Source organism: Pseudomonas sp. AC242, from assembly GCF_979258655.1.
The window spans coordinates 5297353-6213158 of sequence record NZ_OZ409873.1 but is presented as its reverse complement, the minus strand read 5'-3'; the positions used below and the strand labels follow the sequence as shown (position 1 = coordinate 6213158).

Annotated in this window: 811 protein-coding genes, 5 tRNA genes, 4 rRNA genes, 1 other RNA gene and 16 pseudogenes (2 of these 837 only partly in view); 460 read left to right on the top strand and 377 right to left on the bottom strand. The window is 59.3% G+C overall.

Features of this window, described 5'->3' with window-relative positions; translation table 11 throughout:
* The 3 genes in view from ACZZ0A_RS28020 to selO are tightly spaced (at most 48 nt apart) and all read left to right on the top strand, a layout consistent with a single transcriptional unit that may run on beyond the window.
* Positions 1-1063 carry the 3' portion of a potassium/proton antiporter gene (locus tag ACZZ0A_RS28020; protein WP_007909521.1) on the top strand. The gene continues 680 nt to the left of window position 1, outside the view, so 1063 of the gene's 1743 nt are visible here — the last part of the coding sequence; its start codon lies beyond the left edge, outside the window; the stop codon is at positions 1061-1063.
* Positions 1064-1097: 34 nt separating this feature from the next.
* On the top strand, positions 1098-4451 hold the full coding sequence (gene mscK / locus ACZZ0A_RS28015) for a mechanosensitive channel MscK (RefSeq protein WP_463544008.1): 3354 nt from the start codon (positions 1098-1100) through the stop codon (positions 4449-4451).
* Positions 4452-4499: 48 nt separating this feature from the next.
* A complete protein-coding gene (selO, locus tag ACZZ0A_RS28010) occupies positions 4500-5963 on the top strand; it encodes a protein adenylyltransferase SelO (RefSeq protein WP_463544007.1) in 1464 nt (487 codons plus the stop codon).
* Positions 5964-5970: 7 nt separating this feature from the next.
* Here selO and ACZZ0A_RS28005 read toward each other — a convergent pair whose 3' ends face one another.
* Complete coding sequence (locus tag ACZZ0A_RS28005; protein ID WP_463544120.1) at positions 5971-6363, bottom strand: helix-turn-helix domain-containing protein; 393 nt, start codon at positions 6361-6363, stop codon at positions 5971-5973.
* Between the two features lie 317 nt (positions 6364-6680).
* Here ACZZ0A_RS28005 and trxC point away from each other — a divergent pair, with 317 nt between their 5' ends.
* Entirely contained in the window at positions 6681-7115 is a 435-nt protein-coding gene (gene trxC, locus ACZZ0A_RS28000) for a thioredoxin TrxC (protein WP_123375571.1), read from the top strand.
* Between the two features lie 119 nt (positions 7116-7234).
* Here the strand turns inward: trxC and ACZZ0A_RS27995 are convergent, their stop codons facing one another.
* Complete coding sequence (locus tag ACZZ0A_RS27995) at positions 7235-8008, bottom strand: ParA family protein (RefSeq protein WP_007909511.1); 774 nt, start codon at positions 8006-8008, stop codon at positions 7235-7237.
* Positions 8009-8364: 356 nt separating this feature from the next.
* Between ACZZ0A_RS27995 and ACZZ0A_RS27990 the strand changes: the two genes are divergently transcribed.
* The 21 genes from ACZZ0A_RS27990 (at position 8365) to ACZZ0A_RS27890 (ending at position 27356) form a co-directional block, all read left to right on the top strand.
* The gene (locus ACZZ0A_RS27990) at positions 8365-9090 is read left to right on the top strand and encodes a beta-ketoacyl synthase chain length factor (RefSeq protein WP_007909510.1); all 726 of its coding nucleotides are present in this window, start codon (positions 8365-8367) and stop codon (positions 9088-9090) included.
* On the top strand, positions 9066-9875 hold the full coding sequence (locus ACZZ0A_RS27985; protein WP_007909508.1) for a lysophospholipid acyltransferase family protein: 810 nt from the start codon (positions 9066-9068) through the stop codon (positions 9873-9875). Before ACZZ0A_RS27990 ends, ACZZ0A_RS27985 begins: the two co-directional genes overlap by 25 nt.
* Positions 9856-10116, top strand: coding sequence for a phosphopantetheine-binding protein (locus ACZZ0A_RS27980; RefSeq protein ID WP_007909506.1), 261 nt, complete (start codon positions 9856-9858; stop codon positions 10114-10116). The genes ACZZ0A_RS27985 and ACZZ0A_RS27980 overlap by 20 nt, the downstream gene beginning before the upstream one ends.
* Positions 10117-10125: 9 nt before the next feature.
* Positions 10126-10380, top strand: coding sequence for an acyl carrier protein (locus ACZZ0A_RS27975; RefSeq protein WP_007909503.1), 255 nt, complete (start codon positions 10126-10128; stop codon positions 10378-10380).
* On the top strand, positions 10377-10922 hold the full coding sequence (locus ACZZ0A_RS27970) for a COG4648 family protein (RefSeq protein ID WP_007909501.1): 546 nt from the start codon (positions 10377-10379) through the stop codon (positions 10920-10922). Before ACZZ0A_RS27975 ends, ACZZ0A_RS27970 begins: the two co-directional genes overlap by 4 nt.
* Complete coding sequence (locus ACZZ0A_RS27965) at positions 10919-12598, top strand: acyl-CoA synthetase family protein (protein ID WP_007909499.1); 1680 nt, start codon at positions 10919-10921, stop codon at positions 12596-12598. Before ACZZ0A_RS27970 ends, ACZZ0A_RS27965 begins: the two co-directional genes overlap by 4 nt.
* Positions 12599-12657: 59 nt before the next feature.
* Positions 12658-13392, top strand: coding sequence for a glycosyltransferase family 2 protein (locus ACZZ0A_RS27960; RefSeq protein ID WP_007909487.1), 735 nt, complete (start codon positions 12658-12660; stop codon positions 13390-13392).
* Complete coding sequence (locus ACZZ0A_RS27955) at positions 13389-14336, top strand: LpxL/LpxP family acyltransferase (RefSeq protein ID WP_095113449.1); 948 nt, start codon at positions 13389-13391, stop codon at positions 14334-14336. The genes ACZZ0A_RS27960 and ACZZ0A_RS27955 overlap by 4 nt, the downstream gene beginning before the upstream one ends.
* On the top strand, positions 14317-15861 hold the full coding sequence (locus ACZZ0A_RS27950; protein WP_007909484.1) for an HAL/PAL/TAL family ammonia-lyase: 1545 nt from the start codon (positions 14317-14319) through the stop codon (positions 15859-15861). Before ACZZ0A_RS27955 ends, ACZZ0A_RS27950 begins: the two co-directional genes overlap by 20 nt.
* Entirely contained in the window at positions 15854-16279 is a 426-nt protein-coding gene (locus tag ACZZ0A_RS27945) for an acyl-CoA thioesterase (RefSeq protein ID WP_016983876.1), read from the top strand. The genes ACZZ0A_RS27950 and ACZZ0A_RS27945 overlap by 8 nt, the downstream gene beginning before the upstream one ends.
* Positions 16276-16878: an outer membrane lipoprotein carrier protein LolA gene (locus ACZZ0A_RS27940; RefSeq protein WP_463544006.1), complete on the top strand. Its 603-nt coding sequence runs from the start codon at positions 16276-16278 to the stop codon at positions 16876-16878. Before ACZZ0A_RS27945 ends, ACZZ0A_RS27940 begins: the two co-directional genes overlap by 4 nt.
* Entirely contained in the window at positions 16862-19201 is a 2340-nt protein-coding gene (locus ACZZ0A_RS27935) for an MMPL family transporter (protein WP_463544005.1), read from the top strand. The genes ACZZ0A_RS27940 and ACZZ0A_RS27935 overlap by 17 nt, the downstream gene beginning before the upstream one ends.
* On the top strand, positions 19198-20361 hold the full coding sequence (locus ACZZ0A_RS27930) for a cation:proton antiporter (protein WP_463544004.1): 1164 nt from the start codon (positions 19198-19200) through the stop codon (positions 20359-20361). The genes ACZZ0A_RS27935 and ACZZ0A_RS27930 overlap by 4 nt, the downstream gene beginning before the upstream one ends.
* A complete protein-coding gene (locus ACZZ0A_RS27925; RefSeq protein ID WP_007909466.1) occupies positions 20348-21595 on the top strand; it encodes an NAD(P)/FAD-dependent oxidoreductase in 1248 nt (415 codons plus the stop codon). Before ACZZ0A_RS27930 ends, ACZZ0A_RS27925 begins: the two co-directional genes overlap by 14 nt.
* Positions 21592-22317 carry a class I SAM-dependent methyltransferase gene (locus ACZZ0A_RS27920; RefSeq protein ID WP_123375579.1) on the top strand — a complete coding sequence of 242 codons (726 nt, stop codon included), beginning with the start codon at positions 21592-21594 and terminating at the stop codon, positions 22315-22317. Before ACZZ0A_RS27925 ends, ACZZ0A_RS27920 begins: the two co-directional genes overlap by 4 nt.
* Before the next feature lie 140 nt (positions 22318-22457).
* The gene (locus tag ACZZ0A_RS27915; RefSeq protein WP_463544003.1) at positions 22458-22925 is read left to right on the top strand and encodes a hypothetical protein; all 468 of its coding nucleotides are present in this window, start codon (positions 22458-22460) and stop codon (positions 22923-22925) included.
* Positions 22922-24118, top strand: coding sequence for a beta-ketoacyl-[acyl-carrier-protein] synthase family protein (locus ACZZ0A_RS27910; RefSeq protein WP_007909452.1), 1197 nt, complete (start codon positions 22922-22924; stop codon positions 24116-24118). Before ACZZ0A_RS27915 ends, ACZZ0A_RS27910 begins: the two co-directional genes overlap by 4 nt.
* Positions 24115-24579, top strand: a complete 465-nt coding sequence (locus ACZZ0A_RS27905; protein WP_463544002.1) for a hotdog family protein — start codon at positions 24115-24117, stop codon at positions 24577-24579. Before ACZZ0A_RS27910 ends, ACZZ0A_RS27905 begins: the two co-directional genes overlap by 4 nt.
* The gene (gene fabG / locus ACZZ0A_RS27900) at positions 24572-25300 is read left to right on the top strand and encodes a 3-oxoacyl-ACP reductase FabG (protein ID WP_007909450.1); all 729 of its coding nucleotides are present in this window, start codon (positions 24572-24574) and stop codon (positions 25298-25300) included. Before ACZZ0A_RS27905 ends, fabG begins: the two co-directional genes overlap by 8 nt.
* Positions 25300-26526: a beta-ketoacyl-ACP synthase gene (locus ACZZ0A_RS27895; protein WP_463544001.1), complete on the top strand. Its 1227-nt coding sequence runs from the start codon at positions 25300-25302 to the stop codon at positions 26524-26526. Before fabG ends, ACZZ0A_RS27895 begins: the two co-directional genes overlap by 1 nt.
* Positions 26527-26552: 26 nt before the next feature.
* On the top strand, positions 26553-27356 hold the full coding sequence (locus ACZZ0A_RS27890; RefSeq protein WP_007909448.1) for a hypothetical protein: 804 nt from the start codon (positions 26553-26555) through the stop codon (positions 27354-27356).
* A 213-nt stretch (positions 27357-27569) separates the two neighbouring features.
* On the opposite strand, the gene ACZZ0A_RS27885 is transcribed toward ACZZ0A_RS27890, so the two are convergent.
* Positions 27570-27953: a type II toxin-antitoxin system PemK/MazF family toxin gene (locus ACZZ0A_RS27885; protein WP_042704943.1), complete on the bottom strand. Its 384-nt coding sequence runs from the start codon at positions 27951-27953 to the stop codon at positions 27570-27572.
* A 216-nt stretch (positions 27954-28169) separates the two neighbouring features.
* Here ACZZ0A_RS27885 and ACZZ0A_RS27880 point away from each other — a divergent pair, with 216 nt between their 5' ends.
* Complete coding sequence (locus ACZZ0A_RS27880; protein WP_007909447.1) at positions 28170-28607, top strand: hypothetical protein; 438 nt, start codon at positions 28170-28172, stop codon at positions 28605-28607.
* Positions 28608-28710: 103 nt separating this feature from the next.
* Here ACZZ0A_RS27880 and ACZZ0A_RS27875 read toward each other — a convergent pair whose 3' ends face one another.
* Positions 28711-29613, bottom strand: coding sequence for a LysR family transcriptional regulator (locus ACZZ0A_RS27875; RefSeq protein WP_007909445.1), 903 nt, complete (start codon positions 29611-29613; stop codon positions 28711-28713).
* Between the two features lie 118 nt (positions 29614-29731).
* On the opposite strand from ACZZ0A_RS27875, the gene ACZZ0A_RS27870 reads away from it, so the two are divergent.
* Positions 29732-31006, top strand: a complete 1275-nt coding sequence (locus ACZZ0A_RS27870) for an MFS transporter (protein WP_463544000.1) — start codon at positions 29732-29734, stop codon at positions 31004-31006.
* A gap of 178 nt (positions 31007-31184) precedes the next feature.
* Here the strand turns inward: ACZZ0A_RS27870 and hemE are convergent, their stop codons facing one another.
* The 11 genes from hemE to ACZZ0A_RS27815 form a co-directional block, all read right to left on the bottom strand.
* Positions 31185-32252: a uroporphyrinogen decarboxylase gene (gene hemE / locus ACZZ0A_RS27865; RefSeq protein ID WP_007909440.1), complete on the bottom strand. Its 1068-nt coding sequence runs from the start codon at positions 32250-32252 to the stop codon at positions 31185-31187.
* A gap of 248 nt (positions 32253-32500) precedes the next feature.
* Entirely contained in the window at positions 32501-33919 is a 1419-nt protein-coding gene (locus ACZZ0A_RS27860; RefSeq protein ID WP_463543999.1) for an FAD-dependent oxidoreductase, read from the bottom strand.
* A gap of 33 nt (positions 33920-33952) precedes the next feature.
* On the bottom strand, positions 33953-38398 hold the full coding sequence (gene gltB / locus ACZZ0A_RS27855) for a glutamate synthase large subunit (protein ID WP_463544119.1): 4446 nt from the start codon (positions 38396-38398) through the stop codon (positions 33953-33955).
* A 350-nt stretch (positions 38399-38748) separates the two neighbouring features.
* Positions 38749-40341, bottom strand: coding sequence for an AAA family ATPase (locus ACZZ0A_RS27850; protein WP_123375582.1), 1593 nt, complete (start codon positions 40339-40341; stop codon positions 38749-38751).
* A 10-nt stretch (positions 40342-40351) separates the two neighbouring features.
* Entirely contained in the window at positions 40352-41452 is a 1101-nt protein-coding gene (gene aroB / locus ACZZ0A_RS27845) for a 3-dehydroquinate synthase (protein ID WP_007909430.1), read from the bottom strand.
* A 152-nt stretch (positions 41453-41604) separates the two neighbouring features.
* Positions 41605-42123 carry a shikimate kinase AroK gene (aroK, locus tag ACZZ0A_RS27840; protein ID WP_025110261.1) on the bottom strand — a complete coding sequence of 173 codons (519 nt, stop codon included), beginning with the start codon at positions 42121-42123 and terminating at the stop codon, positions 41605-41607.
* A gap of 4 nt (positions 42124-42127) precedes the next feature.
* Positions 42128-44206, bottom strand: coding sequence for a type IV pilus secretin PilQ (pilQ, locus tag ACZZ0A_RS27835; RefSeq protein ID WP_447783269.1), 2079 nt, complete (start codon positions 44204-44206; stop codon positions 42128-42130).
* A gap of 13 nt (positions 44207-44219) precedes the next feature.
* Positions 44220-44747 carry a pilus assembly protein PilP gene (locus tag ACZZ0A_RS27830; RefSeq protein WP_007909420.1) on the bottom strand — a complete coding sequence of 176 codons (528 nt, stop codon included), beginning with the start codon at positions 44745-44747 and terminating at the stop codon, positions 44220-44222.
* The gene (pilO, locus tag ACZZ0A_RS27825) at positions 44744-45367 is read right to left on the bottom strand and encodes a type 4a pilus biogenesis protein PilO (RefSeq protein ID WP_007909415.1); all 624 of its coding nucleotides are present in this window, start codon (positions 45365-45367) and stop codon (positions 44744-44746) included. The genes ACZZ0A_RS27830 and pilO overlap by 4 nt, the downstream gene beginning before the upstream one ends.
* Entirely contained in the window at positions 45364-45930 is a 567-nt protein-coding gene (locus ACZZ0A_RS27820; protein WP_095113434.1) for a PilN domain-containing protein, read from the bottom strand. Before ACZZ0A_RS27820 ends, pilO begins: the two co-directional genes overlap by 4 nt.
* Entirely contained in the window at positions 45930-46994 is a 1065-nt protein-coding gene (locus tag ACZZ0A_RS27815; RefSeq protein ID WP_095113433.1) for a pilus assembly protein PilM, read from the bottom strand. Before ACZZ0A_RS27815 ends, ACZZ0A_RS27820 begins: the two co-directional genes overlap by 1 nt.
* A 219-nt stretch (positions 46995-47213) precedes the next feature.
* Between ACZZ0A_RS27815 and ACZZ0A_RS27810 the strand changes: the two genes are divergently transcribed.
* The gene (locus ACZZ0A_RS27810; RefSeq protein ID WP_409212650.1) at positions 47214-49658 is read left to right on the top strand and encodes a penicillin-binding protein 1A; all 2445 of its coding nucleotides are present in this window, start codon (positions 47214-47216) and stop codon (positions 49656-49658) included.
* 309 nt (positions 49659-49967) lie between these two features.
* Here the strand turns inward: ACZZ0A_RS27810 and ACZZ0A_RS27805 are convergent, their stop codons facing one another.
* The 3 genes from ACZZ0A_RS27805 to rpmE all read right to left on the bottom strand — a co-directional run bounded on the left by ACZZ0A_RS27805 (position 49968) and on the right by rpmE (position 52462).
* Positions 49968-51236, bottom strand: coding sequence for a malic enzyme-like NAD(P)-binding protein (locus ACZZ0A_RS27805; protein WP_007909407.1), 1269 nt, complete (start codon positions 51234-51236; stop codon positions 49968-49970).
* Between the two features lie 183 nt (positions 51237-51419).
* Positions 51420-52220, bottom strand: coding sequence for a thermonuclease family protein (locus ACZZ0A_RS27800; protein WP_463543998.1), 801 nt, complete (start codon positions 52218-52220; stop codon positions 51420-51422).
* 14 nt (positions 52221-52234) lie between these two features.
* Positions 52235-52462 (bottom strand): 50S ribosomal protein L31, encoded by a 228-nt coding sequence (rpmE, locus tag ACZZ0A_RS27795; protein WP_007909403.1) that lies wholly within the window; start codon positions 52460-52462, stop codon positions 52235-52237.
* Positions 52463-52750: 288 nt separating this feature from the next.
* Here rpmE and ACZZ0A_RS27790 point away from each other — a divergent pair, with 288 nt between their 5' ends.
* Positions 52751-54970: a primosomal protein N' gene (locus ACZZ0A_RS27790; protein ID WP_095113431.1), complete on the top strand. Its 2220-nt coding sequence runs from the start codon at positions 52751-52753 to the stop codon at positions 54968-54970.
* Positions 54971-55062: 92 nt separating this feature from the next.
* On the opposite strand, the gene ACZZ0A_RS27785 is transcribed toward ACZZ0A_RS27790, so the two are convergent.
* On the bottom strand, positions 55063-55185 hold the full coding sequence (locus ACZZ0A_RS27785) for a hypothetical protein (RefSeq protein WP_256579857.1): 123 nt from the start codon (positions 55183-55185) through the stop codon (positions 55063-55065).
* Here ACZZ0A_RS27785 and argS point away from each other — a divergent pair.
* From argS to ACZZ0A_RS27740, 9 genes are all read left to right on the top strand, one after another.
* Positions 55184-56920 (top strand): arginine--tRNA ligase, encoded by a 1737-nt coding sequence (gene argS / locus ACZZ0A_RS27780; protein WP_463543997.1) that lies wholly within the window; start codon positions 55184-55186, stop codon positions 56918-56920. The genes ACZZ0A_RS27785 and argS overlap by 2 nt on opposite strands.
* Position 56921: 1 nt before the next feature.
* Positions 56922-57638 carry an SPOR domain-containing protein gene (locus tag ACZZ0A_RS27775; RefSeq protein WP_007909385.1) on the top strand — a complete coding sequence of 239 codons (717 nt, stop codon included), beginning with the start codon at positions 56922-56924 and terminating at the stop codon, positions 57636-57638.
* Positions 57639-57844: 206 nt separating this feature from the next.
* Positions 57845-58375, top strand: coding sequence for an ATP-dependent protease subunit HslV (gene hslV / locus ACZZ0A_RS27770; RefSeq protein WP_003186641.1), 531 nt, complete (start codon positions 57845-57847; stop codon positions 58373-58375).
* 54 nt (positions 58376-58429) lie between these two features.
* Complete coding sequence (gene hslU, locus ACZZ0A_RS27765) at positions 58430-59767, top strand: ATP-dependent protease ATPase subunit HslU (RefSeq protein WP_007909384.1); 1338 nt, start codon at positions 58430-58432, stop codon at positions 59765-59767.
* Between the two features lie 126 nt (positions 59768-59893).
* Positions 59894-60271, top strand: coding sequence for a gamma-butyrobetaine hydroxylase family protein (locus tag ACZZ0A_RS27760; protein ID WP_007909382.1), 378 nt, complete (start codon positions 59894-59896; stop codon positions 60269-60271).
* 258 nt (positions 60272-60529) lie between these two features.
* Positions 60530-62209 (top strand): class II poly(R)-hydroxyalkanoic acid synthase, encoded by a 1680-nt coding sequence (gene phaC / locus ACZZ0A_RS27755; protein WP_007909380.1) that lies wholly within the window; start codon positions 60530-60532, stop codon positions 62207-62209.
* An 85-nt stretch (positions 62210-62294) separates the two neighbouring features.
* Entirely contained in the window at positions 62295-63149 is an 855-nt protein-coding gene (gene phaZ, locus ACZZ0A_RS27750) for a poly(3-hydroxyalkanoate) depolymerase (RefSeq protein ID WP_007909378.1), read from the top strand.
* Positions 63150-63288: 139 nt separating this feature from the next.
* Positions 63289-64971 (top strand): class II poly(R)-hydroxyalkanoic acid synthase, encoded by a 1683-nt coding sequence (phaC, locus tag ACZZ0A_RS27745; RefSeq protein ID WP_123375585.1) that lies wholly within the window; start codon positions 63289-63291, stop codon positions 64969-64971.
* A gap of 30 nt (positions 64972-65001) precedes the next feature.
* Positions 65002-65622, top strand: coding sequence for a TetR/AcrR family transcriptional regulator (locus tag ACZZ0A_RS27740; RefSeq protein WP_095187463.1), 621 nt, complete (start codon positions 65002-65004; stop codon positions 65620-65622).
* Between the two features lie 268 nt (positions 65623-65890).
* On the opposite strand, the gene ACZZ0A_RS27735 is transcribed toward ACZZ0A_RS27740, so the two are convergent.
* The 3 genes from ACZZ0A_RS27735 to ACZZ0A_RS27725 all read right to left on the bottom strand — a co-directional run bounded on the left by ACZZ0A_RS27735 (position 65891) and on the right by ACZZ0A_RS27725 (position 67728).
* On the bottom strand, positions 65891-66814 hold the full coding sequence (locus ACZZ0A_RS27735) for a phasin family protein (RefSeq protein ID WP_007909367.1): 924 nt from the start codon (positions 66812-66814) through the stop codon (positions 65891-65893).
* Positions 66815-66824: 10 nt separating this feature from the next.
* Entirely contained in the window at positions 66825-67247 is a 423-nt protein-coding gene (locus tag ACZZ0A_RS27730; protein ID WP_160055074.1) for a phasin family protein, read from the bottom strand.
* A 205-nt stretch (positions 67248-67452) separates the two neighbouring features.
* Positions 67453-67728: a polyhydroxyalkanoic acid system family protein gene (locus tag ACZZ0A_RS27725; protein WP_007909364.1), complete on the bottom strand. Its 276-nt coding sequence runs from the start codon at positions 67726-67728 to the stop codon at positions 67453-67455.
* 166 nt (positions 67729-67894) lie between these two features.
* On the opposite strand from ACZZ0A_RS27725, the gene ubiE reads away from it, so the two are divergent.
* From ubiE to ACZZ0A_RS27670, 11 genes and pseudogenes are all read left to right on the top strand, one after another.
* Positions 67895-68665, top strand: coding sequence for a bifunctional demethylmenaquinone methyltransferase/2-methoxy-6-polyprenyl-1,4-benzoquinol methylase UbiE (ubiE, locus tag ACZZ0A_RS27720; RefSeq protein ID WP_008080626.1), 771 nt, complete (start codon positions 67895-67897; stop codon positions 68663-68665).
* A complete protein-coding gene (locus tag ACZZ0A_RS27715) occupies positions 68665-69288 on the top strand; it encodes a ubiquinone biosynthesis accessory factor UbiJ (protein WP_414916164.1) in 624 nt (207 codons plus the stop codon). Before ubiE ends, ACZZ0A_RS27715 begins: the two co-directional genes overlap by 1 nt.
* Positions 69285-70889: a ubiquinone biosynthesis regulatory protein kinase UbiB gene (gene ubiB, locus ACZZ0A_RS27710; protein WP_007909358.1), complete on the top strand. Its 1605-nt coding sequence runs from the start codon at positions 69285-69287 to the stop codon at positions 70887-70889. Before ACZZ0A_RS27715 ends, ubiB begins: the two co-directional genes overlap by 4 nt.
* Before the next feature lie 81 nt (positions 70890-70970).
* On the top strand, positions 70971-71372 hold the full coding sequence (gene hisI, locus ACZZ0A_RS27705) for a phosphoribosyl-AMP cyclohydrolase (RefSeq protein ID WP_007909357.1): 402 nt from the start codon (positions 70971-70973) through the stop codon (positions 71370-71372).
* Positions 71365-71697, top strand: coding sequence for a phosphoribosyl-ATP diphosphatase (locus tag ACZZ0A_RS27700; protein WP_007909355.1), 333 nt, complete (start codon positions 71365-71367; stop codon positions 71695-71697). The genes hisI and ACZZ0A_RS27700 overlap by 8 nt, the downstream gene beginning before the upstream one ends.
* Positions 71698-71722: 25 nt before the next feature.
* The gene (locus ACZZ0A_RS27695) at positions 71723-72004 is read left to right on the top strand and encodes a twin-arginine translocase TatA/TatE family subunit (protein ID WP_003220847.1); all 282 of its coding nucleotides are present in this window, start codon (positions 71723-71725) and stop codon (positions 72002-72004) included.
* Positions 72005-72014: 10 nt separating this feature from the next.
* The gene (gene tatB, locus ACZZ0A_RS27690; protein ID WP_414895019.1) at positions 72015-72473 is read left to right on the top strand and encodes a Sec-independent protein translocase protein TatB; all 459 of its coding nucleotides are present in this window, start codon (positions 72015-72017) and stop codon (positions 72471-72473) included.
* On the top strand, positions 72470-73261 hold the full coding sequence (gene tatC / locus ACZZ0A_RS27685) for a twin-arginine translocase subunit TatC (RefSeq protein ID WP_007909342.1): 792 nt from the start codon (positions 72470-72472) through the stop codon (positions 73259-73261). The genes tatB and tatC overlap by 4 nt, the downstream gene beginning before the upstream one ends.
* Entirely contained in the window at positions 73258-73965 is a 708-nt protein-coding gene (locus ACZZ0A_RS27680; protein WP_007909339.1) for a 16S rRNA (uracil(1498)-N(3))-methyltransferase, read from the top strand. The genes tatC and ACZZ0A_RS27680 overlap by 4 nt, the downstream gene beginning before the upstream one ends.
* Before the next feature lie 201 nt (positions 73966-74166).
* Positions 74167-75228 (top strand): annotated as a pseudogene (locus tag ACZZ0A_RS27675) (methyl-accepting chemotaxis protein); the annotation flags it as partial.
* A complete protein-coding gene (locus ACZZ0A_RS27670; protein WP_371857741.1) occupies positions 75211-76083 on the top strand; it encodes a methyl-accepting chemotaxis protein in 873 nt (290 codons plus the stop codon). The pseudogene ACZZ0A_RS27675 and the gene ACZZ0A_RS27670, both read left to right, overlap by 18 nt.
* Positions 76084-76238: 155 nt before the next feature.
* Here the strand turns inward: ACZZ0A_RS27670 and ACZZ0A_RS27665 are convergent, their stop codons facing one another.
* The 18 genes and pseudogenes from ACZZ0A_RS27665 to hutC all read right to left on the bottom strand — a co-directional run bounded on the left by ACZZ0A_RS27665 (position 76239) and on the right by hutC (position 99015).
* Complete coding sequence (locus ACZZ0A_RS27665; RefSeq protein ID WP_007909337.1) at positions 76239-76973, bottom strand: amino acid ABC transporter ATP-binding protein; 735 nt, start codon at positions 76971-76973, stop codon at positions 76239-76241.
* Positions 76966-77925, bottom strand: coding sequence for an amino acid ABC transporter permease (locus ACZZ0A_RS27660; RefSeq protein WP_463543996.1), 960 nt, complete (start codon positions 77923-77925; stop codon positions 76966-76968). The genes ACZZ0A_RS27665 and ACZZ0A_RS27660 overlap by 8 nt, the downstream gene beginning before the upstream one ends.
* Positions 77926-78078: 153 nt before the next feature.
* Entirely contained in the window at positions 78079-78876 is a 798-nt protein-coding gene (locus tag ACZZ0A_RS27655) for a transporter substrate-binding domain-containing protein (protein WP_034152980.1), read from the bottom strand.
* A gap of 359 nt (positions 78877-79235) precedes the next feature.
* Positions 79236-81806, bottom strand: coding sequence for a glucans biosynthesis glucosyltransferase MdoH (gene mdoH / locus ACZZ0A_RS27650; RefSeq protein WP_095113983.1), 2571 nt, complete (start codon positions 81804-81806; stop codon positions 79236-79238).
* Positions 81799-83610: a glucan biosynthesis protein G gene (locus ACZZ0A_RS27645; RefSeq protein WP_007909332.1), complete on the bottom strand. Its 1812-nt coding sequence runs from the start codon at positions 83608-83610 to the stop codon at positions 81799-81801. The genes mdoH and ACZZ0A_RS27645 overlap by 8 nt, the downstream gene beginning before the upstream one ends.
* A gap of 274 nt (positions 83611-83884) precedes the next feature.
* Entirely contained in the window at positions 83885-84322 is a 438-nt protein-coding gene (dtd, locus tag ACZZ0A_RS27640; protein WP_463543995.1) for a D-aminoacyl-tRNA deacylase, read from the bottom strand.
* On the bottom strand, positions 84319-85290 hold the full coding sequence (pip, locus tag ACZZ0A_RS27635; RefSeq protein ID WP_008080611.1) for a prolyl aminopeptidase: 972 nt from the start codon (positions 85288-85290) through the stop codon (positions 84319-84321). The genes dtd and pip overlap by 4 nt, the downstream gene beginning before the upstream one ends.
* Before the next feature lie 171 nt (positions 85291-85461).
* Complete coding sequence (gene hutG, locus ACZZ0A_RS27630) at positions 85462-86265, bottom strand: N-formylglutamate deformylase (protein WP_095113981.1); 804 nt, start codon at positions 86263-86265, stop codon at positions 85462-85464.
* A gap of 10 nt (positions 86266-86275) precedes the next feature.
* Positions 86276-87481, bottom strand: coding sequence for an imidazolonepropionase (gene hutI / locus ACZZ0A_RS27625; protein ID WP_463543994.1), 1206 nt, complete (start codon positions 87479-87481; stop codon positions 86276-86278).
* 355 nt (positions 87482-87836) lie between these two features.
* Positions 87837-89369 (bottom strand): histidine ammonia-lyase, encoded by a 1533-nt coding sequence (gene hutH, locus ACZZ0A_RS27620; RefSeq protein WP_095113979.1) that lies wholly within the window; start codon positions 89367-89369, stop codon positions 87837-87839.
* 117 nt (positions 89370-89486) lie between these two features.
* Positions 89487-91010, bottom strand: coding sequence for a histidine ammonia-lyase (hutH, locus tag ACZZ0A_RS27615; protein ID WP_463543993.1), 1524 nt, complete (start codon positions 91008-91010; stop codon positions 89487-89489).
* A gap of 188 nt (positions 91011-91198) precedes the next feature.
* A complete protein-coding gene (locus ACZZ0A_RS27610; protein ID WP_007909304.1) occupies positions 91199-92029 on the bottom strand; it encodes a quaternary amine ABC transporter ATP-binding protein in 831 nt (276 codons plus the stop codon).
* Positions 92026-92876 (bottom strand): annotated as a pseudogene (locus tag ACZZ0A_RS27605) (ABC transporter permease). The gene ACZZ0A_RS27610 and the pseudogene ACZZ0A_RS27605 overlap by 4 nt, the downstream one beginning before the upstream one ends.
* Positions 92877-92959: 83 nt before the next feature.
* A complete protein-coding gene (locus tag ACZZ0A_RS27600; RefSeq protein ID WP_016984618.1) occupies positions 92960-93928 on the bottom strand; it encodes an ABC transporter substrate-binding protein in 969 nt (322 codons plus the stop codon).
* Positions 93929-93998: 70 nt separating this feature from the next.
* Complete coding sequence (locus ACZZ0A_RS27595) at positions 93999-95471, bottom strand: purine-cytosine permease family protein (protein WP_095113976.1); 1473 nt, start codon at positions 95469-95471, stop codon at positions 93999-94001.
* A 122-nt stretch (positions 95472-95593) separates the two neighbouring features.
* Positions 95594-97276 carry a urocanate hydratase gene (gene hutU / locus ACZZ0A_RS27590; protein ID WP_463543992.1) on the bottom strand — a complete coding sequence of 561 codons (1683 nt, stop codon included), beginning with the start codon at positions 97274-97276 and terminating at the stop codon, positions 95594-95596.
* A gap of 449 nt (positions 97277-97725) precedes the next feature.
* Positions 97726-98295: a HutD/Ves family protein gene (locus tag ACZZ0A_RS27585; protein ID WP_463543991.1), complete on the bottom strand. Its 570-nt coding sequence runs from the start codon at positions 98293-98295 to the stop codon at positions 97726-97728.
* 9 nt (positions 98296-98304) lie between these two features.
* The gene (gene hutC / locus ACZZ0A_RS27580; protein ID WP_162130175.1) at positions 98305-99015 is read right to left on the bottom strand and encodes a histidine utilization repressor; all 711 of its coding nucleotides are present in this window, start codon (positions 99013-99015) and stop codon (positions 98305-98307) included.
* Between the two features lie 146 nt (positions 99016-99161).
* On the opposite strand from hutC, the gene ACZZ0A_RS27575 reads away from it, so the two are divergent.
* Positions 99162-100526 carry a formimidoylglutamate deiminase gene (locus tag ACZZ0A_RS27575; RefSeq protein ID WP_095113973.1) on the top strand — a complete coding sequence of 455 codons (1365 nt, stop codon included), beginning with the start codon at positions 99162-99164 and terminating at the stop codon, positions 100524-100526.
* A 120-nt stretch (positions 100527-100646) separates the two neighbouring features.
* On the opposite strand, the gene ACZZ0A_RS27570 is transcribed toward ACZZ0A_RS27575, so the two are convergent.
* Positions 100647-101216: a lipocalin family protein gene (locus tag ACZZ0A_RS27570; protein ID WP_095113972.1), complete on the bottom strand. Its 570-nt coding sequence runs from the start codon at positions 101214-101216 to the stop codon at positions 100647-100649.
* Positions 101217-101246: 30 nt separating this feature from the next.
* Positions 101247-101501, bottom strand: a complete 255-nt coding sequence (locus tag ACZZ0A_RS27565; protein WP_003220802.1) for a hypothetical protein — start codon at positions 101499-101501, stop codon at positions 101247-101249.
* A gap of 281 nt (positions 101502-101782) precedes the next feature.
* Between ACZZ0A_RS27565 and ACZZ0A_RS27560 the strand changes: the two are divergent.
* Both ACZZ0A_RS27560 and ACZZ0A_RS27555 read left to right on the top strand, forming a co-directional pair.
* Positions 101783-102817 (top strand): annotated as a pseudogene (locus ACZZ0A_RS27560) (HAMP domain-containing protein); the annotation flags it as partial.
* 93 nt (positions 102818-102910) lie between these two features.
* On the top strand, positions 102911-103675 hold the full coding sequence (locus ACZZ0A_RS27555; RefSeq protein ID WP_371260421.1) for a methyl-accepting chemotaxis protein: 765 nt from the start codon (positions 102911-102913) through the stop codon (positions 103673-103675).
* A gap of 200 nt (positions 103676-103875) precedes the next feature.
* Here ACZZ0A_RS27555 and ACZZ0A_RS27550 read toward each other — a convergent pair whose 3' ends face one another.
* From ACZZ0A_RS27550 to ACZZ0A_RS27530, 5 genes are all read right to left on the bottom strand, one after another.
* On the bottom strand, positions 103876-104478 hold the full coding sequence (locus ACZZ0A_RS27550) for a DUF924 family protein (RefSeq protein ID WP_123375599.1): 603 nt from the start codon (positions 104476-104478) through the stop codon (positions 103876-103878).
* A gap of 3 nt (positions 104479-104481) precedes the next feature.
* Positions 104482-105492 carry a class 1 fructose-bisphosphatase gene (locus tag ACZZ0A_RS27545; protein ID WP_007909265.1) on the bottom strand — a complete coding sequence of 337 codons (1011 nt, stop codon included), beginning with the start codon at positions 105490-105492 and terminating at the stop codon, positions 104482-104484.
* Between the two features lie 339 nt (positions 105493-105831).
* Positions 105832-107196, bottom strand: a complete 1365-nt coding sequence (locus ACZZ0A_RS27540) for a DUF3999 domain-containing protein (RefSeq protein WP_007909264.1) — start codon at positions 107194-107196, stop codon at positions 105832-105834.
* The gene (locus ACZZ0A_RS27535) at positions 107193-110777 is read right to left on the bottom strand and encodes a DUF2339 domain-containing protein (protein ID WP_463543990.1); all 3585 of its coding nucleotides are present in this window, start codon (positions 110775-110777) and stop codon (positions 107193-107195) included. The genes ACZZ0A_RS27540 and ACZZ0A_RS27535 overlap by 4 nt, the downstream gene beginning before the upstream one ends.
* A gap of 167 nt (positions 110778-110944) precedes the next feature.
* Positions 110945-113395: a glycogen/starch/alpha-glucan phosphorylase gene (locus tag ACZZ0A_RS27530; RefSeq protein WP_463543989.1), complete on the bottom strand. Its 2451-nt coding sequence runs from the start codon at positions 113393-113395 to the stop codon at positions 110945-110947.
* Between the two features lie 259 nt (positions 113396-113654).
* Between ACZZ0A_RS27530 and ACZZ0A_RS27525 the strand changes: the two genes are divergently transcribed.
* Positions 113655-114092: a YkgJ family cysteine cluster protein gene (locus tag ACZZ0A_RS27525; protein WP_007909261.1), complete on the top strand. Its 438-nt coding sequence runs from the start codon at positions 113655-113657 to the stop codon at positions 114090-114092.
* A 189-nt stretch (positions 114093-114281) separates the two neighbouring features.
* The gene (locus tag ACZZ0A_RS27520; RefSeq protein WP_463543988.1) at positions 114282-114809 is read left to right on the top strand and encodes a hypothetical protein; all 528 of its coding nucleotides are present in this window, start codon (positions 114282-114284) and stop codon (positions 114807-114809) included.
* 87 nt (positions 114810-114896) lie between these two features.
* Here the strand turns inward: ACZZ0A_RS27520 and typA are convergent, their stop codons facing one another.
* Both typA and thiI read right to left on the bottom strand, forming a co-directional pair.
* Complete coding sequence (gene typA, locus ACZZ0A_RS27515) at positions 114897-116717, bottom strand: translational GTPase TypA (RefSeq protein WP_003220792.1); 1821 nt, start codon at positions 116715-116717, stop codon at positions 114897-114899.
* 139 nt (positions 116718-116856) lie between these two features.
* Complete coding sequence (thiI, locus tag ACZZ0A_RS27510) at positions 116857-118311, bottom strand: tRNA uracil 4-sulfurtransferase ThiI (protein ID WP_007909256.1); 1455 nt, start codon at positions 118309-118311, stop codon at positions 116857-116859.
* A gap of 329 nt (positions 118312-118640) precedes the next feature.
* On the opposite strand from thiI, the gene glnA reads away from it, so the two are divergent.
* From glnA to ntrC, 5 genes are all read left to right on the top strand, one after another.
* Entirely contained in the window at positions 118641-120047 is a 1407-nt protein-coding gene (gene glnA / locus ACZZ0A_RS27505) for a type I glutamate--ammonia ligase (RefSeq protein WP_007909254.1), read from the top strand.
* A 289-nt stretch (positions 120048-120336) separates the two neighbouring features.
* Positions 120337-120852: a DUF4124 domain-containing protein gene (locus ACZZ0A_RS27500; RefSeq protein ID WP_414916176.1), complete on the top strand. Its 516-nt coding sequence runs from the start codon at positions 120337-120339 to the stop codon at positions 120850-120852.
* Entirely contained in the window at positions 120849-121472 is a 624-nt protein-coding gene (locus ACZZ0A_RS27495) for a DUF4124 domain-containing protein (protein ID WP_463543987.1), read from the top strand. The genes ACZZ0A_RS27500 and ACZZ0A_RS27495 overlap by 4 nt, the downstream gene beginning before the upstream one ends.
* A 231-nt stretch (positions 121473-121703) precedes the next feature.
* Positions 121704-122789 (top strand): nitrogen regulation protein NR(II), encoded by a 1086-nt coding sequence (glnL, locus tag ACZZ0A_RS27490; protein WP_007909240.1) that lies wholly within the window; start codon positions 121704-121706, stop codon positions 122787-122789.
* Positions 122786-124222 (top strand): nitrogen regulation protein NR(I), encoded by a 1437-nt coding sequence (ntrC, locus tag ACZZ0A_RS27485; protein WP_007909238.1) that lies wholly within the window; start codon positions 122786-122788, stop codon positions 124220-124222. Before glnL ends, ntrC begins: the two co-directional genes overlap by 4 nt.
* Before the next feature lie 496 nt (positions 124223-124718).
* Here the strand turns inward: ntrC and ACZZ0A_RS27480 are convergent, their stop codons facing one another.
* On the bottom strand, positions 124719-126716 hold the full coding sequence (locus ACZZ0A_RS27480) for a leucine-rich repeat domain-containing protein (RefSeq protein WP_463543986.1): 1998 nt from the start codon (positions 126714-126716) through the stop codon (positions 124719-124721).
* Between the two features lie 192 nt (positions 126717-126908).
* Positions 126909-127349, bottom strand: a complete 441-nt coding sequence (locus ACZZ0A_RS27475) for a hypothetical protein (protein ID WP_095113967.1) — start codon at positions 127347-127349, stop codon at positions 126909-126911.
* On the opposite strand from ACZZ0A_RS27475, the gene ACZZ0A_RS27470 reads away from it, so the two are divergent.
* Positions 127348-127803, top strand: coding sequence for a tRNA (cytidine(34)-2'-O)-methyltransferase (locus tag ACZZ0A_RS27470; protein WP_007909235.1), 456 nt, complete (start codon positions 127348-127350; stop codon positions 127801-127803). The two genes, ACZZ0A_RS27475 and ACZZ0A_RS27470, sit on opposite strands and share 2 nt — an antisense overlap.
* A 166-nt stretch (positions 127804-127969) precedes the next feature.
* On the opposite strand, the gene secB is transcribed toward ACZZ0A_RS27470, so the two are convergent.
* From secB to ACZZ0A_RS27455, 3 genes are read right to left on the bottom strand one after another with little or no spacing between them, the layout of a single operon-like run.
* A complete protein-coding gene (gene secB / locus ACZZ0A_RS27465; RefSeq protein WP_007909233.1) occupies positions 127970-128455 on the bottom strand; it encodes a protein-export chaperone SecB in 486 nt (161 codons plus the stop codon).
* A gap of 57 nt (positions 128456-128512) precedes the next feature.
* Positions 128513-128767 carry a glutaredoxin 3 gene (gene grxC, locus ACZZ0A_RS27460; RefSeq protein ID WP_008080561.1) on the bottom strand — a complete coding sequence of 85 codons (255 nt, stop codon included), beginning with the start codon at positions 128765-128767 and terminating at the stop codon, positions 128513-128515.
* A gap of 1 nt (position 128768) precedes the next feature.
* Positions 128769-129182 (bottom strand): rhodanese-like domain-containing protein, encoded by a 414-nt coding sequence (locus ACZZ0A_RS27455; protein ID WP_007909228.1) that lies wholly within the window; start codon positions 129180-129182, stop codon positions 128769-128771.
* 153 nt (positions 129183-129335) lie between these two features.
* Here ACZZ0A_RS27455 and gpmI point away from each other — a divergent pair, with 153 nt between their 5' ends.
* The 5 genes from gpmI to ACZZ0A_RS27430 all read left to right on the top strand — a co-directional run bounded on the left by gpmI (position 129336) and on the right by ACZZ0A_RS27430 (position 136043).
* A complete protein-coding gene (gene gpmI / locus ACZZ0A_RS27450) occupies positions 129336-130865 on the top strand; it encodes a 2,3-bisphosphoglycerate-independent phosphoglycerate mutase (RefSeq protein WP_414916179.1) in 1530 nt (509 codons plus the stop codon).
* A gap of 267 nt (positions 130866-131132) precedes the next feature.
* On the top strand, positions 131133-132419 hold the full coding sequence (locus tag ACZZ0A_RS27445) for a murein hydrolase activator EnvC family protein (RefSeq protein WP_463543985.1): 1287 nt from the start codon (positions 131133-131135) through the stop codon (positions 132417-132419).
* A gap of 31 nt (positions 132420-132450) precedes the next feature.
* Complete coding sequence (locus ACZZ0A_RS27440) at positions 132451-133770, top strand: S41 family peptidase (protein WP_007909222.1); 1320 nt, start codon at positions 132451-132453, stop codon at positions 133768-133770.
* 2 nt (positions 133771-133772) lie between these two features.
* A complete protein-coding gene (locus ACZZ0A_RS27435; protein ID WP_007909220.1) occupies positions 133773-134549 on the top strand; it encodes a divergent polysaccharide deacetylase family protein in 777 nt (258 codons plus the stop codon).
* A gap of 117 nt (positions 134550-134666) precedes the next feature.
* On the top strand, positions 134667-136043 hold the full coding sequence (locus tag ACZZ0A_RS27430; protein ID WP_414895007.1) for a Vps62-related protein: 1377 nt from the start codon (positions 134667-134669) through the stop codon (positions 136041-136043).
* Here ACZZ0A_RS27430 and ACZZ0A_RS27425 read toward each other — a convergent pair.
* The 7 genes from ACZZ0A_RS27425 to ACZZ0A_RS27395 form a co-directional block, all read right to left on the bottom strand.
* Positions 136024-136779 (bottom strand): substrate-binding periplasmic protein, encoded by a 756-nt coding sequence (locus ACZZ0A_RS27425; protein WP_007909212.1) that lies wholly within the window; start codon positions 136777-136779, stop codon positions 136024-136026. The genes ACZZ0A_RS27430 and ACZZ0A_RS27425 overlap by 20 nt on opposite strands.
* A gap of 81 nt (positions 136780-136860) precedes the next feature.
* Positions 136861-137631 carry an imidazole glycerol phosphate synthase subunit HisF gene (gene hisF, locus ACZZ0A_RS27420; RefSeq protein ID WP_007909211.1) on the bottom strand — a complete coding sequence of 257 codons (771 nt, stop codon included), beginning with the start codon at positions 137629-137631 and terminating at the stop codon, positions 136861-136863.
* Between the two features lie 9 nt (positions 137632-137640).
* Complete coding sequence (hisA, locus tag ACZZ0A_RS27415; RefSeq protein ID WP_003220753.1) at positions 137641-138378, bottom strand: 1-(5-phosphoribosyl)-5-[(5-phosphoribosylamino)methylideneamino]imidazole-4-carboxamide isomerase; 738 nt, start codon at positions 138376-138378, stop codon at positions 137641-137643.
* A gap of 42 nt (positions 138379-138420) precedes the next feature.
* On the bottom strand, positions 138421-138681 hold the full coding sequence (locus tag ACZZ0A_RS27410; RefSeq protein WP_003220751.1) for a DUF2164 domain-containing protein: 261 nt from the start codon (positions 138679-138681) through the stop codon (positions 138421-138423).
* Positions 138682-139320, bottom strand: coding sequence for an imidazole glycerol phosphate synthase subunit HisH (gene hisH / locus ACZZ0A_RS27405; RefSeq protein ID WP_007909206.1), 639 nt, complete (start codon positions 139318-139320; stop codon positions 138682-138684).
* Positions 139320-139913 carry an imidazoleglycerol-phosphate dehydratase HisB gene (hisB, locus tag ACZZ0A_RS27400; RefSeq protein WP_007909204.1) on the bottom strand — a complete coding sequence of 198 codons (594 nt, stop codon included), beginning with the start codon at positions 139911-139913 and terminating at the stop codon, positions 139320-139322. Before hisB ends, hisH begins: the two co-directional genes overlap by 1 nt.
* Positions 139914-140177: 264 nt before the next feature.
* Positions 140178-141842: an OFA family MFS transporter gene (locus ACZZ0A_RS27395; RefSeq protein ID WP_007909202.1), complete on the bottom strand. Its 1665-nt coding sequence runs from the start codon at positions 141840-141842 to the stop codon at positions 140178-140180.
* A gap of 224 nt (positions 141843-142066) precedes the next feature.
* On the opposite strand from ACZZ0A_RS27395, the gene ACZZ0A_RS27390 reads away from it, so the two are divergent.
* From ACZZ0A_RS27390 to ACZZ0A_RS27350, 9 genes are all read left to right on the top strand, one after another.
* A complete protein-coding gene (locus ACZZ0A_RS27390; protein WP_463543984.1) occupies positions 142067-142471 on the top strand; it encodes an acetyl-CoA sensor PanZ family protein in 405 nt (134 codons plus the stop codon).
* 78 nt (positions 142472-142549) lie between these two features.
* Complete coding sequence (locus tag ACZZ0A_RS27385) at positions 142550-144775, top strand: AsmA family protein (RefSeq protein WP_463543983.1); 2226 nt, start codon at positions 142550-142552, stop codon at positions 144773-144775.
* Positions 144772-145839 (top strand): A/G-specific adenine glycosylase, encoded by a 1068-nt coding sequence (mutY, locus tag ACZZ0A_RS27380; protein ID WP_095113961.1) that lies wholly within the window; start codon positions 144772-144774, stop codon positions 145837-145839. Before ACZZ0A_RS27385 ends, mutY begins: the two co-directional genes overlap by 4 nt.
* Positions 145836-146108, top strand: a complete 273-nt coding sequence (locus ACZZ0A_RS27375) for an oxidative damage protection protein (protein WP_016772129.1) — start codon at positions 145836-145838, stop codon at positions 146106-146108. The genes mutY and ACZZ0A_RS27375 overlap by 4 nt, the downstream gene beginning before the upstream one ends.
* A 104-nt stretch (positions 146109-146212) precedes the next feature.
* Positions 146213-146288, top strand: a tRNA-Phe gene (locus ACZZ0A_RS27370).
* 581 nt (positions 146289-146869) lie between these two features.
* Positions 146870-147949 (top strand): hypothetical protein, encoded by a 1080-nt coding sequence (locus ACZZ0A_RS27365; RefSeq protein ID WP_095113960.1) that lies wholly within the window; start codon positions 146870-146872, stop codon positions 147947-147949.
* Positions 147950-148024: 75 nt separating this feature from the next.
* The gene (locus ACZZ0A_RS27360) at positions 148025-148816 is read left to right on the top strand and encodes a TSUP family transporter (protein WP_007909181.1); all 792 of its coding nucleotides are present in this window, start codon (positions 148025-148027) and stop codon (positions 148814-148816) included.
* Positions 148813-149694 carry an alpha/beta hydrolase gene (locus ACZZ0A_RS27355; RefSeq protein ID WP_463543982.1) on the top strand — a complete coding sequence of 294 codons (882 nt, stop codon included), beginning with the start codon at positions 148813-148815 and terminating at the stop codon, positions 149692-149694. The genes ACZZ0A_RS27360 and ACZZ0A_RS27355 overlap by 4 nt, the downstream gene beginning before the upstream one ends.
* Positions 149691-150053: a hypothetical protein gene (locus tag ACZZ0A_RS27350; protein WP_463543981.1), complete on the top strand. Its 363-nt coding sequence runs from the start codon at positions 149691-149693 to the stop codon at positions 150051-150053. The genes ACZZ0A_RS27355 and ACZZ0A_RS27350 overlap by 4 nt, the downstream gene beginning before the upstream one ends.
* On the opposite strand, the gene ACZZ0A_RS27345 is transcribed toward ACZZ0A_RS27350, so the two are convergent.
* Positions 150040-150330: a YceK/YidQ family lipoprotein gene (locus tag ACZZ0A_RS27345; protein WP_414895001.1), complete on the bottom strand. Its 291-nt coding sequence runs from the start codon at positions 150328-150330 to the stop codon at positions 150040-150042. The genes ACZZ0A_RS27350 and ACZZ0A_RS27345 overlap by 14 nt on opposite strands.
* Positions 150331-150406: 76 nt before the next feature.
* Positions 150407-150856: a hypothetical protein gene (locus ACZZ0A_RS27340; RefSeq protein WP_007909173.1), complete on the bottom strand. Its 450-nt coding sequence runs from the start codon at positions 150854-150856 to the stop codon at positions 150407-150409.
* A gap of 259 nt (positions 150857-151115) precedes the next feature.
* Here ACZZ0A_RS27340 and ACZZ0A_RS27335 point away from each other — a divergent pair, with 259 nt between their 5' ends.
* The 4 genes from ACZZ0A_RS27335 (at position 151116) to ACZZ0A_RS27320 (ending at position 154118) form a co-directional block, all read left to right on the top strand.
* Entirely contained in the window at positions 151116-152174 is a 1059-nt protein-coding gene (locus tag ACZZ0A_RS27335; RefSeq protein ID WP_007909172.1) for a PDDEXK nuclease domain-containing protein, read from the top strand.
* 68 nt (positions 152175-152242) lie between these two features.
* Entirely contained in the window at positions 152243-153217 is a 975-nt protein-coding gene (locus ACZZ0A_RS27330; protein ID WP_095113958.1) for an alpha/beta hydrolase family protein, read from the top strand.
* 28 nt (positions 153218-153245) lie between these two features.
* Positions 153246-153659 (top strand): hypothetical protein, encoded by a 414-nt coding sequence (locus ACZZ0A_RS27325; protein ID WP_007909170.1) that lies wholly within the window; start codon positions 153246-153248, stop codon positions 153657-153659.
* A gap of 6 nt (positions 153660-153665) precedes the next feature.
* Positions 153666-154118 carry a hypothetical protein gene (locus ACZZ0A_RS27320; RefSeq protein WP_463543980.1) on the top strand — a complete coding sequence of 151 codons (453 nt, stop codon included), beginning with the start codon at positions 153666-153668 and terminating at the stop codon, positions 154116-154118.
* A 70-nt stretch (positions 154119-154188) separates the two neighbouring features.
* On the opposite strand, the gene gabP is transcribed toward ACZZ0A_RS27320, so the two are convergent.
* Positions 154189-155580, bottom strand: a complete 1392-nt coding sequence (gene gabP, locus ACZZ0A_RS27315; RefSeq protein WP_007909168.1) for a GABA permease — start codon at positions 155578-155580, stop codon at positions 154189-154191.
* A gap of 554 nt (positions 155581-156134) precedes the next feature.
* Here gabP and ACZZ0A_RS27310 point away from each other — a divergent pair.
* From ACZZ0A_RS27310 to ACZZ0A_RS27280, 7 genes are all read left to right on the top strand, one after another.
* On the top strand, positions 156135-156908 hold the full coding sequence (locus tag ACZZ0A_RS27310; protein WP_007909167.1) for an ABC transporter ATP-binding protein: 774 nt from the start codon (positions 156135-156137) through the stop codon (positions 156906-156908).
* Between the two features lie 13 nt (positions 156909-156921).
* Complete coding sequence (locus ACZZ0A_RS27305; protein WP_007909166.1) at positions 156922-157671, top strand: ABC transporter substrate-binding protein; 750 nt, start codon at positions 156922-156924, stop codon at positions 157669-157671.
* A 78-nt stretch (positions 157672-157749) separates the two neighbouring features.
* The gene (locus tag ACZZ0A_RS27300; RefSeq protein WP_007909165.1) at positions 157750-158442 is read left to right on the top strand and encodes an ABC transporter permease; all 693 of its coding nucleotides are present in this window, start codon (positions 157750-157752) and stop codon (positions 158440-158442) included.
* A complete protein-coding gene (locus ACZZ0A_RS27295; protein ID WP_007909164.1) occupies positions 158442-159131 on the top strand; it encodes an ABC transporter permease in 690 nt (229 codons plus the stop codon). Before ACZZ0A_RS27300 ends, ACZZ0A_RS27295 begins: the two co-directional genes overlap by 1 nt.
* Entirely contained in the window at positions 159112-160347 is a 1236-nt protein-coding gene (locus ACZZ0A_RS27290; RefSeq protein WP_007950151.1) for a methyltransferase, read from the top strand. Before ACZZ0A_RS27295 ends, ACZZ0A_RS27290 begins: the two co-directional genes overlap by 20 nt.
* 345 nt (positions 160348-160692) lie before the next feature.
* Positions 160693-161529, top strand: coding sequence for an FkbM family methyltransferase (locus ACZZ0A_RS27285; RefSeq protein WP_095113954.1), 837 nt, complete (start codon positions 160693-160695; stop codon positions 161527-161529).
* A gap of 75 nt (positions 161530-161604) precedes the next feature.
* Positions 161605-161680 (top strand) — tRNA-Thr (locus tag ACZZ0A_RS27280).
* A gap of 92 nt (positions 161681-161772) precedes the next feature.
* Here the strand turns inward: ACZZ0A_RS27280 and ACZZ0A_RS27275 are convergent.
* Positions 161773-162348 carry a hypothetical protein gene (locus tag ACZZ0A_RS27275; protein ID WP_463543979.1) on the bottom strand — a complete coding sequence of 192 codons (576 nt, stop codon included), beginning with the start codon at positions 162346-162348 and terminating at the stop codon, positions 161773-161775.
* A gap of 200 nt (positions 162349-162548) precedes the next feature.
* Here ACZZ0A_RS27275 and ACZZ0A_RS27270 point away from each other — a divergent pair.
* The 4 genes and pseudogenes from ACZZ0A_RS27270 to ACZZ0A_RS27255 all read left to right on the top strand — a co-directional run.
* Positions 162549-162755 (top strand): annotated as a pseudogene (locus ACZZ0A_RS27270) (baseplate J/gp47 family protein); the annotation flags it as partial.
* Positions 162748-163199 (top strand): annotated as a pseudogene (locus ACZZ0A_RS27265) (phage tail protein). The pseudogenes ACZZ0A_RS27270 and ACZZ0A_RS27265, both read left to right, overlap by 8 nt.
* A gap of 8 nt (positions 163200-163207) precedes the next feature.
* A complete protein-coding gene (locus tag ACZZ0A_RS27260; RefSeq protein WP_463543978.1) occupies positions 163208-164863 on the top strand; it encodes a phage tail-collar fiber domain-containing protein in 1656 nt (551 codons plus the stop codon).
* 9 nt (positions 164864-164872) lie between these two features.
* A pseudogene (locus ACZZ0A_RS27255) lies at positions 164873-165133 on the top strand (hypothetical protein); the annotation flags it as partial.
* Between the two features lie 519 nt (positions 165134-165652).
* Here the strand turns inward: ACZZ0A_RS27255 and ACZZ0A_RS27250 are convergent.
* The 3 genes and pseudogenes from ACZZ0A_RS27250 to ACZZ0A_RS27240 all read right to left on the bottom strand — a co-directional run.
* Positions 165653-166081, bottom strand: coding sequence for a DNA/RNA non-specific endonuclease (locus ACZZ0A_RS27250; RefSeq protein ID WP_463544118.1), 429 nt, complete (start codon positions 166079-166081; stop codon positions 165653-165655).
* 1067 nt (positions 166082-167148) lie between these two features.
* Positions 167149-168462: a hypothetical protein gene (locus tag ACZZ0A_RS27245; RefSeq protein ID WP_463543977.1), complete on the bottom strand. Its 1314-nt coding sequence runs from the start codon at positions 168460-168462 to the stop codon at positions 167149-167151.
* A 42-nt stretch (positions 168463-168504) separates the two neighbouring features.
* Positions 168505-168582: pseudogene (locus tag ACZZ0A_RS27240) on the bottom strand (DUF4113 domain-containing protein); the annotation flags it as partial.
* Between ACZZ0A_RS27240 and ACZZ0A_RS27235 the strand changes: the two are divergent.
* Positions 168583-169068: pseudogene (locus tag ACZZ0A_RS27235) on the top strand (SOS response-associated peptidase family protein); the annotation flags it as partial.
* Here the strand turns inward: ACZZ0A_RS27235 and ACZZ0A_RS27230 are convergent.
* On the bottom strand, positions 169032-169715 hold the full coding sequence (locus ACZZ0A_RS27230) for a hypothetical protein (protein ID WP_463543976.1): 684 nt from the start codon (positions 169713-169715) through the stop codon (positions 169032-169034). The pseudogene ACZZ0A_RS27235 and the gene ACZZ0A_RS27230 sit on opposite strands and share 37 nt — an antisense overlap.
* Before the next feature lie 465 nt (positions 169716-170180).
* On the opposite strand from ACZZ0A_RS27230, the gene ACZZ0A_RS27225 reads away from it, so the two are divergent.
* On the top strand, positions 170181-170414 hold the full coding sequence (locus tag ACZZ0A_RS27225; RefSeq protein WP_463543975.1) for a DUF3077 domain-containing protein: 234 nt from the start codon (positions 170181-170183) through the stop codon (positions 170412-170414).
* Positions 170415-171219: 805 nt separating this feature from the next.
* Positions 171220-171879: an RES family NAD+ phosphorylase gene (locus ACZZ0A_RS27220; protein ID WP_463543974.1), complete on the top strand. Its 660-nt coding sequence runs from the start codon at positions 171220-171222 to the stop codon at positions 171877-171879.
* 34 nt (positions 171880-171913) lie between these two features.
* On the opposite strand, the gene ACZZ0A_RS27215 is transcribed toward ACZZ0A_RS27220, so the two are convergent.
* From ACZZ0A_RS27215 to ACZZ0A_RS27205, 3 genes are all read right to left on the bottom strand, one after another.
* Entirely contained in the window at positions 171914-172549 is a 636-nt protein-coding gene (locus ACZZ0A_RS27215; RefSeq protein ID WP_463543973.1) for a hypothetical protein, read from the bottom strand.
* Between the two features lie 406 nt (positions 172550-172955).
* Positions 172956-173240 (bottom strand): helix-turn-helix domain-containing protein, encoded by a 285-nt coding sequence (locus ACZZ0A_RS27210; protein WP_007909144.1) that lies wholly within the window; start codon positions 173238-173240, stop codon positions 172956-172958.
* Entirely contained in the window at positions 173230-173547 is a 318-nt protein-coding gene (locus ACZZ0A_RS27205; protein ID WP_463543972.1) for a transcriptional regulator, read from the bottom strand. Before ACZZ0A_RS27205 ends, ACZZ0A_RS27210 begins: the two co-directional genes overlap by 11 nt.
* A 483-nt stretch (positions 173548-174030) precedes the next feature.
* On the opposite strand from ACZZ0A_RS27205, the gene ACZZ0A_RS27200 reads away from it, so the two are divergent.
* On the top strand, positions 174031-174312 hold the full coding sequence (locus tag ACZZ0A_RS27200; protein WP_007909136.1) for a DUF3077 domain-containing protein: 282 nt from the start codon (positions 174031-174033) through the stop codon (positions 174310-174312).
* Positions 174313-174355: 43 nt separating this feature from the next.
* Here the strand turns inward: ACZZ0A_RS27200 and ACZZ0A_RS27195 are convergent, their stop codons facing one another.
* Positions 174356-175021, bottom strand: coding sequence for an RES family NAD+ phosphorylase (locus tag ACZZ0A_RS27195; protein ID WP_463544117.1), 666 nt, complete (start codon positions 175019-175021; stop codon positions 174356-174358).
* An 11-nt stretch (positions 175022-175032) separates the two neighbouring features.
* A complete protein-coding gene (locus tag ACZZ0A_RS27190) occupies positions 175033-175440 on the bottom strand; it encodes an MbcA/ParS/Xre antitoxin family protein (RefSeq protein WP_095113951.1) in 408 nt (135 codons plus the stop codon).
* Positions 175441-176137: 697 nt separating this feature from the next.
* Here ACZZ0A_RS27190 and ACZZ0A_RS27185 point away from each other — a divergent pair.
* Entirely contained in the window at positions 176138-177064 is a 927-nt protein-coding gene (locus tag ACZZ0A_RS27185) for a LysR family transcriptional regulator (RefSeq protein WP_007909129.1), read from the top strand.
* Here ACZZ0A_RS27185 and ACZZ0A_RS27180 read toward each other — a convergent pair.
* From ACZZ0A_RS27180 to ACZZ0A_RS27155, 6 genes are all read right to left on the bottom strand, one after another.
* Positions 176981-177298: an AzlD domain-containing protein gene (locus ACZZ0A_RS27180; protein WP_007909127.1), complete on the bottom strand. Its 318-nt coding sequence runs from the start codon at positions 177296-177298 to the stop codon at positions 176981-176983. The genes ACZZ0A_RS27185 and ACZZ0A_RS27180 overlap by 84 nt on opposite strands.
* The gene (locus ACZZ0A_RS27175) at positions 177277-177993 is read right to left on the bottom strand and encodes an AzlC family ABC transporter permease (protein WP_007909125.1); all 717 of its coding nucleotides are present in this window, start codon (positions 177991-177993) and stop codon (positions 177277-177279) included. The genes ACZZ0A_RS27180 and ACZZ0A_RS27175 overlap by 22 nt, the downstream gene beginning before the upstream one ends.
* Positions 177990-178367 (bottom strand): GNAT family N-acetyltransferase, encoded by a 378-nt coding sequence (locus tag ACZZ0A_RS27170; RefSeq protein ID WP_007909123.1) that lies wholly within the window; start codon positions 178365-178367, stop codon positions 177990-177992. The genes ACZZ0A_RS27175 and ACZZ0A_RS27170 overlap by 4 nt, the downstream gene beginning before the upstream one ends.
* A 79-nt stretch (positions 178368-178446) precedes the next feature.
* On the bottom strand, positions 178447-179193 hold the full coding sequence (locus ACZZ0A_RS27165; protein WP_007909122.1) for a 2OG-Fe dioxygenase family protein: 747 nt from the start codon (positions 179191-179193) through the stop codon (positions 178447-178449).
* Positions 179194-179425: 232 nt separating this feature from the next.
* Positions 179426-180712, bottom strand: coding sequence for an OprD family porin (locus ACZZ0A_RS27160; protein WP_007909120.1), 1287 nt, complete (start codon positions 180710-180712; stop codon positions 179426-179428).
* Between the two features lie 297 nt (positions 180713-181009).
* The gene (locus tag ACZZ0A_RS27155; protein ID WP_095113950.1) at positions 181010-181678 is read right to left on the bottom strand and encodes a DsbA family protein; all 669 of its coding nucleotides are present in this window, start codon (positions 181676-181678) and stop codon (positions 181010-181012) included.
* 254 nt (positions 181679-181932) lie between these two features.
* Between ACZZ0A_RS27155 and ACZZ0A_RS27150 the strand changes: the two genes are divergently transcribed.
* Positions 181933-184026 (top strand): TonB-dependent receptor, encoded by a 2094-nt coding sequence (locus ACZZ0A_RS27150; protein ID WP_463543971.1) that lies wholly within the window; start codon positions 181933-181935, stop codon positions 184024-184026.
* A 187-nt stretch (positions 184027-184213) separates the two neighbouring features.
* Here the strand turns inward: ACZZ0A_RS27150 and ACZZ0A_RS27145 are convergent, their stop codons facing one another.
* The 4 genes from ACZZ0A_RS27145 to ACZZ0A_RS27130 form a co-directional block, all read right to left on the bottom strand.
* Positions 184214-184426 (bottom strand): hypothetical protein, encoded by a 213-nt coding sequence (locus tag ACZZ0A_RS27145; RefSeq protein ID WP_007909115.1) that lies wholly within the window; start codon positions 184424-184426, stop codon positions 184214-184216.
* Between the two features lie 246 nt (positions 184427-184672).
* Complete coding sequence (gene aguA / locus ACZZ0A_RS27140) at positions 184673-185779, bottom strand: agmatine deiminase (protein ID WP_463543970.1); 1107 nt, start codon at positions 185777-185779, stop codon at positions 184673-184675.
* 5 nt (positions 185780-185784) lie between these two features.
* Positions 185785-186663 (bottom strand): N-carbamoylputrescine amidase, encoded by an 879-nt coding sequence (gene aguB, locus ACZZ0A_RS27135; RefSeq protein WP_095113946.1) that lies wholly within the window; start codon positions 186661-186663, stop codon positions 185785-185787.
* Between the two features lie 292 nt (positions 186664-186955).
* A complete protein-coding gene (locus tag ACZZ0A_RS27130) occupies positions 186956-189868 on the bottom strand; it encodes an aminotransferase (RefSeq protein ID WP_463543969.1) in 2913 nt (970 codons plus the stop codon).
* A gap of 165 nt (positions 189869-190033) precedes the next feature.
* Here ACZZ0A_RS27130 and rfbC point away from each other — a divergent pair, with 165 nt between their 5' ends.
* Genes rfbC through ACZZ0A_RS27110 form a run of 4 tightly spaced genes read left to right on the top strand, consistent with a single transcriptional unit; the run spans position 190034 to position 194264 of the window.
* Positions 190034-190579 (top strand): dTDP-4-dehydrorhamnose 3,5-epimerase, encoded by a 546-nt coding sequence (gene rfbC / locus ACZZ0A_RS27125; RefSeq protein WP_007909101.1) that lies wholly within the window; start codon positions 190034-190036, stop codon positions 190577-190579.
* A 42-nt stretch (positions 190580-190621) separates the two neighbouring features.
* Positions 190622-192430, top strand: a complete 1809-nt coding sequence (locus tag ACZZ0A_RS27120) for a sensor histidine kinase (protein WP_007909099.1) — start codon at positions 190622-190624, stop codon at positions 192428-192430.
* A complete protein-coding gene (locus tag ACZZ0A_RS27115) occupies positions 192427-193812 on the top strand; it encodes a sigma-54-dependent transcriptional regulator (RefSeq protein ID WP_007909097.1) in 1386 nt (461 codons plus the stop codon). The genes ACZZ0A_RS27120 and ACZZ0A_RS27115 overlap by 4 nt, the downstream gene beginning before the upstream one ends.
* A complete protein-coding gene (locus ACZZ0A_RS27110) occupies positions 193809-194264 on the top strand; it encodes a YiiD C-terminal domain-containing protein (RefSeq protein WP_463543968.1) in 456 nt (151 codons plus the stop codon). Before ACZZ0A_RS27115 ends, ACZZ0A_RS27110 begins: the two co-directional genes overlap by 4 nt.
* Before the next feature lie 203 nt (positions 194265-194467).
* Here the strand turns inward: ACZZ0A_RS27110 and cysQ are convergent, their stop codons facing one another.
* A complete protein-coding gene (cysQ, locus tag ACZZ0A_RS27105) occupies positions 194468-195301 on the bottom strand; it encodes a 3'(2'),5'-bisphosphate nucleotidase CysQ (protein ID WP_095113985.1) in 834 nt (277 codons plus the stop codon).
* Positions 195302-195306: 5 nt separating this feature from the next.
* The gene (gene nudE, locus ACZZ0A_RS27100; protein ID WP_007909093.1) at positions 195307-195873 is read right to left on the bottom strand and encodes an ADP compounds hydrolase NudE; all 567 of its coding nucleotides are present in this window, start codon (positions 195871-195873) and stop codon (positions 195307-195309) included.
* Between the two features lie 88 nt (positions 195874-195961).
* On the opposite strand from nudE, the gene yrfG reads away from it, so the two are divergent.
* Positions 195962-196624, top strand: coding sequence for a GMP/IMP nucleotidase (gene yrfG, locus ACZZ0A_RS27095; RefSeq protein WP_463543967.1), 663 nt, complete (start codon positions 195962-195964; stop codon positions 196622-196624).
* Between the two features lie 100 nt (positions 196625-196724).
* Here the strand turns inward: yrfG and lysM are convergent, their stop codons facing one another.
* Entirely contained in the window at positions 196725-197165 is a 441-nt protein-coding gene (gene lysM, locus ACZZ0A_RS27090) for a peptidoglycan-binding protein LysM (protein WP_414894991.1), read from the bottom strand.
* A gap of 139 nt (positions 197166-197304) precedes the next feature.
* On the opposite strand from lysM, the gene ACZZ0A_RS27085 reads away from it, so the two are divergent.
* From ACZZ0A_RS27085 to ACZZ0A_RS27070, 4 genes are all read left to right on the top strand, one after another.
* On the top strand, positions 197305-198192 hold the full coding sequence (locus tag ACZZ0A_RS27085; protein WP_007909077.1) for a LysR family transcriptional regulator: 888 nt from the start codon (positions 197305-197307) through the stop codon (positions 198190-198192).
* Positions 198193-198284: 92 nt separating this feature from the next.
* Positions 198285-199124, top strand: a complete 840-nt coding sequence (gene fdhD / locus ACZZ0A_RS27080; RefSeq protein WP_007909076.1) for a formate dehydrogenase accessory sulfurtransferase FdhD — start codon at positions 198285-198287, stop codon at positions 199122-199124.
* Complete coding sequence (locus ACZZ0A_RS27075) at positions 199121-201469, top strand: FdhF/YdeP family oxidoreductase (protein WP_077570248.1); 2349 nt, start codon at positions 199121-199123, stop codon at positions 201467-201469. The genes fdhD and ACZZ0A_RS27075 overlap by 4 nt, the downstream gene beginning before the upstream one ends.
* A gap of 290 nt (positions 201470-201759) precedes the next feature.
* Positions 201760-202242, top strand: coding sequence for a glycine zipper domain-containing protein (locus tag ACZZ0A_RS27070; protein WP_007909074.1), 483 nt, complete (start codon positions 201760-201762; stop codon positions 202240-202242).
* A 55-nt stretch (positions 202243-202297) separates the two neighbouring features.
* On the opposite strand, the gene ACZZ0A_RS27065 is transcribed toward ACZZ0A_RS27070, so the two are convergent.
* The 4 genes from ACZZ0A_RS27065 to ACZZ0A_RS27050 all read right to left on the bottom strand — a co-directional run bounded on the left by ACZZ0A_RS27065 (position 202298) and on the right by ACZZ0A_RS27050 (position 206979).
* The gene (locus tag ACZZ0A_RS27065; RefSeq protein ID WP_007909073.1) at positions 202298-202723 is read right to left on the bottom strand and encodes an acyl-CoA thioesterase; all 426 of its coding nucleotides are present in this window, start codon (positions 202721-202723) and stop codon (positions 202298-202300) included.
* 201 nt (positions 202724-202924) lie between these two features.
* The gene (locus tag ACZZ0A_RS27060; RefSeq protein WP_463543966.1) at positions 202925-204151 is read right to left on the bottom strand and encodes a 3-hydroxyacyl-CoA dehydrogenase; all 1227 of its coding nucleotides are present in this window, start codon (positions 204149-204151) and stop codon (positions 202925-202927) included.
* A 213-nt stretch (positions 204152-204364) separates the two neighbouring features.
* Positions 204365-206293 carry a RecQ family ATP-dependent DNA helicase gene (locus tag ACZZ0A_RS27055; protein WP_095113941.1) on the bottom strand — a complete coding sequence of 643 codons (1929 nt, stop codon included), beginning with the start codon at positions 206291-206293 and terminating at the stop codon, positions 204365-204367.
* A 182-nt stretch (positions 206294-206475) separates the two neighbouring features.
* A complete protein-coding gene (locus ACZZ0A_RS27050) occupies positions 206476-206979 on the bottom strand; it encodes a hypothetical protein (protein ID WP_007917950.1) in 504 nt (167 codons plus the stop codon).
* A 303-nt stretch (positions 206980-207282) separates the two neighbouring features.
* Between ACZZ0A_RS27050 and ACZZ0A_RS27045 the strand changes: the two genes are divergently transcribed.
* The 5 genes from ACZZ0A_RS27045 (at position 207283) to ACZZ0A_RS27025 (ending at position 210499) form a co-directional block, all read left to right on the top strand.
* On the top strand, positions 207283-207558 hold the full coding sequence (locus ACZZ0A_RS27045; protein ID WP_007917948.1) for a hypothetical protein: 276 nt from the start codon (positions 207283-207285) through the stop codon (positions 207556-207558).
* Positions 207559-207652: 94 nt separating this feature from the next.
* The gene (locus ACZZ0A_RS27040; RefSeq protein ID WP_095113940.1) at positions 207653-208795 is read left to right on the top strand and encodes a hypothetical protein; all 1143 of its coding nucleotides are present in this window, start codon (positions 207653-207655) and stop codon (positions 208793-208795) included.
* Positions 208796-209137: 342 nt separating this feature from the next.
* Entirely contained in the window at positions 209138-209437 is a 300-nt protein-coding gene (locus ACZZ0A_RS27035) for a hypothetical protein (protein ID WP_463544116.1), read from the top strand.
* Between the two features lie 292 nt (positions 209438-209729).
* A complete protein-coding gene (locus ACZZ0A_RS27030; protein ID WP_007917944.1) occupies positions 209730-209900 on the top strand; it encodes a YhfG family protein in 171 nt (56 codons plus the stop codon).
* Positions 209900-210499 carry a Fic/DOC family protein gene (locus tag ACZZ0A_RS27025; protein WP_463543965.1) on the top strand — a complete coding sequence of 200 codons (600 nt, stop codon included), beginning with the start codon at positions 209900-209902 and terminating at the stop codon, positions 210497-210499. The genes ACZZ0A_RS27030 and ACZZ0A_RS27025 overlap by 1 nt, the downstream gene beginning before the upstream one ends.
* Positions 210500-210617: 118 nt before the next feature.
* Here ACZZ0A_RS27025 and ACZZ0A_RS27020 read toward each other — a convergent pair whose 3' ends face one another.
* On the bottom strand, positions 210618-212159 hold the full coding sequence (locus ACZZ0A_RS27020; RefSeq protein ID WP_007917942.1) for a phosphoenolpyruvate carboxykinase: 1542 nt from the start codon (positions 212157-212159) through the stop codon (positions 210618-210620).
* Positions 212160-212340: 181 nt separating this feature from the next.
* Positions 212341-213243, bottom strand: a complete 903-nt coding sequence (gene hslO, locus ACZZ0A_RS27015) for an Hsp33 family molecular chaperone HslO (protein ID WP_007917941.1) — start codon at positions 213241-213243, stop codon at positions 212341-212343.
* A 105-nt stretch (positions 213244-213348) separates the two neighbouring features.
* Here hslO and ACZZ0A_RS27010 point away from each other — a divergent pair, with 105 nt between their 5' ends.
* Positions 213349-214149, top strand: coding sequence for a phosphatase PAP2 family protein (locus tag ACZZ0A_RS27010; protein WP_007917940.1), 801 nt, complete (start codon positions 213349-213351; stop codon positions 214147-214149).
* Between the two features lie 121 nt (positions 214150-214270).
* Here the strand turns inward: ACZZ0A_RS27010 and ACZZ0A_RS27005 are convergent, their stop codons facing one another.
* The gene (locus tag ACZZ0A_RS27005; RefSeq protein ID WP_007917939.1) at positions 214271-214678 is read right to left on the bottom strand and encodes an RNA-binding S4 domain-containing protein; all 408 of its coding nucleotides are present in this window, start codon (positions 214676-214678) and stop codon (positions 214271-214273) included.
* Positions 214679-214896: 218 nt separating this feature from the next.
* Here ACZZ0A_RS27005 and rimB point away from each other — a divergent pair, with 218 nt between their 5' ends.
* Both rimB and rimK read left to right on the top strand, forming a co-directional pair.
* Entirely contained in the window at positions 214897-215376 is a 480-nt protein-coding gene (gene rimB / locus ACZZ0A_RS27000; protein WP_007917936.1) for a retropepsin-like aspartic endopeptidase RimB, read from the top strand.
* Complete coding sequence (rimK, locus tag ACZZ0A_RS26995) at positions 215373-216278, top strand: 30S ribosomal protein S6--L-glutamate ligase (RefSeq protein WP_007949201.1); 906 nt, start codon at positions 215373-215375, stop codon at positions 216276-216278. Before rimB ends, rimK begins: the two co-directional genes overlap by 4 nt.
* Before the next feature lie 323 nt (positions 216279-216601).
* Here rimK and ACZZ0A_RS26990 read toward each other — a convergent pair whose 3' ends face one another.
* Positions 216602-217915, bottom strand: a complete 1314-nt coding sequence (locus ACZZ0A_RS26990; RefSeq protein WP_007917930.1) for an ATP-binding protein — start codon at positions 217913-217915, stop codon at positions 216602-216604.
* Between the two features lie 113 nt (positions 217916-218028).
* The gene (gene ompR, locus ACZZ0A_RS26985; RefSeq protein ID WP_007917928.1) at positions 218029-218769 is read right to left on the bottom strand and encodes an osmolarity response regulator transcription factor OmpR; all 741 of its coding nucleotides are present in this window, start codon (positions 218767-218769) and stop codon (positions 218029-218031) included.
* Between the two features lie 357 nt (positions 218770-219126).
* Here ompR and ACZZ0A_RS26980 point away from each other — a divergent pair, with 357 nt between their 5' ends.
* From ACZZ0A_RS26980 to tauD, 7 genes are all read left to right on the top strand, one after another.
* Positions 219127-221451, top strand: a complete 2325-nt coding sequence (locus tag ACZZ0A_RS26980) for a Tex family protein (RefSeq protein ID WP_463543964.1) — start codon at positions 219127-219129, stop codon at positions 221449-221451.
* Positions 221451-221834, top strand: a complete 384-nt coding sequence (locus ACZZ0A_RS26975; protein ID WP_463543963.1) for a PaaI family thioesterase — start codon at positions 221451-221453, stop codon at positions 221832-221834. The genes ACZZ0A_RS26980 and ACZZ0A_RS26975 overlap by 1 nt, the downstream gene beginning before the upstream one ends.
* A gap of 247 nt (positions 221835-222081) precedes the next feature.
* A complete protein-coding gene (gene gshA, locus ACZZ0A_RS26970) occupies positions 222082-223665 on the top strand; it encodes a glutamate--cysteine ligase (protein ID WP_095113935.1) in 1584 nt (527 codons plus the stop codon).
* 314 nt (positions 223666-223979) lie between these two features.
* Positions 223980-224957 carry a taurine ABC transporter substrate-binding protein gene (tauA, locus tag ACZZ0A_RS26965; protein WP_463543962.1) on the top strand — a complete coding sequence of 326 codons (978 nt, stop codon included), beginning with the start codon at positions 223980-223982 and terminating at the stop codon, positions 224955-224957.
* 16 nt (positions 224958-224973) lie between these two features.
* Positions 224974-225768, top strand: coding sequence for a taurine ABC transporter ATP-binding subunit (tauB, locus tag ACZZ0A_RS26960; protein ID WP_007917917.1), 795 nt, complete (start codon positions 224974-224976; stop codon positions 225766-225768).
* Positions 225765-226604, top strand: a complete 840-nt coding sequence (gene tauC / locus ACZZ0A_RS26955) for a taurine ABC transporter permease TauC (RefSeq protein ID WP_463543961.1) — start codon at positions 225765-225767, stop codon at positions 226602-226604. Before tauB ends, tauC begins: the two co-directional genes overlap by 4 nt.
* Positions 226605-226687: 83 nt before the next feature.
* Positions 226688-227530: a taurine dioxygenase gene (tauD, locus tag ACZZ0A_RS26950; RefSeq protein ID WP_463543960.1), complete on the top strand. Its 843-nt coding sequence runs from the start codon at positions 226688-226690 to the stop codon at positions 227528-227530.
* Between the two features lie 198 nt (positions 227531-227728).
* Here tauD and mgrA read toward each other — a convergent pair whose 3' ends face one another.
* From mgrA to ACZZ0A_RS26935, 3 genes are all read right to left on the bottom strand, one after another.
* Entirely contained in the window at positions 227729-228766 is a 1038-nt protein-coding gene (gene mgrA, locus ACZZ0A_RS26945) for an L-glyceraldehyde 3-phosphate reductase (RefSeq protein WP_007917913.1), read from the bottom strand.
* A gap of 111 nt (positions 228767-228877) precedes the next feature.
* Positions 228878-230197, bottom strand: coding sequence for an LLM class flavin-dependent oxidoreductase (locus ACZZ0A_RS26940; RefSeq protein ID WP_463543959.1), 1320 nt, complete (start codon positions 230195-230197; stop codon positions 228878-228880).
* Position 230198: 1 nt separating this feature from the next.
* A complete protein-coding gene (locus ACZZ0A_RS26935; RefSeq protein ID WP_463543958.1) occupies positions 230199-232424 on the bottom strand; it encodes a TonB-dependent receptor in 2226 nt (741 codons plus the stop codon).
* A 205-nt stretch (positions 232425-232629) separates the two neighbouring features.
* Here ACZZ0A_RS26935 and ACZZ0A_RS26930 point away from each other — a divergent pair, with 205 nt between their 5' ends.
* Positions 232630-233667 (top strand): LacI family DNA-binding transcriptional regulator, encoded by a 1038-nt coding sequence (locus ACZZ0A_RS26930; RefSeq protein WP_463543957.1) that lies wholly within the window; start codon positions 232630-232632, stop codon positions 233665-233667.
* 190 nt (positions 233668-233857) lie between these two features.
* On the top strand, positions 233858-234118 hold the full coding sequence (locus tag ACZZ0A_RS26925) for a hypothetical protein (protein ID WP_093440654.1): 261 nt from the start codon (positions 233858-233860) through the stop codon (positions 234116-234118).
* Positions 234119-234142: 24 nt separating this feature from the next.
* Here the strand turns inward: ACZZ0A_RS26925 and betT are convergent, their stop codons facing one another.
* Positions 234143-236104, bottom strand: coding sequence for a choline transporter BetT (gene betT / locus ACZZ0A_RS26920; protein ID WP_463544115.1), 1962 nt, complete (start codon positions 236102-236104; stop codon positions 234143-234145).
* Between the two features lie 465 nt (positions 236105-236569).
* A complete protein-coding gene (epsC, locus tag ACZZ0A_RS26915) occupies positions 236570-237496 on the bottom strand; it encodes a serine O-acetyltransferase EpsC (protein WP_007918747.1) in 927 nt (308 codons plus the stop codon).
* A 190-nt stretch (positions 237497-237686) separates the two neighbouring features.
* On the opposite strand from epsC, the gene ACZZ0A_RS26910 reads away from it, so the two are divergent.
* From ACZZ0A_RS26910 to ACZZ0A_RS26855, 12 genes are all read left to right on the top strand, one after another.
* Entirely contained in the window at positions 237687-238679 is a 993-nt protein-coding gene (locus ACZZ0A_RS26910; RefSeq protein ID WP_095113928.1) for a D-cysteine desulfhydrase, read from the top strand.
* A gap of 316 nt (positions 238680-238995) precedes the next feature.
* A complete protein-coding gene (tcyJ, locus tag ACZZ0A_RS26905) occupies positions 238996-239796 on the top strand; it encodes a cystine ABC transporter substrate-binding protein (RefSeq protein ID WP_007918743.1) in 801 nt (266 codons plus the stop codon).
* Positions 239796-240461 (top strand): cystine ABC transporter permease, encoded by a 666-nt coding sequence (tcyL, locus tag ACZZ0A_RS26900; RefSeq protein WP_007918741.1) that lies wholly within the window; start codon positions 239796-239798, stop codon positions 240459-240461. The genes tcyJ and tcyL overlap by 1 nt, the downstream gene beginning before the upstream one ends.
* 2 nt (positions 240462-240463) lie before the next feature.
* Positions 240464-241213 (top strand): L-cystine ABC transporter ATP-binding protein TcyN, encoded by a 750-nt coding sequence (gene tcyN, locus ACZZ0A_RS26895; RefSeq protein WP_007918739.1) that lies wholly within the window; start codon positions 240464-240466, stop codon positions 241211-241213.
* Between the two features lie 465 nt (positions 241214-241678).
* Positions 241679-242443 (top strand): hypothetical protein, encoded by a 765-nt coding sequence (locus tag ACZZ0A_RS26890; protein WP_007918737.1) that lies wholly within the window; start codon positions 241679-241681, stop codon positions 242441-242443.
* A 268-nt stretch (positions 242444-242711) separates the two neighbouring features.
* A complete protein-coding gene (locus tag ACZZ0A_RS26885) occupies positions 242712-243953 on the top strand; it encodes an SfnB family sulfur acquisition oxidoreductase (RefSeq protein WP_463543956.1) in 1242 nt (413 codons plus the stop codon).
* A gap of 25 nt (positions 243954-243978) precedes the next feature.
* A complete protein-coding gene (locus tag ACZZ0A_RS26880) occupies positions 243979-245172 on the top strand; it encodes an SfnB family sulfur acquisition oxidoreductase (RefSeq protein ID WP_463543955.1) in 1194 nt (397 codons plus the stop codon).
* On the top strand, positions 245172-246530 hold the full coding sequence (locus ACZZ0A_RS26875; protein WP_463543954.1) for an LLM class flavin-dependent oxidoreductase: 1359 nt from the start codon (positions 245172-245174) through the stop codon (positions 246528-246530). The genes ACZZ0A_RS26880 and ACZZ0A_RS26875 overlap by 1 nt, the downstream gene beginning before the upstream one ends.
* A 126-nt stretch (positions 246531-246656) precedes the next feature.
* Positions 246657-247466, top strand: coding sequence for a MetQ/NlpA family ABC transporter substrate-binding protein (locus tag ACZZ0A_RS26870; protein ID WP_007918730.1), 810 nt, complete (start codon positions 246657-246659; stop codon positions 247464-247466).
* Positions 247467-247468: 2 nt separating this feature from the next.
* Positions 247469-248590 (top strand): methionine ABC transporter ATP-binding protein, encoded by a 1122-nt coding sequence (locus ACZZ0A_RS26865; RefSeq protein WP_463543953.1) that lies wholly within the window; start codon positions 247469-247471, stop codon positions 248588-248590.
* On the top strand, positions 248580-249224 hold the full coding sequence (locus tag ACZZ0A_RS26860; protein WP_034151854.1) for a methionine ABC transporter permease: 645 nt from the start codon (positions 248580-248582) through the stop codon (positions 249222-249224). Before ACZZ0A_RS26865 ends, ACZZ0A_RS26860 begins: the two co-directional genes overlap by 11 nt.
* 170 nt (positions 249225-249394) lie before the next feature.
* Entirely contained in the window at positions 249395-250021 is a 627-nt protein-coding gene (locus ACZZ0A_RS26855; RefSeq protein ID WP_095113921.1) for a class I SAM-dependent methyltransferase, read from the top strand.
* Position 250022: 1 nt separating this feature from the next.
* Here ACZZ0A_RS26855 and ACZZ0A_RS26850 read toward each other — a convergent pair whose 3' ends face one another.
* From ACZZ0A_RS26850 to ACZZ0A_RS26835, 4 genes are all read right to left on the bottom strand, one after another.
* The gene (locus ACZZ0A_RS26850) at positions 250023-252275 is read right to left on the bottom strand and encodes a glycoside hydrolase (protein ID WP_463543952.1); all 2253 of its coding nucleotides are present in this window, start codon (positions 252273-252275) and stop codon (positions 250023-250025) included.
* 90 nt (positions 252276-252365) lie between these two features.
* Positions 252366-255431, bottom strand: a complete 3066-nt coding sequence (locus tag ACZZ0A_RS26845) for an efflux RND transporter permease subunit (protein WP_007918721.1) — start codon at positions 255429-255431, stop codon at positions 252366-252368.
* Complete coding sequence (locus tag ACZZ0A_RS26840) at positions 255428-256492, bottom strand: efflux RND transporter periplasmic adaptor subunit (protein ID WP_095113919.1); 1065 nt, start codon at positions 256490-256492, stop codon at positions 255428-255430. The genes ACZZ0A_RS26845 and ACZZ0A_RS26840 overlap by 4 nt, the downstream gene beginning before the upstream one ends.
* On the bottom strand, positions 256489-257592 hold the full coding sequence (locus ACZZ0A_RS26835; RefSeq protein ID WP_463543951.1) for an efflux RND transporter periplasmic adaptor subunit: 1104 nt from the start codon (positions 257590-257592) through the stop codon (positions 256489-256491). The genes ACZZ0A_RS26840 and ACZZ0A_RS26835 overlap by 4 nt, the downstream gene beginning before the upstream one ends.
* A gap of 118 nt (positions 257593-257710) precedes the next feature.
* On the opposite strand from ACZZ0A_RS26835, the gene ACZZ0A_RS26830 reads away from it, so the two are divergent.
* Positions 257711-258925, top strand: coding sequence for an AAA family ATPase (locus tag ACZZ0A_RS26830; protein ID WP_463544114.1), 1215 nt, complete (start codon positions 257711-257713; stop codon positions 258923-258925).
* Positions 258926-259248: 323 nt separating this feature from the next.
* On the opposite strand, the gene ACZZ0A_RS26825 is transcribed toward ACZZ0A_RS26830, so the two are convergent.
* The 13 genes from ACZZ0A_RS26825 to ACZZ0A_RS26765 all read right to left on the bottom strand — a co-directional run bounded on the left by ACZZ0A_RS26825 (position 259249) and on the right by ACZZ0A_RS26765 (position 272307).
* Positions 259249-260121, bottom strand: a complete 873-nt coding sequence (locus ACZZ0A_RS26825; RefSeq protein WP_007918717.1) for a transporter substrate-binding domain-containing protein — start codon at positions 260119-260121, stop codon at positions 259249-259251.
* Positions 260118-260900: an amino acid ABC transporter ATP-binding protein gene (locus tag ACZZ0A_RS26820; RefSeq protein WP_007918716.1), complete on the bottom strand. Its 783-nt coding sequence runs from the start codon at positions 260898-260900 to the stop codon at positions 260118-260120. Before ACZZ0A_RS26820 ends, ACZZ0A_RS26825 begins: the two co-directional genes overlap by 4 nt.
* Positions 260897-261556, bottom strand: a complete 660-nt coding sequence (locus ACZZ0A_RS26815) for an amino acid ABC transporter permease (protein WP_007918714.1) — start codon at positions 261554-261556, stop codon at positions 260897-260899. Before ACZZ0A_RS26815 ends, ACZZ0A_RS26820 begins: the two co-directional genes overlap by 4 nt.
* Complete coding sequence (locus ACZZ0A_RS26810) at positions 261537-262202, bottom strand: amino acid ABC transporter permease (protein ID WP_463543950.1); 666 nt, start codon at positions 262200-262202, stop codon at positions 261537-261539. Before ACZZ0A_RS26810 ends, ACZZ0A_RS26815 begins: the two co-directional genes overlap by 20 nt.
* A 596-nt stretch (positions 262203-262798) precedes the next feature.
* Positions 262799-263596: a MetQ/NlpA family ABC transporter substrate-binding protein gene (locus ACZZ0A_RS26805; protein ID WP_007918708.1), complete on the bottom strand. Its 798-nt coding sequence runs from the start codon at positions 263594-263596 to the stop codon at positions 262799-262801.
* Between the two features lie 166 nt (positions 263597-263762).
* On the bottom strand, positions 263763-264695 hold the full coding sequence (locus tag ACZZ0A_RS26800; protein ID WP_007950263.1) for a sigma 54-interacting transcriptional regulator: 933 nt from the start codon (positions 264693-264695) through the stop codon (positions 263763-263765).
* Positions 264696-264748: 53 nt separating this feature from the next.
* A complete protein-coding gene (locus ACZZ0A_RS26795; RefSeq protein ID WP_007918704.1) occupies positions 264749-265330 on the bottom strand; it encodes an alpha/beta hydrolase in 582 nt (193 codons plus the stop codon).
* Positions 265331-265697: 367 nt separating this feature from the next.
* Positions 265698-266099, bottom strand: a complete 402-nt coding sequence (locus ACZZ0A_RS26790; protein WP_463543949.1) for an ExbD/TolR family protein — start codon at positions 266097-266099, stop codon at positions 265698-265700.
* A gap of 1 nt (position 266100) precedes the next feature.
* Positions 266101-266826 carry a MotA/TolQ/ExbB proton channel family protein gene (locus ACZZ0A_RS26785; RefSeq protein ID WP_123375647.1) on the bottom strand — a complete coding sequence of 242 codons (726 nt, stop codon included), beginning with the start codon at positions 266824-266826 and terminating at the stop codon, positions 266101-266103.
* 44 nt (positions 266827-266870) lie between these two features.
* Positions 266871-267680 (bottom strand): energy transducer TonB, encoded by an 810-nt coding sequence (locus ACZZ0A_RS26780; protein ID WP_007919146.1) that lies wholly within the window; start codon positions 267678-267680, stop codon positions 266871-266873.
* A gap of 382 nt (positions 267681-268062) precedes the next feature.
* Positions 268063-268389 carry a hypothetical protein gene (locus ACZZ0A_RS26775; RefSeq protein WP_007919145.1) on the bottom strand — a complete coding sequence of 109 codons (327 nt, stop codon included), beginning with the start codon at positions 268387-268389 and terminating at the stop codon, positions 268063-268065.
* A 190-nt stretch (positions 268390-268579) separates the two neighbouring features.
* Positions 268580-269923 (bottom strand): aryl-sulfate sulfotransferase, encoded by a 1344-nt coding sequence (locus ACZZ0A_RS26770; protein WP_463543948.1) that lies wholly within the window; start codon positions 269921-269923, stop codon positions 268580-268582.
* A 23-nt stretch (positions 269924-269946) separates the two neighbouring features.
* Positions 269947-272307, bottom strand: a complete 2361-nt coding sequence (locus ACZZ0A_RS26765; protein WP_463543947.1) for a TonB-dependent receptor — start codon at positions 272305-272307, stop codon at positions 269947-269949.
* A gap of 165 nt (positions 272308-272472) precedes the next feature.
* Between ACZZ0A_RS26765 and ACZZ0A_RS26760 the strand changes: the two genes are divergently transcribed.
* Together ACZZ0A_RS26760 and ACZZ0A_RS26755 are read left to right on the top strand one after the other, a co-directional pair.
* A complete protein-coding gene (locus tag ACZZ0A_RS26760; protein ID WP_123375650.1) occupies positions 272473-273417 on the top strand; it encodes a LysR family transcriptional regulator in 945 nt (314 codons plus the stop codon).
* 145 nt (positions 273418-273562) lie between these two features.
* Entirely contained in the window at positions 273563-275179 is a 1617-nt protein-coding gene (locus ACZZ0A_RS26755; RefSeq protein ID WP_463543946.1) for an alkaline phosphatase family protein, read from the top strand.
* 342 nt (positions 275180-275521) lie between these two features.
* Here ACZZ0A_RS26755 and ACZZ0A_RS26750 read toward each other — a convergent pair whose 3' ends face one another.
* Entirely contained in the window at positions 275522-276430 is a 909-nt protein-coding gene (locus ACZZ0A_RS26750) for a TauD/TfdA dioxygenase family protein (RefSeq protein WP_095113908.1), read from the bottom strand.
* 181 nt (positions 276431-276611) lie between these two features.
* Here ACZZ0A_RS26750 and ACZZ0A_RS26745 point away from each other — a divergent pair, with 181 nt between their 5' ends.
* Positions 276612-277532, top strand: coding sequence for a LysR family transcriptional regulator (locus tag ACZZ0A_RS26745; RefSeq protein ID WP_007917649.1), 921 nt, complete (start codon positions 276612-276614; stop codon positions 277530-277532).
* A gap of 42 nt (positions 277533-277574) precedes the next feature.
* Here ACZZ0A_RS26745 and ACZZ0A_RS26740 read toward each other — a convergent pair whose 3' ends face one another.
* Positions 277575-278588, bottom strand: a complete 1014-nt coding sequence (locus ACZZ0A_RS26740) for an ABC transporter substrate-binding protein (RefSeq protein ID WP_095113907.1) — start codon at positions 278586-278588, stop codon at positions 277575-277577.
* Between the two features lie 390 nt (positions 278589-278978).
* Between ACZZ0A_RS26740 and ACZZ0A_RS26735 the strand changes: the two genes are divergently transcribed.
* The 3 genes from ACZZ0A_RS26735 to ACZZ0A_RS26725 are packed head-to-tail and all read left to right on the top strand — an operon-like array spanning position 278979 to position 283014.
* Positions 278979-280577: an ABC transporter permease gene (locus tag ACZZ0A_RS26735; protein ID WP_463543945.1), complete on the top strand. Its 1599-nt coding sequence runs from the start codon at positions 278979-278981 to the stop codon at positions 280575-280577.
* Positions 280574-281389: an ABC transporter ATP-binding protein gene (locus ACZZ0A_RS26730; protein ID WP_007917657.1), complete on the top strand. Its 816-nt coding sequence runs from the start codon at positions 280574-280576 to the stop codon at positions 281387-281389. The genes ACZZ0A_RS26735 and ACZZ0A_RS26730 overlap by 4 nt, the downstream gene beginning before the upstream one ends.
* A 14-nt stretch (positions 281390-281403) precedes the next feature.
* Positions 281404-283014, top strand: a complete 1611-nt coding sequence (locus ACZZ0A_RS26725; RefSeq protein ID WP_463543944.1) for an arylsulfatase — start codon at positions 281404-281406, stop codon at positions 283012-283014.
* Between the two features lie 195 nt (positions 283015-283209).
* Here ACZZ0A_RS26725 and ACZZ0A_RS26720 read toward each other — a convergent pair whose 3' ends face one another.
* On the bottom strand, positions 283210-284280 hold the full coding sequence (locus ACZZ0A_RS26720) for a fatty acid desaturase (RefSeq protein WP_463543943.1): 1071 nt from the start codon (positions 284278-284280) through the stop codon (positions 283210-283212).
* Positions 284281-284380: 100 nt separating this feature from the next.
* Here ACZZ0A_RS26720 and ACZZ0A_RS26715 point away from each other — a divergent pair, with 100 nt between their 5' ends.
* Complete coding sequence (locus tag ACZZ0A_RS26715; RefSeq protein ID WP_007917662.1) at positions 284381-285385, top strand: AraC family transcriptional regulator; 1005 nt, start codon at positions 284381-284383, stop codon at positions 285383-285385.
* A 3-nt stretch (positions 285386-285388) separates the two neighbouring features.
* Here ACZZ0A_RS26715 and ACZZ0A_RS26710 read toward each other — a convergent pair whose 3' ends face one another.
* The 4 genes from ACZZ0A_RS26710 to ACZZ0A_RS26695 all read right to left on the bottom strand — a co-directional run bounded on the left by ACZZ0A_RS26710 (position 285389) and on the right by ACZZ0A_RS26695 (position 289022).
* The gene (locus ACZZ0A_RS26710; RefSeq protein ID WP_414915615.1) at positions 285389-286612 is read right to left on the bottom strand and encodes a type II toxin-antitoxin system HipA family toxin; all 1224 of its coding nucleotides are present in this window, start codon (positions 286610-286612) and stop codon (positions 285389-285391) included.
* Positions 286605-286853: a helix-turn-helix domain-containing protein gene (locus ACZZ0A_RS26705; RefSeq protein WP_007917667.1), complete on the bottom strand. Its 249-nt coding sequence runs from the start codon at positions 286851-286853 to the stop codon at positions 286605-286607. Before ACZZ0A_RS26705 ends, ACZZ0A_RS26710 begins: the two co-directional genes overlap by 8 nt.
* A gap of 110 nt (positions 286854-286963) precedes the next feature.
* A complete protein-coding gene (locus tag ACZZ0A_RS26700) occupies positions 286964-288352 on the bottom strand; it encodes a heavy metal sensor histidine kinase (protein WP_463543942.1) in 1389 nt (462 codons plus the stop codon).
* A complete protein-coding gene (locus tag ACZZ0A_RS26695) occupies positions 288342-289022 on the bottom strand; it encodes a heavy metal response regulator transcription factor (protein ID WP_038367211.1) in 681 nt (226 codons plus the stop codon). Before ACZZ0A_RS26695 ends, ACZZ0A_RS26700 begins: the two co-directional genes overlap by 11 nt.
* Positions 289023-289158: 136 nt before the next feature.
* Here ACZZ0A_RS26695 and ACZZ0A_RS26690 point away from each other — a divergent pair, with 136 nt between their 5' ends.
* Positions 289159-289644 carry a GlcG/HbpS family heme-binding protein gene (locus tag ACZZ0A_RS26690; protein ID WP_463543941.1) on the top strand — a complete coding sequence of 162 codons (486 nt, stop codon included), beginning with the start codon at positions 289159-289161 and terminating at the stop codon, positions 289642-289644.
* 12 nt (positions 289645-289656) lie between these two features.
* On the top strand, positions 289657-290067 hold the full coding sequence (gene uraH, locus ACZZ0A_RS26685) for a hydroxyisourate hydrolase (RefSeq protein ID WP_016987599.1): 411 nt from the start codon (positions 289657-289659) through the stop codon (positions 290065-290067).
* Between the two features lie 256 nt (positions 290068-290323).
* Here the strand turns inward: uraH and ACZZ0A_RS26680 are convergent, their stop codons facing one another.
* Positions 290324-291001 carry a Crp/Fnr family transcriptional regulator gene (locus tag ACZZ0A_RS26680; RefSeq protein WP_463543940.1) on the bottom strand — a complete coding sequence of 226 codons (678 nt, stop codon included), beginning with the start codon at positions 290999-291001 and terminating at the stop codon, positions 290324-290326.
* Positions 291002-291085: 84 nt separating this feature from the next.
* On the opposite strand from ACZZ0A_RS26680, the gene ACZZ0A_RS26675 reads away from it, so the two are divergent.
* A complete protein-coding gene (locus ACZZ0A_RS26675) occupies positions 291086-291610 on the top strand; it encodes an Mpo1 family 2-hydroxy fatty acid dioxygenase (RefSeq protein ID WP_463543939.1) in 525 nt (174 codons plus the stop codon).
* A gap of 117 nt (positions 291611-291727) precedes the next feature.
* On the opposite strand, the gene ACZZ0A_RS26670 is transcribed toward ACZZ0A_RS26675, so the two are convergent.
* The 6 genes from ACZZ0A_RS26670 to dibA form a co-directional block, all read right to left on the bottom strand.
* Positions 291728-292717 carry a sulfate/molybdate ABC transporter ATP-binding protein gene (locus ACZZ0A_RS26670; protein WP_007917678.1) on the bottom strand — a complete coding sequence of 330 codons (990 nt, stop codon included), beginning with the start codon at positions 292715-292717 and terminating at the stop codon, positions 291728-291730.
* A gap of 3 nt (positions 292718-292720) precedes the next feature.
* Positions 292721-293593 (bottom strand): sulfate ABC transporter permease subunit CysW, encoded by an 873-nt coding sequence (gene cysW / locus ACZZ0A_RS26665; RefSeq protein ID WP_463543938.1) that lies wholly within the window; start codon positions 293591-293593, stop codon positions 292721-292723.
* 12 nt (positions 293594-293605) lie between these two features.
* A complete protein-coding gene (gene cysT, locus ACZZ0A_RS26660) occupies positions 293606-294424 on the bottom strand; it encodes a sulfate ABC transporter permease subunit CysT (RefSeq protein ID WP_007917680.1) in 819 nt (272 codons plus the stop codon).
* A 70-nt stretch (positions 294425-294494) separates the two neighbouring features.
* Positions 294495-295508 (bottom strand): sulfate ABC transporter substrate-binding protein, encoded by a 1014-nt coding sequence (locus tag ACZZ0A_RS26655; protein ID WP_007917681.1) that lies wholly within the window; start codon positions 295506-295508, stop codon positions 294495-294497.
* A 147-nt stretch (positions 295509-295655) separates the two neighbouring features.
* The gene (gene oscA / locus ACZZ0A_RS26650; RefSeq protein ID WP_007917682.1) at positions 295656-295838 is read right to left on the bottom strand and encodes a sulfur starvation response protein OscA; all 183 of its coding nucleotides are present in this window, start codon (positions 295836-295838) and stop codon (positions 295656-295658) included.
* Between the two features lie 252 nt (positions 295839-296090).
* A complete protein-coding gene (gene dibA, locus ACZZ0A_RS26645; RefSeq protein ID WP_007917683.1) occupies positions 296091-298010 on the bottom strand; it encodes a phosphodiesterase DibA in 1920 nt (639 codons plus the stop codon).
* 146 nt (positions 298011-298156) lie between these two features.
* Here dibA and desA point away from each other — a divergent pair, with 146 nt between their 5' ends.
* Positions 298157-299341 carry a delta-9 fatty acid desaturase DesA gene (gene desA / locus ACZZ0A_RS26640; protein ID WP_007917684.1) on the top strand — a complete coding sequence of 395 codons (1185 nt, stop codon included), beginning with the start codon at positions 298157-298159 and terminating at the stop codon, positions 299339-299341.
* A 142-nt stretch (positions 299342-299483) separates the two neighbouring features.
* Positions 299484-300473, top strand: coding sequence for a GGDEF domain-containing protein (locus ACZZ0A_RS26635; protein ID WP_007917685.1), 990 nt, complete (start codon positions 299484-299486; stop codon positions 300471-300473).
* 50 nt (positions 300474-300523) lie between these two features.
* Here the strand turns inward: ACZZ0A_RS26635 and ACZZ0A_RS26630 are convergent, their stop codons facing one another.
* The 3 genes and pseudogenes from ACZZ0A_RS26630 to gabD all read right to left on the bottom strand — a co-directional run bounded on the left by ACZZ0A_RS26630 (position 300524) and on the right by gabD (position 304782).
* Positions 300524-301735: a response regulator gene (locus ACZZ0A_RS26630; protein WP_007917686.1), complete on the bottom strand. Its 1212-nt coding sequence runs from the start codon at positions 301733-301735 to the stop codon at positions 300524-300526.
* A 140-nt stretch (positions 301736-301875) separates the two neighbouring features.
* Positions 301876-303154 (bottom strand): annotated as a pseudogene (gabT, locus tag ACZZ0A_RS26625) (4-aminobutyrate--2-oxoglutarate transaminase).
* A gap of 185 nt (positions 303155-303339) precedes the next feature.
* Complete coding sequence (gene gabD / locus ACZZ0A_RS26620) at positions 303340-304782, bottom strand: NADP-dependent succinate-semialdehyde dehydrogenase (protein ID WP_007917688.1); 1443 nt, start codon at positions 304780-304782, stop codon at positions 303340-303342.
* 442 nt (positions 304783-305224) lie between these two features.
* Between gabD and ACZZ0A_RS26615 the strand changes: the two genes are divergently transcribed.
* Positions 305225-305301: transfer RNA gene (locus ACZZ0A_RS26615), tRNA-Arg, on the top strand.
* Positions 305302-305378: 77 nt separating this feature from the next.
* On the opposite strand, the gene ACZZ0A_RS26610 is transcribed toward ACZZ0A_RS26615, so the two are convergent.
* The 5 genes from ACZZ0A_RS26610 to ACZZ0A_RS26590 all read right to left on the bottom strand — a co-directional run bounded on the left by ACZZ0A_RS26610 (position 305379) and on the right by ACZZ0A_RS26590 (position 309195).
* The gene (locus ACZZ0A_RS26610) at positions 305379-305642 is read right to left on the bottom strand and encodes a hypothetical protein (protein WP_238539514.1); all 264 of its coding nucleotides are present in this window, start codon (positions 305640-305642) and stop codon (positions 305379-305381) included.
* A 20-nt stretch (positions 305643-305662) separates the two neighbouring features.
* Complete coding sequence (locus tag ACZZ0A_RS26605) at positions 305663-306259, bottom strand: hypothetical protein (protein WP_414894966.1); 597 nt, start codon at positions 306257-306259, stop codon at positions 305663-305665.
* Positions 306256-306837 (bottom strand): RNA polymerase sigma factor, encoded by a 582-nt coding sequence (locus ACZZ0A_RS26600; RefSeq protein WP_176472362.1) that lies wholly within the window; start codon positions 306835-306837, stop codon positions 306256-306258. Before ACZZ0A_RS26600 ends, ACZZ0A_RS26605 begins: the two co-directional genes overlap by 4 nt.
* A 30-nt stretch (positions 306838-306867) precedes the next feature.
* Positions 306868-308547: a vWA domain-containing protein gene (locus tag ACZZ0A_RS26595; protein WP_463543937.1), complete on the bottom strand. Its 1680-nt coding sequence runs from the start codon at positions 308545-308547 to the stop codon at positions 306868-306870.
* Between the two features lie 87 nt (positions 308548-308634).
* Entirely contained in the window at positions 308635-309195 is a 561-nt protein-coding gene (locus ACZZ0A_RS26590; RefSeq protein ID WP_007917693.1) for a YbhB/YbcL family Raf kinase inhibitor-like protein, read from the bottom strand.
* Positions 309196-309334: 139 nt separating this feature from the next.
* Between ACZZ0A_RS26590 and ACZZ0A_RS26585 the strand changes: the two genes are divergently transcribed.
* On the top strand, positions 309335-310858 hold the full coding sequence (locus ACZZ0A_RS26585; protein WP_095113892.1) for an apoptosis inducing factor family protein: 1524 nt from the start codon (positions 309335-309337) through the stop codon (positions 310856-310858).
* Positions 310859-310955: 97 nt separating this feature from the next.
* Here ACZZ0A_RS26585 and pgaD read toward each other — a convergent pair whose 3' ends face one another.
* The 11 genes from pgaD to ACZZ0A_RS26530 all read right to left on the bottom strand — a co-directional run bounded on the left by pgaD (position 310956) and on the right by ACZZ0A_RS26530 (position 325098).
* The gene (pgaD, locus tag ACZZ0A_RS26580) at positions 310956-311489 is read right to left on the bottom strand and encodes a poly-beta-1,6-N-acetyl-D-glucosamine biosynthesis protein PgaD (RefSeq protein ID WP_095113891.1); all 534 of its coding nucleotides are present in this window, start codon (positions 311487-311489) and stop codon (positions 310956-310958) included.
* Entirely contained in the window at positions 311486-312841 is a 1356-nt protein-coding gene (gene pgaC / locus ACZZ0A_RS26575; RefSeq protein ID WP_007917696.1) for a poly-beta-1,6-N-acetyl-D-glucosamine synthase, read from the bottom strand. Before pgaC ends, pgaD begins: the two co-directional genes overlap by 4 nt.
* A 1-nt stretch (position 312842) precedes the next feature.
* Entirely contained in the window at positions 312843-314840 is a 1998-nt protein-coding gene (gene pgaB, locus ACZZ0A_RS26570) for a poly-beta-1,6-N-acetyl-D-glucosamine N-deacetylase PgaB (RefSeq protein WP_463543936.1), read from the bottom strand.
* Positions 314841-314852: 12 nt separating this feature from the next.
* Entirely contained in the window at positions 314853-317333 is a 2481-nt protein-coding gene (gene pgaA, locus ACZZ0A_RS26565) for a poly-beta-1,6 N-acetyl-D-glucosamine export porin PgaA (protein WP_463543935.1), read from the bottom strand.
* Positions 317334-317582: 249 nt separating this feature from the next.
* Positions 317583-319088: a YdgA family protein gene (locus tag ACZZ0A_RS26560; RefSeq protein ID WP_095113888.1), complete on the bottom strand. Its 1506-nt coding sequence runs from the start codon at positions 319086-319088 to the stop codon at positions 317583-317585.
* Positions 319089-319336: 248 nt separating this feature from the next.
* Complete coding sequence (locus ACZZ0A_RS26555) at positions 319337-319972, bottom strand: NADH:ubiquinone oxidoreductase subunit N (RefSeq protein ID WP_095113887.1); 636 nt, start codon at positions 319970-319972, stop codon at positions 319337-319339.
* A 93-nt stretch (positions 319973-320065) separates the two neighbouring features.
* Entirely contained in the window at positions 320066-321508 is a 1443-nt protein-coding gene (locus ACZZ0A_RS26550; RefSeq protein ID WP_463543934.1) for an efflux transporter outer membrane subunit, read from the bottom strand.
* A complete protein-coding gene (locus tag ACZZ0A_RS26545; protein WP_007917702.1) occupies positions 321505-322407 on the bottom strand; it encodes an efflux RND transporter periplasmic adaptor subunit in 903 nt (300 codons plus the stop codon). The genes ACZZ0A_RS26550 and ACZZ0A_RS26545 overlap by 4 nt, the downstream gene beginning before the upstream one ends.
* Positions 322404-322613 (bottom strand): DUF1656 domain-containing protein, encoded by a 210-nt coding sequence (locus tag ACZZ0A_RS26540; protein ID WP_007917703.1) that lies wholly within the window; start codon positions 322611-322613, stop codon positions 322404-322406. The genes ACZZ0A_RS26545 and ACZZ0A_RS26540 overlap by 4 nt, the downstream gene beginning before the upstream one ends.
* Positions 322610-324673: an FUSC family protein gene (locus ACZZ0A_RS26535; RefSeq protein WP_463543933.1), complete on the bottom strand. Its 2064-nt coding sequence runs from the start codon at positions 324671-324673 to the stop codon at positions 322610-322612. Before ACZZ0A_RS26535 ends, ACZZ0A_RS26540 begins: the two co-directional genes overlap by 4 nt.
* Complete coding sequence (locus ACZZ0A_RS26530) at positions 324670-325098, bottom strand: MarR family winged helix-turn-helix transcriptional regulator (protein WP_095113886.1); 429 nt, start codon at positions 325096-325098, stop codon at positions 324670-324672. The genes ACZZ0A_RS26535 and ACZZ0A_RS26530 overlap by 4 nt, the downstream gene beginning before the upstream one ends.
* A 201-nt stretch (positions 325099-325299) precedes the next feature.
* On the opposite strand from ACZZ0A_RS26530, the gene ACZZ0A_RS26525 reads away from it, so the two are divergent.
* On the top strand, positions 325300-325578 hold the full coding sequence (locus ACZZ0A_RS26525) for a CopG family ribbon-helix-helix protein (RefSeq protein ID WP_414894959.1): 279 nt from the start codon (positions 325300-325302) through the stop codon (positions 325576-325578).
* Positions 325575-325856 carry a type II toxin-antitoxin system RelE/ParE family toxin gene (locus ACZZ0A_RS26520; protein WP_007917707.1) on the top strand — a complete coding sequence of 94 codons (282 nt, stop codon included), beginning with the start codon at positions 325575-325577 and terminating at the stop codon, positions 325854-325856. The genes ACZZ0A_RS26525 and ACZZ0A_RS26520 overlap by 4 nt, the downstream gene beginning before the upstream one ends.
* A 3-nt stretch (positions 325857-325859) precedes the next feature.
* On the opposite strand, the gene ACZZ0A_RS26515 is transcribed toward ACZZ0A_RS26520, so the two are convergent.
* Both ACZZ0A_RS26515 and ACZZ0A_RS26510 read right to left on the bottom strand, forming a co-directional pair.
* Positions 325860-326105, bottom strand: coding sequence for a DUF2789 domain-containing protein (locus tag ACZZ0A_RS26515; RefSeq protein ID WP_007917708.1), 246 nt, complete (start codon positions 326103-326105; stop codon positions 325860-325862).
* A gap of 129 nt (positions 326106-326234) precedes the next feature.
* On the bottom strand, positions 326235-326696 hold the full coding sequence (locus tag ACZZ0A_RS26510) for an aminoacyl-tRNA deacylase (protein ID WP_463543932.1): 462 nt from the start codon (positions 326694-326696) through the stop codon (positions 326235-326237).
* 174 nt (positions 326697-326870) lie between these two features.
* On the opposite strand from ACZZ0A_RS26510, the gene ACZZ0A_RS26505 reads away from it, so the two are divergent.
* Both ACZZ0A_RS26505 and ACZZ0A_RS26500 read left to right on the top strand, forming a co-directional pair.
* Entirely contained in the window at positions 326871-327401 is a 531-nt protein-coding gene (locus ACZZ0A_RS26505; RefSeq protein WP_238539513.1) for an NfeD family protein, read from the top strand.
* A gap of 2 nt (positions 327402-327403) precedes the next feature.
* Positions 327404-328162, top strand: a complete 759-nt coding sequence (locus ACZZ0A_RS26500) for a slipin family protein (protein WP_007917711.1) — start codon at positions 327404-327406, stop codon at positions 328160-328162.
* Positions 328163-328167: 5 nt separating this feature from the next.
* Here the strand turns inward: ACZZ0A_RS26500 and ACZZ0A_RS26495 are convergent.
* The 6 genes and pseudogenes from ACZZ0A_RS26495 to ACZZ0A_RS26470 form a co-directional block, all read right to left on the bottom strand.
* Positions 328168-329749 (bottom strand): annotated as a pseudogene (locus ACZZ0A_RS26495) (glycosyltransferase family 39 protein).
* Positions 329750-329804: 55 nt separating this feature from the next.
* A complete protein-coding gene (locus ACZZ0A_RS26490; RefSeq protein ID WP_259740583.1) occupies positions 329805-331439 on the bottom strand; it encodes an efflux transporter outer membrane subunit in 1635 nt (544 codons plus the stop codon).
* Positions 331436-332506, bottom strand: a complete 1071-nt coding sequence (locus ACZZ0A_RS26485) for an HlyD family secretion protein (RefSeq protein ID WP_007918323.1) — start codon at positions 332504-332506, stop codon at positions 331436-331438. The genes ACZZ0A_RS26490 and ACZZ0A_RS26485 overlap by 4 nt, the downstream gene beginning before the upstream one ends.
* Positions 332507-332532: 26 nt before the next feature.
* Complete coding sequence (locus ACZZ0A_RS26480; RefSeq protein ID WP_007918322.1) at positions 332533-334071, bottom strand: MFS transporter; 1539 nt, start codon at positions 334069-334071, stop codon at positions 332533-332535.
* 191 nt (positions 334072-334262) lie between these two features.
* Positions 334263-335180 carry a LysR family transcriptional regulator gene (locus ACZZ0A_RS26475; RefSeq protein ID WP_016985559.1) on the bottom strand — a complete coding sequence of 306 codons (918 nt, stop codon included), beginning with the start codon at positions 335178-335180 and terminating at the stop codon, positions 334263-334265.
* A gap of 61 nt (positions 335181-335241) precedes the next feature.
* Positions 335242-335967 carry a hypothetical protein gene (locus ACZZ0A_RS26470; protein ID WP_007918319.1) on the bottom strand — a complete coding sequence of 242 codons (726 nt, stop codon included), beginning with the start codon at positions 335965-335967 and terminating at the stop codon, positions 335242-335244.
* Here ACZZ0A_RS26470 and ACZZ0A_RS26465 point away from each other — a divergent pair.
* On the top strand, positions 335954-336169 hold the full coding sequence (locus ACZZ0A_RS26465; protein ID WP_157279744.1) for a hypothetical protein: 216 nt from the start codon (positions 335954-335956) through the stop codon (positions 336167-336169). The two genes, ACZZ0A_RS26470 and ACZZ0A_RS26465, sit on opposite strands and share 14 nt — an antisense overlap.
* Positions 336170-336228: 59 nt before the next feature.
* Here the strand turns inward: ACZZ0A_RS26465 and ACZZ0A_RS26460 are convergent, their stop codons facing one another.
* From ACZZ0A_RS26460 to ACZZ0A_RS26435, 6 genes are all read right to left on the bottom strand, one after another.
* Positions 336229-337095 (bottom strand): ABC transporter permease, encoded by an 867-nt coding sequence (locus ACZZ0A_RS26460; protein WP_123375676.1) that lies wholly within the window; start codon positions 337093-337095, stop codon positions 336229-336231.
* 20 nt (positions 337096-337115) lie between these two features.
* Positions 337116-337976, bottom strand: a complete 861-nt coding sequence (locus ACZZ0A_RS26455; protein ID WP_463543931.1) for an ABC transporter ATP-binding protein — start codon at positions 337974-337976, stop codon at positions 337116-337118.
* A gap of 22 nt (positions 337977-337998) precedes the next feature.
* Entirely contained in the window at positions 337999-338895 is an 897-nt protein-coding gene (locus tag ACZZ0A_RS26450; protein ID WP_007918313.1) for a TauD/TfdA dioxygenase family protein, read from the bottom strand.
* 360 nt (positions 338896-339255) lie between these two features.
* Positions 339256-340623 carry an HlyD family type I secretion periplasmic adaptor subunit gene (locus ACZZ0A_RS26445; protein ID WP_007918311.1) on the bottom strand — a complete coding sequence of 456 codons (1368 nt, stop codon included), beginning with the start codon at positions 340621-340623 and terminating at the stop codon, positions 339256-339258.
* Positions 340613-342769 carry a type I secretion system permease/ATPase gene (locus ACZZ0A_RS26440; protein ID WP_095113879.1) on the bottom strand — a complete coding sequence of 719 codons (2157 nt, stop codon included), beginning with the start codon at positions 342767-342769 and terminating at the stop codon, positions 340613-340615. The genes ACZZ0A_RS26445 and ACZZ0A_RS26440 overlap by 11 nt, the downstream gene beginning before the upstream one ends.
* Positions 342770-342803: 34 nt before the next feature.
* Positions 342804-344153, bottom strand: a complete 1350-nt coding sequence (locus tag ACZZ0A_RS26435; protein WP_007918308.1) for a TolC family outer membrane protein — start codon at positions 344151-344153, stop codon at positions 342804-342806.
* Positions 344154-344510: 357 nt separating this feature from the next.
* Here ACZZ0A_RS26435 and ACZZ0A_RS26430 point away from each other — a divergent pair, with 357 nt between their 5' ends.
* Positions 344511-361649 carry an immunoglobulin-like domain-containing protein gene (locus tag ACZZ0A_RS26430; protein ID WP_463543930.1) on the top strand — a complete coding sequence of 5713 codons (17139 nt, stop codon included), beginning with the start codon at positions 344511-344513 and terminating at the stop codon, positions 361647-361649.
* 148 nt (positions 361650-361797) lie between these two features.
* Complete coding sequence (locus ACZZ0A_RS26425; RefSeq protein ID WP_007918987.1) at positions 361798-362136, top strand: hypothetical protein; 339 nt, start codon at positions 361798-361800, stop codon at positions 362134-362136.
* Positions 362137-362416: 280 nt separating this feature from the next.
* Here the strand turns inward: ACZZ0A_RS26425 and lapD are convergent, their stop codons facing one another.
* Together lapD and lapG are read right to left on the bottom strand one after the other, a co-directional pair.
* The gene (lapD, locus tag ACZZ0A_RS26420; protein WP_007918985.1) at positions 362417-364363 is read right to left on the bottom strand and encodes a cyclic di-GMP receptor LapD; all 1947 of its coding nucleotides are present in this window, start codon (positions 364361-364363) and stop codon (positions 362417-362419) included.
* Positions 364364-364377: 14 nt separating this feature from the next.
* Positions 364378-365070 (bottom strand): cysteine protease LapG, encoded by a 693-nt coding sequence (lapG, locus tag ACZZ0A_RS26415; RefSeq protein WP_007918984.1) that lies wholly within the window; start codon positions 365068-365070, stop codon positions 364378-364380.
* A gap of 195 nt (positions 365071-365265) precedes the next feature.
* On the opposite strand from lapG, the gene ACZZ0A_RS26410 reads away from it, so the two are divergent.
* The 5 genes from ACZZ0A_RS26410 (at position 365266) to ACZZ0A_RS26390 (ending at position 372321) form a co-directional block, all read left to right on the top strand.
* Positions 365266-365976 (top strand): GntR family transcriptional regulator, encoded by a 711-nt coding sequence (locus ACZZ0A_RS26410; protein ID WP_007918983.1) that lies wholly within the window; start codon positions 365266-365268, stop codon positions 365974-365976.
* A gap of 749 nt (positions 365977-366725) precedes the next feature.
* Positions 366726-367499, top strand: coding sequence for a DUF3050 domain-containing protein (locus ACZZ0A_RS26405; protein WP_371857972.1), 774 nt, complete (start codon positions 366726-366728; stop codon positions 367497-367499).
* A complete protein-coding gene (locus ACZZ0A_RS26400; RefSeq protein ID WP_007918981.1) occupies positions 367496-368425 on the top strand; it encodes a diiron oxygenase in 930 nt (309 codons plus the stop codon). The genes ACZZ0A_RS26405 and ACZZ0A_RS26400 overlap by 4 nt, the downstream gene beginning before the upstream one ends.
* Before the next feature lie 13 nt (positions 368426-368438).
* Positions 368439-371831, top strand: coding sequence for a non-ribosomal peptide synthetase (locus ACZZ0A_RS26395; RefSeq protein ID WP_463543929.1), 3393 nt, complete (start codon positions 368439-368441; stop codon positions 371829-371831).
* A gap of 22 nt (positions 371832-371853) precedes the next feature.
* Positions 371854-372321, top strand: a complete 468-nt coding sequence (locus ACZZ0A_RS26390; RefSeq protein WP_463543928.1) for an SRPBCC family protein — start codon at positions 371854-371856, stop codon at positions 372319-372321.
* A gap of 111 nt (positions 372322-372432) precedes the next feature.
* Here ACZZ0A_RS26390 and ACZZ0A_RS26385 read toward each other — a convergent pair whose 3' ends face one another.
* Positions 372433-374313, bottom strand: a complete 1881-nt coding sequence (locus ACZZ0A_RS26385; RefSeq protein ID WP_095113874.1) for a methyl-accepting chemotaxis protein — start codon at positions 374311-374313, stop codon at positions 372433-372435.
* Between the two features lie 304 nt (positions 374314-374617).
* Between ACZZ0A_RS26385 and ACZZ0A_RS26380 the strand changes: the two genes are divergently transcribed.
* From ACZZ0A_RS26380 to ACZZ0A_RS26365, 4 genes are all read left to right on the top strand, one after another.
* Positions 374618-375118 carry a sigma-70 family RNA polymerase sigma factor gene (locus tag ACZZ0A_RS26380; RefSeq protein WP_463543927.1) on the top strand — a complete coding sequence of 167 codons (501 nt, stop codon included), beginning with the start codon at positions 374618-374620 and terminating at the stop codon, positions 375116-375118.
* Entirely contained in the window at positions 375118-376119 is a 1002-nt protein-coding gene (locus tag ACZZ0A_RS26375) for a FecR domain-containing protein (protein WP_007918973.1), read from the top strand. Before ACZZ0A_RS26380 ends, ACZZ0A_RS26375 begins: the two co-directional genes overlap by 1 nt.
* A gap of 88 nt (positions 376120-376207) precedes the next feature.
* Positions 376208-378712 carry a TonB-dependent siderophore receptor gene (locus ACZZ0A_RS26370; protein ID WP_095113872.1) on the top strand — a complete coding sequence of 835 codons (2505 nt, stop codon included), beginning with the start codon at positions 376208-376210 and terminating at the stop codon, positions 378710-378712.
* Positions 378713-378790: 78 nt separating this feature from the next.
* Positions 378791-379969 carry a PepSY-associated TM helix domain-containing protein gene (locus tag ACZZ0A_RS26365; protein WP_463543926.1) on the top strand — a complete coding sequence of 393 codons (1179 nt, stop codon included), beginning with the start codon at positions 378791-378793 and terminating at the stop codon, positions 379967-379969.
* A 71-nt stretch (positions 379970-380040) separates the two neighbouring features.
* Here ACZZ0A_RS26365 and rrf (ACZZ0A_RS26360) read toward each other — a convergent pair.
* The 8 genes from rrf (ACZZ0A_RS26360) to ACZZ0A_RS26325 all read right to left on the bottom strand — a co-directional run bounded on the left by rrf (ACZZ0A_RS26360) (position 380041) and on the right by ACZZ0A_RS26325 (position 388481).
* Positions 380041-380156, bottom strand: a 5S ribosomal RNA gene (gene rrf / locus ACZZ0A_RS26360).
* Between the two features lie 105 nt (positions 380157-380261).
* Positions 380262-380377: ribosomal RNA gene (gene rrf / locus ACZZ0A_RS26355) — 5S ribosomal RNA — on the bottom strand.
* Between the two features lie 151 nt (positions 380378-380528).
* Positions 380529-383422 (bottom strand): 23S ribosomal RNA (locus ACZZ0A_RS26350).
* 233 nt (positions 383423-383655) lie between these two features.
* A tRNA-Ala gene (locus ACZZ0A_RS26345) sits at positions 383656-383731 on the bottom strand.
* 10 nt (positions 383732-383741) lie between these two features.
* Positions 383742-383818, bottom strand: a tRNA-Ile gene (locus ACZZ0A_RS26340).
* A gap of 123 nt (positions 383819-383941) precedes the next feature.
* A 16S ribosomal RNA gene (locus ACZZ0A_RS26335) occupies positions 383942-385478 on the bottom strand.
* Together the 16S, 23S and 5S rRNA genes with 2 tRNA genes alongside form the textbook arrangement of a ribosomal RNA operon.
* Positions 385479-386065: 587 nt before the next feature.
* Positions 386066-387286, bottom strand: coding sequence for a CaiB/BaiF CoA transferase family protein (locus tag ACZZ0A_RS26330; RefSeq protein ID WP_007911642.1), 1221 nt, complete (start codon positions 387284-387286; stop codon positions 386066-386068).
* 13 nt (positions 387287-387299) lie between these two features.
* Positions 387300-388481 (bottom strand): acyl-CoA dehydrogenase, encoded by a 1182-nt coding sequence (locus ACZZ0A_RS26325; protein WP_007911645.1) that lies wholly within the window; start codon positions 388479-388481, stop codon positions 387300-387302.
* Positions 388482-388639: 158 nt separating this feature from the next.
* Between ACZZ0A_RS26325 and ACZZ0A_RS26320 the strand changes: the two genes are divergently transcribed.
* The 10 genes from ACZZ0A_RS26320 to ACZZ0A_RS26275 all read left to right on the top strand — a co-directional run bounded on the left by ACZZ0A_RS26320 (position 388640) and on the right by ACZZ0A_RS26275 (position 398545).
* Positions 388640-389539: a LysR family transcriptional regulator gene (locus ACZZ0A_RS26320; protein ID WP_007949773.1), complete on the top strand. Its 900-nt coding sequence runs from the start codon at positions 388640-388642 to the stop codon at positions 389537-389539.
* A gap of 434 nt (positions 389540-389973) precedes the next feature.
* Complete coding sequence (locus ACZZ0A_RS26315; protein WP_007911649.1) at positions 389974-391095, top strand: Re/Si-specific NAD(P)(+) transhydrogenase subunit alpha; 1122 nt, start codon at positions 389974-389976, stop codon at positions 391093-391095.
* Positions 391096-391110: 15 nt separating this feature from the next.
* Positions 391111-391431, top strand: coding sequence for an NAD(P) transhydrogenase subunit alpha part 2 (locus ACZZ0A_RS26310; RefSeq protein WP_003187417.1), 321 nt, complete (start codon positions 391111-391113; stop codon positions 391429-391431).
* On the top strand, positions 391431-392864 hold the full coding sequence (locus ACZZ0A_RS26305; RefSeq protein ID WP_007911651.1) for an NAD(P)(+) transhydrogenase (Re/Si-specific) subunit beta: 1434 nt from the start codon (positions 391431-391433) through the stop codon (positions 392862-392864). Before ACZZ0A_RS26310 ends, ACZZ0A_RS26305 begins: the two co-directional genes overlap by 1 nt.
* Before the next feature lie 213 nt (positions 392865-393077).
* Entirely contained in the window at positions 393078-394571 is a 1494-nt protein-coding gene (locus ACZZ0A_RS26300; protein ID WP_123375990.1) for an acetyl-CoA hydrolase/transferase family protein, read from the top strand.
* 322 nt (positions 394572-394893) lie between these two features.
* Positions 394894-395109, top strand: a complete 216-nt coding sequence (locus ACZZ0A_RS26295; protein ID WP_007911656.1) for a DUF1127 domain-containing protein — start codon at positions 394894-394896, stop codon at positions 395107-395109.
* Between the two features lie 371 nt (positions 395110-395480).
* Positions 395481-395798 (top strand): DUF2388 domain-containing protein, encoded by a 318-nt coding sequence (locus ACZZ0A_RS26290; protein WP_007911658.1) that lies wholly within the window; start codon positions 395481-395483, stop codon positions 395796-395798.
* Between the two features lie 107 nt (positions 395799-395905).
* Entirely contained in the window at positions 395906-396223 is a 318-nt protein-coding gene (locus tag ACZZ0A_RS26285; RefSeq protein ID WP_007911660.1) for a DUF2388 domain-containing protein, read from the top strand.
* A gap of 43 nt (positions 396224-396266) precedes the next feature.
* On the top strand, positions 396267-396587 hold the full coding sequence (locus ACZZ0A_RS26280) for a DUF2388 domain-containing protein (RefSeq protein ID WP_007911662.1): 321 nt from the start codon (positions 396267-396269) through the stop codon (positions 396585-396587).
* Positions 396584-398545: a DUF7844 domain-containing protein gene (locus ACZZ0A_RS26275; RefSeq protein ID WP_007911664.1), complete on the top strand. Its 1962-nt coding sequence runs from the start codon at positions 396584-396586 to the stop codon at positions 398543-398545. Before ACZZ0A_RS26280 ends, ACZZ0A_RS26275 begins: the two co-directional genes overlap by 4 nt.
* 45 nt (positions 398546-398590) lie before the next feature.
* On the opposite strand, the gene ACZZ0A_RS26270 is transcribed toward ACZZ0A_RS26275, so the two are convergent.
* The 3 genes from ACZZ0A_RS26270 to trpB form a co-directional block, all read right to left on the bottom strand.
* The gene (locus tag ACZZ0A_RS26270; RefSeq protein WP_007911666.1) at positions 398591-399046 is read right to left on the bottom strand and encodes an anti-virulence regulator CigR family protein; all 456 of its coding nucleotides are present in this window, start codon (positions 399044-399046) and stop codon (positions 398591-398593) included.
* A 122-nt stretch (positions 399047-399168) separates the two neighbouring features.
* Positions 399169-399981: a tryptophan synthase subunit alpha gene (gene trpA / locus ACZZ0A_RS26265; RefSeq protein ID WP_007911667.1), complete on the bottom strand. Its 813-nt coding sequence runs from the start codon at positions 399979-399981 to the stop codon at positions 399169-399171.
* Positions 399981-401213, bottom strand: coding sequence for a tryptophan synthase subunit beta (gene trpB, locus ACZZ0A_RS26260; RefSeq protein WP_007911669.1), 1233 nt, complete (start codon positions 401211-401213; stop codon positions 399981-399983). Before trpB ends, trpA begins: the two co-directional genes overlap by 1 nt.
* Before the next feature lie 114 nt (positions 401214-401327).
* On the opposite strand from trpB, the gene ACZZ0A_RS26255 reads away from it, so the two are divergent.
* Positions 401328-402245, top strand: coding sequence for a LysR family transcriptional regulator (locus ACZZ0A_RS26255; RefSeq protein WP_463543925.1), 918 nt, complete (start codon positions 401328-401330; stop codon positions 402243-402245).
* Here ACZZ0A_RS26255 and ACZZ0A_RS26250 read toward each other — a convergent pair.
* Complete coding sequence (locus ACZZ0A_RS26250) at positions 402218-402544, bottom strand: ElaB/YgaM/YqjD family protein (RefSeq protein WP_007911686.1); 327 nt, start codon at positions 402542-402544, stop codon at positions 402218-402220. The two genes, ACZZ0A_RS26255 and ACZZ0A_RS26250, sit on opposite strands and share 28 nt — an antisense overlap.
* A gap of 157 nt (positions 402545-402701) precedes the next feature.
* On the opposite strand from ACZZ0A_RS26250, the gene ACZZ0A_RS26245 reads away from it, so the two are divergent.
* Positions 402702-402917, top strand: coding sequence for a dodecin (locus tag ACZZ0A_RS26245; RefSeq protein ID WP_007911688.1), 216 nt, complete (start codon positions 402702-402704; stop codon positions 402915-402917).
* A gap of 127 nt (positions 402918-403044) precedes the next feature.
* A complete protein-coding gene (locus tag ACZZ0A_RS26240; protein WP_007911690.1) occupies positions 403045-403269 on the top strand; it encodes a DUF1161 domain-containing protein in 225 nt (74 codons plus the stop codon).
* Between the two features lie 270 nt (positions 403270-403539).
* Here ACZZ0A_RS26240 and ACZZ0A_RS26235 read toward each other — a convergent pair whose 3' ends face one another.
* Complete coding sequence (locus ACZZ0A_RS26235; RefSeq protein ID WP_095113090.1) at positions 403540-404541, bottom strand: LLM class flavin-dependent oxidoreductase; 1002 nt, start codon at positions 404539-404541, stop codon at positions 403540-403542.
* A gap of 241 nt (positions 404542-404782) precedes the next feature.
* Between ACZZ0A_RS26235 and ACZZ0A_RS26230 the strand changes: the two genes are divergently transcribed.
* Positions 404783-405214, top strand: a complete 432-nt coding sequence (locus tag ACZZ0A_RS26230; RefSeq protein ID WP_007911695.1) for an OsmC family protein — start codon at positions 404783-404785, stop codon at positions 405212-405214.
* 259 nt (positions 405215-405473) lie between these two features.
* On the top strand, positions 405474-405713 hold the full coding sequence (locus tag ACZZ0A_RS26225) for a DUF1161 domain-containing protein (protein WP_007911697.1): 240 nt from the start codon (positions 405474-405476) through the stop codon (positions 405711-405713).
* A 6-nt stretch (positions 405714-405719) separates the two neighbouring features.
* On the opposite strand, the gene ACZZ0A_RS26220 is transcribed toward ACZZ0A_RS26225, so the two are convergent.
* On the bottom strand, positions 405720-406139 hold the full coding sequence (locus ACZZ0A_RS26220) for a PA0061/PA0062 family lipoprotein (RefSeq protein WP_007911699.1): 420 nt from the start codon (positions 406137-406139) through the stop codon (positions 405720-405722).
* A 40-nt stretch (positions 406140-406179) separates the two neighbouring features.
* Entirely contained in the window at positions 406180-406602 is a 423-nt protein-coding gene (locus tag ACZZ0A_RS26215; RefSeq protein ID WP_034152270.1) for a PA0061/PA0062 family lipoprotein, read from the bottom strand.
* Between the two features lie 59 nt (positions 406603-406661).
* Between ACZZ0A_RS26215 and ACZZ0A_RS26210 the strand changes: the two genes are divergently transcribed.
* A complete protein-coding gene (locus tag ACZZ0A_RS26210; protein ID WP_463543924.1) occupies positions 406662-407753 on the top strand; it encodes an aminopeptidase in 1092 nt (363 codons plus the stop codon).
* A gap of 100 nt (positions 407754-407853) precedes the next feature.
* On the opposite strand, the gene ACZZ0A_RS26205 is transcribed toward ACZZ0A_RS26210, so the two are convergent.
* The gene (locus tag ACZZ0A_RS26205) at positions 407854-408504 is read right to left on the bottom strand and encodes an HAD family hydrolase (RefSeq protein WP_463543923.1); all 651 of its coding nucleotides are present in this window, start codon (positions 408502-408504) and stop codon (positions 407854-407856) included.
* A 28-nt stretch (positions 408505-408532) separates the two neighbouring features.
* Entirely contained in the window at positions 408533-409078 is a 546-nt protein-coding gene (locus ACZZ0A_RS26200) for a gamma carbonic anhydrase family protein (RefSeq protein ID WP_007911708.1), read from the bottom strand.
* 88 nt (positions 409079-409166) lie between these two features.
* Between ACZZ0A_RS26200 and prlC the strand changes: the two genes are divergently transcribed.
* Together prlC and ACZZ0A_RS26190 are read left to right on the top strand one after the other, a co-directional pair.
* The gene (gene prlC / locus ACZZ0A_RS26195) at positions 409167-411218 is read left to right on the top strand and encodes an oligopeptidase A (protein WP_463543922.1); all 2052 of its coding nucleotides are present in this window, start codon (positions 409167-409169) and stop codon (positions 411216-411218) included.
* Positions 411215-411502, top strand: coding sequence for a YheV family putative zinc ribbon protein (locus ACZZ0A_RS26190; protein WP_007911710.1), 288 nt, complete (start codon positions 411215-411217; stop codon positions 411500-411502). Before prlC ends, ACZZ0A_RS26190 begins: the two co-directional genes overlap by 4 nt.
* 49 nt (positions 411503-411551) lie before the next feature.
* Here the strand turns inward: ACZZ0A_RS26190 and ACZZ0A_RS26185 are convergent, their stop codons facing one another.
* Complete coding sequence (locus ACZZ0A_RS26185) at positions 411552-412196, bottom strand: dual specificity protein phosphatase family protein (RefSeq protein WP_123376003.1); 645 nt, start codon at positions 412194-412196, stop codon at positions 411552-411554.
* Between the two features lie 304 nt (positions 412197-412500).
* On the opposite strand from ACZZ0A_RS26185, the gene ACZZ0A_RS26180 reads away from it, so the two are divergent.
* From ACZZ0A_RS26180 to ACZZ0A_RS26170, 3 genes are read left to right on the top strand one after another with little or no spacing between them, the layout of a single operon-like run.
* Positions 412501-413247 carry a gluconate 2-dehydrogenase subunit 3 family protein gene (locus ACZZ0A_RS26180; protein WP_123376004.1) on the top strand — a complete coding sequence of 249 codons (747 nt, stop codon included), beginning with the start codon at positions 412501-412503 and terminating at the stop codon, positions 413245-413247.
* 2 nt (positions 413248-413249) lie between these two features.
* Entirely contained in the window at positions 413250-415034 is a 1785-nt protein-coding gene (locus ACZZ0A_RS26175) for a GMC family oxidoreductase (protein ID WP_463543921.1), read from the top strand.
* Between the two features lie 12 nt (positions 415035-415046).
* Complete coding sequence (locus tag ACZZ0A_RS26170) at positions 415047-416348, top strand: c-type cytochrome (RefSeq protein WP_463543920.1); 1302 nt, start codon at positions 415047-415049, stop codon at positions 416346-416348.
* A gap of 59 nt (positions 416349-416407) precedes the next feature.
* Here ACZZ0A_RS26170 and ACZZ0A_RS26165 read toward each other — a convergent pair whose 3' ends face one another.
* Together ACZZ0A_RS26165 and ACZZ0A_RS26160 are read right to left on the bottom strand one after the other, a co-directional pair.
* Positions 416408-416683, bottom strand: a complete 276-nt coding sequence (locus tag ACZZ0A_RS26165; protein ID WP_463543919.1) for a hypothetical protein — start codon at positions 416681-416683, stop codon at positions 416408-416410.
* Between the two features lie 206 nt (positions 416684-416889).
* A complete protein-coding gene (locus tag ACZZ0A_RS26160) occupies positions 416890-417192 on the bottom strand; it encodes a hypothetical protein (RefSeq protein ID WP_007911718.1) in 303 nt (100 codons plus the stop codon).
* A gap of 222 nt (positions 417193-417414) precedes the next feature.
* Here ACZZ0A_RS26160 and ACZZ0A_RS26155 point away from each other — a divergent pair, with 222 nt between their 5' ends.
* The 3 genes from ACZZ0A_RS26155 (at position 417415) to ACZZ0A_RS26145 (ending at position 421057) form a co-directional block, all read left to right on the top strand.
* Positions 417415-418473, top strand: a complete 1059-nt coding sequence (locus ACZZ0A_RS26155) for a PA0069 family radical SAM protein (RefSeq protein WP_463543918.1) — start codon at positions 417415-417417, stop codon at positions 418471-418473.
* 238 nt (positions 418474-418711) lie between these two features.
* Positions 418712-419440: a carbonic anhydrase gene (locus ACZZ0A_RS26150; protein ID WP_463543917.1), complete on the top strand. Its 729-nt coding sequence runs from the start codon at positions 418712-418714 to the stop codon at positions 419438-419440.
* A gap of 90 nt (positions 419441-419530) precedes the next feature.
* On the top strand, positions 419531-421057 hold the full coding sequence (locus ACZZ0A_RS26145; protein ID WP_007911721.1) for a SulP family inorganic anion transporter: 1527 nt from the start codon (positions 419531-419533) through the stop codon (positions 421055-421057).
* A gap of 136 nt (positions 421058-421193) precedes the next feature.
* Here the strand turns inward: ACZZ0A_RS26145 and ACZZ0A_RS26140 are convergent, their stop codons facing one another.
* A complete protein-coding gene (locus ACZZ0A_RS26140) occupies positions 421194-421844 on the bottom strand; it encodes a hypothetical protein (RefSeq protein ID WP_007911722.1) in 651 nt (216 codons plus the stop codon).
* Between the two features lie 369 nt (positions 421845-422213).
* Here ACZZ0A_RS26140 and coxB point away from each other — a divergent pair, with 369 nt between their 5' ends.
* The 4 genes from coxB to ACZZ0A_RS26120 all read left to right on the top strand — a co-directional run bounded on the left by coxB (position 422214) and on the right by ACZZ0A_RS26120 (position 426591).
* Positions 422214-423341, top strand: coding sequence for a cytochrome c oxidase subunit II (gene coxB / locus ACZZ0A_RS26135; protein ID WP_007911723.1), 1128 nt, complete (start codon positions 422214-422216; stop codon positions 423339-423341).
* An 82-nt stretch (positions 423342-423423) separates the two neighbouring features.
* Positions 423424-425010: a cytochrome c oxidase subunit I gene (gene ctaD / locus ACZZ0A_RS26130; RefSeq protein WP_463543916.1), complete on the top strand. Its 1587-nt coding sequence runs from the start codon at positions 423424-423426 to the stop codon at positions 425008-425010.
* A gap of 116 nt (positions 425011-425126) precedes the next feature.
* On the top strand, positions 425127-425678 hold the full coding sequence (locus tag ACZZ0A_RS26125) for a cytochrome c oxidase assembly protein (RefSeq protein ID WP_038365040.1): 552 nt from the start codon (positions 425127-425129) through the stop codon (positions 425676-425678).
* Positions 425679-425703: 25 nt separating this feature from the next.
* Positions 425704-426591, top strand: coding sequence for a cytochrome c oxidase subunit 3 (locus ACZZ0A_RS26120; RefSeq protein WP_007911729.1), 888 nt, complete (start codon positions 425704-425706; stop codon positions 426589-426591).
* 9 nt (positions 426592-426600) lie between these two features.
* On the opposite strand, the gene ACZZ0A_RS26115 is transcribed toward ACZZ0A_RS26120, so the two are convergent.
* Positions 426601-426804: a twin transmembrane helix small protein gene (locus ACZZ0A_RS26115; protein WP_007911731.1), complete on the bottom strand. Its 204-nt coding sequence runs from the start codon at positions 426802-426804 to the stop codon at positions 426601-426603.
* A 71-nt stretch (positions 426805-426875) separates the two neighbouring features.
* Between ACZZ0A_RS26115 and ACZZ0A_RS26110 the strand changes: the two genes are divergently transcribed.
* From ACZZ0A_RS26110 to ACZZ0A_RS26090, 5 genes are read left to right on the top strand one after another with little or no spacing between them, the layout of a single operon-like run.
* On the top strand, positions 426876-427616 hold the full coding sequence (locus ACZZ0A_RS26110) for an SURF1 family protein (protein ID WP_007911733.1): 741 nt from the start codon (positions 426876-426878) through the stop codon (positions 427614-427616).
* The gene (locus ACZZ0A_RS26105) at positions 427582-428175 is read left to right on the top strand and encodes a hypothetical protein (RefSeq protein WP_463543915.1); all 594 of its coding nucleotides are present in this window, start codon (positions 427582-427584) and stop codon (positions 428173-428175) included. The genes ACZZ0A_RS26110 and ACZZ0A_RS26105 overlap by 35 nt, the downstream gene beginning before the upstream one ends.
* Before the next feature lie 10 nt (positions 428176-428185).
* Positions 428186-429265, top strand: coding sequence for a COX15/CtaA family protein (locus tag ACZZ0A_RS26100; RefSeq protein WP_095113101.1), 1080 nt, complete (start codon positions 428186-428188; stop codon positions 429263-429265).
* Positions 429253-430152 (top strand): heme o synthase, encoded by a 900-nt coding sequence (cyoE, locus tag ACZZ0A_RS26095; protein WP_038365028.1) that lies wholly within the window; start codon positions 429253-429255, stop codon positions 430150-430152. The genes ACZZ0A_RS26100 and cyoE overlap by 13 nt, the downstream gene beginning before the upstream one ends.
* On the top strand, positions 430149-430784 hold the full coding sequence (locus ACZZ0A_RS26090; protein ID WP_095113102.1) for an SCO family protein: 636 nt from the start codon (positions 430149-430151) through the stop codon (positions 430782-430784). The genes cyoE and ACZZ0A_RS26090 overlap by 4 nt, the downstream gene beginning before the upstream one ends.
* Positions 430785-431121: 337 nt before the next feature.
* Here the strand turns inward: ACZZ0A_RS26090 and ACZZ0A_RS26085 are convergent, their stop codons facing one another.
* From ACZZ0A_RS26085 to ACZZ0A_RS26075, 3 genes are all read right to left on the bottom strand, one after another.
* Entirely contained in the window at positions 431122-431892 is a 771-nt protein-coding gene (locus ACZZ0A_RS26085) for a MetQ/NlpA family ABC transporter substrate-binding protein (RefSeq protein WP_463543914.1), read from the bottom strand.
* A gap of 76 nt (positions 431893-431968) precedes the next feature.
* Positions 431969-432679 carry a methionine ABC transporter permease gene (locus ACZZ0A_RS26080; RefSeq protein WP_172680176.1) on the bottom strand — a complete coding sequence of 237 codons (711 nt, stop codon included), beginning with the start codon at positions 432677-432679 and terminating at the stop codon, positions 431969-431971.
* Positions 432680-432684: 5 nt separating this feature from the next.
* A complete protein-coding gene (locus ACZZ0A_RS26075) occupies positions 432685-433692 on the bottom strand; it encodes a methionine ABC transporter ATP-binding protein (protein ID WP_463543913.1) in 1008 nt (335 codons plus the stop codon).
* A gap of 260 nt (positions 433693-433952) precedes the next feature.
* Between ACZZ0A_RS26075 and katE the strand changes: the two genes are divergently transcribed.
* Complete coding sequence (katE, locus tag ACZZ0A_RS26070) at positions 433953-436094, top strand: catalase HPII (RefSeq protein WP_463544113.1); 2142 nt, start codon at positions 433953-433955, stop codon at positions 436092-436094.
* A gap of 82 nt (positions 436095-436176) precedes the next feature.
* Here the strand turns inward: katE and ACZZ0A_RS26065 are convergent, their stop codons facing one another.
* From ACZZ0A_RS26065 to ACZZ0A_RS26050, 4 genes are read right to left on the bottom strand one after another with little or no spacing between them, the layout of a single operon-like run.
* Entirely contained in the window at positions 436177-436890 is a 714-nt protein-coding gene (locus ACZZ0A_RS26065; protein WP_095113105.1) for a PA5502 family lipoprotein, read from the bottom strand.
* 37 nt (positions 436891-436927) lie between these two features.
* Complete coding sequence (gene znuB / locus ACZZ0A_RS26060; RefSeq protein ID WP_007911758.1) at positions 436928-437716, bottom strand: zinc ABC transporter permease subunit ZnuB; 789 nt, start codon at positions 437714-437716, stop codon at positions 436928-436930.
* Positions 437709-438494, bottom strand: a complete 786-nt coding sequence (gene znuC, locus ACZZ0A_RS26055; RefSeq protein ID WP_007911759.1) for a zinc ABC transporter ATP-binding protein ZnuC — start codon at positions 438492-438494, stop codon at positions 437709-437711. Before znuC ends, znuB begins: the two co-directional genes overlap by 8 nt.
* Positions 438494-438976 carry a Fur family transcriptional regulator gene (locus ACZZ0A_RS26050; protein WP_007911760.1) on the bottom strand — a complete coding sequence of 161 codons (483 nt, stop codon included), beginning with the start codon at positions 438974-438976 and terminating at the stop codon, positions 438494-438496. The genes znuC and ACZZ0A_RS26050 overlap by 1 nt, the downstream gene beginning before the upstream one ends.
* A 66-nt stretch (positions 438977-439042) precedes the next feature.
* Here ACZZ0A_RS26050 and ACZZ0A_RS26045 point away from each other — a divergent pair, with 66 nt between their 5' ends.
* Positions 439043-439963 (top strand): zinc ABC transporter substrate-binding protein ZnuA, encoded by a 921-nt coding sequence (locus tag ACZZ0A_RS26045; RefSeq protein ID WP_095113240.1) that lies wholly within the window; start codon positions 439043-439045, stop codon positions 439961-439963.
* Positions 439964-440068: 105 nt separating this feature from the next.
* Here the strand turns inward: ACZZ0A_RS26045 and ACZZ0A_RS26040 are convergent, their stop codons facing one another.
* Both ACZZ0A_RS26040 and ACZZ0A_RS26035 read right to left on the bottom strand, forming a co-directional pair.
* On the bottom strand, positions 440069-441022 hold the full coding sequence (locus ACZZ0A_RS26040) for a homoserine kinase (protein WP_123376014.1): 954 nt from the start codon (positions 441020-441022) through the stop codon (positions 440069-440071).
* Positions 441023-441083: 61 nt separating this feature from the next.
* Positions 441084-441380, bottom strand: coding sequence for a DUF2782 domain-containing protein (locus ACZZ0A_RS26035; RefSeq protein ID WP_008081231.1), 297 nt, complete (start codon positions 441378-441380; stop codon positions 441084-441086).
* 74 nt (positions 441381-441454) lie between these two features.
* On the opposite strand from ACZZ0A_RS26035, the gene polA reads away from it, so the two are divergent.
* Positions 441455-444259 (top strand): DNA polymerase I, encoded by a 2805-nt coding sequence (gene polA, locus ACZZ0A_RS26030; protein WP_123376015.1) that lies wholly within the window; start codon positions 441455-441457, stop codon positions 444257-444259.
* 411 nt (positions 444260-444670) lie between these two features.
* Here polA and yihA read toward each other — a convergent pair whose 3' ends face one another.
* Positions 444671-445312 (bottom strand): ribosome biogenesis GTP-binding protein YihA/YsxC, encoded by a 642-nt coding sequence (gene yihA, locus ACZZ0A_RS26025; RefSeq protein WP_007911767.1) that lies wholly within the window; start codon positions 445310-445312, stop codon positions 444671-444673.
* A 191-nt stretch (positions 445313-445503) separates the two neighbouring features.
* Here yihA and ACZZ0A_RS26020 point away from each other — a divergent pair, with 191 nt between their 5' ends.
* The 7 genes from ACZZ0A_RS26020 (at position 445504) to ACZZ0A_RS25990 (ending at position 452824) form a co-directional block, all read left to right on the top strand.
* On the top strand, positions 445504-445794 hold the full coding sequence (locus ACZZ0A_RS26020; protein ID WP_038365005.1) for a c-type cytochrome: 291 nt from the start codon (positions 445504-445506) through the stop codon (positions 445792-445794).
* Positions 445795-445837: 43 nt separating this feature from the next.
* Positions 445838-446449 carry a c-type cytochrome gene (locus ACZZ0A_RS26015; RefSeq protein WP_007911773.1) on the top strand — a complete coding sequence of 204 codons (612 nt, stop codon included), beginning with the start codon at positions 445838-445840 and terminating at the stop codon, positions 446447-446449.
* A 200-nt stretch (positions 446450-446649) separates the two neighbouring features.
* The gene (locus tag ACZZ0A_RS26010; protein ID WP_007911777.1) at positions 446650-447291 is read left to right on the top strand and encodes a thiol:disulfide interchange protein DsbA/DsbL; all 642 of its coding nucleotides are present in this window, start codon (positions 446650-446652) and stop codon (positions 447289-447291) included.
* Between the two features lie 14 nt (positions 447292-447305).
* Positions 447306-448184, top strand: a complete 879-nt coding sequence (locus tag ACZZ0A_RS26005) for an endonuclease/exonuclease/phosphatase family protein (protein ID WP_007911779.1) — start codon at positions 447306-447308, stop codon at positions 448182-448184.
* Positions 448181-450250 (top strand): GGDEF domain-containing protein, encoded by a 2070-nt coding sequence (locus ACZZ0A_RS26000; protein WP_463543912.1) that lies wholly within the window; start codon positions 448181-448183, stop codon positions 450248-450250. Before ACZZ0A_RS26005 ends, ACZZ0A_RS26000 begins: the two co-directional genes overlap by 4 nt.
* 101 nt (positions 450251-450351) lie before the next feature.
* Complete coding sequence (locus ACZZ0A_RS25995; protein WP_463543911.1) at positions 450352-451134, top strand: N-acetylmuramoyl-L-alanine amidase; 783 nt, start codon at positions 450352-450354, stop codon at positions 451132-451134.
* 76 nt (positions 451135-451210) lie between these two features.
* Entirely contained in the window at positions 451211-452824 is a 1614-nt protein-coding gene (locus tag ACZZ0A_RS25990) for an EAL domain-containing protein (protein ID WP_095113109.1), read from the top strand.
* On the opposite strand, the gene ACZZ0A_RS25985 is transcribed toward ACZZ0A_RS25990, so the two are convergent.
* Together ACZZ0A_RS25985 and algB are read right to left on the bottom strand one after the other, a co-directional pair.
* A complete protein-coding gene (locus ACZZ0A_RS25985; RefSeq protein ID WP_007911788.1) occupies positions 452821-454611 on the bottom strand; it encodes an ATP-binding protein in 1791 nt (596 codons plus the stop codon). The two genes, ACZZ0A_RS25990 and ACZZ0A_RS25985, sit on opposite strands and share 4 nt — an antisense overlap.
* Before the next feature lie 10 nt (positions 454612-454621).
* Complete coding sequence (gene algB / locus ACZZ0A_RS25980) at positions 454622-455968, bottom strand: sigma-54-dependent response regulator transcription factor AlgB (protein WP_007911789.1); 1347 nt, start codon at positions 455966-455968, stop codon at positions 454622-454624.
* Between the two features lie 428 nt (positions 455969-456396).
* On the opposite strand from algB, the gene ACZZ0A_RS25975 reads away from it, so the two are divergent.
* From ACZZ0A_RS25975 to ACZZ0A_RS25955, 5 genes are all read left to right on the top strand, one after another.
* Complete coding sequence (locus ACZZ0A_RS25975) at positions 456397-456681, top strand: hypothetical protein (RefSeq protein WP_463543910.1); 285 nt, start codon at positions 456397-456399, stop codon at positions 456679-456681.
* A 72-nt stretch (positions 456682-456753) separates the two neighbouring features.
* A complete protein-coding gene (locus ACZZ0A_RS25970) occupies positions 456754-456918 on the top strand; it encodes a DUF1328 domain-containing protein (protein ID WP_003177151.1) in 165 nt (54 codons plus the stop codon).
* 2 nt (positions 456919-456920) lie between these two features.
* Positions 456921-457385, top strand: a complete 465-nt coding sequence (locus tag ACZZ0A_RS25965) for an inhibitor of vertebrate lysozyme family protein (RefSeq protein ID WP_123376019.1) — start codon at positions 456921-456923, stop codon at positions 457383-457385.
* Between the two features lie 702 nt (positions 457386-458087).
* Complete coding sequence (gltP, locus tag ACZZ0A_RS25960; protein WP_007911792.1) at positions 458088-459419, top strand: glutamate/aspartate:proton symporter GltP; 1332 nt, start codon at positions 458088-458090, stop codon at positions 459417-459419.
* A 136-nt stretch (positions 459420-459555) separates the two neighbouring features.
* Positions 459556-460785: a nucleoside recognition domain-containing protein gene (locus tag ACZZ0A_RS25955; RefSeq protein ID WP_007911793.1), complete on the top strand. Its 1230-nt coding sequence runs from the start codon at positions 459556-459558 to the stop codon at positions 460783-460785.
* A 118-nt stretch (positions 460786-460903) separates the two neighbouring features.
* Here ACZZ0A_RS25955 and ACZZ0A_RS25950 read toward each other — a convergent pair whose 3' ends face one another.
* From ACZZ0A_RS25950 to ACZZ0A_RS25910, 9 genes are all read right to left on the bottom strand, one after another.
* The gene (locus ACZZ0A_RS25950) at positions 460904-461530 is read right to left on the bottom strand and encodes an ABC-type transport auxiliary lipoprotein family protein (protein WP_007911794.1); all 627 of its coding nucleotides are present in this window, start codon (positions 461528-461530) and stop codon (positions 460904-460906) included.
* Positions 461527-462465, bottom strand: coding sequence for an MlaD family protein (locus tag ACZZ0A_RS25945; RefSeq protein ID WP_016986431.1), 939 nt, complete (start codon positions 462463-462465; stop codon positions 461527-461529). Before ACZZ0A_RS25945 ends, ACZZ0A_RS25950 begins: the two co-directional genes overlap by 4 nt.
* A 1-nt stretch (position 462466) precedes the next feature.
* The gene (locus ACZZ0A_RS25940; protein ID WP_007911797.1) at positions 462467-463270 is read right to left on the bottom strand and encodes an ABC transporter ATP-binding protein; all 804 of its coding nucleotides are present in this window, start codon (positions 463268-463270) and stop codon (positions 462467-462469) included.
* Positions 463267-464415 (bottom strand): ABC transporter permease, encoded by a 1149-nt coding sequence (locus ACZZ0A_RS25935; protein ID WP_007911798.1) that lies wholly within the window; start codon positions 464413-464415, stop codon positions 463267-463269. The genes ACZZ0A_RS25940 and ACZZ0A_RS25935 overlap by 4 nt, the downstream gene beginning before the upstream one ends.
* 54 nt (positions 464416-464469) lie before the next feature.
* Complete coding sequence (locus ACZZ0A_RS25930; RefSeq protein ID WP_007911799.1) at positions 464470-465498, bottom strand: DUF5924 family protein; 1029 nt, start codon at positions 465496-465498, stop codon at positions 464470-464472.
* Positions 465499-465683: 185 nt separating this feature from the next.
* On the bottom strand, positions 465684-467063 hold the full coding sequence (locus tag ACZZ0A_RS25925) for a M16 family metallopeptidase (protein WP_463543909.1): 1380 nt from the start codon (positions 467061-467063) through the stop codon (positions 465684-465686).
* A gap of 169 nt (positions 467064-467232) precedes the next feature.
* On the bottom strand, positions 467233-468891 hold the full coding sequence (locus tag ACZZ0A_RS25920) for a Na/Pi cotransporter family protein (protein WP_007911815.1): 1659 nt from the start codon (positions 468889-468891) through the stop codon (positions 467233-467235).
* 432 nt (positions 468892-469323) lie between these two features.
* Entirely contained in the window at positions 469324-470091 is a 768-nt protein-coding gene (locus tag ACZZ0A_RS25915) for a TerC family protein (protein WP_007911817.1), read from the bottom strand.
* Between the two features lie 85 nt (positions 470092-470176).
* A complete protein-coding gene (locus ACZZ0A_RS25910; protein ID WP_007911819.1) occupies positions 470177-471484 on the bottom strand; it encodes a CitMHS family transporter in 1308 nt (435 codons plus the stop codon).
* Between the two features lie 323 nt (positions 471485-471807).
* Here ACZZ0A_RS25910 and ACZZ0A_RS25905 point away from each other — a divergent pair, with 323 nt between their 5' ends.
* Complete coding sequence (locus tag ACZZ0A_RS25905) at positions 471808-472209, top strand: GFA family protein (protein ID WP_414916319.1); 402 nt, start codon at positions 471808-471810, stop codon at positions 472207-472209.
* On the opposite strand, the gene ACZZ0A_RS25900 is transcribed toward ACZZ0A_RS25905, so the two are convergent.
* Positions 472210-472536: a DOPA 4,5-dioxygenase family protein gene (locus tag ACZZ0A_RS25900; protein ID WP_007911836.1), complete on the bottom strand. Its 327-nt coding sequence runs from the start codon at positions 472534-472536 to the stop codon at positions 472210-472212. It abuts the gene before it with no gap.
* A gap of 83 nt (positions 472537-472619) precedes the next feature.
* On the opposite strand from ACZZ0A_RS25900, the gene ACZZ0A_RS25895 reads away from it, so the two are divergent.
* Complete coding sequence (locus ACZZ0A_RS25895) at positions 472620-473285, top strand: NAD(P)-dependent oxidoreductase (RefSeq protein WP_463543908.1); 666 nt, start codon at positions 472620-472622, stop codon at positions 473283-473285.
* An 80-nt stretch (positions 473286-473365) separates the two neighbouring features.
* On the opposite strand, the gene ACZZ0A_RS25890 is transcribed toward ACZZ0A_RS25895, so the two are convergent.
* Positions 473366-474316 carry a choline sulfate utilization transcriptional regulator gene (locus ACZZ0A_RS25890; RefSeq protein WP_007911840.1) on the bottom strand — a complete coding sequence of 317 codons (951 nt, stop codon included), beginning with the start codon at positions 474314-474316 and terminating at the stop codon, positions 473366-473368.
* 114 nt (positions 474317-474430) lie between these two features.
* On the opposite strand from ACZZ0A_RS25890, the gene betC reads away from it, so the two are divergent.
* From betC to ACZZ0A_RS25875, 3 genes are all read left to right on the top strand, one after another.
* Positions 474431-475945: a choline-sulfatase gene (gene betC / locus ACZZ0A_RS25885; protein WP_463543907.1), complete on the top strand. Its 1515-nt coding sequence runs from the start codon at positions 474431-474433 to the stop codon at positions 475943-475945.
* A 16-nt stretch (positions 475946-475961) separates the two neighbouring features.
* Entirely contained in the window at positions 475962-476882 is a 921-nt protein-coding gene (gene choX, locus ACZZ0A_RS25880; RefSeq protein ID WP_463543906.1) for a choline ABC transporter substrate-binding protein, read from the top strand.
* Positions 476883-477139: 257 nt separating this feature from the next.
* Positions 477140-478708, top strand: a complete 1569-nt coding sequence (locus ACZZ0A_RS25875) for a SulP family inorganic anion transporter (protein WP_463543905.1) — start codon at positions 477140-477142, stop codon at positions 478706-478708.
* 116 nt (positions 478709-478824) lie between these two features.
* Here ACZZ0A_RS25875 and aroE read toward each other — a convergent pair whose 3' ends face one another.
* Both aroE and hemF read right to left on the bottom strand, forming a co-directional pair.
* Positions 478825-479646: a shikimate dehydrogenase gene (aroE, locus tag ACZZ0A_RS25870; protein ID WP_463543904.1), complete on the bottom strand. Its 822-nt coding sequence runs from the start codon at positions 479644-479646 to the stop codon at positions 478825-478827.
* A 9-nt stretch (positions 479647-479655) separates the two neighbouring features.
* Positions 479656-480570 (bottom strand): oxygen-dependent coproporphyrinogen oxidase, encoded by a 915-nt coding sequence (gene hemF / locus ACZZ0A_RS25865; RefSeq protein ID WP_007911850.1) that lies wholly within the window; start codon positions 480568-480570, stop codon positions 479656-479658.
* Positions 480571-480719: 149 nt separating this feature from the next.
* Here hemF and ACZZ0A_RS25860 point away from each other — a divergent pair, with 149 nt between their 5' ends.
* Positions 480720-481697 (top strand): quinone oxidoreductase family protein, encoded by a 978-nt coding sequence (locus ACZZ0A_RS25860; protein WP_007911852.1) that lies wholly within the window; start codon positions 480720-480722, stop codon positions 481695-481697.
* Positions 481698-481761: 64 nt separating this feature from the next.
* Here the strand turns inward: ACZZ0A_RS25860 and ACZZ0A_RS25855 are convergent, their stop codons facing one another.
* The 4 genes from ACZZ0A_RS25855 to ACZZ0A_RS25840 form a co-directional block, all read right to left on the bottom strand.
* Positions 481762-482436: a hypothetical protein gene (locus ACZZ0A_RS25855; RefSeq protein ID WP_007911853.1), complete on the bottom strand. Its 675-nt coding sequence runs from the start codon at positions 482434-482436 to the stop codon at positions 481762-481764.
* A 240-nt stretch (positions 482437-482676) separates the two neighbouring features.
* A complete protein-coding gene (gene tsaC / locus ACZZ0A_RS25850; protein WP_007911854.1) occupies positions 482677-483234 on the bottom strand; it encodes an L-threonylcarbamoyladenylate synthase type 1 TsaC in 558 nt (185 codons plus the stop codon).
* Between the two features lie 55 nt (positions 483235-483289).
* The gene (dprA, locus tag ACZZ0A_RS25845) at positions 483290-484390 is read right to left on the bottom strand and encodes a DNA-processing protein DprA (protein ID WP_007911856.1); all 1101 of its coding nucleotides are present in this window, start codon (positions 484388-484390) and stop codon (positions 483290-483292) included.
* An 80-nt stretch (positions 484391-484470) separates the two neighbouring features.
* Positions 484471-485496: a LysM peptidoglycan-binding domain-containing protein gene (locus ACZZ0A_RS25840; protein WP_007911857.1), complete on the bottom strand. Its 1026-nt coding sequence runs from the start codon at positions 485494-485496 to the stop codon at positions 484471-484473.
* A 160-nt stretch (positions 485497-485656) separates the two neighbouring features.
* Between ACZZ0A_RS25840 and def the strand changes: the two genes are divergently transcribed.
* The 5 genes from def to ACZZ0A_RS25815 all read left to right on the top strand — a co-directional run bounded on the left by def (position 485657) and on the right by ACZZ0A_RS25815 (position 490370).
* Positions 485657-486163 (top strand): peptide deformylase, encoded by a 507-nt coding sequence (def, locus tag ACZZ0A_RS25835; RefSeq protein WP_038359594.1) that lies wholly within the window; start codon positions 485657-485659, stop codon positions 486161-486163.
* Positions 486164-486221: 58 nt separating this feature from the next.
* Entirely contained in the window at positions 486222-487181 is a 960-nt protein-coding gene (fmt, locus tag ACZZ0A_RS25830; protein ID WP_123376028.1) for a methionyl-tRNA formyltransferase, read from the top strand.
* Positions 487178-488488 carry a 16S rRNA (cytosine(967)-C(5))-methyltransferase RsmB gene (gene rsmB / locus ACZZ0A_RS25825; RefSeq protein ID WP_007911860.1) on the top strand — a complete coding sequence of 437 codons (1311 nt, stop codon included), beginning with the start codon at positions 487178-487180 and terminating at the stop codon, positions 488486-488488. Before fmt ends, rsmB begins: the two co-directional genes overlap by 4 nt.
* 22 nt (positions 488489-488510) lie before the next feature.
* Complete coding sequence (gene trkA / locus ACZZ0A_RS25820; protein WP_007911861.1) at positions 488511-489887, top strand: Trk system potassium transporter TrkA; 1377 nt, start codon at positions 488511-488513, stop codon at positions 489885-489887.
* Between the two features lie 168 nt (positions 489888-490055).
* On the top strand, positions 490056-490370 hold the full coding sequence (locus ACZZ0A_RS25815) for a tetratricopeptide repeat protein (protein ID WP_007911863.1): 315 nt from the start codon (positions 490056-490058) through the stop codon (positions 490368-490370).
* A gap of 1 nt (position 490371) precedes the next feature.
* Here the strand turns inward: ACZZ0A_RS25815 and ACZZ0A_RS25810 are convergent, their stop codons facing one another.
* From ACZZ0A_RS25810 to ACZZ0A_RS25800, 3 genes are all read right to left on the bottom strand, one after another.
* Positions 490372-490611, bottom strand: coding sequence for a PilZ domain-containing protein (locus tag ACZZ0A_RS25810; protein ID WP_007911864.1), 240 nt, complete (start codon positions 490609-490611; stop codon positions 490372-490374).
* Positions 490612-490684: 73 nt separating this feature from the next.
* The gene (locus tag ACZZ0A_RS25805) at positions 490685-491572 is read right to left on the bottom strand and encodes a lysophospholipid acyltransferase (protein WP_463543903.1); all 888 of its coding nucleotides are present in this window, start codon (positions 491570-491572) and stop codon (positions 490685-490687) included.
* 40 nt (positions 491573-491612) lie between these two features.
* On the bottom strand, positions 491613-492170 hold the full coding sequence (locus tag ACZZ0A_RS25800; RefSeq protein WP_463543902.1) for a DNA-3-methyladenine glycosylase I: 558 nt from the start codon (positions 492168-492170) through the stop codon (positions 491613-491615).
* Positions 492171-492251: 81 nt separating this feature from the next.
* Between ACZZ0A_RS25800 and glyQ the strand changes: the two genes are divergently transcribed.
* From glyQ to ACZZ0A_RS25780, 4 genes are all read left to right on the top strand, one after another.
* Complete coding sequence (glyQ, locus tag ACZZ0A_RS25795) at positions 492252-493205, top strand: glycine--tRNA ligase subunit alpha (RefSeq protein ID WP_034152298.1); 954 nt, start codon at positions 492252-492254, stop codon at positions 493203-493205.
* Positions 493202-495256 carry a glycine--tRNA ligase subunit beta gene (gene glyS / locus ACZZ0A_RS25790; protein ID WP_007911868.1) on the top strand — a complete coding sequence of 685 codons (2055 nt, stop codon included), beginning with the start codon at positions 493202-493204 and terminating at the stop codon, positions 495254-495256. The genes glyQ and glyS overlap by 4 nt, the downstream gene beginning before the upstream one ends.
* Positions 495257-495260: 4 nt before the next feature.
* A complete protein-coding gene (gmhB, locus tag ACZZ0A_RS25785) occupies positions 495261-495800 on the top strand; it encodes a D-glycero-beta-D-manno-heptose 1,7-bisphosphate 7-phosphatase (RefSeq protein WP_463543901.1) in 540 nt (179 codons plus the stop codon).
* Positions 495801-495883: 83 nt separating this feature from the next.
* Positions 495884-496663: a lysophospholipid acyltransferase family protein gene (locus tag ACZZ0A_RS25780; protein ID WP_463543900.1), complete on the top strand. Its 780-nt coding sequence runs from the start codon at positions 495884-495886 to the stop codon at positions 496661-496663.
* Between the two features lie 168 nt (positions 496664-496831).
* On the opposite strand, the gene ACZZ0A_RS25775 is transcribed toward ACZZ0A_RS25780, so the two are convergent.
* The gene (locus ACZZ0A_RS25775) at positions 496832-498364 is read right to left on the bottom strand and encodes a sensor histidine kinase (protein ID WP_095113129.1); all 1533 of its coding nucleotides are present in this window, start codon (positions 498362-498364) and stop codon (positions 496832-496834) included.
* A 168-nt stretch (positions 498365-498532) separates the two neighbouring features.
* On the opposite strand from ACZZ0A_RS25775, the gene ACZZ0A_RS25770 reads away from it, so the two are divergent.
* Entirely contained in the window at positions 498533-499249 is a 717-nt protein-coding gene (locus ACZZ0A_RS25770) for a response regulator transcription factor (protein ID WP_007911873.1), read from the top strand.
* A gap of 73 nt (positions 499250-499322) precedes the next feature.
* Here ACZZ0A_RS25770 and ACZZ0A_RS25765 read toward each other — a convergent pair whose 3' ends face one another.
* Positions 499323-500321 carry a LysR family transcriptional regulator ArgP gene (locus ACZZ0A_RS25765; RefSeq protein ID WP_007911875.1) on the bottom strand — a complete coding sequence of 333 codons (999 nt, stop codon included), beginning with the start codon at positions 500319-500321 and terminating at the stop codon, positions 499323-499325.
* Between the two features lie 317 nt (positions 500322-500638).
* On the opposite strand from ACZZ0A_RS25765, the gene ACZZ0A_RS25760 reads away from it, so the two are divergent.
* The 7 genes from ACZZ0A_RS25760 (at position 500639) to ACZZ0A_RS25730 (ending at position 506427) form a co-directional block, all read left to right on the top strand.
* A complete protein-coding gene (locus ACZZ0A_RS25760; protein ID WP_463543899.1) occupies positions 500639-501556 on the top strand; it encodes a fatty acid desaturase family protein in 918 nt (305 codons plus the stop codon).
* Between the two features lie 102 nt (positions 501557-501658).
* Complete coding sequence (locus tag ACZZ0A_RS25755; protein WP_007911878.1) at positions 501659-502582, top strand: iron-containing redox enzyme family protein; 924 nt, start codon at positions 501659-501661, stop codon at positions 502580-502582.
* Between the two features lie 16 nt (positions 502583-502598).
* Positions 502599-503321, top strand: coding sequence for a 2OG-Fe dioxygenase family protein (locus tag ACZZ0A_RS25750; protein ID WP_007911880.1), 723 nt, complete (start codon positions 502599-502601; stop codon positions 503319-503321).
* A gap of 45 nt (positions 503322-503366) precedes the next feature.
* Positions 503367-503810 (top strand): GNAT family N-acetyltransferase, encoded by a 444-nt coding sequence (locus ACZZ0A_RS25745; protein ID WP_463543898.1) that lies wholly within the window; start codon positions 503367-503369, stop codon positions 503808-503810.
* A gap of 16 nt (positions 503811-503826) precedes the next feature.
* Entirely contained in the window at positions 503827-504681 is an 855-nt protein-coding gene (locus tag ACZZ0A_RS25740) for a ThiF family adenylyltransferase (RefSeq protein WP_007949984.1), read from the top strand.
* A 74-nt stretch (positions 504682-504755) separates the two neighbouring features.
* Positions 504756-505691, top strand: coding sequence for an N-acetyl-gamma-glutamyl-phosphate reductase (gene argC, locus ACZZ0A_RS25735; RefSeq protein WP_123376033.1), 936 nt, complete (start codon positions 504756-504758; stop codon positions 505689-505691).
* Between the two features lie 292 nt (positions 505692-505983).
* Complete coding sequence (locus ACZZ0A_RS25730) at positions 505984-506427, top strand: DUF3291 domain-containing protein (protein WP_123376034.1); 444 nt, start codon at positions 505984-505986, stop codon at positions 506425-506427.
* 126 nt (positions 506428-506553) lie between these two features.
* Here the strand turns inward: ACZZ0A_RS25730 and gyrB are convergent, their stop codons facing one another.
* Genes gyrB through dnaA form a run of 4 tightly spaced genes read right to left on the bottom strand, consistent with a single transcriptional unit; the run spans position 506554 to position 512767 of the window.
* Positions 506554-508971 carry a DNA topoisomerase (ATP-hydrolyzing) subunit B gene (gene gyrB / locus ACZZ0A_RS25725; protein ID WP_007911885.1) on the bottom strand — a complete coding sequence of 806 codons (2418 nt, stop codon included), beginning with the start codon at positions 508969-508971 and terminating at the stop codon, positions 506554-506556.
* Between the two features lie 5 nt (positions 508972-508976).
* Positions 508977-510080: a DNA replication/repair protein RecF gene (gene recF / locus ACZZ0A_RS25720; protein ID WP_007911886.1), complete on the bottom strand. Its 1104-nt coding sequence runs from the start codon at positions 510078-510080 to the stop codon at positions 508977-508979.
* A 14-nt stretch (positions 510081-510094) separates the two neighbouring features.
* Entirely contained in the window at positions 510095-511198 is a 1104-nt protein-coding gene (gene dnaN, locus ACZZ0A_RS25715; protein ID WP_007911887.1) for a DNA polymerase III subunit beta, read from the bottom strand.
* 39 nt (positions 511199-511237) lie between these two features.
* Complete coding sequence (gene dnaA, locus ACZZ0A_RS25710; protein WP_007911888.1) at positions 511238-512767, bottom strand: chromosomal replication initiator protein DnaA; 1530 nt, start codon at positions 512765-512767, stop codon at positions 511238-511240.
* 567 nt (positions 512768-513334) lie between these two features.
* On the opposite strand from dnaA, the gene rpmH reads away from it, so the two are divergent.
* The 5 genes from rpmH (at position 513335) to mnmE (ending at position 517262) form a co-directional block, all read left to right on the top strand.
* Complete coding sequence (gene rpmH / locus ACZZ0A_RS25705) at positions 513335-513469, top strand: 50S ribosomal protein L34 (protein ID WP_003213577.1); 135 nt, start codon at positions 513335-513337, stop codon at positions 513467-513469.
* A 16-nt stretch (positions 513470-513485) separates the two neighbouring features.
* On the top strand, positions 513486-513887 hold the full coding sequence (gene rnpA / locus ACZZ0A_RS25700) for a ribonuclease P protein component (protein ID WP_042704971.1): 402 nt from the start codon (positions 513486-513488) through the stop codon (positions 513885-513887).
* Entirely contained in the window at positions 513880-514125 is a 246-nt protein-coding gene (gene yidD / locus ACZZ0A_RS25695; protein ID WP_077430980.1) for a membrane protein insertion efficiency factor YidD, read from the top strand. The genes rnpA and yidD overlap by 8 nt, the downstream gene beginning before the upstream one ends.
* A gap of 2 nt (positions 514126-514127) precedes the next feature.
* On the top strand, positions 514128-515810 hold the full coding sequence (yidC, locus tag ACZZ0A_RS25690) for a membrane protein insertase YidC (protein WP_007911890.1): 1683 nt from the start codon (positions 514128-514130) through the stop codon (positions 515808-515810).
* An 81-nt stretch (positions 515811-515891) separates the two neighbouring features.
* Positions 515892-517262, top strand: a complete 1371-nt coding sequence (gene mnmE, locus ACZZ0A_RS25685; RefSeq protein WP_007911892.1) for a tRNA uridine-5-carboxymethylaminomethyl(34) synthesis GTPase MnmE — start codon at positions 515892-515894, stop codon at positions 517260-517262.
* A 43-nt stretch (positions 517263-517305) separates the two neighbouring features.
* Here mnmE and ACZZ0A_RS25680 read toward each other — a convergent pair whose 3' ends face one another.
* The 3 genes from ACZZ0A_RS25680 to ACZZ0A_RS25670 form a co-directional block, all read right to left on the bottom strand.
* Positions 517306-519741, bottom strand: a complete 2436-nt coding sequence (locus ACZZ0A_RS25680; RefSeq protein WP_463543897.1) for a TonB-dependent siderophore receptor — start codon at positions 519739-519741, stop codon at positions 517306-517308.
* A gap of 119 nt (positions 519742-519860) precedes the next feature.
* The gene (locus tag ACZZ0A_RS25675; protein WP_463543896.1) at positions 519861-520808 is read right to left on the bottom strand and encodes a FecR domain-containing protein; all 948 of its coding nucleotides are present in this window, start codon (positions 520806-520808) and stop codon (positions 519861-519863) included.
* Positions 520808-521314, bottom strand: coding sequence for a sigma-70 family RNA polymerase sigma factor (locus tag ACZZ0A_RS25670; protein WP_095113137.1), 507 nt, complete (start codon positions 521312-521314; stop codon positions 520808-520810). The genes ACZZ0A_RS25675 and ACZZ0A_RS25670 overlap by 1 nt, the downstream gene beginning before the upstream one ends.
* A 571-nt stretch (positions 521315-521885) precedes the next feature.
* Here ACZZ0A_RS25670 and mnmG point away from each other — a divergent pair.
* The 17 genes from mnmG to ACZZ0A_RS25585 all read left to right on the top strand — a co-directional run bounded on the left by mnmG (position 521886) and on the right by ACZZ0A_RS25585 (position 538375).
* Complete coding sequence (mnmG, locus tag ACZZ0A_RS25665) at positions 521886-523784, top strand: tRNA uridine-5-carboxymethylaminomethyl(34) synthesis enzyme MnmG (RefSeq protein ID WP_007911904.1); 1899 nt, start codon at positions 521886-521888, stop codon at positions 523782-523784.
* Positions 523781-524425 carry a 16S rRNA (guanine(527)-N(7))-methyltransferase RsmG gene (rsmG, locus tag ACZZ0A_RS25660; RefSeq protein WP_463543895.1) on the top strand — a complete coding sequence of 215 codons (645 nt, stop codon included), beginning with the start codon at positions 523781-523783 and terminating at the stop codon, positions 524423-524425. The genes mnmG and rsmG overlap by 4 nt, the downstream gene beginning before the upstream one ends.
* An 18-nt stretch (positions 524426-524443) precedes the next feature.
* Positions 524444-525241 (top strand): ParA family protein, encoded by a 798-nt coding sequence (locus tag ACZZ0A_RS25655; protein WP_007911909.1) that lies wholly within the window; start codon positions 524444-524446, stop codon positions 525239-525241.
* 9 nt (positions 525242-525250) lie between these two features.
* Positions 525251-526123 carry a ParB/RepB/Spo0J family partition protein gene (locus ACZZ0A_RS25650; protein WP_007911911.1) on the top strand — a complete coding sequence of 291 codons (873 nt, stop codon included), beginning with the start codon at positions 525251-525253 and terminating at the stop codon, positions 526121-526123.
* A 148-nt stretch (positions 526124-526271) separates the two neighbouring features.
* Complete coding sequence (locus tag ACZZ0A_RS25645) at positions 526272-526679, top strand: F0F1 ATP synthase subunit I (RefSeq protein ID WP_003229783.1); 408 nt, start codon at positions 526272-526274, stop codon at positions 526677-526679.
* Between the two features lie 16 nt (positions 526680-526695).
* Entirely contained in the window at positions 526696-527565 is an 870-nt protein-coding gene (gene atpB / locus ACZZ0A_RS25640; protein WP_007911917.1) for a F0F1 ATP synthase subunit A, read from the top strand.
* Positions 527566-527698: 133 nt separating this feature from the next.
* Complete coding sequence (atpE, locus tag ACZZ0A_RS25635) at positions 527699-527956, top strand: F0F1 ATP synthase subunit C (RefSeq protein WP_003097235.1); 258 nt, start codon at positions 527699-527701, stop codon at positions 527954-527956.
* Between the two features lie 59 nt (positions 527957-528015).
* Positions 528016-528486, top strand: coding sequence for a F0F1 ATP synthase subunit B (locus tag ACZZ0A_RS25630; protein WP_003229781.1), 471 nt, complete (start codon positions 528016-528018; stop codon positions 528484-528486).
* Positions 528487-528498: 12 nt separating this feature from the next.
* On the top strand, positions 528499-529035 hold the full coding sequence (locus ACZZ0A_RS25625) for a F0F1 ATP synthase subunit delta (RefSeq protein WP_007911956.1): 537 nt from the start codon (positions 528499-528501) through the stop codon (positions 529033-529035).
* 21 nt (positions 529036-529056) lie between these two features.
* Positions 529057-530601 carry a F0F1 ATP synthase subunit alpha gene (gene atpA / locus ACZZ0A_RS25620; protein ID WP_007911958.1) on the top strand — a complete coding sequence of 515 codons (1545 nt, stop codon included), beginning with the start codon at positions 529057-529059 and terminating at the stop codon, positions 530599-530601.
* A gap of 50 nt (positions 530602-530651) precedes the next feature.
* Complete coding sequence (atpG, locus tag ACZZ0A_RS25615; protein ID WP_007911960.1) at positions 530652-531512, top strand: F0F1 ATP synthase subunit gamma; 861 nt, start codon at positions 530652-530654, stop codon at positions 531510-531512.
* A gap of 27 nt (positions 531513-531539) precedes the next feature.
* Positions 531540-532919: a F0F1 ATP synthase subunit beta gene (atpD, locus tag ACZZ0A_RS25610; protein ID WP_007911961.1), complete on the top strand. Its 1380-nt coding sequence runs from the start codon at positions 531540-531542 to the stop codon at positions 532917-532919.
* Between the two features lie 45 nt (positions 532920-532964).
* On the top strand, positions 532965-533390 hold the full coding sequence (locus tag ACZZ0A_RS25605; RefSeq protein ID WP_007911962.1) for a F0F1 ATP synthase subunit epsilon: 426 nt from the start codon (positions 532965-532967) through the stop codon (positions 533388-533390).
* Between the two features lie 118 nt (positions 533391-533508).
* The gene (gene glmU, locus ACZZ0A_RS25600) at positions 533509-534876 is read left to right on the top strand and encodes a bifunctional UDP-N-acetylglucosamine diphosphorylase/glucosamine-1-phosphate N-acetyltransferase GlmU (RefSeq protein ID WP_095113138.1); all 1368 of its coding nucleotides are present in this window, start codon (positions 533509-533511) and stop codon (positions 534874-534876) included.
* A 158-nt stretch (positions 534877-535034) separates the two neighbouring features.
* Entirely contained in the window at positions 535035-535811 is a 777-nt protein-coding gene (locus tag ACZZ0A_RS25595; protein ID WP_007911964.1) for a DeoR/GlpR family DNA-binding transcription regulator, read from the top strand.
* Positions 535812-535813: 2 nt separating this feature from the next.
* Positions 535814-537646 carry a glutamine--fructose-6-phosphate transaminase (isomerizing) gene (gene glmS, locus ACZZ0A_RS25590; RefSeq protein WP_007911965.1) on the top strand — a complete coding sequence of 611 codons (1833 nt, stop codon included), beginning with the start codon at positions 535814-535816 and terminating at the stop codon, positions 537644-537646.
* 345 nt (positions 537647-537991) lie between these two features.
* Positions 537992-538375, top strand: a complete 384-nt coding sequence (locus ACZZ0A_RS25585) for a hypothetical protein (RefSeq protein ID WP_463543894.1) — start codon at positions 537992-537994, stop codon at positions 538373-538375.
* Between the two features lie 191 nt (positions 538376-538566).
* Here the strand turns inward: ACZZ0A_RS25585 and ACZZ0A_RS25580 are convergent, their stop codons facing one another.
* Positions 538567-539199, bottom strand: coding sequence for a hypothetical protein (locus tag ACZZ0A_RS25580; protein WP_463543893.1), 633 nt, complete (start codon positions 539197-539199; stop codon positions 538567-538569).
* Positions 539200-539212: 13 nt separating this feature from the next.
* On the bottom strand, positions 539213-540223 hold the full coding sequence (locus ACZZ0A_RS25575) for a M78 family metallopeptidase domain-containing protein (protein WP_463543892.1): 1011 nt from the start codon (positions 540221-540223) through the stop codon (positions 539213-539215).
* Between the two features lie 464 nt (positions 540224-540687).
* On the opposite strand from ACZZ0A_RS25575, the gene ACZZ0A_RS25570 reads away from it, so the two are divergent.
* Positions 540688-541443 carry a hypothetical protein gene (locus ACZZ0A_RS25570; protein WP_463543891.1) on the top strand — a complete coding sequence of 252 codons (756 nt, stop codon included), beginning with the start codon at positions 540688-540690 and terminating at the stop codon, positions 541441-541443.
* Here the strand turns inward: ACZZ0A_RS25570 and ACZZ0A_RS25565 are convergent.
* From ACZZ0A_RS25565 to ACZZ0A_RS25555, 3 genes are read right to left on the bottom strand one after another with little or no spacing between them, the layout of a single operon-like run.
* Complete coding sequence (locus tag ACZZ0A_RS25565) at positions 541394-542029, bottom strand: ATP-binding protein (RefSeq protein WP_092168035.1); 636 nt, start codon at positions 542027-542029, stop codon at positions 541394-541396. The genes ACZZ0A_RS25570 and ACZZ0A_RS25565 overlap by 50 nt on opposite strands.
* A 16-nt stretch (positions 542030-542045) precedes the next feature.
* The gene (locus ACZZ0A_RS25560; RefSeq protein WP_092168039.1) at positions 542046-542618 is read right to left on the bottom strand and encodes a hypothetical protein; all 573 of its coding nucleotides are present in this window, start codon (positions 542616-542618) and stop codon (positions 542046-542048) included.
* Positions 542611-543450 (bottom strand): bis-aminopropyl spermidine synthase family protein, encoded by an 840-nt coding sequence (locus ACZZ0A_RS25555; RefSeq protein WP_092168043.1) that lies wholly within the window; start codon positions 543448-543450, stop codon positions 542611-542613. The genes ACZZ0A_RS25560 and ACZZ0A_RS25555 overlap by 8 nt, the downstream gene beginning before the upstream one ends.
* Positions 543451-543787: 337 nt before the next feature.
* Here ACZZ0A_RS25555 and ACZZ0A_RS25550 point away from each other — a divergent pair, with 337 nt between their 5' ends.
* The gene (locus ACZZ0A_RS25550) at positions 543788-544045 is read left to right on the top strand and encodes a BPSL0761 family protein (protein WP_463543890.1); all 258 of its coding nucleotides are present in this window, start codon (positions 543788-543790) and stop codon (positions 544043-544045) included.
* A 140-nt stretch (positions 544046-544185) separates the two neighbouring features.
* Here the strand turns inward: ACZZ0A_RS25550 and ACZZ0A_RS25545 are convergent.
* Together ACZZ0A_RS25545 and ACZZ0A_RS25540 are read right to left on the bottom strand one after the other, a co-directional pair.
* A pseudogene (locus tag ACZZ0A_RS25545) lies at positions 544186-544311 on the bottom strand (IS3 family transposase); the annotation flags it as partial.
* Positions 544312-544506: 195 nt separating this feature from the next.
* On the bottom strand, positions 544507-545487 hold the full coding sequence (locus tag ACZZ0A_RS25540) for a hypothetical protein (protein ID WP_463543889.1): 981 nt from the start codon (positions 545485-545487) through the stop codon (positions 544507-544509).
* A gap of 748 nt (positions 545488-546235) precedes the next feature.
* Here ACZZ0A_RS25540 and ACZZ0A_RS25535 point away from each other — a divergent pair.
* The 3 genes from ACZZ0A_RS25535 to ACZZ0A_RS25525 all read left to right on the top strand — a co-directional run bounded on the left by ACZZ0A_RS25535 (position 546236) and on the right by ACZZ0A_RS25525 (position 549970).
* On the top strand, positions 546236-547162 hold the full coding sequence (locus ACZZ0A_RS25535; protein WP_463543888.1) for a LysR family transcriptional regulator: 927 nt from the start codon (positions 546236-546238) through the stop codon (positions 547160-547162).
* A 105-nt stretch (positions 547163-547267) separates the two neighbouring features.
* Complete coding sequence (locus ACZZ0A_RS25530) at positions 547268-547894, top strand: glutathione S-transferase family protein (protein ID WP_095113147.1); 627 nt, start codon at positions 547268-547270, stop codon at positions 547892-547894.
* Positions 547895-547939: 45 nt separating this feature from the next.
* Positions 547940-549970, top strand: a complete 2031-nt coding sequence (locus tag ACZZ0A_RS25525; RefSeq protein ID WP_463543887.1) for a pyridoxamine 5'-phosphate oxidase family protein — start codon at positions 547940-547942, stop codon at positions 549968-549970.
* 132 nt (positions 549971-550102) lie between these two features.
* Here ACZZ0A_RS25525 and ACZZ0A_RS25520 read toward each other — a convergent pair whose 3' ends face one another.
* The 8 genes from ACZZ0A_RS25520 to ACZZ0A_RS25485 are packed head-to-tail and all read right to left on the bottom strand — an operon-like array spanning position 550103 to position 559112.
* Positions 550103-551233, bottom strand: a complete 1131-nt coding sequence (locus tag ACZZ0A_RS25520) for a glycosyltransferase family 4 protein (RefSeq protein WP_095113149.1) — start codon at positions 551231-551233, stop codon at positions 550103-550105.
* Positions 551234-552364: a glycosyltransferase family 4 protein gene (locus ACZZ0A_RS25515; RefSeq protein ID WP_463543886.1), complete on the bottom strand. Its 1131-nt coding sequence runs from the start codon at positions 552362-552364 to the stop codon at positions 551234-551236.
* Complete coding sequence (locus tag ACZZ0A_RS25510) at positions 552348-553724, bottom strand: glycosyltransferase family 4 protein (RefSeq protein ID WP_414894507.1); 1377 nt, start codon at positions 553722-553724, stop codon at positions 552348-552350. The genes ACZZ0A_RS25515 and ACZZ0A_RS25510 overlap by 17 nt, the downstream gene beginning before the upstream one ends.
* Entirely contained in the window at positions 553721-554986 is a 1266-nt protein-coding gene (locus tag ACZZ0A_RS25505) for an ABC transporter ATP-binding protein (RefSeq protein ID WP_007911975.1), read from the bottom strand. Before ACZZ0A_RS25505 ends, ACZZ0A_RS25510 begins: the two co-directional genes overlap by 4 nt.
* Positions 554986-555783 (bottom strand): ABC transporter permease, encoded by a 798-nt coding sequence (locus tag ACZZ0A_RS25500; protein ID WP_007911978.1) that lies wholly within the window; start codon positions 555781-555783, stop codon positions 554986-554988. The genes ACZZ0A_RS25505 and ACZZ0A_RS25500 overlap by 1 nt, the downstream gene beginning before the upstream one ends.
* Positions 555784-557226 (bottom strand): mannose-1-phosphate guanylyltransferase/mannose-6-phosphate isomerase, encoded by a 1443-nt coding sequence (locus ACZZ0A_RS25495; RefSeq protein WP_007911980.1) that lies wholly within the window; start codon positions 557224-557226, stop codon positions 555784-555786.
* Between the two features lie 3 nt (positions 557227-557229).
* Positions 557230-558201, bottom strand: a complete 972-nt coding sequence (gene gmd / locus ACZZ0A_RS25490) for a GDP-mannose 4,6-dehydratase (RefSeq protein WP_095113151.1) — start codon at positions 558199-558201, stop codon at positions 557230-557232.
* Entirely contained in the window at positions 558198-559112 is a 915-nt protein-coding gene (locus ACZZ0A_RS25485; RefSeq protein WP_007911984.1) for a GDP-mannose 4,6-dehydratase, read from the bottom strand. Before ACZZ0A_RS25485 ends, gmd begins: the two co-directional genes overlap by 4 nt.
* Before the next feature lie 427 nt (positions 559113-559539).
* Here ACZZ0A_RS25485 and ACZZ0A_RS25480 point away from each other — a divergent pair, with 427 nt between their 5' ends.
* From ACZZ0A_RS25480 to ACZZ0A_RS25450, 7 genes are all read left to right on the top strand, one after another.
* A complete protein-coding gene (locus ACZZ0A_RS25480) occupies positions 559540-561168 on the top strand; it encodes a glycosyltransferase (RefSeq protein WP_123376045.1) in 1629 nt (542 codons plus the stop codon).
* Positions 561162-562466, top strand: a complete 1305-nt coding sequence (locus ACZZ0A_RS25475) for a glycosyltransferase (protein WP_007912004.1) — start codon at positions 561162-561164, stop codon at positions 562464-562466. The genes ACZZ0A_RS25480 and ACZZ0A_RS25475 overlap by 7 nt, the downstream gene beginning before the upstream one ends.
* Complete coding sequence (locus ACZZ0A_RS25470; protein ID WP_414916350.1) at positions 562463-563338, top strand: class I SAM-dependent methyltransferase; 876 nt, start codon at positions 562463-562465, stop codon at positions 563336-563338. The genes ACZZ0A_RS25475 and ACZZ0A_RS25470 overlap by 4 nt, the downstream gene beginning before the upstream one ends.
* Positions 563335-564489, top strand: a complete 1155-nt coding sequence (locus tag ACZZ0A_RS25465; RefSeq protein WP_463543885.1) for an acyltransferase family protein — start codon at positions 563335-563337, stop codon at positions 564487-564489. Before ACZZ0A_RS25470 ends, ACZZ0A_RS25465 begins: the two co-directional genes overlap by 4 nt.
* The gene (locus ACZZ0A_RS25460; protein WP_007912007.1) at positions 564483-565322 is read left to right on the top strand and encodes a class I SAM-dependent methyltransferase; all 840 of its coding nucleotides are present in this window, start codon (positions 564483-564485) and stop codon (positions 565320-565322) included. Before ACZZ0A_RS25465 ends, ACZZ0A_RS25460 begins: the two co-directional genes overlap by 7 nt.
* 137 nt (positions 565323-565459) lie before the next feature.
* A complete protein-coding gene (locus tag ACZZ0A_RS25455; protein WP_463543884.1) occupies positions 565460-566644 on the top strand; it encodes a DUF3142 domain-containing protein in 1185 nt (394 codons plus the stop codon).
* Entirely contained in the window at positions 566631-568769 is a 2139-nt protein-coding gene (locus ACZZ0A_RS25450) for a hypothetical protein (RefSeq protein ID WP_463543883.1), read from the top strand. The genes ACZZ0A_RS25455 and ACZZ0A_RS25450 overlap by 14 nt, the downstream gene beginning before the upstream one ends.
* Here the strand turns inward: ACZZ0A_RS25450 and ACZZ0A_RS25445 are convergent.
* Positions 568766-569395 (bottom strand): LysE family translocator, encoded by a 630-nt coding sequence (locus ACZZ0A_RS25445; RefSeq protein WP_007912011.1) that lies wholly within the window; start codon positions 569393-569395, stop codon positions 568766-568768. The two genes, ACZZ0A_RS25450 and ACZZ0A_RS25445, sit on opposite strands and share 4 nt — an antisense overlap.
* Positions 569396-569539: 144 nt before the next feature.
* On the opposite strand from ACZZ0A_RS25445, the gene ACZZ0A_RS25440 reads away from it, so the two are divergent.
* A complete protein-coding gene (locus ACZZ0A_RS25440) occupies positions 569540-570013 on the top strand; it encodes an Lrp/AsnC family transcriptional regulator (RefSeq protein WP_414916354.1) in 474 nt (157 codons plus the stop codon).
* A gap of 131 nt (positions 570014-570144) precedes the next feature.
* Here ACZZ0A_RS25440 and lpdA read toward each other — a convergent pair whose 3' ends face one another.
* The gene (lpdA, locus tag ACZZ0A_RS25435) at positions 570145-571545 is read right to left on the bottom strand and encodes a dihydrolipoyl dehydrogenase (protein WP_463543882.1); all 1401 of its coding nucleotides are present in this window, start codon (positions 571543-571545) and stop codon (positions 570145-570147) included.
* 211 nt (positions 571546-571756) lie between these two features.
* Between lpdA and hflK (ACZZ0A_RS25430) the strand changes: the two genes are divergently transcribed.
* The 8 genes from hflK (ACZZ0A_RS25430) to cfaB all read left to right on the top strand — a co-directional run bounded on the left by hflK (ACZZ0A_RS25430) (position 571757) and on the right by cfaB (position 581036).
* Entirely contained in the window at positions 571757-573718 is a 1962-nt protein-coding gene (hflK, locus tag ACZZ0A_RS25430) for a protease modulator HflK (RefSeq protein WP_463543881.1), read from the top strand.
* On the top strand, positions 573715-574761 hold the full coding sequence (gene hflC, locus ACZZ0A_RS25425) for a protease modulator HflC (protein WP_463543880.1): 1047 nt from the start codon (positions 573715-573717) through the stop codon (positions 574759-574761). Before hflK (ACZZ0A_RS25430) ends, hflC begins: the two co-directional genes overlap by 4 nt.
* Positions 574758-575807: a protease modulator HflK gene (gene hflK / locus ACZZ0A_RS25420; protein WP_463543879.1), complete on the top strand. Its 1050-nt coding sequence runs from the start codon at positions 574758-574760 to the stop codon at positions 575805-575807. Before hflC ends, hflK (ACZZ0A_RS25420) begins: the two co-directional genes overlap by 4 nt.
* Complete coding sequence (locus tag ACZZ0A_RS25415) at positions 575804-577711, top strand: heavy metal translocating P-type ATPase (protein ID WP_463543878.1); 1908 nt, start codon at positions 575804-575806, stop codon at positions 577709-577711. Before hflK (ACZZ0A_RS25420) ends, ACZZ0A_RS25415 begins: the two co-directional genes overlap by 4 nt.
* 110 nt (positions 577712-577821) lie before the next feature.
* Positions 577822-578073: a BufA2 family periplasmic bufferin-type metallophore gene (gene bufA2, locus ACZZ0A_RS25410; protein ID WP_007912027.1), complete on the top strand. Its 252-nt coding sequence runs from the start codon at positions 577822-577824 to the stop codon at positions 578071-578073.
* Between the two features lie 66 nt (positions 578074-578139).
* The gene (bufB, locus tag ACZZ0A_RS25405) at positions 578140-578985 is read left to right on the top strand and encodes an MNIO family bufferin maturase (RefSeq protein WP_463543877.1); all 846 of its coding nucleotides are present in this window, start codon (positions 578140-578142) and stop codon (positions 578983-578985) included.
* Positions 578976-579764: an HvfC/BufC N-terminal domain-containing protein gene (locus tag ACZZ0A_RS25400; RefSeq protein WP_007912030.1), complete on the top strand. Its 789-nt coding sequence runs from the start codon at positions 578976-578978 to the stop codon at positions 579762-579764. The genes bufB and ACZZ0A_RS25400 overlap by 10 nt, the downstream gene beginning before the upstream one ends.
* Positions 579765-579848: 84 nt before the next feature.
* A complete protein-coding gene (gene cfaB, locus ACZZ0A_RS25395; RefSeq protein ID WP_123376056.1) occupies positions 579849-581036 on the top strand; it encodes a C17 cyclopropane fatty acid synthase CfaB in 1188 nt (395 codons plus the stop codon).
* 48 nt (positions 581037-581084) lie between these two features.
* Here the strand turns inward: cfaB and cls are convergent, their stop codons facing one another.
* The gene (cls, locus tag ACZZ0A_RS25390) at positions 581085-582524 is read right to left on the bottom strand and encodes a cardiolipin synthase (RefSeq protein WP_463543876.1); all 1440 of its coding nucleotides are present in this window, start codon (positions 582522-582524) and stop codon (positions 581085-581087) included.
* Positions 582525-582655: 131 nt separating this feature from the next.
* Between cls and ACZZ0A_RS25385 the strand changes: the two genes are divergently transcribed.
* Positions 582656-583174 (top strand): DUF3617 domain-containing protein, encoded by a 519-nt coding sequence (locus ACZZ0A_RS25385; RefSeq protein WP_007912033.1) that lies wholly within the window; start codon positions 582656-582658, stop codon positions 583172-583174.
* A 115-nt stretch (positions 583175-583289) separates the two neighbouring features.
* On the opposite strand, the gene ACZZ0A_RS25380 is transcribed toward ACZZ0A_RS25385, so the two are convergent.
* From ACZZ0A_RS25380 to folE2, 6 genes are read right to left on the bottom strand one after another with little or no spacing between them, the layout of a single operon-like run.
* On the bottom strand, positions 583290-584621 hold the full coding sequence (locus tag ACZZ0A_RS25380) for a dihydroorotase (RefSeq protein WP_463543875.1): 1332 nt from the start codon (positions 584619-584621) through the stop codon (positions 583290-583292).
* Positions 584622-584624: 3 nt separating this feature from the next.
* Positions 584625-585185 (bottom strand): gamma carbonic anhydrase family protein, encoded by a 561-nt coding sequence (locus tag ACZZ0A_RS25375; RefSeq protein WP_414916361.1) that lies wholly within the window; start codon positions 585183-585185, stop codon positions 584625-584627.
* Positions 585182-586057: a metal ABC transporter substrate-binding protein gene (locus ACZZ0A_RS25370; RefSeq protein WP_414894522.1), complete on the bottom strand. Its 876-nt coding sequence runs from the start codon at positions 586055-586057 to the stop codon at positions 585182-585184. Before ACZZ0A_RS25370 ends, ACZZ0A_RS25375 begins: the two co-directional genes overlap by 4 nt.
* Before the next feature lie 11 nt (positions 586058-586068).
* Positions 586069-586935 carry a metal ABC transporter permease gene (locus ACZZ0A_RS25365; RefSeq protein WP_007949691.1) on the bottom strand — a complete coding sequence of 289 codons (867 nt, stop codon included), beginning with the start codon at positions 586933-586935 and terminating at the stop codon, positions 586069-586071.
* The gene (locus ACZZ0A_RS25360; protein ID WP_463543874.1) at positions 586935-587603 is read right to left on the bottom strand and encodes a metal ABC transporter ATP-binding protein; all 669 of its coding nucleotides are present in this window, start codon (positions 587601-587603) and stop codon (positions 586935-586937) included. Before ACZZ0A_RS25360 ends, ACZZ0A_RS25365 begins: the two co-directional genes overlap by 1 nt.
* The gene (folE2, locus tag ACZZ0A_RS25355) at positions 587600-588496 is read right to left on the bottom strand and encodes a GTP cyclohydrolase FolE2 (RefSeq protein ID WP_042704911.1); all 897 of its coding nucleotides are present in this window, start codon (positions 588494-588496) and stop codon (positions 587600-587602) included. Before folE2 ends, ACZZ0A_RS25360 begins: the two co-directional genes overlap by 4 nt.
* Positions 588497-588580: 84 nt before the next feature.
* Between folE2 and ACZZ0A_RS25350 the strand changes: the two genes are divergently transcribed.
* Complete coding sequence (locus ACZZ0A_RS25350) at positions 588581-589783, top strand: N-acetylmuramoyl-L-alanine amidase (protein ID WP_463543873.1); 1203 nt, start codon at positions 588581-588583, stop codon at positions 589781-589783.
* Here the strand turns inward: ACZZ0A_RS25350 and ACZZ0A_RS25345 are convergent.
* A complete protein-coding gene (locus ACZZ0A_RS25345; protein WP_123376063.1) occupies positions 589780-590157 on the bottom strand; it encodes a glutamine synthetase in 378 nt (125 codons plus the stop codon). The genes ACZZ0A_RS25350 and ACZZ0A_RS25345 overlap by 4 nt on opposite strands.
* Before the next feature lie 221 nt (positions 590158-590378).
* Between ACZZ0A_RS25345 and zigA the strand changes: the two genes are divergently transcribed.
* Together zigA and ACZZ0A_RS25335 are read left to right on the top strand one after the other, a co-directional pair.
* A complete protein-coding gene (gene zigA / locus ACZZ0A_RS25340; protein ID WP_095113172.1) occupies positions 590379-591584 on the top strand; it encodes a zinc metallochaperone GTPase ZigA in 1206 nt (401 codons plus the stop codon).
* Positions 591584-592228 (top strand): DUF1826 domain-containing protein, encoded by a 645-nt coding sequence (locus ACZZ0A_RS25335; protein ID WP_007912053.1) that lies wholly within the window; start codon positions 591584-591586, stop codon positions 592226-592228. Before zigA ends, ACZZ0A_RS25335 begins: the two co-directional genes overlap by 1 nt.
* Before the next feature lie 4 nt (positions 592229-592232).
* Here ACZZ0A_RS25335 and ACZZ0A_RS25330 read toward each other — a convergent pair whose 3' ends face one another.
* A complete protein-coding gene (locus ACZZ0A_RS25330) occupies positions 592233-592589 on the bottom strand; it encodes a hypothetical protein (RefSeq protein WP_007912055.1) in 357 nt (118 codons plus the stop codon).
* Between the two features lie 30 nt (positions 592590-592619).
* Between ACZZ0A_RS25330 and ACZZ0A_RS25325 the strand changes: the two genes are divergently transcribed.
* Positions 592620-593585, top strand: a complete 966-nt coding sequence (locus tag ACZZ0A_RS25325; protein WP_007912058.1) for a CobW family GTP-binding protein — start codon at positions 592620-592622, stop codon at positions 593583-593585.
* Positions 593586-593625: 40 nt separating this feature from the next.
* On the opposite strand, the gene ACZZ0A_RS25320 is transcribed toward ACZZ0A_RS25325, so the two are convergent.
* Positions 593626-594039 (bottom strand): DUF3301 domain-containing protein, encoded by a 414-nt coding sequence (locus ACZZ0A_RS25320; RefSeq protein ID WP_463544112.1) that lies wholly within the window; start codon positions 594037-594039, stop codon positions 593626-593628.
* Between the two features lie 117 nt (positions 594040-594156).
* Between ACZZ0A_RS25320 and pdxY the strand changes: the two genes are divergently transcribed.
* A complete protein-coding gene (gene pdxY, locus ACZZ0A_RS25315; protein WP_007912061.1) occupies positions 594157-595029 on the top strand; it encodes a pyridoxal kinase PdxY in 873 nt (290 codons plus the stop codon).
* Between the two features lie 101 nt (positions 595030-595130).
* On the opposite strand, the gene ACZZ0A_RS25310 is transcribed toward pdxY, so the two are convergent.
* Entirely contained in the window at positions 595131-595613 is a 483-nt protein-coding gene (locus ACZZ0A_RS25310; protein WP_003229693.1) for an acyl-CoA thioesterase, read from the bottom strand.
* A 279-nt stretch (positions 595614-595892) separates the two neighbouring features.
* Between ACZZ0A_RS25310 and ACZZ0A_RS25305 the strand changes: the two genes are divergently transcribed.
* Positions 595893-597656 (top strand): cation:proton antiporter, encoded by a 1764-nt coding sequence (locus tag ACZZ0A_RS25305; RefSeq protein ID WP_463543872.1) that lies wholly within the window; start codon positions 595893-595895, stop codon positions 597654-597656.
* Between the two features lie 21 nt (positions 597657-597677).
* On the opposite strand, the gene ACZZ0A_RS25300 is transcribed toward ACZZ0A_RS25305, so the two are convergent.
* From ACZZ0A_RS25300 to uvrD, 3 genes are all read right to left on the bottom strand, one after another.
* On the bottom strand, positions 597678-598085 hold the full coding sequence (locus ACZZ0A_RS25300; RefSeq protein ID WP_463543871.1) for an SMI1/KNR4 family protein: 408 nt from the start codon (positions 598083-598085) through the stop codon (positions 597678-597680).
* 137 nt (positions 598086-598222) lie between these two features.
* Positions 598223-599098 (bottom strand): Tim44 domain-containing protein, encoded by an 876-nt coding sequence (locus tag ACZZ0A_RS25295; protein WP_007912068.1) that lies wholly within the window; start codon positions 599096-599098, stop codon positions 598223-598225.
* Positions 599099-599398: 300 nt separating this feature from the next.
* Entirely contained in the window at positions 599399-601582 is a 2184-nt protein-coding gene (uvrD, locus tag ACZZ0A_RS25290) for a DNA helicase II (RefSeq protein ID WP_007912069.1), read from the bottom strand.
* A 257-nt stretch (positions 601583-601839) separates the two neighbouring features.
* On the opposite strand from uvrD, the gene ACZZ0A_RS25285 reads away from it, so the two are divergent.
* The 3 genes from ACZZ0A_RS25285 (at position 601840) to ACZZ0A_RS25275 (ending at position 606062) form a co-directional block, all read left to right on the top strand.
* Positions 601840-604710, top strand: coding sequence for a putative bifunctional diguanylate cyclase/phosphodiesterase (locus ACZZ0A_RS25285; RefSeq protein WP_463543870.1), 2871 nt, complete (start codon positions 601840-601842; stop codon positions 604708-604710).
* A gap of 127 nt (positions 604711-604837) precedes the next feature.
* Positions 604838-605704 (top strand): transcriptional regulator HexR, encoded by an 867-nt coding sequence (hexR, locus tag ACZZ0A_RS25280; RefSeq protein ID WP_007912071.1) that lies wholly within the window; start codon positions 604838-604840, stop codon positions 605702-605704.
* Positions 605705-605858: 154 nt separating this feature from the next.
* Entirely contained in the window at positions 605859-606062 is a 204-nt protein-coding gene (locus ACZZ0A_RS25275) for a PA3496 family putative envelope integrity protein (RefSeq protein WP_007912072.1), read from the top strand.
* On the opposite strand, the gene ACZZ0A_RS25270 is transcribed toward ACZZ0A_RS25275, so the two are convergent.
* Complete coding sequence (locus ACZZ0A_RS25270) at positions 606004-606966, bottom strand: LysR family transcriptional regulator (RefSeq protein WP_007912073.1); 963 nt, start codon at positions 606964-606966, stop codon at positions 606004-606006. The two genes, ACZZ0A_RS25275 and ACZZ0A_RS25270, sit on opposite strands and share 59 nt — an antisense overlap.
* 190 nt (positions 606967-607156) lie before the next feature.
* Here ACZZ0A_RS25270 and ACZZ0A_RS25265 point away from each other — a divergent pair, with 190 nt between their 5' ends.
* Positions 607157-608572, top strand: a complete 1416-nt coding sequence (locus ACZZ0A_RS25265) for an acetyl-CoA carboxylase biotin carboxylase subunit (protein WP_025112637.1) — start codon at positions 607157-607159, stop codon at positions 608570-608572.
* A gap of 11 nt (positions 608573-608583) precedes the next feature.
* Positions 608584-610392, top strand: coding sequence for a sodium-extruding oxaloacetate decarboxylase subunit alpha (oadA, locus tag ACZZ0A_RS25260; protein ID WP_007912076.1), 1809 nt, complete (start codon positions 608584-608586; stop codon positions 610390-610392).
* Between the two features lie 183 nt (positions 610393-610575).
* Here the strand turns inward: oadA and ACZZ0A_RS25255 are convergent, their stop codons facing one another.
* Together ACZZ0A_RS25255 and ACZZ0A_RS25250 are read right to left on the bottom strand one after the other, a co-directional pair.
* Entirely contained in the window at positions 610576-612771 is a 2196-nt protein-coding gene (locus ACZZ0A_RS25255) for an autotransporter outer membrane beta-barrel domain-containing protein (protein ID WP_463543869.1), read from the bottom strand.
* A 198-nt stretch (positions 612772-612969) separates the two neighbouring features.
* Positions 612970-615927, bottom strand: coding sequence for an autotransporter outer membrane beta-barrel domain-containing protein (locus ACZZ0A_RS25250; RefSeq protein WP_463543868.1), 2958 nt, complete (start codon positions 615925-615927; stop codon positions 612970-612972).
* A 263-nt stretch (positions 615928-616190) separates the two neighbouring features.
* On the opposite strand from ACZZ0A_RS25250, the gene ACZZ0A_RS25245 reads away from it, so the two are divergent.
* On the top strand, positions 616191-616469 hold the full coding sequence (locus ACZZ0A_RS25245) for a helix-turn-helix domain-containing protein (protein ID WP_007912084.1): 279 nt from the start codon (positions 616191-616193) through the stop codon (positions 616467-616469).
* A gap of 32 nt (positions 616470-616501) precedes the next feature.
* Here the strand turns inward: ACZZ0A_RS25245 and ACZZ0A_RS25240 are convergent, their stop codons facing one another.
* Both ACZZ0A_RS25240 and ACZZ0A_RS25235 read right to left on the bottom strand, forming a co-directional pair.
* Positions 616502-617350 (bottom strand): amino acid ABC transporter permease, encoded by an 849-nt coding sequence (locus ACZZ0A_RS25240; protein ID WP_463543867.1) that lies wholly within the window; start codon positions 617348-617350, stop codon positions 616502-616504.
* On the bottom strand, positions 617347-618168 hold the full coding sequence (locus ACZZ0A_RS25235; protein ID WP_463543866.1) for an ABC transporter substrate-binding protein: 822 nt from the start codon (positions 618166-618168) through the stop codon (positions 617347-617349). The genes ACZZ0A_RS25240 and ACZZ0A_RS25235 overlap by 4 nt, the downstream gene beginning before the upstream one ends.
* A gap of 113 nt (positions 618169-618281) precedes the next feature.
* Between ACZZ0A_RS25235 and ACZZ0A_RS25230 the strand changes: the two genes are divergently transcribed.
* On the top strand, positions 618282-619181 hold the full coding sequence (locus ACZZ0A_RS25230; protein WP_095113181.1) for a homocysteine S-methyltransferase family protein: 900 nt from the start codon (positions 618282-618284) through the stop codon (positions 619179-619181).
* Positions 619182-619281: 100 nt separating this feature from the next.
* Here the strand turns inward: ACZZ0A_RS25230 and ACZZ0A_RS25225 are convergent, their stop codons facing one another.
* The 3 genes from ACZZ0A_RS25225 to ACZZ0A_RS25215 are packed head-to-tail and all read right to left on the bottom strand — an operon-like array spanning position 619282 to position 621046.
* Positions 619282-619953: a GNAT family N-acetyltransferase gene (locus ACZZ0A_RS25225; RefSeq protein ID WP_123376070.1), complete on the bottom strand. Its 672-nt coding sequence runs from the start codon at positions 619951-619953 to the stop codon at positions 619282-619284.
* Between the two features lie 12 nt (positions 619954-619965).
* Positions 619966-620412 carry an N-acetyltransferase family protein gene (locus ACZZ0A_RS25220; protein WP_463543865.1) on the bottom strand — a complete coding sequence of 149 codons (447 nt, stop codon included), beginning with the start codon at positions 620410-620412 and terminating at the stop codon, positions 619966-619968.
* 10 nt (positions 620413-620422) lie between these two features.
* On the bottom strand, positions 620423-621046 hold the full coding sequence (locus ACZZ0A_RS25215; protein ID WP_026000519.1) for an FMN-binding negative transcriptional regulator: 624 nt from the start codon (positions 621044-621046) through the stop codon (positions 620423-620425).
* A 92-nt stretch (positions 621047-621138) separates the two neighbouring features.
* Between ACZZ0A_RS25215 and pdxR the strand changes: the two genes are divergently transcribed.
* A complete protein-coding gene (pdxR, locus tag ACZZ0A_RS25210) occupies positions 621139-622692 on the top strand; it encodes a MocR-like pyridoxine biosynthesis transcription factor PdxR (protein WP_463543864.1) in 1554 nt (517 codons plus the stop codon).
* Here the strand turns inward: pdxR and ACZZ0A_RS25205 are convergent.
* The 6 genes from ACZZ0A_RS25205 to aspA form a co-directional block, all read right to left on the bottom strand.
* Positions 622649-627253, bottom strand: a complete 4605-nt coding sequence (locus ACZZ0A_RS25205) for a dermonecrotic toxin domain-containing protein (RefSeq protein ID WP_463543863.1) — start codon at positions 627251-627253, stop codon at positions 622649-622651. The two genes, pdxR and ACZZ0A_RS25205, sit on opposite strands and share 44 nt — an antisense overlap.
* Positions 627254-627405: 152 nt before the next feature.
* Positions 627406-628431 carry a histone deacetylase family protein gene (locus tag ACZZ0A_RS25200; RefSeq protein ID WP_095113186.1) on the bottom strand — a complete coding sequence of 342 codons (1026 nt, stop codon included), beginning with the start codon at positions 628429-628431 and terminating at the stop codon, positions 627406-627408.
* A 205-nt stretch (positions 628432-628636) separates the two neighbouring features.
* The gene (locus ACZZ0A_RS25195; protein ID WP_095113187.1) at positions 628637-629629 is read right to left on the bottom strand and encodes an AraC family transcriptional regulator; all 993 of its coding nucleotides are present in this window, start codon (positions 629627-629629) and stop codon (positions 628637-628639) included.
* Positions 629630-629877: 248 nt separating this feature from the next.
* Positions 629878-630882: an asparaginase gene (locus ACZZ0A_RS25190; protein ID WP_414916376.1), complete on the bottom strand. Its 1005-nt coding sequence runs from the start codon at positions 630880-630882 to the stop codon at positions 629878-629880.
* A 172-nt stretch (positions 630883-631054) separates the two neighbouring features.
* A complete protein-coding gene (locus ACZZ0A_RS25185) occupies positions 631055-632503 on the bottom strand; it encodes an alanine/glycine:cation symporter family protein (protein ID WP_007912101.1) in 1449 nt (482 codons plus the stop codon).
* A 452-nt stretch (positions 632504-632955) separates the two neighbouring features.
* Complete coding sequence (gene aspA / locus ACZZ0A_RS25180) at positions 632956-634380, bottom strand: aspartate ammonia-lyase (protein WP_007912102.1); 1425 nt, start codon at positions 634378-634380, stop codon at positions 632956-632958.
* A 180-nt stretch (positions 634381-634560) separates the two neighbouring features.
* On the opposite strand from aspA, the gene ACZZ0A_RS25175 reads away from it, so the two are divergent.
* From ACZZ0A_RS25175 to ACZZ0A_RS25155, 5 genes are all read left to right on the top strand, one after another.
* Entirely contained in the window at positions 634561-635469 is a 909-nt protein-coding gene (locus tag ACZZ0A_RS25175; RefSeq protein ID WP_007912103.1) for a LysR substrate-binding domain-containing protein, read from the top strand.
* 290 nt (positions 635470-635759) lie between these two features.
* Positions 635760-636251 (top strand): 5-(carboxyamino)imidazole ribonucleotide mutase, encoded by a 492-nt coding sequence (gene purE, locus ACZZ0A_RS25170; RefSeq protein ID WP_007920220.1) that lies wholly within the window; start codon positions 635760-635762, stop codon positions 636249-636251.
* A 10-nt stretch (positions 636252-636261) separates the two neighbouring features.
* On the top strand, positions 636262-637344 hold the full coding sequence (locus tag ACZZ0A_RS25165) for a 5-(carboxyamino)imidazole ribonucleotide synthase (protein WP_007920221.1): 1083 nt from the start codon (positions 636262-636264) through the stop codon (positions 637342-637344).
* Between the two features lie 110 nt (positions 637345-637454).
* Entirely contained in the window at positions 637455-637700 is a 246-nt protein-coding gene (locus ACZZ0A_RS25160) for a GlsB/YeaQ/YmgE family stress response membrane protein (RefSeq protein WP_007920223.1), read from the top strand.
* Between the two features lie 93 nt (positions 637701-637793).
* On the top strand, positions 637794-638330 hold the full coding sequence (locus ACZZ0A_RS25155; RefSeq protein WP_007920225.1) for a DUF3299 domain-containing protein: 537 nt from the start codon (positions 637794-637796) through the stop codon (positions 638328-638330).
* Between the two features lie 83 nt (positions 638331-638413).
* On the opposite strand, the gene ACZZ0A_RS25150 is transcribed toward ACZZ0A_RS25155, so the two are convergent.
* Together ACZZ0A_RS25150 and ACZZ0A_RS25145 are read right to left on the bottom strand one after the other, a co-directional pair.
* Positions 638414-639313, bottom strand: a complete 900-nt coding sequence (locus tag ACZZ0A_RS25150; RefSeq protein WP_007920233.1) for a D-hexose-6-phosphate mutarotase — start codon at positions 639311-639313, stop codon at positions 638414-638416.
* 58 nt (positions 639314-639371) lie between these two features.
* Entirely contained in the window at positions 639372-639776 is a 405-nt protein-coding gene (locus ACZZ0A_RS25145; RefSeq protein WP_003229628.1) for an acyl-CoA thioesterase, read from the bottom strand.
* Positions 639777-640153: 377 nt separating this feature from the next.
* On the opposite strand from ACZZ0A_RS25145, the gene ACZZ0A_RS25140 reads away from it, so the two are divergent.
* Positions 640154-641452 (top strand): MFS transporter, encoded by a 1299-nt coding sequence (locus tag ACZZ0A_RS25140; RefSeq protein ID WP_007920239.1) that lies wholly within the window; start codon positions 640154-640156, stop codon positions 641450-641452.
* 16 nt (positions 641453-641468) lie between these two features.
* On the opposite strand, the gene ACZZ0A_RS25135 is transcribed toward ACZZ0A_RS25140, so the two are convergent.
* Both ACZZ0A_RS25135 and ACZZ0A_RS25130 read right to left on the bottom strand, forming a co-directional pair.
* Complete coding sequence (locus ACZZ0A_RS25135) at positions 641469-641960, bottom strand: PIN domain-containing protein (RefSeq protein ID WP_007920241.1); 492 nt, start codon at positions 641958-641960, stop codon at positions 641469-641471.
* Positions 641957-643015 (bottom strand): helix-turn-helix domain-containing protein, encoded by a 1059-nt coding sequence (locus ACZZ0A_RS25130; RefSeq protein ID WP_007920245.1) that lies wholly within the window; start codon positions 643013-643015, stop codon positions 641957-641959. Before ACZZ0A_RS25130 ends, ACZZ0A_RS25135 begins: the two co-directional genes overlap by 4 nt.
* Before the next feature lie 188 nt (positions 643016-643203).
* Here ACZZ0A_RS25130 and ACZZ0A_RS25125 point away from each other — a divergent pair, with 188 nt between their 5' ends.
* From ACZZ0A_RS25125 to ACZZ0A_RS25095, 7 genes are all read left to right on the top strand, one after another.
* Positions 643204-644202 carry a phosphate ABC transporter substrate-binding protein PstS gene (locus ACZZ0A_RS25125; protein ID WP_007920246.1) on the top strand — a complete coding sequence of 333 codons (999 nt, stop codon included), beginning with the start codon at positions 643204-643206 and terminating at the stop codon, positions 644200-644202.
* A gap of 422 nt (positions 644203-644624) precedes the next feature.
* On the top strand, positions 644625-646658 hold the full coding sequence (locus tag ACZZ0A_RS25120) for an ABC transporter permease subunit (RefSeq protein WP_176472336.1): 2034 nt from the start codon (positions 644625-644627) through the stop codon (positions 646656-646658).
* 16 nt (positions 646659-646674) lie between these two features.
* A complete protein-coding gene (pstA, locus tag ACZZ0A_RS25115) occupies positions 646675-648345 on the top strand; it encodes a phosphate ABC transporter permease PstA (RefSeq protein ID WP_463543862.1) in 1671 nt (556 codons plus the stop codon).
* A gap of 184 nt (positions 648346-648529) precedes the next feature.
* Complete coding sequence (gene pstB / locus ACZZ0A_RS25110; RefSeq protein ID WP_007920249.1) at positions 648530-649363, top strand: phosphate ABC transporter ATP-binding protein PstB; 834 nt, start codon at positions 648530-648532, stop codon at positions 649361-649363.
* Positions 649364-649434: 71 nt separating this feature from the next.
* Positions 649435-650196 carry a phosphate signaling complex protein PhoU gene (gene phoU / locus ACZZ0A_RS25105; protein ID WP_007920250.1) on the top strand — a complete coding sequence of 254 codons (762 nt, stop codon included), beginning with the start codon at positions 649435-649437 and terminating at the stop codon, positions 650194-650196.
* 177 nt (positions 650197-650373) lie between these two features.
* Positions 650374-651330, top strand: coding sequence for a response regulator (locus ACZZ0A_RS25100; protein WP_007920252.1), 957 nt, complete (start codon positions 650374-650376; stop codon positions 651328-651330).
* 188 nt (positions 651331-651518) lie between these two features.
* A complete protein-coding gene (locus ACZZ0A_RS25095) occupies positions 651519-652415 on the top strand; it encodes a peptidoglycan DD-metalloendopeptidase family protein (protein ID WP_463543861.1) in 897 nt (298 codons plus the stop codon).
* Between the two features lie 116 nt (positions 652416-652531).
* Here ACZZ0A_RS25095 and ACZZ0A_RS25090 read toward each other — a convergent pair whose 3' ends face one another.
* From ACZZ0A_RS25090 to phoB, 3 genes are all read right to left on the bottom strand, one after another.
* Positions 652532-653872, bottom strand: coding sequence for a hemolysin family protein (locus ACZZ0A_RS25090; RefSeq protein WP_007920256.1), 1341 nt, complete (start codon positions 653870-653872; stop codon positions 652532-652534).
* 122 nt (positions 653873-653994) lie between these two features.
* A complete protein-coding gene (phoR, locus tag ACZZ0A_RS25085; protein ID WP_238539543.1) occupies positions 653995-655281 on the bottom strand; it encodes a phosphate regulon sensor histidine kinase PhoR in 1287 nt (428 codons plus the stop codon).
* Between the two features lie 74 nt (positions 655282-655355).
* Entirely contained in the window at positions 655356-656045 is a 690-nt protein-coding gene (gene phoB / locus ACZZ0A_RS25080; RefSeq protein WP_007896474.1) for a phosphate regulon transcriptional regulator PhoB, read from the bottom strand.
* 151 nt (positions 656046-656196) lie between these two features.
* On the opposite strand from phoB, the gene ACZZ0A_RS25075 reads away from it, so the two are divergent.
* Positions 656197-656580 carry a COG4315 family predicted lipoprotein gene (locus ACZZ0A_RS25075; RefSeq protein ID WP_095113194.1) on the top strand — a complete coding sequence of 128 codons (384 nt, stop codon included), beginning with the start codon at positions 656197-656199 and terminating at the stop codon, positions 656578-656580.
* A 112-nt stretch (positions 656581-656692) separates the two neighbouring features.
* Here the strand turns inward: ACZZ0A_RS25075 and ubiA are convergent, their stop codons facing one another.
* Together ubiA and ACZZ0A_RS25065 are read right to left on the bottom strand one after the other, a co-directional pair.
* Positions 656693-657583: a 4-hydroxybenzoate octaprenyltransferase gene (gene ubiA / locus ACZZ0A_RS25070; protein WP_007920263.1), complete on the bottom strand. Its 891-nt coding sequence runs from the start codon at positions 657581-657583 to the stop codon at positions 656693-656695.
* Positions 657583-658143, bottom strand: coding sequence for a chorismate--pyruvate lyase family protein (locus ACZZ0A_RS25065; RefSeq protein WP_463543860.1), 561 nt, complete (start codon positions 658141-658143; stop codon positions 657583-657585). Before ACZZ0A_RS25065 ends, ubiA begins: the two co-directional genes overlap by 1 nt.
* Before the next feature lie 201 nt (positions 658144-658344).
* Between ACZZ0A_RS25065 and ACZZ0A_RS25060 the strand changes: the two genes are divergently transcribed.
* From ACZZ0A_RS25060 to ACZZ0A_RS24920, 29 genes are all read left to right on the top strand, one after another.
* Entirely contained in the window at positions 658345-658512 is a 168-nt protein-coding gene (locus ACZZ0A_RS25060) for a rubredoxin (RefSeq protein ID WP_007920267.1), read from the top strand.
* Positions 658513-658532: 20 nt separating this feature from the next.
* Positions 658533-659681: an NAD(P)/FAD-dependent oxidoreductase gene (locus ACZZ0A_RS25055; RefSeq protein ID WP_095113195.1), complete on the top strand. Its 1149-nt coding sequence runs from the start codon at positions 658533-658535 to the stop codon at positions 659679-659681.
* A gap of 190 nt (positions 659682-659871) precedes the next feature.
* Positions 659872-660147, top strand: a complete 276-nt coding sequence (locus ACZZ0A_RS25050) for an HU family DNA-binding protein (protein ID WP_003213368.1) — start codon at positions 659872-659874, stop codon at positions 660145-660147.
* A gap of 641 nt (positions 660148-660788) precedes the next feature.
* Entirely contained in the window at positions 660789-662351 is a 1563-nt protein-coding gene (tssA, locus tag ACZZ0A_RS25045; RefSeq protein ID WP_007920270.1) for a type VI secretion system protein TssA, read from the top strand.
* A gap of 32 nt (positions 662352-662383) precedes the next feature.
* Positions 662384-662887: a type VI secretion system contractile sheath small subunit gene (gene tssB, locus ACZZ0A_RS25040; RefSeq protein WP_003229587.1), complete on the top strand. Its 504-nt coding sequence runs from the start codon at positions 662384-662386 to the stop codon at positions 662885-662887.
* 25 nt (positions 662888-662912) lie between these two features.
* On the top strand, positions 662913-664388 hold the full coding sequence (gene tssC / locus ACZZ0A_RS25035; RefSeq protein WP_007920272.1) for a type VI secretion system contractile sheath large subunit: 1476 nt from the start codon (positions 662913-662915) through the stop codon (positions 664386-664388).
* Between the two features lie 9 nt (positions 664389-664397).
* Entirely contained in the window at positions 664398-664805 is a 408-nt protein-coding gene (gene tssE, locus ACZZ0A_RS25030) for a type VI secretion system baseplate subunit TssE (RefSeq protein WP_007920274.1), read from the top strand.
* 11 nt (positions 664806-664816) lie between these two features.
* Positions 664817-665317 (top strand): PAAR domain-containing protein, encoded by a 501-nt coding sequence (locus ACZZ0A_RS25025; protein WP_463543859.1) that lies wholly within the window; start codon positions 664817-664819, stop codon positions 665315-665317.
* Between the two features lie 14 nt (positions 665318-665331).
* A complete protein-coding gene (locus ACZZ0A_RS25020; protein ID WP_095119780.1) occupies positions 665332-666156 on the top strand; it encodes a hypothetical protein in 825 nt (274 codons plus the stop codon).
* Positions 666146-666490 carry a hypothetical protein gene (locus ACZZ0A_RS25015; RefSeq protein ID WP_150694286.1) on the top strand — a complete coding sequence of 115 codons (345 nt, stop codon included), beginning with the start codon at positions 666146-666148 and terminating at the stop codon, positions 666488-666490. Before ACZZ0A_RS25020 ends, ACZZ0A_RS25015 begins: the two co-directional genes overlap by 11 nt.
* A gap of 46 nt (positions 666491-666536) precedes the next feature.
* Positions 666537-666920, top strand: coding sequence for a hypothetical protein (locus ACZZ0A_RS25010; RefSeq protein WP_463543858.1), 384 nt, complete (start codon positions 666537-666539; stop codon positions 666918-666920).
* Positions 666921-666943: 23 nt separating this feature from the next.
* Entirely contained in the window at positions 666944-667321 is a 378-nt protein-coding gene (locus ACZZ0A_RS25005; RefSeq protein ID WP_123376082.1) for a hypothetical protein, read from the top strand.
* A complete protein-coding gene (locus tag ACZZ0A_RS25000; RefSeq protein WP_110718144.1) occupies positions 667318-667734 on the top strand; it encodes a hypothetical protein in 417 nt (138 codons plus the stop codon). Before ACZZ0A_RS25005 ends, ACZZ0A_RS25000 begins: the two co-directional genes overlap by 4 nt.
* A 22-nt stretch (positions 667735-667756) precedes the next feature.
* The gene (locus ACZZ0A_RS24995) at positions 667757-668152 is read left to right on the top strand and encodes a hypothetical protein (protein ID WP_463543857.1); all 396 of its coding nucleotides are present in this window, start codon (positions 667757-667759) and stop codon (positions 668150-668152) included.
* A gap of 27 nt (positions 668153-668179) precedes the next feature.
* A complete protein-coding gene (tssF, locus tag ACZZ0A_RS24990) occupies positions 668180-669967 on the top strand; it encodes a type VI secretion system baseplate subunit TssF (RefSeq protein ID WP_007920286.1) in 1788 nt (595 codons plus the stop codon).
* Complete coding sequence (gene tssG / locus ACZZ0A_RS24985) at positions 669931-670938, top strand: type VI secretion system baseplate subunit TssG (protein WP_016985779.1); 1008 nt, start codon at positions 669931-669933, stop codon at positions 670936-670938. The genes tssF and tssG overlap by 37 nt, the downstream gene beginning before the upstream one ends.
* 11 nt (positions 670939-670949) lie before the next feature.
* Positions 670950-673607, top strand: coding sequence for a type VI secretion system ATPase TssH (tssH, locus tag ACZZ0A_RS24980; protein WP_463543856.1), 2658 nt, complete (start codon positions 670950-670952; stop codon positions 673605-673607).
* Positions 673608-673617: 10 nt separating this feature from the next.
* Positions 673618-675138 carry a sigma-54 interaction domain-containing protein gene (locus ACZZ0A_RS24975; RefSeq protein ID WP_095113199.1) on the top strand — a complete coding sequence of 507 codons (1521 nt, stop codon included), beginning with the start codon at positions 673618-673620 and terminating at the stop codon, positions 675136-675138.
* Positions 675139-675231: 93 nt separating this feature from the next.
* On the top strand, positions 675232-675372 hold the full coding sequence (locus ACZZ0A_RS24970; RefSeq protein WP_007920296.1) for a hypothetical protein: 141 nt from the start codon (positions 675232-675234) through the stop codon (positions 675370-675372).
* A gap of 18 nt (positions 675373-675390) precedes the next feature.
* The gene (gene tagH / locus ACZZ0A_RS24965) at positions 675391-676587 is read left to right on the top strand and encodes a type VI secretion system-associated FHA domain protein TagH (protein WP_463543855.1); all 1197 of its coding nucleotides are present in this window, start codon (positions 675391-675393) and stop codon (positions 676585-676587) included.
* A gap of 5 nt (positions 676588-676592) precedes the next feature.
* Complete coding sequence (gene tssJ / locus ACZZ0A_RS24960) at positions 676593-677093, top strand: type VI secretion system lipoprotein TssJ (protein WP_007920299.1); 501 nt, start codon at positions 676593-676595, stop codon at positions 677091-677093.
* 2 nt (positions 677094-677095) lie between these two features.
* Positions 677096-678427, top strand: coding sequence for a type VI secretion system baseplate subunit TssK (gene tssK / locus ACZZ0A_RS24955; RefSeq protein ID WP_007920300.1), 1332 nt, complete (start codon positions 677096-677098; stop codon positions 678425-678427).
* 5 nt (positions 678428-678432) lie between these two features.
* Positions 678433-679308 (top strand): type IVB secretion system protein IcmH/DotU, encoded by an 876-nt coding sequence (gene icmH / locus ACZZ0A_RS24950; RefSeq protein ID WP_007920301.1) that lies wholly within the window; start codon positions 678433-678435, stop codon positions 679306-679308.
* 13 nt (positions 679309-679321) lie between these two features.
* Positions 679322-682861: a type VI secretion system membrane subunit TssM gene (gene tssM, locus ACZZ0A_RS24945; RefSeq protein ID WP_463543854.1), complete on the top strand. Its 3540-nt coding sequence runs from the start codon at positions 679322-679324 to the stop codon at positions 682859-682861.
* Positions 682861-683589, top strand: coding sequence for a PP2C family protein-serine/threonine phosphatase (locus tag ACZZ0A_RS24940; RefSeq protein ID WP_064389582.1), 729 nt, complete (start codon positions 682861-682863; stop codon positions 683587-683589). The genes tssM and ACZZ0A_RS24940 overlap by 1 nt, the downstream gene beginning before the upstream one ends.
* Positions 683586-684587, top strand: a complete 1002-nt coding sequence (locus ACZZ0A_RS24935; protein WP_463543853.1) for a serine/threonine-protein kinase — start codon at positions 683586-683588, stop codon at positions 684585-684587. The genes ACZZ0A_RS24940 and ACZZ0A_RS24935 overlap by 4 nt, the downstream gene beginning before the upstream one ends.
* A gap of 28 nt (positions 684588-684615) precedes the next feature.
* A complete protein-coding gene (locus ACZZ0A_RS24930; RefSeq protein WP_463543852.1) occupies positions 684616-686652 on the top strand; it encodes a type VI secretion system Vgr family protein in 2037 nt (678 codons plus the stop codon).
* Between the two features lie 198 nt (positions 686653-686850).
* Positions 686851-689535: a glycoside hydrolase family 19 protein gene (locus tag ACZZ0A_RS24925; RefSeq protein WP_007920306.1), complete on the top strand. Its 2685-nt coding sequence runs from the start codon at positions 686851-686853 to the stop codon at positions 689533-689535.
* Complete coding sequence (locus ACZZ0A_RS24920; protein ID WP_080750725.1) at positions 689532-690068, top strand: hypothetical protein; 537 nt, start codon at positions 689532-689534, stop codon at positions 690066-690068. Before ACZZ0A_RS24925 ends, ACZZ0A_RS24920 begins: the two co-directional genes overlap by 4 nt.
* Before the next feature lie 118 nt (positions 690069-690186).
* Here ACZZ0A_RS24920 and ACZZ0A_RS24915 read toward each other — a convergent pair whose 3' ends face one another.
* The gene (locus tag ACZZ0A_RS24915) at positions 690187-690645 is read right to left on the bottom strand and encodes a DUF6124 family protein (protein ID WP_253756613.1); all 459 of its coding nucleotides are present in this window, start codon (positions 690643-690645) and stop codon (positions 690187-690189) included.
* A gap of 169 nt (positions 690646-690814) precedes the next feature.
* Here ACZZ0A_RS24915 and ACZZ0A_RS24910 point away from each other — a divergent pair, with 169 nt between their 5' ends.
* The 11 genes and pseudogenes from ACZZ0A_RS24910 (at position 690815) to ACZZ0A_RS24860 (ending at position 701404) form a co-directional block, all read left to right on the top strand.
* Positions 690815-691600, top strand: a complete 786-nt coding sequence (locus tag ACZZ0A_RS24910; protein WP_463543851.1) for a hypothetical protein — start codon at positions 690815-690817, stop codon at positions 691598-691600.
* A gap of 46 nt (positions 691601-691646) precedes the next feature.
* Positions 691647-693014 carry a lysozyme inhibitor LprI family protein gene (locus tag ACZZ0A_RS24905; RefSeq protein ID WP_463544111.1) on the top strand — a complete coding sequence of 456 codons (1368 nt, stop codon included), beginning with the start codon at positions 691647-691649 and terminating at the stop codon, positions 693012-693014.
* Positions 693015-693218: 204 nt separating this feature from the next.
* Positions 693219-693686 (top strand): annotated as a pseudogene (locus tag ACZZ0A_RS24900) (TIGR01777 family oxidoreductase); the annotation flags it as partial.
* 3 nt (positions 693687-693689) lie between these two features.
* Positions 693690-694607, top strand: a pseudogene (locus ACZZ0A_RS24895) (TIGR01777 family oxidoreductase); the annotation flags it as partial.
* A gap of 15 nt (positions 694608-694622) precedes the next feature.
* A complete protein-coding gene (locus ACZZ0A_RS24890) occupies positions 694623-697073 on the top strand; it encodes an alpha/beta hydrolase (RefSeq protein WP_463544110.1) in 2451 nt (816 codons plus the stop codon).
* Positions 697070-697579, top strand: coding sequence for a hypothetical protein (locus ACZZ0A_RS24885; protein WP_224796879.1), 510 nt, complete (start codon positions 697070-697072; stop codon positions 697577-697579). Before ACZZ0A_RS24890 ends, ACZZ0A_RS24885 begins: the two co-directional genes overlap by 4 nt.
* Before the next feature lie 86 nt (positions 697580-697665).
* Positions 697666-698121: a hypothetical protein gene (locus ACZZ0A_RS24880; RefSeq protein ID WP_463544109.1), complete on the top strand. Its 456-nt coding sequence runs from the start codon at positions 697666-697668 to the stop codon at positions 698119-698121.
* Positions 698122-698125: 4 nt separating this feature from the next.
* Positions 698126-698998 (top strand): tetratricopeptide repeat protein, encoded by an 873-nt coding sequence (locus ACZZ0A_RS24875; protein ID WP_463543850.1) that lies wholly within the window; start codon positions 698126-698128, stop codon positions 698996-698998.
* 2 nt (positions 698999-699000) lie between these two features.
* Positions 699001-699759 (top strand): lysozyme inhibitor LprI family protein, encoded by a 759-nt coding sequence (locus ACZZ0A_RS24870; RefSeq protein ID WP_463543849.1) that lies wholly within the window; start codon positions 699001-699003, stop codon positions 699757-699759.
* A 58-nt stretch (positions 699760-699817) separates the two neighbouring features.
* The gene (locus ACZZ0A_RS24865; RefSeq protein WP_463543848.1) at positions 699818-700906 is read left to right on the top strand and encodes a tetratricopeptide repeat protein; all 1089 of its coding nucleotides are present in this window, start codon (positions 699818-699820) and stop codon (positions 700904-700906) included.
* A 57-nt stretch (positions 700907-700963) separates the two neighbouring features.
* Positions 700964-701404 carry a hypothetical protein gene (locus ACZZ0A_RS24860; protein ID WP_163004676.1) on the top strand — a complete coding sequence of 147 codons (441 nt, stop codon included), beginning with the start codon at positions 700964-700966 and terminating at the stop codon, positions 701402-701404.
* A 57-nt stretch (positions 701405-701461) separates the two neighbouring features.
* Here ACZZ0A_RS24860 and ACZZ0A_RS24855 read toward each other — a convergent pair whose 3' ends face one another.
* On the bottom strand, positions 701462-701833 hold the full coding sequence (locus tag ACZZ0A_RS24855; protein WP_034152070.1) for a DUF6124 family protein: 372 nt from the start codon (positions 701831-701833) through the stop codon (positions 701462-701464).
* 587 nt (positions 701834-702420) lie between these two features.
* Between ACZZ0A_RS24855 and ACZZ0A_RS24850 the strand changes: the two genes are divergently transcribed.
* The gene (locus tag ACZZ0A_RS24850; RefSeq protein ID WP_007920327.1) at positions 702421-702804 is read left to right on the top strand and encodes a hypothetical protein; all 384 of its coding nucleotides are present in this window, start codon (positions 702421-702423) and stop codon (positions 702802-702804) included.
* Positions 702805-702995: 191 nt separating this feature from the next.
* On the top strand, positions 702996-705608 hold the full coding sequence (locus ACZZ0A_RS24845; protein ID WP_463543847.1) for a hypothetical protein: 2613 nt from the start codon (positions 702996-702998) through the stop codon (positions 705606-705608).
* 66 nt (positions 705609-705674) lie between these two features.
* On the opposite strand, the gene ACZZ0A_RS24840 is transcribed toward ACZZ0A_RS24845, so the two are convergent.
* From ACZZ0A_RS24840 to exbB, 6 genes are all read right to left on the bottom strand, one after another.
* Positions 705675-707075 carry an aminoacyl-tRNA deacylase and HDOD domain-containing protein gene (locus ACZZ0A_RS24840; protein WP_007920329.1) on the bottom strand — a complete coding sequence of 467 codons (1401 nt, stop codon included), beginning with the start codon at positions 707073-707075 and terminating at the stop codon, positions 705675-705677.
* Positions 707076-707154: 79 nt separating this feature from the next.
* Positions 707155-709230, bottom strand: coding sequence for an ATP-dependent DNA helicase RecG (recG, locus tag ACZZ0A_RS24835; RefSeq protein WP_463543846.1), 2076 nt, complete (start codon positions 709228-709230; stop codon positions 707155-707157).
* 9 nt (positions 709231-709239) lie between these two features.
* Positions 709240-710169 (bottom strand): hydrogen peroxide-inducible genes activator, encoded by a 930-nt coding sequence (locus ACZZ0A_RS24830; RefSeq protein ID WP_007920331.1) that lies wholly within the window; start codon positions 710167-710169, stop codon positions 709240-709242.
* 183 nt (positions 710170-710352) lie between these two features.
* Entirely contained in the window at positions 710353-711099 is a 747-nt protein-coding gene (locus ACZZ0A_RS24825) for an energy transducer TonB family protein (RefSeq protein WP_007920332.1), read from the bottom strand.
* Entirely contained in the window at positions 711096-711524 is a 429-nt protein-coding gene (gene exbD, locus ACZZ0A_RS24820; RefSeq protein ID WP_007920333.1) for a TonB system transport protein ExbD, read from the bottom strand. Before exbD ends, ACZZ0A_RS24825 begins: the two co-directional genes overlap by 4 nt.
* A gap of 6 nt (positions 711525-711530) precedes the next feature.
* Positions 711531-712484 carry a tonB-system energizer ExbB gene (gene exbB / locus ACZZ0A_RS24815; RefSeq protein WP_007920335.1) on the bottom strand — a complete coding sequence of 318 codons (954 nt, stop codon included), beginning with the start codon at positions 712482-712484 and terminating at the stop codon, positions 711531-711533.
* Between the two features lie 188 nt (positions 712485-712672).
* Between exbB and ACZZ0A_RS24810 the strand changes: the two genes are divergently transcribed.
* Positions 712673-713530: an SDR family oxidoreductase gene (locus ACZZ0A_RS24810; RefSeq protein WP_007920336.1), complete on the top strand. Its 858-nt coding sequence runs from the start codon at positions 712673-712675 to the stop codon at positions 713528-713530.
* Between the two features lie 140 nt (positions 713531-713670).
* On the opposite strand, the gene ACZZ0A_RS24805 is transcribed toward ACZZ0A_RS24810, so the two are convergent.
* The 6 genes from ACZZ0A_RS24805 to ACZZ0A_RS24780 form a co-directional block, all read right to left on the bottom strand.
* Entirely contained in the window at positions 713671-714411 is a 741-nt protein-coding gene (locus ACZZ0A_RS24805) for a putative periplasmic lipoprotein (RefSeq protein WP_007920337.1), read from the bottom strand.
* Positions 714412-714478: 67 nt separating this feature from the next.
* A complete protein-coding gene (locus ACZZ0A_RS24800; protein ID WP_157710627.1) occupies positions 714479-714859 on the bottom strand; it encodes a RidA family protein in 381 nt (126 codons plus the stop codon).
* Between the two features lie 24 nt (positions 714860-714883).
* Positions 714884-716989: a bifunctional GTP diphosphokinase/guanosine-3',5'-bis pyrophosphate 3'-pyrophosphohydrolase gene (gene spoT, locus ACZZ0A_RS24795; protein ID WP_007920338.1), complete on the bottom strand. Its 2106-nt coding sequence runs from the start codon at positions 716987-716989 to the stop codon at positions 714884-714886.
* 57 nt (positions 716990-717046) lie between these two features.
* Positions 717047-717310, bottom strand: coding sequence for a DNA-directed RNA polymerase subunit omega (gene rpoZ / locus ACZZ0A_RS24790; protein ID WP_007894670.1), 264 nt, complete (start codon positions 717308-717310; stop codon positions 717047-717049).
* A 167-nt stretch (positions 717311-717477) separates the two neighbouring features.
* Positions 717478-718098: a guanylate kinase gene (gmk, locus tag ACZZ0A_RS24785; protein WP_007920339.1), complete on the bottom strand. Its 621-nt coding sequence runs from the start codon at positions 718096-718098 to the stop codon at positions 717478-717480.
* Positions 718099-718110: 12 nt separating this feature from the next.
* Positions 718111-718974, bottom strand: a complete 864-nt coding sequence (locus tag ACZZ0A_RS24780) for a YicC/YloC family endoribonuclease (protein WP_007920340.1) — start codon at positions 718972-718974, stop codon at positions 718111-718113.
* Positions 718975-719242: 268 nt separating this feature from the next.
* On the opposite strand from ACZZ0A_RS24780, the gene rph reads away from it, so the two are divergent.
* The 3 genes from rph to gltS all read left to right on the top strand — a co-directional run bounded on the left by rph (position 719243) and on the right by gltS (position 721927).
* Positions 719243-719965 carry a ribonuclease PH gene (rph, locus tag ACZZ0A_RS24775; protein ID WP_016985814.1) on the top strand — a complete coding sequence of 241 codons (723 nt, stop codon included), beginning with the start codon at positions 719243-719245 and terminating at the stop codon, positions 719963-719965.
* A gap of 28 nt (positions 719966-719993) precedes the next feature.
* Positions 719994-720362: a DUF4870 domain-containing protein gene (locus tag ACZZ0A_RS24770; protein WP_007920344.1), complete on the top strand. Its 369-nt coding sequence runs from the start codon at positions 719994-719996 to the stop codon at positions 720360-720362.
* Positions 720363-720718: 356 nt separating this feature from the next.
* Positions 720719-721927 carry a sodium/glutamate symporter gene (gene gltS / locus ACZZ0A_RS24765; RefSeq protein ID WP_007920346.1) on the top strand — a complete coding sequence of 403 codons (1209 nt, stop codon included), beginning with the start codon at positions 720719-720721 and terminating at the stop codon, positions 721925-721927.
* A gap of 80 nt (positions 721928-722007) precedes the next feature.
* Here the strand turns inward: gltS and ACZZ0A_RS24760 are convergent, their stop codons facing one another.
* A complete protein-coding gene (locus ACZZ0A_RS24760) occupies positions 722008-722787 on the bottom strand; it encodes an exodeoxyribonuclease III (RefSeq protein WP_007920349.1) in 780 nt (259 codons plus the stop codon).
* A gap of 82 nt (positions 722788-722869) precedes the next feature.
* Between ACZZ0A_RS24760 and pyrE the strand changes: the two genes are divergently transcribed.
* Positions 722870-723514: an orotate phosphoribosyltransferase gene (pyrE, locus tag ACZZ0A_RS24755; RefSeq protein ID WP_007920351.1), complete on the top strand. Its 645-nt coding sequence runs from the start codon at positions 722870-722872 to the stop codon at positions 723512-723514.
* A 276-nt stretch (positions 723515-723790) separates the two neighbouring features.
* Here pyrE and ACZZ0A_RS24750 read toward each other — a convergent pair whose 3' ends face one another.
* From ACZZ0A_RS24750 to coaBC, 7 genes and pseudogenes are all read right to left on the bottom strand, one after another.
* Positions 723791-724174, bottom strand: a complete 384-nt coding sequence (locus ACZZ0A_RS24750) for a hypothetical protein (protein ID WP_463543845.1) — start codon at positions 724172-724174, stop codon at positions 723791-723793.
* Entirely contained in the window at positions 724161-724733 is a 573-nt protein-coding gene (locus tag ACZZ0A_RS24745) for a hypothetical protein (RefSeq protein ID WP_463543844.1), read from the bottom strand. Before ACZZ0A_RS24745 ends, ACZZ0A_RS24750 begins: the two co-directional genes overlap by 14 nt.
* Before the next feature lie 18 nt (positions 724734-724751).
* Entirely contained in the window at positions 724752-725003 is a 252-nt protein-coding gene (locus ACZZ0A_RS24740) for a hypothetical protein (RefSeq protein ID WP_007920357.1), read from the bottom strand.
* A 206-nt stretch (positions 725004-725209) separates the two neighbouring features.
* Positions 725210-726115, bottom strand: coding sequence for an acetylglutamate kinase (gene argB / locus ACZZ0A_RS24735; RefSeq protein WP_003229488.1), 906 nt, complete (start codon positions 726113-726115; stop codon positions 725210-725212).
* A gap of 17 nt (positions 726116-726132) precedes the next feature.
* Positions 726133-727509, bottom strand: a pseudogene (locus ACZZ0A_RS24730) (phosphomannomutase/phosphoglucomutase); the annotation flags it as partial.
* 319 nt (positions 727510-727828) lie between these two features.
* Positions 727829-728284, bottom strand: a complete 456-nt coding sequence (gene dut / locus ACZZ0A_RS24725; RefSeq protein WP_095113221.1) for a dUTP diphosphatase — start codon at positions 728282-728284, stop codon at positions 727829-727831.
* A 5-nt stretch (positions 728285-728289) separates the two neighbouring features.
* Positions 728290-729498, bottom strand: a complete 1209-nt coding sequence (gene coaBC, locus ACZZ0A_RS24720) for a bifunctional phosphopantothenoylcysteine decarboxylase/phosphopantothenate--cysteine ligase CoaBC (protein WP_414916487.1) — start codon at positions 729496-729498, stop codon at positions 728290-728292.
* 135 nt (positions 729499-729633) lie between these two features.
* On the opposite strand from coaBC, the gene radC reads away from it, so the two are divergent.
* The gene (gene radC, locus ACZZ0A_RS24715) at positions 729634-730308 is read left to right on the top strand and encodes a RadC family protein (protein ID WP_160042336.1); all 675 of its coding nucleotides are present in this window, start codon (positions 729634-729636) and stop codon (positions 730306-730308) included.
* A gap of 132 nt (positions 730309-730440) precedes the next feature.
* Here the strand turns inward: radC and ACZZ0A_RS24710 are convergent, their stop codons facing one another.
* Positions 730441-732027, bottom strand: coding sequence for an ABC transporter substrate-binding protein (locus ACZZ0A_RS24710; protein WP_414916393.1), 1587 nt, complete (start codon positions 732025-732027; stop codon positions 730441-730443).
* Positions 732028-732475: 448 nt separating this feature from the next.
* Here ACZZ0A_RS24710 and rpmB point away from each other — a divergent pair, with 448 nt between their 5' ends.
* Together rpmB and rpmG are read left to right on the top strand one after the other, a co-directional pair.
* On the top strand, positions 732476-732709 hold the full coding sequence (gene rpmB, locus ACZZ0A_RS24705) for a 50S ribosomal protein L28 (protein ID WP_007920377.1): 234 nt from the start codon (positions 732476-732478) through the stop codon (positions 732707-732709).
* A gap of 11 nt (positions 732710-732720) precedes the next feature.
* Positions 732721-732876, top strand: a complete 156-nt coding sequence (rpmG, locus tag ACZZ0A_RS24700; RefSeq protein WP_003177274.1) for a 50S ribosomal protein L33 — start codon at positions 732721-732723, stop codon at positions 732874-732876.
* A gap of 76 nt (positions 732877-732952) precedes the next feature.
* Here rpmG and ACZZ0A_RS24695 read toward each other — a convergent pair whose 3' ends face one another.
* The gene (locus ACZZ0A_RS24695) at positions 732953-733162 is read right to left on the bottom strand and encodes a hypothetical protein (RefSeq protein WP_007920378.1); all 210 of its coding nucleotides are present in this window, start codon (positions 733160-733162) and stop codon (positions 732953-732955) included.
* 158 nt (positions 733163-733320) lie between these two features.
* Positions 733321-733683 carry a cupin domain-containing protein gene (locus tag ACZZ0A_RS24690; RefSeq protein WP_007920379.1) on the bottom strand — a complete coding sequence of 121 codons (363 nt, stop codon included), beginning with the start codon at positions 733681-733683 and terminating at the stop codon, positions 733321-733323.
* 237 nt (positions 733684-733920) lie between these two features.
* On the opposite strand from ACZZ0A_RS24690, the gene ACZZ0A_RS24685 reads away from it, so the two are divergent.
* On the top strand, positions 733921-735414 hold the full coding sequence (locus tag ACZZ0A_RS24685; protein WP_463543843.1) for an aldehyde dehydrogenase: 1494 nt from the start codon (positions 733921-733923) through the stop codon (positions 735412-735414).
* A gap of 191 nt (positions 735415-735605) precedes the next feature.
* Positions 735606-736751 carry an MFS transporter gene (locus ACZZ0A_RS24680; protein WP_007920382.1) on the top strand — a complete coding sequence of 382 codons (1146 nt, stop codon included), beginning with the start codon at positions 735606-735608 and terminating at the stop codon, positions 736749-736751.
* Positions 736752-736838: 87 nt separating this feature from the next.
* Here ACZZ0A_RS24680 and ACZZ0A_RS24675 read toward each other — a convergent pair whose 3' ends face one another.
* Entirely contained in the window at positions 736839-738407 is a 1569-nt protein-coding gene (locus ACZZ0A_RS24675) for a phospholipase D family protein (protein ID WP_463543842.1), read from the bottom strand.
* A gap of 60 nt (positions 738408-738467) precedes the next feature.
* On the bottom strand, positions 738468-739889 hold the full coding sequence (locus ACZZ0A_RS24670) for an aminotransferase-like domain-containing protein (RefSeq protein ID WP_007920385.1): 1422 nt from the start codon (positions 739887-739889) through the stop codon (positions 738468-738470).
* 178 nt (positions 739890-740067) lie between these two features.
* On the opposite strand from ACZZ0A_RS24670, the gene ACZZ0A_RS24665 reads away from it, so the two are divergent.
* On the top strand, positions 740068-740310 hold the full coding sequence (locus ACZZ0A_RS24665) for a DUF1127 domain-containing protein (RefSeq protein ID WP_007920387.1): 243 nt from the start codon (positions 740068-740070) through the stop codon (positions 740308-740310).
* A 114-nt stretch (positions 740311-740424) separates the two neighbouring features.
* Here ACZZ0A_RS24665 and ACZZ0A_RS24660 read toward each other — a convergent pair whose 3' ends face one another.
* The gene (locus ACZZ0A_RS24660; protein WP_463543841.1) at positions 740425-741735 is read right to left on the bottom strand and encodes an NAD(P)/FAD-dependent oxidoreductase; all 1311 of its coding nucleotides are present in this window, start codon (positions 741733-741735) and stop codon (positions 740425-740427) included.
* Positions 741736-741883: 148 nt separating this feature from the next.
* Between ACZZ0A_RS24660 and ACZZ0A_RS24655 the strand changes: the two genes are divergently transcribed.
* The gene (locus ACZZ0A_RS24655; RefSeq protein ID WP_016985827.1) at positions 741884-742237 is read left to right on the top strand and encodes a YkgJ family cysteine cluster protein; all 354 of its coding nucleotides are present in this window, start codon (positions 741884-741886) and stop codon (positions 742235-742237) included.
* Positions 742238-742369: 132 nt separating this feature from the next.
* Here ACZZ0A_RS24655 and ACZZ0A_RS24650 read toward each other — a convergent pair whose 3' ends face one another.
* On the bottom strand, positions 742370-742858 hold the full coding sequence (locus tag ACZZ0A_RS24650; protein WP_003177284.1) for an Lrp/AsnC ligand binding domain-containing protein: 489 nt from the start codon (positions 742856-742858) through the stop codon (positions 742370-742372).
* A 154-nt stretch (positions 742859-743012) separates the two neighbouring features.
* Here ACZZ0A_RS24650 and dadA point away from each other — a divergent pair, with 154 nt between their 5' ends.
* The 6 genes from dadA (at position 743013) to ACZZ0A_RS24620 (ending at position 749329) form a co-directional block, all read left to right on the top strand.
* Positions 743013-744317, top strand: a complete 1305-nt coding sequence (dadA, locus tag ACZZ0A_RS24645) for a D-amino acid dehydrogenase (protein WP_150649016.1) — start codon at positions 743013-743015, stop codon at positions 744315-744317.
* Positions 744289-744642 carry a RidA family protein gene (locus ACZZ0A_RS24640; RefSeq protein WP_042561737.1) on the top strand — a complete coding sequence of 118 codons (354 nt, stop codon included), beginning with the start codon at positions 744289-744291 and terminating at the stop codon, positions 744640-744642. Before dadA ends, ACZZ0A_RS24640 begins: the two co-directional genes overlap by 29 nt.
* Before the next feature lie 95 nt (positions 744643-744737).
* Positions 744738-745811 carry an alanine racemase gene (gene alr, locus ACZZ0A_RS24635; RefSeq protein ID WP_463543840.1) on the top strand — a complete coding sequence of 358 codons (1074 nt, stop codon included), beginning with the start codon at positions 744738-744740 and terminating at the stop codon, positions 745809-745811.
* Positions 745812-745899: 88 nt separating this feature from the next.
* Positions 745900-746448: a cupin domain-containing protein gene (locus tag ACZZ0A_RS24630; protein ID WP_007920393.1), complete on the top strand. Its 549-nt coding sequence runs from the start codon at positions 745900-745902 to the stop codon at positions 746446-746448.
* A 181-nt stretch (positions 746449-746629) separates the two neighbouring features.
* Positions 746630-747046, top strand: a complete 417-nt coding sequence (locus tag ACZZ0A_RS24625) for a c-type cytochrome (protein WP_042705063.1) — start codon at positions 746630-746632, stop codon at positions 747044-747046.
* Between the two features lie 360 nt (positions 747047-747406).
* Positions 747407-749329 carry an acetyl-CoA hydrolase/transferase C-terminal domain-containing protein gene (locus ACZZ0A_RS24620; RefSeq protein ID WP_414916396.1) on the top strand — a complete coding sequence of 641 codons (1923 nt, stop codon included), beginning with the start codon at positions 747407-747409 and terminating at the stop codon, positions 749327-749329.
* 128 nt (positions 749330-749457) lie between these two features.
* Here the strand turns inward: ACZZ0A_RS24620 and ACZZ0A_RS24615 are convergent, their stop codons facing one another.
* A complete protein-coding gene (locus tag ACZZ0A_RS24615) occupies positions 749458-750030 on the bottom strand; it encodes a xanthine phosphoribosyltransferase (RefSeq protein WP_007920398.1) in 573 nt (190 codons plus the stop codon).
* Between the two features lie 58 nt (positions 750031-750088).
* Complete coding sequence (gene rep / locus ACZZ0A_RS24610; RefSeq protein WP_007920400.1) at positions 750089-752098, bottom strand: DNA helicase Rep; 2010 nt, start codon at positions 752096-752098, stop codon at positions 750089-750091.
* A gap of 262 nt (positions 752099-752360) precedes the next feature.
* Here rep and ACZZ0A_RS24605 point away from each other — a divergent pair, with 262 nt between their 5' ends.
* Complete coding sequence (locus ACZZ0A_RS24605; protein ID WP_007920401.1) at positions 752361-754034, top strand: putative bifunctional diguanylate cyclase/phosphodiesterase; 1674 nt, start codon at positions 752361-752363, stop codon at positions 754032-754034.
* A 103-nt stretch (positions 754035-754137) separates the two neighbouring features.
* On the opposite strand, the gene ACZZ0A_RS24600 is transcribed toward ACZZ0A_RS24605, so the two are convergent.
* Positions 754138-755535, bottom strand: a complete 1398-nt coding sequence (locus tag ACZZ0A_RS24600) for a NorM family multidrug efflux MATE transporter (protein WP_463543839.1) — start codon at positions 755533-755535, stop codon at positions 754138-754140.
* 159 nt (positions 755536-755694) lie between these two features.
* Here ACZZ0A_RS24600 and ACZZ0A_RS24595 point away from each other — a divergent pair, with 159 nt between their 5' ends.
* From ACZZ0A_RS24595 to ACZZ0A_RS24585, 3 genes are all read left to right on the top strand, one after another.
* On the top strand, positions 755695-756615 hold the full coding sequence (locus tag ACZZ0A_RS24595) for a LysR substrate-binding domain-containing protein (RefSeq protein ID WP_095113229.1): 921 nt from the start codon (positions 755695-755697) through the stop codon (positions 756613-756615).
* Positions 756616-756799: 184 nt separating this feature from the next.
* On the top strand, positions 756800-758776 hold the full coding sequence (locus ACZZ0A_RS24590) for a methyl-accepting chemotaxis protein (RefSeq protein ID WP_463543838.1): 1977 nt from the start codon (positions 756800-756802) through the stop codon (positions 758774-758776).
* Positions 758777-758995: 219 nt separating this feature from the next.
* Entirely contained in the window at positions 758996-760210 is a 1215-nt protein-coding gene (locus ACZZ0A_RS24585) for an aldose 1-epimerase family protein (RefSeq protein ID WP_414916399.1), read from the top strand.
* On the opposite strand, the gene ACZZ0A_RS24580 is transcribed toward ACZZ0A_RS24585, so the two are convergent.
* The 4 genes from ACZZ0A_RS24580 to ACZZ0A_RS24565 all read right to left on the bottom strand — a co-directional run bounded on the left by ACZZ0A_RS24580 (position 760207) and on the right by ACZZ0A_RS24565 (position 764176).
* Positions 760207-761700 (bottom strand): YifB family Mg chelatase-like AAA ATPase, encoded by a 1494-nt coding sequence (locus ACZZ0A_RS24580; protein WP_258708979.1) that lies wholly within the window; start codon positions 761698-761700, stop codon positions 760207-760209. The two genes, ACZZ0A_RS24585 and ACZZ0A_RS24580, sit on opposite strands and share 4 nt — an antisense overlap.
* A gap of 595 nt (positions 761701-762295) precedes the next feature.
* Complete coding sequence (locus tag ACZZ0A_RS24575) at positions 762296-762841, bottom strand: N-acetyltransferase (protein ID WP_311196972.1); 546 nt, start codon at positions 762839-762841, stop codon at positions 762296-762298.
* 196 nt (positions 762842-763037) lie between these two features.
* Entirely contained in the window at positions 763038-763556 is a 519-nt protein-coding gene (locus ACZZ0A_RS24570) for a BRO-N domain-containing protein (RefSeq protein ID WP_457461912.1), read from the bottom strand.
* Positions 763557-763915: 359 nt separating this feature from the next.
* A complete protein-coding gene (locus tag ACZZ0A_RS24565) occupies positions 763916-764176 on the bottom strand; it encodes an accessory factor UbiK family protein (protein WP_007920416.1) in 261 nt (86 codons plus the stop codon).
* 413 nt (positions 764177-764589) lie between these two features.
* On the opposite strand from ACZZ0A_RS24565, the gene glnK reads away from it, so the two are divergent.
* From glnK to sutA, 4 genes are all read left to right on the top strand, one after another.
* Positions 764590-764928 (top strand): P-II family nitrogen regulator, encoded by a 339-nt coding sequence (gene glnK, locus ACZZ0A_RS24560; protein WP_002555808.1) that lies wholly within the window; start codon positions 764590-764592, stop codon positions 764926-764928.
* Positions 764929-764966: 38 nt separating this feature from the next.
* Positions 764967-766304, top strand: a complete 1338-nt coding sequence (locus tag ACZZ0A_RS24555; RefSeq protein ID WP_007920417.1) for an ammonium transporter — start codon at positions 764967-764969, stop codon at positions 766302-766304.
* Positions 766305-766519: 215 nt separating this feature from the next.
* Positions 766520-766945: a secondary thiamine-phosphate synthase enzyme YjbQ gene (locus tag ACZZ0A_RS24550; protein WP_007920418.1), complete on the top strand. Its 426-nt coding sequence runs from the start codon at positions 766520-766522 to the stop codon at positions 766943-766945.
* Between the two features lie 102 nt (positions 766946-767047).
* The gene (gene sutA, locus ACZZ0A_RS24545; protein WP_007920420.1) at positions 767048-767374 is read left to right on the top strand and encodes a transcriptional regulator SutA; all 327 of its coding nucleotides are present in this window, start codon (positions 767048-767050) and stop codon (positions 767372-767374) included.
* Between the two features lie 196 nt (positions 767375-767570).
* Here the strand turns inward: sutA and ACZZ0A_RS24540 are convergent, their stop codons facing one another.
* Genes ACZZ0A_RS24540 through lptM form a run of 6 tightly spaced genes read right to left on the bottom strand, consistent with a single transcriptional unit; the run spans position 767571 to position 772177 of the window.
* Positions 767571-768275, bottom strand: coding sequence for an HAD family hydrolase (locus tag ACZZ0A_RS24540; protein ID WP_463543837.1), 705 nt, complete (start codon positions 768273-768275; stop codon positions 767571-767573).
* On the bottom strand, positions 768272-769171 hold the full coding sequence (xerC, locus tag ACZZ0A_RS24535) for a tyrosine recombinase XerC (protein WP_007950060.1): 900 nt from the start codon (positions 769169-769171) through the stop codon (positions 768272-768274). Before xerC ends, ACZZ0A_RS24540 begins: the two co-directional genes overlap by 4 nt.
* Before the next feature lie 2 nt (positions 769172-769173).
* Positions 769174-769899 (bottom strand): DUF484 family protein, encoded by a 726-nt coding sequence (locus ACZZ0A_RS24530; protein ID WP_007911092.1) that lies wholly within the window; start codon positions 769897-769899, stop codon positions 769174-769176.
* A gap of 13 nt (positions 769900-769912) precedes the next feature.
* Positions 769913-770743 carry a diaminopimelate epimerase gene (dapF, locus tag ACZZ0A_RS24525; protein ID WP_007911094.1) on the bottom strand — a complete coding sequence of 277 codons (831 nt, stop codon included), beginning with the start codon at positions 770741-770743 and terminating at the stop codon, positions 769913-769915.
* Between the two features lie 3 nt (positions 770744-770746).
* Positions 770747-771994, bottom strand: a complete 1248-nt coding sequence (lysA, locus tag ACZZ0A_RS24520) for a diaminopimelate decarboxylase (protein ID WP_007911096.1) — start codon at positions 771992-771994, stop codon at positions 770747-770749.
* Between the two features lie 9 nt (positions 771995-772003).
* The gene (lptM, locus tag ACZZ0A_RS24515) at positions 772004-772177 is read right to left on the bottom strand and encodes an LPS translocon maturation chaperone LptM (protein ID WP_007911098.1); all 174 of its coding nucleotides are present in this window, start codon (positions 772175-772177) and stop codon (positions 772004-772006) included.
* 326 nt (positions 772178-772503) lie between these two features.
* Here lptM and cyaY point away from each other — a divergent pair, with 326 nt between their 5' ends.
* From cyaY to rnk, 3 genes are all read left to right on the top strand, one after another.
* A complete protein-coding gene (cyaY, locus tag ACZZ0A_RS24510; RefSeq protein WP_007911100.1) occupies positions 772504-772836 on the top strand; it encodes an iron donor protein CyaY in 333 nt (110 codons plus the stop codon).
* Positions 772837-772840: 4 nt separating this feature from the next.
* Positions 772841-773065 (top strand): DUF1289 domain-containing protein, encoded by a 225-nt coding sequence (locus ACZZ0A_RS24505; protein WP_081498736.1) that lies wholly within the window; start codon positions 772841-772843, stop codon positions 773063-773065.
* 128 nt (positions 773066-773193) lie between these two features.
* Positions 773194-773604 (top strand): nucleoside diphosphate kinase regulator, encoded by a 411-nt coding sequence (gene rnk / locus ACZZ0A_RS24500; RefSeq protein ID WP_007911103.1) that lies wholly within the window; start codon positions 773194-773196, stop codon positions 773602-773604.
* Positions 773605-773610: 6 nt separating this feature from the next.
* Here the strand turns inward: rnk and ACZZ0A_RS24495 are convergent, their stop codons facing one another.
* The 3 genes from ACZZ0A_RS24495 to ACZZ0A_RS24485 all read right to left on the bottom strand — a co-directional run bounded on the left by ACZZ0A_RS24495 (position 773611) and on the right by ACZZ0A_RS24485 (position 777443).
* On the bottom strand, positions 773611-776454 hold the full coding sequence (locus tag ACZZ0A_RS24495; RefSeq protein WP_414894573.1) for a class I adenylate cyclase: 2844 nt from the start codon (positions 776452-776454) through the stop codon (positions 773611-773613).
* A 183-nt stretch (positions 776455-776637) separates the two neighbouring features.
* Complete coding sequence (locus ACZZ0A_RS24490; protein ID WP_003229392.1) at positions 776638-776883, bottom strand: TIGR02647 family protein; 246 nt, start codon at positions 776881-776883, stop codon at positions 776638-776640.
* A 275-nt stretch (positions 776884-777158) separates the two neighbouring features.
* The gene (locus tag ACZZ0A_RS24485) at positions 777159-777443 is read right to left on the bottom strand and encodes a hypothetical protein (RefSeq protein ID WP_007911108.1); all 285 of its coding nucleotides are present in this window, start codon (positions 777441-777443) and stop codon (positions 777159-777161) included.
* 123 nt (positions 777444-777566) lie between these two features.
* Between ACZZ0A_RS24485 and ACZZ0A_RS24480 the strand changes: the two genes are divergently transcribed.
* Positions 777567-778226, top strand: a complete 660-nt coding sequence (locus ACZZ0A_RS24480) for a glutathione S-transferase family protein (RefSeq protein ID WP_463543836.1) — start codon at positions 777567-777569, stop codon at positions 778224-778226.
* Positions 778227-778346: 120 nt separating this feature from the next.
* Here the strand turns inward: ACZZ0A_RS24480 and argH are convergent, their stop codons facing one another.
* Positions 778347-779741, bottom strand: a complete 1395-nt coding sequence (argH, locus tag ACZZ0A_RS24475; RefSeq protein ID WP_007911110.1) for an argininosuccinate lyase — start codon at positions 779739-779741, stop codon at positions 778347-778349.
* 336 nt (positions 779742-780077) lie between these two features.
* On the opposite strand from argH, the pseudogene ACZZ0A_RS24470 reads away from it, so the two are divergent.
* From ACZZ0A_RS24470 to ACZZ0A_RS24435, 8 genes and pseudogenes are all read left to right on the top strand, one after another.
* Positions 780078-780218 (top strand): annotated as a pseudogene (locus tag ACZZ0A_RS24470) (sensor histidine kinase); the annotation flags it as partial.
* Positions 780215-780962, top strand: a pseudogene (locus ACZZ0A_RS24465) (LytR/AlgR family response regulator transcription factor). The pseudogenes ACZZ0A_RS24470 and ACZZ0A_RS24465, both read left to right, overlap by 4 nt.
* 138 nt (positions 780963-781100) lie before the next feature.
* Positions 781101-782042: a hydroxymethylbilane synthase gene (gene hemC, locus ACZZ0A_RS24460; protein ID WP_463543835.1), complete on the top strand. Its 942-nt coding sequence runs from the start codon at positions 781101-781103 to the stop codon at positions 782040-782042.
* Positions 782039-782800 (top strand): uroporphyrinogen-III synthase, encoded by a 762-nt coding sequence (locus ACZZ0A_RS24455; protein ID WP_123376126.1) that lies wholly within the window; start codon positions 782039-782041, stop codon positions 782798-782800. Before hemC ends, ACZZ0A_RS24455 begins: the two co-directional genes overlap by 4 nt.
* 16 nt (positions 782801-782816) lie before the next feature.
* Positions 782817-783959 (top strand): uroporphyrinogen-III C-methyltransferase, encoded by a 1143-nt coding sequence (locus ACZZ0A_RS24450; protein ID WP_007911114.1) that lies wholly within the window; start codon positions 782817-782819, stop codon positions 783957-783959.
* Positions 783956-785194: a heme biosynthesis protein HemY gene (locus ACZZ0A_RS24445; protein WP_007950058.1), complete on the top strand. Its 1239-nt coding sequence runs from the start codon at positions 783956-783958 to the stop codon at positions 785192-785194. Before ACZZ0A_RS24450 ends, ACZZ0A_RS24445 begins: the two co-directional genes overlap by 4 nt.
* Positions 785195-785412: 218 nt before the next feature.
* Complete coding sequence (locus ACZZ0A_RS24440) at positions 785413-785964, top strand: disulfide bond formation protein B (RefSeq protein WP_007911116.1); 552 nt, start codon at positions 785413-785415, stop codon at positions 785962-785964.
* A gap of 183 nt (positions 785965-786147) precedes the next feature.
* Complete coding sequence (locus ACZZ0A_RS24435) at positions 786148-786606, top strand: Rsd/AlgQ family anti-sigma factor (protein WP_007911118.1); 459 nt, start codon at positions 786148-786150, stop codon at positions 786604-786606.
* A 59-nt stretch (positions 786607-786665) separates the two neighbouring features.
* Here ACZZ0A_RS24435 and ACZZ0A_RS24430 read toward each other — a convergent pair whose 3' ends face one another.
* Positions 786666-787331, bottom strand: coding sequence for an FKBP-type peptidyl-prolyl cis-trans isomerase (locus tag ACZZ0A_RS24430; RefSeq protein ID WP_007911119.1), 666 nt, complete (start codon positions 787329-787331; stop codon positions 786666-786668).
* A gap of 192 nt (positions 787332-787523) precedes the next feature.
* Here ACZZ0A_RS24430 and ACZZ0A_RS24425 point away from each other — a divergent pair, with 192 nt between their 5' ends.
* Positions 787524-788693, top strand: a complete 1170-nt coding sequence (locus ACZZ0A_RS24425) for an AlgP family protein (RefSeq protein ID WP_007911120.1) — start codon at positions 787524-787526, stop codon at positions 788691-788693.
* Here the strand turns inward: ACZZ0A_RS24425 and ACZZ0A_RS24420 are convergent.
* The gene (locus tag ACZZ0A_RS24420) at positions 788690-789151 is read right to left on the bottom strand and encodes a TIGR02444 family protein (RefSeq protein ID WP_095112851.1); all 462 of its coding nucleotides are present in this window, start codon (positions 789149-789151) and stop codon (positions 788690-788692) included. The genes ACZZ0A_RS24425 and ACZZ0A_RS24420 overlap by 4 nt on opposite strands.
* Before the next feature lie 50 nt (positions 789152-789201).
* On the opposite strand from ACZZ0A_RS24420, the gene ACZZ0A_RS24415 reads away from it, so the two are divergent.
* The 3 genes from ACZZ0A_RS24415 to rhtB all read left to right on the top strand — a co-directional run bounded on the left by ACZZ0A_RS24415 (position 789202) and on the right by rhtB (position 792478).
* Positions 789202-791112 carry an ATP-binding cassette domain-containing protein gene (locus tag ACZZ0A_RS24415; protein WP_007911122.1) on the top strand — a complete coding sequence of 637 codons (1911 nt, stop codon included), beginning with the start codon at positions 789202-789204 and terminating at the stop codon, positions 791110-791112.
* Positions 791112-791693: a mechanosensitive ion channel family protein gene (locus tag ACZZ0A_RS24410; protein ID WP_007911123.1), complete on the top strand. Its 582-nt coding sequence runs from the start codon at positions 791112-791114 to the stop codon at positions 791691-791693. Before ACZZ0A_RS24415 ends, ACZZ0A_RS24410 begins: the two co-directional genes overlap by 1 nt.
* A gap of 152 nt (positions 791694-791845) precedes the next feature.
* Positions 791846-792478: a homoserine/homoserine lactone efflux protein gene (gene rhtB / locus ACZZ0A_RS24405; RefSeq protein WP_007911125.1), complete on the top strand. Its 633-nt coding sequence runs from the start codon at positions 791846-791848 to the stop codon at positions 792476-792478.
* 116 nt (positions 792479-792594) lie between these two features.
* On the opposite strand, the gene ACZZ0A_RS24400 is transcribed toward rhtB, so the two are convergent.
* From ACZZ0A_RS24400 to ACZZ0A_RS24380, 5 genes are all read right to left on the bottom strand, one after another.
* Complete coding sequence (locus ACZZ0A_RS24400) at positions 792595-793338, bottom strand: hypothetical protein (RefSeq protein ID WP_007911127.1); 744 nt, start codon at positions 793336-793338, stop codon at positions 792595-792597.
* A gap of 3 nt (positions 793339-793341) precedes the next feature.
* Positions 793342-793929 (bottom strand): penicillin-binding protein activator LpoB, encoded by a 588-nt coding sequence (lpoB, locus tag ACZZ0A_RS24395; RefSeq protein ID WP_007911129.1) that lies wholly within the window; start codon positions 793927-793929, stop codon positions 793342-793344.
* A 36-nt stretch (positions 793930-793965) separates the two neighbouring features.
* A complete protein-coding gene (locus ACZZ0A_RS24390; RefSeq protein ID WP_007911131.1) occupies positions 793966-794340 on the bottom strand; it encodes a YcfL family putative periplasmic lipoprotein in 375 nt (124 codons plus the stop codon).
* A 15-nt stretch (positions 794341-794355) separates the two neighbouring features.
* Entirely contained in the window at positions 794356-795750 is a 1395-nt protein-coding gene (locus ACZZ0A_RS24385) for a COG3014 family protein (RefSeq protein ID WP_007911132.1), read from the bottom strand.
* Between the two features lie 207 nt (positions 795751-795957).
* Positions 795958-797358: a COG3014 family protein gene (locus ACZZ0A_RS24380; protein WP_007911134.1), complete on the bottom strand. Its 1401-nt coding sequence runs from the start codon at positions 797356-797358 to the stop codon at positions 795958-795960.
* A 128-nt stretch (positions 797359-797486) separates the two neighbouring features.
* Here ACZZ0A_RS24380 and ACZZ0A_RS24375 point away from each other — a divergent pair, with 128 nt between their 5' ends.
* The 3 genes from ACZZ0A_RS24375 (at position 797487) to ACZZ0A_RS24365 (ending at position 800951) form a co-directional block, all read left to right on the top strand.
* Positions 797487-798386 (top strand): LysR family transcriptional regulator, encoded by a 900-nt coding sequence (locus ACZZ0A_RS24375; RefSeq protein WP_447787433.1) that lies wholly within the window; start codon positions 797487-797489, stop codon positions 798384-798386.
* Between the two features lie 76 nt (positions 798387-798462).
* Positions 798463-800361 carry an FTR1 family protein gene (locus tag ACZZ0A_RS24370; RefSeq protein ID WP_463543834.1) on the top strand — a complete coding sequence of 633 codons (1899 nt, stop codon included), beginning with the start codon at positions 798463-798465 and terminating at the stop codon, positions 800359-800361.
* 134 nt (positions 800362-800495) lie between these two features.
* Complete coding sequence (locus tag ACZZ0A_RS24365) at positions 800496-800951, top strand: YaiI/YqxD family protein (RefSeq protein ID WP_463543833.1); 456 nt, start codon at positions 800496-800498, stop codon at positions 800949-800951.
* A 51-nt stretch (positions 800952-801002) separates the two neighbouring features.
* On the opposite strand, the gene elbB is transcribed toward ACZZ0A_RS24365, so the two are convergent.
* Together elbB and ACZZ0A_RS24355 are read right to left on the bottom strand one after the other, a co-directional pair.
* Positions 801003-801671, bottom strand: a complete 669-nt coding sequence (gene elbB / locus ACZZ0A_RS24360) for an isoprenoid biosynthesis glyoxalase ElbB (protein WP_007911139.1) — start codon at positions 801669-801671, stop codon at positions 801003-801005.
* 280 nt (positions 801672-801951) lie between these two features.
* Positions 801952-802602, bottom strand: a complete 651-nt coding sequence (locus ACZZ0A_RS24355; RefSeq protein ID WP_007911141.1) for a DedA family protein — start codon at positions 802600-802602, stop codon at positions 801952-801954.
* Between the two features lie 207 nt (positions 802603-802809).
* Here ACZZ0A_RS24355 and hemB point away from each other — a divergent pair, with 207 nt between their 5' ends.
* Together hemB and ppk1 are read left to right on the top strand one after the other, a co-directional pair.
* Positions 802810-803823: a porphobilinogen synthase gene (hemB, locus tag ACZZ0A_RS24350; protein WP_007950076.1), complete on the top strand. Its 1014-nt coding sequence runs from the start codon at positions 802810-802812 to the stop codon at positions 803821-803823.
* 18 nt (positions 803824-803841) lie between these two features.
* Positions 803842-806067, top strand: a complete 2226-nt coding sequence (ppk1, locus tag ACZZ0A_RS24345) for a polyphosphate kinase 1 (protein WP_007911143.1) — start codon at positions 803842-803844, stop codon at positions 806065-806067.
* 257 nt (positions 806068-806324) lie between these two features.
* Here the strand turns inward: ppk1 and ppx are convergent, their stop codons facing one another.
* The 5 genes from ppx to ACZZ0A_RS24320 form a co-directional block, all read right to left on the bottom strand.
* The gene (ppx, locus tag ACZZ0A_RS24340) at positions 806325-807827 is read right to left on the bottom strand and encodes an exopolyphosphatase (RefSeq protein WP_007911145.1); all 1503 of its coding nucleotides are present in this window, start codon (positions 807825-807827) and stop codon (positions 806325-806327) included.
* A 220-nt stretch (positions 807828-808047) separates the two neighbouring features.
* Complete coding sequence (locus ACZZ0A_RS24335) at positions 808048-808785, bottom strand: amino acid ABC transporter ATP-binding protein (RefSeq protein ID WP_007911148.1); 738 nt, start codon at positions 808783-808785, stop codon at positions 808048-808050.
* The gene (locus tag ACZZ0A_RS24330; protein WP_007911158.1) at positions 808772-809422 is read right to left on the bottom strand and encodes an amino acid ABC transporter permease; all 651 of its coding nucleotides are present in this window, start codon (positions 809420-809422) and stop codon (positions 808772-808774) included. Before ACZZ0A_RS24330 ends, ACZZ0A_RS24335 begins: the two co-directional genes overlap by 14 nt.
* Complete coding sequence (locus ACZZ0A_RS24325; protein ID WP_007911165.1) at positions 809419-810087, bottom strand: amino acid ABC transporter permease; 669 nt, start codon at positions 810085-810087, stop codon at positions 809419-809421. Before ACZZ0A_RS24325 ends, ACZZ0A_RS24330 begins: the two co-directional genes overlap by 4 nt.
* Positions 810088-810108: 21 nt before the next feature.
* The gene (locus ACZZ0A_RS24320; RefSeq protein WP_007911166.1) at positions 810109-810894 is read right to left on the bottom strand and encodes a transporter substrate-binding domain-containing protein; all 786 of its coding nucleotides are present in this window, start codon (positions 810892-810894) and stop codon (positions 810109-810111) included.
* A 256-nt stretch (positions 810895-811150) separates the two neighbouring features.
* Here ACZZ0A_RS24320 and ACZZ0A_RS24315 point away from each other — a divergent pair, with 256 nt between their 5' ends.
* The 7 genes from ACZZ0A_RS24315 (at position 811151) to ACZZ0A_RS24285 (ending at position 819324) form a co-directional block, all read left to right on the top strand.
* A complete protein-coding gene (locus tag ACZZ0A_RS24315; RefSeq protein WP_463543832.1) occupies positions 811151-811858 on the top strand; it encodes a FadR/GntR family transcriptional regulator in 708 nt (235 codons plus the stop codon).
* Positions 811859-811978: 120 nt separating this feature from the next.
* On the top strand, positions 811979-812308 hold the full coding sequence (gene trxA, locus ACZZ0A_RS24310; RefSeq protein WP_003206727.1) for a thioredoxin TrxA: 330 nt from the start codon (positions 811979-811981) through the stop codon (positions 812306-812308).
* 250 nt (positions 812309-812558) lie between these two features.
* Positions 812559-813818, top strand: coding sequence for a transcription termination factor Rho (gene rho / locus ACZZ0A_RS24305; RefSeq protein ID WP_003229334.1), 1260 nt, complete (start codon positions 812559-812561; stop codon positions 813816-813818).
* Between the two features lie 138 nt (positions 813819-813956).
* Complete coding sequence (locus ACZZ0A_RS24300) at positions 813957-815918, top strand: acyltransferase family protein (RefSeq protein WP_463543831.1); 1962 nt, start codon at positions 813957-813959, stop codon at positions 815916-815918.
* 80 nt (positions 815919-815998) lie between these two features.
* Complete coding sequence (ubiD, locus tag ACZZ0A_RS24295; protein ID WP_007911173.1) at positions 815999-817465, top strand: 4-hydroxy-3-polyprenylbenzoate decarboxylase; 1467 nt, start codon at positions 815999-816001, stop codon at positions 817463-817465.
* A complete protein-coding gene (locus ACZZ0A_RS24290) occupies positions 817465-818433 on the top strand; it encodes a CDP-6-deoxy-delta-3,4-glucoseen reductase (protein WP_016985911.1) in 969 nt (322 codons plus the stop codon). Before ubiD ends, ACZZ0A_RS24290 begins: the two co-directional genes overlap by 1 nt.
* 222 nt (positions 818434-818655) lie before the next feature.
* Complete coding sequence (locus ACZZ0A_RS24285) at positions 818656-819324, top strand: gamma-glutamylcyclotransferase (protein ID WP_007911177.1); 669 nt, start codon at positions 818656-818658, stop codon at positions 819322-819324.
* Here the strand turns inward: ACZZ0A_RS24285 and glpT are convergent.
* Positions 819300-820649 carry a glycerol-3-phosphate transporter gene (gene glpT, locus ACZZ0A_RS24280; protein ID WP_007911178.1) on the bottom strand — a complete coding sequence of 450 codons (1350 nt, stop codon included), beginning with the start codon at positions 820647-820649 and terminating at the stop codon, positions 819300-819302. The genes ACZZ0A_RS24285 and glpT overlap by 25 nt on opposite strands.
* Positions 820650-820873: 224 nt before the next feature.
* Here glpT and ACZZ0A_RS24275 point away from each other — a divergent pair, with 224 nt between their 5' ends.
* Complete coding sequence (locus ACZZ0A_RS24275) at positions 820874-821491, top strand: hypothetical protein (RefSeq protein WP_007911180.1); 618 nt, start codon at positions 820874-820876, stop codon at positions 821489-821491.
* Between the two features lie 188 nt (positions 821492-821679).
* The gene (locus tag ACZZ0A_RS24270) at positions 821680-822294 is read left to right on the top strand and encodes an energy transducer TonB (protein ID WP_463543830.1); all 615 of its coding nucleotides are present in this window, start codon (positions 821680-821682) and stop codon (positions 822292-822294) included.
* A gap of 54 nt (positions 822295-822348) precedes the next feature.
* On the opposite strand, the gene ACZZ0A_RS24265 is transcribed toward ACZZ0A_RS24270, so the two are convergent.
* Positions 822349-823326: an NADPH:quinone oxidoreductase family protein gene (locus ACZZ0A_RS24265; RefSeq protein ID WP_007911184.1), complete on the bottom strand. Its 978-nt coding sequence runs from the start codon at positions 823324-823326 to the stop codon at positions 822349-822351.
* Positions 823327-823476: 150 nt separating this feature from the next.
* Between ACZZ0A_RS24265 and ACZZ0A_RS24260 the strand changes: the two genes are divergently transcribed.
* A complete protein-coding gene (locus ACZZ0A_RS24260; protein ID WP_042705040.1) occupies positions 823477-823884 on the top strand; it encodes a flagellar basal body-associated protein FliL in 408 nt (135 codons plus the stop codon).
* Between the two features lie 139 nt (positions 823885-824023).
* Here the strand turns inward: ACZZ0A_RS24260 and ACZZ0A_RS24255 are convergent, their stop codons facing one another.
* Positions 824024-824476 carry an EVE domain-containing protein gene (locus ACZZ0A_RS24255; RefSeq protein WP_007911191.1) on the bottom strand — a complete coding sequence of 151 codons (453 nt, stop codon included), beginning with the start codon at positions 824474-824476 and terminating at the stop codon, positions 824024-824026.
* Positions 824477-824674: 198 nt separating this feature from the next.
* Here ACZZ0A_RS24255 and ACZZ0A_RS24250 point away from each other — a divergent pair, with 198 nt between their 5' ends.
* Entirely contained in the window at positions 824675-824830 is a 156-nt protein-coding gene (locus ACZZ0A_RS24250; protein ID WP_007911192.1) for a hypothetical protein, read from the top strand.
* A 36-nt stretch (positions 824831-824866) separates the two neighbouring features.
* Here the strand turns inward: ACZZ0A_RS24250 and ACZZ0A_RS24245 are convergent, their stop codons facing one another.
* From ACZZ0A_RS24245 to ACZZ0A_RS24230, 4 genes are all read right to left on the bottom strand, one after another.
* Positions 824867-825472 carry a 5-formyltetrahydrofolate cyclo-ligase gene (locus ACZZ0A_RS24245; RefSeq protein ID WP_007911194.1) on the bottom strand — a complete coding sequence of 202 codons (606 nt, stop codon included), beginning with the start codon at positions 825470-825472 and terminating at the stop codon, positions 824867-824869.
* An 81-nt stretch (positions 825473-825553) separates the two neighbouring features.
* A non-coding RNA gene (ssrS, locus tag ACZZ0A_RS24240) (6S RNA) lies at positions 825554-825732 on the bottom strand.
* Between the two features lie 30 nt (positions 825733-825762).
* Positions 825763-826080: a cell division protein ZapA gene (locus ACZZ0A_RS24235; RefSeq protein WP_007911195.1), complete on the bottom strand. Its 318-nt coding sequence runs from the start codon at positions 826078-826080 to the stop codon at positions 825763-825765.
* The gene (locus ACZZ0A_RS24230) at positions 826077-826286 is read right to left on the bottom strand and encodes a TIGR02449 family protein (RefSeq protein ID WP_007911197.1); all 210 of its coding nucleotides are present in this window, start codon (positions 826284-826286) and stop codon (positions 826077-826079) included. The genes ACZZ0A_RS24235 and ACZZ0A_RS24230 overlap by 4 nt, the downstream gene beginning before the upstream one ends.
* Before the next feature lie 130 nt (positions 826287-826416).
* Here ACZZ0A_RS24230 and ACZZ0A_RS24225 point away from each other — a divergent pair, with 130 nt between their 5' ends.
* The 10 genes from ACZZ0A_RS24225 (at position 826417) to gcvP (ending at position 839007) form a co-directional block, all read left to right on the top strand.
* The gene (locus tag ACZZ0A_RS24225; RefSeq protein WP_134176010.1) at positions 826417-826977 is read left to right on the top strand and encodes a YecA/YgfB family protein; all 561 of its coding nucleotides are present in this window, start codon (positions 826417-826419) and stop codon (positions 826975-826977) included.
* Positions 826978-827004: 27 nt separating this feature from the next.
* Entirely contained in the window at positions 827005-828339 is a 1335-nt protein-coding gene (pepP, locus tag ACZZ0A_RS24220; RefSeq protein ID WP_463543829.1) for a Xaa-Pro aminopeptidase, read from the top strand.
* Complete coding sequence (gene ubiH / locus ACZZ0A_RS24215; RefSeq protein ID WP_095112840.1) at positions 828336-829523, top strand: 2-octaprenyl-6-methoxyphenyl hydroxylase; 1188 nt, start codon at positions 828336-828338, stop codon at positions 829521-829523. Before pepP ends, ubiH begins: the two co-directional genes overlap by 4 nt.
* A complete protein-coding gene (locus ACZZ0A_RS24210) occupies positions 829516-830001 on the top strand; it encodes a DUF4442 domain-containing protein (RefSeq protein ID WP_463543828.1) in 486 nt (161 codons plus the stop codon). Before ubiH ends, ACZZ0A_RS24210 begins: the two co-directional genes overlap by 8 nt.
* A gap of 9 nt (positions 830002-830010) precedes the next feature.
* A complete protein-coding gene (locus tag ACZZ0A_RS24205) occupies positions 830011-831228 on the top strand; it encodes a 2-octaprenyl-3-methyl-6-methoxy-1,4-benzoquinol hydroxylase (RefSeq protein WP_162835966.1) in 1218 nt (405 codons plus the stop codon).
* 164 nt (positions 831229-831392) lie between these two features.
* Positions 831393-832397, top strand: coding sequence for an extracellular solute-binding protein (locus ACZZ0A_RS24200; protein ID WP_016772637.1), 1005 nt, complete (start codon positions 831393-831395; stop codon positions 832395-832397).
* Between the two features lie 245 nt (positions 832398-832642).
* The gene (locus tag ACZZ0A_RS24195) at positions 832643-834259 is read left to right on the top strand and encodes an ABC transporter permease (protein WP_414894584.1); all 1617 of its coding nucleotides are present in this window, start codon (positions 832643-832645) and stop codon (positions 834257-834259) included.
* A 155-nt stretch (positions 834260-834414) separates the two neighbouring features.
* Positions 834415-835497, top strand: a complete 1083-nt coding sequence (gene gcvT / locus ACZZ0A_RS24190) for a glycine cleavage system aminomethyltransferase GcvT (protein WP_007911214.1) — start codon at positions 834415-834417, stop codon at positions 835495-835497.
* Positions 835498-835544: 47 nt separating this feature from the next.
* Positions 835545-835928: a glycine cleavage system protein GcvH gene (gcvH, locus tag ACZZ0A_RS24185; RefSeq protein WP_007911216.1), complete on the top strand. Its 384-nt coding sequence runs from the start codon at positions 835545-835547 to the stop codon at positions 835926-835928.
* A 205-nt stretch (positions 835929-836133) separates the two neighbouring features.
* Entirely contained in the window at positions 836134-839007 is a 2874-nt protein-coding gene (gcvP, locus tag ACZZ0A_RS24180; protein ID WP_463543827.1) for an aminomethyl-transferring glycine dehydrogenase, read from the top strand.
* Positions 839008-839183: 176 nt separating this feature from the next.
* Here the strand turns inward: gcvP and ACZZ0A_RS24175 are convergent, their stop codons facing one another.
* The 3 genes from ACZZ0A_RS24175 to ACZZ0A_RS24165 form a co-directional block, all read right to left on the bottom strand.
* Positions 839184-839504 (bottom strand): DUF2388 domain-containing protein, encoded by a 321-nt coding sequence (locus tag ACZZ0A_RS24175; RefSeq protein WP_174245147.1) that lies wholly within the window; start codon positions 839502-839504, stop codon positions 839184-839186.
* Between the two features lie 66 nt (positions 839505-839570).
* Positions 839571-841355, bottom strand: a complete 1785-nt coding sequence (gene tfpB, locus ACZZ0A_RS24170) for a type IV pilus assembly ATPase TfpB (RefSeq protein ID WP_414894588.1) — start codon at positions 841353-841355, stop codon at positions 839571-839573.
* Positions 841356-841447: 92 nt separating this feature from the next.
* On the bottom strand, positions 841448-841786 hold the full coding sequence (locus ACZZ0A_RS24165; protein WP_414894589.1) for a hypothetical protein: 339 nt from the start codon (positions 841784-841786) through the stop codon (positions 841448-841450).
* 126 nt (positions 841787-841912) lie between these two features.
* On the opposite strand from ACZZ0A_RS24165, the gene ACZZ0A_RS24160 reads away from it, so the two are divergent.
* Positions 841913-842383 carry an Lrp/AsnC family transcriptional regulator gene (locus ACZZ0A_RS24160; protein ID WP_007913818.1) on the top strand — a complete coding sequence of 157 codons (471 nt, stop codon included), beginning with the start codon at positions 841913-841915 and terminating at the stop codon, positions 842381-842383.
* An 88-nt stretch (positions 842384-842471) separates the two neighbouring features.
* Here the strand turns inward: ACZZ0A_RS24160 and ACZZ0A_RS24155 are convergent, their stop codons facing one another.
* Positions 842472-843842: a CYTH domain-containing protein gene (locus ACZZ0A_RS24155; protein WP_007913820.1), complete on the bottom strand. Its 1371-nt coding sequence runs from the start codon at positions 843840-843842 to the stop codon at positions 842472-842474.
* Between the two features lie 155 nt (positions 843843-843997).
* Between ACZZ0A_RS24155 and argE the strand changes: the two genes are divergently transcribed.
* The gene (gene argE / locus ACZZ0A_RS24150; RefSeq protein WP_007913821.1) at positions 843998-845167 is read left to right on the top strand and encodes an acetylornithine deacetylase; all 1170 of its coding nucleotides are present in this window, start codon (positions 843998-844000) and stop codon (positions 845165-845167) included.
* Between the two features lie 263 nt (positions 845168-845430).
* The gene (gene argA, locus ACZZ0A_RS24145; protein WP_007913824.1) at positions 845431-846729 is read left to right on the top strand and encodes an amino-acid N-acetyltransferase; all 1299 of its coding nucleotides are present in this window, start codon (positions 845431-845433) and stop codon (positions 846727-846729) included.
* 129 nt (positions 846730-846858) lie between these two features.
* On the opposite strand, the gene tauA (ACZZ0A_RS24140) is transcribed toward argA, so the two are convergent.
* On the bottom strand, positions 846859-847848 hold the full coding sequence (gene tauA / locus ACZZ0A_RS24140; protein WP_007913826.1) for a taurine ABC transporter substrate-binding protein: 990 nt from the start codon (positions 847846-847848) through the stop codon (positions 846859-846861).
* A gap of 364 nt (positions 847849-848212) precedes the next feature.
* On the opposite strand from tauA (ACZZ0A_RS24140), the gene ACZZ0A_RS24135 reads away from it, so the two are divergent.
* The 8 genes from ACZZ0A_RS24135 (at position 848213) to ACZZ0A_RS24100 (ending at position 855487) form a co-directional block, all read left to right on the top strand.
* The gene (locus ACZZ0A_RS24135) at positions 848213-849556 is read left to right on the top strand and encodes an OprD family porin (RefSeq protein ID WP_007913829.1); all 1344 of its coding nucleotides are present in this window, start codon (positions 848213-848215) and stop codon (positions 849554-849556) included.
* A 297-nt stretch (positions 849557-849853) separates the two neighbouring features.
* Positions 849854-850492: a peroxiredoxin gene (locus tag ACZZ0A_RS24130; protein WP_095125823.1), complete on the top strand. Its 639-nt coding sequence runs from the start codon at positions 849854-849856 to the stop codon at positions 850490-850492.
* A gap of 334 nt (positions 850493-850826) precedes the next feature.
* Positions 850827-851420 carry an NADPH-dependent FMN reductase gene (gene ssuE / locus ACZZ0A_RS24125; RefSeq protein WP_034151973.1) on the top strand — a complete coding sequence of 198 codons (594 nt, stop codon included), beginning with the start codon at positions 850827-850829 and terminating at the stop codon, positions 851418-851420.
* 90 nt (positions 851421-851510) lie between these two features.
* Positions 851511-852476: a sulfonate ABC transporter substrate-binding protein gene (locus ACZZ0A_RS24120; protein WP_007913834.1), complete on the top strand. Its 966-nt coding sequence runs from the start codon at positions 851511-851513 to the stop codon at positions 852474-852476.
* A 25-nt stretch (positions 852477-852501) separates the two neighbouring features.
* Complete coding sequence (gene ssuD / locus ACZZ0A_RS24115) at positions 852502-853650, top strand: FMNH2-dependent alkanesulfonate monooxygenase (RefSeq protein ID WP_463543826.1); 1149 nt, start codon at positions 852502-852504, stop codon at positions 853648-853650.
* Between the two features lie 8 nt (positions 853651-853658).
* Entirely contained in the window at positions 853659-854441 is a 783-nt protein-coding gene (gene ssuC, locus ACZZ0A_RS24110; protein WP_003229260.1) for an aliphatic sulfonate ABC transporter permease SsuC, read from the top strand.
* The gene (gene ssuB, locus ACZZ0A_RS24105) at positions 854438-855244 is read left to right on the top strand and encodes an aliphatic sulfonates ABC transporter ATP-binding protein (RefSeq protein WP_007913838.1); all 807 of its coding nucleotides are present in this window, start codon (positions 854438-854440) and stop codon (positions 855242-855244) included. Before ssuC ends, ssuB begins: the two co-directional genes overlap by 4 nt.
* A 27-nt stretch (positions 855245-855271) precedes the next feature.
* On the top strand, positions 855272-855487 hold the full coding sequence (locus ACZZ0A_RS24100) for a TOBE domain-containing protein (RefSeq protein WP_003229256.1): 216 nt from the start codon (positions 855272-855274) through the stop codon (positions 855485-855487).
* A gap of 167 nt (positions 855488-855654) precedes the next feature.
* Here ACZZ0A_RS24100 and ACZZ0A_RS24095 read toward each other — a convergent pair whose 3' ends face one another.
* Both ACZZ0A_RS24095 and ACZZ0A_RS24090 read right to left on the bottom strand, forming a co-directional pair.
* Positions 855655-856281, bottom strand: coding sequence for a TetR/AcrR family transcriptional regulator (locus ACZZ0A_RS24095; protein WP_007913840.1), 627 nt, complete (start codon positions 856279-856281; stop codon positions 855655-855657).
* 228 nt (positions 856282-856509) lie between these two features.
* Entirely contained in the window at positions 856510-857886 is a 1377-nt protein-coding gene (locus ACZZ0A_RS24090; protein WP_007913842.1) for a glutamine synthetase family protein, read from the bottom strand.
* Between the two features lie 729 nt (positions 857887-858615).
* Here ACZZ0A_RS24090 and ACZZ0A_RS24085 point away from each other — a divergent pair.
* From ACZZ0A_RS24085 to ACZZ0A_RS24055, 7 genes are all read left to right on the top strand, one after another.
* A complete protein-coding gene (locus tag ACZZ0A_RS24085) occupies positions 858616-859974 on the top strand; it encodes a glutamine synthetase family protein (RefSeq protein ID WP_007913846.1) in 1359 nt (452 codons plus the stop codon).
* 56 nt (positions 859975-860030) lie between these two features.
* Positions 860031-861395, top strand: coding sequence for an aspartate aminotransferase family protein (locus ACZZ0A_RS24080; RefSeq protein WP_447787415.1), 1365 nt, complete (start codon positions 860031-860033; stop codon positions 861393-861395).
* 172 nt (positions 861396-861567) lie between these two features.
* Positions 861568-862680, top strand: a complete 1113-nt coding sequence (locus ACZZ0A_RS24075; protein ID WP_007913851.1) for a polyamine ABC transporter substrate-binding protein — start codon at positions 861568-861570, stop codon at positions 862678-862680.
* Positions 862681-862868: 188 nt separating this feature from the next.
* Positions 862869-863966 (top strand): polyamine ABC transporter substrate-binding protein, encoded by a 1098-nt coding sequence (locus ACZZ0A_RS24070; RefSeq protein ID WP_007913853.1) that lies wholly within the window; start codon positions 862869-862871, stop codon positions 863964-863966.
* A 66-nt stretch (positions 863967-864032) separates the two neighbouring features.
* On the top strand, positions 864033-865175 hold the full coding sequence (locus ACZZ0A_RS24065; protein ID WP_007913856.1) for an ABC transporter ATP-binding protein: 1143 nt from the start codon (positions 864033-864035) through the stop codon (positions 865173-865175).
* A gap of 35 nt (positions 865176-865210) precedes the next feature.
* Positions 865211-866092: an ABC transporter permease subunit gene (locus ACZZ0A_RS24060; RefSeq protein ID WP_463544108.1), complete on the top strand. Its 882-nt coding sequence runs from the start codon at positions 865211-865213 to the stop codon at positions 866090-866092.
* Positions 866089-866979 carry an ABC transporter permease subunit gene (locus ACZZ0A_RS24055; protein WP_007913861.1) on the top strand — a complete coding sequence of 297 codons (891 nt, stop codon included), beginning with the start codon at positions 866089-866091 and terminating at the stop codon, positions 866977-866979. Before ACZZ0A_RS24060 ends, ACZZ0A_RS24055 begins: the two co-directional genes overlap by 4 nt.
* A 140-nt stretch (positions 866980-867119) precedes the next feature.
* Here ACZZ0A_RS24055 and ACZZ0A_RS24050 read toward each other — a convergent pair whose 3' ends face one another.
* Positions 867120-867761, bottom strand: coding sequence for an HD domain-containing protein (locus tag ACZZ0A_RS24050; protein ID WP_463543825.1), 642 nt, complete (start codon positions 867759-867761; stop codon positions 867120-867122).
* 225 nt (positions 867762-867986) lie between these two features.
* Between ACZZ0A_RS24050 and ACZZ0A_RS24045 the strand changes: the two genes are divergently transcribed.
* Complete coding sequence (locus ACZZ0A_RS24045) at positions 867987-868952, top strand: GlxA family transcriptional regulator (RefSeq protein WP_463543824.1); 966 nt, start codon at positions 867987-867989, stop codon at positions 868950-868952.
* A 141-nt stretch (positions 868953-869093) separates the two neighbouring features.
* Here ACZZ0A_RS24045 and ACZZ0A_RS24040 read toward each other — a convergent pair whose 3' ends face one another.
* Positions 869094-871505 carry a penicillin acylase family protein gene (locus tag ACZZ0A_RS24040; RefSeq protein WP_463543823.1) on the bottom strand — a complete coding sequence of 804 codons (2412 nt, stop codon included), beginning with the start codon at positions 871503-871505 and terminating at the stop codon, positions 869094-869096.
* A gap of 101 nt (positions 871506-871606) precedes the next feature.
* The gene (locus ACZZ0A_RS24035) at positions 871607-872185 is read right to left on the bottom strand and encodes a DUF6436 domain-containing protein (RefSeq protein ID WP_414894598.1); all 579 of its coding nucleotides are present in this window, start codon (positions 872183-872185) and stop codon (positions 871607-871609) included.
* A gap of 99 nt (positions 872186-872284) precedes the next feature.
* Here ACZZ0A_RS24035 and bipL point away from each other — a divergent pair, with 99 nt between their 5' ends.
* The gene (gene bipL, locus ACZZ0A_RS24030) at positions 872285-873232 is read left to right on the top strand and encodes a phospholipase BipL (protein WP_007913866.1); all 948 of its coding nucleotides are present in this window, start codon (positions 872285-872287) and stop codon (positions 873230-873232) included.
* A 42-nt stretch (positions 873233-873274) separates the two neighbouring features.
* Here bipL and ACZZ0A_RS24025 read toward each other — a convergent pair whose 3' ends face one another.
* Positions 873275-874006 (bottom strand): DUF2059 domain-containing protein, encoded by a 732-nt coding sequence (locus tag ACZZ0A_RS24025; protein ID WP_007913867.1) that lies wholly within the window; start codon positions 874004-874006, stop codon positions 873275-873277.
* A gap of 108 nt (positions 874007-874114) precedes the next feature.
* On the opposite strand from ACZZ0A_RS24025, the gene ACZZ0A_RS24020 reads away from it, so the two are divergent.
* Both ACZZ0A_RS24020 and ACZZ0A_RS24015 read left to right on the top strand, forming a co-directional pair.
* The gene (locus ACZZ0A_RS24020) at positions 874115-874747 is read left to right on the top strand and encodes a 2OG-Fe(II) oxygenase (RefSeq protein ID WP_007913869.1); all 633 of its coding nucleotides are present in this window, start codon (positions 874115-874117) and stop codon (positions 874745-874747) included.
* A 1-nt stretch (position 874748) separates the two neighbouring features.
* Complete coding sequence (locus ACZZ0A_RS24015; protein ID WP_463543822.1) at positions 874749-875234, top strand: 2-thiouracil desulfurase family protein; 486 nt, start codon at positions 874749-874751, stop codon at positions 875232-875234.
* Between the two features lie 254 nt (positions 875235-875488).
* Here the strand turns inward: ACZZ0A_RS24015 and ACZZ0A_RS24010 are convergent, their stop codons facing one another.
* On the bottom strand, positions 875489-876052 hold the full coding sequence (locus tag ACZZ0A_RS24010; RefSeq protein WP_463543821.1) for a transporter substrate-binding domain-containing protein: 564 nt from the start codon (positions 876050-876052) through the stop codon (positions 875489-875491).
* A gap of 135 nt (positions 876053-876187) precedes the next feature.
* Between ACZZ0A_RS24010 and ACZZ0A_RS24005 the strand changes: the two genes are divergently transcribed.
* Entirely contained in the window at positions 876188-876613 is a 426-nt protein-coding gene (locus ACZZ0A_RS24005) for a DUF4399 domain-containing protein (RefSeq protein ID WP_007913875.1), read from the top strand.
* Between the two features lie 62 nt (positions 876614-876675).
* Here ACZZ0A_RS24005 and serA read toward each other — a convergent pair whose 3' ends face one another.
* Positions 876676-877905, bottom strand: coding sequence for a phosphoglycerate dehydrogenase (gene serA / locus ACZZ0A_RS24000; RefSeq protein ID WP_008085296.1), 1230 nt, complete (start codon positions 877903-877905; stop codon positions 876676-876678).
* Positions 877906-878109: 204 nt separating this feature from the next.
* On the opposite strand from serA, the gene ACZZ0A_RS23995 reads away from it, so the two are divergent.
* The 4 genes from ACZZ0A_RS23995 (at position 878110) to ACZZ0A_RS23980 (ending at position 882553) form a co-directional block, all read left to right on the top strand.
* Positions 878110-879504, top strand: a complete 1395-nt coding sequence (locus ACZZ0A_RS23995; RefSeq protein WP_223027651.1) for an FAD-binding oxidoreductase — start codon at positions 878110-878112, stop codon at positions 879502-879504.
* Positions 879505-879545: 41 nt separating this feature from the next.
* Positions 879546-880211: a fumarylacetoacetate hydrolase family protein gene (locus tag ACZZ0A_RS23990; protein ID WP_007913879.1), complete on the top strand. Its 666-nt coding sequence runs from the start codon at positions 879546-879548 to the stop codon at positions 880209-880211.
* Positions 880212-880469: 258 nt separating this feature from the next.
* Positions 880470-881393, top strand: a complete 924-nt coding sequence (locus tag ACZZ0A_RS23985) for an SdiA-regulated domain-containing protein (protein ID WP_463543820.1) — start codon at positions 880470-880472, stop codon at positions 881391-881393.
* A gap of 242 nt (positions 881394-881635) precedes the next feature.
* Complete coding sequence (locus tag ACZZ0A_RS23980; RefSeq protein WP_463543819.1) at positions 881636-882553, top strand: SdiA-regulated domain-containing protein; 918 nt, start codon at positions 881636-881638, stop codon at positions 882551-882553.
* A 147-nt stretch (positions 882554-882700) separates the two neighbouring features.
* On the opposite strand, the gene rpiA is transcribed toward ACZZ0A_RS23980, so the two are convergent.
* Complete coding sequence (rpiA, locus tag ACZZ0A_RS23975) at positions 882701-883375, bottom strand: ribose-5-phosphate isomerase RpiA (protein WP_007913886.1); 675 nt, start codon at positions 883373-883375, stop codon at positions 882701-882703.
* Positions 883376-883522: 147 nt separating this feature from the next.
* On the opposite strand from rpiA, the gene ilvA reads away from it, so the two are divergent.
* Both ilvA and ACZZ0A_RS23965 read left to right on the top strand, forming a co-directional pair.
* Complete coding sequence (gene ilvA, locus ACZZ0A_RS23970; RefSeq protein WP_123376155.1) at positions 883523-885037, top strand: threonine ammonia-lyase, biosynthetic; 1515 nt, start codon at positions 883523-883525, stop codon at positions 885035-885037.
* A gap of 40 nt (positions 885038-885077) precedes the next feature.
* Entirely contained in the window at positions 885078-885491 is a 414-nt protein-coding gene (locus ACZZ0A_RS23965; RefSeq protein ID WP_123376156.1) for a DUF2269 family protein, read from the top strand.
* A gap of 120 nt (positions 885492-885611) precedes the next feature.
* Here ACZZ0A_RS23965 and ACZZ0A_RS23960 read toward each other — a convergent pair whose 3' ends face one another.
* The gene (locus ACZZ0A_RS23960; protein WP_095112821.1) at positions 885612-886268 is read right to left on the bottom strand and encodes a histidinol-phosphatase; all 657 of its coding nucleotides are present in this window, start codon (positions 886266-886268) and stop codon (positions 885612-885614) included.
* A gap of 143 nt (positions 886269-886411) precedes the next feature.
* Between ACZZ0A_RS23960 and ACZZ0A_RS23955 the strand changes: the two genes are divergently transcribed.
* Together ACZZ0A_RS23955 and ptsP are read left to right on the top strand one after the other, a co-directional pair.
* Positions 886412-886891: an RNA pyrophosphohydrolase gene (locus ACZZ0A_RS23955; RefSeq protein WP_003229203.1), complete on the top strand. Its 480-nt coding sequence runs from the start codon at positions 886412-886414 to the stop codon at positions 886889-886891.
* Between the two features lie 22 nt (positions 886892-886913).
* Positions 886914-889193: a phosphoenolpyruvate--protein phosphotransferase gene (gene ptsP, locus ACZZ0A_RS23950; protein ID WP_007913900.1), complete on the top strand. Its 2280-nt coding sequence runs from the start codon at positions 886914-886916 to the stop codon at positions 889191-889193.
* Positions 889194-889483: 290 nt separating this feature from the next.
* Here the strand turns inward: ptsP and ACZZ0A_RS23945 are convergent, their stop codons facing one another.
* The gene (locus tag ACZZ0A_RS23945; protein WP_463543818.1) at positions 889484-890230 is read right to left on the bottom strand and encodes an NRDE family protein; all 747 of its coding nucleotides are present in this window, start codon (positions 890228-890230) and stop codon (positions 889484-889486) included.
* 132 nt (positions 890231-890362) lie between these two features.
* On the opposite strand from ACZZ0A_RS23945, the gene ACZZ0A_RS23940 reads away from it, so the two are divergent.
* The 3 genes from ACZZ0A_RS23940 (at position 890363) to ACZZ0A_RS23930 (ending at position 893062) form a co-directional block, all read left to right on the top strand.
* Entirely contained in the window at positions 890363-891145 is a 783-nt protein-coding gene (locus tag ACZZ0A_RS23940) for a sulfite exporter TauE/SafE family protein (RefSeq protein WP_007913005.1), read from the top strand.
* A 79-nt stretch (positions 891146-891224) separates the two neighbouring features.
* Positions 891225-892040 (top strand): prolipoprotein diacylglyceryl transferase, encoded by an 816-nt coding sequence (lgt, locus tag ACZZ0A_RS23935; RefSeq protein WP_007913003.1) that lies wholly within the window; start codon positions 891225-891227, stop codon positions 892038-892040.
* Between the two features lie 50 nt (positions 892041-892090).
* Positions 892091-893062, top strand: coding sequence for a thymidylate synthase (locus ACZZ0A_RS23930; RefSeq protein ID WP_039757506.1), 972 nt, complete (start codon positions 892091-892093; stop codon positions 893060-893062).
* 118 nt (positions 893063-893180) lie between these two features.
* Here ACZZ0A_RS23930 and cadR read toward each other — a convergent pair whose 3' ends face one another.
* Positions 893181-893630: a Cd(II)/Pb(II)-responsive transcriptional regulator gene (cadR, locus tag ACZZ0A_RS23925; protein WP_007912999.1), complete on the bottom strand. Its 450-nt coding sequence runs from the start codon at positions 893628-893630 to the stop codon at positions 893181-893183.
* Between the two features lie 84 nt (positions 893631-893714).
* Between cadR and ACZZ0A_RS23920 the strand changes: the two genes are divergently transcribed.
* From ACZZ0A_RS23920 to ACZZ0A_RS23890, 7 genes are all read left to right on the top strand, one after another.
* Entirely contained in the window at positions 893715-896024 is a 2310-nt protein-coding gene (locus ACZZ0A_RS23920; protein ID WP_463543817.1) for a heavy metal translocating P-type ATPase, read from the top strand.
* A gap of 16 nt (positions 896025-896040) precedes the next feature.
* Positions 896041-896904: a LysR family transcriptional regulator gene (locus ACZZ0A_RS23915; protein WP_064116303.1), complete on the top strand. Its 864-nt coding sequence runs from the start codon at positions 896041-896043 to the stop codon at positions 896902-896904.
* A gap of 221 nt (positions 896905-897125) precedes the next feature.
* Positions 897126-898202, top strand: coding sequence for a putative 2-aminoethylphosphonate ABC transporter ATP-binding protein (locus ACZZ0A_RS23910; protein ID WP_007912992.1), 1077 nt, complete (start codon positions 897126-897128; stop codon positions 898200-898202).
* The gene (locus tag ACZZ0A_RS23905; protein WP_463543816.1) at positions 898202-899926 is read left to right on the top strand and encodes a putative 2-aminoethylphosphonate ABC transporter permease subunit; all 1725 of its coding nucleotides are present in this window, start codon (positions 898202-898204) and stop codon (positions 899924-899926) included. The genes ACZZ0A_RS23910 and ACZZ0A_RS23905 overlap by 1 nt, the downstream gene beginning before the upstream one ends.
* 36 nt (positions 899927-899962) lie before the next feature.
* Positions 899963-900988 carry a putative 2-aminoethylphosphonate ABC transporter substrate-binding protein gene (locus ACZZ0A_RS23900; protein WP_463543815.1) on the top strand — a complete coding sequence of 342 codons (1026 nt, stop codon included), beginning with the start codon at positions 899963-899965 and terminating at the stop codon, positions 900986-900988.
* A 142-nt stretch (positions 900989-901130) separates the two neighbouring features.
* A complete protein-coding gene (locus ACZZ0A_RS23895) occupies positions 901131-902267 on the top strand; it encodes a TIGR03364 family FAD-dependent oxidoreductase (RefSeq protein ID WP_463543814.1) in 1137 nt (378 codons plus the stop codon).
* Entirely contained in the window at positions 902264-902824 is a 561-nt protein-coding gene (locus ACZZ0A_RS23890; RefSeq protein WP_463543813.1) for a phosphonate degradation HD-domain oxygenase, read from the top strand. The genes ACZZ0A_RS23895 and ACZZ0A_RS23890 overlap by 4 nt, the downstream gene beginning before the upstream one ends.
* Before the next feature lie 173 nt (positions 902825-902997).
* Here the strand turns inward: ACZZ0A_RS23890 and ACZZ0A_RS23885 are convergent, their stop codons facing one another.
* Both ACZZ0A_RS23885 and ACZZ0A_RS23880 read right to left on the bottom strand, forming a co-directional pair.
* Positions 902998-904383, bottom strand: a complete 1386-nt coding sequence (locus tag ACZZ0A_RS23885; RefSeq protein ID WP_463543812.1) for a GTPase/DUF3482 domain-containing protein — start codon at positions 904381-904383, stop codon at positions 902998-903000.
* Positions 904376-905749, bottom strand: coding sequence for a DUF2868 domain-containing protein (locus tag ACZZ0A_RS23880; RefSeq protein WP_414893048.1), 1374 nt, complete (start codon positions 905747-905749; stop codon positions 904376-904378). Before ACZZ0A_RS23880 ends, ACZZ0A_RS23885 begins: the two co-directional genes overlap by 8 nt.
* 85 nt (positions 905750-905834) lie before the next feature.
* Here ACZZ0A_RS23880 and ACZZ0A_RS23875 point away from each other — a divergent pair, with 85 nt between their 5' ends.
* On the top strand, positions 905835-906347 hold the full coding sequence (locus ACZZ0A_RS23875) for a dihydrofolate reductase (RefSeq protein ID WP_007913563.1): 513 nt from the start codon (positions 905835-905837) through the stop codon (positions 906345-906347).
* 88 nt (positions 906348-906435) lie between these two features.
* Here ACZZ0A_RS23875 and ACZZ0A_RS23870 read toward each other — a convergent pair whose 3' ends face one another.
* Positions 906436-907827 carry an L-cystine transporter gene (locus tag ACZZ0A_RS23870; RefSeq protein WP_007913564.1) on the bottom strand — a complete coding sequence of 464 codons (1392 nt, stop codon included), beginning with the start codon at positions 907825-907827 and terminating at the stop codon, positions 906436-906438.
* Between the two features lie 241 nt (positions 907828-908068).
* Between ACZZ0A_RS23870 and ACZZ0A_RS23865 the strand changes: the two genes are divergently transcribed.
* On the top strand, positions 908069-909130 hold the full coding sequence (locus tag ACZZ0A_RS23865) for an HAD family hydrolase (protein ID WP_007913565.1): 1062 nt from the start codon (positions 908069-908071) through the stop codon (positions 909128-909130).
* 213 nt (positions 909131-909343) lie between these two features.
* On the opposite strand, the gene ilvD is transcribed toward ACZZ0A_RS23865, so the two are convergent.
* The 5 genes from ilvD to ACZZ0A_RS23840 form a co-directional block, all read right to left on the bottom strand.
* Entirely contained in the window at positions 909344-911185 is a 1842-nt protein-coding gene (ilvD, locus tag ACZZ0A_RS23860) for a dihydroxy-acid dehydratase (RefSeq protein ID WP_007913567.1), read from the bottom strand.
* A 268-nt stretch (positions 911186-911453) separates the two neighbouring features.
* The gene (locus tag ACZZ0A_RS23855; RefSeq protein ID WP_463543811.1) at positions 911454-912686 is read right to left on the bottom strand and encodes an MFS transporter; all 1233 of its coding nucleotides are present in this window, start codon (positions 912684-912686) and stop codon (positions 911454-911456) included.
* Positions 912679-913656, bottom strand: coding sequence for a diiron oxygenase (locus tag ACZZ0A_RS23850; protein WP_007913571.1), 978 nt, complete (start codon positions 913654-913656; stop codon positions 912679-912681). Before ACZZ0A_RS23850 ends, ACZZ0A_RS23855 begins: the two co-directional genes overlap by 8 nt.
* Positions 913653-914726 carry a SagB family peptide dehydrogenase gene (locus tag ACZZ0A_RS23845; RefSeq protein WP_007913575.1) on the bottom strand — a complete coding sequence of 358 codons (1074 nt, stop codon included), beginning with the start codon at positions 914724-914726 and terminating at the stop codon, positions 913653-913655. The genes ACZZ0A_RS23850 and ACZZ0A_RS23845 overlap by 4 nt, the downstream gene beginning before the upstream one ends.
* Before the next feature lie 439 nt (positions 914727-915165).
* Positions 915166-915806 carry the 3' portion of a class I SAM-dependent rRNA methyltransferase gene (locus ACZZ0A_RS23840; RefSeq protein WP_007913577.1) on the bottom strand. The gene runs 556 nt beyond the window's last position, so 641 of the gene's 1197 nt are visible here — the last part of the coding sequence; its start codon lies beyond the right edge, outside the window; the stop codon is at positions 915166-915168.

Genomic DNA, 915806 nt, shown 5'->3' with positions numbered 1-915806 from the left:
CGCTGGCGGTCTGGTGGTGTTCGCCCTGACCAACGCCCTGCACGGCAGCGGCTTCCTCGCCGTTTATCTGTGCGGTCTGGTCATCGGCAACCGCCCGGTGCGCAGCCGCCACGGCATTCTGCATATGCTCGACGGCATGGCCTGGCTGGCGCAAATCGGCATGTTCCTGGTGCTCGGCCTGCTGGTGACGCCGCACGATTTGCTGCCGATCGCCCTGCCCGCTCTCGGTCTGGCGCTGTGGATGATTCTGTTTGCGCGGCCGCTGTCGGTGATGGTCGGCCTGCTACCGTTCAAGGCCTTCCACGGTCGCGAAAAAGCCTTTATTTCCTGGGTTGGCCTGCGCGGCGCGGTACCGATCATTCTCGCGGTGTTCCCGCTGATGGCCGGGCTGCCGAATGCGCAGCTGTACTTCAACCTCGCGTTCTTTATCGTGCTGGTGTCGCTGCTGGTGCAGGGCACGAGCCTGCCGTGGGTCGCCAAGCTGCTGAAAGTCACGGTACCGCCGGAGCCTGCGCCGATTTCCCGGGCGGCGCTGGAAGTCCACGTCACCAGCGAATGGGAGCTGTTCGTTTACAAGCTCGGTGCGGAGAAATGGTGCATCGGTTCGCCCCTGCGCGAACTGAAAATGCCCGAAGGCACACGTATCGCCGCCCTGTTTCGTGGCCAGCAACTGCTCCATCCGTCGGGTAGTACGGTGCTGGAAGTCGATGATTTACTGTGTGTTATCGGCCATGAACACAACCTCGGCGCCCTCGGAAAACTGTTCAGCCAAGCGCCGCAGCGCGGTCTCGATCTGCGCTTCTTCGGTGATTTCGTGCTTGAAGGAGACGCCCAGCTTAAAGCGGTTGCCGCACTCTATGGCCTGCCGGCCGAGGGTATTGATCCGGACATGACCCTGGGCGCCTTCATCGCCCACAAAGTCGGTGGCGCACCCATCGTCGGCGACCAGGTGGAGTGGAACAACACCCACTGGACGGTTGCGGTCATGGACGGGAACAAGATCGGCAAAGTGGGCGTCAGATTCCCCGAAGGAAGTCGCCCGGGCCCCGGGCTCTTCCTCTAAACTGCGTCCACTCTCACTTGCTTGACCGGTCTCTATGCCTACCCTGCGCTCCTTTTTCGCCGCGGCCCTGCTGGGCCTGAGTCTCACTGTCGGCCCGCTGTACGCCGCCGAACCACCGTCCAGCGACGCCGTGCAGGCCAGTCTCGACAAGCTGGCCGACAGCAAACTGCCAGATGCCGATAAAAAGGCCCTGCAAACCACCTTGCAGAGCACGCTGACTCAACTGAACAATCAGCGTGATTACGCACAAAAGCTGATCGACCTCAAACAGCAGCTAGCCACGGCGCCGAAGCAGACGATCGAAAACACTCGCGAACTGACGCGCCTAAAGGCCACGGCGGTCGTGCCGGTGGCACAGCGTTTTCCCAAGGAGTCGATCCAACAGCTGGAGCAGATCCTGACGGATCGCTCGACCCAGCAAAGCGATCTGCAAAAAGCGCTGGCCGACGCCAACAGTCTGATCATCACTGCCCAGACCCGTCCCGAGCGCGCCCAGGCGGAAATTTCCGCCAGCCAGACGCGCATCCAGCAGATCAACAACATCCTCAAGTCCGGCAAGGACGCCGGCAAGACCGTCAGCAGCGAGCAACGTGATCAGTTGAACGCGGAACTCGCAGCGCTGAACGCGCTGATCCCTTTACGCCGCCAGGAGCTGGCCGGCAACAGCCAGTTGCAGGATCTGGGCAACGCCCAGCATGACCTGCTCTCGGAGAAGTCCGACCGCCTCGACCGCGAGATCCAGGAACTGCAGACGCTGATCAATCAGAAACGTCTGGCGCAGTCGCAGGAAACCGTGACCCAGCAGTCGATCGAAGCGCAAAAGGCCGGCAGCAGCAGCTTGCTCGCCACTGAGAGCTCAGCCAACCTCAAGCTCTCCGACTATCTGCTCAAAAGCACCGACCGCCTCAACGAAGTCACCCAGCAGAACCTGCAGACCAAGCAGCAACTCGACTCCCTGACCCAGAGCGATGCGGCCCTCGATGAGCAGATCAACGTGCTCAAGGGCAGCCTGTTGCTGTCGAAGATTCTCTACAAACAGAAACAAGCCCTGCCACGACTCAAGGTCGATCGTGATCTGGCGGATCAGATCGCCGACATTCGCCTGTATCAGTTTGACGTCAGCCAGCAGCGTGAACTGTTGAGCAATCCGGCGTCCTATGTCGACAGCCTGCTGGCCACTCAGCCGCCGGAACAAGTCACCCCGCAGTTGCGCAAAAGCCTGCTGGATCTGGCCAACACCCGCGTCGATCTGCTGGAGCGCCTGAACCGCGAACTGAGCTCGATGCTCAACGAATCGATCACCCTGCAACTCAACCAGAAACAACTGCTGAGCACCGCGCAGAGCCTGCGTGCGACCCTCGATGAGCAAATGTTCTGGATTCCCAGCAACAAGCCTCTGGATCTGGAGTGGATGCGGGGTGTACCGGAGCGGTTGAAACGTCAGGTTGACACACTGCCGTGGGCCTCCAGCCTGAGCGAGCTGACCGACGGCCTGACCCAGCGACCACTGCTGTTTCTGCCTCTGGCATTGCTGATCGGCGCACTGCTGTGGCGCCGTAAAAGTCTCTACGGTCGCCTGAACAAGGTTCACCAGGACATCGGCCATTTCAAACGCGACAGCCAGTGGCACACACCGCAGGCCATTCTGATCAATATTCTGCTGGCGATGCCGGTGGCGCTGGGCCTCGCCTTGTGCGGACTGGCCTTGCAGATCGACGCGCGCGGCCAGAACGCCAACATGGGCGCAGCGCTCCTGCAGATGGGTCAGGCGTGGCTGGTGTTCTACACCGCCTATCGAATCCTTGCGCCCGGCGGTGTGGCCGAATTGCACTTTCGCTGGGAAAAACCCCAGGTCCAATTCCTTCAGGGCTGGGTACGCCGGCTCGGGCTGGTGGTCATGGCGCTGGTGGCCGTGGTGGCGGTCGCCGAATTGCAACCGGCGGCGCTCGCCGACGATGTACTCGGCATGCCAGTGGTGCTGACCTGCTACGCGTTGATGGCATGGCTGCTCAGTCGCTTGCTGATCAGCAGCCCGGCCCACGAAAACGCCTCGCTGTTCCGCAAAGCCGTCGGCGTGATGTTCACCCTGCTGCCGATCGCGCTTTTTGTCGCTGTATGTTTCGGCTACTACTACACCGCCCTGAAACTCAGTGACCGACTGATCAACACCCTGTACCTGCTGATGTTCTGGCTGGTGATCGAAGCCACCTTCGTCCGTGGCCTGAGCGTTGCAGCGCGGCGCCTGGCCTACCAGCGCGCCCTGGCTAAACGTCAGGCGGCGAAAGAAGCCGGCGACGGCGAAGCGGTGATCGAAGAGCCAACGCTGGATATCGAAAAGGTCAACGAACAGTCCTTGCGCCTGATCCGCCTGGCCCTGCTCGGCGGCTTCATCGCCGCGCTGTACTGGGTCTGGTCGGACCTGATCTCGGTGTTCTCGTACCTCGACAACATCACCCTCTACGAATACACCAGCGGCACCGGCGCTAACATGAGCATGGTGCCGATCAGCATCGGCGACATGCTTGGTGCGCTGATCATCATCGGCATCACCTTTGCTCTGGCGCGCAACTTGCCGGGCCTGCTCGAAGTGTTCGTGCTGTCCAAGCTCAATCTCGCGCAGGGCAGTGCTTATGCGACCACGACGCTGCTATCGTATGTGATTGCCGGCGTTGGCTTCGTCTCGACCCTGTCGACGCTGGGCGTGAGTTGGGACAAGTTGCAATGGCTGGTGGCGGCGCTGTCGGTCGGCCTCGGTTTCGGCATGCAGGAGATTTTTGCAAACTTCATCTCCGGCATCATGATCCTCTTCGAACGCCCGGTGCGGATCGGTGACACCATCACCATCGGCAACCTCTCAGGCACGGTAAGCAAGATCCGCATCCGCGCCACGACCATCACCGACTTCGACCGCAAGGACATCATTGTCCCGAACAAGACGTTCATCACCGGGCAATTGATCAACTGGTCGCTGACCGACACCATCACCCGCGTCACGCTGAAACTCGGCGTCGACTACGGCTCCGATCTCGATCTGGTCAAGGAACTGCTGCTCAAGGCTGCCCGCGAGAACCCGCGCGTGCTCAAGGAACCCGAGCCGCATGTGTACTTCCTCAACTTCGGTGAAAGCACCCTCGACCACGAGTTGCGCATGCACGTGCGCGACCTCGGTGACCGCAACCCGGTGCTCGATGAGGTCAACCGCTTTATCAACCGCGAGTTCAAGAAGCAGCACATCAACATCTCGTTCCGCCAGATGGAGGTTTATCTGAAGAACCTGCACGGACAGGAATACAAGATGGTGCCGATCGAGCCGGAAACGAAAACCATCGTGCCGATTGCCGACGATCAGAAACCGTTGCAAGAGCCGCCGCCGGCCAAACTCGACTAACCGGTCTAATCCCAGCAGAATGCTCGGACATTCTGCTGGAGCCGGCCCTTGAAAGCCCTCGACGAACTGACCTTCGACAATCGCTTCGCCCGCCTGGGCGATGCGTTCTCCGCCCACGTGCTGCCCGAGCCGATCGACAATCCGCGTCTGGTCGTGGCGAGCCCGGCGGCCCTGGCATTGCTCGATCTCGATCCGACGACCGCCGAAACCAACGAATTTGCCGAACTGTTTGGCGGCCACAAGCTATGGGCCGATGCCGAGCCGCGGGCGATGATCTATTCCGGGCATCAGTTCGGCGGTTACACGCCACAACTCGGCGATGGTCGCGGGCTGCTGCTCGGGGAGGTCTACAACACTGCCGGCGAGCATTGGGATTTGCACCTGAAGGGTGCCGGGCAGACGCCGTTTTCGCGCATGGGCGATGGCCGTGCGGTGCTGCGTTCGTCGATCCGCGAGTTCCTTGCCTCCGAAGCCTTGTTCGCGTTGAACATTCCTTCGTCGCGCGCGGCGTGCGTGATCGGTTCCGACACCCCGGTCTGGCGCGAAAAGCAGGAACGCGCAGCGATGGTCCTGCGTCTGGCGCCGAGCCACATCCGCTTCGGCCACTTCGAATACTTCTATTACACCAAGCGCCCCGAGCAGCAGAAGCAGCTCGGCGAACACGTGTTGGCGATGCACTTCCCCGAATGCCGGGAACAACCTGAACCGTATCTGGCGATGTTCCGCGAAATCGTCGAACGCAACGCCGAACTGATTGCCAAATGGCAGGCCTACGGTTTCTGCCACGGCGTGATGAACACCGACAACATGTCGATCCTCGGCATCACTTTCGACTTCGGCCCGTTCGCCTTCCTCGACGATTTCGACGCCAACTTCATCTGCAACCATTCGGATGATCAGGGGCGTTACTCGTTCAGCAATCAGGTGCCGGTCGGCCAGTGGAACCTAAGTGCATTGGCTCAAGCGTTGACGCCGTTCATCAGCGTCGAAGCCCTGCGTGAAACCCTCGGCTTGTACCTGCCATTGTTCCAGGCGCACTACCTCGACCTGATGCGCCGCCGCTTCGGATTCACCACCGCCGAGGAAGACGACCAGAAGTTGCTGGAAGACCTGCTGCAACTGATGCAGAACAGCGGCGTCGACTACACGCTGTTCTTCCGCCGACTCGGTGAAGAATCCGCCGAACAGGCCGTCGCCCGTTTGCGCGACGATTTCGTCGACATCAAGGGCTTTGATGCCTGGGGCGAACGCTACGTCGCCCGGGTTGCCCGCGATGGCGACGCCGATCAAGAGCAGCGCCGAGCGCGGATGCATGCAGTCAATCCGCTGTACATCCTGCGCAATTATCTGGCGCAAAAAGCCATCGATGCGGCTGAGCAGGGGGATTACTCAGAGGTACGCCGGCTGCACGCAGTGTTGAGCAAGCCGTTTGAGCAGCAGCCGGGGATGGAGGCTTATGCAGAGCGGCCGCCGGAGTGGGGCAAGCATTTGGAGATCAGTTGTTCTTCCTGAACCAACATCAGGTAAACACATCGATTGGCACATTGAAGCGCTCTGCCAACCAACGAATCTGGCGCAAGTTAAGCTTGCGCTTGCCGTTCAAAATCTCCGACACAACCGACTGAGTACCAACACCCGGCAAGTCGCTCTGAGTCAGGCCGTGTTCACGCATCGTGTAACCGAGAACCTCTTCGCCACTTGCCTGGGCCATGGGGTGATGGGTGTGATCCAATTCTTCGATCCAGTCACCGATGATGTCGACCAGGCTCATCAACGGGTGCGACTCATCATCGCCGGTAATTTCCAGCAGTTCGTCGACTGCCAATACCAAAGCATCGTAGTCGTCTTCGTTTTCTGGCCGATGCAGCGAGCGAGGAAACAAACCCGGGTTTTGGTCCGCGCCGGAATCAATCCAAACATTCTCAAATCCAACAGAGCTCCCGGCGAGAGAAAAAACCGTTTGGGCATTTAAGAATTTTAGATATTCAGAGCCCTTCAAAAGCTCCGAGAGTGGAAGGCGTTTAACTGTCTTGGCGGTCATAGGAATGGTATTTCGCTCAGGTCTGAACAAGATGACCGATTAGATAAAATACAGATAGTCAGCCTCCGCGCAGACGTGCGTAGGCCCTTTCCTCAACTGAGGAAGGTAATGACCTACAGATCAATTCCTTGATAATCGCGACTTTGCCTCCAGATCAGTCTCATAGACTTCCTGCCTGAGAGCCCATCATGTCCGAACCACTCCTCATCCCCTGCCCCTCCTGCAACGGCCTCAACCGCATCCCCGCCGAGCGCCTCGCGGATCAGCCAAAATGCGGCCGCTGCAAATCCGCCGTATTGCTGAGCAAGCCGTTCGAACTCAAGCAAGGCGATTACGCCAGCCAGATCAAGGGGGATCTGCCGCTGTTGGTGGATGTCTGGGCGCAGTGGTGTGGGCCGTGCAAGTCGTTTGCGCCGGTGTTCGAGCAGGCGGCGGCGCAGTTGGCGGGCAAGTGCCGCTTGGCCAAGCTTGATAGCGAGGCGAATCAGCAGTTGTCGGCGCAGTTGGGGATTCGTTCGATTCCGAGTTTGATTCTGTTCAAGAACGGGAAAGAGGTGGCGCGGCAGAGTGGCGCATTTCCGTTACCGCAGTTGATCGCGTGGCTGCGTAGTCAGGGTATCTGACACACCGTCAAACAATGTAGGAGTGAGCCTGCTCGCGATAGCGTCCTGTCAGCCAACACTTGAGTGACTGAAAGGAAGCTATCGCGAGCAGGCTCACTCCTACAGGGGATCTGCGTAGCTCAAGAGTGATCTTCGAGCAAATTGTGCAGTTCGACGAATTGCTGGGTCAGCTTGTGCCGGGGATCGAGGTGGATCAGCGGCATGCTGGCCTGGTGTGATTCGCGCATGCGCACCGAACTGGTCAGATACACCGGCAGTACCGGCAAACCTTCGGCAATCAGCTCATCGAGAATCTGCTGCGGCAGGCTGGCCCGGGCCTGAAACTGGTTGACCACGATGCCTTCGACTTCCAGACCTTCGTTGTGGTCGTCCTTCAACTCTTCGATTTCCGCGATCAGGCCGTACAGGGCCTGACGGGAGAAGCTGTCGCAATCAAAAGGAATCAACACGCGATCAGCGGCAATCAGCGCCGATACCGCGTAGAAATTCAGCGCTGGCGGCGTATCGAGGTAAATCCGGTCGTAATCCTCGGACAACTCGTCGAGCAACTTACGCAGCTTGTTGATCTTGTGCTTGGCCTCAAGCTTGGGCTGCAGGTCGGCCAATTCGGCAGTCGCGGTGATGATGTGCAGGTTGTCGAACGGGGTTTCGTAGATGTCCGCCTGATTCTTTTTCGAGAACGGGCCGGAAGACAGGGTCTGTTTGAAGAAGTCGGCAATACCCATCGGGATGTCGTCGCCGGTGAGCCCGGTCAGATACTGAGTGGAGTTGGCCTGGGCATCGAGATCGACCAACAGCGTGCGATAACCCTCGCTGGCGCTGACCGCCGCCAGATTGCAGGCAATGCTCGACTTGCCTACGCCACCTTTCTGATTGAACACCACGCGCCGCATGACCAAACCTCCGTGTATCAAAGAATGACCGAGTGTAGATGTGCGCGACGTTGCTTCGCTACCTTCATGGACGCGGACTACAGAGTCAGGAGCAAAAATCCACGGACAGCTAGGGTAAAAACCGCCATTGATCGCCGAGATACCCGACAGACAAGCCGCCGACAACCTGGATAATGGCCAAGTGACAGTTTTCTTGCGAACCATTCGGTACATTTCATTGCGCAAAATGTAACCAGCATTTGCTACACACTCCTCTCACCGGGATAATGCGCGCCACTCGGCGCCCAGCGCCACGTCAAGCCTGCCGCGGCTTGGGCGACTCAATGCGTCAACAAAAGCCCGCAGGGGCGGGATGAATGTCCGTGATCAACTTCAACATCGCCCAATGGCGCGCGTGGGCCCCAGGCCTCGACGGCGTGGACGCCTGGCAGGCCTGGAGCCGACAACCGGTCGTGCTCCAGCGCAGTGATGCCGCGCCCGATGTGTCGTTTTTGCCGGCCATGCAGCGCCGTCGCCTCAGCCGACTGGCACGCATGGCGTTCAGCGTTGGCTGGCCCCTCGCCGACGGACGGGAGAATCTGCCGCTGGTGTTTGTTTCGCGTCACGGCGAAACCCCGCGTACCTACGAGATCCTCAGCGATCTGGCCAACGAACAGCCGCTGTCACCGACGCAGTTCAGCCTGTCGGTGCACAACGCGATCATCGGCCTGTGGTCGATCATGCGCGGTGAAACCAGCGAAATGACCGCCCTCGCTGCTGCTGGCGACGGCCTTGAGCACGGCATGCTGGAAGCCGCTGCCCTGCTCAACGAAGGCGCTCCGGCAGTGCTGCTGGTGATCACCGAAGAACAACCGCCCGAAGCCTATTCGGCGTGGATCGATGATGTGCCGTTTCCCTACGCACTCGGTCTTTTGCTCACCCCCGGTACCGACTGGCGGCTGACCCTGAACAGCGCCACAGAAACACGGTCAAAAGCGCACTGGCCTCACGCGCTTAATCTGTTGCGCACCCTGCTCGGCCAGCAACCCCTTTGCCAACATGCCTGGAAAAATCGTGTATGGACCTGGCAACGCAACCCGTGACCGAAAAAAACCGCGATGCCTATTACTGGCGCCTGCTGGCCACCGCCGCAAGCTTTGCCCTGTTCGGGCTAGGCGGGCTGTGCCTGCGTGTGCTGGTGTTTCCGTTGTTGGGTTGCCTGCCCGGTGACGCCGTCTCGCATCGCCAACGCGCGAGGGAGACCGTCAGTCGGCTGTTCTGGTTCTTCGTGCGGTTCATGGCCCGCACCGGCGTGCTGACCTATGACATTCAGGGCGCCGAACGTCTCGGCCGACCCGGGCAGATGATCATTGCCAACCATCCTTCGCTGATCGACGTGGTGTTCCTGATCGGTCTGGTGCGCCAGGCCAATTGCGTGGTGAAGAAAAGCCTGTGGGAAAACCCTTTCACCCGTGGCCCGTTGCGCAGCACTGAATACATCAGCAACGACGGCAGCATGGACATGCTCGATGCGGCCGCCCAATCCTTGCAAAACGGCCAGACCCTGATCATTTTCCCGGAAGGCACGCGCACCCAGCCGGGGCAGGCGCCAGCCTTCCATCGGGGCGCTGCGGCAATTGCCCTGCGCGGTGCGAAAATCCTCACGCCGGTGGTCATCAAGGTCAGCCCGACCACACTGACCAAAGCCGAACCCTGGTATCGGATCCCCCGCCGCCGCGTGCACTTCAGTTTTCGCGTCGGGGCCGATATAGACCCACAGACTTTCGCCGCGCAGGGGCCCGCACCGCAAGCCTCGCGCAAGCTCAACGATTATTTGCACACCTATTTCATTAAGGAGCTTGCCGAAGATGAGCGATCTGCACCGTGACATCAAACTGCTGATCATCGATGCCCTCGGCCTCGAAGACATCAGCGTCGACGACATTGGCGACGAGCAGACGCTGTTCGGCGAAGGCCTCGGCCTGGATTCCGTCGACGCGCTGGAACTGGGCCTGGCCATCCAGAAGAAATACGGCATCAAGATCGACGCCGACGCCAAAGACACCCGTAACCATTTCACCAACGTGGCCAGCCTTGCGGCGTTCGTCACGGCAAAACAGGCAGCTTGAGACCGGACCATGCAAACTCGTGACGATATTTTCAACACCCTGCGCGATGCCTTGGTCGAGCTGTTCGAACTGGATCCTGCCCGTGTGAGCCTGGAGTCCAATCTGTATCAGGATCTGGAAATCGACAGCATCGACGCGGTCGATCTGATTGATCACATCAAGCGCCAGACCGGCAAGAAAATTGCCGCCGAAGAATTCAAATCGGTACGCACGGTCGGTGACGTGGTCGAGGCGGTCTACCGTCTGGTTCAACCGGCCGCATGAGCCGACTGATCGGCCTCGGCCTGCTGCTGGCCGGTCTGCTGTATCCCTTTGCGGTGTATTTCGGCATGGAGCATTTTGCTCCGTGGCAGTTCGGCCTGCTGTTGGGCAGTCTCTGGCTGGCACGGGCGCTGACCGGCGAGCGCAAGCCCGGCAGCCTGTGGATGGCTGGCGTGGCCATTGTGTTCTGCCTGCTGCTGGCGCTGTTCGACAGCCCGCTGTTGCTGCGCTGGTATCCGGTGCTGATCAGCGGTTTCATGCTGGTGCTGTTCAGCCTGAGCCTGAAATTCGGTCCGCCGATGGTCGAGCGTCTGGCGCGCTTGCGTGAGCCAGAGTTGCCGGACATTGCGATTCGCTATACGCGAAAGGTCACGGTGGCCTGGAGCGTGTTTTTCTTCTGCAACGGTTTGTGCGCCGCCCTCCTGACCCTGTGGGCGCCGCTGAATTGGTGGATGTTGTACACCGGCCTGATCTCCTATGGATTGATCGGCCTGATGTTTGCCATTGAATGGCTGATACGACAACGGGTAAGAGGCCGCACATGAATTGGATAAAACTTGAGCAGCTGTTGCTCAAGCCTGTGCCGGCGCGGGCCATCAGCCACGCACCGGCCCTCGATCACGCGCACCTGTGCGAACAGGCGCTGAGCATTGCCGCCGGTCTGCAAGCGCAGGGCGTGAAGCGCCTGGCTGTGCATCTTGAGGACGCCGCCGAACTGGCCATCGCTTTGCTGGGCGCATGGCGTGCCGGCGTCAGTGTGCTGCTGCCCTCGGACCTGCAAGCGCAAACCCGCCAGCGTTGGTCCGCTGACGTCGATCTGTGGCTGACGGATCATGCCGATGACGCGCAACTGAGCGACTTTAATCAGCCGCCATTGCCCGGCGCCGAACTGGATCTCGACCGGTGCCGTCTGAGCCTGTGCACGTCCGGCTCCAGCGGCGAGCCCAAGCGCATCGACAAGACCCTGTGCCAACTGGCCAACGAAGTTGAAGCACTGGAGCAACTGTGGGGCACGGACCTCGGTGAGGCCTGCATCATCGGCAGCGTCGCCACCCAACACATCTACGGTTTGCTGTTTCGCGTGCTGTGGCCGCTGTGCGCCGGGCGCGCTTTTGTGCGACAGCAACTGGCCTTCCCGGAAGATATGCAGCGCGCCAGCCGCGAATACCCGGCCTTCGCCTGGGTCGCCAGCCCGGCGCTGCTCAAACGCATGGGCGACAACCTCGACTGGCCAGCCCTGAGCGCCGTGCGCCGGGTGTTTTCCTCCGGTGGGGCGTTGCCGCTTGAGGCCGCGCAGAGTCTGCAACAGCGCTTGCAGCAGTGGCCGACGGAAATTCTCGGCAGCTCGGAAACCGGCGGCATTGCCTGGCGTCAGGGTGAACAACTGTGGCAACCGTTCGCCGGTGTCGAACTGAGCCAGGATAACGACGGCGCTCTACTGATCGCTTCACCTTACCTGCCTGCCGGACACGTCGAGCACACCGCTGATGCAGCGCGCATCGCCGCCGATGGTCGTTTCGAACTGTTGGGGCGGTTGGACCGGATCGTCAAACTCGAAGAAAAACGCATTTCTCTGCCCATGCTCGAACAAGCGCTGGTGACCCATGACTGGGTCGCCGAAGCACGTCTCGGCGTGGTGCAGGAAAATCGCGCCTCCCTCGGTGCACTGCTGGTGCTTAGCGAGGCCGGCCTGTTTGCCTTGCGGGAACACGGCCGCCGCAACCTGACCGAAACCCTGCGCCAGCATTTGCGCCAACACTGCGAAGCGCTGGCTTTGCCGCGACGCTGGCGGCTGGTGCGGCAATTGCCGTTGAACAGCCAAGGCAAGCTGCCGCAGGTCGATATCGAAGCGCTGTTGATGGCGCCGCGACCGAAAGCGCCCGAGGTGCTGGAACAAGTCGAAAGCGCTGGCGAGTGGAGCCTGCAACTGAGCGTGCCACCGGACCTTGCCTACTTCAGCGGCCACTTCCCCAAGGCGCCGGTATTGCCCGGCGTGGTGCAGGTGGAATGGGCGTTGAACCTGGGTCGCCAATTGCTCAACCTGACCGGCCCGTTTGCCGGTATGGAAGTGCTGAAATTCCAGCAATTGGTGCGGCCCGGAGATGAAATTCAGCTGCATCTGCGGTTTGATCTGGAGCGCGGCAAGTTGTATTTCGCTTATCGCAATGACACGGCGACCTGCTCCAGTGGGCGGATCCTTTTGGGTGCAGAGCATGGTTGACCTTGGTGAGTGCTGCGCACTCAATCGCGAGCAGGCTCGCTCCCACAGGAATCACCGGCATGCATAATCCTTGTGCAGTGATCCCGGTTTATAACCACGAAACCGCGATCGGCACCGTGGTCGACGCCCTGCTCGCGCAAGGCTTGCCGTGCATTCTGGTGGATGACGCCAGCACCCAGTCCTGTGCCAAGGTGCTCGACGGTTTGGCGGAACGCGACAACGTGCACCTGGTGCGCCTGACCGCCAATCAGGGCAAGGGTGGCGCGGTCATGACCGGTTTGCGCGAAGCCTCGCTATTGGGTTTCAGCCATGCGCTGCAGGTCGATGCCGACGGTCAGCACGACTTGCACGATGTTGCCCGTTTCGTCGACGAGTCCCGCGCACATCCCGAGGCGATGATCTGCGGTTATCCGCTGTTCGACGAGAGTGTGCCGAAAGGCCGTTTGTATGCGCGCTATCTGACCCACGTCATGGTCTGGATCAACACGCTGTCGCTGCAGATCCGCGATTCGATGTGCGGTTTTCGCGTCTATCCGCTGGCCCCGACGCTGGCGGTGATCGACTCGGCAAAAGTCGGTAAGCGCATGGATTTCGACTCAGACATTCTCGTGCGCCTGTCGTGGCGCAATCAGCCGATGCGCTGGCTGCAAACCAGCGTGCACTACCCGCTGGACGGTGTGTCGCACTTCCGCTTGTTCCACGACAACGCGCTGATTTCCAGCATGCACACACGGCTGTTTCTCGGCATGTTGCTGCGCTTCCCGGTGATCCTCTGGCGGCGGTGGCGAACATGACCGGCGAAGCCGACAAAAAGCACTGGGCTGACCGCGAAGAGCGCGGCAGCTTCCTGCTGATGAAATTCACCGCGTTCGCCGCCAAGGTCTTGGGGCGACGCCTGCTCAGCCCGTTGCTGTACGGCATCGTCCTGTACTTTTTCCTGTTTGGCCGCACCGCGCGACACAGCGCCTGGCAATACCAGCGGCGCCTGGCCGCATGGAGTCAGCGCGACGCGTTGCGCCCTACTCATTGGCGGGTGTTCGGTCAGTTCATGGCGTTCGCCGATTCGATGCTCGACAAGCTCGACGTATGGAACGGCAAACTGCGTATCGAACAAATCGAAATCATCGACCCGGCGCTACTGCGCAATCAGTTGCGCGGCAGTCGCGGGCAACTGCTGGTCGGCGCGCACCTGGGCAATCTGGAAGTGTGCCGCGCACTGGCGGAGATCGGCGAAAAGGTCACCATGAACGTGCTGGTACACACCAAGCACGCCGAGCAATTCAACCGCCTGCTCGGTGAAGCCGGGGCGACCAATCTGCGCCTGATTCAGGTCAGCGAACTCGACCCGGTAATCATGCTGCAACTGCACGAACGGCTGGAGCGCGGCGAGTGGCTGGCGATTGCCGGCGACCGCGTGCCGCTGCATGGCGGGCGCAGCGTCACCGTGGACTTTCTCGGCCATCCGGCGCCGTTCCCGCAAGGGCCGTGGCTGCTCGCCGGTCTGCTGAAATGCCCGGTCAACCTGCTGATGTGCCTCAAGCAACCGGACGGTCACTATCGCCTGACCCTCGAGCCCTTCGCCGACGCCGTGGTATGGAAGCGCAGCGAGCGCGAGCAGGTCATTCATCAGTGGGCCACCCGCTATGCGCAGCGCCTGAGTCACTATTGCCTCGAAGCGCCGCAACAATGGTTCAACTTTTACCCTTTCTGGAAGACCGATGACCACGCCAACCCATGAGCCGGTAACCTTCGGCGAACGCCCTTTGCGCATCGAAGACGTGCTGGCCTTGGCCAACCGTCAGGCACCCGTGCAGTTGCAGAGCGACGCCGACTATCGCGAACGCATCGCCAAGGGCGCGCGGTTCCTCGATTCGCTGCTGGACAAGGAAGGCGTGATCTACGGCGTCACCACCGGTTACGGCGACTCCTGCGTGGTCGCGGTGCCGTTGCATCACGTCGAAGCGTTGCCGCGTCACCTCTACACCTTCCACGGCTGCGGGTTAGGCAAACTGCTCGATGCCCAAGCCACACGCGCGGTGCTCGCGGCACGGTTGCAGTCGCTGTGTCACGGCGTCTCCGGGGTGCGTGTGGAACTGCTGGAGCGTCTGCACGCGTTTCTCGAATACGACATCCTCCCACTGATTCCCGAAGAAGGTTCGGTCGGCGCCAGCGGCGATCTGACGCCGCTGTCCTACGTTGCCGCAACACTGTCCGGCGAGCGTGAAGTGATGTTCCGTGGCGAGCGCCGTCAGGCGGCCGATGTGCATCGCGAACTGGGCTGGACACCTTTGGTGCTGCGCCCGAAAGAAGCACTGGCACTGATGAACGGCACTGCGGTGATGACCGGTCTTGCCTGCCTCGCTTTCGCCCGCGCCGACTATCTGCTGCAACTGGCCACGCGCATCACCGCGCTCAACGTGGTCGCGCTGCAAGGCAACCCGGAGCACTTTGACGAGCGCCTGTTCGCCGCCAAACCGCATCCGGGGCAAATGCAGGTCGCCGCGTGGCTGCGCAGGGATCTGGCGATCGACGCGCCGACTGCGCCGCTGCATCGATTGCAGGATCGCTATTCGCTGCGCTGCGCCCCGCATGTGCTCGGGGTGTTGGCCGACAGCCTGAACTGGCTGCGTTCGTTCATCGAAACCGAACTGAACAGCGCCAACGATAACCCGATCATCGACGCCGAAGCCGAGCGCGTGTTGCACGGTGGGCACTTCTACGGCGGGCATATCGCGTTCGCCATGGACAGCCTGAAAAACCTCGTGGCCAACGTTGCTGACCTGCTGGACCGGCAACTCGCCTTGCTGGTCGACGAGCGCTACAACCACGGTCTGCCGAGCAACCTCTCCGGCGCCCCGGCGGATCGCGCGATGATCAACCATGGCTTCAAAGCCGTGCAGATCGGCACCAGCGCCTGGACCGCCGAAGCGCTGAAAAATACCATGCCCGCCAGCGTCTTCTCGCGCTCCACCGAGTGTCACAACCAAGATAAAGTCAGCATGGGCACCATCGCCGCCCGCGATGCGATCCGCGTGCTGGAGCTGACCGAACAGGTCGCCGCCGCTACCCTGCTCGCCGCCAACCAGGGCGTGTGGCTGCGCGCTCAGGCCGAAGACGCGCGACCACTGCCACCGTCGCTGGCAGCGATGCACGAAGAGCTGGCCAAGGACTTCCCGCCAGTCATCGAAGACCGCGCACTGGAAGGCGAATTGCGCCTGTGCCTGCAACGCATCGCCGCGCAACACTGGAGGTTGCATGCGTAGCGCCGGAGTGCTTCACGCCGACACCGAGATCCTCGTGCCGTTTTTCGACGTCGATACCATGCACGTGGTCTGGCATGGGCATTACGTCAAATACCTCGAAGTGGCGCGCTGCGCGCTGCTGGACAAGATCGGCCACAACTACACGCACATGGTGGAGTCCGGTTTCGCCTGGCCGATCATCGACCTGCAACTGCGCTATGTGCGCGGCGCGGTGTTCGGTCAGCGCCTGAATGTGCGCGCCAGTCTGGTCGAGTGGGAAAACCGTCTGAAGATCAATTATCTGATCACTGACCTGCACAGCGGCGAACGCCTGACCCGCGCCAGCTCGGTGCAAGTCGCCGTCGAAGTCAGCAGTCGCGAGATGCAGCTGGCCTCACCGAAGGTCTTCACCGACGCCGTAGAAAGGATGCTGCGATGAATGTTTGGGTTAAAAGCCTGAGCGTATTGGCGCTGCTGACGCTGTCAGCGCTGGCCAACGCCTTCGACCTGCAACAACTCAGCGAACAACTGGCGAAACCGGACGTGATCCACGGCCAGTTCACTCAGGAAAAACACCTGCGCGCCCTGCCGCAGCCGCTGATCAGCAAGGGCAGCTTCGTTCTGGCAAAAAACCACGGCCTGCTCTGGTTGCTGAAAACCCCGCTGCAGCAGGACTACCGCATCAGCGCCAAAGGCATCGCCCGGCGTGATGGCAATGGCTGGCAGTTGCTGCCGAACAAGAGCGCCGGTGCCGAGCAGAACCGCTTGTTTCTCGCCGTGCTGCAAGGCGACAGCAGTGGCCTGCAACGCGACTTCGAACTGGCGCTGAGCGGCGATGCACAACAGTGGAAACTCACCCTGACCCCGCGCTCGCTGCTGCTCAAGCAAGTGTTCAACCAGATCAACATCGACGGCGGCGCGCTGGTGCAGACCATCGAACTGCTGGAAACCCAGGGCGACAGCACCGTGCTGCGCATGCAGGACAGCACCGCTGGCCAACCGCTGAGCGACGCGGAGCAACATGACTTTGCCGAGTGAACGCAGGCTGCCCTGGCTGTTTCTGATCCTGCTGCTGGCCGTTGTCGCGCTGGCCGGTTGGCAATGGCGCGACGGTGCGCCGCTGTCGGCGAACCTGATGGAACTGGTGCCCGGCACTCACCCGGACGCCCTTGAACAGCGCGCCGAGCAGCGCATGCAAGAACCACTTAACCGCGAGATGCTGGTGCTGGTCGGCCACGCCGATCGCCAGCAAGCCGTCACCATGGCGCAAACCCTGGGTGAGCAATGGCAGGCCAGCGGGTTGTTCGAAAAGGTGCAGTGGAACCTGCAAGCAGACCTGCCAGCGCTGCGCACACAACTGCTGCAAGGGCGACTGGCGATGCTCTCGGCGGATGATCGGCAATTGCTGATCGAACACCCCGACGCCTTCATTCAGCAACGCGTACAAGCCCTGTTCGACCCGTTCAGCGGTTTCAGTCTGGTGCCGAGTCAGGATGACTGGCTTGGCCTGACCGGGCGCATTCAGAACAGCCAGCCGCAGCACGGTGCAGTGCAACTGGACATCGGCAGCGGCGCGCTGATCGCCGATGCCGACGGCAAGAGCTGGGTGCTGCTGCGGGCACGCACCACCGGCAACGCGTTCGACATGAACCTGCCGCTGCAAGTAGCCGCGCTGCTGCAACATAACCGTGAACAGGCGGCGAAATCCGACGTGCAACTGCTCGCCGCCAGCGGTTTGCTGTACGCGGCCAACGGTCAGCAGCAAGCCACTCGCGAAATGACCTGGGTCGGCGGCGGTGCCACGATCGGTATTCTGTTGCTGCTGTTGCTCGCTTTCCGTCGCTGGCGCGTGCTGCTGGCGTTCGTGCCGGTGCTGGTCGGCATGTTGTTCGGGGCGGTGGCTTGTGTCGCGCTGTTCGGCCATATGCATGTGATGACATTGGTGCTCGGCTCCAGCCTGATCGGCGTGGCCGTGGATTATCCGCTGCATTATCTGTCGAAGAGCTGGAGCCTGAAGCCGTGGCGCAGTTGGCCGGCGTTGCGCCTGACGCTGTCCGGGCTGACCCTGAGCCTGATCACCAGCGCCATCGGCTATCTCGCGCTGGCGTGGACGCCGTTCCCGGCGCTGACGCAAATCGCGGTGTTCTCTGCCGCCGGATTGCTCGGTGCCTATCTGTCGGCGGTGTGCCTGTTGCCGGCGTTGCTGAAAAACGTCGAACTGCGCCCCGCGCAATGGCCGCTGCATCTGGCCGAGCGCATGGTTGCGCTGCGCGAAAAACTCCTCGAACGCGTGCGCACGCCGGTGTTGCTGGCGTTGCTGCTCGCCTTCTGTGTGGGCGGTCTGGTGCAGTTGCAAAGCAAGAATGACATTCGCCAGTGGGTCGGCGCGCCGCAACGCCTGACCGACGAAGCGCAGACCATCGCGCGCATCACCGGCTATCAGCCGACCAGCCAGTTTTTCCTCGTGCGCGCCGACAATCAGCAGCAATTGCTCGAACGTCAGGCCGCGTTGAGCGAACGTCTGGAGCAACTGGTCAACCTCGACAAGCTGCAAGGCTATCTGGCCCTCGATCAATTGGTGAGCCCGCCGAACCAGCAAGAGCAAGTGCGCCAGGCGCTGAACAAACTGCCGCAATACTGGCAGCCACTGCTCGACCTCGGCGTGCCGCTCGCCGCGTTGCAAAACGAACTGCAACAGTTGCAGACCGTGCCTGCCGAGGACATCGACGCAGCATTGGCCGGCCCGCTCGGCGAGCCTTATCGCACGCTCTGGCTCGGTCCGACGGAAGACGGCGTGGCGGCGATGACCAGTCTGCAAGGATTGAATAACCCGGCGCTGCTGCGGGTACAGGCACTGGATTTGCCAGGGGTGGTGTTGGTCGATCGCCTCGGGGAATTGAACGAAGTTTTTGCCGCGACGCAAATCAGCGCTGCCGAACTGAAACTCGCCTCCTGCGCGCTGATCGTGCTGGTGCTGATGCTGCCGTTCGGTCTCGGCGGTGCGCTTCGCATTGTCGCCCTGCCGTTGCTCGCCGCGCTGTGCAGTCTGGCCAGCCTTGGCTGGCTCGGTCAGCCGCTGACCCTGTTCAGCCTGTTCGGCCTGTTGCTGGTGACAGCCATCAGCGTCGACTACGCGATTCTTATGCGCGAGCAAGTCGGTGGTGCGGCGGTGAGTTTGCTCGGTACCTTGCTGGCGGCTGTGACGACGTGGCTGTCGTTTGGTTTGCTGGCGGTTTCCAGCACGCCGGCGGTGAGCAACTTCGGTCTGTCGGTGAGCCTCGGTCTGGCGTTCAGCTTCATGCTGGCACCGTGGGCCGGGCGCCACGAACACACGGCAGCCGTCGCGGAGCCAGCGGCATGATGGTCGTCGTTTTCTGGCTGCTGGCCATGGCGCTGTTCGCCGTGGCCACTCGTATTGGCCGCCATTTCGGCCTGATCCCGATTGTCAGCCAATTGCTGCTGGCGAGCTTCGGCCTGCCGCTGCTGATGTACTTCTGGATCGAACCGGGCTGGCAGCTCAGTGGCGCCGAACTGATCGCGCCAGACTGGCTGAAAAACCTCTACAGCCTGAGTTTTGCCCTGCTGCTCGGACACATTCTCAGTGATGTGATCGATCTGAAACTGGATCGGCAGAGCGTGAAAATCGCCGTGCCGAGTTTCCTCGTGCCGTTCGCCTGTGGTCTTGCCGCTGCGTATTGGCTGCTGCCGACGCAACCGTGGCTCAACTCGCTGGCCATCGGTCTGGTGTTCGCGATTACCGCGATCCCGGTGCTGTACCTGTATCTGCGCCACATCGAATATCCGCCGGCCGCCACTCGCCGATTGGTGCAGACCGCGATCCTCATTGATCTGGCCTGCTGGACATTGTTCGGGCTCGCCCAAGGCAGTCTGCACCTGAGCAGTCTGTTGTTGCCGCTGGGCCTGGCCTGTGTGCCGTTGTTGTTGCGCGTCATCGGCGTACGCCGACCACTGACCTACAGCCTCGGTTTCTTCGCGTTGCTGGTGATGGCCGAGCATTACAAACTCAACGCGCTGATCTTCGGCATTGGCTATTTGCTGTGCATGGCCGCGCTGAAAGTGCCGCTGGTGCTGCCGTTGCCGGCGCGCTGGATGAACCGTTTGCAGACGTGGCTGGCGATCCCGCTGATTCTGACGTTCGGCATCGTCCAGATCGACGTGCACAGTGCCCTCGCCAGCCTTGGTCCGCTGCAATGGGCGGCGCTGCTGCTGTTGCCGATTGCCAGTAAACTGCTTGGCAACTGGCTCGGCCTCGGCTGGGCCGGCGCTTCGTTCGAAGGCGCCAGCCGTTGGCGCGAAAGCGTGCTGCTGAACATTCGCGGCCTGAGCGAAATCGTCTTTCTCAATTTGCTCTTGCAACAACAACTCATCACCCCGGCGCTGTACTTCGCGCTGATGCTGATGGGCCTGATCGCGACGCTGCTACCGGCCCTTATCGGCCTGCATCGCGCGCCGCTGGATATCAAATCCCACCTGCCCCGGAGTTCACGTGCCAATCGTTGAAATGGAATCCCGTCAGGTCGTGATCATCGGTGCCGGCCCGTCCGGCGCCATCGCCGCTGCGCTGCTCAAGCGCAAGGGCCACGATGTACTGGTGATCGAGCGCCAGCATTTTCCGCGCTTTTCGATCGGCGAAAGCCTGCTCAGCCATTGCCTGGATTTCGTCGAAGAGGCGGGCATGCTCGACGCCGTCAACGCCGCCGGATTCCAGCGCAAGACCGGCGCCGCATTCGCCTGGGGCGAGCGTTACAGCGCCTTCGATTTCGGTGACACCTTTACCGGCGGCAAACCGACCACGTTTCAGGTGCAACGCGCCGATTTCGACAAACTGCTGGCCGATCAAGCGGCGCTGCAAGGCGCGGAAATCCGCTACGGCGATGCCATCGTCAGCGTCGATTTCGAACGGGCGAAACCGCAACTGCATGTGCGCCGCGAAGACAGCAGTGAATACCGCCTCGAAGCGGATTTCGTCCTCGATGCCAGTGGTTACGGCCGCGTGCTGTCACGTCTGCTGGACCTGGAAGCACCGTCTAATTTCCCGGTGCGTCAGGCGGTGTTCACCCACGTTGAAGATCACATCGACAACCCGGCATTCGACCGCGAGAAAATCCTCGTCACCACGCATCCGGAACATCGCGATGTCTGGTTCTGGACGATCCCGTTCAGCAACGGACGCTGCTCGGTGGGTGTGGTCGCGGCGCAAGAGCACTTCAAGGGCCGCGACAGCGATCTGGATGCCTGCCTGCGCAGCTTCATCGCCGAAACCCCAAGCCTTGCCGGCGTACTCGACAAGGCTGTGTGGGACACCCCGGCGCGCACCCTCGGCGGTTACGCCGCCAATGTGAAAACCCTGCACGGGGCGGGCTTCGCCCTGCTCGGCAACGCGGCAGAATTTCTCGACCCGGTGTTCTCCTCCGGCGTGACCATCGCCATGCGCTCGGCGAGCATGGCCGCCGCCGTGCTGCACCGTCAGTTACAAGGTGAAACGGTCGACTGGCAAAGCGAATTCGCCGAGCCGCTCAAGCGCGGCGTCGACACCTTCCGCTGCTACGTCGAGGGCTGGTATGCCGGCACGTTTCAAGACGTGATTTTTTATGAAGACAGTCAGGCGGAAATCCGTCGGATGATTTGCTCGATCCTCGCCGGCTACGCCTGGGATGAGCGCAACCCGTTCGTCAGCGAAGCGCGCCGTCGCTTGAAGATGATTTCCGAACTTTGTGCAAAGGACGCCACATGAACTACTTGAGCGACAGCTACGTCGAGGAAACCCGCTTTGGTTTCTGGTTCCTGCGCAGCCACACCTGGCAGCACCACGTGTTGCGGGTGGCGATCAATGATTTGCGTGGTTTGTTCAGTGAAGCGCTGCCGGAACATCCGGTGTTGCTGGACGCTGGTTGCGGACAGGGCAAGTCGTTCGGTCATCTGCGCCAGACCTTCGCGCCACAGCGTTTGATCGGTGTTGACGCCGATCCGCACAGCCTGGAGTTGAGCGCTGAAGAAGCGACGCGTCTGGGCCTCGATGTAGAGCTGATCGGCAGTGACTGCGCGACGCTCAATGTGCCGGACGCCAGCGTTGATCTGCTGTTCTGCCACCAGACCTTTCATCATCTGGTCGAGCAGGAAAAGGCTTTGGCCGAGTTTTACCGGGTGCTGAAACCGGGTGGCTATCTGCTGTTCGCCGAGTCCACCGAGGCTTACATTGATACTTGGGTGATCCGCTGGTTGTTCCGCCATCCGATGCACGTGCAAAAGAGTGCGGCGCAGTATCTGCAGATGATTCGCGGGCAGGGTTTCGAGTTTGCCGAGAAGAATGTCTCGTACCCGTATCTGTGGTGGAGCCGGTCGAAGGATTTTGGCTTGCTGGAACGGTTTGGCTTACGCAAACCGAAACCGTTTGGGCAGCGTGAGGAAACGCTGGTCAACGTGGTAGCGCGCAAGCCGCTGCAAGGTACTTTCTGATGCACAGCTATCGACCTGCACACCCGAAACCCTGTGGGAGCTGGCTTGCCAGCGATAGCGGTGTGTCAGTCAACAAAAATGCTCGATGTGCCGGCGCCATCGCTGGCAAGCCAGCTCCCACAAGGTTTGTGGTGTGGCTAATGTTGGTGGTATTTGTCCTCCTGAGTGCCTGCGCCAGCCAGGCGCCGTTGCCGGAGGGCAATCCGACACTCCCGCTGCCGCTGCAATTGCACATTGAACGCAATCAAGCCGAACAACGCCAGGACTGGCTGCTGGTGATCCAGCGCGAAGGCCCGGGCATCCGCTGGTCGATGATGGATCCGCTGGGTATTCCGCAAGCGCGTCAGCAACTGATCGACGGCCACTGGCAGGCCGATGGGCTGTTGCCGCCGAACCCGGAAGCCCGCGAATTGTTTGCTGCGCTGTTATTCGCCCTGACCCCTTCCGGCGAACTGCTGCGAAATTACCCCGTCGCGCAACAACAGGGACAGCAACGCGCTCTGCCGGCGCGCTGGGATATCCGTTATTCACAACCGTTGAGCTTCGAATTGAACCTGCCCCAAGGCCCGCACTACCGCGTTTCTCCGCTGGGTGAACCGACACCATGACCGCTTACCTGAATGCCCTCGGCGTGATTTGCGCACTGGGCCGCGACAAACATGCCGTCGCGCGCAACCTGTTCGCCGGCGACTGCTCAGGCATGCGCCGCGAGTCCGGCTGGGTGGCGGAGCGTGAGTTGCCGGTCGCTGCCGTCCAGGGTGAACTGGCGCCGATCCCGGCAGAACTCGCCGATCAGCGCAGCCGCAATAACCAGCTGTTGCTGGAAGCGGCATTGCAGATTCGCAATGAGATCGACCAGGCGATCCAGACTTATGGCCGCGAGCGCATCGGCGTGGTCCTCGGCACCAGCACTTCGGGCATCGACGAGGCCAGCCGTGGTCTGGCGCACTACATCCGCGAGCAGCGTTTCCCGGCGGAATACGACTACCGCCAACAGGAGCTCGGCGCCCCGGCCAATTTCCTCGCCGACTGGCTGCAACTGAGCGGCCCGGCCTATGTGATTTCCACGGCGTGCACCTCCAGCGCCCGCGCATTGATGAGCGCTCAGCGTCTGCTCGATCTGGGCCTGTGCGACGCGGTGCTGTGTGGCGGCGTCGACAGCCTGTGCAAACTGACCCTCAACGGTTTCTCGTCACTCGAAGCGATATCCGACGAGCGCTGCAATCCGTTCTCGGCCAACCGCAGCGGCATCAATATCGGCGAAGCGGCAGTGCTGTTCGTAATGAGCAAACAGCAGGGCGAAGGCCCGGCCATTGCCTTGCTCGGCGCCGGTGCCAGTTCCGACGCCCATCACATTTCCGCCCCTGAGCCGACCGGGCGCGGTGCCCTGCAAGCAATGCAGAAAGCCTTGAGCCGCGCTCATCTGCAAGCAGCGCAGATCAGCTACCTGAACCTGCACGGCACCGCCACCCAACACAACGACGCCATGGAAAGTCTGGCGGTTGCGACGCTGTTCCCTGAGGGCGTCGCCTGCTCCTCGACCAAACCGATGACCGGCCATACCCTCGGCGCGGCCGGTGCGCTGGAAGCGGCGTTCTGCTGGCTGAGCCTGAGCGCCGACAACCCCGCTCACGCCTTGCCGCCGCACGTCTGGGATGCGCAGGCCGATCCCGCGCTGCCGTCGCTGCAGTGGGTGACCGCGAGCGAGCGCCTGACGTCCATTGCACCCCGCTACCTGATGAGCAACTCGTTTGCCTTCGGCGGCAATAACGTCAGTCTGATTATCGGAGACGCCCCATGACGGCCTGGCCGCTCGCCGAACTGCTGCCCCATGCGGGCGACATGATTCTGATCGACAGCATCTCAAGCTTTGACGAGGAGCAGATTTTCACCCGCCTCACGGTCAAGCCCGATGGCTTGTTCAATCTGCCCGACGGCAGCCTGCCAGCCTGGGTCGGCATCGAGCTGATGGCGCAAAGCGTCGCCGCTTTTGCCGGTTGCCACGCAAAGCAGAAAGGCAATCCGGTGGAGTTGGGCTTTCTGCTCGGCACACGCAAGTTCGAGTGCAACGTCGAAGCGTTTCCCGCCGGCACCGATCTGATCATTCATGGTCTGCGCTCGCTGGAAGACGACAACGGCATGGGTGTCTTCGAATGCCATATCAATGGCGATGGCATTCATGCCAGCGCGCGCCTGAATGTGTTCCGTCCGCCTCAGGTCAATCAATATCTGCAACAGACACAGGAGTCGAACGATGACTGAATCCGTACTGGTCACCGGCTCCAGCCGTGGCATCGGCCGGGCCATTGCCTTGCGTCTGGCGCAGGCCGGGCACGATATCGTCCTGCATTGCCGCAGCGGCGTGACTGAGGCGCAAGGTGTTCAGGCGCAAATCGAAGCGCTGGGGCGCAAGGCGCGGATTCTGCAATTCGACGTTGCCGACCGGGAAACCTGCAAGGCGATCCTTGAAGCTGACGTGGAAACTCACGGCGCCTATTACGGCGTGGTGTTGAACGCCGGGCTGACCCGCGACGGCGCGTTTCCAGCGCTGAGCGATGACGATTGGGACGTAGTCCTGCGCACTAACCTCGACGGTTTCTACAACGTTCTGCACCCGGTGATGATGCCGATGATCCGCCGCCGCGCCGCCGGTCGCATTGTTTGCATCACCTCGGTGTCGGGGCTGATCGGCAACCGTGGCCAGGTCAACTACAGCGCCTCCAAGGCCGGCGTGATCGGTGCGGCAAAGGCGTTGGCGATCGAGCTGGGCAAGCGCAAAATCACCGTTAACTGCGTCGCGCCGGGCCTGATCGACACGGCGATGCTCGACGAAAACGTGCCGGTGGAAGAATTGATGAAAATGATCCCCGCGCAACGCATGGGTACCCCGGAAGAGGTCGCCAGTGCGGTGAATTTCCTGATGTCGGCGGAAGCCTCGTACATCACCCGCCAGGTGCTGGCGGTCAACGGAGGCTTGTGCTGATGAAGCGCGTCGTCGTCACCGGCATGGCCGGCATCACCTCGCTGGGCAGCGACTGGGAGACCATCGCCGGCAACTTCGCGGCCAACCGCAGCGGAATTCGCCGGATGGACGAGTGGGATCGCTTCAGCGAACTCAACACGCGCCTGGCCGGCCCGATCGATGACTTCGAAGTACCTGCGCACTGGACCCGCAAGCAATTGCGCAGCATGGGCCGGGTGTCGCGACTGGCAGTCGGCGCGGCGGAAAAAGCCCTGGCTGACGCCGGTCTGCTCGGTGACGAATCGATCAAGGATGGGCGCATGGGCGTGGCTTGTGGTTCGTCCACTGGCAGCACCGACGAGATCAAAGCGTTCGGCAACATGCTGCTCAACTCGGTCGCCGAAGGCCTCAACGCCAACTCCTACGTGCGGATGATGCCGCACACCACCGCCGCCAATATCAGCATTTTCTTTGGCCTCACCGGGCGTTTGATCCCGACGTCCAGCGCCTGCACCAGCGGCAGCCAGGGCATCGGTTACGCCTACGAGGCGATCAAGTTCGGCCGCCTGCCGCTGATGCTCGCCGGCGGCGCCGAAGAGCTGTGCCCGACCGAAGCCATGGTCTTCGACGCACTCTACGCCACCAGCCTGAAAAACGATGCGCCGCAAACCAGCCCACGCCCGTACGACAAGGGCCGCGATGGCTTGGTAATCGGTGAAGGTGGCGGCATGCTGGTGCTTGAAGAGCTGGAACATGCTTTGGCGCGCGGTGCGCACATCCACGCCGAGATTGTCGGTTTCGGCAGCAACGCCGACGGCCAGCACACCACGCGCCCGGAGCAAGTAACCATGCGCCGCGCCATGGAACTGGCGCTGGAAGACGCCGGACTCGCGCCGGATGCCATCGGTTATGTAAATGGCCACGGCACCGCTACAGAACAGGGCGACATTGCCGAAACACTGGCGACCAGCAGTTTGTTCGGTGAACACATGCCGATCAGTTCGCAGAAGAGCTTCCTCGGCCACACCCTCGGCGCCTGCGGTGCGCTGGAGTCATGGTTCAGCATCGAGATGATGAACCGCGATCTGTACGTGCACACGTTCAACCTCGACGAGGTCGATCCGCACTGCGGCAAGCTCGATTACCTGCGCGGTGAATTCCGCCAGATGCATCACGACTACGTGATGAACAACAATTTCGCTTTTGGTGGCGTCAACACCTCGTTGATTTTCCGCCGCTGGCACTGACCGCAACACCTTTTGGAGTGAAGGGAATGACTCAGTTTCACCGCATCGCCGCTCTGTTGGCACTGTTTTTTGTGCTCGGCGGTTGCACCAGCAAACCGGTTTACAACGCCAGGGAAGAGTTCTCGCCCAACCTCGGCTTCACCCAGCAACAGATGAGCCGCGCGATCGTCACCGCGCTCAATGACCGCCAGTGGGTCGTGCAGTCGGTACGTCCGGGCATGATCAAAGCGGCAATCACTGTACGCGGTCGCCATCACGCCGAAGTCGACATCCCGTTCACCCCGACTTCGTTCGAAATCGACTACCGCAGCAGCTACGGCCTCGACGCCAAGGACGGCAAGATCCACGGTAACTACAACCGCTGGGTCAACCGCCTGCGCGACAACGTGCTCAAAGAGCTGTCGATCAACCCCGACATCGAGTTCGTCAACGATCTGGGCATCGTTAAACAGGGCGCCGACGAGCCGACCTACCTGAGCTTCCGCGAAGGCGTCAAACGCGCCACCGACGCCGGCCTGCTCGACGGCAGTGTGAAGTTCTATCTGGCCGGCGAAACGCTGCCAAAACAGGTGCGCAAACTCGACACCGTGAGCAGCAGCCGCAAGACCAACGGCTCGAACAAATCCGACGAAGACGCCTGCTTCTGGGCGCTGCAATCGGCGCTGGCAACCCTGCAGAACGCTGCGAAAAAAGCCGACGCCAACGCCGTAATCAACATCGCCAGCGTCGACCAGCGCGATCTGTACAAAGACACCGAGAAATTCCAGTGCCGTGCCGGGCTGGTGGTGTCGAGCGTAGCGCTGCGCGGGGATTTGGCGCACGTGGATTGATGGGATTGTAGAAACGACAAAGGGCGCCATTCGGCGCCCTTTCACAAACAGGTTGGCTTGTCATCGCCGATCACCTGTCCGGCTCTGCGATGGCTGGTCGCCCAGGATCCTCAGAGTCTCACAAGCCCCTTGCGGGAACGCTCGCAGTATTGCCCGAATCATCAATCAGGACAACGGCTGGCGTTTGGCCTCACTGCGCCACTTCTGTTGCCATTACAGCCCAAGCGCCCGCCTGACTGCGGCTTTAACGGCGCAGAACTCTTCTGTTTCAAGGTGTGAGATCAAATAGACGCGCCGTCCTTCACGATCTCTGCTTTTGATCCGGTCCAGTCGGGAAAGGCTGACAGTGGCCACCATATCGCACTTCGCCCAACAGATCGGGCTGGCGCCTTGAAGATGGCTGGAGAGTTCGAAATGGTGATCAAGTAAACAATCCGGTGCAGTGGTACTGAGCGGTACGACCGTCACCAACATACTGTTGGTTCTGTGTTTTCGTATCACGACAACGGGTCTGACCTTGACCATCTCAGGTACTTCATAACCTCTGAAGTCGCAGATCAGAACACTACCTTCCTTGGGCTGGTATCGAAGTGGCATCCATGGCACTCACTTAAAGAAATCGATTCTGCGCAAGAAAACAAACGCTCGCTAAAACAGTTCGTAACCGCAAATGTGGTGAACACGGCTCCACAAGCTGAACACTCGCCACACAGCATCTACACTCGCTCATGCAGGCCATCGATACGCCTGTCAGAACGGCGGGCCCGGTCGGTCGAGCACTCGCGGTTCTCTTTCACCGTCAAGGAGATGACCATGCAAGTGAAAGCCCTGATCGCCGCTGCGCTTTTCGCGCTACTGCCCAGCGCCAGCCACGCCACCAACCTGATGTACATGCCCTTCGAAACCGTGCTGTCGGACGCGATTCGCGCCGGGCGGCTGGATGGCAGTGTGAAGTTCTATCTGCTCGGCAATGGGCCGCAGGGCACGCAGCAGTTGTTGCGGCGTGGGGTGGTCAGTGATCTGAAAACCAACGGTTTCAACAAGAGTGACCACGATTCCTGCGAGTGGGTGTTGCAGTCAAATCTGATTAAGTTACAGGCTGATGCCAAGCGGGTCGGGGCGAATGCGGTAGTGAATATCGTCAGTTACTACGACCAGCATGTGCGCAAGGATTTGAATACGTACGAGTGCCGGGCGGGGATATTTGTCACGCGAGTAGCACTGAAGGGGGATTTGGTGCGGTTGCCCTGAAAGGTTGGGGGCTTGGACTGACGTCTTCGCGAGAAGGCTCGCTCCCACCTTGGAATGCGTTCCCTGTGGGAGCGAGCCTGCTCGCGATTTGATTGCGCAGCAATCACACCTTTGATGGTTCAACCTTGCGTGTGAGCAGCTCGACAAACGCCTTGGCCATCGGTGACTTCTGATCCTTGCGCTGCACCAGCCACACCGCAGACACCGCTTCCGGATCGAGCAACGGTCGGTAGACCACGCCGTCGATGCGCATCCGCTGATAGGACGCCGGCAGCACCGAAACCCCCAGCCCCGCTGCGACCAGACCGATAATGGTCATCGCTTCGCCCGCCTCTTGGGCGAAGTGCGGGCTGAACCCGGCATCACGCGCCAGACTCAGCAATTGCGCATACAGCCCGCTGCCGTAGCTGCGCGGAAAGAACACGAACGGCTCCAGCGCCAGCGCCGAGAGGAACAGCCCTTCTTCACTGCCCTGCGCCAGTGGATGCTTGGAACCAAGCACCGCGACCAGCGGCTCACGCATCAACTCCACCACGCTGAGCGAATCCGGCAAACCCAGCGGGCGCATGATACCGACCTCGATCGACTCATCCACCAAACCCTCGGCGACTTGCGTGCTACTCATCTCGCGAAGGTTGAGATGCACCGCCGGAAAACGCTGACGGAAGGAAAAGATCGCCTGTGGAATCGTCGAGTTGAACGGCGCCGACGAGGTGAAACCAATCTTCAACTCGCCCAGTTCACCGAGTTGCGCACGCCGGGCGACATCCGCCGCCTTATCGACCTGCGCCAGCACCAGCCGCGCCTCCTCCAGAAACAATCGCCCGGCCTCACTCAGCTCGACCCGACGATTGGTGCGTTCGAACAGCCGCGCGCCAACCTCTTGCTCCAGCGCCTGAATCTGCTGGCTCAGCGGCGGCTGAGAAATCCCCAGCACCTGTGCCGCGCGGCCAAAATGCAGTTCCTCGGCGACGGCGATGAAGTAGCGCAGATGACGCAATTCCATGGAAACCCCATTAGGTCGTTAAAGCTATCAAACAGGTCGAACAATATATTGGATAGAAACATTAGCCAGCTATATGATTTTTTCATTGCCTGCCTGGCCGTGCCCTCCGAGGTCTGAAGTGAAAACTGCTGTCGCGCCCCTAGCCCATGAAGTCCCGCCTGCTGCGGCCGACGATGTCGTCGCCGAGCTGCAAGAGATCTACATCGAAAAAGGCACGCCGATGTTCATGCGCACGGTGCTGGCGCTGTTCAGCGGCGGCTTCGCGACGTTTGCCCTGCTCTATTGCGTGCAGCCGATGATGCCGCTGTTGTCCCACGAGTACGGAATCAACGCCGCGCAGAGCAGCCTGATCCTCTCGGTGGCCACCGGCATGCTCGCCATCGGCCTGCTGATCACCGGGCCGATCTCTGATCGGATCGGGCGCAAACCGGTGATGGTGACTGCGCTGTTCGCAGCGGCGCTGTGCACCATGGCCAGTGCGATGATGCCGAGTTGGCAAGGCGTGCTGATCATGCGTGCGCTGATCGGGCTGTCGCTGAGCGGACTTGCGGCGGTGGCAATGACCTATCTGAGTGAAGAAATTCATCCGCAACACATTGGCTTGGCGATGGGTTTATACATCGGCGGCAACGCGATTGGCGGGATGAGCGGGCGCTTGATCACCGGTGTGCTGATCGATTTTGTCAGCTGGCACACGGCGATGCTGGTGATCGGCGGTCTGGCGATGATTGCCGCAGCGGTGTTCTGGAAAATCCTTCCCGAATCGCGCAACTTCCGCTCGCGCTCGCTGCATCCGCGCAGCTTGCTTGACGGCTTCACCATGCACTTTCGCGATGCCGGTCTGCCGCTGCTGTTTCTTGAAGCGTTCGTGTTGATGGGCGCGTTTGTCACGCTGTTCAACTACATCGGTTATCGCTTGCTGGCTGCGCCGTACAACCTCGATCAGGTGTTCGTTGGATTGTTGTCGGTGGTGTATCTGTCGGGGATCTACAGCTCGGCGAAGATTGGCTCACTGGCGGACAAACTGGGGCGACGCAAGGTGCTGTGGGCGACCATTGCGCTGATGTTTGCGGGTCTTGCGTTGACGATGTTTACGCCGCTGCCGCTGGTGATTGTCGGCATGCTGATTTTCACCTTTGGCTTCTTCGGCGCGCATTCGGTGGCGAGCAGCTGGATTGGTCGGCGGGCGACCAAGGCCAAGGGGCAGGCGTCGTCGTTGTATCTGTTCAGTTATTACGCCGGGTCGAGCATTGCCGGGACGGCGGGCGGGGTGTTCTGGCATCTCGGCGGGTGGAACGGGATTGGCCTGTTTATTGGTGCGCTGTTGCTGATCGCGCTGCTGGTGGCGTTGAAACTGGCGAAGTTGCCGCCGTTGCAGGGTGTTAAGGCCTGACACAAAACCCCTGTAGGAGTGAGCCTGCTCGCGATAGCGGTGTGTCAGCCAACACATCGGTCGACTGACACACCGCTATCGCGAGCAGGCTCACTCCTACAATTGATCTGTGTCCGACGTTGGATCGCGGAAACAAAAACGCCCGGCATTTAGCCGGGCGTTTTTTATGGTGTGGCGATCACTCGTGATACTGCGCCGACAGTTCATGCACCGCACGCAGGAACGCACCCGCATGCTCCGGATCAACCTCAGGGGTGATGCCATGGCCGAGGTTGAACACGTGGCCGCTGCCCTTGCCATAGCTGGCCAGAATGCGCCCGACTTCAGTGCGGATCGCTTCCGGTTTGGCGTAAAGCACGGTCGGGTCCATGTTGCCTTGCAGCGCAACTTTGTCGCCAACGCGGGCGCGGGCGTTGCCGATGTCGCAGGTCCAGTCCAGGCCCAATGCGTCGGCGCCTGCCTCGGCAATGCTTTCCAGCCACAGGCCGCCGTTCTTGGTGAAGAGGATCACCGGCACCTTACGACCGTCGTTTTCGCGAATCAGGCCGCTGACGATTTTCTTCATGTAAGCCAGCGAGAACTCCTGATACGCCGCTGCCGACAGGTTGCCGCCCCAAGTATCGAATATCTGCACCGCTTGCGCGCCGGCCATGATCTGGCCGTTGAGGTACGAGGTCACCGACTGCGCCAGTTTATCCAGCAGCAGGTGCATGGCTTGCGGGTTGTCGTAGAGCATCGCCTTGGTCTTGCGGAAGTCCTTCGACGAGCCGCCTTCAACCATGTAGGTCGCCAGTGTCCACGGGCTGCCGGAGAAACCGATCAGCGGCACGCGACCGTTCAGTTCGCGACGGATGGTGCTGACCGCGTCCATCACGTAGCCGAGGTCTTTGTGCGGATCAGGGATCGGCAACGCTTCGATATCGGCGAGGGTGCTGACGACTTTCTTGAAGCGCGGACCTTCACCGGTCTCGAAGTACAGGCCCTGGCCCATGGCATCGGGGATGGTGAGGATGTCGGAAAACAGGATCGCCGCGTCCAGTTGTGGATAGCGGTCGAGCGGTTGCATGGTGACTTCGCAGGCGAATTCCGGATTCATGCACAGGCTCATGAAATCACCGGCGTGGGCACGGCTGGCGCGGTATTCCGGCAGGTAGCGACCGGCCTGACGCATCATCCACACCGGGGTGACGTCAACGGGTTGCTTGAGCAGGGCACGGAGGAAACGGTCGTTCTTCAGGGCAGTCATGTCGGCATCCGGAAAAAAAGTGCGGGCATTTTCTCAGAGCGCGACGCAAAAGGCACGGATGCAGGTCAGCCTTTTGTCTATCGGGTCAATTTATTGCGTTGGAATGCAGATTTTTGCAGCAACACAAAGCACTGTGGGAGCTGGCTTGCGAGCGATGCAGACACCTCGTTTTGTCAGATTGACCGAGGTGATGCTATCGCTGGCAAGCCAGCTCCCACAGGTATTGCATTGCGGTCAGCTAGAAGGGTTTAGACGCCCAAGTAATCGAGGATCCCTTCGGCAGCATTGCGGCCTTCGAAGATCGCCGTCACCACCAGGTCGGAACCGCGCACCATGTCGCCACCGGCGAAGATTTTCGGATTGCTGGTCTGTTGCTTGTACTGACCTTGCTCAGGCGCAACAACGCGGCCCTGGCTGTCGGTCTGGATCTCGAACTGCTCGAACCACGGCGCCGGGCTCGGGCGGAAGCCGAAAGCGATAACCACGGCATCGGCCGGGATAATCTCTTCGGAACCCGGGATCGGCTCGGGGCTGCGACGGCCACGGGCGTCCGGTTCGCCGAGACGGGTCTCGACCACTTTGACGCCTTCGACCTTGTCCTCACCGACGATAGCGATCGGCTGGCGGTTGTAGAGGAATTTCACGCCTTCTTCCTTGGCGTTCTTCACCTCTTTGCGCGAGCCGGGCATGTTTGCTTCGTCACGACGATAAGCGCAGGTCACCGATTTGGCGCCCTGACGGATCGACGTGCGGTTGCAGTCCATCGCCGTGTCGCCGCCGCCGAGTACCACAACCTTCTTGCCTTTCATGTCGACGAAATCTTCCGGCGACTTTTCAAAGCCCAGGTTGCGGTTGACGTTGGCGATGAGGAAATCCAGTGCGTCATACACGCCCGGCAGATCCTCACCGGCAAAACCGCCCTTCATGTAGGTGTAGGTGCCCATGCCCATGAACACCGCATCGTATTCGGCGAGCAGTTGTTCCATGGTCACGTCTTTGCCGACTTCGGTATTCAGACGGAACTCGATGCCCATGCCAGTGAAGACTTCGCGACGATTGCTCAGCACGGTCTTTTCCAGCTTGAACTCGGGGATGCCGAAGGTCAGCAAACCACCGATTTCCGGGTTCTTGTCGAACACCACCGGGGTCACGCCGCCGCGTACCAGCACGTCGGCACAACCCAGGCCCGCCGGGCCCGCACCGATGATCGCGACACGTTTGCCGGTCGGTTTGACCTTGGACATGTCCGGGCGCCAGCCCATGGCGAACGCGGTGTCGGTGATGTACTTCTCGACCGATCCGATGGTCACCGCGCCAAAGCCGTCGTTAAGGGTGCAGGCACCCTCGCACAGACGATCCTGCGGGCACACCCGGCCGCAGACTTCCGGCAGGGTGTTGGTCTGGTGCGACAGCTCGGCGGCCTGAAGGATGTTGCCCTCGGCCACCAGCTTCAACCAGTTGGGAATGAAGTTGTGTACCGGGCACTTCCATTCGCAATACGGGTTGCCGCAACCCAGGCAGCGGTGAGCCTGATCGGCCGACTGCTGGGGTTTGAACGGTTCGTAGATTTCGACGAACTCTTTCTTGCGTTGACGCAACAGTTTCTTCTTCGGATCTTTGCGCCCGACATCGATGAACTGGAAGTCGTTATTCAGACGTTCAGCCATTGTTAAAACCTCATCAAACTCTTCAGGCGCATATCACTGCGGGTTGGCACGAGTGCTGGAAAGCAACGATTTCAGGTTGGCAGCCTTGGGCTTGACCAGCCAGAAACGGCGCAGGTAGTCATCGAGGTTTTCGGCGAGTTCACGACCCCACTCGCTATCGGTTTCCGCGACGTACTCGTTCAGCACGTTTTGCAGGTGGCTGCGATAGGCTTCCATCGCCTCGCCGCTGATCCGCTGGATTTCCACCAGTTCGTGGTTGACCCGGTCAACGAAGGTGTTGTCCTGATCGAGCACGTAGGCGAAACCACCGGTCATGCCAGAGCCGAAGTTGTAACCGGTCTTGCCCAGCACGCAGACGAAACCACCGGTCATGTACTCACAGCAGTGATCGCCAGTGCCTTCCACAACCGTGTGGGCACCGGAGTTACGCACGGCGAAACGCTCGCCTGCGGTGCCGGCGGCGAACAACTTGCCGCCAGTGGCGCCGTACAGACAGGTGTTGCCGATGATGGCGCTTTCCTGAGTTTTGTAAACGCTGCCCTTCGGCGGCACGATGGTCAGCTTGCCACCGGTCATGCCTTTGCCGACGTAGTCGTTGGCATCGCCTTCGAGGTACATGTTCAGACCGCCGGCGTTCCACACGCCGAAGCTCTGACCGGCAGTGCCTTTGAAGCGGAAGGTGATCGGCGCTTTCGCCATCCCTTGGTTGCCATGCTTGCGGGCGATTTCGCCGGAGATCCGCGCGCCGATCGAACGGTCGCAGTTGCAGATATCCAGATCGAACTCGGCGCAGCTCATGTCGTTGATCGCCGACGAAGCCATCTCGACCATTTTCTCGGCCAGCAGGCCCTGGTCGAACGGCGGGTTACGCTCAACGCCGCAGAACTGTGGCTTGTCCGCCGGGATGTGATCGCTGCCCAACAGCGGCGTCAGATCCAGGTGGTTTTGCTTGGCGGTCTGGCCTTCGAGGATTTCCAGCAGATCGGTACGACCGATCAGCTCTTCGAGGGAGCGCACGCCGAGCTTGGCCAGCCACTCACGGGTTTCTTCGGCGACGTAGGTGAAGAAGTTCACCACCATATCGACGGTACCGATGTAGTGATCCTTGCGCAGCTTCTCGTTCTGCGTCGCGACGCCGGTGGCGCAGTTGTTCAGGTGGCAGATACGCAGGTATTTGCAGCCCAGCGCGATCATTGGCGCAGTACCGAAGCCGAAGCTTTCAGCGCCGAGAATCGCTGCCTTGATCACGTCGAGGCCGGTTTTCAGGCCGCCGTCAGTCTGCACCCGGACTTTGCCGCGCAGGTCGTTGCCGCGCAGGGTCTGGTGGGTTTCAGCGAGGCCGAGTTCCCACGGTGCGCCGGCGTATTTGATCGAAGTCAGCGGCGAAGCACCGGTGCCACCGTCGTAGCCGGAGATGGTGATCAAGTCCGCGTAGGCCTTGGCCACACCGGCGGCGATGGTGCCGACGCCTGCTTCTGCAACCAGTTTCACCGAAACCAGCGCCTTCGGGTTGACCTGTTTCAAGTCGAAAATCAGCTGCGACAAGTCTTCGATCGAATAGATGTCGTGGTGCGGCGGTGGCGAAATCAGCGTCACGCCCGGCACTGCGTAACGCAGCTTGGCGATCAGCCCGTTGACTTTACCGCCCGGCAGTTGCCCGCCCTCGCCCGGCTTGGCGCCCTGTGCGACCTTGATCTGCAGCACTTCAGCGTTGACCAGGTATTCCGGGGTTACGCCGAAACGGCCAGTCGCGACCTGCTTGATTTTCGAGCTCTTGATGGTGCCGTAACGCGCCGGATCTTCACCACCTTCGCCGGAGTTGGAACGCGCACCGAGGCGGTTCATGGCTTCAGCCAGGGCTTCGTGAGCTTCCGGCGACAGTGCGCCCAGCGAGATACCGGCGGAGTCGAAGCGCTTGAGCACCGATTCCAGCGGCTCGATTTCACTGATGTCCAGCGGCGTATCGAGGGTCTTGACCTTGAACAGGTCGCGGATCATCGACACCGGACGGTTGTCCACCAGCGAGGTGTATTCCTTGAACTTGGCGTAGTCGCCCTGCTGCACGGCGGCTTGCAGGGTGTTGACCACGTCCGGGTTGTACGCGTGATATTCGCCACCGTGGACGAACTTCAGCAGACCGCCCTGCTGGATCGGCTTGCGCGGACTCCAGGCTTCGCTGGCGAGTGCTTTCTGCTCGGCTTCGATGTCGACGAAACGCGCACCCTTGATGCGGCTCGGCACACCACGGAAGCTCAGCTCGCAGACTTCTTCGGACAGGCCGATGGCTTCGAACAACTGAGCGCCACGGTACGAAGCGATGGTCGAGATGCCCATCTTCGACAGAATCTTCAGCAGACCTTTGGTGATGCCTTTGCGGTAGTTCTTGAACACCTCATAGAGGTCGCCCAGCACTTCACCGGTACGGATCAGGTCGCCCAGCACTTCGTAGGCCAGGAACGGATAGACCGCCGAGGCGCCGAAACCGATCAGCACCGCAAAGTGATGCGGGTCACGGGCGGTAGCGGTTTCAACAAGGATGTTGGAATCGCAGCGCAGGCCTTTTTCGGTCAGCCGGTGGTGCACGGCACCGGTCGCCAGCGAGGCGTGGATCGGCAGCTTGCCTGGGGCGATATGACGGTCGCTCAGAACGATCTGGGTACGACCGGCGCGCACGGCTTCTTCAGCCTGATCGGCAACGTTGCGGATCGCCGCTTCGAGGCCAACGCTTTCGTCGTAGTTGAGGTCGATGATCTGCCGTTCGAAACCCGGGCGGTCGAGGTTCATCAGCGAGCGCCACTTGGCCGGCGAGATCACTGGCGAGCTGAGGATCACGCGCGAGGCGTGTTCCGGCGACTCCTGGAAAATGTTGCGCTCGGCACCGAGGCAGATTTCCAGCGACATCACGATCGCTTCACGCAGCGGGTCGATCGGCGGGTTGGTGACCTGCGCGAACTGCTGACGGAAATAGTCGTACGGCGTGCGCACACGCTGGGACAGCACGGCCATCGGCGTGTCGTCGCCCATCGAGCCAACGGCTTCGTAGCCTTGCTCGCCAAGCGGACGCAGGACCTGATCGCGCTCTTCGAACGTGACCTGATACATCTTCATGTATTGCTTGAGCTGATCGACGTCGTAAAACGCCGAACCGTGGTCGTTGTCTTCCATGGTCGCCTGAATGCGCAGGGCATTCTTGCGCAGCCATTGCTTGTACGGATGACGGGATTTCAGACGGTTGTCGATCGCATCGGTGTCGAGGATCTGCCCGGTTTCGGTGTCCACCGCGAAGATCTGCCCAGGGCCGACACGGCCTTTGGCAATCACGTCTTCCGGCTTGTAATCCCACACGCCGATTTCCGACGCGAGGGTAATGAAACCGTTGGTGGTGGTGACCCAACGCGCCGGTCGCAGACCGTTACGGTCGAGCAGGCACACCGCGTAGCGACCATCGGTCATGACCACGCCGGCCGGACCGTCCCACGGCTCCATGTGCATCGAGTTGTACTCGTAGAACGCACGCAGATCCGGGTCCATGGTTTCGACGTTCTGCCACGCCGGCGGAATGATCATCCGCACGCCACGGAACAGGTCGATACCACCGGTGACCATCAGCTCGAGCATGTTGTCCATGCTCGAGGAGTCGGAACCGACACGGTTGACCAGCGGGCCGAGTTCTTCCAGATCCATCAGATCGTTGCTGAACTTGGTCCGACGGGCCTGCGCCCAGTTACGGTTACCGGTGATGGTATTGATCTCGCCGTTGTGGGCGAGGAAGCGGAATGGCTGCGCCAGCGGCCATTTCGGCAGGGTGTTGGTGGAGAAGCGCTGGTGGAACACGCAGATCGCGGTTTGCAGGCGCTCGTCACTCAAGTCCGGATAGAACGCGGCCAGATCGGCCGGCATCATCAGGCCTTTATAGATGATGGTTTTGTGCGAAAAGCTGCAGATGTAGTGGTCGGAGTCGACGGCGTTGGATACCGACGAACGGCGACGGGCACTGAACAGCTTCACGGCCATGTCCTGATCGCTCAGGCCTTCGCCGCCGATGTACACCTGCTCGATCTGCGGCAGGCGCTCGAGAGCGAGGCGGCCGAGGACGCTGGTGTCGATTGGCACTTTACGCCAGCCGATCAGTTGCAGGCCTTCAGCGAGGATCTCGCGGTTCATGTTCTCGCGAGCGGCTTCGGCCTTGACCGGATCCTGGTTGAAGAAAACCATGCCCACCGCGTATTGCTTGGGCAACTCGACGCTGAAGGTTTCCTGGGCAATGGCTCGCAGGAACGCGTCAGGTTTTTGAATCAGCAGACCGCAACCGTCACCGGTCTTGCCGTCGGCATTAATCCCACCGCGGTGGGTCATGCAGGTCAGGGCCTCGATGGCCGTTTGCAAAAGGGTATGACTGGGCTCGCCCTGCATATGGGCTATCAGGCCGAAACCGCAGTTATCCTTGAATTCATCTGGTTGGTACAGACCTGCTTTCATAGACACTTTCTCACCAGGCTGCCTCTTTTCGAGGCAAATTTCTTTTCAATTCAACCACTTGCGTCCTGCGCCGAACGTACGCCGGCTTGGCGGGGGCAAAAGGGTGGTCATTGTACACAGCGACACAGAGGCTCACAAATTTGACGACGAAATGTCGCAAATTCATGTCGCATTTGTGAAAGGTTTAAAGCGATCTGCTGTGCTAGTCAAAACTTTTTTAATTTTGACCGCAACGACTCAAAGACTACTGTAACGCAGACACCACAAGGCACGCGGTCTGTAGAGACGGCGCGCACTTGCAGAAATTTTGAGGTGCTTGGAGAGGCGGCCTGGGTAAGGCCGCCGAATCTTCAGCGAGTTGTTGCCAGTTCCTGTTGGACGCTGGCGACAGTGCGAGGCCAAGGTTTACCAGCCTGAACCTTCGCTGGCAAGGCCTTGATGGCAGAAACGGCTGCATCACGATTAGCGAAGTTGCCATAGGTGATCACATAGAGAGGCTTGCCGTTGAGCACTTTCTTGAAATAACGGTACTCGCCGCCCTGCTCTTTGACGAAGTTTTGCGCCGCCGCTTCAGAGCTGGTGCCGAGGATCTGCACCACGTAGTTGCCGGTCGGCTGACCGGCGTACCAGCTGCCACCGGCGGCTTTGGCAACGGTCACCGGCTTCTCGGCCGGTTTGGCAGCGGCGACTGGCTTGGCTGGCGCTGGAGCCGGTTTGGCGACTGGCGCGGCTGGAGCAGGCTTGGCGGTGGCAACTTGCGTCGGCGCCGGGGTGGGCTTGGCGGCTGGCAACGGAACCGGTGTCGGCGCGGGACCGGCCGGAACGCCCGCAGGCGGTGCGGAAGTGGTTACGGTCGGCGGGGTATTGCTGGAACCTTCCAGTGGCACACCATCGTCGCCTTCGGTAATACCGCCGGCCGCTTCGGCCAACGGGCCGCGCATGACCGGTTGCGAGTTGCCGACCAGCGGCAACGGCATCGGCTGTGTATTACCGGCGAACTCGACGTTCGGCGCGCCGCCATTGGCTGCGCCCTGGCCCAATGGCAACTGTGCCTGCTCATTGGCCGGTGCACCGGTGGTCGGCGCCTTGTTGCGACCCGGCATCAGCCAGGCGGCAGCGACCGCGACCACAACGACGGCGGAAATGGCCAATACGTGTTTCTTCGGCATGTTGAACCCCATACTTGGACGCTTGACCGCTGAGCGGCTGGCAATCATGACTTCGATCAGAGCATCGCGAGCGACCTGGTTGATGTTGCCCGGCCAACCCTCGGCACTTTCGTGAATATCAGAGATCTGATCTGCGGTGAAAAGTTCGACACCCCGGCCGGCACCTTCGAGCCGTTGGTCGAGATATTCGCGAGTCTCTTCTTCGGTGTAAGGCTGCAACTCGATGACGTGAAAGCGCTCTTCCTCAAGGTGCAAAGCCTCAAGCTGAGCGATCAGCGACGACTCACCGAACAGGAACACGTGCGGGCGACCTTCCGGTGCGCCGGCACCCAGCGCCATCAGCGCTTCGAGGGCGGATTCATCGAGCTGCTCGGCGTCATCCACCAACAGATAGACTTCCTGACCGGTCAACGCGAGTTGCACCACTTGTTCCAGAATCGCGCCAACATCGGCCTGAGCGACGTTCAGTGCCTGCGCCACTTGGCGCAGCACGCCAGCGGCATCACCGGCGCCACGGGCGGAAACCACCACGCTCTGCACCGACTGCTTGTTGGTGCTGGCGACCAGCGCCTGGCGCAGCAGCGTCTTGCCGCTGCCTTGCGGGCCAGTGACCACCAGTAGCAACTGGCTGTAACGCGCCAGATGATGCAACTGCCCCAGCACCGGTTTGCGCTGGGCCGGGAAGAACTTGAAGCCCGGCACGCGTGGCGCGAACGGGTCGTGACTTAACTGGAAATGGCCGAGGAACGCCTCGTCGGCATGCAAACTAGTCATCGGAATCTTATTAACCTTTAAGCTGAGCCAGGGCGCGGTAATCCGCTCCCAGCGTGGCCTGTAGAACCTCTTTCGGATAATCGTCGGTCACTACCGCTTCGCCCATCCGGCGCAGCAGCACCAGGCGCAGACGACCGTCGATCACTTTTTTGTCGATTGCCATGTGTTGAAGAAAATCGGCCTCGGTCATTTCAGTCGGTGGCACCACCGGCAGACCGGCGCGCTGGAACAGGCGGATACCGCGATCGCGCTCCTCATCACTGATCCAGCCCAGACGCGCAGACATCTCCAGCGCCATCACCGTGCCAGCTGCGACCGCTTCCCCATGCAACCAGACACCATAGCCCATGTGGGTCTCGATGGCGTGACCAAAGGTGTGGCCAAGGTTGAGCGTGGCGCGCACACCGGTTTCCTTCTCATCGGCGCCGACCACCGCAGCCTTGGCTGCGCAGGAGCGCTCGATGGCGTAAGTCAGGGCTTTCTGGTCCAGTGCGCGCAGGGCGTCGACGTTGTCTTCGAGCCAGGTCAGGAACGGCTCGTCGCAGATCAGCCCGTACTTGATGACTTCCGCCAGGCCGGCAGACAGTTCGCGCTCTGGCAGGGTTTTCAGGGACGCCGTATCGATCAGCACCACGTTCGGCTGATAGAACGCGCCGACCATGTTCTTGCCCAGCGGATGGTTGATACCGGTCTTGCCGCCCACCGATGAATCGACCTGAGAAAGCAAAGTGGTTGGAATCTGGATGAAGTCGACGCCGCGCTGATAGCAGGATGCGGCGAAACCGGCCATGTCGCCGATCACACCGCCGCCCAAGGCGATCACGGTGGTGCGGCGATCATGACGGGCGGTCAGCAGACCGTCGAAGATCAGTTGCAGGGTTTCCCAGTTCTTGAAGGCTTCGCCGTCCGGCAGCACCACGGAGATCACCGAGAACTGCGCGAGGCTGCGGGTCAGACGTTCAAGATAGAGCGGCGCAACGGTCTCGTTGGAGATAATTGCCACTTGCCGCCCATGGATGTGCGGAGCCAGCAACTCGGGCTGATCCAACAAACCTTCGCCAATATGAATCGGGTAGCTGCGCTCGCCTAGATCGACCTTGAGTGTCTGCATGTGTCCCCACAGTGAAGATGGAAGCAGGCGTCCTGCCCTGAATTATTGGTTGTCTGCGGCCTACAGCGGGTATGACGCCGCTCGCACGCCATCCGCCACAACCTCGACGGGCTGTGACAGGACGCCGAGGATAGCGCATTTCGAACGATGCTTTAACGGGGTGGAAGCTGCGCCAGACGATCAAGAATGTCGAGCACCACCATGCGTGGCGGCCGTTCGTCGGTTTCCACCACCAGATCGGCGATTTCCCGATAGAGCGGATCGCGGATCGCCAGCAGGTCGCGCAGGGTTTTCTCCGGATTGGCGGTGCGCAGCAACGGCCGATTGCGGTCGCGCGCCGTGCGGCCGACTTGCTGTTCGACGGAGGCGTGCAGATACACCACTCGCCCACCCTCATGCAGGGCCTTGCGATTGGCATCGCGCATGACGGCGCCACCGCCGGTCGCCAAGACCACGCCGTCGAACGCGCACAGCTCGGCAATCATCGCCTGCTCACGGTCACGAAAGCCGGGCTCGCCTTCCTTGTCGAAGATCCACGGGATATTGGCGCCCGTGCGCAGTTCAATTTCCTTGTCGGAATCTTTGAACGGCAGGCGCAGCTCTTTGGCCAGCAACCGGCCGATGGTGCTTTTGCCAGCGCCCATCGGTCCTACAAGAATCAAATTTCGCACAGAATCAACGACTCACAGCAATCGCCTGGTTATTCATGATACGTGGTGTGAGAAATACCAGCAGCTCGGATTTTTTCTCCGAAACCACATCACGCCGGAAAAGGCGGCCAAGATACGGCACATCGCCAAGAAATGGCACCTTATCTACGACCTTGCTTTGAGTATTTGAGAAAACACCGCCAATCACGATGGTTTCGCCGTCGTTGACCAGCACTTTGGCGTTGACCTCGTTTTTCTTGATTGGCGGCACATCCTGCACTTTGTTCAGGTAATCCGGTTCGTCCTTGGTGACCTTGACCTCCATGATGATGCGGTTGTCGGGGGTGATCTGCGGCGTCACTTCCAGCGATAGCGAGGCTTCCTTGAACGACACCGAAGTCGCACCACTGGAGCTGGCTTCCTGATACGGAATTTCAGTGCCTTTGAGGATTTTGGCGGTTTCCTTGTCGGAGGTGACCACTTTCGGTTGCGAGACGATTTCACCGTTGCCGGTTTTCTCCATCGCTGTCAGCTCAAGATCGAGCAGGACATTGTCAGTGATGAAGGCAATGCCAATCCCTGAAGTATTGCCCACGGTACCCATGTCGACGAACGGTGAGTTGGTGCTGGTGCTGCCGGGTGTACCAATGGTGGTCGACGAACCGTTGACTCCGGAGGCGTTCCAGTTGCCCTTGTTCTGAATCGACCCGCCCCAGCGCACACCCAGACTTTTATCGTAATCGACGTTGGCCTCGACAATTCGCGCCTCGATCATTACCTGACGCACCGGGATATCCAGCTGTGCCACGATTCGCCGCAGTTCGTCGAGGCGATCCTGGGTCTGGTAGGCGATGATGTTGTTGGTCCGCTCATCGACGGTAATCGAACCGCGTTCATCGATTTTCGCTTCGGCACTGGTCACCGACTGGAACAACTTGGCGATGTCTGCTGCCTTGGCGTAGTTCACTTGCAGCAGCTCACGGCGCAACGGCGCCAGTTCGGCGATCTGTTTCTGCGACTCCAGTTCCTGGCGCTCGCGTGCTGCGATTTCATCGGCTGGAGCGACCAGCAGCACGTTACCGATCTTGCGTTTATCCAGGCCTTTGGTTTTCAACACCAGATCCAGCGCCTGATCCCACGGCACGTTTTGCAGGCGCAAGGTGATGCCACCCTGCACCGTGTCGCTGGCGACCAGATTGAGATTGGTGAAGTCGGCGATCAGTTGCAGCACCGAGCGCACATCAATGTCCTGGAAGTTCAGCGAAAGCTTTTCGCCCACGTACGCCTGACGGTCAGCGTTGCGTTTTTGCAGGTCATCGACCGTCATTGGGCGGATGCTGACGGTCAGTTTGTTGTCGGTCTGGAAGGTGGAGTACTCGTAGGTGCCGCTGGGCTCGACGGTAACAACCGTGCGATCAGCGGTCACTGCGGCATTGACGAACTGCACCGGGGTGGCGAAATCCTTGACGTCGAGGCGCACCCGCAGCTTCTCCGGCAACTGCGTGCGGGCGAAACTGAGAATGATCTTGCCGTCATGCTCCTGGATATCCGGGGCGATGGTCGGATCGGAAAGGTCGATGACGACATTGCCTTCGCCTGCTGTTCCACGCTGGAAATCCACACCGCGAATCGCCCGGCTTTTCGGTACAAATGCCTTGGTGGGCGCAGTAGCTTTTGCAGTAGCACGAGGCGCAACGACAGCAGGACGCGGCGCAGCTGCCGGTGCGCCCTGACCGACGACCACGAACAGGTTATTGCCCTCGACCCGCGTGGTGTAAGGCGCCAGCTGCGTCAGGCTGACAATCAGCCGCGTGCGCTCCTTGGCTTCGACCACCGTGGCCGTTCGCGCATTGCCACTACCCAGATCGAGGTTCTTGCTGGCCAACTGACTGGCAACACCGGGCAGATCCAACGCAATCCGCGCCGGTGATTCAGTGGTGTAGCCCTTGGGCTGCGGCGGCGGGCCGTCGAACGACAACTTCAGCTCGACGCGATCACCCGGCAACGCCGCGACATCCAGCGTCTTCAGATTGGCCGCGAGTACCATCGGCGACATCAGCGCTATCCATAGCGAAAAACCGAGGGTGGAGAAAATCCTGTTCATTGTTCGACTTCCACTATGAGTGCTCTTTCAAAGGAATGGTGCGCGGACGCTCCAGCCAGGCGCCTTCGCCGTCGGGCACGATCTCGACCACATCGACCTGGGTGGCGCTGATGGCGACGATGCGACCGTCGTTGCGCCCCAGGTAATCGCCGACTTTCAGCCGGTGCACCGCGCCCGCTCCGCGCAACAATGCGAAGGAGCCGGAAGCATTGGCAATCGTGCCGACCATCTCGAACTGCTCGATGTTGAAACCTTCGAGGTATTGCTTGACCCGGTTGGGGTCGGGTTTGACGTTGCGTGAGCCATGTTTCTGCCCGGCCAGATCGACCCGCACCTGGCGCGAGAACGGACTGCGCAGGTTGGCCGCGCTGTAAGTGAATGTGGGGTAAGACCGGAATGTCGGGGTTGGTTCAATCTTGCCTGCCGGGCGCAGGCGCACTTCGTTCAGGTAGGCATCGAGATCGCTGAAGTCATCGCTGCCACCACAACCGTTCAGCGCGAGCAGCGCCATCGACAACGCGATGTAACGAATCGGGCTCATTTCTGCAGCCCCTTGTCGTTATAGCGATAGGTCTTGGCAAGGATGCTCATGCGCAGCTTCGGCCCGCCCTCTTTATCGGCAGGAGCGAGTTCGAAATCATGCAAGGTGACAATGCGCGGCAGCCCGGCCACGCCACTGACGAAAGTGGCCAGGTCGTGATAGGCGCCGGTGACGGTGATCTGGATCGGTAGCTCGATGTAAAACTGCTGAGTGACCTCCGGCAGCAGTTTGATCTCTTCGAACTCCAGGCCACTGCCCAGGCCAGTACGGGTGATGTCTTCGAGCAGGCCCGGCACTTCGGTGTCACTGGGCAATTGCCGCAGCAGCACGCCGAAGGTATTTTCCATTTCCTTCATTTGCTGGGTGTACAGCTCGAGATTGGCTGACAGGCGCGCCTTGCTGGCGAACTGTTCCTTGAGCGCGACTTCTTCTTCGCGCTTGGCCTCCAGCTGGTTTTCCAGATCGCTGATGAAAAAGTTATAGCCAAGCGCCAACACCAGCACCATCAACAGCGCTCCGGCCATGGCTTTCACGGCGGCCGGCCAGGAACCGATGTTGCTGGTGTCGAGATCGTTGAAATCAATGTCGCGCAGACTTTCCAGCCATTCGGACGGCTTCATTGCTCGTCCTCCACGGTGCGGGGTTGGGTCTGCCGTACCGTCAGTTCAAAGGTGTTGGCCTGATCCACCTGGCCTGCAGTCGTTGCCTTCACCTCATTGAGGCTCGGTGCGTCGAACCAGTCGGAGGCCTCCAGATTGCGCATCAGGTCTGAGACCCGATTGTTCGATTCGGCAGCACCACTGATCGACAGGGTTTTGCCGACCATCTTCACATCGGTGAAATACACGCCGTCCGGCAGCGTACGCGCCAGCTGATCGAAGATTCGCCCGCTGATCTGCCGGTTGCCCTGCAAATCCTGAATGATGCGCATGCGTTCGACCAATTGCTGACGGCGCGCCTTGAGTTCGCTGATCTGCTTGATTCGTTCGTCGACCACGGCGATCTGCTTGCCGATGTAGTCGTTGCGCGCCACTTGCCGCTCAATGGCCGCGCTGATCACCTGATCGGCAATCAGCACCGCTCCGACCGAGCCGACCACCACTCCGATCAAGGCCAGCAGAAAGCGTTTGCGCCGTTCTTCGCGACGCTCTTCGCGCCACGGCAGGAGGTTGATCCGCGCCATCAGTCGAAACTCCTGAGCGCGAGCCCGCAGGCGATCATCAGCGCCGGCGCATCGCTGGCCAATGCTCCAGCGTTAACCTTGCTGCTCAAGGCCATGCTGGCAAAGGGATTGGCTACTTGCGTCGGCGTATTCAGGCGCTGCTCGATCAAACGGTCCAGCCCTGGCACCGACGCCGTGCCGCCGGCCAACAGAATGTGATCGACCGCGTTGTATTGGCCGGAGGCGAAGAAGAATTGCAGCGAGCGCGACACTTGCTGCACCAGCGCCTCGCGAAACGGCTGCAAGACCTCGCTGATGTAATCATCGGGCAGACCACCCTGCTTTTTCGCCAGCCCGGCCTGCTCGAGGGTCAGGCCATAGCGGCGCTGGATTTCCTCGGTCAGTTGCCGGCCACCGAACAATTGCTCGCGGGTATAGATGATCTTGCCGTTGTGCAGGACGCTGAGGGTGGTCATGGTCGCGCCGATGTCGACCACCGCGACGGTCAGACGCTCCTGCGAGGCCGCCAGTTGCGTCGCAAGCAGGCCGAATGAACGCTCCAGCGCATAGGCCTCGACATCGACCACCCGCGCCGTCAGGCCAGCGAGGGCAAGCGCCGCTTCACGGACTTCGACGTTTTCCTTGCGACAGGCGGCGAGCAACACGTTGACCCGCTCGGGATTGCGCGGCGATACACCCTGGACTTCGAAATCGATGGCGACTTCGTCCAGCGGGTAGGGAATATATTGGTCGGCTTCGATCTTGAGCTGGTTTTCCAGCTCGTCGTCGGACAGCCCGGCGTCCATTTCGATGACTTTGGTGATCACCGCAGAACCGGCCACCGCGACCGCCACGCTCTTGAGCCCGGTGCGCGCCTTGACCAGCACACGGCTCAGGGCCTGACCGACGCCTTCAAGTTCGGCGATGTTTTTTTCGACCACGGCGTTGACCGGCAACGGCTCTACCGCATACGCCTCGACCCGGTAGCGATCACCCTGACGGCTCAGTTCCAGCAGCTTCACTGACGTGGAACTGATGTCGATCCCCAGTAACGTATTGGCCTTTTTATTGAAGAGTCCCAGCACTACCAATTCCCTATGACTTTCCGTGAGTTACGGACTCTGTAATACGCATTGCGTTCCTTCACCCCGTCTTGACAGAAGCGCAAATGACGCCCCCAGCAGAAAAGTGCTTATAATGCCCAGCGTTTTTTTCCGCTTTTTACTGCAAGCGCGGATGGTTCTGTGTGTAGCCGGAGCCCCGTCGCCAAATTCATTCTTTGCCCTGGATGTCCAAAAGCCTTGATTCGTCTGCTGAAATTTTTCGGTTGGTCCATCGTCGCCGTTTTCTGCGGACTGCTTTTAGGTCTCAGCGGCGCGTTTCTTTACCTTAGTCCGGGTTTGCCGTCTGTGGAGGCTCTGCGAAGCATTCAGTTGCAGATTCCGTTGCGGGTCTACAGCAGCGACAACAAGTTGATCGCAGAATTTGGCGAAATGCGCCGTACACCGATCCGTTTCGCCGACATTCCCCCCAATTTCATTAATGCGTTACTAAGTGCTGAAGACGACAATTTCGCCAACCACTATGGCGTCGATCCGAGCAGCCTGATGCGCGCCGCGACCCAACTGGTCAAGAGCGGGCACATTCAGTCCGGTGGCAGCACCATCACCATGCAGGTGGCGAAGAACTTCTTCCTGACCAGCGAACGCAGTTTTTCGCGCAAAACCACCGAAATCCTTCTGGCCCTGCAGATCGAGCGGCAGCTGACCAAGGATGAAATCCTTGAGCTGTACGTGAACAAGATCTATCTGGGCAACCGCGCCTATGGCATCGAAGCGGCGGCGCAGGTGTATTACGGCAAGTCGATCCGTGATGTCAGCCTGGCGCAGATGGCGATGATCGCCGGCCTGCCGAAAGCGCCTTCGCGCTTCAACCCGCTGGCCAACCCGGCACGCAGCAAAGAACGCCGCGACTGGATCCTCGGGCGCATGTACAAGCTCGGCAAGATCAGCGAAGCGGACTACACCGCCGCGATCAACGAGCCGCTGAACGCCAGCTATCACGTGCCAACCCCGGAAGTGAACGCGCCGTACATCGCCGAGATGGCCCGCGCCGAAATGGTCGGCCGCTATGGCAGCGACGCTTACACCGAAGGTTTCCGCGTCACCACCACGGTGCCGAGCAACCTGCAGGAAATGGCTAACACCGCGCTGCACGAAGGCCTGATGACCTACGACCAGCGTCACGGCTACCGTGGCCCCGAGTCGCGCCTGCCGGGCAAGACCCGTGAGGCATGGGCCAGCGAACTGACCAAACAACGCACGATCAGCAGCCTCGAACCGGCCATCGTCACCCAGGTCGACAAGAACGGCCTGCAAGTGCTGACGCGCACCGGCGAAGAGCACGTCGCCTGGGATACCATGAAATGGGCACGACCGTTCCTCAACACCAACAGCATGGGCGCCAATCCGCGTCAGCCGTCGGATGTTGCACAGGTCGGCGATCTGGTTCGCGTGCAGCGCCAGAAAGACAATTCGCTGAAATTCAGCCAGATCCCGCAGGCACAAGGTGCACTGGTGTCGCTGGACCCGCAGAACGGTGCGATTCGCTCGCTGGTCGGCGGTTTCGCCTTCGAGCAGAGCAACTACAACCGCGCCATGCAGGCCAAGCGTCAGCCGGGCTCGAGCTTCAAGCCGTTCGTCTACAGCGCTGCGCTGGACAGCGGCTATACCGCTGCCACGCTGGTCAACGACGCGCCGATCGTGTTCGTCGACGAGTACCTGGACAAGGTCTGGCGTCCGAAGAACGACACCAACACCTTCCTCGGCCCGATCCGTTTGCGTGAAGCGCTGTACAAGTCGCGCAACCTCGTGTCGATCCGCCTGCTGCAGGCGATGGGCGTGGGCAAAACCATCGACTACATCACCCGTTTCGGCTTCAACAAGCAGGATCTGCCGCCAAACCTGTCGCTGGCGCTGGGCACTGCAACGCTGACGCCGATGGAGATTGCCACCGGTTGGAGTACGTTCGCCAACGGCGGCTACAAGATCACTCCGTACATCATCGACAAGATTGAAAGCCGCAACGGCGACACGCTGTTCGTCGCCAACCCGCCGACCGTGCCTCAGGGTGGTTCGGCGACGGACGGTATCGCAGCACCGAACAGCGAGTCGTTTACGGTCAACGCCACACCGGTTGCAGGTGAAGTCCCGGGCAACGCAGCCGTGCCACAAACGCCGGCAGTGGCTGAGCGGATTGTCGATGGTCGCACCACGTACATCCTCAACAGCATGTTGCAGGACGTGATCAAGCTCGGCACCGGCCGTCGCGCACTGGCCATGGGCCGCAGCGATATCGCCGGGAAAACCGGTACCACCAACGAATCGAAAGACGCGTGGTTCTCCGGGTATAACGCCGACTACGTGACCACGGTGTGGACCGGCTTCGATCAGCCGGAAAGCCTCGGACGCCGTGAGTTCGGCGGTACTGTGGCGCTGCCGATCTGGATGAACTACATGTCGGCTGCGCTCAAGGACAAGCCGCCGCACGTGCAGCCTGAGCCGGAAGGTTTGCTGAGCTTGCGTGTGGACCCGGTCAGTGGCCGTGCGGCGACGCCGAGCACACCCGGCGCGTACTTCGAGCTGTTCAAGTCTGAAGACACGCCACCGTCGGTGAATGAACTGGGCAATGGCGCCGTACCGGGCAGCCCGCTGCCAGCAGATGAGCAGGCGCCGATCGACTTGTTCTGATCCAACGGTATTGAAAAGCCCCGCCTTCGTGAGAAGTGCGGGGCTTTTTTATGGCTGAAGATCAAGAGCCCCTCACCCTAGCCCTCTCCCGGAGGGAGAGGGGACTGATTGGGGGATGCTGGTGAGTGATGCCGACCTGAACGTGCTGTGCTGAATCCATAGGCGCTAATGCACTTTCAGGTCGGTGTATCTCGCGAATCTTCCACGGTCAGTCCCCTCTCCCTCAGGGAGAGGGGGCTCTTGATCTTCGGGCAATAAAAAACCCCGACTCTCACGAGCCGGGGCTTCTGTTTGAAGTGCTACAACGAATTAACCGTTGAACACGTCATCCACGCTTTTCAGCGGGTAGTTCTTCGGATACGGCAGGGTCGCCACACCGGTCTCGATCGCAGCTTTGGCCACAGCGTCGGAGATCAGGGTGATCAGGCGCTTGTCCATTGGCTTCGGAATGATGTACTCACGGCCGAATTCCAGCGGAGCACCGCCGTAGGCATCGCACACGTCCTGTGGAACCGGCAGCTTGGCCAGCTCACGCAGGGCGTTGGCCGCAGCCACTTTCATTTCTTCGTTGATGCGCTTGGCGCGAACGTCCAGGGCACCACGGAAGATGAACGGGAAGCCCAGTACGTTGTTGACCTGGTTCGGGTAGTCCGAACGGCCGGTGGCCATGATCACGTCGCTACGGGTGGCGTGCGCCAGCTCCGGGGAGATTTCCGGATCCGGGTTCGAGCAGGCGAACACGATCGGATTGGCCGCCATCGACAGCAGGCCTTCAGCGCTCAGCAGGTTCGGGCCGGACAGACCGACGAACACGTCAGCGCCTGCCAGTGCGTCAGCCAGGGTGCGCTTGTCGGTGGCGTGAGCGAACACGGCTTTGTACTGGTTCAGGTCGTCACGGCCGGAGTGGATCACGCCGGTACGATCAACCATGAAGATGTTTTCGATGCGTGCGCCCATGCTCACCAGCAGTTTCATGCAGGAGATGGCGGCAGCACCGGCGCCCAGGCAGACGATTTTCGCGTCTGGCAGGGTTTTGCCAGCGATTTCCAGAGCGTTGATCATGCCCGCAGCGGTCACGATCGCGGTGCCGTGCTGGTCATCGTGGAATACCGGAATGTCGCACTGCTCGATCAGAGCACGTTCGATCTCAAAGCACTCTGGCGCCTTGATGTCTTCCAGGTTGATGCCACCGAAGGTGATGGAGATGCGTTTTACGGTGTCGATGAAGGCTTGCGGGCTTTCGGAGTCGACTTCGATGTCGAAAACGTCGATGCCGGCGAAGCGCTTGAACAGTACGCCTTTACCTTCCATCACTGGCTTGGAAGCCAATGGGCCGAGGTTGCCCAGGCCGAGAATCGCGGTGCCATCGGAAATGACTGCAACCAGGTTGCCCTTGCCGGTGTATTTGTAGGCCAGTTCAGGATCGCGAGCGATCTCACGCACTGGTTCAGCTACGCCGGGGCTGTAGGCCAGCGACAAGTCGCGAGCGGTAGCAGTGGCCTTGGTGAGCTCGACACTCAGCTTCCCTGGACGAGGATTGGCATGATATTCGAGAGCGGCAGTTTTCAGATCAGACATTTTGGCATTCCGCTTTTTACTGTTGGACAGACTGGTCAGCGAGGATACGCGCCTCGCAAAGTCCCCACAAGACTGAGCGGTCACCCCTGTCAAGCGCCCTGCCCTACGACTTTGGGCCAAGAGCCACGGCGCACAAGGGCTGGACTGTTCACAATCGACAGAAAAAATGTCTACAATTTTTCTTCAGTGCGGCGTTTGCAACATTGATGGATCCGTCAGCGGAAGCAACCAACGTGACTGACCGGATTGCAGCCCAGCGCGCCGCGAACGATCGACGATCCAGCCGCGAGCCTCAATTTGCTTGCCTTTGAGTGCCAGCAAACGGGCATTGTCGAATTGTCCGACCAGATTGGGTGCAACGCGCAACACAAGCGCGCCCTGCAACTCGATCCAAATTCCACCGCGATTGCGCTGAACCTTGCTCACACGCCCACTGATCACGGCGAAACCCGAGCGTTGAATCTGCGCCGCTTTCAGTACAGGTGACTGCCGCCAGAGGCCCAGCCCGGCCTTTCGCGCACTGCGTTCGGCGGCTTGCTGACAGGCAACAAGATCGACATTCGGCGCAACGGCGACCTGATAACCGAGGCCATCGGCGAGCATTTGCGCTTCGAGATTGGCGCCGCTGGCACTGTAAATATGCGCGAGCGTACGCCCATAGTGGTCTTTGGCTTGCGTGCCGGGGAGCAAGCCGACACGTCCGCCGCTGGCATAGACCAGCGCTTGCAGGCGCTTGCGTGCCGCCACCGCGAAAGGTTCATCGCTGCGGCCCTGCTTGCCCAGCTCAGGCGTGTTGAGGCCGATCATCCGCACGCTGCGGCCGTCGCTCAAACGCAAGGTGTCGCCATCGACCACGCGCTGCACCGTAACGCTGGTCAATCCAGTCGGCGCCGGGCAATAGGCTTGCGCGCCGGACAGCCAAATCGCGGACACAAAAAAGGCGCCCGCGAGGGACGCCTTTTTCAGCAACGAGGAAAAGCCCACCGGGCCCTTCAACCTTACTCTGCAGCAGCAGGTTTCTTGCCGAAAGCACCGAAACGGTCTGCGAACTTCTGAACGCGACCACCGGTGTCCAGAGTCTTCTGCTTACCGGTGTAGAACGGGTGGCATTCGTTGCACACGTCGATTGGCAGAGCTTTGCCGAAAGTCGAACGGGTTTCGAACTTGTTGCCACAGCTGCAGGTAACAGCGATGACTGGGTAATTCGGGTGAATATCAGCTTTCATGGTGTCTTCCTCAGCTAGCGTGCCGCCACCCAACACTATTGTTGAATACCGCACGTAATTAGGCCGCGGATTCTACCAGACCTTTTCAAACACGCAAGCTGTCACCAAGACCGACCGTCTGCTAGGCTCCCGGCCCATTGCACTACCGCTGTGGGAGCGAGCCTGCTCGCGAAGACGATCTATCTGCCAGCATCTTCGTCGCCTGACACACTGCTTTCGCGAGCAGGCTCGCTCCCACAGGTTATGTACGCAGTCCTTTTAATCGCCTGTTGATCGAGAACCCCCCGCGTGCCCGACGCCATTCTGCGCCTCGCCTTGCCTTCGCCCTTGCGCCGCCTGTTCGACTATCGGGCGCCGGCCGGTGTGCTGCGTGAGCAATTGCAGCCGGGCATGCGCTTGCGGGTGCCGTTCGGTCGGCGCGAGATGATCGGGATTCTGGTCGAGGTCACCGACACCAGCGAAGTGCCGGTGGAGAAACTCAAACCGGCGCTGGCCCTGCTCGATGCCACCGCGCCGCTGCCACCGGCGCTGTTCAAGCTGTGCCTGTGGACATCACAGTATTATCAGCACAGCCTCGGCGACACCCTGAGCTGGGCACTGCCGGTACTGTTGCGCCAGGGTGAGCTGGCCGAGGCCCGGCAGGAGCGTTTCTGGTCGATCGTGCCCGGCGCCAGCCTTGATGATCCGCGCATCGCCCGCGCACCGCGCCAGCGTGAAGCACTGGCGACGCTGGCCCAGCACCCCCACGGCGTCGCCCATCAGTTGCTGAGCAAACTGATGCTGAGCAAGGACAGCCTCGATCTGTTGCTGGCGAAGAATCTGGTGCAAGTGGAAATCCGCCGCCATGCACCCGGCGTGCGCCATGAGCATTGGCTGGCGCAACCGGAATTGCCGCTGAACACCGAGCAGCGCGCCGCGTATGAAGCAATTCGCGCCGGTTTCGACAGTTATCACGCCTTTCTGCTCGCCGGCGTCACCGGCAGCGGCAAGACCGAAGTCTATTTGCAACTGATCCGTGAAACCCTCGAAGCCGGCAAACAGGCGCTGGTGCTGATCCCGGAGATCAACCTCGGCCCGCAGACCCTGGCGCGCTTCGAGCAGCGTTTCAATGCGCGCATCGCCCTGCTGCACTCGGCAGTCAATGACCGCGAGCGCCTCGAAGCCTGGCTCGCAGCGCGCGATGGCGAGGCCGACATTATTATCGGCACGCGTTCGGCGCTGTTCACGCCGATGAAAAACCCCGGGCTGATCATCATCGACGAAGAGCACGACGGCTCTTATAAACAGCAGGAAGGTTTGCGTTACCACGCCCGCGATCTGGCGCTGGTGCGCGCACGGCAGGAAAACATCCCGATCGTACTGGGCTCCGCGACGCCCTCGCTGGAGAGCCTGCATAACGCGTACACCGGCCGTTACGGCCTCCTGCGCCTGAACGAGCGCGCCGGTGGCGCCAAACAACCTCGTTTCCTACGTCTGGATGTAAAAAGCCGTCCACTGGACAGCGGTATTTCCGGGCCGATGCAGCAAGCCATCGGCCAGACGCTCGCCAACGGCCAACAAGTACTGGTGTTCCTCAACCGTCGCGGTTTCGCGCCGACGCTGCTCTGCCACGACTGCGGCTGGATGTCCGAGTGTTCGCGCTGCGATGCGCGGATGACCGTGCACCAACGCTACGGCGAACTGCGCTGCCACCACTGTGGCTACGTCGAACGCACCCCGCGCCAGTGCCCGAAGTGCAACAAGGTCGATCTGCGCCCGGTCGGCGCCGGCACCGAGCGTGCCGAGGAACGTCTGGCGATTCTGTTTCCCGATTACCCGGTACTGCGCGTCGACCGTGACAGCACGTCGCGCAAGGACGCGATGAATCAGCTGTTCGCGACGATTCAGAAAGGTCAGCCGTGCATTCTGGTCGGCACGCAGATGTTGGCCAAGGGGCACCATTTTCCACGGGTGACGCTGGTGTCGATTCTGGATGCTGACGGCGGCCTGTTCTCCGGCGACTTCCGCGCCAGCGAACGGATGGCGCAGTTGATCGTGCAGGTCGCCGGCCGTGCCGGGCGAGCCGAAGAGCCGGGCAAGGTGATCATCCAGACCCACCTCGCCGACCATCCTTTATTAGTACAACTTACCGAACAGGGTTATTTCGCCTTCGCCGAACAGGCTCTGAGCGAGCGTCGCGCCGCCGGCCTGCCGCCGTTTGCGCATCTGGCGTTGTTGCGCGCCGAAGCGCACAAGCCGGGGCAAGCAGAAGGTTTTCTCGATGAGGCGTGCAGCGAGGCCGAGCGTTTGCTGGCTGAGCAAAATTTGACCGGCATCGAACTGCTCGGGCCGGTGCCGGCGCCGATGGAACGCCGCGCCGGACGTTATCGCGCGCAGTTGTTGTTGCAGGCGACAGCGCGGGCACCGTTGCATCGGTTGCTGGCCAGTTGGCTGCTGGTGCTAGAGCAGATGCCGAGCGGGCGCGCGGTGCGCTGGTCGCTGGATGTCGACCCCGTCGATTTGTATTGAAGATCAAAAGATCGCAGCCTGCGCAGCTCCTACAGGAAAATGCCTATCGCCGTGTAGGAGCTGCCGCAGGCTGCGATCTTTTGATCTGAATGTCACCACATATCCATAAGCTGCCTGCTAAGGTTGGCAAGCCCGTCTTCGCAACGGATAATGCCCAGTTTTTCCACCCGCGCATCGATGCGCCCGCCGCGCTTGCGGTCGAAAGAGAAGACCATGAAAGACACCATTCGCCAGCTGATCCAACAAGCCCTCACCCAACTCGTCAACGAAGGTGTGTTGCCTGAAGGCCTGTCGCCGGCGATCCAGGTGGAGAACGCCCGCGACAAGACCCACGGCGACTTCGCCAGCAACATCGCGATGATGCTGGCCAAGCCTGCGGGCATGAAGCCGCGCGATCTGGCGGAAAAAATCATCTCCGCGCTGCCGGCTGACGAGAACGTCACCAAGGCCGAAATCGCCGGCCCGGGCTTCATCAATTTCTTCCAGAACACTCAGGCGCTGGCCTCGCGTCTCGACGCTGCCTTGGCTGATGCCCATGTTGGCGTGCGCAAGGCTGGCCCGGCGCAGCGCACTGTAGTCGACCTGTCGGCACCGAACCTGGCCAAAGAGATGCACGTCGGCCATTTGCGTTCGACCATCATTGGCGACGGCGTGGCCCGCGTACTCGAATTCCTCGGCGATGAAGTGATCCGTCAGAACCACGTTGGCGACTGGGGCACCCAGTTCGGCATGCTGATGGCGTATCTGCAGGAAAACCCGATCACCAGCGACGAGCTGTCTGACCTGGAAAACTTCTACCGCGCGGCCAAGCAGCGTTTCGACGAATCCGCAGAATTCGCCGACCGCGCCCGTGGTCTGGTGGTCAAGTTGCAGGCCGGCGACGCCGAGTGCCTGGCCCTGTGGACCAAGTTCAAGGACATCTCGCTGTCGCACTGCCAGAAGATCTACGAACTGCTCAACGTCAAACTGACCATGGCCGACGTGATGGGCGAAAGCGCCTACAACGACGACCTGATCAACGTGGTCAACGACCTGAAAGCGGCCGGCATGCTGGTCGAGAGCAACGGCGCCCAGTGTGTGTTCCTCGACGAGTTCAAGAATGCCGACGGCGACCCGCTGCCAGTGATCATCGTCAAGGCTGATGGCGGCTACCTGTACGCCACCACTGACCTGGCAGCCGTGCGCTACCGCAGCGGCAAGCTGAAAGCCGATCGCGCGCTGTACTTCGTCGACCAGCGTCAGGCCCTGCACTTCCAGCAAGTGTTCGCCGTGGCGCGCAAGGCCGGTTTCGTCACCCATCCGATGGAAATGGAACACATGGGCTTCGGCACCATGAATGGCGCCGATGGCCGTCCGTTCAAGACCCGTGACGGCGGCACCGTGAAGCTGATCGACCTGCTGACCGAAGCACAGGAACGTGCCTACAGCCTGGTGAAAGAGAAGAACCCTACGCTTGCCGAAGACGAACTGCGCAACATCGCCAAAGTCGTCGGCATCGGCGCGGTGAAGTACGCCGACCTGTCGAAGCACCGCACCAGCGACTACAGCTTCAACTTCGACCTGATGCTCAACTTCGAAGGCAACACCGCGCCGTATCTGCTCTATGCCTACACCCGCGTCGCCGGCGTGTTCCGCAAACTGGGCAAGGACTTCAGCGAAGTCGATGGCCAGATCGTGCTGGAAGCCGCACATGAGCAAGAGCTGGCGGCGAAACTGGCGCAGTTCGGCGAAGTGCTGAACAACGTGTCCGAGAAAGGCACGCCGCACATTCTCTGCACTTACCTATACGACGTTGCCGGTCTGTTCTCCAGCTTCTACGAGAACTGCCCGATCCTCGCCGCCGAAACCCCGGCCCAGATGCAGAGCCGTCTGCGTCTGGCCGCGCTGACCGGTCGCACCCTCAAGCAAGGCCTGGAGCTGCTGGGTCTGGAAACTCTGGAGCGTATGTAAGTTGGCTGCCAAGAAAAAACCTGCACCCAAGCGTGGCGCCAGCCGTTACCAAGCTCCTGCGAAGCAACCGATTCCGGGCTGGCTGTGGATGGCCATCGGCCTCACGGTCGGCGCGTTCATCGTGTTCCTGATGAAGCTCGAGCCGGGCAAGGGTAGCGACACGGTCAAGCGTGAGAAGGTCGAACAGGCGCAACAGCAGAAAGCGTCGAAGATCGCCGAGGCCAACAAGACTCCGCCGAGTCCGACTCAGCCAGTGAAGCCGAAGTACGACTTCTACACCCTGCTGCCGGAATCGGAAGTGATCGTGCCGCCTGACGCCGTGCCGGAGAAGACCTTGCCGACGCCACAAGTGCCGGCCATCCCGACCACGCCGGTGACCCCGGCGGAAGCGGCGAAGATCGACACCGCGCGCGCTCAGGCAGCGTTGGCCGGGATTACCCCACCGCCCGCGCCACCCGTGAGCAAAGCCGCGCCGGTGACCAAGTTCTTCCTGCAGGCCGGTTCGTTCCGCAAGGAAACCGATGCCGACAAAGTCCGCGCGCAGATCATTCTGCTCGGTCAGGCGGTAGCGGTTGAGTCCGGCACGGTGAAGGATGAAACCTGGTATCGCGTGTTGGTCGGGCCGTTCAGCAACCGCGAACAACTGACCACGGCACAGAAACAACTGGCCGGCGCCGGCTTCAGCAACCTGTTGTTACAACAACGCCAAAGCCGCTGACCCTCGGCCGATCATTCCCACGCTCTGCGTGGGAATGCCTCAAGGGACGCAGAGCGTCCCGGGCTGCTTTCCCACGCAGAGCGTGGGAACGATCAAATACAAGACACCGCTCGTCCCCTCTCCTGCGCTACGGTTGAAATCCTCTCCAGCACCCCCATATGAATGGGCATAAGGCACTTTCGCCCCGCTGTGTGGAGACTCTTCCCTTGACCACCATCGTTTCAGTCCGCCGTCACGGCAAAGTCGTCATGGGCGGCGACGGCCAGGTTTCTCTCGGCAATACCGTGATGAAAGGCAACGCGAAAAAAGTCCGTCGCCTGTACCACGGCCAGGTCATCGCCGGTTTTGCCGGTGCCACCGCTGACGCCTTTACCCTCTTCGAACGTTTCGAAGGCCAGCTCGAGAAACATCAGGGCCACCTGGTACGCGCCGCTGTCGAACTCGCCAAAGAATGGCGCACCGACCGCTCCCTGAGCCGCCTCGAAGCCATGCTCGCGGTTGCCAACAAAGACGCTTCGCTGATCATCACCGGCAACGGTGACGTGGTTGAACCCGAAGATGGCCTGATCGCCATGGGTTCCGGCGGCGCCTACGCGCAAGCCGCCGCCAGCGCGCTGCTGAAAAAGACCGACCTGTCGGCCCGTGAAATCGTCGAAACCGCCCTCGGCATCGCCGGCGACATCTGTGTATTCACCAACCACACTCAGACCATTGAGGAGCAGGATCTCGCTGAATAAGCCTGACGCGGCCCTGTGCCACGGCTTGTTTCTGCTTGAGGACCGTCAATTATTATGTCCATGACTCCCCGCGAAATCGTCCACGAACTCAACCGCCACATCATCGGCCAGGACGATGCCAAGCGCGCCGTCGCGATTGCCCTGCGCAACCGCTGGCGCCGCATGCAGCTGCCTGAAGAGCTGCGTGTTGAAGTGACCCCGAAGAACATCCTGATGATCGGCCCGACCGGCGTCGGTAAAACCGAGATCGCCCGTCGTCTGGCGAAACTGGCCAACGCGCCGTTCATCAAGGTCGAAGCGACCAAGTTCACCGAAGTCGGCTACGTTGGCCGTGACGTCGAATCGATCATCCGTGATCTGGCCGACGCCGCGATCAAGATGCTCCGCGAGCAGGAAATGACCCGCGTGCGCCATCGCGCCGAAGACGCTGCCGAGGATCGTATCCTCGACGCACTGCTGCCGCCGGCACGCATGGGCTTCAGCAATGAAGAAACCCCAAGCAGCGATTCCAACACCCGTCAGCTGTTCCGCAAGCGTCTGCGCGAAGGTCAGTTGGATGACAAGGAAATCGAAATCGAAGTCGCCGAAGTGGCCGGCATCGAGATCGCCACGCCGCCAGGCATGGAAGAGATGACCAACCAGTTGCAGTCCTTGTTTGCCAACATGGGCAAGGGCAAAAAGAAAGCCCGCAAGCTCAAGGTCAAAGAAGCGCTGAAGCTGGTGCGCGACGAAGAAGCCGGGCGTCTGGTCAATGAAGAAGAGCTGAAAGCCAAAGCGCTGGAAGCGGTTGAACAGCACGGCATCGTGTTCATCGACGAGATCGACAAAGTCGCCAAGCGTGGCAACGTTGGCGGCGCCGATGTGTCCCGTGAAGGCGTGCAGCGCGACCTGCTGCCGCTGATCGAAGGCTGCACCGTCAACACCAAACTGGGCATGGTCAAAACCGACCACATCCTGTTCATCGCTTCCGGTGCTTTCCACTTGAGCAAGCCGAGCGATCTGGTGCCTGAGCTGCAAGGTCGTCTGCCGATCCGCGTCGAACTCAAGGCCCTGAGCCCGTCGGACTTCGAACGTATCCTCAGCGAACCGCATGCCTCGCTCACCGAGCAATATTGCGCACTGCTGAAAACCGAAGGCCTGAACATTCAGTTCGAGCCCGAAGGCATCAAGCGTCTGGCGGAGATCGCCTGGCAGGTCAACGAGAAGACCGAGAACATCGGTGCCCGTCGTCTGCACACACTGCTTGAGCGTCTGCTTGAAGAGGTGTCGTTCAGCGCCGGCGATCTGGCCAGCACGCACGATGAGAAGCCGATTCTGATCGACGCCGAATACGTCAACAGCCACCTCGGCGAATTGGCGCAGAACGAAGACCTGTCCCGTTATATCCTGTAGGTCACCGTCCCTGTAGGAGCTGCCGCAGGCTGCGATCTTTTGATCTTTGATTTTTAAAAGACAAGATCAAAAGATCGCAGCCTGCGGCAGCTCCTACAGGGTGTTCCTCTAGTCGGATGACCTGCAATGACTACTATCCCCACCGACATCAAACTGCACAAAGCCTCGAAAACCCTGACGCTCACCTACGCGTCCGGCGAGGAATACACCCTGCCCGCCGAATTCCTGCGCGTGCATTCCCCCTCCGCCGAGGTCCAGGGCCACGGCAAACCGATCCTGCAATTCGGCAAGCTCAACGTCGGCCTGAGCAAACTGGAACCGGCCGGTCACTACGCACTGAAACTGACCTTCGACGACGGTCACGACAGCGGCTTGTTCACCTGGGATTATCTCTACGAGCTGGGGCGACGTTATGACGCACTCTGGGCCGATTATCTGGCCGAGCTCAAAGCGGCGGGCAAGACCCGCGATCCGAACGAGTCAGTCGTCAAGCTGATGCTCTAGCTCGTGCCTTGCGCTCATTAGAGGGCATTTTCTAAATTCATCTGTTTGAATGCTCTGCTGTGTGGCCGAGGATCGGCCCGCTTGCGAAAAAAATTAAACTCGGGTAACCAATGGAGCTGGCAAGTTCCCTGCAGTGCTCTACGACTGTAAAGCAGCTATGCAGAATTAACGGTCACCCGAGCAGTAGTACCTGGCATTGGCTGTGGAACTGCACAGCAGAAAACCGGGTACTCGTCTCAGGACAATGGAGCGTCGTAGATGAGTAACAAGAATAACGATGACCTGAAGTACCAAGCCTCGGAAAACACCCTGGGGCTTAATCCCGTCGTTGGGCTACGCGGAAAGGATCTGCTGGCCTCTGCTCGTATGGTGCTGAAACAGGCCATCAGACAACCGATCCATAGCGTCAGGCACGTTACCCATTTCGGCCTCGAACTGAAGAACGTGCTGTTTGGTAAATCCGAACTGCAACCGGCTGGCGATGACCGTCGCTTCGCCGATCCTGCGTGGAGCCAGAACCCGCTCTACAAACGTTATCTGCAAACTTACCTGGCGTGGCGCAAGGAACTCCATGCCTGGATCGATGACAGCAGCCTGTCACCCAAAGACATCGCCCGCGGCCACTTCGTCATCAATCTGATGACCGAAGCCATGGCCCCGACCAACACCGCGGCCAACCCCGCAGCGGTCAAACGCTTCTTCGAAACCGGTGGCAAGAGCCTGCTCGATGGCCTCTCGCATCTGGCCAAGGATCTGGTCCACAACGGCGGCATGCCGAGCCAGGTCAACATGGGCGCGTTCGAGGTCGGCAAGAGCCTCGGCGTCACCGAAGGCGCGGTGGTGTTTCGCAACGACGTGCTGGAGCTGATCCAGTACAAGCCGATCACCGAGCAGGTCCACGAGCGTCCACTGCTGGTGGTGCCGCCACAGATCAACAAGTTCTACGTATTCGATTTGAGCCCGGACAAGAGTCTGGCGCGCTTCTGCCTGCGCAATAACGTGCAGACGTTTATCGTCAGCTGGCGCAACCCGACCAAGGCGCAGCGCGAGTGGGGCCTCTCGACGTATATCGATGCGCTGAAAGAAGCGGTCGACGTGGTCACCGCGATCACCGGCAGCAAAGACGTAAACATGCTCGGCGCCTGCTCCGGCGGCATCACCTGTACCGCCCTGCTCGGCCACTACGCGGCGATCGGCGAGAAGAAGGTCAATGCCCTCACGCTGCTGGTCAGCGTGCTCGACACGACACTGGACAGCGACGTCGCCCTGTTCGTCGACGAGCAGACCCTGGAGACCGCCAAGCGCCACTCGTACCAGGCCGGCGTGCTCGAAGGCAAAGACATGGCCAAGGTCTTCGCGTGGATGCGTCCCAACGACCTGATCTGGAACTACTGGGTCAACAACTACCTGCTCGGCAACGAGCCGCCGGTGTTCGACATCCTGTTCTGGAACAACGACACCACACGGTTGCCCGCCGCATTCCATGGCGACCTGATCGAGATGTTCAAAAACAATCCACTGATTCGCCCGAATGCACTGGAAGTGTGCGGCACGCCGATTGACCTCAAGCAGGTCACCGCTGACATCTTCTCGCTGGCCGGCACCAACGACCACATCACACCGTGGAAGTCCTGCTACAAGTCGGCGCAGTTGTTTGGTGGCAAGGTCGAGTTCGTGTTGTCGAGCAGCGGGCATATCCAGAGCATTCTGAACCCGCCAGGCAACCCGAAATCGCGTTACATGACTGGCGAAGAAATGGCGGCCAATGCCGATGAGTGGCAAGAGAACTCGACCAAGCACACCGATTCCTGGTGGCTGTACTGGCAGGCGTGGCAGGCCGAGCGCTCGGGCAACCTGAAAAAGGCCCCGCTGAAACTGGGCAACAAGGCGTATCCGGCGGGTGAAGCATCGCCGGGCACTTACGTTCACGAGCGGTAACTGACACCACCACACCCCGTGTAGGAGCAGCCTTCGGCAGCTCCTACACGGGGTGTGGTGAATTTAAATCCACAGGGCCTGACGCATGCCGCAACCGTTCATATTCCGTACCGTCGATCTGGATGGCCAGACCCTCCGCACGGCGGTACGCCCCGGCAAGCCTCACTTGACGCCCTTGCTGATTTTCAACGGCATCGGCGCCAACCTGGAGCTGGTTTTTCCGTTTGTCGCGGCGCTGGACCCGGATCTGGAAGTGATCGCCTTCGACGTGCCCGGTGTCGGCGGTTCCTCGACGCCGAACCGACCGTATCGCTTTCCCGGGCTGGCCAAGCTGACGGCGCGGATGCTCGATTACCTCGACTACGGTCAGGTCAACGTCATCGGCGTGTCGTGGGGCGGTGCGCTCGCGCAGCAGTTCGCCTACGACTACCCCGAGCGTTGCAAGAAACTGGTGCTGGCGGCGACCGCGGCCGGTGCGGTGATGGTGCCGGGCAAACCGAAAGTGCTGTGGATGATGGCCAGTCCGCGGCGCTACATTCAGCCTTCCCATGTGATCCGCATCGCCCCGCTGATCTACGGCGGCTCGTTCCGTCGTGACCCGACGCTGGCGGCCAGCCACGCCGCGAAAGTGCGTTCGGCGGGCAAGCTCGGTTATTACTGGCAACTGTTCGCAGGCCTCGGCTGGACCAGCATTCACTGGCTGCACAAGATCCACCAGCCGACGCTGGTGCTGGCCGGCGATGACGATCCGCTGATCCCGCTGATCAACATGCGCATGCTCGCCTGGCGCATTCCCAACGCCCAACTGCACATCATCGACGACGGTCATCTGTTCCTGATTACCCGTGCTGAAGCGGTGGCGCCAATCATCATGAAATTCCTCCAGGAGGAACGTCAGCGCGCGGTGATGCACCCGCATCCGACACCGCTGGGCGGTTAACCCCGGCGGCAGGCTTTATGCAGGCCTTTGGCAAAGAGTGCGCGGCAGGACGCCGCGCAGGCAGCAACCCGCAACAGCGTCTATGGTGTTCTGGTTCGGTGAGTTTGTTTTTGGCCTGAAGACGAAGGAGTGTTGAGTCATGCGCGACAAACCAGCGACGGGCGGAGTGCCCAGCCCCGCCGTGTTCATCAACGCACAAAGTGCGATCACCGGCCTGCGTGGCCGGGACCTGATCTCGACCTTGCGCAGCGTCGCCGCCCATGGCCTGCGCAATCCGATTCACAGTGCGAAGCACGCGTTGAAACTCGGCGGTCAATTGGGCCGCGTGCTGCTCGGCGAAACCCTGCACCCGACCAATCCGAACGACAGCCGCTTCGCCGATCCGGCGTGGAGCCTCAACCCGTTTTACCGGCGCAGCCTGCAGGCCTATCTGGCCTGGCAAAAACAGGTCAAAAGCTGGATCGATGAAAGCAACATGAGCCCGGACGATCGCGCTCGTGCACACTTCGCCTTCACCCTGCTCAACGACGCCGTGGCGCCGTCGAACACCTTGCTCAATCCGCTGGCGGTCAAGGAGCTGTTCAACTCCGGCGGGCACAGTCTGGTGCGCGGCCTCAGTCACCTGTTCGATGACTTGCTGCACAACGACGGCCTGCCACGTCAGGTGACCAAACAAGCCTTTGAGGTCGGCAAGACCGTCGCCACCACCACCGGCTCGGTGGTGTTTCGCAACGAAATGCTGGAGCTGATCCAGTACAAACCGATGAGCGAAAAGCAGTACGCCAAGCCGCTGCTGGTGGTGCCGCCGCAAATCAACAAGTACTACATTTTCGACCTGAGCCCACACAACAGCTTCGTCCAGTACGCACTGAAGAATGGCCTGCAAACGTTCATGATCAGTTGGCGCAATCCGGATGTACGTCATCGCGAATGGGGCCTGTCGACCTACGTCGAAGCGGTGGAAGAAGCGATGAACATCTGTCGGGCGATCACCGGCGCCCGCGAGGTCAACCTGATGGGCGCCTGCGCCGGCGGGCTGACCATCGCCGCCCTGCAAGGCCATTTGCAGGCCAAGCGGCAACTGCGACGGGTCTCCAGCGCGACCTATCTGGTCAGTTTGCTCGACAGTGAAATCGAAACCTCAGCCACGCTGTTTGCCGATGAACAAACCCTCGAAGCCGCCAAGCGCCGCTCCTACCAGAAAGGCGTACTCGACGGTCGCGACATGGCCAAGGTCTTCGCCTGGATGCGCCCCAACGATTTGATCTGGAGCTACTTCGTCAACAACTACCTGTTGGGCAAAGAACCGCCGGCCTTCGACATCCTCTACTGGAACAACGACAACACGCGCTTGCCCGCCGCGTTCCACGGTGACTTGCTGGACTTCTTCAAGCACAACCCGTTGACCCATCCGGGCGGTCTCGAGGTGTGCGGCACACCGATCGATTTGCAGAAAGTCACCGTCGACAGCTTCAGCGTGGCTGGCATGAACGACCACATCACCCCGTGGGACGCGGTGTATCGCTCGACCCTGTTGCTCGGCGGCGAGCGACGTTTCGTGCTGTCCAACAGCGGTCATGTGCAGAGCATCCTCAACCCGCCGAGCAACCCGAAAGCCGCCTACGTCGAGAACGCCAAGATGAGCAGCGACCCGCGTGCCTGGTACTACGACGGCAAGCACGTCGACGGCAGTTGGTGGCCGCAGTGGCTGGAATGGATTCAACAGCGCTCCGGGGCGCAGCACGAAACCTCGTTCACCCTTGGCAACCCGAACTATCCACCGATGGAGGCCGCGCCCGGTACTTACGTGCGTGTGCGCTGACGCTTAACCGAACTTTTCTAAGAAGACTGGATGAAAACCCGCGACCGGATTCTCGAATGTGCTTTGCAACTGTTCAACGAAAAGGGCGAGCCGAATGTCTCCACCATGGAGGTGGCCAATGAAATGGGGATCAGCCCGGGCAACCTCTACTACCACTTCCACGGCAAGGAACCGCTGATTCTCGGGTTGTTCGAACGCTTCCAGAATGAACTGGCGCCACTGCTTGATCCGCCATCGGATGTGGAACTGGCACCGGAGGATTACTGGCTGTTTTTGCATTTGATCGTCGAGCGGTTGGCGCAATATCGGTTTTTGTTTCAGGACCTGTCGAACTTGGCCGGACGCTTGCCGAAGCTGGCCAAGGGCATTCGTCATCTGCTCAATGCGTTGAAGCGCACGCTGGCGTCGTTGTTGGCGCGGTTGAAGGCTTCGGGGCAGTTGGTCAGTGATACGCAGGCGTTGGGGCAACTGGTGGAGCAGATCACCATGACGTTGCTGTTCTCGCTGGATTATCAGCGGATTCTGGATCGTGAGGGTGAGGTCAGGCTGGTTGTGTACCAGATCATGATGCTGGTGGCACCGCATCTGCTGCCGCCGGTGAAGGTCGCGACCGAAAGAATGGCTTTGCAATACCTTGAAGATCACGACTGAATTAAAAGCCCCTCACCCTAGCCCTCTCCCGGAGGGAGAGGGGACTGACCTTATCGTCTTGCGCTATACGGCGACCTGAAAAATCGAGTCGATTATGGATTCAATACGACACTTTCAGGTCAGTGTAAGACTGAAGCATCCCCGTATCGGTCCCCTCTCCCTATGGGCGGTCCGACGTTTCGGGAGGGCTAGGGTGAGGGGCTGTTGGAATTCAGATACAAAAACGCCCGACCTTCACAGGCCGGGCGTTTTCTTTTGCCCTGAAGAATCAGGACTGACTGGTTGGCGTCGACGGCGTCGATGCAGCAGTCGGGGTGGCCGCCGGAGTCGGTGCTGCGGCGGAGTTCGACGCACTTACCGGAGCTGCCGGAGTGGCCGGTTTGGCTGCAGCAGGTGCGGCCGGTTTCGGCGCGGCGGCTTTCGCTGCGGCCGGTTTTTTCACGGCAGGCTTCTTCGCCGCAGCGGGTTTGGCCGCAGGCTTGGCAGCCGGTTTGGCGGCAGCGGTTTTCGCGGCTGGCTTGGCGGCTGGTTTCGCTGCCGTTTTGGCCGCAGGTTTTGCTGCCGGTTTGGCGGCGGCTTTGGCAGCAACCGGTTTGGCTGCAGCTTTAGCAGCTGGCTTGGCCGCTGCGGTTTTTGCTGCAGGCTTGGCCGCTGCTTTAGCTGCGGGTTTAGCCGCTGCTTTTGCCAGTGGCTTGGCAGCGGATTTTGCCGCTGGTTTGGCCGCCGCAGTTTTCGCTGCCGGTTTTGCCGCAGCGGTTTTCGCCGCCACAGGTTGAGCCTTCAGACCGGTGAGTTTTTCGATCTGTTTGGTCAGTGTGTCGACCTTGCTGTTAAGTGCCTTGACCTCATTGCGGCTCGGTACACCCAGGCGCGAAATCGCGCTGTTCAGGCGCTTGTCGAAAGCCCCTTCCAGCTCGTCCCACTTGCCCAGTGCGCGATCTTTCACGCCGCTGATGCGCGACTTGGCCGAAGAAGCAGAGTCCTTGGCGGCATCGACTTTTTTGCCGACTGCGGACTTGGTGAGCTTCTCGGCTTTCTCGCCGTCTTTGACCAATGTATCGAAGAGCTTGCTGCCGTCAGTGTCGATCTTCGAGTACACGCCTAAACCAGCCAGCCAGATTTTGCGGGAGTAGTCTTCGACTTTCCCGATCCACGAGCTGCCTTCTTTATCGGTGTTCTTTTTACCAGCCATCCCGTTCTCCTTAAGATTTACGCGCGACGCGTTCGAGCAATGCCGTCAGCTCATCGAGCTTAGCAGAGAGTGTCTCAACGTCATGTTTAGACGGAATGCCGATACGATTCAAGGCGCTTGCTACACGGGAGTCGAACGCCTTCTCGACCTTGTCGAGCTGAACTTCGACACGACCTTTGAAAGAACTCACTTCGCTCTTGGCTTCATCGATCTCGGCGTTGGCCGCTTCGAGTTTTTCGGTGACGGCTTTTTTGCCTTTCTTTTCAACAGCTTGACCAGCCTTGATCAACTCTTGAAAGTAGTCGCTGCCCTCTTGGCCGACCTTGGCGTAGGCACCCAGGCCTGCCAGCCAGATCTTGCGGGCATAGGATTTGACGTCGCTCAGAGCAGAAGTCGAAACGTCGATTTTTTTCTTCAAAATAACTTTGGCCATGGTGCACCTCACGCGCAGAAGGTTTGAGGAACTGCCCGGGAAAGTGTCGGGCTCAGGCACAAAGTAGGCAGAAAAATTAGAAACGGCACCCTAACAACTGACATGAATCGGTGGTGCCTGAATGAAAAGATCGCAGCCTTCGGCAGCTCCTACAGGGGAATGTGTACGTCTGTAGGAGCTGCCGAAGGCTGCGATCTTTTGATGTTCAAACCAAAGCTTTGTCGAGGGCTTTTTCGATTTCGGCTTTGATCATGCCGCTCATGGCCGACATCATCAGGCCCAGCTCAACGTCGACCTTGATCGAATCGTCCGCCACATGCACCGCGCCTTTCACGCCCGAGCGCTTGAGGTTCAGGGTGTCGCCGGACCATTGCGGCTCCAGGCCATATTGCTCGGAGAGTTTTTGCGCCAGCTTGTCGGCCTTCTCGCGGGCGGCTTCCTTACCCAGATTGTGGGCACGCTCAACAGTGATTTTGGCCATTGATTGACTCCTGTTTTTTGAATGGGGCGAAAAAGATGTGTCGGTAAATCTTGACCGCCGCTGCGGCAAATCGTCCCGAGGGTTGCCCATCTTACCTTTAGCCATTCCAAGACAAAGCATGGCTTGGGGATTAGAATGTCGCGCATTCTCTTTTGGTGACAGCGATATGACTGATCAGCGCAAAGGCAGCGATGCCGAACCCACCACTCACTTCGGCTTCAAAAACGTTCCGGAAAGCCAGAAAGCGGAAAAAGTCGCTGAGGTTTTCCACTCGGTAGCCGCCAAGTACGACCTGATGAACGACCTTCTGTCGGGCGGCATGCACCGTCTGTGGAAGCGTTTCGCGATCGAACTGTCGGGCGTGCGCAGCGGTAACCGCGTGCTGGACATCGCCGGCGGTACCGGTGACCTGACCAAAAAGTTCTCGCACCTGGTCGGCCCGACCGGTCAAGTGGTGTTGGCCGATATCAACGAATCGATGCTCAAGGTCGGTCGTGACCGCCTGCTCGATCTGGGTGTCGCCGGCAACGTCGAATTCGTTCAGGCGGACGCGGAAAAACTGCCGTTCCCGGACAATCATTTCGACTGTGTGACCATCGCCTTCGGCCTGCGCAACGTGACGCACAAAGAAGACGCCCTGCGCTCGATGCTGCGCGTACTCAAGCCGGGCGGTCGTCTGCTGGTGCTGGAGTTCTCCAAGCCGACCAACGCGCTGATGTCGAAAGCCTACGACGCCTATTCGTTCGCCTTCATGCCACTGATGGGCAAGCTGATCACCAACGACTCGGAAAGCTATCGCTACCTGGCCGAATCGATCCGCATGCACCCGAATCAGGAAACCCTGAAGTCGATGATGGTCGACGCCGGTTTCGACCGCGTGACCTATCACAACATGACCGCAGGCATCGTCGCCCTGCACCGCGGCATCAAGCCCTGATGTTGCTCACCGGGCTGCTCGCCAGCGTTGAACTCGGCCTCAACCGGGTGCTGCGTCTCGACAGCACGGCGCTGCCGCGGCTGGCGCATTTGACCGGCAAGGTGATTGCCGTCGACTGCCGCAGCCCGGCGCTGCAACTGTTCATTCTGCCGAGCGACGAAGGTTTGATGCTGGCCTCGCACTGGGAAACCGGTGTCGACTGCACCCTGCGCGCGCCGGCCTCCAGCCTGATCAAACTGGCCGTGAGCAAAGACAAGACCGCGGTGTTGCACGCCCCGGAAGTCGAGCTCGATGGCGACAGCGGCGTGCTGCTGGAGCTGGCCGGTGTCCTGCAAGACCTTGAGCTGGACTGGGAGTACGAACTCTCGCGCTGGCTCGGCCCGGTCACCACGCAACTGGTCGGTGGCCATCTGCGCAGCCGCGCGCGCTGGTATCAACAAGGATTTGCCAGCCTCAACCAGAACCTCGCCGAATACCTCGCCGAAGAATCGCGCACCCTCGTCGGGCAGCGCGAAGCCGAAGCGCGGTTCAGCGAACTGGACCGGATCAAACTTGATCTGGAACGTCTCGAGGCGCGTTTCGAGCGCCTTTCCCGATCCCTCGACCCAAGCGATAACGCATGAAGCTGCTCGCCGTCCGCCGTCTGTTGCGCATCCAGTCTGTCGTGATCCGCTACCGCCTCGATGACCTGCTGTTCGATCTGCCGCTGCCCTGGTTCCTCCTGGCGCTGCGCTATGTGCTGCCGTGGCGCTGGTTCCCGCGCAAGCCGCTGGACCTGAGCCGTGGCGCGCGTCTGCGTCTGGCGTTGCAGGATCTCGGGCCGATTTTCATCAAGTTCGGGCAGATTCTCTCGACCCGCCGCGACCTGCTGCCGGAAGACATCGCCGATGAGCTGATGCTGTTGCAGGACCGTGTGCCGCCGTTTGACTCGCAACTGTCGATCAAGCTGATCGAAGAACAACTGGGCAAGAAAATCAGCGACGTGTTCAGCCGTTTCGACGTCGAGCCGCTGGCCTCAGCCTCGGTTGCGCAGGTGCATGCCGCGCAGCTGAAAACCGGCGAAGAAGTCGTGGTCAAAGTGATCCGCCCGGGCCTGAAGCCGATCATCGCGCAGGATCTGGCGTGGCTGTTCATCCTCGCCCGCGCCGCCGAAAAACTCTCGGCCGACGCGCGTCTGCTGCACCCGGTCGACGTGGTCCAGGACTACGAAAAAACCATCTACGACGAACTCGACCTGCTGCGCGAGGCGGCCAACGCCAGCCAGTTGAAGCGCAACTTCGAAGGTTCGCCGCTGCTCTATGTACCGCAAGTGTATTGGGACTGGTGCCGGCCGAAAGTGCTGGTGATGGAGCGCATCTACGGCATTCAGGTCACCGATCTGGCGACCCTCGCCGATCAGCGCACCGACATGAAAATGCTCGCCGAGCGCGGTGTGGAAATCTTCTTCACCCAGGTATTCCGCGACAGTTTCTTCCATGCCGACATGCACCCGGGAAACATTTTCGTCAGCACCGTCAACCCGTGGAGCCCGCAGTACATCGCGATCGACTGCGGCATCGTCGGCAGCCTGACCCCGGAAGATCAGGATTATCTGGCGCGCAACCTGTTCGCCTTCTTCAAGCGTGACTACCGTCGTGTGGCGCAACTGCACATCGACTCGGGCTGGGTGCCGGCGGAAACCAAACTCAACGAATTCGAAGCGGCGATCCGCACCGTGTGCGAACCGATCTTCGAAAAACCGTTAAAAGATATTTCATTTGGCCAAGTGCTGATGCGCCTGTTCCAGACTGCACGGCGCTTCAATATGGAAGTGCAACCGCAACTGGTGCTGCTGCAAAAGACCCTGCTGAACATCGAAGGCCTCGGCCGTCAGTTGTATCCGGATCTGGATCTGTGGAACACCGCGCAGCCATTCCTCGAACGCTGGATGCGCGAGCGCGTCAGCCCCAAAGCCTTGCTGGGCAACGTGCAGAGCCAGTTCGAACAACTGCCGCATCTGGCCAACATGGCCCGCGACCTGCTCGAACGCATGTCGCAACCGCACGCCTACGATCCACCGCCGCCATGGCATAAACGCAAGGACGACTGGTTCCTGCGCTTGCTCGGTTGCGCGCATCTGGCCGGCGGGGTGATCCTCGCTATCGGTGGCCCGCTTAACGAGTTGGGGCATTGGCCTGCGGGAATCATGGTGGCAGTCGGCTTGTATCTGGTCGTTCGCCGATAGCCAGTTTCGTGATCGGCTGGCACACTGTTTCAATGCCTGAACCCGACTATTGAAGTGTGGGGTTCGCTGTCGGAGTCGAAGATGAAAAACTGGCTGGACGAGATCAAGTGGGACGCTGATGGCCTGGTGCCGGCGATTGCCCAGGATCACAAGACCGGACGCGTGCTGATGATGGCTTGGATGAACCGCGAAGCGCTGGAACTGACCGCCGCGGAAAACCGTGCAATCTACTGGTCACGTTCCCGTGGCAAGCTGTGGCGCAAGGGCGAGGAGTCAGGGCATGTGCAGACGCTGCATGAGATGCGTCTGGACTGTGACGCCGACGTGATCATCCTGATGGTTGAACAGATCGGCGACATCGCTTGCCATACCGGCCGTCAAAGCTGCTTTTACCGTGTCTTCGAGAACGGCGACTGGAAAACCGTCGACCCGGTCCTGAAAGACCCGCACGCTATCTATTCCGCAGGACACAAACATGAGTGACACCCTGACCCGCCTGGCCGAAGTGCTCGAAGAGCGCAAAGGCGCAGCCGCCGACAGCTCCTATGTGGCCAGTCTGTATCACAAGGGTTTGAACAAGATTCTGGAGAAAGTCGGCGAAGAGTCGGTCGAAACCATTATTGCCGCCAAGGACGCCGCGATCAGTGGCGACTGCAGCGACGTGATCTACGAGACCGCCGACCTGTGGTTCCACAGCATGGTCATGCTCGCCCAACTGGGGCAGCATCCGCAGGCCGTGCTGGATGAACTGGACCGTCGCTTCGGCCTGTCCGGACACGTCGAGAAAGCCTCGCGTCCGTCCGCCTGAACAACTTTTAGAGAGGAACAGCAACATGGGCATTTTTGACTGGAAACACTGGATCGTCATTCTGGTTGTCGTGGTGCTGGTGTTCGGCACCAAGAAACTGAAAAACCTCGGCACCGACGTTGGCGAGTCGATCAAGGGCTTCCGCAAAGCCATGAACGACGATGAAAAACCGGCTGCCGATCCAACCGTGACACCTGCGCAGCCAGTGCCACCGGTGCAGCCGCAAGCCACCGCTCAGGCCAACCCGCCGCACACCATCGACGTGCAGGCGCAGAAAGTCGAAGAGCCGATCCGCAAAGACGTGTGAGCACTGACTAATGTTTGGTATCAGCTTCTCTGAACTGCTGCTCGTCGGCCTCGTCGCCCTGCTGGTGCTGGGCCCCGAGCGTCTGCCGGGCGCTGCACGCACCGCCGGCCTGTGGGTCGGTCGGCTGAAGCGCAGCTTCAACGCGATCAAACAGGAAGTTGAACGTGAAATCGGTGCCGACGAGATTCGTCGGCAACTGCACAACGAGCACATTCTGTCGCTGGAGCAGGAGGCGCGGAAGATTTTCTCGCCGGTTCAGCAGGAGCCGACGCCGGTTGAGCATGTGGGTCAGCAGACGATTCATGCGCCGACTGCACCCGTCGCGCCTGCTCCGACACCTGCACCTGCTGCCGTTGTAGCGCCGGCAGAACCAGCGCCTGCACAAACCTCGGTTGAACACGTAGCCCCAACCGCCGCGCCGATTACACCCGCGCCTCACGACCCAACATTGCCGCCGCGAGCCCCATGAGCGATCTCCCCGAAAACGACCAGCACATGCCGCTGGTTTCGCACCTCACCGAGTTGCGCACCCGCCTGCTGCGTTGTGTGGCGGCGATCTTCATCATCTTCGCCGGGCTGTTTGCGTTCACCCAGCAGATCTACACCTTCGTCTCGACGCCGCTGCGCCAGTACCTGCCGGTCGGCGCGACGATGATCGCCACCGACGTGTCGTCGCCGTTCCTGACGCCGCTGAAGCTGACGATGATGGTCTCGCTGTTTCTCGCGATCCCGGTGATCCTGCATCAGATCTGGGGCTTTATCGCGCCGGGCCTGTACAAGCATGAAAAGCGCATCGCGGTGCCGCTGCTGGTTTCCAGCATCTTGCTGTTCTATACCGGCATGGCGTTCGCCTATTACTTCGTGTTCCCGCTGATCTTCAAATTCTTCGCTGCGGCCACCCCGGCCGGCGTGGAAATGATGACCGACATCGCCAGTTACCTCGATTTCGTCATGACGCTGTTCTTCGCCTTCGGCGTGGCGTTCGAGATTCCGGTGGCCGTGGTGCTGCTGGTGTGGATCGGTGTAGTCGACGTCGCCTACCTGAAGAAAATCCGCCCGTACGTGATCATCGGCTGCTTCGTGGTCGGCATGATCCTGACGCCGCCGGACATCTTCTCGCAAACCCTGCTGGCCGTGCCGATGTGGATGCTGTTTGAAATCGGCATTCTGTTCGGTGGCCTGATCAGCAAGCGCGAACGCCCGGACGAGAACCCGGCCGACGACCACAACGACCAGCCACCAGCGACCCAGGCATGAACCTGCTGTTGCTCGAAGAGGCCGATTTCATTGCGGCCGACCGCGTGGTGCTGCGTGATCGCCGCTTGACGCACATGCAGGAAGTTCATCGTTCGGAAGTCGGTGACAGCCTGCGCGTCGGGCGCATCAACGGGCTGATGGGTTCGGCTGAACTGCTGCGTCTGGAACCGGGTGAAGCGGAGCTGCGTGTCAGCCTCGATCAGCCGCCACCGGCCAAGCTGCCACTGACGCTGGTGCTGGCCCTTCCGCGCCCGAAGATGCTCCGCCGGGTGTTTCAGACCGTGGCGACCATGGGCGTGTCGAAGGTGATCCTGGTCAACAGCTACCGGGTCGAGAAGAGTTTCTGGCAGACGCCGTTTCTTGAGCCGGAAGCGATTCGCGAAAATTTGATCCTCGGCCTCGAACAGGCCCGCGACACCGTGCTGCCGGAAATCATCATCGAGAAGCGCTTCAAGCCATTCGTTGAAGACCGGCTGCCGGCGATTACCGAAGGCACCCTCGGGCTGGTCGGCCATCCCGGCAACTACCCACCGTGCCCGCGCGCGCTCAGCGAACCGGTGACGCTGGCCATCGGCCCTGAAGGCGGCTGGATTCCTTACGAAATCGATCTGCTGGCCAAGTCCGGCCTGCAACCGGTGCAACTCGGCGAGCGCATCCTGCGCGTCGAAACCGCCGTCACCGCCCTGCTCGCCCGTCTCTTCTAACCAAACACAGCTCCCCTGTGAGCTGCCGCAGGCTGCGATCTTTTGATGTTGTTTTTAGAAGCAAGATCAAAAGATCGCAGCCTACGGCAGCTCCTACATTGATACCGTGCGGTTCCGGTGGATAAATGGTGTTACAGATTGCCATCATTCGGCCGATACCCTCCCCATAAGTCCAATTAGTGGTCCGAAGGGAGTGGTCGCATGTACCGTTGGTTAGCCGAGAGTCTTGGAAACGTCAGCGTCAAACGCAAGCTGGGCATCGGTTTCGGCCTGGTGCTGTTGCTGACACTGTTGATCACCTTCACCGGCTGGACCGGCATGAGCGGCATTATCAGCCGCGGTGACAAACTCGGCTTTATCTCCAGTCTCAACGAGCTGACCAAGGACCTGCGCCTGGCGCGCATGGACTACGACATGCGGCGCGGCGAACAGGGACCGGGCACCGTCAACGAATTCCTCAGCAAACTCGAAAGCGGTCTGCAATCGGCACGCGGCATGATCGAGCAGCCGTCCGATGTGGCGATGGTCGATCAACAATTGGCTGCCGTGGCCGAATACAAACGTGCCTTCGGCGAAATGACCCAGGCCACCGTGCAGCGTGAAGACGCACGCAGCAAACTAGGCGCCAATGCCGACAATGCCGTGGCCAAGGTCGGCGAGGTCGAGAGCGCGCTGCTACAAGGCGACAGCGTCGCGCAATACAACGCGGTGATCGAACTGAGCAAACTGCTGCAGCAAGCGCGATATCAGGTGCGCGGTTACACCTACAGCGGCAAGGCCGATGCCGAGCAACCCGCCCTGACCGCGATCGACAATGCCCTGAAAAACCTCGAAAGCCTGCCGTCCCGCGTCCCAGACCAGCATATCGCCAACCTGCAGCAAGCCACCGACTCGCTCAAGGCTTACCGTGCAGCCGTTGCGCAATTTCGTGATTCTCAAGTAAAAAACGCTGCAGCACTGGCCAACATGTCTGCTCAGGGCGACATTTTGATCGCCGTCAGCAAGAAACTGACTGAATCGCAGACCGTGGTTCGGGACACTGACGCCGCACGTGCCAAAAACCTGCTGCTGATCGCCACCGCACTGGCCGTCGCATTCGGCCTGCTGGCCGCCTGGGCGATCACCCGGCAGATCATCATTCCGCTGAACCAGACCCTGAAAGTCGCCGAGCGCGTGGCCGCCGGCGACCTGACCCACAACCTCGTTTCCCTGCGTCGCGACGAACTCGGCCAACTGCAACGCTCGATGCAGAGCATGACCCAAGGCCTGCGTGAACTGGTGGGCGGCATCAGCGATGGCGTCACTCAGATTGCCAGCGCTGCCGAAGAACTCTCAGCGGTGACCGAGCAAACCAGCGCCGGGGTCAATAATCAGAAAATCGAGACCGATCAGGTCGCCACCGCCATGAATGAAATGGCCGCCACCGTGCAGGAAGTCGCGCGTAACGCCGAGGAAGCCTCCGAAGCCGCCGTGGCTGCTGACCAGCAGGCCCGCGAAGGGGACAAGGTCGTCGGCGAAGCGATCGCGCAGATCGAGCGTCTGGCGGTTGAGGTTGGTCATTCCACCGAAGCCATGGGCGAACTCAAGCGCGAAAGCGACAAGATCGGCAGCGTCCTCGACGTGATCAAGTCGGTGGCGCAGCAAACCAACCTGTTGGCCCTCAACGCGGCCATCGAGGCGGCGCGTGCCGGTGAAGCCGGGCGTGGGTTTGCCGTGGTGGCCGATGAAGTGCGCAGCCTCGCGCAGCGCACGCAGAAGTCCACCGAAGAAATCGAAGAGCTGATCGTCGGCCTGCAGAACGGCACCCAGCAAGTGGCAACGATCATGGACAACAGCCGCACCCTGACCGACAGCAGCGTTGAGCTGACCCGTCGCGCGGGCGGGTCGCTGGAAAGCATCACCCGCACGGTTTCGGCGATTCAGGCGATGAACCAGCAGATTGCCGCAGCGGCCGAGCAGCAGAGCGCGGTGGCAGAAGAGATCAACCGTAGCGTGCTGAATGTGCGGGATGTGTCGGATCAGACGTCGGCGGCGAGTGAAGAGACCGCGGCGTCCAGCGTTGAGCTGGCGCGCCTGGGTACTCACTTGCAGATGCTGGTGGGGCGCTTCAAGGTTTGAGGTGATTCATCCACCTCGGTTCGCTCTGAACCGAGGTGATGCTATCGCTGGCAAGCCAGCTCCCACAGTGAATGGGTTGAACACAAACTTTGTGATCGACTACAAACCCTGTGGGAGCTGGCTTGCCAGCGATGGCGGCCGAGAGAACGCCGCAGTTACAGAACCTGACGCAGGAAGGCCTGCGCACGCGGATCCTTCGGTGTATCAAAGAATTCGGCAGGCGCGGCATCTTCCAACAGCTTGCCGTGATCGAAGAACAACACCCGATCCGCCACTTCCCGGGCAAAGCCCATTTCGTGGGTCACGCAAACCATGGTCATGCCTTCCACGGCCAGGTTCTTCATCACGTCCAGCACCTCACCGACCATCTCCGGGTCGAGGGCTGAGGTCGGCTCATCGAACAACATCACCTTCGGCTCCATCGCCAGCGCCCGGGCGATCGCCACGCGCTGTTGCTGACCGCCGGACAGACGTGACGGAAACTCGTTGGCCTTCTGTGCAATCCCGACCTTTTTCAGCAACTCCATAGCCTTGGCTTCGCGCTCTTTCTTGCCGCGCTTGCGCACGACTTTCTGCGCCAGACAGAGGTTTTCCAGCACGGTCATGTGCGGGAACAGGTTGAAATGCTGAAAGACCATGCCGACTTCGCGGCGATAGGCGTTGACGTCGGTTTTCGGGTCGGCCAGTTGCAGGCCGTCGATGCTCACCGAGCCGGAATCGAACTCTTCCAGGCCATTGAGGCAACGCAGGAAGGTCGACTTGCCGGAACCCGACGGGCCGATCACTACCAGCACTTCGCCCTTGGCGACTGTGGTGCTGACGTTATCCACCGCACGCACCACTTGCCCACGGGTGTCGAAGACTTTTACCAGATCGCGGACTTCAATCACTTTGCGCGAGCCTCCGCTCAAGCCGGCTGGCGATTTTCGACAGCGGCAGGTTGATCAACAGGTACAGACCGGCGACGCAGAACAGAATCTCGAACGGCGAGAACGAGGTGGTGATGACTTCACGGCCGCTTTTCAGCAGCTCGGTGATGGCAATTACCGACACCAGCGAGGTGTCCTTGACCAGACTGATGAACTGCCCGGCCAGCGGCGGCAGCACGCGTTTAAATGCTTGCGGCAGCACAACGTGACGCATCGATTGACCGGCACTCAGACCAAGCGAACGCGCCGCTTCGTTCTGGCCACGGGCAATCGATTGCACGCCGGAACGGATGATCTCGGCCACGTAGGCACCGGTGAACAGCGACAGCGCGGCGATCCCGGCAAATTCGCGGGACAGGTTCATCACCGTGCCGATGAAGAAGTAGAAAATGAAAATCTGTACCAGCAGCGGCGTGCCGCGTACCAGTTCGACGTAAATGGTCGAGAGGTCGCGCAGGGTCGGGTTGCTGGACAGACGGCAGAGGCCGGTGACCAGACCGATCAGCAAACCGAGAATGCCGGAGACCACCGACAGCCAAAGTGTCGTCCACAACCCCCACAGCAGCGGTCCTGCCGCCCAATGCCGGGTCACGCCCACGACGTCGCCTTCGGCCACATCGTCGCCCTGAGCGAATTGCAGGCTGTTCTCGTCGACGGTCAGGTGCTGCTCGTCACCGGCGTCATTGCGCAGGGTGACTTGCGCGCTGCTGCCCTTGCGCACGAGTTCGGTGACGGTGGAAATGTCAGTGGCACGCTGGGTTTCTTCGGCCTGATAGGCGAAGTACTGCGGCACGCGGTTCCAGCGCCATTCGTAGGACATCAGCGACGTCGCGTAATACAACGCGCCCGCCAGGCCGACCAGCACCAGCACGGTGAGTACGTGCCAGGGCCATTGGGCTTTTTTCTGTTTCATTGCAGGTTCTCGGATGATCGTTCCCACGCTCTGCGTGGGAATGCCGCTCGGGACGCTCTGCGTCCCTGCCTGTTCGTGACGCGGAGCGTCACAGGATGCGTTCCCACGCGGACGGTTCGACGCCTCGACGTGGAAACGATCAGCGGATGCGCGTTATTCCATGTCCTTGAGCCACTCGGTGCTCTTGAACCACTTGTCATGGATGCGATCGTAGGTGCCGTCTTCGTGGATCTGGTGCAGGAAGTTGTTGATGAAGTTGAGACTGTCGTAGTCACCCTTCTTCAGACCGAAGGCCAAAGGCTCGTAGGTGAACGGCTTGTCGAGGAACACCAGTTTGCCGGCACCAACCTTGGTCACCGCGACGACGTTGTACGGCGCGTCATAGATGAAGGCATCAGCCTTGCCGTTGACCACGTCGAGCACCGCTTCCTGCTCATTGTCGTAGCCGTGGTACTTGGCCTTGGAGATGAGCTTCTTGGCGACCATTTCGCCGGTGGTGCCGAGCTTGGAGGTGATGCGGTAGTCGGCGGTGTTCAGGTCTTTGTACGACTTGATAGTGCCTTCCAGCTCCTTGCGGATCAGCAGGGTCTGGCCGACCACGATGAACGGTTCGCTGAAATTCAGGCGCAGGTTGCGCTCCTGAGTCAAGGTCATGCCGCTGCCGATCATGTCGAACTTGTCGGTCATCAGCGCCGGGATGATGCCGTCGTAGCCGGTCGAAACCAGTTCCAGTTTGACGCCCATGGCCTTGGACATGGCTTTGAGGATGTCGACTTCGAAACCGATGATTTCGCCGCGCTTGTTGGTCATTTCGAACGGCATGTAGGTCGGATCCATACCGACTTTCAACGTGCCGCGCTTGACCGCGTCATCGATTGCGCCAGCCTGCGCCGCATTGACTGCAACCAGTGCCGTGACGCCGACCAGCAGCATCGACAGATACTTCTTCATCTTCAAGTCCCCAAAACCATTGCGTGTGCGGCGCGAAAACCAACAGTGACAGGCAAAAATGCCCGGGTGCGCCAATTCGGGGACGGATGCTAACGCACTCGTTTTTTTGCACAAGGTTTAATGGACGATTTGTTTAACAATCAAGAGCTACCCCCTCACCCCAACCCTCTCCCCCAAGGGGGCGAGGGGGAAAGGGAGCAGATCGGGGAATATTCAACACTTGAGTTCGACTCGATATCTCAGGTCGGTGTAACTCGAACATCCAACTCGGTCGGTCCCCTCTCCCTCGGGGAGAGGGCTAGGGTGAGGGGCTTTTCGGCGCCATAAAAAAACCCCGCTGAATCAGCGGGGTTTTCTCATCAGGCCGGTTGCGCCTGCATACTCACCGGTCGCAGCGGCAGCAACGGCGCATGGGGATCGGCTTTCACCGAAGCCCGCCATGCATCCAGCCACTCAGCGTGACCTTCGGCCCAGACCTGCTCATGCAAACGCGCCAAGGCAACAGGGTCGCTCAGCAGTTGCAAGCGATCATGATTATTCAGCCCGGCCGGGCCAACCTTGATCGCGTGACGCACACGCTCCTGACGCAGCCATTCGATCGGCTCGGCCTGACCGTGACGCGAGGTCGCCAGCGAACACGCCAAAGCGTTCTGCTGCGGATCGACCACCGCGCGGACAAAGCCGTCGTTGAGGGCGTGGTAACGGTTTTCGTGGGTGTACTGGTCGGTCGCCAGCAGCGCCTGTGGCGGATTGTATTCCTCAGGAATGAGGAACAGGCTCTCGTCACGGGACTTCAGGCCCAGACCAACGCGGCTGGAAATCACCGACACCGGGATCGACAGCATCAGCGAACCGACGATCGGCACCAGCCACCAGAGGAAGCTCGGGTTCAGCCAGATCACCAGCAGCGCCCAGCAGAAGCCCAACAGGGTCTGCGGACCGTGGCGTTTGACCGCTTCGCTCCAAGGCGTCGAGTCGTCGTCACGCTGCGGCGAGTTCCAGGTCGCGGCCCAGCCGAGGAACGCGGCGAGGACGAAACGCGTGTGGAAAATCATCCGCACCGGCGCCAGCAGCATGGAGAACAGCATCTCCAGCAGCATCGACAGGGTCACCTTGAACTTGCCGCCGAACTCTTTCGCGCCCTTGGCCCAGATCAGGATGATGCTCAACAGTTTCGGCAGGAACAGCAGCACGATGGTCGTCGAGAACAGCGCGATCGCCTTGTCCGGGTGCCATTGTGGCCACAGCGGATAGAGCTGGCGCGGCTCGAGGAAGTACTGCGGCTCCATCAGCGTGTTCACCGCCAGCAGCGCGGTCGACAGCACCAGGAAGAAGAACCACAACGGCGCCGACAGGTACGACATCACGCCGGTGAGGAACACCGCGCGGTGCACCGGGTGCATGCCTTTGACCAGGAACAAACGGAAGTTCATCAGGTTGCCGTGGCACCAGCGACGGTCACGCTTGAGTTCGTCGAGCAGGTTCGGCGGCAGTTCTTCGTAGCTGCCCGGCAAGTCGTAGGCAATCCACACGCCCCAACCGGCACGGCGCATCAACGCGGCTTCAACGAAGTCGTGGGACAGAATCGCACCCGAGAACGCGCCTTTACCCGGCAACGGCGCCAAGGCGCAGTGGTCGATAAACGGCTTCATGCGGATGATCGCGTTGTGACCCCAGTAGTGGGATTCACCCAACTGCCAGAAGTGCAGACCAGCGGTAAACAGCGGGCCGTACACGCGGGTCGCAAACTGCTGCATACGCGCATAGAGAGTGTCCATGCCCGACGCACGCGGCGCGGTCTGGATGATCCCGGCGTCCGGCGTGGCTTCCATCAAGCGCACCAGACTGGTCAGGCACTCACCGCTCATCACCGAGTCGGCGTCGAGAACGACCATATATTTATAGTCACCGCCCCAACGACGGCAGAAGTCGTCGAGGTTGCCGCTCTTGCGCTTCACACGACGGCGACGGCGACGGTAGAAGATCTTGCCGAAACCTTTGGCTTCGCGGCAGACATCCAGCCAGGCCTGTTGTTCGGCGACGCAGATGTCGGTGTCATTACTGTCGCTGAGCACGAAGAAGTCAAAGCGGTCCAGATCACCAGTGGCAGCAACCGATTCGAACGTTGCCCGCAAACCGGCGAATACACGCGGTACGTCTTCGTTGCAGATCGGCATCACCAGCGCGGTACGCGCGTCTTTGGCAATCGGCTCGTTGCCGGCGCTTTTGCCCGAGATACGGTATTTATCGTGACCGGTGAGCAACTCGAGGAAGCCCATCAGCGCCGTCCAGAAACCAGCCGACACCCAGCAGAACAGAATCCCGAACAGAATCAGAATGCTGGTTTGCAGCGCATACGGCAGCACTTGCGTGGCGGTTTGCAGCAGCGGTTGATGCAGGACTTCTTCCAGATCGACGAACGACCAGCCCTGGTACGGCATGATGCCTTTCATGTACCAGCCGGCGACGATGGTCTGACCGAGCATCAGCAGCAACAGAATGTAGCGGCGGATCGAGCCGACGGTGCGCCAGCGCGCGGCGGGCAAGACGTTTTCGTCCTTCGGCGGCTGCGGCGGGTTGGTACGACCGGTCATACGGCGCCAGCCACGCACCAGAATATTGGTGCGCCACGGCTCCGGCACGACCTTGGTCCGACGGATCGGCGGCGTCGCCTTCATGCTGACGCGACCGCTGGCGTCGAGCACCAGCATCTCCGCGTCTTCAAGTTCTTCGGCGGTGCTCAGGGTCAGGCGCTTGCCCACCGAAGCCTGGGCGGCCTCGGCAGGAGCGTCGAACGTTGAAGACGACAGGCGTTCATGCAGCTCGCTGAACGACTGGCAGCCCGCGAGTTCCGCGCGCTGCTCGTCGGTCATCGGCAGATGCGCCAGATACTCGGACAGAGTCTCTGGCTGTACTTGAGAGTTACTCATCGGCAGGCAACTGATAGCTCCAGGTCTCGGTCAGGACTTCTTCAGTCGGTGCCGATTCCGGTGTGGCTGGGGCCGCGTCCGCAGCCGCTGGCTGCTTGGCGTCTTTGTTGGCCTTATCCTTGGCATCTGCAGCTGGCTTGGCGTCGGCCTGTTTGGCCTCGGCGGCCTTGGCTTCCTTGTCGAGTTTCTCTTGTTGCTTGGCGGCAACCTTGTCGGCCTTGGCAACGGACGAGTTGGACGCCGGCACCGATTTCGCCAGATCAGCAGTCACGACTGGCTGAACCAGGGCGGCACGCATCTCGGTCGACTTGCTCGCGTCCTTGATCTTCATGCGCAGGGTCAAGCGCCAGCCTTTGGTTTCCGGGTTGTAGCGCACGCTGTTTTCAACCAGCTCGGCGTTGTCACCAACACTGACCTGACTGCGCACGTCGGCATCCGGGGTCAGCGCGGCCAGCGATGGACCTTCGAAGTCGACCAAGTAGGCAACGCTGCCATCCGGCTGACGGATCAGGTTCGATTGCTTGACGTCACCGGTCGAACGCAGAGTCTGCGAAACCCAGGCGCTGTCCGGCGCATGAATCGCCGCTTCGTCCATGGTCCAGTGCATGCGGTAGGCGAATTCCAGCGGCTGACCCGGCTCCGGCATTTTTTCCGGGCTCCAGAACGCAACGATGTTGTCGTTGGTTTCGTCGGCGGTCGGAATTTCTACCAGATCAACGGTGCCCTTGCCCCACTCGCCCTTCGGCTCGATCCAGGCGCTTGGGCGCTTGTCGTAGCGGTCGTCGAGGTCTTCGTAGTGGCTGAAGTCGCGGCCACGTTGCAGCAGACCGAAACCACGCGGGTTCTCGATGCTGAAGTTGCTCACGGCCAAGTGTTTCGGGTTGTTCAGTGGACGCCAGATCCACTCGCCGTTACCGGCATGGATCGACAGACCGCTGGAGTCGTGCAGTTCACGACGGTAGTTGAGGACTTTCGACGGCTGGTTGGCGCCGAACAGGAACATGCTGGTCAGTGGCGCGATGCCCAGTTTGCCGACCTTGTCACGCAGGAACATCTGCGCTTTGACGTCGACAATGGTGTCGCTGCCCGGACGCAGGATCAGACGGTAGGCACCGGTGGCACGCGGCGAATCCAGCAGGGCGAAGATCACCAGATGCTTGTCGCCCGGCTTCGGCTGTTGAATCCAGAACTCGCGGAAACGCGGGAATTCTTCGCCCGACGGCAGCGCGGTATCAATCGCCAGACCACGCGCCGAGAGGCCGTAGGTGTGGCCCTTGCCGACAACGCGGAAGTAACTCGCGCCGAGCATGGTCATGATCTCGTCTTGCTTGTCGGCCTTGTTGATCGGATACAGCACACGGAAACCGGCATAACCCAGTTGTTCGGTGGCTTTCGGATCGAATTTCAGGTCGCCGAAATCGAAGCGCGTCGGATCGTATTTGATCTCTTCGACGGTGTTCGCTGTGATTTCGTTGATTTTCACCGGTGTATCGAAGTGCATACCCTGGTGATAGAAGGACAGTTTGAACGGGGTTTTCTGATCAGCCCACTCAGCCTTTTCGGTGAGGAAGCGGATTTTCTGATAGTCCGCGAACTTCATGTCGCGGAATTCGTTCGGCAGATTGCTGCGCGGGGCTTCGAACTTCTGCCCGGCCAGTTCTTTCGCCTTCGCCGATACATCGTCAAGATTGAACGCCCAAAGCTGGCCGGCGCTGAGCAGGCACAGGAGCGCCGAACCCGCTACCAGGGCACTTCGCATGCGTTTGGCAGACATTTTTGCTGCATTACAGGGACTAACAATCACGAGCAACCCTCGCCGAAAACAGATCAAAAAACCAACGGCCAGCTATCTATATGCCAGGTTGGCGAGCATTGTTCCGACTCCGCTGGGGCAAAATGATTCCCCAATCGGATCCGGACAAGTCTCTACCTAAGTGAAAATGGATCAGCGAACGCTGATCCCAGTGCGCGCGATTATCTAGTAGCCCGCATGACAACGCATCAGGGGTAACAAAGTATTTATCGCGAAAACACCCTAAAAACGGTCGAAATTTCCCAAAAAGGTGTTTCAAGCGCTTTCAGGTCTGTAACAAAAAGGTAACCGGGCCATCGTTGACCAAATGCACCTGCATATCGGCGCCGAATCTACCTGATGCCACAGTGCCATGCACCTGTTTCGCACTGCTTAATAGATAGTCGAACAATTCCTCGCCCAACGCCGGTGGCGCGGCTGTCGAAAAGCTCGGGCGCAACCCGCTTTTGGTGTCGGCCGCAAGGGTGAACTGCGAGACCAGCAGCAACCCGCCACCGACATCGGCGAGGGACAAGTTCATCTTGCCCTCCGCATCACTGAATACCCGATAGTTAAGCAGCTTATGCAGAAGTTTGTCGGCGCTGGTACGCGTGTCGTCGGGTTCGACCGCCACCAGCACCAGCAAACCGTAATCGACCGCCCCGACTACCTCACCCGCGACTTCAACCCGCGCACCGCGTACCCGCTGTAAAAGCCCCTTCATGCTTCTTCGGGCGGCAGGTCGAGCAGGCGCCGAGCCATATTGCCCGCGGCGCGCACCAGTGCATCGGTGATGCCCGGTTCGGATGCGGCGTGGCCGGCATCACGGATCACCTGCAGTTCGCTGTTCGGCCAGGCTTGATGCAGTTCCCAGGCGTTGTCGAGCGGGCAGATCACGTCATAGCGACCGTGAATGATCACGCCGGGCAGATGGGCGATCTTGCCCATGTCGCGAATCAGCTGGTTCGGCTCAAGGAAGGCGTTGTTGGTGAAGTAATGGCATTCGATCCGCGCAATCGACAGCGCGCGCTGCGGCTCGGAGAAGCGATCGACCACCAGCGGGTTCGGCCGCAGGGTCGCGGTGCGCCCTTCCCACGTCGACCAAGCCTTGGCCGCGTGCATCTGGGCGATCTGGTCGTTGCCGGTCAGGCGCTTGTGGAATGCGCTAAGCAGATCGTCGCGCTCGTCCAGCGGGATTGGCGCAATGTAATCCTGCCAATAATCGGGGAACAGACGACTGGCACCGGCCTGATAGAACCACTCGATTTCCTGCGGACGGCAGAGAAAGATCCCACGCAGGATCAGACCGTGAACACGCTCAGGGTGGGTTTGCGCATAGGCCAGCGCCAGGGTCGAACCCCACGAGCCGCCGAACAGCACCCATTTGTCGATGCCCAGGTGTTTGCGGATGCGCTCAAGGTCGGCAACCAGATCCCAGGTGGTGTTGTTTTCCAGGCTGGCGTGCGGCGTGGAGCGCCCGCAACCGCGCTGGTCGAAGGTTACAATGCGATACAGGTTCGGATCGAAATAGCGACGGCTCTGCGCGTCGCAACCGGCGCCGGGGCCGCCATGAATGAACACAACCGGCAAACCCTCCGGTGAACCGCTTTCGTCGACGTACAGCGTATGGGTGTCATCGACAGCCAGATCGTGCCGGGCGTGAGGTTTGATCTGCGGAAACAAAGTCTGCATTGCGCGCTCCGTAAGGGGTCGAGGTCATCCCTGGGGGGACTTCTATTATTCTGCCGTTGGGCATCATAAACCCGATTTACGTCAATGAGCATGCTCCGGGGCCTGATCGTTCCCACGCTCTGCGTGGGAACGATCAAGATCGCAGCTTTCGGCAGCTCCTACAGGGGTGAGTCAGCCGCGGTAGTGTTTTTCGCCCCAGGCCAGATAGCCTTGCAGCAATTCCTTTAGTACCACCCGCGTTGGCTCGGCGAGGTCAGGGCGATAGCGGAACGGTTCGAACTCTTCCATGTAGGTGCTCTGGCACAACTCCAGTTGCACCGCGTGGATGTTCTCGGCCGGGTTGCCGTAATGACGGGTGATGTGGCCGCCCTTGAAGCGTCCGTTCAGAACATGACTGTAGTTGCTATGACCAGCGCAGATCGCTTCCAGTTGCGCGGCCAATTGCGGATCACAACTGGCGCCATTGAAGGTGCCGAGGTTGAAGTCCGGTAGTTTGCCGTCGAACAGGTGCGGGATGATTGAGCGGATCGAGTGCGCGTCGAACAGCAGCGCGTAACCGAATTCGGCCTTCAGCCGTGCCAGCTCTTCCTGAAGCGTACGGTGATACGGCGTCCAGATCTGCTCCAGATAAGTCGCGCGTTCTTCTTTCGACGGCTCGTGGCCTTCGCGGAACAACGGAATGCCGTCGAACAGCGTCGCCGGGTAGAGCCCGGTGGTAGCGCCCGCATACAACGGTTTGTCGTCGGACGGCCGGTTCAAATCGATGACGAATCGCGAGTACTCGGCAGCCAACGTACTGGCGCCGAGTTCTTCAGCAAAATCGTAAAGCTGCGGGATGTGCCAGTCAGTGTCCGGCAGGCTTTTCGCATCGGCGATCAACCCGGCTTCCACCGCTGGGGTCAGGCGCACACCGGCGTGAGGCATGCTGATCAGCAGCGGCACGCGTCCTTGTTTGAAGTTCAGAACCTTATCCACAACCGCCCTCCTACAGATTTGATTCGACGCCGTGACGCACGACGCGTTTGTCCAGATCACCGCCGAGCCAATAGGCCAGATCCGCCGGACGATCAATGTGCCAAACAACGAAATCCGCGACCTTGCCGACTTCCAGCGAACCGTGGGTGTCGGCCATGCCCAGCGCTTGCGCGGCATGAATCGTCGCACCGGCCAGGGCTTCCTCCGGAGTCATGCGGAAGCAGGTGCAGGCCATGTTCAGCATCAGCCGCAACGACAGCGCGGGCGAAGTGCCGGGGTTGAGGTCGCTGGCGATGGCGATTTTCACCTTGTGCTTGCGCAGGGCGTCCATTGGCGGCAATTGGGTTTCACGCAGGAAGTAGAACGCGCCCGGCAGCAGCACCGCGACGGTGTCGGACTCGGCCATGGCGATGGCGTCGGCTTCGTCCATGAATTCCAGGTGATCGGCGGACAACGCCTTGTAACGCGCGGCGAGGCTGGAGCCATGCAGCGACGACAATTGTTCGGCGTGCAGTTTTACCGGCAGACCGAGTTTTTGCGCGGCGATGAACACGCGCTCGACTTGCTCTGGCGAGAACGCCAGGTATTCGCAGAACGCATCCACGGCATCGACCAGTCCTTCGGCAGCCAGAGCGGGCAGCATCTCGCTGCAGATCAGATCGATGTAGTCGTCGGCACGATCTTTGTATTCCGGTGGCAACGCGTGGGCGGCCAGGCAGGTGCTGCGTACGCTGATCGGCAGCTCTTTTTCCAGGCGACGGATGACACGAAGGATTTTGCGTTCGTTGACCAGATCGAGGCCGTAACCGGACTTCATTTCAACCGTGGTCACGCCGTCACGCATAAGGCTTTTCAGGCGCTTGGCGGCGCTGGCGAACAGCTCGTCTTCAGTGGCCTCGCGAGTCGCGCGCACGGTGCTGGCGATGCCTCCGCCGGATGCCGCGATTTCGGCGTAGCTGACACCTTGCAGGCGCTTTTCGAATTCGCCGCTGCGGTTGCCGCCGAACACCGTGTGGGTGTGGCAGTCGATCAGGCCGGGCGTGACCCACGCGCCTTGCAGGTCATTGACCGCCGGGTATTCGCCGGATGGCAGTTGATTACGCGGGCCGATCCACTCGATGAGCGCACCGGACGTCACGATGGCCGCATCCTCGATGATCGAGTAGACGCCCTGCGCCATGGTTGCGACGTGGCAGTGTTGCCAGAGGGTTTTCACTGTTGGCCTCCGTTGTGTTTGGTTTGGTGGGTAGCCTCTGAAAAGCCCCTCACCCTAGCCCTCTCCCGGAGGGAGAGGGGACTGACCGGGTTGTTCTGTCGAGGTACACCGACCTGAAAGTCTTGAGCCGAACTCAGGTTCTGAAAACCATGAAGATCGGCTCCCTGCTCTCGCCAGGAAGAAGCAGGACTGACCGGGTTGCTCTGTCGAGGTACATCGACCTGGAAATCTTGAGCCGAACTCAGGCTCTGAAAAACTTGAAGATCGGCTCCCTTCCCCCTCTCCCCCTTGGGGGAGAGGGCTGGGGTGAGGGGGATCGATGTCAGTAACAACAAAGCTCTCCCTGAAAAAACACTTACAAACTAGGCAAAAGTTTCGCTGGAATCAGCTCGGTCAGGCACCGCGAAGCCAACAATTCAGTCGCCGCATTGATATCCGGCGCAAAGAACCGATCTTTCTCATAGAACGGCACTTCCTTACGCAGAATCGCCCGGGCCTGCTCCAGCTTCGCCGAGGTCTTCAGACCGTTACGCAGGTCCAGTCCTTGCACCGCCGCGAGCCATTCCACCGCGAGAATCCCGCGGGTGTTTTCAGCCATTTCCCACAGCCGCTTGCCAGCCGCCGGGGCCATCGAGACGTGGTCTTCCTGGTTAGCCGAGGTCGGCAGACTGTCCACCGAATGCGGATGCGACAAGGCCTTGTTCTCGCTGGCCAGCGCCGCTGCTGTCACCTGAGCGATCATGAAACCGGAATTCACGCCGCCATTGGCGACGAGGAACGGCGGCAGCTGCGACATGTGCTTGTCCATCATCAGCGAGATGCGGCGTTCGCTCAGCGAGCCGATCTCGGCGATGGCCAGGGCCATGTTGTCAGCAGCCATGGCCACCGGTTCGGCGTGGAAGTTGCCGCCGGAAATCACATCGCCTTCAGCGGCGAAGACCAGCGGGTTATCCGATACGGCGTTGGCTTCGACCGCCAGTACTTCAGCGGCCTGACGGAACTGCGTCAGGCAGGCGCCCATGACTTGTGGCTGGCAGCGCAGCGAGTACGGATCCTGCACCTTCTCGCAGTTCTGGTGCGAGTCGGAGACTTCGCTGCGCTCGCCGAGCAGATCACGGTAAGCGGCAGCCGCGTCGATCTGGCCTTTCTGGCCACGAGCCGCATGGATACGCACGTCGAACGGCGAACGCGAACCCAATACCGCTTCAACCGTCAGACCACCCAGCGCCAGCGCGCCCGCGAACAAATCTTCACCTTCAAACAGACCACGCAGCGCGAACGCCGTGGAAACCTGAGTACCGTTAAGCAGCGCCAGACCTTCTTTCGCCGCCAGCGTCAACGGCGTCAGGCCAGCCACTTTCAGCGCTTCGGTGGCTTCCATCCACTCACCCTTGTAGCGCGCCTTGCCCTCGCCCAGCAGCACTAGCGACATGTGCGCCAACGGTGCCAGATCGCCCGAAGCGCCCACCGAACCTTTCAGCGGAATATGCGGATAAACCTCGGCATTGATCAGCGCGATCAGCGCATCGATCACCACGCGGCGAATACCGGAGAAACCACGGCTGAGGCTGTTGACCTTAAGCACCATGATCAGCCGCACCAGCTCATCACTGATCGGCTGGCCAACACCGGCGGCGTGGGACAGCACCAGCGAACGCTGGAGGTTTTCCAGGTCCTCGCTGGCGATGCGCGTCGAGGCCAGCAGGCCGAAACCGGTGTTGATGCCGTAGGCGGTGCGGTTCTCGGCGAGGATCTGCTCGACGCAAGCGACGCTGGCTTCGATCTGCGCCGAGGCGCTGTTGTCGAGCGTCAGCTTGACCGGGTTCTGGTAGACGTCACGCAGTTGGGCCAGGCTCAGTTGGCCGGGAATCAGGTTCAGCGCAGTCATTAAAATGCTCCTTTTGAGACATTGTTATTAACTACCAGTCGCTCCGGAGCATTCCGTTATCCGTCGTTTCTCGTCTTGTGGACGATCCACGCCTTGGCACGCTGGTATGGGTAATTGTCAGTGCAAATTCGGTAAAACGTTGTGCGGCAGATTCGGCTCTTTCAACACGCTCGCAGCAGCAGCGATATCCGGCGCCAGCCAGCGATCCTGATCGTAGGCCGGGACCGTTTCGCGCAGCAGTCGCCACGCGCGGTCAGTGCCCGCGCCGAAGCGCTGTTCCTTGAGAAATTCAAAGGCCTGCGCCGCCAGCAGATATTCGATGGCGAGAATCTGCGTGCAGTTTTCCAGCGCACGATGCAGCTTGAGCGCAGCGTTGGTGCCCATGCTCAAATGGTCTTCCTGCAGGCCCGAAGTGATGTAGTTGTCGAGCACCGCCGGTTGCGCCAATTGGCGGTTTTCCGCACACAGTGACGCAGCGACGTACTGGACGATCATCATCCCGGAGTTCACCCCCGGATTGGCCACCAGAAATGCCGGCAGACCGCTGACGTGCGGATTCACCAGACGATCCAGACGACGTTCGGCAATCGAGCCGATTTCGGCCATGGCAATCGCCAGCAAATCCGCCGCCATAGCTACCGATTGGCCGTGCGGGTTGGCTTGCGACATCACCCGGAAGTTGTCCGGCGTGCCTAGCAACAATGGGTTATCAGTGCAGCCGTTGAGTTCGGCCTCGACCTGCTTGATTGCATGATCGAGCTGATCGCGCGCGGCACCGTGAACTTGCGGGATCGAACGGATGCTCAGCGCATCCTGAGTGCGAATGCCTTTGCTCGACGCAATCACTTCGCTGCCATCGAGCAAGGCGCGCAGATTGACGCCAACCTGCTGCATGCCCGGATGCGGTTTCAGCGCGATGATTTCAGCGTCGAACGCATCGATCTGGCCGCGCTGGGCTTCAAAACTCATCGCGCCGATGACGTCGGCCCATTGCACCAGACGCGTCGCGTCGGCAATCGCCAGACAGCTGAGGCCGGTCATGCACGGCGTGCCGTTGACCAGGCACAAACCGTCTTTTGCGCCGAGCTGAACCGGTTGTAACCCCTCTTCGGCCAGCGCTTGTTGCGCCGAGGTGATCTGCCCGCGATAGCTGACATTGCCGACGCCGAGCAACGCGATGCCGATGTGCGCCATGTGCGTCAGGTAGCCCACCGAACCTTGCGACGGCACTTGCGGGGTGATGCCGCGATTGAGCAGCGCCAGCAGGGCTTCGACGACCCGGCGATGCAGGCCGGATTTGCCGTGGCTGTAGTTGTGAATGGCGGCGCAGATGATCGCGCGAGTCTGCTCGTCGGCGAGCACCGGGCCGACGCCACAGGCGTGGCTGAGCAAGGTGTTGCGCGAGAGCTGGCTGAGTTGTTCGTCCTGCAGCGAGACGTTGGACAAACCGCCCAGGCCGGTATTGACGCCATAGGCGCGCTCGCCGCTGGCGACGATGCGCTGGACGATGCCTTGGGCGTTTTCGATGCGCGCCCAGGTGTCGCTGGACAGCTCCAGAAGCGCGCCATGACGGGCAACGGCGACCAAGTCCTGCCAGCGCAGAGGGGCGCCGGTGATAACGATTTTTTCAGCCTGAGACATCTAAAACCTCAACCGTAATATTGATGCAGCTTTACCGGCCTCATCGCTGGCAAGCCAGCTCCCACAGGATCTCCAGTGTTCACACAATCTCTGTAAGAACTGGGCCTGCGAGCCCTCATTGTTCACACAATCCCTGTGGGAGCTGGCTTGCCAGCGATAGGGCCAGTCAGTGCACTGCATAATTCAGATCAAACCACTGCCGCCCGCCGCTGCACGAACCGGTCAACATACTCATCCGCCGGCGAATGCAGAATCTCGCGCGGCGTACCGACCTGAATCAGGCGACCATCCTTGAGAATCGCAATGCGGTTGCCGATACGCACCGCCTCGTCGAGGTCATGGGTGATGAAGACGATGGTCTTGTGCAGGGTCTTTTGCAGCTCCAGCAACTGGTCCTGCATCTCGGCGCGGATCAGCGGATCCAGCGCACTGAACGCTTCGTCCATGAGGATGATGTCGGTGTCCGCCGCCAAGGCGCGCGCCAGGCCGACACGCTGGCGCATGCCGCCGGAGAGCTGGTGCGGGTATTTGTTTTCGTAGCCTTTGAGGCCGACGGTGTTGATCCAGTGCAGCGCGCGTTCCGAGCACATTTGCTTGCTCTCGCCACGGACTTTCAGACCGTAGGCGACGTTGTCGAGCACAGTCTTGTGCGGCAACAGGCCGAAGCTCTGGAACACCATGCTGATCTTGTGCCGGCGAAATTCGCGCAGAGCATCCATGTCGTACTGCAGGATGTCGACGCCATCGACGAGGATCGCGCCGCTGGTTGGGTCGATCAACCGGTTGAAGTGGCGCACCAGTGTCGATTTTCCGGAACCGGACAAGCCCATGATCACAAAGATCTCGCCAGTGCCGATGCTCAGCGACAGGTCGTTAACGCCGACCACGCAACCGGTTTCACTCAGCACCTGATCCTTGGTCTTGCCCTGGCCGACCATGGCCAGCGCATCCTTGGCGCGGTTGCCGAAAATCTTGAAGACGTTTTTGACTTCGATCTTGCTCACGGTTGCGTTGCTCATTTGCTCACCTCATGCCGTGGCCGACCGTACGCCTGAGTAATGCGGTCGATGACCACTGCGAGAATCACGATCGCCAGACCGGCTTCGAGGCCGCGTCCGACGTTGAGGGTCTGAATCCCCACCAGCACATCTTCACCCAGGCCACGGGCACCGATCATCGAGGCGATCACCACCATCGACAGGGCCATCATGGTGGTCTGGTTGATCCCGGCCATGATGCTTGGCAGCGCCAGCGGCAGTTGCACGCCGAACAGCTGCTGCCAGCGGTTGGCACCGAAGGCGTTGATCGCTTCCATCACTTCGCCGTCGACCTGGCGAATGCCCAGATCAGTCAGGCGAATCAGCGGCGGTGCGGCGTAGATCACCGTGGCGAAAATCGCCGGGACCTTGCCCAGACCGAACAGCATCAGCACCGGGATCAGGTACACGAAACTCGGCATGGTTTGCATGATGTCGAGCAGCGGCATCAGCACCGAACGCAAGCGATTGCTGCGCGCCGAGAAATTCCCAGCGGAATGCCGATCAGCACCGAAATGATCGTCGCGACCATCATCAGCGCCAGGGTCTGCATAAGCTTGTCCCACAAGCCAACGGCGCCGACGAGGAACAGCAGACCGACGATGACTGCTGTGGTCACGACTTTACGCGTGGCATGCCAAGCGACCACACCAACGATCGCCAGCATCAACCACCACGGCGCTGCGCGCAGCAAGCCTTCGAGGTTGACGATGGCCCAGAGCAGTGTGTCGGAGATGTGGCGGAACACATCACCGTAGTTGGTGACCAGCGAATCGACCCAACCGTTGACCCAGTCGGCGATGGAAAAGGTAAAGCTTTCGGGAAACATAAGCGGCTCTCAATCAGAAATCTCAATCAAGCGTTTACGGCATATCCCCCGGCCAGCCTCACGGTTGACCGGGAGGTATCGACCTACAGCGCCGCGTCGATTTTCTTGGCAGCGTCTGCACTGACCCACGCATGCCAGACCTCAGGATGTTCCTTGAGGAAGATTTTCGCCAGTTTTGGCGACTCGATACGTTCCTTGGCCATGCGGCCCAGGTTCTGGTTCAGCAGATCGATCGGCAGGTTGACCTTTTCCAGCACGGCGACCAGTTCCGGGGCCTCGTCGTGGAAGGTTTTCGACAGACCGACCTTGATGCTCACGGTCTTGTCGACGCCCGGTTTCTCTTCGAGTTTGACCAGATCCACCTGGCCCATCAGCGGGGTTGGCGACCAGTAGTAAAACAGGATCGGCTCGCCACGCTTGTAGCTCGACAGCACCGCCGCATCCAGCGCCGGGCCAGTGCCCGGACGGAAGTTGGTGTAGCTGCTTTCTAGGCCGTAGCTTTTCAGCATTTCGCTGTTGTCGAGTTCGCAGGTCCAGCCGGCCGGGCAGTTGTAGAAACGGCCCTTGGACGGCTCTTCAGCGTCCTTGAACACGGCGGCGTATTTGCCCAGGTCAGCGATGTTTTTCAGGTCTGGAGCTTTCGGCTCAAGCTTGCGCTTGGCGTCGCCTTCGATCACGTAACGCGGCACGTACCAGCCTTCCACCGCGCCCACTACCGGAGCGCCGACACCGACGACCTTGCCGGCCTTCTCGGCCTTGTTCCAGACCTCGCTGCGGCCGACCCATTCTTCGGCGAACACTTGAATATCGTTGCTGCTCAGGGCGTTTTCCATGGTGATGGAGTTGCCCGGGAGGCTGTCGGTCTTGCAGTCGTAACCTTTCTCCAGCACCACTTGCAGGACGTCGGTCAGCAGCATGCCGCTTTCCCAGTTCAGACCGGCGAACTTCACCGGTTTGCCCGATTCGCACCAGCCCGCGGCCTGGGTCGCACCGGCACTGGCCAGCAGGCCCATGGACAGCAATGTGGTCAGCAGGGTCTTGTTCGATTTCATTGTTGTGACGCTCCTAATCATGAATTGGCTTACGGCAGTCAAGAGGCATCCAGCCCTGTCCACGTCCAAATCAGGCCTGCGCCGCAGCGCGACCGGCCCCGCTTGTTTTAGGTTGTACAACGCTGTTCTGCTCGACCGGCAGAATCAGTTGATCGGGTACCGCGCTGTGCCATTTTTTTGCACACACGTAGTAGACGACGGCCGGCAGCACTAGGCCGATGATCCAGGAGATATCGACGTCACCGAGGGCGGCCACCAGCGGACCGGTATAGAACTTGGTGGAGATGAACGGCAACTGCACCAGCACACCGAACACATAGACGCTGATGCCGAGCAGGTTCCAGCGACCGTAGCGGCCATTCGGGTCGGCCAGCGCCGGCACGTCGTAGCGCTCACGGGTGATGCAGTAGTAGTCGACCAGGTTGATCGCGCTCCACGGGGTGAAGAAGGCGAGCAGGAACAGGATGAAAGACTTGAACGCACCGAGGAACGAGTGCTGACCGAGCAGCGCAATCAGAGTAGCGGCGCCGACGATCACCAGCACGAACACCAGACGCTGCATCCGGGTCACCGTCAGATGGCCTTTGAAACCACTGATGATGGTCGCGATGCACATGAAGCTGCCGTAGGAGTTCAGCGTCGAGATGGTCACCTTGCCGAACGCGATGCTGAAGTACAGCAGCGCCGCGGTGGCACCGGTGCCGCCCAGGCCGACGATGTAGGCGACTTCGTGACCGGCGAACTGACCGTTGGAGGAAGCCGCGGCGAACACGCCGAGGATCATCGCCACTTGTGCGCCAACCACAGAGCCGGCACCGGCGGCGAAGAATGTTTTGACCGCCGAGGTATTGCTCGGCAGGTAACGGGAATAGTCAGCCACGTACGGGCCGAAAGCGATCTGCCAGGAGGCCGCGAGCGACACCGCGAGGAGGAAGCTGCTCCAGCTGAAATGACGGATCTGCAGAAGTGCGCCGACGTCGGTCTGGCTCATCAAACGCCAGAACAGGAAGACGAAAGCGATCACGCCAATGACGCTGGCAACACGGCCGATCCAGTGGATCACCCGATAACCGAGCACCGTCACCAGCACGATGACGCTGGCAAAAATCAGGATGCCGACACTGTCGCTGACGTTAAACAACTGCCCCAGCGCCTGGCCGGAAAGCACGGTGCCCGTCGCGGTGAAACCCAGGTACATCAGGCACACCAGCACGATCGGGATCGCCGCGCCGTAAACGCCAAACTGCACGCGGCTGGAGATCATCTGCGGCAGGCCCAGCTTCGGGCCTTGCGCGGCATGCAGCGCCATCACCCCGCCGCCCAGCAATTGACCGATCAACAGACCGATCAACGACCAGAACACATCACCGCCGAGCACCACGGCCAAGGCCCCGGTGACAATCGCGGTGATTTGCAGGTTGGCACCCATCCACAGGGTGAACTGGCTAAACAGACGACCGTGTCTTTCCGCTTCCGGGATGTAGTCGATCGAACGCCTTTCGATCAACGGTTTGTTGCCTGCACGATCGGTGTTGACAGCCATGATTCAACCTCTGTGGATTGTTAGATTCTCTGTGGGAGCTGCCGCAGGCTGCGATCTTTTGATCTTGAAAAACCAACATCAAAAGATCGCAGCCTGCGGCAGCTCCTACAGGGGTTTTGCATTTATTTGCCGGTAATCATCGGCAGGTTCAGGCCCTGTTCCTTGGCGCAGTCGATGGCGATCTGGTAACCGGCATCGGCGTGGCGCATGACGCCGGTAGCCGGGTCGTTGTGCAGCACGCGCGCGATGCGCTCGGCCGCTTCGTCAGTACCGTCGCAAACAATCACCATGCCCGAGTGCTGCGAGAAGCCCATGCCGACGCCGCCGCCGTGGTGCAGGGAAACCCAGGTCGCCCCGCTCGCAGTGTTGAGCAATGCGTTGAGCAATGGCCAGTCGGACACGGCGTCGGAACCGTCCTGCATCGATTCGGTTTCGCGGTTCGGGCTAGCGACCGAGCCGGAGTCAAGGTGGTCGCGACCGATCACGATTGGCGCCGACAACTCGCCGCTGCGAACCATCTCGTTGAAGGCCAGACCGAGCTTGGCGCGCAGGCCCAGGCCAACCCAGCAGATACGTGCCGGCAGACCCTGGAAGCTGATGCGCTCGCGGGCCATGTCCAGCCAGTTGTGCAGGTGCGCGTCATCCGGGATCAGCTCTTTGACCTTGGCGTCGGTTTTGTAGATGTCTTGCGGATCACCCGACAGTGCCGCCCAGCGGAACGGACCGATGCCACGGCAAAACAGCGGACGGATGTAGGCCGGTACGAAGCCCGGGAAATCGAACGCGTTTTCGACGCCTTCTTCCTGTGCCATCTGACGGATGTTGTTGCCGTAGTCGAAGGTCGGGATGCCTTGCTTCTGGAATTCCAGCATGGCTTTGACGTGCACAGCCATCGACTGCTTGGCGGCTTTGATCACAGCGGCCGGTTCGGTCTTGGCGCGGGCGCGGTACTCGTCCCAGGTCCAGCCGGCAGGCAGGTAACCGTTGAGCGGATCGTGGGCACTGGTCTGGTCGGTGACCATGTCCGGGCGCACGCCGCGCTTTACCAGTTCCGGGAGAATTTCTGCGGCGTTACCCAACAGGGCGATGGAGATCGCTTTGCCTTCCTTGGTGTATTTATCGATGCGCGCCAGAGCGTCGTCGAGGTCTTTGGCTTGCTCGTCGACGTAACGGCTTTTCAGACGGAAATCGATGCTGACCTGCTGGCATTCGATGTTCAGCGAGCACGCGCCGGCCAAAGTTGCCGCCAGAGGTTGTGCGCCACCCATGCCGCCCAGACCGGCGGTGAGGACCCACTTGCCTTTGAGGTTGTCGTTGTAGTGCTGGCGACCGGCCTCAACGAAGGTTTCGTAGGTGCCTTGGACGATGCCCTGGCTGCCGATGTAGATCCAGCTGCCGGCGGTCATCTGGCCGTACATGGCCAGACCTTTGGCGTCGAGTTCGTTGAAGTGTTCCCAGCTCGCCCAGTGCGGGACGAGGTTGGAGTTGGCGATCAGTACACGCGGGGCATTGCTGTGAGTCTTGAACACGCCGACCGGCTTGCCGGATTGCACCAGCAGGGTCTCGTCGTCATTCAGGTGGGTGAGGCTCTCGACGATCTTGTCGTAGCACTCCCAGTTACGCGCGGCGCGACCGATACCACCGTAGACCACCAGCTCTTTCGGGTTCTCGGCAACTTCCGGGTCGAGATTGTTCATCAGCATGCGCAGCGGCGCTTCGGTCAGCCAGCTCTTGGCGGTCAGCTTGTTGCCGCGGGCGGCGCGGATCTCAACGTTGCGAAACTTTGTAGGCTTATTGTCAGTCACGAAAAAGACTCCTCAGCGATCAATTCAAACCAACCCTGGCAGTGGGCAAGCAGCCTGTGCGCTTCGATGCGCGACAAGCGAATCAGTGGACGCTGCGGAGAGTCTCGAGCGACTCATACGCATACGTCTTTACTTGTACATACAAGCATATGCAATCAAGCGGCCAACTTGTTGGAGGGTCGTTCAAGAAAAATCGCCGGCAAGGCTGGAGAGCGCCTGAATCAAGGGTTCAGGCGTGGATGAAATTTTTCCTGGGGATGATTTAGGGAGGCGGGGCTTTGTTACATGAGCGTGGTTTTGCGCCACGCTGGGGCGTTCGGTAACAAGTTGGTGCGTGGGTTGGGAACACCCCAAAAGCAAAAGATCGCAGCCTTCGGCAGCTCCTACACTGGGTTTGATGTACACCCTGTAGGAGCTGCCGTAGGCTGCGATCCTTTAAGATTTCTGAATCAGCGTCCAGTCAGTTCAATGACGCAGCAACCCGCATTGGTGGAGACTTCGGCCAGACCGCTGTTGCCGTCCAGTTGCAGGCAATCATGTCGCCCCAACTGCGAAACACTGTCACCGATCCGGACTTCCAGCAACTCACTGACACTGAACACCAACACCGTCCCCGCCGAGCTGAAGAAACGCTGCTCACCGTCCAGCCACTGCAACCGCGCGCTGTAACGCTGCGGCGTATAGATCAGGTTGAAATCGCGAATCGCACCGCCGAGCAGCGTGCACGACACCTGGCTTTCACCGCTAAAGGCAAACGGGTCGAGCGGTAACAGCGGCCGCGTATCGTCGCCGTCAACGCACAAGGTCATGCCGTCACCCTGCAACACGGTGATCACCCGCTGATAACCGGCGAATGTTGAAAAACCACCGGATTCGGCGATGTCGGCAATCGACAGACGCCAGCCAAAACCGTCCAGCCCGGCACCGGCATCACGGGTGATTTCTTCAGTGCTGCCGCCGCCGTTTTTCCACGGCATGCGCGGGTAGCCTTCGGCGCGTAAAACCCTCAAACCATTCATTTATGCTCTCTATTTATGGAACCGCCCTTCCAGACGATGACGGGAACCCGGGTGAATCAATCGTGCAGCGGTAACCGGCTGACGCCCCGACCACGTGCGGCGACGAATCAACAAGCACGGCTCACCCTTTTCAATCTGCAGCAACTTGCACTCTGAGGATTCGGCGAGGATCGCTTCAACCACGTGCTCGCCCTCGGTCAGCGGCGCCACCTGGTTCAGATAGGCGTACGGCGTTTGCAGAGTGAAATCCTGTTTGAGGTATTCCGGAGCGACCAGCGCGTTGACGAAACGGTCTTCGATTTGCACCGGAATGTCGTTTTCGTAATGCACGATCAGCGAGTGGAACACCTTCTGCCCTTCGCGCATGTCCAGCGCCAGCGCACGCTCGGAACCGGCGGCCTCTTCTTCGAGGGTGATCACCTGGCAGGTGTGGCGATGGCCACGGGAGGCAATTTCGTCGGCGATGTTGTGCACTTCGAACAGCGCGGACTGGCTCTTCGGTTCGGCGACAAACGTGCCGACGCCTTGCATGCGCACCAGCAGACCGTCGGCGGTCATCTCGCGCAGGGCACGGTTGATGGTCATGCGGCTGAAACCGAGTTGATTGACCAGCTCGCTCTCGGACGGCACGCGGTAGTGCGGCGGCCAGTTTCCGCTGTCGATCTGCTGGGTGATCATCTGTTTGACGCGGGCGTACAAGGGCGCCGGACTGTCGCCCATGTTCGCGGCCAACGGGGAGACTGGAGGCGGAGTCGGCACGGTTGATCCCTGTTCATTGGATGAAAGTGGCTAGCTTGCCGGAGTTTACCGGGCAGGCAAACGTCTGTATATGTATATACAAATAACACACGATGGGGTGCTGAACCATGTCCGCCTTCTTTGCCGAACGCGCGCTGCTGCCTAACGGATGGGCCAACAATGTACGTCTTGAGGTCAGCGCCGAGGGCTTGCTGACCCGAATCCAGGCCGATTCCACCGCAGATGGCGCCGAACGGCTGAGCGGCCCGCTGTTGCCGGGCATGCCTAATTTGCACTCCCACGCCTTCCAGCGAGCGATGGCGGGTCTGGCCGAAGTGGCCGGCAACCCCAACGACAGTTTCTGGACCTGGCGCGATCTGATGTATCGCCTCGTCGGAAAAATCAGCCCGGATCAACTCGGCGTGATTGCCCGTCAGCTGTACATCGAAATGCTCAAGGCCGGTTATACTTCGGTCGCTGAATTTCACTATGTGCACCACGACAGCAATGGTCAGCCGTATGCCGATCCGGCTGAATTGGCGTTGCGCATCAGTCAGGCCGCAAGCGAAAGCGGCATTGGTCTGACCCTGTTGCCGGTGCTCTACAGCCACTCCGGTTTTGGCGGCCAGACGCCGAATGACGGCCAGCGCCGCTTCATCAACAGCACCGAAAATTACCTGAATCTGCAATCGCGTTTGCAGCCGTTACTGGCGCAGCAAAAGGCGCAGTCGCTGGGCCTGTGCTTCCACTCGTTGCGCGCGGTGACCCCGCAGCAGATCAGCGAAGTCTTGGCGGCCAGCGACAAGCAATGCCCCGTGCACATTCACATCGCCGAACAGCAGAAAGAGGTCGATGACTGCTTGAGTTGGAGCGGTCGGCGTCCGCTGCAATGGCTCTACGAAAATACCGAAGTCGATCAACGCTGGTGTCTGGTGCACGCCACCCACGCCAACCCGGAAGAAGTCACGCTGATGGCCAAAAGTCGCGCCATCGCCGGGCTGTGCCTGACCACCGAAGCGAATCTCGGCGACGGAATTTTCCCGGCGGTGGATTTCCTCGCCCAGGGTGGGCGCATGGGTATCGGTTCCGACAGCCATGTCTCGCTCAGTGTGGTCGAGGAATTGCGTTGGCTGGAATACGGCCAGCGCCTGCGTGATCAGCGGCGTAATCGCTTGTATGGCGCGGATCAGCCGATGGTTGGACGTACGTTGTATGACGCGGCGCTGGACGGTGGTGCGCAGGCGATGGGGCAGCCGGTTGGTGCGCTGGAGGTGGGCAAGCGTGCGGACTGGATTGTGCTCGATGGCAGCGATCCGTATCTGGCGACGGCCACGGGTGACGGGATTTTGAATCGCTGGTTGTTTGCCGGTGGCGATCGGCAGGTGCGCGATGTGCTGGTCAATGGCCAGTGGGTAGTGCGTGATGGTCGGCATGCAGGGGAAGAGGACAGTGCTCGTGCCTTCACCCAAGTCCTGCGCGACCTTTTAGGCTGACACACATAACCCAATGTAGGAGTGAGCCTGCTCGCGATAGCGGTGTGTCAGCCATAAATATGTGACTGATACACCGCTATCGCGAGCAGGCTCACTCCTACAGGGGGTTGGCGGTGTTCTTTAGTTTGAAGTCTTGGCCATCTGTCGATCAGTCGCACGCCAGATCAGTCGCGTCGTGTCATAACCCTGCTGACGCGCCTTGCTCAGCAGCTCTTCACGCACCACACCGTTGACGGTCGGCGTGCGTGACAGCAACCACATGTACTTGCGACTCGGGTCGCCGACGATGGCGGTCTTGTAGTCATCGCTGACGTACAACACCCAGTATTCGCCTTTTGCCACACCCGGAATCAGGCGTGAGAACCAGGTATCGAATTCGACCCAGAGTTTATCGGTCTTGCCCGGCACCTGTGGATAAGCCGTGCCCTTGGCCTCTTCCCACTGCCATTGCGGCGTCAGGCAGCGATTGAGCACCGCGACATTGCCGTCAGGCTTGAGGGTGTAATGGGCTTCGGACTGCGCGCAATTGCGCTGGAAGTACATCGGCAAGCGCGCCAGCTCATACCAGGTGCCCTGATAACGCTTGAGATTGACGCTGTTGACGGTTTTCGGCGCCAACGGGTCTACGCCGGAAGTGGCGCAGCCGGCCAGTACCAGGCCGGCAAAAAGGATCAGCAATAACCGCTTCATTTTTCTTCTCCGTGGGCGCGAAGCCCCGGTTTACTTCAGGCCTTGGCCGGAAAACATCAGCACTTTGTCACCGGCATACTGCACGCTGATAAAGCTGTTCTTGTCGCCCCAGGTGCAACTGGACATGCCGAGCGCGCCCGAGCAATCGGTGGGCTTGCCGAGCAGAGTCTCGACTTCGGCCTTGGCCATACCGGCCGAAAGCTTCGAATAGTTTTCCTGATTGACCTTGCTGCATGCGGCCAACAGCACGCAAAACGTCAGAAGGGCGATAGATCGCAGCGACATGGTGTAACTCCTGGAACGAGGGGGGATGGCATGGTGCCAACCAGAAGCTTAGAAGAGAAAACCCTCATCTGGTTCCGTGGGCGGACGGCTATTTATTAGCCCGCCTGTCTGGCATTTGCCGATAAATCAGACACTTTGTAGGGCTATTGAGCATTTCGTCGCCTTTCGCCAAAGACGCCTAATCTTTGGCGCGTCGCGGTCGAAATAAGAGCAGCGCAAAGCCCCCGAGTGTGGCAAATTGCCGCCCTTTCTTGACCAGCCCCTTCGCGGTAGTTCATTCGATGACCAGAAACATGAAATTCAGCCACAAGATCTTGTTGGCTGCCGCCCTCGTGGTGGCCGTTGCGTTCGCCTGTTTCATTTTCTTCAACGACTATCGACAGCGCGAAGCCTTGGGCAGCAGCACCGAAGCCTCGATGCAGGAACTGGGCAGCCTGACCACCAGCAACATCCAGACCTGGCTGGAAAGCCGCATTCAATTGCTGCAATCGCTGTCGCAGCAAGTGGCTGTCGACGGCAACGCCCCCGCCAGCCTGAAACGCATCATCGACCTGCCCGCCTACACCGGCAATTTCCAGCTCAGCTATTTTGGCGGCGCCGACGGCGTGATGTTCTCCGTGCCGGCCGGCAATCGCGCGCCGGATTACGATCCACGCGCACGCGGCTGGTACAAAGCCGCCAACAGCGCGCAACAGACCATCGTCACCGAACCGTACATCGCCGCGTCCTCGGGCAAACTGGTAATCACTGTCGCCACCCCGGTGCAGCGCCAGGGCCAGATGCTCGGCGTCGCCGGTGCCGACATCGACCTGACCAGCGTCAGCGCGATCATCAACTCGCTGAACTTCGGTGGCCACGGCCACGCGTTCATCGTCAGTGCCGATGGCAAGATCCTTATCCACCCGGACAGCAAACTGGTGCTCAAGACCCTCGCCGAGGCCTACCCGAACGGCGCACCAAAAGTCAGCCCGGGCCTGAAAGAAGTCGAGTTCGACGGCAAGACGCAGTTGATCTCCTTCACCCGCGTCAACGGCGGTCCGTCGGCCGACTGGTACGTGGCGCTGGTGCTCGATAAAGACACCGCGTTCGCCATGCTCAGCGAATTCCGCACCTCGGCGCTGATCGCCATGGTTATTGCCGTGGTAATCATCATCGCCCTGCTCGGCATGCTCATTCGCGTGTTGATGCAACCGCTGCTGACCATGGGCCGCGCGATGCACGACATCGCCGAAGGTGAAGGCGACCTGACCAAACGTCTGGTGATCCACGGCAACGATGAGTTCGGCGCACTGGGCACCTCATTCAACCGTTTTGTTGAGCGCATTCACACTTCGATTCGTGAAGTGTCCTCGGCCACCGGCCAGGTCAACGAAGTCGCCCTGCGCGTGGTCGCAGCGTCGAACTCGTCGATGTACAACTCCGATCAGCAAGCCTCGCGCACCAACAGCGTGGCCGCGGCGATCAACCAACTCGGCGCCGCCGCGCAGGAAATCGCCCAGAACGCCGCCCTCGCCTCGCAGCACTCCAGCGATGCGCGCAGCCTCGCGGTCGACGGCCAGCAGGTTGTCGATAAAACCATCCACGCCATGCAGCAGCTGTCGGCGAAGATCAGCGATTCGTGCGGCAACATCGAAACCCTGAACAGCAACACGGTGAACATCGGCCAGATTCTCGAAGTGATCACCAGTATTTCCCAGCAGACCAACCTGCTCGCGCTCAACGCCGCGATCGAAGCGGCGCGTGCCGGTGAAGCCGGTCGTGGTTTCGCCGTGGTTGCCGACGAAGTGCGCAACCTCGCGCACCGCACCCAGGATTCGGCGCAGCAAGTGCAGAAGATGATCGAAGAGCTGCAAGTCGGCGCGCGCCAGGCGGTCAGCATCATGACCGAGAGCCAGCGCGAGAGTGAAAGCAGCGTCGGCATCGCCAACCAGGCCGGTGAGCGGTTGGGCAGCGTGACTCAGCGTATTGGCGAGATCGACGGGATGAACCAGTCGGTGGCCACCGCGACTGAAGAGCAGACCGCTGTGGTCGAGTCGATCAACGTCGATATCAACGAGATCAACACGCTGAATCAGGAAGGTGTGGAGAACTTGCAGGCAACGTTGCGGGCGTGCTCGGATCTGGAGCAGCAGGCGGCGCGGTTGAAGCAGTTGGTGGGTAGTTTCAGGATTTAAAGATCAAGGGCTTTACCCCCTCACCCCAGCCCTCCCGAAACGTCGGACCGCCCCCAGGGGGGCGAGGGGGGAAAGGGAGCAGATCTTCAAGCCTTTCAAAACCTGAGTTCGACTCAGGTCTCTCAAGTCGATGTACCTCCAACATCCACCTCGGTCAGTCCCCTCTCCCCCAGGGAGAGGGCTAGGGTGAGGGTAAGCCCTTAAAACCTTGACCCAGGCTCAGAAAGAAACACCAACTCTTCAGCCGTAGACTCCCGCCCCAACACCGCATTGCGATGCGGAAACCGGCCAAATCGTGCAATCACTTTCTGATGCCGCTCGGCATAATCCAGATTGTCCGCAAACACGGCCCGCTCCGACTCCGGCTGTTCAGCCACCAGCTCGATAAATCTGGAAACCGCCTCATTCTGCACCGCGAGGTTTTCGCAGTGTTCGAACACCAGATAAATGAATACACGCTGAATCGGTTTCAACTGCCGATCGAAATCCGCCGCAATGCCTTGGGCAACGAGTTTCTGCGCGCGCAGATCACCGGAAAACGCTTTGGGAGTGTCGCGAAAGATCATTCGCGGCAATTGATCGAGCAACAGCACCAGCGCCAGCCAACCTTCGGGACGTTGCGTCCACTCGGTCAATTCGCCGGCCAGGGCCTGATCGACAAAGACCCCGAATCGCTCACGCGCTTCGAGGTCTTGGCTGTCTCGCTTACCGAACCACAACTTGCCCTTGTCAGCCGAAATCTCGTCCGGGGATTCGGCGTGTCCGAACCACCAATCGAGCAACGGCTGCCAGGGCGCGGTCATGGTTTATTCCTTGTGGTAAGCCGTAGCGCGAGCGACTTCTTCTTTCGAGCCGAGGAAGACTGCTACGCGCTGGTGCAGGCCTTCAGGCTGGATGTCGAGAATACGCTGATGACCGTCGGTGGACGCGCCGCCCGCCTGTTCCACCAGGAACGACATCGGGTTGGCTTCGTACATCAGACGCAGTTTGCCTGGCTTGGACGGCTCACGGCTGTCGCGCGGGTACATGAACAGACCGCCACGGGTCAGGATGCGGTGTACGTCGGCAACCATCGCCGCGACCCAACGCATGTTGTAGTTCTTTTTCAGCGGACCTTCTTCACCGGCCAGCAGCTCGCCCACGTAGCGTTGTACCGGGGCTTCCCAGTGACGCTGGTTGGACATGTTGATGGCGAATTCCTGGGTCGATTCAGGAATGGTGATGTCTTCGTGGGTCAGCACGAAGCTGCCCATTTCGCGGTCCAGGGTGAAACCTTTGACGCCGTCACCGAGGGTCAGTACCAGCATGGTTTGCGGGCCGTAGATCGCGTAACCGGCGGCAACCTGCTGGGTGCCTGGCTGCAGGAACGCTTTTTCGTTCAGCGGCTCGTTCTGGCTCAGGTATTCGTTCGGGCAACGCAGTACCGAGAAGATGGTGCCGACCGGGGCGTTGATGTCGATGTTCGACGAACCGTCCAGTGGGTCGAATACCAGCAGATAGGCGCCTTTCGGGTATTTGCCCGGGATCTGGTAGGCATTGTCCATTTCTTCGGACGCCATGCCGGCCAGGTGACCGCCCCATTCGTTGGCTTCGAGCAGGATCTCGTTGGAGATCACGTCGAGTTTCTTCTGCACTTCGCCTTGGACGTTTTCAGTGCCCATGCTGCCCAGAACACCACCCAGGGCGCCTTTGGACACGGCGTGGCTGATTTCTTTGCAAGCACGCGCCACCACTTCGATCAGGAAACGCAGATCGGCAGGAGTGTTATTGCTGCGGGTCTGCTCAATCAAATAGCGACTCAGGGTAACGCGGGACATGGACGGCTCCGGTGGAATGGGGGGCTAAAAACCCGCGCAGTTTACAGGGAGTCTGAAAACGTAGCGAGCGAAGACGCCCGGTAACGTGCGTTGGGGTGTAATTGCCTGCATGAGACGTGATTGTCGGTGGAGAGTTCAGGTAGCGGGTTTAGCGTAGACCGGTTCGGGACGGATGGTGGTTGAGTGATAGCGGCGGTTTGAGGATTTTTGTTGATTGATCGGCCGTCATCGCTGGCAAGCCAGCTCCCACAAGGACTTCGGTCGTTCATCTATTTTGTGTACACCAAATAACCTGTGGGAGCTGGCTTGCCAGCGATTGGCGCGCAGCGCCAGCCATTCTCAGGTGTTGGTTGGAGGCTTGCGCAACAAGCTAAACGCCATAGCCCCCAAAAACACCACACTCAACAACAACACTGCCCACAACCCAATCTTCTTCCAATTGGTCTCCGCCACCGCCGCTGTGGTCGCCGTCGATGTCTGCGTACCAACCGCTTCACCCTGCACCGACGCCTTGCCCAACGACGCCAGCTTCTGCGGCTTGAAATCCGGAATCAGCGTCGCCAGCGGCAAGTTCGCCGTTTTCACCGTCGGATTACCCAGCGCCAGACTGTACGGCCCCTCTCCGCGTGCAAGGAAGATCACCTGAGTCGCCCGCACCGCGTACTTCACGCTGGGCGCCTGCGCGCCCAGACCACCGCCGCGCTCATCGACCGTCAGCTTCAACTGCTGCACGGTCTGCCCGTAGAGCTGCAATTCGTTCTGCACTACATCCTGATTATTCTGGCTCAGGCGATAGAGCAAGCCGCTGCTCAGTTCCTGCCACGGCAGGCTGCTTTCACGTCGCCCCGCCAATATCACCGGCGCCAGACTGTTCGGTTGTTTGAGTTCAACCTGCACGCGTTCGACATTCAGCCCCATCGGCAACTGCCAGGTGTATTCCCCGGCCTTGGTGCTGCTGCCGGCCAATGCCTGCGACCAGACCAACGGCAGCGGCAAATCGCGCGGATCACTGCTTTTCAATTGTGCCGCCGTCAAAATCGGCGCCGAGTTCGGCGACTCCCACAATAGCCGCACATAACGCGCCGATTGCCCCGGCAACGTCACTTCGTGCTGCTCGATGCGCTCATCGGAAAAAGTCAGTCGTGCGACCTGACCTTCGCCCCACGGCTGCCAGTGCTGCAAGTCATCGCTGGCCTCAATGCTGAAACGCTGAAAGCCGTCGCGCTCACTGGTCCAGTCGAGGATCAATTGCTGCAACGGCGCCTTGATCGCGCTGGCATCCAGCAGCCAGCCACGCAGCACTTCTTCACCCGCCTCCAACTGGCTGGACGGCTGCACTTCGACCAGCGTGCCGTTGGTGGTCGATTGCACGCGCACATTCGGCGCGCGCTCACTGGCGTCGGCGGCGTTGTACAGCGGGAACCATTTCACCTCGTGCAACTGGCCGTCATCGCGGGTCTGCGCCGACTCGCGCGCCAAGGCGTAGGCCTGCGCTTCGCCAGCGGCGTTGAATACCCGCAAGTCACTGAGATCAGTCTGGCGCGCCTGCAATTGCACGCTCAACGGTAAGTCGAGGCGATACCACGGGCCGTTGCCGCTCACAGACAGCGGCACCTGCGTGGCGAAGTCCGCCGGTTTTTCCTGAGCACCGGCCACCATCACCACGCCCAACGCCAACCAACCCAGATTTCGCATGCGACTCAAGATGAAACTCCTTCGGTGTTCGGGGCCGGTTTGTCCGCCGCCGGTTCAGCTTCGACGCGTTTAGGCGGCAGTGGCGCGAAGTAGCCGACCACCAACAGCAACACGCCAACGCCGATAAACGAGACGATCCGGGCAAGGCCGCCACGGTTGCTCAGTTCGACAAAAATCAGTTTGGCCACCACCAGCGCAATCAGCGCCGCGCCGATCAACCACACTTCGCGACGATGACGCAGATGCCCGCCGATCATCAGCCCGAGCGCCATCAACGTCCAGACGATGGACAATCCGGCCTGCACCAGCATCGAGCCGAGCAGTTGATCGAGCTCGAACGGAATCCCGGCCCAATGGTGTGCCGCGCGGGTGACCAGCGCGGTGCAGAAAGCGAACAGCGATACCCCGGCGATCAGTTGCGTCGCGTATTCGGTGTAGTCCTGACGAATCGACAGCTGCGAAACTGCACTGCGCGACCAGACATAAACGCCGAACAAAGCAAACAACAGACCCAGCTCCAGCGGGTTCAGCAGCGGCACATACGGCAACGGTTCGGCGTTGCCATCGCTGACGCCATTCGCCAACCAAAACCACGCGAGCATCAGCACCGCCAGCGGCGCGGCGGCGTACAAGCGGTACTCGCGGGCAAACGCTGCGACCGGCCACCGCCAAGAGCGCGGGGCCGCTGCCAGCAGCAGATAAACGCTCGGCAGAATCGCCCAACCCAACCAACGCCAGGCGTTGTATTGCTCGGACAACAGCAGTAGCCCGTAACGCAATTCCAGCGCCAGCACGCTAATCAGCAACCAACAGCCCAATACATGCGCCGTACTCAAGGCGCGCGCCGGCAACATCGGCGCCAGGCGCCGCAGACTGAAGAAGTGCACGGCGAACACCGCCGCCCACGCCAGCCAGCCGAAATCCGTCGCCGGGTGATAACGCGAATGCCAAGCAGCGAGCAACACCAGACCTGCCGCCGGAATCAGCAAGGTGCAGAGCAAGCCCAGCGCCGGCCATTTCAAACGTAGCGCCAACACAGTCCACACCGCCACGCTTACGGCTGCAACCAACAGCAGCAACGTGCCTTGCAAATTCGGAGCAGCAAAACGCAGCACCTCGCTAACCCACGCCAGCGCCCACCAACCCGCGCCCCACACCAGCAGTACTTCGGACAAGCGCTGCAAACTCAACGCATCGAATGCCGAGGCGTGATTGCCCAGTTGCAGGCGCCACGCACCGATCATCGCCGCCAGCCCCAGTACCAGCGGCGTCCAGAATCCGCCATGGGCCAGCGGTTTCAAACCTTCGCTGGACAGTGGCCCGAGCAACTCCGGACCGGCCAGCAAAAACGCCGCGCCACCGATCACTTGCAACAACAAACCGAAAACAAAACTCACGCGCTGCTTGAGGTACAGGCTCAACCAGATAATCAGCAAACCACTGGCCGCCCACACCGCGCTCGCGGTCTGCCATGGCAGGACAAACAGCACCGCCAGATTGATCAGCACCAGACCAGCCAACAGCACCACCGACAATCCGCGCAGCAGACGTACATCACCGCGCACCATTTCATCACGGGCCGCCAACAGCATGCCGGCGATCAACGCCAGACCGATCAGCGAAGCACTGAGCAAGCCACTCCAGCCGGCGCTGAACACCGCTGCCGAATCCTCGCCCGCGCCTTGCAGACGCAACAGGAACAACGCACCGCCGAGCAACTGCACGGCAAACGCGGTGAACAGGAAGGTGCGCGATTGAATCCGCAGACCGACAAACAACGTCACCAGACCGGCCAGCGCCCAACTGATGGCAGTGGCCTGAACGAAGAAGAACAGCGGCGCCAGCAGATAGAGGAAGGTCAGGCCCAGGCACGCCAACACCGGCAAGCCTTGACGCTCCCAAAGTGATGCCTGTTGCGGCGAGGCCTTGCGCAATTGATAGAAGCTGAACAGCAAGGCAATCCCGAGCATCAAAGCGCCCAGCGGCGCACCGTCGAGCAGACTGCTTTCGCCGACCCGCAACTGACTGAGGAAGGCTAACGCGGAACCCAGTTGCAGCAGCAAGGCAAACGCGCGGGCGAACGGTCGATGCTGGCGCAAACCGAGCCAGAAAATCCCCGCGCCTTCCACCGCCCACGCCGCCGAGGTCCAACGCGCATCGAGCCCCAGCGGGATCGCCAGACTGGCAAAAATCACTCCGAGCGCCAGACAGGTTTCGCCCAGCAGCACCGCGCGCCCGCCCATCAACACCTTGGCCAGCGCCATGTAGATCATGCCCAACGCCAGCGCACTGAAAGCGGCAGCAAACTCCAGATGCTGCACCAGCGCAAACTGCAGACCGAAGCCAATGATCGGCGGGCCGAACAGCATCGTGCCGTCGACGTAATCGCCCTTGCGCGCAGACCAGTGCAGCAACGCCTCGCGGTCGTCCGCCGCCGGCGCGTCCGGCATGTCGAGCAATTTGCGCCGGGCGAACAGCAGGCCGATGGCGAGGTACATCAGGAAAAACAGAATCAGGAACGGCTCGGTGCTCCACAACAGCTCCGGCGTATACGAACGCAAACCCCAGGCGAAACCGATACCAAAGGTGCCGACGAAGCCGATCAGGTTGAGCAGACGCCAGGCCTTGAACCAGGCGATGGCGAGAATGCCGGCGTTGAGCAGCGCGAAATAACTGAACAGCGCGACGTGGTTGCCGGCGCCGGTCGAAGTCAGGATCGGCGCGGCAAAACCGCCCAGCGCCGCCGCTGCGGCAAGCCCCAAGGCGTCTTGGGTAATGGCGAGAATCGCCGAGAAAATCGTCACCGCCACCAGCAGTCCCAGCGCGGCCGACGGATCGAGCAACGGGTGCAGGCGCATCGCCGCAAACACCGTCAGGTACAGCACCGCAATCCCGGTGCCTTGCAGCATCAACGCGTAATTGCTGTTGCGCCGGCGCAGCCACCAACCCAGCGCGAGCAAGCCCAACGCGGCCGCCGCGACACCGGCGTAACGCAACTCGATCGGCACGATCATGCCTTCGGTGGCGTAGCGCAGCAGGAACGCCAGACCGAAAAACAACAACACCACGCCAACGCGCAGCACGGTGTTGCCGCCGAACAGCCAGTTACGCGCAGCATTGATGCCGCGCTCGATGAGGTTCGGGCCACGGGGTTCGGCGGGTTTTGACGGTTCGGGCGTGACGGCATCGAGGCGCCACACATCAGCAGGCAGCGGTTGACTGGTTTCGCTGGCGACGGCGGAAATCGGTTCGAGTTCGGGCGGCAGTTCCCAGACCAGTTCGGGGGCCGGGGCTTCTTCGACTGCTTTGAGCGGTTCGACGACAGGTTCGGCGGCCGGCGCCGAAGTCGGTGGCGGCGCAGCATGAAGGGGCACGCCTTCGAGCAGAAACAGGCGCTGTTCGACGCCCTGCAAAGCAACCTTCGCCTGCTCAAGTTGCTGCTGTTGCGCCGCCGCCAGCGAGCCAAGCCGAGCGATGCGGATCGTCTGCCCGATTGCCAGCCCCAACAACGCGCCCAACAGCGCGTCACTGAACGACTCGTCGAGCAGCCAGCCGAGCACCAGCCCGATCAACATGAACATCCATTGCATGGTCGATATCCCTAAGCGCAAAGGCCAATCCGGGAAGATTAGCGCAGCCTGACCCAAAAAGATCGCAGCCTTCGGCAGCTCCTACAGGGTTATGCGAACACCTGTGTAGAAGCTGCCGAAGGCTGCGATCTTTTCCGGCACGCGATTATATCGAGCCGAACGGAAAGTTACTCCAGCGCTTTCCAGATATCCGTGGCGTACTCGCGAATCGTCCGATCCGAGGAGAACCAGCCCATCCGCGCCGTGTTGAGCACCGCTGAACGCCACCAGTTGTTGGAATCGTGCCAATGCGCTTCAACGCGTTTCTGCGCTTCCCAGTAGGAGTCGAAGTCAGCGCAGACCAGGAAGCGGTCGTAATCCACCAGCGAATCGATCAGCCCGGTATAACGCGAGGTGTCATCCGGCGAGAACACCCCGCCGCGAATCGCTTGCAGCACATCGTTCAGACGATGGGACGCGGCGATGTCCGGCACTGCGCTGAACTCGTGGTTCTGTTTGCGCGCTTCGACCTGCTGGGCGCTGAGGCCGAAGATGAACATGTGCTCGGCGCCGATGCGTTCGCACATTTCCACGTTTGCACCGTCCAGCGTGCCGATGGTCAGCGCGCCGTTGAGGCCGAACTTCATGTTACTGGTGCCTGACGCCTCGAAGCCTGCGGTGGAAATCTGCTCGGACAAGTCCGCCGCCGGAATAATGCTCTCCGCCAGGCTGACGTTGTAGTTGGGCAGGAACACCACTTTCAGCAAGCCGCGCACGGTCGGATCGTTGTTCACCACCCGGGCGATGTCGTTGGTCAGCTTGATGATCAGTTTCGCCTGGTGATAACTCGCCGCAGCCTTGCCGGCGAAGATTTTCACCCGTGGCACCCAGTCGACTTCCGGCTCGGCGCGAATCGCCTGATACAGCGCCACGGTGTGCATCAGGTTGAGCAACTGGCGTTTGTATTCGTGGATCCGTTTGACCTGCACGTCGAACATCGCCGCCGGATTGACCGCGATGCCCAAGCGTTCGTGAATCAGATAGGCCAGAGCTTTTTTGCTGTGCAGGCGCTGTTCGGCGAAAGCTTTGCGGAACGCGGTTTTTTCCGCGAACGGCTCGAGATCGAGCAGTCGCTCTTCCGGGTTATCCAGCAAATCCGGCCCCAGCGCATCGACCAGCATCGAAGTCAGTTCGGAGTTGGCCTGATACAGCCAGCGGCGGAAGGTAATGCCGTTGGTTTTGTTGTTGATCCGCTCCGGGTAGAGCTTGTGCAGTTCGGCGAATACGGTTTTGCGCATCAGTTGCGTGTGCAAGCCAGACACGCCATTGACGCTGTGCGAACCGAGGAAAGCGAGGTTGCCCATGCGTACCCGGCGACCGTTGTCTTCTTCGATCAGCGACACCGCGCGCAGCACGTCGAAATCGTGAATGCCTTTGGCCCGCAGGGAGTCGATGTGCTGAGCGTTGATCAAGTAAATGATCTGCATGTGCCGTGGCAGCATGCGTTCCATCAAGCCCACAGGCCAGGTTTCCAGTGCTTCCGGCAGCAGCGTGTGGTTGGTGTATGACAGCGTGTCGACGGTCACTTGCCACGCGGCATCCCACGCCACGTCATAGACGTCGACCAGTTGGCGCATCAGTTCGGCGACGGCAATCGAAGGGTGCGTATCGTTGAGCTGGATCGCCGCGTGATCGCCCAGGGTCAGCACCGAGGTGTGCATGTTGCGGTGACGGCGCAGCAAATCCTGCAAGGAAGCAGCGACAAAGAAGTATTCCTGGCGCAGGCGCAGCTCCTGCCCTGCTTCAGTGCTGTCCGCCGGGTAGAGCACGCGGGAGATACTTTCCGCGCGGGCAACCTCGGCGACGGCACCCAAGTGGTCGCCAGCGTTGAAACGCTCCAGGTGCAAATCTTCCATGGCGCGCGCACGCCACAGCCGCAAGGTGTTGACGCTCGCCCCGCGCCAGCCCACCACTGGCGTGTCGTAAGCAATGGCGCGGACGGTTTCCGCCGGCGACCAGACTTGTTTGGACTTGCCGGAAATGTCGGTGACGGTTTCAACGCTGCCGCCGAAGCCGATGGAGTACACGACTTCTGGCCGTTCGAACTCCCACGGGTTACCGAAATCCAGCCAGTGCTCGGTCTGCTCCTGCTGCCAGCCATCGACAATCGCCTGGCGGAACAAGCCGTGCTCATAACGAATGCCATAACCGTGGCCGGCAATGCCGAGGGTCGACATGCTTTCCATGAAGCACGCCGCCAGACGCCCGAGGCCGCCGTTGCCGAGCGCCGCATCGGGCTCCAGCAAACGGATGCGCTCCAGATCGACACCGAGCTCAGTCAACGCTTCACGAGCAACGTCGAGCAGGCCAAGGTTGCTCAGGCTGTCGTAGAGCAAACGGCCGATAAGAAATTCCAGCGAGAGGTAATACACCCGTTTCTGACCTTTGCGGTAGATCTGCCGGGTGTGGTCCATCCAGTGTTCGACCATGTGATCACGCGCCGCCAACGCAATGGCTTCGAACCAGTCATGGTCGAAGGCGTGATCGGGGTCTTTGCCCACCGCGTAGGTGAGCTTGGTCAGGACGGCGTCGCGGAATGCGGCCACCTCTGCTTCGCGAACTAGTGGTTCTTGAGTCATCAATAGGACCTCGAGCGAGCGGGAATTGTCTGAGCCTAGACGGTCTGACCGACGGTGAGGGCTCTGGTTCGGCAGTATTTCCTGAGACTGTGAGATAGCCCGGCATTACCTTGGCGAGTGAGCTAATGAATGCAGGGGCCGTGCCGAATTGTCCGGCAATGTGCCTGTATGCAGAAAAAATCTGGCGAAAGGTTGTTCAAAAATCCACCAGTCCCGGTATGATCGCGCGCCCTGATGCACACACGCCTGGTAACTCCCGATGATGAAGCCCAACCTGATTGCCGCCGCTGAGATCGATCGTCTCGATACGTGGGCGAAATACTCAGCCCCAATGTGCGGTTCCTGCGTGTCCAGCTGCTGCACGCTGCCGGTCGAGGTGAAGATCAAAGATCTGGTGCGCATCGGTGTGGTCGACGAGTTCGAACTGGGCGATCCGCCGAAGAACATCGCCAAACGCCTGCAAAAGGAAGGTCTGGTAGAACGCTTCAACCAGAAGTCCGGCATCTTCACCCTGCAGCGCATGAGCAACAACGATTGCTACTACCTGGATCGTAAGAGCCGCTTGTGCACCATTTATGACAAGCGCCCGGATACCTGCCGCAATCACCCGAAGATCGGGCCGCGGCCTGGGTATTGCGCGTACAAGCCAAAGGAAGTGGTGCGCGAGCAGAATTTCCGGGCGATCGAGCGGTTCTGACCCAACCCCGGAGTTGGCCAAAGGCGAGCTCCGTACTGAAAGTGCCATCCGTAGATTGTTCTTACAGGAACGGGTAACTCGACCATACCCGCTTGTCGCAATTTCCTATGCTTTATCAAGCATTCACCCGACAGTAAGTATCTCTCCCCAACACTAGTGTGGAGCATCACTCCCTCAGAGAAGATGCTCATGCGTTATTTAAAAGTGACAGCCCAGGATCGTAGTGGTAACGGCAAAGCCGATGCCGTGCAGCTGCACTTCCACAATGGCTCTGCCAACCTCGTCCACGAAGCTTTTGCACTGGATATGTCCGCCGATGGCTGCATTGAGTTCGGCTTCGCGGGTGATATCAACAGCGACGGACTGCAGAATTTTCAGGATCAGTTGCTACTCACGGCCTTTGCCGAGGTCTTCCTGCAGCTCAACTGGTTCAATGCCGGCGATAACTGGGAGCGCTATCTGAAAATTGGCGCAACCGACCATCATCAGGACGGCACACCCAATGTGGTCACGCTTCAATTCAGTGAAGACGATGGCGAGCTCGGCAAACCCATCAAGATCCGACGCGCAGCCGCGTACGATGGTGACAATGACGGCAGCCTCGACTCCTTCACTAACTCCGATGTGAACGGCGATGGCATAGCCAACAAAGCGGACAAGGCTGTACTGCGCAAGATCGCGGAAACCTTCCTCGCGTTTCGCTGGTTCGACGCTTGATTTGCCCATTGCTTCGCTGTTGATCGCAGACAAACAAAAACGCCCCCGGTCTCGCGACCGGGGGCGTTTTTTCAAGCGCGGGCTAAATTACGCCTTGGCTTTCTTGGCAGCGCGGGTACGCTCGCTTTCGTCCAGGATCTTCTTGCGAAGACGGATGGACTTAGGAGTAACTTCGCACAGCTCGTCTTCCTGGATGTATTCCAGAGCCTGTTCCAGGGTGAAGCGAACAGGTGGTACCAGAGCGATGGTTTCGTCTTTACCCGAAGCACGCATGTTGTCGAGCTTCTTGCCTTTGGTTGGGTTTACACCCAGGTCGTTGTCGCGGCTGTTCTGACCAACGATTTGACCGTTGTAGATCTCCTGGCCGTGTTCTACGAACAGCTTGCCACGAGCCTGCAGGGTTTCCAGCGAGTAGGTCAGTGCCTTGCCGGTTTCAACCGAAACCAGAACGCCGTTCTGACGGCCGGACATGTGGCCCGACTTCACTGGAGCGTAACGGTCGAAGATCGAGGTCAGGATGCCAGCACCGTTGGTCAGGGTCAGGAACTGGTTACGGAAACCGATCAGACCGCGAGCAGGGATGTTGTATTCCAGACGAACACGGCCCTTGCCATCCGGCACCATGTTGCTCAGGTCGCCCTTACGCAGACCCATCTCTTCCATGACCTTGCCCTGCGATTCTTCAGGGATGTCGATGGTTACGTTTTCGAACGGTTCCTGCTTCACGCCGTCAACTTCACGGATGATCACTTCAGGACGGCCCAGGGCCAGCTCGAAGCCTTCGCGACGCATGGTTTCGATCAGTACCGAGAGGTGCAGCTCACCACGGCCGGAAACCTTGAACTTGTCAGCCGAGTCGCCTTCTTCAACGCGCAGTGCAACGTTGTACAGCAGCTCTTTGTCCAGACGATCCTTGATGTTACGGGAGGTCACGAACTTGCCTTCTTTACCGCAGAATGGCGAGTCGTTTACCTGGAAGGTCATGGAAACGGTTGGCTCGTCAACGGTCAGCGGCTTCATCGCCTCGACGGTGTTGATATCGCACAGAGTGTCGGAGATGAACAGCTCGTCGAAGCCGCTGATGCAGACGATGTCGCCGGCTGCTGCTTCTTCAACGTCAATGCGGTGCAGACCGTGGTGACCCATCAGCTTCAGGATACGACCGTTGCGGCGCTTGCCGTCGGCGCTGATAGCGACAACCGGGGTGTTCGGCTTGACGCGACCACGAGCGATACGGCCAACACCGATAACACCCAGGAAGCTGTTGTAGTCCAGAGCGGAGATCTGCATCTGGAACGGACCGTCACGGTCAACGGCCGGAGGCGGAACGTGGTCGACTACCGCTTGGTACAGCGGGGTCATGTCTTCCGCCATGGCGGTGTGATCCAGACCGGCAATACCGTTCAGGGCCGAAGCGTAAACAACCTGGAAGTCCAGTTGTTCTTCGGTAGCACCGAGGTTGTCGAACAGGTCGAAGATCTGATCCAGAACCCAGTCCGGACGCGCGCCTGGACGGTCAACCTTGTTGATTACCACGATTGGACGCAGGCCGGCTTCGAAAGCCTTCTTGGTCACGAAACGGGTTTGCGGCATAGGGCCGTCTTGAGCGTCAACCAGCAGCAGAACGGAGTCAACCATCGACATTACGCGTTCAACTTCGCCGCCGAAGTCGGCGTGGCCCGGGGTGTCCACGATGTTGATGTGGTAGCCGTTCCAGTTGATGGCGGTGTTTTTCGCCAGAATGGTAATACCGCGCTCTTTTTCCTGGTCGTTGGAGTCCATCACGCGCTCGTCGTTGAGCTCGTTGCGCTCCAGTGTGCCGGATTGACGCAGGAGTTTGTCTACCAGGGTGGTTTTACCATGGTCAACGTGGGCGATGATGGCGATGTTGCGTAGATTTTCGATCACTTGTGTATCTCGATCAGAGGATTCGGTTTGCTGACAAGTCTTGGCAGCGATTAGCAGTAGTGTCCGGCATGGCCGTTACAGCTTGACGGCGGTGTCGGGGGGCCGGTGACGCAGGCCACAGGCAAACAGCCCCGGGCACTTAGCTCGGTCGATAAACGCGCACATTGGCATGCCCCTCACTGAGCAAATGGTGAGCATGCAGGCGACTCATCACGCCTTTGTCGCAATACAGCAGGTACTGGCGAGTCGGATCCAGCTCCTTGAAACGAGCGTTCACTGCGTAGAACGGCATCGTCTGTACTTCTACGCCAGCGAGTTCCAGCGGCTCATCCTCGGCGGCATCCGGGTGACGGATGTCGATCACGATCTGGCCGGCCAGTGCTTCGCTGACTTCTTCAATCTGTACGTCCTGGCCCAATTCGTCGATCACCCGATCGATCGGCACCAGTTTGGCGTTTTCGAGCGCACGCTCGAGGACTGCCATGTCGAATTCTTTCTCTTCGTGTTCAACACGACCGCGTTTGGCGGCGGTTTTCGGATTGACCGAAATGACCCCGCAGTATTCCGGCATGTGCCGGGCGAAATCGGCAGTGCCGATCTCGTTGGCCGTGTCGATGATGTCCTGCTTGTGCGCCACGATCAGCGGACGCAGGACCAGTTTGTCGGTCACGCAGTCGATCACCGACAGGTTCGGCAGCGTCTGGCTCGACACCTGGGAGATCGCCTCGCCGGTGACCAGCGCCTCGATCTGCAGGCGGTCGGCGATATTGGAGGCCGCGCGCAACATCATACGCTTCAATACGACGCCCATATGACTGTTATCGACTTTGCCGAGAATTTCGCCCAGCACTTCTTCGAACGGAACACTGACAAATAGCACGCGTTGCGAGCTGCCGTACTTCTTCCAGATGAAATGCGCGACTTCCATCACGCCCAATTCATGGGCACGCCCGCCCAGATTGAAGAAGCAGAAGTGCGTCATCAGGCCGCGACGAATGATCTGGTAGGCCGCAACGGTCGAGTCAAAGCCGCCGGACATCAATACCAGCGTCTGCTCAAGGGCACCGAGCGGGTAACCCCCGATGCCGTTGTGCTGGCTGTGGATCACAAACAACCGTTTGTCGCGAACTTCGATGCGGACTTCGATTTCCGGCGCTTTCAGGTCGATCCCGGCGGCACCGCACTCACGGCGCAGCTTGCTGCCGACGTATTTTTCGACATCCATCGAGCTGAATGCGTGCTTGCCGGCACGCTTGCAACGCACCGAGAAAATCTTCCCGGCCAGTGCATCGCCGTAGTGCTGTTTGCACTTCTCGGTGATGTCGTCGAAGTCGCCCAGCGGGTACTCGTCGATCTGCAGAAAGTGCGCGATGCCCGGCATGCAGGTCAGGCGCTCGCCCATCTCTTTCAAGGCTTTGGGATCGGTAACGCGGGTTTCCAGTTCGAGATTGTCCCACACACCGTTCACCACCACGGCCGGGTCCAGGTCGCGGAGCACGGTGCGGATGTTCTTGGCCAACTGGCGGATGAACTTCGTCCGGACAGGTCGGCTTTTGATGGTGATCTCGGGGAAGACTTTTACGATTAGTTTCATGAAAACAGCGCGCGAACGGCCAGCCGAAAAAGGGGGGCGCGGATTATAGCGGAAATTGCTCAAGGTTTAACCAGTTAATGTGCAGAAGGTTTTGCACGCACCAAAACGGGTCATTTTCGATTTATGACGCTACATTAAAGGGCGAGATTTTCCGCATTGAGGTGCTTTGCACCTTTATAAGCGTGAATTTGGGGCAAAAAACCCATGCTGGGGCACTGGCATGCAATTTGCTCCCTTGTGAGGCAGGTTGCCTTGGCAGAGTATTCGCGCCGGCATCACCCAAATTCTAAGGGCATCCACTACTAAGCCCGAAGCCACCCGGAGGACATATGTCGAAGACGGTTCAACTCATCAAAGATCATGACGTCAAGTGGATTGATCTGCGCTTCACGGACACCAAAGGCACTCAGCACCACGTGACCATGCCGGCTCGCGATGCGCTGGATGAAGACTTCTTCGAAGTCGGCAAAATGTTCGACGGTTCCTCCATCGCTGGCTGGAAAGGCATCGAAGCCTCCGACATGATCCTGATGCCGGTTGACGAAACTGCCGTACTCGACCCGTTCACCGAAGACGCCACCCTGATCCTGGTGTGCGACATCATCGAACCTTCGAGCATGCAAGGCTACGACCGCGACCCACGTGCGATCGCCAAGCGTGCCGAAGAACACCTGAAAGCCACCGGTATCGGTGACACCGTGTTCGCCGGTCCTGAGCCTGAGTTCTTCATCTTTGACTCGGTGAAATTCAAGTCGGACATCTCCGGCTCGATGTTCAAGATCTACTCCGAGCAAGGTTCGTGGATGTCCGACCAGGACATCGAAGGCGGCAACAAGGGTCACCGTCCAGGCGTCAAAGGTGGCTACTTCCCGGTTCCGCCGTTCGACCACGACCACGAAATCCGTACCTCCATGTGCAACGCACTGGAAGAAATGGGCCTGACCGTCGAAGTTCACCACCACGAAGTGGCGACTGCCGGCCAGAACGAAATCGGCGTCAAGTTCAACACCCTGGTGAAGAAAGCCGACGAAACCCAAACCCTGAAGTACGTTGTGCACAACGTTGCTGACGCTTACGGTCGCACCGCGACCTTCATGCCGAAGCCACTGTACGGCGACAACGGTTCGGGCATGCACGTGCACATGTCGATCTGGAAAGACGGCAAGAATACCTTCGCCGGTGAAGGTTATGCCGGCCTGTCCGATACCGCTCTGTACTTCATCGGCGGCATCATCAAGCACGGTAAGGCCCTGAACGGCTTCACCAACCCGGCGACCAACTCGTACAAGCGTCTGGTTCCAGGCTTCGAAGCTCCAGTGATGCTGGCCTACTCGGCTCGCAACCGTTCCGCTTCGATCCGTATTCCTTACGTGTCGAGCCCGAAAGCCCGCCGTATCGAAGCCCGCTTCCCGGATCCGGCTGCCAACCCTTACCTGGCCTTCGCAGCACTGCTGATGGCCGGTCTGGACGGTATCCAGAACAAGATCCACCCAGGCGACGCTGCTGACAAAAACCTGTACGACCTGCCGCCTGAAGAGGCGAAAGAGATCCCGCAAGTTTGCGGCAGCTTGAAAGAAGCCCTGGAAGAGCTGGACAAGGGCCGCGCGTTCCTGACCAAGGGCGGCGTATTCTCCGACGACTTCATCGACGCTTACATCGCGCTGAAATCGGAAGAAGAAATCAAGGTTCGCACCTTCGTACACCCACTGGAATATGAGCTGTACTACAGCTGCTGATCCGGTAGCGCCGCGTTTTTCGGCGTGACAAAAAGAGGCCTCCTTCGGGAGGCCTTTTTTATTGCCTGCCATTTATGACGTGATGCTGATCGTTCCCACGCTCCGCGTGGGAATGCAGCCCGTGACGCTCCGCGTCACTGGACGCGGAGCGTCCCTTGAGGCGTACCCACGCAGAGCGTGGGAACGATCAATTGTGGTGTATGAATGATCTCTGGATGTGTGCAGGGTTGGGCCAACCGCCACACCTGTCCTATGCTGCACCCCATCGCTTTCAATCCCGGTCGATTTCATGGGTCGCACCTTTCTCTACATTCTATTGCTGATGATCGCCCTGCCCGCCGCCGCGCAGATCTACAAATACACCGATGCCAACGGCCACACGGTGTACAGCGATCACTCGCCGGACGGCGTGCAGGCACAACCGGTGGAATTGCCGCCGCTCAATCGGGTCGAGCCTCAGGCGCCCAGCGCACCACCCGCGCCCGAAACCGACAACCGTGAACCTGCGCCCAACGCCTATGACATTCTTGAACTCGCTGGTTTGCCCACCGAAGAGGCCCTGCGCGCCAATAACGGCACGTTCACCGTTCAAGTGCTGATCAAACCCCGCCTGCTGCCGCCGCATCAATTAAGGCTGGTATTGGACGATGAGCCTTACGGTCAGCCGAGCAACGTGCCGATCCTGCAACTGGTGAACGTTGATCGCGGTGAACATCGTCTAGCGGTGCAGGTGATTGACGGGCAAACGGTCATACAGCAGAGCCCGCCAGTTCTCCTCAGCGTACAGCGGGTGCACAAGCCATGATCCGCGCATGTTTGTTCGTCGTGCTGGCGCTGCTGACCCTGCAGGCTTCAGCAGAGGTCTTCACCTATACCGATGCTCAGGGCAATCGTGTCTACACCGACCAGCCCCGCAGCAACGCCAAGCGCGTACCGATCGCGACCAGCAATCGCATGTCGGCCAACCCCGGCGCCGCTGCGCCGATCACCACCGCAAAAAAATCCCCGGAACAACCACCGTTCCACTACGACATGCTGCGCATTCTGGTGCCCGAACCCGATGCCACAATTCGCAGCAGTGCCGGCGAGATCATCGTCAGCGTCACCAGCGAACCCGGCCTGCAACGCGGCCACCGTTATCGCCTGTTGCTGGATGGCCAAGCCACCGGCGAACCCGGTCTGAGTCCGGTGTTCCCGCTGAACAACATTGATCGTGGCAGCCATAACCTGTCCGTGGAAATACTCGATGCCGAGGGCCGCACCGTCGAACGCACCGCCAACCAGCCGTTCCACATGCTGCGCATCTCCCTCGCGCAGAAACGCCAGGTCAAACCCTGCGTCGCCGACGACTACGGCGTACGCCCGGAATGCCCGTTGAAAGACAAACCCGAAGAGCCGAAAAATCCCTTCCTGCGTTTCTTCTAACGCCGTTCAGCTTTGCGCACTATATTGGTGCAATAGATTGCACCGTACCCACAATCCAACCCATTTTGGTTCGAAACTTCCCGTTCGAGCTGGCACCCTGCCACTCAAACGAGCGTCAAACGCCTGTTTCAGGCGTTGAACGCTTCTTTTCAGAGCCTTGGTTTGGTTTTTGCATTTTCAGTTCACCGACGCTTGTTATTTGCGCACGCTCCGCCCCCAAAAGAGGCTCCGATGACTATTAGCGACGCAATCCACCGTTTGCTGCTCGACAACCTGACCACCGCCACCATCCTGCTCGACGCCGAATTGCGCCTCGAGTACATGAATCCGGCGGCGGAGATGCTGCTCGCCATCAGCGGGCAGCGTAGCCATGGGCAATTCATCAGCGAGCTGTTTACCGAATCCACCGAGGCGCTGAATTCGTTGCGCCAAGCGGTAGAGCAGGCGCACCCGTTTACCAAACGCGAAGCGATGCTCACCGCCCTCACCGGCCAGACCTTGACCGTGGATTACGCGGTGACGCCGATCCTCAGCAACGGCGCGACCATGCTCCTGCTGGAGGTTCATCCGCGTGACCGCTTGCTGCGGATCACCAAGGAAGAGGCGCAACTGTCCAAGCAGGAAACCAGCAAGATGCTGGTGCGCGGTCTCGCCCATGAAATCAAGAATCCGCTCGGCGGTATCCGTGGCGCCGCGCAACTGCTGGCCCGCGAGCTACCGGAAGACAGCCTGCGCGATTACACCAACGTGATCATTGAAGAGGCCGACCGCCTGCGCAATCTGGTCGACCGCATGCTCGGCTCGAACAAGCTGCCGTCGCTGGCCATGTGCAACGTCCACGAAGTGCTGGAGCGCGTTTGCCAACTGGTTGAAGCCGAAAGTCAGGGCTGCATCACCTTGGTGCGCGATTACGACCCAAGCATTCCCGACGTCTTGATCGACCGCGAGCAAATGATTCAGGCGGTGTTGAACATCGTGCGCAACGCGATGCAGGCGATCAGCAGCCAGAACGAGCTGCGCCTGGGCCGCATCAGTCTGCGCACCCGAACCATGCGCCAGTTCACCATCGGCCACGTCCGCCATCGTCTGGTGACCAAGATCGAGATCATCGACAACGGTCCGGGGATCCCGGCGGAACTTCAGGAAACCATTTTCTTTCCCATGGTCAGCGGTCGCCCGGACGGTACCGGGCTGGGCCTGGCCATTACCCAGAACATCATCAGCCAGCACCAGGGCCTGATCGAGTGTGACAGCCATCCAGGCCACACCACCTTCTCGATCTTTCTGCCACTGGAACAAGGAGCCACATCGACATGAGCCGTAGTGAAACCGTGTGGATCGTCGATGACGACCGTTCTATCCGTTGGGTGCTGGAAAAGGCCTTGCAGCAGGAAGGCATGACCACCCAGAGCTTCGACAGCGCCGATGGCGTGATGAGTCGCTTGGCCCGTCAGCAGCCGGACGTGATCATTTCCGACATTCGCATGCCCGGTGCCAGCGGTCTGGATCTGCTGGCGCGGATTCGCGAACAGCACCCACGGTTGCCGGTCATCATCATGACCGCTCACTCCGATCTGGACAGCGCTGTCGCCTCGTATCAGGGCGGCGCGTTCGAATACCTGCCAAAGCCGTTCGACGTTGATGAGGCCGTGTCGCTGGTCAAGCGTGCCAATCAGCATGCGCAAGAACAGCAAGGCCTGGAAGTCGTGCCTGCTTTGACCCGCACCCCGGAAATCATCGGCGAAGCGCCGGCGATGCAGGAAGTGTTTCGCGCCATCGGGCGCTTGAGCCACTCCAACATCACCGTGCTGATCAACGGCGAATCCGGCACCGGTAAAGAACTGGTCGCCCACGCCCTGCACCGCCACAGCCCGCGCGCGGCCTCGCCGTTCATTGCGCTGAACATGGCGGCGATCCCCAAGGACCTGATGGAATCCGAGCTGTTCGGCCATGAGAAAGGCGCGTTCACCGGCGCGGCGAATCTGCGTCGCGGGCGCTTCGAACAGGCTGACGGCGGCACGCTGTTCCTCGATGAAATCGGCGACATGCCGGCGGATACCCAGACCCGTCTGCTGCGGGTTCTGGCGGATGGCGAGTTCTATCGCGTGGGCGGGCATGTGCCGGTCAAGGTCGACGTGCGCATCATCGCCGCGACACACCAGAATCTGGAAACCCTGGTACACGCCGGGAAATTCCGTGAGGACTTGTTCCATCGCCTCAACGTGATCCGTATCCACATCCCGCGCCTGTCGGACCGTCGTGAAGACATCCCGACCCTGGCCAAGCATTTTCTCAGCCGTGCCGCGCAGGAATTGGCGGTCGAGCCGAAACTGCTGAAGAGCGAGACTGAGGAATACCTGAAAAACCTGCCGTGGGGCGGCAACGTGCGGCAGTTGGAAAACACCTGCCGCTGGATCACCGTGATGGCCTCCGGGCGCGAAGTACACATCAGCGACCTGCCGCCGGAGCTACTGAACCTGCCGCAGGACTCGGCGCCAGTGACCAATTGGGAGCAGGCGTTGCGTCAGTGGGCCGATCAGGCGCTGGCGCGCGGTCAGTCGAGCCTGCTCGACAGTGCGGTGCCGGCGTTTGAGCGAATCATGATCGAGACGGCCCTGAAGCACACCGCCGGGCGCCGGCGTGATGCCGCGGTTTTGCTCGGTTGGGGGCGCAATACCCTGACGCGCAAAATCAAGGAATTGGGCATGAAGGTCGATGGTGGCGATGATGATGAGGGGGATGAGGGTTAACGGTTTGTTCGCTTGAGGGCTGTTGTGAATTCAAAATCCAGCCCCTCATCGGAACGCCGTGCACCGCATCAATGCACAATGACCCGCGATCGCGCACAGCCGCATCGCCACATTCGCTTCTGAAACCACTGAAAAATCAACTACCCAAATGCACGAAAGCCCCGAATCCCGGGGCTTTCGTGTTTCTGATCAGATTTTTTGTTTCAACACATTAAAACCTGGCACGCCCCCTGCAATAACCCTTACAGGTGATTCGATTCACCACCCGTTTCGGGGACCTTGGTACAGGCAGGCCGGGGATTCCCCTCTTTACACCGGGCTCATACCGCAACGCGACGAGCCCACCCTTTTGGGATCCTTGGTACAGGCAGGCCGGGGGTTCCCTCTTTACACCGGACCGACGCTCACAGCGAAGTCCACCCGTTTTGGGAACCCTGATACAGGCAGGTCAGGGATTCCCGCTTTTACACCAATCGCCGAGGTGTTCAGCCCGGCGTTAATTAAGCTTCGGACGTTTGGGTAAATGATGCAGGGGCTGATTTTGCCGCCCCGAGTCATATTCCCGTATTTGTGCTTCAAGCCTGTCGAGCATTTTTCCGGGGCTGGGTTCATTGAGCAGAATGTCCCTCATCCTTGCCTGTTCGCTTGGCTCAGCCTTCGTATAGGCATCCAGAAACCACCACACCCGCCGCTGCAAAAGCGGATGCTCGACGTGAAATTCAGGCGTACGACTCAGCTTCCGAATCCCATTGATCACGTCACTTGCTGCACCGCCGAAGCTGTCCCAGAGCTTCAGTTTTTCAGGTAATTCCAATGGCGGCACATTTCGCAGCCACAGGTTTGCCGACCGATCAGCACTTTCCTCTCCCAGCCAGATGTCGGCGCCTGTTTTTATACGCGCATGTATCAGACGCCGCAGGGAGGCCGGATCCGTGATGGGGTTGCCGCTGAGATTGAAGCCCGCTCTGAGTTCGATGGATTCCGGGATCGCGGCAATTCGATTGTTCGCCAGATTCAACACTTTCCCGGGAATCTTATCGGTGATGCCGTCCGGAAACCTGTCCAACCTCATGTTGGAAAGATCCAGCTCCTGCAACGCAGTCATTGCTTTAAGTGAAGGTGCAACAGAAAACGCGTTGTCGCCCAGTCGCAATACCTCCAGCCTTGACGGCCCGTCGTCGGTATCAAGCCCGATAGGGATTCGGTGTATTCCGGAGCCTGTCAGGTCCAACACGCGCAACTCGGTCATCCCGGCGATGTCAGGATCCGTTAGCAAAACAACGCTCGGGTGTTGAAGAGACAACCTAGCGCGCAAGTCGTCAGGATAATGATTCAGCCTCGCCGCCTGTATTTTACCTAGCCTCAACACCTGCAGCCTGGTCATGCCCCTCAGCGAAAAGTCATCCTGAAAATCACAATCCTGCAGGTTCAACTCTCGTAAACGGGGGAGCCTCGCTAATTGCTCGGCAAAGCGCGAACCCAGATCGAATCTTGAGTAAGCATGCTCATACATAGAGGCATCGGAGGTACTTCTGGTGATCATCTGGCTTGTGACCGTCAGACTTTCAATGTTGGGAAATTGCGCAAAAAACACCTCAGGGTTCAGCGGCGCATGACCTCTTAACGTAAGAGAAACGACTGAGTTGAATTTCAATGAAAGCAGCTTATCGACTGGCCATAGCGTGAGATTGATATCCAGCTTGAAACCCGATAGCCGCCCATCGCTGTAGACCCGTTGATCAGGCTTACTTTTCCACTTGTACAATTTGCGCAGCGTACTCCACATGGCAAACGCCTCATCTACGCCATGTTTCCCTAGAATGCGATTTTGGTGGTCCGGGATGCTGACGTGTTCGTAGTCCAGTTGCAGTAGCCCAAGCTGAATCCGCTTGAGTTCCACATCTGCCACATCCTTGTCACCAAACCGGGCGATAAAGTCATCCGCGTGTTGATCGGTCGCTTTCGGAAGGTAGCTTCGAACCTGCGCTCGGGTAGTTGGCTCAACGACCGTACGCGGGTACCAAAAACCGCTATCGGCGTCACGCAGCATCACCGGCCCCAAAAGCAACTCACTTGGCCGTCGGGCCCGATGCAGTCCCGTCTCGGGGTCCACGGCGACATGGACAAAATCACCATCGGCCACTTCAGCGTAGGTGCGCTTGTTAAAAACCCTCAAGCCTTCGCCGTTGGCTTCTGGAAGTAACGCCCGGGCATTGATTACGTAATGGTCCAGCGTCGGTTGAGGCGCGAGCAAACGTGCGTCAACGGGGGGCGCGTGAATAATAACCGCCGGAGTCGCACCAGTGGCATCTGCGTCAACAGCCCTGGACGACCCGGCACGCGGCTGCCAATCATCGGCGGAGAGTCCTGAACCGGAACCTCTGCGGCCCGATGGGCCGGGGAGCGGAATGTCCACGTCGGCCGGTCGGGTTGGACTGGTCGAAGCATCCACTTTCACGTGGGTGCTGCCCCCGACAGGTGGTTTTATTGGCATTTTTTTCATCCTTGAAAAAATCGCCCCTGGCAGTCGTGCAAGGGGCGAAGACTTTCGGCATCCTGCCGGTTTAAAAGAGGAACGCACGATAGCGTGCGCAAGCATTCAAGGAGAGTGGAAAGGCAGACAAGCGTAGTGGGAAACGACGTCAATAAGCGTAGGAGTACGTCGAGAAGGACGGCAGTATTCCGATCAGTTCGTTTGCAAGCGTATCTCCAGCCGCCAGCGGTCATCGACCTCACTGCCGACCCAATTACCCTGCAGCGGCCGCGCTGCCAATACGGTCAACAACAACCCGCCATCGCTCATGCGCGTACGCCAGTTCACGTCCCTGCCGTTGAGCTTGAGTTGCCCCTTCTGCGCCTGGCCATCCGCCTGAAACAATAGCGCCACCGTGCCATCGATGATTTCACCGTGCAGCTTGGGTTCGTTGTTGAACCACACCACCAACCCCTGCTCTGACACCTCGACTTGTTGCAGCACAGTCGGATCCGGCGTGGTCAGACGGCCGATCATCAAACCGATCATCACGCCGACAATCGCCAGCGAACCGATGACTCGCGGCAATAGTTTCGAACGGTTGTCCACAGGCGGCGTAGAATGCCGCTCATCTTTACCTTCGGAGCCGTGCATGTTTCACGTCATCCTTTTTCAACCAGAAATTCCGCCGAATACCGGCAACGTTATCAGGCTGTGCGCCAATAGCGGCTGCCACCTGCATTTGATCGAACCGCTGGGCTTCGAGATGGACGACAAGCGCTTGCGCCGCGCCGGTCTCGACTATCACGAATATGCCACGCTGCAGCGTCACGCAGACTTGGCCAGTTGCCTGGAAAGCCTTGGCAACCCGCGGCTGTTCGCGTTCACCACCAAAGGCTCGCGGCCGTTTCATGATGCCGCGTTTGTTCCTGGCGATGCGTTCATCTTCGGCCCGGAAAGCCGTGGCCTGCCGCCGGAAGTGCTCGACGCGCTGCCGCCGGAACAGCGCCTGCGCCTGCCGATGCGCGAAGGCTGCCGCAGCCTGAACCTGTCCAACACCGTTGCGGTCGCAGTGTACGAAGCCTGGCGCCAGAACGACTTCAAGTAACACCACACCTGATCGTTCCCACGCTCTGCGTGGGAATGCAGCCCGTGACGCTCCGCGTCACTGGACGCGGAGCGTCCCCAGAGGCATTCCCACGCGGAGCGTAGGAACGATCAGCCAAGAAAAAAGCGCCTGTTACGGCGCTTTTTTCTTTGTAGCCCAGACCGTCTTACTGAACGGTTGGCGTCTCGCCGCTTTCCTGCATGCGCTGCAGTTCTTGCGCGTACAGAGCGTCGAAGTTCACCGGGGCCAGCATCAGCGCCGGGAACGAACCACGGGTCACCAGGCTGTCCAGGGTTTCGCGCGCGTACGGGAACAGAATGTTCGGGCAGAACGCACCCAGGGTGTGGCTCATCGAGGCCGCGTCCAGGTTCTTGATCAGGAAGATACCGGCCTGTTGCACTTCAGCGATGAAGGCGACTTCTTCACCGTTTTTCACGGTGACGGACAGGGTCAGCACAACTTCGTAGAAATCACCTTCCAGTGCTTTCTGGCGAGTGTTCAGATCCAGCGCGACCGCCGGATCCCACTGCTGGCGGAAGATCGCCGGGCTTTTCGGGGCTTCGAAGGACAGGTCGCGTACGTAGATGCGCTGCAAGGAGAATTGCGGTGCGGTTTCTTCTTCGCTGGCTGCAGTGTTCTGTTGGTCAGTCATCTCAGATCCTTTCTGATCTCGGGTCTTTAAGGGATTGCTGTACGTGGGTGCAGCCGTTCAGGCCTTGAGCAGCGCGTCGAGCTTGCCGGCGCGCTCCAGGGCATACAAATCGTCACAACCGCCGATGTGCTTGCTGCCGATCCAGATCTGCGGCACGGACGTGCGTCCGGCTTTCTGGGCCATTTCGGCGCGCACCTGCGGCTTGCCATCGACCTTGATCTCTTTGAAGGCCACGCCTTTGTTCTCGAGCAGGTACTTGGCGCGCGAGCAGTAAGGGCAGTAATCGCTGGAGTAGACGATGACTTCGCTCATATCACTTCACCAGCGGCAGGTTGTCGCCTTTCCAGCTGGAGATCCCGCCGGACAGCTTGGCGGCGGTGAAGCCGGATTTCATCAGTTCGCGGGCGTGAGTGCCAGCGGTCTGGCCCAGGGCGTCGACCAGGATGATGGTCTTGGCCTTGTGTTTTTCCAGCTCGCCAATGCGCGCAGCCAGTTTGTCCTGGGGAATATTGATCGCGCCAACAATGTGGCCGGCTGCGAAATCCTTGGCCGGACGGATGTCCACCACCACGCCTGCATCTTTATTGACCAGCGCGGTCAGCTCGCCGGTGCTCAGGCTTTTACCGCCGCCCTGCATCGTGTGCGCCAGCAGCAGAGCCAGCAGTACGACGAAGATACCGACAAGAATGTAGTGGTTAGTGGCAAATTCAATCAGGTGAGCAACCATCGAAGGAGGTTCCAGGGCGTTAAAATGTCGGCCAGTATACACAGCCACTATGGTCGGCCAAACCCCGTCCGGCGGTGACGCGGTCGGAACTTAGCTTTAAACTCCAACTCCCTTTTCCATCGCCCTCTTCTTTATTAGCCACGAGTGGATTCCATGACGACTACGCCTAAACCTTTGGTCCTGATGATTCTCGACGGCTTCGGTCACAGCGACAGCCCCGAATCCAATGCCGTTTTTGCGGCGAAGAAGCCTGTTCTCGATCGCCTCTGGGCCAGCGTGCCGAACGGCTTGATCTCGGGCAGCGGCATGGACGTCGGCCTGCCGGACGGCCAGATGGGCAACTCCGAAGTCGGCCACATGAATCTTGGCGCCGGTCGCGTGGTGTATCAGGACTTCACGCGTGTGACCAAATCGATCCGCGACGGCGAGTTCTTCGAGAACCCGACCATCTGCGCCGCTGTGGATAAAGCCGTGGCCGCTGGCAAAGCCGTGCACTTCATGGGTCTGCTGTCCGATGGCGGCGTACACAGCCATCAGGATCACCTGATCGCCATGGCCGAACTGGCGTTCAAGCGCGGCGCCGAAAAAATCTACCTGCACGCCTTCCTCGATGGCCGCGACACACCGCCGAAAAGCGCGGCATCGTCGATCGAGCTGCTTGATGCGACCTTCCAGGCGCTCGGCAAGGGCCGCATCGCCAGCATCATCGGCCGTTACTTCGCCATGGACCGTGACAACCGTTGGGATCGCGTCGCTCAGGCGTACAACCTGATCGTCGATGGCAACAGCGAATTCAACGCTGCCACGGCGCAGGAAGGCCTTGAAGCCGCTTATGCCCGTGGCGAGAGCGACGAATTCGTCAAAGCCACGTCCATCGGTGAGCCAGTGAAAGTCGAAGACGGCGACGCCGTGGTGTTCATGAACTTCCGCGCCGACCGTGCCCGTGAGCTGACCCGCGTATTCGTCGAAGACGACTTCAAGGATTTCGAACGCGCACGCCAGCCGAAACTGGCCGGTTTCGTCATGCTGACCCAATACGCCGCCAGCATTCCGGCTCCGTCGGCATTCGCCGCGGGCAGCCTGGAAAACGTGCTGGGCGACTACTTGGCGAAGAACGGCAAGACCCAGCTGCGCATTGCTGAAACCGAAAAATACGCCCACGTGACCTTCTTCTTCTCCGGCGGTCGTGAAGAACCGTTCCCGGGCGAAGAGCGCATCCTGATCCCGTCGCCGAAAGTCGCCACCTACGACTTGCAGCCGGAAATGAGCGCGCCGGAAGTCACCGACCGTATCGTTGAGGCCATCGAAAACCAGCGTTTCGATGTAATCGTGGTCAACTACGCCAACGGCGACATGGTCGGCCACAGCGGCGTGTTTGACGCGGCAGTGAAGGCTGTTGAATGCCTCGACACCTGCGTCGGTCGCATTGTCGATGCGCTGGAAAAGGTTGGCGGTGAAGCACTGATCACGGCTGACCACGGCAACGTCGAAAAAATGGCCGATGAAGAAACCCACCAGGCTCACACTGCGCACACCACCGAGCCGGTGCCGTTCATTTATGTCGGCAAGCGCGACCTGAAAGTACGTGAAGGCGGCGTGCTGGCGGACGTTGCACCGACCATGCTGAAGCTGCTGGGCCTGGAAAAACCAGCGGAAATGACCGGCACGTCTATCCTGGTGTAATCCGTCCGATCAAACACCACAAAACCCTGTGGGAGCTGGCTTGCCAGCGATAGCAATCTGACAGCCAACATCTATGTTGAATGTGCAGACGCCATCGCTGGCAAGTCGAATCGTCGCACCGCAGCTCCCACAGTGGTTTATGGAGTTTTCGAAATGGAATTCGGTGTATTGCTTGGTCCAGTTATCACACAGCCCCAATTGGGCGTTTTTTTTGCAGCCTCGGGCGGGCATACTAGGCCGTCCCTTACCCTGGTGCCGCCCGCCTCTATGCTCCGCGTCCTGATCGCCCTCGCTCTGACCTGCCTGCTCCAACCGGCCTTCGCTGACGAGCGCGCGCAAACCCAACAGCAGTTGGACGCCACGCGTCAGGACATTGCCGAGCTGAAAAAGCTGCTGAGCAAAGTCCAGGAAGAAAAGTCCGGCGTACAGAAAGAGCTCAAGGGCACTGAAACCGAGTTGGGCAAGCTGCAGAAACAGGTCGATGCGCTGCAGAAAGAACTGCAGAAAAGCGAATCCGAGCTGCAGCGGCTCGATGCAGAGAAAAAAAAACTCCAGAGCGCGCGCACTGAACAGCAGCGACTGATCGCCATTCAGGCCCGAGCGGCCTATCAGAACGGTCGGCAGGAATACCTCAAGCTGCTGCTCAACCAGCAGAATCCCGAGAAATTCGCCCGCACCCTCACCTATTATGATTATCTGAGCCAGGCCCGCCTGGAGCAGTTGAAGAACTTCAACGAAACCCTGCGCCAACTGGCCAATGTCGAAAAAGACATTGCCGCCCAGCAGGCGCAATTGCTGGTACAGAAAAGCAGCCTCGATAGTCAGCGCGACGAACTGGAAAATGTTCGCAAGGAACGCCAGCAAGTCCTCGCCAAGCTCAACGACGACGTGAAGGCCCGCGACCAGAAACTCGCCGCGCGTGAGCAGGATCAGGCAGATCTGTCTAAAGTCCTTAAAACCATTGAAGAAACCCTGGCCCGCCAGGCTCGTGAGGCAGAAGAAGCGCGACAGAAAGCGCTGATCGCCCAGCAGGAAGCGGAAAAAAAGCGTTTGCGTGAGGCGCAGGCTGAAAACAGCGACGCCCCACGAAAACCAGTCAGATCCACTCCCGGCGCACTGGTTTCCAGCAGCGGCGAGACCTTCGGTGGCCCTTTTGCTGCAACCCGGGGAAAACTTCCTTGGCCGGTTGATGGTCGACTGCTGGCACGCTTCGGCGAAAGCCGTGGCGACGACGCCCGGACCAAGTGGGACGGCGTGATGATCAGCGCCTCCGCCGGCAGCCAGGTGCATGCCGTGCATGGCGGTCGCGTGGTCTTCGCCGACTGGTTGCGCGGTGCCGGGCTGCTGGTGATCCTTGATCACGGCAATGGTTTTCTGAGTCTTTACGGTCACAACCAGACGCTGCTCAAGTCGGCTGGGGACGTGGTTAAAGCCGGTGAGTCGATCTCCACTGTCGGTAACAGTGGCGGTCAGGACACACCAGCGCTGTATTTCGCAATTCGTCAGCAGGGTCACCCGAGTGATCCAGCACAATGGTGCCGCGCGCAAGGATAAGCGTGCCGCCTAATTCAGGAGTTCGTTCGACATGCTGCATTTGTCCCGCCTTACCTCGCTGGCCCTGACGATCGCTCTGGTGATCGGCGCGCCTCTGGCGTTTGCCGCGCAACCGGCCCCGGCCGTCGCTCCGGCAGGCACTGCCGCGACCTCCAAGGCACCGCTGCCGCTGGAAGAGTTGCGCACCTTTGCCGAGGTCATGGACCGGATCAAAGCCGCTTACGTCGAGCCGGTGGACGACAAGACCCTGCTGGAAAACGCGATCAAGGGCATGCTCAGCAACCTTGATCCGCATTCGGCCTATCTGGGCCCGGAAGATTTCACCGAGCTGCAGGAAAGCACCAGCGGTGAATTCGGCGGTTTGGGCATTGAAGTCGGCGCCGAAGACGGTTTCATCAAAGTCGTCTCGCCAATCGACGACACCCCGGCGTCGAAGGCCGGCATTCAGGCCGGCGACTTCATCGTCAAGATCAACGGCCAGCCAACGCGCGGCCAGACCATGACCGAAGCCGTCGACAAGATGCGCGGCAAGATCGGCCAGAAAATCACTCTGACGCTGGTACGCGATGGCGGCACGCCGTTCGACGTGACCCTCGCCCGCGCAGTGATTCAGGTGAAGAGCGTCAAGGCGCAGCTGCTGGAAACCGGCTATGCGTACATCCGCATCACCCAGTTTCAGGTCAAGACCGGCGAAGAGGTCTCCAAGGCTCTGGCCAAGCTGCGCAAGGACAACGGCAAGAAGCTCAACGGCATCATTCTCGACTTGCGCAACAACCCGGGCGGCGTGTTGCAGGCGGCGGTGGAAGTGGTCGACCACTTCATCACCAAAGGCCTGATCGTCTACACCAAAGGCCGCATCGCCAACTCCGAGCTGCGCTTCTCGGCCACCGGTAAAGACGAAAGCGAAGCGGTGCCGATGGTCGTGTTGATTAACGGTGGCAGCGCCTCGGCCTCGGAAATCGTCGCCGGCGCCCTGCAGGATCAGAAACGTGCCGTGGTCATGGGCACCACCAGTTTCGGCAAAGGCTCGGTGCAAACCGTGCTGCCGCTGAACAACGACCGCGCACTGAAGATCACCACGGCGCTGTACTTCACGCCAAATGGTCGCTCGATCCAGGCGCAGGGCATCGTTCCGGACATCGAAGTGCGCAAGGCCAAGATCACCAGCGAGGCCGATGGCGACTACTTCAAGGAAGCCGACCTGCAAGGTCACTTGGGCAACGGCAACGGCGGTGCGGACAAACCGAGCGGTTCCGGCGGCAAGGCCAAAGCGATGCCGCAGGATGACGATTACCAACTGGCCCAGGCCCTGAGCCTGCTCAAAGGCCTGAGCATTACGTCCGGCCGTTGAGGATGTCACTGCGTTTCGTCTTCGTTCTGTTGTGCTGTCTGGCGGGTGCTGCTCACGCAGAGCCCGCCAGCCCAAAGCCACACAAAGCCTTCCTGACACTGATCATTGACGACCTGGGGCAAAACCTGCCCCGGGATCGCCGCGTGCTGGCCCTGCCCGGCCCGGTGACCACGGCGATCATGCCCGACACCCCACACGCCACCGAGTTTGCCCGCGAAGCCCATCGCGCTGGCAAAATCGTCATCCTGCACATGCCGATGGACCCGGCCACTGGGCCATATGCCTGGCACCCCGAACTCCCGCTCGAAGAACTGGAAAAACGCCTGAACGCCGCGTTCAAAATGGTCCCCTATACCGCTGGCATCAACAATCACATGGGCAGCCGCATGACCGCGCAGCCAGTGGCGATGGCATGGTTGATGGGCGAATTGCAGCGCCGTCACAAGTTTTTCGTCGACAGCCGCACCAGCGCACAGACCGTCGCCGCGCAGCAGGCGCAGAAGATCGATCTGGCGAGTGTGTCACGGGACGTGTTTCTCGATGACGAACGCACTGAAGCGGCGATCTACACGCAACTGCAAACTGCAATCAACCTGGCGCGCAAACAGGGTTCGGCGGTGATGATCGGCCATCCGTATCCGCAGACGCTGGCGGTGCTGGAGCGCGAATTGCCGAAGTTGAAGGCTCAGGGCATCGAGTGGATCGATATCAAACAGATGATCAGCGTACGCAGCAATCGCGCCATGGCTGGCCATGGCAAGGACGGCGTGTATCGGTAGCACTTTGTGACGCTGACACATACATAGTTACCACCCGACAACCATCCCCTTTCCCGATAGTGCGACCTGCAACAGGTCGTGACGCCCTCGCGTCGCTTTCAACTATCAGGAATCATCATGACTATCGAAGACAACACCGCAGCGCATCCCAAGCAGATGGAACCGATCATGCAGGACAATCTGCTGATCAACTTCACCACGGAGTTTCACCGGATCTGGAGCACCAACGGTTCAAAAGCAAAACCCGCCACGTTCTGGCGCCCCACCCCTGCTCCGGATGCATTGCCAGGCTACTTTCCGCTGGGCGATGTGCTCATTCCCGGCGACACCAGTATCAATGGCGAAATGGTCGCCGCCGTGGTCTGCGAGAAAGATATGAAAGGGGCCGTAAGCCCTAACGGAAAGGCACTGGCCCGCCCTGTCGATTTTGAACTGGTCTGGAAAGAAACCGGAGCGCCCAGTGTCACGCGCATGTCGATCTGGCGACCTTTGGCCCCTGTCGGTTACGTCGCATTGGGGCTGGTGTGCTCCAACGATCACTACAAACCTTCGTTGAACTCGGTACGCTGCGTCAGGCTCGACCTGGTTATCGCAGCGAACGTCGGCGAGCTGATCTGGAATGACAAGGGCAGCGGTGCCAAGCTCAGTTTCAGCGCCTTTGGCATCGAACCGTCGACTGCCGCCGCAGGCGACATCCATTTTGCACCCGGCACCTTCGTGGGCGTCCAGGGCTACAGCAAGCCTGCTGCGCCTTCAACGGCTTACGGCTTGCGCATGCAAATCCCGCTGCAAGTCAGCGCATCGCCGCAAATTCCAACCCTCACCGGCTACGCGAAGCCCGCCGCACGCGAACCCGCCACAGTCACCCAGATTGCCCGGCTGCCATGGTTTGCAGTGCGAGATCATGTTCATTCCGGCGAACAATTTCGCAATTCGCCCTACTACGAACTGAAAAGAACTGACGAATACGTGCTCATTGGTCACGAGCACAATGAATCGGACAAGTATCGGGCCGTCAAATGGACCGCGCCACGTTCGCAAAACGCGGTGACGATGCGTATGTTCCATCGTTTTACCGCCATTGAAATCGTCAAAGCCTGGCCGACCGTGCCTCTCAGTGATATCCGCATTACAAAATTCTCAGCCTGCCTGCCGAAGACTTTGACCCACACCGAAACGTCTTCCAGCGGCTGGAACGAGCTACGACCTCAAGTGGTGATTGTCATGGCGCCGGAGCAAACCGCCGTCGCGGTTTATCAGCTGCAGAGCCATTACGAGTTGGTACGGGAAGACGGCACTCAAGTGGCGGTCGACTTTGGTTACACCGATGATTCCAGCGTTCTGTTGACGCAATATCCGCCGGAATCCGTCGAGGTCGTCAGTGGGTGCCCGCCACTGACGACAGACACCCCGGCAGCACCGCACATCGATGACGCCAACGCTAGCGCGCAGCAATCACCGGACCTGGCTGTCGCTATAGATAGCGCGCCATGATTTCGTCGACCACACCTTCCTTGCGCAACTGATCCAGCGCAGCCTGAAGCCTGGCGACGACTTCGTCGGAGACATCTTTGTTCAGCGCCAGGTACAACTCGGCACTGTTGAAGCGCAGCACGGTCTTCAGGCCGGTGACCCCATCCTGCCGAGCCAGATAGCGCCCGGCAGGATCACCGGTAGCCCACAGATCAATCTGTCCATTGACCAGTTTCTTCGCGTTGTCCTGATCGCGCAGCACCACAATCGGCTTCAGGCCTTGTTTGGTCAGTGTCTCGGCAATTGCGTCGCCCTTGTAGGCACCGACCTTGTACTTGCGCGCGTCATTGAGGGTTTCCAGGGTGATCTTGCTGTCAGCCTTGGCCAGCATGATCCAATCATCAGGACCGATGGGGCCAACCCATTTGAAGAGTTTTTCGCGGTCCGGCAAGCGCGCCATCACAAAGGCGCCATAACCGGGGTTTTCCAGCGCGAGCTTATAGACACGCTCCCATGGAAAACGCAGGGTCAGGCTATAGGTGACGTCGGCACGCTTGAACATCTCGCGCACGATATCGGCGGCGATGCCATTGATGTTCTCGCCTTTGGCGAAGTTCTTGCCATCTTTCGCCATGTTGTACGGCGGGAAATTTTCGGTGAGGAGCACCAGATCGGTGTCGGGACTGGTTTCGGCGCGGGCCGTGTTGATGAACAACATCGAGGCGCTGGCGAGAACAAGAAGCAGGCGTTTGATCATGTCGGGCTACCGGAATCCATGGCGTGCCCAAGAGTGCCTTGGGTGCGCCATGGTGTCCACTGGCCTGTATCGATTTTGAGCTTAGCGCATCACGATGCCGCGTTTGGCCATGTAGGCCTTGGCTTCCTGAACGGTGTATTCGCCGAAGTGGAAAATACTCGCCGCCAAGACTGCGCTGGCGTGGCCTTCGAGGATGCCGTCGGCCAGATGCTGCAAGTTACCGACACCGCCGGAAGCGATCACCGGAATGCCCAGCGCATCACTGATAGCGCGGGTGACACCGAGGTCGAAGCCGTTTTTCATGCCGTCCTGATCCATGCTGGTCAGCAGGATCTCGCCAGCGCCGAGGCCTTCCATTTTCTTCGCCCACTCAACCGCGTCGAGGCCGGTTGGCTTGCGCCCGCCGTGGGTGAAGATTTCCCAGCGCGGGGTTTCGCCCGGGCCGGAGACCTTCTTCGCATCGATGGCGACAACGATGCATTGCGAGCCGAAATGCTGCGCGGCTTCGCCGACGAACTCAGGGTTGAACACCGCTGCGGTGTTGATCGACACCTTGTCCGCGCCGGCATTGAGCAGATTGCGAATGTCTTGCACGGTACGCACGCCACCGCCGACAGTCAGCGGGATAAACACCTGGCTGGCCATGCGCTCGACGGTATGCAGCGTGGTGTCGCGACCATCGACGCTGGCGGTGATGTCGAGAAAAGTAATCTCGTCGGCACCCTGCTCGTCATAACGACGGGCAATTTCCACCGGGTCACCGGCGTCGCGGATGTTTTCGAACTTCACACCTTTGACGACCCGGCCGTTGTCCACGTCCAGGCAAGGGATGATGCGTTTGGCCAGCGCCATGGTCAGTCCTCAGCCTTGGTACGAATCGCAGAAAGCTTGCGCTTCGGCGACGTCGAGGGTGCCTTCGTAGATCGCCCGGCCAGTGATGGCGCCGATGATGCCTGGCGCCTTGGCGTCGAGCAGCGACTTGATGTCACCCAGATTGTGGATACCGCCGGAAGCGATCACCGGGATCTTGGTGGCAGCGGCCAGCGCAGCGGTGAACGGTACGTTGCAGCCCTGCATCATGCCGTCTTTGGCGATGTCGGTATAAACGATCGAGGAGACGCCATCGGCTTCAAACTGCTTGGCCAGATCAATGACCTGCACGGTGCTGATTTCAGCCCAGCCATCGGTGGCGACGAAACCGTCTTTGGCATCCAGACCGACGATGATCTTGCCCGGGAACGCACGGCACGCTTCAGCGACGAACGCCGGATCTTTAACGGCTTTGGTGCCGATGATTACGTAGCTCACGCCAGCCTTGACGTAGTGTTCGATGGTTTCCAGCGAACGGATGCCGCCACCGATCTGGATCGGCAATGTCGGGTAGCGCTTGGCGATTGCGGTGACGACTTCGCCGTTGACTGGCTGGCCTTCAAAAGCGCCGTTCAGATCGACCAGATGCAGACGGCGGCAACCGCCCTCCACCCACTTGGCAGCCATGCTCACCGGGTCATCGGAGAACACTGTGGAATCTTCCATGCGGCCCTGGCGCAGACGTACGCAGGCACCGTCTTTAAGATCGATAGCGGGAATAATCAGCATCTGGCAAACCTTCAAATTTGAATGTTCAGCTTGGCTCGGAAATCAGTTTTTCTCGAGCGCCCACAGGTCGCTTTCGATGCTTTCAAACCGCTCTTTGAGGTGGGTCTGCACATCGAAAATCGCCCTGTTGTAATAGTGCGGAGCAATTTCGCGGGTAAACAGCTCAAGAATTTCCGCCGCTTCGAACGAACCCAGGTCCAGTTCGAAACGGTCTTCCATGAACCGCTGAATCTTGCGATTGGCCTCGTTCTCCTGTTCGGGAGTGAGGGTCAGGATCGGCGGTTTGGACTTCTTGGCAGCCATTTACCAGCGACCGTCCCACGCGGCGAAGTTCTGCAGCAATTGCAGGCCATGGGTATGGCTTTTCTCCGGGTGGAACTGCACGGCGAAACGCGAGCCATCGGCCAGCGCCGCAGCGAAATCGACACCGTAGTGACCGCCGCCAACCACCTGCCGCGCATTGGCGGCAGCGATGTAGTAGCTGTGCACGAAGTAGAAACGCGCCATGTCCGGAATGTCGTGCCACAACGGGTGGCTGACCTTCTGCTTCACCTCGTTCCAGCCCATGTGCGGGACTTTCAGGTGTTCGCCGTCTTCATGCAGGTCTTTGCCGAAGAACTTCACCGCGCCCGGGAACAGGCCAATGCAGTCGACGCCGTCGTTCTCTTCGCTGGTGTCGAGCAAGGCTTGCATGCCGACACAGATGCCGAGAAACGGACGATCCTGGCTGACTTCGCGCACCAGCGAGTCGAAGCCGAGGCGACGGATCTCTGCCATGCAATCGCGAATTGCGCCAACACCGGGGAACACCACACGGTCAGCTTCACGAATCACCGCCGCATCGCTGGTGATCAGCACTTTACCGGCGCCGACGTGCTCAAGGGCTTTGGCCACCGAGTGCAGGTTGCCCATGCCGTAATCGATAACTGCAACCGTCTGCATTACAGAACGCCTTTGGTCGATGGCATTTGCCCGGCCATGCGCTCATCCAGCTCGACGGCCATGCGCAGCGCGCGGCCGAAAGCCTTGAACACGGTTTCGATCTGGTGATGAGTGTTGGTGCCACGCAGGTTGTCGATGTGCAGGCTGACCAGCGCGTGGTTGACGAAGCCCTGGAAGAATTCCTGGAACAGGTCAACGTCGAAACCACCGACGGTGGCGCGGGTGTACGGCACGTGCATCTGCAGGCCTGGACGACCGGAGAAGTCGATGACCACGCGCGATAGCGCTTCATCGAGCGGCACGTAGGCATGACCGTAGCGACGGATGCCTTTTTTATCGCCAATGGCTTTGGCAAATGCCTGGCCGAGGGTGATACCGACGTCTTCCACCGTATGGTGGTCGTCGATATGCAGATCGCCCTTGCATTCGATATCCAGGTCGATCAACCCGTGACGGGCAATCTGATCCAGCATGTGCTCAAGAAAAGGAACACCGATATCAAATCGGGCCTTTCCGGTGCCATCAAGGTTGATCGAGGCTTTGATCTGGGTTTCCAGAGTGTCGCGCTCGACAGACGCCTTACGTTCGGCCATCACCAGCTCCGCAAAATCATTGGGCGAAAAAGGCAGCCATTATAGGCACGCGGGGCCGAAACAGAAACACGAGAGGTGAGATGGCTGACGGATAGAACGCCCGGCTGTCGCGGGTAGACATGTCCATACAAGCCATTACAGGTACCCCAAAAACGACTGTAGGAGTGAGCCTGCTCGCGATGAGGGCCTGACTATCAACATTTCTGTGACTGTCAGACGGCTATCGCGAGCAGGCTCACTCCTACAGGGGTACTGCGTTTTTACTTAGTGAAACAGTACCGCCGTCTTCTGCAGGGTCACCCACACACCCCACGCCAACGGAATACCCACCACCAACCACGCAGCGATTGCCAGAGGCTTGCTGCCCGGCGCGGCTTTCCACTCCAGAACCGTGCTGGCATCAGCACCCTTGTCATGGCCCAGCGCCTGTTCGGCCGCCAGCTCAGCGTCGGTCATGAAGTACTTGTCGGCCACCGGACGCACCATCAGGTTGCACAGGAAGCCCAGCACCAGCAGGCCAGCGAGGATGTACAAGGTGATGTCGTAAGCGGCAGCGCGTTCAACGCCGATGCTCAGTTGATATTCACGCAGGTAGTTCACCAATACCGGACCCAGCACGCCAGCCGCCGCCCAGGCGGTCAACAGACGACCGTGGATCGCACCAACCATCTGCGTACCGAACAAGTCGGCCAGATACGCCGGAACGGTGGCAAAACCACCGCCGTACATCGACAGAATGATGCAGAACGCCGCCACGAACAGCGCAACGTTGCCCAGATGGCCCATGTTCGGAATCAGCGCATACAGGGCAAAACCCAGCGCAAAGAATACGAAGTAGGTGTTTTTACGACCCAGGTAGTCCGAGAACGAAGCCCAGAAGAAGCGACCACCGATGTTGAACAGGCTCAGCAGACCGGTGAAGCCGGCAGCAATCGCCGCGATCGAAGCCAACTGGCCGGCATCGAGCTGGCCAAACGGCACATCAACACCCAGCAGTTTGCCGCCGAACACTTCCTGCAACAGTGGCGAAGCCATGCCGAGGATGCCGATACCGGCCGATACGTTCAGGCACAGCACCAGCCACACCAGACGGAATTGCGGGGTTTTCCACGCCACATTCACGTGCACGTGACGGTGGGTGATCATCGAGTTCGAGGCTTTCTTCGCCGGAGCGGTCCAGCCTTCAGGCTTCCAGCCGGTTGGCGGCACGCGGTAAGCCAGAGCGCCACCAATCATGAACACGAAGTAGATCGCGGCCATGGCCACAAAGCTTTGCCAGACACCGACACCGGTCGGCGAAGCGAAGTGGCTCATCAGCGCAGTCGCCAGCGGTGCACCGACCATCGCGCCGCCACCGAAGCCCATGATTGCCATACCGGTGGCCATGCCGCGCTTGTCCGGGAACCACTTGATAAGGGTCGAGACCGGTGAGATATAGCCCAGGCCGAGACCGATACCACCGATCACGCCGGAACCGATCCACATCAGCCAGATCTGGTGAGTATAAATACCCAGCGCCGAGATCAGCAGACCGCCACACCAGCACAGTGCCGATACCACGCCAGCCTTGCGTGGCCCTGCGTGTTCCAGCCAGCCACCCCAGATCGCTGCCGAGCAGCCGAGGAAGATGAAGAACAGCGTGTAGATCCAGCCGAGCATGGAGATCGGCCAGTCGCATTGCGACGAGAACACTTGTGCGATGAAGCTCATGTCCGGTGCGCAAGCCACCGGAGCGGTAACGCCCAGCGCCTTGGACAGCGGCAACCAGAACACCGAGAAGCCGTAGGCCATGCCGATGCACAGGTGGATGGCCAGAGCGGCCGGTGGAACCAGCCAACGGTTGAAACCGGGCTTGGCGATGATGCGTTCCTTGGACAGGAACGCGGGCTGATCGGCTTTGAAGCCGTCCGCCGTGATGCTCGTGCTCATTGTGTATCCCCCAATTATTAGTATGGTTCGCCAGCCACTGTTCACCCCCGGCCTTTATGCACGCAGGCATGACCGTTTTTTTGGGTGAAGCTCCTTGAAGGCGCGACGTTAAGTCGCAGAAGGACGGACGAACGGGCGAAGGTTACCATTTGCACGTGACAGAAAAACCAAACTGATATCACCTTTTTTATGTCATCTGTTCTCGTACCACTCAGGAAAGCGCCATGCCGATCATTGTCCAAGCCCTGGAAGACGCCAGTTATCAGGATCAGCAGGATTTGCAGAAGATTTATCGCGATGCGCCAGAATGGCTGTTCGCGCCATTGTCCGAGGAGGCTGACCTGATTGAAGGTGCCCTCGCGGACGGTTCTTTTATTGCTGGCCGCTTCAACGACCGCTTGCTGGGCGCCGGCATTCTGCAAAGGCATCAAGACGTCTGGTACTTGTCCCATTTATGCGTGCGAAAAGTTACCCGTCGCCGTGGGGTCGCCGAGAGACTGGTGAACCAAGCGCAGAAAATGGCGTCGCAAGCGGGGGCCGAACTGCGCTTGCTGGCCCCTGTGGAACATCCCGAGGCGCAAGCACTCGCCGCCAGGTTGCAGATACCGCTGGACGTCCTGGCAACATGACGTCACAACGAACCGGGCAATTGCAGCGCTATACTCCCCGGCTAAATTACGAATTCGACTAACTACAAGGACTCGCCCATGAAAGCGTTCGGCAAAATCCTGGGTCTGGTACTTCTCGGGCTGTTGCTGATCATTGTGGCGGCAGGTTTTGCCCTGACCCACCTCTTCGATCCCAACGATTACAAAGACGAGATCCGCCAGATAGCCCGCGACAAGGCCCACATCGAGCTGACGCTCAATGGCGATATCGGCTGGAGCCTGTTCCCGTGGCTTGGCCTGGAATTGCACGAGGCCAGCGTCGCCACCCTGGTCAAACCTGCCGAACCGTTTGCCGATTTGCAGATGCTCGGCCTGTCAGTGCGGGTGCTGCCGCTGCTGCGCCGCGAAGTGCAGATGAGCGATGTGCGCGTCGAAGGCCTGAACCTGCGCCTCAACCGCGACAAGGACGGCCACGGCAACTGGGAAGACATCGGCAAGGTGCCGGCCCCGGCCGGAGCAACGCCGCCAGCCGCTACTGCAGGCCAACCGGCCAGCGAAACCCCTGTTGCGGTGGAAAAGCCACCGCAGCCGATCCGCCTCGACATCGATAGCCTGACCGTCAACAACGCCCGCGTTGAGTACAACGACGAGAAGACCGGCAAGCAGTTCAGTGCCGAGAGTATCCAGCTGAGCACCGGTCCGGTTCACGACTCGACCAATATTCCGGTGAAAGCCACCGCCTTCCTCGGCACCAACCAGCCGGTTCTGCGCGTGCGCACCGAACTCACCGGCGAGTTGCGCATCGAGCGCGCTCTGCAACGCTACAAGTTCGAGGATATGAAGCTCTCTGGCGAACTGGCTGGCGATCCGCTGCAAGGCAAGACCATGACCTTCGCTGCCCAAGGTCAATTGTTACTGGATAAAGCCGCGAACGTCGCCGAATGGACCGGCATCAAGATTTCCGCCAACCAGTTGCGCGCGCTGGGCGAACTGAAAGCCAACGACCTCGACAAGACTCCGCAGATCACCGGCGGTATCTCCATCGCCCAGTTCGATCTGGCGAAGTTCGTCGACAGCATCGGTCAGAAACTGCCGGCCATGGCCGAAGGCAGTCTGAGCAAGGTCGAACTGGTCAGCCGCGTGGCGGCCACGCCAGGCAGCGTCGCCTTCGACAACATCAACCTGAAACTCGACGACAGCAGCTTCAGCGGCCGCATCGCTGTCGAAGACTTCGCCAAGCAATCGCTGCGCGCCGTGCTCAAGGCTGACACGTTCAACGTCGACCGCTACCTGCCGCCGAAATCGGCGCAAGCCAACAGCGCCACACAAGTGCGTCAGGCCGAAGTCGCCAGCACCGAAGCCGATGCCATGGCCGGCGCTGGCTCAACGCCTCTGCCGGACAAACCGAGCAAAACCGCCTGGAGCACCGAGCGCCTGTTGCCGGTTGAACGTTTAGCCAAACTCGATATGGACGCCGACCTGACCTTCGGCCAGCTAACTCTCGACAAACTGCCAATCCAGAACGCAGCGCTCAAGGCTACCGGCCAGGGCGGCTTGCTGACCCTGACCAACCTGAGCGGCGAGTTGTACAACGGTGGCTTTGCAGCCAATGGCACCCTCGATGTGCGCCCAACCGCACCGGTACTGAACCTGCAGACCAAACTCAACCGCGTGCCTGTAGAAAAAATCCTCGAAAGCCAAGGCAAGAACCCGCCCGTCAAAGGTCTGGTGACCCTCACCAGCAACGTGACCGGCAGCGGCAATAGTCAGCAGGCATTGATCGATACGCTCAACGGCAACGCCAGTTTTGTGATCAACAATGGCGTGCTGCTCAACGCCAACCTTGAGCAGCAATTGTGCAAAGGCATCGCCACGCTTAACCGCAAAACCCTCAGCGGCGAGCCACGCGGTAAAGACACGCCGTTCCAGGAACTCAAGGGCAACCTGACCTTCCGCAACGGCATCGCCAGCAACCCGGATCTGAAAGTGCGCATCCCCGGCATGACCGTCAACGGTGATGGCGACATCGACCTGCGCGTGCTCGGCATGGACTATCGCGTCGGCATCATCGTCGAAGGCGACACCAGCGCCATGCCGGATCCAGCGTGTCAGGTCGGCGAAAAATTCGTCGGTGTCGAATGGCCGCTGCGCTGCCGTGGCCCGCTGGAGCTGGGCGCCAAGGCTTGCCGCGTCGATAATGATCGCCTCGGTCAGGTCGCGACCAAACTGGCCGGCGACAAGCTCAGTGAAAAGATCGACGAAAAACTGGGTGACAAAGTCAGCCCGGAACTGAAAAACGCATTGAAGGGGCTGTTCAAGCGATGAGAGCGGAGCAGTTTTCCACGGCGGTGCTGGATTGGTTCGACCGCCACGGCCGCCACGATTTGCCTTGGCAGCAAGACATCAACCCGTATCGGGTGTGGGTGTCAGAGATCATGTTGCAGCAAACCCAGGTCAGCACCGTGCTCAATTACTTCGACCGCTTCATGGCCGCGCTGCCGACGGTTGAAGCGCTGGCCGAAGCGCCGGAAGACGAAGTGCTGCACCTGTGGACCGGCCTCGGTTATTACACCCGAGCGCGCAATTTGCAGAAGACCGCGAAGATCATCGTCAGCCAGTACGGCGGCGAGTTTCCGCGTGACGTCGAAAAGCTCACCGATCTGCCAGGCATTGGCCTGTCCACCGCTGGCGCCATTGCGAGCATCAGCATGGGCCTGCGCGCGCCGATTCTCGACGGCAACGTCAAACGCGTGCTGGCGCGCTTTACCGCGCAAGAGGGCTACCCCGGCGAGCCGAAGGTCGCCAAACAGCTGTGGGCCAATGCTGAGCGCTTTACGCCGCACGATCGGGTCAACGCCTACACCCAGGCGATGATGGATCTCGGCGCCACACTCTGCACGCGCAGCAAGCCGAGTTGCCTGCTGTGCCCGCTGGAGCGTGGTTGCGAAGCGCACATGCTCGGCCTCGAGACCCGCTACCCGATTCCCAAGCCGCGCAAAACCATCCCGCAGAAGCGCACGCTGATGCCGATGCTCGCCAACGGCGAAGGTGCAATTCTGCTTTATCGTCGCCCTTCGAGCGGTTTGTGGGGCGGCCTGTGGAGCCTGCCGGAACTCGATGACCTCGACGATCTGCAACATCTCGCCGCTCAGCACTCGCTGACCATGGGCGAGCAGCAGGCGCTGCCAAGCCTTGTCCACACGTTCAGCCATTTCCAGCTGTCCATCGAACCCTGGCTGGTTCAGGTACAGGAGGCCGCCCATCACGTGGCCGAGGCCGACTGGCTCTGGTATAACCTCGCCACCCCGCCGCGCCTGGGCCTCGCCGCCCCGGTCAAAACCTTGCTCGAACGCGCGGCCGCCGTCTTGAATGCAGGAGAGTCGCCATGACCCGCACCGTAATGTGCCGCAAGTACAAAGAAGAATTGCCCGCGCTGGAACGCGCCCCTTTCCCGGGCGCCAAAGGTCAGGATATTTTCGACCACGTCTCGGCCAAGGCCTGGGCTGACTGGCAGAAACACCAGACCCTGCTGATCAACGAAAAGCGTCTGAACATGATGAACGCCGAAGACCGCAAATATCTTCAGGGCGAAATGGACAAGTACTTCTCCGGCGAGGAATACGCCAAGGCCGAAGGCTACGTTCCGCCTGCAGAGTAAACCCCGCAAAATCGGGGGTCGGATCGTAAGCGACGGAATTAATTTAAGAAATTTTAAAAAAGTCGTTGACGTAAATCCGAAAAACCCTTTTAATGCGCCCCGTTGCCCAGATAGCTCAGTCGGTAGAGCAGGGGATTGAAAATCCCCGTGTCGGCGGTTCGATTCCGTCTCTGGGCACCAAATACCGAAAACCCTGAATCGCAAGATTCAGGGTTTTTTTATGCCTGCGATTTGCTGAGCCACACCTCACCCCTCTCCCAGTGCTTTTGCTGGCCATTATTTTGATGTTAGGCTCCGTCAGCTTTTTACGGCAGGTCATTGCTGACTGTCGAAAATAATCGCCGCGTACTTCAGTCCTGATGACCGGCATTTAACGCATTACTCAAATAACGCACTCCGCGCCCCGGAACCCTCGGAACCTACTGAGGTTATTGCTGGCAGCAGGAGAGTTGCGTCTGCGAGCAGGATCGCTCGCAGAACCAAGCCCCCTCAGAAAGTTGTCATGGAGGACAAGACCTCAGCGCAGGTCATCTGCTGTTGTTTCAACTGTCAGGCAAGCGACAGCAAACACTGACCCGGCATTCAACACTTGTTTGAACTGTCGCGTCACAGCGCCCTGTGCCCTCGCGAAAAAATCAAACCTGTATCAACTCGCCCACGTCCGGATCTGTGCGTGCGCTCGGCACGCATTGCATCATCGAAACAGCCAACAGCTCCCACAAAAAAATACAAAGGGAGCCGATACGACAGGGATGTAAACAATGACCGAAGTCCTACAACACACTTATAAAACCGTTGAGTCTTTAGTTGAACAGGAAGTCAGAACTTTCAGTTTTGATACGCAACAAGCAACGCTGCTGCACACCTTCTCTGAAGAACTGGCAGCCATGGGCGGGCCACAAGCCGCAGGCGCAAAGTCCAAAGCCTCGCTGGCAGCGACTGAGTTGAAGTTTTCGTTTTCCAAGGATCAATGCGAACTGCTTGGCGCTTATTCCGACGGCCTGGTCTCCCTGCTGATTTTTGAGGGGATGCAAAAAGTCACCGACACCAGCCCTCCGGATGAACTGCCCGACCTGGCCGCTCTGGAGAATCGTCACGACGTACTGTGTCTGGCGGCACGTAATCAAATTCTGTTGAAACTGGTGGATAACAGCTCCTTTGCCTACGACATGGACAACGAAGGCAAACTGGTCCGTCTCGTCGCCAACTTCAAGGGCGGTGGACTGACCAAAATCAATGACGAACCGGAAATCAAAGAACTCAGCTCCCATTCCGGTCTCGCCCTCGGCCCGCACACCGAAGCGCCGTACTGGTGCGCTGTGAACGCGCAAGACGGGCATTCGCCCTCGCCATCGTCGTTGATCCTGTCGGCGCTGTGGAATCCAGGCCTGGAGCCCACCTCGGTGATTCCGTTGCCGCCCCTGCTGGACGAAATCGGCGTCACCGGATGCCTCGCACTCACAACGGGTAGCTTCCAGTTCACCCGCAGCGACTCTTTCGTCAACGGCAAGGGCGAAGACGGTCGTAATGTTTCGATTCTGGAGTTCGATGACAACGTCGGATTCGCCGCGCGATTCAACTCGTACCGTTTTTCCGTCAACGACAACGCCTCGGACTTTGTCAAAGAGGCTTATTCCGCACTTTGCCAAAGCGTGGGTAAAGCAACACCGGTTCAATACACACTGACGCAAGAGTCGGCCATGGTGATCAATAACGTCCGGGCCCTGCATTGTCGCGATGTCATCAAAGACAATCGACGTGTATTGGTGCGCATCTTCGGCCTGTCGAAGTTCTCGTCCCCAATTGTCATTTCAGACGATCCGCTGCTGATACAGGGCTGAAACTCACTGCACGCAAAGCTGTTGAATGGCCAGTCATGTAAATGCCTGGCCAATAACTATAAAAGGGAAAATGTAATGGCTTGGGATGTAATTGGCATGTTGGCGCTCGTGGCTTTTTGCGCCGGTTTTTTTGATGCGATTGCCGGGGGTGGCGGTTTGATTACTTTGCCTGCCTTGTTTCTGGCCGGCGTCGACCCGATCAGTGCGATTGCTACAAACAAGTTTCAGGCCGCGTCGGCGACTATTTCGGCCACGGTCACTTTTGCCCGCAAGGGCATGATTGAATGGCGGGAGGGGCGCTTTCTGGTTATCTGCGCATTCCTGGGGGGCGCCAGCGGGGCACTGTTGGTCAGTTCAATTGATAAGCGCTATCTGGAAGTGTGCGTGCCCGTCATGCTTATTCTGGTGGCGATCTACTTTGCGCTCTCGCCGAAACTGGCCAATGAGGATCGACGCAAACGAATCGGCATTCTGCTGTTCTCGTTCACCGTGGCACCGATCCTGGGCTTCTACGACGGTATCTTCGGTCCGGGTGTAGGTTCATTCTTCATCGTTGGTTTCGTGCTGCTTTGCGGGCTAGGCATGATGCGGGCCATGAGCTTCACCAAACTGGCCAACGCGTCGTGCAACCTGGGTTCGCTGTCAGTCTTCATCACCAAAGGCGTGATCATCTGGCCGATCGCGATTGCCATGGCGCTGGCAGCCTTCCTCGGCGCACAACTGGGCGCAAGAGCGGCGGTCCGGGTCGGCCCACGCTTGATCAAACCCATGTTGATCGTGGTCTGCTGCGCCTTGGCGATCAAACTGTTGAGCGTGGAGACCAATCCATTGCGTGTTGCAGTCCTGCACACCCTGGCGGCCCTGTGATCAATCGGTTGGCGCTGACCGGCGCGCCTCGACCTCAGTCTCGATTGCAGTTCGACGAGGCGCCAACCGGCCCTGAGTTTTTCTTTGCGCAAACCTTCGCCGGCTACCAACTGGAGGGTCGCGTATTGGCCGGCTCCGCCGCAGAAGCGTCAACGCCAAAGGTGCTGGCCATTCACGGCGCCCGCTCTGACTATTCGCGACTCAACGCCATCCTGTATCCCTTGCAGGCGCAGGGAATAGCCAGCCTGAGCTTCAATCTTTCCGGCCACGGTCCCGACACCGACGTTGCCCTTGAAGACACTTCACTGACGCACAACCTTCAGGAGGCTTTGCAGTTTGCCGGTCATCTTGGCGGCGAACTCAGCACGGTGATCGGTCACAGTCTGGGCGGTGCACTGGCGCTCAAGGTGGCGCAAGCGCATCGCGCTTCAGTCAGGCGCATCGTGCTGTTCTGTCCCGCCCTGTATGCGGAGGCAGCCTGGCAGCAACCGTTTGGATCACCCTTTAAAAACGCCATTTCGGTGCCTCACGGTTTTCTCGATTCGCCATCGCTGGATTTCCTGCGTACGTTCGACGGGAAGGTCTTGCTGGTGATCGGCGAATACGATGGCCTTCGATCAACCGCGTTTGGCGGGATTCCCGGTACGTCTGCCGGGACGCAGCAAATGGGCGCGCGCGTGATCAATAGCGCCATTCCCTATGAGGTCATCGAGGCCATTGAAAAGAGTCTGGATCCCCATCAGTTCAGAAAAATCGTACTGCCGGGGTGCGACCACGCTGTATCAACGTGGCTCAGGGAAAACCCGCCGCGCGCAGCGGAATTGGCGAGCGAGATAGCGCAGTTCATCAATACCGGAAACAGGTCCCAAGCGTCATGAATCAAAGGAAAACCCGTATCCCCCTGCCCCATCCGCCGCCCTATCGCCCAAGTCGTGTGACTTACTGGCTGACTGTTCTCGTTGCTCTGCTGATCACTTTAGCCATCGGGTTGTCGATCTGGATGCTGGTCGACAGTTGGATCAGCGGCTCTATCACCACCAATAACCGCGGCCCGCGCAGCACTTTCACCCTGGCCCAGCAACCGCAGCAGTTCTGGTTCGAGTTTGTCTGGCAGAGCGTTGGCACAGTGTTTCTGCTGGCAGTGGGTGTGTTCGGCGTGTGGATCTATCGCAAGGCTCAAGAGCCCGTGCACACGCCGAAGAGCAAGCGCCGCGCAAAGAAACCTAAAGCGTATTGATGTAATCGATCGGCAGCAGAACCGTATCCACCGCGGCATCCACTGGCAGAGATACGACGGTGATGACCGGGCAGACAATCATCATGTAACAGACGATCGCCGCCGGCATGCCATCGCTACCACCGCCACGCACACCCAGCAGGTGAAGGTTGCCATCAACCCCTCGGTAGTACTGGGCATCGGACAAACCGTCATTCAAACGCCCGATAAACGTTCCACAGCCGGTCAACTGCAATACCAGGCCGATGACACAAACAACACGCAAAATCCCTTTCAAACCAGCGCTTCCTTACATCACAAAACAGGAGGCGCGGGATTGTACCTGCGCCTCGACTTTGCAATCACATCCATCGCTATCCAGCGTCATTCCAGTGGAACACCAGATTGCGCGCCGTGCCGCTGCCAACGTCGGTCACATCATGCCGCGTTTCGCCTTTGCGCGTGGCTACCACCGTGTACTTGCCGGGTGGTAGTTGCACGTATACCAACGGGCCCGTCTGGTTGAGCGTCAATATGGTTTGCCCTGGCGACTTTTGAATCATCACATCGACATCAGCGGTGTACTCGTCTTGCGCGCCCACAGCGAACGTCATGTGCAGGTTGTAACCGCCGGTTTGTTGAATGGCCTTCGCCTCATCCTCACCAATCCCGCCGGCCAGATAAGCGATGCCGTTCTGTTGTTGCTGCTGAACTTGCACCCCGGCACTGTCGATGGGTTCAAGACTGGCTGCCTGCAACATCACCGGGAACAGCAATGCGGCGACGGCGGCGATGGGCAGCATGAATGAAAGAACGCGTTTCATGATCACGACTCCCGGGTTCTTGTAGAACCCAACCATTACTCCTTTTAGATTTTGCGTATCGGGGCGGGTTTTAGATTGTTTGGAACTTGGCGCGTGTACGAAATGGACTACAGACCATGACTCTCTGACGCATCTTTCAGCGGCAACGTCCTGCAACATCAATCCCTTCTTCCGTCCCATTTAACCGGCTCGCCCGACATACCCACGCGGCGACTCTTGGCATGCTTTGACGCCTGTATCCAACGATGTGGAAGAGCCGATGAGCCCGCTAAAACCTGCTGACACGCAAGACCCGAAAATCGATTCGTTGCTGGGGGAGCTGGGCGAACTGATTCGCCAGGCGCGGCAAAAAGTGCTGCGTGCGGTGGACACGATTCAAGTGCAGACCTGCTGGCAGATCGGCAGGCATATTGTCGAGTTTGAACAAGAGGGAGCCCAGCGTGCGGGGTATGGAAAACAGTTACTGGCGTTGTTGGCGAAGAATCTGACGGCGCAGTTTGGTAAAGGATTTGACGATCGTAATCTGCGATACATGCGCAGCTTTTATCAGTTGTTTCCAATTTGGAACGCAGTGCGTTCCGAATTGAGTTGGACCCACTATCGTCGGCTTTTGGGCGTGACCAATGAAAAAGCCCGCCACTGGTACATGGACGAATGCGCCAATCTGAACTGGTCAAGCCGCGCCCTCGACCGCCAGATCCTCACGCTCTACTACGAGCGGCTTCTCATGAGTCGCGACAAAGCCGATGTGATCGAAGAAGCCACCACCAACATCGAAGCGCTGAAATGCAACCCGCGTGAATTCATTCGCGACCCCGTCATGCTCGAATTTCTCGGTCTGCCCTCGGCAGGCAAGGTCAGGGAAAGCGGTCTCGAACAAGCTCTGATCGACCATCTGCAGGGCTTTCTGCTTGAGCTGGGCAAAGGCTTTTCCTTTGTCGCCCGCCAACAACGCATCAGTACCGACGGCGTCGATCTGTATATCGATCTGGTGTTCTACAACTACCTGCTCAAATGCTTTGTGATCATTGATCTCAAACGCGGCAAGCTCAGCGCCCGCGATGTCGGGCAGATGGACATGTATGTGCGCATGTACGACGAACTCATGCGCAGCGAGGGCGACAAGCCGACAGTCGGGATTATTCTGTCTGCCGAGAGCAACGACTCGGTGGCGCGCTACTCAATGCTCAAGGGCAATGAGCAACTGTTTGCCAGCAGTTACAAGACGATCCTGCCGAGTGAAGACGAGTTACGCGCGGAGCTCAATCGCGAGCAGGCGTTGATCGAAGAGCGCAGGCTCACTCAATCCACCGAGTAAAACTTGCGCATTGTTGCCGGGCGGCGCTGAGACTATCGTTGTCAGCTTACTCTTCAAGGTCGAGCGTCATGAGCTGTCAGGACACGCCCGCAAGGCAAGGCATGCAGTCAAGGTCGCCAACCTTGCCTGCTGAGCAAGGTGAGCCTTTCAAAGAAGCTGCCGCCGACGGTTTTGCACTTGGCGGTTTCACCTGGCGTCAGTTCTTGCCTGATAGCCAACGCCCGGTAGTGATCATCAGCGCCGCCACGTCGGTACGTTGCCGCCACTACTCGCGTTTCGCGGCTTATCTGTTCGCCAACGATTTCGACGTGATGACCTACGACTACCGCGGCATCGGCGAATCACGATCCGCGTCGATCAAAGGCTTGAACGCCTCGTGGACAGATTGGGGCGCACTGGATTTCGAAGCGATGCTCAAACGCGCGCAACGAGAGTTTCCCGGTCAGCCGATTGATGTGGTCGGCCACAGCTTCGGCGGTTGCGCGGCAGGTCTGGGCGAATCCGGGCGGGTTATCCGACGGCTGGTCACCGTCGGTGCGCAGTTCGCCTACTGGCGCGATTACGCGCCCGAACATCGCTGGCGCATGTTCGGTAAATGGCATGTGGTGATGCCGTTGCTGACGCTGTTCTGCGGCTTCTTCCCCGGCAAGCGACTCGGCTGGCTGGAAGATACGCCGACCGGCGTTGTACGCGACTGGAGCACGCCTGCCGCGCGTTACGAACAGCGCCCAAGTGGTCGCGCGCTGATGAAAAAGACCGGCGCCCTGCCCTTCGCCAATGTCCGCGCGCAGACTCTGGCCATCAGCATCAGCGACGATCCCTACGGCACCATTCCAGCCATCGAACGCCTGCTCGGCTACTTCAGCAACGCGACAAAAACCCACCTGCGCATCGAACCGCAGGACATCGGCGAACAACAAGTCGGACATTTCGCCTTTTTTCGCAGCGCATACCAAGCCACACTATGGCCCATCGCTCTGACCTGGCTGCAAACCGGCGCACTGGCCCCCGACACACCCGGGCGGCAAGTCCCGCGCAGCTGAGCCCTCTCAACGCACGACGGAACACATCATGGCCTCCGCCAACAAGCAGCAGAAACGCGCCACCCGGGCCAAAGCCAAGGCCAAGCAAAACCGCACCAAACGCGCTGAAACGCCGGTCGAACTGGACCCGAACGACGACCGCATCGACTTCGAATCGGTGGACCTGACCGAGCTGTTCAAGAAAATGATCGACGCCGAGAAGATCAGCCAGCAAGCGCTGTGCAGCGCATTCCTCGAAGACCCGCTGCTGGAGCTGGTCTACGAACAGGAAGGCGAAGAAGGCGCGATGGATTTCATCCTCGCCGCACTGATCGAGTATCGCCAGTGGTCGCAGGAAACCGACGAGGCCGGCGCGCTGGCGTGGATCGAATCCCCGGCCTTCCAGGCCGACTATGTAGCGGCGTCCGACGCGATCGCCGCGCAAACCCAACAGAAGAACTGAGTTCCCATGGCATCCCTGAACAAGCAACAGAAACGCGCCAAACGCGCCAAGGCCAAAGCCAAGCAAATCCGTATGGTCGGCCGCAAGCCGCTGGAGCAGGACGAAGACCTCGACCACCTCGCCGAGCCGATCCCGGAATACACCCTGGCGATGTTCAGCAAAATGCGCGACGCCGAAGCCATCAGCCGCAACGAGATGCTGCTGACCCTGCTGCGCGAACTGGCGTTCGTCATCGTTGACCATCCAGAGTTGCTGGACATGGAAAACGCCGACAACGAAGGCATGGCCGCCACTCACCTGGCCGCCGACATGCTGATCGACTACCGCATGTGGTCCGAAGGCGTAACCATCGAAGAGGCCCAGGCCTGGCTGAGCGAACCGCAGTTCATCACCGATTTCGGGGTTGCGCTGGATGCTTATGGCAAGTCGGTGGAAGCACAGGAAGAAAAGAGCGAATAAACATCGCTCACAAACAAAAACGGCCGCTTGTCATCACTGACAGCGGCCGTTTTGCATTACGCGTAACGGATCAGTTCAACACCACCGCGCCACGTTTTTCCAGCTTGCGACGGCGTGCTACCAACAAACCGGCTGCCACCACCATCAGACTCAGCAAACCAGTCGCGAGGATCTCTACGCGATGCGCTTCCTGGAACAGCATGATGGTCAGGGCCGCGACGATGAAGATGATCACCGCGTAGGTCAGGCCTGGGAACAGCCACATGCTGAAAACGATTTTCTCGCCGCGCGCCATGCGTTGTTTACGCATACGCAGTTGCGAGAACGCGATCACCAGGTACACCAACAGGGCGATCGCACCGGAGCTGGCCAACAGGAATTCGAATACCGCCGCCGGGGCCACGTAGTTGGCGAAGGTGCACAGGAATGCCGCGCCGGTGGACAGCATTACGGCCCAGTAAGGCGTACCGCTTTTGTTCACCCGCGTCGCCATGGCCGGTGCATCGCCACGCTTGCCGAGGGAGAAGAGCATGCGCGACGAGGTGTACAGCGCCGAGTTCAGGCAGCTGGTCACCGCGACCAGTACCACGATGTCGACGATCATCTTGGCGTTCGGGATGCCCATGCGCTCAAGCACGGTCTGGTAGGAGCCGAGGTTGGCCAGCGTAGGATCGTTCCATGGCACCAGGGCCACAACGATGAAAATCGATACGAGGTAGAACAAACCGATCCGCCAGATCACCGAATTGGTGGCCTTGGAGATTTGTTTGCCCGGGTTCTTCGATTCCGCGGCCGCGATGGTCACGATTTCGGTACCCATAAAGGAGAACATCGTGGTCAGAATCGCGCCCAGTACCGCGCCCATGCCGTTTGGCAGGAAGCCGCCGCTGTCGAACAGGTGCGAAACGCCGCTGACCTGACTGTTCGGCAGGAAGCCGAAGATCGCCGCCAGACCGAGGATGATGAAGCCGATGATCGCCAGCACTTTGATCAGCGCGAACCAGAATTCGAACTCGCCGTAATTCTTTACGCTGAACAGGTTGGTGACAGTCAACAACAGGGTGATGACCAGCGCGAACGCCCAGATGCCGACATCAGGGAACCATGCGTGCAGGATGGTTGCGGCGGCGTTGGCTTCCAGTGGAATCACCAAGACCCAGAACCACCAGTACAACCAGCCGATGGTGAAACCGGCCCAGTGCCCGATGGCACGGTCGGCGTACGTCGAGAACGAACCGGTGTCCGGCGAGGCAACAGCCATTTCGCCGAGCATGCGCATCACCAACACCACCAGGGTACCGGCGGCGGCATAAGCCAGCAGCACGGCAGGGCCGGCGGCAGCGATGGCGTGGCCGGAGCCAACGAACAGACCGGCGCCGATTACACCGGCGATCGACAACATGGTCACATGACGCGGTTTGAGCCCCTGTTCGAGGCCATTGGAGCTTGGGGTACTGCTCATCGAAACTACCTTTGCGAGGAAAGCGATTCAGTCCGTCCTGCCTGGTGTGTTCTTTCTCGTAAAAAGAAACCAACAGGGCGTTCCGGATTCTGCACGCAATAAATGCGCCAAAATGTTTCAAAGTCTTCTGGCTCGGGGCTTTGCGCACGACCGGACAGTCATCGCAAGTCCTTGAGATTAATGGCTATTCGCCAGAGCGTTACCCTGCGACTCACTTTCAAGACGAATTGGCGCACCAGAAACACACTGAAAAAGTGTGTGATGCACAATAAAAGGGCGAATCAGGAACGTTCGGCCGGATAGCGCTTCCAACACCCCGCCAAAGCTGGCAACATCGCGCCTTTTTTTACGCGACACCCACGGGTTTGCACGATCAAACACCCGTTCGGTTGTTGATGGGGCGACAGTCTGCTGTGCCGATGCGACAACCTGCCACATGCCACCCGTTAACCGCTCGTAGCGCTGTTGGCTGCCATTGAAACGCTATGCTAGCTTGGCCGCCTCGCCAGGAAGGCCATCCAACAGCTGGAGCGCAACATATATGAGGAACGCACATGGCTGAGGCCACGCCCGCGCTTGAAATCCGCAACTTGCACAAACGCTACGGACAGCTTGAGGTGCTCAAAGGCATCTCGCTGACCGCCCGCGACGGCGATGTGATCTCGATCCTCGGTTCCTCCGGTTCCGGCAAGTCCACGTTCCTGCGTTGCATCAACCTGTTGGAGAACCCGCACCAGGGCCAGATTCTGGTGGCCGGTGAAGAACTCAAGCTCAAGGCCGCCAAGAATGGCGAACTGGTTGCCGCCGATGGCAAACAGATCAACCGTCTGCGCTCCGAGATAGGTTTTGTGTTTCAAAACTTTAATCTGTGGCCGCATATGAGCATCCTCGACAACATCATCGAGGCACCGCGTCGCGTGCTCGGCCAGAGCAAAGCCGAGGCGATCGAAGTCGCCGAAGCGCTGCTGGCCAAGGTCGGCATCGCCGACAAGCGCCACGCCTACCCGGCGCAATTGTCCGGCGGTCAGCAACAGCGCGCGGCGATTGCCCGCACGCTGGCAATGCAACCGAAGGTGATCCTGTTCGACGAACCCACCTCGGCGCTTGACCCGGAAATGGTTCAGGAAGTACTTAGTGTCATCCGCGCATTGGCCGAAGAAGGCCGCACCATGCTGCTCGTGACCCACGAAATGGGCTTCGCCCGTCAGGTCTCCAGCGAAGTGGTGTTCCTTCACCAAGGCCTTATAGAAGAGCAAGGGTCGCCTCAGCAGGTGTTCGAAAACCCGCTTTCGGCGCGCTGCAAACAATTCATGTCCAGCAACCGCTAACGGAGCAACATGCATGCAGAATTTCAAGAAGGTCTTCCTGGCCGCCGCTGTCACCCTCGCGTTCAGCGCCGGTGCCATGGCTGAAACCCTGAAGATGGGCATCGAAGCGGCTTACCCGCCGTTCAACAATAAAGATGCCAGCGGTAACGTGGTCGGCTTCGACAAAGACATCGGCGACGCGCTGTGCGCGAAGATGAAAGTCGAATGCACCGTAGTCACTTCCGACTGGGACGGCATCATCCCGGCCCTGAACGCGAAGAAGTTCGACTTCCTGATCTCCTCGCTGTCGATTACCGAAGAGCGCAAAGGCGCGGTGGACTTCACCAACCCGTACTACTCGAACAAGCTGCAGTTCATCGCACCGAAAAACGTCGACTTCAAAACCGACAAGGACTCGCTGAAAGGCAAGACCATCGGTACCCAGCGTGCGACCCTGGCCGGTACCTGGCTGGAAGACACCTACGCCGACGACATCAAAGTCAGCCTCTACGACACCCAGGAAAACGCCTACCTCGACCTGACATCAGGTCGTGTCGACGCGATCCTCGCTGACAAGTACGCCAACTATGACTGGCTGAAAAGCGACGCCGGCAAGAACTACGAGTTCAAAGGCGACCCGGTCGTAGAAAGCGACAAGATCGGCATCGCTGTGCGTAAGGGCGATCCACTGCGTGAGAAGCTCAACGCCGCGCTGAAGGAAATCGTCGCCGACGGTACCTACAAAAAGATCAACGACAAGTACTTCCCGTTCAGCATCTACTGATCCTGACCTGTGGGACCGGCGCCGTGATTGCACGGCGCCGGCTCCCGACTTTGCCTGCCGCAATTTGAACAGAACTCCATGATTATCGACCTCTACGGATTCGGCCCGGCCCTCGCTGCCGGCGCGCTGATGACCGTCCAACTGGCTCTCACGGCCCTGTGCCTGGGACTGGTGCTCGGTCTGCTCGGCGCCTTGGCCAAGACTTCCCCGTACAAGCCGCTGCAATGGCTTGGCGGCACTTATTCGACCCTGGTGCGTGGCGTCCCGGAATTGCTCTGGGTGCTGTTGATCTACTTCGGTACGGTCAACCTTATGCGCGCCCTCGGTGAGTTCTTCGGCAACCCCGACCTGCAACTCAACGCTTTCGCCGCTGGCGTGATCGCCCTGGGCCTGTGCTTCGGCGCCTACGCCACGGAAGTGTTCCGTGGTGCAATCCTCGCCATTCCCAAAGGCCACCGTGAGGCCGGCCAGGCCCTGGGCCTGTCGAAATGGCGGATCTTCACCCGGCTGATCATGCCGCAGATGTGGCGCATCGCCCTGCCCGGCCTGGGCAATTTGTTCATGATCCTGATGAAAGACACCGCGCTGGTCTCGGTCATTGGCCTGGAAGAAATCATGCGCCACGCACAAATCGGCGTGACCGTGTCGAAACAACCGTTCACCTTCTATATGGTCGCCGCGATCATGTATTTGGGCCTGACCGTGCTGGCGATGACCGGCATGCACTTCCTGGAAAAACGCGCCGCTCGCGGCTTTGCGAGGAGCGCTTAATGAACTGGGAAGTGATCATCAAGTGGCTGCCGAAACTGGCGCAGGGCGCAACCTTGACCCTGGAACTGGTGGCCATCGCCGTGATTGCCGGCCTGCTGCTGGCGATTCCGCTGGGCATCGCCCGCTCTTCGAAGCTGTGGTACGTGCGTTCGCTGCCCTACGCTTACATCTTCTTTTTCCGTGGCACGCCGCTGCTGGTGCAGCTGTTCCTGGTTTATTACGGCCTGGCGCAGTTCGACGCGGTGCGTGAAAGCGCGTTGTGGCCGTACCTGCGCGATCCGTTCTGGTGTGCGACCGTGACCATGACGCTGCACACGGCGGCGTACATCGCCGAGATCCTGCGCGGGGCGATTCAGGCGATTCCGCCGGGCGAGATCGAAGCGGCGCGAGCCCTGGGCATGTCGAAGCCGAAAGCGATGTTCTACATCATCCTGCCGCGTGCCGCGCGCATCGGCCTGCCGGCCTACAGCAACGAAGTGATCCTGATGCTCAAGGCCAGTGCGCTGGCCAGCACCGTGACCTTGCTGGAACTGACCGGCATGGCGCGCACGATCATTGCCCGCACCTACTTGCCGGTGGAGATCTTCTTCGCTGCTGGCGTGTTCTATCTGCTGATGGCTTACGTGCTGGTCCGTGGCTTCAAGCTGCTGGAGCGCTGGCTGCGCGTCGATGCCTGCCAAGGGCGTTGATTCTTCCTACGTGCTGACGGGCGAGGACTTACTCGCCCGCTTCACGGCGCTGGATGCTTTTCTGACAACGCATCAGGCGTTATGGAAACCTCGGCCGTTCACTCACCGTTCTCTTGCCTGGGAAGCGTCCTGCCCGGAGTTAGCCTTGTGGCTACGCGGGCGCACTCTGGAAGACGCGGAAAACGCTCACAACCAACCCGCTGATCTTGTCGATGCGCCGGAGCCGTTTGCTTCATTGGCGGCGTTGTCGGCTGAGCTGAGCGCGGTCGGTGAGTTGCCGGGACATGCGCTGAAAGCTGCGGGCCATCGACTGAATGTCGATGTGCCGGGGCGCAAGTGGCAGCAGATCGAGGCGTTTGCCAGTCGATTGTCCTTTGCTTCGCAGCCAACGCACTGGCTGGATTGGTGCTCGGGCAAGGGTCATTTGGGGCGGCGCTTGTTGGGTTTGGGGCAGCAACTGACTTGCGTTGAATACGATCCGCTTTTGGTCGCCAGCGGTCAGGCATTGAGTCAGCGTCATCACCTCCATGCCTTGCACGTGGAACAGGATGTACTGGCGGCGAATGCCTCTGCCGTGTTGAGCGCGACTCATACGCCCGTCGCCCTCCACGCGTGTGGCGATCTACATGTTCGGCTGATGCAACTGGCCAGTGCTGCAGGTTGCCAGCAAATGGCGATCGCGCCCTGCTGCTACAACCGCATCAGTTGCAGCGAATATCAGCCGTTGTCCCACGCCGGACTGGCATCGCTCCTACAGCTCTCAGTCGAAGATCTGGCGCTGCCAATGAGCGAAACCGTCACCGCCGGAGCCCGCGTCCGACGTCAGCGTGACACCTCAATGGCCCGTCGCCTGGCCTTCGACCTGCTGCAACGGCAAGTGCGCGGCGTCGACGAATACCTGCCAACGCCCTCCCTGCCCAGCGCCTGGCTGGACAGACCGTTCGCTGAATACTGTCGCGATCTCGCAGCGCTAAAAGAGTTATCCACAATCGGCTCGCCAGATTGGCCCGCACTCGAAGCAGCCGGTTGGCTGCGGTTGGCCGAAGTTCGCAACCTGGAATTGCTTCGCGGATTGTTCCGACGGCCACTTGAGCTTTGGCTGAATCTGGATCGGGCACTTTTCCTCGCAGAACAGGGATACGTCGTACGCCTCGGCACTTTCTGCGAGGCCCCCCTCACACCACGTAACCTGCTGCTGTTGGCCGAACGCGAATAATTCATCGACTTCCTGTGGATAACTCTGTTGATGAATTCTTCGTGGATCCAATATCCATGCCTGTTTCGAGCCCTTAACAGCACTGGTCATTTTTTGTTCACATTGATAAAAAACCAATAAAACAGGGATTTGCGAACAAAATGAGAACGCGTCCACAAATAACTGCCTAAGCATGGTCTCGTGCCAGCCCGTTGTGCATAAGCCGTCAATCAAAACGACATAACCGCCGAAATTCACCGGTCCGAAGCGAATAATTGCGGCGCATCGCCAGCCTTGCTATACAAGTCCACAGCGTGCCGCCAGCGCGTCTCCAAACAAGAACAATCAGACCGACAGGAAGCGCCCGTGACGTTCATTTCTTATGCGCAAAATTTTGAAGACGTCCGCTTGTGGCGCGCGCTTAAACAGTTCGAGCACGGTTTCTACATCGACGTCGGCGCCAACGACCCCAGCCACGACTCTGTCACCAGAGCCTTCTACGACCACGGCTGGCACGGCGTTAATGTCGAGCCGATGCAAAACTACTACGACGCGCTCTGCCAACAACGCCCGCGCGACGCCACCGTCCAATGCATCGCCAGCGACCAACCCGGCGAAACGACCTTCTACGGCATTCCCGGCACAGGCCTCTCCACCGCCGACCCAGCCGTCGCCCAGCAACGCAAAGACCTCGGCATGAACGTGCAGAGCCTCACGGTCAAGGCTCGCACGCTGACCTCGATCTGCGAACAATACGCCGCCGACCGCCCGATCCATTTCCTCAAAATCGACGTGGAAGGCCACGAAGAAACCGTTCTGCGTGGCATGGACTTCAGTCGCTTCCGCCCTTGGGTCATCGTCGTCGAAACCCCATGGCTGCGCGATCACACGTGGGAACACCTGATCACCGACGCAGGCTATCAATCGATCCTGTTCGACGGCCTCAACACCTGGTTCCTCGCCGACGAACACCACAACCTCAAACCCGCGTTCGACATCCCGCCGTGCAACCTCGACAACTTCCAATTATGCAAAGGCCACGCCTTCGCTCACCCGATCAGCGCCAGCGAAGTCGACACCGCCCAACAACTGGCCAACGCTCTGCAACGCGCCGAACAGGCCGAAGCGCAACTGGCGGCCCTGCAAAACAGCCGCACATTGAAGGCGCTGCAAACGCTGCGAAATGTGCTGCGCAGGGCTTGATTTGCAAAGATGCAAAAATAGTAAGAATTCAGGGGTTTACAGAAATTATCCAGTCGCTATAATCGTCGCCCACACGCCGGTATAGCTCAGTTGGTAGAGCAACTGACTTGTAATCAGTAGGTCCCGGGTTCGACTCCTGGTGCCGGCACCATATTCAAAGCCCCGCAATGCGGGGCTTTGTCGTTTCTGGGCTAAAAAACACCCCGCGTCAAATCGTGAAAACGTCCACAAAGTGTCCACACTTCATTTTTTAAACCAGTTCCAAGGCGCTAATTTGCTCCCCCGCTTGGTGGACGTGAGCTCGCGACCAATGCTGAGAATCCTCTCCAAAATATCCGCCGCGTCTTTAAAATCTTCCGAGTCGGATGATCCGCGATAGAGGATACCGCCGGGAGTGATATCGGCCACGACGCTATCCGCCAATTGATAAAAACGAACTATTTGAGTTGCCTCATGCGCGCACATACTGCCTAACTTCGACACGTTGGCTTGATATACAGCGTTGTAAGGTCTCGTGATATTGGCCGAAAACTCATAATTAAAGTCCTCCCGCTGCTCGTCACTCCATCCAGCTATTTCCTTCTCCGCATCTCGTAGCCCTTCTAGGTATCCACGAATCTCAATTAGCTCCACAAGTATTGCTACCTCAACCAGCAAAGCAGCACGGACACTTTTCCGCTCCCTCCTCACTTGACTGTGCCAAACCCACACTGGCCCAGCCACAGCCGTACACCCCGTCACCACGGCGACGAACACAGCTGTCCAGTTAGTCGTAGCAAGCGACTGCACCACTGGAGCCCAATCAATTCCCTCAGTCATTCCCCTTCCCCCTTACCAACCCCACCAAACGAAAGCGGATTCAAATTCACCACCTCAGCCAAATGCCCCGGACTAAAGTGCGCATATCCAACTCCGCCAACAAAGGCGGAATCTGCTCAGCATCGAGATAAGCCATCTCAGTCTCGTCGTACTTCAACGCCCGAACCTTCCCGACAGGATTCTCCCCCTTCCACTCGCCCATCCGTGCCGCGTTCCGCGAGAGCACGCCAAGCGATTATCAACCGACTCTGACGTATCCCCAGTCGCGTTTTTCCTTCAGCCGTTTAGGCGAGGAGTTGCACGCACAGTTTGCGGGTATTGAATCGCTTGAGTTTAGCGCCAGCGACATCCTGTCAGAGCTGAATATCCCGCGTATCAAACGGCTGAGGGTGACGCTCGATGCTTAAGCTCAAATTGCCGTTCTGGCTTGAGGGTGCAGAGCTGACAAAGCTCAAGGCCGCCGCACAGTCGTGGTGGGAAAAGGTTGAACAGTGGTCGCACTGGCCATTGCTGCAATTGGACCCCAAAACCTGTACCGCCTACGGGTGAAGTTCGCTTTCATCAACTCCGTGGATGCCGGTTCTACCGCCGGCCTGATGCGCATCTTACGGCGTCTCGGCATCGGCTATGTCGAGATCGAAGAACGCTTACCAGATCGGGACTGGGACATTATTCAGCTCAATCTGAGTGACTCCCAGCTCTCGGACAATCCCGACCTGTTACGCGTGATCGTTCAGCAGTACGGCCGCACGTGCCGGCGCTATGACTTCGTGACCATCACCCCCGTGAGCCTTCAGGTGGTCATGGTCGACTTCAACGACGACCAGCAAACGCTGATTGCTAGCCTTTAGGAGATTCGATGGCTGGAAGTATTACCACCGCCGGTGAACGTTTGATTGCCGAAAAACAAGCTGCTCACGAAGTCCTCAAGGTAGAGCGGTTCGCTATTGGATGTGTGCCTGACCTTGATCCCGATGCGCCCGTGGACCGCGATGCACCCAAGCCCCCGACCGAGCAAATCGTTCACGTTCAGCGCTATACGCAGAAGGGCTTTGTGAGCCCCAACCAGGTGGTCTACAGCCTGATGATGGGGAGCGATATCGGCGACTTTGACTGGAACTGGATCGGTCTGGAAACCGAAGAAAATGTACTGTTGATGGTCGCCCACGTGCCCTTGCAACAGAAGCGCAAAAACGTCACCCCGCACCAGATCGGCAACAACGTGACGCGCAACCTGATGCTGAAGTTCGACGGTGCCCAAGCGCTCACCAATGTGACCATCGAAGCCAGCACCTGGCAGCACGATTTTACCCTTCGCTTGCACGACATCGATGAACGCGAGTGCTTGGCCAATCGCGATGTGTTCGGCCGTGCCTTCTTTTCCAGCAACGGCCTGCGACTGGTCCTGGTGTGGGGTGGGTATGAGCTCATGCCGGGACTAGCCTTCATCGAAGGCATCCGAGTCGAGCTGGCCACACGTATACCCATCACACCACCGGCACTACCGGCCAAGGTGTGGGTGGACGTGGCAATGATGCGCAAAGACAACAGCTTTACGGCAGACGTGTCTGTCCAATGGGGCGAAGTTCTAAACGACTACCGAGACAGCGCCGGTGCCCAGCACTACTTGATACCCATCGCCAGCCTATCCAGCACCGGCCTGATCCATGACCGACGAAACACCGAAGTCATCGACCAACCACTAATCCAGCACTTCGCCGCCCGTGACGGTGACTACTACGACCTTCGCGCCAGAGCGACCACCAAAGAAGATGTGGATCTGGATCAGATCCCCAATGCCATTAGCGATTATCCGTGGGAAAACGACAGTGAAATTCTCCCCACAACCAAAGCCCTGACGGTTCTTGCGGCCGACATTCAAAAATCCTTCGTAGGAATGGTCGCCGCGTTCGACATGCACTACGCGCCTGAAGGCTGGTTAAAGCGTAACGGCGCGAACGTGTCGCGCGACATTTACGAAGATCTTTTTGCAGTCTTAGGCACCCGTTATGGCGCAGGCGATGGCCGAACCACCTTTAACGTCGGCGACAGCCGTGGCCTGTTCATTCGAGCATTGGACAACGGCGCCGGGCGCGATCCTAAACGTGGGCTGGGCACGCTTCAACAAACTCAAAACCTTTCCCACATCCACACCGCCGTCGCCTCTGCAGTCGATAACCACATTCATAGCGCGTCCACCGATGCCCAAGGTAACCACTTGCACAGCGCATGGACGGACTCACAAGGACATCACAGTCACACCATCGACCTTGGTCGTGGTGAAGAGGACGGTCGCGGCGGCGGCATCGGTGGGGTTCACCGCGGCAGCGCTGACAGCACCTCGGGCGCAGGTGCACATACCCACAACGTCGGCATCGGTCACGCGGGCTCACATGGCCACACCGTACATATCGGCGTGGCCGGTGCGCACAACCACGCCATCACTGTGCACGCCGCGGGGGGTAACGAGTCACGACCGATCAACCAGGCCTTGCTGGTCTGTATCAAATACTGAGAGTGAACAATGACTCAAAAAATCGTCTATCAGACCGACCACCTGGGCTTGTACGTCGGCGAGACAGAAGCCGATGAGTCCCCTCTAGAGCCAGGTGAATTTTTAATCCCCGGCGGCTGCGTGGAAGACCCACCCACTGACGCCGGCCTTTGCGATGACTTCCGCCCGCGTTACGCCGTTGACCTGCAAGTACTTGCCCATGACGGCGAGCCAGATCCGCACCTGCCGCCCCTACTGGGTGTCGCGTTACCGGTCATGGGCGGCGGCGATGCAAGCGCACCGAGTAGCTGACGTTCTTTGGGAGTGGGAGGGTGTTGTCGATTTGACGCAATTACCCGTCGTGGTGCCAAAGAATGATCAGGACGCCATCGATGACTGCACACCTCCACCCGACTATTCCAATCTCGGGAATGATGCGCCCGTGCAACGCTACGTTCTTCGTGCCGAATTCCCGCGTGATCGCAAAGTGAGAGCAGCAGTACTCGCTCGCACCGATAAGTGCGAACGACAGGGGTGTTTAAACATGCGCGCCTACGACGCCTTTCTGGATGTCCATCACATTCTTGGTATAAGAATGGGGGACCAGGTCTGGAACTGCGTGGCTCTCTGCCCAAACTGTCATCGCGACGCACACTTTTCGCCAGAAGCTGACCGCATCAACTTAGAGCTACAGCGATACGCCGCACGATTCCAAGAAACCGGAAGCTGACCGTAGCACCTCAGGGATTGGCAGCGGATCGAACCACCGCGCTACGCATATTCAACCCGCTGGATCTGCCAAGGTGGGTGTCAATTTGCGGCTACCGCAGCAGATTCACTACAGCCGATCTTCTGAGGAAGACGCCCTTTTTCCAGCTTCAGCTGTGTTTGGGCTTCCAGCGGCAACCCAATCCACATCTTCAGTCCGGAGCGCTCTTCGATCTCGGCGACGGTGACTTGAAAGTCACAGAAGCTGGCGGCGCGCGGCGTGCTTTGTTCCATGATGAAGGCTGCATATTGACCATTGGCAGGTGTTGATCCTGTGAAAATGATCTTCCAATACCCACTCGGAATTTTATGAACCTTTGTGGTTCCTGGCAGCGATCCAATGTTCTTCTCATAGAGTGGCCCGGTTGCCACGTACACCGCGTCAACGTCCGCAGCTTTGCTCAGACTCCGCTCTTGATCCTCAAGACGAGCCCACGCGCCCTGGTTGAGATCCGCTTTTTGCGGTGTGATGTTGGAAAGGTAGTTCAGGGTTTGCTACCGCCGAGTGGGCATCCAACAGAGCAGTTGTCGATTGCTGATGGCGTCGGTTGCTGGATGTGGTCCGGTGTCTCGGGGACGTGCGATGAGGGTGGTGTCGTGCAGGCTGCTATCAGCGGGATGATGAGGAGTGAAGCGAATTTGATTTTCCGCATGAATGGCATGAGCTTCTTCGAAAAATGGCGCGGCAGCTTAATGCTCGGAGTATGGCCCGTACAGATTGCTCGTCTTTCAAACCATTTCTAAGACATCATTCATCCGCTGATGTGCTGCACCGATGCTCGCCAAACCAACGAAACCTCGGCCAAACACAATAGCGTTTCTATGTATAAGTCATCCGATTTCTGGTGTTCGCACCATTATCTTTCCGAAAGCAGAAATACAACGTTTTGATGTTTTAGGCACATGTGCCTAGTTGGCCAATACCGTTCGTCGGATTTTCCGCAATATAGGAGAAATAATAAAGTTTTGTATACCTATATGTTGGCAAAACCGCAAAACCCGTCCAGCCCAAGCGGGCTAGGCGTTAGACGAATAGACACGCAACAATGCGGAAAGGGTTCTAGATACCAAAATGACGAAGCCCGCACAGGGCGGGCTTCGTGGAGATGCTTTCAGGTTGATCTCCTTGCGGAAATCCTGTGGTAGCATCTGAACCAACCACTTATAGCCATACATCTTTGAAACTAGACAATTTGAAGGTTATGGTTCCCTGAGTGGCTAGTCAAGCAAGATAACTTGTCAAAACATCGTTAGTTATGATTTTAAACCAGCTAAACATCGTTAATTACGATTGCTGCTAACTAACGGTATTCTTACCTTGTGAAGCTGGCTACCAGGTTGAGTGGGATACTCCGCGACGTTTTTTACTAGATGCGGGTTCTACTAACCTTCAGAGGTTACTAACATGAAGCTACTACTTAACCGGTACCTTCCTGAGGAGATGATCCGCGCGTTGCAGGCCGTTTACTGGTCAGTTCGCTTGGTCATCTTGGCTCGGGATATGTAATGGGAAAAAAGCAGGGGCCTCGGCCCCTGTCTTACGCCTGCCCATTCGTTCCAGGCTGTTTTTTCAGCATCGCAGACAAACGATCGGTTTGTTCTTTGATTTGAGCCCTGGTCTCGTAGCCAAGCGTAACAAGCATGCTCATTTCAATGATGGCCCATGCAGCCCATTTGCTGACATAGGTAATGTCACGGCCTGATACGTGACTATGCCTTGCGTCATGCACTGCGGTGCAACGCAGTCCGTAGGATATGTCGATCTCCTTTTCGAGAGTTCTCCAAGCTTCTAAGCTGCTAAACCCAAAGCCGCCGAACGTCAGTAATGCGGTCAGCCCGTGCTTGATTTTGCTCGTGGTTTTACCCGAATTCTCGAAAGAGAAAAAACACTCGATACAGCTCCAAAACTTCACTAACTGCATCTCTGGTGAGGTGTCAGTTTGGGCATCGAAGAACCAATAGATCGCACGCCTTATCGCATGCTCGGCGTCGTGATCTGCCCCTTCTTGAATGATCCGGGTACATGCCAAGAACCATTCGGAGGCGTGCAAATCCTCGACTTGTTGAGCGTTGAGAGTGATAGATTGAAATCCCGTCATAGACGCGCTCGTGCTTAATACGCCAGATGACGTATCCACCGAAAACCAAGTAGCCGCGCTTGGTCTTACCCGACCGGACATAGTCGGAGTCAACCGAACCGCGCCGCCGCCCCGTTCCAAAACCGTCGTCAACGAGACTGCCAGCAGACCGCATGCCGACTTCACATCTTCGAAAAAACGCTGCTCGGCATATTTCCTACTTCCCCGGATCTCACCAGATACCCAGAGCCCCCGCTGCATCCTCTCCCATGTGTTGCTAACCCTTTCCTTGCTCGCATCGGTGCTTTCAAGTATTGCCAGGCGGGGCACCTCAACTATCAACCTACCGACTTTCAGTTGATCTACTCCATCCAGGCTCAAGCCGTCGAGTGTCGTGTAGAACCTATGAGTGGCTATTTCACTCTGAATCCGCGTCTCTACCGACGCGAGAAATGTAACGATGCTGCTTAGCGGAGTATCTAGCTCGTATAAACAACCTAGCTCTCTTTTGCACGCTTGGTAAATTTCGTCGGATGTCACAAGATCACGGCTCGGCAAATGCGCTTCTACCGTTCTCACTAAGCGCAGGAAGCTGGCGTTTGCTTTATCTGAGAGATAAATCCGACCACCGCTAGGGGTTTTCACCTCTCTGTAAAGCATTTCCATCTGACCAAACGCTTTGAGTGCTTTGATTCCCGGCAACAACTCCTTCACCTGCAGCAAGGTTGCCAGGTCACTGTCAGCTGTTCTTCGTGCCTTCGAATTCATTTCCATGAGTGTCCTGCGAGTCCGAGATTTGTAACGCAATGGTAGGACCTATTTGCATTTAACAGTCCAAAGCTGACCAATATTGGTGGTAAAGCTTTGACTCATCATCTCCCTCCGCATGCCCCAACGGTAACCACTGGCAAGTTTTTCAAACAACTTTGGCCAAACGCTCGGGCGATTGCACCTGCCAATGGTTGGTTCGAATGGGTGAAAGACCCGGCCGAACCGAAGAAGAAGCAGCCCTACTTCATCCGTTTGAAAAGCCAGGCGCCGATGTTTTTTGGTGCGCTGGCTCAGGTTACACCAGGGCTAGAACCGAACGACCAGGACGGGTACGTCATCATCACCGCGGCCAGCGATCAAGGTATGGTAGACATTCATGATCGCCGGCCCCTAGTTCTTGATCCCGCGACGGCACGCGAATGGTTAGAACCAGATCTGGACCCGGTGAGAGCTGAGGAAATCGCCAAAACGATGTGCAGCCCTACCGAGGACTTTGAATGGTTTGCGGTGGATCGAGCGGTGGGGAATGTGCGGAATCAAGGACCCCAGTTGATATTGCCACTTACTGACGCTCAACCAGATTTATTTGGGACATCCGTTGACTCGTAGATGCCTTTGAATGGGTTTACGTGGATTCGTTTGCACGTTTCTGAGTTTTTGCGCACGTACATCACATCCGGTTCAACGGGACCGCAGGTATTGACCTTCGTGGTGTCAGCCAAAACGGTGTAGGTCATGATTGTGTCAGATCTGGACATGCCTTCAAATCCAAGCCAGAACACTGATGCAATGAAGCACAGTTTCAGAAATGTGATGACTGTTGCTCTACATCCCGCGCCACCTGCGGGCTTGGAAAGAAAAAAGCCAAATGCCATTTTCGCGTACATGCACAGACTGATCAGAATCATTGAAAAGGGTACTGAGTAAATAAAGCCGCCAAGGGTTGATGAGTGTCGAATGTTTTCGACCTCAATACCCGTCCTGGCATTGATCACTTTCTCCGCCAGAATCTTGCATCCGTACAAAATAACGGCGGTGTAGGGAAGTGACTTTGGCCAGTCCATTACAAAACTGTGCATCTGCTTTCGGATGGTGAACGCGTAAATGGCCCCTCCAGCGAACACCGAACCCAAAATCAGATTCGTTTGAGCCTCGTGGCTGAGGAAACGACCGAGCAATGGCGGGATAACGTAGGCCAACCAGATCGCGCCCCCGATCAACGCCAACTTGATTAATGCTTTTTGTCGATCCGTCATGGTGAGGTCCTATAGCTCTGGCTGGGCGACCGATGCCGACCCTTCTCATGGGTGTTCGATGACTGACCGGCGGGGTAAGACAAGTATGGGAGAGTTGTAGGAAAAAGCGATTGATAGCGCCACTCGGGCATGAGCGGTTGATGGGGAGCGGTTCGAGCGTTAACGTCTTTCAGTCGCTGCCAATTCAGCGACCGGGTGTGAGAGCCCGGTTACATCAAGGCGCAAAGCGCCCATACTCCTATCGCGGCGTTTTTTCGTTTGCGATAAGGCGTTATGGCAGCTGTGCGTGGGAGACCTTCGGGTCTGCCGGGTTCCTTGATTTCCGGTCTCTCACCCCGCGCACTGCTGCCACCCTACCCGTGAGAGGGTTCGTCGACAGCCATCAAATCAAGGAAAGAAAAAGATGCGTACCCGCAATCCGTCCAGAGTTTTACCCCTCCATCACCCCGTCAATGGGGATGAAAAATGACCAAACCCGTCGAGTTAAAAACGCTTGGTCTCGTAGCCCTTCACGACTGCTATAAAAATTCGCTGTTTCGTGTGAATAGCGGGATCCCGATCGAACAAGCGTTATCCCAGGCATCTGATCTATTGGGCTTGGCTACCACGTTTGCGGAAGACGCGGCCTATGAGCGAAACACTGACCGACCGGCTTGGGCTGCGCATCATTTGACGGCAATGGGGGAGAGCGGTTGTTGATGATGTTGTAGCAGCGATTCGTAAGCAGAAAGCGTCTTCCTAGGGCTAGGCAATACTGCCAGGATTTTCTCCTGAGACGCCTCGGCTACAGAGAGGCGTCTAAAGGCCTAGAAGAAACCGCCTAACAGCGGTTTTTTTCGCTCAGGCGATTGGCAAAAGAAAATCGTTGATAGCTCATAGTCCTCACCCCACGGCCCCTCCGCGCGCGTCAGCAAAGAAAAGGTAGTGAGAAAAGCACTTTTCCCCCTCCCGCCAGCGGGCTAGATGTGTGATTTTTTTGAAAACCACATCTCACTGAAACGCTGCATCGACCTAAGCGAATACTAGTTACTTTCCCATATATAAGATTTCATTTTAGGTAAAGAAATGAAAAGCATTTCAGTGCAATCGTAATAAAATGAAATGAAAATCATCATAAACAAACCAACATTCCCGCCACACATATTTCCGGGCATGGATCACATGACGGACACAAACTTACCGCCAAATAAAGAACACCAAGAATGTAAATTAATGCGAAAACCACCACAATCAACCAAGTTGCATTCAGCCATACATACAACAGACAAATAGTTCCTATTCGTGCGCATAAAAGCATTTATCAGAAACAACTATCAGCCGAGAAACCTGATGAGAGTTGTAAAAAAATGTGGCGCTTTGAAATAAATTAAGTTGTAATAATCGAGCAGCACGGGCAAGCACGTGCTTGCAATGGCTTCCACCGCTGAAGCGGTGGTCAATTGAATAGCAAATGGAAATCAAACCATGAGCAATTTTTTGAATTTTTATAGGAGTTTAAACAACTTTGAACGGGGAAAACACAAAAAACCTAAATGATGAAACGATTAAGGCAATCATCCTCAAGCATCCAGAAGTAGTTAGGGTGATTGAAGAGGGTACGCTGTTAGGTCGTGTACAACCTACCCGACATGAAAACCCCGCCTTTTATAACACTGACTCGGATAGTAGATACGGGGATTTGAGGAAGGAGATCGGGGTTTGTTACGTGGCAGGCAGTAGCGAAGTGGCTATTGCGGAAACGTTTCAACATGGGGCTGAAGGGCCAAGCTCTCCTGTTTTGCTGACAGAGATCCAGGAGAGGTCGATACATCAATTGAGAGCGGCTCGCCCGCTTAGACTAATTGACGTAGCGCGTCTTGCGGCTTTCGGAGGTCAAAAGCTGAGGCAACTTGTCGAGGCTAAAGGCCAAGGTAGTGAGGGTTATCTATTGACCCAAGCTTTAAGCACCGCGATCATGAGAGATTTAGGGATGTTTGACGGTCTTCTCTATACCTCTGCTGTGTTTCCGGCAGCAGCCTCAATTGAAGGGTGTAATCTCGTTCTGTTTGGCGGGAGAGAAACTCAGTTGGTGTCTATAAGCTCAAATCCTTTGATGGATTTCGAGCTTGCAAGCGGGAAAACGGCAATTGAGTTTCTGCTAGATCTCAATGTGTCCGTAGAGTAAAAAACTGGGCGTCCCCTAGTGGGAAGCCCAGCTTTTACTTACCCATCTCCAAGCGATTCCTGAAGTCACGAGTGATTATTTCAAATGCCGTGTTATTTTCTAGAAGCTCGTAACGAGGCTGCACGTTTCCGGGATCACCTGGATTAGAAAAATCCATCGACCTAGCCAGAAACCCAATTAAAACATTTATTTTTGCCTCATCCGCTGGATCAATACAAAGACTGGTTATCAGCTTTGATATCGATGCTGCCACCCTATTACTTTCGAATTGAAAGTCCGGATAGTATTTACGGCGATTATTAGTGTACGCGACTACCTGTCCCGCTTTGGTCTTTTTACTTAGTGCCTGCTTCGAAATCCCAAGTATTTTGCACACGTCGCCAGCATCTAGAAAATCGTATGTTAACTTTACTGTTTCGAATGCATTGGTTTTAAGCTTAGCTAAAGCAAGCTCATTACGAGCTCTTATACTTAAAGTTTTTTCGTTATTTTTGTGTTTCTTCTTAATAATTACAGCCAAAGCTTTTTCGTCATCGAGCTTCGCAGCATTAATAATCTCAGACTCAGGAACCTTATTCATCTGAGATATAAATTTATCAACGAGCATGTTTCTAGCTTCATCAAGCGATTTGACGCTACCTTTTGGCCTCTCAATCGTTGCAGTGTTCATAGGTCTCCTCACGTAGCTCATTGGGAGCCAGTGATTTAAGGCTACGCCTTACCCAGCACCACTGTCAACCTGTCAACCTGTCCACTCGTCTACAAAATATTGCTTTCATCAGCGTACGTGGGCATATTTCGGCCCCCTCGAAATCCCACCAAAGCCGCGTTATGCGAATTTCTGAAAAAACGTCCACACCTCAGACGAATATTGGCCATCAATTTCCCAAATAACCCTGAAAATATTGATCATCTCTGGATTTCACAATGATTTATGGGGCGAAATTTGGACTTGTAATCAGTAGGTCCCGGGTTCGACTCCTGGTGCCGGCACCATACAAAACGAAGCCCCTGCAGAAATGCAGGGGCTTCGTTGTTTTCTGTAGCAGAAGTCTGCCCAAAGGTTTTAAGTGGTATCAAGCAGGATGCAGATCCCGCAAAACTTCCGGATGCTGGCGGGCGACCCTAAGGAGAGTTTGAGCCGCACCCGTCGGCTGCCGGCGACCCTGCTCCCAATCCTGCAAAGTCCGCAGACTCACACCGATCAGTTTGGCAAACGCACTTTGAGAAACGCCCACTTTGGCACGCGCTTCTGCTGCCGCAGAGAGCGGCACTTGAGTCACGCGCGCAGCCTTTCCAGCCTTCATCTGACGTACAGATTCCAGCAAGTCCTGCTGGAATTGCTCCAGTTCATCGACCATCGCTGATTTCCTCCTTCAGTTGCTTAAGGAAGGCTAAGGGCAAATCGTCAAACTTTGCCTTGGTGTAGGCAATGAGCAACCAAATCGAGCCTTCAGAAAGCGTGTTGTAATAAATGACACGTGTACCGCCTCGCTTACCTATGCCGGTGCGAGTCCACCGCACCTTGCGCAAACCTCCACTGCCAGGCACGACATCACCAGCCAGAGGATTTGCAGCAAGCCAATTTATGAATTCATGGCGCTCACCATCGACCCATATGGCGTCTGCATAGCGCTTGAACATTTCCGTTTCGATGATTGTATACATGAACCTGACTATACGGCTACGCCGTACAAACAAACCATAAACGTTTATAGGGACAGATCGACGAAATGCATGGCGCGAAGCCTTGTGAAATCTGTTGTAACGACAAGCCACTACTAGCCACCGTTGCTCATTCGCCCCTCGCAAAGCTACCGTTCAGTTCGTCGCTGCCTATTCAGCGACCGGGCCTGAGAACCCGCGTAAGATACAGGCGCACCAGCGCCCCAAATCACGATTGCCGGCGCTTTTTTGTGCCCGCATCCACGTGTAATGGCGGCTGTGCGTGGGAGACCTTCGGGTCTGCCGGGTTCCTGTATCTCCGGTTTCTCAGCCTGCGCATAGCTGCCACCCTTTCGCCTGAGAACGAAAATGGCGGCTCTCATTTGTTACAGGGAGTTCACAAATGAATGCCATTGATCCATCAGCAATTCACAGAGCTGCAGAAACGGTCACCTCACGACACTTCCTTACGGCAGGTGAAGCGAAATGACCGACTACCTCCATTTGAAAACCCCAGGCCTCACGCACTTTTCCTTCCAGGCCAATCAAGCGCTGTTCCGCACCAATCGTGGCGTTCCAGTGATCGCCGCTCTCTCGCACGCCTCACATTTACTTCACATTTCCAAGCTACTGACCGCAGATTCCACAGTCTCGCGCGACCCTGATCTTCACGCTTATGCCTCGCAGTATTTGCAGGAATTGAGCAAAGCGCTGATCGATGATGTGGTGAAAGTGATGGATGCGCCGCCGGACAAGCCGTTGATGTAAACGCCGGTTTCAGGCCCTCGCCGATGCGAGGGCTTTTTGCGTTTCAGACCTGACTGATCTCAAGCACGAACGAAATCTTCTGCTGACTCGCACTCCACACATAGCGCAAATGCTTGCCCTGCTTCGGAATGGATACCGCTGGAGGTCGAAACGCGGCGACGCATTCATGCTCAGGTAAACGAACACTGTTGTAGAGCAGTCCCCACGCCTCGGTTTCGCGCAGTTGCCGGGCGAATAGCTGAGATGGCCCGTAAGCCTCAGGATCTGGATTGTGCAGCTCTGGGTAATCGTGGCGAATGTCGTGTAACGGTTTAACCACTCGATTGACGTAAGTCCGCATGGTCAACTCAAGGTCCGCTTCCTGGGTCGCCGCGAGAAATCGTTCCTGGTGATAACAGGTCTCAGCGATGGCAGCAGCCTGGCTGCTCGCAGCGTAGTAAACGCCGAAGGTGCCGTCGCAGAAACGACTGCGTTTACCGATGTGGGTAAACGCAGCCATCACCGGAGTCGAGCCGGGGCCAGAGAGTCGGTCTTCGGGTCGCACTCGGGCAAGTACCCCGGCCTGCTCGATCAGACGATCATTGGTCAGCGCTTCAATTGCGTAGGCAACTTCCAGATCTTCGGGATCGAGCACGTCTTCGAACAACGCAATCGGCGGGAAGCTGCTGTTGACGATCCGATAGGCTCGCGTCCACGCCACATCAACCAAATCGGGCGCCTTCAACCGCGTACCCCATCGAGATAGCGACGCACATCGGCGATGTCGATCACTCTCCCCGCCAGCATGTAATCCAATGCAGTTTGCCCGTTGAACGGCGCCGCTGTGTTTGGACTGCTGACCCACGTATAGGCGCGTTCACGGTTATTGCTGAAGATGATGCTCAACGCCTTGTGAATGCCCATCAGGTAGGAGATGCGCTCAAGGGTGTCGTTAGGCAGACGTATGTTCGGCAGGTGTTTGTATTTGTAGAACGTGGTGTTACCAACGCCGCCGAGTAATGTGCGTTGCTGCTCTGCGCTGCAGCCCCAACGCTCCATAAGGTTGAAGAAGAACTTCAGCGCAACGCGGCCGGCTTCGGGGGCGTCGAGTTGTTCGCGTGGAGTGAGGGCTGGGGATGAGGTAGTCATTGAGCCTCTCCAGATTTGTCTTGCTTTGATACTAGTACATATACGAATAAATCGATAAAAAAGCTCCGTAAGCGTATTACTGGTTACCACATTCCCCATTGATTGGGATTCGGATATGACCGGATTTGAGCATTTCGTCGACCGAATCGAACCGCTGCCGAATAGTTCGTGCTTCCAACATGGCTTGGGCAGTCTTGTCCGTAGGAATTCGTGCAATGGACGGTTGCTCTTGAATTTCAATAACGTGATGAAGCCTGTTGCCAACTTGGCACTCCATATCGGCCGCTTCTTTTGATGCAATCACTTCGCTTACCTCACACAGATCTGTAGCCACATAGGCATGATGCCTCCCCACTGCTACTTCATCTGCTTTGACGAGTCGCCGCTATCAGCTCGGTCGCAAGTTCGCCTAAGACGCATCCACGTATTTCGCAGGCCAAAACCACTAACGTTGTCAGCCGTTTCCCCGTGAAAAATCGCCGCTACGCACCAAAACCACGCACTTTTTTTGACCCCCATCACCCCCACGTCACCAAAAACCCCGATCCTGTGTCAGCCTCCAGCCATCGGCGGGGGCATCAATTCGCTACTAAACCCGCGACAACTATGCTCAGGTACAGGAATATAGCCAGCATATGGCGCCTGACCGGCAGTCTCGTAAACAACAATACCCAGCCCACTTCAGAGGGCATTACCCATGGATAGCAGAACCTTACGCAACCTCATGCGCATCGTGCAGACCGGCTCTTTGTCGGCCGCAGCCGAGCATTCGTGCCTGACCGTGCAGGCGCTGGCCGCGCAGTTGAACAAGGTCGAAGAGCAGTTCGGTTTCCGCTTGTTTCGACGTTCCAACAAAGGGCTGACGCTGACGCCGCAAGGCACTGAGCTGACGCCGTATATGGACAAAGTGCTGATTGCCACGCGACAGATGGAAGAAAAGGTCGAGGCGCTGAAAGTGCCGGGGCAGCGGACGTTGAAGGTTGCGTTGAACAACACCTTATCAACTGACTTCAACCGGCGAATGATCGGGCGCCTGATCGAGGTGTTTCCCGATTATCAGATGGAGTTCAGCTACGCCGAGTCGATGGAAAACCTCAGTAAGCTGAAGAATGAAGACTTCGACCTGGCGGTGCTGATCGGTCCGCAGCGGCCAGGTTTACCGAGCATTGTCTTGCCGGATGTGCAGGTGCAGGTGGTCGGTGCGCATTGCGGTCAGGAGAATGATCCGCTGACCTTGCTGGGCAACAAGTTCCAGGTACGTCCTGCAGAAGATTGTCCGTATTCCCACAGCTTTTTGCGTTTTCTCGACGCCGGGCTGGGCAATCACGAGAACGGTCAGCGCATGGTCTATTCGTGCAGCGAGACCCTGACGCTGTCGCTGATCACGCAGATGGACGCGGTCGGCATGGTTTCGCGTGAGGCCGCGCAAAAGAACGGCCTGACGATTTTCCCCGGGTTCGAGGATTTCCTCGAAGTGCGCCTGGCAGTGAACAATCCGGAATTGTCCAATCAGGCGTTGAGCGACGTCGTCGATCTGCCGTTACATGAACGAGCCGAGCGCAATGTACGCAGCCGTCCCAACCGCCACACTGAGAAAGAGGTTTTTGCTGAAATACGCACATAGCAACGTCGGAATCGCGGCATAGAATTCCGGGCGATCGAGCTGTATGTGCTGATCCTTGATCAATAAGGGTGTCAGGCTGATCGCAGCGACGATCGCCACCGGCAGGTATTCCAGCGCCCGTGCAATAAACGGCGGCCAGTGCTCGGTGTTGACTTGCAGGGGCAAGGCGCGTGGCAGGAAAGTCACGGCCATCATCAGCGCGACCACCAGAATCAGGAACGTTTGGTCAGGCATACACCCACTCCGCAGCCCACAAACGTGGCGATAAACACATTGAACGGCGAACTGCCGACCAAGCTCAGCGCGCCCATGCACAGCACGGCAGCAGCGGCGGCGATGAGTTTGTTGCGCGTGTTGCACAGCGACACCAGCACGTAGAGCATCATCGCCGTCAGGGCGTAGTCGAGCTGATATTTGATCAGGTGCGCCGCGTACTGCGCGCAAACCGCGCCAAGCAAACCGCCGAGCACCCACGAGGTGTGGCAGAACAGATTGAAGCCGATCAGATAACGCACATTGACCGGGGCACCCGTGCCGAGTTTAACGCTGTGGAAAGCGAAGGATTCATCCGTCAGGCCACCGGCATAGGCCCAACGCTCCATGCGACTCAAACCGAGCGCGCGCAGGGCCTTGGCCATGTACACCGACATCAGCATGTGTCGCGCGTTGATCAGGAACGTGGTCAGTACAATGGTGGTCAGCGACGCTCCACTTGAGATCAGCGCCAATGCGGCGAATTGCGAAGCGCCGGCATACACGAACAAACACATCGCCACCGGCAGCCACATTGGCAAGCCTGCGTTGACGGCCATCAGCCCGAACACGAATGACACCGTGAAGTAGCCGGCGACGACCGGGCTGGCTTCGGCAAACGTGCGCGATGGCTGATGGGCAGCCATCAGCGGCGCACTGCCGGACGTTTCATTCATAGATCCCTCTCAAATGTCCGTTCGCCATGAGGCTCGCAAAAACCCTGGGCAGTCCAGAATCGCTTGCCCGCGAGGTTAGCATCGTCAACGAACAGAAACATCCGCAACACACCGACACGCTTCATGTCGGAAGACGCCGCTTCAACCAGACGTTGACCGACGCCCTGGCTGCGATAGCGCGGGCTGACGGCCAGATGATTGATGGTGCCGCGACTGCCGAGCATGCCGCCGAGCACCGCGCCGACGATTTCGCCGGCGATGTCGAAGGCGAGATAGGCCGTGGTGGTTTTCTGGATCAGCACGCCGCGCAGGCACTTGGCGTCCTGCCATTCGCAGAAGGACACTTCGTCGAACTGGCGGAAGAAGCGCTCCATGCGCTGCGCATCCTTGGCCGTGGCGCGTCGCAGCACCACCGGCGTCGAGCATTCGACGCCATCGATTGGGGTGATCTGATTAGCGAACAATGTCGAAAGCGGTCCCGGGCCGCGAGAAGGAAATCGCCAGAATCTGCCGGTACGCCATCGCATGAGTGTGCGGGTTGCGGGCCGGGGTCACGTAGTGGCGCATATCGCGATCGAGGAAGTAGGTGGTGTCGAGAATTTCCTGGTAAGTGGTCGACGCCAGTTGATGCTCGTGGATGTCGTACAGACGACTCTCCGCACCCTCGACGTTATTGCGGCCCCAGAAGTGCACACCGCTGAACGGATAGCCGTCGCAGTGAATGCCTTCAGGGGTGATTTCCAGTTGTTTGCCGGGTTTGATCTCGATGCGGATCTGATGGATCTGGCACTGCCAGATTTCATCGTGCAGCTCTTCCGGCAATACGCTTTTGTACACTTCGAAATCGGTGTCGATCAGGCTGCGCATCACCGGTGAAGTAATCACTTCGTCGGAGAAGTCCTGAAAGTGTCGCACGAGGCCGCCGACATAGGCGTTGTTCTCTTTCGACTGCACGTAGGCGCGATGTTCGAGTTGCTTGAGCTCGCGGGTTTTCGGGTTGTACTCAAAGTCGCTGTAACGACGGTAACGCATGCCGGCTTCGGCCTGACCGTAGTAACTGTCAGGCTCCATGTTTTCCCAACTTTTGGTCAGTCTGACGAAGTCGGCAAAATGACCGTAGAGATTGAAGTCACCACCCTGGACGTTGACATATTTGTCGCGCCGTAGCGATTCGCCCACTTCTCTGTTCAAAACGATCATTACCAAATTCTCCGCTGCGTTGAGCGGCCTAATCTATTAGGTGGAGAAATTGCGTCCATGAGAAAGAATTTCAGGCATTTAAAGCCCTGTTTGAAACGGCGTTTACAGCCACTTAAAAACAACTTTTACATGACAAAAACACAGGTTTTTTCCGGTTTTCATCGAAAAACCGTCGAAAAAAAACCCCGAACCAGTCGGGGTTTTTCTCATGTTTCTTACACTTGATCAGGCATCAGAAGATGTTGATCGGGTAGTCCACGAATACACGCAGTTCGTTACCGCTGACGTTGTACTCGCTGGATTTCTGCGAAACACGCAGGATCGAGCTGCGCAATTTCACGCTCAGGTCTTTGGCCGGGCCAGACTGCACGACGTATTTGAACTGGTTGAAGATCTCGCGCTCGGTGCCGCCTTCGCTGGTGGAGGTGGTGATGTTGTCGCCACGCACGTAAGCGAAGTTGTAGCTCAGACCCGGTACGCCGAATGCGCCGAAATCCAGGCCATAGCCCAGCTGCCAGCTGCGTTCGTCTTCAGCGTTGAAGTCGGACCAGTAGGAGTTGGCCAGGTAGATGGAGTTACCGCCGTCACCAACACGACCTTGATCTTTCTGGTAACCGCCGTAGGCATAACCGAGGTTGCTGTCGCCGGTGGAACGCTGGTGCGCCACGGTGAACGAGTGCGGACCGGTAGCGAAGGTTGCGGCCAGGCTCCAGATCTTGTTGTCGTCGCCAGTTACCCCGTTTTCGCGGACATAAGAGTTGTCCAGCTTGGTGCGGTAACCGTTGAAGTCCAGGGTCAGCGACTGATCCTTGTTGAACGGCAACACGTAGTTGGCGTTCACGTATTGTTTCTTCAATACGTCTTCGACGTCGGACGCGTAGAGCGCGCCTTTGAAGTTTTCAGTGAACTGGTAGCTACCGCCCAACACGTTGATCGACTTCAGACCACCGCTGTCACGGCCTTCGTCGCTCTTGCGCGATTCGGCGGTGAAACGACCGGCGTTCAGTTCCAGGCCTTTGATCTCTTTAGAAGTGATCAGGGTACCGGTGTAGCTTTCCGGCAGCAGGCGCACATTGTCGTAGCTCAGCACTGGCAGGGCCGGCATCTGGTCGCCGTAGGTCAACACAGTGTTGGAGAAGCGGAACTTCACCGCGGCACCGCCCTTGGCTATGTCATGGTTCGCGCGACCGTCATTTTCCTGCTTGAAGAAATCGATACCACCGGCGCCGCTACGGCCCTTGCCGCCGTCCAGACGCAGTGCGTACAGACCGAAAGCGTCGACACCGACACCCACGGTGCCTTGGGTGAAGCCGGACGAGAACGTACCGATGGCCGCTTGGCCCCACTCGGCTTTGTCTTTGTTGCCGTCTTTGTAATCACGATTGATGTAGGCATTGCGCAGCAGCACTTTGAGGCTGCTGTCTTCAACAAAACCCTTGGACTCGGCCTGGTCGTTAGCCATGGCCTGAGTGGCGCTCAACATCCCCAGTGCGATCAGACTGATTCGCTTGTTCAACATTTTGTTTTCCTTATTACGGGTTGAAACGCGCTGTGTCGAACGGCGGAAACGGCGCTTTTGCACTCTTTTATTCACCCCGAAACAAAAAGGCCCGCCCACGGTAACGTGATGACGGGCCTGCTCCTTATTTTGAGTCATGGCGGTTGGCCACAGGCGTTGGGTCGAATCGTAGCCGCGCCCTGAACAATGTGTCAATTTCAAGAATCGTCTTTAAATAGGTAAAAATCGTCTAAGAAACGTAAATTTTGCGCTGACTCCTTGCTGGGAAATGCACACAGCCAGTGAATCCAGTGCGTATCAGGCGCAACCATCAATAGAACAAAATGCAGAAGATTTACCGCTTTCATCGAGGACGATTGCCTGTTGTAACCAATCGGCAAATGCCTGCGGCTTGCCCAGCCACGGACTAATGTCGATCAATTGGAATGTGCCATCCTGCTCCAGAGCCATGGTCGGAAAACCCTGGCCGCCCAATTGCGCCAAAAACTGGCGACTGGCTTTTACGTGCCTCTCGCTATCAACGGACTCAAACGCAATGTGGAAATCGTCCTGCGCATAGCCCATCTGCATCGCCAATTCCAACAGCACGGCTGAATCGGCAATGCGTCGCCCTTCCACATAGTGCGCGCTCTGCAACCGCCCCAACATGCGCAGACCGCCTCGGTCGATGGCTTCGGCCGCCATGACCGCAGCAATCGGTGGCGTCGAATCGAACACGGCCGATTGATCTCGCAGCAAACCGTCGAAATAGGCCTCGCCGAAAGGCTGGCCTGTGTACTCGGCAATGCGTCGGTCGTGGGGCATGACGTAATTGCGCAGTTGTGGCGAAACGCGCTGGCGATTGGCGCCACTCATCATTCCCCCGGCATGCGCGATCACTGGCAGCACTGCCTGCGCCGCTTCCACCAGCGGCTTGGCGCCGTAACACCAGCCGCATAACGGGTCGTAGACGTAATGAAGGATCATGGGAAAACTCCGGCAAAAAGTGAGGGAAATCGATGGCGGCAGATTAGTGCCCGCACTCTTGCGGAAAAACGCCAGAATGGCTTTCAGTCTGTTTCATGAATCGGTCAAATTGCGGTTCAAGCAGATTGTGTCGAAGGCGACACAAATTGAAACAATCAGATCAGGGAACTTATAAGGAATAATTAACGGAAGTAAATGCAAAGCATTACCATTCGCGCGATCGAATTCTTCCACCCTTTCGGATGCGCTGTTAAATGCCTGCCCCGTTCCGTCTTACGCCCGTCACCCTTGGGCTTTCTGTTTTTCTGTCCAGTGGTTTTGCCTACTCCGCGACCGAGTTACCCGCCACCGCGATCAGCGCCGAAGCGCAAGCCGATGACCCGCGCGTGAAGCTCAGCAACACCGCAACCCGCACCTCAACCCCGGTGCGCTACGTGCCGCAGGCGATCGATTCGATCAAGACCGCGAACGTCGCCAACTACGGCACCAATGATATCGGCGACGCGTTGAGCGGCATGCCCAACGTCAGCAGCAGCGCCGACACCCGTTTCGACAGCCTGCGCATTCGCGGTTTCGATGCCAGCAACGATTTCTATCTCGACGGCATTCGCGACGACAGCCAATACAAGCGCGACCTGCACAACATCGAACGCGTCGAAGTGCTCAAAGGCCCGGCCGCCGTGCTGTACGGTCGGGGCAGTCAGGGCGGGATCGTCAACCGCGTGAGCAAAATGCCCGAGTTCGGCCGACGCTCGACCATCGAAGCCCAGGGTGGCAGCGAAGATTTGCGCAGTCTTTACGCCGACCTCAGCACCGACCCGAGCGAAAACATCAGCCTGCGCCTGAACATGGGCAACATGGATGAAAACAGCTTCCGTGACGGTGTCAGTGGCAACCGCCAACTGTTCGCGCCGTCGATGAGCTGGCAACTGACGCCGGACCTGAACTGGTTGGTGCAATACGAATACAGCCGCTACAACCGCACGCCAGATCGCGGCATTCCCGGCGTCAACGGGCGCCCGGCCGATGTCGGTCGTGACACCACCTACGGCAACGATCACGATTTCATTGACGACAAGTCGCAATCGCTGCGCTCCAAACTCAGCTACGAGATCAACGACAACTGGCAACTGCGCCAGACCCTCGGCGTGTTCAAGCTCGACAGTGATTTCGACAACACCTACCTCACCGGTTACACGCCGGCGACCAATAAGGTCACGCGCCAGCACTGGCAGCAGGATCTGACCACCCGCAACGTCTACAACAACCTCGAGCTGGAAGGCGGTTTCGATACCTTCGGCCTTGAACATCGCCTGCTCACCGGCATCGAGATCGGCAGCCAGCGCCGCGATCCGACACTGTACAACGCCGCTACCGGCAGAACGCCGGGCGCGCAGCCCGTGCCGTCGCTCGACCTCTACAACCCCAACCGCAATCTGCGCCACACAGGAGCCATGCAGGTTTCCAGCAGCAGCCACACCGAAGTCGAAAGCCGTGCGGTCTACGTGCAGGATCAACTGCGCCTGAACGATCAGTGGCAACTGCTTGGCGGTTTGCGTTACGACACCTTCGACATCGAGTCGACCAACAAGCTGCGTAACATCTCCGAAGACCGCGACAGCCACAGCACCAGCCCGCGCGTCGGCCTGGTCTGGACGCCGTTGCAGAACCACTCGTTCTACGCTTCGTGGTCGAAGACGTTTTCGCCCGTGGGTGGTGGCTTGATCGGCATCACCCCGGGTGCGGCCGGCAACACCAACGACCTCAGTCCTGAGCTGACCAAGCAGAAAGAAATCGGCGTGAAGAGCGACTGGTTCGATGACCGCTTGAGCACCACGCTGGCGATCTATGACCTGGAGCTCTACAACCGCCGCACCACCGATCCAAACGACCCGACCCTGACCGTCATGTCCGGTCTGCAACGATCGCGCGGGATCGAGTTGACCGCCACCGGTAACATCGTCGGCAACTGGTACATGCGCGGTGGCGTCGGTATGCAGGATGCGAAGATCGAGAAGGACAACAACGGCCTGGAAGGCAAACGCATCAACAACGTCGCCAAGCACAACGGCAGCCTGTTCCTGACCTGGAAACCGGAGATGGGCTGGTACGGTGAAACCGGTCTGACCCTGGTTGGCCAACGCTATGCCGATAACGCCAACACCACCGTGCTGCCGGGTTATGGTCGCTGGGATGCACTGGTCGGTTACCGCTTCAAGGATTGGGATTTGCGCACGGCGCTGAACAACATCACCGATCGTGAGTACTACGCATCGGCAACCAGCCAGTATCAGATTCAACCGGGTGCGCCGCGTAGCGTCGTGATGACCGGCACCTACAGCTTCTGATTTCACACAAATCCCTGTGGGAGCGAGCCTGCTCGCGAATGCGGTGGATCAGGTTACGACGATGTCGACTGACCCGACGCATTCGCGAGCAGGATCGCTCCCACATTGAATGGGTGTTCCCAAAACAGTCGTGCATAAAAAAGCGCCGCCATCCCGGCAGCGCTTTGACCAATCCCTGTTGTTCTTCTTATCCTTCCATTACAGCCCACAATGCATCCAGTTCGGCCTCGCTGAACAGGCCAGCGGGGTAACGCTCGATCATCGTCCGGCGCGGATCAGGTTCCCTGATCTGACGCGTTCCATTGGACTTCAACCAGTGCGCGACAATCTGGAGCGATTCGCCGTTAACGGCCATGGGATGCAACGTCCGCTCGCTGACTACGTTCACTTCGGCGTTCATTTCAGCGCTCTCTCCCCGTTCATGAGCGGCTAAGTTATCCAAGGTTTATGACAGAACTGTTGAAGTTCTCCCCCCTCCCTAGTGCACGGGTGATGAATACAAGAGCTATGCCAAGGTTTCGCATTTGTCGACAAGCGGATACAAAGAAGCCCGCAATCCAACCGGGCTGCGGGCTTCTTCACATGCATAGCGAGCTAATCACTGCTCGGCCGATTTGTTAATCAACTCAAGCTGTTACGACTCAACTCACTCTTTGTGGGGTGCGGGTTGCTGTTGGGTAAGGCAGTGGATATTGCCGCCACCCAGTAACAGTTCGCGGCCCGGCACCATCACCACTTCGTGCTGCGGGAATAGTTTCTGCAGAATTTCCCTGGCCGGGGCATCCATCGGATCGTCGAAGCTCGGCGCGATGATGCCGCCATTGACGATCAGAAAGTTCACGTAGGAACCGGCCAGGCGCACGGACGGATTACGCTCCTGCGTGCCGTCCACCGGGTCGACACCATCGCACTCTTCTTCGGTCGCGTAGAGCGGCCCCGGAATCGGCATTTTGTGCACCGTGAACGGGCGACCTTTGGCATCGGTGCTGCTTTGCAGGACTTTCATCGCAGCCTGGCAGCGCGGGTAGTTCGGATCCTGTGGATCGTCGGTCCACGCCAGCAGCACTTCGCCCGGACGCACGTAACAGCAGAAGTTATCCACATGGCCGTCGGTTTCGTCGTTGAACAAACCGTCCGGCAGCCAGATGATTTTATCCACAGACAGATTGGCGCTGAGCACCGCTTCGATTTCTTCGCGGTCCAGGTGCGGGTTGCGATTGCGGTTGAGCAGGCATTCTTCGGTGGTGATCAGCGTGCCTTCGCCGTCGACGTGAATCGAACCGCCTTCGAGCACAAAACCTTCAGTGCGATAACGCGGGCTACGCTCGATCTCGAGGATCTTGCCGCCGACCTGCGAATCACGATTCCACGGCGAATACAGACCACCGTCGAAACCGCCCCAAGCGTTGAAGTCCCAGTTCACACCGCGCACTTCGCCGCTGTTGTTGATGACGAAAGTCGGGCCGCTGTCGCGTACCCAGGCGTCATCGCTGGACATCTCGACCACGCGGATATTCGGTACGTCGAGGCGCGCGCGGGCGTTTTCGTATTGGCCGGCGGACACGGCCACAGTCACTGGTTCGAAGCGTGCGATGGCTTTGGCCACCGCAGCGTGTGCGGCTTGCGCCGGTTTGCCGCCCAGACGCCAGTTGTCCGGGCGCTCGGGCCAGATCATCCAGGTCTGCGTTTGCGGCGCCCACTCGGCCGGCATGTGAAAGCCGTCGGCGCGCGGGGTACTTTTCAAGGTGGTCATCGGGATCAGGACTCCAGGGAACCGTCGAGGGTTTTCAACGCACCGTACAGGTTCGGACGGCGGTCACGGAATGAACCCCACGCGCTGCGAATGTGTTCGAGCTCGTCGAGGTTGAAAGTGTGCACAAGAATACCTTCTTCGGTTTTATTCAGCTCCTGCACTTTTTCGCCGAACTGGTTGGCGATGAACGAAGAGCCGTAGAACGTGATGTCGTAGCCGTCCTGTTCTTCATTGCCGATGCGGTTGCTGGCGATCAGCGGCATCAGGTTGGCGCCGGCGTGGCCCTGCTGCACCCGCTGCCAGTGATCGCGCGAGGAGATGCTCTTGTCGTGCGGCTCGCTGCCGATTGCGGTCGGGTAAAACAGGATTTCCGCACCTTGCAGCGCCATGCTGCGCGCGGCTTCCGGGAACCACTGGTCCCAGCAGATACCCACGCCGATCTTCGCGTAACGGGTGTTCCACACTTTGAAACCGGTGTCGCCCGGGTTGAAGTAATACTTCTCGTGGTAACCCGGACCGTCGGGAATATGGCTTTTACGATAAATCCCGAGGTTGCTGCCGTCGGCATCGATGATCGCGATGCTGTTGAAGCGCGCACGGCCGGCCAGTTCGTAAAAGCTGATCGGCAGCACCACTTGCAGTTCCTTGGCGATTTTCTGGAAATGCTTGATCGCGACGTTGTCTTCCACCGTCGTCGCCAGTTGCAGGTAGTCCGGGTTCGGCTTCTGGCAGAAATACGGCGCCTCGAACAGCTCCTGAATCAGGATGATCTGCGCGCCTTTGGCGGCGGCTTCGCGCACCAGCCGTTCAGCGATTTCGAGGTTGGCTTGCAGATCCCACGAACAGGCCATCTGGGTGGCGGCAACGGTAACGATACGGCTCATGAATCATCTCCGGGCAAGTGCTTTGACGGTCGACAATTCGACCGAAAAGAAAAATGCGCGCACCGGACATGAGATCGCCATGCCGGAGCAATGGCGACTTTATAGCCGATAAATATCGGCTTTAGAAGCTAAAGAAATGCATTCCGTCTAATTTTACCCACAAAATACCGATACAAATCGAATTAACCCCAGAACGCTGAGGAGCTGCCGAAGGCTGCGATCTCTTGATTTTGCTCTTGAAAAACAAGATCAAAAGATCGCAGCCTTCGGCAGCTCCTACATGGGGTGAGTGTCAAAGGCCCTCGGTGAGCACCCGATCGAGCATGTCGACAAAGAAATCCACACTCTTACGCGACGTCACCATCGGTGGCTTGATCTTGAGAATGTTCAGATCATCCCCAGTCGGCTGCATGAAAATCCCCAACTCGCGCAGGCGATCACACAGCAACACCGTCTCCTCGGTCGCCGGCTCCAGCGTCTCGCGATTGCGGATCAACTCAAGCCCGAGATAGAACCCGGAACCGTGCACCGCGCCCACCAGCGGATGTTTATCGATCAGCGCTTCGAGTCGCGCCTTGAAGTGGCCACCGACCACCTGCGCGTTCTCCCAGAGCTTTTCTTCTTCCATCACATCCAGCACCGCCATGCCGATCTGGCAACTCACCGGGCTGCCACCCGCCGACGAGAAGAAATAGCCCTCGGCCTCCAGCGCTTCGGCGATTTCCCGGCGAGTGATTACTGCACCCAGCGGTTGACCGTTGCCCATGCCCTTGGCCATGCAAATGATGTCCGGCACCACGCCCTGCTCTTCAAAGCCCCAGAAGAAATGGCCCATGCGCCCGTAACCGACCTGCACTTCGTCGGCGATGCACACGCCGCCCTGCGCGCGCACCAGCCCGTAAACCTGTTTCAAATATCCCGGCGGCAGCGAGATGCCCCCGGCATTGCCATACACAGGCTCGCAGATGAACCCGGCCAATTGGCGCTTCTGCTCGGCGAGTTTTGCCAGGTGATGCTCAACGCTGCGCACGTAATCCGGCGCCGAATCGAGGCCTCGGAATTCACCGCGATAGGTGTTTGGCGCAGGCACCGGATGCACCCAGTCCGGGCGGCTTTCCAGGGCTTTCGGGTTGTCGGCGACCGAGGTCGATACCGCATCGGCGCCGACCGTCCAGCCGTGATAGGCCTCAAGCACACTGATCATGTCGCGGCCGCCGCTGTAAGCCCACGCCAGACGGATCGCCAGGTCGTTGGCCTCGCTGCCGCTGTTGACCAGAAACACCCGATCCATGCCTTCCGGCGCGAGTTTCAGCAAGCGCTCGGAAAACTCCGCCACCGCCGCATAGTTGAACCGCGAGTTGGTGTTTAGCAGTGACCATTGGCGCGCCGCGACCGCCGCCATGCGCGGGTGACCGTGACCGAGCACTGCCACGTTGTTGAGCATGTCCAGATAGGAGCGGCCCTGCATGTCGATCAGGTGATTGCGCCAGCCACGTTCGATGCGCGGCGGATCGACGTAGTAGTGTTTCTGGGTACGGGCGAAACTGGCATCGCGGCGTTCGAGCAGGGTTTTCGCGTCCAGCTCCGGTTCGGCATCGCAGGCCAGCCCCAACAATGCGGCCGGCGATGGGCACAGCGCCTGCCAAGCCGCTGCTTGCGCCGGGGTGCAAAACAACGGTGCATCGAGCTGCGCGCCCCGACACAACTGCACCCGCAACGGGCCGCTGACCGCACCCAGCACCTGACCTTTGACCAGCGCCGCGCCGCTGTGCAGCGACGGTGTCACGCCCCACAGCCGCAGGCTGAGTTGCGGGCCATCGAGTTGCAGCACACCGTCTGCGGCCTGATGCACGACGCCTGCGAACGGCGCCTCCACGGCGCTGCCATCGGGTACGCGCAATTCCACGTGCAGCGGGAAGGTGTCCGGTTCAACGGCACTGTCGGGACGAGTGCGCGACAAACGGTACTGACCATAACGGCTCGCCGCCAAACCATGCGCCACAGCCGCTTCAGTCAGCAGGCGCTGGTCGATACCCTCCTGCTCCCAATTGCCAGCGTCGAAATGCGGACTCAGCACGCCAAGATCGATCAGCGCAAATTCGCGTCCGACCAGACCGGGCAACAATGGCGCAAAACCTTCACTCTCAATCGCCGGCAAAGCCTGTCCCACCGCCGCCAGAATCGCCGCCTCCATCAACGCCTGAGGCACCGATGTCGCCACGCGGAAAATCTCCCACTCGTGGGTAAGGTTGTCCCGGCTGTACGTATTCGCCGGGTCGATGCTGACTTGCTGCTCGCCACTGAGCACCAGCACCGCCGCGCGCGCCACAATCAAAGGCCACAGCGCTTGCAACTCTTCGTGTTGCAGTGGGTTGACCGCGTGGTAGGCCTGCACCGCCGGCAGGATGACAAACGGATCACCACCAGCGTGATGCAGCAACGCCGCACACGTCACTGACAGATCGGTGATGCGCCAGGTGCGCACCAGATCGCCAAAGTCGATCACGCCCTGCAACTGCCAGTGACGCTGGGCATCGCGCGCCCAGACGGCGTTGTCATCGGTGATGTCCATGTGAATCGCCTGCACCGGCAGCTTGTCCAGCAACGGCTGCAAACGGCGCTCGGCCTGAGCGGCGGCCTCGGCGATCAATGTGCGTTGCTGCTCGTCCTTGATCACCGGCAGCAGATGGCTGATCAGAGCACTGGCGTGGCGCGCATCCCATTGCAACGTGCGCTCAAGGCCCGGATGATCGAAACCGGCCAGCGCCAGATCCATCTCACCGCAGAGCCGGCCAAACCCCGCCACTACGTCGCGCCCCAAGTGATCAAGATGCGTGAGCGGCTGGCCCTCGATGTAATCCAGCAGCCGCACATGGACGGCTTCGCCGCCGACCTCGAGTGACAGCAGATCCTCGCCATTATTGGCCGCGATCACCCGTGGCACCGTCACCGCCGAGTGCTCGGCCAGGTACTTGAGGCCGGCATGCTGGGCTTGCAGCTCCACCAGAGCGTAATCGCCACGGCAGATTTTCAGCACGAACCGACCGCGCGGACTGTCGACGCGAAAATTCAGATCCTGCTGGCTGCCGAGCGCCTGCAGCCTGCCGCTGAGCCCGTAATGCTCCGCCAGCCATTGCTGGGCCTGCTCTGCAGAAACCTGCGGGCTGGGCAAACTGGCGCGATGAATCAACGTGGCGAGCGGCATGAAACGACCCCTGAAATTTTATTAGGCGCCTATATCGCCATTGCTTGGCAGGATCCGCAACCCCCATCCACGAAAAGGCGTCAGGGCTATTTGTCTTCCTGCACTCGCGCCCTCCAGCACTTTGCGCAAGAATGTCGACCATTAACACTGGCCTATGGAAACCCCATGAATGTAATCACCACCGACCTGCCCGGTGTCCTGATCATCGAACCCAAGGTGTTTGGTGACGAGCGCGGGTTTTTCTACGAAAGTTTCAATGCCAAGGCTTTTCAGGATGCAACGGGGCTGGACACACAATTCGTTCAGGACAACCACTCGCGCTCGCAAAAAGGCGTATTGCGTGGTCTGCATTACCAACTGCAAAACACTCAGGGCAAACTGGTCCGCGTAACGGTCGGTGAAGTATTGGATGTCGCCGTGGACATTCGCCGCAGCTCACCGCACTTCGGAAAATGGATGGCCGTGCGCCTGTCGGCAGACAACCATCGTCAGTTGTGGGTCCCGGAAGGTTTCGCCCACGGGTTCGTCGTGCTGAGCGAGTTCGCCGAATTCCTCTACAAGACCACCGACTACTACACGCCGTCGGCAGAACGCAGTATTCGCTGGGACGATCCGGATCTGGCCATCGATTGGCAACTGGACGAAGCCCCGAAGCTGTCCGCCAAGGATCAGGCTGCAGCCTTCTTCAAGGACGCTGACGTCTTCGCCTGAGGCCGGGCATAATGCGCCTGTCCCTACAGGCGCTTCCGGCTCATGAAACCAACCCTTCCCCGCAGACCTCGCTGGCGCAGCCTCGCGCTGCTGGCCCTGTGTCTGGCGCCGCTGTTGTGGCCGCTGGAACATCTTGCCGAGCGCTATTACCGCAGCGAACTGGCAGGCCAGAACCGCCAGACCCTCGACCTGTACGTCGCCAACCTGCTGGGCACCCTGCACCGCTACGAAGTGTTGCCACAGATTCTCGGCGACCTGCCCGCTCTGCGCGCGGTACTCGGAGCGCCGGACGACGGCGTCACCCAAGGCAATGCCAATCGCCTGCTGAAGAACATCGCCGCGCAGACCGGCGCCGAAGTCATGTACCTGATGGACACCAGCGGGCAGACGCTGGCAGCGTCGAACTGGGACAAGCACGACAGTTTCGTCGGCCGCAATTTCTCCTTCCGTCCGTACTTCAGCGAAGCCATGGCCGGGCGCCTCGGGCGCTTCTTCGGGCTCGGCACCACGTCGGCCAAGCGCGGTTATTTCTTTGCCGCCGCCGTGCGTAACGGCGAAAAAATCATCGGCGTGCTGGTGATCAAGGTTGACCTCGACCACACCGAAAGCCTCTGGGGCAAAACCCCGGAACAACTGTTGGTCACCGACCACAACGGCGTGGTCATCCTCACGTCGCGTCCGGAATGGCGTTTTCGCTCAACCCGTAATTTGAGCGACAGCGAGCGCTCGGCGATCACCGCGATCCAGCCTTACCCGACCCGCGAGCCGCGCCCGCTTAACCTTAGCCCGACGGCGTGGCTGATCCAGACCCACGACATTGCCGAAACCGGCTGGAGCGTCAGCATCCTTGCCCCGCGCACGCTGATCGACCGTCCGGTGCGCACCGTGGTCGCCATCGGCGGCGCCACGCTGCTGGTGCTGATGTTGTTGCTCGGTCTGATGATGCAGCGCCGCCGGCATTATCTGGAGCGCATCGCCTTCGAGGCCAAGGCACGCCGCGAACTTGAGGGCCGCGTGGCGGAACGCACCAGCGACCTCGAAGGCCTCAACCGACGTTTGAAGGAAGAAGTGCTGGAGCGTGAACAGGCCCAGCAGGAACTGGTGCGCGCCCAGGATGACTTGGTCCAGGCCGGCAAGCTGTCGGCGCTGGGGACCATGTCAGCGAGCATCAGCCACGAACTCAATCAGCCGCTGGCAGCGATCCGCAGCTACGCGGAAAACGCCGAAGTGCTGCTCGATCATCAGCGCACCGACGATGCGCGCGGCAACCTCAAACTGATCAGCGAACTGACCGGGCGCATGGCCTCGATCATCGCCCACCTGCGCGCCTTTGCCCGCCGCGATCGCCACGCGCCGGAAAGCGTTGCCCTGCAACCAGCGCTCGACGATGCCTTGGCGCTGCTGGCCAAACGGCGCCGGAGCATGGAAGTCGAGCTGATCCGCGATCTGCCGGCCGCCACGCTGTGGGTCGAGGCCGGGGAAACGCGCCTGCGTCAGGTGCTTGGCAATCTGCTCGCCAACGCCCTCGACGCGCTCACCGAAAAAGGTCCGCCGCGCAAACTCTGGCTGAGTGCCGAATCCACCGCCGAGGGCGTCAATCTGTACATTCGCGACAACGGCCCGGGCTTTTGCATGGAGGCCCTCGGCCGCGCCAGCGAGCCCTTTTACACCACCAAGACCCGTACTCAGGGTCTGGGGCTGGGGTTGGCCATTTGTGAAACGCTGATGCGCGCCTTCGGTGGTGAACTGTCGTTCGCCAACCACAAGCAAGGTGGCGCCTTGATTACCCTGCGACTGCGCGCCGGTGCGCCCGGGGTCAGCCTGCAACCGTCCGAGGATCGAAGTGCATGACCATCGACAATCGCATTCAGGTGGTGTTGATCGACGACGATCCACACCTGCGTCAGGCCCTCGGCCAGACACTGGATCTGGCCGGTCTGAAAATTTTGCCGCTGTCCGAAGCCAAGGGGCTGGCCGCACAGCTTGAACGCGACTGGCCGGGCGTGGTGGTGAGCGACATCCGCATGCCGGGTATGGACGGCCTGGAATTGCTCAGCGAATTACACGCGCAGGATCCCGAACTGCCGGTGCTGCTGATCACCGGCCACGGCGATGTACCGCTGGCGGTGCAGGCCATGCGTGCCGGCGCTTATGACTTTCTCGAAAAACCTTTCGCCAGCGATGCGCTGCTCGACAGCGTACGCCGCGCGCTGGCCCTGCGCCGCCTGGTGCTGGACAACCGCAGCCTGCGTCTGGCCCTCAGCGACCGCAATGAATTGAGCGCGCGTCTGGTCGGCCATTCGACGCCGATGCTGCGCTTGCGTGAGCAGATCGGTGCGCTGGCCGCGACCAAGGCTGACGTGCTGATCCTCGGCGAAACCGGCGCCGGCAAAGAAGTGGTCGCCCGTGCGCTGCACGATTTGTCCAGCCGTCGTAATGGCCCGTTCGTGGCGATCAATGCTGGCGCACTGGCCGAGTCCGTGGTGGAAAGCGAACTGTTCGGCCACGAACCCGGCGCGTTCACCGGTGCGCAGAAACGCCGGATCGGCAAATTCGAATTCGCCAATGGCGGCACGCTGTTTCTCGATGAAATCGAAAGCATGAGCATGGACGTGCAGGTTAAGTTGCTGCGCATGCTGCAAGAACGCGTGGTCGAACGCCTGGGCGGCAATCAATTGATCCCGCTGGACATCCGCGTGATTGCCGCAACCAAGGAAGACCTGCGTCAGGCCGCCGATCAAGGCCGCTTCCGCGCCGACTTGTATTACCGCCTCAATGTCGCGCCACTGCGCATTCCACCGCTACGCGAACGCGGCGAAGATGCGTTGGTGCTGTTCCAGCATTACGCCGATGAAGCCAGCGCCCGCCACGGCCTGCCGCCCCACGAACTGCAACCGGCACAACGCGCCTTGCTGTTGCGCCACACCTGGCCGGGTAACGTGCGCGAACTGCAGAATGCCGCCGAACGTTTCGCCCTCGGTCTGGAACTGGCACTGGATAACAGCGGCGCCGAAGGTACTGGCAACACACCGGTTGAAGTCATCAACGGCGGTCTCAGCGAGCAAGTGGAAAACTTCGAGAAATCGTTGATTGCCGCCGAACTGGCGCGCTCTCACAGTTCAGTGCGCAGCCTCGCCGAAGCCTTGGGCGTGCCGCGCAAGACCCTGCATGACAAGTTGCGCAAGCATGGCCTCAACTTTGGCGACAGCAGCCATGGGGATGAAAACGAATGAGCACTGACAGTCGCTATCTGGAATCGGTCCTGCATCACGACATTCCCCTGACACGGGACATGGGGCTGAAGGTGCTCGACTGGCATGCACACCAATTGAGTCTGCATCTGCCACTCGAGCCGAACGTCAATCACAAGAGCACGATGTTCGGCGGCAGTCTTTACTGCGGTGCGGTGCTGGCCGGTTGGGGCTGGTTGCATCTGCGTTTGAAGGAAGAAGGCATCACCGACGGGCACATTGTGATTCAGGAGGGGCAGATCAGTTATCCGCTGCCGGTCACGGGCGACGCCACGGCAATCTGCCCGGCGCCGGATGCGGCAGTGTGGAAGAAGTTTCTCGCGATGTATCAGCGTTATGGGCGGGCGCGGTTGACGTTGAGTACGCGGATCGTCAATCAGGGCAGCGAAGAAGACGCCGTGACATTTACCGGGCAGTACGTTTTGCACCGCTGAAGATCAACGGCCCCTCACCCTAACCCTCTCCCCGAGGGAGAGGGGACTGATTGGGGGATGCTTCAGACGTACACCGACCTGATGGCGCTTTGCTGAATCCATAATCGACCTCATCTTTCAGGTCGATGTATGACGCAAGACAACTCGGTCGGCTCTCTCCTGGGGGAAAGGGCTGGGGTGAGGGCGATTGCCGATCAGCCCACTTAACCGCGAGCCAACTCCAACAATCTGGAACGCCAGGCCGCCTTCGCCGGCAGCGCCAAAAAGAACTCGTTCAACAGCGATTCCCGCGCCGGATAGCAGAACGCATCCCCGCGCAGATCCAACACTTCACCGCCCGCTCCTTCCAGCACGCCTTGCGCCGCCGCCGTGTCCCACTGCGAAGTCGGCGCCAGTCGCGGATAGCAATCCGCTGCGCCTTCCGCCAGCAGACAAAATTTCAGCGAGCTACCAATGTTCGCCAATTGCAGCTCGCCCAGACTTGCACTCAGCCCTGCCAGCAGACGCTCCTGCTCGGGACTCGAATGCCGCCGGCTGGCCACAACCGTAAACGCCTCGCCCGGCCCCGGCACGTCTCGCACCTGAATCGCAACCGGCGTGCCGCCCTCGTCGCAGCGCCACGCACCAAGCCCGGCACCGCCAACGTAGAAACGACCATTGGTCGGCATCGACACCACACCAAACACCACGCGACCGTTTTCGATCAGCGCGATGTTCACGGTGAACTCTTCGCTGCCGCTGATGAACTCCTTGGTGCCATCCAGCGGATCGACCAACCACCAGCGCTGCCAACCCGCGCGTACGCTCTGGGGAATGTTGGCGTCTTCTTCCGACAACACCGGAATGCTCGGATCCAGCGCCGTCAGCCCGGCGAGAATCAGGTGATGCGCGGCCAGATCCGCCGCCGTCACCGGCGATTCATCGGACTTGGCCGTGACTTCAACGCCGGCGCGCCAGAACGGCAAGATCGCCTCGCCGGCCTGCAAGGCCAGTTCAATCACCGGCGCCATCAACGGATGGGGAAACTTCATCGACATTTCACTCATGCTGGAAAGAATCCGCGATCGGTCAGCAGATCGCGGGTCAAATACAGTGCAGCCAATGCACGGCCTTCGGAAAACTGCGGATTGAGCGCCAGCGACGACAATTTGCGCAGATTCACCTTGTCGACGCGCATCGGCTCGGGCTCGTCGCCTTCCAGCCGCTCTTCGTACAAATCGGTAGCCAGAACGACCTGGATCTTCTGGCTCATATAACCGGGCGACAGCGACAGCTCGGTCAGATGCTCCAGTTGTCGCGCGCCAAATCCGGCTTCTTCCTTGAGCTCCCGCTCGGCTGCCGCCAATACGTCTTCGCCCGGTTCGATCAAACCTTTAGGCAAGGACAGTTCGTACTCATCGGTACCGCCGCAATATTCCTCGACCAACACCGCGTGTTCGGCATCCAGCATCGCCACGATCATCACCGCGCCGTAGCCCGCACCTTTGCCGACCAGACGCTCGTAAGTGCGTTCCACGCCATTGGAAAAGCGCAGTTTGAGTTCTTCGACGCAAAACAGACGGCTGGTGGCGACGATCTCGCGGGCAAGTACGGTGGGTTTCTGGCGCATGCAAAGCTCCTTGGCGTGAACGCGCTACTATAACGCGGCTTTCCCGATTGTTTATGTCGGATATCTTTCTACCGTTCGAGACGTTGCCATGCCTTCATTACCGTGGTCCGACATCGATACCGTTCTGCTGGACATGGACGGCACGCTGCTGGATCTGCACTTCGACAATCATTTCTGGCTGGAACACCTGCCCCAGCGTTACGCCGAACTGCACGGGGTCAGCCGGGCCATGGCCGAGATGGAATTGCAGCCGCTGTTCGAACGCCACGCTGGCCAGTTGCAGTGGTATTGCCTGGATTTCTGGAGTACCGAGCTGAAGTTGTCGGTGCGTGAACTGAAGCTGGAAACTGCGCACCTGATTGCCTTGCGGCCGGATGCCGATACCTTTCTGGAAGCGATCAAGCGCGCCGGTAAACGGGTGATCATGATCACCAACGCGCACCGCGATTCACTGTCGCTGAAGCTGGAACGGATTGAGCTGGCGCCGTATTTCGAACGGCTGATCAGCTCGCATGATTATGGGTTTCCCAAGGAGAACCCGCAGTTCTGGGATGCCTTGCAGGCGGACATCGGCTTTGATCCGGCGCGCAGTCTGTTTATCGACGATACCTTGCCGATTCTGCGCAGTGCGCGGGATTTTGGCGTGGCACATTTGCTGGCGGTGAAAGAGCCGGACAGCCGCAAGGGGCCGAAGGACACGGCTGAGTTTGCGGCGGTTGAGGATTACCGCAATCTGATCGCTGGCCTTTGATCTTTGTAGGAGCTGCCGAAGGCTGCGATCTTTTGATCTTGTTTGGAAAAATCAAAATCAAAAGATCGCAGCCTGCGGCAGCTCCTACAGGAGTGTTGTGTTACTCAGGAATACGCAGTGTCTGCCCCGGATAGATTTTGTTCTCATCCTTGAGCATCGGTTTGTTGGCCTCGAAAATTTTCTTATATTTGTTGGCATCCCCGTACACACGCAGAGAAATCGCGCTGAGGGTGTCACCAGACTTGACCACGACAAACTGTGCGGCAGTAACAACCGGGCCGGTCACGGTGATCTGATCATCCACGCTGCCAACTCCGGCAATATTGCCCACCGCCAGCAAAATCTTCTCTTTCTCTTCCTGACTCGCGACTTCACCGGTGACGGTCACTTTGTCGCCATCCACCGTTGCCTGCACATTCGGATTGCCCAAGCCGACCTTGCTGATGTGTTCCTTCAACTGCTCACTGGCATTGGCGTTGCCCGGGGTCAGCAGATCGATCAGCTTCTCACCGGCTTCTTTTACAAAACTTAAAAGACTCATCGTGGTTCTCTCCATGGAATAAAAGGATCAGTCGTCCAAGCCTAGACCACAGCAGACAAACCCGGTTCCAAGCCGACCAATGACCCTGCCACCGCGCAAGCGGTAGAATCCCCCACCCCTGCCAGCGCCCGGAGCGAAGATGGACATCAAGCAGCTGAAATTCCTCATCGCCCTCGACGAAACCCGCCACTTCGGCCAGGCCGCCGCGCGTTGCCATATCACCCAGCCAACGCTGTCGATGCGCCTGCGCAGTCTTGAAGAAGAACTCGACCTGCCACTGGTCAACCGTGGCCAGCGTTTCGAAGGTTTCACCGCGCCGGGCGAGCGCGTGCTGGCGTGGGCACGTTCGGTGATGGCGGCGTATGACGGTTTGCACGCGGAAGCGGCGGCGTGTCGCGGCAATCTGATCGGCACGCTGAGGCTGGGCGTGGTGCCGCTGTCGAGTTTCGATCCGCTGCCGTTGATGCAACGCCTGCACAGCGCCCACCCGAATTTGCGCTTTGAAATGTCGGCGCTGAGTTCCGAGCAGATCCTCGAGCATTTGGCGAATAACCGCATTGATCTCGGCGTGTCTTATCTGGATCGTCTGGATAACGAGCGCTTCGAATCCCTGGCCTTCAGTGAAACGCGCATGGGCCTGCTTTACGATCAGCGCTCATTCACATTTGGCGACGCCGCGTTGAGTTGGCAGTCGCTGATCGAACTGCCGTTGGGCATGCTCACCAGCGGCATGCATTTTCGCCAGTCCATCGACCACAACTTCCACAGCCGCGGCCTGACTCCACAACCGTTGCTACAAACCGATGCCGTGCATCAATTGTTACAAGCCGTGCACGGCGGTTTTTGCTGCGCGATCATGCCGCTGGACGGCGGCCTGGAAAAACTCACCGATCACCTGCGCCTGCAACCGATCGAAGACGCCCAGACCCTCGCCCCGCTGGGCCTGATCATGCGTCGCGGCGCCCCACGTTCCGCGCTGGCGGAAGCCTGTTTCGCGCTGTATCGGGAATCACCAACAGCCTCTTGATCGACGGCATCTATCGATAGATCGACACTAGCGATTAGACGCGACAACTTGCCGCGCCTAGTCTTAACGTTGATCAAACCGTCGGTGATGCCATGAACGCCAAGCGCCCAGCCTGCGCGGCGCCTGCACTCGAAACGCCCGCGCCAGCCGCCAGCCAGACCTACAGTTACAGCGATTTACCCCGTGAGGAATCGGCCAGCACCGCGCTGGCCGAGGAAGTCGCGTTGGCGATCGCCTACAACGGCATCAGCCAGGCGGTGATGTTGGTGACGCCGACCGACCTTGAAGACTTCATCGTCGGTTTCAGCCTCGGCAGCGGCATCATCATCGACGCTACTGACATTTATGACCTGCAACTGACCGGCGCCGGCTCCGCGCAATATGCGCAAGTAACCATCGCCAATCGCGCGTTCTGGAACCTCAAGCAACAACGTCGACAAATGGCCGGCACCAGCGGTTGCGGATTGTGCGGCGTTGAAGCGGTCGAGCAAGCACTGCCCGATCTGAAGGTGTTGCCCGGTGCGCCGTTGCCGCCGATTGAATGGCTCGACGGTTTGCGTCAGCGCATCAGTGCATTTCAACCTTTGGGCCAATACTGCGGTGCGGTGCACGCGGCGGTATTCATGAACGCCAGCGGCGAATTGCTACTCGGCCGCGAAGACATCGGCCGGCATAACGCCCTCGACAAGCTGATCGGCGGGCTGATCCGCCAGAAGATATCCACAGAAGGCGGCCTAGCGATTGTGACCAGCCGTTGCAGCCTCGAATTGATCCAGAAAGTCTTGCGTGCCGGCATCCAGACGCTGGTCAGCCTGTCCGCGCCCACGGGCCTTGCCGTGCAATGGGCCCGTCGACACAACCTCAATCTCATCCACCTGCCGCAGAAAAGTGCGCCGCGGGTGTACAGCCCCGCGATGGAGAATCAAGCGTGAGCCAACATCATCAAGCCGACCAGAAACCTGTCCCGCGCTATAAGCCTTACAAAGGTGCCGCCGGCGGCTGGGGTGCCCTGATCAGTGTGGCTCAGGCCTGGTTGACCAGCGACAACGCGCTGAAGAACCTGCGCATGATGCTCAAGACCAACCAGAACGGCGGCTTCGACTGCCCGGGTTGCGCGTGGGGCGATTCGCCGGAAAGCGGCATGGTCAAGTTCTGCGAGAACGGCGCCAAAGCGGTGAACTGGGAAGCAACCAAGCGCCGCGTGGACGCCAAGTTCTTCGCCAAGCACAGCGTCACTTCGTTGCTGGAGCAGAGCGACTACTGGCTCGAGTATCAGGGGCGCCTGACCGAGCCGATGGTGTATGACGCCGAAACCGATCGCTACAAGCCGATCAGTTGGGACGACGCCTACACCCTGATCGCCAAACACCTGCAAAGCCTGCCGAGTCCGGACCTGGCCGAGTTCTACACCTCGGGTCGTGCCAGCAACGAGGCGGCTTACCTGTATCAACTGTTCGTGCGCGCCTACGGCACCAACAATTTCCCTGACTGCTCGAACATGTGCCACGAGGCCAGCGGTGTGGCGTTGGCGCAAAGTGTCGGCGTCGGCAAAGGTACCGTGACCTTCGACGATTTCGAACACGCCGATGCGATTTTCGTCTGGGGCCAGAACCCGGGCACTAACCACCCACGCATGCTCGAACCGTTGCGTGAAGCGGTGAAACGCGGCGCGCAAGTGGTGTGCATCAACCCGTTGAAAGAGCGTGGCCTGGAACGCTTCCAGCACCCGCAACACCCGATCGAAATGCTCACCAACGGTGACAAGCCGACCAACACCGCGTATTTCCGCCCGGCACTTGGCGGTGACATGGCGCTGCTGCGCGGCATGGCCAAGTTTCTCCTGCAGTGGGAGCGCGATGCGCAGAAGGCTGGCGAACCTGCCGTGTTCGATCACGATTTCCTCAACGCCCACAGCGCTAACGTGCTGGAGTATCTCGGCGTGGTCGATGACACGCCGTGGGAACAGATCGTCGAGCAATCCGGCCTGACCCTCGTCGAAATCGAGCAAGCGGCGCGCATGTACGCCAAAGGCAAGAACGTCATCATGTGCTGGGCGATGGGCATCACCCAGCATCGCCATTCAGTACCGACCATCCAGGAAATCGCCAACCTGATGCTGCTGCGCGGCAACATCGGTAAACCCGGTGCTGGTCTGTGTCCGGTGCGCGGCCACAGTAACGTGCAGGGCGACCGCACGATGGGCATCAACGAGCGTCCGCCAGTGGCGTTCCTTGATTCGCTGGAACGACGCTTCCAGTTCAAGGTGCCGCGTCATAACGGCCACAACGTGGTCGAGGCAATCCATGCGATGGCCGAGGGCCGCGCCAAAGTCTTTATCGGCCTGGGTGGCAACTTCGCCCAAGCCACGCCGGACAGCCCGCGCACGTTCGCCGCACTGAGCAATTGCGACCTGACCGTGCAGATCAGCACCAAGCTCAACCGCAGCCATCTGGCTCACGGTAAAGACGCGCTGATCCTGCCGTGCCTCGGCCGGACCGACATCGATATCCAGACCGAAGGCCCGCAAGCGGTCACCGTGGAAGACTCCTTCAGCATGGTTCACGCCTCCAACGGGCAGTTGCAACCGCTGTCGAACCAGATGCGCTCGGAGCCGTCGATCATTGCCGGCATCGCTGCCGCCACACTGGGCAGCAAACCGGTGGACTGGAACTGGCTGGTGGCCGATTACGGGCGCATCCGCGAACTGATCGCCGACACCATTCCCAATTTCAAAGAGTTCAACGAGAAGATCAAAAACCCAGGCGGCTTCTACCTCGGCAACAGCGCTGGCGCGCGCAAGTGGAACACACCGTCGGGCCGGGCCAACTTCCGCGCGAACATGCTGCCCAAAGATCTGGTACACGAACGCACCCGCGCCACCGGGCAGCTACCGGACCTGATCTTGCAATCGATGCGTTCCCACGATCAATACAACACCACGATTTATGGTCTCGACGACCGTTATCGCGGAGTGAAGGGCCAGCGTGATGTGCTGTTTGCCAACGAGGCCGACATCATTCGTCTGGGCTTCCGTCCGGGGCAAAAGGCCGACATCGTGTCGCTGTGGGACGATGGTCGTGAGCGTCGGGTGAAGGGCTTCACCTTGCTGGCGTTTGATATTCCGGCCGGGCAAGCGGCGGCTTATTACCCGGAAGTGAATCCGCTGGTGCCATTGGAGAGCACCGGGGATGGCAGCCATACGCCGACGTCTAAGTTCATTGCGATTCGGTTGGAAGCGGCGAGTGAGACTGGGTTGATCATGGCCAAATCTGCTTAATTCAAAATCAAAAGATCGCAGCCTTCGGCAGCTCCTACACCGATTCCTGTAGGAGCTGCCGAAGGCTGCGATCTTTTCGCTTCTGCTTTTCAACCGCCCACAAAAAAGGCCGCTTTTTCACAAAAGCGGCCTGTCCGAAGTAGCTAAAGACCGGCGAAAAACGGTTAAGTTCCGCTGATAAAACAGCAACTTGCAAAATTGTATACAAGTCGTGTTATTCGTCGGATTTCGATTGTCACGCTTGTTACACAGCCTCAGGATCGGCGCCGTCATCCCTTTGAGGCTCCTCTATGAAGTTCTCCTCGATTCTCTTGTTGTCCCTTGGCCTGGTCAGTGGCTTTGCGTCTGCTGGCGGCACCACCGAAGCAGGTGTGGGCGGCGCATTGGGCGGGGTTCTTGGCTCGGTCGTCGGTCAGTCGTTAGGCGGCAATACAGGTTCCACCATCGGCGCAGCCTTGGGCGGTGCGGGTGGTAGCGCGGTCGGCGCCGACAAACGCAGCCGTGGCGAAGCCGCCATCGGTGGTGCGCTGGGCGCAGCCGGCGGTAACGTAGTCGGCCGCAGCATGGGCGGCACCACCGGCAGCCTGATCGGCTCCGCAGCAGGTGGCGGCGCCGGTGGCGCGCTGGGTAACTACATGGGCAACAAAAGCGATGACGATGATCGTCGTTACGACCGTCGTCACGATGATCGTCGCTACTACCGCGACGGCCACCCAGGTCGCGGCCATGCCTACGGCCACCGCAAGCATCACAAGTACTATCGTCACCGTTAAGGCGAATGCTTGAAGAAAAATCGCAGCCCGAGGGCTGCGATTTTTTTTGCCTTTTTTAAACCACAAGGTATTCCAGTGCCTGCCGCAGCTTGGCGGGAATCGGCACTGGCTGGTTACTCGCCCGATCGACGAATACATGAACGAAGCGCCCGGCCGCGCAGGCCTCGCTATCGCCGACCTTGAACACCGCCAACTCGTATTGCACCGAACTGTTGCCCAATTTTCCGACCCGCAGACCGACCTCGATCAGATCAGGAAAGGCAATCGAGGCGAAGTAATCACACGCCGAACTGACCACAAACCCCACCACCTCGCCATCATGGATATCCAGACCACCGACCTGTATCAGGTAAGTGTTCACCGCCGTGTCGAAGAAGCTGTAGTAGGTGACGTTGTTGACGTGACCGTAGGCGTCGTTGTCGTGCCAGCGTGTGGTGATGGGCTGGAAGTGTGGGTAGTCGGTGCGCTGAGGGGTGGACATGGTTGTGCTGGTTCTCTTGTTTTTTCAGTGAGGCTGCTTGCCCTCTCCCAGAGGTAGAGGGGACTGACCGAGGTGTTCTCTCGAAATACACCGACCTGAACTGTCGAGTCGAACGCGAAAGGCACAGAGATCGGCTCCCTTTCCCCCTCGCCCCCTTGGGGGAGAGGGCTGGGGTGAGGGGGTAAGATTTTGACTTCAACACTAATCCTGAGCAAACCGCCTACCCTGCGCCGCCAACTCACCAATCAACCGCGCCGGTTTCCACTGATCGCCCTGCCGTGTCTCCAGCGCCAGCAAGCGCTGATGAATAGCCGCCAGCCCCTGCTGATCCGCCCAGGCCATCGGCCCGCCCTTGTCCGCCGGGAAGCCGTAGCCGTTCAGATACACCAGATCGATATCGTGCGCCGACTCGGCAATACCCTCCTGCAAAATCTTCGCGCCTTCGTTAACCAGTGCCAACAGACAACGCTCCAGAATCTCCTCCGGGCCGATCTCGCGGCGCTGGAAGCCCAGCCCTTCGCTGACCCGCAATACCAGCGCATCGACCTCAGGATCATGCTCAGCCTGACGACTGCCCGGCTCGTAATGGTAATAACCATTGCCAGACTTCTGCCCGAACCGGCCCATCTCGCACAAGCGGTTGTCCACCTGAACCTCTGGCGCATCCTGGCCCTTGCCGGCCAATTCGCGCGCACGCCACTCCAGATCGATGCCGACCACGTCGTACATGCGAAACGGCCCCATGGCAAAACCGAAACCTTGCAGTGCCGCGTCGACCTGCTGTGGATAAGCGCCTTCGAGCAGCATCTTGCGCGCCTCCAGGACATACGGATGCAACATGCGATTGCCGATAAAGCCGTGGCAGTTGCCCGACACCACACTGACCTTGCCCATGCGTTTGCCCAGCGCCAGCGCCGCTTCCAGCACCGCCGCGGAAGTCTGCGCACCGCGAACGATTTCCAGCAATTTCATGATGTGCGCCGGGCTGAAGAAATGCAGACCCAGCACCTGCTCCGGACGCCTTGTCGCCGCAGCAATCGCATCGATATCCAGCGCCGATGTATTGCTCGCCAACAGTGCTTCAGGCTTGAGCAAGCCATCCAGCTCACGAAAGATCTTCTGCTTCAGCTCAAGATTTTCGTACACCGCCTCGATCACCAGATCGACATTGCGAATCGCCGGGTAATCCGCCGCCGCACTGACCCGAGCGATACGTGCATCCGCCTCGGCCTGATCAATCCGGCCCTGGCGCACGTTGTGTGCATAAGTCTCGGCCACTGTGGCGAGCGCCTGTTCAAGCATCTGTGGATTGTTATCCACCCACTGCACGTTCACGCCGGCATTGGCCAGACACATGACAATGCCCCGGCCCATGGTGCCCGCACCGATCACTGCGGCCTGCTGAATATCGAAGGATGTCTGGCTCATGTTGTTCTCTTGTTGGCGATCCAAAGACAGACCTCAACCATAGTCAGCCAACGACAGTTTTTGAAGTTTATTACCGTGATGATCGACATTCAGCGGATGGATAGAGCCCCCGCCTTGATGACACTTAATGTAGGAGCTGCCGAAGGCTGCGATCTTTTGATCTTGAACAAATCAACATCAAAAGATCGCAGCCTTCGGCAGCTCCTACAACGATCAGAGGTGCTCTTGCGCCCAGCTGCGGACTTCGGCGTAGGGATATTCTTCCAATACCGCAAACCCGGGAATCGCACGCGCCTTGAGCTTGGTGAACAGCGGCACGCTGATCCCGCACAGAAACCTCGTCAGCCGCTCAGCCGTTGGAATCACCCCAGTGTGCTGCTCGTGCCTGTGGATAAAATCGCCACATAACGCCGCAAAGTTTTTATCCACAAGCGCTGGCAACTCCGGTGGCGCCGGCAACCGCGCAACCTGGCCGTGACACACTGAACAATGCCCACACTGCTCGGGCGCATTGTGATCACCGAAATACTCGGCCAAGCGATAGCCCAGGCAGCGCTCGCTGGCGAAGACTTCAAGCATCGTGTGGATGCGCGCCACTTCGGCCTGCTCATGCCGGGTGAAATAGTCATGCAACTCAGCGCTCAGGGCATCGCTGTCAAAGTCACTATTCAGCAGGCTATAGACCTCGGTCATCTGCTTGCTTTCCAGCTCGACCCAGCCCTTCTCCTGAAAATAATCCAGCGCCTTCACCACTCGATTGCGCTCGGCGGAATACTGCGAGTACATCGCCTCGAAATTCACCGTGGCCCAGGTGCGTGCGCGCGCCGAGGTCTGAATGATCGCAGCGACGAAATCCCTGCGTTCACCTTCGAAGCGCTCAAGCAGCGCTTCGGGTTCCAGCAGGTATTTGAAACGGTATTCGGCGTAGTAGGCGTAGCGCGGCGCGATCAAGCCGCGCAGTTCCAGTTGCACCAGCAATGTCTTCAGCGGAAGTGAGCGAATATTGCTCTGATCCGCCAATGGCCCAAGCAGAAACTCCCACTGCCCGTCCGGCACCGAGGCCTTCAGTTCGTCGAGCACATAACGAATGCCGTCACGCTCCGGCGTATCACCGTAGACGAAATTTTCCAGCACATTGAGGCTGTCGCGATTGGCTAATACCAGACAGTCCGACGGCTGCCCGTCACGCCCGGCGCGGCCGATTTCCTGGCTGTAGTTTTCGATGGATTTCGGCAGGTCGAAGTGCACGACATTGCGGATGTCACTTTTGTCGATGCCCATGCCGAACGCGATGGTCGCGACGATGCAATTGGATTGCCCGGCCATGAAGCGTTTCTGGATAGCTTCGCGTTTGTCGTGGGCTAAACCGGCGTGATACGCCTCGGCCTGAATGTCGTTGCGCTCAAGGTGTTCGGCGATGTGCTCAGCAGTCTTCTGCAAGGTCACATAGACGATACTTGGCTGCCCCGGCCGCTCGGCCATCCACTCCACCAGACGCCGGCGCTTGTCCTGGCCACGTACCGGTTCCACCAGTAGATTGAGGTTGGGCCGATAGAAACCGGTGGTCACCACATCGTCAGCGGCGATAGCGAATTTGGCCTGCATGTCGGCGATGACTTTAGGCGTTGCGGTGGCTGTCAGCAGCAAAGTTTGCGGGATGTTGAACTGGCGCTGATAGTCCGGCAGCTTCAGGTAGTCGGGGCGGAAGTTGTGGCCCCACTCCGAGATGCAATGCGCCTCGTCCACCACCAGTAACGAGATCGGCACCTGCTGCAGAAAGTTGCGGAAGCGCTCGTTTTTCAAGCGCTCCACCGAGATCATCAGAATCTTCAATTCACCCGAACGGGCGCGAGCCATCACGTCATTGGCATCATCGCGACTCTGCGCCGAATCGATGCTGCCCGCCGAGATACCGTGACGTTGTAAAAAGGCCAGTTGATCCTGCATCAACGCCAGCAACGGCGAGACCACCAACGTCAGATGCGGCAGCATCAGCGCCGGCAATTGATAGCAAATCGACTTGCCGGAACCGGTGGGGAAAATCGCCGCCGCCGAGCGCCCGGCCAGCACCGCACTGATCGCGGTTTCTTGACCGGGTCGAAACTGTGGAAAACCAAAAACCTGTTCCAGGGTGTTGTGCATTCGCTGTCACTCCATTGACTGCTGCCATGCCAACAGCCTAGCGGGCGATCGCAGCGAGTCGAGAAAAGGTCGGGGCCAAATCGATTCGGAATGATACAGCGGATGTCACGAACACCGTGGCACTCTGTGGGAGCGAGCCTGCTCGCGAAGAGGCCAGTCGCCACATCACAAAGCTTAAAAAATCAGGGACGCAACACCGCCACCCGCAACTGCTCATTCAGCATCTGCTCATGCACGCCCTGACTTTTGCTCGCCCACAACGCATGGGCCGGGCTGATGTCGCCGGTAAACGCTGCCGCCAACTGACGCAAGTCAGCGACGCTGCGCACACGCGGGCAAAACGGTTGCTCATCACAGTTCTGGCTGGCGTTGCGATAGGTGCTCAGCAATCCCTCCCAGAGGCCGTCGCGCACGTGGCGAATCGACTTCAGTTGCACGTGGGGCACACCGAGTCGCTGCTCAAGCCCTTCCTCATCCAGCGCCTCGCTGGCCAGCAGGGCTTTAGCGAACATCAACACCTCACCGCGTGAAGCCGTGTCCATGTTCGCCTGGCTGATAAGGGCCTCCGGCCAGTCGGTACGATCGAGACGATCCAGCACCCATGCATTGCCAACTTCAGAGGCCATGGCCAAACGGCAAGTGCCCAGCCCGAGCAATAAAATTGCGGCCATTCGTAGCCAGTGCATACCTAATTCCCTTTAAGCGCGTGTCAGACGTTTGGAAACGCCCTACAGATTCTGGCGCGCACGATACAGCGGTTTACTGCGAATCGCCTGACAATCACGTAGGAATTATTACGCCTAAGGGTTTTGGCCTGAAAAAGCTGCGAAAACACGTAGGGCATTTCCTCAAAACACGGAAAAACCCCTACGAATACTGTCCATTGCAGCTGTCTTGTCCCACAGAGAAACGCCCTTCTATAGTGGCCGGCGCGGCTGCAAACCCGCTGCCGGCCCGCCCCAGCGCCTTCGAACAGGACACGCCTCACCATGATCAACCGCTATCGCCCCCTCAAGACCTGCTACAGCGAAAACCCGGTACTGCTTATCGACAGCCACTCAAGCCAGACGGATCTGATCAATGCCGCCGATCAGCGTTTACGGGCGGCCGGGGATTTGCTGGAAACGCTCTACTGCTTATGTTTCAAGCAGGCTGACGTGAAAGATATTCCCAACATCGTCAATGCACTTTATCTGTTGGTGCAGGATGGCTGCGACTTACTTGAAGTTGCCAAACAAAAACCACCGCAAACAACATACAACTGAACCACACTACAAATACGGAAACACCACCACGCTTTATTTATACATGCAACTGACACTAACTTGTTCGCTCTTACAACTAAACGAGAGCAACACCATGACAGTTTTAACCATATTTTTTTGCGGCACCGGATCCAACAAGTTTGACACTACCCATGAAAACTTCTGGGACGGCGAACTGGTTTCCACACTGGCATCCAACCATACCGGCCGGGAATTCGCCGAGTGGATCGTGGTCGACGGACCTGGCAGTGGCAACCTGCAAGCCGACGACCTGTTCACCAAGACCGAGGAGTACGGTCTTACCGGCACGCTGTTTGGCAAAGGCTGGGAGGAAAACGTGCGGCATGCCATCAATATCATCAAGGGCAAATGCGACTGGCAGCGCGAACAACTCACCGAGGCCGAATACAACCGCCTTAAAGCGGCTGGCATTCCTATTGAGGATGTAAAAATCGAAGGTTCGTGGCTCTGGCGTAAATATAATTATGGCGATCGCTGCGTGACCCAACAGAAGTTACAGGAGCAGATCATCAAGACGTTTCGCAAGGATGGCGTTATTCCCACTCAGGTCAATCTGGTGGGCTGGAGTCGCGGCGGCATAAGTTGCCACATGCTGGCCAATGCGATGTTAAATGATCGAGAGCTGAACAATATTCCGGTGAATATATTTGCTCTTGATCCAGTACCGGGAATCGGCAACTTCCAGGATCAGCGCGTAAAACTTGGCGCCAACGTCAAAGAATATGTTGCGTTCTATGCCCGTGATGAACGTTCCAAAGGTTTCAGCTGTGTGATCCCGCAGACCGCCACCGGCACCAAAACCAGCGTCTACCCCATGGCCGGCCGCCACGCGACCATGGCCGGCAACGCCACAGCTGACGGTGGCGTGCCCACCAGCAGCGGCGACCTGAAAACGCTGGTCGAGCCTGGCCGCATCGTTCGCCACCTCGCCGAAACCTGCCTCAAGCGCTGGGGCGTGCAACTGAACAAAACCCTGAACCTGAGCGAAACAGATCTGCTGCGCCTGACTGGCGCCATCGTCGCCGACGAATCGCGCTACAAGCAGATGCACAGCGTTTCCTACACCTACTTCACCGAACTGGATCAAGGTGAGCGCTACGTTTCGCTGGGTAGCAAAGGCGTACCGTTTTCGGCGGTGAAGGGTTCGATCTACGCGCCGGCAACGGGGCTGACGACGAGTTTGTTGGATGTTTCTGCGTATAAACACCTGCGTTGAAAAAAGATGAAGCGTTGGTAGGAACGTCTGATGAAATCTTCGTCCCGTTCCTACGCAACCAGACGCTTTGTCGCCTATCGCCACTTGAGGGCGCGAACCTATAGTCGTGACTGTCGCTAAGCAATCAGCGGCTCAGGTTTGGTCACCTGAAAACAGAGATAACTGATGCATGCCCTTGTATGCTGCCAGCACATTCTGTCGGCACGCTTTTTATGGCGGCTGTGTTTGGGACGCTTCGGCGTACCGGGTTATCTCTGCCGGTTTGACCAACTTGAACACAGCCCGCCTCCACCGCTTGGTCACGGTAGCAGCGGTTTTTCGATACCTTCAGAGATATCTAAAATGAAAACATGGAATCAGTTTCTTACCGAACGCTACCGCCCACTAGAATCCAATCTCACAGACACCAAGCCTCTGCTCATCGACACCGAGGCTAATCCCCAAGACATCCTCGAATGCGCCGTCCAGCGCCTGCGCGCTTCAAGCGACCTGCTAAAAACCCTCTACTGCCTCAACTTCAAACAAGCCGACGTCGAAGACATACCCCACATCACCCACGCCCTCGATCTGCTGACGCAGGACGGCTGCGACCTGCTGCAGGTTGCGCAGCAGCGGATGCTCAACTGGAAGGCTCCAGCCTGAAATCGAGTGATCGTATCGCTCTTATGCACTCTGTGAGAGCGATCAAAAAACGGTAATCAACCATGGGAGCAACCATAAGCAAATTCTTTGATGAGCTGATGGAAAGCGTGCGAGAAATGGACGAAATTCTGCGTGGTGAATGTGCACAATCGCGTATATCCAAGGCTGGCAAAATGATTCAAAAAAACCAACAGACTCTCGATGAACAGCCTCGCTTTAAGGATCGAAAATCCCGACCTATCACTCCACACGATTGCGCTACACTGGAGTCCTGCACCAAGAGGCCTATGAAATGAGCGAATTGACGTTCCAGCAGAAGCAGGCTTATTACGACAAAGTACGCCGGTCAAACTATCTGGCGAGCTTACGTCTGGAAGGTTTCGATACCAGCCGTGCCGATGCCGAGAAACCGCTTCCATCAAGGGAATCGGTCATTGAAAAATATCGTCAGACTGCACGTTAATGACGGACAAATATGGGGTCGGACAAGACCCCTATTGCTACCCTCATAGTGATGTTCTGCGTAACTTGCTCGACATCCATTCTGAAGAAGAACTGCAAAAAGCAGAGCGAGAGCTCTCGGAAATCGCGATCAGTCGATTTCGTCTTCTCCCCCCTCCTTATGATTTAAGTGTCCTGCAGCACGCCCATAAAACTCTTTTTTGCGATGTTTACGATTGGGCCGGGCAGTTGCGTACCGTTAACATCAAAAAGGAACAAACATTTTTCTGCACTGCAGAGCGAATTCTTCCAGAAGCGCAAAAAATCTTTAGCGTGATGGAGCGCTCGGCGTGGTTCGCGGGAATGGGCAAACCAGAACTTGTGGTGAACATCGCTGAGGCTTATGGCGATTTGAATGTCATCCATCCTTTTCGCGAAGGTAATGGCCGAGCGCAACGCCTATTATTTGAACAAATCATTATTAACGCAGGCTTCCCAGTCGATTGGTGGCTGGTTAAAGATGACGCTTGGGTCCCAGCAAACATTGATGCTGTGTCATGTGATTATCGGGGGCTAGTGGCGATCTTTGACCGCTGCATTGGCGAAAAGCTGGCTCTTTAAGTGGCAGTATTCTGGTAGTTAAGGCCATTTTCTGCGGGAATATTGCCAGTTAGTCTTGTTTTCGCCCACAAAAAAGCCGCCCCTAAAGGGCGGCTTTTTCATTCACAACAAACCAATCTTACAACTTCGGCCCTGCAGCCTTGATCGCGTCGCTCACTTCGAACTTCTTGAAGTTCTCGATGAACAGACCGGCCAGTGCTTTCGCAGCCTCGTCGTACGCAGCCTTGTCAGCCCAGGTGTTGCGTGGGTTGAGCAGGTTGGTTTCAACGCCCGGTACGGCCAGTGGCACGTCGAGGTTGATAGTGTCGAGGTGTTCAGTGGCTGCACCGATCAGCGCGCCGCTCTGGATCGCTGCGATCACTGCGCGGGTGGTCGGGATGTTGAAGCGTTTGCCGACGCCGTAGCCGCCGCCGGTCCAGCCGGTGTTGACCAGGTAGACCTTGGAGCCGAAACCGCGGATGCGCTTGATCAGCAGCTCGGCGTATTCGCCAGCCGGACGCGGGAAGAACGGTGCGCCGAAGCAGGTGGAGAAGGTCGACTTGATGCCGCTGCCCGAACCCATTTCAGTCGAGCCCACCAGCGCGGTGTAGCCGGACAGGAAGTGGTAGGCCGCTTGTTCTTCGTTGAGAATCGACACTGGCGGCAGTACGCCGGTCAGGTCGCAGGTCAGGAAGATTACAGCGTTTGGCTCGCCACCGAGGTTGTGCTCGGAACGCTTGGCTACGTGCTCCAGCGGGTACGCGGCGCGGCTGTTCTGGGTCAGGCTGACATCGGCGTAGTCGGCGTGCTTGGCGTCGTCGATCACGACGTTTTCCAGCACCGCGCCGTGCTTGATGGCTTTCCAGATAACGGGCTCGTTCTTCTCGGAGAGGTCGATGCACTTGGCATAGCAACCACCTTCGATGTTGAACACCACGCCTTCGCCCCAGCCGTGTTCGTCGTCACCGATCAGGTAACGGCTTTCGTCGGCCGACAGGGTGGTTTTACCGGTGCCCGACAGACCGAAGAACAGGGTCACGTCGCCTTCTTCGCCGATGTTGGCAGCGCAGTGCATTGGCAGCACGTCAGCGGCCGGCAGCAGGAAGTTCTGCACGGAGAACATGGCTTTCTTCATCTCACCGGCGTAACGCATGCCGGCGATCAGCACTTTCTTCTGTGCGAAGTTGAGGATCACGCAACCGTCGGAGTTGGTACCGTCACGCTCAGGCACGCACTCGAAGTTGGCCACGTTGAGCACTTGCCACTCTTCACGACCGGCCGGGTTGTACTGGGCCGGGTTGATGAACAGGCAACGACCGAACAGATTCTGCCAGGCAGTCTGGGTGGTCATTTTCACGGCCAGGTAGTGATCTTCCGCCGCGCCTACATGCACGTGGGACACAAAGTGCTCTTGCGCGTTGTTGAATGCTTCTACACGAGCCCACAGCGCGTCGAACTTGTCGGCCGGGAACTTGCGGTTGATCGGGCCCCAGGCAATAGCGGCCTGGGTGGAAGGCTCTTCAACGATGAAACGGTCAACAGGCGAACGACCGGTGCGGTGACCAGTGCGAACAACCAGAGCGCCGGTATCGGCAAGCTCGCCCTCACCGCGGTTCAGGGCTTCTTTTACCAGATCATCAACACTCAGATCGGTGTACACGGCGTTATTGGCTTGCGTCATGAGGTTCCCCGTCGGCCAGTGGCCGAGTGTGCTCCAAACGTTTTGTAGTAGAAAGTCGTGCACTACTACCGCGAAAAAAGTGGGCCGGATTATGCCAGAAAAGCCCAAAAAGAGTAGGGTCCTCCCGTCGTAACGGCGAAATTCCGTCGTTACGCAGTGAATTTACCTGCGCTGAACCGTTTTAGTGCCGGGTATCTGACGGCGTGTCGACGCCTGCGCCAGCGAACAATTGAGCAACATCCGTGGCATCGAACAGGTAGCGCTCGTTACAGAACTGGCAATCAACCTCGATGTTGCCACCGTGTTCGACCACCAATTGCTGCGCATCTTCCAGACCCAGACTGACCAACGCATTGCCGGAGCGTTCCCGCGAGCAACTGCAACGGAAGCGCAGTTTCTGCACATCGAACAGACGAACCTGCTCTTCGTGGTAGAGGCGATGCAGTACGGTTTCGTTGTCCAGGCTGAGCAATTCATCGGCGGTCAGGGTGGTGGCCAGTGCGGTGATGTGCTGCCAGCTGGCGGCGCGATCTTCTTCGTCTTTCAGACGATCAGCCGGCAGTTGCTGCAGCAGCAGGCCGCGAGCGCGACGACCGTCGGCAAACAGCTTGAAGCGGGTGCCGACCTGTTGCGACATGACGAAATAGTTGGTGAAGCAATCGGACAGGGTTTCGCCGTCGAGATCGACAATGCCCTGATAGCGCTGGCCGACAGTCGGGTCGACGGTCAACGCCAGAACGCCATTGGGCATCAGATCGGCGAGGGTAGCGTCCGCAGCAATCTGGTCAGCGTGATAACGCGCCAGACCACGGATGTCGCGCTCGCTGGAGCACTCGATCATCAGCATCGGGATCGGGCCTTCGGAACGCGCCTGCAGAATCAGCAAGCCGTCGAACTTCAAGGTGCCCACCAGCAACGAGGCCGCCGCCATCAATTCGCCGAGCAGTTGTGCAACCGGCTCCGGGTACGGGTGCTTGGCGAGGACTTCGGCGTAGCTGCGTTCAAGTGCGACCAGCTCGCCGCGTGTGTCGCTGTCATCAAAGATGAAACGTTGGGTGAAATCGGTATCCGGTAGGTCGGTCATAATTTTGGGTATCTGAATGTGGTGACAAAATGGTTACAAGACGTGAAAATTTGCACTTCTTGGCACTCTTTTTGGTGCCGACTGCTCTGCCATGGGAGGCATTTTATGAACAATCCGGGTTTGTTCCAATCAAGGTGGAACCTCGGCCGGCTGGTTCTGTGCAACATAGTGCCATTAGCGCTACTGGCTTTCTGGTTATGGCCTACGGGTAACTCGCTGTGTGTGATTTTCGACGAGTGGCTGTTCCGCTCACTCAATGCACCACTGGCCAGCAACCCCATATGGCTCCACATTTGGGCAATTGCAAGTATGCGTCCGTTCGACATCGTCGTGGGCTTGATCCTGCTGACGCTGCTGATCAAGGGCGACTGGGTGTTCAAGGCGATTGACGTGCGCCGGGCTTTTTTCGGTTTTCTTTCGATCCTGCTATTGATGGTGGTGATTCGCGCACTGTTTTCCAAGTTCGCCGACCATATGGATTGGCAGCACAGCAGCCCGTCGATGATGCTTGAGGGAGCTGTGCACATCAGCGATTACTTCCCGAATCTGGAAAAAACCTGGGAAGTGAAGGATCGCTCGAGCCAGAGCTTTCCCGGTGACCACGCTTCGGTGTTGTTGATCTGGGCGCTGTTCATGGGCGTGTTCAGCCGTACGGCCGGCCAGTTCGTGACGATCTGGGGCCTGGCGCTGTTGTTCATGCTGCCGCGCCTGGTGGCCGGTGCGCATTGGGGTCAGGACGATTACATCGGCGGTGTGCTACTCGCGGTGTGGGCGTTGGGCTGGGGTTACTACACGCCGTTTGCGTATCACGCCTCGAACTTCTGGCTGAAGGTGACGGCGCCGATCTTTGTGTTGCTGGGCAAGTTGCCGCTGGTTGCGCGGATGAGTGTGGTGCGTAGCGCCTGATACCGAGCGGACTTCGGCGAGGGCTGCGCCCTCGATTCGCGAGCAGGCTTGCTCCCACATTAGAATGCAATCTCCTGTGGAAGTGAGCCTGCTCGCGAAGAGGCCAGCAGCAACAATGCGATTATTCGTCGTTACTACTGCCGCGAAACTTGAACAAATCCCGCCGCTGCTTCTTGCTCGGTTTGCCGTCGGTGCTCACGCCCAACGCCCCCGCCTTGCGCATTGCCGCAGCCGCTTCACGTTTGGCAATACTCGCCTCGGTCTCCGCATACAACGTCTGCGCTTCGGGTGCGCCGCGTCGAACAATCGACAACGCCTCGACCTTCACCGTACGCACTTCAAAGCCGGTACGAATCTCGAACTCATCGCCGATGCGTGGCTCTTTGCCAGGCTTGCAGCGCTCGCCGCGACAATGCACCTTGCCACTCTCGATCGCTGCTTTGGCCAAGGCACGGGTTTTGTAAAAACGCGCGGCCCACAGCCACTTGTCGAGACGGACCTTGTCGTCCTCTTCGCTTTTTTGTGCCATGGCATTTCCTCATTCTGAAATATTGATGAACTGTACTACCGTTTCACTCATGTCATGAATGACCGCGTCCCGGATTACAATGCGCGCGTTTCGGCGCCTGCTTCCGGAGCCGGAAATCCGGGCTGTAGAAATCTGTCGCCTTTTAACCCTTATTCTGCGTGAATACCGCGAATCCGGCCTCGTGCGGGCTGAAGCGGTTGTCACGGTTGAGCATTTTTTTGAAGACATTTGACCATTTGACCGTTGTCGGTCTGCGCGAGTGGGTGGCGCTCCCGGATTTGGGAGTTGCGGGCCTGCGAGCAAAAATCGACACCGGCGCCAGCACCTCCAGCCTGCATGCCACCGACATCGAGCCGTTCGAACGCGACGGCGAGAAGTGGGTGCGATTCACTGCGCACCTGGGCACGGTGGTGCAGTTGCGCCACCGCCGCTGCGAAGCCCCTCTGGTAACACGCAAAACCATCAAAAGCTCCAACGGCCATGCGCAGGTGCGCTACGTCATCAGCACTACCCTGGCCCTCGGTGATCGGGTCTGGCCGGTCGAGTTCACGCTCGCCTGCCGCAAGTCCATGCGCTATCGCCTGTTGCTCGGTTCCAAAGCCCTGATCGATGGCCAGTTGGTGGTCAATCCGGGCATCAAATATGTACAAGACAAGCCGGTGTTCCCGGTATCTACCTCTTCCACAGGTGTTGCATGAAGATCGCTGTGCTGTCGCGGAACCCGCGTCTGTATTCCACCCGCCGTCTGGTCGAAGCCGGAACCGAGCGCGGGCATGAAATGGTAGTGATCGACACCCTGCGCGCCTACATGAACATCGCCAGCCACAAGCCGCAGATCCACTATCGCGGCAAACCGCTGGAAGGCTTCGATGCGGTGATCCCGCGGATCGGCGCGTCGGTGACGTTCTACGGCTGCGCGGTGTTGCGCCAGTTCGAAATGATGGGGGTATTTCCGCTCAACGAATCGGTGGCCATCGCCCGTTCGCGGGACAAGCTGCGCTCGCTGCAACTGCTGTCGCGGCGCGGCATCGGTCTGCCGGTGACGGGTTTTGCTCACTCGCCGGATGACATTCCCGATCTGATCGACATGGTCAACGGCGCGCCGCTGGTGATCAAGGTGCTGGAAGGCACCCAGGGCATCGGCGTGGTGCTGTGCGAAACCGCCACGGCCGCAGAATCGGTGATCGAGGCGTTCATGGGCCTGAAGCAGAACATCATGGTTCAGGAGTACATCAAGGAAGCCGGCGGTGCCGATATTCGTTGCTTCGTGGTCGGCGACAAAGTGATCGCGGCGATGAAGCGTCAGGCCAAACCGGGTGAGTTCCGCTCCAATCTGCATCGCGGCGGCAGCGCCAGCCTGATCAAAATCACCCCGGAAGAACGCATGACCGCGTTGCGCGCGGCCAAGGTCATGGGCCTGGCAGTGGCGGGTGTGGATATCCTGCGTTCCAATCACGGGCCGTTGGTGATGGAAGTGAATTCGTCGCCGGGGCTGGAAGGGATCGAGACCACCACCGGCAAGAATGTGGCGGGGATCATCATTGAGCATCTTGAGAAGAATGGCGGGCCGAATATGACCCGGACCAAAGGCAAGGGCTAAAAGCGAGCCCCTCACCCTAGCCCTCTCCCGAAGGGAGAGGGGACTGATTGGGGGATGCTTAAAAGATACGCCGACCTGATCCTGCTGTGCCGAATCCACAATCGCCCCAGTCTTTCAGGTCGATGTATGACGCCAGACACGTCGGTCAGCTCCCTCTCCCTCTGGGAGAGGGGCCGATTGGGGGATGATTAAGAGATACGCCGACTTGATCTTGCTGTACCGGATCCATAATCGACTCAGTCTTTCAGGTCGATGTATGACGCAAAACACCTCGGTCAGCTCCCTCTCCCTCTGGGAGAGGGCTGGGGTGAGGGGCTTTTGACCTACACAGCATCTCGCGGCAGCATCAATCCCAAAGGCAACCTCACCCGCGCTTCCAGTCCACCACCGGACCGATTGCGCAATTCAACATTGCCGCCATGCATCGAAGCAATCCGCTTCACGATCGCCAAGCCCAAGCCAGTGCCCTTCCCGCCCCGCGCACGATCACCACGGGTAAACGGGTTGAAGATCGCCTCCAGCTCCGAAGGGTCAATCCCCGCGCCTCGGTCCATCACGCTCAGCACCACATACGGCGCACTGACGTCCCCGGACACATAAGCGGCGACCTCAACGTGACCGCCGGCATGGTTCAAGGCGTTGCCGATCAGGTTGTTCAGCAAGCGTTTCATCGATACCCGACGCAGCGGAAACGGCTGGATCGGCTCCAGACGCAAACGCACTTTCTCTTCATTCTGGTTGTACGGTGCTGCAACCTCGCGCACCAGATCAGTCAGATCCACTTCTTCCACCGACTCGTCACGACCGTCGCGGATGAACGCGAGGAACTGGTCGAGAATCGCGTCCATGTCTTCAATGTCGCGCACCATGTCGTCGGTCAGGTCATTGCGATCGCCCATCAACTCCAGCGAGAGCCGCAACCGGGTCAGCGGAGTGCGCAAATCATGGGACACACCGGCGAGCATCAACTCACGCTCGCGCCCGGCCTGCTCGACGTCTTCGGCCATCTGGTTGAAGGCGCGATACACCTCGGTCATCTCGCTCGGCGTATCGCTGATCGGCAGACGTACGCTGCGACCCTGACCGAGTTGCCGGGCGGCATAGACCAGGCGTTTCAATGGCTGGTTGAGTTGGCTGACGAAAATCCACGCCGATGCCGTCGACAGCAAGCCGATGGCAAGGAACCAGCCAAGCACGTTCCAGATTTTCTGGCCGCGCAACGGGTGCGGATACAACGGCACCTTGAGCCAACCGTCACCGAGGCTCGGTGCGCGCACCCACAACGCTGGCGGTGAATGCATGCGCAAGCGCACTTCGGTGTCGGCACCCAGTTCCGCCTGCATCTGCCGCTGGTAGATTTCGCTGTACGGCCAGTGCTGTTCGCCTTCCGGCACACCGGCGCCCACGACCCGAATCAGGGTGGCGGCATCAGCGATCTTCGCGCGGTTTTCTTCATCGGCAGCCCAATAGGCTCGCAGCGTCAGGGCGACGCCGTGGCTGTATTGGCGATCCACCAGAACGTCCTCGTTCATCAACAGATAAACCAGGGTCAGCGCCTTGGAAAACAGCACGACGATAAGCACCAGCCAGAGGGTGCGAGAGAAAAAACTTTGGGGGAACCAGACAGGGGTTTTCATCTATAACCGCTACACACTTGCAGGAGCGAGCAATGCTCGCATATTGCGGATTGCGAGTCTGCGGGCCTGGCCGTTCGACCAAAACCTGCAGACTCGCTCCTACAAATCGCCGATCACTTGGTGGCGGCGCCATCCGGTACAAACACGTAGCCCACGCCCCAGACGGTCTGGATGTAGCGCGGCTTCGATGGATCCGGCTCGATCATGCGGCGCAGACGGGAAATCTGCACATCGATGGAACGCTCGAGGGCATCCCACTCGCGGCCACGGGCCAGGTTCATCAACTTGTCACGAGTCAGCGGCTGACGCGCGTTCATCACCAGAGCCTTGAGTACCGCAAACTCACCGGTGGTGAGCATGTGCACTTCGTCGCCGCGTTTCAGTTCGCGGGTGGCCAGCGACAAGACGTAATCACCGAACGTGACGTTTTCGTCTTCACTGCCCGGTGCGCCTGGTACCGGTGTGGCCTGACGACGCAACACGGCTTTGACGCGGGCCATCAGCTCATCCGGGTTGAACGGCTTGGCCAGATAATCGTCGGCGCCCAGTTCCAGGCCCTTGATGCGGCTCAACTCATCGCCTTTGGCGGTGAGCATGATGATCGGAATCTGGTTGTTCGCGCCACGCAGACGGCGGCAAGCGGTCAGACCGTCTTCGCCGGGCAGCATCAGGTCGAGGACGACCAGATTGAAAACTTCACGCGACAGCAAACGATCCATCTGTTCGGTGTTCGGTACGGTGCGGGCACGGTAGCCCTTGCTGACGAAAAAACGTTCCAGCAGGCTGCTCAGGCCCGGATCGTCGTCAACGATGAGAATTTTTTCGCCTTCAGCAGTTTGTGCAGTGCTGCTCATTGGATGCTCCTTTTAGCTCGGCGCGCATTATGGCGTAGCTGCCGTTATACGCACCGTGTGCATTGTTAGCAGATTTTTCCTTCACTGCCAGAAAACCGGGGTTTATGCCTACAGACTGCAACGCCCCCGAACGACAGAACGCTGGTTATAATGCGCGGCGTTTTGTGCCAGGCAACGTCTGAATCGTTACCGCAGGTGGCAGGCTTTTTTCCTGCCGAGCGCAGTAATTGTTCGATTTCACGGGTCAATGGGCTGCCTTTTGACCCAGGCAGCGGCAATTTTCTAGCCGCTCAACCAGACTCCGGGCCTTTGTTTCCGTGCCTGCGAGCCTGCTTTCACAATATGTCAGGTGGTTTTATGGACAGCATCAACAGCCGCATTGCCGAGGAACTCGGTGTACGCCCACAACAGGTCGAAGCGGCCGTCGCGCTACTCGATGAAGGCTCTACCGTTCCCTTCATCGCCCGTTACCGGAAAGAAGTCACCGGCAGCCTCGATGACACCCAGTTGCGTCATCTGGAAGAACGTCTGCGCTACCTGCGAGAACTCGACGAACGGCGCATCAGCATCCTCGCCAGCATCGAAGAGCAAGGCAAACTCACCCCTGCCCTCGAGCGCGACATCAAACTCGCCGACACCAAGACCCGCCTCGAAGACTTGTACCTGCCGTACAAGCAGAAGCGCCGCACCAAGGGCCAGATTGCCCTGGAAGCCGGCCTCGGCGACTTGGCGGACGGCCTGTTCAACGACCCGAACCTGAACCCGGAAACCGAAGCCGCACGCTTCGTCGACGCCGAAAAAGGCGTGGCCGATGTCAAAGCCGCCCTCGAAGGCGCGAAATACATCCTCATGGAGCGCTTCGCCGAAGACGCCAGCCTGCTGGAAAAACTGCGTAACTATCTCAAGCAGGAAGCGACCCTCAGTGCCCGCGTCATCGCTGGCAAGGAAGAAGAAGGCGCCAAGTTCCGCGACTACTTCGAACACGACGAACCGCTGAAAAGCATGCCGTCGCACCGCGCGCTCGCCATTTTCCGTGGCCGCAACGAAGGCATCCTCAGCTCCGCGCTGAAAGTCGGCGATGAACTGCCGGGGACCATGCACCCGTGCGAAGGCATGATCGGCCAGCAATTCAACATCCAGAACCAGAACCGCCCGGCCGACAAATGGCTCGGCGAAGTGGTGCGCTGGACCTGGAAGGTCAAGCTCTACACGCATCTGGAAACCGACCTGCTCGGCGAACTGCGTGACGGCGCCGAAACCGAAGCGATCAACGTGTTCGCCCACAACCTGCACGACTTGCTGCTGGCCGCCCCAGCCGGCCCGCGCGCGACTCTGGGTCTCGACCCGGGCCTGCGTACCGGTTGCAAAGTGGCCGTGGTCGACTCGACTGGCAAGCTGCTGGATCACGCCACGGTTTACCCACACGTGCCGCACAACAAGTGGGATCAGACCATCGCCATTCTGGCCGCCCTGTGCGCCAAGCACTCGGTTGACCTGATCGCCATCGGCAACGGCACCGCCAGCCGCGAAACCGACAAACTGGCCATCGAGCTGATCAAAAAGTATCCAGCGATGAAGATGACCAAGGTCATGGTTTCCGAAGCGGGTGCATCGGTGTACTCGGCGTCGGAACTGGCGGCCAAGGAATTCCCGGATCTGGACGTGTCGATCCGTGGCGCCGTATCCATCGCCCGTCGTCTGCAGGATCCACTGGCAGAACTGGTGAAAATCGATCCGAAATCCATCGGTGTCGGCCAATACCAGCACGACGTGTCGCAGTTGAAACTGGCGCGTGGCCTGGACGCAGTGGTCGAGGATTGCGTGAACGCCGTCGGCGTTGATGTGAACACTGCTTCGGTAGCACTGCTTGCGCGGATCTCCGGCCTCAACGCGACGCTGGCGCAGAACATCGTGACGCACCGCGATGAGCACGGCGCATTCAAAACCCGTGCAGCGCTGAAGAAAGTCGCACGTCTGGGCGAAAAAACCTTCGAACAGGCCGCCGGTTTCTTGCGCGTGATGAACGGCGACAACCCGCTGGATTCGTCGGCGGTGCACCCGGAAGCCTATCCGCTGGTGCACCGCATTGCCGCTGAAACCGACCGTGATATCCGCTCGTTGATCGGTGATGCAAGCTTCCTCAAGCGTCTGGATCCGAAGAAATTCACCGACGAAACCTTCGGCCTGCCGACCGTGACCGACATCATCCAGGAACTGGAAAAACCCGGCCGCGACCCGCGTCCTGAGTTCAAGACCGCCGAGTTCCAGGAAGGCGTCGAAGACCTCAAGGATCTGCAACTGGGGATGATCCTCGAAGGCGTGGTGACCAACGTGACCGCGTTCGGCGCATTCGTCGACATTGGCGTGCATCAGGACGGTCTGGTGCACATTTCGGCGCTGTCGGAGAAGTTCATCAAGGACCCACGTGAAGCGGTGAAGGCCGGTGATGTGGTGAAAGTGAAGGTCATGGAAGTCGACATCCCGCGCAAACGCGTTGGCCTGTCGATGCGCATGGGCGACACCCCGGGCGAGAAAATCGACGGCGCCCGTGGCTCGCGTCCGGGCTCGGCGCAACGCCAGCCTTCGAACAACGCGCCACGCAAGGAAACCGCGACCGCAGCGCCAGTGAACAACGCGATGGCCTCGCTGTTCGCCAACGCCAAGCAGTTGAAGAAACGCTGATGGAAATTCCGGCCGGGCTCGTCGAGAGCGCGTTTTTCAAGCTGTTGGGCTGCCGCCTGCACAGCTTGGAAACCGGGGTGGCGCAAGTCGCCCTGGTGCTGGAACCGGAACTGCGCAATCGCAGCGGCAAATTGCACGGTGGCGCGCTGTTCAGTCTGGTCGACATCGCCATGGGGCTGGCCTGTTCCAGCACCCACGGCTTCGATCAGCAGAGCGCGACCATCGAGTGCAAGATCAACTATATCCGCGCCGTTTCCGATGGCGAGGTGATGTGCACGGCGCGGGTTATCCACCCCGGCCGGCGCACGCTGGTGGTCGAAGCCGACGTGATGCAGGGCGACAAACTGGTCGCAAAAGCGCAAGGCACGTTCGCTGTCCTGTAGCTAGACGCCATCAATTTGAGTTAATTTCGGCGCAACGAATCCTGTGGCAAGCTGCCGCAGGCTGCGATCTTTTGATTTTGTTTTTCAATAGCAAGATCAAAAGATCGCAGCCTGCGGCAGCTCCTACAGGTATGTGTGCGGCTGACCGGCTAGAAAAACCAGGCGATAACGCCAGTTTCAACTTCACCCTTGTAGACCGTCCTGCCCACCCCCATATTGGGGCGACTGACGCGTGAAGGAATCCAAATTGAGCGAACTTCTCAACCGCCGCCTGGCTCTGCTCGGCGAGCGCGCTAACCTCTCTCTGCTCGAGCAGTGCCTGCACGGTATCGAACGTGAATGCCTGCGCGTGACCAGCGAAGGTCGCCTGGCGCAAACGCCGCACCCCGAAGCCTTGGGTTCCGCGCTGACCAACGAACAGATCACCACCGACTACTCCGAGTCGCTGCTGGAATTCATCACGCCCGCCCTGCCGGATCCGGCTGATACCTTGGCGAGCCTGGACAAGATTCACCGTTTTGCCTACAGCAAACTCGGCAACGAGTACCTGTGGAGTCCATCGATGCCGTGCCCGTTGCCGGCCGAGGAAGACATCCCGATCGCCTATTACGGCACCTCCAACATCGGTCAGCTCAAATACGTCTACCGCAAGGGCCTGGCCCTGCGTTACGGCAAGACCATGCAGTGCATCGCCGGGATTCACTACAACTTCTCCCTGCCGGAAAAGCTCTGGCCGCTGCTGCGCGAGACCGAAGGGTTTGTCGGCACTGATCGCGATTTTCAGTCGTTTTCCTACATCGCGCTGATCCGTAATTTCCGTCGTTACAGCTGGCTGCTGATGTACCTGTTCGGTGCATCGCCTGCGCTGGACGCCGGTTTCCTGCGTGGTCGTTCGCATCAGTTGGAACAGCTCGATCCGGACACCTTGTATCTGCCGTACGCCACCAGCCTGCGCATGAGCGACCTCGGTTACCAGAGCAACGCCCAGGCCGGTCTGACCCCGTGCTACAACGATCTGGCGAGCTACACCGACAGCCTGCGCAAAGCCGTTGCGACGCCGTACGCGCCGTACGTTGAAGTCGGCACGCACCAGGATGGTGAGTGGGTGCAGCTCAACACCAACATCCTGCAGATCGAAAACGAGTACTACTCCAACATCCGCCCGAAACGCGTGACCTACACCGGCGAGCGGCCGATTCAGGCGCTGGTGGCCCGTGGCATTCAGTACGTCGAAGTGCGTTGCCTGGACATCAACCCGTTCCTGCCAATGGGCATCGACCTCACCGAGTCGCGCTTCCTCGACGCGTTCCTGCTGTATTGCGCGCTGAACGACAGTCCGCTGCTGACCAACACGTCGTGCGGCAACGCCACATCGAACTTCCTCAGCGTGGTCAAGGAAGGTCGTCGTCCGGGTCTGCAATTGCAGCGTGACGGTGAGTCGGTGGAGATGAAGACCTGGGCAGCCGAACTGCTGGAACAAATTGCTCCATTGGCGGCGTTGCTGGATCAGAGCCATGGCGGTGATGCGCACAGCAAGGCGCTGGATGCACAACTGGCCAAGGTCAACGACCCGTCCCTGACGCCATCCGCGCAAGTGCTGGCGGCGATGGCTGAGCACAAGGAAAGCTTTGCGCAGTTCTCGTTGCGTCAGAGCCAGGCGCATGCCGAGTTTTTCCGTAGTGAGCCTTTGGCGGCGGATGAGCAGGCGAAGTTTGAGGAGTTGGCGCGTACTTCTCTAGCGGCGCAGGCTGAGCTGGAGCAGAACGAGGTGGGGGATTTTGACGTGTTTGTTGGGTCGTATCAGGCGAGTATTTTGGCGATCAGCAACTGAAGAGCCCCTCACCCTAACCCTCTCCCAGAGGGAGAGGGGACTGACCGTGTTGTCAGTTCGAGCTACACCGACCTGAACGACCAAGTCGAACTCAGGATTTGAAAAGCCCCCGATCTGCTCCCTTTCCCCCTCTCCCATTGGGAGAGGGCTGGGGTGAGGGGCTGGATCTCAATGACACAACTTTTCTCGAACACATCTCCCGCTTAGATTTTTCCGCTCATAAGCTCATTCTAAAAAGTTATTTATTTACCGATTCTTAGATCATTTAGTCTCCTTTCACGCCGACGCTCGGTCGCCTGATATGGAGCTGTTCAATGAAACTGAATTTCCCGCTTCGCCTGCTCGCCGTAGCCTCCTTGGCTGCCGCAAGTTTCCTGGCTCAGGCCGCCGACCTCACCGTCGCCTACCAAACCACTGTTGACCCGGCGAAAGTCGCTCAGGCCGACGGCGCTTACGAAAAAGCCACCAAAGCCGACATAGCCTGGCGCAAGTTCGATAACGGCGCCGACATCATCGCCGCCATCGCCTCCGGTGACGTGCAGATCGGCTACCTCGGCTCGAGCCCGCTGACTGCCGCGATCACCCGCAAAGTCCCGGTCGAAACCTTCCTCATCGCCACGCAGATCGGCGCCGCTGAAGCACTGGTCGCTCGCGACGGTTCCGGCATCAAGACCCCGCAAGATCTGATCGGCAAGAAAATCGCCGTGCCGTTCGTGTCCACCGGTCACTACAGCCTGCTCGCCGCGCTGAAACACTGGAACATCGATCCAGCGAAAGTCACCGTGCTCAACCTCGCGCCGCCAGCGATCATCGCGGCGTGGAAACGCGGTGACATCGACGCCACTTACGTGTGGGATCCGGCGCTGGGCGTGGCCAAGGAAAACGGCAAAGTGCTGATCACTTCCGGCGAACTGGCCAAGTTCGGCGCGCCGACTTTCGACGCGTGGATCGTGCGCAAGGACTTCGCCGAGAAGCATCCGGAAATCGTCACCGCCTTCGCCAAGGTCACCCTCGACGCCTACACCGACTACCGCAAAGACCCGAAAGCCTGGCTCGCCAATCAGTCCAACGTCGACAAACTGGTGAAACTCTCCGGCGCCAAGGCCAGCGACATTCCGTTGCTGCTGCAAGGCAACGTCTACCCGCTGGCGGCGGATCAGGTCGTCAGCCTCGGCGCGCCGACCACCAAAGCCATCACCGACACCGCCGCGTTCCTCAAGGAGCAAGGCAAGGTCGAAGCCGTTCTGCCGGACTACGCGCCGTACGTCAGCGCCAAATACATCACCAACTGATCGGGAGTTAACTGCGATGGCCTTGCTACAGCTGGAGCGCATCAGCGCACAGTACCCGGGCAGCCCGACACCGGTGCTGGCGGATATTTCTCTGACCCTGGGGCCTCAGCAATTGCTGGTCGCCCTCGGCCCGTCCGGCAGTGGCAAGACTTCGCTGTTGAACCTGATTGCCGGTTTCGTCGAACCGAGTGCCGGGCGCATCACCCTCGACGGCGTACCGGTCAAAGGCCCGAGCGCCGAACGTGGCGTGGTGTTCCAGGACGATGCTTTGCTGCCCTGGCAGGATGTGTTGGCCAATGTCGCGTTCGGTCTGGAACTGGCTGGTGTCGCCAAAGACAAGCGCGAAAAGATCGCCCGCGAAATGCTCGCACTGGTTGACCTCTCCGGTTTCGAAAGCCGTCGTATCTGGCAGCTTTCCGGTGGCCAGAAACAACGCGTCGGCCTCGCCCGCGCCCTCGCCGCTGATCCGCGCGTATTGCTGATGGACGAACCCTTCGGCGCCCTCGACGCGTTCACCCGCGAACAGATGCAGGAGTTATTACTGCAAGTCTGGCAGCGCACGGCCAAGCCGGTTTTCCTGATTACCCATGACATTGAAGAAGCGGTATTCCTCGCCACTGACCTGATTCTGCTCGCGCCGAATCCGGGGCAGATCGTGGAGCGTCTGCACTTGGACTTCGGTCAGCGTTACGCCGCCGGTGAGTCCGCCCGCGCGATCAAATCCGATCCGCGTTTTATCGAAACCCGCGAACACGTGCTGAGCAAAGTGTTCTCGCAACGCAGCGCCGGGCAACGGCAGGAGCGCGCATGAGCAGTTACGACGTTTCCTCGGCGGCGGTAAAAACCGCCACCGCGTCGGTGGCGATTCCGCTGCGCCGCAGCCTCAGTACACGCTGGATCAGCCTGCTGACGTTGTTCGCTTTGTTGGCCATCTGGTGGGCGGTGACTGCTACTGGATTGATCGAACCGCTGTTCCTGCCACCCCCCTCCGCCGTGCTGCAAAAGGGCTGGTTGCTGGCGACCACGGGCTATATGGATTCGACGTTGTGGCAGCACCTCGGCGCGAGCCTGAGCCGCATCGGTCTGGGCCTCGGTTTTGCGATTCTGACTGCCGTACCGGTGGGCATCGCGATCGGCGCCAACCGTATCGCCCGTGGCGTGCTCGATCCGCTGATCGAGTTCTACCGCCCTATTCCGCCGCTGGCTTATCTGCCGCTGATCGTGATCTGGTGCGGCATCGGCGAGTTGTCGAAAGTGCTGCTGATCTATCTGGCGATTTTCGCGCCCATTGCCATCGCTACTGCCACCGGCGTGCGCACGGTTGATCCAGCGAAATTGCGTGCGGCGCAGTCGTTAGGTGCGACGCGTTTGCAGCTGATTCGTCATGTGATTTTGCCGAGCGCGTTGCCGGACATTTTGACGGGCGTGCGCATTGGTCTGGGGGTTGGTTGGTCGACGTTGGTCGCCGCTGAACTGATCGCCGCCACCAGCGGTTTGGGCTTCATGGTGCAGTCGGCCGCGCAGTTCCTGGTCACCGATGTGGTGGTGCTGGGGATTCTGGTCATCGCCCTGATCGCCTTCGCCATGGAAATGGGCCTGCGCGCCCTGCAGCGCAAACTGGTGCCGTGGCACGGCCAGGCCCACTAAAGCATTTTTTGAATCACCCCCTGTAGGAGCTGCCGCAGGCAGCTCCTACAGGGGGTGGTTATCCGGAATTTAAGAGAAAGACCATGAGCAGCCTCAACATCACCCCATTAAGCTCGGCCCTCGGCGCGCAAATCAGCGGCGTCGACATCAGCCAGCCGTTGACCCTGGAACACCGCGACGCCATCGAACAGGCGCTGCTCAAGTATCAAGTGTTGTTCTTCCGCAACCAGCCAATCGAGCCTTCGCAACAGGCACGTTTCGCCGCCTATTTCGGCGACCTGCACATTCACCCGATCTACCCAAACGTACCGGAACAACCGGAAGTGCTGATTCTCGACACCGCCGTCACCGACGTGCGCGACAACGCGATCTGGCACACCGACGTGACCTTCCTGCCGACACCTGCGATGGGCGCGGTGCTCAGCGCCAAGTTGCTGCCGGAGTTTGGTGGCGACACATTGTGGGCCAGCGGCATTGCCGCGTATGAAGCGCTGTCAGCGCCGATGAAAAGTTTGCTCGAAGGGCTGACCGCAACTCACGATTTCACTCGCTCGTTTCCGCTGGAGCGCTACGGCAATACGCCTGAAGCGCTGGCGCAGTGGGAAGAAGCTCGACGCAAGAACCCACCGCTGTCGCACCCGGTTATTCGTACGCATCCGGTCAGCGGGCGGCGCTCGTTGTTCGTCAATGAAGGCTTCACCTCGAAGATCAATGAGCTGTCGGAAACCGAGAGCGAAGCGATTCTGAAGTTTCTGTTCGCCCATGCAACGCGGCCGGAATTCACCATTCGCTGGCGCTGGCAGCAGGACGATATTGCGTTCTGGGATAACCGCGTGACGCAGCATTACGCGGTGGATGACTACCGTCCCGCGCGGCGGGTGATGCAGCGGGCGACGGTGTTGGGGGATGTGCCGTTTTTTCGTTGAGCCTTGAACAGCAAAAGCCCCTCACCCTAACCCTCTCCCGGAGGGAGAGGGGACTGAATGGGGGATGCTTTAGAGGTACGCCGACCTGATATCGCTTTGCTGAATCCATAATCGACACGGTTTTTCAGGTCGATGTATGACGCAAGACACCTCGGTCGGCTCCCTCTCCCTCAGGGAGAGGGCGGGGGTGAGGGTGAATCACTCCGCCGTCGAAGGCTTCTCCCACAGATTGATCCCGCCCTCCTGGGCAAACCGGTCAATCTCCGCCAGCTCTTCAGCACTGAAGCTCAAATTCTTCAACGCCCCGACGTTCTCGATAATCTGCTCCGGTCGACTCGCACCAATCAACGCCGAAGTCACCCGTGGATCGCGCAGCGTCCACGCCAGCGCCAGTTGCGCCAGGCTCTGACCGCGACGCTTGGCAATCTCGTTCAGCGCGCGCACATGAGCAATGTTGGCCTCGGACAAGTGCGAAGCCTGCAGCGAACCACCGCCGGGACGATTGACCCGAGCATCTGCCGGCACGCCGTTAAGGTATTTGTCGGTGAGCAGACCTTGCGCCAGCGGCGTGAAAGCGATCACGCCAGTACCGAGTTCATCGGTGGTATCGAGCAGGTCTTTTTCCACCCAACGATTGAGCAAGTTGTAGGCCGGCTGATGAATCAGCAACGGCACTTTCCACTCTTTCAACAGCGCCGCGATCTCACGGGTTTTCACCCCCGAGTACGACGAGATACCGATGTACAACGCCTTGCCCTGCTGCACGGCTGTAGCCAGGGCGCTGGCGGTTTCTTCCAGTGGGGTGTCCGGGTCGAAGCGGTGGGAATAGAAGATATCCACATAGTCCAGACCGAGGCGTTGCAGGCTCTGGTCGAGGCTGGCCAGCACGTATTTGCGCGAGCCACCGCCCTGACCGTAAGGGCCGGGCCACATATCCCAACCGGCCTTGCTGGAGATGATCAGTTCGTCGCGGTACTGCTTGAAGTCTTCGCGCAGCAGACGACCGAAATTGATCTCGGCGCTGCCATACGGCGGGCCGTAATTGTTGGCCAGGTCGAAGTGGTTGATACCCAGATCAAACGCTGTGCGCAGCAAGGCGCGCTGGGTGTCGATCGGCGTGCTGTCGCCGAAGTTGTGCCACAGGCCCAACGACAGCGCCGGCAGCACCAGACCGCTGCGCCCGACGCGGCGGTAAGGGATGGAGTCGTAGCGGTTTTCGGCAGCGGTGTAAGTCATCGAATCCTCTCTTGTCTGTCTTGAAATGGGTGTCGACTTCATCGCTGGCAGGCTAGCTCCCGCATTGGAATGCAGTCTCCTGTGGGAGCTAGCCCTGCTAGCGATTGGGCGTTACAAAAATCTGTTGCCGGGTCGAGCGAGACCAAGGTTCTCGCGCAAGGTTCGACCCTCATACTCCGTTCTGAACAACCCACGCCGTTGCAGTTCCGGGACCACGCCATTGGCGAAGTCTTCGAGACCGCCCGGCAAGTGGGGTACCAGCACGTTGAAGCCGTCCGCCGCGCCCTGTTCGAACCACTCCTGCAAGCGATCAGCGATCTGCTCCGGCGTACCGACCAGGCTGTAATGCCCGCGCCCGCCGGCAATCTTGCGACCGAGTTCGGCGAGGGTCAGGTTCTCCCGGCCCGCCAGTTCAGTGAGCAATTTCTGCCGGCTCTGCTGACCGCTTTCGGTCAGCGGCAACTCCGGCAACGGCCCGTCCAGCGGGTACTTCGACAAATCGAAGTTGCCCAGCATACGCCCAAGCAACGCGACGCCAACCTCGGGTTCGACTAATTGCTGAAACGTTTCACATTTTTCCTGTGCTTCGGCTTCGCTGCCGCCGACCACGACAAAAACCCCGGGCATGATTTTCAGCGAATCGGCGCTGCGCCCGTACTTGGGCAGACGTCCCTTGAGGTCGGCGTAAAACGCTTGGGCACTGGCCAGCGAAGTCTGTGCGGTGAACACCACTTCAGCGGTTTGCGCCGCCAATTCGCGCCCGGTTTCCGAAGAGCCAGCCTGAACAATCACCGGTTGCCCCTGCGGCGAACGCGCAACGTTCAGCGGACCTTTGACCCTGAAGTGTTCACCAACGTGATCCAGCACATGCAGTTTCGACGGGTCGTAATACGCCCCACTGGCCTTGTCGCGCGCAAACGCATCATCCTCCCAACTGTCCCAAAGCCCGGTCACTACCTGATGAAATTCGCGCGCACGGCTGTAGCGTTCGGCATGGCCGATATGCTCATCACGACCAAAATTCAGCGCCTCGGCAGCATTGTCCGAGGTCACCAGATTCCACCCCGCTCGGCCGCCTGATAAGTGATCTAGCGAGGCGAATTTGCGCGCCACGTGATACGGCTCGTTGTAGCTGGTGGTTGCCGTCGCAATCAGGCCGATGTGTTCGGTCACGGCACTCAGCGCCGAGAGCAACGTCAGCGGTTCAAAATGATCCGACCGCGCCATACGACTGGCGATGTCCTGAGTCGGCGCGGCGACGCTGTCAGCGACAAACAACGCATCGAACTTCGCCGCCTCGGCAATCTGCGCCAGTTGTTTGTAGTGGGTGAAATCCAGGCCGGCGTTGGCCGGCACATCCGGATGACGCCACGCCGCCACGTGGTGCCCGGTGGCCATGAGAAACGCGCCGAGTTTCAACTGTCTGCTCATCTCAAAAATCCTTGCGCAGTTGCACGCCGAAGTAGCGCTCGTCATCCCGTGGCACGGCGCGATAAATGTAATTGCCGCCGCTGGCGAGCAATGGCGAATAGGACTTGTCGGTGAGGTTCTTGCCCAGCAGCGCGACGCGCCAGCCGTTGCTGTAATCGGCCAGAGCGACGCTGGCGTTCCACAGGCCGTAGGCGCCCTGCTTGGTGTCGGGATTCTGGCTGATGTCGTACTGCACTTCGCTCTGCCAGCTGTAGTCGGTGCCGAGTTCGATATCCAGACCGTTATCCAGCGGGATGCTGTAGTCGGCGCGCACGTAGCTTTTCCAGTCCGGGCTGAACGGCAGCGGTTTGCCGTTAACGTTGCACGACGCCGCCGCGCCTGCCGGGCAGGCGAATTCGTCGATGCGCGCGCGGGTGTAAGCCAGCGCTCCGGACAGCTTCAATTGCTGAGTGGCCTGCAAGGCGTAATCGAGTTCGACGCCTTCGGTGCTGACACTGCCGGCGTTGATCAGACGCGTCACAACCTGGCCGGCGACGGTGTCGAAGAAGTTCGCCTGATAGTTGTCGTACTCGCTGTGAAATACCGCGAGATTGGTGGTCAGGCGATTGTTCCAGGAAGTGGCTTTGATGCCCGCCTCCCAAGTGTTGGAGGTCTCCGGCTTAAGCGCCTCGGTGTCGCGCGGCTGCATGTTGAAGAACACGTTGTAGGCCGGGCCTTTGTAACCGCGCGAATAGGTCAGATACGTAGTGACGGCGTCGCTCAAGTCGTACTGCACGCCGAGGCGGCCGGACCAGCCGTCTTCGTCGACAGAACCTGAGCTGCTGGTCGCCGGTTGAATACCGCTGACCGTGGTCGCGGAGGTCGAGACGCGGCGGTGATCGTATTCGAGATCATCGTGGGTGTAGCGCAGGCCGGCGATGCCGCGAAAGTCCGACGTGAAGTTCAGCGTGCTCTCCCCGAACACCGCATAGCTGTCGCTGCTGGTGCTGTAATCAGCGACGCCGCGATCGGTGCGCGTGGTCGTTGTCAGCGTGCGCTGATAGGTCTCGTCGTCCTTGCCGTGCATGTAGAACAGACCGCCGACGTATTCGAGGAACTCGCCCTTCGGCGAGGCCAGACGCAACTCTTGCGAGTATTGATCGAAGGTCAGATCGCCCTTGTCCGCGGTGCCGGGGAACGCGGCTGTCACGGTACCGAGACGGTCACCATCCTGATACTGGATGTTGTCCCAGCCGCGCCATGCGGTGATCGACGTCAGTGTGTAATCGCCCAGTTGCCAGTCGAGTTGGCCGGACAGGCCTTTGTTGATGTCCTCAACGTGTGAGCGGGTGTCGGTGTTGATGTCACGGTTGTGGCTGCTCGCATTGACCGGGCTCAGCGCATTGGCGAAGGCCGGGGTCAGCGACTTGCTGACAACGCCATTGGGACCGTCGTCGTGGGACTGCATGTAATCGGCGATCAAGGTGAAGGTGACGTCGTCATTCGGGGTGAATTCGAGTTTTCCGCGCACGCCGCGATGGTTGTAGCCGTTGACCTCCTGACCGTTATGTTGGTTGTCGACGTTGCCGTCGTAGGTGCCGAACAGCGTGCTGATCGAGCCTTTCAGCGTGTCCGGTATCAGGCTGCCGCCAATGCCGAAACGGGTGCGGCTTTCGTTGCCGCTGTAATACGACTGATCGATGTAACCGTGGGTCTCGGCGGTGGGTGCCTTGCTGGTAATGTTGAGTACACCGGCCGAGGCGTTTTTGCCAAACAGCGTGCCTTGCGGGCCGCGCAATACTTCGACGCGTTCCAGATCCAGCAGATCGAGCGTGGACTGCCCCGGCCGCGCATACACCACGCCATCGATCACCGTCGCCACGGTCGGCTCGACGCCAGGCGAGGTGGAAATCGTACCGACGCCGCGCACGAATAACGAGGTGTCCTTGTTCGATGCGCCGGTGCGGAAATTCAGCGACGGCACTTGCTGGACGATACTGGCCACGCCGTTGCGGTTGTCGCGCTCAAGCTGTTCGCCATCGATGACGGACACTGCGACCGGCACTTTTTGCAGCGACTCTTCGCGGCGCGTGGCAGTGACGGTCACGGATTTGAGCGTCGGCTCCTGATCACTGCTCTCGGCAGCGAATGCGTTGGGCAACGGCAGCGCCGCCAACCCCGTGAATAACCAGCCGGCAGCGCGAATCGACTGCGCCAGTGTGTGTGTCGCCCCAGGAATGTTGTGCATGTTTGCCCGCTCGAAATTGGCCCTTAACCGCTGCCGTTCTGCGACGACAGCGCCTGAATCGGTGTCTTGGGCATTCGCTCGAGCGAGTAGCAGACAGCGCGCTTTGTTAGCGCTACCATCAACAGTATTGGCAAGCAGCACATAGAGCGTCCAATACTGAAAAATTACTTTTATATGCGATTTGGTTTTTAAGAAGGATCGAGCCTTGAGCGAAGAAAAACCCCGCAAACGCCGTGGCGCCGGACGCGTGACCTTGAATGCTGTGGCACGTGAGGCTGGGGTTTCGGCGATTACCGTGTCGCGCTATTTCAATCAGCCCGAACAGGTTTCGCCCGAGCGCCGCGAGCGGATTGCGACGGTGGTGGCGGAGTTGGGTTACGTACCGAATCTGGTGGCCGGCGGATTGGCTTCGGCGCGGGGCAAAATCGTCGGCATGGTGATCCCGAACATCTCCGGGCCGATCTTCGCCAACACCATTCAAGGCTTCAGCGACACGCTCAGTCGGCATGGGTATCAACTGTTGCTGGCGTCGAGTTACTTCAGTACCGAGCAGGAAGAAAACGCCGTGCGCGCGTTTCTCGGCTGGTCGCCGGCGGCGATGGTGCTGACCAGTCATTTTCACAGTGCCGGCACGGAAAAGATGATCGCCGAAGCGGATATTCCGGTGATTGAAACCTGGGATTACCAGCCGGATCGTGAGCCGATGCAGATCGGCTTTTCGCATTTTGAAGTGGGCGTGACGGCCGCCAGATATCTACTCGGAAAAGGCTACCAACGTATCGCCTTCGTGCAGAACAGCGCTGCGGGCGACTTCAGCGCACTGGAGCGCCGCGACGGTTACGCGGCGACCTTGCGCGAATCCGGCCTGGATCCTTGGGTCTTCGCCCCTGACGCTGATCGCGCACCATTCGAGGCCGGCAAACAGGCGATGGACGCCCTGATGAGCGCCTCACCGCGCCCCGACGCGATCATCTTCGCCAACGACAACCTCGCCGCCGGCGGCCTGCTCGCCGGGCAACGCGCGGGTTTGAAAATCCCAGAAGACTGTGCCGTTCTCGGCTTCGGCGACTACCCGTTCGCCGAGATGCTGCTACCAAGTCTGAGCACAATCAAACCACCGGCACTGGAGATCGGCGTACTGGCTGCAACCCGCGTACTGGAAAGCCTTGGCGTGTTGCCGAGCGACGAGGTGCAGCGGCTGAATCTGTTGCAGTGCCAAGTGATCGAACGGGAAAGCATCTGAGGAATATGGCAGAGGCTGGATTGGCTATGCTCTTAAAGAACACCGAGGTGGCCCTTTCGCGAGCAGGCTCGCTCCCACAGGGATTTCCTGTGTACATGAAATTTATGTCCAGCCGAGTTTCATTGTGGGAGCGAGCCTGCTCGCGAAGGGGCTCTTCCCGGCACTGCACCTCCATCAGGCAGAACGCCCCATGCACACCGCCATCATCATTTTCTTCGGCCTGGTCCTGCTCGCGCTGATGCTCTACATCGGCGAGCGCATCGGTTTCAGCCGCCAGACCATGGCCTACGGCTTCGCCGCCCTGTGGCTGGCATTGACGGTGATTAATGGCGCGGTGGGCGTGGTGCATGCCGGCCAGTCCGTGGGTTCGGAAATAGCGATTGGCAGTGCGGTGTTCGGTGTGCCGGTGGCGGCAATGGTGTTGTTCATGGTGCTGAGCGCCGAGTCTTGAGCAGACCCGGCGCCCAACCGCCGATCAACGCACCAGATGCAGGAATTGCATATGGCGTTCGTACTGATCGAGGATATCGTTGATGATCTGCTCTTTGGTGTAACCGACCAGATCGTAGTCCTGACTGCCCTCGCTCAAATGCACTTCGGCGCGGTAGTAGCGACGATTGTTGAGCTGCTTCGAGCCCATCCCGCCACGCGCGAACGACGGCGTGAAGTAGCCGCGCATCTGCACTTGGTAGATGAACGGATGCTGCTCGCCGTGGCCGATTTCCAGGCTGATGTTGTCGTGCGTCGGGTCCGGCTGCGTGACCACATTCAAGCCTTTCTCGACGAACACCGCGGTCACTTCTTCAATCGCGGGGCGCACCGTGGTGTCCATGAAACGGTACACCTCGTCCCGCGACGGGAAGTGCACAGCCTGGCTCAAGCGCTGGCGCCAGCCGCCCGTGCCACGCCGTGAACCGGAGACCGGTGCCAGCGAATGCAACTGCGCGATCTGTTTCTGCGACTCCAGATAGAACGCCTTGTGCAGGCCCCACATCATCAGCAACAGAATCAGCGAGAACGGCAACGACGTCAGTACCACCGCTGACTTCAGTGCATCGATGCTGCCGGAGAACAGCAGCGCACTGGTGATCAGCGCGGTCATCGCGCCCCAGAACACCCGCAGCCATTTCGGCCCGTCTTCGTCCGGGGTGCCGCCCTTGGCCGACAGCGTCGAGAGCACCACGGTGCCGGAGTCGGCAGAGGTGACGAAGAATACGAAGCTGATAAACACCGTCACGGCGATGACGGTTTTGCTCCATGGATACGTTTCCAGCAGCAAGTAAATACTCATCGACGGGTTGTCGAGGGCCGACATGCCCAGCGCGCTCATGCCGTGATTGAGCACCTGATCGATTGCGCTGTTGCCGAAAATCGACATCCACGCGAGGGTGAAACCGAGCGGAATCAACAACACACCGAAAACGAATTCGCGGATGGTCCGGCCACGGGAAATCCGTGCGATGAACAGGCCCACAAATGGCGACCATGCAATCCACCAGGCCCAGTAGAACACTGTCCAGCCACCGAGCCAGTCGCTCGGTTTGTCGTAGGCGTAGAGATCAAAACTCTTCATCGGCAAGGCGCCGAGGTAGTCACCAAGGTTCTGGATCAAGGTGTTGAGCAGGTGCTGGGTGGGACCGGCGAACAACACGAACAGCAGCAGCGCACAGGCCAGCAGCATGTTGATGTCGGACATCACCCGCACGCCTTTATCGACGCCGGAGACGGCCACGATGATCGCCGCGCCCATCATCAGCGTGATCAGGCCGACCTGAATCCACTGGGTGTGCGCGATGCCGAACAGGTAGTCGAGACCGGAGTTGAGGTGCAGCACCCCAAAGCCCATGTCGGCACCCAGACCGAACACCGTGGCGATGATGCCGAAGCCATCCACCGCGTAACCGATCGGGCCGTTGATGCGTTTGCCGATCAGCGGATACAGCGCCGACCGCAGGGCCAGCGGCAGGTTGTGGCGATAAGCGAAATACGCCAGCGCCATGCCGACGAAGGCAAACACGCCCCAGCCATGCAGGCCCCAGTGCAGAAACAGAATCTGCATGGCCTGACGCGCCGCATCCGCGGTGCCCGCCTCGCCTTGCGGCGGCTGCAGCATGTGGGTCAGCGGTTCAGAGACGCAGAAGAAGAACAGCGTGATGCTGATCCCGGCGGCGAACAGCATGCCGGCCCAGGACAGGTAACTGAATTCGGGCTCGTCGTGGTCGGCACCGAGTTTTATCTTGCCGTAGCCGGATAAGGCGGTGACCACCACGAAGACCAGATACAGGGTCATCGCGAGCATGTAATACCAGCCGACCGTATTGGCCGCCCAGTTTTGCGCTTCCAGCAGCCAGGCGCCGGCCTGCTCAGGCATGGCGATAACAACGAGACCAAACAGCAGAATGACCGTCGCGGCGAAGTAGAACACCGGCGGATTCATGCGCACCAGACCGCTGGCGGGGGTAGACGATGCACTCATGAAACGTGCACCTCGAGGGGTTGAAACGTGGCTGAAATGATCGGACTCAGCAAAGGCAAGCCTCCTGTTGTGAGCGGGCAGCGAGCCACCGGTTTAACTTGAATGAACGTTCAAGTTAAACATGGATGGGGTGGTAAGGACTAATCGTACGGCTAGGCGGTAGTTTTCCTACGCTAGCTCAAGGATGGGTATGACGTGGGTTTGAGGGTATTCGTTCAATAGCCCCTCACCCTAGCCCTCTCCCGGAGGGAGAGGGGACTGATTGGGGGATATTGGGGAGATACGCCGACATGATCCTGCTGTACCGAATCCATCATCGACTCGGTGTTTCAGGTCGATGTATGACGCAAGACACCTCGGTCGGCTCCCTCTCCCTCCGGGAGAGGGCTGGGCGGGCGGCGTTCCGATGAGGGTTTGCTTTGCCCCCTACTTCTGCGTCCCGTCATCATGCTGCAAATTCGCCTGAGTCAAATTGCACCCCGCCGGCACACTGCGCGTCAGCCACACATTGCCGCCAATGGTCGACCCCTTGCCAATGGTGATCCGCCCGAGAATCGTCGCACCGGCATAAATCACCACATCATCTTCAACGATCGGATGACGCGGATGACCTTTCTGCAACTGCCCGTCTTCATCCGCCGGGAAGCGTTTGGCGCCCAACGTCACGGCCTGATAAATCCGCACGCGCTCACCAATGATCGCGGTCTCGCCGATCACCACACCCGTGCCGTGATCGATAAAGAAACTACGGCCGATCTGCGCGCCCGGATGGATATCGATACCGGTCGCCGAATGGGCGATTTCCGCGCTGATCCGCGCCAGCAGCGGCAGCCCGGCACGATACAAATGATGAGCGAGGCGATGGTGAATCACCGCCAGAATCCCCGGATAGCACAGCAGCACTTCATCAACACTGCGCGCTGCCGGATCACCGTGATAGGCCGCCAACACATCGCTGTCGAGCAGCGCGCGCAGGCCCGGTAAAGCCAAGGCAAAATCCTGCACGATCTGAATGGCGCGGGCCTCGACTTCAGTATCGGCCTGCGCGCTGTGGCGGGCAACGTAACGCAGCTCCAGACGGGTCTGCGCCAGCAGCGCATTCAACGCCACATCAAGGGTGTGGCCGACGTAAAAGTCTTCGCTTTCTTCACGCAGATCCACTGGCCCCAGACGCATCGGGAACAACGCCCCACACAGTGCTTCGAGAATCTCCGCCATCGCCGCCCGCGACGGCAACTCGCGACCACCCTGCTCGCCGGACGCCCGGCCGTTCTGTGCCCGCCACTGATCCCGCGCGCTGCGCAGTTGACTGACGATGGTCTGCAATTGCCAATGGCTGGAACGCTCGCTCACGGTAAAGACTCCTCACGGGCGGCCGGACTGTCTGGCCGCGTCAACGGCGACTACTTTACGGCATGGTCGCGAGAGCGAATTAAGAACCGATAGTGCTGGCCTCAGTTCATTTGGCTATAAGCGATTCACGGTTGCCCCTGCAAAAGCCCGTGCCTATAGTCCTTTCATCTTTCTCCTCCAGTACGGACTCATGATCAAACAACAGCTGGACCGCTTTAACCGTCTCGACCTGCTCGGCCACCCGACGCCGCTGGAAAAACTCGAACGCCTGTCCGCCTGGCTCGGCCGCGAGGTGTACATCAAGCGTGATGACCTGACGCCGCTGGCCATGGGCGGCAACAAGCTGCGCAAGCTCGAATACCTCGCTGCCGACGCTCTCGCGCAAGGCGCCGACACGCTGATCACCGCCGGCGCGCTGCAATCGAACCACGTTCGCCAGACCGCCGCACTCGCCGCCAAATTGGGCCTAGGTTGCGTGGCGCTGCTGGAAAATCCGCTGGGCACTGACGACAGCAACTACACCGGCAACGGCAACCGCCTGCTGCTGGATCTGTTCGACACCAAGGTCGAACTGGTCGACAACCTCGACAACGCCGACGACCAACTGGCCGCCCTCGCCGCACGTCTGCGCAGCAACGGCAAGAAGCCATATCTGGTGCCAATCGGCGGCTCCAATGCCCTCGGCGCGCTCGGTTACGTGCGTGCCGGTCTGGAACTGGCCGAGCAGATCAAGGACACCGGTCTGGATTTCGCTGCGGTGGTACTCGCCTCGGGCAGTGCCGGAACGCACAGCGGTCTGGCCTTGGCGTTGAGCGAAGTATTGCCCCGATTGCCGGTGATTGGTGTGACCGTTTCGCGCAGTGAAGAAGACCAGCGGCCGAAGGTTCAGGGCCTTGCCGAACGTACGGCGGACCTGCTCGGCGTCGAGCTGCCGGCGAGTTTCAAGGTTGAGCTGTGGGACGAATATTTCGGCCCGCGTTATGGCGAGCCGAATGCCGGGACGTTGGCGGCGGTGAAGTTGCTGGCGAGTCAGGAAGCGCTGTTGCTCGATCCGGTGTACACCGGCAAGGCAATGGCGGGCTTGCTCGATGGCATCGGACGTCAGCGTTTTGATGAAGGCCCGATCATTTTCTTGCACACCGGCGGCGCGCCGGCGTTGTTCGCCTACAAGGATTTCCTCTGAGAGATCGCTGATCGTTCCCACGCTCTGCGTGGGAATGCAGCCCGGGACGCTCCGCGTCCCTTTGAGCGCTGGAACGCGGAGCGTCCCTAGAGGCATTCCCACGCAGAGCGTGGGAAAGATCTTAATATTCAAATTAGATCTAACAGATTAAATATTAAGTATTTTCAAGTCTAAAGCAGACATCTTATAGTCTCGCCGCAGGCGAATTTCGCGCAAGACGCATAAGCTGCTTTAGGGCACGATAACGCAGGCGCACGAATCACAAATTCGCCAACTTTCCTTAAGCGTCTTCCATAAGAAAACACAGGGGCTTGTCATGAATTTTTCCGCACTACGTCGCAATCTGCTGGTGGGTTCGCTAGGCCTGGCGCTGAGCGCCGGTCTGATCGGCCAGGCAGTGGCCGGTGAGCAGCTGCAACAGATCAAGGACAAAGGCGTTATCAACGTCGGCCTGGAAGGCACTTACCCTCCGTTCAGTTTCGTCGATGCCGACGGCAAGCTGTCCGGTTTCGAAGTCGAGTTGTCCGAAGCGCTGGCGCAAAAACTCGGCGTCAAAGCCAAGATTCAGCCGACCAAGTGGGACGGCATCCTCGCGGCGCTGGAATCCAAGCGTCTGGACGTCGTGGTCAACCAGGTGACCATCTCCGACGAGCGCAAAAAGAAGTATGACTTCTCCGAGCCGTACACCGTTTCCGGGATTCAGGCGCTGGTGCTGAAGAGCAAAGAAGCTGCACTGAACATCAAGACTGCCAATGACCTGTCCGGTAAAAAAGTCGGTGTAGGCCTGGGCACCAACTACGAACAGTGGGTCCGCGCCAACGTGCCGGGCGCTGACGTACGCACCTACGACGATGATCCGACCAAGTTCGCCGACCTGAACAATGGCCGCACCGACGCCATCCTGATCGACCGTCTGGCCGCACTTGAGTACGCCAAGAAAGCGCCGAAAACCGTCGCTGCCGGCGAAGCCTTCTCCCGCCAGGAAGCCGGTGTTGCCCTGCGTAAAGGCGAGCCTGAACTACTGGCCGCCGTGAACAAGGCCCTCGACGAACTGCGTGCCGACGGCACCCTTGCGAAGCTGTCCACGAAGTACTTCAACGCTGACGTCACTAAATAATGGAAGAAGCTTTCCAACTCGCACTGGACTCCGCGCCCTTTCTGCTCAAGGGCGCGTATTACACGGTAGTCCTCAGCCTCGGCGGGATGTTCTTCGGCTTGCTGCTGGGCTTCGGCCTGGCATTGATGCGCCTGTCGCGCTTCAAATCGGTCAGTTGGCTGGCGCGCATCTACGTGTCGTTCTTTCGCGGCACGCCGTTGCTGGTGCAGCTGTTCGTGATCTATTACGGCTTGCCGCAATTGGGTCTCGAACTGGATCCGCTGCCAGCGGCGCTGATCGGCTTCTCGCTGAACATGGCCGCTTACGCCTGTGAAATTCTGCGCGCCGCGATCGGCTCGATCGAACGTGGCCAGTGGGAAGCCGCTGCAAGCATCGGCATGACCCGCGCGCAAACCCTGCGCCGGGCCATCCTCCCGCAGGCGATGCGCACGGCGTTGCCGCCGCTGGGCAACAGCTTCATTTCGCTGGTCAAGGACACGGCACTGGCCGCCACCATTCAGGTGCCGGAGCTGTTCCGTCAGGCGCAATTGATTACCGCCCGGACTTTTGAAGTCTTCACCATGTATCTTGCCGCCGCGCTGATCTACTGGATTCTGGCCACAGTGCTTTCGCACTTTCAGAACAAGTTGGAAGAGCGGGTCAATCGGCACGACCAGGAGTCCTGACGATGATTGTCGTGGAAAAACTGACCAAGCAATTCAAGGGTCAGGTCGTGCTCAACGGCATCGACCTTGAGGTCAAGGAAGGCGAAGTCGTCGCGATCATCGGCCCCAGCGGTTCGGGGAAAACGACGTTTCTGCGTTGCCTGAATTTTCTTGAACAACCCACCAGCGGCCGGATCAAGGTCGGCGATATCGAGATCGATACCAGCCGCCCGCTGAACCAGCAGCAAAGCCTGGTGCGCAACCTGCGCCAGCACGTGGGCTTCGTGTTCCAGAACTTCAACCTGTTCCCCCATCGCACCGCTTTGGAAAACGTCATCGAAGGCCCGATCGTGGTCAAGAAGATGCCACGCGATGCCGCCATTGTCCTGGGCAAAAAGCTCATGGCCAAGGTGGGTCTCGCCGGCAAGGAAGATGCTTATCCTCGTCGTCTCTCCGGCGGTCAGCAACAGCGCGTGGCGATTGCCCGGGCGCTGGCGATGGAGCCGGAAGTGATCCTGTTCGACGAACCGACTTCAGCGCTCGACCCGGAACTGGTCGGCGAAGTGCTGGCGACCATCCGCGGCCTTGCGGAAGAGAAACGCACCATGGTGATCGTCACCCACGAAATGGGTTTTGCTCGCGATGTGGCCAACCGTGTGGTGTTTTTCGACAAAGGCGTGATCGTTGAACAAGGCGAAGCCAAAGCATTGTTCGCCAACCCGAAAGAAGAACGCACTAAACAGTTTCTCAGCAAGTTTCTGAATCACGCCTGAGTACTTTTTATCGCTGCATCGGAAACTTCCACGGATGGAAGTTACCTTCAACAAATACCAGCTTTATCCCTTCAGACAAAACATATTCGATGCGCTACATATATATGTTCTGCAACAGATAATGCCCGCCTGCTACCCGCTCCACCCGGCATGACAGCGCTCGAATAAATCCAAGCAAAAAACGCAAAAAAACCGTTAGTTCCGTGGCTCATTTCGTCTTGGCGCTTAGGCATCAGGCCTCAACAGCGTAGGAAGATTCTGATTAATTCGTAATTCACGAATTAACTAACATCGTCTATTGACACCCCATCCCGCAGACTCTTATCTAGTCGCCAACCGGCACCACTTAGTTCAACCAACCCGTATTCAACTTGAATAAAAGTTCAAAGCTTTATTGCCAGTTTATTCACGCCTTTTGTTCTTCCAGAAACGGACTTCGCTGCAAGGCTTCAAGGAGAGAAATCGATGACCCGAACTTCGCATACCCCCGAACTGGCAGCGCCGACCGTAGCGCCCGCGCAAAAAACCGGCATCAATCTGGCCGCCGCCGCCCATCTGGTGGTCGAGGTGTCACCCTATCCCGACATGGATAGCGGAGACCTGATCGAGCTGTTCTGGAACAAATGCTATGTCGCCTCCAGGGTGCTGACAGCGGATGACGTCGGCACGGCAATCAGCCTTCGGGTGCCGGAAAGCTTCATCGCCAACGGCACGACGCGCATTCACTACCGGGTGATGCAGGTCGGTCAGGGGCCGGCGTTATCGGCGGCGACGCGCGTGCAGGTCAAACTGGACTGCCCCGGCGGGCAACCTTCAGCGCTGAGCGGAGACGAAAACCAGCAACTGGCCCCCGTGACCATCCCCGACACCATTCGCCGTCAGGGGGTGAATCCAAACCAGATCAAACGCGGCGTACCGCTGACCATCGAGCCCTACCTGAACATGGCCGAAGATGACGCCATTACCTTACGCTGGGGCGATGTACGCATGGACCTGGCACCGATCACCGCCGCGGATATCGGGCTGCCCATTCAAGTCTGGGTGCCTCCCTCGGTGATTGTCGAAGCAGGCGAAGATCTGCGGCTGGACGTGACGTACTGCATTCTCGATCGGGTCGGCAACAACTCGCGCTGGGCGCCGCCAAGAACGTTGAAGATCGGTTGTGCAAACCCTTATCTGAAAGTGCCCCTCAGGCCAAAACTCATGGCTGCCGAATCGCGTAAAGATTGATCCTCTTCAGCGGATAAGGGGCCCCGGCCCCCTTACCCGAAAATTCTTAACCAACCTGACCATCACCCCTTCTATACATATTCCTAAAAGTTAGTTTATTTAATTTTTATACACGCTTAGGGTATATGAACCGGACCACCGGACATTCTTTCGTTCGCCGCACTTTTGCGGCGTTTTTCATGAGATGTGAGGTAGGTAGTATGGTCCGGAACACAATCACCCCAGTGCAGATCGCCAGGGCATTGCGTGCAGCCAAGGAGCGGCACTGATGTCCAGTCTGGCAGATGCAAACGTCCAGTCGGATCTGGACATCGCCCCACTGTTGTTGCCCGCGCAGGTCTTGCGCAACGACGCCCAAGCCATCAAGGCTGCCCATGAACTGGCGCAAGTCGCCCGCGTGCAGGCCGCCAAACGCGACCGCCAGCGCAAGTTGCCGTGGTCGGAAATCGAACAGTTCACCCGCAGCGGATTAGGCAGCATCGCCATCCCGCGCGAATACGGTGGCCCGCAGGTTTCCTTTGTCACTTTGGCCGAAGTGTTCGCGATCATCTCCGCCGCCGACCCGGCGTTGGGGCAGATTCCGCAGAACCAGTTCGGCATTATCAATCTGGTACTCGGCAGCGCGACCGAGGAGCAGAAGAAACAGCTGTTCCAGAGCGTTCTGGAAGGCTGGCGCATCGGCAATGCCGGCCCGGAACGCGGCACCAAAAACACCCTGGAGCTGAAAGCGCGAATCACCGCCGACGGTGATGATTACGTGATCAACGGCCAGAAGTTTTATTCCACCGGTGCGCTGTTTGCGCATTGGGTGGCGGTCAAGGCGCTCAACGATGACGGCAAGCAAGTGCTGGCCTTTGTCCGTCGCGGCACGCCGGGTTTGCGCATCGTTGATGACTGGTCGGGTTTCGGTCAGCGCACCACCGCCAGCGGCACGATTCTGCTGAACAACGTGCGTGTCGAATCGAGCCTGGTGGTCGACAACTGGAAGATCAACGAACCCCCTAACACCCAAGGCGCGGTGTCGCAGTTGATTCAAGCGGCCATCGACGCCGGCATCGCCCGTGGCGCCATTGATGACGCTATCGAGTTCGTCAAAACCCGTGCACGGCCGTGGATCGACGCCAAGGTTGATCGCGCCAGCGATGACCTCTATGTGATCGCTGACATCGGCAAACTGAAAATCGAACTGCACGCCGCCGAAGCGCTGCTGCGCAAGGCCGGCAAAGTGCTCGATCAAGTGCACGCCGCGCCGCTCACTGCCGAGTCTGCCGCCCGCGCTTCGATCGCCGTGGCCGAAGCAAAAGTGCTGACCACCGAGATTTCCTTGCTCGCCAGCGAAAAGCTGTTCGAACTGGCCGGCAGCCGCGCGACCCTCGCCGAATTCAACCTCGACCGTCACTGGCGCAACGCCCGCGTGCACACGCTGCATGACCCGGTGCGCTGGAAATATCACGCGGTCGGCGCCTATCGCCTCAACGGCACTTTACCGGCTCGCCATTCCTGGATCTGAGACGACCAGACATCTGGAGAAAAACATGACGCTATCCCATCACGTCGCGGTCATCACCAGCGATGAGCAAGCCCTGATCGTCGCCAGCGATCTGGCCGAAGATTTCAAACGCGACAGCGCCCTGCGCGACCGTGAACGTCGCTTGCCACTGCCGGAACTCGATGTATTTTCCCGCTCCGGTCTATGGGGCATCAGCGTGCCCAGGGAATACGGCGGCGCTGGCGTGTCCAACGTAACTTTGGCCAAAGTCATTGCCCTGATCGCCCAGGCCGACGGCTCGCTCGGGCAGATTCCGCAGAACCATTTCTACGCACTGGAAGTGCTGCGCGTAAACGGCAGCCACGCACAAAAACAACGGCTGTACGCCGAGGTTCTCGCCGGCCAACGCTTCGGCAATGCCTTGGCAGAACTGGGCACCAAAACCGCCCACGACCGCGTCACCAGCCTCAAGCGCGCCGGTGACGGCTATCGCATCAACGGTCGCAAGTTCTATGCGACAGGCGCGATTTACGCACAGCGCATTCCTACTTCTGTGGTGGATGAAAACGGCGTGCAGCAACTGGCCTTCGTCCCGCGTGACAGCAAGGGCCTGACGGTGATCGACGACTGGAGCGGCTTTGGCCAGCGCACCACCGGCAGCGGTTCCGTAGTGTTCGAAGACGTGTATGTAGCCGCCGAAGACGTTTTGCCGTTTCAAAGCGCTTTCGAACGCCCGACCACGGTCGGCCCGTTGGCGCAGATCCTTCACGCCGCCATCGACACCGGCATCGCGCGCGCCGCTTATGAAGACGCGCTGCATTTTGTGCGCAGCAAAACCCGGCCATGGATCGATTCCGGCAACGACAAAGCCACCGAAGACCCGCTGACGCTGAAAAGCTTCGGCCATTTGAGCATTCGCTTGCACGCCACCGAAGCCTTGCTCGAACGTGCCGGCGAATTCCTTGACGCCGCGCAAGCCGAGACCAACGCAGAAACCGTCGCCGCCGCTTCGATTGCCGTCGCCGAAGCACGGGCGATCAGCACTGAAATCTCTTTGGCCGCCGGCAGCACGCTGTTCGAACTGGCCGGCAGCCAGGCGACCCTGATCGAACATGGCCTCGACCGCCATTGGCGCAACGCCCGCGTGCACACCCTGCACGACCCGGTGCGCTGGAAATATCACGCGGTGGGCAACTACTACCTCAATGACGAAAACCCTCCGTTGCGAGGGACGATCTGATGAGCGCGGCGAAAAAAAAGATCCTGCTGAATGCGTTCAACATGAACTGCATTGGCCACATCAACCATGGCCTGTGGACGCATCCGCGCGACACCTCGACGCGCTACAACACCCTCGAATACTGGACGGAACTGGCGCAATTGCTGGAGCGCGGGCTGTTCGACGGTTTGTTCATCGCTGACATCGTCGGCGTGTATGACGTCTATCAGAACTCGGTCGACGTCACGCTGAAAGAGTCGATCCAGCTGCCGGTCAACGATCCGTTGTTACTGGTTTCAGCGATGGCTGCCGTGACCAGAAATCTTGGTTTCGGTCTGACCGCGAATCTCACTTATGAGCCGCCGTATCTGTTCGCCCGACGCATGTCGACGCTCGATCATTTGAGCCGTGGTCGTGTTGGCTGGAACATCGTCACCGGTTATCTCGACAGCGCCGCGAAAGCCATGGGCCTCAGCGAACAGGTGGAACACGACCGTCGCTACGATCAGGCCGACGAGTATCTGGAGGTGCTCTACAAACTCTGGGAAGGCAGCTGGGAAAACGGCGCAGTGCTCAACGACCGCGAGCAGCGGATCTACGCCAACCCGGAAAAAGTGCACAAGGTCGAGCACAAAGGCGAGTTCTATCAGGTCGAGGGTTATCACCTCTGCGAGCCTTCGCCACAGCGTACGCCAGTGCTGTTTCAAGCAGGCAGTTCCGAACGCGGTTTGCTCTTCGCCGGACGCCATGCCGAGTGCGTGTTCATCAGCGGTCAGAACAAACCGTCGACCAAAGTTCAGGTCGACAAGGTCCGCGCCAGCGCCGTTGAAGCGGGCCGCAATCTCGAGGACATCAAGGTGTTCATGGGCCTCAACGTGATTGTCGGCGCAACGGAAGAAGCCGCGTGGGCCAAGCACGCCGAGTACCTGAGTTACGCCAGCGCCGAAGCTGGCGTGGCGCATTTTTCCGCGTCGACCGGCATCGATTTTTCGCAGTACGAGATCGACGAACCGATCCAGTACGTGAAGAGCAACGCCATTCAGTCCGCCACCAAAAACCTGCAGAACAACGACTGGACCCGGCGCAAATTGCTCGACCAGCACGCCCTCGGTGGTCGCTACATCACCGTCGTCGGCTCGCCGGAGCAAGTGGCGGATGAGCTGGAATCGTGGATCGCCGAGACCGGCCTCGATGGGTTCAATTTGACCCGGATTGTTACGCCGGAGAGCTATGTGGATTTCATTGAATTGGTGATTCCGGAGTTACAACGGCGCGGGTCGTACAAGACTGCGTACGACACCGGCAGCCTGCGCGAGAAGCTGTTTCACGGTGCGGCGCAGTTGCCCGTGCAACACACCGGCGCAGCGTTCCGCCGCTAAAAGCATCGCTGGCAAGCCAGCTCCCACAAGGGTTTGTGGCGTTCACAAAACCTGTGGGAGCTGGCTTGCCAGCGATGAAGCCCGACCCGACACCACAAAATTAATGCACTGACTGGAAAAACCATCATGACCAAAAAACGCCTGTCACACCCAGTCAAAGCACTGGCCCTGGCCCTCGGCCTGTTCAGCTCGGCAGTCTTCGCCGCCGACGCACCGCTGAAAATCGGCACCACCGCCGCCTTCGCCATTCCGCTGGAAGCCGCCGTCGAAGAAGCCTCCAAACAAGGCCTCAAAGTTGAGTTAGTGGAATTCACCGACTGGATCGCGCCGAACGTCAGCCTCGCCGCCGGCGACATCGACGTGAACTACTTCCAGCACATCCCGTTCCTTGAAAACGCCAAAGCCGCGTCGGGTTTTGATCTGGTGCCGTTCGCGCCGGGGATCATCAACAACGTCGGCCTCTACTCGAAAAAATACAAAAGCTTCGACGAGTTGCCCGAAGGCGCCAGCGTCGCCATCGCCAACGATCCGATCAATAGCGGCCGTGGTCTGCAACTGCTGGCCAAGGCCGGTTTGATCACCCTGAAACCGGGCGTCGGCTACAAGGCCACCGAAGACGACATCGTCGCCAACCCGAAGAAAATCAAAATCCTCCAGGTTGAAGCCGTGCAATTGGTACGCGCCTACGACGACGCCGATCTGGTTCAGGGTTACCCCGCCTACATCCGTTTGGCGAAGACCTTCGATGCAGGTTCGGCACTGCTGTTCGACGGCCTCGACCACAAGGAGTACGTGATCCAGTTCGTCATCCAGCCGAAGAGCAAAACCGATCCGCGCCTGATCAAATTCGTCGACATTTACCAGCACTCGCCGGTTGTTCGCGCCGCACTGGATAAGGCTCACGGCAAGCTGTATCAAGCCGGTTGGGAAAGCTGAGCATGACGGCCGCGATCCAACGGCGACTGGAGTTTCCAGAGCCCCACAATGCTGAAAAAACCGAACTGCACCCCGAGTTGAATCGCGCCCACGTACGCTTCATCGGCCTGGGTAAAACCTACAACGGCCGGCAGGGCCCGGTCGCGGCTTTGCAGGGCATCGATCTGGCAATTCAGCGCGGCGAAGTGTTCGGCATTATCGGCCGCAGCGGCGCCGGCAAGTCGTCGCTGATCCGCACGATCAATCGTCTGGAACAACCGACCTCAGGACGGGTGTTGATCGATCAGGTCGATATTGGCGGGTTCGATGAAGACCGTCTGGTTGCTCTGCGCCGGCGCATCGGCATGATCTTTCAGCACTTCAATCTGATGTCAGCCAAGACCGTTTGGCAGAACGTTGAATTGCCGCTGAAAGTCGCGGGTGTGCCGAAAGAACAACGCGAGAAAAAGGTCCGCGAACTGCTCGAACTGGTCGGCCTGCAAGCCAAGCACAAGGCCTACCCGGCGCAGCTTTCCGGCGGACAGAAGCAGCGTGTCGGCATCGCTCGCGCGTTGGTGCATGACCCGGATATTTTGCTCTGCGACGAGGCCACATCGGCACTCGACCCGGAGACCACTCAGTCGATCCTTGGCCTGCTGCGCGAAATCAATAAACGCCTGGGCCTGACCATCGTTCTGATCACTCACGAGATGGCGGTAATTCGCGAAATCTGCGACCGCGTCGTGGTGCTGGAGCATGGCCGGGTGGTCGAACAAGGCCCGGTCTGGGAAGTGTTCGGTAATCCGCAGCACGAGGTCAGCCAGACCTTGCTTGCGCCGCTGCAACACGCGTTACCGGAAGAATTGCAAAGTCGCTTGCACACGCTGCCGCCCTCCTCCGACGCCGCTGTGGTGCTGCGCCTGCAATTCACCGGCAGTGCCAGCGACGAGCCGGATCTGGGCGCACTGTTCGCCGCGCTCGGCGGGCGGGTGAAATTGCTTCAGGGCGGCGTCGAACGGATTCAGGGTCACGCGCTGGGGCAACTGTTGTTGGCTGTCAGCGACTCAGCGTTCAGCGCCGAACAATTGCGCGAGCGCGCCGCACCGTGGGCGCAACGCGTGGAGGTAGTGGGTTATGTGGTTTGATCGCTTGCTGCAGGGCTTTATCGATACGTTTCTGATGGTCGGCGTATCTTCGCTGATCGCGCTGCTGGTGGGGATTCCCATGGCGGTGATTCTGGTCACCAGCGACAAGGGCGGGATCTACGAAGCGCCGGTGTTGAACCGTGCCTTGGGCGCGTTCGTGAATCTGTTCCGCTCGATCCCGTTTCTGATTCTGATGGTCGCGCTGATTCCATTTACCCGGTTGATTGTCGGTACCACCTACGGTGTCTGGGCTGCCGTCGTGCCGCTGACGATTGCCGCCACGCCGTTCTTTGCACGGATTGCTGAAGTGAGTTTGCGCGAGGTTGATCATGGTTTGATCGAGGCTGCGCAGGCGATGGGCTGCCGGCGTTGGCATATCGTCTGGCATGTGCTGTTGCCGGAGGCGCTGCCAGGGATTGTCGGCGGTTTCACCATTACGCTGGTGACGATGATCAACTCGTCGGCCATGGCCGGGGCGATTGGCGCGGGTGGGTTGGGGGATATCGCCTATCGCTATGGGTATCAGCGCTTTGACAGCCAGATCATGCTGACGGTGATTGTGTTGCTGGTGGCGTTGGTGGCGGTGATCCAGTTGGGTGGGGACCGGTTGGCGCGGGGGTTGAACAAGCGCTGAGCTCATCCGGAATCATGCCGCGCCTCTGAAACCGCTTTCGCGAGCAGGCTCGCTCCCACATTTGGAATGCGTTCCCCTGTGGGAGCGAGCCTGCTCGCGAATGGCTGCGCAGCAGCCCCGAACTCGATGGCGTATATTCGGCAAATCCCAATTGCCCGCGTATCCCCACCATGAAGCAGACCCCCAACGATCTCGAACAGATAACCACCACCACCCTCGGCCACTACAACTCGGTGGCCGAAGACTTCCGTGAAGGCACCCGCGACCACGATGTCAGCCAGAACATCGATGCGCTGCTGCGGCATATTCAAGGTGTGGCGCCGTTCACGGTTCTGGATTTCGGCTGCGGGCCGGGGCGGGATTTGCAGACGTTTACGCGTATGGGGCACATCGCCGTGGGTCTCGACGGTTCCCAAGAGTTTGCGCGAATGGCCCGTGAGGACAGTGGTTGCGAGGTGCTGCAACAGGACTTTCTGAAACTCGATCTGCCGGCTGAACGCTTCGACGGAATCTTCGCCAATGCGGTGCTGTTTCATGTGCCATTGCAGGAATTGCCACGGGTTTTGCAACAGCTGCGCGATACCTTGAAACCGGGCGGTGTGCTGTTCAGCTCTAACCCGCGCGGGGATAACCGCGAGGGCTGGAACGGGCCGCGCTATGGCTCGTATCACGATCTGGAGGCATGGCGCGGGCTGCTTGCCCGCGCCGGATTCGTCGAACTTGAACACTACTTCCGTCCCGCAGGCCTGCCGCGCGAACAGCAGCCGTGGTTGGCCAGCGTCTGGCGCAAAGTCTGAGTCAGGGAGTTGCCTGCACCCGGTAGTGGCTGACGGTACCTTCCGGCAGCAGCAGCGTGACGCTCTCGCCGGGCAGGGTCCGGCCGTCCACTTCACGCGGGGCTGGATCGAAGTTGGCCAGCAGCCGAGTGCCGTCTTCAAATGAAGTCTGCTGCACCTGCCGATCCCCGCTCAGCCATTGGAAACCGGTCAACGCCTGCGTCGCCAGGCGCTCATGCAGCGGACGGAAAAATGCATCCTGACGAGCCATCAGCGGCAGTCGCTGCGCCAGCGTTGCTGCACTCAGGTGGTACAGCGGCGGCACGTTGTACAGCAATTGCGTCAGTTCGTTTTCCACCCTTGCGTTGCCTGGTTTAAGGCTGTCGAACAACCAGTGATGGGTGGTGATGAGCGAACCGTGGAACACCGCTTGATAAAGCGGCAAACGACTGGCCGGGTCAAAGTGAATGCGCCGCAACGGTTCCTTTATTGGCACGGATTTGAAGAACAAGGCCGGTTGCTCCGGCGGAAACCACTTGCCGACAAAATATTCGGAATCCGGGTTTTTACTCATGTCGGCATCGCCCCAACCGATCACCGGTGTCTGCATGCCATGAGCGAACAGTACGCCTTGGGCCGTCGTTGCATTGCCGTCTTCTGAGCCGCTGGGCAATTGCAACACTTCATTGATCCAGCGCGACGCCGCGACATTGCCTTCGGCGTTCTGTGCCTGTGTCATTGGGGCGTCCGCACGGTAGCTGTCGAACACCATGCCTGTGGCGTAGGCGTCGAGAAACCAGCTGTTGAAACCAGCGGCGACGCTGACCGCTTTGACCCGTTGCTCCAACAAAGGGCGCACGCAACGCGGGTCGGTGTAATGACCCGACTGCTGAAAGCCGCTTTTCATCGTGCGATCTTCCAGCAAGATGGCGCACTCACGGTAAGCCGTGTCACCCAGATGTGCGGTGGTCCAGTCTGGATTCTCATCCCGCCTCAGCGCGGTCTCGTAAGAGTCATACGGTGCAAGCAGATACCCCGCCTGCACGCCCGCGCGAACCGCCTCGGGATGCCAGAGGCCGCCCTCCCAGCCCTCGCCAAGCCCCAACCACAGGCGCGGCAGCCCAGCGTTCTGCAATCGCTCAATCGTATCCAGCGACAAAGTGCTGCCCCATTGCTCGGAATTGGCTGTCACGGCACCCGCGAACTCGCGGGCCAGTTGCCCGCGCAAGGCAACATAACCGTTGGCCAGTGCCTGCATGTCCGGCACCGCGCGGGCTTGCCAGGTTTTGCGCGCCTGAGTGTTCAGCGCGTGATTGAGGCTGCGCAGCAGCACGTCTTGCTGATAACGATCGAGCACCGTTTCGGTGGCCAGCAACTGCAAGCCTTCGCGATCCATGCCTTCGCGCAATGCGCCGGCAAGGCGGCTCGGGCCGCGCAACTTGCCAAGCAACGCCGGCCAGTTGCGCACATCCTTTTGCCCCAGCAGATCGTTACCCCACACGTAGACATGACTGGCGCCCAACAGCTTTCGCGACGCCGGTGTTTTCTCAAGCTTGCTGCTCAGGCTTTCGTAACGGCCGGTGTCGATCAGCCATTGCCGGTAGCGTTTGGCGCCGGCCAGCGGGTCGGCGTCACCCAAAAACAGGCTGAACGTCAGCGGTGTCGACGGCTTGAGTGAGGTGAATTGGTGGCGCACCGACAAAGCCAGCGAATCGCCTTCAGCGTTGAACTGCAGTTGTTTGTTAAAGGGATTGGTCAGCAACCAGCTGAGGCTGAATCCCTCATGCTCGACACCCCAGATCGGCAGACTCATGTCCTGAGTGGCATTGAGCACCCCTTGACGCACCAGAAACGCCTGCCACACCGGATCGCCGCGCGGCACATAATGCCCCTCGGCCAAGGGCCAGATCAGGCCCTTGCCCATGGCATTGCCGGGCTGGCGCAAGAACTCAAGTTCAGCCGGGGCGCGTGCGGTGATCGAGAACGTCAGGTCGCGTTGATCGAGATCAACGCTGAGTGACCAGGCGCCATCGTTCCATTGCCAGTCGACGCGATTGTCGCGTTGCACCAGGTTGCTGACCCTGTGCGCGGCGACACCCGTCGATGCCTGTACAGTCGCGCCGTTGGCCGGGGTGACTCGCACGGCGAGGGTTGCGGGGTCGAGTTGTACGCGCCACAGCGGGTTCACCAAAAGGATGTCGGCCAGCGATGAGGGCGACAGGCACAGGCCGGCCAATAACAGCAGTTGGCGCAGCCAGCAAGTGACAGTCGACATCAGGCGTCCCTCCTCCAAATGGAGGAAGGACGGTAACGCAAGGCATCACAGTTGTAAGTCAGACCTTTCCCAAAGGTGTAACAAACGCACTCAGCGGGTCGATGACGAAGCGTCCTTCTTCGGCTCGCGAATCTTGTACCAGGCCACATACAGCGCCGGCAGGAACAGCAGCGTCAGCAACGTCGCCACCACAATCCCGCCGATCATCGCGTACGCCATCGGTCCCCAGAACACTTCCCGGGCAATCGGGATCATGCCCATGCTCGCCGCTGCCGCGGTCAACAGGATCGGCCGACGCCGATGCTCAGTCGCCTCCACCACCGCATCCCACGGTGCATAGCCCTTCTTCTCGAACTCATCGATCTGCGTCACCAGAATCACCGAGTTACGGATGATGATGCCGATCAGCGCGAGAATCCCCAGAATCGCCACAAAGCCCATCGGCGTACCGGTCGGCACCAGCGCCAGGACCACGCCGATCAGCCCCAGCGGCGCGACACTCGCCACCAGGAACATCTTCTGCACGCTGTGCAACTGGATCATCAGAAAGGTCGCCATCAAAAACAGCATCAACGGCAAGACCTTGGCAATCGGCCCCTGCGCCTTGCCGCTTTCCTCGACCGTACCGCCGGTGGCGACCTTGTAGCCGACCGGCAATTTGTCAGCGAAGGCATCAATCGACGGCTTGAGGATTTTCACCAGATCGGTCGGCTGGATCTCGTCGCGCACCGAAGCCTTGATGGTGATGGTCGGCAAACGGTCGCGACGCCACACCAGCGGCTGTTCCAGCTCATAGCGCACAGTGGCGAACGCCAGTAACGGAATCGATGTGCCGTTGGGCGTAACGATCTGCAGATTCTGCAGGGTTTCCGGCGTACCGCGCTCCGAATTCACCGCCCGGCCGACCACATTGATCAGATAGATGTCGTCGTTGACCTGGGTCAAAGGCGCGCCGCTGACGATGCTGTTCATCAGGTTCGCCACGTCTTCGGAGGACAACCCGAGCTGCCGCGCCTTGTCCTGCGCGATGTCGATGCGCAGGACTTTGCCCGGCTCGTTCCAGTCGTAAATGATCTCGCCGATGTGCGGGTTCTTGTCCAGCTCGGTGGCGAGGTCGATGGCGTGTTTGCGCACTTGATCGATGTCCTTGCCGCTGACCCGGTACTGGATCGGACGCCCCACCGGCGGGCCCATTTCCAGCGCCTGGACGTAACTGCCGATGCCGACGAAGTCTTTGTGCAAGCGCTCGCGCAGACGCTGACTGAGTGCCTCACGGGCCTCGAAGTCTTTGCTGACGATCACCAGTTGCGCGTAGTACGGGTTTTGCAATTGCTGGTCGAGCGGCAGATAGAAACGGATCGCGCCCTGACCGATGTAAGTACTCCAACGCACGATGTCCGGATCCCCTTTGAGCGTCGCTTCGAGCTTGTCGACAGCCTTGCGGGTTTCGTCGATCGAGGCGTTTTGCGGCAGGTTGAGGTCGACGAGAATTTCCGGGCGGTCCGACGCCGGGAAAAACTGGTTCTGTACAAAGCGCATGCAAAAAATCGACAGAACAAACAGCAGTACGGTGATCCCGATCGCCCACCAGCGATTGCGCATCGCCCACAACAGGCCGCCATTGAACGCACGCCCGACGCGGCCAGGCTCGGCTTCATGGGGTTTCACGTTGGCGCTGAGAATGTGCACGCCGATCACCGGAGCGAAGAACACCGCGACAATCCACGACACAATCATGGCCACGGCAATCACCGCAAACAGCGTGTAGGTGTACTCACCGGCGGAACTGGCGTTGAGGCCGATGGGCACGAAACCGGCGACGGTCACCAGTGTACCGGTGAGCATCGGGAATGCCGTCGAGGTGTAGGCGAACGTCGCGGCTTGCTCCTTGGTCTCGCCCATTTCCAGGCGCGTGACCATCATCTCCACGGTGATCATCGCGTCGTCGACGAGCAGGCCGAGAGCGATGATCAGTGCGCCGAGAGAAATCCGCTGCATGGTGATGCCACTGTATTCCATGAACACAAACACCATCGCCAGCACCAGCGGAATCGAGCACGCCACCACCAGGCCGGCGCGCACGCCGAGGCTGATGAAGCTGACCACCAGCACGATGATCACCGCCTCGAACAGGGCACTGGTAAAGCCACCGACCGCTTCTTCCACCACCACCGCCTGATCGGACACGGTGTGCACACCCACGCCAACCGGCAAGTCTGCAGTCAGTTCATCGATGCGCTGGTGCAACGCCTTGCCAAACTCCTGAACGTTGCCGCCCTTCTGCATGGCAATCGCCAGACCGATGGCCGGTTTGCCGTCGAAGCGGAATTCCGGGGTAGCCGGATCGGTGTAACCGCGAGTGATGTCGGCGATGTCAGCCAGGCGATAGAAACGGTCGTTGAGTTTGAGATTGACCTCGGCCAGATCCTTTTCCGAGGCGAACTGCCCCGAAGTGCGCACGGAAATCCGCTCAGGGCCGGCCTCGATCACACCGGCCGGGGTCACGGCGTTCTGCGATTGCAGGCTCTGCACGACCTGACGCTGATCGATACCCAACGCCGCGAGTTTGCGGGTAGAGAAGTTCAGATAAATCACTTCGTCCTGCTGGCCGATCATTTCGATCTTGCCCAGCCCCGGTACATTGCGGATCTCGGCCCGCGCCTGTTCCACGTAATCGCGTAACTGGCGCATGGTCAGGCCATCGGCGGTGAAGGCGTAGACCGAGCCGAACACATCACCGAACTCGTCGTTGAACCCGGGCCCTTGAATACCTTTGGGGAACTGCCCGCGAATGTCGTCGATCTTCTTGCGCACCTGGTACCAGATTTCCGGGATGTCCTTGGCGCTGGTGGTGTCGCGCAGGTACACGTACACCGTCGATTCGCCGGGGCGCGTGTAACTTTTCACGTAGTCGAGGGAGTCGAGTTCTTCGAGTTTTTTCTCGATGCGATCGGTGACCTGCGCAAGGGTTTCCTCCTGGGTCGCGCCCGGCCATTTGGTCTGGATCACCATGGTCTTGATGGTGAACGACGGGTCTTCTTCGCGGCCCAGATTGAAGTACGAGAACACGCCCATCAGCAATGCGACGAACATCAGGTACCAGACGAATGACTGATGCTTGAGGGCCCATTCGGAGAGGTTGAAAGAGCCTTTCATTGACTGTCCTCGTCAAGTTTTACCGATTGTCCGGGTTTGAGGCTGTTGACGCCCGCGCTGACCACGCGCTCGCCATTCTTCACGCCGCCCGCGAGCACTACGCTGCTGTCGGTGCGGCTGATCACGCTGACGTCGCGAGGGCTGACGGTTTTGCTCTGGGTGTCGATGACCCAGATCCGTGGTTTGCCGTCGACCTCCTGCAAAGCGGTAGCCGGCAATTCGATGCGCGGTTTGATCGCCGAACTGAGGGTCACGCTGATCGCCGTGCCGAGGCGGAAACCGTCCGGTGTCTCAGCCAGCGTCAGGCGTGCGCGACGAGTACGCGTGGCGCTTTGCGCCTGCGGTTCGATCTCGCGAAGGGTTGCCGTGGTGTTGATGCTCGGGTCGAGTTGCCCGGCCACCAGAAACACCACGTCGGAGGGAATCTGATCGACCAGGGTGTCCGGCAGATCGATCACCGCTTCCTTGATGTCCGGTTGCGCCAGGGTCACGACCTGCTGGCCCGCCGTCACCACTTGCCCGGCTTCAGCGTTCCACGCGGTGACCACGGCTTTATGGTCGGAACGCAGTTCGGTGTAGCCGAGCTGGTCCTTGCTTTGATTGACCGCCGCCCGTGCCTGGTCCAGCGAGGCCTGGGTGGTTTTCAAGTCCGTGGTGGCAATGTCCAGTTGTGCCTGCGCCCCGACGCCACGATCGAACAGCGCCTGCTGACGGCGGGCATTGGCCTGGGCATTGATCAGTTGCGCCTGAACCTTGGCCAGGTCGCCCTGGGCCGAACGCAATTGGTTCTGCTGATCAGACGGATCGAGGGTGGCGAGCAGCGTGCCCTTTTGCACTTCGGTTCCGACATCGACGTTGCGGCTGGCGATGCGGCCACCGACGCGGAAACCGGTGTTGCTTTCATAACGCGCCTGGATGCTGCCGGCGAAACGCCCGAGGCTTTCCTCGCTCAGCGCTTGAACCTTGACCGATAACACCGGACGTACCGGCTCCGGAGGTGGCTCGCTTTTCGAGCAGGCCGCCAGCAACACACCCACGGATAACAGCCCCAGACGCTTCATGGCTGTGCTCCCGGTTGCAGATCCTTGTAGGTGTTTTCAGCGATTTCGACTTTCATGCCGGGATGCAACAACTGCCCACCGGCGACGATGACTTTTTCCCCGCCCTTGAGGCCTTCGCTGATGATGACCTTGCCGATCAGGTAGCGGCCGACGGTCACGTTGTGCAACTGCGCTTCACCTTTATCGTCGACCATCCACACCGCCGGATCACTGATGTTTTTGGTCAGCGCCGACCATGGCAATTCGACTGCCGACTTGCCGCTGCCCTTGGCCGTGGCGCTGACCACCGAGCCCAGCTGCATCCCTTGTGGCAAGCTGTCGAGGCTGACTTTGACTTGCACCGTGCCGGACTGCGCCGACACCGCCGGGGTGATTTCACGCACCGTACCGGTGGTTTTGATGGCAGGGTTATCGAGCAGGCTGACGACGATCGAGGGATCCGCAGGACGCTCGGCCAGCAGCGATTCGTAGACGTTGAACACCGCGTCACGGTCGCCGTCGCGGGCCAGCGAAAAAATCGGCGCCGTGGCCTGCACCACTTGGCCGACTTCTGCTTGGCGCTCGGTAATCACGCCCGGCGCATCGGCAATTAACGCGGTGTAGCTGAGCTGATCCTTAGCGTTGGCCAATTGCGCCTGCGCCGCGCTCAAGGCGCTCTGGCTGCTGCGCAGCGCCGCTTGGGCGGAATCGTATTCGCTCTGGCTGGTGTAGCCCTTGGGCAGGAGTTTTTGCTGGCGTACGAACGCCGCGGCACTCTGTTTCACCCGGGCTTGTTCGGCGACTACCTGAGCCTGGGCGGAGTCGACGTTGGTCTGCAAATCCTTGGGATCGAGTTTGGCAAGCACCTGTTTGGCGGTGACCCGGTCGCCGACGTCGACCATGCGCTGGATGATCTTGCCGCCGACGCGGAACGACAATTCAGTCTGCACGCGCGCCTGCACGTCACCGGTCAATGTCACCGAAGCCGCGTAATCCGTGGGTTTGACCTCTTGTACAAAGACCCGTGGCAGGTATTCCTCAGGGGCTTTTTTCTCGCCGCATGCGGTCATCAAGGTGAACAGACTCAGCATGACCGCTGTTTTCAAACCGGGACTCGCCATGCAGACTCCTTCCTGTGTACGAACGTGCAAGTGACGATACGACTGTGAGCTTAGAACAGGGTTCAACGTTCGCCCGTTCGTCCCCCATATTTCCTCCGGCAGCTCCTACAATAGGCCCCTGAAGAGAAGGAATTCCAAGCTCAATACTCTCGCGGTGGCCAATTACCGTTCGATCAACAAACTGGTGATCCCGCTCGGCCGCCTGAACCTGATCACCGGCCCCAACGGCAGCGGCAAGTCCAATCTCTACCGAGCCTTGCGCCTGTTGGCGGAAACCGCTCAGGGCGGGGTGGTCAATGCGCTGGCCCGTGAGGGTGGACTGGAGTCGACCTTCTGGGCCGGGCCGGAAACCATCAGCCGGCGTATGCGCAACGGCGAAGTGCCCATTCAGTCGACGGTGCGTCAGGGTGTGAAGCGGCTGCGCCTGGGGTTTGCCGGAGAAGACTTCAGTTATTCGATCAGCCTCGGGCTGCCCGACTCTAACGGGCACTTCATGTTGCCCGAACATTCGCGGCCGATCCCCTCGCGCTTCAGCCTCGACCCGCAGATCAAGCGCGAATGCATCTGGGCCGGCGCGCTTTACCGTCCCGCCAGCCTGCTGGTGGATCTTGACGGCCCGATGATCCGCGCACGCGCCGAGCGCCAATGGGATGTACTGGCGCAACACACGCCGAACTTTGACAGTCTGTTCGATCAGGTCGGCAGCCTGCGCAGCTCACCGGAAGTGTTCCAGATGCGTGAGTTCATTCGTCGCTGGCGCTTTTACGATCACTTTCGCAGCGATGCCGATGCACCGGTGCGCCAGCCGCAATTGGGCACACGCACGCCGGTGCTGCATCACGATGGGCGTGATCTGGCGGCGGCGTTGCAGACCATCATCGAGATTGGTGATGGCGACGCCATGCGTGCGGCGATTACCGATGCGTTTCCTGGCGCACGGGTGCATATCGAAGCGCAGGCCGGCGGACGGTTTGCCATCGAGTTTTATCAGGAAGGCTTGTTGCGGCCGTTATCGGCGGCGGAACTGTCGGACGGGACGTTGCGCTATCTGCTGCTGGTCGCCGCGCTGCTGACGCCGAGACCGCCGACGCTGATGGTATTGAACGAACCGGAAACCAGTTTGCACCCGGATCTGTTGCCAGCGCTGGCGCGGCTGATCATTCGCGCGTCGGAGCAGTGTCAGGTGTGGGTGGTGTCGCATGCGCGGCGGTTGATTTCGGCGTTGCAGGAAGACCCTGAGTGCAATTGCATCGTGCTGGAGAAAACCCTGGGGCAGACCGGGATTGTCGGGCAGCGAGTGCTGGATGAGCCGGCGTGGCATTGGCCGGATTGAGTGATTCAGGCAAAAGCCCCTCACCCTAACCCTCTCCCAGAGGGAGAGGGGACTGACCGAGTTGTTCTTTCTAGTTACGCCGACATGTAAGTCTCGAGTTGAACGCAGGTTTTTGAAAAGCCCAGAGATCGGCTCCCTCTCTACAGGGAGAGGGCCTGACCGCGGATGTTCGGGAATTACGCCGACCTGAAAATGCTGTTGTGAATCCATAATCGACTCGGCTTTTCAGGTCGATGTCTAATGCAGGACACCTCGGTCGGCTCCCTCTCCCTCGGGAGAGGGCTGGGGTGAGGGGCAGGCCTCACCACAGACTCAGCGGGCAATCACCCCTGCCACTTGCCACCCTCGACAATCACGCTCTCAGGCTTGGTGTCATCGCTCAGCTCTTTACGCACATATTGGTCGTACAGCTTGAGCAGATACTTCTCCTCACCCAGCTTGCTCAGCTCAGTATTCACCCAGTCACGCAACTCGATATTGCCCTTCTTCACCGCCGGCGCAATCGGCGCTTCTGCACCCAATTTGTCATCCAGCACACGATAACCCGGGTTCTGCTTGGCCCAGCTGAACAACACCAGATTGTCCTGTGCATAAGCATCGCCTCGACCATTGGCCAGGGCCTGCAGCGACTCGGAGTTTTTCTCGAACTTCAGCAGTTTCCAGTCCGGGTGATTCTTGGTCAGCCAGATATCGGCAGTGGTGCCGGTGGTGACGATGGTGGTGCGGGACGCCAGGTCATCAAGGTTTTTCACCGAGCTGCTCTGCGGCACCAGCGCCTGCACCGCAACCTTGAGGTTCGGGTTGGTGAATTCCACCGCTTCCTTGCGCTCCGGGGTTACGGTCATGTTGGCGAGGATCAGGTCGACCTTGTCGCTTTGCAGGAATGGAATACGGCTCGCCGGCTCGACTGCAACGAACTCGACCTTGTTTTCATCGCCGAGCAGATCCTTGGCGAAACGACGGCCGATGTCGGTATCGAAGCCGACGTAGCGCCCGGCCTCATCGACAAAACCGAATGGCGGCTTGTCGGTAAAGACGCCAACGATCAGTTTGTCGCGAGCCTTGATCTTGTCCAGGTAACCGGCCGGCGCGGAGCTTTCGCTGGCAACCTTCGGCTTTGGCGGTTCTTCGGTTTTGCTGCAACCGGCAAGTAAGGCGAGGCTCAGTAGGGGCAGTAAAAAAGCGGCAGTTTTCATAACAGTTCCAGTTCCTTTGTCGGATTCGTTTTTGGCAGTGTTGCCACGAAGGAGAACTTCTCCAGAAACTGCTGCGCGCGTGCGGTTTGCGGGTTCGTAAAGAAAATCTCGGGCGGGTTCTGTTCAAGGATGCGCCCGGCATCCATGAACACGATGCGGTCGGCCACCGCGCGGGCGAAGGCCATTTCATGGGTGACGATCAACAGGGTCATGCCTTCGCGGGCCAGGCCCTGAATGACCTGCAAAACTTCCTTGACCATTTCCGGGTCGAGGGCAGCGGTGACTTCGTCGAAGAGCATTACGCGCGGGTTCATGCACAGCGAACGGACAATGGCGATGCGTTGCTGCTGGCCGCCGGAGAGCTGACGCGGGAAAGCATCGCGCTTGTCCGCCAGGCCCACGCGTTCGAGCAGCGCTTCGGCTTGCTGCTGCGCCTCGCGGCGCTGGCGCTTCTGCACCTTGAGCGGGCCGAGCAGCAGATTGTCGAGCACGCTCATGTGCGGGAACAGGTGATAACTCTGGAACACCATGCCGATCTGCTGACGGATCTCGCGCCAGTCAGTGGACTTGCCCAGCAACTCGCGGCCTAGAAATTTCAGGCTGCCGCTGTGAGCCTCTTCCAGACCGTTGAGGCAACGCAGCAAGGTGCTTTTGCCGCAGCCGCTGGGGCCGAGAATGACGATCACTTCGCCGCTCTGCACCTGCAGATCAATGCCGTTAAGCACCTGCTGCTCGCCATAGAATTTGTTGAAGCCGTGAAACTCGATCAATGCGCTCATGCTTGCGTCCAGCGCCGCTCCAGCACGCGCGAGGCGGCTGACAGCGGGTAGCAGATGAAAAAGAAAAACAGGAACAACGCGCCGTAGATCAGCACCGATTCGTAAGTGCGCTCGATGATCTGCTGGCCGACCTTGATCACGTCAACCACACCGATCAACACCGCCAGCGAGCTGGTCTTGATGATCCGCGTGTAGACGTTGATGGTCGGCGGCGTCATGCGCTTCAGTGCTTGCGGCAGCAGCACATAGCCATAAAGTTGTGCGGCGTTCAGACCGATCGACAGCCCCGCTTCGCGTTGCCCGCGCGGTAACGAATGCAGCGCACCGCGCGCCACTTCGCCGACCTCGCTGGCGCCCCACAGCGACAGCACCAGCACCGCGCACCAGAAACTCGGAATGCTCAGACCAAAGAAAATCGGCAGACCGAAGAACAATAGATACAGCCAGACCAGCACCGGGATCGCCCGGAACAGCTCCAGATACACCCGCAGGATCGCGTTCAGCCACGTCACGTTGAGCGTTCGCAGCACACCGTAGAGCACGCCGCCAACGGTGCTGATGGCGATGCTCAGAAACGAGATCGACAGGGTTTGCCCGGCGCCTTTGGCCAATTGCGGCAACGACACCCAGAGCAACTCAAGACCCGAACTGGCCATGCTGGAGCCTCCTTTCCAGACGGCTGAGCAACAGCGACAGCGGCAAGAACAGCAGCACGCAGATCAGCGTCAGCACGGCGAGCATTTCGTAGGTTTTGTAATAGAGCGCGATGTAGCTCTTGGTGGTGTAGAGGATTTCCGGCACCGCCACCGCCGAGACCACGGTGGTTTCCTTGAGCAGGAAAATGAAATTGGCGAACAGCGACGGCAGGCTGAGAATCCCCGCTTGCGGCAGGATCACGTAGCGCAGCAACTGACCGTGGGACAGGCCGATCGAGCGCCCTGATTCCAGTTGCGCCTGCGGCACCGCATCGACGCCCGCACGCAATACTTCGGTGAGATAGGCGCCACCGAGAAAGGTCATGGTGATAATCGCGGCGGTGAAGCCGGAGACTTTGATCCCCAGCGCCGGCAAGGCGAAGTAAACGAAGAACAACTGGATCAACAGCGGTGTGTTACGCGCCAGCTCCACATACAGGCCGACCAGTTTTTGCAGGTATGGCGTGCGGAACACCAGAATCGTCGAGTTGAGCAGCGCCACCAACAGCGAGGTGCCGATGGCGATGAATCCGACCTGCAGCGTCACGCCCACGGCTTTGAGAAACGCCGGCAGGGTGCTGAGGATAAATGCGTAATCAAAGGTCATGAAACGTCCTGGACGCCGCTCGGTAAGCGACGGTGGTGCACTCCATGGACAGCGGGTGGCTGTCCGGCAGACACCGACTTTATAGATATAAAAACAAGAATTTAAATACCGTTAAAGCATATTGATATCACCCAAAAAACTATCTTGTGGGTTTGCCGGGAAGGAATAAGAAGGCTATTTTTCTTTGCGCTGTAGGACGGATCTTTTTTTCACGAAAGCCCTCCAAGGACGAACAGCTTTTGGCCAGACTCACCCGGCCAAACTCATAACAAGGAAGAGAACATGGACGTAAAAGTGCCGCAGCGACTGGATCCGCAGGAGATTGTGAAATTGTTGGTGGCGTTGAGGCGGGCGTTGAAGGCTCAGGTTGCCTGAAGCCTGTACCGATCGTTCCCACGCTCCGCGTGGGCATGCAGCCCGGGACGCTCCGCGTCCCTGCCAAAAGCGGACGCGGAGCGTCCATTGAGGCATTCCCACGCAGAGCGTGGGAACGATCAAAATCACCGGCCGAAAAATTGCGTACATACAAAAACGCCGATGACCATCGCTGGCCATCGGCGTTTTCACACCTTGAAGGGGGTGGTTCCAGCGTCAGATCAGAACGCCGGCAGTACCGCGCCGTTGTACTTCTTCTCGATGAACGCTTTGACTTCCGGGCTGGTCAGGGCTTTGGCCAGTTTCTGGATCGCGTCGCTGTTCTTGTTGTCCTCACGGGCCACCAGGAAGTTCACGTATGGCGAGTCAGCGCCTTCAATCACCAGCGCATCTTTCTGCGGGTTCAGCTTGGCTTCGAGGGCGTAGTTGGTGTTGATCATGTCCAGATCAACTTCCTTCAGAACGCGTGGCAGCAGGGCCGATTCCAGTTCCTTGAACTTGAAATTGTGCGGGTTCTTGGCGATGTCTTTCGGCGTTGCCAGCGCGTTTTTCGGGTCTTTCAATTCGATCAGGCCAGCCTTCTGCAGCAGGATCAGCGCACGACCGCTGTTGCTGCCTTCGTTCGGGATGGCGATGGTCGCGCCGTCCGGCAGTTCAGCCAGGGTCTTGTACTTGCTCGAGTAACCACCGAACGGTTCAACGTGCACGCCCTGCACAGTCACCAGGTACTTGGACTTGTCGTCCTTGTATTTACCCTGGTTGAAGCTGTTCAGATACGGCAGGGTCTGGAAGTAGTTGGCGTCCAGACGCTTCTCGCCAACCTGTACGTTCGGCTGAACGTAGTCGGTGAACACTTTGATTTCCAGATCCACGCCTTCTTTGGCCAGGGTCGGTTTGATCAGTTCAAGGATTTCAGCGTGCGGCACCGGGGTCGCAGCAACCACCAGTTTCTCGCCGGCATTGGCCAGGGAAGCAGTCAGAGCAGCCGCCAATGCGGTAAACAACAGAACCTTTTTCATGCAGTGTCCTTATCGAAAATCACGGTCGTCATCGACGACGGCATTAATACGTGTGCCAGTGAAGTGATATCGCTGGCGTGGGTCGGACAATACCGGGATTTTTTATTCCCGGACAATAACGTTTATTCAGCTTCATATTCCATTTTGTTCATGTTGAACGAAACGGTTACAAACCCTCACTCAAACGAATCAGCAAATCTTTCAAGGCCTTACGCTCATCGACGCTACCGCCGATGTTGATTTGTGCAACCAGCCGTTCGATCTGAAGCTGCGGCCCAGACACCTCGGGCAGATTCAGGTGCTCCGGCAGAATTTCGTCGCCCGTGCTCACCAGCAAGGCAAAATGAATGACGTTTTCCAGCTCTCGAGTGTTGCCCGGCCAACTGTGTTGTTCGAGCACATGCTGCGCCGCTTCGCTGATCAATGGCACCGGCAAGTCCAGACGCTGGCTATAGATGCCAAGGAAATACTCGGCCAGCGAAAGAATGTCGCCGATGCGCGCGCGCAAGGCGGGCAACTCCAGTTGCCCTTCGCTCAAATAGTGATAAAGGCGCTCATGAAATTTTCCGGCGTCCACCGCTTGCGCCAGATCGATGCTGGTCGCCGCGACCAGGCGCACATCCACCGGGCTCGGCTGATGCGCTCCGACACGGGTGACTTCGTGGTTTTCCAGCGCTGCCAGTAGTTTGATCTGGATCGGCAGCGGCAAGTCGCCGATTTCATCCAGGTACAAGGTGCCGCCATTGGCCGAACCGAACCAGCCCGCGCGACTGCTCGCCGAACCGCTGTAGGTGCCGGCGGCATAGCCAAACAGTTCTGCATCGGCGTAGGTCGGGCTGATGGCGCCGCAATTGACAGAGACGAACAGACCACTACGATCGCTGGCGCGATGGATGTGCCGGGCGAGTAGCTCCTTGCCGGTACCGGTCTCGCCACGTATCAACACCGAGACCGATCGTGGCGCCAATTGCTCAAGCTCTTCGCGCAACTGACGCGAGCGCGGATCGACAAACACCAGCGCTTTGGCGCGAATGCTCAGGGGGCTTTTTTCTGCATCGGGAAAGGTCAGCAACGGCTGACCGAACGTTTCGAAACTCATGGCAGACTCCCGCCCAAAACCGCCGGGAGACGGGGGCGTTGAAAGAAATAAAATCAGGCGCGGCGGCGGGCGTGGTGTTCCAAGCGGTTTTGCAGGCGATAGAGATAGGCAAAACCCTGCTCCCAACGCTGATGCCCGGACTTGACGTTGATGTGTCCGGCGCCAGCAAGAATCCCCGCTTCGGCGCCCCAGTTGCGCGCCAGTTCAAGCGCTCGCGGTGCACTGACGGCAGCATCGTTATCGGAGCTGACCACCTGGCTCGGGAACGGCAGCAGATCCGTCGGAATCGGTGCGAAGTTGCGCAGCGCCGGCGCGCAGGCCGGACGCTCGACGTCCGCTGGCGCGACCAGCAAGGCACCGCGTACCTGACGCAGGTATTGCAGCGGCGCCGTGGCTGCCCAATGGGCAACGGTGATGCAGCCGAGGCTGTGGGCGATAAGAATGACCGGCGTGCTGTCGGCTGCAATCGCCTCGGCCAGTGCCGCCACCCAGTCTTCACGACGCGGCGTCAGCCAATCGGCCTGCTCGACCCGCGCGCTGTTCGGCAGGCTGTTTTGCCAGTGGCTTTGCCAATGATCTTCTGGCGATCCTTGCCAGCCCGGCACAATCAGGTAGCGGATTGATTCGTTGCGCATGGGGAGCTCTCCTGCGTCGTGTCTGTTCCTGGACGAGTATAGGGAGGGGATTTATATTCGTTAAGGAATAAGAAGCTATTTATTAAGACCTGAATTGAATATGCGACGTGTGCATGGCATGAAATCTTTTCCCCCTCACCCCAACCCTCTCCTCCATGGGGGCGAGGGGAAAGGGAGCCGATCTCCTGGCCTTTCAAATCCGGAGTTCGACTGGATTTTTCATGTCGGCGTAACTCGTGAGAACACCCCCGATCAGTCCCCTCTCCCTCTGGGAGAGGGCTAGGGTGAGGGTTCTGCTTCTAATGCCAGAAATAAAAAAAGGGCCGCACCCTGCCAAGGAGACGGCCCCGGAAAAACGTTGAATCTGTCACCGCGCAGTAATCACCGACAACTTGGTAATCCCCGCTCGTTCAATCGAAGCCATCGCCCGCGCCACTTCGCCGTAGTTCACCCCGTCATCGGCCTGCAACTGCACGCGCACTTCCGGGTCCTTGCCCTTGGCTGACTTGAGGTTGAATTCCAGCAAGTCCGGCTGAATCTCATCCTTGTTGATAAACAGCTTGCCGGCGCCGTCGATACTCACCACCAGCGGGTCCTTCTGCTCGACCGGCGCCACCGCTTCGGTCTTCGGCAGGTTGATCGGGATCGCGTTGGTCAGCAGCGGCGCGGTGACGATAAACACCACCAGCAGCACCAGCATCACGTCCACCAGCGGCGTCACGTTGATCTCGCTGAGCACCTCATCACTGTCTTGCGTGGAGAAAGCCATATCAGGACGCCTCCTTCACTTTTGCTGCGTTGCCGGTTGCTGCGACCTTGTGCGCAGTCGGGTGGATCAATACGCGGAACGCACTCTTCTGCGCCAGGCTGTAGAAGTCGTGGGCGAAGTCATCCAAATCCGCCGCCGTCAGTTTCAACCGACGCAAAAAGTAGTTGTAAACCAGCACCGCTGGCACCGCGACGGCGATCCCCACACCCGTGGCGACCAGTGCCGCACCGATCGGCCCGGCCACCGTTTCCAGGCTCGCCGAACCGGCCGCGCTGATGCCTTTCAACGCTTCCATGATTCCCCACACCGTGCCGAACAAACCAATGAACGGCGACGTACTGCCAATACTGGCGACCACTGCCAGGCCTGTTTCCAGCGAACGGCGTTCGCGGACAATTTGCTGACGCAGTGCGCGCTCGAGGCGATCCTGATGGTTGATCGCCTGGCTCAAATCATTGGCCTGTGGCCCCTCGCCCACCTGAATCGCCGCGTAACCGGCCTGCGCCACCCGCGCCGCAGCGCCGGGTTGGGTTTCGCTCAATTCAGCGGCGGAATCGAGACTGGACGCCGCCCAGAAGCGTTTATGAAAACGCCGGTCCTGCGCCTTCAGACGCCCGAATTGCCAAGCCTTGAGCAATGCCAGGCCCCAAGTGGCGACGGAAAAAACCACCAGCAGCCAGATCACCGCGCTTTCGATGGATTCCAGTGGAGATGCCAGTAACGTCATGATGTATTCCTCGTGTAAACGTTTCGCGCGAATTTGGTTTCGGTTTAATGAATCTTGAAATCGATGGGCACGCTGACCCAGCCGTCCTGGGCGACATCACCCTGCTTGGCCGGGACGAAACTCCAACGCTTCACGGCGTTCAGCGCCGCGTCGTCGAGCTGCTGCCGGCCGCTGCTTTTGGCTATCTGGATCTCACCCGGCTTGCCGCTGGCCAGCACATGCACACGCAGCAACACCGTGCCTTCCCAGCCGCGACGCTGAGCCAGCGACGGGTATTCCGGCGCCGGGTTTTTCAGGTAAGCGGCGTTGGCTGAGGCCGGGGTTACCGGTGCCGGCGCGGGGGGAGCAGGTGGCGCTGGCGCTGCAACCGGGGCTGCCGGTTGTGGCGGCGCCGGTGGTTGCTCGACCGCTTTCGGTGCTGGTTTGGGTGCCTGTTTAACCACCGGTTTGGGTTTCGGAACCGGTTTGGGCGGCGGCGGTTTTACCGCCAGTTCGTCTTCCACTGGCGGTGGTGGCTCAACCACAGGCGCGGGCGGCGGTGGCTCGACAACCGGTGGCGCTGGCGGCGCCGGGCGCGAGAATTCGATGGTCATCGGCGGAATTTCCGGCGGCACAATCGGCAGCACCGGCGTCGGCTTCTGGCTGATCCAGTAGATCACCGCGCCATGCACCACCAACGCGAGCACGCCAAGCAGAATAGTTTCGCGCCGACTCAGAATGCCCTTGGGCGCACGCTGCAAACGCAACTGCCCCAGCGGCACACGATGCGGCCGGCCGAGATCGACCAACTCGCCACCCGGCGTCTGACGCCACAGCAATTCCTCTGCGCTGGCGGCGGTCTGGACATTGCCCATTGATTCACTCCCTGCGGTCTTTTTGCGTTCTCTACAAAAACTGCCGATCGACCGTTTGTTGAATCCCCCACGGTGGATCGATGGGTGAATCATTGGGCTTGTCGCTTATCTCCGAAAGTAATCTTTAACGTTATACATAGGTCCTTATGGAATATAAGAATTGATCAATTCCGCCAAAGCCACGTGCCACGCGGGCTGCAGCGATGGGTGAAAAAACGCATGCTTTTCAGGCATTGAAAGTATTCATTCAACGCATCAAATTCGCCTGAGCCGGTTTGCAGGACAACTAATACCAAGTAGATAGTTGATTATTATTTTTTCCCGGAACAACAAAAAAGGCCGGCACACTTTCGTGCGGCGGCCTTTATCGATTACGCGTGGATTATTGTTTGACGAATTCCCCTGCAAGGGTCACTACTTCACCGTCAAAGTTAGTACGGGAACCGGCCGCGCGCACTTTTGCGTAATTGTGATCAGGAGAAAACAATGACCACGCTTGAAATCCGCTATTACCATTCAGACCGACAAACGTGATGGTGGTAGGTTGTCCGGTGCTGTTCTGGAAATGGTAATGCCCGTAGCTGACGTCATAGTTAACGCCGCCCTGGCTGAACGTGCCGCTGAATGTACCGTTGGCGTCGTTGCCATCGGTAATCGTCAGTTTGGCGCCAGCGTTGGCGTTTACATAAGTGCCATTAATGCTCGACATGATTCGATTTCCTTTATCGTTGGGATAAGTGTCTTCCGATGAGAGCAAGTTTCCTCCTGGAAACTCACGACAGTCAGGATGGTTGGACATTCAACTATTGTCCACGCGAGTGACTAACGAAATTGCAATAAGCACCCTTCAACTCGCTCATAACTTATCGCCGTTCGTTCGAGCACTAATTCCAATTCAACTAACGACTGGCATTGGCTTGCTGCACGTTGACAACCGGTACATTAACCGCCGTCTCCGAGCGTGGCGTACCCGCTGGCACCCAGTCATAACTCACAGGTAACGCCCGATAGACCCAGTTGCTGATCGCATCGCTGCCCGGCGCTTTGCCCAGATACGGGCTGACGTATTCCCAGACGTTCTCACCGTTGGCCGTCACCTGGAAAAACCGCCCGTTCATGCCCTCGTCGATCAACGTGTTGCCATTGGGCAAGCGCCGAGCACTGCTGATAAACGAACTGTAGAACGCCCACCCCGGTTGCTTCGAATTGGCTGCGCTGTATTGCCAGACGATCTGGTTTTTCACCGGGACGATTTCCAACACCCGCGAACCGGAAATCAGCCCAAGAGTGACATTGGGATAACCCGCCGAACCCTGGTTGTCGAACACCAGCAAGTTACCGGCACCAGGCAATCCCGCCGGGATTATGTGTGCATCATGCTGACCGACAAACTGATCCACAGGACGCGGCAGTTTCTGCGCGGTTTTCGGGTTGATCAGCGGCAAATTCGGTCCGAGACGCCAGACCACTTTGCCGCTGCTTTTATCAATGATCGCGATGAAGTTGGCATTGCGTGAGTCGATCAACAGGTTATCCGGATTGAAGCGCTTGTCACCGGCATCGAACCACTTGTTCGGCCCCACCAGACTGAGGTTGTTGATGTGCAGGTAATCCGGATTTTCGCTGGCACGCACCAGCTTCAACTGCTCGGCGGTGAAGCCGAATTCATTGAGATGCTCCGAGGCCAGCCACTGCCATTTCACCGCGCCTTCGGGGCTGACTTCATAGATCGCATCGTCGATCACCTCGGGCACTTTGAAGCCTTTGACCTTGTGCACCTTGTTCGCCAGCACCACGGTGTTGCCGTTGCTCAAACGACGCTGATCATGGTGCTGCTGAGCCGCGCCACCGGGCGCCTTGTCGCCCCACTGCCAAACGACTTTGCCATTCCAGTCCAGCTCGCCGACGCTCTGATTGCCCAGACCGTTGCCGGCCGAACCGAGCTTTCCGGGATCCTTTTCACTCAGTTGCAGCAGCACGTGACCGCGCTCGCCGCCGACCAGTTTCGGGTCGATGATCGCTGACGGGAAACCTGCCTGTGGCCAGGTTTTCACCTCGTTGCCGTTCATATCGATCAGGTGCGTCTGTTTGTCGGCGCCGCTGAAAATCACGTACTGATTGAAGGCCTTGTTCGGGTCATAACGGGTCACGCCGGTCGGGTAAACACTCGGTGCGGCGAAGGCGCCAGCACTGAGCACTGCGCCGGACAGCAACACCGGCAAAGCGGTTTTGATACGCAACATGATGCAGCTCCTTGAGTGACGAATCAGAAGTCGTAGCGACCGGTGACGCCCAGCGTGCGCGGTGTGCCGAGCAGGCCTTCATAGCCGCCGTTGCCGCCCGTCCACAGGGTTGTGTAATAGGTTTTGTCGAAAGCGTTTTTCAGCCACAGCGACACGTCCCACTGGCCTTGGTTGAAGTCGCCGCGCAGGCCGGTGGAAAAGTTGACCACGGCGTAACTCGGGATCTGCCCGTAGTCGGAATCCTCGACCGTACCGACCGCTTTCGAGCGGAACGCGTAGCTGGCGGTGACGTAAGGTTCGAAGCCGTTATCCAGATTCCATTTGTATTCGCCGTTGGCGTTGCCGATCCATTTCGAAGCGCCGACCACTTGATGGCCGCTGAGGTCGCAAGACGCTGGAGCACCCGGCGCCTGACTGACTTCCGGCGGGCATGGGGCATCTTTGTACGAGAGGTAGCTGACGTCGTTGTAGGAGCCGTTGATGTTCAAGGTCAGGCCGCGCAGCGGGATCACCGTGCTTTCGAACTCGACACCGCGCGAACGCACGGAACCAGCGTTGGTCAGGTATTGCACGCGGTTTTCGGCGTCGTAGGCGTTCGTCTGGTAAGCGTTGACCTGCGTCCAGAAAACGTTGGCGTTGAGTTGCAGACGGTGATCCCACAGCGTGCTTTTGAAACCGAGTTCGGCGTTGTTCGCGCGTTCGGTGCCGATCAGCAGTGAATCGGCGCCGGCCACCGGAGCGGAACCGACCGCGAGGTTAACCCCGCCGGATTTCTCGCCGTGGGACAGCGTGGCGTAGCCGAGCACATCGTCGGTGATCCGGTAGCTAAGATTGAGCAGCCCGGAGGGACTGGAGCTGTACTGATTCAAGTCGCCGGAATCGTAAGCGCCGGCACGACCGCGTCGCGCCGTGGCCGCAGCGCCCGTTACGGTCGCGCCACCCAGCGGCGCATCGCGCGTGACCCAGGCGGATTTTTCTTCATAAGTGCCACGCACCCCGGCGGTGAAATCCAGCCGCTCGGTAAGGTGCCAGGTGCCTTGGGCGAACAGTGCAAAGCTGTCGGTCTTGATATGGCCGTTGCCGACACTGGTGACGTTGGCCAGCGCACCGGGCGCCGTACCATTCCAGATATCCGCTTGCGGTCCGTAATAGGCGAAGGATTTATTGTCCAGATCCGAGCCGAAGTAGTAAGCGCCGACGACGTAATCAAAGAACTCGCCCTTGGGCGAGGCCAGGCGAAATTCCTGCGAATACTGTTTGTCCTCCACCGACACCCCGGCGTTGTAACTCGCCGGCACGTTGAGGCCGTCGTCGTTGCGCGGGGTGAAATTCCAGAAGCGATAGGAGCTGATCGAGGTCAGCGTGAAGTCACTCGGCAGCGTCCAGTTGGCTTCCACCGAGGTGCCGCCCTGATGCACGGTGACATGCTGATCGTTGTCCAGATTGACCTTGCGGTGCGAGCCGTTGACCAGTGTTGCCCCGGCGGCGTTGGCGCGCGATTGGTACAGGTTGACGCCGTTGATGGTCGGCCCGGTGTTGTACAACACGCGGGTGCCGGCGCTGGAATCCTCTTCGTTGTAGTCGCCGATCCAGCGCAGGTTGAAATCTTCATTGGGCTTGAACAGCAGTTGCGCGCGGAAGCCCTCGCGCGAGCCGCCATTCAAATCATGGCCGTCGTATTCGTTTTTGATGTCGCCGTCACTGCGCGTGCGATAGGCCGAAAAACGCCCGGCCAGTTGATCGTCGAGCGGGCCGGAAATCGTGCCCTTGGTCTGGAAATACCCGTCCTCGCCGACCGAGGTTTCGATGCTGCGCTCAGGCGTGAAGGTTGGCGCGCGGGTGCTGATGTTGATCACCCCGGCGGTGGTGTTTTTGCCGAACAGCGTGCCCTGCGGCCCCCGCAAGACTTCAAGCTGTTCGATGTCCATCAAGTCAAACACCGCCATCCCCGGGCGGCCCAGATAGACGTTGTCGATGTACAGGCCGACGCTGCCTTCCAGGCCATCACTGGCCGGGTTATTACCCAGGCCGCGGATCGATACGCTGGACTGCCGCGCATGCATGTAGGCGACGTTGACGCTGGGCACCAGTTGCTGCAAATCCTGAATCCGGTAGACCCGTTGCGTCTCCAGATTCTGCCCGCTGACCACGCTCATCGGCGTTGGTACATCTTGCGAACTTTCCTCGCGGCGGCGGGTGGTGACGGTCACGGTTTCCAGTTGCGAATTGTTTGCGGCAGGCTTGCCGGCCGGCACTGGTGCCGGGGTTTCAGCATCGGCGGCGTAGCCGTGAGTCCAGCTCGCGCTCCCTGCCAGCAACAGGGCCAGAGGCAGGCGTTTGAGCCGTCGTGGCGTTAAGGGTGACGCAAGGTTCAACGGACTCATGGCGCGGCTCCTGGTCAAAAAACACACAGACATCTTCAACGCTGTATATTCTTTTAGGTTATTTATTTATGTTTTTACAAAGATTTACTGCATAAGAGATTGCCTTTATAAGGAGTCGACGTAATGCATATCCAATGCATTTCCCGGATATTTTTTATGTGAAAAATGCATATCGACTTGCGCCAACTTCGTCACTTCATCGCCTTGGCTGAACAACGCAGCTTCGTCGCCGGCGCGCAGGCGGTGAACCTGTCGCAGTCGGCGTTCAGCCGCAGCATTCAGGCGCTTGAGCACAGCGTCGGCTGTCAGTTGGTTGATCGCGGGCGCAAGGAATTGCCACCGACCAAACAAGGTCAGGTCTTGCTCGAACATGCGCGGCGGCTGGTCAGCGGCGCGCAGCAGATGGCCAACGAGATCAGCCAGTTCAATGGGCTGGAGGCCGGGGAATTGCGCTTCGGATGTGGGCCTGCGCCGGCGGCAGGTTTGATTCCACGGGCGATTGGCAGCTTCATCGGGCGCTATCCGAAAGCGCGGGTGCAGTTTCAGGTCGATGACTGGCAGAGCCTGAGCAAGCGATTACTCAGCGAAGAGTTTGAATTCTTTGTCGCTGACACTCGGCACTTCGAGGCCGATCCGGATTACCTGACCTACCGGCTGCGACCGCGCAAGTGGCATTTCTGTTGCCGCGCGGGGCATCCATTGGCCGGGTTTGATCGGGTCACCGCCGAGCAATTGATGAGCTATCCGCTGGCGGTAAGTATTCGTCCGCCGAACCTGCGCAAGGTCATTGTCGACCTCAGTGGGCGGCCGGATTTCACGCCGAATGTCGAATGTGAAAACAGCTCCAGTTTGCTCAGTGTGGTGCTGCGTTCGGATGCGATCGGGATTGTCGGGGCATATTCCGATGCGCTGCATCAAGCCAAGGGAGAGTTGATGTGTTTGCGCATCGAAGGGTTGGCCGATGATCTTGAGGAGTTGTACACCCGTTACGGGATCGTCAGCCGGGCGGGGTATCGGTTGTCGCCGTTGGCCGAGGCGATGATTGAGCAGATCAAGGCGATTGATCAGCAGGATGAGGAGGTTTGCTCGCTACAGAATCTCGCTGTCTGATTTACCGCTATCGCTGGCAAGCCAGCGATGGCGTCAGTGCAGGCACCGATGCATTTCCTGCATAAAACCCATTCCCCAAATGCACTTGCCGAACACCCCCGGCGAAAGCGAAAACCCTCGCCTGTCCCATTGACCGGTGAACCCCATGCCCACCCCGCCAAACCCCGTGCGCAACGTGCTGTACATCATGTGCGACCAACTGCGCCGCGATTACCTGTCCTGCTACGGCCATCCGCATTTGCACACGCCAAACATCGATCGCCTCGCCGCTGCCGGCGTGCGTTTCAGCCGCGCCTACACCCAAGGCACGATCTGCGGCCCGTCGCGGATGTCGGCTTATACCGGGCGCTACGTCAGCAGCCATCAGGTGGCGTGGAACGCCGTGCCGTTGCCTTTGGAAGAACTGACCATCGGCGACTATCTGCGCCCTCACGGCATTCGTACCGCCCTGGTCGGCAAGACCCACGCGACGGCGAATGTCGATGCCTTGCAGCGTCTGGCGATCAACCCCGAGAGCGAGCAAGCCGAAATCCTCAACGAAGTCGGTTTCGAACCCTACATGCGCCACGACGGCATCTATCCCGACGATCCGTTGTTCGACGACAAACGCGAATCCGCGCCCTACACCCATTACCTGCGTGAACACGGCTTCGACGGCAAAAACCCCTGGCACGACTGGGCCAATGCCGCCGAAGGCGAAAACGGCGAAATCCTCAGCGGCTGGAAAATGCGTCATGCGAATTTGCCAGCACGAATACCCGAGCAACACTCAGAGACTGTCTACACTACAAATCGAGCCATCGACTTCATCACCGAGCAAGGCGAGAAATCGTGGTGTTTACACCTTTCCTATATCAAACCGCACTGGCCCTACATCGTACCAGCGCCGTACCACGCCTTGTACAGTACGAAATCGATTCTCGAAGCGATACGCGCGACGCCCTCCGAAGCCAGCAAACACCCCGTATACACTGCCTTTCGCCAGCATGAGGAAAGCCTCAACTTCTCCCGCGATTCAGTACGATTGACTGTAATCCCTACGTACATGGGCCTGATCAAGCAGGTGGATGATCAACTCGGCCGGCTGTTCGATTTTCTGCAGAGCAGCGGTTGTTGGGATGACACGTTGATCGTGTTCACCAGCGATCACGGCGACTTTCTGGGCGATCACTGGTTGGGCGAGAAGGAGTTTTTGCTGGAGCAGGCGGTGGGGGTGCCGTTGATCGTGCGCGATCCTCGGGCGGCGGCGGATGTCACGCGCGGAACGGTGGATGATCGACTGGCGGAAACCATTGATGCGTTGCCGACATTCCTTGAGGCACTAGGATTGCCGGGGGCGGAGCATCGGCTTGAAGGGCGTTCGTTGATCCCGCTTCTACACGGCGAAAACCCGGACTGGCGCCACTATGCGATCAGTGAATACGACTACGCCTTCCAGGCGCCGGCGCGGGAGCGTTTGGGTCAGCCGATCGATCGTTGCCGGATGACCATGGTGCGTAGCGAGCGCTGGAAATACCTGGCGTACGACGGCTTTCGACCGCAGTTGTTTGATCTGCTCAATGATCCGCAGGAACTGCGTGATTTGGGGGATGACCCGGTGTTCGCGGCGGTGCGCGAGGAGCATGCGGGGTATTTGTTTGAATGGGTGCGGGGGTTGAAGCGGCGCACGACCATCAGCCATCAGGAGATTGATTGGCGGGGGCAGCGGTTTCGTTATGGTGAGCCGGAGAGCGAGAAGGTTGTTCAGATTGGTGTTTGGTAGTGGGAAGAGCCCCTCACCCTAACCCTCTCCCAGAGGGAGAGGGGACTGAATGGGGGATATTTCAGAGGTATACCGACCTGATCGTGCTTCACCGAATCCATAATCGATAAGGTCTTTCAGGTCGGTTCTAACGCGAGACAACTCGGTCGACTCCCTCTCCCAGAGGGAAAGGAGACTGAGCGGGAAATATCGCAGAGATACACCGACCTGATCGCGCTTCACCGAATCCATAATCGATAAAGATCTTTCAGGTCGATGCATAGCGGGAGACAACTCGGTCGACTCCCTCTCCCTCTGGGAGAGGGCTGGGCGGGCGGCGTTCCGATGAGGGGCTGTTGATCTTCAGTCACGACCTTTGATGGTTTGACTGCGTTGCCCATTCGCGCCCACCGGCACTTCACCCTTGAGCGTCACCCGACGCACCACCCGATCCTGAGTGCCGTAATCATCAATCGCGTAATGCTGCGTCGAACGGTTATCCCAGATCGCCACATCACCGGCCTTCCAGCGCCAGCGCACGGTGTTTTCCTGGCGGATCACATGGCTCTGCAAAAGCCCGAACAAATGCGCCGAATCAGCCTGCGAATAACCCTTGATACGTTTGACGAAATGCCCCAGCAACAAGCTCTTCTCGCCGCTGATCGGGTGCACGCGCACCACCGGGTGTTCGGTCTCGTAAACGGTGGAAGTGAAGACCTTGCGATAACGCTCAAGCTTCTCCGCCGAGACGTCCGGCTTGGCGCTGGCGTAGTCGTATTCGTTGCTGTGCACGGCGACCAGTTTGTCGGCCAGCTCACGCAGCTCGGTCGGTAAGCCGTTGTACGCCGTCGCGGTGTTGGCCCACAGGGTGTCGCCACCGAAGGCCGGCGCGACGACCGAGCGCAGGATCGAGGCTTTCGGGTAGGCGTCGACGAAGGTCACGTCGGTGTGCCAGGAGTTGGCGCGCTGGCCTTCAGCGCCGTCCAGTTCGAGCAGATAACGCGTGCCTTCACGCGACGGCACAGTCGGGTGCGCTACGGGTTCGCCGAGCAGATGGGCGAAGGCTTCCTGACGCTGATCGTCGAGCTGGGTCTGTTCGCGGAAGAACACGACTTTGTACTGAACCAGTGCCTGTTGAATGGCTTCGACGGTGGCGGCGTCCAGTTCACCGGACAAATGCACGCCACGGATCTCGGCGCCGATACGACCGGCTACCGGGTGGATTTCCAGCGCGTGGACAGCGGGTTTTACTGCGAGTGCGGCATTGCTCATGGGTAGACCCTCATCGACTGCTTACGGTTTGGCGGCAGCGAAACAACGCTCTATCTATATTCCATTTACATCTAATAGATATTCACATGCTTCGTTGACGGAATAAGAGCTTGCATTTAAAACCTCTAGTAACCCTCGTCGCAAATGCCTTCGAGCTATTTTTAGGATGCCGGAAAAGCATATGGATCTTCGCCAGTTGCGTTACTTCATCGCCCTCAACGAACACCGCAGTTTTGTCCGTGCGGCGGACGCAATGGGCATCACTCAACCGGCGTTCAGTCGCAGTATTCAGGGGTTGGAGCAGGAGTTCGGCTGCGTGCTGGTGGATCGCGGCAACAAGGACTTGCGCCCCACGCCTGAAGGTCAGGTGGTGCTGCAGCACGCCCTGAGCCTGGTGCAGGGCGCGGCGCTGCTCAGTGCCGAAGTGACGCAGATGACCAAGCTCGATGCCGGCGAGGTGCACTTCGGTTGCGGTCCGGCGCCGGCGGTGAAATTGGTGCCGGACGCGGTAGCGCAATTCATCAACGCGCACCCGAAAGTGCGCACCTGTTTTCAGGTGGATAACTGGGAAAAACTCAGTCGCGCGTTGAGCCGTGAAGAGATCGAGTTCTTTATCGCCGACATCCGCCACTTCGAGTCCGACCCGAACTTCCAGACCCAGGCACTGACACCCAAGCGTGGGGTGTTTTTCTGCCGGCCGGGGCATCCGTTATTGGCCAAGGAAAGCCTGTCGACCAACGACATGTTCGACTACCCGCTGGCGACCACGCTGATCCCGCCGGGAATTCGCAAATTGCTGGCGAACCTCAGCGGCCGCATCGATTTTTCCCCGACCATCGAGACCGAGCACTTTCCGGCGCTGGTGAAAGTGGTGCTGCAATCCAATGCGATTGGCGTGGGCACGGAGGAGGCGTTTGTCGAGGACATTGCCAAGGGTTCGCTGGTGTTGCTGCACTGGCGCAATCTGCCGCAGAACCTGGAGAGCATGAATGCGCGCTGCGGGATTGTCAGTCGTACCGGGTTTCGGCTGTCGCCGGCGGCACGGGCGATGATCGAGACGTTGGTGGCGGTGGATCGGCAGGAAGTCAGCGTCGCCGTTTAAAGGGTTCGTTCCCACGCAGAGCGTGGGAACGATCGGTGTACGTTAGAGCTTGGCTGCTGCCAACTCAGGCGCCACCCAATCGGTGACCTTGAACGACTTGCGAATCAGCTTCTGCTGCGCCGCCAGATCCACCTTGTCCTGCAAGCTGCCGAGGAACACCGGATCCAGTGTCGACGGGAACACTTCGCTCAATTTCTGATCCTGCAGATCCTGCGTCAGGATCACCGGTGGATAACTGGCCAAACCCGAGACCAGTTGCACGTAAGCCGCCTTGTTGCTGTCCTCGGTCAGCCACTCAACCGCCTGCTGCTGCGCCTTGAGCAATTTCGCCACCGCTTCCGGGTGCGCGTCGACAAACTTGCCCGTGCCGACCAGTACCGACTGCACGCTGCCTGCGCCACCGAGATCCTTGGTGTTCAGCGGCAACTCGGCCAGCCCCTTGGCCTGCAATGCGGTCAACCCGGAGCTGCCCCATGACGCATCGATCTGCTTGGCTGCCAACGCCGCGACCGCAGCATTGAAATCCAGATTGATCACTTTCAGGTCCTTCTCGCTCAGACCCTGACTGGCCAGCGCCGCATCAAACGACAACTGGGTTGCCGTGCCTCGGAAGATCGCCACGCGTTTGCCTTTCAGATCCTGCAGAGTCTTGATCCCTGACCCCGGCACCACGCCCAGATACTGTTTTACCCCACGCGCACTGGCGCTGAGCAAACGCGTATCCAGGCCATTGGACTTGCCGATGATTGCCGCCAGATCACCCAGATACGCCAGATCGACCTGACCATTGGCAAACGCCTCGTTGATCACCGGCCCGGCACCTTTGAAGAAACTCCACTGAATCTTGATGCCCTGATCGGCGAAGGCTTTTTCAAAAATCTGTTGATCGCGCAGCACATCGACCACCCCGCCGCCGCTGTGCTGGGTGCCGGCGCTCAGGTCGGGCACGGCGATTCTGATTTCCTTGAGTTCGTCGGCATGCGCGGTGAACGCCAGCAGGCCCGCCAGAGCAGGCACGGCAAACAGACTGAAAACACGTTTGAAGGGGAGGTTCATGGGTGCAGCTCCTTGATCACGACGGGCGTTGAGGAGCCGAAAGTAGGCCGAATGCACACCTTCGCTTAAATACTATAAACGCACATTTTTATAGCTTTTAACGCTAAGCGAGCAGTAGCGCGGCTTGCAGCGGCGTATGCATTAACAGCATCGAAAATATTCTTCGAATGCATTGGATGCGTGTGGGTTGGAAGCCTTAAATGGCGCTGCTTATCTCTAAAACTAACTTATTAACGATTATTTATAACTATTAGCTCTTAGTTAATACCGCGAGAGTTCGCAGCCTTCGGCAGCTCCTACAGGGGTCAATTCAAGGACGCATTCCCCCGTAGGAGCTGCCGAAGGCTGCGATCTTTTGATCTTGAGCCAACCCGACAACGGAGGTCACCCATGGCCCGCCAATCCTTGCTCAGTCTCCCCCTGCCCGCGCCGCCGCTGAAAAGCCGCCGTAGCTGGCCAAGCGTGAACCAGCGCCTGTTGCCATGGCTGCTGCCGCTTGGCTTGTTCGCCCTATGGTGGCTGGCCGCGCGCAACGAATGGATGAGCGAGCAGATACTGCCCGCGCCTTCGCTGGTGTGGAACAGCGCTGTCGAGTTGTCGCAAGGCGAGTTATGGAGCCACTTGTGGATCAGTTTGCAGCGTTTGTTCTGGGGTCTGCTCGCGGGGGTTTCTGCGGGTGCATTGCTCGGCTCAGCACTGGGATTCAGTCGTCGTCTTGAGCGTTTGATCTTCCCCACCTTCGCTGGACTTTCGCAAATACCGACGCTTGCGTGGATCCCGCTGTTCATGGTGTTTTTCGGCATCGGCGAAGTGCTGAAACTGGTGGTGCTGATCAAAGCGATCGTGGTGCCGGTGACCTTGCACACACTGGTCGGCGTAAGAGATGCACAACCAAAACTGCGCGAAGCCGCCGCTGTTTTACGTTTGCCGCCACACCTGATGATCCGTCGCCTGGTGTTGCCCGCCGCCCTCCCCGCGTTCATGGCTGGCGTGCGTCTGGCGCTCGCCGCCGGATGGACCTCATTGCTGGCCGTCGAGTTGTTGGCCTCCAGCGAAGGCATCGGCTACCTGATGGTCTGGGCGCGGCAATTGTTCATGCTGGACATCGTGTTCGTCTGCATCGTCGTCATCGGTTTGATCGGCGTGGCGATGGATCGCGGTATCGGTCTGCTGGACAAAAAACTGGTGCACTGGCCGCACCCGGCCACTGCCGAAATTCGTCGCGGCCCGCGTTATGAAGGCTGGCAGCGGCTGCAACCATGGCTGCTACCGCTGGGCTTGTTGGCACTGTGGCAATTGGCGAGTGACCAGCAGTGGGTCGACGCCAATATTCTGGTCAGTCCGTTGGCCGTTTTGAGCACGGCATGGGCTGGCGTGCTCGATGGCACGTTGATCAGCGGCATGGCGCTCAGCCTCGGTCGCACCCTCGGCGGTTTGCTGTTGGGTGGTGGACTCGGTTTCGCCTTCGGCTTGCTGCTGGGCTTGTCGCGCACCAGCGAACGCCTGCTCGGCCCGACCCTCGCGGCCATCCGCCAGATCGCCATTTTCGCCTGGGTGCCACTGCTTACCGCGTGGTTCGGTCTCGGCGAACTGGCCAAGTGGGTGTTCGTCGCCCTTGCTGCATTCTTTCCGCTGTTTATCGCCACGCAACGCAGCGTCGCCAACCTCTCACCACAACTCAACGAAGCCGCACAAGTGTTGCGCCTGAGCCTCGGCCAACGCCTGCGCCGACTCGTGCTGCCGGGCGCCGCGCCGGGGATTTTCGCAGGCCTCAGACTGAGCCTGATCTACGCCTGGCTCGGCACCATCGGCGCTGAATATTTCATGCCGTCCAACGGCGGCATCGGCAGCCAGATGATCGGCGCACAACAACTGCTGCGTATGGACCTGATCATGGCCGGCATGCTTTTCGTCGGTCTCACCGGCGCCCTGCTCAACCTCATTGGCCAACGCCTGGAAATTCGCGCGACCCGCTGGAGACACGCATGAACGCACCGATTGTCAGCTTCAACCACGTAGGCAAATCCTTTGACGTCGACGGTTTCGAACTGGAGGCGATTCGCGAATTCAACCTCGACATTGCCGAGGGCGAATTCGTCGCCATTGTCGGCTCCAGCGGCTGTGGCAAATCGACGTTGCTGCGTTTGTTGGTGGGTCTTGATACGCAATTTCGCGGGCAGATCACCGTCGATGGCAAAGCCGTCAGCGGCATCGGCGGCGAGCGCGGCATTGTCTTCCAGGAACACCGTTTATTCCCGTGGCTGACCGTCGCCGACAACATCGGCCTCGGCCTGGTCAACGAGCCGCTGAGCGCTGCACAAAAGCAAAAACGCATCGACGATTTCATCGATCTGGTCGGCCTGCGCGACTTCACCCGCGCCTATCCGCACCAACTCTCCGGCGGCATGGCGCAGCGCGTGGCGATTGCTCGTGGCCTCGTCGCCAGCCCACGAATTCTGCTGCTCGACGAACCGTTCGGCGCGCTTGATGCGCTGACCCGCCAGCAAATGCAGGACGAGCTGTTGGCGATCCGCGCCCGCGCAAAAATCACCACGATTCTCGTTACCCACGACGTCGAGGAAGCGATCTTCCTCGCCGACCGCGTGGTGGTCATGGAGCCGCGTCCGGGGCGGATCAAACAAGTGGTCGACATCGCCCTGCCGCACCCGCGCCAGCGCAGCAGTTTCGACTTCCATCAGTTGCGTGAAGAACTACTGCACGAACTGACCAGTGATGACCATTACCAACCGAGCGTGCCGGTGCAGATCCGCGATCTGCCGCTGACGTTCATTGCCTGCTGAACAGGAGTTTTGCGATGCCGCAACGTCCCAACTTTCTGGTGATTCTGGCCGACGATCTAGGCTTCTCCGACATCGGTGCGTTCGGCGGCGAAATCGCCACGCCGCATCTCGACGCTTTGGCCAACAACGGCCTGCGCCTGACCGATTTTCATACTGCACCGACCTGCTCGCCGACCCGCTCGATGCTGCTGACCGGCACCGACCACCACATCGCAGGGATCGGCACCATGGCCGAAACGCTGACGCCGGAACTGATCGGTAAACCGGGTTATGAGGGCTATCTCAACGATCGCGTGGTGGCGCTGCCGGAGTTGCTGCGCGAGGCCGGTTATCAAACCTTGATGAGTGGCAAATGGCACTTGGGTTTGAAGGCTGAATTGGCGCCCCATGCGCGAGGTTTCGAGCGTTCGTTTTCGCTGCTGCCGGGCGCGGCCAACCATTACGGTTTCGAGCCAACTTACGATGAGCAAACACCCGGCCTGCTGAAATCCACTCCGGCGCTGTACATCGAGGACGATACGTTTCTCGACGAATTGCCGAAGGATTTCTATTCCTCCGATGCCTTCGGCGACAAGTTGCTGCAGTACCTCAAGGAACGTGACCAGACCCGGCCGTTCTTCGCCTATTTGCCATTCTCCGCACCGCACTGGCCGTTGCAGGCGCCTGCCGACATCGTCGAGAAATACCGCGGCCGCTATGACGCCGGCCCTGAAGTGCTGCGCCTGGAACGCCTGGAAAAACTCAAAGCCCTCGGCCTGATCGAACCGGACGTCGAGCCGCATCCGCTAATTCAGTTGACCCAACAGTGGGACGCATTGAGCGAGGAGCAAAAACAGATTTCCGCACGGGCCATGGAGGTCTACGCGGCGATGGTCGAACGCATGGACTGGAACATCGGTCGGGTCATCGATTACCTGCGCCAGCAAGGGCAGCTCGATAACACGTTCATCCTGTTCATGTCTGACAACGGTGCCGAAGGTGCGCTGCTGGAAGCGTTTCCGAAGTTCGGTCCGGAATTGGTGACATACCTCAGCCAGCATTACGACAACAGGCTCGACAACATTGGTCGGGCCAATTCATATGTTTGGTACGGGCCGAACTGGGCGCAGGTGGCGACCGCGCCATCGCGGTTGTTCAAGGCGTTTACCACGGAAGGCGGGATTCGCGTGCCGGCGCTGTTGCACTATCCGCAATTGGCGATCAAAGGGCAGATCAGCCATGGTTTCGGCACGGTGATGGACATCACGCCGACGATTCTCGATCTGGCCGGCGTGCGTCATCCGGGCAAGCTGTGGCACGGCAAATCGGTGGCGCCGTTGCGTGGTAAATCGTGGTTGGGATTCTTGTCCGGCGAGACTGCGCAGGTGCATGACGAGCACACGGTGACGGGGTGGGAATTGTTCGGGCGTCGGGCGATTCGGCAGGGGTCGTGGAAAGCGGTGTGGATTCCCGGGCCTATCGGGCCGGCGACCTGGCAGCTGTATGATTTGAGTAATGATCCCGGGGAAATTCATGATCTGGCGGTTAGTCAGCCGGAGAAGCTCAGCACGTTGATCGGGCATTGGCAGCAGTATGTCGAGGAGACTGGGGTGATCTTGAGTGAGTCGCCGTTTCAGCCGGATTGAGGGCAAGGTCAAAAGCCCCTCACCCTAACCCTCTCCCGGAGGGAGAGGGGACTGACCGAGGTGTCTTCAAACATCGACCTGAAAAATCGGGTCGATTATGGATTCGACAAAGCTCTTTCACTTCGGTGTAACTCCTCAATATCCCCGGCTTGGTCCCTCTCCCTCTGGGAGAGGGCTAGGGGTGAGGGCCACTTGTCAGGCCTCCACCGCCTCACCAGACACCGCAACTTCATCCCGACGAACAAACCGGTTCGCCCGCCCAAACGTGCCAAAATCATTAAACCGCACGCCCATCTCACGCATCACCTTATGCGCCACCGGCACAGTCATCTGACGGATGTAAAACGGTTCCTTCACGACAAAATGATGAATCCCGTGGCTGCTGCCAAAATTGAAGCAGAACGCCTGCAACGGCCACAACCACCAAGGGTTCAGCACCTGACACTGCTGCAGCACATTACCCAACTCGACATCGCCGTAGTAATGCATGTTCGAGCTGATGAAGTGCAGACAAAAGGTGCGCAACACATTCGGACCGATAATCACCACAGCAGCGATATCGATCACCTGCATCACCGACAATGTGGTCGCTGACCATTCGATCGGCGAGCCCAGCAGATAAGCGATGCCATTGGCCGCATGAAAACCGAGAAACACATACCACGCGCCCCAATGCACCAGCGCCAGCGGCGCATACACCTTCAACGTGCGCTTGATAATGCTGAACTTATGCGCCCAGGTCTTGGCCCGCAGCATGCGGATGAATGCCGACATCACGTTGTCGCCGACCATCAGCAAGCGCGCAAAACCCCACGGCTCGCCGTTGGTGATCGCGCGTTCTTCCATGTCGGTTTCAGTGCCGGAGACCTTGTGATGATTGAGGTGCAGATGCCGACGAATCCACGGATTGATCGTACTCGGCCGCGCCAGCCACACCAGGCCCATCATCAGGTTGTGCGGCACGCGCTGTTTGCGGAAATACATGCTGTGGATCAGGTCGTGCTCCAGCTCATGGGTCAGCGACGCGAAAAACGCATTGAGCAGCAGGCAAACCCACCACGCCATGTGGCCGCTGATGTACAGCGCCGCCGACCCCATCATCCCGATCAGGGCAAACGCCAGAATCCCCGCACCCAGCGCATCCTGATGCTTGAGAATCGGGTAGCGCTCGCGCAGTTCGACGCCTTTGGCCAGCACCACTTGGCGAATATGCGCTGATCGCTGGGCCGCATTGTGTCGCTGGGGACTTGCAGAAGTACCGTCCATGCTTCCATCCTCGGGTCTATGATGTTCGCATCGTGCCTCGCCAAGGCTTCATTTGCGGTAGCCAAGAACGCCAACCTGTTGACCGGAAGCGCCAATCAGCATGAAGGAACCGACCTCCCTCGCCAGCTGGACCCGTGCCTTGCGCAAGCAACTCGATGCGCTGGGACTGGACAGCATTGCCCTGTGCCAGCAGGCCGGGCTCGATCCGAATTTGATGGACGACCCCAACGCACGCTATCCGCTGTCCGGCACTACGCGCCTGTGGGAAATTGCCGTGCAGGTCAGCGGCGACCCGGCGATTGGTTTGCGCGTGTCGCGGTTCGTCAGCCCGACCACGTTCCATGCCCTCGGTTATGCGCTGGTGGCCAGCGGCAGTTTGCGCGAGGTGTTCGAGCGCATCGTGCGTTATCACCCGGTGGTCAGCGATGCGCTGGAACTGGAACTGAGCCGCAGCGACGACCGCTATCAATTCCGTCTGAAGATTCCGTCAGGCAATCCGGCGCCAGCCTTCGAAGCCATCGACGCGTTCACCGCGATCTACGTGCGCACTTGCCGCAATCGCCTCGGCCGCGATTACGCGCCACTCGCCGTGTATCTGCGCCGTCCGGAACCAACCGATGTGCACCAATGGCACAAAGTCTTCCGCGCCCCGGTGCATTTTGGTTGTGCGGAGGATCGCCTGGAGTTCGCCCTTGCCGATTTCGACAGCCACCTCGACGACGCCAACCCGGAACTTGCCGAACACAATGAGGCAGTGCTCAAACGCACCATGGCTCAGCTCCAGCCGCTGACCTGGGAGCGCAAGGTGCGCGATGCCATCGAAGAACAATTGCCGGAAGGTGAGCCGAGCGCTGAGCGAATTGCTCAAGCGTTGCATTTGAGTTTGCGCAGCTTGCAAAGGCATCTGGCGGATGAGGGTTGTCGCTTCGACACATTGCTCAATGAGAGCCGCGAAAATCTGGCGCTGCTGCACCTGCGCGATCCGCAGTGTTCGTTGAGTGAGGTGAGTTATCTGCTCGGGTTTGCCGACACCAGCAGCTTCAGCCGTGCTTTCAAGCGCTGGACGGGGATGACGCCGGGGCAGTTTCGCGATGGCTTGCGCTGATCGTCAGCCTTTAGCCAGACTGCGTTCCATACCAGATGACCATTGTTCGATCATCGCAGCACCCATCGCGGCGAACGCCGGATGACTGGCGCCGTACTCCGCCATTTCGCCCATTGCCACCTGCATACCGTTAGCGACTTGCTGCAGTAATTCATTGCAACGCGCCTCCGTCAGATTGCAGGCCGTACGACCGAACCGCATCAGCATTTTGTGCTTGGGCCAAGCCTTCGAGCCACCCAAGAGCAACGCCATACTGTCGTTCTTTATGTAGACCGATGTGGTGATGATGTCGTATGCGGGCGCGAGTCTGATTGTCGATTCCTCGCCGCAGCTTTCGTAAAGCACGCCGAAGTTTTTGAGATGAGCGTCGCCGTTTTTCACGCCTGCGGACAAAGCCACAATCTTGAAAAATGCTTCCAGCGCCAGATTGAGCAATGCAGGCGAAACAAACGCTTTGATCTGCCGGGCCGCGCCTTCGTAAGAGCCGTCATATTTGGCTTTCGACGGCCAACCGTTGAGTACGCAGAAGTCCTCAAAACCCAGGTAGCCCGTAGCGCTCAAATCAAAGCGCTCGATAACCAGAAACCTGCCATGTTCGCTGAGCTCGAAGTTCGGCACGTCTAGCCCGCAGTGTTGCGCGGCACGCATGCAGAAGTATTCGTTGGTCGCCAAATGCGGATATTCATCAGCCCGAAAAGCTTTGACCAAATGGGTCGATCCCCGATGCGTCAGACGATCAATCTCAGTCGCACTGTCACGTACCAGCACTTTAGGCTGCACCCCAGACACTCCGGAATACTGGCCATAGGTTTGCAACAGATCCTCGAACAAGCCTTGCGCACCATCGTGCACCAGCAGATCGGCCAGCGACGTTTCAGGCGGGCGATCCGTCATCGATGGGCTGGCAATGGATAACCGACCGAGCTGATAGGGGCCGACAATGGCCAGCAATGCAAAGTCATCGAAGCCGCGAACCGCTTTGCTGAAACGCCGAACCAACTCATCACGAAGGGCGCCTTCGGGCAGATTCATCTCGAAAACCGGATGAATGCCATGCTCCCAAAGATAACTCTCCAGCCGGGACGGCATTGTCAGTGACACGGCATTTCCAGCACTGGTTTCTTCGCGGTAACTGAAGACGCTGTCGACTCGATCTTGCCCGCGCGCCAACGTTCCCACCGCTTGCCCGCCGACACAGACATTTAATCGATCTGACGACTCAGTCATGGAAGTTGACCTTTTGCAGCGTATCGAGTGTCGGTCGACGGGACTGACGCGGAACCGCAGTCAGCTCATAGCCAAACCCGTTGAGGATCGCTTCGACTTTGCGCAGGCCGATTTCCGAAATAGTGTTGTTTTCGATCCCCGAAATCGTCGCGCGGCTCATTCCGTATTGCTGAGCCAGTGCCTGCTGGGTCATTTTGTTCGCCTTGCGCAGGGCTTTGATCAACTCGCCAAGCTGTTCCATAGGGCTTCCCGCATCAAATATGGTGCAAATTTAGATATATGTTTAATTTGCATCGCATTTGATGCACTCACTGAACAAGATTAGCCTAGTTCCCAGTGATCACGAAGCAATCACTTGCTCACCACAAACCCCAGCTCAAAAACAGTGCCGTCAGCATCACTACTCACCCGCACCTGTCCCCCATGCAACTGCATGATCGACTGCACGATCGCCAGCCCCAAGCCACCCGAATCCCCCGGCTCTGCCCGTGAAGGATCGACGCGGTAGAAGCGGTCGAACAGTCTGCTCAGATGTTCATGCGCAATCGCCGGGCCATGGTTGTGCACTTGCAACCAGCACTCACCCGACTCGTCGCGGCGACGCAGACTGATCACCGATCCTTGATCGGCATGACGCACGGCATTGGCCAACAGATTGCCGAGCGCCCGTTGCAACAGTTGCTGATCGGCAAGCAGTTCACCGTGCAGTTGATTGTCCAGCCGCACGTCACGGTCATCCGCCAAGGCTTCAAAGTAATCACACAGCTCACCGCCAACGCTGTGCAAATCCAGGATTTGCAAATTCAGCGCCCGCTCGGCCTGCTCGGCACGGGCGAGGAACATCAGGTTTTCCGCCATGCGCTTGAGCCGTTCGAACTCTTCCATGTTCGAGGCCAGCACTTCCTGATATTCCTCGGTGCTGCGCGGATGATTCAGCGCCTGGCCGTTACTGGCGAGCAAGGTGTGCAACGGCGTGCGGATTTCGTGGGCGAGGTCGGCGGAGAACTGCGACAGGCGCTGCACGCTATCGTCCAGCCGCGCCAGCATGCCGTTGAGCGCCTGCACCGGTTCGAGCAGTTCGGTGGGTGTGCCGGCGGCGGGTAGGCGCTGATCGAGGCTGCGCAGATCGATGCCGCGCACTGCTTCGCTCAACTGCCGCAACGGTTGCAGGCCCCGACGCAGTAACAGCAAGCCCAAGGCAAAAGCGAGCAACGCGCCCAGTCCAACCGACAGGTACAAGCGCATGCGATAGCTGCCGAGCATCTGCTCGCGCTCGCTCAACACTTTGCCGGCGATGACCGTCAACGGCTCGCCGTTCGGCCCTTGCGCTTCGCCGGATAACAGCGCCAGTTCAGCACCGTCCGGCGCTTGCCACGTGAGTACATCGGGACGCTTTGGCGTTTGCTCGCGGGGGATGGCGTTCAGCGCGGGCAAATCGCGTTGACGGGGATTGATCGCGATCACGCTCGATCCGTCGGCACGGCGCACCAGCAACAGACTGTCGAGATTGCCGAGCATGTTTTGATACAGCCGTGGCCGTGCCTGCAAGGCATCGAGGCTGTCGCTGTCGGCGAGCAAGGCGCGCACTTGCTCCAGTCGACCGAGCAACGCGAGGTCGTCGCGGTAGGCGATTTCCGAGGCCAGCGAGCGGTAGAGAAACACGCCAATCGTGCTCAGTACCAAGGCGCAAACAATGGCGAACGCCAGCGCCAGTCGCCAGGCGATCGACTTAGAGCGCATCGTCCGGCGCTTCCAGTTGATAACCGACACCGCGCACAGTGTGGATAAGTTTCGGCATGTACGGATCATCGACTTTCGAACGCAAACGCCGCACGGCGACTTCGACCATGTTGGTGTCGCTGTCAAAATTCAGGTTCCACACCTGCGAGGCGATCAGCGTGCGCGACAGCACTTCGCCCTGACGGCTGGCGAGCAATTGCAACAAGGCGAACTCCTTGTTGGTCAGGGCAATGCGCTGGCCGCCGCGACTGACACGGCGGCGCAACACATCGATTTCCAGATCGGCGATGGTGTACGACTCGGCTTCGCGCATCGGCCCGCGCCGCAACAACGTGCGCACCCGCGCGAGCAGTTCGGCGAAGGCGAAGGGCTTGAGCAGGTAATCATCGGCGCCCAGCTCGAGGCCGCGCACGCGGTCTTCAATGGCGTCCTTGGCGGTCAGGAACAATACCGGCGTGGCGCCGCGCTGGCGGATCAGCTGCAGCAATTGCCAGCCGTTGAGCCCGGGGAGCATCACGTCGAGGATGATCAGGTCATATTCCTGTTGCTCGATAAAGTAACGGCCATCGAGGCCATTGAGCGCCACGTCCACGGCAAAACCCGACTCGCCCAAGCCTTTGGCGAGGAAATTCGCGGTTTTGGCTTCATCTTCTACGACCAGCAAACGCATGGCACACCTCGATTGATCAGGCGTACAGGCTAGGCGCCTTCGCCGGCGTTGCCCATTACAAACTTGTAATCAGACTGACGAGGTTCTGACGAAGAGCGGCGATTAAGGTGGCGACCTTAGCTTTTGGAGCCTGTCCATGACCGTCAAATACCTTGTAGCCAGTCTGGCCCTCGGCCTCAGTGCCAGCGTGTTCGCAAGCCCGGAACTGCCGCGTCACGCCGATCTCGACCTGAAAACCGCACGGCTGCTCGCCGACACGGCAATGGCCAACTGCACCGGCACGGTGTCGGTGCTGGATCGGGGCGGCAATCTGTTGGTGACCCTGCGCGGCGACGGTGTCGGCCCGCACAACACGGCTGCCAGCCAACGCAAGGCCTACACCGCGCTGTCGACCAAAACCGCCACGCGGCTATTTGCCGAACGCGCTCGCAGCAATCCGCAAACCGCCAACCTCAACACTCTCGACGAACTGCTGCTGCTTGGCGGCGGGATTCCGCTGTTCGCCGCTGATGAACTGGTCGGTGCGATAGGCGTGGCCGGTTCCGGCGGCGGTGAGCAAGACGAAAACTGTGCAATCAAGGCGGCCGAGAAAACCGGCCTGGCCACCACCCGTTCCCAATAAGGAGATGCATCGATGAATACTTTGCGCATGACTTTCGCCGCGCTCGGCCTGAGTGCTTTTTCAAGCCTGGCGCTGGCCGCTGGCAACCCGTTGAGCGTGCACGTGCTCAATCTGGAAAACGGCCTGCCGTCGCCGGGCATCAACGTGACCCTGGAGAAACATGTCGGTCAGGACTGGCAGCCGCTGGCTCAGGGCACGACCAATGAACAAGGGCGAATTGCCGAACTGTTCCCGGCCAAGCAGCCTTTTGAAGCGGGTGAATACCGGGTGGTGTTCAAGACTGGCGAGTACTTCAAGAAGGTCAAGCACGACACCTTCTTCCCGGAGATTCCGGTGATTTTTGAAGTGAAGCAGACCGATCAGCACTATCACATCCCGCTGCTGCTGAGCCCGTACGGCTTCTCGACCTATCGCGGTTCGTAAAATCAACACAGATCCCCTGTAGGAGCGAGCCTGCTCGCGATAGCGGTATGTCAGTCACCCATTGGCTAACTGATAGATGGCTATCGCGAGCAGGCTCACTCCTACAGGTCTGTGCTTTGCTCCAGATATCACGAACACCAAAAAAACCTGCGGGAGCCTGGCTTGCCAGCGATGGCGTCCGTACAGCAGACATCGATGTCGGCTGATGCACCGCTATCGCTGGCAAGCCAGCTCCCACAGGGGCTGGGGTGCATTGTCAGATCGTGGCCAGGGCGCGCAATCGCGCGGGGTCGAGGATTTCGATCTCGCCATACCCAAGCCCGATAATCCCCTGCCCCTGCAAATCCTTGAGGATCTGGTTGGTGGTCTGCCGCGACAGCGACAGCATCGATGCCAACTGCTCCTGCGGCAGTTGCAGTACACGACGCGGCGCGTCGAGTTCGCCGTAGCCCTCGGCGATCATCAGCAAGCGATGGGCCAGACGCGCCGGCGCTGGCAGCAGGCTCAGTTGTTCGAGGTTGATGAAGGCCAGGCGCAGTTTGTGGCTCATCAGCAGCGCCAGATGCCGCCAATACACCGGATGTTCGTCGAGCAGTTTCAGCAACGTCGCCTGCGGAATATTCAGCAACGTGCACGGCCCGACTGCGTAGGCGTCATGGGTGCGCGGCTGACCATCGAACAGGCAGATCTCGCCGAACCAGTGCGGCGCTTCCACCAGACTCAACAACGCCTCCTTGCCCTGCTCGCTTACCGCGCCGATGCGCACGGCGCCATCGAGCACCGCGTACAAGCCGCACGGCGCATCACCACGCTGAAACAAGCGCTGCCCTGCCGTCAGCCGCCGCTCCCGGGCCGCCGCCAGCAGGCTATCCTGAAAGGATGCCGGCAGATGACTGAACCACTGGCCGCTCATCAGCCGTGAACGTATTTGCATAAACACTCCTGGATTGTCGCCTGCCTGACAGAGCGAACCCTGATCCCGAGGGATGATGCGATCAACCCTACCGGAGGAACAACAATGAAAAGCCTCGTCGACCACCTCAGTCAATACGCCGCCTACCACCGTGATCCGCGCAATATCGCCAGCCACTTTATCGGCATTCCGCTGATTGTGGTGGCGGTGGCGGTTTTGTTGTCGCGTCCGCAATGGTCGCTGGGTGGCTTGTGGATATCTCCAGCCGTTGTCGTGGCGCTGGCCTCGGCGTGGTTTTACCTGCGCCTGGAAGTGAAGCTCGGGGTGTTGATGACCGTGCTGATGGGTTTATCCGTCTGGGCCGGGTATGTGTTGGCGCAGCAGAGCACCATGGTCTGGCTGAGCAGTGGCCTGGCGATGTTTGTGGTGGGCTGGGTGATCCAGTTTGTCGGGCATCACTATGAAGGGCGCAAACCGGCGTTTGTCGATGATGTGTCGGGGCTGATTGTCGGGCCGTTGTTTGTCGTGGCCGAGTTGGCATTCGTGCTGGGGATGCGGCATGAGCTGAAAGAGCAGATCGAGGCGCGGGCGGGGGTGGTGCGAGTTAATCCGAATCGTGCGGCAATCTAGACTTCAACCCTGCTCGTTCCCACGCTCTGCGTGGGAACGTCGCCATGGACGCTCCGCGTCCACTGTGACGCAGAGCGTCACGGGATGCGTTCCCACGCAGAGCGTGGGAACGATCAGTTAAAGGCTGGCGACTTTCTGCCAGACCTTGGGTTTGAAGAACAGCGTTTCACCCTTGGCCAAGCCGATCAGGCTGTCGTGGTCTTTCACCACTTCGGCCTCGATCAAATCCGTCTGGCCCTCAACCTTGAGCGTCACCCGCGTGGTCGCGCCCAACGGGCGGATGTCACGGACTTCAGCCGCATGGTGATCCTCCAGCTCATGCCTGGACAACGACACTTCATGCGGGCGGAACAGCACGTGGTTGTCGTCGCTCAACAGCAAGCGGTTCGAATCGCCGAGGAAGTGATAAACGAAATCGCTGGCCGGGTTTTCGTAAACGTCGCCCGGTGAGCCGATCTGCTCGATCACGCCCTTGTTCATCACCACGATACGGTCGGCGACTTCCATCGCTTCTTCCTGGTCGTGGGTCACGAACACCGAGGTCAGGTTGATGTCTTCGTGCAACCGCGCCAGCCAGCGGCGCAGCTCTTTACGCACCTTGGCATCGAGGGCGCCGAACGGCTCATCGAGCAGAAGCACTTTTGGCTCGACCGCCAAGGCACGGGCCAAAGCGATACGTTGACGCTGACCACCGGACAACTGCTCCGGATAACGATCCGACAGCCAATCCAGCTGCACCATGTTCAGCAGTTCATGCACCTTGACCGCGATCTGGCTTTCGTTCGGACGCTGGTTTTTCGGCTTCATGCGCAGACCGAACGCGACGTTATCGAACACGGTCATGTGGCGGAACAACGCGTAATGCTGGAACACGAAACCGACGTTGCGATCACGCACGTCGTGGCCGGAGACGTCTTCTCCGTGGAACACAATATTGCCGTTATCCGGGGTTTCCAGGCCGGCAATAATGCGCAGCAAGGTGGTCTTGCCGCAGCCCGACGGGCCGAGCAACGCCACCAGCTCACCGCTGTGGATATCCAGACTGATGTTGTCCAGCGCCTTGAAGGCATTGAAATTCTTGCTGACGTTACGCACTTCGATCGACATGAATTATTCCTCCGCGGCGCTGGCGCGCAGGCGGTTGATACGGTTTTCGCTCCACTGCTTGAGCAGCAGGATGAAGAGCGCCAGGATCAGCAACAGGCTCGCCACGGCGAACGCGGCCACGTGGTTGTATTCGTTGTAGAGGATCTCGACGTGCAGCGGCAAGGTGCTGGTCACCCCGCGAATGTGCCCGGAGACCACCGACACCGCACCGAACTCACCCATGGCCCGCGCCGTACACAGCACCACGCCATAGATCAGGCCCCATTTGATATTGGGGACGGTGACGTGCCAGAACATCTGCCAGCCGTTAGCGCCGAGCAGACGCGCGGCTTCCTCTTCCTGCGTGCCTTGTTCCTGCATCAACGGAATCAGTTCACGAGCGACGAACGGCACGGTGACGAAAATCGTTGCCAGCACGATGCCCGGCAGGGCGAAGACGATCTGGATGTCGTGATCCTGCAGCCACGGACCGAACAAGCCTTGTGCGCCGAACATCAGCACGTAGACCAGACCGGCGATCACCGGCGATACCGAGAACGGCAGGTCGATCAGCGTCACCAGCATGCTCTTGCCACGGAACGAGTATTTGCTCACGCACCACGCCGCACTGACGCCGAATACCAGGTTCAGCGGCACCGAAATCAGCACGGCGAACACGGTGAGTTTCAGCGCCGAAAGCGCGTCCGGCTCAAAGATCGCGGTGAAGAAAGCGCCGAGGCCATTCTTCAAACCCTGCGATACGACGATGAACAACGGCAGCAGCAGAAACAGGAAAAAGATCAGCCAGCCCAGGCCGATCAGGATTCTGCGCGAAGTGGCGCTGCCACGGCGCGCGGCGTTGGCCGAAGAGGCGGCCGCAATAGACGATTGGGACATGTTCGCGCCTCCTTATGGGGTTTCGATGCGCCGCTGCAGCAAGTTGATCAGCAGCAACAGGACGAAGGAAACCACCAGCATCAAAACGCCGATGGCGGTGGCGCCGGTGTAATCGTATTGGTCGAGTTTGACCATGATCAGCAGCGGCAGGATCTCGGTTTTCATCGGCATGTTGCCGGCGATGAAAATCACCGAGCCGTACTCGCCGACGCCACGCGCGAACGCCAGGGCAAAACCGGTCAGCCAGGCGGGCAGGAGTGCCGGAACCAGAATGTGGCGAAACACCTGCCATGGCTTCGCACCGAGGCACGCCGCCGCTTCTTCGACTTCTCGAGGAATATCGGCCAGCACCGGCTGCACCGTGCGCACCACGAACGGCAGGGTTACGAAGGTCAGCGCCAGGGTGATACCCAGCGGAGTGTAGGCGATCTTGAAACCGAGATCGGCAGCGAACTGGCCGACCAGCCCAGCCGGCGCGTACAACGCAGTCAGCGCAATACCGGCCACCGCTGTCGGCAGGGCGAACGGCAGATCGATCATCGCGTCGATCACCTTGCGCCCCGGGAAGGTGTAGCGCACCAGCACCCAGGCCAGCAGCGTGCCGATGATGCCGTTGATGATCGCCGCACACAGCGCGGTGCCGAAGCTCAGCTTCAACGCGGCCAGCACCCGTGGTGCGGAAATGATCGTCCAGAACTGATCCCAGGTAAGTTGCGCGGCGTGGACGAACATCGCCGCCAGCGGGATAAGCACAATCAGGCTGAGGTACACCAAGGTGTAGCCCAGCGTCAGCCCGAAGCCGGGTATGACGGGGGAGATACGACGCGACATAAAAGTCCTTGGTTAAAAAACGCGCGAAGCCCCGAAGGTAAATCCGGGGCTTGTTTATGGCTATGAAAACTTACTGCGCCTGATAAATCTGGTCGAACACGCCACCGTCGTTGAAGAATTTCGGCTGTGCGGTTTTCCAGCCGCCGAAGTCCTTGTCGATGGTCACCAGGTCCAGTTTCGGGAACTGCTGGGCGTACTTGGCAGCTACGTCCTTGTCACGTGGACGGTAGAAGTTCTTCGCGGCAATTTCCTGACCGGCCGGGCTGTACAGGTGCTTCAGATAGGCTTCGGCGATCTGCTCGTTGCCTTTCTTCTCGGCGTTCTTGTCGACCACGGCCACTGGCGGCTCGGCGAGGATCGACAGCGAAGGCACGACGATGTCGAACTTGTCGGCGCCGCCATCTTCTTTCAGCGCCAGGAATGCTTCGTTTTCCCAGGCCAGCAACACGTCACCCTGACCGTTGTTGACGAAGGTGATGGTCGAACCGCGTGCACCGGTGTCGAGGACCGGCACGTGCTTGAACAGGGTCTGCACATATTCTTTGGCTTTGGCTTCGTCACCACCGTTGGCTTTCAGGCCGTAGGCCCATGCGGCGAGGAAGTTCCAGCGTGCGCCGCCAGAGGTTTTTGGATTAGGGGTGATTACCGAGACGTCGTTCTTGACCAGATCGCCCCAGTCCTTGATGCCTTTCGGGTTGCCCTTGCGCACCAGGAAGACGATGGTCGAGGTGTACGGCGTGCTCGCTTCCGGCAGACGCTTCTGCCAGTCGGCAGGCAGGGTCTTGCCGAGTTTGGCGATTTCATCAATGTCGCCGGCCAGGGCCAGGGTCACGACGTCAGCGCGCAGACCGTCGATCACCGCACGGCCCTGTTTGCCCGAACCGCCGTGGGATTGCTGGATTTTCACCGTGTCGCCAGCGTGGTCTTTCTGCCAGAACTTGATGAATTCAGCGTTGTAGTCCTGATACAGCTCGCGCGTCGGGTCATACGACACATTGAGCAGTTCGTAATCCTTGGCAACCGCGGAACCGGCAAACACAGCACTGGCCAGCGCGGCCAAAGCGTAACGGCGAATCGACGACATGGTGAAAGCTCCTGGAATTCTGGGTGGTGGCTTTTTCTTATGAATATCTGGAATCGGGTGTGCCGGCTAAAGATCGCAGCCTTCGGCAGCTCCTACACACAGCCCCCTGTAGGAGCTGCCGCAGGCTGCGATCTTTTGATCTTCAACTCAGCCCGGTTGTTTACCCGGTTGCTGCAAACGGAATTTCTCTTTGCGTTCGATCTGTACGACTTGCGCGTTGTGCACAGTGATCTCCACCGCGCCGAAACGCAGATCGCGCAGGGCGCTCTGGATTTCACGCAAAATGGTGCTTTCGTCCTGACCGTCAACGCTGCGAAGGGATGCGCTCATGGTGCTGCTCCTTTGAATGGGATTTGCCTGGCAGTGGGCGGCACTGCGTTCGGCGTGGAAGCAATATAAGAGAGGCGCGGATATTCTTAAAAAGACTATTTAAGAATGTTTATATAACCAGAAAACATTATGTGGCACGGCAAGGGTTTGCGCGTTGGTAGAGCAAAAGATCGCAGCCTTCGGCAGCTCCTACAGGGATCGGTGCAGGAGCTGCCGAAGGCTCGGGCCGCGATCGGACGATCTTTTGATCTTTTAACCAATCACCGGTGTTCTTGCCCAATCAATCTCCTGCGCTTGAACCGGCCGCCCAAACCAATACCCCTGCCCCAGATCACATTCCTGCTCCAGCAAAAACGCCGCCTGCTCAACCTGCTCGATACCCTCGGCATGCACCTGCATGCCCATGCTCCGGGCCAGCGCGATGATCACCCGCACGATCGCTGCGTCATCCTCGTCCCAAGGCAAGCCGGCAACAAAACCCTGATCGATTTTCAGCTTCTGCACCGGCAAGCGCTTGAGCCGCAAAAGCGATGAATACCCGGTACCAAAATCATCGATGGCCAGACGAATACCCAATTCACGCAAACGATGCATCTGCTCTAACGCTACCTCCGGATCGTCCATCACCGCGCTTTCAGTGACTTCAAGCTCCAGATACGCCGGATCCAGCCCGGTGTCATGCAGGACCTGCGCGACCTGTTGATAAAGCTCACGCCGGGCGAACAAACGCGACGACACATTCACCGCGACAAATGACAGTACGATTCCAGCCTGTTGCCACTGGCACATCTGCCGACACGCCTGCTGCATCACCCACGCGTCGATTTCGGCAATCAGCCCGGTGCGCTCGGCAATCGGGATGAATTCCGCCGGCGACACCAGACCGCGCTGCGGATGCTGCCAACGCACCAAGGCTTCAACACCGATCAAGCGACTGGTCTTCAAGTCATGTACAGGCTGGTAGAACACCCGCAATTCCCGTTGCTCCAGCGCCCGGCGCAGTTCGAAAGCGATTTCCACCCGTTGCTGGGCGTGGGCGGTGAGTTCTTCGGTGTACAAGGCGTACCCGTTGCGGCCGCTGCTCTTGGCCTTGAACAACGCCGCGTCGGCATTGCGCAACAGTTGTTCGGCGCTCAACGCGTCACTGGGGAACAGGCTGATGCCGAGGCTGCCGTTGATGAACAACTGATTGCCATCAATGCTGAACGGCTCCTTCAGTGCATCGAGAATCCGTTGCGCCAGCGCTGCGGCCTGCACCGGCTGTGGACAACTTTCCGCCAGTACGGCGAACTCATCACCACCGAGACGCGCCAGCGTAATGCCGGGGCCGAACAGCGCCTGCAAGCGCGCTGCCACGGCCTTGAGCAAGCGATCGCCGATGTTATGGCCGAGGCTGTCGTTGATCATTTTGAAGTGATCGAGATCAAGCATCAGCAGTGCACAACCGCGCTTGTGGTTTTGCGCCGAGGCCAGTGCCTGTTCAGCGCGATCGCTGAACAGCAGCCGATTGGGCAGATCGGTCAGCGGATCGTGGTGCGCGAGGTGTTTGAGCTCATGCTCGGAATCCTTGATCGCACTAATGTCTGAAAACACCGCGACGTAATGGCTGCGCCGGCCCTGATCATCGTGAATGACCCGAATGGTCTGCCACTGTGGATAAATCTCGCCGCTTTTTCGGCGGTTCCAGATTTCGCCGCTCCATTCGCCCTGCGATTCCAGAGTGGCAAACATCGCCTGATAAAATCCCGGCGGATGATGGCCCGACTTGAACAGGCTCGGCTGCTGCCCGAGGACTTCTTCACGCTGATAACCGGTGATCTCGATGAACGCACGATTGACGTGCACGATCAGCCCCTGATGGTTGGTCACCAGCACCCCTTCGCGGGTGCAATCGAAGACCGCCGCCGCTTGACGCAGGCGTTCGCGGTCGGCGTGGCGTTCGCGCAAACGCGCACCTATTCCGAGAAACTCGCACAATCGCGCCCGCGCCAGGAAAATCAGCCCGGCGCTGAACGCCGCGAAGACGTAACCGTTGATCAGTTGCCATCGGGCAAGATCAACGGAGTTATCGAAGAAATTGTTTAATAAATGATCAGTGCCCTGCAGCCAGACAGCAGCAAGCACGAGATAAAGCAGCGCTGCACGCAAAGCATCGCGGTAAGTGGCAGGCATTCGACTGTCCATGTCCCTACAAAAAGGTTGGAATTATAGGTCAAGAAACATCCAGCGACTCTTATCTGAAAGGGCGACTGGTTTTATCTGTGTGCTTGGTGATAATGCAACGGCTGTTTTTATCTTTATCGAGGGCCCTATAGCCTATGTGGTACGAAGGTTTTCTTGGCTTGTCGGCCTGGTCTCTGGTCGCAGTCACCCTGCTGATGACCCACGTGACAATTGTCGCCGTCACGGTCTATCTGCACCGCTACTCGGCCCATCGCTCGCTGGAGCTGAATGCTGGCCTGAAGCACTTTTTCCGTTTCTGGTTGTGGCTGACCACGGCGCAGAACACCCGCGAGTGGACCGCCATCCACCGTAAACATCACGCCAAGTGCGAAACCGAAGACGACCCGCACAGCCCGGTCATCAAAGGCCTTTCCACCGTGCTGCGCACCGGCGCCGAGCTGTATCGCGCCGAAGCGCAAAACCCGGAAACCCTGCGCATCTACGGCAAGAACTGCCCCGAAGACTGGATCGAGCGCAACGTCTACAGCCGCTACCCGCTGTTGGGCGTGGCGATCATGGGCGTCATCGACCTGCTGCTGTTCGGCACCATCGGCATCACCATCTGGGCGATCCAGATGATGTGGATCCCGGTGTGGGCCGCCGGCGTGATCAACGGTCTGGGCCATGCGGTCGGCTATCGCAACTTCGAATGCCGCGACGCAGCCACCAATCTGGTGCCATGGGGCATCCTGATCGGCGGCGAAGAACTGCATAACAACCATCACACCTACCCTAACTCGGCCAAGCTGTCGGTGAAGAAGTGGGAGTTCGACCTCGGTTGGGCGTGGATCAAAGTCTTCAGCTTCCTGCGTCTGGCCAAGGTTCAGCGCGTGGCGCCGATCGCCCACCGCGTCGAAGGCAAGGGCAATCTGGACATGGACACCGCCATGGCCATCCTCAACAACCGCTTCCAGATCATGGCCCAGTACCGCAAATTGGTGATCGGCCCGCTGGTCAAGCAAGAGCTGGCCAAGGTCGATCATTCGGTGCGTCATCAGTTCCACCGCGCCAAGCGTCTGCTGTCGCGGGAAACCAGCCTGCTGGAAGATCGTCATCACTTGCGCATCCAGACCATGCTCGAGCACAGCCAGGCACTGAAGGTAATTTACGAGAAACGCTTGGCCCTGCAGCAGATCTGGGTCAAGACCAGCGCAAATGGCCACGACATGCTCGCCGCCATCAAAGAGTGGATTCACGAGGCCGAGGCCAGCGGTATCCAGTCCCTGCGTGAATTCGCCGACCAGTTGAAAACCTACTCGCTGCGCCCTGCAGCCGCCTGAGACCGTTGATCGGTGCACCCGGCTCCCGGGTGCACCCTTCGGAACTTCGCTAAAAATCGCCTATCTCAAAGACACTTCGCCATCCCGGCGGGCTGTACTGTGGCCGTTGTCGAATTGCGGCACGCCTTTGAGATCTGTGCCGATGGTCAATAACAATCAAAAAGACTCATCCTTACCGAAGTGGCCCGAGGCCGCACAAACGCTAATGGCGTTGATGCATGCCCAAGGCGAAGTCGCCCGTTTGAGCGAACGCGAACAGCTGTTCAGCTCCTTATTGGTCAGCGTCAACGCTGTGCTCTGGGCCTTCAACTGGGAAACCCGGCAGGTGCTGTATGTCAGCCCCGCCTATGAACGGATTTTCGGCCGCTCCGCCGGCCTCCTCCTCGCCGACTACAACCAATGGCGCGACAGCATCTACCCCGACGATCTGGAATACGCCGAACGCAGCCTCGCCGAAGTCCTGCACAGAGGCGCGGTGGAAGATCGCGAATACCGAATCATCGCCGCCGACGGTCAGGTGCGCTGGCTCAGCGACAAGTGCTTCATCAACCGTCAGGACGAGCCGGGGCAACCGGTGATCATCGTCGGCATCGCCGAAGACATCACCGACAAGAAGCAGATGGAAACCGAGTTGCACCGTCTGGCGACCACCGACGTGCTGACCCAAAGCAGCAATCGCCGGCACTTCTTCGAGTGCGCCAATCGCGAGTTCGAAGTAGCGAAGGTGCAGGGCGCACAAATGGCCTTTCTGCTGCTGGATATCGATGATTTCAAAATGATCAATGACACCTACGGCCACCCGGAGGGCGATAATGTTCTGCAGCGGATTGCCGAGTGCGGACGCGGCTCGTTGCGCCGGGGCGATCTGTTCGGGCGGATTGGCGGCGAAGAGTTTGCCGCAGTGTTTCCCGGTTGTGCGCCGGACATGGCCATGCAGGTGGCCGAGCGGCTGCAGCAGGAGATTCAGCGTTTGAGCTTCAGCCATGACGGCCAGACGTTCGGCATCACCGTGAGCCAGGGGCTGACCAGCCTTACCGGGGAAGACGAAAACCTCGACAGCCTGTTCGCCCGCGCGGATGCGGCGATGTATGAGGCCAAGCGACAGGGCAAGAACCGCATCATTTCTGCCTGACCCGTATCTCAGCTACACAGAGATCCATTGCGGGGTTTGCGTAAGTCAGGTTATTTGCGCATCCGCATCAACTCCGGTAGCCCGATCTTGAGCAACCGCGCCGTGCGGCTCTTCGCCAACTCCTCAACGCCCTCATGCTCGGTCAAGCGGGCCATCTGCGCCGCCATGTTCATCACCAGCGCCTCACGGGAATACACCCCGCCGCCGAGCTGGTACACCGACGCAATCAGCTCACGTAGCTCCAGCGGCAATCGCCAGCGGGTGCGCAACGCCGAACCATAAGCCGCGCCAAACTCCGCCAGCGCCTCGCCGACCTCCTCCCACTCATCCAGCGCACCGCCGGCCTGCTGCCACTCCTGCAGACAACGCAGCAACGCCAGATCACCCAGGCGATGGAGCATACCCGCGCAGTAACAGCGCTCCTGATCGAGATCGAGTAAGCGTGCCAGGGTGCGCGCGTATTCAGCGGTGTGCAGCGACAAGCCCCAGTAACGCTCGGCGTAGTCCGCCAGACAAGGATCGCTGAGCTTGGCGCTGCGCTTGAGTGCCAGCCCCAGAATCAGGTTCATGCTCTGCCCGGTGCCCAGGCGATGCAGGGCTTGAGCGAGCGTTTGAACCGGGGCACCGTGGTGCTGCGCCGCGCTGTTGGCCGCAGCGATCAGCACTGCAGTGATTTGTGGGTCGGTTTTGATCTCATCTTCCAACAGTTTCAGATCGAGGCCATTGGGATTGAGGCTGCGCTTTACCGCCACCTGCACATCGGTCATCAACGGCGCGCCGTCGGCCTGCTCGCGGCGGCGTTCAAGGAATATCGACAAGGTCATGCCCGGTGCCAATGCCGGCACCTCACAGAACACTTCTTCACCGGCATTCAGCAGTAAACCCTGCAAACGCTCGGTCAGGCTTTCCATGTTCAGTGGTTTGGTCAGGTAGGCCGTGGGCGCCAACGGAATCGCTTCACGCACACTGGCGCTGTCGTTGCGGCTGCTCATCAGGATGAACGGCAACGGTGGGTTGCGTTTGCGCTGACGCACGCTGCGCAGCACGCTCAAACCGTCGATGCCGGGCAACTCCCAATCGACGATCGCCAGGTCATACGGCACTTCACTGAGCAATGACAGGGCTTGCTGCCCGTCGGCGCACAAGTCTATCCGCGCATCGCAACGCACGTTCAGAAGCACTTGTTTGAGCAGGTCCCGGGACCACGGATCGGCCTCGGCAATCAGCACTCGGGGTACGGCGGGTAAATCAACGGCAGTCATGCGCGCTCTCCCTTGCAATGCCTGAACCTTAGCCAATGCTGGCCTTTCGATACAGCGCAAAAGCAATTGATATGTTCACGGGGCGAAAAAAAACCCGCCGAAGCGGGTTTTTTTGTCTATCCGATCACACAGTGCGCGGCTTACAGCTCCGAGAAGCACTCTTCGATGATCGCCAGACCTTTGTCCAGTTGCTCGTCCGGCGAAGTCAGCGGTACGAGGACGCGCAGAACGTTGCCGTAGGTGCCGCAGGACAGCAGGATCAGGCCCTTGTCGCGCGCCTTGGCCACCACCGACGCTACAGCAGCAGCGTTCGGCTTGTGGCTGTCGCCGTTTTCGAACAACTCGACCGCGATCATCGCGCCCAGCGCACCGGACTTCGCCGATGACCGGGTACTTGGCCTGGATAGCTTTCAGGCCAGTGACCAGACGCTCGCCGACAGCCTTGCAGCGGTCCAGCAGTTGCTCTTCTTCGAACACTTCCATTACGGCCAGGGCCGCGGCGCAAGCGATCGGGCTACCAGCGTAGGTGCCGCCCAGGCCGCCTGGCGCGATGGCGTCCATGTATTCGGCCTTGCCGCAAACACCGGCCAGCGGGAAGCCGCCAGCGATGGATTTGGCGAACGTGGTCAGGTCGGCAGCAACACCCATCTGCTCCATGGCGAAGAACGTACCGGTACGGCCAGCGCCGGTTTGTACTTCGTCAGCGATCAGCAGAATGCCGTGCTGGTCGCACAGGGCGCGCAGGCGCTTCATGAATTCTTTCGGCGCGACGTAGAAACCACCTTCACCCTGAACAGGTTCGATGATGATCGCGGCGATGTCTTTCGGCTCAGCGTCGTTCTTGAAGATGCGCTCGATGGAAGCGATCGAGTCGTCGATGCTCACGCCGTGCAGTTCGTTCGGGTACAGCGCGCGGAAGATGCCGCCTGGCATCAGGCCCATGCCGGCCGAGTACGGCACGACTTTACCGGTCAGGCCCAGGGTCATCATGGTGCGACCGTGGTAAGCGCCGGTGAAAGCGATCACGCCAGCGCGGCCAGTGGCGGCACGGGCGATTTTTACGGCGTTTTCCACGGCTTCGGAACCGGTGGTGACCAGCAGGGTTTTCTTGGCGAAATCACCTGGCACCTTGGCGTTGATTTTTTCGCACAGCTCAACGTACGGCTCGTAAGCCAGTACCTGGAAGCAAGTGTGAGTCAGCTTGTTCAGCTGTTCGGTCACGGCAGCGATGATTTTCGGGTGCACGTGGCCGGTGTTCAGTACCGCGATGCCGCCGGCGAAGTCGATGAACTCACGACCTTCAACGTCAGTCACGGTAGCGTTCTTCGCGGACTCAGCGAAGATCGGGTGAATCTGGCCAACACCACGTGGAACAGCTGCGGTACGGCGGGCCATCAGTTCAGCGTTAGTCTTGCTCATTACAGTCCTCATTCGCCGCTCATCGGGCGGCGTTGTTCAAGGATTAAGCGGGAGGAAGCGACGGTGGCAGCATGCGATGATCGACTGCCACGGCGTTCCCGGCCGCAGAGAAAATTCCGGTTTGAAACGACGCAAAGGGACAGCGCTCTCGTGCCCTTTGCGTTTGCAGCGATCTTTGACCGGGCTTAGATGCCCAGGCAGAGGTATTTGATTTCCAGGTAATCTTCGATGCCGTACTTGGAGCCTTCACGGCCCAGGCCCGAGGCCTTGATGCCGCCGAACGGCGCGACTTCGTTGGAGATCAGCCCGGTGTTGACGCCGACCATGCCGTATTCCAGCGCTTCAGCGACGCGGAACACACGGCCCAGATCGCGAGCATAGAAGTACGAGGCCAGACCGAACTCGGTGTCGTTGGACATCGCGATCACTTCGGCTTCATCTTTGAAGCGGAACAGCGGCGCCAGCGGACCGAAGGTTTCTTCCTTGGCCACAGCGGCGTTTTTCGGCACGTTGGTGAGGATGGTCGGCTCGAAGAAGTTGCCTTCCATCGCCTTGCCGCCAGCCAGCACGGTTGCACCTTTGGCTACGGCGTCAGCGATGTGCTCTTGCACCTTGGCCACGGCTTTTTCGTCGATCAGCGGGCCAGTGGTGGTGCCGTCTTCCAGACCGTTGCCGATCTTCAGTTTGGCCACAGCCACTTTCAGCTTCTCGGCGAACGCGTCGTAGACCGAATCCTGAATGTACAGACGGTTGGCGCAGACGCAGGTCTGGCCGTTGTTGCGGTACTTGGAAATGATCGCGCCTTCGACGGCCTTATCCAGATCCGCGTCGTCGAACACGATGAACGGCGCGTTGCCGCCCAGTTCCAGCGAGACTTTCTTGATGTCCTTGGCGCATTCCGACATCAGTTGGCGACCGATTTCGGTCGAACCGGTGAAGGACAGCTTGCGCACGATCGGGTTGCTGGTCAGCTCGCTGCCGATATCGCCAGCGCTGCCGGACACTACGCTGAACACGCCCGCAGGAATGCCCGCGCGCTGAGCCAGTTCGGCCAGGGCGAATGCGGAGAATGGAGTTTGCGAAGCAGGTTTGAGCACCATGGTGCAACCGGCAGCCAGCGCTGGGCCGGCCTTGCGGGTGATCATCGCCGCCGGGAAGTTCCACGGAGTGATCGCGGCGGTCACGCCGATTGGCTGCTTGATCACGATCAGGCGCTTGTCTGGCTGATGGCCCGGAATCACGTCACCGTAGATGCGTTTGGCTTCCTCGGCGAACCACTCGATGAACGAGGCGGCGTAAACGATTTCGCCCTTGGCTTCGGCCAGCGGCTTGCCCTGTTCGAGGGTCATCAGGCGCGCGAGGTCGTCCTGGTTCTCGATCATCAGCTCGAACCAGCGACGCAGCTTGCCGGCACGCTCTTTGGCGGTCAGGGCACGCCAGGCCGGCAGCGCCTTGTCAGCGGCTTCGATGGCACGGCGGGTTTCGGCAGCGCCCATTTTTGGCACGGTACCGAGGATTTCACCGGTGGCCGGGTTGTTGACCTTGATCGTCTGACCGTTGTCCGCATCGACCCAAGCGCCATCAATGAAGGCTTGCTGGCGGAACAACAGGGTGTCTTTAAGCTGCATGTCGGCTTTCCTTAACAGCACCGCGGCCTGCGCGGAGCAAATTATGATTGTAGAAAGGCGCCTCGCAAGGCTGCCGTCAGGGAAATCAGTGACCGGGTGTGGCGCATCGACAGTGCACGATTCGAAACACCGGCGCTTCAACGCCCGGTCAACGAGCGTTTGAAATCTCAAACGGATCGTAGGATCAAAGGGGTTAAAGGACAATAGGTCGTTCGAAAAAAAGAACAAAAACGCCGCGTTTGTGGAATTTTTCAGATCAACGAGCCAAAAGCCCTCGCGGCAACAGAACCATAGATCAGTCCCGTGAAAGCGCCAAGCGAGGGTTTTGCAGGACGTTACCGCTTTATGGAATGCAGCGATTTGCGCCGACACGCGCACTGACAATCCGTGCCAAAACCCAGCATGGACGCCCCGAGCCGACCTAGGTATGATGTCGCCCGCTGCACCAGTAGCTCAGCTGGATAGAGTACTGCCCTCCGAAGGCAGGGGTCGTGGGTTCGAATCCCGCCTGGTGCGCCATTGATTTAAACGAGAAAGCCCCGGACTGTGATGGTCCGGGGCTTTTTTGTGAGCGATGCAAAAGGGCTGGAACGACGTCACTCCGTCGTCCAATCAAACTCATCGTAATCATCGTCGTCTTCCTCCTCAACCTCCTCAAAAACGTCGTCTTCATCAACGACATCTTCTTGCGACTGGTTAAGCAGAAATTCCTTACGTGCCTCAGTAATCGCGCGCCGCATCTCTTCACCCTTGTCCGGGCAGTTGAGGAGTTGGGCGATGCGGTCAATTTTTGCTGCCACGTTGTCCTCCAGCGCATTGGCAATAGCCCGATAGTGCGCGTTTTTGCGGGGTAATGCCAAATGGCTGGGGGCTCAGGCGGTCATTTTTTCTGCAACTGTTCGAGTCGGGCGTCGAGATCGGCGTTCGGGTAGCGTTTGTGCAGGTTGTTGAACAGGCTGTCGGCGGCTTGTGACTGGCCGGCTTCGCGCAGGCGCAGGACTTCGCGCAGTTGTGCGTCGAGGCCATTGGCCGGGGCGGTGGCGCGTTTGCTGAGTTTGGTTTCATCGGCGCTGATCGCTTGATCTTGCATCGGCGCGGCCATTTCCATCATCGGCACAGGTGCAGGCATGGCGCCGGCCGGGGCGGACAGTCGGTGCAGTTGCGCTGAGTCCGTTTCAGTCATGGGTACAGCAAGCCTAGGGGCGGGGGCGAAGTCGAATTGCGCTTGCGGCTCGGGGGCGCGCTGGACCAGTGACAACATCAGGGCGACGCCAACAAGACTGGCGAATGCGACTTGCCAACGTGGTTTGCGGCAGACATCCAGCCAGCGTTGCCACACGGTTGGTTTCGGCGCCGGGGTTTGACGCTGCGCAGCGTTGAGGATCAACGCATCAATGTGCGCTGGCGGTTCGGCATTGTGCTGTTCGCGTACATGCTTGATCAGCGGATCTTCGGGTGTCTGGCGGGCGTCAGTCATGTCAGTACCTCCTCGGCCAGCAGCCGACGCAGTTTTTGCTGGGCGTAGCGCAAACGGCTTTTAACGGTTTCCAGCGGTGCTTCGGTGAGGCTGGCGATTTGTGCCAGGTCGAGGTCGCCGTGGGCGCGCAGCAGGAACACTTCGCGCTGGTCGGCGGGCAGGGTTTGCAGGGCGCTGTCCAGGCGTTGGCTGTCGCGGCTGAGAGTGAACAGTTGTTCGGGATCATTCGCCTCATCGCTGACCGCGTGATTTTGCTCGTCATAGCTGTCGTGCAGCGGTTGTCGGGCGCCGTGTTTACGCCAGTGATCGATCAAGCGATTGCGGGCAATCTGGAACAGCCATGTACGAAATGTCGCCCGGCCTTGTGGCTGACTATTGCTGCGGATCAGGCTCAACCAGGTTTCCTGAAATACCTCGTCGGCCAGCTCCGGTTTGCTGCTCAATCCAAGCAGAAACCGGTACAAGCCTTGGCGATGGCGCGCGTACAAGATCTCGAACGCCGCGCCGTCGCCCTCGCGATAACGCGCCAGCAGCGATTCATCGCTGCTGGCGGTTGAGCTGTCTGCCGAGGCAAACAGCTGGCTGATGAAGCCTTTCAGACGACTCACTTATTCAATCCGTCGTTCAGTGGCCAGCGCGTTCGAAGCGCTCGATGTGCGCAGACTTTGCGCCAATTCGACCAGTTGCACGAACTCGTTGCGCAGACCGAAGCGATCATCGCCGCGAGCGCCACGGGCCAATGCCTCGGTGTCCTTCAGGCTGAAGTCGCCGGTATAACGGCCGTCCTTGAGTTGCTGGGAGAACGCGGCCACGGCGGCGGCAAAACGCAGATCCTCGCTGGCAGTTGCAACCTGATTGGCGATGGGCCGTTCGATCAGCAGACTTTTCCCACCTTCGGCACGCTGATAACGCACACGCAGCATTGCTAATTCTCCGCTCTTTGCCGAAACAACAGCGTCGGATTTGCCGTAACGCAGCGGCTCCAGCCAGCCCTGCTCGCCCGCCGGAACAATTTCGTACAGCGCGGTCACCGTGTGTCCTGCGCCGATTTCGCCGGCATCGACTTTGTCATTGCTGAAATCCTCACGCTTCAACGCACGGTTCTCATAGCCGAGCAGGCGATATTCGCTGACCTGCGCCGGGTTGAATTCCACCTGCAATTTGACGTTTTTTGCCACCACGGCGAGGGTCGAACTCAACTGATCCACCAGCACTTTGCGCGCCTCGCGCAGATTATCGATGTAGGCGTAGTTACCGTCTCCGGCGTCGGCCAGTTGTTCCATCAAGTGCTCATTGTAGTTATCCACACCAAAACCCAGGGTCGTCAGCGAAATTCCGCTTTGGCGTTTATCCACAGCCATTTGCTTAAGGCTGTCGAAGTCGCTGACGCCGACATTGAAGTCGCCATCGGTGGCCAAGAGGATGCGGTTGATGCCTTTGGGGATGAAAGCTTGCTGTGCCATTTGGTAGGCCAATTCGATACCGGAAGCACCAGCGGTCGAACCGCCGGCAGTCAATTGTTCAATGGCTGTACGAATTTTCGCTTTCTCCCGTCCGGAAGTAGGCTCCAGCACCACTCTCGATTCGCCGGCATACACCACCAAAGACACGCGATCTTGATCGCGCAGCTGATCGACCAACAATTTCAGCGTGCTTTTGACCATCGGCAGGCCTTCGCGGCGATCCATCGAGCCGGACACGTCGACCAGAAATACCAGATTGGCCGGGGCCAGTTCCGCCACGGCTCGGTCGGAGGCCTTGATGCCGATGCGCAGCAAGCGCGTGTGCGGGTTCCACGGTGAAGCGGCCAGTTCGGTGGTCACGCCGAAGGGCGAGCCATCACTGGGCAGCGGGTAGTCGTAGGGGAAGTAATTGACCAGTTCCTCCAGCCTCACCGCGCCTTCCGGCGGCAGTCGGCCCTGATTGAGCAAGCGGCGGACGTTGGCATAAGCGCCCGTATCGACGTCGGCACTGAAAGTCGAAACCGGCGTCTCGGCGACGCTGTGGATCGGGTTATCAACCAACGTCTGATACTGCTCGCGCTGCTCGTCGCGATGGTTCTGTGGATAACTTTCACTCAACGGCATCGGCGCGCTGCCCGCATTGGGCATCCTGTACAGCGCGCGTTTGGCCATTGAGCTGTCAGCCATCACGGCTTCCTGTTGAACCAGAACTTCAGGCTGCGCCGGCGCTGGCACAGCAGCGTTATCGGGCGTGGACGAAGCACCGCAACCGGCGAGTACCAGCAGCACAGCAACCGCAACAGGACGCAAAAAAGGAAGAGACATGGGGGCTGACCTCGGGATGAAATTGAGCATTCATCCACTGAGACGGGCAGCCCTTTCAGTTCGGGTTAAACGCCGCTAAAAATATTTTCAGCGGTGATAACGCCGCACCGCACTGCTGTTACGCAGCACATGGCCTTTGATTTTTTCCATCAGTTCGGCGCGAGTCAAACCGGCCGGCAAGGCGTCCGGGGCCAGATCCAGCGCGTAGATCTGGATAATGTAATGGTGCGCGCTGTCGCCCACTGGCGGGCACGGCCCCATGTAATGGGTGTTGCCCTTGCTGTTGGTGCCACCGACACCTTCGAACGCGGATTTGGCGCCGACGCCCGCCGCGATCTGGTGCGTGGTGGCTTTGATGCCGTAATGAATCCAGTGATCGACGCCCAGGCCTTTCTGGCCGTCCGGATCGTGCATGACGATCGCGTAACTCTGGGTGCCGGCAGGTCCTGCGTTCCAGCTCAGCGCCGGCGACTGGTTCTTGCCGCCGCAACCGGGCGCATCGCTGGCCGCTGCCGAGGTGAACAGGCGGTTATCGGAAACACCCGGGATGTTCAGGGTGAAACGCTCCTGGGCCTGCGCCGGAAACTGCACGCAAAGGGTGACAGCAAGGGCCGCCAGCCAGGGGTTGAGAGAGGTCAATCGGGTCATTCCGGGAGCACCTTGTGCAGTGGGGCCGTCGTCGGCCTGCAAACTATAGCTGTACCGTTCGTGCCGTGGCAGTGGCAAATGGCTGAACCTCGCACTACGACGCAAACTCACAAGAGAAATGCCTGCGAGGAAGTCGAACATGTCCCTGCACCGCGTCGCCCGTTTCGCCGATGTCCCTGAAGACCGTGGCCTGCAAGTTGAAATCGGCGACTGCAAGATTGTGCTGTTGCGCGCGAACGGCCAGTTACGTGCGTTTCAGGGCGAATGCCCACATGCCAGCGCGCCGCTGGCTGACGGAGCGTTGTGTCACGGACGCCTGATCTGCCCGTGGCACAAGGCTGCGTTTCGGGCGGAGGATGGCGCGTTATGCGAGCCACCGGCCCTCGACAGCCTCAAGCGATATCCACTGGAGCTGCGTGGCGAAGAGGTTTGGGTCGACGATCAACCGTTGCCCGACCCGCATACGCCTCCGGCGGATGATTCGCGTACGTTTGTGATTGTCGGCGCCGGCGCAGCAGGTACGGCATGCGCGGCGGCGTTGCGGGAGAAGGGTTTCGGTGGCCGTATCGTGATGATCGATCGCGAGCCGAAGGCGGGTTACGACCGTACGGTGCTGAGCAAATTTGTCCTCGCCGGGGACATGCCCCCGCGAGAAATACCGCCGCTGCGTGAAGATGACTTCTATAAAGAGCAGCGCATTGAACGCCAACGAGGTGAAATCAGCTCAATCAATGCCTCGGCCAAATCCCTTCACCTCGAAGACGGCCAGTCGCTGCGTTACGACGCGGCGGTGCTCGCCACTGGCGGCGAGCCCAATCCGCTGGATTTACCCGGCGCAGATCTTCCACAGGTATTCGTGCTGCGCTCAAAAGCTCAGGCAGAACGGATCATGAACACTGCCAGACCGGAACAACGTGCAGTGATCATCGGCGACAGCTTCATCGCCCTCGAATGCGCCTCGGCCCTGCGCCAATACGGTCTCGACGTCACGGTGCTGGCTCGGCACGCAATTCCTTTCGCTGCCCAGTTCGGTGAGGCTGTGGGCAAGGCGATCCGCGCGCTGCACGAACAGAACGGCGTGAAATTCATTACCGAGCACGCAGCCACCGAAATCATCGGCGATGGCAAAGTCGAGACAGTATTGCTGGACAATGGCCTGCGTCTTTCGGCGGATCTGGTGCTGGCCGGGGTCGGCGTGCATCCGGCCACCGAAGCCTTTGCGTCACTGCCGAGGGAAAAAGATCAGTCATTGCGCGTCGATGACGGCATGCGTGTCACCGAAGGCCTGTGGGCGATCGGCGACATCGCCACCTTCCCGCTCCACGGCCAGCCGCAACGCATCGAGCACTGGCGCCTGGCTCAGCAACACGCACGAATCGCCGCTGCCAACATGCTCGGTGGCGACGAACATTACCTCAACGTGCCGTTCTTCTGGACTTGGCACTTCGGCAAGAACTACGACTACCTCGGCCACGCCGAACATTGGGATGAAGTGCAGTTTCATGGCGAGCCCGAACAACCGCCGTTCATTGGCCTGTTCGGTAGAAACGGTGTACTGGTCGCCGCTGTGGCTTGCGAGAAGGAACGGGCGATGGCGCTGCTGGCCGAGCGCATGAAGCAACCTCTGCCAATGGAGGAAGCCTGGACACTGATCCGCGATTGAAACAAACCCGTGTAGGAGCTGCCGAAGGCTGCGAACTTTTGACTTTAAAGGTCAACAGATCGCAGCCTTCGGCAGCTCCTACAAGGTTTTTCGTGCTTCAGGAAAGCCGATTCACCGGTTCGCGATTATCGTCATCCTCGGCATGCAGAAAGATCACCCGTGGATGCTCCAGCGGTGCCAGCGGCGGTGGCAATTCTTCCTGCTGCACCGGCCAGAAATGCGTCACCACATGGCTGATGTCGCCTTCCTGATCGTTGTGAATGGTCATCACCCCGGGCGTGCGCAGTTTCTGCAAGCGGTCATCGCAAAGCTTGAAACTCTTGCTCAAGCCTTCATCGTCGATCACCGGCGACGGCAAGCGGCGCTGGGCAAAACTGCGACTTTTGCGCTGCTGATAACGCGCCCAGGAAATCAGAATCACCGCGTTGACCAAGGCAATCCACAGATAAATCTGCAGGGTGCCCAGCGCGTCGAACGCCGAGTGATCGATGCGAGGCCCACCCGCATAGGTTTCAATCAATGGCCATAACCCACGGATCAGCAAGAACAACAGCCCCACCCACGCCACTACGGTAAGCACCACATCGACCACGACCAGAAAAGGCCGTTGGCGGGTCCGGATGATTTTCATTTGATGACCTCCTCTTCGTCGTCGCCGATCGGTTTGATGCCCCGATCAGGACTGACCCAACGCGCGCGTTTCTGATGTTGGCCGAACAGCACTTTCGGGAAGCTGACCAGCGTCGTCAGCAAACTGACAAACCAGAACGCGATCGGGTACCAGACCACCCAGAACATGGTCTTGCCCAAACCTGGCTCGTAGCGACGGTCGATGATGATGCTGACGGCGAACTGCACCAGACAGACGAACGCCAGCAACAGCCCGGTGAACGCCGGTGGCATCAAGTGATCCACCGCGATGGCCTCCGGCATGACCACGAACTTGCCGACGCCCCAGAAAATTACCGACAGCAAAAAGGTGAATGCCCAACCGGTCGACAGGCAGTATTCAAACAGCAGCGGCCACAGATAACGATGGCGGTACTGCCAAATGCCACGGATGTTTTTGAACAGCACTTCGGCGCCGCCCTGCGCCCAGCGCAAACGCTGCTTCCACAAACCACCGAGGGTTTCCGGCATCAGGATCCAGCACAGCGCGCGCGGCTCGTAGAAGATGCTCCAGTGATCGAGTTGCAGCTTCCAGCTGATGTCGATGTCTTCAGTGATCATGTCCGGGCTCCAGTAACCGACGCGGTTCAGCGCGCTACGGCGGAACGCGACGATTACGCCGGAGACGGTAAAGATCCGCCCGAACACCCGTTGCGTGCGTTTAATGAGCCCGATGATCGAGGAGAACTCGCCGACCTGCACCCGCCCGACCAGCGTCGAACGCGTACGAATCCGTGGGTTGCCGGTCACTGCGCCGAGGCGTGCGTTATCCAGCATCGGTGCAACCAGATACGCCGCGGTGTTCGGCGCCAGCAGTGCGTCACCGTCGATGCACACCAGATATTCACTGCGCGCCGCGATGGCACCCATGCGCAATGCGACGGCTTTGCCCTGGTTTTCCGCCAGATGCAGCACGCGCAAACGTGGATCTTCCTTGGCCAGCGCATCCAGCACTTCGGCGGTGTTGTCCTTGGAGCCGTCGTTGATCGCGATGACTTCGATGTTCGGGTAGTGCTGGGCCAGCGCCGCGTGGATGGTGTCGGCGGCGTTGTCACCTTCGTTGTAGCAAGGGATCAGAATCGAGATCAGCGGCTCGCCTTCCAGTGGCGGCGGTAGCGTGTCGTCCTGCCACGGCCAGTGGCGCTCCCAGTGCAGCCAGAAATACAGGCCGCCGGCAATCCACAACCCGGACATGAACAGCGGGTAGAAGAACACGAAGTCCATCAGGAACTGCCCGGTCACCAGGAAGATCAGGCCCAGCGGCACGCCGAGGACGAGCGCCAGAACAAGCAGGGCTAACAGTCTATCCAGCATGTTATGGATTCCATTTGTTGGAGAGCGCAGGCCTTACGGTTTTCAGGTCCGGCAGGTTGTCGAGGAAGTTGTCCGGGTAGTAGCCGAAACTGGTCGCGCCTTGGCGCTTGAGGCGGCTCATCCAGTCCGCCAGATGCGCGCCGTCGATATCGGCCTGATCCTTTTTCGTCCAGTCGCGGGCCTGCAATTCGAACACCGTGCGGTTCAGGGCTCCGGGGCGCTTGCTGACGGTTTGCACCAAGGTTTCCAGCCACGGGCCGGACTCGGCCTGGGTCTGTTTTTCCATGAGCGGCATGGCCATCGGTGCGGTCCAGTCGTAGGTTTGCAGGAAGTCGTCGAGGTTCTGTGCGTACCAGGCTTCGCTCTCGGGATTGAGCATCGGCTCGGCGAAAATATTGCGCGCGGTCATAACCTGCGGGCCACGGATGGCGCGGACTTTGGCGGTCAACTCGTTGGTGAAATCGATGAGGTATCTGCTCTTGAACCGCGTCCAGCGCTGCATCGCTGCCGGGTCATCGCGCAACGCAGCAATCGAGCCGGGCAAACCTTGGGCAGCGTATGCTTTCAAGGCTTCAGGGCTGGCGTCTTCGAAATCCGAAAGCAGCGCATCGTCGTGATAGAGGATGCCGTCGACCGAGGTCAGGCGCGCCACGTCCTCGTATATTTCACCGATAATCCGCCGCACCTCGGGATCGAACGGCGAAAGGCGTGTGTACTGATCCGGATCGACAGCGGTTGTACCGGTTTTCGGGTCCCAGCGGGTGACACGTGGCAGTTTCGAATCGAGGCCGAAACTCAGCACCGGCATCCACGCAAACACCTTCACATTGGCGCGAGTGCGCAGTTGCCAGGCAACGCGGTCGAAAATGTCGGCACGTACCGGCAAGTGACGGTTGGGGAAGTACAGCGAGTGCACCAGACCATCGCCCTGCGGATCGGCAAAGGCTTGCAGGAACACCGTGTTGGCGCCCATGTCGGCCATGCGCTGCACCAGTTTGCCGAGGTTGATGTCCTGTTGCGCCGGGTCGGGGTCGTAGACGTTGTCCAGATCAACGTGCACCACACGCATGACGAAATCCGACTGCACGTCGACGATGCTATTGGAGAAAACCTCGCCATCGGGATCGGAGGAAACCAGGAAGCGCGGGCTGCTCATCAGGTTGTCGAGGGCATCGAGACCGTCGTCGAGGGTCAGGGCCATTTCGTAGCCCTCCTCGCCGACCACCGTCAGCGATGTGCCGTCCGCCGCGCCATACGGCCAGACCCAGACGCGTGGTTTCTTGCCGGTGACCTTGCGGATTTTTTCCGAGATATTGTTTACGTCGACACGAATCCGAGCCTGAAAATCGGCCTCGGATTCATAGCGTTTGGTCACTGGATCGTAGCGCCGGGTCGCCGCGGCAGGCTGCATGTTGCCTTGCGGATTGGCCAGAATCCCTTTGTGGTTGGCGTCGGTGTGCGCGGCGATTTCCACCAGACCCGATTGCGAGATTTCACGCACCTGATCCCAGGTCAGGAAGTCGGAACGCGCACGCGGGGCGCCAGCAAAATCCACCGGTTGATTGAGCGGCGTGTCGATCCAGACGCCGACCGGGGCCAGCAAGGCGTGCCAGTTGTAGGCGCGCAGCACCGGCAGCACGCGGGTATAGAAGCTCGCATAACCGTCGTCGAAGCTGAGCAGAATCGCCTTCGCCGGCAGCTCCGGGCCGCCCTTGCGCGCAGCCATGATCTGGTCGACGGTGACCGGTTTGTAGCCGTTCTCACGCAGCCAGGCGAGCTGTTCGATCATGCGCTCGGTGCGCACCGCGACCACCGCCTGATCGGGATCACGGTCTTCAACATCGTGATAGGCGATGCCGAGCACGTGGTTTTTCGGCCACGGTTTTTCGCTGGCCGCCAGCGGACGCTCGGACGGCGGCGCGAAGGCCGGAGCTTGCTGGGCGCAGGCGCTGATCAGCAGCGCTCCCAGCAGAAGGATGAAACGCGAAATCAAAGGCATCTTCAAACTCTTCTAGAAGCGGAAAGTGAGGTCGACGAGCAGACGCAGATCGGTCTCCCGATCCCCGTCGTAGGGCCGGTTGATCACACTGAGCAAACCGCCCACCTCGAATACGTCGTTCCAGGCATAACGCTGGCCGTAACCGAGCAAGGCCATGCCGCCAGTGCCGTGATCACGTTGGCTGTACGTCCCCGCGCCGGCCTGGAACTGCTGGCTCCAAGAGGTTTCGTAGCGGTGGTAGAGCACGTGATTGACGTTGACCAGCGGCATCACGCTGAAATCGGATTTGGGGTTGAAGTACGGCACGTCATCGGACTTGGAGTTGTGGCTGGTGCCGACTTCCAGTCCTGCATCGACCTGCACGTTCGGCGCGCTGTAGACGCCCTCACGGCCGGTAAGCAAGGCTTCGACGCGGTTGTTGCCGTCACTGAAGTGCGATGGGCTGACCGACAGACGCCACTCGCGACTTTCATTGGCGCGCCAGCGGATGAAACCGCTGCCGCCATTGGCCTTGATGTCGCTGTTGAGCGCGCGCAATGGCGTCTCGGCCGACAGGTATTCGAGGCTGCCGCCGTACTGCCAGTGGTCATTGATGTCGCGGGCGATCGCCAGACGCGCGCCCTGTTTGTCGCCGAACCCGTAAGAGTGGTTGGAGACTTCCGCTTCAAGGGTCATGTCGCGGGTGCGCCGCTCCAGGCCAACGCGCTGGAAGCGGTGGTGCCCGGTGCCTTCGGCGAAGTCGCCGGTGGCATAACCGGCCCCGGCGAACACTCGCCAGTCTTCATTGATCGGCGGGCTGTACAGGGTAGTCTGGATGCCGAAATCGCGGCTACCGCTGACGGCTCCGGCATCGCCGCTGCCGCCACCATTGGCCTTGCCGCCGTAGGCTTCGACGCGCAGTTCGGACATGTCATGCACTTCGCGCTCGCGCGCTGCTCGCTGGACCTGACGGTTATCAGGAAAACGCGCGACCACGTCATCGGTCAGCGCATCCATCTGCCGCCATTCCTGCAGCGTCATCGCCGTGCGCGCCTGCGCGACTTCCAGGCCCATGCCGCGCGGCACCATGCTCTCGGTTTCCTTGAGCTGGAGTTCCGCACGGCGCGGCCATTGCCGCGCCAGATACAGGTCGGCCTGGGCCAGACGCAAGCCGACATTGCCGGGGGCCTGATCGACCAGCGTCTGCAAGCGTTCTTCGCTGTGGGGCAAATCGGAACCATAGGTCCCGGCCTGCGCAGCCAACTGCTGGGCGTCCATCCATTCATGGTTGGGGTTGCCGATGGGCAAACCTTTGAGTTCGACACGCGGACGCTGAGACTTGGCGGCGTCCTCGGCGACTTTGCGCGCTTCATCGGCGCGGTCGCTTTCCAACAACGCGTAGTACAACGCGGTGCTGTCTTCGAGGCGATCACCGACATCGGCGTCCGGCGCCGAAAGCACTTGGCGATACAAGCCCGTGGCGATTTCCGGTTCACGCTGATCCAGATACGACGCCGCCACCCAGCGCAGGGCGTAAGTCGGAATCTTCACGCCTTCGGCTTGCAGCTTCTGGTACTCAGTGATGACGTCTGCCGTGCGTACCCGGGCCTTGAGCGCACCCATGCGGTCGATGCGCCAGCGGGTCACGTCATCCTGAGCGCTGGCGTCCGGCGTCCAGGTAGCGATCAGCTTGTCGTAGTCGGCCAGCGCGCGATCGGCGATGACGTAGCGTTCTTTTTCGCTGCGGGTGGCGAGTTCGGCGAGGCGCACGCGCTCGGCAGCCAGATCGCCTTCGAGGCGACGCAACGTGGGCGGATCAATCAGACCCGGACGTTGATTGGCCAGACGCAACGCCGGTTCCGGCAGACGCGCCTTTTGCAGGGCAACCACGTATTCACGAGCGACGTCCGGTTTGTTGCCGGCGCGTTTGAAGGCTTGATCGTATTCGAACAGGGCGTCGTACTGTTTGCCGGCGCGGGTCAACGCGTAGCCCAGCGCCAGACGGCGGGAAGGATCATCAGGTTTGGCCGCTACCAGCGCTTTGGCGCGGGTCACCGCTTCGTCGGGCTTACCGGCATCAGCCTGAGTCAGGGCCAGGCCCAGTTGCAGATCGGCGTTATCCGGCTCCAGCGCCAGAGCCTTGTTGTAGACCTGAGTGGCTTGATCCCAGCGCTTGAGGTTGCGGTAGGCGCGCGCAGTGGCGGTCAGCGCCTGAACCGGCAGCACGCGGTCGCGGCCCTGGGTTTCATAGACCTGCACCACTTCGGCGTCGAGTCCGGCCCAACTGGCGATTTGCAGATGATCGCTGATCTGCCCGGTGGTCGACTGGCCGGGTGGCACCTGACGCAAAACCGTCAGCGCCGGCGTGGTTTGCCCGGCACGGGCGTCGCGCACCATCTGATCGTAGGGTGTGTCGGCAAACGCCAGCGCCGGCCAGAGCAACTGGCTGCACAGCGCGACTCGAAACAAAGGGCGTAAACCAAGATGTAATACAGGAACATCAATACGCGGCATTCGTCAGCATCCTTACATGGCCAGCCGGGTCGCAATGCCCTCCTTGCCCTTTCGTAACGGTGGCCGCCCATGCACATGCAACGGCCAAGCTTAGTCAGGCAGTCTTGCACGCAAGCGCGGACCAGTATCCGGAACACAATAATTGTTCAGAATCGTGCTCCGGAAACGCCAAAAACCCGAACGCCAGACAGCAAAACGCCCGGCGTCTGTGCGATACAGAGGCCGGGCGTTGCTATTAAGAACGCAGAATTACTGCACTTGCGTGACGCCTGCGAACTTGCTCATCAGGAAGCCGACGAACTGCTCGACGGTCATCTTCTGGCCGTTGAATTCGACCTGATTGGCGGCGTAATGCAGCTTGGTCACGACGTTGGTGCCGTCGACGACGGCCAACTGCGAACCGACGGCCATGCCGGCGAACATGTCGGCCGCTTCCTTGGATTGATCGACGATGGCTTTGGCATCGGTCTGACCGTCGAGTTGCGCCTGCACGCTGAGCAGATCGACCAGCATTGGCTTGGACACCTGGATATTCAGGTCGAGCAACGCGATCAGTTGTTTGCCCAACTGATCCGGCGGCAGATCCATCGATTGCGGCTTGGTCAGGTCGATCACCAGATTGGCCTTGCTCTCACCGTTGGCGGTATTGAACGAGAGGTTTTCCAGCGCAAACTGTGGGCCGGCAGCCAGCAGTTTTTGCAGATCGGCTTTGACTTGCGCGCTTTCAGCTTCGGTCAGGTTCAGCTCAGGTGCCGGCAGGCCAGCGGCGGCGGCTTCAGCGGCGGCTTTTTCGTAAGGCTGCAATTTGGTCTGGTAAATCTGCATCAGCGACATGGTCGACGGGATGTCGAGGTTTTTCAGGCTCATGGCCATATTGGCCGAGCCGATTTTCTTGTCATTGAGGCTGACTTCGCCAACCTTATAGTCCGCACGGCCGGACGCATTGCTGCCGTTTTCTTCGGTGAGGTTCTTCATTTCGAAGTTCTTCACGCCGAGCACCGATTGCTTGGTGCCGAAGGTGGTTTTGCTGTTGGTCAGCACCAGGGTGTTTTCCCCGGTGTAGTAGCCGTAGCTGCTCTTGGCGAGGTTGCTGGCCAGGGTCAGACCGTTGAGTTCGACCTGCACCGGCGCCTGATCTTCAGCCACCGTAACCAGTTTCAGGTTGTCCATGTAGCCGTCCGCCTTGACCTTCTGCGCTTTGGCGTTGGCGGAGATGTTCATGGTCAGGCCGGAGAACTTCAGGCTCGACTGCTCATCCAGTGCGGTTTCGAACGGCAGCAGGTCGAGGGTGCTGGTAGTGGATTCGTCGTAGCCGAGGCTGGTCACGCCTTTGAGCGGCGCGGCGCCCTTGGTGGCGGCGAACCACTTCTCGGTGGCCGCATTCTTTTCCAGCTCGTAGTTGCTGGTAGCCATGACTGGCAGCCATTTCAGCGAAACCAGACGCGAGAATGGCAGCGGGCCGTGCTCGATGTGATCGACGAACAGCAATTCCACTGGTTTGTCGCCGAACATCTCGCCCTCACCTTTGAGGCGGTAGTGCGCGGTGCTGGTGAAGGTGTGGCGCTCCAGCGACACCAGTTCCAGCGACGCGGTGCCGTTGGAGCCGGCCATCGCGGTTTGCAGCTCTTGGTTGGCGTTGGTGACGGCGTTGTTCAGCACGCCTTCGATCTTGGTCCCGGTGTACCAGGCCCCGCCTGCACTGATCGCGCCGATGGCAACAACAATTCCGAGAAGCACGCCTGCTGATTTATTCATGAATGACCTGATCGATTTCCGTGGCTGTGAGTGTGGTCGTCTTCCCTGAACCCGTGACCGGGTCGCGGCTCGACTGCGCTGAATTCAGCGGTGGAGATTAGCACCGGGCGCGTGAGCTGGCCCAATGTTTAAAGGTTAAAGAGTGTCTATGGACACTCGGGAAAGCAAAAAGATCGCAGCCTGCGGCAGCTCCTACAGAGAAACGCGTTCCAATGTAGGAGCTGCCGCAGGCTGCGATCTTTTGCTGTTCAGGAATACTGAACCTCAATCTCATCCAACTGATGATCAAAGCTTTTCAGCCGCGCGGTCCAGGTGTAAACCAGCACTTCAAAATCCCGATCGATCACCGCCCCGCCCGGCCCGTCCGCGCGCGGATCGCAGAAATCCAGTTGATAACGCTCGCGGGCCATGGCTGTAGCGACATCGGACAATTCCCGGGCATTGTTGAGCCAGTGCCAGCCCTCGCCATCAATCTGCTTGTCGAGTTCCAGACACTGCTTTTTCAGCGCTTCGAGACTTTTTTCCAATGGCGTGCCGGTGAGTTCGCCCATGACTTCGGCGAAGGTCCGCCCGGGTTGCCAGTAGCTACCCCAGAAATACCGGTCGAACACCGTTTCGACTCGGCGCAGGGCGACTTTGGTGTCCCAGATCAGCACCAGGGTTTTGCCCTGTTCGAGCTGGCGTTTCTTGACCCGCTGCACCTGAACCGAGGCCCAAGCCACGACCACAATTGCCATGACCGCAATCAGCGCGACGGCGCTGTCGAGGAAAACCATGGCCTTGTCGATCTGGTGGGCCAGCATGATGCCGTAGAAATAAGTGGCCGAGAGCAGCACCAACGCTACCAGGGCGCACCAGAAGCCGAGAGCGTAAGGGTTTTTCATTATTGGTTTCCCCTAGACCAGCGCTAGCAATGTGCGCTGAAGGGGCGCTTTGCACGGGGCGCCCCTTCAACACTTCAAAGCATAGCAACGGCCTCAGGGTTTGCTGGGGCTTGCAGCGTGCGTTCGTCCGCTTTCCCAGCCGCCGCCCAAGGCGAGGAACAAATCGATCTGGCTCATCGCAACCTGGGTGTTGGCGGCGGCCAGTTGTGCGGTGACATCGGTGTAGGTGCGCGTTGCTTGTAGATCAGCGAGGAACGACTCGCGACCGGCCTGGAAGAAGCGGTGGGTCTGGTCGGCCGCCAGCTTTGCCGACTGCTCGGCGTCGGCCAGTGCGTCGCGACGTTGCAGCAATGCGCTGTACTGGGCCAGACCGGTCTGGGTTTCGCGAATGGCGTTGAGCACCACGCCGTCGAAGTGCGCCAAGGCGCCTTGGGTCGCCGCTTCTGCCTCGCGGATTCGCGCACGAGCGCCGTTGGTCGGCACTTTCCAGCTCAGCGACGGGCCAAAGCCCCAGCGGTTGGTCGACGGATCACCCAAGTCATCGATGAGACCAACAGTGCCGATGGTCGCGCCGATACTGATGTCCGGATACAACTCGCCCGTGGCGACGCCGATCCCGGCGGTCGAAGCAGCCAGTCGTCGTTCGGCCTGACGAATGTCCGGACGACGTTTGAGCAGCGCGGCGCCATCGCCGACTGGCACCAATTGGGCGATTTTCGGCAACTCGGCGCAGGTCGCGGTGCCGGCGGGCAACTGATCAACCGGTTTCGCCAGCAGCATCGACAGACGGAACAACCCGGCCTGACGCGCCGCTTCATAGCGCGGCAGGTCGGCGCGCAGGGATTTGAATTGAGTTTGCGAGCGGGTGACCTGGGTTTCGTCGCCACGTCCGGCGTCACGCAGACGCTGGATCAGCGTGGTGCTTTGCGATTGCAGGTCCAGGGAATGCTCGGCGATTTCCCGTTCTTCATTGGCCGCGCAGACTTGGGTGTAAGCACGAACCACGTCCGCCACCAAAGTGATCCGCGCCGTGTCTGCCGCGGCCTGGGTCGCGTCGGCATTGGCCTTCGCGCCTTCGATGCCACGCTGCAAGGTGCCCCACAGATCGAACTGATAAGAAGCGCTAATGCCGATGTCGCCGACGTTATCGACCGGGACTTTTTCCGGCAGCAAGAATGCCTGACCAGACTCTTGCAAACGCTGCGCGCCCATCTTCACACCTGCGCTCCAGCCGCCCGCTGCTTCGGCCTCATCGACCTGAGCTCGAGCCCGTTGCAGGTTCGCCGCCGCGACGCGCAAATCGGTGTTGGAGGCCATGGCCTGCTGCACCAGTTGATCCAGCCGCGCATCCTTATAAAGACGCCACCAATCCGCCGGCACCGGCGCCGAGACGACCGGTTTTCCGGCAACCGCCAGTTCGCCCTGAAAATCCTTGCGCTGAACCGCCGCATCCTCCGGCACCTGATAGTCCGGCCCGACCATCTGACAGGCCGAGAGCATCACGCCCAACCCGGCGATCATCAGCGCCCGGCTCATTGCACGGGCTCCTGCTTGCGGTCGTCGCGTGGCTGATCGTCGATGATCGAAACAGTGGCGGTACGCCCGGCGATCATGCGGAAATCTTCAGGCACATCGTCAAAGGCAATCCGCACCGGAATCCGCTGCGCCAGCCGCACCCAGCTGAACGCCGGGTTGACGTTGGGCAACAGGTTGCTGCCGCTGGTACGGTCGCGGTCTTCGATACCGGCGACGATGCTTTCAACATGCCCGCGCAGTTTGGCGCGGTCGCCGATTACGCGAATATCCACCGACTGGCCGACATGAATGCCGTCGAGTTTGGTCTCTTCGAAATAGCCGTCGATGTGGAACGAATTGCTATCGACCACCGACAACACCGGACGCCCGGCGGTGACGAATTCCTGCGGACGCGGCGCGCGGTCGTTGACGTAGCCGTCCACCGGGCTGCGGATTACCGAGCGGTCGAGGTTGAGCTGCGCACTGTCCACAGTGACCATGGCTTCGGCCAGTGCCGATTGCGCGCGGGCGACCTTCGACTGGCTTTCTTCCAGTTGCTCGGCCGGCACCAGGTTACCGAGGCCACGGTTACGCTTGGCTTCGCGCTGGGCTTGAGCGAGGGTTTCTTCGCGATCAGCGACGGCCGCCTTGGCCTGACGCAGGGCCAGTTTGAAACGGTCCTGATCGATGCTGAACAGCACCTGGCCGCGCTTGATCAACTGGTTGTCTTTCACTTCAACCTGTTGGATCAACCCGGAGACGTCCGGGGCGATCTGGATAATGTCGGCGCGAATATGGCCGTCACGGGTCCACGGCGCGAACATGTAATACATCACCATGCGCCAGACGAGGACAACGGCAAAAGTCACGATCAGCAGGGTCAGTACCACGCGACCGATGGTCAAAAACGGTTTTTTCATGTCATCAGGTATCGACTGAGTGAGTCCACGCCGTACAGAAGCACGGCATAGAGGGCCACGTTGAACAATGCCCGGTGCCAGACCAGACGGTAAAAGTGCACGCGCGTAAGCACGGCATGCACCAGCAAAAACAGCACATAAGTGATACCCATCAACACCAGCAGGGTCGGCAGGAAAATGCCGCTGATGTCCAGATCACCGATCATAGGGGCGCTCCATCAGGCAGCGGTTCTTCGGAGTCGGCACTGGAGACGAATTCGACGCCGGGCAACAACGCCAGACGCAAACCGCTCAAGGCGTGCAACAGGTTCAGACGGGTTTCATCGTCACCGTGGCCATTAAGCGCGCGGCGAGTGCGATCCAGAGTCATCAGCAACGGCGCTGGCGCCGGCAAGCGTTCGCCAGCCTTGAGGCAAGCGCGGAAATACTCGCCGACCTCGCTGACCACTTGCTGCAACAGTGCGTTCGGCGCGCCGGTCACCCGTGGGGTATAGGCGAGTAAATCGAGCAGGTTCAGGCCGACGCGCACTTCGCGCATGGCGATGCCGGTGTCCTGGCCGGTGAGGGCCAGACGCGGCAGGTGCTGCATCAGTCGATCGAGCAACTGCACGCCCAATTTGCGGTGCTCGGCAAGGTTGGCCGGCTCGGTCATGTGGACGATGTCTTTCCAGCTGAAGCGAGTCAGGCGTTTGGCCGCCAGTTCGGCGCCGAACGGGCGCGCTACCAGCGTCCAGATAAACGCGAACAACAGCCCTAACGGACCCGCCAGGTTGGAGTTCACGAAGGCAAAAAAGTCCGCGTCGTAAGCGCCCTGAATACTGATGAACGAGGAGGTGTTGACCAGCGTCAGCAGCATGCCGAGGAAAAACCGCGGCTGTACAGTCAATGTGCCGACGCAGATGAACGGGATGGAAAACGCCAGCACCAGCATCGGGAAATCATGCAAGTTGGGCAGAATCAAAAACAGATAAAGGCTGGCGAACAACACCGACATGCCGGTCCAGAAAAAGAACCGGTAAATCTGCGGTGCCGGGTCGTCCATCGAGGCGAAGAAGCTACAGGCCACCGCGGCGAGAATCACCGCGCTGCCGCCGTCCGGCCAGCCGAGCAGAATCCACAGCACCGAGGCGGTGATGATCGCCAGAACGGTCGAGGCCGCCGAGTAGAGCATCAGCCCACGATCAATGAACGGCGTCAGACGACCGAGGCGCCAGTGACGGTAGACCGCGCGCCAGCTGTCCTGGCGCTCGCAGAGAATCGCGTCCTGCAGACTGCGGCAGTCCTGCCATAAATCGATGAATTCGCCGAGGCGATAAATCGAGTTGGAGAACAGCAGTTGTTTGCGGTCTTGCAGTGCTTCGACGCTCGGTTGCAGGGCTTCGAGCTGATCTTTCAGCGCTTGCCAGCGGTCGAGATCGGCGTCTTGATGAGCGAGCCATTCGCGGGTTGCGGCCAGCAGCGGTGCGAACTTTTCCACCAGTTCCGGCGTGCGCCGCTCTAGGGCGTAGAGCGAATCTTCCAGCGCATCGATCACTGGCAACAGATGAATCATCCGCCCGCGCAGTTCTTTGGTGTTGCGCACGGTTTGCGGTAGTGCGCCTTCGTGGGGCAACTGGCCGATCATCAATTCGAGACTGTTGAAGTTGGCAACCATGGCCATGCGCAGCGCAGTGACTTCTTCGGGCTGCACGTCGCGGCTGAGGAATTTCAGGCTATAGGTCGTTGCGTCGGCGAACCACTTGCTCACGGCATCGTTGAACACCGGCGCCAGTCGACGCGGCCAGAACATCGCGCCGACCACGGCGGCAACGGCGATGCCGAGGAAAATCTCTTCGGTGCGCGCCTCTGCTACGTCCCACACCGCCAGCGGGTTATCCACCACCGGCAAGGCGATCAGCGGCAGGGTGTAACCGGCGAGCATCAATGCGTAGTTGTTGGCCGTGCGCAGTTGCAGGGACAGGAACAGCAAAATGCCCGTCCACAGCGCGATGACCACCACCAGTACATACGGGCTCTGCACGAACATCGGCACGAAAAAAACCGCCGCCGCGGCACCGAGAAAAGTCCCGATGGCGCGGTACAAGGCCTTGGAACTGGTCGGCCCGAGAAACGGGCTGGAGACGATATACACCGTGGCCATCGCCCAATACGGACGCGGCATTTGCATGAGCAAGGCGATGTACAGCGCGATCATCGACGCTGCGAAAGTCCGCACCCCGTAGAACCAGTCGCGGGCCGGCGGAATGCCAGAGAAAAAACCGTTCAAGAATTGATCACCACAGGCGGATGGGCCGACTCAAAAGCTCTGAGTACCCGAAGCGTAGCTTCCAGATCGCTTTGCTCGATGCCTTCGAGCACCTCATGACGCAAGCGCACCAGTTCGATCTCGACCGCTTGCACCAGTTCACGACCGGTGTCGGTCAGGCTCAGGCACTTGGCGCGGCGATCCTGGGCATCTTCGGTCCGGCAGACGTAGCCGGAATGGCACAACTGATCGAGCAGACGCACCAGCGACGGACTCTCCATCCCGGCCGCCTGCGCCACTTGCACTTGGCGCACGCCCTCGCCCAAACGGCCGATCATCAACAGCGGCACGGCGCAGGCTTCGGAGATTCCGTAGTTGACCAGCGTGGTCTGGCAGATCTTCCGCCAATGCCTGGCGGCCACCACCATGGCACTGCTGATGTTCATCTGGAGAGCGTCGAGTTCGTTCGGCACGAGGAAATGCACACTGTTAGTTTGCTAACTATCAATATCGCATTGGAGGGGAATTTCAGTCAAGTTTTGAAACAAATTGCTCCACTGGTCGCTCGCACAAACTGAAGCTTTCTAATTCATGTGATGACGATGTATATACCTCGTCAGTACCGAGAACCTTGAAGGAATCTGCAGATGTCAAAACAAGCCGTTTTTACAATGAAGCTTGAACCAGAGCTGCGTGAGCAGTTCATGGCGGAGGCAGAGGCCTCCCATCGCCCTGCTTCGCAGATCATGCGAGAAATGATGCGTCAGTTTGTTCGCATACAACAGGAAGCCCGAGAGTACGAAGCCTTCCTGCAACGAAAAGTCGACCTTGCAAGAGAATCGATGGCAGCCGGTGAAGGTGTGTCCAACGAGGAAGTTGAAGCACAATTCGCCGCCAGGCGCAGGCAGGTAGAAAATCAAGGATGAAGATTATCTGGAGTAAAAATGCCGTACAGGATCGCGAAAAAATCTGGGACTACCTTCACGCAAAAAATCCAGGCGCAGCGCTCGACATGGATCGCCGCTTCACCGAAGCGGCTTCGCGCCTATCCCAGAACCCCAAGATTGGCCCGGTCGGCATCATTGCTGGCACTCGCGAATTAATTCCCCATCCCAGCTACCGTCTTGTCTACCAGTCAGATCAGGATGTGATCTGGATTATGGCGCTGGTTCATACAGCACGGGCCTGGCCTTTTCCAACGTAGCGATTACCCCGCTCTCCCCTTGCGCAACATCACATTCAACTGATCCACCACCTCCGCCCAATCGGCGTCATCCAGAATCTCGTCACGCAAAAACTCCGCTTGGCTCTTCGTCCAGAAAAACGCATCAGCCAAATGCAAGTCGGGTTTGAGCGGGGAATGGGTGGCGATGAATTTGTCGATGTCGACCGGTTCGTCGGGGAGGCCGAGTTGTTTGAATAGTGATGGGAGGTTGTGTGTTGGGCTTTCCATTGATCAACTCCTTCAAAAAATGGGCTGTTTGGAAGATTACTCGCGAGCAGGCTCGCTCCCACAGGGGAATGCGATCAACCTGTGGGAGCGAGCCTGCTCGCGAAGGCGTCAGTGCCGGCACCACAAAACTTAATCACTCAACTCCCGCACCTCGGCATGCGGCACCATTTTCAGAAACTCCGGCATGCTCATGTGCAGCAGGTAATTGTGGTTGCCCGCCTCCAGATAAATATCCTTTTGCCGCGTCAGCAACGGGTCGATGACCATGTCCAGGCCATAAGAGCCACCCAGCGGCGGTACCGCGCCGCGTTCGCAGTCGTCGAAGATTTGCGCCAGATTGCTTTCGCGGGTCAGTTGCCATTCGCCGCTGGTGCGTACCTTGCTCAGGTCCAGATGACGACTGGCCGGCAGCACGGCCATCAGGTAGTGCCCGTGGTGGTCGTCGAGGATGATCGATTTGGCCACGCGCTCGGCGGGCACCCCGGCGACTCGTGCGGTTTCCAGGCTGCTGGACGAGTGTCGGTGGGCGACGATGTCGTATTCGCAGTGCGCCCGGTTCAGGCTGCTCTGTACTTTTCTTGCCATGCGCATGATGCACCTCGGTGTTGCGCTGAACGGTGGTTGCCGTGTCTTTGAGTCTAGTTCGGCGAGGGGTTGGCGCAGAGAATTCCGCCCACTGGACACATCCGCACATTGATCAAAGTTCAACCAGCGCAACCCTCAACTAGACTGTAAGAACCAGCCATGACGCTCGCGGAGGGTCACGTGAACAGCCGATGTTGTGCGCTTGCCTTGCTCCTGCTGATCAGCGGCTCAGCCCTCGCCGCTGACACCCCGTTGCCGCCGATGAGTCCGGCCGGTTTGTGGCTGATTACCTTGGGCATCGTCTTTCTGATCGCCGAAGCGGCGCTGCCCAATTACGGAGTGATCGGGCTGGGCGGCATCATCATGTTCGTGATCGGCGCGCTGATTCTGAGCAACGCCGAGTTGCCGGTGCCGATGATGATCGGCCTTGGTCTGATCAGCGCTCTCTTGTTGATTGCGCTGCTGATTCGCGCCCTGAAAACCCGCCCCCGCCACGCGGTCAGTGGCGATGCCGGCCTGCTCGGCAGTGTCACCGCGATCACTACGGTGCAACCGGGCGATGCCCGTAATGGCTGGGTGCAACTGCAAGGTGAGCGCTGGCAAGTGCTCAGCGCGACACCGCTGCACACCGGGCAATCAGTGCGCGTGGTGGCGCGCAAGGGATTGTTGCTGCAAGTGGCCGCGACTGACGCGGCGCCACTCGGAGAGTGATTATGGGTCTGCAAATCGGTTTTGTTGCGCTGCTGTTACTGGTCATTGCCCTCGCCGGCTCGACGTTTCGCATCCTGCGCGAATACGAACGCGGCGTGGTGTTCCAACTCGGCCGCTTTTGGCAGGTCAAAGGCCCAGGCCTGATCCTGCTGATCCCGGTGGTCCAGCAAATGGTCCGGGTCGACCTGCGCACCGTGGTGCTCGATGTGCCGCCGCAGGACGTGATCACCCGCGACAACGTCTCGGTCAAGGTCAACGCCGTGCTGTATTTCCGCGTGCTCGATCCGCAGAAGGCGATTATTCAGGTTGAGGATTATCTTTCTGCCACCAGCCAACTGGCGCAAACCACCTTGCGCGCGGTGCTTGGCAAGCATGAACTGGATGAGCTGCTGGCCGAGCGCGAGCAGTTGAACATCGACATCCAGCAGGTACTCGACGCGCAGACCGACGCCTGGGGGATCAAGGTCGCCAACGTCGAGATCAAACATGTCGACCTCAACGAATCGATGGTCCGCGCCATCGCCAAACAGGCGGAAGCCGAGCGCGAACGTCGGGCCAAGGTGATTCACGCCGAAGGCGAACTGCAAGCCTCGGAAAAACTCATGCAAGCAGCGGAAATGCTCGGTCGCCAGCCTGGCGCAATGCAGTTGCGCTATATGCAGACCTTGAGTTCGATTGCCGGGGACAAGAGTTCGACGATTGTCTTTCCGTTGCCGATCGAATTGCTCAAGGGCATGGCGGATTTGTCGGGGAAATCCTGACCCGCCTATTCACCCGCAGGTTTGGGCACGAACAAGCGTGCTTGCATCCCGCCCGCGTGTACTTCAGCGCTGGCCTGCCAGGTCGCAGGTAGCGGTGAGAACTCTTGTGGCTCATCGACGGTTCCGACCAGCCAGACCCGGCCTCCGGCTGGCAGCTCGGTCAGGCTGTTCAGATAGACATCACTCGTTACCAGCGTGCCGAACCCGTACTCATTTGGCCGCGTCGATTGGTCATCGGCGTTCGGTGGAGTGAAGAGGCGCACCTGCGCCCCGGTGCGATCGTAGTAGACGTAGCTCAGATACCAGAGCATGTCGCTGGTGACGATGCGGTCACCGGGAAGGAAATGCTGGTTGACGTACTTCACGACCGTGTCGAGTTGATCATGCGTGTCGACCGTGGCGTTGTTGTTTACGCCGACCAGTTCCACGGCGATCAGCGACACCAGCACTGCCAATGCCAACATCCGCACGCGGCTGTACAAACGGTCGATGGCCAACGCCGTCAGCATCGGCAAGCCAAGGGCATACGCCGTCAGATAACGCTCAATGAATACCGGCGTAATGAACGACACCAGATACACCAGCAATAGCGGCAGCCCGGTGTACAGCGCCAGCAGAACACTGCCGCGCGACACACTGCGATCGCGCATCACCGCGATGACTGCCAGCCCCAGCATCGCCAGCGGCAACGCCGCGAAAATCAGCCACGGCAAACTTTCACCGTCATCCTGAATCAACCATGACCAGATCATCGACGGCAGCGAACTCAACGTAACGGCAGGCTCCCAACCGACATCGCCACCGGCCTCAAGCTGCTGCATGTGCTGCGTCAAATCAAGCAGGTTGGGCAGCCAAGGCAGATACAAAGTAACGATGGTCAGGTTCGCCAGCCACCAGTTCCAGCGCTGGATGTGCCGGAACCGGTAACCACGCTGTACGCGGATCGCGATCAGATAAAGCCAGTGACACAGCGCCGCGAGCACGGCGAAATAGTGGGTGTAGAGCGCCGCGCTCATCAGCAGCAGGTAATACACCAGATAGCGCTGGCGTTGCGGGCGGCGGATCCAGTAGACCAGCGCCAGGCTCGCGGCGAGCAGCAGCGCCCCGAGCAGCGCGTACATGCGCACTTCCTGGCTGTAGCGCACCGCGGTCGGCAACAGCGCCAGCAACACACCGGCGATGAACGCTGCGCGACGGGTGGCCAGGCGATCCACCAGCCACACGCCCAGCCCCACCGCCGCAATGCCGGCCAGCGCACTGAGAGAGCGGACCGCCAGAATGCCGTCCCCGAACAATTCGACCCAGCCATGCAGCAGCATGAAGTACAGCGGCGGATGCACATCGAATGCCGCGTGCTGCCAAATTTCACTCAGCGAATAGCGCCCCAGCAGCAGACTGGAACCTTCATCGCCCCAGAATCGCTGCCGCGGTCAGATCATAAAAACGCACGAATGCGGCCAGCGCCAGGATCGGCCATAGCCAGTGATTTTTTATCCAGCGCACCCAGCGCAAGCTGCCGAACCAGGAGCCGGGCGCGGCAAACGGATCTTGCGTGTCGCCCATTGGCGTGACTCTGTTCGCCGCCATTGCTGCCTCTTGCCGCGCCGCAGCGCCACGAGAGTATGACGCGCCAACCTGCCCATCACTTTAGGTCAGCCACGGCAGAACCGTCGATGTCGGTTTGTGCTTTCACGACGCCCGGCGTCATAGCCGCCATTTGCCCTTCCGGGTAAACCGACTGCCATCCCCCGCCCAACGCCTTGTACAACCCGACCATCGCCAGCGAAACGCCGGTGGAACTCTCCACCCACTGTTCCTGCGTTGCCAGCAGCGCGCTTTGCACGGTGAGGACGTTGACGAAATCGACCACACCTTCGACGTATTGCTGTTGCGCGGTGCGCAGGGCGATCTGGTTCTGGCGGACGGCTTCGGCGAGGCTGTCGCGGCGGCGCTGGCTGGCGTTGTAGACGGTCAGTTGATCGTCGATTTCATGCCAGGCACGCAGCACGGTTTGCTGGTAGCCGATCGCCGCTTCCTGTTGTTGCGCTTCGCGCAGTTGCAGCATGCCGCGCAGGCGTCCGCCATCGAACAGCGGCAGACTGAATTGCGGGCCGATGCCGAAGGCGCGTGAACCCCACGAGCCAAAGTCGCTGAGTTGCATGGCTTGCGAGCCGAGGTTGCCCGACAGGGTGATGCGCGGATAGAAGTCGCCTTTGGCTACACCGATATTGGCGGTAGCAGCATGCAGGCGCGCTTCGGCCTGACGGATGTCCGGGCGGCGTTCGGCAAGTTGTGACGGCAGACCGATGGCGACTTGCAGCGGCGACTGCGGCACGGCGGCGTCTGTGGATAACTCCTTAGCCAATGCCTGTGGCGGTTCGCCCATCAGCAGGCTGATCGCGTTGATCAACTGCGATTGACGTTGCTCCAGCGCCGGCAATCGCGATTCGATCGCGGCGACTTGCGCGGCGGCTTCGGCGACGTCGAGGTCAGTCGCCACACCGTCGGCCAGACGCAGTTGCGAGAGCTTCAGGCTATGGCGGGCGACGTCGAGGTTCTGCTCGGTGACGGCGCGGGTGTTTTGTACACCGCGCAGCTGAATGTAGTTTTGCGCCGTGTCAGCGAGTACGGCCAATAACACCCCGCGACGGTCGTTTTCGGCGACTTCGAGGTTTGCATCGGCGGCTTCGGTTTCGCGACGTACGCGGCCCCAGAAATCCAGTTCCCATGAGGCGGAGAAACCGGCGTCCCACAGGTTGAAGGCGGAATCGCCGTTGTGTCCGGACGGGTCGTTCAGGCCCTCGCTGCTGTTGCGTTTGCGCGCGTAACTGCCCGTGGCGGCGGTGCTCGGATAACGGTCAGCGGTGATCACCTGGCGGGCGGCGCGGCTTTGCTGCAGACGGCTGCTGGCCAGTTGCAGGTCGAGGTTGCTCTGCACCGCACGCTGAGTGAGTGCGGAGAGTTGCGCGTCGTGGAAGACCTCCCACCATCGTTCGTTGAGGGGTTCGCTGACAGCTTGGCTGGGGGCTGACTTGGCCGGCTTAGTCCAGTCGGCGATTTGTGTGGCTTCGGGTTTCTGGAAGTCTGGGCCGACGGTGCAGGCGGTGAGGCTTGCTGTCACCAAGGCGCTGAAAATGAGTGGCTGCCACTGACCCCATCGCTGGCAAGCCAGCTCCCACAGGGATTGTGCAGGTTGTCCAAATTGTTCAGCCCCACCGACGGAACCTGTGGGAGCTGGCTTGCCAGCGATGAGGCCAGTTGAATTACCACCCATCATCGCTGGGTCACCTCACGCACGGATTTCTCTGAACTGCGCGTATCAATACTCGCCTCCACCGACATCCCCACGCGCAACCGCTCGGCGAGCGGCTGACCCGGTTCCAGCATGATCTTCACCGGAATCCGCTGCACCACCTTGGTGAAATTACCCGTGGCGTTATCCGGTTTCACCGCCGCAAAGGTCACGCCTGTGGCTGGCGCAATACTTTCCACGCGACCGCTCAAGGCTTCACCACCAAGGCTGTCGACGCGCACCTGCACCTCTTGCCCCGGCTGCACATCCGTCAGTTGCGTCTCCTGAAAATTCGCCACGACATAAGCCCGCTGCAACGGCACAACCGCGAGCAGCTTGCTGCCCGGCGTCACATAGGCGCCGACGCGCACGGCGCGCTCGCCGATCATGCCATCCTGCGGCGCGGTGATGCGCGTGTAGGAAAGTTCGAAACTGGCGATTTCCAGTGCCGCTTGCGCGTGTTTCAGACTGCCTTCGGCGGCGTCACGTTGAGCGGTGAGGATGTCGACTTGCTTGCGCTCTGCCGCCAGCTTCGCCGTGGCGGTGTCGAGATGAGCCGTGGCCTGATCGATGCGCGTGCGCGCCTGTTGCGCGTTTTGCACAGTACCGGCGCCGACGCCGGCGAGATGGTTGTAGCGATTCAATTCCTGTTGAGCGAAAGCCATTTCAGCCTTGGCTGAGACCACCGCAGCTTGCGCCTGAGCAATTACCGAAGTCTGGCGCTCCAGCGTCGCTTTGGCATTCTGCAACTGTGCCCGCGCGACCAGGGTTTGCGCATCCGCCGCCTCGGCTGAAGCGCGCAAATCGCGATCATCGATCAGCGCCAGCAACTGACCGGCCTTCACTTGCTGGTTGTCTTCCACCAGCACTTCCTTGATGAAACCGGCGACACGCGGCACCACCAGGGTGTAGTCGGCGGAGACAAAGGCGTCGTTGGTGTTTTGCTGAGTACGTTTGCCAAACACGCCGGGCAGCGCCAGGTAAACCAGCACGCCGACTGCCAGTGCGGCGGCGATGGTCACCGCGAGTTTTTGCTTTGCTTGAGTCGTCATAAAAACCTTCTGTTTCAGTACAGCGATCAGGTCGGCGCGCGCGGCGGAAAGATCCGCGTCGGCAGCCAGAAAATCAGCAGGATCAACGCCACCGCGACGCCGGCCATGCACACATAGAGATCGGAAGAAGTCAGCACCACGGCCTGTTCGTGCAGGCGATGGGCGAGGCCCGGATCGCTGCGGTCGGCCAGCGGCGAATTGCCGAGGCTGTCGACCAGCATGGTCGAATGGAAATGCAGGCGCGCGGTGGTCAGCGCTTCGATCACCCCGGTAGCGACCACGGCCGCCAAGCCTTTCACCGTGTTGAACCACGCGGAGGCGAACGGCCCGTCCTGCGGCTGGATACTGCCGGTGGACAACATCAACAGCGGCAACACCGACATCGGCTGACCGAAGATCTGCAGCCATTGCAGGACGTAGAAATTGTCGCGAATCCATTCTGAAGTCAGCAGCGATCCGCCCAGGCAGGACAGCGTCAACATGCTCAAACCCATGCCAAGCACCCAGCGGCAATCGACCCAGCGCAGGTTGCACAACGCTGCCACCAACGGCAGCGCAATCAGTTGCGGCAAAGCGGCGATCAGCATGATCGGTGCGGTCTGCGCCGGGCGATAACCCTGCACCTGCGCCAGATAACTCGACGGAATCAACACCACCGCCTGCAGAACTATCAGCACACCGGCCAAGGTCATCAAGGCGAACGACAGGTTGCGGATACCGAGCATCTGCAATTTGAAAAACGGAATCGGCTGCGACCACTCGTTGATCAGAAACGCCACCAGCAGCAGCGAACCGGCGCCGAGCAATCCGCAGATCAGGCTCGACTCGAACCAGTCCAGCCGATTACCTTGCAGCAAACCGATCACCAGCATGCAGATCGCTGGAAAACCCAGCAGCAGGCCTTTCCAGTTGAACGACTTGAGGCGCTCCAAACGCAGCGGGTCCTGCGGGATGCCCCATGCGACCATCGTCATGGCGATCAGACAAGGCACGATGATTTGCCAGAACGTCCACTGCCAGCCGACGTATTCAGTCCACAACCCGGCCAGCGGCGTGCCGAGGCCGGGGCCGAATGTCGCCGTCAGTGCGTAGCCGGCCAGACCGTAGAGTTTGATATTCGCCGGCAAAAAGCGCAGGGCGACGGTCATCAGCATCGGTGGCAGCGCACCGCCGGCCAGCCCCTGCAAAGTGCGCATCAGCAGCAGACTTTCGTAGTTCGGTGCAAACGGGCACAGCACGCCAAGCAAGGTGAACAGACCGATCGCGCAAAGGGTGAAGCGGCGCAGCGAGAAGGTCACCGAACACCACGGCGCGAAGGCCATGGCCGCGACCGAGGTGGCGGTGTAGCTGGCGACCAGCCAGGTGCCTTCGTCGTAACCGATGTGCAACCCGCCACGGATGTCGGCCAGGGCCACCTTGGTGACCATCTCGTTGAGGCCCGACACCAGCACCGCCAGCAGCACGCCGACCAGGCCAATGATGATCCGCGCCCCGAACACCGGTGGCGCGGCCGCCGTCGCCGGGCTGGCCGCAGCGATGGGCACCGCAGCCGACAGGGATGTCATGAATACACACTCCGGAGGGAAAAATACCGGAGCATCTTAGTCGGGCTTGGCAATGACGAAAATTGACTTATTGGCAGGTTATAAGTGCGCCAGACACAATCATTAAAAGCAAAAGATCGCAGCCTTCGGCAGCTCCTACAGGGATATGCATTCCAATGTAGGAGCTGCCGAAGGCTGCGATCTTTTGATCTTTAGGGTTGTGCAGCCAGCCAGGTTTCGTCGCAACAGGCCTTGAGGGTTTCGCGCAGCCAGCGGTGCGCGGGGTCCTTGTCGAATCGAGGGTGCCAGGCTTGAGTCAGCATCAACGTCGGCAACGGGATTGGCAGGTCGAATGAGCGCAGTTTCAAACCGAGCCGGCGCACACTCAGCAGAGCTTCTTTGGGAACCGGCAGGATCAGGTCGGAATCAGGCAACGCAAACATCGCCGCATGGAAACTCGGCGCGATCACCGCGACGCGCCGCTCCAGACCCAGCGCATTCAGCGCGGTATCAATCGGGCCGCGAGCGATGCCCCGGCGCGACATGCTGATGTGGGAAAACCCGGCATAGCGCTCGGCAGTGATTTCACCGTCGAGCAATGGATGATCTTCTCGCACCAGTCCCACGAAGTGCGTCGAAAACAGATTCTGCACTTTGACTTCAGGAGTGACAGGGCGGGTATTACTGACGCTCAAATCGATGCGCCCTTCACGCAGGGCTTCATCGTCGCCATCGCCTTCCGGGACGAAGCGCAACTCACAGTGCGGCGCCAGTTGATCGAGGGTGTCGAACAGCTTGCCGCCGTAGACGCCGATGAAGAAGTCATTGGCGCGGATGCTGAAGCGCCGGCGCAGCGTGCCCAGTTCCACCGAGTCGGCCGAGCGGAACAGCAGCGCGGCCTGCTCGACCACATCGCGCACCTGCTCGCGCAACTCCAGCGCTTTGGGGGTTGGCACCAAGCCACGTCCAGCACGCACGAGGATCGGATCACCGATCGCTTCGCGGATCCGCGTCAGGGTTCGGCTCATTGCGGCCGGGCTGAGGTTCATCCGCCGCGCGGCGCCGACCACACTGCCCTCGTCGAGCAAGGCGTCGAGGGCGACCAGAAGGTTCATGTCCGGGAGTTGCACGCTGAGCACTCTTGGCTGATCTGGATTGATCCAGACACAATGCTAACAGAGGGATGAGCTCTCAGTTGTTGATCGGCTTAATTTCAAAATGCAATTCGTTGATGCGCTCTGCGAGAGGATCAGTGGTCTTGGCTATCCCTGGCAAACAGTCATTTAGCTCAAGACTTTCCTTACCTGGAAGCGTCACTTCTTGCATGATGTCAGCAACACGAGGTCCAAAATAGATGAAAGTTTCCGGAATAATCTCTGCAATTGAGATACGGCGCTGCTCCGGCCCCACAAACAAAACGTGGTACTGCTTCGGATCAACTCCTGCGCAATTGAAATTCGAACTGAAATCAGCCGCATGGGCGACTCTGTACAGGATCTGTAGACGCTTGGTCTCCGAGAAAAAATGGTCTACGTAAAACGCACTCATGCCCGTCATGAAACAAATCAGAGCGGCAGAAAAAATCACTGCTAATGGATTTTTATGTGTCTCGGACCAAAACTCGCTGTCTCGTACTTTGAGGACAAGATAGAACGCCGCGACAACCGCCCCTACAACCAGGGGCCAAAATAGAAAAATCATCAGTTGAATAACAGTACCGGCCACTAACGTCATAGGAAGGGCCGACGCATCAAAGGGAAAAATACTGTTGATATCACTGACCGCCTTCATCCTGGCAAAGTAGGTGGCTGCACCAAGGAGTATCGTCCAGAAGAAAGCGGAGACTGCGTAATTACCGAAGTGTCTCAGAATCTTTTGTTCGATCAGAATTACGACGCCAAATATGGCCGCGATCATCGAAGCGCACGTTAAAGCCAAAACCCAACCCGGTGTCAGCAGGTCATTTGAGGATATGAAGAGGCTTGCAACAAAAAGAAAAAACGACAGCGACAAAACCCAACCTACAACATTGGGTTTACATGTATTCGCGTTCGATTCAGACCCTTCTCTAGCCAAAGAAAAAATTCCTTTTTCATTGTGGATTTCAATGCCCCTTTAACGGCCCCCTGTCACAAAACTTAAGCATTGAAATACCAACATAAAACAAGCCTGAATCAATCAGCGCTGCATACCCCAACGCTTCACCGTCACCCTCTCCAGCGTATCGAACACCAGATTCTCCACCAGCAAGCCGATCAGAATCACCACCGCCAACCCGGCAAACACCTTGTCGGTATACAGCTCATTACGATTCTGAAAGATGTACCAACCCAGCCCGCCCTTGCCACTGGTCGCACCAAAAACCAATTCAGCGGCAATCAACGTGCGCCAGGCAAACGCCCAGCCGATCTTCAACCCGGCGAGAATCGACGGCAGCGCTGCCGGAATCAGGATGAACAGCACCAGCCGCAAACCCTTCAAACCGTAATTGCGCCCAGCCATGCGCAGTGTCTCGGAAACGCCGAGAAACCCGGCATAGGTGTTCAGCGCCAGCGCCCACAACACCGAATGCACCAACACGAAGATCAGGCTGTTCTGCCCCAGGCCAAACCACAGCAACGCCAGCGGCAACAGGGCAATCGCGGGCAACGGATTGAACATAGAGGTCATCGTGCTCAGCAGATCACGGCCCAACTGCGTCGATACCGCCAGCGTGGTCAGGGCAAACGCCAGAACGATGCCGATCAGGTAGCCCTTGATCAGCACCACCAACGATATCCATACCTTGGCCAGCAGCTCACCGCTGAGCAGCCCATCGAACAGCGCATGGCTGGTCTGCAAAAAGCTCGGCAGCATCAGGTCATTGTTCTGGATCCGCGCGACCACTTCCCACAGCACCGCCAGCACAATCAGGATCAGGCCTTTACGCAGCCAGCCCTGTTGCCACAGCCGCGTGCCGAGCGACAACTCCCGCTCGACCGGCACTTCAGTCAGCGGCTCCAGAACAATTTCAAACTCTTCACGCACAGATGATGAATGGCTCATCGGGTAATCCTCCTGGCCGCTCAATAGGCGATGCGAATGTCGTTGAAGTCGTGGTCACGCTCGGTTTCCGGCGACTGGCCCTCGTCGAACAGCAGACGATGAATGCGCCGCGCCGATTCCTGAAACGCCACGCCACCGAGGCTGTGCAGATCGTATTGATGGCTGTGCACTTCGGCGCGCACTCGGCCGGGATGCGGCGACAGCAGCAGGATGCGATTACCGACCACCAGCGCCTCTTCAATCGAGTGGGTGACGAACAGCAGAGTGAAGCGCACCTCTTCCCAGAGCAGCAGCAACTCTTCCTGCATCTTGCGGCGGGTCAGCGCATCGAGTGCGGCGAACGGTTCGTCCATCAAGAGGATTTTCGGCTGCATCGCCAGCGCCCGGGCAATCGCCACGCGCGCCTTCATGCCGCCGGACAAAGTGTGCGGATAAGCATCGGCGAACGCCGCGAGGCCGACCTTTTCCAGATAGTGCAGCGCACGCTCTTCGGCTTCTTTTTTCTTCAGGGTGCGCGAGGCAAGCAGTGGAAACATCACGTTCTGTTTGACGGTTTTCCACGGAGGCAGTTGATCGAACTCCTGAAACACCACAATCCGGTCTGGCCCCGGTGCGTCGACGCGTTCGCCTTGCAGGCGGATTTCGCCTTCGCACGGTTGAATGAACCCGGCCACCGCTTTAAGCAGGGTCGATTTGCCGCAACCGGACGGGCCGAGCAGCACGTATCGATCGGCCGGGTCGATTTCAAAACTGACTTGGTGGGTGGCGCGCACCACGCGTTGCGGCGTGCGATATTCGAGGCTGACATGATCGACGGCGAGCAGCGCTTCGCTGCGGGCGATCAGGTTGCTGGCCGCGTGGCCTTGCAAGGGGGCGTTCATGATTTGATCAGTCTCCGGCGAATCAGAAAGGCGCGTCGCCCTGAATGGTCGTGCGGTACAGCTTGCGGCGCAGGTGCGCGGGGCAGCCGGCGGCGAGATGGATCAGCGAACGGTTGTCCCAGAACACCAGATCGTGGGGCTGCCACTGATGGCGGTAGATATTCTGCGGCAGCACGCTGTGGGCGTAGAGCTCGCTCAGCAGCTGCTGGCTCTCGTCTTCCGGGAGGCCGACGATGCGCGTGGTGAAACCTTCGCTGACGAACAGGGCTTTACGTCCGTTCTCCGGGTGCGTGCGCACCACTGGGTGCACCACTTCCGCGACCTGAGCCAGTTGCTCCGGGGTCAGGGTCGGGCGCCAGTTGCCTTCGAATTTGGTTTCGCTGTAGCGGGCGGTGTAGGAATGCGCGGCCGAACGACCTTCAACAGCTTTGCGCAATGCCTCGGGCAAGCTGTCCCAGGCTTTGTGCATATCGGCGAACAGGGTGTCGCCACCCTCGGACGGCAACTCCTGCGCGTGGAGCATCGAACCGAGGCTCGGCAGCTCTTTATAAGAGAGGTCGGAGTGCCAGAACTTGCCGGCATCACCGAGGCCGATGTTCTGGCCGTTTTCGATGATGTTGGAAACGATGAGGATTTCCGGGTGGTTGGCCAGCAGGAACTGCTTGAGCACATGGATCTGCAACACGCCGAAGCGGCGGCTGAAGTCGATTTGCTGTTGCGGGGTGATTTGCTGGTCGCGGAACACCACGACGTGGTGATCCAGGTGCGCGCGATGAATGCGCGCAAAGTCCTGATCATTGATCGGCCGGCTGAGGTCAAGGCCAATGATCTCGGCGCCGACGGCACCGCTGAACGGGCGGATTTCAAAGGATTGCGGCGCGGCGGTCGCGGCGCTTGGGGAAGCAGTAGCTGCGGACATCTTTCCATCTCCCACGCACGGCGCGCTCACGGGCGCGCTCGTCGATCAGACACTCACGCTGGATTGCGTGTTGGTTCAGGTCGTGCGGCGCGCCGATTGGTCGGCAGGTACGCAGGGGGATGACTTTATAGCTATAAGAATCGGAAATTAAATACCGTTAATGAATAACGATATGGCGATTGGTGCGGAATGGACTGAGTGGTGAGTGACGGTTTTTGTCACTTCCTGACAGAGATGTGGTGTTTGGGCTGCCGCTATCGCGAGCAGGCTCACTCCTACAGGGATCGCATTCCTCTGGAGAAATGCGGTTACTGTAGGAGTGAGCCTGCTCGCGAAGAGGCCAGTGAGGACACTATAGAATCAACGCTCGTGCAACGCCTCAGCCCGCGCACGGATGATCGGCTTGAGCAGATAACTCAACACCGATTTCTTGCCGGTAATGATGTCCACCGACGCAACCATCCCCGGGATGATCAGCAACGGCTTTTCATCGGTACCCAAGTGGCTGCGCTCAGTACGCACCTTGATGATGTAGTACGTGGTTTTCTTGTCTTCGTCGGTAATGGTGTCGGCACCAATCTGCTCAAGCTTGGCTTTGAGCCCGCCGTAAATGGTGTAGTCGTAGGCGGTGAACTTGACGATCGCTTCCTGCCCCGGATGCAGGAAGGCAATGTCTTGCGGGCGGATCTTGGCTTCGACCAGTAGTGTGTCGTCTAGCGGTACGATTTCGACCATGTCGCTGCCCGGCTGGATCACGCCGCCGATGGTGTTGACCAGCAACTTGTTGACGATGCCGCGCACCGGCGATGTCACCAGCGTGCGGCTGACGCGGTCTTCCAGCGCCTTGCCCGTCGCGCTGGCCTTGTTCAGGTCGGTGCGGGCTTCGTTGAGTTGGGTCAGCGCTTCGCTGCGGAATTTGCCGCGCGTTTCGTCGATCTTGCGCTGCACTTCCTTGATCGCCGATTCGGCACGGGGAATGGCCAGCGTCGTTGCATCCAGCTGACCACGGGTTTCCACCTCGGCACGCTTCAGACGCAAGACCTCCACCGGGGACACCGCGCCCTGCGCCACCAGCGGCTCGGACATGTTGATTTCCTGGCGCTGCAAACCGAGCTGCTGACGATACTGCGCTTGCTTGGAGGCGAATTCGCGCAGCTCTTGCTGACGCTGAATCAACTGCTCCTGCAAACCACCGATCTCGTCGTGCAACTGCTGACGGCGGCTGATGTACAGCGACTCTTCACTCTTGGCCTGACCGGGCACGGCTTTGAGCACGTCCTCGGGGAAATTCAGCGGACGGTCATCGACCTCGGCGCTGAGGCGTTCTACGCGCAGCAGCATCGACAGGCGATCGGCTTCGGTTTCACCGACGTTCGACGCAAATCGCGTGTCGTCGAGACGAATCAGCGGTGCACCGGCTTCGACAATCTGGCCTTCCTTGACGAACAGTTCGGAGATGATCCCGCCCTCAAGGTTCTGGATTTTCTGGATCTTCGACGACGGAATCGCTTTGCCGTCGCCCTTGGTCACTTCGTCGATCACGGCGAAGTTGGCCCACAGCAGCAGAAAGATAAAGAAGCCGATGATCGCCCAGATGGTCAGGCGCACGACGCGCGGGGCGTCCTCGATCAGCGCTTTGTTGACCTCCGGCAGTGGCTGGCCCTGCAGTGATGCCGAGCCTTTGAAGTAGCGACGGATCGAATCCTTGAAACCCGACTTAAGCAACACTGATCTGCCCCTTCTTCAACGCTTCCATCACGGCGGCTTTCGGGCCATCGGCGAGAATTTGTCCACGGTCGATCACCAGCAGACGATCGACCAGCGACAACAGTGAAGCCCGGTGCGTCACCAGCACCACGGTCTTGTTTTCAATCACCGCGGCGAGGCGTTGCTTGAGGCGTTCTTCACCGGTGTTGTCCATCGCACTGGTCGGCTCGTCCATCAGCAGGATCGGCGGATTGAGCAACAGCGCCCTGGCCAGTGCGACGTTCTGCCGTTGACCACCGGAGAGGTTCTGCCCGCGCTCGCCGACTTGCAGCTCGTAACCTTGTGGATGCAGACGGGCGAATTCGTGGACGCCGGCCAGTTCGGCGGCTTGCAGGACGAGTTCGTCTTCTACATAACGGGCGCCGGAGACGAGGTTGTCACGCAGGGTGCCGGCCAGCAGTTGGATGTCTTGCGGCACGTAGCCAATGTTGTAGCGCAGTTCGCTGACGTCGATCTGACGGATATCCACACCGTCGACCAGCAGCGCGCCGTCGTCCGGCTGATACAGGCCGACCAGCAATTTCGCCAGCGAACTCTTGCCCGAGCCGCTGCGGCCGATGATGCCGATCTTCTCGCCGGGACGAATCACCAGATTGATGTTCTTCAGCGCCGGGTTCTGTTGTTCCGGGTAAGTGAAGCTGAGCTGGCGGCACTCGATCGCGCCTTGCAAAACCTTGCGGCTCAGCGGGCGCTCTTCAAAATTGCGCTCTTGCGGCAACTCCATCATCTGGTCGACCGAGGTCATGGTCACGCGGGCTTGCTGATAACGGGTCAACAGACCCGACAGCGAGGCCAACGGGCTCAGTGCGCGACCGCTGAGCATGTAGCAGGCAATCAGACCGCCCATGCTCAGGTTGCCGGCGATGATCTGGTACACGCCGAAGACGATCATGATCACCCCGGCCAGTTGCTGGATCAGCAGGGTGATGTTCATCGCCAGGCCGGAGAGCATTTTCACCCGCAGCTCGAGGCGGCTGAGGGTGCCGATGGTCTGTTCCCACTGGTACTGGCGTTCGCTCTCCGCGTTATTGACCTTCACCGCGTCGAGACCGGCGAGGGTTTCGATCAGGCTCGACTGGCGCTCGGCGCCAAGGGCCATGGTGCGCTCCATGGTCGCCACCAGCGGCTTCTGCAAGGCGTAGCCGATCAGCAGGGCAATCGGGAACGCCAGCACCGGAATCCACACCAGATGCCCGCCGAGAATGGCGATGACGATGAAGATCAGGATGGTGAACGGCAGGTCGATCAGGCTGGTCAGGGTCAGCGAGGCGAGGAAGTCGCGCAGGCTCTGAAATTCGTGGATGTTCTGCGCGAAGCTGCCGACTCGCGCCGGACGGTATTTCATCGCCATGCCGACGATGCGCTCGAACAGCGTCGCGGAGATGATCAGGTCGGTTTTCTTCCCGGCCAGATCCAGGCACAGGGCGCGCAGACTCTTGAGGATCAGGTCAAAGATGTAGGCGCCGGTGATGCCCAACGCCAGAACCCACAGGGTCGCTTCGGCCTGGTTCGGCACCACGCGATCGTAGACGTTCATCACGAACAGCGGCGCGGCCATGGCGATGATGTTGATCAGGAAACTCGCGGCAATCGCATCGGCGTACAGCCAGCGCGAACGCTTGAGGGTGTCGCGGAACCACGAGCGCGCACGCGGAATCAGCGTGCCGTGGTTGACGTCGAATTTGTGTTGCGGCTGGGCGAAGAAGACTTTGCCGGTGTAATCGTCGGTCAGCAATTCACGGCTGACAATCGACTCGCCGCCGTCGGTTTCGCTGAGCAGCACCCGGGCTTCATTGTCACCCTGCCAGCCGAGCAGGACGGCGCTGCGGCCATCCTTGAGCAGCAGCAACGCCGGCATGGCGATCGCCGGAATTTCTTCCAGTTTGCGCTGCAATACCCGACCTTGCAGGCCGGCGCGAGCTGCCGCGCGGGGCAGCAACTCGACACTCAGGCGTTGTTTGGGCAGCGGCAGTCCGGTGGTCAGCATCGCCGCGCTGGCGGGCTTCTGGTGCAGCATGCAAAGGGCGAGCAGACCGTCCAGTAACGGATCGTCGTGCAGCGCGCGTGGATCATGACTGAGTTGAACTCGACTGACTTCTGATTCCACGCTCGACACTCTTTGACAGTTGAAAAGGGATAACTCAATTCATCCCAGGCAGCTGGACCTTGGGCTTGACGTCGTTTTGCACAACGGATGCCAACGGTGCGACCACTCCCTGGCTTCTGAGCAACTCGCCCATGGTCGCCTTGATTCGGTACTGAGTAAATAACTGAATGTTTTTGATTTCAGCCAGACGCCGCGAAGCGGTGAACAACTCGTTTTCGCTGTCGAGCAAATCAAGCAGAGTTCGTTCACCGAGGCTGAACTGACGCTGGTAGGCGGTGCGCACCGAGGTGCTGTGATCGACGTATTGCTGCGCGATCGGCACCTGCGCGTTAGCGTTGTTCAAGGCGTTCCAGGCCAGGCCCAGCTCTTCGTTCAACTGACGCAGGGCGTTGTTGCGAATATCCAAAGCCTGGTTCGACAGGTACGACTTGGATTCCAGATCGGCCTTGTTGCTGCCACCGGAATAGAGGTTGAAGCGCATGCGCAGCATGGCTTGCCATTCGTTGTTGTGACCGTTCTGGCCGTCGAGATCGTTGTCGGCGGTGCGACCCAGTTCGGCGTCGAAACGTGGGTAGAAGGTCGACTTGGCGGTTTCGTATTGCTTCTCGGCGGCGGCGATGTCGGACTCGGCCGAACGCAGGATCGGGCTGTTTTCCAGCATCTGCTGGCGGGCTTCATTGAGGTTGGCCGGCATCATCGCCATGAACGGCGCCGGACGCTCGAGCTGATCAGGCATCTGGCCGACGGCGCTGAGGAAGTTGGTTTCCGAGTCGGCGAGGTTGGTCTGCTCGGTGATCAGGTTGTTGCGGGCCTGGGCCATCCGCGCTTCAGCCTGGTCGAGGTCGGCACCGCTGCCGACGCCGCGTTGGGTACGCAGCTGGATCTGGTCGTAGATGCGCTGGTGGCTCTTGAGGTTTTCTTCGGCCAGACGCACGAATTCGCGGCGGGTCAGCACATCCAGGTAGACCTGGGCGACGGTCAGCGCGGTGCGCTCGGAAGTACCGAGCAACGAGTAAGCGCGGGAGTTGACGGTGGCTTGTTGACGCCCGACCTCGCTGGACGTCGCAAAACCGTCAAAGACCATTTGCGAGAGACGTAAACTTGACTCGCTACGATTCAGGGTTTCGTAGTGGTTACCGGAATTGGCGCGGGTGGTGACGCTGTCGGTACCCTCACGGCCATAACCGCCGAGCAGATCGACCTTCGGCAGGTATCCACCTTTTGCCGCTCTTAACTGATAATCCGCAGCCAAACGACTGTTGACCCCTGCCTGGATTTCCGGATGGACATCCAGTGCCTGCTGCATGGCTTCTGGTAAGGATTGTGCTTGTACAAAAGAGGCGGCGAGGGCGAAGGGTACGGCGAAAAGCAGGGGCGAACGCATGATAGGAATTTCCCAGAACTTCTTGTCTTGAATCACAGCAAAACGTGGCGCTGCGTCGGATGATGGCAACCAGATTGACCGTATGTCGGAAAGTTCAAAACAGGAACTGGATCACACGCTGAAGGACAGGTCGCCGCGGAAATATCAATGTGACATTAGTGGGGCGATTGTTTAGGATGGCACCCAGAAGGTCAATAGTTTGGCATAAAGTTAATAGCGAAAGAATCTAGCCAAATTATTGACGAAAAGACGCGTCAAACTTGTTTCGCAAATTTTTAAAGTACGTCCAGACTGAATCGGCGCCCATGCCGTCAGGTCCATGGAAGTCAACTGAACGTGACACCCGGAGAGTCTTCAATGAGCAGTGTTGTTGCCATCGTCAAAAGCATTGTCGGTCAGGTATTCGTGGTGTCACCAGAGGGCGTGCGTCGCGTACTCGTTGAAGGCGATCGTCTGTTTGTCGGCGACCAGATCGACACCGGCCTCTCCGGCGCCGTGTCGCTTGAATTGGCCGATGGCCGCACCCTTGATCTGGGCCGTGAAACTCAGTGGAGCGCCAACGCGCCCGACTCCAGCACTGATTTGGCCGAAGCCACCGCGCAGGCAGCGCCGTCGGTAGCCGAACTGCAGCAAGCCATCGCCGCCGGTGTCGACCCGACCACCGCGCTGGACGCTACTGCTGCCGGCCCAAGCGCCGCAGGCACGGGCGGTGCTGCCGGTGGCGGTCACAGCTTCGTGATGCTCGATGCCACCGCTGGCCGCGTTGACCCGACCATTGGCTTCCCGACCGCAGGCATCAACGCTGCCGGTCAAGCTGCGCAAAACATTACCGGCGGCCAGACCACCGATACCACCACCAACGCCCTGCGTGATTCGACCCTGAGCCTCAGCGCCACGCCGTCCATCACCGAAGCCGGCGGTGTGCTGGTGTACACCGCGACCCTGACCCAGGCGCCGCTGACCGACCTGACCATCACCCTGTCCAACGGCGCGGTGATCGTGATTCCGGCCGGTGCAACCACCGGCACCGTCAACGTGCCACTGGCGCCGAACGACACCGTTTATAACGACCCGACCCAGATCGACGTGACCGTCACCGGCACCACCGGCGGCAATGGCATCACCGTGACCCCGCCGACCACTCCGGCCACGACCCAGGTCACCGACACCATCGACACCACCACCGTCACCCTGACGGCCGGGCCGAGTGTCACCGAAGGCGGCCAGATCACGTACACCGCGACCCTGACCAACCCGGCGCAAACCCCGGTGACCGTCACCCTGTCGAACGGCTCGACCATCACCATCGGCGCCGGCCAGACCTCCGGCACCGTCAACGTGCCGACTCCAGCCAACGACGTCTATAACAACGGCAGCACCGTCACCACCACTATTACCGGTGCGACTGGCGGCAACTTCGAAAACCTGGTGCCGAACCCGACGCCAGTGGTGACCACCATCACCGACTCGATCGACACCACCAACCTGACCCTGACTGCCACCGGCACAGTGGTCGAAGGCGGCCAGATCACCTACACCGCGACCCTGACCAACCCGGCGCAAACCCCGGTGACCGTCACCCTGTCGAACGGTTCGACCATCACCATTGAGGCTGGCCAGACCACCGGCACCGTCAACGTGCCGACGGCGGCCAATGACGTCTACAACAATGGCGGCACTGTCAGCACCACCATTACTGGCGCCAGCGGCGGCAACTTTGAAAACCTGGTGCCAAACACCACGCCAGCCACCACCACGGTTACCGACTCGGTCGACACCACCAGCGTGAGCCTCACCGCTACCGGCACCGTCGTCGAAGGCGGCCAGATCACCTACACCGCGACGCTGACCAACGCAGCGCAAACTCCGGTGACGATCACCCTGTCGAACGGTTCGACCATCACCATTGACGCCGGCAAAACCACCGGCAGCGTCAACGTGCCGACCGCGGCCAACGACGTTTACAACAATGGCAGCACCGTCAGCACCACTATCACCGGCGCTACCGGCGGCAATTTCGAAAACCTGGTGCCGAACACGACGCCAGCGACCACCACCATTACCGACTCGATCGACAACACCAACCTGTCGCTGACGGCCACCGGCACCGTGGCGGAAGGGGGTTCGATCGTTTACACCGCGACCCTGACCAATCCGGCCGGCACGCCGGTAACCGTGACCCTGAGCAACGGCTCGGTGATCACCATCGACGCGGGCAAAACCACTGGCACCGTGACCGTTCCGGCGCCGGCCGATGATGTCTATAAAGACGCAGGCAAAGTCGAAGTCACCATCAAGGATGCGACTGGCGGCAACTTCGAGAATCTGCTGCCGAGCACTGTCCCGGCCGTGACCGAAGTGACCGACACTATCGATACCTCGACCGTGAAACTGACGGCTGATACCTCGGTTGCTGAAGGTGGCACCGTCACCTACACCGCCACCGTTGGCGCCCCGGTGACCGGTTCGCCTGTCGTGGTAACCCTGGCCAACGGTCAGAGCATCACCATTGAAGTCGGTAAAACCACCGGCAGCGTGACCACCACCGCGCCAAATGACGCGTTGACCGGCAACGCACCGCTGACGAATTCGATCACTGGCGTTTCGGGTGGTAATTACGAAGATCTGGTCGCCGACAAGACCCCGGTATCGACCAGCGTTACCGATGTTGCCGACACCACCAACCTGTCGCTGAGCGCAACCGGTTCCGTGGCTGAGGGTGGTTCGATTGTTTACACCGCCACGCTGACCAATCCGGCCGGCACGCCAGTCACCGTGACCCTGAGCAACGGCTCGGTGATCACCATTGAGGCCGGCAAAACAACCGGCACCGTGACTGTTCCGGCACCAGCCGATGACGTTTACAAAGACGCCGGCAAAGTCGAAGTGACCATCAAGGACGCCACCGGCGGCAACTTCGAAAACCTCGTTCCGAGCACCGTTCCGGCCGTCACCGACGTGACCGATACCGTCGATACCACCACCGTCAAACTGACCGCCACCGAGTCGGCGGCTGAAGGTGGCACCGTCACTTACACCGCCACTGTCGGCGCGCCGGTGACCGGCTCGCCTGTGGTCGTGACCCTGGCCAACGGTCAGAACATCACCATCGAAGTCGGCAAAACCACCGGCACCGTGACCACCACTGCACCGAACGATGCGTTGACCGGCCACGTGCCGATCACCAACGCAATCACGGGCGTGAGCGGCGGCAATTACGAAGACCTCGTCGCCGACAAAACCCCGGTCAGCACCACGGTCACCGACACCACTGACACCACCGACCTGACGCTGAGCGCGACGGGCACCGTGGCTGAAGGCGGCCAGATCACTTACACCGCGACCCTGAGCAACCCTGCCGGCACGCCAGTCTCCGTGACCCTGAGCAACGGCTCGGTGATCACCATCGAAGCGGGCAAAACCACTGGCACCGTGACCGTTCCTGCGCCAGCCGATGACGTTTACAAAGACGCCGGCAAAGTCGAAGTGACCATCAAGGACGCCACCGGCGGCAACTTCGAAAACCTCGTTCCGAGCACCGTTCCGGCCGTCACCGACGTGACCGATACCGTCGATACCACTACCGTCAAACTGACCGCCACCGAGTCGGCGGCTGAAGGTGGCACCGTCACTTACACCGCCACTGTCGGCGCGCCGGTGACCGGCTCGCCTGTGGTCGTAACCCTGGCCAACGGTCAGAACATCACCATCGAAGTCGGCAAAACCACCGGCACCGTGACCACCACTGCACCGAACGATGCGTTGACCGGCCACGCGCCGATCACCAACGCAATCACGGGCGTGAGCGGCGGCAATTACGAAGACCTCGTCGCCGACAAAACCCCGGTCAGCACCACGGTCACCGACACCACTGACACCACCGACCTGACGCTGAGCGCGACGGGCACCGTGGCTGAAGGCGGCCAGATCACTTACACCGCGACCCTGACCAACGCCGCCGGTTCGCCTGTCACCGTGACCCTGAGCAATGGCTCGGTGATCACCATCGAGGCCGGCAAAACCACTGGCACCGTGACCGTTCCTGCGCCAGCCGATGACGTTTACAAAGACGCCGGCAAAGTCGAAGTGACCATCAAGGACGCCACCGGCGGCAACTTCGAGAACTTGGTGCCAAGCACCACGCCTGCCGTGACCGACGTCACTGATACCATCGACACCTCGACCGTGAAGCTGACGGCCGACACCACTGTGGCTGAAGGTGGCACTGTCACCTACACCGCCACCGTTGGCGCACCAGTCACCGGTTCGCCGGTTGTCGTGACCTTGGCGAACGGCCAGAACATCACTATCGAAGTCGGCAAAACCAGCGGCACCGTGACCACTACCGCGCCAAACGATGCGCTGACTGGCCACGCTCCGCTGACCAATGCGATCACCGACGTTTCCGGTGGCAATTACGAGAACCTCGTTGCCGACAAAACCCCGGTTTCGACCACTGTTACTGACACTGTCGACACCACCAACCTGTCGCTGACTGCGACCGGCACCGTGGCGGAAGGTGGTTCGATTGTTTACACCGCGACCCTGACCAACCCGGCCGGCACCCCGGTGACTGTGACCCTGAGCAATGGCTCGGTGATCACCATCGAAGCGGGCAAGACCACCGGCACCGTGACCGTGGCGGCTCCAGCCGATGACGTCTACAAAGACGCCGGCAAGGTCGAAGTCACTATCAAGGATGCTACCGGCGGCAACTTCGAGAATCTGGTTCCGAGCACCACGCCAGCCGTTACCGATGTAACTGACACCATCGATACCTCGACGGTCAAACTGACCGCCACCGAGTCGGCCGCTGAAGGTGGCACCGTCACCTACACCGCCACTGTCGGCGCGCCGGTCACTGGTTCGCCGGTCGTGGTGACCCTGGCCAACGGTCAGAACATCACCATTGAAGTCGGCAAAACCACCGGCACCGTGACCACCATTGCGCCGAACGATGCGCTGACGGGCCACGCTCCTCTGACCAACGCGATCACCGGCGTTTCCGGCGGCAACTACGAAAACCTCGTGGCCGACAAAACCCCGGTCAGCACCACCGTCACCGACACCGTCGATACCACCAACCTGACGCTGAGCGCGACAGGAACCGTGGCTGAAGGCGGCCAGATCACCTACACCGCGACCCTGACCAATGCCGCTGGCAGCCCGGTCACCGTGACCCTGAGCAACGGCTCGGTGATCACCATCGAAGCGGGCAAAACCACCGGCACGGTGACTGTTCCTGCGCCTGCCGATGACGTCTACAAGGACGCCGGCAAAGTCGAAGTCACCATCAAGGACGCCACCGGCGGCAACTTCGAGAACCTGGTCCCGAGCACCACGCCAGCCGTGACCGAAGTCACTGACACCATCGACACCTCGACCGTGAAGCTGACGGCCGACACCACGGTCGCTGAAGGCGGCACCGTCACCTATACCGCCACTGTCGGCGCGCCGGTCACCGGTTCTCCTGTCGTGGTGACCCTGGCCAATGGTCAGAGCATCACCATTGAAGTGGGCAAGACCACCGGCACCGTAACCTTCACCGCGCCGAACGATGCACTGACCGGTCAGGCCCCGCTGACCAACTCGATCACCGGCGTGAGCGGCGGCAATTACGAAAATCTGGTCGCCGACAAAACCCCGATCACCACCACAGTGACCGACAGCACCGACACCACCAATCTGTCGCTCAGCGCTACCGGTTCCGTGGCCGAGGGCGGTTCGATCATCTACACCGCGACCCTGACCAATGCGGCGGGCTCGCCTGTCACCGTGACCCTGTCGAACGGCTCGGTGATCACCATCGAGACAGGTAAAACCACTGGCACCGTGACCGTTCCGGCGCCGGCCGATGACGTCTACAAAGACGCCGGCAAGGTCGAAGTGACTATCAAGGATGCTACCGGCGGCAACTTCGAGAACCTGGTACCGAGCACTGTGCCGGCCGTGACCGACGTCACTGACACCATCGACACCTCGACGGTCAAACTGACTGCCACCGAGTCAGCGGCTGAAGGTGGCACCGTTACTTACACCGCCACCGTCGGTGCTCCAGTGACGGGTTCACCGGTTGTAGTGACCCTGGCCAACGGCCAGAACATCACCATCGAGGTCGGCAAAACCAGCGGTACCGTGACCACCACCGCGCCAAACGATGCGCTGACTGGGCACACGCCGCTGACCAACGCGATTACTGATGTGAGCGGCGGTAACTACGAGAATCTGGTCGCCGACAAAACCCCGGTTTCGACCACTGTTACTGACACTGTCGACACCACCAACCTGTCGCTGACCGCGACCGGCACTGTGGCTGAAGGCGGTTCGATCGTTTACACCGCAACACTGACCAATCCGGCCGGTACGCCAGTCACCGTCACCCTTTCGAACGGTTCGGTAATCACCATCGAAGCGGGCAAGACCACCGGCACCGTGACCGTGGCGGCTCCAGCCGATGACGTCTACAAAGACGCTGGCAAGGTCGAAGTGACCATCAAGGACGCCACTGGCGGCAACTTCGAGAACCTCGTTCCGAGCACCACGCCAGCCGTAACCGACGTCACTGACACCATCGACACCTCGACGGTCAAACTGACCGCCACCGAGTCTGCGGCTGAAGGTGGCACCGTCACCTACACCGCGACGGTCGGCGCGCCAGTCACCGGTTCGCCGGTTGTCGTGACCCTGGCCAATGGTCAGAACATCACCATCGAAGTGGGTAAAACCAGCGGCACCGTGACCACCACCGCGCCAAACGATGCGCTGACTGGCCATGCTCCGTTGACCAACTCGATCACCGGCGTTTCCGGCGGCAACTACGAAAACCTCGTGGCCGACAAAACCCCGGTCAACACCACCGTCACCGACACCGTCGACACCACCAACCTGTCGCTGACCGCGACCGGCTCGGTGAACGAGGGTGGCCAGATCACCTACACCGCGACCCTGACCAATGCTGCTGGCTCGCCAGTCACCGTGACCCTGAGCAACGGCTCGGTGATCACCATTGACGCTGGCAAAACCACTGGCACTGTCACCGTCGACGCACCGAAAGACGACGTCTACAAAGACGCCGGCACCGTTGAGGCGACCATCAAAGGCGCGACCGGTGGCGACTTCGAAAACCTCGTCACCAGCACTACTCCGGCCGTCACCACCGTCAACGACACCATCGACACCTCCACCGTGTCGCTGACCGCCACGGCGAACGTCGCTGAAGGCGAAACCGTGGTCTACACCGCGACCGTGACCGCGCCAGTGACCGGCTCGCCGGTTGTCGTGACCCTGTCCAACGGCCAGACCATCACTATCGCCGTCGGTGAAACCACCGGTTCGGTGAACTTCGTCGCGCCAAACAGCCCACTGGCCGGCGGCAGCTCGCTGAGCGTGACCATCGACGGCGCCACCGGCGGCAATTACGAAAAACTGGCGGTCGACGGCAAGTCCGCCGACACCGTGGTTTCGGACACCACCGACACCACCAACCTGAACCTGACCGCAACCGATTCTGTGGCTGAAGGCGGTTCGATCGTTTACACCGCGACGCTGACCAACCCGGCCGGCACCCCGGTGACCGTGACCCTGTCGAACGGTTCGGTGATCACCATCGAGGCTGGCAAAACTACCGGCACCGTGACCGTTGCGGCACCTGCCGATGACGTCTACAAAGACGCTGGCAAAGTCGAAGTGACGATCAAGGATGCAACGGGCGGTAACTTCGAGAATCTGGTGCCGAGCACCGTACCGGCGGTGACCAATGTCACCGACACCATCGACACCACCACCGTCAAACTCACCGCGACCGAGTCGGCGGCTGAGGGCGGCAGCGTGACTTACACCGCAACCGTCGGCGCGCCAGTCACTGGTTCACCTGTGGTCGTGACCCTGGCTAACGGTCAGACCATCACCATTGGTGTTGGCCAGACCACCGGCACCGCGACCACCACCGCGCCGAATGACGCACTGACCGGCCACGCGCCGATCACCAATGCGATCACCGAGGTGAGCGGCGGCAACTTCGAAAATCTGGTGGCGGACAAGACGCCGGTTTCGACCAATGTCACCGACACCGTCGACACCACCAATCTGTCGCTGACTGCGACCGGCACCGTTGCGGAAGGTGGTTCGATCATCTACACCGCAACCCTGACCAACGCTGCAGGCTCGCCAGTCACGGTGACCCTGTCGAACGGCGCGGTAATCACCATCGAAGCCGGTAAAACCACTGGCACCGTGACCGTTCCAGCTCCGGCCGATGACGTCTACAAAGACGCCGGCAAAGTCGAAGCGACGATTTCGACCGCTACCGGTGGCAACTTCGAAAACCTGGTGCCGAGCACTGTTCCGGCCGTGACCGAAGTCACCGATACCATCGACACCTCGACCGTGAAACTGACGGCGACCGAGACCGCCGCTGAAGGTGGCACCGTCACCTACACCGCCACTGTCGGTGCGCCAGTGACCGGCTCGCCTGTCGTCGTGACGCTGGCCAATGGTCAGAACATCACCATCGAAGTCGGTAAAACCACTGGCACCGTAACCTTCACCGCGCCGAACGATGCGCTGACCGGCCACGCGCCGATCACCAACTCGATCACCGGTGTCACTGGCGGCAACTACGAAAATCTGGTGGCCGACAAGACTCCGGTTTTGACCACGGTCACTGACACCGTCGACACCACCAACCTGTCGCTCAGTGCGACCGGTTCTGTGGCCGAAGGCGGTTCGATCATCTATACCGCGACATTGACCAACGCAGCTGGCTCGCCAGTCACCGTGACTCTGTCGAACGGTGCGGTGATTACCATCGAAGCCGGCAAAACCAGCGGCACCGTGTCTGTTCCAGCGCCAGCCGACGACGTCTACAAAGACGCAGGCAAAGTTGAAGCGACAATCTCGACGGCGACGGGCGGCAATTTCGAAAACCTGGTGCCGAGCACTGTTCCGGCCGTGACCGAAGTTACCGATACCATCGACACCTCGACCGTCAAACTGACGGCTGATACGTCGGTCGCTGAGGGCGGTACCGTCACTTACACGGCGACCGTTGGGGCACCAGTAACCGGTTCACCGGTCACCGTGACGCTGGCCAATGGTCAGAACATCACCATCGAAGTCGGCAAAACCACCGGCACCGTGACCTTCACCGCACCAAATGATGCGTTGACCGGCCATGCGCCACTGACCAACTCGATCACCAACGTGACCGGCGGCAACTACGAAAACCTTGTTGCCGACAAAACTCCGGTCAGCACCACCGTGACCGACACCGTCGACACCACTAACCTGTCGCTCAGCGCCACAGGGACAGTGGCCGAGGGTGGTTCGATTGTTTACACCGCAACGCTGACCAACGCGGCTGGCTCGCCAGTGACCGTGACGCTGAGCAACGGCGCCGTGATCACCATCGAGGCCGGCAAAACCACTGGCACCGTGACCGTTCCAGCCCCGGCCGACGACGTCTACAAAGACGCCGGCACCGTGCAGGCGACGATCAGCAACGCCACCGGTGGTAACTTCGAGAACCTGGTGCCGAGCACGACGCCGGCTGTGACCAGCGTCACCGACACCATCGACACCTCGACCGTAAAACTGACGGCTGATACGTCGGTCGCTGAAGGTGGCACCGTCACTTACACCGCCACTGTGGGCGCTCCAGTGACCGGTTCACCTGTCGTGGTGACTTTGGCCAACGGTCAGAACATCACCATCGAAGTCGGTAAAACCACCGGCACTGTGACCACCACCGCACCGAACGATGCGCTGACCGGTCAGGCGCCACTGACCAACTCGATCACCGGTGTAACCGGCGGCAATTACGAAAATCTGGTGGCCGACAAGACCCCGGTTTCGACCACGGTCACCGATACCGTCGACACCACCCACCTGTCGCTGAGCGCGACGGGTTCGGTTGCCGAAGGTGGCTCGATCATCTACACCGCAACATTGACCAACGCCGCTGGCTCACCAGTGACCGTAACCCTGTCGAACGGCGCTGTGATCACCATCGACGCCGGCAAAACCACTGGCACCGTGACGGTTCCAGCGCCAGCGGATGACGTCTACAAAGACGCCGGCACCGTGCAGGCGACCATCAGCAACGCCACCGGTGGTAATTTCGAGAACCTGGTGCCGAGCACGACGCCGGCTGTGACCAGCGTCACCGACACCATCGACACCACCACCGTCAAACTGACAGCAACAGAGTCGACAGCAGAAGGTGGCAACGTCATCTACACCGCGACTGTCGGCGCGCCAGTTACCGGTTCGCCGGTTGTCGTGACCCTGGCCAACGGCCAGACCATCACCATTGGCGTCGGCCAGACCACCGGTACCGCGACCACCACGGCGCCAAACGACGCATTGACTGGCCATGCTCCACTGACCAATGCGATCACTGACGTAACAGGTGGCAACTTCGAGAACCTGGTGGCCGACAAGTCCCCGGTATCGACCAATGTCACCGACACCGCAGACACCACCAATCTGTCGCTGAGCGCCACCGGCACCGTGGCCGAAGGCGGCTCGATCGTTTACACCGCGACCCTGACCAACGCCGCTGGCTCGCCAGTGACCATCACCTTGTCGAACGGCGCAGTGATCACCATCGACGCCGGTAAAACCACTGGCACCGTGACTGTTCCAGCGCCAGCGGATGACGTCTACAAAGACGCCGGCACCGTGCAGGCGACCATCAGCACCGCCACCGGTGGCAACTTCGAAAATCTGGTGCCGAGCACGACGCCGGCTGTGACCAGCGTCACCGACACCATCGACACCACCACCGTGAAGTTGACCGCCACTGAGTCGGCGGCTGAAGGCGGCAACGTTGTCTACACCGCTACCGTAGGCGCACCGGTTACCGGCTCGCCGGTTGTCGTGACTTTGGCCAATGGTCAAACCATCACCATCGGTGTTGGCCAGACCACGGGCACTGCAACCACCGCAGCGCCAAACGATGCATTGACCGGTCATGCGCCACTGACCAACTCGATCACCAACGTGACCGGCGGCAACTACGAGAACCTTGTTGCCGACAAAACTCCGGTCAGCACCACCGTGACTGACACCGTCGACACCACGAACCTATCGCTGAGCGCGACTGGCTCGGTGGCTGAAGGCGGCTCGATCGTTTACACCGCGACCCTGACCAACGCCGCTGGCTCGCCAGTGACCGTCACCTTGTCGAACGGCGCAGTGATCACCATCGATGCCGGTAAAACCACTGGCACCGTGACCGTTCCAGCCCCGGCTGACGACGTCTACAAGGACGCCGGCACCGTGCAGGCGACGATCAGCACCGCCACCGGTGGTAACTTCGAGAACCTGGTGCCGAGCACGACGCCGGCTGTGACCAGCGTCACCGACACCATCGACACCACCACGGTGAAACTGACCGCGACCGCCACTGCCGCTGAAGGCGGCAATGTCGTCTACACCGCAACCGTCGGCGCGCCAGTAACCGGTTCGCCAGTCGTGGTAACCCTGTCGAACGGTCAAACCATCACCATCGGTGTAGGCCAGACTACCGGCACCGCAACCACTACCGCGCCAAACGACGTTTTGACCGGTCATGCACCGCTGACCAACGCGATCACCAACGTGAGCGGCGGTAACTACGAGAACCTCGTGGCTGACAAAACGCCGGTCAGCACTACGGTGACCGACACTGTCGACACCACCAATCTGTCGCTCAGTGCGACCGGTTCGGTCGCTGAAGGCGGCTCGATCGTTTACACCGCGACATTGACCAACGCCGCTGGCTCGCCAGTGACCGTCACCTTGTCGAACGGCGCAGTGATCACCATCGACGCCGGTAAAACCACTGGCACCGTGACCGTTCCAGCCCCGGCCGATGACGTCTACAAAGACGCCGGCACCGTGCAGGCGACCATCAGCACCGCCACCGGTGGCAACTTCGAAAACCTCGTGCCGAGCACCGTACCGGCAGTGACCAACGTCACCGACACCATCGACACCACCACCGTCAAACTGACAGCAACAGAGTCGACAGCAGAAGGTGGCAACGTCACCTACACCGCGACTGTCGGCGCGCCAGTCACCGGTTCGCCGGTTGTCGTGACCCTGGCCAACGGTCAGACGATCACCATCGGTGTCGGCCAGACCACCGGTACCGCGACCACCACGGCGCCAAACGACGCATTGACTGGCCATGCTCCACTGACCAATGCGATCACTGACGTAACAGGTGGCAACTTCGAGAACCTGGTGGCCGACAAGTCCCCGGTATCGACCAATGTCACCGACACCGTCGACACCACCAATCTGTCGCTGAGCGCCACCGGCACCGTGGCCGAAGGTGGCTCGATTATTTACACCGCGACATTGACCAACGCCGCTGGCTCGCCAGTGACCGTAACCCTGTCCAACGGCGCCGTGATCACCATCGACGCCGGTAAAACCACTGGCACCGTGACTGTTCCAGCGCCAGCGGATGACGTCTACAAAGACGCCGGCACCGTGCAGGCGACGATCAGCACCGCCACCGGTGGCAACTTCGAAAACCTCGTGCCGAGCACGATTCCAGCCGTGACCAGCGTTACCGACACGATCGACACCACCACCGTAAAACTCACTGCAACCACAACTGCAGCCGAGGGCGGCAACGTTGTCTACACCGCGACTGTCGGCGCGCCAGTCACCGGTTCGCCGGTTGTCGTGACCCTGGCCAACGGTCAGACCATCACCATCGGCGTCGGCCAGACCACCGGTACGGCGACCATCACGGCGCCAAACGACGCATTGACTGGCCATGCGCCGCTGACCAACTCGATCACCAACGTGACGGGCGGTAACTACGAGAACCTCGTGGCTGACAAAACGCCGGTCAGCACCAACGTGACCGACACCGTCGACACCACCAATCTGTCGCTCAGCGCTACCAATTCGGTCGCTGAGGGCGGCTCGATCATCTACACCGCAACATTGACCAACGCCGCTGGCTCGCCAGTGACCGTAACCCTGTCCAACGGCGCCGTGATCACCATCGACGCCGGTAAAACCACTGGCACCGTGACTGTTCCAGCGCCAGCGGATGACGTCTACAAAGACGCCGGCACCGTGCAGGCGACGATCAGCACCGCCACCGGTGGCAACTTCGAAAACCTCGTGCCGAGCACGACGCCGGCCGTGACCAGCGTCACGGACACTATCGACACCACCACGGTGAAACTGACCGCGACCGGTACAGCGGCTGAAGGCGGCAACGTCGTCTACACCGCGACCGTAGGCGCACCGGTTACCGGCTCGCCGGTTGTCGTGACCCTGTCGAACGGTCAGACCATCACCATTGGCGTCGGCCAGACCACCGGCACCGCGACCACCACCGCACCGAACGATGCGCTGACCGGTCATGCGCCGCTGACCAACTCGATCACCAACGTGACGGGCGGCAACTACGAGAACCTCGTGGCCGACAAAACCCCGGTCAGCACCACCGTGACCGACACCGTCGACACCACCAACCTGTCGCTGTCCGCGACCGGCACCGTGGCCGAAGGTGGTCAGATCACTTACACCGCGACCCTGACCAATGCCGCAGGCTCGCCAGTCACCGTAACCCTGAGCAACGGCTCGGTAATCACCATCGACGCCGGCAAAACCACCGGCACCGTGACCGTTCCAGCACCAGCTGACGACGTCTACAAAGACGCCGGCACCGTGCAGGCGACCATCACCGGTACCAGCGGTGGCAGCTTCGAAAACCTGGTCACCAGCACAGCTCCGGCCGTGACCAGCGTCACCGACACGGTCGACACCACCACCGTCAGCATCACTGGCAGCAGCTCGGTGACCGAAGGCCAGACCGCCAGCTACACGGTCAGCCTGAACCACCCTGCGCAAACCGAAGTGACCCTGAAAATCGTCTACAGCGGCACCGCCGCCGACGGTTCGGACTTCACCGGTGTGTACACCGTGAAGATTCCGGCCGGTGCGAGCAGCGCGCAGTTCAACGTCGCCACCATCGATGACAAGATCACCGAAGGCACCGAGAACTTCGTGGTCAAGATCGATTCAGCCACTGGCGGCAACTTCGAGAACCTCGCGGTCAGCAGCACCAATGGCAGCGTCAGCACGTCGATCATCGACAACGACGCACCGCCGGTCATCGACCTGGATGCCAACAACTCCAGCGGCGCCACCGGTGCCGACTACAAGGTGACCTTCACCGAAAACACCCCGGGCGCGGGTGTGTCGATTGCCGACACCGACATCAGCATCACCGACCCGGACAGCACCATGCTCACCGGCGCCACCGTAATCCTGACCAACCGTCAGGACGGCGATGCGCTGAACCTGGGCAACAGCGTCAACGGCATCACCATCAATGCCAACAGCACCAACGGCACCGTCACGCTGACGCTGTCCGGTAACGCGACGCTGGCTGATTACATGCAGGCCATCAAGAACATCAGCTTCACCAACAGCAGTGAGAATCCGAGCACCGTGCCGCGGATCATCACCGTGACTGTGACCGATGGCGGCAACTACTCCAACACCGCGACCACCACGGTCAACGTGGTGGCGGTCAATGACGCACCGGTCGCTGCACCGAGCAATGTCACCGGCACCGAAGACACCCCGTTGGTGCTCGGCTGGTCGACTTTCGGCGTTACTGACGTCGACAGCCCGGCCGCCAGCCTCGGCATCAAAATTACCCAGCTGCCGGGCGAAGGCAAACTGCAGTACCTGGACGGCTCGACCTGGAAGGACGTCGCCAACAACCAGACCTTCAGCAAGGCTGACATCGACGCGGGCAAGCTGCGCTTCCTGCCGGATGCCAACGAGTCGGGCGTCAACGGTTACGGCGGCAGCGGTCTGGGCAACAACCAGGCTGACTACGCGCAAATCAAGTTCCAGCCAACCGACGGCCAACTGCTGGGCAACACCGGCACCGTGAAGATCGACATCACCCCGGTAGCGGATGCGCCGACCGTGAGCGTGGCCGACAACAGCGTGAAGTCGACCGGACTGATCAAGGAAGTCTGGACTGGTCTCTCGGGTCTGGGCACCAACGGCAACGGCGCGGATTCGACCACGTTGAAAAACGTCATTGACGGTGCGGGCACACCGAACACCAGCACTAACGTCAACAACGTGCAGTCCGACGGCAGCGTGACCGCCGGTACTGCCTCGAAGACCTCGGGCCTGATCTATCTGGAAGCCGGCAAGACCTACACCTTCAGCGGTATCGGCGATGACAGCCTGTTGGTGACCATTGGCGGCAAGAGCGTGGCATCGACCACGTGGGGCGCGGGCGGTAACCTCAACGGTTCGTTCACCCCGACCACCAGCGGCTACTACACCCTGGACATCTACCACCACAACCAGAGCGGCCCGGGCAGCTACGACGTCAACCTGTCAGTCAACGGCAGCACGCCGATCGACCTGAGCAGCGCTGGCGTACCGATCTACACCGGCGTTCAGGATCTGGTGAATTCGGGCGTGACCGTCTCCGATCTGCACGGCAGCAACGGCGAAGGCTATTACGACGGCTACAAACTCAACACCGGCGCCGAAGGCACCACGGTGAAACTGTCGGCAATCACCACCGCACTGACTGACACCGACGGCTCGGAAACCCTGAGCGTGAAGATCAGCGGCGCGCCAGTCGGCTCGGTGCTCAGCGATGGCGCGGGCCATACCTTCACCGTCACCGCCAGCAGCGGCGACGCCAACGTCACCGGCTGGAACCTCGGCAGCCTGACCGTGACCCCGCCGCCGTACTACAACGGCCAGTTCAACCTGACCGTGACCTCGACCTCCACCGAAATGGTCGGCGGTTCGGCGAGCAGCACCGCGACCATTCCGGTCACCGTGGTGCCGGCGGTCTACAACGCCATTGTCGCCACGTCGGCCGATGACACCGTCAGCGGCACCGATGGCAACGACATCATCGTCGCCGACATCGGTGGCCTGACCGTGGTCCCGGGTACCAACTACAACATCGCCTTCATGGTCGACAGCTCCGGCAGTATGAGCAGCTCGTCGATCAATGCGGCCAAGGATTCGCTGACGTCGGTGTTCAACACCCTCAAGCAGAGCCTGGGCGGCAGCAACTCGGGTACGGTGAACATCTTCCTGGTGGACTTCGATACCCAGGTCAACAAGTCGGTGTCGGTGAACCTCAACGACCCGAATGCGCTGACCCTGCTCAAATCCGTACTCGACTCGATGAGTTCCGGCGGCGGCACCAACTATGAGGACGTGTTCAAAACCACGGCCAACTGGTTCCAGAGTGCCGACGCTGTGGCCAACACCGGGGCGAAAAACCTCACGTACTTCATCACCGACGGCCAGCCGACCTACTACCAGAGCGGCGAGCAGACCAACCCGACGCTGTACGGCAGCGTGAAGTTCGACAGCGTGGTGACCACCAGCAACTACAAGCTGGGCGACACCTTCAGCACCTACATCGACAACACGCATTACCTGAGCATCAACGCCAGCGGTTTTGCCCAGTTGCAGACCTACACCGCCCGTTATGGCTGGAGCACCACCAATCTGGGCACCGTTCACGCGCAGGGCGACGGCACTTACGAGTTGTCGAGTCTGGCCGGTAGCGGCAGCAGCACCACCTCGACCACCACCGACAACTCGACCAGCAGCTTCGCGTTGCTCAGTGGCCTGTCGAATGTCGAGGCCATCGGCCTGAACAGCGGCGTCAGCCTCAACGACCTGAAACCTTACGATTCGGATAAAACGCCGCAGACCAACATTGATCCGAAGGATCTGGCCAACTCGATTATCGGCCACACCGAAGCGACGATGCCGGGCAACGACACCGTCAGCGGTGGCGACGGCAATGACATCCTCTTTGGCGATCTGGTGAGTTTCAACGGCATTGCCGGTGAGGGTTATCAGGCTATGCAGGCGTTCGTTGCCAAGGAAACCGGCGTCGACGTCAGCAAGGTCACCACCAGCAACGTGCACCAATACATCACCGAGCACTATCAGGCGTTCGATGTGTCCGGTGCGCATGATGGCAATGACACGCTGTTGGGTGGCGCGGGCAATGACATCCTCTTCGGCTCGGGCGGCAACGACCTGCTCGATGGCGGCAAAGGCAATGACATCCTGCTCGGCGGCACCGGCAACGACACACTGATCGGTGGTCAGGGCAATGACATCCTCATCGGTGGTTCTGGCGCCGACACCTTTGTCTGGAAGGCGGGCGACACCGGCAACGACGTGATCAAGGACTTCAAGGCCGCCGACGGTGACCGTATCGATCTGCGTGATTTGCTGCAGGGCGAGACTGGCAGCACCATCGACAACTTCCTGAAGATCACCACGGTCGACGGCACGTCGTCGCTGCAAGTCAGCTCGGCGGGCAAGTTCAACTCCGGCGATGCCGCAGCGGCGACCCCGGACGTGACGATCAAACTGGAAGGCAACAACTGGTCGAGTGCCAACATTCACAACCTGATTGCCGGCAGCGACCCGACCATCAAAGTCGACCACAACAACAGCTGATCCGTGAACAAAACGGCCGCCCCAATGGGGCGGCCGTCACGTTTGTGCTGACCGGACCGGTGACGATCGCGTCGCCGCCCCGCATACTCGCGCGCAGTTGGCTATGCTGCTGACAGCATGACGCTGGTTCATTTCTGAGGGATGCTCAATGTTTTACGTGCAACGCGATGCGCAAGGTCTGTTGATTCGCGTGGAAGCCGCGGCCTACGCCGAGGCCACGGAAACGCTGCCGGCCGACAGCCATGAAATCCAGGCCTGGTTCGCCAATGAAGTGGTGGAAACCAGCCTCAAACAGCTCAAGCAGAGCGACTTTGAAATGATTCGGGTACTCGACGACCTGATTCAGGTGCTGACCCAGAAAGGCGTGATCCGCGTCACCGACCTGCCACCGGCGGCCCAGGCCAAACTGATGGACCGGACCCAGGCGCGGGAAGCGTTGGGCGGATTGAGTCAGTTGATCGATGAGGATGAGGGCGGATTGATCTGATCCCCCCGTAATCAAAAGCCTACCCTCACCCCAGCCCTCTCCCCGAGGGAGAGGGGGCCGACCGAGGTGTCTGGCGTTATAGATCGACCTGAGAAATCGAATCGATTATGGATTCAGCCCCCTCTCCCGGAGGGAGAGCGGCCAACCGAGGTGTCTGGCGCTATAAGTCGATTATGGATTCAGCGGAGCTCTTTCACGTCGGCGTATTACATCAATATCGCACGGTCAGTCCCCTCTCCCTCCGGGAGAGGGCTAGGGTGAGGGTTGCTTTTGCAATGACTCACCGCCAAGGCTTCGGCTCACCCAACAACTGCCCCTGAACCCCATACAAACCCATCTCGCGAATCACCGCCAACTCCCCTTGCGTCTCGACCCGCTCAGCAATCAGCGGCAGATCAATGCTGTGCGCCGCGCGCTGGATAGCCTCGATGAACAGCCGCTTGTCACTCTCCTGATCAATCGCGCGAATGTAGCTGCCATCGATCTTCAGGTACGCCAGCCCCAGCCGCGCCAAATTACCGATCATGCTGAAACGACCACCAAAGCGCTGCAGGCTCAGTGAGAAGCCCAGTTCGCGCAGGCGCCGGGTCAACTGCTCGAGCACCGCTTGTTCCGGCAATTGCTCCTCGCCGATTTCCAGGGTCAGGCGCTCGCCGAGGTTGGAATGTGCGCGCAAAATCTCGAAGACTTTGTTCAACGCCTGCGGATCGGCCAGGGTCGCCGAAGACAGGTTCAGCGCCAGCGAATCTTCATGTTCTTTCATCTGCTCCAGCACGCGCTCAAGCATCAGGCGATCCAGCCGCGCGGTCCAGCCGAAGCGCTCCAGCCATGGCAGAAAACGCCCGGCCGGGATGGTCTGGCCCTGATCATCGAGCAAGCGCGAGAGCACTTTGTAATGCAGCACCAGTTGCGTGTCTGCGGCGGCGACCACCGGCTGGAAATACAGCTCGAAACGTTGCTGACTCAAGGCCTGATCGAGCAAACGATGCCAGGCGTGGTGATCGTCGCCGACATCCGCCGTCAGGCTCTGATCGATGCACGCCCAGTTCTGCTCGCCCTGCCCTTCGGCTTGCGCCAGCGCCTGATCACCGAGGGTCAGCACCTGTTGCGGCGAATCGCCGTGAGTGAAGGGCGCCAGGCCGATCGACGCCACGGCAGCGACGTCGGTCGCGCCGGTGGCGTGCAGACTGCTCAAGGCATTGTCGAGGTTCTGCGCCAGTTGCAGCGCTTCTTCTCGAACCAGCCCCGGCGCCAGCACAGCGAACTCACCGCCACGAATCCGCGTGACAAGGTTCTGGGTTTCCGGGTACTTGGCGCATTCGCGAGACAACTGTTCGCCGACTGCTTTCAACAGTTCATCGGTGCGCTGACCGCCCAGACGCTGGTTGAGCCCGGCCAGATCCTTGACCCGCAACAGCAGTAGATAACCAGAACTGGCCTGCTCCGGATTGCTCACCCGATTGTTCAACTGCATCTCGAAATAACGCCGGTTGGCCAACCCCGTCAGGTTGTCCTGATAAGACTCGGCACGCAGTTTTTCACTGCGCTCGGCCTGCTCCTGAAACAGCGCCTTGAGCTTCTCGACCATCTGGTTCATCGCCTGCACCACGCGACGCAACTCAGGCGTGCGTGGCAATTCAGGCAGGCTGAGAAACTCGCGACGGGCGATGGCGTGAGACTGCTTGACCATGTAATCCAGCGGCTTCAATTGCCGGCGCAGCAGCAATGCGCCGAGCACCGCACTCACTGCGCCGCAGATCAGCAACCAGCCAAGGCTGCCCAACGCGCTCTGCCACAGCTTGGCCACGGCAAACATCGGATGGCTGACCACTTCGACCCGCGCCGCCTGCTCCCAGCCACGGCTGACCAGCGCGTCGCCACCAGCCGGTTCCAGACCGATCAGCTTGACGAACCAGTCCGGCACATTGCTGACCGCCGGAATGCCATTGCGCTCGACGATAGTCTGATCGGTCTTCAGATCGACCACGCGGATGCTCGCGTAATAACCGCTGTCGAAAATCGAACTGACCAGCAACTCGACCATCGCCGGGTCGTCGATATTCGGCGTCAGCGACAAGGCCAGCGCCGTCGCGGCGTCCTGCGCGTGGGAACGCAACTGGTTGACGTACTGGGTGCGCGAGCTCTCCAGACTGACCATGAAGCTGCCGGTGAAGGCGACCACCAGGAACAGACAGATAGCGATCAACAGCTGTTTGAACAAAGACATCTGAGCGCGTGCTCCTAGTTAGTCGTCTCGACCGGGAAACCTTCGGCCTGCATTTTCTTCAAGACATCCTGCCAGCGTGACAGGCGTTTGGTATCACCGACCTTTTTGTTGCCCTTGGCGCCCGGCAAATACAGACCTTCGGCATTGAAAGAGTAGACCGGCAGCAAATCGGTTCGCTGCGATGCCGGCTGGATCGGATCGATGAGGCTGTCGAGCACCAGCGGCATGGCATCGGGGGTGGCATAGTAAGTCAGGACCATGTGCGCGCGGTTCTGGCGCAACGCTTTGACATAGGTGATGCGCAGCTTGTCACTGGAAACGCCGAGATGGCGCAGGCTGAAATACTTGGCGATCGCATAGTCTTCGCAGTCGCCAGCGCCCTTCCACAGCGCCTCGATCGGCGTTTCCCAATAGTCGACCTCGTGCCACAGGTCGATGTCTTCGACGTAGCGCACCTGTTTGTTGAAAAACAGGTTCACCACTTTGAGCTTTTCCATCTCGCTAACCTGTTTCTGCGTAGCCAACAGATTCTGCCAGGCATCGATGCGCTGCTGCCCGACACCCAGCGGCCCATAGAGCGCCGTGGCTTTGCGGCTGATCGTGGAAAAATCCCAATCGGCATGCAGACCGCCCAGCATGACGCCGGCCAGCAGCAGTGCGCAGCCTAGCCAGCGCAGTGTCCGGGGGATCGCGAAACGTACCGCCACAGCAGAATTCCGGGGGCAGGAAGGAAAGCGTTTGATGGTGAAGCTTAGCCCGGCAAAAAACAATGGCACCATGAGATCATCGGCGACACGCTAAACTTCAGTTGGCACCCAATGTTTTACAAGGTTTGACAACCTGTAGAGCAATCACTAGTGTCATTTGGATCCAAATCAGGCCGACATACAGGGTGCGTAGTCGTGACACAGAAGCCCAAACCGCTGCACAGCATTAAAGTCGATGGACCGATTCCTGCGCATCTGGCCCGGTCGGTGATCGAAGAAACCCTGCGCTCGGCAATCCTCGATGGGCGTCTGCCCTGCGGCACGGCGCTGCGCCAGCAGGATCTGGCCGATTTGTTCGGCGTCAGCCGCATGCCGGTGCGCGAAGCCTTGCGCCAGCTCGAAGCTCAGGAACTGCTGAGCGTTACCGCGCATAAAGGCGCAGTGGTTGCGCCGTTGATTCAAGGCGATGCCACCGAAACCTACGAGCTGCGCATCCTCCTCGAATCCGAAGCCATGCGCCAGTCGATTCCGCAGCTGACCTCGGCCGATCACACACGCGCCGCCGGTTACATCGAAGAGCTGGAAGCGCAACACGACTACACGGAAATCGGCCGGCTCAACCGTTTGTTCCACATGGCCCTGTACTGCAAAGCGCCCAATAAACGCTTGCTGCGACTGGTCGAAGACGGACTCAACGAAGAGGAACGTTTTCTGCGTTTCAACCTTGAGGCCATGGGCCTGGGCAAACTGTCCCAGGACGATCACCGGGCAATGCTGCAAGCCGTGCAGGATCGTGACGTTGAACTGTCAATCAAACTCCTCGAGCAGCACCTTAATCGGGGCGTCGAGGTGATTACCCGTTATCTCGCTACCCCCGCCGCGCAAAGCCGCAAAGCCGCTCGCTGAGCGCGCACCTCCCACGAATCACCCGCTTACAAATCCCCAAGCGATCTGCCCGCCCTCAGGTGGGCGGATCCGCGTGCCCGCTCTAACCTCCTCCGCGCCTATCAGTCCGCATTTGCAGCGTGCCGATGACGAATCGGTAATAGCCGTGGCGCTCATTTACCCGCACTCTTGAACGGCCAACCCCATAAAGAACGGGCGACGCGCCGCCCTGACGGCGCAGTCCCCGCACCAGGAACCTACGGAAGGAGCCTTGCCACGGGAAAAAGGAAGTCATGGCGCGGGGTCACGGCCAACTTCCGCCCCTTTTAAATCATTCAATTCTTATTGCTGGAAAGTTGCTTCGAGTGAGGCATTCACTCTTGTCGATCAATTTTGGCCGTTATTCGCCGAAAGGAGCAACTACGCCCAAATAAAACTTTACCCACAAGTTTTATCGGAACAACTCAACTTCAAAAAATAGCAAACTTAAAATAATTAAAAATATACTTGTTAACTACTTTGTCTGTGTATTAGCTTTTCTTCGCCAAGTTTGAACTTCGCCCTTCAACTCGGCATCAGCCCAATGCCTGCGGTACATCAGCAGCGCCTTATGGGCAGACATGAGGCCATGTCACAGGTATATCGATCCGCACTTATCCATCAGGAAAGAAGGCTGTCGTCCGTCGACAGAAAACAAGTAAGTCGTCGTTTCATTGATTGCGCAGTTTCCAGAGCAGTTCCATTACATATCAACGATAAAGGACATCATGATGCCCAATAAGAACCAACTCGCCCTGAAGAAAGCCGAACTTAGCATTCACCCGATCTTTTCCGAGATCACCTCGCTAACGGTCTTGCGTCGTTTCATGGAAACCCACGTGTTTGCCGTGTGGGATTTCATGTCGCTGACCAAACGCCTGCAGCAGGAGCTGACGTGCACCCGTTTGCCGTGGTTACCGCCGCGTGACCCTCACGCCGCCCGGTTGATCAACGAGATCGTTCTGGGTGAAGAATCGGATGATCGCCTGACGGAGGGTCATTACAGCCATTTCGAGTTGTACCTGGATGCGATGCGCGAAATCGGCGCGAGTACCACGGCCGTGGAGCGCTTTGTCGCCCTGCAACAGGAAGGGGTGAGCTATGACGTTGCGCTGCAAAGCGTCGAGGTGGATCCGGCCGCTGCGCAATTTGTCCGCGACACCTTGCGTACCGCCCTGCATGCACCAGGACACAGCGTGGCGGCGGCGTTTCTGCACGGTCGCGAGAGTGTGATCCCGACCATGTTCCAGCGCATTCTTGACGACTGGGGCATCGGCATCGAACAGGCACCGACCTTCCGTTACTACCTGGAACGGCACATCGAGGTCGACTCCGAAGACCACGGCCCGGCGGCAGAACACCTGCTCGAACGCCTGGTCGCCGGCGATCCGCAGCGCGAGGCCGAGGTCTACGCCAGCGCCATCGCCGCCGTGGAGAGTCGCATCGCCCTGTGGGACGGCCTGCGCCTGAGCATGCGCGAACCGTTGGCGGAGGTGGCCCAATGAACGCCGCCGACTATCAATCCTTTGCCGACGCCTGGGAGAACCGCGCCACCATCCGCACTCGCCCCCGACGCGTGCTGGAAGACGATGAACGCCTGATCTACCCGCTCAGCCGCCAACCACTGGTGCTCAGTGAAACCTTCCTGCGCGAGTGCCCGCAACAGCGTGATTTCGCCTTGGTGCAGACGCTGTACAAGTTCATCAACGACGTGGTGATTTTCGAAACCGAGATCGTCGACAAGACCGCACGCAGCATCGCCAAGAACCGCTTCGCCGTGGCCTTCCCGTTTGCCTGTCGTTACGACGCGATGACCGTGGTGGTCGATGAGGATTATCACGCGCTGGTGGCGATGGATTTCATGCAGCAAACGGTAGCGATGACCGGCATCGAGCCGATTCAGTTGCCCGATGAGATCGAGTTGAGCCGGGCGATTCCTGCGGCTGTAGCGCTGGCACCGGAGCACCTGCGCAGCGCGGTGGAATTGATCTGCGTGGCCATCGCCGAAAACACCGTGACCGGCGATGTCGCGGCGTTCGCCCGCGATGACACGGTCAAGCCGTCGATCAAAGGTCTGATGGCCGATCACTTGCTCGACGAAGGTCGTCATTCGAGTTTCTGGGCGCGGATGGTGCGTATCTATTGGCACACCGCCAACGCGGCGGATCGCGAAACCATCGCGCAGATTCTGCCGGTGTTCATCGGCCACTACCTGACCAACGACATCCAGAAAGCCTTCGATCTGCGCCTGATCGACGCACTGCCGGTCAGCGAGGCGACGCGCCGTTCGCTCAGGGATGAAATGGCCGGGCTGGCCTTTCCGATCAATCGCCACCATCCGCTGGTGGGCAACATCGTCAAGTTCTTCCACAACAGCTCGCTGCTCGACACGCCCTGCGTGCAGCACGCCTTGCGCGATTACCTGGTTTGACAAGGAGGCCGACATGAAACGTCTCGACATTTTGCTGATTGGCGCCAGCCAGGCCATGACCGACCTGGCGCAGGAACTGGAACAACACGGTCACTCCTTGCAGCGCAGCGGCGTTGCGGCATCGACGGTGGATTTGATCATCGACGATGGCTTCATTGGCGCTGGCGACTTCTGCGCCATCCCGCATCTGCATCTGCGTCTGGGTGTTGGCGTGCAGAGCCTTGGCGGTTTGCCGTCACTCGATTTGCTGTGTTTTCTTGGCTCGTCACTGATCAGCCGCGTGCCGATTGCCGATGAGCCATCGGGAAACGGTCAGGCATTGCGACAGCGGGTGCTGACCCAAGTGGTGGACGAAGTGGCGTTGCTGGTCAGCCGCTTCTCCCGTGACGCTGAGTATCTTCAGCAGGCCGGATCTGTGCCGGCGCCGGATTTCGAGCGGATGGAAAATCTGCTGTTTCTCGACAACCTGGCTTACGTCCATCAGCGCAACGACACCGCGAATGTGGCGCTGCTGAAACAGGCGCAAGTGCCAGTCATCGAGCGTCTGCAACAGAGCTTGATTCGCCACGCCGAACGGCCGGCACTGCACCTTGGCGAACAGTCGCTCAGCTACAGCCAGTTGCACGACTACAGTCGCGCGATTCAACAGCAAATGCTGCCTTTGCTCGAGCAACATCCGCAACCGTGGGTGGTCGGCATCTGCCTGCCGAAAAGCCCGGCGTTGTTCGCATCGATTCTGGCGGTCCTCGGCAGCGGCGCGGTGTATTTGCCACTGGAGCCGAGTCATCCGTTGCAGCGCCAGCAATACATTCTGCAAAACGCAGGCGCGCTGCTGTTGTTGCATGACGGCGAGCATCCGCTTGGCAAAACCATGGCGGGGCTGGACGTCAGCCGCATCGACAGCGCTGAGGCAGATCTCAGCCAACCGTTGATGCGCCGCCGCCCCGAACTTGATGCAGCGTGCATGGCGCTCTACACCTCGGGCACCACCGGCCATCCGAAGGGTGTGCTGCTCAGCCAGGCCAACCTCGCGCACTTCACCGCGTGGTACGCCGATTACGTGCAGTTGCAGGCAGAAAGTCGAGTCTTGCAGTTCTCGTCGCTAAGCTTCGATTCGTCGCTGATCGACATCTTCCCGACCCTGCTCGAAGGCGCCGAACTGGTGGTGCCCGACGACACGCAACGGCGCGATCCGCTGCAACTGGTCGCGCTGATCCGCCGCCGGCAATTGACCCACGCGTTCCTGCCGCCAGCGCTGTTGAGCATCCTGCCGCTGGAGCAACTGGAAGGTGTGCAAGTGATGACCGGTGGCGACGTCTGCGAGCCGTTCGTCATCGAACAACTGACCCGTCAGGGCACGCTGCACAACCTTTACGGCCCGACCGAAGCGACGGTGCTGATCACGGCGCGGCAACTCAAACCCGGCGACAGCAACCGCAGCCTCGGTGCGCCGATCGCCAATAGCCAAGTGCTGATTCTCGATGATGATTTGCAACCGGTACCGCAGAACACCGTCGGCGAATTGTTCATCGTTGGTCCCGGTGTCTGCCTCGGTTATCTGAACAATCCTCAGCAGACCGCCGAACGTTATCTGAACCTGAAATTACCGGACGGCCAAACGCTGCGCGCCTACCGCAGCGGCGACATGGCCAAGTGGGGCGAGCACGGTATCGAGCTGTGCGGACGGCGCGATAACCAAGTGAAGATCCGTGGATTCCGGGTCGAGCCGGAAGAGATCGAACGTTGCCTGCGCGAGAGCCAGTTGTACCGGCAAATCGCAGTGGTGATCGACAGTCAGCGACGGATTCTGGCGTTCCTCGCCCAGCCGCAATCGGACACCGCGCGCGAAGCACTGAAGGCCCACGCCCGGCAGTTTTTGCCCGACTACATGCAACCCGTGGCGTGGACTGAACTGTCGAGCATGCCGTTCGCCAGCAACGGCAAGGTCGACCGCAAAGCGCTGCTCGCACTGCCAGTGAGCGTGCAGGACAGCGGGCCAAAATGCCTGCCGGCGAATGCCGACGAAGCACTGCTGCTGGAGATCTGGGCGGAGCTGCTGGAGCTGCCAACCAGCGACGTTTCCACCGACGAAAGCTTTTTCAATCTCGGTGGTCACTCGATTCTGCTGTCGCGAATGTTGCTGCGGCTGCGTGAGGAGTTCGGTCGCAGCATTTCGATCAATCGCTTCATCGAACTGCCGACCATCATCAAACTCGCGACGCTGGTGCGCGGCACCGATGACAGCACGGTGCTCAGCGCTCAAGCCATGGCCGACGCCGAGCGCGCACTGGATATCGAGCCACTGCCGATCAGTCACATGGGTGATGTGCACAAGGTCATCGTCACCGGGGCCAATAGTTTTGTTGGCGTGCACATCGTCGAGGCGCTGCTCGGCTGGGGCGCCAGCGAAGTGGCGTGTCTGGTGCGCGATGGCGGCGGGCAAACGGCGGCGCAACGCTTTGCCGAGTCACTGCGGGAAAACCGTCTGGAGCATCTGGATCTGAGTCGCGTGCGGGTTTACGCGGCAGATATCACACGCCCGCAACTGGGCCTGGACGACGACGATTATCAGCGCCTCGATCGTGAGTTCGGCGCGTTGGTGCATAACGCCGCCAACGTCAATCACGTACTCGATTACGAGTCCCTGGCGGCAGACAACGTCGAGCCGATTTTTGCGCTGCTGCGTTTGTGCGAAGGGCAGAGCAAAAAGGTTTTCAATTTCGTCTCGACGCTGTCGGCTTCAAGTACGGTCGACGATGCGGGGCGAGTGCTGGAATTGCCTGCCGCGCAAACGCCGCCGATCTACATTCGCAACGGCTACAACCTGTCGAAATGGGTCGGCGAGCGCATCCTCGAACGAGCGCGGGAGCGCGGCGTCCGGGTCAATCTGTACCGCCCCGGCAACATCAGTTTCAACAGCTTGAGCGGCGTTTGTCAGCCGCACAAAAACCGTCTGATGCTGATGCTCAAAGGCTCGATCCAGCTCGGCCAGGTACCGGCGTTCGCGCTGAATTTCGACCTGATGCCGGTGGACTTTCTCGCCCGCTTCATCGCCTTCCACGCCAGCCGTTATTCGCCCGACCGCGCGGTGTTCAATCTGCATAACCCCGAGCCTTTGAGCTGGGACGCCTACGTCGCTTCGTTCCGCGAAACCGGCAGCGAGTTCGCGCTGGTCAGCGTCGCCGACTGGCAGCAGCAACTCGGGCGTGTCGACGCCGATAACGCGCTGTTCGGCGTGCTCGGTTTCTACCTCAACGGCTTTGAAGAAGACATCGGCGACATCTCCCTGATCGGCCACGCCAACGCTGAAGCCGGCGTACAGCAGATGGGCGCGCATTACCCGCAGAAATCCCCGGCGCTGCTGCGTCGCGGCTGCGACTACCTGAAAGAAATCAACTTCATCTGATCCAACAAAAAGGAGCAACACCATGAGCACTCTGCAACCCGATACCCTGATCAAAAACCCCCATGGCTGCCACGTTGTGTCTTCGGTAGAAGTGTCGGCGGACGCCGCACAGGTCTGGGCGGTGGTGGGCAACTTCGCCGGTTTCGACCGTTTCATTCCAGCGCTGTCGCACATCGAAACAATCGGCGAGGGCGTGTCTTCGCTGCGCAAAAAATGCTTCAAGGATGGCAACCTCGTGGTCGAGCAACTCGACTCCCGCGATGAACACGCGCGGAGCATGACCTGGACGACGATTTACAACACGTTGGGGGTGGCGAATCTGTGGGCGGCGATGAATGTGGAAGCGCTGGGCACAGGCAAATCCAGGGCAACCTGGACGATCATTGCCGAGCCGGCTTCGGGCGGTGAGGAGGCGTTGCCGGGGTTCAAGGATTTTGTGCAGGGGTTTGCGGATGATGCGATGGGGAATGTGCTGAAGCTGTTTGTCTAAGGCTTCGGCTTTGCGGTGAATGCACCACCGCTTTCGCGAGCAGGCTCGCTCCCACAGGGAAATGCATTCCAAATGTGGGAGCGAGCCTGCTCGCGAAGAACGATAACGCGGTCAGATTTTGAAGCTGTCGACCAATTGCTTCAGACGGTTAGCCTGCTGCGACAACGCATCACAATCCTTCAACGTTTCATTGAGGTTGGCGACGCTCTGCTGGTTCAGCAGGTTGATCTGGTTAACGTCGACGTTGAGGGTTTCCACCACGGCGGTCTGCTCTTCGGTCGCCGCTGCCACCGACTGGTTCATCCCGTCGATTTCGCCGATACGCTGGGTCACGCTGACCAGACGCAAACCGGCCTGGTTGGCCACTTCCACGCTCTGCTCGCTGGACGCCTGACTGGCGTTCATCGTGGTCACCGCTTCGCGCGAACCGATCTGCAACGACGTGATCATCTTGTGGATCTCTTCCGCCGACTCCTGGGTGCGATGGGCGAGGTTACGCACCTCGTCCGCCACCACCGCAAAACCACGCCCGGCTTCACCGGCACGCGCAGCTTCGATCGCCGCGTTGAGCGCCAGCAGGTTGGTCTGTTGCGAGATGCCTTTGATCACATCAAGGATGTGGCCGATGTTGTCGGTGCTGGCATTCAGGGTTTCAATCTGCGTGCACGACAGGCTGATTTTCTGCGACAACTCGGTCATCGCTTGAATCGTCTGCTCGACTACCTGACGACCGTCATCAGCCTGCTCGCTGGCGCCGCTCGCGTGTTGCGAAGCATCGGCGGCGTTGCGCGCGATTTCCTGAGTGGCGGCGCCCAACTCGTTGATCGCGGCAGCCACGCTGTTGGTGCGCGCGCTTTGTTCGTCGGAACCGACGATCGAAGCATTGGACGACGCCATCACGCGCTGCGACAAGTCATGCACATGGCGGGTTGCCGAGGACACTTCGGAAATCGACGCGTGAATCCGTTCAACGAACTGGTTGAATGCGCTGCCCAATTCACCGAATTCGTCTTTGCTCTCAACCACCAGACGACGGGTCAGATCGCCTTCGCCCTGAGCAATGTCCTGCATCGCACGACCCATGGTGGTCAGCGGACGCATCAGGACATTGATCAACAGGCTCAGCAGCAGCGCAATCGCAGCCACAGCAACAAACATCGCGATCAGCGCCGAGGTGCGAAATTGGCTGAGTGCGGCGTAGGCTTTATCGCGATCAATCGACAGACCGATGTACCACTGCGCATTCGGCAGATCGCTCACCGGGGTGAACGACAGAATACGTTCCTGGCCATTGAGCACCACGTTCTGGTTGCCCTTCTCGATGCGCACGCTGGTGTTCGGGTAGATGTCTTTCAGGTTTTTCATGACCTGATCTTTGTCCGGGCTGACGATCACCTGGCCGTCGGCGCTGACCAGGAACGCGTGGCCAAGACCACCGAAGTCCACCGAGTTGATGATCTTCACCAGGGTTTCCAGGCTCAGGTCACCACCGACCACGCCAAGCAGCTCGCCGTTCTTTTTCACCGGCATGGCGATGGTTACCACTAACCCGCCAACCGCTGCCATGTACGGCGGCGTCAGCATGGTTTTGTCAGCGACCACGGCTTGTTTGTACCAAGGACGCTGACGCGGGTCGTAGCCGTCCGGCATCTTCGCGTCAGGACGCTGGGTGAACACACCGTTGGCCTGACCGACGTAGGTGAACTGGAAGTTCGAAGTGAACGCTGGTTGATCGACCAGACCCGGGAAGTCCGCGTCCTTGCCCTGATGGGCAACGTTCTGCGCGAGGTTTTCCAGCACCAGAATCCGCCCGCTCATCCAGTTCTGCACGCTGCTGGCGGTCAGGTCACCGGCCTGCTGCACGGAGGACTGAAGGTTCTGGCGAATGGTGTTTCGCTGCAGGTAGTCGTTGTAGAGGGTGAACAGCGCGAACGCCAGGACCACGACGCCCGAGGCGGCCAACAGGATTTTATGGCTGAACTTGAGATTCATTTCATGGGACTTCTTATGCCAAAAGTGGGGATGCGTTCCGGATGCAACATTCCATGTACAGCGCAGGCAGCGTTCTAACGGCTGCTCTGATTTGGTGCACGCATGTCTCACCAGTCTGTCGGCACGTGTCGGAGAAATCTTAGGGTTGAGCGGGAAATGGATGGCGTTTCTGCAGGATTCCCGCCGAACGGCGTGCCAGAGCGTTCGCCCCGATGTTTTTCAGGGTTGATGTTCGGGTGGCAGTTGCAAATTTCGTAACCCTTGATGACAATGCGAGTAATTATCATTTGTGACGTTGGCGTTGATGTCCTCACCTGAGTTTGCAGTACAGGCGCTTTACAGTAGTCATCACGGCTGGCTTAACGCTTGGCTGCGCGAGCGGCTGGGCAATGCGGCAGATGCGGCGGATCTGGCGCAGGACACTTTCCTGCGCCTGCTGCAGCGCACCGAACGCCTCGAACTCAAGTCGCCTCGCGCCTTCCTGCGCACGATTGCACGTGGGTTGGTGATCGATCATTGGCGCCGAGAGGAAATCGAACGTGCCTATCTCGAAACGATCGCCCATTTGCCTGAAGCAGAAACACCGAGTGCCGAAGCCCGGGCGCTGGTGATCGAATTGCTGGAGAGCATCGCGCGCATGCTTGAAGGACTGAAGCCGAAAGTGCGTCAGGCCTTTCTGCTGGCGCAGTGCGAAGGTTTAACCCACAAGCAGATCGCCGAACAGATGGGGCTTTCCCTGCGTTCGGTTGAACGTTACGTCGCCGACGCCCTGTATCACTGCTATGTGCTGCGGTATGAAAGCTGATGCCGGTGGATAACGTCTCAGTCGGTCGCCGCGCCGAGCCTCGACAGCACGTAGTCAAACAAGCCATCCATTGGCTGCTGCGCTTGCGCAACAACCATGGCAACCCGCGGTTGAATCGCCAGTGCGAACAGTGGCGCGCCGAACACCATGAGCACGAACTGGCCTGGCAACGGGTGCAGTCGCTGCAAGCCGAGTTGAGCAATAACCTGCGTGCGGTGCCCGGTGCGCAAGTGGCGTTCAACACCCTGGAAAACAGTGCTCAGGGTCTTGGCCGGCGACAGGCCTTGAAGCTGTTGTCTGGCGCATTGCTGATGGGCTCCGCCGCGTGGCTGGCCAAAGACACGGCCGCGTGGCAGCAATGGAGCGCCGATTACGCTACGGCGACGGGCGAGCGGCGCGGCTTTCAGTTGCCGGATGGCACGCGGATCGAACTGAACACCGCGAGTGCAGTGGATCTGGATTACACCGCACAGCAGCGGCTGATCAAACTGACGCGCGGCGAAATTATTGTCACCTGTGGCGGCTCCGACGAGGGCGCGCCGTCTGATCGGCCGCTGCGGATACAAAACCGTCACGGTACTTATGAACCTTTCGATGCCCGATTCATCCTGCGTCAGGAACATGATTGCACTCGGCTCAGCGTCACCCATGGTCAGGTTGCGATCCGCTCCGGCGGCACTTCGGTGGAAGCATTGGCCGGGCAGAGTTATCTGATCGATCACCATCGGGTTCGCCCTGCACCGCCGCTGGCTATGGATGCTGGCGCTTGGGTCGACGGCTTGATCGTCACGCGCAATATGCGTCTGGGTGATTTTCTCAGCGAAGTCAGCCGTTATCGTCAGGGCTTTCTGAGTTGTGCGTCTGACGTTTCCGAGTTGCGTCTGTCCGGCGTATTCCGCCTGGAAGACACCGACAAGCTGTTGGCGATTCTGCCGCAGACGTTGCCGGTGCAATTGCGCTATCGCACGCGTTGGTGGGTGACGCTGGAGCGCGTTGCCTGAAATTATTTTGGCGGGTTTTCGCTGCAGGTCCGGCTTAGTCAGTAAGCACTTCAATTCAAGCGTTTGCGACTTCCTACGGAAACCTACAATGACTGTCCGCGCCACCTGTAAGAACACTCTGAATTTAACTGCAGAATCGGGCCTGTTGCGCCACGCCGTTCGGGCAGCGCTTTTTTCCACGGTGCTGGGCGTTGGTGTGATGCCCGGTTTGAGCATGGCGGATAATCCAGCGGCCAGTGAACTCAGCCATCGCTACAACATTGCAGCGGGCCCGTTGGGTGAGGCGCTGAATCAATTTGCACGTCAGGCTGGCATCACGTTGTCGACGACCCCGCAGCAAACTCAGGGCCGGCAATCGCCAGGCGTACAGGGTGAATATTCGACCGATCAGGCGTTAAGCCATTTGCTCGGTGGCTCCGGTCTGGAAGCGGTCAGCCAGGATGGCAGCAGCTACGTCCTGCGTCCGCTCGCTGAAACCGAAGCGCTGGCCCTGCCAACCACCGATATCAAAGGTTTCGCCCTCGGCAACGCCTTGGGCAGCATGGATGGCTACAACGCCACGCACAGCCAGATCGCCACCAAGACCAGTACGGCGTTGCTGGAAACCTCGCAAAGCGTATCGGTGGTCACTCGCGAACAAATGGATGACCAAGGCTCGCAGACTGTCTCGCAGGCAATGCGTTACACGCCGGGTGTGCTGACCAATCCGTACGGCGCGACCCATCGCTATGACTATGTGGCGATGCGCGGTTTCAACGACGGCTCGGTCGACAACATCTACCTCGACGGCCTCAAGTCGATGGGTGACAGCGGTACTTACAGCACCATGCAAGTCGATCCGTATTTTCTTGAGCGCGTCGACATTCTCAAGGGACCCTCGTCGGTGCTGTACGGTCGCAGTTCGCCTGGCGGCCTGGTGGCGCTGACCAGCAAAAAACCGCTCTACGAGGCTTACCATCAGGTGCAAGCCACGTTCGGCACGCAGGGGCAGCGCGGGGTCGGTTTTGACTTCAGCGGCCCGGTCGATGACGACAAGCGTATTGCCTATCGTCTGACCGGGTTAACGGATCAGTCCGACACGCAATTCGACCACAACAAAGAAAAACGCTTCGCCCTCGCACCGACGTTAAGTATCGATTTCAGTGAAGACACTTCGCTGACGTTGCAGGCGTATCTGCAACACGATCCGGATGGCGGCTACCACGGCGGTGTACCGGCCGACGGCACCATTCATCAGCGCAATGGCAACCGCATCTCGCCACACTTCTTCGAAGGCGAGCCGGGCATCGATGGCTATTCCCGTGATCAGCAATCATTCGGTTATCAATTCGAACATCGCTTCAACGACGTCTTCACCGCTCGCCAGAATTTCCGTTACCTCGATTCCAAAGTAAACATGGATCAGGTCTACGCCTATGGCTGGACCTCGCCGAGCAGCAACGAGCTGAACCGCTATTACACCGGCGGGGATGAGCGTCTGCATGCGTTTATCGTCGACAACATGCTCCAGGCTGAATTTTTCACCGGCGCGACCAAACACACGGTGCTCATGGGCGCCGACTATCAGCGGCGCAAAACCGTGGTCGACTGGACCAGCGGCGGTCTTGCACCGATCAATGCATTCAACCCGGTGTACGGCAACTCGACGGTCGATATGTATGGCGAAACCAGTTACCTGCGGCGTCTGGAGCAGACCGGGGTTTACCTGCAAGACCTGATCGAGATGGACAAGTGGCGCTTCTCGCTGGGCCTGCGTCAGGACTGGGTCGAGACTTCGGACGAAAATCGTATCGCTGAAGCCGGGCGTCCGGTTGACACAGAGATCAATGATCGCCGCACCAAGCTAACTGGCCGTGCGGGTGCGCTGTACCTGTTCGATAACGGACTGGCGCCATACATCAGCTACTCCGAGTCGTTTAACCCGAACTCCTATGCTGACAGCGCCGGCAATCCTTTGGCACCTACCGACGGAACACAGTGGGAAGTCGGTATGAAGTATCAGCCGCCAGGCACTGACAATTTGTTCACCGCGTCGCTGTTCCGCATCGATCAGGAGAATCTGGCGACCAAACTGCCGCAGGAAAACTTCTATCGTGCGGTCGGTGCCGTCCGCTCTCAGGGTCTGGAACTGGAAGCGCACATGCAGTTGACCGATAACCTCAAAGTCCTCGGCAGCTACACCTTCACCGATATCGAATACTCGAAGTCGATGGTCAGCACCTTGAGTACGCCGACAGACGTAATCGAGAACAAGGGCAACTCGCCGACACAGGCCCCGCGTCATATGGCGTCGTTGTGGGCGGACTACAAGTTCGACAACGCGGCACTCGATGGCCTGCGACTCGGCGGCGGCGTGCGTTATGTCGGCTACAGCTGGGCCGATGCGGAAAATACCCTCAAGGTGCCTTCCTACACGCTGTTCGATGCCTCGATTGGCTATGACTTGGGCAAGGTCGGCTTGAAGGGCGTTGATGTTCGTCTGAACGCGAACAACCTGACCAATGAGTCCTACGTCGCTTCCTGCGCAAGCCTGAACTTCTGCTACATGGGCGAAGAGCGCAACGTGGCGGCGACGGTGAGCTACCAGTTCTAAACCTTTCGTCCTGTGCATAAAAAAGCCAGCCTCTGATTTTTCAGGGGCTGGCTTTGTCGTTTCTGTGGGGAAATTCTCATGCGTGCGTTTCTGGTGTTGTTGCATCGCTATATCGGCTTGGCCACCGCAGTTTTTTTGCTGCTTGCCGGGGTCACGGGAAGCATTCTGGCGTTCAATCATGAGCTGGATGAATGGTTGAATCCGCAGTTTTATGCGGCGTCTGCAGTGGGTGAGCGACTGCCGCCCGGTGATTTGGTTGATGCCGTGCAGAGTGCCCATCCAAAGTTGCAGGTCTGGTACATGGAGTACCCGAATGAGGCGGGCCACACCGCGTTGCTTGCGATGGTCCCGCGTAACGATCCGGGGACCGGCCAGCCATTCACTGAGCGTAATCAGGTGTTCTATCTGGATCCGGTGAGTGCTGAGCAAAAGGGCCAGAGGTATTGGGGGGAGTGCTGTTTTCAACGGGAGAATTTTGTCCCGTTCATTCTTGAGTTCCACTACAACCTGACGTTGCCGGGTAATTGGGGATTGTTGTTGATGGGTCTGGTTGCCATTGCCTGGGTGATCGATTGCTTCGTTGCGCTGTGGCTGACATTGCCGCGAGGAAAGCCATTCTGGAAAAAGTGGTCGACCGCCTGGAAGGTGAAGGGTGGGCATGCCTATCGGCTCAACTTCGATCTACATCGTGCTGGGGGGTTGTGGCTGTGGTTGTTGCTCCTGCCGATCGCTGTCAGCAGCGTCGCCATGAACTTGCCGAGCCAGGTATTCAAGCCTGCGGTTTCGTTGTTTTCACCGATTGAACCGAGCGTCTACGAGGCTCGAGGGCGAATGACCCCTTCACAGTTGGGGGTGACGCAATTGAGTTATCAACAGGCGTATGAGAGGGCGTTGCAGGAGGGGAAAAGGTTAGGACTGACAGCGGCGATCGGGGAGTTGTATTACAGCTTTGAGTACAACTTCTACGGCGCTGGTTTTGGACAGCACGACACCGAAGCCCATGGCAAATCCTGGTTGTTCTTTCATGGTACGGACGGGCGATTGTTAGGGCAGGAGATTGCTGGGCAGGGAACGTTGGGAGAGCAATTTTATCGGTTGCAGTTACCGATACATGGAGGACGGATCATTGGAGTTACAGGGCAGGTAATGATCGCGGTGTTAGGTATTTTGATGGCGGGTTTGTCGGGGACTGGCGTCTACATCTGGTGGCGCAAATGGCAGGCTCGACGTATCAGCAAGGCACGTAAAGCTGTTTGATCATTGGTTGTGCAGGTCCTGAAATGACAAAACCCCTGTCTGCGTTAGCAGACAGGGGTTTCGGAATTCAATCTTGACGATGACCTACTCTCACATGGGGAAACCCCACACTACCATCGGCGATGCATCGTTTCACTTCTGAGTTCGGGATGGGATCAGGTGGTTCCAACGCTCTATGGTCGTCAAGAAATTCTGTATCTGGCCCGTCAACACGGTAACAAGCCAGCAAAAACGGTTACTTCTACTAAAACAAAACCCCAACTGCTTTCGCAATTGGGGTTTCGGAATTTAATCTTGACGATGACCTACTCTCACATGGGGAAACCCCACACTACCATCGGCGATGCATCGTTTCACTGCTGAGTTCGGGATGGGATCAGGTGGTTCCAACGCTCTATGGTCGTCAAGAAATTCGGGTACTGAGTCGTGGCCTGATGGCCTCGCTTCAGCAAATTGGGTATGTGACAGCTGGTGTTTTGTGAGTCTTTCGAACTTTCGGTTCGTTTCGTCTTCACACACCGCAATCTGGTCTCTTCGACGCAAATTGCTTGGGTGTTATATGGTCAAGCCTCACGGGCAATTAGTATTGGTTAGCTCAACGCCTCACAGCGCTTACACACCCAACCTATCAACGTCGTAGTCTTCGACGGCCCTTCAGGGAACTCAAGGTTCCAGTGAGATCTCATCTTGAGGCAAGTTTCCCGCTTAGATGCTTTCAGCGGTTATCTTTCCCGAACATAGCTACCCGGCAATGCCACTGGCGTGACAACCGGAACACCAGAGGTTCGTCCACTCCGGTCCTCTCGTACTAGGAGCAGCCCCTCTCAAATCTCAAACGTCCACGGCAGATAGGGACCGAACTGTCTCACGACGTTCTAAACCCAGCTCGCGTACCACTTTAAATGGCGAACAGCCATACCCTTGGGACCGGCTTCAGCCCCAGGATGTGATGAGCCGACATCGAGGTGCCAAACACCGCCGTCGATATGAACTCTTGGGCGGTATCAGCCTGTTATCCCCGGAGTACCTTTTATCCGTTGAGCGATGGCCCTTCCATACAGAACCACCGGATCACTAAGACCTACTTTCGTACCTGCTCGACGTGTCTGTCTCGCAGTCAAGCGCGCTTTTGCCTTTATACTCTACGACCGATTTCCGACCGGTCTGAGCGCACCTTCGTACTCCTCCGTTACTCTTTAGGAGGAGACCGCCCCAGTCAAACTACCCACCATACACTGTCCTCGATCCGGATAACGGACCTGAGTTAGAACCTCAAAGTTGCCAGGGTGGTATTTCAAGGATGGCTCCACGCGAACTGGCGTCCACGCTTCAAAGCCTCCCACCTATCCTACACAAGCAAATTCAAAGTCCAGTGCAAAGCTATAGTAAAGGTTCACGGGGTCTTTCCGTCTAGCCGCGGATACACTGCATCTTCACAGCGATTTCAATTTCACTGAGTCTCGGGTGGAGACAGCGCCGCCATCGTTACGCCATTCGTGCAGGTCGGAACTTACCCGACAAGGAATTTCGCTACCTTAGGACCGTTATAGTTACGGCCGCCGTTTACCGGGGCTTCGATCAAGAGCTTCGCGTTAGCTAACCCCATCAATTAACCTTCCGGCACCGGGCAGGCGTCACACCCTATACGTCCACTTTCGTGTTTGCAGAGTGCTGTGTTTTTAATAAACAGTCGCAGCGGCCTGGTATCTTCGACCGGCATGAGCTTACGGAGCAAGTCCTTCACCCTCACCGGCGCACCTTCTCCCGAAGTTACGGTGCCATTTTGCCTAGTTCCTTCACCCGAGTTCTCTCAAGCGCCTTGGTATTCTCTACCCAACCACCTGTGTCGGTTTGGGGTACGGTTCCTGGTTACCTGAAGCTTAGAAGCTTTTCTTGGAAGCATGGCATCAACCACTTCGTGTTCTAAAAGAACACTCGTCATCAGCTCTCGGCCTTAAGATCCCGGATTTACCTAAGATCTCAGCCTACCACCTTAAACTTGGACAACCAACGCCAAGCTGGCCTAGCCTTCTCCGTCCCTCCATCGCAATAACCAGAAGTACAGGAATATTAACCTGTTTTCCATCGACTACGCTTTTCAGCCTCGCCTTAGGGACCGACTAACCCTGCGTCGATTAACGTTGCGCAGGAAACCTTGGTCTTTCGGCGTGGGTGTTTTTCACACCCATTGTCGTTACTCATGTCAGCATTCGCACTTCTGATACCTCCAGCAAGCTTCTCAACTCACCTTCACAGGCTTACAGAACGCTCCTCTACCGCATCACCCGAAGGTGATACCCGTAGCTTCGGTGTATGGTTTGAGCCCCGTTACATCTTCCGCGCAGGCCGACTCGACTAGTGAGCTATTACGCTTTCTTTAAAGGGTGGCTGCTTCTAAGCCAACCTCCTAGCTGTCTAAGCCTTCCCACATCGTTTCCCACTTAACCATAACTTTGGGACCTTAGCTGACGGTCTGGGTTGTTTCCCTTTTCACGACGGACGTTAGCACCCGCCGTGTGTCTCCCATGCTCGGCACTTGTAGGTATTCGGAGTTTGCATCGGTTTGGTAAGTCGGGATGACCCCCTAGCCGAAACAGTGCTCTACCCCCTACAGTGATACATGAGGCGCTACCTAAATAGCTTTCGAGGAGAACCAGCTATCTCCGAGCTTGATTAGCCTTTCACTCCGATCCACAGGTCATCCGCTAACTTTTCAACGGTAGTCGGTTCGGTCCTCCAGTTAGTGTTACCCAACCTTCAACCTGCCCATGGATAGATCGCCCGGTTTCGGGTCTATTCCCAGCGACTAGACGCCCTATTAAGACTCGCTTTCGCTACGCCTCCCCTATTCGGTTAAGCTCGCCACTGAAAATAAGTCGCTGACCCATTATACAAAAGGTACGCAGTCACCCAACAAAGTGGGCTCCCACTGCTTGTACGCATACGGTTTCAGGATCTATTTCACTCCCCTCTCCGGGGTTCTTTTCGCCTTTCCCTCACGGTACTAGTTCACTATCGGTCAGTCAGTAGTATTTAGCCTTGGAGGATGGTCCCCCCATATTCAGACAAAGTTTCTCGTGCTCCGTCCTACTCGATTTCATGACTAAGAGATTTTCGCGTACAGGGCTATCACCCACTATGGCCGCACTTTCCAGAGCGTTCCGCTAATCTCAAAGCCACTTAAGGGCTAGTCCCCGTTCGCTCGCCACTACTAAGGGAATCTCGGTTGATTTCTTTTCCTCAGGGTACTTAGATGTTTCAGTTCCCCTGGTTCGCCTCTTGCACCTATGTATTCAGTACAAGATAACCATCTTATGATGGCTGGGTTCCCCCATTCAGACATCTCCGGATCAAAGTCTGTTTGCCGACTCCCCGAAGCTTTTCGCAGGCTACCACGTCTTTCATCGCCTCTGACTGCCAAGGCATCCACCGTATGCGCTTCTTCACTTGACCATATAACCCCAAGCAATCTGGTTATACTGTGAAGACGACATTCGCCGAAAATTCGAATTTCTCAACTAAGAGAACTCACAAATTTTACCTTAGCCTGATCCGTTACCAGTGAAAGTAACGTTCAGTCTATCTTTCTATCACATACCCAAATTTTTAAAGAACGATCTAATCAAAAGACTAGAAATCAATATTCTCAAGGAATACTCATTTCTAAGCTTTCAGAAGCAGTTATATGGTGGAGCCAAGCGGGATCGAACCGCTGACCTCCTGCGTGCAAGGCAGGCGCTCTCCCAGCTGAGCTATGGCCCCATAACAAAATTGGTGGGTCTGGGCAGATTCGAACTGCCGACCTCACCCTTATCAGGGGTGCGCTCTAACCAACTGAGCTACAGACCCAATTTCGAGCGCGTAACTGTTAGCTTGGAGCTATCAGCTTGGAGCTTAAAGCTGCTTCTATCGTCTTCTTCAATGAATCAAGCAATTCGTGTGGGAACTTATGGAGCAGCTGATGTCGTCGATTAAGGAGGTGATCCAGCCGCAGGTTCCCCTACGGCTACCTTGTTACGACTTCACCCCAGTCATGAATCACACCGTGGTAACCGTCCTCCCGAAGGTTAGACTAGCTACTTCTGGTGCAACCCACTCCCATGGTGTGACGGGCGGTGTGTACAAGGCCCGGGAACGTATTCACCGTGACATTCTGATTCACGATTACTAGCGATTCCGACTTCACGCAGTCGAGTTGCAGACTGCGATCCGGACTACGATCGGTTTTATGGGATTAGCTCCACCTCGCGGCTTGGCAACCCTTTGTACCGACCATTGTAGCACGTGTGTAGCCCAGGCCGTAAGGGCCATGATGACTTGACGTCATCCCCACCTTCCTCCGGTTTGTCACCGGCAGTCTCCTTAGAGTGCCCACCATGACGTGCTGGTAACTAAGGACAAGGGTTGCGCTCGTTACGGGACTTAACCCAACATCTCACGACACGAGCTGACGACAGCCATGCAGCACCTGTCTCAATGTTCCCGAAGGCACCAATCCATCTCTGGAAAGTTCATTGGATGTCAAGGCCTGGTAAGGTTCTTCGCGTTGCTTCGAATTAAACCACATGCTCCACCGCTTGTGCGGGCCCCCGTCAATTCATTTGAGTTTTAACCTTGCGGCCGTACTCCCCAGGCGGTCAACTTAATGCGTTAGCTGCGCCACTAAGAGCTCAAGGCTCCCAACGGCTAGTTGACATCGTTTACGGCGTGGACTACCAGGGTATCTAATCCTGTTTGCTCCCCACGCTTTCGCACCTCAGTGTCAGTATCAGTCCAGGTGGTCGCCTTCGCCACTGGTGTTCCTTCCTATATCTACGCATTTCACCGCTACACAGGAAATTCCACCACCCTCTACCATACTCTAGCTCGACAGTTTTGAATGCAGTTCCCAGGTTGAGCCCGGGGATTTCACATCCAACTTAACGAACCACCTACGCGCGCTTTACGCCCAGTAATTCCGATTAACGCTTGCACCCTCTGTATTACCGCGGCTGCTGGCACAGAGTTAGCCGGTGCTTATTCTGTCGGTAACGTCAAAACAGCAAAGTATTAATTTACTGCCCTTCCTCCCAACTTAAAGTGCTTTACAATCCGAAGACCTTCTTCACACACGCGGCATGGCTGGATCAGGCTTTCGCCCATTGTCCAATATTCCCCACTGCTGCCTCCCGTAGGAGTCTGGACCGTGTCTCAGTTCCAGTGTGACTGATCATCCTCTCAGACCAGTTACGGATCGTCGCCTTGGTGAGCCATTACCTCACCAACTAGCTAATCCGACCTAGGCTCATCTGATAGCGCAAGGCCCGAAGGTCCCCTGCTTTCTCCCGTAGGACGTATGCGGTATTAGCGTTCCTTTCGAAACGTTGTCCCCCACTACCAGGCAGATTCCTAGGCATTACTCACCCGTCCGCCGCTGAATCCAGGAGCAAGCTCCTCTCATCCGCTCGACTTGCATGTGTTAGGCCTGCCGCCAGCGTTCAATCTGAGCCATGATCAAACTCTTCAGTTCAAACATCTTTGGGTTTTTAAGAAACCCTAAACTTGGCTCAGCAATCGTTGGTTACATCTTTGATTTCTCGCGGAGTAACTTGTGATGCTGATAATCTTGTTGACTATCAGTCTGACTCCACAAGCACCCACACGAATTGCTTGATTCAGTTGTTAAAGAGCGGTTGGTTAAGATCTTTCGTCTCAACCGAGGCGCGCATTCTACAGCAGCCTCATTTGCTGTCAAGTGATTATTTTCAGAAGCTTTCGAAGATTTCTTCAACAACTTCAACCACTTGCGCTTCCGATCTCTCGTCAGCGGGAGGCGAATTCTACAGCGTTACACGCTGCTGTCAACACCTCTTTTTCAACTTCCTTTCGACTTCGATGGACTGAAGCAACTCACTGCCGAAACCTACATAACTCATTGAATCTCAAAGAGTTTTCCGTTTCGACTGCGCCGGAAGTGGGGCGAATTATAGACATCTGAAATCTGCCGTCAACCGTTAATTTCGCTTTTCTTTCAAACACTTGCAGATTGGTTAAAAAGCGACCAAAGACAGCCATATATAGGTAGAAAACACGATCCCTTCTATATAGAAGGGATCGTCAGAGCACCCCAGCCGACTTCAGCTCCGCCACCGCACCTGCGCCCAAACCCAACACACCCTGCAAAACCTCCAGCGTATGCTCGCCTAACAAAGGAGGCGCACGGCGATACTCCACCGGCGTCTGCGACATGCGGATAGGGCTAGCCACCTGCGGCACCATTCCAGCCAACGCGTGCGGCAGCTCTATCGCCAGGCCACGCGCCTTAACCTGTGGATCTTCAAACACCTGCGACAGATCATTGATCGGCCCACACGGCACGCCCGCCTGCTCCAGTTGAGCCACCCATTCGGCGGTAGTCTTGAATACCGTCGCCTGGCGAATCAGCGGAATCAACACCGCCCGATTAGCCACACGCAGCTTATTAGTAGCAAAACGCGGATCGTCAGCCCACTGCGGTTGCCCTGCCACCTCAGCAAACTTGCGGAACTGCCCGTCATTGCCCACGGTAAGAATGAAATCACCGTCGGCCGTAGGAAAGTCCTGATAAGGCACAATGTTCGGATGCGCATTGCCCAGACGCTTGGGCGCATTACCCGTGGTCAAATAATTCATCGCCTGGTTGGCCAGACAAGCCACCTGAACATCCAGCAACGCCATATCAATGTGCTGACCACCCCCGTCGTGATCGCGATGAGCCAACGCCGCCAGAATCGCGACCGTCGAATAAAGCCCCGTCAGGATATCCGTCAGCGCCACACCGACCTTCACCGGCCCGGCACCTTCATCACCCTCGGGACGACCGGTCAGGCTCATCAGCCCGCCCAGCCCCTGAATCATGAAGTCATAGCCGGCACGCTTGGCATACGGCCCGGTTTGGCCGAATCCGGTAATAGAGCAATAGATCAGATTCGGATTGATCGCCTTCAACGATTCATAGTCGAGCCCATAAGCCGCTAGCCCACCGACCTTGAAGTTCTCGATAAGGATGTCCGACTTGGCCGCCAGATCGCGCACCAGCTTCTGCCCCTCGGGACGCGTAAAGTCGATGGTCACCGATTGCTTGTTGCGGTTGGCTGACAGGTAATAAGCCGCCTCTGACGTGTTCTCGCCATAAGCGTCCTTAAGGAAGGGCGGTCCCCAGGCGCGAGTGTCGTCACCATTACCAGGGCGCTCGACCTTGATCACCTCGGCGCCAAGGTCGGCGAGTATCTGCCCGGCCCACGGCCCGGCCAACACGCGCGATAAATCCAGTACCCGCAGATGCGACAGCGCGCCCATGGTCGCTCTCCTATTAATAGAACGCCTGCAAGCCGGTTTGTGCACGCCCCAGGATCAGAGCGTGAACGTCGTGAGTGCCTTCATAGGTATTCACCACTTCCAGGTTGACCAGATGACGGGCCACGCCGAACTCGTCGGAGATGCCATTACCACCGAGCATGTCACGAGCCATGCGGGCGATGTCCAGCGACTTGCCGCAGGAGTTGCGCTTCATGATCGAAGTGATCTCGACCGCAGCGGTCCCTTCGTCCTTCATGCGCCCCAGACGCAGGCAGCCTTGCAGGGCCAGGGTGATCTCGGTCTGCATGTCAGCCAGCTTCTTCTGGATCAGCTGAGTAGCGGCCAATGGGCGACCGAACTGCTGACGATCCAGCGTGTACTGGCGAGCGGTGTGCCAGCAGAACTCGGCAGCGCCCAGCGCGCCCCAGGAGATGCCATAACGCGCAGAATTGAGACAGGTGAACGGGCCTTTCAGGCCGCGCACGTCGGGGAAAATGTTTTCTTCCGGCACGAACACGTTGTCCATGACGATCTCACCGGTGATTGACGCACGCAGACCGACCTTGCCGTGAATCGCCGGAGCGCTCAGACCTTTCCAGCCCTTCTCCAGTACGAAACCACGGATGTCGCCAGCATCGTCTTTAGCCCAGACCACAAACACATCAGCGATCGGGCTGTTGGTGATCCACATCTTCGCGCCGGTCAGGCTGTAGCCGCCTTCGACTTTGCGGGCACGGGTGATCATCGCGCCCGGGTCGGAACCATGGTTTGGCTCGGTCAGGCCGAAGCAGCCGATCCATTCACCGGAAGCCAGTTTCGGCAGGTATTTCTGTTTCTGCGCTTCGGTACCGAATTCGTTGATCGGCACCATTACCAGCGACGACTGCACACTCATCATCGAGCGGTAGCCAGAATCGACACGCTCCACTTCGCGAGCAATCAGCCCATAGCTGACATAGTTGAGGCCGCTGCCACCGTACTGCTCGGGGATGGTCGCACCCAGCAGGCCGACTTCGCCCATTTCGCGGAAGATCGCCGGGTCAGTTTTCTCATGACGGAAAGCTTCGAGGACACGCGGTGCGAGGCTCTGCTGAGCGAACTGCTCGGCGGTGTCGCGGATCATGCGCTCTTCTTCGGTGAGCTGTTGATCCAGCAGCAGGGGATCGATCCAGTTGAAGCTAGCTTTAGCGCCCATGATTGTGTCCTCGCAAATCGGCTGAATTAACGTGGCATTGATCCTAGGCGCGGTTCGCTGTCGCGGCAAACGAGGATTTCGCATTCTGTTGTGCTAATTTCTCACTCCGAAACGTCGTGAAATGCCTTTTATGCGGCGCATTAGTGAGGTTGACGTAAATGCGCAGGAAGATCCCCAGCACCACCGCCCTGATCAGCTTCGAGGCCGCCGCACGCCACGAGAGTTTTACCCGCGCTGCCGAAGAACTTTCCCTCACTCAAGGGGCCATTTGCCGACAGATCGCCAGCCTTGAGGAGTTCCTTGGCGTGGAACTGTTCCGACGCTCGCGACGCGGGGTGAAGTTGACCGAGGCGGGGCTTTCATACAGCCGTCGAGTTGCGACGCAACTCGACGCGGTTGAGCGCGACACCCTCTCAGTGATGGGTCAGCAAGGCACCAATGTGATCGAACTCGCGGTGGTACCGACCTTCGGCACACAGTGGCTACTGCCACGTCTCAAGGATTTCCAACTCAAGCACCCGGAGGTCACGGTCAACCTGACCAACCGCACCCGGCCCTTTCTGTTTGCCGATACCGAATTCGATGCGGCGATCTACTTTGGCGATGCCGACTGGTCGGGTACCGAATCCCACAGGCTGATGGGCGAAAATCCGATGCCGGTGTGCAGCCCCGCCCTACTCGGTAACAAGACGCACCTGACAGCCGAGGCAATCGCCGAGCTACCGTTGTTGCAGCAGACCACCCGCCCCTATGCCTGGCGTCAGTGGTTCAACTCACAACACCTGAATATCCCCCGCGACATGACAGGCCCGCGCTACGAGCTATTCTCCATGCTTGCCCAGGCCGCCATGCACGACATGGGCATTGCGCTGATTCCACCGTTCCTGATTCAGCGTGAGTTAGCCGAGAAGCGCCTGGTGATTGCCAACCCCCAGGCACTCTCAAGCATCAAGGCCTATTACCTGATGATTCCCGAACGAAAAGTCGAATCAGCGTCATTAAAGGCATTTCGTGACTGGCTGGTAACCCAAGCGCAGAGCTACAGCCTAGAAGGGTAAAGGCTTACAGCGATAGATAACCCCGTAGTCAGGAAATTCAAAGCCCTACAGATATAAGTATTTGTCGCAATTGAACAGACTGTATCCGAAAGTCGTACAGACGTCCCACAAGCGCCTGACGACGTGGCTTTGAGCCTTCATCGGCGACGCATTGCTGCCTATTCACGCCACCGATGAGAAATTTTTTCATATTCGGCCAGAATCCTTACAAGGCACGGCCTGCAAGGGATTCAGCTAGCCATCTGCGACATTCGGTCACGGCATGACTTGTAGTTAATTTTCCGTCACCCGTCATAATCCCTTGAAGGGCATAAAGTTCGCCTGCAAAATGCCGCGCCCCGCCCTGATTTGGCGGGATCGTGCTGATCGGCCGCCCCAGTCGCACCATCCGTAGTGCATGGGTTTACTCAATAAGATCACGCAGGAGATTTGACGTGCACATTGGTGTTCCTCTCGAAACCCAGACCGGTGAAACACGGGTTGCTGCAACCCCGGAAACCATTAAAAAGCTGATCAGCCAAGGTCATAAGGTCACTGTGCAAACCGGCGCCGGCGTAAAAGCCAGTGTGGTCGACAGTGCCTATGAAGCGGCAGGCGCAACCATTGGCAGTGCCAATGATGCGTTTGGCGCCGAGCTGATTCTCAAGGTGGTCGCCCCGAGCGATGCCGAACTGACGCTGATCAAGCGCGGTACGGTGCTGGTCGGCATGCTCAACCCGTTCAACAACGAAACCATTGCGAAGATGGCCGAGTGCGGCATTACCGCGTTCGCCCTCGAAGCGGCGCCGCGCACATCGCGCGCGCAGAGTCTCGATGTGTTGTCGTCGCAGGCGAACATTGCCGGCTATAAGGCTGTGTTGCTGGCCGCTCACCACTACCCACGCTTCATGCCGATGTTGATGACCGCTGCGGGCACCGTGAAAGCGGCGCGCGTGCTGATTCTTGGCGCGGGCGTGGCCGGGTTGCAGGCGATTGCCACGGCGAAACGCCTGGGTGCGGTGATCGAAGCGTCTGACGTGCGTCCGGCGGTAAAAGAGCAGATCGAATCCCTCGGTGCGAAGTTCGTCGACGTGCCTTACGAGACCGATGAAGAGCGCGAATGCGCCGTCGGTGTCGGTGGTTACGCGCGGCCAATGCCAGCGAGCTGGATGCAGCGTCAGGCCCAGGCTGTGCACGAGCGCGCCAAGCAGGCTGACATCGTCATCACCACCGCGCTGATTCCGGGCCGCAAGGCACCGACCCTGCTGAGCGCGGAGACTGTGGCGCAGATGAAACCGGGCTCGGTGGTCATCGACCTCGCCGCTGCTCAGGGTGGCAACTGCCCGCTGACCGTGGCTGATCAGGTCGTGGTCGAAAATGGCGTGACCATTTGCGGCCCGACCAACCTGGCCGGTGAAGTCGCTGCAGACGCTTCGGCACTGTACGCACGCAACCTGCTGGACTTCCTCAAGCTGGTTTTCACGAAAGAAGGCCAGTTCGACGTCAACCTCGAAGACGACATCGTCGCCGCGTGCCTGATGTGCCGCGACGGCCAAGTCATCCGCAAAAACGCCTAAGCAGGGATTCAGACGATGGAAGAGCTTATCTCCCCCGGTATCTACAACCTGATCATCTTCGTGCTGGCGATTTATGTCGGTTACCACGTGGTCTGGAACGTCACACCTGCGCTGCACACGCCGTTGATGGCGGTAACCAACGCCATTTCGGCGATCGTGATCGTCGGCGCCATGCTCGCTGCTGCACTGACTGTCACGCCGCTGGGCAAAACCATGGGCACCCTCGCCGTGGCACTGGCGGCGGTCAACGTGTTCGGTGGCTTCCTGGTCACCCGCCGCATGCTTGAGATGTTCAAGAAGAAAGCCCCGAAAGTAAAAGAAGAGGCGCCGAAGTAATGAGCATGAATCTCGTCACGACGCTCTACCTGATCGCGTCGATCTGCTTTATCCAGGCCCTCAAAGGCCTGTCGCACCCGACCACCTCACGGCGCGGCAACCTGTTCGGCATGCTCGGCATGGCCTTGGCGATCCTGACCACCGTCGGCCTCATCTATAAGTTGGGTGCTGAGCTGGCCACGGCCGGTATCGGTTACGTGATCGTTGGCCTGCTGGTCGGCGGCACCGCCGGTTCGATCATGGCCAAACGCGTTGAAATGACCAAGATGCCGGAACTGGTCGCCTTCATGCACAGCATGATCGGTCTGGCAGCAGTGTTCATCGCAATTGCCGCTGTTGTTGAGCCGCAGTCGCTGGGCATTGTCAAACAGCTGGGCGACTCGATTCCTGCGGGTAACCGTCTGGAGCTGTTCCTTGGTGCGGCGATCGGTGCAATCACCTTCTCCGGTTCGGTGATTGCGTTCGGCAAGCTGTCGGGCAAGTACAAGTTCCGTCTGTTCCAGGGCGCACCGGTACAGTTCGCCGGGCAGCACAAGCTCAACGCAGTGCTGGGTCTGGCAACGCTGGCGCTCGGTCTGACCTTCATGTTCACCGGCAACCTCACCGCGTTCGCGCTGATGCTGGCATTGGCGTTCGTGATGGGTGTGCTGATCATCATCCCGATCGGCGGCGCCGACATGCCGGTCGTGGTGTCGATGCTCAACAGCTACTCGGGCTGGGCGGCGGCGGGTATCGGTTTCTCGCTGAACAACTCGATGCTGATCATTGCCGGTTCACTGGTGGGTTCGAGCGGTGCGATCCTCTCGTACATCATGTGCAAGGCGATGAACCGTTCCTTCTTTAATGTGCTGCTTGGCGGTTTCGGCAATACGGCTGATGCTGGCCCGGCCGGTGCGAAAGAAGCACGTCCGGTGAAATCCGGTTCGGCTGACGACGCGACCTTCCTGCTGACCAACGCCGACACCGTGATCATCGTGCCGGGCTACGGTCTGGCGGTAGCACGTGCGCAACATGCACTGAAAGAACTGACCGAGAAGCTGACCCACCGTGGCGTGACCGTGAAGTACGCGATCCACCCGGTTGCCGGCCGTATGCCAGGGCACATGAACGTTCTGCTCGCCGAGGCCGAAGTGCCTTACGATCAGGTGTTCGAGATGGAAGACATCAACTCCGAGTTCGGCCAGGCCGACGTGGTGCTGGTGCTCGGCGCGAACGACGTGGTCAACCCGGCGGCGAAGAACGATCCGAAATCGCCGATTGCCGGCATGCCGATTCTCGAAGCGTTCAAGGCCAAGACCATCATCGTCAACAAGCGCTCGATGGCCAGCGGCTATGCCGGTCTGGACAACGAACTGTTCTATCTGGACAAAACCATGATGGTTTTCGGCGACGCGAAGAAGGTCATCGAAGACATGGTCAAAGCGGTCGAGTAATCCATCGCTGCTGCACCGAACGCCCCGACTCGTCGGGGCGTTTTTATTTGCGCAAACGTCGGACAATTTGCCGCGTTGTTGCAGATCCGGTAACGGTGTTTTACTTCAAACCCGCTAAATAGACGCCTCGTTTGCGACCTTGGTAGCGGGACAGGCGCCCGTCAAATTCACTAGACTGCGCATCCTGCTACTCGTTGCCCGAGATAATAATCCATGTACCGTGACCGTATTCGCCTGCCTTCGTTGTTGGATAAAGTGATGAGCGCCGCCGACGCAGCTGCTCTGATTGAAGACGGCATGACCGTCGGCATGAGCGGTTTCACCCGCGCCGGCGAAGCCAAGGCTGTTCCTCACGCACTGGCCGAGCGCGCCAAGATCACGCCGCTGAAGATCAGCCTGATGACCGGCGCCAGCCTCGGCAACGACCTCGACAAGCAACTGACCGAAGCCGGCGTACTCTCGCGGCGCATGCCGTTCCAGGTCGACAGCACCCTGCGCAAGGCAATCAACGCCGGCGAGGTCATGTTCATCGACCAGCATCTGTCGGAAACCGTCGAGCAACTGCGCAACCAGCAACTGAAGCTGCCGGACATCGCGGTCATCGAAGCCGTCGCCATCACCGAACAGGGTCACATCGTGCCGACCACCTCGGTGGGCAACTCGGCGAGCTTCGCAATTTTCGCCAAACAGGTGATTGTCGAGATCAACCTGGCGCACAACGCCAACCTCGAAGGCCTGCACGACATCTATATCCCGACCTACCGCCCGACGCGCACGCCGATCCCGCTGGTAAAAGTCGACGACCGCATCGGCAGCACCGCGATTCCGATCCCGCCGGAGAAGATTGTCGCCATCGTTATCACTCAGCAGGCCGATTCGCCGTCCACCGTGTCGTCGCCAGACGTCGACACCAACGCCATCGCCGATCACCTGATCACCTTCTTCAAGCAGGAAGTCGACGCCGGGCGCATGACCAACAAGCTCGGCCCGTTGCAGGCCGGGATTGGCAACATCGCCAACGCGGTGATGTGTGGCTTGATCGATTCACCGTTCGAAGACCTGACCATGTACTCCGAAGTGCTGCAGGACTCGACCTTCGACCTGATTGATGCCGGCAAGCTGAGCTTTGCTTCGGGCAGTTCGATCACCCTGTCGGAGCGGCGCAACAGCGACGTGTTCGGCAATCTGGAGAAGTACAAGGACAAACTGGTACTGCGGCCGCAGGAGATCTCCAACCACCCGGAGGTGGTGCGCCGCTTGGGCATCATCGGCATCAACACGGCGCTGGAGTTCGACATCTATGGCAACGTCAACTCCACCCACGTCTGCGGCACGCGGATGATGAACGGCATCGGCGGTTCCGGCGACTTCGCGCGCAACGCGCACCTGGCGGTGTTCGTGACCAAGTCGATCGCCAAGGGTGGCGCGATTTCCAGCGTGGTGCCGATGGTCAGCCACGTTGACCACACCGAGCACGACGTTGACATTCTGGTGACCGAAGTGGGTCTTGCCGACTTGCGAGGCCTGGCGCCACGGGAGCGGGCGCGGGTGATCATCGATAACTGTGTACACCCGGACTTCCGTCAGGCGCTGAATGATTACTTCACGGCGGCTTGCGCAATCGGTGGCCACACCCCGCACATCCTGCGGGAAGCGTTGAGCTGGCACATGAATCTGGAAGAAACCGGGCGCATGCTCGCGGTCTGATCCACACAGATAAACCGCCGACGCAAACACAGTTTGCGTCGGCAGAGTTTCTCAAGCCTCCCTCCCTGACAAAAACTGTACTGCTGTACTGGTCATTTCCTACAGACCTTGCCTACCTTTCCGAGTGAATTGAGCAAAAATGCACCACTTAAGTGCGGACAGGTACAGTTTGCTCAATTTTGACCCGTACACCCCCTATAAACAGTTAACTGGTCACTCACAATACAGTTGAACTGTATCTAGAGAGACTTGGCAAACGAGAGGATCATGGGCACCAGTCAAACCACTACCTGATCCCGCCACAAGCGGAAGGATGTCAACCATGGAACGTACACTCAGTTCCGAACTGTTCTTCGAAGACAAAGCTGTAAACACCCAGGCTTCCCTGCCTCTGCGCGTTATCGCCAACCTGATGTTGTGGCAGCGCCGCATCTCCAGCCGCCATCAATTGGCTCGTCTGGATTCGCGTCTGCTGGCTGACGCCGGTATCAGCGAAGCACAACGCTACGAAGAGCTGAGCAAGCCGTTCTGGCGCTAAGTAGCGTCGCTGGCTCTGGTCGTTAGACCCACCGCCAGCAACCCGAATTGAAAAAACGAAACCCGTCGTGGGAAACCACGACGGGTTTTGTCGTTTTGGGTTCTTAAAAAGCCATACCAGTACAGTTCACATAATTCGAAATCAGACCATTACAATTGTAAGAGCTGCCGAAGGCTGCGATCTTTTGATCTTCAAAAAACCCAAGATCGCAGCCTTCGGCAGCTCCTACAGGTTTTTCGTCTGAGTGCTGGTTAGGTAACGGGTTCTGCGCCTAATATCCATACAGAACGTGGCGAATGTTGTGTCACTGGCGTCTGACTCATCAGATACCGAGCCACCTCTCTCTACGGTTTATCCAAAGGAGTTACACCATGTCCCGTCTTCGTCTGCTCAGCGCTGCCGCCCTGCTGGCCGTGGCTGCCAACGCCAGCGCCACCAGCTTTATCGTCACCACCGACGCCGTTGTCGGTGCACTGAAGTCTTCGTCCGACGCAACTTCCGACGTCACCTCGTCCTTCCGTGACGACAAAATCGTTCTTGCCGCCCGTGACGACGCTGCCAGCTTCGTGGCCAGCGAGGGCGAAATCCGTGGGGTGAAACTGGAAAGCGCGCTGGATCACATCCGTCATCAGGCGCCACAGCTGCAAGCTACCGACGCGCAGTTGGCTCAAGCCATCCTGACGATCTAAGCGACTGGCACCGTTCGGGACACGCCGGTCGTGTCCCGATGTTTCGGCGCTGGCTCTGGCCCGGGCATTGCGCTAGCCTTTGGGCTCGCCAACAGTTACCGAGTCCAATGCGCTTTCTTCCAAATCTGCTGATCCCTTCCTTATTGTTTACCGCCTGCTGGGCGACGTCCGTCGATGCCTTTGATGCTTTCAATGCGTCGACCCAAGGCACTGTCGTCAGTGGTTACGCCACCAGCATGGTGTCTTCCGCGCCTTTCGACCGTAAACTGCTGCTCGCCGCTCACGATGACGCGGCCGCGTTTGTTGCCAGTGACGGTGAATGGCGAGGCGCTCGTCTGGAATCTGCGCTGCATTACTTGCGCAAAACCCGGCCGAAACTTCATGTCAGCGACCTTGAACTGGCAGAGGCAATTCTCGTCCAATAGTTATCCTGTACCCCCGTTATCCTTGCCCCTTCGGAGTCGTTCCATGCGTAGCCCGCTGATTGCTGCCGCCCTTGGCCTGTTTTTGTTGGCCGACGTGGCCCAGGCGCACACCCTGGTAGCCACCAGTAACATCATCGTTCGTGCCTCCCAGCGCACTATCGATTTCACCTCCGACACCACTACGTCGATTCGCGATTCGAAAATCATCCGCGAAGCCCACGACGACGCTGCCAGTTTCGTCGCCACTAACGGTGATATCCGTGGCGCACATCTGGAAGCGGCGCTCAATACCCTGCGCACTCGCGTGCCGGAAGCGCGCGACGCCAGTGATCAGGTTCTCGCCGAAGCCATCCTCGCGCTGTGAGGTCATTCGGCACCTGGCTGCTGGCCGGGGCGTTGTTGTTGCTTGGCAACAGCGCCCACGCCGGCCTGCAATTGCGGCTCAAGACCGACGGTCTGAGCCCCGCCCAACAACAGGCCAGCCAGGCGCTGATCGATGAGGCGATGCAAAAACTGCCGCCGAGCTTTATCGAGCGGCTGGATCGGCGCATCGATGTCGGCTGGACCGACGACATGCCCGCCAACGCCTATGGCCAAGCCACACTGGTGGCCGAGCTCGATCTGAATCGAAAACTGCTCGCCGGTCTCACGGATGGCAGCGCAGCCAAAGAAAAAACCAATCGCCCCCACGGCACTGTGCGCCAGGAACTGCTCGCCACGGTGCTGCATGAAATCACCCACATTTATGACCGCGCCCGCTTATGGCCGAATGCCGAGCGCACGCTGATTCAGCGCTGCACGCGCCGCTTTAACAGCGCCGGGCTGATCGGCATTCCCGACGAGTGTCGCGGCCAGAACGGCCGTCGCTTCACCCTCAGCGATGATCCGCGCCTGCTCGACCTCGCCGGTTGGCAGCAATACGTCGGCCGCCGCGGTGAGCGCGAACAACACAACCGGCAGATCGCGCGCAGCCCGGACCTGTACGAAATCTCCAGCCCCAAGGAGTTCGTCGCGGTCAACATGGAGTATTTCCTCCTCGACCCGAGCTACGCCTGCCGCCGCCCGGCGCTGTACCGCTATTACCAGCAACACTTCGGCTGGGCACCGCCGGCCAAGGACACTTGCAGCAAGACCTTCTCCTTCCTCAATGCCGGCAACGACTTCGCCAAGCAACCCTTGGGGCAGGTCGATCCCGAGCGGGTCTATGCCGTCGACTATCTGCTGGCCGAGGCCAATCAGAACTGGGTCAGCCGCTGGGGCCACAGCATGTTGCGCCTGGTGATCTGCGCACCGGGCCGCCCGCGCGGGCCGGATTGCCGACTCGATCTGGACCAGCACCTGGTGTTGTCCTACCGCGCCTTTGTCGGCGATGTGCAGTTGTCGAGCTGGGATGGACTGGTCGGCAAATACCCGTCGCGCCTGTTCGTGCTGCCGCTTGCGCAGGTCATCGACGAATACACCAAGACCGAACTGCGCAGCCTCGCTTCGGTGCCGCTGAACCTGTCCCGCGACGAGATCGAAGGCGTGGTCGAACACGCCGCCGAAATGCACTGGAGCTACGACGGCAACTACTTCTTCCTCTCCAACAACTGTGCGGTGGAAGGCCTGAAGCTGTTGCGCAGCGGCAGCAACAACACACAGTTCGTGGGTCTGGACAGCATCATGCCCAACGGCTTGCTGGAAGTGATGAAAGGCCGTGGTCTGGCGGACACCAGTGTGCTGGATGATCCAAAAGAAGCGCTGCGTCTGGGTTACCGCTTCGACTCGTTCCGCGATCGCTATCAGGCGATGTTCGATGTGTTGAAGAAGCAATTGCCGATCAAGCAGAACACTGTTGAGGAATGGCTTTCGCTGACAGCCGAGGAACGCCGCGAGTGGTTCGAGCGCGCGGATTTGCGTACCAGCGCCGCCCTGCTGCTGTTGGAGCAGGCCAGTTATCGACGACAGTTGCTGCTGGCTCAGGACGAGGTCAAGCAGCGTTACCTCGGTGCGCGTGAGCTGGAAAACGGCGGCATGGACAAGGCCAATGCGACCTTGCAGGAAATCCTCGCCAATAGCGGGTTCCTCAGCCGTCCGGCAGAACTGCTCGACGCCAAGGGCTACGGATTGCCGCAGCCGACCGAGTTCACTCGACTGGAAGCGGAGAGCAGCCAGCGGCAGAAGAAGCTGCTGGCACTGTCCGGCGATCTCGACGCCGAAGTGCGCAAGTTGCTGGAGCCCAAGCGGGCCGCAGAGATTGCCGCCAGCGAGGAGAATGTGAAGCAGATTGGCGCGCATTTGCGCAAATTGCACAAGGCCTCCGGCGGACTGGAGCTGCCCTGAAAAAAAACCGCAGCCATTGGCTGCGGTTTTTTTATTGCCTGCGGATCAATACAAAACGCCATCGAGAATTTCGTAGACGATCCCGGTGCCCACCGCGATCAGCACGATATCGCCCCCCGCCCGACGCCATTCGTAACCCGGATACACCGGCAAACGACCCAACGCGCGACCGTCCAGACGCTCACCGTAATACCCGTGTGGCAACGGCCGGCCACGTTCCAGATGAATCCCCGGAGGCGGCGGTGCACCGCGTACAAAGTAGCCATGATTGTCACGAATGGTCTGACGCACCGGGCCAAAATCGCGCGGCGGCGGACCGCCACGGTGATCGTTTTGCGGGCCACGATGATCATCGCGATGGTCATTACCATGATTGTCGTACTGGCCCTGCTGCGGGCCGCCGTGGTCGTGATCGTCGCGCGGATCGGCGCTGGCCAGCAGCGGTGTCGCACTGATCATCAGTACGCCCAATCCGGCCATCAGACGTTTCGGCATTTTCATCGGGTCTTTCCTCACGGCACAAACAGCAAAAAGGGATTCAGAACGTGGTTCTGAATCCCTCGGTCTTGCTGGATTAGTCTGTGTCGCGAGACGCTAATTCCTCTGTATCAGGAACTTTACCTTCAGCTGACGCGGGCCTTACGCACGCCTTCGGAGAGTGCCGAGCACAAGCTCAGTACACCGTCGACGGCTTGCGCCGGCGTAGTCGCATTGGCGATGTGATCGATCAACGCCGAGCCCACCACAACACCATCAGCCAGACGCGCAATGGCCGCTGCTTGCTCCGGGGTACGGATGCCGAAACCGATGCTGATCGGCAGATCGGTATGACGACGCAGACGAGTGACCGCCTCTTCAACATGCTCCAGGGTCGCAGCACCGGCACCGGTCACACCGGCTACCGACACGTAGTACACAAACCCGGAGCTGCCGTTGAGCACCTTTGGCAGACGCGCATCGTCGGTGGTTGGCGTGGTCAGACGGATAAAGTCCAGACCGGCAGCCTGCGCCGGGTCGCACAGCTCGGCATTGTGCTCAGGCGGCATGTCTACGACGATCAGGCCATCGACGCCGGCCTCTTTCGCATCGGCGATGAAACGCTCAACGCCGTACATGTGGATCGGGTTGAAGTAGCCCATCAGCACCAGCGGCGTGTCGCTGTTGCCTTCGCGGAATTCACGAACCATTTGCAGGGTTTTCAGCAGGTTCTGCTTGGCACCCAAGGCACGGATGTTCGCCAGTTGAATTGCCGGGCCGTCGGCCATCGGGTCGGTGAACGGCATGCCCAGCTCGATCACGTCGGCGCCAGCACCCGGCAAGCCTTTAAGGATCGCCAGCGAAGTGTCGTAGTCCGGATCACCGGCGGTGACGAAGGTCACCAGCGCGGCGCGGTTCTGTTCTTTGAGGTCGGCAAAACGCGTTTGCAGGCGGCTCATCAGTGTTTCTCCTGCTTGGACTGTTCCATATGGTGCATGACGGTCTGCATGTCTTTGTCGCCCCGGCCAGACAGGTTGACCACCATCAGGTGATCTTTAGGCAGCTTCGGCGCACGTTTGAACACTTCAGCCAGGGCGTGAGCGCTTTCCAGCGCAGGGATGATCCCTTCGAGGCGGCAGCATTTGTGGAACGCATCCAGCGCTTCGTCGTCGGTCACCGAGGTGTATTGAACGCGACCGATGTCATGCAACCACGCGTGCTCAGGGCCGATGCCTGGGTAATCGAGGCCAGCGGAAATCGAGTGGGCGTCGATGATCTGGCCATCGTCGTCCTGCAGCAGGAAAGTCCGGTTACCGTGCAAGACACCCGGAACGCCGCCATTCAGGCTGGCCGCGTGCTTGCCGGTTTCGATGCCGTAACCCGCCGCTTCAACGCCGATGATTTCAACGCTCTTGTCGTCGAGGAACGGGTGAAACAGGCCCATCGCGTTGGAACCGCCACCGATGCACGCCACCAGGCTGTCCGGCAGACGACCTTCCTGCGCTTGCAACTGATCGCGGGTTTCCTTGCCGATGACGGCCTGGAAGTCGCGAACCATCGCCGGATAAGGGTGCGGGCCAGCCACGGTACCGATCAGGTAGAAGGTGCTGTCGACGTTGGTCACCCAGTCACGCAGGGCTTCGTTCATTGCGTCTTTCAGGGTGCCGGTGCCGGCCACCACCGGAATCACTTCAGCGCCCAGCAGTTTCATGCGGAAGACGTTGGCCTGCTGACGTTCGATGTCAGTGGTGCCCATGTAGATCACGCAATCGAGACCGAAACGTGCCGCTACAGTGGCAGTGGCCACGCCGTGCATGCCGGCGCCGGTCTCGGCGATGATGCGTTTCTTGCCCATGCGTCGCGCCAGCAGGATCTGGCCGATGCAGTTGTTGATCTTGTGCGCGCCGGTGTGGTTCAGCTCTTCGCGCTTGAGATAAATCTTCGCGCCACCGCAGAACTCGGTCAGGCGTTCAGCGAAATACAGCGGGCTCGGACGTCCGACGTAGTCACGCTGGAAGTAGGCCAATTCTTCTTTGAACGCCGGATCTTCCTTGGCCGCTTCGTATTCGCGGGCCAGATCGAGGATCAACGGCATCAGGGTTTCCGCCACGTAACGGCCACCGAACGAGCCGAACAGGCCGTTGGCGTCAGGGCCGTTACGCAGATCAGAGGTGTTCGAAGTCTGGGTCATGAGTCGCTCCAGGTGAATTTGGGTCAAGAGACAATGACGACCACTCTACCCCTGACCTTCCAAGCTGAAAACCGATAAGATCGCCACAACCTGTCAGGAAAACTCACAGATACCATGAGCCATGACCTTCCCCCGCTGAACGCCCTGCGCGCGTTCGAAGCCACCGCCCGGCTGAACAGCGTCAGTCAGGCTGCCGAACAGCTGCACGTCACCCACGGCGCGGTCAGTCGCCAGCTCAAGGTGCTTGAAGAACACCTCGGCGTCAGTCTGTTCGTCAAGGATGGCCGCGGCTTGAAACTCACAGATGCCGGTATGCGTTTACGCGATGCCAGTGCAGAGGCCTTTGATCGGTTGCGCAGCGTTTGCGCAGAACTCACGCAAAGTACCGCCGACGCCCCGTTTGTACTGGGTTGCTCCGGGAGCTTACTGGCGCGCTGGTTTATTCCGCGTTTGGGGCGGTTGAATGCCGATCTGCCGGACTTGCGCCTGCACCTGTCGGCGGGAGAAGGCGATCTTGACCCCCGTCGTCCAGGACTGGATGCCTTGCTGTTATTCGCCGAGCCACCTTGGCCGGCAGACATGCAGGTCTACGAACTCGCCGCAGAACGCATCGGCCCGGTGATGAGTCCGCTGTTCAGCGGCTATCAACGTTTGCAAACCGCGCCAGCCTCGGCACTGCTCAATGAACCGCTGCTGCACACAACTTCTCGCCCACAAGCGTGGCCAAGCTGGGCACAGCAAAACCACCTCGACGCAAAAGCGTTGAAGCTGGGGCAAGGTTTCGAGCATTTGTATTACTTGCTGGAAGCAGCAGTGGCAGGCCTTGGCGTGGCCATCGCACCGGAGCCGCTGGTGACGGAAGATTTGAAGGCCGGTCGCCTGGTTGCGCCATGGGGCTTCTGTGAAACCCCGGCGCAACTGGCGTTGTGGCTACCCAAGCGCGCCGCAGACGGGCGCGCTCGGCAACTGGCGCAATGGCTCAAGAACGAGCTGCGCCAAGGCGATCACTCGCCGCGCTTGAACAGCAAGTAAGCCGCAAGAAGGCCGATCGCACCGACTGCAACACCGGCAGTCGTCCACGGATGCTCCTGGGCGTAATCACGGGTGGCGATCCCGGTTTCGCGGGTTTTCACTTTAACTTCTTCATAGGCATCGCTGAGCAGATGGCGCGAGTGTTTCAGCGCGCTTTCAGCATTGCTTTTCAGCGCCTTGAGGGTCTTGCGCGACTCGTCCGAAGCGTCATCCTTCAGGCTTTCCAACGACTTGAGCAGACTCTCGATCTCGGCTTCCATGCTTTGCAACGAGGCTTTACGTAAAGAGGTGTTGGCCATGGTGGCTCTCCTGCATTGGTGATGAGTGGCGTGTGTTGGTTGGGACTTCAGCGGTTTGAGAAAGTGCAGAAAATCTGAACTTCGCCTGCACAAAGCCACCGAAATCAACAGTGCAGATTCACTGCTAGTCTCAATTCCACACGCCAAGGAGATCGTTATGAGTGACCATCACACGTACAAGAAAGTCGAGCTGGTCGGTTCGTCCGCCAGCAGCATCGAAGACGCCATCAACAACGCGCTGGCCGAAGCCAACAAGAGCATCAAGCATCTTGAGTGGTTTGAAGTGGTCGACACCCGTGGCCACATCAAGGACGGCAAGGCTGCGCACTTTCAGGTGACGCTGAAAGTCGGCTTCCGCATTGCCAGCAGCTGAGTTTGGTCTAGTCTTCTGAACTTGCGCGCTGGCCGAGTGCCATAGGAATGGCAAAGCGCTACAGGGTGAGTGCATCGGGTGAACGCTCGATGCCCGCCTTTTTTAATCCGACCAGGGAGTGCGACCGATGAAGAAGTTCATGTTGGCAGTAGGTTTGTTGAGCCTTGCGGGTGGTGCGTTTGCTGCCGGTAAGCCATGTGAAGAGCTGAAAAGCGAGATCGCGGCGAAGCTGGATGCCAAGGGCGTTTCCGGGTATTCGCTGGAGATTGTCGATAAGGGCGCAGCGGCTGGCGGCGACGTCGTCGGTACCTGCGAAGGCGGAACCAAGGAAATCGTCTACAAGCGCGGTTGATTGCGCCTGAAATACAAAAAGCCGACGTGAAGGCGTCGGCTTTTTTGTGTCTGAAAGTTTTGTGGTGTGTTTGAGATTGATCCCCCTCACCCCAGCCCTCTCCCCCAGAGGGGCGAGGGGGAAAGGGAGCAGATCGGGGGTTGTTCAGAACCTGAGTACGACTGGAGTTTTCAGGTCGATGTTGGGCGCAAGAACACCTCGGTCAGTCCCCTCTCCCTCCGGGCGGTCCGACGTTTCGGGAGGGCTAGGGTGAGGGTGTTTTTTGGCCTTTCAGCCCTTCATCACCTGCGCCAACAACTCGTAGGAATGCACACGATCAGCGTGTTCGTAGAGATCACTGGTAAAAATCAGCTCATCCGCCTGCGTCTGCTCAATCAGCACTTCAAGTTTGGCGCGAATCTTCTGCGGGCTACCCACCATCGCGAGCCCAAGGAAATCACCCACCGCTTCACGCTCATGCGGCAGCCACAGGCCGTCCATGGTTTTCACCGGCGGACGCTGCACCAGGCTCTGCCCACGCATCAACGCGAGAATGCGCTGGTACACCGATGTCGCCAGGTAATCGGCTTGCTCATCGGTGTCCGCTGCCACCAAAGGCACGCCGAGCATCACGTAAGGCTTGTCGAGCACCGCCGACGGCTTGAAGTGATTGCGATAAACGCGGATCGCCTCGTGCATGAAGCGCGGGGCGAAATGCGAGGCGAAGGCGTACGGCAAGCCGCGCTCACCGGCCAGTTGGGCACTGAACAGGCTGGAACCCAGCAACCAGATCGGCACATTGGTGCCGGTGCCCGGCATCGCGATCACGCGCTGATCCGGGGTACGCGGGCCGAGGTAGCGCACCAGTTCGGCGACGTCTTCCGGGAAGTCATCAGCGCTGCCGGAGCGCTCGCGGCGCAGCGCCCGGGCTGTCATCTGATCGGAACCGGGCGCGCGGCCCAGACCGAGATCAATCCGGCCCGGATACAGACTTTCGAGGGTGCCGAACTGCTCGGCGATGACCAGCGGCGCATGGTTGGGCAGCATCACGCCGCCGGAGCCGACACGAATCGTCGACGTACCACCAGCCAGATAGCCGAGCAATACCGACGTCGCAGAACTGGCGATGCCGTCCATGTTGTGGTGTTCGGCCACCCAGAACCGCGTGTAGCCGAATTTCTCGACGTGCTGCGCCAGATCCAGCGAGTTGCGCAACGATTGCGCCGGGCTGCCGTTTTCGCGCACCGGTACCAGATCGAGGGTGGAAAATTTTACGTCGGACAGTTGTTTCATAAACCTGCGTCTCCGAGTGAGGAGGCAGGCTTTTCTTGCAAACGAAAACCTGCCAAATCCATAAGCGTGTTTTGTGCAATGAGGGCATATACCCGAGTTTCAATAGCAGCGATGAAATTTCCTACTAAAAAAGTCAACGATTCAGCCGGGCTGAACTTTGCTGCGGCGTCTATCCTCAGAAGCCTTGCAAGCAAAACCACGACGACGCGGCGTTTCCGCGTCAGATCTTGAGGAGGCAGACATGGCTATCGTGAAGAAAGCATCCGCACATTGGGCAGGCGATCTGAAAACCGGCATTGGCTCGATCTCCACCGAAACCGGTGTCCTCAGAGAGGCGCCTTACGGTTTCAAGGCGCGCTTTGAGGGCGGCAAAGGTACCAACCCGGAGGAACTGATCGGCGCGGCGCATGCCGGCTGCTTCTCTATGGCGTTTTCGATGATTCTCGGCGATGCGGGCCTGAAGGCCGACAGCATCGATACTCAGGCTGAAGTCACCCTCGATCAGGTGGATGGCGGGTTCGCGATCACCGCAGTGAAGCTGATTCTCAAGGCGAAAATCCCGGGGGCGACGCAGGAGCAGTTTGAAGAGCTCAGCAACAAGGCCAAGGAAGGGTGCCCGGTGTCGAAAGTGCTGAATGCGAAGATTACGCTTGAGGCTTCGTTGGTCAGCTAATTCGACTCTTACCGGTCTGACGCTATCGCGAGCAGGCTCACTCCTACAGGGGATCTCGGTTGTTCACAATTGTTGTGCCCACTGGAGATCAACTGTAGGAGTGAGCCTGCTCGCGATAGCAATCTGACAATCACTGCCGATCTAACACCGTAAACACAAGTTGTGAGCGAAGTCAGAACCCTCGCTGTAAAAGTATGGTCGAATCAATGACAGCAGCTTCAGCGCACGCCCGTGCGCGCTGCCTCAGGGAGCTTCACTCATGAAACGTATTGGCTTGGCGATTCTCTGCAGTGCACTGGCCACCTCGGTAATTGCGGCACCCAAAGACTGCGAAGAACTCAAGAAAGAGATCGAAATCAAGATTCAGGCTAAAGCAGTGCCGTCCTATACACTGGAAATCGTAACCAAGGAAGAAGCTGCGAAACATGACATCGCCATGGTGGTCGGTTCATGTGAGAACGGCACCAAAGCGATCATCTACCAGAAAAACGACAGCTGAAACATTTCACATGATGCAGTTGTAGTCACGATCTTCGGCAACGATTTCGCGCTTGGCGTTGTACAGCCGGGCACTCGGAGTGAACCCCAGCGAACGCCCCTCCAGCACATAACGCTGCCCGGCCTCGAAATGGTCATAGCGGATGTACAGATAGCACAGCCGCTCCACCGGGCCGTTCATCAAGCTGCCGCCACCACCAAACACTTCGAAATCGAACCGCACGCGCAGTTCGTGACTGCCGGGGGTGACCTGAAAGTAGCGCCCGTCATTCAGTCGCTGTTTGTCGAGACGCTCGGCCATCAGCACTTTACCGCCGGGTGTCGGCGTCGAAAAATCGACCCACGCCATGTGCGGATCGGCCGGGGGCAAAGGCGTCTGACAACCGGCCAAAAGACCGGCAGCGAGCAACAACAGCAACTGGCGCATGATGAATATCCACGGATGTGAATCCTCAGCATAGCGCCGATCAGGTGCGCTGACAGCCTGCCGGTGTGCCCTGGCCTACCACTTTGCGCTGCTCGTCATAGAGCTTGGCCCAAGGGCGGAAACCGATACTGCCGGCCTGCAGCTGGTATCGCTGACCGGCATTGAAATCCTTGAATTTCACACTCAACTGGCAATCGCGCCACAGCGGTTCAGCGTCGGGACCGATGTTGGTCGCCTCCACCGGAAATTGATAACGCACTTTCAATTCATGGCTACCGGGCTGCACTTCAAAATAGCGTTTGTCGGCGGTCGCCTGAGTATCAACCTGCAGCGCTTGCAGCGCCGTGTCCTGTTGCCGGGCATCGAGATCGATCCAGGCTTGCGAAGGGTCAGGATCGGGCATTCCGAATCCGGCACAACCGGCCAGCGTCAGCAGGCCTCCTGACAGCATCAACATGCGCATAGCGGTGCTCCTTTAGGCGGGATAGTCTTGCGGGCAGACTCTCCGGGGGATTTCTTATTTTGATCAGGCCGTTTCCAAGCCTTGGGTTACTTGATCGCGTTTTTCGGGTTTTGTTTCCGGGTGTGTTGTTTTTGTTGCTCAACGGTTGCGCCAGCGTCAGCTATTACGCTCAGTTGGCCAACGGTCAGTTGCAATTGCTGCGGGCACGCGAGCCCGTTGAAAAGGTGATCAACGACCCGAACCGCGACGCGACACTGCGCGCGCACCTGGCTCAATCGCAGAAGGCCCGCACCTTCGCCAGCGAGCATCTGCACCTGCCGGATAACCAGAGCTATCGTCTTTACGCCGACATCCATCGCCCGTACGTGGTGTGGAATGTGTTCGCCACGCAGGAGTTTTCCCTGACGCCGCAGAATCATTGCTTCCCGATTGCCGGGTGTGTGGCCTATCGCGGCTATTACAGTCAGAGCGCCGCGCGCGGCGAAGCGGCAATCCAGCGATTGCAGGGCATGGACGTATCGATAGGTGGCGTTGAGGCCTATTCGACGCTGGGCTGGTTCAACGACCCGATCCTTAATTCGATGATGGGCTGGGGTGATGAGCGCCTGGCCACGTTGATCTTTCATGAGCTGGCGCATCAGCGCTTTTACGTGAAGGACGACACCGAGTTCAACGAATCCTTCGCCTCGTTTGTCGAGCAGGAAGGCACGCGGCAGTGGCGGGCGTTTCGTGGGTTGCCGGCGGACACCGATTCGCGGCTGAAGCAGCGTGATCAGTTTATTGAGTTGGTACTCGATACCCGCTCACGGCTGGAGAAGCTTTATGCACAGCCATTAGCAGCCGAACAGATGCGCGAACGCAAAGCAGCCGAGTTCGAACGGTTTCGCCGGGACTATCGGGTGAAGCAAGACACCCAGTGGGCCGGGAACAAGCGTTACGACGCTTGGGTGAATGCGCCGCTGAACAATGCGCGATTGCTGCCGTTTGGACTTTATGACCAGTGGGTGCCGGCGTTTGCGGCGTTGTTCAAAAAGGTCGGGGGGGATTGGATGAGGTTTTATGCGGAGGTGGAGAAGTTAGGGGAGCTGCCGGCCGCCGAGCGCAAAGCGGCGCTGAAAGCGTTGGCTGACTCTCAGACCTTTCGTGGCTGAATTGGCCTCATCGCTGGCAAGCCAGCTCCCACAGGGACAGCGGTGAACCTGAGTACATCACTCACCTGTGGGAGCTGGCTTGCCAGCGATGGCGTACTGATCAGCGCTGCAGAAACGCCTGATGCAACGCGGCCAGCGTTTCAAAGTGATAAGCCGGCGCCTCGGCATTCAACTCTTCAAAACTGCCAAACCCATAACCGACCGCCGCCGCATCCAGCCCATTACTGCGTGCCCCGATCAGGTCATGCTTGCGATCACCGATCATCAGCGTATCCGACGGATCCAGCCCTTCTTCCTTGATCAGATGCGCAATCAGCTCAACCTTATTGGTGCGCGTGCCATCCAGCTCGCTGCCGTAAATCACCTTGAAGTGCCGGGCAAAATCAAAATGCCGGGCAATCTCGCGGGCAAATTCCCACGGCTTCGAAGTGGCGATATACAGCTGCCGTCCCTGCCCGCTCAGGGTTTCCAATAAAGGCGTAACACCATCAAACACGCGGTTTTCATACAGGCCGGTGACCTTGAAGCGTTCGCGATAAAAATTCACCGCCTGCCACGCCTTGGCTTCATCAAAATCGTAGAACTGCATGAACGCCTGCAACAACGGTGGGCCGATGAAGTGTTCCAGTTTGGTCAGGTCCGGCTCATCGATACCGAGCTTGGCAAGGGCGAACTGGATGGAACGGGTGATGCCCTCACGCGGGTCGGTCAGGGTGCCATCGAGGTCGAACAGTACGGTCTGGTAATGCATGAGAAATCCTGAGCAGGTGTAAGGCGATTCAGAGCTGGTCGTAGCCTTCGGCCAGATGCAGGTCCTTGAGTTTCACGTAGTTCGCCGCGCTGTAGGTGAAGAAGGCTTTTTCCTTGTCGGTGAGTTCCCGCACCTGTTTTACCGGGCTGCCGACATAAAGGAAGCCACTTTGCAGCCGTTTGCCCGGCGGCACCAGGCTGCCGGCACCGATGATCACATCGTCTTCGACCACCGCGCCATCCATGACAATGCTGCCCATGCCGATCAATACGCGGCTACCGACGGTACAACCATGCAGCATCACTTTATGGGCGATGGTCACGTCATCGCCGATCAGCAGCGGGAAACCGTCCGGATTGAACGGACCGGCATGGGTGATGTGCAGCACGCAACCGTCCTGGACGCTGGTGCGCGCACCGATGCGGATGCGGTGCATGTCGCCGCGGATCACGGTCAACGGCCAGACCGAGCTGTCTTCGCCGATTTCGACGTCGCCGATGACCACTGCCGAGCCATCGACAAACGCGCCCTTGCACAGGCGTGGGGTGTGATTCTGGTACTTGCGAACGGACACGATAATTTCTCTCTCTGTCGCCGATAGCTGCGGTGAATGCCGATTGTAATTAAGATGGGGCAATGTTTCCCCAGCCAAGGTGCCAACCGTGAGCGTGAACAACCCTCTGCTGCAGTCCTACGACCTGCCACCGTTCTCCACGATCCGTGCCGAACACGTCCTGCCAGCCATTGAAACCATCCTGGCCGACAACCGCGCCGCCATCGCCGAAATCCTCAAGACTCAGGTTCAGAACCCAACCTGGGCCGGGCTGGTACTGGCGATGGACGAACTCAATGATCGCCTCGGCGCTGCCTGGAGCCCGGTCAGCCACCTCAACGCCGTGTGCAACAGCGCCGAATTGCGTGAAGCCTACGAGTCGTGCCTGCCGGCCTTGAGCGCCTACTCCACCGAGATGGGCCAGAACCGCGAACTGTTCCAGGCTTATGAAGCGCTGGCCAACAGCCCGGAAGCCGCCGGCTTCGACGTGGCGCAAAAGACTATTCTGGAACACGCCCTGCGTGACTTCCGTCTGTCGGGTATCGACCTGCCGGAAGCCGAGCAAAAGCGCTATGCCGAAGTGCAGAGCAAACTGTCCGAGCTGGGCAGCCGCTTCTCCAATCAACTGCTCGACGCCACGCAGGCGTGGACCAAGCACGTCACCGACGAAGCCGCCCTCGCCGGCCTGACCGATTCGGCCAAGGCGCAGATGGCGGCCGCCGCACAGGCCAAAGGCCTCGACGGCTGGCTGATCACCCTGGAATTCCCAAGCTATTACGCAGTGATGACCTACGCGCAAGACCGCGCACTGCGCGAAGAAGTCTACGCCGCCTACTGCACCCGCGCCTCGGACCAAGGCCCGAACGCCGGTCAGAACGACAACGGCCCGGTGATGGAAGAGATCCTCGACCTGCGTCAGGAGCTGGCCAAGCTGCTGGGTTTCGCCAGCTTCTCCGAGCTGAGCCTGGCGACGAAAATGGCCGAGTCCAGCGATCAGGTGCTGAGCTTCCTGCGTGATCTGGCCAAGCGCAGCAAGCCGTTTGCCGCACAGGATCTGCAACAGCTGCGCGCCTACGCCGCCGAACAGGGCTGCGCAGACCTGCAAAGCTGGGACAGCGGTTTCTACGGCGAGAAACTGCGTGAGCAACGCTACAGCGTCGCCCAGGAAACCCTGCGCGCCTACTTCCCGATCGACAAAGTGCTGGGCGGTCTGTTTGCCATCGTTCAGCGCCTGTACGGCATCGAGATCGCCGAACAGAAAGGCTTCGATACCTGGCACCCGGACGTACGCCTGTTCGAGATCAAGGAAAACGGTCAGCACGTCGGCCGCTTCTTCTTCGACCTCTATGCCCGCGCCAACAAGCGTGGCGGTGCGTGGATGGACGGCGCCCGTGACCGTCGTCGTACCGTCGAGGGCGTGCTGCAAAGTCCGGTGGCCAATCTGGTGTGCAACTTCACCCCGGCCGACAGCGGCAAGCCTGCGCTGCTGACTCACGATGAAGTGACCACGCTGTTCCACGAATTCGGTCATGGTCTGCATCACCTGCTGACCCGCGTTGATCACGCTGGCGTTTCCGGCATCAACGGTGTCGCGTGGGACGCGGTCGAGCTGCCAAGCCAGTTCATGGAAAACTGGTGCTGGGAGCCGGAAGGCCTCGCGCTGATTTCCGGTCACTACGAAAGCGGCGAGCCGCTGCCCCAGGACCTGCTGGAAAAGATGCTCGCGGCGAAGAACTTCCAGTCCGGCCTGATGATGGTCCGTCAGCTGGAATTCTCGCTGTTCGACTTCGAGCTGCACGCCACCCACGGTGACGGCCGCAGCGTGCTGCAAGTGCTCGAAGGCGTGCGTGACGAGGTGTCGGTGATGCGCCCACCGGCCTACAACCGCTTCCCGAACAGTTTTGCGCACATCTTCGCCGGCGGTTATGCGGCGGGTTACTACAGCTACAAGTGGGCTGAAGTGCTCTCGGCCGATGCCTTCTCGAAGTTCGAAGAGGACGGCGTGCTCAACGCTGAAACCGGTCGTGCCTTCCGCGAAGCGATTCTGGCGCGCGGCGGTTCGCAGGCGCCGATGGTGCTGTTCGTCGACTTCCGTGGCCGTGAGCCGTCGATTGACGCACTCTTGCGCCACAGCGGCCTGAGTGAGGACGCGGCAGCATGAGTGAGGCACCTGTGATTACCAAGAAGCGCTTTATCGCCGGGGCGGTCTGCCCGGCGTGCAGCGAGCCGGACAAGTTGATGATGTGGAACGAGGACAGCGTGCCGCACCGTGAATGTGTGGCCTGCGGTTACTCGGACACGCTGAACGAGCAAGGGCTGTCGGTACCGAAAGAACTGGGCACGCGGGTCAACACCAGTGCATTGAACAAACCTGCGCCGGACAAGACCGTGCAGGCGGTGCAGTTCTTTCCGAATCCGAAGCTGAAGAAAAAGTCCGAGGACTGAGCTGCGACTGGAAAACCTTCCACGATGCAACGTCGTGGAAGGTCGTGGATTACTTCAGATTGACTGACTGAAACCAGCTCTTCATCGAGCAGGTGGCGAACGCGCTGGTGCTGCAATCACCATTGGCCAGCGCTGTGCGCAGTTTGTCGACATCGGCCTGCATTACATAGCGGACACTGTCGCGAAAGTGCCCACTCTCACCGAAACCGCCTTGGGTCATCTCGCTCAAGGCGTCTTCTTTACTCCAGCCCTGCACCACCACGCGGTACATCGCCGCCATCAGGCCGGTGCGGTCGGAGCCGTGTTTGCAGTGCATCAACACCGGACCCTTGGCTTCGGCAGACTGAATAGCCCGCAGGGTCTTGAGCACGTCGGCGTCGTCAACGTGATTGGTCCGATACGGCAGTTGCACCTGGTTAATGTCCGGCTCGGACAACCAATTACTGTCGGCTTCCGGGAGGAAGTTGATCACCGTGGCGACCTTGAGGTTTTTCAGCAACGGCACGGCGCCGCCATCCGGCAATGCGCTGCGATAGAGCGTCGGCGACATCTGGAACAGGTTGTATTGCACTTCGACCGGTTGCGCCCAATCAGTGGGACGGGCCGTCGCTGTCGCCGCAGCCTGGGCTGGCAGCCAGTGCAACAGCGCGACAAGCGATAAACACAAAGCAGGGAACAAACGCACTCGGGACATGCTGGGGTAACCGTGTCGGGGTTCATCGGTGATAGGAGCCGCAGCTTCGGCGTTGCGCGGTCAAAGCCCTGTGAGGCGCTTGTCAAAGAATTGTGAATGGACACTGTTTCATTCATCGCCACTCAGAAAACCGGTGTTTTTTCCGATGAATCGGTTCATCGAGAAGCTTAGCCTGCTACCATTTGTCACATGATGTTGCAGGCGCGTCCCCTTTTCCTGGGTCAGACCGCTGTTGTCGCGACGAAAAATCCTCAAGCCGCTCGCAGAAGCGGCTGTCCCTTAATGCCTGATGAGGTGCACCACCATGTCTGATGAAAATCGAGACAACCCGCGGCGTGAGTTTTTGCGCAAATCCCTGACCCTGATCCCGGTGGTCACCCTGGCCGGCACCGGTCTGGGCAGCAGCGTGCTGCAAGCGGCGCCCGAAGCCGCACCCACTGCACCCGCGCCGCAACCGGTCCGCGCTGATGCCGGGGTTTATCAGCCGAGCTACTTCACCGCCGAAGAATGGGCATTCATCAATGCCGCCGTCGCGCAGTTGATCCCCAACGATGCCCAAGGCCCGGGTGCGCTCGAAGCCGGCGTGCCGGAATACATCGACCGGCAGATGAACACGCCGTACGCCGCCGGTGCCCTTTGGTACATGCAAGGCCCGTTCAATGCCGACGCCGCGCCGGAAATGGGCTGGCAGAGCAAACTGGTGCCCAAAGAGATCTATCGCCTCGGCATTGCCGCCACGGATCAGTGGGTAAAATCCCTCAACGGTAAAGTATTTGCTGAGCAAGACAGCGCTACCCGAGACGATTTGCTCAAGCAACTTGAAGCGGGCAAGCCGCAATTCGATGCGGTGCCGGCGAAGATTTTCTTCAATCTGCTGCTGCAAAACACCAAGGAAGGGTTCTTCTGCGACCCGATCCACGGTGGCAACAAAGGCATGGTCGGCTGGACCATGATCGGCTTCCCCGGCGCCCGCGCCGATTTCATGGATTGGGTGGAACGCAACGAGCAATACCCCTTCCCGGCAGTTTCGATTCGCGGCGAGAGGGCGTAAGCATGGCAACGGTAATGAAGAAGGTTGACGCAGTCATCGTTGGTTTTGGCTGGACCGGCGCGATCATGGCCAAGGAGCTGACCGAAGCGGGTCTCAACGTGCTGGCGCTGGAGCGCGGGCCGATGCAGGACACCTACCCCGACGGCAACTATCCCCAGGTGATCGACGAGCTCACCTACAGCGTGCGGAAAAAACTCTTTCAGGACATCTCCAAAGAGACGGTCACTATTCGCCACAGCGTCAACGACATCGCCCTGCCGAACCGCCAGTTGGGCGCGTTTCTGCCCGGCAATGGTGTTGGCGGCGCCGGTCTGCACTGGTCGGGCGTGCACTTTCGCGTCGACCCGATCGAATTGCGCATGCGCAGCCATTACGAAGAGCGCTACGGCAAAAGCTTTATCCCCAAGGACATGACTATCCAGGACTTCGGCGTCAGCTATGAAGAACTGGAGCCGTTCTTCGATTTCGCCGAAAAAGTCTTCGGCACCTCGGGCCAGGCCTGGACCGTGAAGGGCCAACTGGTCGGTCAAGGCAAGGGCGGCAACCCGTACGCACCGGATCGCTCCAACCCGTTTCCGCTGGAGGCGCAGAAGAACACGGTATCCGCACAGCTGTTCGGTAAAGCGGCGACAGAAGTCGGTTACAAACCCTACAACCTGCCGTCCGCGAACACCTCCGGGCCGTACACCAATCCTTACGGTGCGCAGACGGGCCCGTGCAACTTCTGCGGTTTCTGCAGTGGTTATGTTTGCTACATGTACTCCAAGGCTTCGCCAAACGTGAACATTCTGCCGGCGCTGAAACCTTTGCCGAATTTCGAGTTGCGACCTAACTCGCACGTGCTGCGGGTCAACCTCGACAGCACGAAATCCAAAGCCACCGGCGTGACCTACATCGACGGCCAGGGTCGCGAAATCGAGCAACCGGCGGATCTGGTGATTCTCGGCGCGTTCCAGTTGCACAACGTGCGTCTGATGCTGCTCTCCGGCATCGGCAAGCCGTACGACCCGATCAGCGGCGAAGGCGTGGTCGGGCGTAACTTCGCCTACCAGAACATGGCGACCATCAAGGCGTTCTTCGACAAGGACATCCACACTAACAACTTCATTGGCGCCGGCGGCAACGGCGTGGCGCTGGACGACTTCAACGCCGACAACTTTGACCACGGACCGCACGGCTTTGTCGGCGGCTCGCCGATGTGGGTCAACCAGGCCGGCAGCCGGCCGATTGCCGGCACCTCGAACCCGCCGGGCACCCCGGCCTGGGGCAGTGACTGGAAACGCGCGACCGCTGATTACTACACCCACCAGGTGTCGATGGACGCCCACGGCGCGCATCAGTCTTATCGGGGCAACTACCTTGATCTCGATCCGGTGTACCGCGATGCCTACGGCTTGCCGCTGCTGCGGATGACCTTCGACTGGCAGGAAAACGACATCAAGATGAACCGCTTCATGGTCGAGAAAATGGGCAAGGTCGCCGAAGCGATGGGGCCGAAAGCCATTGCCGTGATCGGCAAGAAAGTCGGCGATCACTTCAACACCGCCTCTTACCAGACCACCCACCTCAACGGCGGCGCGATCATGGGCACCGATCCGAAGAAGAGCGCGCTGAACCGCTACCTGCAGAGTTGGGACGTACATAACGTCTTCGTTCCGGGTGCCTCCGCGTTCCCGCAAGGCCTGGGTTACAACCCGACCGGTCTGGTTGCCGCACTGACCTACTGGTCGGCGAAGGCAATCCGCGAGCAGTACCTGAAAAACCCCGGCCCGCTGGTTCAGGCTTAAGGAGCGATGACCATGAAAAATCTCGTTATCGCGACCCTGGCGCTGCTCGGCAGTGCCTCCACTCATGCGGCCGACGTTGATCAAAGCTTGATCAAACAGGGCGAATACCTCGCCCGCGCCGGTGACTGCGTGGCCTGCCACACCGCCAAGGGCGGCAAACCGTTCGCCGGTGGCCTGCCGATGGAAACCCCGATCGGCACCATTTACTCGACCAACATCACCCCGGACAAGACCGGCGTCGGCGAATACAGCTTCGAAGACTTCGATCAGGCCGTGCGCCATGGCGTCGCCAAAAACGGCAGTACGTTGTACCCGGCGATGCCGTATCCGTCCTACGCCCGTGTCAGCGAAACCGACATGCAAGCGCTGTACGCCTACTTCATGCACGGCGTAGAACCGGTGGCGCAAGAGAACAAGGCCAGTGATATTCCATGGCCGTTGAGCATGCGCTGGCCGCTGATGGGCTGGCGCTGGATGTTTGCGCCGAAGGTCGAGGACTACAAAACGACAAGTGCCGACCCGGTGATCGACCGCGGTGCCTATCTGGTCGAAGGCCTTGGCCATTGCGGCGCTTGCCATACGCCGCGCGCCCTGACCATGCAGGAAAAATCCCTGAGCGCTGCCGATGGCAGCAACTTCCTCGCCGGCAGTGCGCCGCTGGAAGGCTGGATCGCCAAGAGCCTGCGCGGCGATCACAAGGATGGCCTCGGCAGCTGGAGCGAGGAGCAACTGGTGCAGTTCCTCAAGACCGGTCGCAGCGATCGCAGCGCCGTGTTCGGCGGCATGAGTGATGTGGTCACCCACAGCATGCAATACATGACCGACGCGGATCTGACCGCAATTGCCCGCTACCTCAAGTCGCTGCCGGCCAGTGATCCTAACGATCAGCCGCATCAGTACGACGAGAAAGCGGCGAAAGCCCTATGGAATGGCGATGACAGTCAGCGCGGTGCTTCGGTATACATCGACAACTGCGCCGCGTGCCACCGCACCGATGGCCACGGCTACACCCGGGTGTTCCCGGCGCTGGCGGGTAATCCGGTGCTGCAATCGGAAGACCCGACTTCGTTGATCCACATCGTGCTCAAGGGCGGCACGTTACCGGCGACGCACACGGCACCGTCGACCTTCACCATGCCGGGCTTCGCCTGGCGCCTGTCGGATCAGGAAGTGGCGGATGTGGTGAGCTTCATCCGTGGCAGTTGGGGTAATAAAGGTGCGCCGGTTGACGCTGAGGATGTGGCCAATCTGCGCAAGAACGATATGCAGACGACTTCCGGGGATGATTTGGGGCAAGTCACCACGCATAACTGACGGATGTGATTGATACGCCGCTGGCACGGTTCGACTTTTCGTGTGGTGTCAGCGGCCAATCAACGCTTGGACTGAAAGCCTTTGAACTGCACGAATGCATCGGCCAACTGCAGATAAAGCTTCTCGTCGTATATGTCGGTGTCGCCATCGCCGTCAGTATCGATGGCGTCTTCGGAGATCAAGTCATAACGGCCATTGGCCTGCGACGACGAAGCAAAAAGCGAATAGTCGTAATCCATCATTTCGGTCGCGTCTTCACTGTAGTGATAAAACGCGATTTCCGGACTTCCATCTCGATCCATATCCGCAATTTCCAGCAGTATTCTGATAGCCATGGATGAAACCCTTCAGATTGATTGCGTGTTTGAGATTAGGCTTGGCGAGAATTCCGGTCTACTGTCAGAGTTGACAGGGTGTATGCCCAGCCAGCCCTTGACTGATCACCTTCCATTCACAGTGTCTTCTTCTAAAACAATAAAGCCCTGCATGAATTTTCATGCAGGACTTTATTGTTATTTGTTTGCGACTCTTGCACTTTCAATTACGGATTAACGATACTTACATAAGCCTTGGCCAATGCAATCAACTTCGCCTTGTCGTCGTTATCAATATCGCCATCACCGTCTACATCTTTCTTGTTGTTACGAATAGTGAATGTCTTGCCACGGTCGCTGGACACCGCCACCACGTAGATCGAATCGACCAGCCCCTCGGTGGGCAGCTCTTCCTCGGCATTCCAGCCCAACTCCTTACGGGCCAGTTGCATGGAAACAATAGTATTTGGCTCCGAAGCATTCGGCAGCATCAACTGCAAGAACACACCACGTTGATTGAGATAAGACACGAATTAAACCCTTTTTAATTTAGTTACCAGCCAAGTGCCGATAGAAGTAACCAAGACTATATTCGATAACTTGTCGCGACAACGGGGCATATGTATCTCGGATTGTACTTTGCACTTATATATAAACTTTTCCAGTCAGCAAGTTTCCCATCGCTGAACGGTACTGGATCACAGTGGCCCCGCACATGTACTGTATGCATATACAGATCAGGAGCCTGCCCAATGATCAATCCTCTACCGCCTCGCGGTCGCGGCACCGCCAGCAACCCGCACAACCGCTTCGCGCCGAACCGATCGGTGGCCGAGGATGACGGCTGGTACCAGGAAGTGCCGCTGACTCAAGGCACCGAGGTGATGATCGAAACCGCAAAGACCATCATCACCCGCAACACATCTCCCGATCTGCCCTTCGACCGCTCGATCAATCCTTATCGCGGCTGCGAGCATGGCTGCATCTATTGCTACGCACGACCCAGCCACGCCTATTGGGACATGTCACCGGGGCTGGACTTCGAAACCAGGTTGATCGCCAAGACCAACGCCGCCCAGGTGCTGGAAGAACAGCTCGGAAAGAAAGGCTATCAATGCGCGCCGATCAACCTGGGCTCCAATACCGATCCGTATCAGCCGATCGAGCGCGAACACAAAATCACCCGGCAGACCCTCGAAGTGCTGCTGCGTTATAAGCACCCAGTGACCATCGTCACCAAAGGCTCGCTGATTCTTCGCGATCTAGATCTGCTGACCGAGCTGGCGCAGCAACGTCTGGTGGCGGTGATGATCAGCCTGACCACACTCGATGACGAGCTCAAACGCATCCTCGAACCGCGCGCAGCGGCACCCAAAGCGCGCTTGCGCGCCATTCGGGTCATGCGCGAGGCCGGCATTCCGGTCGGCGTGCTGTGTTCGCCGATGATTCCGATGATCAACGACAGTGAAATCGAAAACCTGCTCAACGAGGCCCACGCAGCCGGTGCGCAAAGCGCGGCATACATGATGCTGCGCCTGCCGCTGGAGGTGGCGCCGTTGTTCGAGGAATGGCTGGCGGCGCACTATCCGCAACGCGCCGCACACGTGCTGAGCCTGATCCGCCAGAGCCGTGGCGGCGAGCTCTACGACAGCCGTTTTGGCGCACGCATGCGCGGCGAAGGGGTATTTGCCGACCTGCTCGCGCAGCGTTTTGCCAAAGCCATCAAGCGTCTTGGCATGAATCAGCGCGAAGGCTATAACCTCGATTGCACGGCCTTCTGTCCGCCGGGTCGCCAGATGTCGTTGATTTAGCGACAATTGGCCTATGGTTGAGGGGTTGGAATCCTTCCGCCGAAATCACCCAGTCACGTTTTTTGTGACCTGGAACACACGTTCTAGAGCGTTTGATTCAGTTTGAGTTAAGTTTCGGCGGCTACCTTGTTCATCGAGTGACTGACGGGTCGGGATGACCCGGATGTTTTAAACAGCCACTGGCTTCATACCGGAATACATGGGAATGACTCCCCTAATCCGCCAAAGAGGATGAATCATGAGTGACAAGGATAAACAGCCGTTGGCTGCGTCGGCGCAACCCCCTGAAGCGGAATCCGCCGATGCAGCGCTGCGACAGATCGTAGACGGCTTTTTGCATTTTCATCATGAGGTCTTCCCACAGCAGGAAGAGCTCTTCAAGAAACTTGCCACGGCGCAGGCGCCCAAGGCGATGTTCATCACCTGCGCCGACTCGCGTATCGTCCCCGAGCTGATTACCCACAGCTCGCCCGGCGATCTGTTCGTGACCCGTAACGTCGGCAACGTCGTGCCGCCTTACGGGCAGATGAACGGCGGCGTTTCCACCGCCATCGAATACGCGGTACTGGCGCTCGGCGTACAGCACATCATCATCTGCGGCCACTCCGATTGCGGCGCCATGCGTGCAGTGCTCAATCCGGACAGCCTGGAAAAAATGCCGACGGTCAAAGCCTGGCTGCGCCACGCTGAAGTCGCGAAAACCATGGTGCATGAGAACTGTAACTGCGCCGACGAAAAAGAAAGCATGCCGATCCTCACCGAGGAAAACGTCATCGCCCAACTGCAGCACTTGCGTACCCATCCTTCGGTAGCCTCGCGCATGGCGAACGGTCATCTGTTCATCCATGGCTGGGTCTACGACATCGAAACCAGCGAAATCAAAGCTTACGACGCGGATCAGGGCCGTTTCCTGCCGCTCGACGGTAGCCATCCGATTCCGGTGGCGACGCCCAAAGCGCGCTTCTAAATCTTCCTAAACATCTGTGTGGTTTGACGCCGGCCGCTGTTTCAGCGGTTCGGCGAAGCCATGCCTGAAGAAAACTTCGGGAGAATCGCCATGCGTGCGGCTCAATTGAAAGCGGTGTTGCCACGGGAGTTGCTCGCTTCAGTGGTTGTGTTTCTGGTCGCGTTGCCGCTGTGCATGGGTATCGCGATTGCGTCAGGGTTGCCACCGGCCAAGGGTTTGATCACTGGGATTATCGGTGGTCTGGTGGTCGGTTGGTTGGCGGGCTCGCCGTTGCAGGTCAGCGGGCCGGCGGCGGGGCTGGCGGTGTTGGTGTTTGAACTGGTGCGCCAGCACGGCATCGAGATGCTCGGGCCGATTCTGTTGCTTGCCGGTTTTCTGCAACTGGTCGCCGGCCGCTTGAAGCTAGGCTGCTGGTTTCGGGTTACGGCGCCAGCGGTGGTGTACGGGATGCTGGCGGGGATTGGCGTATTGATCGTGCTGTCACAGGTGCATGTGATGCTCGATGCGTCACCGAAGCCCTCGGGGCTGGATAACCTCACGGCATTCCCGGCGGCAGTGGCGCAGGCCTTGCCGTCGTTCGGCTGGCAGGCCGGGCTGCTCGGACTGTCGACGATTGCGGTGATGTGGCTGTGGGAAAAATTCCGCCCACATTCGCTGCGCTTCGTTCCGGGCGCATTGCTCGGTGTCGGTCTGGCAACTGGGGCAAGTCTGTTGCTCGCTTTGCAGGTCAAACGCGTCGAGGTGCCGGCGAATCTGGCGGAGGCCATCGATTGGCTCAAACCTGCTGATCTGCTCAGTCTGGCCGACCCTACGCTGTTGATCGCCGCGTTCGCCGTGGCATTCATTGCCAGCGCCGAGACGCTGCTCTCCGCTGCTGCGGTGGATCGCATGCACAGCGGCGTGCGATCGGACTTCGACCGTGAACTGTCGGCGCAAGGGGTCGGCAACATGCTCTGCGGTCTGCTCGGTGCGCTGCCGATGACCGGGGTAATCGTGCGCAGTTCGGCCAACGTCCAGGCCGGTGCGACCACGCGTTACTCGACGATCTTCCATGGCCTGTGGCTGCTGGCGTTCGTGTTGTTGCTGTCGAGCGTGCTGCAAAGCATTCCGGTGGCGAGCCTGGCGGGTGTGCTGGTTTACACCGGGTTCAAACTGGTCGATCTCAAAGCATTTCGAGGTCTGGGACGTTATGGACGGATGCCGATGTTCACCTATGCGGCGACGGCGCTGGCGATCATCTTCACTGACCTGCTGACCGGGGTGTTGATCGGTTTCGGTCTGACGCTGTTGAAACTCGCGTTCAAAGCGTCGCGGTTGAAGATCAGCCTGATCGATCTGCCACAGGATGGTGAGATGGAGTTGCGTCTGGTCGGTGCGGCGACATTCCTCAAGGTGCCGGCGCTGACGCAAGTGCTGGGCAGTATTCCGCAGGGGACGACGGTGCATGTGCCGCTCAATAACCTGAGCTACATCGACCATTCGTGTCTGGAGTTGCTGGAAGAGTGGGGCCGGGCGAATGCGGCGAAGGGCTCGAAGCTGTTGATTGAGTCGCGTGGGTTGAAGCGCAGGCTTGAGGGACGGATTCGAACTACTACCGGTATCGGCGCCGCCGGCTAAATCTTCCCGCCTGAACAAAAACCCTGTGGGAGCTGGCTTGCCAGCGAAGACGGAGTGTCAGTCACTGACAATGCTGACTGATCCACCGCTATCGCTGGCAAGCCAGCTCCCACAGGTATTTGGGTGTCGCTCAGGATTACGCGGCAGGCTGGTCCAGTTCCAGGCCCACACCCAGTCGGCGGCTCATGCACGGCCAGCGTTTCCACGCGGCGCCGGTGTCCGGGCTGCTGAGTTTTTCGCGGTAGGCTTCTACCGATTCCAGCGCAAAACTTTCGTCGTTGAGCATCTCGTCGATCGCGTGATGCACCGCTTCGTCCAGTTGGTTGGCAAATTCCTCACCGATCAATTGGTGAGCAATCAAGTTGGCGACCGTCATGTCCAAGGGGATCAGTGGCTGGCCGAAATGCTTGATGTACAGGTCGTTGACCTCTTCGACAAAACGGTGCGCCAGATAGGCTTCATCCAGCAGGCTATCCAGGCCAACGTGCCCGGCCATGATGGCTGGCGGCTGGAGGAAATACTGCTCGGCGATTTTCAGCACCGGTTTGATCTGCGATTCGATTCCCGCTTCCCTGGCGACTTCATTGGCTGCATCCAGCAGGTCTGGCACTTCATCAATGTAGGCGGCGACAAAACGCGTCAGCACACCGTTGGCGTCGGCTTCCGGCAATTGGATCGCCGGGTGTAAATGAGGCAGCTTGCTCTCCAACTGACGGGTCAGCAGGCCGGTGTCTTTTTCGTGTTGTTGGGCTTTTTGGATCTGCTCGCGCAATGCGGCGGTGTTCATGAAAACTCCAGGAAACAAGGCAATGAAATAGGGAAGACATAAGTTAGCTGGCTTACGAAAAATGCTAAGACGCATTTGTCATAATTATTTCATCCTTGATGCGCCTGCGTTATATCGGTTTGCCACCACTCGTCTGCATCCTTCTCCATTCGTGCCCTTGAACGCAAGTCCCGGCTGTTTCAGTTGATTTACGTGTGCACATTGCAATTTCCCGTCGCTGTCTATACTCGCCAGTGAATGGAGTTAGCTGATGACGCCCGACTGCACCCGCAGCAAGGCCCGGCGATTCAAGTTCGTAGTCTGATGCAGCCGCTCCCTTGCCGCAGGCGAAAGCCGGCGGGATAACAAGAACGATAAGGGGAACCCGCAATGATGCGACATCCACACGTCTGGATGGGCCTCCTGTTGTGGTCGATTTTCAGTCCCGCGCATGCCGCATGGACTGTGAATATGGCGCCTGGAGCGACTGAAATCAGTCACGCAGTATTCGACCTGCACATGACCATATTCTGGATCTGTGTGGTGATCGGGATCATCGTCTTCGGCGCCATGTTCTGGTCGATGATGGTGCACCGCCGTTCTACCGGGCAGGTCGCCGCAAAATTCCACGAAAGCACCACCGTCGAAATTCTCTGGACCGTCGTACCGTTCCTGATTCTTGTAGCGATGGCCGTGCCGGCGACCGCCACCCTGATCAAGATGTACGACACCAGTGAGCCGGATATCGATATCCAGATCACCGGTTATCAGTGGAAGTGGCACTACAAATACCTGGGTCAGGACGTCGAGTTCTTCAGCAATCTGGCCACCCCCGCCGAGCAGATCCACAACAAGGAAACCAAGGGCGAGCACTACTTGCTCGAGGTCGACAAGCCATTGGTGCTGCCGACCGGGGCCAAAGTGCGCTTCCTTGTGACTTCTGCCGACGTTATTCACTCCTGGTGGGTACCGGCCTTTGCGGTGAAACGCGATGCGATTCCGGGGTTCGTCAACGAGGCGTGGACGCGCATCGACAAGCCCGGCATTTACCGTGGCCAGTGCGCCGAACTGTGCGGCAAGGATCACGGCTTCATGCCGATCGTGGTCGAGGTCAAGGACAAGGCCGACTACGACAAGTGGCTCGCCGAGCGCAAAGCCGAAGCCGCGCAGCTTAAAGAGCTGACCAGCAAGGAATGGACCCTCGACGAACTCAAGGAACGTGGCGACAAGGTCTACCACACCACCTGCGTTGCCTGTCACCAGGCCGAAGGCCAGGGCCTGCCACCGATGTTCCCGGCGCTCAAAGGCTCGAAAATCGCCACCGGCCCGATCAAGGATCACCTGAGTATTGTCTTCCACGGCAAGCCCGGTACCGCCATGGCGGCGTTCGGCAAGCAGCTGTCGGAAGTCGATATCGCAGCGGTCGTGACCTACGAACGTAACGCCTGGGGCAATAACAAAGGCGACATGGTCACGCCAAAAGAAGTGCTGGAGCTGAAACAGGCGGAAAGCAAATGAGCCGGTCTATCGCGTACTTCGTGAACCGGCCGGGGCAACGCGCCCCGGCCCGCCCCGTCCACTCACGTAAAGGAGACCGGCCATGAGCACTGTCATTGATGACCATGGTCATGCCGACCACGCCCACGGCCCCGCCAAAGGCCTGATGCGCTGGGTGCTGACCACCAACCACAAGGACATCGGCACGCTGTACCTGTGGTTTGCGTTCTCCATGTTCCTGCTCGGCGGCACGTTCGCGATGGTGATTCGCGCCGAACTGTTCCAGCCCGGATTGCAGATCGTCGAACCGGCGTTCTTCAACCAGATGACCACCATGCACGGTTTGGTGATGGTCTTCGGTGCGGTGATGCCGGCCTTCGTCGGCCTCGCCAACTGGATGATTCCGTTGATGATCGGCGCGCCGGACATGGCCCTGCCACGGATGAACAACTTCAGCTTCTGGCTGCTACCGGCGGCGTTCCTGATCCTGGTGTCGACCCTGTTCACCCCCGGTGGCGGGCCGAACTTTGGCTGGACGTTCTACGCGCCGCTGTCGACGACCTACGCGCCGGAAAGCGTGACGTTCTTCATCTTCGCCATCCACTTGATGGGGATCAGTTCGATCATGGGCGCGATCAACGTGGTCGCGACCATCCTCAACCTGCGCGCCCCCGGCATGACCCTGATGAAAATGCCGCTGTTCGTCTGGACCTGGCTGATCACCGCGTTCCTGCTGATCGCGGTAATGCCGGTGCTGGCCGGGTGCGTGACGATGATGCTGATGGACATCCACTTCGGCACCAGTTTTTTCAGTGCTGCCGGTGGCGGTGACCCGGTGCTGTTCCAGCATGTGTTCTGGTTCTTCGGCCATCCCGAGGTGTACATCATGATCCTGCCGGCCTTCGGCGCGGTCAGCTCGATCATCCCGACCTTCTCGCGCAAGCCGCTGTTCGGCTATACCTCGATGGTCTACGCCACGGCGAGCATTGCGTTCCTGTCGTTCATTGTCTGGGCGCACCACATGTTCGTGGTCGGCATTCCGCTGGTGGGCGAGCTGTTCTTCATGTACGCCACGCTGTTGATCGCGGTGCCAACCGGGGTGAAGGTGTTCAACTGGGCCAGCACCATGTGGCAAGGCTCGCTGACCTTCGAGACGCCGATGCTGTTTGCCGTGGCGTTCGTGATCCTGTTCTCCATCGGCGGTTTCTCCGGACTGATGCTGGCCATCGCCCCGGCGGACTTCCAGTATCAGGACACCTACTTTGTGGTCGCGCACTTCCACTATGTGCTGGTGCCGGGGGCGATCTTCGGGATCTTCGCCTCGACCTACTACTGGCTGCCGAAATGGACCGGTCACATGTATGACGAAACCCTCGGCAAGCTGCATTTCTGGCTGTCGTTTGTCGGCATGAACCTGACCTTCTTCCCGATGCACTTCGTCGGTCTTGCGGGAATGCCGCGACGGATTCCGGACTACAACCTGCAGTTCGCCGACTTCAACATGGTCTCGTCGATTGGCGCGTTCATGTTCGGCGCCACGCAGATCTTCTTCCTGTTCATCGTGATCAAGACCATACGCGGCGGCCCGCCAGCACCGGCCAAACCGTGGGATGGTGCGGAAGGTCTGGAGTGGAGCGTGCCGTCACCGGCGCCGTATCACACCTTCACCACACCGCCGGAAGTGAAATGAAACGCCTGACTTTTGTAGGAGTGAGCCTGCTCGCGATGGCGGTGTGTCAGGCACACCGCGGTGGACCCATCGCGAGCAGGCTCACTCCTACAGGGTTTGGTGGGGAGGCATGAACCATGGCTGACTCGATCTCGCTGAAAAAACTCGTCACCCGTCTGCTCGGGGTGGTGGTGGCGATGTTTGTCTTCGGCTTTGCCCTGGTGCCGATCTACGACGTGATGTGCAAAGCCTTCGGCATCAATGGCAAGACTGCCGGGCAGTACGAGGGCGAGCAGGTCGTCGACACTTCGCGCCAGGTGCGTGTGCAGTTTTTGTCGACCAACACCGCCGATATGCCATGGGACTTCTACCCCAAGCACGACGAACTCACCGCCAATCCCGGCGCGGTCAACGAGATGATCTTCATCGCGCGCAATCCCACCGACAAACCGATGAGTGCGCAAGCCGTGCCGAGCATCGCGCCGAGCAACGCGGCGGCGTATTTCCACAAGACCGAATGCTTTTGTTTTACCCAGCAGGTGCTGCAACCCGGTCAGCAGATCGAGATGCCGGTGCGCTTCATTGTTGACCGCGACATGCCCAAGGATGTGAAGCACCTGACGCTGTCCTACACGCTGTTCGATATCACCGCCCGACATCCACCGGTGGCTGTAAACACTGGCGGTTGAGCGTGCCCGATAAGGAGAACAATAAATGGCAACTCATGAGCACTATTACGTTCCGGCCCAGAGCAAATGGCCGATCATCGCCACTTTCGGCATGGCCATTACCGTGTACGGCCTGGCCGTCTGGTTCAACGATCTGAAGGCGACGCGTCCGGAATCCCACGGCCCGTACATCTTTTTCGTTGGCAGCCTGTTGCTGGCGTACATGCTGTTCGGCTGGTTCGGTACGGTGATCAAGGAAAGCCGCGCAGGGCTCTACAGCGCGCAACTGGATCGCTCGTTCCGCTGGGGCATGAGTTGGTTCATCTTCTCTGAAGTGATGTTCTTCGTCGCCTTCTTCGGTGCGCTGTTTTATGTGCGCCACGTCTCCGGGCCGGCGCTCGGCGGTGAAGGCACCAAAGGCATCGCCCATATGCTGTGGCCGAACTTTCAGTTCACCTGGCCGCTACTGCACACGCCGGACCCGAAACTGTTCCCGCCGCCCAAGGACGTCATCAGCCCGTGGGGCCTGCCGCTGATCAACACGATCCTGCTGGTCAGCTCCAGCGTGACCATCACCATCGCCCACCATGCCTTGAAGAAGGGCCATCGCGGCGCGCTGAAAATCTGGCTGGCGATCACCGTGCTGCTCGGCTGCGCGTTTCTCGGTTTCCAGGCTGAGGAATACATTCACGCCTATCACGAACTGGGGCTGACCCTCGGTTCGGGCATTTATGGCGCGACGTTCTTCATGCTCACCGGTTTCCACGGCGCCCACGTGACCATCGGCACGATCATTCTGTTTGTGATGCTGATGCGCATCATGAAGGGCCACTTCGACAACGAGCACCAGTTCGGTTTCGAAGCGGCGAGCTGGTATTGGCACTTCGTCGACGTGGTCTGGATAGGCCTGTTTATCTTCGTTTACGTGCTCTGAGGACCAGAGTTACCAAGGCGCATGCGATACCAGTTGGCCGCTGTAGAAACCCCAGGCGATCAAGCCGACGGTGGCGGCGGCCAATGCCACCCGAACACTCAAGGCGATGACCAGGCGATTCGAGCTGCTGTCGTCCTTGACCAGGAAAAACAGGCCGCTGAACAGGCTGATCACCGTGGCAATCAGCATCAGGACGATGGCTGTTTTGAGCATGGGAAGAACTCCGGGGGACAGGCGATGCAGTTGAGTATAGCGATCGCAACGACTGACTTTGTGGCGCAGCCATGAAGCGTTTTCGCCCGGGCGTGATACCGACTGTGGTGGTGGCGTTGCTGCTGCCGCTGCTGGTGTCGCTGGGCTTCTGGCAACTGAGCCGGGGCGCGGAGAAAACCGCCCTGCTCGCCAGTTACGCCGAACGCCGCGCGGCCGAACCGATGGCCAGCACTGAGTTGCTGAACAGCGCCGATCCGGCCTATCGCCGCGTGCATCTGCACGGTCAGTTCGATGCCGGGCACAGCTTGTTGCTGGATAACCGCCAGCGGAATGGCAAGGTTGGCGTCGAGTTGCTGCAACCGTTTCAGGATCAACGCAGCGGTCTGTGGCTGCTGGTCAATCGCGGCTGGTTGCCGTGGCCGGATCGCCGCGTGCCGCCACAATTCACTACGCCCACTGAAGCGTTGAATGTCGATGCCTGGGTCTACGTCGCCCCCGGCGCTACTTTCCAGTTGCACGCCGATCCGGTCAGCAGCACCTGGCCGCAAACCATCACTGCCGTCGAACCCACCAAGCTGTGGAAAACCCTGGATCGCGACGGCTTCGCCTACGAATTACGCGCCGAACCCGGCCCGGCCAGCTACGAGGCCGATTGGCCAGTGGTTGCCATGGGCCCGGAAAAACACCTCGGTTACGCCGTGCAGTGGTTCGCCATGGCCACCGCCCTGCTCGGCCTCTACGTCTATTTGGGCTTGCACAACGCAAAGGAGAACCACCATGGGAACGGCCATGAATCCACCCAGCATGTCTGAGGCGAAACCTGCCGCCACCCGTCGGCGCGGACGCATTCAATTGCTGCTGATCGTGCTTGGCGTGATCGGGCCGATGGTGCTCGCCACGGGTATGTACAAATTGCAGTTCTGGGTACCGGAGGGTCGCAGCTATCACGGCGAACTGATCGGCAACGGCCAGACCCGCGCCGACCTCGGCGTGCAGGCCAACGAGGAGCGCTGGCAGATCCTGGTCACCGCGCCGAAGGATTGCGCGGTGGATTGCCAGCAACTGGTGTATCTGGCGCGGCAGATCCAGATCGGCCTCGGTCGCGATGCCAGCCGCGCCAGCCACGCCCTCGCCGTTGCGCAACCGGTCAGCACTGATTACGACGCCAAGCTGACCCGCGAATATCCACAGCTGCAACGCTACCCGCTGGACGCTGGTGTGTTCAGCAAAGCGACTGGCGACAAAGCCACGCCGCAACTGTGGATCATCGACCCGCACGGCAACCTCGTGCTGCGTTACGAGCCGAATGTGAAGGGCAAGGATCTGCTCAACGACCTGCGTCATCTGCTGAAACTGTCGAACATCGGATAAGGGCATCGTCATGGCCAAACCTGGATTTCGCCTCGCGCTGTTTGCCACCCTGCTGGCCCTGATTGTGGTGCTGCTCGGCGCCTATACGCGCCTGACCCACGCCGGCCTCGGCTGTCCGGACTGGCCAGGCTGCTACGGCTTTATCAGCGTGCCGAAAAGCGAAGCCCAACTGGCCCATGCCGAACTGCATTACCCGGACTCGCCGGTGGAGGCGCACAAGGGCTGGAACGAGATGATCCACCGCTACTTTGCCGGCACCCTCGGCCTGCTGATTTCGATACTGGCCGGGCGTGCTTGGGTCAATCGTCGTCATCCGGGGCAACCGCTGAAGCTGCCGCTGTTCCTGCTGGCGGTAGTGTTTGCGCAAGCGGCGTTCGGCATGTGGACGGTGACGCTCAAACTCTGGCCGCAAGTGGTCACCGGGCATTTGCTCGGCGGTTTTGCGACGTTGAGTTTGCTGTTTTTGCTGACGTTGAGACTGTCCGGCGTGCTACCGGCGCTGACCGTGCCCAAGCGTTTGCAGTATTGGGCGACAGCGGGATTGTTGTTGGTGATTGGTCAGATTGCGCTGGGTGGCTGGGTCAGCTCCAACTACGCGGCAGTGGCGTGCATCGACTTTCCGACCTGCCATGGGCAATGGCTGCCGCCGGCGGATTTCGCCAATGGTTTTCACCTGACCCAACACATCGGCCCGAACTATCTCGGTGGGCAACTCGACAGTGATGCGCGCACGGCGATTCACCTGACTCATCGTATTGGTGCGCTGTTGGTGACGTTGGTGCTGCTCGGTCTGGCCTGGCAACTGAAAGTGGTCGGCATGACGCGGCTGGCCGGCCTCGTGCTGATCGCCCTCGCCGCACAGATCACCCTCGGCATCAGCAACGTGTTGTTCCATCTGCCGCTGCCGGTGGCGGTTGCGCATAACGCCGGCGGTGCGGCGCTGTTGCTGACCATGGTGCTGGTCAATTACCACGCGCGCACCAGTCTGGTTCGGGTCAAACAACCGGTGCTCGCGCGCTGGCGCTTGAGCCCGCGTAAACACGCGGCCGCGCCCATCACTATTAAAGGAGAAACGCCGTGGCGATTCTGATTGGCGAACGCCCGCATCAGGCGATCTGGCGTGATTATCTGGAACTGACCAAACCGAAAGTCGTGGTGCTGATGCTGATCACCTCGCTGGTCGGCATGTTCCTCGCGACCCGCGCCGGGGTGCCGTGGACGGTACTGGTGTTCGGTAATCTGGGCATTGCGTTGTGTGCCGGTGGCGCGGCGGCGGTCAACCATGTGGTGGATCGGCGCATCGATGCGGTGATGGCGCGCACGCACAAACGGCCGCTGGCTGAAGGCCGGGTTTCGCCGGCGGCGGCGCTGACGTTTGCGTTAGTGCTGGCGCTGCTCGGTCAGGCCTTGTTGCTGACGTTCACCAATCCGCTGACGGCTTGGCTGACCCTGGCTTCGCTGCTTGGTTATGCAGTGATCTACACCGGTTTCCTCAAACGCGCGACGCCGCAGAACATCGTCATCGGTGGTCTCGCCGGCGCCGCCCCACCACTGCTCGGCTGGACGGCTGCCACCGGTCACGTCAGCGCCGAACCGTTGTTGCTGGTGCTGATCATCTTCGCCTGGACCCCGCCGCACTTCTGGGCGCTGGCGATCCATCGCAAAGAGGAATATGCCAAGGCTGACATCCCGATGCTGCCGGTCACCCACGGCGAGCACTACACCAAGGTGCACATTCTGCTCTACACCTTCGCCCTGCTGGCGGTGAGTCTGCTGCCGTACGTGATCCACATGAGCGGTGTGCTCTACCTGATTTGCGCGCTCGCCCTCGGTGCAAGGTTTCTGCAATGGGCCGTGGTGCTGTACCGTGGCACTCGGCCGCACGCGGCGATCAACACCTTCAAGTACTCTATCTGGTACTTGTTTCTGCTGTTCATCGCCCTGCTCGTAGACCACTACTTACTGTTGAACCTATGACTCGAACCCAGAAAACCGTCTTCATCCTCGTCGCCGTGATCGCGCTGATCCTGGGACTTACCGTCAACAAAGTGCTGAGCGGCAAGGGCCAGGGCGACCCGACTGCGTTGATCGACGCCGGCATTATTCTGCTGCCGCAGAGCCGCAATCTGCCGGACGTGACGATGACCGATCAGGACGGCAAGCCGGTGGCGATCAACGAGCTCAAAGGTAAGTGGAGTCTGCTGTTTTTCGGCTACACCTTCTGCCCGGACATCTGCCCGACCACCCTCGCCCAGTTGCGGCAAATCAAAAGTGAACTGCCCAAGGACGCTGTGGACAAGTTGCAGATCGTGCTGGTCAGCGTTGACCCGAACCGCGATAACCCGAAGCAGTTGAAACAGTACCTGGGTTACTTTGATCCGCAGTTTGTCGGCCTGACGCCGACCTCGATCGAAGAGCTGCAGAAGGTCGCGAATGCGGTGAGTATTCCGTTTATTCCGGCGGATACCAGTAAGCCGAATTACACCGTCGACCATAGCGGCAATCTGGCGGTGATCGGGCCGGATGGTACGCAGCGCGGGTTTATTCGGGCGCCGTTGAACAATGCCAAATTGGTTGTGCAGCTGCCGGTGATGCTTAACCGCAAATAAAAGCTGAAGAGTGAAAAGCCCCTCACCCTAGCCCTCCCGAAACGTCGGACCGCCCAGAGGGAGAGGGGACTGATTGGGGGATATTGGGGAGCCACACCAAATTGAACGTCCTGCTTTGAATCCATAATCGCCAAGACCTTTCAGGTCGATGTGCTTTGCCGAATCCATAATCGACTGGATCTTTCAGGTCGATGTAGAACGCAAGACACCTCGATCGGCCCCCTCTCCTTCGGGAGAGGGCTGGGGTGAGGGGAAGCTTCACAGCAGGTCCAAAGCCAGACACAAAAAAGGGGACGCACATGGCGTCCCCTTTTCGTTGCAGCAATCCAAATCCAAATTAGAACGCCGGCAATACCGCGCCCTTGTACTTCTCGGTAATGAATTTCTTCACTTCCGGGCTGTGCAGCGCAGCGGCCAGTTTCTGCATGGCTTCGCTGTCCTTGTTGTCCGCGCGGGACACAAGGATGTTCACGTACGGCGAATCGTTACCTTCAATCACCAGCGCATCCTTGGACGGATCGAGCTTGGCTTCCAGCGCGTAGTTGGTGTTGATCAGCGCCAGATCGACCTGGGTCAACACGCGCGGGATGGTCGCGGCTTCCAGTTCACGGATCTTCAGGTCTTTCGGGTTGGTCGCGATGTCTTTGACGGTCGACAGGATGTTGGTCGGATCCTTCAGCGTGATCACGCCAGCCTTGGCCAGCAGCAACAGCGCACGGCCGCCGTTGGTGGCGTCGTTCGGGATCACCACGTTGGCGCCGCTTGGCAGGTCCTTCAGATCCTTGAGCTTGCTCGAGTAAGCGCCCAGCGGCTCCAGGTGCACACCGGTCACGGCAACCAGACTGGTGCCCTTGGCCTTGTTGAACTCATCAAGGTACGGCTGGTGCTGGAAGAAGTTGGCGTCCAGACGCTTTTCCGCGACCTGTACGTTCGGCTGAATGTAGTCGGTGAAGACCTTGACCTTCAGCTCCACGCCTTCTTTGGCCAGTGCTGGCTTCACAAACTCGAGGATTTCTGCGTGCGGCACCGGAGTGGCGGCAACGGTCAGGGTTTCGGCGTGGGCCGAGAATGCTGCAACGGCAGCGAAAGCAGCGATCAGTTTTTTCATTCAGCTAACTCCTTATGAGGCGCCCGTCTGGCGCCTGCCAGCGAATGGCCGGCTCATCTGTTCAATACAAAACCGCTTATTTGCGCGAGAAATGCACGACCAAACGGTCGCCCACCATCTGCAGCACTTGCACCAGAATCAGCAGCAACACCACGGTGACGATCATCACGTCAGTCTGGAAACGCTGGTAGCCGAAACGGATCGCCAGGTCACCCAGACCACCGGCGCCGACCACACCGGCCATTGCCGTGTAGGAAACCAGTGTAATCGCCGTCACCGTAATCGCTGCATAGATGCCCGGACGGGCCTCTGGCAACAACGCGTTGAGAATGATCTGCCGCGTGGTCGCGCCCATGGCCTGGGTCGCTTCGATGATGCCGCGATCGACTTCACGCAGCGCGGTTTCCACCAGACGCGCGAAGAACGGCGTGGCACCCACCACCAGCGGCGGAATCGCACCGGCCACGCCCAGCGACGTGCCAGTGATCAGCACGGTGAGCGGGATCATCACGATCAACAGAATAATGAACGGCAGCGAACGCAGGATGTTCACTGCCAACGACATGATCGCGTAGAGAACGCGGTTTTCCAGCAACTGGCGCGGGCTGCAGAGAAACAGCAGCACGCCCAGCGGCAGGCCGAGCAACACGGTGAACAACAGCGAGCCGCCGAGCATCATCATGGTGTCGTTGGTCGCCAGGCCGATTTCCAGCCAGTCGATGTTCTGGAAGAACAGCTTGATGGCTTCTATCGCGGCGTCGTAATTCTTGATTGCAGCGTCGAACATTTCCATTAACGCAGCACCTCCATGTGGACATCAGCGGCGGTGAAGCGGGCGAAGGCCGCTTCCATGTCGCCACCGGTGACGGCCAGGGTCAATTGCCCGTAGGGGATGTCTTTGATGCGGTCGATACGACCGGCGAGGATGCTGTAGTCGACCCCGGTTTCCCGGGCGACAGTACCGAGCAAAGGCGCGTAGGTCGCTTCGCCCTGGAAGGTCAGACGGACGATACGGCCCGGCACGTGCGCGAAATCATCACGCTGCTCGCCTTCATCGACCTGCTCGTCTTCCTGAACAAAACGCTTGGTGGTCGGGTGCTGCGGATGCAGGAACACATCGGCCACCGAACCTTGCTCGACGATCACGCCAGCGTCCATCACCGCCACTTGATCGCAGACGCGACGAATCACGTCCATCTCGTGGGTAATCAGGACGATGGTCAGTTTCAGCTCGCGGTTGATCTCGGCCAGCAGTTGCAGCACCGAGGCCGTGGTCTGTGGGTCGAGGGCACTGGTGGCCTCGTCGCACAGCAGAATTTTCGGCTTGGTCGCCAGGGCGCGGGCGATGCCGACGCGCTGCTTCTGGCCGCCGGACAATTGCGCCGGGTACTTTTTGGCGTGGTCGGACAAACCGACGCGCGCCAGCAGTTCAGCCACACGCTGATTGATCTCGCTGGTCGATAATTCACCGGCCAGGGTCAGCGGCAACGCAACGTTGTCGGCGACGGTCTTGGAGGCCAACAGGTTGAAGTGCTGGAAGATCATCCCGACTTGCTGACGGAAACGGCGCAGGCCTTTGGCGTCGAGCGCGGTGACTTCTTCACCGTCGACGAAGATCTTGCCGCCGCTGGAGTCTTCCAGGCGATTGATCAGACGCAGCAGGGTACTTTTGCCCGCGCCGGAATGACCGATCAGGCCGAACACCTGCCCGTTCTCGATAGAGAGACTGGTCGGGTGCAGCGCGGGAATATCCTTACCGGCGACGCGGTAAGTCTTATGGACGTTTTGAAACTCGATCACGTAGCGAACCTTGTGGGGCGCGTTAGAAAAGGATCAGCGGTTAGCCGGGCGCGCATTTTAGCCTGTCCGTATAGAGGTTCTTAGCATTTATTTCGCAACTAACCTTCGATTTGGCAATAACAAGATCAAAGGTCATAAAAAAGGAACGTCCAAAGCAGCCCATCAGTCACTAAGTAAGCGACTTGAAAACCCTGGGTGCCGTGCCCGGGAACCACTCAAGAGTCCCCGGCGAGCATCGGGGTCAACCGAGGAGTTTACGACTGATGAGCAAGAAGCCTACGACCGATAAAAGCCAGATGGCCGGAACCGATACCCCGGATCGTGCCAACACCAACGCCAAACTCGACAGCCTAGAAAAATTTCGCTCCGATGCCACCGGCCAGGCCCTGCGCACCAACCAGGGTGTGAAGATCGCCGATAATCAGAACACCCTTAAGGCCGGGCCGCGCGGGCCGTCGCTGCTTGAAGACTTCATCATGCGGGAAAAGATCACGCATTTTGACCATGAGCGGATCCCGGAACGCATCGTCCACGCGCGCGGCACTGGCGCGCATGGTTTCTTTCAGGCTTACGAGAACCATTCGACGCTGACCAAGGCCGGTTTCCTACAGGATCCGGGGAAAAAGACGCCGGTGTTTGTGCGCTTTTCCACGGTGCAGGGCCCACGTGGTTCCGGCGACACCGTGCGTGACGTGCGCGGTTTCGCGGTGAAGTTCTTCACTGATGAAGGCAACTTCGACTTGGTCGGCAACAACATGCCGGTCTTCTTCATTCAGGACGCGATCAAGTTTCCCGACTTCGTCCACGCAGTGAAACCCGAGCCGCACAATGAAATCCCTACCGGTGGCTCTGCCCACGATACCTTCTGGGACTTCGTCTCGCTGGTGCCGGAATCGGCGCACATGGTCATCTGGGCGATGTCCGACCGGGCGATCCCGAAAAGCCTGCGCAGCATGCAAGGCTTCGGCGTGCACACCTTCCGCCTGATCAACGCCGAGGGCAAATCGCGCTTCGTCAAATTCCACTGGCGCCCTACTGCCGGCACTTGCTCACTGGTGTGGGACGAGGCGCAAAAGCTCGCCGGCAAAGACACCGACTACCATCGCCGCGACCTCTGGGAAGCGATCGAGATGGGCGACTACCCTGAATGGGAACTCGGCGTGCAGATCATCGAGGAGGAAAACGAACACGACTTCGATTTTGACATCCTCGACCCGACCAAGCTGATCCCCGAAGAAATCGTGCCGATCACGCCGCTGGGCAAAATGACCTTGAACCGTAACCCGGACAACTTCTTTGCCGAGACCGAGCAGGTTGCGTTCTGCCCTGGCCACATCGTGCCGGGCATCGACTTCTCCAATGACCCGCTGCTGCAAGGTCGGTTGTTTTCCTACACCGATACGCAAATCAGCCGACTCGGTGGGCCGAACTTTCACGAGCTGCCGATCAACCGTCCGGTCGCGCCATTCCACAACGGCCAGCGCGATGCGCAGCACCGTACGGTGATCGACAAAGGCCGCGCCTCTTATGAGCCAAACTCGATTGATGGTGGCTGGCCGAAAGAAACGCCGCCAGCCGCGCAGGACGGTGGCTTTGAGAGCTATCCGGAACGCATCGATGCGAACAAGATCCGCCAGCGCAGCGAGTCGTTCAGCGATCACTTCTCTCAGGCAACATTGTTCTTCAACAGCATGAGCGATCACGAGAAGGAGCACATCATTGCCGCTTACAGCTTCGAGCTGGGCAAGGTTGAGCGCGAGTTCATCCGTGCGCGAGAAGTGAACGAGATTCTGGCCAACATCGATCTGGAACTGGCCAAGCGTGTGGCGGCCAACCTGGGTCTGCCGGCACCGAGCAAAGGTACGGTGGATGTGCGCAAGGTGTCGTTCGATCACTCGCCGTCATTGAGCCAGGCTAATTTGCTGCCAGAGAACATCAAAACCCGAAAAGTCGCAATTCTTGCTGCGAACGGCGTTGATGGTGCAGCGATTGATGCGATGAAGAAGGCATTGGCGGCTGAAGGTGCGCACGCGAAATTGCTCGGCCCGACTTCGGCGCCGGTGAAAACTGCGGACGGAAAAATGTTGCCTGTGGATGCTTCGATGGAAGGCATGCCATCAGTAATCTTCGATGCGGTGTTCGTGCCGGGTGGCGCGGCGTCGGTCAAGACATTGAGCGGCGACGGTGTGGCATTGCACTACGTGCTGGAGGCCTACAAGCACTTGAAGGCGATTGCGCTGCAGGGTGACGCCAAGCAATTGCAGGATCTGCTGAAGCTGGAGGCGGATGCCGGGTTGTTGCAAGGCAAGGATGTACCGGCGTTGACCAAGCCGTTCTTCGCGGCGATCGGGCAGCATCGGGTTTGGGATCGTGAGCCTAAGGCGAAAGCGATTCCAGCTTAAAAAGCAAAAGATCGCAGCCTTCGGCAGCTCCTACAGGGTGTACCTCAATTCCATGTAGGAGCTGCCGCAGGCAGCGATCTTTTTACGGTTTACGCGGACTCAAAACCATCTGCGCCGGCACCGTGCGCACGGTCTGCTTCTCAATCTTCAGATCAAAATCCGGATCGAGCTTCTTGACCCGCTTGGTCAGCAACGTCGCCAACCAAGGATAATCATCGGTCCGTGGCGCCTGAATCGTCACCCCACACTCATAATTCACCACATCAGCGGCGATCGCATCGAGTTGGCGACGAAGTTTGTGGCTATCGGTAATATTCAACGCAACCGTGGTGCTCTCGGCAGTCGGATCGATCACTTTGGCTTTCGGCTTGGCTTCGGCTGCCAACAGCGCCGCTTCAGCCTTCTCCAGCTCAGCCTTGCGCGCTTCAGTAATCGCGCCGTTGACGCCACCGGTCAGCGCCGGGGCTTTCGGCATCAGCGCGCGGGCACGGCTCAACGCTGTGGCGGCCGCATTCACATCACCCTTCTGCAGCACGATCTGGCTGCGACGCAGATACGCTTCGGCAAGCTGCCGCTGGTATTGCTCAAGGGATTGATCGTTGGGGGTTTCTTTCTGCAAAGCAGCCAATTGATCTTCGGCAGTGGCCAGTTCGCTGCTGGCCAGGCTTTGCTCCAGCTGTGCGATGGCCGTAGCCCGCGCATCGGGGACTTCGGCCACCGGCGGCGTGCTTTGGCAGGCGCCGAGCAGCACTGAAAATGCGACAAGGAGCAGATAACGGGAGGCGAACGGCTTCATTCCTGCGACTCTCTATTTGCGCAAAAAGCGGCCAAGTCTACACCCCACGACGGGGCAGAACAAAACTCAACAGAAACAGTGCGGCCGCCGTCACAACGATTGACGGCCCGGCCGGGGTGTCCTTGAACCACGACAGCGCCAGCCCGCCACACACCGCGAGCATGCCCAGCAGGCTCGCGCCCAGTGCCATCTGCTCCGGCGAACGGGCGTGACGTTGTGCCGCAGCCGCCGGAATGATCAGCAGTGAAGTAATCAGCAACACACCGACGATTTTCATCGCCACCGCAATCACCACCGCAATCAACAGCATCAGCGCCATGCGCAGACCCGCCACCGGCAGGCCTTCGACCTTGGCCAGTTCTTCGTGCACGGTGATCGCCAGCAATGGCCGCCACAGCGTCACCAGCAACACCAGCACCGCCGCGCTGCCGCCGAGGATCCACGCCAGATCGGTCGGGCTGATCGCCAGCAGGTCGCCGAACAGATAGGCCATCAGGTCAATCCGCACTTCATGCATGAAGCTTAGTACCACCAGGCCGAGAGAGAGCGTGCTCGGTGCGAGAATTCCCAAAAGCGTGTCAGACGCCAGCGGTTGACGCTGTTGCAGCGTGACCAGCAGCACCGCCAGCAGCAGGCATCCGACCGTCACTGCGACCGTCGGGCTGACATCCAGCAGAAAGCCCAACGCCACGCCGAGCAGCGCCGCGTGGGACAAGGTGTCGCCGAAATACGCCATGCGGCGCCAGACCACAAACGAACCCAACGGACCTGCAACGATCGCCAACGCCAGACCTGCAAGCAGGGCATACAACAGAAAATCAGCCATGCTTGCAGTTGTCTCCGTGAACGTGAGGCTGGCCAATAACCGGCCCTTTGACCACCGAACCGTGCAGGTCGTGAGCATGGTCGTGATGGTGGTGGTAGACCGCCAGGCTCTGCGCATTCTTGCCGAACAGCTCGACGAACGCAGGATCGCCGCTGACCTGCTCGGGATGCCCGGAGCAGCAGACGTGACGGTTGAGGCAGACCACCTGGTCGGTGGTGCTCATCACCAGATGCAGATCGTGGGACACCATCAACACGCCGCAGCCATGGCGATCGCGCAGACGGGTGATCAGGCTGTACAGCTCGGCCTGGCCAGCGACATCGACGCCTTGCACCGGCTCATCAAGCACCAGCAGTTCCGGTTCGCGCAGCAGCGCCCGAGCGAGTAGTACGCGCTGCATTTCGCCGCCGGAAACGCTTTGCACCGGGCTATCGATAACGTGTTCGGCGCCGACTTCTTTCAACGCGGCCAACGCACGCGGACGGTCAACGCCCGGCACCAGGCGCAGAAAGCGCAGCACCGAAAGTGGCAGTGTCGGATCGACGTGGAGTTTTTGCGGCATATAACCGACGCGCAGCTTCGGCTTGCGCCAGACGCTGCCGCTGTCCGGCTTCAACAGGCCCAGCACAGCACGCACCAGCGTGGTCTTGCCGGCGCCATTGGGGCCGATCAGGGTGACAATCTGCCCCGGTTCGACGCTCAGCTCAATGTTGTCCAGCACAGCCTGCCCGGCAAACGTGACGGCGACCTGCTCCAGACGGATCAGCGCATTGCTCATCAAGCCCCCTGGCAACCGGAGCACAGACCGACGACTTCGACGGTTTGCGCCTCGACGATGAAACCGACGTCCTTGGCGCTGTTGATGATCGCGTCGCTGATCACTTTTTGCTCAAGTTCAATGGCAGCGTGGCAATCGCGGCAAATCAGGAACTGGCCCTGATGCGCATGCTCCGGGTGCACGCAGCCAACGAAGGCGTTCAGCGAAGAAATACGATGCACGAGGCCGTTTTCCAGGAGGAAATCCAGTGCGCGATAAACGGTCGGCGGCGCGGCGCGGCGGCCGTCCTGCTCGCTGAGCACGGCGAGAATGTCGTAGGCGCCCAGCGGCTTGTGGCTTTGCCACACCAATTCCAGCACCCGGCGGCGCAACGCGGTCAGGCGCAAGCCTTTCTGGGCGCACAAGGTATCGGCCTCGGACAAAGCGCTGTGCACGCAATGAGAGTGGTCGTGGGGACGGCTGGCAATCGGTGTAATAGGCATGGGCGGCGACGAGTTTTGATAGAGACGTTATTATGTTACCCGTTCTCGCCTCCTTGAGTGGTCATCGTGTCCCGACTTTTTTCTGTTTTTGTGGCTTTTGTCGCCAGTTTTCTGCTGATCGGTTCGGCTCAGGCCGAGGTCAAAGTCCTCACCAGCATCAAACCGTTGCAGCTGATTGCAGCGGCCGTGCAGGACGGCGTAGCGATTCCCGAAGTGCTTCTGCCGCCGGGTGCTTCGCCACACAATTACGCGCTGCGACCATCCGACGTACGGAAGGTGCAATCGGTGGATCTGCTCTACTGGATCGGCCCGGACATGGAAGGTTTCCTGCCGCGCGTGCTGAATGGCCGGACACTGCCGAGCGTCGCCGTGCAGGACTTGCCGGGGATGCATCTGCGCCGTTTCGCTGAAGACAGCCATTCCCACGCCGAAGAGGCTGACGAGCATGATCACGATCATCGTCCCGGCACGCTGGATGCGCATTTGTGGCTATCGCCGGTGAACGCGCGGGTGATTGCCGACAAGATGGCCGCCGACCTCAGCGCCGTCGACCCGGCTAACGCCGAGCGTTATCAGAGCAATGCCAAGGCGTTTGATGAGCGTCTGGATGCACTGGATCAGCGTTTGAAAAAGCGTCTGGCCAGTGTTGAAGGCAAGCCTTACTTCGTCTTCCACGAGGCGTTTGATTATTTTGAAGAGGCTTACGGCCTGAAGCATGCCGGTGTGTTCAGCGTGGCTGCCGAAGTGCAGCCGGGCGCGCAACATGTCGCGGCGATGCGCAAGCGTTTGCAGGAAGTGGGCAAGACTTGTGTGTTCAGTGAACCGCCGTTGCGTCCGCGTTTGGCCGAAACATTGGTGGCTGGCCTGCCGGTGAAACTGGCTGAGCTGGATGCGTTGGGCGGGTACACCCCGGCGACGGCTCAGGGCTATGAGCAGGTGTTGGAAAAGTTGGGCAATGATTTGGCGGGATGCCTGGAATCTCTGTAACCCCATAGAAAAAGATCGCAGCCTTCGGCAGCTCCTACAGGGTGTACATCAATCCCATGTAGGAGCTGCCGAAGGCTCGGGCCGCGTTCGGACGATCTTTTGATCTTAAAGGGCGAAAGGCAACGGTGTGTGCACCTGCTGCCGCTGCGCCAAGCGCTGCTCAAACTCCTTGGGATCGTGAATCAACACGTCCTGCCCGGCAAACTGCTCCGCCGCGATCAACCGCGACAGCCAGAACCGCACACAGGCCACGCGCAACATCGTCGGCCACAACTCAGCCTCCGCCGCCGTGAACGGGCGCAACGCTGCATAAGCGCCAAGGAATGCGCGAGCACGCGGGCCATCGACCAAACCATCCTCGTCCGAACACCAGTCGTTCAAGGCAATCGCCACGTCATAGAGCATCGGCCCCGAGCAGGCGTTGTAAAAATCGATCAGCCCGGTCAGGTGCGTGCCTTCAAACATCGCGTTGTCGCGAAACAGGTCGGCATGAATGTTCGCCCGAGGCAGCGCGAGGATCTTGTCTTTACGCTCGGTGATTTCATCCAGGGCCTTCTGCAGCAAAGCACGCGGCTCATCGCTCAGGTGCGAGAGCAACTCGCTGCCCTCCTCCTGCATCCAGTCCAGGCCCCGATCGGTCTTGCGCTTGATCATGCGCTCGCCTTGGGTCGCCAGGTGCAGGTGCGCCTGCAACTCGCCAACCTGCGCGCAATGCTGAGCATTGGCGACCTTGATGTGCTTGCCGGACAGGCGCGGTTGCAGCAGCGCCGGTTTGCCTTTCAGCTCACGCAGCGCCACGCCATCAGTGGTGCGCAACGCGTACGGCACTGGCAAGTCGGCTTCGTGGAGCACGTCGAGCAGGTCGATGAAGAACGGCATCTCCTGCACCGGGCCGCGTTCGACCAGGGTCAGGACAAACTCGCCCTGCTCCAGGCTGATAAAGAAGTTGGTGTTTTCGCTGCCGGCGGCGATCCCCTGGAAATCAAGCAGACGGCCAAGCCCGTAAGGGGCGAGAAAGGTTTCCAGCTCGGGCCGAGCCAGGGGAGTGAACACAGACATGGTTAAAAACTGCTCAGTTCAGGCGTCGCGGTCAGGCGACGCCGATTAAAAGTCGGGAATCTTACTTCCAGGTAAAGATTTCCCACGACGGAATCAGCATATCCGGCTGGTCGGAGCGAATGTAGTTCGCGTCCGTGCCATCGGCGCGCACCAGGAAATAAGGTTTGCCACCCTTTGGCGTGACCTTGATCGCATAGACGAAGCCACTGCGACTGTATTCCTGAATGACCTTGTCACCTTCAGTGTGCGTGTTGATCGTAACTTCCGGCTCCGAAGCGGGCGCATCATCCGCCGCCATCGCGGCCAACGGTGAGGCAGCAATCAGACCGACCAGCAGCAAGCGATTTAACGTACGCATGATAACCTTGTCCCTTTGTCGTCAACGGTCCCGCTATTCTAGCGCCGGACCCGCCGAAAAGGTTGATCCTGCTCATGAGCCAAGCCCCCCTCGTCCTGGTGGACGGTTCGTCTTACCTGTATCGCGCGTTTCACGCGCTGCCACCACTGACCACCTCCAAAGGCCTGCCGACCGGTGCGGTCAAAGGCGTGTTGAACATGCTCAAGAGTCTGCGCAAGCAGTACCCGGACAGCCCGTTCGCCGTGGTGTTCGACGCCAAGGGTGGGACATTTCGCGATGAGATGTACGCCGAATACAAAGCCAACCGCCCAAGCATGCCCGATGATATGCGCGTGCAGATCGAACCGCTGCACCAGAGCGTGATCGCCCTCGGTTTCCCGCTGCTGTGCGTGGAAGGCGTCGAGGCCGACGACGTGATCGGCACCCTCGCCCGCAGCAGCGCGGCGGCGGATCGTCCGGTGATCATCTCCACCGGCGACAAGGACATGGCGCAATTGGTCGACGGCCACATTACCTTGGTCAACACCATGTCCGGTAGTTCGATGGACGTGGAAGGCGTGAAGGAGAAATTCGGCGTCGCACCGGAGCAGATCATCGATTATCTGGCGCTGATGGGCGATTCGTCCGACAACATTCCGGGTGTGCCGGGCATTGGCCCGAAGACCGCTTCCGGCTTGCTGGTCGGGGTCAACGGCGGCCTTACCGAGCTGTACGCCAATCTCGACATCGTTCCGAGCCTGCCGATTCGCGGCGCGAAAACCCTGCCGGCCAAGCTCGAAGAGCACAAGGAGATGGCGTTCCTCTCCTATCAACTGGCGACCATCAAGGTCGACGTGCCGCTGGACGTCGAACTCGACGATCTGCAAATGGGCGCGGAAGACCCGGCCAAGCTCTACGAGCTGTACTCGCTGCTGGAGTTCAAGAGCTGGATCAACGATCTGGATCGCGACGCCAAGCGTCTGGAGCTGAGCGCGGCCAGCGAGCCTGCACCGGCCGGCGATCTGTTCAGCGCGCCAGCAGCAGAAGCGCCTGCTGCTCCGACCGAAGCCGCGTATGAAACCATCCTCGATCAGGCGCGTTTCGACGTCTGGCTGGAAAAACTGAAGAACGCCAAACTGTTCGCCTTCGATACTGAAACCACCGGCATCGACGCGCAACAAGCGCAACTGGTCGGCCTGTCGTTCGCAGTGCAGGCCAACGAAGCCGCGTACATTCCGCTGACCCACTCCTACATCGGCGTGCCGGAGCAACTGGATCGCGACACCGTACTGCGCGCACTCAAGCCGATTTTGGAAGACCCGAGCAAGCTGAAGGTCGGCCAGCACGCCAAGTTCGATATGAATATTCTGGCCAACTGCGCCATCGGTGGCGACCAGAACAACGGCATCACCGTGCGCGGCATCGCCTTCGACACGATGCTTGAGTCCTACGTGCTCAATTCCACCGCGACCCGCCACGACATGGACAGCCTCGCGCAGAAGTACCTCGATCACACCACCGTAAGCTTCCAGGACATCGCCGGCAAAGGCGCCAAGCAGCTGACCTTCGACCAGATCGCCCTGGAGCAGGCCGGCCCTTACGCCGCCGAAGACGCCGACATCACCTTGCGTCTGCACCAGACGTTGTTCGAAAAACTCAGCGCGATCCCGAGTCTGGCCAGCGTGCTGACCGACATCGAAATTCCGCTGGTGCCGGTGCTGGCGCGCATCGAACGCCAAGGCGCGTTTGTTGACGCTGAGCTGCTTGGCATCCAGAGCATCGAGCTGGGCAACAAAATGGTTGCGCTGGAGCGCGAAGCGTTCGAAATCGCCGGGGAAGAATTCAACCTTGGCTCGCCGAAACAACTGGGCGTGATTCTCTACGAGAAACTTGGTCTTCCGGTGCTGAAGAAGACCGCCAAGGGCCAGCCGTCCACTGCTGAAGAAGTGTTGGCGAAGCTCGCTGAAGACGATCACCGCTTGCCGAAGGTGCTGATGGAGCACCGCTCGATGAGCAAGCTGAAAAGCACTTACACCGATCGCTTGCCGGAGCAGATCAACCCGCGCACCGGCCGTATTCACACCTCATATCATCAGGCTGTGGCGTCGACCGGGCGCTTGTCCTCCAGCGATCCGAACCTGCAGAACATTCCGGTGCGTACGGCTGAAGGTCGACGCATTCGTCAGGCGTTCGTCGCGCCGAAAGGCTACAAACTGCTGGCGGCAGACTATTCGCAGATCGAGCTGCGGATCATGGCGCACCTGTCCAAGGACGAAGGCCTGATGAATGCCTTCCGCAACAACCTGGACGTGCACACCGCCACCGCTGCCGAAGTGTTCAAGGTCGAACTCAACGAGGTGACCTCCGACCAGCGCCGTGGCGCCAAGGCGATCAACTTCGGTCTGATCTACGGCATGGGCGCACAGAAGCTCGGCAAGGACATCGGCGTCGACACCAAGACTGCCAAGGCTTACATCGACACCTACTTCGCCCGTTATCCGGGGGTTCGCGAGTACATGGAGCGCACCCGCGCGCAGGCGGCGGATCAGGGTTATGTCGAAACCTTCTTCGGTCGTCGCCTGTATCTGCCGGAAATCAACTCGAACAAGCCGCAGGAACGCGCCGCCGCCGAACGTACGGCGATCAACGCGCCGATGCAGGGCACGGCCGCCGACATCATCAAGAAAGCCATGGTGGCAGTGGATAACTGGCTGGCGACGTCCGGGCTGGACGCCAGAGTCATTCTGCAGGTGCACGATGAACTGGTACTGGAGGTTCGCGAGGATCTGGTCGAACAAGTCAGTGCCGAGATCCGCGTACACATGAGCGAAGCGGCGAAACTGGATGTACCGCTGCTGGTCGAAGTGGGTGTGGGCAACAATTGGGATGAGGCTCACTGAGCCTTTTGAACACGGTTTGCCGCGACCTGTTGTCGCGGCAATGCCGGTAAAACCTGCTTATTTCAAAAAGCGCTTGGGATTATTCCAAAGCTTTTTGAAAAAAATCTGAACTAATCTGGAAGGACACTACTCAGAGTTACTGAATGGCTGGTGAAGCCCTTCGATGCTCCTATGTTGTGTTAAGTGTTGGCAGATATCTGAACCCCGCCCTAGCGGTTCGGAACTTAAACCCCGGAACTTCTCCCTCCCCAATGAAGTCCGGGGCTTTTTTTGCCCGAAAATTGGCTGTGGCACGCTCAGACTGCGTTGAAAGCACAGCTAAAAATGCTCATTTAGGTATCCTAAACTCCGCTTTTTAGCTGTGCTTTCGCCTTGCCTGAGCGCACCACAGCCAATTTTCTAATCCCTGTTTTACTCAGCCGCCTCGGCGCCTTTGTCTGCCAGTTCCATCCAGCCGGCCAGTACAGTGTAGGCCTCTTCCAGGCCCATGCGTTTTGGCGCGGAGAACAGCTGGATGGTGACCAGATCGCCCCAACCCTTGCGAATTTCCGACTGCACTTTGAGCAGGGTGTTCTTGGCTGCGCCGTAGGTCAGCTTGTCGGCCTTGGTCAGCAGGATGTGCATCGGCATGCCGGCGGCAACGGCCCAGTCGAGCATCAGCAGGTCGAAGTCGGTCATTGGATGACGGATATCCATCATCAGAATCAAACCCTTCAAACTCTCGCGGCCACCGAGGTAAGCCTCAAGGTGACGCTGCCAGTGCATCTTCAGCGGGATCGGTACTTTTGCGTAACCGTAGCCCGGCAGGTCGACCAGACGGCGATCTTCGTCTAGCTTGAAGAAGTTCAACAGCTGTGTGCGACCCGGAGTTTTCGAGGTGCGCGCCAGGCTGGCGTGAGTCAGGGTGTTCAGTGCGCTGGATTTGCCGGCGTTGGAACGACCGGCGAACGCCACTTCGAAGCCTTCGTCGTCAGGGCATTGATCGACTTTGGCGGCACTGAGCATGAACGTGGACTGTTGGCACAGGCCGAGGATGGGATTCTTGAGTTGCATGGGATTTCCGATGTGGGCGGCGCCGGGATTGGGCGCGGAACGCGGTGTCGCTTCCGTTTCAGTGACGCCAGTATATAATGCCGCAGATTTTGTGTGTGCTTTGTCCCAGCGTAGGATGAAGTTCACGAGAGCGACAGACCTTGATTGCGCATTAGAACGCAGAACGCTCTCAACCCTGAAAAGGTCGTTTTATGACGAAATGGCTGCTGGCTGCCGGAGTCTTGATGCCGCTTTACAGCGCACAGGCTACACAGGATCCGGAAGCTGTGTACAACCGTGTTTGTGGTGCCTGTCATTCCGGCCAACTACCCATGGCGCCCAAAAGAGGCGATCAGGAAGCTTGGACGCCGAGGTTGGCGAAAGGTATGGGGACGCTGGTGCAACACGTGACCCAGGGTTTCAAGGCGATGCCGCCGCGTGGTTTGTGCATGGACTGCAGTGCCGAGGATTACCAAGCCATCATCCTGTGGATGAGCGAGTAAACCCGGTCCATAACTTAACCCTTAGCCGTAGTTGGATTAGCTGATGAACAAATTGATCGTGAGTCTGCTGTTGACCGTGGGAATTTCAGGCTTCGCCCATGCTGCCGGTGATGCCGCAGCGGGCCAGGCAAAAGCCGCTGTATGTGGAGCCTGCCATGGCCCGGACGGTAACAGCATGGCGCCAAACTTTCCGAAACTGGCCGGTCAAGGTGAACGCTACCTGACCAAGCAGCTGCACGACATCAAGTCGGGCAAGCGCACCGTTCTGGAAATGACCGGCCTGCTGACCAATCTGAGTGATCAGGACCTGGCCGACATCGCCGCCTATTTCGCCAGCCAGAAAGGCAGCGTCGGCGCCGCCGATCCGAAGATCGTCGCGCGCGGTGAAGCGCTGTTCCGCGGCGGCAACCTGGCCAAGGGCCTGCCAGCCTGCACAGGCTGCCACTCACCAAACGGCGCCGGCAACGCCGCTGCCGGTTTCCCGCATCTGGGTGGCCAACACGCTCAATACATCACCAAGCAGCTCACCGACTTCCGCAAGGAAGAAGGCGGCCGCACCAACGACGGCGACACCATGACCATGCAGAACATCGCCAAACGCCTGAGCGACGAAGACATCGCTGCGGTCTCCAGCTACATTCAAGGTCTGCACTAAGGCCTACGGATCGAGCGCTGCAGGCGATGGACATCTCCTGCAACGTTAACGCTCGATTAATCCGTCGCAGCAAGTATAAAAAGGGTGGCTTTGGCCGCCCTTTTTTGTGGCCGCTGCCGTTACACTACAGAACTCATGCCCGCCAGGATCTGTCTGAAAACAGGTCGCGCGAGGCGACCCAAATTGTCCAGGAGTAAAGCATGCGTAATCTGATCATCAGCGCCGCTCTCGTCGCTGCCAGCCTGTTCGGCGTGACCGCTCAAGCCGCCGAAGCCCCAGCCGCCCCTTACGTGGAACTGGCCAACCCGGTACCGGTTGCAGAGCCTGGCAAGATCGAAGTGGTCGAGCTGTTCTGGTACGGCTGCCCGCATTGCTACGCCTTTGAGCCCGTGATCAACCCTTGGGTTGAGAAACTGCCGTCCGACGTCAACTTCGTGCGTATTCCTGCCATGTTCGGCGGCCCATGGGACGCTCACGGCCAGATGTTCCTGACCCTGGAAGCCATGGGTGTCGAGCACAAGGTTCACGCTGCGGTATTCAACGCAATTCAGAAAGAACACAAGAAGCTGACCGATCCACAGGATATGGCTGACTTCCTTGCGACCCAGGGTGTCGACAAGGACAAGTTCCTGGCCACCTTCAACTCGTTCGCTATCAAGGGTCAGATCGTCAAAGCTCGCGAACTGGCCAAGAAGTATGAGATCACTGGCGTACCTACCATGATCGTCAACGGCAAGTACCGTTTCGACATCGGCTCTGCCGGTGGTGCCGAGCAAGCGCTGAAACTGGCTGACCAACTGGTCGCCAAAGAGCGAGCGGCAACCAAGGCTGCTGCCAACTAAGCGCGGCAACCGCCATGCGCCGCTGGAAGTCCGAACGCATCGTTGGCCTGCATGATCCGCAGGTCAATGAGCATCACCTGGAGTCAACGGGCCTGCCCGCAGACCAGCGTCTGCGCCTGCTCAGTTTCAATATCCAGGTCGGCATCAGCACCGAGCGCTATCGGCATTACCTGACCCGCAGCTGGCAGCACCTGCTGCCGCACAACGGCCGCTCAGGCAATCTGCAAAAGATCGGCGACCTGCTCGGCGACTTCGATCTGGTCGCCCTGCAGGAAGCCGATGGCGGCAGCCTGCGTTCGGGCTACGTCAATCAGGTCGAACACCTGGCCCAACTCGGCGCTTTCCCCTACTGGTATCAACAGCTCAATCGCAACCTCGGCCGACTCGCTCAGCACAGCAATGGCGTGCTCAGTCGTCTGAAACCGTCGGCGATTGAAGATCACCCGCTGCCCGGCCCGAAAGGTCGCGGGGCGATTCTGCTGCGTTTCGGCGAAGGCCCGGAAGCGCTGGTGGTAGTGATGATGCACTTGGCTCTTGGCGCGCGAACGCGCAGCCTGCAACTGGCCTATATTCGTGAGCTGATCGGTGGCTATAAACACCAGGTGTTGATGGGTGACATGAACACCCATGCCAGCGATCTGCTACAACATTCTCCGTTACGCGATCTCGGCCTGCTGGCCCCGCAGGTGGAAGCGACATTCCCCAGCTGGCGTCCTCAGCGTTGCCTTGATCATATTTTGCTCAGCCCGACCCTGACCCTGGAAAAGGTCGAAGTGCTGGCACAACCGATTTCCGATCACCTGCCGGTCGCGGTAGAGATTCGTCTGCCGGGTTCGCTCACGGCCGATGCATTGCCCGCGTTGAGTCCTGCCCCTCGCGGAACCCCTGAATGAGCGACGACGCCCAGCGCTGGAAAGAAAAGTACCTCAAAAGCATCGAACAACAGGACAAACTCGAACGCCGCTGGGCCGCGAGGCTCGACTTGCTGCGTCGCGGCCTGGTGCGCAGCACGCTGGCGGCCGAAGGTACCGATAAAGTCGTTGATCAGTGCATGAAAGAGATGCGCGACGTGGTGCGCACTGACGACATGGACGCCGGCCTCGCCGCCCTCCTGCCGCGCCTGGAAAAAGCCGTGCTCGATTCCGAGCAGCGCCGCGAAACCCGCATCGATCAAGTCAGTACCGCGCTGACATCGCTGGTCACTCAGTTGCAGGCTTTGCCGTTGCCGCGTGAAGTCGCTCAGCCACTGAAGAAATTCGCCAAACAACTGGATAGCCGCGTCGGTTCGGCGCGGGAAATGCCATTGCTGCTGAGTGAACTCAGCGGCCTGCAGGGCAAGGCACTGAGTCAGTTGGACACCCCGCCAGAGCCGGGGCGACCAGGTCTGCTGCAGCGTTTGTTCGGAAGCCGCGACAGCGAAGAAGCCCCAGCGACAGAATCACCCGCGCCGCTTCAAGCCGCGCCGCCGCTGCAACCGCTTGCCGCACCGTCACCCGCACCAGAAACCGCACAGCCCGCCCCTGTCGCATCGATTGAACCTGTGATGGCAACTGCTGCCATCGAAGCAATTGCGCCTGTCGAAACAACAATGCCGGACGCCCAGAATCAACCGGAATCGGCAGAAGTGGTTACCTTCGTGCCACCCTCGGTCGGCAGCGAAGGCAGCAGTGACCCGAGCGAACCTCAAGCAGAGCGCTTTGAACCCGAGCCTGTTTTCACCCAGGCTGCCGCTCAGACTCCAACCACGCCTGCCGCCATCAATCCTGATGAGCTGATTCACCCCGGTGATCCATCGCCACTGATCCTCGACAGCCTGCCGCTGCCCGAACCCATCGCGCAGGCGTTGGCCGCCATTGATCCGGAGCAATCCGAACACGACATCCTGTTCGCCCTGCCTGATACCCCGGAGCCGTCTTACAGCTCCGTGGCCAAGCACATCGAAGACACCCTGATCGGCCTCCTCGACGACCTGACCCTGCCGGAGCGCCACCGCCCGCAAGCCGAAGCCATGCGTGAAAGGCTGAAACATGGCTTGAACTGGTACGAACTGATACCGATCCTCGACGATCTCGCGACGTTGATGCTGGCGATCACCGACAGCGGCCAGCACGAATTCGAAGCCTACCTGCAGCAACTCAACGAACGCCTCGAAGCGTTCCAGAGCAATCTGCAAGCTGCCAGTGAAGGCCATGCCGACAACAGCTCAGCGGCGCGGGCCATGGATACGCAGATCCGCGAGCAAGTCGACGGCTTGCAGACCAGCGTTCAGGAAGCCGCCGATCTGGATGACCTCAAGCAAGTGTTGGAGAACCATCTCGAAGGCTTGATCGGCACCATGGATCAGCACCAGAAGCAGCGCGACGCCCGCGAGCAGGAAGTGGCTGCGCGGCTCAAAGGTCTGTCCGAGCGCGTGGCGCATATGGAGCAGGAAGCCCAGGGATTCCGTGAGCACCTCGAAGAACAGCGCCAGAAAGCCTTGATCGACCCACTCACCGGCTTGCCCAATCGCGCTGCGTGGAGCGAGCGCCTCGAGCATGAAATCAAGCAGTGGCAGCAGCACGGCAACACCCTGAGCCTGGCCATGCTCGACCTTGATCACTTCAAACGGATCAATGACAACTACGGCCATCTGGCCGGCGACAAGGTGCTGAAGATTATTGCCACGGTGCTGCGCAAACGCCTGCGCGGATCTGATTTCATTGCCCGATTCGGTGGTGAGGAGTTCGTCTTGCTGCTGCCGGCCACCCCGCCTGCGGTCGGCGCCAAGCTTCTGGAAACGCTGCGCGCAGCGATCGAAGCCTGCCCTTTCCACTTCAAGGGCGAGCGAGTGACGATCACCATTTCCATGGGGCTGGCAACATTTCGTGCTGGAGAACACAGCGATCTGGTGCTGAAAAGAGCCGATCAGGCGCTTTATCGCGCTAAAAATGCAGGCCGTAATCGGGTCGAGCTGGGCTGAGCAAATTGTTCCATTTTGTTTAAATCCGCCCACTGACCGTCGAGACGCAAGGCAGTACGTTACACTGTTGCATTACTGTCTTGCGTGTACTGCCTTCTGCCATGAAATTCTTTGCCCTCCTCGCTTCGTTGCTCATTCTGGCCGGTTGTGCCAGTGGCCCGCGCTACAACACCAGCCACCCTTCGGCCAATTACGACAGCCGCATTCAGTTTGTGGTCGTGCATTACACGTCGGCCTCGCTGGAGCGCTCGCTGCAGTTGCTGACCCACGGCGAAGTCAGCAGCCATTACCTGATCGGCGACGACAATAGCGGTACGGTCTACAAACTCATGGATGAGAATCAACGCGCCTGGCACGCCGGCGAAAGCCAATGGCAGGGGCGTACCTGGCTCAACTCCAGCTCGATCGGCATTGAAATCGTCAACCCGGGTTTCAAGGACACGCCGAGCGGGCGCCTGTGGTATCCGTACAGCGAGGCGCAGATCCAATCGTTGATCGCCCTGCTCAAAGACATCAGCAAACGCAACGGCATCAACCCGCGACACATTATCGGTCACAGCGACATCGCACCCTTGCGCAAACTTGATCCGGGGCCACTGTTCCCGTGGAAACGCCTCGCTGCTGAAGGCTTGGGCGTCTGGCCGAACGAACAGGCGGTAGCGCGCCAGCAAATGCTGTTCAACAGCAGTGAACTGCCGAGTATCAGTTGGTTCCAGGCACAACTGGCGCACCTGGGTTATGACACGCCGCAGACTGGTGAACTGGACGTCGCCACGCGCCACGTCCTTGCAGCGTTCCAGATGCACTTCCGCCCTTCGCGCTTCGACGGCACGCCGGATGCGCAAACGGCGGCACTATTGCTGGTGCTCAATCAGACAAAATAATGACGCCCGCCCGACGGTCAGGGCGAAATTGCAATCAGCAGCTATAACTCATTGGTAATTCTTCGGATATTCCTTGATGGCTGCTACCCGAGAGACGTTGCGTAGCTGGTTTTATCGCCCCTGGTTTTTGGCGATGATCGCGGCTGTCCTCAGTGCCAGCCTGCTGATCGCCGGCGGAATGTTCGTGGCGATGCGCCAGGTCGAGCAAAGCGAAAGCCAGCAAATGAACGCACAAGGCGAGCGGTTCCTCGCCCGCCTCGAACAATTGTTCGGCCAGTTGCGTGAAAGTCTCGATGATCTTGAAGCGCAGCCATTGCGCAGTTGTGACGATGAAATGATCGCCACCCTGCAGCAGGTCACCTTCAACTATCGCTTCGTGTATGAAGCAGCTTATATGGACGCTTCGCGGACCTGCTCGAACCGTCCGCGCCAGGAAGGCCTGTCAGTGGTTCGCGCGCCGGATATCAAAGGCCCGACTTACAGTTATTGGCTGAACACCACCACCGAACCCGATGAAAACCGTGCAGCGCTGATGCTCGGACGCGGCAATTTCCGCGTGGCCACCTCGCGCGGGCATCTGACCGACATGGTCGATCTGTCGCCCGGCAGCAGCCTGCTAGTGGTGCTCGATCACGGCACCCGGGCCATCCCGGTGCTCGGCATGGCGCAAGACTGGCCACCCACGGAACACTGGCCACCAAAGAGTCGCGATGCCCTGCAAGTCACGCAGACCCGGCTGATCTACCGCATGCCCACGGATAATCCGGAGTATCAGTTGGTGCTGATCACACCCAGAACCAGCATGCACATCCCGGCTATCTGGTGGTGGATGATTCCGGCGTGCGTGCTGCTTGGCGCCTTTTCGGGTTTCTTCGTTTTCCTGCTGGTGCGCCAGCGCCAGTCACTGGACGCCGAACTGCACGGCGCGATCCGGCGCGGCGAGTTGCAGGTGCTCTATCAGCCGATCTTCGATCTCGACAGCCGCAACTGCGTCGGCGCCGAGGCGCTGCTACGCTGGCGTCGCCCGGACGGCACGCTGACCAGTCCCGACCTGTTTATCCCCATGGCGGAAAACACCGGACAAATCCGCCAGATGACCGACTTTGTTCTGCAGCGCTTGCTGGAGCAACTGGGCCAGTTGCTGCGCGCCAATCCGCAGCTGTATATCTCGGTCAACCTTGCAGCCTGTGACGTGATGGTGCCGCGCATTGGCCAGGTCATGGCGCGGCTGCTCACGCTCCATCGCGTCGCCGCGCGGCAGATTGCCTTCGAAGTTACCGAGCGCGGTTTGATTGATGTGGTGGTGGCGCGGGAAAACCTGCAAGCCTTGCGCGATGTCGGCCACCAGGTGCTGATCGACGATTTCGGCACCGGCTACTGCAGCCTCGCCTATCTGCAGACCTTGCCGGTCGATTGCCTGAAAATCGACAAAGCATTTATCGACGCACTGGGCCATGACGCAGCGAGCAGCGGCGTCGCCCCGCACATCATTCACATGGCCCAGGCGCTGGATCTGAAGGTGATTGCCGAAGGCATCGAGCTGGAATCGCAGGCTGAGTTGCTCAGCAGCGAAGGCGTGAAATTCGGCCAGGGCTGGTTGTTCGCCCATGCGCTCAGCGCGGTGCAGTTCATCGAACTGATCACCCGTGGCCGACGCCTTGCCGGACGGCGAATGGACGATGAAGCCTAGACCGTCAGCGCCATATAAAACTGCGTACCTTGCCCCGGTCGCGAGTAAACGCCCATGCGTCCGCCATGCAGCTGGACGATTTCCTTGCACAGCGCCAAGCCCAGACCGGCACCACCCTTCTTGCGCCCTACCTGTACGAACGGTTCGAAGATCCGTCCTTGCTGACCGTAGGCAATGCCTTCGCCGTTGTCTTCAACACTGATGATCACTCGCTCGCCGTGCCGGCGTGCCTGCAAGCGGATCTGACCGTTGCGGGCGGTATGGCGCAGGGCGTTGTCGATCAGGTTATCCAGCACGCGATCGAGTTGCGCCTGATCGGCCTGCAAACGTGGCAACGGCCCCTGCACCTCGACATTCAGGGCGATGCCCTTGGCCGCCGCCGAATCGGCAAAGCGTAGTTGCGCCTGCTCCAGCAAGTCTTCGATGGAGCATGGTGCCAGGGTGAGTTTCTGCAGGCCATTCTGATAACGCGAGAAGTTGAGCAAGTCATTGATCAACTGCATCAGGCGCTGCATTTCCTCATTCACGGTGTCGAGCAGATCGGCCTCTCGCGACTCCGCGGGATACTTCGCCCGTTCGCGGAACAGGCCGAACGCCATGTGCATGCCGGTGACGGGGGTGCGCAGCTCATGGGAAGCGCGCAAGACGAACTCGCTGCGCACCCGTTCGAAGGCGCGTTGCTCGGTGACATCGTGCAGCACCATCACCGCGCCGAGGATATGTCCCTGGGTGTGGCTGACCGGGGTCAGGCTGTAGGTCAGCAGGCGGGATTCGCCGTCGACCTCGATGCTCAAGTCTTCCGGCGCGCGCTCCAGGGAGCCGCCGCGCAGCACCAGTTGCAGCTGCGCATCCAGCTCTGGTCGCTCCAGCGCCGTGCCCAACCCTTGGCCGAGACGATCATCTTCCCAGCCCAATTGTCGCTGGGCCACTGGGTTGAGGTGCTCCAGATGCCCTTGGCGGTCGATCATCAGCAAGCCGTCATCGATGCTGTCGAGCACCGCTTGCAAGCGTTGCTGACCGGCGAGCAGTTCATCAACGTTGGTCGCCTGGTGCTCGCGAAGCGCCTCGGCCATCAGGCCAAAGCGTTTGGTCAGCAGGTTCATTTCCATCGCCGAGGAAATCGGCAGGGTCACTTCAAAATTGCCCTGGCCGATATTGTCTGCGGCTTTCGCCAGCGCCTCGATCGGCGCGCCGAAACGCCGAGCAATGCCGTGGGCCGTGATAAAACCGATGATCAGCACCGCCAGCCCGACAAAGCCAAGCAGACCCGCAATCAACAAGGCACGGTCGCGCGCCTCACGCTGTACCGCGTTGATGTTGTCCAGTGCATGCTTGTGTTCGGTGATCAGTCCGTTGCGCAGTGTGTTGAAGCGCTCTCGAAAGTCGGCGCTGCTGCTCATCGAGCTGGCCGGGTCACGCGACAAATCGAACGCTTCCAGAAAGCTCAGATAATCCGCTTTTGCCCGACTGAAGCCATATAGCCGGCCATCGCCCTCTTGCTCTTGGGCGATGCCTTGGTCCAGTAACTCGAAGTAATGCTGTTTCGACGCTTCGAACGCCACCGGATCAGGCTTTTCCGCCAGCATGATGATCAGTTGATCACCCAGCGTCTGGCGCAGCTTGAGACCCAGATCGAGGGTGACGAAGTTGCTGCGCACCAACGCCTCTTGCGTTCCCGCCATCTGCATCACGCTGACCAGCCCGAGCAGCAGCCCGAGCAAGGCCACGGTGATGAGCGCGGAAATACTCAAGAACAAACGGGTCCGCAACTTCATCGCCAGTTTCATCGCCGGGCGCTCACAGGTTGTACTGCTTGCGCTTGCGATACAGGGTCGAAGCGTCGATGCCGAGGGTTTTTGCCGCTTGATCCAGCGTGCCGGCGGTGGCGAGAACCGCGCCGATGTGGGCTTTCTCCAATTCGTCGAGGCTCAATGCCGCACCGACTCGAGGGGCGTTGTTGACCGGTTGTTCGGCCATGCCGAGGTGGCTGATCTCCACACGCTCCTGCGGGCAGATGATGCTTGCCCGCTCAACCACGTTACGCAGCTCGCGAATGTTGCCCGGCCAACGGTAGCCCAACAGTGCCTCGCGAGCCTCGTCGCTGAAGCCCCGTGCCGGGCGCGCATACTCTTTGACGAAACGCGCGAGAAAGCGATCGGCCAGGGTCAGAATGTCCTCGGCGCGCTCGCGCAAGGGCGGCAGATGCAGGGTGATGACATTCAGACGATAGAGCAGGTCTTCGCGGAAACGCCCGTCTCGGACCATGTCTTCGAGGTTGAGGTTGGTTGCCGCCAGAATACGCACATCGGCGCGACGGGTGACCGGATCGCCCACCCGCTCATATTCCTTGTCCTGAATGAAACGCAGCAACTTTGGTTGCAAAGTGAGCGGAAAATCGCCGATCTCATCGAGAAACAGCGTACCGCCGTCGGCCTGATTGACTCGACCCAAGGTGCTCTCGCTAGCACCGGTAAATGCGCCGCGACTGTGACCGAACAGCTCGCTTTCCATCAATTCCGCCGTCAGCGACGGGCAGTTGATGGTCACGCAGGATTTCTTCTCGCGCTTGCTCCAGCCATGAATCGCTCGGGCAAGTTCACCTTTACCGGTGCCGGACTCGCCGAGGATAAGAATGTTGGCGTCGGTGCCGGCGACCTGGCGTGCTGTTTCCAGTACCACTTTCATTGCCGGGCTGTGGGAGTCGAGACCGTCCTTCGGTTTGCGAATCTCGCCTTCGAGAGCTTCGAGGCGCGCTGACAGTTGGCGCACTTCCAGCTGTTTGGCGGTGGCCAGACGCAACTGATCCGGGCTGCACGGTTTCACCAGATAGTCCGCCGCGCCTGCCTGGATCGCATCGACGGCGGTATCAACAGCCGAATGCGCGGTGACGATGACCACACGCATCCACGGCGCCTGAATGCGCATCTGCGCCAGTACGTCGAGACCGTTGTCTTCGCCCAGACGTAAATCAAGGAAGCACAGGTCGAAGACCTGGCGTTGCAGCAGCGCGTCGGCCTGAGCCGCGCTGTTGGCTGTGGCAACCGTATAGCCTTCGTCTTCGAGGCAATAACGGAAGGTACGCAGGATGGCAGATTCGTCGTCCACCAGCAGAATGCGGCCTTGATGCTCAGTGGCAGATTCCATTTTTCCTACGCTCCATAGTGATTGGTCTTGGGTTAGTCCCGGAAAAATCGGGCAAGTTGCATGGTTGATTCTGAACGATGCCAGCCATAGGAGGGTAGCTCTCTCCTGCCATTACGGCCAAGTTGTTGGTTTTGCTGGTTTTTTAAACAATCACCGATTTGCAGGGCATTCCCTGCGTACTTTTCTGACATCTGCGCCCTGCTCTCAATTCCATAAGAATGAAATCTCCTACGAAAAAATCGTGCATTGCGCACGATCTCAGATGCCCCATCGTGCAGGATGCGTCGCAAACGTTTTTTATCACGCACATAACTCATTGATTTTATTGAATATTTTTCAATTAAAAAACTGGCATGCAGGCTGCAATACCTCACTTAGCCCGGGCAGAACATGAACTGCCCTAACCGAATAAGAGTGAGGAACCCAGGATGACTCGCCAACGTGCCGCCCAAGTGCGTATCTCGCCACTGCACATCCAGCAAGGTCTGTTTGGCGTACTGGCGCTGTTGATCACCCTGATCGCTTGCCAGCAATACCTGAGCTGGGAAAACAGCCAGAAAGTTGAGCCGCTGATCTCGATCCAGCACAGCACGCAAACGCACTTCAGCGCCGTCAGCAGCAGTCAGGCCGAAAGCGCCTCGATGCGCATGATGGACGTCGATCAGGCGCAGCCGCTGGATCAACTGCCACATGAAGAGCGTTGGGTTTTCTAAAGAGCAAACGAATTCGGGCGCACAGCGCCGGGACATGCAACACCCCTAAATAGAGAAGTAAGGAGAATCACCATGTTGAGCTGGGCAATTACATTCTTGATCATTGCCATCATCGCTGCAGTACTGGGCTTCGGTGGTATCGCGGGCACCGCCACGGGTATCGCCAAGATTCTCTTTGTCGTGTTCCTGGTGATGTTCATCGCTTCCTTCTTCTTTGGCCGTCGCGGCCGAGGTTAACGATGATTGCGTTAAAGACACTGGCAGCCGCCCTGCTTCTGGGCGGTAGTGCCATGGCGATGGCGGCCAATGACGGCCAGGCGCGGGTCAACGAACTGCTCGCCTCTGACGAGCAGTACCGTGAGACCTGGGAAGGCGTGATAAAGAAAGAAGAGCGCGTACCGGAATGGGTGATCAACCTGTCCGGGGCCTCCGAACAACAGATGAACGCGGTTACTGAAGACGGCAACAAGTACTTGGTGGGCCCGCTCTGCGAGAATCAGGACAAGTGCCTGAACCACCGTTTGATCGTCGCATTCAGTTTCGACAAGGATGACGCCTACGCCATGCTCGTTGATGTGCCTGAAGGCCTGCCGCAAGACAAGTCGCCGACGCGACATGCGACCTATCGCTTCTTCGGCAAACCCGATCAAGGCATGCAGGATCTACTGATGGAAACCCTGAAGAAAGATCCGAAGTGGTACTGACTTGAACATGAAGGCAGCAGCCCTGCTGCCTTCCATTGCGCCCACCTGAGGAAGGCAGGCGCATGACCAAGGGGCCGGGACGTTCTGACTGTTGCAGGGTCGGAGTGACCTACGGGTACAGGGAGTGCCTGCGAGAGGGCCGGGTCAGGGTAAAAGCTGCGCCGCAGGTTCGCCGACCCACAGTGGCTCGACGGACTTGCGCTGAGCTTTCAAAAAGACAAAACATTGATCCAGAGCGTCCAGCTCGCTGTTTTTATCGCTGACACTGCGCGCGAAAACATTACGCGGTGTTTCCTGGCGACCGTATATCGACAAAAAAACCGCTTAAACAGTAGGACTTCTAGTCTTGCCACGTAGGCATTTTCCCAAAATTTTTGTCGATTTTTCTCGTTCAAAAAATAATCAACCTGCTCTGTGATGGCCGGTTCACGGCACTTATGCCGGCCGAAATGTCACAATCGAACCGGTTGGGACGCCAGTTTCAATTAAAAAAGCTCATGCCGATTCGGCATAGGGTAGGCGTTTACGGCATTAGACGGCGCAACCTTGCATCGGAATAGTTGCGCCTTTTTTCGCCTGCCGAAGAGCCGTAAATACGCGCTTCGGGGCACCTTATACGGAGGCAGATGCACAGACTTTTCCGCTAAAGAGCGTTCCAGTTCCTGCATGTGCCTGAGTCAAACGCAAGTAAGGGTAAAGATAATGAAGAAGGCAAAACTTAGCCTCGCCTGGCAGATCCTCATCGGTCTGGTATTGGGTATTGCAATTGGTGCGTTGCTCAACCACTTCAGTGCCGAGAAAGCCTGGTGGATCAGCAACGTCCTGCAACCGGCAGGCGATATCTTTATCCGTCTGATCAAGATGATCGTGATCCCGATCGTCATCTCTTCCCTGATTGTCGGCATCGCCGGCGTGGGCGACGCCAAGAAGCTCGGGCGCATCGGCCTGAAGACGATCATCTATTTCGAAATCGTCACCACCATTGCCATCCTCGTTGGTCTGGTATTGGCAAACGTGTTCCATCCGGGTGCCGGCATCGACATGAGCACCCTGGGCACGGTGGATATCTCCAAGTACCAGGCGACCGCCGCCGAAGTGCAGCATGAACACGCGTTCATCGAGACCATCCTCAACCTGATCCCGTCGAACATCTTCGCGGCCATGGCTCGCGGCGAAATGCTGCCGATCATCTTCTTCTCCGTGCTGTTCGGTCTCGGTCTGTCGAGCCTGCAGTCGGACCTGCGCGAGCCGCTGGTGAAGATGTTCCAGGGCGTCTCGGAAAGCATGTTCAAAGTCACCCACATGATCATGAACTATGCGCCGATCGGCGTATTCGCACTGATCGCGGTGACGGTGGCCAACTTCGGCTTCGCCTCGCTGGTGCCGCTGGCCAAACTGGTCATCCTGGTTTACTTCGCCATCGCCTTCTTCGCCTTCGTGGTGTTGGGCCTGATCGCCAAGATGTTCGGTTTCTCGGTGTTCAAGCTGATGCGCATCTTCAAGGATGAGCTGGTGCTGGCCTACTCCACCGCTTCTTCGGAAACCGTGCTGCCACGCGTGATCGAGAAGATGGAAGCCTACGGCGCGCCGAAAGCCATCTGCAGCTTCGTCGTGCCGACCGGTTACTCGTTCAACCTCGACGGTTCGACCCTGTACCAGTCGATCGCGGCAATCTTCATTGCGCAGCTGTACGGCATCGACCTGTCGATCAGCCAGCAACTGCTGCTGGTCCTGACCCTGATGGTCACCTCCAAAGGCATCGCCGGTGTACCGGGCGTGTCCTTCGTGGTGCTGCTGGCAACTCTGGGCAGCGTCGGTATTCCGCTGGAAGGCCTGGCGTTTATCGCCGGTGTCGACCGCGTCATGGACATGGCCCGTACCGCACTGAACGTGATTGGTAACGCGCTGGCCGTGCTGGTTATCGCACGCTGGGAAGGCATGTACGACGACGCCAAGGGCGAGCGCTACTGGAACTCCCTGCCGCACTGGCGCAGCAAGGAAAAACTGCCAGCAGGCGAAATCTCGAAGAACTGACACACCCCTGTAGGAGATTGAGGTCAACCCGGTAAATGGGGTGGCAGCAGGTACACACAAACCCCGGAGAAATCCGGGGTTTGTCGTTTCTGGCGACCCCGCTATCATTCGCCGCATTCTTCGGGGGATTTGACTGATGCTTAATGGCCTGTGGCTTGGCTTCTTCATCGTGGCAGCCGTATCGGCGCTGGCGCAGTGGCTGATCGGCGGTAACGCCGGGATCTTTGCGGCGATGGTGGAAAGCATTTTCGCCATGGCCAAGCTCTCGGTCGAAGTCATGGTGCTGCTGTTCGGCACCCTCACCCTGTGGCTGGGCTTCCTGCGCATTGCCGAGAAGGCCGGGATCGTCGAGTGGCTGGCGAAAGTGCTCGGCCCGCTGTTTCTGCGGCTGATGCCGGAAGTCCCGGCCGGTCACCCTGCCCTTGGCCTGATCACCCTGAACTTCGCCGCCAACGGTCTCGGCCTCGACAACGCGGCCACGCCGATCGGCCTGAAAGCCATGAAGGCGCTGCAGGAGCTCAATCCCAGTGCCACCATCGCCAGTAACGCGCAAATCCTCTTCCTGGTGCTCAACGCCTCTTCCCTGACCCTGCTGCCGGTGACGATCTTCATGTACCGCGCCCAGCAAGGCGCACCCGACCCGACGCTGGTGTTCCTGCCAATTCTGCTGGCGACGAGCTGCTCGACGATTGTCGGCTTCCTCTCGGTGGCGTTCATGCAGCGTTTGCGGATCTGGGATCCGGTGGTGTTGGCTTATTTGATTCCGGGCGCGCTGATTCTCGGTGGGTTCATGGCGCTGTTGGGTACTCTTTCAGCAACGGCCTTGGCGGGATTGTCGTCGATCCTCGGCAATCTCACGCTGTTTGGGTTGATCATGCTGTTTTTGCTGATCGGCGCGTTGAAGAAGGTCAAGGTCTACGAGGCGTTTGTTGAGGGCGCCAAAGAAGGCTTCGACGTAGCGAAGAACCTGCTGCCGTATCTGGTCGCGATGCTCTGTGCGGTCGGCGTGCTGCGCGCCTCCGGGGCACTGGACTTTGGTCTGGACGGCATTCGGCATCTCGTCGAGTGGGCCGGTTGGGACACGCGGTTTGTCGATGCGCTGCCGACGGCGATGGTCAAACCGTTCTCCGGCAGTGCGGCGCGTGCGATGTTGATCGAGACGATGAAAACGTCCGGTGTCGACAGCTTCCCGGCGCTGGTCGCGGCGACGATTCAGGGCAGTACCGAAACCACGTTCTATGTGCTGGCGGTGTATTTCGGTGCGGTGGGGATTCAACGCGCGCGGCATGCGGTGGGGTGTGCGTTGTTGGCGGAGTTTGCCGGTGTCGTGGGTGCGATTTTCGTCTGCTACTGGTTCTTCGGCTGAACAAATATCCAAACTGTAGGAGTGAGCCTGCTCGCGATAGCTGGGTGACAGTCACTGATGATGGTGGCTTATAGACCGCTATCGCGAGCAGGCTCACTCCTACATGGATTGTGGTGAATCAGGGCTTTGGGGGAGCGAGTTTCTGGCCTTGCTCTACGGCCCAGGCGACTACTTTGGCGGTGAGACGATCACTGGCCTGACCAAACCCGGCGACCACCGCCGGCACCTGCACATCGTTCAATGGCTGACGCTCCTCAAACCGCCGACTGGCCAGAATCCGCTGGTCATAACCGCGCACCAGCAACGCATCAACCCGCACCACGACGCTGGCCTGCGTGCCCTGATACTCGGTCTGAAACGCCTGCAAACTCCCACCCAATTCCAGATCCGCCGCAAAGTTGCTGTCATCGGTACTCAGCAACGTCACCCTGCCATCACGCGCAAAGCCGTCGAGCAAACGATTACGCACCAGCACCGGTGCCGGATCGCTCCAGCGCGAGCCCTTGTAGCTGCTGATCACGTCACCCTGCGGAATCACCGCAATCGTCGGCCGGTTCAACGCTTCACTGGCCTGCAGCTTGTTCAACCGCAGCGACCACGACTGAGTCGCCGCCGAACGGGCCGAGGCGGGCGCCTGGGCAGTCGGCAGGCGATAGACATCCGACGGCTCGGACTCGGGCAGAATCGAACAGGCGCTGATCAAGGAAAAACCGGCAGCGAAGAGGGCGAGGCGAGTCAGCTTCATGGCGTGAATTCCTTGTTCTTGTCACGGCCCAGCAGGTAACCGCTGGGGTTGGCCTCAAGGCGTTGGGAAATGGCCCGCAGCGAGGTCAGCGTCTCACGCAGTTCGCGGATCGCCGGGGCCAGGCCATTGAGGCCCTGCATGCCGTTGTCGAGGGAGTTTTCGTTTTTGCTGAGCAAGGTGCTGATGGTGGTGGTGCTTTGTTCCAGCGACTTCATCGCCTGCTCGGCGCTGCCCAGTGCCTGTTTGCCCTGATCGTTGATCAAACCATTGGCGTTGCGCATCAGCAGCGAGGTCTGTTCAAGCATGCTGCCGGCCTGTTTGCCGACGGTCGCCAGTTGCTGCATGGCTTGTTTGATGTCGCCGCGCTGATCGTTGATGGTGCCGGTGGTTTGCTCCAGATGGGCGAGGGTCTTGCTCACACGCTCGACGTTCTCGGCAGAGAACATCTGATTGGCGTTCTGCAGCAGCGCGGTGATGCCGGTCATCAAATCGTTGGAGTCATTGAGCAAGCGCGAAATAGGCGAGGGCGATGCCACGATGGTCGGCAGATTACCGTCATGCCCACGCAGTTTCGGGCTCTCGGGCGTGCCGCCGCTGAGCTGGATGATCGACGTCCCCGTAATCCCGGCCAGCGCCAGTTTGGCCTGGGTGTCTTCCTTGACCGGTGTGTCACCGGCCAGGCGAATCCGCGCCAGCACCCGCCGCGGATCCTTTGGATCAAGGCGCAGGTTGATCACGTCGCCGACCTTGATCCCGCTGTACTGCACCGGGCTGCCCTTGGACAAACCGCTGACCGCTTCGCTGAAGACAATCTCGTAGTCCTTGAACTCGGTATCGACACTGGACTTGGCCAGGAACAGACCGAAGAGCAGGGCGCCTGCCACCACAATCACGGTGAACAGGCCGATCAACACATGATGCGCTCGGGTTTCCATGTCAGACCTCGTTGAGCAATTTGGCGGCGTCCAGCGCCGAGCGGCCGCGCGGGCCGTGGAAGTATTCGTGAATCCACGCGTCGTCGGTTTCCGAGACCACGTCGATGGGACCGGCGACCAAGACCTTTTTCTGCGCCAGCACCGCCACGCGGTCGGTGATGGTGTAGAGCGTGTCGAGGTCGTGGGTCACCAGAAACACACTGAGGCCGAGCGCATCGCGCAGGGTCAGGATCAATTGGTCGAACTGCGCCGCGCCAATCGGATCGAGGCCAGCGGTGGGTTCATCGAGAAACAGGATGTCCGGATCCAGCGCCAAGGCCCGGGCCAGAGCGGCGCGCTTGATCATTCCGCCGGACAGCGACGCCGGGTATTTGTCCGCTGCCGACAGCGGCAAACCGGCCAGCGCCAGCTTCACGGCGGCCAAGTGCTCGGCGTCGTTGCGGCTCAAGCCGGCGTGTTCGATAAGGGGCAGGGCGACGTTCTCGGTGACGGTCAGCGAGGAGAACAGCGCGCCTTTCTGGAACAGCACACCGAAGCGTCGCTCGACCAGCGAGCGCTCATGCTCGGACAGACTCGGCAGGTTCTTGCCGAACACTTTGACCATGCCTTCGCTGGGCCGGCGCAGACCGACAATGCTGCGTAACAGCACCGATTTGCCGCTGCCGGAACCACCGACCACGGCGAGGATTTCGCCCTTGTACAAATCCAGATCGAGGTTCTCGTGCACGCTCTGACTGCCAAAGCGATTGCACAGGCCGCGGACTTCGATCACCGCCTCCGAGGGCGCGCGGGGTAGACGACTCACCAGCCCATCTCCATGAAGAACAGCGCGGCCACCGCATCGAGCACGATCACCACGAAAATCGATTGCACCACAGCGGAGGTGGTGTGGGCGCCGACCGACTCGGCGCTGCCGCTGACCTTGAAGCCTTCCAGACAACCAATCGCGGCAATGATGAAGGCAAAGATCGGCGCCTTCACCAAGCCTACGAGAAAGTGCTGAACGCCGATGTCCGACTGCAACAGCGTCAGGAACATCGCTGGCGAAATATCCAGCGACACCGCGCAAACCACGCCGCCACCGATGATCCCGCACAGCATGGCGAGAAACGTCAGCATCGGCAGCGCCACCAGCATCGCCAGTACCCGCGGCACGACCAGCAACTCCATCGGGTCGAGGCCGAGGGTGCGGATCGCGTCGATTTCTTCGTTGGCCTTCATCGAGCCGATCTGCGCGGTGAAGGCACTGGCGGTGCGCCCGGCCATCAGGATCGCTGTGAGCAGCACGCCGAATTCACGCAGGAACGAGAACCCGACCAGGTCCACGGTAAAAATCGTCGCGCCGAAACTGGCCAGTACCGTGGCGCCGAGAAACGCCACCACCGCGCCGACCAGAAAGGTCAGCAACGCCACGATCGGCGCGGCGTCGAGGCCGGTCTGTTCGATGTGCGCGATCATCGGCGTGATCCGCCAGCGCTTGGGCCGGAACAGGCTGCGCGCGATGGTTTCCATGATCAGGCCGACGAAGCCGAGCAATTGCAGGGTGTCTTGCCAGACGGTATCGACGGCGCGACCGATGCGCGTGAGCAATTGCACGCTGACGCTGATTTCCGGCTCTTTGATCGGCACGCAGAAATCGGTCATCGAGCAGTACACGGTTTGCAGCAGCGCGCGGTCGGCGGAGGTCAGGGTGCAATCGGGGTGTTCGGCGGATTGGCCGAGGCGTTCGGAGCCGAGCAGTTCGACCAGCAACGAAGCGCCAGCGGTGTCGAGGGCGCCGAGGCTGTTGAGGTCGATCGGGGTGTTGGCGTCGTATTGGCCGTGGAGCTTTTCGCTCAGTTGCTTGAGCTCGGCGTAATGGGCAAGCGTCCAGTCCCCCGTGACCCGCAGGCGGGCAGGGGTTATCGACGTGTCCAGTTGGGCATTTCCGCTGATCGAGCTGCTGGTCATAAGCTCCGTGCTTGTTCGGCCTTTATGCGAACTAACGTAATAGCACGAACCGGATTACTTTTCTTTGATCGCTGTGCTGTCCGTGACTTCGAAGCGCAGCACGCCGATCACCTGGCCATCTTCGGTCAGCACGCGCACTTGCCACTTGCCCGCCGGGTTGCCGGGGAAGTTCTGCTTGTGCGTCCACGCCCGGTAGCCTTCCTTGCGCCCGCCGTGGATGTCGAGGGCGATGCGGTCAACCTCTTTGCCGTTGAATTGCCAGACGTGATAAATCCGCTCATCCAGCCCGCGCGGTGCGTTGATCGCGGTGTAGGCATACAGGCCATCGCCGCGAATCTGCTCGGCGCTGACCGTGTCGAGGCTGGCACCTGGGGTGCGGTCCTGCATTTGCGTGCTGATCGCCACGTCGGTCATCCATAGCGTCGCCGGCGGCACCCACGAACGCAGCGCCCAACCCACGCCACCAATGCCGACGGTGATGCACAGGATCGCCAGCGCGTTGCGCAACGTGCGGATCGGGAAGATCGACGCCAGACTCGGGAACGACAACAGCACGGCAATGCCCAGCGCCCACTTGAAACTCTGCGCCGTGGTCAGGTGCATGATCACCGGCAACGCAGTGAGCAGGGCGGCGAACAGGGTCAGCGTGTGCAGCGCCAGAAACGCCCAGCGCCGGGGCGCCAGCCATTTGTAATAGAGCGGGTCGACGATCGAGATCAACGCGGCGACGCTGAGCAGGCCGGTGAAAAACAGCTGGCCACTGTTCCAGGTCGTGGTGATAAAGAAGAACGGCAGGACGAAAAACAGGCTTTCCTGATGGATCATCTGCGTCGCGTAACGCAGCAGCGGCTGGGGAATCTCGCGTTTGAAGATCCGAGTGAAAAGGCCGGTAAGGGTGTTTTCCAGCATCAGCCAGATCCAGCTGAGCAGCATGATCACGGTGATCCAGCTCGCCAGCCCTTGCTGACGATCGACCATGATGAAACTGCCGACCCCGGAGATGAACCCGCCAAGCGCAATGACCCCGGGATAGCGCTTCATCAGTTCGAGAATGCGCTGGATCAGGAGCTGTATTTTTGGCATTTGGGCGGTTCACGACTTGAGGGGAAAAAACCTCGACAGAGTAGCGCCCGCCGGGCGTTGTGGCGAGGCTGCCGGTCACTTATTCGGTGCATTTCAGGGCCTCAAAAGATCGCAGCCTTCGGCAACTCCTACATTTGGAACGCAATCCCCTGTAGGAGCTGCCGCAGGCTGCGATCTTTTGATCTTCAACCCCGCTTGCGGTGCAAACGCCAGCCGATCAGGATCAACAACACCAGGCCCAAGCCACCCGCACTCAACCACAACACCTGATCATCACTGAGCAACGGCTTCTCGATCCGCAGATACCCCGGTTGCAGCAACAACTCGCGCATCGCCTTGTTCGCCGCTTCCAGCGTCACCCCTTGCAGCTCGCGCGCCGGATTGGCAAAGCGTCCGTCCTGGTAATCAGCGAGCGCGCTCCAGTAGTAATCCGCCATCGCGCTGTTGCCCTGCACCGCCCACGCCTGATGGGCGATCGAGGCCTGTTTGATCCGCGCAAAGGTGTCCGGGTCGAGACCGTTTTTCAGCAGGTCGGCCTTGAGGTCTTCCAGCACTTGAATGGCCTCGTCGACATCATCGCGATCGAGATCGGCATTCAGGCTCATAAAGCCGACACCGCCAAACACTTCACGCTCAGCCCACGGCCCGTAGGACAAACCATGGTTGAGGCGGATCTGTCGGTACAGCGCCCAGTCGAGGTAATCCTTGAGAATGTCGAAGGTCTGGTCGTACTGATCGTCGATCACCGGCTCCGGCACCAGCCAGTGCAGCTTGGCGCTGTCGCCGATAAAGCCACGGGTGAGGGTACGTTCATGGGCGGCACTGGTACGGATGTCCGGAAGCGGGCGGTGTTCGCTCGGCTCGACCGCTTCGAGTGCGCCCCAGGTGCGTTCCAGATAGGCCGGCAGCAGCTTGTCGAGTTCGCCGACGACGATCAGGGTCATATTGTTCGGTGCGTACCAGGCCTTGCGAACTTTCTCCAGTTGTTCCTGAGTCAGGTGACCGACCTCGGCGCGCTGCGGGCATTTCAAGCCCAGTTCGACGGCGAGTTGATTACTCGCGGTGTGGCCGAGATCCTGCCGATCGAGAAAGCGTTGCAGACGCGTGTAATGGCCGCCGTCCTCGCGCTCGACCACACGTTTGGCGGCGTCGATGGCGTTATCGTCGATGCGCGTTTGCGTAAGCAGAGCGAGCAGCAGGTCGAGCACTTTGCGTTGGTTTTTCGCCGGGGCCTCGATGACAAACGTGGTGTCGGCATTGCTGGTGAACGCGTTCCAGTCACCGCCCAGCGCCTGCATGCGCTCCTCTAAACCACCTTCGCCGGTCGCATCGATGCCGCTGAAGAGCAGGTGTTCGAGCAGGTGCGGCAACTCCTTTTCGTCACAGTCGAAATCATCGAGGCCGACACCGACCACCAGCCGGATCGCCACGTGCCCGCGCTCGGTGCCGGGTTTGAGCATCAGTTGCAAACCGTTGGGCAGCGCATAGCCTTCGACCTGAAAACGATCCAGGGCAAAGGCGGGCAGGGAACCGAGCAACAGACAGGCGAACAACAGGCAACGCATAACAGGCTTCCGTACGGCTGATTTGGAGATCCGTGTCGTCAGTCAGGCCCCCATCGCGAGCAGGCTCACTCCTACATTTGGAATGCATCCCCCCTGTAGGAGTGAGCCTGCTCGCGATAGCGGCCTGAAGGCTGAATCAATGTAACTGACTAAACCCAGCCCCAGTCGTTCAAGGCGAATGCGTAATGTCGGCAATATCATCCGCCGCCAGCGCCCCGGTATCCGCCGTTTCCAGCACCACATACGCACTGCCGCAAAACAGCGAATTCAAGCGTTTCATGTCGGCAATCAACTCCAGGTGCAGCGAACTGGTCTCGATACTCTGCACGATCTTGCGTTGCAAACGGCTGACATGCGCATGGGCCAGACGCCGTTCCTGAGCGCGGAAACGGCGTTTCTCGCGCAGCAATTGCCGGGCACTTTCGCGGTCACCACTGAGGAACACCGAAAGGCCCAAACGCAGGTTGGAAATCAGTTGCTGCTGCAATCCGGCCAGATCCTCCAGACCTTCTTCGGAAAACGAACGCCGCTGCGAGGTCTTCTGCTGCTGGATCTTGCGCAGCATGCGTTCGATCAGGTCGGCGGCCAGTTTCAGGTTGATTGAAAGCTCAATGATCTCGGCCCAGCGCCGACTGTCCTGCTCGCCGAGGTCTTCGCGGGGCATCTGCGCCAGGTACAACTTGATCGCGCTGTAGAGCGCTTCGACGTCGTCGGTCAATCGGCGCATTTCCTGGGTGACGGCGGTCTGCTTGCCGCGCAGCACATCGAGGGTCGCGTCGAGCATGTTGTCGAGCAGATCGCCCATGCGCAGGGTTTCCCGCGCGGCGTTGGCCAGCGCCAGGCTCGGTGTAACCAGCGCCGTCGCGTCGAGATGGCGCGGTTTGGCGGTGCCGTTGACCTCCGGCCGCTCTGGCAGCAGCCAGGCGCAGAGGCGTGCCATCGGCCCGACGCTTGGCAGCAGAATCAGGCAGCGCGCGGTGTTGTAGAGCAGGTGGAAGCCGATGACCATTTCCTGCGGGCTGAAATCGAGGCTGTCGATCCAGTGCACCAGCGGATCGAGCACCGGGATGATCAGCAGCAGGCCAATGAGTTTGTACAACAGACTGCCCAACGCCACTTGCCGCCCGGCGGCGTTCTGCATGCTGGTGCTCATGAACGCGAGAATGCCGCTGCCGATGTTGGCGCCGATCACCAGACCGATCGCCACTGGCAGGCTGATCACACTGGCCCCGGCCAAGGTCGCCGTGAGCAGTACGGCGGCGAGACTGGAGTAGGAAATCATCGCGAACAACGCGCCGACCAGGGCGTCGAGGAGAATGTCACCGGTCAACGAGGCGAAAATCACCTTCACCCCTTGCGCGTGGGTGATTGGCGCAGCAGCCTCAACGATCAATTGCAGCGCGAGAATGATCAGCCCGAGGCCGATCGACACCCGGCCCATTTGCCCGAGCCGCGTCTGTTTGCGCGACAGAAAGAAAATCACCCCGAGAAAGATCAGCAGCGGCGACAGCCATGACAGGTCAAACGTCAGCACCCGCGCCATCAGCGCGGTACCGACGTCGGCGCCGAGCATGGTCGCCAGCGCCGGGGTCAGCGCCATCAGACCCTGACCCACGAAGGAGGTGACGAGCATGGCCGTGGCATTGCTGCTCTGCACCATGGCGGTAACGACAATGCCGGCAACGAACGCGAGCCAGCGCTTGGACATGTTCTGGCCAATCACATGGCGCAGGTTGGTGCCATACACCCGCAGGATGCCGGTTCTGACGATGTGCGTGCCCCAGATCAGCAGGGCGACGGCGGAAAGCAGATTGAGCAGGGTGAGCATGCAGACCCCCTGTAATAGCAGTGCCTCAGAGAGGCAAGTTGACGGTACCGCGCGGTTTCTACGTTTTTGATACTTAAGCTGTAGTTGGCTAACGGTCTGGGCGCCAGCATTGCACAGCTAAAGTGTCGATTGAAACAAAAGTGTCATGAAAAGCGCTTCATACACTCCCTTTAAATCAACGCCGTCTCCTGTGGGAGCTGGCTTGCCAGCGATGGCGTCAGCACAACCAACATTGATGTCGCCTGACACTCCGCTATCGCTGGCAAGCCAGCTCCCACAAGGTCCGCAGTGACTGAATGTTGCACAAACAAATGTGGGAGCGAGCCTGCTCGCGAAAGGGGTGGATCAGCCAACATTTCAGTCGACTGACACTCCGTCTTCGCGAGCAGGCTCGCTCCCACAGGGGGTACTGCGTATTGCCGGACTAGCAGATTACTGGCCCGGGATGTCCTTGCGCAGTTTCACCGGATCTTGCTGCTGTCGCTTCTTGGCCATTGCGCCGCGCAGCTTGATGTTGATCGCCTCAACCGCCAGCGAGAACGCCATGGCGAAGTAGACGTAGCCTTTCGGCACATGCACGTCGAACGACTCGGCAATCAGCACGGTACCGACCACCAACAGGAACGACAGCGCCAGCATCTTCAGCGACGGGTGCTTGTCGATGAACTCGCTGATCTTGCCCGAGGCCAGCATCATCACCAGTACCGCCACAACGATCGCCGCAACCATCACCGGCACGTGGGAAACCATACCCACTGCGGTGATCACCGAATCCAGCGAGAAGACGATGTCGATGATCGCGATCTGGATGATGGTGTAAAGGAAGTTGCCACCCTTGCCACCCGGGGTTTCGTCGCTTTCGTCTTCGCCTTCCAGCGCGTGATACATCTCTTGCGAGCTCTTCCACAGCAGGAACAGACCACCGAAGAACAGAATCAGGTCACGGCCGGAAATGCCCTGACCGAACACTTCGAACAGGTCGGCGGTGAGGCGCATGACCCAGGTGATCGACAGCAGCAACAGGATGCGGGTGATCATGGCCAGGCCAAGACCGAAGATCCGGGTGCGCTGCTGCATGTGTTTCGGCATGCGGCTGACCAGGATCGAAATCATGATGATGTTATCGATGCCGAGGACGATTTCCAGGGCGGTCAGGGTGAAGAAGGCAACCCAGATTTCGGGGTTGGTCAGCCATTCCATGTGTATTCCTTTGAGCGATTGTTAAACCGAAAAAGGTCCGGGCTTCAAACCGCGAAGCCAGGACCCGAAACGGTGAGTCTTGGGCTTATAGAGTGCTGAACACCGGGAAAGTCCCCAACAGCAGCGCAGCAATCAGGATGCAGATACAAACCAGGATCGCCCATTTCAGGGTGAAACGCTGGTGGTCACCGAAATCAATGCCGGCCAGGGCTACCAACAGATACGTCGATGGCACCAACGGGCTCAGCAAGTGGACGGGCTGACCGACGATCGAGGCACGGGCCATTTCCACTGCGGTGATCCCGTAGTGACTGGCGGCCTCGGCCAACACCGGCAACACGCCATAGTAAAACGCATCGTTGGACATGAAGAAGGTGAACGGCATGCTCACCAGCGCCGTGATCACCGCCAGGTACGGGCCGAGGAAATCCGGGATCACCGCCAACAGGCTCTTCGACATCGCATCGACCATGCCGGTGCCGCTCAGGATACCGGTGAAGATACCCGCCGCAAAGATCAGACCGACCACTGCCAGCACGCTACCGGCGTGAGCGGCGACACGATCCTTCTGCATCTGCAGGCAAGGGTAGTTGACGATCATGGCAATACTGAACGCAACCATGAACAGCACCGGCAATGGCAGCAGGCCGGCGATCAGCGTGCACATCAGGCCGAAAGTCAGGGCGCCGTTGAACCAGATCAGTTTTGGACGGCGGGCATCCGGGAACTGCGACACGCTGATTTCGCTGTGATCGATATCATCGCCAACCAGATGCAGCTCACCCAGACGCGCACGCTCACGTTTACCGTAGAAATAAGCGATAACCAGAATCGCCACCACACCAGCGGCCATGGCCGGAATCATCGGCACGAAAATGTCCGACGGATCGACATGCAGCGCACTCGCCGCACGCGCGGTCGGGCCGCCCCACGGCGTCATGTTCATCACGCCACCGGCGAGGATGATCAGACCGGCCATGATCCGCGGGCTCATGCCGATGCGGCTGTACAGCGGCAGCATGGCGGCCACGCAGATCATATAAGTGGTCGCGCCGTCACCATCGAGGGAAACGACGAGCGCCAGTACGGCGGTGCCGACCGAAACCTTCAGCGGGTCACCCTTGACCAGTTTGAGAATCTTGCGCACGGCCGGGTCAAACAGGCCGGAGTCGATCATCAGGGCGAAATAGAGAATCGCGAACATCAGCATCACGCCAGTCGGCGCGAGCTTGGTGATGCCTTCGAGCATCATCGGGCCGATCTTCGGTGCAAAACCGCCGAACAGGGCGAAGACGATCGGGATGATGATCAGAGCGATCAGCGCGGACAGGCGCTTGGTCATGATCAGGAACATGAACGTGATGACCATGGCGAAGCCAAGGAAAGTCAGCATGGGAATACTCCAGGCGTAGCGCGGCTAGTTAAATGAGCAGATCGGACGGGATCAGCGCAGAACGGGAAGCACGAGACGTACGGGCGGAGTGACAGCGAAAAGGCGGGCTACAGAGGACATCAGAATCACCATTGTTGTTGTTAATTGGGCCGTTCGTGCGAGGTATCACACGCGTTGGCCAACCGGTCTGTTGCCGGAAGTGGAGGCGATCCTAATCGGGGAAGCTTTCAGCTACCTTTCGCTTGAGAAAGCTTTGAATGAACGGTCAACCGGCCGTCGGATGCGAACTAGAGTCAATAAACACGGGAAGGGGAGCTTTCGAGATGAGCGAATTGCACAGCGGCGGCTGCCATTGCGGACACATTCGTTATCAGTTCAGCGGGGCCTTGCAGGATATCGCCCATTGCCATTGTTCGATTTGCCGCCGAGTCAGCGGCGGAATCGTCACGACCTGGATCACCGTGCCGGCAGCGAATTTCCAATGGCTGGCCGGCGTGCCTTCGCGATATGACTCGTCGGCCAGTTGCGCGCGGTTCTTCTGCCCGCACTGCGGCGCGCAACTGGCGCTGGTGACATTACTCAGCCCCGAGAGCATCGACGTGACCATCGCCACCCTTGATCACCCAGAGCAGGCACCCGCCGAGCGACACATCTGGACGGACAGCCAATTGCCCTGGCTGCATCTGGACGAGCATCTGCCAGGCGAGGCAGCAGAAACGATTTGATCAAAAAATAGACAGATCCAGCGTTCGGATCGCGCCCATCCAGATCGCGTGCTCCGTATGGTCGAGCAAGTCATCGCCAGTGTCCGGGTGCAGAAACACCACCAAGCCTTTACGGTTCAGCGCCAGCCATGGCAGCACATCGCCAATCAGCTCGGGGCCGAAGGCCAATTGGCAACTCCAGTCCGGATGCGGCCCGACCGGGCGCTCGTGGACGCGGCCCATCTTCAATGAAAACAATTGCGCGGCCTGCTCGCACAAGGCCCGCGCCTGTTCAATGGTGTCGGCGTCAAAATAGACGTGGGCGTGGTAGCCCTTGATCGCTTGCATCGCAAACCCTCGGAAATCGGTTCGAACCCTCGGCGTTGCCCGTATGTCACACGCCATACAAGGGATAAGAAAAGGGATCAGCCATGAAAAATGCCGAAACCCCGGCGGTAAAAGTGGTGCTCTATGGTGCCATGAGTAGCCTGGGCAGCGCGTTGATGGCTGAATTGCTGCGTCGTCAGCACGAAGTCATCGCCATCCTCGACGATTTGACCGCACTCGCGCCGCGTCCTGGATTGCGCACCAAAACGGGCGATTTGTTCGACTCGGAACGGGTCAATCAGAGTGTGGCCGGCAGTTCGGCGGTCATCTGTTTACTGGATGCGCCGGGGTTACCGTTCAGCAGCGATCAGGTTGAACGCTCCGTAGTGCTCGGACCGGTCGAGCAAGTCCTGGCCGTCGACGCACTGGTTGATGGCCTGCAAGCGGCCAATGTGTCGCGGCTGTTTCTGGTGGGCGACTTTGCCGTACTTGATGAGCCGGATGTTGATGATCGCCTGCAACGTCATGCTGCCGAAGAAATTCGCGAAGCCGTGCAAAGCAGCCCGCTGCACTGGACGCTGGTCAATGCACCGCACGGCGTGGCCGGGCTGACCATCGAACATTTCAGTCAAGTCGGCGGCAACCTGGAACCGGGTCTGGCCGAACCGCTGGAGCGGCTGAATCGCGTGGCGGTGGGCATAGCCGATGAGCTAAGGCTGAATTTGCATGTGGGTGAACATGTGAATTTTGTGGCGACTTCAGATTCGTAAAAGATCGCAGCCTTCGGCAGCTCCTACGGGGGACCGCGTTCCAGATGCAGGAGCTGCCGAAGGCTGCGATCTTTTGATCTTCAAACCGCAATCGAAGGCAATGCCAACCCATTGAGCGATTCAGCGCTACTCGCCTGCTCCACCATCAACCAATCGACAAACTGCTGAATCAGAGTGCCCCGGCGTTTGCGTTGCGGCAGCACCACGTAATAACCCAACCGCGACAGCGTCGTTTCAGCAATCGGCCGGCACAACAAACCCTGACTCAGCAAGTTATCCACAAGGTGCCGCCAGCCAATCGCCACGCCTTGCCCGCCAATCGCCGCTTGAATCAACAGCGTGTAATTGTCGAAGCGCAATTGCCCCGGCGCTGGCGGTGTATTGATACCCAGTTCACGGAACAGACCACTCCAGTCAAACCAGTTGCTGCTGTTTTCCCCGCGCAGGTGCAACAACGGAAACTCCAGCAACGCCTGAGCAGGCAAGGGCGGGGCGCGGTCCTTGAGCAATTGCGGACTGCACACGGGGAACACTTCTTCGCTGAACAGCCAATGGCTTTCACCCTGTTTAAAGCGCCCGTCGCCAAACAGAATCGCCACATCGATATCGGTGCGCAGCATGTTGTGGTTGCGTTCGCTGGTCACGAGGCTGACGTCGACCTGCGGATTGGCTTCGTGAAAGCGATGCAGGCGCGGCATCAGCCAATACGCAGCGAAGGCAAAATCAGTGGCAACCTGCAGGACTTCATGTTGCTGCTGTGCGCTGATCGCACTCAATCCTGCATCGATATTCTGCAAACCGAGGTTAACTTGCTCAAACAGTATCGCGCCGACTTCGGTCAGCTCGATGCCACGGTAGATGCGATCAAACAACCGCGTACCAAGTTTTTCTTCCAGCCGTTTGATCTGCTGGCTGATCGCCGGTTGTGTGGTGCCCAGCTCGACCGCCGCCGCGGTAAAACTGCGATGCCTGGCTGCGGCCTCGAAGGCGCGCAGCAGGTCGAGGGACAGATCCCCCAGAGCTTCATACATAAGCTGTGCTTATCCTAGTCATTGTCCGGCGCGGGCTTTACCGAATACAGCATGGACTCCATGCTCGATCGCAGCAATGTCGCATAAATATTCACTATGGAATGCCGCGATCACATGAAGCGCAAGAATATTCTTTTCATCATGGCCGATCAGATGGCCGCGCCAATGTTGCCGATCTACGGCCCGTCGCCAATCAAACTGCCGAATCTTTCCCGCCTCGCCGCCCAAGGCGTGGTGTTCGATGCCGCTTACTGCAACAGCCCGTTATGCGCGCCGTCGCGTTTCACCCTGGTCAGCGGCCAGTTGCCGAGCAAGATTGGCGCCTATGACAACGCGGCGGATTTCCCCGCCGACATTCCGACCTACGCCCACTACCTGCGCCGCCTCGGCTACCGCACCGCGCTGTCGGGCAAGATGCATTTCTGCGGCCCGGACCAGTTGCACGGTTATGAAGAACGCCTGACCAGCGATATCTACCCGGCAGATTACGGTTGGGCCGTGAACTGGGATGAGCCGGACGTGCGGCCGAGTTGGTATCACAATATGTCTTCGGTGCTGCAGGCCGGGCCGTGTGTGCGCACCAACCAGCTCGATTTCGATGAAGAGGTGGTGTTCAAGGCGCAGCAATACCTGTTCGATCACATTCGCGAGGATGGCGATCGCCCGTTCTGCCTGACCGTATCGATGACTCACCCACACGATCCCTACACCATTCCCAAGGCGTTCTGGGATTTGTACAACGATGCCGATATCCCGCTTCCGATCACGCCGGATCAACACGAACTCGATCCGCACTCGCAACGTCTGCTCAAGGTTTACGACCTGTGGGACAAGCCGCTGCCTGTGGATAAGATCCGCGATGCACGCCGGGCCTACTTCGGCGCCTGCAGCTATATCGACGCCAACGTCGGCAAACTTCTGCAAACCCTCGAAGAAACCGGACTAATTGACGACACCATCATTGTGTTCTCCGGTGACCACGGCGACATGCTCGGCGAGAAAGGCCTCTGGTACAAAATGCACTGGTACGAGATGGCGGCCCGTGTGCCCCTGTTGATAAGTGCCCCAGGCCAGTTCGATGCCGGGCGGGTTAGCGCAGCCGTGTCGACCGCTGACCTGTTGCCGACCTTCGTTGAACTGGCCGGCGGAACGCTGGAACCGGGCTTGCCGCTGGACGGCCGCTCACTGGTTTCACACCTGCAAGGGCAGGGCGGCCATGACCAAGTGTTTGGCGAATACATGGCCGAAGGCACCATCAGCCCGTTGATGATGATCCGTCGCGGCGCCTACAAATTTATCTACAGTGAAAGCGACCCTTGCCTACTCTTCGACGTAAATAACGATCCGCGTGAACTGGAAGAACTCAGCCAATCGCCGCAACATCGCCAGCTTTTCGACGATTTTCTCGCCGAGGCGCGAGCCAAGTGGGACATCCCGGCAATACACCGCGACGTCCTCGCCAGCCAACGCCGTCGCCGATTTGTTGCCGACGCATTAACCATCGGCAAGCTGAAGAGCTGGGATCACCAGCCGCTGGTGGACGCCAGTCAGCAGTACATGCGCAACCACATCGACCTCGATGATCTGGAACGCAAAGCACGTTATCCACAACCCTGCCAAAACCAATAATGTTAAGGGGAAGTCCATGCGCAAGTTATCCACAGTAGTGACGGTTGGCCTGATCGCGTTGAGCAGCACTTCGGCCTTCGCCGAGCAGAGCTGCGACACGGTGAAAATGGCTGATCCGGGCTGGAGCGACATCGCCGCGACCAACGCCATCACCGGGTTTCTGCTGGACGGCATGGGCTACAAGGCTAAGGTCGACACCCTCGCGGTGCCGATTACTTTTGGCGGGTTGAAGGATGGCCAAGTGGATGTGTTCCTCGGCAACTGGATGCCGGCGCAGCAGGGCTTCTACGACAAGTTCGTCGCCACCGGCGATGTCACGCAACTGGCGAAAAACCTCGACGGCACCGAGTTCACCCTGGCTGTACCGGATTACGTGTGGGACGCCGGTGTGCATAACTTTGCCGACCTGAACAAATACGCCGACAAGTTCGAGCGCAAGATCTACGGCATCGGCTCGGGCGCGCCGGCAAACATCTCGCTGCAGGAGATCATCAAGAAGAACGACTTCGACATGGGCCAGTGGAAGCTGATCGAGTCCAGTGAACAGGCGATGCTGGCGGAAGTGTCGCGGGCGGTGAAGAAACAGAAATTCGTCACCTTCCTCGGCTGGACGCCGCACCCGATGAACGTGCAGCTGAAAATGCATTACCTGAAGGGTGGCGAGAAATACTTTGGCGAGACTGGCAGCGTGTTTACGTTGACGCGCAAGGGCTACGCCGAGGCGTGTCCGAATGTGGGTAAATTGCTGACCAATCTTTCGTTCACTCAGGAGATGGAGAACAGCATCATGGCTGAGGTGGTGAACAAGAAGGTCACTAATGCCGAGGCGGCGAAGGCGTGGATCAAGGCGAATCCGGCGGTGCTGGACAAGTGGCTGAATGGGGTGAAGACCGTCGATGGCAAGGATGCGTTGGTGGCGGTCAAAGCCAAGCTCTGATCGTGGGATTGCTGGAATTGTGCACTGCTTGAGATTTTTGCCGCCTCACCCCAGCCCTCTCCCCCAGAGGGGGCGAGGGGGAAAGGGAGCCGATATTTGTTGCATTCAAAACTTGCGTTCAACTTTGAAATCGCAGGTTGATGAATCTCTGACAGACACCTCGGTCAGTCCCCTCTCCCTCTGGGAGAGGGCTAGGGTGAGGGGCCTTTCCCCTGACACCCTGATAACCTTGAATAAAACCCCAACCGCGAGGACCCATGGCCTTCCCCAGCCGCCACTCTCTCTTCCCCTTCCTCACCTGGCTACCGCGACAAACCCGCGCCAGCGTCGGACGGGATCTGATCGTCGGCCTCAGCGGTGCGATTCTCGCGTTACCCCAGTCGATTGCCTACGCGCTGATCGCCGGCCTCCCACCTGAATACGGCCTCTACGCCGCGATCATTCCGGTGTTGATCGCCTGCCTGTGGGGCTCGTCATGGCATTTGATCTGTGGCCCGACGGCGGCGATTTCGATTGTGCTGTACGCCAGCGTCAGTCCCTTGGCCGTGCCAGCCTCGCAGGACTACATCACCTTGATCCTGCTGCTGACGTTCCTGGCCGGGATTTTCCAGTGGCTGCTCGGTTTGCTGCGCTTCGGTGCGCTGGTGAATTTCGTTTCGCATTCGGTGGTGCTGGGATTCACCCTCGGCGCGGCGGTGGTGATTGCCATCGGGCAGTTGCCGAATCTGTTGGGACTGGAATTACCGGCGAAAGCCACGGCGCTGGCGAGTCTGATGGATCTGCTGCAGCACCTCAGGGCTGTGGATAAACCGTCGTTAGTTCTGGGCGTAGCCACGGTGGTGGTCGGCGTGATGCTGAAACAACTGCTGCCACGCTGGCCAACGCTGTTGATCACATTGGTGCTGGCCAGTCTGCTGGTGTGGCTGTGGCCGGCGATGTTCGGGCATGTGCATCTGGTCAGCGCGTTTGTCGGGCGCCTGCCGCCGTTCAGTGGCTTGCCGCTGGATCTGGATTTGATCCTGCGTTTGCTGCCGAGCGCCGTGGCGGTGGGCATGCTCGGGCTGGTCACCAGCCTGTCGATCGCGCGCTCGATTTCCGCTCGGTCGCAACAGTTGCTCGATGCCAATCAGGAAGTTCGCGCGCAGGGTTTATCGAACATCGTCGGGGCGTTTTTTTCCGGGTCGCTGTCAGCCGGATCGTTTACCCGTTCGGGGTTGAGCTACGAGGCGGGCGCCTGTTCGCCATTGGCCGGGATCTTTTCAGCGATCTGGGTGGCGTTGTTTGCGATTTTCGGCGCCGGTCTGATTTCGCACATTCCCATTCCGGCAATGGCGGGCAGCATTCTGCTGATCGCCTGGGGCCTGGTCGATCATCGCGGCATTCGCGCGTTGCTGCGAGTCAGCCGTGCCGAGTTCGTGGTCATGGCGCTGACTTGCCTGGCGACATTGCTGCTGGAATTGCAGACGGCGATTTATGCCGGGGTGCTGGCATCACTGTTCTTCTACCTCAAGCGCACTTCGCAACCGCGTGTGCAGCATTGGCGCGACGGTGAGGATGATGTTTTGCGCGTCGGCGGCTCGATCTTTTTCGGCGCCAGCCATTACCTGCAAGTGCGCCTGCAGCGCCTGCACGGCGCGCGGGTGGTGATCGAGGCGCAGCAAATCAACTTCATCGACTATTCGGGGGTGGAGATGCTGCATCAGGAGGCGCGGCGTTTATTGCGCCAGAATCGCAGCCTGACCTTGCGCCGGGCGCGGCCGCAGGTGGTGGAGGAATTAAGGAAGCTTGAGGGGCCGGAGAAATGTCCGATCCGGTTTGAGGATTGATTGGCGATCGAGGTAATCCTTGTGGGAGCGAGCCTGCTCGCGAAGACTGCGGCACATCCAACATTGATGTGTCAGACAGACCGCTTTCGCGAGCAGGCTCGCTCCCACATGGGTACTTATTGGGCCAGTTGTCGACGCAACTCGGCGAGTACTGGCGCCGTATCAGGGCGTACACCGCGCCACAGGAAAAACGCCTCGGCCGCCTGCTCCGCCAACATCCCCAAGCCATCCATCGATACCGCCGCGCCATGCTCAGTGGCCCAACGGCAGAACGCTGTCGGCTCCTTGCCGTACATCATGTCGTAGCACAGGGTCTTGCCCGGCTCGATCAGGCTCGGCGCAATCGGCGGCACATCACCGGTCAGGCTGGCAGATGTAGCGTTGATGATCACGTCCACCGGCTCGCGCAACCAGTCGAAACCACTGGCTGACACCGGCCCGAGGTCGCAGAACAACTCGGCCAGCAATTCAGCCTTGTCCACCGTGCGATTGGCGATGATCACCGACGCGGGCTTCTCCGCCAGTAACGGCTCCAGCGCACCGCGCACCGCGCCACCGGCACCCAGCAGCAGAATACGTTTGCCGGTCAGGCTGAACCCGGCGTTCACCGTCAGATCACGCACCAGTCCGGCGCCGTCGGTGTTGTCACCCAGCAGCGAGCCGTCCGCCATTTTGCTCAAGGTATTCACCGCACCGGCGCGCTGCGCACGAGCAGTCAGGCTATTGGCCAAACGGTAAGCGTCTTCTTTGAACGGCACGGTAACGTTGGCACCGCGACCGTCCTGGAAAAACGCCGTGGCGCAGCCGGCGAAATCATCAAGCGGCGCCAGCAGCGTGCAGTAGTCGAGGCTCTGACCGGTCTGCGCAGCGAACAGTTTGTGAATCATCGGCGATTTGCTGTGGCCGATCGGGTTACCGAAAACGACGTAACGATCCATCAGAAATCCTCAGGCTTCGCCTAACCAGTCGCGGTCTTGCAGGAAGTACTCGGTCAGACGCGCTTCTTCGCTGCCAGGTGCAGCCTTCCAGTCATAACCCCAGCGCACTTGCGGCGGCAGCGACATCAGGATCGATTCGGTTCGCCCGCCCGATTGCAGGCCGAACAGCGTGCCACGGTCGTACACCAGGTTGAACTCGACGTAACGGCCACGGCGGAATTCCTGGAATTCACGCTGCTGCGCGGTGAAAGCATCGTTTTTACGGCGCTGCACGATCGGCAGATAGGCGTCGATGTAAGCGTCGCCGATGGCGCGCATGAAGGCGAAACTGGTGTCGAAGTCCCACTCGTTCAGGTCATCGAAGAACAGACCGCCGATGCCGCGCGGTTCGTGGCGATGCTTGATGTGGAAGTAGGTGTCGCACCAGGCTTTATAGCGCGGGTAGACATCCGCCCCGAACGGCGCGCAAGCCTGCTCGGCGACGCGGTGCCAGTGGATGCAGTCTTCTTCGTTGCCGTAATACGGGGTCAGGTCGAAGCCGCCGCCGAACCACCAGACCGGCTCTTCACCTTCCTTCTCGGCAATGAAAAAACGCACGTTGGCGTGGGAAGTCGGCACATGCGGGTTGTGCGGGTGGATCACCAGCGACACGCCAAGCGCTTCGAAACCGCGACCGGCCAATTCCGGGCGATGGGCGCTGGCTGAAGGCGGCAGGCCGCTGCCAAAGACGTGGGAGAAGTTGACGCCGCCCTTTTCGATCACCGTACCGTTCTCGATCACGCGGGTGCGACCGCCACCGCCGGCGGGCCGGGTCCAGGCGTCTTCGACGAAGCGCGTGCCGCCGTCCTCGGTTTCGAGAGCCGCGCAGATGCGGTCTTGCAGGTCGAGCAGATAGGCCTTTACGGCGTCGGTGCGGGTCGTCATGGCTTCACCTTGAATCGGGCGGCGCCCCGCAGGCGGGCGACGCAAATGGGCGCGTAGCATACCACCGCACAACGACCCGCCGCAGTTGACGAAGATCAAGCATGGGAGTTGGATAGGGGGCTCACAAAAGACCCAAGGAGAGCAGGCAAATGGCAAAGCGTATCCAGTTCCGCGCCCACGGCGGCCCCGAAGTGCTCGAATATGTTGACTATCAACCCGCCACCCCCGGCCCGAATCAGGTACGCGTTGCCAACAAGGCCATCGGCCTGAACTTCATCGATACCTATTTCCGTAGCGGCCTGTATGCGCCGCCAGCCTTGCCGTCCGGCCTGGGCGCTGAAGGTGCGGGCATCGTCGAGGCCGTGGGCAGCGACGTCACCCGCTTCAAGGTCGGTGATCGCGTGGCCTACGGCAGCGGCCCGTTGGGGGCCTACAGCGAATTGCATGTGCTGCCCCAGGACAATCTGGTGCACCTGCCCGACGAAATCAGCTTCGAAACGGCTGCCGGGGTCATGCTCAAAGGCCTGACCGTGCAGTATCTGTTGCGTCAGACTTATGAGCTCAAGGGCGGTGAAACCATTCTGTTCCACGCTGCGGCAGGGGGTGTCGGTTCGCTCGCCTGCCAATGGGCCAAGGCCTTGGGCGTAAAGCTGATCGGCACCGTCAGCTCCAAAGAAAAGGCCGAGCTGGCCAAGGCCAATGGCGCCTGGGCGACCATCGATTACAGCCACGAAAACGTTGCGCAACGCGTGCTGGAGTTGACCGATGGCAAGAAAGTCCCGGTGGTCTATGACGGCGTCGGCAAGGACACCTGGCTGACCTCTCTCGACAGTGTGTCGCCGCGCGGTCTGGTCGTAAGCTTCGGTAATGCTTCCGGCGCGGTGGACGGGGTCAATCTGGGCATTCTTGCCGCCAAAGGCTCGCTCTACGTAACCCGGCCGACACTGGCAACTTATGCCAACAATGCCGAAAACCTGCAGCGGATGGCCGATGAATTGTTCGAGATGATCATCAGCGGCAAGTTGAAGGTGGACATCAGCCAGCGTTATCCACTGGCTGATGCGGCGAAGGCGCAAACCGAACTGTCGGCACGCCGCACCACCGGTTCCACCGTCCTGCTGCCTTGATACCTCCCGGCGTCCTGCCAGTCAGGGTTTCAGATCCATGACTGACAGGACGCTTCGAGCGTGCTCAGTACTTCTGTGGATGAGCCGCCGACGGTCTTGGCGTCCGATGACCGACAGTCGCGGAATCAGGCTGTTGCAACGCTGCGAGGATTTGCCGCCACTCGGCTGACAGCACCCAGTAATCCCCGCGTGCGCGCTGTTCGATATGCATGGGATTGGAGGCAACCGGCATCAGACCGAAACGCTGGTACAGGCGCAGCTGCGATGCCCTGCACAACGCAGTGACACCTTGATAGCCCTGTTTTATGGCCCACTCGGCAGCGGCCGCCATCAGACTGTCGACGGCAATAGGCTGTTCGCTGGGCGCGTACGAGATCAAGCGACTGAGTTCGACATGGCGTGACAACGCCACCGTGGGCGAAACATGCTGCTGCGCCAGTGAAGCCCACTCGAACGGCGCCGGAGTGGCCCTCAATACCGCCAGCAACTGATCGTGCCGATACAACAGAAAGTGGGTACTTCGCGGCCGTGTCGCCAGTCGGGTTTCGAGCATCCGCGCCCTGGACGTCAGCATGTAATGCTGCAGCCGAAGCCGAAATTGCCGTTCGATAAACCGATCGAACACTTGGGTATCCGACCCCGCTTCAAGCATCACGATCCGGCATCCCTCCTGATGACTGTTTAACGTCACCTGAAGCGTCTGCAAGTATTCCGTGAGTTGCAAATCCGTAGTGTCCATTCTTTCTCCGCAGACCTTAACTTATCGAAGTGTTTCGAGTGCAGGGAAAGGATGGTTGCTTTTGGCGATACCGCCACGAAACGCGGTCTGATAATCAGGTGGGAAAATTCAGTTAATTCAGATAGTTGATGATTTTTCCGACGCAACAACAAGCATCATTGCAGGATAAATCGCAGGCACGCGTAGTACTCCTCGCCGTCAAGGCGAGGAGTACTCACGTTACTAATGTTAGAGGCTGGATCAGTCGGGACGGATGACTTTGCCGGTCGCCAGATCACGAATCACGCTGGGGTTCTTGCGCCCACCCAGTTGCCCGCCCAGTATCAGATCGATCTGCCCACGGAAATATTGCTCAACCCGCAAGCGGGTGCGCGCTGCCGGGCGCCCCTGTGGGTTGGCAGAGGTCGAAATCAACGGCCCGACCATCGAGCACAGATCGCGCACCTGCGGGTGATCACTGACCCGTAGCGCCACGGTGTCGTGCATACCGGTCACCCATTCGGGCAACAAACCTTGATGCGGCACCAGCCAAGTGTTCGGCCCCGGCCAGGTGCTGGCCATGCGGTCGATCCACTCTGGCGGGAAGTCTTCGAACAGAAAATCGAACTGGCGAATATTGTCGGCAACCAGAATCAGCCCTTTGACCACCGATCGATTCTTGATCGCCAGCAACCGATCCACGGCCTCTTCGTTCCATGGGTCGCAACCCAGCCCCCAGACGGCTTCGGTTGGATAGGCAATCACCGCCCCGGCGCGAATCTCTCGTGCGGCTTGTTGCACACGCCAACTGTTGACCATGAAAAAACTCTCCGCAATCAGGTTTCGCGCAGTTTACCGATCTTCCTTGTAAAACCTAGCTTGTCCTGGCCAACCAGCGACCGTTTTCGCATACCGCGCGGCCGTCCATTTCCAGTTCGGTGAGTGCCGCCAGCACTTTCGGTAACGCCCAGCCGCTGCTGTCGGCCAAGCCTTCGCTGGTGTGCGGCGCGGCGTGCAGCAATATGAGCAATGGATGATCGACTTTCGCGGTGTCTGCGGACAATGGCAAATGCTGCCAGCCACGCAGGGCTTCGAGGATGTGCTCGATGGTTTCCACCAACACCGCGCCGTCGCGAATCAATTGGTGACAACCGCGCGCGCCGGGGTGATGAATCGAGCCGGGAATCGCATACACCTCGCGCCCCTGTTCGGCTGCCAGCCGCGCAGTGATCAATGAACCGCTGGCAACGCTGGCCTCGACCACCAGCACTCCCAGAGACAATCCGCTGATGATCCGGTTACGACGCGGGAAGTTGCTCGCCGTCGGCCCGGCATCCAGCGGAAACTCCGAAAGCACTGCGCTGCCGGACGCGATCATCGCGTCAGCCAGGCGCCGATTGCGCTGTGGATAAAAATTTTCCAGCCCGGTACCCAACACACCGACGGTCAAGCCACCGACATCCAGTGCCGCCTGATGCGCAGCGGCATCAATGCCCAGTGCCAGACCGCTGGTGATGACAAAACCGGCCCCGGCGAGGCTGCGGGAAAACGCCGCTGCCGTGTCCATTCCCGGACGCGAAGCGCGTCGGCTACCCACCATTGCCAGTTGCGGTTTTTCCAGAATCAGTGGATCCCCGGCGACAAACAGCAACGGCGGTGGATCCGGAATCTGTGCCAGCAGCGCCGGATAATCCGCCTGATCCCACATCAGCAAATGATGATCCGACCGCTCTAGCCAGCGCATTGCATGGCTCGCGCCATCGCGCACCTCAGGACAGCGTCGCGCTTCGGCGCAGGCCGCCGGCATTCCCAGCGAGCGCCAGGCACTCGCTGGCGCGCTGATGGCTTTGGACGCCGAGCCGAAAGCTTCGAGCAATTTGGCAAACCGCTTCGGACCGATGTCCGGCAAGCGGTGCAGGCGCAGACGCGCTTCCAGTTCCGCTGGCGAAACCGGCGTGCAGACAGACAGCATCATGGATCATCCTTGATCGTTATAAGTCCCGAACCATTCGGAACAAGCTGTGGATAACTCTGTTGGTAACTTGTGAAGCAAGCTTACGGATTTCGCACCTTGTCGAGCACCGCCAGCGAGCGCGATGCGTTGAGCACGAGGCCATAGCTGAGTTTGTCGTAGGTGCGGAACACCATCAGCAAACCGGCGCGCTCATCGGGAATTTTCAGCGGCTGACCGGTGATGCGATCACGCACGGTTTCGCCGGTTTTCATCACCACCAACACGTTGCCTTCGGCCAGACCGTCGCGCTTGCCCTTGTTCAACGTGACCACGTCCATCACGCCAATCTGGGTAACACCGCGCGGCACATCGATGATCACTCCGTTGATGTTGGTCGTTGGTGCGCTGGGCATGAAGGTCGAGTTGATCGAGCGCTCTTCGCCGCTGAACAAACGATCGCCGAGGCGTACTTCCTGAGTGGTGCGTTGCAGGGCGAGAGTGGCGACGTCGCCTTCGGTCGCGACAATCTCACCGCCACCGATGTCGTCGGCATTGATCCCGAGGAACTCCTTGGTCTGCGGATCGGTGTAGACCTTGCCCTGACGGAAGATGCCGTAGACCGGTTGATCGGGGTCGAAATGGCCGCGAGCGAAGATGCGGTCACCGGTACCGCTGAGCACGCGTTCGGCATCGCCGGCGACGATGTACGGCGCCTTGTCGAAGTCCTCGGCCTTGTCGACGATGCGATTGCTCAGCAGAAAGCTGTTGATGGATTTCAGCGGAATGCTCGGAATCGCCTCGGCCACCGGGCTGGTACGGATCCGTGGCGAGAGCTTGATGGTGCCGCGCGACTCGCCGCGATTGACGGTCAGACGCGGCTGACCGTCGACATAACTGAGGGTCAGCGTGTCGCCGGGATAGATCAGGTTGGGGTTTTCAATTTGCGGATTGGCCCGCCACAGTTGTGGCCACTGCCAGGGCTCGCGCAGGTATTTGCCGGATATGTCCCAGAGTGTGTCCCCCGAAACCACCGTGTATTGCTGTGGAAAACCATCCCTGAGTTGCACTTGCCCTTGCACCACGCCGGCCGAAGCCAACAGCAGCAGGGCGAGTAGTGTTTTCCTCATGCAGTGAATCCCTTTATCATGTGCATTCGCGTGAACCGTCAGAGCCCCCGTGGCTCGCTTGTGCAAAATGCACAAGCTACGCTTCACAACGGTAGCCTGCATCTTCGGACCTGCCAGGCCATCGCCCGACTTTACTCAACGTGTGCAGCAATCAAAGCCTATGGCCATTTTAAACATCCTCGAATTCCCGGACCCGCGTCTGCGCACTATCGCCAAGCCTGTGGCTGTAGTGGACGACGAAGTGCGTCAGTTGGTCGATGACATGTTTGAAACAATGTATGAAGCGCCGGGCATCGGCCTTGCCGCGACCCAGGTCAACGTGCACAAACGTATCGTCGTGATGGACCTTTCCGAAGACCGCACCGAACCGCGGGTGTTCATCAACCCCGAGTTCGAATCGCTGACCGAAGAAATGGACCAATACCAGGAAGGCTGCCTGTCGGTACCGGGCTTCTATGAAAACGTCGACCGCCCGCAAAAGGTCAAGATCAAGGCGCTGGACCGCGACGGCAAGCCTTATGAGCTGATCGCCGAAGGCCTGCTCGCGGTGTGCATCCAGCACGAATGCGACCACCTCAACGGCAAATTGTTCGTCGATTACCTGTCCACGCTCAAACGCGACCGGATCAAGAAGAAACTGGAAAAGCAGCACCGCCAGAACGCTTGATGCCCCTCCTTCAAAGGCTTGCTGCGGCAAGCCTTTTTCTTTTTATGAGACGCCCTTCATGACTGAGCCACTGCGCATCGTTTTTGCCGGCACCCCGGAATTCGCCGCCGAACACCTCAAGGCCCTGCTGAACAGCCCCTACGAGATCGTTGCGGTCTACACCCAACCGGATCGCCCGGCCGGTCGCGGGCAAAAACTGATGCCCAGCCCGGTCAAGCAGCTCGCCCTGGAAAATAATATCCAGGTGTTGCAGCCGCCGACTTTACGCAACCCTGAGGCTCAAGCTGAACTGGCCGCGCTGAAACCGGACTTGCTGGTGGTGGTCGCCTACGGCCTGATCCTGCCGCAAGTGGTGCTGGATATTCCGCGTCTGGGCTGCATCAACAGCCATGCCTCGTTGCTGCCACGCTGGCGCGGTGCGGCGCCGATCCAGCGCGCCGTCGAACACGGTGATGCCGAGAGCGGCGTTACCGTAATGCGCATGGAGGCCGGCCTCGACACCGGGCCGATGTTGCTCAAGGTCGTCACGCCGATCACCGGTGAAGACACTGGCGGCTCCTTGCATGATCGTCTCGCCGAGATGGGTCCGCCGGCCGTGGTGCAAGCGATTGCCGGTCTGGCTGCTGGCACGCTGGAAGGCGAAGTGCAAAACGACGAGCTCGCCACCTACGCGCACAAGCTCAACAAGGACGAAGCACGCATCGACTGGAGCCGCCCGGCGGTTGAGCTGGAGCGACTGGTGCGCGCCTTCAACCCATGGCCGATCACCCACAGCACCCTTAACGGTGAAGCACTGAAAGTTCTGGCGGCGACGCTTGCCGAGGGCAATGGCGCGCCGGGTGAAATCCTCAGCGCCAGCAAGGACGGCCTGGTCGTCGCTTGCGGCGAACAAGCGCTGTGCCTGACCCGTCTGCAATTGCCTGGCGGCAAGGCACTGAACTTCAGCGACCTGTTCAACAGCCGCCGTGAGAAATTTGCTCTCGGCACCGTACTCGGCGCAGCGGTGGACGCGCAATGAACCCGCGTCTGGCCGCCGCCAAGGCACTCGCCGCCGTGCTCAGCGGCAAAGCCTCGCTGAACAGCTCCCTGCCGACGCAACTGGACAAAGTCGAGGATCGCGATCGCGGTTTCACTCAGGATCTGGCGTTCGGCACTGCGCGATGGCAGCCACGCCTGTCGGCGCTGGCGGAAAAACTGCTGCAGAAACCGTTCAAGGCCGCCGACGCCGATGTCGAAGCGCTGCTGCTGGTCGGTCTCTACCAATTGCTCTACACCCGCGTGCCGGCCCACGCCGCCATCGGCGAAACCGTCGGTTGCGCCGACAAGTTGAAAAAGCCGTGGGCCAAAGGCCTGCTCAACGCCGTGTTGCGCAACGCCCAGCGCGAAAGCGAAACAATTTTCGCCGAACTGGAACGTGATCCGGTGGTGCGCACTGCTCACCCGCGCTGGCTGCAAAAATCCCTCAAGGCCTTCTGGCCTGAGCAGTGGGAAGCCATTTGCGAAGCGAACAATGCGCATCCGCCGATGATTCTGCGGGTCAACCGCCGCCATCACAGCCGCGACGCCTACCTTGGTCTGCTGACCGAGGCGGGCATTGCTGCGACGCCATGCGTTTACAGCCGCGACGGCATCATTCTCGAAGCCGCTGCCGACGTGCGCAGCCTGCCAGGTTTCGCCGAAGGCTGGATCAGCGTGCAGGACGAGGCCGCGCAACTGGCTGCCGATCTGCTTGATCTGGCGCCGGGCCAACGCGTGCTCGACGCCTGTTGCGCCCCTGGTGGCAAGACCTGCCACATTCTCGAAGCCGAACCGGCGCTGGCCGGCGTGGTAGCGGTGGATCTGGAAGCCAAACGACTGGTGCGGGTTAAGGAAAACCTTGAACGCCTTGGTCTGAATGCCGAACTGATCGCCGCCGACGGTCGCGACACCGAGAAATGGTGGGACGGCAAACCGTTCCAGCGCATCCTGCTCGACGCACCATGCTCGGCCACTGGCGTGATTCGCCGCCATCCAGACATCAAGCTGACCCGTCAGCCCGACGACATCGTTGCCCTCGCGCAATTGCAAGGCGAGCTGCTCGACGCCATGTGGAAAACCCTCGAAGTCGGCGGCATCCTGCTGTACGCCACCTGCTCAACGCTGCCGACCGAAAACACTGAAGTCATCGCTGCGTTCCTCGAGCGCACCCCGGGTGCCCGCGAACTGGATCTGGCCACCACGGCCGGGATCAAACAGCCCCATGGTCGCCAATTGCTGGCCCAACAGGGCGGGCATGACGGGTTCTACTACGCCAAGCTGATCAAGATCGCTGCCGCGCGCGGCTAAACGGATTCAACGGAGTGACTGGATGAAAATCATCATCCTCGGTGCGGGACAGGTCGGCGGTTCGCTGGCCGAGCATTTGGCCAGTGAAGCCAACGACATTACGGTGGTCGACACCGACGGCGAACGCCTGCGCGACCTCGGCGACCGCCTCGACATCCGCACCGTGCAGGGCCGTGGCTCGCTGCCGTCGGTGCTGCGTCAGGCCGGTGCCGACGACGCCGATATGCTGGTGGCGGTGACCAACAGCGACGAGACCAACATGGTCGCCTGCCAGGTGGCCCACACCCTGTTCCACACCCCGACCAAAATCGCCCGGGTGCGCGAAGCGTCTTACCTCAATCGCGAGGAACAGCTGTTCCAGAACGAAGCGATTCCGGTCGACGTGTTGATCAGCCCCGAGCAAGTGGTGACCAACTACATCAAGCGCCTGATCCAGCATCCCGGCGCTTTGCAGGTGATCGATTTCGCTGAAGGCGCGGCGCAACTGGTGGCGGTGCGCGCCTATTACGGCGGGCCGTTGGTGGGTCAGCAACTGCGTCAGTTGCGTGAACACATGCCGAACGTCGAGACCCGCGTCGCCGCAATTTTCCGCCGTGACCGACCGATTCTGCCGCAGGGCGATACGGTGATCGAGGCCGATGACGAAGTCTTCTTCATCGCTGCCCGTGAGAATATTCGCGCAGTGATGAGCGAAATGCGCCGCCTCGACGAAACCTACAAACGCATTGTCATTGCCGGTGGCGGGCAGATCGGCGAGCGTCTGGCCGAGGCCATCGAAAGCCGTTATCAGGTGAAAATCATCGAGATGAGCCCGGCGCGTTGCCGTTATCTCTCCGACACCCTCGACAGCACCGTGGTGTTGCAGGGCAGCGCTTCTGACCGTGATTTGCTGCTGGAAGAGAACATCGCCGACGCCGACATTTTTCTCGCGCTGACCAACGATGACGAAGCCAACATCATGTCGTCGCTGCTGGCCAAACGGCTGGGGGCGAAAAAGGTCATGACGATCATCAACAACCCGGCCTACGTTGATCTGATCCAGGGCGGCGACATCGACATCGCCATCAGCCCGCAGCTGGCGACCATCGGCACGCTGCTGGCCCACGTGCGCCGTGGCGATATCGTCAGCGTGCATTCATTGCGTCGCGGTGCCGCAGAAGCGATCGAGGCGATTGCTCACGGTGATGCGAAGTCGAGCAAGGTCATCGGCAAACCGATCGAGAAGATCGGGCTGCCGCCGGGCACCACGATTGGTGCGGTGATCCGCAATGAACAAGTGATCATTGCCCACGACGACACGGTGATCGAAGCGGGCGACCATGTGATTTTGTTCCTTGTGGATAAAAAGCATATTCGCGATGTGGAGAAGCTGTTCCATGTGGGGTTGAGCTTCTTCTGATCCTGAATGAGCGGTGCCTTCATTGGCCCCATCGCTGGCAAGCCAGCTCCCACAGGGTTTTTCGGTTGTTCACAAATGTGATGTGCACCCGAGATCCTTGTGGGAGCTGGCTTGCCAGCGATGGCGGTATCGCAGATCTTTCTGACGCGCTAGAAAAGGAACCCACCGATGCTCGAATCCCTGGAAAAAATGCTCGCCAAGGGTGTGGATAACTCCCTGCTGCGCTTCGGCCTGGGCAAGGGCTATCTGGATCTGGGCGAAAACGCCAAGGCCGCCGAGCATTTCCAACGCTGTGTCGCCTTCGACCCCAAGTATTCGGCCGCATGGAAACTATTGGGCAAGGCGCATCTGGCGCTGGGCGATCACGCCGCCGCGCGGCAAGCGTGGGAACAAGGTCTGGAAGCGGCCCGCGCCCATGGCGACAAGCAGGCCGAAAAGGAAATGACGGTGTTTCTGAAGAAGCTGGATCGTCAGGCGCAGTAAATCAAAGGTAGCGAAGTCCGATACCGTCGGCATCTACCGTCACCACTTCCATACGCACCCGCGGCGCGCCTGTGGGTAACCCCTGCACCTGGCCGTAAACCACTGCACCTTTGGGCAAAGAAGCCAAAACCGGATGCTGCACAAACACCCCGGTGGGCGACAGATTGCGCGTCTGCCCGAGGCATTCGCCAAAGCTGTCGTGGGTAATCTTGATGCGGAAAGATTTGCGGTGTTCGGACATCTTGTTGCGCCCTTTGATGAACGGTTGTGGATAACCTCACCAGAGAAGTTATCCACAGATCATGCCAATCAGCTCAATACCAGCGCTCTTCGCCCGGCGGACGCTTTTTGAAGCGCTTCATGCTCCACATGTACTGGCTCGGATACGCTGCCACATAACGCTCGACGACTTTGCTCATCGCTGCGCAGGATTCGGCGGTATCGGTGCTGTACATGGCTTCTGGCGCGGCTTCGAGGATCACTTTGTAGCCAGATCCATCGGGCAGGCGCAACGCATGCAGGAACACGCCGACGGCTTTGCCACCGGCCAACATGTTCGGCACGAATTTGCTGGTCAGCGCTTGCGTGGCGAAGAACGGCACGAAGATCCCGGCGGATTCGGCCGGTTCCGGGTCAGCGGGAATGCCCACTGCACCACCTTTGCGCACTTCCTTGATGACGCTGAGGATGCCTTCCTTGGTCGACGCGGCGACTTTGTTGCCCAGTTGCACGCGCTGTTTGCGCAGCAATTCATCCACAGCCTTGAGCTTCGGCGGACGGTAGAAAATGATCGGCTTACACTGGCTGCAATAGAAGTGATTGAGCACTTCCCAGTTACCAAGGTGGCTGGTGATGCCGACTACGCCTTTGCCCGAGGCCAGAGCGTCTTTCAGCACGTCGAGGCCTTCGACTTCGCGCACCAGGTCGATCGAGCGCTGCGCTGGCCAGATCCACGCGCAGGCGCTTTCGGTCAGCGACTTGCCGATGTCTTTCAGGCTCTGCCCGACCAGACGCTCACGTTCGGCCGTATCCATCTGTGGAAAACATTTCGCTAGGTTGATCCGCACCACGTCGCGGGAGCGGTTGGGGGTTTTCCACATGATCCAGCCGATCGCCGAACCCACGGCCTGCACGGCCCGCCATGGCAGCAGGGCAAACAGCCGCAGAGCGCCTACCAGCAAGGCGCCTTTAAACTTTTCCACAGGTCACTCCTGATCTTGTGCGGTGCGCGAGGCGGCCATTCTAACCGCCGTTGACGAGCTGCGCGTAGCGGTCGCAATCCTGAGTGTGATCCATGACCATGCCCGAGGCTTGCATCAATGCGTAGCAAATGGTCGGGCCGACGAACGTGAACCCGGCCTTTTTCAAGGCTTTGCTCATCGCCAGCGCTTCGGGGGTGATCGCCGGGACTTCGCTGCGATCCTTGAAATGATTGATGATCGGTTGGTCACCGACGAACGACCAGAGGAACGCCACCGGGTCCTCCAGCGCCAGCCAGGCCTGGGCATTACGGCGGGCGGCATTGAGTTTGAGGCGGTTGCGGATGATCCCCGGATCGAGCATCAACTTGTCGATTTCGGCGTCGCTCATCTGCGCCACGCGCTGTACGTCAAAGCCGAACAACACCTCGCGATAACGCTCGCGTTTGCGCAGCACGGTGATCCAGGACAGCCCGGCCTGGAACCCTTCGAGCAAAAGCAACTCGAACAAACCCTGCGCATCGCGTAGCGGCGTGCCCCACTCCTGGTCGTGATAAGCCATGTACAGCGGATCTTCGGTACACCAAAAGCAGCGTGGCATAAGGCTCCAGGGGGCGTGCGCAGCAATGAATCGGGTATACTCCCGCTCTTTAAATCGCAGCCCAAGAAACAGGTGAATTTCGTGAGCCAGCCTACGCCAGCCGTGCGTACCTTCCAAGACTTGATCCTCGCGCTCCAGCAATACTGGGCCGAGCAAGGTTGCGTGGTACTTCAGCCCTACGATATGGAAGTAGGCGCCGGCACTTTCCACACCGCGACCTTCCTCCGCGCCATCGGCCCGGAAACCTGGAACGCCGCTTACGTGCAGCCAAGCCGCCGTCCGACTGACGGCCGTTACGGTGAAAACCCGAACCGTCTGCAGCACTACTATCAGTTCCAGGTCGTCCTGAAACCGAACCCGGACAACTTCCAGGAACTGTACCTGGGCTCGCTCAAGCATGTCGGCCTGGACCCGCTGGTCCACGACATTCGCTTCGTCGAAGACAACTGGGAATCGCCGACCCTCGGCGCCTGGGGTCTGGGCTGGGAAGTCTGGCTGAACGGTATGGAAGTGACTCAGTTCACTTACTTCCAGCAGGCGGGCGGCATCGAATGCTACCCGGTAACCGGCGAGATCACCTACGGTCTCGAGCGTCTGGCCATGTACCTGCAAGGCGTGGACTCGGTCTACGACCTGGTCTGGGCTGACGGCCCGATGGGCAAAGTCACCTACGGCGACGTGTTCCACCAGAACGAAGTGGAGCAGTCCACTTACAACTTCGAGCACGCCAACGTCGACAAACTGTTCGAACTGTTCGACTTCTATGAAGGCGAAGCCAAGCGTCTGATCGAGCTCGACCAGCCGCTGCCGTTGCCGAGCTACGAAATGGTGTTGAAGGCGTCGCACACCTTCAACCTGCTGGATGCGCGCCGGGCGATCTCGGTGACCGCGCGTCAGCAATACATTCTGCGCGTACGCACCCTGGCGCGTTCCGTTGCGCAAGCCTACCTGCTGGCACGCGCCAAGCTGGGCTTCCCGATGGCGACCCCGGACCTGCGTGACGAAGTACTGGCCAAGCTGGAGGCAGCACAATGAGTGCGCAAGATTTTCTGGTTGAACTGGGCACCGAAGAACTGCCACCGAAAGCCCTGAACACCTTGGCTGAAGCGTTCCTCGCCGGTATCGACAAGGGCCTGCAAGCCGCTGGCCTGAGCTACGAGACTAAAACCGTCTACGCCGCGCCGCGTCGTCTGGCTGTGCTGATCACCGCGCTGGCGACTCAGCAACCGGATCGCAGCATCAACCTCGATGGCCCGCCACGTCAGGCGGCGTTCGACGCTGAAGGCAATCCAACGCAAGCAGCCTTGGGTTTTGCCAAGAAGTGCGGCGTCGATCTGAGCGAAATCGATCAGAGCGGCCCGAAACTGCGCTACAGCCAGAGCATCGCCGGCAAGCCGACCGCAAGCCTGCTGCCGACCATCGTCGAAGATTCGCTGAACGACCTGCCAATCCCGAAACGCATGCGTTGGGGTGCGCGCAAGGAAGAGTTCGTGCGTCCGACCCAATGGCTGGTGATGCTGCTCGGTGACCAGGTCATCGACTGCACCATCCTCGCGCAAAAGGCTGGCCGTGATTCCCGTGGTCACCGTTTCCATCACCCGCAAAGCGTGCGCATCGGTTCGCCGTCGAGCTACCTCGCCGACCTGCGTGCCGCTTACGTGCTGGCCGATGCCAACGAACGTCGCGAGATCATCAGCAAGCGCACCGAAGAGCTGGCCACCCGTCAGGAAGGCACGGCAATCGTTCCGCCAGCACTGCTCGACGAAGTGACCGCGCTGGTTGAATGGCCGGTGCCGCTGGTGTGCTCGTTCGAGGAACGCTTCCTCGACGTGCCGCAAGAAGCGCTGATCACCACCATGCAGGACAACCAGAAGTACTTCTGCCTGCTGGATGCCGACGGCAAGTTGCTGCCACGTTTCATTACTGTGGCCAACATCGAAAGCAAAGACCCGCAACAGATCATCGCCGGTAACGAGAAAGTGGTTCGTCCACGCCTGACCGACGCCGAGTTCTTCTTCAAGCAAGACAAGAAGCAGAAACTCGAAGCCTTCAATGATCGCCTGAAGAACGTGGTGTTCCAGGAAAAACTCGGCAGCGTCTACGACAAGGCCGAGCGCGTATCGAAACTGGCTGCGTACATCGCCGCACGCATTGGCGGCAACGCCTCGTGGGCTGCTCGTGCGGGCCTGCTGTCGAAGTGCGACCTGGCCACCGAAATGGTCGGCGAGTTCCCGGAGATGCAAGGTGTCGCCGGTTACTACTACGCCCTCAATGACGGCGAGCCGGAAGACGTCGCGCTGGCGCTCAACGAGCAGTACATGCCACGCGGTGCCGGTGCAGAACTGCCAGCGACCCTGACCGGTGCAGCCGTTGCCATCGCCGACAAGCTCGACACCCTGGTCGGTATCTTCGGTATCGGCATGCTCCCCACCGGTAGCAAAGACCCGTATGCCCTGCGCCGCGCGGCACTGGGTGTGCTGCGTATCCTGATCGAGAAAAAACTCGATCTGGACCTGAACGACGCCGTCGCATTCGCGGTGAATGCGTTCGGTGCCAAGGTGAAGGCAGCCGGTCTCAACGAAGCCGTTCTGGAATTCATCTTCGACCGTCTGCGTGCGCGTTACGAAGATGAAGGCGTCGAAGTAGCCACTTACCTGTCGGTACGTGCCCTGAAGCCGGGTTCGGCGCTGGACTTCGACCAACGTGTGCAAGCGGTGCAAGCCTTCCGCAAACTGCCGGAAGCGGCAGCGCTGGCGGCGGTGAACAAGCGTGTATCGAACCTGTTGAGCAAACTCGAAGGCGCGGTACCGACCGAGGTGCAAGCCAAGTACTTCGACAACGCCAATGAGTTCTCGCTGTACTCGGCGATCCAGCAAGCGGATCAGGCTGTACAGCCAATGGCCGCTGCCCGTCAGTACAACGAATCGCTGGCACGCCTGGCGGCATTGCGTGAGCCGGTCGATGCGTTCTTCGACGCGGTGATGGTCAATGCCGACGACGCCAATGTGCGGGCCAACCGTTACGCGCTGTTGGCGCGTTTGCGTGGTCTGTTCCTCGGTGTTGCCGACATTTCGCTGCTGGGTTGAGGGATTGCTGTTGAAACTGCTGATTCTCGATCGGGACGGAGTGATCAATTACGACTCCGACGCTTACATCAAGTCAGTGGCGGAGTGGATTCCGTTGCCCGGCTCGATCGAAGCGATTGCGCAGTTGAGCAAGGCCGGCTGGACGGTGGCAGTGGCCACCAACCAGTCGGGCATTGCGCGCGGCTATTACGACCTCGCCACCCTGGATGCCATGCACGCGCGCTTGCGCGAACTGGTCGCGGAGCAGGGCGGTGAAGTCGGGCTGATCGTGTATTGCCCGCATGGGCCGGACGAAGGCTGCGATTGCCGCAAGCCGAAACCGGGGATGTTGAAAACCATCGCGGCGCATTACAACGTCGAACTGAACAATGTCTGGTTCGTCGGCGACAGCCTTGGTGACCTGGAGGCCGCCAAAGCCGTCGATTCACAGCCAGTTTTGGTAACGACCGGAAAAGGCGCAAAGACTCAGGGCAAAACCCTGCCGGTTGGCACTCTGATTTTTGACGATCTGGCGGCGATTGCCGCAGAACTTATCCACAACTAGAGTACTTCTGAATTTCCTGACCAGGGATTGATCGGGAGTGCGCTTGAACACTCGGGCATTGCCCCGTAACGGTAAACGTCACTATGTCGATACTGCGGGCCATCAGGATTTTTCTCTTTTACCTGCTGCTGGGCACCACCTCCCTGCTGTGGTGCAGCTTGAGTTTTTTTATCGCGCCGTTTCTGCCGTTCAAGGCGCGCTATCGTTTTATCAACGTGTACTGGTGCCGTTGCGCCTTGTGGTTGACCAAGGTGTTCCTCGGTATTCGTTACGAAATCAAAGGTGCGGAAAACGTACCTGACCGGCCCTGCGTGATTCAGTCGAACCATCAGAGCACCTGGGAGACGTTCTTTCTCTCCGCCTATTTTTCGCCATTGAGCCAAGTGCTCAAACGCGAATTGCTTTACGTGCCGTTCTTCGGCTGGGCCATGGCCATGTTGCGGCCGATCGCGATTGATCGCGACAACCCGAAAGCTGCTTTGAAACAGGTCGCCGCCAAAGGTGATGAACTGCTCAAGGACAACGTTTGGGTGCTGATCTTCCCGGAAGGTACGCGTGTTCCTTACGGCACTGTCGGCAAATTCTCCCGCAGTGGTAGCGCTTTGGCGGTGAATGCGGCGCTTCCGGTCCTGCCGATTGCACACAATGCCGGCAAGTTCTGGCCGAAAATCGGTTGGGGCAAGAAGTCTGGCGTTATCACTGTCGTCATCGGCGAGCCGATGTACGCCGACGGTACTGGCCCTCGCGCCATCGCCGAGCTGAACGACCGGGTGCAAGCCTGGAACGAGAAGACTCAGCGGGAAATGGGTTCGCTGCCACCGGCCCCGCAGGCACCGGCGGCAAGTGATCAGATCGCTGTCTGAGATTTTGTGGATAACCTGTGTACGGTTTTGTTGAAAACGCTTGAATATTGAAATTAAGTGATTGATTTACTTACATATTTCTCAAGCTCATAAAACACTGTAAAAGGTGCATAAGTTTTTTTCGGAAGTAAAAAAACCGGCTGATATAGCCGGTTTTTTTGTGCCTGATCATTCGGGGATCAACGGTAACTCAAGCAGGAACGTGGTGCCTTGATCGACCATGCTGCGGCATTCGATTCTGCCGCCATGGTGATCGACCACCGCTTTGACCATCGACAGGCCGAGGCCCACGCCGTCGATGCCCTGGGCCGAGGAAAAGCGTCGGTACTGACTGAACAGATCAGGCAACTCTTGTTCGGCGATGCCTTTGCCTTGATCGGTCAGTTCGCAACATAGCCACTCTCCGTGGCAACTGACTCGTAGTTCAATCGTGGTGTCTGCCGGGCTGTACTTGATCGCGTTTTCCAGCAGGTTGAACAGCGCACGCGTCAGTAGTCCCTGGTCAGCCATGATCAGGCGCTCCTGGGATTGCTCATCCATGTCGTGCAGCAGTTCGATACGTTTCTGCTGGGCGATGGGCAAAGCCTGATCCAGCACGTCCAGCACCAACATCGCGAACAGGCTCGGCTGGAACTGATAGGCCTCGGACTCGGCCCGCGCCAGCAAGACGAAACCATCGGTCAGATCCAGCGCGCGACGCACCTGGCGCTCGATCTGGTCGAACAACGGCGAATCCACCTGGGCCTGATGGCGATGAACATCGAGCAGGGCGAGGATGGCCGAATGCGGGGCACGCAGATCATGGGAAAGAAAGCGCAGTAATACTCCACGTTGTTCCTCGGCAGCACGTTCGGCGCTGAGATCGGTAAGGCTCAGCAGCCAACCGATTGGCGTGTCTCCGTCCACCGGCAGCAGTGCGGCACGCTCCAGGCGCAGGCTGCGTTCCTTGTGATCGCGAAACTCCAACAACGGCATGGCCGACAGCGACGGGCGCGGCTCTGTGGACAACTCCGGATAACCGAGGCTGGCCAGTTGATCGAGGACGTCGTCCCCCACCAGATTGTGATCGAATAGCTGACGAGCCTTGCGATTGCCCAACAGGATCTGGCCTCTGGGATCGCTGATCAGTGTGGCGACGGGCAAGTACTCCAGACCGTCGGCAATAAAGCGACGGGTATCTCGGGTGCGACTCATGGCCTGTTCAAGCGCCATGATCTGGCCCTGCAAGCGATCAGTCCCGGTAAATTGCGTACGACGACGTTCGGGGAACACTTTCGGCTCGCTGTCCAGCCGCGCCAGCTCCCAGCCGAAATACGTCAGCACCACACTCAGACGCCGCCAGTTCCAGATCAAATAGCCGAACAACATACCCAGCACCGCCGGTGTCGGCGACCACCAGTGGCGCATTTCCGCTAGCCCGGCACTGATCAACAACACACACGCCATGCCGATCAGCGTTAGCCAAAGTGCCCATCGCGGTCGCCACAACAGCAACCCCAGCACACAAGCCACCAGCCCTACCGATAACAACGCTCCCGTAACAGGCGTTGCATCGTGCAGATTGACCTGCGCGCGATACGACAACAGCGCAGTCAGCGGCAACAGCACTAGACTTATCCACAACCACTCGCGCACCAGCTGTCGAAACAGTCGCTGCACTTGGCTCGGCTCTCGGCTTTCACGCCGACGATTGTTGTTCATAGGGAAACAGGGCAGGGCGATGTGAATGGTTTCATGGGCCACAGGTCTGAGACGTAGACCGAAGAATCATAGCGGACGTCGACCAATGGCGGGCCGCTTACTTTCCCAGCAATGGCGGAGCGACTATGGTTGTCGGCCAACTGCCCAAGCATCAAGGAATCATCGCGTATGCGCGTTGCGATACTGGACGACGAACCCGCCGAACTGCGTCGGGTCGAGCAAACCCTGCAGCAAATGGCCGACGCTGGCGAGCAGCCGTGGTCGCTGCACAGCTTCGAGCGTGGTGAAGATCTGCTGCGACAGCTACGCCGGGAAACCTTCGACCTGCTGATCCTCGATTGGCAGTTACCCGATCTCACGGGTCTGGCCCTGCTGCGCTGGACCCGCGAGCACATGGAAGCGCCACCGGCAGCGATCATGCTGACCAGTCGCGATGGCGAAAGCGATATCGTCCAGGCCTTGAACGCAGGCGCCGACGATTACGTGAGTAAACCGTTCCGTCCCAATGAACTGAAAGCACGCGTGGCGGCGGTATTGCGCCGGCACAGTCAACAGCGTCCAGCCGCTGCCGAAGTGCTGAGTTTCAATGACTTGGCGTTTGACGATGCGGAACTGACGGTCACCCGCGAGGGCAAGCCGATCGTCATGACCGAACGGGAATACCGTCTCGCGCGTTGCCTGTTCAGCAACCTCGGACGGCCATTGTCGCGGGACTACCTGTATGAACGGTTCTGGCCCCATGAGGAAATGGCTTCGTCGCGACCGTTGGACACGCATATATATCGCCTGCGCAACAAGCTCGGACTGACGGCGGATCGTGGCTGGCAACTGCTGACAATTTATGGCTACGGCTATCGGTTGGAAAGTGTGGCGGCCGTGACCTGAACGGCTGAGCCGAAACTGCCAGGGGGCGCGTTATCCCCACCTGACAGTCCTGTTTCAGTTCAACACAACGTTCTTATACTTTGCTGCTCATCGTCAGACAGGAATGACTGTCGTGCTCAGTGGGCATCGGGAAACGTGGCTGATGAATGGAAGCGATATGGCGAGGAATGTTTGCCAGGGAATCCAGCGGCACCAACCATCGTTTTGATGATTGCGCGAGATGTTCGGTCAGCTTGCCCAACAACTCGCCACTATTGCGCCAATGGTGCCAGTACAACGGCACATCGGTTGGCTTGTCGGGTATCAACTCGACCAGCAAGCCACGCTGCAGATGATCGAGAATCTGCAACTCCGGAACCAGACCCCAACCCAATCCGGCCTCTGTCAGTCGTATAAATCCTTCTGATGACGGACAGAAATGGTGCTCGAAACTTCCGAGCACGCCCAAGGCTGCGAGATAACGGTGCTGCAGAAAATCGTCGGGGCCAAACACCAGCGCCGGCGTGCGGGCAATCAACTGGGCATTGATACCGTTCGGAAAATGTCGGGCGATAAACTCCGGACTCGCCACTGCGCGGTAGCGCATGGCACCGAGCAACAGACTGCGCGCCCCCGCCATTGGCCGTTCAGTGGCACACACACAGGCCGCCACCTCACCAGCACGCATACGCCTGAGACTGACCGCTTGATCCTCGACGACCAGATCCAGCAACAAATTCTGCTCGGCGCAAAAATCGCCCACTGATCGCGCCCACCATGTCGCCAGGCTGTCAGCGTTCAGGGCGACACGCAGGCGTTCCGGGGACCCGTCTTCATCCAGAGAAGGCACATGACTCTGAAGATCACGCTCAAGTAACCGCACCTGCTGAACATGATAAAGCAGCCGCCGCCCTATCTCGGTTGGCACCGGTGGCGTCACGCGCACTAACACCGGACGGCCGACCCTGGCCTCCAATAGCTTGATTCGCTGTGACACTGCGGGTTGGGACAGACCAAGAACCTGGGCTGCTCGTTCGAAGCCTCCCTGTTCAATGACCGCAGAGAGAGCAGAAAGCAATTTGTAATCAAACATCCGTTTTCCTTATGGGTGATCAACAATATCTTTTTTACTTCGAAGCGGAATCTATTGAGAATCGATACTGCAGGCACAACCGTTAGATCCCTCACAGTTGTACTGCGCGCGATTGCTTGGCGTTATTGCCATTCATCAAACTTGATGTATTTCAGAAGCACCCGAGCTGAACAATTAAACATTCAAACCGGAGGTATTAGTTAACACCAGAGCCTGTAAAAGGTACACATAATGGAATGATTAAAAATCAACTCGATAGCTTGCCTAACGATTAGAAAATATCAGCGAAATTCTTGTTCAGTTCGACGGAGTGAGTTGTGCAGAGAACTACATTTACTAATGCCAATCGATTGGCATTGGCCGATATTCAGAGCAGGTCCAGCGATGTAACGTTTGCACTGAAATTTGCAATCTACTTAGCGCTGATTGTAACCGGTGGTTGTCTGGCACTGAGTGGTCATCCATGGGAAATCGCCATAGGCGTCATTCTTCTTGGATCAATGTTCGCCCATGGCGTGGAACTTCAACATCAAGTCCTGCACTCACAGGGATTCCGGAATAAAAAGCTTAACGAGCTGTTCGGCATACTGCTCGGTCTGCCAATGTTGGTTTCATTTGCTGATTACAAAGCCAGCCATATGCACCACCATCGTTACCTGGGCACTCCGGAAAATCGGGAGTTCTTTGATTACGGTGATCAATATGGTGAGTTATCCCTTCGTTCCATCAGCGCGCTATTAACCAGACTTTTGATGGTTTCGCACTACCCACGTTTTTTCAAAAATGTGTTCATTGCGTTTAGCTCGCAGTACCAAAACGTTTCCAGCAACGTTTCCAAACGGATCAAGCGAGATCATCTTTCGATGGTATTGATGATTGCGTTATTGGGTTTGGCCTCCTTTCAGTTCGGTTATGAAATCATCGTCTATCTGTGGATTATTCCGCTCATGTTTGTCGCGGCTCCGGTACACGCCCTGATTGAGATGCCAGAGCATTTCCGTTGCGCAACGGATTCGACAGACCCCTACGAAAACACCAGAACCATCAAAAGCAACGCATTCATGAACTGGTTCACCAACGGCAATAACTACCACGTTGAGCATCATCTGATGCCCGGATTGCCTATTGACCGTCTGCACGACCTGCACGAAAAAATTCATGAAAACTGCCGTTACCTGGAAGTCTCCTATAAAAGTTTTTACTTGGGACTGCTCCGCTCAATGCGCAAAAGCTGACCCGCGCAGCGCCTGTTGCAAGACTGAACGCTAACTCCGACGGGGTGTGGCACGTGCTCGCGTCTGGCGCCTGCTCGCCCCTGGTAAAGCAAAGGAACTGAAATGACTCTACAAGATCGTTCCACGGATCAGACGACCACGCCGCCGTCGACCATAAACTCGCTATCGGAACAGACCGCGCTCAACTCGTTTTATCTTCGTGAACTGGCCGAACCAAGCGCTTACAAAATGGCGCCGATTCACCACGAATATACGCGCACCCATAGACTGGAAGATGAATGGAACGCCTACGAAGAAAGTCGTCTCGATAAAACCCGGTTGCCAAAGAACGCTGCCGAGTTTTTGAAGTGGTACACCCGCCTGCATTCGACTCATCGCGATGAGGTTTCAGCGTTTTTCACTTGGCTGGCTGAAGAGTCGACGCTTGAAGAACTGAGCTTTTACATCGCCATGGAAGAGCAGGTCGACGGTCGCTTCGATGACGTCATCGCCCTGGCACAATTGGGCATGACAGGCGATATGAAGTTGGCGCTTGCGGAAAACTACTGGGACGAAATGGGCCTGGGTACGCTATCCGAAATGCATACCGTGCTGTTCCGTAAATCCGCAGCAACACTGCACGAACTCATCGGCCCCCAGGCCCGCGTTCAACAAGCGCCGGCGGAGGCCCTGAAGAACGGCAATCTGCTGCTGATGTACGCATTACGGCGCCAGTATCACCCTCGTCTACTGGGCGCCCTGGCGATTCTTGAACACACTGCGCCCTACCGGTTCTCCCGAACAGTCAAGGCCATGCGTCGTCTGCACATGCCCGAAGACGTCATCTATTACCACGACATGCATATAAAGATTGATGCCAATCACGGCAAGCAACTTCTCTATCGCGTGCTGATGCCATTGGCGAAGTCATGCCCTGAAGCCATTGAAGAAATGTGTATCGGCTGCCTGATCCGATACAACGTAGCCGTCGACTATTACAAAAGCATCGAACTGGCTATGAAAAACAACAAAACGCTGTTGACGTGATACTTAGAGAACTCTTATGAAAAGCAATCTTGCCAATACTGAGCCACAGACTGTCTGGGCACTCAACAACAGCCGATTTGTTGCAGGGCACTCCGCTGAACTGCTGGGTGTGGATTTTTCCGAGATGCCCGAGTGGGCGCAATTTCAGGGTTATTGGGAAAACCTCGAACTTGATCGTTACATGAACGATGGTGGCATGTACCGCTATCGCCGTTTCGGTAAATTCAAGTGGTATGCGAACGGCAATCGCCTGGAGCAGCAGCCCCATGTACCGTATTCCCAACCGGAGTATTTCAATCCGCTGAACGGTGGCATCGACCGGCACTTCGCCCCCGTCACTGCGGAGATGGCCGACAATGAAGTGCTGAAGAAGCTTCTACTGAAACTCGCCAACACCTTCAGTGAAATCGAAGATGTCCAAGGCTGGAAGATCAACACCTATTTCAATCGTATCCTCGCCACTCCAGACATGACGGGATTGCCGGTACCCGAAGGCAAACATCGGGATGGGGTGAAATTCAGTTGCCTGTTCATGGCCGACAGAAGTGGTGTAGTCGGAGGCGAAACGACCCTGGTCGATATCATGCACCAGCAGCCTATTTATGTGGGCACGCTGGAGAAGCCTTGTCAGGCACTGTTGTTCAGGGATGACACGGTTTTTCACGATACGACAGCCATTCAGATCTGTAATGGAGCTGACAGCGGTTATCGCGATCTGCTGGTTATCGAGTTCCACTGACCGTTCTCGTCCAGTCTTATAAACGTGTCTGGGTGAGGGGGTTGCATGCACAAGGCTGAACGTATGGAGACGGCAGTGACGATCAGGGTTATGCAGAATTATGAATTGCCCATGACGCTGGCGTTGCTGTCGACTTTTTATCCGGATTTGAATAAAGGCCTGCTGTTAGAACGATTGGAAACTGTCGCCAAGTTGAATTGGCAGTGTGTTGGGGTATTCGCAGGAACCGAGTTGGTGGGCGTGACCGGCTATTGGCTGAATACCCGGATTTACTGCGGAAAATATTTATATATCGATCATTTCATCATCAAACCGGGAAACCGATCTCGTGGAGTGGGGGCACAACTGCTCAGCTACGTAAGAGCCTTGGCCGATCATTACCAGTGTGAACAGGTCTGCCTTGATACATTCGTTAGCAATTCGATGGCGCAGTCTTTCTGGACCCGACACGGTTTCTCAATCGTTGGTTTTCACTACGTCGCCAAATAAATACAAGGAGCGTTATATGCAAAATGAATATTCCCGCGAAGTCATTTACAGTCGAATGATCGGCTTGATCAGCCAGGAAGAACTGGCACTGTTAGCCAGCAAGACAATTGCAGTTCCAGGATGCGGCGGTGTCGGATATACCCACGCGGAGACACTGGTACGCATGGGCGTTGGCGGAATCAAAATTGCTGATTTCGATACCTTCGGACCAGAGAACTTCAACCGCCAATTTGGCGCAACGACTCATACAGTCGGACTGAAGAAGGCCGATGTCCTGCGTGAGCGTCTGTTGTCGATCAATCCGGCCTTGCGCATTGAACAGTACAACGGGGTGAGCGCTGAAACAGTCGATGACTTTTTGACCGGTGTGGACATGTTATGCGACGCCATGGACTACTTCGTGATTGAGCCGCGAATTCAGATGTACCAAAAGGCGCGGGAACTGGGTATCCCGGCGGTCGTTTCCTGCCCTATAGGCTTTGGCGGAACGTTGCATCACTTCCATCCGGATTCGATGTCATTCGAAGAATATTTTGCGTTAACGCCCGATATGACTGAGACGGAGAAACTGATCAATTTCGGTATGGGCCTCGACCCGCTGCATTTGCACCGTGCCTATCTGGAAGATCCGAAGCTTGATTTCGAGGAACGTAAAGTTGCCTCTCTAAGCTCTGCCTGTTTATTAGCTACAACCCTGACCTCGACGTTTACCCTGGCCAAGTTGTTGAATCGGGAAATGTTCTTTAAACCAGTACCTTATGTATATCAAATTGACTTCATGGCGGGAAAGTTCGAAGAGACATTGGTCAGTGACGGGGTAGCAGGACTAAAAAACAGTATTTCAAATAAACCTGAAAAACTGTTTGCATAAAAACGTCACCCTGCGCAGCACAGTAAAGGTGTGATAAAGTTTCAAAACACTCATTATCGTGAATTTTCGTGAACATGAAGCCACTTATTTTTATCGACGGGGAAGCCGGTACGACTGGACTTCAGATACATTCGCGTCTGAACGGTCGCACGGATATTGAGCTTTTGCAGTTGCCCTATGCCGATCGCAAGGACCCGGTAAAAAGGGCTGAAGCACTTAACACCTGTGATGTCGCGATTCTCTGCCTGCCGGACGATGCCGCTGTTGAGGCGGTGTCGTTCATCGAGAATCCAAAGGTACGTGTACTTGATCCCAGCTCTGCCCATCGCACCACACCAGGTTGGGTGTATGGTCTGCCGGAACTGACTGCAGGTCAGGCTGACATCATCACGACAGCCAAGCGTGTATCCAATCCTGGCTGCTACCCGACAGGCGCCATCGCGCTGTTGCGTCCGCTGACGGAAGCCGGTGTGGTACCCAAGGACTACCCGGTGAATGTGCATGCCATTTCCGGGTATTCCGGTTCGGGCAAATCACTGATCGATGCCTATGAAATCCCGGATCATCCGCAACACACGGACGCTCCATACCGCGGTTATGGCCTGAACCTTAACCACAAGCACGTCCCGGAGATGATGTCCGAGGCATTGCTGGATCATCGGCCGATCTTCACGCCTGGCTATGGCAAATACCGCCAAGGCATCGTCTTGTACGTGCCGCTGCATTTGCGCTTGTTGCCCGCTGGCGCCTCGGTGCAGCAGATCCACGCCTGCCTCAGCAACCATTACGCCAAATCCGAGTTCATCAAGGTGGTTCCGCTGGATCAGGTCAAGACCGTTACGCAACTGGACCCTGAATACCTGAATGACACCAATCGCCTGGACATCTATGTCTTCTCGGATGAGAAGTCAGGCCAGGTATTGCTTGCCGCGGTGTACGACAACCTCGGCAAGGGCGCATCAGGCGCCGCAGTACAGAACCTCAATTTGATGTTGAACGGTCAGGCCTGATTGCAAGCGAATCTCCCTGTCACCTGGCAAGCTCAATGGTGGCAGGGCAGATTCAAGCATTCACAGCTTACAGATGAGATGACATATTCATGCCTCCTCGCCGTTTAAAAAAATCATAGTTCACGGCATGTAACTTTAATAAAGCGCGTACTGACTTCTCGATAATTAATAGCCGTCTGATTACTGCAAAGTAACCTGGATGTTGGCGCTCGCCTGCAAACCCGTTCATAACTTCACTAGTAACTACACAACTTTTTAACAGCCTCTAGCCTTATTAAAGGATTAACAGTCAATGGCTATTCTCGCGCAGTTTGATCTGGTCAAACCAAAACATTTAAAATCTGATCCGCGCATGGACGGTTTTTATTCTTCTACCGCCTACGTAAATGGTCTAGCCGACGCGCATCCTGGCTTTATATGGCGGGAAGTTCAGGACAATCAACAGCTTCTCGATGAACTATGGGGAGAAGGGTATCTTTATACACTTTCGCTGTGGAAGAGCCCGGCGGCTTTGAAAGATTTCTTGTATAAAACACCGCACAACGACTTTCGTTTGAGAGGTGCGGAGTGGTTCCTGCCTATCAGCAAACCACGGGTTGTGATGTGGTGGGTGGATGAAGGTCATATTCCGACATTGCACGAAGCCCACCAGCGCTTGCAGTTGCTTTGGGAAATTGGACCTTCGCGCGAAGCGTTTGATTTGAAATCGAGTGAGTCTGCGATGGTTCTAAGTTGAACATTGCCTCGGCCCGCTGTAATGAATTCAGGGACCAGCGGTTTATTACTAAGAACACCCATAAAAAAGGCCCGCTGATGCGGGCCTTTTTTGTTTCGGCAACACACACCGAATTGCTTGCGCGGATCAGAAGTCCAGGTTGGACACAGCCAGCGCGTTACTCTCGATGAAGTCACGGCGAGGTTCGACCGCATCACCCATCAGGGTGTTGAAGATCTGGTCTGCGCCAATGGCGTCTTCGATGGTGACTTTCAGCATGCGGCGCACGCTTGGGTCCATGGTGGTTTCCCACAGCTGATCCGGGTTCATTTCGCCCAGACCTTTGTATCGCTGAATGGTGTGGCGCTTGGTGCTTTCAGCCATCAGCCAGTCCAAGGCTTCCTTGAACTCGGTGACCGCTTTCTTGCGTTCGCCACGCTGGATATACGCGCCTTCGTCGAGCAGGGTGCTCAGTTGAGCGCCGAGGGTGACGACGGTTTTGTAGTCGTTGCTGCCGAAGAAGTCGCGGTTGAAGGTGACGTAGTTCGACAGGCCGTGGGAGATCAGTTCGACCTCTGGCAGCCACACGCCACGTTCACGATCTTCACGCAGGCTGGCCTTGTAGACCAGACCGGATTTTTCCACGGTGCGCAGACGCGCTTCGTATTGGGCCAGCCACTCTTGCATCGCTGCGTGGTCGCCGAGCTTTTCCAGGCTTACGGCCGGCAGGTAGATGAAGTGCTCGGTCAGCTCCTGCGGGTACAGGCGCGACAGACGCTTGAGAGTCTTCATCACCATGCGGAAGTCGTTAACCAGACGTTCCAGCGCTTCACCGGAAATGCCCGGGGCTTCTTCGTTCAGGTGCAGGCTCGCATCTTCCAGGGCCGACTGCGTCATGTACTCTTCCATGGCGTCGTCGTCTTTGATGTATTGCTCTTGCTTGCCTTTCTTGACCTTGTACAGCGGCGGCTGGGCGATGTAGATGTAGCCGCGCTCGATCAGCTCCGGCAACTGACGGAAGAAGAAGGTCAGCAGCAGGGTACGGATGTGCGAACCGTCGACGTCAGCATCGGTCATGATGATGATGTTGTGATAACGCAGCTTGTCGATGTTGTATTCGTCGCGACCGATACCGCAGCCCAGTGCGGTGATCAAGGTGCCCACTTCCTGGGAAGAGATCATCTTGTCGAAACGTGCTTTCTCGACGTTGAGGATCTTACCCTTCAACGGCAGGATCGCCTGAGTCTTGCGGTTACGTCCCTGCTTGGCAGAGCCGCCCGCGGAGTCACCTTCCACCAGGTACAGTTCGGACAGCGCCGGGTCTTTTTCCTGGCAGTCAGCGAGCTTGCCTGGCAGACCGGCGATGTCCAGCGCGCCTTTGCGGCGGGTCATCTCACGGGCCTTGCGCGCGGCTTCACGGGCACGAGCGGCGTCGATCATCTTGCCGACGACCAGTTTCGCTTCGTTCGGGTTTTCCAGAAGGAAGTCGGAGAAGTACTTGCCCATCTCCTGCTCGACCGCAGTCTTCACTTCGGAGGAGACCAGCTTGTCTTTGGTCTGCGAGCTGAACTTCGGATCCGGCACTTTCACCGAGATGATCGCGGTCAGGCCTTCACGGGCATCGTCACCGGTGGTGGCGACTTTGTGCTTCTTCGCCAGACCTTCCTGCTCGATGTAGTTGTTCAGGTTACGCGTCAGTGCCGAACGGAAGCCCACCAGGTGAGTACCGCCGTCGCGCTGCGGAATGTTGTTGGTGAAGCACAACAGGTTCTCGTTGAAGCTGTCGTTCCACTGCAGGGCGATTTCCACGCCGATGCCGTCTTCACGCTGGATGTTGAAGTGGAACACCTGGTTGACCGCAGTCTTGTTGGTGTTCAGATATTCAACGAACGCACGCAAACCGCCTTCGTACTTGAACAGCTCTTCCTTGCCGCTGCGCTCATCCTTGAGGACGATGCCGACACCGGAGTTGAGGAAGGACAGTTCACGAATGCGCTTGGCGAGGATGTCCCAGCTGAAGTGAATGTTCTTGAAGGTTTCGCTGGAAGCCTTGAAGTGGATCTGGGTACCGGTGGTTTCGCTGTCGCCAACGATGGCCATCGGTGCCTGAGGTACGCCGTGGACGTAGGTCTGTTCCCAGATCTTGCCGCTGCGGCGAACAGTCAGAACCAGTTCTTCGGACAGTGCGTTCACTACCGACACACCCACACCGTGCAGACCGCCGGATACTTTGTAGGAGTTGTCGTCGAACTTACCGCCAGCGTGGAGGACGGTCATGATGACCTCGGCGGCGGAGACGCCTTCCTCTTTGTGCACGTCTACCGGGATGCCACGGCCGTTGTCTTTAACGGTGATGGACTCATCCGGGTGGATGATGATGCTGATGTCGTCGCAGTGGCCGGCGAGGGCTTCGTCGATCGAGTTGTCGACCACCTCGAACACCATGTGGTGCAGACCGCTGCCATCATCGGTGTCACCAATGTACATACCGGGACGTTTGCGTACGGCATCCAGGCCTTTCAGCACTTTAATGCTCGTTGAGTCGTACGTATTTTCTTCGCTCAATGCCTTCACTCCCGATGGTCGTGGGTCTGGGTGATACGGCCCTGTTCCACGTGGAACAGAGCGACTGGCGTTTCCGTCTGCCAGCCTTCCCTCAATAATTCGTGATCTACACAGGTAATGAACACCTGGCAGCGTAAGTCTTCCAGCAAGCGGCACAGCGCGCGACGGTGGCTCTCGTCCAGCTCGGACGGCAAGTCATCCACCAGATAAATACACTGACCGCGGCGGGCCTGGCTGACCAGATGCCCTTGGGCAATCCGCAGTGCACAGACCACCAACTTCTGCTGACCCCGGGACAAAATGTCCGCGGCGTTGTGTGCACCCAATCTAAGACGCAAATCAGCCCGTTGCGGTCCGGCCTGGGTATGACCCATTTGCTGATCCCGTTGCAGGGATCCGGCCAGTACGGCACTCAATTCCCGGTCTTTGTCCCAGCCTCGGTAATAGCTGAGCGTCAAACCTTCGAGCTCAACCAGTTCGCTCAAGGTTTGTTCAAAGACTGGTTTCAAGGCTTTGATGTAAGCGCGGCGGTATTCATCGATTTCAGCGCTGGCCTGGCACAGTTCCCTGTCCCAAACCGCTTGCGAAACGGCGTCAAGTGTACCATGCCGCAGCCAGGAGTTTCTCTGGCGCAAGGCCTTCTGCAAACGCTGCCAGGTGGCCATGAACCGCGGCTCGACGTGGAACACACCCCAATCGAGAAACTGCCGGCGAATCTTCGGCGCGCCTTCAAGCAGACGGAAGCTGTCGGGGTTGATCAACTGCAGCGGCAGGATCTCTGCCAGTTGCGCTGCGCTGCGGGCGTTCTGGCCGTCGATGCGTATCTGGAATTCGCCCTGACGGTCGCGCGAGATACCCAAAGCGCTATGCCCACCCTCGGCCAGTTCGACCTGACCGAACACGGTACAGGCGAGCTGCTCGTACTGGATGACCGGCAAAAGCCGCGTGCTACGAAACGAACGGGCAAGCCCCAGCAGATGAATGGCTTCCAGAACACTGGTTTTGCCGCTGCCGTTGGCGCCGTAAAGAATGTTGATGCGGGGGGAGGGGGAGAAGGTCACCGGGTGCAGATTGCGCACCGCGGTGACCGAAACACGACTTAAGGACATCCAGAGTCAGCTGATTACAGACGCATCGGCATGACAACGTAAGCCGAATCGTCGTTGTCCGACTCTTGCACCAGCGCACTGCTGTTGGAGTCGGACAGGATCAGGCGAACCTGCTCGGTGGTCATCACGCCCAGCACGTCGAGCAAGTAGCTCACGTTGAAGCCGATTTCCAGGGAGCCGCCGTTGTATTCAACGCCCACTTCTTCTTCCGCTTCTTCCTGCTCCGGGTTGTTGGCCTGGATCTTTAACTGACCGCTGGCCAGCTGCAGACGGATACCACGGTACTTCTCGTTGGACAGAATCGCGGTACGGCTGAACGCTTCGCGCAGCGCCTGACGATCGCCCAATACCAGCTTGTCGCCGCCCTTAGGTAGCACGCGCTCGTAGTCCGGGAATTTGCCGTCGACCAGTTTCGAGGTGAAGGTGAATTCGCCGGTGGTCGCGCGGATGTGGTGCTGACCCAGCACGATGCTGACATTGCCGTCCGGCTCGGTGAGCAGACGCGCCAGTTCGAGGATACCTTTGCGCGGCACGATCACCTGGTGACGATCCGGCTGGCCGATATCGGCTTTCATCGAGCACATGGCCAGACGGTGACCGTCGGTGGCCACAGCGCGGATGATGCCCTCGGACACTTCCAGCAACATGCCGTTGAGGTAGTAACGCACGTCCTGCTGAGCCATGGCGAAGCTGGTGCGTTCGATCAGGCGACGCAGTTTGCTTTGCTCGAGGCTGCAGGTCAGCGAACCCGGGCCTTCTTCAACGGTCGGGAAATCGTTGGCCGGCAAGGTCGACAGGGTGAAACGGCTACGGCCGGCTTTTACCACCAGCTTCTGCTCGTCGACCTTGATGTCGATCAGCGCGTCGTTGGGCAGGCTTTTGCAGATATCCATCAGCTTGCGCGCAGGCACGGTGATGGAACCTGTTTCTGCCGGCTCCTCGAGTTGCACACGACCGACCAGTTCGACCTCAAGATCGGTACCGGTCAGCGACAGTTGCTGGCCTTCGACTACCAACAGCACGTTGGACAGTACCGGCAAGGTCTGTCGACGCTCGACGACGCCTGCGACCAGTTGCAGGGGTTTCAACAGGGCTTCGCGTTGAATGGTGAAATGCATGGTCTAGTCCCTTGCCTTAATAAGCTGCGCTGGTGTTCATCAAGTGGTCAGTGTACGCAGCAGGTTCTTGTAGTCCTCGCGGATGTCCGCGTCGGATTCCTTAAGTTCGTTGATCTTGCGGCAGGCGTGCAACACGGTGGTGTGGTCACGGCCGCCAAACACATCGCCGATTTCCGGCAGGCTGTGGTTGGTCAGCTCCTTGGACAACGCCATGGCTACCTGACGCGGACGCGCTACCGAGCGCGAACGGCGCTTGGACAGCAGGTCCGAGATCTTGATCTTGTAGTACTCGGCGACGGTGCGCTGAATGTTATCCACAGAGACCAGTTTGTCCTGCAACGCCAACAGGTCTTTCAGGGATTCGCGAATCAGCTCGATGGTGATGTCGCGGCCCATGAAGTGCGAGTGGGCGATCACGCGTTTCAACGCGCCTTCCAGCTCACGGACGTTGGAGCGAATACGCTGGGCAATGAAGAACGCGGCGTCGTGCGGCAAGTCGACTTTGGCCTGGTCGGCCTTCTTCATCAAGATCGCCACGCGCGTTTCCAGTTCCGGCGGCTCGACGGCAACCGTCAGGCCCCAGCCGAAGCGGGATTTGAGGCGCTCTTCAAGGCCTTCGATTTCTTTCGGGTAGCGGTCACTGGTGAGAATGACCTGCTGGCCACCTTCAAGCAGGGCGTTGAAAGTGTGGAAAAACTCTTCCTGCGAACGCTCCTTGCGAGCAAAGAACTGAATGTCGTCGATCAGCAAGGCATCCACCGAACGGTAGAAACGCTTGAACTCGTTGATCGCGTTCAGTTGCAGCGCCTTGACCATGTCGGCGACGAAACGCTCGGAATGCAGGTACACGACCTTGGCATTCGGGTTCTTCTTTAACAGGTGGTTACCCACCGCGTGCATCAAGTGGGTTTTACCCAGGCCGACGCCACCATAAAGGAACAGTGGGTTGTAGCCGTGCTTGGGGTTGTCCGCCACTTGCCAGGCCGCCGCGCGGGCGAGCTGGTTGGATTTACCTTCGACGAAGTTTTCGAAGGTGAAGGTGCGGTTCAGGTAACTGGTGTGCTTGAGCGCGCCTTCGACCTGCACGGTACGTTGTTCGGCGCGGACCGGGGCTTGCTGGGAAGCGGCACCGGACATCGGGTCGAAACTGTCGCGAGACGGTTCATCGCTGACTTCGGGGCTTTTCTGCGTCGAACGCTTGGCTGCCGGCGCTGACGTCTGGGTGGGTGCCGGCGTACTCACAGGCGTGGCATTTGCCTGGGCCTGCTGGGAAACCTGCGCGGCTGCAAGCGGCGCGTTCGGTGCGGCACGCGGAGCGGAACTGCGTTTGCTGCCTATTAATAAGGAGAGCGCTGGCGCCATGCCGTTGCCATGCTCATCCAGCAGCTCAAGGACACGACCCAGGTACTTTTCGTTGACCCAGTCCAGCACAAAACGGTTCGGTGCGTAGACGCGCAACTCGTCGCCTTCGGCTTCGACCTGTAGTGGACGGATCCAGGTGTTGAATTGTTGGGCAGGCAGCTCCTCGCGCAAAAGCTCCACGCACTGCTGCCAAAGTTCCACTGACACGGATATCCCCTAAGTTGAAAGCCGGTGAGGCAAAAACAAGCGGCCATTGTAGCGGCGAGCCGTCCACTTATCCACATGCAGGTTGCCCGGTGACCATGATTTATCAACGCGTTAACCGCTAAAAAAACGACCAACGGTGTGTGAATAAGCTCTGTGGATAACCGCCACTAAGGGCACTGGACAACTGGGGGTTGAACTCGGTGGATAACCTGCCTGTGGATAACATGCCATTCCACACACAGGTTATCCGACAGTGCAGCACAGGCTGAACACGGTTTTCCACTGTAGTTGTCATTCTCTGTACATCACGTCAAACAAGGGCTAATGCCACTTATCCACAGAAGACGGTGTACCTAGCTTTTATAAGCTTTACAGAAAAGCTTTAAATAATTCCCTTCTTTATTTTTATGTATGGCGAGCAGGTGATCGGGCAAAGAACACCTCGAGATCTATTTATAAGGAAACGTTGGTTGGAAATTGACCTGAAGGCTTGCTTTCTCTAGAATCCCCGGTCTCTTAAAACGGGGGCCATTCCGGCCCGTTGTGGACGAACCAGGTAACACGACAATGAAACGTACTTTCCAACCAAGCACTATCAAACGCGCTCGTACCCACGGTTTCCGTGCTCGCATGGCTACCAAGAACGGCCGTGCAGTCCTGTCGCGTCGTCGCGCCAAAGGTCGTGCGCGTCTGGCAGTTTGATAATCCGGTACTGGAGGTGAGTCAGGACTTCAGTCGGGAAAAGCGTCTGCTTACCCCCCGGCATTTCAAGGCAGTCTTTGACTCCCCTACCGGCAAGGTTCCGGGGAAAAATCTCCTGCTCCTTGCACGCAACAACGATCTTGATCACCCCCGTCTCGGGCTGGTTATCGGGAAAAAGAGCGTAAAGCTCTCCGTTGAGCGCAATCGCCTCAAACGTTTGATGCGCGAATCATTCCGTCTGCACCAGGATTCACTGGTCGGCTGGGATATCGTTATCGTCGCGCGCAAAGGTCTGGGCGATGTAGAAAACCCCGAATTGATTCAGCATTTCGGCAAACTCTGGAAGCGTCTTGCACGCAGCAAGCCCGTTCCAGAAGTCAAAACCGAAACTGTAGGGGTAGACAGTCCAGATGCGTAAACTGGCCCTCGTTCCGATCCAGTTTTATCGCTATGCCATTAGTCCTTTAATGGCCAACCACTGTCGTTTCTACCCCAGTTGTTCCTGCTACGCGTTAGAAGCCATCGAAAATCATGGCCTTCTGCGCGGTGGCTGGCTGGCCTTTCGTCGTTTAGGTCGCTGTCATCCGTGGAATCCCGGTGGTTATGACCCGGTTCCACCTATCCCTACCTCCCGTTCTTCTTCGATGGCCGAGTAATCATGGATATCAAACGCACGATCCTGATCGTCGCCCTGGCAATCGTGGCCTACGTTATGGTCCTTAAATGGAACCAGGACTATGGTCAGGCTGCCCTGCCGACTCAGAATGTTGCTTCCAGTACGACTACATCCGGTTTGCCGGACACCGCCACTGGCAATAATGCTGCCGCCAGTGACGATATTCCGCGCGCCGCTAGCGATACCAGCGCACCTGCCGAAACGCCGGTGGCCGCCAGCAAGGATCTGATCCAGATCAAAACCGACGTGCTCGATCTCGCGATCGATCCACAAGGTGGCGATGTCGCTCAACTCACCTTGCCTCTGTATCCACGTCGTCAGGATCGTCCTGATGTGCCGTTCCAACTGTTCGATAACGGTGGCGAACGTGTTTATCTGGCCCAAAGCGGTCTGATCGGCACCAATGGCCCGGATGCAAATCCGGCCGGTCGTCCGGTCTACTCTTCGGAGAAGAAGACTTATCAACTGGCTGACGGTCAGGACCAACTGGTCGTCGACCTGAAGTTCAGCAAGGACGGCGTCAACTACATCAAGCGTTTCACCCTGAAACGCGGCCTGTATGACGTAGCCGTTTCCTACATTGTGGATAACCAGAGCGCTCAGCCCTGGAACGGCGCAATGTTTGCTCAGTTGAAACGCGACAACAGCGCTGATCCTTCGTCCACTACTGCTACTGGCACCGCGACTTACCTGGGCGCCGCCCTGTGGACAAGTTCGGAGCCGTACAAGAAAGTGTCCATGAAGGACATGGACAAGGCGCAGCTGAAAGAAACCGTCACCGGTGGCTGGGTAGCCTGGCTGCAACACTACTTCGTGACCGCGTGGATTCCGGCCAAGGGCGAAAACAACATCGTCCAGACCCGTAAAGACAGCAAAGGCAACTACATCATCGGTTACACCGGTCCGACACTGACCGCTGCTCCGGGTGCCAAAGTTGAAACCAGCGCTGTGCTGTACGCCGGTCCGAAAAGCCAGGCTGTGCTGAAAGAGTTGTCCCCAGGTCTGGAACTGACCGTCGACTACGGCATTCTGTGGTTCATTGCCCAGCCAATCTTCTGGCTGCTGCAACACATCCACGCCATCGTCGGTAACTGGGGCTGGTCGATCATCTTCCTGACCATGCTGATCAAGGGTATTTTCTTCCCGCTGTCGGCTGCCAGCTACAAATCGATGGCGCGCATGCGTGCTGTTGCGCCGAAACTGGCTGCTCTGAAAGAGCAACATGGCGATGACCGGCAGAAAATGTCGCAAGCCATGATGGAGCTGTACAAGAAAGAGAAGATTAATCCGCTGGGCGGCTGCTTGCCGATCCTCGTGCAGATGCCGGTTTTCCTTTCGCTGTACTGGGTTCTGCTGGAAAGCGTGGAAATGCGCCAGGCGCCTTTCATGCTGTGGATCACTGACCTGTCGATCAAGGATCCGTTCTTCATTCTGCCGATCATCATGGGCGCAACCATGTTCATCCAGCAGCAGCTGAACCCGACTCCTCCGGATCCGATGCAGGCGAAGGTCATGAAAATGATGCCAATCATCTTCACCTTCTTCTTCCTGTGGTTCCCGGCAGGTCTGGTGCTGTACTGGGTTGTGAACAACTGCCTGTCGATTGCACAACAGTGGTACATCACGCGTAAGATCGAAGCGGCGACGAAAAAAGCCGAGGCGTAGCTTGCACTGTGGATAACACCACTCAAAACGCCCCCTAGTGGGGCGTTTTGCTATCTGCCACTTTTGTCTGGATTCCGGTTTATGAGCACACCTCGTGAAACCATCGCCGCCGTCGCCACCGCTCAGGGTCGCGGCGGTGTGGGCATCGTCCGTATTTCCGGGCCGCTGGCCAGTGTTGCAGCCAAAGCCATCAGCGGCCGTGAGCTGAAACCGCGTTACGCCCATTACGGGCCGTTTTTCAGTGACGACCAGCAAGTCCTGGACGAGGGCCTGGCCCTGTATTTCCCGGGACCGAACTCTTTCACCGGCGAAGACGTGCTGGAACTGCAAGGCCACGGCGGCCCGATCGTTCTGGATATGTTGCTCAAGCGTTGCCTGGAGTTGGGTTGCCGTTTGGCCCGTCCGGGTGAATTCAGTGAACGTGCTTTCCTCAATGACAAACTCGACCTGGCCCAGGCCGAGGCGATTGCCGATTTGATCGAGGCCAGTTCGGCACAGGCTGCGCGTAATGCCCTGCGCTCATTGCAGGGTGCATTTTCCCAACGTGTGCATAACTTGACCGAGCAGCTGATCGGTTTGCGTATCTACGTCGAAGCCGCCATCGACTTTCCGGAAGAGGAAATCGACTTCCTCGCCGATGGCCATGTGTTGAACATGCTCGACAAAGTGCGCAATGAGTTATCCACAGTACTGCGTGAAGCCGGGCAGGGCGCTTTGTTGCGCGATGGCATGACCGTGGTGATCGCCGGTCGTCCGAATGCGGGCAAGTCCAGCCTGTTGAATGCTTTGGCCGGTCGCGAAGCTGCCATCGTGACGGAGATTGCCGGCACCACGCGGGATATCCTGCGCGAACATATCCACATCGACGGCATGCCGTTGCATGTTGTCGATACTGCAGGGCTGCGTGATACCGATGATCATGTGGAAAAGATCGGTGTTGAACGGGCATTGAAGGCTATTGGTGAAGCCGATCGGGTGTTGCTGGTGGTCGATGCGACCGCTCCGGAAGCATTGGACCCGTTTGCATTGTGGCCGGAATTCCTCGAGACCCGTCCGGATCCGGCGAAAGTTACCCTGATCCGCAACAAAGCGGATCTGACGGGCGAAGCAATTGCCCTCGAAACCAGTGAAGACGGACATGTGACGATCAGTCTGAGTGCCAAGTCGGCCGGTGAAGGGCTGGACTTGCTGCGTGACCATCTCAAAGCCTGCATGGGTTACGAGCAAACTTCGGAAAGCAGCTTCAGTGCACGTCGCCGCCATTTGGAGGCATTACGTCACGCCAGCGCCGCGTTGGAACACGGCCGCGCGCAACTGACATTGGCCGGCGCCGGCGAATTGCTCGCCGAAGATTTGCGTCAGGCCCAGCATTCTCTGGGTGAAATCACCGGGGCGTTCAGCTCCGATGATCTGCTGGGAAGGATCTTTTCCAGCTTCTGCATCGGCAAATAACAAAAGGGGCTGTGGAATATTTATCCACAGCCCCTTTTTTGCTTTACCAGTTGTAAGACACCGTCCCCAGCAAGGTGCGATCTTCGCCCCAATAACAACGACCAGCATCGTTGCATCCCGACACATATTCCTTGTCGAACAGGTTTTTCGCGTTCAGATCGACGCTCCAATTCGTATCGATCTGATAGCCGATCGCCGCATCCACCAACGTGACATCGCCGGCATCGAGCTTGCCGTACAGAGAAGGCGAGGTGTAGGCGAAGGCACTGTCGAAGTAACGCACACCACCGCCGACATACAGGCCTTTCAAGTCGCCATCGAGGAATCGGTATTTCGTCCAGACCGAAGCCTGATTACGCGGCACTCCGGTCATTTGATGGCCTTTGACCAATGACGTCGCGGCATCTTTGGTAATCCGCGCATCGGTGTAGGTGTAGGCCGCTGTCACATTGAGGTTCTGGGTCAGATTGCTGTTCAGTTCCAGTTCCACACCTTTGGAACGGCTTTCGCCGACCTGGCGGTAGGTCGCTGTCGTCGAGTCGAAGTAGGTGTCGTCCTTTTTGCGCAGGTCGTACACCGAAGCGGTAAACGCAGTATCCCAGCCGATCGGTTCGTATTTCAGACCCACTTCGTATTGGCTGCTGGTGATCGGGTCGAGCGGTGCGCCGGCATTGGAAATCTGCTGCACCGGTACGAACGAGGTGGAATAGCTGACATACGGCGTCATGCCGTTGTCGAACTGGTACATCACGCCGCCCTGATAGGTGAACTTCTTGTCCTCGGAACTGATGTCGCTCGACTGGGCGACCTTGTCGCGGAAATCACTGTCGACCCAGTCCTGACGGCCACCGAGCAGAAACAACCAATGGTCGTACTTGCTTTGGATCTGTGCATAAACACCTTTCATCTGTTGCTCGAGCAAGGTGTTTTGCACAGCAATCGGTGTCGTCGGCTCACGTAGGTACACCGGGTTATACACATCGATCGGCCCGACCATGCCAGCGTTCCAGTCCTGATTGAACGAGGTACGGTCGTAGCTGGCGCCGAACAACACGGTGTTCTCCAGACCGCCGACCTGGAACTTGCCTTCCAGCTGGTTATCCAGCGAGTACACCATCGACTTGTTGAAGCGATCGTACGCAGTCATGTTCAGGCGTGTGCCAAACCCGGCGTTGTTGAGGTTGCCCGGCCAGGTTTCGTGACGGGTAATGCGCGACTGCATGTAGCGCGAGTTCTGACGGAACTGCCAATCGTCGTTGAACGAGTGGCTGAACTCGTAACCGGTGCTCCAGGTTTCCCGTTCGAAAGTGTTCCAGTCCGGGTCGCCGAGCAGGGTGCCTTTGGATAACTTGCCGTTGGAGTTTGTCAGCAAAGTACCGGCCGCCGGTAGGCCAAGTTCCATGTTGGTGTGATCCTTCTGGTAGTTGGCCAGCAGAGTCAGCGTGTTGAAATCATCGAAATTCAGGGTCAGGGATGGCGCGATGTAGATCCGGTCGTCCGGGACATGATCGGTCTGGGTGTCCGACTTGCGCCCAAGCATCACCACCCGCCCGAGAACGTTGCCGCTGTCATTGAGTGGACCGGAGACATCGACGCCGATCTGCCGGCGATTGTTCGAGCCATAACCCAATTGCACTTCGCCCTGCGGTGCAGCGGTCGGACGTTTGCTAACAAGATTGACCAGACCGCCCGGTGCGTTTTCCCCATACAACAGAGAAGACGGGCCGCGGAAAATCTCGACCCGCTCAAGTCCGTAAGGCTCGGTGCTGGTGTCATAACGATTGCCCTGTACGCGTAGTCCATCGCGCAAAAGACCGTAGCCATAATCGGTAGCGTTGAAACCGCGAATGTAGAACAGGTCTCCAGCCAGACTGTCGCCGGCGGCAAAGGGTGGCGCGAAGATTCCCGGAACGTAGCCGAGTACTTCAGTGAGTGTCTGAGATTTCTGATCTTTCATGCGCTGGGCGGTGACGACGGACACGGAACGCGGTGTTTCCGACAATGGCGTACTGGTTTTCGTACCGATCCGGCTATTCTGCGCTTTGTAACCGACGTCGGCGGCGTAATCCAGGTTCATCGGGTTGGCCAACTGACCGTTGATGTTGGTCGGGGCCAATTCCAGTGAGTTGCCGTTGGGCAGTGCCTGCAAAATGTAACTGCCCGGCGCCTGTGGTACGGCTTGCAACCCCGAGCCTTGCAGCAGTTGGGCGAAACCCTGATCGACGGTGAAATCGCCGTTCAAACCGGCACTGCGCAAACTGCTGGTCTGTTGCGGCGAGAACGACAGGATTACATTCGAAGCGGAGGCGAACTGGCTCAAGGCATTGTCCAGCGGGCCGGCGGCAATGGCATAACGCTGGGCGACCGTTGCAGCGATCGCGTTATGGCTAATCACCAGGCAGGACGCAGCGCTGGTCATCAGTAGGCTGTAAGCAATGCAGTGGTAGGAAAAACGCTGACGAAACGTGGAAAGACGCATGTGTGGATTAGCCCTGAAGGTGGCAAAGAGCCGCGTTTATCGCGATTACCTGTAGGGCCGGGTCAGGGCAAAAAAAGATAACCCTGTTGTCGATTTATTTTCCCCAAGTGACATTTCGATCAAGCGCTGTGGCTGATCGAGACCCAGTAACGGGTGAAATAGCGCACGTCGATTGGCAGCGAAGCCTGAAGATTGGCCAGCACTGCATCGGTGGAGTCGAGCCGGAATGTGCCGGATACCCGCAGATCCCGCGCGCGGTTATCGCAGTGCAAAACACCGCGGCGATAGCGGCCCAATTCTTCAATCACGTCGCCCAAGCGTGCATTGAGCACAATCAACTGGCCATTGGTCCACGCCACTTCCGTGGATTTGAAGGGATGAGTGAGCCCGATGTGTCGACGATCAAAGTCGGCGCCTTCGCCTGCGTTCAGAATAATTGCGGCTGTTGATAGATCAGCAGGCTGAACGCTGATCCGGTCTTCCAGCACACCGACACGGGTAGACTCCGATAACTGATGTACGGAAAACCGGGTGCCCAGCGCTTGAATCCGGCCATCATGGGTGTCGACGAAAAAGGGCCGTTGATCGCCAAGTTTGCCGGTTTGAATCAGGATCTCGCCGGAGCGCAGGCGAATCAGCCGCTGCGTCGGATCAAAAGACACGTCAATGGCAGTGTCGGTGTTGAGCTGAATCTGACTGCCATCAGCCAATGTCAGGTTGCGACGCTGGCCAACGCCAGTTTTATAGTCGGCCCAGACATTCCCCTGCGATGTGTGTTGCTGGACATTCCAGCCAACGAACCCCGTCCCCGCAGCGAGCAGCAACGACTTGAGCACCTGGCGTCGTTGCTGTCCGGTATTCAGGGCGCGACGTTTCAAATCAGGCGGCAACGTACCGAGGTGGCGCTGCAGTTGTTCCATCTGGTTCCATGCCGCCAGGTGCGCTGGATCACTGTCTATCCACAGCTGCCAGGCCTTCTGTTCGGCGAGCGTCGGCGGGTCCGCCTGAAACTGCACATACCAACTGGCGGCGGCTTCGAAAACCTGGCGATCGGGAGCGATGGCCATCAATGTTGCGCCATGATCAGGGCACATTCCGTCAGGGCACGGATCATGTGTTTCTTCACCGTGGTCAGCGAAACCTTTAGCTGCAGGGCGATCTGTTGATAAGTCCGGCCATCGATCTGCGACAGCATGAAAATCTGTTGGCTTCTGGGGCCGAGCCCCGCCAAGGCTTTATCCACAGCGACCAGAGTTTCGATGATCAGCGCCTTGTCTTCCTCGCTGATGGCGGTGGCTTGCGGTCGAGCTGCCACGGTCTGCAAATACGCAGCTTCGATAGCCTTCCTGCGATAACGATCGATCACCAGCCCGCGTGCAACAGTCGCCAGATAGTCCCGTGGTTCACGAATATGCGCGGCGTTGCGCGCCGCGAGAATCCGCACAAACGTGTCATGCGCTACATCGGCCGCATCGCAGGCGTCATGCAATTTGCCCTTGAGCCAGCCATATAGCCACGAATGGTGTTGCTCGTAGATTTGCTCGATCGCAGCAGTGTGGGCGGGTAGGGACATGGGGAAAAACTGATGAGTTAATGATAATGCCTATTATTAGCCCCTGTTACGTTCTCTCACAATAGCCCTCGCACTTCCCTCCATCGGCTTCTTTGTCGCCAGCGAACCCTCGCTGGCGTTTTTTTTGCGCTGTGAAAAAGCCGTTGTATCGTTTTTCTGTGGATTAAGCCCTGTGAATAACTGCCACTAAGGGCAGTTGATAACAGGGCCTGAAAACTGGACATAACCGCCCCTGTGGATAAACACCCCTTTCATCCACAGGCTTAAACCGGTTATCCAAGGTCCTCATTGGCACATGGTCACAGGGTTTTGAATCTCTGTACATATTGAATATAAACGCCTGTAGCGATCTATCCACAGAAACGTGCCTCAGTAGAAATAAACATAAAAACAAAGGTTTTATAAATTTCTCTCTTTTTTATTCTTTTAACCTCGAGTTCTCCACAGCTGGTTAAATTTTGTGCAAAGGGTTCTTTAGGAAGGGCGAAGTCCCTATACTTGTCGACCAGGTCCAGAAACCTGATCTCAAACTATTCCTGAATTACCTACTTAAGCAGGCACGAGGTGCGTGGTGGATTTCCCTTCCCGTTTTGAAGTGATCGTCATCGGCGGCGGTCATGCCGGTACCGAGGCAGCACTGGCCTCAGCACGTATGGGGGCAAAAACCCTGTTGCTGACGCATAACGTGGAAACCCTCGGAGCCATGAGTTGCAACCCGGCCATTGGTGGCATTGGCAAAAGCCATCTGGTCAAGGAAATCGATGCCCTCGGCGGCGCGATGGCCATGGCCACCGATTTGGGCGGCATCCAGTTTCGCGTGTTGAACAGCCGCAAAGGCCCAGCCGTACGGGCGACCCGTGCGCAAGCTGACCGGATTCTGTACAAAGCCGCTGTCCGTGAAATCCTGGAAAACCAGCCGAACCTGTGGATATTTCAACAAGCTGCTGACGATCTGATCGTCGAACAGGAACAAGTCCGCGGTGTTGTCACGCAAATGGGTCTGCGCTTCTTCGCCGATTCCGTGGTGTTGACCACCGGTACCTTCCTCGGCGGACTTATCCACATCGGTTTGCAGAATTTTTCCGGCGGTCGAGCCGGTGATCCACCGTCGATCGCGCTGGCTCACCGTCTGCGTGAAATGCCTCTGCGGGTCGGTCGCCTGAAAACCGGTACACCGCCGCGTATCGACGGCAAGTCTGTGGATTTCTCGGTAATGACCGAGCAGCCCGGCGATACGCCGATCCCGGTGATGTCGTTCATGGGCAACAAAGAACAGCATCCACGCCAAGTGAGCTGCTGGATTACGCACACCAACGCCCGCACCCACGAAATCATTGCCGCGAACCTCGATCGTTCGCCGATGTATTCGGCTGCCGGTGAAATCGAAGGCATCGGTCCGCGTTATTGCCCGTCGATCGAAGACAAGATCCACCGCTTTGCCGACAAGGAAAGCCATCAGGTGTTTATCGAACCGGAAGGTTTGACCACCCATGAGCTGTACCCGAACGGGATATCCACAAGCTTGCCGTTCGACGTGCAATTGCAGATCGTGCAATCGATCCGCGGCATGGAAAACGCACACATCGTGCGTCCGGGCTATGCCATCGAGTACGACTACTTCGATCCGCGCGACCTGAAGTACAGCCTGGAAACCAAAGTCATTGGCGGTCTGTTCTTCGCCGGGCAAATCAACGGCACCACCGGCTACGAAGAAGCCGGCGCCCAAGGTTTGCTCGCTGGCGCCAACGCCGCACTGCGCGCCAAGGGCAAAGAAGCCTGGTGCCCGCGTCGCGATGAGGCGTACATCGGCGTGTTGGTCGACGACCTGATCACCCTTGGCACTCAAGAGCCGTACCGCATGTTCACTTCCCGTGCCGAGTACCGCCTGATTCTGCGCGAAGACAACGCCGACCTGCGTCTGACCGAAAAAGGTCGCGAACTCGGTCTGGTCGATGACGCCCGTTGGGCGGCCTTCTGCAAGAAACGCGAAAGCATCGAGCTGGAAGAACAGCGCCTGAAAAGCACTTGGGTTCGCCCGAACACGCAGCAGGGCGATGCGATTGCCGAGAAATTCGGCACGCCGCTGACTCACGAATACAACTTGCTCAACCTCTTGAGTCGTCCGGAAATCGACTACGCTGGTCTGGTCGAAGTGACCGGGAACGGCGCGGAAGATCCACAGGTCGCCGAACAGGTTGAAATCAAGACCAAATACGCCGGTTACATCGACCGCCAACAGGACGAAATCGCCCGTCTGCGCGCCAGTGAAGACACGAAATTGCCTGTGGATATCGATTACACCAACATTTCCGGTCTCTCCAAGGAGATCCAGAGCAAGCTTGGCGCGACTCGACCAGAGACGCTGGGCCAGGCTTCGCGGATCCCGGGTGTGACCCCGGCAGCGATTTCGCTGTTGATGATTCATTTGAAAAAACGCGGCGCGGGCCGTCAGTTGGAGCAAAGCGCTTGAGTTCTAAGGTCACTTCGCAACACGCCGAAGAGTTATCCACAGGAGCCCGCGAGCTCGGTGTCAATCTCACTGAAACCCAGCACGAATTGCTGCTGGGTTATCTGGCCCTGTTGATCAAATGGAACCAGGCCTACAACCTGACCGCCGTGCGCGATCCGGACGAAATGGTTTCGCGGCACTTGCTCGATAGTCTCAGCGTGATGTCGTTCCTTGAAAATGGTCGCTGGCTTGACGTTGGCAGCGGCGGCGGCATGCCGGGAATCCCGTTGGCGATTTTGTATCCAGACTCGCAAGTGACCTGTCTGGACAGCAACGGCAAGAAAACCCGCTTCCTGACTCAGGTCAAACTCGAACTCAAACTGGATAACCTGCAAGTTATCCACAGTCGTGTCGAAGCGTTCCAGCCTGCGCAGCCGTTCAACGGGATCATTTCCCGGGCGTTCAGCAGCATGGAAAACTTCACCAACTGGACTCGCCACCTCGGCGATGCCGATACACGCTGGCTGGCAATGAAGGGCGTTCATCCGGCCGATGAGCTGGTAGCATTGCCGGCAGACTTCAAACTCGATAGCGAACACGCCCTGGCCGTACCCGGTTGCCAAGGCCAACGCCATCTGCTGATACTGCGCCGCACGGCATGATTGGGAACACAAGCAAGAATGGCTAAGGTATTCGCGATAGCGAACCAGAAGGGTGGTGTGGGCAAGACCACCACCTGCATCAACCTCGCAGCATCCCTGGTCGCGACCAAGCGCCGGGTGCTGTTGATCGATCTCGATCCACAGGGCAACGCCACCATGGGTAGCGGTGTGGATAAACACGGCCTGGAAAACTCGGTCTACGACCTGCTGATCGGCGAATGCGATCTGGCCCAGGCCATGCACTATTCCGAGCACGGCGGTTATCAACTGCTGCCGGCCAACCGCGATTTGACGGCGGCCGAAGTGGTGCTGCTGGAAATGCAGATGAAGGAAAGCCGTCTGCGCAGCGCGCTGGCGCCGATCCGCGAAAACTACGATTACATTTTGATCGACTGCCCGCCGTCGCTGTCGATGCTTACGCTGAACGCATTGGTCGCCGCCGATGGGGTCATTATCCCCATGCAGTGCGAGTACTTTGCGCTCGAAGGGCTGAGCGACCTTGTGGATAACATCAAGCGCATCGCCGAACTGCTCAATCCGAACCTGAAAGTCGAAGGCCTGCTGCGGACCATGTATGACCCGCGCCTGAGCCTGATGAATGACGTTTCGGCGCAGCTCAAGGAACACTTCGGCGAGCAGCTCTACGACACGGTGATCCCGCGCAACATCCGTCTGGCCGAAGCGCCGAGCTACGGCATGCCGGCGCTGGCCTACGACAAACAATCGCGTGGCGCCCTGGCTTATCTGGCCCTGGCCGGCGAGATGGTTCGCCGTCAGCGCAAAAATTCACGCATCGCCGCCGCTCAGGCAACTTAAGGAATCCCCATGGCCGTCAAGAAACGAGGTCTCGGACGTGGACTGGATGCACTGCTGAGTGGTCCGACCGTCAGCGCGCTGGAAGAACAAGCCGCGCAGGCTGACACCCGTGAGTTGCAACATCTGCCGCTGGATCTGCTGCAGCGCGGTAAATACCAGCCGCGCCGTGACATGGATCCGCAGGCGCTGGAAGAACTGGCAGCGTCGATCAAGGCGCAAGGCGTAATGCAGCCGATCGTGGTGCGCCCGATTGGCGGTGGCCGCTTCGAGATCATCGCCGGTGAACGTCGCTGGCGCGCAAGTCAGCAAGCCGGCCAGGAAACCATCCCGGCGATGGTCCGCGATGTGCCGGATGAAACCGCAATCGCCATCGCGCTGATCGAGAACATCCAGCGCGAAGACCTCAATCCGATCGAAGAAGCGGTGGCTCTGCAGCGTTTGCAGCAGGAATTCCAGCTCACTCAGCAACAAGTTGCCGAGGCTGTGGGTAAGTCCCGCGTCACTGTGGCTAACCTGTTGCGGCTTATTGCGCTGCCGGAAGTCATCAAGACCATGCTGTCCCACGGCGACCTGGAAATGGGTCACGCCCGTGCATTGCTCGGTCTGCCGGAAAATCAGCAGGTGGAAGGGGCGCGACATGTTGTCGCACGCGGTCTCACTGTGCGCCAAACTGAGGCACTGGTTCGTCAGTGGTTGAGTGGCAAACCGGAGCCTGTGGAGGCGACCAAACCCGACCCGGATATCGCTCGTCTCGAACAGCGTCTGGCCGAGCGCCTAGGCTCTGCGGTGCAGATTCGCCACGGCAAGAAGGGAAAGGGTCAGTTGGTGATCGGTTACAACTCCCTCGATGAGCTTCAAGGTGTGCTCGCACACATCCGCTGAAACATTTCCTCATGTAGCGCGCAGTCGGAAATCACTACCTGACAGTTGAATAGGGGCAGAACCGCCCCTATACTCTGCGCGCATTTTGTCGGCACAAATTATGCCAAGTTATTGAATTCTGGCAGCCGACCATTGGAGAGCAAACGTGATGGAAACCCGCAAGCCAAACCGCCTGCCGTTCCATCGCCTGGCGGTTTTTCCGGTGTTAATGGCTCAATTTGTCATTTTGCTCATTGCCGCTTTGGCGCTCTGGCAATGGCACGGAGTCGTTGCCGGATACTCGGGACTTTGCGGAGGCCTGATAGCCTTGCTGCCCAATGTTTATTTCGCTCACAAGGCATTTCGGTTTTCCGGCGCCCGAGCAGCCCAGTCCATCGTCCGGTCATTTTATGCCGGCGAGGCAGGCAAACTGATTTTGACGGCAGTGCTCTTTGCACTGGTGTTTGCAGGTGTGAAGCCACTGGCGCCGATAGCTGTATTCGGCGCGTTCGTGCTGACTCAGTCGGTCAGCTGGTTCGCTCCCCTGCTGATGAGAACAAGACTTTCGAGACCTTAGGGCGTTTGAGGCAACCATGGCAGAAACAACCGCTTCGGGCTATATCCAGCACCACTTGCAGAACCTGACCTTCGGTCAGCTACCTAACGGCGGCTGGGGCTTTGCCCATACCGCAGCAGAAGCCAAAGAAATGGGCTTCTGGGCTTTCCACGTCGATACTCTCGGCTGGTCGGTCGCGTTGGGTCTGATCTTCGTACTTCTTTTCCGCATGGCGGCAAAGAAAGCGACTTCGGGTCAGCCGGGTGCTTTGCAGAACTTCGTTGAAGTATTGGTCGAATTCGTCGATGGCAGCGTGAAAGACAGCTTCCATGGCCGTAGCCCGGTGATTGCACCGCTGGCACTGACCATCTTCGTCTGGGTGTTCCTGATGAACGCCGTCGACCTGGTACCGGTCGACTGGATTCCTCAGCTGGCCATCCTGATCTCCGGCGACCACCACATCCCGTTCCGCGCCGTGTCGACTACCGACCCGAACGCGACCCTGGGCATGGCGTTCTCGGTTTTCGCACTGATCATTTTCTATAGCATCAAGGTCAAGGGCTTCGGCGGCTTCATCGGCGAACTGACCCTGCACCCGTTCGGCAGCAAGAACATCTTCGTTCAAGCCCTGCTGATCCCGGTGAACTTCCTGCTGGAATTCGTGACCCTGATCGCCAAACCGATCTCTCTGGCTCTGCGTCTGTTCGGCAACATGTATGCCGGCGAGCTGGTGTTCATTCTGATCGCTGTGATGTTCGGCAGCGGTCTGCTCTGGCTGAGCGGCCTGGGCGTTGTTCTGCAGTGGGCGTGGGCTGTGTTCCACATCCTGATCATCACGCTGCAGGCGTTCATCTTCATGATGCTGACCATCGTCTACCTGTCGATGGCGCACGAAGAAAACCATTAAGACCAGTCTCGACTAGTCTGATGTCCTTCCCGGTCAAACGGGAAGGGGCTCTTCACAGGGCACCTGAAACGATTTGTTTTACCGCTTTAATCTAAAAAACCTAAACCATACGACGTAAAAGTCGGGAGGAAAGATGGAAACTGTAGTTGGTCTAACCGCTATCGCTGTTGCACTGTTGATCGGCCTGGGCGCACTGGGTACCGCAATTGGTTTCGGCCTGCTGGGCGGCAAGTTCCTGGAAGGCGCAGCGCGTCAGCCAGAAATGGTTCCAATGCTGCAAGTTAAAATGTTCATCGTTGCCGGTCTGCTCGACGCCGTAACCATGATCGGTGTTGGTATCGCTCTGTTCTTCACCTTTGCGAACCCGTTCGTTGGTCAGATCGCTGGCTAATTACCCGGATTCTTCCGAGTAATTTGATGTGATGGACAACGTAACTGCGAGGTGTTGGCGTGAACATTAATGCGACCCTGATTGGCCAGTCCGTTGCGTTCCTGATTTTTGTACTGTTCTGCATGAAGTATGTATGGCCTCCGGTCATCGCTGCTCTGCACGAACGTCAAAAGAAGATCGCTGATGGTCTGGACGCTGCCAGCCGTGCAGCTCGCGACCTGGAGTTGGCCCAAGAAAAAGCGGGTCAGCAACTGCGCGAAGCGAAAGCTCAGGCAGCTGAAATCATCGAGCAAGCCAAGAAACGCGGTAACCAGATTGTCGAAGAGGCCGTTGAAAAGGCCCGTGTCGATGCTGACCGTGTGAAGGTTCAGGCTCAAGCCGAGATCGAACAGGAACTGAACAGTGTCAAAGACAAGCTGCGTGCCCAAGTGGGCTTGCTGGCTGTCGGCGGCGCCGAGAAGATCCTGGGTGCCACAATCGATCAAAACGCGCACGCAGAGCTGGTTAACCAACTGGCTGCTGAAATCTAAGCGAGGGCGATCATGGCAGAACTGACCACGTTGGCCCGACCTTACGCTAAGGCGGCCTTCGAGCACGCTCAGGCCCACCAGCAACTGGCCAATTGGTCAGCCATGCTCGGCCTGGCTGCAGCGGTGTCGCAAGACGACACCATGCAGCGCGTGCTCAAGGCCCCGCGACTGACGAGCGCAGAAAAGGCCGCCACGTTTATTGACGTGTGCGGCGACAAGTTTGATGCCAAGGCACAGAACTTCATCAATGTCGTTGCCGAAAACGACCGTCTCCCGCTTCTGCCGGAGATTGCCGCTCTTTTCGACCTGTACAAGGCCGAACAAGAGAAGTCGGTAGACGTTGAAGTGACCAGTGCTTTTGCATTGAACCAAGAACAGCAAGACAAACTCGCCAAGGTTCTCAGTGCACGACTCAACCGGGAAGTGCGCCTGCAAGTTGCGGAGGATGCTGCCCTTATAGGTGGTGTCGTTATCCGCGCCGGCGACCTGGTTATCGATGGCTCGATTCGCGGCAAAATCGCGAAACTTGCCGAAGCATTGAAATCTTGAGTTTGAAGGGGCAGCAGAGCAATGCAGCAACTCAATCCTTCCGAAATAAGTGAAATTATCAAGGGCCGCATCGACAAGCTCGATGTGACCTCCCAAGCCCGTAACGAAGGCACTGTCGTCAGCGTATCTGACGGCATCGTGCGGATTCACGGTCTGGCCGATGTTATGTACGGCGAGATGATCGAGTTTCCGGGCGGCGTCTACGGTATGGCTCTCAACCTGGAGCAAGACTCCGTAGGTGCCGTTGTATTGGGCGCTTACCAGTCTCTGGCTGAAGGCATGAGCGCCAAGTGCACCGGCCGCATCCTCGAAGTTCCGGTTGGTAAGGAACTGCTGGGTCGCGTAGTCGACGCACTGGGTAACCCTGTTGACGGCAAAGGTCCACTGGGCAACACCTTGACCGACGCGGTCGAGAAAGTTGCTCCGGGCGTGATCTGGCGTAAGTCGGTAGACCAGCCTGTACAGACTGGCTACAAGGCTGTCGATGCCATGATCCCTGTCGGCCGTGGCCAGCGTGAGCTGATCATCGGTGACCGTCAGATCGGTAAAACCGCTCTGGCGATCGACGCGATCATCAACCAGAAAGACAGCGGCATTTTCTGCGTCTACGTAGCCATCGGTCAGAAACAATCGACCATCGCCAACGTGGTTCGCAAGCTGGAAGAAAACGGCGCCCTGGCCAACACGATCATCGTGGCTGCCAGTGCTTCGGAATCTCCTGCGCTGCAATTCCTGGCACCGTACTCCGGTTGCACCATGGGTGAATTCTTCCGCGACCGCGGTGAAGACGCGCTGATCGTTTATGACGATCTGTCCAAGCAAGCAGTGGCTTACCGCCAGATTTCCCTGCTGCTGCGCCGTCCACCAGGCCGTGAAGCTTACCCAGGCGACGTGTTCTATCTCCACTCCCGTCTGCTGGAGCGCGCATCCCGCGTTTCGGAAGAGTACGTAGAGAAGTTCACCAACGGCGCAGTGACCGGCAAAACCGGTTCCCTGACCGCACTGCCGATCATCGAAACCCAGGCTGGCGACGTTTCCGCGTTCGTTCCGACCAACGTGATTTCCATCACCGACGGTCAGATCTTCCTGGAATCGGCCATGTTCAACTCGGGCATCCGCCCTGCAGTGAACGCCGGTGTTTCGGTATCCCGTGTGGGTGGTGCCGCTCAGACCAAGATCATCAAGAAGCTCTCCGGTGGTATCCGTACCGCTCTGGCTCAGTACCGTGAACTGGCGGCATTCGCCCAGTTCGCTTCTGACCTGGACGAAGCGACCCGTAAGCAACTTGAGCATGGTCAGCGCGTTACCGAGCTGATGAAGCAGAAGCAATACGCACCAATGTCGATCGCTGACATGGCGCTGTCGCTGTATGCCGCTGAGCGTGGGTTCCTGACTGACATTGAAATCGCCAAGATCGGCAGCTTCGAACAAGCGCTGATTGCTTTCTTCAACCGCGATCACGCCGATTTGATGGCCAAGATCAACGTTAAAGGTGACTTCAATGACGAAATCGACGCTGGCATGAAAGCCGGTATCGAGAAGTTCAAGGCCACCCAAACCTGGTAAGCCGCAGCGGGAGCCGCGAGGCTCCCGCTTGCTAACCTGATAGGTGTTACATGGCAGGCGCAAAAGAGATTCGCAGTAAGATTGCGAGCATCAAAAGCACGCAAAAGATTACCAGCGCCATGGAAAAAGTGGCGGTCAGCAAAATGCGCAAGGCACAAATGCGCATGGCTGCTAGCCGTCCTTATGCGGAGCGTATCCGCCAGGTAATTGGGCATCTGGCCAACGCCAACCCGGAATACCGCCACCCGTTCATGATCGACCGCGAAATCAAGCGTGTGGGTTATGTCGTTGTGAGCAGTGACCGTGGTTTGTGCGGCGGCTTGAACACCAACCTGTTCAAGGCCCTGGTCAAGGACATGGCGGTAAACCGCGAAAACGGCGTCGAGATTGATCTGTGTGTTGTTGGTAGCAAGGGTGCGGCCTTTTTCCGCAACTTCGGCGGTAACGTCGTTGCAGCTATCAGCCACCTGGGTGAAGAGCCGTCGATCAATGATCTGATCGGCAGCGTCAAGGTGATGCTGGATGCCTACCTGGACGGCCGTATTGACCGCCTGTCCGTGGTGTCCAACAAGTTCATCAACACCATGACGCAACAGCCTACCGTGGAGCAGTTGATTCCACTGGTGGCCACCCCGGATCAGGATCTCAAGCACCACTGGGACTATCTCTACGAACCGGATGCCAAAGAGCTGCTTGACGGCTTGATGGTCCGCTACGTTGAGTCGCAGGTCTACCAGGCGGTGGTCGAGAACAACGCGGCTGAACAAGCTGCGCGGATGATCGCGATGAAGAACGCTACCGACAACGCCGGTGATTTGATCAGCGATTTGCAGCTGATCTACAACAAGGCGCGTCAGGCTGCGATCACCCAAGAGATCTCGGAAATCGTCGGCGGCGCTGCCGCGGTTTAACGGTTCAAATATTCAGAGGATCCAGCTATGAGTAGCGGACGTATCGTTCAAATCATCGGCGCCGTTATCGACGTGGAATTTCCACGCGACAGCGTACCGAGCATCTACAACGCGCTGAAAGTAGTGAGCGCGGCTGAAACCACTCTGGAAGTTCAGCAACAGCTGGGCGACGGCGTGGTTCGCACCATTGCGATGGGTTCCACCGAGGGCTTGAAGCGCGGTCTGGAAGTTACCGATTCTGGCGCAGCCATCTCCGTACCGGTCGGTAAAGCGACCCTGGGCCGGATCATGGACGTCCTCGGTAACCCGATCGACGAAGCTGGCCCGATCGACACCGAAGAGCGTTGGGGCATTCACCGTCCAGCGCCTTCGTTCGCTGAACAGGCAGGCGGCAACGACCTGCTGGAAACCGGCATCAAGGTTATCGACCTGGTTTGCCCGTTTGCCAAAGGCGGTAAAGTCGGTCTGTTCGGTGGTGCCGGTGTAGGCAAAACCGTAAACATGATGGAACTGATCCGTAACATCGCCATCGAGCACAGCGGTTATTCCGTGTTCGCCGGTGTGGGTGAGCGTACTCGTGAGGGTAACGACTTCTACCACGAGATGAAGGACTCCAACGTTCTGGACAAAGTGGCACTGGTTTACGGTCAGATGAACGAGCCGCCGGGTAACCGTCTGCGCGTAGCACTGACCGGCCTGACCATGGCCGAGAAGTTCCGTGACGAAGGTAACGACGTTCTGCTGTTCGTCGACAACATCTATCGTTACACCCTGGCCGGTACTGAAGTATCCGCACTGCTGGGCCGTATGCCTTCGGCAGTAGGTTACCAGCCGACCCTGGCTGAAGAGATGGGCGTTCTGCAAGAGCGTATCACTTCGACCAAGGAAGGTTCGATCACTTCGATCCAAGCGGTATACGTACCTGCGGATGACTTGACCGACCCGTCGCCAGCGACCACCTTCGCCCACTTGGACGCCACCGTCGTTCTGTCCCGTGACATCGCTTCTCTGGGTATCTACCCAGCGGTAGATCCACTGGATTCGACTTCGCGCCAGCTGGACCCGAACGTAATCGGCCAGGACCACTACGACACCGCTCGCGGCGTTCAGTACGTTCTGCAACGTTACAAAGAGCTGAAGGACATCATCGCGATCCTGGGTATGGACGAGCTGTCGGAAGCCGACAAGCAGTTGGTAAACCGTGCTCGTAAGATCCAGCGCTTCTTGTCGCAGCCGTTCTTCGTGGCTGAAGTCTTCACCGGTGCTTCGGGTAAATACGTTTCCCTGAAAGACACCATTGCTGGCTTCAAAGGCATCCTCAACGGTGACTACGACCACCTGCCAGAACAAGCGTTCTACATGGTTGGCGGCATCGAAGAAGCGATCGAGAAAGCCAAGAAACTGTAATCCCGGCGCCCGGCAACGGGCGCTAATTTAGGTTGAGGCAATCAGATGGCTATGACAGTCCATTGCGATATCGTCAGCGCGGAAGGAGAAATCTTTTCCGGCCTGGTCGAGATGGTGATTGCGCACGGTGCACTGGGTGATCTTGGTATCGCTCTGGGTCACGCGCCGCTGATCACTAATCTGAAGCCAGGTCCGATCCGCCTGATCAAGCAAGGCGGGGAACCCGAGGTGTTCTACATCTCTGGTGGTTTCCTCGAGGTTCAGCCGAACATGGTCAAAGTGCTTGCCGACACTGTGCAACGTGCCGCCGACCTGGATGAAGCTCAGGCTCAAGCCGCTCTCAAGGCTGCTGAGCATGCTCTGCATGAAAAAGGCGCTGATTTCGACTACAGCGCTGCGTCAGCACGTCTGGCCGAGGCTGCAGCTCAGCTGCGCACCGTCCAGCAGATCCGCAAGAAGTTTGGCGGTTAATCCGTCAGCCACTTGTTGTGCGATTGATAAAAAAGGGTAGCCTCGGCTACCCTTTTTTCTTTTCCGAATTCCTAAAAACCGGTCGCAGTTGCTGACCACCCAGGATTGGTAGCCAGTCATGTCTCTTGAAATCGTTATCCTCGCGGCCGGTCAAGGCACCCGTATGCGTTCAGCCCTGCCGAAGGTGCTGCATCCGATTGCCGGCAATTCCATGCTGGGTCATGTTATCCACAGCGCCCGGCAACTTGAGCCACAACGCATTCATGTCGTGATCGGCCATGGCGCCGATGTGGTGCGTGAACGCCTGGCCGCTGATGATCTGAATTTCGTCCTGCAAGACAAACAACTCGGTACCGGTCACGCCACTGCGCAAGCGGTGCCGTTCATTACTGCTGACACTGTGCTCATTCTTTACGGTGACGTACCGCTGATCGAAGTTGAAACCCTGCAACGTCTGCTCAAACACGTCGTGCCCGGGCAGATGGGTTTGCTCACTGTCGAACTGGAAGACCCAACCGGTTATGGCCGCATCGTGCGCGATGCTGACGGCAAGGTGGCCGCGATCGTTGAGCATAAAGATGCCAGCGAAGCGCAACGCGCGATCACTGAAGGCAACACCGGTATCCTCGCTGTTCCGGCCAATCGTCTGGCCGACTGGATGAGCCGTCTGTCGAACAACAACGCGCAGGGCGAGTACTACCTGACCGACGTGATCGAGATGGCAGTCAGTGACGGTCTGGTTGTCGCCACCGAGCAACCGCACGACCCGATGGAAGTGCAGGGCGCCAACGATCGCAAGCAGTTGTCCGAGCTGGAGCGTCATTACCAGTTGCGTGCTGGCCGTCGCTTGATGGCGCAAGGCGTGACCCTGCGTGACCCGGCGCGTTTCGACGTGCGAGGCGAAGTCAGCGTGGGCCGCGATGTGCTGATCGATATCAACGTGATCCTCGAAGGCAACGTTGTCATCGAAGACGACGTGGTCATCGGCCCGAATTGCGTGATCAAGGACAGCACCCTGCGCAAAGGCGTGGTGATCAAGGCCAACAGTCATATCGAAGGCGCTGTTATGGGCGAGGGCAGCGATGCCGGCCCGTTCGCGCGTCTGCGTCCAGGCACCGTGCTTGAAGCACGCGCGCATGTGGGTAACTTCGTTGAGCTGAAAAATGCCCACATGGGCGAAGGCGCCAAGGCGGGACATCTGACTTATCTGGGCGATGCCGAGATCGGAGCGCGTACCAACATCGGCGCGGGCACCATTACTTGCAACTACGACGGTGCCAACAAGTGGAAAACCGTGTTGGGTGCTGATGTGTTCATTGGCTCCAATAATTCGTTGGTCGCGCCTGTGGATATCTCTGCCGGGGCGACCACGGCGGCCGGGTCGACCATTACGCAGAATGTGGATAACGCGCAGTTGGCCGTTGGCCGAGCGCGGCAGAGGAATATCGACGGCTGGAAGCGGCCGGAGAAGATCAAGAAGGACTGAGTTATCCACAGCGGCTTCAAGATCAAAAGATCGCAGCCTTCGGCAGCTCCTACGGGAATTGTCGGTGGTTGCGATTTTTTATGGGCGATGGGTTGACGATTTGAGAGCGATAGGTTTTGATTACTTCCGTTATCTTTCGAAACGAAACTTAAGTCCCCATGTCGAAACGCAACACGCCGCAACGCCGTCACAACATCCTCGCCTTGCTCAACGAGCAGGGCGAAGTCAGTGTGGATGAACTGGCCAAGCGCTTCGAAACCTCGGAAGTTACGATTCGCAAGGATCTGGCCGCGCTGGAAAGCCACGGCTTGTTACTGCGCCGCTACGGCGGGGCGATCACCATGCCGCAGGAACTGGTCGCGGAGACTGCGCAGAGCGTTTCCAAATACAAACAGGCGATTGCCCGCGCGGCGGTGAAACGTATCCGTGAACACGCGCGAATCATCATCGACAGCGGCAGCACCACCGCTGCAATGATTCCGGAGCTTGGCCAACAGCCCGGTCTGGTGGTGATGACCAATTCCTTGCACGTCGCCAACGCCTTGAGCGAACTCGAACACGAACCGGTGCTGTTGATGACCGGCGGTACCTGGGATCCGCATTCGGAATCCTTCCAGGGCCAGGTTGCCGAGCAGGTACTACGCTCTTACGACTTCGACCAGTTGTTCATTGGTGCCGACGGCATCGATCTGGTGCGCGGCACGACCACCTTCAACGAGCTGCTCGGTTTGAGCCGGGTCATGGCCGAGGTCGCGCGGGAAGTCATCGTCATGGTCGAGGCCGACAAGATCGGTCGCAAGATTCCCAATCTGGAACTGCCGTGGAGCAGCGTCCATACCCTAATTACCGATGATCGCCTGCCTATCGAAGCGCGCGATCAGATACAGGCCCGCGGTATCACCGTGATTTGCGCGGCTGTCAGTCAGGAGAAATAAGCATGTGTGGAATTGTCGGCGCAGTTGCTGAACGTAATATCACCGCCATCCTGCTCGAAGGCCTCAAGCGCCTTGAATACCGTGGCTATGACAGCGCCGGTGTCGCTGTCTTCACCAACGACGAAACCCTCGAGCGCATGCGGCGCCCGGGCAAAGTCAGCGAACTCGAAGCCGCGTTGGCCGAGCATCCACTGGTGGGTCGCCTCGGTATTGCCCACACCCGTTGGGCGACTCACGGCGCACCGTGCGAACGCAACGCGCACCCCCATTTCTCCGGCGACATCGCGGTGGTGCACAACGGCATCATCGAAAACCACGAAGCCTTGCGTGAACAACTGAAAGCGCTGGGCTACGTATTTACTTCGGACACTGACACCGAAGTCATCGCCCACCTGCTCAGCCACAAACTCAAGGATCAGCCAGACCTGAGCGTTGCGCTTAAAGCGACGGTCAAGGAACTGCACGGTGCTTACGGTCTGGCCGTGATCAATGCGAAACAACCGGATCGTCTGGTTGCTGCGCGCAGTGGCAGTCCGCTGGTGATTGGTCTGGGTCTGGGCGAGAACTTCCTCGCGTCTGACCAGTTGGCGCTGCGTCAGGTCACCGACCGCTTCATGTACCTGGAAGAAGGCGATATTGCCGAAATTCGCCGCGATAACGTGCAGATCTGGGACATCAACGGCGATGCGGTCGAGCGCCAGACCGTGCAGTACAGCGACGGTGCCGAAGCCGCCGACAAAGGTGAATACCGCCACTACATGCTCAAGGAAATCCACGAGCAGCCTGCGGTTGTTCAACGCACCCTCGAAGGTCGCCTGAGCAACGATCAGGTATTGGTTCAAGCCTTTGGCCCGCAAGCCGCCGAGCTGTTCGCCAAAGTCCGCAATGTACAAATCGTCGCCTGCGGCACCAGTTATCACGCCGGCATGGTCGCGCGTTACTGGCTGGAAGAGCTGGCCGGGATCCCGTGCCAGGTCGAAGTCGCCAGCGAATTCCGCTACCGCAAAGTGGTGGTACAACCGGACACCCTGTTCGTGACCATCTCGCAATCCGGTGAAACCGCCGACACCCTCGCCGCTCTGCGCAACGCCAAAGAGCTGGGCTTCTTGGCCAGTCTGGCGATCTGCAACGTCGGCATCAGCTCGCTGGTGCGCGAATCCGATCTCACTCTGCTGACCCAGGCTGGCCGCGAAATCGGCGTCGCCTCGACCAAAGCCTTCACCACGCAACTGGTCGGTCTGTTGCTGCTGACCCTGTCGCTGGGCCAAGTGCGCGGCACCCTGGCGGACGGCGTCGAAGCACGTCTGGTCGAAGAACTGCGTCGCCTGCCAACCCGTCTCGGCGAAGCCTTGGCGATGGACAGCACTGTGGAAAAGATCGCCGAGCTGTTCGCCGAGAAAAACCACACCCTGTTCCTCGGTCGCGGTGCGCAATTCCCGGTGGCGATGGAAGGTGCCCTGAAACTCAAGGAAATCTCTTACATCCACGCCGAAGCCTACCCGGCCGGTGAGCTGAAACACGGCCCGCTGGCGCTTGTGGATAACGACATGCCAGTGGTTACCGTCGCGCCGAACAACGAACTGTTGGAAAAGCTCAAATCCAACCTGCAGGAAGTCCGCGCCCGTGGCGGCGAATTGATCGTGTTCGCCGACGAGAAAGCCGGGATGACCAACGGCGAAGGCACCCACGTGGTGCAGATGCCGCATATCCACGACATCCTCTCACCGATCCTCTACACGGTTCCGCTGCAGTTGCTGTCGTACTACGTGGCGGTGCTTAAAGGCACGGACGTCGATCAGCCGCGTAACCTGGCGAAGTCGGTGACGGTCGAATAAGTTATCCACAGCTGACATCCGAACTGATTTTAGGGAATTAAAGCTGTCGCAGGAGAATTAAACCTGTCCCAGGAGCCGGTGAGGGCACCCGCCTCGGCTCCTGCTGCACCTCCCCGCTTCCCTCCGACCTTCCTGCCAGCCAGCCTCGCCGAGCCGTTTGATGTTGTTAAGAATACAGAAAGATGAATCCCTTCGTTCGTATGTGGAACGAAATCTCTTCGTCCCCAATACAGTTTTGACTATGTCGAAGAGTGCGTGAGGGTCAGCGGTGGCCGAATCAAAGCATCTACGGAAGAATGCGCTGCCGAGCTTTACCGTTCGACTTCTGGCATCAGGCGGCTCGCCATGTTTTTGCTCAAGGCTGCCTACATTGAATGCCGCACTGCGGGGAGAAAGCAGATTGAGGTCGATGACCTCTTTCGGGCATATCGCTCCAGTGGGTTCACTAGCAACGCTCTAGATGTTGAAGAGCTGCAACTGCAGATGATCAACCAGGGCTCAAAGCAAGTGCGCCTCAATCTGGTTTGCCCGTTTGATTTGCCTGCCGAATACAAGTCGAATGTGGTGAGCTTGGTCCGCAGCGATCGCGACAAGCGTGTTCAGGCGCGCGCTTTTCGACTCCTCAACCACCCCAGCGGGGCGGTCAGTATTAAACAAAATCCTTGTCCCCGAGGAGAAAGCTGCTGCGAGAAAAACTCGTCGTTCACCGGTTCCAAAAGCTACGGATGAAGATTTGATGCGAGCGTTCCACCAGTACATGGATTCGCAACCGGGCCCCAGCACCCTAAGAAGCCCAGGTAAACGGAGTAACGGCGGTTATCTAGATGGAGGTTTGTACTTGATAGGCCAGTATTATCAGCGAGTTGAATCGCTGAATGGGTAATTGCTCCATGCAGGTATAGCGCGAACGGTTGATTCAGCTAGAACGGTGGACCATTGTTCAGCAGATTCCCAAGTGCTTTCTTCACATGCCCTTTGTACGATTCCAGTCCGGCCAAAACACTATCAACTGAGGCCGGTGCGGAAACGCCAAAAACATTAGTGAGCGCCTTGTCGACCGTTGGGTTTAATCGAACAACGTACTGGGTATGCCCGGGATCGATTTGGGTGAAACCTTGAAGGAGCGCTTCCAGCATGATTATCTTGCCAGCTAAGAGCTGAGCACAATGGGTGTCTAGTAGCTCGACGAGTCCGGTAAGTGCTCGTTTATCACCAGTGAGCACTCTTGCGTTATCCGCGCTGGCGGCCGCCGCGAAGAGAAGCGCCTCCCCGGTATCAATACCGGGCGAGCCGTTCAGTCTCTCAAGGAGTTCAACGTCAACAGGCTCTGACGAGGCTGGGATCGCGGCATCCAGAAATGCCTGCACTCGGCTGGCGACCACCTCTGTTTTGCACAACTCCAGGCGATTCCGTTTTGGAAGCAGCTTGTACTTTGCAGAATCCAGTGCGATCAGATCAACCGGACCTGTAAAAAGTGCGGTTAGGTGTTCAAGAATTCCGTATTGAGCCAGCTTCAAGATCACATCGTTGTCGACGAAGAGTTTGAGCGCCATTACGAAATCCTTTTCAAGCAGGCATAACGCGGTGGAGTAACGCCGCAGTGTCGCTGGGAAGCACGTTTTCCCTAAGGCAACGCCACGCAAGGTCGTTGACGATCTTGCCTGCTGGCTCAAGTCCAACTTGCATCATGTTGATAGCTGCGATCGCCATCGGCCATGCATCATTATGCTTGGCGTAATTGAGCACGATGTGCCCCGGGTCCACCTGATGAGCGGTCCCGTAAGCCATGGCGGCTTCCACGAGTCCCCCAGCGCTTGCGCGCTTACCCTCTGCCCCGTAGGTAGCGTTTTCGCGACCATTTAGCATTGTGATCGCAAATCGGTCTGCCGCTTGCTCGTCTTCATCGGGGTCGTCCATCGCGTACGACTCGGTACCTAATGTCTCGTCGATCAGGATTTCGTCCGGTTCAATATGCCCAAGAGCACAGTGACCGATCTCGTGGGAGATGATGAATGACTGCCAAGCCCAGGAAGTGCTTTTCTTGGAGAGAATGATGACGGGACGGCCCTCGACATGAGTGACCATCCCATCCATTTTGGGCAGTCCGTCACCGACATGATCGAGATAGATGACTGGCACACCGTGTCGCCAACAAGCTTGAAGCAAATTCCGCAACCCCAGCCACTTACCGGGCTCGTGCTTGAGTATCTCCGCACGCAGTTCCAGAGGATCTCTGGGAAACGGCGTGTAGGGTACGGGCGTGGCGTAAGCTGCTGATTCGGCAGCAAACATAGCCAAGGAGGTCGCTGCACTCAGATTGCGGGAGCGATTTGGAATCGAACGTTTGTATTTCACATCGCGTCGGCGCAGATCTTCAAGCCCAGGTGACTCTGAGACCAGAGGGCTGACCCGGAGGCCCAAGCGTTTAGCCAGAATGGACGCAACCTCAAGAGTCGCTCCTGAGTCCTTTAACACGTCAGGAGTCACCCAGTCAGGGAGCAGGGAATGCTGGAATTCTCGTGGGTAGCCTGCAGACTCCAGTACCCCGAATATTCGGTCGATTTGTGTTGCCGGCATTTCGACCTCCCTTAGTGTTGCTCTTAACCCTCAGGCGTCGAGTGATTTCGTACATCAAGTGCCTTGAGGCTACGGAGTACTTTAATCAGCGCCCGGGCATGCTCATCTGAGCCATCCCATAATGTCATTATCGCACCCTTGAGCTCTGTCTCCAATGATCCCGTAGGACTCAGCTTGGATAATTCAGTTAAGCCATAGAATCGACATAGCTTATTGAATTGATCGCTTGCTCGCCGACGACCGGTTGGCTTGTTGCGAAGCCTCCAGATCGTAGGTTGAGAAACCCCACTATCCCGGGCAATCTGGCCATCACTCCGCGTATCCTTTCTGAGAACAGTGAGCAGTTCATCGTAGGCATTTTTCATGGGTAAGTTATTCATACTATTCAATATAGTCTTGTTTGAATTGAAAGTGAATAGGCCGTTTGGTACACTCTCGGTGTAACCACCCAAGGAATCACCCGCATGCTCCCTTCAACTTTCTGCTGGACCAAAATGGGCGTTGAGTCAGGCGAAGGCCTCGACCTCATCATTCGCCGCAAGGACTGGGAACGTCAGTTGGGCGATGGGCTGTTCTTCTGGGGAATTGGGCAATCACTCGGCGAAAATGCTCGGGATGCTGCCGCGTTGGTTGATGGCGACATGAAAGTGGTATTTTCGCCTATGGCCAGTAAGGCTAAGGACATTGATGTCACGCCAGGGGATGTCTTCGTATGGAACAGCTGGGTCGACAGCGCCGGGAAGCACCACGCCCTGCCTGAGCACGTGTTGGTCACGAGCCGTGCTGACCTGCCGTCTGGGCGACGCAAGACCAGCCATTACGCCCTGGTATGCAAGTCAGCCGCTTCTCTGGCGGCGAAAACTGAGCTTGAAGTGACCGCAGCATTTCTACGTAACTTCTCAAGTGACAAGTCGTTGGGTGCCTCCCAAGTAACTGCCGTGGTCCGCAACGCTGAATATGCCCTCACCGGCAACGTGGCCAAGAAATACTCCGTAAGCTTCGTTGCTGATATGGAAGCGCCGTACTCGGTTCAGCTATCGAATCCCGAGTTGCTCTCTAGAACAGATGTCCATGATATTGGCGTGATATCAGCTTCGGGAAACCTCGCCGATTGGGGGCGTCTAGTTGCTCGTTTACGCAGCAAGCGCAAGCCTGAAAGCCGTACGCCCTTTACTCTCGATTTGTTCGGTATGGATCAGGGCTTGCCTGCGACAGCGTGATATCTGGGATTTTTGCGACCTTCATGAAGTTCGCCATCACCTCGTGCGCAGGTAGCGAGGCGTCTAGGAAGTAAAGGGAAGCGCCTGTTTCAAACGCATAGGTCCAAGCTACTTGGCACTGCAGGTCGACGTGACGACTCAGGTCGGCAGGCGATGGCAGCGGCCGTCCCGCAGCGTCCGCTTTGATACGAGCCTCTAGGGTAGCTGCATCCGCGTACAGGCAGGTGATAACGTCTGGAGATAATCGGGACAGCATCCCTTTAGTAAACGGCGTTACCCTGTAGCCAAACTCCTCAATCGTCACTGGATGCGAGTCAATCACTAGGAATCCATCCCGCTGTCTGAACGAGGCGGCCCTTTCGATTAATTGCTCGTCGACAAGCGCGACGTCTTCTCTGGTTATGATTTTGGCGGACTGCTCTCGCATGTCGCTCTGCGTCAGTTTTCCGATTCGCGATGACGTGACCCGTGCAAGCTCCAGGCTGTACGTGAATACTTCTATATCCTTTGCATGAGCGGCAACACGGGCAGTCAGGGTTGATTTCCCAGTCGCCGGCGCTCCTGTCAGGTAGATGACCTTTCCCATCTCTATGCTCCCTGAATTACCGAAGGAACACGGCAAACGGTTCTTTCACCCTGGCTACTAAACCGATTTGTTTGATGATGCGCTGTTCCGGTGGTGGTGGAATGTCCAATTCGTTGTATATCAGGCAGCCTTTGTCGTTCTGACCTTTGATGTATTCTGAAGCGAGCTTCCCTCGGGATTGCCCCAAGCCGACCTCAAACTCCTTCAGATTGACCTCGAATTCGGCCATTTCCAAGTTATCCAGCACCAAAGCGAATCGTGAACCCCGCACTTCGATGCCCTGAGGGACTGCCTGCCAGTCAACTCCATCCTCTGAATATTGAGAGGCGGCGACAGGCGGAGCTGAGTGTTTGGAATTCATCTCGTTCATGATGATGAGCAACTGCTTACCGGCCTGTGCCATGGACTTACCGAAAGGCTGAACCATCGTCGTTGGATGGCATGAGCTGCCGCCATAGCCCCAGAAGATCGACCCGGCTTCTTCGTACTCTCTTTTTTTCCGGCGCACGATGTCTTCAAACGTTTCGGAGGCATGAAGGCCAACCTTCATGAAGATCACGCCTTGGCCATTCTCTATTGGATTAGGCATCTGGTACCTCCTTGTACTGTTCGAGGGTATATCGCTGATCCGCTTCTTTCGCCACGTTGAGTGTCGGTATCTCGCGCACGTACTGATAAGTGAGGGGGTTGTTCTTGCCGTAGAAATTGCGAAGACGCGCTGTGGAGAGCTTCTCGGACGATTTCTCCATCAGTCTGGGTTCAACTCTTCGAAACAGACAGGAGCATGAACGCAGGTCGGGTGCGTCATCCAAGTGATAAAGGTGTAACTGTGGGAGCATCTCCGCTACGACATAACCGAGTTCTATTGCTCTTTTCTGTGTGTCTCGAAGCACTTCCTGCGTCCAGGCGAGCCCCGGGTCGTCTGCAATGACGACGATCCCCAAGCCTTTCGCATTGGTAGCCTGGCTGCCGCGCTCCAAAAAGGCCGTGACACTCTGACCATCATTACTGGCGCCCCATGGAGGGTTGATGTGGAACCCGTCGTAAGCTCCAAAGTGATGACTTGGCAATGGATCGGCGACGTTATACAGCTCGGCAGTGATATGAACTTTATCCGCCAGCTTTTCTCCGAACCGCCGGACAGAATTGACGATGCGCTCATCGAAATCGAGCAGCGTAATAGATGATGGTCCATAGTCCACTACCCCTTGTGCCTTCAAATGAGCTGCTGAGAGAGCGATGCCGTCGCCATCACCGACAAAGACCACCTTCTTACCATCGAAGACCCGGGCAACGTACTCAGCCTGAATGACCATGTCGGCCACTTTCATGTAGATCTGATCAAATTCCCGTAGTGGTGCTGGGCGATTCATTACTATGTCAGAGATGCTATTGATGGCACGCCGTAAATCGAATTTCACATTCGTCTCCTTGAGTCACTGCTCTGCCTCCTTGGCAACCGGCGAGCATTGAGTGCTGGCCAAGGGCTAGCTCAAGAATAGTATGGATCCATTGTCTTGGAAGATCATCGCTGGGGATATTTACCCGATTGGTCGACCGCTGATCGGCAAATGGCGTGAGCCGAGCAAAGAAGCGCATTCTAGTTCGGACAATAAGCGTTTGAAGAGGCGGATAGCTCTCTCCTGACCCTAAACTGGCCAGAGTGGCGTGGGAGCTTCGATCAGCACGCAACAGACAAGGTCTTGCTTGAGGCAAGGCTACAGTAATGGCCCGCGCGATTATTGTGGGAGTGCGCAAATGACGATGCCGGTGGAGCGTACCCGCAGTGTAATTCAGACGGGAGATTTCTTGCGCGAGCTTTCGAAAAGTCAGCTGATTCCTGGGCCTTTCCGCATTGAGTCAGCGCTGCTGCTTCGCCATTACCCGGAGCCCAGGTTGCTGCTCCACGCAGCGTGGCTTGATGAGGTCATTCATTCGACGCAGTCTGGTGATCCTCGACGCGAGTTGGCAATCAGCGGATACCCTGAGTTGTTCAACTCGAATCTTGATGAATGAACCTCTTACAGCCTAAAACTGAATGGCCAGCGGGTCACTGGCGGCGCCATGAGACGTTGCTGCCAGCCCCTTCCTCAGCCAGCAACCGCTTATAGAGATGCTGGCAATGAAGATCACTGGGCCAGTAGAGGTTGTAGTGGTCAACTAATTCCGGACACGACGTTGAGTTTTTTCTCGGCATGAGCCGGGGCCAGCCCATCGTTGAACTGGTGCAGTCGAATTCAGTTGTACCGATGCATCAAATAATGGCTGGTGTCTCGGTGCGCTGCTCATTGCGCACTCTGACTAACTTGCTCGGAGTTTCCTTAGTTGTTTCTAAAAACCTGTCGAGCCCTTCAGTCGTGAAGTGATTATACGGAATTTGCCGCTTCATATTCTAGATATTTCTATAACCATTCGATACATAGCTTTAACCGAAAGAAAACACAGAAAAATCTGCTGCTAAAATTATAATAAAACCATCATGATTCATCCCCGAAAGTATTTTTTACGGTCGCAGAAGTATAGCCACCCCGACAGGCACGCCAATCACGTCTGGCGAGAAACCGAGAATAATCATCCCCTATAGCGAACGCCAATTCATCTACCGTCTTATAAAATGGCGGTGGTGTTGGTTCCAGTGCTGTCCCATCATTCTGATAATCGATGATATTCAAATCTGGAAACTTAAACTTACCAGAAAATGTTACCTTAAGCTCAATGAGGGTATTATCGAAGCTTATGAGCGTATCATCTATCATAGAGATAAATCCCTCGCTAAAACTGTACAATCTAAGCAGTCTTGTGCAGCCATGAACCCATATAACATCGCTCAGGCCTGCGCTGCGCCTAAATTGATCCCGGGGCAAAGCAGCGTCAAACTCAGCACGATAAGGAAGAACCGTCCTATTTCTTTCGCGCACACCATACATCGCAGCGACGTATTTTTGCTCTAGGACCATCAGTTTTGAAAGCACATCCCCCATACCTTGCTCAATTAGTAACTTGCCAAGATGATCGGAGGCTCTAAGTTGATTTTCGGGGATATCTTGAGAAATAGGCATAGTTAAAAATCTAAGGGGATCATTCTTGCTTGTCATTACAACCTGCCTTTTGATTGTGGCAATATCCCTGTATTTTGATATTAAAATTCCGATGCCCTTATTATAGTCGCTAACCTTATTAACTTCTGCAGTGCGCTCCACTGATAACGCTTCCGCCTCCGCTTTTCTCGCCTCAACTTTTGTTTGAATATGATGGGATGTTAAGACCCCAGCTATTGCCCCGCCGAAGCCAGCTGCAACAGGTCCCAATATGTCTTTTATGAATTCATATGTTCTAGCTGGAAGTATTGACTCAGCCGTTGGAAAGAATGAAAGAACGATTAGCGATAAAAATACCGATCCCACCATACCCAATGCCGCACCAACAGCTAATGAAACTTTTCCGTACCCTTCAAACATTTAACTTACCCGCCTCGCGTAGACATCTGAAATATAAGGAGACCTCTGTCTTAAATTGCCCCAGCATCTAGATTGAAGATACGCTCTGCCCTGTACCGAAACTCAGATGCCCAGGCACCAATCGAAGCCAAGATCAACGGGATCGATGCGATGACTTTTCCCACAGATTTTTCGACGATTTGCATACTTCCACTCCCTGTAACTGCGGCTCGGAGGCCGCTGTTTTTCCTTGAATTGTCAACGCATCGCTGACGTCATCCGGCGTCGCTTTTGCCTCGACAGGCATCCTTAGATACCGCCTATCTACGGAACCTCTTCAGTCGTCGCCACCCTGAGCTGCAGCCCAACTTCCCGAGGGCAGTACAGCCCATCGCCGCGACTGGGCTGAGGTGCTTGATGATCGGCCATACGTCCGTGACGGGCAAGCCAACAAGATTAGGGCTTTCCAAATTCGCAGCCTATCAAGTCAGAATTTGGCTCTTTTTCTTGATCAGATGCCCCGAGGCAGACTTAGGGTATGTCGCCAGCTAGCCGCAAAGTAGCGTCTGTGCTGGCTGCGACAGTTTTAGTTCTTTAGCGTATCAACCCTGGCTGGCGTTCTGGTCTATTGCGACAGTTTTGCGATTCCTCCAAAGTAGGTTGAACCCCGTAAATCCTGTATACCGATTGCGACAGCTTTAATTCTCTAAACTCATCACAAAAAATCGCAGCTTCGGCTGCGATTTTTGTATCTGACTCGAGAGGCACCATGGATCGCTTCCAGGAAATGCACATCTTCACCACTGTCGCTCAAGAGCAAGGCTTCTCTGTGGCCGCGCGGAGTCTGGGTCTCTCTGCGGCCAGCGTCACGCGGGCGGTGGCGGCGCTGGAGCAGCGCATCGGCACGCAGTTGTTGATCCGCACCACGCGCAGTGTGCATTTGAGCGAAGCGGGGCAGCGTTACCTGGAAGATTGCCGGAGGATTCTCGCCGAGGTGCAGGAAGCCGAGGATTCGGCGGCGGGCAGTCATGCCGAGCCGCGTGGGCAACTGACGGTGACGGCGCCGGTGTTGTTCGGTGATTTGTTTGTGACGCCGCTGATGGCGCGTTATCTCGCGCAGTATCCGGATGTCACGATCAACGCGGTGTTGGTCGATCGGATCGTCAACATGGTCGAGGAGGGCCTTGATGTGGCGGTGCGCATCGGTGATCTGCCGGACAGCAGTCAGCATGCGATTCGCGTGGGTGAGGTGCGTCGGGTCATTTGCGGCTCGCCCGACTACTTCGCCAAGTATGGCCGACCGGCTCATCCCCACGCGTTGGCGGGCGCGCCAGTGGTGGCGACTTCAGCGATTGGTCAGCAACGCAGTTGGCCGTTTCTCGACGCGGGCGAACCGCTTAGCGTGCGCCCTGAGCCGCGTCTGATCGTGACTGCCAATCAGGCAGCGATTACCGCAGCCTGCATGGGGCTGGGTTTGACTCGGGTTCTGTCTTACCAAGTCGCCAGCAAAATCGCGACTGGCGAGCTGGAAATCGTCCTTGCTGAATTTGAACTGCCGCCCTTGCCGATACACGTTGTGTATCAGGGCGGGCGCAAGGCGCCAGCGCGGATTCGCAGTTTTGTCGATTTCACGGCAGAAGCGTTGCGCGAGCATCCTGCATTGAAAAATGCGGCTTTATTGCAACCAATGAAATAATTGATTGCGTTTGCTGGTGGTTCTGTTGTTTTCGCGATCAGCGCAAGATGACCTCCATCGGCGCGCTCATCCCCGCAGCGGCGCCCCTGTTCAGCGGAGTCGACCATGCAAGCGATCAAACTCTACAACTTTCCACGCTCCGGCCACGCCCACCGTGTCGAGCTGATGTTGTCCCTGCTGCAATTGCCGACCGAGCTGATCTTCGTCGATCTGGCCAAAGGTGAGCATAAGCAGCCGGCGTATCTGGCGATCAACAGTTTTGGCCAGGTGCCGGCCATTGATGACGACGGTGTGGTGCTCGCCGATTCCAACGCGATTCTGGTGTATCTGGCGCAGAAATACGGCCATGGTCGTTGGCTGCCAACCGATCCGGTCGGCGCCGCGCGGGTACAGCGCTGGCTGTCGGCTGCCGCCGGGCCGATCGCTTTCGGCCCCGCCGCTGCGCGATTGGTCACGGTGTTTGGTGCCCAGCTGAATGCAGAAGAAGCGATTACCCGGGCGCACAACCTGCTCAAGGTGATGGACATCGAGTTGGGCAAAACGCTGTATCTGGCCGGCGACGAACCAAGCATTGCCGACGTTTCGGCCTACAGTTACATCGCCCACGCACCGGAAGGCAATGTGTCGCTGGACGACTACGGCAACGTCCGCGCCTGGCTGGCCCGGGTTGAAGCATTGCCCGGCTTCGTCGGCATGCCGCGCACTGTTGCGGGTCTGCAAACCACCGCCTGATTTTCGCAATCCACACTGTGCCGACGGTGCAGGGGAGAGGTCGTGATGGAACGTTCACCGTGGCACGCTGGCGAACAGCAATTGCAGGCCCATGTCGGCGTTGCCGAACGCATGGAAGCCTTCGGACGTAAGGTGATTCGCACCTGGATGCCGGATCAGCACCGTGAGTTCTATCAGCAATTGCCTTTCATGCTGTACGGCGCAGTTGATGCAGACGGGCGGCCGTGGGCCAGTGTGCTCGAAGGCGCGCCGGGGTTTGCCCATTCGCCGGATCCCGAGCATCTGCATTTCGCCAGCCAGCCTGCTGCCGATGACCCGGCGCAACTGGGTAACGGCGAGCCGATCGGTTTGCTCGGTATCGAGTTGCACACCCGCCGGCGCAATCGCCTGAACGGTCATGTCGGCAATCTGAGCGCTGATGGTTTTGACGTGAGCGTGGATCAGGCCTTCGGCAACTGCCCGCAATACATCCAACTGCGCCAGTTTCAGCGGGTGCCGTTGACGGATCCGCAGACGCGTCCGGCTGAGCATCTGAACGGTCTCGATGATGCGGCCATTGCGCTGATCGCCGGTGCCGATACGTTTTTTGTCGCCAGTTATGTGGATGTCGACGGCCAGCGTGCGGTGGATGTTTCCCACCGGGGTGGCCAGGCCGGTTTCGTACGGGTGGAAGGCAATCGTCTGACCATCCCCGATTTCGCCGGCAATCTGCACTTCAACACCCTCGGCAATTTGTTGCTGAACCCTAAGGCTGGCTTGCTGTTCATCGACTTTTCCACAGGTGATCTGCTGCAACTCAGCGGGCGTACCGAGATTCTTCTCGAAGACCCGCAGATCGAAGCCTTTCAAGGTGCGGAACGGCTGTGGACATTTGAGGTGGAAAAACTGGTGCGGCGCCCGGCAGCCCTGGCGTTGCGCTGGCGCTTCGACGGCATGTCGCCGACCAGTCTGTTGACCGGTAACTGGGCCGAGGCGGATGCGCGTTTGCAGGCACAGGCGCTGGGCAACCAATGGCGGCCGCTGCGCGTAGCGAAGATCGAGGCAGAAAGTCGCAGCATCCGTTCAATCTATCTGGAGCCAACCGATGGCGCTGGTTTGCCGGTGTTTCTCGCGGGTCAGCATTTGCCGCTGCGTTTCACGATTGATGGCGAGGTGCATATTCGTACTTACAGCCTTTCGAGTGCGCCGTCGGATGGTTTCTACCGCATTAGCGTCAAACGCGAAGGTCTGATTTCATCGCATCTGCATGAGCAGATTCGCGTTGGCGACGTACTTGAAGCGCGGGCACCGCAAGGGCATTTCACCGTGGCGCCGCTGGAACAGCGACCATTGGTGCTGCTGGCTGCCGGTGTGGGCATCACACCGTTGCTGTCGATGCTGCGCGAGGTGGTCTACCAAGGCCTGCGGACGCGGGGAATTCGTCCGACATTGTTGTTGCAGAGTTCGCGCAGTCTGGCGGATCAGCCGTTTCGCAAGGAGCTGGATCGATTGCTCGAAACCGCAGGCGATTCTGTACGAGTCCTGCGTTTGCTCAGCCAGCCGGAAGCCGATCTGCAAGAGGGCGCGGATTTCGATGTGCGTGGGCGGATCGACGGCGCGGTGCTGAGGAACCTGCTGGATGCCGAGGATTTTGATCAGCTCGACTTTGTGCTCTGCGGCCCCGGTGGTTTTACCCAAGGGCTTTACGACACTTTGCGCGAACTGGATGTGCGCGATGCGCAGATTCATGCGGAAACCTTTGGCCCGTCGACCCTGAAACGTCAGGCCGATCCGGACGCGATCGTGATCGAGCAATCGCCTGCGGCAACCACTTCGGTGCCAGTGGTGTTCGAGCGCTCGGCCAAGGAAGCACGCTGGCAACCCGATGGCGGCAGTTTGCTGGAGCTGGCGGAAAGTCGCGGATTGCGCCCTGAGTTCAGTTGCCGCGGTGGTTCGTGCGGTACCTGCAAGACCCGGCTGGTCAGTGGTGCGGTGAATTATCCACAGGTGCCGGCGGATATTCCGGAAGCGGGGCATGTGCTGATTTGCTGCGCGGTTCCGGCGCAAAGCAATCAGCCACTGGTCTTGGACCTGTAACCCGAACCCGTGTAGGAGCTGCCGAAGGCTCGGGCCGCGATCGGACGATCTTTTGATTTTGATTTTTAAAAACAAGATCAAAAGATCGCAGCCTACGGCAGCGCTTACAGGGGATCGGTGTTCAACCCACGCTCAGGCGTAGGACAGGGATTTCTCTTCCAGCAATTCCTGATACAGCTCCGTCCACTTGCGGCCCATGTCATCGGCGGTGAATAACTGCCGGTAACGTGCTTCGGCTTTCACCCCCATGGCAGCGGCGCGGACCGGGTCTTCCCAGAGCGTGCGCATCGCCTCGCGAAATGCCTGTGGATGACTGGGCGGGACCACCAGCCCGGTTTCGTTGTGAATATTGATGTAGCTGGTGCCGGTGCCAATCTCGCTGGAAATCATCGGTTTGCCGTACATCGCACCTTCCAGCAGAGAAATGCCGAACGCTTCCGAGCGCAGGTGCGACGGGAAAACAATCGCGTAGCTCAGTTGCAGCAGTGCGACTTTGTCTTCGTCACCCAGGCGCCCGAGGAAATGAATGTTACGCAGGCCCAGCGCCTGCGCCTGTGCGTGCAGCTCCAGTTCCAATGGCCCGGCGCCGACAATGACCACGGGATAGTCCACGTCTTTCAGGGCCTCCAGCAAAATGTGCAGGCCTTTGTAGTAACGCATCACGCCGACAAACAGGAAAAACTTATCCCCAAGCTGCTGGCGCCAGCGATTTATCCGTTCGGCATCAGGCTGTGGATAACCGGCCTTGTTCAAACCGTAGGGAATCACTCGGGTCTTGTCCTGGAATTGCTGCAACACGTCGCTGGTGTGCAGGTAGTTCGGCGAAGCGGCAACGATACGGTCGGCGCTGGCGAGGAAGCGGTTCATCAGCGGGCGATAGAGTTTGAGAAGGTGTTTCTGGCGAATGATGTCCGAGTGGTAGGTCACCACACTCGGTTTATTCGTCGCGCTAGCGAAATGCACCAGGTCCATGAACGGCCACGGGAAGTGGTAGTTGATCACATCCGCCTCGGCCGCCAGTTCGCGAAACTGTTTGAACACGCTCCAGGAAAAACCGGTGGAGGCGAACTGGATGTCGAGTTTGGCGCGGTGCACTTCGTGCTGACCGAGTTGCACCATGGGGGGATTCGGGTCGGCGCTGAGTGTCAGCACCTGGCCGTCGATACCGTGCTGAGCGCCGCTCTCGCAGAGCTGGAAGATCACTTGCTCAATGCCGCCGACCGAGTCAGGCAGGTACGTCTTGAAAAAATGAAGAACTCGCATTCAACCTCCCATGGCCTGACGGTAGGCACCGGCCGTGGCCTGTGCACAACGCTCCCAGGAAAAAAGCCGTGACTGCTGCAACCCGGCTTCTTGGCATGCCTGCCAATGCGCTTGATCGTCGATCAGTCGGCTCAGCGCATCGCGCAGGCCTTCTGCATCGTCAGCTTCAATATAGTTGCCCGCCGCACCCGCGACTTCCGGCATCGCCGAAGAACGCGTGAGCAGCACCGGCGTGCCGCTGGCCATGGCCTCCAGTACCGGCAGACCAAAACCTTCATACAGCGACGGAAAAATCAGCGCCCGCGCGCCGGCCAGCAATTGCGCGACCTGTTCATCGGGCAAATAACCGAGCAGGCACACATGCCCGCTGGCCAGCGCCTGACGCAGGGGTTCGCTGAACTGTTCGCGCTCCCAGCCGGCCATGCCGACGATCAACAGTGGAAAGCGCTGGCGCACCGCCTCCGGCAGCAGGGCATGGGCGCGTAGGGCCAGGCCAAGGTTCTTGCGCGGCTCCAGCGTGCCCACGCAAAGAAAATATTCCCGCGCCGCCACCGCATGAGCCTTGAGCACCGCGTCAATGGCGCACGCTTCGCGCGGATGAAAGCGCTTGGCGACCCCCAGTGGTGCCACCACAAAACTCTCGGCAGGCAGGCCGAAATACGCTTGAGCTTCGTCGGCAATGGCTTGCGAGTCGGTGAGAATTACTTGGGCTTGCTGCACACCCACGGCCAATCGACGTTCGATTTCCTTGAGTCGCGCCGCAGGCTGGGTCTCAGGGAAATGCAGGTGCGTCAGGTCATGCAGGGTGATCACGGTCGGGCCGTCGAAGGCCAGTGGCCACAGGCTTGGTTCGTGATAGAGGTCGATGCCTTGCGCGCGGCCCTGATCGAAGCGTTTCTGCTCCAGCCAGCGGCGCGCCTGATAGGCACCGGGGATCTGCCGCAGCAGCGGTGTCAGGCGCGAGTAACCGGGCATGGCCGCTTCCGGCAGTGCCGAGCTCCAGCCCCAGCCGTGGAACAGCGTCACGTCAATGTCGGGCTCACTGCGCAAGGCGTTGACCAGTTCGGCAACGTAATGGCCGATGCCGGTGCGCGGTGCCTGGAGAATGCGCGCGTTAAGAGCAATGCGCATGCTGACTCTCGGGGGCAGGCATCGCTGCATTCAAGTTGCGTTCAATACGTTCGACCAATTGGGCGCTCGCTTCACGCCAGCTCAACCAGCGCCATTGTTCGAGGCTCAGCGTTGCCGGAAACTCGCCGGAGCGCTCCATGCCGGTCACCAGATCAGTCAGACTCTGTGGATTCGTCAGGTCGAAATACGCCATGTAGTCGCCGCCGATCTCGCGAAACACCGGGATGTCGCTGGCCATTGCCGGTAACTGGCGTTGCATGGCTTCCACCAGTGGCAAGCCGAAACCTTCGACATGGGACGGAAACACCAGCGCCGTGGCGTGAGAGTAGGCGTGCTCGAGACTTTTGTCCGAGAGCGAGTTGTACATGAACAAGCGTCGGTTCAGCTCGGGATGCTGGCGGATTCGTTCGATCAGTGCGTCGCACTTCCAGCCGATCTTGCCGACGATGCATAACCGCGCTTTCGATCCTGTTGCCCAGGCGAGTTCAAACGCCTCGAGCAGGTACGCGTGGTTTTTGCGCGGCTCGATGGTGCTGACCATGAGAAACACCGGGTCCTTGGTCTGGAACATGTCCAGCAGGCCACGGTCGACCTTGGCATCGGCCTCACTCAAGTCCAGTTCGGAGCCGAGGTGGAAATAATCAAACCAGCGCTGCCCGACCTGTTGCGTGCCGATCCGGCGCAGCATTTCCTCGCGCACCTGATCGCGGATCGTGGTCGAGATCGCGACATAACCATCAGCGGTGCGCGCGATCCAGTCGAACCAGTCGTTGAACACTTTGACCAGTCCGGCATCGCAAAACTGCGGGTGGGTCAGGGGGATCAGGTCATAAATCACCGAAATGATGCCCACGCCCTCACGCTTGAGTTGCTCGGCGAGGGGGAAAAAGTTGGCGTGCCAGGACGAGTCGAGCAGCACCAATTGATCGCCCCCCCGGTGGACCAGCGGGATGCAGCGCTCGGGAATCTGTTGGCCCTTGAGGACGCGCTCTAGCAGGCGCATGGGCAAGCTGAAACAGGCGAATGCCGTGAGTCGGCAGCCGACGTACAGCACCCGACGGGTGAAATGCGACTGGTTGAACGGCCAGCGTCGCTCCACCGCTCGGTGACGTAGCCAGAAGGCGTTGGCCCACTGTTCCAGTTTCACCCGCAGACCCATCAGGTCGAGCTTCGGGGACTTCAGCGGCGCCAGACTTTTAACTTCATACAAACCGCCATCGATCATCACCACCGGGATGCATTCGAGGGTGTCATCGGCCGTCGGCAATTGCTGAATGACGTTGCGTACAACACGTTGAATGCCCGAGTTGGCGGAGGGATGTTCGAAAACGTAAGTGCACTCCACCAGCAATCGTGTCATCGCAAGATCTCCGTATCAGGCGTTTTTAAAAGGTTTTCACTGGAACGGGTGATTTCGGTCCGGGCTTGTAACCAGGAGCAGCCGACAAAGTCTTCCTGGCGATTGTTGATCACGTGGAAGATCAAACCATAGTCGCGCCACTCGAAGTTGCGATCCAGGTGCGAATCCAGACGTGACAGGCTCAACGCCACGGAGTAGTTACCCTTGCCCAGACGCATGTCGAAAGCGAAGCGAAAGGTCACGCGTTCGCCGGCACTCAGCTCGGTAATGGCTTTGTCGAGGCGATGGGTGTTGATGCCATAAATGGCCTGGCCCAGACGATCCTTGATCATGAAGCCGAGAATCAGCCGCTCGATGTCTTCACGAATTTCGGTCTGCACTTCCAGCACCACAGGCTGACCGACCTCCGCGACTTCAAGGCTGCGTCCTTGCTCATCGAGCAGGCGCACGCTGAGAATCGCTGCTTCACCGGTGCCGGAAATGGTCTGTACCTGGCCATTGGCGAGCATCTCCTGGCGCACCGTCTGGCCTTCGCGCTGGGCCAGCATGGCGTTGTAGTAGTCCATGACTTCTTCGGGTTTGCCACGCATGGCCAGACGTCCGTTCTCCAGGAGAATCGCGGTGTCGCAGATCGATTGAATGGCCGAGCGGTCATGGGACACGATCAGCAGGGTCGTACCGGCTTTGCGGAAGCTGCGGATGCGCTCGAAACTTTTATGCTGGAAATACGCATCACCGACCGACAGCGCTTCGTCGACGATCAGGATGTCCGGACGCCGCGCGGTCGCGACACTGAACGCCAGGCGCATCTGCATGCCGCTGGAATAGGTACGCACCGGATGATCGATGGCGTCGCCGATTTCGGCAAAGCTTTCGATTTGCGGCATCAACGCTTCGATCTCTTCGACCTGCATGCCCAGCAACTGACCGGCCATGACAGCGTTCTGCCGACCGGTAAAGTCCGGGTGAAAACCCATGCCCAATTCCAGCAACGCGGCCACGCGGCCTTGCAGATGGATCTGTCCACAGGTCGGTTGGGTGGTGCCGGTGATCATCTTCAGCAGGGTGCTTTTGCCCGCGCCGTTGACGCCGACGATGCCAACCGCTTCACCGGGTTTGATCTCGAAATCGACGTCTTGCAAGACCCAGTGCAGGTGATGGCGGTTCGGCGAGAACGGCACCAGCCATTCCAGCAAGCGACTCCAGCGATTCGGATATTGTTTATAGGCTTTGGCCAGGCCAGTAACGCGTATGTGTCCCATCAGAGTTCGTCCACCATTTCACCGACTCGTTGACGGAACAGGCGCAACGCCATGGTGCAGAGCAGCAGACCGATGATCAGCAGCGGTGTCAGTGACGACCACTGCGGCCATTGGTTGTAAAGGAACACGTTCTGGTAGCTTGTCATCAGCGCCGTCATCGGGTTCAGGCTGATGACGTGCTGGATGCCTGACGGCAGGATCGAAAGCGGGTAAACGATGGGCGTCAGCCAGAACCAGAACTGCAGGCAGATGCCGAACATCTGCCCGACATCGCGAAAGAACACATTGAGAATGCCGAGCAGCATCCCCAGCCCCGCGGCAAAGATCACTTGCACGATCAACAGCGGTATCAGCGCCAGCAGGGCCATGCCGGGCAGGCGGCCGCTGATCAGCAGAAAGCCGAAGAACAGCCCGAGAATGATCGCAAAATTGATACCGGCGTTGAGCAGGGTAATCACCGGCAGGCAAATGCGCGGGAAGCTGATTTTCTTCAGCAGGTTGGCGTTTTCCAGAAACATGCTCTGGCTGCGCGTGGTGATTTCCGCGAACAGACCCCACGTCAGCAGGCCGGCGCAGAGATAGACGCTGTAGGCCAAGCCATCGTCCACGCCCGGCAGACGGGCGCGCATGATCTGGGAAAAGATCACCGTGTACACAACAATCATCGACAACGGGTTGAGTACAGTCCACAGCGCGCCGAACAACGAGTTGCGATAACGTGATTGAAACTCCCGCTTGACGCTACCGAGGATGAATCCGCGATAACTGCGCATTGAGCGGTAAAGGGAAAGCAGCATTCAAACCGTCCTGCCGTATTGGTCTTCGAAGCGGACGATGTCGTCCTCTCCCAGGTATTCGCCGCTTTGTACTTCGATGATCACCAGATCGATCACCCCGGGGTTTTCCAGGCGATGGCGGTGGCCGGCAGCGATGAACGTCGATTCGTTTTTCGCCACCAGGTGGGTACCGGTACCATTGTTGGTGACCTTGGCCATGCCTTCGACGACCACCCAGTGTTCGTTACGGTGATGGTGCATTTGCAGAGACAGCTTGCCGCCGGGCTTGACCACAATGCGCTTGATCTTGAAGCGCGGGCCCTCCTCGAGCACGGTGTAGGTGCCCCATGGCCGACTCACCGTGCGGTGCAGGCGGTAGGCTTCGTGGGATTTGTCCTTGAGCTGCTTGGCCACTCGTCGCACGTCCTGCGCACGATCAGCGTGAGCGACCAGTACGGCGTCGGCGGTGTCGATGACGATCAGGTTGTCCACGCCGACGGCAGCCACCAGCCGACCTTCGCTTTGAACGAAGTTATTGTGGCTGTCGATGAAAATCGCTTCGCCGCTGGCACGATTGTTATCGGCATCGGCCGGTACCAGAGCCGCGACGGCGCCCCAGGAACCGATATCGCTCCAGTCGAACCCGGCGGGTACCACGACGACTTTTTCCGAGCGCTCCATCAACGCGTAGTCGATGGAGATGTCGGTGATCTCGGCGAACAGCGCTGGCGACAGTTCCTGTTGCAGGCAGCCGACAGTTTCCAGCGGGGCGCTAGCCGCCATGCAGGCACGGGTCTGTTCCAGCAACTGCGGCGCATGCAGTTGCAACTCGGCCAGCACACTTGCGGTGGTGAAGCAGAACATCCCTGAGTTCCACAGGAAGTTGCCGCTTTCCAGATAATGCGTGGCGGTTTGCAGGTCGGGTTTCTCGACGAAACGCTGCACTTTCGCAGCGCCTCTGGCGTCGAGTGGCGCGCCAGTCTCGATGTAGCCGAAGCCGGTTTCCGGGGCGGTCGGCGTCACACCGAAGGTCACCAGATAACCGTCCTTCGCCAGATTGACCGCGTGTTCGACGGCACTTTTCAGCGCGTCCTGATTGACGATCAAATGGTCGGCCGGCATCACCACCATGATCGCGTCGTCACCGTGCAGCGCTTGCAGCGACAACGCGGCAGCAGCGATGGCCGGGGCAGTGTTGCGGCCGGTCGGCTCCAGCAGGAAATGCCCGCGATGACGCGAGACATGGGCGGCGCAATAGTGATCCTTGCTCTGGAAGTAGTACTCGCGGTTAGTCACCGTGACAATGTCGCCCCAACCGTCCAGCAACGCGGCGGCACGCTGGTAGGTCTTGCCCAGCAGCGACTGGCCGTCGGGCAGGGTCATGAACGGCTTGGGATGGCCCTCGCGGGACACCGGCCACAAACGAGTGCCGGCACCGCCGGACAGAATCACGGGAATCAGCATGGCCTACTCCTTGGCGACGCGTTTCATGTCCGCATCCATCATCATGCGGATCAAGGTATCCAGGTCGGTTTTCGGCTTCCAGCCCAGCACACGCTGAGCCTTGGCTGGATTGCCGAGCAGCACTTCAACTTCGGCCGGGCGGAAAAACGCCGGGTCGATCTTCACGTAGTCGCGGTAGTTGAGGCCGACGTGATCGAAGGCGATGCGGCACATTTCACGCACCGTGGTGGTGACGCCAGTGGCGACAACAAAATCGTCGGGTTTGTCCTGTTGCAGCATCAGCCACATGGCTTCGACGTAGTCACCGGCAAAGCCCCAATCGCGCTTGGCGTCGATGTTGCCCAGGGCCAGTTCGTGCTGTTTGCCCTGTTTGATGCGCGCCGCGGCATCGGTGACTTTGCGCGTCACGAATTCGATGCCGCGCAGCGGTGATTCGTGATTGAAGAGGATGCCGCTGCTGGCGTGCAGGTTGAAACTTTCGCGGTAGTTGACGGTGATCCAGTGGCCATACAGTTTGGCCACGCCGTACGGGCTGCGGGGGTAGAACGGCGTGTTTTCATCCTGCTGTTCAGCCTGGATCAGACCGAACATTTCGCTGGTCGATGCCTGATAAAACCGGGTATGCGGGCTGAACTGGCGGATCGCTTCGAGCAGGTGGGTAACGCCCAGACCATCGACGATGCCAGTCGTCACCGGTTGATTCCACGACGCGGCGACAAAGCTCTGCGCGGCGAGGTTATAGACCTCGTCCGGCGCCGATTGAATGACTGCACGCTGTACCGAACAGGCATCGGCCATGTCCCCGTCCAGATAGACGATGTCGGCTTCGACCCCCATCTCGCGCAGACGCCAGCGCGAATCGCTGCTGCGCCGTGCCACGAGGCCGTAAACCTTGTAGCCCTTGCCGAGCAACAATTTGGCCAGATATGCGCCGTCCTGGCCGGTGATGCCTGTGATCAATGCACTTTTTGTCATTCTTGTCGTACTCGCGTCTCCCAGTCGGACAGGATCGCCCGCAGGGATTGTTGTGTTGTGATTTCAGGCGTCCATCCTGTGGTCTGGGTCAGCCGGTTATGGCTGCCACAAACGCGACGCTGATCGGCACGCCGCATGCGCGCAGGGTCTTGAACCAGTTGCATGTCGACTTCGGCGAGATCGCCGAGCTGCTCGATCAGGCTGCGAATGCTTTGCTCGCGGCCCGAGCAGATGTTGTAGACCTGTCCTGACGTGCCTTTTTCCAGCAGCGCGAAGTAGGCCGATATCACATCGCCGACATCGAGGAAATCTCGCGTCACATCGATGTCGCCAACCTCCAGTTGCGGCGCTTGAAGGCCCTGTTTGATGCGACTTATCTGGCGGGCGGCACTGGCGATGACAAAGCTTTCTTTCTGGCCGCTGCCGATGTGGTTGAACGGACGCGCTACCAACACCGGCCAGCCTTCACTCAGGCCCCATTGCAGGCTGAGAAACTCCGCCGAGAGTTTGCTCACCGCGTAAGGATTGCGCGGGCAGGGCGACTGTTGCTCGCTGATCGGCAGATCGCTCTCGCCGACTTGACCGTAGACATCGCCGGAGCTGACGTAGAGGAAGGTGCCGGCAAAGCCCCGCGCCTTGAGCGCCTGCAGCAGATTGAGGGTGCCGAAAAGATTGATGTCGAAGGTACGCGCCGGATCACGGAACGCTTCCGGGACGAAGGTCTGCCCGGCCAGATGAATTACCGCGTCGGGCATCTGCGGCCACAGATCACGGAGGCTGTCAGCATTCGTGAGGTCGTAGGGCGAGGCGGCAGGCAGCAGCTCCCACGGCGAATCAGGCAATGCCAGACGCGATTGAATATGTTGTCCCACGAATCCACTGAGACCCGTGACGAACAGACGCTTTTTCAAACAGCGACCCCTTGGTCTTGAACTTGCGCCACTTTCTCACAGGCTTTAAGGAGAGGTCTGTCAGACCGGAGGAAAAACCGGGTGAGAGACGGGCGAAGTCAGTTGTTGTAGTTGTTTGTTATCAATCTGTGCCAATTGCGCAGCAATTTCAACAGGCCAAACCGTGACCGGTCAGTTCTCGTCAGCGTAGTCCGATTTATTCTCGTCGGGCGGTTCCCGGATCCTTGATGGATGTGTTTAGAATGGCCCTCGTCGCCATTCCCCCAGGTCCACCGTGGGCGTGGCGCAACCAGGGTGAAACTGACCACTAAAACAAGAACGAAGACGTGCCTGAAGATGATGGACTAGCTGCGTTATTGCGGCTTGATCCAACGCCGGGTCGTCATAGCATGAGGTTGCCGGGACGGCTGCTTCATCGTGGGATGCCATGAATTTCATTCTTTACTCGGACGTCAACGACCGCTCCATCAGCCAAAGTCTCGGGCGTCCCGAATACAGCTACTACTTCGTGCTCAAGGCTTATCGCCCGGTGCTGGAAAGCCTTGGTCGCGTGCATGTGGTCACGTCGACTGACGACGTCGATCCGCTGTATCTGCAATTGCGCCAGGCCGATCAGGAATGCCTGTTTCTTTCGTTTGCACCGCCACATAAAACCCCGATCGGCCTGCAGTGCCCGATGGTCTGCGTGATTGCCTGGGAATATGACTCGATCCCCACCGAATACGCTGGCGACGATGTGCGCCAGGACTGGCGCCAGACACTGGCCCGCCATGGCCGGGTGATTACGTTGTCCACCCACACCGCGCAGGCCATCCGTCGCAGTCTGGGTGAAGATTTCCCCGTGCTGGTATTGCCCACGCCACTGTGGGAGCGTTTCGCTCAGGTGCGGCGAGATTGTCCAAGTGTCCCGGTAAACCCCGGCACCACGCTGCAGATTAAGGGCTGCATCATCGACAGCCGTGCTCTGGGGCTGTCGGCCGATGGCTTGATCGCACCGATACTCCGCGAGCCGGAACTGCAAACACCGCAAGTGATCGAGCCCGTGCCGGAGCCGATCGCGGAACCTCCTCCGGCACTGACCCTGCGCCGGCGTGCTTTCATCACCAAGCATTACCTGATCGCGGGCTACAGAGCTGTCACGGTGGCCTCCGAACATCGACCGCTGTTTCTGCTCAAGCACAACCTGTTGCAGTGGTATCGCGAAGCCGTCAGTGATTTGCTGCCGGGCTCGGTCCGCGAGGAACACCGCGAGTTGCCTGATCCCATTGTCGAGGCAATAACGCCGGCTCCAGCCGTGAGTGAAATGCCGGTGTTGGCTGAGCACCCGCAAGCTTCGCTCCCCGACACCAGTCAGCACGTACAGATCGACGTCAGCGGCGTGGTTTACGTCAGCGTGTTCAACCCCGAGGACGGGCGCAAGAACTGGCATCACCTGATCACTGCGTTCTGCTGGGCTATGCGTGATGTCGACGACGCGACGCTGGTGCTGAAAATCACCCAAAACGATCTGTCGAGCTATTACGTTCATCTCATTACGTTGCTCTCGCAGCTGTCGCCATTCGCCTGTCGCGTGGTGGTCATGCATGGCTATCTGGAAGAGGAGGAATTTGCCCGGCTGTATGGCGCTGCGAGTTTCTACGTCAATGCGTCGCGCTGCGAAGGGTTGTGCCTGCCGTTGATGGAGTTCATGTCGTGTGCCCGCCCGGTGATTGCACCGAACCACACCGCGATGGGTGACTACATCGACGAACGCGTTGCTTTCATCGTCAAGTCCAGCCGCGAACCGACCATCTGGCCGGAGGATCCGCGCATTCTCTATCGCACGCTGCGCCATCGTCCCGACTGGGGATCGTTGAAAACCGCCTACGAGGACAGCTACGCCATGGCCAAGAACCATCCAGAGGCTTACCTGGCGATGGCCGCTGCCGCTGCTGAGCGGATGCGTGAATACTGCGGTTTTACGCCCGTGCAGCAGCGCGCGGAGGCGTTTTTCGGTCTGAGGGCCAATAGCGAAATGACTTCGTTGGCGGTCGAGACCGGAGCGGCCTCATGCTGATCATCATTCATTCGGAAACCAACAAGAGCAATATCCAGCAGAACCTCGGCCGGCCGGAGTACAGCTATTACTTCGTGCTCAAGGAGTTTCGCCCCGTTCTCGAACGAATCGGTCAGGTGATTGAAGTCAGCAACCCTGACGAGTTAGTGGATCGTTTGTATTTCGACTGCTTGAGCCGGGGCGAGGATTGCGTCTTCCTGTCGTTCTCGCCGCCGCATCGCACGCCCATCCATTACGCATGCCCGACCATCCCGGTGTTCGCCTGGGAATTCAGCACCATCCCGACTGAAAGCTGGCAGGGCGAATCACGTCACGATTGGCGTGTGGTGTTGCAGGCGTGTGGCCGGGCGATTACGCATTCGACATTCACGGTGAACGCGGTGCGCGACGTGATGGGGGCGGACTATCCGATCTGCGCGATCCCGGCTCCGGTGTGGGATCGCTTTGCCGCTCGCGGCGAGCAATTGGCCAAGCGTCCGGTGGTTGACCTTGTGACGCTGAACCTGCGTGGATTGCTGATCGACAGTCGTCGCACGGACTTGCGGCCGTATGGCCCACCGCGATTGCGCGAAGGCACGCCGATGTCCTTCGCAGGACCGCCAGAGGATTGCCAATTGCAGCTCGAAGGCGTGGTCTACACCTCGGTGTTCAACCCTTACGACGGCCGCAAGAATTGGCAGGATATGGTCAGCGCGTTCTGCACGACGTTTCGCGACATCAGCGATGTGACCCTGGTGCTCAAACTGACCCACCATGACATCGCCGATGCGCTGACCGACATGCTGCATCACTTGTACAAGAACCAGTCGTATCAGTGCCGGATCGTGCTGATCCATGGCTATCTGGCGGATGCCGATTACGAAGCACTGGTGCAGGCCACCAGCTACGTGGTCAACAGTTCTTACGGTGAAGGACAGTGCCTGCCGTTGATGGAGTTCATGTCCTGCGGCAAACCGGCGATTGCGCCGTTGAACACCGCGATGGCCGATTATGTGAGCAGCGATAATGCATTTATCGTCGACTTCACCGAAGAGCTCACCGCCTGGCCGCATGACCCGCGTGCGGCCTATCGCACGATGCGTTACATCACCGACTGGGATTCGCTGTGTCTGGCGTATCGCGCCAGTTATGACGTGGCAAAAACCGATGAGCAGCGTTACGCCGGGATGTCCGCCGAGGCGATTCGCAGTCTGCAGCGATTCTGTAGCCAGGCCAGCACCGAGCAGAGATTGCGCGATTTTTTTGCGCAGCCACTGCAAGCCCGCGGAACGTTGCCTGCGCCAGTTACGGTCGCATGATCCGTCGTCTGCTCGCACGATGGCGTCCGGCGCGTGCCGCGCAACCGCTGTCGGCACCGTTGGCCAAGGTGTCGCCTCGCGACGTCGGTTTACATGACGCCGTGCTCGACGGTTGGTTCTTGAATGACAGCGGCGAGTTGCTCAAGGGCTTTGCGATCAGCGCTGACGATACGTTGCTGGATGTCGGTTGTGGCGAAGGCGTGGCGACACTGTTTGCCGTGCGTCAGGGCGCTTCGGTGATTTTTACCGACAGCGAACACGCCAAGGTGCGTGAGCTCGCACGGCAGGTCGAAGCACAAAGCGACAAAGCCCATCTTGGGCTGGTCAGCAATAGCCTGCCGTTGCCACTGGCTGACGGCTGCGCCAGTAAAGTGGTGTGCATGGAGGTGCTGGAGCACATCGATCAGCCCCAACCGTTCATGGCCGAACTGGTGCGCATGGGGCGCCCAGGTGCACAGTATCTGTTCAGCGTGCCGGCACCGGTGGGCGAACACTTGCAAAAAGGCATCGCCCCGGACAGTTACTATCAGTCTCCCAATCATGTGCAGATTTTCACCCCGGAGCGCTTCGCTGCGCTGGTAGAAGAGGCTGGCCTGGTGATCGAACATCGCCAGGCCAGCGGATTTTTCTGGGTGATGGGCATGATTTTTTTCTGGGCCGGCGAACGGGCTGCAGGGCGTGATCCGGGCGGTGCGGTGCGTGACCGGATTCAGGAGCCCTTCATGCCGTTGATGGAGAACTGGGCCAAGACCTGGCAGGACCTGCTCGCTCAGCCGGGCGGGCTGGCGATCAAGCAGACGCTTGACCGCTTCATGCCCAAGAGCCAGGTGATCATCGCCCGCAAACCATCGGGTGTGGGGGAGGCACCATGAGCAGCAAGCGGATCATGGACATTGAAGTGCTGCGCGCAATTGCCGTATTGGGCGTGTTGTTCCATCACTTGCAGGGCAGTCTGTTTACCGATGTCGTGCCGTCGCTGGAAAAGATCCATGCCTGGGCGCAGCCGTGGTGGGGCGTTGATCTGTTTTTCGCCATCTCCGGTTTTGTTATTGCCCGAAGCCTGATCCCGGCGCTGCAAGGCTGTACAACCCGCCAGGAGTATTGGCAGCAGACGCGCAATTTCTGGCTTCGCCGGGTTTTCCGGTTACTGCCGTCGGCCTGGTTATGGCTGGCGCTGATGTTGCTGGCGTGCGTGTTTCTCAATCGTTCGGGGGCGTTCGGTACGTTGTCGGCCAACCTGCAAGCAACGTTGGCCGGGGTGTTGCAGTACGCCAACTTCCGGTTTGCCGACAGCTTCTTTCGCTACGAGTACGGCAGCAGTTTCGTCTACTGGAGCCTGTCGCTGGAGGAGCAGTTCTACCTGCTGTTCCCGCTGCTGATTCTGCTCTGTCGCAAACATTTGGTCTGGGCATTGCTGGCGCTGGTCGCGGTGCAGATTTTCACCCTGCGCACGCCGTTGTTGATGGTGGTGCGTACTGATGCGCTGGCCCTCGGTGTATTGCTGGCAATGTGGAGTGCGCAGCCGAGTTATCAACGTTGGCGGCCGAATTTTCTCGCTCGGCCATGGGTCGGAATTTCGGCATTGATGCTGATCGGCGCGCTGTTGAGTTTCATGGCCACCGATCGCTTCACGTTCGCCTGGTACCGTATCGGTTCAATTGCCGTACTGAGCGCAATACTGGTGTGGATCGCATCGTACAACCGCAATTACCTGATGCCCGCTGGCGCGATGCAGCGGCTGCTGGGGTGGATCGGTAGCCGGTCCTATGGCATCTACCTAATTCACATACCCGCTTATCAATTGGTGCGTGAACTGATCTTTCGCTTGCAGAGCGCCGGTCTGCCCAGCCCTGCCGGCCACCCGGTGCTGATGCTGCTGATCGCTTTCGGCCTGATCGTGTTGCTCAGCGAACTCAATTACCGCTGGGTCGAAATGCCCATGCGCAACCGTGGTGCCGCGCTCGTGCGCCGCCTCGGTACGTCCCGATCCACCGTCCCGTCCTCTGGAGCCACCTCATGCTGAGCCTACTGAAGAAACTCACGGCGGCGACGCCAGCACCGGTCCCCGCGCAGGCAGTGGAGCCGGTCGCCAGCAAGGTCGATCCGTACATGCTCGGCTTGTACGATGCCAAGCTCAGTGGCTGGTTCAACCAGGAAACCAACGAGCTGTTCAAAGGTTTCGTGGTGTCTGCCGAGGACACGCTGCTTGATGTCGGCTGCGGTGATGGCGGCAACGTGCATTTTTGCGGCATGCGCGGGGCGAAGATCATCATCGCCGACATCGACGGGGCCAAGGTCGAAGCGACTCGTCAGCGCCTGAGCGATACGCCGGCACGGGACATCGAATGTCACGTCACCGATTGCAATCCGTTGCCGATCGCCGACGGCACTGCAACGCGCGTGGTCTCCACCGAAGTCATCGAGCATGTCGACGATCCGGCACAGTTCCTCGCCGAACTGGTGCGTGTCGGCAAACCGGGCGCCTTGTACCTGTTGAGCGTGCCGCACCCGAGTTCTGAAGACCTGCAAAAAGACATCGCCGCGCCCCAGTACTTCCAGAAGCCCAATCACATTCGCATCATCAGCGAAGAGCAGTTCAAGGCACTGGTCAGCGAGGCCGGGCTGGAGATCGTCAGCCATAGTCAGTACGGCTTTTACTGGTCGATGTGGATGCTGTTGTTCTGGGAAGCCAAGGTCGATTTCAGCAACCCGGATCATCCGCTGCTCAATCACTGGGCCGAGACCTGGCAAGCGGTGCTGGACTCGCCGCGTGGTGCGCAGATCAAGCAGGCGCTGGACGCGGTGGTTGCGAAAAGCCAAGTCATCATTGCCCGCAAACCCGCCGCACCCGTGTAGGAGCTGCGGCACGCTGCGATCTTTTGATTTTGATCCTGAAAAACAAGATCAAAAGATCGCAGCCTCGTTTTACTCGACAGCTCCTACAGGGGTTTTGTGTAACCTTGCAGCCTTGTGGTGTCAGGGGGCTGGAAGGTATGCGGTTTATTGTGGGTCTGTTTTTGGGCATCGTTATCGCGGGTTGCGAGCAACACGACGCGCGCCCTCTCGACCAACAACTCTACATCTGGCAACGCCAATGGACGCCGGCCCACGAGGCGGCGCTGCATGACAGTCGCCAGGATTTCTCGACGTTACGCGTCCTCGCACTGCAAGCCTTTCCCAATGCCGGATGGAGCCGCGCGCGGATCGATGCGCCGTTATTGATAGCCGACGGCCGTCCTTTGATCGCAGTGATTCGTCTCGATGGGCAGTTGAAGGCGCTGGATCAGGATCAGCTCACCACGCAGATTCTGCAGGTGCTTGCCGATTGGCAGGCGCAAGGTCTTGTATTGAGCGGCATCGAGATTGATCACGATGCCGGTAACGCACGTTTGCCGGCCTACGCTGAATTCCTCGAACATTTGCGCTCGGCATTGCCGACGTCTCTGCCTTTGAGCATCACGGCACTTCCGGCCTGGCTCGACAGTGCGCAATTGCCGACACTCCTGCAAACCGTCGACAGCAGCGTGCTGCAAGTCCACGCCGTCAGCGATCCGCGTCGCGGTCTGTTCGATCCTGATCAGGCGTTGAAGTGGGCCAAGGCCTGGGCGCGGATTACCGACAAACCTTTTTTTCTCGCGCTGCCGGCTTACGGTGTGGCGCTGTTGCCGGATGATGGCGGGGCGCCGGTGGTGGAAAGCGAAGTACAACTTGAGCGGGGCGGTGAGCGCCAGGAATTGCTCGCAGATCCGCAGCAATTGCGCCAACTTGGCAAGGCCTTGCGCGAAGACCCACCGGCGCATCTGGCCGGTCTGATCTGGTTCCGCCTGCCGCTGGCCACTGACCGCCGCGCCTGGAGTCTGACCACCCTTGCAGCGGTCGCACGGGGTGATCAACTGAACAGTCAGCTCGGCGTGACGCTGAGCGAGTTCGACGGCCTCTACGACATCAAACTCGACAATCCCGGCAACCTCGACAGTGCCTGGCCTGCGCGGATCATTCTCAAGGCGAAAAACTGTGAAGGCGCCGATGCGCTCGCCGGTTACTCGTTGCAACAAAGCCCGGATCTGCTTACCTTCACCCGCCTGCGCGACGGCCGCTTGCCGGCGGGTGGGCAGCGCGTCATCGGTTGGGCGCGTTGCGCCAATATTGATCAAGGAGGTTCGCATGTTGACCCGTAACTGGCCCCGCCATCTGCTCTGTCTGAGCCTCTGCCTGCCGCTGGGTTCGGCGTTCGCCTGCGGGCCGGATTTCCCCATGCGCCTGCTCGACAATCGTGGGCAGACCCTCGCGGATCTGCCTGAGGGCAACTTCAACTTCGAACTCAGCCGCCTCGGCAAAACCATCGCCGGGCTGAAGAATGTCACTGCGGCGACGCACAATCCCAACGATATGTACGGCGAGGAAAACGCGGCGGCCGAGGTTCGGGAAAAGGCTGAACAGGCCGGACTGAGCGTTGAGCAGCAAGCGTTGATCAAACAACTGCGCGGTCTGAGCGATGCGCGGCAGGTCGAGGCGCAGGGCGCCGGCCTGCCGGCGGAAATCCGCTTGTACGTGGCTGGTGCAGTGGCGTTTGCCACAGGCGATCATCAACTCGCCGTCGAGAATTTCACCAAGCTGCTGGCGCTGCCGGCAGATCAGCGTCCGTTGCGCAGCACGTGGGCGGCGTATTCGCTGGGCCGTACCTGGTTTGCGATGAGCCGCGAAGGCGGGGATGCGGTCGAGGCGCTGGAGCAATCGCGTGATGCGTTCCGCCAAGCCCGGCAACTGAGCATCGACGGTTTCAGCGATCCGCTGGAGTTGGGCGTTGCCAGCCTCGGTGAAGAGGCGCGGGCATTGCGCACGGCGGGCGACTGGAGCGGCGCCATCGAATTGTATGAAGCACAGAATCTGCACGGCTCGGCTGTGGGTTACACCTCGCTCAAGCAATTGATGAATGAACTGGCGGAGTTGCCCGAGGCCGAACTCGCCGATTTGCTGCAGCACAAAGCCGTGCAGCAACTGGTTACGGCATCGCTGGTGAGCCGTCAAGGCTGGTCGTTTGGCGATGAGCCGCCGAACGAGAAAAAACTGGTGAAACTGCTGCAAAACAGCACCCGCGGCAGCCTCGAAAACGCGGATCGTCTGGCGGCGATGAGTTATCAACAGGGTGATTACGCCGGTGCCAAGGCCTTTCTCGAGAACGCCGGCGACGGCGGCCTGGCGTGGTGGCTGCGGGCCAAACTGGCGGTGCGTGACGGTGACAAAAACGCCGCAGCCGCAGCCTATTCGAAAGCCGCGCAAGCCTTCCCGCAGAGCGAAGACTGGGGTTATCGCCGTACGCCGGACTGGGCGTTTGAAGCGGTTCAGCCGAAATGCCGGGTCGAGGGCGAAAGCGCGATTCTCGCGTTGCAACGTGGCGAGTACCTGCAGGCATTCGTGCAGTTGTATCGCAGCAACAGTGTCTATTGGTTCGATGCCGCGACCGTGGCCGAGCGCGTACTGACCGTCGATGAGCTGAAAAAGTACGTCGACGATAACGTCCCGGCTCCGCCCGCGCTGACTCAACAGCAGCGTGATAACTACGTGCCGCTGCCGCTCGCCGCCAGCCTGCGCAACCTGCTCGGCCGGCGTTTGCTGCGCGAAGGGCATTACGCCGACGCGGTCGCTTATTTCGACAATCCCGACCTGCAAAACAAGGCTCGCCTCTACGGCGAACAACGGCTGAAGGCCGATGCGTCGTGGTGGCCGACCAAGCGCGCCAGTGCGCTGTATAACGCCGCGTGGACAGCGCGTGAATGGGGCATGGATATTCTCAGTTATGAGATGGCGCCGGACTACGCCACGTTCGGTGGCAACTACAGTCTGGAAAGCACGGAGCTGAAAGTCGGCCCGCTGGTGAGCGAGGCCGAAGTGCAACGTCAGGCCGCCAGCGAAGCGAAACCGGATCAGCGCTATCACTACCGTTTCGTCGCCACCGAACTGGCCGGGCGCGCCGCTGACAACCTGCCGCACACCAGTCAGGCATTTGCCGCCGTGCTGTGCAACGCGGCCGGCTGGAACAGCAGCCTGGAAGATCAGAGCGCGCTGTATCAGCGTTACATCAAGGAAGGTCCGTTCGTCCCGTGGGCGGTCGACTTCGGCAATCAGTGCCCGTACCCGGATTTCGAAAACGCTGACAAGCGTTACGTCACTCAGGTCACGGATGCCGTGCGTTCATCGCTGCGGCCGTACAAGTGGCCGGTGCAGATCGGCGTGGTTGTGCTGGTCAGCGCTGCGGCATTGCTGCTGATCACCCGTCGCCAGCGCAAGGTCCGCAAAAGCTAAGCTTGCTGGACGAAGGTCAGGCGTATGGCGAAACCGATCAGCAGGCTGCCGAACAGCCATTGTTGTACGCGTTGGGCGGTTGGACTGTGTTGCAGCCAACGACCCAATGCGGCGCCGGTGAGGGCGTAGGCGCTGTCGAACAGCAGACCGACGCCGACCAGCAACATGCCGAGCACGGCGAACTGGCTCAATACCGGTGCGCCGTCATTGACGATGAACTGCGGCAGCAGCACCGAGCAGAACAGCAGCGCTTTTGGGTTGAGCAGGTTGGTCAGCAAACCGCGTCGAACGGCTTCGCGCCATTGCCCGTGTACGTCACCAGCCTCACCCGCATTCAGGTTCGGCAGCAGAGTGCTGCGCAGGCATTGAATGCCGATCCACAACAGATACGCCGCCCCCGCCAAACGCACGACCTCGAATGTCCACGGTGCAGCCTTGAACAGCGCGGCCAGCCCCAACGCCGCCAGCGCCACGTGGCAACCGCGAGCAACGCCCAGGCCGATAGCGGTGGCCAGTGCCGCGCCGCGTCCCTGTCGCGCACCGGTTTGCAGAAGCAGGATCATGTCCGGGCCGGGTAACAGATAGATCACCGCCAATGCCAGGAAAAACAGCCAGAGACTCGCCATGTTGCCGCCCTTTCGTTGTCGATTCGGTGCGCCAAGTCTAGAGCTGAAGGGTGGGGCAGGTGCTTGCGAAGTCAGCTTCAAAAACCTTCTTGATTGGCATAATCTGCTGGTTTTCCATTGCATGACTATCGGGATCTGCCAAACATGAAACTCGACGCCTTCGATCGCAAGATTCTCGCGGCGCTGCAACGCAACGGACGCCTGAGCAATGTCGAGCTGGCGGATGAAATCGGCCTGTCGGCCTCACCGTGTCTGCGCCGGGTGCGGATGCTCGAGGAGGCCGGGGTGATTCGCGGTTATCAGGCCAATCTTGATCGCGATGAAGTCGGGCTGGGGCTGACGGTGTTTGTCGGGGTCAAGGTCGAGCGCCACAACGATGAGCAGGCCGAGGCGTTCTACCGCGCGGTGACAGCGTTGCCGGAAGTGATTTCCGCGTTTCTGGTGTCGGGGGAATCGGACTTTTTGCTGCAAGTGGTGGTGCCGGATTTACGCGCGTATGACCGCTTTCTCAGTGGCTGCCTGTTGAAGCTGCCGGGGGTGAGCGACATTCGCAGCAACTTTGCCATTCACACGGTGAAGACGCCGGGGTCGTTGCCGCTGGGGCATCTTCCGGCTTAAGACCGGGTGGGGCCCCATTCGCGAGCAGCTCGCTCCCACATTCGACCGCAGTCCTTCAGAAGGTACACGGTCAATTGTGGGAGCGAGCCTGCTCGCGAAAGCGGTGTTTCAGCCACCTGGATTTCAGAACCCTACATCTGCGTCGCCATCCCCTCGACATTCATCGCCGCCTGACGCAACGCCTCTGACCGCGTTGGATGCGGATGGCACGTCAACGCAATGTCTTCCGCCGAGGCACTGAACTCCATCGCCACACAAAACTCGCCAATCATTTCACTGACGCTCGGGCCGACCAGGTGCACGCCGAGGACTTCATCGGTGCGTTCATCCGCGAGGACTTTGGCGAAACCCTCGGTCTCATGGTTGATCTTCGCCCGGCTGTTGGCGGTGAAGGGAAACTTGCCGACCTTATAGGCACGGCCCTCGGCCTTGAGTTGTTCTTCAGTCTTGCCGACGCTGGCCAGTTCCGGTCTGGTATAGATCACGTTGGGGATCAGGTCGTAATTGACCTCGCCAGCCTTGCCATGGATCTGCTCGACGCACGCCATCGCTTCATCTTCAGCCTTGTGCGCGAGCATCGGCCCGGAGGTCACGTCGCCGATCACCCAGACCCCGGCGGCTTCGGTACGGTGCTGTTTGTTGGCGAGCATGCCGCGCTTGTCAGTGCTTAGGCCGACGTTTTCCAGACCGAGGCCTTGGGTATACGGACGACGACCGATAGCGACCAGCACGTAATCAGCTTCGAGCAACTCGGCCGTACCGCCAGCGGCCGGCTCGACGCTGAGTTGCACGCCGTTGGCGGAAGAGGTGGCGCTGGTGACTTTCGAACTCAGCTTGAACGCGATGCCCTGTTTGCCCAGTGAGCGTTGCAGGGTTTTGCCGGCCTCGCCATCGACGCCGGGGCAGATGCGATCGAGGTATTCGACCACGGTGACCTGCGCGCCCAGGCGTCGCCAGACTGAACCCAGTTCCAGGCCGATCACCCCGGCACCAATCACCACCAAATGCTTGGGTACTTCACTCAGCGACAGCGCGCCGGTTGAGTCGAGGATGCGTTTGTTATCGATCTCGACGCCGGGCAGGGGAGTGGGTTCGGAGCCGGTGGCGATAATGATGTCCTTGGCGGTCAGTTCGATTTTGCTGCCCTGATCATCGGTCACTGTAACCTTGCCGGGGCCGTCGATGTGGCCCCAGCCCTTGATCCACTCGACTTTGTTTTTGCGAAAGAGAAACTCGATGCCTTTGGTCAGGCCCGCCACGCTCTCGTCTTTCTGTTTCATCATCTGCGCGAGATTCAACGTCGGTTTGACCTCGATGCCGAGGTTGGCGAATTCCGCACCTATCGCCGCTTCGTACAGCTCCGAGGCATGCAACAGGGCTTTGGACGGCATGCAACCGACGTTCAGGCAAGTGCCGCCCAGCGTCGCACGACCTTCCACGCAAGCGGCCTTGAGGCCCAACTGGCCGGCGCGGATCGCTGCGTTATAACCCCCGGGGCCGCCGCCCAGAATCACTACGTCATAGTTGCTCATGCGCTTGCTCCTGTTGGATGGATGCGGATCGCTAAAAGTAGTTCTGAATAAAAATTACGAACGTAATATGTGCGTTTCGAGGCTTTTCGGTCAAGGCTTCAGGCAAGCGACAGGTTGGGCGTCTTTGAATACGCGTAATTGTGTACGAATATTTCACGCTTTTCGTTATATCGTAACGATATGAACCGCGAGCCAATGATATTGGGGTGATATGCAAGTTGATCTGGAGGTGGATGGCACGCAAGTGACCGGACTGCCGCGTTTTCAGCAGGCGGCCACGCAGGGCGGGCGACTGCGGCGTTGGGCGTTTGCCCTCGGTGGATTGGCCGGGGCGGGCTGGGTGTTGGCGTTTTTCGTCGGGCTGTTTGCACCGCAGTCATTGTGGCTGCCGCTGCTGGTCAATCAGAGCGCGGCGCTGCTGGTGTTGGTCGCCGGGCTGCAATCTGCGTGGTGGGTGACGCAATGGCGCGCGCGGGTGATCAATCCTGTTGTGCTGACGCCGATTGCCGAAGATGAACGCTCTGCGCCGCAAGGGTGGTACGAGCGCCTGCTGGATCGCCTCAGCCAGCAGGGTTTGCACGCACTTGGCCTGATCGGTGCTGCGACGCTGTGGTTGGCTGGCTGGGCGTTGCTGGTGGCGCTGAGTATCGAACAGGTGTGGAACCTGGCGCTGCCCGCCGCAGCCGTTGGATTGTCCGCCACTGTGGGCGCAGCGCTGTCATTACTGCTGGCGTTCGGCTTGTTGGTGCTTGAGCGACAACTGGCTCAGGAGAATCCTGCGCAATGGCCGGAAGCAGGTTCATTGGCGCAACTGACGCGCGTGGCGATCATCACTCTGGTGCTCGGCGCGCTGTGTTTGTTGTTCGCTGGCGAGAATGCCGTGTGGCCAGTTCGCGTGTCTGTACTGATGGGTATCTTGCCAGGATTGGTCGCGATCGAGTGGCTATTGCGCGCCGTTCTTTCAGTTTTTAGCCCTCGTCGCGAACAGCTTGAGCCAAGGTTGCTGGCGCGCAGTTTTGTTACCGACATGCTGCGTTGGCCACCCCAGCCTTTACTCGCGCTGCAGCACGAATTGCACAACCGTTTTGGCATCGATCTGCGCCAGATCTGGGCGTTCAGTTTCATGCGCCGAGCGTTTCTGCCAGTGCTGGCGCTCGTTGCAGCGGTGGGTTGGCTGCTCACCGGCATTCATGAAATCCCGCTGCAGGGCCGTGGCATCTATGAGCGCTTCGGCAAACCGGTGCAGGTGTTCGGCCCAGGATTGCACACGGGTTTGCCGTGGCCGCTGGGGCGCGTGCTGATCGTCGAGAACGGTGTGGTGCACGAATTGGCCACCAGCGTTGGCGAGAATCCGGCGCCGCTGCAAGCCGATCCTGCCGAAGGTCCTGCGCCGATGACAGCCAACCGCTTGTGGGACGCCAGCCACGTCAATGACAAGTCGCAAGTCATCGCCAGCAGCCGTGGCGCTCAACAGAGCTTTCAGATCGTCAACATGGACGTGCGCTTCGTTTATCGCATAGGCCTGACTGATCAGGCGGCGCTGGCCGCGACCTACAACAGTGCCGATGTGCCGACGCTGATTCGCAGCACGGCCAGCCGGATTCTGGTGCATGACTTTGCCTCGCGCACACTCGACGGTTTGCTCGGTGAAGATCGGGTCGGACTGGGCGAGGAGATCGGTCGCGCGGTGCAAAGTGATCTGCAGCAACTCAACAGCGGCGTGGAGATTCTCGCCACAGTCGTCGAAGCCATTCACCCGCCGGCCGGTGCCGCCAATGCCTACCACAGCGTGCAAGCGGCGCAGATCGGCGCGCAGGCGTTGATCTCCCGCGAGCGTGGCGCTGCGGCCGAAGCGAGCAATCAGGCGCAATTGCAGGCCAGCCTCGCTCGCGATCAGGCCAGCGCCAACGCGCGCGAAACCCGTGCTACGGCGCAGGCGGCGGATCTGAAATTCAGCGCCGAACAAAAAGCCTATGCCAGTGCTGGTCAGGCTTTCGTGCTTGAGCAATATCTCGGTCAGCTCAGCCAAGGCCTGAGTAAAGCCAAATTGCTGGTAATCGACCATCGTCTGGGTGGCAGCAGCAATCCGCCGACCATCGATCTGCGTACTTTCACGCTGCCGGCTGACCCGTCGCCCGCGCGCAACACCGCTCAACCAGGAGTCGCCCATTGAGCCAGTCGCACACTCACGAACCGCATGATCACAGCGGCCACGATCATGGCCACGGTGGACATCACCATCATCACGGACATCATCACCATCACCACGGTGCGCCGGAAGAGGCGGGGCCTTTCCCGTGGCGACGCATGAGCTGGGCGGTGTTGCTGGTTGCGTTCGCCATCGCAGCAGCGAGCCTGGTGCAAGTGCGCTCGGGTGAAGCCACGGTGATTACCCGCTTCGGCAATCCATCGCGGGTGCTGCTTGATCCGGGTTTGAGCTGGCGTTGGCCGGCGCCGTTCGAAGCGGCGATCCCGGTGGATCTGCGTCTGCGCACCACCTCCAGCGGCTTGCAGGATGTTGGTACCCGCGACGGTTTGCGCATCATCGTGCAGGCCTACGTGGCGTGGCAGGTGCAGGGTGATCCAGACAATGTGCAGCGCTTTATGCGCGCGGTACAGAACCAGCCGGATGAGGCGGCGCGGCAGATTCGCACCTTCGTGGGCTCGGCGCTGGAAACCACAGCCAGCAGTTTCGATCTGGCGAACCTGGTGAACACTGATGCCAGTCAGGTGCATATCGCTGAATTCGAAGCGCAGTTGCGTCAGCAGATCGATCAGCAATTGCTCGCCACCTATGGCGTGCGCGTTGTGCAAGTCGGCATCGAGCGTTTGACTTTGCCTTCTGTCACCCTTACCGCAACTGTCGATCGCATGCGCGCCGAGCGTGAAACAATCGCTACCGAACGTACCGCGATCGGCAAGCGTGAGGCTGCGCAAATCCGCTCTGCTGCCGAACGCGATGCGCGAATTGTGCAGGCCGACGCCACCGTGAAAGCTGCAGAAATCGAAGCACAATCTCGCGTTGAAGCCGCGCAGATTTACGGCCGTGCGTACGCCAGTTCGCCGCAGCTGTACAACTTGCTGCGCTCGCTGGACACCCTTGGCACCATCGTTACGCAAGACACCAAACTGATCTTGCGCACTGACGCGGCGCCATTTCGCGTGCTGGTCGATGGCCCGCCAACACTCGACAGTAAATCCGGATCGCAGCCATGAGTGAAGAAGTTCCACGTGGAACACATTCGCTGAACAGCCCGTGGATTCAGGCTGGTCGTTTGGCATTTCTCGCCCTGTATGCGGTGACGGTGTTGGCCGCATTGGCTTGGGCGTTTTCCAATGTGCGACAGATCGATCCGCAGAATCGTGCGGTGGTTTTGCACTTTGGTGCACTGGATCGCGTGCAGAACGCGGGGCTGTTGTTGGCTTGGCCGCAGCCGTTCGAACAGGTGGTTTTGTTGCCGGCCGCGGATCGGGTGATCGAGCGTCGGGTGGAAAACCTGTTGCGCAGCGATGAGGCACTCAAGGCTGATCGAGTCGCTTCCTTCGCTACACCACTCAGCGATGCTCTGGCCGGCTCTGGTTATTTATTGACCGGTGACGCCGGCGTGGTGCAGCTGGATGTGCGGGTGTTCTACAAAGTCACCGACCCTTACGACTTTGTCTTGCAGGCCGATCATGTGTTGCCGGCGCTGGATCGATTGGTCACTCGCAGTGTCGTGGTACTGACTGCCGCCAGGGATCTGGACACCATTCTGGTCGCGCGTCCGGAATTGATCGGCGCTGACAATCAGGCTGCCGAACGACGTGAGCGATTGCGCGGTGATTTGGTCCAAGGCATCAACAAACGTCTGGCCGAGTTGAAGGCGAGCGGGCAGGGTATCGGGATCGAAGTGGCGCGGGTCGATGTGCAGTCGAGTCTGCCGGATCCGGCGGTCAGTGCATTCAACGCGGTGCTGACGGCCAGTCAGCAAGCCGACAAAGCTGTGGCCAACGCACGTACCGATGCCGAAAAGCTCACCCAGACCTCCAACGAACAAGCCGATCGGGCGCTACAACTCGCTCACGCGCAGGCCGGTGAACGCTTGGCCAAAGCCACGGCTGACACTGCCACGGTGTCGAGTCTGGCCAGCAGCACCGACCCGCAAATGCTTCTGCGCCTGTACCGCGAGCGCATGCCGAAGATTCTCGGTCAGGCCGGATCGGTCACCACGGTCGACCCGAAAGACGATTCCCGTCTGATCATTCAGGGAGCCAGTAAATGACTGCGACGACCGCTGCACCGAGCCTGTTGTCCTCGGCCGAACAACGCCGCGCCGCACGCCAACTGACATTGGCGATGCTGGCGTTGGGTCTTCTGGGGCTGGGTTTGATCTGGCGTTGGCTGGTGCCGGAGCAAACCGGCGTCAGTCAGTTGTTGCTTGGTTTTGCTTCTTTATCAGTCGCCGTCCCGGTGATGCGTTCGGCGTGGTACAGCCTGCGCTATCCAAGCTTGCACGGCATCACCGATCAACTGATTGCCCTGGCCATGCTCGGTGCATGGGCCACCGGCGATCTGCTGACGGCTGCGCTGCTGCCGATCATCATGATCTTCGGCCATGTGCTGGAGGAGCGCAGCGTGATCGGTTCGCAGGAAGCGATTCATGCGCTTGGCCAACTGACGCGCAGTCACGCACGCAAGCTTCTGGCGGATGGTTCGATCATCGAAGTGGACAACGGCGCGCTGAAATCCGGCGACACCGTTGAGGTGCGCGCCGGTGATCGGGTGCCGGCGGACGGTCGGGTTTTGTCCGGCCAGGCCAGTCTGGATACGGCTTCGATTACCGGCGAATCAGTGCCCGTCGAGGCGGCTGTCGGCATGACGGTGTTCGGCGGCGCGATCAATCTCGATGGCCTGCTGCGCATTGAAGTGACCCGCACTGGCGACGAGTCGACCCTCGGCAAAGTCATCGCGCTGATGCAGAACGCCGAGCGCTCGAAACCACCGATCACCCGTTTGCTCGAACGTTACGCCGGCAGCTATATGGTGCTGGTGTTGTTGCTGGCAGCGGTGACCTGGTTCGTCACCAACGATGCGCAAGCGATGCTCGCAGTGTTGGTGGCAGCGTGTCCGTGCGCGTTGGTGTTGTCCGCTCCGGCGACGGCGATTGCCGGTGTCGCGGTGGCAGCGCGTCACGGGATTTTGATTCGCAGTTCGGCGTTCCTCGAAGAACTGGCTGACCTGACATCGCTGGTCGTCGATAAAACCGGGACACTGACTTACGGCACATTACGCTTGCAGTCGATCAACAGCCCGCAAGCAGAGTCGTCTGTGGTCCTGGCGCTTGCCGCCAGCCTCGGCGCGGCGAGCAGTCACCCGGTCAGCCGTGCGCTCGCCGGGTTGGTCAGTCAGGATCAATGTCTAACGCTGAGTGATATTCACGAGCGTCAGGGCCTTGGTGTAGTCGCCATGACCGGGCAGGGCGAAGCGGCGCTCGGTCGGCCAGAATTGTTCGCGCAACTGGGCATCACCACGACAACGGTCCCCGATCACGATGGCCCCATCGCCGGGCTGGCATTGAACGGGGAATTCCTCGCTTGGCTGTTGCTCGCCGACACGGTTAAACCGGAGGCCCGTTTCGCCCTCGACGAATTGCGTGAATTGGGGCTCGGACGGCAATTGCTGCTGACCGGCGATCGTCAAAGCGTGGCCCAGTCGCTCGCCAAGGAGGTCGGTTTGCATGAGGTCCAAGCCCAGGCCTTGCCCGAGGACAAACTCAATCGCGTGCTCAAGGAAATCGACAATGGTTTCCGGCCGATGGTGGTCGGTGACGGCATTAATGACTCCCTCGCGCTCAAGGCAGGCGTGGTCGGTGTGGCAATGGGTGCGGGTGGCGCCGACATCGCGCTGGCCTCGGCGGATATTGTCTTGATCGGCAGCGACCTGCGCCGACTCGGCACCTGCGTGCGCCTCAGCCGCCAGTGCCGCCGGACGTTGCAGGTCAACGTGATCATCGGTCTGGGTTGGACGCTGGCCATCGTCGTGTTCGCTGCATTCGGCTGGCTGGGTGCCGCCGGGGCGATGATTGCCGCGCTGCTGCACAACCTCAGCACGCTGCTGGTCCTCGGTAATGCCGGGCGTTTGCTGCGCTTTCAGGAGCCGTTGCTCAAGCTCCAGAAAGACCTTTGAAATTATTTTTCGATCCTCTGTAACGCCGTCGGGGGCGCTCTCTCTAGTGCTATGTCGGGACTGAACAACCTTCCAGCCGACACCCCTGACGATTACCGAGGATAAGAAAAATGACCATCAAGACCGCTGCTGCTGGTGCCGCTCTCGCTTTGGCCGCCGCCACAATGTTCGCCGGTGTTGCCTCCAACGCGATGGCCGCCGATGCCAACGTTCACTGCTACGGCGTGAACGGCTGCAAAGGCCAGAACGACTGCAAAACCAAAGACCACGCCTGCAAAGGCATGGGTGCCTGTAAAGGCCAGGGCTTCAAGGCAATGACTCAGGCGGCGTGTGAAAAAGCCGGTGGCAAGGTCGGCGAATAACTGACCGGCAAGTGTTGCCGCAGTGGTTGGCGCCACTGCGGCCACTTTTTATCAGGAGTTCGCCCCATGTCTGTTTCCCTTCCCTTCCTGGGCTACGGCTTGGGTTTACGTAGCACTTACTACCAGCAGATCCTTGAGCAGTCGCCGGATGTCGACTGGTTTGAAGTGGTTTCGGAAAATTTCATGGTGCAGGGCGGTAAGGCCCTGTATTACCTCGACGCTATCGCCGAGCGCTATCCGCTGGTGATGCACGGTGTTTCTCTGTCCATCGGCGGGCCGAATGCCCTCGATCCGGACTATCTCAACCAACTCAAGCAATTGGCCGAACGGGTCAGACCGGCATGGATCTCCGACCATTTGTGCTGGAGCCGTGGCAATGCCCATCAGTTACATGATCTGCTGCCGCTGCCTTACACCGAAGAAAGCTTGGATTACATCGCCGCTCGGGTAATCCAGGTTCAGGACGTTTTGCAGCGTCCGTTGGTGCTGGAGAACGTTTCCAGTTATGTCCGTGTTGCCTCGGATGATTTCACCGAGTGGGAGTTTCTCGCAGCGCTGAGCCGCGAAAGCGGCTGCGAATTGCTGCTGGACGTGAACAATGTTTACGTCAGTTCACGTAATCATGGCTTCGATCCGTGGGCCTTCATCAGCAGCCTGCCCATCGACAAAGTCCGCCAACTGCATCTGGCGGGGCACAGTGACTACGGCGATTACGTGATCGACACTCACGACCATCCGGTGAGCGATCCGGTCTGGGCACTCTATCAACGCACACTGGAACACTTCGGCCCTGTGGCCACGTTGCTGGAGCGTGACGATCATTTTCCGCCTTTCGATGAATTGCTCGATGAACTGCAAAAGGCCCGTGAGCTGGGGAACAAGGTTCTGGCCGGGAGGCAGCAATGCGCCTGAAGGAGTGGCAACTGGCGTTCGAGACGTTCCTTCTCGATGAAGACCGCAGTGCAAATCTGTCCTTGGGCAAGAGCCTGATCGGTGGCCCGACACTGGATGTCGGCACGGGACTGGCGATCTATCACAACGCTTACAAAGCGCGGTTGCTGGAAGTCTTGCGCAATGACTTTCCGACGATCCTGCACTGGCTGGGCGATGAAGAGTTCGATGACCTCGCCATGGCGTACATCCGTCGGTATCCATCAGCGCATTACAGCCTGCGCTGGTTGGGCAAAGGCTTTGAAGGTTTTGTCCGCGAGCATCTGGTGCCGGAGCAGAGTGCGCCGCTGGCCGAGCTGATCGCGCTCGAATGGGCTTTCACACTGGCCTTTGATGCACCCGCCGATGAGCCGCTGACGATTGACGCTGTGGCGGCCCTGGCCCCGGAGGAGTGGCCCGAATTGCGCGTCAAAGCGGTGCCATCCTTGCAGTGGCTGGGGTGCCGCTTCAACAGCCTTGCACTGTGGCGCTCGGTGAAGGAAAAAGCAGACTTCCCTGAAAGCATGGCGTTGGATATTCCACAGGCCTGTCTGATTTGGCGCAACCAGCTGATCTGCAGTTACCGCAGCCTCGATTCGGCGCAGGCGACGGCCCTCGATGGTTTGCTCAACCAAGGATGGAGTTTCGCCGAACTGTGCGCCGAGTTAGCAGTCACTTATGGTGAGGGCGCGCCACTTCAAGCCGTGACCTGGTTGAAACAGTGGATTCAGGAAGGTTTGCTGGTGCGTCTGCAGCGATAGATCAGGCTAATCAAATCGATAGCCTGCTATTTTTCCGGGATGGTCTACCCTCAGATCTGACGTCTGAAACAAGGGGGATTTTCCATGCTCGCGCAACTTCCACCGGCCTTACAGAATCTGCAGCTTCCGCTTCGCCTGCGACTCTGGGATGGCCATGAGTTCAATCTGGGGCCGGCGCCCAGCGTCACCATCGTGGTCAAGGACCCGCAGATGGTCACCCAGTTCACCCATCCAAGCCTGGATGCGCTCGGAGCGGCATTCGTTGAAGGCAAACTTGAGCTGGAGGGCTCGATCAGCGAGGTCATCCGGGTTTGCGACGAATTAAGCAACGCTTTGCTCGGCGAAGATGACGACAGTCAGCCGGTGCGTTCGGTGCACGACAAGGAAACTGACGCCAAAGCCATTTCCTATCACTACGACCTGTCCAATGCGTTCTACCAGCTCTGGCTGGACAGCGACATGGCGTATTCCTGCGCTTATTTCGAAACGGGCAGCGAAACTCTGGAACAGGCGCAACAAGCCAAATTTCGACACTTATGCCGCAAGCTGCGCTTGCAGCCAGGCGAGTACCTGCTGGATGTCGGCTGCGGTTGGGGTGGTCTGGCACGCTTTGCCGCGCGCGAATTCGGTGCGAAAGTCTTCGGTATTACCCTGAGCAAGGAACAGCTGGAACTGGCACGCGAACGGGTCAAGGCCGAAGGCCTGGAAGACCAGATCGAACTGCAGTTGCTCGACTACCGCGATCTGCCTCAGGACGGGCGTTTCGACAAGGTAGTCAGCGTCGGGATGTTCGAGCACGTTGGCCACGCCAATCTCGCCGAGTACTGCAAAACCCTGTTCGGCGCGGTGAAGGAGGGCGGTCTGGTAATGAACCATGGCATCACCGCCAAACACACCGATGGTCGTCCGGTGGGACGCGGTGCCGGGGAATTCATCGAGAAATACGTATTCCCCAACGGTGAGTTGCCGCACCTGGCGATGATCTCGGCCGAGATCAGCGAAGCGGGGTTGGAGATTGTCGACGTCGAAAGCCTGCGCCTGCATTACGCGCGCACGCTGGATCACTGGAGCGAGCGACTAGAGGATAACCTTGAAACCGCAGGCAAACTGGTGCCGGATCAGGCGTTGCGCATCTGGCGTCTGTACCTGGCCGGCTGCGCTTATGCGTTTGCGCGCGGCTGGATCAATCTGCACCAGATCCTTGCGGTGAAAGCGCATCCGGATGGCAGCCATGAACTGCCATGGACGCGCGACGATATCTATAACCCTTAACACTGAATATTCCCCTCTGCCTCTGGGAGAGGGTCAGGGTGAGGGTTTTTAGAGAATCGGTGAAATCAGCCGGGCGATCCGCATGCCGACTTGTTGCAGTCGGTGGATTTCCCGGCTTTCTTCTTTGGCAATTTCGTAGGCTTGCTCGAAATCGGCGATAAGCATGTTTTCCACGCTGGCGGCGAAGTCGCTGTCGACGGTCAGCAGCATCACTTCGAAATTCAATCGGAACGAACGGTTGTCCAGATTGGCGCTGCCGATGGCGCTGATCTCACTGTCGATCAACACCACTTTCTGATGCAGGAAACCGGGCTCATAGCGGAACACTCGCACGCCGGCACGCACAGCTTCAAACGCGTAGAGACTGGAAGCGGCGTAAACGATGCGATGATCGGGACGCGATGGCAGCAGTAGTCGCACATCGACACCGCGTAAGACCGCCAACCTTAATGCGGCAAATACAGCCTCGTCGGGAATGAAGTAAGGGCTGGTGATCCACACGCGTTCGGTGGCCGCATGGATGGCTTCGACAAAGAACAGCGAGCAGGTTTCGTAAGCATCGGCCGGGCCGCTGGCGAGCAGTTGGCAGAGCACGCCGTCGTCCGGATATTCGTCCGGCAGTATCAGCGGAGGCAATGTTCGCGCGGCCCAGAACCAGTCCTCGGCAAAGGATTCCTGCATGCACGCGACCACCGGGCCGCGTACTTTCACATGGGTATCGCGCCACGGCGCCAGCGGTGGTTTTTCGCCCATGTATTCATCGCCGACGTTATGCCCGCCAACAAATCCCACCACGCCGTCGACCACGACGATCTTGCGATGGTTACGAAAGTTGACCTGAAAGCGATTGAGCCAGCCGCTGCGCGTGGCGAAGGCTTTGACCTCAACGCCGCCATCACGTAACGCCTGCACATAACTGTGGGGCAGGGCATGGCTACCAATACGGTCGTAGAGCAGATGAATTGCCACGCCTTCGGCGGCTTTCTTCAGCAGCAGATCACGCAGGCGCTGACCGAGGCGATCATCGTGGATGATGAAAAACTGGATCAGCACCGCTTCCTTCGCCTGTTCGATAGCCTGGAAGATCGCCTCAAAGGTGGCTGCACCGTTGATCAACAATTGCACTTCGTTGTTCGCCAGACACGGCATGCGCCCCAATTTTGGCATTGCGCGTAACGAGGCGTAGGCATTCGAGGCGCGCGCGGTCAGCGCTTCTTCCACCCACGGGCGCCAGTTCAGTTCGGAGATGGCCTGACGCATCTGTTCGTTGGCCTGACGTCGCGCGTTGATGTAGCCATCAAAGGTACTGCGGCCAAACACCAGGTACGGAATAAGCGTGAGATAGGGAATGAAGATCAGCGACAATGCCCAGGCGATCGAGCCTTGAGCCGTGCGCACGGTGAGCACCGCGTGAACGGCGGCGATCAAGCCGAGAGTGTGTATCAGGGCGATCAGATAACCGAAAATGTGCGGTCCAAAATAATCCATGGGGCAGCCTTGCTCCGGAAGATTCAATGCTTAACAGACCATGTTCTGTCGCGAATGTCGCTATTTAATTGGTGCATGAACCGAAGCAATCGGCCGACGTCTAACGGCCACTACTGATCAGGAGTTTTTCGATGAACGTTCGTCTGCTGGGTTTGGCGCTGGGCCTGGGTTTGGCATTGCCGGTGGTTGCGCAAGCGCAGATGCTGCAGCCGGGGCTGTGGGAAATGACATCGAGCAACGTCAAGGTCGATGACCAGCCGATGGATGTGCAATCGATCCTCGGCCAACTGCAAGGGCAGATGACCCCGCAGCAGCGTGCGGCACTGGAAAAAAACGGCATCAATATCGGCGGCAAGGGTATTCGCGCGTGTCTGACGCCGGAGCAAGTGGCGACCAACGATATTCCGTTGGCTGACCCGCAATCGGGCTGCAAACAACAGATCACCGAGCGCACTGGCAATCAGTGGAAATTCCGTTTCAGCTGCCCGAAAGCGCAAGGCACCGGGGTGGCGACGTTCCTCAGTGATCGTGAGTTCACCACCGTGGCCAACGGCACGTTCAATGCGATCGGGATCAACCAGAAGGGCAGTCTGGAAACTCGCGCTGTTTGGTTGGGTCAGGATTGCGGCGCTGTGAAACCCCGCGCCTAAATGTATCTCCTGCAGGAGCTGCGGCACGCTGCGATCTTTTGATCTTGATTGTAAAAAACAAGATCAAAAGATCGCAGCCTCGTTTCACTCGTCAGCTCCTACTGGGTTTTTTCAATCAGCGCATAAATCGTAGCGCCAACCCGCGACATCCCTCATTCACTCGACCCTCCCGCCAGGCAATCTGCCCCGAGACAATCGTCGTACTCACCCGATGCCGAAAGCTGCGTCCGGCAAACGGCGTCCATCCACACTGCGACAGAATGGGTTGCCGATTCACCTCCAAGGTGTGCGGCTCAACCAATATCAGATCCGCCCAGTAGCCTTCACGTAAATACCCACGATCGGGAATCGCAAACAGATCCGCGACTCTGTGGCTGGTCTTTGCTACCAACGTGGTGATTGGCAGTACATCGTCCGCAACCAATTCCATCAGTGCCGGCAACGCGTGCTGTACCAGCGGTAATCCAGAAGGTGCCTGCGCATAAGCTCGCTGCTTTTCTTCCCAGGTATGCGGTGCATGGTCACTGCCAATCACGTCCAGCAGATTGCTGCTCAGGGCCGCGCGCAACGCATCGCGATCCGCTTGGGTCTTGATCGCCGGATTGCATTTGATCAGGTTGCCGAGGGCAGCATAGTCGCGATCATCAAATAGCAAATGATGCAGACAGACTTCAGCGCTGATGCGTTTTTGCGCCAGCGCTTTGTCTTCGAACAACGTCAGTTCACGCGCCGTAGTCAGGTGCAAGACATGCAGCCGCGTGCCGTGACGTTTGGCTAACTCGACCGCCAGTGAAGAGGAGCGATAACACGCCTCGGCATTGCGGATGAGCGGGTGAGCAGCGGGCGGGATTCGTTCGCCGAACAGCTCACGCAGATTGGCCGCATTCGCGTCGATGCTCGGCGTGTGTTCACAGTGCGCCAACAGAATGGTCGGCACCTCGGCGAACAGTCGCTCAAGGATTTGCGGATCATCCACCAGCATGTTGCCGGTCGAGGCGCCCATGAACACTTTCACGCCGGCCACTTCACACGGATTGAGCGCGGCAACCGTATCTAGATTGTCCCGGCTCACGCCAAAGTGAAAGCCGTAGTTAGCCACCGAGTTGATCGCCGCCCGGCGCTTTTTATCCGCCAGGGCTTCGAGGGTGAGGGTGGCCGGATTTGTGTTGGGCATGTCCATGAAGCTGGTGATGCCACCGGCCACCGCTGCGCGTGACTCGATGTGGATGCTGCCCTTGGCCGGCGCGCCCGGTTCACGGAAATGCACTTGGTCATCGATCATCCCCGGCAGCAACCATTGGCCGTTCGCGTCGATTTCTAGCGTGGCGTTTTCGCCTTCAATGCTTCGCGCAATCTTGACGATGCGTCCGTTGCTGACCAACAGATCGCCGTCGAACTCGCGCCCTTCATTGACCAGTCTTGCGTTGCGAATCAGCACGCTGCTCATGATTCAGAACTCGTTCTGCAAGGCTTTGTAGCCGCGCACCAGATCGACATTGGTGCGTGCCACGTCTTCGGAAAACTCCGAAGCGCTGACGCTCACCGGTGGGAACAATGAAAGGTCGGTGTTCGGTCCGATGCGGGTGGTGGAGGGCACGTAGAACGCAGCCGGCAAATCCCGACCATCGACCACCGAGTTGTGCCGCACGACACAACCATTGCCGACAACGCAGTTGAACAGCACGCTGTTGAAACCGATGAACACGCGGTCGCCGACGACGCAGGGGCCATGCACGATCGAGCGGTGGGCGATGGAGCTGAATTCGCCAATAGTCACTGCAGCACCGGATTTGGAGTGGATGACCACGCCGTCCTGGATGTTCGAATTGGCGCCGATGGTGATCGGTTCCATCTCGCCCGAGGCGTCCACTTCGTCGGCGCGGATCACCGCGTAGGGGCCGACGAACACGTTCTCGCCGATCACCACTTTGCCGCAGATGATTGCGGTCTTGTCGACGTAGGCTGACTCGGCAATTTGCGGTAAATCACCTGATGGGTTCTTGCGGATCATGGTTGGCTCAGCGCGTTGTAAAGGGTGTTGAGGTTGTATTCGAACAGACCGGTGAAGGTGCTGGCGGGGCCGCTGGCAGCGAGGGCGTCGGAGTACAAAGTGCCGCCAATGTGCGCGCCACTTTCGTCGGCAATCTGTTTGAGCAGGCGCGCGTCTTTGATGTTTTCCATGAACACTGCTTTGACGTGAGCTTGGCGAATCTGCGTAATCAGTGCAGCGACTTCGGCAGCCGAGGGTTCGCGTTCAGTGGACAAGCCTTGCGGCGCCATGAAGTCGATGCCGTACGCTTGGCCGAGATAACCGAAAGCATCGTGGCTGGTGACGATTTTGCGGTTGCCCGGAGGTAGTGCACCGAGTTTGGCTTTGGCCTCGGCGAGCAGGGCGTAGATCTGCTTCAGGTAGGTTTTGCTGTTGCGTTCGTAGTCCGCTTTATTCGCGGGATCCGCAGCGATCAGTGCCTTGGTGATATTGGCGACATACAACTCGGCGTTCGCCAGATTGTGCCAGGCGTGCGGGTCGGGAACGGTTTCGCCGTCCTCATCCAGTGATCGCGGAATCACGCCATGACTGGCACTGACCACTGTGGCTTTGGTCTCGGTGCTGGTCACCAGTCGGTCCAGCCAAGGCTCGAAACCGAGACCGTTCTTGATGATCAGTCTGGCGCTGAGCAATGCCTTGGCATCGTCCGGTGTCGGCTCGTAGGTGTGTGCGTCAGCGTCAGGGCCGACCATGTTGGTGATCTGCACATGCTCGCCGCCGACCTGATGGACCATGTCGGCGAGGATGCTGAAGCTGGTGACCACCGGTAATTTTTCCGCCGCCGACAATGACATCGACAGCATCAGGCTGAGCAACACGAGTAGAGCGCGCATCGGGAAACACCTCATTGGGATGTGAGCAAAGGCGGGCGGCGCAACAGACCGTGAACCGGCCCGAACACCACGGACAGCAGATAGCCGAGGCCGGCGACCAGCACGATGGCCGGGCCGCTGGGTAGCGAGTAGTAGAACGACAACAGCAAGCCGAACCACACTGAGAGACATCCAATGACGGCTGCGATGGCAATCAGGATCGGCAGACGACGGCTCCAGAATCGTGAGGCGGCGGCGGGGAGCATCATCAGCCCGACGACCATCAGGGCGCCGATGGCCTGGAAGCCGATCACCAGATTGAGTACGACCAGCGTCAGAAAGACGCCGTGGGCGAGTGGGCCGAGGCGGCTCACGGTTCTCAAGAACAACGGGTCGAGGGTGTCGAGCAACAGTGGTTTGTAGATCAGCGCCATGGCGATCAGGCTGAATCCCGAGACCCACAACATGCCGGTGAGGGTCGGGCCGTCGACGGCCAATGCCGAGCCAAACAGCAAGTGAAGCAGGTCGAGGCGTTTGCCGGCGATGCCGAGAATCAGCACGCCGCTGGCGAGGGAAATGGGATAAATCGCGGCGAGGCTGGCGTCTTCACGCAGGCCTGTGCGACGGGTGATCCAGGCGGCGAGGCCGGCCATACTCAGTCCGGCCCCGAGACCGCCGAGCGTCAATGCCGGCAGGCTGAGTCCGGCGAACCAGAAACCCAATGCAGCGCCGGGAAGGATGCCATGGGCCACTGCATCACCGATCAGGCTCATCCGTCGCAGGATCAAGAACACGCCGAGCGGTGCGGTACTGCAAGCGAGTACCAGGCCGCCGAGCAGGGCCCGGCGCATGAACACGAACTCGTTGAACGGCTGCCAGAAGTGGGCGACGGCGAGCATCAGGCCACCTGCGTGCGAGGTGTTTGCTGGATCAGCTCGACGCTCGCGCCGAACACGCACTGGCGGTTTTTGATCAGCAAGGTTTGCGGTATGTGTTGGCGCACGGCGACGAGGTCGTGGCACACGACGACCAGTGTTCGACCTTCTCCATGCCAGGTATGGATGTGCTGCCAGAGCAATTGTTGGCCGAGTTCATCGAGTGCGGCGTGGGGTTCATCGAGCAGCAGCACCGCAGCGTCAGTCAGACTCAGACGAGCGAGCAGGGCGCGTTGCAGTTCACCGCCGGACAGGGCCATGAGTGGACGCTGTTCGAGTCCGCTGAGGTGCCAGTTTGCCAGTGCATCTTTCAGGCGCTGGTTTCGTAGTTGGGTCGATAGTCTTCGCCCCCAGAAACCAGCGGCGACCAGTTCTTCGAGGCTGATGGGGAATTGGCGATCCAGATGCTGTTGCTGGGGCAGGAAGGACAATCCGCTTTGACGTGGAACACTCAGGCTGACATTGCCTGCCAATGGTTTTTGCAGCCCGGCGATCACCTTCAGCAGGCTGCTTTTGCCACAGCCGTTGGCGCCGATGATCGCCGTCAGGCTGCCGCTGTCGAACTCGAGGCTCAGGGGCGCAGTCAGTGGTTGGCCGGGTGCCCCCCAACTCAGGGATTGGCAGCGGATCATGCTTGTTCACGCTGCCAGTGGCTTTCGGCGACGGCATCGTGGGCGTGCAGACTTTCGGCGTGGATCACTCGCAAATGAAATGCACTGACGCCCGGAGTCCGACGCAGGGCCAGATTCAGACGGCGTGCCGCGTCTTCGCAGAACATCAGGTTCTGGCCATTGGCGAGGGCGAAGGCTTGTTCGTCAGCGCGTTTTACGGCGGTTTGTACGGCGGTGCCAAGGGCCGCCTCGGCGTCATTGATGATCACGCTCAACGGCAGCTCATCGATGAATTCGTCGAGATGTAGATGCAGTTGCGCGGTGCTGCGTTGGCTGTGAGGCGTGGCGACGATGCCGTGGGTCGAGCCTAGCCAGGCCAGAACGTCGGCGTGCTGAAGCCCTTTGTTGGCGAAGTCGTCGATAAATTGTTGCTGGATCAACTGCCGCGCCAAAGCCGCTGAGCAAGGGCAAGTCGAAGAGTAGGGCAATTCAATTTTGAGTTCCACGTGGAACATGTTGTCTTTCAGGCTTGCCGAAATACTCGCTGGATAGGATTTCCAGCCAGCCAATGGACTGATCAACGCAGGCCTTTTCATCAGCAGATCGGTGTGAATATTCAAGTAAGCACGGCTGGATAAACCTTCGTGGCTCTCCAGAAAACGCTTGAGCACCTGCTGCAGAAGAGCGGGTGTCAGGCGCTCCTGTTCGAGCGCTTCCAGAGCCAAATACAGTCGCGACATATGAATGCCGCGTGCCTCGCCATCATCAAGACTCACTCCAGCGTCAGCCTTGGCATTCAGGTGTTGGCCTTCCAACAAGATAGGTAATGCGATGCCCTGCATGCCCACCCATTCAAGTGGCAATGCTTGGCGAGTAACTTGCGCGGCGATATCCGGGAGTGAAAGCGAATTCATGTTCGGGACCATCATGGTGATTCAATTCGATGTTACATTATAACAATACTTATCACGATGTCTTTTTCATGAACAGGTTTTCATATGCACAGACGTCAGGTGCTTAATCTGATTTTGGCCAGCGCCGCTTTTGCTTATCCCTTCAGTGTGTCTGCTACACAAATTCGCCAAGCACGACTTTGGCGATCTGAGGACAAAGTGCGGTTGGTGTTCGATTTGAGCGGGCCAGTGCGCTACAAGACCTTCACACTCAATGCGCCTGAACGGCTGATCATTGATGTGAGTGGGGCTAGCTTGAGCGGCGATTTCAGTCGGTTGGCGCTGGATGGCTCGGTTATACGGTCGATTCGATCCGGGCCTTTTGGTCTGGGTGATACGCGGATTGTTCTCGATCTAAGCAATTCCGTGCTGCTGAACAGTTTCCTTTTGGCGCCGCAGGATGGGCAAAGTCATCGCTTGGTATTGGATTTGGTCAGCACAAAACCGATGCCAACAAGCCCAAAGGTTCCACGTGAAACACCGCAGATTGGCGCTCATCCGAAGCGCGACATCATCGTAGTCGTCGATCCTGGACACGGCGGCAAGGATCCCGGCGCGGTCGGCGCCAAGGGCGAACGGGAAAAAGATGTAGTGCTTTCCATTGCGCAGTTACTCGCTAAACGCCTGAAAAAAGAGAAAGGCTTTGACGTAAAACTGGTACGCAATGACGACTTTTTTGTTCCGTTGCGCAAGCGTGTGGAGATTGCCAGGCAGCACAAGGCTGACATTTTCATCTCGGTACATGCTGATGCGGCGCCGCGTCTTACTGCCTCTGGCGCATCTGTTTATTGCCTTTCTGAGGGTGGCGCAACGTCGGCGACTGCTCGCTTCATGGCGCAGCGAGAGAACGGCGCAGACCTGCTCGGTGCGACAAGCCTGCTCAATTTGAAAGATAAGGATCCGATGCTCGCCGGGGTAATTCTCGACATGTCGATGAACGCGACGATTGCCGCGAGTTTGCAGCTCGGCAGCACGGTGCTGGGCAGTCTGGCCGACATTACCACGCTGCACCAGAAACGCGTGGAACAAGCCGGATTCGCAGTGCTGAAATCGCCAGATGTGCCTTCAATTCTGGTGGAAACCGGCTTTATTTCCAATGCGCGGGACAGCCAGCGATTGGTCACCGCTCGGCATCAGCAAGCCGTGGCAGACGGTTTGTTTAAAGGATTGCAGCGTTACTTTGAAAAGAATCCCCCCGTCGACAGTTACCTGGCTTGGCAGCAGGCGCAGCAAGAGGCTCAGGTTTAACAGCCGGTAATCCGGCTGCAAGTGAACTTCGTGCTGCTACCGCCCGAGCTGGAGAACCGATTGATCGTCGTCCAGCCGACACGTCGGGTGTAGCCCACCCAGGCTTCGCCGTCAGAGGCGATGCCGGTGAAGAACGTCAGTTGGCCGAAACGGCTATTGGTTTGCGCCCAATAACGCTGGCCAGCCTTTTCAAACCCACGCAGATAAAGCGTGTTGCCGACGGTGTTGACGCTATAGGCGTTACCGTCGGCATCGACGCAGGCCAACAGATTTGCGCTGCGTGTGCAGGTCGCAAGCGCCGGCACCTGCGCCGATGCATTGCCGATCATCAACAATCCAAGGCTCAACAACGAGCATTTCAGCGCAGTTTTCATTACGAACCCCGGAGTGGTATCGGCTCAGCTTCCTGCGGTTTATTGCTCAGGACAAGAGGAGGGCTGGTTTATTCATGTTGTTATACTATAACATAAAAGATAACCAAGCCTGAGCGGGCCGATTTCAAGCGTTTGCTTTTAGCGAAATCCTTCGCATGAAGCACAGACACGCCAAGCGCAAGCAAAGCGCTAATCGGTTGCCATTTTAAGAGGATTATCCAATGTCAGCCGAATTGCCCGTTACCGTACTTTCAGGATTTCTTGGCGCCGGAAAAAGTACACTTTTGAATTACGTACTACGTAATCGCAAGGGGTTGCGTGTAGCCGTCATCGTCAATGATATGAGCGAGATCAATATCGATGGCAGCGAAGTTCAGCGCGATGTCAGCCTTAACCGCGCTGAAGAGAAAATTGTCGAAATGAGTAACGGCTGTATCTGCTGTACGTTACGCGAAGACCTGCTAGACGAAGTCAGCAAACTCGCCCGTGAGGGCCGCTTCGATTATTTATTGATCGAATCCACTGGAATCTCCGAACCACTGCCCGTGGCCGAAACCTTTACCTTCCGCGACGAACACGGCCAGAGTCTCTCCGACATCGCGCGTCTCGACACCATGGTCACTGTAGTCGACGGCTTGAATTTCCTGCCGGACTACCATGCGGCAGAGAGTCTCGCCTCCCGTGGCGAAATTCTCGGCGAAGAAGACGAACGCTCGATCACCGACCTGTTGATTGAGCAAATCGAATTCGCCGACGTGCTGTTGATCAGCAAGATCGACCTGATCAGCCAAAGCCAGCGCGAGGAACTTATGGCTATCCTCAAGCGCCTCAACGCTCAGGCCGAAATTATCCCGATGGTGATGGGCGAGGTGCCGCTGGAAAAGATCCTCAATACCAATCGTTTTGACTTCGAGAGAGCCGCGCAAGCGCCGGGTTGGCTGCAAGAGTTGCGCGGCGAGCACGTGCCGGAAACAGACGAGTACGGCATCGCTTCAACTGCCTACCGCGCACGCCGCCCGTTTCACCCGCAACGCTTCTTCAGCTTCATTGACCGTCCGTGGTTGAACGGCAAACTGTTGCGCTCCAAAGGCTTCTTCTGGCTCGCAAGCAAACCCACCGACGCCGGTAGCTGGTCGCAGGCCGGTGGATTGATGCGCCACGGTTTTGCCGGGCGCTGGTGGCGCTTCGTGCCGAAGGATCAGTGGCCACAAGATCAGGAAAGCACCGCAGCCATCATGGAAAACTGGACGCCAAGCGTTGGCGACTGTCGCCAGGAGTTGGTGTTCATTGGTCAGAACATCGATTTCCTGCAGCTTTCTGCCGAACTCGATGCCTGCCTGCTCACCGATGAAGAAATGGCCCTTGGCGTGGAGGGATGGCGATTGCTGCCAGATCCGTTCGGTCCTTGGCACGAAGAGGCCGCCTGATGCTCGCGCTTAAACTGCTGCAGAACCGTACGCGCCATCAGCATCAAGGCCCGACACCGAAGGCGTTGACGCGAATTCTCGAAGACGACACCAATCTTGCCGTCTGGCAACGCCAACTGCCGTTGCACATCAGCGATTTCGCCCAGTTACTCCTGTCGCTCAACGAACCGCTGGCGGAGTCGTTGTGCCTGGAGTTGCCGAGCGAGGACGCGGAGCCTGATCTCACCGGGCTGGCTTCAGGATTCCGCGATCTGGAAGGGTATGAGGGCTTCATCGCCGACCTGAAATGGTTAGTCAGCGCCTTCGCCTGCTTGCTCGGTGCGCGGCGAATCGGCTTGCGCCTGCGGGTGCTGGATAAAGCCATGTGCCCGCGCTTCCACGTCGATCATGTGCCGGTGCGGCTGATCACCACGTACGCCGGCGTCGGCAGCCAATGGCTCAAGGAAGGCGCGATGGATCGCCAGCAACTGGGGCAGGCCAACGCCGAACCCCAAGCGCAAATACAGCAACTCAAGAGCGGCGAAGTCGCCTTACTGAAAGGCGAGAAATGGCACGGCAATGAAGGCTTCGGTCTGATTCACCGCTCGCCGCAACCGGCCGCAGGCGAGCGTCGTCTGATACTGACCCTCGACTGGCTCGGCTGACGCCTCAAGGCTTGAGCCACGACCCCTGGCTCTGGCCTTCGCAGTACGGCTTCAAATACGCGGCATCGGTGGCGACGCCGTAATAGTGGATGTCCTGGCGATAAGGCATATTGGCGACTTGCGCGTTGCCGCACACGCCAAACGCGCCGCTCGGGCATTGATCGACGTATTGCACCTCGACTTTCTGCCCGGCCAGCGCTGGCTGGCAGAAACCGTCGTTGAACAGTTTTTCCGGAATATTGCGGTTCTGCTGACAGACTTTGACGTCGAGCCGCTCGCCCTGACTGTGCACTACGCAGGCCTGAGCCCACGCTTCGCTCGACAGCAGCGTCAACAGCAACGACCATCCCATCCAACGCATCTTTTGAATCTCCCAAGAAAGCTCCCGGCCATGTTGCAGAACATTCCTACCCATGTCATTGCTGGCCCTTTGGGCGCCGGCAAGACCAGCCTGATTCGCCAGCTCATGGCGCAGCGGCCAGCCGGCGAGCGCTGGGCGGTGCTGATCAATGAGTTCGGCCAGATCGGCCTCGATGCCGCGCTGCTGACGAGTGATGCCGATGGTATCGCACTGGGCGAAGTGGCCGGAGGCTGCTTGTGCTGTGTCAATGGCGCGCCGTTTCAGATTGGCCTCGGGCGTTTGTTGCGCAAGGCGAAGCCGGACCGGTTGTTCATCGAACCTTCCGGGCTGGGGCATCCGGCGCAGTTGCTCAAGCAATTGAATGAGGCGCCGTGGTTGGGTGTCCTGGCGGTGCAGCCGTGTGTTCTTGTTCTCGACGCTCAATCGCTTCAGGCCGGGAAAGCATTGCCGGTAGCGCAGCAGGAAGCGTTGGCCAGCGCTGGGCTGTTGCTGCTGAACAAGGCGGAAAACCTTGATGAAAATAAACGGCAGAAAATAGCCAGCCAGTTGCCGTCAGTCAGGCTGATATGGACGCAACGGGCGCAACTGCCCCTGAGCGAACTGCCGGGCCTGGCTGCGCAAGCGGTCAATGGTTTGGACAATCTGATCGTGCCCAAGGGGTTAGGGCAAATGCCGGCTGTCTGGAGCGATCCGACGCTGCCGATCTGCTTGAGTCAGGCCCAGGAGGGTGGCTGGAGTGTCGGTTGGCGTTGGCATCCGGGACAAAAGTTCGACAAGGCACGTATCGCCGATTGGCTAAACGGGCTTCATTGGAAAAGAGCGAAACTGGTTATCCACAGTGCAGATGGCTGGATTTCGGCGAACGCGCTAGAGAATGCGCAGTTGGTTTGGCTGGCCAGTGAATGGCGGAAAGATTCGCGCATCGAGCTGATCTTCAGTGATGCGCAGGATGTTGAGGTGCTGCAGAGAGGGTTGTCGGGGTGCCGGGCGGATTAAGATCAAAAGATCGCAGCCTCCGGCAGCTCCTACTTGGTCTTCAGGGCTTCCATTTGGTGTGTTCCTGGCGCCACTGGCTTAGCTCGATGACTTCCGCTCGAGGCTTGTGCACTTCAACCACCGGCGGTGTGTCGTCAAACGGCGCCGGGTAGGGCGCTAGTTCGATCTGCGCACTGTGCGCGCCAAACTGGGTGATGGTGCCGTTATGGCGGCTTTCGCCGGTCACGGTGAACTCAAAGTTATACACCCGCGCCAGTCGTCGGCGACCGTTGGCGTCCTTGATGAAACCGATCTTCTTCAGAGCGACGTTGCCGTCGAGCAACTCGACCCGCACCTTCAGGCAATGCTGTTTGACCCGCTCCAGCGCGCGTTCGCGCAAGCCGTGGTTGTGCCACAGCCAGGCGCCGGCAGCGGCGAACAGTATCAGCACGAAGATGTTTTCCAGGGTCAGCATCAACATCGAACTCCAAAAGATAGCGTCAGCTTAACTGCGTCGCCGGTCTGTCGTACAGGCTGCGTTTCGTCGCATACTGCGCGGCTTGAATTTCAATCGTTTTACGGAATGACCCGAATGAAACGTACGCCTCATCTGCTCGCCATTCAGTCCCATGTGGTGTTCGGCCACGCCGGCAACAGCGCCGCGGTTTTTCCGATGCAGCGGGTCGGGGTCAATGTCTGGCCGCTCAACACCGTGCAGTTTTCCAACCACACTCAGTACGGTCAGTGGGCCGGCGAAGTGCTGGCGCCGCAACAGATTCCCGAGCTGGTCGAAGGCATCGCTGCGATTGGCGAGCTGGGTAATTGCGATGCGGTGCTGTCCGGGTACCTCGGTAGCGCGGCGCAAGGCCGGGCGATTCTCAGCGGTGTCGAACGCATCAAGTCGGTCAATCCGAAAGCGCTCTATCTATGTGATCCGGTGATGGGCCATCCGGAGAAGGGTTGCAGCGTGCCGACCGAGGTCAGCGATTTCCTGCTGGAAGAGGCGGCGGCCGTGGCGGACATCATGTGTCCGAACCAGTTGGAGCTCGACAGCTTCTCCGGGCGCAAGCCGCAGTCGCTGTTCGATTGCCTGGCGATGGCGCGGGCACTGTTGGCGCGCGGGCCGAAAGCGGTGCTGGTCAAGCATCTGGATTATCCGGGCAAACCAGCCGATGGCTTTGAAATGTTGCTGGTGACAGCCGAAGGCAGCTGGCATCTGCGCCGTCCGCTGTTGGCGTTTCCGCGTCAGCCAGTGGGCGTGGGTGATCTGACGTCGGGCTTGTTTTTGGCGCGGGTGCTGTTGGGCGATAGCCTGGTGGCGGCGTTCGAATTCACTGCGGCGGCGGTGCATGAGGTGCTGCTGGAGACTCAGGCGTGCGCCAGTTATGAGTTGCAACTGGTGCGGGCGCAGGATCGGATTGCGCATCCACGGGTGAAGTTCGAGGCGACGGCGATCAGTCTGTAATCGCGTAATCGTTCAAAAAGATCGCAGCCTGCGGCAGCTCCTACATGGGAATGCAAAACCCTGTAGGAGCTGCCGCAGGTTGCGATCTTTTGTCTTTGATCTCAGGCGTCGCCCTTGATCTCCTGATAGCGCTTTTCCAGCTCCTGACGAATCTGCCGACGCTGCTGCGCCTGCATATAACGACGCTTGTCTTCACTGTTCTGCGGTTGCAGCGGCGGCACGGCGGCCGGTTTACGCTGGTCATCCACGGCGACCATGGTGAAGAAGCAGCTGTTGGTGTGGCGCACCGAGCGTTCGCGGATGTTTTCGGTCACCACTTTGATGCCGACTTCCATCGACGTGTTGCCGGTGTAGTTGACCGACGCGAGGAAGGTCACCAGTTCGCCGACATGGATCGGCTCGCGGAAAATCACCTGATCCACCGACAGCGTCACCACGTAGCGGCCGGCATAGCGGCTCGCGCAGGCGTAGGCCACTTCGTCGAGGTATTTGAGCAGGGTGCCGCCGTGGACATTGCCAGAGAAGTTGGCCATGTCGGGGGTCATCAGTACCGTCATCGACAGCTGGGCGTTTCCGGGTTCCATAACGTTCTCACGGATCAAGGCTGGTTGCTGGAAGCACCTCTGCGGGTGCCTGGTCGCTTTTCTAAAGCACCGTTATCGGGACGCCGGGCGACTCGCCGCCGTCACGCCGGAATCGATCTGTTTCCATATATTGCACCGCCTTCCAGCCGCAAGTCGCGGTGTTAACCTGCAAAAGCCCCTTACAAAGGCAATTCCCACACGAAAAGCGGATTTTTACTTCGCTCGTCCAGACATTTCTGACGTCTGCTGGCGAGCCTCGTCATTCAAGGAGCCCACGCCATGCATGCCATCAGCTTTATTCAGGATCTGGCAGTGATCATGTTGGTCGCAGGCGTGGTGACCGTGTTGTTCCACCGTTTCAAGCAACCGGTGGTGCTCGGCTATATCGTCGCCGGCTTCATCATCGGCCCGCACACGCCGCCGTTCGGCCTGATCCACGATGAAGAAACCATCAAGACCCTCGCCGAACTCGGGGTGATCTTCCTGATGTTCTGCCTGGGGCTGGAGTTCAGCCTGCGCAAGTTGTTCAAGGTCGGTGCCACGGCGTTTATTGCGGCGTTCCTCGAAATCGTCCTGATGATCTGGATCGGCTACGAAATCGGCCGCTGGTTCGACTGGAACACCATGGACTCGCTGTTCCTCGGCGCGATTCTGGCGATCTCCTCGACCACCATCATCGTCAAAGCGCTCAACGATCTGAAGATGAAAAACGAGCGCTTTGCGCAGTTGATCTTCGGCGTGCTGATCGTCGAAGACATTCTCGGCATCGGCATCATCGCGCTACTGTCGAGCATCGCAGTGAGCGGCACCGTCAGCTCCGGAGAAGTGTTCTCCACAGTCGGCAAGCTGTCGCTGTTCATGATCGTCGCTTTGGTCATCGGCATTCTGCTGGTGCCGCGTTTGCTGGCTTACGTGGCCAAATTCGAAAGCAATGAGATGCTGCTGATTACGGTGCTGGGCCTGTGTTTCGGCTTTTGCCTGCTGGTGGTCAAGCTTGAATACAGCATGGTCCTCGGTGCGTTCCTGATCGGCGCGATCATGGCCGAGTCGCGGCAATTGCTGAAGATCGAGCGGCTGATCGAGCCGGTTCGCGATCTGTTCAGCGCGATCTTCTTCGTTGCCATCGGCCTGATGCTCGACCCGATGATCCTTCTCGAATATGCGTGGCCGATTGCGGTGATCACCGTGGCCGTTGTGCTCGGCAAGATGTTGTCCTGCGGCCTAGGGGCCTTTATCGCCGGCAACGACGGACGCACCTCACTGCGGGTGGGGATGGGGCTGTCACAGATTGGCGAATTTTCCTTCATCATCGCCGCGCTGGGTATGACCTTGCAGGTCACCAGCAACTTCCTTTATCCGGTCGCCGTGGCTGTGTCGGTGATCACTACGCTGCTGACACCGTATCTGATCCGTGCAGCCGATCCGCTGTCGATCAAGCTGTCTGCGGCGGTGCCCAAGCCTCTCGGCCGTGTGCTGGGCATGTACGGCGAATGGCTGCGCAGCATCCAGCCGCAAGGCGAGGGCGCGATGCTGGCGTCGATTATCCGCAAGATTTTGCTCCAGGTCGGGGTCAATCTGGCGCTGGTCATCGCGATCTTCTTCGCCGGCGCGTATTTCGCCGAACGCATCTCGCTGTCGCTGCAAGACTGGATCGGCGATCCGAGCTGGCAGAAGGCGTTGATCTGGGGCGGGGCGTTGCTGGTCTCGCTGCCGTTTTTGATTGCGGCGTATCGCAAGCTCAAGGCGTTGTCGATGCTGCTGGCTGAGATGGGCGTGAAGCCGGAGATGGCCGGGCGGCACACGCAGCGAGTGCGTCGGGTGATCTCCGAAGTGATCCCGATTCTCTCGCTGCTGGTGATTTTCCTGCTGTTGGCAGCCTTGTCGGCCAGTATTCTGCCGACCAACAAGTTACTGGTGCTGATCGCCGTAGTCGCCGCTGCGGTAGCGGCGCTGCTCTGGCGCTGGTTCATCCGCGTGCACACGCGGATGCAGGTGGCGCTGCTGGAAACCCTCGACAACCACAAGGAGTCGTCGGGGCATTGACCACCCGGGGCGGCTGGCCGATCAGCTTTCCAGCCAGACGTCCCGCGCCCAGTGCCACACCGATTCCCAGGATTCTTCGGTGATCAGCTCTTCTTCGCCGGACCACAGCACCACGGTGCCGTCTTCTTCGACGCAGTAGTAGTTGTCGCCGTCTTGGCAGATCGGGATCAGATCACGCGGTACACCGATGTCCCAGGCATTGGCTGCGACGTCCGGCAGATAGGTGTGCGATTGCGGGTCGGTGACGGTCACCGGTTCCAGACTGCCGTACACCACGTCGCTGACAGTCAGCAAAAATTCTTTGAAGACGAACGGAATGTTGATGAACAGTTCTTCTTCGACTTCGACCAGTTGGTCTTCGTCAGGCAATTCCAAAGGAACCGGCACGCGTTCGTTGGCTTCACGCAGTTGTTCGATGATTTCTTCCACGTCCGGGATCCTCTTGCTTGAATGGCGCGGTTTATATGGGCCGGTTTATACAGTAGCTCGCTATAGATGCAACCGCGAAATAGAAAACCCCAGCCGAGGCTGGGGTTTTTATTACAGCAAGTGAAGCGTGCGAGGGATCAGCCGTTCTGGCGGATACCGGCAACCAGCCAAGGCTGGTTCTCGCCCTGCGGACGTTCCATGTTCCAGCTTTCGCTGAACACTTCGCCCTGGTCGAAGCGCGAGGACTTCGACACACCGCTGAAGGTCAGGGTGGCGATGGTCTTGTCGGCACGGTCATCCACGCCGTCCAGTTGCACCTGAAGGTTGTCGATGTAGGTCGACTGGAACGCGTCACCCAGATCTGCACGCTCACGCTTGAGGAACTCAAGCATTTGCGGGGTCACGAACTCGGCGATCTTGTCCATTTCGTTGGCGTCCCAGTGCTGCTGCAGCGACTGGAAGTGGCTGCGTGCAGCTTCAAGGAAGTTCTGCTCGTTAAACCAGGCTGGTGCGTTGATCACCGGACGAGCGGCAACAGGTGCAGCCGAACCACCGAAGATCGAACCCATGGCGGCAGGTTTCTGCTCGAACACTTCACGCTGCATCGGCGCGCCGGCCGGAGCGAATTGCTCCTGCTGCTTGCGGCGACGCGCGGCGATGAAGCGGAAGATCACGAACGCGATCACGGCCATGATCAGGATGTCGAAGATCTGCATGCCCTGGAAGCCACCGCCCATGAACATGGACGCCAGCAGGCCACCGGCGGCGATACCGGCCAGAGGGCCGAGCCATTTCGAAGCACCGCCGGCCTTGGCGGCAGCGCCTGCGGCACCGGCAGCACCTGCGGTCGCAGCAGCGCCGCCGACACCTGGAGAAGAAGGAGCCATCTGGCTGGTCTGGTGCGTCGGCGCAGCGCCGGCGCTTTTGCCACCACCAAAGCGCTTGGCGTTGGCGTCGAGGCTCATCGTCAGGCCGATGCACAACGCCATGGCGATGCTAAGAAAACGTTTCATAAAGGGAATTCCCGTTTGTGGAGACACGCGCGCCATGTTGCACAGCTGAAGTGTTACTGGCTAGCGAGAGAGTGTTTCGGGCTTTTGCCTGACAGGTCGCGTTCAGCTTCGCGAGGCAATCAGCCTATGTACTTTTGTCTGTAGGAAAAGGCGATAGGTTCAGCGGGATTGATGCACTGTGCGCCGTATTACCTGTGGGAGCGAGCCTGCTCGCGAAGGCGCCGTGTCAGACATATGAGTGCTCAATGACACACCGCTTTCGCGAGCAGGCTCGCTCCCACATTTGTTCAGTGCAGGTCGTCAGATCGCTTCCAGCTTGGCGTAACCGAGCATCAGCCACTTGCTGCCTTCGCTGAAGTTGACCTGCACCCGCGCCTGCGCGCCGGCACCTTCGAAGTTGAGGATCACGCCGTCACCAAAGATCGAATGGCGTACTGCCTGACCGAGGCTGAACCCCGTTTCCGGGATTTCGCTGCCACTGAACAGGTTGCTGCCGCTCATCGACTGGTTGCCGCCGAACGGACGGCTGACGCTGTTCGACAAACGAACTTCCTGAATCAGGCCTTTCGGCACTTCGCGGACGAAACGCGAAACCTTGTTATAGGTTTCACTGCCGTACAGGCGTCGGGTTTCCGCATAGGTCATCACCAGATTCTGCATCGCCCGGGTGATACCGACGTAGGCCAGACGCCGTTCTTCTTCAAGACGACCCGGCTCTTCCAGGCTCATCTTGTGCGGAAACAGGCCTTCTTCCATACCGACGAGGAACACGTAAGGGAATTCCAGTCCCTTGGCGCTGTGCAGCGTCATCAACTGAATACTGTCTTCGTGCTCGTCGGCCTGAGTGTCACCCGCCTCCAGCGAAGCGTGGCCGAGGAATGCCGCCAGCGGCGTCAGCTCTTCGTCTTCTTCGGTGTTTTCGAAGTTGCGTGCGGCGCTGACCAGTTCCTCAAGGTTTTCTACCCGGGCCTGGCCTTTCTCACCTTTTTCCGCTTCGTGGTAGGCAATCAGGCCGGACTGTTCGATGACGGTTTGCGTCATCAGGTGCAACGGCATTTCCATGCACTTGGCGGCGAGGTTCTCGATCAACTCGATAAACGCACCCAGCGCACCGGCAGCGCGACCGGTCAGGCCTTTGTTGGCGACCAATTGGCGCATGGCTTCCCACATCGACACATCGCTGTGCCGTGCATGGTCGCGGATCGCTTCGACGGTTTTTTCACCGATGCCACGGGCTGGAACGTTGATTACCCGTTCCAGCGCCGCATCGTTGCCGCGACCTTCGAGCAAACGCAGGTACGCCATCGCGTTCTTGATTTCCGCACGCTCGAAGAAGCGCTGACCGCCATAGATGCGATACGGAATGCGTTCACGCAGTAAAGCTTCTTCCAAAACGCGTGATTGGGCGTTGGAGCGATACAGAATCGCAATATCACTACGGGCCAAGCCGGTTTTCAGCGCGCTTTCGATGGTTTCGACAACGTAGCGTGCTTCGTCGTGTTCGTTGAACGCAGCGTACAGATTGATCGCTTCGCCATCGCCGCCGTCGGTCCACAGTTCTTTGCCGAGGCGCCCGGTGTTATTGGCGATCAGGGCGTTGGCAGCCTTGAGGATGCCGGCGGTGGAGCGATAATTCTGCTCCAGACGAATGGTCACCGAATCGGCGAAGTCGGAAGAATACTGATGAATGTTTTCGATCTTCGCGCCACGCCAGCCGTAAATCGACTGGTCGTCGTCGCCCACCACCATCAGGCTGTCGCCGCCCTTGCCGAGCAGGCGCAACCAGGCGTATTGCACGGCGTTGGTGTCCTGGAACTCGTCCACCAGAATATGTCGGAAGCGCTTTTGGTAATGCGCCAGCAGGCCCGGATGATCGCGCCAGAGGTCGAGGGCGCGCAGCAGCAGTTCGGAGAAGTCGATGACGCCGGCACGCTGGCACGCCGCCTCGTAGGCTTCGTAAATGCCGCGCATGGTCGCCAGGTACAAATCGCCGCTGGCCTGAATGTGTTGCGGGCGCAGGCCTTCGTCTTTCTGGCCGTTGATGAACCACTGCGCCTGACGCGCCGGCCAGCGTTGCTCGTCGAGACCGAGCTCGCGGATCACCCGCTTGACCAGCCGTTGCTGGTCGTCGCTGTCGAGAATCTGGAAGGTCTGGCTCAGGCCCGCTTCCTGCCAGTGCGCCCGCAGCAAGCGGTGCGCCAGGCCGTGGAAGGTGCCGACCCACATGCCGGCCGGGTTGATGCCCAGCAACTGCTCGATGCGATGACGCATCTCGGCAGCGGCCTTGTTGGTGAAGGTCACCGACAGAATGGAGTGGGGCGAGGCGTTTTCGACCTGGATCAACCAGGCGATACGGTGCACCAGCACTCGGGTTTTACCGGAGCCAGCACCGGCCAGGACCAACTGACGGCCAACGGGGGCTGCTACGGCCTGGCGTTGGGCATCGTTGAGGGAGTTCAGCAGAAGGGAGAGATCATCGCGCATCGGGGCATTCTAGGGTGCGCCGCAGGCCCGGGCAAACCGAGCTTTGCATTAGCCGATGAAAGTCCTGTCGATGACGACCGGTCGGTCACTGCCTGCAGGCATCGGCCCGCCGCGCTTCAAGGGTTTGGCCGGTGGCAAAGGGCGGAACAGTTTCGGTGAAATTATGATCTGGAGCAGTTTGGCAACGGGATCGGCTTGTGTATGCTCCGTCCACGTTTCGGGCGCACGCCCTCCTTATAAAAACAAGAACGTTGCCCATGACCCTCAGCTCCGAACTGTCGGGCCCCTCCGTGGAACCCCGGGTTATCCGCAAGCACTATGCCGTCGAAATGGCGGTCGAGCGCACGCGTCTGCTGTATCAGGGCTCGTTGTTGCCCACGCTGTTCATGTTGATCAATGGTCTGGTCTGCGCCGGCCTGCTCTGGAGCCCGCAGCGCTACTTCGTGGTCAGCGTCTGGCTGGTATGGTTGCTGTCATTGGTCGCGCTGCGGGTGATTCAGGTGGCGGCATTCGATTCGGCGATCCCTGATCGTCAGGCGCAACCGATCTGGCGGCGGATGTTTCTGCTTGGCTCGACCATGACCGGCCTTACCTTGGCCGGTGCCGGCATCGCCTTGGTGCCCGCCGACAACTTCATCCAACAGGCTTGGGTGTTCGGCCTGATTGGCGCCGCAACCCTGTCGGCCAGCGTTGCCTACGCGGTGAGCCTGCCAGCGTTTCTCTCCTTTACCTTGCCCTGTCTGTTGCCGGCGATCGGTTATCTGTTCTGGGGCGGTGACGAGCAGGCGCGCGGTTGGGGCTGGCTCGGCCTGATCCTGCTCGGCTCGCTGAGCGTGGTGGCATGGCAGGTCAATCGGCTGATCGATCGCGGCTTGCTACGGCGCTTCCAGAATCAGCACTTGATCGAACACCTGCAACAGACGCAGGCGCGCAGCGAACAGCTCAATCAAGACTTGGCCAAAGAAATCGACCAGCGCCGCTGCGCCGAGGGCAAGTTGCGTGAGGCGCAGGTCGAACTCGAAGACCGCGTGGTCCAGCGCAGCCTTGAACTGGACGCCGCCAATCAGGCCCTGAGCAAAAGCGAGGCGCGGCTGGCGCTGGCGTTGAAGGCCAGTGAGTTGGGGTTGTGGGACTGGAACCTGCAAACCGACGAAGTTCACCACACGCAGATTCAGGAGCTGTTCGGCCTCGCTCCGGAATACGTCACGGCGCTGTTGCGCGACCTCAAGCCACGTCTGCATCCAGACGATGTGCCGACGCTGAAATACGCGTTGATCGAGCACTTGAAGGGTCGTACCGAGGACTATCAGATCGAATACCGCGTACGCCACGGCGATGGCCATTGGGTCTGGATCGAAGACCGTGGCCGCGCGGTAGAACGCAGCGACGGCGGTCGGGTGATCCGCATGGTCGGCACCCGCCGCGACATCAGTGCCAGCAAAAGCCTCGAAGAGCAGCAGCGCCTGGCGGCGACCGTATTCGAAGCGGCCAGTGAAGGCATCGTGATTCTGGACCCGAACTATGCGCTGATCGCGATCAATCAGGCGTTCAGCCGCGTCACCGGCTACGACATCGAAGACATGCTCGGGCGCAATGTCGTCGAATTACCGTGCAGCCGCGATGCCCGCCGTCATTACGTGGCGATCCGCCATGCGCTTGAGCAGCATGGCAGTTGGCAGGGCGAACTGGTGGAGACGCGCAAAAGCGGCGAGCTGTATCCGCAGTGGCTGCAACTTAATGCGGTACGTGATGGTCGGGGAAATGTCAGTCATATCGTCGGCTTCTTCGCCGATCTGTCGGCGCGACGCGAATCTGAAGAGCGCCTGCGCTATCTGACCCATTACGACGAACTCACCGGGCTGGCCAACCGCTCACTGTTTCGCGAGCGTTTGCATGAAGCGCATCAGCGCTCGCGTCAAGGCCGGCGCAGTCTGGCGTTGCTGCACATCAATCTGGATCGCTTCAAATTGCTCAACGACAGCCTCGGCCATGAGATTGCCGACCAGTTGCTGCAGAAAATGGCGCGCCGTCTGGTCAACGCCTTGCCGGAAGCGGACACCATCGCGCGGTTGTCCGGCGACGAATTCGCCGTGCTGTTCGATGCCTACGGCAACCTGTCGAGTCTGGCCCGGGTTGCCACGCGCCTGTCGAGCAAGTTGCGACTGCCACTGACGGTCGAGGGGCATGAGCTGGTGGTCAGCGCCTCGATGGGCATCAGCATGCTGCCAGACAACGCTCGGGAGATTTCTGCGCTGGTCAGCCAGTCGAACATGGCTATGCAACACGCCAAGCATTTGGGCGGCAACAACTTCCAGTTCTACACCGACAGCCTGCAAGCCAGCACCCTTGAGCGCTTGCAGCTGGAAAATCAGTTGCGCAAAGCCATCGAAGAAAAGCAGCTCAAAGTGTTCTATCAACCGAAGTTGTGCCTTGAAACCGGGCGGTTGAATGCCGCGGAAGCACTGGTGCGTTGGGATCATCCGAGCATGGGCCGGGTGCCGCCGGGGGATTTCATCGGGTTGGCCGAAGAAACCGGTCTGATCGGGCCGATCGGCGAATTCGTCCTGCGTCAGGCCTGCTGGCAGGCCTGTGAATGGCAGCGTCAGGGGCTGGAGCCGATCCGTGTTTCGGTGAACCTGTCGGTGCATCAATTGCGTCAGGGCAAGCTGGTCAGTCTGGTGCGGCAGGTGCTGGAGGAAACCGGTCTGGCGCCGCACTACCTCGAACTGGAATTGACCGAAAGCCAGTTGCTCGACAGCGTCGAACACATCATCGCGACCTTCCAGCAGCTACGTGATCTGGGCGTGAAACTGGCCATTGACGATTTCGGCACAGGCTATTCGTCGTTGAGTTACCTCAAGCGCATTCCGGTGGATTACGTGAAGATCGATCAGGCGTTCATTCGCGGGTTGGGTGAGGGCAGCGAAGACGCGGCGATCACTCGCGCGATCATCGCCATGGCGCATGGACTATCGCTGAAGGTGGTAGCTGAAGGTGTCGAGCGCCTGGAGCAGCTGGAATTTTTACGCGTTGAGCGCTGCGATGAGGTGCAGGGTTATCTGATCAGTCGGCCTGTGGAGGCTGCCAGTCTGGCCGGGCTTTTGCGCGCGCAGGATAATCCGTTTTAAGGGCTACATGCTCCTCATCGCGCCTGATATGGGGACATGGAGTTACGCATTGAGCAGGCAAAAAGCCAATTCATGTAGTATAACTACAAGCGTGCTACATCCTTGCCCATAAGAAGAGTCCAGCCCCTTGAATCTGCTGCAACACATCGCCCAGTCACGTCACCTGTTACGCAAGTCGGAGCTCAAGGTCGCCGACCACGTGCTGCTTGACCCTGCGGCGGTGATGCACAGTTCCATGGCCGACCTGGCCCACAGCGTCGGCATCAGTGAGCCGACTATCGTGCGCTTCTGTCGCGCCATCGGTTGTTCCGGTTTTCAGGATCTCAAACTCAAACTGGCGCAAAGCCTGGCCGCCGGTGCCAGCTTCGGCCAGTTCGCGATCCATGAAGACGACTCGGTTGCCGATTACAGCCTGAAGATTTTCGACACCACGTTGCACACCTTGATGGAGGTTCGCGAGAAGCTCGATCCGGTCGAGTTGCAGCGCGCAGTGACGTTGATGTCGCAGGCGCAGCGCGTCGAGTTCTATGGCTTCGGTGCCTCGGGTGCAGTGGCAGCGGATGCGCAGCACAAGTTCTTTCGTTTGCTGCTGACGGCGGCGGCGTATTCCGATCCGCACATGCAGGCAATGTCGGCGGTAACGTTGAAGCCGACCGATGTGGCGATCTGCATTTCGCAGTCGGGGCGTTCCAAGGATTTGCTGATCACTGCCAATCTGGTGCGCGAGAGCGGGGCATCGCTGATTACCCTGTGTCCGAGCCAGACGCCGTTGGCCGAATTGTCGACGGTCAATCTGGCGATCGATGTGCATGAAGACACGGAGATTTATACGCCGCTGACGTCGCGTATCGCGCACCTGGTGGTGATCGATGTGCTGGCGATGGGCGTAGCGATGGCGCGCGGGCCAAGCCTGGTCAATCACCTCAAGAGCGTGAAGCGCAGTCTGCGCAGCTTGCGCTTGTCGCCCAAGGCCGCCAAAGCCCTGGATGATTGAGATCAAAAGATCGCAGCCTTCGGCAGCTCCTACACGGATCAATGTAGGAGCTGCCGAAGGCTGCGATCTTTTGCTTTTTGGGCGGCAACTTTCATCAAACCGTCATCCCTCCCGCCTATCGTGAAACTCCCGTAATCGCCTTGGGAGACTCGAAATGGCTCAGCCCTACGAAGAACGCAACAGCGCCGCGAAAACCCGTCGTCAGCAGGAAGACCAGCGCCGCATGGAATTTCGCCGCGCTATCGAAGATCGCTTCGAACTCCGTCAGCTTCAGGCCGAAATCGGCGACTTTCCCGAGATCAATCACTGGCAGGCAACGCCCGCAGCTTCCCGTCGAAACGCTCAACCAGCGCGCTGATCTGCACGCGTTCGCTGCGGATAAACGCCAGGAAGGCGTGCGCCACCGGTGACAGGCGTTTGGCTTTGGCTTGCACCAGGCACCAGCTGCGCAGCAGCGGCAATTCCTCGACCGGCAGCTCGACGAGTCCGCCGGTCGCCAGCTCCAGGTTCAGGGCGTGGCGCGTCAACAGCGCCAGGCCCAGACCCGCCTGCACGCATTCACGCTGAGCTTCGGCCGAGGCCACTTCCTGCGTCTGGGTGAAGTGCACGCGCTTCTCTTTGAAATACTCTTCGCAGGCCAGTCGCGTGCCCGAACCCGGTTCACGGATCAGCAATGTATAGGGTTCAAGATCCTGCAAACGCAACGGGCCCATGTGCGCCAACGGATGATCCGGACGCGCCACGGCAACGATCGGATTGTTGAGGAACGGCAAGAACTCCAGGCCCATGTCCTGCGGCACCATCGACATAATCACCAGATCATCGCGGTTGTCCGACAGCCGCCGGATCACTTGACCACGGTTGACTACCGTCAATTGCAGATTCACTTCCGGGTGCTGGCGCTTGAACGCGGCGAACAGGTGCGGGACGAAGTATTTGGCGCTCGATTCGACCGCCAGTTTCAGCTGACCCTGCAACGAGCCCTGCATGTCCGACAGTTGCATATCGAGGTTTTCCAGGCGTCCGAAGATGTCCCGGCTTGCGCGCTGGAGGGCCTCGGCAGCCTCGGTCATGTAGAGCTTTTTACCGACATAATCGAATAATGGCTGGCCGATCAGCTCCTCGAGCTGACGAATCTGTAGGCTGACGGCCGGTTGCGTGAGGGACATTTCCTCGGCTGCGCGGCTGTAAGAGCGTAAATCACACACTTCGTTGAAGATCTGCAATTGGCGTAATGTCATACGCATCAAGGACTTACGCATTTTTTATAGGCTCTGACGGCGGGCTGATGTTTCAACTATAAGTCTTTGCTTATGCCTGACCCAATTTTTATTCATTTTTGTTAATCCCTCATGAGCGCTAGTGTGGACCTGCGACTAAATTGAAACATTTGGTCACGCGTCGACCTGGGTCTAGCAGGTCGTGGTGCCACCGGCTCAAGGGAACCTCCAAGTGATAACAAAGATCCTGATCGCCAACCGTGGTGAGATTGCCGTACGAATCGTGCGAGCCTGCGCCGAAATGGGCATTCGCTCGGTTGCGATTTTTTCCGACGCCGACCGTCATGCGTTGCATGTGAAGCGTGCGGACGAGGCCCATAGCATCGGTGCCGAGCCACTGGCCGGTTACCTGAACCCGCGCAAGCTGGTGAACCTGGCGGTTGAAACCGGCTGCGATGCGTTGCACCCCGGTTACGGTTTCCTCTCGGAAAACGCCGAGCTGGCAGACATATGCGCTGAACGCGGCATCAAATTCATTGGCCCGTCGGCGGAAGTCATTCGCCGCATGGGCGACAAGACCGAAGCGCGGCGCAGCATGATCAAGGCCGGTGTGCCGGTTACGCCGGGTACCGAAGGCAATGTTGCCGACATCGAAGAAGCCTTGGCCGAAGGCGACCGCATCGGTTACCCGGTGATGCTCAAAGCCACTTCCGGTGGTGGCGGGCGCGGTATCCGTCGCTGCAACAGCCGCGAAGAACTCGAACAGAATTTCCCTCGGGTGATTTCCGAAGCGACCAAGGCGTTCGGTTCTGCCGAAGTGTTCCTGGAAAAATGCATCGTCAATCCCAAGCACATCGAAGCGCAGATTCTCGGCGACAGCTTTGGCAACGTCGTGCACCTGTTCGAGCGTGATTGCTCGATCCAGCGTCGCAACCAGAAGCTCATCGAAATCGCCCCGAGCCCGCAACTGACTCCCGAGCAACGCGCTTACATCGGCGACCTGTCGGTGCGTGCAGCCAAGGCTGTAGGTTACGAGAACGCCGGTACTGTGGAGTTCCTGCTCGCCGAGGGCGAGGTGTACTTCATGGAGATGAACACCCGGGTGCAGGTGGAACACACCATCACCGAAGAGATCACCGGGATCGATATCGTTCGCGAGCAGATTCGCATCGCCTCCGGCCTGCCGTTGTCGGTCAAGCAGGAAGACATCCAGCACCGTGGTTTCGCGTTGCAGTTCCGCATCAACGCTGAGGACCCGAAGAACAACTTCCTGCCGAGCTTCGGCAAGATCACCCGTTACTACGCCCCCGGCGGTCCGGGCGTGCGCACCGACACAGCGATCTACACCGGCTACACCATTCCGCCGTTCTACGACTCGATGTGCCTGAAACTGGTGGTCTGGGCACTGACCTGGGAAGAGGCGATGGACCGTGGTCTGCGCGCCCTCGACGACATGCGTCTGCAGGGGGTGAAGACCACCGCGGCGTACTATCAGGAAATCCTGCGCAACCCGGAATTCCGTAGCGGCCAGTTCAATACCAGCTTCGTTGAAAGCCACCCGGAACTGACCAACTACTCGATCAAGCGCAAACCCGAAGAGCTGGCCCTGGCCATCGCCGCCGCCATCGCCGCCCACGCAGGCCTGTGAGGAATACAACAATGTCCAAGAAGATCTTTGTCACCGATACCATCCTGCGCGACGCTCACCAATCGCTGCTCGCCACCCGCATGCGCACCGAAGACATGCTGCCGATCTGCGACAAGCTCGACAAAGTCGGCTACTGGTCGCTGGAATGCTGGGGCGGTGCGACGTTCGACGCCTGCGTCCGCTTCCTCAAAGAAGACCCGTGGGAGCGTCTGCGCCAACTGCGTGCGGCGCTGCCTAACACGCGTCTGCAAATGCTTTTGCGCGGCCAGAACCTGCTGGGCTACCGCCATTACAGCGATGACGTGGTCAAAGCGTTCGTCGCCAAGGCTGCGGTAAATGGCATCGACGTGTTCCGCATTTTCGACGCGATGAACGACGTGCGTAACCTGCGCGTGGCCATCGAAGCGGTGAAGGCGGCCGGCAAACATGCGCAAGGCACCATCGCTTACACCACCAGTCCGGTTCACACCATCGATGCGTTCGTGGCCCAAGCCAAGCAGATGGAAGCCATGGGTTGCGACTCGGTGGCGATCAAGGACATGGCTGGCTTGTTGACCCCGTACGCCACCGGTGAACTGGTGCGTGCGTTGAAAGCCGAGCAATCGCTGCCGGTGTTTATCCACTCGCACGACACCGCCGGTCTGGCGACCATGTGCCAACTCAAGGCGATCGAAAACGGCGCCGATCATATCGACACCGCAATCTCCAGCTTCGCCTCGGGCACCAGCCATCCAGGCACTGAGTCGATGGTTGCTGCACTCAAAGGCACCGAGTTCGACACCGGCCTGAACCTCGAGCTGCTGCAAGAGATCGGCCTTTACTTCTACGCCGTGCGTAAGAAGTACCACCAGTTCGAAAGCGAATTCACCGCGGTCGACACCCGCGTGCAAGTCAACCAGGTGCCGGGCGGGATGATCTCCAACCTTGCCAACCAGTTGAAAGAGCAGGGCGCACTCAACCGCATGGCTGAAGTCCTCGCGGAAATCCCGCGTGTACGTGAAGACCTTGGCTTCCCGCCGCTGGTGACGCCGACCTCGCAGATCGTCGGCACCCAGGCGTTCTTCAACGTGCTGGCCGGCGAGCGCTACAAGACTATCACCAACGAAGTGAAGCTTTACCTGCAAGGCGGCTATGGCAAAGCACCGGGCGTAGTGAACGAAAAACTGCGTCGTCAGGCGATCGGCAGTGAAGAAGTCATCGATGTGCGTCCGGCCGATCTGCTCAAGCCGGAAATGACCAAGCTGCGTGCCGACATCGGCGCGCTGGCCAAGTCGGAAGAAGACGTGCTGACCTTCGCCATGTTCCCGGACATCGGTCGCAAGTTCCTCGAAGAGCGCGCCGCCGGAACTCTCACGCCGGAAGTGCTGCTGCCGATTCCAGAGGCTGGCGGTGTGACCAAGGCTGGCGGCGAAGGCGTGCCGACCGAGTTCGTTATCGACGTCCACGGCGAAACCTACCGCGTCGACATCACCGGTGTCGGCGTCAAGGCTGAAGGCAAGCGTCACTTCTACCTGTCCATCGACGGCATGCCGGAAGAAGTGGTGTTTGAGCCGCTCAACGAGTTCGTCAGCGGTGGCAGCAGCAAGCGCAAGCAAGCCTCGGCGCCGGGCCACGTCAGCACCACCATGCCGGGCAACATCGTCGATGTGCTGGTCAAGGAGGGTGACACTGTCAAGGCGGGTCAGGCTGTGCTGATCACCGAAGCGATGAAGATGGAAACCGAAGTCCAGGCTGCGGTTGCCGGCAAGGTCACCGCCATTCATGTGGCCAAGGGTGATCGGGTCAATCCGGGTGAAATTCTGATCGAGATCGAAGGCTGAGATAACGGCCGCGATCCAACGCTTTAAACCTCGGGGGGGCATGTGCTCCCCTTTTTTTTGCCTGAATTTTTCACCTGTAGGAGCTGCCGAAGGCTGCGATCTTTTGATGTTGTTTTGGGTTAATAAAAACAAAGATCAAAAGATCGCAGCCTTCGGCAACTCCTACAGAAAATGTTGTGTCAGTTAAAACGCCATGCGCCATTGGCCCATCACGCCGTGAGTGCGGCTGTCAGTGGCCATTTCACCGGTAAGACCAACGCCGACGGAGTGATTGGCTGACAGCCCAAGATCGAGGCCGGCATCCACCGACAGGCTGTTGCGATCCAGCGCGGCACCGGCAACCTCAAACCGCTTGCCACCCTTGACCAGTTGTTGGCGGGTGTCGCTTTCGATCTCGCCAAAGGTGTGTTTCCAACCGGCACTGAATCGCGGCGTCAGCGTCATGCCGTTATCCAGCCGAGTGATTTTTGCCGTGCGCAGGCCGAAGGTGCTGCTGAGGTTGTCGCGGGTTTGCCCAAAGACTTTCAGCGCTGCATCCCCACCTTTTTCGCTGTAGCTGTCGCGCTGATAGCGCTGATAGCCGAGGCTGGCGAACGGTTCGAGCGTCGCGTTGTGCCGGCCAACATTGACCGCCAGTTCGGCAAAGGCTTGCTGGGTGTTGGCGTCATAGTTGCCCTTGAGACGATCGCTGAAGCCGTTGAAGGCCACTCGCCGCTTGCTGTCGCCGTCATGGCTGGCATAGGTCGCCCCGAGACGCAGTGAGAACGGTCCGTCCTGGCGCACGGCGTAGGCGCCGAGGTGCCAGCTGTCGAGGTCGCCATCGTATTGCCGAGCGTCGAGTCTGGTTTGCGATTTACCACCGACCAGGCCGATATGCCATTGCTCATCGAGCCGCCAGTCGGCGCCCATGACCAGGCCTTGGGTCGCGTGTTTCAGGGTGCTGTCGAACTCGCGGTCAACCTTGCCGCCATGGCCGAGCGCCTGAATCCACACCCGCCCGGAGTCGGCGCCGCCGGCGGCCTGACGCGGTGAGTTGCCGGAACCGTAGGCAGAACCGTAACGGCTATTCAGTTGCTGCATGGCCGAGAGCATGCTCGCGCTCACCGGAGTGATACTGCTTAGCGTGGCTTTGGCGAGATTGGCGTTGCTGCCGGCGGCGAGTTGTTCGATGGCGACGGGGGCGGTGGTTTTGTCGCTGGTCAGTAGTGCGGCGACTGCTGCGTTTGTGGGTTTTAGTGGCGCAGGGGCGGGCTGTTCGGCGGTCTCGTTAACTTGCGCAGTAAGAGGTTCGTCCTGCATTGGCGATGGGACGGACTCTGCAACGAGCGTCGACGCAGATGGCGGAACTGGAACTGGAACTGGAACTGATGCGGAAGCCGTCAATGGCGTTGGCGTTGGCGTTGGCGTTGGCGTCGCGAATGGCGCAGGCGTTTGTGGTTCGATTATGCTGTCGGCAACTGCACGACCGTTGTCTGTCGTGGCAACGCTCGCAAGCGGCTCACCGTTACGGGCATAAGTCAGCCCGACGGATTTTTTGTTGTACTGAGGTGTGGCGGTCATAAAGGCGAGGTTGTTAAGGACCTTGCCGAATTCGCCTTCTACCTTGCCGGCTTCGATGATTTTGTACTGGCGACTTTGCGGATACTCCCCTGGAACGGCAACGACGTTCAGGGTTGCACCTTCCAGCCTGGCAGTGCCATCGACCTTGATCGTTTGACTGCCACTGGGCGTGACCTCATAAGCCAGCTCGGCGGTTGGGGACAAGCGCAAGTCGCCTTTCACGCGCGGACTGCCGAGTGCCCCATTGACGGAGAGCAGGCCGGCGACCTTCAGGCTGCCCACAGCGCCTTTACCTGCAAAGCTGCCACCTCTTTCGACATAGACATCGCCCTTGATGCCCCCCAGGTTGGTCAAAGCGGTACCGCTGTTGACCAGCACGCCGTCCTTGAAGTCACCCTTGGAACTCAGAGTCCAGTCGCCCCGGCTGAGGAGCAGGCCGTTGAAATTACGCGTGTCTTTCAGCTCGCCGCCTGCCGCTGCATCCAGGAACAGGACGTTATCTCCTGCGCCACCATCCAGCAGGCCGGTAAAGCTTGCGCCGTCCGTGAGTGTGATCAGATCGTTTACAGCGGTACCTTTAAACGTTTCTTCAGGGGTTTTAAAAGCGATGGGTACCGTACTTGGGTCGGTGAGAAATCCCTTGAGTCGTTCAAGTGCCATTTCTTTAGCGTTGGTTTCGGGCAATTCATTGGCATTCACGACTGCGGTTGAATCAGCGACTTCAGAGGATTGCTGAGCGTTGGCAAGCTCTACACAAGCCAGCGCCAGCGAAATGGCCAAAGCCAAGTGTTTTGGTTTGAAAGTGTGTTGACGGGGCATTAGGTTAGGCCTTTTCTGAAAGGAGACCCAACTCTATTGATGCCCCAGAAAATCCGATGTCGGCTGCTTCCCGCACGCTTGCAGGCGACATCGCATCGTTTTGTAGAAAATGACCGTGTGATCTGGAACCCGGAGTTTTGCTCGGCTGCAGCGGCTCTTTTTCCTACAACCAATCAAGACCGCGCCGCCTGTTCAACCTCAAAAACTCATCTGCCACTGCCCGATCAACCCGTGATTGCGGCTGTTGCTGCCGATCTCACCGCTGTATCCCACACCCAGCGTGTGCCGCGCAGAAATCCCCACATCCAGCCCGGCTTCCAGCACCAGGCTGTCGCGATCCAGCGAGCTACCATCGACACTGAACGCCGTGCCGCCAGTCACAAACGCCTGACGCGTCGAGCCGCCGACATCGCCGTAAGTGTGTTTCCAGCCAGCAGCCATGCGCGGGGTCACGCTCATGCCGTTGTCGAGGCTGCTCAAGTGCGCCAGGCGCAGGCCGAAGGTGCTGCTGAAGTTGTCCTGGGTCTGGCTGTCGACTTGCAGCGCGGCGGCGCCGCCTTTTTCCTTATAGCTGTCGCGGTGGTAGCGCTGATAACCGAGGCTGGCGAAGGGCTCGGCGCTGAGGCGGCCGCTGCCCATGGCATAGCCGAGTTCGGCGAAGGCTTGCTGGCTATCGGCGTCGTAATCGCCTTTCGGGCGGTCGCTGAAACCATTGAAGGCGATGGTGCGTTTGCTTTCGCCCTGATGGCCGCTGTACGCCGCGCCGAGGCGCAAAGCGATCGGGCCGTTCTGGTGCAGCGCGTAGACGCCGGCGTGCCAGCTCTCGACGTTGCCGTCGACGCCGGTCGCGTCCAGATCGGTTTTCGAATAACCGCCCAGTACGCCCAGGCGCCACGCTGGATTCAGTGACCAGTCGGCGCCCAGCACGCTGCCCTTGGTGCGTTGTTCCAGACCACTGCTGCCGTGTTCGCCATCGAGCTTGCCGTAGCCGCCGATGCCTTGCAGCCAGAGCCGGCCGTGAGCGTTCGGATCATTCAGGTTGCGCGCCTCGGTCGGCACGCCGTTGGCCGCCAGCACGGGCGTGTCGCGTTGATCGAGGCCGACCAGCAGTCCCGGGCTGCCGCCCATTTGCTGCATCGCCGAGAGCATGCTGCTGCCGACCTGACTGCTGGCGCTGAGGGTGGCGTTGGTCAGGTTGGCGTTGCTGGCGCCGGCCAGTTGCTCGATTGCTGCGCCGGCGCTGCTTTGGCTGGTATTGAGCAAGGCGTTGTACAGCGCACTGTTTTTGCCGATTGAGGCGAGGCTGTTGGCGGCGTTTGTGCCGTTGCCGGTCGTGGCAAACTCATTGAAAGCCACGTCGTTGCGAGTGTAGGTCAGGTCAACTTGGGTAGGCGTGTAGGCAAGGGTCGGCGTCAGGAATGCATAGTCGCTGCTGACCTTGCCGAAGGTGCCGTTGACCTGCGCCGCTTGCAGCACGGTGTAGTGGCTCTGCCAGGGATACGTGCCGCTACCGGGATTCACCGCGAGCGTTGCGCCATTGAGATTGGCGATGCCGCCGACCTGTACCGGCGCGCTGCTGCCATCGGCGTTGACGCCGTAGGCGAGGGTGGCTGCGCTGCCCATGTTCAAATCGCGAACGATGGTTGCGCGACCGAGTCCGGTGTCGGTGCGCAATGTGCCGTTGACGGTGAGGCTGCCCACCGAACCGCCACCGGCATACACACCGCCGGCATCCACGGTCAGGTTACCGGCGATGCTGCCCTGATTGATCAGTTTTGCGCCGTTGCGCACTGCACCGCCGTCGCTGAAGTCGCCGCTGCCTGTGAGTGTCCACGCACCTTGTTCGACCTCCAGCCATTCGAAGTTACGACTGGCGCCGAAGCTGCCACCGGCCGCATCGTCCATCACCACCCGGTCGTAACCGCTGCCGCCATCCACCACGCCGACAAAGCGACTGCCGTTGCGCAGGGTCAGACTGTCGTTACCGCCGCCCAGATCCAGCGCCAGGCCATTGCTGCCACTGATCGTGCCGCCGTTGATGACGTTGTCGGCGAACTCGCCGACGAGCTTCACGCCGAAACCGTTGAGGCCTTGAATGGTGCCGAAGTTTTCCAGAGTGGTCGCCGCCAGCCCCGAGCCGCCGCTGCCATCGTCGACCAGAATGGCGCTGTCGGCGCCGCTGATCAAAGCGTTGCTGGCGTTGAGAATGTAACCGCCACCCAGCGCGATACCTTCGCTGCCATTGGCGAAACCGCCCTTGTCGACACCGCCGGCACCGACGCCTTGAATGGTCCCGTAGTTTTCGATGTGGGCGATCTTGTCGATGTCCACGCCGTCGCCGTCACCGTTCGCTTGCAAGCCTGAGTAAGCGCCAGTGATGGTGCCGTGGTTAATCACCGTGCCATCGCCGTCGGAACCGAAGCCGGAACCATTGCGGCCGGTGATCTGCCCGTAGTTGATCAGCGTCGCGCCAAGATCGGTGGTGATGCCATGGCGGCCACCGGAAATCACCCCGTAGTTGGTCACACTGACGCCGCTCGCGGAATCGATATCGATGCCGTCGAATTTCCCGTCGGCATTGTGCGAATCGCCGGACGAAATCTCGCCATAGTTGCTGATCGTCGCATTCGCGCCGGTCTTCATGCCGTCGCTGGCGTCGCCGCGAATCAGCCCGCCGACGCGGTTGATAATGGTGGTCTTCACGCCGTCACTGCGCAGCGCATCGAGATCCAGTCCCTGGCCGGTGGTGGAGCGAATCACGCCGCTGTTGTCGATCAACAGGCTGCCGCTGACAAAGTTGCTGTCGATACGCAACGCGTCGTTGGCACCGCGAATCTGCCCGCCGCTGCGGTTGTAAATCGTGTAGTTGCGCGCCTGGGTCAGGTCGCCACTGCTGTCGATGGCCCGGCCACCGCTGGAAACGATTTTGCCGGCGTTGTCGATCACCACACCGGCACCGCTGGTCTTGTCTTTCAGGCTCACGGCCTTGCCGCTGTTGGTGATGCTGCCCGGCGCGGAAATCGTCAACGTGTCGCTGCCACCCAGCGTTTGTGCTGCCGTGGTGGCGGTGTCGATCTGCACGGTTTTGCCGTGGGCTGCCGTGGCAGCGATCAACAGAGCAATGGCAAGGGACAGACGCTGGGGCGGGAACGGCATGGTCGGACGGCCTTTTTGTTATAAGCGGGCCGTCCTGTATAGCGAAGGGTTTTTACAGAATGATGTCGGTGGTTGATCTGCATTGTTTTGCATCTTCAGCGCTGAAATATATTAATTTCTGCATTTTGTTGCAGTTTTTTTGCCTGCTTCTCTCATTAGGTGCGGTAAGTTTTGATTCAAACGCCGAAGCACTCACATCAATGAATCCCCGCGCCATTAATGTTTATTGAGCCTTATGCGGCGCTCGAAGATTGGAGAGGAAAATGGTAATGACAGTTCTCGAACGCATGGCGCTCATCGAAAGCATTCAAGAGGCGCTGGCCGACGGGACATTGGAAATCAGCGAAGCCGTCCGCCGTTTACGAGTTGAGGTGACAGGGCTGCATCAAATCCAATTCGCTAAGATGTGCAAAATTTCGGTCCGCACGTTGATACACATAGAGCACGCTGAGGGTAATCAGACGTTGAGGTCGTTGGACTCAATATTCCGATTGTTTGGCCTGAAAATGGGCGTTGTGCGGGTACGCCGAGAGCCCCATTAAAACCCGACGCAACCCGCAAGGTGCCGATCCCCCTAGCTCCGTCGCACGTATGCCTTGCCGTAATGCCGCTCCATTCGTGCCTGAATCAACTCCAGTCCAATGGACATCAGCCAGTAGATGATCGCCGCCGTCGTCAGCATTTCGATGTAGCGGTAGCTTGAGCGCCCGTATGACTGGGCGAGAAACATCACTTCCCAGACGCCCATCACCGAGATCAGTGACGAGTCCTTGAGCATCGAGATGAACTGGTTGGTGGTGGGCGGGATGATCGTGCGCATGGCTTGCGGCAGGGTGATGCGCCAGAAAATCACCGTCTCGCGCATACCCAGTGCCAGCGAAGCTTCGCGCTGGCCGTGGTCGACACCGAGGATGCCGGCGCGGAAGATTTCGCTGAGATAGGCGCCGTAGTTCAGCGACAAGGCAATGATGCCCGCGACGATGGCGCCAGGCACGATGCCCAGTTGCGGCAAGCCGAGGTAGATCAGCAGAATCTGGATGAGCAGTGGCGTGCCGCGAAAGAACGAGGTGTAAAAACTGGCGATGCCGAACGCCACGGCGCTTTTCGACAGGCGTGCCAATGCCGTGATGAAGCCCAGCAGGGACGAAGCGACAATCGAGCACACGCAGAGGAACAGCGTCAGCGCTGCACCCTGCAAGAAGCCGTTGGGCGCCAGGTGCAGGCCGACCAGATTGGGCAGTTTGTCGAGGATGATCGAGAACTTCAGGTCGAAGCTCAGGAAGAACCCGGCGAACAGGCAGAACAGCGCGGCCCAGGTCAGGTACAGCCGCGTACGAAACCCGAACATCCGTTGCAGGCGTGATTCAGCCACCGGTTGCGGTGGCTGTGGCGGTGGCTGTGGCGGTGTCGGGAAAGAAGTCATTGGCTGATATCAGCGCCGATCCATTTTTGCGAAAGCTTGCTCAGGGTGCCGTCCTGTTTCAGTTGCGCGAACACCTCGCGCACTTTGGCATCCCATTGCGCGTCACCCTTTTCGATGGCCACCGAGTTCGGCTCCGAATACAGCGGCGCGCCGGCCAGTTTGAAGCGTTTGTCCTGGTTCAGGCGTGGCTGCGCGGTGACGAGGTTGGTGAGGATTGCATCCAGGCGCACGCCGGCGCCCAGGCCCAAGTCCTGGAAGGCGACGTTATCGGTATCGTACGGCGCGATCTGCACATCTTCGAACGGGTACTGCAGTTGCGTATCTTCGGCGCCTTCGATGACCAGGTTCTTGTTCAGATAGCTTTCGTAACTGGACGCGCTGGTGAGGCCGACTTTTTTGCCGCTCAGATCCTTGGCGTCGTGGATCCGCTCATCCTTGGCATTGACCACGATCACCGCCGGCGAAGCGTAGTACTCGACCGGGAAATCGAATACCTCGGCGCGGGCCTTGCTCGGCGTCATCGAGCAGATGCAGATATCGTAGCGCCCGCTCCAGCGGCCGGCGGCAATGACGTCCCACGACGGCGTTTCGAGTCGCAGCTTGACGCCTAACTTGTCCGCCACGGCTTTGGCGACATCAACGTCGAAGCCATCAAGCTGATTCTGGTCGTTGAGAAACGAGAACGGTGGATAGCTTTCCATCAGCACACCGACCAGCTCTTTTTTCTGCTCGATACGATCCAGCGTCGTGCCACCAAAGGCTTGCGTGGAGGCGGCCAGAATGGTCAGGCCCAGGGCCAGTAGCGGATTAAATTTCACAGTCGATCCCTGGATAAAAAAGAGGTTGTTTTTAACGGAATGGTGCGTATTAAATAGTTATAAGAACGACTCTGATAGTGAGTTATTTTCATAAGCATATGAGTGAAAAGCATATGGGCGCAGGCAGCACGATTATTCTCGATGGCGGCATGGGCCGTGAGTTGCAGCGCGCCGGTGCGCCATTTCGCCAGCCGGAGTGGTCGGCGCTGGCGTTGAGCGAGGCGCCGCAAGCGGTTGAGGCGGTACATGCCGCTTATATCGCCAGTGGCGCCAATGTGATTACCACCAACAGTTATGCCGTGGTGCCGTTCCATATTGGTGAGGAACGCTTCGCCGCTGAAGGGCAGGCACTGGCGGCGTTGGCCGGTGAACTGGCGCGACGTGCGGTGCAAGCCTCGGGGAAATCCGTGCGGGTGGCCGGCTCATTGCCGCCGCTGTTCGGCTCCTATCGTCCGGATCTGTTCGAGGCCGCCCGAGTGACTGAGTTGCTGGCGCCCTTGGTCAACGGCCTGGCAGCGCATGTTGATGTGTGGCTGGCGGAAACCCAGAGTTCGATCATCGAGGCGCGAGCCATTCACGCCGGGTTGCCGAAGGATGGCAAACCGTTCTGGTTGTCGTTCACCTTGAAGGACGAAGACACTGATGAAGTGCCGCGCCTGCGCTCTGGTGAGCCAGTCGCCGAAGCGGCGGCGGTGGCGGCTGAATTGGGCGTCGAGACGTTGCTGTTCAATTGCAGTCAGCCGGAAGTGATCGGTGCCGCGATTGATGCAGCGCGTGAAACCTTCGAGCGCCTGGGGGTGAAGATAAACATTGGTGCTTACGCCAATGCGTTTCCGCCGCAGCCAAAAGAAGCTACGGCCAATGACGGACTTGATCCGCTGCGCGAGGATCTGGATCCGCCGGGGTACTTGCACTGGGCGATTGACTGGCAGCAGCGCGGTGCCAGCCATTTGGGCGGTTGCTGCGGGATCGGGCCGGAACACATCGCGGTGCTGGCGCAGAAACTGGGCTGAAAACAGATCAAAAGATCGCAATCTGCGGCAGCTCCTACATGGGATTGACGTTCACCCTGTAGGAGCTGCCGCAGGCTTCGATCTTTTGCTTTTCAGGTAATCACGATCGGCATTCAACCAAGCCTTTCACCTGCCCGTCGGACGTCTGATTATCATCCGACAGCCACTGCTCGAACCCTGCCGCAATCGCCGGCCACTCGCCATCCAGAATCGAGTACCACGCGGTATCGCGGTTCTGCCCCTTGACCACCATGTGCTGGCGGAACACGCCTTCGAAGCTGAAACCCAAACGCTCGGCGGCGTATTTGGAGCGGGCGTTGCCGTTGTTGCATTTCCATTCGAGGCGGCGGTAGCCGAGGTCGAAGGAATATTTGGCCAGCAGGTATACCGCTTCGGTGCTTCTCGGCGAGCGCTGCATCGGCGCACCAAAGGTGACGTGACCGATTTCAATGCGACCCTGGGCCGGGACGATCGACATCAGGCTGAGGATGCCTTGCACTTGGCCGCTGGCGCGGTCAACGACGCTGAAGAAATACGGGTCGCTGGCGGCCGCGTGGTTGTTCAGCCAGGCGTCGAAAGTGCTGCGCTCCGGAAAAGGTCCATAAGGCAAGTAATCCCAGAGTTTCGGGTCGGCGCCGGGGCCCTCGAGGGCGGCGAACAGTTCGTCGCCATGGCGCGCCGGGTCGAGTCTTTCCAGGCGAATGAAACGCCCTTCGAGCAGCGTGGCAGTGGGGGCGGGGGCGCCTTTCCAGTCAGCCAGTGAAGTGGTCATGCAGGTGTCTCCTTAAATGGCCTTGCGAAACTGGATGAAGCCCGGGCGTTCAGCGATGCGCTCGTAGAGCTGGATCGCAGTGGCGTTGGTTTCGTGGGTCAGCCAGTGCACTTTGCAGCAGCCGTCAGCCTTGGCCGTGGCGTAAACGTGTTCGATCAACAGACGACCGACACCGCTGCCACGGGTTTCCGGCACCACCAGCAGATCCTGCAGGTAGCAGGAGTTTTCGATGCTCCAGTTCGAGCGATGGTAGATGTAATGCACCATGCCCACGGCTTTACCGTCGGCCCACGCCAATGCTGCGTGGGTTGGTTCACTCGGGTCGAGAAAACGCTGCCAGGTACTTTCCGTCACGGCTTGCGGCAGTTCGCTGTTGTAGAAACGCAGGTAGGCCTGCCACAGCGGCAGCCACGCGGCGTGGTCGTCGGCGCTGACCTGGCGAATGTCGATCTGACTCATGGTGATTTCCTTAGCGCATCAATCGGGCGAGGGTTTGATCATTGATTTCCGGGCTGGCCGCCAGGCCTTCGCGCACGCCGGCAATGTCTTCGGCGCTGCGGTTCTGGCTGAGTTTGCGCTTGCCTTCGAGGCGGTCGATGGGAATGGCAAAACCGACGATGGCCTTGAGCATGCCATCGATGTAATCGGCGGGCGCGTCGGCGACGGACCACGGCTGGGCGCGGCCGGCTTCATGACGGTCGGTGAGGGTGCTGACGATGTCGAGCAGACGTCCGCCATCGCTGAAGGTTTCGGCGTGACCATAGGCGTGCACGGCGATGTAGTTCCAGGTCGGCACGACTTTGCCGTGCTCGGCTTTGCTCGGGTAAAAGCCCGGGCTGACGTAGGCATCGGCGCCGGCGAAGATCAGCATGGCCTCGGCGCCGTCGCGCAGGTCTTTCCACTGCGGGTTGGCGCGGGCCAGGTGTCCGTACAGCGTGCCGTACTCGCCTTGTTCGCAATGCAGCAGCACCGGCACATGGCTGGCCTGCAAGCCACTTTCGCCGTGGGTCACCAGAATGGCGAGGCGGGTGGCGAGGATCAGCTCGTGCAGTTGGGAAAGGTCTTCGATGGCAAAGGCGCGCGGTGTGTACATGGACAAATTTTCCTTGGCGAATGCCTGCATCGTAGGCAGGCTATTGGTCTGTTGTAAGAGCCATTGATGACCAATTTCATAGGTCCATTGCCATGCCCGATTCGCCAACGTTGTCCATGCCATTCAACCCTGCCGGTATCGAGCTTGATCGGCGCCAGGGCTTGAGTCGCCAGCTCTATCAGGCGTTGCGCCTGCGTGTGCTGGATGGGCGGCTGGCGAGTGGTACGCGGTTGCCGGCCAGTCGCGATCTGGCGGCGGCGTTGGGGATCTCCCGCAACAGTGTGGTGCGCGCCTACGATCAACTGTATGCCGAAGGCTTTATTGAGGGGCGGGTAGGGGATGGCACCTACGTCGCCCAATTGATGCCCGTGACGACCCCAACGAAAAAACTATCCACAAAAGTATCCACAGGGTTTTCAACAGGCTTACCCACAGCCTTATCCACAAATTGGCTGGATTTACCTGTGATTCCATCCAGTAAAGTTATCCACAGTGATAATTTTTCGCGCATTGAAAAGAACCATTTGGCCCGACCCCCGAGTGGTCCGCCGCGAGCATTCAGGGTGGGTGTTCCGGCGTTTGATCTATTCCCCTTCGAGGTGTGGGCCAAGCTGAATGCGGCTTTCTGGCGTAAACCGGATCTGGAGCAACTGTGTTACGGCGATCCGTCCGGCGATGCGCGCCTGCGTGCAATGATCGCTGCCTATCTGCGCAGTTCGCGCGGCATGCAGTGTTCACCTGAGCAAATTGTGATCACCAGCGGCGCACAGCAAGGCATTAGTCTTTGTGCACAGTTGCTGGTGGCGCCGGGCGACGGTGTCGCGATCGAAAATCCTGGCTACCGCGCGGCCGGTCATGCGTTCGCTGTGGCGGGCGCTCGTTTGCACGGTATTGCCGTAGACGAAGAGGGCATGGATTGCTCGGCGCTGTCGGCCACCGGGGATTGTCGCGTGGCGTATGTCACGCCCTCTCATCAGTACCCGACCGGCGTGGTGATGAGCTTGGCGCGACGCCTCGAACTGCTCGCCTGGGCCGAGCGCTGCCAAGGCTGGATCGTCGAGGACGATTACGATGGCGAATACCGTTACACCGGCGCGCCGCTGGCACCGTTGGCGGCACTCGATCGACAGGGCCGCGTGCTGTATGTCGGCACTTTCGGCAAGGTCGCGTTTCCGGCGCTGCGCCTTGGGTATTTGGTTTTGCCGCCGGGGCTGGTGGATGCGTTCTCGCAACGCCGGGCGGTGGATGTCCGGCATTCCGAGGTGAGTACGCAGGCGGTGATGGCTGAGTTCATGGCGGCCGGGCATTTCCAGCGGCATATCCGGCGCATGCGCCGTGCCGCGCTGAGCCGGCGCAACACCTTGCTCGACGGTTGGCCAACCGCCATCGCCGGGGTGGGTGATTTGCCCGCCGTCTCTGCCGGGCTGCACCTGACCGTGGCCGTGGACAGCATCGAGCGCGAGCAGCAGTTGATTGCGCAAGCTGCTGGCGTCGACGTCGAGATCAACGGCTTGAGCAGTTACTGGCTGCCGGACTCGACGACGCCGCTGGACCAGCGTGCCGGGCTGGTCCTGGGCTTTGCCGCTGTCCCTGAGCCGGCAATCAACGCAGCGTTGGTCCGGTTACGGCAGGCGTGGAAGGCGTGAGAAACAGTGCCTTCGCCGATTTGTCGGAAATGCCGCTGCGATGGATGTCGATCAGCGCCTGATTGTTCAGAAAGCGCGGCTCATAGGCACCTCCCATACGCCGCTGCGCCACGGTTTTCATATGGCCGACGGGGAAGGGCGCGACGGGCGCCTCTGCACTGCTGTAATGGAAATGTGCGTAACACAACACCTTGTTGGTGTGGGCGTCGCGTACTTCGTACTCGTCGAGGAAATCCCTGGCCTGACCTTTGAGCCTGCGTCGCGTCACGGTTTGTGCAATCCGGACTTCGCCCTTGTCCTTGAGCCACTGCACTCCTGCGGCAGTCGGTAACTGTTGCTTGACCATGCCGATACGGGTGCTGGTACCTTTTTCTTCAAGTTTATTGGCAGCGTCGTCAAGCTTGTGGCCGAGTTCTTCGGTCGGCTTCTTGAGGTCGGCTGTCAGGTTGCTCGCAGTCAATGCTTCATCGATTGCGGCGTTGGCTTCCCGCAGGACGGCCGCATGCTTGTGGTATTGCTCCTCGACCTCGACAGGGATCCGCCGTCCACGTTTGAGCTGTGCTTCGATACGTCGGTGAAAGCGGGCCAAACCGTCGATCAGGGCCTGACCTTCACGAACACTGCTGCTCAGGGAGGGGCGGGCCTTGGGCGGCTGGGGTTTCGCCGTGCGCTGTTCGACCCAGACACCAGGCGATTCCTCCTTGAACGTGGCGATGACCCCTGTCAACGTGGTTCGGACTTCGACCAGGTCGATATCCGGGCCTTCGAGGCTCTTTTTCCGTTCGCCGACCACCGTGCCCCTGGATTTGGTTTTGATGATCCGTCGCGTCGATGAAGAGGCAGATCTCGGTCTGGAAGGCCCCGGCCCCGGTTCCAGCAAGTGCTTGTAGCGCAGCAGCTCGACCAGTTTGCTTTCGGTGCGGGCCTGGAACGCGCTCACCCGGCTGCGTACATGCTCCAGGCGTGCGGTATTGATCTGCTCGGGGTAGTCAATGAGCAGATCGCCAAAGCGTTGATTGATGGCAGAAAATTGTTCGGCCACATTGTTCAGGGCATCCGTGCGTTCGCGCAGATTTTCGAGGCTTTCATCCGCGGTCAGATTCAACGTGCTCTGGATACTCAGCGCGGCGTCTTCGATGAGACTGCCCAGCGTTTTATAGGCATTGGCGGTGTCCGCCGTGGCAGCGGCCTTGATGCAGATTTCCTGGCCGAGACTGATCTGCAACAGTTTGAGGTCGTTCAGTTCATATTTCGGTAACGCCTCGCGATAGGTTTGCAGCACCTCGACAGCTTTTTTCCCCAACAACTTCAGTTCGTCAAAACGGCTCTGGGCCATCTCCATTTTTTCAATGATCGCCTGGGTCTGATCGGTCATCTTTTCGAAGGTCTGAACAAACGCCTGTACGGCGAAATCACCTTCATTGGCCAGCATTGTCTGCATTGTCTTGAGGTTGGCCTGGAACTCTGTGGAGTGCAGTTCGAGCCATTCCTGGCCGAGAAAAAGCTGCATCTCCAGGCGCTGGATCATGACGATGCGGTAGTTGGGAATGGGCTCCTTCAGATGCAACGCCTTGATTTGTTCAATGTTCGCGCCGTACGCCTTGTGCTGTGCGTCGAGTGTCGCCAGATACTGCTCGCGCGCCGGTGCCCGGGCTTCCCCGAGCGCATTGCTCAAGGCGTTATGGTCGGCGTCACGCTGAACCTGCTTGGTTTGCATCGTTGCATCGAATGCGCTGATTTCGGCGGTCAGTTGCCCGGAATCCATTTTGTTGACGTCTTGAACAGCCTCAAGGGCGCTGTCGAGTCCGCCGCCGCGCAGGCGCAATCGAAGGTCTACCACCCATTGACCGTTGGCGGTGCGAGTCAGCTGCGGCCCGTTACGCGGCGGTTGCTGACGTGAGTCGATGATCTGCACCTCGGCGTGCTCATTGAACATGACTTCGAACCAGCGCTTGCCGACGGGGGCGAACCATTGTTTCTGGCGGGGATAAAGGTGCCTGTGCGTACCCTCCCTGGCGGCGTCGCCGATGCCTCTGGGTTTGGCGATCTGTAAACTGTCGAGCAGCGCTGCCAGTGCGACCGGGGATCGTTTCAGAGCAGTGAAGGGGTTCACCACCATCTCATGCGCGATGGGCAGTGCAGTGCTGGAAACGTCCGGCAGCTGCAAAGGTTTGCTGACGACGAGGTCGGTGGTGACGGTGGGGGTCGGTTCTTCCTGCGAGATCGACTCGCTGATTGGCTTGTCGCCCATTGCTGCGCGATGGGCAAGGACCATGCCCAAGGCCAGAAGAATGTCGGTGAGGGCCGTCCAGGCAATCTTGCCGGATTGCTCATTGGCCACATCGCTGATTTCTTGCAGGTCGTCCATGATCTGCCAGATCCACGCCGCCGTGCCGACGCTGCGCCCGAGGAACGGCAAGGCGGCGTTGAACAGCATCCAGCCGCCGTGTTTAAGCGTGACCCAGCGTGCTTCTGCGTCAGAGACCGATTGGCGGTCGGCCTGGGTGATGACTGCCTGCACGTTGCTGTTATGCAGGGTCGCGAGTACATCGTGGTTAATCGTTGTTGTCGCCAGTGCAACGGGGCCGGACATGTCGAGGGCGGTCAAAGGGTTCACCAGCAATTGCGGGATCGTCCAGACAGAAGGCAATCGGGCGGTGAAGACGAACTGGCTGTAGTCGAAGCGCACGTCGTCCGGCAACCAGGCCAGGACCGACTCGCGCAGATCCCGTGAATGCTGGATTTCGTACAGCAGGTTGGCGTGCGAGGGAAATTGCATCAGTGCTTTTTCGAACAGCGGTCGATAGAGCAGACACGGCCCCTTGTCCGTCTCGCGCGGGCCGATGACGAACATGTTATTGACGGTGTCCGCCTGTGAGCGGCTGCGATGGGCAACGAACCCCAGCGGGCGAATGACGATTTCATCGCGATCGACATAACGCTCATCGCTGGTGTTTGCCAGCGCGGCCACCACATAGCGATAACCCTGCTCAGTGATGCCGGCCTTGCCTTGTATTTTGTGCTGCAACGCCAGCAGCGGCAGTTCGATGGGCAACTGGCTGGTGTAGAGCGCTTGCAGTGCCGACGCCTGCTCTGTGTCGTCAATCAGCAGGTTTTGCAGGTACGCCGGGTAGGTCTGGCCGATATCGACGCTGCTGACCAGTTGTTCCAGGTAGCTTGCAGTCATCCACTCAGGCGCCGCGCCGCCATCCTTGTAACGAACGGTCTTATTGCCTGCTGGCTGCCCTGCGAGGTTTTGCAGGGCCAGCTCGATGAGCGACAGCGTCTGGGTCTGCGTGTTACCCGGCAAGACGAATGTGCCCCAGACCACCAGGCTGGTGATGCTGATTTCGATGTCATCGATCCTCACCTCGCCGGCCTGCGGATGATCCTTGGCGATCTGTTGTTTCAAGGCATCACGGGTGAACGCTTGCAGGCTGATGACTTCGCTCTGAAATGATTTTCCCTTGTTCGTGTGCTGCACCATGGTCAGATCCAGCAGGTGCCGGCTGTAACGGGTTTGATCGGCGGGAGAGGCGTTGTCGAGCCAGGCTGGCAGCATCGGACGCAAGAGATCGATGTGAGGCTTAAGGCGCGGTGTCGGCTCGCGGGGATTGCCGACAGTCCCGGCGTGCGGATAAAGCTCGCTGGAACTCGAGCCCTGGAAATAATTGATCGCACCCAGCGCTTCTGCTTCCAGGGCAACCAGTGTGCAGGCCTGATAGTCGAAGAAATCGCCCTGCGGTTCGACCAGTCGCCATTTCAACCCGGTCCCGGAGGCACCTTTCCAGTAACGACGCGGCAGGGCTTCTCCGAGCTTTGCCAACGATTCAAAACACTCGAATCCTTTAAGCACCGAGTGGGTCATGATCAGCGTACGTTTGTCGTGGGTGCCGATCAGTACAGCCGTATCGAGCAGGCTCACGTGGTTCTGCTCGTCGCCCTCGCCGCGGTCAAGATCAATCAGGCAGGCGCGGGTCTTGTATCGGTCGGTGGGCTGTCGTTGGTGTTTATCCGGGAACGTGTAAAGCGCTTCGGCCATGGCGCGCTGGTCGGCGTCCCAGTCCGGGTTCGCGTCGATCTTCCACAAATTGCGCAAGGCTTGTGACAACTGCTGCCAGCGCGGCTGCCCCGGATAGGTGAAATCGTCCCAGTAATTGACCTGCTGTTCCTTGTAGGCGATGAACAGCAACGGTGCCAGCTCATTGAGCAGCTTGCCGATTGCGCTGATTTTTACCGGCAGCTGGATGGCGGACGGCAGGTCCGGTTGCAAGGTCAGATAATGCTCACCGTCGAGATACGCCACCGTGGTGCCGGAGAGGCCCAGACGTACCAGAGTGTCGGTCAGCGATTCGATCAGATGGCGACCGGGGACCACTTGATCATTCTCAATGACCCAGGTCGGTCTTACGACCACGGCCAGTTGCGGGTCGAGATCGAGGTCGGGATACAACGTCCTGAGCGCCGGGTGCAGCGTTTTCGACGCGACTTCTCGCAGCGAAGGGCCGGTCACCAGTTGGGTCACGACATCGACGGCGCTGGGCGAAGGGATTTCGGGCATGGGCAACTCCTGCTCTGATGGCCGCGCCGAAAGGGCGACGGTTCCGGGCAAGGTAGAGGCGGGCTGCGGCGCGCGTGCGGTACATACATATTGCGGGCGAAAAAAGACCCGCCTGGGCGGGTCTGGTTTTTACGGTTGCGACGGGACTGTGGTTATTGTTCGAAGCCTTCCAGCACGTTCACTGCGTTGATGCCGATTTCCTCTACAGCGTAACCGCCCTCCATGACGAACAATGTCGGTTTGCCGAGTGCAGCGATGCGTTTGCCCATTGCCAGATAATCCGGGCTGTCGAGTTTGAACTGCGAGATCGGGTCATCTTTGAAAGTGTCGACACCCAGCGACACGACAATCACGTCGGCGCCATACCGCTCGATCTCGTTGCAGGCCTGATCCAGCGCCGCACTCCATACCTCCCAGCCAGAGCCGGCGGGCAGCGGATAGTTGAAGTTGAAGCCTTCACCGGCGCCTTCGCCACGTTCATCGTCGTAGCCGAGGAAGAACGGGAATTCCGCCTCCGGATGGCCGTGGATCGAGGTGAACAGCACGTCGCTGCGCGTATAGAAAATCGACTGCGTGCCGTTGCCGTGGTGATAGTCGACATCGAGGATCGCGACTTTTTTGTGGCCTTGATCGAGGAAAGCCTGCGCGGCGATGGCGGCATTGTTGAGGTAGCAATAACCGCCCATCAAATCGCTGGCGGCGTGGTGTCCCGGTGGGCGGCACAGGGCGAAGGCACTGCGCGCGCCACGCTGGATTTGCGCTTGTGCAGTCAGGGCAACCTGCGCCGCGCTGTAGGCCGCTTGCCATGTACCGGCGGTGATCGGTGCGCCGCCGTCGAAGCTGTAATAACCGAGCTGACCATGCAGGCTGGTCGGTTTGATTGCACGCAGGGTGCGCGCCGGCCAGGTGTAGGGCAGCAGATCACCGTCGGTGTTGAATTCAGTCCAGCGATCCCACGCGCCTTTGAAGAAGTCGAGGTAGTCGCGACTGTGGATACGGGCGAGGGGTTCCAGGCCGAAATCTTTCGGTGCCTCGACCGGGCCGAGATTCTGGTTTTTAACGCGCTGCAGCACATGGTCGGCGCGCGACGGCATCTCGAAGCACGGCTTGAGCTGGCCATCGATGAGCTCGCAGCGGCCATGGTGCAGGTGGTGATCGTCCGAGTAGATCGTCAGCATTTGTTGTTCTCCGCAGGGCTGATTCGGTTGCCACCAGTGTTGCGGCGTGAGGCGAATCGGAAAACGGCAGGAAAGGCCAAAAGGGGATGGATATGGCCAAAAACACTGACCGAAATTGCCCCTTTAGGATCAAAAGATCGCAGCCTTCGGCAGCTCCTACGCCGATCCCTTGTAGGAGTTGCCGAAGGCTGCGATCTTTTGATCTTCAGGCCCGGAATTGGCTCGGCGCCACGCCGCTCCAGCGCACAAAGGCATGGCGGAAACTGGCGGTCTCGCTGAACCCGAGCGTTTCGGCAATGCGATAGATCGGCAACTGATCCTCACACAACATCTGCTTGGCCCGCTCGAAACGCAGCTCATCGAGCAGTTCCTGATAGCTGCTGCCCATATCTTTCAAATGCCGGCGCAAGGTGCGTGGCGAACACTTCATCTGCTGCGCCAGACCTTCCAGTCCCGGTGCTGCATTCAGTTGCGCGCTGAGTAACTGTCGAATCCGCCCCAGCCAAGCCTGACGCCCGGTGAACTCAAGATTCTGCTTTCGGCAACGTTCGGCCATGGCTTGGTGGGTGATGGCATCCGCCAACGGCAGCGGCTGGTCGAGCCAGTGCTGATCGAAGGCAAAGGCGTTGTCCTTCGCCGCGAAGTGCAACGGTGAGTTGAAGTGTTCGGCATAGCTGTCGCGATAGTCCGGCGCGGCGTGTTCGAAGCGCGTGGCGAGCAAAGGCAGCGGATGCCCGAGCAGGTCATCGCAAATGACTTTCAGCGACACCAGGCAGAACTCGGCGTTGAACACCGCCATCGCCGGGCTCTCGCGATAATCGGCAGCGACGAACCAGACGCGCTCGCCGTCGTCTTCCAGACTCAGTTCGAAAAGTGTTCCCAGCAGCGCCGGATAACGGATCGCCAGGCGCAAAGCGTCACCGAAGGTGGCACAGGTCAGCAGCGCGTAACCGAGGATTCCATAGCAGGACACGTGCATGCGCCGGCCCAGTTCTAGGCCGATATCGCGCTTGAGCGCGACGGCGTTGGCGCAGACCTGCATCTCCTGATTGGTGGTGATGCGCGTGTCGGCACGGCTGAGATCCGCCGCACTGATGCCGCTGCCGGCCAGCAATGCCTCGCTCGACAGGCCTTCGGCCTTGAAGGTGTTGAGGATCAGCGACACGGCGTTGAGGGTGGTGAGGTGGGAGTGGAGCATGGGATCTTCCAGCCTTGAGATGGCTGGATCGCAGCAAGTTGCATGCCGCAGCAGCCCCTCACCCCAGCCCTCTCCCAAAGGTAGAGGGGGCCGATTGGGGGATATTGGCGAGATACGCCGACCTGAAAAAACGCTGCCGAATCCATAATCGACTGTTTTTTTCAGGTCGGCGTATAGCGCAAGACACTAAGGTCAGTTCCCTCTCCCTCCGGGAGAGGGCTAGGGTGAGGGCCGATCCAGAGCCATGCTCAGAGTAGCTCACCACACAGATCCAGTTCGATCAGCCGACGCACTTCTTGAGTTTCAAGGCCTGCACCGAGCAGGCCGTGCAACTTGCCGAACGCGGCCTCGCGAGTCATGCCACCACCGGACAATACGCCGACACCGCGCAAGCGACTGCCAGCCTCGTAAACATCCAGCTCGACGCCACCCTCATGGCACTGCGTCACTGCAACCACCACCACACCGTTATCCCGTGCGCGGCCAAGGCTTGCCAGAAACTCAGGGTTGTCGCTCGGCCCGGTACCGCTGCCATAGCACTCCAGCACCAGGCCTTGAATGCCGCTGTCGAGGAGGCCGTCGAGCACTTCGGCGCTGATGCCCGGGAATAGCGGCAGCACGGCGACTTTGGCCAGCTGTTTCGGCTGGTTGTAATTCAACGACGCTGGAATCGAAGAGGCTTTGACACCGCCGCCCTGACGCTCAAGTCGTTTGAACGGATGACGGCCGAAGCTGCGCACCTTCGCGCAACGGGTTGGCGCCAGCAGTTCACCGTGGAAGTACAGATGCACACCGGGCGCCAGGCCTTGGCCGAGGGCAACCAGTGCGCCACTGAGATTCTCCCAGGCATCGCTGTCAGTAACGCCAGCCGGCAACATTGAACCGGTGAAGCACACACGGGCATTCAGCCCCAGCAGCTGGAAGCTCATCGCTGCCGCGCTGTAGGCCAGCGTGTCGGTGCCGTGCAGGATCAGCACGCTGTCGCAGCCTTGCACGTCAACGGCATCGACCACCGCTTCACGCAGTTGCTGCCAGTAGGCCGGGGTCATGTTGGCGCTGTCGATCAGCGGCGACATCTCGCGAAAGCGCCACTGCGGTACGACGAGTTCAGGCTGGCTGTGCAGATAGTCGCGCATCCGCGCTTCGAAACCGGACGCCGGGGCCAGGCCATTGGCGCTGGCCTGCATGCCGATGGTGCCACCGGTGTAGAGCACCATGACGTGTTGGGCGGCGGGGTAGGTCGACGAATTCATGGGGATTCTCCGAAAGGATGAGGTCCTTGTGGGAGCGAGCCTGCTGGCGATGGCGGTTCATCATTCAGCGTTGATGTTGGCTGAAAGACAGCTATCGCGAGCAGGCAAACTCCGACAAGTTATTGCACCACAATAACTGACGGGCGCAGGGGATGCGCCCGTCATTCACCTGTCAGCGTTGCGCTGCAGGCACGCCTTGCGGCTCGGCTTCAGTCTTGCCGACAGCGGCAGACGGATTGGTCGGCCAGGCTTTCAGGTCGAGGTCCAGATCAGCAAATTTGCTCGAGTCGAACACCGGCTGTTTGACGCCGGCGCGGCGTTGCGCATCGTAGTCTCGCATCACACGCATGCCGACCTTGAACAGCATGGCCAGGGCCACGAGGTTGACGAAGGCCAGGCAGGTCATGGTGATGTCGGCGAAGGCGAACACGGTCGACAGGTCCTGCATCGAACCCCATACCACCAGCGCCAGCACCAGGCCGCGGAAAATCATCAGCGCGGCGCGGTTGCGAGTGAGGAACTGCAGGCTGTTTTCGCCCAGGTAGTAGTTGTAGAGGATGCAGGTAAAGACGAACAGCGACAGCGCGACGCTGACGAACATGCGACCCCAGTCACCGACCACGGCGGCCAGCGAGTTCTGGGTCAGGACGATGCCGTCACCTTCGAAGCCCGGGGTGTAGAAGCCCGACAGCAGGATCAGCAGCGCAGTACAGGTGCAGATCACGAAAGTGTCGAGGAACACACTGAAGGCCTGAACCACGCCCTGCGCGCCCGGGTGTTTCACCGCAGCCACGGCAGCGACGTTCGGCGCACTGCCCAGGCCCGCTTCGTTGGCGAACACGCCACGCTTCACGCCCATGACGATGGCGCTGCCGAGCAGACCACCAAAGGCCGGATCGAGGCCGAAGGCGCTCTTGAAGATGGTTTCCAGCATGGCTGGTACGTGTTCGATCTGAGTACCGATCACGTACAGGGTCACGCCGATATAGGCGAGGGTCTTGATCGGTACCAGCAGGTCGGACACCGAAGCGATACGCTTGATGCCGCCAATGAAGGTAATGGCCAGCAGCACTGCCAGGACGATACCGGTGTGTTGTGGGTTGAATTCAAAGGCGTTCTGCAGCGAGTGGGTCACGGTGTAGGACTGCAGGCCAATGAAGGCGAAGCCGTAGGTGACCAGCAGCAGGACCGAGAACACTACCGCCATGCCTTTGAGCTTCAAGCCGTGCTGGATGTAGTAGGCCGGGCCACCACGGTACAGACCGTCGCCATCGGCGCGCTTGTAGACCTGGGCCAGGGTGCACTCGAAGAAGCTGCTGGACATGCCGACCAGTGCGGTCACCCACATCCAGAACACCGCACCTGGACCACCGAGTGTCACGGCGATGCCGACACCGGCGATGTTGCCCGCACCAACGCGGCCGGCAAGGCTGAGCATCAGGGCCTGGAACGAGCTGAGTTGCCCGGCGCTGCCCTTGAGGCTGTCGCGGAACACCGCGAACATGTGGAAGAAGTGACGCAATTGAACGAAACGCGAGCGAATCGTGAAGTAGCTACCGAGCCCGACAATGAGCACGATCAGTACTTTCCCTGAGAGGAAGTCGTTAATGACTTCGAGCATGGATTTTTCCTCGCTGTTTTTTGTGTGAGCAAATGCTGGAAGGTCGGAAACATCGCGTTACACCGGTTTGCGCGCGGCACAACAGGTGAGGCGAGGGTTTCGTCCCGGATCCATTTCGCGGGTTTGTTATTAGTTCGGGTTTCACATGGGTTATGGCCTCGTTACCGACGACCGCTCATGCGAAGAGGGGCGGCACTATACCTATCAGTGGCGCGCCCGTCTGCACAGTCGTGGTGCAAGCGACGAAACGAGGCTTTGAAACACCCGGCGTTACCGGCGCCGGGCTTGTGCAGGAACTGCTCTTCTGTCAGAGCGAGCAATCCCCAGACATACGGGTCTCAGGGGCAGAAAGTTAAAAAAAAGGGCTTGGGGACTAAATCCCCAAGCCCTCAAAAGGTGAGAGGTGTCTAGTCCCTCGACCTGGTGAGCGGTGCTACAAGTAACGTGTCGGCTCAGGCTTTCAGCGGAACCAGACGCGGAGCAATCATGTTTTCCGGGCGCAGGATGTCGGCGAGCATGGCTTCGTCGAGCAGGCCTTCTTCGCGCACCAGTTCCAGCACGCCGCGGCCGCTTTCAAGAGCAAGACCGGCGATACGGGTGGCGTTTTTGTAGCCGATGTACGGGTTCAGAGCGGTAACCAGACCGATCGAGTGCTCGACCAGTTCACGGCAGCGCGCTTCGTTGGCGGTGATGCCGACGATGCAGTGCTCGCGCAGCATGTCCATGGCGCGTTGCAGCAGGCGGATCGAGTCGAAGATCTTGAAAGCGATCAGCGGCTCCATCACGTTAAGTTGCAGTTGGCCGCCTTCGGCTGCCATGGTCAGCGCCAGATCGTTACCAATTACTTGGAACGCCACCTGGTTAACCGCTTCCGGAATAACCGGGTTGACCTTGCCAGGCATGATCGAGCTGCCTGGCTGACGCGCTGGCAGGTTGATTTCGTTGATGCCAGTGCGAGGGCCGCTGGACAGCAGGCGCAGGTCGTTGCAGATCTTCGACAGCTTCACCGCGGTGCGCTTGAGCATGCCGGAGAACAGCACGAAGGCGCCCATGTCGGAAGTCGCTTCGATCAGGTCGGCCGCCGGAACCAGCGGTTGACCGCTGATCAGGGCCAGACGCTGTACCGCCAGCGCTTGATAACGCGGGTCGGCGTTGATGCCGGTACCGATCGCGGTGCCGCCCAGGTTTACTTCAGTCAGCAGTTCCGGGGCCAGCGTCTTCAGACGGGCCAGGTCTTCGCCCATGGTGGTGGCGAAGGCACGGAATTCTTGACCCAAGGTCATCGGCACGGCGTCTTGCAGCTGGGTACGGCCCATTTTCAGGACGTGATCGAATTCCTTGCCCTTGGCCGCGAATGCCTGAATCAGGCTGTCGAGGCTGGCCAGCAAGGTGTCGTGACCGAGCAGTAAGCCCAGGCGGATCGCCGTCGGGTAAGCGTCGTTGGTCGACTGCGCCATGTTCACGTCGTCGTTCGGGTGCAGGTACTGGTACTCGCCTTTCTGGTGACCCATTGCTTCCAGCGCAATGTTGGCGATCACTTCGTTGGCGTTCATGTTGGTGGAGGTACCGGCGCCACCTTGAATCATGTCCACCACGAACTCTTCGTGGTAATCACCGCGGATCAATCGGGCACAGGCTTCGCTGATGGCAGCGTGCTTGGCTTCGCTCAGATGACCCAACTCGCGGTTGGCGTCAGCAGCGGCCTGTTTGACCATTGCCAGGCCGACAACCAGTTTCGGGTAATGCGAAATCGGAACGCCGGAGAGACGGAAGTTATTCACCGCTCGCAGGGTCTGGATGCCGTAATACGCTTGAGCCGGTACTTCGAGGGCGCCAAGCAGGTCGTTTTCTGTGCGGAAAGATGCAGCGGAGGACATGATAGAAATCATCTCGATATGGACCCGGTCTGTGCCGGAACGCTGCGAATGCTAGGCTTGTAGGAAATTTTGGGCCAATGCTGTTCAGCACTGCCCTATGCACATTCGGCATAATGCCCGTGTGACGCCGCGTGCGCGGCAGACGTGTGACCTGTTTTGGTGCGTGTCCGGGAGGACGTGATGAATCTGGAAAGCAAATGGCTCGAGGACTTCAGTGCTCTGGCCGCCACCCGTAGCTTTTCGCAGGCGGCCGAGCGACGCTTCGTGACCCAGCCGGCCTTCAGTCGGCGGATCCGCAGTCTGGAGGCTGCGCTGGGGCTGACCCTGGTCAATCGCTCGCGCACGCCGGTTGAACTGACGGCGGCGGGGCAGTTGTTTCTAGTGACCGCACGCACCGTGGTCGAACAGCTCGGTGAAGTGCTGCGTCATCTGCATCATCTGGAAGGCGGGCAGGGCGAAGTGATGCAGGTCGCGGCGGCGCACTCGCTGGCGCTGGGTTTCTTTCCGCGCTGGATCGCACAACTACGTAATGAAGGTTTGAACATCGCCACGCGCTTGGTCGCCACCAACGTCGGTGACGCGGTGCATGCGTTGCGTGAAGGTGGTTGCGATCTGATGCTGGCGTTCTACGACCCGGACGCGGCGATGCAGATGGACCCGGAGATCTTCCCGTCGCTGCATTTGGGCCAGACCGAGATGTTGCCGGTGTGCGCGGCGGATGCTGATGGCAAGCCGCTGTTCGATCTGGAAGGTGATGCCAGCGTGCCGTTGCTGGCGTACAGCGCCGGAGCGTTTCTCGGGCGCTCGGTGAATGGATTGCTGCGTCAGCGGCAGTTGCGCTTTACCACTATTTACGAAACCGCGATGGCTGACAGTCTGAAGAGCATGGCGTTGGAAGGTCTCGGAATTGCCTGGGTGCCACAGCTGAGCGTGCGCGCGGAATTGGCCCGTGGCGAACTGGTGGTCTGCGGCGGCCCGCAATGGCATGTGCCGTTGGAGATTCGCCTGTACCGTTGCGCCTTGGTGCGTAAAGCCAACGTGCGCCTGCTGTGGCGAAAGCTCGAAGGCGGCGCTGCGCAAGCCTCCTGAAAAGATCGCAGCCTTCGGCAGCTCCTACATTGGAATGCATATCCCTGTAGGAGCTGCCGAAGGCTGCGATCTTTTGATCTTTTTGGCTGACCTTCAGGTCAATAAAACCGGGCATTTGCGGCAGATGACGGATGGTCGCGCAGGGGGCTGTTTATTGCTTTCTTTGCGGTATACTGCGCGGCCTTCGGCCGGCACGTCCGGCCATTTTTCGTACAATCAAGCCACGCAACCTGCGTGGCTTGTTGTTTTATGACGCGCCTGCGGGCGCTCCAGAGAGAAGAGGCGCGACGATGAGTGCACTGGTTGGCGTGATCATGGGCTCCAAGTCCGATTGGTCCACCCTTAGCCACACCGCCGATATGCTGGAAAAGCTCGGCATCCCGTACGAGGTCAAAGTGGTCTCTGCCCACCGCACCCCGGATCTGCTGTTCCAGTACGCCGAAGAGGCTGAAAGCCGCGGCATCGAGGTGATTATCGCCGGTGCCGGTGGCGCAGCCCACTTGCCAGGCATGTGTGCGGCCAAGACCCACCTGCCGGTGCTGGGGGTGCCAGTGCAGTCGGCCATGCTCTCGGGCGTCGACTCGCTGCTGTCGATCGTGCAGATGCCAGCGGGCATTCCGGTCGCCACCCTGGCCATCGGAAAGGCCGGCGCGATCAACGCAGCCCTGCTCTCGGCGAGCATCCTCGGCGCCAAGCATCCGCAGTTCCACGCGGTACTGAAAACCTTCCGTGCCGAGCAGACAGACAGCGTCCTGGACAATCCAGACCCACGTATTGCCTGAGGTTGTTGAGATGAAGATCGGTGTAATCGGTGGCGGCCAGTTGGGTCGCATGTTGGCCTTGGCGGGCACTCCGCTGGGCATGAACTTCGCTTTTCTCGACCCTGCGCCGGACGCTTGTGCGGCCGCTTTGGGCGAACACCTGCGGGCCGATTACGGCGATCAGGATCATCTGCGCCAACTGGCCGATGAAGTCGATCTGGTGACCTTCGAGTTCGAAAGTGTCCCGGCCGAAACCGTGGCATTCCTCTCGCAATTCGTCCCGGTCTACCCGAGCGCCGAAGCCCTGCGCATCGCTCGCGATCGCTGGTTCGAAAAGAGCATGTTCAAGGACCTGGGCATCCCGACTCCGGCCTTCGCTGACATTCAGTCGCAAGCCGATCTGGACGCTGCGGTGGCTTCGATCGGCCTGCCGGCCGTACTGAAAACCCGCACCCTGGGTTACGACGGCAAGGGCCAGAAAGTCCTGCGCAAACCGGAAGACGTGGTCGGCACCTTTGCCGAGCTGGGCAGCGTGTCCTGCCTGCTGGAAGGCTTCGTGCCGTTCACCGGTGAAGTCTCGCTGATCGCCGTACGTGCTCGCGATGGTGAAACCAAGTTCTATCCGCTGGTGCACAACACCCACGACAGCGGCATCCTCAAGTTGTCGGTTGCCAGTACCGATCACCCGTTGCAGGCGCTGGCCGAAGACTACTCGAGCCGTGTGCTCAAGCAACTCGACTACGTCGGCGTCATGGCGTTCGAGTTCTTTGAAGTCGACGGTGGCCTGAAAGCCAACGAAATCGCCCCGCGCGTGCATAACTCCGGGCACTGGACCACCGAAGGCGCCGAGTGCAGCCAGTTCGAAAACCACCTGCGCGCCGTTGCCGGCCTGCCGCTGGGTTCGACCGCCAAGGTCGGCGAGAGCGCGATGCTCAACTTCATCGGTGTGGTACCGCCGGTTGAGAAAGTCATCGCCATCGAAGACTGCCATCTGCATCACTACGGCAAGGCCTTCAAAGCCGGGCGCAAGGTCGGCCACGCCAACCTGCGCTGCGCCGACATGGCCACGCTGCAAGCGCAGATCGTCAAGGTCGAAGCGCTGATCGCCGAGTAACGACAGTTTCATGTGGCAGCGGCGGAACCATTCAGGGGCCGCTGTTCTCTCATGGCAGGATGCCAAAGTCTGACTAGGCTTCGCATATCTATCTTTGAGAGGGAATTGCCATGGGAATTATCGGAACCATCTTTATCGGCTTGATCGTCGGCCTGCTGGCGCGGTTCCTGAAACCGGGCGATGACAGCATGGGCTGGATCATGACCATCCTGCTCGGTATCGGCGGTTCGCTGGCAGCCACTTACGGCGGCCAGGCTCTGGGCATCTATCACGCGGGCGAGGGCGCAGGTTTCATTGGTGCACTGGTCGGCGCAATCGTGTTGCTGGTGATCTACGGCCTGATCAAAAAGAACTGATCCAAAGCGACAAAGCCCTCTCGGCCAAAGTGGCCGGGAGGGCTAGAATGCTCGGCGATTCACTGTTCCTTCCTTTCTATACCGAGCACTTTCATGCGCCGTCTTCTGTTGACTCTCCTCTTCCTGGGCAGCGGTTTGGCCCACGCCGGCGAACTGCCGGAAACCGACTGGCTCGAACTGATGCCCAAGTCGGACCAAAAGGCCCTCGAGGCCATGCCTGAAATCGACCACAACTCCCCGGAAGCCACCGGCACCTTCACCGAGAAGGGCGGGATGAAGCAGGCCAAAGGTCTGCCGGCGGTGATGTATTCGACCAAAACCGTGGCGTCGATGAACGACAAGCACATTCGCATCGGTGGTTATCCGGTGCCGCTGGAGTCCGACGCCAAGGGTCGCAGCACGCTGTTCTTCCTCGTGCCGTATCCGGGCGCTTGCATCCACGTGCCGCCACCGCCACCGAATCAACTGGTGCTGGTGCGTTATCCGAAAGGTTTGAAGCTGGACGATATCTACACGCCGTTGTGGGTGACCGGCACGCTGAAGGTTGAAAAGGTCAGCAATGACCTGGCTGACGCAGCGTATGCGTTGGAAGCGGACAAAGTGCGGGTGGTGCAGGAGTCTGATCTCTGAAGCAAAAGATCGCAGCCTGCGGCAGCTCCTCCAGGGATATGCATTCCAATGTAGGAGCTGCCGAAGGCTGCGATCTTTTGATCTTAAAGCGGTTTGCTGGCGACACTGACGCCCATGGTATGGCTCGCACCCGGTGCCAGATCCACAACGTCATCCATCACATTAGCTGTCTCGATGCACAGCATGCGCTGCCAGCCATCGTTATCCATGTCAGCAAGCGCCGCCGCGCGATCGATCCACGGGTTCCAGATCACTGCTGTGCGCGAGCCGGTGGCGGTCAGCACAATGCGCCGCTCCCAGGTCGGGTCGACGATGCTCAGCTGTGGCGGCGCATTGAGATAGATACGGTCGGTCTCACCGGCAAACTGCAGGTCACCTTGCTGGCTGTTGGTTTTCCAGTCATCCAGCGTCTCGATGTAATTCAAGCCATCGACACCGTTGACATGCACATTGCGCACGTCACTCACTGCGAAATACGTGTGCAGCGCCTGACTCAGGCTGACGGTGTCACTGCCACGGTTATGGCTGGTCAGGCTGAAGCTCAATTGGTCGGACAAATGCAGGGTCAGGCTCAGATCAACCTGATGCGGCCAGCCCGGCAGGCCACCTTCGGGGTAAGGCAGCTTGAATTCGACCTTGACGCCGTCAGCCTCTGATTCGATGCCGCCCAGCTCCCAATCCATCGCCCGCACCAGACCGTGCGCGGGTGCCGGTTGCTCACCGGTGTACATGGCCTGCACGCTCTGCGGGTTGCGTTCGAACTTGCCGAACCACGGCCAGCACACCGGCACGCCGGCGCGAATGCTTTTACCTGTCTTGAACTCGGCCTTGTCGTTGAGCCAGATGATCGGCGGCTGGCCATCGATCTGATAACTGAGGATGTGCGCGCCTTGCTGGGTCACCAGCACTTCGGCCTGACCGTGGCGGATGCGCCAGCAGTTCAGTTCATCCAGTTTCACCGCTTCAACGTTGGGCGTGTTCATGGGACAGCTCTCGATCAGACACTTGGGACGGTTATCGACCACAAAACGGCCGCGAGGTTTAACGCGCGCGCGGTGGAACCGAGCGGGTGCGACCGCTGCCGTCGATAGCGACGAAGACGAATACGGCTTCGGTGACTTTACGCCACTCGCTGGACAGCGGGTCGTCGCTCCACACTTCGACCATCATCTGGATCGAGCTGCGGCCGATCTCCAGGGTCTGGGTATAAAAGGACAATTGCGCGCCGACTGCCACTGGCACGAGAAACGCCATGCGATCAATGGCTACGGTCGCTACACGACCACCTGCCACGCGGCTGGCCATTGCGGTGCCGGCCAAATCCATCTGCGCTACCAGCCAACCGCCGAAAATATCGCCAAAGCCGTTGGTTTCGCGTGGAAGTGCGGTGATTTGCAGGGCCAGGTCGCCTTGCGGGATCGGATCTTCTTGTTCGAGCTCTATCATGCCGTGGGGCCTCTGACCCGTGACTCTTCGTGGGTATTGCTGGTGGTAGCCGTCTTCAAGAAAAACGATTCAACACCGAACACACTGCGTTCGTCACGTTTTCCATCAGGCGCCTAAAGGGAAACTCTGCGAAAAAGGCTAAATCCCGAGCAAAGGACGGGCCAACAACGTTTTCGCACAGTAACCTCTTACAAATCCTGCGCAGGTGGCGAGTATATCGGTCGGTAGACTCCACGACGACCATCCGGTTCTGATTTTGACCGTCAATTACGCGCCTCTATGTGCTTTTTCGAACAATTTGCTATGGTGCCGAACCTGCCCGAGCCACTGCCAGCGTTGTTGTGGCGGCAGATCCGACTATAAGAGAAGCCCTTGCCATGACCACAGCGCCTTCGAGCCTCGCGCAGCCCGAGCAACCCGCACGACCATTGACCCGCAATGACTACAAGACTCTGTCGCTGTCCGCTCTCGGCGGCGCGCTGGAATTCTACGACTTCATCATCTTCGTCTTCTTCGCCACCGTGGTCGGCAAGCTGTTCTTCCCGGCCGATATGCCCGAGTGGCTGCGCCTGATGCAGACCTTCGGCATCTTCGCCGCCGGCTACCTCGCGCGGCCGCTGGGCGGCATCGTCATGGCGCACTTCGGCGACCTGCTGGGGCGCAAGAAGATGTTCACCCTGAGCATTTTCATGATGGCCGTGCCGACCTTGATCATGGGTCTGCTGCCAACGTATGCGCAGATCGGCATGTGGGCGCCGATCCTGCTTCTATTGATGCGGGTGATTCAGGGCGCGGCGATTGGCGGTGAAGTGCCGGGCGCGTGGGTCTTCGTTTCCGAACACGTACCGCAAAAACACATGGGTTATGCCTGCGGCACGCTCACCAGCGGCCTGACCGCCGGCATTCTGCTCGGCTCGCTGGTCGCCACGGCGATCAACAGCATTTATACCCCTGCGGAAGTTTCCGATTACGCCTGGCGAATCCCGTTCCTGCTCGGCGGTGTGTTCGGCCTGTTCTCGGTCTACCTGCGCCGCTGGCTGCACGAGACCCCAGTGTTCGCCGAGCTGCAACTGCGCAAAGCCTTGGCTGAAGAAGTGCCGCTGCGCGCGGTGCTGCGTGACCATCGCGGCGCGATTGCAATCTCGATGCTGCTGACCTGGTTGCTCTCCGCTGGCATCGTCGTGGTCATTCTGATGACGCCGACCGTGCTGCAAACGGTCTATCACTTCACGCCGACAGAGTCGCTGCAGTCGAACAGTCTGGCGATCGTGTTCCTGAGCATCGGCTGCATCATTTCCGGCGCACTGGCGGATCGCTTTGGCGCAGGCCGGGTGTTCGTATTTGGTTGCCTGGGTCTGCTGATCAGCTCCTGGACCTTCTATCACAGCCTCGCCGATCACCCGAACTGGCTGTTCCCGCTCTATGCGCTGACCGGTTTTCTGGTCGGCACCATTGGTGCGGTGCCGTACGTGATGGTCAAAGCGTTCCCGCCGGTGGTGCGCTTCAGCGGGTTGTCGTTCTCGTATAACGTGGCTTACGCGATCTTTGGTGGCCTGACGCCGATGGTGGTCAGCCTGCTGCTGAAAGAAAGCGCGATGGGGCCTGCCTACTATGTGGCGGTGCTGTGTGCGATGGGGATTCTGGTCGGGGCGTGGCTGTGGAAGAAGGGGCGCTGATCCCAAGATTCTGCTTCTAGGGCTCTCGCCAGCGTGAGAGCCTTGATTCACATTCTCCTGTCGGGAGTCGAGCGCCATGCTCAAGCATGTGGGCCAAGGCGTTTGCGGCATCCGACTTTTCAATTACTTGATGCTCAACCATCAGATCAAGTAACCAAAGAGCGCCGTGCACCTCCAGTCCATCTCGTTGTGCCTGGCGCCTTAACTTGCCATCTCCGGTCAGCAACGGACGTCCTGTTTCCTGTGCGAGCAGGTAACAAGACACGTCTGCCAGTGAGCTGTTGTTGTGTTCGACTTTCAGCTCAAAGAGTCTGATCACGCCAGATTCATCGAACGATTCGACACTCAGCCCTCGATCAAGCAGTTCCTGGTGGGGAAAGTCGGCAAGTTCATGCATGACAAAGTCGGTGCAGCAAAGTGTGAATGGCAATCGAAACATCTGCTCCAGTAATCCGGCGTTTCTGAAATCAATCCAGATATTCGTATCACTGATGAAGATCAAACTCATGCATTCTCCAGTGAACCCAGGAAATTGGGGTCCAGTGCGCTAACTGGTTTGCGCAGGAGTTCGGCAGCCCGAGACTTGGTGATCAGCCCTTCTGCCAACGCCCAGAATGCTAGCGACTCAAATCTTTGCGGCGGTTTGCAAGGTAGCGGCTCAGGTTCTGATTTGCGCCAGCCGTTGGCGCTGAATTGGATAGTGAGGGATTTATAGCCACTTTCGCTAAGAAGCTTCAGATCTTTCAGGCGTCTTAACGCTGCATGCATTGAGATCCCGTATTGACGCTTTGCAATCAGCAATTCTCGTGGATGAACTCTGGAGCGAGGATGGCTGCCGAAGTCACCGGTGACACTTTTCGCCGGGTAGAGAAACGCGCCAGCGAATCGATGGCAGCAATTTTCCTTGTCCCTCTCCGGCATATCCTCGGGTAATGCCATGACCCAGTGGCCGAGTTCATGCGCGGCAGTGAACCTGATTCGTTCGCCTGGGCGATCGGCATTCAGTGCAATCAACACGTGCTCGCCGTTACCGGTGGCGGCGCAAGCGCCGTCGAAATCGTCCGGGCCGTTTAGCATGGCGACCTTTATGCTGTGCTCCTCCAACTGTTCGGTGAGATTGGCTATAGGGTCGCTACCAATTCCCCAGAACTGACGAAGTTGCTCTGCTGCGCGTTCGGCGTCCTCAAGGCAGGAAACGGGGATCATTTGTGCCGGAGTAGCTGGGGTATGTATGTCGGCAGGATCGAAACACTCCTCAAGCGCGATGTAACGCTCAAGGTGTTCCCGAATTTTCTCTTCCACCTGTGCCTGGCGATATTTAGGCATTCGGGCCAGTTTTCGAAACTCCAGAGGCGCCAGCGCAATTGCTTCCACGCGGAAGAAATACTCAGGGCTGACCTGAAGCGCTCTGGCCAGTTGCAGCAGACGAGTTGAGTTAGGGGTACTCAACCCTTTCTCATATTTGCTCAAGGCTTGCTTGGTTATGTCGCCAAGCTCCATCGCCAAAGCCTCAAGGCTGAGGCCTTTTTGCAGACGTGCGCGGCGAATTCGATCGTTTATCATGGGGCCCTCTCGTGGTTGACAAGACTATATTTAGAAGATGATTTGTCAACCTGCAAAGCGTTTCCTTTTTTAAAGGTGATGCCCATGCTGGCCTTTCATCCAATTGTCATATTTCAGCCATAGAGTGTTCACACGGCCTGCTGATACTTGGCCCCGACTTAACACACCCTATCTGCTAGGAGTAAGGCATGAAACTGAAGCGTTTGATGGCGGCAATGACTTTTGTCGCTGCTGGCGTTGCGACTGCCAACGCGGTTGCCGCTGTTGACCCTGCTATCCCGAGCTACACCAAGACCACTGGTGTGTCGGGCAACCTGTCCAGCGTCGGCTCCGATACCCTGGCCAACCTCATGACCCTCTGGGCTGAGAACTACAAAAAAGAATACCCGAACGTAAACATCCAGATTCAGGCCGCCGGCTCCGCCACTGCGCCACCTGCACTGACTGAAGGCACCTCCAACCTGGGCCCGATGAGCCGCAAGATGAAGGACACCGAACTGGCGGCCTTCGAGCAGAAGTACGGCTACAAGCCAACCGCTATCCCGGTGGCCGTTGATGCCCTGGCTGTCTTCGTACACAAAGACAACCCGATCCAGCACCTGACCATGGAACAGGTTGACGCGATCTTCTCGTCGACCCGTCTGTGTGGCGCCAAAGCCGACGTGAAAACCTGGGGCGAACTGGGTGTGACCGGCGACCTGGCCAACAAACCAGTACAACTGTTCGGCCGTAACTCGGTATCCGGCACCTACGGCTACTTCAAAGAAGAAGCCCTGTGCAAAGGCGACTACAAACCGAACGTCAACGAACAACCAGGCTCGGCTTCGGTCGTGCAGTCGATCAGCTCCTCGCTGAACGGCATCGGTTACTCGGGCATCGGTTACAAAACCGCCAGCGTTAAAACCGTACCGCTGGCCAAGAAAGGCAGCACTGACTTCATCGAAGACACCGAAGAAAACGCCCTGAACGGCAAATACCCGCTGTCGCGTTTCCTCTACGTTTACGTCAACAAAGCCCCGAACAAGCCTCTGGCCCCGCTGGAAGCCGAGTTCGTGAAACTGGTGCTGTCGAAGCAGGGCCAGGAAGTGGTAGTTAAAGACGGTTACATCCCATTGCCAGCCAAGGTTGCTGCAAAAGCACTGGCTGACCTGGGTCTGCAGGAAGGCGGCGCTGTCGCAAAGAAGTAACAAATTGAGTCCAGGGTGAACCCCACCGGACTCAGGTAAAAGGCCGGATCTGCGCGCAGGCCGGCCTTTTCCACACCTCAAATTTTTGATCCTCTGCCAGTCCCGCTGGCGGTGGATTTGCTGCGTCACTGCATTGTCATCTTTCTGTCATACAGGATCGCTAGGGTGAGCGCATGAATGATCTGGCCAATTCCCAAATGACTACTAATCCTCCCAAGCGCATTGATTTCAATACGCCTGAGCTGCAACGCAAGCGCCGCATTCGCGCGCTCAAGGATCGCTTCACCCGCTGGTACGTCCTCGTTGGCGGTCTCGCGGTGCTGGCAGCCATCACCCTGATCTTCTTCTTCCTCGCCTACGTGGTTGCGCCGCTGTTCCAGGGTGCCGACCTGACCGCGAAAGACTCGATCACCCCGGCCTGGATGCAGGACGCCGGCAAGCCGCTGATGATTTCGCTCGAAGAGCAGAATCAGGTGGCCATGCGCGTTTCCGATAAGGGTCAGGCATTGTTCTTTGATATCGACAGTGGCGCTGAACTGAAGCGCGTCGATCTGCCGGTACCTGCTGGCGCCACCGTGACCTCGATTGGTGAAGATCAGCCGGGCCACCCGCTGGTAGCCGTGGGCTTGTCCAACGGCCAGGCGCTGGTGTTCCGTCACACCTATAAAGTCAGCTACCCCGATGGCAAGAAAACCATCACCCCGGCCATCGAGTATCCGTATGGCGAGACGCCGATCGCGTTGAACGAAGCCGGCGGTGCGCTTGAACATGTCAGCCTGAACGCCACCGACACGACGCTGATGCTGGTTGGTTCGACCGGTTCGCAACTCAATGTGTTGTCGCTGACCAGCGAAGAAAACATGATGACCGGCGAAGTCACCAACGAGCAGAAGCGTATCGATCTGCCGCAGATGACTGAACCGGTGAAAAACATCTTCGTCGACCCGCGCCAGCAGTGGCTGTACGTGGTCAACGGTCGTGCTCAGGCCGATGTGTTCAGCCTGCGCGACAAGAGCCTCAACGGTCGCTACAAACTGCTGGAAAACGCTGACGCCGAAGTCACCGCGACCACGCAGTTGGTTGGTGGTATCTCGCTGATCATCGGTGACTCCAAGGGTGGTCTGGCCCAATGGTTCATGGCCCGCGACACCGATGGCGAGCTGCGCCTGAAGCAGATCCGCACCTTCCAGATGGGCACCACGCCGATCGTTGAAATCAGCGCTGAAGAACGTCGCAAAGGCTTCCTCGCACTGGATGCCAGCGGCAAGCTCGGCGTGTTCCACAGCACCGCGCACCGCACTTTGCTGGTCGATCAAGTGGTGGAAGGCCAAGGTCTGTTCGGTCTGTCGCCGCGTGCCAACCGTGTGATCGTCGAAGCCGGCGGCAAGCTGCAACCGCTGCTGCTCGATAACCCGCACCCGGAAGTCTCCTGGAGCGCGTTGTGGAGCAAGGTCTGGTACGAGAACTACGACGAGCCTAAATACGTCTGGCAATCGACCGCCGCCAACACCGATTTTGAACCGAAACTGAGCCTCTCACCGCTGACCTTCGGCACCCTGAAAGCTGCGTTCTACGCGATGCTGCTGGCCGCGCCGCTGGCTGTGGCTGCGGCGATCTACACCGCGTACTTCATGGCCCCGGGCATGCGCCGCAAGGTCAAACCGGTGATCGAGCTGATGGAAGCAATGCCGACGGTGATCCTCGGTTTCTTCGCCGGCCTGTTCCTCGCGCCGTATGTCGAAGGGCATCTGCCAGGCATCTTCAGCCTGCTGATGTTGTTGCCGATCGGCATTCTGGTCGCCGGTTTCACCTTCAGCCGCTTGCCTGAATCGATCCGCCTGAAAGTCCCGGACGGTTGGGAAAGTGCGCTGCTGATTCCAGTAATTCTGTTTGTGGGCTGGCTGTCGCTGTACATGAGCCCGTTCATGGAGAACTGGTTCTTCGGCGGCGACATGCGCATGTGGATCTCCCACGACCTCGGCATCACCTACGACCAGCGCAACGCTTTGGTGGTCGGTCTGGCCATGGGTTTTGCGGTGATCCCGAACATCTACTCGATCGCTGAAGACGCCGTGTTCAGTGTGCCGCGCGGCCTGACCCTTGGCTCGCTGGCCCTCGGTGCCACGCCGTGGCAGACCATGACTCGCGTGGTGATCCTGACTGCCAGCCCGGGGATCTTCTCGGCGCTGATGATCGGCATGGGCCGTGCAGTCGGTGAAACCATGATCGTGCTGATGGCCACCGGTAACACCCCGGTCATGGAAATGAACCTGTTCGAAGGCCTGCGCACCCTGGCCGCCAACGTCGCGGTGGAAATGCCCGAGTCGGAAGTCGGCGGCAGCCACTACCGCGTGCTGTTCCTCTCGGCGCTGGTACTGCTGTTGTTCACCTTCGTCATGAACACCCTGGCAGAACTGATTCGTCAGCGTCTGCGCAAGAAATACTCGTCGCTTTAAGCAAAGGTAGAAGTCTGTGAAACAGAACTCCCTGAAAGGATGGTTCAAGAGCGGCGCCCCGGGCGTCTGGATCAGCGGTGGCGCGGTGTCCATCGCGGTCATCATGACCATTGGCCTGCTGGCGGTGATTGCCGTGCGCGGTCTGGGTCACTTCTGGCCGGCCGACCTGGTCCACGCCCATTACGACGTACCGGGCCAGGCCAATCACCTGGTCATCGGTGAAGTGGTACAGAAGGAAGAAGTGCCCCGTGCCCGTCTGAAGAGTGCCGGTTTGCCGGTGCCCGATGCAGGCCCGGAATTCATGACCCGCGAGCTGATCAAGGTCGGCAACCGTGACCTGAACGGCAACGACTTCACCTGGATCGTCGGCGAGTGGCTGACCAACCAGACTACGCCGCCAGAACTGATGGCGATCGAACGTCGCGAGTGGGGCAATTTTTACGGCTACCTGGTCAACGTCAAACAGGATGGCAAGGTCATCGCCGAAGGCGAGGCCGCGTGGCCTGAGCTGCAGGCGCGGATCAACCGTGTGAACGGGCTGGCGGCACAACTGAAGTCGCTGGAAAAGACTGACATCGGTGCGATCAACGCAGGCCTTGAGCGCATCCGTCTGCACGGTCGCAAACTGGAACTGGAAGGCAAGCTCGACGCCACCGCACAAGCGGACATGGAATCCGAGCGCGCCGAACTGAATGCGCGTTATCAGGACATCGAAGCACGCCTGGCCGATCTGCATGCGCAGTTCAACCGCGATGCCCTGACCGCTCGCGATGCCAACGGCAAAGAGATCGAAATCGGTCTGGGCAAAGTGGTTCACGCCTACCAGCCGAACGCGATGAGCACCTTTACCAAGGTCGGTTTCTACTTCAGCAAGATCTGGGAATTCCTTTCGGATGATCCGCGTGAAGCCAACACCGAAGGCGGGATCTTCCCGGCGATCTTCGGCACCGTGATGATGACCCTGATCATGGCGATGATCGTTACCCCGTTCGGCGTACTGGCGGCGGTGTACCTGCGTGAATACGCCAAGCAGAACACTCTGACGCGGATTATCCGCATCGCGGTGAACAACCTCGCTGGCGTTCCGGCGATCGTTTATGGCGTGTTCGGTCTGGGCTTCTTCGTTTACGTACTCGGTGGTTCGGTTGACCGCTTGTTCTTCCCCGAAGCATTGCCGGCACCGACCTTTGGTACCCCGGGTCTGCTCTGGGCCTCGCTGACTTTGGCGCTGCTGGCGGTGCCGGTGGTGATCGTCGCGACCGAGGAAGGTCTGGCGCGTATCCCGCGTACTGTGCGTGAAGGCTCGTTGGCCCTCGGCGCGACCAAGGCTGAAACGTTGTGGAAGATTGTGATCCCGATGGCCAGCCCGGCGATGATGACCGGCATGATTCTCGCCGTGGCTCGCGCCGCCGGTGAAGTGGCGCCGCTGATGCTGGTGGGTGTGGTGAAACTGGCGCCGTCGCTGCCGGTGGACGGCAACTACCCGTACCTGCACCTGGATCAGAAGATCATGCACTTGGGCTTCCACATCTATGACGTCGGCTTCCAGAGCCCGAACGTCGAAGCGGCCCGCCCGCTGGTGTACGCCACGGCGCTGCTGCTGGTACTGGTGATCGCGACGTTGAACCTGTCGGCGGTGTATATCCGCAACCACCTGCGTGAAAAATACAAAGCTTTGGACAGTTAACACAAATCCTGTGGGAGCTGGCTTGCCAGCGATGCAGGCGACTCGGTCAGCCAGTAACACCGCGCTGATGCCATCGCTGGCAAGCCAGCTCCCACAAGGATCGGCGCAAGCCACAGATTTTCAGTAACCCATTGGCAAGGCCAGTGGTTCAACGAACCGAATTTGTTAGCACAGGGAGCCTCCCATGCAGCACGAAACACATAGCCACGGCATCAACATGTCTGCCCTGGGTCGCGACAAGCAAAGCCTGAATCTGGCGCAGGAAACCGTGGCCATCGAAGTGCCGGGCCTGAGCCTGTACTACGGCGAGAAGCAGGCATTGTTCGACGTCAGCATGAACATCCCGAAGCAGCGCGTGACCGCGTTCATCGGCCCGTCCGGCTGCGGTAAATCGACGTTGCTGCGCACCTTCAACCGCATGAACGATCTGGTTGACGGCTGCCGCGTCGAAGGCGCGATCAACCTCTACGGCAACAACATCTATCGCAAAGGCGAAGACGTCGCCGAGCTGCGTCGTCGCGTCGGCATGGTGTTCCAGAAGCCCAACCCGTTCCCGAAGACCATCTACGAAAACGTGGTCTACGGCTTGCGCATCCAGGGCATCAACAAGAAGCGCGTCCTCGACGAAGCGGTCGAATGGGCGTTGAAAGGCGCGGCACTGTGGGACGAAGTCAAAGACCGTCTGCACGAATCGGCACTCGGCCTGTCTGGCGGTCAGCAACAACGTCTGGTGATCGCCCGCACTATCGCGGTTGAGCCGGAAGTGCTGCTGCTCGACGAACCGTGCTCGGCCCTCGACCCGATCTCGACCCTGAAGGTTGAAGAGCTGATCTACGAGCTGAAATCCAAGTTCACCATCGTCATCGTGACCCACAACATGCAGCAGGCTGCGCGGGTTTCGGACTACACCGCGTTCATGTACATGGGCAAACTGGTCGAATTCGGCGACACCGACACCCTGTTCACCAATCCGGCGAAGAAGCAGACCGAAGACTACATCACCGGTCGTTATGGCTGACAGTTGCGGGTTATTCACAGAATTGACGCTGCGGCCCACCGCACCTTACCGGACGCTCCAAGGACGCCAACATGATTAGTAAAGAAGGCCTTACCCACCACATCTCCGCGCAGTTCAACGCTGAGCTTGAGGAAGTGCGCAGCCACCTCCTGGCCATGGGCGGGCTGGTCGAGAAGCAGGTCAACGACGCGGTGACCGCGCTGATCGAGGCCGACTCCGGCTTGGCTCAGCAGGTGCGCGAGATTGATGACCAGATCAACCAGATGGAACGCAACATCGACGAAGAATGCCTGCGCATTCTTGCCCGTCGTCAACCGGCGGCGTCCGACCTGCGTTTGATCATCAGTATTTCCAAGTCGGTGATCGACCTTGAGCGCATCGGTGACGAAGCGACCAAGATCGCTCGCCGCGCGATTCAGCTGTGCGAAGAAGGTGAAGCGCCGCGCGGTTACGTCGAGGTTCGCCATATCGGCGACCAGGTGCGCAACATGGTTCGCGATGCACTGGACGCGTTCGCCCGTTTCGACGCCGATCTGGCGTTGTCGGTGGCGCAGTACGACAAGATCATCGACCGCGAATACAAAACCGCCCTGCGTGAGTTGGCGACCTACATGATGGAAGACCCGCGCTCTATCTCGCGGGTCTTGAGCATCATCTGGGTGCTGCGTTCGCTGGAGCGCATCGGCGATCACGCACGTAACATCTCTGAATTGGTCATCTACCTGGTGCGCGGTACCGACGTACGCCACATGGGCCTCAAGCGCATGAAAGAAGAAGTTGAAGGGACAAGCGGCGAAACCGCTAATGTTCCGGGCGATGTTGACGATAAGTAAGATTGCCTGAGAAAAGCGCCCGGCCCTTTGGCCGGGCGTTTTTGTTTGTGCTTTTCACAAGGCAGATCGAATTAAAAAGCAGCACCCGCGAACGAAAAGTCCCGGCGTGACTGAAGAGTTTTGGCAATGTGCCATCAGCCAGCGTTATGCTTGCCGGGATTTTAATAGGGGTGTTGGATGAGCAAGATCAGTGTGTTGGTCGTGGACGATGCTTCGTTCATTCGTGACCTGGTGAAAAAGTGCCTGCGTAATTATTTCCCAGGGATCCGTACCGAGGACGCCGTCAACGGCAAGAAGGCTCAGGCCATGCTGGCCAAGGAAGCGTTCGACCTGGTGCTGTGCGACTGGGAAATGCCGGAAATGTCCGGTCTCGAACTGCTGACCTGGTGCCGCGAACAAGACAACCTCAAGACCATGCCATTCGTCATGGTCACCAGCCGTGGCGACAAGGAAAACGTCGTGCAGGCGATTCAGGCCGGTGTTTCCGGTTACGTCAGCAAGCCGTTCACCAACGAGCAACTGCTGACCAAGGTCAAACAGGCGCTGAACAAGGTCGGCAAGCTCGATACCCTGATGAACAGCGCGCCGACCAAGATGAACTCGGCGTTCGGTAACGATTCTCTGAGCGCCTTGACCGGTGGCAAGCCTGCCGTGGTCGGCGGTGCCCCGGCAGCGGCTGCGGTCAACCCGTTCGCCAAACCGGCAGCTGCCGCGCCAGCGCCCGCCGCCGCGCCATCGCGTGGTTTGCTTAACAGCCCACCGGTCAAGGCGCCAGTCGCCGCGTCGGCTCCGGCCAGCGGTCGTGGCCAGGGCCAATTGCGCCTGCCAAGCGGCACTCAGCAATGCGTGATCAAGGCTTTGAGCATCAAAGAAGCATTGTTGGTGGTGAAACGCACCGACACCCTGCCGCAGATCCTCGACAGCGCCGTGCTCGATCTGGAGCAGGGCGACAACGCCGAAATCGCCCGCCTCAACGGCTACCTGCACGCCGTCGTTGCGTTTGAGCCGAAACCGGACAGCGACTGGCTGCAACTGACGTTCCGCTTTGTCGACCAGGATGCGCAGAAGCTCGACTACATCTCTCGCCTGATCGCCCGCGGTACGGCGCAGAAGCACTTCGTTCCGGGCGCGTAATCGGCGTCTGTGAAAAGATCGCAGCCTTCGGCAGCTCCTACATTGGAATGCATTTTCCCTGTAGGAGCTGCCGAAGGCTGCGATCTTTTGCTTTGTGCGCTGGGCAAATTGAAACATCTGTCGACTAGCCTGGTCTGCTTCACCTGCTAGGCTCTTTTCCAGGCCTACCTTTCGACAGACTTTTGCCCATGCTCGCGCGCCTGCTGTTTTTCTGTGGTCTCTTCATGGCCTCCACCTCGGCTGTGGCCATGACCATTTACAAATCCACCGATGCCAACGGCGTGGTCTCCTACAGCGACCGGCCGAGCAAAGGCTCGCAGGTGTTCGTCTTTCAGGACCGCATGGTTGAGCGCCTGGAGCGGCAGGTCTATCTCGATATCAAGAAGCAGAAGGGCGTTGACGTGGTGTTCGTACGCAACGATCTGTATGCACCGGTCGAGGTGGCACTGGCGTTTACCGGCATGAGCAATGTACGCGGCGCGCCAGCCAAAGCCATCCGCCGGGTGCTGCCGGCGCGCAGCAACACGCGTCTGGCGCTGCTGACGGCGATTGCCAGCGGCAAACCGCTGGTCTATTCGCCGCAGTTCCAATATTCACTGGGTGACCCTTCTGGTGCTGCGCAGAGCTATCGCTACCCGTTGCCGTGGCGCGGTGGGCCGTTTCGTCTGAGTCAGGGCGCCAACGGTCAGTACAGCCACTATGGGCCGAAGAATCGCTATGCGATGGACATCGCCATGCCGGTGGGTACGCCGATCATTGCCGCGCGGGCCGGGGTGGTGGTGAAGACTGAAAACTCGCAGAGTGGGCGCGGCAATGATGCGTCGGGCAATTTCGTGCGGGTGCTGCACGACGACGGCACCATGGGCGTGTACCTGCACCTCAAGCAAGGTTCGGTGAGCGTGCGCGAAGGGCAGCGGGTGACGGTGGGCAGTCCGTTGGCGCTGTCAGGCAATACCGGCAACAGCAGCGGCCCGCATTTGCACTTTGTCGTACAGCGCAATACCGGCGAGGGGCTGGTGTCGATTCCGTATCAGTTCAACCAACCGCTGGGGGCGTTGCCCAACTTTGCGTTGGGCAAGCAGTAAGCTTCTAAAAGCAAAAGATCGCAGCCTGCGGCAACTCCTGCATGGGAATGCGATCCCTGTAGGAGCTGCCGCAGGCTGCGATCTTTTAGCAGGCAACGCGGTTTCCCGCATTGCACTCAATCCAGCATCAACACCTTGGCCAGCACAATCTTCGGCCCTTTCATCTTCTTGATGATGATCCGCAGGCCTTCGACCTCCAGCACTTCTTCCTCTTCAGGTACGCGCTTCAAAGTCTCGTAGACCAGCCCGGCAAGGGTTTCCGCTTCGATGTGATCAAGGTCGATGCCCAACAGGCGTTCCACCTTGAACAGCGGCGTGTCACCCCGCACCAAGAGCTTGCCCGGCTGATAGGCGAGGATCCCGCGCTCAGCCTTGCGATGTTCGTCCTGAATGTCGCCGACCAGCACTTCCAGCACGTCTTCCATGGTCAGGTAGCCGATGATGTTGCCGTCAGCCTCCTCGACCACGGCGAAGTGCGAGCCGCCCTTGCGGAACTGCTCCAGCAACTGCGACAGCGGCATGTGCCGTGATACGCGTTCCAGCGGGCGGGTCAGTTCGGCGAGGTTGAACGACTCGGGAATGTGATCCAGTGCTGCCAATTCCAGCAGCAGATCCTTGATGTGCAGCAGGCCGACGAACTCCTGGCGCTCGCTGTCGTACACCGGATAACGGCTGAACTTGTGGCGACGGAACATCGCCAGGATTTCTTTCAGCGGCGCGTTGAATTCGAGGGTGATCAGGTCTTCGCGGGAGTTGGCCCAGTCGACCACTTCCAGCTCGCCCATTTCCACCGCAGACGCCAGAACACGCATGCCCTGATCGCTCGGATCCTGGCCACGGCTGGAGTGCAGGATCAGTTTCAGTTCTTCACGGCTGTAATGGTGTTCGTGGTGCGGGCCGGGTTCGCCTTGGCCGGCGATACGCAGGATCGCGTTGGCGCTGGCGTTGAGCAGGTAGATCGCCGGGTACATCGCCCAGTAGAACAGGTACAGCGGCACGGCCGTCCACAGCGACAGCAGCTCGGGTTTGCGGATCGCCCAGGATTTCGGGGCCAGTTCACCGACGACGATGTGCAGGTACGAAATGATGAAGAACGCGGTGAAGAACGACACGCCTTTGACGATTTCCGGCGACTGCACGCCGACCGCGCTCAGCAGCGGTTCGAGAATGTGCGCAAAGGCCGGCTCACCGACCCAGCCGAGGCCGAGGGAGGCGAGGGTGATACCCAGCTGACACGCCGAGAGGTACGCATCGAGCTGACTGTGCACGGTGCGCAGGATGTGTCCGCGCCAGCCGTTCTGATCAGCGATGGCCTCGACCCGGGTCGAGCGCAGTTTGACCATGGCGAATTCCGCCGCAACGAAAAAGCCGTTGAGCAAAACCAGGATCAGAGCAAAAAGGATCATGCCGAAATCGGCGAATATTGTTGCGAGGGACAAGCCAGGGGAAGGGTCCATGATGGAGTTTTGCGGGTTCCGTGTGATTCAAGAGGGAGAAAAATCGCGCCTGAAAGGCAGGCACAAGTCAGCCAATGTAGCGGCTGACATGGCGATTGCCTAGTGGCGAGTGCCGGTCGGTCTTACTCGGCGGCGCTGATGGCCCGCACATGGGCCACCTGAGCCGGGGCAAAATGGCAGGTGAACGTGCTGCCGTGACCGGGCACGCTGCTGATCTCCATGCGTGCGCGGTGGCGCAGCAATACGTGCTTGACGATGGCCAGACCCAGACCGGTGCCGCCGGTGTTGGAGTTGCGACTGGAATCGACGCGGTAGAAGCGTTCGGTCAGGCGCGGCAGGTGTTTGCTGTCGATCCCGATCCCGGAATCCTGCACGCTCAGGTGCGCGCCCTGATCGTCGCCCCACCAGCGAATGCGGATGTTGCCCTCGGCCGGGGTGTACTTCACCGCGTTGAACACCAGATTGGAGAACGCGCTGCGCAATTCCGCCTCGCTGCCCTTGAGCAACAGGCCGGCGTCGGCTTCGAGGCTGATGCGCTGGTTCTTCGCGCCGGACAATTGCTGCGCATCGCTCTTGATCGATTGCAGCAGGCTGTCGATCTGCACCGGCTGGTTGTCCGACGGGTAATCGGTGGCTTCGAGTTTCGCCAGCAGCAACAAATCGTTGAGCAGCGTCTGCATGCGTCCGCCCTGTTGCTGCATCTGCTGCAGAGCGCGGCTCCAGCGCGGATTCACTTCTTCGACGTTGTCGAGCAGGGTTTCCAGATAGCCGCAGATCACTGTCAGCGGTGTGCGCAACTCGTGAGAGACGTTGGCGATGAAGTCTTTGCGCATCTGTTCCAGCTGATGGATGCGCGTGACATCGCGCACCAGCATCAAGTGTTCGTTGTTGCCGTAGCGGGTCAGGTACAACTGAATGCGCACGCGATCGTTGGTTGGCGAGGGGATTTCCAGCGGCTCGGCGTAGCTGTCCTGCTCGAAGTACTCCTTGAAGCGCGGATGGCGCACCAGGTTGGTCACCGGTTGGCCGCTGTCCTGCGGGGTCTTGAGGCCGAGCAAGGTTTCGGCAGCGCGGTTCCACCATTCCAGGTTGCCGTCGCTGTCGAGCATGATCACCGCGTCTTTCAGCGCGGCGGTGGATTCCTGCACCCGGTCAATCACCGCTTGCAGGCGCCCGCGCACACGTTGGTCGCGGCGTTGCAGGTGGTAGATGCTGTCGAACACTTCGCCCCACAGACCATAGCCATCGGGCGGTGCTTCGTCGGGTTGATGCTGGCGCAGCCATTCGTGCAGACGCAGCAATTGCTTCAGCGTCCAGGCCAGATAGATCCCCAGGCCCGCCGCGAGGCTCCAGCCGTAATAGCCGGTGATCAGGCCGATCACCAGGCAGACGGTGACCAGCAGCAGCATGTGGCGAATCAGGGTGCCATGCCAGTTTTGATTCACGGGAAATACGGTCCTTGTCTGCGAGTCTGGCGGTCGGCTCAGGCCTTGGTGGAAAACCGGTAGCCGGTGCCGCGCACGGTTTGTACCAGATTTTCGTAAGCGTCACCGAGGGCCTTGCGCAGGCGGCGGATGTGCACGTCGACGGTGCGCTCTTCAACATAGACGTTGCCGCCCCAGACCTGATCCAGCAACTGGCCACGGGTGTAGGCGCGTTCCTGGTGGGTCATGAAGAATTGCAGCAGACGGTATTCGGTCGGGCCCATCTCGGCCGGTTTGCCGTCGATGGTTACGCGGTGGCTGATCGGGTCGAGCAGCAGGCCACCGACTTCGATCGGCGCTTCGCCGTCGGTCGGACCGGCGCGGCGCAGCACGGCTTTGAGGCGTGCGACCAGTTCGCGCGGGGAAAACGGTTTGGTGATGTAGTCGTCGGCGCCGACTTCCAGACCCTGGATCTTGTTGTCCTCTTCACCCTTGGCGGTGAGCATGATGATCGGGATGTCCCCGGTCAGTTCATCACGTTTCAGACGACGGGCCAGCTCGATGCCGGAGGTGCCGGGCAGCATCCAGTCGAGCAGGATCAGGTCCGGCTTGCGGTCGACGATGATGGCGTGCGCCTGCTGCGAGTTCTCTGCCTCGAGGCAGTCATAGCCGGCCATTTCCAACGCAACGGCGATCATTTCGCGAATGGGCGCTTCGTCGTCGACGATCAGAATGCTCCTGCCAACCATGCCTTAATCCTCTTGTCATTTAACTGTCTTGCGCCGCATTAGATAACGGAATTATTGCAGTCGTGTGACAGTATTTTAGTCCGGCAGCGATTGTGCAAATCCTCAACTAAGCTCTAAGTCCGAATCCTGACAACCACAAAAGAAGGTTTCCATGACTCAAATGACTGTTTCTTTCAAAGCCCTGCTGATGGCTGCGGCCCTGACATTGCCTGGATTTGCACTGGCTGCGGATCCGGCGATGGAGAAGGACGGCATGTACACCGACCACAAGGGCATGACCCTGTATACCTTCGCCAAGGACTCGGGCGGCAAGTCGATGTGCAACGACAAATGCGCAACGAACTGGCCGCCGTTGATGGCGACCGCGGGTGACAAGTCGATGGGTGACTGGACTGTCATCAAACGCGACGACGGCACGATGCAATGGGCCTACCAAGGCATGCCGCTGTACACCTTCGTGATGGACAAGAAAGCCGGTGACATGACCGGTGACGGCAAAATGGACGGCGCGTGGAAAGTCGCCAAAGCCAAGTAAACGCGGTCCCTTGTAGGAGTGAGCCTGCTCGCGATAGCGGTGTATCAGTCGGCATTTTCGTTAACTGACACACCGCTTTCGCGAGCAGGCTCACTCCTACATTGATTTGCGTTTAGCGCAACGCGTAATCCAGCACGATCCCGACGAATATCGCCAACCCGGCCCAATGATTGTGCAAAAACGCCTTGAAGCAGCGCATGCGGTCACGATCGCGGGTGTACCAGAATTCCCACGCATAACACCCGGCAGCCACCAGCAAGCCGAGATGGAACCAGATCCCCAACTCGAACTTCGACCCCGCCAGCAGCAGGCAGCCCAGCGACAACGCCTGCAGGCTCAGGATGATCACCCGGTCCGCCTCGCCAAACAGAATTGCCGTGGATTTCACGCCAATCTTCAAATCGTCATCGCGATCGGTCATCGCGTAATAGGTGTCGTAACCCACCGTCCACAGCAGATTGGCGATCCACAGCAGCCACGCTGCCGCCGGCAACTCACCGGTCTCGGCAGTAAACGCCATCGGCATCCCCCACGAAAACGCCGCGCCCAGTACCACTTGCGGGTAATAGGTGTAGCGCTTCATGAACGGATAAGTGAACGCCAGCGCCAGACCGCCCAGCGACAGCCAGATGGTCGGCGCATTGGTGCACAGCACCAGCAGGAAACTCACGCCCATCAGCAGCGCGAAGAACACCAGCGCCTCTTTCGAACTGATCTTGCCGCTGGCCAGCGGCCGTTGCGCGGTGCGTTTGACGTGGCCGTCGACCTTGCGATCGGCCCAGTCGTTGATCACGCAGCCGCCGGCGCGGGTCAGCACCACGCCGAGGACGAAAATCACGATATTGGCCAGCGATGGCGAGCCTTTGCCTGCAATCCATAACGCCCACAGCGTCGGCCAGAGCAGCAGGTAAATGCCGATCGGCTTGTCCATCCGGGTCAACTGAATGAAATCCCAGGCGCGCGGGTTCAAGCGGTTCAGGGACTTGAGCAGGCTCTGATACATCAGCAGTTCTCCGGATGGGCGCGGGCGGCGCTCCACAGACTCGGCAGAAAGATTTCCGCGACCAGCACGCTCAACGCGCCACGGTCGAAGCGCGACCGCCGGCCCCACAACTCTGGCGCTTTGGCGGCTGGCGGCAGCCATTGTTCAGGGTAGTGGCAGACTTCGAGGGCGCGGCGCTGGAAGGCCTGATCGCAAAACAGCAATTCGCCCAGCGAGCGGCTGCCCAGTTCGTCCATGTGCAAGCCGTCACCCTGTAAGGCGGCGCGCGAAGCGACGCTGCGGGCAAACACCCAGGCCTCGCCGTGACCACGCAAATACACCTCGCGCACCCAGCCTTCGCTGCCCTCGGCCAGATCCAGTGCGGCGCATTCATCGGCACGCAAGGTGTCCCAGCCTTCAAACAGTGGCGTGACGCTGAAGCCGTCATTGGACAGCCGGGTCAGTCGGCGGGTGAGGGAGCCTTCGTCGAACAGCCAGTCGAGGGTCAACGAATCGGGGAGGGGCGTCAGTCGGCTTTGAGTCAGCCAGAGCGGGGCCGGGCAGGCATTTGAATGTTGCACAATGAGTCATTATTGGCCGCAAATGAGGCGGCGAGCTTAACATGGTGGCCGCCGATATTGATTGATCCGGGTCGCCGTTGCGCCGAACAGGCTTGCATCTGCCCGGCTCCATCAGTACAAAACGCCCTGAGCCGGATGGCAGCGCAACACCCATCGACCGTCCGCGCCGGCAATAAGCCTGAACCCTGAGGAAGTACTTGAATGAAAAAGTGGCAATGTGTGGTCTGCGGCCTGATCTACAACGAAGCCGAGGGTTGGCCGGATGACGGCATTGCGCCGGGCACTCTGTGGCAGGACGTGCCGGAAGACTGGCTGTGCCCCGACTGCGGCGTCGGCAAGCTGGACTTCGAAATGATCGAAATCAACTAAGCAAAACAAAGGAGTAAGGCATGAGCGCACCTGTCGTCATCGTTGGCACTGGGCTGGCGGGCTATAACCTGGCCCGCGAGTTTCGCAAGCTCGACAGCGAAACCCCGCTGCTGCTGATCACCGCCGATGACGGGCGCTCTTACTCCAAGCCGATGCTCTCCACCGGTTTCGGCAAGAACAAAGACGCCGATGGCCTGAGCATGGCTGAACCGGGGGCCATGGCTGAGCAGTTGAAAGCCGAAGTGCGCACTCATACGCGCATCAGCGGCATCGACGCCGGCCATAAACGCCTGTGGATCGGCGAAGAAGCGGTTTATTACCGTGACCTGATCCTCGCCTGGGGCGCAGAAACCGTGCGCGTACCGGTCGAGGGCGATGGCGCCGATCTGGTGTTCCCGATCAATGATCTCGAAGACTACGCGCGCTTTCGCGCAGCGGCGGCCGGCAAGCGCCGGGTGCTGTTGCTCGGCGCCGGCCTGATTGGCTGCGAATTCGCCAACGACCTGATTCTCGGTGGCTATGAAGTGCAACTGGTGGCGCCGTGCGAACAGGTCATGCCGATGTTGCTGCACCCGGCCGCAGCGGCAGCCGTGCAGGCCGGGCTGGAAAGCCTCGGTGCGAAATTTCATCTCGGCCCGGTACTGACCCGATTGCAGAAAGTCGCCGACGGCCTGGAAGCGCATCTGTCCGACGGCCAGGTCATTCCTTGCGACGTGGTGGTCTCGGCCATTGGCCTGCGTCCGCGCATCGATCTGGCGGCGGCCGCTGGCGTACAGGTCAATCGCGGTGTCGTAGTGGATCGCCATCTGAAAACCTCCCACGCCAATATTTACGCCTTGGGCGACTGCGCTGAGGTCGACGGGCTGAATCTGCTGTACGTGATGCCCCTGATGAGTTGTGCGCGAGCACTGGCACAAACCCTCGCCGGAAACCCGACCGCCGTGAGCTACGGCCCGATGCCGATCACCGTGAAAACCCCGGTGTGTCCGCTGGTCGTATCGCCGCCGCCACGGGGCAGCGAAGGCGTCTGGACTGTCGAAGGGCAGGGCGCCGACATCAAAGCCCTGTGCCACAGCGCCGACGGCCAATTGCTCGGCTACGCGCTAACCGGCGCCGCGGTGATGGAAAAACTTGCCCTGAACAAACAGCTTCCAGCCCTGCTGGCGTAAATACCGGTCGTTCTGTCGGAATCACCCCGCTTTTGCCCCTACAAAGGTCGCGGGGAGACTGGCGCCGCCGGTATCCGCGTGCCATTCTCACTCCCGTCTGCCGCAGAGTAGAGCCTGCGGCGCCTTGGGCGCTGTTCCAACGAGAACAGCACGGACATAACAACAAAAAACCGTCAAAGGGGCTTCACTAATGCGTAAACCAGAACTCGCCGCTGCAATCGCTGAAAAAGCAGATCTGACCAAAGAACAGGCCAACCGCGTACTCAACGCCGTTCTCGAAGAAATCACCGGCGCTCTGCACCGCAAGGACAGCGTCACGCTGGTAGGCTTCGGCACCTTCCTGCAACGCCACCGCGGCGCCCGCACCGGCAAAAACCCGCAGACCGGTGAGCCGGTGAAGATCAAGGCCAGCAACACCGTTGCGTTCAAGCCAGGTAAATCGTTGAAAGACAGCGTCAATCCTTAATTGCGGCGAACTCCTCGAATAACGGGGAGAACCGTGTAGAAAAATGGGCACACCGATTGCGGTCGGGTGCCCATTTTTTATGCCTGCCGATTTATTCTGGCCTGCAGCCTTAATAAAGGCCGATTAACTGATTGCATTTGTTGGCTATCGATCAGCCTCACAGTTAAATCAATACTCTATATATAAAAGCCATCATATTGATGGCACTTTCTGAGTTGTTGGTTGTCTCGCGGTGATTTGTTGAAACAACACCGAAGTCTTTCGGAATCATCCTACATCCGAATTTTTCAAAACCCGTCATGCTCCGCGCCACTCTCGCCAGCCCCGGCTTCCGGTGATCGACGGCAGTTGGAACGATCGCTCTAAATCAAGCTTTCCCGGTGTTTTGTAAGGGTATGCGAATATAAGCAGAGCATCGGGGATTCCCTGACTGAATATAGGGAAACCTCCTACAACAAACAAAGAACAGTTCGTCTTGTTGTTTAATCAGATGCTTGCTAGTGGCCATCATAGTGATTACGATGCGCCCACTTGAAAGAGCACATCTCAATTGGATGAGTCGCGTCACCGCTCTTCGATACTGTCCCGCGCCGCGGTAACTCCAATAGGCGCCTGACTGTAATCCTTAATAAAGGCCATGGATGTCCTACTCAAGCAAACTTTCCGCCCATTACCTCGAACTCGCAAAAGTCTCTGTTTCCAAAGAGAATTTCGCGGGCGAAGACGTTCGTTTTTCGAGCGAATTCGAGGCCTTGGAAAGTGAGCTGGCCAAAGCCTCGTCGATGCACGAAAGCGGGCAGATCGACTGGCTGAAAATTCGCGAAAACAGCGAAAATCTGCTGCGTACCCAATCCAAGGATTTGCGTGTCGGCGCCTGGCTGACCTGGTCGCTGTACCAGCGCGAATCCTTCCCCGGTCTGCTGGCCGGCCTCGGTCTGCTGCACCATCTGTCGGAAAACAACTGGGCCGACGTTCACCCGCTCAAACCCCGTACCCGTGCCGCCGCCATCGGCTGGCTGGTGCCGCGCCTCGAGCAGGTCATTACCGAAAACATTGCGATCAAAGAGCAGTTGCCGATGTTCCGGCAGCTCTCCGAGCACCTGTCCGGCCTTGAAGCGGCGTGTGCTGAGCATCTGGGCGATGACTCGCCGCTGTTGCTGCCGATCTCCCGTCGCCTGAAAACCATGATCCAGCGCGCGGCCGACAACCAGCCGGCTCCCGGTGTGGTCGGTGCGGCGGTGGCGCAGGTCAAACAGGCCGCGAGCCAGTTGCTTACTCCCGGCGCACCGATCGACAACGAACGAGATGCGCACAAAGCCCTGCGCGCGCAACAGGAAAGCGCCCGGCCATTGTGTGCCTGGTGGCTCAAGCAGAAAGCCACCGACCTGCGCGCCCTGCGCCTCAATCGCACACTGCTGTGGATGACCATCGACGCCGTGCCGGAGCGCAACGCCGAGCAGATCACCGTGTTGCGCGGTCTGCCGCTGGAAAAACTCAAGCTCTATCAGGACCGTTTCGATCAGGGCAAATACGCTGACCTGCTGGTGGAACTGGAGGCGAGCCTGGCGAAGGCGCCGTTCTGGTTCGATGGCCAGAGGATGGTCTGGGAGTGTCTCCAGAACCTCAACGCCGAGTTGGCAATGCGCGAAGTGGAAATCCACTTCGCGCTTTTGGTTCAACGGCTGCCCGGCATTGTCGAGTTGCGTTTCCATGACGGCGCGCCGTTTGCCGATCCGTCCACCCGGGCGTGGATCGCCGCCAACGTCATGCCGCACCTGCAAAGCGCCAGTGCGCCGCGCAAGGTCGAAAGCGAAAACGTCGAAACCCAGCCAGCCTGGGAAAAAGCCCTCGAAGAAGTCCTGCCGCTGCTGCGCAAGGAAGGCCTGAAGCCTGCCGTGCAGACGCTCAAGCAGGGTTTGCAATCGGCCCACGGTGGCCGCGAGCGCTTCTTCTGGCAGTTCGCCCTCGCGCGCCTGTGCTTCATGGCCAAGAAATACGAACTGGCCAAGAACCAGCTGGAAACCCTCGATCAGACATTACAGGACTCAGGCCTGCACGCCTGGGAGCCCGATCTTGCATTGGAAGTGCTGCATCTACTGCATAGCTGCTGCGAGTTGTTGCCGCAGAACCATGCCGTACGTGAACGCAAGGAAGAGATTTATCGCAGGCTGTGCCACCTCGACCTCGAAGTGGTACTCGAATAGGCCCCAGGGCCACAACCGCAAGGAGAAAAGCCATGGCCAAAGAAGGCTCGGTAGCCCCCAAGGAACGCATCAACGTCACCTTCAAACCCGCCACCGGCGGTGCTCAGGAAGAGATTGAACTGCCGCTGAAGCTGCTGGCAATCGGTGACTACACCCACCGCAAGGACGATCGCAAAATCGAAGATCGCAAGCCGATCAGCATCGACAAGATGACCTTCGACGAAGTGTTGGCCAAGCAAGAACTGGGTCTGACGCTGAGCGTGCCGAACCGTCTGCAGGAAGATGGCGAGGCCGACGAGCTGGCTGTGCAACTGCGCGTCAATTCGATGAAGGACTTCAACCCGGCCAGCCTGGTCGAGCAAGTGCCTGAGCTGAAAAAACTGATGGAACTGCGCGATGCGCTGGTGGCCCTCAAAGGCCCGCTGGGTAACGCACCTGCGTTCCGTAAAGCGATCGAAGGCGTGCTCGCCGACGACGAATCCCGCGGTCGCGTACTCGGTGAGCTGGGCCTGAACGCCGCAGCCCCGGACGCCTGAGACTCCAGCCAAGGAAGCCAACACAATGAGCACTAGCGCAGCACAAGAGAAGAGCGCCGGCAACGGCGAGTACAGCATTCTCGACAGCATCATCGCCGAAACCCGTCTGACTCCGGACGACGAAGCCTACGACATCGCCAAGCGCGGTGTGTCGGCGTTCATCGAAGAACTGCTCAAGCCGCAGAACAACGGTGAGCCGGTCAAGAAGGCCATGGTTGACCGCATGATCGCCGAGATCGATGCCAAGCTCAGCCGTCAGATGGACGAAATCCTGCACCACCCGGACTTCCAGGCGCTGGAATCGTCGTGGCGTGGTCTGCAGTTGCTGGTCGACCGCACCAACTTCCGCGAAAACATCAAGATCGAAATCCTCAACGTCTCCAAAGAAGACCTGCTGGACGATTTCGAAGATTCGCCGGAAGTCATGCAGTCGGGCCTGTACAAGCACATCTACACCGCTGAATACGGCCAGTTCGGTGGTCAGCCTGTGGGCGCGATCATCGCTAACTACTACATGTCGCCGAGCTCGCCAGACGTCAAGCTGATGCAGTACGTGGCCAGCGTTTCGTGCATGTCGCACGCGCCGTTCATCGCTGCGGCCGGCCCGAAATTCTTCGGTCTGGAAAGCTTCACCGGCCTGCCGGATCTGAAAGATCTGAAAGACCACTTCGAAGGCCCGCAATTCGCCAAATGGCAGAGCTTCCGTACTTCGGAAGACTCCCGCTACGTTGGCCTGACCGTGCCGCGTTTCCTGCTGCGTAACCCGTACGATCCGGAAGAAAACCCGGTGAAATCGTTCGTGTACAAGGAAACCGTTGCCAACAGCCACGAGCACTACCTGTGGGGCAACACTGCTTACGCGTTCGGCACCAAGCTGACCGACAGCTTCGCCAAATTCCGCTGGTGCCCGAACATTATCGGCCCGCAGAGCGGTGGCGCGGTTGAAGATCTGCCGTTGCACCATTTCGAAAGCATGGGCGAAATCGAAACCAAGATCCCTACTGAGGTTCTGGTTTCCGACCGTCGTGAATACGAACTGGCCGAGGAAGGCTTCATCTCCCTGACCATGCGTAAAGGCTCCGACAACGCGGCGTTCTTCTCCGCCAGTTCGGTGCAGAAGCCGAAGTTCTTCGGCATCAGCGCAGAAGGCAAGGCGGCAGAGCTGAACTACAAGCTCGGCACCCAACTGCCGTACATGATGATCGTCAACCGCCTGGCTCACTACTTGAAAGTGCTGCAGCGCGAGCAACTCGGTTCGTGGAAAGAACGTACCGACCTCGAGCTGGAACTGAACAAGTGGATCCGTCAGTACGTTGCCGACCAGGAAAACCCGAGCGCCGAAGTGCGTGGCCGTCGTCCGCTGCGCGCTGCGCAAGTGATCGTCAGCGACGTTGAAGGCGAGCCGGGCTGGTACCGCGTGAGCTTGAACGTGCGTCCGCACTTCAAGTACATGGGTGCCGATTTCACCCTGTCGCTGGTTGGCAAGCTGGACAAAGAGTAAGAGCGACTCATGGACGGATACGGCAGCCTGTTCGAACGCCTCAACGGCGACGCACAACTACGCAAGGGCAACAGCCTTGAGGCTTGTGCCATGGCGTCAGTGGCTGCCCATCTGGCCAAAATGCTCAGCACCCGGGCCGGCAGCGTGCAAACGCTGGCCGACTACGGGTTGCCCGATCTCAATGACATGCGTCTGAGCCTGCACGACTCCCTGAGTCAGGCCCGTCTGGCCATCGAAAACTTCATCGAAGCCTACGAGCCGCGCCTGAGCAACGTGCGTGTCATTTCCCTGCCGCGTGACCACGATCAACTGCGCCTCGCCTTCAGCATCGAAGGCCTGCTGGAAGTTGAAGGGTTCAAGCGTCAGGTCAGTTTTTCCGCCCGCCTGGATGGCAGCGGTCAAGTCAAGGTCACCTAAGGAGATCCCCGATGTCTGGCAAACCAGCAGCACGCGTATCCGACCCCACCGCTTGCCCACTCCCAGGCCACGGTACCAACCCGATCGCCGCCGGTTCCTGCGACGTGTTCTTCGACGGCCTCGCGGCCGCCCGCCAAGGCGATGCCTCGGCGTGTGGTGGTGCGATGGTCGGCGATCTGGCGACCACGGTTTTGATCAATGGCAAACCGGCCGCCACGGTCGGCTCCGTTGGATCTCACGGCAACAAGGTTACGGCAGGTTCCGGGACGGTGATCATCGGGAATTCGCATTCGTCTGTGGCGTTTGTGCCGCCAGTGCCTTTGATCATTCCGGGCTTCGATGCTCAGTTCCAGCTGAAAAACGGTCTGGGCAATCCGCTTGCGGATACTAAATACCTACTCCGTCGAGCGGATGGTTCTCTCGAAAGTGGAATCACCAATGAGTTGGGCCTGACTCATCGCGTGAAGGCCCACACAGCTTCCGAAAAAATCGAAGTTTTTATTGAGAGCTGAGGGAGTACTCATTCATGGCCGAGGCTGAAAAAATCAATAAGGACGGGCAGGAATATGTGCCAGCTGGCGCGGCCGCGAGCACAAAAACCTCTGAGGTTGCGCCGGTAGAGTTGCAGGTTTGCCGCTGTAACGGAAAAGAAGTCACAACGCTGGCTGGCTACGACAGCATCCCGAGCTATACCGGCGAGCTGCCTTCTCCGTTGCAAATTATGTGGTACGTGCCAAAAACCAAAGAAATGCTCAAGGCAAGTTTCTCTGATACAGAAATTCGTGTCTGGATAAAGCAGGCGGCTGAATATTATGGCGTCCCGCATATTTTGCTGGCGGTTATTCTGCAGCAGGAGAATGGACCTAAGGGCAGTAAATTTCTTCAAACCATGCAATTCGGCGAGCGGTCGCTGACCACTCTGCTGGCAATTGTTGACAACTTGGCTTTCGATGCCGTCCCGGATAAGTTGGCCGGTGGCTCCAGCGGCTTTGCCAATATGAGTAGGGCAACATTGCAGAAGTCCGTTCAATACACAGAGAACTATTACTGCAAGAAACCTTTGCCCGAAGACGTTCAGTACCGGATTTTTGGCTGGAACCAGGACACGCGAATCCCGGGTGATGATTGGAAGGCAGACCTCTACTATTGCGCCGGCCATCTACGTGAACTGGTTGACCGGGCTACCGGGACTCGCTGTCACTCCGGAGCGCTGACCGCCGACCAGCTGAAAAAGGTGATTGCTTCCTACAACGGTTCGGGGCCGCTTGCCGAAAAGTATTCAACCGATGCAATGACGTTGTTAGACGCAGCGAAAGCAGGTACGGCGTGGTTGTATTTTTATGAAAGATAAACTCTCGACGTCTACCACTCTTGCGCTTGCTGCCGGCATTCTGGCTGTGGGGGTTGTCGTGTGGACAAATATTTTCTCCAATTCGCTAATGCTGTTAATGGACGGCGTTAATTTTATTCCTGCGGAATCTTCAATCCTCGCCTTTGAACCTTATGAGATAAATCAAGGGTCGTCTTCCTATTGGATCTACGGTCAGGATGGGGAAAATTATTATTATTTTTCTTATGACGCGGCTGCGCCTTACATTTTTATTTCCAAAGCAAATGTTTGTCAGGGGTTTGATCGCCTGAATTTCAAAACATGGTGCAGTGCGAAACAAGGTACGAAGAAATGATCAGCGAGGCATCGATCTGCTCATGAAACAGTTAAGGATGATTTCGATGTCGGGGTGGGCAGTGTTTTTCACGTTTTTCATCCCAGTGACTACCTACGCCGCTCAGCAGGTCTACAGCAATAATGTTTTCCTGCTGAACACCTGTGGCGTGCCTCTGGAATTGTCCGTGGTGCATGACTCCAACTATGACGATAAAGCCCGCCGCTTGGTGTTGAGTCCAAATCAGCGCAGAACTATCGCCAACTACAGATCGTTCGGCGAGGACGTAGCCGGTCAGATCAGCGACCTGTACAGCCTGTCGATCAAGAGCCCGACGGCGACCAAAACTATCGACGCGCAGACATTGCAAAAGGCTGTCGCAAGCACCGAAAGAACTGAAGAAAAAGCTGTTCGTTCATGGGTCATTACTGATGGTTCTTTCTGCCCATGAAGTTTTTTAGCGGGAACGGCTCAATGAAATCAAGAGCGTGGCAATGCCTGGCCGCTTTCCTCTGCTCGGTCGGTTTGCTGACGATTCTGGTCGGCTTCGCGCTGGTGTTGCGAATGGAAAGCTCGACCAAACCAAAGCTGTTCGCTCATCCCAACGCGTTGTGGGTTGGCGCCGAGGATGGCGGGGTATTCGTTGAAGTGACCAGGAACGAGGCGCCGGACTATTACGTCGAGATTCGCCACGAGAGTGGCGGAATGTGGACTGAGGGCTGGGTTCGATACGGCACACGGGACAGCTATCCGTTGAGCGCTACCGCCATCGGCGGCTACGACGGCGTCGAACTCTATGTGTATTCGGCGATGGCGATCACGCCGAAAAAACAGGGAGTGGCGCAGCGATGAATATCTACGCGCGTCTTGCACTCTGTCTGGCGATTCACGCGGCGGGATGCGTGGCCTACGTGTTTCTGAATAACGCAGTGGTTGTGGCCTATAAGGCCTTCAACGGCGGATTCACCACCCGTGGCGTGGCGATTGGCATCGCTCACTACATGTTCATCTACATATTTTTTGGCATAAACGCGCTGGCCGCGATCATCCCGAACCTGTGGGCCAAGCTCGGTTTGCTCGCACTGATGGTTGCCTGGATTCTGTTCATGATGGTGCCGGACAACCCGCTACGTGCGCTGTTCTACACCGTGGCCCAAGGCGGAGTCACGTTGTTGGCGATTCTGCTCACGCAGGTGATTGAACTGCGTTGGGAAAGACTTGCGCTGATGCGGCAGACGTCGCCTGCGAGCCCTGCTCATGCTTAGTCGTGCGCAACTGAGCTTCTTCATGGCTGCATTGTGGTGGCCATTGCTGGCGGTGTTGGCGATCAGTTCCTATGACCTGTGGAGTGGCGAGTATTCAACACCCGAGTCGTCCGGGATTTATTGGCAGTACCTGTTGTGGTGGGGAATTCCCGGGCTTTTGGGTTTTTCGCTATGGATGTCCCGATCGGCGCAGAGCCGCAACGAGCAACAGGCACTGCGGATGGTTTGGTGGGCGCCGGTGAAGTTCATCCCGTTCTACGCCGTGCCATGGATGCTGTATGGCCTGCTCAGTCTGGTCGTCGGTCAGCTCAGTGATGCCTACATGGCGTACGGCTGGATCTCGATTGTGCCGTTCCTGCTAATTGGCGGTTATGTCTGTGCCGGCGTGACGGTCGCGCTCTACAGGATATTTTTTTGATGCGTTTCACTACCAGGCAGGTAACCCGTGTCGTTTAACCACTACTACCAAAGCGAACTCACCGCACTGCGCCAACTCGGTCGCCGTTTCGCCGAGCGTAGTCCGGCGTTGGCGCCGTATCTGGGCCAGGCCGGGCGGGATCCGGATGTGGAGCGGTTGCTCGAAGGCTTTGCGTTTCTGACCGGGCGGCTGCGCCAGAAGCTCGATGACGAGCTGCCGGAGCTCAGCCATTCGTTGATGCAATTGCTGTGGCCGAACTACATGCGTCCGCTGCCGGCGTTCAGCATTTTGCAGTTCGATCCGCTCAAGCGTTCCGGGCCGGCATTGCGCGTCGAGCGCGATACGCCGATCGAAAGCAAGCCGATCGAAGACGTGCGTTGCCGCTTCCGTACTTGCTACCCGACTGACGTGCTGCCGCTGGATCTGGCCGCGTTGAATTACTCGGTGAAGGGCGACGGCTCGCTGCTCAGCCTGCGTCTGGAAATGAGCGCCGACGGTCACCTCGGTGAACTGGAGCTGAGCAAGCTGCGTCTGCACTTTGCCGGCGAGCGCTATATCAGCCAGATGCTCTACCTGAGCCTGCTGCGCAACCTTGAAGGCATCGAACTGATCCCGCTCGACGGCGCCGGCAAACCGATTGATGGCGTCAGCGGTAAGCCGATGGCGTTCAAGATTCCCGGTGATCGGGTCAAACCGGTGGGCTTTGCCGAAGAAGAAGCGTTGATCCCGTATCCGCTGAACACCTTCCGTGGTTATCGTTACCTGCAGGAATACTTCGCCTTCCAGGACAAGTTCCTGTTCGTCGACGTTAACGGTCTGGACATCATCAACGCGCTGCCGGAAGACACGCTCAAGCAGATGCGTGGCCTCGAATTGCGCTTCGATATTCGCAAGAGCGGCATCATGCGCATGCGGCCGACGCTGGATAACGTGAAGCTGTTCTGCACGCCGATTGCCAACCTGTTCGCCCACGATGCACTGCCGATTCGCCTCGATGGCAAGCAGGACGAGTACCTGTTGCTGCCAGCGGAATACGATCTGGAAAACTGCGGCGTGTTCTCGGTGGAAACCGTGACCGGCTGGAAGCCCGGCGGCCTCGGTTATCAGGAGTACGTGCCGTTCGAATCCTTCGAGCACGACCCGAGTTTCGACGTGCCCAACAGCCGTCCGCACTACAGCATTCGCCAGCGCTCTTCGCTGTTGCACGACGGCCTCGACACCTACCTGAGCTTCGGCATCCGCCACACCGAAGCCCACGAAACCCTGTCGATCGAGCTGATCTGCACCAACCAGAACCTGCCGCGCAAGCTCAAGCTTGGCGACATCTGCATGGCCTGCGAAGAGACGCCCGAGTTCTTGAGTTTCCGCAACATCACCCCGGCCACTTCCAGCTTCGCGCCGCCGCTGAACCGAGACTTCCTGTGGAAGCTGATCAGCAACATGTCGCTTAACTATCTGTCGCTGGCCGACGTCAATGCGTTGAAGGTGATTCTCGAAACCTACGACTTGCCGCGCTACTACGACCAGCACGCGGAGAAGGTCAGCAAACGCCTGCTCGGCGGCCTCAAGCACATCAAGCATCACCACGTCGACCGCTTGCACCGTGGGTTGCCGGTGCGCGGTCTGCGCACCGAACTGACCATCGACCCGGAAGGGTACATCGGCGAAGGCGACCTGTTCGTTTTCGCTTCGGTTCTTAACGAGTTTTTCGCGCTTTACGCCAGTCTCAATTCATTCCATGAGCTGCGCGTAAAAAGCACACAGGGAGAGGTGTACCAATGGACACCACGTATGGGCCTGCAGCCCCTGCTTTAAGCGGGCTGACCAAGGTAATACGCGAGTACTCGCTGTTTCAGGCCGTGCTGCTGGTGATCGACCGGCTGCGCGAGGCACACCCGCACCTGAGCGAAGACGATCTGTACGACCACGTGGAGTTCCAGGCCAACCCGAGCCTGGGCTTTCCGCGCAGCGACGTCGATCGCGTCGAGTTTTTCGAAGAGCACGGGCAGATGCGCGCGCGCATGCGTTTCAACCTGATCGGCCTGGTCGGCTCCGGTTCGCCATTGCCGGCGTTCTATGGCGAACAAGCCCTGGGCGACAGCGAAGACGGCAACCCGACACGCAACTTCCTCGACCTGTTCCACCATCGCCTGCAACGGCTGATGCTGCCGATCTGGCGCAAGTACCGCTATCGCGCAAGCTTCCAGAGTGGCGCGATTGACCCGTTCTCCTCGCAGCTGTTTGCCCTGATCGGCCTCGGTGGCGAAGAGATCCGCAAGGCCAAGGAACTCAACTGGAAACGCCTGCTGCCGTACCTCGGTCTGCTCAGCTTGCGGGCGCACTCGGCGGCGTTGATCGAAGCCGTGCTGCGTTACTACTTCAAGCACGAAGATCTGGTCATCGAGCAGTGCATCGAGCGCCGCGTAGAAATTCTCGAAGAGCAGCGCAATCGTTTGGGCCGCGCCAACAGCCTGCTCGGCGAAGACCTCGTGCTCGGCGAACACGTGCGCGACCGCAGCGGCAAATTCCGCATTCACATCACCGAACTCGACTGGCAGCGATTCCATGAATTCCTGCCGATCGGTTTCGGTTACCAGCCGCTCTGCGCGCTGGTGCGGTTCACTTTGCGTGACCCGCTCGATTACGACATCCGCCTGGTGTTGCGCCAGGAAGAAATCCGCGAACTGCGCATCGGTGAGCAGAACGCCTGTCGCCTCGGTTGGACCAGTTGGCTGGGCCGCGAAAAAGCGGACGGCGTGGTGACCCTGGGCAGCAAAATTCATTAAGGACGTGAGCCATGATCAACGTAGACCTGCAACAACTCATCCAGGCGCTGGACGCCGAAACCCGTCGTGATCTGGAACGTTCCGCCGAGCGTTGCGTGGCCCGTGGCGGTAGCAAGATCCTCGTCGAAGATTTGATGCTCGGCCTGCTCGAGCGTCCGAACGGCTTGCTGTCGCGCGCACTGCAGGATGCAGACGTCGACGCCGGTGAACTCAGCGCCGCGCTGCAATCGCGCGTCGAACACAGCGCTTCGCGCAATCCGGTGTTCGCCCCGGAACTGGTGCAGTGGCTGCAAGATGCGCTGCTGGTGGCCAACCTCGAACTGGGCCAGACCCAGGTCGAAGACGCCGCGCTGATCCTTGCGCTGCTGCGCAACCCGATGCGCTACGCCGGCAGCCGCTATCAGCCGCTGCTCGCCAAGCTGAACATCGATCGCCTGAAGGAATTTGCCCTGTCGCAACAGGAGCAACCGGCGGCCAATGGCAAACCAGCGGCGCAGGGCGAATCGCTGTTGCAGCGCTTCACCCACAACCTGACCCAACAGGCCCGCGACGGCAAACTCGACCCGGTGCTGTGCCGTGACGGCGCGATCCGCCAGATGGTCGACATCCTCGCCCGTCGCCGCAAAAACAACCCGATCGTCGTCGGTGAAGCTGGCGTGGGTAAGACGGCTATCGTCGAAGGCCTGGCGTCGCGCATCGCCGCCGGTGAAGTGCCGCAAGTGCTCAAAGGCGTTGAACTGCTGTCGCTGGACATGGGCCTGTTGCAGGCCGGCGCCAGCGTCAAAGGTGAATTCGAACGTCGCCTCAAAGGCGTGATCGACGAAGTCAAAGCTTCGCCGAAACCGATCATTCTGTTCATCGACGAAGCTCACACGCTGATCGGCGCCGGCGGCAATGCTGGCGGTTCCGACGCGGCCAACCTGCTGAAACCGGCACTCGCCCGTGGCGAACTGCGCACCATCGCTGCGACCACTTGGGCCGAGTACAAGAAATACTTCGAGAAAGACCCGGCGCTGGCCCGTCGTTTCCAACCGGTGCAACTGCACGAACCGACCGTCAGTGAAGCGGTGACTATCCTCCGTGGTCTGGCCCAGGTTTACGAGAAGAGCCACGGCATCTATCTGCGTGATGACGCGGTGGTCTCGGCGGCGGAATTGTCCGCACGTTATCTGGCCGGTCGACAACTGCCGGACAAAGCTGTCGACGTTCTCGACACCGCTTGCGCCCGCGTACGCATCAGCCTCGCCGCAGCCCCGGAAAGCCTTGAACGCCTGCGTGGCGAACTGGCTGAAGGTGGCCGTCAGCGTCAGGCGCTGCGCCGCGATGCCGAAGCCGGTCTGCTGATCGACCACGAAGCGCTCGATGCTCTGGAAGCGCGTCTCGACGATGCCGAAGACGAAATGGTCGCGCTGGAAACCCTGTGGACTGAGCAGAAGCAACTGGCCGAGCGCCTGTTGGAATTGCGTCAGCAACTGGCCAAGGCTCGTGAAGCCGCCGCTGTCGAGCCGACCGTCACCGTTGAAGAAGACGCCGAAGGCACCGTGATCGAAACCGTCGCTGCCGAAGTCGAAGAAGGCCAAAGCGTCGAAGCGCTGGAAGCCCAACTCAACGAAACCCACAGCGCCTTGACCGCCGCTCAAGTCAAAGAGCGTCTGGTCAGCTTCGAAGTGTGCCCGCGTCTGGTCGCCGAAGTGATCAGCGCCTGGACCGGCGTGCCATTGGCGCAACTGGCCCGCGAGCACAACGCCAAAGTCGCCAGTTTCGCCACCGACCTGCGCACGCGCATCCGTGGTCAGGAACAAGCCGTGCACGCACTGGATCGCTCGATGCGTGCCACCGCTGCCGGCCTGAACAAACCTGACGCGCCGGTCGGCGTGTTCCTGCTGGTCGGCCCGAGCGGCGTCGGTAAAACCGAAACCGCACTGGCCCTCGCTGATTTGCTGTACGGCGGTGATCGTTTCATCACCACCATCAACATGTCCGAGTTCCAGGAGAAGCACACCGTCTCCCGTCTGATCGGCGCGCCACCGGGCTACGTCGGCTACGGCGAGGGCGGCATGCTCACCGAAGCCGTACGCCAGAAGCCGTACTCGGTGGTGCTGCTCGATGAAGTCGAGAAGGCTGATCCGGACGTGCTCAACCTGTTCTATCAAATCTTCGACAAGGGCGTGGCCAACGACGGCGAAGGTCGCGAGATCGACTTCCGCAATACGTTGATCCTGATGACCTCGAACCTCGGTAGCGACAAGATCAGCGACCTTTGCGAAAACGGCGCACGGCCGACCGCTGAAGTCCTCGAAGAAACCATTCGCCCAGTGCTGAGCAAACACTTCAAACCGGCGCTGCTGGCGCGGATGAAAGTGGTGCCGTACTACCCGGTCGGCGGCCCGGTGCTGCGCGAGCTGATCGAGATCAAACTCGGTCGTCTCGGCGAGCGTCTCAACCGTCGTCAGCTGGATTTCAGCTGGTGCCAGAACCTCGTCGATCACCTGTCCGAGCGTTGCACGCAAAGCGACAGCGGCGCGCGCCTGATCGATCATCTGCTCGATCAGCATGTGCTGCCACTGGTGGCGGATCGTCTGCTCGACGCCATGGCCACCGGTGAAAGCCTCAAGCGTGTGCATGCCACGCTCGACGGTGAAGCCAGCGTGACGTGCGAGTTCGCCTGAGGTGGGTGTGATGTTCACTCAGGTGCCGCAGCCACTGGTCTATGCCGAAGCGTTGCTGGCGCAGTTCGCCAGTCTGTCGCGGGCGGCGGACGGTGCTGCGTTGCTGGGTGACTTCGTGCGCGGGTTGGCCGAGCTGAGCGGTTGCGAATTGACGCAGCTGTATCTGCTCGACGCCACCCACACGTGCCTGGGGATGAACGCCGAATGCCTCGACGGCGCTCTGCAACCGCGTGAAGCGGCGAGCCTGCCGGCGGATTACAACGGTGAGCAACTGCTGCAATTCGCCCTGTGCCAGAACCGCGTGGTGTGCCTCGACGACTTGAGCGGCAGCTTGCACGAAACCAGTTTCCTGCCAGCGGCGACCTCGCCGTGGCAGTCGCTGTTGTGCGTGCCACTGGTCAATCAGCACAAAGCTGTTGAAGGTTTGCTGTTGTGCGCCAGCCGTCGTCGTACCCACCTGCAAGGCTTCGCCGATTCCCTCGGCCAGCTCGGCTCGTTCGTGCTTGGCCAGTTGCATTTGCTGCAACGTCTGCGCCAGCCACTGGCGGAATCGGCAACGGTAGCGCGCAGCGTGCCGAGCATCAGTGGCTATGGCTTGATCGGCAAAAGCGCGGCGATGCGCCAGACCCATTCGCTGATCAGCAAAGTCCTGCACAGTCCGTACACCGTGTTGTTGCGCGGCGAAACCGGCACCGGCAAGGAAGTCGTTGCGCGGGCGATTCACGATTGCGGCCCGCGCCGTTCCCAGGCGTTTATCGTGCAGAACTGCGCGGCGGTTCCGGAAAATCTGCTGGAAAGCGAGCTGTTCGGCTATCGCAAAGGCGCGTTCACCGGTGCCGATCGCGACCGCGCCGGGCTGTTCGATGCGGCCAATGGCGGCACGTTGTTGCTCGACGAGATCGGCGACATGCCGTTGTCGTTGCAGGCGAAGATCTTGCGCGTGTTGCAGGAAGGTGAGATCCGTCCGCTGGGCTCCAACGACACGCACAAAATCGATGTACGCATCATCGCCGCAACGCACCGCGATCTGTCGACGCTGGTCAGCGAAGGCAAATTCCGCGAGGACTTGTACTACCGCCTCGCGCAATTCCCGATCGAGCTGCCGGCGCTGCGTCAGCGTGAAGGCGACATCCTCGAACTGGCCCAGCACTTCGCCGAGAAGACCTGCACGTATTTGCAACGCGATCCGGTGCGCTGGTCGAGCGCGGCGCTGGAACACCTGTCCGGCTACAACTTCCCCGGCAACGTGCGTGAACTCAAGGCCTTGGTCGAGCGTGCGGTGCTGTTGTGCGAGGGCGGCGAGTTGCTCGCCGAGCATTTCTCCCTGCGCATGGAGGCAATGCCGGAAGACAACAGCCACCTGAATTTGCGCGAACGTCTGGAGCAGGTCGAACGCACGTTATTGCTCGACTGCCTGCGCAAGAACGACGGCAACCAGACCCTCGCCGCCCGCGAGCTCGGCCTTCCGAGGCGCACGCTGCTGTATCGGCTCGGCCGTCTGAACATCAATCTGGGAGATTTCGATGGGTAGGCAAAAAGTCATCGAAATCCTCGCAAAAACCAATTTCAGCGCCGCCCGCAAGGGTCGGCGCTTTGTGCTTTGTCTACCCCTGGAGACCCTCTGATGTCTGTTCGTCACTGGCAAGCTGTCCTGCTGACCCTCGTCGTTCTATGCGGCCTGGGCGGCTGTAGCGGCAATTACAAATTCAACGACAACGACTATCGCCCGTTGGGTGATCCGCAAGCGGTCAATCGCGGCAAGTGACCGCAAGGAGCATCAAACATGGAATTGGTTTTCGAAATGCTGAACACCAAGCAGTTCGTGCCCACCGAGTTGTGCCAGAAGACCTTTAAACAGGCCGGCGGCGTGATCGGGCGGGGCGAGGACTGCGACTGGATCATCCCTGACCGCAAGCGTCACCTGTCCAATCACCACGCGATTGTCAGCTACCGCGAAGGCACGTTCTTCCTCACCGACACCAGCAGCAACGGTGTCCAGGACGGCGAGAGCGGCGCGCGTCTGCACAAAGGCGAACCGGTGCGCATCGAGCACGGCAGCACCTACGTGCTGGGTGACTTCGAAATTCGCGCGCGACTGGTGCGCGACCCGGCGACCTTCGACGGTGAAGTCGGCCGTCCACGCGCCGCTGGCAGCATCATTCCCGACGACGCGTTCCTCGATCTCGACCCGCTCGATGCTCTCGAGCAGCAAGAGCGTGTGTACTCGGAAATCGACGAGTTGCTGGCGCCGAACACCAAACCTGAGGATTCCCGTCAACGCGCCGACTACGCGCGCATCGACATGGAAAGCCTGATGGTGCCGGAGCTGATCGCCGCCCCGGTCGAACCTGAGCCCGCTCCGGCACCGAAAGCCGTTGAGCGTCAAAGCGAAGGTTTCTGGGATCATTTCGGTGCGGCGCTGGGTGTCGACGTCAAAGGCCTCAGCCACGACGAACGCGAAGCCCTGGCGCTGAACGCTGCGCGCTTGTTGCGCCAAAGCATCGGCGGTCTGCAGCAAAGCCTGCGCACCCGTTCGGAGCTGAAAAACGAGCTGCGTCTGGCCCAGACCACCGTGCAAGGCACCAACAAGAACCCGCTGAAATTCGCCGTCGATCCGAGCGAAGCCCTGCAGATTCTGTTGCAGCCAAGCAAGCCCGGCCATCTGCCGGCCGAGCAAGCCATCTCTCGTGCGTTCCGCGATCTGCAGGCGCATCAAGTGGCACTGCTGACCGCCAGTCGCGCCGCCGTGCGCGGCACGCTGGAGCACTTCTCGCCAGAGCAACTGACCCTGCGTTTCGAGCGCGACAACAAGCCGTTGATCGCCACCTCGGGCGGGCGCTGGAGAGCGTTCGGCCGATATCACCAGGCGCTGCGTCAGGACGATGACTGGAGCGAGCGTCTGCTGGCCCGCGACTTCGCCCAGGCCTACGAAGAACAGATCCGCCTGATCTCCACCCTCCACACCGACCACCAAGGATGATGCGCATGTCTCGCCGCTCGACCGCTTTTTTCAAGACGCTGACTGCGCTCACCGTGCTGGTGCTGCTCGCCGGTTGCTCGTCGCTGTCGCCGTACTCGAAAGTGACCAAGATCAACCTGAAGCTGACCGGCAGCGATCAGCTCAACCCGGACCTCAACGGTCGGCCGTCGCCGATCGTCGTGCGCCTGTTCGAACTCAAGCACCCGGTGACCTTCGAAAACGCTGATTTCTTCAGCCTCTACGAGCGCGCCAAGGAATCCCTCAATCCGGATCTGGTGGCCAGCGAAGAGCTTGAGCTGCGCCCGGGTGAAACCGTGGAGATGAAGCTCAAGGTGGAGGAGGGCAGTCTTTATGTTGGCGTTCTCGCCGCTTACCGCGACTTGCCGGACACCCAATGGCGCCACACCGTTCAGATCACTCCGCTGGAGGTCACTGAAGTCGATCTGACTCTGGACCAGACCGGCATCCGCAACACCAATCAAGTGCTCGCCAAGGCGGATGACTGATCATGAATACCCATAAAGTCATTTGGCAGGAAGGCATGCTGCTGCGTCCGCAGCACTTCCAGCACAACGATCGTTATTACGATCACCAGATGAAAACCCGCACCCAATTGCTGGGTGGCTACACCTGGGGTTTCCTCAATCTGGAGATCGACTTGCAGTTCCTCAACATGGGCAAACTGGTGATCAGTGAAGCCTCGGGGATTCTGCCGGACGGCAGCCTGTTCGAACTCGGTGGCAACACCGAGCCGCTGGCGCTGGACGTACCGCCGAACACCGGCAACACGCCGATCTACCTGGCGCTGCCGCTGGTCACCGGTAACCACATCGAGTCGCGCCGCCCGGAGCAATCCGACGTGCTCGCGCGTTACACCGCGTACGACGCCGAAGTGGCCGACTCCAACGCCGGCGACGATTCCGCCAGCCAGGTCAGCTGCGGTCGCCCGGACTTCAAACTGTTGCTCGGCGAGCAGCAGAGCGATCAGGCCTACGTCAAGCTGAAGATCTGCGACGTGCTCGACACCACGCCGGACGGCGTGATCAGCCTCGACCCGGATTTCGTGCCGACCTACATTCAGGCCCACGCCTCCAGCTATCTGCTGTCGTGCCTGAAAGAAGTCATCAGCATGCTCAACCACCGTGGCGACACGATTGCCGAGCGGATTCGCTCCAACGGCAAGGTCGGCGGTGCCGAAGTTGGCGACTTCATGATGCTGCAACTGATCAACCGCACCGAACTGCTGCTGCGCCACTACCTCGGCCTGGAGCAAGTGCACCCGGAAGAGTTGTACCGCACGCTGCTGACCATGCTCGGCGATCTGGCGACCTTTTCCGGCGAGAGCAAACGCCCGCGCCTGGACAGCCGCTACTCCCACGCCGATCAGGGCGGGAGCTTCCGCAAACTGATGGAAGCGATTCGTCAGGTGCTGTCGATGGTGCTCGAACAGCACGCCATCGAACTGATCCTGCAAGCGCGTCAGTACGGGATCATCGTCTCGCCGTTGCACGACCACAAACTGCTTGGCTCGGCGTCGTTCGTGCTGGCAGCCAGTGCCAACTGCGACTCCGAAGAACTGCGCCACCGCTTGCCGGCGCACCTCAAGGTCGGCCCGGTGGAACGTATCCGCCAACTGGTCAACCTGCACTTGCCGGGGATCAAGGTCAAACCGTTGCCGGTGGCCCCGCGGCAGATCGCGTTCCATTCGAACAAAACCTATTTCATCCTCGAACTCAGTTCCGAAGACCTGGCACAACTCGAGCGCTCCGGCGGTTTCGCGTTCCATGTGTCCGGCGAATTCGCCGAGCTTGAACTGAAATTCTGGGCCATCAGGAACTGACCGACATGATCAAGGAAACGGATTACAACCAGGACGACAAAACCGTCCTGCTCGATCGTCAAGGCCACGGACCGGCATCGAGTCCGCTGACCGACTTCGCCGCGCCGCCGCGTTTCGAGCAACTGGAAGAACGCATGATCTACGCCGCGCGCCTGCGCCCGGCCGAAGCGTTCAACATCAGCCTCAATTCGCTGGTCGCTGCTTCGTCCGAGCTGCTTTCGGAAGTGGTGCGCCTCAAGCACAGCGAAACCCGCGAAGACTTGTACGCACTCAACGAGCGTCTGACTGCCGGGCTGAAATTGTTTGAAGTACGCGCCCTGCACAACGGCGCCGAAAGCAGCCAGGTGATGGCCGCGCGTTACGTGCTCTGCACCGTGGTCGACGAAGCCGTCGTGACCACACCGTGGGGCAACGAAAGCGAATGGTCGCAGATGAGCCTGCTGAGCAGCTTCCACAACGAAACGTTCGGTGGCGAGAAGTTCTTCCAGTTGCTCGATCGCCTGTCGAAAAACCCGGTCAAGCACTTGCCGATGCTCGAGTTGATGTACCTGTGCCTGTCCCTCGGTTTCGAGGGCAAGTACCGCGTACAGGCACGCGGCATGCTCGAGCTTGAAGGCATCCGTGACGCCTTGTACCGGCAGATCCGTCAGTTGCGTGGCGACGTGCCGCGCGAGTTGTCGCCGCACTGGGAAGGTCTCAACGATCAGCGTCGCAACCTGGTGCGCATCGTGCCGGCGTGGATGGTGGTGTTGTTCACTTTGGTCTGTCTGGTGGTGATGTATTCGGGCTTCGCCTGGGTCTTGGGCGAGCAGCGCGACACCGTTCTGCAACCTTATCAGCCGCTTGATCCGGCCGCGGTGCAACCGCAGTCGCAGCCGTAAACAGGGACGTGTGATGAAAAAGTTTTTCAAGAAAGTCGGCGCCTTCCTGCGCCAGACCTGGGTCTGGACTTTGCTGTTGGTGCTGTTCGTGGCGCTGCTGGTGTGGTTCGTCGGCCCGTTGTTGGCGGTTGATGATTACAAGTTCTGGGAAAGCGCGACCGCGCGCCTGCTGACCATCGCTGTGCTGTTCCTGATCTGGGGCCTGACCATGGTCTTCGTCAGCTGGCGCAGCGGTATCCGCAAGAAAGCCGAGGAAGAAAGCGAGGACGGCCAGGACCGCATTCGCCGCGAAGAGCTGATCGACGAAGAACAGAAAGAGTTGAAGGCGCGCTTCAAAGACGCGCTGAAAACCCTGAAGACGTCGAGCCTGTATCGCGGCCGCAGCGAGCGCTGGCGCAGTGACTTGCCGTGGTACCTGCTGATCGGTCCGCAGGCCTCGGGCAAGACCAGCCTGCTGGATTTTTCCGGTCTGGAATTCCCGATCAACAAGATCGACCGCAAGCTGACCCGCGACACCCTCGGCACCCGTCATTGCGACTGGTACTTCGCCGACCACGGTGTGCTGATCGACACCGCCGGGCGTTACACCACGCAACCGGATGTGGAAGTCGACGGCGGCGCCTGGACGACATTGCTGGAGCTACTGCGCAAGCGTCGTCGCGGGCGTCCGTTGAACGGCGTGCTGGTGACCATTCCGGTGGAAACCCTGCTCGGCGGCAGTGAGCAGGACATCGACACCCTCGCGCGCCAGATTCGCGGCCGTCTGCAAGACGTGCATCAGAAACTGCACGTCGACGTGCCGGTCTATCTGGTCCTGAGCAAGGCTGACAAGCTGCTCGGCTTCGACGAGTTCTTCGATCAACTGACCCGCGAAGAAAGCGATCAAGTGCTCGGCACCAGTTTCCGCAAGGATCAGGTCGGCACCGACGTCGCTGTGCTGCGCAACGAGTTCGAAGAACTGCTGCGCCGCCTCAACAGCCAAGTGATCATGCGCATGCACTCCGAGCGCGATACCCAGCGCCGTGGCCGCATCCTCGACTTCCCGCATCAACTAGGGCAGATCGGCGAGCGCCTGTGCCTGTTCGTCGACATGGCGTTCACCGGCAACCGTTATCAGCGTGCCACGCAACTGCGTGGTTTCTACCTGACCAGCGCGCCGCACCTGACCCAAGAGATGGATGCGACCACTGCCGGCATCGGCGCCAGCCTCGGCATGAGCGCCGGTGTGCTGCCGACCCTGCGCAGCGGTCGTTCGCGCTTCATTCATCACTTGTTCAGCCAGGTGATTTTCCCCGAATCCGACCTAGCCGGTCTGGACAAGCGCGAACGCAGCCGTATTCATTGGGGCCAACGTGCGTTGTACGTCGGCGCACTGGCTGCGCTGGCACTGTTCGGCATGCTCTGGGCGGGCGGTTTCTCGGCCAACTACGAGCGCTTGGAAAACCTGCGTAATCTGGCGCAAAACTGGACGCAGCAACGCACGGCATTGTCGCCGCGTGATGATGCGATGGGCGTGCTGAAAACCCTCGACAGCAGCTACGCCGCGACGCAGGTGTTCCCGAAGAAGGGCGACGTTTCGTATCACGAACGTGGCGGTCTGTATCAGGGCGAAGACGTCAATCCAGTGGTCAAAGAGGCTTACGAGCGCGAGCTTGAAAAGCAACTGCTGCCACGGGTAGCGACGATGCTCGAAGGGCAGATCCGCGCCAACATGAAGGACCGCGACCGCCTGCTCAACAGCCTGCGCGCGTACCTGATGTTGAACATGAAGGATCGTCGCGATGCCGCGTGGCTCAAGGACTGGGTCGCCACTGACTGGTCGACGCGCTACACCGGCAACACCGCTGTGCAGAACGGTTTAAGCGCGCATCTGGAACGTCTGCTGAAGCAGCCGTTTATCTACCCGCTGAACGATCAGTTGGTCACTCAGGCGCGTCAGGTCTTGCGCAGCGAATCGCTGGCCACGGTGGTTTACCGCATGCTCCGCGAGCAGGCGCGCAACCTGCCGGACTACCGTTTCAGCCAACACCTCGGTCCACAAGGCTCGCTGTTTATCGGCACCGAATACGTGATCCCGGGCTTCTACACGCAAACCGGTTATCAGCAGTATTTCTCGGTACAGGGTTCGGCGCTGGTTACCGACATCCTGCGTGACAACTGGGTGCTGGGCGAAGGTGCGGGCATCAGCGACATGGACTTGCGTCGTCTGATGGTCGAGCTGGAGCAACTGTACTTCCGCGACTACGCCAACTATTGGAGCGAAGCGGTTGGCCAGGTTGCCCTGCCGCCGATCAGCGACGCCGGTGAAGGCGCCGAACAACTGGCGGGCCTGACCTCGGCCAACTCGCCGGTGCTGGCATTGCTCACTGAAGTGCGTGAGAACACCCGCTTCCAGGCCGCTGCAGATCCTGTCGAAGAAGCTGGCGACGCTGCTGATGCGCTGGCTGGGCAGAAAGGCAAACTGGGTAAGGTTGGCAAACTTGCCGCCGCCGCAGCAGACAAGGCTTCGGCCCTGAACGTGGCGAAGACCCTGCCGGACACCGCGAAGAAGTCGCTGCAACGCCGCTTCGAACCGCTGCATCGTTTGCTCGATGACAACAACGGCCCGGCGGCGGACCTGACGCCAGCGCTGAACGCGCTCAACGACCTGCAACTGCAACTGGCCGGCCTGGCCCGTTCCAGCACGCCGGAACAAGCCGCGTTCGAAATGGCGAAAACCCGCATGAGCGGCCAGCGTGATGCGCTGACCAACCTGCGCAATGCGTCTAGCCGTCTGCCGCGTCCGCTCAGCGTGTGGTTCAACGTGCTGGCCGAAGACTCGTGGCGTCTGGTGCTTAACGATGCTTACCAATACCTGAACGGCCGTTATCAGAACGAGCTGTACAGCGTGTATGGCAAAACCATCAGCAAGCGTTATCCGTTCAGCGCCAGCAGCACCAGCGACGTGGCGATCAGCGATTTCCGCGAGTTCTTCCGCGCTCAAGGCACCGTCGACCGCTTCTTCGACAGCTACATGCGTCCGTTCGTCAGTGGCGATCCGGGCAACTACCGCATGCGCAGCGTCGACGGTCACAGCCTGCCGGTGTCGAAAATGTATCTGGACCAGATGGCGGCGGCGCTGACGATTCGTCAGAGCTTCTTCTCGATCAACCCGGCCGAGCCGACCGTGCAGTTCAAACTGGAGCCGTACACCCTCGACCCGGCGGTCAGCCGTTCCGAGTTCAAGTTCGGCGACAAGACCATGGAATACCGCCACGGTCCGATCCTGCCAATGTCGTTCAAATGGCCGACCGATGCTGAAGACGGTCGCACCAGTCTGGTCATGGACAAAATGGCCGGGCGCCCGATCGGCATCGAGAAGAACTCCGGCCCATGGTCGCTGTTCCGTCTGTTCGACCTGATGCAGACCGAGTACCTGAGCGGTCGCGACGTGCTGGTGCTGAAAGCCGACGTAGGTGGCCTGCGTGCCAACTACCTGCTGACCAGCCAGCGCACGCCGAACCCGTTCGACATGGGCGTGCTGCGCACCTTCCGTATGCCGGTGCAGCTCTGATGCTGGTGGCCAGTGCCTGGCGCAGCGCGGCGCGTACCGACCCGGGCAAGGTGCGGGCGCGCAACGAAGATGCTTTCCTCGACTCGCCACAGCAGGGGCTGTGGGTGGTCGCGGACGGCATGGGCGGTCATCAGGGTGGCGACATCGCCAGCCAGTTGATCGTCGCCAGCCTGGCTGAACTGCCGCAACACGAGGACTTCGACGAACGCCTCAAAGCCATTCGCCAGTGCCTGCACTGGTTGAACCGGCGTTTGGGGCAGGAGTTGACGGTCACCGCCGGGCGTCACGACAGCATCATGGGCAGCACCGTCGTCGCGCTGCTGGTGGAAGGCAATCGCGCGGCCTGCATCTGGGCCGGCGACAGTCGTTGCTATATGTGGCGTGGGCAGCGTTTGTATCAGCTGTCCAAGGACCATTCGTTGCAACAGCAATTGATCGACGAGCAGCAAATGAGCGTCGAACAAGCGGCAGCGCACCCAGCGGCTCAGGCGTTGACCCGAGCCGTCGGCGCCGCTGAACAACTGACCCTGGATGTCCTCGAACTCGAGGTCTATCCGGGCGATGCGTTTTTGCTCTGCAGCGATGGTTTGTATCAGGGCCTGAGCAGCGATGCCCTCGGCACCGCCCTCAGCCTCAGCGCGCCGCACGTGGCGCTGGAACGTTTGTTCGACGGCGCCCTGCGTGGCGCCGCGCGTGACAACCTGACAGCCGTGGTGATCCGCCAATGACTGAAATCGAATCCTCAGTCGACGACTTGCTGATGAGCGAAGAACAGGCCAACAACCTGACCTACTTCGCCTTCGCCAAGGAAAACAAAGCAGAGCCTTTGCTGGCGCCGACCAAGGCCAGCATCGGTGCACTGCCGGATGTACTCGCCGGTCGCTACCACCTCGAGCGCCTGCTCGGGGCCGGTGGCATGGGCGCCGTTTACCGGGCGCGGGATCTGCTGCACGAACAGTTCGGCGATCCCGACCCTTACATTGCGCTGAAAATCCTCAGCGAAGAATTTGCCGAATCGCCGGACGCCAGTGCCTTGCTCTACAGCGAGTTCGCCCTGACCCGACGCCTGCGCCACGACAACGTCGTGCGTGCACATACCTTTGAAGTCGACACCGACTGCCAGCGGGCCTTCATCACCATGGAATACATGCGTGGCCTGACCCTGGACAAATTGCTCTGCGAGCGGCCCCTCGGCCTGCCGTGGCAAGAGCTGCGCGACATCGTCCTGCCGCTGCTCGACACGCTGGCCTACGCCCACGGTCGCGGCGTGCTGCACGGTGACATGAAACCGAGCAACGTTATGCTCAGCGAAGACGGCTTGCGCCTCTTTGACTTCGGCCTCGGTCAGGCAGAGGAGGGCGTGTTGCCCGGCCTGCCACATCTAAGCCGCGAACGCTTCAACGCCTGGACCCCGGGCTACGCCGCCCCCGAACTGCTTGAGGGCCAACCGTTGTCGGCCAGCGCGGACGTGTACGGCGTGGCCTGTGTGATCTATGAACTGGCGGGCGGCAAACACCCGTTCCGCCGCTTGCCCTCGACTCAGGCGCGCGACGAGCATCTGGAGCGCGAACTGCAAGCACCGGCGAACTTACCGAAACACGGCTGGCCAGCGCTGCGAACCGCGCTGAGCTTCGACCCGGCAGAACGCACCATCACTGCCCAACAATTGCGTGACGCCTTGGGCGCCACTTCGTCCTGGCTGCAACGGTTGCGACTTCGGGCCTAACGGATGACATTCGAACAGGGAGCACTTTATGTTCAACCCAGCTAACGAAACCCACTTCAGCCTCAAGGTCGAAGACTACGTCGGCGACCTGCAAGTGCTGTCGTTCACCGGCACCGAAGGCATCAGCCAGCCGTATCGTTTCGACCTCGAACTGGTCAGCGAAAACCCGGATCTGGACCTTGAGCAACTGCTGCACAAGCAGGCGTTTCTCGCATTCGATCCACAAGGCCCGGGCATCCACGGCCAGATCTACCGCGTCGCCCAAGGCGATGCCGGCAAGCGCCTGACCCGCTACAAAGTGTCGATGGTGCCGCAACTGCAATACCTGCATCACCGCACCAACCAGCGCATCTACCAGCAGATGTCGGCGCCGAAAATCATCGCGCTGATCCTCGAAGAACACGGCATCAAGGGCAACGCCTACAGCTTCCAGCTCAGCGAGCCGTGCCCGGATCGCGACTACTGCGTGCAGTACGACGAAACCGACCTGCACTTCGTCCAGCGTCTGTGTGAAGAGGAAGGCATTCACTACCACTTCCAGCACAGCGACAAAGCTCATCTGCTGGTATTCGGCGACGACCAGACCGTGTTCCCCGATCTCGGCCAGCCGACCGCTTACGTGCAAGGCAGCGGCATGGTCGCCGAAGAACCGGTAATCAAAGGCTTCAAACTGCGCCTGGAAACCCGCACCAGCCGCATCACACGGCGCGACTACGACTTCGAAAAACCGCGCCTGCAAATGGAAGCGGCCTACAGACCCGATGGCGAAAGCACTGAGCCAGATCTCGAAGACTACGACTACCCGGGCCGCTTCATCGACCGCGCCCGTGGCAAGTTCCTCAGCCAGCGCGCCCTCGAACGCCACCGCGCCGACTACCGCCAGGCCGAAGGTCGCGGCGACCAGACCAAACTGGTCAGCGGCCACTTCATGGCCATGTCCGACCACCCGCGCAGCGAGTGGAACGACCTGTGGCTGCTCACCGAAATCTTCCACGAAGGCAAACAGCCGCAAGTCCTCGAAGAAGGCGTGACCAGCGACACCACCGACAACAAGGACGACTTCCACCAAGGCTACCGCAACACCTTCCTCGCCACCCCGTGGGACGTGTTCTACCGCCCGGCGCTCGAACACCCGAAACCGCGCGTCCTCGGCAGCCAGACCGCCATGGTCACCGGCCCTAAAGGCGAAGAAATCCACTGCGACCAGTACGGCCGCATCAAAGTCCAGTTCCACTGGGACCGCGAAGGCCTCGCCGACGACAAAACCAGCTGCTGGCTACGCGTCTCCAGCTCCTGGGCCGGCGACCGCTACGGCGCCATCAGCATCCCGCGCATCGGCATGGAAGTCCTCGTCACCTTCCTCGAAGGCGACCCCGATCAACCGCTGGTGACCGGCTGCCTGTACCACAAGGAAAACCCGGTGCCGTACGCCTTGCCGGCGAACAAGACTCGCAGCGTGTTCAAAACGCTTAGCTCACCGGGTGGCGGTGGGTATAACGAACTGCGTATTGAAGACAAGAAAGGCGCGGAGCAGATCTACATCCATGCGCAGCGGGATTGGGATGAAAACGTAGAGCACGATCAGAAGATTCGGGTCGGCAATGAACGTCACGACACAGTGGTGAAGAACACCTACACCGAGCTGAAGGCTGAAGAACACCGCACCACTATCAGCGACCGCAAGATTGAAGCGAAGCTGGATGATCACCTGACGATTGGGCAGAACCAGCATGTGAAGCTGGGGACTGCGCAGCTGACCAGCGTGGGGAAAGAGATTCACCTCAAGGCTGGGGACAAGATTGTTATTGAGGCTGGGACGGAGCTGACCATTCTTGGGGGTGGGAGTTTTATCAAGCTCGATGGCGGTGGTGTGACGGTGGTTGGGCCGGTGATCAAGATCAATGCCGGTGGGTCGGCTGGGTCGGGCACGGGCATTGGGATTAAGCCGCCGGTGCTGCCGGGGGCGGCGGATAAGGATAAGGCGGGGAGTTTGATGGATCAGGCGTTGGGGAATGCGGTGCCTGAGAAGGTTAAGCCGAAGGCCTTTTTTGTGTTTTCTGAGTAAAAGACATGAATCGTGCTTTTAAGAAAAAATTGATTTTGGGAATGCCAACTGCATCTGTCCCGGTTAGCATGTTTTTTGGTCGAGCTAAAGTGCTATTGAAAATGACAACTTTAACTGCGAAGTCATCAAGTCCGATGGTCGCCAAACAGGAATGGGTTGAGTCAAAGAGCTCGACTGTAAGCTTGCAGGAAGCAAAGAATGACTGACTCCTCGACCCAAAGCACAACTCCGGAAATAATCGTTCCGACGATTAAGTTTGAGTTTCCCATAAGAAAGTCCGATGGGAAGCAGTTTAAAGATGCCGAAGAGATTTATCAGGCTATCGGAACTGAGACGTCAGGGCACTATTTACTGGGAAATAACAGATTCTGGCATGGTGGAATCCATATTAGTGACCTAAGTGCGCCTCAATGTGTACTACAGGAACCTGTGCGTTGTATTGCTGATGGTGAAGTTGTCGCTTATCGCTTGAGCAAGGATTACTTGACATCAACCTTCGGTGAGGGCGAGGGCTCTAAGTCTCTGAAGTATACTAATTCTTTCTGTTTGGTGCGTCACGAATATCATTCACCACCAAATACCGAAGAAGGCGCGAATAAAGGTAAACAGAACAAGCTGACATTTTACAGCTTGTACATGCATTTATTACCGTTTGATCGGTATCCATTGTCACCAGAAGAAGCGCCTAATCAAAGAATCAAAATGATCGCCGGTGGTTTTACTGCGCGTAGCGACGCTAAGGGTGAACCTGGTTGCCATACTTATGGAGCAATCGCTGCAGGCACAGAGTTTGAGATTCTCGAAAAAAAGGGAACAGTTGAGGTTTATGCCAAGGGCAAAATTCTTAAGGGAAGTGTGGCAGGCCGCTCTGTGGGTCAGGAGGCTTGGTTTGCCTACAAAAAAAATGGTGAGGTATATCCTCGAACAACAACTGGTGGCGCCATTGCAGGACCAAGTTGGTTCGAAGTTTTACCTCCGCAGCGAGAAAAACCGAATTATTGGCACGGCAAAGTAAAGGCGACAGTAGGGCCACAACCTTTACCGATATACAGCGCTCCGGCAATACAAGCCAACGGGCAAAATGCGGGGCCACCAGTTGGCTCTATAGCATTGGTAGCTACAAGTGTTGTTACTTTCGACAGCGAAAAAGTTGTCAACCTGAATATCGCTGGAGAGACTAGGCGCATGGCCGAATGCACGCTAATTAGCGGCGGCCCCGGAGGGGGCGGAGCGGTGCCGCCAACGTTTTGGGCTTGCGTCGAAAATGAGCTTCCATCGCCAGCGATGCGGTGGGATACAGTGACTCCCGTTGATGAGGCTTTTGAGAAAGTCGTCATTACCAGTATCGGTATCAAGGCAGGAAATCCTATTGGTTACTTAGGCCTGATGGAAAATCTTCTTGATGAGAGCGGTGAGGCAACTCGCAAGCACCAGGTTCATATCGAGGTCTTTACAACAGATCAAAAATTGGAAGAGTTTTTACAAAATCCAGCTGGGTTGGCCACTGGGAAGAAATTTTTGCGATTGTCCGCAAATAAAACTTTGTTAAAAAAGCCTCCCCAGACGGGAGTTGTGGAGTTGGTTTCGGACCATGCCATTGAACTGAGTAAAGTTCCAATATTCAAAAATCCAGATGAATGGTATGAGCCAAAGGTTGAAGAGGATGGCCAAAGTAAAACAGGCCTAATCGCAAAAGGCGAAGCGGAGATAATCTCTCAGCACGATTGGGAAAAGCTTGGCTTTCGGATTGTAAAGGAGTCGAGTGCTGTCGCAGATGGCTTCCTTGATCCAGATGATATGCCAGAATTTTTTAAAGGCCTATACAGTGACCTAGATAGGCTTGGAAACGCAGACGGGAAAGTTACACCAGAGGATTTTCCTAAGGCATTGCAAAATGCTGAGCTTAGGTCTCATTGGTCAAAGCTTATTGCCTATCATCCAACTGAGTGGAAGGACACGTCCAGCGAAGCGAAGTGGGGTAGATTGCCGCAGATTTTGGAAGGCTCACCAAAGACGCTCGCCCATGAGAAGACACGTATCGATAAATTGGTGTTCTGGAGTGAACTGTCTGGTAAGGCAGAGGTTCCTGCTGATGGACTTGTTTGGCATTTTCATCCGATAGAGTTTATTGAATATATCAAGGTGAAGCCAAAGTTTGAGTTTACTTTGGATATGATGAAAAAGATCTACCCCGGACTTGGCCCGTCGAAATATGTAGACCTTCAGGCGATAGCTGACGAACTCAACGCTAATATTGATTTCTTTAAGCTTGATACACCACTGCGCAGGAGTCATTTTTTTGCACAGGTAATGCAAGAGACAGGACCCACACTAAGTGTGGAAGAAAGCTTCTTGTGGAAGGCTACTTCTCTAATAGCTACGTTCTCGTACTTTTCGAATAACCCTAGTGCGGCACATGCCCTCGGTTATCAGACTGTTAAACCGATAAAGGCCGATGGGACTTCGGTGACGCAAGCGGATTATGTAGAAGTCGCTAATCGAGCATATGGCGGCCGAGCGCAGTTAGGGAATGGAGATTATGCAACTGGTGATGGTTGGAAATTTCGCGGGCGGGGACTGAAGCAGTTAACGGGAAGAGTAAACTATAGAGACTTTACAACATGGTATCGAAGTAATTTAAGCAGGTGGCCAAATGAGGATCACGATTTTATAGAGACCCCAGATTTGTTAGTTCAAATGAAGTATGCGGTTCGTTCGGCAGGCTATTTTTGGGTAGACCATAACTTGCACATAAGGGCAGATGCAGGGCCAACGGAAGCGGCGGTGGATTCAATTACAGATATTGTAAACTATAATACAAATAGTCGCGTAGCAAGAAAGGAGAATTTTAAAAAAATATGGGAAGGAGAATATTTCAAATGAACAAATTCTTGCATGTTGATGTGCAGATAAGAAAGTTTTTAAGAGTTTTTCTTGTGGTTTATGTGTTTGGTTGTTTTGTATCTGCAGCATTTGCAGAAGAAGAGCAGGACGCGGAGGATGTTACTCTTTGTAGTGCTCAGGAAGATATCTATTTCAGCTGCCCGCTTCCGGCTGGGAAAATTGTTTCCGTATGTGCATCAGGTAATGTTAATCCGAACTCCGGTTATGTGCAGTATAGGTATGGTGTACCTGGAAAAATAGAGCTTCTATATCCACAAAGTAAAGTTCCTCCCAAAGGCCGTTTTTATGTAGTTAATGCCTCTGAAGGTAGCGTGAGTTTGAATATAATAAAATTTTATAATGGAAGGTATACATATCTTGTTTCGCAGGCATATAGAAGTTTTTTAACTGTTCTAAAAGATGGAGAGCTTATTTCTAGAAAGTCTTGTGAGAGAGGAAGCTACTCATTCATAAATCGAAAGGCGTTAAAGGGTGTTGAGTCGCTCCCGAAAAGTGCTGAAGATTTTAAGTGAGATTTCGTGACGGGATAAAGTGAGAGAAACGAATAAAAGGGACGGATCTATTTATTAAGGAAAAGGGACGCAAGGAAAAGGGACGGATTTATTTTTTAGTCCGTCCCACAGGTACCTCTTACGTATTCACTGTCTGCCTCACCGCTATCAATTCTTCCAAATGGTCCAAAGCGCGTTCCACCATAATTTGTGCACCATCGGCAATTCGGACAAGGGCCACCGCTACGGAGCGGTTCGAGCCTTCGATGTCGTCCGCTAGTTTTGCGGCGATGGCGCTGATGGACAGCATGTCTTGACTGTGAGAGGGGACGGATTTATTTGTTGCGCCAAAATTCTTTGATTTTGAGGCGGAGCGTAAACGTATCCGTTTCGATGGTGGGAAAATTTCTTCGATGGCTGATTCAATGAAAAATATATATTTGCTCCCTTGCTTTTTATCGTTAACCTTTTTGCTATTCAGTTCGGTCGCATTTTCTGCGAGTTTCGACTGTGGCAAAGCTTCGACGGAAGTAGAGAGGAAAATTTGTAGTTCTCCTTCTTTGTCCGCAATGGACGAAAAGCTCAGTGAGGTCTTCAAACCGATAAAAAATCGGCGAGCTTTACAAATAATCGAAAGTGAATGGCTTGAGTCAGAGCGTAACTCTTGTGAGTCAGTGGAGTGTTTAGAGGACTCTTATGTTCGGCAGATACGCTTTCTGTTGCCGGTTCCTATTGCGCCTAGGCCAAATCAGAAAGATATTAAGTTAATGTTGGGTGATAAGCCGTACACACAGTTTGAGCGCTCATGGAAGGTCATTGATTTAGCATGGCTTCCCAATGAAAAAGGGGCTGTCGAACGATTTGTGATCTCCGCAGAAACAATTTCAGGCATGTTGCATGTCATCGTGTTTGAAGGGCATTTTGATGCGGCGATGATTGCGTACCGGGGTAATCTATATGAGTACGTTGATCGCAACGACAGGCCGGTATTGCACACGATTGCGAAAGATATCGGTTTTGATGGTGCTCTGAGTTTGGGTTCAAACGACGAAGGGAAAAGGTTTGCGGGAATCTTTGATGGGGCGTTTTACTATCGACAGCAACTCTCTAAGAATCAGCTGCGGGGGATGGTTTATAAGCTCGGTTCAAAATCTCCGCCATTGGAAAGCAGTTTGCTGTTCCAGCAGTGGCCAAATACTGATGAAAATGCTGTTAGTGGTTTGACATTCGGTTGGGGTGGTGAGTATGGAAAATTGCAAGCGTACTACTCGCACACCTCAGGGTATGAAACGATAGCGCAGGCTGGTCGGCCCGAGGCCGGTTGGAATATATATGCTCCGATTTGGAGCAAGTCACGGCCGACGTTTTATTTCAAGAATGGTGATGAAACTATTTGGCGTGCCAATGTTGCGGATAAGACGTTAACAAAAATTGCGAAAGCTAGTGATGAAGGAATGATCCAAAATCCTACCCCTGTCGATATTAATGGGCGCGAAGCAGTCGTTTATCTGAATGGATCTACTCTGAAAATGGCTATCTCCCTTGAAGAATAAGCACGACTTAAAAATACACTTTCGCAAGATATTGTTGGAATTTGCCTTGAGTAAATATCTTATTCCGGTGCTGCCCGCCGTGCTGATTGGTGGTTTATCTCTGTTGGGGGGACATGCATTTGCTGGCGATGCATGTGTCGATATCACTACGAACTCTCAGAGGGAAAGATGTTCTGTGAGTGCCAAGGTTGCTGCAGATAAGCAGTTGAATACCAGTTATCAAGAACTGATGGTTCGGCTCGAAGGTGGATATCAGACCGATCCAGTTCTTGCGGCGAGCCAAAAGGCAACGGTTCAGGAGGCTCAGCGCGCCTGGATCAAACTGCGCGATACCGATTGCCAGGTCGATGCGTTGGAGACGGAACCGGACTCTTCGGCGCATGTGGCAGCGGTGAACAATTGCATCGCCAGTATGAGTCGTGACCGTTCAGTGTTTTTGGACAATATTGCGTCCGATACCGGGAGTGGCCCGACATTTGGACGTGGCTCGTGCCCTACGCAAGACTTTGGACAGTTTCTTCCAGCATTCTCCGCTAATGCCGAATCGCAGAAGCGACTAACTGCGCAGGCCGTGAAGCTGCTGGTATTAAAGGGGACGTCGGATATAGGGCGGATTGTGACCTACGTTACTGCGGAGGTGGGACGCGATATGGCGTTTCCCTTAATGGTGGCCGTGCCCGATGGGAAAGTGGAAGGAATAGAGATCGAGAAGGTGGATGACCGCCACGTTAACGTTGTGGATAAACGCGCCGGCAACAGCAATATCAAGATTTTCAACTTTTCGCGGAAGTCATGCTGGACGCTTGATGGGGTTGAGGACTGGTCGATTTCTGATAAAGAGCTTTCTGTAGCCAGTACGCGGAAAATGAGTCGTGCGGAGAATTTCTGTTGGCAGCGCGGACAAGGATTTGCTGGCTTGGGCGGCCTTGAGCAATACCGACTGACAGGAGAACTTTTTGAGGCGACTTTGGAAAATTACCTGTGCGCGGCCGCTTCAGGCGATCCTATATCTAGTTCGGCTGCGGCCGGGCTAAGTCTGTCGGGTATGGCCCCGCAATTGGAATACGGCAAAGTTGAGGCTCTTTTCAAGGCAGCAGCCGTTGATTCGCCGAGCGGTGCTGAGTCGTTGGCTGGCTTCTATTGTTTTGGCAATGAATTGGCCGGTTCAGGACCCTGCCAGCGCCCGCTGGACGTTGAAAAAGAGTTGATTCGTGCTACCACCATGGGATCAACGCATGCATTCGTTTCGTTAGGCGATTATTGGAAAAGCGGCGATCTAGGAAAGAAAGATACTCCTCGCGCCTTGGCCTGTTATCAGCTTGCTGCCGACAAAGGTAACGACTCGGGCATCAATGCGATTAAGCGACTTCAGTCCGAAGTGGCCGAACCGATAGTGGCCAGCAGCTGCTTTTAGTGCGGTTAAGTGAAGAAGGGCGTTTACAGCGCCCGGCGCCTTTTCACCTCGATGTGATCAAACGCGTTCCGCCATCATGGCTAACGCGTTTTCATATGCGCTGAGCCAGAATCCGCAGCGCTTAAACGTTTAATACTTGAGCATCTGACGACTGCGATTTTCCTTTAAACTCCCCACCCCCAAGGAATGCGCTCAGGACACGGAATGCCAGCCCCCTCGACTTCGCTTCGCCCAGCGTTAGTGCTCTGGCTTTACGCCGCCGCAATCGTGCACATTCTCGCCGGTCTCACCCTGACCTGGGCCGGGCATTCCGGTTTACTCGACGGCTACCTGCACACCCTCGAACTCGCATTCTGGGGCGCCGATGCGGTACCTGCGGCCGGCCACGAACAACAAGTCTGGTGGCTCGCGCTGTTCGGCGCGACGCTGCAAAGTTATTCGTTGTACATGCTCGCGCTGGTGCACTTGGGCAATCGCTTGAAAACCCCGGCAGTCTGGGGCTGGTTGATTGCCGGCATCCTGTTATGGGCGCCGCAGGACATGTGGCTCTCAGCGCAACAACAGGTCTGGTCGCACCTGTGGCTCGACGGTTTTGCATTGCTGGTGTTGTTGCCGCCACTGTTCTGGCTGTATCGGCATGACCGCCGAAAGGCTTCTTCAGTAAAGGCACCGAGCCAATCCAACCCGTTTGCCGATGGCGCCTACAAGCGAGTGCTAATCACCGGCGGCACCGGGTTCATCGGCGAAGCCTTGGTCAATCAATTACTCGACGCGGGCCACTCGGTCAGCGTACTGACGCGCGATCCGTTGAGCGCGGCCAATCTGTTCAACGGCCGCGTCCGCTGTGTGCATTCGCTCAGCGAACTCAGTCATGACGAAGCCTTCGACGTAGTGATCAATCTCGCCGGTGCCCCCGTCGCCGGCCCGCGCTGGACTCCCAAACGTCAGGCGCAATTGCTCGCCAGCCGAGTCGGCACCACCGAAGCGCTGATGACCTGGCTGAAGAACACCAAGCACAAACCCGCGCTATGGATTCAAGCCTCGGCCATCGGTTTCTACGGCGTGCGCGATGCCAGCGAAAGCCTCGACGAACACGCCAGCAAAGGCGATGGGTTCATGGCCGAACTCTGCGGACGTTGGGAAGCCGCCGCGCAACCGGCTACGGAATTTGGCGTGCGTCAGGTGGTGCTGCGCCTCGGCGTGGTCTTCGGCCCGGGCGGTGCGTTGACACCGTTGCTGCTGCCGTTCCGCCTGGGTTTCGGCGGGCGCATGGGCGATGGTCGGCAGATCATGAGTTGGGTGCATCGTGACGATGTGCTTCAGGTGATCGCGCGGGCTTTCAACGACGACACTCTGCGTGGCACCTACAACATGGTCGCGCCGGAAACGGTCAGTCAGGCAGCGTTCGCCGAGCAGGCCGGCAAGGTCCTCAAGCGCCCGGTGTGGTTCCACATCCCCGCCGCGCCAGTGCGTGCAATAGCGGGGGAGATGGCGCAGTTGTTCTTCGACGGTCAGCGCGTGGTGCCGCAGCGTTTGACCGAGGCTGGCTACACATTCCGTTATCCAACCCTCGACGCCGCTCTGCGCGATCTGACCTCAGGATCGCTCATGAGCAAGCCGTTGATGTACCTGCTGGCCGGCAACGGCAGCGCTGCCGATTGGTGGGATGACGCGCTGCCGCACTTTCAGCGCTACGACGTGGTGCCGCTGGAGTTGCCGGGCTTCGGCACGAATCCACAACCGCCCTGCGAGGATCTGGCGGACTACGCGCAGACCTTGTTGGCGATGACGCAGAAGGGCAGCGCGATCATGGCGGTCGGGGTCAATGCCTTGCTGGTGTTGCATGCGTTGCAACGTCGTCCCGGGCACTTTTCCCGCAGCGTTTTGTTGGCGCCGGTCGGTGCGTTTTTGTGGCAGCGTCGATTGCCGGCGCTGATGTCACCGCTGCCGATCCGCAAGACCATCCACTGGCTGCTGTCGAACAAACCCACGCTGTTCGCGCGCAAGTTTTCCAACCAGACCTGGACGCCCGAGCAGTACCAGCGCATGGGCTCCGGCTATGCGCGCTGCCGTGCGTTTGTGCCGCATTGGGATCTGATTCGTGCCGATACTGCGCTGCCGCTGCTGGAGTGGATCACCGATCCGGTCGAGCTGATTTGGGGCGATCAGGACAACGTGCTGGGCATCGAGCAAGCGGCGGCGTGGTCGGCGATTCTCGCTCGCGCCGACCTGACCATCAGCCTCAAACCCGGTTGGGGTCATTACCCGTGGATCGACTCGCCTGCGCAATTCGCGCAGTGGCTAGAGTCGGGCGAGCGCGGGTTTGTCGCGCACACCAAGGGTGGGCGTTTGCGCCTGGCTGAACTGGCCCGGCAAGCGGTACCGGCAGCGCTGACCCTCAACGATTGCACCGATCCGCGTCTGCCGGCATTTCTCGCGGCCCAACCTGATGTGACCTGGGCGGTGCGCTCCTCCAGTTACGGCGAGGATCAGGCCGACTCGGCGAATGCCGGTTTGAGCACCACCTATCTGCGCGAGCCGTCCGCCAATGTGCCGAAACGCATTGCCGAACTGACGGCCGAAGGCGTCGAGGAAGTGGTGGTGCAGCGCTTCATCACCCCGGTAGTTTCCGGGATCGCCTTCGTGCGGCATCTGTCGGTGGAGCTGGAGTGGGTTGAAGGTCATCTCGAATCGCTCGCCGACGGTCACGTCAGCCCCTCACGGGCAACGCTTTCGCGGCTCGGCGATGCGTGGCGCAGCGGCACGTTCACACCGGCCCACGGCTTGACCGAAGACCTGCTCTGGCACTTTCTGCAAGACGTGCTGCGCGTGTTCCACTACGTATCCGGCGACGTCGAATGGGCCTGGGACGGTGCGCAACTGTGGCTGCTGCAATACCGGCCGATCAGCGACTACGGCTGGCGCCGGCACCTGACTGCCGCCAACATCGCCGAGATCCTTCCGCCGCAACCGAGCGTGCTGGTGGAATACGCCCAGCGCCGAGCAGCCGCGAGTATTCCGGCGATCATGGCGCGTTGGGATGCGCGGGTGTTGCAGGACAACGAGCCGTTCACCGCAGTGTTCGGCGGCGCGTCCTACATCAACAATGATTTGTTCCTCGCCCGGTTGGCCGACTGGGGCATCAGCGCCGATAACTACGCTGGTGAAGTTGGCGGCGCGACGCCACATCTGCCGTGGCAACCGCTGAAGATGCTGCGTTCGTTGCCGCTGTTTTTGCGTATGCAACGCAAGGCTCGCGGCCATTTGCTGAATCTTGAAAACGGCTTGCAGCGCCTCGATCGGGAACTGGCCGAACTCGTCGCCCAAGCTGCCGATGGCCAGCAATTGGCGGACTGGTTCACCCGGTTTTACGTGTTCGTAGTGCAAGGCAATCTGTGCATCGCCACGGCGCTGGCCAGCAGCGGCGGCGACTGGTTGGGCCGCCCGCCGACCGCGTACGACAACCTCGAAAACAGCCCGCATCGATTGCCGTGGGAAACTGATCCGGCCACCCCTCGGCCCGCGTCGAGCGATCTGCCGCTGCAGCCATTCCCGCAATGGCCAGGGCTGATCCGTCTCGCGCATTCGAGCGGCCTGCCGGGCTTGCGTGGCTACTACCTGCAAGTGCGCGAGTGGTATCGCGACAACCTCATGCGCATCTTCTTCCGTCTGCACCACGCCATGCCGCTGGCGGATCGCGAGCACTGGTTCGCACCGCATCCGGATGTGCGCACTCGCGATGGCAGCTTCTGGCAGGACGGTCGCGAAGGTGCGGAGCAGGCCACCGGGTTCATGATTTATCCGGGGCAGGTGCAGGGCATTCTGGGCGAGGATATTTTGCTCGAAGACACCCTCGATCCGGGGCGACATGCGCATTACCAAACCGCGCGGGCGGTTATTGCCCGCATGGGTGGTCGTTTGTCCCATGGCTCGACGTTGTTGCGCGAATTGCGCAAACCGTCGGCGGTGATGCCGCAGGTGGATTCGGCGTGGGTGGGGTGTGAGGTGTTGTATCGGGATGGTGAGTTGGAATTGATCAATTCGAAGGATGCGAAGTGAAACGACTGTTGTTGATGTGTTTGGCCTGGTTGCCGATGGTGAGCATGGCAACGGATCTGTGCAATTCGGAGACCGATACGAAGAATTTTCTCTCGCAATGGGTGGAAAGACCCGATTACGTCCTGGACATACATTCAAGTTTTCAAACTGATGGATTCAGTCTGGAGGAGGGCAAGGTGGTGTATCGCGGCGATCTCAACGGCGACGGTCAGGAGGACTTCATTTTCACCTCCTACTCAAGCCGTGGTTCAGCGGGTGACTCGACCTTCGCCTTCCTTATCCAGTGCCACGGTTACTTGAAGCATGTCGGCGGCGATTACTTCGCCGAGGTCAAGGTACTGGACGGACCGCCCAAGAACGGCGGCGATGTAAAAGACATCGAGATCTACTCCTACATCCGCGATAAGCGCGACCAGATCCGCTACAAGGGCAAAGAGGCCATGACCCGGCCCCATCTGTGGCAATTCAATCCGCAGACACAGCTTTATGAAGGGCAGTCTGAGTAAGTCGACGGTCCCCACTGCATTTACGGAGTTATTACGTGAAAGGATTTTCAGTTCTTCTCGGCAGCTTGATATTGGCTGCCGCGTCCATGGCATTCGCTGCCGATCCAACCTTCAAGGATTACACCGTCACGCCAGTTTTCACCGGCCCCAACCATAAGCTGGTGCCGCAAGAAAACAGCAGCCCAATGATGGATCAGGCACGGGTGCAAGCCCTGAAAGGCAAGGTCAACTTCGCCGGCCATTACATCCTGCACAGGCTCGGCTGTGGCGGCAGCGCCATTTGCGGCGAAGTGCTGGACGCTCAGACTGGGGAAGTCGTTGGCGGTCTGCCGAATGCTTACGACGGCAGCAACTTCGGCATGGTTTACCAGCCCGACAGCCGCTTGATCATCGTCTCCGGTATCACGCTCGACGGCGAAGAAGATGCGCAGGGGAATGCGTTGGAAAGTGGTAACCGGGATCGTTACTACGAATTTGTGAGCAACGAATTCCGGCTGCTGAGCATGACCGACGTGGAATCGTCGCCGATGGATGAGGAGTGAGTGGATGAACCGTCTTCTCGCGGGCAGCCTTTCGCTGCTGCTCTCTCTGCCAGCCTTCACCGCGCCTTCTGACGCCTTTACCCCGCGCGATGTGGATCCGCCGATAGTCGGCGTCGACGGACACACCGTGACGTTTCGAGCGACTAAATGGACGATGCCGAGTGTGGAATCACTGACCGCATGGTTCACCGCCAACGGCAAAACCTTCCCGCTATTCGGCGCCGACATAGGCGCCGATGGGCACTCCAATATGCTCAGTCCTGACAAGAAAACCTTGTTACTCGACCCAGTGATCTTCGGCATGTTGTTGCTCGAAAATGGCGAAGAAAAACTTGAATCGCAACAGCATTGCGTTGTGATCTCCATGGAGACCGGTTGCGTGCTGGCTGATCGTTGGGCGACTTTTTGTGTCGGTCAGTGGAAGGGCAATCAATGGGTTTCCGAAGACGGCGATGTGCTCACTCCCACCCTAGAGACGACGTCCCCAAAGGACTTGCTGAAATATGCCTCAAGTATCGGGCCGGCACAGTCCCGCGCAGAGTCCATCGAATCGAGCCTGAACTTTCTAAGTCCAGAGTCCTACATGGCGTGCCATCCCCCGGCGCAGAATATTCGGGTCTACAACGACCTCGGTTTTTATCTGGCCGAGGGCGGTAGAGATGAGCAGGCGCTGAAGTTTTATCGCGGCGTTGAGGCCGTTGGTAAACGCACGGTACTGATGTTGAACATTGCCGACTCGCTCTGGCGCCTCGATCGTAAAGACGAAGCGCAACGATATTACAGCCAGTACCGCGACGCGATGAGCGCCGACGGCAAGGCGCAGAAAACTCCACAACGCGTAGTTGAGCGATCCGTCATTCAGGGAATGAAAAATTGAACATGTTTGCGCGTTTTATCGCGTTGTCCTTTGGATGCCTGTTTGCCTCTTTTGCGATGGCCGAGGACGACTGCAAAGAAATCACCGTGAGTGCTCAGGTCGATCGGTGTGTGGAGGCAGCTCGCAAAGAAGCCGACACGCAACTCAATGCCAGCTACAAGAAACTGCTGGGACGGTTTGAGACTCAACAACGGCGTGACCCTGAGCAGGGTAAGGCGCTGGTCGCAATGGCCAGAGAGTCCCAGCGCGCCTGGATCAAGCTGCGCGACACCACCTGCCCACTTGAAGCCACGGAAATCGAGCCTGGGGTGGCAGCGCATGTCACAACGGTTAACAACTGCATGGCCAGACTGAGTCTGGAGCGTGCGGCCTACCTGGACACAATCGTCGCTGATGAGCCGGGTAATGTGGTCGATCTCAACAAGGTGTACCTGTCCGGCTCCCAGCGCTTCGGCGATATCGTGGCACGTTATGTCAGCACCTTTGGCAGCCCATGTCTAACGGTCCAGATACTGGCGCCCAACGGCGGTTGGAGAGTGCTGTCTTCCAAGCGGTTTTGCAATTTCGAGGGCAAGGCTTTTTGGACGGACTATGCCGATGCCGGGTTTGAGGATCATGCGTTTGCCGACGATGGGTTGCAAGTGACGCTCAGTTTGACGGAGCTTCGTGGGCTCGGAGAAAAGCGCCTCGCTTGTGTGATTCCGATCAAGAACGAGCAAATCAAAGAGCTGAAATGCGGCGCGCCTGAACCCGGTGCCTAATCGGGGCTCAATTGGGACGTATTTGGACATCATTTGATTGAATCAAGGATTGAAGAAAGTGAAACGCGTATTGCAGAGCGTTCTCTGCGCTCTAACTTGTTGTGTCGCTGTACCGGGTTCTCCCGCGCTTGCTGCGCCCCAAGTCCTCAACGAAATTCCGGCTAGCTTGCTGGGTGATGCATCACGGCAAAAGGTGTTTGTGCTGGCGGGTGATGCGGACGAAGTTTCTAACCGATTGTTGATTGCGCCGGAACAAGCGCGTGATGAGGACATCTTGCTCGATACGTCGAAGGCGCTGCCTCTGATCAAGAGTCAGTACTCGTCTGCGCTTCAGGGTGTATTCAGCGTCCATGTACTCAAAGGTCGCCCTGGCGTCATGACTGTCATTGATCCGCAGGCTGAGGAAGCTGTGGTCAAGCAGCCGTTCGTTGAGGCAGGGGATTACATCGCGCTGGTAACCAGCGAAGAAGATAACGCGGTTTACAACTTCAACCTGTTGTTCGCTTTCAATAGAAGTTCAAGGCAGTTTGAGCTAAAGCAAATATTGCAGTTGGTTAACAACGAGTATTGCGATCGCTCGCTCATCAGCGTGGCGGAGTTGCCGGTGCGGACATTGGGCTCTGTCACTCTGGCGTCCTTCGATGGGTTCGAGGCTCTTCAAAAGCTGCGGGCTGCGAACATTAGCGGACCTCAGGGCGGTTATAAAAAACTCATGACTGTCTATTCGGCGGACCTGCTGGATACGGCGCTGGCGGCGTATCGGAAGGGTGACAGCAGCTCTTTCAAAAGAGTGATGAGTGAGGCACTGATGGGCGATGATTCACATGGCACGTGCTCTCCGGAGAGTTATATCACCGGAAAGTACTACTTCCGACAGCATCCTGGCTGGTCCAACGACCTTGGTTTTCTACTCGGCGAAGCGGGTTACTACGTAGAGTCTATTGAACTGTTGAATGCGGTAATTGCACACAACCCAGAGCGGGCGGTGGCTTACCTGAATCTCGCAGATAGCTATTGGGCTATGAACGATAAAGAGCGAGCGGTGCCGGCGTACAAGCAATACGCATCGCGTATGTCGGAAGCGGGGAAGGCTTCGAAGATCCCGGCGAGGGTGGTTGAGCGCAGCGCTGTGGCGCCCGAGGCGTGACCAGCGCTCGGTGAGTTGCTGAAAGCATGTTTTTATTACCCATGAACCGCTAAAGGAATGTTCGGTTTGAAATTTTCGTCTGCATTGTTTTCCGCGTTGCTCGTTTTCGTTCCTCTGGCGGCGCATAGCGAGGTCACGACCGAGGTTTTTTGCTTCCGCTCCTACGAAGGCAAACCCATAAATTTTGAATTCCGAACCTATTACGACTCTGTCGCCAAATGGAGCGGTGCTGGTGTCAAGTACAGCAAGTCAAAAAAGGCTATTGGGCTGGTTCATCGCAGTACTGAACAAGAAGAACTCGTGTATGGCCGGCCCTACCAGTACACGACCACTTGGGTTGAAGTAGTTGATGGCGCACTGACAGGTGAGTATCAGATGGTCACTCAGGGTGGCCGGGTTGATGCGATGTCGTATACGAATTACAAATCCGCAAAGAAGTATTCGTTTGAAAACGATTACAACGTGGATTCGAAACCTGAAACAGGTTGCCAGTGGTGAAGCAGGGAATATTCAGAAAGGGGACTTAACGTCCCCTTTTTTCATCCACAAACTTCGCTACGGCTTGGCCGCCACGCTTCGCACTTCAATCTGGTCGAGCGTCCCTTCCACCATCAATCTCACCCCGTCCGCCATTCTGCTCAGGGCAAGGGCTACCGAGCGGCGGGAGCCGTGGAGGTCGTCGGCGAGGTCGCAGGCGATGACGCTGATGGACAGGAGGTCTTCGGAGGCGTTGGCCATGAGGGCTTCGGCGTCGGTGCCGGGGGAGAGTTTGAAGAGGCCGTTCTCGCGTTTGGGATGTGGTTCGACGGCTGGTTTGAAATGGTGGTCGAGGGCGCGCTCGGCGGCTTCGTGGAATTTCTTTGATTCCAGGGTTTCGTAGGGCGAAACGTCTGGGTTTTCTGGGGGATTGGGTGTTGGTTTGATCATGGTGCAGCTTCCTGAAGTTATGAGGCCGACACCAATTCGCTTTGCACTTCGAATAGGTGGCAGCTGTGCGTTGGTGTGCAAGACCGGTTCAGGAACCCGGCAGACCCGAAGGTCTCCGACGCACAGCCGCCATAACGATCCGGGAGCATAGGAAAACGCTCGGCGAAACGCCACTAACGATTGTGCACCTGAACCGGACTTGCACGTCCGAGTCACCGATTTTGCGGCGACACACAGAGCCTATCGATAGCCAGCCAACTCGCCTAGTTCACGCACAGCCCCGCACTTTGCAGGAAATTTCCCATAGATTCGCGGGCCGGAAGATCAAAAGATCGCAGGCTTCGCCGGCTCCTACAGGGATGTGTTTCAACAGGTGTAGGAAAGGTGAGTGGTGAGACGCAGAGCGTCTCGGGATGCATTCCCACGCGGAGCGGGGGAACGATCAGTGGGCGAGCGCTGAATCGTGACTTGGCGGTCATCGTGCGGGAAATGGTCTGCATCCTCTTCCAATAGAGTCAGATACTGGCGTTATCGTCCGAATCCCTTAAACTGCCCCGGCCGTTCATTTTCCTTTTGAGGCTGTGCGCATGAAATTTCGTTTTCTTCTGTGGATGATGGGTTTGTTGATGGGTAAGGCCAGCCGGACAAATCCTGCGTTCCAGCAGCAGTTGGGTGACAAGGATTTGGTGTTTCAGTTGCAGACGCTGGATGGGAAAGTGGCGCGGCATTTCGTGGTCAAGGATCAGCGCATCACCAGCAAGTCTGGCGTGGTGGCAGAGCCGGCGTTTGCGATTGCGTTTAAAGATGCCGGTTATGGCTTCGCGACGATGCAGGCGAAGAACAAGCAGTTGGCGTTTATGCAGGGGATTCAGGACAAGTCGATCCAGCTCAAGGGCAATCCGGCGCTGGTGATGTGGTTTCAGGGGTTGATGAAGTATTTGAAGCCAAGAAAGGCTAAGGCTAAGGCTTAAGAAGGTGCTGGCTTGAACAGATCCATGCGCGCGCACTGAATAACGGTGCGCTTGTCTTGTAAGGCCATCATTGCGGCTCGTAAAGACAGCCGGACTGTCATTTCTATCAGGTGTTTTGTGCGTCATGGCGATGCTCTACTCAAGTTCCAGTTCCAGCGTTAAGGGACTCACCAACTTGATGGAACAAGCTCATGACGCAGACACACAGTATTTCGACCCCTAGGTCACTCGATCCGACATTTGCTCGCAATGGCGTGTTGACGTTACCGATACCCGGCATCGCGGGCGACGAAGCGGCGGCGGTCTTGGCGCTCCCCGATTCAAAATTTCTCGTGGCGATACCCTTAACGGGAGCGAATGCCCCGGTTGCCATTGCGAGGCTGAATGACGACGGTTCGCTGGACGAGACCTTCGGTCCGGCGCGCAGAGGTTTCGTTGAAATAGCGCTGGAAGGGGCTCGGATCAGCTATGTCTCCGGTCTCGATGCGCTCGAGGATGATGGTTGGCTGATACGCCTTCAGTATTTCTCGACTACCTCCGATGACGTTGGTCTCGCACTGGTCCGCCTGAAAAAGACCGGTGAACTGAACGAAACGTTCGGCACCAACGGCGTGCGGTTCATCTCCCATTATGGCAACCCCGACCCCGCTAGCGTGCCGCGCAAGACCAGTCGCCCGACCGGCAGATCTTCTCAGATTGCGCACGCTTCATTACGGTCAACGGCCCTGAAGGTGGGCGGCAAAATCGTCCTGCTCCATTTCGTGTTTTTTGCTGATGCGCCATTGCCAGTGGGGGTTGTGATACGTCTGCAAACGGATGGCTCCCTCGATCGATCATTCAACGGTTCGGGCTATGTGGTTGTGAATGTCGCCACATCGAATAACGTCTCCGGTATCGCCGTTCAAGCCGATGGCAAGGTGCTGGTCTGCGGTGCATACCAGGACGAATCGGGAGGCCGTGGAGTTTTTCTGGCGCGTCTGGACACAAATGGCGCACTGGACAGTCAGTTCAACGGCGGCGTGGCCGTGTTGATTCCCGACGACGAAGGCGAGAGTTTTATGCAATCGATTTCGGTACGTGAAGGCGATGGCAGGATTATCGTCGCGGGCCGAGCCTTGCGTAGTGGCCTTGAAGGTGGGTTGATCGCTGCGTTCACGACCAGCGGCGCGGCAAACCTTGTGTTCAATGGCGGCAAGCCGCTGTTTTCGCCGTTACTGAAAGGGTTGGCGTGGACGCATGCCTCGCAGGTGGGTGGTTCGATCGTTGTTGTCGGTCACGGTGAATCAGCCATGGTGACGGCGCGTTTTCTTGCTAATGGAAAACCGGATACGGCTTTCAACGGTACGGGGCATGCGCTGTTTGAAGACAGCGCAGGGGCAGCCTTTGCGCGAGGTGTGGCCGTCATGGGGGACAGCCGGATCGTGGTGTGCATCGAACTATCCGTCCATTCTGATCTTCCCAAAGTCCCAGGGCGTTTCGTGCGCTATCTGGCGGGCACGTCACTTTTGAATAACGATCCGACTTTTGGCGACGCCGGCATCCTCAGATTTCCATTCCCGGGATTCTCGGGATATGACGTCAGGGCGCTGCTGGCGCTGCCGCAAAACAAATTGCTGGTCGCCGTTCGCCTTTCAACGCCCGGTGCGCCTACGCGGATCGTTCGCCTGCTTGAAAACGGTGCTCTCGACTCGGCTTTCGGTGGAGAAGACTCCGGCTATGTCGAGATCAGGCTGAAAGAAATTTTTTACATGAGCCGGATCCTCGGGTTTACACCGCTGAGCGATGGCGGTTGGCTGGTTGGTGCTCAGTACTCGGAAGAGGGCGCGACTAACTCGACGGGCCTGGTGCTGGTCAGGCAGCGCGAGGACGGGCAACTGCAAACGTCTTTCGGGGAACAAGGTGTGCTTTATCTTCCCTACGATAAGATGGGAGGAGGCGCATATACCGAGGTGGTGCACGAGTCTGCCAGCGATGCCGCAAGGGCTGGCGCAGCAGGGATGGCTGCTCAGCAACTGGACGAAAAAATCGTCGTAGTCAGTACCATTGCAGATGCTGCCGGAAGGGCAAAAGGTATCGTTCTGAGGTTCGAGCCGGATGGCTCACCCGATAAGACCTTCAACGGCACTGGCATTGCGTTCATAGAGCTTGCAGAGATTTCGCCTTCGGACATCGTTGCGCAAGCGGTCGCGACCCAGGCTGACGGCGCCGTGGTGATCTGCGGTAATTATTTCGCGGTGAGTAAGCCTGGCGCCTACGTGACTCGTTTCGATGCCACGGGCAAGGTTGACACGGGATTTGGAAGCAAAGGAGCGGTGTATGTGCCCCACGATGAATGGATCAGTCTGGACGTTGCGGCAGTAGTCGATGACAAAATCGTTGTGGCCGGCGGTGCGGCGGTGGAGGGCGTTTCTCATGGCTTGATTGCGGTGCTCAATCTCAGCGGCTCCTACAATCGGGTGTTCAATGGTGGTCAACCGCTAATATCTTCGCCTGTCTCTCAAGGCGTCAGATGGTTGCATTGCGTGCCGCGTGCGGACGGTTCAGTCATCGTTTGCGGTAGCAGTGGCACTGGCGCGCTTGATGAGAGTCTCAGCGCGGTCACCGCACGCTTTCTGGCCGATGGTTCTCCGGATCCTTCTTTCTTTGGTACGGGATTTACCGTTTTCAATGAAAGCGCGGGTTTCGAATATCCACACGGCATGGCCGTAATGGATGATGGCCGCATCGTGGTGGGCGGAGTGTATTTCACCGACTTCGGGTACGAAAAAGGCTGGGTGATCCGTTACCTTAACAAGTCGGATTAAGCCGGGGCGTTGGGTACATCGCGGGCAAGCGTCGCTCCAACTGGAGGTCGCTTGCCCGTTTTGCTTTCAGCCCTGACTGAACTGCGAAGCCAGTTCGCGCAGCAGGACTTCGGCCTCAAGCACTTTGCTGACGACGTCGTTGGCTTTGTCGCGAGTCAACCCCACGCGCTCCAGCAACGCATCCGGTATGTCTTCATCCGGCCCGGAGCCAATCCCGCGACTACGCAGCAGGCGCACGGCCAAACACACGAGGTTCGGGTATTCGGCGTAGGCGCCGTCGTAGCTTGGGTCGTGCTGGAAGCGCAGAGCGGTGGCCAGTTCGTCCGGCATGTCCCAGTAGCGCATCAGCCACGAGCCGATCTGTTCGCGGCTGATACCGAGCAGGTGTTGCTCGATGTAGCTGTGGCACAGGTGCGGGTTGACCTCCAGGTGGCGGCAGATCAGCGAGAAGTGCGGCGGGAACACGTGGGCCAGCAACAGGTAACCGAAGTTGTGCAGCAGACCGGCCAGATACGTCAGGCCAGCTTCCGGACGCTGGGCGCGCGGCATGGCGCGGGTCAGGCCTTCGATGACGGCGGCGGTGTAGATCGACTGCTGCCAGTACGGCGTGGTGTGTTGCGGGTGGTCTTTGGGCAGGCTCAGGGTCTTGCCGAGGGCCAGGCCCAGCGCGAGGTTGATCACCAGATCGAAACCGAGCACGCGGACGATGGCGTCTTCCACCGAACGAATCTTGCCTGGCGAGGCGTAGTACGGCGACGCTGCCCAGCTCACCACTTGCGCGGCCAGCGCCGGGTCGGTTTCAACCACGCCGGTGATGTCATCGATGGTGGCGTTGGGGTCAACACGCAACTTGATGATTTTTTGCGCGGTTTCGGCCAGCGGCGGAATCTCGATGGTCGCTTCCAGACGCTGCTGGATGCGCCGTGCGGTGAACGCTTGCACGGCCTGGGTGATTTCCTCGCGGTCATCGTCCGGGCGATCAAGGTTCGGGCGGATGCTGCTCAGGGCTTCGCCGAAATTGGCGGCGCTGGCCTTGGTCAGCATGGTTTTGAAGTCTTCGCTGGCGATTTCCAGCAGCAGACCCGGCTCGCCGGAGTTGATCAGCAACTTCGGTTCACGCAGCAGGCTTTCTTCGTAGAGGCACGGCGAGCTGGTCAGCGCTGGCAGGCCCGGCAGCAGGCTCAGGCTGTGTTTGCCGAGCATCTTTTCCAGGCGCTCGGTGGACACGGCGGTCAGGCGCCGGCCCGTGAGTTCGGCGAGGCGATTGAGATCCAGCAGCTGGCTCTGTGGAAACAGCACCATCAACGCGCCGACGGCGTCGTCGAGCAACACGGCTTGTACCTTGCGCGAGGCATTGAGGCCGTGGTGATCGAGCACTTCTTCGTAGGCAACGCCCAGCTTGTTGAGCAGCAGCCGAATAACAGACGGAGCGTGCGGAGATTCGGGGGCGAGAGCAGCTTCGGTCATGGTCTGTATCCGTTTTTGAAACAATGGCAGGAGTATAACCAGCTCTGTCGGAACGATCCTTCAGAAACTGCGACGGTGCTCACACTTGGCCGTATTGCTGCCCATGGCGCAGCCAGCGGTCGAGCAATGGGCTGACGTGGGTCGGCCAGCGTTCCAGCAGCGCTTGCGCGGCGTCGCGGACGGCAGGCAGCAGGTCGGCGTCGCGCATCAGGTCGGCGACCTTGAATTGCAGCAGGCCGGTCTGGCGAGTGCCGAGCATTTCCCCGGGGCCGCGCAGTTCGAGGTCTTTTTCGGCGATGACGAAGCCGTCGTTGGTCTCGCGCATGATGCCCAGGCGCTGGCGACCGATCTGCGACAGCGGCGGATGGTAGAGCAGCACGCAATGGCTGGCGGCGCTGCCCCGGCCAACGCGGCCGCGCAATTGGTGCAGTTGTGCGAGGCCAAGACGCTCGGGGTTTTCGATGATCATCAGACTGGCGTTGGGCACGTCGACGCCGACTTCGATCACCGTGGTCGCGACCAGCAGTTGCAGGTTGCCAGCCTTGAATTCGGCCATGACGGCGGCCTTCTCGACGGGTTTCATACGCCCGTGAATCAGCCCGACTTTCAGCTCGCCGAGGGCCAGAGTGAGGTCTTCAAACGTGGTTTCGGCGGCCTGACAGGTCAGCTCTTCCGATTCTTCAATCAGCGTGCACACCCAATAGGCCTGACGGCCCTCGGCGCAGGCGCTGCGCACCCGTTCGATGACTTCGACGCGGCGCGTATCGGTGACCAGCACGGTGTTGACCGGGGTTCGACCCGGCGGCAGTTCGTCGAGGATCGAAGTGTCGAGGTCGGCGTAGGCACTCATCGCCAATGTCCGTGGAATCGGTGTGGCGGTCATGATCAGTTGATGCGGGCACATGCGCCCGCCGACGCCTTTCTGCCGCAACGCCAGACGCTGCTGCACGCCAAAGCGGTGCTGTTCGTCGATGATCACCAGGGCCAGATTCTTGAACTGCACTTCGTCCTGGAACAGCGCGTGGGTGCCGACCACCATCGGCGCGCCGCTGGCGATCTGTTCCAGCGCGGCGACGCGGTTCTTGCCCTTGAGCTTGCCGGCCAGCCACGCGACTTCGATGCCCAGCGGTTCGAGCCAGCGCTTGAAGGTGATGAAATGCTGTTCGGCGAGAATCTCGGTCGGCGCCATCAGTGCGACTTGGTAACCGGCCTCCAGCGCCTGTAATGCAGCGAGAGCCGCGACCACGGTTTTACCCGCGCCGACGTCCCCCTGAATCAGTCGCAGCATCGGTTCGTGCTGGCTGAGGTCGTAGGCGATTTCGTTGCCGACACGCTGTTGTGCGCCGGTCGGGTTGAAGCCGAGGTTGGCCAGATACTTCGGCGGCAGTTTTTTCGCTTTCGGCATCGCTGGCGCGCGCAGCGAACGCATGCTTTCGCGCAGACGCTGTTGCGACAGTTGATGGGTCAGCAGTTCTTCGAAGGCCAGACGATGCTGGGCCCAGTGATGACCGAGGGCGAGTTCGTCGACGTCGGCATCGGCGGGCGGGTTGTGCAGGTAGCGGATCGCATCGGCCAGCGGCGCGAGTTGATAGTCGCGGGCCAGTTCGGTGGGCAGCCAGTCGGGCAGGGTGTCTGGCTTAAGCATTGTCAGCGTCTGCAGACACAACTGGCGCAGACGCGCTTGGGTCAGGCCTTCGGTGAGCGGGTAGACCGGGGTCAGGGTTTCATCCACGGGCGGCGGTTCGTCGCCGGTAATGGCGCGGTATTCCGGGTGGTAGATTTCCAGTCCTGACGCACCGGGCCGGGCTTCGCCGTAGCAGCGAACGCGGGTGCCGCGCTTGAGGCCTTCTTTCTGCGCGTTGCTGAAATGGTAGAAGCGCAGACTGAGGCCGCCGGTGCCGTCCTGCAAACGCACAACGAGGCTGCGCCGGCGGCCCATGACCACGTCGGCGCCGCTGACGGTGCCTTCGACCACGGCGTCTTGCCCCGGCCGCAGCGCGCCGATCGGCACCACGCGGGTGCGATCCTGATAACGCAGCGGCAGGTGAAACAGCACGTCTTGCAGATTCTCCAGGCCGACCTTGGCCAATTTCTCGGCCATGGCTTCGCCGACACCCTTGAGTGCCGTCACCGACACTTGCGACAGCTCCGTCATGACGCTCGCTTAACCGGCTGTAACCGGTGCCGCTGGCTTGGCCACCGAACACAGGCGAATGGAGTCGGCGAGGATCTCGATGGCTTTCGGCCGTGGGAAGCTCGCGCGCCAGGCAATGGCCACGGTGCGGAACGGCACCGGCGGCGACAGCGGACGCACTTCGATCACGCCGGGGGCGTAGTGATGGCTGTCGACCGCCGACAACGGCAGGATCGAGATGCCCAGACCGGAGGCGACCATGTGCCGAATGGTTTCCAGCGAGCTGGATTCGACCGTAGTGTGCTTGGCGCCGTCGTTGCCCTTGGTCAGGGTCGGGCAGGCTTCCAGCACTTGATCGCGGAAGCAGTGGCCTTCACCGAGCAGCAGCAGGCTCTTGTCGTTGAGCAGGCCGGCGTCGATGGTTTCTTTCTGTGTCCACGGGTGCTGGGCCGGCATCAAGACGTAGAACGGCTCGTCGTAGAGCGGTAGGGTCAGCACGTCGGCTTCGTTGAACGGCAGGGCGATGATGATCGCGTCGAGCTCGCCGTTGCGCAGTTTGTCGCGCAGCACGTGGGTGAAGTTTTCTTCGATGTACAACGGCATCTGCGGGGCGACCCGGTGCAGTTGCGGAATCAGGTGCGGGAACAGGTATGGGCCGACGGTGTAGATCGCGCCGACTTTCAGCGGCGCGGTCAGCTGGTTCTTGCCGGCCTGGGCCAGTTCGCGGATGCCTTGCGCCTGCTCAAGGACTTTCTGCGCCTGGGCGACGATGCCTTCGCCGACCGGGGTCAGGCGCACGGCGCTTTTGCTGCGCTCGAAAATCAGCACACCGAGTTCGTCTTCAAGTTTCTTCACGCCCACCGACAGGGTCGGCTGGCTGACGTGGCAACGTTCGGCGGCGTGGCCGAAATGCTGCTCTTGGGCGAGGGTAACGATGTAGCGTAATTCTGTGAGGGTCATAGCAAGCGTCCATGAAGATGCGGGCCAAGCATACCGGCTGCAATCGATAGACGCACGTTATCAGACTGAGCGCTCAATGCGACTACGGCATAAAGCAAAAGATCGCAGCCTTCGGCAGCTCCTACATTGGAATGCATTTCCCTGTAGGAGCTGCCGAAGGCTGCGATCTTTTGATCTTGCTACTTAACGGCGGCGTTCGAGGGAGTAAACAAACGGCGCAACAATTTCGATCGAGCCGTTGTTGAGCATGTCGGCCGGTGGCTTGGGCAGCGGCTGCGCACGACGGATCATTTCCAGGGTAGCCCGGTCCAGATCGGCGTTGCCCGAGCGGCCCACCAGTTCGAACGACAGCACATTACCTTCGGCATCGACCACGAAGCGCAGACGGTTCAAGCCTTCCTTGCCCCGCGCCTGTGCACTTTGCGGGTACTTCTTGTACTTGGCCAAATGCGCAAGCAGAGTGCCTTGCCAACTGGCCTTGGCTGCCAACTGTGCCGGCGACGGGCCGGGCGCCGGTGCAGCGGATTTCTCCGTCGGTGCCGGGGTCGGCGGTGTATCGGCCGGCTTCTCCTCGGAAGGTTTTTCCTTCGGTGGATCAGGCAGCTTCTTCTCGACCGGCTTCGGCGGTTTGGGCTTGGGCTTCGGCTTGGGTTTCTGCACCGCGATTTCCGCTTTCGGTGCTTCGGCCAGCTTCGGAATCGGCAACTCTTCAACCGGAGCCGGTGGCTGCGGCGGTGTGACGACTTTCGGCGGAGCAGGCGGTGGCGGGGCCGGAACCGGCGCCAGCTCGACCATCATTGCCTGCGGCGGCAATTCGATGGGCGGGCGGGCGGTCCAGTTCAGCGCCAGCGCGATGGCCAGCGCATGAACGCCCAGCACCACGGCCAGGCTACCGCTGTAACGCGTCAGCTTATGGCGCGTCGTGATCATTTCTTGGCTGCCGTCTCAAGTCCGACCAGACCGACCTTCAGGTAACCGGCGGAGCGCAGTTTGTCCATCACGCTCATCAGGTCGCCGTAATCCACGCCTTTATCGGCCTGGAAGAAGATGGTGGTGTCTTTCTTGCCCTGGGTCTTGGCGTCGAGAACGGCGCCAAGGGTTTCGGCTTTGACTTCATCGTCGCCGATGTACAGGCGCTGGTCAGCCTTGACGCTGAGGAACACCGGTTTCTCTGGCCGCGGTGCCGGTTTGGCGGTCGAGGCAGGCAGGTCGACTTTGATGTCCACGGTGGCCAATGGAGCGGCCACCATGAAGATGATCAACAGCACCAGCATCACGTCGATGAACGGCGTGACGTTGATTTCGTGGTTCTCGGCCAGATCGTCGTCTGCGCCTTCTTTCAAATGCAGGCCCATGGCCGATTACCCCACTTTGACCATGTGCGGCTGCGAGCTGCGCTCAGGCTGGTGATCAAGGTCACGGCTGACCAGCAGCAGCACTTCTGCCGAGGCGTCGGAGACCTGCGCCTTGTAACCGGCGATGGAGCGGGCGAAGACGTTGTAGATCACCACGGCTGGAATCGCGGCAACCAGACCCAGTGCGGTGGCCAGCAGTGCTTCAGCAATACCGGGCGCGACAACAGCAAGGTTGGTGGTCTGGGTTTTGGCGATGCCGATGAAGGAGTTCATGATGCCCCATACGGTACCGAACAGGCCCACGAACGGCGCGGTGGAACCGATAGTGGCGAGAACGCCGGTGCCGCTGCTCATGTTGCGACCGCAGGCGGCAACCAGGCGCTCGAGACGGAAGCTGACGCGTTCCTTGATGCCTTCTTTCTCGCGGCTGTTGACCGACAGGCGCATTTCTTCGAGCGCGTCGTGCACCAGCAGGTTGGCGAGGGTGCCTTCCTTGCCGGCGGTGGCGCTGGCTTCTTTGAGGGTGGTGGCTTTCTTCAGGGCGGCAATTTCGCCACGCAGACGACGCTTGGCGCCCATCAGCTCGAAGCCTTTGGCGATCCAGATGGTCCAGGTGATGATGGAAGCGATGGCCAGACCGATCATGACGATTTTCACGATGATGTCGGCGTTCTGGTACATGCCCCACGGCGACAGGTCGTGGGCCATGCCCAGGCTGTTGTCGGCTTCGAGAACTTCAGGAACGTCGGCAGCGTCAACCGTTTGCACCGGATCGGTAGCGGCCGGGGCAGCCGGAGCGGCGGCTGGTGCGCTTTGCTCGGTGGCGGCTGGCGTTGCAGGTGCCTGGGCGTCGGCGAAAGCGGCGGTCGGTGCCAGCATCAGGCTGAGCAGCAGCGCTGCCACCGCGCTCCAGGCGCGAGGTCGATTGGTTGGCGAAGCGGAGGTTTGATTACGTGTCATGCTGGCCGGACCTGAGATAGAAAAACGGTGATGCTCTACCAGGCCTCGTAAGGCCGAGAACAAAAGTGGCGTGCATTATTGCAAGTAATTCTTGTTAACAAAAGTAATAGAGTATCTTTTTTTCCTGCATTGCTAGCCGTTCGTCCTTTGCCAGCGCTAGTCTGTGCCTTTGCGATAGGAGTTTTTTGATGTCCGCGCCTTCTGTTTTGATTGCCGGTTGTGGTGATGTCGGCAGTCGTCTGGCCAAGCAATTGCTGGCGGCTGGCTGGGAAGTTCATGGCCTGCGCCGGGATGTTTCGAAGCTGCCTGCTGGGGTGATCGGCGTTGCCGGCGACCTGTTCAACGAAGACTGCCCGGCCACCTGGCCGGTGGGGGCAGTGGACTATCTGGTGTATTGCGCCGCGGCTACTGATCACGATGAGGCCGGTTATCGTGCGGCTTATGTGCAGGGTTTGCAGAATGTGCTGAGCTGGCTGGATGACTATGGTCAGGTGCCTGAGCAACTGATCTTCGTGTCCAGTAGCAGTGTTTATGGCCAGCAGGAGGGTGAGTGGGTTGACGAAGCATCCGAGACGATCGCTGCCGGTTATTCCGGGCGGCTGATGCTCGAAGCGGAGCAGGTTGCGCTGAACAGTGGCATTCCTGCGAGCATCCTGCGCCTGACCGGGATCTATGGCCCGGGTCGGGAATGGCTGCTGACTCAGGTGCGTCGCGGTTATCGCGTAGCCGTCGAGCCGCCGCTGTATGGCAATCGCATTCACGCCGATGACGCGGCGGGACTGTTGGCGTTTCTGCTGGAAAAGTCACGGCAGGGCGTGCAATTGGAGAAGATCTACATCGGTGTCGACGATGCACCGGCACCTTTAGCTGAGGTCGTGGGCTGGTTGCGCGAGTATCTGGGCGTTACCGAATGGGCCGACGACGCCAGCGTTCGCCGTACCGGCAGCAAACGCTGCAGCAATGCGCGGGTGAAGGCGCTGGGCTGGACGCCTGAGTACCCAAGCTATCGCGAAGGTTACGCTGCGATCCTCGAAGGTAAATGCTGACTTCCTGACACCCCAAAAACAAATGTAGGAGTGAGCCTGCTCGCGATAGCGGTCTAACATTCAACACTTATGCTGACTGTTACACCGCTATCGCGAGCAGGCTCACTCCTACAGGGGATCTCAGCGGATTGTGGTCCGGGTTACTGCTTCTCCAGCAACCACTTGCGCTCGCCCGGCGTGTATTGCGGCATTTCGTCTGCCAGTGCCGTGTTCACAGCCTGGAATATTTCCAGTTCCTTGCCCTTGCGCGCAAAGATGTAGGCATTGCCCTGACCGTTGAGCTGCAACCACATGTTGTCGTTGGTGCTGCTCATCGACGCGCAGTCACCCGCCAGACACAGGGCATAACGATCAGCCCCCGGCAGCCCGGAGACCTGGCCATCAGCCTGGAACTGCACAGTGCCGCCTTCGCCCTGACCGCTGGCGATTGTCCAGTTGCCGCCCATGTAGGCGGAATACAGTGCGCGTTCGAAACTGGCACCGATCGGTGCACCTTCCGGCACCGGAATCTGTGCACGGTCGAAAACCTGCTCCGGTTCGTTATCGCTGGCGGCTTGCTGCAGCTGCCCGCCGTCGCGTTTCAGCTCACTGGCGGAGCTGCCATAGAAGTCGACTTTCCAGGCGCCGGATTTTTCACCCAGCAGCCGTCCTTCGACGTTCTCAAAACCGTTGGTGTAGCGGGCCTGACCGGCCTTGGTGTTGACGTCCCACTCAAGGTTCGGGCCGTAAGCCTGAAGCGCTTCGCGCAGGGGGCCGCCCTTGGCTGCAGCATCAATCGCCACCTGGTTGATCCAGGTGCCGCTGATATCACGGTCGGCAGGGTTGCTGGCGCAGCCGCCGAGGAAAATGGCGAGCAGCGGGAGAGCTAGCGCTTTGCGCATGGTGGAATCCTTTCAAAACCTTTTCTTGCAGCAGTCGGCGCGGCGGTTGAAGGCCGCGCCGTGCGCATCACTCGATGACCAGAATGGCATCCATTTCAACCTGCGAACCCTTTGGCAGGGCGGCAACGCCAATGGCGGCGCGGGCCGGGTATGGCTGGTCGAAGTACTTGCCCATGATCTCGTTGACCTTGGCGAAGTGACTCAGGTCGGTGAGGAAGATGTTCAGTTTGACGATGTCCTTGAACGAACCGCCGGCCGCTTCGGCCACGGCTTTGAGGTTCTCGAACACCTGGACGGTCTGGGCTTCGAAGCCTTCAACCAGTTCCATGGTTTTTGGGTCCAGCGGAATCTGACCCGACATGTAAACGGTGTTGCCGGCCTTGATCGCCTGGGAGTAAGTGCCGATGGCGGCCGGGGCGTTGTCGCTGGTGATAACGGTCTTGGTCATGTATGACTCCTTGTAATGGTTGAGTTATGCACGCATGCGGGTGATGCGGATCACCCCGGTCAAGGCGCGCAGCTTCTTGATCACGCGGGCCAGGTGCACACGGTCGTGGACGCTGACCACCAACTGGACAACGCTGATGCGACCATCGCGTTCGTCCATGCTGATTTTCTCGATATTGCCGTCGGCCGCGTTGACGCTGCTGGCCAGCAGGGCGATCAGGCCGCGCTGGTGTTCCAGCTCGACGCGCAGTTCGACGTTGAATTCGCCGGTGACATCCTTGGCCCACGAGAGCTGGATGCATTTTTCCGGGTTGTGCCTGATTTCGCTGATGTTGCGGCAGTTGTCCAGGTGCACGACCATGCCTTTGCCCGCCGACAGGTGCCCGACAATCGGGTCGCCCGGGATCGGCGTGCAGCATTTGGCGTAGCTCAGCACCAAGCCTTCGGTGCCGCGAATCGCCAGCGGGCCTTCCGGGCTTGGCAACTGTTCGCCTTCGCCGAGCAGGCGGCGGGCGACCACATAGGCCATGCGGTTGCCCAGGCCAATGTCTTCAAGCAAATCTTCGATCAGTTCGAGGCGGTACTCGGTGAGCATGGCTTTGACGCGTTCGGCCGGGATCTTCTCCAGCGAACTGTCGAAACCGTTAAGCACCTTGTTCAGCAGGCGTTCGCCGAGGCTGATGGACTCGGAGCGACGTTGCAGTTTCAACGCATGGCGGATGTGCGTGCGGGCCTTGCCGGTGACGACGAAATTGAGCCACGCCGGATTCGGCCGGGCGCCGGGGGCGCTGACGATCTCGACCGTGGAGCCGCTTTGCAGCGGTTCGGACAGCGGTGCGAGACGACGGTTGATCCGGCAGGCAATGCAGCTGTTGCCGACGTCGGTGTGGACCGCGTAGGCAAAGTCGACCGCCGTGGAGCCTTTGGGCAGCTCCATGATCCGGCCTTTGGGCGTGAACACGTAGACCTCGTCCGGGAACAGGTCGATCTTCACGCTTTCGATGAATTCCAGCGAGTTGCCGGCACGTTGCTGCATTTCCAGCACGCCTTTGACCCACTGGCGGGCGCGGGCGTGAGTGCCTTTCGGCTGCTCGTCGCCACTGGATTTGTACAGCCAATGCGCGGCGATGCCGTTGTTGGCCATCTCTTCCATTTCACGGGTACGGATCTGGATCTCGATCGGTACACCGTGCATGCCGAACAGCGTGGTGTGCAGCGACTGATAGCCGTTGGCCTTGGGGATCGCGATGTAATCCTTGAAGCGCCCCGGCAACGGCTTGTACAAATTATGTACAGCGCCGAGTACGCGGTAGCAGGTATCAACCTTGTCGACGATGATCCGGAACGCGTAGACGTCCATGATCTCGTTGAAGGCCCGACGCTTGCCGCGCATTTTCTTGTAGATGCCGTAGAGGTGTTTCTGGCGACCGCTGACTTCGCCCTGGATACCGTCGATGGCGAGGCAATGGCCAAGGGATTCTTCGATCTTGTTGACGATTTCCTTGCGGTTGCCCCGGGCGCGTTTGACCGCCTGGTAGATCCGCGCGGAACGCATCGGGTGCATGGCCTTGAAACCAAGGTCTTCGAATTCGATGCGGATCGCGTGCATGCCCAGCCGGTTGGCGATGGGCGCGTAGATTTCGAGGGTTTCCTTGGCGATCCGGCGGCGTTTTTCGCCGGACAGCACTTCCAACGTGCGCATGTTATGCAGGCGGTCGGCGAGCTTGACCAGGATCACGCGAATGTCGCGTGCCATGGCCATGGCCATTTTCTGGAAGTTTTCGGCTTGGGCTTCGGCCTTGGTCTCGAAATTCATCTGAGTCAGTTTGCTGACCCCGTCGACCAGTTCGGCCACGGTTTCACCGAACTGCGCTTGCAGCGCTTCTTTGGCAATACCGGTGTCTTCGATCACGTCATGCAGCATCGCGGCCATCAGGCTCTGATGGTCCATGTGCATGTCGGCAAGAATATTCGCCACGGCAAGAGGATGCGTGACGTACGCCTCGCCGCTGCGACGGCGTTGGCCGTCATGGGCTTGTTCGGCGTAGAAATACGCTCGGCGGACCAGGTTGACCTGGTCGTTGCCGAGGTAGGTCGATAAGCGATCGGCGAGGGCGTCTATGCTCGGCATGATAATTCCTGCCGTAGGCTGTGACCCCGCGCCGTGCTACGTCGACCAGGCATAGGCTTAGACGGCCTCGTTGGACTCGTCCTCGAACGCTGCAAACAGCGGTTCGTCTTCGACGATCTCAGCGTTGGCGATGAACTCGTAGCTCATCAGGCCTTCAGCGATTTCACGCAGGGCAACAACGGTAGGCTTGTCGTTTTCCCACTGAACCAGTGGCTCTTTGCCGCCGGTGGCCAGTTGACGGGCACGTTTGGTAGAGAGCATGACCAGCTCAAAACGGTTTTCCACGTGGTTCAGGCAGTCTTCAACGGTTACGCGGGCCATGGTATTCCTCGGAGCGAATGCAATATGCGCGCTGCCCGGTTGGGCGAGCGGACTCAACAGTTTAAAAAATCACCAGCGATTAGGGAAGCGCTGATTTTTTGACCAAGCCCTTCAACGCGCTGCAAGCACCAATGTAAAGCGCTTGCAGGCGTTTTGGGAAGTGCTGATTAACCGAGCAATTCGGCAAGCAATTTGCCGAAACGCACCTGCTGGCGTTTCTGTTGGAGTTGATTGGCGCGGAAAATCGCCTTCAGATCGTCCAGTGCGTGAGCAAAATCGTCGTTGATGATCAGGTAGTCGTACTCGACATAGTGACTCATCTCGTTGACCGCTTCGCGCATCCGGCCGTCAATGATCTCGTCGCTGTCCTGACCACGATTGGTCAGGCGCTGGTGCAGGGCTTGAAGCGACGGCGGCAAGATAAAGATCGAGCGTGCTTGCGGCATCAGCTTGCGCACTTGCTCGGCGCCTTGCCAGTCGATTTCCAGAATCAGGTCGTGACCTTCGTCCAGGGTCTGCTGCAGGCGGCTTTGCGAGGTGCCGTAGAAGTTGCCGAAGACTTCGGCGCGTTCGAGGAAGTCTCCATGCTCGCCCATCTTCACAAACTCTTCGCGGGTCACGAAGTGGTAGTTCACACCGTCCACTTCACCCGGACGCATGGCGCGGGTGGTGTGCGAAACCGAAACGCGAATTTCCGGTATGGCGTCGGTCAAAGCCTTGACCAGGCTGCTTTTGCCCGCGCCCGATGGCGCGGAAATGATGTACAGGGTGCCGGTGCTGTGGGTCATGTCGGGGTTGCCTTACTCAATATTCTGCACTTGTTCACGCATCTGCTCGATCAACACCTTGAGGTTGACGGCGGCCTGGGTGCTGCGCGGGTCGAAGGCCTTGGAGCCCAATGTGTTGGCTTCGCGGTTGAGTTCCTGCATCAGGAAATCAAGGCGGCGTCCGGCCGCACCGCCGGACTTCAGTACCCGGCGCACTTCGATGATATGGGTGCTCAGGCGATCCAGTTCTTCGGCCACATCGCTCTTTTGCGCGAGCATGACCATTTCCTGTTCGAGGCGCTGCGGATCAAGCTCGGCCTTCATGTCGGTGAAGCGGTCGAGGACTTTCTGGCGTTGGGTGGCGAGCATCTGCGGTACCAGTTCGCGCAGGGTCACGACGTCTTCTTCGATAGAGGTCAGGCGCTCGTTGATCAAGCGTGCCAGCTCGGCGCCTTCGCGCTCGCGGCCGGCCTTCAACTCTTTCAGGCCTTGATTGAACAGGGCCAGCGCGTCGGCGTTCAATGCCTGCGGGTCAGTCGCATCGCCCACCAGTACGCCGGGCCAGGCGAGCACTTCCAGCGGATTGAGTGCGGCGGGATTGTTGATCAGGCCGGCAATGGTTTCGGCCGCAGCGACCAGCTGCGCGGCGCGCTCGCGATCGATTTGCAGGGTTTTGCCGGTACTTTCTTCGGTGAAACGCAGGGTGCATTCGAGTTTGCCCCGCGACAGGCCCTGGCGCAGCGCTTCACGCACCGCGCCTTCGAGGTCGCGAAACGTCTCCGGCAAACGCAGGTGGGGTTCCAGATAGCGGCTGTTGACCGAGCGCAGTTCCCAGCTCAGGGTGCCCTGGGCGCCGGCTTTTTCGACGCGGGCGAAGGCGGTCATGCTGTGCACCATGGCGGTGACCTCGCAATGCAGATCGGCGCAGCAGATGTTCCGCAGGCTCGATATCAATGAATTTAAGCCGACTGGCAGCAAAGGCGCAGGATTGTAGCGCAGTGCGGCGAATGCGCCCAAACACACGGTGTGACAAAGGGCTGCAGCCCGTCGGTAATGGGTGTTTCAGGGCCTTCGATCGTCGCCCGGATTTTTTAACGAGTGCCCAGGCGCGGTGCAGCGCTCTATAATGCTCGGCAGTTTTCCGTCCCCAGTACAGGTATTCCCTATGAAACGTCCAAGTGGTCGCGCTGCCGATCAGCTCCGCTCGATCCGCATTACCCGCAACTACACCAAACACGCCGAGGGATCTGTACTGGTCGAATTCGGTGATACCAAAGTCATCTGCACCGTCAGCGTCGAAAACGGCGTGCCGCGCTTCCTCAAAGGTCAGGGCCAGGGTTGGTTGACTGCCGAGTACGGCATGCTGCCGCGCGCCACTGGCGAGCGTAACCAGCGTGAAGCGAGCCGTGGCAAGCAGGGCGGCCGCACTCTGGAAATCCAGCGTCTGATCGGTCGTTCCCTGCGCGCTGCGCTGGACATGTCCAAGCTGGGCGACGTGACCCTGTACGTCGACTGCGACGTGATCCAGGCTGACGGTGGCACGCGCACCGCTTCCATCACTGGCGCCATGGTTGCCCTGGTTGATGCGCTGAAAGTGATCAAGAAGCGCGGCGGCCTGAAGGGCGGCGATCCGCTCAAGCAAATGATCGGTGCGGTATCGGTCGGCATGTATCAGGGCGAGGCCGTGCTGGATCTGGACTATCTTGAAGATTCCGCCGCCGAGACTGACCTCAACGTGGTGATGACCAGCACCGGTGGTTTCATCGAAGTGCAGGGCACTGCCGAAGGCGCGCCGTTCCAGCCTGAAGATCTCAATGCCATGCTGGAACTGGCCAAGCAAGGCATGAACGAAATCTTCGAACTGCAAAAGGCTGCACTGGCCGACTGAGCAGATTGATAACTGCAAGGAGGACGCGATGAGTGACGAGCAAGAGCTGCTGCCCAAGCCGAGCCAGGAGGTTCGCCAGTGGGCGATGTTTTGTCACTTGTCCGCCTTGTTGGGGATCTGGATACCGTTCGGCAATTTGATCGGGCCGTTGATCCTGTGGCAAATGAAGCGCGAGACAGACCCGTTCATTGATGCTCAAGGCAAGGAGGCGCTGAATTTTCAGATCACCGTCGCCATTGCTTCATTGATCTGCTTCTTGCTGATGGTGCTGATCATCGGGTTCTTCCTGTTGGGGATACTGGCGATTGGCGCACTGGTTTTGACGATCATCGCCGGTGTGAAAGCCAATGAAGGTTTTCCTTACCGATATCCGTTTACCTGGCGGCTGATCAAATAAGAAGCTCGCAAACTTCTAGTACCAATGCCCTGACCCGTCAGGGCATTTTTATTTATGCAACATAATTAATCGCTATTGTATGTAGGAATAATCTGGTTGCGATGACGGGTCCTATTGTTTGCGCATATACACTTTTAGTCACAACTGCATCGGCTTAGTTAGGATTCATGTCCTTGGAATCAAGTCCGACGATTGTTAAAGTTGCTCGGCTAATATTTCTTCTGAAATATTAAGATATGTTCAAGCCAACGAAGGCTCTTGAATTTCCGAGTAATCAGTGTTGAGACAATCAGCCTGTTCAGGGGCGGACGAAGGTAAAAAATTCGCCTCTGAATAAATAGCCAAGAATAATCCCAATGATTCAGCTCGATTTTTACGGAACGCTTGTGGCCGCTTCCTTAGTACTTCTACTGGGGCGCGGGCTCGTTATGCGTGTTGGCTTCATGCGCAGTTACAATATTCCTGAACCTGTCGCAGGTGGCTTGGTAGTTGCCTTGGTTTTGTTATTGCTGCGAACGTTCGATATTGAAATTCGTTTTGATACTTCCCTGCAAACACCTTTAATGCTGGCCTTTTTTGCCACTATCGGTCTGAGCGCCGATTTCGCCAGCCTGAAGAAGGGCGGGCGCATCGTGGGGATCTTCCTGCTGGCCGTTACCGGGCTGTTGGTGGTGCAGAACGCGATGGGAATCGGGCTGGCAAAAATGCTCGGGCTCGACCCGTTGATGGGGTTGCTGACCGGCTCGATCACCCTGGCGGGCGGTCACGGTACCGGTGCTGCGTGGGGCACGGTTTTCAGTGAGAAGTATGGTCTGGCCTCTGCCTCCGAACTGGCGATGGCCTCTGCGACGTTTGGTCTGGTACTGGGTGGTTTGATTGGTGGGCCGGTCGCGCGTTTGCTCATCAAGCGTGTGGAAGTGCCCGGTTGCAATCAACAGGAAGCACCACGATTGCCAAAGGGTTTTGAGCAGCCGAACAAAGAGCGCTCGATCACGCCATTTTCGTTTGTCGAAACCCTGGCTCTGATTGCCGTGAGCTTGCTGGCGGGCAATCTGTTGAATGGCCTGTTGCACGGGACTGCGTTCGAGTTACCGACGTTTGTTTGTGTGCTGTTTGTCGGCGTGGTGCTGCGCAACGGTCTTTCAGCATTGGGCTTGTATCAGGTGTTTGAGCGTGAAGTCTCGGTACTGGGCAATGTCAGCCTGTCGTTGTTTCTGGCGATCGCCCTGATGTCGCTCAAGCTGTGGGATCTGGCCGCGCTTGCGCTGCCGATCTTCATCATTCTGGCGATGCAGGCCATGGTCATGGCGCTGTTCGCGATTTTCGTGACATTCCGGGTGATGGGCCGCAACTATGATGCTGCCGTGCTGGCGGCGGGGCATTGCGGTTTTGGCCTGGGCGCCACGCCGACCGCCATTGCCAACATGCAGGCCGTGACGCAGCGCTACGGCCCCTCGCAGATCGCGTTTCTGGTGGTGCCGATGGTCGGAGCGTTCTTCATCGACATTATCAATGTCATCGTGATCAAGTTGTATTTGGCCTTACCGTTCTTCGCGGCAGTCTGAATTCGATCCTGTCTGGAAGTGACGCATAAAAAATGCCCGTATCTTGCGATATGGGCATTTTTTGTACTGCGAAACGACGCTTAGATGGTCAGCGTCCAGTCGTAGTCGACGATCAGCGGCGCATGCTGCGAGAACCGCGGTTGACGTGGCAGGCGTGCGCTGCGCACGAAACGCCGCAGGCCCGGGGTCAGAATCTGGTAGTCGAAGCGCCAGCCCAGATTGAGCATCTCGGCCTGTTCGTTGTCCGGCCACCAGCTGTACTGGTCGCCTTCACGGCTGACTTCGCGCAGGGCATCGACATAGCCCATGTTGCCGACAATCTCGTCCATCCAGGCGCGTTCTGGCGCCAGGAAGCCCGGGGATTGCTGGCTGTCGCGCCAGTTCTTGATGTCGAGCTTCTGCTGCGCCACGTACAGCGAGCCACAATAAATGTACTCGCGACGTTTGCGTCGCTGTTTGTCCAGGTACTTGCCGAAGTCGTCCATGAGCTTGAACTTCTGGTTCAAGTCCTCATCGCCGTTCATCCCCGAAGGGAGCAGCAAGGTGGCAATACTGACTTTGTCGAAATCTGCTTGCAGGTAGCGCCCGTAGCGGTCGGCCGTCTCAAAACCGAGACCGCTGATGACAGCCTTCGGTTGCAACCGCGAGTACAAAGCCACGCCACCTTGGGCAGGGACTTCAGCATCGCAGGCATAAAGGAAGTAGCCATCCAGTTGGAAGGCTGGGTCATCCAGTTCAAAGGCGGAGGCACGGGTGTCCTGCAGGCAGATGACGTCGGCATTCTGTGCTTGCAGCCAACTGAGCAAACCACGCTCGACTGCAGCCTGAATACCATTGACGTTCACACTGATGATCCGCATAAATGGCCCCAAAAATCGCGTGCGTGTATGATACACGGCGTCAAGCTAATTAGCTAAATCCGTGGTATTTGGGGTTTTTTTCATGCAAGCGTATCAGCGCGATTTCATTCGTTTTGCCATCGATCGCGGCGTTTTGCGCTTCGGTGAGTTCACCCTGAAGTCCGGGCGCACCAGTCCTTACTTCTTCAACGCCGGCCTGTTCAACTCGGGTTCGGCCCTGGCCCAGCTGGGGCGTTTCTACGCTGCAGCCATTGCCGAAAGCGGCATTCCTTTCGACGTCCTGTTCGGCCCGGCCTACAAAGGCATCCCGTTGGCGGCGACCACTGCCGTCGCGCTGGCCGAGCATCACGGCCGTGACCTGCCATGGTGCTTCAACCGCAAGGAAGCCAAGGCTCACGGCGAAGGCGGCAGTCTGGTCGGCGCGCCGTTGACCGGTGACGTGCTGATCATCGATGACGTGATTACCGCCGGTACGGCAATCCGCGAAGTGATGCAGATCATCGCTTCCCAGGAGGGTGCCAAGGCCGCTGGCGTGCTGATCGCCTTGAACCGTCAGGAGCGTGGCAACGGTGAGTTGTCGGCGATTCAGGAAGTCGAGCGCGACTTCGGCATCCCGGTGATCAGCATTGTTTCGCTGAATCAGGTGCTGGAGTTCCTCGCCGATGATCCGCAGCTCAAGCAACACCTGCCAGCTGTGGAAGCGTACCGCGCCCAATTCGGCGTCTGATGATGAGAGGCCCTGTGAGAACAGGGCTTTATTAGCTGCTGCCGAAAACATTCAGTCGCGTAGGTGTATTGCGCGCAGTAGCGCATCAACCTGACCAAAAGCATCTTGCTGCCACTGTTCCGGTGTTCGGTCTTCCAGGATTTGGCTGTCTTCTACGAATCGTCTTACTGACACGGGTCCGTAACCACCAACGACATCAAATTTGTCGATATTTCACTAAAATATAGTATTTCAGCGTTTGTTGAAAAAGCCTGAAACAGTGAAGCCGCCGCTGTTTCAGCGGAGGCTCCTCCATTTAAGAGCGATTTTTGCCGCAATCAGCCCGCTGAACAGTGCCAAAACCAGAAGTACCCACACGACCATCACGTAAAGGGTACTGCTCACGTCGAAGTTCCAAAGATCCAGTGTGCTGGTACTCAAGATGCGAATGGCCGAGGGTAGGTTGACGTAAAACAGCCCCACAAACGCGCATGTCAACGGCAGCGCCCGCGAATAAAACGCCTTCCCTACTTTCTCTCGACTTCGCCTTCGGCTCTGTGGGCCAGACTGGTATTCATCCAGCGCCAACGCTTCACTGAGCGCCGGCCACGCCAGATTGAACATGAACGTGGTCAGGGTCAGCAGCAAGCCACTGACCGCGACGATGTCACTGAACGGCATTGAGCCCCAACGTCGCGCAGAGCAAGGCGTGAGAATCCTCGCTGATCTCGAACTGCCCGGCGCTGCCCTTGCGCTTGGTAATGGGTTTGAAGGTCGGCTCGTTCTGGGTGATCAGCATGTTCAGCTCATCGCGTATCACGTCCGAACTGATCACCACCAGAAACACGGTTTGCGCGTGCTCTGCGGTCTCGATCACGGCACGCATGCTGTGCTGGAGGATGTCATCGAGCTGATTGCGAAAGCGCGATACCGTGTTCTTCAGCAAGGTTTTGCTTTGGCTTTGGGTCAGCTGAAAGATCGTCGAGATCTGCGATTCCGTCGGCAGCGTTTGTCCGAAGTAGCTTTGAATCAGGTAGAGCAGGCGATCCTGTTTGGCCTCGTCGGCCCGGCTGGGCATGCCGCCCTCGACCAGCATTTTCAGGTATTCGGTCAGGCTGGCCTTGGCGATACGCTGCAGGGCGTGGGCGATTTCCGCGTCGCCAATGCGCAAGGTCTTTTTGACCGGTTCCTTTTGTTCCAGCTCGAAAGCGTCGGTGTCGATCGTGAACGAGATCTGCATGGCTCAGGCGCTCCGGAGTTATTTTTTGTCCGATGGCGTGATGACCTCGGCGCTTTTGATGTTGGCAGGCTGTTCTGGATAAGGGTCTTTGATCGCATCACCTTGCCCGGTGAGGATTTTCCAGCCATTCAACGCGTGCGCCGTTTTGCGAAACTGTGGGCACGGTGGCATAGAGGTTTTGGCTTGATTGGAATACTGATGGCCGCAATCAACGCACTCGTAAGTGCCTGGGGAAACATCGCTGCCGTAAGGGACGTAGTCTTTTTGCATGAGTCAATCTCCGGTGGATGAAGGGAAGATCCTAGGGAGATTTGTTCGGAGGGAATGTCGGACGTTTCGCTGAGTTGTATCGGATGTTTCTTGCGCGCATAAAAAAGATCGCAGACTTCGTCAGCTCCTACAGAGACTTCGTACAAAACGACGTTTCTGTAGGAGCTGACGAATGCTGCGATCTTTTGCTGTTCAGCGATTACCGATCAAGGACGCTTGCGATTGCTGATCAGCGTACCCACACCGGTGTCGGTGAAGATTTCCAGCAGGATCGCGTTCGGCACGCGCCCGTCAATGATCAGCGAGCTGCCAACGCCGCCCTGAACCGCTTCCAGCGCGCAACGGATCTTCGGCAGCATGCCGCCGTAGATGGTGCCATCGGCAATCAGATCGTCGACCTGCTGAGTGCTCAGGCCGGTCAACACGGTGCCCGACTTGTCCATCAGGCCGGCGATGTTGGTGAGCAGCATCAGCTTCTCGGCTTTCAGAGCCTCGGCGACTTTACCGGCGACCAGGTCAGCGTTGATGTTGTACGACTCGCCATTCTCACCCACGCCAATTGGCGCAATCACCGGAATGAAGTTGCCTTTGACCAGCAGGTTCAGCAGTTCGGTGTTGATCCCGACCACTTCACCTACCTGACCGATGTCGATGATTTCCGGCTGGGTCATCTCCGGTGTCTGGCGGGTCACGGTGAGCTTCTTCGCGCGAATCAGCCCGGCGTCTTTACCGGTCAGGCCGATGGCGCTGCCGCCGTGACGGTTGATCAGGTTGACGATGCTTTTGTTGACCTGCCCGCCCAAGACCATTTCAACCACGTCCATGGTCGCGGCGTCGGTGACGCGCATGCCGTCGACGAAGTGGCTTTCGATCGACAGGCGCTTGAGCAGATCACCGATCTGCGGGCCGCCACCGTGCACGACCACCGGGTTGATGCCCACGGCTTTCATCAAGACGATGTCGCGGGCGAAGCCGGTTTTCAGCTCCTCGCTTTCCATCGCGTTGCCGCCGTATTTGATCACCAGAGTCTTGCCGACATAGCGTCGGATGTAAGGCAACGCTTCGGACAGGACCTGGGCGGTATGGGCGGCGGCTTCGCGTTCGAGGGTCATTCAGGGCTCCGGGTGGATCAGAACGGTAGTTGGAGATCAGGTGCAACGCGTTTCAGTTGGGCGTGGAACACATCCTTGATGCGTTGCAATTCAGCCTCGTCATCGGCCTCGAAGCGCAGCACCAGCACCGGCGTGGTGTTGGATGCGCGCACCAGGCCCCAGCCTTTGGCGTAATCGACTCGCACGCCGTCGATGGTGGTCAGGTCAGCGCCTGGGCCCCACTGTGCGTCGTGCAGTGCATCAATGATGCTGAATTTGCTCTCTTCGGTCACATGGATATTGATTTCCGGCGTAGAAATATCATTCGGGAAGGTCGCAAACAGCTCCTCCGCGGTGGATTTTTCCTTGCTGAGGATCTCCAGCAGCCGTGCGGCGCTGTAGATGCCGTCGTCGAAACCGAACCAGCGCTCCTTGAAGAAGATGTGCCCGCTCATTTCACCGGCCAATAGCGCACCGGACTGTTTCATTTTCTTTTTGATCAACGAATGACCAGTCTTCCACATTAGCGGACGACCACCGTACTCCTTGATCAGCGGCACCAGGCGACGGGTGCATTTGACGTCGAAAATGATCTCGGCGTCCGGGTTGCGTGCGACTACGTCGCGGGCGAACAGCATCAGCAGGCGATCCGGGTAGACGATGCTCCCGGTGTTGGTCACCACGCCGACACGGTCACCGTCGCCGTCGAAGGCCAGGCCGATGTCGGCGTTGCTTTCCTTGACCTTGGCGATCAGGTCGACGAGGTTTTCCGGCTTGCCCGGATCCGGGTGATGGTTCGGGAAGTTGCCGTCGACTTCGCAGAACAGCGGGATAACTTCGCAGTTCAGCGCCTCGATCAGTTGCGGGGCGATCACGCCGGCCGCGCCGTTGCCGCAGTCGACCACGACCTTCATGCGCCGCGCCAGTTTGATGTCCTGGACGATTTCGGTGTTGTAGCGATCGAGGATTTCGACCTGAGTAACGCTGCCGGTGCCGCTGCTCAGATTGTTGGTTTTGATGCGCTCATGCAGCACCTGAATCTGTTCGTTGGCGAGGGTGTCGCCGGCGATGACGATCTTGAAACCGTTGTAGTTCGACGGGTTGTGGCTGCCGGTGAGCATCACGCCCGACTTACCGGCCAGCACATTGGCGGCGTAATACAGCGCCGGCGTCGGCACCAGGCCAACGTCGCTGACGTGGCAGCCGCTTTCGGCGATACCGCGGATCAGCTCGGCAACCAGTTCGGGGCCGGACAGGCGGCCATCGCGACCGACGGACACGTTCGGCTCACCCTGGGCCAGGCTCTGCGAGCCGATGGCGCGACCGATCCAGTAAGCGGTTTCGGCATTGAGGAATTCCGGCACGGTGCCGCGAATGTCATAGGCGCGGAAAATGCTGTCGGGCAGCTTCGGGGCAATCTTGGCTGGGGTGCTCATCTACGGAAATGCTCCATCTCGAAAGTGGCGGGACAGACCGACGAATCGTTCGACGGCAGGCTCAAACTGAAGGGTATGACGGCGTTTTCCACAGAGAGTTCGTGGTATGAAAGGGCCATGACGCCTCGGCTGGCGTGGCTTTCGGCCGGCAAAACCTTGATTTTCGGTGTTAAACCTTTCAGTTGATCTGCCTGAAACTTCCCCCTGTAGGAGCTGCCGCAGGCTGCGATCTATTGATCTTGATCTTAAAAATCAAAAGATCGCAGCCTGCGGCAGCTCCTACAGAAGATGACTCCGGTTATTTAGTGCCGGTGTGGCCAAACCCGCCGGTGCCGCGTTCGGTTTCGACGAACTCTTCAACCATTTCAAAGTGCGCCTGTACCACCGGTACCAGCACCAATTGCGCCAGGCGTTCGCCGACGGTCATGGTGAAATCGGTCTGGCCACGGTTCCAGCACGACACCATCAACGGGCCCTGGTAATCGGAGTCGATCAGGCCGACGAGGTTGCCCAGCACAATGCCGTGCTTATGGCCCATGCCCGAGCGCGGCAGGATCAGCGCGGCGAGGTTCGGGTCGCCGATGTAAACCGACAGACCGGTCGGGATCAGCACGGTTTCACCCGGCTTGATCACGATGTCCTGCTCCAGCATGGCGCGCAGGTCGAGGCCAGCGGAGCCTGGTGTGGCGTATTGCGGCAGCGGGAATTCGCTGCCGATGCGTGGGTCGAGGATCTTGGCTTGCAAAGCGTGCATGTAAATTAAACCTGGTTCAGACGTTCGGCGATAAAAGTGACCAGTTGGCGAGCGATCTTGCTTTTGCTGGTCTGGGCGAAAACCGTGGCGTGCAGCGCACGGTCAATCACGCTGCAGGCGTTTTCTTCACTGTTGAAACCGATGCTCGGGTTGGCAACGTCGTTGGCGACGATCAAATCGAGATTCTTGTCCTTCAGCTTGCGTGCAGCGTAGTCGAGCAGGTGTTCGGTCTCGGCGGCAAAGCCGACACTGAACGGACGGTCGGGACGGGTCGCAATGGTGGCCAGGATGTCCGGGTTACGCACCATTTGCAGGACGAAGCCGTCACCGCTCGTAGGATCTTTCTTGAGTTTTTGCGGGGCAACGACTTCCGGGCGGTAGTCCGCGACCGCAGCCGAGGCGATGAATACGTCGCACGGGATCGCCGATTCGCAGGCCGCGAGCATGTCGCGAGCGCTGACCACATCGATGCGCGTGACGCGATCCGGGGTCGGCAGGTGCACCGGGCCGCTGATCAAGGTGACGCGGGCGCCGGCTTCAACTGCGGCTTCGGCGAGGGCAAAGCCCATTTTGCCGGAGCTGTGGTTGGTGATGTAGCGCACCGGGTCGATGTTTTCCTGGGTCGGGCCGGCGGTAATCACCACGTGCTTGCCGGTCAGAGCCTGACGCTGGAAGCAGTCCGCCGCGCATTGCGCCAGATCGGTGGCTTCCATCATGCGGCCCATGCCGACATCGCCGCAGGCCTGACTGCCCGAGGCTGGGCCGAAGGTCTTCAGGCCACGGCTTTCCAAGAGTTGCAGGTTGGCCTGGGTCGCCGGGTCGCGCCACATCGCCTGATTCATGGCCGGAGCAACGGCGACGACGGCGTCGGTAGCGAGCACCAGAGTGGTCAGCAAATCATTGGCGATGCCTTGGGCAAGGCGGGCGATCAGGTCGGCGGTGGCCGGGGCGATCAGCACCAGATCGGCCCACTTGGCCAACTCGATGTGGCCCATCGCGGCTTCGGCAGCCGAGTCGAGCAAGTCGAGGTGCACCGGGTGGCCGGACAGCGCTTGCATGGTCAGCGGGGTGATGAACTCGGCGCCGCCATGGGTCATCACCACGCGCACTTCAGCGCCCTGATCGATCAGGCGACGAACCAGATCGGCGCTCTTGTAGGCCGCAATGCCGCCGCCGACGCCCAGAACGATGCGTTTCCGATACAGCCGCTGCATAGGTCTGCCTTTCATTTCGTGGGTGACATACGTGGCGAATCCCCCTCCCCAGGGTGAATTCGCCCGCAAAAAAGATGGGCTAAGATATCACAGCGACCGCTACGGAACAGCGGCGCCCACAGACAGGGAATGTGTATGAGTATTCGCGATTGGCCTGCGGCGGAACGGCCGCGGGAAAGGTTATTGGAGCACGGGGCAGCGAGCCTTTCGGACGCTGAGTTACTGGCGATTTTTCTGCGCACCGGATTGCCCGGAATAAGCGCTGTGGACCTGGCGCGCAATCTGTTGACTCAATTCGGCAGCCTGCGTTTGCTGCTTGAGGCCGACCAGCACGCCTTCAGCAAACAATTGGGTCTCGGGCCGGCGAAGTTTGCGCAACTGCAAGCTGCTCAGGAAATGAACAGGCGGCATCTGGCTGAGAAATCACGGCAGAAACCAGCCCTGGAAAACCCTCAGGTCGTTCGCGATTATCTGAAAGCGATGCTGCGTCACGAACCGCATGAGGTGTTTGGTTGCCTGTTTCTCGACTCCAAACATCAAGTACTGAATTTCGAGATCCTCTTTCGCGGCTCGATCGACAACACCAGCGTGCATCCACGCGAAGTTGTGAAGCGATGTTTGGCCAATAACGCGGCGGCGTTGATCCTGTGCCACAACCATCCATCGGGGAACACTGACCCCAGTCAGGCTGATCGATTGCTGACCAAGCGCCTGCAGAAGACGCTGGAGCTGATTGATGTGCGAGTGCTGGATCACTTCATCGTCGGCGATGGTGAGCCGCTGTCGATGGCGGAGTGTGGCTGGATGTAGTTCTAGGGACAAAACGCAAGTCCATGTAGGAGTGAGCCTGCTCGCGATGGCTTCATTTCAGTCAACATGTTTGGTGGCTGGAAGATTGCTATCGCGAGCAGGCTCACTCCTACAGGTTATGTGTAAGGCAGGTTATTTGAGGTTGACCTTGGAATAGTCCTGCCGGCCGAACGGGCTTACCGAGTAACCCTGCACGTCTTTACGTGTCAGTGCGTAGGCCGTCGGGTGCGCCAGCGGCAGCCACAACGCCTGCTGCTGAATCTGCGTCTGCGCCTGTTCGTACAGCTTGGTACGCACGCCTTGTTCGCTGGTGGTCTTGCCGGCGCTGATCAACCTGTCCAGATCGGCATTGCAGTACCGCGCGAAATTGGTGCCCGATTTGACCGCGGCGCAGGAAAACTGCGGCGTAAGGAAGTTGTCCGGGTCGCCATTGTCACCGGCCCAGCCCATGAACAGCAGGTCATGCTCGCCGGCCTTCGCGCGACGAATCAATTCGCCCCATTCGATCACGCGGATTTCTGCCTGAATGCCGATTTCCGCCAGATCCGATTGCAGCAATTGCGCACCGAGGCTTGGATTCGGGTTTAGCAGGCTGCCTGAAGGGCGTGTCCAGATGGTGGTCTGAAACCCGTCCTTCAATCCTGCCTTGGCCATCAGTGCCTTGGCTTTAGCGACATCGTGCGGGTAACCCGGCAGACTCTTCGCGTAACTCCAGGTGTTCGGCGGATAAGGGCCATTGGCCGCTTCTGCGGTGTCTTCAAACACAGCCTTGATGTAGTTGGCCTTGTCGAAGGCAAGGTTGATTGCCTGACGCACCTCCGGCTTGTCCAGTGGCGGATGCTGACTGTTGATGCCGACGAATGCGGTCATGAACGCGTCAGTCTTTTCAACTTTCAGTGTCGGCTCTTTCAGCGCGGCCTGTACGTCCAACGGTTTTGGCGACAGGGCGATCTGGCATTCATTGCGCCGCAGTTTCTGCAGGCGCACGTTGGCGTCCGGGGTAATGGCGAAGATCAACGGATCCACCGCAGGCTTGCCGCCGAAGTAATCCGGGTTGGCCTTGTAGCGGATCGCCGCGTCTTTCTGGAAACGGTTGAAGACGAACGGGCCGGTGCCAATCGGCTGGCTGTTGAGCTTGTCGGTCGCGCCGGCCTTCATCAGCTTGTCGGCGTATTCGGCGGAGTAGATCGAAGCGAAGCCCATGCTCAGAGTCGCCAGGAACGTCGAATCCGGGTGATCAAGGGTGAAGCGCACGGTGAGCGGGTCAAGTGCGTCGATTTTCTTGATCAGTGCCGGCAACTGCATCGACTGCGCATGCGGGAAGCCGCTCTGGGCGACCTTGTGCCACGGGTTGGCCGGGTCGAGCATGCGGTCGAAGCTGAATTTGACGTCTTCGGCGGTCAGTTCACGGCTTGGCTTGAAGTAGTCAGTCGTATGAAACTTCACCTGCGGGTGCAGCTTGAACACGTAAGTCAGGCCGTCGGTGCTGACTTCCCAGCTGTCGGCCAGGCTCGGCACGACTTTGCCGCTGGCGGTGTCGAAATCCACCAGGCGGTTCATCAGCACGTCGGCCGAGGCGTTGGTGGTGGTCAGCGAGTTGTATTGCACCACATCGAACCCTTCAGGGCTGGCCTCGGTGCAGACGCTCAGCGCGGCGGCCTGGGCCAGGGGGCTCAGCAGGAGCGGGGCGAGCAACAGGGGTAGGGCAGCGAGGCGCATGGTCGGTTTCCTTTTACAGATCGAAGGCCCATCTGCAAGTGCAGTCTGGAAAAGGCCTACCCTAGAGGTCTGGATTACAAATGACTATCCCCTTTTTGCATTTTCGGGGCACAGTGATGGCGGTTTTTCAGACTGCGGCGCGCGGTAAAAAGTCTGGATCGGCCGTGAGGACGATTTTCTGCGACGAGTGGTAAAAATCGATGCCAGCCTTTATCCAAGGCGTTCGCAGGCTGAAAAAGCGTCTTTTTATGGATTGATTGCACACCGAATGTTGTTGCACCCGGGTCTTTCTGGTATAAAGCAGCGCTCTTTTCTAGGGGCCCGGTTCCTTCACTGTAGGTGTAGCCGGTAAGACCTCTAAAGAAACGCGGCGCCTGGCGCCAAATGACTGAGAGATTAAGCGGCCAACCCATGCCGGGTTGGGCATGTGGTTTTAGAGGGCTGAGGCATGTCGAGAGTATGTCAAGTTACCGGTAAGGGTCCGGTGACTGGGAATAACATTTCCCACGCAAACAACAAAACCCGTCGTCGTTTCCTGCCGAACCTGCAGCATCACCGCTTCTGGGTTGAAGAAGAGAAACGTTTTGTGCGTCTGCGCGTATCTGCCAAAGGCATGCGTATCATCGACAAGCGTGGCATCACTGTCGTGCTCGCCGAACTTCGCCGCGATGGCAAGATTTAAGGGAGCTAATCATGCGTGAATTGATTCGTTTGATCTCGAGCGCCGGTACTGGTCACTTCTACACTACCGACAAGAACAAGCGTACTACCCCGGACAAAATCGAGATCAAGAAATATGATCCGGTTGTTCGCAAGCACGTGATCTACAAGGAAGGCAAAATCAAGTAATTGATTTTTCCGGACTTACGAAAAAGGCCCGTATCTCACGATACGGGCCTTTTTTGTTGCCTTGAAGCCTGATCGATCAACCACAGATCAGTTCAATGATCTCGTTTTTCTCGTTGACCAGGACTCTGATGCGGTCCGCATCAGTGCGCAGGTTGTACATGCCGTCCGGGACTTCGAGGCGATGCTTTGTTACTCCGGCTGCGTTGCGCACAGCGAGCAGGTTGTCAGTAGTAGCAACATCGCCGAGGAAAAATTGCGCGTTGTAGAGATTGCATTGGCTGGACATTGTGCCTCCTTGCTTTGGTTTGAGTTGAGGCCCCTATTCATCGAATCAGACTAACCTCCTGGTTTGAATGATCTTTTCTCGATTCCTAAGCGGCCAGCCGAAGTTTCACTCAAACCTGCTGGACATGCCTTACCCTGCTCGTCACCGTGTGTGTCGGATCAGCTTTTCTGTTCAAAGATCACATAGACCTTGCGGCAAGCCTCCAGCACTTCCCAAGTGCCACGAAACCCCGCCGGAATCACAAACCGGTCACCAACACGCAAGGTCTTGGCATTGCCATCGCCATCACGCAGCACCGAAACGCCCTGCAAGATCTCGCAGTATTCATGCTCGGTGTAGTTCACTGTCCACTGACCCACCGCGCCTTCCCACACACCAACGCCCATCTGCCCACAAGGGCTTTCGTATTGGTGGAACACCGCTTGCTCAGGATCACCCTTGAGCACTTTCGCCGGGTCCGGACGATAGCGTTCGGCTTCGCTGCTGGTCAGGCTGATGTCGACGACGTTCTGGATGTTCATTGTTGTTTTCTCCCGTAATGACGACGTGATGGTTGGAATGGGCGAAAGTCTATGTTTATTAAAATGAACACCGCAAGGCCGTATAGCCGGCTTATGTCAAATATATTGAAACAACCCCGGCCGCTGGTTTAGGGTGGCGGGTGCCTTGGGCCGAAATGCAGGCTGGCCGGGCAGAATTTTTGAGGACGCTGGCGACGATCGCGCGGCGCTCGTATTGAACAAGAGGAGGACACTTAAATGACCACCCTGACTCGTGCCGACTGGGAACAACGCGCCCACGACCTGAAGATTGAAGGCCGCGCCTACCTCAATGGCGAATACACCGACGCCGTCTCCGGCGAGACCTTCGAGTGCATCAGCCCGGTCGATGGCCGTCTGCTCGGCAAGATTGCCAGCTGTGACGCCGCCGACGCTCAGCGCGCCGTGGAAAACGCCCGCGCCACCTTCAATTCCGGCGTCTGGTCGCGCTTGGCGCCGACCAAACGCAAAGCCACCATGATCCGTTTTGCCGGCCTGCTCAAGCAGCATGCCGAGGAACTGGCCCTGCTCGAAACCCTCGACATGGGCAAGCCGATCAGTGATTCGCTGTACATCGACGTTCCGGGCGCGGCGCAAGCGCTGAGCTGGAGCGGTGAAGCGATCGACAAGATTTACGACGAAGTCGCCGCTACGCCGCACGATCAACTGGGTCTGGTGACTCGCGAGCCAGTGGGGGTGGTCGGCGCCATCGTACCGTGGAACTTCCCATTGATGATGGCCTGCTGGAAACTCGGCCCGGCATTGTCGACCGGTAACTCGGTGATCCTCAAGCCGTCGGAAAAATCCCCGCTGACCGCCATTCGCATCGCTGCGCTGGCTGTTGAAGCCGGTATTCCGAAAGGCGTGCTCAACGTGCTGCCGGGCTACGGCCACACCGTTGGCAAGGCGCTGGCCCTGCACAACGATGTCGACACGCTGGTGTTCACCGGTTCGACCAAGATCGCCAAGCAACTGATGATCTACTCCGGCGAATCGAACATGAAACGTGTTTGGCTGGAAGCCGGCGGCAAGAGCCCGAACATCGTCTTTGCCGATGCGCCGGATCTGCAAGCCGCCGCTGAATCCGCCGCCAGCGCCATCGCCTTCAACCAGGGTGAAGTCTGCACCGCCGGTTCGCGTCTGCTGGTCGAGCGTTCGATCAAGGACACATTCCTGCCGATGGTGATTGAGGCGCTGAAGGCCTGGAAGCCGGGCAATCCGCTGGACCCGGCGACCAATGTCGGTGCACTGGTGGATACGCAGCAGATGAATACCGTGCTGTCGTACATCGAATCCGGCCACAGCGATGGCGCCAAACTGGTCGCTGGCGGCAAGCGCATCCTGCAGGAAACCGGTGGCACCTACGTCGAGCCAACGATTTTCGACGGCGTGAGCAACGCGATGAAAATCGCTCAGGAAGAGATTTTCGGGCCGGTACTGTCGGTTATCGCCTTCGATACTGCCGAGGAAGCTATCCAGATCGCCAACGACACGCCTTACGGCTTGGCCGCTGCGGTCTGGACCCAGGACATCTCCAAGGCACACCTGACCGCCAAGGCTCTGCGTGCCGGCAGTGTGTGGGTCAACCAGTACGACGGCGGCGACATGACCGCACCGTTTGGCGGCTTCAAGCAGTCGGGCAACGGCCGCGACAAGTCGCTGCACGCGTTCGACAAATACACTGAGCTGAAAGCGACGTGGATCAAGCTGTAAGCCGTTAGGAGGGGCTGTTCGCGAGAGCAGATCCTCCAGACGAGGCAGATCCCTGTGGGAGCGAGCCTGCTCGCGAAAGCGGTGTATCAGTCAGCCCTTGTGCTGAATGTGAAACCGCTTTCGCGAGCAGGCTCGCTCCCACATTTGCTTGATGTGGCCTCTAAAAATAATTATCCACAGGAGCGTGGAACATGCGGTGGGCGACGTATTTCGCCGTGTTGGCGTCTGTCTTGAGTGTCGGCCTGGCCCTGGGGGTCAGCATGCCGTTGGTGTCGTTGCGCCTGGAGGGTTGGGGTTACGGCTCTTTCGCCATCGGTGTGATGGCGGCGATGCCGGCGATTGGCGTGTTGTTGGGCGCGAAAATTTCCAGCCATCTGGCGGCACGCTTCGGTACGGCCAACCTGATGCGCCTGTGTCTGTGGGCTGGAGCGCTGTCCATCGGCCTGCTGGCGCTGTTGCCGAGCTACCCGATCTGGCTGGTATTGCGCCTGATGATCGGCGTGATCCTGACCATCGTGTTCATCCTCGGCGAGAGCTGGATCAATCAACTGGTGGTCGAGAACTGGCGCGGACGATTGGTGGCGCTGTATGGCAGCAGCTATGCGTTGAGCCAGCTCTCCGGCCCGTTACTGCTGGGTGCGCTGGGTACCGAGCATGATTACGGTTTCTGGGTCGGCGTCGGCCTGCTGCTGGTTTCGCCCTTGTTGCTGCTGGGCCGCAGCGGTGCACCCAGCAGCGAAGCGAGCAGCGTAACGTTCCGTGACCTGTGGGGATTCGCTCGTGAGCTGCCAGCGATTGCCTGGGCGGTTTCATTGTTCGCCGCGTTCGAGGCGATGATCTTGACGCTGCTGCCGGTGTATTGCCTGCAGCAGGGTTTTACCGCCGAGATTGCACTGGCGATGGTCAGCACGGTGGTGGTGGGCGATGCGCTGCTGCAATTGCCGATTGGCGCGTTGGCCGACTACCTGTCGCGGCGCACGTTGTTCGCCGGTTGTGCGCTGGTGTTGATGCTGTCGAGTCTGGCGATCCCGCTGTTGCTCGATACGCTGCTCATCTGGCCGCTGTGGGTATTGTTCGGGGCGAGTGCCGGCGGGTTGTTCACCCTGTCGTTGATTTTGATTGGCGAGCGTTATCGCGACGATGCACTGGTGCGGGCGAATGCGCATATTGCACAGCTGTGGGGCGTGGGATGTCTGGTCGGGCCGCTCGCGGCCGGGGCGGGCAGCCAGTGGATCAATGGGCATGCGTTGCCGTTGTTGATGGCGATTGGGGCGTTTGGGTTGGTGATTCTGCTCTTGCGCCAAGGGGCATTCGGACCCATAACCGAGCCTGCCTAAGATCAAAAGATCGCAGCCTTCGACAGCTCCTACAGTTGCAATGCATTCGTTCTGTAGGAGCTGCCGAAGGCTGCGATCTTTTGCTTTTTAAAGCATTCGCTCAAGGCCGACAGTGGTGCTGAACCACGCGTTGAATCGTCGCCACCAACTCCCCGGCTCTTTGCTCAGTGTATGCATTTGGCCGTTGTCCTCTGTCACCCAGACGATCTGCCCGTTCTCAAGCTTCGCCTCATAGCTCAACGCTGGCGCCATGCCTTGCAAGGCCAGTTCGCGAACATGTTCGGCCAGCTCGGGGCTGTCGACCAAGACCCCGACTTCGGTGTTCCACAGCACCGAGCGCGGGTCGAAGTTGAACGAGCCGATAAACGACTTCTGCCGATCAAAAATCATCGCTTTGCTGTGCAGGCTTGAATCCGAGCCACGAAACGACTTGCTGTAAAACACATGCGGACCGCTGCCGTAGTTATCCCCAGGCTGGCGCCGTAGTTCATACAACTTCACGCCATGCTCCAGCAGAGCTTTGCGATACGGCGCATATCCGCCGTGCACCGCCGGCACGTCGGTGGCCTCCAGCGAGTTGGTCAACAGGCTCACGGAAACCCCAGCGTCGGCGCGACCGGTCAGGTAAACCAGCCCCGGCTGTCCCGGCACAAAGTACGCCGAAATCATGATCAGCTCTTTGCTCACGCCTCTGAGCTCGGGTGCCAGTTGCGTGGTCAGCAGCAATTGCGGATCCGGCTCGCCCTTGGCCAAGACCTTGCTCGGCGCGTCCCACAGCGCCTGATTCCATGCCCAGATCAGCTCTTTGCGCCAGATGTCCATGCGCGGCTCAGTCTTGAAGGTCATCAATTGCTGATACAGCGCGTGATTCTGTTTGCGGGTTTCTTCCAGCGACTCTTCCAGGCGCGTGCGGGTGTTCTGCAGATCCTTGGCGGTTGGTTGGCTGGTGAGGAACTCGTCGATCGGTTTGCTCAGGGCGCTGTTCCAGTACTGGTCGAAACTGTGCCCGAGTTGCTCGGCGACCGGCCCGACACTGAGCATGTCGATGTCGGTGAAATTCAGGTTCGGCTCGGCGTCGAAGTACTCGTCGCCCAGATTGCGCCCGCCGACGATGGCCACGCTGTTGTCCGCCAGCCACAGCTTGTTGTGCATGCGCCGATGTTGCAGCGACAGATTGAACAAGCGCCCCGCCGCGCGGGTGACACCGGTGCTGCGGCCCAGATGCAGCGGGTTGAACAGGCGAATCTGAATCTGTGGATGCGCCGCCAGTGTCGCGATGATCTGGTCGAGGCCATCGCTGGTGGTGTCGTCGAGGAGAATGCGCACACGGACACCACGATCGGCAGCCTTGAGCAGTTCCTCCACCAGCATCCGCGTGCTGATGCCGTCGTGGACGATGTAGTACTGCAGATCCAGACTGCTCTGGGCGTTGCGGATCAGTTCGGCGCGCGCGGTGAACGCCTCGCTGCTGTTGGACAGCAGGCGAAAACCCGAGCGGCCTTGATAGGGCGCCGCTTGTGCCTGAATCGAACGACCGAAGCTGGAATCGGAAGCCGGCAACGCCTGACTGGATTCGCGCGGAACATCGAGACTGGCACAGCCGCTCAGGAACGAGGCGAGTAACAGCAAAGCGAGAAGGGGCTGTCTGAAGCTCACGTAGGGTCATTCCGATTGGCGGCTAGGGTCGGCATATGGACGCGGTTCTCAGGAAAAAAGTCAGTCGGCTTCTGCCAGCAATCTGACAGCGGTCTCGCCGACCTTGCGCACCGCTTCTTCGATCTGCGCTGTCGGTTTGGCAGCGTAGTTCATCCGCAGGCAATTGCGGTATTTGCCCGAGGCGGAAAAGATGCTGCCGACGGCAATCTGTACGCCTTGGTCGTGCAACTCACGATTCAGTTTCAAGGTGTCGAAACCTTCCGGCAATTCGACCCACAACATGAAGCTGCCTTGCGGCCGACTGGCGCGGGTGCCTGCCGGGAAATAGCGGGTCACCCAGTCGATCATCAGGTCGCGACTGCGTTGGTATTGTGTGCGCATCCGCCGCAAGTGCGGTTCGAAATGACCGGCCTTGAGGAATTCGGCGATGGCGATCTGCGGCTGCGGTGCGGTCGATCCGGTGCTGATGTATTTCATGTGCAGCACGCGTTCGAGGTATCGGCCCGGCGCGACCCAGCCAATACGCAGCCCTGGCGCCAGGGTCTTGGAAAACGAGCTGCACAGCAATACGCGGCCGTCTTCGTCGAAAGATTTGATCGTGCGTGGGCGCGGGTAGGTGTAGGCCAGTTCGCCATACACATCGTCTTCGATGATCGCCACGTCGAAGCGCTGCGCGAGGTTGAGCAGAGCGCGTTTGCGCGACTCCGGCATGATGTAGCCGAGCGGGTTGTTACAGTTCGGGGTGAGCTGGATGACCTTGATCGGCCATTGTTCCAGCGCCAGTTCCAGGGCTTCGAGGCTGATGCCGGTGAGGGGATCGGTGGGGATTTCCAAGGCTTTCATGCCCAGGCCCTTGAGGGTCTGCATGGCGCCGTGAAAGCTTGGCGAGTCCACCGCGACAATGTCGCCCGGCTCGCAGATCGCGTGGATGCTGGTGGACAGCGCTTCATGGCAACCGGTGGTGACGACCAGGTCGCTGGCGCTCAACTGGCAGCCGGAATCAAGCATCAGTCTGGCGATCTGCTCGCGCAATTCGAGGGTGCCGTGGATGTTGTCGTAATACAGACCGGGCATGTCCTGGCGGCGGCTGATCCGCGCCAGCCCGCGCAGCAGCGGTTTCATCGTTGGCGAGCTGATGTCGGGCATGCCGCGACCCAGTTGCACGACATCCTTGCGCGGCACTGCGCGAATCAACTCCAGCACCTGATCCCATTGCGAAATCTCCACTGGCCGTTGCGCCGGGCGGCCAACGGCGGGCAGCTCCGGCAGTTCGCGGCCAACCGGCACAAAGTAGCCGGACTTGGGCTTTGGCGTAGCCAGACCGCTGTCTTCCAGCATGCGATAAGCCTGTTGCACCGTGCTCAGGCTGACCCCGTGTTCGACGCTCAAGGCACGTACAGACGGCAACCGATCGCCGGGTCGATAGAAGCCGTTTTCGATGCGCGTGCCGAGCAATTCGGCAAGGTTTACATAAAGGGTCATGGCTCTGCCTCGGTGCGGTGATTCGATAAACCAGTACAGATGCGGCAGAAATCGACAATTCAGTCTTCAGAGCGGCAAATCTGTATGGAGTTAATACAGTTGCTTTGAATCTGTAACGGTTTTGCTTGCCCGCGCATCATGGAATCTCTGGCTACCCAAGTAAACAGGAGCAACGAAAATGAACGGCTTGAGCGATGTGCGGCTGACGTTACACAGTCAGGAACTGGCGGCAGGGCAGAAGGACAACGCGCGCAATCTCATGCGTAACGCGCCATCCGGCCTGAGTCGCTGGAATCTGTTCTGGCATCGTCTGCACACGCGAAAGGCGTTGCTGGCGCTGACGGCGGATCAGCTCAAGGACATCGGGCTGACGCGTGAACAGGCGCAGGAGGAGGGGTTGAAGCCGTTCTGGCGGATCTGATAACCACTGATCGTTCCCACGCTCTGCGTGGGAACGCCGCCCCGGACGCTCCGCGTCCGCTGTGACGCAGAGCGTCACTGGATGCATTCCCACGCAGAGCGTGGGAACGATCAATCAGACCAACTCTTTCATCCGATGCCACAACATCCCCAACGCCAACAGCGGCGAGCGCAAATGCTTGCCGCCCGGGAAAGTGATGTGCGGCACCTTGGCAAACAGATCAAAGCCACCGCTGTGCTGGCCGCTGATCGCCTCGGCGAGCAACTTGCCCGCCAGGTGCGTGGCATTCACCCCGTGTCCGGAATACGCCTGGGCGTAATACACATTTGGCTGATCCGCGAGCCGGCCAATCTGCGGCAAACGGTTTGCGCCGATACCGATCATCCCGCCCCACTGATAATCGATCTTCACCCCGGCCAATTGCGGGAATACTTCGAGCATCTTCGGCTGCATGTAGGCGCCGATATCCTTCGGATCCCGCCCCGAATAATGACAGGCACCGCCGAACAGCAAACGATGATCGGCCGAGAGCCGGTAGTAATCCAGCGCGACACGTTGGTCGCAGACCGCCATGTTCTGCGGCAGCAGGCTGTGCGCCTGTTCTTCGCTCAACGGTTCGGTGGCGATGATGTAGCTGCCGGCGGGCAGGACTTTGCCGCTGAGTTGCGGGTTCAGATCATTGAGATAGGCATTGCAGCCGAGCACCAGCGTTTTCGCGCGTACCAAACCGTGGGCTGTATGGACTTTGACTTCGGGGCCGTAATCGATACGCGTCACTGCGGAGTGTTCAAACAGTTTGACGCCCAATTGCTGCGCCGCTGCCGCTTCACCCAGCGCCAGATTCAGCGGATGCAGATGTCCTGAACCCATGTCGATCAATCCGCCGACATAGCGCTTGGAGCCGACCACCGTGTGCATATCGTTGGCTTGCAGCAAGCGGGTTTCGTAGCGATAGCCAAGGCCACGCAATTCTTCGGCGTCTTCGGCAAAGCCTTCGAGGTCGGACGGTTTGTTGGCGAGGTCGCAGTAGCCCCAGGTCAGGTCACAGGCAATCTGAAAACGCTCGACGCGCTGACGAACGATTTCCACCGCTTCCAGGCCCATGAGTTTCATCTCGCGCACGCCGTCGGCGCCGATGACGTTGGTGAACTGATCGAGGCCGTGGCCGACGCCGCGAATCAACTGCCCGCCGTTGCGGCCACTGGCGCCCCAGCCGATCTTGTGTGCTTCCAGTAGCACCACGCTGAGGCCGCGTTCAGCCAGTTCCAGTGCCGTGTTCAACCCGGAAAAACCGCCACCAACCACGCAGACATCAGCCACCATTTCACCTTGCAGCGCAGGATGATCCGGCTGCGGCAAGCTGCTGGCGGCGTAATAAGAGGCAACGTGGGGTTGGCTCGCGGGGGATTGGGCGCGGGCAGTCATGGGCGTCATCCAACGGCTAAGGTGTCGAGAAAATTTGACGGAGCATAAGCCGCACGCCCGAACGTGGGCAACACTGGTCGGCCGGCGGTGTCTGGATCAGGGCTTTTGCGGCACAATTGGCGCCTATTCCACCTTGGTTACCGTTTCGATGAGCTGCAACAGCCAGACAGTCCGCACCTTGCGTCAGCAGATCCCCTCGTTCGAGTGCGTGCCCGGCTGCCACGACTGCTGCGGGCCAGTGACCACTTCGCCGGAAGAAATGTCCCGCCTGCCGCGCAAGACCCGCGCCGAGCAGGATGCGGCGATGGAGGAGTTGAACTGTGTGCATTTGGGGCCGAATGGCTGCACGGTGTATGAGGAGCGGCCGTTGATTTGCCGCTTGTTTGGCACGACCAAAACCTTGCCATGCCCGAATGAGCGGCGGCCGGTGGAGCTGATTCATCCGCGGGTGGAGAAGCAGATATTCGAGTACATGGCGGCGAATCGGCAGGTGTTGGTTTAGTCGTAGCGTTTCATGATCATTCCCACGCTCTGCGTGGGAATGCAGCCCGGGACGCTCTGCGTCCCAAATGCCGAACGCGGAGCGTCCGAAGAGGCATTCCCACGCAGAGCGCGGGAACGATCGTCGCGGTGCTCAGTCTGGAATCGGCAGGCTCAGGCTCTCCTTCACCTCTTCCATCACGATATAACTCTTCGACTCCCGCACATGCGGCAGCTTCAGCAGAATGTCGCCCAGCAGTTTGCGGTACGAAGCCATCTCGGAAATCCGCGCCTTCACCAGATAGTCGAAATCCCCTGACACCAAATGACATTCCAGCACGTGCGGCAACTTCAGCACCGCGCGGCGGAACTCTTCGAAGGTGTCGCCGGATTTGTAGTCGAGGCTGATCTCGACAAACACCAGCAAGCTACCCTTCAAGTGCTGCGGATTCAGCCGGGCGTTGTAGCCCATGATGATTCCTTCGCGTTCCAGACGCCGGACCCGCTCGGTGCACGGCGTGGTGGAGAGGCCGACTTTTTCGCCGAGCTCGGTAAAGGATATCCGCCCGTCTGCCTGCAGGATCCGCAAGATGTTGCGGTCGATCTTGTCCAGCTCACGTTTGGTCTGAGTGTTGGTACGCATAGGGGATGCGCCTCCGTGAAAAGGGTTTTTGCCGAGAATTGTCGCCAAATATAGGCGCTTATATAGTGAAAAGCACTGGCATTTCTTTTTTACACTGCGCGCATCATTGCTCTAACAACACAGCTCGGCGAAAAGCCGCGATGAGGGATACAAAATGCGCGTTATGGTCTTGGGTAGCGGCGTCATCGGTACCGCCAGTGCTTACTATCTGGCCCGTGCCGGGTTTGAAGTGGTGGTGGTCGACCGGCAGCCCGCTGCGGCCATGGAGACCAGTTTCGCCAACGCCGGCCAGGTCTCGCCGGGCTACGCCTCGCCGTGGGCCGCGCCGGGCGTACCGCTGAAGGCGATCAAGTGGCTGCTGCAACGCCACGCCCCTCTCGCGATCAAGGCCACCGCCGATATCGATCAGTACCTGTGGATGGCGCAGATGCTGCGCAATTGCACCGCCAACCGTTACGCGGTGAACAAGGAGCGCATGGTGCGTCTGTCCGAGTACAGCCGCGATTGCCTCGATGAATTGCGCGCCGAAACCGGCATCGCCTACGAAGGCCGCAGCCTCGGCACCACTCAGCTGTTCCGCACTCAGGCGCAGCTCGATGGCGCCGCCAAAGACATCGCCGTGCTGAAAGAATCCGGCGTGCCGTTTGAGGTGCTCGACCGCGCCGGCATTGCCCGCGTCGAACCGGCCCTGGCCGGCGTTACCGACATCCTCGCCGGTGCCTTGCGCCTGCCGAACGACCAGACCGGCGACTGCCAGATGTTCACCACTCGCCTCGCCGAAATGGCCGTGAAACTCGGTGTCGAATTCCGCTTTGGCCAGGACATTCAGAAACTCGACTACGCCGGTGATCGCATCAACGGTGTGTGGATCGACGGCAAACTGGAGACCGCTGACCGCTACGTTCTGGCGCTCGGCAGCTACTCGCCGCAACTGCTCAAGCCGCTGGGCATCAAAGCCCCGGTGTATCCGCTCAAGGGTTATTCGCTGACCGTGCCGATCACCAACCCGGCGATGGCTCCGACCTCGACTATTCTCGACGAGACCTACAAGGTCGCGATCACCCGTTTCGACAACCGCATCCGCGTTGGCGGCATGGCCGAGATCGCCGGTTTTGACCTGTCGCTGAACCCGCGCCGCCGCGAAACCCTGGAGATGATCGTCAACGACCTTTATCCTCAGGGCGGTAATCTGGCCGAGGCGAGTTTCTGGACCGGTCTGCGTCCGACCACCCCGGACGGCACGCCGATCGTTGGCGCCACGCCGTTCAAGAACCTGTTCCTCAACACCGGTCACGGCACGCTCGGTTGGACCATGGCGTGCGGTTCCGGTCGTTTGCTGGCCGACCTGATGGCAAAGAAAAAGCCGCAGATCAGCGCCGAAGGCCTCGATATTTCCCGTTACGGCAACAAAATTCAGGAGTCCGCAAAACATGGCAATCCAGCGCCAGCTCACCAATGAGCGCATGAGTCAGATCGTCAGCCACAACGGCACCGTGTATCTGGCCGGGCAGGTCGGCGACGACTTCGACGCCGGGATTGAACAGCAGACTCGCGAAGTCCTTGCCAATATCGAGCGTTTGCTTGATCTGGCCGGCACTGACAAACAACACCTGCTGTCGGCGACGATTTACCTGAACGACATCGAGGCGCACTTTGCCGGGATGAACTCGGTGTGGGACCAGTGGCTGCCAAAAGGTGCTGCCCCGGCCCGTGCCACCGTCGAAGCGAAAATGGCCAAGCCGAGCATCCTGGTAGAAATCTCTATCGTCGCCGCGCTGCCGTAAGCCGTTGTAAAGATCCCTCTCCCGGCGCTGTTGGCGGTTCACGTCGTCAGTCGGCGCCGGTTTTTCTTCCCATGACCGCCTAGAAGTCTGCCGCCATGCGTCCTGCCCGTGCCCTGATCGACCTAGAAGCCCTGCGCCACAACTACCGAATTGCCCGCGAAGTCACCGGCGCCAAGGCGCTTGCGGTGATCAAGGCCGATGCCTATGGCCATGGCGCGGTGCGTTGCGCGCAGGCGCTGGAAGCCGAGGCCGACGGTTTTTCCGTCGCCTGCATCGAAGAAGCGCTGGAGTTACGCGCGGCCGGCATCAAGGCCCCGGTGTTGTTGCTCGAAGGCATCTTCGAAGCCGATGAGCTGGCGTTGATCGTCGAGCATGATTTCTGGACCGTGGTGCATTCGCTGTGGCAGCTCGAAGCAATTGAGCAGGCGACGCTGAGCAAGCCGATTACCGTGTGGCTGAAGCTTGATTCGGGCATGCACCGTGTCGGTCTGCATCCCAAGGATTACCCGGCAGCCTATCAACGGCTGCTGGCCAGCGGCAAAGTGGCGAAAATCGTCTTGATGAGCCACTTCGCCCGCGCCGATGAACTGCACGCGCAGAGCAGCACCGAGCAGGTTGCGGTGTTTGAAGCGGCGCGTCAGGGCCTGGCGGCGGAAGTCAGCTTGCGCAACTCGCCGGCTGTGCTCGGTTGGCCGCAGATTCACAGCGATTGGGTGCGCCCGGGCATCATGCTTTATGGCGCGACCCCGTTCGAAGAAGCCAACGCCGTGGCCGAGCGCCTGCAACCGGTGATGACCCTCGAATCGAAAGTCATCTGTGTGCGTGAGCTGCCCGCCGGCGAGCCGATCGGCTACGGCGCCAAATTCATCACCGACAAGCCGATGCGCATCGGCGTGGTCGCCATGGGTTACGCCGATGGCTACCCGCGTCAGGCGCCGACCGGCACGCCGGTTTTGGTGGCTGGCAAGCGCAGCCGCATTCTCGGTCGCGTGTCGATGGACATGCTCTGCATCGATCTGACCGATGTGCCGCAAGCCGACCTCGGTTCGAGCGTCGAATTGTGGGGCAAAAATATCCTCGCCAGTGAAGTGGCGCAGTGGGCCGACACCATTCCGTACCAGATCTTTTGCAATCTGCGCCGAGTGCCAAGGCTCTATTCCGAGGGTTAACGCCGCTGCGGGGGCCAAGTGTTGTAAATACTGAACGCTGTCGCCATGATAACGCTCAATATTCTTACAACATCAGGAGGCTCCCGCCTTGGACGTCGGTGAACGACTGCAATCGATCCGCAAGCTCAAAGGGCTTTCCCAGCGTGAACTCGCCAAACGCGCGGGCGTCACCAACAGCACCATTTCGATGATCGAAAAGAACAGCGTCAGTCCTTCGATCAGTTCGCTGAGGAAGGTACTGGGCGGCATCCCCATGTCCATGGTCGAGTTCTTTTCCGAAGAAATCCTGCAGGAAGTCCCGACCCAGATCGTCTACAAGGCCAACGAGCTGATCGACATTTCCGACGGCGCCGTGACCATGAAACTGGTCGGCCGCGCGCACCCCAGCCGCGCCATCGCCTTCCTCAATGAAATCTACCCGCCGGGCGCCGATACCGGCGAAGAAATGCTCACCCATGAAGGCGAGGAAACCGGGATTCTGGTGGAAGGTCGTCTGGAACTGGTGGTGGGTCTGGAAACTTTTATTCTCGAAGCCGGCGACAGCTACTACTTTGAAAGTACCAAGCCGCATCGTTTCCGTAATCCGTTCGACGCGCCTGCGCGACTAATCAGCGCAGCCACGCCGGCGAATTTTTAACAAAGAGGTGCCAAGCCATGATGGCAAAGGCATCCGGACCGTTTTTCTACCGTGCGGTATAACCCCTTCGACTATGGGGTTGTTTCAGTGTGACGGGCTACCCGCTATACTTCCGCCCGCCTGCGAACCGTGGCCGCAGGCGTGAATAGCCACCATTGAGGGTGAACGCGTGAACCTAATTATGAAAATGCTGGCTGCACCAGCAACCGTACTGGCCCTCTGGGCTGTCAGCGCTCAAGCTGCGACGAATGACGACATTGCCAAACGCCTCGAGCCTGTCGGCCAGGTGTGTGTTCAAGGGCAGGAATGCAAAGGGATGGAAGTTGCCGCTTCCGCAGGTGGTGGTGGCGGGGCGAAGTCCCCTGATGATGTGATTGCCAAGCACTGCAATGCTTGCCACGGCACAGGCCTGCTGGGCGCACCAAAAATCGGTGACAAGGCGGCTTGGCAAGAGCGCGCTGATCATCAAGGCGGCCTCGACGGCATCCTGGCCAAGGCCATCACCGGTATTAACTCGATGCCACCGAAAGGCACCTGCGCCGATTGCTCGGATGAAGAGTTGAAAGGTGCAATCCAGAAGATGTCCGGCCTGAAATAAGCCGCGCTTCTGACGAAAAAAACCGTCTTCGGACGGTTTTTTTGTGCCTGCGATTTAGTAGCCCTCACCCCAGCCCTCTCCCGGAGGGAGAGGGAGCCGACCGAGGTGTCTTTCGCTATCCATCGACCTGAAAGACCTTAGCGATTATGGATTCGGTACAGCTCTTTCAGGTCGATGTAGATGCCGAGCATCCCCGAATCAGTCCCCTCTACCTCCGGGAGAGGGCTAGGGTGAGGGCAACAATTTCAAGTCGGAAAAACATTTCAAGAACAGCGCACGTTCACTCTGAAGCTGTTCATTGCAGCAAACTCAAGGCAATCTCGGTCTACCCCTATTCACGGAACGGGCAGGAGGCTTCAGATGGTGCAGTTGTGTTCGATCGAACAGGCAGTCGACGACGTGCTGGCGCGCTTGCCGGCGCACATCCACATGGGCATGCCGCTAGGCCTGGGCAAACCCAATCACTTCGTCAACGCGCTGTACCGGCGAATCAAAGAGCTGCCCGAGCGGCAGCTGACGATTTACACCGCGCTGTGCCTCGGCCGCCCGGCGCTGGGTGATGGATTGCAGAAGCGCTTCATCGAACCCTTCGTCGAGCGCGTCTTCGGTGATTACCCGGAATTCGATTTCCTCGCCGACCTGCATCGCGACAGCCTGCCGGCCAACATCCGTATCGAACAGTTCTTCATGCAGCCCGGCAGCCTGCTCAACAGCGCGCCGGCCCAGCAGGATTACGTCAGCAGCAACTACAGCCACGCCGCTCGCGACATCAACGCCGCCGGGCTGAATCTGGTAGCGCAGTTATTAGCCAGCAGCAGCGAACACCCCGACCGTCTGAGCCTGAGCTGCAACCCCGATATCACCCTCGACCTGTTGCCGATGATCGCCAAGCGTCGCGAAGCTGGGGAGACGATCCTGCTGGTCGGCCAGGTGCACACCGATCTGCCGTACATGCCCGGCGATGCCGAAGTCGACATCGATACGTTCGACCTGCTGATCGACGCCAAGGACAACAGCACGCTGTTTTCCACGCCGAACATGCCGGTGGGGTTTCAAGATCATTTCATTGGCTTGCACGCCAGTACGCTAGTGCGCGACGGCGGTACGTTGCAGATCGGCATCGGCTCAATGGGTGATGCGCTGACTGCTGCGCTGCTTGCACGTCAGGCGGATAACGCCGGTTACAAGGCGTTGCTCGACGACATCAACCTCAGCCAATGGGCGCAGTTGATCGACCGCGAGGGCGGCACCGGGCCATTCGCCAAAGGTTTGTACGGTTGCAGCGAAATGTTCGTCAACGGCTTGCTGGTGCTGGCAGATGCCGGGATCATCCGGCGCAAGGTCTATCCCGATGTGCAGACTCAGGAACAGGCCAACGCCGGCACCCTCGACGAGGCGGCGCAGACTGACGGCATCTCGGTGCACGGCGGCTTCTTCCTCGGCCCGCGCAGTTTCTACGAGCGCTTGCGCGAGTTACCGCAGAGCAAACGCCTCGAATTCAACATGACCCGCATCAGCTACATCAACGAGCTCTATGGGCAGGAAGAACTCAAGCGTTTGCAGCGCCTGGATGCGCGATTCATCAACACCGTGTTCACCATGACCCTGCTTGGGGCTGGCGTGGCAGATCAACTGGAGGATGGACGAGTGCTCAGCGGTGTTGGCGGGCAATACAACTTTGTGGCGCAGGGCCACGCGCTGCACGATGCGCGCTCGATTCTGATCCTGCGCAGCTGGCGTGAATCCGGTGGCGACGTCAGTTCGAATATCGTCTGGGAATACGGCCACTGCACGATTCCACGGCATCTGCGCGATATCGTCGTCACCGAGTACGGCATTGCCGATCTGCGTGGTAAATCCGACGCGGTCGTCATTGAATCGCTGTTGAACATCAGCGACTCGCGCTTCCAGCAGGGCTTGATCGAGCAAGCGCAAAAAGTCGGCAAGCTGCCAAAGGATTTCCGCCTCGACCCACGCTTTGCCGACAACACGCCACAGCGTTTGCAGGCAATCGCCGCGCAGCATCCGAACCTGTTTCCAGAATATCCACTGGGCTGTGATTTCACCGCGATCGAGCGGGATTTGCTGCGTGCGCTGAACTGGCTGAAGAGCAAATTCAAACTCACCGAAATCCTCGAGCTCGGCAAAGCCGCCCTCGACGCCCCCGAGGCATCGCTATACCCAGAACACCTCGAACGCATGCAGCTCACCAACCCGGAAGGCCTGAAAGAAGACCTCTTCCAACGCCTGCTGCTCACCGGCCTCAAAGCCACCGCACAATAACTGCCGGACCCAAAACAACTGTAGGAGTGAGCCTGCTCGCGATGGCGGTGTTTCAGCCGACGAATATATCGACTGACACTACGCTATCGCGAGCAGGCTCACTCCTACAGGGGGGCTGCGGTGTGGCTTTATTCGATGAAAGTGACGACGCCATCCTTCAGCGATTTCACGCGGGCCAGCGATTCAACGCGGTAGCCCTGCGAGTCCAGCTCGGCGCGGCCGCCCTGGAACGACTTTTCGATGACGATGCCCAGGCCAGCAACGGTCGCGCCGGCCTGTTTGATGATCGAGATCAGCGCTTGCGACGCCTTACCGTTGGCCAGGAAGTCGTCGATGATCAGCACGCGGTCGCTGCTGGTCAGGTGACGCGGGGAGATGGCCACGGTGCTTTCGGTCTTTTTGGTGAACGAGTAAACGGTCGCCGACAGCAGGTTTTCCGTCAGGGTCAGGGACTGTTGCTTGCGGGCGAAGATCACCGGCACGCCGAGGTTCAGACCGGTCATGATCGCCGGGGCTATCCCTGAGGCTTCGATGGTGACGATCTTGGTGATGCCCGAATCCTTGAACAGCGAGGCGAATTCGTCGCCGATCAGCTTCATCAAGGCCGGGTCGATCTGGTGGTTCAGGAAGGCGTCGACCTTCAGGACCTGGTCGGAAAGCACAATGCCTTGTTCGCGGATTTTCTGGTGCAATGCTTCCATGAAGCTGTCCTCTTTGGCGCTTTGTGCGCCGAAGGTCTAGTAAAAAAAGTGGTCAATTCTAGCGCTTTAACATCGCGCGTATATCAGCCAATGCGCTGTTGCCACGCACGACTTTGACTTCGGTCGGTGTGTCGTCGTTGCCTTCCCACGCCAGATCGTCCGGCGGCAGCTCATCGAGAAAGCGGCTCGGCGCGCAGTCGATGATCTCGCCGTACTGCTTGCGCTTGGCGGCAAAGGTGAAGGCCAGGGTCTGGCGCGCGCGGGTGATGCCCACGTAGGCCAGGCGACGTTCTTCTTCGATGGTGTCGGCTTCGATGCTGGAACGGTGCGGGAGGATTTCCTCTTCCATGCCCATGATGAACACGTAAGGGAATTCCAGACCCTTGGACGCATGCAGGGTCATCATCTGCACGCCTTCGGCGCCGTCTTCCTCTTCCTGCTGACGTTCGAGCATGTCGCGCAGGACCAGTTTGCCGATCGCATCCTCGACGGTCATTTCGCCTTCTTCGTCCTTTTCGAGGGTGTTTTTCAACGCCTCGATCAGGAACCAGACGTTGCTCATCCGGTAATCGGCCGCCTTGTCGCTGGAGCTGTTGGTGCGCAGCCAGTTCTCATAGTCGATGTCCATGACCATGCTGCGCAGCGCCGAGATCGGGTCTTCGCCGGCGCACTGCTCGCGCACTTTGTCCATGAAGCGCTTGAAGCGCGACAGGCGATCGGTGAAACGGCTGTCCAGATGCTCGCCCAGACCGATTTCGTCGGTGGCGGCGTACATCGAGATCTTGCGTTCGGTGGCGTAGTTGCCGAGTTTTTCCAGAGTGGTCGAGCCGATTTCCCGGCGCGGTACGTTGATCACGCGCAGGAAGGCGTTGTCGTCATCCGGGTTGACGATCAGGCGGAAGTAGGCCATCAGGTCTTTCACTTCCTGACGGCCGAAGAAGCTGTTGCCGCCGCTCAGGCGATACGGCACCTGGTGGTGCTGCAACTTCAGCTCGATCAGCTTGGCCTGATAGTTACCGCGATAAAGGATCGCGAAGTCGCTGTACGGACGGTCGGTGCGCAAGTGCAGGCTGAGGATTTCCATGGCCACGCGCTCGGCTTCGGCGTCCTCGTTGCGGCAGCGGATTACGCGGATCTCGTCGCCGTGGCCCATCTCACTCCACAGCTGCTTTTCGAATTCGTGCGGGTTGTTCGAGATCAGCACGTTGGCGCAGCGCAGGATGCGACTCGTCGAGCGATAGTTCTGCTCGAGCATCACCACTTTCAAGGACGGATAGTCGTCCTTGAGCAGCATCAGGTTTTCCGGCCGCGCGCCGCGCCAGGCATAGATCGACTGGTCGTCGTCGCCTACCACGGTGAACTGGTTGCGCTTGCCGATGAGCATTTTTACCAGCAGGTATTGGCTGGCGTTGGTGTCCTGATATTCGTCGACCAGCAGGTAGCGCACCTTGTTCTGCCACTTTTCGAGAATGTCGGCGTGTTCTTCGAAAAGCTTTACCGGCAACAGGATCAGGTCGTCGAAGTCCACCGCGTTGAACGCTTTCAGCGTGCGCTGATAGTGGGTGTAGACGATCGCGGCAGTCTGTTCCTTGGGATTACGCGCGTTCTCCAGCGCCTGAGGCGGCAGGATCAGGTCGTTTTTCCAGGCGCCGATCATGTTCTTGATCTCGTCGACGCCGTCGTCGCCCGCGTATTCCTTCTGCATGATGTCGGTCATCAGGGCTTTCACATCGGTCTCGTCGAAAATCGAGAAACCGGGTTTATAGCCCAGCCGCGCGTGTTCCTTGCGGATGATGTTGAGACCGAGGTTGTGGAAGGTGCAGACGGTCAGTCCACGCCCTTCGCCGGCCCGCAGCAAGGTGCCGACCCGCTCTTTCATCTCGCGCGCGGCCTTGTTGGTAAAGGTCATGGCGACGATGTACTGGGCGCGGATGCCGCAGTTCTGGATCAGGTGCGCGATTTTGCGCGTGATCACGCTGGTCTTGCCGGAGCCAGCACCGGCGAGCACCAATAGAGGGCCGCCGACGTAGTTCACGGCTTCTTGCTGCCGGGGATTGAGTCGGGACATACGAAAATTCGGGAGTCGTTGACGAAATGGGCCGGCATTTTAACAGGCTCAGAGAATTGTGCTGCTCTCTCCGACTTGTGACGTACCACGCGATTCAAATTTGCCGGTTTTGTTACTTTCGCGGAGGATGCGCGGTGATTTTGCGGCTAATGTACTCATTCGTGACACAAAATAACGTTTTGATAACCGTTGTCATTTGGTCATTGAACATCGCAACGGCATAATGCCCCGCCCACATCTTTGCAGAGTCTAGGGAGCTAGCTTGTCTACGCCTGTCGAACCCTTGCGTTTGCTGCTACTGGCCGAAGAGCCAGCGTGGACAGCGTTATTGCGTGAGTGTCTGGCTCCGATGGGGAGCGCGGCGGTGCTGATCAGCGCGCCGAGCTGGGACTCGGTCAGCAGTCTGTTCGAAGACAACCGCAATGCGGTGTTGTTGACCCTTCCGGCATTACAACCGGCACCGGGCCGTTGCAGCCTGCCGACGGTATTGCTGCTGGAACACGAACCGGACACCGCACCGGTTGGCGTCAGCGACTGGCTGGTGTTCGACGCCCTCGACGCCGGCATGCTGCGCCGTTGCCTGCGCCATGTGCGCGAACGCGGCGTTCTCGAAAACACCCTGCAACGCCTGGCCGAACAGGATCCGCTGACCGGTATCGCCAACCGTCAGGGTTTCCAGACCTTGCTCGCCGCGCGCCTCGCGGAAAACGACGGTCGCGGCCTGGCCCTCGGGCATCTCGATCTCGACAACTTCCGCCACGCCAACGACGCGCTGGGTCATCAGGCGGGCGATCGCTTGATCCTGCAGGTTGTCGCACGGCTGAAAAGTCAGCTGGAGGCGGGTGATCAACTGGCGCGATTGGGCAGCGACGAATTCGCTCTGCTGATCGACACCCGTCGTGCGCCACAACGCGCCGAATGGATGGCTGAACGCATCACCGAAGCGCTCGCCGAACCGTATTGGGTCGATGGCGAAAGCCTGCTGATCGGCTCCAGTCTTGGCATCGCCCATGCCCGTGCGCAGGGCGGTGCCGATCCGCTGATGTGGCACGCGCACATCGCCATGCAGCAGGCCAAAAGCACGCAGGGCTGCACTTTTCATATCTTCAACGAACGCATCAACCGCAACGCGCGGAGCATGGCCGACCTCGAAAGCGAGCTGCGCCGGGCCTTGCGTCGCGATGAACTGGAGCTGCATTACCAGCCAAGGCTGAATCTTGAAGACGGCCAGATTGTCGGCCTCGAAGCCTTGGTGCGCTGGCGCCATGGCGAACGTGGTTTGCTGCCGCCCAGCGAATTCGTGCCGCTGGCTGAGCAAAGCGGGTTGATCGTGCCGTTGGGTTATTGGGTGATTTCCCGGGCTCTGCGCGATATGCAGGCGTTGCGCGAACGTGGTCTGCCGGCGCTGCACATGGCCATCAACTTGTCGTTCCGCCAGTTTCAGGACAGTCAGTTGTTGCCGACGCTCAGCCGCTTGATCGCTGAGCGCGGTGTTGAAGCGCAGTGGCTGGAATTCGAACTGACGGAAACGGCGGTGATGCGCCGCAGCGATCTGGTCAAGCAGACCATGGACGCCCTTGGCCGCCTCGGTGTGCGCTTCTCACTGGACGACTTCGGCACCGGGTTTTCCTCGTTCGTGCACCTCAACAGCCTGCCGATCACTTTGCTGAAGATCGACAAGAGCTTTGTCGGTGGCATGGAGCAGCGCGAAGAGAACCGCAAACTGGTGCACGCGATGATCAATCTTGCGCACAACCTGCATCTGGAAGTGGTGGCGGAAGGGGTCGAGACGCCCGAGCAACTGGAACTGCTGCGCGGGTTTGGCTGCGATCAGGTGCAGGGGTATCTGATCAGCCGGCCGTTGCCGTTAGCGGAACTGGTTGAATATCTCACCTACGGCTCAAGCCAACAGCCAGCCCTCGAAATCGTCAGTTAAACGCATAAGTAGGCCTTCGCCTGCTCGCGATAGCGGAGTGTCAGACAACTCATCATTATCTGACACACCGCTATCGCGAGCAGGCTCACTCCTACAAGGGATCTCAGTCAGTCTGCGGGACTGTGAATGGCCTGGATGACGCAGGCTCCAGCCGAATCATCCGCTTCATCTTCCATTCAAACGCCAGCGTCAGACTCACCGCCGCGCAGGCCAGGCCCAACGCCAAGCCCCACCAGACGCCCGTCGGCCCCCAGTTCAAGTGGAACGCCATCCACCACGCCGCCGGTGCGCCGATCAGCCAATAGCAGCCGAGCCCGACCAGAAACGTGGTCTTCGCATCCTTGAGCCCGCGAATGCAGCCCATGGCAATCGTCTGCGTGCCGTCGAACAGTTCAAACCACGCCGCCACTGCCAGCAGGCTCACCGCCAAGCGAATCACTTCGGCAAACGCCGGATTGTTGTGATCGAGGAACAACCCGACCAACTGATTCGGCAGCAACCAGAACACCATGGCGAAACCCAGCATCACCACGGCGCCAAAGACGATCCCGACCCGCCCGGACATCCGCGCGTCGCTCAATTGCCCGGCACCGTAATGCTGACCGACGCGCATGGTGATCGCGTACGACATGCCCGCCGGCACCATGAACGCCACCGAGACGATTTGCAGAGCAATCTGGTGCGCACCCAACTGCGTGCTGCCCATCGTGCCCATGCACAGTGCGGCGAAGGCAAATAATCCAACTTCCACCGCATACGTGCCGCCGATTGGCAGGCCAAGGCGCCACAACTCTTTCAGGTACTGTCGATTCGGCCGCGACAGACCCGCGCGCAGCGGATAAGCGTCGTACGCCGGATGCCGACGGATGTGCCAGGCCAGCGCCAACGCCATGCAGTTGGCAACAATTGCCGTGACCAGGCCGATCCCCGTCAGGCCCATTTTTGGCAGGCCGAACATGCCGGTGATCAGCGCGTAATTGAGCAGGAAATTCGCCACCGTGCCGGCCAGGCTGATGACCATCACCGGTGTCGCCCGGCCGATGGCACTGGTGAAACCGCGCAGGGCCATGAAGCTCAGGTAGCCGGGCAGAGCGAAGGGCAGGGCGATCAGGAATTGTCCGGCGGCATTGACGTTGGTTTCGGTCTGGCCGAACAGCAGCAACACCGGTTTCAGGTTCCACAGCAGTAACCCGGCGCCCAGTGCCATCAACCACGCCAGCCACAACCCGGCCTGAGTCAGCCGTGCAGCGCCGATGATGTCACCGGCGCCCTTGCGGATCGCCACCAGCGTGCCGACTGCCGCAATCACGCCGATGCAGAAAATCGACACGAACGAGTAAGTCGCTGCACCGAGACCGCCGCCCGCGAGCGCTTCCGGACTCAGGCGCGCCATCATCAATGTGTCAGTCAGCACCATCAACATGTGCGCCAACTGTGAAGCAATCAACGGCCCTGCCAGCCGCAGAATGGCCCAGAGTTCGGTACGCACAGGATGCTGCATGGTCATCACCACTCGATTTTCAGAGGGAACAGGAGAGCGTCGATTCTCGGCGCTTGGCGGGCGTTGCACAAAGGGATAAAAAGGATGGGTGGCATGAGTAAAACTCATCCTGATGTGATTCTGTCCGTTTTACTGCATCCCGCTGCTGGAGCCTTGTGTATGTCCCGTCGACTTCCTCCGTTGTATGCCCTGCGCGCATTCGAAGCTGCAGCACGGCACAGCTCGTTCACGCGTGCGGCCGAGGAGTTGTCGATCACCCAGAGTGCGGTGAGCCGGCACATTCGCACGCTCGAAGATCACTTTGCCTGCAAGTTGTTTCACCGCAGCGGTCGCCATCTGCAGCTGACCGAGTCGGCGCGTTTGCTGTTGCCTGGCATCCGTGAAGGTTTCGCGGCATTGGAACGTGCCTGTAATACCTTGCGCGCCGAAGACGACATCCTGCGTATGAAAGCCCCGTCGACCCTGACCATGCGCTGGTTGCTCGCGCGTCTGAGTCGCTTCCGCCATTTGCAGCCTGGCAACGAAGTGCAACTGACCAGTGCGTGGATGGATGTCGATTCGGTGGACTTCAACGATGAGCCGTTCGATTGCGCGGTGTTGCTGAGCGACGGCCATTTTCCGCCGGACTGGGAGGCCAGCCTGTTGTTTCCCGAAGAGTTGATTCCGGTGGGGGCGCCAAACCTGCTGAATGATCAGCCGTGGGATCTGGCTCGACTGGCTTGCACCGAATTACTTCACCCGACACCGGACCGTCGCGATTGGCGCAGTTGGCTGGAACACATGGGGCTGTCCGATCAGGTGTCACTCAAGGGTGGGCAAGTGTTCGATACCCTCGAATTGGGCATGATCGCGGCGGCGCGCGGGTACGGTGTGTCGATGGGCGACCTGTTAATGGTCGCCGAAGATGTGGCGCAGGGAAGGCTGAGCCTGCCGTGGCCAACCGCGGTCGCCAGCGGCTTGAATTACTACCTTGTGTGGCCAAAGACCCGCCCGGGAGGTGAACGTTTGCGCCGTCTCAGCGACTTTCTGCAAAGCGAAGTCCGCGCCATGGAGTTGCCGGCGGTCGCGCGCTTGAGCTGAAACGTTAGAGCCGCCACAATGCCGGCCTTGTGCCATAACCTTGTTTTCCGCTCAAGTATTTGGATCCACCGCCGAATACGTGCTTGTGGAACCGTCGTGCCGGTATCCACGATTCACCCCCACAACCAGAAAAATTTCCGAGTCGAGATCAAGGAGGATCCCGTGGCTCGGCCAGGAGCTGTCCATGTCTCAACCTCGCGCTCGGATCGCCTCACAGTTAGGCCTCGCCCTCGCCGTGATACTGGCGATAGTTATCAGTGGCAGTACGGTGTTCGCCTTGCGTTCGCTGGACTCCGCCAACCTCGCCACCCGTGAAGAGCATCTGGCCAGTGAGGCGCGGCTGTTGGCCGACCAACTGAGCACCTTTCACGGCACGCTGCGTGAAAGCACCCAACGCCTGAGCGGTTTGTTCGAGAAGCGCTTCAGCGCGGGTTTGAGCATTCACCCGAGTGAACCGGTGACAGTCGCCGGCACCCAGACCCCGGGCCTGCACCTGGGCAGCGAAGTGTTGAACAACAACTTCAAGGAAGTCGACGAGTTCAAGCAGATGACCGCCGGCGTCGCCACCCTGTTCGTGCGCAGCGGCGAAGACTTCATCCGCGTCAGCACTTCGCTGACCAAACAGGATGGCACCCGTGCCATCGGCACCTTGCTCGATCACGCGCACCCGGCCTACGCGAAGTTGATGGCGGGGCAGGGTTACGTCGGTCGCGCCTTGCTGTTCGATCGCTCCTACATGACCCAATACACCCCGGTGCGTGATGGCAGCGGCAAGGTGATTGCGGTGTTGTTCGTCGGCTTCGATTACACCGACGCGCAGAACATCCAGTTCGATAACCTCAAGCGCTTCCGCATTGGCCAGAGCGGTTCGCTGGCGTTGCTCGACGAGCAAAACAAATGGCTGGTCGCGCCAGCGGGGGTGCAGGCGCTGGATCAAGCCGTTCCGGTGATCAAAGGTTTGGCTGCAAAGCCGGGCAAGGGTGAGTTCTGGAGCGACACCTCGGAAGATTTCTACAGCATTGCCGTGCCGTTCGATGGCGGACCATGGTCGGTCGTGGCGAGCATGCCGAAAGCTGAGATCCGCGCGGTGACCTGGAGCGTGGGTACGCAACTGGCCATTGGCAGTCTGTTGGCGATGCTGCTGGCGGTCGGATCTGTGGTCTGGCTGCTGCGCAGCAAACTGGCGCCTCTGGGGGATCTGGTGCGTCAGGCCGAGGCCTTGGGCGCCGGTGATCTGAGCGTGCGCCTGAACGTATCGAGCAACGACGAAATCGGTCAGCTGTCCCGCGCGTTCAACCAGATGAGCCAGGCGCTGTCGACCATGGTCGAGCACATCCGCCGCTCTTCGGAAGAGGTCAACAGCCGTGCCCAGGCCCTGTCCGGTTTGTCCGGCGGTGCCTATGAAGGCATGGAGCAACAATCTGGCGAAATCACCAGCATGGCCGGCGCGGTGGAAGAGTTCAGTGCGACGTCGTTGAACATCGCCGACAACATGGGCGCGACCCAGCGTCTGGCGCAGGAAAATGCCCAGCAAACGCAGATTGGTCGCAGCTCGATGGAAGAAGCGTCGTCCTCGCTGGAGCAAATCGCTGGCGCCCTGAACAGCACCGCCACCGTGATCAACACCCTCGGTCAGCGTTCGCAGGAAATTGGCGGCATTGTAGGTGTGATCACCTCGATCGCTGAGCAGACCAACCTTCTGGCACTTAACGCAGCAATCGAAGCTGCCCGTGCTGGTGAGCAGGGTCGTGGCTTTGCTGTGGTGGCCGATGAGGTGCGCAGCCTGGCCTCGCGTACCCGTCAGGCGACGGATGAAATTTCCAGCATGATCCACAGCATCCAGCAGGAAACCGGTAACGCGATCAGCACCATGGAGCAGGGCAATGTGCTGATGCAGGAAGGCTTGTCGCGCAACGCCAACGTGGCGTCGGCGCTGGCGCGAATCGATGAACAGAGCCGTTCGGCGGGGCAGCAGTTTGCCGCGATTACCACGGCGACTCAGGAGCAGAGCAGCACCGCGACGTTGTTGAGCAGCAATTTGCAGAGCATTGCACTGGCCAACAGTGAGCAGCGTGAGGTTGTGTCGAACCTGGCTGTTACCGCCAAGGAGCTTGAGAAGCTGGCGGCGGACTTGCGTTCCGAGGTTGATCGCTTCCGTTGATAGGTGGCTGAAATCGCTATCGCGAGCAGGCTCACTCCTACCGGTATATCGGTTGGTCGCAATTTTTGTGGTCACTGAAGATCCCTGTAGGAGTGAGCCTGCTCGCGATCGCTTCACTGCCAATCCTGGGTAAAACACTCGAGCTCTTTCTCTTTCATACTTGCTGAAACGTTTCCGCAGCGCTATAAAAATGGCACAACTCCAATAAAGGCTGCTGCCATGACCCCGCTCAAACTCGCCGTCGCTCTCGGCGCACTCTCTGCTGCTTCCCACGCCATGGCTTGGGATTACGTTCTTCTCGATGCCAACAAACCCGCGCAAAACTGGACCATCACCAGTGCGCAGCTCGGCGTGAAAACCGACAAACCCTTCTCCGTAACCCTGCGTACCTTGCACGGTGGCCGGCAGGAAGGTGTCAGCATCGTCGATATCGATAACGGCACAATGAAACTCTCGGTGGTGCCGACCCGCGGCATGAATGTCTTGCAGGCCTCTGTCGGCAACGTGCGCATGGGTTGGGATTCGCCGGTCAAGGAAGTGGTCAACCCGGCCTTCATCGAACTTAACGGACGCGGTGGGCTTGGCTGGCTGGAAGGTTTCAACGAGCTGGTGACCCGCTGCGGGTACGAATGGGTCGGCCATCCCGGCATGGACAATGGCGAACTGCTGACCCTGCACGGACGCGCTGCCAACATTCCGGCCAGTACCGTCACGCTGCACATCGACGAAAAGCCCCCCTACGCCATCAGCCTGCGTGGCGAGCTGAAAGAGCAAGCCTTCAAGAAGGTCGACTTCTCGGTCGTTACTGAACTGGTCACCGAACCTGGCAGCGTGCGCTTTGCACTCAACGATACGCTGACCAACAACGGCGATTATCCGAAGGAATACCAGGCGCTGTATCACAGCAACTTCAGTACGCCGTTCCTCGAGCAAGGCGCACGATTTGCTGCGCCGGTAAAACAGGTGTCGCCGTTCAACGACAAGGCCAAGGGCGACCTGGCCGACTGGCAGACCTATCGCGCGCCGACCAGGGACTACGACGAAACCGTCTACAACGTCGTGCCCTATGCTGATGCCAAAGGCGAAACCCTGACTGTTTTGCACAATAAGGCCGGCAGCCTCGGTGTTTCTGTTGGCTTCAATACCCAGCAGTTGCCGGTGTTCTCTCTGTGGAAAAACACTGATACCCAAGGGCAGGGCTATGTCACCGGGCTGGAGCCGGGCACCAGTTTTTCCTACAACCGTCGCTATCAGCGTCCGCTGAATCTGGTGCCGACCATTGCACCCAAAGAACACAAACAGTTCCAGATCAGCTACAGCCTGCTTGCGGACAAAGGCGCTGTGGATAACGCGTTGAAGCGCGTGACCGAGATTCAGGCCGGGCGCGACACCGAAGTGCGGCAGACGCCGCTGGTTGATCTGACCGAGCATTAAGGCGTTGCCGGCCGGTATTGCAGTGCCTCAGCCAAGTGTTCGCGTTTGATTGCATCGACTTGCTCAAGGTCGGCCAGTGTCCGGGCGACTTTGAGTAGGCGATGCGCTGAGCGTAGCGATAGCGTCAGCCGTTCACAGGCTGATTCCAGCCACTTCTCATCGGCTGTGGATAACTTGCAGTGCCGCTTCAATCCCGGCAGATCGAGAAACGCATTGGCACAGCCCTGACGCTTCTGCTGTCGTTCGCGAGCCTCGGCCACCAACGCCGCAGCGCTGGCGCTGTCTTCTCCCGGCTTTACCTGCGGGTTCAACGCCGTCGCTTCCCGCGCCACTGTCAGGTGCAAGTCGATCCGGTCCAGCAACGGCCCCGACAGTTTGTTGCGATAGCGCTGCACCATGTCCGGCGTGCAGGAACACTTGCCACTCGGCTCGCCAAGATATCCACAGGGACACGGGTTCATCGCCGCCACCAACTGAAATCGCGCCGGGAAACGCACGCGATCCTTGGCCCGGGCAATCACGATATGCCCGGACTCCAGCGGCTCGCGCAGCACCTCCAGCACCTTGCGATCAAACTCCGGCAGTTCATCGAGAAACAGCACGCCATGGTGGGCGAGGGTAATCTCGCCGGGTTGCGGTTTCGAGCTGCCACCCACCAGTGCCGGCCCGGATGCCGAGTGGTGCGGTTGACGAAAGGGACGCTGCGGCCAATGGGTTAGCGGTGCACCACTGGCGACTGACTGAATCGCCGCGACCTCCAAAGCTTCACTCTCGGCTAGCGGCGGCAACAGTCCCGGTAGCCTACTAGCCAACAGTGTTTTCCCTGTTCCCGGCGGCCCGCTGAACAGCAAGTTATGGGCACCCGCAGCAGCAATCAGCAACGCTCGTTTCGCCGCCACTTGCCCCTGCACTTCATTCAAGTCGGGATAAGGCTTGCTAGCATGCATCAGCCCGTCGGAGACATAGGGTTCAACCGGCGTATGCCCATTGAAATGCGCCACCGCCTCCAGCAAATGATCCACCGCAAACACCTTCAACCCCGAAGCCAGACACGCCTCCTCGGCATTCGCCCGCGGCACCACCAACGCACGACCCGCCTTGCGCGCCGCCAGTGCGGCCGGCAACACCCCACGCACCGCTCGTACCGCGCCGGACAACGCCAACTCACCCAGACATTCCACATCATCCAGCGTCAGACACGGCACCTGCACACTCGCCGACAGAATCCCCAAGGCAATCGCCAGATCAAACCGCCCGCCATCCTTGGGCAAATCCGCCGGCGCAAGATTCAAGGTGATCCGCCGCGCCGGAAACTGCAGCCCGGAATTGATGATGGCGCTGCGCACCCGATCCTTGCTCTCCTTCACCGCCGCCTCGGGCAGCCCGACCATGGTCAGCGACGGCAGACCGTTGGCCAGATGGACTTCGACGGTGACAGCGGGGGCTTCCACGCCTATCTGGGCGCGACTGTGGACGATGGAGAGGGACATGGTCGTTCCTTGAGCTGAATCGGGGGGCCGCTTCCTGCGGGTTTTTGAAGGGTAGTTGAGCCGGGTTTCAGTGCTGAAATAGAGGTTTACAAGACGTATCAAGACCCGATGGGCTGTCAGTGCTTGCCTGAATTGGAGCGTTGACTCTCGCTCGGCATTGACGGATCCTCCCGCTCGAGGACTGCAACTGCGCATTCGTCGGGACTGGGCACCAGTAAAAGCTCCCCCGCATTTTTGGCAGCAGAGAAAGCTGGTTTCTCTGAAGTAGTGACGACGGGCCAGCTCGTCGGATTCTGAACCCAAGGCTGCAAAGCCAGGAGCTAAAGAATCGCTGCGACTACTCCTCCAAACACAAAAAGGCGTCCTATGGACGCCTTTTTATTTTTAACTCAGGATCTTCTACCGGCCAGCGGGCCGCTTGGCTCAAGCTCTGGCCCACATGTAACAGCAACTTCAATAAATCGCCGTTGGTTGGCTGACATATCCCCAGCCAACCGGAGTGCTTCGAGATGTAATTCAACAATCTGAAGAAGCTTCGCCTTTCGCTTTTTTGGGCTCATACGCACCTCGTGCGATTGGGTTGTTGATTTCGATGTTATTGACCGTCCACAGAAATGACAAGCCGGTTGGTCTGGTCGAATTCGAACCCCAGTTTCCGGTAGTAAAAAACAACATTCGGATCAGGGTCCTGAATCTCGATTTCTTTGCATCCTAGCGCTCGCGCATAGTGATCTGCGACAAGCAGAGCAATCGGCGCGATCCTGCCGCGAAGCGGGTGCGCCCTATCCGGATGCCCTTCCAACAGAACAATCTTTAAGCAGATAGAGCTTGCGCGCGGGGTCGCATAGCACATGCCGCAAAGAATCTGTTTGTACCATATCGCCAAATCCAGACCTTTCGCATCTTTACTTTTCCAGTCTGCAACGTCATCCCAAGGGAAAATTGTTGGCCCCTCCCAGAGTAAGTATTGCTTTATCGCTGCTGGGGTAATTGGCTCAAACTTGACCGCTGCTGCATCAATATTTGGGATTCTCGGGGCAATGTCCTTGAGAAAGAATTTGTAGGCGATCTTTCGCGAGTTTGATCTGAATGTCTGGTCACGAAGATCCGTTGCTTTGCCTTTTCTTCTCATTGTTTTCATCTGTTTGGATCTGGTCGCAGAAGATAGCCAGCAGAGAGGGGGCAGCGAAATCAGACGTGGGGGACGCGTTTTGTAGGACGTTACTTCTGTGAGTGGAGGATTTCGGAGTAGGGGGGGGGGAGATAACGAAGACACAAAAAAGGTCATTTCAGTGGTATCGCTGAAATGACCTTTGGTGAGGTTGCAGCGCAAAAATTCAGATCAATTGCAGAGCCTTTTTCCACCATGAGTTCACAACCGTGCGGTTTACCAGCTCTCGCTCCGTCACCATGTGTGGCACATCTTGTAACCGAATCCACGGCTGGTTATTCCAGTGCAACAAACTCAACGTCATGTCCGGCCAACTGAGCAAGCTGAGGTGTGGACGTTCGCTTGTGGTGGGGTGTTGGGCGTCGCGCAGGGTGGGGATGACCTGGTGGGTGAGCCATTCGCGCAGCGCTCGGTATTCGGGGCAGTAGTGGTAGACGAGGAGGGCGTAGATGCCGGATTCGCTGATCAGCAGGGCGTTTTCGATTTGGTTGTGGATGAGGGTTTTGCGGGTCTGGTATTGGTCGGGGTCGAGTTTTCGCAGCATGCGTTCGTTGAGGTAGATGTGCAGCAGGCGGCTCAGGTCTCGGGCGCAGAACCAGGGTTGGTTCTGGATGAGGAGGGCGTGGAGAGGGAGTTTGTGGCGGGTGAATATGTGCGGGGTCAGATAAGTCTCTTCTTGATTCATTGAGCAGTTCCTCTTGCTTAAGGGGCTGCCCTCAATCGTCGCCAAACGATTGGGTGGCAGTTGTACGCGGGTTGGCGAACCGGAGCAAAAGGAACCCGGCAGACCCGAAGGTCTCCCACGCACAACCGCCATGAAACGATGTGGCGGTAAATGTAGCCGCCATCATGGTTGTCGTGCGCCTTAAGCTGTTCGGGTCGCCAAACCCGCTGCTGAACATTCAGCATCGGGTGAGCTTAGAAACCTGGGCTTTTCGGCGCAATCGGACGGCGGTCATTCAGGTTGTAGGACGTTGCCGGGATGGTTGAAGGGCTGGAGATCAAAAGATCGCAGCCTTCGGCAGCTCCTACAGGGGGCGCGGATTATTCCGCGGGCGGCGTCAGCTTGGCTTCCATCTCGGCAACCTTGGCTTCAAGGCTTTCGAGGCGAGCGCGAGTACGCGCCAACACAACCATCTGGCTATCAAATTCTTCACGGCTGACCAGATCGAGTTTGCTGAAGGCACTCTGCAGCAGCATCTTGAACTGGCTTTCGATTTCGGCTTTCGGCAGCGGGGTGTCGCCGCTGAAGAGGCGGGAGGCGGTGCCGCTCAGGGCGTCGAGGAAGTCTTTGGGCGCGAGCATGGTGGATGTCCTGGAAACAATGGCCGGCAGTGTATCACGCAGTGTCTATAGTCAATCTCGTGGTCAGGGATGCACGCTTTTCGCGCAGGCGGACGGATGGCGACGCACCGTTGTTGTGCGTATCCGGATGGCGTTTTGCACGGGATGCCTTGCGGCAGCGGCCAAGGGATTGAAATCAGGGGATTTTGGCGAGATGGCAAGGTTTCTGCTTAGTCACCTTCGACCCATGCACTGATGCAGTCGCTGTGACGAATGCAGTGCGGCAGACGGAGCGGGGAGTTTCGTCAGCAGCGGTTAGCTGGCGTCAGTCGGGCAGGTAAGGCCGACGATGCGTTACAAAGCCAGGCACTGCGCTTAGACTTGAGTCGGGTTTGTTTTCCTGGGGCAAGTCCACCAATTCGGGAGAGAGTTTCATGAAGCTAGTCACTGCCATCATCAAGCCGTTCAAGTTGGACGACGTGCGCGAGTCGCTGTCCGAAATCGGCGTGCAGGGCATTACCGTTACTGAAGTCAAAGGCTTCGGCCGGCAGAAGGGTCACACCGAGCTGTATCGCGGCGCGGAATATGTGGTCGATTTTCTGCCCAAGGTGAAAATCGACGTGGCCATCGACGACAAGGATCTGGATCGGGTGATCGAGGCGATCACCAAGGCGGCCAACACCGGCAAGATCGGTGACGGCAAGATCTTCGTGGTCAATCTGGAACAGGCGATTCGCATCCGTACCGGCGAAACCGATACCGACGCGATTTAAACGCCGCCACAAACCCCAACGCCCCAGGAGAAAACAATATGACTCTGCGTAAATTCGCAGGGCTAGGAGCCCTGTTGTCCATCGTAATGCCAAGCCTTGCAATGGCGGCAGACGAAGTGGCGGCCCCAGTCCTCAATTCCGGCGACACTGCCTGGATGCTCACCTCGACGGCACTCGTGCTGTTCATGACCATCCCCGGCCTGGCGCTGTTCTACGGCGGCATGGTTCGCTCGAAAAACATTCTTTCCGTGATGATGCAGTGCTTCGCCATTACCGGTCTGATCAGCATCCTGTGGGTCATTTATGGCTACAGCATTGCGTTCGACACCACCGGCATGGAGCAGGGCGTCGTCAACTTCAACTCGTTCTTCGGCGGCATGGGCAAGGCGTTCCTCGCCGGTGTCACGCCTTCGAGCCTGACCGGCCCAGCGGCTTTGTTCCCTGAGGCGGTGTTCATCACCTTCCAGATGACCTTCGCGATCATCACTCCGGCGCTGATCGTCGGTGCGTTCGCCGAGCGGATGAAGTTCTCCGCGATGCTGATCTTCATGGGCATCTGGTTCACCCTGGTTTACGCGCCGATCGCGCACATGGTCTGGTCCGGCAACGGCGGCCTGATGTGGGACTGGGGCGTGCTCGACTTCGCGGGCGGCACCGTGGTGCACATCAACGCCGGTGTCGCCGGTCTGATTGCCTGCCTGGTGTTGGGCAAGCGTAAAGGCTTCCCGACCACCCCGATGGCTCCGCACAACCTCGGTTACACCCTGATGGGCGCGGCGATGCTGTGGGTCGGCTGGTTCGGCTTCAACGCCGGCTCCGCTGCAGCGGCCAACGGCACTGCCGGCATGGCGATGCTGGTCACTCAGATTGCTACCGCTGCTGCGGCACTGGGCTGGATGTTTGCCGAGTGGGTCACCCACGGCAAGCCAAGCGCACTGGGTATCGCATCGGGTGTGGTGGCCGGTCTGGTCGCGATTACTCCGGCTGCCGGCACCGTGGGCCCGATGGGTGCACTGGTGATCGGTCTGGCCGCAGGCGTGGTGTGCTTCTTCTGCGCCACCACTCTGAAACGCAAACTCGGTTATGACGATTCCCTGGACGCGTTCGGCGTGCACGGTATCGGCGGTATCCTCGGCGCGATCCTCACCGGTGTGTTCGCAGCTCCGGCTCTGGGTGGCTTCGGCACCGTTACCGATATCGGTGCGCAAGTCTGGATTCAGGTCAAAGGCGTGGGCTTCACGGTGATCTACACCGCGATCGTCACCTTCATCATCCTCAAGGTCCTCGACGCCGTCATGGGTCTGCGTGTGACCGAGGAAGAAGAGTCGGTTGGCCTCGATCTGGCACAACACAACGAACGCGGCTACAACCTGTAAGTACGCGCATTAAAAAACTTGCCCGGTTCGCCGGGCATTTTTTTGTCTGGAATTTGTCATTCAGAGAGCAGCTGAAAGGATTTTTCGTACTGCTTTGGTCGTGTTTACGACGGGCGTTTTTCTGCGGCCAATGGCTTACATGATTGCAGGAATATTAGGGCCTTTGTTTTTTCCCAGAGCGCGCTAGAATGCGCCCCGAACGTGCGGAGAACTGTATGTGGCAACAGACTCTGATAACCCTGCGGGCACGGCCCCGGGGCTTTCATCTGGTAACGGACGAGTTACTCGCGGGGCTGCCTGAACTCAGGGAGTGCCGGGTCGGTCTGTTGCATTTGTGGCTGCAGCATACCTCGGCGTCGTTGACCATCAACGAGAACGCCGATCCGGCGGTACGTCGCGACTTCGAACGATTTTTCAATCGTCTGATCCCACAAGGAACAGACGGCTATGAGCATAACGACGAAGGCCTGGACGACCTCCCGGCGCACTTCAAGGCCAGCGTGCTTGGCTGCCAGATCAGTCTGCCGGTTTCGGCAGGTCGCCTGGCACTGGGGACCTGGCAAGGCGTTTATCTGGGCGAGCACCGTGATCATGGCGGTGCCCGAAAAGTCCTCGCCACCTTGCACGGTGAAGGGGCATAAACCGTTGGTCACCAATGGTTACTGATTTTTTAACGGCGACTTTCGACAGTTGCCAAAGCTGGTCTATAACTAATCTGCTTTTCGCAAGTCATGAGGTAGAACATGAGCGACGATGATCTGGAAAACGACGACCTCGAAGTAGGCGACGAAGACGAGGCCGAGGAAGGTCTGGAAGCAGCAGCGGAAGACGTTGCTGACGACGATGGTGGCGACGATACGCCGGCCCCGGCTGCCAAAGGCAAAGCCAAGGCTGCGGTGTCGGTAGACGAGTTGCCGAGCATTGAAGCCAAGAACAAGGAACGCGACGCCCTGGCCAAGGCCATGGAAGAGTTCCTGTCGCGTGGCGGCAAGGTTCAGGAAGTGGAGGCCAACGTGGTCGCCGATCCGCCGAAGAAGCCGGACAACAAGTACGGCAGCCGCCCTATCTGAGGCGTGCCGCTGGCTTGCTGAAAAGGCCCGCCGTCGCTGCGGGCTTTTTCATGGGCGAAAGAAAAATTTGAAGGCGATGCAGACCCTGTGGGAGCTGGCTTGCCAGCGATGGCGGCCTGTCAGACAACATTGATGTGGAATGTGCTGGCCTCATCGCTGGCAAGCCAGCTCCCACAGGGAATGATGGAAATCAGGGTCAGTGTTGGGCATTCCAGCGTGCGAGCACGGCTGGCAAATCGCTCAGGCTACGAATCTCGGCATCCGGCAAGCGATCCGCTTCCCAGGCCTTGCCCGCCGGGTTGAACCATATCGCCCGCAACCCCGCCTGCTGTGCCCCGGCAATGTCATCGCCCGGATGATCACCGATGTGCACAGCGGTTTCGGCGGTGGCGCCACCGCGTTGCAGAGCCTCATGAAAAAGCCGCGCATCCGGTTTGGCGATGCCGATATCTTCCGCGCAAAGCGCAAACTTGAAGTAATCCGCCAGCCCTAACCGGCGTACATCGGCATTGCCATTAGTGACAACGCCGAGCGAGTAATGATTGGCGAGAATCTCCAGCACCGGCTCGACTTCAGGAAAAACTTCGATCTGATGCCGTGCATGCAGAAACACTTCAAAGCCCTTGTCTGCCAGGTCGGTTGCTTCACCATGGGCGTAACCAGCGTCTTCCATCGCATGAAACAACACCCGCCGACGCAGAGCGCTGATCCGATGCTTGAGTCCCGGCTCGCCGGCCAACACCCGCTCACGAATCGCCCACAAATGCTCCACCGGCACCGCGCCCAGATTCGGCGCATGTTCGCTCAGCCATTCGCGCAATATCGCTTCGGCACTGACGATCACCGGGGCGGTGTCCCACAAGGTGTCGTCGAGGTCGAAGGTGATCAACTGGATGCTCATGAATCGTCGCCTTTCATGCGTTTGGCCCGTGGGTGGGCGCTGTCGTAGACCGCCGCCAGGTGCTGGAAGTCCAGGTGGGTGTAGATCTGCGTGGTCTTGATATCTGAGTGGCCGAGCAATTCCTGCACCGCGCGCAGGTCCTGCGAGGATTCCAGCAAGTGGCTGGCGAAGGAGTGGCGCAGCATGTGCGGGTGCAGGTTCTGTCCCAGTTCTCGTTCGCCGGCCAGTTTGACCCGCACCTGAATCGCTCGTGGACCGAGGCGTCGGCCTTGCTGGCTGACGAATACGGCGTCGTCTGCGGGGTTGGTCATGGCCCGTAACGGTAACCATTGTTCCAGTGCTTCGCGGGCCTTTTTACCCACCGGCAGCAGTCGGGTCTTGCTGCCCTTGCCGAGCACTTGAACCATACCGTCAGCAAGATCCAGCTGATCAAGATTGAGCCCGGTCAGTTCGGAAAGGCGCAGGCCGGAGGAATAGAACAACTCCAGAATCGCCTGATCGCGCCGCGCAAGAAAATCATCCTCGACCGCACCTTCAAGCAGTTGCAGCGCACGGTCAGTGTCGAGGGTTTTCGGCAGGCGACGCTCACCTTTCGGCGGCGCCAGACCGGTCGCCGGATCGTGGTCGCAAAGGCCTTCGCGGTTGAGGTAGTGATAGAGCCCACGCACCGCCGACAGCAGCCGCGCGAGGCTGCGCGAGGATTGGCCTTGCGCATGCAGACGAGCGATCAGGCTGCGCAGGCGCTGAATATCCAGCGCCGCCCAACTGCCGATGTTTTGCTTCACGCACCAGCCAAGGACTTTATCGAGGTCGCGGCGGTAGGCCGACAGGGTGTGCGGCGACACCTGTCGCTCACTGCGCAGGTGTTCGCAGTAAGCGTCCAGTTGCCGTTCCATGTTCAGCGTACCGAGCGCAGGGAGCTGTTGACCCGTGGCAGCACGCGGCCCATGACTTCGGCGATGTAGCTGAGGAACAGCGTGCCCACCGAACTCTTGTAGTGCTGCGGATCACGGCTGGCGATCGCCAGAATGCCGTGAATGCCTTGATGGCTGACCGCGACGACAGCGGTGGAACCGATCTGCTTGCGCTGCTCTTCGCCGAAGAGGAAGTCCAGTTCATGCTCACGCAGGCTGCCGCTGACGCTTTTGCCTTCGGTGAGCAGGCCGCCGATGGCGACTTGCGCGTCAGCGTGAGTGACCCAGCGGCCAACCGGTGCCGGGTTATCGCCAAGCAAAATAAGGCTGACAAAAGGCACCTGGAAATCCTGGCGCAGACTGTCTTCGACGCTGATCACCACGTCTTCCAGGCTGCTGGCATCCATCAGGGACAGGATCAAGCGACGAGTCTTGTCGAACAGGCGATCGTTGTCGCGGGCGACGTCCATCAAATGCGAGAGGCGGTGACGCATCTCGATGTTGCGGTCGCGCAGGATAGTCATCTGCCGCTCGACCAAGGACACGGTGTCACCGCGCTGGTGAGGAATGCGCAAGGCGGGCAGCAATTCCTGGTGCTCGACGAAGAAGTCCGGATGAGCCTCCAGGTATGCGGCAACCGCTGCCGCCTCCAGGCTCTCGGACGCTGATTCGTCGGACTGTCGGGCGGGTACCTGAGGCTTATCGGTCATGGTTTCTGCTCACTCAAAGACGTACTTGTCCTTCGTATACACGCACTGCCGGACCGGTCATCAGCACCGGTTGACCAGGGCCAGCCCATTCAATGGACAGACGCCCGCCAGGCAGGTCGATCAATAGCGGCGAATCCATCCACCCCTGGCTGATCGCAGCGACAGCCGCTGCACACGCACCGGTACCGCAGGCCTGGGTTTCCCCGGCGCCACGTTCCCACACGCGCAGTTGCGCGCGGTTGCGGTCGATGACCTGGAGAAAACCGACATTGACCCGCGCCGGGAAGCGCGGGTGGTGTTCGATTTTCGGCCCCAGTTCATGCACCGGTGCACTGTTGATGTCTTGCACGCGCAATACGGCGTGCGGGTTGCCCATCGACACGGCGGCCAGCTCGACCGTGGTGCCGTCGACTTCCAGCTGATAGCTGGTCGCCTGGGCGGGTGCTTCGAACGGAATGTCCGCCGGCACCAGACGCGGGGCGCCCATGTTCACACCGATCTGGCCGTCGTTACGCACGTCCAGTTCGATGATGCCGCCCTTGGTCTCGACGCGGATCTGCCGTTTGGCGGTCAGACGCTTGTCGAGCACGAAACGGGCGAAGCAGCGCGCACCGTTGCCGCACTGCTCAACTTCGGATCCGTCGGAGTTGAAGATCCGATAACGGAAATCCACGTCCGGGTTGCTCGGCGCCTCGACGATCAGCAATTGGTCGAAGCCAATGCCAGTGTGGCGGTCGCCCCATTGCTTGGCGTGCTTTGGCTGAATATGCGCGTGCTGGCTGACCAGGTCGAGAACCATGAAGTCATTGCCCAAGCCGTGCATTTTAGTAAAACGCAGCAGCATGGGTTACTCCGGCAGCAGGCTTTCGCCGGCAAACAGCTCAGCCACGGTTTCGCGGCGGCGCACTTCAAAAACCTGGTCACCGTCTACCAGCACTTCAGCGGCACGGCCGCGGGTGTTGTAGTTGGAACTCATCACGAAACCGTAGGCACCCGCCGAATGCACGGCCAGCAGATCGCCTTCGGCCAAGGCCAATTCGCGATCCTTGGCGAGGAAGTCGCCGGTTTCGCAGATCGGGCCGACGATGTCGTATTTGCGCGCAGCGGAGTCACGCGGTTTGACCGCAGTAACGTCCATCCACGCCTGATACAGCGCCGGGCGGATCAGGTCGTTCATCGCCGCGTCGACGATGGCGAAATCTTTGTGCTCGGTGTGCTTGAGGTACTCGACCTGAGTCAGCAGCACGCCAGCATTGGCAACGATGAAACGGCCTGGCTCGAACACCAGCGCCAGATCACGACCGTTCAGACGCTCGCGCACAGCTTTGATGTAGTCGGCAGCCAGCGGCGGCTCTTCATCGCGATAACGCACGCCCAAACCGCCGCCGAGATCGATGTGGCGCAGGTGAATGCCGCAATCGCCAAGGCGGTCGACCAGATCCAGCAGGCGATCGAGGGCATCGAGGAACGGTGGCAGCGTGGTCAGTTGCGAACCGATGTGGCAGTCGACGCCGACCACTTCGAGGTTCGGCAGATGCGCGGCGCGCACGTACACGTCTTCGGCGTCGGCGATGGCGATGCCGAACTTGTTCTCTTTGAGACCGGTGGAAATGTACGGGTGGGTGCCGGCATCGACGTCCGGGTTCACCCGCAGCGACACCGGTGCGCGAACGCCCAGTTCGGCGGCAACCACTTGCAGGCGCTCGAGCTCATCGGTGGATTCGACGTTGAAGCAGTGCACGCCGACTTCCAGCGCGCGACGCATGTCGTCACGGGTCTTGCCGACACCGGAGAAGACGATCTTGTCAGCGCTGCCGCCAGCGGCGAGTACGCGTTCCAGCTCGCCACGGGAAACGATGTCGAAACCGGCGCCGAGACGGGCCAGGACATTCAGTACGCCGAGGTTGGAGTTGGCTTTGACCGCAAAGCAGACCAGATGCGGCATGCCGGCCAACGCATCGGCATAAGCCAGATACTGAGCCTCGATGTGCGCGCGCGAGTAGACGTAAGTGGGCGTGCCGAAGCGGTCGGCGATGGCGGACAGCGCCACACCTTCCGCGAACAGCTCCCCGCCACGGTAGTTAAAAGCGTCCATGGCGATCCCTTATTGGTAAACGTCGTGCTTGTGTGCTTTGGACGGCTGCTTCTGCGAAGACTGGGCTTGCTCGGCCGGGTCCTGATCGTCATCCGGCAGGTACAGCGGGCCTTTTTGACCACAGGCCGAAACGAGGCAGGCAACCGCGACGAGCGCAGCAAGGGAAGAGATCAGGCGCTTCATGGCGAAATCCTTGAAAATGCGTTAATTGCGCCGGAGTATACCGGCCACCCGGCAGCTTGCCTATGCGAGGGGGTTCCCGTCCGGCGGGGCTTGCCCAAAGCTGCCCGAACCGCCGCAATACCTTGTAGGAGTGAGCCTGCTCGCGATCGCGGTGTGTCAGCCAGCGATAATGTTGGATGTGCCGGCCATTCGCGAGCAGGCTCGCACCCACAGGGTTCGGTGTTGATGGGCCGGCAGGTGCTTGGTCGTTAATCTTTGCAATCGGCCGGAAGCGTCCGTATCTTTCGGCGCTTGAGCCTGATCAGACATTTTTTGAGGTTGCCGCAATGAGTTTGTCCGAAGCCCGTTTTCACGATCTGGTCGATGAAACCCAGGAAAAACTGGAAGACATCTTTGATGAAAGCGATCTGGATATCGACATGGAGAACTCGGCCGGTGTGCTCACCGTCAAGTTCGAAAACGGCTCGCAGCTGATCTTCAGCCGCCAGGAGCCGCTGCGTCAGCTGTGGCTGGCGGCGGTGTCCGGTGGTTTCCACTTCGACTACGACGAAGAAAGCGAGCGCTGGATGTGCGACAAGAGCGAAGAGCAATTGGGCGAAATGCTCGAGCGCATCGTCAAGCAGCAGGCTGGCGCCGAATTCGACTTCGAAGGTCTGTGATTCCGTGACTGACACCGCTCCCGTTCGTCCACCGAAGCCGCTTTACAGCAACATCAGCCCGGCCGTGCCCTCGCCGTGCAGCGGTGTGTGCCGGCTGGATGAGCACAAGGTCTGCCTCGGCTGCTTCCGCCATGTCGAAGACATTCGCGAATGGCGCTCGGCGGACGACCAGCGGCGACGGGTAATTTGCGCGCAGGCGTCGCAGCGCAAACAGTGCGGCGGGGCGTGACTTGTATATTTTTTGAGCTGTGATAGTGTCCGAACACGCCTCAACCCATCGAGGCCTGGTGAAAACCCCGTCTTTTTTGGCGGGGTTTTGCTTTTTTTGTGTGCAGAAGAAAGGAGTCTGCCCGGATCATGACCGCACCTTCCATCACCCTTACCCGTCTGGACGTGCAACGTCTGGAGCGCCTGATCGACAGCCTGGATGACACGCTGCCGGGCGTGATTGCGCTGCAAACCGAGCTGGATCGCGCCGACACCGTGGTTGGCCACGATGAAGTGCCCGCCGATGTCGTGACGATGAATTCCCGCGTGCATTGCCGTGAAGAAGGCAGTGGCAAGGACTACCACCTGACGCTGGTCTATCCCAAGGATGCCAACGCCGATGAAGGCAAGATTTCCATTCTGGCACCCGTCGGCAGCGCACTGCTGGGCCTGAAAGTCGGTCAACACATCGACTGGCCGGCCCCGGGTGGCAAGACCCTCAAACTGACCTTGCTGGAAGTTGAATCGCAACCGGCCAACGGTGGCGCGTTCCCCGAGTAATCCGCCTCAGACCTGTTCGAGTGCCTCGTTCAGGGCGCGCTCCAGGTCAGCCTTGTAGCGCAAATACAGATTGCTTGAACTCTGCCCGTCACCGAGCAGGCCTGAAAGGTCGAGGTCGGTGATGTAGCAGCGATAGCGTTCGCTTTCGCGGCGCTGCTCGACGATCTCCCGGGCGACCACGCTGAACAGCTGGTCGCCATGTTCCAGCTCACTGAACTCCCGTTGATTGCAATACAGGGTGACCTGCACCTCGCCCGGTGCGGCTTTGCCGACGATCGCCTGCACGTCGTAAAACGGCTTGTTCACCGGCGTCTGCGGTGCCGGCCGCGATTCGACCCGTCGTGCGCGCCCCGGACCCGAAGGCAATAACTGGTAATACAAAGTTTCGAGGCGGCCGTCGGGACCGGCGTCCATCGGTAGCACGGCTTCGCGGCGGAACAGGATCGATTGCAGAAAGCGCTGCAATGGCACCAACAGACTTTGCTCATCGTGATAGGGCAAATGTTGCTGCCACAGCGCGTTGAACTCATCCAGCACGTACAACTCGGCCTGCTGCTCGGTGATCCGGTAGAACACTTGAATGCATTCCGGCTGACCCATCGGCAGGATCAATGCGAGGTCGTGATCTTCCAGTGCCATCGGATCCAGATGCAGCGGACTGTAGCGCGGCTGTTCTTCACCGAGGTAATCGAGCAGGGCGGGCAACGTGGCGAGGGCGACATGGTTGACCTGGCCCGGCACCAACTCCAGCACGTGATAGTGCTGCTGCACCTGAATCAGGTAGCGGTGGTTCAACTCGCTGAGCAGCAGGTTCTGCGCGGTGTCGACGATTTCTTCGACGCGACGGGCAATGAATTGCGCGCGGTTGTGGCAGAAACAACGCACCTTCAGCGACGGCTGTAGCGGCCCACGCGGCAGATTGTTGAGGTAATCGCGCAGGCAATCGAGCAGGGCGTGCGGGCCGTCGAAGCGATTGACCAGCACTTCGTTCCAGCTGTTGAGCGTGACCTGATCCAGCGTCAGCACGAGGTTTTCGCGCACGCCGGCGTAACTCAGCGAGTCGGTGCGCTCGGTGGTCATCAGGATGTTGAGGTCGCGGTGATGCTTGAGTGGATCAATCCCGACGTTGACCAGCATAAGCACTTCGCTCGGCACCGCTGCACGCAGCAACGGCTCTTCCGCGACGGTGGGCAAGGGCAGGGCAATGCACTGTTGCAGGCTGCCGAGCAGGTTGAACAGTTCGAACTCGCTCAGGTCGCTGGTGCCGGGATGCAGGGCCAGGCGGGTGCTGCTATCGATCACACCGTTGCGGTGGCACCAGGTCAACAGCTCGAGTAACTCGCGGCTGCGCTTGATCGGCGCGAAGTGTTCCCACTCCAGTGCCGTAAGGCTGCCGTTATACAGGCCCCACTGGGTTTGCCCCGGTTCCTTTTTGTTGCGCGACTGCACCAGGGTCAGGGTGTCTTCGGCCAGATCCGGGGCGATGCCGGGATTGATGAATTCGACCTTGTCAGCCTTGCGTTCGAAGGCAGCATAGAGCCGGCGCCCGAGTACGTTGAGGTCACGCTTGTTGATCAGGCTGACGGTCTGCTCGGTGCGGGCGAACTGGGTGAGGAAGCGATAGCTGTAGTTCAGCTCGTTGACCAGCGCGCGGCGTTCGGCGCTGACCTGGCGGACTTTCCATTGGCTGCGGCTGTCGAGCAGGGTCAATTGCCGCTGATCCCAATGCCATTCACTGGCCAGTCTTTCCAGCAATGAACGCTGCCAGCTCTGGGTGCGGCTGTTGCCGGTGAGCTTGCGGTTGACCTTCAGGTACAGCGCGCGGCGCACCAGTTCCAGCCGTTCCGGTTCGTTGCGCGCGGTGAGGTATTCCTCGATGCGCCGGTACACGACCATGTACGGGTCCAGCTCATCCAGATCCAGTTGGTTGGCGAACACGGCTTTTTTAAAGCGCAGGCTCAGACACTGCACCTGCGGGTGTTCGCTGGCGTAAACCTCGGTCAGCAGCAGTTTGAGCACCGACTTGTAGGGCGACTCGATGCCCTTGAACAGCTGCCACAATCCGGCGCCGATGAACTCGCCCGGTGGAATGGACGCCAGATGGCCGAGGTCCACGGTTTCGTCGGCACGGATGAAGCGCTTCGACAGCAGGGTGTGGGTATAAAGGTCGTAGGCGGTTTCTTCGTACACCGGCACCAGCCACCAGATCGGCGTGCGCCCGGCCAGCCAGATTGCAGTGCGATAAAACTCGTCGAGCAGCAGATAGTGCTGGGTGGTGCCGCAGTTTTCCGAACTGAGCTGGGTGTCGCGTTCGCCTTTGACGAAGCGCACCGGGTCGATCAGAAAGAAATGCGCCTCAGCACCCTGGCTCGCGGCCCAGGCTTCCAGTAACTGACATTTCTTGCTCAGTTCGGCGAGTTCACCTTCGCTCAAGTCAGGCGCGTGGCAGACCCATACGTCCATGTCACTCTGATCGGCCTGCGCCAGCGTGCCGAGGCTGCCCATCAAGAACAGGCCATGAATCGGTCGCGGCGGATTGCTGCCGTGGCGCGGCTTGTAGGAGAACGAACGCGTCAGACGCTGTGCCTCGGTCAGCACGTTGGCGTCCGGCTCGTAGTTCGACAGGCCGGCTGGCGTACTGCCCGAGACATAACCCGGCAACAGCGGATGATTGACATGGAAGAACAGCGGCAACAGCGTCAGCACGCTCTGCTGGCGTGTCGACAAGCCTTCGAGGGCGCGGCCGAGGCGGCCTTCATTGAGTTTGAGAAAGCGCGCGCGTAGCTGGCTGAGGACCTTGCGGTCGATGCCTTCGTCCAGGTCGGGGCGGATTTCGTGGGTGCGCGTCATGTCAGCTCAAACCGGCTCGCAAGCTCGGACGAAGAGGGTCTCGGAATGGGAGGCAGTTTAGCCTTTGCGCAGCGGGACTTTTAAGCTGAATTTGTTTTTTGACGTCAGATTTCTATCGCGGATGACCGGGCAGGCCCGCGGAAATCCCGTGGCAGGAGTTCCCGTGGGCAAAGTCAGGGGGAATCAGGCGGTTTCTTGCTCTCTCAGAATGGTCAGCACGGTTTGCACATTCTGTGCGGCGTCGCGACCGAGGCTGGTCAGATACCCGCCATCGGGCTGATCGGTGAGTTCTTTTTCGAAGAGGCGTTTGGCGGCAGCAATGTGTTTCGGGGCAGCGGTCTGATGAATTTTCAGACCTTCCTGGGAACTGTCCAGGTTGAAGAGTGCGAGGACTTCCAGTTCGGCAACCAACTCAGGGGTAAGCGACATAAGGACTCCAGACTTTCTAGGAATTGGACGACAGCGTCCCTAAGGTGAACCCGCTTTTGCGGCATGTCCAGTGCTCAGATCAGGGATTTTGTCTTGAGGCGGATTCCAGTGTAGTCGGGGCCGGGGAGTTGGCTGGATGGATGGGTGACAAATTGTGTGGGAGCGAGCTTGCTCGCGAATGCGGTGTGTCATTCAGCGTTGTTTTTGCTGATGTACCGCTTTCGCGAGCAAGTCGAATCGTCGCACCGTCGCTCCCACAGGGGAATGTGCTTGGCTTACTGCTTTTCGGGTGGCAGCTCAGGCAGTGCCCGCAGCGCTGCTTCGTACCATTCGGTATTGAACGCGCGGTCTTCATCAAGCATCGCGTCAATCTCATAGGCCAGCACATGCGCCATCAGATTGAGGATCTCTTCGCGCTCAACGCCCACCAGGGTCAGCTTGTTGAAGGTCGCTTTGGCCGCTGGCGGGTTGTCGCTTTCGATCTGGTTCTCGATGGCTTCGATCAAGGTAGCCTCGGTGAACTCTTCTTCGTCGTTGTCGATGTCTGTCGGCTCGCTCATGGCAGGCTCCTTATGGAAAGGCGCCAGTTTACCCGCATTCAGCGGGGTGATGCTGCTGGCGCGATTCGCCTGCACGATCTATAAACATGCCCTGCCCACCCCGCACGGCCTGGAGGCTATGTGATGCTCAAGCTCTACGGATTCTCAGTCAGCAACTACTACAACATGGTCAAACTGGCGCTGCTGGAAAAAGGCCTGCCGTTCGAAGAGGTCACGTTCTACCCGGCGCAAACCGCGGAATCTCTGGCCATCAGCCCACGCGGCAAAGTCCCGGTGCTCGGTGTGGACGCCGGTTTCATCAACGAAACCGCGATCATCCTCGAATACCTCGAACAGACCCAGAAGGGCACACCGCTGCTGCCAAGCGATCCGTTCGAACGCGCGCAGGTATTGGCGATTGCCAAGGAAATCGAGCTGTACATCGAGTTGCCGGGGCGCGCTTGTTACGGCGAGGCGTTCTTCGGCATGACCCTGCCGGACGCGATCAAGGAAAAGACCAAGACTGAATTGCAGCTGGGTTTTGCGGCGCTGGATCGGCACGGCAAGTTCGCCCCGTATGTGGCGGGCGACAGTCTGAGCATTGCCGACTTGTACTTCCTCTACAGCGTGCCACTGGCCTGTGCAGTCGGGCAGAAACTGTTCGGGATCGATTTTCTGGCGCAGATGCCAAAGGCGAAAGCGCTGCTGGAGCGGCTTGAGCAGAATCCGCATGTGCAGAAGATTGCAGCGGATAAAGAGGCGGCGATGCCGGCGTTTTTGGCGATGATTGCTGCCAAGAAGTGAGTTTTGTGGCGTTTGTAAGTAGGTAATCGCTGGCACGCCAGCTGCCACAGGTCTTTGGGTCGAACGCAAAATTGTGTTCCAACAAAGAACCCTGTGGGAGCTGGCTTGCCAGCGATGCTTTTAGCGACTGGCGATCAGGGCCTGACCGCGCACCACCGCTGCCTTGACCTGCGCCGGCGCAGTGCCGCCGATATGGTCGCGGGCATTCACTGAGCCTTCCAGGGTCAGCACGGCAAACACGTCCTGCTCGATCTGGTCGCTGAACTGACGCAACTCTTCCAGGCTCATTTCGGCCAGATCCTTGCCAGTGTCAACGCCGTATTTCACGGCGTGGCCGACGATTTCGTGGCAATCACGGAACGGCAGGCCACGGCGTACCAGGTAGTCGGCGAGGTCGGTCGCGGTGGAGAAACCGCGCAGCGCCGCTTCACGCATGATCGCGTGCTTTGGTTTGATCGCCGGGATCATGTCGGCAAAGGCACGCAACGAGTCGCGTAGGGTATCGGCGGCGTCGAACAGCGGCTCTTTGTCTTCCTGATTGTCCTTGTTGTAGGCCAGCGGCTGGCCTTTCATCAAAGTCAGCAGGCCCATCAGTGCGCCGAAAACACGGCCGGTCTTGCCACGCACCAGCTCTGGCACGTCAGGGTTTTTCTTTTGCGGCATGATCGAGCTGCCGGTGCAGAAGCGATCCGGTAGATCGATGAACTGGAACTGCGCGCTGGTCCACAGCACCAGCTCTTCGGAGAAGCGCGACAAGTGCATCATCGCGATGCTCGCGGCCGAGCAGAATTCGATGGCGAAGTCGCGATCGGAAACGTTGTCCAGTGAGTTGCCGCCCACGGCGTCGAAACCGAGCAGTTGCGCGGTGTATTCGCGGTCGATCGGGTAGGTGGTGCCGGCCAGCGCGGCGCTGCCCAGTGGCATGCGGTTGGTGCGCTTGCGGCAGTCGACCAGACGCTCGTAATCGCGGCTGAGCATCTCGAACCAGGCCAGCATGTGGTGCCCGAACGTCACTGGCTGCGCGGTTTGCAGGTGGGTGAAGCCGGGCATGATGCTCGCCGCTTCACGCTCGGCTTGCTCCAGCAGGCCTTTTTGCAAACGGGTGATCTCGGCGAGGATCAGGTCGATTTCGTCACGCAGCCACAGGCGGATGTCGGTGGCGACCTGGTCGTTGCGGCTACGCCCGGTATGGAGCTTTTTACCGGTGACGCCGATGCGGTCGGTCAGGCGTGCTTCGATGTTCATGTGCACGTCTTCGAGGTCGATGCGCCAGTCGAACTGGCCGGCCTCGATTTCGCCCTGAATGGTCTTCAGGCCGTCGATGATGCTGTCGCGCTCGGCATCGGTCAGCACGCCGACTTTGGCCAGCATGGTGGCGTGGGCGATCGAGCCCATGATGTCGTGGCGATACAGGCGCTGGTCGAAAGTGACGGAGGCGGTGAAGCGGGCGACGAAGGCGTCGACGGGTTCACTGAAGCGGCCGCCCCAGGACTGATTGGTCTTGTCAGTGCTCATGAATTCGCTCGTATCGGCTTGAAGAAAAAAGGCGTGAAACGCTGGCGCGGATAATAACAGGGTTGCCCGGACTGTCGCTGACACCGGTCGATACGTTTTTTTCTCATTGTGTGCGCCATAGTCGGCGCTGCACCCGGGGGATTTGCGCAAGGATATTTTTCGATTGAGCAATATCGGCCCGACGAGCGTCTACAGTAGGACATAAGGGTCGGCGCGACTGCAGATCGCGCAAAGGTCTGGTCGCCGACTATAAGAAGAGGGGGGTGGGTGTAATTGTCCTTCGGCAATCCCCGTGAGAAACGCAGGAAACAGCGGGCTTTGAGCAGTACGACCCGGACACTGGCAAATATTGCTGGCCGACGTACGGCACTTTTTGGCGCTCGGGCTAGTCTTAGCGTGGATCGCGGTGACGGACGTCACTTCACCTGTCTACGCTATCCTTGTGCGAGACTCACGCAGGAATCCAGCGCAATATGAATGTCCTGATCGTTGATGACGAACCACTGGCTCGCGAGCGCCTCAGCCGAATGGTGAGCGAGCTCGAGGGTTATACAGTTCTGGAGCCCAGCGCCACGAATGGCGAGGAGGCGTTGGCACTGATCGACAGCCACAAACCGGATATCGTGTTACTTGATATCCGCATGCCGGGCCTCGATGGCCTGCAAGTCGCTGCCCGTCTGTGCGAACGAGAAACGCCGCCCGCCGTGGTGTTTTGCACCAGCCCCGATGAATTTGCCGTGGAAGCCCTGCAGGCCAGCGCCGTGGGCTATGTGGTGAAACCCGTGCGAACCGAACATCTGCATGACGCCCTGAAACGGGCGGAACGTCCCGAACCGGGCGCAACTCTCGGCCCTGACCCGTCCCGCTGCCGAAAGCGGCACCGGTCCGCGCAGCCACATCAGCGCCCGCACCCGCAAAGGCATCGAACTGATCCCGCTGGATCAGGTGGTCTATTTCATTGCTGACCATAAATACGTGACATTGCGCCATGAGGCTGGTGAGGTGCTGCTGGACGAGCCGCTCAAAGCCCTTGAAGACGAATTCGGCGAGCGCTTTGTGCGTATCCACCGCAACGCGCTCGTCGCCCGCGACCGCATCGAGCGTCTGCAACGCACACCGCTGGGGCATTTCCAGCTGTTCCTCAAAGGTCTCAATGGTGATGCGCTGATCGTCAGTCGTCGGCATGTGGCCGGTGTGCGCAAAATGATGCAGGGCTTGTAACCCGCTCATTCCGGGTGGCTCCAGCTCCTTGTTACCGGGCACTGCGGGCCAGGGAGGCCGCGCCGACTCTGATTCAAGTCAAAGTGGATTTGGCTGAGCTGTTATTATCCGCCGTATCTATTCAGTACGGATTGATCCATGTCCTCTCGCGAAATCCGCATCGCCACCCGTAAAAGTGCGCTGGCCCTCTGGCAGGCCGAATACGTCAAAGCCCGTCTGGAAGCGGCCCATCCGGGCTTGCTGGTGACGCTGGTGCCCATGGTCAGTCGCGGCGACAAGCTGCTCGATTCGCCGCTGTCGAAAATCGGCGGCAAGGGCCTGTTCGTCAAGGAACTGGAAACCGCGCTGCTGGAAAATCAAGCCGACATCGCCGTGCACTCGATGAAAGACGTGCCGATGGACTTCCCTGAAGGCCTCGGTCTGTTTTGCATTTGCGAGCGCGAAGATCCGCGCGATGCCTTCGTTTCCAATACCTACGCCAGTCTCGATGCGTTGCCTGCCGGCGCGATCGTCGGCACATCGAGTCTGCGTCGTCAGGCGCAATTGCTGACCCGTCGTCCGGACCTGCAGATCCGCTTCCTGCGCGGCAACGTCAACACGCGCCTGGCCAAGCTTGATGCCGGCGAGTACGACGCAATCATCCTCGCGGCCGCCGGCCTGATCCGCCTCGGCTTCGAAGAGCGCATCACTTCGGCAATCAGCGTCGATGACAGCCTGCCGGCTGGTGGCCAAGGCGCAGTCGGCATCGAATGCCGCAGCGCCGACACTGAAATCCACGCCTTGCTCGCACCGCTGCATCACGCCGATACCACTTCGCGTGTGACCGCCGAACGTGCCCTCAACAAACATTTGAATGGCGGCTGCCAAGTGCCGATCGCCTGCTACGCCGTACTCGAAGGCGAGCAGTTGTGGCTGCGCGGTCTGGTCGGTGAACCGAGCGGTGGCAAGCTGCTCAGCGCCGAAGCTCGTGCGCCACGTGGCGATGCCGAAGCATTGGGCGTGAAGGTGGCCGAAGATCTGCTCAGCCAGGGCGCCGACGATATTCTCAAAGCGGTCTATGGCGAGGCAGGTCACGAGTGACGGACTGGCGCCTGCTGCTGACGCGTCCCGCAGAAGACTGTGCGGCGCTGGCCGAGACGTTGGCCGCGCAGGGGGTTTTCAGCAGTTGCCTGCCGCTTTTGGAAATTGCCCCGCTGCCGGTCTCTGAGAAAATACGTCGGGCGATTACACAGTTGCCAAGTTGCAGCGCAGTGATTGTCGTCAGCAAGCCGGCGGCGCGTATTGCGCTCGATCTGCTCGACGGCGCTTCTGCACTGACGATGCCCTGGTTCAGCGTCGGTGCGGCGACTGCGCAGATTCTGCTGGATCACGGTCTGGACGCGAACTTCCCGGCTGACGGCGATGACAGCGAGGCGTTGCTGCAATTGCCGCGTCTGCGTGAGGCGATCAGCCAGCCCGGCGCGCAGGTGTTGATCTTGCGCGGCGAGGGCGGGCGCGAGTTGCTCGCCGAGCGCTTGCGTGAGCGAGGTGCTAGTGTCGAGTATCTGGAATTGTATCGGCGCGACCTGCCGGCCTATGCCCCGGATGAGCTGCCACGGCGGATCGCAGCGGAACGCTTGAACGGGCTGGTGGTCAGCAGTGGACAGGGTTTCGAGCACCTGCGCCAAATGGCCGGCGATGCCTGGCCGACCATCGCGCCGTTGCCGTTGTTTGTACCAAGCCCAAGGGTCGCCGAGCTGGCACGTGCCGCCGGGGCTCAAACAGTTGTGGATTGCCGCGGCGCGAGTGCCGCGGCTTTGCTGACGGCGTTACGGGAGCATCCCGAACCCGTTTTCTAATGCAAAGGATGGATACGTGAGCGAAACAGCCTTGCCAAAAGATGACGTCCAGCCTGTGATTGAACCCCAGGTTGAAACTCCACCGCCGGCCACAGAGCCGCGTCGAGGCAATGGACTGGCCATCGTCGCCTTGTTGCTCGGCGCTGCCGGCGTTGCGATCGGTGGCTGGGGTGTCTGGCAGGTCCGCCACCTGCAGACCAATACTCAGCAGCAGTCCGGTGAAGTGCAGGCATTGAACGATCAGGCGCAGAGCCTGAAGCTCAATGAACAGCGTCTGACCGAGCGCCTCGCGCAACTGCCCGGTGCCGACGAACTTGCCGAACGCCAGCGTCTGGTGACGCAGCTTCAGGGCGATCAACAGCGCCTCAATCAACGCCTGGAAACGGTGCTGGGTGCCAGTCGCAAGGACTGGCGTCTGGCCGAGGCCGAGCATCTGCTGCGTCTGGCCAGCCTGCGTCTATCGGCGTTGCAGGACATCAGCAGCGCTCAGGCGCTGGTGCAGGGCGCTGACGAAATCCTTCGCGAGCAAAACGACCCCGGTTCCTTCGCCGCCCGCGAGCAAGTGGCGAAAACCCTGGTGGCGCTGCGCAGCACCGCGCAGCCGGATCGCACCGGTTTGTTCCTGCGTCTCGGCGCGTTGCGCGATCAGGTCATTGACCTCACCGAGCTGGCGCCGGAGTACAAGGATCGCGGCGAATCGCTGCTGGGCCTGACTGCCGACGGTGACGGCGCCAGTCGCTGGGCGCAGTGGTGGGATCAGGTCTCGCGCTACATCCGTATCGATTTCAACGCCGACAAAAATGTGCGCCCGCTGCTGGCCGGGCAGAGCCTGAGTCAGGTGCGTCTGGCCCTGAGCCTTGCACTTGAGCAGGCGCAGTGGGCAGCGCTCAACGGGCAGGCGCCGGTCTACACCCAGGCACTGGCCGAAGCACGTGATGTGCTCAAGGGCAATTTCAACCCGGACAATCCGCAAAGCAAAGTGATGCTTGAACAGGTCGGTGAGTTGAGCAAGGAACCGGTCACGGTCACGACGCCGGATCTGGCCGGCACGCTGAGTGCGGTGCAAGCCTATCTTGAGCGGCGCAACGTCAACGCCGAAGAGTCGGTGAAACCCTTTGCCAAACCTGCCGCCAACACTGCGCAGGAGACCACGCCATGAAACGCCTCTATGTGATCGTGTTTCTGGTGATCGCGGCGACGGCGGCGCTGGGCTTTGCAGTGGCACAGCATTCTGGCTACGTGCTGATTGCCTACAAGAGCTTCCGTTACGAAGCGAGTCTATGGGCGACACTGGCGGTGATCGCGGTTTTGTGGCTGCTGATCTGGGGCATCAAGGCCTTGGTCGAGTTGGTCATGACCTCAACTGGCGTGGTCAATCCCTGGTCACGGCGCAACCGCAGTCGTCGCGTGCAGGTAGCGATCGAGCACGGCCAACTGGATCTGGCTGAAGGTCGCTGGGCCAGCGCGCAGCGTCATCTCTATCGAGCGGCTGAAGCCGAGCGCCAGCCGCTGCTGTACTACCTCGGCGCAGCCCGCGCGGCCAATGAGCAAGGCAATTACGAAGAGTGCGATCGTTTGCTGGAGCGCGCGCTGGAGCGTCAGCCTCAAGCGGAATTGGCAATCGCTCTGAGCCATGCGCAGTTGCAGACCGACCGTGGCGATACCGACGGTGCCTTGGTGACCCTGCAAGCGATGCATGATCGCCATCCGCACAATGCGCAGACGCTGCGCCAGTTGCAGCGCTTGTACCAACAGCGCGGCGAATGGTCGGCGGTGATTCGTTTGCTGCCGGAGTTGCGCAAGGACAAAGTCCTGCCACCCGCCGAACTGGCTGAACTGGAACGCCGCGCCTGGGGTGAAAACCTTTCGCTGGCAGCGCAGCGCGAAGAGGACGGGAGCGTTGGCTTGCAGTCGCTCACGCGGGCCTGGGAACAGCTCACCTCGGCGCAACGGCAGGAGCCGCCGCTGGTGCTGGCGTACGCCGAACAGCTGCGTCAGTTGGGTGCTCAGGTCGAAGCGGAAGAAGTGCTGCGTACCGCCCTCAAGCGCAAGTACGACAGCCATCTGGCGCGTCTCTACGGTCTGGTGCGCGGCAGCGATCCGGCCCGTCAGTTACAAACCGCCGAAGGCTGGCTGAAAGATCATCCGAACGATCCGAGCTTGTTGTTGACCCTCGGCCGACTGTGTCTGCAAACCAGTCTGTGGGGCAAGGCGCGGGATTATCTGGAAAGCAGCCTGCGTGTGCAGCGCAATCCGGAGGCCTGTGCGGAACTGGCGCGCTTGCTCGCACAGTTGGGCGATACCGAGCGCAGCAATCAGTTGTTTCAGGAAGGCCTTGGCCTGCTGGATGAACGCCTGCTGGCTGCACCTCTGCCGGTTCTGGCTCACGTCTGAAGTGGTGAGGGAGGATGCTCCCTCGCTTACCTTTTGTGGCTGAAATTTCAACTTCAGTGAGTGCTCGAGGCGAATTCCTACAGCGGGCTACACCGATTCCTATCGAACCTGTCGGGTTTTCCCTACACCTCTGGTGAACTGTCGGCAGGGCCTTGCCTTGAAAGGCTGACACGCTTTCCTCTACCGTAACCGTCTGTCTCTACTGTTACGGAAAAGCCATGTCGTTGGCCTGCTCACGCTCCTTGTTCTTCATGGCTTTCACTGCGGGGGCCTTTGCTCTGGGAGCTTCCTATTATCTTGAATACGCTGTCGGTCTGACGCCGTGCAGCCTGTGCCTGGTGCAGCGCCTGTTCCTTACGCTACTGTGCGTGTCCAGTGGTGTGGCAGCGGTGCACGGCCCCAAGCGTGTGGGGTTGTGGTTTTACTGGCTGTTGACCTTGGGCGCGAGCCTGGGAGGCACCACGGCGGCCTGGCGGCAGGTATTGATACAGAGCGATCCGATGCTGCAACTCCTCAATTGCACGCCTGCCCCCGATACATTGTTCAGTGGCCTGCCCTGGATCTGCGCCTTGCAAAGAATGTTCAGCGGCGGCGCCGATTGTGCGGAAATTTCCTGGACGCTGTTTGACCTGAGCATCCCGGAGTGGAGCCTGCTGTTCTTTGTCGCGGTGTCGATTCTGGCGGTGTATCAATTGTTGCGGCTGGTCTGGAGTGCTCTGCAACGCCCGCTCAGCGGCGAAGCGTCGCACTCGGTGCTGCTGCGGGATTAAACACTTGTATGAACTTTATCTCCTGCGTACCTTGAAGCCATAGGCGTGCGGGCATAATCTGGCCCGCACGTGTCATTGGATTTATGTTGCTCGATGACGCTCTGCCCGGCCGTCCCCCAAGCCAAAATCAAAAGAGGGGCGCGGGTGTAGAGCAGCATGACCCACAAGGGAAGAGAGATCGCCATGCTCGAAAGTTGTCAGAATGCTCAGGAACGTTGGGGTGGAGTTCATCTGCTGATCGACCGCTGGTTGCAGGAGCGTGAAGATCTGATCGGTGCCTACGACAAACTCGGTGCGCAGCCTGAGTCGCTGTCCGAGAGCCGCAAGCCCTTGCAGGAATTTTGCGGTGTGCTGGTTGATTACGTCTCGGCAGGGCACTTCGAAATCTACGAACAGCTGACTGGCGAAGCCAAGGCGTTTGGTGACACGCGTGGTCTGGAACTCGCCGAGACGATCTATCCGCGCATCGATGTCATCACCGAGAAGCTGCTCGCGTTCAACGACCTGTGCGATGAAGGCAAATGCGTAGCGGAGAAGTTCAAAGAGCTCGGAGGCCTGCTTCACGAGCGCTTCGAACTTGAAGACTGCCTGATTGAAGTGCTGCATACAGCACACAAGGAAGAAGATCCGGTTCAGGCCTGATCCCGAACCCTGGACAAAAAAACGGTGCGCCCGAAAGCGCACCGTTTTTTATTGCCTGCTCAACTCGTCGCGCCACGCAATTCCACTTCGAACACCAGCGGCGTGAACGGCGCGATCAGGTCGCCGGCACCGTCGGCGCCATAGGCCTGATCCGATGGAATCACCAGTCGCCATTTCGCACCCACCGGCATGTTCTGCAACGCGGTTCGCCAACCGGCAATCACGCTGTCGAGATTGAACCATTGCGGCTGCGTGTTCTGATCGAACACGGTGCCGTCGGGGAGTCGGCCGACATACAACACCTGCACTTTTCCATCGGGACCGGCCTTGGTCCCCGTGCCAGGTGTCAGCTCGGTGAGCAGGATGCCATCGGCCAGTTCCTTCACCCCCGGTTTGGCTTTTTCAGCGGTGAGAAAACGCTGCTCGTTTTCCATCGCTGCATCGCTCGAAGGCTGTACAGAGTGTTCGGCATTTTGCGCTTCATGATCGGCCAGAATCTGCTCGATACGTGCTTCGCTCAGCGCCAGCGGCTTGCCTTGATAGGCTTGCTGCAAACCATCGACCAGTGCCTGAATCTGCAGTTGCGGGACTTCCTGGCGCAGCCGTTCACCGAGGCTGGCACCGAGGCTGTAGGCCAGATCGTGAGCATCGTTCGCGGTGGCCTTTTCGTCCGCGTGAGCGGCCGAAAAAATCATCCAGAGGGATAAAAAAAAGTAGCGCGACATGGGCACTCTCCGTCCTGAGATGCGGTGGATTATGCCAGCGCGAACGTCTGCAACGGTGAACTGCTTTTGACTTCGCGCAGAACATTTTCGATTCGGTGCAACGCAACGCAATCGATACTGTCAAGATGCCCTAGCGGCGGTAACTGCAGAGGTCTAGTATGAGCCGCACTCACGTCAGCCAGGAGGTAAACCATGTCGGCCACCAAGAAGCCTGTAAACACTCCGTTGCACTTACTCCAACAACTCTCGGGCAGCCTGCTCGAGCATCTGGAAAACGCTTGCTCCCAAGCCTTGGCTGATGCTGAAAAACTGCTCGCCAAACTGGAAAAGCAACGCGGCAAGGCGCAAGAAAAACTGCACAAATCCCGCACCAAATTGCAGGACGCAGCCACTGCCGGTAAAGCCAAGGCGCAGAACAAAGCCAAGGCCGCAGTGAAAGAACTGGAAGACCTGCTCGATGCCTTGAAGGATCGTCAGTCCGACACTCGCAGCTACATTCTGCAACTCAAGCGCGACGCCCAGGAAAGCCTGAAACTGGCCCAGGGTGTTGGTCGCGTTCAAGAAGCCGTGGGCAAAGTGTTGTCCTCGCGCGCAGCCAAACCGGCAGCGGCACCGGCGAAGAAAGCAGCTGCCAAACCTGCTGCAGCAAAAGCTCCAGCGAAAACCGCAGCGGCCAAGCCTGCTGCTAAAACCGCTGCCAAGCCAGCTGCAAAAACACCGGTGAAAGCTGCTGCCAAGCCAGCTGCCAAAGCGGCCGCAAAACCTGCAGTGAAGAAACCAGCTGCGGCGAGCGCTGCAAAACCAGCGGCTAAAACCACGGCGGCAAAACCTGCTGCACGTGCTGCCGCTGCCAAGCCGGCTACCCGTGCCGCTGCTGCTAAACCAGCCGCCAAACCAGCTGCTGCAAAAGCTGCTCCAGCGAAAACCGCCGCCGCCAAACCAGCCGCTAAACCTGCTGCTGCAAAGCCAGCTGCCAAGACTGCCGCTAAACCAGCTGCCGCCAAACCTGCTGCAAAAGCACCAGCAAAAGCTGCTGCCAAACCAGCCGTGAAAGCCGCCGCCAAACCGGCAGCCAAGCCAGCCGCTAAACCGGCCGCTGCTGCCAAACCAGCGACTGCTGCCAAGCCTGTTGCTGCAAAACCAGCCGCCAAGCCAGCTGCAAAACCTGCCGTTAAAAAGCCAGCCGCTGCCAAACCAGCTGCCGCTAAACCGGCTACCGCGCCTGCCGCTAAGCCTGCCGCACCGGCAGCGTCGGCTGCGCCATCGGCACCTGCTCCAGCCGCTACTGCCTCGACTCCTTCGACTGCGCCATCGCCAGCCGCTGCGTCGAGCGTCAGCAACAACCCGACCAGCGCTTCCTAAGTGCCGGTTGCCGCGACGCGCAGCACTTGCAGCGCGTCGCGGTTCGGGCTGGCCGCACTGCCGGCCAATCCCTCCAGCCAGGTCGTCGAACCTGCATCGTTTCGCGTCCATGTCTGAGCTACACCCTCAAGCCGTGACAGCAACGCTCGCTCAGCTTCCAGCTCAAGTGATTTGATCTGCTCGCGCATGCCTTTCAGCACCGCATCATCCACGGCCCGCGTTTTCCATTGCATGCGCAGTGCTCGCAGCGGCTGCACCACTTCGATATCCCACGGTTCGGTCAGCGACTGAAGCTGGCGAACGCGTTGTTCATCGCAAATCACCCCGCGTTGCTCCAGCCATAAACCGCACAACAGCAGGCACACATTCGCGCCCGCCGTTTGCAGTTGCAGGCAGGCGTCTTCCACGCCCGGTCGGGCGTAGGTGGCAAGGGAAAAGCTCCACAGGTCAGAGGACATCGTGCTACTCGCGCCAGTTGTGAGCGAAGCTGGTAGACTCCGCCGCCATTATGATCCGACTTCAGAACCTGACTTTACAGCGTGGCCCGCAACGTCTGCTAGAAGACGCCGAGCTGACCCTGCACGCCGGCCACAAAGCCGGCCTCATCGGTGCCAACGGCGCCGGCAAATCGAGCCTGTTCGCCTTGATCCGGGGTGAGCTGCACCCGGACTCGGGTGATTGCTTCCTGCCGGCTGACTGGCGCATCGCCCATATGCGCCAGGAAATCGAGACGCTCGAGCGCCTTGCCGTCGACTATGTGCTCGATGGCGACCTGCGTCTACGCGAGGTGCAACGTGACCTAGCCGCGGCCGAAGCGGCGCACGACGGTGCCGCTCAGGCTCGTCTGCATGCCGAGCTCGACAGCGCCGACGGTTACACCGCCGATGCGCGGGCGCGAAAGCTGCTTGCCGGTCTGGGTTTCACCAACGAGCAGATGGATCGTCAGGTCGGGGATTTCTCCGGTGGCTGGCGGATGCGCCTTAACCTGGCGCAAGCGCTGATGTGCCCGTCGGACCTGTTGTTGCTCGACGAACCGACCAACCACTTGGATCTCGACGCGATCATCTGGCTCGAAGAGTGGCTGAAAAGCTACCCGGGCACCTTGCTGCTGATTTCCCACGACCGCGATTTCCTCGATGAAGTCGTCGATCACGTGGCCCATGTCGACCAGCGCAAAATCACCCTGTATCGCGGCGGCTACAGCGCATTCGAACGCGCCCGTGCCGAGCGTCTGGCCCAGCAACAACAGGCCTACGAGAAGCAGCAGGCGCAACGTGCGCACATGGAAAGCTACATCGCCCGCTTCAAGGCCCAGGCCACCAAGGCCCGTCAGGCACAGAGCCGGATCAAGGCACTGGAGCGGATGGAAGAACTGTCGGCGGCCCACGTCGATTCGCCGTTCGATTTCGTCTTCCGCGAGTCGAGCAAGATCTCCAGCCCGCTGATCGACCTGTCCGATGCGCGCTTGGGTTATGGCGACAAAACCATCCTCGAGAAGGTCAAGCTGCAACTGACCCCGGGGGCGCGGATTGGCCTGCTCGGGCCGAATGGCGCGGGTAAATCGACCCTGATCAAAAACCTCGCCGGCGAGCTGTCACCGATTGCCGGGCGCCTGACCCGTGGCGAGAACACCGTGGTCGGCTATTTCGCTCAGCATCAACTCGACTCGCTGGATTCCAAGGCCAGCCCGTTGCTGCACATGCAGCGTCTGGCGCCGACCGAGCGTGAGCAGACCCTGCGTGACTTCCTCGGCGGCTTCGACTTCCGTGGCGCGCGCATCGATGAGCCGGTGCTGAATTTCTCCGGTGGTGAAAAGGCGCGTCTGGCCCTGGCGCTAATCGCCTGGGAACGGCCGAACCTGCTGCTGCTCGACGAACCGACCAACCACCTCGACCTGGAAATGCGCCTGGCGCTGACCATGGCGCTGCAGGAATTCAGCGGCGCGGTGCTGGTGGTGTCTCACGATCGGCACTTGCTCAAGAGCACCACTGATAACTTCTACCTGGTCGCTGACGGCAAGGTCGAAGAGTTCGATGGCGACCTCGAAGACTACGCGCGCTGGCTGGTGGAATACCGCCAGCGCAACGCGCCGGTCAGTAACACTCCGGTCAATCCGGACAAGACCGACAAGAAGGCTCAGCGTCAGGCTGCAGCTGCCTTGCGTCAGCAACTGGCGCCGCACAAACGTGAAGCCGACAAGCTCGAAGCCGAACTGGGCAAGCTCCACGAGAAACTCGCCAAGGTCGATGCCAGCCTTGGCGACAGCGACATCTACGAGCCGGCGCGCAAGAACGAATTGCGTGATCTGCTGGCCGAGCAGGCCAAGCTGAAAGTTCGCGAAGCCGAACTGGAAGAGGCGTGGATGGAAGCACTTGAAACGCTGGAGAGCATGCAAGCGGAGCTGGAGGCGCTGTCCTGATGGAAGCGTTCAAGCTGCCGCTACCGGCGGAATGGGTCGAGCCGATCTGGTTTGTGGTGCAGATTCTGCTGATCCTGCTGGCCGGTTACCTCACGCAACGTTTCGTCGCCAAGGGGCTGACTCGGTTGGGCGAGCGCTATCCGTTCCCGCCGCAGTTGCTGATGCCGCTGCGTGGCGTATTGCGCTGGTTGATCATGGGCAGCGCGCTGATCTTCGTGTTGGAGCGCCTCGGTGTCTCGGCCACGGTGTTGTGGACCGCGCTGTCGGGTTTCGTTGCGGTGGCAGCGGTCGCGTTCTTTGCGATGTGGAGCGTGCTGTCGAATTTGCTCTGCGCGATTCTGATCTTCACGGTCGGACCGTTTCGGCTGGGGGATATCGTTGAGCTGGTCGACACCACCGACAAGCCGGGTGTGAAGGGGCGGGTGGTGGCGATCAATCTGCTCTACACGACGTTGATCGAGGCGGAAGAACTCGGGACTGGCAGCGCCATGGTGCAGGTGCCGAACAGTTTGTTCTTCCAGCGTTCGGTGCGGCGTTGGCGCGGAACGGATGTGTTTCCGTCGAGCGGTTTCGAGAAGTAGATTTTCCAAGCAAGAACAAAAGATCGCAGCCTGCGGCAGCTCCTACAGGGATCGCATTCTCATGTAGGAGCTGCCGAAGGCTGCGATCTTTTGCTTTTAGCCCCAAACAGCATTAGTTTTGGGACTTGTTACGGCATGAGTCGAGGTGTGCGATGGAGCTTCAAACATGGCTGGCGTTTTTTGCCGCCTGCTGGGTGATCAGTCTGTCCCCGGGTGCTGGCGCCATTGCGTCGATGTCCAGCGGTCTGCAATACGGTTTCTGGCGCGGTTACTGGAACGCCCTTGGCCTGCAAATCGGTCTGGCGGTGCAGATTGCGATTGTCGGCGCCGGTGTGGGCGCGATCCTGACCGCTTCGGCCACGGCCTTCCACGCGATCAAATGGTTCGGTGTCGCTTATCTGGTGTATCTGGCCATCAAGCAATGGCGTGCGCTGCCCATGGACATGAGCGATGACGCGGCGGTGCGGCCGATCGGCAAGCCGCTGGCGCTGGTGTTCCGTGGCTTTCTGGTGAACATCAGCAACCCCAAGGCTTTGGTGTTCATGCTCGCGGTGCTGCCGCAGTTCATCAACCCGCATGCGCCGTTGCTGATTCAGTATCTGGTGATTGGCGTGACCATGATCTGCGTCGACCTGATCGTGATGGCCGGCTACACCGGTCTGGCGTCGAAGGTGCTGCGTCTGTTGCGCACACCGCAGCAGCAGAAACGCATGAACCGCACGTTTGCCGGGCTGTTCATTGGCGCGGCGGCGTTTATGGCGACGTTGCGTAAAGCGGCGGCGTAAACCTCGCCAGCACAAAAAAAGGCGACCTTTGCGGGTCGCCTTTTTTTGTGGCTGGGACGCAGAGCGTCCCGGGATGCATTCCCACGTCGAGCATGGGGACGATCAGGCGCCAGTCATCAGCGCAAGATCACCGGCGCAGTATCACGCGGCAGATTGTTGCGCTGTGGCGCCTCGCGCGGCTGCTCGTAACCGCCGCCACCGAGCTGCATGCTCAGTTGCCCGGCTACGTCCTCACCCAGCGCCTTCGACACGTCACGCACCACCCGTGGGCGGTTCAGCGAGATCTTGATGTCGCGATGGTTCACCAGTTTGGTGTCCTGCGCTTCACCCATCGCCGTGAAGGCCGAGGTGATCTCGAAGGTCTTGGTATTGATCAGGCTGAAGTCCGCCACCAGCGTCAGGCCCAGCACCGCCGAATAGCTGTCGGTGTTCGCCAGCTCGTTGATGTCCTGAGTGAAGTCGATATCGGACACGGTGCCGAACAGCACGTAGTCGGCGCCCTTGAAGTTACCGGCCTTGATGCGCTTGATCACATCAAAGACATCACCCTTGGACGACGCGGTGTACGGCGTGCCTTGCACCAGCTGGAACATACCGGTGCGCAGGATTTCACCCTTGATGTCGCCGGTGAATTTACGCAGCTCGGTCTGTTCGATGTAGCTGGTCGTTGCTTCAATCTCGTTGTAGCTCGAAGAGCCACTGGAGCTGTAGTAACCCTCGCGGTGATTGCTCTGGGCCGAAACGATGTGGATGTATTGCTCCACACGTTCCTGATACGCCAGATCCGTCACCGCGACTTTCGGGGCCGCTTGCACGCTGAACGCGCAAGCCAGGGCCATCATGCCAATCCATGCGCGCATCAATTAACGCTCCGTGGTTTTGCGGATCTCTTTTTCGTCCATCCACTCGGCCAGACCGCTTTCAACGTCGATCAGTTGCAGGCTGAATTTGTAGAAGACGTCCTTGTAGTCGCTGCTGCGCTTGACGATCGAGCTGATCGAACCTTCGATGCGGTACTTGGCGGCAACCATGTTGCCAGTCTTGGCCACGGTGCTCTTCTTGTACAGGCCGCTCTGGTTTTGCAGCTTGAGCTGGTCAACCTGGCTCTGCATCGCGTTGTTGTCACTGGCAAAGCGCGCTACGCCGGTTTTCATCAGTTGAGTCTTGATGCTGGTGGTGATTTCGCGAGTGTCGATGTACTCGCTGGTCTTGTTCTTCACGTCGTAGACCTGAACCACCGGACGGCCCTGCAGAATGCCGGACTGAGCCAGCGAGCGGGTCATCGACTCGGCGATCATTTGCAGGTCGGTCGAACCGAATTCGTTGGTCACGGTTTCAACCGCTTTGGTGTCGCCGTAGCTGATGTTCTTGCTGCCCAGGGTCGGCGAAGTGTTGGCGCAACCGGAGGCCAGCAGGGCGATAACGGCGATGCAGGAAAAGCGTACAAACATGGGAATGCTCTCTAAATCAGAAATAGGGTGTCAGGCTTACGGCGTCTTGATTTCCAGACGGAAGTCCACGGCTTTCGGGGTCGGGGCAATCCCCTGAATGAAGCTGGTCTGGGCGCCGTACATCATTTGGCTTTTCCACACTTCTTCTTCGGCGATCGGGAAACCTTCCGCGCCGAGCCAGGCGAAGCGGTAGTAGAAAATCTTGTTGCTGTTGAGGGTGTTGCTCAACTGCACATTGACCGTCATGAAGCCGTTTTCGCGAGCGACGCGCATGGCGCCGACGACGATGTGTTTCTGCGGACCCATGGCCACGACTTTGCTCGCGGCGCTGCCCGGCTCTGGCGGTGGCGGGGTGGCGCAACCGCTCGCCAGCAAGGCGAGGGCGGCGACGGCGATGAGTTTGAAACGCATGCAAAGACTCCGTTCTTAAGGTTGTTTGAGGCTGGCGACGTTGGTTGCCCCGGCGCTCGGGATCACGTGAGCGGCGAGACCGCCGGCGAACACCTGGTTGCCCACAGCGCGCAGGCTGATCACTTGGTAACGCTGATCGACAGTCACCTTGACCACCGAACCGCCGACGGCGCTCGGCAGGGTAACCTGATGCTCACCCTTTTTCAGTCGCAGACGCACCACTTGGGTGTTGTCCGGCAGGGTACGCCACGTACGGGTATCGGCACCTTCGAGCACAGCTGAAGAGATACCGACGGCCAGACCGGCCAGGGGGTTGGTTTCGTTGATCTTCTTCTGCGCCACGCCTTTGGTGATCGCCCGCACGGTGGTGCGCAGAATGATCCCCGGCATGTCGTCACGCAGAGCGCGGCGGGACATGGCGGTGGTGCTGTTGAGCGCGGTCAGATCGACCTGCTGACCGTCGACGCCGATTTGCGCGAAAGTCGCCGTGGAGGTGTCAGGCTTGATGATCGGGAACGACAGCGGCGTGATCACCACATTGTTGGAGATCGGCAATGGCAGCGGAACGCGGATCGAGTCGCGGGCTGGGGCCAGACCGCTTTGCACCACGATCAGAATGTCGCTGTCGTCGGATTTGCTCGGCTTGTCGAGATTGACCAGCGCCTGCTCCAGCAGCGGCGTGTTCGGGCGCAGTTCGGCAGCCTTGCGGTAGCCCGGTGCAGCCAGGCCTTTCTCGCCCAGGGCTTCATAGACGAAACCGGACAGGTAATGGCTGAACGCACTCTGGTAGCTGTTTTTCAGGCCAACCACTTCCGGCGCGTCGAGACTGGCGACCGGGTAGCCTTGCAGGTCCTTGTACTGCGTCTTGATGCCTTCTTTTTCGGCTTCTTCCTCGCTCTTGAGGTATTCCTTGTCACGCAGCTCGGCGATCACTGCTTCACGTTCGTGAGTTTTCTTGATCGCAGTACGTGCGCCGTCGAAATCGTTGACTGCCAGCAGGTTCAGGGCCATCTGCGTGGTCAACATGACTTTTTCGTAGTCATAGCCTTCGTAGCGACGCACTTTGTCGTTGACCAGGAAACTGCCGAACTGGGCCAGGTACTTGTCGGTGTCGAGCTTGACCGAGTCTTCCCACTTGCCAACCACCTGGTCGGCGCTGGTCCAGGCATTCTGGCTGCCGGAGAGGTCGCCCTTGGCGCGCAGCAACTCACCTTTCTCGAAGTAATAGAGCAGGTCTTTATCAGGGCCGGTGTTGTTCTTTTCCAGCAGAGTCAGCGCGGCGTCGACGTTGCCGGTGGCCAGTTGCTGATTGGTCTGTGCCAATTCAGAGTCGTAATTGCGAAACGCCGAACAGCCGGACAGCAGAGTGACGGCGCTGAGCGCGATCAGAGTGGGGGCGCGGAATGCCATGGGGGTACTTCTTCCCTGGAGTAATACAGCCGCGGATGCTGGTCGGGCTGGTGTGACCCATCGACAGTGGCACTGGCCTCCTGCCAATTCCTCATAACCTGAGGAGCTTTAATGCCGTTTCGCAATAGCGAGGGCGCGGCATTATAAGCGGGTGGTAGTGGCTATGTAATAGCTTTTTAATTGCACTGGTTAGTTAGATGCCATTACTTATTTCAGGTTGGATACCACGCTGCTTGCCGGTGCCCCGCTGGACTGGAAGGCGCTGCCATTGGCAAACACGTGCTCACCCAAGGCGCGCAGGCCGATAACCTGGCGATTCTGGTCGATGCGGATTTTCATTGGAGCAGCGCCGGGCGCGTTGGGCAGGCTGATCAGGTGATCACCCTTTTTCAGGCGCAGACGCACGACTTGGGTGAGGTTGGGCAAGGTGCGCCAGGTGCGGGTGTCGGCCTGCTCGAAACCGTCCCAGTGAGTGACATAGGAGGCTTTGCTCGGGTCGCGTCGGTTGTCCGTGGCTTGAACGTCAGCCGCCAGAAAGGCCCGATAGGTCGTACGCTGGATAATGCCCGGCATGTCGTCACGCAGGGTGCGCAAGGACATGTCGGTAATGCTGTTGACGGCGATCAGCTTTTTCTGACGACCGTCGATGCTCACTTGATTGAATGAAGGTGTGGATGTGTCTGGCACCATCACGGGAAACGATACATTGGCGACGATGACTTGCCCGTCCGCCAACTTCACCGGATAGGGCACGCGCACGGAACTGCGGGCCGGTGCCAGGCCGCTCTGCACGATGATCAGTACATCGCTTTCGTCTGCCTTCAGTCCAGGGTTGTCGAGGTCGCGCAATGCCTGCTGGAAAAACGCCATGTCCGGGCGCAGTTCGATCGCCTGACGATAGCCGGGCGCTGCCAGATCTTTCTCGCCGAGCGCTTCGTAGGTAAAACCGGCGAGATAGTGACTGAACGCGCTCTGATAGCCGTTCTTCAAGGCGATGACGGCGGATGATTCCAGCATGACCACTGGGTAGCCTTGCAGGTCCTTGTAATGGACGCGGGCGCCGCTGGCCTTGGCCGCCTCTTCGACACGCTCGTATTCCAGTTCTCGCTGCCGGGCGATCAGTGCTTCACGCTCGTGGGTTTTCTTGATGTCGGCGCGGGCACCGTCAAAGTCATTCAGGGCCAGTTGGTTGAGGGCCATTTGCGTGGTCAGCATGACTTTTTCGTAGTCGTAGCCATCGTAGCGGCGCAGCTTGTCATTGATGATGCTGCCCCACTGATTGCCCATGGCGGCGAGCAATTTGTCGCCAGTGGTTTCAATGGTGTCCTGGCGCTGTATGACCATTTGCTCGGCGCTACGCCAGGCAATCTGGCTCTGCGGGAATTCACCGCCAGCGCTTAGCACCGCACCCTTCTCGAAGTAATAGAGCAAATCCTTTTCTTCGCCCGGGTTGTGTGCCTCGATCAAGGCCAGTGAACCGCCGATATTGCCGGCCTTGAGCTGTTGCGTGGTCTGTTGCAGTTCCAGGTCGTAATCACGGTAAGCGGCGCAACCACTGAGTTGCACAAGGGTGGCGATCAGCAGGGACGGCAACAAACAGTGGCGCATGAGCGGGTTCTTCCTTGAACGGAGAGGGCGAAATGATGGCGCATTATAGGGGCGCTTTGCAGCTGCCGGGGTGGTATGGATTGCGCTAGGCTTGCCCGCTCACCGATCAATTGAGTTGCGGTACTTCAATGAATCAACTGCTGGCCATGCGTGCGTTCCGTTGCATCGTCGAGTGTCGCGGTTTCAGTGCTGCGGCGGAACGGCTCGAGACTACGCACTCGACCATCTCCCGGCAGTTGCAGCAACTGGAAGCCGAACTGGGCACGCGTCTGATCAATCGCAACACCCGGCGTTTCAGCCTGACCACGGCGGGGCAGCAGTATTACCTCGCCTGCGTGGATATTCTCGATCGCCTTGATCAGGCCGCTGTGGCGGTCGGTCAGGCCCAGGAGAAACCCAGTGGTGTCTTGCGCATCAGTGCGCCCGTGGTCATCGGTACGCTGGAACTGGCGAAGTGGCTGCCAGGGTTTCAACAGCGTTATCCCGAGATTGAAGTCGATCTGTCCTGCGATGACCGTTTTGTCGATCTGATCGCCGAAGGCCTCGATGTCGCGTTGCGCATCTGCGGGCCGCTTGAAGATTCGTCTCTGGTGGCGCGGTTGCTCACGGTTTCGCCGATGCTGCTGGTCGCGTCACCGGCCTATATCGCACGGCACGGATTGGTACGGCAGGTGCGGGAACTGGCCGGGCATCAGTTGCTGGCGTTTGCCGGTGGCAGTGACTGGACGCTGACCGATGCGCGCGGAGTTGCCACGCAGATCCGTGCGCATGGGCGCTTCAAGGCCGACTCGATCAGCTCGCTGCACGCCGCTGCGTTGGCCGGTGTGGGCATTGCCGCGTTCACCCGTGCGACGGTGCAGGATGACTTGTTGAGCGGACGGTTGGTGCAGATGCTGCCCAACTGCGGCCTGGGTCAACGGCACTATTACGCGCTGTATCCCCATGCCCGGCATGTGGCGCTCAAGGTCAAAGTGTTCGTTGAGTTCATGGCCGAACACTACCGTAGCGGCAGTCCGGCGTTAGGCTAAATTGCCGACAAAGCTTGAGGGAAACGCGTTCGAAGTGAACAATATGTAACTTCGCATTTCCATTTGAGAATTCTTCATGACTGCCGCGTCCCGTTTCCTGGCCTGGCTGGTGTTCCCGTTGTTTGCCCTGAGCAGCTTCAATCTGCTGGCTGATACCGTGGAAGGCGCACCGCAAGCGCTGCATTTGCTCGATTACATCAGCGCCGACTACCCGCCGACGGTAGCGGCGGGCAAGGTTGTCGATGATTCCGAATACCGCGAGCAACTGGAGTTCACGCGGGCGCTGCAAGGCTTGATCGCCGGCATGCCGGCCAAGCCTGAAAAGGCTGCGCTGGAGCAGGGCGTTGAAGCCTTGCACGCGGCGATCACCGCGAAACAGGACGGCGCCGAAGTGGCCCGACAGGCGCGGCAACTGGGCGCGCAACTGGCGGTGGCGTATGAAGTCAGCCAGGCACCGATCATCACCCCCGATCCCACCCGTGGTGCGCCGCTCTATGCGCAGAATTGCTCGGTGTGCCACGGCGACAGTGGCGCCGGTGACGGCCCGGCGGGGCTCGGCATGACCCCGGCACCGGCCAATCTGCGTGATGCGGCGCGGTTGGATCACCTGAGCTTGTACGCGATCTACAACACCCTTGGCCAAGGCGTCGAAGGCACCGACATGCCGGCGTTTGCCGATCAGCTTGATGATCGCCAGCGTTGGGATCTGGCGACTTACATCGCCGGCTTCAGCGCCGATCCGGCGGCGGCCAAAGCCGAGAAGACTTACAACATCGCCGATCTGGCGCGCCAGACCCCGGCTGAGGTACAGGCCGCCGACGGCGCGCAAGCCGCAGCGACGTTCCGTGCACAACGTGCACAGCCGCCGCAGGTCAAGCGCGGCCCGGCGCAGTTGCTCGACTACACCGCCGCAACGCTGGACAAGAGCCTTGCCGCGTATCGCGCCGGCGAACACGATCAGGCATACGACCTGTCGGTCGCGGCCTATCTGGAAGGCTTCGAACTGGTCGAGAGCTCGCTGGATAACGTCGACGCCAATGTGCGCAAGGACACAGAAAAATCGCTGATGGCTTACCGGCAATCGTTGCAGGACGGTTTGCCGGTCGAGCAGGCCGAGCAGCGTCTGGAGGCCGCAAAGGCCAAGCTCAAGGAATCCGCCAGGTTGCTCGGCAGCGACGGCCTGAGCTGGTCGCTGAGCTACATTTCCGGCCTGCTGATTCTGCTGCGCGAAGGTCTGGAAGCGATTCTGGTGCTGGCGGCGATTCTTGCGTTCCTGCGCAACACCGGCCAGCAGTCAGCGGTGCGCAGTGTCAACGTCGGTTGGGGCCTGGCGCTGCTGGCCGGCCTCGGCACCTGGGCGTTGGCGGCGTATGTGATCGACGTCAGCGGCTCGCAGCGTGAACTGCTCGAAGGCGCCACGGCGCTGTTTGCCAGTGTCATGGTCTTGTGGCTCGGTGTGTGGATGCATGACCGCCGGCATGCAGCGGCCTGGCAGGATTACATCAAGAGCAGTCTGGTCGGTGGTGGCGGGCGTTTCGGCTTCGCGATTCTGGCGTTCTTCTCGGTGTATCGCGAGCTGTTCGAAGTGATCCTGTTCTACGAAACCCTGTGGCTGCAGGCCGGCCCGGCCGGGCATGACGCGGTCCTCGCCGGTGGCGCGACGGCATTGGTGCTGCTGGTGGGGCTGGCGTGGGTAATCCTGCGCGGTTCGGCGAAACTGCCGTTGACGCTGTTCTTCAGCATCAACGCCGCGTTGCTCTGCGCGTTGTCGGTGGTGTTTGCCGGGCATGGCGTGAAGGCGTTGCAGGAAGCCGGAATCTTTGGCACGCGGCCGGTGGCGTTCTTTGAATTCGACTGGCTGGGGATTCATGCCGATGCCTATTCGCTGACGGCGCAGGCGGTGGCGATTCTGGCGATTGTGGTGTTGTATGGGCGCAGTTGGATGGCGGAAAAGCGGCGGGTTTCGGCTGCTTGATTGAGTGCTCCCTTAAAAGATCGCAGCCTTCGGCAGCTCCTACATGGGCGTAGCATGTCGCAATATTGCGGCGCGACGCGCACTCTGTAGGAGTTGCCGAAGGCTGCGATCTTTTGCTTTTAGAGGTAAAGAAAATGCGTGTATGGATCGATGCCGACGCCTGCCCACGGGCGGCGAAGGATCTGGTGGTGAAGTTCGCCCTCAAGCGCCAGTTCGAAGTGGTGCTGGTGGCCGGGCAGCCGCAGATCAAGCCGGGGCTGGCCATCGTCAAACTGATCGTGGTGCCGAGCGGCCCGGATGCGGCAGACGATTATCTGGTCGAGCACGCGGTACCGGGGGAGCTGGTGATTTGCAGCGATATTCCATTGGCCGATCGTTTGGTGAAGAAGGGCGTGGCGGCGCTGGATCCACGCGGCAAGGAGTTCGATGCGCAGAACATGGGCGAGCGCCTGGCCGTGCGCAATCTGTTCACTGATCTGCGCGAACAAGGCCAGATGAGCGGCGGACCGGCGCCGTTTGGCGATCGCGAGAAACAGGCGTTTGCCAATGCGCTGGACCGGATCATGACCCGACTGACGCGCAAACCCTGAGCCTTATGACGATCATTCCCACGCAGAGCGTGGGAACGATCATACGGGGAATCAGGCGTCGTTTTCGTGGGTCAGTTCGAGGACGCGATCCACCAGCTTGTTGATTCCGGATGCCGCCTCACTGATGTTCTGCGCCAGCATGTAAGCCGGGGTCGTCACCAGTTTGCGCGCCTTGTCTTCGATGATTTCCGTCACCGCGCAGTCTTCATGAGTGGCACCCATCTTGTTCATCGCCGTGGCGGTGTCGGCGTCGTTGCCGATGGTGCAGGTCACGCCCGGGCCATAGATCTTCGCCGCCAATGCCGGGGAAATGCACATCAGGCCCACCGGTTTGCCTGCTTCGGCGAATGCTTCGGCCAAGGCCAGCACTTGCGGCTGCACGGTGCAGCCCGCGCCTTCAACGGCAAAGTTCGAAAGGTTCTTCGCCGCACCAAACCCTCCCGGCACGATCAGCGCATCGAAGTCGTCGACATCGGCGTCGCGGATGTCCTTGATGTTGCCGCGGGCAATGCGCGCCGATTCCACCAGGACGTTGCGCGACTCGGGCATTTCTTCGCCGGTCAGGTGATTTATCACATGCAATTGCGCGATGTTCGGGGCGAAGCACTGTACCTGCGCGCCACGTTGGTCGAGGCGCAGCAGGGTGATGACGCTTTCATGGATTTCGGCGCCGTCGTACACGCCACTGCCGGACAGGATCACTGCAACTTTTTTGCTCATGGGTTTCTCTCCAGATTCATGGCGCTAAATGTCCACTAAATTATCGCGCGTTGCCATAGGCTCAAGTGGTGGCGGCACCTGCATGGAACGCTTTCTACATGGATCGCAACAACGGCGGGGTGTTCATTATTTGCGGTTGCCTGCTGCGAAAACGAGCGGGAGATTTTTCGCGTGAGAACGCCGCTGGCGAACGGCAGTCCGCTAGCGCAGAGGGGGCAAATGATTGAAAGAGGCGGCCAGCCCGCGCTGTGCGCAGGGCTGTACGCCAGTCGCCAGCGAGTTACTCGGCTGGCGTCTTCGGTTCGGCAGGTTTGGCCACTTCGGCTTGACTCAGCAGTGCAGCTTTCGCGGCTTGCTCGTCGGCGTAGACCTGTTTGGCCAGCCGCGCATTCTTGAAGCGGCGGCGCAGCCACAGACCGACACCCAGCACCAGCAACGCACCCAGCACCCACAGCTCGTACTTCTTGATGCTGCCGAGCATGCCTTCCAGCACTGCACCGAAGTGGTAAGCGGCGGCGGCCAGCGCGGTCGCCCAGATCGCCGCACCGATGCCGTTGAGCAGCAGATAACGTCCCGGCGGATAACCCGACAGGCCGATCGCCACCGGCATCACCGTGCGCAGACCGTAAACGAAACGGAAGCTCAACACCCAAATGTCAGGATGCTTGCGAATGTGCTCCAGCGCGCGGTCGCCCATCAGCTGCCAGCGCGGTTTGCGCGCGAGCAATTTGCGCCCGTGTTTGCGGCCGAGGAAGTACCACAGCTGATCGCCGGCATAGCTGCCGCAGAACGCCACGACCACCACCAGGTTGATGTCCATGTATCCACGGAACGCGAGGAAGCCCGCGAGCACCAGGATGGTTTCGCCTTCGAAGAACGTGCCGAGGAACAAGGCAAAATAGCCAAAGTCATGCAGAAATTGTTGGAGCATTGTCTGGGTGCTGGCGAAATGAACGCGCAGCCTAACCCTTCGGACACATTCATGAAAGTGTCCAAATGTGTCTCGACGTGAACAATTCCTACACTGAGAATGGAATGCGGCTACACGTCACAGGTCTCACACAACTGTCATCTGTTCGTCATAATGGCCGTCTATAACTGTCACGCTCGCCCGTTTGCGCGGGCTCAGGAGTCTGCCGTGAGCTTTACCCCCGCCAATCGTCTGTTCCCTGCCACTCGCCTGCGTCGCAACCGTCGTGATGATTTTTCGCGTCGGCTGGTGCGGGAAAATGTGCTGACGGTCGATGACCTGATCCTGCCGGTGTTCGTGCTCGACGGTGAAAACCGCCGCGAAGCCGTGGCTTCGATGCCTGGGGTAGAGCGGTTGACTATCGATCTGCTGCTCGAAGAAGCGGCGAAGTGGGTCGAGCTGGGGATTCCGGCGCTGGCGCTGTTTCCGGTCACCCCACCTGAATTGAAGTCCCTCGACGCTGCTGAAGCCTGGAACCCCGAAGGCATCGCCCAGCGCGCCACCCGCGCGCTGCGTGAGCGTTTCCCGGAACTGGGGGTGATCACCGACGTTGCGCTTGATCCGTTCACCACCCACGGTCAGGACGGCATTCTCGACGAAGAAGGCTACGTACAGAACGACATCACCGTCGACGCACTGGTCCGCCAGGCCTTGTCCCATGCCGAAGCCGGCGCTCAGGTGGTCGCGCCGTCGGACATGATGGACGGTCGCATTCAGGCGATCCGCGAAGCGCTGGAAATCGCCGGCCACGTCAATGTGCGGATCATGGCTTATTCGGCCAAGTACGCCAGCGCCTATTACGGCCCGTTCCGCGATGCTGTCGGTTCGGCGTCGAACCTTGGCAAGGCCAACAAGGCCTCCTATCAGATGGACCCGGCCAACAGCGACGAAGCGCTGCACGAAGTCGGTGCGGACTTGTCTGAAGGCGCGGACATGGTCATGGTCAAACCGGGCATGCCCTACCTGGACATTCTTTTCCGGGTAAAAGATGCCTTCAAAGTGCCGACCTTCGTCTATCAGGTTAGCGGCGAATACGCCATGCACATGGCGGCGATCCAGAATGGCTGGTTGAGCGAGGCGGTGATTGTCGAATCACTGACCGCCTTTAAACGTGCCGGCGCTGATGGCATCCTGACTTACTTTGCTGTCCGCGCCGCTCAATTGTTACGAGAGCAGAAATAGCCCTCCCAGGAACATTCAATGAATACCGAAGGACTCACGGAAGTTGCAGTAAAAGAAGCTCAACCGGTGGTCGAGCAAATCACCGAAACCCCGCCGGAACTGGAGCCTGCGCCACCCGCGCCAGTCGCCGAACCTGTCGCGGCGGCGCCAGTGATTGCCATACCGGGCCTGGATGACAGCAGCCTGTACATCCACCGTGAGCTTTCGCAACTGCAATTCAATATCCGCGTGCTGGAACAGGCGCTGGACGAGTCCTATCCGTTGCTGGAACGCTTGAAGTTCCTGCTGATCTTCTCCAGCAACCTCGATGAATTCTTTGAAATCCGCGTCGCCGGTCTGAAGAAACAGATCACTTTCGCCCGGGAGCAGGCCGGAGCTGATGGCTTGCAACCGCATCAGGCGCTGGCGCGGATCAGCGAGCTGGTCCACGGTCATGTTGATCGTCAGTACGCGATCCTCAACGACATTCTGTTGCCGGAGCTGGAAAAGCATCAGGTGCGCTTCATCCGTCGCCGCCACTGGACGGTCAAGATCAAAACCTGGGTGCGCCGCTATTTCCGCGACGAGATCGCACCGATCATCACCCCGATCGGGCTCGACCCGACGCACCCGTTCCCGTTGCTGGTGAACAAGAGCCTGAACTTCATCGTCGAGCTGGAAGGCATCGACGCCTTCGGTCGCGACTCCGGTCTGGCAATCATCCCGGCGCCGCGCTTGCTGCCACGGATCATCAAGGTGCCGGAAGAAGTTGGTGGCCCCGGCGACAACTATGTGTTCCTGTCGTCGATGATCCACGCCCACGCCGATGACCTGTTCCAAGGCATGAAGGTAAAAGGCTGCTACCAGTTCCGTCTGACCCGAAACGCCGACCTGGCGCTCGACTCCGAAGATGTCGAAGACCTGGCCCGCGCCCTGCGTGGCGAGTTGTTCTCGCGTCGTTACGGTGATGCGGTGCGTCTGGAAGTCGCTGACACTTGCCCGAAACACCTTTCGGACTATCTGCTCAAGCAGTTCAACCTGAGCGAGAGCGAGCTGTATCAGGTCAACGGCCCGGTCAACCTGACGCGGCTGTTCAGCATCACCGGGCTCGACAGCCATCCGGAGCTGCAATACACGCCGTTCACCCCGCAGATCCCGAAGCTGCTGCAGAACAGCGAAAACATCTTCAGCGTGGTCAGCAAGCAGGACATCCTCTTGCTGCACCCATTCGAGTCGTTCACCCCGGTGGTCGACCTGCTGCGTCAAGCCGCCAAAGACCCGCACGTTCTGGCTGTGCGCCAGACCCTGTACCGTTCCGGCGCCAACTCTGAAATCGTCGATGCGCTGGTGGATGCCGCGCGTAACGGCAAGGAAGTGACGGCGGTCATCGAGCTGCGTGCGCGGTTCGACGAAGAGTCCAACCTGCAACTGGCCAGCCGTCTGCAAGCGGCCGGTGCGGTGGTGATCTACGGCGTGGTCGGCTTCAAGACCCACGCCAAGATGATGCTGATCCTGCGTCGCGAAGCCGGCGAGATCGTTCGCTACGCGCACCTCGGCACCGGTAACTACCACGCCGGTAACGCCAAGCTGTACACCGACTACAGCCTGCTGACCTCCGACGATGCCTTGTGCGAAGACGTTGGCAAACTGTTCAGCCAGTTGATCGGCATGGGTAAAACCCTGCGCATGAAGAAGCTGCTGCATGCGCCGTTCACCCTGAAGAAGGGCATGCTCGACATGATCACCCGCGAGACGCAATTTGCGCTCGACGGCAAACCGGCGCACATCATTGCCAAGTTCAACTCGCTGACCGATCCGAAGATCATTCGCGCGCTGTACAAGGCCAGCCAGTCCGGTGTGCGCATCGATCTGGTGGTGCGCGGCATGTGCTGTCTGCGTCCGGGGATTGCCGGGGTTTCGCACAACATTCATGTGCGCTCGATCATCGGCCGCTTCCTTGAGCACACCCGAGTGTTCTACTTCCTCAATGGCGGCGATGAGCAGATGTTCCTCTCCAGTGCCGACTGGATGGAGCGCAACCTCGACAAACGCGTCGAGACTTGCTTCCCGGTCGAAGGCAAAAAGCTGCTGACCCGGGTGAAGAAAGAGCTGGAGCTGTACCTGACTGATAACACTCATAGCTGGAGCTTGCAGTCGGATGGCCGTTACATCCGCAACACGCCGACCGGCAACCAGAACCCGAGGAGTGCGCAGGCGACGTTGCTGGAGCGCTTGGGTAGCCCCATCCTGCCGGTGAGCAGCTGAGGCGTTGAAAGTCAAAAGCCCCTCACCCTATCCCTCTCCCGAAGGGAGAGGGGACTGATCGAGGTGTCTCACGCTATACGCCGACCTGAGAAATCGAGTCGAACTCGGGTTTTGAAAAGTCCACAAATCGGCTCCCTCTCCCTCGGGAGAGGGCTGGGGTGAGGGGCATCGATCTCACGCACACCACTAAATCCCAGCCGAACACCCAATAAAAAAGGCGATCCAGAAGGATCGCCTTTTTTATGCCCAATCGAGGCTCAGTGGACCGTGAGCACAATCCCCACCCGCGTCAGCCAATCCGCCTCAAGCCCGAAATCCGCCTGAGTCAGCTGATTCTCATCCAGCCAGTTCTCCGGGAATTCCACATCCAGGGTGTTGCCCTTGGCGTGCAATACCACCTGCGGCATGGTCTGGGTGCCACGAATGTGGTGGAACAGGATCGCAAAGCGCAGCAGCACGCACAGACGGATCAGCTTGTCGCCGTCGTCACCGAAATCGGCAAACTTGTCCTTGGGAATGTTGCGGCGGTGGCCGCGCACCAATAGCGCGAGCATCTGTTGGTCTTCGCGGGAGAACCCGGCGAGGTCCGAGTGCTCGATCAGGTAGGCGCCGTGCTTGTGGTAGTGATAGTGCGCGATGTCGAGGCCGACTTCGTGCACTTTCGCCGCCCAGCCAAGGAGTTCGCGCCAGATGCCGTCATCCAGCTCCCAGTCCGCCGCCACCTGATCAAACGCGTGCAAGGCTTTGCGTTCAACTCGTGCGGCCTGTTCCAGATCGACGTGATAGCGCTCCATCAGCGAGGTCAGGGTGCGTTCGCGCACGTCTTCGTGATGATGGCGACCGAGCAGGTCATAGAGCACGCCTTCACGCAGGGCGCCGTCGCAGTGATCCATGCGTTGCAGTTCGAGGGCGTCGAAAATCGCTTCGAGAATCGCCAGACCTGCCGGGAAGATTGTCCGGCGATCCGGCTTGATGCCTTCAAAATCGATCTTGTCGACGTCACCGAGCTTGAACAGACGACGCTTGAGCCAGGCCAAGCCTTCGGCATTCACTTCGCCGGTGCCGTGGCCGCCAGCCTTCAGGGCCAGGCCGATGGCGCGGATGGTGCCCGAGGAACCGATGGCTTCATCCCAGGTCAGGCGATGCAGGGCATGTTCGATGCTCATGATCTCCAGCCGCGCCGCCGTGTATGCCTGGGCGTAGCGGGCCGGGGTGATCTTGCCGTCCTTGAAGTAGCGCTGAGTGAAGCTGACGCAGCCCATTTGCAGGCTTTCGCGCAGCAGCGGTTCGAAGCGCTGGCCAATGATGAACTCGGTGCTGCCGCCGCCGATGTCGGCGACCAGACGTTTGCCCGGGGTGTCAGCGAGGGTGTGCGAGACGCCGAGGTAGATCAGACGTGCTTCTTCACGACCGGAAATCACTTCCACCGGGTGACCGAGGATTTCTTCGGCGCGATGAATGAATTCGAGGCGGTTGCGCGCTTCGCGCAGAGCGTTGGTGCCGACGATGCGCACGGCGCCGAGCGGCATACCGTTGATCAGTTGGGCAAAGCGTTTGAGGCAATCGAGGCCGCGCTGCATCGATTCTTCGTTGAGCTTGCGCTCGTCGTCGATGCCGGCAGCCAGCTGAACCTTCTCGCCAAGGCGCTCGAGAATGCGGATTTCGCCGTTCTGGGCCTTGGCCACGACCATGTGAAAGCTGTTCGAGCCCAGGTCGATTGCGGCGATCAGGGACAGATTCTTGGCTTGGGATTGCGGCATGGTCAGGGGGTCTCGGTCGATAACCCCGACATCGTGCCACGATCAAACGCTGGCGCCAACGCACACGGTTCAAACCGCCGGAGCGCGCACCCCGAACCTGATCGTTCCCACGCTCTGCGTGGGAATGCCTCACTGTACGCTCTGCGTCCGCTTTTGGGACGCTCTGCGTCCTTGGCTGCATTCCCACGCAGAGCGTGGGAACGATCAGGATGAGGCGGATTCAGGCTGTTGCTTCAACTGTGCCAATAAAGTTCGCCAGCTCCGCCGTCTGCGGATTGGCAAACAGCACCTTCGGATCCCCCACCTCATGCACCTTGCCGTGGTGCATGAACACCAGTTTGTCGCCGACCTCGCGGGCAAAGCGCATTTCGTGGGTGACCATGATCAGTGTCATGCCTTCCTTGGCCAACTGGCGCACCACGCTGAGCACTTCATTGACCAGTTCCGGGTCGAGCGCCGAGGTGATCTCATCACAGAGCAACACTTTTGGCGACATTGCCAACGCCCGGGCAATCGCCACGCGCTGTTGCTGGCCGCCGGACAAGCGATCCGGGAAGGCATCGAATTTTTCCCCGAGACCAACCCGTTCGAGCATCTCGCGCGCCAGTTCCGCAGCCTTGGCCTTCGGCACTTTCTGCACCACTTGGGGCGCGAGCATGACGTTTTCGCCCACGGTCAGGTGCGGGAACAGGTTGAACTGCTGAAAGACCATGCCGACCTTCTGCCGCAAGCTGCGCAAATCGGCGCGGGCAGCGTCGAGGTATTCGCCGTCGACTTCGATCACGCCGTCGTTGATCGACTCCAGGCCATTGAGGGTGCGCAGCAGGGTGGATTTGCCCGAGCCGCTGCGGCCGATGATCGCCACCACCTGGCCTTCCTCGACGCTGAGGTCGATACCTTTGAGTACGTGGTGATCGCCGTAGTATTTATGCAGGGCGGAAATTCTAAGCAGAGGCATGCAGTCTCCTTTCCAGGTAGCGCGCACTGAGGGACAACGGGTAGCAGAGCAGGAAGTAACCGAGGGCGACGAGGCCGTAGACCATGAACGGTTCGAATGTGGCGTTGGCGAGCATGCCGCCGGTCTTGGTCAATTCGGTGAAGCCGATAATCGAGGTCACGGCAGTGCCTTTGACCACTTGCACCGAGAAACCCACGGTCGGCGCCACGGCAATGCGTAGCGCTTGCGGCAGGATCACGTAGCGCAGTTGCTCCAGCGGATTGAGCGCCAGACTCGCCGAGGCTTCCCACTGGCCATTGGAGATCGACTCGACGCAGCCGCGCCAGATCTCTGCCAGATAGGCGCTGGTGAACAAGGTCAGGGCAATCGCCGCGGCCATCCACGGCGAGATTTCGATCCCCGCCAAGGCGACACCGAAGAACACCAGAAACAGCTGCATCAACAGCGGCGTGCCCTGGAACAGTTCGATCCAGGTGCGGGCAATGCTGCTCGACACAGAGTTTTTCGAGATGCGCATGATCAGGATCAGCAACCCGACGATCCCGCCGCCAATAAACGCCACCAGCGACAACGCCAGCGTCCATTGCAGGCCGACGAGCAGGTTGCGCAGGATGTCCCAGAAAGTGAAATCGCTCATGCGCGGCTCCTGCTGATGTAGCGCCGGCCGATCCAGTTCAGCAACTGGCGGATCAGCAGCGCCATGCACAGGTAGATCAGCGTGGTCAGCGCGTAGGTTTCAAAGGCGCGGAAGTTGCGCGACTGAATGAAGTTGGCGGCGAAGCTCAGCTCTTCGGTGGCGATCTGCGAACACACCGCCGAGCCGAGCATGACGATGATGATCTGGCTACTCAGCGCCGGCCAGACCTTGCCCAGCGCCGGCAGCAGGACCACGTGGCGGAATGCCTCGAAGCGCGTCATCGCCAGCGCCGCAGCGGCTTCCAGTTGCCCGCGCGGAATCGCCTGAATGCCGGCGCGGATAATTTCCGTCGAATAGGCTCCGAGGTTGATCACCATCGCCAGCACCGCCGCTTGCCACTCGGAAATCTGCACGCCCAGCGACGGCAGGCCGAAGAAGATAAAGAACAACTGCACCAGAAACGGCGTGTTGCGGATCAACTCGACGTAGACGCCGAAGATCGCCGAGAACGGGCGGATGTTCCACGCCCGCACCAGCGCCCCGACAATCCCGACGCCGACCCCGAGCAACGCACCGATGGCCGTCAGCTCAAGGGTGAACAGCGCCCCGCGCAGCAACAGGTCGGTGTTTTCCACCACCGGCATGAAATCGAACTGATAAGCCATGAAGGTCTCCCGCGCAGTCGATCAGAGATCGGCCGGCAGCGGCTCTTTCAGCCAGGTCTGCGAGTTCTTTTCCAGGGCGCCGTCAGCCTTGGCGGTGGTCAGGATGTCGTTGACCTTGGCCAGCAGCGCCGCTTCGTTCTTGTTCACGCCGACGTAGACCGGCGAATCCTTGAGCTTCACTTTCAGCGCCGGCACACGCTTCGGGTTCTTTTCACTGATCGCGACCATCACCACGTTGCCGCTGGCGATCAGGTCGACTTGCCCGGCGAGGTAGGCGGCGATGGTCGAGTTGTTGTCTTCGAAGCGCTTGATGGTCACGCCTTCCGGAGCGACTTTGGTCAACTCGATGTCTTCGATGGCGCCACGGGTAACGCTGATGGTTTTGCCCTTGAGGTCGTCGAGGCTGGCGATCGCCGCGTCTGGCGGGCCGAACACGGCGAGGTAGAAGGGGGCGTAGGCGCGGGAGAAGTCGATGACTTTCTCACGCTCCGGGTTCTTGCCCAGGCTGGAGATCACCAGGTCGACCTTGCCGGTGGTCAGGAACGGGATGCGGTTGGTGCTGTTGACCGGGGTCAGTTCGAGTTTGACCTTGAGCTGGTCGGCCAGCAGTTTTGCGGTGTCGATGTCCAGGCCGCGCGGCTTCATGTCCGGGCCGACCGAGCCGAACGGCGGGAAGTCCTGCGGTACGGCGACTTTCAGCGTGCCGCGTTTGACCACGTCGTCGAGACCGTCGGCGTGGGCGGGAGCCTGGCTGAGCAACAGAGAGGAAAACAGGGCGGCGAGGAGGGCGCTGTAACGCTTGGTCATGGACAATCTCCGGATCGGCGAGAAGTGATTTCTGCGTTCGGACAGAGCACGGGCCGTGCCAATACGCGGTTTTCGCCCCGGCAGGCCATGGTTTTAGCGGGTTTGTTCGGTCTTACTGGTCTGAACAGTCAGGTTGTTTTTCGCACTGCCATGGCGCACCGGCGTGGTTCGCCGAACCCCGCTGGGGCACGACTTGCCGGACTCGCCGAATAGCTTTACAACTAGCCGCACATTGGCCTGGCGCGTCCGAAAAACCATGAATTCGATTTCCCGTGCGGTACCCGAAGTGGCGCTGCAAGCGATCCGCAAACTGATCACCGAACAGGGTTTCGGTGCGGGTGATGCTTTGCCTTCGCAGCGGGACCTGGCGCTGCAACTGGGCGTCAGCCGGGCGTCGTTGCGTGAGGCGTTGTCCTCGCTGAGTGCGTTGGGTGTGGTCAGTATTCAGCCGGGCAAAGGCGTGTTCGTGCAGTCGCCAGTGGAATTGTCGCGCGGCGATAGCGCGCCGGGGTGGTCATTTGCGGCGCAAGCGTCGCCGCTGGATATCTTTCAATTGCGCTATGCGCTCGAAGGGTTTGCCGCCGGGCTGGCAGCGGTGACGTTGAGTACTGTCGATCTGGATGCGCTGGAAGACAATGTCGCGGCCATGCGCGAGCAATTGAAGGCTGGCGACTTTGAGGCTGCGGCGAAACTCGACTTCGAATTCCACCGCCGCATCCTGCTGGCCAGCGGCAATCAGGCGATGTTGAGCATCCTCACCGCCAGCGCCGAGATGTTCCTGGAGAGCCAGAAACTACCGTTCATCCGCGCCGAACGTGCGATGGAAACCTGGCAGGAGCACCGCAAGATCCTGCGCGCCCTCGCACGTCGGGCGTCCGGCGCTGCGCAAAAAGCCATGCAGGAACATGTGCGCAACGCGGCCCTGCGCACCGGAATTTCCTTCATTGCCCCCGCCACGGCGTGACTTGAGCTATACCCAAACTCATCGAGTGCCATAGCAAGACTCAATCAACTGCGGCTTCCTGAACAGGGGAAGGGCGGCTATGATGGGCCACGTTTTTTTGCTTACAACCTGGAGAATTCCATGAGCAGCGATCTTATCAAACACGTTAGCGACGCTAGCTTCGAAGCCGACGTACTCAAGGCCGAAGGCGCTGTCCTGGTCGATTACTGGGCTGAATGGTGCGGTCCATGCAAAATGATCGCTCCGGTTCTGGACGAGATTGCCGAGACTTACAAAGGCAAGCTGACCGTTGCCAAACTGAACATCGACGAAAACCAGGAAACCCCGGCCAAGCACGGCGTGCGTGGTATCCCGACGCTGATGCTGTTCAAGAACGGCAACGTTGAAGCGACCAAAGTCGGCGCCCTGTCGAAGTCGCAACTGGCGGCTTTCCTCGACGCCAACATCTAAGCGTCGCTGTAAAGTGCCTGAAAAAAAGCCCCGCAAAATAGCGGGGCTTTTTGCGTATTCAGGGCTAGACGCTCCGAAACTCAGGTGGTACATTCGGCCCCGCACTGGTTTCTCCATTGCCCCCTGCTAGCCGTCGCCGACGCACTCCTTTTCGAATTAGTTCGCGATCCTGTCGCCTTCTCCGCGGCGCGGCCTCATTAAGCCAAAAGCTTAATTTCCCCCCCTCCATAAATGATTACGTCATTCCTATATGAATCTGACTGAACTCAAGCAAAAGCCGATTACCGAACTGCTCGAATTGGCCGAACAGATGGGCATAGAAAATATGGCCCGTTCGCGCAAGCAGGACGTGATTTTCTCCCTGCTGAAAAAGCACGCGAAAAGCGGCGAGGAAATCTCCGGTGATGGCGTGCTGGAGATTCTCCAGGACGGCTTCGGCTTCCTGCGCTCCGCTGACGCTTCCTACCTGGCCGGCCCGGACGATATCTACGTCTCGCCAAGCCAGATCCGCCGTTTCAACTTGCGCACCGGTGACACCATCGTTGGCAAGATCCGCCCTCCGAAGGAAGGCGAGCGGTATTTCGCCCTGCTCAAGGTCGACACGATCAACTTCGATCGTCCCGAGAACGCGAAAAACAAGATTCTCTTCGAGAACCTGACCCCGCTGTTCCCGACCGTGCGCATGAAGATGGAAGCCGGTAACGGTTCCACCGAAGACTTGACCGGTCGTGTAATCGACCTGTGCGCCCCGATCGGCAAAGGCCAGCGTGGTCTGATCGTTGCACCGCCGAAAGCCGGTAAAACGATCATGCTGCAAAACATCGCAGCGAACATCGCCCGTAACAACCCTGAAGTTCACCTGATCGTGCTGCTGATCGACGAGCGTCCGGAAGAAGTAACCGAAATGCAGCGCACCGTGCGCGGCGAAGTGGTTGCCTCGACCTTCGATGAGCCGCCGACCCGTCACGTGCAGGTCGCTGAAATGGTGATCGAGAAGGCCAAGCGCCTGGTCGAGCACAAGAAAGACGTGGTGATCCTGCTCGACTCCATCACCCGCCTGGCCCGTGCCTACAACACCGTGATCCCGAGCTCCGGTAAGGTCTTGACCGGTGGTGTCGATGCCCACGCCCTCGAGAAGCCGAAACGCTTCTTCGGTGCTGCGCGTAACATCGAAGAAGGCGGCTCGCTGACCATTATCGCCACCGCGCTGGTTGAAACCGGCTCGAAGATGGACGAAGTGATCTACGAAGAGTTCAAGGGTACCGGCAACATGGAACTGCCTCTGGATCGCAAGATCGCCGAGAAGCGTGTGTTCCCGGCCATCAACATCAACCGCTCCGGCACCCGCCGCGAAGAGTTGCTGACTGCCGACGACGAACTGCAGCGTATGTGGATCCTGCGCAAGCTGCTGCACCCGATGGACGAAGTGGCTGCCATCGAGTTCCTGGTCGACAAGCTGAAGACGACCAAGACCAACGACGAGTTCTTCTTGTCGATGAAGCGCAAGTAATACGCAAGCCGTTTGAAAAAAGCGTCCGAAAGGGCGCTTTTTTTTGCCTTGAATTATTTGTATCTGGATTGAAGTTTGCGCGGCTGATAACTTCGCGCCTTCAAGGGATTTTGTATCCAGAACAGGTAAGGTTTTTTCATGCACACGTTTGGCAATCGCCGTGATATCGACGGATTACGGGCACTGGCGGTTATTCCCGTCGTACTGTTTCATTTCGGATTCACTACATTCAGCGGCGGTTTTGTCGGCGTTGATGTGTTCTTCGTCATTTCCGGCTTCCTGATCACCTCGATCCTGTTCCGCGAAATCAGCGCCCAGCGTTTCAGTTTTCTCGACTTCTGGGGCCGTCGTGCCCGGCGCATTCTGCCGGCGTTGACTGTGGTTGTGGTTGTGACGCTGGCTTTAGGCTGGCTGTTGCTGACAGCCAAAGACCTGGCTGAACTCGGGCGGACGATTCGTTACCAGTCGCTGTTCATTTCCAACATTCTGTTCATGCGTGAAGACGGCTACTTTGCGCCGGCGTCGGAACTCAAGCCGTTGCTGCATACCTGGTCGCTGGCGGTGGAAGAGCAGTACTACATCTTCTTCCCGTTGATGATGGTCTTGCTGATGCGCTACGTCCGTCATTGGCGCTGGATGCTGTTTGCCGTGCTGCTGGTGTCGTTCGGTTTGAACATCATCTATATCGAACGCCGGCCGGAGTTTGCCTTTTTCGCCCTGCCGACCCGCGCCTGGGAATTGCTCTGCGGTGCGATGTTGGCGGTAATGCCCGTGCCCAAGCATGTTGCGCGGCCATGGCTGCGGCAGTCCGTTGGCCTGGCCGGGCTGGCGGCGGTGCTGGTGGCGGTGTTTACCTTCGACAAAACCACAGTGTTCCCGGGTTGGGCGGCGCTGTTGCCGGTATTGGGCACGACGGCGTTGATCTGGTCGGGCGCCCAGGGGGAGACATGGGCTAGCCGGTTATTGAGTGTCCGGGCTCTGGTCTGGATCGGCCTGCTGTCCTACTCGTTTTACCTGTGGCATTGGCCGGTCTATGTGTATGCCAACGCGATTTCCATCGATGGTATCCAGCCGCTCGAAGCCATCGGCTGGATCGCCCTGGCGTTGGTGTTGGCGTGGCTGAGCCTGCGCTATATCGAACTGCCCTTCCGTGAAAAACGCGTGTTTGCCAGCCGTAACTCGGTGTTGGTCGGTGGCTTGGTGTCGATTACAGTGCTGGCGATTACCGGCTCGGTAATCCGCTCGGCAGATGGTATTCCGCAGCGCCTGAGCGGCAAGGCGCTGGAATATGCGCAATCACGCGAATGGAACGCAGGGCAGTCGAAGTGCATGCACTTGAGCACCGACAAGGCGCTGACCAAGTCCTGTCTGGTGGGCGGTGAGGAAAATATTGCGGCGACAAAAATGTTCTGGGGCGACAGTCACGCCGCAGCGTTGTTGCCCGCCATCGAAGGCAATGCCAGTCGCATGGTGCAGCCAGTGTGGTTGTACAGCCTGACGGGTTGCCCGCCGATCATCGATGACAGCCTGCGCCCGCAGTGCAAGGACTTCAACCAGCGCAACATGGACCGCGTCACGAGTCTGGGGATCAAGGACGTGGTGCTGGCGGCGAATTGGAGCCTGTACGTATATGGTCGCGAAGACGGCGACGGGGATCGGCAATTCCTGCTTGATCGCAAGGACAACCCGCGTCAGTCAGAGCAGCGCATGGCCAACGCCATCAAGGCGCGTGTGGCCGAGTTGCGCGAAGCCGGCGTGCAAGTCTGGCTGTTCAAGGAAGTGCCGCTGCAGCACAAGAGCTATATCGACCGCCTGACCAGCCTGGCCCGGATCGGCCGTTCAGCAGAAGGCCTTGGTCGTCCGCTCAGTGAGCATCTGGCACGCCAGCAGTTTTTCACTGACCTGTTCGGCTCGATGAGCGCCGCCGATTCCGGTGTGCACGTCATCGATCCGACGCCGCTGATGTGCAAGGAAGGGCTCTGCGCCATCGATGTCGACGGCCACTCGCAGTACAAGGATGCGGACCACCTTTCCGACGTCGGCAGCGCCAGATTGAGCCCGTTGTTTGCACCGATCCTGCTGGGTGCCAGTCAGAATTGAGCGATCCCGGGCACTGACGGGCTGCTGTTTGCCCGTCAGAGCAGGTAGGATGTACGCCTATTTTGAGGGTGCCATCGTCAATGAAATTCAAGGATCTTCGGGATTTCGTGCAGCAGCTTGAGCAGCGCGGAGAGTTGAAACGCATCCAGATTCCCGTCTCGCCGGTGCTGGAGATGACCGAGGTGTGCGACCGCACGCTACGGGCCAAGGGCCCGGCGCTGCTGTTCGAGAAACCCACCGGCTACGACATCCCGGTGCTCGGCAACCTGTTCGGCACCCCTGAGCGGGTGGCGATGGGCATGGGCGCCGAGTCGGTCAGCGAGCTGCGCGAAATCGGCAAGCTGCTGGCCTTCCTCAAGGAGCCGGAACCGCCGAAGGGCTTGAAAGACGCGTGGTCGAAACTGCCGATCTTCCGCAAGATCATCTCGATGGCACCGAAAGTCGTCAAAGACGCGGTGTGCCAGGAAGTGGTCATTGAAGGCGACGATGTCGATCTGGCGATGCTGCCGGTGCAGACCTGCTGGCCCGGCGACGTCGGGCCGCTGATCACCTGGGGCCTGACCGTCACCAAAGGCCCGAACAAGGACCGCCAGAACCTCGGTATCTACCGTCAGCAAGTGATCGGCCGCAACAAGGTGATCATGCGCTGGCTCAGCCACCGTGGCGGCGCCCTCGACTTCCGCGAGTGGTGCGAGAAGCATCCGGGTCAGCCGTTCCCGGTGTCGGTGGCCCTTGGCGCGGATCCGGCGACCATTCTCGGCGCCGTGACGCCGGTGCCGGACAGTCTTTCCGAATACGCTTTCGCAGGGCTCTTGCGCGGTAACCGTACCGAACTGGTCAAGTGTCGTGGCAACGACCTGCAAGTGCCGGCCACCGCCGAAATCATCCTCGAAGGCGTGATCCACCCGGGCGAAATGGCCGATGAAGGCCCGTACGGCGACCACACCGGTTACTACAACGAAGTCGACAGCTTCCCGGTGTTCACCGTCGAGCGCATCACCCACCGGATCAAACCGATCTACCACAGCACCTACACCGGCCGTCCGCCGGATGAGCCGGCAATCCTCGGCGTGGCGCTGAACGAAGTGTTCGTGCCGATCCTGCAAAAGCAGTTCCCGGAGATCACCGACTTCTACCTGCCGCCGGAAGGCTGCTCTTACCGCATGGCCATCGTGACCATGAAGAAGTCGTATCCGGGGCATGCCAAGCGCGTGATGCTCGGTGTCTGGTCGTTTTTGCGACAGTTCATGTACACCAAGTTCGTTATCGTCACCGACGACGATATCAATGCCCGCGACTGGAACGACGTGATCTGGGCCATCACCACGCGCATGGATCCCAAGCGCGACACGGTGATGATCGATAACACGCCTATCGACTACCTCGATTTCGCCTCGCCGATCTCCGGCCTGGGCTCGAAAATGGGCCTCGATGCCACCCACAAGTGGCCGGGCGAAACCACTCGCGAGTGGGGCCGCGTGATCGTCAAGGACGACGCCGTCACCCAACGGATCGATGCCATCTGGAATCAGTTAGGAATAGATTGATGCGTGTAACCTTGCAGCCCTCCGGAGCAGTGCTTGAGATACAGCCCGGCGAGCGGATTCTCGATGGTGCGCGGCGCCTGGGCTACGAATGCCCGCAAAGCTGCCGCAACGGCAATTGTCATGTGTGTGCGGCGCTGCTGGTTGAAGGCCGCGTTGCGCAGGACGGCAAGGTGCACGACCACGGCGAGTTCTACACTTGCATAGCCGAGCCGCTGGAAGACTGCATCCTGCTGTGGGATGGCGTGCTCGCGCTGGGAGAACTGCCGGTGCGCAGCCTGTCGTGTCAGGTCATCGAATGCCGCGATGTGGGCGGCGACACTTGGCGCGTGCGTCTGCGTGCGCCGGCGGGCAAGCCACCGCGTTATCACGCCGGGCAATACTTGATGATCGAGCGCGAGAACGGCGAGAAGTCGGCGTTCTCCATGGCCTCGGCACCGCATGGCGGGCGTGATCTGGAAATCCACGTGCTGGCGCGCGAAGCCAGTGCACTGAGCCTGATCGAACAGCTGCAACGCAACGCCATGGTGCGTGTCGAGCTGCCGTTTGGCGATACGCATCTGGCCGAGCTGCCCGACGGGCCGTTGGTGCTGGTCGCCGCCGGCACCGGCATGGGCCAGATTCATGCGCTGATCGAGCATTGCCGCGCCAACGGCTTCAAACACCCGGTGCATCTGTACTGGGGCGTGCGCCGCCCAGAAGATTTTTATGAGATCGAACATTGGGACGAATGGCTGAAGTTGCCTAACCTGTTCCTGCACAAAGTCGTCAGTGATCAATGCGGCTGGGAAGGGCGCTGCGGCATGCTGCACGAGGCAGTCTGTGAAGACTTCCCTGACCTGAAACCGCTGCACGTCTACGCCAGCGGCTCGCCGGCCATGGTCTACGGCACCCTCGACGCTTTGGTCGAAGCCGGGATGGATGCCCATCAAATGCGTGCCGATGTGTTCGCTTACGCCCCGCGCTCTTGAGCCGCGCTCTTGAGCCTCGTGCTGAATCCGTTATAACTCCCTATATAGCCGATCGGTATTTATGTAATTGCATAAATACCGCTAGGTTATATATCAATCAGGCAATCAATTAAGAACTGTGCCATGGCACTCAAATTGCCTTAAAACATATGTGCCTTATTGTTACAGCGGTGCGTTCTATTAAGTAATTCTTCACCCGCGGGGAGCTGAACGCTATTCGCCATGAGCGCCATTGAAAACGCTTTTCTGAATTTGAATTACCCTCCGCGGCTCGATCTTGGGCCGCAGCTGACGCACGAACAACTTCTCGCTTCCATGCAATCGACCATGGCGCGCCACAAGGGCGGGCCGGTGTGGCTGTTCGCCTATGGTTCGCTGATCTGGCGGCCGGAGTGTTCGGCGGTGGAGCGGGTGCGCGGACGTGTGCATGGCTACCATCGCGGCCTGTACCTGTGGTCGCACGAGCACCGCGGTACGCCGGAAATGCCTGGTCTGGTGTTTGGTCTGGATCGTGGCGGTTCGTGCAGTGGCTTTGCCTACCGCTTGCCGGAAGACAATCTCGATACCGCACTCTATGCGCTGTGGAAACGCGAGATGCCGGTGCCGTCCTATCGGCCACACTGGCTCAACTGCCGTCTTGAAGATGGCAGTCAGGTTCAGGCCTTGGGATTTGTGTTGGAGCGACACCTGCCCAGCTATGCCGGCAACTTGCCGGATCACGTGCTGAGCCAGGTGTTCGAAAGCGCCAGCGGGCGTTACGGCACTACTCGCGATTATGTCGAGCAGACCGCGCACGCCCTGCGCAGCCACGCCATGCCAGATCGCAATCTGGAGGCGCGGCTCAAGCGCTGTCAGTCACAGGCCGATCAAGCGACCGCTTCACGGCTCTGACTGGCGACTTGCTTGTGCCACAGCGTCGGGGCCAGGAAGGCCATCGACAGCAGGCAAGCGCCCACCAGCAGGACAAAACCACCGTCCCAGCCGAAATGGTCCACGGTGTAGCCCATCGCCGCACTGGCCGCGACCGAGCCACCCAGATAACCGAACAGGCCAGTGAAACCCGCAGCGGTGCCAGCGGCTTTCTTCGGTGCCAGCTCCAGCGCTTGCAGGCCGATCAGCATCACCGGTCCGTAGATCAGGAAGCCGATCGAGAACAGCGCGATCATGTCGACGGTCGGGTTGCCGGCCGGGTTCAGCCAATAGACCAGCGTTGCCACGGTCACCAGTGCCATGAACACCATGCCGGTCAAGCCACGGTTGCCACGGAAGATCTTGTCCGACATCCAGCCGCACAGCAGCGTGCCCGGGATACCCGCCCATTCGTAGAAGAAATAGGCCCACGAGGTTTTATCGACGGTGAAACCCTTGGCTTCCTTCAGGTACGTCGGTGCCCAGTCCAGTACGCCGTAGCGCAGTAGATAGACGAAGACGTTGGCCATGGCGATGTACCAGAGCATTTTGTTGCGCAGCACGTATTTGACGAAGATCTCTTTCGCGCTGAATTCGTCTTCGTGGCTGGCGTCGTAGCCTTCCGGGTAATCGTTCTTGTACTTCTCGATCGGCGGCAGGCCAACCGATTGCGGGGTGTCACGCATGGTGATGAACGCGAACACCGCGACGCCCAGCGCTACCGCTGCCGGTACGTAGAACGCTGCATGCCAGTCGTTGAACAAGCCCATGCCGAGCAGGAACAGCGGGCCGATCAGGCCGCCGCCGACGTTATGCGCCACGTTCCACACGGACACCACGCCGCCACGCTCCTTCTGCGACCACCAGTGCACCATGGTCCGGCCACTTGGCGGCCAGCCCATGCCCTGGGCCCAGCCGTTGATGAACAGCAGAATGAACATCATGGTCACGCTGGACGTTGCCCAAGGCGCGAAACCGAAAATGAACATTACCCCGGCCGAGACCAGCAGGCCGAACGGCAGGAAGTAGCGCGGGTTGGAACGGTCGGACACCAGGCCCATGAGGAATTTCGACAAACCATAAGCGATGGCGATTGCCGACATCGCCAGACCCAGGTCGCCGCGGCTGTAGCCTTCGTCGATCAGGTACGGCATGGCCAGGGAAAAGTTTTTGCGCAGCAGGTAGTAACCCGCGTAGCCAAAGAAAATACCGGCGAAGATCTGCCAGCGCAGGCGTCGGTAGGTGCTGTCTATTTTTTCTTCAGGCAATGGAGCCTGATGTGCGGCAGGACGAAAGAAAGCAAACATTCAAGAGCTCCAGATTTCTTGTTTTGACTGCGGATGCGAATGTTACAGTTTCGTTACCGAAAATAGCACCGGTTCGCATCGAGCAAATAGCGGAAAATGTTGGAAGTCGCATGTTCCTTTACGAACCTGTCGCTCAGCTGTAAGAACAGGGCGTTTTTGTCGCGCTCGGGACGTTGTGACTTAGACTCGCGATCTACAGATCGACTGATATCTCGAGATAAGCGATGACCCGGAAAGTTCGCAGGCTATTGCCCAGACTGTTGATGGTCGCAGCGGTGACTGTTTCAGTGTTGGCACTGAGCTTCGCCCAAGGTTCTGCAGCACCAGGCCTGCGCAATGTCACCGTATTGATCATCCGTCATGCAGAAAAGCCTGATGTCGGCCGAGAACTCAATGCCCGGGGCGAACAGCGCGCCGCGGCTTACGCGGACTATTTCACCTCGTTGCAGTTGGACGACCAGACACTCACACCCCAACGTCTGATCGCTACCGCCGACAGCCCGGAAAGCATCCGCCCGCGACAGACGCTGATTGCACTGTCCCAGCGCCTGCAACTGCCGATCGAGCAGCCCTACGCCAATAACGACGTCGACAAACTGGTCAGCTCGCTGCGCAAGAATAATCAGGCGAAAACCGTGCTGATCGCCTGGCACCACAGCCACATCAACAAACTGATTGCGGCGTTCGGCGGAGACGGCCCGGCACTGATCGGTCAGCCGAAATGGCCGGTGGATGTTTATGACTGGCTGATTGTTTTGCGTTTCGATGACAAGGGGCAGTTGATCAAGTCGCGTAGCGAGAAGGTTCAGGAACATCTGATGCCAGGCGATATTGCAGGCTGAAACGGTAATAGGGTCCGTCAGAAAAGTTACCTTTGAGCATTCGCGTGGTGCGTTCGCCCGATTTACTGTCGTGTCTTGGGAAACGTCCTGCGTCCAAAGCAGAAGTTGCGCCATTCAGTTAAACGTCATAGCTCCGTAACCTTTGTGCTGTTGCCGGGATCGGCATTCGGGTGCTCAGGGGGCGGATCATGCGGTGGATTGTGGCGTTGCTTTTGTTGCTGGTCGGCGGTGTCGTGCAAGCGGCAGGAGCGCTGTTGATTCCCGAAGACAACCCCCGACCAATTTATCCACTGGCATTGTCCAGGGCCGGGATTACGGGAGAGGTTAAGGCTCGTTTCATCGTCAGGGCGGATGGCTCGGTCAGCGAAATCAGCATTCTGAAAAGCGACCACCCCGATCTGGCTGAAGCGGTCAGAGTTGCGCTGGTGCAGTGGCGTTTCAAGCCTTGGGCTGTAGAGGAGGACAAACCCGAAAAGCAGGAAGTCGTCGCGCCGATAGTCTTTCGGCTCGATCTGGATCAATCCATTCACGTCAACCAGCAACTGAAAGCCTTGCGATGCCGTGCAGTTAACGACAACCTCGCCAACATTGCAGAGTACTCATGGATCGATTCGATGGTGTTCGCACAAACCCGCGCCTATCTATCGAACGTCTTCCATAAAACTCAGCTACCGGAGGCACAGCGTCTGGCGATGATTGCCAGGATGAATCGGCAGGTTGAAAAGATTGTCAGGGCTTGTCGAGAGAGCCCTGCGCGCAAATTCATGAGCCTGTTGCCGGCGGATATTCGTGAGTTGCTTTGATAGCAAAGGCCAGTACAACCGAACCGGACATTCTGGCCTTTATCGAAAGGTCACTCAGCGAACCTGCACCACAACCTTGCCTACAGCCTTGCGCTGGCCAAGGTCATTGATCGCCTGTGCGGCATTGCTCAGCGGATAGACCTGCGACACCAGCGGTTTCAACTTGCCCTCGGCAAACCAACCGAACAATTGCTGGAAGTTCGCCGCATTGTCTTGCGGCTGGCGCTGGGCGAAGGAGCCCCAGAACACGCCGAGTACCGCCGCGCCTTTGAGCAGGGCGAGATTGACTGGCAACTCCGGAATGCGCCCGCTGGCGAAGCCGACCACCAGCAGGCGGCCATTCCAGGCGATGGCGCGGATGGCCTGGTCGAACAGGTCGCCGCCGACCGGGTCGTAAATCACATCGGCGCCCTGGCCGTCGGTGAGGCGTTTGATTTCGTCCTTGAGGCTGGTTTCGCTGTAGTTGATCAGCTCATCGGCGCCCGCAGCCTTGGCCACCGCGAGTTTCTCGGCGCTGCTGGCGGCAGCAATCACGCGGGCGCCCATGGCTTTGCCGATTTCCACAGCCGCCAGGCCGACACCGCCGGAAGCGCCGAGCACCAGCAGGGTTTCGCCCGGTTGCAGGTTGGCGCGTTGCTTGAGCGCGTGCATCGAGGTGCCGTAGGTCATGCTGAAGGCGGCAGCGATATTGAAGTCCATCGACGGCGGGATCGGCAGCACGTTATAGCCCGGTACCGCGACCTGTTCGGCGAAGCTGCCCCAACCGGTCAGCGCCATGACCCGGTCACCAACCTTGAGGTGGCTGACCTTTTCCCCGACTTCGCGGACCACGCCTGCGGCTTCTCCGCCCGGCGAGAACGGGAAGGGCGGCTTGAACTGGTATTTGCCCTCGATGATCAGCGTGTCCGGGAAGTTGACCCCGGCGGCGTGCACGTCCAGCAGGATTTCGTTCTTCTTCAGGGCGGGACTGGCGACGTCTTCCAGCACCAGCGATTCGGCAGGGCCGAAGGCTTTGCACAGCACGGCTTTCATCAGGGCTATTCCTTTGGGAGTGATGGCCGATAAGTGTAGGTGTGTCAGTCAACGGGTCAACGAGCATGCCCGGCCCTGATAGTCAGCCATAAGCTTGTGCTTGCGCGGCGGGTCGTTATGCTAGGCCGCAAACCGGATAAGGAGCGAATTGTGAAAGCGTGGATCATGTTGTTGCTGGCCCTGTCTCTGCCTGTGGCAGCGCTGGCCGAAGAAGCCAAAGAAGGCGAGGCGCCGAAGGTCAACTACATCACCCTGAGCCCGCCATTTGTGGGCAACTACGGGCTGGACGGCACGCCGAAGCTCAAGGTCTACAAGGCCGATGTGGCATTGCGCGTGACTGGTGAAGAAGCGACCAAACTGGTCAAGGCCAACGAGCCGCTGATCCGTAATCAACTGGTGGCGCTGTTCACTCAGCAGACCTCTGATGCGATGGCCAGCATCGAAGGCAAGGAAAAGCTGCGTCAGGAAGCGTTGAAGCAGACCCAGCAAGTGATGAATGACGAGACCGGCAAGCCGGTGGTTGAAGATCTGTTGTTCAACAACCTGATCATTCAATAAATCTTCTGTTGTCCGGGCCGGCCTCATCGCTGGCAGCCAGCTCCCACAAGGTTCTGCGGCGATCACAATATTGTGTTCCATCGCAAATCCTGTGGGAGCTGGCTTGCCAGCGATTGCATTATGGCAGGCGCCAAATAAATCAGGGTTTGAGGGTGATCACCGCCGCCCACTGCTCAGCCGTCACCGGCATCACCGACAACCGCGAACCCTTCTGCACCAACGGCATCTCGGCCAACGCGGTCTGCTGCTTCAAATAATCCAGCTTCAACACCCGCGCAAACGTCTCGACGTGTTCAACGTCAATCGCGCTCCAGGCATTTTTCTCCGCTGTAGCCTTCGGGTCGAAGTAATGACTTTCCGGCTCCAGTGCGGTGGGATCCGGGTACGCCGCTGCGATTATTTTGCCGATTCCGGCAATTCCCGGCTCCGGGCAACTGGAATGGTAAAAAAAGAACTCATCGCCCACCGCCATCGCACGCAGGAAGTTGCGCGCCTGATAGTTGCGAACCCCGTCCCAGCGCGCTTTGCCGAGTTTTTCCAGACCTTTGATCGAGAGTTCGTCGGGCTCGGACTTCATCAGCCAATAGGCCATGGTTTTGTGCTCCTGAAACGGTCATTGGGCAGGTTGTCGGGCAATTTTATGACAAACCGACAGTCGGTTGACGTCAGCGTTTGCGCGCAGGTTCACGTTGTCGCAAAATGCCGGCCTTTAAAGCTTGACGCTGCTGCACGGCCTACAAACGGAAACCGCTGCTGTCATCGTGATGATGTGCCTTGAGGGGGGCAATCGATGAAACGCAAACCGGATTTACTATGGACTTTGGTAATTTTGTTCGGCCTGGGCGTCGTGACCACCGGTTACGCGCAGAGCCTGTGGGCCAATAAGGCCGATGCGCCGATCGAAGTTGCGCAACAGGTTCAACAGTCGACAGCCTTCAAGCGCTGAAACGGCTTTTTCGACGCCGCTGATCTGCGCGGCGTCCTATCCTGCGAAATACCACGCCTTGTCGCTGACTGTGCCCTGTAACGGTACATCCCAACTCGCCTGCGCCAACCTCTCGACCTTCTGACATTCATGGGCCAGCCCCAGCAACGTCGGCTTGCGCCAGCTTTTGCGTCGAGCCAGATACGCCAGGCTGCGATCATAGAAACCGCCGCCCATGCCCAGTCGCCCGCCGACATCGTCAAACCCTACCAACGGCAACAACACCAGATCCAGCGCCCAGACCTTGCGTTGCTGTGCCAGATTGGCCCGTGGCTCGAGAATGCGGAAGCGATTGGGTTTGAGTTTTTCCCCGGGACGAATGCGCTGGAAAACCATCTTGGTCCGCGGCCAGGCGCTGAGCACCGGCAGGTAGGTCGCTTTGCCCCGACGCTGGGCTTCACGCAGCAGCAGGCGCGGATCGATTTCACCGTCGGTGGGCAAATACAAAGAGATGTGTCTGGCCCGGCGAAAGTGCGGGTCTTGCGCCAATTGCCGGTACAGGCCCTTGGCAGCCTGGCGTTGTTCGCTTTTGCTCAGCGAACGGCGCGCCTTGCGCAGCAGGCGGCGGAGTTGCGGGCGGGGCAGCAGCGCGGGTTCGGTCATGGTTCGGCTTCGGCAGGATGGGTGCAAAAACGTACGCATAAAAAATCCGATGGCGGTTTTCACCGACATCGGATTCGAATCAGGCTCCCCGGATGAACCGCTGTCAACTTAGCCCTTGAACCCGAAAGTTCAAGGTGGAAGATGCAGTAGACTTTAAGGCTTTCCGTCTAGCGGACATGCACACCAGCCCAACGTGCAACTTCCAGGGTAGTGCGAATCGGCTCAGGGACATCGTCAACTGGCAAGCACCCCAGGGAGTGCCGCGAGTATACCGCATGCGGCCAGTCGAATCAGCCCTTGGTGGTGGTCTGATCGTCGGCGAGCACCAGATCGACACGATCAAGCAAGTCGCGCACCTGTTCACGGGTCGAACCGCTGGCCTGGATATCCGGGCGCTCTTCTTTGTGCAAGAGGTCATGGGTGATGTTCAGTGCGGCCATTACCGCGATACGGTCGGCACCGATGACTTTGCCGCTGCTGCGGATTTCGCGCATCTTGCCATCCAGGTAGCGCGCGGCGCTGACCAGATTGCTGCGTTCTTCCTGCGGACAGATGATCGAATACTCTTTATCGAGGATCTGCACGGTGACGCTATTGCTTGAACTCATGAGTCTTGCTCCAGGGCCTTGAGGCGCGAAATCATCGATTCGACCTTACGCCGGGCGATTTCGTTTTTTTCAATGAGGTGAGCGCGTTCCTCGCGCCAGGTCTTTTCCTGAGCTAGTAAGAGTGCGTTTTGGCTCTTAAGTTGCTCGACTCGGCCAATCAGCAGTTCGAGTCTGGCCATCAGCGCTTGCAGGTCGGTGTCTTCCATTGTGTCCACTGGGTCGGAGTCTGTCTGATGGGATAGCTGGCGGACAGCCTTTAATAGTCTTGGCGAGTCTGTCGATGTAGGATACAAGGCCTTCATTCTAGACATAGCGCCGTCTGGCGCCTAGCTGCCCATGACCATTGCGAATTCCCCGTACCAAGCCTTTGCCACCCTGCTGACTGCCAGCGGCCACAACGTCTCGCCTGCCGAACTGCACGGCGTGCTGCTCGGACGCAGCTGCGCCGGTGCCGGCTTCGATAACGAAGGCTGGTTGATCGACGCCGCCGAACTGCTCGAAGGCGATATCCAGGACAACGTCCGTAACGCCTTGATCGGCCTGCAAGAGATGGTCAAAGGTGAACTGACCGGCGACGACGTCACTGTCGTCCTGCTGCTGCCGACCGATGATGCGCCACTGGCCGACCGCGCCGCTGCACTGGGCGAATGGTGCCAGGGCTTCCTCAGCGGTTTCGGCCTGAACTGCCGCGACAGCAGCATGCTCAGCACGGAAGCCACCGAAGTGCTGCAGGATCTGGCCGCCATTTCTCAGGTGCAAGACGCCCTCGAAGAATCCGAAGACGGCGAGACCGACTACATGGAAGTCATGGAGTACCTGCGCGTCGCGCCGCTGCTGCTGTTCTCGGAAACCAAGAAAGCCGACGTGCCGCCAGCCGCCAAGCCGTCGCTGCATTAATCGCGTGCCAGGGAAAGCCATCTGCCCATGACCCATATCCCGAAAGCGGAATACAGCCGTCGCCGCAAGGCCCTGATGGCGCAGATGGAACCCAACAGCATTGCGATTTTGCCCGCTGCCGCGGTGGCCATTCGCAACCGCGACGTCGAGCACGTCTACCGCCAGGACAGTGACTTCCAGTACCTCAGCGGGTTTCCCGAGCCGCAAGCCGTCATCGTTTTGATGCCCGGCCGCGAGCACGGCGAATACGTGCTGTTCTGCCGTGAGCGCAACGCCGAACGCGAATTGTGGGACGGCTTGCGCGCAGGCCAGGAGGGCGCGATCCGCGACTTCGGCGCCGACGACGCTTTCCCGATCACCGACATCGACGACATCCTCCCGGGCCTGATCGAAGGCCGCGACCGGGTGTATTCGGCGATGGGCAGCAACCCCGAATTCGATCGCCACTTGATGGACTGGATCAACGTCATCCGCTCCAAGGCGCATCTTGGCGCCCAGCCGCCGAACGAATTCGTTGCCCTGGATCATCTGCTGCACGACATGCGCCTGTATAAATCGGCGGCGGAAGTGAAGGTGATGCGCGAAGCCGCACGGATCTCGGCGCAAGCCCACATCCGCGCGATGCAAGCCAGTCGGGCCGGGCTCCACGAGTACAGCCTCGAAGCCGAACTCGACTACGAATTCCGCAAGGGCGGGGCGAAAATGCCCGCGTACGGTTCCATCGTCGCCGCCGGGCGCAACAGCTGCATCCTGCATTACCAGCAGAATGACGCAGTGCTCAAGGACGGCGATCTGGTGTTGATCGACGCTGGCTGCGAGATCGATTGCTACGCCAGCGACATCACCCGCACTTGGCCGGTCAACGGCAAGTTTTCGCCCGAGCAGAAAGCGATCTACGAATTGGTACTGGCCTCGCAGGAAGCCGCGTTCGCTGAAATCGCCCCGAACAAGCACTGGAATCAGGCGCACGAAGCCACGGTTCGAGTGATTACCACGGGGCTGGTGAAGCTCGGATTGCTGCAAGGCGAGGTCGATGAATTGATCGCCAGTGAAGCCTACAAAGCTTTCTATATGCACCGCGCCGGTCACTGGCTGGGCATGGATGTACACGACGTCGGCGAGTACAAGGTCGGCGGCGAATGGCGCGTGCTGGAAGTCGGCATGGCGCTGACTGTGGAACCGGGCATCTACATCGCTCCGGACAATCAGAACGTTGCGAAGAAATGGCGCGGCATCGGCGTGCGCATCGAGGACGACGTGGTGGTGACCAAAACCGGTTGTGAAATCCTCACCAGCGGCGTGCCGAAAACCGTCGCCGACATCGAAGCGCTGATGGCGCAAGCAAGGGCACACGCGGCATGAGTCGAGTCAATCTGGCAATCATCGGTGGCGGTCTGGTCGGCGCCAGTCTGGCGTTGGCCTTACAGGCCGGCGCCAAGGCGCGAGGCTGGAAGATCGTGCTGATCGAGCCGTTCGCTCCCGGCGACAGCTGGCAGCCGAGCTACGACGCACGTTCGTCGGCGTTGTCCTTCGGCTCCCGGCAGATTTATCAACGCTTGGGCGTGTGGCAGGAAATCTCCCGTCGCGCCGAGCCGATCAAACAGATTCACGTGTCCGACCGTGGCCGTTTCTCTACCGCGCGCTTGTCGGCGATGGAAGAGGGCGTGCCAGCGCTCGGTTACGTGGTGGAGAACGCCTGGCTTGGCCAGTGCCTGTGGCAGCACATCGACAAAGACGTAATCAGTTGGCGCTGCCCGGCGGAAGTCACGCGCATGGAACCGCTGCCCGACGGCTATCGCCTGACCCTCAACGATGAAACCACCCTTGAGTGCGACCTCGCAGTGCTCGCCGATGGCGGTCGCTCCGGTCTGCGCGAGCAGTTGGGTATCAACGTGCGCAAGCGTCCGTACAACCAGAGTGCGCTGATCGCCAACATCACCCCGAGCGAAGCGCACAACGGCATGGCCTTCGAGCGTTTCACCGACGAAGGCCCGATGGCGCTGCTGCCGCTGCCGGACAACCGCTGCGCACTGGTCTGGACGCGTCTGGGCATGGACGCGCAGCGCTTGGCCGATTTGAGCGAGCGCGATTTCCTCAGCGAATTGCAGGGTGTGTTCGGTTATCGCCTCGGAACTTTGAAGCAGGTTGGCGCACGGCATTTGTATCCGCTGATGCTGGTCGAAGCCGAAGAGCAGGTGCGTTCGCATCTGGCCGTGCTCGGTAATGCTGCGCATAGCCTGCACCCGATAGCCGGGCAGGGTTTCAACCTCTCGCTGCGTGATGCCGATGCCTTGGCCGCCGCGTTGTTGTCCAGTGAAAAGCCGCTGGGCGACTTCGCCACGTTGCAGGCTTATCGCGAGCGGCAGCGCCTCGATCAGGACCTCACCGTCGGTTTTTCCGATCAGGTCACGCGCCTGTTTGGCAGCACGCAGCCGCTGGTTTCGCTGGGGCGCAACATCGGTTTGCTCGGTCTCGATCTGTTGCCGCCGGCCAAGCGCTGGTTTGCGCGTCAGGCCATGGGTTTGGGAACGCGTCCGGATGCGTAACTGGTTGATCCGTTCGTTCGGCAAGGCGCGGTTGATGCGCTGGATCATGACGTTCTACCCACCATATCTAGGCGCCGGTGTTCGGGTTCGGCACATCAGCGATGATTTTCGCGACGTGCAGGTGTCGATGGGGCTGGGCTGGTACAACCGCAACTACGTCGGCACGCAGTTTGGCGGCAGTCTGTATTCGATGGTCGATCCGTTCTTCATGCTGATGCTCATGGAAAACCTCGGATCGAAGTACATCGTCTGGGACAAGGCTGCCGACATCGATTTCATTGCGCCGGGCAAAGGCCCGGTGTTCGCCCGCTTCAATATCGACGAGACCTTGCTCGCCGAGATTCGCCAGCAGACCGCCAGTGGCGAAAAGTACCTGCCGCAGTTGCAGGTCGACATTCATGACGGCGCCGGCAATCTGGTGGCGCGGGTCGGTAAAACCCTTTACGTGCGGCTCAAGCCGCAAGCGAGACAGGCTTAAAGCATGGAAATGCGCGCAGATCTGCTGATTGTCGGAGCCGGAATGGTCGGCAGTGCCTTGGCGCTGGCGTTGCAGGACAGCGGCCTGGAAGTCCTGCTGCTCGACGGCAGCCCGTTGAGCGTCAAACCGTTCGATGCCGACGCGGCGTTTGAACCGCGCGTGAGCGCCTTGTCTGCCGCCAGTCAGCGGATTCTCGAACGCCTTGGCGTGTGGGACGGCATCGCCAAACGCCGCAGCAGCCCGTACACCGACATGCACGTCTGGGACGGCAGCGGCACCGGGCAGATTCATTTCTCGGCGAGCAGCGTGCATGCCGAGGTACTCGGTCATATCGTCGAGAACCGCGTGGTGCAGGATGCCTTGCTCGACCGTTTGCACGATTGCGATCTGGGCATGCTGGCCAATGCGCGGCTGGAACAGATGCGCCGCTCGGGCGATGACTGGCTGCTGACGCTGGCCGATGGTCGACAGTTACGCGCGCCGCTGGTGATTGCCGCTGACGGCGCCAATTCGGCAGTGCGACGTCTGACCGGTGTGGCGACGCGTGAGTGGGATTATCTGCACCACGCCATCGTCACCAGTGTGCGCAGCAGCAAACCACACCAGATGACCGCGTGGCAGCGTTTTACCGATCACGGGCCGTTGGCGTTTTTGCCATTGGAACGTGACGGGCAGCAGGATTGGTGTTCGATCGTCTGGTCGACCACGCCGAGCGAGGCCGAGCGTTTGATGGCGCTGGATGAAGCGGATTTCTGCCGTGAGCTGGAGCGCGCCTTTGAGGGGCGTCTTGGTGAGGTAATCAGTGCTGACCCGCGACTGTGCGTGCCGCTGCGTCAGCGCCACGCCAAACGCTATGTGGCTGAAGGCTTGGCGTTGATCGGCGATGCGGCGCACACCATTCACCCGTTGGCGGGGCAGGGTGTGAATCTGGGTTTCCTTGATGCGGCGGTGCTCGCTGAAGTGCTGTTGCAGGCGGCGGAACGCGGTGAGCGTTTGGCCGATGTGAAGGTGTTGAGCCGTTACGAGCGTCGGCGCATGCCGCATAACCTGGCGTTGATGGCGGCGATGGAAGGGTTTGAGCGGTTGTTTCAGGCTGATCCGTTGCCGGTGCGTTGGTTAAGGAATGCCGGGTTGAAGCTGGTTGAGCAGATGCCGGAGGCGAAGGCTTTGTTTGTGCGGGAGGCCCTCGGGTTGACGGGTGATCTTCCGGCGCTCGCAAAGCCTTGATCTTTTCGTTGCTGCTGATGGCCTCATCGCGAGCAGGCTCACTCCTACAGGGGTGGCGGTCAATCATGCAACATCTGGTAACTCCTTCAAAAAGAGTTCGATTGAGGTGGTAAATGTGAGTCCTTATCATTTGGCCCACATTTCCCGACCGAGAGACCACTCCCATGTTGGCACCCAAGCGTCTTCTGACCGCACTGGCCTTGACCCTGATCGGCAGCACCACGGCCCAGGCCGCTGATGAGGTGGTGGTTTACTCGTCGCGCATCGATGAACTGATCAAACCGGTCTTCGATGCCTACACCGCCAAGACCGGGGTGAAGATCAAGTTCATTACTGACAAGGAAGCGCCGCTGATGCAGCGCATCAAGGCCGAAGGTGAAAACGCCACCGCCGACCTGCTGCTCACCGTCGACGCTGGTAACCTCTGGCAGGCCGAGCAGATGGGCATCTTGCAGCCGTTCACCTCGAAAACCATCGACGCCAATATTCCCCTGCAATATCGCTCGTCCACTCACGCCTGGACTGGCCTGAGCCTGCGCGCGCGGACCATCGCCTACTCCACCGAACGCGTGAAGCCGGGCGAGCTGACCACCTACGAAGCGCTGGCCGACAAGAACTGGGAAGGGCGCCTGTGCCTGCGCACGGCGAAGAAGGTCTACAACCAGTCGCTGACCGCGACCATGATCGAAGTCCATGGCGCCGAGAAGACCGAGAAGATCCTCAAGGGCTGGGTCAACAACCTGTCCACCGACGTGTTCTCCGATGACGTTGCGGTGCTCGAAGCGATCAACGCCGGGCAGTGCGACGTCGGCATCGTCAACACGTACTACTACGGCCGCCTGCACAAGCAGAAACCGGAGTTGCCGGTGAAACTGTTCTGGCCGAACCAGGCCGATCGTGGTGTGCACGTGAACCTGTCCGGCATTGGCTTGACCAAACATGCGCCGCACCCGGAAGCGGCCAAGGCTTTGGTTGAGTGGATGACCACGCCTGAGGCGCAGAAGATTTTTGCTGATGTGAACCAGGAATTCCCGGCCAACCCGGCGGTGGCGCCTTCGGAAGAAGTAGCGGCGTGGGGCAAGTTCATTGCCGATACGTTGCCGGTGGAAGTGGCGGGCAAGCGTCAGGCTGAAGCGATCCGGATGATGGATCGGGCGGGTTGGAATTGAGGCTTTTCCGATAGACTTGTCTGCTTCAAGATCGCAGCCCCTCACCCCAGCCCTCTCCCAAGGGAGAGGGAGCCGATCTGTGTTGTTTTCGAAACTTGAGTTCGACTCAATATCTCAGTTCGATGTAGCTTGCATGAGTACCTCACCCTAGCCCTCTCCCTTTGGGAGAGGGCTAGGGTGAGGGCAACAATCCCAACCTGAAATACCTAATCCAAGAACACCCCAATCCCCCCAGAGACCCAAAAGTGGCCCACCCCGCCCAACGCCGCTGGTACCCCATCGTCTTCGCCATCGCTGCGCTGGTGCTGTTGCCCCTGAGTGTCCTGCTGCTCTCCTGGCAAACCATCGATCAGCAGATCTGGTCGCACTTGTGGCAAACCCAGATGCCACGCCTGCTGGGCAACACCCTGACGCTGGTCGTCGGCGTCGGTGTCGGTGTGACGCTGCTCGGTGTCAGCCTCGCCTGGCTCACCAGCCTCTGCGAATTCCCCGGGCGGCGCTGGCTCGACTGGGCACTGATGCTGCCTTTCGCCATTCCCGCCTATGTGTTGGCCTTCGTTTTCGTCGGCCTGCTCGACTTCGCCGGCCCTGTGCAGACCTTGCTGCGCGAATGGTTCGGCACCGGCCTGCGCCTGCCACGGGTGCGCTCCACCAGCGGGGTGATCATCGTGCTGGTGCTGGTCTTCTATCCCTATGTTTACCTGCTGGCGCGCACCGCGTTCCTCGCGCAGGGCAAGGGCTTGATGGAAGCGGCGCGGGTGCTCGGGCAATCGCCGTGGCAAGCCTTCTGGCGCGTGGCATTGCCGATGGCGCGGCCAGCCATCGGTGCGGGTGTGGCGCTGGCGCTGATGGAAACCCTGGCGGATTTCGGCGCGGTGTCGGTGTTCAACTTCGACACCTTCACCACGGCGATCTACAAAACCTGGTACGGCTTCTTCAGCCTGTCGAGCGCGGCGCAACTGGCCAGCCTGTTGCTGCTGGTGGTGATGCTGGTGCTCTACGGTGAACGCCGTGCGCGCGGGGCTAATCGGGCAAGCAACGAGCGGCCACGGGTCAAGGCGCTGTACCACCTGCGTGGATTCAAGGCGCTCGCGGCGATGAGCTGGTGCGGATTGGTCTTCGCCTGCGCTTTTGTCATCCCGATGCTGCAACTGATCGTCTGGTTCTGGCAGCGTGGACGTTTCGATCTGGATGAGCGTTACGCCGGGCTGATCCTGCACACCCTGTATCTGGGCGGCATGGCGGCGCTGATTACGGTCAGTGTTGCCCTACTGCTAGCGTTCGCTCGGCGATTGGCGCCGACGCCAGCGATCAACTCCGGGGTTGGTCTGGCCAACCTCGGTTACGCCTTGCCGGGTTCGGTGCTGGCGGTGTCGATCATGCTGGCGTTCAGTTATCTGGACCGTGAGCTGGTGATCCCACTGTCAGGCTGGTTCGGCGGCGCTGCCAAACCGCTGCTGCTCGGCAGTCTGGCCGCTCTGCTGATGGCCTATCTGGTGCGCTTCATCGCTGTCGCGTACGGCCCGCTGGAAAACAGCTTGGCGCGTATACGGCCATCTTTGCCCGAAGCAGCACGTAGCCTCGGTGTCAGTGGGCCGCGACTGTTTTTCAAAGTGTATCTGCCACTGTTGCTGCCCGGCACGCTGAGCGCCGCGTTGCTGGTGTTCGTCGATGTGCTCAAGGAAATGCCCGCGACCCTGCTGATGCGCCCGTTTGGCTGGGACACGCTGGCGGTGCGGATCTTTGAAATGACCAGCGAAGGCGAATGGGCACGGGCGTCATTGCCGGCGTTGACGCTGGTTCTGGTCGGCTTATTGCCGGTCATCGGACTGATTCGCCGTTCTGCGCACAGAAACACTTAGTCGTCAGTCCTGAATCATGCGGCTACAATGCGCGGCATTCGGTGCGGTTAGTCTGACAGACCTGTTCGCTGGAATCGGCTGAGAGCCTTCTATTTCAAGGCTTTCACCCGTGCAGCGGCTGTCCGCACCTTCGCCACGCCCGGAAGGAGAAACCCATGGGACAGCGTACGCCTCTGTATGACCTGCATCTCGCCTTAGGCGCGAAGATGGTCGATTTTGGCGGTTGGGACATGCCACTGCATTACGGCTCGCAGGTCGAGGAGCACCACGAAGTGCGCCGCGATTGCGGGGTGTTCGATGTATCCCACATGACCGTGATCGATGTCACCGGCAGTCAGGCCAAGGCCTGGCTTCAGCATCTGCTGGCCAATGATGTCGACCGCCTGCACCGCCCCGGCCGTGCGTTGTACAGCACCATGCTCAACGAGCGCGGCGGCATCGTCGATGACATGATCGTCTATCGTCTCGATGACTGTTATCGCCTGGTGTTCAATGCCTCCACTCGCGATCAGGATCTGGCCTGGATGAACGCGCAGCGCGGCGATTACGACGTGCAACTGCACGAACGCGCCGAACTGGCGATGCTCGCCATTCAAGGTCCGCAGGCTCGGCACAAGATTGCCGAACTGGTGACCCAGTCGCGCGCCACGCTGATCCAGCACCTCAAACCCTTCGAAGGCTATACCGATGGCGACTGGTTTATCGCCCGGACCGGTTATACCGGTGAGGATGGTCTGGAAATCTGTCTGCCGGCCAGTCAGGCGCCGGGGTTCTTCAACGATCTGGTCGGTGCCGGCATTTCCCCGATCGGCCTCGGTGCCCGCGACACTCTGCGGGTTGAAGCCGGTATGAACCTTTACGGTCAGGACATTCATCAAGACGTTTCGCCGCTGGCCTCGAACATGGCCTGGAGCATTGCCTGGGAACCGACTACGCGCCAGTTCATCGGCCGCGCCGCGCTGGAAGCGGAAAAAGCCGCCGGTGTTGCACACAAACTGGTCGGCCTGGTGCTGGAAGAGCGCGGTGTTTTGCGCGCTCATCAAGTGGTTCGCATCGCTGATGTTGGCGAAGGGGAGATCACCAGTGGTAGTTTCTCTCCTACGCTAAGCAAATCGATTGCCCTGGCGCGTGTGCCGATGGCCACCGCCGACCGCGCCGAAGTGGAAATCCGTGGCAAGTGGTACCCGGTACGAGTGGTCAAACCGACCTTCGTACGCCATGGCAAAACTTTGATCTAACCTTTTCCGGCGGGCAGCCCGCTGACAATTTCTTGAGGACACCGAAGATGAGCGATATCCCTGCCGAACTGCGTTTTGCCGAAAGTCACGAATGGGCCCGTCTGGAAGCCGACGGCACCGTAACTGTGGGCATCAGCGATCACGCGCAGGAAGCGCTGGGCGATGTAGTGTTCGTCGAACTGACCGAAGTGGGCAAGGTGTTCGCTGCCGGTGATCAATCCGGTGTGGTCGAGTCGGTGAAAGCCGCTTCCGATATCTATTCGCCGGTCAGCGGTGAAGTCATCGCAATCAACGAAGAACTGGGCGCCTCGCCCGAGCTGCTGAACTCCGACCCGTATGGCGCGTGGATCTTCAAGCTCAAGCCAAGCGACAAGGCTGAGCTGGACAAGCTGCTGGATGCTGCAGCGTACAAGGCTGCCATCGGCGAGTAAGCGTTAAGCAACACCCCAAAGCCCCGACTTGTCGGGGCTTTTTTTTAGGATCAAAAGATCGCAGCCTTCGGCAGCTCCTACAGGAGGATGGTGTACATCTTGTAGGAGCTGCCGAAGGCTGCGATCTTTTGATCTTCAAGGGCACTGCTATGCTGGTTTGACCGTGTTGCATTGACGCCGAGCGCCAGCCAAGAGAGAGCCCGTCATGTCCCAGTTGCCGTCCCTGAGCCAGTTACGCGACCCCGACGCTTTTCTGCGCCGTCACCTCGGCCCCGATGCTGCCGAACAGCAGGCGATGCTCGACAGCCTCGGCCTCGGTAGTCGAATCGAACTGATCGAGCAAACGGTGCCGCCAGGCATTCGCTTCAATCGCGCGCTCGACCTGCCGGCGGCGCTGGATGAACAAGCCGCGCTGGCCAAGCTGCGCAGTTACGCCGAGCAGAATCAGGTCTGGACCAGCCTGATCGGTATGGGCTACCACGGTACCCTGACGCCAACCGTCATCCTGCGCAACGTGCTGGAAAATCCCGGTTGGTACACCGCGTACACGCCGTATCAGCCCGAGATCGCGCAGGGCAGACTCGAAGCGCTGCTGAATTTTCAGCAGCTGACCATCGACCTCACCGGCCTCGAATTGGCCAATGCGTCGCTGCTCGATGAAGCCACGGCAGCGGCGGAAGCCATGGCACTGGCCAAGCGTGTGGCGAAGTCGAAGAGCAATCTGTTTTTCGTCGATGAGAACTGCCACCCGCAAACCATTTCCGTGGTGCAGACCCGTGCCGAAGGCTTCGGTTTCGAGCTGATCATCGACGCTGTGGATAACTTGAAGCAGCATCAGGTGTTTGGCGCGCTGCTGCAATATCCGGACACTCATGGCGAGGTTCGCGACCTGCGTCCGGCGATCGATCACTTGCATGCGCAACAGGCATTGGCTTGTGTCGCTACTGATTTATTGAGCTTGCTACTGCTGACACCCCCGGGAGAGTTGGGCGCGGATGTGGTGTTCGGTTCCTCCCAGCGTTTTGGTGTGCCAATGGGTTATGGCGGCCCGCACGCGGCGTTCTTTGCCAGCCGCGAGGAATACAAAAGGGCGATTCCCGGGCGGATCATCGGTGTGTCGAAAGATGCCCGGGGCAACGTCGCGTTGCGCATGGCATTGCAAACCCGCGAGCAACATATCCGCCGCGAGAAGGCCAATTCGAACATCTGTACGGCGCAGGTATTGCTGGCCAACATCGCCAGTTTCTACGCGGTCTATCACGGCCCGGAAGGCTTGAAGCGCGTGGCCCAGCGTGTGCACAGGCTGACCTGCATTCTGGCGGCAGGGCTTCAGCGCAAAGGGATCAACCGGATCAATGCGCAATTCTTCGACACGCTGACGCTGGACGTCGGCGGTGCGCAAACGGCGATCATCGAGAGTGCTCAGGCTGCGCAGATCAACCTGAGAATTCTCGGCCGTGGGCGGGTAGGGCTGAGCCTCGACGAAACCTGCGATGAAGCCACCGTCGCCAGACTTTTCGATGTATTGCTCGGGGCTGATCATGGGTTGACCGTCGTCGATCTCGACGCCGAGGCGCTGACCTCAGGCATTCCCGACAACCTGCAACGCCAAACACCGTATCTGCGTCATCCGGTGTTCAACGCGCATCACAGCGAAACCGAGATGCTGCGCTACCTCAAGCAACTGGAAAACAAGGATCTGGCGCTCAACCAGTCAATGATCCCGCTGGGCTCCTGCACCATGAAACTCAACGCCACCAGCGAAATGATCCCGATCACCTGGCCGCAGTTCGCTAACCTGCATCCGTTCGTGCCGCGTGAGCAGGCGGTCGGTTATACGTTGATGATCGAAGAACTGGAGCGCTGGCTCTGCGCAATCACCGGGTTCGATGCTATTTGCATGCAACCCAACTCCGGCGCCCAAGGCGAGTACGCCGGGTTGCTGGCGATCCGCAAATACCACGAAAGCCGTCAGCAGGGCGCGCGGGAGATCTGCCTGATTCCGTCCTCGGCCCATGGCACCAACCCGGCTTCGGCGCAAATGGCCGGGATGCGTGTGGTGATCGTCGAGTGCGACGAGGCGGGCAACGTCGATCTGGAGGATTTGAAAGCGAAAGCCGCCGAGGCTGGGGATAAGTTGTCGTGCCTGATGGCGACCTATCCGTCGACCCACGGGGTGTACGAGGAGGGCATCAGCGAGATCTGCGAGGTTATCCACAAGTACGGCGGTCAGGTTTACATGGACGGCGCCAACCTCAATGCGCAGGTCGGGCTGGCGCGGCCTGCGGACATCGGCGCCGACGTGTCGCACATGAATTTGCACAAGACTTTTTGCATTCCCCATGGCGGCGGTGGGCCGGGCATGGGGCCGATCGGTATTCGTGCGCACCTGGCGCCGTTCGTCGCCAATCATCCGGTGGTGCCAATCGATGGGCCGTTGGCGCAGAACGGCGCCGTCAGCGCAGCACCGTGGGGCAGCGCGAGCATTTTGCCGATCAGCTGGATGTACATCGCCATGATGGGGCCGCAGCTGGCCGATGCCAGTGAAGTGGCGATCCTGGCGGCGAATTACCTGGCGCAGCATTTATCCGGCGCGTTCCCGGTGTTGTACACAGGACGCAACGGGCGTGTGGCTCATGAATGCATTCTCGACCTGCGACCGTTGAAAACGCAGACCGGCATCAGTGAGGAAGACGTAGCCAAGCGTCTGATGGATTACGGCTTCCATGCACCGACCATGTCATTCCCGGTACCGGGGACTTTGATGGTCGAGCCGACCGAGAGTGAATCCAAAGCAGAGCTGGACCGATTTATTGGTGCAATGTTGAGTATTCGCGCGGAAATCACTGAGGTGCAGAACGGCAACTGGCCGACCGAGGACAACCCGCTGAAACGCGCGCCGCATACCCTGGCGGATGTCACCGGGGTGTGGGAGCGGCCGTACAGCATCGAGCAAGGAATTACCCCGGATGCGCACACGAAAGCGCACAAGTATTGGCCGGCGGTGAATCGGGTCGACAATGTCTACGGCGATCGCAATCTGTTCTGCGCCTGCGTCCCGGTGGACGACTACCGCTGATACTTAGGTCCACTCAGTTCCCCTCTAGGAGTGAGCCTGCTCGCGATAGCGGTGGATCAGTCACCGGAAAATTTGCCTGATACACCGCTATCGCGAGCAGGCTCACTCCTACAAGGGATTGTGGTGAATCTGAAATCCGGGCAAAAAAATGCCGCTCGATTGAGCGGCATTTTTTGTTACTCGGACGCCACGGCGTTTTTCGCCAGAATCGCGTTCGCCAGTTCCATGTCCGACGCCTGCAGGCCCGGATTGTCGGCGCGGACTTTCTGCATCGCTGCTTCCAGATACGGCCCACGAATACCGCCGTCGCTGGCAACGAAGCTGCCGGCATCGTCCTGCGCGGCGATGATCAGCTTGTGATCCTTGAAGGTCAGGTAGGTCGAACCGGTGGTGGCGCCGGACGAGATGACGTTACGCCAAAAGCTGTCCGCCATGGCCGAACCAACGGGAAGGGACAGCAAGGCCAGTGTGGCAACAGCAAGTTTGAGACGCATGATGAGGTGACTCCTGGGGGTTAACTAGGGCGTTGGATTGCCATTCCCCCGATCCAGTTCCGTGATGGGCTATTTCTGCTCGCTCTGCGGCGTCACCCGGAGCACTTCCTCAACCGTCGTCAGCCCTGCCGCGACTTTTTGCGCACCGGACAAACGCAAACTGCGCATGCCTTCCTTGAACGCCTGCCGGCGAATCGCCGTGAGGTCGCTGTCCGGGGTGATAAAAGCCTTGAGGCTATCGCTCAGTTGCATGATTTCGTAGACACCGGCGCGGCCGCGATAGCCGGTGTCGCGGCATTCCACACAACCGATCGCACGTTGCGCGTTGCCCGGCAGCGGCGCTTGCCACGGGCGTGTCAGGGTTTGCCAATCCTCGTCTTCCAGCGTTAGTGGCGCCTTGCAATGCGGACACAAGGTGCGCACCAAACGCTGGGCCATGACGCCGAGCACGGTGGCTTTGATCAGGTAGTGCGGCACGCCGAGTTCGAGCAAACGACTGATCGCGCTGGGTGCGTCGTTGGTGTGCAGCGTCGACAGCACCAGGTGCCCGGTGAGCGCCGCCTGAATCGCCATTTCAGCGGTTTCCAGATCACGGATCTCGCCAATCATGATGATGTCCGGGTCTTGTCGCATCAGCGCACGCACGCCGGCGGCGAAGCTCAGGTCGATGTTGTGCTGCACCTGCATCTGGTTGAACGCCGGCTCGACCATTTCGATCGGGTCTTCGATGGTGCAAAGGTTCACTTCCGGCGTCGCCAGTTTTTTCAGCGTGGTGTACAGCGTGGTGGTCTTGCCCGAACCAGTCGGCCCGGTAACCAGAATGATGCCGTTGGGCTGGCGCGTCATGTCCTGCCAGCGCCTCAGGTCATCGGCGCTGAAACCCAACTGATCGAAATCTTTGAGCAGCACTTCCGGATCGAAGATTCGCATGACCATTTTTTCACCGAACGCTGTAGGCAGGGTCGAAAGCCGCAGTTCGACTTCGCCGCCATCCGGAGTCTTGGTCTTGACCCGGCCGTCCTGCGGTTTGCGCTTTTCGGCGACGTTCATCCGCCCGAGGCTTTTCAGGCGACTGACGATCGCCATGGTCACCTGCGGCGGAAATTGATAGACGTTGTGCAACACGCCGTCGATGCGAAACCGCACCGTTCCTTGCTCGCGCCGCGGTTCGATGTGGATATCGCTGGCGCGCTGCTGGAAGGCGTACTGGAACAGCCAGTCGACAATGTTGACGATGTGCGCGTCGTTGGCGTCCGGCTCCTGATCGCTGGCGCCGAGGTTGAGCAGTTGTTCGAAGTTGCCGAGGTTACCGCTCTGCTGATCGGCATTGCTGGCGCCGCTGACCGATTTCGCCAGGCGGAAGAACTCGACGCTGAAGCGCTGGATATCCGCCGGGTTGGCCACCACTCGTTTGATCGGCAGCTTCAACACGTGAGTCAGATCCGCTTCCCAACCGGTGACGTAAGGCTGAGCGCTGGCCACGGTTACCGCATCACGGTCGACCGCCACGGCGAGGATCTTGTGTCGTTGCGCGAAGGCGTAAGACATCAACGGTGTAATGGCGGCGACGTTGATCTTCAGCGGATCGATACGCAGATAAGGCTGGCCGGCCTGTTGCGCCAGCCAGAGGGTCAGGCTTTCCAGGTCGAGGTGTTTGCCCGGACGGCTGAGGTCGTCCAGTTGCTGGCTGGCGATGAATTCCAGCGGGTGCATCTGGCCATTCGCGGCGTGACGGCGGCGCGCATTCAGCGCCTGCTCCGCCGAGTCCTGGCAGATAAAACCCTGGGCGACCAGTTCACGCAGCACATCATTGAGCTCCAGCCAGCGGTCCTGAGTGGCGAATTGAACGGACATGCGGGCTTCCTTTTGAACGACAGTGCGCAAAAGGATAGTCGCGGCCCGGTAGACCGTTGGGCCACTACCCGACGAAGGCGTTGCCGGGTTTGTCAGCCGGCCGCTTGCGTCCGCGCATCCCAAGCGCTGTCGGCGTTTTGCAGATTCACCGAGCAAACGCTGATCAGGTTACGAAGTTTTTCCGCGATCACTTGCGCGCGATGCCAACTGAGACCGCCCATGACCAGGTCGATCGACAGCAGATCGTCCATGCGCTGCACGTTGACCTGCTCGGGCGTGAGGAACTGCAACGCGAACAGATTCAACACCCGCACCAGCAGATCCGGTTCAGCCTCGGCAAGGATTTGATACTGCGCCAGGCAATGGGCGCTGCTGACGTTCCAGACATCGGCGCGGGTTGGCGGGGAGGTGACGGCTTCGAGGTGCGGCATGACAAGTCTCCAAAATCTCTGGAGGAATTTTTACATTCGGCGCGGGGTATTTCTTGGCTATGATCGGCGTTAATGACGGTTGATCGAAAAGATCAATTCGCATAATCCGGTTATTGAGGTTTTTCTATGCACAGCGAGCTGGACAGTTACGACCGCAAGATTCTCGCCCTGCTGCAAGAGGACGCATCGCTCTCGAGCGCGCAGATCGCCGAGCAGGTCGGCCTGTCGCAATCGCCGTGCTGGCGGCGGATTCAGCGGATGAAAGAAGAGGGGATCATTCGCGGGCAGGTGACTTTGCTCGATCGCAAGAAGATTGGCCTGAATACGCAGATATTTGCCGAGATCAAACTCAACGCACACGGGCGTTCGAACTTCACTGAGTTCACCGAAGCGATTCGCGGGTTTCCGGAGGTGCTGGAGTGTTATGTATTGATGGGGGCGGTGGATTTTTTACTGCGCATTGTTGCGGCGGACATCGAGGCGTATGAGCGGTTCTTCTTCGAGAAGCTGTCGCTGGTGCCGGGGATACAGGAAGTGAATTCGATTGTGGCGTTATCGGAGATCAAGTCCACCACCAGCTTGCCTGTGTTGCGATAAAGCAAAAGATCGCAGCCTGCGGCAGCTCCTCCATGGGGCGGGTGTACACCCTGTAGGAGCTGCCGAAGGCTGCGATCTTTTAGCGGTGTTACATGCGCAGGAGCATTTTCCACGCGCGATTCTGGTAAACCGCAATCGCCTGTTGCTTGCGTGCGTCGAGCAGTTCGTCAGTGATCGTCGGTTCGTTGGCCAGTTGCGCCAGCTTGTTCAGCTCGCCGTACAGGCGATCCATTTCCGGGATCTCCAGCACATTGCGTGCGTGGTGCAGCCAGACCTGAATGCGCTCGATACGCGGCAGTTGTTCAGCCAGATCTTCCGGCTGCTGCTGATAGCGTTGCAATTGCAGGGCCGTGGCTTCTTCGCCCAACAGGCGCGGCAACCAGCTGTGCAACTGCGCGCCACCCTGACGATTGCCACGCACGTTGCGGTCGGCGGTCCAGGTGCGGGCGAGCAACCAACGCGAAGTGCTCAGCGAGAACAGGCCCCAGCGCGGGTCTTCCAGTTCTTCGAGGAACTGCTCCGGCGCGGCTTTGCGCACGTCTTCGTCTTCGATACCGGCCTGCACCAGCGGGCGCCAGTCTTCCAGCAACGCATCCAGGGCAACGCGCAAGTCGTGGGTCGACTGACGCGGCGCGGCCTGGCCAAGGCTGCTGAGCAGGGCACGCATTTCCGCGAGGTTCTCGACCCAGTCGAGCAACAGGCGCCAGTGGCCGTTGAAACGGTACTGTTCAGCCAGACGCTGGCTGCTGCCGAGCAAGTGCCAGCTCAGCGCAGCGAAGGCGTCGTCGAGTTGGGTTTCCGGGGTCAGCTCCGGCGCCGGCAGGCTCAGCGAGTAACTGTTGGCGTCGTACAGGCGATAGCCACGCTCAGCCTTGCTGATGTCACACGGCATCAACGCCAGGGTTTCCGCCAGCTCGGCAGCCAGTTCCAGCAGCGCGGCAGGCTCGCCTTCGCGCAGTTCCAGTTCCAGCTCGCAGATTTCTTCTTTCTGTTTGCCGACCACTACGTGGCCAAGATCCAGCGCGGCTTCGATGACTACTTTGCTCTTGCCACGGCCCCAGGCGATTTCGGCGCGTTCGCGGACGAAGTCGGTGGTGAAGATCGGCTTGAGGGTTTTCTTGTCCAGCTCGGCCAGCGACTCGGGCCAGCATTCGCCGTCGAGTTTCTTCACGTCGAGCTTGGCTTTCGGCAACTTCCAGTCGTATTCATTGCGTTCGGACAGACCGGCAACGCTTTGGCCACGGGTCTTGAGGGTCTGAATCACTTCGTCACCGTCCTTGCGCAGGCGCAGGGCGACTTTGGCCTGAGCCAGATCGCGCTCGGGGGTGTCGAAATACTGGTTCATCAACTCACGGCGTTCCCAGCCACTTTTGTTGCGTTTTTTCAGTAACGGGTGCTCGCGCAGGGCGGCGAGGGTTTCGCGGCTGACGCGGAGTTTGATTTCGGTTTCTTTCTGCATGGCCGGAAAATCCAGGATCGGGAGCGCAGCCGGGGAATATGTGGCTGCCAAGGCCGTGCAGTGTACAGGACTGATTCGTCCTACGCCCTGCGGCGGTTTATTCCTGACGCCGGATGGTTCTATGATGGACTTCAATTCGGGAGTTGGAGTCAGCGATGCCTTTGCCGTCCATGCAAGACCAGTTCGCTGCGCTGATCGCCGCGCCATCGGTCAGCTGTACCCAACCGAACCTCGATCAATCCAACCGCGCGGTGATCGATTTGCTCGCCGGCTGGCTGGGTGATCTGGGTTTCAGCTGCGATATCCAGCAGGTCAGCCCCGGCAAATTCAACCTGCTCGCCAGTTTCGGCAGCGGCCCCGGCGGGCTGGTGCTGGCCGGGCACAGCGACACGGTGCCGTACGACGATGCGTTGTGGCAGACCGATCCGCTGAAACTCACCGAAGTCGATGGCCGCTGGGTCGGGCTGGGCAGTTGCGACATGAAAGGTTTCTTCGCGCTGATCATCGAAGCGGTGCTGCCGCTGCTCGATCAGCCGTTCAAGCAGCCGTTGCTGATCCTCGCCACCTGCGATGAAGAAAGCTCGATGTCCGGCGCCCGTGCGCTGGCCGAGGCCGGGCGTCCGTTGGGCCGCGCAGCGGTAATCGGTGAGCCGACCGGGCTGAAACCGATCCGCATGCACAAAGGCATCATGATGGAACGCATCGATATCCTTGGGCAGAGCGGCCATTCGTCGGATCCACGCTTGGGCCACAGCGCACTCGAAGCGATGCACGATGCCATCGGCGAACTGCGCGGTTTGCGCCTGTTGTGGCAGCGCGAATTCAACAATCCGCAGTTCAGCGTGCCGCAGCCGACGATGAATTTCGGTTGTATCCATGGCGGCGACAACCCAAACCGTATCTGCGGTCAGTGCTCGCTGGAGTTCGACCTGCGGCCATTGCCGGGCATGGACCCGAAAGTCCTGCGCGCGGAGATTCTGCGCAAGCTCAACCCGGTGGCCGAGCGGCATCAGGTGAAGATTGATTACAAACCGCTGTTCCCGGAAGTGCCGTCGTTCGAGCAGTCTGAAGACGCCGAACTGGTGCGCATCGCTGAAAAGCTCACCGGTCACAGTGCCGAAGCAGTGGCGTTCGGCACCGAAGCGCCTTATCTTCAGCGCCTTGGCTGCGAAACCATTGTGCTCGGCCCTGGCGACATCGCCTGTGCGCATCAGCCGGGCGAGTACCTTGAAATGTCACGTTTGCAGCCTACCGTGCATCTATTACGGCAACTGATTGAACATTACTGTCTGACAGGTGCACCAACGTCAAAGGATCCCAAGTGACCCTTTGTAGGAGTGAGCCTGCTCGCGATAGCGGTGAGACAGTCCCGGAGGTATTGACTGAAACTCCGCTATCGCGAGCAGGCTCACTCCTACAAGGGATCTATGTTTTGTCTGACCAATCGCTGTAAATTGCCAGCATTCCAACCCGTATTCATGAGGAGAGCGCGCGTGTCGCCAAGCCTGTTCCGACGATAACCATCAGCCCGCTGTGCGTTTTCCGTTTCGCCCCTTTTTAGGCTGCTATTTATTACAGGCCCAGGTTCATGCCCGAATACGTTAACTGGCTTCGTCACGCGTCCCCTTACATCAATGCCCACCGCGACTGCACCTTCGTCGTCATGCTGCCCGGCGATGGCGTGGAGCATCCGAACTTCGGCAACATCGTCCACGACATTGTTCTGCTGCATAGCCTTGGCGTGCGTCTGGTGCTGGTGCACGGTTCGCGTCCACAGATCGAAACCCGCCTCGCCGCGCGTGGCCTGACCCCGCATTACCACCACGGCATGCGCATCACCGATGCCGCGACCCTGGAATGTGTGATCGACGCGGTCGGCCAGTTGCGCATCGCCATCGAAGCGCGGCTGTCGATGGACATGGCTTCGTCGCCGATGCAGGGCTCGCGTTTGCGCGTGGCTAGCGGCAACCTTGTTACCGCGCGGCCGATCGGCGTGCTGGAAGGCGTCGACTATCACCACACCGGCGAAGTGCGCCGGGTCGACCGCAAAGGCATCAACCGTCTACTCGATGAGCGCTCGATCGTGTTGCTGTCGCCGTTGGGCTACTCGCCGACCGGTGAAATCTTCAACCTCGCCTGCGAAGACGTCGCGACCCGCGCCGCCATCGACCTGGGCGCGGACAAGTTGCTGCTGTTCGGTGCTGACCTCGGTCTGATCGACGAGAACGGCAAACTCGTGCGCGAGCTGCGTCCACAGCAAGTGCCGGCACACTTGCAGCGTTTGGGCAGCAACTATCAGGCAGAACTGCTCGATGCTGCCGCCGAGGCTTGCCGTGGCGGCGTGGCGCGCAGCCATATCGTCAGCTACGCCGAAGACGGCGCGCTGCTGACCGAGCTGTTCACCCGTGACGGTGGCGGCACGCTGGTCGCGCAGGAGCAATTCGAACTGGTCCGCGAGGCGGCGATTGAAGACGTCGGCGGCTTGCTCGACTTGATCAGTCCGCTGGAAGAGCAGGGGATTCTGGTGCGTCGTTCGCGCGAAGTGCTGGAGCGCGAGATCGAGCAGTTCAGCGTGGTCGAGCGTGAAGGCATGATCATCGCCTGTGCGGCGCTGTATCAGATTGCCGATTCGGATGCCGGTGAACTGGCGTGCCTGGCAGTGAACCCGGAGTACCGCCATGGCGGTCGCGGTGATGAATTGCTGGAGCGCATCGAAACCCGAGCACGGGCGCAGGGTTTGAAGACCTTGTTCGTCCTCACCACGCGCACCGCGCACTGGTTCCGTGAGCGTGGTTTCGAGCCGAGCAGCGTTGAGCGCCTGCCGGCGGCGCGGGCTTCGCTGTACAACTTTCAGCGTAATTCGAAGATCTTCGAAAAAACCCTTTAACCGAGTTGGTCCATTCGATCGTTCCCACGCTCTGCGTGGGAATGCCTCAACGGACGCTCCGCGTTCGGCTTTTGATGGGACGCGGAGCGTCCCGGGCTGCATTCCCACGCAGAGCGCGGGAACGATCAATTACTCGGTGATGAATTTGGCGCTGACGTAGGGTGAATAATCCGGCAGCACCGTTTCAACCTTGCCCTGTTCCTTCAAAAACTTCGCCGTCTCGCCAATCGCTTTCGCCGTGCCGCCATCCAGCAGCGCCGTGGTTTGCTGCGCCTTTGCGTCCGGGAACGCTGAACCTGCCAGCAATTCCGGCACATCAGCGGCATTGGCACCGGTCAGTTTGGCGATTTTCTGTACCGGCACCGAGTCAGCCGTCCAGCGGTCTTTGTGTGCGGCGTAATCGGCGAATGAGTCGAGCGTGACCTTGGCGAACTTTGCGACAACCTCAGGATGCTTCTCGGCAAAATCCTTGCGCGCGACCCAGACCTCGAAGGTCGGCGCGCCCCACTGGCCGACCTGCGCGGCATCGGTCAGGGTCTTGCCGGTCTTGCGGATTTCCCCCAGCGCCGGCGACCAGACAAATGCGCCATCGATATCGCCACGCTTCCACGCCGCTGCGATCTCTGCTGGTTGCAGGTTCACCACTTTGACTTTCGAGGCGTCCAGGCCCCAATGCTTGAGGGCGCCGAGCAGGCTGTAGTGTGAGGTCGAAACGAAAGGTGTGGCGATGGTTTTGCCGACCAGGTCCTGGGGGGTGTTGATACCGCTGCCATTGCGCACCACTAGCGCTTCGGCGGCATTGATCTGCGCCGAAACGATGAACGCCACAATCGGCAGATTGCGCGAAGCCGCCGCGGCCAACGGGCTGGAACCGAGGTTGCCGATCTGCACGTCACCCGAAGCAATGGCTGTCACAACTTCCGGGCCGCTGTTGAAGCGACGCCAGTCGATTTTCTCGCCAATGGTTTTCTCGTAGACGCCGTCGGCCTGGGGGACTTTGCTCGGGTCGATACCGGTTTGATACCCCACTGTGAGGTTGGCGGCATGCGCGGAAAAAGAAATCAGCGCTGACACACAAACTGTAACAAATTGACTAGATAGTGCGCGTTTGGCCATCATGGCGTCGCCTTTTCGATAGGGTTTGACGATTCGGGGTTACGCCAAAGCTAATCGATATAAAAAAAGGCTAACAAATACCATTTAGGAATGAGCTTAGTCGCCGATACGCTGTTTCCCGGCGGAGGTGGCAAGATAATGGCCATATTCCGAAATGATATGAAAAAGAATGAATAAATTCTTTTTGGGTTTATCAGGAAATCTTTACTCTGCACGGACCAAATCACTGCGATTAGACCTTGGTCGTAGACACACAAGGTTACGATTGACTTGTCGGTCACGGTCTGGCGCTAATCGCGCATCTTAGGACCCAGGGCATCAGACCCCGGGCCAGGAACACAAGAATTAGAAACGAGAGGAGCTTTACATGAACAAGTCCACCTTGGCCCTGGCTGTGGCCGTAGGGGTTATGGCGCAGCAGGCAGGCGCCGCCGGTTTCATCGAAGACAGCAAAGCTACCTTGGGGCTGCGTAACTTCTACATCAACACCGATAACCGTGATGGCGCTGGCGCCAACAAGAACGAAGAGTGGGGCCAAGGCTTCGATCTGCGTTTCATCTCCGGTTATACCCAAGGCACCGTAGGTTTCGGTATCGATGCCATCGGCCTGCTGGGCGTACGTCTGGATTCGGGCGGCGGCACTAACGGCAACAGCGGTACCGCTTACGGCGGCACTGTGTTCCCGAGCGAGTCCAACGGCAAAGCGGTGGACAACTTCTCCAGCCTGGGTCTGACTGCCAAAGCCAAGATCTCCCAGACTGAACTGAAGCTGGGTACTCTGCAGCCGAAGAACCCGGTCATCGTGACCAACGACGGTCGTCTGCTGCCACAAACCTGGCAGGGTGGCCAGATCACTTCGGGCGAAATCAAGGACCTGACTCTGGTCGGCGGTCAGATCGAAGCTGCGAAAGGTCGTAACTCCAGCAACAACGAAAACCTGTCCATCAGCGGTGCAAACACCCGTGGTACTGCGTTCCGTGACAGCAACAAATTCATCTACGCCGGTGGTGACTACAAGATCACCAAAGACCTGACTGCCCAGTACTACTACGGCAACCTAGAAGACTTCTACAAGCAGCACTTCCTGGGTCTGGTTCACAACTGGGCAATCGGCCCGGGCGTATTGAAATCCGATTTCCGTTACTTCAACAGCTCCGATGACGGCAAAAACGGTACCGATCCAGCCTACTACAGCACCGGTAACTACACCGGCGTGCGTAACGGTCGCGGTGAAGTCGACAACAACCTGTACAGCGGCCTGTTCCTGTACACCGTTGAAGGCCACACCTTCGGTGGCGGTTACCAGGTTTCCAATGGCAGCAGCGACTTCCCTTGGCTGAACCAGGGCGACGGCTCGTCGAACTACACCATCACCGACATGCAGATCCAGAAGTTCGGCCGTGCCGGCGAGAAAACCTGGCAAGCTCGCTACTCGTATGACTTCGCTAAAGTCGGCGTACCTGGCCTGACCGCCGGTGTCGTTTACCTCAAAGGCGATTCGATCGATACCGTTGGCACCAACGGTCGTGAGAACGGTTCGAACAGTTCCGAGTGGGAACGCGACTTCACCATCGGTTACGTTGTACCGGAAGGTCCGTTCAAGAACGTCGGCCTGATGTGGAAAAACGCTGTATGGCGCACCGATCTGCCGAGCACCCGTTCGCAGGACGAAAACCGCCTGATCGTCAGCTACTCGATCCCGCTGCTGTAATAGCGCGTCTCGATTCGCGGATGTAAAAAAAGCCCCGTCCGGCATCGCGCCGGACGGGGCTTTTGCGTTTTCGAGTCAAGCTCACCCCCGTAAGCCTGACCCGAAATTCCCCTCTTTACAGCAACTCAAGGCCTTCTCGAACCTTGTGAGCGATGTTCGTCGGGATGCCGTCGAGCGTCCAGTGAACAGATGTTTAATATTCAATAATGATCTAGATATCTAGTTATTTATTCTTTTTCACGATGGCAAATCCCGGGCTACAGTTGAGGTCTCGAACAACTCATCAGGAGCAGCACCATGAGCCTCAGACTCGGCGACATCGCCCCCGATTTCGAACAGGATTCCAGCGCCGGCAAGATTCGTTTCCACGAATGGCTGGGCGATAGCTGGGGCGTGCTGTTCTCCCACCCGGCGGACTTCACCCCGGTGTGCACCACTGAGCTGGGCTTCACCGCCAAGCTCAAGGATGAGTTCAGCAAACGCGGTGTCAAAGCCATCGCGCTGTCGGTCGACCCGGTGGACTCGCACCACAAGTGGATCGAAGACATCAACGAAACCCAGAACACCGTCGTCAACTTCCCGATCCTGGCCGATGCCGATCGCAAAGTCTCTGATCTGTATGACCTCATTCACCCGAACGCCAACGATACGCTGACCGTGCGTTCGCTGTTCGTGATCGACCCGAACAAAAAGATCCGCCTGACCATCACCTACCCGGCGAGCACCGGCCGTAACTTCCACGAGATTTTGCGGGTGATCGATTCGCTGCAGCTCACCGACAACTACAAGGTGGCCACCCCGGCCAACTGGCAGGACGGTGAAGAGGTGGTGATCGTGCCGTCGCTCAAGGATGAGGACGAGATCAAGCAGCGCTTTCCGAAGGGCTATCGCGCGGTGAAACCGTATCTGCGTCTGACGCCACAGCCGAACAAGTGATCTTCTTGGGCAGGCTCGTTCCCACGTCGAGGCGTCGAACCGTCCGCGTGGGAATGCCGTCCGTGACGCTCCGCGTCACAGTGGACGCGGAGCGTCCATGGATTCATTCCCACGCAGAGCGTGGGAACGATCAGTGGTAGCTACTAAGCAGGGGATTTGAGGCCGTTTCGACGGCCTTTTTTTTCGCCTTGAATAACCTGAATCGCATATCTCTAAAACGAATAACCAAATGAATAAATATGATTTATGGATATATAAATCAGCTGGTAAGGTCACTCCATCGAAGCGAGATCGCAACCCTCGAATCGCCTGTAACGCTTAAGGAATGGTCTCAATGCTGGTCGTCTCACTCGGTGGCAGTCCCAGCCTGCGCTCCCGTTCCGGAGTGCTGCTGGAGCGCTCGCAACGTTGGTTGCAGCAGCAAGGCGTGGAAGTGGTGAGTTATCAGGTACGGGATTTCCCGGCCGAGGATTTGCTCCATGCCCGCTTCGACAGCCCGAAGGTGCTCGACCTGCTGCAACAGATTGAAAATGCCGACGGCCTGCTGATCGCCACGCCGGTTTACAAAGCGTCGTTCTCCGGTGCCCTGAAAACCCTGCTGGATCTGTTGCCCGAGCGCGCCCTGAACCACAAGATTGTTTTGCCGATGGCTACCGGCGGCAGCATCGCCCACATGCTGGTGGTCGATTACGCCCTCAAACCCGTGTTGTCGGCATTGAAAGCCCAGGAAATGCTTCAGGGGATTTTCGCCGAGGACAGCCAGATCGCTTACGGCGAAGGCAGTGCTGCGGCGCAACTGGCACCGGCGCTGGAGCAGCGTCTGCATGAAGCGCTGGATCAGTTTGTCGGTGCCATGGCCCGCCGGCCGAAACCGCTGGAGCCGGGCCTGTTGAACGAACGTTTGTTGAGTGCTCGCTGGAGCATTTAAGCCTCACCAGAATTTGATGTAACTCACCTTACTTCGCCGACAACGGCCAAGCAGGTGCAGCCAAAACCCAACAGCAAAAAGGAGAGCGCTATGCGCACTGTATTTTTGCGTCGTGGTCTGGTCGCTCTGTTTGCTGCGGCTGTCACCTTCGGCGCCATCACTCAAGCTCAAGCCGAGACATTGCGGATCGGTTATCAGAAGTACGGCACGCTGGTGCTGCTCAAAGCCAAAGGCACTCTGGAAAAGCGTCTGGCCGCCCAAGGCGTCGACGTGCAATGGACTGAATTCCCCGGTGGCCCGCAACTGCTCGAAGGCCTGAACGTCGGCTCGATCGACTTCGGCGTCACTGGCGAAACCCCGCCAGTCTTCGCCCAGGCTGCCGGCGCCGATTTGCTCTACGTCGCCTACGAACCACCAGCGCCGAACAGCGAAGCGATCCTCGTGCCGAAAGACTCGCCGATCAAATCGGTGGCCGATCTCAAAGGCAAGAAAGTCGCTCTGAACAAAGGTTCCAACGTGCACTACCTGCTGGTGCGCGCACTGGAAGACGCCGGCCTCAAATACAGCGACATCCAGACCGTATTCCTGCCGCCCGCCGATGCTCGCGCCGCGTTCGAACGTGGCAGCGTCGACGCCTGGGTTATCTGGGATCCGTACCAGGCTGCCGCCGAGAAACAACTGCAAGCACACACCCTGCGCGACGGCAAAGGCATCGTCGACAACCACCAGTTCTATCTCGCGACCAAACCTTACGCGCAGAAAAATCCTGAGGTGATCAAGACCCTCGTGGAAGAAGTACGCGCCGTTGGCGAGTGGTCGAAAGCCAATCCTGAAGACGTGACTCAACAAGTTGCGCCACTGCTCGGTCTGCCGGCGGACATCACCCTGACCTCGGTGAAACGCCAGGGCTACGGCGCGTTGTTCCTGACCCCGGAGGTGGTCGCCGCGCAGCAGAAGATCGCCGACACGTTCTTCCAGCTCAAGCTGATTCCCAAGCCATTGAGCATCAAGGATGTGATCTGGACCCCACCGGCCGCTGTGGCTAAAGCGCAGTAATTCGAATCCCCAAGGAGACCACTCCATGAGCCTCAATATCTTCTGGTTCCTGCCCACCCACGGCGACGGCCATTACCTTGGCACCGCCGAAGGCGCTCGCGCCGTCGACCACGGTTATCTGCAACAGGTCGCGCAAGCGGCGGATCGTCTGGGCTTCGGCGGTGTGCTGATCCCCACCGGCCGTTCCTGCGAAGACTCGTGGCTGGTGGCAGCGTCGCTGATCCCGGTGACCCAGCGTTTGAAATTCCTCGTTGCCCTGCGCCCCGGGATCATTTCCCCGACGGTGGCAGCGCGGCAGGCCGCCACGCTGGATCGTCTGTCCGGCGGCCGTGCGCTGTTCAATCTGGTCACCGGTGGCGACCCGGAAGAGTTGGCAGGCGACGGTCTGTTTCTCAGCCACGAAGAACGCTATCAAGCCTCGGTGGAGTTCACTCGCATCTGGCGCCGTGTGCTCGAAGGCGAAACCGTTGATTACGACGGTCAGCACATCAGCGTGAAGGGTGCGAAGTTGCTCTATCCGCCGATCCAGCAACCGCGTCCGCCGCTGTACTTCGGTGGCTCGTCGGAAGCCGCACAGGATCTGGCTGCCGAACAAGTGGAAATGGTCCTGACCTGGGGCGAACCGCCCGCAGCGGTCGCGGAGAAGATCGAACAGGTCCGCGCCAAGGCCGCCAAGCTTGGCCGCACCGTGCGCTTCGGCATTCGTCTGCACGTAATCGTTCGCGAAACCAACGCAGAAGCATGGCAAGCGGCAGATCGGCTGATCTCGCACCTGGACGACGACACCATCGCTCGCGCTCAGGCTTCGCTGGCGCGTTTCGATTCGGTCGGCCAGCAACGCATGGCCGCACTGCACGGCGGCAGCCGCGACAATCTCGAAGTCAGCCCGAACCTGTGGGCCGGTGTTGGCCTGGTACGCGGCGGTGCCGGTACGGCGCTGGTTGGCGATGGCCCGACCGTCGCAGCGCGCGTGAAGGAATACGCCAATCTGGGCATCGACACCTTTATCTTCTCCGGTTATCCACACCTCGAAGAGTCGTATCGCGTCGCCGAACTGCTGTTCCCGCACCTCGACATCGAGCGTCCGGAACTGCCGAAAAGCGCCGGTTATGTCAGCCCGTTCGGCGAGATGGTCGCCAACGATATTCTTCCCAAAGCCGCGTCGCAGAGCTGAGGCGCGCCATGAAGAAAATCATCCACAGCCTCGCGCCCTGGGCGTTGCCGGTGTTGTTGCTGGCGGTGTGGCAGTTGTCGGTGTCGGCCGGTTGGTTGTCGACGCGGATTCTGCCGGCACCGGTGGCCGTGATCGAAGCCGGCGTGAGCCTGGTGCGCAGCGGCGAAATCTGGACGCACCTGGCGATCAGCGGCTGGCGCGCGGCGCTCGGTTTCACCATTGGCGGCAGCATCGGTCTGGTCCTGGGCTTCATCACCGGCCTGTCGAAATGGGGCGAACGCCTGCTCGACAGTTCGGTGCAGATGATCCGCAACGTGCCGCATCTGGCGCTGATTCCGCTGGTGATCCTGTGGTTCGGCATCGACGAGTCGGCGAAGATTTTTCTGGTGGCGTTGGGCACGCTGTTCCCGATCTACCTCAACACTTATCACGGCATCCGCAACGTCGACCCGGCGCTGGTGGAGATGGCGCGCAGTTATGGCCTCTCCGGTTTCAGCTTGTTCTGGCAGGTGATTCTGCCGGGTGCACTGCCTTCGATTCTGGTCGGTGTGCGCTTCGCCCTGGGCTTTATGTGGTTGACGCTGATCGTCGCCGAAACCATTTCTGCCAGCTCGGGCATCGGCTATCTGGCGATGAACGCCCGCGAGTTTTTGCAGACCGATGTGGTGGTGCTGGCAATCCTGCTTTACGCGGTACTCGGCAAACTCGCCGACCTCGCGGCGCGTGGACTTGAACGTGTGTGGTTGCGTTGGCACCCGGCCTATCAGGTTGCCAAAGGAGGTGCGGCATGACTGCTCAACAACCTCCACGCCTGCTGCGCGGGATTCCGCTGGCGGTGCGCAACCTGCAGAAAACCTTTGGCGCGCGGCAGGTGCTGCGTGACATCGATCTGCACATTCCGGCAGGGCAATTCGTCGCTGTGGTCGGTCGCAGTGGTTGCGGCAAAAGTACCTTGCTGCGCTTGCTCGCCGGCCTCGATCAACCAACGGGCGGTGACTTGCTGGCCGGCTCTGCGCCGCTGAGCGATGCGCGGGAAGACACCCGATTGATGTTCCAGGAAGCGCGTCTGCTGCCGTGGAAAAAGATCATCGACAACGTGGGTCTCGGCCTCAAAGGCAACTGGCGCCCGAAGGCTCTCGAAGCCCTGGATGCGGTGGGTCTGGCTGATCGCGCCAATGAATGGCCGGCGGCGTTGTCCGGTGGGCAGAAGCAGCGGGTTGCACTAGCTCGCGCGCTGATCCATCAGCCGCGTCTGCTGTTGCTCGACGAACCGCTCGGTGCGCTGGATGCGCTGACCCGGATTGAAATGCAGCAACTGATCGAACGTCTCTGGCAGCAACACGGCTTCACCGTGCTGCTGGTGACCCACGACGTCAGCGAAGCGGTGGCGATTGCCGACCGGGTGATTCTGATCGAGGACGGCGAAGTCGGCCTCGACCTGCATGTCGAACTGCCGCGCCCTCGGGTACGTGGTTCGCATCGGCTGGCAGCGCTGGAAACCGAAGTGCTTAACCGTGTTCTCTCCCTGCCCGGCGAACCGCCGGCGCCGGAACCTGTTTCACCACTGCCTACGCAACTGCGTTGGGCTCAATAACTCAAGCAAACGACAGGAATCATTGCCATGACTATCAAAGCCATCAACGTCCGTAACCAGTTCAAAGGCTCGATCAAGGAAATCGTCCTCGGTGACGTGCTGTCGGAAATCGACGTGCAGACCGCTTCGGGCATCGTCACTTCGGTGATCACCACCCGCTCGGTAAAGGAGCTGGAACTGGTGGTCGGCAGCGAAGTGATCGCCTTTGTGAAATCCACCGAGGTGTCGATCGCCAAGTTGTAAGCCGGTGAGTAAAAAACAACCCCGAAGGGCGTGAGCCCTTCGGGGTTTTTTGTGCCTAGCGATCGTTCCCATGCTCCGCGTGGGAATGCCTCTTGGGACGCTCCGCGTCCAGTGGCGCGGAGCGTCACGGGCTGCATTCCCACGCAGAGCGTGGGAACGATCATGGCTCAACGCTTGGGCAGATACGGCGGCAGATACAGGCCGATATAGGCATCAAAGACCCGCATCCCTTCCTCGGCCATGCGCGGCGTGATTTGCCCATGTTGCTGCACCGAGCGCGCATAAACCCGGTCACCCAACTCCATCGCCAGGGCGAATACATCGACATCCTCCGGCAGCCTCGGCAACTCGAAGTGATGATCGAACAGCTTGTGCATCAAGTCGCCCAGTTCTATGTCGTGCTGACGGTCAGCCTGGGTCACTTCGGTCAAGCCGTGTTGGGCGAGGATCAACTGGCGCGCCGCCGCATCTTCGTCGTAGATCTCCAGCATCCGTTGCTCGACCAGTCGCGACAGATCTCGCCAGTCACGCAGCGCGTCATGATCGATCGGCGCTTGCAGGCAGGCGCGGAATGCCGCGTGTACATCTGCCGTCAGTGCCTCAAGCAGCGCCGGCACACTGGCGAAGAAGTGGTACACGGAGGAGGGCGGAATCTGCGCGCGCTCGGCGACGCTGTAGATCGACAGACTCGCCACACCCTCGGCCGCCAGTAATGTGCGCGCGGCGTCGAGTATCGAATCGATGCGCGCCTGGCTGCGGGCACGGGGTTTGCGGACGGGGGCGGGTCGCGTCATGGAAGTCTCCTGCGGGGCAGCGGGCATTGTACGAGCCGGTTCCTGTGTTGTCTTGTCGGCCGCCATCGCTGGCAAGCCAGCTCCCACAGTGATCTTCAGTGAACCGGGATTTATGTGCGCAGAAAATCCCTGTGGGAGCTGGCTTGCCAGCGATCCGCCGCAGGCGGCCATAAAAAAACGCCGTTGGCTAAATCAGCCAACGGCGTTCTTTCCTGAAGCTACAACCGCTTAAACGGTATGCAGATACCAGTTGTACTCAAGGTCGGAGATGGAGTGTTCGAACTCCTCCAGCTCGCTTTCCTTGCAGGCGACGAAGATATCGATGTACTTCGGATCGATGTACTTGGCCATCACCTCGCTGTCGTCCAGCTCACGCAGGGCATCGCGCAAGTTGTTCGGCAGGCTTTGCTCGTTCTGCTCGTAGCTGTTGCCTTCGACTGGCGCGCCCGGCTCGATCTTGTTGGTCAGACCGTGGTGCACGCCGGCCAGAACCGAAGCCATCAGCAGATACGGGTTGGCATCGGCGCCGGCCACGCGGTGTTCGATACGCACGGCATCGGACGAGCCGGTCGGTACGCGAATCGCCACGGTGCGGTTGTCCAGGCCCCAGCACGGTGAGTTCGGCACGTAGAACTGTGCGCCGAAACGACGGTACGAGTTGACGTTCGGGCAGAGGAAAGCCATCTGCGCGGGCAGGGTCTCGAGCACACCGCCGATCGCGTGACGCAGCGCGGCGTTCTGCTCGGGATCCTCGCTGGCAAAAATGTTTTTGCCTTCTTTATCCAGAATCGAAATGTGTACGTGCAGACCATTACCGGCCTGACCCGGATAAGGCTTGGCCATGAAGGTGGTGTCCATTTCATGGTCGTAGGCGATGTTCTTGATCAGACGCTTGAGCAGTACCGCGTAGTCGCAGGCCTTGATCGGGTCGGCGACGTGGTGCAGGTTCACTTCGAACTGCGCCGGGGCACTTTCCTTGACGATGGCGTCGGCCGGGATGCCTTGCTCTTTGGCACCTTCCAGAATGTCCTGGAGGCAGTCGACGTATTCGTCGAGGTCGTCGATCAGGTAGACCTGCGTCGAGTGCGGGCGTTTGCCGGAGATCGGCGAGCGTGGCGGCTGAGGGCGGCCGTTCACGTTTTCCTGGTCGATCAGGTAGAACTCGAGTTCGAATGCGGCGCAGATGGTCAGGCCCAGCTCGTCAAACTTTGCAACAACTTGACGGAGCACTTCGCGCGGATCGGCGAAGAATGGGTCGCCTTCGAGTTCGTGCATGGTCATCAACAGTTGCGCGGTCGGGCGTTTCTGCCATGGCTCGTTGCACAGGGTATCGGGGATTGGATAGCAGATACGATCGGCGTCGCCGATGTCCAGGCCCAGGCCGGTGCTTTCCACCGTAGAGCCATTGATATCCAGAGCAAATAGAGAGGCCGGCAGGTTGATGCCTTTCTCGTAAACCTTGTGGAGGCTGGTGCGTTCGATGCGCTTGCCGCGCACCACACCATTCATATCCGCAATCAGAAGGTCAACGTACAGAACCTCAGGATGTTCCTTAAGGAACGCGTTCGCTTCGTTAAGCTGAACGGCACGCGGGGGTACCGACATGATGCAACACCTTTGTTGTTAAAAATATCAATCATTGATCTTTTCTGGTTTCAGTCAACCCGAACGGCCTGCCGAAGTCAAGCGAGGCCTTTTTTGCCCTAAAAAAGCGCTGCAAGGGCATTTATGGGGCACTTTCGGGCGTTTTTTTGTCCCTGGAAGACCGTGCACCCGCGGGCTTGAGCAGGCCGTGTTGTATTTTTTACGGGGGTGTTGTGTAAAAAAATGAACAAGGCTAAGCTCGGATCAAACCCATAACAGCAATAATACCGGGGTGCTTCATGTCTCGCCTGCCGTTAATCGGCATCACCGACTGCTCGCAACAGTCCGGTCTGCATGCTCATCACATCAGTGGCGACCAATCCGTCCGTAGCGCAGCCAGCATGGCTCGCCAGTTGCCGACGATATTCCCGTCCATGGCCGTTCAAACGCCAGCGTCCGATATTCTGGACGTACGGGAAAGCATCCTGTTTATGGCGTCCCCTTCCAATATAGATCGCTTTCACCCTCAAAGCCTGTGCCGCTTGCCCAGCCGTGCTCATGATTCTGCACGCCTGGACTGTGCACAGGAAATGCAACGCCAGCGTAAAGGGCAGGTAAGCTCCTCTTTCATTGTCTATGCGCGGTGCCGGGCGTAAGCCGGTACTGCGCGAGCAAGCCCCCTTTAACGCGACGCTCCAAGCGTCAAACTTTGCCTGACATTCTGTCAGGAGACTCAGCCCAGAGGCATTTATGAGTAACAACCTCGACCAGCTCACCGATTGGTTGAAAGACCACAAGATCACAGAAGTCGAATGCATGATCGCCGACTTGACCGGTATCACCCGGGGCAAGATCTCGCCGACCAACAAGTTCATCGCCGAAAAAGGCATGCGTCTGCCAGAAAGCGTGCTGTTGCAGACCGTGACCGGCGACTACGTCGAAGACGACATCTATTACGAACTGCTCGACCCGGCCGACATCGACATGATCTGCCGCCCTGACCAGAACGCGGTGTACATGGTGCCGTGGGCCATCGAGCCGACCGCGCAGGTGATCCACGACACCTACGACAAGCAAGGCAACCCGATCGAGCTGTCGCCGCGCAACGTCCTCAAGAAAGTTCTCAAGCTCTATGCCGACAAGGGCTGGCAGCCAATCGTGGCGCCGGAAATGGAGTTCTACCTGACCAAGCGCAGCGACGACCCGGACTATCCGTTGCAGCCGCCGATTGGTCGCTCGGGCCGTCCGGAAATCGGTCGTCAGTCGTTCTCGATCGAAGCGGCGAACGAATTCGACCCGCTGTTCGAGGACGTCTACGACTGGTGCGAACTGCAGGAGCTGGATCTCGACACGCTGATCCACGAAGACGGCACGGCGCAGATGGAAATCAACTTCCGTCACGGCGACGCACTGTCGCTGGCCGACCAGATCCTGGTGTTCAAACGCACCATGCGCGAAGCCGCGCTCAAGCACGATGTAGCCGCGACATTTATGGCCAAACCGATGACCGGCGAGCCGGGCAGTGCGATGCACTTGCACCAGAGCATCATCGACATCGAGACCGGCAAGAACGTCTTCTCTAATGAAGACGGGACCATGAGCCAGTTGTTCCTGCACCACATCGGTGGTTTGCAGAAGCTGATTCCGGAATTGCTCCCGCTGTTCGCGCCGAACGTCAACTCGTTCCGCCGCTTCCTGCCGGACACCTCGGCACCGGTGAACGTCGAGTGGGGTGAAGAGAACCGTACCGTCGGCCTGCGCGTACCGGATGCCGGCCCGCAGAACCGTCGCGTCGAAAACCGCCTGCCGGGCGCTGACGCCAACCCATACCTGGCGATTGCCGCGAGCCTGCTCTGCGGTTACATCGGCATGGTTGAAGGCCTCAACCCGAGCGCGCCGGTGGTGGGCCGTGGTTATGAGCGCCGCAACCTGCGCCTGCCGCTGACCATCGAAGATGCGCTGGAGCGTATGGAAAACAGCGCGACCATCGAGAAGTACCTGGGCAAAACCTTCATCACAGGCTACGTCGCGGTAAAACGGGCCGAGCATGAAAACTTCAAGCGCGTGATCAGTTCCTGGGAGCGTGAGTACCTGCTCTTCGCCGTCTGATACGCCGGGCGCGGTCCTCACCGGCCGCGCCTTCACCGATAACAAGGAGAATTGGCATGACCAGCAACAACCCGCAAACCCGCGAGTGGCAAGCACTCAGCAATGATCATCACCTGGCCCCGTTCAGCGACTTCAAGCAGCTGAAAGAGAAAGGCCCGCGGATCATCACCAACGCCAAGGGCGTTTACCTGTGGGACAGCGAAGGCAACAAGATTCTCGACGGCATGGCCGGTCTGTGGTGTGTGGCCATCGGTTATGGTCGCGATGAGCTGGCCGACGCGGCTGCCAAACAGATGCGCGAACTGCCGTACTACAACCTGTTCTTCCAGACCGCGCACCCGCCGGCGCTGGAACTGGCCAAGGCCATTGCCGACGTGGCACCGCAAGGCATGAACCACGTGTTCTTCACCGGTTCCGGCTCCGAAGGCAACGACACCATGCTGCGCATGGTCCGGCACTACTGGGCGATCAAAGGCCAGCCGAACAAGAAAGTCATCATCAGCCGCAAGAACGGTTATCACGGTTCGACCGTGGCCGGCGCGAGCCTCGGTGGCATGACGTATATGCACGAACAAGGCGACTTGCCGATCCCGGGCATCGTCCACATCGCGCAACCGTACTGGTTCGCCGAAGGCGGTGACATGTCGCCGGAAGAGTTCGGTATCTGGGCGGCCAATCAGCTGGAAGAGAAGATTCTCGAAGTCGGCGTCGACAACGTCGGTGCCTTTATTGCCGAGCCGATCCAGGGCGCCGGCGGTGTGATCATTCCGCCAGACACTTACTGGCCGCGCATCAAGGAAATCCTCGCCAAGTACGACATCCTGTTCGTCGCCGACGAAGTGATCTGCGGTTTCGGCCGTACCGGTGAGTGGTTCGGCAGTGATTTTTACGATCTCAAGCCGGACATGATGACCATCGCCAAAGGCCTGACCTCCGGCTACATCCCGATGGGTGGCCTGATCGTTCGCGACTCCGTGGTGGCGGTGCTCAATGAAGGCGGCGATTTCAATCACGGCTTCACTTACTCCGGTCACCCGGTGGCAGCAGCGGTGGGCCTGGAAAACATCCGCATCTTGCGTGATGAAAAAATTATCGAGAACGCGCACAACGAAACGGCACCGTATTTGCAGAAACGTCTGCGGGAACTGAACGATCACCCGTTGGTGGGTGAAGTTCGCGGAGTCGGTCTGTTGGGCGCGATCGAGCTGGTGCAGGACAAGGCCACGCGCAAGCGTTACGAAGGCAAGGGCGTCGGCATGATCTGCCGCCAGTTCTGCTTCGACAACGGCCTGATCATGCGCGCTGTGGGCGACACCATGATCATTGCGCCGCCGCTGGTGATCAGCAAAGCGGAAATCGATGAGCTGGTTACAAAGGCACGCAAGTGTCTGGACCTGACCCTCAGTGCGTTGCAGGGCTAAGTGCTAGGCTTTGAGCGGGGGAGCCGTGGCGCTCGCGCTTAAAGCTGTCAGAAAGGCTGGTCTTTTCTTGAAAGACCGCCTCGGATCTTGCCAGACTAGCCGCGGTTCCAGTTGTCCGGGTTCGGCCGCTGAACAAAGTGGTTCAAAAAAGAAAAATTTGGAGCATTAACGCATGAAGGCATTAGGCAAAAAGCTCGCTGGCAAGACTCTGCTCGCCATGTCCCTGATGGGAGTCATGGCGGCTGCGGCGCAGGCGGACGACAAGGTGTTGCACGTCTACAACTGGTCCGACTACATCGCCCCGGACACCGTGGCCAACTTTGAAAAAGCCACCGGGATCAAAGTCGTCTATGACGTCTTCGACAGCAACGAAACCCTGGAAGCCAAGCTGCTGGCCGGCAAGTCCGGTTACGACATCGTGGTGCCTTCCAATAACTTCCTCGCCAAGCAGATCAAGGCCGGTGTTTACCAGGAGCTGGACAAGTCCAAGCTGCCGAACTGGAAGAACCTCGACGAAGACCTGCTCAAGGCTGTTGGCGATGCCAGCGACCAAGGCAACAAGCACGCGTTCCCGTACATGTGGGGCTCGATCGGCATCGGCTACAACCCGGCCAAGGTCAAGGCAGCGCTGGGCATCGACAAGATCGATTCCTGGGACGTGGTGTTCAAGCCTGAAAACATCGAGAAGCTCAAAAGCTGCGGCGTAAGCTTCCTCGACGCACCGACCGAAATGATTCCGGCGGCGTTGCACTATCTGGGCAAGCCGACCAACAGCAAGGACAAGGCTGACCTGAAGGCCGCCGAAGACCTGTTCCTGAAAATTCGTCCTTCGGTTGCCTACTTCCATTCCTCCAAGTACATCTCCGACCTGGCCAACGGCAACATCTGCGTCGCCGTCGGTTACTCGGGTGACCTGGAACAATCCAAGACCCGCGCCCAGGAAGCCGGTGACAAGGTCAAGCTGGCATACACCATTCCAAAAGAAGGTGCTGGCACGTTCTACGACATGGTCGCCATTCCCAAGGATGCCGAAAACGTCGAAGCCGCCTACAAGTTCATGAACTACCTGCTTGAGCCGCAAGTGATGGCCGGCATCACCAACGCCGTGCGTTTCCCGAACGGCAACAAAGCTGCTACGCCACTGGTCGACAAAGACATCACCAGCGATCCGAGCATCTACCCATCGGCTGAAGTGAAGAAACAGCTCTATGCGATCAGCGACCTGGACGCAGCGACCCTGCGCCTGATCACTCGCAGCTGGACCAAGATCAAATCCGGTAAATAACCCGGTTTGAAGCAACAACCGCTGGCCGTCGTCTCCCGCGAAGGCGGCCAGCGGATCAATTAAATGACAGGAAGTTTTGCAGGAACGGTTTTTCGAGGGTAAGTTGCGCGCCGGTTTTGTTGCCGGGCAGCCACGGCTGTCATGCAGCGCGGGGCAACTTGGGCCCAACTAATTTAGAGGACCTCCACTTGCCTATTTTTTCTTCTTTGCGCAAAGCCCTGCTGGCCACTGCCGGCCTGACGATTGCTGTCGGAGCCCAGGCCGCCGGTACGGTGCATATTTATAACTGGTCCGATTACATCGGCGAGACCACCCTGGCCGACTTCCAGAAAGCCACCGGGATCAAACCGGTCTATGACGTGTTCGATTCCAACGAAACCCTGGAAGGCAAACTGCTGGCCGGGCGTACCGGTTACGACGTGGTCGTGCCGTCGAACCACTTCCTCGGCAAGCAGATCAAGGCCGGCGCGTTCCAGAAACTCGACAAGTCGCAGCTGCCAAATTATTCCAATCTCGACCCGGCGCTGCTCAAGCGTCTGGAGCAGAACGATCCGGGCAACCTGTACGCCGTGCCGTACCTGTGGGGCACCAACGGCATCGGTTACAACGTCGATAAAGTGAAGGCCGTTCTGGGTGTCGACAAGATCGATTCGTGGGGCGTTTTGTTCGAGCCTGAGAACATCAAGAAGCTGCAAAGCTGCGGTGTGGCATTCCTCGATTCGGCGGATGAAATGATGCCGACCGTGCTCAACTATCTGGGCCTGAATGCCAACAGCACCAATCCGAAGGATTACGAAAAAGCCACCGACAAATTGCTCGCGGTGCGTCCTTACGTGACCTACTTCCACTCCTCGAAATACATCGGTGATCTGGCCAACGGCGACATCTGCGTGGCCATCGGTTTCTCTGGCGATATCTTCCAGGCGAAGAACCGCGCAGCCGAAGCCAAGAAGGGCGTGAACATCGCCTACGCGGTGCCGAAAGAAGGTGGTGCGCTGTGGTTCGACATGCTGGCAATCCCCAAGGATTCGTCGAACGTGAAGCAGGCCCATGCCTTCATCAACTATCTGCTGAAACCTGAGGTGATCGCTCAGGTCAGTGATTACGTCGGTTATGCCAACCCTAATCCGGGTGCGGACAAGTTGATGGAGCAATCCATCCGCACCGATGCGTCGGTGTATCCGCCGCAGGCCGTTATCGACAAGGCTTATGTGTCGATCGAGTTGCCACCGAACATTCAGCGCCTGATGACCCGCAGCTGGACCAAGGTCAAGTCGGGGATGTAAGGCACACACTATCCTGGGTTCGCCTTGCGGGGCGAACTGCATTGTTTTTTTCTGGGAGTTTCGTAAATGGCAGTTGCCTCCGGCGCCTATAAGAAAGCCCTCGAGGGCGACCAGACACCGAAACAGGTGTTGGTCAAAATCGACCGGGTCACGAAGAAGTTCGACGAGACGATTGCCGTGGACGATGTGTCCCTGGAAATCAAGAAAGGCGAAATCTTCGCCCTGCTCGGCGGTTCGGGATCGGGCAAATCAACTCTGCTGCGGATGCTGGCAGGGTTCGAACGGCCCACGGAGGGGCGCATTTTCCTCGACGGCGTCGACATCACCGACATGCCGCCGTACGAGCGACCGATCAACATGATGTTCCAGTCGTACGCTTTGTTCCCGCACATGACCGTGGCGCAGAACATCGCCTTCGGCCTCAAGCAGGACAAGATTCCGGCCGCTGAAGTCGATGCCCGCGTGGCCGAGATGCTCAAGCTGGTGCAGATGAGCCAGTACGCCAAGCGCAAGCCGCATCAACTGTCCGGCGGTCAGCGTCAGCGCGTGGCGCTGGCACGTTCGCTGGCGAAGCGGCCGAAACTGTTGCTACTCGATGAGCCGATGGGCGCACTGGACAAGAAACTGCGTTCGCAGATGCAGCTGGAACTGGTCGAGATCATCGAGCGCGTCGGTGTGACCTGCGTGATGGTGACCCACGATCAGGAAGAGGCCATGACCATGGCCGAGCGCATCGCGATCATGCACCTGGGCTGGATCGCCCAGATCGGCAGCCCGATCGACATCTACGAAACCCCGACCAGCCGCTTGGTCTGCGAATTCATCGGCAACGTCAACATCTTCGAAGGTGAAGTGATCGACGACGCTGAAGGCCACGCAACCATTACCTGCAAAGATCTCGATCGGCAGATCTACGTCGGCCACGGCATCAGCACCTCGGTGCAGGACAAGTCCGTGACTTACGCGATCCGTCCGGAGAAGCTGCTGGTTACCGCCGATCAACCGACCTGCGAATACAACTGGTCGAGCGGCAAAGTCCACGACATCGCCTACCTCGGCGGGCACTCGGTGTTCTACGTTGAATTGCCGAGCGGCAAACTGGTGCAGTCGTTCGTCGCCAACGCCGAGCGCCGTGGCGCGCGTCCGACCTGGGGCGATCAGGTTTACGTGTGGTGGGAAGACGACAGCGGCGTGGTACTTCGCTCATGAACATGCGCAAATTCAAACGCCGCATCAACCGAATAATCCCCAATGGCCGCCAACTGGTCATCGGGGTCCCGTTCATCTGGCTGTTCCTGTTCTTCATGCTGCCGTTCTTCATCGTTCTGAAGATCAGCTTCGCCGAAGCCGACGTGGCCATCCCGCCGTACACCGAGATCTACACGTACGCCGAGCAGAAGCTGCAACTGCTGCTGAACCTGGGCAACTACGCAATGCTGGCGGGCGACGAGTTGTACATCGCCGCTTACCTCGGCTCGCTGAAGATGGCGCTGATCAGCACCATCCTCTGTCTGGTGATCGGCTACCCGATGGCCTACGCCATCGCCACCGCCCGTAAAGAGCTGCAAACGGTGCTGGTGCTGCTGATCATGATGCCGACCTGGACGGCAATCCTGATCCGCGTTTACGCGTGGATGGGCATCCTCAGCAACAACGGTTTGCTCAACGGTTTCCTGATGAGCATGGGTTTCATCGATGAGCCACTGCAGATCCTCAACACCAACCTTGCGGTGTACATCGGTGTCGTTTACTCGTACCTGCCGTTCATGATCCTGCCGCTATACGCCAACCTGGTGAAGCACGACAACAGTCTGCTGGAAGCCGCATCGGACCTGGGTTCGAGCACCATCAACAGTTTCTGGAAAATCACCATCCCGCTGTCCAAGAACGGCATTATTGCCGGCTGCATGCTGGTGTTCATCCCGGTGGTCGGTGAGTTCGTGATCCCGGAACTGCTCGGCGGTCCGGAAACCCTGATGATCGGTAAAGTGCTCTGGCAAGAGTTCTTCAATAACCGTGACTGGCCGGTGGCATCCGCGCTGGCAGTGGTGATGCTGGCGATCCTGATTGTGCCGATCATTCTGTTCAACCGCAGTCAGGCCAAAGAAATGGAGGGCAAAGAATGAAGCGCATCCGTTTCTCCAGCCTGATGCTGGTTATCGGTTTGTTGTTCATCTACCTGCCGATGCTGATCCTGGTGATCTACTCGTTCAACGCCTCGAAACTGGTAACGGTGTGGGGCGGCTGGTCGATCAAGTGGTACGTCGGGTTGCTCGACAACACCCAACTGATGGGCTCGGTGCTGCGCTCGCTGGAAATCGCCTGCTACACCGCAGTTGCTGCGGTGGCGCTGGGCACACTGGCGGCGTTCGTGCTGACGCGCATCACTCGCTTCAAGGGCCGTACGCTGTTTGGCGGTCTGGTGACGGCGCCATTGGTAATGCCGGAAGTGATCACCGGTCTGTCGCTGTTGCTGCTGTTCGTGGCCATGGCGCAGATGATCGGCTGGCCGCAGGAACGTGGCATCGTCACCATCTGGATCGCCCACACCACATTCTGTGCGGCGTATGTGGCGGTGGTGGTGTCGGCGCGTCTGCGTGAGCTGGACCTGTCGATCGAAGAAGCGGCGATGGACCTCGGTGCCCGGCCGTGGAAGGTGTTCTTCCTGATCACCATCCCGATGATCGCGCCATCGCTGGCGGCGGGCGGCATGATGTCGTTCGCGCTGTCGCTGGATGACCTGGTGCTGGCGAGCTTCGTTTCCGGTCCGGGTTCGACGACCCTGCCGATGGAAGTGTTCTCGGCGGTGCGTCTGGGCGTGAAGCCTGAGATCAACGCCGTGGCCAGTCTGATTCTGTTGGCCGTGTCGATCGTGACCTTCATGGTCTGGTTCTTCAGCCGCCGTGCCGAAGAAGCGCGCAAGAAAGCCATCCAGCAAGCCATCGAAGAAAGCGCTGCCGATTCGTGGAAGCAGCCGGACGTGCGTCGCGCACCAAGCCCGGAAGCCGCGTAAGCACTAATGGGTTGGCCTCATTCTCGAGACCAACCCAATTCAAACTGTAGGAGTGAGCCTGCTCGCGATAGCGGAGTGTCAGTCAGGAAGTTTCCAACTGACAGGACGCCATCGCGAGCAGGCTCACTCCTACATGGGTTTTAGGCAGTCCAGGGTGAGTGGCGGATGACCTCGACAAAGTTCATCGGCTTGAACCCCGGCTCCTGATCCCTCAGCACATCGGTCTTCACATTGCCGAACGTGGTCTGCGGACGATGGCGCAAGCCATCGGCAAATGCGCAGATGATGCATTCCTTGAAGCCTTCCCCACGCGGGTGCGCATGCACCACCGCTTCGCGCTGCACAGTGCTGAACGCGGCGTAGTTCATTCCGAGTACATCCATCTCGACACCTGCAGTGACCAGCGCCACGGTCGGACGCAGATGCTTCGGTACGCCCGGCGTGGTGTGCAGGGCAATCGACAGCCACACCTGTTCGATATCGTCATCGCTGAGCCCGTACGGTTTGAGAAACGCCGCCGCCGCGTTGGCACCGTCCACTTCGAAACGCTCGTCATCACTGCGATGATCTTCGACCAGACCGAGGTCGTGGAACATCGCGCCGACGTAGAGCAGCTCCGGATCGTAGGCCAGTTGTTGGCGTTCACCGCTCAGTGCGCCGAACAAAAATACCCGCCGCGAGTGGTGGTAGAGCAGGTCGGATTCGATATCGCGGATGTACTCGGTGGTGGCCCGGACGAGGGCGCTGTCGGGGATTTTGATGCCGGCGATGGTTGTGCTCATGGCAGGTTTCCTCACTGAAACGCCGTTGTGGCGCTGCTGGGGAAAGTCTGTTCCCGACGCTGAAAGGGGACAATCGATGCATGGCTGCGATCCTTGCCAATCGACCTGCAAATCGTGCCAAGCTAAAAGATCGCAGCCTTCGGCAGCTCCTACATGGGAACGCGGACACCTGTAGGAGCTGCCGCAGGCTGCGATCTTTTGCTCTTAAAGGGGGAATCCACAGCCATGAGCAAAACCGTCGCCATCGTCGTGTTCGCCGGAGTGCAGTCACTGGATGTCAGCGGCCCGATGGATGTGTTCGCCGAGGCCAATCGCTTCCTGGCGGCCGAGGATCACTATCGGCTCGAAGTGATCGGCGTCGAACGCGGCCCGATGGCCTGCTCCAACGGTTTGACCCTGAATGCCCATCGGCATTTCAGCGAAGCACTCGACGCCTACGATCTGCTGCTGGTCGCCGGTGGGCCACAATTGCCGTTCATGGAATTCGGCGCGACGTTCGACGGTTGGCTGCGTGAGGCCTGTGCACGGGCGCAGCGTTTTGGTTCGATCTGCAACGGCGCGTTCACGCTCGCGCGCGCGGGGTTGCTGGAGGGGCGCACCGTGACTACGCACTGGAATGACGCCGAGGCGTTGGCGCAGTTGTGTCCGACGACGCAGGTCGAGGCTGATCGCTTGTATGTCGAGGACGGCACGCTCTATACCTCGGCCGGGGTCACGGCGGGGATTGATCTGTCGCTCTACCTGCTGGCGCGTGATCACGGTGCTGAAGTGGCGCTGAGCGTGGCTAAACGGCTGGTGGTGTTCACCCAGCGGTCTGGTGGCCAGTCGCAGTTCAGCCCGTTCCTCACGCCGCATGCAGAGCCGACGTCGGCGGTGGCGATGGTGCAGTTGTATGTGTTGGCCAATCTCACGGGTGATCTGACGATCGCCGATCTGGCCAATGCGGCGAACATGAGTGCGCGTAACTTTTCTCGGGTGTTTGCTCGTGAGGCGAAGGTGACGCCGGCGGAGTTCGTCGAGCGGGCGCGGGTGGATGCGGCGCGGGTGATGCTGGAAAGCACGGCGGCGCCGTTGAAGACTGTGGCGTATCAGTGCGGGTTTCGCGATGCGCAGCATATGCGTGGGGTGTTTAACCGCCGGCTGGGGGTTACGCCGCAGCAGTTTCGGCTGAATTTTGCGGTGCTGCTCTGAAGCCTTTTGGTGGCTTTCAGGGCCTCATCGCTGGCAAGCCAGCTCCCACAGGTTTCTCTGGTGTTCACATGATTTGTGATCGACACAAAACCCTGTGGGAGCTGGCTTGCCAGCGATGAGGCCAGTCCAATCTGCGCAAAACTACTGCGCAGCCCGCGCAGGCAACAGCTTCAACGTACTGCGCGTATTCGCCGTCACCTCTTCGTCATTGAAATGCGCCTGCACATACATCCCGTCGACATACGCCTCAGCCTGATCGTCATAGTGACTGTCGAACGGCACACCGCTCTGCCCAACCGGGTTAATCGTTAACCCATGCGCCGGATCGGCAAAATCCACCAAGCGCCGCGTCGACGGCCCATACGTCACCGGCCACGGCGCCGGGCCGATCCTTGCCGACAGGTTGTTCGGCACTTCATGACTGCCCGGCGCCGCAAACGGCCCAACGTTGAAAATCCGATCCAGCGGCTTCTGCTGTCCCAACGGATGGCCGTGAGTCAGCGTGTGCGCAGCGCCCCATTTCCACTCGGCAGAGTTATCGCCCAGGGTCAGCTTCAAGTGCTGCATGCTCGCCTGCCACGCCGTGCGCACGACATCGGCGCGGGTCTCCTTGTTCGGCGTGCTGCGGTTGTCCCACCACGGCGAATCGGCATTCGCCGCCAGTTTCGGCAGCGCCGCATCGATCACCCGCGTCGACAGCAGTGTCTCGAAGAAGTCATTGCCCAACTCATCACGCATCGCCGCATCGGCAAGGTCATACAAGAACTGGTTGAACACCGTCGCGCTGACTGAATCCAGTGGATAGTCGCCTGGCCACTGCGCCAGTTGCTCGACCAGTTTCAGTTGCGCCGGATCGCTGACCACCTCACGCAGCACCGGCAGCAACGGCGCGAGCAAGCGCGGGCCGTAACCGGTAGTGGTGCCCAGTTGCAGCTTCTGATTGGCCTCGTTGGTCCACTTCACGCTCTTGTCGCTGAGCTGCCGGTTCAGTTGCTGACCGCGATCGGCGAGGTTGTAGTAACCGGGAATCTCCATTCCCGTCGGCGACACGGGCTGGAAGTTGGCCGAGACGATGTAGCCGCGCGCCGGGTTTTCTTCCTGCGGGTTGGCGCTGAACGGGTAGAAACCGTCCTTGTCGGCCTGATTGCTGCTGCCGTCGAGCATGAATTCCGGCCGCACCCCGGCCGGGCGCTTGGGCAGCAATGCAGAGGCCCACCAAGCGATATCACCCTTGGCGTTGGCGTAAACCAGGTTCAGCCCCGGTGCCTGCACTTTCGCGGCAGCGGCGCGGGCCTTGGCCAGGGTGTCGGCACGGTTGAGCTGGTAGAAGCCTTCGAGGATCGGATTCGGTGTTTCGAGGAAGGCCCACCACATGGCGATCGGCGTCTTGCCGGCAGCGGTGCCGAGCGCATCGTTGACGATAGGGCCGTGGGGCGATTGGCGCAGGGTCAGGGTCACCGGCGACTGCCCCTTCACGTTGATCTGCTGTTGCGTGACGACCATGTCGGTCCACTGGCCGCGATACCAGACCTGATTCGGATTATCCGGGTTGACCTTCTCGGCGATCAGATCGAGATCGTCGTTCTGGAACATGGTCAGGCTCCAGCCGAAATCGAGGTTGTGACCGAGAAACGCAAACGGCACCAGCGCCTGATGATGGCCGTACAACTCGAAGCCGGGCGCCGACAATTGCGCTTCGTACCACACCGACGGCACCGAGAAACGAATGTGCGGATCACCGGCCAGCAGCGGTTTGCCGCTCTGGCTGCGGCTACCTGCGATGACCCAGGCGTTGCTGCCTTCGAACTGCGGCAGGCCATTGTCGATCAACGCTTGTTCGCTGAGGCGGGCGAGGGCGTTGAGGTCCTTCCAGTCGCCAGCGGCGAGGGCCGGCGCAGGCTTGGCGTGACCGTTGACCAGCACGCCTTTGGGCTGCCAGTCGAGGTCGAAAACGTTGAGGTAATCGGCGCCGAGCTGATCGCGCACGTAGGTCAGCAGCGGTTCGGTGCGAAACGCCGCGGCAAAGCTATAGGCCATGTAGCCGGCGACGCTGATGCTGTCTTCCGCCGTGAACGGCCGTTTGGGGATGCCCAGCACATCAAACTCGATCGGTGCAGCGTGGCTGTCCTGATATTGATTGATGCCATCCAGATAGGCTTGCAGGCCCTTCCACGCCGGTGACTGTTTATCGAGACTGGCGACGTAACTGGCCGCGCGTTCGCGGATGCGCAGGCTGCGGAACAGTTTGTCGGTGTCGAGCAGTTTCGGCCCGAGCACTTCGGCCAGTTCGCCGCGGGCGAGGCGGCGCATGGCTTCCATCTGGAACAGGCGATCCTGGGCATGCACATAACCGAGGGCGCGATAGAGGTCGGTTTCGTTCTCGGCGCGAATGTGCGGCACGCCGCGTTCGTCGTAGCGCACGGTCACCGAACCCTGCAGGTTGCGCAGCTCGACCTGACCCTGGCGCGTCGGTTGTTTGCTGTAGACATACCCGCCGACGCCGACAAGCAGAACAACGATGAGCAGGGCAAGTACGGTGAACACGCGCTTCATGGTGACTCCTTGTGCAGGCGGGATGCCGCCCGTCGGGCTGCAAACAATTAGCACAGACCTTCTGTGCCGTGCAGCGCTGTCCTTGAAAAGTCCGGAATGCCTTACTGCGTCTCCACCGGCCACGGGCAGTAACACCCGACCGCCAGGGTGTGCGTGGCACTGACTGGGCGATCTTCCGTCAAGGCATTCAAAATCGGTTCGATAAAGCTGTTGCTGGAATTGCAGGTGAGGCCTTCGCTGTACGGACCGAAGTAGGCCAGTTTGCCGCTGCGATCCCAGATCGCCACGGCCGGGCTGGCGGGTACCTGTTCGGAGCCGGGCAATATCGTGATGGTTTTCAGGCTGCTGAGGGTTGCCGGCAACTGACCGTGGCTGCCAGCCTTCTGCACAGCGAAGAACTCCACGCCTTTGGCGCCAAACTGCTCGACCATCTCGGTCAGGTGCTGTTGATTGCCGACGTTGCACGGGCAGGCCGGGTCCCAGAAGTGCACCAGGCGAATCTTGCCAGGGCCGGCGAGGTTGTCCGGCAGGCGCAGCGGATCACCGGAAAATACCGCCGTGTGTTCGCTGAACGCTCGCAGATAACGCCCTTGAAACCAGTCATACGCCGCCCACAGCACCCCGGCGCAAATCAGCGCGAGCAGGCTGGCAAACAGTGCGGTGCGGTAGGGCGAACGCATGGTTTTCGATCCTCGAAAGGTCGGCTAGCTTGCCATGTCTGTCACTACAGATGAATATCGCAGGCCGATAAAGTCTGTTTACCGCTTTGGAATTGCCTTATGTCTGCCACTTTCGACCCCGATCAAATCCGCGCCAGCCTCAAGCCTTTGGCCGAGTGGCAGCCGTTGTCGGACGAGGCGAAGGCGTACCAGCAGTTTTATCAAACCGATTTTCCCCATCGTGATGTCTGGCGTGGCATGGGCCGTTTCGAAGTCGATGGTTATGAAGTGGTCAGCCATTGCTGGTGGCCGGAGAAGGTCAAGGCGACGCTGTTTCTGCTGCACGGCTACTACGATCACACCGGGCTGTATCGGCATGTGATCGAGTGGGCGCTGGATCAGGACTTCGCGGTGATCGCCTGCGATTTGCCGGGGCATGGTCTGTCGAGCGGGCCGCGCGCGAGCATTCGCGATTTCTCCGAGTATCAGGACGTCCTGCAAGCGTTGTTCGCCGAGGCGCAGTCGATCGCCCTGCCGCAGCCGTGGCATTTGTGCGGGCAGAGCACTGGCGGGGCGATTGTGGTCGATCACCTGCTCAACCATGCTGAAAACAGCCCGGCGCAGGGCCAGGTGATTTTGATGGCGCCGCTGGTGCGGCCACGGGCGTGGGGCTGGTCGCAGCTGAGTTATTACCTGCTGAGGCCTTTCGTCAGGGGTGTCGCGCGACGCTTCAGCGAGAATTCCAACGACCCGGATTTCCTGCCGTTTCTGCAGGCCGATCCGTTGCAGCCACGACGCTTGCCGACGAAATGGGTGGGGGCGTTATCGCGCTGGATCATTCGCGTCGAGCACGCGAAGAAGAGTCCGCGGCGGCCACTGATCATTCAGGGGCAGGCAGACATGACCGTCGACTGGCAGCACAATCTACAGGTGTTGAAATGGAAGTTTGATCGGCCGCAGATCTTGTTGTTAGCCGAGGCGCGGCATCATCTGGCGAATGAGACGGCGGAGATGCGGGAGGAGTATTTCGAGTTTCTCAGCAAGCGCATCAGAGGCCGGAATCTCTAGTGAAGCTGAAGGCCCCATCGCTGGCAAGTCAGGCGCTGAAGCTCATTGCCCGACCGCCAACCCTGCGCGAATCGCCGCCAGCGCCGCCTGATAGTAGGCCTTGCCTTCAGTCGACTCGGCAAACGTCGCAAACTCTTCCAGCTCTTCATCCGACAAATCGCGATAGACGTAGAGCAACGTGTTGTTCATGTCCGCGCCAATCTGATCCATCAAACGCTGGCGCTGACCGTTGAGCATACCTTGCGCCTGACCACCACCGAGCAGCCCCGGAATCATCGAACTCAAGCTGTCCGCCGCCACACCAGCAATCGCCAAGCTCACTTCGGCGCCAGCTTCACGGGCCGGCAAGGCTTGCGCGAGGTGGCCGATGATCAGCAGACGGCTGTCGCTGGCCTGCATCTTCGGCAGGCCCTTGGCATTTTTCGCCAGTTGATCGCGGCGGGTCGCGAGCAGTTCAGCCGCGACAATTTTCTTGCCCAGCGGCGATTGAAAGAAGGTCAGCGCCGGTTTCGGATCAGCGAGCTTCTGCCGCAGTTGCGCTTCGGCACGTTGATCGACAGCCTGCGGCGCGAAGCGCTGGTTGCTGTTGTTCACCAGCGCTTGAAACACCGCCGGCGGCAGGCTGTTCTGATAGCGCTGCTGTGCGGCCGTCAGGGCGTCATTGAAATGCGCACGTTGATCTGGCCAGCCGGCGACCTTGTACAACTGATCGTGGCCGTCCGCCCAGGCGGGCAAAACGCAGAACATCAACAGTGAAAAAAGCAAACGGCGCATAGGGACTCCTGTCAGCAGCGGACTATTCTCCGTGCGGTGCCGGTACTTGTCGAGAATTCGTAGCAAGCCGCCGCGTGGCTCTGTCGGATTTGTTGCCGCCGACATACTATGCGCGCCATGCAAATATCCTCTGAACACCCACTGCTGTTACGCATTGTCGATGACCTGGCCGAACACGGCTGGTCGCAGCAGAACATATTCCTGCCCGCCGGTTTGACCCGCGAGCTGGCGGCCGAGTGCCGCAAACGTGAAGCCGAGGGTGAACTGGCGCCGGCGGCGGTGGGGCGTGGGCCGTTTTCGGAGATCCGCGAGGGGATTCGTGGCGACCACATTCAGTGGATCGATCCCGGTCAGGCCGAGGCCAGCGACCGCTATCTGAACTTGATGGAAAGCCTGCGTGAGGCGCTCAACCGTGGCCTGTTTCTCGGTCTTGAGGATTTTGAGTGCCATTTCGCCTTGTATCCGCCCGGCGCTTTTTATCGCCGGCATGTCGACCGTTTTCGCGACGATGACAAGCGCATGGTGTCGGTGGTGGTCTATCTCAATGACGCGTGGCTGCCGGAGGATGGCGGTCAGTTGCGCATGTACCTGAATGATGAGCGCGTGCATGACGTGCAGCCTACTGGCGGGTGTCTGGTGGTGTTTCTCTCTGGTGAGGTGCCTCATGAAGTGCTGCCGGCGAACCGCGAGCGCCTGTCGCTGACTGGCTGGTTTCGTCGCCGTGGCAACGAGCCGTTCTGAGATGCACAGGATTCTGGTCAGTCGCTGCCTGTTGGGTCATCGCGTGCGTTATGACGGTGGTGCGAGCGGGCCGTTTGATTTGCTTGAACAGTGGATTGCCGAAGGGCGGGTGGTGCCGTTGTGTCCGGAGGTTGCGGGTGGTTTGCCAACGCCACGGGCGGCGGCGGAGATCCCGGGCGGGCAGGGCGGTGAAGTGCTCGATGGTGTCGCGGCGGTGATCACCACTGAGGGCGAAAATGTCAGTGCGCAGTTTCTCGATGGTGCGCGGCAGGCACTGGAACTGGTGCAGAAATATGGCATTCCCGTGGCGGTGCTTAAGGCCAACAGTCCTTCTTGCGGGAATCTGCTGACGTATGACGGGACGTTCAGCGGGGTCAAAATCTCTGGTGAGGGCGTGACGGCCGCGTTGCTCAAGCGCCATGGTGTGCAGGTTTTCAGTGAACTTGAATTGCCTGAGGCGGCGGTGGCCCTGGCGGCTTTGGGCTGATCCGGAATCGTTGCCCTCACCCCAGCCCTCCCGAAACGTCGGACCGCCCGGAGGGAGAGGGAGCCGAGCGAGTTGTCCGGCGTCCTGCATCGACCTGAAAAACCTTTTCGACTATGGATTCAACACAGTCATGACCAGTCGATTTCGGATTCGGTATAGCCATCCCAGGTCGGCGTATCTCTAAAGCAACCCCAAATCAGTCCCCTCTCCCTACGGGCGGTCCGACGTTTCGGGAGGGCTAGGGTGAGGGGCTTTTAAGGTTTCAACCACTTCTCAGTCAGCGCTGCCAAACGTCCATCCGCCCTGATCCGCTGCATCGCACTCGCAAGGCTGGCCTGAAACGCCGGATTACCCTTCTGAAACGGAATCGCCAATTCCACCGGCTCTGCCACTTTCGGCTTCTCTTCCGTCAACGCCTGCACCAGCACCATCGGCCGTGGCTGCTCGTCTTTTTTCGCCAGCAACTGCGAATCGACCTTGCCGTAAGACTCGCTGAAGTCGAAACGATCCTTGAGTTCGGATGTCAGTGCTATGTGGTTGAGCGCAACGTCGTACTTGCCGCTTTCAACGCCCTGGAGCAGGTCGGCCTCATCCGTCACGATGAAGTCGGCGCGCACATCCAGCTCGTTGGCCAGCAGTTGCCCAAGCTCGACCTCGAACCCCGTGAGTGTGTCGCCTTCCTTGTAATTGAACGGCGGTGTATTAGCCTCAAGGGCTATGCGCAGCTCGCCACGGTCGTTGACGTCATCAATCAGTTCGGCGTGAGCCAAAGGGCTCAAAAGGGGTAGCAGGCAGATCAGGCCAGGCAGAAAACGCATGGTCACTCCTTTGAAATCATTATCGCGACGCTCTGATTCAGGCTCGCTTTGCTATGGTTGTCGAGTGCCTTCGACAACGAATGGTCATGAAGTTGTCATGACCGTGCGGATTTTACGGAAAAACTGGAGAAGAAAATGAAAAGCTTTATGTCACGTGCAGCGTTGGCGGGTGTGCTGATGGGTGTTTCGGTGCTGGCCAGTGCGGCGACACCGGCACCAAAAGGCGCCGAAGTGTTCATCGTTTCTCCCGAGGACGGGGCCACGGTTTCGCAGACCTTTACCGTCAAATTCGGTACCAAGGGCGTCGCCCTGGCGCCGGCCGGTGACGTCACCAAAAACACCGGTCACCATCACCTGCTGATCGACGCCAAGGAAATCGTTCCTGCCGGTTCGGTCGTCCCTACCGATGCCAACCATATGCACTTCGGCAAGGCGCAGACCCAGGCTGACATCAAGCTCGCCCCGGGCAAACACACCTTGCAGCTGGAACTTGGCGACAGCGGTCACATGGCGTTCGACCCGCCAATCGTCTCGAAAAAAATCACCGTCAACGTCGAATAACCTTTTCGCCGTGCATGAAAAAGGGAGCCCGAAGGCTCCCTTTTTTGTCGCTCAACGCTAAATCAGAACAACACGCGGCTACGGATAGTGCCGTTGATGTGCTGCAGCTTCTCTTGCGCCAGATCCGAGTACTCGGCGTCGACGTCGATCACCACGTAGCCAACCTTCTCGTTGGTCTGCAGGAACTGACCGGAGATGTTGATGCCGTTTTCGGCGAAGACCTTGTTGATCTCGCTCATCACACCCGGGATGTTCTCGTGGATGTGTAGCAGGCGGTGCTTGCCAGGGTGAGCCGGCAGGGCCACTTCCGGGAAGTTCACCGACGAAACGGAGGTACCGTTGTCGCTGTACTTGACCAGTTTTTCTGCCACTTCCAGACCGATGTTGGCTTGCGCTTCGGCGGTCGAACCACCGATGTGCGGAGTCAGGATCACGTTGTCGAGGCCACGCAGCGGGCTTTCGAACTCTTCGTCGTTGGAGCGTGGCTCCACCGGGAACACGTCGATGGCCGCGCCGATCAGGTGCTTGTCCTTGATCGCGTCAGCCAGAGCGTCCAGTTCAACCACGGTGCCACGAGCAGCGTTGATCAGGATGCCGCCCTTCTTGATGGCGCGGATTTCCTTCTCGCCGATCATCCACTGGGTCGCAGCGGTTTCCGGAACGTGCAGGGTGACGATGTCGGACATGCCCAGCAGTTCGGTCAGGCTGCCGATCTGAGTAGCGTTGCCCAGTGGCAGCTTGGTCACGGTGTCGTAGAAGTACACCTGCATGCCCAGGCCTTCAGCCAGAACCGACAGCTGCGTACCGATCGAGCCGTAGCCGACGATACCCAGTTTCTTGCCACGGATTTCGAAGGAGTTAGCTGCGGATTTGATCCAGCCGCCACGGTGGCAGGAAGCGTTTTTCTCCGGGATGCCGCGCAGCAGCAGGATCGCTTCGGCCAGCACCAGCTCGGCAACGGAGCGGGTGTTGGAGTACGGCGCGTTGAACACGGCGATACCGCGCTCACGGGCAGCACTCAGGTCAACCTGGTTGGTGCCGATGCAGAAACAGCCGACCGCGACCAGCTTCTTCGCGTGATCGAAGATCTCTTCGGTCAGTTGGGTGCGCGAACGAATGCCGATGAAGTGAGCGTCAGCGATCTTTTCCTTGAGCTGGGCTTCCGGCAAGGAACCTGTCAGGTATTCGATGCTGGTGTAGCCCGCCGCCTTGAGGACGTCGACAGCCGATTGGTGGACGCCTTCGAGAAGAAGGAACTTGATCTTGCTCTTATCGAGAGAAGTCTTGCTCATCTGCGTAAACCTGTATCCCGGAGAAAAATGGCAGGAAATGGTCAACAGACGCTGACCCGGACGACAAGAAAGTCGTCTCCGCGGATCTGGCCTTGGGCGCTGTCCTGCGGGGTCGATATGCTAGCATAGCCTCCCCGCTAAACACTCATTCCTGCGACGTGAAGCGTTCTCAGGATGACCATGAATTGTTCGAGAGTTCTGTCGATGACCAATCCTGCCCTGATTGATGAACTGAAGACCCTGGTCGAGCCTGGCAAGGTCCTGACCGACGCCGACTCCCTGAATGCGTACGGCAAGGATTGGACCAAACACTTCGCCCCGGCGCCAAGCGCCATTGTGTTTCCCAAGACCATTGAGCAGGTGCAGGCGGTGGTCCGTTGGGCCAACTCGCACAAGGTCGCACTGGTGCCATCGGGCGGGCGCACCGGGCTTTCCGCCGCTGCCGTGGCGGCGAATGGCGAAGTGGTCGTGTCGTTCGACTACATGAATCAGATTCTCGACGTGAACCTCACCGACCGCACCGCCGTTTGTCAGCCGGGCGTGGTCACCGAGCATTTGCAGAACGTCGCCGAAGAGAAAGGCTTGTACTACCCGGTCGATTTCGCTTCGGCAGGTTCCAGCCAGATTGGCGGCAATATCGGCACCAATGCCGGCGGGATCAAGGTGATTCGCTACGGCATGACCCGCAACTGGGTCGCCGGCATGAAGGTGGTCACCGGCAAGGGTGATGTGCTGGAACTGAACAAAGACCTGATCAAGAACGCCACCGGCTACGACTTGCGTCAGCTGTTTATCGGTGCTGAAGGCACCCTCGGTTTTGTCGTCGAAGCGACCATGCGCCTCGATCGTGCGCCGAAAAACCTCACCGCGATGGTCCTCGGCACCGCTGATTTCGACTCGATCATGCCGGTGCTGCACGCCTTCCAGGGCAAGCTTGACCTGACCGCGTTCGAATTCTTCTCCGACAAGGCTCTGGCCAAAGTCATGGGCCGTGGTGACGTGCCGGCACCTTTCGAAACCGATTGCCCGTTCTACGCACTGCTGGAATTCGAAGCGACCACCGAAGAAGTGGCCAACAGTGCACTGGAAACCTTCGAGCATTGCGTCGAGCAGGGCTGGGTGCTGGACGGCGTGATGAGCCAGAGCGAAACGCAGTTGCAGAACTTGTGGAAACTGCGCGAATACATCTCCGAAACCATCTCGCACTGGACGCCGTACAAGAACGACATCTCGGTCACCGTGTCGAAAGTGCCGGCATTTCTCAAGGAAATCGACGCGATCGTCGGCGAACACTATCCGGACTTCGAAATCGTCTGGTTCGGCCACATCGGCGACGGCAACCTGCACTTGAACATTCTCAAGCCGGATAACGTGAGCAAGGACGAGTTCTTCGCCAAGTGCGCGACCGTCAACAAGTGGGTGTTCGAAACCGTCGAGAAGTACAACGGTTCGATTTCCGCTGAACATGGCGTGGGCATGACCAAGCGCGATTACTTGACCTACAGCCGTTCCCCGGTCGAGATCGAGTACATGAAAGCGGTAAAAGCGGTGTTCGACCCGAACGGCATCATGAACCCGGGCAAGATTTTTGCGGTTTGATCGGCAATCTTTGATGAATCAATGAAGGCAGGAGTCGGTAAATGAGCTATCAGCACCAGTACGTCGACGGCACGCGCATCCACTTCCCGATCGGGAAAGTCGTGTGCATTGGCCGTAATTACGCCGAACACGCCAAGGAACTGGACAACCCGGTGCCTACCGAGCCGTTACTGTTCATCAAACCGGGCAGTTGCGTGGTCGAGCTGGAAGGCGGTTTCGCCATTCCGACCGAGCGCGGTTCGGTGCACTACGAAGCGGAAATCGCCGTGTTGATCGGCAAGCCGTTGTCGACCAAACCGAGCCGTGAAGAAGTGCTCGACGCCATTTCCGGTTTCGCCCCGGCGCTGGATCTGACCCTGCGCGACAAGCAGGCCGAGCTGAAAGCCAAGGGCCTGCCGTGGGAAATCGCCAAGTCGTTCGACGGCGCGGCGGTGCTTGCACCGTTCGTGGTCGGCAGCACATTTGCTGACCTGACTGACATCGGCATTCGTCTGACCATCAACGGCGAAGTCCGCCAGGACGGCAACAGCAGTGCGATGCTCAATCCGATCGTGCCGATGATCCAGCACATGGCCGGCTGCTTCTCGCTGCAGGCCGGTGATGTGATCCTCACCGGTACGCCGGTGGGTGTTGGCCCGCTGAACGTGGGCGACGACATCGTCCTCGAGCTGGTCGGCGCGAGCAGCTTCACCAGCAGCGTGCGCTGATTTAACGCGGTCCCCTTGCAGGAGTGAGCCTGCTCGCGATAGCGGTCTGTCAGTCAACGATTGTTTCGACTGACCTGACGCCATCGCGAGCAGGCTCACTCCTACAGGGTTTTGTGATCTCTCCCACAATGGCGCAGGGCAATCCCGCCATTTGCCGTTTTTTTCACATCCTGTACGGATAATTCCTCTCATTCTGGCGTCTGAGCCGGCCTCTTTGTGCTATTACCCATAGCCTGAATTTTCGGAACGCGTCCATCGATGTCATCTCAAACTCAGCTCAAACCCACCCGCCGCTCACGTTTCTCCCTGCGCTGGTATGTCTGGCTCTTGCTGGTGGTTGCCGCCGCTTATGCCTTGGCGTTTGCCATGCATTGGGATGATCGCGGGGTGCTCTGGCTGCAGGAAAGCTTCGAAAGCCAGGCCGAGCAGAAGGAAAGCATCTGGCTGCCGGACTATCGAGTGGTGATAGATGCCAAGCCGCTCAAGGGGATGGAGAAGGACGAGGCTTCGGATCTGGCATACAACCCGCAGACCAAAACGCTGTTCTCGGTGATGGGCAAGAACCCGTTTCTCGCCGAGCTGACCTTGCAAGGTGATGTGCTGCGCAAGATGCCGCTGGTGGGCTGGAGCAATCCGGAAGGCCTGACGATGATGGAAAACGGCCTGATGGCCATCGTCGACGAGCGCCAGCACATGCTGTCGATCGTCAAAGTCGACGGCGACACCCGCGAATTGAACATCGCCGACTTCCCGAAATACGACCTCGGCCCGTCGAAAGACCAGAACAAAGCCTTCGAAGCCATTACCTGGGATGCGCATAACAAACAAATACTGTTGGGCGAGGAGCGCCCGCCAGCGCTGTTCACCTGGAAAAGCGATGGCAGCCAGACCCTCAAGGGCGACAAGCAGAAACTCGTCAGTGATGAACTGGATATTCGCAACCTCTCGGCCTTGGCGATTGACCCGCGCACCCAGCACACCCTGGTGCTGTCTGCCGATTCACACCTGCTGCTGGAGCTGGACGAGAAGGGCGAACAGGTCAGCTTCATGACGCTGCTTGGCGGCTTCAATGGCCTGAAGAACACTATCCCCCGCGCCGAAGGCGTGACCATGGACGAGGCGGGTACGCTTTACATGGTCAGCGAGCCGAACCTGTTCTATCGCTTCGAAAAACAGAAATAGCAGCCTTTACCGATTCCAATGTAGGAGCTGCCGAAGGTTCGGGCCGCGTTCGGACGATCTTTTGACTGTGGGACGCAGAGCGTCCCCGGCTGCGTTCCCACGCAGAGCGTGGGAACGATCAGATCGCAGCCTGCGGCAGCTCCTACAGGGGTTAGCTTGTGGTTTGAGGCAAGTGGCCATTAAGCTTCAGTTCAGACGGGCGTGATATTTCATCCGCCTGTTTTGATCCCGAGCTCATCCGAATGCGTCGACTTGCCCGCCCCAAGCCTCTGATTATTTTCCTGTCGGTGATTGCCCTGATCGCGTTGATTGCGATCGGCCAATACATGCGCCTGTTCGAGCGCGCCTGGTTTAACTTGCACACACTGTGGCAACCGCAGAGTAGCGAGTCGATTGGGCTGGATCAGTATCGCGTGGAGATTGAGGCGCGGGTGATTGAAGGGCTGGACGACGATGTCTCGGCGCTGACCTTCGATCCGGTGCGCAAAAGCCTGTTCACCGTGACCAACAAGAATTCCGAACTGGTCGAACTGTCGCTCGAAGGCCAGATCCTGCGGCGTATCGCACTGATTGGTTTTGGCGACCCGGAAGCCGTCGAGTACATCAGCGCCGACACCTATGTGATCACCGACGAGCGCCAGCAGCGGCTGATCAAGATTCACCTGGAGGCAGACACCACATTCCTCGACGCGGCGGACGCCGAGCAGATGACCCTCGGCGTGCATATGGCCAGCAACAAAGGTTTTGAAGGCCTGGCGTATGACTCGGTAGGCAAGCGCTTATTTGTCGCGAAAGAGCGTAACCCGATGCTGATCTACGAAGTGCACGGTTTTCCGCACTTCAATCCGGAGAAGTCCTACGCGGTGCATGTGATCAACGATCCCAAGCGTGACGCCGGGATGTTTGTGCGCGATCTGTCGAGTTTGCAGTACGACGAGCGCAGCGGGCATTTGCTGGCACTGTCGGATGAGTCGCGGCTGATTCTGGAGCTGGATGTCGGCGGGCGGCCGTTGAGCACGATGTCCATCAGTGGCGGGCGGCAGGGTTTGAAGAAAACCGTACCGCAGGCGGAAGGCATTGCGATGGATGATGACGGGACGTTGTATCTGGTGAGTGAGCCGAATCTGTTTTACGTCTTCAAAAAACCAACACCGAACTAACCAACACCACAGAACCATTGTAGGAGTGAGCCTGCTCGCGATAGCGGTGTGTCAGTCGACATTTATCTCAACTGACACACCGCTATCGCGAGCAGGCTCACTCCTACAGGTTTATCCGTCTGCCCACAGATGTGTGGATGACTGGATTTACTCAGCCTTGAGGGTTTTCACGCCTTCGCTAGTACCCAGCAACAGCAGATCCGCCGGACGCGCCGCGAACAGGCCGTTGGTGACCACGCCGACAATCGCATTGATCTGCGCTTCCAGCTCCACCGGGTTGGTGATCTGCAGGTTGAACACATCCAGAATGATGTTGCCGTTGTCGGTCAAAACGCCTTCGCGGTACACCGGGTCGCCGCCCAGTTTCACCAATTGGCGGGCGACGTGGCTGCGGGCCATCGGGATCACTTCGACTGGCAGCGGGAATTCGCCCAGCACCGGCACCAGTTTGCTGGCGTCGGCGATGCAGATGAAGGTCTTGGCCACGGCCGCGACGATCTTCTCGCGGGTCAGGGCCGCGCCGCCGCCCTTGATCAGGTTCAGGTGGGCGTCGCTTTCATCGGCGCCATCGACGTAGAACTCCAGGTCGCTGACGGTGTTCAGCTCATACACTGGAATCCCGTGGCCCTTCAGACGCGCGGCAGTGGCTTCGGAACTGGCAACCGCGCCATCGAACGCGCCCTTGTGCTGGGCCAGAGCGTCGATGAAGCAGTTGGCGGTGGAGCCGGTGCCGACCCCGACGATGCTCTTGTCGTCGAGTTTCGGAAGGATGAAGTCGACGGCGGCCTGAGCCACTGCCTGTTTGAGTTGATCCTGGGTCATGCGGGCTCCGGAAGCGGGCAAGGAGAGAACGGAAAGGCCGGCATTATAGCCGCAAGCGTGGCTAAAACCTCTGGATTCGTGTGGTCGTGCGGGCAAAAGCCGGGTTAGACTCCTCGGTCCCGCTCAACCGCTCAGTGATGCTTTCCGATGCTCGAACAGTACGTCAAAAAGATCCTCACCTCGCGCGTTTATGACGTTGCCGTAGAAACCCCGCTGCAAAACGCTCGCCAGCTCTCCGAGCGGCTGGGCAACGACATTTGGCTCAAGCGTGAAGACTTGCAGCCGGTGTTCTCGTTCAAGATTCGCGGCGCCTACAACAAACTGACGCAACTGAGCGATGAAGAGCGCGCGCGTGGCGTGGTCACCGCGTCGGCGGGCAATCATGCGCAGGGTCTGGCCCTGGCGGCGAAAGTGCTGGGCGTCAAGGCCACCATCGTCATGCCCAAGACCACCCCCGAGATCAAAGTCGAAGGCGTGCGCTCGCGCGGCGGCAAAGTCGTGCTGCACGGCGATTCGTTTCCGGAAGCGCTGGCCTACTCGCTGAAACTGGTCGACGAAAAAGGCTACGTCTACATCCACCCGTATGACGATCCGCACACCATTGCCGGGCAGGGCACCGTGGCGATGGAAATTCTGCGCCAGCACCCGCAGCCGCTGGACGCGATTTTCGTTCCGGTCGGTGGCGGTGGTTTGATCGCCGGTATCGCCGCGTACGTGAAATACCTGCGCCCGGACATCAAAGTCATCGGCGTCGAGCCGGACGACTCCAACTGCCTACAAGCGGCGATGGCTGCCGGCGAGCGCGTGGTGCTGCCGACCGTGGGCATCTTTGCCGACGGCGTGGCCGTGGCGCAGATCGGTCAGCACACCTTCGACATCTGCAAAGACTATGTCGATGAAGTGATTACTGTCAGCACCGACGAGATCTGTGCAGCAATTAAAGATATCTACGACGATACCCGCTCGATCACCGAACCTGCCGGCGCGTTGGGCGTGGCCGGGATCAAGAAGTACGTCGAGCAACGCGGTGTCAGCGGCCAGACCTTCGTCGCCATCGACTCCGGTGCCAATGTCAACTTCGACCGCCTGCGTCACGTTGCCGAGCGCGCCGAACTGGGCGAGGGCCGTGAAGCGATCATCGCCGTGACCATCCCCGAGAAGGCCGGCAGCTTCAAGGCGTTCTGCGAAGCCATCGGCAAGCGCCAGATCACCGAATTCAACTACCGCTACAACACCGGCAGCGAAGCGCACATCTTCGTTGGTGTGCAGACTCACCCGGAAAACGACCCGCGCAGCGCATTGCTGGCGAGCTTGGCCGAGCAGGGTTTCCCGGTGCTCGACCTGACTGACAACGAACTGGCCAAGCTGCACATCCGCCACATGGTCGGCGGTCACGCGGCGCATGTGATTGATGAAGTGGTGTTCCGCTTCGAGTTCCCGGAGCGTCCGGGTGCGCTGTTCAACTTCCTTAATAAACTCGGTGGGCGCTGGAACATTTCGATGTTCCATTACCGCAACCACGGCGCTGCCGATGGCCGGGTGGTCGCGGGCCTGCAAGTGCCGCACGACGAGCGTCATCTGGTGCCGGCGGCGCTTGAGGAAATCGGCTACCCGTACTGGGATGAAAGCGACAACCCGGCCTATCAGCTGTTTCTTGGCTGAGCGGCTACGCTGATGGGCATGGCCCAAGGAAGAGAAATTCATGGAAACCCTGACCACCCTGAAAGTCCTTCATGTCGCGGCGACCGTGGTGATCCTCGCCAGCGGGTTGGGGCTCGCTGCTCTTTCCTGGCGTAATCGCAGCGAAGGGCCGGCCAGCACGATGCAGCGGCCCTGGCTGTTTATCTGGTGTTTGATGCTGATCGGTATGCTGAGCATGCCTTTCACCGGCTGGTGGTTGGTACATCTGATCGGCTGGCCACTGGGGCAGTTCTGGATTCTGGGGTCCAGCGTGATCTATGCCGTGGCCACGTTCAGTGCAGTGTGGCTGTTGGTGCGGCTTAATCGGCTGTGGACTAGCGGGGTTGGTAACTGGAAATTCACGTTGGCGCTGGCGATTGTCAGCGGCGTTGGGTTTCTCGCCATTGCGGGGTTGATGGGGGCCAAGCCTGTTTAAGGCTATATACCGAGTCGAGCCAATCGCTGGCAAGCCAGCTCCCACAGGGATCTTCAGTGAACACGGATATTGTGGACAGCCGAAAAACCTGTGGGAGCTGGCTTGCCAGCGATGGCGTAATTAGCCGCGCAGACTAATCACCGGCCAGCCACGCTTCTCTGCTTCGGCGCGCAGATTCGGATCCGGATCGACAGCAACCGGATTCGCCACCTGCTCCAGCAACGGCAAATCATTCATCGAATCGCTATAGAAATAGCTGTCATCCAGAGAATATCCGGTCTCTTCCAGCCAACGATTCAGCCGCGTCACCTTGCCTTCGCGAAAGCACGGAATGTCGATGCTGCGCCCGCTATAACGGCCATCAACCATTTCACACTCGGTTGCGATCAGGGTTTCAACGCCCAGGCGCACTGCAATCGGCGCGGTGACGAAGCGGTTGGTCGCGGTGATGATCACCAGTTTGTCGCCAGCATCGCGGTGCTTTTTCAGCAGTTCCAGCGCCTTGGGCAAGATGATCGGTTCGATGCAGTCGCGCATGTAATCGTTGTGCCATTGATCGAGCACGGCCATTTCGGTGCGGCCGAGGATCTCCAGGCAGAAGTTCAGGTACGCGGCGTTATCCAGTTTGCCGGCCAGGTAATCCTGATAGAACTCGTCGTTGCGAGCCTTGTACGCAATCGGGTCGAGGAAGCCGCGTTCACACAGATAGTCGCCCCAGGCGTGATCGCTGTCGCCGCCCAGAAGGGTGTTGTCCAAATCGAATAGAGCCAGGCGCATTGCAGTTACCCGCTGATAAGTCTGTAAAAAGGCGACAAGAATACGGTCTTTTCACAAGAGTGCACATAAGGTAGGAAGCCTCGTTGCCGCCTTATCAACCTTTGTGGAACAATGCGGCGACATGCGTTTGCGAGGTTGTTGCCGTGATCGACCCCGATGGTTTCCGCCCCAATGTCGGGATCATTCTGACGAATGACGCCGGCCAGGTGCTATGGGCTCGCCGTATCAATCAAGATGCCTGGCAGTTTCCGCAAGGGGGAATCAACCCTGAAGAGACGCCGGAAGACGCCTTGTACCGCGAGCTGAACGAAGAAGTTGGCCTGGAACGTGAAGATGTTGAAATACTGGCCTGTACTCGGGGCTGGTTGCGCTATCGTTTGCCGCAACGTCTGGTGCGTACGCACAGCCAACCGCTGTGCATCGGCCAGAAACAGAAATGGTTTCTCCTGCGCCTGATCTCCAACGAGCAGCGGGTGCGGATGGATTTGACCGGTAAACCGGAGTTCGATGGCTGGCGCTGGGTCAGCTATTGGTATCCGTTGGGCCAGGTGGTGACATTCAAGCGCGAGGTGTATCGCCGCGCCCTCAAAGAGCTTGCCCCGCGCCTTTTAGCGCGCGACTGACGACGGAGTTCGACCCCGAGCCATGCTCAATACGCTGCGCAAGATCGTCCAGGAAGTTAACTCCGCCAAGGATCTCAAGGCGGCGTTGGGGATTATTGTGTTGCGCGTCAAAGAGGCCATGGGCAGCCAGGTCTGCTCGGTCTACCTGCTTGATCCCGAGACCAACCGCTTCGTCCTGATGGCCACCGAGGGCTTGAACAAGCGCTCGATCGGCAAGGTCAGCATGGCACCCAACGAAGGTCTGGTCGGTCTGGTCGGCACGCGTGAAGAACCCCTGAACCTCGAAAACGCTGCGGATCACCCGCGCTACCGCTACTTCGCCGAAACCGGTGAAGAGCGTTACGCTTCGTTCCTCGGTGCACCGATCATTCACCACCGCCGCGTCGTCGGCGTGTTGGTCATCCAGCAAAAAGAACGCCGCCAGTTCGACGAAGGTGAAGAAGCCTTCCTCGTGACCATGAGCGCGCAGCTTGCCGGCGTTATCGCCCACGCCGAGGCCACCGGTTCGATCCGTGGTCTGGGCCGTCAGGGCAAAGGCATTCAGGAAGCCAAGTTCGTCGGCGTGCCGGGTTCGCCGGGTGCGGCGGTCGGTACGGCGGTGGTCATGCTGCCGCCGGCCGATCTGGACGTGGTGCCGGACAAGACCATCACCGACATCAACGCCGAGCTGGCGCTGTTCAAGACCGCCATCGAAGGCGTGCGCGCCGACATGCGCGCGTTGTCCGCCAAGCTGGCGACGCAACTGCGCCCGGAAGAGCGCGCGCTGTTCGACGTCTACCTGATGATGCTCGACGATGCCTCGCTGGGCAGCGAAATCACCACAGTGATCAAGACCGGCCAGTGGGCCCAGGGCGCGCTGCGCCAGGTGGTCACTGAGCACGTCAACCGTTTCGAACTGATGGACGACGCCTACCTGCGTGAGCGTGCCTCGGACGTCAAAGACCTCGGTCGCCGCCTGCTCGCCTATTTGCAGGAAGAGCGTCAGCAGAATCTGGTCTACCCGGAAAAAACCATTCTGGTCAGCGAAGAACTGACGCCGGCGATGCTCGGCGAGGTGCCGGAAGGCACGCTGGTCGGTCTGGTCTCGGTACTCGGTTCGGGTAACTCCCACGTGGCGATCCTGGCCCGGGCCATGGGCATTCCGACGGTGATGGGTCTGGTCGACCTGCCGTATGCCAAGGTCGACGGCATCGAAATGATCGTCGACGGCACACGCGGCGAGGTCTACACCAACCCGAGCGAAGTGCTGCGCAAGCAGTTCGCTGAAGTCGTCGAAGAAGAGAAACAACTGGCGCTGGGCCTCGACACCCTGCGTGACTTGCCATGCGTGACCCTCGACGGTCACCGCATGCCGCTGTGGGTCAACACCGGTTTGCTCGCCGATGTGGCGCGGGCGCAGAAGCGTGGCGCCGAAGGTGTCGGCCTGTACCGCACCGAAGTGCCGTTCATGATCAACCAGCGCTTCCCGAGCGAGAAGGAACAACTGGCGATCTACCGCGAGCAGCTCGCCGCGTTCCACCCGCAACCGGTGACCATGCGCAGCCTCGACATCGGCGGTGACAAGTCGCTGTCGTACTTCCCGATCAAGGAAGACAACCCGTTCCTCGGCTGGCGCGGTATTCGCGTCACCCTCGACCACCCGGAAATCTTCCTGGTGCAGACCCGCGCGATGCTCAAGGCCAGCGAAGGCCTGAACAACCTGCGGATTCTGCTGCCGATGATCTCCGGCACTCACGAACTCGAAGAAGCCCTGCACCTGATCCACCGCGCCTGGGGCGAAGTACGCGACGAAGGCACCGATGTGCCGATGCCGCCGATTGGCGTGATGATCGAGATTCCGGCAGCGGTGTACCAGACCAAGGAACTGGCGCGGATGGTCGACTTCCTGTCCGTCGGCTCCAACGACTTGACTCAGTATTTGCTGGCGGTCGACCGTAACAACCCGCGTGTGGCCGATCTTTACGATTACCTGCATCCGGCAGTACTGCAAGCCCTGCAAACCGTGGTACGCGATGCCCATGCCGAAGGCAAACCGGTGAGTATCTGCGGCGAAATGGCCGGTGATCCGGCGGCGGCGGTGCTGTTGATGGCGATGGGGTTCGACAGTTTGTCGATGAACGCCACCAACTTGCCGAAGGTGAAGTGGATGTTGCGTCAGGTCAATCTGAGCAAGGCTCAGGAGTTGTTGGCGGAGCTGATGACCATTGATAACCCGCAAGTTATCCACAGCTCGCTGCAATTGGCGCTGAAGAACCTTGGGTTGTCGAAGATGCATCCGCCGGCGGTGGTCAAAGCCCTCTGAAGATCAAAAGCCCCTCATCGGAACGCCGCCCGCCTATCCCTCTCCCGGGGGGAGAGGGGACTGATTGGGGGATGCTGCAGAGGTACGCCGACCTGAAAGTGCTGTGTTGAATCCATAATCGAATCACACGGACAAGAAGGTGCTGTGTTGAATCCATAATCGATTCACACGGACTAGAAGGTGCTGTGATGAATCCATAATCGACTCGGACTTTCAGGTCGATGTACGGCTCAAGACACCTCGGTCGGCCCCCTCTCCCTTTGGGAGAGGGCTGGGGTGAGGGTCTGCTCTTAAGCTGTTATCTCCACTTCGCCCAAATGCCCGCCATACGGCCCAAAACTCCGCTCGACTATCCGTCGCGTCCCATCCGCCTGCACGATCAACGCCGTACTCGCCCGCGTTCCATAGCTCTGGCTGGCAATAAACACACTCGACAGCAATGTTTCAGTGGCCAGACCCACCCCGGTATCCGGCAATTCCGCTTCCGGCGCGGTCTGGGCATCGCTTAGCAAATCGAGCAAGTGCTGCGGTTGCGGATCATCCAGCACCGCACTCAACCCAGCCTTGGCCTTGAGCAACTTCGGCCACGGCGTGTCCAGCCCGGCATTGGATACCCCGTAGACGCCCGATTCCAGCATCACCGGCTCCGACAGCCGCGCATTGAAATGCCACAGCTCATGACTATTGCCGAGCAGCAGATTGAACCCGGCATATTCCGCCGAATGCCCGACCACTTCGTTCAAATAATCATCAATCGACGCATCGCCAGTCAGAAACCGCGCCACCAGCTCACCCCGCGACTTGCGTGCCGTTGGCTGCTGCGGATCGCGAATATTGGTCAGCGCAGCAAAGCGTCCGTTAGCACCAATCCCCAGCCAGGTTCCGCCGGCCTCCAGATCACGTCCGGCATGCACATGCGGCGCCTCCGTCCACTGCGCCAGAGGCAGGCTCGGCCGGGCGTAGAATTCGTCGCGGTTGGCCGCGACGATCAGCGGCTGGGCATGGCCCGGGCGCCAGGCGAAAACAATCAGGCACATAAGGTGGTCCTTGTGTGTTTTTTGCTCACTCTACGCATCCCGCGTCCGTGCATCCATCGCCAGTGGAGCCAAAGGGTGTGCATCCGTTACCATGCCGCTCCGGTTTTGCGGATGCGGTCTGGGGAGACGGTCATGGAATTTCTGCTCTATCTGGCGCTGGGCGCCTGTGCGGGCGTGCTGGCCGGGCTGTTCGGGGTTGGCGGCGGGATCATCATTGTCCCGGTGCTGGTGTTCAGTTTCACCTTGCAGGGCTTTGATCAGTCGATCCTCACGCATCTGGCGGTCGGCACTTCGCTGGCGACGATCATCTTCACCTCGGTCAACGCCGTGCGTGAGCATCATCGACGAGGCGCAGTGCGCTGGCCGATCTTCATGTGGATGGCTGTCGGCATCCTGCTCGGTGCAGGCTTCGGCGCATTGACTGCAGAAGCGATCTCCGGCCCGCACCTGCAAAAGATCATCGGCGTTTTCGCCTTGATCATCTCGGTGCAACTGGCACTGGACATCAAACCCAAGGCCAGCCGAACGGTGCCGGGTAAACTCGGTCTGACCGTGGCCGGCAGTGTGATTGGCTGGGCCTCGGCGATTTTCGGCGTCGGTGGCGGCTCGCTGACCGTGCCGTTCCTGACCTGGCGCAGTGTGCCGATGCAGCAAGCGGTGGCGACCTCGTCGGCCTGCGGCCTGCCGATCGCCTTGGTCAGTGCATTAAGTTTCATGATTCTGGGGTGGCACGATCCGTTGTTGCCGGCCCATAGTCTCGGTTTTGTGTATTTGCCGGCGTTGTTGGGCATTGCCCTGACCAGCATGATCTTCGCCCGCATCGGCGCGCGTTTGGCGCATCGCTTATCGCCGCGCTTGCTGAAACGGCTGTTCGCCGCTTTGCTGTTCAGCGTGGGCGTGAGCTTCCTGCTTTAATCGCGTCGCAATCCTGGCTTAATCCTGAGGTGGCAGCGTCGCCCGGGAATTTTGGTTTCAACTCTAACGAGGAGTCGCAATGCTGCCTTACCCGCAGATCGACCCGGTGGCCCTGGCCATCGGTCCGCTGAAAATCCACTGGTACGGTCTGATGTACCTGATCGGCATCGGCGGTGCGTGGCTGCTGGCGTCGCGCCGGCTCAACCGTTTCGACCCGACCTGGACCAAGGAGAAACTCTCCGACATGGTCTTCTGGATGTCGATGGGCGTGATCGTCGGCGGGCGCCTGGGCTATGTGCTGTTCTACGATCTGAGCGCCTACCTGGCCAACCCGACACTGATTTTCGAAGTGTGGAAGGGCGGCATGTCGTTCCACGGCGGGTTCATCGGTGTGATGCTGGCTGCGTTGTGGTTCGGCAAGCGCAACGGCAAGTCGTTCTTCCAGTTGATGGACTTCGTCGCGCCAATGGTGCCGATCGGTCTGGGCGCCGGGCGCATCGGTAACTTCATCAACGCCGAGTTGTGGGGCAAGGCCACCGACGTGCCGTGGGCCATGGTCTTCCCGCCATTCAGCGATCCGGCGCAACTGCCGCGTCACCCGTCGCAGCTGTATCAGTTCGCGCTCGAAGGCGTCGCGCTGTTCCTGATTCTGTGGATTTTCTCGCGCAAACCGCGTCCGACCATGGCCGTTTCCGGCATGTTCGCGCTGTTCTACGGCATCTTCCGTTTTATCGTCGAATTCGTTCGCGTGCCGGATGCACAACTGGGCTATCTGGCCTGGAACTGGCTGACCATGGGCCAGGTGCTCTGCGTGCCGATGATCGTCGGCGGGCTGTTCCTGATCTGGCTGGCCTATCGTCGCGCGCCGGCAGCACCGCTCGCGCCGACGGCTTAAACTACGAACCCCGGCGCGCGACGCCGGGGCTCAAAGGACACAGGTAACTCATGAAGCAATATCTCGAACTGGTCTCGCACGTTATCCAGAACGGCACCAAACAGGCCAACCGCACCGGCATCAACACCATCAGTTTTCCGGGGGCGATGCTGCGCTTCGATCTGCAGGAAGGTTTTCCGGCGATCACCACGCGCAAGATGGCCTTCAAATCGGCCATCGGCGAGATGTGCGGTTTTCTCCGTGGCGTCAACAACGCCGCCGAATTCCGGGCGCTGGGCTGCAAGGTCTGGGACCAGAACGCCAACGAAAACGCGCAGTGGCTGGCCAACCCGTTCCGTCAGGGTGACGACGACCTCGGCGAAATCTACGGCGTGCAATGGCGCAAATGGCCGGCGTACAAGCAGATCCCGCTGAGCAACACCGCCGCCATCGAACAAACCCTGGCCAACGGCTACAAGCAGATCGCTCAGGGCGAAGAAGACGGCCAAGCCTACGTGGTGTTGTACAAAGCCATCGACCAGGTGCGCCAGTGCGTCGACACGATCATCAAGGATCCAGGCAGCCGCCGCATCCTGTTCCACGGCTGGAACGTCGCTCAGCTGGATGAAATGGCCCTGCCGCCGTGCCATCTGCTGTACCAGTTCCACCCGAATGTCGAGACCAAAGAGATTTCTCTGACCCTCTACATCCGCTCCAACGATCTGGGCCTGGGCACACCGTTCAATCTCACCGAAGGCGCCGCGCTGCTGAGCCTGATCGGTCGCCTGACCGGTTACACGCCGCGCTGGTTCACCTATTTCATCGGTGATGCACACGTCTACGAGAACCATCTGGACATGCTCAACGAACAGCTCAAGCGCGAGCCATTCGCCATGCCGAAACTGAAAATCTCCGACCGCGTGCCGGAGTTTGCCAAGACTGGCGTGTATCAGCCGGAATGGTTGGAGCTGGTCGAGCCGAGCGATTTCTCGCTGGAAGGCTATGAGCATCACGCGCCAATGACCGCGCCAATGGCGGTCTAGTCAGCAGGATCGTTCCCACGCTCTGCGTGGGAATGAATCCCGTGACGCTCCGCGTCACTTAGGACGCGGAGCGTCCATGGCGGCATTCCCACGCGGAGCATGGGAACGAGCGCCAACGTCAATGGCCGTGGCTGCGGCCTACGTGGGAGTGTTCCACTTCCGTCGCGACAACCCCGCCACTCACTTCCAGCCGCTGCAAAATCCCGCATTGATCGGCCATCGGCCCTTCGCCACAGCGTTGGCGCAGGTCGAGCAACTGTGTCTGCAACGCCAGCAACCCATCAATCCGCGCCTTCACATGCTGGATATGCTCGTCGATCAACGCATTGACGCTCTCACACTGATCCTGCGGGCTGTCGCGCAAGGCGAGCAGGCTGCGGATTTCTTCGAGGGTCATGTCGAGGGTGCGGCAGTTGCGGATGAACGTCAGGCGTTCGGCGTGGGCCTGGGTGTAGACGCGGTAGTTGCCGTCGCTGCGCGCCGGTTCCGGCAGGAGGTTTTCGCGCTCGTAGTAGCGGATGGTTTCCACGGCGCAGTCGGTGAGTTTGGCCAGTTCTCCGATCTTCATGACGACAATCTCCAAAAGGGTGCTTGACCCTATAGTGGCTACAGGGTCTTTACTTGGCAACAGGCACCTTCATGGACGCGACCAATGAGCGATTCCCAGCACACCCACAAACCCGGCGACGGCCACGACCACAGTCATAAATTGCAGCCTGTGCATCAGCATTCACATGGCGGCGATGCCTGCTGTGGGTCGAAAGTCGCAGCACCGGCACCGGTTCATGCGCACGAAGATTCCTGCTGCTCGTCGACAGCTGCCGCGCCTGCGTTGGTGCAACTGAGCGAGAAAACCAGCGCCGACGCGCGGCTGAGCAGTTTCCGTATCGAGGCGATGGACTGCCCGACCGAGCAGACACTGATTCAGAATAAACTCGGCAAACTCGCCGGCGTGCAGCAGCTCGAATTCAATCTGATCAACCGCGTACTCGGCGTGACCCATAACCTGCCGGGCACCGAGCCCATCACCGAAGCGATCAAATCCCTCGGCATGCACGCCGAACCGCTGGAGGCGGGCGTCGAAGCGCCAGCCCCGGCACCGGTGAAAAAACACTGGTGGCCGCTGGCGCTGTCCGGTGTCGGTGCGCTGGCCGCTGAAGTCATCCACTTCACCAGCGCCGCACCGACCTGGGTGGTGGCGATCATCGCGCTGGTGTCGATCCTCAGCGGTGGTCTGAGCACTTATAAAAAGGGCTGGATCGCCCTGAAGAACCGCAACCTCAACATCAACGCGCTGATGAGCATTGCTGTGACCGGTGCCATCCTCATCGGCCAGTGGCCGGAAGCGGCGATGGTGATGTTCCTGTTCACCGTCGCCGAGCTGATCGAAGCGCGCTCGCTGGACCGTGCGCGCAACGCGATCAGTGGTCTGATGCAGATGACGCCGGAGCAAGCCACGGTGTTGCAGGCTGACGGCAGCTGGATTGAGCAGGATGTGAAAAGCGTCGAACTCGGCGCCCGCGTACGGGTAAAGCCCGGCGAGCGCATTGCGCTGGACGGTGAAGTGGTCAGCGGCAGTTCGACCATCGACCAGGCGCCGATCACCGGTGAGAGCCTGCCGGTCGAGAAAACCGTCGGCGACAAAGTTTTCGCCGGCACCATCAACCAGGCCGGTTCGCTGGAATACACGGTGACCGCAGCGGCGAACAACTCGACCCTGGCGCGCATCATCCACGCCGTCGAACAGGCCCAAGGTGCGCGCGCCCCGACCCAGCGCTTCGTCGATCAGTTCTCGAAAATCTACACGCCCGTGGTGTTCGTGTTTGCCTTGGCCGTGGCGATCATTCCGCCGCTGTTCATGGGCGCGGTGTGGTTCGACTGGATCTACCGCGCGCTGGTGTTGCTGGTGGTCGCCTGCCCATGCGCTCTGGTGATTTCCACCCCGGTGACCATCGTCAGCGGCCTCGCGGCAGCGGCGCGCAAAGGCATTCTGGTCAAGGGCGGCGTGTACCTGGAGGGCGGTTTCAAGCTCGATTATCTGGCGCTGGATAAAACCGGCACGATCACCCATGGCAAACCGGTGCAAACCGATTACCTGTCCCTTGATCCGACCGCCGATGCCACCGCACCTTCAATCGCCGCGGCGTTGGCCGGCCGTTCCGATCACCCGGTGTCGCTGGCCATCGCCAACGCTGCTGTGGATAAAAACTTCGCAGCGCTGATTGTGGATAACTTCGAAGCGCTTGGCGGGCGTGGCGTCAAAGGCGACATTAACGGTCAGACCTATCATTTGGGCAACCATCGTCTGGTCGAAGAGTTGGGCCTGTGCTCGCCAGCGCTGGAAGAGAAACTCTTCGCACTGGAGAAACAAGGCAAATCGGTGGTGCTGCTGCTCGACAATTCCGGCCCGCTGGCACTGTTCGCGGTGGCGGATACCGTCAAGGAAACCAGTCGCGAAGCAATCCGTCAGCTCCACGAACTCGGGGTGAAAACCCTGATGCTCACCGGCGACAACGTTCACACCGCCCAAGCGATTGCCGCGCAGGTTGGCATCGACGAGGCCCGTGGCGACTTGCTGCCGACCGACAAACTGCAAGCCATCGAGGAGCTTTACGGTAAAGGTCATCGGGTCGGCATGGTCGGCGACGGCATCAACGATGCCCCGGCACTGGCCCGCGCCGAGATCGGTTTCGCCATGGCCGCTGCCGGCACCGACACCGCGATTGAAACCGCCGATGTCGCCCTGATGGACGACGATCTGCGCAAGATCCCGGCGTTCATCAGCCTGTCGCGCAACACCGCGAGCATCCTGAAACAGAACATCGCCCTGGCGCTAGTGATCAAGGCTGTCTTTCTTGCGGTAACCTTCGCTGGGCTCGCCACCATGTGGATGGCGGTGTTCGCTGACATGGGCGTGAGCCTGTTGGTGGTGTTCAACGGTTTGCGCCTGCTGCGCAAATAAACGATGAGGGATGGTTGTGCTGAGTGCCGAGCTGAAAGCGTTTTACATGGTCGCCCGCCTGGGCAGCATTACGCTGGCGGCGAAAAAACTCGGCCTCAGCCAACCGACCGTGACCACGCAGATCCGCAATCTGGAAAGTCAGTATTCGGTGGAGCTGTTCTACCGTGGTGGTCGGCGGTTAAGCGTCAGTGATGAAGGCGCGCGGCTGCTGCCGATGGTCAAGACGCTGTTGCAGCAGGAAGCCGACATCGAGTTTTTCCTGCGCAACAGCGGTCAGGTGCAGGGCACGTTACGGATTGCCGCTACGGCGCCGTATTACATCCTCGATCTGGTGAAAACCTTCCGCGAGCGCTTGCCGCAAGTGGAAGTATCGGTGGAAATCGGTAATTCGCAGCAGGTGCTCGAAGCGCTGGAGGATTACCGGGTGGACATCGCTGCGTCGTCGCAATTGCTCGATGACGCGCGGTTGATTCGGCGGGTGCTTGGCACTGATCCGCTGGTACTGGCGGTGCATCGCAATCATCCGCTGGCGGCGCAGGAGCATGTGGCGTTGAGCGCACTGGCCGGGCATACCTTGTTGATGCGTGAGTCGGGTTCGACGACGCGGCGGCTGACGGAAGAGTTGCTGGCGAGTGCCGGGGTGAGCTTCGGGCCGTTACTGGAGATCGGCAGCCGTGAGTCGATTCGTGAGGCGGTGTTGCGCAATATCGGCATCAGCATTATTGCCCGGCAGGAAGTGCCGCATGATCCGCAGTTGCGCGTGCTGACGATCGAGAATGCGCCGCAGATTCCTGAGTATCTGTATTGCCTGAAGGAGCGCAAGGGCGCGCGGTTGCCGGCGGCGTTCCTCGGCTTGGCCCAGGAAATGTCCCCCGCGTAATGATCGTTCCCACGCTCCGCGTGGGAATGCAGCCCGGGACGCTCTGCGTCCCAACAGCCGAACGCGGAGCGTCCGATGAGGCATTCCCACGCAGAGCGTGGGAACGATCTCTGGTGAACCAAAATCCCCGAATACCACTATCGGCCGTTTTTGCCTCACTGCCACATGACGGACGCATTACAACTCTAGGATTGGCCCCATCTGCTTGATGAGGTCTGTCCATGAATCCTGCCATCGCAACTGCCCTGACCAACCCCGGCGCACCCATGAAAGTGCGCGGCGTGCAGAAACGCTTCGGCGCGTTCACCGCACTGGATAACGTCTCCCTCGACGTCGCCGCCGGTGAACTGGTGTGCCTGCTCGGCCCGTCGGGCTGCGGCAAAACCACCTTGCTGCGCTGCATCGCCGGTCTGGAGAAGCAGGACAGCGGCGAGCTGTACCTCGGTGACCGCGACGTCTCGCATCTCGCCCCACAAGCCCGCGACTACGGGATTCTGTTCCAGTCTTACGCGCTGTTCCCCAATCTGACGGTCGAAGCGAACATTGCCTACGGCCTCGCCGGCAGCGGTCGCGATGAAGTGCGCCGCCGCGTCGGGCAGATGCTGGAACTGGTCGGCCTCACCGGCAGCGAGAAAAAGTACCCCGGCCAGTTGTCCGGCGGCCAGCAACAGCGCGTTGCTCTAGCTCGGGCCTTGGCGCCGGCACCGTCGCTGCTGTTGCTCGACGAACCGATGTCGGCCCTCGACGCCCGCGTCCGCGAGCATCTGTGTACTGAACTGCGCCAACTGCAGCGCAACCTCGGCATCACCACACTGATGGTCACGCACAATCAGGACGAAGCCATGCTGATGGCCGACCGTATCGCCGTGATGAACAACGGCCGCGTCGAGCAGTACGCCACCCCGCAGGAAATCTACAACCGCCCGGCCACGCCGTTCGTGGCCGAGTTTGTCGGCCAAGGCAACTGGTTGCCGTTCCAACGCAGCAGCGACACTCACGCGCAGGTCGGCGGGATGAATCTGCGCCTCAGCGACGGCAGCATTCAGCGCGCCTCGGGCCGTTTGTTTTGCCGCCCGGAAGCGATCAACGTCAATCCACCGGTGCACGAAGAAAACCTGTTCCCGGCCAAAGTCCGCGAGATCACCTTTCTCGGCAATCGCTGCCGCATGAGCTTCGAACTCGATCAGTTGCCCGGCCACGCCTTGCTCGCCGAACTCGCCCCGGAAGCCATGCCGCGCCTCGGCGCCCAGCAAATCATGGTCGCCTTGCCGCCGCGCAGCCTGCAGGTGTTTGCCTGATGAACAGCAACCTCGCGCTGCCGCTACCGCACAAGCAGATGCGCCAGACTTCGAAAGCCGAGATCGGCGATCGCATTTTTGTCGTCGGCGGCAAAGTGCTCTTGCTGCTGTTACTCGGCGTCGCGGTATTGCTGCCGTTGCTGGCGATCTTCTGGCGTGGCTTCAGCAGTGAGGCCGGGCAGGGCGGTGGCTGGGTCGCGGCGAAGGAGTTGGTGACCAGCGAGAATTTCCACTGGCTGCTCGGCAACAGCCTGAAAGTGTCCCTCAGCGTCGCGGCCATCGTTGTACCGCTGGCTTACCTGTTTGCCTACGCCTTGCAACGCACGATGATTCCGGCCAAGGGCATCTGGCGCGGGATTTCCCTGCTGCCGCTGATGGCGCCGTCGATGTTGCCGGGCATTGCGCTGGTCTATCTGTTCGGCAACCAGGGCATGTTGCGCGGGCTGCTCTCGGACAACATCTACGGGTTCTGGGGGATTGTGCTGGGTGAGGTGATTTACACCTTTCCCCATGCGTTGATGATTTTGCTCTCGGCGTTGTCGCTGGCCGATGCGCGACTGTTCGATGCGGCGTCGAGCATGGGCGCCAGTCCGGCCAAGGCGTTTCGCAGCATCACCTGGCCAGCGACGCGTCAGGCTGTGTTTGCCGCGTTCTGTCTGGTGTTTACCCTGACCATCACCGATTTCGGTGTGCCGGTGGTGGTCGGTGGCGACTATCAAGTGCTGGCGCTGGAGGCCTACAAAGCCGTGGTCGGCCAACAACAATTCGGTCGCGGCGCGTTGATCGGCATGGTGCTGTTGCTGCCGGCGCTGTTCAGCTTCGGTGTCGATGCCTGGTTGCGTCGGCGTCACGGCGATTCCATGAGCGGTCGCGCTCAGGTGTTCAAACCGGCGCCGTCGAAGTTGCGCGATGGCTGCTATCTGGCGATTGTCTTGCTGATCAGCGCCGCGTTGATTCTGGTGTTCGGCATGGCGGTGTTCTCCTCCTTGGTAAAGTTCTGGCCGTACAACCTTTCGCTGTCGCTCAATCATTACCAGTTCAACGAAACCGCTGGCGGTGGCTGGCTGGCCTACAGCAACAGTTTGAAAATGGCGTTGGGCACGGCACTGATCGGCAGCGTGCTGATCTTTACCGGCGCTTACCTGATGGAGAAAACCCGCAGCCAACGCGGCCTCAACCTGGCGTTGCGCATGCTCAGTTTTGTGCCGATGGCGGTGCCGGGGCTGGTGCTCGGCTTGGGTTACGTCTTCTTCTTCAACCTCACTGGCAACCCGCTGCACGTGCTGTACGGGACGATGACGCTGCTGATCGTCTGCACCATTGCGCACTACCTGACCACTGCACAAATGACTGCAACCACCGCGTTGCGCCAACTCGACGCCGAGTTCGAAGCGGCTGCACTGTCGCTGAAGGCGCCGCTGTATCGGCATTACCTGCGTGTCACCGTGCCGATCTGCCTGCCGGCGCTGCTCGACATTGTGCGCTACCTGTTCGTCTCGGCGATGACCACCGTTTCCGCGGCGATCTTCCTCTACAGCCCCGACACCATCCTCGCGGCGGTGGCGGTGCTGAACATGGATGACGCCGGCAACGTCGGCGGCGCGGCGGCGATGTCGACCCTGATTCTGTTCACCTCGGCGGGTGTGTCCTTGCTGCTGGCGTGGGCTTCGCGCGGCTTGCTGCGCCGTTCTCAAGCCTGGCGGCAAACCGCGCCCGGTCACTGATTCCAACCCCGTTCAACTCATTACAGGAAAACGATCATGTTCAAGCCTATGGCCCTGGCCGCTGCTGTGCTCGCTACTTTCAGCCTGAATGCCTTCGCGGCAAAAACCGAGTTGACGGTGTACACCGCCCTCGAAGCCGAGCAGCTGAAGTCCTACAAAGAAGCCTTCGAAAAGGCCAACCCGGACGTCGAAATCAAATGGGTGCGTGATTCCACCGGGATCATCACCGCCAAACTGCTCGCCGAAAAGGCCCGTCCACAGGCTGACGCGGTGTGGGGCCTGGCCGCTTCGAGCCTGGCAATCCTCGACCAGCAAGGCATGCTGCAAAGCTACGCGCCGAAGGACCTCGGCAAGATCGGCGCGAATTACCGCGACGCTGCCAACCCGCCCGCCTGGGTCGGCATGGATGTCTGGGCCGCGACCATTTGCTTCAACACCGTCGAAGCCGAGAAGCAGGGCCTGAGCAAGCCAGTGAGCTGGCAGGACCTGACCAAACCTGAGTACAAGGGCAAGATCGTCATGCCGAATCCGGCGTCGTCCGGCACCGGTTTCCTCGACGTCAGTGCCTGGCTGCAAACCTTCGGCGAGAAGCAGGGCTGGGAGTATATGGACGGTCTGCACCAGAACATCGGCCAGTACGTTCACTCCGGTTCCAAGCCTTGCAAACTGGCGGCGGCGGGCGAGTTCCCGATCGGGATTTCCTTTGAATACCCGGCCGTTCAGCTGAAGCGTCAGGGCGCGCCGCTGGACATCATTCTGCCGAAGGAAGGTCTGGGCTGGGAGATCGAAGCGACTGCCGTGATCAAAGGCACGCCGCATGAAGAGGCCGCTAAGAAACTGGCTGACTTCTCGGCGAGTGCTGAGGCGATGGATCTGTACAAGGAGAACTTCGCTGTCCTCGCGCAACCGGGTATCGCCAAGCCGCAGACCGAATTGCCGGCGGATTACGAGCAGCGTCTGATCAAGAACGACTTTGCCTGGGCTTCGAAAAATCGTGACGAAATCCTCACCGAGTGGCGCAAGCGTTATGACGGCAAGTCCGAGAAAGTTGCGGCCAAGTAAATCTTCGTAGTCTGACCGGGCCTCATCGCTGGCAAGCCAGCTCCCACAGGGTTTTGCGGTGAACACGAATTTTGGGAACACCTCGATACCTGTGGGAGCTGGCTTGCCAGCGATGACGGCCTCTCTTTCAGAGCACCTCTAAATGACACAACACAAAGACCTGCTCATCGTAGGCGCTGGCATTCTCGGCCTATCGCACGCCTATGCCGCCGCCAAACGCGGCCTAAAAGTCGCCGTTTTTGAACGCACAGCCACGCCCCTCGGCGCCTCGGTGCGCAACTTCGGCCAGGCCTTGGTCACCGGCCAGCCTCCGGGCACCATGCTCGAACTGGCCAAGGCCAGCCGCGAGATCTGGGGTGATTGGGCGCAGCTCGCCGGTTTGCAAATCAAGCGCAACGGTTCTTACCTGTTCGCCAGAACCGAAGCCGAAGAACACCTGCTCGACACCTTCTGCACCGGTCGCGCCATTGAACACGGCTACAACGTCGACCTGCTGCGCGGTGCCGCATTACGCGATCTGTACAACGGCCAGTTCAGCCACCACCGCGCCGCGTTGCACGGCATCGACGATCAACAGCTGTACTCACGGGAAGCGATCCCGGCGCTGATCGATTATCTGCGTCGCGACCTCGGCGTCGAGTTTCACTTTTCCACGCTGGTACGCGACGTGGAGCCGGGACGCCTGCACAGCACCGCCGGCAGCTTCACGGCGAAGCAGATCATCGTCTGCTCCGGCCACGATTATCAAACCCTGCTGGCCGAGCCGATCGCTGCGCTCGACCCGCAAATCTGTCGCCTGCAAATGCTCCGCGCCAAACCTGCGACCGAGCTGAATCTGCAACACGCCTTGCTCACCGGTTTGAGTTGCGTGCACTACGGCGCCTTCGCCGATCTGCCGGAAGCAGCGGCGGTGCAGGCGCAGATCCTCCGTGAGCAACCGCACCTGCACGACAACGGCATTCACCTGCTGATCAGCCCGACGCCTTACGGCGAGCTGATCATCGGCGACTCGCACCATTACGGCAGCGACGCTTCACCGTTCAATGCCGAGCAAGTGGATAACTGGATGCTTGAACTCGCCGAGCAGACGCTGGGCTGCAAGGTGCAAGTGGTCGAGCGCTGGCAGGGCGTCTATGGTTCCCGGGGGCCGGGGCCGTTTTCGTTGCTGCGCCCGGCAGCGGGATTGAGTGTGGCGCTGATGCACACCGGTGTCGGCATGAGCGTCGGCCCGGCGCTGGCCGAGCGCAATGTTGCGCAGTTGCTGGAGGAAATTGAATGACAGCTCACGAGCAAGTCGTCGCGCGGGTATTCGGGCTGTATGAACGCTTTGGCACCAGTGATTACATCGGCGAACCGGTGTCGCAGATCGAGCACATGTCCCAGACCGCCGAACTGGCGATCGCCGAAGGCTTCGATGACGAAGTGGTGCTGGCGGCGTTCTTTCATGACATCGGCCATTTGTGTGCCGAGGGCGCGGAGAATATGGGCGGTTATGGCGTGGTCAGTCATGAACGGCTGGGCGCGGATTATTTGCGTGAGGCCGGTTTCAGCGAGCGCATGGCGCGGCTGGTGGAGTATCACGTGCAGGCCAAGCGGTATCTGACGTTGCGTGAGCCGGGATATTTCGAGCGCTTGAGTGAGGCGAGTCGGCGGACGCTGGAGTATCAGGGTGGAGTGATGACCGCGGCTGAGGCGGATGTGTTTGAGCGGGATCCGTTGTGTGCGGTGAGTTTGCGGATGCGGCAGTGGGATGAGTTGGCCAAGGAGAGGGCGGTGCCGGTGATGGATCTGGCGGTGCTCAAGCGTAAGGCTGAGGTTTTGTTGTTGGCTGAGTGATTGTCTCCCTCACCCCAGCCCTCTCCCGGAGGGAGAGGGAGCCTACGGTGTTGTTCTCAGGTGATACATCGACCTGAGATATCCAGTCGAACTCAGGTTTGAAAAGCCTGGAGATCTGCTCCCTTTCCCCCTCTACCCCTTTGGGGAGAGGGCTGGGGTGAGGGGGTAGCGATCTAAAGCTCAAGCACCCGAGCAACCAACGCCTCAATCTGCTCCTGCCTTTCCGCCTGATTCAACTTCGCCTGCGGATTCAACGACGACCACTGCGGATGCGCCCGTGCCTTGTTCAGCGCCTCGGGCAACTTGCCCTCACGCCAGGTCTTATCCTGCGGAGTCGCCACCTGAACCGTATCCATCGCCGCATGCCCACGTTGATCCAGCGCCAACACCAACTGCCGCTGGCGCAACGCCAACAGCCGCAACACACCGTCATCCACCGTCAGTTCGCGCTGCCCCTTGATCTTGCCCAGCAAGCGACTGCCATAACTGCGCGCCGTTTGCAGCGCGCCACCGGCAATCGCGCCGGCCAAAGCCGCTGCACCGAGAGTAATCCCGCCAACCAGCAGATCCACGCCAGCCCCCGCCGCCGCCCCGGCAGCAATTCCGCCGCCCACGCGTACGCCGAGTTGCTTCAAGGTCTCAGGGTTGAACAAGTCATCGCCCCAACGCCCATCGAGCAACGGCAAATCACTTGCCGCCGCGTCCTGCGGACGAAACGCATACAGCTTGAGCAACGCCTCAACACACTTCTGCTCGCGCTGGCGCACAGCCTTGCGCAGCTCGCTGATGGCTTGCTGTTCCTGCGCAGCTTCACTGACCACACTGCGCCGGCACGCGGCGCAGTCGATCAACAATTCAGCAATCAACCGCGCCGCACTTTGCTGACGGGCGAGGCGCTGAGCCTGCTGATCGGCAATCAATCGCTCCAGTTGCGGCCGGGCATTCTCCAGCAGCAGCGCGAGGCTTTCGTACAACCGGCGCTCGCCATCCTCGGGCGGCGCAACGCTGTCAAAACGTACCAGTGCGTGCAGTCCGAGCCTTGCCAACGCCTCACGCCAGTCCGGCTCGCGATGATTGGCGCTGCTGACGAAATTCAGCACCGGCAGCAGCGGCTTGCCGCAACTGGCGAGCACTTCCAGTTCATCGCGGTACTTGGCCAACACCGGCTCGCGGGCGTCGATCACATACAAACCGGCGTCGGAGGCGAGCAATTGCCGCAGCACTTTGGCTTCCTGTTCGAAACGCTGGCGCGCCTCGCTGCCATCGAGAAACCGCGCCAATCGCGCCGGGCCATCGAGACGTTCGCCGGGACGTTCCAGGCGTTCGAGAAAATCCAGCAGGGCGATGGCGTCTTCCAGGCCGGGCGTGTCGTAGAGGTCGAGCAGCGGCTCGCCGTCCACCGACAACCGCGCGCCTTCGACATGCCGCGTGGTGCTCGGGCGATGGGAGACTTCGCCGAAGCCGACATCGCGGGTCAGCGTGCGTAACAGTGAGGTCTTGCCGACGTTGGTGTGGCCGACCACTGCGAGCTTCAGCGGCGCTTTCCAGGCATCAGTCATGGCCAGTCTCCAGCCAGTTCAACGGCGCGCAATCGGCGAACGGCAGCTCAAGTTGTTGCAGTGCAACGTGCCAATCGCCGAGACGTTCGGCGTCCAGCGCTTCGCCGGGCGGCGCTTGCAGCAGCCACACGCGGGTTTCGCCAGCGCTGCGCGCCAGCTCGGCGATTAGCGCGAGGCTGCCACGATCCGGCGAGCGCCGTGGATCGCAGGCAATCGCCAGGCGTGCTGGCGGAAAGCGGCTCAATTGTTCGAGGAGTTTGTGCCGTGACTCGCGGCTGTCGAGGATGCCGGCGTTGCTGACGTTTTTCGGCAGCGCGGGCGGCCATGGGCGTTGTTCGTCGAGTTCGATGGCGACCAGCAACGCACCTTCGCTGGCGAGTTCGCCGACGCCACTTTCGACGCGATGCATTTGCGCAGGCTCCGGATCATTGACGCCGAGGCGTTCGCTGGTTGGCATCAGACGTTCACGCAATTGCGCGTAGCCGGGCAGGTTCAAGTCCAGACGCAGCGCGGTTTTACCGCTGTTCCAGCGCCAGAAACACAACAGCGTCAGCAGCAGACGCGGCAGCACGCCGTAGACCACCAACACGCCGACCAGCCAGGTTGCCCAGGCCTGTCGAGCGCTTTCAATATCGAGCGCGCCGTCGCCGCTGGCGCGGATCATCTCCACCGTTGGCACGTTGAAGCCGAGCAGCGATGGCAGATAACCGAGCGCGTGGGTGACGTGGATAAAGGTGTCGGCGCTGAGAATCGTGGTTTCCCAGACGAAGCCGTAGCGCCGGGTCGCCATCAGCGTCAGCAGCAGAATCAATGCGCTGAACATCGCCAGCAGCCACAAGCCGTTGACCAGCGTACCGAGCGCCCAGCGATTGAGCTTCTTGCGTTGCAGCATCAAGAGCAGTGCCGGCGCCAGTTGCGCGGCTTTGGCGTCGCGGGCCATTTTTTCGCTGAGCCATAACCACAATCGGCCGAGCGTGGCGCCGTGCTCGCCGGCAAAGATCAATCCCAGCAACCAACTCAGTAGCAGAATCAGGTTCAGCCCGAGCAGACTGCCCAAGGCCCAGAACACATTGACCGGCGTTTGGCTCAACGCAGCAAAGGCCAGACCAGCGCCGCTAAGCACAGCGAAAATCATCAATAGCAGCAGTGCCAGGCGCGCACCTTGCAGCCAGTGTTTGAGGGCCGAAGTCAGCCCGTCACGTTCGGCCAGCCATAACGCCCGGCGTTGAATGCGGCTCGGCAGATCGCCGCCGGCCGTGCGCGCCAGTCGGTTGGCTTCCAGATCATCCAATGGGCCTGCGTGTTCTTCGCGCAGGCGCACGGTCTCGGTGAGCCAGAGGTTTTGCAGTGGAGTCAGTTCAGTCACGCGGCTTTCCGTCGCTTAATTGATTGAAGAGCATAACCGCTGTGGCGCTTATCGGGGTAAGCGCGGCTCTGGTATCCTCGCCGGCATGACTAAATCACTCCCCCTCAGCCTGATCGCAGCCCTCGGTGAAAACCGCGTGATCGGCGTCGACAACAGCATGCCCTGGCACCTGCCGGGGGACTTCAAATACTTCAAGGCCACGACCTTGGGCAAGCCGATCATCATGGGTCGCAAGACCTGGGATTCGCTCGGTCGGCCGTTGCCGGGGCGCTTGAACATTGTGGTCAGCCGTCAGACCGGTCTGGTGCTGGAAGGTGCCGAAGTCTATCCGTCGCTGGAAGCAGCCGTGGTTCGCGCCGAGGAATGGGCGAAGGAGCAGGGCGTCGATGAGCTGATGCTGATTGGTGGCGCGCAGTTGTACGCGCAAGGGCTGGCGCAGGCGGATCGTCTGTATCTGACTCGCGTGGCGTTGAGCCCGGAAGGGGATGCGTGGTTTCCGGAGTTTGATTTGCACCAGTGGAAGCTGGTGTCGAACGTTGAAAACCCGGCGATTGAAGATAAGCCCGCGTACAACTTCGAAGTCTGGGAAAAAGCTTAAAAGATCGCAGCCTGCGGCAGCTCCTACACGGTATCCGCGTTCCCTGTAGGAGCTGCCGAAGGCTGCGATCTTTTGATCTTGCTTTACATCACGCTTGAGCCAACTCCGCATGCTCATCAGCATCCAGCAACGCTTTATCGGTCTGCTGCATCACCTGACTGGTAATCGCACCAGCGGTGATCGAACCACTCACGTTCAACGCCGTGCGCCCCATATCGATCAGCGGCTCAACCGAAATCAGCAACGCCACCAGTGACACCGGCAAACCCATCGCCGGCAGCACGATCAGCGCCGCGAAGGTCGCGCCGCCACCAACACCCGCCACGCCCGCCGAACTCAAGGTCACAATCGCCACCAGCGTCGCGATCCACAGTGGATCGAGCGGATTGATGCCTACGGTTGGCGCAACCATCACCGCCAACATCGCCGGGTACAGACCGGCGCAACCGTTCTGGCCAATGGTCGCACCGAACGACGCAGCAAAACTCGCCACCGACTGCGGAATCCCCAGACGACGGGTCTGCGCTTCAATGCTCAGCGGAATGCTGGCGGCGCTGGAACGGCTGGTGAACGCGAACGTCAGCACTGGCCAGATTTTGCGGAAGAAGCGCAGCGGGTTGATCCCGGCCGCCGATACCAGCAAACCGTGCACGACGAACATCAGGCCCAGACCGAGGTACGACACCACGACGAAACTGCCGAGTTTGATGATGTCTTGCAGGTTGGAACCGGCGACCACTTTGGTCATCAGCGCCAGCACGCCGTACGGCGTCAGCTTCATCACCAGACGCACCAGACGCATTACCCAGGCTTGCAGGGTGTCGATGGCGTTGATTACTTTCTGACCTTTTTCGACGTCATCCTTGAGCAGTTGCAGCGCGGCAACCCCGAGGAATGCGGCGAAAATCACCACGCTGATGATCGAGGTCGGCTTGGCCCGCGCCAGATCGGCGAACGGGTTCTGCGGGATGAACGACAGCAGCAGTTGCGGCACATTCAGGTCGGCAACCTTGCCGGCATAGTCGGACTGAATGGTTTGCAGACGGGCCATTTCCTGGGTGCCGGCGACCAGACCTTCAGCGGTGAGGCCGAACAGGTTGGTCAGGCCGATGCCGATCAGCGCCGCAATCGCGGTGGTGAACAGCAGGGTGCCGATGGTCAGGAAGCTGATTTTGCCCAACGACGAAGCATTGTGCAGACGCGCCACGGCGCTGAGGATCGAGGCGAACACCAGCGGGATAACGATCATTTGCAGCAACTGCACGTAGCCGTTGCCGACCAGATCGAACCAGCCAATCGAGGCTTTCAGCACCGGGTTGCCGGCACCATAAACGGTGTGCAGCGCGACGCCGAACGCAACGCCGAGCACCAGCGCCAGCAGGACTTTTTTCGCCAGACTCCAGGTGGTGTGGCGGGTCTGTGCCAGACCGAAGAGCAGGGCGAGGAACACCAGCAGGTTGAGAATCAACGGTAGATTCATGAGATCTCCAGGAAAGACTGTGCCAACAGCCTTCCGGGGCTGCTGCGAACCGGCAAGCCTAACAGCTTGATTTGCAATGAATTAATATCAAAATCGAAGGTTGTCCGTCGTTTTTGGAATAAGCCTGTGTCGCTCTCGGCAATGCATCTGGCGCAATAGGGACGCGGGCGGTCGCTGACAGACGAGGACTGTCACACTTATTTGTTAGCGTCGATCTCTTTGAATCAGGGAGAAGAGGCTTATGAAGTTCGCACCGAAATTTCTGGCTGTCGCGCTGACAGTGGGCATGGGTCTGGCCACTCAGGCGTTCGCTACGGACCTGAAACACTGGCCGGCCGATCAGGCCAAGGCGCTGGACGCGATGATCGCCGCCAACGCCAACAAGGGTAACTACGCGGTGTTCGACATGGACAACACCAGTTACCGCTACGACCTCGAAGAGTCCTTGTTGCCGTTCATGGAAAACAAGGGCCTGATCACCCGCGACAAACTTGACCCTTCGCTGAAACTGATGCCGTTCAAGGACACCGCCGAGCACAAGGAGAGCCTGTTCAGTTACTACTATCGCCTCTGCGAAGTCGACGACATGGTCTGCTACCCGTGGGTGGCGCAGGTGTTCTCCGGCTTCACCCTCAAGGAACTCAAAGGTTACGTCGATGAACTGATGGCCTCGGGCAAGCCGGTGCCGGCAACCTATTACGAAGGCGATGTGGTCAAGAAACTCGACGTCAACCCACCGAAGATCTTCACCGGCCAGCAAGAGCTGTACAACAAGTTGATGGAAAACGGCATCGAGGTCTACGTGATGACCGCCGCGTCTGAAGAACTGGTGCGTATGGTCGCAGCGGATCCGAAGTATGGCTACAACGTCAAACCGCAGAACGTCATTGGCGTTTCGATGTTGCTCAAGGATCCGAAGACAGGCGAATTGACCACCGCGCGCAAGCAGATCACCGCCGGTAAATATGACGAGAAGGCCAACCTCGGCCTGGAACTGACGCCGTATCTCTGGACCCCGGCGACGTGGATGGCCGGCAAGCACGCGGCGATCCTCACTTACATCGATGAGTGGAAAAAACCAGTACTGGTGGGTGGCGATACCCCGACCAGCGACGGTTACATGCTGTTCCACGATGTCGACGTGGCCAAGGGCGGGATTCACTTGTGGATTAACCGCAAGGACAAGTACATGGCGCAGATCAACGGCATGATGGCCAAGCATGCGGCGGCGCAGGCGAAAGAAGGGTTGCCGGTAACGGCGGACAAGAACTGGGTGATCGTCAAGCCAGAAGAAATTCAGTAACAGACACAGGGCCAGTGTGGGAGCGAGCCTGCTCGCGAAAGCGTAGTGTCAGTTGATCGTTCCCACGCTCTGCGTGGGAATGCTGCCCGTGACGCTCCGCGTCACTGGACGCGGAGCGTCCCTTGAGACATTCCCACGCAGAGCGTGGGAACGATCAAAGGCAAAAAAATGCCCCGCACATTGGCGGGGCATTTTGTCTCGGCGATTTGACGCTTACAGCCCGTCGAGCATCGCTTTGTTACGCACAGCACCTTTGTCGGCGCTGGTCGCCAGCAGGGCGTAGGCCTTGAGGGCGGTGGTCACTTTGCGTGGACGCACTTCTACAGGTTTCCAGCCTTTCTTGTCCTGCTCGGCACGGCGTGCGGCCAGTTCTTCGTCGCTGACCAACAGGTTGATCGAGCGGTTCGGAATGTCGATCAGCACTTTGTCGCCGTCCTGCACCAGACCGATCGCGCCGCCGGCGGCAGCTTCTGGCGAAGCGTGGCCGATGGACAGACCGGAAGTACCGCCGGAGAAACGTCCGTCGGTGAGCAGCGCGCAGGCTTTGCCCAGGCCTTTGGATTTCAGGTACGACGTCGGGTAAAGCATTTCCTGCATGCCCGGGCCGCCTTTCGGACCTTCGTAGCGAATGATGACGATGTCGCCAGCCTTCACTTCGTCAGCGAGGATGCCGCGTACGGCGCTGTCCTGGCTTTCGAAGATCTTCGCGTTGCCTTCGAAGACGTGGATCGATTCGTCGACACCGGCGGTTTTCACCACGCAGCCGTCGAGGGCGATGTTGCCGTACAACACGGCCAAACCACCTTCTTGCGAATAGGCGTGTTCGAAGCTGCGGATGCAGCCGTTTTCACGGTCGTCATCCAGGGTTTCCCAACGGGTCGACTGGCTGAACGCCGTCTGCGTCGGGATACCGGCAGGGCCGGCCTTGAAGAAGTGATGCACCGCTTCATCGGTGGTCTGGGTGATGTCCCACTTGGCGATGGCTTCTTCCATGCTGCGGCTGTGCACGGTCGGCAGGTCGGTGTGCAGCAGGCCGCCACGGGCCAGCGAACCGAGGATGCTGAAGATGCCGCCGGCGCGGTGCACGTCTTCCATGTGGTACTTCTGGATGTTCGGCGCGACTTTGCACAGCTGCGGAACGCTGCGCGAAAGACGGTCGATGTCGCGCAGGTCGAAATCGATTTCGGCTTCCTGGGCGGCGGCGAGCAAGTGCAGGATGGTGTTGGTCGAGCCGCCCATGGCGATGTCGAGCATCATCGCGTTCTCGAACGCCTTGAAGTTGGCGATGTTGCGCGGCAGCACCGATTCGTCGTTTTCGCCGTAGTAACGCTTGCACAGCTCGACGATGGTGCGGCCGGCCTGCAGGAACAGCTGTTCGCGGTCGCTGTGGGTAGCGAGGGTCGAACCGTTGCCTGGCAGTGCGAGGCCGAGGGCTTCGGTCAGGCAGTTCATCGAGTTGGCGGTGAACATGCCGGAGCACGAACCGCAGGTCGGGCAGGCGCTGCGCTCGTACTCAGCGACTTTCTCGTCAGAAGCGCTTTCGTCGGCGGCGATCACCATGGCGTCGACGAGGTCGAGGCCGTGGGAAGCGAGTTTGGTCTTGCCGGCTTCCATCGGGCCGCCGGAAACGAAGATCACCGGAATGTTCAGGCGCAACGCGGCCATCAACATGCCCGGGGTGATCTTGTCGCAGTTGGAAATGCACACGATGGCGTCGGCGCAGTGGGCGTTGACCATGTACTCGACGGAGTCGGCGATGATCTCGCGGCTCGGCAGCGAATACAGCATGCCGTCGTGGCCCATGGCGATGCCGTCATCCACGGCGATGGTGTTGAATTCTTTCGCTACACCGCCGGCGCGTTCGATTTCGCGGGCGACCAGTTGACCCAGATCCTTCAGGTGTACGTGGCCCGGTACGAACTGGGTGAACGAGTTGGCAATCGCGATGATCGGCTTTTTGAAGTCGTCATCTTTCATCCCCGTGGCGCGCCACAGTGCGCGGGCACCGGCCATGTTGCGGCCGTGGGTGGATGTTTTCGAGCGGTAATCTGGCATGGAGCACTCCGGGCGGCTAATCACTTACTAATCAGGTGCAAAAGGGGAGTGAGCTTCTATTGACGTCTGGAACACTCAGAAATGGCCGTGTGTTCGTGAAGTTGCCGATGACGTTGCGGGATCGCCGCTGGTCTCAGCCTGAGCTCATAAACCCGCCGGGGGATGAATGGCGATGAATCAGCCGATTCTACACCGCTGGCGTCTGGAGGGAATGGCGCAAAGTGTTGTTCCAGTGCCGACGGGGTGTATGGGATGACGACCGGCGGGTTTAATCACCGCCGGTCTGCGCCACGGTATTGGCTTCAAGGTTTCTGGCGCGATGGCTGAGCCTGTTGTTGAGCACCAGCGCTGTCGCGCTTAGCAACACAAAGCTGTAGCCGAGCGTGGATTGCAGATTGGCTGGGCTGAGGCTGATCAACGCACTGATAAGCCCGCCACAAATAAAGATGATCGTACTGCCCGCCGAGGCCGACGTTCCGGCGTTCTCGGGAAACAGGCCCATGGCCCGAGAGGTGGCGGCGGGGCGGGCAATGGTGGTACCCGCCGTGCAGATCAACATCGGGATCAACACAGTGGCTGGCGCCAGCGCGTGATTGGCTGCCAGGTACAGCATTGCCAGCCCCGACAGCAGTATCAGACTTAGCCCGGTGAAGACTTGCTGAGCAGGAGTGATCCGTCGATTGAGTACGGTGGCGAGGATGCCACCGACGACATAGGCCGCGCCGTAAACCAGCAGAATCAGTGAAAAGTCGTAGGGTGCGAGCTGCAATTGATCCATGAAAATCAGCGGCGAAATCACGATGAACGAGAAGTGACAGGCGAAAGCGAACGCTGAAATCAGCCAGTAGCCGACAAACTCGAAATCCCCCAGCAAGCGGCGGTAGGACTGAATGAAACCGAGCCGTGTGCCGCTGTAGGCCGGACGGCTGTTTGGTAAAAACAGCCAGGCCTTGATCAGCACCGTGGCGGCCAGCGCGGTAAACACCCAGAAGCTGCCGCGCCAACCGAGTGAGGCCTGAAGAAAGGTGCCGGCCAGCGGCGACACCGAGATGAAGATGCCGGTAGCCGTGACCATCAGGATACGCAAACGGTCGCGTTCCTCACCTTCGAACAGATCCTGCACCAGCGCCTGGGACAGTACGAAACAGCCACATCCCAGGGCCTGCATCACCCGGAATATGAGAAATAGCGTGTAATCGGAGGTCATCACGCAACCGAGCGCACCCAGCATCGATACGCTCATGCCGGCGAGTAACAAGCCCTTGCGTCCGATCACGTCCGAGAGGGGGCCGATCAGGACCTGAGCAAACGCGATCCCCACGGCGAACAGACTGATGGACAGTGCGATGTCTGCCGGCGAACGGTGAAAATGCGTCGCCAGTGCCGGAAAGGAAGGCAGCAGCACATCCAGTGGAAATACACCCAGCAGCACCATGGCCAGCAACAGACTGACAGCGGCGCGACGCTGTCTTGTGGTTGCCACGGATTGTCCTTTATCCATCGATCAGTCCTGCCTTGGCGAAAAGCTTCTGGTTATGGGGAAGCGCGAAAAAACCGGCCTTTCGTAGTGCGTCCAGCGTGGCGATGGCGCCTGATCGTGCACGTGCCCGGTTGGCTTGCACCGTTGCCATGCCGCCGACAATTTCCATCACGTCACTGTCAGCGATGCCGGCTCCTCGCAAACTCTGTTGCAACCAGCGTTCGTCGGCCTCGAAAAAAATCCCGATGATTTCCAGCAGTGTCCTGCTCACGAACGTGCGCTGGCGGCTGTTCATCGACAGCCAGAAGTAATGGAACGCTTCGGCGAAATATCGACTGTGGCGGGCTTCGTCCGCCAGATGGTCACGCAGCATGTCGTTGACGCTGGACACCAGGCTGTCGCGGCATACGTCCAGCAGCTCACGGGCAATGATGGTTTCCGAGACGAAACCGAGCAGAAACCATGCCAGCGCCCGGTTCTTTTCCGGCGTGCGAGCAATCAGCGAGTTCAGGCGGGTGATGCGCTTCGGAATCGCCGGCCGTTCGGTGATTCCATAGAAATTGGCGATCTGCTCCGCGAGACGATTGGAAAACAGCGCGTGATAACCCTCGTCGGTGTAAAGCTGCAACGCGGCGTTTTTCATTACCGCAGGCACGTGAATGGGCAGTTCGCGGTGCACGATGACTTCCACGGCACGGTTGACGATGCGGTGTTCGAGCAGGGTGGTGTAATCGAGAAAGTGCACCAAGTGGTTGGCTGACAGTCGGTGCAACACGTCCCGCCCCGCCATCTGGATAGCCGGATGTGCCAGATAAGGTAGAAACGCCGGTGGAAACCAATGGCGGGTTTGCAGTTGCAGCGGCACATCGTCGGGCAATTGGTAGTCATGGGTACTGCTGCGTACCGAGGCACGGCTGTCCCAGTCTCCCAAGGTGAATTTGAGTGCCCAGGACACCGGCGCTTGATCCGGGTCGGCATTCGACAGGGTCATGCCTGCACCTCACGCAACAACTCGCGCATTTCGTGACACATCACTTGCCCGTCGCTTTGTCCGCAACCAACGAAGAACAGCGGTTGTTCAGCACTGCCCTCAAGCTTGAGCAGTGCTTCGACCTGCTGGTCGGCAAACGCGCCGGTCAACCAAGTGTTGAGGCCCAATGCCGTGGCGACCAGTTGAAAGGTCTGCGACAAGTGGCCCGCTTCAACGAAGGCCATCCGATAGGCCCGCGAGTGTTCGTACTTCCACCAGAGCCGGTCGAAACGGGCGGTGATAAACAAACCCAACGGCAGGTTGTTGATGAAATGCTGACCGCCGAGCAATTGGCCCAGCGCGGGCTCAGGCAATGGATTAACCCGGCTCAGGGTGTGGTCGGCCGGATGATAGGCGTAGATGCCGGGTTCCAGGCCATCGACGTTCTGCACCAGCAGAAAGCCTTCGCAAGCGTTCAGACCGCCAGCGGAAGGACTGCTCCGGCGTGCGCCGAGCCCTTGGGCGATGCTGTCGTCGCGGTCATTGTCACGTTCCTGGAGATAGCCGAGGGCAAGATAGAGCAGGGTGCCGACGTCCTTCAGCGTTATCGCTGCACCTGTATAGGAGCGGCAGGTTTTGCGCTGGAGCAGAACATTTCCCAGACGGTCGTCATTCAACGCGCTCGGCGCAGGCAGGGCGATACGCTGCTCGGGTGCCGGCATTGGGCGGTTTGTCGCGGGCTGTGGGTTAGCCAGTACTTCGTTGCAGTGCGCCAGATATTGTCTGGACCACTCGTGAATATTCTGTGGGGTATGTTCGCAGGGAATATTTTGCGTGCCGATGTGATAAATCTTCGACAGCTCATCCCAACCCCATTGCGGACTGTCTATTGGGGAAATAGTTAGAATGCCTGCGCTTAATAGTTGTGTGTCTATTAAGTTGTGGGTGTCGAAAAGTTCCGGGTTGTGGATTAGTTGTGCGAGTCGATTGGCATAATTAAGATCAAGTTCGTGCTGTGTGTGGTTTTTATAGTTCCACACGATTTGCCCGGGTGAGCGCGGCAAGATAAATAAGTAAGGGTTGATATGCATGTCTGTCGATTCACTCTGGAGAAAGTCAAAAGGACGCCGGGTTGCCGGCACTTCCCAGCGTCCAGACTCACTTAACGGGCTTTAGGGGCAACCAGAAAAGCCAGGTTTGCGATTTTTTTACTTTCCAGACAAATACGTTTCATGATGTGAACTCCTTGTTCGTTGATAGTTGAAGTCACCTCGTGGTGACGACTTCATAATAGTTTGTAATGGATTATTGGCAAGAGGATATTAAGTAGGAAATTTCCAGTAATTTTGTCGGAGCAGTCTTTAGCCGGAAATAAACTTGTAGGGGAAGTTTCGGTAATAAAAAGATGTAAGGAAATGTCCTGCATGTCTGCGGGAATATAATTGTAGGAACTCGAGGGAGATAGCGAATGGAAGGGTGATGCCTGAGATAAAAACGGGGAGCCTGCTGGCTCCCCGATGTCCGCATGGATCAGCTGTTGGGCAGCAATCGGCAGGTGATGCTCTTGATGTAGCGCGTTTCGGCGATGGCAGGGTGCACCGGGTGATCCGGACCCTGGCCGCCACGCTCGAGCAACTGGATGTTGCGATCCAGGTGACGCGCGCTGGTCAGCAGGATGTTCTGCAGGTCATCTTCCGGCAGGTGCATCGAGCACGATGCGCTGACCAGGATGCCGTCCTTGTTGAGCAGGCGCATGGCTTGCTCGTTCAGGCGACGGTAGGCGCCTTCGCCGTTTTTCATGTCTTTCTTGCGTTTGATGAACGCTGGCGGGTCGGCCACGATCACGTCAAAACGTTCTTCGCTGGCTTTCAGTTCTTTCAGGGCTTCGAAGACGTCGCCTTCGATGCAGGTCATCTTGTCGGCGAAGCCGTTCAGCGCAGCGTTGCGCTCAACACCGTCGAGGGCGAAAGCCGAGGCATCGACGCAGAACACTTCGCTGGCGCCGAACGCCGCAGCCTGCACGCCCCAGCCACCGATGTAGCTATAGAGGTCGAGGACGCGTTTGCCTTTGGCGTAAGGGGCCAGGCGGGCGCGGTTCATGCGGTGGTCGTAGAACCAGCCGGTTTTCTGACCCTGAATCACCGGGGCTTCGAACTTCACGCCGTTCTCTT

What these genes read in the sequence shown, in the direction of transcription:
- mscK (WP_463544008.1), top strand. Translation starts at nt 1,098, where the DNA reads ATGCCTACCCTGCGCTCCTTTTTCGCCGCGGCCCTGCTGGGCCTGAGT.
- trxC (WP_123375571.1), top strand. Translation starts at nt 6,681, where the DNA reads ATGTCCGAACCACTCCTCATCCCCTGCCCCTCCTGCAACGGCCTCAAC.
- ACZZ0A_RS27995 (WP_007909511.1), bottom strand. Translation starts at nt 8,008, where the DNA reads ATGCGGCGCGTGGTGTTCAATCAGAAAGGTGGCGTAGGCAAGTCGAGC.
- ACZZ0A_RS27990 (WP_007909510.1), top strand. Translation starts at nt 8,365, where the DNA reads ATGTCCGTGATCAACTTCAACATCGCCCAATGGCGCGCGTGGGCCCCA.
- ACZZ0A_RS27985 (WP_007909508.1), top strand. Translation starts at nt 9,066, where the DNA reads ATGGACCTGGCAACGCAACCCGTGACCGAAAAAAACCGCGATGCCTAT.
- ACZZ0A_RS27980 (WP_007909506.1), top strand. Translation starts at nt 9,856, where the DNA reads ATGAGCGATCTGCACCGTGACATCAAACTGCTGATCATCGATGCCCTC.
- ACZZ0A_RS27975 (WP_007909503.1), top strand. Translation starts at nt 10,126, where the DNA reads ATGCAAACTCGTGACGATATTTTCAACACCCTGCGCGATGCCTTGGTC.
- ACZZ0A_RS27970 (WP_007909501.1), top strand. Translation starts at nt 10,377, where the DNA reads ATGAGCCGACTGATCGGCCTCGGCCTGCTGCTGGCCGGTCTGCTGTAT.
- ACZZ0A_RS27965 (WP_007909499.1), top strand. Translation starts at nt 10,919, where the DNA reads ATGAATTGGATAAAACTTGAGCAGCTGTTGCTCAAGCCTGTGCCGGCG.
- ACZZ0A_RS27960 (WP_007909487.1), top strand. Translation starts at nt 12,658, where the DNA reads ATGCATAATCCTTGTGCAGTGATCCCGGTTTATAACCACGAAACCGCG.
- ACZZ0A_RS27955 (WP_095113449.1), top strand. Translation starts at nt 13,389, where the DNA reads ATGACCGGCGAAGCCGACAAAAAGCACTGGGCTGACCGCGAAGAGCGC.
- ACZZ0A_RS27950 (WP_007909484.1), top strand. Translation starts at nt 14,317, where the DNA reads ATGACCACGCCAACCCATGAGCCGGTAACCTTCGGCGAACGCCCTTTG.
- ACZZ0A_RS27945 (WP_016983876.1), top strand. Translation starts at nt 15,854, where the DNA reads ATGCGTAGCGCCGGAGTGCTTCACGCCGACACCGAGATCCTCGTGCCG.
- ACZZ0A_RS27940 (WP_463544006.1), top strand. Translation starts at nt 16,276, where the DNA reads ATGAATGTTTGGGTTAAAAGCCTGAGCGTATTGGCGCTGCTGACGCTG.
- ACZZ0A_RS27935 (WP_463544005.1), top strand. Translation starts at nt 16,862, where the DNA reads ATGACTTTGCCGAGTGAACGCAGGCTGCCCTGGCTGTTTCTGATCCTG.
- ACZZ0A_RS27930 (WP_463544004.1), top strand. Translation starts at nt 19,198, where the DNA reads ATGATGGTCGTCGTTTTCTGGCTGCTGGCCATGGCGCTGTTCGCCGTG.
- ACZZ0A_RS27920 (WP_123375579.1), top strand. Translation starts at nt 21,592, where the DNA reads ATGAACTACTTGAGCGACAGCTACGTCGAGGAAACCCGCTTTGGTTTC.
- ACZZ0A_RS27915 (WP_463544003.1), top strand. Translation starts at nt 22,458, where the DNA reads ATGTTGGTGGTATTTGTCCTCCTGAGTGCCTGCGCCAGCCAGGCGCCG.
- ACZZ0A_RS27910 (WP_007909452.1), top strand. Translation starts at nt 22,922, where the DNA reads ATGACCGCTTACCTGAATGCCCTCGGCGTGATTTGCGCACTGGGCCGC.
- ACZZ0A_RS27905 (WP_463544002.1), top strand. Translation starts at nt 24,115, where the DNA reads ATGACGGCCTGGCCGCTCGCCGAACTGCTGCCCCATGCGGGCGACATG.
- fabG (WP_007909450.1), top strand. Translation starts at nt 24,572, where the DNA reads ATGACTGAATCCGTACTGGTCACCGGCTCCAGCCGTGGCATCGGCCGG.
- ACZZ0A_RS27895 (WP_463544001.1), top strand. Translation starts at nt 25,300, where the DNA reads ATGAAGCGCGTCGTCGTCACCGGCATGGCCGGCATCACCTCGCTGGGC.
- ACZZ0A_RS27890 (WP_007909448.1), top strand. Translation starts at nt 26,553, where the DNA reads ATGACTCAGTTTCACCGCATCGCCGCTCTGTTGGCACTGTTTTTTGTG.
- ACZZ0A_RS27885 (WP_042704943.1), bottom strand. Translation starts at nt 27,953, where the DNA reads ATGCCACTTCGATACCAGCCCAAGGAAGGTAGTGTTCTGATCTGCGAC.
- ACZZ0A_RS27880 (WP_007909447.1), top strand. Translation starts at nt 28,170, where the DNA reads ATGCAAGTGAAAGCCCTGATCGCCGCTGCGCTTTTCGCGCTACTGCCC.
- ACZZ0A_RS27875 (WP_007909445.1), bottom strand. Translation starts at nt 29,613, where the DNA reads ATGGAATTGCGTCATCTGCGCTACTTCATCGCCGTCGCCGAGGAACTG.
- hemE (WP_007909440.1), bottom strand. Translation starts at nt 32,252, where the DNA reads ATGACTGCCCTGAAGAACGACCGTTTCCTCCGTGCCCTGCTCAAGCAA.
- ACZZ0A_RS27860 (WP_463543999.1), bottom strand. Translation starts at nt 33,919, where the DNA reads ATGGCTGAACGTCTGAATAACGACTTCCAGTTCATCGATGTCGGGCGC.
- gltB (WP_463544119.1), bottom strand. Translation starts at nt 38,398, where the DNA reads ATGAAAGCAGGTCTGTACCAACCAGATGAATTCAAGGATAACTGCGGT.
- ACZZ0A_RS27850 (WP_123375582.1), bottom strand. Translation starts at nt 40,341, where the DNA reads ATGACTAGTTTGCATGCCGACGAGGCGTTCCTCGGCCATTTCCAGTTA.
- aroB (WP_007909430.1), bottom strand. Translation starts at nt 41,452, where the DNA reads ATGCAGACACTCAAGGTCGATCTAGGCGAGCGCAGCTACCCGATTCAT.
- pilQ (WP_447783269.1), bottom strand. Translation starts at nt 44,206, where the DNA reads ATGAACAGGATTTTCTCCACCCTCGGTTTTTCGCTATGGATAGCGCTG.
- ACZZ0A_RS27830 (WP_007909420.1), bottom strand. Translation starts at nt 44,747, where the DNA reads ATGAGCCCGATTCGTTACATCGCGTTGTCGATGGCGCTGCTCGCGCTG.
- pilO (WP_007909415.1), bottom strand. Translation starts at nt 45,367, where the DNA reads ATGAAGCCGTCCGAATGGCTGGAAAGTCTGCGCGACATTGATTTCAAC.
- ACZZ0A_RS27820 (WP_095113434.1), bottom strand. Translation starts at nt 45,930, where the DNA reads ATGGCGCGGATCAACCTCCTGCCGTGGCGCGAAGAGCGTCGCGAAGAA.
- ACZZ0A_RS27805 (WP_007909407.1), bottom strand. Translation starts at nt 51,236, where the DNA reads ATGTCTGATCTGAAAACTGCCGCTCTCGAATATCATGCCAATCCTCGT.
- rpmE (WP_007909403.1), bottom strand. Translation starts at nt 52,462, where the DNA reads ATGAAAGCTGATATTCACCCGAATTACCCAGTCATCGCTGTTACCTGC.
- argS (WP_463543997.1), top strand. Translation starts at nt 55,184, where the DNA reads ATGAAAGACACCATTCGCCAGCTGATCCAACAAGCCCTCACCCAACTC.
- ACZZ0A_RS27785 (WP_256579857.1), bottom strand. Translation starts at nt 55,185, where the DNA reads ATGGTCTTCTCTTTCGACCGCAAGCGCGGCGGGCGCATCGATGCGCGG.
- hslU (WP_007909384.1), top strand. Translation starts at nt 58,430, where the DNA reads ATGTCCATGACTCCCCGCGAAATCGTCCACGAACTCAACCGCCACATC.
- ACZZ0A_RS27760 (WP_007909382.1), top strand. Translation starts at nt 59,894, where the DNA reads ATGACTACTATCCCCACCGACATCAAACTGCACAAAGCCTCGAAAACC.
- phaC (WP_007909380.1), top strand. Translation starts at nt 60,530, where the DNA reads ATGAGTAACAAGAATAACGATGACCTGAAGTACCAAGCCTCGGAAAAC.
- phaZ (WP_007909378.1), top strand. Translation starts at nt 62,295, where the DNA reads ATGCCGCAACCGTTCATATTCCGTACCGTCGATCTGGATGGCCAGACC.
- phaC (WP_123375585.1), top strand. Translation starts at nt 63,289, where the DNA reads ATGCGCGACAAACCAGCGACGGGCGGAGTGCCCAGCCCCGCCGTGTTC.
- ACZZ0A_RS27740 (WP_095187463.1), top strand. Translation starts at nt 65,002, where the DNA reads ATGAAAACCCGCGACCGGATTCTCGAATGTGCTTTGCAACTGTTCAAC.
- ACZZ0A_RS27735 (WP_007909367.1), bottom strand. Translation starts at nt 66,814, where the DNA reads ATGGCTGGTAAAAAGAACACCGATAAAGAAGGCAGCTCGTGGATCGGG.
- ACZZ0A_RS27730 (WP_160055074.1), bottom strand. Translation starts at nt 67,247, where the DNA reads ATGGCCAAAGTTATTTTGAAGAAAAAAATCGACGTTTCGACTTCTGCT.
- ACZZ0A_RS27725 (WP_007909364.1), bottom strand. Translation starts at nt 67,728, where the DNA reads ATGGCCAAAATCACTGTTGAGCGTGCCCACAATCTGGGTAAGGAAGCC.
- ubiE (WP_008080626.1), top strand. Translation starts at nt 67,895, where the DNA reads ATGACTGATCAGCGCAAAGGCAGCGATGCCGAACCCACCACTCACTTC.
- ACZZ0A_RS27715 (WP_414916164.1), top strand. Translation starts at nt 68,665, where the DNA reads ATGTTGCTCACCGGGCTGCTCGCCAGCGTTGAACTCGGCCTCAACCGG.
- ubiB (WP_007909358.1), top strand. Translation starts at nt 69,285, where the DNA reads ATGAAGCTGCTCGCCGTCCGCCGTCTGTTGCGCATCCAGTCTGTCGTG.
- hisI (WP_007909357.1), top strand. Translation starts at nt 70,971, where the DNA reads ATGAAAAACTGGCTGGACGAGATCAAGTGGGACGCTGATGGCCTGGTG.
- ACZZ0A_RS27700 (WP_007909355.1), top strand. Translation starts at nt 71,365, where the DNA reads ATGAGTGACACCCTGACCCGCCTGGCCGAAGTGCTCGAAGAGCGCAAA.
- ACZZ0A_RS27695 (WP_003220847.1), top strand. Translation starts at nt 71,723, where the DNA reads ATGGGCATTTTTGACTGGAAACACTGGATCGTCATTCTGGTTGTCGTG.
- tatB (WP_414895019.1), top strand. Translation starts at nt 72,015, where the DNA reads ATGTTTGGTATCAGCTTCTCTGAACTGCTGCTCGTCGGCCTCGTCGCC.
- tatC (WP_007909342.1), top strand. Translation starts at nt 72,470, where the DNA reads ATGAGCGATCTCCCCGAAAACGACCAGCACATGCCGCTGGTTTCGCAC.
- ACZZ0A_RS27680 (WP_007909339.1), top strand. Translation starts at nt 73,258, where the DNA reads ATGAACCTGCTGTTGCTCGAAGAGGCCGATTTCATTGCGGCCGACCGC.
- ACZZ0A_RS27670 (WP_371857741.1), top strand. Translation starts at nt 75,211, where the DNA reads ATGCAGAGCATGACCCAAGGCCTGCGTGAACTGGTGGGCGGCATCAGC.
- ACZZ0A_RS27660 (WP_463543996.1), bottom strand. Translation starts at nt 77,925, where the DNA reads ATGAAACAGAAAAAAGCCCAATGGCCCTGGCACGTACTCACCGTGCTG.
- ACZZ0A_RS27655 (WP_034152980.1), bottom strand. Translation starts at nt 78,876, where the DNA reads ATGAAGAAGTATCTGTCGATGCTGCTGGTCGGCGTCACGGCACTGGTT.
- mdoH (WP_095113983.1), bottom strand. Translation starts at nt 81,806, where the DNA reads ATGAGTAACTCTCAAGTACAGCCAGAGACTCTGTCCGAGTATCTGGCG.
- dtd (WP_463543995.1), bottom strand. Translation starts at nt 84,322, where the DNA reads ATGAAGGGGCTTTTACAGCGGGTACGCGGTGCGCGGGTTGAAGTCGCG.
- pip (WP_008080611.1), bottom strand. Translation starts at nt 85,290, where the DNA reads ATGCAGACTTTGTTTCCGCAGATCAAACCTCACGCCCGGCACGATCTG.
- hutH (WP_095113979.1), bottom strand. Translation starts at nt 89,369, where the DNA reads ATGACTGCGCTGAACCTGATTCCCGGCCAACTGAGCCTGGCCCAACTG.
- hutH (WP_463543993.1), bottom strand. Translation starts at nt 91,010, where the DNA reads ATGTCTCAGGCTGAAAAAATCGTTATCACCGGCGCCCCTCTGCGCTGG.
- ACZZ0A_RS27610 (WP_007909304.1), bottom strand. Translation starts at nt 92,029, where the DNA reads ATGAGCAACGCAACCGTGAGCAAGATCGAAGTCAAAAACGTCTTCAAG.
- ACZZ0A_RS27600 (WP_016984618.1), bottom strand. Translation starts at nt 93,928, where the DNA reads ATGAAATCGAACAAGACCCTGCTGACCACATTGCTGTCCATGGGCCTG.
- ACZZ0A_RS27595 (WP_095113976.1), bottom strand. Translation starts at nt 95,471, where the DNA reads ATGGCTGTCAACACCGATCGTGCAGGCAACAAACCGTTGATCGAAAGG.
- ACZZ0A_RS27585 (WP_463543991.1), bottom strand. Translation starts at nt 98,295, where the DNA reads ATGAATGGTTTGAGGGTTTTACGCGCCGAAGGCTACCCGCGCATGCCG.
- hutC (WP_162130175.1), bottom strand. Translation starts at nt 99,015, where the DNA reads ATGGGCGACAGTCCGGCGCCCTTGTACGCCCGCGTCAAACAGATGATC.
- ACZZ0A_RS27575 (WP_095113973.1), top strand. Translation starts at nt 99,162, where the DNA reads ATGTCCGCCTTCTTTGCCGAACGCGCGCTGCTGCCTAACGGATGGGCC.
- ACZZ0A_RS27570 (WP_095113972.1), bottom strand. Translation starts at nt 101,216, where the DNA reads ATGAAGCGGTTATTGCTGATCCTTTTTGCCGGCCTGGTACTGGCCGGC.
- ACZZ0A_RS27565 (WP_003220802.1), bottom strand. Translation starts at nt 101,501, where the DNA reads ATGTCGCTGCGATCTATCGCCCTTCTGACGTTTTGCGTGCTGTTGGCC.
- ACZZ0A_RS27555 (WP_371260421.1), top strand. Translation starts at nt 102,911, where the DNA reads ATGTACAACTCCGATCAGCAAGCCTCGCGCACCAACAGCGTGGCCGCG.
- ACZZ0A_RS27550 (WP_123375599.1), bottom strand. Translation starts at nt 104,478, where the DNA reads ATGACCGCGCCCTGGCAGCCGTTGCTCGATTGGTGGTTCGGACACGCC.
- ACZZ0A_RS27545 (WP_007909265.1), bottom strand. Translation starts at nt 105,492, where the DNA reads ATGTCCCGCGTTACCCTGAGTCGCTATTTGATTGAGCAGACCCGCAGC.
- ACZZ0A_RS27535 (WP_463543990.1), bottom strand. Translation starts at nt 110,777, where the DNA reads ATGCAATGGATGTTCATGTTGATCGGGCTGGTGCTCGGCTGGCTGCTC.
- ACZZ0A_RS27530 (WP_463543989.1), bottom strand. Translation starts at nt 113,395, where the DNA reads ATGACTCAAGAACCACTAGTTCGCGAAGCAGAGGTGGCCGCATTCCGC.
- ACZZ0A_RS27525 (WP_007909261.1), top strand. Translation starts at nt 113,655, where the DNA reads ATGATGAAGCCCAACCTGATTGCCGCCGCTGAGATCGATCGTCTCGAT.
- ACZZ0A_RS27520 (WP_463543988.1), top strand. Translation starts at nt 114,282, where the DNA reads ATGCGTTATTTAAAAGTGACAGCCCAGGATCGTAGTGGTAACGGCAAA.
- thiI (WP_007909256.1), bottom strand. Translation starts at nt 118,311, where the DNA reads ATGAAACTAATCGTAAAAGTCTTCCCCGAGATCACCATCAAAAGCCGA.
- glnA (WP_007909254.1), top strand. Translation starts at nt 118,641, where the DNA reads ATGTCGAAGACGGTTCAACTCATCAAAGATCATGACGTCAAGTGGATT.
- ACZZ0A_RS27500 (WP_414916176.1), top strand. Translation starts at nt 120,337, where the DNA reads ATGGGTCGCACCTTTCTCTACATTCTATTGCTGATGATCGCCCTGCCC.
- ACZZ0A_RS27495 (WP_463543987.1), top strand. Translation starts at nt 120,849, where the DNA reads ATGATCCGCGCATGTTTGTTCGTCGTGCTGGCGCTGCTGACCCTGCAG.
- glnL (WP_007909240.1), top strand. Translation starts at nt 121,704, where the DNA reads ATGACTATTAGCGACGCAATCCACCGTTTGCTGCTCGACAACCTGACC.
- ntrC (WP_007909238.1), top strand. Translation starts at nt 122,786, where the DNA reads ATGAGCCGTAGTGAAACCGTGTGGATCGTCGATGACGACCGTTCTATC.
- ACZZ0A_RS27480 (WP_463543986.1), bottom strand. Translation starts at nt 126,716, where the DNA reads ATGCCAATAAAACCACCTGTCGGGGGCAGCACCCACGTGAAAGTGGAT.
- ACZZ0A_RS27470 (WP_007909235.1), top strand. Translation starts at nt 127,348, where the DNA reads ATGTTTCACGTCATCCTTTTTCAACCAGAAATTCCGCCGAATACCGGC.
- ACZZ0A_RS27475 (WP_095113967.1), bottom strand. Translation starts at nt 127,349, where the DNA reads ATGCACGGCTCCGAAGGTAAAGATGAGCGGCATTCTACGCCGCCTGTG.
- secB (WP_007909233.1), bottom strand. Translation starts at nt 128,455, where the DNA reads ATGACTGACCAACAGAACACTGCAGCCAGCGAAGAAGAAACCGCACCG.
- grxC (WP_008080561.1), bottom strand. Translation starts at nt 128,767, where the DNA reads ATGAGCGAAGTCATCGTCTACTCCAGCGATTACTGCCCTTACTGCTCG.
- ACZZ0A_RS27455 (WP_007909228.1), bottom strand. Translation starts at nt 129,182, where the DNA reads ATGGTTGCTCACCTGATTGAATTTGCCACTAACCACTACATTCTTGTC.
- gpmI (WP_414916179.1), top strand. Translation starts at nt 129,336, where the DNA reads ATGACGACTACGCCTAAACCTTTGGTCCTGATGATTCTCGACGGCTTC.
- ACZZ0A_RS27445 (WP_463543985.1), top strand. Translation starts at nt 131,133, where the DNA reads ATGCTCCGCGTCCTGATCGCCCTCGCTCTGACCTGCCTGCTCCAACCG.
- ACZZ0A_RS27440 (WP_007909222.1), top strand. Translation starts at nt 132,451, where the DNA reads ATGCTGCATTTGTCCCGCCTTACCTCGCTGGCCCTGACGATCGCTCTG.
- ACZZ0A_RS27435 (WP_007909220.1), top strand. Translation starts at nt 133,773, where the DNA reads ATGTCACTGCGTTTCGTCTTCGTTCTGTTGTGCTGTCTGGCGGGTGCT.
- ACZZ0A_RS27430 (WP_414895007.1), top strand. Translation starts at nt 134,667, where the DNA reads ATGACTATCGAAGACAACACCGCAGCGCATCCCAAGCAGATGGAACCG.
- ACZZ0A_RS27425 (WP_007909212.1), bottom strand. Translation starts at nt 136,779, where the DNA reads ATGATCAAACGCCTGCTTCTTGTTCTCGCCAGCGCCTCGATGTTGTTC.
- hisF (WP_007909211.1), bottom strand. Translation starts at nt 137,631, where the DNA reads ATGGCGCTGGCCAAACGCATCATCCCTTGCCTGGACGTGGACAACGGC.
- hisA (WP_003220753.1), bottom strand. Translation starts at nt 138,378, where the DNA reads ATGCTGATTATTCCCGCTATCGATCTTAAAGACGGTGCCTGCGTACGT.
- ACZZ0A_RS27410 (WP_003220751.1), bottom strand. Translation starts at nt 138,681, where the DNA reads ATGGCTGCCAAGAAGTCCAAACCGCCGATCCTGACCCTCACTCCCGAA.
- hisH (WP_007909206.1), bottom strand. Translation starts at nt 139,320, where the DNA reads ATGCAGACGGTTGCAGTTATCGATTACGGCATGGGCAACCTGCACTCG.
- hisB (WP_007909204.1), bottom strand. Translation starts at nt 139,913, where the DNA reads ATGGCCGAACGTAAGGCGTCTGTCGAGCGCGACACTCTGGAAACCCAG.
- ACZZ0A_RS27395 (WP_007909202.1), bottom strand. Translation starts at nt 141,842, where the DNA reads ATGAGCACGAGCATCACGGCGGACGGCTTCAAAGCCGATCAGCCCGCG.
- ACZZ0A_RS27390 (WP_463543984.1), top strand. Translation starts at nt 142,067, where the DNA reads ATGCCGATCATTGTCCAAGCCCTGGAAGACGCCAGTTATCAGGATCAG.
- ACZZ0A_RS27385 (WP_463543983.1), top strand. Translation starts at nt 142,550, where the DNA reads ATGAAAGCGTTCGGCAAAATCCTGGGTCTGGTACTTCTCGGGCTGTTG.
- mutY (WP_095113961.1), top strand. Translation starts at nt 144,772, where the DNA reads ATGAGAGCGGAGCAGTTTTCCACGGCGGTGCTGGATTGGTTCGACCGC.
- ACZZ0A_RS27375 (WP_016772129.1), top strand. Translation starts at nt 145,836, where the DNA reads ATGACCCGCACCGTAATGTGCCGCAAGTACAAAGAAGAATTGCCCGCG.
- ACZZ0A_RS27365 (WP_095113960.1), top strand. Translation starts at nt 146,870, where the DNA reads ATGACCGAAGTCCTACAACACACTTATAAAACCGTTGAGTCTTTAGTT.
- ACZZ0A_RS27360 (WP_007909181.1), top strand. Translation starts at nt 148,025, where the DNA reads ATGGCTTGGGATGTAATTGGCATGTTGGCGCTCGTGGCTTTTTGCGCC.
- ACZZ0A_RS27350 (WP_463543981.1), top strand. Translation starts at nt 149,691, where the DNA reads ATGAATCAAAGGAAAACCCGTATCCCCCTGCCCCATCCGCCGCCCTAT.
- ACZZ0A_RS27340 (WP_007909173.1), bottom strand. Translation starts at nt 150,856, where the DNA reads ATGAAACGCGTTCTTTCATTCATGCTGCCCATCGCCGCCGTCGCCGCA.
- ACZZ0A_RS27335 (WP_007909172.1), top strand. Translation starts at nt 151,116, where the DNA reads ATGAGCCCGCTAAAACCTGCTGACACGCAAGACCCGAAAATCGATTCG.
- ACZZ0A_RS27330 (WP_095113958.1), top strand. Translation starts at nt 152,243, where the DNA reads ATGAGCTGTCAGGACACGCCCGCAAGGCAAGGCATGCAGTCAAGGTCG.
- ACZZ0A_RS27325 (WP_007909170.1), top strand. Translation starts at nt 153,246, where the DNA reads ATGGCCTCCGCCAACAAGCAGCAGAAACGCGCCACCCGGGCCAAAGCC.
- ACZZ0A_RS27320 (WP_463543980.1), top strand. Translation starts at nt 153,666, where the DNA reads ATGGCATCCCTGAACAAGCAACAGAAACGCGCCAAACGCGCCAAGGCC.
- gabP (WP_007909168.1), bottom strand. Translation starts at nt 155,580, where the DNA reads ATGAGCAGTACCCCAAGCTCCAATGGCCTCGAACAGGGGCTCAAACCG.
- ACZZ0A_RS27310 (WP_007909167.1), top strand. Translation starts at nt 156,135, where the DNA reads ATGGCTGAGGCCACGCCCGCGCTTGAAATCCGCAACTTGCACAAACGC.
- ACZZ0A_RS27305 (WP_007909166.1), top strand. Translation starts at nt 156,922, where the DNA reads ATGCAGAATTTCAAGAAGGTCTTCCTGGCCGCCGCTGTCACCCTCGCG.
- ACZZ0A_RS27300 (WP_007909165.1), top strand. Translation starts at nt 157,750, where the DNA reads ATGATTATCGACCTCTACGGATTCGGCCCGGCCCTCGCTGCCGGCGCG.
- ACZZ0A_RS27295 (WP_007909164.1), top strand. Translation starts at nt 158,442, where the DNA reads ATGAACTGGGAAGTGATCATCAAGTGGCTGCCGAAACTGGCGCAGGGC.
- ACZZ0A_RS27290 (WP_007950151.1), top strand. Translation starts at nt 159,112, where the DNA reads ATGCCTGCCAAGGGCGTTGATTCTTCCTACGTGCTGACGGGCGAGGAC.
- ACZZ0A_RS27275 (WP_463543979.1), bottom strand. Translation starts at nt 162,348, where the DNA reads ATGACTGAGGGAATTGATTGGGCTCCAGTGGTGCAGTCGCTTGCTACG.
- ACZZ0A_RS27260 (WP_463543978.1), top strand. Translation starts at nt 163,208, where the DNA reads ATGGCTGGAAGTATTACCACCGCCGGTGAACGTTTGATTGCCGAAAAA.
- ACZZ0A_RS27245 (WP_463543977.1), bottom strand. Translation starts at nt 168,462, where the DNA reads ATGGAAATGAATTCGAAGGCACGAAGAACAGCTGACAGTGACCTGGCA.
- ACZZ0A_RS27230 (WP_463543976.1), bottom strand. Translation starts at nt 169,715, where the DNA reads ATGACGGATCGACAAAAAGCATTAATCAAGTTGGCGTTGATCGGGGGC.
- ACZZ0A_RS27225 (WP_463543975.1), top strand. Translation starts at nt 170,181, where the DNA reads ATGACCAAACCCGTCGAGTTAAAAACGCTTGGTCTCGTAGCCCTTCAC.
- ACZZ0A_RS27215 (WP_463543973.1), bottom strand. Translation starts at nt 172,549, where the DNA reads ATGAACACTGCAACGATTGAGAGGCCAAAAGGTAGCGTCAAATCGCTT.
- ACZZ0A_RS27210 (WP_007909144.1), bottom strand. Translation starts at nt 173,240, where the DNA reads ATGGTCGATGAACTGGAGCAATTCCAGCAGGACTTGCTGGAATCTGTA.
- ACZZ0A_RS27205 (WP_463543972.1), bottom strand. Translation starts at nt 173,547, where the DNA reads ATGTATACAATCATCGAAACGGAAATGTTCAAGCGCTATGCAGACGCC.
- ACZZ0A_RS27200 (WP_007909136.1), top strand. Translation starts at nt 174,031, where the DNA reads ATGACCGACTACCTCCATTTGAAAACCCCAGGCCTCACGCACTTTTCC.
- ACZZ0A_RS27190 (WP_095113951.1), bottom strand. Translation starts at nt 175,440, where the DNA reads ATGACTACCTCATCCCCAGCCCTCACTCCACGCGAACAACTCGACGCC.
- ACZZ0A_RS27185 (WP_007909129.1), top strand. Translation starts at nt 176,138, where the DNA reads ATGGATAGCAGAACCTTACGCAACCTCATGCGCATCGTGCAGACCGGC.
- ACZZ0A_RS27180 (WP_007909127.1), bottom strand. Translation starts at nt 177,298, where the DNA reads ATGCCTGACCAAACGTTCCTGATTCTGGTGGTCGCGCTGATGATGGCC.
- ACZZ0A_RS27175 (WP_007909125.1), bottom strand. Translation starts at nt 177,993, where the DNA reads ATGAATGAAACGTCCGGCAGTGCGCCGCTGATGGCTGCCCATCAGCCA.
- ACZZ0A_RS27170 (WP_007909123.1), bottom strand. Translation starts at nt 178,367, where the DNA reads ATGGAGCGCTTCTTCCGCCAGTTCGACGAAGTGTCCTTCTGCGAATGG.
- ACZZ0A_RS27165 (WP_007909122.1), bottom strand. Translation starts at nt 179,193, where the DNA reads ATGATCGTTTTGAACAGAGAAGTGGGCGAATCGCTACGGCGCGACAAA.
- ACZZ0A_RS27160 (WP_007909120.1), bottom strand. Translation starts at nt 180,712, where the DNA reads ATGTTGAACAAGCGAATCAGTCTGATCGCACTGGGGATGTTGAGCGCC.
- ACZZ0A_RS27155 (WP_095113950.1), bottom strand. Translation starts at nt 181,678, where the DNA reads ATGATCCTTCATTACGTCTACGACCCGTTATGCGGCTGGTGTTACGGC.
- ACZZ0A_RS27150 (WP_463543971.1), top strand. Translation starts at nt 181,933, where the DNA reads ATGCCTGCCCCGTTCCGTCTTACGCCCGTCACCCTTGGGCTTTCTGTT.
- ACZZ0A_RS27145 (WP_007909115.1), bottom strand. Translation starts at nt 184,426, where the DNA reads ATGAACGCCGAAGTGAACGTAGTCAGCGAGCGGACGTTGCATCCCATG.
- aguA (WP_463543970.1), bottom strand. Translation starts at nt 185,779, where the DNA reads ATGACCACCTTGAAAAGTACCCCGCGCGCCGACGGCTTTCACATGCCG.
- aguB (WP_095113946.1), bottom strand. Translation starts at nt 186,663, where the DNA reads ATGAGCCGTATCGTTACCGTTGCCGCCACCCAGATGGCCTGTTCGTGG.
- ACZZ0A_RS27130 (WP_463543969.1), bottom strand. Translation starts at nt 189,868, where the DNA reads ATGCCGCTCGCCACGTTGATTCATCGCGCCAGTTTGCCCAGCCCGCAG.
- rfbC (WP_007909101.1), top strand. Translation starts at nt 190,034, where the DNA reads ATGAATGTAATCACCACCGACCTGCCCGGTGTCCTGATCATCGAACCC.
- ACZZ0A_RS27120 (WP_007909099.1), top strand. Translation starts at nt 190,622, where the DNA reads ATGAAACCAACCCTTCCCCGCAGACCTCGCTGGCGCAGCCTCGCGCTG.
- ACZZ0A_RS27115 (WP_007909097.1), top strand. Translation starts at nt 192,427, where the DNA reads ATGACCATCGACAATCGCATTCAGGTGGTGTTGATCGACGACGATCCA.
- ACZZ0A_RS27110 (WP_463543968.1), top strand. Translation starts at nt 193,809, where the DNA reads ATGAGCACTGACAGTCGCTATCTGGAATCGGTCCTGCATCACGACATT.
- cysQ (WP_095113985.1), bottom strand. Translation starts at nt 195,301, where the DNA reads ATGTCGATGAAGTTTCCCCATCCGTTGATGGCGCCGGTGATTGAACTG.
- nudE (WP_007909093.1), bottom strand. Translation starts at nt 195,873, where the DNA reads ATGCGCCAGAAACCCACCGTACTTGCCCGCGAGATCGTCGCCACCAGC.
- yrfG (WP_463543967.1), top strand. Translation starts at nt 195,962, where the DNA reads ATGCCTTCATTACCGTGGTCCGACATCGATACCGTTCTGCTGGACATG.
- lysM (WP_414894991.1), bottom strand. Translation starts at nt 197,165, where the DNA reads ATGAGTCTTTTAAGTTTTGTAAAAGAAGCCGGTGAGAAGCTGATCGAT.
- ACZZ0A_RS27085 (WP_007909077.1), top strand. Translation starts at nt 197,305, where the DNA reads ATGGACATCAAGCAGCTGAAATTCCTCATCGCCCTCGACGAAACCCGC.
- fdhD (WP_007909076.1), top strand. Translation starts at nt 198,285, where the DNA reads ATGAACGCCAAGCGCCCAGCCTGCGCGGCGCCTGCACTCGAAACGCCC.
- ACZZ0A_RS27070 (WP_007909074.1), top strand. Translation starts at nt 201,760, where the DNA reads ATGAAGTTCTCCTCGATTCTCTTGTTGTCCCTTGGCCTGGTCAGTGGC.
- ACZZ0A_RS27065 (WP_007909073.1), bottom strand. Translation starts at nt 202,723, where the DNA reads ATGTCCACCCCTCAGCGCACCGACTACCCACACTTCCAGCCCATCACC.
- ACZZ0A_RS27060 (WP_463543966.1), bottom strand. Translation starts at nt 204,151, where the DNA reads ATGAGCCAGACATCCTTCGATATTCAGCAGGCCGCAGTGATCGGTGCG.
- ACZZ0A_RS27055 (WP_095113941.1), bottom strand. Translation starts at nt 206,293, where the DNA reads ATGCACAACACCCTGGAACAGGTTTTTGGTTTTCCACAGTTTCGACCC.
- ACZZ0A_RS27050 (WP_007917950.1), bottom strand. Translation starts at nt 206,979, where the DNA reads ATGCACTGGCTACGAATGGCCGCAATTTTATTGCTCGGGCTGGGCACT.
- ACZZ0A_RS27045 (WP_007917948.1), top strand. Translation starts at nt 207,283, where the DNA reads ATGATCAACCGCTATCGCCCCCTCAAGACCTGCTACAGCGAAAACCCG.
- ACZZ0A_RS27040 (WP_095113940.1), top strand. Translation starts at nt 207,653, where the DNA reads ATGACAGTTTTAACCATATTTTTTTGCGGCACCGGATCCAACAAGTTT.
- ACZZ0A_RS27035 (WP_463544116.1), top strand. Translation starts at nt 209,138, where the DNA reads ATGAAAACATGGAATCAGTTTCTTACCGAACGCTACCGCCCACTAGAA.
- ACZZ0A_RS27030 (WP_007917944.1), top strand. Translation starts at nt 209,730, where the DNA reads ATGAGCGAATTGACGTTCCAGCAGAAGCAGGCTTATTACGACAAAGTA.
- ACZZ0A_RS27025 (WP_463543965.1), top strand. Translation starts at nt 209,900, where the DNA reads ATGACGGACAAATATGGGGTCGGACAAGACCCCTATTGCTACCCTCAT.
- ACZZ0A_RS27020 (WP_007917942.1), bottom strand. Translation starts at nt 212,159, where the DNA reads ATGACGCAAGCCAATAACGCCGTGTACACCGATCTGAGTGTTGATGAT.
- hslO (WP_007917941.1), bottom strand. Translation starts at nt 213,243, where the DNA reads ATGACCGACCTACCGGATACCGATTTCACCCAACGTTTCATCTTTGAT.
- ACZZ0A_RS27010 (WP_007917940.1), top strand. Translation starts at nt 213,349, where the DNA reads ATGAACAATCCGGGTTTGTTCCAATCAAGGTGGAACCTCGGCCGGCTG.
- ACZZ0A_RS27005 (WP_007917939.1), bottom strand. Translation starts at nt 214,678, where the DNA reads ATGGCACAAAAAAGCGAAGAGGACGACAAGGTCCGTCTCGACAAGTGG.
- rimK (WP_007949201.1), top strand. Translation starts at nt 215,373, where the DNA reads ATGAAGATCGCTGTGCTGTCGCGGAACCCGCGTCTGTATTCCACCCGC.
- ACZZ0A_RS26990 (WP_007917930.1), bottom strand. Translation starts at nt 217,915, where the DNA reads ATGAAAACCCCTGTCTGGTTCCCCCAAAGTTTTTTCTCTCGCACCCTC.
- ompR (WP_007917928.1), bottom strand. Translation starts at nt 218,769, where the DNA reads ATGAGCAGCACTGCACAAACTGCTGAAGGCGAAAAAATTCTCATCGTT.
- ACZZ0A_RS26980 (WP_463543964.1), top strand. Translation starts at nt 219,127, where the DNA reads ATGGACAGCATCAACAGCCGCATTGCCGAGGAACTCGGTGTACGCCCA.
- ACZZ0A_RS26975 (WP_463543963.1), top strand. Translation starts at nt 221,451, where the DNA reads ATGGAAATTCCGGCCGGGCTCGTCGAGAGCGCGTTTTTCAAGCTGTTG.
- tauA (WP_463543962.1), top strand. Translation starts at nt 223,980, where the DNA reads ATGAAACTGAATTTCCCGCTTCGCCTGCTCGCCGTAGCCTCCTTGGCT.
- tauB (WP_007917917.1), top strand. Translation starts at nt 224,974, where the DNA reads ATGGCCTTGCTACAGCTGGAGCGCATCAGCGCACAGTACCCGGGCAGC.
- tauC (WP_463543961.1), top strand. Translation starts at nt 225,765, where the DNA reads ATGAGCAGTTACGACGTTTCCTCGGCGGCGGTAAAAACCGCCACCGCG.
- tauD (WP_463543960.1), top strand. Translation starts at nt 226,688, where the DNA reads ATGAGCAGCCTCAACATCACCCCATTAAGCTCGGCCCTCGGCGCGCAA.
- mgrA (WP_007917913.1), bottom strand. Translation starts at nt 228,766, where the DNA reads ATGACTTACACCGCTGCCGAAAACCGCTACGACTCCATCCCTTACCGC.
- ACZZ0A_RS26940 (WP_463543959.1), bottom strand. Translation starts at nt 230,197, where the DNA reads ATGAGCAGACAGTTGAAACTCGGCGCGTTTCTCATGGCCACCGGGCAC.
- ACZZ0A_RS26935 (WP_463543958.1), bottom strand. Translation starts at nt 232,424, where the DNA reads ATGCACAACATTCCTGGGGCGACACACACACTGGCGCAGTCGATTCGC.
- ACZZ0A_RS26925 (WP_093440654.1), top strand. Translation starts at nt 233,858, where the DNA reads ATGCACACCGCCATCATCATTTTCTTCGGCCTGGTCCTGCTCGCGCTG.
- betT (WP_463544115.1), bottom strand. Translation starts at nt 236,104, where the DNA reads ATGAATCCGCCGGTGTTCTACTTCGCCGCGACGGTCATTCTGCTGTTT.
- ACZZ0A_RS26910 (WP_095113928.1), top strand. Translation starts at nt 237,687, where the DNA reads ATGATCAAACAACAGCTGGACCGCTTTAACCGTCTCGACCTGCTCGGC.
- tcyJ (WP_007918743.1), top strand. Translation starts at nt 238,996, where the DNA reads ATGAATTTTTCCGCACTACGTCGCAATCTGCTGGTGGGTTCGCTAGGC.
- tcyL (WP_007918741.1), top strand. Translation starts at nt 239,796, where the DNA reads ATGGAAGAAGCTTTCCAACTCGCACTGGACTCCGCGCCCTTTCTGCTC.
- tcyN (WP_007918739.1), top strand. Translation starts at nt 240,464, where the DNA reads ATGATTGTCGTGGAAAAACTGACCAAGCAATTCAAGGGTCAGGTCGTG.
- ACZZ0A_RS26890 (WP_007918737.1), top strand. Translation starts at nt 241,679, where the DNA reads ATGACCCGAACTTCGCATACCCCCGAACTGGCAGCGCCGACCGTAGCG.
- ACZZ0A_RS26885 (WP_463543956.1), top strand. Translation starts at nt 242,712, where the DNA reads ATGTCCAGTCTGGCAGATGCAAACGTCCAGTCGGATCTGGACATCGCC.
- ACZZ0A_RS26880 (WP_463543955.1), top strand. Translation starts at nt 243,979, where the DNA reads ATGACGCTATCCCATCACGTCGCGGTCATCACCAGCGATGAGCAAGCC.
- ACZZ0A_RS26875 (WP_463543954.1), top strand. Translation starts at nt 245,172, where the DNA reads ATGAGCGCGGCGAAAAAAAAGATCCTGCTGAATGCGTTCAACATGAAC.
- ACZZ0A_RS26870 (WP_007918730.1), top strand. Translation starts at nt 246,657, where the DNA reads ATGACCAAAAAACGCCTGTCACACCCAGTCAAAGCACTGGCCCTGGCC.
- ACZZ0A_RS26865 (WP_463543953.1), top strand. Translation starts at nt 247,469, where the DNA reads ATGACGGCCGCGATCCAACGGCGACTGGAGTTTCCAGAGCCCCACAAT.
- ACZZ0A_RS26860 (WP_034151854.1), top strand. Translation starts at nt 248,580, where the DNA reads ATGTGGTTTGATCGCTTGCTGCAGGGCTTTATCGATACGTTTCTGATG.
- ACZZ0A_RS26855 (WP_095113921.1), top strand. Translation starts at nt 249,395, where the DNA reads ATGAAGCAGACCCCCAACGATCTCGAACAGATAACCACCACCACCCTC.
- ACZZ0A_RS26850 (WP_463543952.1), bottom strand. Translation starts at nt 252,275, where the DNA reads ATGTCGACTGTCACTTGCTGGCTGCGCCAACTGCTGTTATTGGCCGGC.
- ACZZ0A_RS26845 (WP_007918721.1), bottom strand. Translation starts at nt 255,431, where the DNA reads ATGAAAGGCTCTTTCAACCTCTCCGAATGGGCCCTCAAGCATCAGTCA.
- ACZZ0A_RS26840 (WP_095113919.1), bottom strand. Translation starts at nt 256,492, where the DNA reads ATGAAGCGTCTGGGGCTGTTATCCGTGGGTGTGTTGCTGGCGGCCTGC.
- ACZZ0A_RS26835 (WP_463543951.1), bottom strand. Translation starts at nt 257,592, where the DNA reads ATGGCGAGTCCCGGTTTGAAAACAGCGGTCATGCTGAGTCTGTTCACC.
- ACZZ0A_RS26825 (WP_007918717.1), bottom strand. Translation starts at nt 260,121, where the DNA reads ATGAAAACTGCCGCTTTTTTACTGCCCCTACTGAGCCTCGCCTTACTT.
- ACZZ0A_RS26820 (WP_007918716.1), bottom strand. Translation starts at nt 260,900, where the DNA reads ATGAGCGCATTGATCGAGTTTCACGGCTTCAACAAATTCTATGGCGAG.
- ACZZ0A_RS26815 (WP_007918714.1), bottom strand. Translation starts at nt 261,556, where the DNA reads ATGGCCAGTTCGGGTCTTGAGTTGCTCTGGGTGTCGTTGCCGCAATTG.
- ACZZ0A_RS26810 (WP_463543950.1), bottom strand. Translation starts at nt 262,202, where the DNA reads ATGACCTTTGATTACGCATTTATCCTCAGCACCCTGCCGGCGTTTCTC.
- ACZZ0A_RS26805 (WP_007918708.1), bottom strand. Translation starts at nt 263,596, where the DNA reads ATGAAAAAGGTTCTGTTGTTTACCGCATTGGCGGCTGCTCTGACTGCT.
- ACZZ0A_RS26800 (WP_007950263.1), bottom strand. Translation starts at nt 264,695, where the DNA reads ATGAGTTTCGAAACGTTCGGTCAGCCGTTGCTGACCTTTCCCGATGCA.
- ACZZ0A_RS26795 (WP_007918704.1), bottom strand. Translation starts at nt 265,330, where the DNA reads ATGCGCAACGAATCAATCCGCTACCTGATTGTGCCGGGCTGGCAAGGA.
- ACZZ0A_RS26790 (WP_463543949.1), bottom strand. Translation starts at nt 266,099, where the DNA reads ATGGCTTTCTCCACGCAAGACAGTGATGAGGTGCTCAGCGAGATCAAC.
- ACZZ0A_RS26785 (WP_123375647.1), bottom strand. Translation starts at nt 266,826, where the DNA reads ATGACGTTACTGGCATCTCCACTGGAATCCATCGAAAGCGCGGTGATC.
- ACZZ0A_RS26780 (WP_007919146.1), bottom strand. Translation starts at nt 267,680, where the DNA reads ATGGGCAATGTCCAGACCGCCGCCAGCGCAGAGGAATTGCTGTGGCGT.
- ACZZ0A_RS26775 (WP_007919145.1), bottom strand. Translation starts at nt 268,389, where the DNA reads ATGTCGAGCATTAATGGCACTTATGTAAACGCCAACGCTGGCGCCAAA.
- ACZZ0A_RS26770 (WP_463543948.1), bottom strand. Translation starts at nt 269,923, where the DNA reads ATGTTGCGTATCAAAACCGCTTTGCCGGTGTTGCTGTCCGGCGCAGTG.
- ACZZ0A_RS26765 (WP_463543947.1), bottom strand. Translation starts at nt 272,307, where the DNA reads ATGAGTCCGTTGAACCTTGCGTCACCCTTAACGCCACGACGGCTCAAA.
- ACZZ0A_RS26760 (WP_123375650.1), top strand. Translation starts at nt 272,473, where the DNA reads ATGCATATCGACTTGCGCCAACTTCGTCACTTCATCGCCTTGGCTGAA.
- ACZZ0A_RS26755 (WP_463543946.1), top strand. Translation starts at nt 273,563, where the DNA reads ATGCCCACCCCGCCAAACCCCGTGCGCAACGTGCTGTACATCATGTGC.
- ACZZ0A_RS26750 (WP_095113908.1), bottom strand. Translation starts at nt 276,430, where the DNA reads ATGAGCAATGCCGCACTCGCAGTAAAACCCGCTGTCCACGCGCTGGAA.
- ACZZ0A_RS26745 (WP_007917649.1), top strand. Translation starts at nt 276,612, where the DNA reads ATGGATCTTCGCCAGTTGCGTTACTTCATCGCCCTCAACGAACACCGC.
- ACZZ0A_RS26740 (WP_095113907.1), bottom strand. Translation starts at nt 278,588, where the DNA reads ATGAACCTCCCCTTCAAACGTGTTTTCAGTCTGTTTGCCGTGCCTGCT.
- ACZZ0A_RS26735 (WP_463543945.1), top strand. Translation starts at nt 278,979, where the DNA reads ATGGCCCGCCAATCCTTGCTCAGTCTCCCCCTGCCCGCGCCGCCGCTG.
- ACZZ0A_RS26730 (WP_007917657.1), top strand. Translation starts at nt 280,574, where the DNA reads ATGAACGCACCGATTGTCAGCTTCAACCACGTAGGCAAATCCTTTGAC.
- ACZZ0A_RS26725 (WP_463543944.1), top strand. Translation starts at nt 281,404, where the DNA reads ATGCCGCAACGTCCCAACTTTCTGGTGATTCTGGCCGACGATCTAGGC.
- ACZZ0A_RS26720 (WP_463543943.1), bottom strand. Translation starts at nt 284,280, where the DNA reads ATGGACGGTACTTCTGCAAGTCCCCAGCGACACAATGCGGCCCAGCGA.
- ACZZ0A_RS26715 (WP_007917662.1), top strand. Translation starts at nt 284,381, where the DNA reads ATGAAGGAACCGACCTCCCTCGCCAGCTGGACCCGTGCCTTGCGCAAG.
- ACZZ0A_RS26710 (WP_414915615.1), bottom strand. Translation starts at nt 286,612, where the DNA reads ATGACTGAGTCGTCAGATCGATTAAATGTCTGTGTCGGCGGGCAAGCG.
- ACZZ0A_RS26705 (WP_007917667.1), bottom strand. Translation starts at nt 286,853, where the DNA reads ATGGAACAGCTTGGCGAGTTGATCAAAGCCCTGCGCAAGGCGAACAAA.
- ACZZ0A_RS26700 (WP_463543942.1), bottom strand. Translation starts at nt 288,352, where the DNA reads ATGCGCTCTAAGTCGATCGCCTGGCGACTGGCGCTGGCGTTCGCCATT.
- ACZZ0A_RS26695 (WP_038367211.1), bottom strand. Translation starts at nt 289,022, where the DNA reads ATGCGTTTGCTGGTCGTAGAAGATGAAGCCAAAACCGCGAATTTCCTC.
- ACZZ0A_RS26690 (WP_463543941.1), top strand. Translation starts at nt 289,159, where the DNA reads ATGACCGTCAAATACCTTGTAGCCAGTCTGGCCCTCGGCCTCAGTGCC.
- uraH (WP_016987599.1), top strand. Translation starts at nt 289,657, where the DNA reads ATGAATACTTTGCGCATGACTTTCGCCGCGCTCGGCCTGAGTGCTTTT.
- ACZZ0A_RS26680 (WP_463543940.1), bottom strand. Translation starts at nt 291,001, where the DNA reads ATGCAAATACGTTCACGGCTGATGAGCGGCCAGTGGTTCAGTCATCTG.
- ACZZ0A_RS26675 (WP_463543939.1), top strand. Translation starts at nt 291,086, where the DNA reads ATGAAAAGCCTCGTCGACCACCTCAGTCAATACGCCGCCTACCACCGT.
- ACZZ0A_RS26670 (WP_007917678.1), bottom strand. Translation starts at nt 292,717, where the DNA reads ATGTCGATCGAAGTGCGTAACGTCAGCAAGAATTTCAATGCCTTCAAG.
- cysW (WP_463543938.1), bottom strand. Translation starts at nt 293,593, where the DNA reads ATGTCCCAATCGTCTATTGCGGCCGCCTCTTCGGCCAACGCCGCGCGC.
- cysT (WP_007917680.1), bottom strand. Translation starts at nt 294,424, where the DNA reads ATGTCGCGTCGTATCTCCCCCGTCATACCCGGCTTCGGGCTGACGCTG.
- ACZZ0A_RS26655 (WP_007917681.1), bottom strand. Translation starts at nt 295,508, where the DNA reads ATGTCGTCGATTCGCCGTTACGCTTTGGCCGCGCTGGCCAGTGCTGTG.
- oscA (WP_007917682.1), bottom strand. Translation starts at nt 295,838, where the DNA reads ATGAGCGCATCCCTTCGCAGCGTTGACGGTCAGGACGAAAGCACCATT.
- dibA (WP_007917683.1), bottom strand. Translation starts at nt 298,010, where the DNA reads ATGCCTGCCACTTACCGCGATGCTTTGCGTGCAGCGCTGCTTTATCTC.
- desA (WP_007917684.1), top strand. Translation starts at nt 298,157, where the DNA reads ATGTGGTACGAAGGTTTTCTTGGCTTGTCGGCCTGGTCTCTGGTCGCA.
- ACZZ0A_RS26635 (WP_007917685.1), top strand. Translation starts at nt 299,484, where the DNA reads ATGGTCAATAACAATCAAAAAGACTCATCCTTACCGAAGTGGCCCGAG.
- ACZZ0A_RS26630 (WP_007917686.1), bottom strand. Translation starts at nt 301,735, where the DNA reads ATGACTGCCGTTGATTTACCCGCCGTACCCCGAGTGCTGATTGCCGAG.
- gabD (WP_007917688.1), bottom strand. Translation starts at nt 304,782, where the DNA reads ATGCAGCTTAAAGACACCCTGTTGTTCCGCCAGCAAGCCTTCATTGAT.
- ACZZ0A_RS26605 (WP_414894966.1), bottom strand. Translation starts at nt 306,259, where the DNA reads ATGACTGACGCCCGCCAGACACCCGAAGATCCGCTGATCAAGCATGTA.
- ACZZ0A_RS26595 (WP_463543937.1), bottom strand. Translation starts at nt 308,547, where the DNA reads ATGTCTCTTCCTTTTTTGCGTCCTGTTGCGGTTGCTGTGCTGCTGGTA.
- ACZZ0A_RS26590 (WP_007917693.1), bottom strand. Translation starts at nt 309,195, where the DNA reads ATGACCCGATTGACCTCTCTCAACCCCTGGCTGGCGGCCCTTGCTGTC.
- ACZZ0A_RS26585 (WP_095113892.1), top strand. Translation starts at nt 309,335, where the DNA reads ATGTCCCTGCACCGCGTCGCCCGTTTCGCCGATGTCCCTGAAGACCGT.
- pgaD (WP_095113891.1), bottom strand. Translation starts at nt 311,489, where the DNA reads ATGAAAATCATCCGGACCCGCCAACGGCCTTTTCTGGTCGTGGTCGAT.
- pgaC (WP_007917696.1), bottom strand. Translation starts at nt 312,841, where the DNA reads ATGCTGGATAGACTGTTAGCCCTGCTTGTTCTGGCGCTCGTCCTCGGC.
- pgaB (WP_463543936.1), bottom strand. Translation starts at nt 314,840, where the DNA reads ATGCCTTTGATTTCGCGTTTCATCCTTCTGCTGGGAGCGCTGCTGATC.
- pgaA (WP_463543935.1), bottom strand. Translation starts at nt 317,333, where the DNA reads ATGCCGCGTATTGATGTTCCTGTATTACATCTTGGTTTACGCCCTTTG.
- ACZZ0A_RS26560 (WP_095113888.1), bottom strand. Translation starts at nt 319,088, where the DNA reads ATGAATAAATCAGCAGGCGTGCTTCTCGGAATTGTTGTTGCCATCGGC.
- ACZZ0A_RS26555 (WP_095113887.1), bottom strand. Translation starts at nt 319,972, where the DNA reads ATGAAAAACCCTTACGCTCTCGGCTTCTGGTGCGCCCTGGTAGCGTTG.
- ACZZ0A_RS26550 (WP_463543934.1), bottom strand. Translation starts at nt 321,508, where the DNA reads ATGAGCCGGGCGCTGATGATCGCCGGGTTGGGCGTGATGCTCTCGGCC.
- ACZZ0A_RS26545 (WP_007917702.1), bottom strand. Translation starts at nt 322,407, where the DNA reads ATGAAAAAACCGTTTTTGACCATCGGTCGCGTGGTACTGACCCTGCTG.
- ACZZ0A_RS26540 (WP_007917703.1), bottom strand. Translation starts at nt 322,613, where the DNA reads ATGATCGGTGATCTGGACATCAGCGGCATTTTCCTGCCGACCCTGCTG.
- ACZZ0A_RS26530 (WP_095113886.1), bottom strand. Translation starts at nt 325,098, where the DNA reads ATGAACATCAGCAGTGCCATGGTGGTGGCCGCCAGGCATTGGCGGAAG.
- ACZZ0A_RS26525 (WP_414894959.1), top strand. Translation starts at nt 325,300, where the DNA reads ATGTCAAAACAAGCCGTTTTTACAATGAAGCTTGAACCAGAGCTGCGT.
- ACZZ0A_RS26520 (WP_007917707.1), top strand. Translation starts at nt 325,575, where the DNA reads ATGAAGATTATCTGGAGTAAAAATGCCGTACAGGATCGCGAAAAAATC.
- ACZZ0A_RS26515 (WP_007917708.1), bottom strand. Translation starts at nt 326,105, where the DNA reads ATGGAAAGCCCAACACACAACCTCCCATCACTATTCAAACAACTCGGC.
- ACZZ0A_RS26510 (WP_463543932.1), bottom strand. Translation starts at nt 326,696, where the DNA reads ATGCGCATGGCAAGAAAAGTACAGAGCAGCCTGAACCGGGCGCACTGC.
- ACZZ0A_RS26500 (WP_007917711.1), top strand. Translation starts at nt 327,404, where the DNA reads ATGGGTCTGCAAATCGGTTTTGTTGCGCTGCTGTTACTGGTCATTGCC.
- ACZZ0A_RS26490 (WP_259740583.1), bottom strand. Translation starts at nt 331,439, where the DNA reads ATGATGGGTGGTAATTCAACTGGCCTCATCGCTGGCAAGCCAGCTCCC.
- ACZZ0A_RS26485 (WP_007918323.1), bottom strand. Translation starts at nt 332,506, where the DNA reads ATGACGACTCAAGCAAAGCAAAAACTCGCGGTGACCATCGCCGCCGCA.
- ACZZ0A_RS26480 (WP_007918322.1), bottom strand. Translation starts at nt 334,071, where the DNA reads ATGACATCCCTGTCGGCTGCGGTGCCCATCGCTGCGGCCAGCCCGGCG.
- ACZZ0A_RS26465 (WP_157279744.1), top strand. Translation starts at nt 335,954, where the DNA reads ATGGCCGCGATCATCGAAGCGCACGTTAAAGCCAAAACCCAACCCGGT.
- ACZZ0A_RS26470 (WP_007918319.1), bottom strand. Translation starts at nt 335,967, where the DNA reads ATGATCGCGGCCATATTTGGCGTCGTAATTCTGATCGAACAAAAGATT.
- ACZZ0A_RS26460 (WP_123375676.1), bottom strand. Translation starts at nt 337,095, where the DNA reads ATGAGCCATTCATCATCTGTGCGTGAAGAGTTTGAAATTGTTCTGGAG.
- ACZZ0A_RS26455 (WP_463543931.1), bottom strand. Translation starts at nt 337,976, where the DNA reads ATGAACGCCCCCTTGCAAGGCCACGCGGCCAGCAACCTGATCGCCCGC.
- ACZZ0A_RS26450 (WP_007918313.1), bottom strand. Translation starts at nt 338,895, where the DNA reads ATGTCCGCAGCTACTGCTTCCCCAAGCGCCGCGACCGCCGCGCCGCAA.
- ACZZ0A_RS26435 (WP_007918308.1), bottom strand. Translation starts at nt 344,153, where the DNA reads ATGCGTTCGCCCCTGCTTTTCGCCGTACCCTTCGCCCTCGCCGCCTCT.
- ACZZ0A_RS26430 (WP_463543930.1), top strand. Translation starts at nt 344,511, where the DNA reads ATGAGCAGTGTTGTTGCCATCGTCAAAAGCATTGTCGGTCAGGTATTC.
- ACZZ0A_RS26425 (WP_007918987.1), top strand. Translation starts at nt 361,798, where the DNA reads ATGTTTTACGTGCAACGCGATGCGCAAGGTCTGTTGATTCGCGTGGAA.
- lapD (WP_007918985.1), bottom strand. Translation starts at nt 364,363, where the DNA reads ATGTCTTTGTTCAAACAGCTGTTGATCGCTATCTGTCTGTTCCTGGTG.
- ACZZ0A_RS26405 (WP_371857972.1), top strand. Translation starts at nt 366,726, where the DNA reads ATGCCCAATAAGAACCAACTCGCCCTGAAGAAAGCCGAACTTAGCATT.
- ACZZ0A_RS26400 (WP_007918981.1), top strand. Translation starts at nt 367,496, where the DNA reads ATGAACGCCGCCGACTATCAATCCTTTGCCGACGCCTGGGAGAACCGC.
- ACZZ0A_RS26395 (WP_463543929.1), top strand. Translation starts at nt 368,439, where the DNA reads ATGAAACGTCTCGACATTTTGCTGATTGGCGCCAGCCAGGCCATGACC.
- ACZZ0A_RS26390 (WP_463543928.1), top strand. Translation starts at nt 371,854, where the DNA reads ATGAGCACTCTGCAACCCGATACCCTGATCAAAAACCCCCATGGCTGC.
- ACZZ0A_RS26385 (WP_095113874.1), bottom strand. Translation starts at nt 374,313, where the DNA reads ATGAATCTCAAGTTCAGCCATAAAATCCTGTTGGCCGCCTCGGGCGTC.
- ACZZ0A_RS26380 (WP_463543927.1), top strand. Translation starts at nt 374,618, where the DNA reads ATGTCCTCACCTGAGTTTGCAGTACAGGCGCTTTACAGTAGTCATCAC.
- ACZZ0A_RS26375 (WP_007918973.1), top strand. Translation starts at nt 375,118, where the DNA reads ATGCCGGTGGATAACGTCTCAGTCGGTCGCCGCGCCGAGCCTCGACAG.
- ACZZ0A_RS26370 (WP_095113872.1), top strand. Translation starts at nt 376,208, where the DNA reads ATGACTGTCCGCGCCACCTGTAAGAACACTCTGAATTTAACTGCAGAA.
- ACZZ0A_RS26365 (WP_463543926.1), top strand. Translation starts at nt 378,791, where the DNA reads ATGCGTGCGTTTCTGGTGTTGTTGCATCGCTATATCGGCTTGGCCACC.
- ACZZ0A_RS26330 (WP_007911642.1), bottom strand. Translation starts at nt 387,286, where the DNA reads ATGGGCGCGCTGTCGCATCTGCGGGTACTGGATTTATCGCGCGTGTTG.
- ACZZ0A_RS26325 (WP_007911645.1), bottom strand. Translation starts at nt 388,481, where the DNA reads ATGGGCGCTAAAGCTAGCTTCAACTGGATCGATCCCCTGCTGCTGGAT.
- ACZZ0A_RS26320 (WP_007949773.1), top strand. Translation starts at nt 388,640, where the DNA reads ATGCGCAGGAAGATCCCCAGCACCACCGCCCTGATCAGCTTCGAGGCC.
- ACZZ0A_RS26310 (WP_003187417.1), top strand. Translation starts at nt 391,111, where the DNA reads ATGGAAGAGCTTATCTCCCCCGGTATCTACAACCTGATCATCTTCGTG.
- ACZZ0A_RS26305 (WP_007911651.1), top strand. Translation starts at nt 391,431, where the DNA reads ATGAGCATGAATCTCGTCACGACGCTCTACCTGATCGCGTCGATCTGC.
- ACZZ0A_RS26300 (WP_123375990.1), top strand. Translation starts at nt 393,078, where the DNA reads ATGTACCGTGACCGTATTCGCCTGCCTTCGTTGTTGGATAAAGTGATG.
- ACZZ0A_RS26295 (WP_007911656.1), top strand. Translation starts at nt 394,894, where the DNA reads ATGGAACGTACACTCAGTTCCGAACTGTTCTTCGAAGACAAAGCTGTA.
- ACZZ0A_RS26290 (WP_007911658.1), top strand. Translation starts at nt 395,481, where the DNA reads ATGTCCCGTCTTCGTCTGCTCAGCGCTGCCGCCCTGCTGGCCGTGGCT.
- ACZZ0A_RS26285 (WP_007911660.1), top strand. Translation starts at nt 395,906, where the DNA reads ATGCGCTTTCTTCCAAATCTGCTGATCCCTTCCTTATTGTTTACCGCC.
- ACZZ0A_RS26280 (WP_007911662.1), top strand. Translation starts at nt 396,267, where the DNA reads ATGCGTAGCCCGCTGATTGCTGCCGCCCTTGGCCTGTTTTTGTTGGCC.
- ACZZ0A_RS26270 (WP_007911666.1), bottom strand. Translation starts at nt 399,046, where the DNA reads ATGAAAATGCCGAAACGTCTGATGGCCGGATTGGGCGTACTGATGATC.
- trpA (WP_007911667.1), bottom strand. Translation starts at nt 399,981, where the DNA reads ATGAGCCGCCTGCAAACGCGTTTTGCCGACCTCAAAGAACAGAACCGC.
- trpB (WP_007911669.1), bottom strand. Translation starts at nt 401,213, where the DNA reads ATGACCCAGACTTCGAACACCTCTGATCTGCGTAACGGCCCTGACGCC.
- ACZZ0A_RS26255 (WP_463543925.1), top strand. Translation starts at nt 401,328, where the DNA reads ATGAGCCATGACCTTCCCCCGCTGAACGCCCTGCGCGCGTTCGAAGCC.
- ACZZ0A_RS26250 (WP_007911686.1), bottom strand. Translation starts at nt 402,544, where the DNA reads ATGGCCAACACCTCTTTACGTAAAGCCTCGTTGCAAAGCATGGAAGCC.
- ACZZ0A_RS26245 (WP_007911688.1), top strand. Translation starts at nt 402,702, where the DNA reads ATGAGTGACCATCACACGTACAAGAAAGTCGAGCTGGTCGGTTCGTCC.
- ACZZ0A_RS26240 (WP_007911690.1), top strand. Translation starts at nt 403,045, where the DNA reads ATGAAGAAGTTCATGTTGGCAGTAGGTTTGTTGAGCCTTGCGGGTGGT.
- ACZZ0A_RS26235 (WP_095113090.1), bottom strand. Translation starts at nt 404,541, where the DNA reads ATGAAACAACTGTCCGACGTAAAATTTTCCACCCTCGATCTGGTACCG.
- ACZZ0A_RS26230 (WP_007911695.1), top strand. Translation starts at nt 404,783, where the DNA reads ATGGCTATCGTGAAGAAAGCATCCGCACATTGGGCAGGCGATCTGAAA.
- ACZZ0A_RS26225 (WP_007911697.1), top strand. Translation starts at nt 405,474, where the DNA reads ATGAAACGTATTGGCTTGGCGATTCTCTGCAGTGCACTGGCCACCTCG.
- ACZZ0A_RS26220 (WP_007911699.1), bottom strand. Translation starts at nt 406,139, where the DNA reads ATGCGCCAGTTGCTGTTGTTGCTCGCTGCCGGTCTTTTGGCCGGTTGT.
- ACZZ0A_RS26215 (WP_034152270.1), bottom strand. Translation starts at nt 406,602, where the DNA reads ATGCGCATGTTGATGCTGTCAGGAGGCCTGCTGACGCTGGCCGGTTGT.
- ACZZ0A_RS26205 (WP_463543923.1), bottom strand. Translation starts at nt 408,504, where the DNA reads ATGCATTACCAGACCGTACTGTTCGACCTCGATGGCACCCTGACCGAC.
- ACZZ0A_RS26190 (WP_007911710.1), top strand. Translation starts at nt 411,215, where the DNA reads ATGAGTGAGGCACCTGTGATTACCAAGAAGCGCTTTATCGCCGGGGCG.
- ACZZ0A_RS26185 (WP_123376003.1), bottom strand. Translation starts at nt 412,196, where the DNA reads ATGTCCCGAGTGCGTTTGTTCCCTGCTTTGTGTTTATCGCTTGTCGCG.
- ACZZ0A_RS26180 (WP_123376004.1), top strand. Translation starts at nt 412,501, where the DNA reads ATGTCTGATGAAAATCGAGACAACCCGCGGCGTGAGTTTTTGCGCAAA.
- ACZZ0A_RS26175 (WP_463543921.1), top strand. Translation starts at nt 413,250, where the DNA reads ATGGCAACGGTAATGAAGAAGGTTGACGCAGTCATCGTTGGTTTTGGC.
- ACZZ0A_RS26170 (WP_463543920.1), top strand. Translation starts at nt 415,047, where the DNA reads ATGAAAAATCTCGTTATCGCGACCCTGGCGCTGCTCGGCAGTGCCTCC.
- ACZZ0A_RS26165 (WP_463543919.1), bottom strand. Translation starts at nt 416,683, where the DNA reads ATGGCTATCAGAATACTGCTGGAAATTGCGGATATGGATCGAGATGGA.
- ACZZ0A_RS26155 (WP_463543918.1), top strand. Translation starts at nt 417,415, where the DNA reads ATGATCAATCCTCTACCGCCTCGCGGTCGCGGCACCGCCAGCAACCCG.
- ACZZ0A_RS26150 (WP_463543917.1), top strand. Translation starts at nt 418,712, where the DNA reads ATGAGTGACAAGGATAAACAGCCGTTGGCTGCGTCGGCGCAACCCCCT.
- ACZZ0A_RS26145 (WP_007911721.1), top strand. Translation starts at nt 419,531, where the DNA reads ATGCGTGCGGCTCAATTGAAAGCGGTGTTGCCACGGGAGTTGCTCGCT.
- ACZZ0A_RS26140 (WP_007911722.1), bottom strand. Translation starts at nt 421,844, where the DNA reads ATGAACACCGCCGCATTGCGCGAGCAGATCCAAAAAGCCCAACAACAC.
- coxB (WP_007911723.1), top strand. Translation starts at nt 422,214, where the DNA reads ATGATGCGACATCCACACGTCTGGATGGGCCTCCTGTTGTGGTCGATT.
- ctaD (WP_463543916.1), top strand. Translation starts at nt 423,424, where the DNA reads ATGAGCACTGTCATTGATGACCATGGTCATGCCGACCACGCCCACGGC.
- ACZZ0A_RS26125 (WP_038365040.1), top strand. Translation starts at nt 425,127, where the DNA reads ATGGCTGACTCGATCTCGCTGAAAAAACTCGTCACCCGTCTGCTCGGG.
- ACZZ0A_RS26120 (WP_007911729.1), top strand. Translation starts at nt 425,704, where the DNA reads ATGGCAACTCATGAGCACTATTACGTTCCGGCCCAGAGCAAATGGCCG.
- ACZZ0A_RS26115 (WP_007911731.1), bottom strand. Translation starts at nt 426,804, where the DNA reads ATGCTCAAAACAGCCATCGTCCTGATGCTGATTGCCACGGTGATCAGC.
- ACZZ0A_RS26110 (WP_007911733.1), top strand. Translation starts at nt 426,876, where the DNA reads ATGAAGCGTTTTCGCCCGGGCGTGATACCGACTGTGGTGGTGGCGTTG.
- ACZZ0A_RS26105 (WP_463543915.1), top strand. Translation starts at nt 427,582, where the DNA reads ATGGGAACGGCCATGAATCCACCCAGCATGTCTGAGGCGAAACCTGCC.
- ACZZ0A_RS26100 (WP_095113101.1), top strand. Translation starts at nt 428,186, where the DNA reads ATGGCCAAACCTGGATTTCGCCTCGCGCTGTTTGCCACCCTGCTGGCC.
- ACZZ0A_RS26090 (WP_095113102.1), top strand. Translation starts at nt 430,149, where the DNA reads ATGACTCGAACCCAGAAAACCGTCTTCATCCTCGTCGCCGTGATCGCG.
- ACZZ0A_RS26085 (WP_463543914.1), bottom strand. Translation starts at nt 431,892, where the DNA reads ATGAAAAAACTGATCGCTGCTTTCGCTGCCGTTGCAGCATTCTCGGCC.
- ACZZ0A_RS26080 (WP_172680176.1), bottom strand. Translation starts at nt 432,679, where the DNA reads ATGTTCGACGCTGCAATCAAGAATTACGACGCCGCGATAGAAGCCATC.
- ACZZ0A_RS26065 (WP_095113105.1), bottom strand. Translation starts at nt 436,890, where the DNA reads ATGAAGCCGTTCGCCTCCCGTTATCTGCTCCTTGTCGCATTTTCAGTG.
- znuB (WP_007911758.1), bottom strand. Translation starts at nt 437,716, where the DNA reads ATGGCTGATTTTCTGTTGTATGCCCTGCTTGCAGGTCTGGCGTTGGCG.
- znuC (WP_007911759.1), bottom strand. Translation starts at nt 438,494, where the DNA reads ATGAGCAATGCGCTGATCCGTCTGGAGCAGGTCGCCGTCACGTTTGCC.
- ACZZ0A_RS26050 (WP_007911760.1), bottom strand. Translation starts at nt 438,976, where the DNA reads ATGCCTATTACACCGATTGCCAGCCGTCCCCACGACCACTCTCATTGC.
- ACZZ0A_RS26040 (WP_123376014.1), bottom strand. Translation starts at nt 441,022, where the DNA reads ATGTCTGTGTTCACTCCCCTGGCTCGGCCCGAGCTGGAAACCTTTCTC.
- ACZZ0A_RS26035 (WP_008081231.1), bottom strand. Translation starts at nt 441,380, where the DNA reads ATGCGTACGTTAAATCGCTTGCTGCTGGTCGGTCTGATTGCTGCCTCA.
- polA (WP_123376015.1), top strand. Translation starts at nt 441,455, where the DNA reads ATGAGCCAAGCCCCCCTCGTCCTGGTGGACGGTTCGTCTTACCTGTAT.
- yihA (WP_007911767.1), bottom strand. Translation starts at nt 445,312, where the DNA reads ATGCAACTCAAGAATCCCATCCTCGGCCTGTGCCAACAGTCCACGTTC.
- ACZZ0A_RS26020 (WP_038365005.1), top strand. Translation starts at nt 445,504, where the DNA reads ATGACGAAATGGCTGCTGGCTGCCGGAGTCTTGATGCCGCTTTACAGC.
- ACZZ0A_RS26015 (WP_007911773.1), top strand. Translation starts at nt 445,838, where the DNA reads ATGAACAAATTGATCGTGAGTCTGCTGTTGACCGTGGGAATTTCAGGC.
- ACZZ0A_RS26010 (WP_007911777.1), top strand. Translation starts at nt 446,650, where the DNA reads ATGCGTAATCTGATCATCAGCGCCGCTCTCGTCGCTGCCAGCCTGTTC.
- ACZZ0A_RS26005 (WP_007911779.1), top strand. Translation starts at nt 447,306, where the DNA reads ATGCGCCGCTGGAAGTCCGAACGCATCGTTGGCCTGCATGATCCGCAG.
- ACZZ0A_RS26000 (WP_463543912.1), top strand. Translation starts at nt 448,181, where the DNA reads ATGAGCGACGACGCCCAGCGCTGGAAAGAAAAGTACCTCAAAAGCATC.
- ACZZ0A_RS25995 (WP_463543911.1), top strand. Translation starts at nt 450,352, where the DNA reads ATGAAATTCTTTGCCCTCCTCGCTTCGTTGCTCATTCTGGCCGGTTGT.
- ACZZ0A_RS25990 (WP_095113109.1), top strand. Translation starts at nt 451,211, where the DNA reads ATGGCTGCTACCCGAGAGACGTTGCGTAGCTGGTTTTATCGCCCCTGG.
- ACZZ0A_RS25985 (WP_007911788.1), bottom strand. Translation starts at nt 454,611, where the DNA reads ATGAAACTGGCGATGAAGTTGCGGACCCGTTTGTTCTTGAGTATTTCC.
- algB (WP_007911789.1), bottom strand. Translation starts at nt 455,968, where the DNA reads ATGGAATCTGCCACTGAGCATCAAGGCCGCATTCTGCTGGTGGACGAC.
- ACZZ0A_RS25975 (WP_463543910.1), top strand. Translation starts at nt 456,397, where the DNA reads ATGACTCGCCAACGTGCCGCCCAAGTGCGTATCTCGCCACTGCACATC.
- ACZZ0A_RS25970 (WP_003177151.1), top strand. Translation starts at nt 456,754, where the DNA reads ATGTTGAGCTGGGCAATTACATTCTTGATCATTGCCATCATCGCTGCA.
- ACZZ0A_RS25965 (WP_123376019.1), top strand. Translation starts at nt 456,921, where the DNA reads ATGATTGCGTTAAAGACACTGGCAGCCGCCCTGCTTCTGGGCGGTAGT.
- gltP (WP_007911792.1), top strand. Translation starts at nt 458,088, where the DNA reads ATGAAGAAGGCAAAACTTAGCCTCGCCTGGCAGATCCTCATCGGTCTG.
- ACZZ0A_RS25955 (WP_007911793.1), top strand. Translation starts at nt 459,556, where the DNA reads ATGCTTAATGGCCTGTGGCTTGGCTTCTTCATCGTGGCAGCCGTATCG.
- ACZZ0A_RS25950 (WP_007911794.1), bottom strand. Translation starts at nt 461,530, where the DNA reads ATGAAGCTGACTCGCCTCGCCCTCTTCGCTGCCGGTTTTTCCTTGATC.
- ACZZ0A_RS25945 (WP_016986431.1), bottom strand. Translation starts at nt 462,465, where the DNA reads ATGGAAACCCGAGCGCATCATGTGTTGATCGGCCTGTTCACCGTGATT.
- ACZZ0A_RS25935 (WP_007911798.1), bottom strand. Translation starts at nt 464,415, where the DNA reads ATGACCAGCAGCTCGATCAGCGGAAATGCCCAACTGGACACGTCGATA.
- ACZZ0A_RS25930 (WP_007911799.1), bottom strand. Translation starts at nt 465,498, where the DNA reads ATGCCAAAAATACAGCTCCTGATCCAGCGCATTCTCGAACTGATGAAG.
- ACZZ0A_RS25925 (WP_463543909.1), bottom strand. Translation starts at nt 467,063, where the DNA reads ATGCGTTGCCTGTTGTTCGCCTGTCTGTTGCTCGGTTCCCTGCCCGCC.
- ACZZ0A_RS25920 (WP_007911815.1), bottom strand. Translation starts at nt 468,891, where the DNA reads ATGCTCACCCTGCTCAATCTGCTTTCCGCCGTCGCCCTGCTGATCTGG.
- ACZZ0A_RS25915 (WP_007911817.1), bottom strand. Translation starts at nt 470,091, where the DNA reads ATGGAATGGCTGACCAACCCCGAAATCTGGGTTGCCTTCTTCACCCTG.
- ACZZ0A_RS25910 (WP_007911819.1), bottom strand. Translation starts at nt 471,484, where the DNA reads ATGCTGACTTTCCTTGGCTTCGCCATGGTCATCACGTTCATGTTCCTG.
- ACZZ0A_RS25905 (WP_414916319.1), top strand. Translation starts at nt 471,808, where the DNA reads ATGAGCGAATTGCACAGCGGCGGCTGCCATTGCGGACACATTCGTTAT.
- ACZZ0A_RS25900 (WP_007911836.1), bottom strand. Translation starts at nt 472,536, where the DNA reads ATGCAAGCGATCAAGGGCTACCACGCCCACGTCTATTTTGACGCCGAC.
- ACZZ0A_RS25895 (WP_463543908.1), top strand. Translation starts at nt 472,620, where the DNA reads ATGAAAAATGCCGAAACCCCGGCGGTAAAAGTGGTGCTCTATGGTGCC.
- ACZZ0A_RS25890 (WP_007911840.1), bottom strand. Translation starts at nt 474,316, where the DNA reads ATGTATGAAGCTCTGGGGGATCTGTCCCTCGACCTGCTGCGCGCCTTC.
- betC (WP_463543907.1), top strand. Translation starts at nt 474,431, where the DNA reads ATGAAGCGCAAGAATATTCTTTTCATCATGGCCGATCAGATGGCCGCG.
- choX (WP_463543906.1), top strand. Translation starts at nt 475,962, where the DNA reads ATGCGCAAGTTATCCACAGTAGTGACGGTTGGCCTGATCGCGTTGAGC.
- ACZZ0A_RS25875 (WP_463543905.1), top strand. Translation starts at nt 477,140, where the DNA reads ATGGCCTTCCCCAGCCGCCACTCTCTCTTCCCCTTCCTCACCTGGCTA.
- aroE (WP_463543904.1), bottom strand. Translation starts at nt 479,646, where the DNA reads ATGGATCGTTACGTCGTTTTCGGTAACCCGATCGGCCACAGCAAATCG.
- hemF (WP_007911850.1), bottom strand. Translation starts at nt 480,570, where the DNA reads ATGACGACCCGCACCGACGCCGTAAAGGCCTATCTGCTCGACCTGCAA.
- ACZZ0A_RS25860 (WP_007911852.1), top strand. Translation starts at nt 480,720, where the DNA reads ATGGCAAAGCGTATCCAGTTCCGCGCCCACGGCGGCCCCGAAGTGCTC.
- ACZZ0A_RS25855 (WP_007911853.1), bottom strand. Translation starts at nt 482,436, where the DNA reads ATGGACACTACGGATTTGCAACTCACGGAATACTTGCAGACGCTTCAG.
- tsaC (WP_007911854.1), bottom strand. Translation starts at nt 483,234, where the DNA reads ATGGTCAACAGTTGGCGTGTGCAACAAGCCGCACGAGAGATTCGCGCC.
- dprA (WP_007911856.1), bottom strand. Translation starts at nt 484,390, where the DNA reads ATGATGCTGTCTGTCTGCACGCCGGTTTCGCCAGCGGAACTGGAAGCG.
- ACZZ0A_RS25840 (WP_007911857.1), bottom strand. Translation starts at nt 485,496, where the DNA reads ATGAGGAAAACACTACTCGCCCTGCTGCTGTTGGCTTCGGCCGGCGTG.
- def (WP_038359594.1), top strand. Translation starts at nt 485,657, where the DNA reads ATGGCCATTTTAAACATCCTCGAATTCCCGGACCCGCGTCTGCGCACT.
- fmt (WP_123376028.1), top strand. Translation starts at nt 486,222, where the DNA reads ATGACTGAGCCACTGCGCATCGTTTTTGCCGGCACCCCGGAATTCGCC.
- rsmB (WP_007911860.1), top strand. Translation starts at nt 487,178, where the DNA reads ATGAACCCGCGTCTGGCCGCCGCCAAGGCACTCGCCGCCGTGCTCAGC.
- trkA (WP_007911861.1), top strand. Translation starts at nt 488,511, where the DNA reads ATGAAAATCATCATCCTCGGTGCGGGACAGGTCGGCGGTTCGCTGGCC.
- ACZZ0A_RS25815 (WP_007911863.1), top strand. Translation starts at nt 490,056, where the DNA reads ATGCTCGAATCCCTGGAAAAAATGCTCGCCAAGGGTGTGGATAACTCC.
- ACZZ0A_RS25810 (WP_007911864.1), bottom strand. Translation starts at nt 490,611, where the DNA reads ATGTCCGAACACCGCAAATCTTTCCGCATCAAGATTACCCACGACAGC.
- ACZZ0A_RS25800 (WP_463543902.1), bottom strand. Translation starts at nt 492,170, where the DNA reads ATGCCACGCTGCTTTTGGTGTACCGAAGATCCGCTGTACATGGCTTAT.
- glyS (WP_007911868.1), top strand. Translation starts at nt 493,202, where the DNA reads ATGAGTGCGCAAGATTTTCTGGTTGAACTGGGCACCGAAGAACTGCCA.
- ACZZ0A_RS25780 (WP_463543900.1), top strand. Translation starts at nt 495,884, where the DNA reads ATGTCGATACTGCGGGCCATCAGGATTTTTCTCTTTTACCTGCTGCTG.
- ACZZ0A_RS25775 (WP_095113129.1), bottom strand. Translation starts at nt 498,364, where the DNA reads ATGAACAACAATCGTCGGCGTGAAAGCCGAGAGCCGAGCCAAGTGCAG.
- ACZZ0A_RS25770 (WP_007911873.1), top strand. Translation starts at nt 498,533, where the DNA reads ATGCGCGTTGCGATACTGGACGACGAACCCGCCGAACTGCGTCGGGTC.
- ACZZ0A_RS25765 (WP_007911875.1), bottom strand. Translation starts at nt 500,321, where the DNA reads ATGTTTGATTACAAATTGCTTTCTGCTCTCTCTGCGGTCATTGAACAG.
- ACZZ0A_RS25755 (WP_007911878.1), top strand. Translation starts at nt 501,659, where the DNA reads ATGACTCTACAAGATCGTTCCACGGATCAGACGACCACGCCGCCGTCG.
- ACZZ0A_RS25750 (WP_007911880.1), top strand. Translation starts at nt 502,599, where the DNA reads ATGAAAAGCAATCTTGCCAATACTGAGCCACAGACTGTCTGGGCACTC.
- ACZZ0A_RS25745 (WP_463543898.1), top strand. Translation starts at nt 503,367, where the DNA reads ATGCACAAGGCTGAACGTATGGAGACGGCAGTGACGATCAGGGTTATG.
- ACZZ0A_RS25740 (WP_007949984.1), top strand. Translation starts at nt 503,827, where the DNA reads ATGCAAAATGAATATTCCCGCGAAGTCATTTACAGTCGAATGATCGGC.
- argC (WP_123376033.1), top strand. Translation starts at nt 504,756, where the DNA reads ATGAAGCCACTTATTTTTATCGACGGGGAAGCCGGTACGACTGGACTT.
- ACZZ0A_RS25730 (WP_123376034.1), top strand. Translation starts at nt 505,984, where the DNA reads ATGGCTATTCTCGCGCAGTTTGATCTGGTCAAACCAAAACATTTAAAA.
- recF (WP_007911886.1), bottom strand. Translation starts at nt 510,080, where the DNA reads ATGTCCTTAAGTCGTGTTTCGGTCACCGCGGTGCGCAATCTGCACCCG.
- dnaN (WP_007911887.1), bottom strand. Translation starts at nt 511,198, where the DNA reads ATGCATTTCACCATTCAACGCGAAGCCCTGTTGAAACCCCTGCAACTG.
- rpmH (WP_003213577.1), top strand. Translation starts at nt 513,335, where the DNA reads ATGAAACGTACTTTCCAACCAAGCACTATCAAACGCGCTCGTACCCAC.
- yidD (WP_077430980.1), top strand. Translation starts at nt 513,880, where the DNA reads ATGCGTAAACTGGCCCTCGTTCCGATCCAGTTTTATCGCTATGCCATT.
- yidC (WP_007911890.1), top strand. Translation starts at nt 514,128, where the DNA reads ATGGATATCAAACGCACGATCCTGATCGTCGCCCTGGCAATCGTGGCC.
- mnmE (WP_007911892.1), top strand. Translation starts at nt 515,892, where the DNA reads ATGAGCACACCTCGTGAAACCATCGCCGCCGTCGCCACCGCTCAGGGT.
- ACZZ0A_RS25680 (WP_463543897.1), bottom strand. Translation starts at nt 519,741, where the DNA reads ATGCGTCTTTCCACGTTTCGTCAGCGTTTTTCCTACCACTGCATTGCT.
- ACZZ0A_RS25675 (WP_463543896.1), bottom strand. Translation starts at nt 520,808, where the DNA reads ATGGCCATCGCTCCCGATCGCCAGGTTTTCGAAGCCGCCGCCAGTTGG.
- ACZZ0A_RS25670 (WP_095113137.1), bottom strand. Translation starts at nt 521,314, where the DNA reads ATGTCCCTACCCGCCCACACTGCTGCGATCGAGCAAATCTACGAGCAA.
- ACZZ0A_RS25655 (WP_007911909.1), top strand. Translation starts at nt 524,444, where the DNA reads ATGGCTAAGGTATTCGCGATAGCGAACCAGAAGGGTGGTGTGGGCAAG.
- ACZZ0A_RS25650 (WP_007911911.1), top strand. Translation starts at nt 525,251, where the DNA reads ATGGCCGTCAAGAAACGAGGTCTCGGACGTGGACTGGATGCACTGCTG.
- ACZZ0A_RS25645 (WP_003229783.1), top strand. Translation starts at nt 526,272, where the DNA reads ATGGAAACCCGCAAGCCAAACCGCCTGCCGTTCCATCGCCTGGCGGTT.
- atpB (WP_007911917.1), top strand. Translation starts at nt 526,696, where the DNA reads ATGGCAGAAACAACCGCTTCGGGCTATATCCAGCACCACTTGCAGAAC.
- atpE (WP_003097235.1), top strand. Translation starts at nt 527,699, where the DNA reads ATGGAAACTGTAGTTGGTCTAACCGCTATCGCTGTTGCACTGTTGATC.
- ACZZ0A_RS25625 (WP_007911956.1), top strand. Translation starts at nt 528,499, where the DNA reads ATGGCAGAACTGACCACGTTGGCCCGACCTTACGCTAAGGCGGCCTTC.
- atpA (WP_007911958.1), top strand. Translation starts at nt 529,057, where the DNA reads ATGCAGCAACTCAATCCTTCCGAAATAAGTGAAATTATCAAGGGCCGC.
- atpG (WP_007911960.1), top strand. Translation starts at nt 530,652, where the DNA reads ATGGCAGGCGCAAAAGAGATTCGCAGTAAGATTGCGAGCATCAAAAGC.
- atpD (WP_007911961.1), top strand. Translation starts at nt 531,540, where the DNA reads ATGAGTAGCGGACGTATCGTTCAAATCATCGGCGCCGTTATCGACGTG.
- ACZZ0A_RS25605 (WP_007911962.1), top strand. Translation starts at nt 532,965, where the DNA reads ATGGCTATGACAGTCCATTGCGATATCGTCAGCGCGGAAGGAGAAATC.
- glmU (WP_095113138.1), top strand. Translation starts at nt 533,509, where the DNA reads ATGTCTCTTGAAATCGTTATCCTCGCGGCCGGTCAAGGCACCCGTATG.
- ACZZ0A_RS25595 (WP_007911964.1), top strand. Translation starts at nt 535,035, where the DNA reads ATGTCGAAACGCAACACGCCGCAACGCCGTCACAACATCCTCGCCTTG.
- glmS (WP_007911965.1), top strand. Translation starts at nt 535,814, where the DNA reads ATGTGTGGAATTGTCGGCGCAGTTGCTGAACGTAATATCACCGCCATC.
- ACZZ0A_RS25585 (WP_463543894.1), top strand. Translation starts at nt 537,992, where the DNA reads ATGTTTTTGCTCAAGGCTGCCTACATTGAATGCCGCACTGCGGGGAGA.
- ACZZ0A_RS25580 (WP_463543893.1), bottom strand. Translation starts at nt 539,199, where the DNA reads ATGGCGCTCAAACTCTTCGTCGACAACGATGTGATCTTGAAGCTGGCT.
- ACZZ0A_RS25575 (WP_463543892.1), bottom strand. Translation starts at nt 540,223, where the DNA reads ATGCCGGCAACACAAATCGACCGAATATTCGGGGTACTGGAGTCTGCA.
- ACZZ0A_RS25570 (WP_463543891.1), top strand. Translation starts at nt 540,688, where the DNA reads ATGCTCCCTTCAACTTTCTGCTGGACCAAAATGGGCGTTGAGTCAGGC.
- ACZZ0A_RS25565 (WP_092168035.1), bottom strand. Translation starts at nt 542,029, where the DNA reads ATGGGAAAGGTCATCTACCTGACAGGAGCGCCGGCGACTGGGAAATCA.
- ACZZ0A_RS25560 (WP_092168039.1), bottom strand. Translation starts at nt 542,618, where the DNA reads ATGCCTAATCCAATAGAGAATGGCCAAGGCGTGATCTTCATGAAGGTT.
- ACZZ0A_RS25550 (WP_463543890.1), top strand. Translation starts at nt 543,788, where the DNA reads ATGACGATGCCGGTGGAGCGTACCCGCAGTGTAATTCAGACGGGAGAT.
- ACZZ0A_RS25540 (WP_463543889.1), bottom strand. Translation starts at nt 545,487, where the DNA reads ATGTTTGAAGGGTACGGAAAAGTTTCATTAGCTGTTGGTGCGGCATTG.
- ACZZ0A_RS25535 (WP_463543888.1), top strand. Translation starts at nt 546,236, where the DNA reads ATGGATCGCTTCCAGGAAATGCACATCTTCACCACTGTCGCTCAAGAG.
- ACZZ0A_RS25530 (WP_095113147.1), top strand. Translation starts at nt 547,268, where the DNA reads ATGCAAGCGATCAAACTCTACAACTTTCCACGCTCCGGCCACGCCCAC.
- ACZZ0A_RS25525 (WP_463543887.1), top strand. Translation starts at nt 547,940, where the DNA reads ATGGAACGTTCACCGTGGCACGCTGGCGAACAGCAATTGCAGGCCCAT.
- ACZZ0A_RS25520 (WP_095113149.1), bottom strand. Translation starts at nt 551,233, where the DNA reads ATGCGAGTTCTTCATTTTTTCAAGACGTACCTGCCTGACTCGGTCGGC.
- ACZZ0A_RS25515 (WP_463543886.1), bottom strand. Translation starts at nt 552,364, where the DNA reads ATGCGCATTGCTCTTAACGCGCGCATTCTCCAGGCACCGCGCACCGGC.
- ACZZ0A_RS25510 (WP_414894507.1), bottom strand. Translation starts at nt 553,724, where the DNA reads ATGACACGATTGCTGGTGGAGTGCACTTACGTTTTCGAACATCCCTCC.
- ACZZ0A_RS25505 (WP_007911975.1), bottom strand. Translation starts at nt 554,986, where the DNA reads ATGGGACACATACGCGTTACTGGCCTGGCCAAAGCCTATAAACAATAT.
- ACZZ0A_RS25500 (WP_007911978.1), bottom strand. Translation starts at nt 555,783, where the DNA reads ATGCTGCTTTCCCTTTACCGCTCAATGCGCAGTTATCGCGGATTCATC.
- ACZZ0A_RS25495 (WP_007911980.1), bottom strand. Translation starts at nt 557,226, where the DNA reads ATGCTGATTCCCGTGATTCTGTCCGGCGGTGCCGGCACTCGTTTGTGG.
- gmd (WP_095113151.1), bottom strand. Translation starts at nt 558,201, where the DNA reads ATGACAAAAAGTGCATTGATCACAGGCATCACCGGCCAGGACGGCGCA.
- ACZZ0A_RS25480 (WP_123376045.1), top strand. Translation starts at nt 559,540, where the DNA reads ATGAATTTCATTCTTTACTCGGACGTCAACGACCGCTCCATCAGCCAA.
- ACZZ0A_RS25475 (WP_007912004.1), top strand. Translation starts at nt 561,162, where the DNA reads ATGCTGATCATCATTCATTCGGAAACCAACAAGAGCAATATCCAGCAG.
- ACZZ0A_RS25470 (WP_414916350.1), top strand. Translation starts at nt 562,463, where the DNA reads ATGATCCGTCGTCTGCTCGCACGATGGCGTCCGGCGCGTGCCGCGCAA.
- ACZZ0A_RS25465 (WP_463543885.1), top strand. Translation starts at nt 563,335, where the DNA reads ATGAGCAGCAAGCGGATCATGGACATTGAAGTGCTGCGCGCAATTGCC.
- ACZZ0A_RS25460 (WP_007912007.1), top strand. Translation starts at nt 564,483, where the DNA reads ATGCTGAGCCTACTGAAGAAACTCACGGCGGCGACGCCAGCACCGGTC.
- ACZZ0A_RS25455 (WP_463543884.1), top strand. Translation starts at nt 565,460, where the DNA reads ATGCGGTTTATTGTGGGTCTGTTTTTGGGCATCGTTATCGCGGGTTGC.
- ACZZ0A_RS25450 (WP_463543883.1), top strand. Translation starts at nt 566,631, where the DNA reads ATGTTGACCCGTAACTGGCCCCGCCATCTGCTCTGTCTGAGCCTCTGC.
- ACZZ0A_RS25445 (WP_007912011.1), bottom strand. Translation starts at nt 569,395, where the DNA reads ATGGCGAGTCTCTGGCTGTTTTTCCTGGCATTGGCGGTGATCTATCTG.
- ACZZ0A_RS25440 (WP_414916354.1), top strand. Translation starts at nt 569,540, where the DNA reads ATGAAACTCGACGCCTTCGATCGCAAGATTCTCGCGGCGCTGCAACGC.
- lpdA (WP_463543882.1), bottom strand. Translation starts at nt 571,545, where the DNA reads ATGAGCAACTATGACGTAGTGATTCTGGGCGGCGGCCCCGGGGGTTAT.
- hflK (WP_463543881.1), top strand. Translation starts at nt 571,757, where the DNA reads ATGCAAGTTGATCTGGAGGTGGATGGCACGCAAGTGACCGGACTGCCG.
- hflK (WP_463543879.1), top strand. Translation starts at nt 574,758, where the DNA reads ATGAGTGAAGAAGTTCCACGTGGAACACATTCGCTGAACAGCCCGTGG.
- ACZZ0A_RS25415 (WP_463543878.1), top strand. Translation starts at nt 575,804, where the DNA reads ATGACTGCGACGACCGCTGCACCGAGCCTGTTGTCCTCGGCCGAACAA.
- bufA2 (WP_007912027.1), top strand. Translation starts at nt 577,822, where the DNA reads ATGACCATCAAGACCGCTGCTGCTGGTGCCGCTCTCGCTTTGGCCGCC.
- bufB (WP_463543877.1), top strand. Translation starts at nt 578,140, where the DNA reads ATGTCTGTTTCCCTTCCCTTCCTGGGCTACGGCTTGGGTTTACGTAGC.
- ACZZ0A_RS25400 (WP_007912030.1), top strand. Translation starts at nt 578,976, where the DNA reads ATGCGCCTGAAGGAGTGGCAACTGGCGTTCGAGACGTTCCTTCTCGAT.
- cfaB (WP_123376056.1), top strand. Translation starts at nt 579,849, where the DNA reads ATGCTCGCGCAACTTCCACCGGCCTTACAGAATCTGCAGCTTCCGCTT.
- cls (WP_463543876.1), bottom strand. Translation starts at nt 582,524, where the DNA reads ATGGATTATTTTGGACCGCACATTTTCGGTTATCTGATCGCCCTGATA.
- ACZZ0A_RS25385 (WP_007912033.1), top strand. Translation starts at nt 582,656, where the DNA reads ATGAACGTTCGTCTGCTGGGTTTGGCGCTGGGCCTGGGTTTGGCATTG.
- ACZZ0A_RS25380 (WP_463543875.1), bottom strand. Translation starts at nt 584,621, where the DNA reads ATGAGCAGCGTGCTGATTCGCAACGCAAGACTGGTCAATGAAGGGCGC.
- ACZZ0A_RS25375 (WP_414916361.1), bottom strand. Translation starts at nt 585,185, where the DNA reads ATGATCCGCAAGAACCCATCAGGTGATTTACCGCAAATTGCCGAGTCA.
- ACZZ0A_RS25370 (WP_414894522.1), bottom strand. Translation starts at nt 586,057, where the DNA reads ATGCGCGCTCTACTCGTGTTGCTCAGCCTGATGCTGTCGATGTCATTG.
- ACZZ0A_RS25365 (WP_007949691.1), bottom strand. Translation starts at nt 586,935, where the DNA reads ATGCTCGCCGTCGCCCACTTCTGGCAGCCGTTCAACGAGTTCGTGTTC.
- ACZZ0A_RS25360 (WP_463543874.1), bottom strand. Translation starts at nt 587,603, where the DNA reads ATGATCCGCTGCCAATCCCTGAGTTGGGGGGCACCCGGCCAACCACTG.
- folE2 (WP_042704911.1), bottom strand. Translation starts at nt 588,496, where the DNA reads ATGAATTCGCTTTCACTCCCGGATATCGCCGCGCAAGTTACTCGCCAA.
- ACZZ0A_RS25350 (WP_463543873.1), top strand. Translation starts at nt 588,581, where the DNA reads ATGCACAGACGTCAGGTGCTTAATCTGATTTTGGCCAGCGCCGCTTTT.
- ACZZ0A_RS25345 (WP_123376063.1), bottom strand. Translation starts at nt 590,157, where the DNA reads ATGAAAACTGCGCTGAAATGCTCGTTGTTGAGCCTTGGATTGTTGATG.
- zigA (WP_095113172.1), top strand. Translation starts at nt 590,379, where the DNA reads ATGTCAGCCGAATTGCCCGTTACCGTACTTTCAGGATTTCTTGGCGCC.
- ACZZ0A_RS25335 (WP_007912053.1), top strand. Translation starts at nt 591,584, where the DNA reads ATGCTCGCGCTTAAACTGCTGCAGAACCGTACGCGCCATCAGCATCAA.
- ACZZ0A_RS25330 (WP_007912055.1), bottom strand. Translation starts at nt 592,589, where the DNA reads ATGCGTTGGATGGGATGGTCGTTGCTGTTGACGCTGCTGTCGAGCGAA.
- ACZZ0A_RS25325 (WP_007912058.1), top strand. Translation starts at nt 592,620, where the DNA reads ATGTTGCAGAACATTCCTACCCATGTCATTGCTGGCCCTTTGGGCGCC.
- ACZZ0A_RS25320 (WP_463544112.1), bottom strand. Translation starts at nt 594,039, where the DNA reads ATGCTGACCCTGGAAAACATCTTCGTGCTGATACTGTTCGCCGCTGCC.
- pdxY (WP_007912061.1), top strand. Translation starts at nt 594,157, where the DNA reads ATGAAACGTACGCCTCATCTGCTCGCCATTCAGTCCCATGTGGTGTTC.
- ACZZ0A_RS25310 (WP_003229693.1), bottom strand. Translation starts at nt 595,613, where the DNA reads ATGGAACCCGGAAACGCCCAGCTGTCGATGACGGTACTGATGACCCCC.
- ACZZ0A_RS25305 (WP_463543872.1), top strand. Translation starts at nt 595,893, where the DNA reads ATGCATGCCATCAGCTTTATTCAGGATCTGGCAGTGATCATGTTGGTC.
- ACZZ0A_RS25295 (WP_007912068.1), bottom strand. Translation starts at nt 599,098, where the DNA reads ATGAAACGTTTTCTTAGCATCGCCATGGCGTTGTGCATCGGCCTGACG.
- uvrD (WP_007912069.1), bottom strand. Translation starts at nt 601,582, where the DNA reads ATGCGCGATGATCTCTCCCTTCTGCTGAACTCCCTCAACGATGCCCAA.
- ACZZ0A_RS25285 (WP_463543870.1), top strand. Translation starts at nt 601,840, where the DNA reads ATGACCCTCAGCTCCGAACTGTCGGGCCCCTCCGTGGAACCCCGGGTT.
- ACZZ0A_RS25275 (WP_007912072.1), top strand. Translation starts at nt 605,859, where the DNA reads ATGGCTCAGCCCTACGAAGAACGCAACAGCGCCGCGAAAACCCGTCGT.
- ACZZ0A_RS25270 (WP_007912073.1), bottom strand. Translation starts at nt 606,966, where the DNA reads ATGCGTAAGTCCTTGATGCGTATGACATTACGCCAATTGCAGATCTTC.
- oadA (WP_007912076.1), top strand. Translation starts at nt 608,584, where the DNA reads ATGTCCAAGAAGATCTTTGTCACCGATACCATCCTGCGCGACGCTCAC.
- ACZZ0A_RS25255 (WP_463543869.1), bottom strand. Translation starts at nt 612,771, where the DNA reads ATGCCCCGTCAACACACTTTCAAACCAAAACACTTGGCTTTGGCCATT.
- ACZZ0A_RS25250 (WP_463543868.1), bottom strand. Translation starts at nt 615,927, where the DNA reads ATGCCGTTCCCGCCCCAGCGTCTGTCCCTTGCCATTGCTCTGTTGATC.
- ACZZ0A_RS25245 (WP_007912084.1), top strand. Translation starts at nt 616,191, where the DNA reads ATGGTAATGACAGTTCTCGAACGCATGGCGCTCATCGAAAGCATTCAA.
- ACZZ0A_RS25240 (WP_463543867.1), bottom strand. Translation starts at nt 617,350, where the DNA reads ATGACTTCTTTCCCGACACCGCCACAGCCACCGCCACAGCCACCGCAA.
- ACZZ0A_RS25230 (WP_095113181.1), top strand. Translation starts at nt 618,282, where the DNA reads ATGGGCGCAGGCAGCACGATTATTCTCGATGGCGGCATGGGCCGTGAG.
- ACZZ0A_RS25225 (WP_123376070.1), bottom strand. Translation starts at nt 619,953, where the DNA reads ATGACCACTTCACTGGCTGACTGGAAAGGCGCCCCCGCCCCCACTGCC.
- ACZZ0A_RS25220 (WP_463543865.1), bottom strand. Translation starts at nt 620,412, where the DNA reads ATGAGTCAGATCGACATTCGCCAGGTCAGCGCCGACGACCACGCCGCG.
- ACZZ0A_RS25215 (WP_026000519.1), bottom strand. Translation starts at nt 621,046, where the DNA reads ATGTACACACCGCGCGCCTTTGCCATCGAAGACCTTTCCCAACTGCAC.
- pdxR (WP_463543864.1), top strand. Translation starts at nt 621,139, where the DNA reads ATGCCCGATTCGCCAACGTTGTCCATGCCATTCAACCCTGCCGGTATC.
- ACZZ0A_RS25205 (WP_463543863.1), bottom strand. Translation starts at nt 627,253, where the DNA reads ATGCCCGAAATCCCTTCGCCCAGCGCCGTCGATGTCGTGACCCAACTG.
- ACZZ0A_RS25200 (WP_095113186.1), bottom strand. Translation starts at nt 628,431, where the DNA reads ATGCTGACGATCTACTCGGACGATCACCACCTGCACCATGGCCGCTGC.
- ACZZ0A_RS25195 (WP_095113187.1), bottom strand. Translation starts at nt 629,629, where the DNA reads ATGCTCCACTCCCACCTCACCACCCTCAACGCCGTGTCGCTGATCCTC.
- ACZZ0A_RS25190 (WP_414916376.1), bottom strand. Translation starts at nt 630,882, where the DNA reads ATGAATTCGTCGACCTACCCCGCCGCCCAACACGTCATGGTGCTCTAC.
- ACZZ0A_RS25185 (WP_007912101.1), bottom strand. Translation starts at nt 632,503, where the DNA reads ATGCTCGAAGTCATTAACGACTTCCTCTCAGGGAAAGTACTGATCGTG.
- aspA (WP_007912102.1), bottom strand. Translation starts at nt 634,380, where the DNA reads ATGTCCTCCGCTGCATCTTTCCGCACAGAAAACGACCTGCTTGGCGCC.
- ACZZ0A_RS25175 (WP_007912103.1), top strand. Translation starts at nt 634,561, where the DNA reads ATGAATCTGGAAAGCAAATGGCTCGAGGACTTCAGTGCTCTGGCCGCC.
- purE (WP_007920220.1), top strand. Translation starts at nt 635,760, where the DNA reads ATGAGTGCACTGGTTGGCGTGATCATGGGCTCCAAGTCCGATTGGTCC.
- ACZZ0A_RS25165 (WP_007920221.1), top strand. Translation starts at nt 636,262, where the DNA reads ATGAAGATCGGTGTAATCGGTGGCGGCCAGTTGGGTCGCATGTTGGCC.
- ACZZ0A_RS25160 (WP_007920223.1), top strand. Translation starts at nt 637,455, where the DNA reads ATGGGAATTATCGGAACCATCTTTATCGGCTTGATCGTCGGCCTGCTG.
- ACZZ0A_RS25155 (WP_007920225.1), top strand. Translation starts at nt 637,794, where the DNA reads ATGCGCCGTCTTCTGTTGACTCTCCTCTTCCTGGGCAGCGGTTTGGCC.
- ACZZ0A_RS25150 (WP_007920233.1), bottom strand. Translation starts at nt 639,313, where the DNA reads ATGAACACGCCCAACGTTGAAGCGGTGAAACTGGATGAACTGAACTGC.
- ACZZ0A_RS25145 (WP_003229628.1), bottom strand. Translation starts at nt 639,776, where the DNA reads ATGATAGAGCTCGAACAAGAAGATCCGATCCCGCAAGGCGACCTGGCC.
- ACZZ0A_RS25140 (WP_007920239.1), top strand. Translation starts at nt 640,154, where the DNA reads ATGACCACAGCGCCTTCGAGCCTCGCGCAGCCCGAGCAACCCGCACGA.
- ACZZ0A_RS25135 (WP_007920241.1), bottom strand. Translation starts at nt 641,960, where the DNA reads ATGAGTTTGATCTTCATCAGTGATACGAATATCTGGATTGATTTCAGA.
- ACZZ0A_RS25130 (WP_007920245.1), bottom strand. Translation starts at nt 643,015, where the DNA reads ATGATAAACGATCGAATTCGCCGCGCACGTCTGCAAAAAGGCCTCAGC.
- ACZZ0A_RS25125 (WP_007920246.1), top strand. Translation starts at nt 643,204, where the DNA reads ATGAAACTGAAGCGTTTGATGGCGGCAATGACTTTTGTCGCTGCTGGC.
- ACZZ0A_RS25120 (WP_176472336.1), top strand. Translation starts at nt 644,625, where the DNA reads ATGCAGGACGCCGGCAAGCCGCTGATGATTTCGCTCGAAGAGCAGAAT.
- pstB (WP_007920249.1), top strand. Translation starts at nt 648,530, where the DNA reads ATGCAGCACGAAACACATAGCCACGGCATCAACATGTCTGCCCTGGGT.
- phoU (WP_007920250.1), top strand. Translation starts at nt 649,435, where the DNA reads ATGATTAGTAAAGAAGGCCTTACCCACCACATCTCCGCGCAGTTCAAC.
- ACZZ0A_RS25100 (WP_007920252.1), top strand. Translation starts at nt 650,374, where the DNA reads ATGAGCAAGATCAGTGTGTTGGTCGTGGACGATGCTTCGTTCATTCGT.
- ACZZ0A_RS25095 (WP_463543861.1), top strand. Translation starts at nt 651,519, where the DNA reads ATGCTCGCGCGCCTGCTGTTTTTCTGTGGTCTCTTCATGGCCTCCACC.
- ACZZ0A_RS25090 (WP_007920256.1), bottom strand. Translation starts at nt 653,872, where the DNA reads ATGGACCCTTCCCCTGGCTTGTCCCTCGCAACAATATTCGCCGATTTC.
- phoR (WP_238539543.1), bottom strand. Translation starts at nt 655,281, where the DNA reads ATGCTGCTGCTGGTCACCGTCTGCCTGGTGATCGGCCTGATCACCGGC.
- phoB (WP_007896474.1), bottom strand. Translation starts at nt 656,045, where the DNA reads ATGGTTGGCAGGAGCATTCTGATCGTCGACGACGAAGCGCCCATTCGC.
- ACZZ0A_RS25075 (WP_095113194.1), top strand. Translation starts at nt 656,197, where the DNA reads ATGACTCAAATGACTGTTTCTTTCAAAGCCCTGCTGATGGCTGCGGCC.
- ubiA (WP_007920263.1), bottom strand. Translation starts at nt 657,583, where the DNA reads ATGTATCAGAGCCTGCTCAAGTCCCTGAACCGCTTGAACCCGCGCGCC.
- ACZZ0A_RS25060 (WP_007920267.1), top strand. Translation starts at nt 658,345, where the DNA reads ATGAAAAAGTGGCAATGTGTGGTCTGCGGCCTGATCTACAACGAAGCC.
- ACZZ0A_RS25055 (WP_095113195.1), top strand. Translation starts at nt 658,533, where the DNA reads ATGAGCGCACCTGTCGTCATCGTTGGCACTGGGCTGGCGGGCTATAAC.
- ACZZ0A_RS25050 (WP_003213368.1), top strand. Translation starts at nt 659,872, where the DNA reads ATGCGTAAACCAGAACTCGCCGCTGCAATCGCTGAAAAAGCAGATCTG.
- tssA (WP_007920270.1), top strand. Translation starts at nt 660,789, where the DNA reads ATGTCCTACTCAAGCAAACTTTCCGCCCATTACCTCGAACTCGCAAAA.
- tssB (WP_003229587.1), top strand. Translation starts at nt 662,384, where the DNA reads ATGGCCAAAGAAGGCTCGGTAGCCCCCAAGGAACGCATCAACGTCACC.
- tssC (WP_007920272.1), top strand. Translation starts at nt 662,913, where the DNA reads ATGAGCACTAGCGCAGCACAAGAGAAGAGCGCCGGCAACGGCGAGTAC.
- tssE (WP_007920274.1), top strand. Translation starts at nt 664,398, where the DNA reads ATGGACGGATACGGCAGCCTGTTCGAACGCCTCAACGGCGACGCACAA.
- ACZZ0A_RS25025 (WP_463543859.1), top strand. Translation starts at nt 664,817, where the DNA reads ATGTCTGGCAAACCAGCAGCACGCGTATCCGACCCCACCGCTTGCCCA.
- ACZZ0A_RS25020 (WP_095119780.1), top strand. Translation starts at nt 665,332, where the DNA reads ATGGCCGAGGCTGAAAAAATCAATAAGGACGGGCAGGAATATGTGCCA.
- ACZZ0A_RS25015 (WP_150694286.1), top strand. Translation starts at nt 666,146, where the DNA reads ATGAAAGATAAACTCTCGACGTCTACCACTCTTGCGCTTGCTGCCGGC.
- ACZZ0A_RS25010 (WP_463543858.1), top strand. Translation starts at nt 666,537, where the DNA reads ATGTCGGGGTGGGCAGTGTTTTTCACGTTTTTCATCCCAGTGACTACC.
- ACZZ0A_RS25005 (WP_123376082.1), top strand. Translation starts at nt 666,944, where the DNA reads ATGAAATCAAGAGCGTGGCAATGCCTGGCCGCTTTCCTCTGCTCGGTC.
- ACZZ0A_RS25000 (WP_110718144.1), top strand. Translation starts at nt 667,318, where the DNA reads ATGAATATCTACGCGCGTCTTGCACTCTGTCTGGCGATTCACGCGGCG.
- ACZZ0A_RS24995 (WP_463543857.1), top strand. Translation starts at nt 667,757, where the DNA reads ATGGCTGCATTGTGGTGGCCATTGCTGGCGGTGTTGGCGATCAGTTCC.
- tssG (WP_016985779.1), top strand. Translation starts at nt 669,931, where the DNA reads ATGGACACCACGTATGGGCCTGCAGCCCCTGCTTTAAGCGGGCTGACC.
- tssH (WP_463543856.1), top strand. Translation starts at nt 670,950, where the DNA reads ATGATCAACGTAGACCTGCAACAACTCATCCAGGCGCTGGACGCCGAA.
- ACZZ0A_RS24975 (WP_095113199.1), top strand. Translation starts at nt 673,618, where the DNA reads ATGTTCACTCAGGTGCCGCAGCCACTGGTCTATGCCGAAGCGTTGCTG.
- ACZZ0A_RS24970 (WP_007920296.1), top strand. Translation starts at nt 675,232, where the DNA reads ATGTCTGTTCGTCACTGGCAAGCTGTCCTGCTGACCCTCGTCGTTCTA.
- tagH (WP_463543855.1), top strand. Translation starts at nt 675,391, where the DNA reads ATGGAATTGGTTTTCGAAATGCTGAACACCAAGCAGTTCGTGCCCACC.
- tssJ (WP_007920299.1), top strand. Translation starts at nt 676,593, where the DNA reads ATGTCTCGCCGCTCGACCGCTTTTTTCAAGACGCTGACTGCGCTCACC.
- tssK (WP_007920300.1), top strand. Translation starts at nt 677,096, where the DNA reads ATGAATACCCATAAAGTCATTTGGCAGGAAGGCATGCTGCTGCGTCCG.
- icmH (WP_007920301.1), top strand. Translation starts at nt 678,433, where the DNA reads ATGATCAAGGAAACGGATTACAACCAGGACGACAAAACCGTCCTGCTC.
- tssM (WP_463543854.1), top strand. Translation starts at nt 679,322, where the DNA reads ATGAAAAAGTTTTTCAAGAAAGTCGGCGCCTTCCTGCGCCAGACCTGG.
- ACZZ0A_RS24940 (WP_064389582.1), top strand. Translation starts at nt 682,861, where the DNA reads ATGCTGGTGGCCAGTGCCTGGCGCAGCGCGGCGCGTACCGACCCGGGC.
- ACZZ0A_RS24935 (WP_463543853.1), top strand. Translation starts at nt 683,586, where the DNA reads ATGACTGAAATCGAATCCTCAGTCGACGACTTGCTGATGAGCGAAGAA.
- ACZZ0A_RS24930 (WP_463543852.1), top strand. Translation starts at nt 684,616, where the DNA reads ATGTTCAACCCAGCTAACGAAACCCACTTCAGCCTCAAGGTCGAAGAC.
- ACZZ0A_RS24925 (WP_007920306.1), top strand. Translation starts at nt 686,851, where the DNA reads ATGACTGACTCCTCGACCCAAAGCACAACTCCGGAAATAATCGTTCCG.
- ACZZ0A_RS24920 (WP_080750725.1), top strand. Translation starts at nt 689,532, where the DNA reads ATGAACAAATTCTTGCATGTTGATGTGCAGATAAGAAAGTTTTTAAGA.
- ACZZ0A_RS24910 (WP_463543851.1), top strand. Translation starts at nt 690,815, where the DNA reads ATGTTGGGTGATAAGCCGTACACACAGTTTGAGCGCTCATGGAAGGTC.
- ACZZ0A_RS24890 (WP_463544110.1), top strand. Translation starts at nt 694,623, where the DNA reads ATGAGCAAGCCGTTGATGTACCTGCTGGCCGGCAACGGCAGCGCTGCC.
- ACZZ0A_RS24880 (WP_463544109.1), top strand. Translation starts at nt 697,666, where the DNA reads ATGGCATTCGCTGCCGATCCAACCTTCAAGGATTACACCGTCACGCCA.
- ACZZ0A_RS24875 (WP_463543850.1), top strand. Translation starts at nt 698,126, where the DNA reads ATGAACCGTCTTCTCGCGGGCAGCCTTTCGCTGCTGCTCTCTCTGCCA.
- ACZZ0A_RS24870 (WP_463543849.1), top strand. Translation starts at nt 699,001, where the DNA reads ATGTTTGCGCGTTTTATCGCGTTGTCCTTTGGATGCCTGTTTGCCTCT.
- ACZZ0A_RS24860 (WP_163004676.1), top strand. Translation starts at nt 700,964, where the DNA reads ATGTTCGGTTTGAAATTTTCGTCTGCATTGTTTTCCGCGTTGCTCGTT.
- ACZZ0A_RS24855 (WP_034152070.1), bottom strand. Translation starts at nt 701,833, where the DNA reads ATGATCAAACCAACACCCAATCCCCCAGAAAACCCAGACGTTTCGCCC.
- ACZZ0A_RS24850 (WP_007920327.1), top strand. Translation starts at nt 702,421, where the DNA reads ATGAAATTTCGTTTTCTTCTGTGGATGATGGGTTTGTTGATGGGTAAG.
- ACZZ0A_RS24845 (WP_463543847.1), top strand. Translation starts at nt 702,996, where the DNA reads ATGACGCAGACACACAGTATTTCGACCCCTAGGTCACTCGATCCGACA.
- ACZZ0A_RS24840 (WP_007920329.1), bottom strand. Translation starts at nt 707,075, where the DNA reads ATGACCGAAGCTGCTCTCGCCCCCGAATCTCCGCACGCTCCGTCTGTT.
- recG (WP_463543846.1), bottom strand. Translation starts at nt 709,230, where the DNA reads ATGACGGAGCTGTCGCAAGTGTCGGTGACGGCACTCAAGGGTGTCGGC.
- ACZZ0A_RS24830 (WP_007920331.1), bottom strand. Translation starts at nt 710,169, where the DNA reads ATGACCCTCACAGAATTACGCTACATCGTTACCCTCGCCCAAGAGCAG.
- ACZZ0A_RS24825 (WP_007920332.1), bottom strand. Translation starts at nt 711,099, where the DNA reads ATGATCACGACGCGCCATAAGCTGACGCGTTACAGCGGTAGCCTGGCC.
- exbD (WP_007920333.1), bottom strand. Translation starts at nt 711,524, where the DNA reads ATGGGCCTGCATTTGAAAGAAGGCGCAGACGACGATCTGGCCGAGAAC.
- exbB (WP_007920335.1), bottom strand. Translation starts at nt 712,484, where the DNA reads ATGACACGTAATCAAACCTCCGCTTCGCCAACCAATCGACCTCGCGCC.
- ACZZ0A_RS24810 (WP_007920336.1), top strand. Translation starts at nt 712,673, where the DNA reads ATGTCCGCGCCTTCTGTTTTGATTGCCGGTTGTGGTGATGTCGGCAGT.
- ACZZ0A_RS24805 (WP_007920337.1), bottom strand. Translation starts at nt 714,411, where the DNA reads ATGCGCAAAGCGCTAGCTCTCCCGCTGCTCGCCATTTTCCTCGGCGGC.
- ACZZ0A_RS24800 (WP_157710627.1), bottom strand. Translation starts at nt 714,859, where the DNA reads ATGACCAAGACCGTTATCACCAGCGACAACGCCCCGGCCGCCATCGGC.
- spoT (WP_007920338.1), bottom strand. Translation starts at nt 716,989, where the DNA reads ATGCCGAGCATAGACGCCCTCGCCGATCGCTTATCGACCTACCTCGGC.
- rpoZ (WP_007894670.1), bottom strand. Translation starts at nt 717,310, where the DNA reads ATGGCCCGCGTAACCGTTGAAGACTGCCTGAACCACGTGGAAAACCGT.
- gmk (WP_007920339.1), bottom strand. Translation starts at nt 718,098, where the DNA reads ATGACCCACAGCACCGGCACCCTGTACATCATTTCCGCGCCATCGGGC.
- ACZZ0A_RS24780 (WP_007920340.1), bottom strand. Translation starts at nt 718,974, where the DNA reads ATGGTGCACAGCATGACCGCCTTCGCCCGCGTCGAAAAAGCCGGCGCC.
- rph (WP_016985814.1), top strand. Translation starts at nt 719,243, where the DNA reads ATGAAACGTCCAAGTGGTCGCGCTGCCGATCAGCTCCGCTCGATCCGC.
- ACZZ0A_RS24770 (WP_007920344.1), top strand. Translation starts at nt 719,994, where the DNA reads ATGAGTGACGAGCAAGAGCTGCTGCCCAAGCCGAGCCAGGAGGTTCGC.
- gltS (WP_007920346.1), top strand. Translation starts at nt 720,719, where the DNA reads ATGATTCAGCTCGATTTTTACGGAACGCTTGTGGCCGCTTCCTTAGTA.
- ACZZ0A_RS24760 (WP_007920349.1), bottom strand. Translation starts at nt 722,787, where the DNA reads ATGCGGATCATCAGTGTGAACGTCAATGGTATTCAGGCTGCAGTCGAG.
- pyrE (WP_007920351.1), top strand. Translation starts at nt 722,870, where the DNA reads ATGCAAGCGTATCAGCGCGATTTCATTCGTTTTGCCATCGATCGCGGC.
- ACZZ0A_RS24750 (WP_463543845.1), bottom strand. Translation starts at nt 724,174, where the DNA reads ATGCCGTTCAGTGACATCGTCGCGGTCAGTGGCTTGCTGCTGACCCTG.
- ACZZ0A_RS24745 (WP_463543844.1), bottom strand. Translation starts at nt 724,733, where the DNA reads ATGCAGATCTCGTTCACGATCGACACCGACGCTTTCGAGCTGGAACAA.
- ACZZ0A_RS24740 (WP_007920357.1), bottom strand. Translation starts at nt 725,003, where the DNA reads ATGCAAAAAGACTACGTCCCTTACGGCAGCGATGTTTCCCCAGGCACT.
- argB (WP_003229488.1), bottom strand. Translation starts at nt 726,115, where the DNA reads ATGACCCTCGAACGCGAAGCCGCCGCCCATACCGCCCAGGTCCTGTCC.
- dut (WP_095113221.1), bottom strand. Translation starts at nt 728,284, where the DNA reads ATGCACGCTTTGCAAGCCAAGATCCTCGACCCACGCATCGGCAGCGAA.
- coaBC (WP_414916487.1), bottom strand. Translation starts at nt 729,498, where the DNA reads ATGCAGCGGCTGTATCGGAAACGCATCGTTCTGGGCGTCGGCGGCGGC.
- radC (WP_160042336.1), top strand. Translation starts at nt 729,634, where the DNA reads ATGAGTATTCGCGATTGGCCTGCGGCGGAACGGCCGCGGGAAAGGTTA.
- ACZZ0A_RS24710 (WP_414916393.1), bottom strand. Translation starts at nt 732,027, where the DNA reads ATGCGCCTCGCTGCCCTACCCCTGTTGCTCGCCCCGCTCCTGCTGAGC.
- rpmB (WP_007920377.1), top strand. Translation starts at nt 732,476, where the DNA reads ATGTCGAGAGTATGTCAAGTTACCGGTAAGGGTCCGGTGACTGGGAAT.
- rpmG (WP_003177274.1), top strand. Translation starts at nt 732,721, where the DNA reads ATGCGTGAATTGATTCGTTTGATCTCGAGCGCCGGTACTGGTCACTTC.
- ACZZ0A_RS24695 (WP_007920378.1), bottom strand. Translation starts at nt 733,162, where the DNA reads ATGTCCAGCCAATGCAATCTCTACAACGCGCAATTTTTCCTCGGCGAT.
- ACZZ0A_RS24690 (WP_007920379.1), bottom strand. Translation starts at nt 733,683, where the DNA reads ATGAACATCCAGAACGTCGTCGACATCAGCCTGACCAGCAGCGAAGCC.
- ACZZ0A_RS24685 (WP_463543843.1), top strand. Translation starts at nt 733,921, where the DNA reads ATGACCACCCTGACTCGTGCCGACTGGGAACAACGCGCCCACGACCTG.
- ACZZ0A_RS24680 (WP_007920382.1), top strand. Translation starts at nt 735,606, where the DNA reads ATGCGGTGGGCGACGTATTTCGCCGTGTTGGCGTCTGTCTTGAGTGTC.
- ACZZ0A_RS24670 (WP_007920385.1), bottom strand. Translation starts at nt 739,889, where the DNA reads ATGACCCTTTATGTAAACCTTGCCGAATTGCTCGGCACGCGCATCGAA.
- ACZZ0A_RS24665 (WP_007920387.1), top strand. Translation starts at nt 740,068, where the DNA reads ATGAACGGCTTGAGCGATGTGCGGCTGACGTTACACAGTCAGGAACTG.
- ACZZ0A_RS24660 (WP_463543841.1), bottom strand. Translation starts at nt 741,735, where the DNA reads ATGACTGCCCGCGCCCAATCCCCCGCGAGCCAACCCCACGTTGCCTCT.
- ACZZ0A_RS24655 (WP_016985827.1), top strand. Translation starts at nt 741,884, where the DNA reads ATGAGCTGCAACAGCCAGACAGTCCGCACCTTGCGTCAGCAGATCCCC.
- ACZZ0A_RS24650 (WP_003177284.1), bottom strand. Translation starts at nt 742,858, where the DNA reads ATGCGTACCAACACTCAGACCAAACGTGAGCTGGACAAGATCGACCGC.
- dadA (WP_150649016.1), top strand. Translation starts at nt 743,013, where the DNA reads ATGCGCGTTATGGTCTTGGGTAGCGGCGTCATCGGTACCGCCAGTGCT.
- ACZZ0A_RS24640 (WP_042561737.1), top strand. Translation starts at nt 744,289, where the DNA reads ATGGCAATCCAGCGCCAGCTCACCAATGAGCGCATGAGTCAGATCGTC.
- alr (WP_463543840.1), top strand. Translation starts at nt 744,738, where the DNA reads ATGCGTCCTGCCCGTGCCCTGATCGACCTAGAAGCCCTGCGCCACAAC.
- ACZZ0A_RS24625 (WP_042705063.1), top strand. Translation starts at nt 746,630, where the DNA reads ATGAAAATGCTGGCTGCACCAGCAACCGTACTGGCCCTCTGGGCTGTC.
- ACZZ0A_RS24620 (WP_414916396.1), top strand. Translation starts at nt 747,407, where the DNA reads ATGGTGCAGTTGTGTTCGATCGAACAGGCAGTCGACGACGTGCTGGCG.
- ACZZ0A_RS24615 (WP_007920398.1), bottom strand. Translation starts at nt 750,030, where the DNA reads ATGGAAGCATTGCACCAGAAAATCCGCGAACAAGGCATTGTGCTTTCC.
- rep (WP_007920400.1), bottom strand. Translation starts at nt 752,098, where the DNA reads ATGTCCCGACTCAATCCCCGGCAGCAAGAAGCCGTGAACTACGTCGGC.
- ACZZ0A_RS24600 (WP_463543839.1), bottom strand. Translation starts at nt 755,535, where the DNA reads ATGCAGCATCCTGTGCGTACCGAACTCTGGGCCATTCTGCGGCTGGCA.
- ACZZ0A_RS24595 (WP_095113229.1), top strand. Translation starts at nt 755,695, where the DNA reads ATGTCCCGTCGACTTCCTCCGTTGTATGCCCTGCGCGCATTCGAAGCT.
- ACZZ0A_RS24590 (WP_463543838.1), top strand. Translation starts at nt 756,800, where the DNA reads ATGTCTCAACCTCGCGCTCGGATCGCCTCACAGTTAGGCCTCGCCCTC.
- ACZZ0A_RS24585 (WP_414916399.1), top strand. Translation starts at nt 758,996, where the DNA reads ATGACCCCGCTCAAACTCGCCGTCGCTCTCGGCGCACTCTCTGCTGCT.
- ACZZ0A_RS24580 (WP_258708979.1), bottom strand. Translation starts at nt 761,700, where the DNA reads ATGTCCCTCTCCATCGTCCACAGTCGCGCCCAGATAGGCGTGGAAGCC.
- ACZZ0A_RS24575 (WP_311196972.1), bottom strand. Translation starts at nt 762,841, where the DNA reads ATGAAAACAATGAGAAGAAAAGGCAAAGCAACGGATCTTCGTGACCAG.
- ACZZ0A_RS24570 (WP_457461912.1), bottom strand. Translation starts at nt 763,556, where the DNA reads ATGAATCAAGAAGAGACTTATCTGACCCCGCACATATTCACCCGCCAC.
- ACZZ0A_RS24565 (WP_007920416.1), bottom strand. Translation starts at nt 764,176, where the DNA reads ATGCTCGCGCCCAAAGACTTCCTCGACGCCCTGAGCGGCACCGCCTCC.
- glnK (WP_002555808.1), top strand. Translation starts at nt 764,590, where the DNA reads ATGAAGCTAGTCACTGCCATCATCAAGCCGTTCAAGTTGGACGACGTG.
- ACZZ0A_RS24555 (WP_007920417.1), top strand. Translation starts at nt 764,967, where the DNA reads ATGACTCTGCGTAAATTCGCAGGGCTAGGAGCCCTGTTGTCCATCGTA.
- ACZZ0A_RS24550 (WP_007920418.1), top strand. Translation starts at nt 766,520, where the DNA reads ATGTGGCAACAGACTCTGATAACCCTGCGGGCACGGCCCCGGGGCTTT.
- sutA (WP_007920420.1), top strand. Translation starts at nt 767,048, where the DNA reads ATGAGCGACGATGATCTGGAAAACGACGACCTCGAAGTAGGCGACGAA.
- ACZZ0A_RS24540 (WP_463543837.1), bottom strand. Translation starts at nt 768,275, where the DNA reads ATGAGCATCCAGTTGATCACCTTCGACCTCGACGACACCTTGTGGGAC.
- xerC (WP_007950060.1), bottom strand. Translation starts at nt 769,171, where the DNA reads ATGGAACGGCAACTGGACGCTTACTGCGAACACCTGCGCAGTGAGCGA.
- ACZZ0A_RS24530 (WP_007911092.1), bottom strand. Translation starts at nt 769,899, where the DNA reads ATGACCGATAAGCCTCAGGTACCCGCCCGACAGTCCGACGAATCAGCG.
- dapF (WP_007911094.1), bottom strand. Translation starts at nt 770,743, where the DNA reads ATGCTGCTGCGTTTTACTAAAATGCACGGCTTGGGCAATGACTTCATG.
- lysA (WP_007911096.1), bottom strand. Translation starts at nt 771,994, where the DNA reads ATGGACGCTTTTAACTACCGTGGCGGGGAGCTGTTCGCGGAAGGTGTG.
- lptM (WP_007911098.1), bottom strand. Translation starts at nt 772,177, where the DNA reads ATGAAGCGCCTGATCTCTTCCCTTGCTGCGCTCGTCGCGGTTGCCTGC.
- cyaY (WP_007911100.1), top strand. Translation starts at nt 772,504, where the DNA reads ATGAGTTTGTCCGAAGCCCGTTTTCACGATCTGGTCGATGAAACCCAG.
- rnk (WP_007911103.1), top strand. Translation starts at nt 773,194, where the DNA reads ATGACCGCACCTTCCATCACCCTTACCCGTCTGGACGTGCAACGTCTG.
- ACZZ0A_RS24495 (WP_414894573.1), bottom strand. Translation starts at nt 776,454, where the DNA reads ATGACGCGCACCCACGAAATCCGCCCCGACCTGGACGAAGGCATCGAC.
- ACZZ0A_RS24490 (WP_003229392.1), bottom strand. Translation starts at nt 776,883, where the DNA reads ATGTCGCTTACCCCTGAGTTGGTTGCCGAACTGGAAGTCCTCGCACTC.
- ACZZ0A_RS24485 (WP_007911108.1), bottom strand. Translation starts at nt 777,443, where the DNA reads ATGAGCGAGCCGACAGACATCGACAACGACGAAGAAGAGTTCACCGAG.
- ACZZ0A_RS24480 (WP_463543836.1), top strand. Translation starts at nt 777,567, where the DNA reads ATGCTCAAGCTCTACGGATTCTCAGTCAGCAACTACTACAACATGGTC.
- argH (WP_007911110.1), bottom strand. Translation starts at nt 779,741, where the DNA reads ATGAGCACTGACAAGACCAATCAGTCCTGGGGCGGCCGCTTCAGTGAA.
- hemC (WP_463543835.1), top strand. Translation starts at nt 781,101, where the DNA reads ATGTCCTCTCGCGAAATCCGCATCGCCACCCGTAAAAGTGCGCTGGCC.
- ACZZ0A_RS24445 (WP_007950058.1), top strand. Translation starts at nt 783,956, where the DNA reads ATGAAACGCCTCTATGTGATCGTGTTTCTGGTGATCGCGGCGACGGCG.
- ACZZ0A_RS24440 (WP_007911116.1), top strand. Translation starts at nt 785,413, where the DNA reads ATGTCGTTGGCCTGCTCACGCTCCTTGTTCTTCATGGCTTTCACTGCG.
- ACZZ0A_RS24435 (WP_007911118.1), top strand. Translation starts at nt 786,148, where the DNA reads ATGCTCGAAAGTTGTCAGAATGCTCAGGAACGTTGGGGTGGAGTTCAT.
- ACZZ0A_RS24430 (WP_007911119.1), bottom strand. Translation starts at nt 787,331, where the DNA reads ATGTCGCGCTACTTTTTTTTATCCCTCTGGATGATTTTTTCGGCCGCT.
- ACZZ0A_RS24425 (WP_007911120.1), top strand. Translation starts at nt 787,524, where the DNA reads ATGTCGGCCACCAAGAAGCCTGTAAACACTCCGTTGCACTTACTCCAA.
- ACZZ0A_RS24420 (WP_095112851.1), bottom strand. Translation starts at nt 789,151, where the DNA reads ATGTCCTCTGACCTGTGGAGCTTTTCCCTTGCCACCTACGCCCGACCG.
- ACZZ0A_RS24415 (WP_007911122.1), top strand. Translation starts at nt 789,202, where the DNA reads ATGATCCGACTTCAGAACCTGACTTTACAGCGTGGCCCGCAACGTCTG.
- ACZZ0A_RS24410 (WP_007911123.1), top strand. Translation starts at nt 791,112, where the DNA reads ATGGAAGCGTTCAAGCTGCCGCTACCGGCGGAATGGGTCGAGCCGATC.
- rhtB (WP_007911125.1), top strand. Translation starts at nt 791,846, where the DNA reads ATGGAGCTTCAAACATGGCTGGCGTTTTTTGCCGCCTGCTGGGTGATC.
- ACZZ0A_RS24400 (WP_007911127.1), bottom strand. Translation starts at nt 793,338, where the DNA reads ATGCGCGCATGGATTGGCATGATGGCCCTGGCTTGCGCGTTCAGCGTG.
- lpoB (WP_007911129.1), bottom strand. Translation starts at nt 793,929, where the DNA reads ATGTTTGTACGCTTTTCCTGCATCGCCGTTATCGCCCTGCTGGCCTCC.
- ACZZ0A_RS24390 (WP_007911131.1), bottom strand. Translation starts at nt 794,340, where the DNA reads ATGCGTTTCAAACTCATCGCCGTCGCCGCCCTCGCCTTGCTGGCGAGC.
- ACZZ0A_RS24385 (WP_007911132.1), bottom strand. Translation starts at nt 795,750, where the DNA reads ATGGCATTCCGCGCCCCCACTCTGATCGCGCTCAGCGCCGTCACTCTG.
- ACZZ0A_RS24380 (WP_007911134.1), bottom strand. Translation starts at nt 797,358, where the DNA reads ATGCGCCACTGTTTGTTGCCGTCCCTGCTGATCGCCACCCTTGTGCAA.
- ACZZ0A_RS24375 (WP_447787433.1), top strand. Translation starts at nt 797,487, where the DNA reads ATGAATCAACTGCTGGCCATGCGTGCGTTCCGTTGCATCGTCGAGTGT.
- ACZZ0A_RS24370 (WP_463543834.1), top strand. Translation starts at nt 798,463, where the DNA reads ATGACTGCCGCGTCCCGTTTCCTGGCCTGGCTGGTGTTCCCGTTGTTT.
- ACZZ0A_RS24365 (WP_463543833.1), top strand. Translation starts at nt 800,496, where the DNA reads ATGCGTGTATGGATCGATGCCGACGCCTGCCCACGGGCGGCGAAGGAT.
- elbB (WP_007911139.1), bottom strand. Translation starts at nt 801,671, where the DNA reads ATGAGCAAAAAAGTTGCAGTGATCCTGTCCGGCAGTGGCGTGTACGAC.
- ACZZ0A_RS24355 (WP_007911141.1), bottom strand. Translation starts at nt 802,602, where the DNA reads ATGCTCCAACAATTTCTGCATGACTTTGGCTATTTTGCCTTGTTCCTC.
- ppk1 (WP_007911143.1), top strand. Translation starts at nt 803,842, where the DNA reads ATGAATACCGAAGGACTCACGGAAGTTGCAGTAAAAGAAGCTCAACCG.
- ppx (WP_007911145.1), bottom strand. Translation starts at nt 807,827, where the DNA reads ATGCCGCAATCCCAAGCCAAGAATCTGTCCCTGATCGCCGCAATCGAC.
- ACZZ0A_RS24335 (WP_007911148.1), bottom strand. Translation starts at nt 808,785, where the DNA reads ATGCCTCTGCTTAGAATTTCCGCCCTGCATAAATACTACGGCGATCAC.
- ACZZ0A_RS24330 (WP_007911158.1), bottom strand. Translation starts at nt 809,422, where the DNA reads ATGAGCGATTTCACTTTCTGGGACATCCTGCGCAACCTGCTCGTCGGC.
- ACZZ0A_RS24325 (WP_007911165.1), bottom strand. Translation starts at nt 810,087, where the DNA reads ATGGCTTATCAGTTCGATTTCATGCCGGTGGTGGAAAACACCGACCTG.
- ACZZ0A_RS24320 (WP_007911166.1), bottom strand. Translation starts at nt 810,894, where the DNA reads ATGACCAAGCGTTACAGCGCCCTCCTCGCCGCCCTGTTTTCCTCTCTG.
- ACZZ0A_RS24315 (WP_463543832.1), top strand. Translation starts at nt 811,151, where the DNA reads ATGAATTCGATTTCCCGTGCGGTACCCGAAGTGGCGCTGCAAGCGATC.
- trxA (WP_003206727.1), top strand. Translation starts at nt 811,979, where the DNA reads ATGAGCAGCGATCTTATCAAACACGTTAGCGACGCTAGCTTCGAAGCC.
- rho (WP_003229334.1), top strand. Translation starts at nt 812,559, where the DNA reads ATGAATCTGACTGAACTCAAGCAAAAGCCGATTACCGAACTGCTCGAA.
- ACZZ0A_RS24300 (WP_463543831.1), top strand. Translation starts at nt 813,957, where the DNA reads ATGCACACGTTTGGCAATCGCCGTGATATCGACGGATTACGGGCACTG.
- ubiD (WP_007911173.1), top strand. Translation starts at nt 815,999, where the DNA reads ATGAAATTCAAGGATCTTCGGGATTTCGTGCAGCAGCTTGAGCAGCGC.
- ACZZ0A_RS24290 (WP_016985911.1), top strand. Translation starts at nt 817,465, where the DNA reads ATGCGTGTAACCTTGCAGCCCTCCGGAGCAGTGCTTGAGATACAGCCC.
- ACZZ0A_RS24285 (WP_007911177.1), top strand. Translation starts at nt 818,656, where the DNA reads ATGAGCGCCATTGAAAACGCTTTTCTGAATTTGAATTACCCTCCGCGG.
- glpT (WP_007911178.1), bottom strand. Translation starts at nt 820,649, where the DNA reads ATGTTTGCTTTCTTTCGTCCTGCCGCACATCAGGCTCCATTGCCTGAA.
- ACZZ0A_RS24275 (WP_007911180.1), top strand. Translation starts at nt 820,874, where the DNA reads ATGACCCGGAAAGTTCGCAGGCTATTGCCCAGACTGTTGATGGTCGCA.
- ACZZ0A_RS24270 (WP_463543830.1), top strand. Translation starts at nt 821,680, where the DNA reads ATGCGGTGGATTGTGGCGTTGCTTTTGTTGCTGGTCGGCGGTGTCGTG.
- ACZZ0A_RS24265 (WP_007911184.1), bottom strand. Translation starts at nt 823,326, where the DNA reads ATGAAAGCCGTGCTGTGCAAAGCCTTCGGCCCTGCCGAATCGCTGGTG.
- ACZZ0A_RS24255 (WP_007911191.1), bottom strand. Translation starts at nt 824,476, where the DNA reads ATGGCCTATTGGCTGATGAAGTCCGAGCCCGACGAACTCTCGATCAAA.
- ACZZ0A_RS24250 (WP_007911192.1), top strand. Translation starts at nt 824,675, where the DNA reads ATGAAACGCAAACCGGATTTACTATGGACTTTGGTAATTTTGTTCGGC.
- ACZZ0A_RS24245 (WP_007911194.1), bottom strand. Translation starts at nt 825,472, where the DNA reads ATGACCGAACCCGCGCTGCTGCCCCGCCCGCAACTCCGCCGCCTGCTG.
- ACZZ0A_RS24235 (WP_007911195.1), bottom strand. Translation starts at nt 826,080, where the DNA reads ATGAGTTCAAGCAATAGCGTCACCGTGCAGATCCTCGATAAAGAGTAT.
- ACZZ0A_RS24230 (WP_007911197.1), bottom strand. Translation starts at nt 826,286, where the DNA reads ATGGAAGACACCGACCTGCAAGCGCTGATGGCCAGACTCGAACTGCTG.
- ACZZ0A_RS24225 (WP_134176010.1), top strand. Translation starts at nt 826,417, where the DNA reads ATGACCATTGCGAATTCCCCGTACCAAGCCTTTGCCACCCTGCTGACT.
- pepP (WP_463543829.1), top strand. Translation starts at nt 827,005, where the DNA reads ATGACCCATATCCCGAAAGCGGAATACAGCCGTCGCCGCAAGGCCCTG.
- ubiH (WP_095112840.1), top strand. Translation starts at nt 828,336, where the DNA reads ATGAGTCGAGTCAATCTGGCAATCATCGGTGGCGGTCTGGTCGGCGCC.
- ACZZ0A_RS24210 (WP_463543828.1), top strand. Translation starts at nt 829,516, where the DNA reads ATGCGTAACTGGTTGATCCGTTCGTTCGGCAAGGCGCGGTTGATGCGC.
- ACZZ0A_RS24205 (WP_162835966.1), top strand. Translation starts at nt 830,011, where the DNA reads ATGCGCGCAGATCTGCTGATTGTCGGAGCCGGAATGGTCGGCAGTGCC.
- ACZZ0A_RS24200 (WP_016772637.1), top strand. Translation starts at nt 831,393, where the DNA reads ATGTTGGCACCCAAGCGTCTTCTGACCGCACTGGCCTTGACCCTGATC.
- gcvT (WP_007911214.1), top strand. Translation starts at nt 834,415, where the DNA reads ATGGGACAGCGTACGCCTCTGTATGACCTGCATCTCGCCTTAGGCGCG.
- gcvH (WP_007911216.1), top strand. Translation starts at nt 835,545, where the DNA reads ATGAGCGATATCCCTGCCGAACTGCGTTTTGCCGAAAGTCACGAATGG.
- gcvP (WP_463543827.1), top strand. Translation starts at nt 836,134, where the DNA reads ATGTCCCAGTTGCCGTCCCTGAGCCAGTTACGCGACCCCGACGCTTTT.
- tfpB (WP_414894588.1), bottom strand. Translation starts at nt 841,355, where the DNA reads ATGTCCGTTCAATTCGCCACTCAGGACCGCTGGCTGGAGCTCAATGAT.
- ACZZ0A_RS24165 (WP_414894589.1), bottom strand. Translation starts at nt 841,786, where the DNA reads ATGCCGCACCTCGAAGCCGTCACCTCCCCGCCAACCCGCGCCGATGTC.
- ACZZ0A_RS24160 (WP_007913818.1), top strand. Translation starts at nt 841,913, where the DNA reads ATGCACAGCGAGCTGGACAGTTACGACCGCAAGATTCTCGCCCTGCTG.
- ACZZ0A_RS24155 (WP_007913820.1), bottom strand. Translation starts at nt 843,842, where the DNA reads ATGCAGAAAGAAACCGAAATCAAACTCCGCGTCAGCCGCGAAACCCTC.
- argE (WP_007913821.1), top strand. Translation starts at nt 843,998, where the DNA reads ATGCCTTTGCCGTCCATGCAAGACCAGTTCGCTGCGCTGATCGCCGCG.
- argA (WP_007913824.1), top strand. Translation starts at nt 845,431, where the DNA reads ATGCCCGAATACGTTAACTGGCTTCGTCACGCGTCCCCTTACATCAAT.
- tauA (WP_007913826.1), bottom strand. Translation starts at nt 847,848, where the DNA reads ATGATGGCCAAACGCGCACTATCTAGTCAATTTGTTACAGTTTGTGTG.
- ACZZ0A_RS24135 (WP_007913829.1), top strand. Translation starts at nt 848,213, where the DNA reads ATGAACAAGTCCACCTTGGCCCTGGCTGTGGCCGTAGGGGTTATGGCG.
- ACZZ0A_RS24130 (WP_095125823.1), top strand. Translation starts at nt 849,854, where the DNA reads ATGAGCCTCAGACTCGGCGACATCGCCCCCGATTTCGAACAGGATTCC.
- ssuE (WP_034151973.1), top strand. Translation starts at nt 850,827, where the DNA reads ATGCTGGTCGTCTCACTCGGTGGCAGTCCCAGCCTGCGCTCCCGTTCC.
- ACZZ0A_RS24120 (WP_007913834.1), top strand. Translation starts at nt 851,511, where the DNA reads ATGCGCACTGTATTTTTGCGTCGTGGTCTGGTCGCTCTGTTTGCTGCG.
- ssuD (WP_463543826.1), top strand. Translation starts at nt 852,502, where the DNA reads ATGAGCCTCAATATCTTCTGGTTCCTGCCCACCCACGGCGACGGCCAT.
- ssuC (WP_003229260.1), top strand. Translation starts at nt 853,659, where the DNA reads ATGAAGAAAATCATCCACAGCCTCGCGCCCTGGGCGTTGCCGGTGTTG.
- ssuB (WP_007913838.1), top strand. Translation starts at nt 854,438, where the DNA reads ATGACTGCTCAACAACCTCCACGCCTGCTGCGCGGGATTCCGCTGGCG.
- ACZZ0A_RS24100 (WP_003229256.1), top strand. Translation starts at nt 855,272, where the DNA reads ATGACTATCAAAGCCATCAACGTCCGTAACCAGTTCAAAGGCTCGATC.
- ACZZ0A_RS24095 (WP_007913840.1), bottom strand. Translation starts at nt 856,281, where the DNA reads ATGACGCGACCCGCCCCCGTCCGCAAACCCCGTGCCCGCAGCCAGGCG.
- ACZZ0A_RS24090 (WP_007913842.1), bottom strand. Translation starts at nt 857,886, where the DNA reads ATGTCGGTACCCCCGCGTGCCGTTCAGCTTAACGAAGCGAACGCGTTC.
- ACZZ0A_RS24085 (WP_007913846.1), top strand. Translation starts at nt 858,616, where the DNA reads ATGAGTAACAACCTCGACCAGCTCACCGATTGGTTGAAAGACCACAAG.
- ACZZ0A_RS24080 (WP_447787415.1), top strand. Translation starts at nt 860,031, where the DNA reads ATGACCAGCAACAACCCGCAAACCCGCGAGTGGCAAGCACTCAGCAAT.
- ACZZ0A_RS24075 (WP_007913851.1), top strand. Translation starts at nt 861,568, where the DNA reads ATGAAGGCATTAGGCAAAAAGCTCGCTGGCAAGACTCTGCTCGCCATG.
- ACZZ0A_RS24065 (WP_007913856.1), top strand. Translation starts at nt 864,033, where the DNA reads ATGGCAGTTGCCTCCGGCGCCTATAAGAAAGCCCTCGAGGGCGACCAG.
- ACZZ0A_RS24055 (WP_007913861.1), top strand. Translation starts at nt 866,089, where the DNA reads ATGAAGCGCATCCGTTTCTCCAGCCTGATGCTGGTTATCGGTTTGTTG.
- ACZZ0A_RS24050 (WP_463543825.1), bottom strand. Translation starts at nt 867,761, where the DNA reads ATGAGCACAACCATCGCCGGCATCAAAATCCCCGACAGCGCCCTCGTC.
- ACZZ0A_RS24045 (WP_463543824.1), top strand. Translation starts at nt 867,987, where the DNA reads ATGAGCAAAACCGTCGCCATCGTCGTGTTCGCCGGAGTGCAGTCACTG.
- ACZZ0A_RS24040 (WP_463543823.1), bottom strand. Translation starts at nt 871,505, where the DNA reads ATGAAGCGCGTGTTCACCGTACTTGCCCTGCTCATCGTTGTTCTGCTT.
- ACZZ0A_RS24035 (WP_414894598.1), bottom strand. Translation starts at nt 872,185, where the DNA reads ATGCGTTCGCCCTACCGCACCGCACTGTTTGCCAGCCTGCTCGCGCTG.
- bipL (WP_007913866.1), top strand. Translation starts at nt 872,285, where the DNA reads ATGTCTGCCACTTTCGACCCCGATCAAATCCGCGCCAGCCTCAAGCCT.
- ACZZ0A_RS24025 (WP_007913867.1), bottom strand. Translation starts at nt 874,006, where the DNA reads ATGCGCCGTTTGCTTTTTTCACTGTTGATGTTCTGCGTTTTGCCCGCC.
- ACZZ0A_RS24020 (WP_007913869.1), top strand. Translation starts at nt 874,115, where the DNA reads ATGCGCGCCATGCAAATATCCTCTGAACACCCACTGCTGTTACGCATT.
- ACZZ0A_RS24015 (WP_463543822.1), top strand. Translation starts at nt 874,749, where the DNA reads ATGCACAGGATTCTGGTCAGTCGCTGCCTGTTGGGTCATCGCGTGCGT.
- ACZZ0A_RS24010 (WP_463543821.1), bottom strand. Translation starts at nt 876,052, where the DNA reads ATGCGTTTTCTGCCTGGCCTGATCTGCCTGCTACCCCTTTTGAGCCCT.
- ACZZ0A_RS24005 (WP_007913875.1), top strand. Translation starts at nt 876,188, where the DNA reads ATGAAAAGCTTTATGTCACGTGCAGCGTTGGCGGGTGTGCTGATGGGT.
- serA (WP_008085296.1), bottom strand. Translation starts at nt 877,905, where the DNA reads ATGAGCAAGACTTCTCTCGATAAGAGCAAGATCAAGTTCCTTCTTCTC.
- ACZZ0A_RS23995 (WP_223027651.1), top strand. Translation starts at nt 878,110, where the DNA reads ATGACCAATCCTGCCCTGATTGATGAACTGAAGACCCTGGTCGAGCCT.
- ACZZ0A_RS23990 (WP_007913879.1), top strand. Translation starts at nt 879,546, where the DNA reads ATGAGCTATCAGCACCAGTACGTCGACGGCACGCGCATCCACTTCCCG.
- ACZZ0A_RS23985 (WP_463543820.1), top strand. Translation starts at nt 880,470, where the DNA reads ATGTCATCTCAAACTCAGCTCAAACCCACCCGCCGCTCACGTTTCTCC.
- ACZZ0A_RS23980 (WP_463543819.1), top strand. Translation starts at nt 881,636, where the DNA reads ATGCGTCGACTTGCCCGCCCCAAGCCTCTGATTATTTTCCTGTCGGTG.
- rpiA (WP_007913886.1), bottom strand. Translation starts at nt 883,375, where the DNA reads ATGACCCAGGATCAACTCAAACAGGCAGTGGCTCAGGCCGCCGTCGAC.
- ilvA (WP_123376155.1), top strand. Translation starts at nt 883,523, where the DNA reads ATGCTCGAACAGTACGTCAAAAAGATCCTCACCTCGCGCGTTTATGAC.
- ACZZ0A_RS23965 (WP_123376156.1), top strand. Translation starts at nt 885,078, where the DNA reads ATGGAAACCCTGACCACCCTGAAAGTCCTTCATGTCGCGGCGACCGTG.
- ACZZ0A_RS23960 (WP_095112821.1), bottom strand. Translation starts at nt 886,268, where the DNA reads ATGCGCCTGGCTCTATTCGATTTGGACAACACCCTTCTGGGCGGCGAC.
- ptsP (WP_007913900.1), top strand. Translation starts at nt 886,914, where the DNA reads ATGCTCAATACGCTGCGCAAGATCGTCCAGGAAGTTAACTCCGCCAAG.
- ACZZ0A_RS23945 (WP_463543818.1), bottom strand. Translation starts at nt 890,230, where the DNA reads ATGTGCCTGATTGTTTTCGCCTGGCGCCCGGGCCATGCCCAGCCGCTG.
- ACZZ0A_RS23940 (WP_007913005.1), top strand. Translation starts at nt 890,363, where the DNA reads ATGGAATTTCTGCTCTATCTGGCGCTGGGCGCCTGTGCGGGCGTGCTG.
- lgt (WP_007913003.1), top strand. Translation starts at nt 891,225, where the DNA reads ATGCTGCCTTACCCGCAGATCGACCCGGTGGCCCTGGCCATCGGTCCG.
- ACZZ0A_RS23930 (WP_039757506.1), top strand. Translation starts at nt 892,091, where the DNA reads ATGAAGCAATATCTCGAACTGGTCTCGCACGTTATCCAGAACGGCACC.
- cadR (WP_007912999.1), bottom strand. Translation starts at nt 893,630, where the DNA reads ATGAAGATCGGAGAACTGGCCAAACTCACCGACTGCGCCGTGGAAACC.
- ACZZ0A_RS23920 (WP_463543817.1), top strand. Translation starts at nt 893,715, where the DNA reads ATGAGCGATTCCCAGCACACCCACAAACCCGGCGACGGCCACGACCAC.
- ACZZ0A_RS23910 (WP_007912992.1), top strand. Translation starts at nt 897,126, where the DNA reads ATGAATCCTGCCATCGCAACTGCCCTGACCAACCCCGGCGCACCCATG.
- ACZZ0A_RS23905 (WP_463543816.1), top strand. Translation starts at nt 898,202, where the DNA reads ATGAACAGCAACCTCGCGCTGCCGCTACCGCACAAGCAGATGCGCCAG.
- ACZZ0A_RS23900 (WP_463543815.1), top strand. Translation starts at nt 899,963, where the DNA reads ATGTTCAAGCCTATGGCCCTGGCCGCTGCTGTGCTCGCTACTTTCAGC.
- ACZZ0A_RS23895 (WP_463543814.1), top strand. Translation starts at nt 901,131, where the DNA reads ATGACACAACACAAAGACCTGCTCATCGTAGGCGCTGGCATTCTCGGC.
- ACZZ0A_RS23890 (WP_463543813.1), top strand. Translation starts at nt 902,264, where the DNA reads ATGACAGCTCACGAGCAAGTCGTCGCGCGGGTATTCGGGCTGTATGAA.
- ACZZ0A_RS23885 (WP_463543812.1), bottom strand. Translation starts at nt 904,383, where the DNA reads ATGACTGATGCCTGGAAAGCGCCGCTGAAGCTCGCAGTGGTCGGCCAC.
- ACZZ0A_RS23875 (WP_007913563.1), top strand. Translation starts at nt 905,835, where the DNA reads ATGACTAAATCACTCCCCCTCAGCCTGATCGCAGCCCTCGGTGAAAAC.
- ACZZ0A_RS23870 (WP_007913564.1), bottom strand. Translation starts at nt 907,827, where the DNA reads ATGAATCTACCGTTGATTCTCAACCTGCTGGTGTTCCTCGCCCTGCTC.
- ACZZ0A_RS23865 (WP_007913565.1), top strand. Translation starts at nt 908,069, where the DNA reads ATGAAGTTCGCACCGAAATTTCTGGCTGTCGCGCTGACAGTGGGCATG.
- ilvD (WP_007913567.1), bottom strand. Translation starts at nt 911,185, where the DNA reads ATGCCAGATTACCGCTCGAAAACATCCACCCACGGCCGCAACATGGCC.
- ACZZ0A_RS23855 (WP_463543811.1), bottom strand. Translation starts at nt 912,686, where the DNA reads ATGGATAAAGGACAATCCGTGGCAACCACAAGACAGCGTCGCGCCGCT.
- ACZZ0A_RS23850 (WP_007913571.1), bottom strand. Translation starts at nt 913,656, where the DNA reads ATGACCCTGTCGAATGCCGACCCGGATCAAGCGCCGGTGTCCTGGGCA.
- ACZZ0A_RS23845 (WP_007913575.1), bottom strand. Translation starts at nt 914,726, where the DNA reads ATGCATATCAACCCTTACTTATTTATCTTGCCGCGCTCACCCGGGCAA.